The sequence below is a fragment of the Pseudomonas sp. LABIM340 genome, from assembly GCF_040017195.2.
Lineage (GTDB): Bacteria > Pseudomonadota > Gammaproteobacteria > Pseudomonadales > Pseudomonadaceae > Pseudomonas.
Map to the genome: position 1 here is coordinate 2343757 of NZ_CM200227.1, position 922746 is coordinate 3266502.

The following is a 922746-nucleotide window of genomic DNA, read 5'->3' on the forward strand; positions in this document are numbered from 1 at the left end:
AAGGATGAGAAGCGCGAGTCTGATTCCAAGGAGCGAATCAGCACGCATTAGTTGGGGGGCTTTCTTGACACTGTTTTTGAGCCCTTGTTATAAAGCGGCACTTGCTTTGTCAGTTGGCAAACCAGCACCTGCTTTTGCTTACACCTAACACATAGAAACATACTCAACAGAAATAAGGGGACTTAGAGTGAACAAGTCGGAACTGATCGATGCTATCGCCGCATCTGCTGATATCCCGAAAGCTGTTGCCGGTCGCGCTCTGGACGCGGTGATCGAGTCCGTAACTGGCGCCCTGAAGGCTGGTGACTCCGTCGTACTGGTAGGCTTCGGCACCTTCGCTGTCAAAGAGCGCGCTGCTCGCACCGGTCGCAACCCGCAAACCGGCAAGCCGATCAAGATCGCTGCTGCTAAGATCCCGGGCTTCAAGGCCGGTAAAGCCCTCAAGGACGCTGTCAACTAAGCGTCTTTTTGGACTTGACCTGAACCGGTTCAACTTCGGTTGGACCGGTCACGGAGCGATGACCCGGCTGGCGTAGGTCGGTTGGAATCATCAGGGGTCACGGGCTCAAAGCCCGCAAGCTCCACCAGTTACGAGAAGGCGCATCCTCGGATGCGCCTTTCTTATATCCGCCTTTTTTCCACGCCGCGCCGCCATTGACGGTGAGCCGTGGCCGCGTCGGGGGCCGCATGCTGCAAAACATCAGGGACAATTCCCAAGGCTGGATCACCAAGACCATCCTGGGCGTGATCGTTGTCCTCATGGCTTTGACCGGGTTCGATCAGATCATTCGCGCAACCCACCACGAGAACGTCGCTGCTCAGGTCAACGGTGAAGACATCGGTCTGCCGGAACTGCAGCAGGCTGCGGACATGCAGCGTCGCCAGCTGATGCAGCGTCTGGGCAAGGACTTCGATTCGTCCATGCTCGACGACAAGCTGCTCAAGGATTCCGCGCTGAAGTCGCTCATCGAGCGCAAGCTGATCCTGCAGGCCGCCCAGAACGACAAGTTCGCCTTCTCCCAGCAGGCGCTGGATCAACTGATCCTGTCGACCCCTGAATTCCAGGTGGACGGCAAATTCAGCGCCGAGCGCTTCGACCAGGTCATCCGCCAGATGGGATATGACCGCATGCAGTTCCGTCGCATGTTCGGCGAGGAAATGCTCATTGGTCAGCTGCGCGCCGGTATTGCCGGTACCGGCTTCGTCACCGACGATGAGCTGAATGCCTTCGCCCGCCTGGAGAAGCAGACCCGCGACTTTGCCACCCTGACCCTCAAGGCCGATCCGGCCAAGAGCAAGGTCGAGGACAGCGAGATCAAGGCGTACTACGACGCCCACAGCACCGAGTTCATGACGCCCGAACAGGTCACCATCGACTACGTCGAGCTGAAGAAGTCCGCCTTCTTCGACCAGGTCGAAGTGAAGAAGGAAGACCTCGATGCCCTCTATCAGAAGGAAATCGCCGGCCTGGCCGAGCAGCGCGACGCCGCGCACATCCTGATCGAGGTGAACGACAAGCAGAACGACCAGCAGGCCAAGGCCAAGATCGACGAGATCAAGGCGCGCCTGGACAAGGGTGAAGACTTCGCCAAGCTGGCCAAGGAGCTGTCCAACGACACCGGCTCTGCCGCCAACGGTGGCGACCTCGGCTTCGCCGGTCGTGGCGTGTATGACCCGGCCTTCGAAGAGTCGCTGTATGCGCTGAAGAAGGGCGAAGTCTCTGCCCCGGTGAAGACCTCCTACGGCTGGCACCTGATCAAGCTGCTGGGTGTCGAAGCGCCGGAGGTTCCGACCTTCGACAGCCTGAAGGCCAAGCTGGAGCACGAAGCCAAGACCCAACTGGTCGAGCAGCGCTTCGTCGATGCGACCAAGCAGCTGGAAAGCTCCGCCTACGAAGCCTCCGATCTGGGCCAGCCGGCTCAGGACATGGGCCTGAAGGTGCAGACCAGCAAGCCGTTCGGCAAGGAAGGTGGCGAAGGCGTGACTGCCAACCGCCAGGTCATCCAGACCGCTTTCAGCCCCGAAGTGCTGGAAGAGGGCGCCAACAGCGGCGCCATCGAGCTGGACCCGGACACCGTGGTCGTGCTGCGCGTGAAGGAGCACCACAAGCCTGAGCAGGAAACCCTGGAGCAGGTGAGTGCCGATATCCTCAAGCGTCTGCAGGTCGAGCACGCTGCCACCGATGCCAAGGCTCGTGGCGAAGCGCTGCTGGCTGGTCTGCGCGACGGCAAGATTCCGCTGACCCAGGCCCAGGAAGGCCAGGACTGGAAAGTCGTGGAAGCGGCCGCCCGCGGTCAGGAAGGGGTCGATCCGGTCGTGCTGCAGAGTGTGTTCCGCATGGCTCGCCCGGAAGGCGCCGGCAAGCCCAGCCTGGGCGGTGTCGCGCTGCAGAACGGCGACTTCGTGCTGGTCAAGCTCAGCGGTGTGAGCGAGCCGGATGCCAAGCCGACCGAGCAGGAGAAAGCGATGTACCAGCGCTTCCTCGCCTCGCGCAGCGGTCAGGACGATTTCTCCGCGTTCCGTCGCTACCTGCAGGATCAGGCGAAGATCGAGAAATTCGACGAAGCCAAGAAGTGATAGACCGGGGCCGCGCAAGCGGCCCTCGTTTTATCCGGGACAAGAAAAAGGCCGCATCAGCGGCCTTTTTCTTTGCCTGGGGGAAAGGCTCAGTCGTCGCCCAGCGGGCCCATGGCGGTGGTGTTGAAGCCACCGTCGACATACAGAATCTCGCCGCTGATGCCGCTGGCCAGGTCCGAGCAGAGGAAGGCGCCGGCGTTGCCGACTTCCTCGATGGTCACGTTGCGTCGCAGCGGGGTCTGGCGCTCGTTGGCAGCGAGCATCTTGCGGAAGCTCTTGATGCCCGACGCTGCCAGGGTGCGGATCGGGCCGGCGGAGATGGCGTTGACGCGGGTGCCTTCCGGGCCGAGGCTGCCGGCCAGGTAGCGCACGCCGGCTTCCAGGCTGGCCTTGGCCATGCCCATCACGTTGTAGTTGGGCATCGTGCGTTCGGCGCCCAGGTAGGAGAGGGTGAGCAGGCTGCCGTTGCGGCCCTGCATCAGCTCGCGGCCGGCCTTGGCCAGGGCGACGAAGCTGTAGGCGCTGATGTCGTGGGCGATGCGGAAGCCGTCGCGGGTGGTGACTTCGGTGAAGTCGCCGTCGAGCTGGTCGCCCGGCGCGAACCCCACCGAGTGGACGATGCAGTCCAGGCCGTCCCATTGCTTCGCCAGCGCAGCGAACACGGCTTCGATGTCCGCATCGCTGGCCACGTCGCAGGGGAAACACAGTTCGGCACTGGAACCCCAGCCGGCGGCGAACTCCTCGACACGGCCCTTGAGCTTGTCGTTCTGGTAGGTGAAGGCGAGTTCGGCGCCTTCGCGGTGCATCGCTGCGGCGATGCCGGAGGCGATGGACAGCTTGCTGGCGACACCGACGATCAGTACGCGTTTACCGGCGAGAAACCCCATGTCGTTGCTTCCTTGTCTGCTGCTGGCTCAGGCTTGCGTGGGCACCATGAAGGCTGCCTCCAGCAGTTGCTGTGTGTAGGCATGCTGTGGCGCGGCGAAGACGTCCTCCGCCAATCCCTGTTCGACCACCTTGCCGTGGCGGATCACCATCAGTTGGTGGCTGAGGGCTTTCACCACTGCCAGGTCGTGGCTGATGAACAGGTAGGTCAGGTTGTACTTGGCCTGCAGCCCGCGCAGCAGTTCGACGACCTGGCGCTGCACGGTGCGGTCCAGTGCCGAGGTCGGCTCGTCCAGCAGGATCAGCGCCGGCTTCAGCACCAGCGCGCGGGCAATGGCGATGCGCTGCCGCTGGCCCCCGGAGAACTCGTGGGGGTAGCGGTGGCGGGTTTCCGGGTCGAGTCCGACTTCCTTGAGCGCCTCGATGATCGCCAGCTCGCGTTCTTCGGGCGTGCCCATGCCATGGATTTCCAGACCTTCACCAACGATCTGGCCCACCGACATGCGCGGGCTGAGGCTGCCGAACGGGTCCTGGAAGACTACCTGCATCTCGCGACGCAGGGGCCTGACATCTGCCTGGTTCATGCCTTCGATGGCCTGACCTTCGAAGCGGATGCCGCCCCGGCTGCTGATCAGCCGGAGGATGGCCAGGCCCAGGGTCGACTTGCCCGAGCCGCTCTCGCCGACGATGCCCAGGGTCTGGCCACGCGGCAGGCTGAAGTCGATGCCGTCCACCGCCTTGACGTGGTCGACGGTCTTGCGGAACACGCCTTTCTTGATCGGGAACCACACGCGCAGGTCGTCGACCTCCAGCAGCGGCGCACCGGGCTCGTTCTGCGCGGGGGTACCGCTGGGCTCGGCGCCGAGCAATTCGCGCGTGTAGGGGTGCTGTGGGGCCGCGAAGAGGGTGTCGCAATCGGCCTGCTCGACGATGCAGCCGCGTTTCATCACGCAAACGCGATGGGCGATGCGCCGCACCAGGTTGAGGTCGTGGGTGATCAGCAGCATGGCCATGCCCAGGCGCTGCTGCAGGTCGCGCAGCAGGTCGAGGATCTTCAGCTGCACGGTGACGTCCAGCGCCGTGGTCGGTTCGTCGGCGATCAGCAGCTCCGGCTCGCAGGCCAGGGCCATGGCGATCATTACCCGTTGCCGCTGGCCGCCGGAAAGCTCGTGCGGGTAGGCCTTGAGGCGGCTGGCGGGGTTGGGGATGCCGACCAGGTCGAGCAGCTCCAGCGTACGGGCGCGGGCCTGATTGCCGTTCATGCCCTTGTGTAGCGCGAGCACTTCGCCGATCTGCTTCTCGATGGTGTGCAGCGGGTTCAGCGAGGTCATGGGTTCCTGGAACACCATGGCGATGCGGTTGCCGCGGATGCCGCGCAACTTGCGCTCGGGCAGCTTGAGCAGGTCCTTGCCGGCGTACTGGATGCTGCCGGAAGGATGGCTGGCGGTGGGGTAGGGCAGCAGGCGCAGGATGGAATGCGCGGTGACCGACTTGCCGGAGCCGCTTTCGCCCACCAGTGCCAGGGTCTCGCCCTTGCGGATGTCGAAGCTGATGTGTTCCACCGCGCGCACCTGTTCGTCGCCGCAGAGGAAATCGACGGACAGGTCGCGGACTTCGATGAGGTTCTCGTTCTGGCTCATGTCACTTCCTCGGGTCGAAGGCATCGCGGGCGGCTTCGCCGATGAACACCAGCAGGCTCAGCATCACGGCCAGCACCACGAAGGCGGTGATGCCCAGCCAGGGTGCCTGCAGGTTGGACTTGCCCTGGGCGACCAGCTCGCCCAGCGACGGTGCGCCGGCGGGCAGGCCGAAGCCCAGGAAGTCCAGGGAGGTCAGGGTGCCGATCGCGCCGGTGAGGATGAAGGGCATGAAGGTCAGGGTGGAGATCATCGCGTTGGGCAGGATGTGGCGGAACATGATCGCCCCGTTGCGCATGCCCAGGGCACGCGCGGCGCGCACGTATTCCAGGTTGCGGCCGCGGAGGAATTCGGCGCGCACCACGTCCACCAGGCTCATCCAGGAGAACAGCAGCATGATGCCCAGCAGCCACCAGAAGCCCGGCTGCACGAAGCTGGCGAGGATGATCAGCAGGTAGAGCACCGGCAGGCCCGACCAGATCTCCAGGAAACGCTGGCCGAGCAGGTCGATCCAGCCGCCGTAGAAACCCTGCAATGCACCCACGGCGACACCGAGGATGGAGCTGAGCACGGTGAGGATCAGGGCGAACAGCACCGACACGCGGAAGCCGTATATCACCCGCGCCATCACATCGCGCGCCTGGTCGTCGGTGCCCAGCCAGTTCTCCGCGGTGGGCGCCGAGGGTGCCGGCACCCGCAGGTCGTAGTTGATGGTGTCGTAGCTGTAGGCAATCGGCGGCCAGAGAATCCAGCCGTCCTTCTGCGCGATCTGCTCGCGCATGTACGGGCTCTTGTAGTTCGCCTCCATGGGGAATTCACCGCCGAAGGCGGTTTCCGGGTAGCGCTTGACCACCGGGAAGTACCACTGGCCGTCGTAGCGGACCGCCAGTGGCTTGTCGTTGGCGATCAGCTCGGCGCCCAGGCTGAGGATGAACAGCGTGAGGAACAGCCAGAGTGACCACCAGCCGCGCTTGTTGGCCTTGAAGCGCGCCCAGCGGCGCTGATTGATGGGAGACAGGCGCATCGGATTACTCCCGGTTCTCGAAGTCGATGCGCGGATCGACCAGCGTGTAGAGGACGTCGCTGACCAGCTTCATGATCAGGCCGAACAGGGTGAAGATGAATAGCGTGCCGAACACCACCGGGTAATCGCGGTTCAGTGCCGCCTCGAAGCTGAGCAGGCCCAGGCCGTCGAGGGAGAAGATCACCTCGATCAGCAGCGAACCGGTGAAGAAGATGCCCAGCAGGGCCGAGGGCAGGCCGGCGATGATCAGCAGCATGGCGTTGCGGAATACGTGGCCGTAGAGCACGCGGCGCTCGGTCAGGCCCTTGGCGCGGGCGGTGACCACGTACTGCTTGCCGATCTCGTCGAGGAAGCTGTTCTTGGTCAGCAGGGTGATGGTGGCGAAGTTGCCGATCACCAGCGCGGTGATGGGCAGCGCCAGATGCCAGAAGTAGTCGCGGACCTTGCCGCCCCAGGTCAGCTCGTCGAAGTTGTTGGAAGTCAGCCCGCGCAAGGGGAACCAGTCCCAGTAGCTGCCGCCGGCGAACAGCACCACCAGCAGGATGGCGAAGAGGAAGGCGGGGATGGCGTAGCCGACGATGATCGCCGAGCTGGTCCAGACGTCGAAGTGGCTGCCGTGGCGCACTGCCTTGGCGATGCCCAGCGGGATCGACACCAGGTACATGATCAGCGTGCTCCACAACCCGAGGGAGATGGACACGGGCAGCTTCTCGACGATCAGGTCGGTGACCTTGGCATCGCGGAAGAAGCTCTGGCCGAAGTCCAGGTGCACGTAGTTCTTGAGCATGATCCAGAAACGCTCGGGTGCCGGCTTGTCGAAGCCGTACATGCGCTCGATTTCCTTCACCAGTTCCGGGTCCAGGCCCTGGGCGCCGCGGTAGTGCGTGCCGGCGGAGGCGACTTCACCGCCGCCGCCGGAAATGCGCCCGGTGGCGCCGCCGCTGGCGGCATCGAAGCCTTCCAGCTTGGCGATCATCTGCTCCACCGGGCCGCCGGGGGCGGCCTGGATGATGATGAAGTTGATCAGCAGGATGCCGAACAGGGTGGGGATGATCAGCAGCAGGCGCCGCAGGATGTAGGCCAGCATCAGTGGGTCCCTTGGGCGACGGCGCCGTCAGCCGGCGTTTCGCTCGCGGCATTGCTATCCGTCCTGGTCGGTACGGCCTTGTCGCGGGCTTGCCACCAGGTCTGCAGCGCGTAGCTGTAGGGCGGCAGTTTTTCCGGGTGGGCGATGCGGTTCCAGTAAGCGATGCGCCAGTTGCCCAGGTACCAGTTGGGCACCACGTAGTGGCCCCAGAGCAGCGCGCGGTCGAGGGCGCGGGCGTGGCGCACCAGGCTTTCGCGGGAGCCGGCGTTGATCAGGCCTTCCACCAGGGCATCGATGCCCGGATCGCGCAGGCCGATGAAGTTGCGGCTGCCGGGCTTGTCGGCGCTGCTGGAATGCCAGAACTCGCGTTGCTCGTTGCCCGGCGAGCTGGACTGCGGCCAGCTGCTGACGATCATGTCGTAGTCGCGCGAGCGCAGGCGGTTGATGTACTGCGAGACGTCGACGCGGCGCAGTTGCATGTCGATGCCCAGCTCCGCGAGGTTGCGCTTGAAGGGCAGCAACACGCGCTCGAAGTCGGCCTGGGCGAGCATGAACTCGAAGCTCAGCTGCTTGCCGTCAGGGCCGACCATCTTGTCGTTCTCGATCTTGTAGCCGGCTTCCAGCAGCAACTGGTAGGCCTTGCGCTTCTGTTCGCGGATGATGCCGCTGCCATCGCTGGTGGGCGGCACGTAGACCTGGGTGAAAACCTCCGGCGGCAGCTTGTCGCGCAGCGGCTCGAGAATCTTCAGCTCCTCGGCGTCGGGCAGCTCCTTGGCGGCCATCTCGGAGTTCTCGAAGTAGCTGCCGTCGCGCAGGTAGGAGCCGAAGAACAGCTGCTTGTTGGTCCACTCGAAGTCGAACAGGTTGGTGATCGCTTCACGCACGCGCGGGTCCTGGAACACCGGGCGGCGGATGTTGAAGGCATAGGCCTGCATGCCCCACGGGTTGCCGTTCACCGGTTCCTCGCGGACGATCCGGCCATCGCGCACGGCGGGCGAGTCGTAGGCGGTCGCCCAGTTCTTCGCGATGCGCTCGTCGTTGAAGTCGAACTGCCCGGCCTTGAAGGCTTCCAGGGCGACGGTGAGGTCGCGGTAGGACTCCACCACCACGGCGTCGAAGTTGTTGAAGCCGCGGTTCACCGGCAGCTTGTCGCCCCACCAGTCCTTGACCTTCTCGTAGCGGATCGAGCGGCCCGCCTCGACCTTGGCGATGCGGTACGGGCCGCTGCCCAGCGGCGGTTCCATGTTGGTCTTGTTGAAGTCGCGGCTGGCCCACCAGTGCTTGGGCAGGATCGACAGCTGGCCGAGGATCAGCGGCAGTTCGCGGTTGTCGCCGTGCTTGAAGTCGAAGCGCACGCGCAGCTTGTCTTCGGCCACCACCTTGTCGACGTCCGCGTAATAGTTGCGGTACATCGGGTCGCCGTCCTTCATCAGCGTTTCGAAGGTGAACACGACGTCTTCGGCGGTGACCGGCGTGCCGTCCTGGAAGCGCGCCTCGGGGCGCAGGTAGTAGCGGACGAAGCGGTGTTCCGGGTCCTTCTCGATCTTCTCGGCGAGCAGGCCGTATTCGGTGAAGGGCTCGTCGAGGGAGTGGAAGGTCAGGGTGTCGTAGATCAGGTTGATCTGCGGCGCGGAGTTGCCCTTCGCGATGAAGGGGTTGAGGCTGTCGAAACCGCCGAAGTCGGAGAGGCGCAGCGTGCCGCCCTTGGGCGCATCGGCGTTGACGAAGTCGAAGTGCTTGAAGTTCGCCGGGTACTTCGGCGCCTCGTCATACAGGGTGATGGCGTGCTGCGGCGCGGCCTGCGCACTGCCCAGCAGTCCCAGCAACAGTCCGGCGCAGAGCGCGGCGCGGCGGGGGCTTTTCATAGGGTTTTCTCCTGGTCTTTTTGCCACCAGGCGCGCAGGCCCAGCGTGTAGGGCGGCGTGGTGACGAAGGCGAAGCGGTTGCGGTACGCCAGCCGGTGCTTGTTCAGGTACCAGTTGGGAATGCTGTAGTGCTGCCACAGCAGCACCCGGTCCAGGGCTCGCGCCGCGGCTTCCTGCTGGTCGCGGTTGGTGGCGCCGAGGAGTTTCTCGAGCATCGCGTCCACCACGGGGTTGGCGATGCCCGCATAGTTCTTGCTGCCCTTCACCGCCACCTGGCTGGAATGGAAGTACTGCCATTGTTCGAGGCCGGGGCTCAGGGTCTGGGGCAGGGTCATCAGAATCATGTCGTAGTCGAACTGGTCCAGACGCTGTTTGTACTGGGCGCGGTCCACGGTGCGCAAGCTCGCATCGATACCGATGCTGGCGAGGTTCTCGCGATACGGTTGGAGAATGCGTTCCAGGCTGGGGTTGACCAGCAGGATCTCGAAGCGCAACTGCTTGCCGTTGGCGTCCAGCAGGCGATCGCCGGAGAGCTTCCAGCCGGCTTCGCCCAATAGACCCAAAGCGTGGCGCAGGGTTTCCCGCGGGATGCCGGCGCCCTTGGTCACCGGCACGGTGAAGGGGCGTTTGAACAGCGCTTCGGGCAGCTGCGAGCGGTACGGCGAGAGCAGCAGCCACTCCTGGCCCTGGGGTACGCCAGTGGCCGCAAGGGTGCTGTTGGGGTAGTAGCTGCTGGCGCGCACGTACGCATCGTTGAACAGTGCGCGGTTGGTCCATTCGAAGTCGAACATCATCCCCAGCGCCTCGCGCAGGCGGCGATCGGCGAAGGTCGCGCGGCGGGTATTGAGGAACAGCGCCTGGGTCTGGGTGGGAATCTGGTGGGGGATTTCCACCTTCAGCACTTCGCCCCGGCGAACAGCCGGGAAGCGGTAGTTGCTGCGCCAGTTCTTCGCCTGGTGCTCGATGTAGACGTCGAACTCGCCGGCCTTGAAGGCTTCGAAAGCGATGCCGGCGTCGCGGTAGAAGTCCACCTCGACACGGTCGAAGTTGTACTTGCCGCGGTTCACCGGCAGATCCTTGCCCCACCAGTCCTTGACCCGCTCGAACACCAGGCGGCGCCCTGGCACCACCTCGGTGATCCGGTAGGGGCCGCTGCCCAGTGGCGGTTCGAAGGTGGTGGCCTGGAAGTCGCGGCCTTTCCAATAGTGCTGCGGCAGCACCGGCATTTCGCCCAGGCGCAGGATCAGCAGCGGGTTGTCGTAGCGCTTGAAGACGAAGCGGATGCTCTGCGGCGAGAGGACGTCGACGCGCTGCACTTCCTGCAGGTTGGTGCGGTACATCGGGTGCCCGTGGTGCAGCAGCGTGCGATAGGAGAACGCCACGTCGTAGGCGGTGATCGGCTGGCCGTCGTGGAAGCGGGCTTCCGGGCGCAGGTTGAACACCACCCAGCTGCGGTCCTCGGCGTATTCCACGCTACGGGCGATCAGGCCGTAGCTGGAGGCGGGCTCGTCGCCGGACGGGTCATACAGGCCGGTGCCGACCATCAGCGGCTCGTTCAGCTCGCTGACGCCGTATTGCAGGAAGTCCGCGGTGCTGACCGGCGGACTGCCCTTGAAGGTGTAGGGATTGAGCGTGTCGAAGGTGCCCAGGCCCATCAGCCGTAGCAGGCCACCCTTGGGCGCCTTGGGGTTGACCCAGTCGAAGTGGTCGAAGCTGGCCGGGTACTTGAGGTCGCCGAACTGGGCGTACCCGTGGCTCTCGGTGATCTGGGCGGAGGCGGGGAGGCCCAGGAAGAGTCCCAGGAACAGGAGAGACAAGCGACGCATCAGGCGTAGGATCCAATCCCGGCTGGCTGAAGGAGGTTAGCGTCGTACAGTAGCAGCTTGTCCTTGCTGCCAGAAGACATGCGGCCGGGGCTGTGCGCCCCGGCGCAAGGGGAAACTCAGCGGCTGGCGGTATCGAGGTACAGCGTGATGGTCTGGCCCGGCTTCAGGGCCTGTCCGCTGCGCGGGTTCCAGCGCTTGATGTGCTGCATCTCGACGTTGAAGCGCTTGGCGATCAGGTACATCGAATCGCCCTGCTTGACCTTGTAGTAGGTCGCGGTGTCCTGCTTGGCCTTGCTCTTGCTGCTGGAAGCCAGCTGGGTGGCGGCGGCGCTCTGCAGCTTGAGGGTCTGGCCGGGCTTGACGCCATGGCTGTCCAGGCCGTTCCAGCGCTTGAGGTCCGCGACCTCGACGCCGTTCTTCTTCGCGATGTTCCACAGCGTGTCGCCATTCTTCACGGTGTAGCTGCGAGTAGCGACGCGGGCGCTGGCGACGGTCTTCGAGCTTTCCACCTGGGCCAGTTGGCGCGGGCTCTCCGGCTCGATGGTCGGGCGGCCGGGCTGGCCGGGGATGACCAGGGTCTGGCCATTGCGCAGGCGGTTGGCGCTCAGGCGGTTGGCGGCCTTGAGTTCGGCCACGCTCAGACGGTAGCGCTGGGCGATGCTGTGCAGGCTGTCGCCTTTGCGCACGCGGTAATGGCCGTTGTTCGCAGCTACCAGCGGTTTGACCTGCACCGGCTCCAGGTTGGCGACGCCAGCCTTGAGGGAGTCGGCCTTGGCCAGCGGCACCAGCAGGTGATGCGGGCCATCCAGGGTCACGCCGCGTTTGAAGGCGGGGTTGAGCTGTTGCAGTTCGTCCTGGTCCAGGTCTCCAGCCGCAGCGACCTGGGAGAGGTCCAGACCCGGCTTGACGCGGATCGAGGTGAAGTAGGGCTGGTTGGCGATCGGGCTGAGGTTGATGCCGTAGATGGTCGGGGCATTCACCAACTGCGACAGGGCCAGCAGCTTGGGCACGTAGTCCTGGGTTTCCTGCGGCAGCGGCAGGTTCCAGTAGTCGGTGGGCAGGCCGAGGCGCTCGTTGCGCTCGATCGCGCGGCTGACGGTACCTTCGCCGGCGTTGTAGGCGGCCAGCGCGAGCAGCCAGTCGCCGTTGAACATGTCGTGCAGGCGGTTCAGGTAGGTCAGCGCGGCGTTGGTCGACGCGGTGATGTCGCGGCGGCCGTCGTAGAAGTTGGTCTGGCGCAGGTTGAAGTGCGTACCGGTACTCGGGATGAACTGCCACAGGCCCACGGCCTGGGCGCGCGACACGGCCATCGGGTTGTACGAGCTCTCGATCATCGGCAACAGCGCCAGTTCCAGCGGCATGTCGCGCTCTTCCAGGCGCTCGACGACGTAATGCATGTACGGCGCGCCGCGCTCGCTGGCGTTTTCCAGGAACGACTGGTTGCTCATGAACCACAGGCGCTGACGCTCGATACGCGGGTTGGTATTGAGCTGGTCCTGCAGCTGGAAGCCGCCACGCATGCGTTCCCAGATATCGTTCTGGGCCTGGTTCCAGGCCGGGTTGAACTGCACGTCGACGGCGCGGGAGGCGCTGCGGGCCTGGTTGTTGCTGGCGGTCTGCTGGGTCGACTGGCAGCCTGCCAGGCCCGCCGCGAGGAGGACAATGGAGACTCGGATGGCACGTGCCAATGCGTCTAGATCGGAGGTCTTTCTGGTCTTGGGCGGCATTGGCTGATGACTATGTCCGGGGCAAAAATTTCGGCGATTCTAGAAACCGAGCCGGCCCTGGTCAAGATTTCGCCAGCCTTCAGAACTGGTCCTTCCAGCGGCGAATGGTCGCAAAGACCTCTTCCGGCGTGCGGATTTGCTGGCCGCTCCGCTCGTCGGCGACTTTCTTAACGGATGTTTCCGACACGCGAAGGAAAGGATTCGTCGCGCGTTCCAGGGCAATGGAAGAAGGAAGACTGATCTTCCCCTGTTCGCGCCAGCGGCTGACCTCTTCGAAGCGCGCGAGGACCTCAGGATTCTCCGGTTCAACCGCACAGGCGAAGCGCAGGTTGCTCAGGGTGTATTCGTGGGCGCAGTACACGGCGGTGCGGTCGGGCAGGGCGGCCAGCCGGCTCAGCGAGGCATGCATCTGTGCCGGCGTGCCTTCGAACAGGCGGCCGCAGCCGGCAGCGAACAGGGTGTCGCCGCAGAACAGCAGTGGCTGGCTTTCAGTGTCATCACTGTTCGTTGCATGAAAATAGGCGATGTGCCCCAGGGTATGACCGGGCACGTGGATGACGTCGAAGCCCAGGCCGAGCACTTCGACCTGGTCGCCGTCTTCCAGCGCCACGTCGCGTCCCGGAATCTTTTCCCCGGCCGGGCCCAGCACGCGGGCGCCGGTTTCCGCCTTGAGGCGGGCGACGCCGCCGACGTGGTCGGCATGGTGGTGGGTGATGAGGATGTCGGTCAGCTTCCAGCCGGCGTGGGCCTGCAGCCATTGCTCGACCGGCGCGGCGTCACCCGGATCGACCACTGCGCATTCGCGGCGGGTCACATCCTGCAACAGCCAGAGGTAGTTGTCGGAAAAGGCGGGCAGGGCATCTATCTGTATCATGGTTGGAAAGTCGCCAAGTGGTGGGCATTGGCGCATAGTAGTGCGGATACGCACTTTTGTGTCGCGCTGTCCCACAGGGGGTAGTGATGATCGAAGAACCCTTCGCCCAGGCCGATGCCGACTGGCTCGAACTGATCGACCAAGCCCGCCACTGGCTGTCCGGGCCGATCGGCGGAATGATGCTCGCCGAAGAACAGCAACTGCTGATCGACGAGCTGGAGCGCTATTTCGGCGGCTACCTGGTGCATTACGGGCCGCATGCGGAATTGCCGGCGAGCGTCGGCAATATCCAGCGTGGCGTGCGCCTCGGGCCGCCGTTGCCTGGCGTGGAGATCGCCTGCGACGAGGCGGCCTGGCCGCTGGGCGAGCATGCCGCTGACGTGGTGCTGCTGCAGCACGGCCTGGATTTCTGCCTGTCGCCGCACCGCCTGTTGCGCGAAGCCGCGCGCAGCGTGCGTCCGGGCGGGCACCTGCTGGTGGTCGGGGTGAATCCCTGGAGCGCCTGGGGTATCCGCCATTACTTCGCCCGCGACGCCTTGCGCCGCGCCCGCTGCATCGCGCCGAGCCGGGTCTGCGACTGGCTCAACCTGCTGGGCTTCGCGCTGGAGAAACGCCGCTTCGGGTGTTATCGTCCGCCGCTTGCATCGGCGAAATGGCAGGGCCGTCTGGCCCGCATGGAGACCTGGGGGCCCGTCCTGCAGGGCTCCGGCGCCGGCTTCTATCTATTGGTGGCGCGCAAGCTGGTGGTCGGTCTGCGGCCCCTGCGTCAGCCCCGTCGCGAGCCGCGCGGCCAACTGGTGCCGCTGCCAGTGGCCAAGGTCAGCCGCCGCGATTCCGAGTCCTGAAAGCGAGCCAAATGAGCGAAGAGAAAGTCGAGATCTACACCGACGGTGCCTGCAAGGGCAACCCGGGGCCGGGTGGCTGGGGCGCCGTGCTGTTCTACAAGGGCGCCGAGCGCGAACTGTGGGGCGGCGAGGCCGAAACCACCAACAACCGCATGGAACTGATGGCCGCCATCATGGCCCTGGCCGCGCTCAAGCGGCATTGCGATGTGCGTATCGTCACCGACTCGCAATACGTCATGCAGGGCATCACCGAGTGGATGGTCAATTGGAAGAAGCGTGGCTGGAAGACCGCAGCCAAGCAGCCGGTGAAGAATGCCGACCTGTGGCAGGCGCTGGACGAACAGGTGAACCGGCATACTGTCGAATGGCGCTGGGTGCGCGGCCACACCGGCCACCCCGGCAACGAGCGCGCCGACATGCTCGCCAACCGTGGCGTGAGCGAACTGCCGCGTTAAGCGTCCGGCTCTCAGAATCAGGGTCGCCCGAAGCCATTCGGGCGAATCAACCGCAAGAAGGTTTCACACAGAATGCGCAGCGTCGTACTCGATACTGAAACGACCGGTATGCCGGTCACCGACGGCCACCGGATCATCGAGATCGGTTGCGTCGAACTCGACGGTCGCCGCCTCACCGGCCGGCATTTCCACGTCTACCTGCAGCCCGATCGCGAGATTGACGAAGGTGCGATCGCGGTCCACGGCATCACCAATGAATACGTCAAGGACATGCCGCGCTTCCGCGAAGTGGCGGATGACTTCTTCGAGTTCATCAAGGGCGCCCAGCTGATCATCCACAACGCGGCGTTCGACGTTGGCTTCATCAACAACGAGTTCGCCCTGCTGGGGCAGTCCGAGCGCGCGGACGTTGCCGACTATTGCGGCATCCTCGACACCCTGCTGATGGCCCGCGAGCGCCATCCGGGTCAGCGCAACAACCTCGATGCCCTGTGCAAGCGCTACGGCGTCGACAACTCAGGCCGTGACTTGCACGGCGCACTGCTCGATGCCGAGATTCTTGCTGACGTCTACCTGGCGATGACCGGTGGCCAGACCAGCCTGTCGCTGGCTGGCAACGGTGCCGAAGGTGACGGCAGCGGTCGCGCCACGGCGTCGGCGATCCGGCGCCTGGCGGCGGAGCGTGGGTTGACCCGTGTGATCCGCGCCAGCGATGCGGAGATCGAGGCGCATGTGGCGCGCCTGGCGGTGATCGAAAAGTCTGCCGGTGGTCCGTCGCTGTGGGCGCAGATGGAAGCGCCGAAGGAGTGATCCTCCTCGCTACCTGAAAAAAGGCCCCTGAACAGGGGCCTTTTTCGTTTCTGATGGTGTGACACCTGTAGGAGCGGGCCCTGCCCGCGATCCGCCGGCAGGGCCGGCGCCGTCTTTGGCTCGGATGTAGATCCTGCATCGCTGCGTTGGCTTGGGCGTTCCAGCGCCGCTTCAGCGTACGCGCAAACTCTCTGTTTCGCCCCCTCGGGCGACCTTCTTTGGCAAACGACCCCAAAGAAGGCAAAGGTCTTGCCCCGGACATCCGGTTTTCGCTTGGGGCGAAAAATACCCTCGTTGAATCGACGTTTCAGGGGCACGCTGCGACATCCATGTCGCTCAACCCCTGAAACTCCGCTTCAACGAGGCCTCCTGAACGGGGCGGTCTGGAGTGCGCTGGCATTTCTCTGGAAGTCCCCTTTGAGCCAAAGCCAAAGCCAAAGCCAAAGCCGGAATCGAGCGAAGCGCTCAAGGTGAGCGCTCCTGTCACCCACGCGACGTTTTATTACAGCCGTCTGCCGGGCGCATTCCCCTACATTCCGTGAGCCCATACTCTGAAAGGGATCGACGCCAGTCGTACGTCCATTCAGGGGTTCACAATGTACAAAGACTTAAAATTCCCCATCCTCATCGTTCACCGCGACATCAAGGCCGATACCGTGGCCGGCGACCGGGTGAGGGATATCGCGCGAGAGCTGGAGCAGGACGGCTTCAGCATCCTGTCCACCGCCAGTTCCGCCGAGGGGCGCATCGTCGCTTCGACCCACCACGGTCTCGCCTGCATCCTGGTCGCCGCCGAGGGGGCGGGGGAGAACCAGCGTCTTCTGCAGGATGTGGTGGAGCTGATCCGCATGGCGCGGGTGCGTGCGCCGAAGTTGCCGATTTTCGCCCTCGGCGAGCAGATGACCATCGAGAACGCGCCGGCTGAGTCCATGGCAGACCTGCACCAGCTGCGCGGCATCCTCTACCTGTTCGAAGACACCGTGCCCTTCCTCGCCCGCCAGGTCAGCCGCGCCGCACGCAAGTACCTGGAAGGCCTGCTGCCGCCGTTCTTCCGCGCGCTGGTGGAGCACACCGCGCAGTCCAACTATTCCTGGCATACACCCGGCCATGGCGGCGGCGTGGCCTATCGCAAGAGTCCGGTGGGACAGGCGTTCCACCAGTTCTTCGGGGAGAACACCCTGCGTTCGGACCTCTCCGTCTCAGTCCCCGAGCTGGGCTCGCTGCTCGACCACACCGGCCCGCTGGCCGAGGCGGAAGCCCGTGCGGCGCGCAATTTCGGCGCCGACCACACCTTCTTCGTGATCAACGGCACCTCCACGGCGAACAAGATCGTCTGGCACTCCATGGTCTGCCGCGATGACCTGGTGCTGGTGGATCGCAACTGCCACAAGTCGATCCTCCATTCGATCATCATGACCGGCGCCATCCCGCTGTACCTGACGCCGGAGCGCAACGAACTGGGCATCATCGGGCCGATCCCGCTGTCGGAGTTCAGCCGCGAATCCATCGCCGCGAAGATCGAGGCCAGCCCGCTGGCGCGCGGCCGTGAGCCCAAGGTGCGGCTGGCGGTGGTGACCAACTCCACCTATGACGGCCTCTGCTACAACGCGCAGATGATCAAGCAGGCCCTGGGCGACAGCGTCGAGGTGCTGCATTTCGACGAAGCCTGGTACGCCTACGCGGCCTTCCACGAGTTCTACGCCGGACGCTACGGCATGGGCACCAGCCGTGACGACAGCGGCCCGCTGGTGTTCACCACCCACTCCACGCACAAGATGCTCGCCGCCTTCAGCCAGGCCTCGATGATCCACGTGCAGGATGCCGGCGCGCGGCGCTTCGAGCAGGCGCGCTTCAACGAAGCCTTCATGATGCACATCTCCACCTCGCCGCAGTACGGCATCATCGCCTCGCTGGACGTGGCCTCGGCGATGATGGAAGGCCCGGCGGGGCGTTCGCTGATCCAGGAGACCTTCGACGAGGCCCTGAGCTTCCGCCGCGCCCTGGCCAACGTGCAGCAGAATCTTGTCGAGGACGACTGGTGGTTCTGCGTCTGGCAGCCGCCGGGCGTCGAGGGTACCGACGAGGTGAAGACCCGTGACTGGGTGCTGGAGCCCAACGCCGACTGGCACGGCTTTGGCGACGCGGTGGAGGACTACGTGCTGCTCGACCCGATCAAGGTCACCCTGGCCACGCCGGGCCTCACTGCTGGCGGGCGCCTGGATTCGCGCGGGATTCCGGCCGCGGTGGTCAGCCGCTTCCTCTGGGAACGCGGGCTGGTGGTGGAGAAGACCGGGCTGTATTCCTTCCTCGTGCTGTTCTCCATGGGTGTGACCAAGGGCAAGTGGAGCACCCTGGTCACCGAGTTGCTGGAGTTCAAGCGCAGCTACGACGCCAACCAGCCGCTGGCGGACGCACTGCCCAGCGTCGCCCAGGCCGGCGGCGTGCGTTATGCGGGCATGGGCCTGCGCGACCTCTGCGACGAGCTGCACCGCTGCTACCGCGACCACGCCACGGCCAAGGCGATGAAGCGCATGTACACGGTGCTGCCGGAGATTGCCATGCGCCCGGCGGACGCTTACGCGCAGCTGGTGCGCGGCGAAGTCGAGGCGGTGCCTATCGATCGGTTGGAAGGGCGCATCGCTGCGGTGATGCTGGTGCCATATCCGCCAGGCATTCCGCTGATCATGCCGGGCGAGCGGTTCACCGAATCCACCCGCTCCATACTCGATTACCTGGCCTTTGCGCAAAGTTTCGAGCGTAATTTCCCCGGCTTCGATTCCGACGTCCATGGCCTGCAGGTACGCGAGGTAGACGGTGAGAAGCGCTACACCGTGGAGTGCTGCAAGTAACCGTCCGGCTCCTGACAGCAGTGACATACATCACTGTATGAAAAGTGGAACTATCCTTGTGCGCATCGGTAAAGGGAGAAATTGAGGAAAAAGGGAGGTTTCCCCCATGCGCTGTCCCGTGACGTTGCCGAATGAAAGTGAGCGCCTGAGTGCGCTCTCCGATTACGGATTCGACGACGAAAGCCTGCTGCCCAGCCTTGACCCGGTGGTGCAGATCGCTGTCCGCATGTTCGGCATGCCGGTCGCAGCGGTGAACATGATCGGCAGTGACCACGTGTTCTTCGCCGCCGCCACAGGCATCGGCGAAGTCGACATGGGGCGCGACGTATCCTTCTGCGCCCATGCCATCGCCCAGGACGGCGTGATGGTGGTGGGCGACGCCAGCCGCGATGAGCGCTTCCACGACAACCCGCTGGTAACGGCGCCCAATGGCGTGCGCTTCTACGCGGGCGTGCCGCTGCTCTCGGTCGAGGGACGGGCGCTGGGCGCGCTGTGCATCATCGACAGCCAGCCCCACGAAGACTTTTCCGGCGAGGACCGCGAGCGTCTGGTCGAGCTGGCGCGCATGGCATCGGACCGGCTCGAACTGCGCCGCATCGAGGTGGCCTCGTCGCGCACCCGGCCGCTATTCGAGGAGTACGCCGGCACCTCGCCGACTCCCGTGGTCTGGTTCGACTGCTGGGGCGAGATCGGTGCCTGGAATGAAGCCGCGGCCAACCTGTTCGGCTACGAGCTGATCGAAGGCAGCGGCCAGTCCTTCGAGTTGCTGCTGCCTGAACGCAACCGTTCGGGGTTCCGCGCCCTGATCAGCGGGGCCAGTGACGCCACGTCCCTGGATGGCATGGCCGTGCCGGGGGAGATTGTCGGTGTGCGCAAGGATGGCTCCGAGCTGTCCCTTGGCCTGACGCTGTTCAGCTGGACGGAGAAGGGCAAGCTCAAGTTCGAGGCAGTGCTCAAGGACCTCACCGCCCGCCATCGGGAAGAGGAGGCGCTGCGCCAGCTGGCCAGCGTCGACGTGCTCACCGGCCTGTCCAATCGCGGCCAGTTCTACCGGCGCACCGAAGAAGTCCTGGTGCAGTCGCGCCCGGCTGCCGTGCTGATGATTGACCTGGACGGCTTCAAGGACGTCAACGATTCCCTCGGCCACGCCGTCGGCGACGGCATTCTGCGGCAGGTCGCCGAGCGGCTGGCGCGGCTGGCCACCGCAGGCGCCACGGTGGCGCGCATCGGTGGCGACGAATTCGCCATTCTCGAGCCGAACCTGCTCTCACCCGAACACGCCATGCGCTTTGCCCAGGCGGTGATTGCCAGCATTGCGGAGCCCATCGTCATCGACGCTCATGAGGTGCGGGTCGCTGCCAGTTGCGGCGTGGCTCTGGCGCCTCTGCACGCGCAGGAAGCGCTGGAGCTGGTGGGTGACGCCGACCTGGCGCTGTTCAAGGCCAAGAGCAGCGGTCGCAGCCACGCCTTCGTGTTCCTTCCGGCGCTGAAGATGGAAGCGGCGGCGCGGCATCTGTATGGCATGGAGTTGCATCGCGCCGTGGCCAACGGCGAGTTCCTTCTGTTCTACCAGCCCCAGGTGAGCCTGCGCGACGGCTCCCTGCGTGGGGCCGAGGCGCTGATCCGCTGGCAGCATCCGCAGCGCGGCCTGCTGTCGCCGGCGGCTTTCCTGCCGTCACTGGAGGGCGGGCCGCTGGCGGCCATCGTCGGCGCCTGGATACTCGATGAGGCCTGCGCCCAGGCTGCCTACTGGCGGCGCAACGGTGCGCCCGACCTGCGCATGGGGGTGAACCTGTTCGGCGCGCAGTTCCGCATGGGCAACCTGGTCACCCAGGTGCTCGAAGCACTGGAGCGGCACGGCCTGCCGGCGGAGGCGCTGGAGCTTGAGATCACCGAGAACATCGTGCTCAACCACGACGACACCGTGCTCAGCACCTTGCAGAGCCTGCGCTCCTATGGGGTCGGCATCGCCTTCGACGATTTCGGCACCGGCTACGCCTCCCTCAGCCTGCTCAAGACCTACCCGCTGAGCCGCATCAAGATCGACCGCACCTTCGTCATCGGCATGCTGGAAACCCAGCAGGACCTTTCGGTGATCCGCGCGATCCTCGACATGGCCCGCAGCTTCGACCTGGAGACCATCGCCGAGGGCATCGAAACCTCCGCGCAGCGCGATCGCCTGCGCGCCGAACGTTGCACCGAAGGGCAGGGCTACCTGTTCGCCAAGCCTATGCCGTCATCGCAGTTCGAACAGCTCTACGAGATCGGCACGCGCCAGTTCGGCTCCGCCTGAGCGGCGGAATTTCTGCAGCGGCATTGACCGCGCGGGGCGAAATCGCTCGAAACGGGCGGTCACGTCCTGCAAAACGGTTTCCTCCTTTGCCCGGCGCTGTCTACCCTGTAGGACAGATCGCCGCTCTGCGTCCCTACGATGGCCAGGGCGATCACACGAAAATACAGATCGCGGGCTTCTAAGGAGCGCAGATGGCGGAAGCGAAAAAGGGCAGCATGGGGTTCTGGAGCTGCACCGCGCTGGTGGTTGGCAACATGGTGGGGTCGGGGGTGTTCCTGCTGCCGTCGAGCCTGGCGGCGTTCGGCGGGCTCAGCCTGTTCGGCTGGCTGGTGTCGAGTACCGGGGCGGTGATCCTGGCCTTCACCTTCGCCCGGCTGGCGCGGCTCAATCCCAGTGCTGGCGGGCCTTACGCCTACACCCGTGACGGCTTCGGCAGCTTCGCCGGCTACCTCTGTGCCTGGACGTACTGGAAAGCCGCGTGGATCGGCAACGCGGCCATCGCCGTCACGCTGGTGGGCTACCTGCGGGTGTTCATCCCCGCATTGGCCGACCCGCTGCTGATGGTCGCCACGGCCATCGGCGCCATCTGGCTGTGCACCCTGATCAACCTGCGCGGCATCACCGCCTTCGCTGTGGTGCAGAACTGCCTGACCGCGCTCAAGCTGATCCCGCTGCTGCTGGTGGGTATTCTCGGCTGGTTCCACTTCAACCCCGACTACCTGACCATCCCGGCGCCCAGCGAACTGCCGAACATGGGCTATGCCCAGGCGATCGCCACCACGGCGGCGCTGACGCTCTGGTCGTTCATCGGCCTGGAGTCGGCCACTGTGCCGGCGGACGATGTGCGCGACCCGAAGAAGACCATCCCCCGCGCCACGCTGTTCGGCACCCTGGCGGCCGCCGCGGTGTACATCCTGTCGATCACCGCCGTGCAGGGCCTGATGCCGCCGGAAGTGCTGGCCAAGTCCACTTCGCCGTTCGCCGATGCCGCGCGCATCCTGCTGGGCACCTGGGGCTATTACCTGGTGGCTGGCGGCGCGGTGATCGCCTGCCTGGGCGCGCTCAACGGCTGGGTATTGCTGCAGGGCCAGATCCCGGTGGCGCCGGCCCGCGACGGGCTGTTCCCCGAATCCCTGGGCAAGCTCAACAAGAACGGCGCGCCGGCCAACGGCCTGCTGTCCTCCGGGCTGCTGGTCACCGCGCTGGTGATGGTCGACGGCCATGGCGAGCTGGTGGAGGTGTTCAACGTCATCATCCTGCTCGGCACCATGACCGGCGTCGTACCCTACGCCTTCTGCACTGCCGCGCTGATCCAGATGCTGGCGGTGAAGCCGGAGTCCTTCTCCCCGCGTTCGCGCCCGCAGGTGCTGGCGATTGGTTGCCTGGGCTTCCTCTACTCGCTGTGGGCGCTCTACGGCACCGGCCAGCAGGCGATCTTCTGGGGCTTCCTGGTGTTCATGGCGGGCATCCCGATGTACACCTGGCGTCAGTACCGCAACCGTGCGCAAGGGCTGCCGATGGCCGCTCGCGACTGATTGCCGCGGCGGCCACCTTCCTGCCAGATCAAGCAGTTGGTGAGCGAATTGCGAGCGGATTCACGCCCGATGCCGTGGCCTGTGTCACAGACCGCGGCATCGACTTTTGGTCTTGCCTTGTTATAGTGGCGCGATGCCAAAAATCTGTATGCGGCAACCATAAGAACTGTTGGCCCGGGCTCCAGCGGCAGCGCGCCGCACCCAGACGAGAAGCAGGGCATTCCCGAGGACATCTCCCGTGACCGAATACAAAGCCTTCCGCGTTGAACTGGCGGACAAGATCGCCCATGTGCAGATCAACCGTCCGGAAAAGCTCAACGCGATGAACGCCGATTTCTGGAAGGAAATCATCGATATCTTCCAGTGGGCCGATGAAACGGATGAAGTCCGCGTCGTCGTCCTCAGCGGCGCCGGCAAGCACTTCTCCGCCGGCATCGACCTCGCCCTGCTGGCCCAGGCCGCCAGCCACCTGGGCAAGGACGTCGGCCGCAACGCCCGCGCCCTGCGCAAGACCATCCTGCAACTGCAGGGCTCCTTCAACGCCGTGGACAAGGGCAGCAAGCCGGTCCTCGCGGCGATCCAGGGCTACTGCATCGGCGGCGGCATCGACCTGATCTCCGCTTGCGACATGCGCTACTGCAGCGCGGACGCGCAGTTCTCCATCAAGGAAATCGACATGGGCATGGCGGCCGATGTCGGTACCCTGCAACGCCTGCCGCGCCTGATCGGCGACGGCATCATGCGTGAGCTGGCCTACACCGGGCGCAACGTCAACGCCGAGGAAGCGCAGCGCATCGGCCTGGTCAACAGCGTCTATGCCAACCATTCCGCGCTGCAGGACGGCGTGATGGAGCTGGCCCGGCAGATCGCCGCCAAGTCGCCGATCGCCATCCGCGGCACCAAGGAAATGATCGGCTACGCCCGCGACCACCGCGTCGAGGATGGCCTGGAATACATCGCCACCTGGAACGCCGCCATGCTGCAGTCCGCTGACCTGCAGGCCGCCATGATGGCGCACATGAGCAAGAAGACCCCCGAGTTCGCCGATTGATGTCCGTCCACTCTTCTTGCGCGCAGGAGGCGCACTAGGCCGATGGTTACTGGAGCCACGTCCCTCAGTCTGGTCCGCGACGAGCTGTTCGCGACGATGGAGGAGGCCGAGCAGAATCTCGAGCACTTCATCGCCGAGCGTCAGAACGGCAGCCTGCTGCAACATTCCGTCGATTGCCTGAGCCAGATTCGCGGCACGCTGAATCTCATCGAGCTGGCCGGTGCCGAACTGCTGGCGCAGGAAGCGCTGGACCTGGCCACCGACATTCCGACCGGGGTCAGTGAAGACCGCGACGGCCAGCTGGCCGCGCTCGGCAACGCGCTCTACGTGCTGCGCCGCTACCTGGAAAACCTCGAAGCGCACCGTCAGGAAATCCCCGAGCTGCTGCTGCCGGCGATCAACGATGTGCGCCAAGCCGCCGGCCAGCCCGCGCTGCCGGAGAGCTTCTTCTTCAGCGCGCGTCTGGACCTGCCGCGCCCGCTGCGCGCCGTCACCGCGCCGCAGGTGGAGGACCCAGCCCGCGAAGTCCGCCGCCTGCGGCAGATGTACCAGGTCGGCCTGGTCGGGCTGATCCGCGAACAGAATCTCTACCCCAGCCTCAAGCTCATGGGCCGCGCGCTGGGCAAGCTCGACGTGCTGCTGGGCAGTGCCGCGCGCACCCGCCTGTGCTGGGTCGGCGCTGGCGCGCTGGAATCCCTGGTGGACGCGCAGATGCTGCCGCGCAAGACGCGCAAGCAGGTGTTCTCGCGCCTGGACCGCGAGCTCAAGCAACTGATTGCCAACCCGCAGTACGAAGCGCCGCGGCAGCTGCTCAAGGAGTTGCTGTATCTCACCACGCTGGCTGACACCAGCGGCGTGCGCGCGACCGAGCTGCGCCAGGTGTTCGGCCTGGCACCGCTGCCGTTCACCGATCACCTGCTCGAAGACGAGTCGCAGCGCCTGTCCGGCCCGGGCAAGTCGGTGATGCGCTCGCTGTCGGTGGCGATCCGCGAAGAGCTCACGGCGGTGAAGGACCGGCTCGACCTGATCGAGCGTGGCGTGTCCCAGTCCGATGCGCTGGGCATCCTGCACACCCAGCTGGGCAAGCTGGCCAAGACCCTGGGCATGGTCGGCCTGAATTCCGCCGCCACTTCGCTGCAGCATCAGCACGGCGTGGTCGCCGGCTGGGTCGCCAAGGGCTCGGTGGACGAGCCTGCCGCCCTCAACTCCCTGGCCGACGCGCTGCTCTACGTCGAGAGCATGGTCGGCAACCTGGAGCGTGGCGAGCGCATGAGTGCGCGTCCGGCGCCGATGGGTGAGGATGACTCCTTCGCCGTGCACCAGCTCGCCGAAGCGCGCATTGTGGTGATCGACGAGGCCCAGGCGGGCCTGGCGCTGGCCAAGCGCGCGATCACCGCCTACCTGGAATCCAATGGCGACAAGCTGCACCTGGCCAACGTGCCGATCAGCCTGCAGGCGGTGCGCGGCGGCCTGTGGTTCCTCGGCCAGGAGCGCGCGGCATTGCTCGTGGGCGCCTGTGCCGATTACATTCAGGGGCAGATGATCGAGACGACCCAGATGCCGTCCGAGCAGATGCTGGAAACCCTGGCGGATGCGCTGACCGGCCTGGAGTACTACCTGGAGGGTGGAGCCATGATGCGGCCTGAAGGCCAACCCGACGTCCTGGACGTCGCCAGCGAGAGCGTCAAGGCCCTGGGCCTGACGGTGGCAGCCTGATGCGTACCGGGCGCTGGGAATCCTCGATGTTCGAGGTCGCGGCGAACGGTGGCTGGGCGCTCGCCCACTGCCAGCAGCAGTTCCTCGCCGACAGCAACGGCGTGCTGTTCCCCCGTGACTGGCTCAAGCGCCAGGACCTTTCGGTGCTTTCCGAGCACGCCGTCGGCCAGTTCGATGGCGAGCCGGTGTACCTGCTGGAAATCGACCGTACCGACCCGCTGGAAGGCGCCAGCTGGATCGGCCTGCGCCAGTTCATGATGCAGGCCGAGGAAGACATCTTCGCCATGCTTGGCTTCGCCAGCCAGATCGGCATCTGGTGGCGGCAGAACCGCTTCTGCGGCAGCTGTGGCCAACCCAGCCTGCGCATGCCCCGCGACCGCGCCATGCATTGCGAAAGCTGCGGCATCCAGCGCTACCCGCTGCTGTCGCCGAGCATGATCGTGCTGGTGACCCGTGGCGATGAAGTGCTGCTGGCGCGTTCTCCGCGCTTCGTGCCGGGGATGTACAGCACCCTGGCCGGCTTCGTCGAGCCGGGTGAGTCGGTGGAGCACTGCGTTGCGCGCGAGGTGCGCGAAGAGGTGGGCGTCGAGATCGGCAATATCCGCTACATGGGCAGCCAGCCCTGGCCGTTCCCGCATTCGCTGATGTTCGGCTACCACGCCGAGTACGTCAGTGGCGAGATCGTCATGCAGCCCGACGAGATCGAGGATGCCCGCTGGTTCCACGTCGACGAGCTGCCGCGCCTGCCGGCCGAGCGCTCTATCGCCCGCTACCTGATCGAGGTCTATCTGGCGCGCCGCGCCGGTCGTCCCGATCCTGTCCTGCCCGGCGGCGCCTGATTCCAGGCGCCGCTCCGGCCTTCCTCAGGCCGCGGCGGTGAACCAGTGCTGCCAGGTCAGGCGCACGGTCAAGGCAAGTACCACCAGGATGAACACCGGACGGATGAACTTGGCGCCGCCGCCAATCGCCGTGCGCGCGCCGAAGTAGGCGCCGATCATCAGCGAACTGCCCATGCACAGGCCCATCAGCCAGACCACCTGACCCGAGGCGATGAATACCGCCAGCGCGACGATGTTGCTGACGAAGTTCATGCTGCGCGCCACGCCGCTGGCGCGGACCAGGTCGAGCGGGTACATCAGCAGGGTGCTGACGGTCCAGAAGGCGCCGGTGCCGGGGCCGGCCACGCCGTCGTAGAAGCCCAGGCCAAGGCCCTGCGGCCACTGGCGGCGCTGGGCAATGCGCGGGTTGGCGTCCAGCGGCGCTTCGGGCGTCTTGCCGAACAGCAGGTAGAGACCGCAACCGAAGACCACCACCGGCAGCATGCGGTTGAGCCATTCCGCCGGCATCAGGTGCGCGGCCCAGGCGCCGAGCGCGGCGCCGATGGCGGTGGCGATGATGCCCTTGCGCCACTGGCGCGGCTGGAACAGCTTGCGGCGGTAGAAGGTGTAGCTGGCCACGGCGGCGCCGAAGGTCGAGCTCAGCTTGTTGGTGCCCAGCGCCAGGTGCGGAGGGACGCCGGCGGTGAGCAGGGCAGGGATGGTCAGCAGGCCACCGCCGCCGGCGATGGCGTCGATGAAACCGGCGAGGAAGGCGACGCCGGCGAGAATGACGAGGGTGGTCGGGTCTACGACGAGTTCGAAGGGCATGGGGTTGGCCTTGATCGGGGGCCCGTGGCGCCACTCTCTCGTAAAGAATGGTGCGCGGGAAACGTTAACGGGCCCGAAAGCTGCGACGGTCTGGCTGGCCGTGCAGGTACGCGGTGCGCATAATGCCGGCATTTCTACGAGGAAGGAAATCATTCGATGCAGTACGACGGTCTGGCCTGGGTCGTTGCCTTCCTGGCGCTGTTGGCGCTGGTGGTAGCCGCCCGCATTCTGTTCGACCGTCACTGGTTCCTCGGCTGGCTGCGGGGCACGGCGGGCATGCTGTTCGTGGCCGTCGCCGCTCTGGTGGCGCTGGTGGCCTGGGACCTGCGCAGCTATGACCCGCTACCGGCAGAGCGCCCGCTGGCGACCCTGAGCTTCCACAAGGTCGGTGAGCAGCGTTATGAGGTGACTTTGCTGCAGGGCGATGAAGAGCGTCGTGTGGAACTGGCCGGCGACCTCTGGCAGCTGGATGCGCGGGTACTGGAGTGGAAAGGCCTGGCGCGGCTGATAGGGATGGCGCCGGGTTACCGTCTGCAGGACCTCAGCGGCCGATTCCTCGCTGTTGAGCAGCAGAGCCTGGGGCGCAAGGTGGCGCTGGCGGACGACGCGTTGGGTATCGATCTGTGGCGCTGGCTGCGCGACGGCCAGCACGACCTGCTGACTTTCGTGCCCAGGGCGGGCCGGGTGAACTACCTGCCGCTGGCCGACCAGGCCGTTTTCGCGGTGCGCTACGGGGCCGGCGGGCTGACCGCCGAGCCGATGAATGCGGCGGCGAACCAGGCTCTCAAGGATTGGCAGTGAACCAGGAGCAACTGGTTTCCTCTGTGAAGTTTGTGCCACCTCATTCCCTCTCCCAGGGGGAGAGGGCGCAGATCGTCCCGGCTGGCACAGTGGTGTCATCCTGCACCAGACAGTTCCCTCTCCCGCTTGCGGGAGAGGGTTAGGCTGAGGGGCTTTTGATCTTGTCGGAGCGAGCCCAATCCTCACCAAAGAAAAGGGAGCCAACCGGCTCCCTTTTTCGTTTCCGCGATAACGCTTAGGCGAGGAAGCCGCCGTCCACGTTCAGCGTTACACCCGTGGTGTAGCTGGAGGCTTCGCTGGCGAGGTACAGCACGGCGCCGGCCATTTCGCTCGGGTCGGCCACGCGCTTGAGCGGGATGCGCTGCAGGGCGACGTTGCGGATGGCATCGTTGCTCACCAGCGCCGAGGCGAACTTGGTGTCGGTCAGGCCCGGCAGCAGGGCGTTGCAGCGGATATTGAACTGTGCGCATTCCTTGGCGAAGACCTTGGTCATGCTGATCACCGCGGCCTTGGTCACCGAGTAGATGCCCTGGAACTCGCCCGGGGTGACGCCGTTGACCGAGGCAACGTTGATGATGCTGCCGCCGCCGTTGGCCTTCATCAGCTTGCCGCCTTCGATGGACATGAAGTAATAGCCGCGGATGTTCACGTCGACGGTCTTCTGGAAGGCCGACAGGTCGGTGTCCAGCACGTTGCAGAACTGCGGGTTGGTGGCGGCGTTGTTGACCAGGATGTCCAGGCGACCAAACTGCTCGCGGATCTGCGCGAAGACGGCCTGGATCTGCTCCATCTCGCCGATGTGGCAGGCAATCGCGGTGGCCTTGCCGCCGGCGGCGACGATTTCGTCAGCCACGGCCTGACAGCCGTCGATCTTGCGGCTGGAGACGATCACGTGGGCGCCCTGTTGGGCCAGCAGCTTGGCGATGGCCTCGCCGATGCCGCGGCTGGCGCCGGAGACGAAGGCGATCTTGCCTTCGAGGTCGAACAGTTGGGTCTTGGACATGGGGGTTCTCCTTGTTCTGGGGCGCCGTTACAGGCGGGACTTGCCGATGACTTGCAGGCTCACCTGTTCCAGCAGCTTGTTGGCGTGGATGAAGGTGGCGAAGCGCTTGTCCTGGGTCTGGCCGTGGAAGAAGCGGTAGTAGATCTGTTGCATGATGCCGGCCAGGCGGAACAGGCCGTAGGTGTAGTAGTAATCGAGGTTGTCGATCTGGATGCCGGCGCGCTCGGCGTAGTAGTCGGCGAACTGCTGGCGGGTCAGCATGCCCGGCTCGTGGCTGGGCTGACGGCGCAGCATCTGCATCGGCTGCGGGTCGCCCGCTTCGATCCAGTAGGCAAGGGTGTTGCCCAGGTCCATCAGCGGGTCGCCGATGGTGGTCATCTCCCAGTCGAGCACGCCGATGATCTGCATCGGGTTGTTCGGGTCGAGGATGACGTTGTCGAAGCGGTAGTCGTTATGGACGATGCCCGGCTTGTGGTGGTCGGCCGGCATCTTCTCGCGCAGCCACACCTTCACCTGTTCCCAGGCCGGCGCGTCGGGGGTCAGGGACTTCTCGTAGCGATCGATCCAGCCGCCGATCTGGCGCTGCACGTAGCCCTCGGGCTTGCCCAGGTCACCCAGGCCGCAGGCGTTGTAGTCGACGTTGTGCAGGTCGACGAACTTGTCGATGAAGCTCTTGCACAGGGCGGTGGTCTGCTCGGCGTCAAGGTTCAGCTCCTTGGGCAGGTCGCTGCGCAGGATGATGCCGTTGACCCGCTCCATGACGTAGAACTCGGCGCCGATCACCGACTCGTCGGTGCAGTAGGCGTACGCCTTGGGGCAGTAGGGAAAGCCGTCCTTGAGCTGGTTCAGGATGCGGTATTCGCGGCCCATGTCGTGGGCGGACTTGGCCTTCTTGCCGAACGGCGGGCGCCGCAGCACCAGTTCCTGGTTGTCGTACTGAATCAGGTAGGTGAGGTTCGAGGCGCCGCCGGGGAACTGGCTGATGCGCGGCTGACCCTGCAGGCCGGGAATGTGGTCCTTGAGGAAGCCGTCGATCACGGCGGCATCGAGTTCTTCGCCTTCGCGGGAGCGGATGGTCTGGTCGGTCAACGACATGCTGGTCCCTTTCTTGTACGGGCTTTTACGAATCGTCCCCGCGAGGGCCCAGGGCTCCTGACGAGGTGCGCGCAGGCCGGCGTCTGTGTCTTGCCCGATGGGTTGCGGCAGGATCAGGCAAAGCAATGATGGCGCCGGGTGATCATTGGCTAATCTAATGTCAGGCCTTGCCCGTCACAAGCACACAAAGCCCTTATTGGCGTTCGTGTTGCACCCCGATCAAGCTGCCTGATCCGGGCCTTGCAGCGGAGCGCGGGCATAAAAAAACCGGAGCCAAGGACTCCGGTTTTTCGTGCTGCGCGGGCAGGTTTCCTCGGATCAGACCGGGAACAGTTCGCCCAGCTTCATCGCCAGCATCATGTCGCCTTCGGCGCGCAGCTTGCCAGCCATGAAGGCCTGCATGCCGTCGGTTTCGCCGCTGGTGATGCCCTTGAGGGTTTCGCTGTCCATGATCAGGGTGACGTTGGGGGACTCGGCGTCGCCCTGTACGACCTGGCAGGTACCGTCCTTGACGACCAGGTAGTGGTTGTCGCCGTCTTCGATGTTGAACTGGAACACCAGATCCAGGCCGGCGGCCGCGCTGGCGTTGAACTTGCTCTGCATGGTGGAAACGATGTCAGCAACACTCATGGTTCTATTCCTTTTCTAGGTTTTCTCGCGCGACGCTCGCGTCGCAATGGGCCGGTACTCAACGATAGGTGATGAGTTCCGGCGCCCTCAACAGTTCCAGATGCACGTGACTGTTGAAGGAAGCCAGGGCTACTTCGCTGCCGCGGAACTTCAGGCGGTTGAGCGAGGTGTTGACGATCTGCCAGTTGAGTTCGAAGGCGTTCAGCGGCGGAATCCCGGTCACGTGCTGGAGGACCGCGGTGATGGTGCCGCCGGAGGTGAACACGCCGATGTTGTCCTTGCCGCTGGCCGACTCCAGCAGGCGCTGGAGGCCACCGTGCACGGTGTCGAGGAATTCGGCCCAGCTGACCAGGCCGTCCTTGTCGTGGTCGCCGGAAACCCAGCGGGCGATCACGGTGGAGAACAGGCGCTGGAACTCGGCGCGGTGGTCGGCGGCGTTGCGCATGATGTGCAGGGCCTGCGGCTCGATCTCGAGCAGGTCCGGCAGGTGCGCGCGGATCACGGCATCGGCTTCGAATTCGTTGAAGGCGGAGTCGATTTCCAGGGTGGGGGTTTCGATCCCGGCTTCGTTCAGCCGGTCCATCACCGCTTCGGCGGTGTGGCGCTGGCGGCGCAGGTCGCCGGCCACGCAGCGGTCGAAACGCAGGCCCAGGCCAGCCAGGTGCTCGCCGAGGATTTCCGCCTGGCGCACGCCGGTGGCCGAGAGCACATCGTAGTCGTCGGCACCGAATGAAGCCTGGCCATGTCGAATCAGGTAGATGCTTCCCACGCGCAGTATCCCGGCAGGGCTGAAAGTTCCGGCGAGGTTATGAGGATCACCTGGGGCTGTCAACGAAAAAACATACGCTTGTTTGAATGGCATTCGCTGGACTGATGCAGCGGTTTGCCAGCGCTGGTGGCGGGCCTGCGGCGTGGGTATGCTTGCGGGATTCGCTGCGCTCGCCTGGCGGGCTCGACCAGAATTGTAAAAGGGGATGTGAGTGGAGTTTCTAGCGGATTACGCGGGTTTCCTGGCCAAGACCTTCACCGTGGTGGTGGCCATCGTCATCGTCCTGGTGGTGATCGCCGCGCTGCGCGGCCGCGGTCGTCGCGGCGGCAGCGGGCATCTTGAAGTGCACAAGCTCAACGACTTCTACAAGGAGCTGCGCGAGCGTCTGCAACATAGCGTATTGGAAAAGACCAAGCTCAAGGCCCTGCGCAAGTCCGAGGCGAAAAGCCTGAAGGAAGCGAAAAAGAAGAAGGGCGGCGAGAAGAATCGCGTCTATGTGCTCGACTTCGACGGCGACATCAAGGCCTCGGCTACCGAGCAGCTGCGTCATGAAGTGACCGCGCTGCTGACCCTCGCCACCCCGCGCGACGAAGTGGTGCTGCGCCTGGAGAGCGGCGGCGGCATGGTCCATGGCTACGGCCTGGCCGCTTCCCAGCTGGCACGCATCCGCCAGGCCGGCGTACCGCTGACTGTCTGCGTCGACAAGGTCGCAGCCAGCGGCGGCTACATGATGGCCTGCATCGGCGAACGTATCCTTTCCGCACCCTTCGCCATTCTCGGCTCCATTGGCGTGGTGGCGCAGCTGCCAAACATCCATCGCCTGCTGAAGAAGCATGACGTCGATTTCGAGGTGCTCACCGCTGGCGAGTACAAGCGCACCCTGACCGTGTTCGGCGAGAACACCGACAAGGGCCGGGAGAAATTCCAGGAAGACCTGGAAACCACCCACGAGCTGTTCAAGCGCTTCGTCGTGCACTACCGCCCGCAACTGGCCATCGACGAGATTGCCACCGGCGAGGTCTGGCTGGGCCAGGCGGCGCTGGGCAAGAAGCTGGTCGACGAGCTCAAGACCAGTGACGAATACCTGGCCGAACGCGCCCGCGAGGCGGATGTCTACCAGCTCAGTTACGTGCAGAAGAAGTCCATCCAGGAGCGCTTCGGCGTGGGTGTCAGCGGCGTGATCGATCGCGTGCTGGTGACCTGGTGGGACCGCCTGGGTCGCAGCCGCTTCTGGCAATGATCGTCGTCGGGCGCCGGGATTGCGCCCGTTCCATATTCGAAAGAGGAGGGTCGAGATGAGTGCATTCAAGGCGTTGTGGGTCACAGAGAGCGCGCATGGCGTGTATGACCTGCAGGTGGCCGAGCGACAGGTTGCCGATCTGCCGGCGGGTGAGGTGCTGGTGCGGGTGAAGTATTCCTCGCTGAACTACAAGGATGCGCTGTCCGCCAGCGGCAACCGTGGCGTCACCCGCAAGTACCCGCACACTCCCGGCATCGATGCCGCCGGCGTGGTGGAAGCGTCCTCGGTGGGCGAATTCGCCGCCGGCGACGAAGTCATCGTCACCGGCTACGACCTGGGCATGAACACGCCGGGCGGTTTCGGCCAGTACATCCGTGTGCCTGCGGCCTGGCTGATCAAGCGCCCGCAGGGCCTGTCGCTGCGCGAGTCGATGATCCTCGGCACCGCCGGCCTCACCGCCGCGCTGTGCGTCGACAAGCTGGAGCGCGCCGGCGTCACGCCGTCCGCCGGCCCGATCCTGGTCACCGGCGCCACTGGCGGGGTGGGTAGCATCGCAGTGATGCTGCTGGCGCAACTGGGCTATACCGTGGCCGCCGCCACCGGCAAGCTGGAGCAGGCCGAGCTGCTGAACCGCCTCGGCGCACGGCAGATTCTCGATCGCGCCACCGTCTCCGATGGCGTCGACAAGCCGCTGCTGCGCGAGCAGTGGGCCGGCGCGGTGGACACTGTGGGCGGCGACATCCTGTTCAACGTAGTCAAGTCGCTGCAGTACGGCGGCAGCGTCGCCTGCTGCGGCCTGACCGCCGGCGCCGCCTTCAAGGCCACCGTGCTGCCCTTCATCCTGCGCGGCGTGAACCTGCTGGGCGTCGACTCGGTGGAACTGCCGCTGGTGGTCAAGGCGTCCATGTGGGACAAGCTGTCCCTGCAGTGGAAGCTCGACAACCTCGAAGCGGCGGTGCGCGAGGTCAAGCTCGACGACCTGCCGGCCGCCATTCACCAGATCCTTGCCGGCAAGCTGGTCGGCCGGGTGCTGGTGAGCCTCGACTGATACTCCGCGACTGATCTCCGCTCGATGCCCGCGCCGGGCCTGGGTGTCAGCCCAGGTCCGGCAGCAGGTAGTCGGCCCACAGCGAATCGGCAAACTGGCTGCGGAAGAATCCGAAGTGGCCGATGCGTTTCACGCCGATGTCCTCCGGGGCGATTCTCTTCACGGTCTTTGGCGAGCCACGGTAGAAGCCGTGCAGCGACTCGGTGTTGCGCCCGGACATCATCTCGTCATCGGTGAAGGAGATGGAGGTGATGGGCGTGCGCACTGATGAATACGCCTCGCGCACTGCGCCGCCTTCCGCACCAACGGCATACTCCGGGTCCAGGCACCAGCGCCGCCATTGTTCGATCACTCCGCGCGGCAGGTCGCCGACCACGCCCAGGCGTTTGCCCGGAAAATAGCCCAGTAGCGGCGTGATGGTTGGTGCCAGACAGTACCAGAGCAGCCAGGCCTTGTGTCGCAGTCCCTTGGTGTTCTCACGCCAGTATCCGCTGCCGGTGGCGATGGTGAAGGCGCGCAGGATGCGCTCGTTGCCACGCACGAAGGGCAGGATCTGCCCGCCCAGGCTGTGGCCGATCCAGTACACCGGCAACTCGCCGGCGGCCTCGACCACTGCGTCGAGCATCGCGCTGCAATCGTGCTTGCCCCAGGCGACGACGTCGACGTCCAGATCGCGCAGGTGGCCGGCGCGGGACTTGCCCATGCCGACGTAATCGAAAGTCACGGCGAGGTAGCCGCGCTCGGCCAGCCAGTTGGCGAAGGCGGTGTAGAAGCGCTGTTCGACGCCCATGGCGGGGACGATCAGCATCGCTCCGCGAGCTTCGCCGGGCGGGTAGTACCAGTGGCTGGAGAGGTTATGGCCATTGCCGTTGTCCAGCGGGCGGGGGAGCGGGGTGATCATGGCAGCGTCCCTCAGGCCTGGCTGACGTACATGGTGATGTCGGCGCGGAAGACCTTCTTGTCGCCGACATAGGCCAGCACCGGCACGGTGATGTCGCCTTCCTGGTTCCAGTCGATCGTCAGGCCATCGGCCACGGCGCGCACGTCGCCCTCGGCCTTGGCCAGGTATTCCACGGTCATGCCGCGGGGAATCCAGCGGCGGCCCTTGGGGATCGACACGTCGGTCATCGTCCCGGCCACCAACTCTGCGGCGTTGCACAGGGCGATGGCGTGCACGGTGCCGATGTGGTTCAGCACTTCGCGGCGCTTGGGGAAGGTGACTTCCGCATAGCCTGGGCGCAGCTCGACGAACTGCGGAGCGATGGTGGAGAAGTAGGGGGCGACCTGGCCGATCATGGCGCTGAACTGCGCCGGGCCGGCCTGTTGGAACATCTGCAGCATCTGGCTCATGGTGGCTCCGCAAGCTGGGATTCGAGAACTGTGATTGAAGAACTCTCATTGAAGAGAAGTGCGCGCCCAGGCAGTATACGAAGATTAGAAAGTAATTCTAGAAGATTATTCTAGAATTTAATTCTGGAATGATTCCGTAGCAGGACCCCCATGGCCCGACCTTCCCGCAAAGACGACATCCTCCAGGCCGCGCTGGCCTGCTTCAGCGAATCCGGCGTGGACGCCACCACCATCGAGATGATTCGTGACCGCTCCGGCGCCAGTATCGGCAGCCTCTATCACCATTACGGCAACAAGGAGCGCATCATCGGTGCGCTGTACCTGACCGGTATCGGGCAGTACGCGGCGCTGCTGGACGCGGGGCTGGAGGAGGCGAAGAGTGCCGAGGCGGTGGTGAAGCTGTTCGTCACCTCCTACATCGACTGGGTCTCGGCCAATCCGCAGTGGGCGCGCTTCATCCTGCACAGCCGCGGGCGCGTGGAGGCTGGGGAGATGGGCGAGGAGCTGCGCGAGGCCAACCGCCAGCAGGGCCGGCGTATTGCCGAGCTGCTGGCCGAACACCGCAAGGCGGGGGCGTTCAAGTCGCTGTCGGCGGAGCTGTTCAACTCCGTGGTGATCGGCCCGACCCACGACTACGCGCGCAACTGGCTGGCCGGGCGCACGCGGGTGGATCTGATCGAGTGCCGCGAGCAGCTGGCGCAGATCGCGTGGGACAGTGTCCGCGCCTGAGCGTTTGCGTGCCGCGACGCCCTGGATACTCCTACGAAAACGCCCAAATCTGCACGCCAGCGTAGGGCGAATAACCTGGAACAGGTTATCCGCCGTTGTCCCGGCGGCGGATAACGCTGGCGCGTTATGCGCCCTACGAGAAACGCGCCGTGCAGAAATGAAAAAGCCCCGCAGTGCGGGGCCTTTTGCTGTCGCTGAATCAGGTGAGCTGACGGCGACGGAACAGCGGTTGCGGCTGGGTCACCGAGGTCTGGTAGACCTCGGAGAAGTCGTCCAGGCCAGCCAGCGCCGCTTGCGGATCGCGGTCGGCGCGGATGGCGTAGGCGTCGAAGCCGCAGCTCTGCATGAAGAACAGCTGGTCCCGCAGGACATCGCCGATGGCGCGTACTTCGCCCTTATAGCCGAAGCGCTCGCGCAGCAGGCGCGCGGTGCTGAAGCCGCGGCCATCGGTGAAGGCGGGGAAGTTCACGGCGATGACCTTGAGCTTGTCCAAGTCTTCGGCGATGGCTTCGGGCTCATCGTCCGCGTCCAGCCACACGCCCAGGCCGCCGTCACGGCCGCGCAGGGCCGGGCCGTGTTCCAGCCACAGGTTCAGCGGGATGATCACGTCGTCGCAGTTGGGCACGGTCTCGAGGGTCGCGTCCTTGGGCAGCAGGTGCCAGCGATCGTCGACGACCTCGCGGTTCTTAATGATTCGCTGCATATACGCGCTCCTTGAAGAGGTCGATGCCGATGCGACGGTAGGTATCGAGGAAACGTTCCTCTTCGGTGCGCTGTTCCACATAGACCTTGATGATCTTCTCGATCACGTCGGCCATCTGGTCCTGGGCGAACGACGGGCCGAGGATCTGCGCAAGGCTCGCCTCACGGCTGGCGCTGCCGCCGAGGGAGACCTGGTAGAACTCCTCGCCCTTCTTGTCCACGCCGAGGATGCCGATGTGGCCCACGTGGTGGTGACCGCAGGCGTTCATGCAGCCGGAGATGTTCAGGTCGAGGTCGCCGATATCGAACAGGTAGTCCAGATCATCGAAGCGACGCTGGATGGCTTCGGCTACCGGCAGCGACTTGGCGTTGGCCAGGGAGCAGAAGTCGCCGCCCGGGCAGCAGATGAGGTCGGTCAGCAGGCCCACGTTCGGGGTCGCGAAACCGTTCTCGCGCAGTTCGCCCCAGAGGGTGAACAGCTGCGCCTGCTCGACGTCGGCGAGGATGATGTTCTGGTTATGGCTGTTGCGCACTTCGCCGAAGCTGTAGCGGTCGGCGAGGTCGGCGACCACGTCCAGCTGCTTGTCGGTGATGTCGCCAGGCGCTACGCCGGTGGGCTTGAGCGACAGGGTCACGGCGACGTAGCCGGGCTTCTTGTGGGCGAAGGTGTTGCGGGTGCGCCAGCGGGCGAAGCCGGGGTTCTCGGCGTCCAGCTGGGCGAGGGCGGCATCCTGGTCTTCCAGGGCCTGGTAGGCCGGGTCGACGAAGTGCGCGGCCACGCGCTGCAGCTCGGCGTCGGTCAGGGTGCTCGGGCCGTCCTTCAGGTTCGCCCATTCGGCGTCGACCTTCTGGGCGAAGACTTCCGGCGTCAGCGCCTTGACCAGGATCTTGATGCGCGCCTTGTACTTGTTGTCCCGACGGCCATAGCGGTTGTAAACACGCAGGATGGCGTCCAGGTAGGACAGCAGGTGCTGCCAGGGCAGGAATTCATTGATGAAGCTGCCGACGATCGGGGTGCGGCCCAGGCCACCGCCGACGGAGACGCGGAAGCCCAGCTCGCCGGCTTCGTTCTGCACCGCTTCCAGGCCGATGTCGTGCACCTCGATGGCCGCACGGTCGCTCACGGCGCCGTTGACGGCGATCTTGAACTTGCGCGGCAGGTGGGCGAATTCGGGGTGGAAGGTCGACCACTGGCGAATGATCTCGCACCAGGGGCGCGGGTCCACGAGTTCGTCACGGGCGACGCCGGCGAACTGGTCGGTGGTGGTGTTGCGGATGCAGTTGCCGCTGGTCTGGATCGCGTGCATCTGCACGGTGGCCAGTTCGGCGAGGATTTCCGGCACGTCTTCCAGTTCCGGCCAGTTGTACTGGACGTTCTGGCGGGTGCTGATGTGCGCGTAGCCCTTGTCGTAGTCGCGGGCGATCTGCGCTAGCTTGCGAACCTGCCGGGAGGACAGCAGGCCGTAAGGCACAGCCACTCGCAGCATGGGCGCGTAGCGCTGGATGTACAGGCCATTCTGCAGACGCAGCGGGCGGAATTCCTCGCCGGTCAGTTCACCCGCCAGGTAACGGTGGGTCTGATCGCGGAACTGCTTGACGCGATCTTCTACGATCCTCTGATCGTATTCGTCATATACGTACATGAATCATCCTGCTGTCAGGCTATAGCGCTCAGGGCGTATTGCGTATCCCAGCGCGCACGGCAACGCGCTCCACGCGGAGTGGGGCGCACGATACCAGTTCGGGAATATGCGCAAAAGTGATGTTTGAGTATATGGCGAGAACTTTCGGGTATAAGTCGCGCCAGGCCTGAAACACAGGCGGGACGGGGACTTGAAGCAGGGCGTCTGTTGCTCCGTTGCGCCGCTTCGCCTGGCTATGGACGGCAGCGCGACGGGAGTCGATCAGGCATCGCGACCGTGGGCGGCGTCACGCAGTTGCGAGGTGTCGACGCGGACGAAGATCGAGTCGCCGACGCAGGTCAGCACGTCGCCCGCATAGACCTCGCAGATGATCCGGCTCTTGCGTCCGACTTCACCTTCTACATAGGCCTTCAGGGTCAGCGGCACGCCCATGGGCGTCGGCTTGATGTATTTGATGCCCAGATTGCCGGTCACGCAGTCGATGCGCGGCAGGCTGCCCGGCTCGCGGCCTTCGGCGCGGTAGTGGTAGGCCATGGCGGTCCAGTTCGAGTGGCAGTCCACCAGCATGGCGATCAGGCCGCCGTAGACCAGTTCAGGCCAGCCGCAATACTTGGCTTCGGGCAGGTGCTCGGCGACGACGTGGACGCCGTCCTCGTGCCAGCGGCTCTTGATGTGCAGTCCGTGCGGGTTGCTGCCGCCGCAGCCGTAGCAGACGCCTTCCGGCGCGACAGTGTCTTGCAGTGAGTCCACGTGCTTCATCCACTCGCTTGTTCTTATGGAGCCAGCAGCCTAACGGCATTTGCGCGGCGGCGGAAAGGGGCGGCGCCTTGAGCAGCGGGCCGGGCTGGTCTTAACTCTTGCCTGTGGTCCTTCAGCCAATAACGAGAAGATGGGGGAAGCATGAGCGAAGAAACGTCCAACAAGACCAGCGACAGCGTCGTCGATGCCCGCGCCGCATTCATCCTGATCCTGCTGGTGGTAGCGACCGCCGTGTTCTGGGTCAGCCACCAGTGACAGCGGTGCCGGCGGGTCGTCCTGCGGCCCGCCCGGTACCTCATCCCCCAGCCGGCTTTCCTACAGCCCGGCGAAATGCAGCACCAGCTGCACCAGCCCGTAGAGCAGCAGCACGAAGACCAGCGTGAAGAGAATGCCCATGGCGATGAAATGACTGGGCTTGCCGTGGGTGAAGTCGCGCGCGCGGTTGCGTCCGCTCTGTACGCCGAAGGCCGCGGCCAGCACGCTGTGGAGCATCTGCCAGAAGCTTGGCGGCTTGTTCTGTTGCTCGTCCATCGTTGGTCCTCCCTTTGCCTGCAAGCCTAGCTCCTGAGGGCGCGAACGCTAGAGTTCGATCTGCGTCCACTGGCGTTTCTGCCACATCACCGCGAAGATCGCCGAGGCCAGCCCGCGCTGCAGTATCTGCATGCTCCAGATCGCCAGCAGTCCGCCGCCCAGCACCGGGCCGACCAGGTAGGCCAGCGGCAGGAAGAACAGCCACTGGTTGCCCAGGCTGACCGCCATCACCGTGCGCACGGCCCCTGCGCCAAGCAACGCCTGGGTCAGCACCAGCGCGGTGGCGTCGATCACCATGCCCATGCCGGTGAGCATCAGCGGCACCCGGCCCAGTTCGATCAGTGCCGGATCGCTGACGAACAGCCGCAGGATGGCTTCGGGGAAAATCCAGAACGGCGCGCCCAGCAGCGCCAGGCCGCAGGCCGCCACCTTCACCACGTCCCAGCCCCAGCGGTGCGCGCTGTCGAAGTCGCGCTCGCCCATGCTCTGGCTGACCAGCGTCGTCGCTGCCATGCCCAGGCCGACGCCGGGCAGGATCAGGAACAGCGCCAGGTTGATCAGCACGTGGGCCACCGCCAGCTCGCGAGTGCCGACCTGGGCGATGATCCAGAACAACAGGGTGATGCCGGCGGCGAAGAAGAACTGCTGCAATGAGTTGGGCAGCGACAGGCGCAGCAGGGTGCGGATGTCCCGCTCGCTCGGCAGGCGCGGGTGGAAGCCCTGGGCGCGGGCGTCGCGCCAGGTGATCCAGGCGTAGATCAGCGAGCCGAGGTACAGCGCCAGGGTCGTGCCCAGGCCGCTGCCCACCGCGCCCATCCGGGGCAGGCCGAACAGGCCGTGGATCAGGCTGTAGCTGATCGCCGCGTTGGCCAGGTGCATCACCACCAGGGTGCGCATGTACATGCCTGAGCGCCGGGTGCCGTTCCAGTAGCCGCGGAAGGAGAAATTGAGGCCGACGGCGAGCACCGACAAGGCGCGCCATTCGAAGTAGGGAATGCCGACGGCGAGTACGTCCGGGTCGTTGGACAGGGCGCGGACGATGGGCTCGGCGAACAACAGGCAGATCAGCGTGATCGGCAGCGACAGGCCCAGCGCCACCAGCAGCCCGCAGTTCAGCGGCGCGGCCAGCTGATCGCTGCGGCCTTCACCCCGTCGGCGCGCCACCAGCGCTTGCACACCGGCGCCCAGACCCATCACCAGGGAAATGGCGACGAAGTTGGCGTAGCTGCCGATGCCGACCCCGGCCAGCGACTTTTCCCCGAGGTGGCCGACCATGGCCGCATCCACCAGGTTGAGCAGGCTCTGGCTGAGCATTCCGCCGATGATCGGCAAGCCCAGGCTGAGAATATTCTGGAACCGCTGGCGCTCTAGCATGGCGTCTCTGGGCAGTAAGCTCCGGCCTGTTCTGGACATCCGGCGGGCCCGTGCCGGTAGGGCGTTGCTGTAGGAAATCCTAGCCGAAGGGAGCGCGTCCCGCCCCCTTTTTAGAACGGAATATGCCTACGAATATTGCGAAGTTGTTCCGGCGAAATTTCCGATATTTGTGTGAGGTGCGTCACGCTTTTTCGCCTTGGCGAACGAAATCGGCGTACTACGCTGAGACTCAATTGACCAGGGCAAACCTGTGCGAAAGCCAGGGACGCAAAGCCACCGATCTACAGCCCGGAAGGGCCATGACCGCGGGGTTGCCAAGCAGGCCGGACGTTCGTCCGCGCCTTCTGCGAGCTTGCGCTCGGCATCTTCCAACGTCCCGGTGAGCCTCCTGATCAACCCGTGCAGGTTGATGGTGTTTGTTGGCCCAAGGGAGCGCGCCGATGAATCAGCCGTATCAGGTTCAATACACCTACGGGTTCGCCCGGATGGCGTTGCGGGATCAGGTGGTTTTCAAATCCATCGTCGGCCTGCTCAGCGGGCGTACGCTGGCGAACTGGGCGTACGTCGAAGGCCCGGCCGACCTGCTGGTCGAGGGCGAGGAGGGCGAGCCGCGCGTGCAGTTGCGCACCGCCGAGGGCGAGCCTTTCTGGGTGCACTGGCCGCTGCGCGCCAGCGAAGTCTTCGACTGCCTCGAGCGCGCTGCCCGCGCCATCGGTCACCGGCCCGTGGAGATTCCCGGCGAAGCGCTGCGCCTGAAGCACTGGCCAGCGGCCTCCTTGCTCAAGGGCGATCATCGCTACGTACGATTGGCCACGCTGCTCTGCGCACGGGCCATGAGCCTCGATGAGTTGTGCGAGCGCTCGGGCGTGCCGCGCCAGGTGGCGGAAAGCTTCGTCCGCCTGATGGCCGCCCAGCAGATGCTGCAGGACGTTGAGGCCTTGCCGGCTGCATCCGCGCAGCAAACCGCGGCGCCGATCGGCCTGCTGGCGCGCATCCGTCGCCATCTCGGTCTGGGCGGCGCTGCGGAGGCCAGCCGATGAGGGAGTACAAGATCCTCTTCACCGGCACCATGGGCGCCGGCAAGACCACTGCCATCGCCGCAATCAGCGATATCGAGCCGGTCAGCACCGATGTGCAGAACAACGACCCCTGCCTGGACAAGGCGCGCACGACCGTCGGCCTGGACTACGGCGAAGTGGTCCTCGGTCCGGACGAGCGCCTGCGCCTGTACGGCACCCCCGGCCAGGCACGCTTCGCCTTCATGTGGGGAATCCTCGCCCGCGGTGCGCTCGGGCTGGTGATCCTGATCGACAACTCGCGGCCCGACCCGCTGGGCGACCTGCGCGTCTACCTCGATGGTTTCGCCGATTGCATCGGCCGCGCGCCCTGCGTGATCGGAGTCGGCCGCCTGCCCGGCAATCCCCATCCCGGCCTGGATGACTACGCCGCCGCCCTGGCGCAGGCCGGATACAGCTTCCCGGTGATCGAGGTGGACGTACGCGAAGCGGAGGAGGTGCGGCTGCTGCTCGACCTGCTCCTGCTGCAACTGGAATGCACGGCGGCCTGAGGCCTGACGTTCGCCACCGACTGGAGTCGACCATGGAACATGCCCTGATGAGCCTGCCGGAAAGATTGCGCCACGACGCCGAGCTGGCGCTGGACGAACTGGGCGCCAGCCTGGGCCGGCTGAGTGCGGCGGTGATTGCCACCACCGATGGTTTCGAAGTGGCCTCCCGCGCCGGCAAGGGGCTGGAGGTCTCCAAGCTGGCGGCGATGGCCTGCTCGATCTCCGCCCTCGGCGCGATGGTCGGCCAGGAGAGCGAAGTCGGCCCGCACCAGAACGTGATAGTCGAGGCGAGCGAAGGCTACATCGTCATCGTCGACATCCCGCACCCGAGCCACCCGATGATCCTCAACCTGGTCGCCGACCGCGAGGAGATGCTCGGCCAGGTGCTCTACCAGGCAAAACGCACGGCAACACGACTCGCGGATCTGTCGCTGGCCGGCTGAGACAAAAGGCTTCGCGGCGCGCGCGGCTGCGGGGCCCCTACAACAGGACGCGCACTCAAGGAGTAATCGCTATGGCAGCACTGCAACAATCGCTGGACGAACTGCTGAACCTGGATGGTGCCCTGGCGTCCGCCGTGGTGGATGCCAAGAGCGGCATGCTGCTCGGGCAGGCGGGTGGCGGCGTGGACCTGGAACTGGCGGCGGCGGGCAACACCGAAGTGGTCCGCGCCAAGCTCAAGACCATGAAGTCGCTGGCGCTCAACGACGTGATCGAGGACATCCTCATCACCCTGGGCCGCCAGTACCACATCATTCGCCCCATGGCGAAGCACGAAGGCGTGTTCATGTACTACGTGCTGGACAAGGTGAAAGCCAACCTCGCACTGGCCCGGCGCAAACTGCAGGAGGTGGAGGCGCAGGTGGCGATCTGAGGCCTTGCGAACAAGGGCGGGCGGGGAGGCCCGCCCTCATCGTTGGTACTGGGCTGGCCCCTTGCGGGCCAGCTTCGTTTCAGGCCAGCAGCAGTTCGGCCAGGCGTGCGGCGTGCCCACGCAGTTCCGGCACGGCAGTAGCTTCCCAGTGGCTGGCGCGGAGCATGGGGCTGAGCAGGTAGAGATTCGGGTTGGCCTTGCCGCTGGCGTCCAGCAGACGGAATCCTTCATCGGTCGCTAGTCCCAGGCCCTGCCTGTCCTGGCGGATCACGCCGTGATCCAGCAGGCCGCTGAGCAGTGGTTCGTTCACGGTGCGCAGGTTGGTGCAGGGGCCTGTGCAATTGATCAGGTAATCGAAGTGTTCGCGTTGCGACTGTTTCGCGCCGCGATGGCGAATCTCCAGGTCGATGCCGCTCTCCGATGCCCTGGCCGCCAACACCCTGCCGGCCTGTACACGCAACTGGCCGCTGTCGCGCAGGTCGCTGATGCGCTTGGCCACCGGCGGCGCGGCGCGATGCCGATGGACATCCCAGTAGGTTTGCAGATGACGCAGGAAGCGGCTGCGTTCGCGGTCACTCAGTGCCTGCCAGAGTTGCGGTGTGACCGGGCGCAGCGCGGCGATCACGTCTCGCCAGTCGTGACCCTCCTCGGCGGCCTGGTGGATCAGTTGGCGCAAGCGGCGCAGTCGCTCGTTCAGGCCCATGTCCCCGAGAAAGGCCGCCGGCAGTTCCGGCAGGACAGGATGGCTGGCGTTGTCCCGGTGCGCCTGGGGCAGCAAGGCGCGGCGCGACAGGGCCAGCAGCGGTCCTCGATGCCCCTGGTCCTGCAGGGCCAGCGCCATGTCGTACATGGTCAGGCCGCTACCCAGCAGCAGGACGTTGGCGTCGGCCGGAATGCTCTCCAGGGCGCCCGGCGTCCAGGGGTCGCGAAGATACTGCGGGGCGTCTTCAAGCGCCCTGAGCGGGCCTGGTGTGGCGGGGGCGAAATTGCCGGTGGCGATGATCACCTTCCGGGACTCCAGCGGCTGGCCGTCATCGAGCAGCAGACGCAGGTGATCGCCCTGCTCGGTCAGCTCCAGCACCTGCTGGCAGAGGCTGCTGAAGCGCACACCAGGTGCGGCTTCGGCGATAGCGTGGCCGAGGCGGTCCTGCAGGTAGTCACCGTAGAAGCGGCGGGGGAGGAAGTCGCCCGGTTTCGCCTCGGGCATCTGCTTGCGGGCGAACTCGAGAAAGTCTGAGGGCTGGTCAGGGAAAAGACTCATGCGCTCGGCCGGCACATTGAGGATGTGGCTGGCGGAGCGGGTGCCGTAAGCCAGACCACGGGCAAGACGCCCGGAACGATTGATCAGGCTGAGGCGCAACGGTCCTGTGGCATTGCGTAGCAGATGGATGGCCAGCGCCGTGCCGCAGAAGCCGCTACCAATGATGGCGATGTGTTCCATGCAAACCCTTCCTTGTTGCAAACCGGGGCAGGGTCGCAGAGGCGGGGCGTGCTGACAACAAGGGCGAATCGACGCTGTCGATTCCGTCCGGCGCCGGCCGATGGCCTGCGCCGGATAGAGTCGGAGGTTTACTCGAACAGACCGTGCCAGCAGTCGCTCAGGTCGCCCAGCTCGAAGGACTTGGCCCAGGACTGTTTTTCCAGCCACAGGCGGGTGGTTTCACGGTCGGCTTCGGTCAGGCTGCCGACAGCGTTCAGGCACAGGTAGCCGGTGAACTCGCCGTCTTCGGTGGCGCCGCCGACGAAGACCCAGCCCTCGGACTCGACGAAGGCGATCCACTGGTCGAGCACGTCATCCAGGTCGCCGCTGTAGTTCACTTCCAGGCTGAAGCCGAATTCCTGGAACTCGGCCAGGCGCAGTTTCTTCAGCAGGCGGCGCTTGCGCGGTTTGGCCATCTGTTCGGGGGTGAGGTATTTCATTCGCATTGCTCTCGTCAGCGGAAGCCTGGCGGGTGGCCGGCTTCGGTCCGTTGTGGCCCGGGGGTGCCCAGGATGGCGGGATTATCCCGCATCTGCGGCGCAAGTGCAGCGAAGGTTTTGCCCGGGCAGCGGAAAGCCCTGACGAACATGTCGCGCCGGGCGGGCCCGGTCGCGACATGGGCTGCTTAGTTGTCGTACCCCAGGTTCGGCGACAGCCAGCGTTCGCTGGTGGTGATTTCCTGGTCCTTGCGTGCGCTGTAGCGTTCGATCTGGTCCTTGTCGACCTTGCCTACGGCGAAGTACTGCGCCTGCGGGTGGGCGAAGTACCAGCCGCTGACGGCGGCGGCGGGGAACATGGCGTAGTGCTCGGTCAGGGTTACGCCGGACAGTCCTTTCGGGTCGAGCAGCTTGAACAGCGTGCCTTTCTCGGTATGGTCCGGGCAGGCCGGGTAGCCGGGCGCCGGGCGAATGCCGACGTACTGCTCCTTGATCAGTGCCTCGTTGTCCAGGTGCTCTTCGGGCTGGTAGCCCCAGTAGTCCTTGCGCACACACTGGTGCAGCCATTCGGCGCAGGCTTCGGCGAGGCGGTCGGCCAGGGCCTTGACCATGATCGCGTTGTAGTCGTCGCCCTTGGCCTCGTAGACCTTGGCCACTTCCTCGGCGCCGATGCCGGCGGTGGTGATGAAGCCGCCGACGTAGTCCTTCACGCCGCTGTCCTTCGGCGCGACGAAGTCGGCCAGGCTGAAGTTGGGCTTGCCGTCGGGCTTGATGGTCTGCTGGCGCAGGTGGTGCAGGGTAGCCAGCTTGTGGCCGTCGTCACCGTAGACTTCCAGGTCGTCGTGGTGCACCTGGTTGGCCGGCCAGAAGCCGAAGACTGCCTTGGCGCGAATGAGCTTCTCGCCGATCAGCTTCTTCAGCATCGCCTGGGCGTCGTTGAACAGGCTGGTCGCCGCTTCGCCCACGACTTCGTCGGTGAGGATGCGCGGGTACTTGCCGGCCAGGTCCCAGGAGATGAAGAACGGTGTCCAGTCGATGTATTCGGCCAGCACATTGAGGTCGATGTCGTCCAGCACCTTCACGCCGGTGAAGCTCGGCACCGGCGGCTGGTAGCCGGCCCAGTCGAACTTCGGCTTGGCGGCGATGGCCTGCTCGTAGCTCAGGCGTTCGGTACGCGCGCTACGGTTGGCGGTGCGCTCGCGAACCTCCGCGTACTCCTCGCGCAGCTTGCGGGTGTACTCGGGCTTCATTTCCTTGGACAGCAGGGTGGTCGCCACGCCCACCGCGCGGGAGGCGTCGGTGACGTAGACCACGGCGTCGTTGCTGTACTGCGGGTCGATCTTCACCGCAGTGTGCGCCTTGGAGGTGGTGGCGCCGCCGATCAGCAGCGGCAGGCTGAAGTTCTGCCGCTGCATTTCCTTGGCGACGTGGACCATCTCGTCCAGCGACGGGGTGATCAGGCCGGACAGGCCGATGATGTCGCACTTCTGTTCGCGGGCGGTCTGCAGGATCTTCTCGGCCGGGACCATCACGCCCAGGTCGACGATGTCGTAGCCGTTGCAGCCCAGCACCACGCCGACGATATTCTTGCCGATGTCGTGCACGTCGCCCTTCACCGTGGCCATGAGGATCTTGCCCTTGGCCTCGGGCTTGTCGCCTTTCTCGGCTTCGATGAAGGGGATCAGGTGGGCCACCGCCTGCTTCATCACGCGGGCGGACTTCACCACCTGCGGGAGGAACATCTTGCCGGCGCCGAACAGGTCGCCGACCACGTTCATGCCGTTCATCAGCGGGCCTTCGATGACCTCGATGGGGCGCGCGCACTTCTGCCGGCACTCCTCGGTGTCCTCGACGATGAAGGTGGTGATGCCCTTGACCAGTGCGTGCTCCAGGCGCTTCTCGACGCTGTGGCTGCGCCACTCTTCGTCTTCCACTTCCTTGACTGCGCCGCCGCCCTTGTAATTGTCGGCGATGGCCAGCAGCGCCTCGGTGGCGTCCGGGCTGCGGTTGAGCACCACGTCCTCGACCTTGTCGCGCAGTTCCTGCGGGATCTCGTCGTAGATCTCCAGCTGGCCGGCGTTGACGATGCCCATGGTCAGGCCGTTCTGGATGGCGTAGTAGAGGAACACCGAGTGGATCGCCTCGCGCACCGGGTTGTTGCCACGGAACGAGAAGGACACGTTGGACACCCCGCCCGAAGTCAGGGCGTAGGGGAGGTTGTCGCGGATGTAGGCGCAGGCCTCGATGAAGTCGACCGCGTAGTTGTTGTGTTCCTCGATGCCGGTGGCGACCGCGAAGATGTTCGGGTCGAAGATGATGTCTTCCGGCGGGAAGCCCACTTCGTTGACCAGGATGTCGTAGGAACGCTGGCAGATTTCTTCCTTGCGCGCCTGGGTGTCGGCCTGGCCGGCTTCGTCGAAGGCCATCACCACCACCGCAGCGCCATAACGCTTGCACAGGCGGGCGTGGTGCTTGAACTGCTCGACGCCTTCCTTCATGGAGATGGAGTTGACGATGCCCTTGCCCTGGATGCACTTCAGGCCTGCCTCGATCACTTCCCACTTGGAGGAGTCGATCATGATCGGCACGCGGGAGATATCCGGCTCGGAGGCGATCAGGTTGAGGAATCGAACCATGGCGGCCTTCGAGTCCAGCATGCCCTCGTCCATGTTGATGTCGATCACCTGGGCACCGGCTTCCACCTGCTGCTGCGCCACTTCCAGCGCTTCGGCGTAGTTCTCCTCGCGGATCAGCCGGGCGAACTTGGCCGAGCCGGTGATGTTGGTGCGCTCGCCGACGTTCACGAACAGCGAGTTGCGGTCGATGGTGAAGGGCTCAAGGCCGGACAGGCGGCAGGCGCGGGGGATTTCCGGAATCGCGCGCGGGGCGTACTTGGCCACGGCCTTGGCGATGGCTTCGATGTGCCCCGGCGTGGTGCCGCAGCAACCGCCGATGATGTTGAGAAAGCCCGACGCGGCGAACTCTTCCACGACCACGGCCATTTCCGCGGGGGTCTCGTCGTATTCGCCGAAGGCGTTGGGCAGGCCGGCGTTGGGGTGCGCGGAGACGTGGGTCGCGGCCTTGGTCGACAGCTCTTCCAGGTAGGGGCGCAGCTCTTTCGCGCCGAGGGCGCAGTTCAGGCCGACGGAGATCGGGTTGGCGTGGCTCACCGAGTTCCAGAAGGCTTCGGTGGTCTGGCCCGACAGGGTGCGGCCGGAGGCGTCGGTGATGGTGCCGGAGATCATGATCGGCAGCTCGACGCCCAGTTCTTCATAGACGCCCTGCACGGCGAAGATCGCCGCCTTGGCGTTGAGGGTGTCGAAGATGGTCTCGATCAGGATCAGGTCCGCGCCGCCCTCGATCAGGCCGCGGGTCGATTCGCTGTAGTTCTCCACCAGTTCGTCGAAGGTGACGTTGCGGAAACCGGGGTCGTTGACGTCCGGGGAGATCGAGCAGGTGCGGCTGGTCGGGCCGAGGACGCCGGCGACGAAGCGCGGGCGGTCCGGGGTTTCGGCGGTCTTGGCGTCGGCCACTTCACGGGCCAGGCGCGCGCCCTCGACGTTCATCTCGTAGGCCAGCTCCTGCATGTCGTAGTCGGCCTGGGACACGCGGGTGGCGTTGAAGGTGTTGGTCTCGAGGATGTCGGCGCCGGCGTCGAGGTAAGCCTTCTCGATGGCCTGGATGACGTCCGGGCGGCTGAGCAGCAGCAGGTCGTTGTTGCCCTTCACGTCGCTCGGCCAGTCGGCGAAGCGCGCGCCACGGTAGTCCTCTTCCTGCAGCTTGTAGCTCTGGATCATGGTGCCCATGCCGCCATCGAGGATCAGGATGCGCTCCTTGAGGGCTTGCTGGAGGGCTTGCAGGCGTGCGGCACGGTCGATCATTGGAATTCTCGGAAAAAGGCGTGACGAAAGGTCGCTGATGATATCAAAGCTGCAGGAAATTTGACCGGGCGCGGTTTTACATGAAGATTCCTCATGTTCCGCCTTTGGTTGGAGCGCATTGCGCCGGTACTCCCGCTAGAATCCGCTCCATTCTGATGTCCGGAGTCCTTCATGTCCCTGCGAGCCCGATTCACGTTGCTTATCGCATCCCTTGCGTTTTCGGCGCAGGCCCTGGCGGGAGGGCTGTCCTACACCAAGGACATCCAGCCGATCTTCACCGAGAAATGCGTGGCCTGCCACGCCTGCTACGACTCACCGTGCCAGCTCAACCTGACGGCCGCCGAGGGCGCGCAGCGCGGGGCGAACAAACTGCCGGTCTACGACGGTGGGCGCAGCAAGGCGCAGGACCCGACGCGGCTGTTCCTCGACGCCCAGGGCGCAGACGCCTGGCGGCGCAAGGACTTCTGGTCGGTGCTCGACGGCCGCGGCAGCCAGGCGGCGTTGATGGCGCGGATGATCGACCTCGGACACGAGCATCCGCTGGTGCCCAACGCGAAGATTCCCGAAGGGCTGGACCTGTCGATCAACCGCACCAACCAGTGCCCGACACCCGACTCCATCGACGACTTCGTCGCCAGGAATCCCCGCAGCGGCATGCCGTTCGCCGTAACCGGCCTGAGCGACAAACAGCTGTCGACCATCAAGACCTGGCTGGCCCAGGGTGCGCCGGTGGACGAAAAGGCCTGGCAGCCGGGCGCCGGCGAGGCCGCGCAGATCGCCGACTGGGAAGCCTTCCTCAACCAGCCCGGCGCGCGCCAGAGCCTGGTGCAGCGCTGGATCTACGAGCACCTGTTCCTCGCCCACCTGTACTTCACCGAACGCGGCGAGCCGGGGCATTTCTTCCAGCTGGTGCGTTCGCGCACGCCCAGCGGCCAGCCCATCGACCCCATCGCCACGCGCCGGCCCAACGACGATCCGGGCAACACCTTCTACTACCGCCTGTGGCCCATCCAGGGCGTGATCGTACACAAGACGCACATCACCTATCCGCTCAACGAGGCACGCCTCAAGCGCAACCAGGAGCTGTTCTACGGCAGCGACTGGAACACCGACAAGGTGCCAGGCTATGGCCTGCAGCACCGCGCCAATCCCTTCGTGACCTTCGAGGCGATCCCGGCGCGGGCGCGCTACCAGTTCATGCTGGATAACGCCGAGTACTTCGTCCGCACCTTCATCCGCGGACCGGTATGCCGCGGGCAGATCGCCACCGACGTGATCCGCGATAACTTCTGGGCGCTGTTCCAGGACCCGGATCACGATCTCTATGTCACCGACCCGAAATTCCAGCACCAGGCCTCGCCGCTGCTGGCGCTGCCGGGGCAGATCGATGACGTGGGCGCGATGCTGTCCCAGTGGCGCTCCTACCGCGACAAGCGCAACCAGTACGAAGAGCTGCGCCAGGACGTCTACGACGATGCGCCGACGCCGACCTGGGCCGATATCTGGGCCGGCAACGACAACGCGGTGCTGAGCATCTTCCGCCAGTACGACAGCGCTTCGGTGCGCAAGGGCCTGATCGGCGGCGTGCCACAGACCATCTGGTGGCTCGACTACCCGCTGCTGGAGCGCACCTACTACGGGCTGGTGGTGAACTTCGATGTGTTCGGCAACGTCGCCCACCAGGCGCAGACGCGGTTGTACTTCGACCTGATCCGCAACGGCGCCGAGCAGAACTTCCTCCGCCTGATGCCCGTCGGCGCACGCAAGAAGCTGCTCGACGACTGGTACCAGAACAGCGGGAAAATCAAGATGTGGGCCGACTACTACAGCAATGACAGTGACCAGCCGACCGGCCTGTTCCTGCCGGAAAAGGGCGCCAAGCAGGCCTTCGCCAAGCAGTTGCTGAAGAACTACGTGGCGCTCAATGCGCGGCCCGATCCGATCAACCTTTGTGAGAATGGTGCCTGCTACCGCAACACCGTGGCGGCGCCGCTGCAGGACGCCGAGCAGGCCTTCAGCCGACTGGTCAGCCGTCCGGCCGCCGGGTTGCCGGTGATCGACCAGTTCCCCGAGGCGACCATCCTGCGCGTGGAACTGCCGGACGGGCAGCGCGAGATCTACACCGTGCTGCGCAACCGCGCGCACAGCAACGTCGCTTTCATCGCGGGCGAATCCCTGCGCTACCAGCCGGGGCTGGACACCCTGACCATCTACCCCGGCGTGCTGTCGAGCTACCCGAACTTCATGTTCAACCTGAAGGCCGCCGAGGTGAGCGATTTCGTCGCCGCGCTGGAGCAGGTGAAGAGCGCGCCGGACTTCGAGAAGGTCGCCGACCGCTGGGGTATCCGCCGCAGCCACCCGCAGTTCTGGTTCTACTTCCACGACCTGGACGCCTACCTGCGCGAAACCGAGCCGGTGGAGGCGGGCGTGCTGGACATGAACCGCTACGAGAACCTCTGACCGGTACGCTCTTTGTAGGAACGGGCCATGCCCGTTCCTGCAGGGAGTTACCTGCTGTCCACCCAGCTGCGAATTATTCCTACTAAAACGGTAGGGCTTTATCCTTCATCCCCGAATGGCGTAAACTGGCGCCACGTTTGCGAGGAGTTGCCATGAGCGCTATTACCATCACCGAAGCCGCACAGGATTACCTGGCCGAGCTGCTGTCCAAGCAGGACACCCCCGGCATCGGCATTCGCATCTTCATCACCCAGCCGGGCACCCAGTACGCCGAAACCTGCATCGCCTACTGCAAGCCGGGCGAGCAGAAGCCGGAAGACACCCCGGTCGGCCTGAAAGCCTTCACCGCCTACATCGACGCCATCAGCGAGCCGTTCCTGGACGACGCCGTGGTCGATTACGCCACCGACCGCATGGGCGGCCAGCTGACCATCAAGGCGCCCAATGCCAAGGTGCCGATGGTCAACGAAGACAGCCCGATCACCGAGCGCATCAACTACTACCTGCAGACCGAGATCAACCCGGGGCTTGCCAGCCACGGCGGCCAGGTGAGCCTGGTGGACGTGGTCGAGGACAACATCGCCGTGCTGCGTTTCGGCGGTGGTTGCCAGGGCTGCGGCGCGGTCGAGATGACCCTGAAGGATGGCGTCGAGAAGACCCTGATCGAGCGCATCCCGGAGCTGAAAGGCGTGCGTGACGTCACCGACCACAGCAACCGTGAGAACGCCTACTACTGAGTCGGCGTCTGGCAGCGAAAAGGCGACCTTCGGGTCGCCTTTTTCATTGGTGGACTTCCACAGCGTCGTAGGGCGAATAACGCCCCAGGCGTTTTGGTGCCCGGATGTACTGTAGGAGCGGGCCATGCCCGCGAACAGCGCCTGCAAGGCGCCTTCACGGTGTAACTGCCAGCTCCCGACGCCCCGACCAGACCATCACCAGCGCCACCAGCAGCACCGGCCATACCAGCAGGTTCACCGCGCTCCAGCCGACGCTGGTGATCAGCGCACCGGAACTGAAGGACATCAGCGCCGCCAGGCTGCCATTGCCCAGCTCCATCAGGCCCTGCGCATGGCCGCGCTCCTGTGGTGAATGGCCAAAGGCAAGCAGCGTGGTGCCCGCCACCAGCATCAGGTTCCAGCCCATGCCCAGCAGCAGCGAGCTGACCAGAAACTGCGCCACCGACTGCCCGCTCAGGGCCACCGCCGCGCTCACCGCCAGCAACGCCATGCCGACCCAGGCCACCCGGCGCCCGCCCAATCTGTCCACCAGCGGACCGGCGACGAAGGCGGGCAGGAACATCCCCAGCACGTGCCACTGGATCACGCTCACCGAGCGCTCCAGCGGCAGCCCGCAGAAGCTCATCGCCAGCGGCGTGGCGTTCATGATCAGGATCATCAGCCCGTGGCCGGCGGCGGTGCAGGCCATGGCCGCGCGGACTGCCGGGCGCGCCAGCAGCTCGCGCATCACCTTCCAGCCGCCGGTGGACGGCGCGGGCGCCGCACCCTCCGGCAAGCGGCTGAGCACCGCGATGGCGACCAGCGCCAGCGCAGCAATCCCCAAGTAGGAACCCACGAAAGGCGCAGGCAGGGCATTGCGCGACCACAGGGCGAGGCTCGGCGCCAGCAGTGCCGCGAGCACGCCGCCGCCGATCACATAGGCCGTGGCGCGGCCCTTGTGGGTTTCATCTACCGCTTCCAGTGCGGCAAAGCGGTAGTACATCGCCGACGCCTGGTACGCGCCGATGGGCAGCGCGCCGAGACAGAACAGCAGGAAATCCGCCAGCCACACACCCAGCGCGCAGAGCAGGCCGCCGAGCACGCCGCAGGCCGCGCCCAGCAACAGGCCGCGTCGGCGCCCGTGGCGCTGCATGAACAGCGACAGCGGCTGCACCGCCAGCAGATTGCCCAGCACCAGTATCGCCAGCGGCAGCGTGGCCAGGCTGTTGAGCGGAGCGAGCTGGGCCCCCACCAGCGAGGTGAGGGTGATGCCGATCAGCGAGCAGGACCAGTACAGCGCCTGGCTGGTGAACAGCAGGCGGATTGCCGGGGTGCGCAGCAGCATGCTCCGTCCTCAGCTCTGGCAGCCGTTGGGCTTGAGCACCCGCTCGGTCGAGGCCGGATTGGCCGCCAGCTTCGCCAGCGGACGGCGCGGACGCGGTACCAGCTCACCGCCGCAGTTCGGGCATTGGCCTTTCAGCACCTGCTCGGCGCAGTCGGTGCAGAAGGTGCATTCAAAGCTGCAGATACGGGCGTCGGCGCTGTCGCCGGGCAGGTCGCGGTCGCAGCACTCGCAGCCGGGGCGGAGTTCGAGCATGGCAATCTTCCTTTGGGTGGTTGTCGTTGTCAGTGCAGCTGGCCGAAGCGCTCGGCGTATTCCTGCGGGCTGATCGCCAGGTGCTTGTGGAAGGTGCGGCGCAGGTTTTCCGGATGACCGAAACCGCACAGCCGCGACACCGTGCTGATCGACGCCTGGGCGTCCTGCAGCAGCGCGCGCGCCGCTTCCAGGCGCACCCGCTCGACGTAGCGGCCGGGCCCCATACCCAGTTCGTTGATGAACACCCGCGAGAGCGTGCGCGGGCTCATGCAGGCCTGCTCGGCCAGGATTTCCAGCGACAGGTCATTGCCCAGGTGCGCCGGTATCCACTCCAGCAGCGCGGCCAGGCGTGGCGTGCGGGTCGGCTCCGGGGTCAGCCAGTGGCTGAACTGCGCCTGCCCGCCGGGGCGCTTGAGAAACATCACCAGGCGCCGTGCGACCGCCAGGGCCAGCGCGCGGCCGAGGTCGGCTTCCACCAGCGCCAGGGCGAGATCGATGCCGGCGGTGACGCCCGCCGAGGTGAACACGTGGTCGTCGCCGTCGCGGCGCTGCGGGTCGTAGGTGTGCAGACGGTCGCCCTGGACGAGGACTTCGGGGAAGCCGGCGCACAGTTCGTCGACATCCGCCCAGTGGGTGGTGGCCGGGCGGCCATTCAATACGCCGGCCGCCGCGAGGATCAGCGCGCCGGAGCACACCGAACCGAGACGGCGCACCTGGGGTTCGGCGGCAGCCAGCCAGTGCAGCAGCTCGCTGTTCTCGCATTGCGCAGGTACGCCCAGCCCGCCGGGGACCAGCAGGGTATCCAGGCTCGAGGGATCGACTTCCCGCCACGCCTGGTCGGCGCAGATGCGGATTCCGGCCGAGGTCGCCACCGGCCCGGCCTGTTCGCCCAGCACCAGCAGCTCGTAGAGCGGCGCCAGGCCCTGGCGCTGGCGCTCGACGTTGGCGGAGGCGAACACCTGCAGCGGCCCGGTGATATCCAGGCTCATGACCTTGGGGTAGAGCAGGCAGGCGATGCGGCGCGGCGATTCCATGGCAAGGCTCGTTCATTGGATGCAACGAGTGTGGCGGTGACCGACGCTGGCGGCAACGTCAGTCACCCCACGGATCTTGCCAAATCAGCCGGCTGACACCTTCGAACCGCCGAGGCGGTAGGCGCTGGCATACAGCACCGGCAGCACGATCAGCGTCAGCAGCGTGGCGAAGCCCAGGCCGAACATGATCACCACCGACATGCTCTGGAAGAAGGCGTCCAGCAGCGGCGCCAGGCCGAGGATGGTGGTCAGCGCGGTCAGGCAGATCGGCCGCAGCCTCGCGCAGGCAGCGTTCACCAGTGCCTCGCGGGGCGGCTGGCCGCTTTCGGCAAGGTTGTCGACTTCCTCCAGCAATACGATGCCGTTGCGCACCAGCATGCCGGACAGGCTCAGCAGCCCCAGCAGGGCCATGAAGCCGAAGGGGATGCCGGTGAGCAGGAAGCCCAGGGTCACGCCGATCATCGCCAACGGCACGGTCAGCCAGATCAGCAGCGCCTTGCGCGGCGAGGAGAACATCAGCACGGTGATGATGAACATCGCCAGGAAGGCCATGGGCAGGCTGCCGAGCACGCCGTTGCGGGCGTCGCTGGAGCTTTCCACGTCGCCGCCCCAGGCCAGTTCGTAGCCCGGCGGCAGCGGCAGCGCCTCGATCTGCGGGCGCACCCGGCTGAGCAGTTGCGAGGAGGTTTCGCCGCTCTGCGGGGCGACGTCGGCCATCACCGTCAGCGTGCGCTTGCGGTCCTCGCGCAGGATCAGCGGGTCCTCCCAGACGCTGTCGAAACCGCCGACCACCTGCTCGATGGGCAGGTAACGCTGGCTCACCGGACTCCACAGCATCAGGTCGTTGATCTGCCCGGCGTCGACGTCGCGCTCACGCACGACGATCGGCATCTGCTGAGTGCCATCGCGGTAGATGCCCACGGTCAGGCCGCTGAAGCTCATGCGCAGCAGGCTGTCGAGGTCGCGCTTGTCGATGCCCAGCTCGCGGCCGCGGGCCTCGTTGAACTGCGGCCTGACCAGCAGCGCACGGGCCTGCCAGTCGTGGCTGACGCCGGTGGCCACCGGGTCGGCGGCGAGGATGTCGCCCACCTGCGCGCCGAGGCGGCGCAGCTCCTGCGGGTCCGGGCCGGTCACGCGCACTTCGATGGCGCTGCCGTTGGACGGGCCGAACATCAGGCGCTTGAGGCCCGTCTGCACCTGCGGGTAGTTCTCGTCGAGATAGTGCTGCAGGCCTGCGATCAGCCCCGGAATCTGCGCGCGGTTCTCGGTGCGCACCAGCACCTGGGCGTAGTTGGCGTGCTGGCGCTCGGCGCCGTAGGTGAGGATGAAGCGCGGCGCGCCCTGGCCGATGCTGGTGACCGTGCGCTCCACGCCCGGCAGGGCGGTGATGTGCCGGTCGATCTCGGCGGCCAGCTCACGGGTGTGCTCGATGGCGGTGCCCTGGGGCAGCCACAGGTCGACGAAGAACATCGGCGTGTTGGCCGGCGGGAAGAAGTTCTGCCGCACCTGGGAGAAGCCCAGCAGCGAGGCGGCCAGCGCCACGGCGAGCACGCCGAGGGTCAGCGCGCGCTGGCGCAGGCAGGCTTCCAGCAGGCTGCGGTAGGCACGGTACAGCCAGCCGGCGTGCGGTTCGTCGCTGTCAGCTTTCACCGGCATCTTCTCGAAGGCCCAGCGGGCGAACAGCGGCGCCAGGGTCATGGCGGTGATCCAGCTGAGCAGCAGCGACACCAGCAGCACGTCGAACAGCGAGCGGCAGTATTCGCCGGTGGAATCCGAGGACAGGCCGATGGGTGCGAAGGCCAGCACCGCGATCACCGTGGCGCCGAGCAGGGGCAGGGCAGTGAGGCGGACGATGTGGCGGATCGCGGCGTCGATGCCCTGGCCGCGCAGGCGACCGACCAGCACGCCCTCGACCACGACGATGGCGTTGTCCACCAGCATGCACAGGGAAATGATCAGCGCGCCGAGGCTGATGCGCTGCAGTTCGATGCCCAGCAGGTACATCAGCAGCAGGCTGCCCAGCACGTTGAGCGCCAGCACCCCGGCGATCACCAGCCCGCTGCGCAGGCCCATGAACACCAGCAGCGTGCCGACGACAATCGCCAGCGCGATGACGAAGCTGAGCAGGAAGCCGTTGACCGCGCCGTGTACTTCCACGGCCTGGTCATAGAAAGGGGCGAGTTGCATGCCCGCCGGGCGTTCGCTTTCCAGTTGGTCGAGACGCTGGTGCACGGCGTCACCGACTTTCACCACGTTGACCTGCGGAGCGAACGCGATGCCCAGCGCCAGCGCCGGCTTGCCATCGGCGCGCCAGAGGTGACTGGGCGTGTCGGTGAAGCCGCGCTGCACCGTGGCGATGTCGCCCAGGCGGATCAGCTGGGCGCTGCCCGGCGCGCTGACCAGCAGGCGCTCCAGCTCGCCGACGTCGGCGAACTCGCCGGTCGGGTGCAGGCGGATGCTCTCGCTGCCGACCCGCAGGCTGCCCGCGTCGGACACCACGTTCTGCCGGTTCAGCAGGTCCGCCAGACGCTGCAGCGGCACGCCCATGGCGTTCATCTTCTCCCGCGAGACTTCCACCTGCACCTGCTCGGCCTGCAGCCCGGAAACCACCACCTTGCTCACGCCCGGCACCAGCACCAGTTCGCGGCGCAGGTAGTCGGCGTAGTCGCGCAGCTCCTGGTAGCTGTAGCCGTCGCCGGACAGCGACAGGAGGATGCCGTAGACGTCGCCGAAATCATCGTTCACCTGCGGCGGCGAAACGCCCGGCGGCAGGTGCGGGGCGAGGTCGTTGACCTTGCGCCGCAGCTCGTCCCAGATCTGCGGCAGCTCTCCGGCGCGGTACTGCGGCTTCACGTTGACGGTGATCTGCGACAGCCCGGCGCTGGAAATCGAGGTGAGTTTGTCGACGTAGGCCAGTTGCTGGATGGCGTTCTCCAGCGGGTAGGTGACCTCTTCCTCGACCTGTTGCGGCGAGGCGCCGGCATAGCGGGTGGCGACCACGGCGGTCTTCACGGTGAAGGCCGGGTCTTCCAGGCGGCCGATCTCGAGGATCGCGTAGAGGCCGCCGAGGGCCAGCAGGAGGATGACGATCCAGCTGCTGACCTTGTTGCGGATGAAGTAGCCGCTGATGTCCATCACAGCCCCCGTTCGCGTTGCCACGGGCGCACGCGCTGGCCTTCGCGCAGCTCGGCAGTGCCGGCGGCGACTATGTGCTCACCCGGCTCGAGCCCGGAAAGGATCTGGATGCCCTCGGCGCCCGGCTGGCCGAGCTGCACCGCGCGGCGCTCGACATGCAGCGCATCGCCAGCACCTTTCACCACCCACACCTGGCTCTGGCTCGGCGTGCCGTCATCGGCGCTGAACACCGCTTCCACCGGGATGCGCAGGATGGTCTGGGCGTCGCGGCCGAGCTGGGCGAAGTCCACCTCGACAGTGGCGCTCATGCCCGGCAGCAGGGTGACGTCCTTCGGCCGCTGCAGGGTCAGCGTGACGGTGTAGCTCAGGGTCGCCGGGTCGGGGCGGGTACTGTGTTCCTTGTACTGCGCGGGGAAGTCGCGGCCGGGCACGCGGGCCAGGCGCACGATGGGCTGGTAGTCAGTGCGCAGGCTGGCGCCGTCGACGCGCTCCAGCAGGCTTTCCGGCAGCTGGAACTGCACGTCGTAGGTATCGGCGGACTGCAGGATCGCCACCGGCTGCTTGGGTTGCAGCATCTGGTGGTTCTGCACCGGTAGTTGGGCGATGACGCCGTCGAAGGGCGCGGTCAGGCGCGCGTAACCGAGCTCCTGGCGGGCCAGCTTCAGCGCGGCCTCGGCGGAGTCCAGCTGGGCCTTGCGCTGGTCCAGCTCGGCGCGGGCCACCAGTTGCCGTTCGTTGAGCGTGGCGACGCGCTGGTACTGGGCGCGGGCCAGGTTGAAGGTGGCTTCGCGGTCGCGCAGGCGCAGGCGCAGGTCGGCGTCGTCCAGCTCGGCGATCAGCTGGCCGCGCTCCACGCGCTGGCCGGTCTTCACCGCCAGGGTCTTGAGATGGCCGGCGAGGCGGAAGGACAGGTCGACTTCATCCGAGGCCACCAGTTGGCCGGGGAACTGACGCACACCTTCGGCGGCCGCGGCGGGCACGCTGTAGAGCTTCACCGGGCGAACACTGTCGGCCGGCACCGGGGGCGTCGGGCCGCAACCGACCAGCAGGCTGGCGAGCAGAAGGCAGGCGGGGGTTTTCACGGAAAGTTCCTCGTCATCGGGTGGGATGCGACAAGGCTGCGCGCCGACCTGGAAGGCGCGCCTGACATACATCAAGGGCCGCAGGGCGGTCCTGGGAAAGTTCAGCGGCGGTACAGGAATCGTTCAGAAACGGCCTTCAAGGTGTCGCCCGTCAGACCTTCAGCACACCGCGAAAGCCCCGCGCCGCGTAATACGACTGCACGCCGTTGTGGTAGGTGAACACCCGCTCGTAGCGGCGGTCGCCGAACAGCGCGCCGTCCAGCTTGCGCATGGAGCCGGGCGTACGCAGCCAGCTGGAAGTCTTCTGGTCGAAGCTGCCCAGCTCCTGCAGTTGGCGGTACTGCGCCTCGTCCAGCAGCTCGATGCCGATCTGCGCGGCCAGCTCGGTGGCGCAGCCGGCGGGCTTGTCCTTCTTGCGGGCGTCCAGCGCCTCGCGGTCGTAGCAGAGGCTACGGCGGCCGGCCGGGGTCTCGGCGCAGCAGTCGAAGAACAGGATGGCGCCGCTGGCGCTCTCGCGGCCGACCACGTCGGGCTCGCCGCCGGTGGCTTCCATCTGCTCCAGGGCCTTGAGCTTGGCCGGGGCGTCTTTCAGGCGCGCCTGGACGTCTGCCCAGTCGATGCCCTTGTGGCGTTCGGGGTGCTGGTCGAAGCGGGCCTGCAGTGTCGCCAGCAGGGTGTCGTGCTGTTTCGCATTCATCTTGCTTACTCTCGGCAGGGGTTGAAGGTCTGAGAGTAAAGCAGGATTTGCGCGGCCCGCCGTTCAGCCGGCGTCGGCCCAGCGCTCGCGCACGGCGAGGACGTCGGGGAGGCAGTCGAGGAACAGCTCCACCAGCTGCGGGTCGAACTGGCTGCCTTTTTCCCGACGCAGCAGCTCCACCGCCTCGTCGATGCTCCAGGCCGGCTTGTACGGGCGCACGCTGGTCAGCGCGTCGAACACGTCGGCGATGGCGACGATGCGCCCCTCGACGGGAATCTCCTCGCCGCGCAGGCCGTTGGGATAGCCGGTACCGTCCCAGCGCTCGTGGTGGGTGAGGGCGATGCTGCGGGCCAGGCGCAGCAGGTTGGAGTCGTGTTCGCCGATGATCCGCGCGCCGATCTCCGGGTGCTGGCGCATCACCTGCCATTCGTGCTCGTCGAGCCGGCCGGGCTTCTGCAGGATGGCGTCGGGAATGCCGATCTTGCCCACGTCGTGCATGGGCGCGGCGTTGAGCAGGTCGTCGGCGGCCTTCTCCGAGTAGCCGGCGGCGCGCGCCAGAATGTGCGCGTAGTGGCTCATGCGGATGACGTGCAGGCCGGTCTCGTTGTCCTTGTACTCGGAAGCCTTGCCCAGACGCTGGACGATCTGCAGGCGCGTCTCGCGCAGCTCCTCCACGCGCACCAGCGACAGGTGCGTGCGCACTCGCGCCTTGACGATGGGCGGGCTGACCGGCTTGGTGATGTAGTCCACCGCGCCCACCTCGAAGCCCTTGGCCTCGTCCGGCACGTCGGCCAGGGCGGTGACGAAGATCACCGGGATGGCGCAGGTGGCCTGCTCGGCCTTGAGCCGCTGGCAGACCTCGAAGCCGGTCATGCCGGGCATCATCACGTCCAGCAGGACCAGGTCGGGGCGCTCGCGGTTGGCCAGCTCCAGCGCCTTGTCGCCGTCCTTGGCGAACAGCAGGCGGTAGTCGTCCTGCAGGATGTGGCGCAGCACCTGGAGGTTGGTGGCTTCGTCGTCCACCAGCAGCAGGCAGGGCCGATGATCTTGGGCGGTCTGGGTCATGCTTGCTCCAGGCGGGTGCCGAGGGTCCGGACCCATTCCAGGGCCTGGTCGAAGTCGAAATCGTCGATGGCGTAGCGCAGGGCTTCGAAGGCCTCGCGGTGCTCGCCCTGGGCGGTGCCCAGGCGCAGGCGCTCCAGTGCCTGGTCGTCGAGGCCGCCGCGGGAGAGCGCAAGTTGCAGGGCTTGCAGCGCGTCGCGCAGGTCCTGTGAGGCGGTCTCGCCGACGATCTGGCCGACAGCCTCGGCAACCGCTTCCGGCACCAGCGGCACCGATTCGCGGACGGTGGCGAACTCGGCGCGGACCCGTTCCAGCGTCGAGCCCAGCTGGTCAGCCGGGCCATGCTCGGCGGCGCCTTCCAACGCACCGAGGGCACCGGCCAGGCGCGGCAGGGCGAGGTTGGCGGCGGCACCGCGCAGGCGGTGGGCGAGGGCGGTGATGCCGGCGCGGTCACCTGCGCTCACGGCGTTTTCCAGGGCATTCAGGCTGGCTTCCTGCTCGTCGAGGAAGCGCACGATGGCCCGCGCCATGGGCAGCGGCCCGCCCCACAGGCGTGCGCCTGCTTCCCAGTCCAGCGTCGCCAGCGGTGCGGTCCCGGTGGTCTGCGCGCTGCGCACGGAAGGTGCGGCGCCGAGCAGGCGGGCCATTTCCTCCAGCAGGCCGGCGAGGTCCAGCGGCTTGCTGGCGAAGCCGTTCATGCCGGCGTCCAGGGCGTTCTGCCGGTCGCGGTCGAGCACGCTGGCGGTGAGGGCGATGATCGGCACGGCCTCCACGCCGCGTTGCTGTTCGATGCTGCGGATCCGCCGGGTGGCTTCCAGGCCGTCCATACCGGGCATCTGCACATCCATCAGGATCAGGTCGAAGTCCTCTGCGCTGTACGCATCCACGGCGGCCTGGCCGTCGCCGACGCTGTACGGTTGGTGGCCCAGACGGCGCAGGTTCAGCTCCAGCAGCTCGACGTTCTGCGGTACATCGTCGGCCACCAGAATGCGTAGCGGTGGCAGGCTCGGCGCGTGGCTGCGGGCTGTCGGTTGCACGCTGCGCCCGGCCGGCAACGGCAGGTCGACGGTGAACACGCTGCCGCGGCCCACTTCGCTTTCCACGGTGATGCGGCCACCCATCAGTTCCACCAACTGGCGCGAGATGGTGGTGCCAAGCCCGGTGCCGCCGAAGCGCCGGCTCATGGAGGCGTCGGCCTGGGCGAAGGGGTCGAAGATGCGTTCCAGGCGGTCGGCGGCGATGCCGATGCCGGTGTCGCGGATGGCCAGGCGCAGCGCGCCCGGCTCGCCGCTGATGACCAGCCGGACTTCGCCGCGCTCGGTGAACTTCACCGCGTTGCCCAGCAGGTTGGTCAGCACCTGCTGCAGCCGCAACGGGTCGCCCTGGAAGTACTCGCCGGCGCGCTGGCCGTAGTCGATCTGCAGGCTCAGGCCCTTGCGTTCGGCGGACAGTCGCAGCGCCGCGCAGACCTGCTCGCACAGCTCCGGCAGGGAGAAGTCGAGGGCTTCCAGTTCGATGGCGCCCCGGTCGAGCTTGGCGGTGTCGAGGATGTCGTTGAGCAGGCCCAGCAGCGAGCGCGAGGCGTTCTGCACGGTGGTCAGGTAGCGCCGCTGGTTCTCTTCCAACGGCGAATCCAGCAGCAGTTCGGTGAAGCCCATGATGGCGTTCATCGGCGTGCGGATTTCATGGCTCATGTTGGCGAGGAAGCTGCTGCGGGCGGCGGCGGCCTGTTCGGCGCGGTCGCGGGCGCTGCGCAGTTCCTGCTCCATGACGCGGCGCGGGGTGAGGTCGGTGGCCAGTTTCACCACCTTCACCGGCTTGCCGTCGAAGTCTAGGATCGGGTTGTAGGTGGCGTGGATCCACACCTCGCGCCCGTCCTTGGCCAGGCGGCGGTATTCGCCGGCGCTGTACTCGCCGTCGCGCAGGCCCTGCCAGAACGTCTGGTAGCGGGCGCTGGCGGCGACGTCCGGCGGGCAGAACAGGCTGTGGTGCTGGCCCAGCACCTCGGCTTCGGTGTAGCCGAAGAGTTCGAGGATGTTCTCGTTGGCGGCGAGCACGCGGCCGTCGAGGTCGAACTCGATCAGCGCCATGGCGCGGCCGATCGCGGTGACCTTGCCTTCGTACTCGTTGCTCAGCAGCTTGGTTTCGGTCTGGTCGAGCAGCACGCCGTCGATCCACTGCGGCTTACCGGCTTCGTCGTAGCAGGCGCTGCCGCCTTCCCAGATCCAGCGCTCGCGGCCGGTGCGGTCGAACAGGCGGTACTCGACCACGTAGCTGCGGCCCTCGGCGATGGCGCGGCGGACTTCCTCGTTCACCGCCTGCTGGTCGTCGGGATGGTAGAGCTGGTTGAAGGTGACGCGCTGCTCGATGAAGTCCTGCGCCGACCAGCCGGTGACGGCTTCGACCGCGTCGCTGACGAACAGGATGCTCCAGACATCGTCCGGGAGGACGCGGAAGGCGATGCCGGGCATGTTGCGGATCAGCGAGCGGTACTGCTCCTCGCTGCTGCGCAGGGCCTGTTCCATCCCGCGGCGCTCGCTGATGTCGGCGACGAACACGACGAACCAGGGTTTGCCGTCGTGGTCGGTGACGCCGAGGCTGACCCGCGCGGGGAATTCACGGCCGTCGCGGGTCAGGCCTTCCAGCTCCAGTTCAGAGTTGTGGAACTGGCGCTCGCCGCTGCGCTTGTAGTTCTCCAGCGCGATGCGGAACTGGTGCCCGTAGGCCTCGTTCATCAGCACCTGCATCGGCTGGCCTACCAGCTCGTGGGGGTGCCAGCCGAACAGGCGCAGCACGGCGTGGTTGACCGAGCGGATCACGCCGCTGTGGTCGATGGTGAGGATGGCCTCGACGGCGGCGTCGAGCAGCGAATCCAGGTGTTTGCGCCGGCGCTGCAGTTCCTGGAACAGCTGGCGGTAGCGCAGCAGGCCGTTCACCGCGGCAACGCAGATGCTCAGGCTGATGGTGGCCATGGATACCGCCATCGCCAGGTAGAAGCTGCCCTGCACGCCCTGCGGCACGCCGAACTCCTCCCGGCCGACGAAGCGTGCGGCGGCCATCCCGGTGTAGTGCATGCCGGCGATCGCCAGGCCCATCACCACGCCGCTGATCAGGATCGTCAGGTTCGGCCGCATCCAGCCGCGCAGGCCGAAACGCACCCACAGCGCGATCACCGCCAGCACCACGGCGACCAGGATCGACAGGGCGAACATCCATGGGTTGTAGCGCAGCAGCGGGGCCATCTGCATCGCCGCCATGCCGCTGTAGTGCATGGCGCCGATGCCGGCGCCGACCAGCACGCCGCCGCCGATCAGCTGCAGGCGGCTGACGTTGCGCCGCGCCAGCAGGCTCAGGGCGATCCACGAGGCGAACAGGCTCGGCAGGCCGGAGAGCAGGGTGATCAGCGGGTCATAGCGCACCGCCGCGCAGAGCTGGAAGGACAGCATGCCGATGAAGTGCATCGCCCACACGCCGCCGCCCAGCGCCACCGCGCCGGTGCCGATGGCCAGCTGGCGGTAGAACGGGCTGCGCGCCAGCCGCGCAACGCCCGACAGTTGCAGGGCCATGGCCGAGGTGAAGATGGCGATGAGGATGGAGAGCGCCACCAGCGCCGTGTTGTGCTCGCCGAAAACCAGCAGCGAAGGGGTGTCGCCGCTGTAGAAATATCGCTGCAGATCGAGCATTGAACGAAGACCGTACTGCGTGCCGAAGGCCCGGTGAAAGACGAGACTGGGTAGTCAGTGCGAAGCAGAGCACAGGATGGATGCAAATTGCCATCATTGTCGGTCGCTGCACCCGCGAAAGCCGCGTCACGAGGGCGGATTCAGACGAGTGGGAAGCCAGGGTTCGGAATCGAAGCTGAAACGATGCAGCAGGTGAGGCGACCGATAACGCGCTATCGGCGGCGGAGGCGGGAAATTGAGCGCTGGCCGACGGCTGGCAGCGCCCATGAAAAAGCCCGGCTCGGGGCCGGGCTCTTTCGCGGGTACCTGTCTGCGGATCAGGCGGGCATGTGCCATTCCTGCAGGCGGTAGCCTTCGCGGTTCAGCTCGTCGCGGGCCTGGTTCAGCAGGCCTTCGAGCTGCTCCGGGTCGGAGTAGGCGGAGCTGGGAATGCGGGTGAGGCCCAGCAGACGGGCACCGGTACGATCGAGGACGGACAGGTCGAGGCTGCCGTCGCCCCCTTGGTCAACCCAGGTCACACAATTGAAGGGTTGGAAGGCTCGTCCGGTGATCAGCAGAGCCTCGTTGAAACGAAGAGTCGCATGCATGGTTGTGATCTCTCTGCGGTAATCCATTGCGAAGGTGGCGAAAGCGGTTCATCCACTTTCGTGTTCGTTCACGCAATTGATGGTTTCAGAGTCGAAGAAAGTCACAGCCCATGTCGCGTTTGTACACAAAGTAGTCGCAAATTAATCCGAGTGAAACGCTGCAGGCCCCGTCAGCCGTGGCCTGCAGCGCCAGGGTGGGTGCGCTATCGCGCCGCACCTGCCGCTCGTCAGAAGCGACCGGCGGTCAGGCCTGCATCGCCCAGCCGTCCACGTTCATCGCCGCCTGGCGCAGTGCCTCGGAACGGGTCGGGTGCGGGTGACAGGTGCGTGCGATGTCCTCGGCGGCGCCGCGGAATTCCATCGCCACGCAGTACTCCGCGATCATGTCGCCGACGTTCGGGCCGATCATGTGCACGCCAAGGATCTCGTCGCTGCGCTCGTCCGCCAGCACCTTCACGAAGCCCTCGGTCTCGTGGTTGATCTTCGCCCGGCTGTTGGCGGTGAAGGGGAACTTGCCCACCTTGTAGGCGCGGCCTTCGGCCTTGAGCTGTTCCTCGGTCTTGCCCACGGTGGCGACTTCCGGGTGGGTGTAGATCACGCTGGGGATCACCTCGTAGTTCACTTCCCCGGCCTTGCCGGCGATCAGCTCGACGCAGGCGATGGCCTCGTCCTCGGCCTTGTGCGCGAGCATCGGGCCGGAGGTGACGTCGCCGATCACCCAGATGCCCGGCACGCTGCTGCGGTGCTCGTGGTTCTCCAGCATGCCGCGCTTGTCGGTGGTCAGCCCCACGCTCTCCAGCCCGAGGCCCTGGGTATAGGGGCGGCGGCCAATGGCGAGCAGCACGTAATCGGCCTGGATCGCCTCCGCCGCGCCGCCGGCGGCCGGCTCCACGCTCAGGGTCACCTGCTTGCCGCTGACCTTGGCCTGGGTGACTTTCGAGCCGAGCTTGAAGCTCATGCCCTGCTTGGTCAGCGCGCGCTGGAAGGTCTTGGCGGTTTCCAGGTCCATGCCGGGGCAGATGCGGTCGAGGTATTCGATCACCGTGACTTCCGCGCCCAGGCGACGCCACACCGAGCCCAGTTCCAGGCCGATGACGCCGGCGCCGATCACCACCAGGTGCTTGGGCACCTCGGGGATGGACAGCGCGCCGGTGGAATCGAGGATGCGCTTGTTGTCGACCTCTACGCCCGGCAGCGGCGAGGGCTCCGAGCCGGTGGCGATGATGATGTCCTTGGCGGTCAGTGTGCTTTTGCTGCCGTCGGCGCCGGTCACTTCGACCTTGCCCGGTCCGTCGATGCGGCCCCAGCCCTTCACCCAGTCCACCTTGTTCTTGCGGAACAGGAATTCCACGCCCTTGGTCAGCGCGGTCACGCTTTCGGCCTTCTGCTTCATCATCTGCGCCAGGTCCAGCTTGGGCTTGACCTGGATGCCGAGGTTGGCGAACTCGCCGCCGGCCGCCGCCTCATACAGCTCGGACGCATGCAGCAGCGCCTTGGACGGCATGCAGCCGACGTTCAGGCAGGTGCCGCCGAGGGTCTCGCGGCCCTCCACGCAGGCGACTTTCAGGCCCAGCTGGCCCGCGCGAATCGCAGCGTTGTAGCCACCGGGGCCGCCGCCAATGACGATCACATCGTATGCGCTCATGCCGTGTTCTCCATGCTTGGAAAGAGTCAGTGGAAAGGGTCAATCGAGGTTAGCCGGTGGTCGCTGGATCACCAGCGCAGGGCCGCTTCAATCCGTTACCTGATTTATATTACATACATAATATATTTGCATGGGCAAGTCGCCGCTACATGACAGGCGCGGCGGGGAGGGCGAAAATGCAGGGCTTTGGCGCCTCAGGTTCGCGCGCCTACGGAGAATTCATGAAGATCGACTGCGATTTCGACAGCGGCAACATCCAGGTCATCGACGACAGCGACCCGCGCCACGTGCGCCTGGCGCTGCGTCCGGACACGAAAAGCCCGCACTTCCAGTGGTTCCACTTCAAGGCCGAGGGCCTCGAGCCCGGCCAGCAGTACCAGTTCAGCCTGACCAACACCCCCGGCTCCAGCTACACCGGCGGCTGGCCGGGCTACAACGCCGTGGCGTCGTTCGACCAGTGCGAGTGGTTCCGCGTGCCGAGTACCTACGACTCCAATGGCCTGCACTTCAGCCTCGATGCCGAGCAGCCCCAGGCCTGGTTCGCCTACTTCGAGCCCTATAGCCGCGAGCGCCACGCCGAACTGGTGAAGCGCGCCCGGGCCAACGGCGCCGAACTGCTCGCCATCGGGCACAGCCTCGAAGGCCGCGAACTGCCCCTGCTGCGCATCGGCAAGGGCGCGGCGGGCGCGCGCAAGATCTGGCTGATCGCCCAGCAGCACCCCGGCGAGCACATGGCCGAGTGGTTCATGGAAGGCCTGATCGACCGTCTGCAATCCGGCGACGCTGACATCCAGCACCTGCTGGAACGCGCCGACTTCTACCTGGTGCCGAACATGAACCCGGACGGCGCCTTCCACGGCCACCTGCGCACCAACGCCGCCGGCAAGGACCTCAACCGCGCCTGGGCCGCGCCGAGCGCCGAGGAAAGCCCCGAAGTGCTGTTCGTCCAGCAGCAGATGGCGAAGTACGGCGTGGACCTGTTCCTCGACGTGCACGGCGACGAGGAAATCCCCTTCGTGTTCGCCGCCGGCTGCGAAGGCAACCCGGAGTTCACGCCGCGCCTGGATCGCCTGGAAAGCCTGTTCCGCGAGCGCCTGGAAGCCAACGGCGAATTCCAGAGCGTTCACGGCTACCCGAAGGACGCTCCCGGCCAGGCCAACCTGACCCTGGCCTGCAACCACGTCGGCCGCACCTACGACTGCCTGTCGCTGACCCTGGAGATGCCGTTCAAGGACCACAACCTGTCGCCCAATGCGCGCACCGGGTGGAGTGGGGCGCGTTCGAAGGCGCTGGCGGGAGCGGTGCTGGTGACGGTGGCGGGCCTGATCGACGAACTGCGTTGATCGATTGAGCGCCTTTCAGGCGCTGATCGCGGGCATGGCCCGCTCCTACACCGGCATTCCCCTGTAGGAGCGGGCCATGCCCGCGACGCTTTTCTACACAATGCCTACGCCTCGCTCGCCTGACCGTTTGGTCAATCCGTCTCGCCTGGCTGTTGAATCTTCGTACCCGCGTGCTAGTCCAATTAATGAGGCATCAGCACGCAGGAGGTGCGTATGACTCGACATCGCAAGCTGTTGACCCCGCAGGTCATCGAAGACCTGCAGGAACGCATGGACGCCCTGGAAGAACTGGACTTCAGAGAGCGCCGGGAAGTGCGCAAGAACCGCTCGGGCGAACACAGGCCCCGCATTTTTGCTGGCGTGGCCTGAGCAAGCGGGCCCCAGGGCCCGGCCGCACTGGCGCCTGCGCCAGCCAAGGAGACACGGCAAGGTCGATTCGGCAGCGCGCCGGACCGGCCTTGCGTGACACCGAACCCCGCCAACTCATTTCGTCGGACAGTATTCGGTATTCCGTAGCTGTCGCGCCGCGTCCTTCAGCTCATTCCGGCCGTAAACCGGCAATTTAGAGCGGCCCGCTTCTGTAACGTCATGCATACCTGATAGCGGTTGTCTTACAAAATTCCGACTGAAAACTTGAACTGCTTCACATAAAATCAGGGATACCGTTAGCGCATTTCGCTCTACCCGCAGCAGTCAGAAGTAGCCCCATGGAAAACCACAGCACCCCCCTGGGTCCGGTTCCCGCTCATCTGGTCCGTGAAGCCGTGGCCAAGAAGACTGGGCTCGGCTGGGTGGTCGAGTTCAACGTCGCCACCTGGCTCAACCTGGCCGTGCGCGACGACACCGCCATCGCCCTCAAGGTCAGCTATCTGGACGGCGAAAAGCCCCGTGAAGTACTGGTCGACAAGGGCAGCATCTTCGGCGCCCAGCGCATCCTGCTGTGCGGCATCGCCCGCCTGGGGGTGAACCAGAAGCTGGAATCCATGAGCCTGTCGCTGGAAACCCGCGCGCCGATCCAGTCGCTGCTGGTCGAGGAACTCTTCGTCCAGGCCGTCGAACGCCAGAGTGAAAAGAAGAACGGCACCCGCCGCTCGCGCTGACCACCCGGGGCGAGGGGCGCCGATTGTTCGCCCCAGCGCTGCAATCGCCGGGCATTCCTGTCGTGCATGAAGCCACTTCGGGCTTGCGATCCGCCGGCCGGAGCGGGGAACATCGCCTGGCCTCACTCGTGCACCAGGAAGCCCCATGCCCCTCGATATCGACCAGCTCAAGCTCTACACCGCCCACCGTGGCATCGCCATTCCCATGCTCGATTTCCTGCAGTTTCGCCATGCCCCGGCGGAAGACGGCAACGGGCCGGGCCGCCTGGTCATACGCGTCGAGCCGCAGCACGTGAACGGCTGGGCCAACGCCCACGGCGGCCTGATCATGACCCTGCTCGACGTCGCCATGGCCCTGAGTGCCAGCGATGCCGACGAAGCCTATCGCGGCGTGGTGACCGTGGAGATGAAGACCAGCTTCCTGCGCCCCGGCGGCGAAGTCGGCGAAGTGCTCGAAGCCCACGGCAAGGTCCAGCACCACACCCGTTCCATCGCCTTCTGCGAGGGCGAACTGCGCAACAGCCAGGGCGTGGTCGTCGCGACCGCTTCCGGCACCTTCAAGTACGTCAACAAGCCGCGCCCGCTGGCTGACGCCTGACTATTTCCCCTCTCGTTGGCGGCCGTGAACGGATGTTCGCGGCCATTTCTCTCCATTGATATTGCCTCGACATCAACTCCGTTCGGCGGCTTTCCCGCGTCGTTAAGACTTTCTTAATTCATCGGGTGTCCTATCGAAGAACGCTCTAGCACGGGCTTTGTAAGAAATATCTTTCATTGGCTGTAATGAATTCGTCATAAAGCGTGGCTACATTTTTCTGTCATGAAAGTGTCACGCGATGTGACTGAGCCAGTGACGGCACAAGGCAACCCACCATGCTGCTCGATGACAAGAACTTCCCACGACGCGTCCAGCGCGACCTGCTGGATGACCGCGACGAAGAGCTCGAACTCGAACTGTTCGACGAACTCTACGACTTCGAAGGGCTGCGCGAAGGCAGCCTGCAGACCCACGAAGAACGCCTGGCGCGCCAGCGTTACTTCCATACCCTGTTCAGCCTGCAGGCCGAGCTGGTCAAACTGCAGAACTGGGTGGTGAAGACCGGCCACAAGGTGGTCATCCTCTTCGAAGGTCGCGATGCCGCCGGCAAGGGCGGGGTGATCAAGCGCATCACCCAGCGCCTCAACCCGCGCGTGTGCCGCGTCGCCGCGCTGCCCGCGCCGAACGACCGCGAACGCACCCAGTGGTACTTCCAGCGCTACGTCTCGCACCTGCCGGCGGCGGGGGAGATCGTCCTGTTCGACCGCAGCTGGTACAACCGCGCCGGCGTCGAGCGGGTGATGGGCTTCTGCACCGACGCCCAGTACGAGGAATTCTTCCGCAGCGTGCCCGAGTTCGAGCGCATGTTGGTGCGCTCCGGCGTGCAGGTGCTCAAGTACTGGTTCTCCATCTCCGACGAGGAACAGCACTATCGCTTCCTCAGCCGCATCCACGACCCGCTCAAGCAGTGGAAGCTCAGCCCGATGGACCTGGAGTCGCGGCGCCGCTGGGAGTCCTACACCAAGGCCAAGGAAGTGATGCTCGAACGCACCCACATCCCTGAAGCGCCCTGGTGGATCGTCCAGGCCGACGACAAGAAGCGCGCGCGGCTGAACTGCATCAGCCACCTGTTGAGCCAGATTCCCTACCAGGAAGTGCAGCAGCCCGCTGTCGACCTGCCCGAGCGGCAGCGCCACGAAGGCTACCGCCGGCATCCCACGCCGCAGGAGTTGCAGGTGCCGGAAGTTTACTGAGCCGTCATCGCGGGCGGCTTTTGTAGGATGGGTGGAGCGCAGCGATACCCATGCTGTCGACGCGCAAGCATTGATGGGTATCGCTGCGCTCCACACCATCCTACGAACGGCATTTCCCGGTGAGCCCGTAGGGCGTACAACCGCTCGCGGTTGTACGCCGCTATGCGTTGCGCCATTGCTGTGCTCGGTGTGGTCCGGGTTCCGGCCAAATGGCGCATAACGCGTGCCGCGTTATGCGCCCTACGTCCGCAACCGCTTCGCCCAACCGCGCCAGCCGCTGCGCCCGGCTATGGGCGAACGCCCGCCGAGCACGCGCGGCAGATCGCCGAAGCGCACCCACAGATCGTCCTGCCACTCCAGCACCCGCAGGCAGTGCCGTTCGAATTGCAGCTGCACATGGCGCGGGCCGGCGGCGTTGAACTGGCTGCGCACCTGCGGCACCACCGTGCCGCTGATCCAGCGCCGCAGCGCGCCATAGTCCGGCACGTTGAACATCACCAACGCCTGGTACACGGCGGATTCGCTCAGCAGCACGTAGTCGAGTTCAAGGCCGTCCTCGGTCAGCAGTCGCTCCTGGCGAATCTGGTCGTCGGCCATGCGCATGGCCAGGCGGTCTTCGTGCGTGTAACCCGTCACGCGGCAGAAGTCGGAGAGGATGAACCAGACCTGATCGTCGATCAGCAGGGCGCGCAGGGTGCGGCGATTGCGGAGGAAGGGGAGTGGGATTGGCAGGGAAGAATCGTCCATTTCAGTCACATCTCTACTACGAGCAGACCACCTACGGACGATGTTGGATCAGCAGCCACACGAACCAACACGCCGCGTTCCGGTGGACGGCCCAAATGGTTGGGCCGCCGATACAGATCGGCGATTGTCTCTAGGGTTTCGGGCTGCTAATCCCGGCCCCTCTGGTAAGGGGCCGGTGGAATCTATTTGGTCCTGGATTACTCGTCAATCATCCTGGCTGTTGAGGAGTTCTCAGTTTTTCTATCTCATCTTGAAGTGCTGAAATATGTTCTTCGAGTTTTTTGTTCTTGTACTCCAGTTCCTTGTTTTTTGTTCTAAGTTCTGACTTTACATTTGGTATTTTAAGATTTAGCTCAATTGCTAGCTCTTCCTTGTATGGAAGTAACGGTTCATAAAGTTGCTGGTATGCGCGGCCGATGGCACCATTGAATGGTATTAGTTCAGGCTTTCTCGAGCCTGAATGTATTATTTGATCGTTTGCGATTCCCGGATAAGGATCTATGTAGTATATTTTTGATATTCCAAGTTGGTAAGCTTTCTTTGCGCACAGCTCGCAAGGGCTGGCTGTAGTGAAGAGGATTCCACTTTTAATCGATTGTCCGCCATATTTTGATATCTGAAGAAATGCGTTTTCTTCAGCATGTAGTGCTCTGGTGTGGACTTGGTTCTTTTCTCCATCAATCGAGTTTTGGATGTCCTTAAAACAGAAACAAAGCGGCTTTCCACAGGATTTTTCTTGAATTTCTGGCGGATAAATTCTACTAATTAGATTCGAAAATTTTTGATCTTCTTTTTCGTATTTGCTAAATGCTGTTTCGTCTTCATTTTTCAGTAGATCACGGACGTCGCGAAGATTACAGGCAGTTTGTCCGTGTGCCACATTGTTCCATCCAACCGCCTTGATTGAATAATCATCATCCGATATTACTGCGCCAACTTGTCTGGAGATACATCCGGAATTTAGTCGGGCATTATATGCTGTTTGCATACAGCGCTCGCTTCGAGTTGGCGTGATTAAACCTGGGTGTATGATTAGGGAAAGGTACGTGGTCAACTGGCGTTTTAGGTTCTTTAGTGCTCTGCCATCATTGGGGTTGTGGATATGTATGTCGGATAGTTCAACGCACCTTTGTATGTTTTGAGAGTAAAAGAATTCTTCGTTTGATATCTTTGGTGGATGTTCTTTTAAATCTATTTGATCTATTTCGCTGTCGGATAGATCGAACTCCTTCCTAAGCCTTAATTTCCTTTCCTCATCTTTGCATGAAATGGATATTAAGTAGAAGGCAGCGTATCGCTCCTTGAAAAAGGTTGCCTCAAATGGGTTTCGAATGGCGTCTAAACAGACAAGCACTCTCTCTTTTGTCTCTTTGCTTCTTTTTCTTAGGACTTTTATAAGTTTGTTGGTTCTTTGTGAGAGTCGGAATATGTGCTTGGGGTTGAATTGTTCGGAGTATGGGTCGCCCGAGCGTCTGATGTTGTTTGCAGCTGCTTGGTAGAGCCTTGTAAATGAGCCTTGCTGGATTTTGTTTAAAGTTGATTTTGTAAGCTCTGTAAACTTTGGGATTTTTTCAAAATATAAATCATATACCTCGTCTTTGCTCAAGTTTTCCTCTGAGCTTTCTACATCGCTTTTACTTTTAAGTCTTATTTCTCTGATCTCATCAAACGCTCTTTTGTAGTCCTCTGGGATCTTGTTGATGATGCTTTCTGAGCTTTCTCTTAAAATTGAGCTGTAGAGTTCGATTAATTGAGTAAGCTTGTTTTCAAGGATGAAGGAGGTGATGATGTCTCGGAGTTGTATGTGGAAGAATTTTCCCCAGTTATTCTGTAGGTGATTATATACTGTCTTGTATTTTCTCTCTTCGTCGGTGTGTGGTGATGAGTGGGTTGGCTTTGGTGGGGAGAATTCTTGAAAGCTCTTAGCTAAAAGCTTTGCTGTGGTAGTGCAGCCTGATCCAGTCCTTCCGGTTAGCCCGATTATTATGAATTTTTGCCTTTCGTCGAAAATCAGCTCAAGTGCTTCCGTCAGTTCTTCATCTTTCTTGCTGTTCACGATGGGGTCTCTTTTTTTGAGTATTTTAGGTGAGTGTTTGGTTAGAGCCCGCTCTCTCAAAGAAATAGGCCGGTAGTACCACTAGTTATTGCCCTTTTAAAATCTGATGTGGCTATGTCGGGGGCTGCTCTTCGTTCTTGATGATCGAGTCTGCAAAGCATGCTCATTCCCCGCCCACCCCATTCCGCTCATGCCGATAAACACTCACCGCCTCATAAACCGCTTTGCGTAGCCGGTTGATGCCGCCAATCGGGCGGTGTTCGGGGAGGGCGTGCCAGGGGTTGTAGGAGAGGTTGTCGCAGGCGAGGTTCTGTTCGCGGCTGTCGAAGTCCTGGGGCGGGATGCTGACGGTGGCGACGGTCTGGAAGGGCGAGTCCTTCTCGCTCCATTCGACGCTGACGTCTTCGATGGGCATGTACTTGCTCGGGTCCTGTTTCTGAACTTGCAGGGCGAAGCAGGCGGGGATGCGGTCGACCGAGAGTTGCTGGTACATGGCGGTGCGCAGGAAGTTGGGAAGCTTTTCATTGAGCTTGGGCAGTTGGTAGGCCGGGCAGCCTTCGCTCAGCGGGATGACGCGGTATTTGATGTTGTTGGCTTCGCCGAGCTTGTAGGGGGCGATGCCGTTGTAGTCGGCCTGCAGGGGGCTGTCCGGAGCGGGGGCGAGGGTCTGCAGGGCGATGACCAGGTGGCGGATTTCCCAGGTGCTGGGCTTCCAGCTGGGGAAGAAGGCGGCGACCTTCTGGCCGCTGGCTTGGGCGGCGAAGTTCTGCCGGTATTCGGCGACGTCGCGGACGAAGAACACCGGGTGGTTGAACATGACGAAGTCCTGCTCGGTGTCGTGGCCCTTGCCGGGCATCAGCTTGGCGCCGGGCACGTCGAGCAGCTTGATGGCCATGCCGCGGGCGTCGCGGGCGCTGTCGAACTGCGGGTAGGCGTTGCCGTTGGAGAAGCGGACCATGGCTTCCCATTTGTGCCCCGGTTCGGCGAACACGCCCTGGCGCAGGCCGGGAGCGAGGTCGCTGCTGACGGTGACTTCGGCCTTCACGCAGCCATGGGCCTTGGCGTGGGCGTCGCGCAGTACGCGGGTGTTGTCGCGGTGCTGTTCGACGATGCGCACGGCGTCTTCGATGATGGCCTGGGTGAGCTGGGCTTCGCCCGGCGGGATTTCTTCCTGGGCGGAGACCGGGCCGGAGAATTTCCAGGCGTAGTAGAGGCTGCCGATGCCCCAGCCGAGCAGGCCGATGGCGGCGACGGCGAGCAGCAGACGGCCGAGCCATTTGCCGAGGAAGAGCCAGATTCGGGTGAGCAGGGAGCGCATGGCACGGGGTCCTTTGGTGTTCTTTTTATGGAGGGGATTCCGTTCCCTGGCCCTTGCGGGTGTAGCGGGGTGGGCCTGGTGCCGGGCGTTTCCCTCTCCCTAGCCCGCTCCCCGAAGGGGGAGGGGTGGGTTCGGTTTATCGGTGGTGCTTCGGAGCGAGGGCTGGCCCTCACCCCAGCCCTCCCCGGAGGGAGAGGGGGCGGATCGGTGTTTCGGGGTGGACTGGAGTTGGGCGTTTCCCTCTCTCTAACCCTGTCCCAGGAGGAAGAGGGTTAGGGGCGGTGTTTGGCCTTCACTTGAAGGAGCGGCTCACTCGCACTTCGGCCCCGGCGTCCACGGCGGGGTGGGGACATTCGGGTCGAGCTTGCTTTCGTACTCGGGGTTACCCAGCACCTTCAGGTATTCCACCAGCGCCCAGCGTTCTTCCGGCGACAGGGCGCGGCCGATGGCGCCGTCCTTGCGGCAGCCGTCGCGGAATTCGTGGCCGCCGTTGCTGTTGCCGGTGACGCTGGTCTTGTAGAGGAAGCCGCCGGGGAAGCGCTCGGTGCGGTAGCCGGCGTATTTCGGGTCGTACTCGAAGCTGCCGACCCAGAACTGGCTGTCGCGCTCGGCCACCGGGGAGAGCATCTGGAACAGGTTGGGCACCGAGCCGTTGTGCAGGAAGGGCGGGGTGGCCCAGATGCCGTCCAGCGGGCGGGCCTTGTAGGCGCGCAATTCGCGGACGCCGATGGGCAGGCCGTAGCCGTTCATTTCCTGCTGCTGCAGCGGGCTGATGTGCGCGTCGCGGTAGGCGCGCTGCTCGACGAAGGCGGTGACGTAGGCCAGGCCCTTGGCGGCGGAGATCTTCGACAGGTCCAGCGGCACGTCGGATTTGGGCACGAGGACGACGTTCATGTTCTGCAGCTCATCGAGCTTGAGCTTCAGCGGGCGCACGTCGAAGGTGTGGTCGGCGATGTTGTCGGCGGTGGTGGGGTCGGTGCCGATCTCGCTGGTGGGCACCATCTTCATGCGCCACTCGGGCACGCGGGCCGGGGCGATGTAGTCCTTGGCGCCGGGCTCCTTGACGTGCGGGCCGTGGCAATAGACGCAGTTGGCCTGGAACAGGGCGCGGCCCTGGGAGGCCTTCTTCAGGTCGATCTCGCCGAACACGTCCTTCGGCCAGGCCGGCGGCTTGAGCTGCTTGAGGGTTTCCTCGAGGGTGTAGAGGTCGCGCAGGCGCACGCTGGAGGCGTAGCGCTCATCGCCCATCACCGGTTTGCCGTCGCTTTCGAACATGCGCAGGGTGGCGCCGACGCCGAGGGCTTCGCCGATGTTGCGGGCCATGGGCTGCATGGCCGAGCCGTTCCACTGCACCCAGTCGAATTTCCAGATGTCCCACACCTGCGGGTAGTTCACCGGGGCGTTGGCGACGCGGTAGTTGGAGGCGTCGATGCCGTCGCCGAACACGCTGTTGGCGATGCGGCCGAAGGCGTCGGCGCGGCCGGGGCCTTCCAGGGTCGGGTAGAGGCCGCGGTGAGTGTCGTTCCAGGCGGTGGAGACGAGGGTGCCGAGCACGTTGCGCACGTCGCGCTTGAGCGCGGCCTTGCCCTTGGGATAGCGGTCGCCCAGCACGCCCTTGGCGAAGCGGTCGAACTTCCACGGCACGTAGTAGGTGGAGGCGAGGCTGGCGCCCAGCGCCTGGCCGAATGCGCCGCCGCGCAGGGTGGGCACGGTGGAGGCGATGGAGTGCATGGCGGCGCCGCCGTCGATGCGCACGGCGGTGCCTTTGTAGCGCAGCTCACCGGTGTGGCAGGCGGAGCAGGTGATGTCGAGGTACCAGGCGCCGGACTCGCCGTCCTGGTGGCGGGCGAAGCCGACTGGCAGGTTACCGGGGTTCCTGGAGGTGGCCGCCAGGGTGTCGTCGGCGTCGCGGCCGATCTGCTCGGGCTCGATGAGGAAGCCGAAGCGCGCGAGGTTCTCGGGGCTGGCGAACTTGTCTTTGTTGAAGGGTTGCTCGAGGTGGGTGAACCAGTCGTAGCGCAGGCCTTTCACCTGGGTGCCCTGGGGCGTGTAGTAGTAGGTTTCGCGGTCTGCCGGGCTCCACTGGTCGAGGTGGATCATCTTCTCCGGCTTGGAATACTCGGGGAGATTGGGATGCGCGGTGTACCAGGCGATCACTCCCCCGATGAGCAAAAGCAGCAGCAGGACTGCAAGTAGGACGCGGCCGATAATGCGCATCGAAACTTCCTTGTTATGTGTGCGAAAAAGAATCGGACGTTTATGCCAAGTACGCGGCGGCTTGGCAAGGTGATGCCGTACGGAATTCAGGGTTTCTATGGTGGGTTACGGGGCTGGGGCGGGGTGTTTCCGGCTTTGTTCGAAGAGTGACAGCATGGGTATCGCTTCGCTCCACCCATCCTACGGAAAGCCCCGAGGCGGCAGATGGCACTTCGTAGGATGGCGAGGAGCGAAGCGATACCCATCGTCCTTCAGGTGAATGCCTAGGACGCGGGGCGCAGTTCCAGCAGCAGGCTCAGGCAGATCGCCGCGCCGATCAGTACGCCGACCACGCTGGCGATGATCAGCGGCCAGCGCAGGCTGGGGCTGTCGGCCTCGTCATCGAGAATGCGCGCGTGGATGGCGGGCCAGAGTTCGTCCGGCGGCGGCAGTTCCGGCCAGGGTTCGTCGCTGGGTGGTGGGGAAGGGTGGTCGGCGAGTTGGTAGAGCAGGGCGATCATCCAGTCCAGCGCGGCGATGCGCGTGGGGTGGTAGCGGTCGGCGTCGGTCCAGACGTGGAGGAAGGTGTCGACCAGCAGGGCTTCCGCTTCTGTCGGATCGGTCTTCAGCTTCAGCGCCAGTGGGTAGAGGCGCGAGGCCGTGCTGCGGTACAGCGTGGCGAAGGCGCGCGCGTCGCCGTCGCCGCTTTCGGCGAGCAGGTAGCTGAGGAAGTTCGCTTCGTCCGGGTCGATGACGGCCTCCGGCGGTGTCGCGGCGAGCGGTGTGGCTGGAGGGTAAGGATAGTCGTGGGCTGTTTGTAGGAGCGAGCTTGCTCGCGAATGGCGTTACCGGCAGCTCCGGTGTAGGGCGGTTCGCGAGCAAGCTCGCTCCTACAGAATCGTAGGGCGAATAACCTGGAACAGGTTATCCGCCGGCTCTTGAACGGCGGATAACGCTGGTGCGTTATGCGCCCTACGGGGCCACAACGTTTGGGCTGCCGACGGAGTTCCCCTGTAGGAGCGCCCCATGGGCGCGATCGCGGGCATGGCCCGCTTGCCCGAAATATCGCGCAGGGGGCATGCCCTCTCCCCCGCCCTGGCTGCGTGCCCCGCTCCGAAGGGAGAGGGAGCTATCCGTGCCAGCTGACACTGTGGTTTCAGCCGGCACCAAACCAGTCCCCTCTCCCTTCAGGGAGAGGGTTAGGGAGAGGGAAAATCCCAGGCACGGACTTTCAGAAGAAGACAGTAGCTCCTACAGGGGGAATCCGGTGTCAGACCACTTTCTCGAACGGCAAGCCGACGTAGTTTTCCGCGATGGTCGTGCGGCCGGCCTCGGAGCCGAGGAAGTAGTCCAGCTCGGTCTCCAGCATGCGCCGGGTGAAGGCGTCGCTGTCGGGGAACTGGTGCAGCATCGAGGTCATCCACCAGGAGAAGCGTTCGGCCTTCCAGATGCGTCGCAGGGCGATGGGCGAATACTGTTCCAGCAGATCGATGCGGCCCTCGCCGTAGACCTTCACCAGGATGCGGTGCAGCGCGTCGACGTCGCTGGCGGCGAGGTTCAGGCCCTTGGCGCCGGTGGGTGGGACGATGTGCCCGGCGTCGCCGACGAGGAATAGCCGGCCGTATTGCAGCGGCTCCACCACGAAGCTGCGCAGCGGGGCGATGCTCTTTTCCAGCGACGGGCCGGTGACCAGCTGGCGCGCGGCGTCCTCGGGAATGCGGCGCTTGAGCTCTTCCCAGAAGCGCTCGTCGGACCAGTCTTCCACCTTCTCGTTCAGCCCCACCTGCAGGTAGTAGCGGCTGCGGCTGGCGCTGCGCTGGCTGCACAGGCTGAAGCCGCGTTCGCTGCTGGCGTAGATGAGTTCGTGGTTGACCGGCGGGGTGTCGCTGAGCAGGCCCAGCCAGCCGAACGGGTAGACCCGCTCGAAGACGCTCAGGCGCTCGGCGGGAATGCTGCGCCGGGCCACGCCGTGGAAGCCGTCGCAGCCGGCGATGTAGTCGCAGTCTAGGCGTACGTGTTCGCCTTGGTGAGTGAAAGTGACGTAGGGCTTTTCGCTGGTGACGTCATGCAGCGCCACGTCGGCCGCTTCGTACACGCTCATCGCACCGCTGGCTGCGCGGGCCTGCATCAGGTCGCGGGTGACTTCGGTCTGGCCGTAGACCATCACCTGCTTGCCGCCGGTGAGGGCCTTGAGGTCGATGCGCTCGCGGCGGCCATTGAGGACCAGTTCGAAGCCGTCGTGGAGCAGGCCTTCGGCGTCCATCCGGGCGCTGGCGCCGGCTTCGCGCAGCAGGTCGGCGGTGCCTTGTTCCAGTACGCCGGCGCGGATGCGGCCGAGCACGTAGTCAGGCGTCTGGCGTTCGAGGATCACGGTGTCGATGCCAGCCTTGTGCAGCAGCTGGCCGAGCAGGAGGCCGGCAGGGCCGGCGCCGATGATGGCGACTTGAGTCTTCATGGGGTGGCTCCTTGGAGAGCGCTGTTGTTTTTGTCTCCTGCATTTTTTGTGGATGGGATCGGCCTTTGAAGGTAATTTCCAACAGTCTTCTTGGATTTTTCATGGATGTGGGCGGTGATCGAACAACGCGCTGACACGCCGGTCCCGGTGTTCCGCCTTTATGGCGAGACAACGGTGTGGCCGACGCCGGACCTGATCCACTGCGAATCCATCGCCTCGCGCAGCCGCCTGCACGACTGGGAAATCCGCCCGCACCGGCATGGCGACCTGGTGCAGCTGCTCTATGTGCAGTTCGGCGCGGCGGAGCTGGAAGTGGAAGGGCGGGTGACGCCGGTCCGCGAGGCTTCGCTGCAGGTCACGCCAGCGCTGGCGGTGCATGGTTTCCGCTTTGCCGAGGACGTGCAGGGCTGGGTGCTGAGCATGGGCCTGCCGCTGGCCGAGCAGCTCGGCGGCCTGCTGCAGAGCCCGGTGCTGGAGCAACCGGCGTGCTTCACCGTGGGCGAGGGCAAGCACCAGTTGGATGGGCTGTTCGAGTCCATCGACCGTGAGTACGCCCAGCAGGCGCCGGGCCGCGACCTGATGCTGCAGTCGTTGCTCAATATGCTGCTGGTCTGGCTCAGCCGCCGGGCACTGGAGCAGGCACGCGCCCAGGCGAGCCAGCAGGATCGCGGCGTCGAGCATGTGCATGCGTTCTCCCGCCTGCTCGAGCAGGACTTCCGCGAACACCGGCCCATCGAGCATTACGCGGCGGCGCTGGGGATCAGCGCCGCGCACCTCAATGCGCTGTGCCGGCGCCTGGCCGGACAGTCGGCGCTGCAGATGATCCACCAGCGCCTGCTGCTGGAGGCCAAGCGCAACCTGGTGTACACAGCCATGACCATCCAGCAGGTGTCGGACAGCCTGGGCTTCTCCGAACCCGCCTACTTCTCCCGATTCTTCAAGCGCTACGCCGGGGTTTCGCCCCGCGCGTTCCGCGAGCCGCGTTGAGCCGCCATGAATATCGATTCGCGTATCAAGTTCCGCCACCTGGTGTGTTTCCTCGAAGTGGCCCGGCAGGGCAGCCTGGCCCGCGCGGCGGACGCCCTGGCGGTGAGCCAGCCGGCCATCTCGAAGACGCTCAAGGAGCTGGAGGACCTGCTCGAAGCCAGCCTGTTCGAGCGCGGCAAGAGCGGCGCCAGCCTGACCGAGGCCGGCGTCGCCTTCCTGCGCTATGCCGGCCCCTGCGTACAGGCGTTGCGCGACGGGGTGAACAGCCTGCGCGGCGGCGAGTACGCCTCCAGCACGGTGCGCCTCGGCGTGCTCTCCACCGTGGAAAGCCTGCTGATGCCGGAGACGGTGCGGCGCCTGCACGAGCGCCATCCGGCGCTGGTGGTCAGCGTGGTGACCGGGCCTAGCGCGCACCTGCTCTCGCAACTGCGCGTGGGCGAACTGGACCTGGTGGTCGGCCGCATGACCGAAAGTCCGCAGATCCAGGGCCTGGCCTTCGAACACCTGTACAGCGAATCCATGACCCTGGTGGCCCGCGCCGGGCATCCGCTGCTGGGCCGACCGCTGCCGCCCTCGGCGCTGGACGACTGGCCGCTGGTGCTGCCGCTGGCCGGCACCACCATCCGCAAGTCCGCCGACAGCCTGCTGGTGCAGAGCGGCCTCGGCCAGCCGCGTCGACGCTTGGAAACCCTGTCCACGGTGCTCAGCCGCCGTTATGTATTGACCAGCGACGCGCTGTGGATCGCCCCGCTGGATTCGGTGCGCCTGGACCTGCGTTCCGGGGAGATGGTCGAACTGCCGTTGGACGTACAGGAGCCGGGCGGTTCGGTGGGGGTTTGCAGCAATTCGACGTTGCCGCTTTCGCTGGGTGCGCACTGGTGCCTGGAGGTGCTGCGCGAGGTCGGCGAAGCGTACCGTGAGGGTGCTTATCCATAACTGAATGGTTATGGGTGGTGGGCATCTTTTCAGTTTTCGGCGTCGGGTAGGCGGGCGACACTCCGTCGCACTGCCTGATGCAACAGGCTCCTATAAATCCAACAAGAGGAGACCGACATGTCCGACGCGGAAAACAGCCGCTTCGTCATTCGTGACCGAAACTGGCACCCCAAAGCCCTCACCCCCGACTACAAAACCTCCATTGCCCGCTCTCCGCGCCAGGCGCTGGTGAGCATTCCGCAATCGGTCTCCGAAACCAGCGGTCCGGACTTCTCGCACCTGAAGATGGGCGAGCACGACAACGACCTGCTGCTCAACTTCAACAACGGTGGCCTGCCCATCGGCGAGCGCATCATCGTTTCCGGCCGGGTCATGGACCAGTACGGCAAGCCCGTGCCGCACACCCTGGTGGAGATGTGGCAGGCCAACGCCGGCGGCCGCTACCGCCACAAGAACGACCGTTACCTCGCGCCGCTGGACCCGAACTTCGGTGGCGTCGGCCGCGCGCTGACCGACAGCGAAGGGCGCTACGTCTTCCGCACCATCAAGCCCGGCCCGTACCCGTGGCGCAACGGCCCGAACGACTGGCGCCCGGCGCACATCCACTTCTCCATCAGCGGCCCGTCGATCTCCACGCGGCTGATCACCCAGTTGTACTTCGAGGGTGACCCGTTGATCCCGATGTGCCCCATCGTCAAGTCCATCGCCAATCCGGACGCGGTGGAGTCGCTGATCGCGAAGCTCGACATGAGCAACGCCAACCCCATGGACTGCCTGGCCTACCGCTTCGACATCGTGCTGCGCGGCCAACGCAAGACCCATTTCGAGAACAAGTGAGGAGGACCGACCATGTCTATCGAACTGCTGCCGGAAACCCCCTCGCAGACCGCCGGCCCCTACGTACACATCGGCCTGGCGCTGGCCGCTGCCGGCAACCCGGCCCGTGACCAGGAAATCTGGAGCGAGATGGCCAAGCCCGGCGCGCCCGGCGAACACATCCTGCTGATCGGTAACGTGTACGACGGCAACGGCCACCTGATCCGCGACTCCTTCCTGGAGCTGTGGCAGGCGAATCACGAAGGTGTGTATGACGCTGCCTACGATCAGGAAAAGCCCTTCAATGGCTTCGGACGCACAGCAACGACCTTCGATGCCGGCGAATGGCAGGTGCAGACCATCAAGCCCGGCGTGGCGAAGAATGCCGCCGGCGTGCCCATGGCGCCGCACATCAACGTCTCGCTGTTTGCCCGTGGCATCAACATCCACCTGCAGACCCGCCTGTACTTCGAAGACGAAGCGCAGGCGAACGCGGAGGACCCGGTGCTGAACCTCATCGAGCAGCCCGAACGTCGGCAAACCCTCATTGCAAAGCGTTGCGAGGTGGACGGGAGGCTCGCTTACCGGTTTGATATCCGCGTCCAGGGAAATGCGGAAACGGTGTTCTTTGACTTCTGACACACGACTACATGAAACATCCGCCGAGCCGGTCGCCGACCGTGTCCGGCGGCATTTCGCCGCCGCGCTCGATGAGCGCGGCTACCGCGCGGACGATGCGCAGATGGCGGCGGTGGACCACCTCGCCAGCTGGCTCGACGACTTCCTCGCCGGCCGCCATGGCTTCCTGCGCAAGCCGGTGGCGGGCGTCTACCTGTGGGGTGGGGTAGGACGCGGCAAGAGCTTCGTCATGGACCAGTTCTTCGCCGCCGCTCCGACCCAGGCCAAGCGCCGCGTGCACTTCCACGCCTTCCTGCAGGAGCTGCAAGGGCGAATGCTGGCAATCACCGGACAGTCCGACCCGCTGGTCCGCGTGGCCCGCGCCATCGCTGAAGAAACCAGGCTGCTGTGCTTCGACGAATTCCACGTGCACGACATCGGCGACGCCATGCTCCTGGGGCGAATGCTGAAGGTATTGGTGGACGAAGGTGTAGGCCTGGTCTGTACGTCCAACTACGAGCCGGAAAACCTCTGTCCGAATCCGCTGTACCGCGAGCGCTTCCGCCCGGCCATCGAGCTGATCGAAAAGCGCTTCGACGTGATCTCGGTGGATGCGGGACAGGATTACCGCGAGCACAGCACGTCGCTGGAAGAGTGGGGCAGCTTCCTCTGGCCGGCGCGCGCCGATGACCTCGAACTGATCGGTTCCCGGCTGGGGCTGGCGGCGGACGCGAAGTTCGACGAGGTACTCAGCGTCAACCACCATGCGCTGAAGGTGCACGCCCACGACGATCATTGTGCGTGGATGGATTTCAGCGAGATGTTCGAACGCCCGCGCTCGGCCAACGACTACCTGTGGCTGATCGAGCACTACCCGCGCATGGCGGTGAGCGGCCTCGGCCCGCTGGCAGACTATCCGCCGGACGTGAGCATGCGCTTCCTCAACTTCATCGACATCGCCTACGACCGGCAGCTGAAGCTGCAGCTGTTCGCCACGGTGTCGCTGGAGGACCTGGCGGCGGGCGGCGCGGCGCTGGATTTCTCGCGCACGCTGAGTCGGTTGCGGCAGTTGAAGCTGGAACCGCTGTAGGCCTCAGGGGTGCCATTGGAGGGCGGATTCACCTTGTAGGAGCGGGCCGCTTTTTAGAAAGGCGATGTGGGCGCGATCGCGCGCATGGCGCGCTCCTACAGGTTTGGTGTCAGCGGGAAACCATCGGAGACAAAGTTCGCTTCTGCGCGCGCTCTCAAGCTCTGTTCGATAATCGGTCCGTCGTGTTGCGATAATCGCCCGCGCGTGTCGATAATCGCCCGGCATTCGCCTGCCAGGACAACAACAATGACCGACGCTCCCCGTGCCAGCCTGCCGCCCCTCGCGCCGCCGATCATCGCTTCGCCCGCCAAGCGCATCGAGGCGTTTACCGGCGACCCGAACTTCATGACCTCCCTGGCCCGCGGCCTGGCGGTGATCCATGCGTTCCAGGAGCGCAAGCGCCACCTGACCATCGCGCAGATCAGCCACCGCACGGAGATTCCGCGCGCCGCCGTGCGCCGCTGCCTGCACACGCTGATGAAGCTCGGCTACGTCACCTCCGACGGCCGCACCTATTCGCTGCTGCCCAAGGTGCTGACCCTCGGCCATGCCTACCTGTCCTCGACGCCGCTGGCGGTCACTGCCCAGCCGATCCTCGACCGCCTCAGCGAACAACTGCACGAGGCCTGCTCCATGGCCACCCTGGAAGGCGACGAGATTCTCTACATCGCCCGCTCGGCCACGCCGCAGCGCCTGATCTCGGTGGACCTGAGCGTCGGCAGCCGCCTGCCGGCCTACTGCACGTCCATGGGGCGCATCCTGCTCGCCGGGCTGAACGACGACGCGCTGGAGGATTACCTCGCCCACGCCGACCTGCAGGTGAAGACCAGCCGCACCGTGCACACCCCGGAAATGCTCCGCGCGAGCATCGCCGAGATCCGCCAGCAGGGCTGGGTGATCATCGACCAGGAACTGGAGGTCGGCCTGCGCTCCATCGCCGTGCCGCTGAAGGACTCCGCCGGCCAGGTACTGGCCGCGCTGAACGTCGGCACCCACGCCGGTCGCGTCTCTCGCCAGGAGCTGGAAACGCGCTTCCTGCCGGTGCTGCTGGAGGCCAGCCGCGAACTGGGCACGCGGCTGTTCCATTGACTGTGGGGAGGGCCGATGCGCCTTTCGCCGGCCTCTGCTATTCCCTGTTCGCTAACCGCCCACAGGCGCGATTATCGAATTGAACGGCTGAACGTCTCTTCGTACTGTTGAGCGACCCGTCCAGCCGGACGGGCAATAACAACAATGAGCGTCAGCCATGGCCCCTGTGTGCCTGCCCCATCCGCCGGTCCGTGCGTCCACCGGCTCGCGCCTCATTCCTGTCCAGCTTGCGGGAGTGCAGGGCGATCCAGCCGGCCTTCCCGCGACGACGCCTTCGCAGGAAGTCTTCGCATGACCAGCTCCGCCCACGTGCCCGCTGCCGGCACCCTCGACGTCCAGTCCTTCATCAACGCCCAGCCGCTGTCGTTGTACCAGTGCCGCATCGTGCTGCTGTGCTTCCTCATCGTCTTCCTCGACGGCCTGGATACCGCCGCCATGGGCTTCATCGCCCCGGCGCTGACCCAGGACTGGGGCATCGACCGCGCCAGCCTCGGCCCGGTGATGAGCGCCGCGCTGATCGGCATGGTGTTCGGCGCCCTGGGTTCCGGCCCGCTGGCCGACCGCTTCGGGCGCAAGGGCGTGCTGGTGGTGGCGGTGTTCCTCTTCGGCCTGTTCAGCCTGATCTCGGCCTACAGCAGCAATCTCGAAGAGCTGATGGCGCTGCGCCTGCTGACCGGTATCGGCCTGGGCGCGGCGATGCCCAACGCCACCACGCTGCTCTCGGAATACACCCCCGAGCGCCTCAAGTCGCTGCTGGTGACCAGCATGTTCTGCGGCTTCAACCTGGGCATGGCCTCGGGCGGTTTCGTCTCCGCCAAGCTGATCCCGGCTTACGGCTGGCACAGCCTGCTGCTGCTCGGCGGCGTGCTGCCGCTGCTGCTGGCGGTGGTGCTGCTGGTGTGGCTGCCGGAGTCGGCGCGCTTCCTGGTGGTGCGCAATCGCGGCGCGGACAAGGTCAAGCGCGCACTGGCGCCCATCGCGCCGGCCGAGGTGGTCGCCGCCCGTGACTTCAGCGTCCCCGAGCAGAAGACGGTGCAGAGTCGCAACGTGTTCAGGGTGATCTTCTCCGGCACCTACAGCGCCGGAACCCTGCTCCTGTGGTTGACCTACTTCATGGGCCTGGTGATCGTCTACCTGCTCACCAGCTGGTTGCCGACGCTGATGCGCGACGCCGGCGCGAGCATGGAGCAGGCTGCGTTCATCGGTGCGCTGTTCCAGCTTGGCGGAGTGCTCAGTTCGGTGGCGGTGGGCTGGGCGATGGACCGCTTCAACCCGCACAAGGTCATCGGCATCTTCTATTGCCTGGCCGGTGTGTTCGCCTACTTCGTCGGGCAGAGCCTGGCCACCGTCACGCTGTTGGCGACCCTGGTGCTGGCTGCCGGCATGTGCGTGAACGGCGCGCAGTCGGCCATGCCGTCGCTCGCCGCGCGCTTCTACCCGACCCAGGGCCGCGCAACCGGGGTGTCCTGGATGCTCGGCATCGGCCGCTTCGGCGCCATCCTCGGGGCCTGGATCGGCGCGACCCTGCTGGGCCTGGGCTGGAACTTCGAGCAGGTGCTGACCGCGCTGATGGTGCCCGCCGCCATCGCTACCGCGGCGGTGCTGATCAAGGGGCTGGTGAGCCACGCCGACGCCACCTGACAGACGCTTCCGATAGGGCCGCGATGCAAGGTCGCGGCCCCTCCCGCCAGCCAGCGTTCACGCCGATTTCGAACACGACGCCCTGTCGGTATCTCTGGCGTCAAAAGGATGAGCGGTCGCTGAGCGGGAATGAACGGTCAAAAAATCCTCTCGTTTCGCTGAATTAGATTCAACTCCCTGAAGAAATTGCTGTCGGACCATTAGCCAATCTTTGTCCTGGCACCCCGGAAGGGGGGCTCCACACGGGGCCCGGCCACCTGACCATCGTTGGAAAAGTCCATGGTTCTTCATGCAGTTGGATGCTCAATTTCCCGTCTGAAATCGCGGCGGGGCCCCGGACGCCAGGAAGGCTTCTCCCTGGTGGAGCTGATGGTGGTTGTCGCGCTGCTGGCGATCTTCGCTGGCGTGGCCCTGCCAGGCTTCCGCTACCTGATCGAATCCAGCCGGGTGCAGAGCGGCGCTTCGACGCTTTTCCGGCTACTCCAGTCGTCCCGCGCAGACGCGGTGAATACTCGCCAGACCCTCACGCTCTGCCCCAGCAGTGGAAATCTGCAGTGGGTGGTCGTGCGCGCCAGCACCTGTGGTTCGATCACCTCGAACTCGGTGAGTCAGCGCCTGGACTTGCCGAGCAGCCTCAGCGTGAGCAGCACCATCAGCAACCTCTCGTTCAAGCCCGATGGCAGCGCCGCGGCAGCTGACCTGGGCATATCCAGCAGCGGCACCAGCAAGGCGTTCAGCATCAAGGTGGCCGCTTCGGGATACATCAGCCTGCAGGGAGCGACCGGGCAATGAGACGGAACGTGGCGAGACGGAGCATGGCGGGTTTCAGCCTGGTGGAGGTGATGGTGGCCCTGCTGGTCACCTGCTTCGGTGTGCTCGGCATGCTGGCGATGCAGGGGCGAACCATCGCCTATGCCCAGGACACCATCCTGCGCAGCAACGCGGCAGAACTGGCGGACGAGCTGATGGAGATGATGCGAACCGACATCTACTCCACCCAGGACGGTAGTGCGGCCCAGGTGGTGCCACCGTCCAGCTGGGGCTATTACAAGGCCGCCAGCGCGTCATTTCCCGCTGCCCCCAGCAGCTGCGCCTCACTGGCGTCGCTGACTGCCAGCCAGCGCCTGGCCTGCTGGTCGCAGCGGGTGAACCAGGCGCTGCCCGGCGCCTCCGGCCTGGCCGGCGAGTTTTATGTGTGTCGTACCAACGGCACCAGCAAGTGCAGCAACAGCGGGTCAGCCATCGAGATCCAGCTGGCCTGGCGGGTGAAGGCTGGCGAGTGCCTGGATGCCAACGCCACCGGCGACAACACCATCTGCCGTTACGTGCTGCGGGAGGAACCCTAGGATGCGCCGGCCAGGCGTGCGTGCCCAGGCTGGGGTGACGCTCATCGAGCTGATGATCTCCATGGGCCTGAGCCTGTTCCTGATCCTGGGCATCACCCAGATGTTCCTCGACGGGCAGAACCGTTCGCGCTACTTCGATGGCCAGGCGCAGAACCAGGACAGTGCGCGCTACGCCCAGCAGATGCTCGACGGGCGCCTGTCGAAAGCCGGATACCGGCGCCTGCCGTCCTCGCGCATGACCGCCGCGTTTCCCGCGCAGACCAGCAACGGCTGCGTCTTCGCAGCCGGCCAGGCGCTGGTGCGGGTGGATGCCAATACCGTCTGCCTGCGCTACCAGCCGCGCGACACCACCGACGTCGATTGCACCGGCGCTTCGCTGGCCAGCCGCGCGGGGGTCAACAAGCCCTACAGCAACTACAGCCCGAGCAACAACGTGGTCGAGAAACTCACCCTGAGCAACGGCCAGCTGACCTGCAACGGCAGCTCCCTGGTGGAGAACGTGGTGGCGCTGCGCTTCGACTTCGGGGTGGACAGCAGCAGTGACGAATTCGACCGCCAGGTGGCGCAGTACGTCGCTACGCCAGCCACCGGCCAGACGGTGCGCAGCCTGCGCTACGCACTGTTACTGGCCAGCAGCGGCTCGGTGAGCGGCGGGTTGGTTGCCACCACCTGCCAGCGCTGGCAGGACCTCTACGGCAGCAAGGCCTGTACAGACGGCGACGGGCCCGTGCGACGCATCGTCAGCGGTACCAGCATGTTGAGGAACCTGATGCCATGAAACGACTGTCTCCCCGTCGGCAGCGCGGCGCGGTGTTGTTCGTCGCGCTGGTGATGTTGCTACTGATCACCCTGGCCGCCGTCAGCGGCATGCGCGGCATACAGCTGGAAGGGCGGATGACCGGCAATCGTCTGGAGCAGCAGCGGCTGATGAGTGCGGCCGAGTCCGCGCTGCGCGAAGGGGAAGGGCGCCTGCGCAAGAGCACCCGCGCACTGGACAACTGCACGGCGGGCACCTCGCCGTGCTTCACCGCAGCGGCGACCAACTACAGCACCGACTTCAGCAAGTCCAACCTGTACTCCGGGATGGAAGGCGGCACCAGCCTGCTGCGCAGTGCGCGCTGGTACCTGCGCTACATCTCGAACAACTGCAAGGGTGGCGCGGGTGGCAGCGCCAACTCCTACCTGTCGAAGGGGCAGGTGGGGTGCACCTACTACTACGAGGTCAACTCCCAGGCCTACAAGGGCACCGCCACCAGCAAGGCCTGCGGCGCCGACGCGCTGTGCCTGCGCTCGACCTTCGGGCTGGTGATCCAGTGAAACTTTGCGCTCGTACAAGGATGCCGACGCCATGGCTTGCACCATGAGAATGCTGCGTGCGACGTTGTTCCTGCTGCTGTCCTGCCTGGCGGGAGCCCAGGCCTGGGGCGCGTCCCTGGCGCAGACGCCGCTGTTCGTCAGCAACATCGCGCCGCCGATGAACATGCTGGTGGTCGGTCGCGACCAGAAACTGTACTTCCCGGCCTACAACGACGCCTCCGACATCGACGGCGACGGCCAGCTGGACACCTACTACAAGCCCAGCATCGACTACACCGGCTACTTCGATTCCTACAAGTGCTACGTCTACGACGTGCTGAGCGGCACCTTCGCGCCGTCCAGCACCACCAGCACGAAGAAGTGCACCAGCGCCATCGGCCGCTGGAGCGGCGACTACCTGAACTACCTGACCATGTCGCGCCAGGATGTGCTGCGCAAGGTGCTCTACGGCGGCTACCGCTCTACCGACAGCGCCTTCTCCACGGTGCTCGAGCGCGCCTTCATCCCCAACGACGCGCACAGCTGGGGCAAGGAATACCTGAGCGTCGCCCGCGACGGATACAGCCTGACGGACTACACCCCGATCCCGGTCCCCACCAACGGCAAGTACGTACTCTTCGCCAACACCTCGATCGGCTCCAGCACGCTGGGTTCGTACAACAGCAGCGCCGCGCCGAGGCTACGGATCATCACCAGCCTGCAGCAGGCGCTGCTGGGCACCTACCGGATCTGGGGCTGGGTGTCCCGCGAGTCGGCCCAGGGCACCAACACCGTCACCAGCACCACCAACAGCGACACCACGATCATTCCCGCGTACGACCTCAACGTCAGGGTGCAGGTGTGCGTGGCCGGCCTGCTGGAAAGCAACTGCGCCCAGTACGGCAGTCTCTACAAGCCTACCGGCGTGCTCCACGACTACGGCGCCTCGGACAAGATGTACTTCGGCCTGGTCACCGGCACCTACGCCAACAACCTGCGCGGCGGCGTGGTGCGCAAGGCGGCGGCATCCTTCAGCAACGAATACAACAGCTCCACCGGGCGCTTCCTGACCGACTCCACCACCGGCACCGGCTGCCTCAATGGTCGCTGCTACGTGAACAACAGCGGCATAGTCGCCAACCTCGACCGCCTGGTGTTCTCCGCCGGCTGTACCGACTCCAGCGGCTACAACCTCAATCCGCTGACCAATGGCAAGTGCGTCGACTGGGGCAACCCGCTGGGCGAGATGGCCTACGAGACCCTGCGCTACTACGCTGGCAAGGCTCCCACCGCGGCTTACGCCGCTGGCACGGCCGACACCAACCTGGGCCTCTCCAGCCTGACCAGCTGGGCCAACCCCTACAGCACCTATCCGTCCTGCACCCGGCCGTTCATGACGCTGATGAGCGACGTCAACCCGAGCTACGACTCGGATGTGCCGGGCAGCTCCCTGGGCACCGACAGCCAGCCGACCAACGACATCAGCTTCAACTTCGCCAGCATCGGCGCCACCCTGTGGAGCCGCGAGGTGGGTGGCAGCGCCTCGGTGAACGTCGGCCAGTCCGGCGGCACCAATGACTCGGCGCCCACCGCCAAGACCGCCACCAGCTTCGCCACCATCCGCGGGCTTGCCGAAGAGCCCACGCGCCAGGGCAGCTACGCGACTTCGGCCGTGTCCTTCTTCGGCAGCCAGAATGCGCTGACCACCGCCGGCTCGAACCGGGTGCAGAGCTTCTCCATCGCCCAGTCCTCGACCCTGCCCAACATCCGCATCAAGACCAGCAAGGGCACGCTGCGCCTGGTGCCATTCAGCATGAACGTCAGCCAGAGCGTGGTCAGCCAGATCACCGGTTTCTACATCGACACACTGACCAAGGACAGCGCCGGCAACCTCACCTCCATCACCTTCCGCGTGGTCTACGACGACTCCGCCCAGGGCCGTGACTACGACATGGACGCCATCGTGCTCTACACGGTGACGGCCAGGAGCGACGGTACCGTGGACGTGACCAGCCAGACCGAATACTCGGTGGCCGGCGACGAGTCGCACATGGGCTACACCATGGCCGGTACCACCAAGGACGGCGTGTACCTGGAGGTCACCGGCGGCGGCAACGGCTCGGTGCGCAACAGGCTCGACACGCCCGACGGCAAGTTCCCCGGCGACTGCTCGGCGACCGGTGTCACCTGCGCCTTGCTGCCCGGCCTGAGCGGCAGCAGTGGGGCGCTCAGCGGCAACCGCCTGGCCTACCACACGCGCAATTTCACGCCCTCGGCCACCACTGCGGTGACCAACCTGCAGGACCCCCTGTGGTACGCCGCCAAGTACGGCAAGACCGACCTCACCAACTGGGACCGCGATGGCGATGGCGTGCCGGACAACTACTTCCTGGTCAGCAACCCCAGCAAGCTGGCCTCCCAGCTCAAGTCGGCATTCGACGACATCCTCCAGCTCAACACCTCCGTCGCCGCCGTGGCGGTGGACTCGCAGTCGCTGGACAGCGGCAGCTACACCTACGGCACCAGCTTCGTCACCGGTGACTGGACCGGCGACCTGCTGAAGAAGCAGCGAACCATGACCACCAGCAGCTCCGGCGCCGTCACCACGACCACAACCACGCTGTGGCGCGCGTCGGCGCAACTGGGCACACCCAGCACGCGCAACATCCTGTTCGCCAAGAGCGGAGCGCTCACCGCCTTCAACTGGAGCAACCTGACTGCCGCCCAGCAGACCCAGCTCAACCGCACCGTCGCCGGAGTGGTGGATACCCAGGGGCAGGCGCGGGTCGGTTTCCTGCGTGGCGAGAACAACACCTTCCGTACCCGCACGACGCTGCTCGGCGACATGATCAATTCGGCGCCGGTGCTGGTCAGCGGCTCCGACTATCTGTCCTCGCGGGCCGACGCCCTGGAGGGCAGCACCACCTATGCGGCGTTCGCCACCGCGCTGGCGACGAAGCCCTCGGTGGTCTATGTCGGCGCCAACGACGGCATGCTGCACGCCTTCAACGCGACCACCGGCGCCGAGATCTTCGCCTTCATCCCCAGCGCGGTGATCCCCAACCTCAACGCCCTCACCGCGCCGGACTACGGCAAGCAGCAGGGCACCGAGCACCGCTTTTTCGTCGACGGGACGCCCGTGGTGTCCGACGTCTACTACGGCTCGGCCTGGCACAAGGTCCTGCTGGGCAGCCTCGGCGCTGGCGGCCGCGAGGTGTTCGCCCTCGACGTCACCGACCCTGCCGCGCCCAGGTTGCTCTGGGAGTTCACCAGCGACAACGACAGCAGCCTCGGCTACACGGCGGCGCGGCCTTCCATTGCGCGCCTGCACAATGGCAAGTGGGTGGCACTGGTGCCCAATGGCTACGACATCGGCAGCAGCACTGCGTCGCTGCTGATCATCGACATCCAGACCGGCGCCTTGCTGAGGAAAATCACCGCTACCCCGAGCCTGACCGCCGCCGAGACCGCCTCGCTGGACGCCCTCAACAACGGCCTGTCGCGGCTGTTCGTGGCCGACGCCAACAATGACGGCATCGCCGACTATGCCTACGGCGGCGACCTGCTGGGCAACCTCTGGCGTTTCGACCTGATCGACACCAGCGTGGGCGACCCACTCAACAGCACAGCCTCGGAGGCTCGCTACGCGGTGTCCTTCGGCGGCAGCCCACTGTACGTCGCGCGCAATGCCAGTGGCACGCGCCAGCCGATCACTACCGCACCGTCTCTGGTCGACCACCCCAGCGGCACCGGCTACATCGTCGCCTTCGGCACGGGCCGCTATCTGCTCACCGCCGACAAGACCTCCACAGCGCAACAGAGTGTCTACGGCATCTGGGACCGCAAGATCGCCGGCGAGGCCACCACCTCCTCGCTGACGGCGGCGCGCACGCGCAGCAACCTGCAGGCACAGACGCTCAGCACGGGGACCTTCAACAGCACCTCGACCTACACCCTGAGCAACAACGAAGTGGCGTGGTACGACACTTCCGGCAACACCGCCGATGCGAACGTCAACAAATGGGGCTGGTACTTCGACTTCCCGGTGGCCGGCGAGCGGCAGATCTATGACATGACGCTCTACGGCTCCGCCCTCATCTTCAGCAGCTCCACGCCTCAGACCGGCACCTGCGCTGCCGGCCTCTCCGGCACCCGCTACGCGATCGATCCCGAACGCGGCGGGCTGACGCCGTACAACGTCTTCGACCTGAACAACGACGGCACCTTCGATGCGCTCTCGGCGTTCATCACCGGCGGTGGCGATATCACCGTCTCCGGTGGCTACACCTACACCGGCGGCGAGGGCGGCGGCACCAATCTGCTGCCGGACGCCATCCGCACCAACTCCGGCACCGTGAGCGGCCGGCGTACCTGGCAGGTCCAGCCAGCCAACTGACAGGGAGAAAGCATGAATCAACGTCGGCGGGAGAGGGGTTTCACCCTGATCGAACTGATGGTCACGGTGGCGATAGTGGCGATCCTCGCCGCCGTCGCCTTCCCCAGTTACCAGCGATATGTCCTGCGCAGCCACCGGGTCGAGGCCCAGGCCGTGCTCAGCGAAGCGGCGGCCCGGCAGGAGCGCTACTACTCGCAGAACAACGCCTACGCCAGCACTGCCGCCGCGCTGAACATGACCAGCAATGTCAACGCTCTGCAGTACTACAGCCTGGCCATTTCCAACATCACGGCCACCACCTACACACTCACCGCCACCGCCACGGGGTCCCAGGCCAAGGACGCGCCGTGCCTGAGCCTGAGCCTCGACCAGGCCGGCACCCGCAGCAACACCGGCACCGGAACCGGCACCACCTGCTGGCAATGAGCAGGCGCCGAAAGCGTGCGATTGGCGAACACTGCGCCACAGGTCGAATTGCGCCGGCCGGTACCGACCCCTAGGGTGAAGCGGATTCGCGGGCCTGCCTTGCATCCGGATTGCCCGCACGACCGTCCATCCTGGCCGATGCCCGTATTCCGGGTCACGGCATAGACTGGGCGCACGAGCCGCGACGAAGAGCGCGGCCAACCACAAGAGTGAGTGCCTGTATGCAAAGCCTGCTGAGCGAGCGCAGCCGCGTGTTCGAGCGTGCCGACCCCTATGCGGTGTCCGGCTACGTCAACCAGCATGTGGGCACCCACGACCTGCGCCTGCCAGCCCACGGCCATCCCCAGGCCAGCCTCAACCACCGCCGCTTCGCCAGCCTCGACCTGTGCCGCATCAGCTACGGCGGCGCAGTGCGCGTCACCTCACCTGCGCTGGAGAGCATCTTCCATCTGCAGATACTGCTCAGCGGCCACTGCCTGTGGCGTGGCCAGCGCCAGGAACACTACCTGGCGCCGGGCGAGCTGCTGCTGATCAACCCGGACGACCCGGTCGACCTGACCTACTCGGACGACTGCGAGAAATTCATCCTGAAGATTCCGGTGACCCTGCTCGAAGCCATCTGCGCCGAGCAACGCTGGAACCATCCGCGCGCCGGTGTGCGCTTCACCGAGAACCGCTACCAGCTGGGCGAACTGGAAGGCTTCGTCAACCTGCTGTCGATGGTCTGCCAGGAGTCCGAAGCCGGCGAGCGCCTGGCGCGGGTCGACGAGCACTACCAGCAGATAGTCGCCAGCAAGCTGCTGACCCTGCTGAAGACCAACGTCAGTCGCGAACCCATCGCCGGTACCAGCGCTTCCTTCGAACGCATCGAGGCGTACATCGAAGGTCACCTGCGCGAGGACATCGACGTCGAAGCGCTGGCGCGCCAGGCCTCCATGAGCCTGCGTTCGCTCTACGCACTGTTCGAGCGGCATGCCGGCACCACGCCGCGTCAGTACATCCGCCGCCTCAAGCTGGAGCGCATCCGCGCCTGCCTGAGCGATCCGGCCTGCCCGGTGCGCAATGTCACCGAGCTGGCGCTGGACTATGGCTTCCTGCACCTGGGGCGCTTCGCCGAAGGCTACCGCCAGCAGTTCGGCGAGCTGCCGTCGGAGACGCTCAAGCGCCGCAGCTGATCTCCGCTGGCTCTAGCCGACGTCATGCTGGAGCACCAACGTAGGATGGCGTGGAGCGCAGCGATACCCATCAATTCCGCCGCACCGACAGCATGGGTATCGCAAGCTCCACCCATCCTACGAATTCGCCCGTCGGGGAGGGCGCCGCGAGCCAATGTTGCGAAAGCCGATCCGCCGTTGCGGCACCGGCGGATAACCCGTTCCGGGTTATGCGCCCTAGGTGTTGCCGTTCCTCCGATTCCCCGCTTCGCTTGCGCGGATGGGGCTGTACTGGGAAGAGGCGTGCGCAATGCCTGCGCAGTCCCAGCGAGGTCGCGTCCATGAATTCCACCCCGTTCATCCTCTCGCCGGGAGAGCGTAGCCCGGCCCTCAACGTCGTCGGCATCCGCATCAACGTGCTGGTGGCCGACACCGACTCAGCGGCGCAGCGGATCACCTTCCAGGCAGGCGAGGAGGGCGCCGGGCCGCCGCCGCATACCCATGACTGGGACGAGTCCTTCTATGTGCTCCGCGGCGAGGTCGTCTTCATCGTCGCCGAACGCACGGCCGCCTGCCTGGCCGGCACATTGATCCACATTCCCGCCGGCACCCTGCATGGCTTCAACTTCGGCCCCGGCGGTGGCGAGATGCTCGAAATCACCGGCGCCCAGAGCCAGGCCATCGAGATGTTCCGCGCCCTGGATCGCGAGCTTGTGCCTGGCCCCGTGGACGTACCGAAGACCGTTGAAGTGGCCGCTGAATACGGCGTCATCTTCCACCTCTGAATCCCCGGCGGCCTGCTCGCGAGGGCCGTCATTGCGGCTTCACGGCAAACCTGCAGAAAACGGATAGCACTCTGCACAAAGCGGATATTGCCCCGCCGAACCCAGCCCTAACCTGAGCCTGCCTGAACAATAACAACGGAGGCCCCGGCCATGTCCCTGGGTATCGACTACTTGCGTTCGCTGCTTGAGGAAGACCCTGCCAAAGGCGTCTATCGCTGCCGGCGGGAGATGTTTACCGACCCGCGCCTGTTCGACCTGGAGATGAAGCACATCTTCGAAGGCAACTGGGTCTACCTCGCCCATGAAAGCCAGATTCCCGAGAAGAACGACTTCCTGACCACGATGATCGGTCGTCAGTCGGTCTTCATCGCGCGCAACAAGGACGGGGTGCTCAACGCCTTCCTCAATGCCTGCAGCCACAAGGGCGCCATGCTCTGCCGGCACAAGTCCGGCAACCGCGCAAGCTACACCTGCCCGTTCCACGGCTGGACCTTCAACAACTCCGGCAAGCTGCTCAAGGTCAAGGACCCGGCCGAGGCGGGTTACCCGGAAGGCTTCAACTGCGAGGGCTCCCATGATCTGACGAAAGTGGCACGCTTCGAGTCCTACCGCGGCTTCCTCTTCGGTAGCCTGAAGGCCGAGGTCAAACCGCTGGTGGAGCACCTGGGCGAGTCGGCGAAGATCATCGACATGATCGTCGACCAGTCCCCCGAAGGCCTGGAAGTACTGCGCGGTTCCAGCAGCTACATCTACGAAGGCAACTGGAAACTCACCGCCGAGAACGGCGCCGACGGCTACCACGTCAGCTCGGTGCACTGGAACTACGCCGCCACCCAGAACCAGCGTCAACAGCGCGAAGCCGGCGAAGAAGTGAAGACCATGAGCGCCGGTGGCTGGGCCAAGCACGGCGGCGGTTTCTACTCTTTCGACCACGGTCACCTGCTGCTCTGGAGCCGCTGGGCCAACCCCGAGGCGCGCCCGGCCTTCGAGCGCCGCGACGAGCTCGCCCGCGACCATGGTCGCGCCCGCGCCGACTGGATGATCGAGAATTCGCGCAACCTCTGCCTGTACCCCAACGTCTACCTGATGGACCAGTTCAGCTCGCAGATCCGCATCGCCCGGCCCATCGACGTCAACCGCACCGAGATCACCATCTACTGCATCGCGCCCAGGGGCGAGAGCAGCGAGGCGCGCGCCCAGCGCATCCGCCAGTACGAGGACTTCTTCAACGTCAGCGGCATGGCCACGCCGGACGACCTGGAAGAATTCCGTTCCTGCCAGCAGGCCTACCAGGGCAGCGCGGGCGGCTGGAATGACATGTCGCGCGGGGCGAAGCACTGGATCGACGGCGCCGACGACGCAGCGCGTGAGATCGACCTGGCGCCGGCTTTGTCCGGCGTGCGCACCGAGGACGAAGGCCTGTTCGTGCTGCAGCACCAGTACTGGCAGCAGACCATGATCGACGCGCTGGCGGCCGAGCAGGCCAATCGCATCGCTGTGACAGAGGAGGGCGTGTGATGAGCCGCTACGAGACCGTCCGCGACTTCCTCTACCGCGAAGCGCGCTACCTCGACGACAAGGACTGGGATGCGTGGCTGGAGCTGTACGCCGCCGACGCCACCTTCTGGATGCCCTCCTGGGACGACCGCGACCAGCTCACCGAAGACCCGCAGCGGGAAATCTCGCTGATCTGGTACGGCAGCCGTGGCGGCCTGGAAGACCGCGTGTTCCGCATCAAGACCGAGCGCTCCAGCGCGACCCTGCCGGACACCCGCACCTCGCACAACCTGAGCAACATCGAGGTGCTCGGCGAGGCCGACGGGCAGTGCCAGGTGCGCTTCAACTGGCACACCCTGAGCTTCCGCTACAAGACCGTCGACAGCTACTTCGGCACCAGCTTCTACACGCTCGATGTACGCGGCGAGCAGCCGCTGGTAAAGGCGAAGAAGGTCGTGCTGAAGAACGACTACGTCCGCCAGGTCATCGACATCTACCACATCTGATTCCGCCGTCAGGGCTGTGCGTTGCGCGCGTGGATTCGCCGCGTGCGACGCCGCCTGCGCGACGCCGAGGTGCACGCCATGAACCACAAGATCGCCCTCAACTTCGAAGACGGCGTTACCCGCTTCATCGACGCCAGCCCCAGCGAGACCGTGGCCGATGCGGCCTACCGCCAGGGCATCAACATTCCGCTGGATTGCCGCGACGGCGCCTGCGGCACCTGCAAGTGCTTCGCCGAAGCCGGCCGCTACGACCTGGGCCAGGAATACATCGAGGACGCGCTCACCGAGGACGAAGCCGGGCAGGGCTACGTGCTCACCTGCCAGATGCGTGCGCAGAGCGATTGCGTGGTGCGCGTGCCGGCCTCCTCGCAAGTCTGCAAGACCGCCCAGGCCAGCTTCGAGGCGAGCATCAGTGCGGTGCGCCAGCTCTCCGAAAGCACCATTGCGCTGTCGATCAAGGGCGAGTCGCTGAGCAAGCTGGCCTTCCTGCCGGGGCAGTACGTCAACCTGCAGGTGCCGGGCAGCGAGCAGAGCCGCGCCTATTCCTTCAGTTCACTGCAGAAGGACGGCGAGGTCAGCTTCCTGATCCGCAACGTACCGGGCGGCCTGATGAGCAGCTTCCTCACCGGCCTGGCGAAAGCCGGCGACGCACTGTCCCTGGCCGGCCCGCTGGGCAGCTTCTACCTGCGCGAGATCAGGCGGCCGCTGTTGCTGCTGGCCGGCGGCACGGGGCTGGCGCCCTTCACCGCGATGCTCGAACAGATCGCCGAGCGCGGCAGTGAACATCCGCTGCACCTGATCTACGGCGTAACCCACGACTTCGACCTGGTGGAGATGGACCGCCTGGAAGCCTTTGCCGCGCGCATCCCCAACTTCACCTGGAGCGCCTGCGTGGCCAGCGCGCAGAGCAACTACCCGCGCAAGGGCTACGTCACCGAGCACATCGAACCGGCGCACCTGAACGACGGCGAAGTGGACATCTACCTTTGCGGTCCGCCGCCGATGGTCGAGGCGGTCAGCCAGCACATCCGTTTACAGGGCATCACGCCGGCGAATTTCTATTACGAGAAGTTTGCCGCCAGCGCCGCCTGAGCCCGGAATACGCCTGCATACCCAGTGGGTATGCAGGCATGCCGACAAAGTATTTTTCCTCGGTGCCACCGCGCCCTAGCCTCCGGGCTGGGCCCCTGGCAGGGCCTGCATAACAATAATCAGCGAGGCATTGCCCTCGCAGCGGAGACCCAGATGAGCCAGACGTGCAACATACCTGACGTGATAGATCACGCCGCCTTGAGTTCCTTCCAGTGGCGCGTGTTCGTCCTGTGTTTCCTGGTCGCCATCTTCGATGGCTTCGATACCCAGGCCATTGCCTACACGGGCCCGGCAATCATCGAGACCCTGCAGCTTTCCACTGGTGGCCTGGCGCCGATCCTCAGCGCCGGCATCGTCGGAATGGCCCTGGGCGCCATGGCGCTTGGGCTGTTCGGTGACCGCTTCGGCCGCCGCCCGACGGTGATGGGCGCGGTCGCTCTGTTCGCCCTCGCCACCTTGGCCACGGCCTTCGCCAGCAGTGCCGAGCAGATCCTGGTGCTGCGCTTCCTCGCCGGCCTCGGCATGGGCGGCGCCACGCCGGTGCTGCTGGCATTGGCCTCCGAGTACGGTCCGGCGCGCCTGCGTGGCGCCATCGTCACCGGCATCCTGCTGGGCCTTCCGGCGGGCGCCATGCTCGGCGGGCTGCTCGCCGCCCAGCTCATGCCGCTGATCGGCTGGCAGGGCATCTTCCTCGCAGGCGGATTGCTGCCGCTGGTGCTGCTGGTCGGCCTGTACTTCGCGCTGCCGGAGTCGCTGCAGTTCCTGGCTACCCGCTCGGGCGAGACGGCACAGGTGCGCCGCATTCTCGCGCGGATCAGTTCGCGGACGCTCGCCGATGACGTGCGCTTCAGCGTGCCGGAAGCCGCCACCCGCACCAGCGTACGCGCCCTGTTCGGGCCGGGGCTGGCGCGCAATACCCTCGCCGTGTGGTTGACCTACCTGTTCAACTGGGTGGCCTGGTTCATGTTCCTCTCCTGGCTGCCCACGGTGCTGAAGACCGCCGGCCTGCCGGTAGAGCAGGCGCCGCTGGGCACCGTCACGGTCAATGCGGTGTTCATCCTCTGCGCCATCCCGCTGTCGATCCTGCTCCCGCGCCTGAACACCCGCAACGTACTGCTCGGCCTGTTCGCCCTCGGCGTACTGGTCAGCCTTGGCCTGTCCCTGAGCGGCGACAACTGGGTGCTGGTGTTCCTGCTGGTCGGCGCCGCGGGCCTGGGCATTGGCGGGCAGCAGATCGCCCTCAACTACCTGGTGGTTTCGGCCTACCCGACCAGCCTGCGCGCCACCGCCACCGGCTGGGCCATCGGCCTGGGCCGGGTGGGGGCCATCATCGGTTCCGCCCTGGGTGGAACCTTCCTCGAATGGGGCGGCGTCGCCGGTTTCTACCTGGCGCTGGCCATTCCCCTGCTGCTGGCGCTGGTCGCCGTGGCCCTTATCCGCGGCAGCGAGAAGCCTTCGGGCGGGCTCGTGGCCGCGCACTGACAGGAGAACGTCATGTCCCGTTTCGACAACAAGGTTGCCCTCGTCACCGGCGCCGCCCAGGGTATCGGCCGGCGCGTCGCCGAGCGGCTGCTGGAAGAGGGCGCCAAGGTCATTGCCGTGGACCGCTCCGAGATCGTCCACGAACTGCAGGACGCCCTCGGCCAGCACGGCGAAGTGCTCACGCTGACTGCCGACCTGGAGCGCTTTGCCGACTGCCAGAACGTGGTCGATCAGGCGCTGGCGCGCTTCGGCCGCCTCGACATCCTGGTCAACAACGTCGGCGGCACCATCTGGGCGAAGCCCTTCGAGCACTACGCCGAAGACGAGATCGAAGCCGAGGTGCGCCGCTCGCTGTTCCCCACCCTGTGGTGCTGCCGCGCGGCGCTGGTGCCGATGCTGGAGCAGGGCGCGGGCGCCATCGTCAACATCTCGTCCATCGCCACCCGTGGGGTGAACCGCGTGCCCTACGGCGCGGCGAAGGGCGGGGTGAACGCGCTGACCGCGTGCCTGGCCTTCGAGACCGCCGAACGCGGCGTGCGGGTCAACGCCACCGCGCCCGGCGGCACCGAAGCGCCGCCCCGGCGTATCCCGCGCAACGCGGCGCAGCAGAGTGAGCAGGAGAAGGTCTGGTACCAGCAGATCGTCGACCAGACCCTCGACAGCAGCCTGATGAAGCGCTACGGCAGCATCGACGAGCAGGTCGGCGCGATCCTCTTCCTCGCCTCCGACGAAGCCAGCTACATCACCGGCGTGACCCTGCCGGTGGGTGGCGGCGACCTGGGCTGAGGCACCGCCATGATGCGCCTACGGCAGGTTTGCGCCGATCAGTTGCAGGCAGCGTTGCAGCGGCGCGCTGACGTCGCCGCGACGTTGGCTGAGGATGATCGGCGAGACCGCCTCGGCGTCGGTCAGCGTCGCGTAGCCGATGTCGGCGCGGTGCTGCTGTTGCACCGACGCCGGCACCAGCGCCACGCCCAGGCCGGCGGCGACCAGGCCGATGGCGGTCTGCAGCTCGTTGGTCCACTGCGCGACGCGCACGCTCAGGCCATGGTTGGCGAACAGCGCCAGCACGTGGTCGGCGTAGCTGGGGCGCGGGTTGGCGGGGTAGAGCACGAAGTCCTCGCCGGCCAGTTGCTCCAGGCTCAGCGGCGCACCCAGCAGGCGATGCCCGGCCGGCAGCACGGCGACCATCGGCTCCTCGCGCAGTACCTGCTGGGTAATGGCCGGATCGTCGATGCGGATGCGTCCGAAGCCGATGTCGATGCGTCCGCTTTTCAGCGCCTCGACCTGCTGCACCGTGGTCATTTCCTGCAGCCCCAGCTCCAGAGCGGCGTCGCCGCGCAACTCGCGGATCAGCTCGGGCAGACCGTCATACAGCGTCGAGGGCGCGAAGCCGATGCCGAACCACTGGCGCTCGCCATGGCCGATGCGCCGGGTGCTCTCGCAGATGCTTTCCAGCTGCGCCAGCAGGGTGCCGGTCTGCTCGTGGAAGTAGCGCCCGGCGTCGGTCAGGCGCAGCGGCCGGCCACGCTCCAGCAGCGGCACGCCAAGCAGTTCTTCGAGCTGCTGGATCTGCCGGCTCAGCGGCGGCTGGGCAATGTGCAGGCGCTCGGCGGCGCGGGTGAAGTTGAGGGTGCCGGCCACTTCGCGGAAGTAGCGCAGGTGTCGCAGCTCCATGATACCTCCAGGGTATGCAACAAGATGGCAACGATATTGGACTGCCTGCAGGCCCCAGCGCAATCCTTCGTCAGTCGTGAAAAGACCTGTCGGGTATCGCCGCAATGCAGCCCGGCCCATCCAGAAATCCCAGACCGGAACGCCGTCCATGAGTAGCCCCGTCATCGAACGCATCGAGTCGATCATCGTCGACCTGCCGACCATCCGCCCGCACAAGCTGGCCATGCACACCATGCAGCAGCAGACGCTGGTGATCATCCGCCTGCGCTGTTCCGACGGCGTCGAGGGCATCGGCGAAGCCACCACCATTGGCGGCCTGGCCTACGGCAACGAAAGCCCGGAGAGCATCAAGGCCAACATCGACGCGCACTTCGCGCCGCTGCTCAAAGGCCAGGACGCCAGCAACATCAACGCTTGCATGCAGCGCCTGGACAAGTCGATCAAGGGCAACACCTTCGCTCGGTCGGGTATCGAGAGCGCGCTGCTGGACGCCCAGGGCAAGCGCCTCGGCCTGCCGGTCAGCGAACTGCTCGGCGGCCGCGTGCGCGACAGTCTCGAAGTGGCCTGGACCCTGGCTTCCGGCGACACCGCCCGCGACATCGCCGAAGCCGAGCAGATGCTCGACATCCGCCGCCACCGAATCTTCAAGCTGAAGATCGGCGCCAACCCGCTGGAGCAGGACCTCAAGCATGTGGTGGCGATCAAGAAGGCCCTGGGCGAACGCGCCAGCGTGCGCGTGGACGTCAACCAGGGCTGGGACGAATCCCAGGCCATCCGTGGCTGCCAGGTGCTTGGCGAGAATGGCATCGACCTCATCGAACAGCCCATCTCGCGGATCAACCGCAGCGGCCAGGTGCGCCTGAACCAGCGCAGCCCGGCGCCGATCATGGCCGACGAATCCATCGAAAGCGTGGCCGATGCCTTCAGCCTCGCCGCCATTGGGGCCGCCAGCATCTTCGCCCTGAAGATCGCCAAGAACGGCGGCCCGCGTGCCGTGCTGCGCACTGCGCAGATCGCTGAAGCCGCCGGCATCGCGCTGTATGGCGGGACCATGCTCGAAGGCGCGGTCGGCACCCTGGCCTCGGCCCACGCCTTCATCACCCTGGAGAAGCTGACCTGGGCCACCGAGCTGTTCGGCCCGCTGCTGCTCACCGAGGAGATCGTCACCGAGGCGCCGGTTTACCGCGACTTCCAACTGCATGTGCCGCGCACGCCCGGCCTGGGCCTGACGCTCGACGAAGAGCGCCTGGCGCGCTTCCGCCGTACCTGATTCGCAACCCTTTCCGACTGCCCGATAGAGGAGAAGACCCGATGCTGTTCCACGTGAAGATGACCGTGAAATTGCCCGTCGACATGGACCCGGCGAAAGCCGCCCAGCTCAAGGCCGACGAGAAGGAACTGGCCCAGCGCCTGCAGCGCGAGGGCAAGTGGCGCCACCTGTGGCGCATCGCCGGCCACTACGCCAACTACAGCGTGTTCGACCTCGCCAGCGTCGAGGAACTGCACGACACCCTGATGCAGCTGCCGCTGTTCCCCTACATGGACATCGAAGTCGATGGGCTCTGCCGCCATCCGTCCTCGATCCATACCGACGACCGCTGATTTCTGTCCGAACGACTCAACAAGAACAAGACTTGAGGATCGCATCATGACCGTGAAGATTTCCCAGACTGCCGATATCCAGAAGTTCTTCGAAGAAGCCAGCGGCGCCCTGAATGACCAGGGCAACCCGCGCGTGAAGAACCTTGTCCTGCGCATCCTGCAGGACACCGCGAAACTGATCGAAGACATGAACGTCACCCCCGACGAGTTCTGGAAAGCGGTGGACTACCTCAACCGACTCGGCTCCCGCCAGGAAGCCGGCCTGGTCGTCGCCGGCCTCGGCGTCGAGCACTACCTCGACCTGCTGCTGGACGCCCAGGATGAAGCTGCCGGCCTTGGCGGCGGCACCCCGCGCACCATCGAAGGCCCGCTGTATGTGGCCGGCGCGCCGCTGTCCGAAGGCGAGGCGCGGATGGACGACGGCAAGGACGCGGGCACCGTGATGTTCCTTTCCGGCCGTGTATTCGACCCGCAGGGCAAGCCGCTGGCCGGCGCCGTGGTCGACCTCTGGCACGCCAACACCAAGGGCACCTACTCGTACTTCGACAGCACCCAGTCCGAGTTCAACCTGCGCCGGCGCATCGTCACCGACGCTGAAGGGCGCTACAAAGCGCGCAGCATCGTGCCCAGCGGCTACGGCTGCCCGCCGGATGGCCCGACCCAGGAGCTGCTCGATCAACTCGGCCGCCACGGCCAGCGCCCGGCGCACATTCACTTCTTCATCTCCGCGCCGGGGCATCGCCACCTGACCACGCAGATCAACCTCGCCGGTGATCAGTACCTGTGGGATGACTTCGCTTATGCCACCCGCGACGGGCTGATCGGTGAAGTGCGTTTCGTCGAGGATGCAGCTGCCGCCAAGGCTCGCGGTGTGGAAGGGCGCTTCGCCGAGATCGAGTTCGACTTCCAGCTGCAGCAGGCGGTTTCTGCCGACGCCGAGGACCGCAGCAACCGTCCTCGCGCTCTGCAGGAAGCCTGATTCCCGCCAACGCTCCACCCTTCCTACGCAGAGCGCCCGGATGTTCCGCAGCTCGGGCTGTCGCAGGCATGGCCAGCTCCTACAAGGGCAGTCCTGCGCGCTCCTTGTAGGAGCGAGCCATGCTCGCGATCGCGGACAAGGTCCGCGTGCGCATTCGAACGCCGATATGAGCCCGAGCGCAGGAGTGGACTGCGTCCGCGATGTTCCTGCGCTGGGGCTGTCGCAGGCATGGCCAGCTCCTACAGGTCAACGCTGTGCCCCCCTGTAGGAGCGAGCCATGCTCGCGATCGCGGACAAGGTCCGCGCCCGCCCGAACGACCTTCCACGCCGCAAGAACCAGCCGTTAGCCCCCTAAGAGAAGTGTTCGATATTCGCACCAATAGTCGATTATCGCATTGTTCGCCCATCCCCCCGACGGTACTGTTTTCCCATCGGCACCCCCTACACAACGAGACCGACCATGGCTGAACTCCTGACTCTCCGCGAAGCGGTCGAGCGCTTCGTCAACGACGGCGACACCGTCGCGCTCGAAGGCTTCACCCACCTGATCCCGACCGCTGCCTCCCACGAGCTGATCCGCCAGGGCAAGAAAGACCTGCACCTGGTGCGCATGACGCCCGACCTGGTCTACGACCTGCTGATCGGCGCCGGCTGCGTGCGCAAGCTGACCTTCTCCTGGGGCGGCAACCCCGGCGTCGGTTCGCTGCATCGCCTGCGTGACGCGGTGGAGAAGGGCTGGCCGCGCGAGCTGGAGATCGACGAGCACAGCCACGCCGACCTCGCCAACTCCTACGTCGCCGGCGCCTCGGGCCTGCCGTTCGCCGTGCTGCGCGCCTACGCCGGTTCCGACCTGCCGAAGGTCAACCCGAACATCAAGTTCATCAACTGCCCGTTCACCGGTGAGCAACTGGCTGCTGTGCCGTCGGTGCGCCCGGACGTCACCGTGATCCACGCGCAGAAGGCCGACCGCAAGGGCAACGTGCTGCTGTGGGGCATCCTCGGCGTGCAGAAGGAAGCCGCCCTGGCTGCCAAGCGCTGCATCGTCACCGTCGAGGAAATCGTCGACGACCTGAACGCGCCGATGAACTCCTGCGTGCTGCCGACCTGGGCGCTGTCCGCCGTCTGCCTGGTGCCCGGCGGTTCGCACCCGTCCTACGCCCACGGCTACTCCGAGCGCGATAACCGCTTCTACCAGGCCTGGGACCCGATCGCCCGCGACCGCGACACCTTCAACGCCTGGATCGATACCTACATCCGCGGCACGAAAGATTTCAGCGAGTTCCGAGCCAAACTCGCGGAGGGCAAGTAATGAGCGCCTACAGCACCAATGAAATGATGACCGTGGCCGCCGCCCGCCGCCTGAAGAACGGCGCCGTCTGCTTCGTCGGCATCGGCCTGCCGTCCAAGGCCGCCAACCTCGCGCGCCTGACCGCCTCGCCGGACGTGGTCCTGATCTACGAATCGGGCCCCATCGGCGCCAAGCCCAGCGTGCTGCCGCTGTCCATCGGTGACGGCGAACTGGCCGAGACTGCGGACACCGTGGTGCCCACCGGAGAAATCTTCCGCTACTGGCTGCAGGGCGGGCGCATCGACGTCGGCTTCCTCGGCGCGGCCCAGGTCGACCGCTTCGGCAACATCAACACCACCGTCATCGGCGACTACAACAAGCCGAAGGTGCGCCTGCCCGGCGCCGGTGGCGCGCCGGAGATCGCCGGTTCCGCCAAGGAAGTGCTGATCATCCTCAAGCAGTCCCACCGCACCTTCGTCGACAAGCTGGCCTTCATTACCTCGGTCGGCTTCGGCGAAGGCGGCGACCACCGCCAGCAGCTCGGCCTGCCCGGCAAGGGCCCGGTGGCGATTATCACCGACCTGTGCATCATGGAGCCGGAAGCCGGCAGCAACGAATTCATCGTCACCACCCTGCACCCGGGCGTGACCCGCGAGCAGGTGGTCGAGAACACCGGTTGGGCGATCCGCTTCGCCGAACAGGTGACCGAGACCGTCGCGCCGACCGACGTCGAGCTGGAAGCCCTGCGCGCACTCGAAGCCCGCACCGCCGCTGCCCACGGCCAGCTGGGAGGTGAGGAATGAGCCGCGAGGTCTTCATCTGCGACGCCGTGCGCACGCCCATCGGCCGCTTCGGCGGCTCGCTCTCCGGCGTGCGGGCCGACGACCTCGCCGCCGTGCCGGTGAAGGCGCTGGTGGAACGTAACCCGCAAGTCGACTGGGCCGCGCTGGACGAGGTCTATCTCGGCTGCGCCAACCAGGCCGGCGAGGACAACCGCAACGTGGCGCGCATGGCGCTGCTGCTGGCCGGCCTGCCGGAAAGCGTGCCGGGCGTGACCCTCAACCGTCTCTGCGCCTCGGGCCTGGACGCGGTAGGCACCGGCTTCCGCGCCATCGCCAGCGGCGAGGCCGAGCTGGTCATCGCCGGCGGCGTCGAGTCCATGTCCCGCGCGCCCTATGTGATGGGCAAGGCCGACAGCGCCTTCGGTCGTGGTCAGAAGATCGAGGACACCACCATCGGCTGGCGTTTCATCAACCCGCTGATGAAGGCGCAGTACGGCGTGGATGCCATGCCGCAGACCGCCGACAACGTGGCCGATGACTACAATGTCAACCGCGCTGACCAGGACGCCTTCTCCCTGCGCAGCCAGCAGCGTGCCGGCGTCGCCCAGGCCAACGGCTACTTCGCCGAGGAAATCGTCCCGGTGGTGATCAAGGGTCGCAAGGGCGAGACCGTCGTCGACACCGACGAACATCCGCGCCCGGACACCACCCTGGAAGCGCTGGCCAAGCTCAAGCCGGTCAACGGCGAAGGCAAGACCGTCACCGCTGGCAACGCTTCCGGCGTGAACGACGGCGCCGTGGCGCTGATCCTTGCCAGCGCTGAAGCCGTGAAGAAACACGGCCTGACGCCGCGCGCGAAAGTGCTCGGCATGGCCAGCGCCGGCGTCGCCCCGCGTGTGATGGGCATCGGCCCGGTGCCGGCGGTGCGCAAGCTGCTGGAGCGCCTGAACCTGTCGGTCGACCAGTTCGATGTCATCGAGCTGAACGAAGCCTTTGCCGCGCAGGGCCTGGCGGTGACCCGTGATCTCGGCATCGCCGATGACGACGTACGGGTGAACCCCAACGGCGGCGCGATTGCCCTTGGCCACCCGCTGGGTGCCAGCGGCGCGCGTCTGGTGCTGACCGCTGTGCACCAGCTGCAGAAGTCCGGCGGCAAGCTTGGCCTGTGCACCATGTGTGTGGGCGTGGGGCAGGGCGTGGCTCTGGTCGTCGAGCGCGTGTAATCGCTCAGCCGTGTAGACCGTAGGGCGCATAACGCGCCAGCGCTTATCCGCCGACCCGTAGCCGGCGGATAACCTGTTCCAGGTTATGCGCCCTACACCAGCTCTCCGGTCATACTGTCCGACAACGCCTGCCGATCTCCGGAGTCACCTGAGTGAGCACCCACCTTCTGTTCGACGCCTACTTCACCCAGCCCGCCATGCGCGCGATCTTCAGCGACCACGGCCGGGTGCAGGGCATGCTCGACTTCGAGGCCGCACTGGCCCGTGCCGAGGCCCGCGTGGGCGTGATCCCGGCGAGCGCCGTGGCGCCCATCGCCGCCGCCTGCCGCGCCGAACTCTACGATTTCGCTGCACTGGCCCAGGCCATCTGCAGCGCCGGCAATTCCGCGATCCCGCTGGTGAAGGCGCTGGGCAAGCGCATCGCCGCCCAGGACGCCGAAGCCGAGCGCTACGTGCACCTGGGCGCCACCAGCCAGGACGCCATGGACTCCGGGCTGGTCCTGCAACTGCGTGCGGCCATCGAGCTGCTCGAAGGCGACCTCGCCCAACTGGCCGACGCACTCGCCGTACAAGCACAAGCCCACGCCGGCACGCCCATGGTCGGCCGCACCTGGCTGCAGCACGCAACGCCCGTCACCCTCGGCATGAAGATCGCCGGCTGGCTGGGCGCGATCACCCGTCATCGCCAGCGCCTGAACGAACTCAAGCCGCGCCTGCTGTGCCTGCAATTCGGCGGCGCCTCCGGCAGCCTCGCCGCGCTGGGCGAGCAAGGCTTCGCCGTGGCCGAAGCGCTGGCTGAAGAACTCGACCTGCAACTCCCCGAACAACCCTGGCACACCCAGCGCGACCGCCTGGTGGAGTTCGCCAGCCTGCTCGGCCTGATCGCCGGCAGCCTCGGCAAGCTGGGCCGCGACCTCAGCCTGCTGATGCAGACCGAGGCCGGCGAAGTCTTCGAGCCTTCCGCGCCGGGCAAGGGTGGTTCATCCACCATGCCGCACAAGCGCAACCCGGTGGGCGCCGCCGTGCTGATCGGCGCGGCCACCCGCGCGCCGGGCCTGGTCTCGACCCTGTTCGCCGCGATGCCCCAGGAGCACGAGCGCAGCCTCGGCCTGTGGCACGCCGAATGGGAAAGCCTGCCTGAGCTGTGCTGTCTCGTCTCCGGTGCGCTGCAACAGGCGCTGAGCCTGGTGCCGGGCCTGGAAGTCGATACCGGGCGCATGCTCGCCAATCTCGACCTGACCCGCGGCCTGGTACTCGCCGAAGCCGTGAGCATCGCCCTGGCCCAGCGCATTGGCCGCGACGCCGCGCATCACCTGGTGGAGCAGTGCTGCAAGCAGGCGGTGAAGGAGGGTGCACATCTGCGCGCGGTGCTCGGCGCCAACGCCGAAGTCGCCGCCCAACTGAATGCCGGGGAGCTGGATCGCCTGCTCGATCCCGCCCATTACCTGGGCCAGGCGCGCCGCTGGGTCGAGCGCGCGCTGGCCGAACACCAAGCACTTTCCTTGCGCAAAGAATCCCGATAGGAGCCTTGCATGCCTGCCGTACGTCTCGCCGATGGCGACCTGAATTACTTACTTGAAGGGCCGCAACTCTCAGGCCCCGCCGACGCTCCGGTTTTGGTGCTGTCCAACTCCCTGGGCACCGACCTGCACATGTGGGACGCGCAGGTCGCCGCCTTCGCCGAACACTTCCGCGTGCTGCGCTATGACACCCGTGGCCACGGCGCTTCGCTGGTCACTCCCGGCCCCTACAGCATCGAGCAGAACGGCCGCGACGTGCTGGCCCTGCTGGATGCGCTGGACATCCCGCGCGTGCACTTCTGCGGCCTGTCCATGGGCGGCCTGATCGGCCAGTGGCTGGCGATTCATGCGCCGGAGCGCATCGAGCGCCTGGTGGTGTGCAACACCGCCGCCAAGATCGGTACCCCGGAAGTCTGGAACCCGCGCATCGAGACCGTGCTCAGCGGTGGCGCCGAGGCCATGCGCAATCTGCGTGATGCTTCGATCTCGCGCTGGTTCACCGCCGACTTCGCCGAAGCAGAGCCGGGCAAGGTCGAGCCCATCGTCGGCATGCTGGCGCAGACTTCGCCGGAAGGTTACGCAGCCAACTGCGCGGCCGTGCGTGACGCCGACTTCCGTGGCGAGATCGGTGCAATCACCGCGCCGACCCTGGTGGTCTGCGGCGCCGCCGACCCGGTGACCACCACCGAGGACGGCCGCTTCCTGCAGGCGCGCATTCCCGGCGCTGAGCTGGTGGAATTCCGCGCCGCGCACCTGTCGAATGTGCAGGCCGGCGATGCCTTCAGCCAGCGTGTGCTGGACTTCCTGCGCGCGTGATTGCCTTCCTTTGTAGGAGCGCCCCATGGGCGCGATCGCGCCCACATCGCCTTTCTAGAAAGCGGCCCGCTCCTACAGGTTCACTTCGGAGTTAGAGATGGACGAGAAAGAACGCTACGAAGCCGGCATGCAGGTGCGCCGCGCGGTGCTGGGCGATGCCCACGTCGACCGCAGCCTGCAGAAGCGCAACGCCTTCAACGAAGAGTTCCAGGAAATGATCACCCGCCACGCCTGGGGTGACATCTGGACCCGCCCCGGCTTGCCGCGCCACACCCGCAGCCTGATCACCATCGCCATGCTGATCGGCATGAACCGCGAGGGCGAGCTGACGCTGCACCTGCGCGCCGCGCGCAACAACGGCGTGACCCGTGAAGAGATCAAGGAAGTCCTGCTGCAGAGCGCGATCTACTGCGGCATCCCGGCCGCCAATGCCACCTTCCACCTCGCCGAGGCGGTGTGGGACGAGCTGGGCACCGAGTCGCTGGGCGACGCCTGATCAGCAACGCCCGGACCACGCATCCGGGCGGTGCCTGATTGGCTGATGCTCGGCCCGCCCTGCGACCTGATCCTGTAAGAGCGCCCCATGGGCGCTATCGCGGGCATGGCCCGCTCCTACAGGTATATCGCGCTCTTGTAGGATGGGTGGAGCGAAGCGATACCCATGCTGAAAGGCCTCAACTCTCCAGCTCCTTGCGATCCCTGAACAGCTCGAGCGCCTGCGGGTTGGCCAGTGCATCGGTGTTCTTCACCGGCTGGCCGTGCACCGTGTTGCGCACCGCCAGTTCGACGATCTTGCCGCTGATGGTACGCGGGATGTCGCTGACCGCGAGGATCTTCGCCGGCACGTGGCGCGGGGTGGTGTTGCTGCGGATGGTCTGGCGGATGCGCTCCTGCAGCGCGTCGTCCAGTTCCACACCGTCACGCAGGCGCACGAACAGCACCACACGCACGTCGCCTTGCCACTCCTGGCCGATGGCGATGGACTCCAGCACCTGTTCGATCTTCTCTACCTGGCGGTAGATTTCCGCGGTGCCGATGCGTACGCCGCCGGGGTTGAGCACGGCATCGGAACGGCCATGGATCACCAGGCCGCCGTGTGCAGTTTCTTCGGCGTAGTCACCGTGGGCCCAGACGCCGGGGAAGGTGGCGAAGTAGGCGTCGAGGAATCTCTCGTTGTTCTCGTCGTTCCAGAAGCCTGCCGGGATCGACGGGAAGTGCCGCACGCAGACCAGCTCGCCTTTCTCGCCGCGCACCGGTCTGCCGGCCTCGTCCCAGACTTCCACCGCCATGCCCAGCGCCTTGCACTGAATTTCCCCGCGCCACACCGGCAGGGTCGGATTGCCGATGGCGAAGCAGGAAACGATGTCGGTGCCGCCGGAGATCGACGACAGGCAGAGGTCGGGTTTCACGTCGCGGTAGACGTAGTCGAAGCTCTCGTGGCCCAGCGGCGAACCGGTGGAGAGCAGGGTCTTCAGGCGCTCCAGCGAGTGGGTCTGGCGCGGCCGTACGTTGGCCTTTTCCAGCGCGGCGATGTACTTCGCGCTGGTCCCGAATACGCTGATGTTCTCCGCGTCGATCAGGTCCATCAGGCGCTCGGGGCCCGGGTGGAAAGGCGAGCCGTCGTAGAGCACCAGCGTGGCGCCGACCGCAAGGCCCGAGACCAGCCAGTTCCACATCATCCAGCCGCAGGTGGTGTAGTAGAACAGCGTGTCGTCGTTGCCCAGGTCGACGTGCAGGCCGTGCTCCTTCAGGTGCTGCAGCAGCACGCCGCCGGCGCCGTGGACGATGCATTTGGGCACGCCGGTGGTGCCGGAGGAGTAGAGGATGTACAGCGGGTGGTCGAAGGGTACCGGGGTGAATACCGGTTCGCCGCCGCTGTGGAAGAAGTCCTGCCAGAGGCTGACCCGCGCCGGCGTCTGGAAGTCGCTGCGGCGGGCGTGGCCGTTGGCGTAGGGGACGATCACCAGCTGCGCAAGGCTGGGCAGCTGGGCAAGGATTTCGTTGAGCTTGGCGCTGAGGTCCAGCACCTTGCCGGCGTAGCGGTAGCCGGCGCAGGCGATCAGCACCTTGGGCTCGATCTGGCCGAAGCGGTCGATCACACCATGGGTGCCGAAGTCCGGCGAGCAGCTCGACCAGGTGGCGCCGAGGCTGGTGGTGGCGAGCATGCCGACCACGGTCTGCCAGGTGTTGGGCATGAAGGCCGCGACTCGGTCGCCGACGCCTACACCGGCTTCACGCAGGGCGCGCTGCAGGCCGGCGACCTGGGCGGCCAGCTCGGCATGGCTGATCACCTCGCGACGCTCATCCTCGCTGATGGCGATCAGCGCCGGCTTGTTGTCGCGACGGCGCAGCAGGTGTTCGGCGAAGTTCAGGGTGGCGCCGGGGAACCAGCGCGCATCGGGCATTTCCGGGCCTTCCTCGAGCACCGCCGTGGGCGCCTCGTGGAACTGCACGCCGAAGGTGTCGATGATGGCCAGCCAGAAGGCTTCGCGCTCGGCGATGCTCCAGGCGTGCAGCGCGGCGTAGTCGGGCAGGTCGACTCCGTGCTGCTGCGCCACCTTGCGGCGGAAGGCGTCCATCCGGGTGGCGGCGATGCGTTCGGGGGAGGGTGTCCAGAGCAGTGGGTTCATTGACGACGACTCCAGCGAAGGATCGGTGGGCACCGCCGACCAGCGGTCCCCATCATCTTGACACGAAGCGTCGCCGGAAGTGCTTCGCCGCTGCGGGCGAATCACTGCGCGACCCAGCCGCCATCCATGTTCCAGGCGGCGCCGCGGACCTGGGCGGCGGCTTCTGAACACAAGAATAGCGCCAGCTCGCCCAGCTGGTCGGCGGTGACGAAGTCGAGCGACGGCTGCTTCTCCGCCAGCAGGTCGTGGCGTGCCTGTTCGGGGGTGGCGCCGGCCGCTATGCGCGCGTCGATCTGCTGCTGCACCAGCGGTGTCAGCACCCAGCCGGGGCAGATGGCATTGCAGGTGATGGCGCTGGTAGCGGTCTCCAGGGCGGTGGTCTTGGTCAGGCCGATCACCCCGTGCTTGGCGGCCACGTAGGCGCTCTTGCCGGCAGAGGCGACCAGGCCGTGGGTCGAGGCGATGTTGAGGATGCGCCCCCAGCCGCGCTGGCGCATGCCCGGCAGCGCCAGGCGGGTGGTGTGGAACACCGAGGAGAGGTTGATGGCGATGATCGCGTTCCAGCGCTCCACGGGGAACTCCTCCAGCGCCGCGACGTGCTGGATGCCCGCGTTGTTGACCAGGATGTCGAGGCCGCCGAACTCGCGCTCGACGTAGGCGATCATCTCGGCGATCTGCTCGGGATGTGCCATGTCCGCGCCGTGGTGGCCGATGCGTGTGCCGTGTATCGACAGCTCGTGCACCGCCGCATCGATGTCGCCGAAGCCATTGACCACCACGTTGGCACCCGCCTGTGCAAGGCGCGCGGCGATGCCCAGGCCGATGCCGCTGGTGGAGCCGGTGACCAGTGCGGTCTTGCCTTTGAGAGTCATGCAAATCTCCTCTGGAACGGGGCGGTCGCCGCGCGGCGACCGCTTGAAGACAACCGGTTATACGATCCCGGTGGCGTAGAAGGTGCCGATCACCACGAACACCGCGAGGGTCTTGATCAGGGTGATGGCGAAGATGTCCTTGTAGGCCTCGCGGTGGGTCAGGCCGGTGACCGCGAGCAGGGTGATGACCGCGCCGTTGTGCGGCAGGGTATCCATGCCGCCGGAGGCCATGGCCGCGACCCGGTGCAGCACTTCCAGCGGGATGTTGGCGGCGTGGGCGGCGGCGATGAACTGCTCGGACATGGCCGCCAGGGCGATGCTCATGCCGCCCGACGCCGAGCCGGTGATGCCGGCCAGGGTGGTGACGGTGATGGCCTCGTTGATCAGCGGATCGGGAATCTTCTTCAGCGCATCGGCCAGCACCAGGAAGCCCGGCAGGGAGGCAATCACCGCACCGAAGCCGTATTCCGAAGCCGTGTTCATGGCCGCCAGCAGCGCGCCGCCCACAGCAGTCTTGCTGCCTTCGGCGAGCTTGCTGCGGATGACTGCGAAGCTGGTCACCAGCACCAGCAGAATGCCCAGCAGCAGTGCCGCCTGCACCGCCCAGATGCCGGTCAGCTTGGCCACGTCGCTGGCCACCGGGGCGGCCATGCCGGCCAGTTGCAGGCTGTGGGTCTTGCCGTAGACCTGGGGAATCCAGTGGGTGAACAGCAGGTTGGCAACGCCCACCAGCACCAGCGGCGAGAGCGCCAGCAGCGGGTTGGGCAGCCGGATGTCGTCGGCGGTTTCCGGCTCGTTGCGCAGCTCGCTGCCATAGCCCTCGCCGGCGGCGCGCGCCTTGCCGGCCTGGCGACGCAGGAAGAGCATGCCGACGGTGAACACGAACAGGCTGCCGATCAGCCCCAGCCAGGGCGCGGCCCAGCCGGTGGTGTTGAAGAAGGCGGTGGGGATGATGTTCTGGATCTGCGGGGTGCCGGGCAGGGCATCCATGGTGAAGCTGAACGCGCCCAGGGCGATGGTCGCCGGGATCAGCCGCTTGGGAATGTTGCTCTGGCGGAACATCTCGGCGGCGAACGGATAGACCGCGAACACCACCACGAACAGCGAGACGCCGCCGTAGGTGAGCAGGGCGCAGACCAGCACGATCACCAGCATCGCCTGACTGGTGCCGAGCAGGCGGATAGCGGCGGCGACAATGGAACGCGAGAAGCCCGACAGCTCGATCAGCTTGCCGAACACTGCGCCGAGCAGGAACACCGGGAAGTAGAGTTTGACGAAGCCGACCATCTTCTCCATGAACACCCCGGTGAAGGCCGGGGCGACGGCGGCAGGGTCCGTCAGCAGCACCGCGAGCAGCGCCGCGATGGGGGCGAAAAGGATCACGCTGTAGCCGCGGTAGGCGGCGAGCATCAGCAGGGCGAGGGCCGCAAGGGCGATGACCACGCTCATCGAAGTATCTCCAGTTGTCGCGCGGCCAGGAGCCGCGCGTCGTTCTTGTTGTAGTTGGGGTGCGTGACGTTCAGGCGTTTACCAGAGCGGCAGCACGTAGCTGAGGATCAGGCGGTTCTCGTCCAGGTCGTTGCCGAAGTGGCTGGAGCGCACCGTCGCGTTGCGCCACTTTACGCCGACGTTCTTCAGCGGGCCGCTCTGCACCACGTAGCCGATGTCGGTGTCGCGTTCCCACTCCTTGCCTTCGGGCTTGCCCGCGCCCAGTTCGATGCTGTCGCCGGACAGGTAGCGCGTCATGAAGGTCAGGCCGGGAACCCCGAGGGCGCCGAAGTCGTAGTCGTAGCGGGCCTGCCAGGATTTCTCGTCGCGGTTGGCGAAGTCGCCGATCTGCACGAAGTTGACCAGGAAGGCGTCGGTGCCGCCGATGTAGGCGAAGCCGGTGTCGCCGCTCATCTTCTGGTAGCCGGCGCCGAAGCCGTGGCCGCCCAGGGCATAGGTGAGCATCGCGCCGAAGGCGCGGTTGTCGACGTTGCTGTGGCCGTCGTCGTCGGAGCGCGCATAGCGCAGGTCGGTCTTCAGCGACTGGCCGGCGGCGACGGGCAGCACGTGCACCAGGTTGATGATGTGCTGGTCGTAGAGCCCGTCGAGCTTGGCGTAGCTGTAGCCGGTGGTCAGTTGCGGCGTCCACTTGTAGCTCAGGCCGGCGAAGTCGAACTGGTCGCTGGTGTCGGTGGCGACGATGCCGCGTGCGCTGCCGCTGGTGACGGTCATGTCCTCGCGGTTGGACGAGTCGCGCTGGCTCACCTGGCGCAGGCGGCCGCCGTCGAAGGTCAGGCCGGCGAACTCGGCGGAATTCAGGTGCGCGCCTTCGAAGGTCTGCGGCAGCAGGCGCGAATCGTTGGCCAGCACGGTGGGCAGCTTGGGCAGCAGGGTGCCGATCTTCAGTGTGCTTTTGGAGGCGCGCAGCTTGGCGGTCAGGCCCAGTTCGCTGTAGTCGTCCGGCGCGCCGTTGACCTTGTGCTTGTCGCGCGGCAGCAGGCCGGAGCCGGCGCGGTCGGGGCTGGAATCCAGCTTCACGCCGAGCAGGCCGAGGGCATCCACGCCCACGCCGATGGTGCCTTCGGTGTAGCCGGACTCGTAGCGCAGCAGGAAGCCCTGGGCCCATTCGTCCTGCTTGGACTGCGCGGCGTTGTCCTGGCGGAAGTCGCGGTTGAAATAGAAGTTGCGCAGTTCGACGCTGGCCTTGCTGTCGGCAAGAAATTCGGCGAAGGCCTGGGGCGAAAGGGCGAGGGTGGAACCGAGGGCGGTCAGAACGGCGGCATGATTGAGCGTGGAGCGGCTCATCGGGTGATCTCCTGGCGCGGCGCCGTGTGCGAAGCGGGACTAGCCGTGGTGTCCGCTGGGGTCTGTTCGCGTTCGGGCTGCGTTGATTGTTGTTATGTCGGCTGTGCGGTGCGAAGGCCGCGAGAGGCGACATAGCCAGGACCGTGCCAGGATTGTAACTATATGATTTTTAAGTCTTATTTTGAGAATAACGGCTGCCGGGGGATGGCGTTTGTCTCTGAATGGAGACGGGTCTCCACAAGGCTTTGCCAGGGATTCAGTGATTTTGCGGAGAAACTGGCTTGTCTCGTTTTTGAGACTTGTCTCTTTTTCGGGATTGGTGGGTCAGGATTGCAGACCCAGCGCCGCCATCTTCTTGTACAGGGTGGAACGGCCCAGTCCGAGGCGCTGCGCAGCCGCGTCGACATTGCCGGCCTGTTCGGCCAGGGTATTGGCGATCAGCTCGCGCTCGAAGGCATCCCGTGCCGCGTAGAAATCCTGCCCTTCGCCCAGCCTGGCTGACGGCGCTGTGGTGCCGGCCGGCAGCGGTTGCAGTTCGCCCAGCGCGGAACGCAGGGCGGCGGCGTCGATCTGCGGGCGGTCGCCCAGCAGCACAGTGCGTTCCAGCAGGTTGCGCAGTTCGCGCACGTTGCCCGGCCAGGCGTGCCGGGCGAGCAGGGCGAGGCCGCCGGTATCCAGTTCGAAGAGGGTCTGGCGGTCGTCGCGCAGGCCGTCGAGGATGGCTTCGCAAAGCGCCGGCAGGTCTTCCAGGCGCTCGCGCAGTGGCGGAATCTCGATGGGCAGGACGTTGATGCGGTAGAACAGGTCGGCGCGGAAACGCCCCTCGCGCACGGCGGCGTCGAGGTCGATGGAAGTGGCGGCGATCAGGCGGACGTCGCTGCGCAGCATCTCATTGGAGCCCACCGGCTCGAATTCCTTTTCCTGCAGCACGCGCAGCAGCTTGCTCTGCAGGGTCAGCGGCATGTCGCCGATCTCGTCGAGGAACAGCGTGCCGCCCTGGGCGATCTGCAGCTTGCCGGCGCGGCCCTTGCGGTCGGCGCCGGTGAAGGCGCCCGGCGCGGTGCCGAAGAACTCGGCTTCCAGCAGGGTCTCGGGGATGGCGGCGGCGTTAAGGCTGACGAAGGGTTTGTCCGCACGGGGCGAGGAGGCGTGGATGGCATGGGCGAGCAACTCCTTGCCGGTGCCGGTTTCGCCCAGCAGCAGGATCGGCGCCTCGCTGGCGGCCCCCCGGCGGGCGCGCCGCTTCACTTCCAGGCTGGCCGGGCTGGTGCCGATGAAGTGCGCGAAGCTGTACTTGGCCTGGCGCGCCTGCAGCAGCGAGCGGGTCGAGGCCAGCTCGGCCTGCATGCGCTGGTAGCGGGTCAGTAGCGGCGAGAGCGCGCGCAGTTCGTCGAACAGGGCGAAGCCGATGCCGCCGATGACAACGCCTGAATCGTCGCGGATCGGCACGCGCATGACCACCAACGGGTCCTTGGCCATGTCGAGGATGTCCAGCAGCATCGGCCGGCCGCTGCTGACCACTTCGCGCATCAGGCTGCCGGGGATCACCTGTTCCACCGGGCGGCCGACGGCCTGCTCGGCGCTGTCCAGGCCGAAGCGCTGGGCGTAGCGCTGGTTGATCCAGACGATGCGCGCCTCGCGGTCGACTATCACCGTGCCTTCGCTGAACTGCTCGAAGATCTCGAACAGCGAGCGGATCGCCAGTTGGCGAACGCTGGGGTAGTCCTTGAGGCTGTCGTTATCGGTCATCGGTGGGCCGTGCGCGAAGAGGGCAGAGGGCGCACTGTACCGGGATGTGAGAACGGGGTCAGTAGCGGTGAATGGGGGGGAATTTCGTAGGAGCGGCCGGCCGGGTAGGGCGGATAACGCCAAAGGCGTTATCCGCCGATGGTCTGGCGGCGGATAAAGTGTTCCGCTTTATGCGCCCTACGGTCTGCGCCGACTTCAGCGCTTGGACAGCTGCGCCTTGGCTACGCGCGAGCCGTTGGGCTTGTCGAGCACGGTGCAGATGCGCTGGCCGGCGTCGATCAGTTGGTCCAGGTCGATGCCGGTGTGGATGCCCAGGCCGTTGAGCAGGTAGAGGACGTCCTCGGTGGCGACGTTGCCGGTGGCGCCCTTCGCGTAGGGGCAACCGCCGAGGCCGGCAACCGAGCTGTCGAACACCGCGATGCCTTCCAGCAGGCTCGCGTAGACGTTCGCAGTGGCCTGGCCATAGGTGTCGTGGAAGTGCCCCGCCAGTTGCGCGCGCGGCACGCGCTGGCCGACGACTTCGAACATGTGCCGGGTAGCGCCGGCGGTGCCGACGCCGATGGTGTCGCCCAGGGAGACTTCGTAGCAGCCCATGGCGTGCAGTTCCGCGGCGACGGCAGCAACCTGTTCCGCGTCCACCTCACCCTGGTAGGGACAGCCGAGCACGCAGGAGACGTAGCCGCGCACGCGCACGCCGTGCTGGCGCGCCGCTTCCATGATCGGGACGAAGCGCTCCAGGCTCTCCTTGATCGAGCAGTTGATGTTCTTCTGCGAGAAGGCCTCGGAGGCGGCGGCGAATACCGCGACTTCTTTCACCTGGGATTCCAGCGCGGCCTCGAAGCCCTTCAGGTTCGGCGCCAACGCGGCGTAGGTGACGCCGGCCTTCTGCTGGATGCCGGCGAAGACTTCGGCCGAGCCGGCCATCTGCGGCACCCACTTGGGCGAGACGAAGCTGCCGACTTCGATGTAGCTCAGGCCAGCGGCGGTGAGGTCGTCCACCAGGCGCACCTTGTCGGCGACGGCGATGGGCTGTTTCTCGTTCTGCAGGCCGTCGCGCGGGCCGACTTCGACCAGGCGGACGGATGGGGGCAGGGTCATGGAATGTCCTCGTTGGGTTCACGCGAAGGGCGGTGCTTTCTGCAGGAGCGAGCTTGCTCGCTCCTGCAAATGCGGCATCAAGCGGAAGTCGTGTAGGGCGCATAAAGCGGAACGCTTTATCCGCCGTTGTCTGGCGGCGGATAACGCTGGCGCGTTATGCGCCCTACAAAAGCCGGCGTCAGGCCGACGCTTCTTCCAGTTCCACCAGCGCCGTACCTTCCGACACCAGTTCGCCTTCGCTGCAATACAGCGATTTCACCACGCCAGCGTGCGGCGCGCGAATGCTGTGTTCCATCTTCATCGCTTCGAGCACCACCAGTGCGGCGCCGGCTTCGACGCTCTGGCCGGGTTCGACCAGGATGCGCACGATGCTGCCGTTCATGGGCGCGCCCAGGCCACCCTGGTGCGAGTGCGCGGCTTCGGCCTCGGCGATGGGGTCGAAGCGTTGCACACTGACCAGCTCGCCGTTCCATTCCAGATAGAGGCTGTCACCACGGCGGATCACCTGGTGGCGGCGACGAACTTCACCGTCTTTAACCTCCAGCCACTGACCGTCCAGCCTGGCGATACGCTGGTCGTCGGCATGACGCAGGCGCACTACCTGGGATTCGCCCTTGGCCAGCAGGTGGAGGTCGGTTTCCCCCGGCAGGCCACTGCGCCAGCCGCTCTGGGCAGACCACGGCGAATGGGCGTCGTCGCCACGCACGCGGGCGGCTTCGCTCTGCACCCAGGCTTCGGCGGCGAGCTGCCAGAAGCGCTCGGGCAGGGCGGTGGGAGCGGGCAGCAGAGTGTCCTGGTAGCGGCCGATGAAGCCGGTATCCAGCTCGCCCTCGGCGAAGGCCGGGTGGGCCAGTACGCGGCGCAGGAATGCCAGGTTGGTCTTGAAGCCGCCGACGGCGGTTTCGCCGAGCATCGACAGCAGGCGCTGGCGGGCTTCCTCGCGGTTCTCACCCCAGGCGATCAGCTTGGCCAGCATCGGGTCGTAGAACGGCGAGATGTCGTCGCCCTCGCGGATGCCGCTGTCTACCCGGCGGCCGGGGCCGGCAGCGGGTTCGCGATACAGCGCGAGGTGGCCGCTGGCAGGCAGGAAGCCGCCCTCGGGGTCTTCGGCGTAGAGGCGCACTTCGATGGCATGGCCGATCAGCGGCACCTGTTCCTGGGTGATCGGCAGCGGCTCGCCACGGGCAACGCGAATCTGCAGGGCGACCAGGTCGAGGCCGGTGATGGCTTCGGTGACCGGGTGCTCCACCTGCAGGCGGGTGTTCATTTCCATGAAGAAGAACTGGCCGCTGCCTTCGTCGTAGAGGAACTCCACGGTGCCGGCGCCGACGTAGCCGATGGCCTGGGCGGCGCGCACAGCGGCCTCGCCCATGCCCTGGCGCAGTTCCAGGGAGAGGCCCGGAGCCGGCGCTTCTTCGACCACTTTCTGGTGACGGCGCTGGATCGAGCAGTCGCGCTCGTTGAGGTACAGGCAGTTGCCGTGCTGGTCGGCGAATATCTGGATTTCCACGTGGCGCGGCTTGGTCAGGTACTTCTCCACCAGCATGCGCGAGTCGCCGAAACCCGACTGCGCTTCGCGCTGGGCGGATTCCAGCGCCTCGGCCAGTTCGGCCTCGCGCTCGACCACCTTCATGCCCTTGCCACCACCACCGGCAGCGGCCTTGAGCAGCACCGGGTAGCCGATGCGCTCGGCCTCGCGCTGGAAGGTTGCGTAGTCCTGAGCCTCGCCGTGGTAGCCGGGTACCAGTGGCACGCCGGCGGTTTCCATCAGTGCCTTGGCGGCGGACTTGCTGCCCATGGCGTCGATGGCGCTGGCCGGCGGGCCGAGGAACACCAGTCCGGCCTCTTCGCAGGCGCGGGCGAAGCCGGCGTTCTCCGAGAGGAAACCGTAGCCGGGGTGGATGGCCTGGGCGCCGGCGGCTTTTGCGGCGGCCAGTACGGCGTCCGCGCGCAGGTAGCTTTCAGCGGGTTTGGCGCCGCCCAGGTCGATGGCGATGTCCGCCTCTTCGACGTGGCGGGCGTTGCGGTCGGTGGCGCTGTGCACGGCCACGGTGGTCAGGCCCAGGGCCTTGGCGGTGCGCATCACGCGGCAGGCGATCTCGCCGCGGTTGGCCACCAGCAGGGTATCGATCTTCTTCATCAGACTTGCTCCTGCCAGGCCGGTTTGCGTTTTTCCAGGAAGGCGCGCAGGCCTTCCTGCCCCTCGGGGCTGATGCGGATACGGGCGATGGCGGCTTCGGTGTAGCGGCGGCGCTCGGGCGTGAGTTCGCCAGCGCCGATTTCATGGAACAGCGCCTTGCAGGCCACCAGGGCAGCCGGACTGTTGTTCAGCAGGTTGGCGATCCAGGCATCGGCTTCGTCATCCAGGTCGGCGGCCGGGTAGTGCTCGTCCACCAGGCCGAGTTCGCGGGCGCGCAGGCCACTGAAGCGTTCGGCAGTCATGGCGTAGCGGGTGGCGGCACGCTGGCCGATGGCCTTGGTGACGAACGGGCCGATGGTCGCGGGGATCAGGCCGATGCGCACTTCGGACAGGCAGAACTGCGCGTCCTCGGCGGCCAGCGCCATGTCGCAGCAGGCCACCAGCCCGACGCCACCACCGAAGGCCGCGCCCTGCACGATGGCGAGGGTCGGCTTGTTCAGCTGGTGCAGGTTGTAGAGCAGTTCGGCGAGCTGCTGGGCGTCGTTGAGATTGCCCTGGTAGTCCAGCTGCACGGATTCCTGCATCCAGGCCAGGTCGGCGCCGCCGCAGAAGTGCCGGCCGCGGCCGCGCAGCACGACCAGGCGCACGCGCTCGTCGTTGGCCACGGCAGCCAGCGCCTGGATCAGCTCGGCGATGGTCTGGGCGTTGAAGGCGTTGTTCTTCTCCGGGCGGTTCAGCCAGAGAGTGGCAACGCCGCGCGGGTCGATATCGAGCTCGATGTTCTCGAAGGAGAAAGTCTGATAGTCGGTCATGGCAGCGGCCTTACATGCGGAAGACGCCGAAGCGCGTGGCTTCGACAGGCGCGTTGAGCGAGGCGGAGAGGGCCAGGCCGAGCACGTCGCGGGTCTGCGCCGGGTCGATGACACCGTCGTCCCACAGGCGCGCGCTGGAGTAGTAGGGGTGACCCTGGCGCTCGTACTGCTCGAGGATCGGCGCCTTGATCTTCGCCTCGTCCTCGGCCGACAGCGCGTTACCGGCGCGTTCGGCCTGCTCGCGCTTGACCTGGGCGAGCACGCCTGCGGCCTGCTCGCCGCCCATCACGCCGATCCGCGCGTTGGGCCACATCCACAGGAAGCGCGGGTCGTAGGCGCGGCCGCACATGCCGTAGTTACCGGCGCCGAAGCTGCCGCCGATGATCACGGTGAACTTCGGCACCTGGGCGCAGGCCACCGCGGTGACCAGCTTGGCGCCGTGCTTGGCGATGCCGCCGGCTTCATACTTCTGGCCGACCATGAAGCCGGTGATGTTCTGCAGGAACACCAGCGGAATGCCGCGCTGGCAGGCCAGTTCGATGAAGTGCGCGCCTTTCTGCGCGGCCTCGGCGAAGAGGATGCCGTTGTTGGCGAGGATCGCCACCGGGTAGCCGTGCAGGTGGGCGAAGCCGCACACCAGGGTGGTGCCGAACAGCGCCTTGAACTCATCGAATTCGCTGCCATCGACCAGACGGGCGATGATCTCGCGCACGTCGAAGGGCTGCTTGCTGTCCACCGGGATCACCCCGTACAGCTCGTCGCTGGCGTACAGCGGGGCGCGCGGGGCGAGGGTGTTGAGCTTGCCCTGCTTGGTCCAGTTGAGGTTGGCGATGCAGCGGCGGGCGATGGCCAGCGCGTGCTCGTCGTCCTCGGCGTAATAGTCGGCCACGCCGGAGGTCTTGCAGTGCACGTCGGCACCGCCCAGGTCCTCGGCGCTCACCACTTCACCGGTGGCGGCCTTCACCAGCGGCGGGCCGGCAAGGAAGATGGTGGCCTGGTTGCGCACCATGATGGTCTCGTCGCTCATGGCCGGCACGTAGGCGCCGCCAGCGGTGCAGGAGCCCATCACCACGGCGATCTGCGGGATACCCTGGGCGCTCATGTTGGCCTGGTTGAAGAAGATCCGGCCGAAGTGCTCGCGGTCGGGGAAGACCTCGTCCTGGCGCGGCAGGTTGGCGCCGCCCGAGTCCACCAGGTAGATGCACGGCAGGCGGTTCTGCTGGGCGATGGTCTGGGCGCGCAGGTGCTTCTTCACGGTCAGCGGGTAGTAGCTGCCGCCTTTCACCGTGGCGTCGTTGCCGACGATCATGCATTCCACGCCTTCCACGCGGCCGATGCCGGCGACCACGCCAGCGGCGGCGACGTCTTCGCCGTACACGTCATGGGCGGCGAGGGCGGAGACTTCGAGGAAGGGCGAGCCGGCGTCGAGCAGGCGGTTGATGCGTTCGCGCACCAGCAGCTTGCCGCGCGCGGTGTGCTTGGCCTGGGCGGCGGCGCCGCCGCCTTCATGGACGCGGCCGAGGACGGCGCGCAGGTCCTGGACGTTCTCCAGCATGGTCGCGGCGTTGGCGGCGAAGTCGGGAGAGCGCGGGTTGATCTGGGTGTGCAGGATGGCCATGGTTGGCTCCATCAGGTTGAGCTGGGCGCGGGGGCTTTCCCCTCACCCCGACCCTCTCCCGGAGGGAGAGGGGGCGCAATCGGAACGCTGGGATTTCAGCCGGCACCGCCCGGTTCCCTCTCCCTTTGGAGCGGGGCGCGCAGCCAGGGTTAGGGTGAGGGTGCTTTCCGGCTGATCAGCGGGTCTCGTTGAACAGCTCGCGACCGATCAGCATGCGGCGGATTTCACTGGTGCCGGCGCCGATCTCGTAGAGCTTGGCGTCGCGCAGCAGGCGGCCGGTGGGGAACTCGTTGATGTAGCCGTTGCCGCCCAGGATCTGGATGGCGTCCAGGGCCATCTGGGTGGCGCGTTCGGCGGTGTAGAGGATCACCCCGGCGGCGTCCTTGCGGGTGGTCTCGCCACGGTCGCAGGCCTGGGCCACGGCATAGAGGTAGGCGCGGCTGGCGTTGAGCTGGGTGTACATGTCGGCGACCTTGCCCTGGATCAGCTGGAACTCGCCGATGCTCTGGCCGAACTGCTTGCGGTCGTGGATGTAGGGGACGATCACGTCCATGCAGGCCTGCATGATGCCGATCGGGCCGCCGGCGAGGACGACGCGCTCGTAGTCCAGGCCGCTCATCAGCACCTTCACGCCGCCGTTGACCGCGCCCAGGACGTTCTCTTCCGGCACTTCCACGTCATCGAAGAACAGCTCGCAGGTGTTCGAGCCGCGCATGCCCAGCTTGTCGAACTTGCTGCCACGGCTGAAGCCTTTCCAGTCGCGCTCGACGATGAAAGCGGTGATGCCGTGGGCGCCTTTCTCCGGCTCGGTCTTGGCGTAGATGACGTAGGTGTTGGCGTCCGGGCCGTTGGTGATCCAGGTCTTGCTGCCGTTGAGGACGAAGCGGTCGCCGCGCTTCTCGGCGCGCAGCTTCATCGACACCACGTCGGAACCGGCGTTGGGCTCGCTCATGGCCAGGGCGCCGATGTGCTCGCCGCTGATCAGCTTGGGCAGGTACTTGGCCTTCTGCTCGGCGTTGCCGTTGCGCTTGATCTGGTTGACGCACAGGTTGGAGTGCGCGCCGTAGGACAGGCCGACCGACGCCGAACCCCGGCTGATCTCCTCGATGGCGATGACGTGGGCCAGGTAACCCATGTTGGCGCCGCCGTACTCCTCCGCGACGGTGATGCCGAGCAGGCCCATGTCACCGAACTTCTTCCACATGTCCATGGGGAACAGGTTGTCGGCGTCGATCTGCGCGGCGCGCGGGGCAAGTTCGCTGGCGACGAAGCCCTGCACCTGCTCGCGCAGCATGTCGATGGTTTCGCCGAGGCCGAAGTTGAGGGAGGGGTAGCTCATGGGGTCACCTGTTGTACTTGTAATCGGATGAGGGAGAGCGGGCAGGGCGCCGAGGTCAGCTCGGGACGCGCTGCTTGCGGGGTTTGTCGGTCTCGGCCATGGCCGCCAGGCAGCGCTCCTCGGCCGTGTCCAGTTCCAGTTTCATCTGCTCGATGTCGAGCAACTGCTGTTCCAGCTGTGCGCGGCGCGCGGTGATCTTGTCGAGGAAGGTCTGCAGCTGCCTGGTGTTGCCGCTGCTGGGGTCATAGAGGTCGATCAGCTCCTTGCACTCGGCCAGCGAGAAGCCGATGCGCTTGCCGCGCAGGATCAGCTTCAGCGCCACCAGGTCCTTCGCGCTGTAGACGCGCTCCTGCCCACGGCGCTCGGGGCTGAGCATTTCCTGCTCCTCGTAGAAGCGGATGGCGCGGGTGGTGACGTCCAGTTCGCGGGCAAGCTCGGAGATGGTGTAGGTCGTGGCCATGGGAATGCTCTTGCTAGGTCGTTTACCTTTACGTTAACGTAAACCTGCCTTGAGTCACTGTCAACACAACTCGCAGGCGGCCCGGCAAAGGGACTGGAAAGGGAAGTGCGACGGGGAGTGGCGCGGGAATTGCCTGCTGCTCCCTACTAGACTTTCCTACCTGGGGCTTCCCCTTTACTGACGCCGTCTGCGGGTGTACACAGCCCTGACCAGCCTGCGAGTTCCGCGCCCCGACATCCCTGAAAAGGGGCACGGAACCTACCGGAGCGATGCATGACTACAAGAACAATAAGCAGCGACCTGCTGCGCGAAGCCCACCTGGCCCGCGAACGCCTGCAACAGGAAGGCGAAGTCCCCAGCGGCGTGCTCCGCGAGGAAATCGACGCCTCCTGGCGGCGCAGCGTCGGCCATGGCCTGGACTGCGCCAGCGGCACCGAGCACGGCCTCGATACGCGGGTGAAACCCGACGTGCTGCTGGCCGGCAACCGCCTGCTGCTCGACGCCGCCACCCCTGAACTCGACTACCTGCAACAGCGCCAGGGCCATGATGGCGTGATCATTCTGGCCAACGCCGACGCCACCATCCTCTCTGTCGAAGGCGCCCGCGAACGCATGCAGAGCAAAGGCCTGGCCGACATCGTCCAGGGCGCCTGCTGGAGCGAAGCCTCGCGCGGCACCAACGCCCTGGGTACCGCGCTGGTGGAAAAGCGCGCTACACAGATTGACTGCGGCGAGCACTTCCTCGATCGCCTGAGCCGCTTCTCCTGCACCTCGGTGCCCATCGAAGGTCCGCAGGGCACGCTGCTCGGCGTGCTCGACATGACCCGTGAGGGGCCGCTCTCCGGCCCGCGCGAAAGCCTCTCGCTGCTCAGCCTCGCGGTGTTCCAGATCGAGGCGCGGCTGTTCGCCGTCAGCCATCCGGGGCAGGTGGTGATCGCCTTCCATTACCGCCGCCAATACCTCGATTCCGCCTGGCAGGGCCTGCTGGCGCTGGGGCTGGACGGCAAGGTGCTGGCCGTCAGCGGCCAGGCCTGCCAGTTGCTCGGCGCCCACCGCGAAAGCCTGGTGGGCCGGCGCAGCGAAGACTTCCTCGGCCTGCGCGGCGACCAGTTGCTCGGCCGCCTCTACCAGGGCGGCGTCGGCAGCCTGCAGACGCCCAAGGGCGAGCTGTTCTACAAGACGCTGCAGGCGCCGCTGCGCAGCCACGCGGTGCCGGTCAGCGCCCGCGCACCGCGCCCGGCCGCCGGCCCCGAACTCGAAGCCCTCGCCGGCAGCCACCCGCGCTACGCCCGCGCCCTGCGCATGGCGCGCCAGGGTCTGGTCAATGAGTTGCCGGTACTGCTGCTGGGTGAAACCGGCAGCGGCAAGGAAGTGGTCGCCCGCGCCCTGCACCAGGCCAGTGCGCGCAGCGACAAACCTTTCGTTGCGGTGAATTGCGCGGCGATCCCCGAGGGCCTGATCGAATCCGAACTGTTCGGCTACCGCGACGGCGCCTTCACCGGCTCGCGGCGCGGCGGCATGGTCGGCCGGCTGCAGCAGGCCCACGGCGGTACGCTGTTCCTCGACGAGATCGGCGACATGCCATTGGCCCTGCAAGCGCGCCTGCTGCGCGTGCTGCAGGAGCGCAAGGTGGCGCCGCTGGGTGCCGGCGAGGAGCAGGACATCGACGTCGCGCTGATCTGTGCGACCCACCGCGACCTGAAGCGTCTGGTGGAGGAAAAGCAATTCCGCGAGGACCTCTACTACCGCGTCAACGGCATCAGCGTGAAGTTGCCGGCGCTGCGTGAGCGCGACGATCTCGCCGAGCTGGCCACCGGCCTGCTGGCGCGCCTGGGCGCTCCCAAGGTGAAGCTCTCCGCCGAGTTGCTCGGCCTGCTGCGCGAGTACCACTGGCCGGGCAACATCCGCCAGCTGGAGATGGTCCTGCGCACCGCGCTGGCCATGCGCGAGGAGGGCGAGGAGGAACTGAGCCTCGACCACCTGCCCGACAGCACCCTGGACGAACTCGCCGCCGGCGAGCGCCCGCAGAGCGGCAGCATCCGCGAGAACGAACTGGAGCTGATCCGCCAGGCGCTGGAGCGCCATCAGGGCAACGTCTCCGCCGCCGCCGACGCACTGGGCATCAGCCGCGCCACGCTGTACCGCAAGCTCAAGCAACTCAAGGTGGGCTGATGTTCTTCACCCGCCTTATCGACAGCGACGACCCGCAGCAACTCAAGGCCTCGCTGCGCTGGCTGTACGGCTTCGTCAAGCCGCACAAGGCAGCCATCGCCGGGCTGCTCGGGTTGTCGTTCTGTGCCTCGATCCTGGTGCTCGCACAGCCCTGGCTGACCAAGACGCTGATCGACGACGGCCTGCTGGCGAAGGATTTCCCGGTGCTGGTGATGGTGGCCGGCGCGATGATCGTCGTCGGCCTGGTCGGCACGGCGTTGTCCGGCCTCAACCGCTACCTGCACACGCGCCTGTCCGGGCGCATCCTGTTCTCCCTGCGCGACGCGCTGTACCGCCACCTGCAGACGCTCTCGCCGAGCTTCTTCGGCCGCCGCCGCATCGGCGACCTGATGTCCCGGCTCGACGGCGACGTCGCCGAGATCCAGCGCTTCGCCGTGGACTCGCTGTTCTCCGCCGTCTCCAGTGTGATTGGCCTGGTTGGCGCGCTGGTGTTGCTGCTCACCCTGTCATGGAAACTCTCGCTGCTGGTGGCGCTTCTGATCCCGCTGGACGTGCTCTGGCTGCGCTGGATGCGGCGCAAGGTGGAGCGCGAGGCGCGCGGCCTGCGCGAGCGCTCGGCGGACCTGTCGTCGTTCTTCGTCGAGACGCTGCCGGCGATGAAATTCATCCAGTCCGCCGGCCAGCAAACCCGCGAATCCGGGCGTCTGGAAGGGCTGGGGCAGGGCTACCTCGGCCAACTGCTGCGCCTGCAGCTCACCGAGTTCTTCACCCAGGCGGTGCCCGGTACGCTGATGTCGCTGTCCCGCGCCTGCGCCTTCCTGGTCGGCGGTTACTGGGTGGTGCAGGGCACCTGGCAGCTTGGTTCGCTGATCGCCTTTTCCACCTATCTGGGCATGGCCATCGGGCCGGTGCAGAGCCTGCTCGGCCTGTACGTTGCGCTGCAGCGCATGACCGTCAGCCTCGGCCGGGTGATGGAACTGCGCGGCGAGGAAGCGACCATCGTTTCACCCGCCACGCCACGGCCGATGCCGGCGGTGGGCGAGCTGCGCCTGGAGAATCTGCACTACGCCTGGCCGGGGCGCGCGCAAGCGGTCCTGCAGGATGTCCAGGCAGTGATTCCCGCCGGCCTCAAGGTCGCCCTGAGTGGCCCGTCCGGGGTCGGCAAGAGCACCCTGATCGATTTGCTGCAACGCTTCTACGACCCCGACCAGGGGCGCATCCTGCTGGACGGCGTGGACCTGCGCGAACTTGACCTGCAAGCCTTGCGCCGGCGCGTGGCAGTGGTCAGCCAGGACATCGTGCTGTTCCGTGGCAGCCTCGCCGACAACCTGGCCTACAGCGCGCCCGAGTCGAGCCGCGAGGCCATCGACAGGGCCGCCCGCGCGGCGCAGCTGGACAGCCTGATCGCCAGCCTGTCCGAAGGCCTCGACAGCCCGCTGGGCGAGCGCGGCCAGCAGCTTTCCGGCGGGCAGAAGCAACGCATCGCCATCGCCCGCGCACTGCTGCAGGACCCGCTGATCCTGGTGCTCGACGAAGCCACTTCGCAGGTGGACGAGAGCACCGAGCGCGAGGTGATCGCGGCCATCGACCAGTTGTTCGCCGGGCGCACGCGCCTGTTGATCAGCCACCGCACTTCGACCCTGGCCGCCGCCGACCTGCACCTGGAATTGCAGGATGGGCAGATGCGTGTGCGTGAGGCGCAGCCGGTGCAGCACCATGAGGCCTGAACTGCGGGTTGGCGTGGTCGACAGTGGTTTCGCTGACTCCCAGTCCGCGAGCGTCAGCGGTGCGCGGCGGTTCTTCCTGACTGACGACGGTCACGCTGATGACGAGGCTGCGGCGGATGCTTTGGGCCACGGTAGCGTCGTCTGCGAAGCCATTCTTTCCCATGCACCGGAAGCTCGTCTGTGCGTCGCCCAGGTCTTCGATGAGCGTGGCGTGACCAGCCCGCTGCAGATCGCCGCCGCGCTGCACTGGCTGGGCGAGCAGGGAGTGCGGGTGATCAACCTGAGCCTGGGCGTGCGCCAGGATCGGCCGATCCTGCGCGAAGCCGTGACGGAGCTGATCGAGGCCGGCGTGCTGGTCTGCGCGTCCAGTCCGGCGCGGGGCGAGCCGGTGTTTCCGGCGAGCTACGCGGGGGTGATCCGGGTGACTGGTGATGCCCGTTGCGGCGAGGGCGAGTGGTCCTGGCTGGACAGCCCGCAGGCCGACTTCGGCGCGGCGGTGAAGGTGGGCGGGCGCTCCGGTGCGAGCCTGGGCTGCGCGGCCTTCAGCGGCCATCTGGTGGCTTTGCTCGCGCAGTGGCCGGAGTTGTCGAATGTGCAGCTCGTCGAGGTGATGCGTGCGCGGGCGGCTTTTCGTGGGGTCGAACGGAAGGTGGAGTTGTGAGTGGCAAGCCTGTGCTGATCCTCGGCGCCGGCCCTGCCGGAGCGGCGGTCGCCCTCGGCCTGCGCCGCCTGGGCCATCCCGTTATCGTGATCAGTGAATGGCGCCGCTTCGCCGCCGTGGAAGGCGTGTCCCAGCGCGTGCTGGAAGGTCTGCGCAATTCCGGCCTGAAGCGCGCGCTGGAGTGCGCCGCGCCGCCGTCGCAACGGCGCGTGCAGTGGAACAGTGTGGAAAGCGCGCAGAACATCGAATGCGTCCTCGATCGCCCGCGCTTTGATGCCGGGCTGCGCGAGGACCTGAAGCAAGCCGGTGTCGAGCTGATCGAAGCGCAGGTGCTGGCCGTGGCGGAAGATGGTTCCGGCTGGCGGGTGAAGCTCGAAGGCGGGCGGGAAGTGCAGGGTGCCTTCCTGGTCGAGGCCCGGGGCCGGCAGGCGCCGCTGAGCCAGAAGGGCAGCAAGGCCCGGCGCGGCCCGGAAACCCTCAGCCTGCTCAACCGCTGGCAGGGTGAGCCCGGCTCGTTGGCTACGGCGGTGGAAAGCCTGGCCGACGGTTGGGCGTGGATGGCGCGGCTGGAGGACGGCCGCTGCTACTGGCAGCTCACCCTGGATGTCGCGAGCAGCCAGTTGCCGCCCCGCGAGCAGTTGCTGGATTACTGCCGCGAGCGCCGCAATGCGTCGACGCTGGCCCGGCAATTCTTCGGCGATGCCGCCGAACGCGAACTGGACCTGCACGCCCGCAGCAGCACGGCGATCCTCTGCCTGGAAGCCTGCGGCGACAACTGGATTCGCGTGGGCGATGCAGCGATGGCGGTGGACCCGCTGTCGGGCAATGGCATCTTCCAGTCGTTGTCTTCGGCGCTGCAGGCGCCGCTGGTGATCAACACGCTGCTGCGTGCGCCGGAGCGGGCGGCATTGGCCCGGCGCTTCCATCAGCAGCGCGTCGAGCAGCTGTTCCTGCGCTTCGCCCGTGTCGGCCGCGATTTCTACGCCAGCGAAACGCAGTGGAGCGAGCTGCCGTTCTGGCAGGCCCGTCGCGCCTGGCCGGACGAACAGCCGAGCCACGTGCCGGCGGACTTCGCCAGCCTGCGCATCGAGCGCGCCCCGGTGCTGAAGGGCGAGTTCGTCGATGAGGCGGAAGTGGTGGTCAGCGCCGACCAACCGCTGGGCATCTGGCACCTTGACGGGCTGGAGCTGGCGCCCTGGCTGCGGCGGCTGCGCGCTGAGCCGGAGGCCCAGGTACTGGCGGACCTGCCGCCGGAGCGCCGCCGGGCCTTCCAGGGCTGGCTGCTATCCCAGGGCTATCGGCCGCAGCTTTAACCACATCACGGATTTTCGAGGCGGTACTGGGTGATGATGCCCGGCTGCCCGATGGAGAATCCCATGGCCTTCCTGCGATCCGCTTTCGCCCTGTCGCTGATCCTGCTGACGCTCTTCGATACTTCACTCGCGGCTTCGACGTCGGCGACCGATAGCGCCAGCGCGGAGCGCTTCCTGCGCCAGCTGTACGCCAGCTATACGCCAGATGGCCCGGGTGTGCCGAACAAGACGCTGAAGGAAGAGGACGTCTACGACGCCTCGCTGATCGCGCTGATGAAGGCCGACCAGGATGCCGCCGATGGCGAGTTGGGCTACCTCGGTGGCGACCCGTTGTGCGATTGCCAGGACTGGGGCGATATCAAGGTGAAGTCGCTGGCGTTCACCCCGGTGGACGACGAACGCATCAAGGCGCGGGTGGTGCTCAAGGATGCACTGACGGGGGAGGACCGCGATCTTGGCCTGCTGCTGCATCGCACGGCTGGCGGTTGGCTGGTCGAAGACTGCTTCAACGAGCAGGGCAGCTTGGCCGAGAATCTGCGGCATAGCACCCGGGAGCTTCTGCAGCTGAAGAAGGGCGCTGCCAAACCCTGACGTACATTGTAGGAGCGCGCCATGCGCGCCATGCGCGCGATCGCGGGCATGGCCCGCTCCTACAGTTGATGCACCGATGCGGACGTTCTGCCTCGTACGCAATAAAAAAGGCCCCTCGAAGGGGCCTTTTTTGTGGGGCGACTTACTTGCGGTCGATCCACACGGTCTGCGGGTTGGTGAACTCGCGCAGGCCGAAGTGCGACAGCTCGCGACCGAAGCCGCTCTTCTTCACGCCGCCGATCGGTACGCGGGGATCGGAGGCGGAGAAGCCGTTGATGAACACGCCACCGCTGACCAGGCGACGGGCCATGTGCTGGGCCTTGGCCTTGTCGGCAGTCCAGATCGCGCCGGAGAGGCCGAACTCGCTGTCGTTGGCCAGCTCCAGGGCGTGCTCGGCGTCACGGGCGACGATCAGCGAAGCGACGGGGCCGAAGATTTCCTTCTTGAACGCGGTGTTGCCCGGCTTCACGTCGGCCAGCACGGTCGGTGCGTAGTAGTTGCCTTCGCCGTCGAGCTTGTGGCCGCCCAGCAGCAGGGTGGCGCCATCGGCGATGGCCTGCTGTACTTGGCCGTCCAGTTCGTCGCGCAGGTCGAAGCGGGCCATCGGGCCGACGAAGGTGTCGTCCGCCAGCGGGTCGCCGATCTTCAGCGCCTTGACGGCGGCCAGCAGCTTCTCGGTGAAGGCCGGGGCGATGGATTCTTCGAGGATCATGCGCTTGGCGGCGATGCAAACCTGGCCGCAGTTGCCGAAGCGGCTGGCGACGGCGGCTTTCACGGCGGCGTCGAGGTCGGCGTCGGCGAGCACGATGAAGGCGTCGGAACCGCCCAGCTCCAGCACGCACTTCTTCAGCGCGGCACCGGCCTGGGAGGCGATGGCGGCGCCGGCACCGACACTGCCGGTCACGGCGATGGAGGCGATGCGGTCATCGGCGATGGCCTTGGAGACCAGCGGCGGCTCGACGTTCAGTACCTCGAACACGCCTTCCGGCAGGCCGGCCTGCAGCCAGGCGTCGCGCAGCTGATAGGCGCAGCCCATGACGTTCGGCGCGTGCTTGAGGACGTAGGTGTTGCCGCCCAGGATGATGCTCACCGCGCCACGCATGACCTGCCAGGTGGGGAAGTTCCACGGCATCACGGCCAGGACCGGGCCCAGCGGCAGGTAGGAGATGTACGCGCCTTCGATGCTGGTCTTCTCGTCTTCGAGCATGGCCGGGCCGTTGTCGGCGTACCACTCGCAGAGGTTGGCGCACTTGTTGATTTCGCCGCGGGCCTGGGTGACCGGCATGCCCATTTCCTGGGCTTCCATGCGGGCCATCGGCTCGACGTTGGCACGCAGGACTTCGGCCATCTTGCGCAGCACGGCGACACGTTCGGCGATGCTGGTGTCGCGCCATTGGCGGAACGCGGCATCGGTGCGGGCCAGCGAGGTTTCCAGCTGGGCGGCATCTTCGAAGGTGTAGCGGGCCAGTTCCTGGCCGGTGGCGGGGCTGCGGGAGATGGCAGCGGGGATGGCGGCGATCTGGTTCATGGTGAGTCCTGCTTGTTCTATGGGGAGGCGCAAGGCCGGTCGTTCGTCCGGGCGGGGTGGCTCCGGGATGGCGCAGAAATTAAGATGCGCAACCATTCATGTAAAATGAATAATCAAGAAAGGCTCTTTCTCTCGGAGAGAATCATGGACCTCACCCAGCTGGAAATCGTCCGCGCCGTCGCCAACGAGGGCAGCATCACCGCCGCCGCGGCCCGTCTACATCGGGTGCCGTCGAACCTGACCACGCGGATCAAGCAGCTGGAAGCGGAGCTGGGCACTGAGCTGTTCATCCGCGAGAAGCTGCGCCTCCGTCTGTCGCCTACCGGGCGCAGCTTCCTCGAGTACGTCGAACGCATCCTCGATCTGGTGGAAGAGGCCCGTCAGGTGGCGGTGGGCGCCGAGCCCCATGGCGGCTTCTCCCTGGGCTCGATGGAGAGCACGGCGGCGGTGCGCATCCCGGAAATGCTGGCGCGCTATCACCAGCAGTGCCCGAAGGTGCAGCTGGACCTGTCCACCGGCCCCTCGGGCGAGATGATCGACGGCGTGCTCTCCGGCCGTTTCATCGCCGCCTTTGCCGACGGCCCGGCCAACCACCCGCAGCTGGACGGCAAGCCGGTATACCGCGAGGAGCTGGTGCTGATGAGTGCCAGGCACCACGCGCCGGTGCATGACGCGCGGGACGTGGCGGGGGAGACGGTGTTCGCCTTCCGCGATACCTGCTCCTACCGCAAGCGCCTGGAAGGCTGGTTCGCCGAGCACCGCGTGGTGCCGGGCAAGATCATGGAGATGGAGTCCTACCACGGCATGCTCGCCTGCATCGCGGCGGGCGGCGGCGTGGCGATCATCCCGCGGGCGATGTTCGAGAGCCTGGCCGGCGGGCGCAACGTGGCGATCCACCGCCTGGCGCCGCAGCATGCCGACGCGACGACCTGGCTGTTCTGGCGGCGTGGCACCGATACGCCGGCTTTGCGGGCATTTATCGGATTACTGGACGCGCCCCTGCCCGAGGCCGAAGTGGCCTGAGCACGGGCCTTTGCGCGCGCTGTTTCGCCGGCGTTACGTAACGCCCCCGAGACAGCGGTTAAAAATTCACCAGGGCCTCTTGCAGCGGCTTGGCGCTGCGCTAACGTGAATTTCTCTGTTCGTCGTGCGAAGGCGGGAAACACCCTTCGCGGCAGGGCGTTTTTCCCGCTGAACCTTCTGCCCGGAGCGCATGATGGAGACACGCAGCAAGAGACGACGCGCCAATACCCTGCAGATCACCCTGATGGGCGCTGGGCTGATGCTCCTCGCCCTGGCCCTCGCGGTCGCCCTGGTCAGCCTGTGGCCGCAGTCCTACCCGCAATTTCCTCGCGCCGGCGCAGTCGGTGACCCTGGCGTGCAATGCCTGATCGGCTGGTGTCCGGGCCCGGACGCGCGGCTGCTGGTAATGGTCATGGTGGCCGGCGCGCTGGGCAGTTTCGTCCATGTCGCGAAGTCCTTCGGCGACTTCGTCGGCAACGACCGCTTCATGGCCAGCTGGATCTGGTGGTACCTGCTCAAGCCCTGCATCGGCATGGCGCTGGCGCTGATGCTCTACCTGATCGTACGCGCGGTGTTCCTCACGGTGAGCGCCGCCAGCGACCCGGCCAGCGTCAATCTCTACGGGCTGATGGCCATGGCCGCTCTGGTGGGGATGGCGTCCAAGCAGGGTACTGACAAGTTCGCCGTCCTCCTGGATGCGCTGTTTCGCACCCGCCATCCGGCCGGTGACGCGCGGCGCAAGGATCCGCTGGAAAACCCCCTGGCCGTCATCACCGAAGCACAGCCACCGGTCCTCGATGCCCAGTCGCTCTACGTCACCCTGCGTGGCAAGGGTTTCAGCCGTGGAGCGCGGGTGCAGGTGAATGGAAAGGAGCGCGAAACGTCGCTGGCCGACAGCTCGCGCCTGGCCTTCCAGCTGTTGCCCGAGGATGTGGCCGTCGGCGGCAGCCTGGCCGTGGTGGTGGTCAACCCGCCGCCGGGTGGCGGGCCTTCTGCGTCGCTGATGCTGGAAGTGAGCGCACCGCCGCAGGCCGAAGCGGAGTCAGAGCCGCTGCATGCCGATCCGGTGGCGATGGTGGTGGCCTCGGCCGAAGAAGATTCGGCGGTGGCGCTGCACTGAATCGCAAAAATGAAAAAGGCCCCGGAAGGGGCCTTTTTCATGGGCGTCTGACTTCGCGTCAGGCGCTGCTGTTCACCGTCTCGCGCTTCACCGTTCTGGCGGTGGGCGCGTGGTGCTCATCGTGATCGTCACCAACCACCTGGACCTCGTTGCCTTCGGCGTCGTACAGCTTGCCGTTCTGGAAGTAGTCACCCTCGTTCAGCGCGGCGATGTCGCGGTAGCGCAGGGTGCGCTCCTCGGCGGCGACGAACACCGATTGCTGGTTGGAGTTGCCGGTCTTGAGGTGGTTGAACAGCAGGTTGAGACCGATGGCCATGATCGCCGCCGAGCTGATGCCCGAGTGGAAGATGGTGGCGAACCAGCTGGGGAAGTGCTCGTAGAAGCTGGGCGCGGCGATCGGGATCATGCCGAAGCCAATGGAGGTGGCGACGATGATCAGGTTCATGTTGTTGCGGTAGTCCACCTTGGACAGCGTGCGGATACCGCTGGCCGCCACGGTGCCGAAGAGCACCACGCCGGCGCCGCCGAGTACGGAGGAGGGCACCGCAGCGATCACCCGGCCCATCACCGGCAGCAGGCCGAGGGTCACCAGGATCAGGCCGCCGGTGGCGACCACGTAGCGGCTCTTCACGCCGGTCACGGCCACCAGGCCGACGTTCTGGGCGAAGGCGCTCTGGGTGAAGGAGCCGAAGATCGGCGCCAGGATGCTCGACGCCATGTCGGCGCGCAGGCCGTTGCCCAGGCGCTTGGAGTCGACCTTGGTGCCGATGATCTCGCCGACGGCGAGGATGTCCGCCGAAGTTTCCACCAGGGTCACCATGATCACGATCAGCATCGAGATGATGGCGGCGATGTGGAAGGTCGGCAGGCCGAAATGGAAGATCGATGGGAAGGCGACCATCGGGCCTTCGGCCACGCGGGAGAAGTCGGTCATGCCCAGGGCCGCGGCGACGACGGTGCCGATCACCATGGCCAGCAGGATCGACAGGCGCGAAATGGATGCGTTGCCCAGCTTGCTCAGCAGCAGGACGAACACCAGGGTGAGGGCCGCCAGGCCGATGTTGGCCATGCTGCCGAAGTCCGGCGCCTTGGGGTTGCCGCCCATGGCCCAGCGCGCCGCCACCGGCATCAGCGTGAGGCCGATGGTGGTGATGACGATGCCGGTGACCATCGGCGGGAAGAACTTGGTGATGCGCGAGAACACCGGCGTGATCAGGAAGCCGATGAAGGAGGCTGCCATGACTGCGCCCAGAACAGCGGGCATGCCACCGCCTTCGTAGCCGCCGCCGAGGATGGCGATCATGGTGGCGACACCCGCGAAGGATACGCCCTGCACCAGCGGCATCTGCGAGCCGAAGAAGGGAAGACCGAGGGTTTGCAGCAAGGTGGCGAGGCCACCGGCGAACAGCGAGGCGGCGATCAGCAGGCCGATCTCGCTGGGGGAGAGCCCGGCCGCCTGGCCGAGGATCAGGGGCACGGCGACGATACCGCCGTACATGGTCAGAACGTGTTGCAGGCCGTACGCCAGGTTGGCGCCGATTCCGAGGTTCTCGTCTTCCGGGCGTGCTCCGGCGGACGCTACAGCTGAACGATCATTCATGGCTGAGGACTCGCTTGTTTTTGTTGTGGGGCCACTGTAGACAAAGTCCGTGGTGAATATCCACTGTTTTGTATACATGTTTGCGGTCGATGGTCCGGAATCTGACCGGTCGGTTATGTGTATTTTTAGGATTGATGGCTCTGCAATCGGCGTTCTGCATGAAATCCTGACCCGGAGTGCCTTGCACGAAATGTGTGCATGTTTGAATACAAAAGCACCAGTTGGCTGCATGCAAAGCTTCGAAAGGTTCTTGCTGGCCACCGGTACACAGGTCATCGCAAATTGTGGGCCAGCGGTGTGCCGTGCTCGCCGTTCTCCCCGGCGAAGGCTGCTCCTGCTATAACCGTCCGCCTTGGTTTTCGTCGGATTTCGAAAAGACATGGCCCTCCCACCGCTGCACAGTTTCAGGGTGTTCGAAAGCGTGGCCCGCCTGGGCAGCCTGGCTGCGGCTGCCGTCGAGCTGCACGTCACCACGGGCGCGGTCAGCCAGCAGGTCAAGGCGCTGCAGGCCAGCCTGGGCGTGGAGCTGTTCGAGAAGCGCGGCCGCCAGCTGGCGCTGACCGACAGCGGCCGTGAGCTGCAGAAGCGCGTGGCCAGTGCCATGGGCGAGATCACTGAGGCCGTCCAGGCATTGCAGGCGGGAGTCCGGCCGGAAGAGGAAAGGGTGGATATCTGCCTGTCGATCCCGCCGGCCGAAGGCGTGGAGTGGCTGACCCGGCCGCTGCTGCGCTTCATGGAGGAAACGCGCTCGGTGCGGGTGAGCGTGATCACCGCGCCGGGGATGCCGCAGGTGGACTGGCGCCGCGCCGACGTGGCGGTGATCTACGGCACGCCACCGTGGCCGGGTGTCTGGTGGCGCCTGCTGCATGGCATCCGCATGACGCCGGTGTGCAGCCCGCAGTACCTGCGCGGGCCGCTGGCCATCGTCGAGGCCGCCGACCTGGCGCGGCACCGCCTGTTGCACGAGGACGATGGCAGCCAGTGGCAGCAATGGCTGGCCGAGGCTGGATACAGTCGGGGTGGCGCCGAGGACATCCATTTCGAGGATTTCGGCATGGTCCTGCAGGCGGCGCGCGATGGCTTTGGCGTGGCGCTCAGCGATGAGACGGTGTCACAGCGCGACCTCGACGAAGGCCGGCTGGTGCGCCCGTTGCCGATCTCGGTGGCGGCGGTGCACAACTACTACGTGGTCTGCCCCGAGGCGAAGCGCGAACGCCCGGAGGTCCGGGCGTTCGTCGAGTGGTTGCTGTCGATCAGCGAGCCGGATCAGTAGCCGTAACCGCGCCCATCGGTGAACTGGATGTCGGTGAGGATGCTGATGTCCTTCTCCACCTTGTACAGCTCCGAGCTCCTGATCAGCTCCGGGTCGCTGAAGGCTTCGCCCTTGGCGTGGCCGGCCTGGATCTGTTGCATCTTGTCGCGCACCGCGACGACGTCGGCATAGGTCATGGCCGGCACCTTGCTCGGGTCTTCGTCGGCGTGGGCGCCATAGAGGGTGGTCTGCGGGTTGATCACCCTCAGCGTGGAATCCAGCGAAGCCACGTAGTCCTTGAGGTTCCCCGCCAGCAGCCAGGATGGATAGAGGTGGTCGCCGGAGAGCAGGATGTTGTGCGCCTCATCGAACAGCGCCACTTCGTCCGGCGTGTGGCCGGGCATGCTCAGCAGGCGCAGCTTGAGGCCGCCCAGGTCGATCACCTCGTCGGGCTTCACCAGTCGCGAGACCTTGAAGGGCGCCAGGGTCATGTGGTCGATGTTGCCCAGGTAGACCGGCTCGGGCACCTGGTAGAGGCCATCGGCGCGGCGGAATTTCGCGGTGAAGGGCGTATCCACCAGGTAGATGCTCTGGAAGTTGTGCAGCCCGCCCAGGTGATCGAAGTGCAGGTGCGAAGGCAGCACTGACAGCGGCTTGTCGGTGATCTGGCGGGCGACCTGGGTGATGTCTTCCTTCTGGTTGGCGCCGGAGTCGAACATCAGCGCCTGGTTCGCACCTACCAGCAGGTACGAATAGTTCTTCTGGTAGTAGTTCGGCTCGCCGATGGCGTAGAGGAAGTCCGTCAGCTTGTGTACCACGAAGGCCGGCTTTTCAGCCTTGGGGGCTTCGGCCTTGGGTGCTTCGGCGGCGGTCGTGGCGAAGGGCGCGCCGAGGAGTGTGGTGGAAGCCAGGGCCAGGGCTTTGATCAGCGTGCGCATGGGGCGCGAACCTCTTTCTCGTTGTTGTCGGGGCGGCGGGTTGTCCGCCGGTCCATCTCAGCGCTGGCGAGGGCGTACTTCAATGCACGATTTCTGCGGCCCGACAGTTCAGTTCAGCTAAAGCCTGGCGGAATTAGCAAAGATGATTTTCGCTGTTCCGCATAAGCAGAGCTAATCCTTCATTCGGGGATTTCATGGCAGCGATGTCGCCATGCCGGTAGAACTGTGCGGGTCGGGCGCGCCGTTCGTGCCCATTCCCACTGTTTCCGGAGCTATTCCAATGAAGTCCAGATGGACCGCCTTGCTGTGTGTGCTGAATATCCTTTCCGTCGCCTGGGGCGACTACAACAAACGCAATTTCGTCCGCCGCTGAGGCAGGCAACTCGAGAGCCCGAATCACCCCGTATCACCGTACAAGGATTTCGCCATGCAACCCGTTACGCCTTGGATCGATCCCGCCATCGCCGCCATCGCTCCCGGTTTTCGAGCCCTGAGCATCACCGTGGAAGCCGCACCGATTCTCCATCCGGAGGTGGCGGAGCAGGCCCTGCAGCGAGCCTGCGCGGCACTGGCGGCGGGCCAACCGGCCTGGGGCGACGCGCACCTGGCGGCCTGGGCCGAAGTGTTCCGCCGCTTCGGCGCCAAGCCCCAGCGCACGCCCTGTTCGGCGGAAGCGCTGCGCAAGCGTGCGCTGCGTGACGGCAGCCTGCCGAGCATCGATCCGGTAGTGGACCTGTACAACGCCATCAGCGTGCAGTTCGCCATTCCGGTCGGCGGGGAAAACCTCGCCGCCTACGCCGGTACTCCGCGTCTGGTGATCGCCGAAGGCAGCGAAACCTTCGACACCCTGAAGGACGGTGCGCCGGCCCATGAATCACCCGACACCGGCGAAGTCATCTGGCGCGACGACGTCGGCGTCACCTGCCGCCGCTGGAACTGGCGCCAGGGCGTGCGCACCCGCCTGGATGCCAAGGCGCAGCGCATGTGGTTCATCCTCGAAAGCTTGCCGGAGATGCCGCTTGAAGCCCTGCATGAAGCGGGCAACCAGCTGGTTTCCGGGCTGTTGGAGATGATGCCGGACGCACGGGCCGAAACGCTGTTGGTTGGTGCCGCTCAGTAGCTGTACCGCGCCGTGATCGCGAAGTTTCGTGGCTCACCGTAGAACAACCCACCCCAGTTGTTCGAGGTGGGGATGGACTGGTAGTAGACCTTGTCGAAGACGTTGTTGAGGTTGTACTGCAGCTCCAGTTGGCGGGTGACCTGGTAGTTGGTGTGCAGATTGACCAGGGTGTAGCCGCCCTGGTGGATGTCGTAGGCCGCGGCGCTGGTGTAGGTCTCGCTCTGGCTGAAGACATCGCCGCCCACGCGCCATTGCGCCAGCGCACCGGGCAGGCGGTAATCGCTGGAAACCTTCAGCAGCCGGCGTGGCAGGCGGGTGTTGTAGTCGTTGCCCTTGCTGGCGCCGCCTATGTACTCCGGGTCGCTGTAGGTGTAGCCGAGGCTGACATTCCAGTCCGGCAGCGGCATGCCCGAGACCTCCACTTCGAAGCCGCGATTGCGCACCTTTCCACCCTCGCGGTAGCACACGCCGGCGCCGGTCGGGCCGCAGACACGCGGGCCGTCGATGGCTTCGGCCATGTGCAGCAGGTCGGCCTGGAACAGTGCCAGCGAGGTGTTCAGGCGGCCGTCGAAGTACTCGCCCTTGATCCCGGTTTCGTAGTTCTCGCCCTCGATGGGGTCGAGCAGCTTGTTGCCTTCGCCATAGCTGCTCTGGGTTTTGTAGATCTGCGTGTAGCTGGCGTACAGCGAGTGGTGCTTGTCGAGGTCGTAGACCATGCCGGCATAGGGGATCAGCCGGCCTTTCTCGCGGTAGCGGTCGCTGCTGGTGGGGTTGGAGATTTCGTAGTCCGACCAGCTTACGCGGGTGCCGATGATCAGGCTCAGCGGGTCGCTCAGGCTCAGCCGGGTGGCAACGTACAGGCCCTGTTCCTTGCGCGTGTTGTCATAGCGGCCGACGCTGCCGTAGTTGATGTCCGGCGCGACGATCTGCGCGCGGTCGAAGTCGGTGATGTTCACCGTCGGGGTGTTGCTGGCGTTGTGGATGCGGTAGTCGAAATCATCGCGCCGGCTGTTGGCGCCGAGCATCAGCTGGTGCTCGCGACCGAACAGCTGGTAGGGGCCGGTGGCGAACAGGTCGAGGCCCAGCTGCTGGTCGTCGTAATCGGTCTTGGAGATCGGCAGGCGAAAGTTGTCGCCCGCGGTGCGCGCAGGATACGAGGACAGGAAATTGGAATCGGACCACAGGCTGTTCCAGGCCAGGGTCAGCTTCCAGTCGTTGTCGAAATAGTGGGTGAGGTCGCCGAACAGGTTGTAGTTGGTCTTGTCCAGGTAGGCCCACTTGCCGGCCAGCGATGTGGAGCGCGACAGTGGGTAGAAACTGCCGTCGGCGCGGGTGTTCAGGCCGCCCCAGTCGTAGCCGTTGTTGCGGTCCTGCTGGGAGGTGAAGCCCAGGGTCAGCACGGTGTTGTCGGTGAGATCCGCCTCGCCGATCAGGTAGAGCAGCTGATTATCGCGTGAGGCCGCGTCGCGAAAGCTGTTGGCAGTGTTGTAGTAGGCCACCGTGCGGCCGCGCAGATGGCCGTTGTCGCTGAGCGGTCCGGACACGTCGAGCTGGGCGCGGTAGTTGTCCCAGGAACCGGCACCCAACTCGGCGCCCAGGCGGAAGTCGCGGGTCGGGCGCTTGCGCACCATGTTGATCGCCGCCGAGGGATTGCCAGTGCCTTGCAGCAGGCCGTTGGCGCCGCGGACGATTTCCACGCGGTCGTAGATCGCCATGTTGGAAGTGGACATGGCGTCCAGCGAATAGGGCTCGGAGATGCTGCTGGGCAAGCCGTCGAACTGCAGGTCGGTGACTTCGAAGCCGCGCGCGTAATAGGTCGAGCGCTCAGTGCCGGTCTTGGTGTAGGTCAGGCCGGTGGCGGTGCGCGCCACGTCGTCGAGGTTCTGGATATTCTGGTCGTCCATCTTCTGCCGGGTCACCACGGTCACCGACTGTGGCGTCTCGCGCAGGCTCAGGGCCATACGTGTGGCGGTATTGGTCGAGCCGGTGGTGTAGGAGCCGCTGTTCTCGGTGGTTGCGCCCATTGCTTCGCCTTGCACGGTGGTGGCGTCCATTGCCATCACGTCGTTGGCCGGAGCCTTCTCGATGAGGATCGCATCGCTCTCCTGGCGACCCCGCAGACCGCTGCCCTCCAGCAGCCGGCGCAAGCCGTCTTCGATGCTGAAGTCGCCCTGCAGGCCGGCGCTGCTGCGCTGGGCGACCAGGTCGCTGGTGAAGATCAGCCGGCTGCCGGCCTGTTCGGCGAAGTGGGTGAGGGCGGTGCCCAGCGGCCCGGCCGGAACGCTGAAGTGGCGGGTGGCGTGGATGGCGTCGCTATCTTGCGCGCGGGCCAGGTCGAGCACCGTGAGGTTCAGTGCGCTGGCGATGGCGAGGCCCAGTGCGCCCCGGCGGATCAGTTGCTGCATGCGTTCCCCTTGCCGAAATCGGCTGAATGAAAATCAGTCTCGAGGGGGAAAGACGCTGGGGTTGAAAAGTCCGACAGTGACCGCCGAAAAAATTTTCATGGTTCGCGCCGGGCGTCGTCCGATTCCACCAGCGTCAGCCACGGCAGCTGGCGGATGCGGATGGGCAGGGCGCGCTGCAGCAGTGCCAGTTGCGCGGGGATGTCGGCCGTCTCGAAAGTGCCGGTCACGCGCAGTTCGCGCAGGCGCTCATCGCGGGTCCAGAGTACGCCGTGGTGGTAGCGCGCCAGTTCGTCCAGCACCTCGCCCAGGGGGCGCTCATGGAACACCAGGCGATCACGGCGCCAGGCGGTGGCGGCATCGGCGTCGACCGGGCGCACGGCGGAGAGGTGCGCTCCATCGAAGTCCACGGTCTGTCCTTCGCCGACCTGTGCGGTCAGCGGCGCGGGAGAGGCGGGCAGGGTGACGCCGACACGATGCTCGGTGACCACCAGGCGAACCTTGCCGGCCTCGTTGCGGACATCGAAGGCGGTGCCCAGAGCGCGCATGCGGCCGCCGCCCGCCTCGACCTCGAAAGGGTGCCGCGCATCGGGCGCTACCTGGACGAAGAGTTCACCGGCGTACAGGCGCAGGGTCCGCTGCGGACCGTCCAGGTCGATATCCACGCGGGTGCCCGGTGCGAGTTCGAGGCGCGAGCCATCGGCCAGTTGCAGTGTGCGACGTTCGCCAGTGGCGGTGCGCTGGTCAGCCATCCAGCCGGCGCGCTCGGCCTGCCAGCCAGCGCCGCCGAGGACGCCCAGTGCGAGCAGGAAACCCAGCAACGCACGTCGGCGCTGCCAGCCGCGCGGACGCTCCAGTGCGCCGCCGAGGCTTTCCCAAAGGCGTTCGGCGATCAGTGCGGCGCGGCTGTTTTCCGGCGAGCTTTCGCACCACTGGCGGTAGCTTTCCCAGCCCTGCTCGTCGATCTCGCCGGAGTGCAGGTCCACCAACCACTGCAGAGCCTGCTCGGTGGCATCGGGCAGTGGGGCGTCGAAGCGGGCGGAGGCGCTGCTCATGCTTCCTCCACCAAACCGAGGCGGCGCGCGCAGTGGCGCAGCGCGCGCATGATGTACTTGCTGACCATGCTCGAGGACACGCCCAGGCGTTCGGCGATGGCGGCGTGGCCGAGGCCGTCGAGGCGATTGAGCAGCAGGGCCTGGCGGCAGTTCGCCGGCAGCTCGTCCAGCGCCAGTTTCAGCAGCTGCAGTTGCTGGCGCAGGAGCAGGAGGGTCTCCGGGCCGGGGCGCGGATCGAGCAGTTCGTCCTGCACGTCCTCCAGGCTGGCGCTGCAGCCCTGGCGCGAGCGGCTGCGGCGCAGGTCGATGATCAGGTTCTGCAGCACGCGGATCAGGAAGAAGCGCGGGTTGACGATGTTCTGCGTGCGCTGCTCGCGCCCCAGGCCGGCGTAACGGACGAAGGTGTCCTGGGTCAGGTCGGCTGCCAGTTCCGCGTCGCCCAAGCGGCGATAGGCCATCTGCCGCAACTCGCGGTGATAGAGGCGGAACAGGCGATCGAGATCATCAACCAAGGCGCGACTCCGGAAGCGGGGCGACCGGACGTGAGCCGGCGGAGAAGTGCGCGACTATATCTGATAAGAATAATTCTTAATAGCAATTATCCGGTGCAGCCGAGGCTTCGCAGGTACGCGCAGAACATGTCTGCCATGGCCTCGCTGAAGGCCTGGATTTCCTCCGCACTGCGCGGGCTTTCCGAGAACTGCTTGCCCACCGAGCCGAGGGTCGTGGTGATCAGTTCGCGGGCCAGCGTGCGCTGTGCATCGCTGGCGTGCGGCAGGACTTCGGCGATGAACGCCTGGAAGATGCCCTCGCTGGCAGCCTTGGCTTCCCTGGCTTCGGGGGCGTCGCGGTAGAGCGGGGCGGCATCGCTCAGGGCAATGCGCATGCGCGCTTCCTCGCACTCGGAGCGGATGAAGGCGTGCACCAGGTTGCGCAAGCGTTGCAGCGGCGGCTGGCCTTCATCGACCAGCAGACCGCGCAGCATCTCGGTGGTCTGCCGCCACTCATCGCTCTGCAGGCGGAACAGGATCGCCGCCTTGTTCGGGAAGTACTGGTACAGCGAACCGACGCTGACGCCGGCGCGCTCGGCGACCCGCGCGGTGGTGAAGCGCTGGGCACCTTCCTTCTCCAGAACCTGAACAGCGGCGTCGAGAACGGCCGTCACGAGGTCGTTGGAACGGGCCTGTTTCGGCTCCTTGCGCGTGGAAATACGCGGGCTGCGGCGTTCGCTCATGGGGGGCTCCGGCAATGCGAATAGTAAAACCTGACGAAAAGATCGCATTCTAGTCGGGCGCTTTTTCGCACTCAAATTCCATACGGGAAACCCACCATGACGACCCTCACTTCAGCCCCCGTGGCGCCCCTGCTGCAACACCTGTTCGAGGAGGCCGACGCGGCATCTCCGCAGTCCAGCCCGGCCTTCGCCAACCTCGACCAGGTCGCGCTGACCCGCCTGATGCAGAGCAAGACGCAGTACCGCGAACTCTACGGCCAACTGAAGGACCAGCCGCTGCCCGTCTCGCGGGAAACCGGTGCGCTGCTGTACATGCTGGCGCGCGGCATCGGCGCGAAAAACATTGTCGAGTTCGGCACCTCGTTCGGCATCTCCACCCTGCATCTGGCGGCGGCGCTGCGCGACAACGGCGGCGGCCGGTTGATCACCAGCGAGTTCGAGCCGTCGAAAGTAGCGCGGGCGCAAGCCAACCTGGAGGCCGGCGGCTTGGCCGATCTGGTGGAAATCCGCCAGGGCGATGCGCTGCAGACCCTGGCCCGCGACCTGCCCGAGCGCATCGACCTGCTGCTGCTCGACGGCGCCAAGTCGCTCTATCCGGAGATCCTTGCGCTGGTGGAAGGCCGCCTGCGCCCCGGCGCGATGATCATCGCGGACAACGCCGATTACTGCCCCGAGTACCTGGCCGACGTTCGCCTGCCGGGCGGGCGCTACCTGTCGGTTCCCTTCGCGGACGATGTGGAGCTTTCCATGCGCTTGGGCTGAAGCCGCGCTGGCTAGAGCGGCGGCTGGGCCACCGGTGCATGCCGGGCCATCAGCTCGGCGACCCAGTCGATGAACACCCGCAGCTTGGCGCTGACGTGGCGATTGGGCGGGAAGGCCAGGTACAGCGGCATGCTCTCCATGTTCCAGTCGCCGAACAGTTCCACCAGCTCGCCGCGCGCCAGGGCATCCAGCGCCATGTAACGCGGCAACCAGAGCACGCCCATGCCGGCGATCCCGGCGGCCAGGTAGGCGTTGCCATCGTCCACCGTGAGTACCGGGCGACCGTGGACCTGCACGCTCTCACCGTCCTTCTGCAGGGCATAGGAAAGCGGCTTGCCGGTGCGCGCCCAGAGGTAGCCGACGATGCGTTGCTGGCTGTTTTCCAGCTCGCTCGGGTGCCGAGGCACACCGGCGCGTTGCAGGTAGGCGGGAGCTGCGAAGACGCCCAGCGGCAGGTCGCCGACCTTGCGCGCCATCAACGACTGGTCGGTGAGCTCGCCGCCGCGCACCACGCAGTCGACGTTCTCGTCGATCAGGTCGACCATGCGGTCGCTGACGCCCAGGTCGATCTGGATGTCCGGATAGCGCTCGTGGAAGTCGGGCAGCGCAGGGATCAGCAGCAGGCGCGCCAGCGGGCTGGGGACGTCCACCCGCAGACGCCCGCGCGGTAGGGCGGCAGCGCTGGAGAGACTGGTCTCGGCATCGTCCATGTCCGCCAGCAGGCGTACCACGCGCTCGTAGTACGCAGAGCCATCGGCGGTGAGGTTGAGCTTGCGCGTGGTGCGGTTGAGCAGGCGCACACGCAGCCGCGCCTCCAGTTGCTGGATCAGCTGGGTCACGCTGGTGCGGCTCATGTGCAGGGTGTCGGCGGCTTTGGTGAAGCTGCCGGTTTCCACCACGCGGGCGAAGGCTTGCATCGCATCGAAACGGTCCATGGTGGCTCCGGCTGGCTGGTGAAAGGGGCTGTCCCAGGGCTGATTGTTTGGATTCTACAAACAATGCTGACCCGTATTGCCCGATTATCGCCGGTGCGCTGCGCCCTAACCTGACTCCGTCATTGAAACCGGGGCTGTGGCCCCCTCTGATGGAGCAAGTCCATGACTACTCGCGACGTGGTTTTCCCCGCTGGCCGCCAGGCCCTCTATGAACGCAACCGCTATTCCCCGGCGATCCGCAGTAACGGCCTGCTGTTCGTCTCCGGCCAGGTCGGCAGCCGCGAGGACGGCTCGCCCGAACCGGAGCTGGAAGCCCAGGTGCGCCGGGCCTTCGACAACCTCAACGCGATACTCGCCGCCGCCGGCTGCAGCTTCGAGGACGTGATCGACGTGACGGTATTCATGGTCGATCCGCAGGCGAACTTCGAGCGTGCCTGGCAGGTCGCCGCCGACTACTGGGGTTCGGCGCCCTATCCGACGGCGACGGCGGTGGGCGTGACCTGGCTGTATGGCTTCGACTTCGAGATCAAGGTGATCGCCAGGCTGCCGGAAGGCCGCTAGGTGTCGCCCAGCGCCCGCAGCATCTGCTCGCGCAGCCAGCGGTGCGCCGGGCGGCTCGCATGGCGCGGGTGGTAGAGGATGCGCAGGCTGTAGCGCGGCAGCTCGATGGGCGCCGGGTACAACACGAGTGCACCGTCGGCATTGAGCTGTTGCGCCACGCGGCGGGGCACTGTGAGCAGGTAGTCGGAGACGGCGACCAGGCTCGGCGCGGCCAGCAGGCTGGGCAGTTGCACCGCCACGTCGCGCTGGATGCCCTGGCGCGCCAGGGCGGTGTCGATCACGCCGACGGCGTCGCTCCAGGGCAGCACCACCACATGCCGCTCGGCGAGGTATTGCTGCAGTGAAAGCTCGCCGCTGATCCGCGAGTGCCCCTTGCGTGCGACCACCACGTAGTCGTCGCTGAAGCAGTCGATGGCTTCCAGGGCATCGTCTTCGGCTCGCTCGTGGAGAACGCCCAGGGCGAAGTGCACGCGGCCTTCGCGCAGGTCGTCGAGGGAGTCCTGCTGCGTGGCGTAGACCACCTTGATACGCAGGTGCGGAGCGAGCTTTTCGGTCTGCGAGATCAGCCGCGGCAGCAGGGTGAAGCTGGTGTAGTCGGTGGCGGCGAAGACGAAGGTCTGCGTGGTGCTGACCGGGTCGAACGGTGCGGCGCTGGATAGCCGCTCGGCGAGCAGCGCCAGGGCCTCGCCAATACCTTCGGCCATCAGCTCGGCCTGAGCGGTAGGCTGCATGGCACTGCCAGCACGGACGAACAGCTCATCGCCCAGCGTATCGCGCAGGCGGCCCAGGGCATGGCTGCAGGCCGACGGGCTCATGGCCAGCTCGTCGGCGGCGGCCACTACGCTGCGCTGGCGGAACAGGGCGTCGAACACCAGCAACAGATTGAGGTCGAGGCGGCGCAGGTTGGCGTGCACGATGTTCAGTATCCGGTGAAGAAAATGCAGTACGTGCATTCTGCGCTTTCATTATCCTGCTGTCTCCGATCCACCTGATCCACCGGAACATCACCATGAGCCAACCGACTTTCCGCACCGCCACTCTGGCGGACACCGACCGCTGCTTCGAGATCGAAACCTGCGCCTATGAAGGCGACGAGGCCGCCACCCGGGAAAAGATCGCCACGCGCATCGCGCAGTATCCCGAAGGCTTCCTGATCATGGAATTGGGCGGCGAGATCATCGGCTTCATCAACAGCGGCTGCGCGTTCGAGGTGGTGATGTCCGACGAGGAGTTCAAGGAACTCATCGGCCACGATGCGGCGGCGCCCAACGTGGTGATCATGTCGGTGGTGATCGACCCGGCGCAGCAGGGCAAGGGGTACTCGACGCGGCTGATGCGCACCTTCATCGAGCGCATGAGCGGCCTGTGCAAGCGCACCATCCACCTGATGTGCAAGGACCGCCACGTGCCGCTCTACGAGCGCTTCGGCTACCGCTACGTGAAGCCGTCGGCGTCCGACCACGGCGGCATGGCGTGGCACGAGATGGTGATGGAATTGCCCGCAGCCTGAGGCCTCAACGCTCGGGACAGTCGTTCACCCGATCACGGGTGGCGCGCTCGGCCAGCAGGTCGAAGGTTTCCGGCAGCAACGCGGCTTCGCCCTGTTCGTCGAGCAATTGGCGGAACACCAGGTGGTCCGGGAAGCCGCGGCTGATCAGCGTCAGCAACTCGGTGCCGCGTTCAGTCAGCTCGAAATTGTTGCCGGTGCCACCGTGCTCGCGCGGGCGTTCCTGGATGTAGCCATTGGCGAACAGATCGCCTTCCAGGTCGCCGGCGACCTTCTTCAGGTGCTCGACGCTGCCGTCCACCGGCTCGCCCTGCAGCCGGTGCTGCTCGGCCACTTCCTCGCCGCACTCGCGGGCCTTGTAGGGTTGGTCGGCGCATTCCTGGGCGCGCAGCAGCAGGCGTTCGATCAGGTCCCAGTCGTAGCTCATGGCGTGTCCTCCGGGTCATCAAAGCAGGGCCTTCCTGAGTTGCGACCCGGCAGGGCGGGGAGGGTTCGAACTTCCTGCGCAGCGGTGCGCCGACCCGCGCAACCATCGACGGCGTCGAGCTTCACTATCGATGCAATCGAGTGGTGCGCCGGCCGGGCGCAGCTGACTATCTGTCCCAAGAGCTTGTTGAACCGAGCAAGGGACAGAACCGATGAACACTCCGCGCCCCACACCCAATCGCCTGGCTGCCCGCATCGCCCTCGGCCCGCTGCTGCTGGCCGTGGCCAGTCTGGCCGGCTGCGCCGCAACCTCCGAAACCCAGCTGAGTTGGGACAGCCTGCGCGGCACCACCGCCCAGGACAGTAATGTCTACCTGAGCTGTGTCGACGGCCGGCTCACTCCCGGCACCGCCACCTTCGTCAGCGACAGTGGCGCCACCCGCCAGTTGCTCACCGGTAGCGCCGATCCGCTGCAGGCCAGTGGCATCGTCCAGGTGACCCCGATAGCCGGCGGCAACCACTTCAGCGCCTACCAGCGCAGCGCCTGGCAGGACAAGGGCGAGCTGCTGGATGCCGCCTACCAGTGCTCGCAGCACAGTTGAATCCTCTTCGAGCGGGTCGCTCCCCCCAGCGACCCGCACAGCGCCGGCAGGCGGCGAATAGCCTGCGTCAGTGTCTGCCTTCGGGCTGTCGCTGATTCACTCTCCAGGGGCGCTCCCCCCAGCGCCCGACTATCGCCCGGCGAGTTCCCCCACTCGGCGGGCGTTTTTTTTAATTTACGTCTGTTGTGTATTCTGATCGGGCATGCCAGTGTGTGCGCCCTGGCGGCTGTATTCGCCTTTCACAGCCTGTCGATGCGCATTCGGTTTGTCCGCCGGGCGCTGAACCCTGCCGCCGGCCGACGGTACACTCACTCCCGTCGCGTAACAGAAGTACAAGAGAATCGAGATGAACACGCATTTTCCGACTTGCGCCGTCTGGGTCCGTCGCGACGCAGACCTGCCCCTTCCCACCACCCTTCAGCCGACGGTGACAGCATGATCGAGGTAACCGAAGTTTCCATTGCGCAGCTGCGTGAAGCCCTGGAGTCGGGCCGCACCACCGCGGTCGAACTGGTCAAGGCTTACCTTGCGCGCATCGATGCCTACGATGGCCCGACCAGGCTCAATGCCGTGGTCGTGCGCAACACCGAGGCCCTGAAGGAAGCGGAAGCCTCCGACGCCCGTCGCGCCCGTGGCGAGACCCTCGGCCCGCTGGACGGCATCCCCTACACCGCCAAGGACAGCTACCTGGTCAAGGGCCTGACCGCCGCCTCCGGCAGCCCGGCCTTCAAGGACCTGGTCGCCTATCGCGATGCCTTCACCGTCGAGCGCCTGCGCGCCGGCGGCGCCATCTGCCTGGGCAAGACCAACATGCCGCCCATGGCCAACGGTGGCATGCAGCGCGGCGTTTATGGCCGTGCGGAAAGCCCGTACAACTGCAAATTCCTCACCGCGCCCTTCGCCTCCGGCTCCTCCAACGGTGCCGGCACCGCGACCGCCGCGAGTTTCTCGGCCTTCGGCCTGGCGGAAGAAACCTGGTCCAGCGGTCGTGGCCCGGCCTCGAACAACGGCCTGTGCGCCTACACCCCGTCCCGTGGTGTGATCTCGGTGCGCGGCAACTGGCCGTTGACTCCGACCATGGACGTGGTCGTGCCCTATGCGCGCACCATGGCCGACCTGCTGGAAGTGCTCGACGTGGTCGTCGCCGAAGACACCGACAAGCGCGGCGACCTGTGGCGCCTGCAGCCGTGGGTGCCGATCCCCGCTGTTTCCGAAGTACGCCCGTCTTCCTACCTGGACCTCGCCGCCGGCCCTGAAGCCCTCAAGGGCAAGCGCCTGGGCGTGCCGCGCATGTTCATCAACAAGGACGAACTGGCCGGCACCAGCGAGAAGCCCGGCATCGGCGGCCCGACCGGCCAGCGCATCAACACCCGCGCTTCGGTCATCGATCTCTGGGAACAGGCCCGCAAGGCCCTGGAAGCCGCCGGCGCCGAAGTCGTCGAAGTGGACTTCCCGCTGGTTTCCAACTGCGAGGGCGACCGTCCTGGCGCGCCGACCGTGTTCAACCGTGGCTTCGTCACCGAGCAGTTCATGCATGACGAACTGTGGGAGCTGTCCGGCTGGGGCTTTGACGATTTCCTCCGCGCCAACGGCGACCCCAAGCTGAACAAGCTGGCCGACGTCGATGGCCCGCAGATCTTCCCGCACGACCCGGGCACGCTGCCGAACCGTGAGGACGACCTGGTCGCCGGCATGGACGAGTACGTCAACATGGCCAAGCGCGGCCTGAAGACCTGGGACCAGATCGAGTCCCTGCCCGACGGCCTGCGCGGCCTGGAGAAGACCCGCAAGCTCGACCTGGAGGACTGGATGGACGGCCTGAAGCTCGACGCCGTGCTGTTCCCCACCGTGGCCGACGTCGGCCCGGCGGACGCCGACGTCAACCCGGAATCGGCTGACATCGCCTGGAGCAACGGCATCTGGGTCGCCAACGGCAACCTGGCGATCCGTCACCTGGGCGTGCCGACCGTCACCGTGCCGATGGGCGTGATGGCCGACATCGGCATGCCGGTGGGCCTGACCTTCGCCGGTCGCGCCTATGACGACTCCGCGCTGCTGCGCTTCGCTGCCGCCTTCGAGGCCACCGGCTCCAAGCGTCTGGTGCCGCCGAGCACGCCGCCGCTGGCCTGATCGGCTGCCGGATAAAGAACCGCGCCTGGGGCGCGGTTTTTTTATGGCTGAAAAGTGTGTGGGCCTCGTTGTCGATGGTCCGATGCTTTGGGGGCTAGCGAGCCAGCCTGGTATTCACCGGTGGCACTGGCGCTCCCCTGTAGGAGCGGGCCATGCCCGCGATCCGCCGGCAGGGCCGGCGTTTCAGACGCTTCGCTACCTGGCCGGAAATTCCGATGCCACCCTCTAGGAGCACTCATGGGGAGCGATCATGGGCATGGACCATGCGTCCCCGCCCGTCCTACACGGTTCGCTGTGCCTTCACGCAGCCAAAGCGAGCTTCCTTCGAAGGCGAGTAGCCATAGAACGACGTGTAGCACTTGCTGAAATGACTGGGCGAGACGAAGCCGCAGGCCAGGCCGACCTCGTACATCGGCAGGCTGGAATGTTGCAGCAGGCGGCGACTTTCGGTGATGCGCAGCTCCAGGTAATAGCGCACCGGCGTGGTTCCGAGCTGCTCCTGGAACAGTCGCTCGATCTGCCGCTTGGAACGCCCGACGTAGCTCGACAGCTGGTCCTGGTTCAGCGGCTCTTCGATGTTCGCACTCATCAGGTTGATCGCCTCGCGCAGCGGCTCGCTGAGCTTTTCGTGCAATGCCGGGCGGGTGCGGCGGAAGCGTGATTCCTCAAAGGCGAGGATGTCGACGATGGCGTCCACCAGTTCGCGGCCGTGGCGGGCGTTGATCCACTCCAGCACCAGGTTGAAGGCACCCGTGGGGCTGGGGGCGGTGAGGCGGTCGCGGTCGGCCTGATAGCTCTCGCTGGTGACCTCGCTGTGCCGGGCGATTTCCGCCAGCGCCGCGCGGTTCTCCGGGTGGATGGCGCAACGGTAGCCGTCGAGCAGGCCGGCCTGGCCGAGGAACCAGGCACCGTTCCACAGGCCGGCGAGGGCGATGCCCTTGTCGGCGGCCGTCTGAAGTAGGCGCGTCAGTTCGGGGATCGCGCGCAGTGGTGTGCGCAGGCCACCGCAGATGACCAGCAGGTCCAGCTCGGCGAGCTGCGCGGAGGTCAGCGTGGCGCCGGGGCAGATTACCAGGCCGAGGTCGCTGGTGACCGATTCTCCGTCGAGGCTGAAGGTCTGCGTGGCGAAGGTCTGTGTGCGGATCAGGTTGGCGGTGACCAGCGTGTCCAGCGCCTGGGTGAAGGCGGGCAGGGAGAAGTGTTCCAGCAGCAGGAAGCCTACCCGCGCGAGGCGGCCGGGCTCCTTCGGTTCACCGTCGAGGTAGCGCAGGTTTCGGCCCTGCATGGCCCCACTGAACTGGCGGCGTTCGACCAATCGGCACCTCGTCTGCGTGGGTTGGAGACCGGCTCAGCCGCGCACGGCGCGGCGGCCGATGGCGGATTGGCCCGAGGGTGAAGTGCGCCGGCTGGTCTGGCTGAGCAGGATGATGATCACCGTCAGCGCCAGGGTTGAACTCACCTCGATGCGGTGCGTCGGCATGATGAACATCACCGCGAGGATGAAGCTGATGATCCCGATCACCAGCCAGGTCAGCCAGGGAAACAGCCACATGCGGAACACCAGCTCGTGGTTGCGTCGGCGCAGGATGCCGCGCATGCGCAGCTGCGACACGGCGATGGCGAGGTAGACGAGCAGGGCGATGGAGCCGGAGCTGGCCAGCAGGAATTCGAAGAGTCTTCCAGGTGCAAAAAAGTTGAGCAGGGTGGTGAACATGCCGATCAGCGTGCTGGCGATCACCGCCGCGCGCGGCACGCCGGCGGCGGAGGTGCGCTGGATGAAGGCCGGCGCGTCGTTTCGCCGACTCAGGGAATAGATCATCCGCGAGGCGATGTATACCGAGGAGTTCAGGCAACTGGCCACGGCGACCAGCACCACCAGGTCCATCAGCAGTTGCGCGTTGGGGATGTGCAGCAGTTCCAGGGTGCGCTGGTAGGAACCGATCTCCACCAGGCGCGGGTCGTTCCATGGCACCACCGAGATGATCACCAGGATCGACAGCAGGTAGAACACGCTGATGCGCCAGATCACCGAGCGCGTAGCCTTGGCGATGTTGCGGCTGGGGTCGCTGGATTCGGCGGCGGCGATGGTCACCGCCTCGGTGCCGATGAAGCTGAACAGGGTGGTGATCAGCGCGCTGAAGATGGCCGTCCAGCCGTTGGGCATGAAGCCGCCGTGCTCGCCCATCAGCTTGGTCAGGCCGCTTACCTCGCGCCCCGGCAGCAGGCCGAACAGCGCGGCCGCGCCAAGGCCGATGAAGGCGACGATGGCGACCACCTTGAGCATGGCGAACCAGAATTCGAACTCGCCGTACTTGGCGACACTGAACAGGTTGGTGACGGTGAGCAGCAGCGTCATCGACAGCGCGAATACCCAGGTCTCGACCTGTGGGAACCAGTTGTTGAGGATAACCCCGGCGGCGATGGCCTCGATGGGAATGACCAGCACCCAGAACCACCAGTACAGCCAGCCGATGGTGAAGCCGGCCCAGCGGCCGATGGCCTGGTCGGCGTACGCGGAGAAGGAGCCGGTATCGGGGCTGGCCACGGCCATCTCGCCGAGCATGCGCATCACCAGCACCACCAGCAGCCCGGAGAGGGCGTAGGCGACGATGGCGGCGGGACCGGCGGCGGCAATCGCGTGGCCGGAGCCGACGAACAAGCCTGCGCCGATGATGCCCGCGATGGAAAGCATGGTTACGTGGCGGGGCTTGAAGCCCTGCACCAGATCGCCATTGGCGCCTTTTGCACTGGGAGCACTCATCTGTCGGCCTTTTATTGAAATTGTTATGTAGGGCGCGGCGACGCGTGGCCGGGTGCGGCAATGCGCTTCACGCGGGGCTCAAGCTAAGGCACCGGGTGGACGGCGAGTTGCTCGAAATCGCCGTGGGCATGACCAAAAACGACATGGGCGGCGGCTGGTATGGTGGCGATAGGCCGCTCTGGGACGGAGGTTCCATGCGTAGTGGAAGGCTTTGCACGGTGGCCTCATCGGATCGGCGGTCATGCCCGCTTCGCCCGCCGGCATTCGGGTCTAGGCTGAGTACTTTCGTCTGCCTCAGGTGATCCCGCCATGTCCCTCATCCTGTTCGGCCATCCGTTTTCCTCCTACACGCAGAAGGTCCTGATCGCCCTCTACGAGAACGCCACACGCTTCGAGTTCCGCGGCCTCGGCCCGGATCAGCCGGAGAACGGTGCGCACTGGCTGCGCCTGTGGCCGCTGGCGAAGTTCCCGGTGCTGCTGGACGGCGAGCACAGCGTCGCCGAGACCAGCATCGTCATCGAGTACCTGCACCTGAAGCATCCCGGCCCGGTGCGCCTGCTGCCGGACGACCCGCTGAAGGCGCTGGACGTACGCTTCCTCGACCGCTTCTTCGATTGGCACGTGATGACCCCGGTGCAGCATGCCGTCCTCGGCGCCATGAGCGGCGAGGCGGGCAAGCGCGCGGAAGGCCTGGCCCATGCGGTGAGCAAGCTCGAACTGGCCTACGCCTGGCTGGAGGAGGAACTCGCCGGGCGTACCTGGGCGGCGGGGGAGAGCTTCAGTCTCGCCGACTGCGCGGCCGCACCGTCGCTATTCTATGCGGACTGGACCCATCCCATTGGCGACCAGTATCCGACGCTGCGTGCCTACCGTTCCCGTTTGCTGGCGCGCCCATCTTTCGCCCGCGCGGTGGAGGAGGCGCGGCCGCACCGGCCGCTATTCCCGCTGGGGGCGCCGGATCGGGATTGAGCCGGGCAAAAAAATCCCCCGTGCGCTGCCGCGACCGGGGGATGCAAGACCCGCGCAGGGGGACCGCGCGGGCGAGGTAGACAAGCGCAGCGTTACAGGCGGATCAGCACCGACTTCAGCTCGGTGTAGTGCTCGATGGCGGCGGCGCCCATCTCGCGGCCGACGCCCGACATCTTGAAGCCGCCGAAGGGCAGCGCCGGGTCCAGCGCGCTGTGGCAGTTGACCCACACCGAGCCGGACTTGATGCGTGGCACCATGCGGTGCACCGCCGCCAGGTCGTTGGACCAGATGCTCGCGCCCAGGCCGTAGGGGCTGTCGTTGGCCAGGCGCAGGGCGTCCTCGATGTCGTCGAAGGGCATGGCGACCAGCACCGGGCCGAAGATTTCCTCCTGCACCAGCGGATTCTTCTGGTCGACGTCGACGATCACCGTGGGTTTGACGAAGTAGCCGGGGCCGAACTGCTCGCCGCCGCAGGCGATGGTGGCGCCCTTGTCGCGACCCAGCTCGATGTAGTCGAACACGCGCTTCTGCTGCTTGGCGGAGATCAGCGGGCCCATGTCGATGCTCGGGTCCAGGCCGTTGCCCAGCTTCATGCCGTTGGCGATGCCGGAGATGTCGGCGATGACATTGTCGAAGTGCTTGCGCTGTACATACAGGCGCGAGCCGGCGCAGCAGACCTGGCCCTGGTTGAAGAAGATCGCCTGGGCGGCACCGGCGGCGGCGGTGGCGAGGTCGGCGTCGGCCATGACGATGGTCGGCGACTTGCCGCCCAGCTCCAGGGTCACGCGGGTCATGTTGTCCATGGCCGCCTTGCCGATTTCCTTGCCGACTGGGGTCGAGCCGGTGAAGGTCAGCTTGTCCACCAGCGGGTGGTGGGAGAGGGCGGCGCCTGCGGTGATGCCGGCGCCAGTGACGACGTTGAATACGCCCGCCGGGTAGCCCGCTTCCAGGACCAGCTCGGCGAGTTTCAGTGCCGACAGCGGGGTTTCGTCGGCCGGCTTGAGCACCACGCTGCAACCGGTGGCCAGCGCCGGGCCGAGCTTCCAGCAGGCCAGCAGGAGGGGGAAGTTCCAGGCGACGATGGCGCCCACCACGCCGACGGCTTCGCGGCGGATGTAGCCGTGGAATTCGCCGTCGGGCATCAGCGGCATGGACACGTCGACCGTGGTGCCTTCGATCTTGGTGGCGTAGCCGGCCATGTAGCGCAGGAAGTCGATGGCCAGTTGCACGTCCATCACGCGGGCGACAGCGGCGCTCTTGCCGTTGTTCAGGCATTCCAGCTCGGCCAGCAGGTCGGCGTCGCGCTCCATCAGGTCGGCGAGTTTCCACAGCAGGTTCTGCCGTTCGCGCGGGCGGGTGCGGCTCCAGGCCGAGTCATCGAAGGCCTGGCGCGCGGCGCGCACGGCGCGGTCGACGTCGGCGGCGGTGCCGGCCGGCACCTGGCAGAGCACTTCGCCGGTGGCCGGATTGCGCAGGTCCATCAGGGCGCCGTCGCTGGCGGAGGTCCAGTCGGCACCGATCAGCATCTTCGGGGCGCGCTGCAGAAAGGCGCGGGATTCGGGCTTGATGGGCAGGGAAGCGAGCATTGCGGTGGCCTCTTGTTGTCTGTTCGTGCTCCCGGTCTGGGAGTCGCTGAGGCGGAGCATCGCAACGGCTGTGCCAAGGCTGGCATGTTGTTATAACTTATTGAATCAAAAGGATTTAGTAGGGAATTTTGGCGGGCGGGAGAAAAGCCGCTGTCGCATTGTGCGACAGCGGCTGAGACGCAGGGCTCAGGTGTTGGTGATATCCCGGTCCTTGGTTTCCGGCAGGAAGAAGATGCCAAGAATGGCCGTCATCACGGCGATGACGATGGGGTACCAGAGGCCGTAGTAGATGTCCCCGGTGGCGGCCACCATGGCGAAGGCGACGGTGGGCAGGAAGCCGCCGAACCAGCCGTTGCCGATGTGGTAGGGCAGTGACATGGAGGTGTAGCGGATGCGCGTCGGGAACAGCTCCACCAGCCACGCCGCAATCGGCCCGTAGACCATGGTCACGTAGATCACCAGGATGGTCAGCAGCACCAGCATCATCAGGTGGTTGATCTTCGCCGGGTCGGCCTTCTCCGGGTAGCCGGCTTCCTTGAGCGAGGCGGCGAGCTGCGCGGTGAAGACTTCGGACTGCACCTTGAACTCCGCCGCCGGCATGCCGGCCCCTTCGAAGCTGGCGATGACCTTGTCGCCGATGTGCACCTGGGCCATCGCGCCGGTCTCGGCCTTGATGTTCTCGTAGGGGATGGCGCGCTTGGCCAGCAGGCTCTTGGCCATATCGCAGGAGCTGACGAATTTCGCCTTGCCCACCGGGTCGAACTGGAAGGAGCAGGCGTTCGGGTCAGCCACCACGGTGACCGGGTTCTTCTCCTGGGCGGCGAACACGTCCGGGTTACCGAACTGGGTCAGGCCGTGGAAGATCGGGAAGTAGGTCAGCGCGGCGAGGATGCAGCCGGCCATGATGATCTTCTTGCGGCCGATGCGGTCGGACAGGCTGCCGAAGAACACGAAGAACGGCGTGCCCAGCAGCAGGGAGCCGGCGATCAGCAGGTTGGCGGTCTGCGCGTCGATCTTCAGCGTCTGCAGCAGGAAGAACAGCGCGTAGAACTGCCCGGTGTACCAGACCACGGCCTGCCCGGCGGTGCCGCCGAGCAGCGACATGATCACCACCTTGAGGTTCTCCCAGCGGCCGAAGGATTCGGTCAGCGGCGCCTTGGATGCCTTGCCTTCCTCCTTCATCTTCAGGAACACCGGCGACTCGGAGAGCTGCAGGCGGATGTACACCGAGATGATCAGCAGCAGGATCGACAGCAGGAACGGAATCCGCCAGCCCCAGGCCTCGAACGCCTCGTTCCCCAGCACGGTGCGGCAGGCCATGATCACCAGCAGCGAGAGGAACAGGCCCAGCGTCGCGGTGGTCTGGATCCACGAGGTGAAGAAGCCGCGCTTGCCCTTGGGCGCATGCTCGGCGACGTAGGTCGCCGCGCCGCCGTACTCGCCGCCCAGCGCCAGGCCCTGCAGCAACCGCAGGGTGATCAGGATGATCGGCGCGGCCACACCGATGGTGGCGTAGGCGGGCAGCAGGCCGACCACGGCGGTGGAGATACCCATGATGATGATGGTGATGAGGAAGGTGTGCTTGCGCCCGATCATGTCGCCCAGGCGGCCGAACACGATGGCGCCGAAGGGCCGCACCGCGAAGCCGGCGGCGAAGGCCAGCAGGGCGAAGATGAAGGCGGTGGTTTCATTGACCCCGGCGAAGAAGTGCTTGGCGATGATCGCCGCCAGGGAGCCGTAGAGGTAGAAGTCGTACCACTCGAACACCGTACCCAGGGAGGAGGCAAAGATGACCTTGCGCTCCTCCTTGGTAATTCCGCTGTGAGGAGCGTTGCCCGCGGCCGGGCTGTATGTCTGCGCCATGTTCGTCTCCGTCTTGTTGTTGTTTTGGGCCGGAGTCCCTCGATTTTCCGTTACCGCACTCGAGCCCAGGGCTGATGACAGGTCGTACGGATTGCGCGATGCGTGAAGTCAGGTGGCCCTGCGGATGGCGCAAGGTCATCTGAAAGCATAATCGTTCTCACGCGTCTGGCCACCCGCGCCACCCGGCAAAGCCCCGGCTGGCGCGGATCGGCGCCTGTTCCGGACAGGCCGGATGACGCGAGGCGTCTGGCTGGCGCCTCGATGACGGGATTTTTCCTGAGGGAAAGACGCGCAATTAGACCATCGTCTATAACGGTCAGGGCTGTCTCAGACTGCTACAGCTGTCGCGATCTGCCACGCGCAGAGGGGCTTGGAACGCGCGCAGGCTGCTGTTTCGCAAGGACTTTTCCGGCTGGCACGCAACGTGAAGCGCTCCGGGTTTCGCCCAGCGCCACATCGGCGCTGCACAAGGAGGCCTGGCTTGAAGAGGATGCACCTGTCGTTGCCGTGGATTGCGGGGCCGCTGGCTGCCACGCTGACCTGCCTGTTGTTGTGGCTGCTGCCCGGCGTGGGCAATGGGCTGCTCTGGGCCCTGGCGGCGCTGATTGCCCTGGGAGCCATCCGCCAGGAGTGGCGCGGGCTGACGTGGCCGGTTGCCCTCGGTGCGCTGTGCGGCGCCTGCCTGGCGCTGGGGCTGCATCTGGTGGCCGACCACTTCCAGTTGCGCTACGCCTGGCTCTACAGCAGCGCGGCGCTGCCGGCCTACCTGAAGTTCTCCAACCTCTGGGGCGGCGACGAGGGCACGGTGCTGCTGCTGGCGACCTTCTGCATGGCCATCGCCCTGAAAAGTTCGGCGCTGCCCGGCTGGGCGGGGCGCGGTATGGCGCTGATCGCCGCCTGGTACGTCGCCACCGCCGCCTGGCTCGGGCCGTTCAGTGCGACGCCGGCGGACTGGCTGGCGGCGCAGCCAAGCCAGGGCATGAACGCCCACCTGCAGACCTTCTGGATGTCCCTGCATGCGCCGCTGATCCTCTGCGCCTATGCCTGGGTGCTGGCGCCGGCCGGTGCCGCGCTGGAAGCGCTGGGCTGGGGAGGGCACGCCTACGCCTGGGTGATGCCGCGCTACAGCCGCCGCGCCTGGCTGATCCTCAGCGCCGGTATCGGTGTCGGCATGGCCTGGGCCATGGAGGACTTCACCTACGGCCAGTTGTGGCACTGGGACCCGGTCCAGACCTCGGCCTTCATCATCTGGGCGCTGCTCGGCGCGGTGCTGCACGGTGCCCGCCGCTGGCGCGCGGACGGGTCCTACGCACGGTCGTTGCCAGTGCTCAGCCTGCTGGCGGCGGCCATGGCCTGCGGCGCCATGGCGGTGACCCGCAGCACGGTGCTCGCCAGTTCGCACCGCTACATCGGCACCACCTCCTGGCTCAGCCACCTGGCGCTGGCGGCGATCCTGCTGGCCCTCGCGGCTTTCCACCTGCTGGCCGGGTGGCGGTCGCGCAAGCGGGCAGGGCGGCGGCGCGGGGCGTCGGACTGGACCCTGGACGTGGCCATCTACCTGTTCGCCGGCACCGGCCTGCTGGCCCTCGGCGCGCTGCTCCAGGCGCACCTCTACGAGTGGCTGGGGATGGAGCGGCCGAGCGAGTTGAAGCCGTTCTTCGAGACCCTGACCGCCTGGGCTACCACCGCCGAGATGGACAGCCTGCGCCGCGCCTTCGACCAGTGGGACGTCAACGGCTACGGCCTGGCGCACTGGGTCGTGCCGCTGCTGGCGGCGCTCGGCCTGATGGGCGGCTACAGCTTCCTGCGCCGTTGCGGACGGCCACGACTGGCACTGCTGGCGACTGTGCTGATGGCGGCCGTGATGCTCTGGACCGGCTGGCACGGCGGCTGGCTGAACGACAGTTACAACGGCGACGGCATGCTCTCGCAGAACATCGTGCGGGTGCTGCCGTGGCTGGATGCGGCGCTGCTGGGCGGCGCCTTCCTGATGCTCAGCTGCCTGCTCTGGGGCGTACTGGCGATGTGGCGCAGCCGGCGCCTCGGCAACCTGCGCTACAGCGGCGGGCTGGCGCTGGTACATGGCGGCGCGGTGATCGCGCTGGTGGGCGGGCTGGCCGCCACGGCGCTGAACAGCTACCAGCAGATCAGCATCCCGCCGGGCACGTCCTTCGAGCAGTGGCACGCAGTGATCGGCGGCATGCAGATGCGCGTCTCGCCGGATGCCAGCCGCCCGGATTTCTCCGGCTACCACGCGGTGGCCAAGGTCGAACTGCGTGACGGTGATCGGACGCTCGCCGGCCACGCGCTGTTCCAGGACAGCCGGGGCAACCCGCCGGCCTACCAGGGGCCGGTGCGCCAGCTCTGCGAAATCCTCGACTATCACTACGCGCGCTTCGCCTCGGATCGCGGCTACGTGCTGCATCCGTTCATCGTCCGCGGCTGGAGTGGTGATCTGCAGATCTGGGTGCCGGCTTCCGCTCGTCTGCTCAAGCAGCCCGGCGACGATATCGAGAGCGTCGTGGTGGTACGCCGCTTCCCGTTCCTCTCGCTGGTCTGGATCGGCCTGCTGACCATGCTGTTCGGCGCCTTGTTGCTGCCGGCGGGCGGCGCTTTGCGCAAGCCGGACCATACTGCTTCGCAGGGTGTCTCACGGGCCCTGTCTCAGAGTTAGACAGCAATCGCGAAATGTGACGTCGCAATCCCGGTGTCCCCTGCCGGGCGTGCCTGCAAATCCCGCCGAAAGCCTGATTCGGCGGGGTTTGCGCAGTAGTGGCACACAACCTGCAAAACCGCTTTCAAGAGCTCGCTCTTAGCCCATCGGTGGGCGCGAATAACCAACAAGAATACCGAGGAGGCCTGACCTTGAAGATGACACGACTTCGGCACTATCTGGGTGCCGGAACCCTGGCCGCACTGGCCCTTGCGCTCCACCAGACGGCCCAGGCCGCACCCGAAGGCCAGGCGATCATCAACGCCAAGTGCCAGGCGTGCCACACGCCCGAAGGCAACAATTCCCTCAGTCGCATCAGCCACCAGCGCAAGACCCCCGAAGGCTGGCTGATGAGCATCGCCCGCATGCAGGTGATGTACGGCCTGAAGATCACCGATGAGGAACGTCGCTCGGTGGTCAAGTTCCTCGCCGACAAGCAGGGCCTGGCGCCCAGCGAAACCGAAGGTGTGCGCTACGCCCTCGAGCGCCGGCTGAACACCGTCGAGAAATTCGATACGAACTTCGAGCAGATGTGCGCCCGTTGCCACTCGGGTGCGCGCATCGCCCTGCAGCGCCGCCCGGCGGCGGAGTGGGAGAAGCTGGTGAACTTCCACCTCGGCCGCTGGCCGTCGCTGGAATACCAGGCCCTGGCCCGCGACCGCGACTGGTTCGACCTGGCGAAGAAAGAGATGGTCCCCGAGCTCGCCAAGCGCTACCCGTTGGAAAGCAAAGCCTGGTCCGACTGGCAGAAGAACCGGCCCAAGGCCGAATCCCTGGCGGGTAACTGGAGCTTCGCCGGGCACATGCCGGGCAAGGGCGACCTGGCCGGCAGCATGAGTGTGAGCAAGGACGGCGACGACGCCTTCAAGGTCAGCGTGAAGGGCCAGTACGCCGACGGCTCGCCGTTCAGCGGCGAGGGCAGCGCGGTGCTCTACAACGGCTACGAATGGCGCGGCGCGGTCACCGTCGGTGACGTGACCATGCGTCAGGTGTTCGCCGCACTGAATGGCCAGATGCAGGGCCGCATGTTCGACAAGGCCCACGACGAGCGCGGCCTGGACTTCGTTGCGGCGAAGGACGGCACCAGCCACGTGCTGGGTGTGCAGCCGGCCTACATCAAGGCGGGTGCGGAGACCGAAGTCAGCGTGGTCGGCACCGGCCTGAAGGGCAAGCCGTCGTTCGGCAAGGGCGTGGAAGTGGTGTCGGTGGTTTCCGAGACGCCCGAGCGTGTGACCGTCAAGGTCAAGGCCAGCGATGCGGCCGCCGCCGGCGAGCGCGATGTCACCGTGGGCACCGCCAAGGGCGGCAGCCTCGCGGTGTACAAGGACATCGCCGAAGTGAAGGTGGTGCCGGAATTCTCCATCTCCCGCATCGGCGGCAATGGCGGCTCCACGCCCAAGGTCCAGGGAAACTTCGATGCCGAGGCCTGGGGCAAGGGCGCCGACGGCAAGCCGTTCCGCATCGGCGTGTTCCCGGCGCAGTGGTCGGTCGAACCCTTCGATGACCGCGCCAAGGAAGACCAGGATGTGAAGTTCGCCGGCGCGATGGACGCCGCCACCGGCATCTTCACCCCGGGCGATGCCGGCCCGAACCCGGAACGCAAGATGATGACCAACAACGCCGGCAACCTGAAGGTGATCGCCGCGGTGGATGATGCCGGCCAGTCGCACAAGGGCGAAGGGCACATGATCGTCACCGTGCAGCGTTGGAACAACCCGCCGATCCCGTAACCGTCGGTATCGGATGAACTGAACGCATGAGCCCCGCCTGCGGGCGGGCGTACCAAGCAAGTTCCGGGAGGTCGCCATGGGCGCCATCTTGAATCTGGTCGAACGCAACCTGCATGAAGTGCAGGTCGACGCCGACCGCCTGTTGTTCCACATCCCCAGCTCCTCGCTGTTCGCCAGCGACGAGCTGACCGGCGGGATCATCGACGCGCTGCGCGGGCATGCCTGTTCGCCGGACGAGCTGACCCAGCGTCTGAGTGGCCGCTTCGCCGCCGAGGATATCGACGAGACCCTGCGCGAGCTGATCGCGCTGGAACTGGTCAGCGACGGCTCGCCGCTGACCCCTGAAATCGGCATCAAGAAGGTTGACCGCACCGCGCTCAACACCGTGGTGCTGAACGTCAATACCGGCTGCAACCTCAGCTGCACCTACTGCTACAAGGAAGACCTGGACAAGCCCTCCGCCGGCAAGAAGATGGGCGCGGAAACCGCCGAGGCCTCGGTGGAAATGCTGATCCAGGAATCCCCCGACGAGCAGCGCTATACCGTGGTGTTCTTCGGCGGCGAACCGCTGTCCAACCGTCCGCTGATCGAGCACATGGTCGCGTACTGCGAGCGCCGTTTCGGCGAGCTGGGCAAGACCGTGGACTTCGTCATGACCACCAATGCCACGCTGCTCACCGAGGAAATCGTCGACTGGCTCAATGCCCATCGCTTCGGGCTGTCCATCAGCATCGACGGGCCGAAGACGGTGCACGACCGCAACCGCATCACCGTGGGCGGGCAGGGCACCTATGACGTGGTGCGGCGCAAGGCCGACATGCTGCTGTCGCGCTACACCGCGCGGCCGGTGGGCGCACGGGTGACCCTGACCACCGGTGTCACCGACGTCGAGACCATCTGGAATCACCTGTTCAACGAGATGGGTTTTGCCGAAGTCGGTTTCGCCCCGGTCACCTCGGGCGACATCAGCAGCTACAACCTCACCACCGATGAGCTGAAGGCTGTCTTCGCCGGCATGAAGGCCCTCGGCCGCCGCTACCTGGACGAGGCGCTGGAAGGGCGCAACATCGGCTTCTCCAACCTGCACCAGCTGATCACCGACATCCACGAAGGGCAGAAGAAGGCCCTGCCGTGCGGCGCCGGCCTGAAGATGCTGGCGGTGGACCACAAGGGCGAGCTGAACCTGTGCCACCGCTTCACCGGTTCTTCGCTGCCGACCTTCGGCAACGTGCATGAAGGGGTGAAGCAGGCCGAGCTGAACGAGTTCCTCTCGCAGCGCCTGGACCGCACCGACACCGGCTGCGCCAGCTGCCACATCCGCAACCTCTGCTCCGGCGGCTGCTACCACGAGAGCTACGCGCGCTACGGCGACCCGGCGCACCCCACCTACCACTACTGCGAACTGATGAGGGACTGGGTCGATTTCGGCATCGAGGTCTACAGCCGGATCATGGCTTCCAACCCCAGCTTCATCGACCGCCACATCACTCCGCGGAAGGCGCACTGACATGAAACATCTGAAAGCGATCAACACCAAAGCACAGAAGCTCGAACAGGCCGCCGCCGAGGATCGCATCGAGGACGTGGTGGCGATGAACTCCGTCGCCGGTTGCGCGGCGACCACCGACCCGGGCTGGGAAGTCGACGTGTTCGGCGGCGTCTCCTCGCTCTGCCAGCCGATGGAAGCGGACCTCTACGGCTGCTCCGACCCCTGCTGGTGGCCGGCCCAGGTGCCGGACATGATGAGCACCTACCCCGACTGGAACAAGGATGCGCAGGCCTCGGCCGAGAACTGGCGCAACCTCGGCACCGTATTCCCGGACGACAAATGATCGCCCTGAAACATATGGGACAGAAGAACAAGAGGAAAACCTGCATGTCCAGAAAAGCATTCGCCGCCGCGCTCGGCGGCCTCTCGCTGGCCTGCGCGCTGCAAGCTCTCGCCGCCGATGCCGGCGCAGACGTGAGCAAAGCGCTGGAAAGTGGCCACGAGTACCTGATCAGCACCAACTACCCGAACAACCTGCACGTCATCGACATGCAGACCGACAAGCTGTTCAAGACCTGCACCATCCCCGGCGCCTACGGCCCGGGCATGACCCAGCTGTCGCCGGACCGCAAGACCGTCTACATCCTCAGCAACCACTACGCGGACATCTACGGCATCCAGCTCGATGACTGCAAACCGGTGTTCCACGCCACCATCGCGCAGAAGCCGGGCGAGAACGCGCGGGCGATGTTCTCCATGACCGTCAGCCATGACGGCAAGGAGATCTACGCCATCGCCAACCCGACGCTGATCCTCGCCGAGCACTACGAGGTGCAGCAGCCGCGCCTGCAGGTGTATTCCGTCGCCGACGGCATGGACGCCAAGCCGGTGCGTACCTTCCCGGCGCCGCGCCAGCTGACCATCATGCAGAGCGGCGACGACGGCACCCTCTACGTGGCGGGCCCGGACATCTACAAGGTGGACGTGAAGACCGGCAAGTTCGACGTGGTGATCCCCAGCCGCAACTGGAAGCGCCCCAACTACGCGCCGCCAGATGTGCTCTACGTGTGGAACCAGCAGACCTACCCGCGTGACTTCTCGCTGCTCTACACCACGGCGAAGTTCAAGGACGCCAAGCAGGACATGGCCACGGCCGACTTCCTCTATGGCTTCTTCAACATCGATCTGGCCACCGGCAAGACCGAGACCGTCGATTTCGGCCCGGTCACCGAGGTGTACTTCAGCGGCATCCGCTCGGCCAAGGACCGCAACATCGTCTACGGCGTGCTGAACCGCCTGGCCAAGTACGACATCAAGGAGCAGAAGCTGGTCAAGGCGGCGAACCTGGACCACTCCTACTACTGCCTGTCGACCAACAAGGCCGGCAACAAGCTGTACCTGACCGGCACCCTGAACGACGTGGCAATCTTCGACGCCGACAGCCTGGAGCGCATCGGCGATCTGAAGCTGCCCGGCGGCGACATGGCGATCACCACCAGTCAGGCGTTCGTGGCCAACTGAAAGCTGTTTAATTGACGAACTGCCCCGGAGCATTCGCGTGCTCCGGGGCAGTTTCGTTTCCGGCTCAGATTTCCGGTTCGGGACTGAGGTACCGCTGCGCACCGCAGCGCGCACAGCGCTGGCAGAGCATCGGCACGCGGCCGACTTCGGTCAGATTCCCTTCATCCCAAACACATCCCAGGAAAAAGCAGCGCAATCGCATGTGTCCTCCTCCGGATCGCTCCGGTGCATAGACAGGCAGCAGGGTGCAGGTGACGCTCCGGGATTGTTCTTGTGTGGAGACCCAGCGAGCCTCTCGCGAGCGCTCTGGAATGGGCAACCTAAACTGCCGGATGGCGCCCGGCGGCCACCCCGCAAGGCTTATCAGTGACTCCCTGGCCGTTCGTCAGCGCCGCATGACAGCTCTTGACAGATAATATGATGAGCATAATATTCGCAATCAGATGACGGTCATCATTCCAGTGGCCGGACATTCCGGACGGCCACCCGGCCCACTCAATCCTGCAAGCGGGGCAACCGCCTCCCTGGAGCAAGAACCATGAATGCCAAATCCGAACTGGGCCGCGCACTGATCACCGGTGCTTCCTCCGGCATCGGCGCCACCTATGCGCAGCGCCTCGCCGCCCAGGGCTACGACCTGCTGCTGGTGGCTCGCGACCAGCAGCGCCTGGATGCCCTGGCCGCGCGCCTCGGTGAGGAATACGGCGTTTCGGTGGAGGCGCTGAAGGCCGACCTGACCCGCCGCGAAGACCGCGCCCGCATCGAGGCCCGCCTGGCCGAAGACGCCAGCCTCAGCCTGCTGCTGAACAACGCCGGCGTGGCGATCAACGGCACCCTGCTGGAGACCGACCTCGACCGCCTGGAAAGCATGATCGAGCTGAACGTCATCGCCACCGCACGTCTGGCCGGCGCCGCTGCCAAGGCCTTCGCCGGGCGTGGGCGCGGCACCATCATCAACGTGGCCTCGGTGCTGGCCCTGGCGCCGGAACTGTTCAACGGCAGCTACAGCGCCACCAAGGCCTTCGTGCTCAACCTGACCCAATCCATGCAGCAGGAACTGGCGCCGCTGGGCCTGCGCATCCAGGCCGTGCTGCCGGGCGCCACCCGCACCGAAATCTGGGACCGCGCCGGCACCGACATCTCCGCACTGCCGGCGGAAATGCTGATGGACGTGAACCACATGGTCGACGCCGCGCTGGCCGGCCTGGCCCAGGGTGAAGTGGTGACCCTGCCGGCGCTGCCGGATGCGGGTGAATTCGAAGCCTTTACTGCCGCGCGCCTGAAGATGGCGCCGAACCTGTCGCGCAGCGCCCCGGCGCAGCGTTATGGCGTGGCGGTGGCTTGATCGAGTAACTGAGTGGCGAAAAGCTTGCCCCGGCCTTGCGCCGGGGCTTTTTTATGCGCGGCTTTCGTGGGAGCGGGTCATGGCCGCTCGGGATGAGCATCCGCGCTCGGATTGGCCCTCACCCTAACCCTCTCCCAAGGGGAGAGGGGACCGTTCGGTATGAGGTGAATCCATGGCGTCAGCCGGCACGGGCGGCTCCCTCTCCCTCAGGAGCGGGGCGCGCAGCCAGGGCTGGGGTGAGGGGAATACGCAGGAGCGTAGGGCGAATAACCTGGAACAGGTTATCCGCCGGCTCTTGAGCGGCGGATAACGCTGGCGCGTTATGCGCCCTACAAAAGCGTCACATGCGCCTGCTTGGGGAGATTCACTCCGCCGCGCCGATCTCGCGCTTCAGGTGCCGGCGGGTGCTCTCCAGGATGCGGTCGGACATCTCCGGATCGGCCACGCTGCGCGATAGCACCAGCGCGCCGATCAGGGTGGCGAGCATGGCCACGCTCTCGTCCTCGGCATGCTCGCTGGGCAGCGCCTTCTCGATGGCGTCGATACGCGCCTGGACGATGGCGTCGGTGGTGGCGCTGGCATGGCCGCGCGCGCCCAGCTCGGCCGAAATGGTCGGTAGCGGGCAGCCCTTGCCGGGCGCGTTGCGGTGGCCGGGGGAGAGGTACTGATCGATGAAGCCGGGCAGCGGCTCGGCCTTCTCGAACTGCTGGTCGACCACCGGGCGCAGCTGCTCGGCGGCCTGCTGCAGGGCGATTTCCACCAGCTCGTCCTTGGACTTGAAGTGCGCGTAGAAGCCGCCATGGGTAAGGCCTAGCGCCTTCATCAGCGTCTGCAGGCCGGTGGCGTCCACGCCCTCGCTGCGGAAGCGCTGCGCCGCCTCGTTGATGATACGTTCGCGGGTCTGGGCCTTGTGGTCTTCGGAGTAACGCATGACCGGTCTCCTGCGGATCATGGAATGCTGGATGTCATTCTAACGCAGGGAGGGCGAGGGGGGGGGATTCGGGGCATGGACTTAACCTGTAGGAGCGGGCCTTGCCCGAGATCGCGCGCATGGCGCGCTCCTACAGGGGACTCCTCAGTCCCGTAGGGCGAATAACCTGGCACAGGTTATCCGCCGGCCGGCTCGCGGCGCATAACCCTGGCACGTTATGCGCCCTACGGGCGTGACGATCAGCGAACGGCTTCGAGCAAGGTCGCCACGCCCTGCCCACCGCCGATGCACTGGGTGGCGATGGCATAGCGCCCGCCAGTTTCCTTCAGCAGCGCCGCCGCCTTGCCGGTGATGCGCGCGCCGGTAGCGCCCAGCGGATGGCCGATGGCCAGGGCGCCGCCATGCAGGTTGACCCGGTCGCTATCCAGCTCCAGCCCGCGCAGGCAGGCCAGCGCCTGGCTGGAGAAGGCCTCGTTGATCTCCACCAGGTCGATGTCGGCCATGCGCAATCCCGCGCGGTCGAGCAGCTTGCGGGTCGCGTAGAGCGGGCCCATGCCCATGATCTCTGGCGGGCAGCCGACCACGGCGACGGCCTTCACCCGCGCCAGGATGTCCAACCCGTTGGAGCGGGCGAAGCCTTCGCTGCACACCAGCACGGCCGCCGCGCCATCGGTGAGCGGCGAGGCGGTGCCGGCAGTGACGCTGCCGCCGAAGGCCGGCTTGAGCTGCGCCAGTGCCTCCAGGTTGGTGCCGGGGCGGATGCAGCCGTCCTCGCTGACCACCCCGTTGGGCGTGTCGATGGGCACGATCTCCGCCGCCAGCAGGCCCTGCTCGCGGGCGCGGGCGGCCTTGGCGTGGGAGTCCACGGCCATGGCTTCCTGGTCGGCGCGGGAGATGCCGAAGCGCTCGGCGACTATCTCGGCGGTCTGCCCCATGGGCATGTAGGCCTGGGGGAACTCCGCCAGCAGGCGCGGGTTGGGCGAGAGGTTGAAGCCGCCCATGGGCACGCGGGTCATGGACTCCACGCCCGCGCAGATGAAGGCATCCCCCGCGCCGAGCTGGATCTGCCCGGCGGCGAAGTGGATGGAGGTCATGGACGAGCCGCAGAAGCGGTTCACCGTGGCGCCGGCCACGGTTTCCGGGAGTCCGGCGAGGAAGCCGGTGATGCGCGCCAGGTTCATGCCCTGTTCGGCCTCGGGGTAAGCGCAGCCCATGATCAGGTCTTCGATCAATCGGGCATCCAGGCCGCTGCGCGCGACCAGCCCCTTGACCGTCTGCGCGGCGAGGTCGTCCGGGCGTACGTCGATCAGCGCGCCTTTCTTGGCGAAGTGGAACGGGGAGCGGGCATAACCCGCGATGACGACGGAAGTCATGGTCGGTCTCCTGGGAAGATCAGCGCCCGAGGATCAGGCAGGTGGTGGAGCCGGTGGCGTAGAGCCGGCCGTCCACGTCGTAGAGGCGACCCTCGGCCAGGGCGGTGGAGCGGCCGATGTGCACCAGGGTGCCTTCGGCGCGGATCGGGCCGGTGTCGCGGGTCAGTGCGCGGATGTAGCTGATACGCAGGTCGGTGGTGGTGTAGCCCAGCCCCGGTTCGAGCATCGTGTGCACCGCGCAACCCATGGCCGAGTCCAGCAGGGTGGCCGCGTAGCCGCCGTGCACGGTGCCCAGCGGGTTGTAGTGGCGCATGTCCGGGGTGCCCTGGAAGATGAAGCGGCCCTGGCCCCATTCCAGCGGGACGAAGCCGATCAGCGCATTGATCGGCGGGGCAGGCAGTTCGCCGGCGCCGATGCCGTCGAAGAACTCCTGGGGCGTCTTGCCGCGCAACTCCTGCAGCGAAACCACGCCGGGCTCGGCCAGCCGCTGGCGCATCTGCGCCGCCGCCGCTTCCCAGGCGGCAATCTTCTGTTCACGGGTGAGTGTCAGGTCGGTCATCGCAAGGCTCCGGCAATCAAATATTACGGACGTCATACTAGCATTGAATGACGGTTGGCATATAAGTGGCGGAAGCGCCATCCAGCAGGGCTGAAGCGACAGGGCAAGAAGGGGAAAAGAAGGGCAGCAGGAGGGGGCGGCTGGCGGAGCGGACTCCGCCAGCGCGGGGAGGGGCTTACTCGGCAGTGGCCGTGATGTTGGCCGCGCGCGCCTGGCTGCGCTGGGCCTTGTACTGCAGGGCGACGGCGGGCACCGGCGAGGCGACGCCGGTTTCCACCCAGCGGCGGATGCGGCCGGCGTCGGCCACATGGGTGCGCTTGCCGAAGGCATCGAGCAGGGCCAGGGCGACCGGGCGGCCGTTCATCATGGTGACCATCACCAGGCAGTGGCCGGCGTCGTTGGTGAAGCCGGTCTTGGTCAGGCGGATGTCCCACTTGCCGTTGCGCACCAGCGGGTTGGTGTTGAAGAAGCTCAGCGAGTAGCTGGGCTTGCTGAAGCGCGCGTCGCTGGTCGCCGTGGTGCTCAGCTGGCGGATCTGCGGGTAGGTGTAGGCGGCCTTGGCCAGGCGGATCAGATCGTTGGCGTCGGAGACGTTGTGGATCGACAGGCCGGTGGGCTCGACGTAATGGGTGCTGGTCATGCCCAGGGATTTGGCCTTGGCGTTCATCGCCGCGACGAAGGCTTTGGAGCCGCCCGGATAGTTGTGGGCGAGGCTGGCGGCAGCGCGGTTTTCCGAGGACATCAGGGCCAGCAGCAGCATGTTCTGGCGGCTGATCATGCTGCCCAGGTGGACGCGGGAGAACACGCCCTTCATCTCGGCGGTCTCGGAGATGTCCACGGGGATCAGCTCGTTCATCGGCAGCTTGGCGTCCAGGGTGACCATGGCGGTCATCAGCTTGGTCACCGAGGCGATGGGTACTACCAGGTTGGGATTGCTGGAGTAGAGGGTCTTGCCGCTCTCCAGGTCGATCACCAGGGCGCTGCCGGAGGCGAGCACCAGCTCCTTGGGGGAAGCCGCCTTGGCGGGGGAGGCGGCGAAGGTGTTCGATGAACAGACAACAGCGGCACAGGCAAACAGCAGGCTCAGTATCGAACGACGACTAGTCATGGACGGGATTCGCAAGCGTGAGTGGGAATGTATCTACATCCATGTAGGCATTTTCGGCGAATTCTAATGCAAGGTCCGTCATAGCGCACGCGGCGCGGGGCGTCTCAGATTGCGACAGATTGAGACGTGGCGCCGCCCGCTGCGTAGAGACCGTGCGCCGTGCTGGCAGTCGCGGCGCGGCAGCTTGCCCGAGCTGTTGCGAAATGCAACCGGAAGTGCTTCCCGGTGAACGCGTTGAAACCTTCTCAAAGCCCCGCCGCATATGGCGTTCAGGCCGGATGGCACGCTTTGTGAGTGGCTATCCTGAAATGAGCGGAGGCGCCCGGCCCGCTGCTTTGCCGATGGTCGGGGTTGCGTTTACCTTTACGTTAACGTAAACATGTTCCGCAGCCCGCGACCGGTCAGTCAGCCGCGCGGCTGCCGGTAAGCAAGCGCGGTTCCAGACGCTCTGCGTCGCTGCCCGAACCGATCGTTCAGTGTTGATCCCAGAACAAGCACAACAAGGGAAAGCCATGAACCACCTGAGTTACACCCGCGGCCCGCAGGACAAACCCCTGCTGGCCATGACCGTCGGCGCAGCCTTCGACGCCACCGTCGAGCGTTTCGCCCCGCGCGAGGCGCTGGTCGTGCGTCACCAGAACCTGCGCTACACCTGGGCCGAACTGGCCGAGGTGGTCAATGGCATCGCCCGCGCTTTCCTCGCCCTCGGCCTGCGTCCCGGCGACCGCCTGGGGATCTGGGCGCCCAACTGCGCGCAGTGGTGCGTCACCCAGTTCGCCAGCGCCAAGGTCGGCGCCGTGCTGGTCAACATCAACCCGGCCTACCGGGTGAACGAACTCGAATACGCGCTCAAGCAGTCCGGCTGCCGCTGGCTGGTGTGCGCCGACGCCTTCAAGTCCTCCGATTACCACGGCATGCTCGCCGACCTGCTGCCCGAACTGGGGCAGGGCAGGCCGGGCGAGCTGTCCAGCGACCGCCTGCCGGAGCTGCGCGGGGTGATCAGCCTGTCCGACACCGCGCCCACCGGCTTCCTGCGCTGGAGCCAGCTGGAGCCGCTGGGCCGTGGCATCGCTGCCACCGAACTCGCCGAGCGCCAGGCGCTGCTGCAGTTCGACGAGCCGATCAACATCCAGTACACCTCCGGCACCACCGGCTTCCCCAAGGGCGCCACGCTCAGCCACTACAACATCCTCAACAACGGCCTGATGGTCGGCGACAGCCTCGGCCTCACCGAGCACGACCGCCTGGTGATCCCGGTGCCGCTGTACCACTGCTTCGGCATGGTGATGGGCAACCTCGGCTGCCTGACCCACGGCTCCACCATGATCTACCCCGCGCCCAGCTTCGAGCCCGAGGCGACCCTGGCGGCAGTGGCGGAAGAGAAGGCCACCGCGCTGTACGGCGTGCCTACCATGTTCATTGCCGAGCTGGACCACCCGACCCGCCGCGACTTCGACCTGTCGAGCCTGCGCACCGGCATCATGGCCGGCGCCACCTGCCCGATCGAAGTGATGCGCCGGGTCATCGACGAAATGCACATGGCCGAGGTGCAGATCGCCTACGGCATGACCGAGACCAGCCCGGTATCGCTGCAGACCGGCCCGGATGACGACCTGGAAACCCGCGTCACCACCGTCGGCCGCACCCAGCCGCACCTGGAAAGCAAGATCATCGACGCCGACGGCCGCATCGTCCCGCGCGGCACCATCGGCGAGCTGTGCACCCGTGGCTACAGCGTGATGCTCGGCTACTGGACCAACCCGCAGGCGACTTCCGAGGCCATCAGCCCGGCGCGCTGGATGCTCACCGGCGACCTCGCCGAGATGGACGAAGCCGGCAACGTGCGCATCGTCGGGCGCAGCAAGGACATGATCATTCGCGGCGGCGAGAACATCTATCCGCGTGAGATCGAGGAATTCCTCTACACCCACCACGCCGTGGCCGACGCCCAGGTGATCGGCATCCCCGACGAGAAGTACGGCGAGGAACTGGTGGCCTGGGTCAAGTTCCACCCCGGCCACAGCGTCGCCGAAGACGAGCTGCGGACCTTCTGCAAGAACGCCATCGCCCACTTCAAGGTGCCGCGCCACTTCCGCTTCTGCGACGAGTTCCCGATGACGGTGACCGGCAAGATACAGAAGTTCCGCATGCGCGAGATCAGCATCGAAGAGGTGCGCAGCAAGCGTGGCTGATCGCCCGATGCCTGCCTGCGCCCTGGCGCGCGCCCGGATTGCCGGGGCGTCATGGGCGTAGAGAAGGGCACCATTTCCATCCGTCTGGTCAGCGAGGCGCTGGCTGAATTTCGTCGTGCCGGCCGCGACGACGGCCCGCTATTGGCTGCCGCCGGCATCGCCCCGGAGCTGTTCGGCAAACCCTACGCGCGGGTTTCCAGCCAGGCCTATGCGCGGCTCTGGCTGCGCCTGGCCAGAGAGATGGACGACGAGTTCTTCGGCATGAACGCCCGGCGCATGAAGTCCGGCAGCTTCAACTTCATGACCGCCGCCGCCGTCCGCGAGCCGACTCTGGAGACGGCGATGAACGCCGCGCTGCGCTTCATGGGCCTGGTGTTCGACGACTTCACCCCGCGCCTGACTCGCCAGGAAGGCTTGGCCGCCATCGTCCTCGACGAGCCCGAGGGGCCGGCGCCGCGTGCGTTCTGTTACTTCACCCTGTGGCTGATGCTGCACGGCCTGGCCTGCTGGCTGGTGGGGCGACGCATCCCGGTGCTGGCCATCGAACTGCGCTGCCCGCAGCCGGACTTCATCGCCGACTACCGGGTGATGTTCACCGAGAACCTCAATTTCGCCCGGCGCCAGTCGCGCCTGCTGTTCAACGCCGAGGTGCTCGATCTCCCCGTGCGCCGCGACGAGCGCGAGCTACGGCGCTTCCTCGGTGGCGCGCCGGCCAACATCCTGGTGCGCTACCGCGACCCGCAGAGCCTCGCCGCACGCACCAAGGCCTACCTGCGCAGCCTGAAGTTCGAACGCTGGCCGGACCTCGACGCCCTCGCCGGGCACTTCTACATGGCGCCCTCGACGTTGCGCCGCAAGCTCGCCGCCGAAGGGCAGTCCTACCAGGCGCTCAAGGACCAGCTGCGCCGCGACCTCGCCATCGCCCGGCTGGACAGCGGCGACGGCAACTTCGCCGACCTCGCCGAGGAGCTGGGTTTCGCCGACACCAGCGCCTTCTACAAGGCCTTCCGCAAATGGACCGGATCGACGCCCGGGCAATACCGCGCGCTGATCCGCCAGGAGCCCTGAAATTTAAGGGCCCGGCTCAAGTAGCCGCCTTACAAGCCGATAAAACCTCAAAGAATTGCTTGTTGCTCAAGGACGCCAACCATGCCCCTGTCCCGCCTCTCGATCCAGTGGAAGATCACGCTGCTGACCGGCCTCTGCCTGCTCTGCATCGTCTGCCTGCTGGTCGGCCTCTCGCTGTTCCGGATGAACCATGATGCGCAGCTGATCAAGGCGGCCAACGCGGACATGCTCAAGGACGCGGCCAAGTCGCGGATGCAGGCGCGCAGCGAGCAGCAGGCGGAGATCATCCAGCGCTTCTTCACCGACGTTTACCACTTCGGCAACCAGTTCTCCCGCCAGGTCGCCCAGCTGCGCGAGCAGACCACCAAGCACGGCGCGGACGCCGCCGGCGTGCGCAAGGACCTGAACCAGCTGGTGCGCGATGGCCTGAAGAGCAACCCGAACCTGCTCAGCCTCTACGTGGTCTTCGAGCCCGATGCGCTGGACGGCCAGGACGCCGCCTTCCATGAGCAGCCCGACGCCGGCAGCAACGAGAAGGGTCGCTTCGGCGCCTATTGGGCGCAGAAGGCCTCCGGCGAGATGACCGGCCTGGCGGTGACCGAGGACATGATCGCCGATACCTCAGCGATGCTCGACGGCAGCCCGTTCAACACCTGGCAGCTGTGCCCGCTGCAGACCCGCAAGGCCTGCGTGCTCAACCCGTATTTCGACAGCGCCTCGGGCACCAAGGTACTGATGACCACCGTGACCTTCCCGCTGATCGACCAGGGCAAGGTCATCGCCGTGATCGGCATCGACATCAGCCTCAGCCGCCTGCAGCAGCTGACCGTGGATGGCGACCGCCAGCTCTACGATGGCGCCGGCAGTGTCAGCATCGTCAGCCCGGCGGGCCTGCTCGCCGGATACAGCAGCGACGAAGCGCTGCTCGGTCAGCCGCTGGCCAAGGCCATCCCCGGCCAGGCCGCCGAACTGCTGTCCCTGCAGGCCGGCGGTCGTCCGCAGGTGCTGGAGCAGGAAGGCCAGCTGCGCGTACTCGAGCCGCTGCTGCCGATCCCAGATGCCACCAAGCCCTGGGCCGTGGTGCTCGACGTGCCGCAGGAGGTGCTGCTGGCTCCGGCGCTGGAACTGCAGAAGCAACTGGATGAGCGCAACTCCAGCGGCGCGCTGTGGCAGACGCTGTTCGGCCTCGCTGCCGCCATCGTCGGCCTGCTACTGGTGTGGCTCACCGCCCGCGGCGTAACCCGTCCGATCCTCAATGTCGCTGCCATGCTGCGCAACATCGCCAGCGGCGAAGGCGACCTGACCAGGCGCCTGGACTACAGCGGCAAGGACGAACTGGGCGAACTGGCCGGCTGGTTCAACCGCTTCCTCGACAAGCTGCAGCCGATCATCCGCGACGTGAAATCCTCGGTGCAGGACGCCCGCGCCACCGCCGACCAGTCCTCGGAAATCGCCAGCCAGACCAGCGCCGGCATGCAGCAGCAGTTCCGCGAAGTCGACCAGGTGGCCACCGCTTCCCAGGAAATGAGCGCCACCGCCCACGACGTCGCCAACAGCGCCGCCATGGCCGCCGATGCCGCCCGTGGCGCTGACGGTGCGACCCGTGATGGCCTCAGCGTGATCGACAACACCACCCGCCTGATCGACGAACTGGCCAGCGACATGAGCAGCGCCATGAGTCAGGTGGAAGGCCTCGCCGCCAGCAGCGAGCAAATCGGCTCGGTACTGGAAGTGATCCGCGGCATCGCCGAACAAACCAACCTGCTGGCGCTCAACGCCGCCATCGAAGCGGCCCGCGCCGGTGAAGCCGGTCGCGGCTTCGCGGTGGTCGCCGACGAAGTGCGCAACCTCGCCAAGCGCACCCAGGATTCGGTGGAGGAAATCCGCCAGGTCATCGAGGGCTTGCAGAACGGCACCCGCGATGTGGTCGGCGCGATGAGCAACAGCCACCGTCAGGCGCAGGACAGCGTTTCCCAGGTTGAGCAGGCCGTGGCCGCGCTGAAGCGCATCGGCGACGCCGTGGGTGTGATCACCGACATGAACCTGCAGATCGCCAGCGCCGCCGAGGAACAGAGCGCGGTGGCCGAGGAGATCAACCGCAACGTCGCCGGCATCCGCGACGTGACCGAATCGCTGTCCAGCCAGGCGCAGGAATCGGCGCAGGTCAGCCAGTCGCTGAACAAGCTGGCCAATCATCAGCAGGGGCTGATGGATCAGTTCCGCGTTTGAGCCCCGCAGCAGGATCGGTCGCGGGCATGGCCCGCTCCTACAGGTGAACGCCGAGCGATAACGGACCTTGTAGGAGCGGGCCATGCCCGCGATCCGCCGGCAAGGCCGGCGCCTCACCGAAAACAACCCTCGCACCACACCACAGCTGTCCAATCCGCTCATCCAGATTGGCGGCTTTCGACATTGCCCGCGCGCCGGCACGGCGGGAACATCAGGGGACTCCAGACAAGAACAAACCCAGGAGTTCCGCGATGCGTTCCCATACCTCCGCCACGGCCGAGTTCGACTACCGCGCCACCGCCGACGCCGTCCTGGCCGGCAACCTCGATGCCCTCAATGCCTGTGTCGAATGCTGCGACCGCCACGCCATCCCCGGCCGCGTCGCTCTGTTCTGGGAGGGCAGGGACGGCGACAGCGCCTCCTACACCTTCACCCAGCTCAAGGAACTTTCCGGCCGCTTCGCCAGCTTCCTGCACGGCCTCGGCGTACGCCCCGGCGACGTGGTGTCGGGTATGCTGCCGCGCACCCCGGAGCTGCTGATCGCCGTGCTCGGCACCTGGCGCCTGGGCGCGGTCTACCAGCCGCTGTTCACCGCCTTCGGCCCCAAGGCCATCGAGCACCGGGTCAAGCTGGCCGGCAGCAAGGTGGTGGTCACCGACGGCGCCAACCGCGGCAAGCTCGACGAGGTGCCCGACGCGCCCACGCTGGTGACTGTCGGCGGTCCGAAGGGGCAGGGCATCCGTCACGGCGACTACAGCTTCTGGGCCGAGCTGGAACGCCACTCGCCGGACTTCGAGCCGGTGCTGCGCAGCGGCGAAGACACCTTCCTGCTGATGTTCACTTCCGGCACCACCGGGCTGGCCAAGCCGCTGGCCGTGCCGCTCAAAGCCATCGTCGCGTTCGTCGGCTACATGCGCGATGCGGTGGGGCTGCGCGAGGAAGATTCGTTCTGGAACCTCGCCGATCCGGGCTGGGCCTACGGCCTCTACTACGGTGTCACCGGGCCGCTGGCCATGGGGCACCCGATCACCTTCTACGAAGGCGCGTTCACGGTGGAAAGCACCTGCCGCATCGTGCGCAAGTACGGCATCACCAACCTGGCCGGTTCGCCCACCGCGTACCGCCTGCTGATCGCCGCTGGCGAGGCGGTGTCCAAACCGCTCAAGGGCCGACTGCGCGCGGTGAGCAGTGCCGGCGAGCCGCTGACTCCGGAAGTGATCCGCTGGTTCGCCAGCGAGCTGGGCGTGACCATCCACGACCACTACGGCCAGACCGAGCTGGGCATGGTGCTGGCCAACCACCACGAGCTGCAGCACCCGGTGCACCTGGGCGCTGCCGGTTTCTCCATCCCCGGCCACCGCGTGGTGGTGCTGGACGAACAGGGCAACGAACTGCCCGCCGGCCAGCCCGGCGTGCTGGCCATGGACCGCCGCCAGTCGCCGCTGATGTGGTTCGCCGGCTACCAGGGCATGGAGACCAAGTCCTTCGTCGGAGACTACTACCTGAGCGGCGACACCGTGGAGCTGAACGCCGACGGCAGCATCAGCTTCGTCGGCCGCGCCGACGACCTGATCACCACCTCCGGCTACCGTGTCGGCCCGTTCGACGTGGAGAGCGCGCTGATCGAGCACCCGGCGGTGATCGAGGCGGCGGTGATCGGCAAGCCGGACCCGGAGCGCACCGAACTGGTCAAGGCCTTCGTGGTGCTCTGTTCGTCCTACCGGCCGGGCGCGGAGCTGGCCGAGGAACTACAACAGTACGTGCGCAAGCGACTGTCGGCGCACAGCTATCCGCGGGAAGTGGAGTTCGTCGATGAACTGCCCAAGACCCCCAGCGGCAAGATCCAGCGCTTCCTCCTGCGCAACCAGGAGATCGCCAAGCAACGCGAAGCGGCCGAGAAAGCGGCGGCTCACTAAGTACAGCGGAGAGACTTCATGCAGATCCAGAACAAGGTATTCCTCATCACCGGCGGCGGTTCCGGCCTCGGCGCGGCCACTGCGAAGCTGCTGGTGAGCGCTGGCGCCAAGGTGGTGCTGGCCGACATCAACGCCGAAGCCGGCGCGGCCCAGGCCGCTGAGCTGGGCGAGGCGAACGCGCGCTTCATCCGTACCGACGTGTGCAGCGAGGCGGACGGCAAAGCCGCCGTGCAACTCGCGCTGGACGCCTTCGGCGCGCTGCACGGCCTGGCCAACTGCGCAGGCGTGGCCCCGGCGGAAAAGGTCATCGGCCGCAACGGCGTGCACGGGCTGGAAAGCTTCACCCGCACCATCAATATCAACCTGATCGGCACCTTCAACATGCTGCGCCTGGCTGCCGAGGCCATGGCCGGCAACGAGCCGGACGCCGGTGGCGAGCGCGGCATCATCATCAATACCGCCTCGGTGGCCGCCTTCGACGGGCAGATCGGCCAGGCCGCGTACTCCGCGTCCAAGAGCGCGGTGGTCGGCATGACCCTGCCGATCGCCCGCGAACTGGCACGCTCGGGCATCCGTGTGATGACCATCGCCCCCGGCATCTTCGAGACGCCGATGATGGCCGCGATGCCCCAGGAAGTGCGCGACTCCCTCGGCGCCAGCGTGCCGTTCCCGCCGCGCCTCGGTCGCCCGGACGAGTACGCCGCGCTGGCCCGCCACATCATCGAGAACACCATGCTCAACGGCGAGGTCATCCGCCTCGATGGCGCCATCCGCATGGCCGCGAAGTAAGCAGGAGGTCAGAGTCATGAACGATCCCATCGTCATCGTCAGCGCCACCCGTACTCCCATGGGCGGCTTCCTCGGCGACTTCAAGGACGTCACCGCCGCCACCCTCGGCGCGGCGGCGATCCGCGCGGCCGTCGAGCGCGCCCGTCTGGGTGCCGAAGAAGTGGACGAAGCCGTGCTCGGTTGCGTGCTCGCCGCCGGACAAGGCCAGGCGCCTGCGCGCCAGGCAGTGCTGGGCGCGGGCCTGGCGCGCGGCACGCCGTGCTCCACGGTGAACAAGATGTGCGGCTCGGGTATGAAGGCCGCGATGATGGCCCACGACGCCATCCTCGCCGGCAGCGCCCGCGTCGCCCTGGCCGGCGGCATGGAGAGCATGTCCAACGCGCCGTTCCTGCTGGATCGTGCCCGCAGCGGCTACCGCATGGGCCACGACCGGGTGCTCGACCACATGTTCCTCGACGGCCTCGAGGATGCCTACGACAAGGGTCGCCTGATGGGCACCTTCGCCGAGGATTGCGCCGAGAAGTACGGCTTCACCCGCGAGCAGCAGGATGACTACGCCATCACCTCGCTGACCCGCGCGCAGAAGGCCATGAGCGAAGGCCGCTTCAAGGACGAGATCGTCGCGGTCACCGTGAAGGCCGGCAAGGAACTGCGCGCCATCAGCGAAGACGAGCAGCCGCCGAAGGCCAAGCTGGACAAGATCCCGACCCTGAAACCAGCCTTCCGCGACGGCGGCACCGTGACGGCGGCCAATGCCAGCTCGATCTCCGACGGCGCCGCCGCGCTGGTGCTGATGCGCCTGTCCGAAGCCGAGAAGCGTGGCCTGACGCCGCTGGCGGCAATCCGTGGGCATTCCTCCTACGCCGATGCGCCGAACCTGTTCCCGACCGCCCCGGTGGGCGCGGTTGAGCGGCTGATGCAGCGCACCGGCTGGGCGCTGGGCGACGTCGACCTGTTCGAGGTCAACGAAGCCTTCGCCGTGGTCGCCATGGCCGCCATGCGTGACCTGGACATCCCCCACGACAAGCTCAACGTCCACGGCGGCGCCTGCGCCCTCGGCCACCCCATCGGCGCCTCTGGCGCGCGGGTGATCGTGACCCTGCTGTCGGCCCTCAAGCAGTACGACCTCAAGCGTGGCGTGGCCTCGGTGTGCATCGGTGGCGGCGAAGCCACGGCCATCGCGGTCGAACGCCTGGCCTAAGGAGCGAGTGATGATTCCCAGCGAAGAAGATATCCAGATCCGCGACGTTGCCCGCCAGTTCGCCCAGGAGCGGCTGAAACCCTTCGCCGCCGACTGGGACCGCGAGCACCGCTTCCCGGCCGAAGCGCTGAAGGAAATGGCCGACCTCGGCTTCCTCGGCATGCTGGTGGCGGAACAGTGGGGTGGCGCGCAGACCGGCCACCTGGCCTACGCCATGGCGCTGGAGGAAATCGCCGCCGGCGACGGCGCCTGCTCGACCATCATGAGCGTGCATAACTCGGTGGGTTGCATGCCCATCGCCAAGTTCGGCAACGACGAGCAGAAGCGCCAGTTCCTCGTGCCGCTGGCCCGCGGCGAGATGATCGGCGCCTTCGCGCTGACCGAGCCGCAGGCCGGCTCCGACGCCAGCTTCCTGAAGACCCGCGCACGTCGTGACGGCGACCACTACGTGCTGAACGGCAGCAAGCAGTTCATCACTTCCGGCAAGCATGCCGGCCTGGTGATCGTCTTCGCGGTGACCGATGCGGCGGCGGGCAAGAAGGGCATCAGCGCCTTCATCGTGCCCACCGACACGCCCGGCTACCGCGTGGTGCGCGTCGAGGACAAGCTCGGCCAGCACGCCTCCGATACCTGCCAGATCGCCTTCGACGACGTGCGCATCCCGGCCAGCTACCGGCTGGGTGAAGAGGGGCAGGGTTACGCCATTGCCCTGGCGAATCTCGAAGGCGGGCGCATCGGCATCGCCTCGCAGGCAGTGGGCATGGCCCGCGCGGCCTTCGAATACGCCCGCGACTACGCCCACGAACGCGAGACCTTCGGCAAGCCGATCATCCAGCACCAGGCCGTGGCCTTCCGCCTGAGCGACATGGCCACCGAGATCGCCGTCGCCCGGCAGATGGTCCACCACGCCGCCAGCCTGCGCGAAGCCGGCCTGCCGTGCCTGACCGAAGCCTCCATGGCCAAGCTGTTCGCATCGGAAATGGCCGAGCGCGTGTGCTCTGCGGCGGTCCAGACTCTCGGCGGCTATGGCTATCTACAGGACTACCCGGTGGAACGCATCTACCGCGACGTGCGCGTGTGCCAGATTTACGAAGGCACCAGCGATGTGCAGCGCCTGGTGATAGCGCGGAGTCTGTAAAGAGTTCGCCGGCAGACCCCGGCCTGTTCGTTGGACAGGCACTTCGGCAGGGCGGGGTTTGCGGGTGGCTTATCCGGCTGCGCGGATCGCTCCTACGATGGGACTCCGTCGTTTGGGCTTGCCCTCACCCTGACCCTGGCTGCGCGCCCCGCTCAGAGGGAGAGGGGACCGTTCGGTGCAGGATGAGACTACAGCGTCAGCCGGCACAATCTGCTCCCTCTCCCTGTGGGAGAGGGCTGGGGTGAGGGGAAAGCTGGCACGAAGTGAACCGGTACAAAGACAGTTGCTCCTACATTGACTACAGGCGCTTCGTAGGATGGCGTGGAGCGCAGCGATACCCATCAAAGGGCATCGCCCCAGACATCAAGCGCGCTCTGCCGCCTCGCGCGCTTCCCGCGCCGTCACCTGCTGGCACAACTCGATGATCTGCTCGCGCATCCAGCGGTTCGCCGGGTCCTGGTCGGTGCTTTCGTGCCAGTACAGGTGGGTTTCCAGCTTGGGCACGTCGTTCACCGGCAGGTCGACGAAATGCAGGCCGTGGTGGCGGGCGAAGCGTTCGGGCACGGTGACCACCATGTCGGTCTGCTGCACCACGGTGGACGCCATCAGGTAGTGCTGCGAGCGCAGGGCGATCTTGCGCTGCAGGCCCATCTTGCCCAGCGACAGGTCCACATAGCCCAGGCCGCTGCGGCGGCTGGAAATCTGGATGTGCGCCACCGACAGATATTCGTCCAGGCTCAGCTTGTCCTTGGCCAGCGGGTGGCCCTGGCGCATGGCGCAGACGTAGCGGTCTTCCATCAGTTTGACGTGGCGCACCTGCGGGTCGGTGTTCAGCGGCGCGTCCACGGCGAAGTCGAGGCGGCCGGCGGCCAGCTCCTTGGTGGTCTCGCGACGCTTGGAGAGGAAGCTCTCGATGTGCACGTTCGGCGCCAGGCGGCGCAGGCGCTGGAACAGTGGCGGCAGGACGATGGCCTCGGTGAGGTCGGTCATGCTGATGCGGTAGGTCTTGCTCGCCTGGGTCGGCGTGAAGGTGCGGCTTTCCTGCACCGAAACCCGCAGCAGCTGCAGCGCGTTGCGCACCGGCCCGATGATGTTCTGCGCCATCGGCGTGGGCACCATGCCCTGCGCGGTCCGCACGAACAGCGGGTCGTTGAAGGTTTCACGCAGGCGGGCGAGGGCGTTGGAAACGGCCGGCTGGGTAATGCCGACTATCTGTCCGGCGCGGGTCAGGTTGGCTTCCGTGTAGATCGCGTCGAAGACGATGAACAGGTTCAGATCGACCTTGCTGAGGTTCATTCCAGGGCTCCGCTTGTAGTTGTTCTGCGGCCGATCATACCCGAACGAACGCTCAGGTCCATACGGGTTATGAATGTTCATTGATTCGGATAATAGGCTGGGTAAATGCCTTGGGCTGTTCTAGCATCATCACCACACAAACAACCGCCGCCAGAAGGTTAGCCCCCATGGATTTCGCTTATTCCGCCAAGGTTCAGGACCTGCGTGAACGCGTTACCGCGTTCATGGATGCCTATGTCTATCCCGCCGAGAAGGTGTTCGAGGAGCAAGTGGCGCAAGGCGACCGCTGGCAGCCCACGGCCATCATGGAAGAGCTCAAGGCCAAGGCCCGGGCCGAAGGCCTGTGGAACCTGTTCCTGCCCGAGTCCGAGCTGGGTGCCGGCCTGACCAACATGGAATACGCGCCGCTGGCGGAAATCATGGGTCGCTCGCTGATGGGCTCCGAGCCCTTCAACTGCTCCGCGCCGGACACCGGCAACATGGAAGTGCTGGTGCGTTACGGCACTGAAGAACACAAGCGCACCTGGCTGGAGCCGCTGCTGCGCGGCGAGATTCGCTCCGCCTTTGCCATGACCGAGCCGGGCGTGGCTTCTTCCGACGCCACCAACATGGAAGCCAACGCGGTACGCGACGGTGACGAGTGGGTCATCAACGGCCGCAAGTGGTGGACCTCCGGCGCTTGCGATCCGCGCTGCAAGATCATGATCTTCATGGGCCTGACCAACCCGGACGCGCCGCGTCACCAGCAGCACTCGATGATCCTGGTGCCCACCGACACCCCCGGCGTGAAGATCCTCCGTCCGCTGCCGGTGTTCGGCTACGACGACGCTCCGCACGGCCACGCCGAAGTGCTCTTCGAGAACGTGCGCGTACCTTACGAGAACGTCCTGCTCGGCGAAGGCCGCGGCTTCGAGATCGCCCAGGGTCGCCTCGGCCCAGGCCGCATCCACCACTGCATGCGTTCCATCGGCATGGCCGAGCGCGCTCTGGAACTGATGTGCAAGCGCTCCGTCAGCCGTACCGCCTTCGGCAAGCCGCTGGCGCGCCTGGGTGGCAACATCGACGTCATCGCCAACTCGCGCATCGAGATCAACCAGGCCCGCCTGCTGACCCTGCATGCCGCGTACATGATGGACACCGCTGGCAACAAGATCGCCCAGAGCGAGATCGCCCAGATCAAGGTCGTGGCGCCCAACGTCGCCCTGCAGGTGATCGACCGCGCCATCCAGATGCACGGCGGCGCCGGCGTCTCCAACGACACCCCGCTGGCGTACTTCTATGCCATGCAGCGCACCCTGCGCCTGGCCGACGGCCCGGACGAAGTGCACCGCGCCGCCATCGGCAAGTTCGAGATCGGCAAGTACGTGCCGCGTGACGCGCTGCGCAGCAGCCGCTGATCCCAGGCAACCATGAACAAGGCCCGCTGATGCGGGCCTTTTTCTTTTCCTGGGCAATGGTTCGGGCCCGCTCTTACAGGGACGCGTCGGGTTCACAGACTGTCGAAACGACGTAAACACCGCCCAACGAACAAGGCCAGCGGCAAGCTGGCCTTGTTCGTTCATAGTTGAGGAGTGGGCTCCGGGCCGTCGCTCGTCGCCCGCTGCTCGATCAGCCACTCCCGCCGCGTGTGCAACTGGGCGGCGAAGGCGCGCGCGGCGGCCTCATGGGGGAAACGCAGCGCGCGACGACCGAGACGGACCTGCCAATAGGCCCGGCCGCGAAACTCAACGGCTTCGATCCTCACCTCCAGCGCTTGCATGGATCCTCTCCTGGCTGACGATTTCCAGCGGTTCCTCGCTGGTCCGGCGGGTCTTGAGCAAGGATAGCAGTATGCCACCCGCCAAAAGGCCGAAGGTTACGCCAAGGGACAGGGCTGCGGGAACCTTGCCGATGAATCCGTGGAGGAAAATCTTCGTGCCGATGAACACCAGCACCAGCGCCAGGGCGTACTTCAGGTAGACGAAGCGGTGGATCATCGCCGCCAGCGAGAAGTACAGGGCGCGCAGGCCGAGAATGGCGAAGATGTTCGAGGTGTAGACGATGAACGGGTCCTGGGTGATGGCGAAGATCGCCGGCACGCTGTCCACGGCGAACACCAGGTCGGCCAGCTCGATGAGGATCAGCGCCAGGAACAGCGGGGTGGCGTAGCGCACCAGCTTGCCCGAGGCATCCGGCATCTTCACGAAGAAGTGGTGCTCGTGAAGGGTGTCGGTCATGCGGATGCGCTTGCGCAGGAACTTCAGTACCGGGTTGTTGGCCAGGTCCGGTTCGCTGTCATGCTTGCTGAACAGCATCTTCACGCCGCTGAACAGCAGGAAGGCGCCGAATACGTACATGATCCATTCGAATTCCTTCACCAGCGCGGCACCCAGGCCGATCATCAGCGCGCGCATGACGATGGCCCCGAGGATGCCCCAGAACAGCACCTGGTGCTGGTAGCGGCGGGGGATGCCGAAGAAGCCGAAGATCATCGCCATGACGAATACGTTGTCCATGGACAGCGACTGTTCGACGAGAAAACCGGTGTAGTACTCCACCGCGCTGGTGGCGCCGAACTCGTACCAGACCCAGCCACCGAAGGCCAGGCCGCAGGCGAAGTAGCCGGCGGAGAGCATCAGGCTCTCGCGCACGCCGATCTCGTGGTGATCGCGTTGCAGGACGCCCAGGTCGAGTACGAGCAGAAGAATCACGATGGCCAGGAAGGCCAGCCAGAACCAGGTGGCGGTTCCGAGGAATGGTTCGGTCAAAAAGGCGTGCAGAGCTGTCATGTGGCCCCTCCCTTAGTGTCGTTGTCGAAAAGTGACTCCGACATGGCGGTTGGCAACCGTCAGAGGGGCCCGGCGTCACTGGCGGGAAAATAGCAGAGCGGACGCCTCAGGCAAGTGGTGGAACGTAACAAGTTCCTACATCGGTAGGGGAGGAGGCCGCGACTGCTCAGGGAAGTCTAGTTCATGGCCGTTCGGCGCCCTGCGAATGCTGGAAAAATCTAAAGAGAATATTCCTACATTTCTCTCAGGGTTCGATGAGCGTGCAAAGCGCAATGGATATCTAGCATGGCGCACCTAATGGCTGAGTGTTTTACCTCGGCACCCCATGCAATCCACTCCTCCAGGTGCAACCATGAAGCTGAAAATCCTGTCCGTCGCATTGCTCATTTCAGCCGGCCTTGCCGGCTGCGATCTGCCCTCCCTTTCGCCGCAGTCCAAGTCTGCCACTCCCGCCAGCTGGGTCAGCCTACCTGCACTGCCGGTCATTGAGGATGCGGTGATGTCCTTGTCCCCGACTTTCCAGGGAAAGCGCACCCAGCAGTTCATGTCGCAGATCTGCGGCATGGCGCGCGGACAGCTGAACCAGGTTCAGGTCAATGCAGCTCTGGCGAGCATGGGCATCGACAGTTCCCGCCTACCGCGCCAGAGCCAGGATGCTACAGCCCTGCTGGTCAACGGTGATCGCGCCGCTCAGGCCACCGCCTGCGCGGCTTACCAGGCCACCGATGTGCTGATGGCAGCCAACCCGAAGGACTTCCTCAAGGCTGCGCCCGTCACCGCGGAAAAAGCCGCAGACAAGGCCCCGGCGGCACAGCAACTCGACAACGACGGGCTGACCAGGGTTCTGCCGATAAAGATTGCCCAGGCACGGGCAAACGCCGATGTCTTTGCACTTATCGCCCAGGACCTGCAACGCAAGCCCGGTTTGAGCGTGGCTGAGTACAGTGAGCGTGCCCGTGTGCTGTTCGGCCGCCTGGCGCCTATCTACCTCGCCCGCGTTCCGGCCAATCTGCCATCGGTGAATACCAGCTACCAACTGATCGGCCTGGGCGATAACCGCCTGGAGTTCAGCACCAACATTGGTCTTCATTACGATTTCTCGGCGGGCCGCGGCCTGACGCTGACCCAGAACGGAGTGCTCTGGTATGGCAAGGGCCAACTGCTGGGTCAGGACTATCGACTGAAAGCAGCCTACTTCCAGCCCGAAGTAGCACAACTCATGGGTGCGTCCAAGCAATAAAGCAGTACAGGGGGAAGCCAGTATGGCGGCAAGAACGGATTTACCGGCATTGAATAACCTTGCCGACGCGGTACAGCAGGTCTACCAGCTGCGTGAGCAGGGAATCGATTGCCGCAGGCCCTGGCGCCTGCTCGAGCAGATCCTGGATGCATTTGAGGAGTTGCCGGCTGATGAAGCCTTGGCTGTCCTCGGCCAGGTGGTGGGGGATGTCCATCTGCTTTCGGTTGCGACGGTGTTGTCGCGCCGCGCGACCGAACGCTTTCCGCAGAGCGCAGACGGCTGGTTCCACCTCGGGTTCAGCCAACTGATGGAGAACATGAGTGCTCCTGCGGCCTATCAGGCTCTGGAGCGAGCCTGGGAGTTGGCCCCGGGCTCGCGAACCGAGTTCGCTGTCTGTCTGTCGGCTGCTTATCTTGCGGTGCGGCGCTGGAGCGATGCCGAGCGAACCTGCCGGCAGATGCTGGAATGGCAGCCTGACTGCGCCGATGCGTATTCGAACCTGAGTATCGCCTTGCGCCGTCTGCACCAATCGGAAGCTTCCGTCGAGGCTGCGCGTCAGGCCCTAATCTGCGACCCGGGGCATTTCCATGCGCCGAACAACCTGATTCTCGCACTGGTCGATACGGGGCGGTATCAGGAAGCCCTGGCGACTACCCGCGAGTATGTGTCTCGCTTGCCAACCGATATGCGCCTGCGCCTGCTCCTGGCAGAGCTGGAGCTGCGCCTGGGTCAGTGGGACACGGGGTGGGGGAATATGGATGCGCGATTCGCGGTCGTCCAGCAGTTGGGGCAGCAGTTGGACATTCGAGAGAACCAGCTCGGCGTTCCGCGCTGGCACGGCGAGCCCCTGGCCGGCAAGACGCTGGGCATCTGGCTTGAGCAGGGTTATGGCGATGCCATCCTGCTGGTCCGGTTTCTGCCGCGCATTGCGCAGCAGGTGAGGGAGCAGGGCGGCAAGCTGGTATTCGGCATCTTCGGTCCATTGGAAGAGCTGTTCCGGCCACGCGTGCCTTACGACGTCGAGATGAATATCGATCACCTTCGGCCAACCGACTACCACCTGCCGCTGATGAGTGCCTGCGGGGCTTTTGGGGTGACCGAAGCAGATGTCTGCGGCGTGCCTTATCTACAGGCTTCACCGCAGGGCATAAGCCAATGGCGCCGGCGGCTCAAGCGTGATCCACGCCTGCATATCGCACTGGCCTGGAGAGGCAATCCGCAGCAGGTACGCGATGATGTCCGCTCGCTGGATCTGCCAAGCCTGATGACGCTGCTGGAGCAGGATGGCGTGTTGTTCCATTCGGTGAATCCGGATGCTGCGCAGGTGGTGGGCGAACTGGTGGCCAAGGGGCTGCCCATCGTCGACCACAGTGCCGAGCTGAATGACTTCGCCGACACCGCCGAACTGCTGAAGGCGGTCGATGCCGTGGTCAGTACCTGCACCTCCACTGCTCATCTGGCGGGTGCGCTCGGGGTGCCCACTTTGTTGCTGGTGGACAAGGTGGGGTCCTATCTGTGGCGCTGCGACACGCAGCTCAGCCTCTGGTACGACTCGGTGCGGATTCTTCGCCAGGAGACGCTGGGGGACTGGGGGCCAGTGGTGCAGCGACTTCGCCAGCACCTGGTGCGCCAGGCGGAGGCCAAGAGCGAACATCAGGCCTGAACGAAAGGGGCGGTCGATTGCGACCGCCCTTTTTTTCAGCACTTCCCACCGATGTCCCGGGCCTCCGGCGCGGCGGTCCTGCAGCCGCCCGGCGAGGCGGCGAGTACTCATCCCGAGGCAACGTCTGCAATGGAGCTGGCCGTCGCGATCAAGGTTCCGCGTTCCGTCTCCCGCGCAAACGCCACGGGCTGATCCTGTGTGCCTGACTCTCTCTCCATGCTGCCCGGGCACTGATCGACCTCACTCTCTGGACTACCTCGCAGACCAGGTTGCGCCTCCAGGGGATCGCGTGGAAAGCGCCATGCCAGCCGCTCGAACAACCGAAATCCCGGCTGCTTTGCGTCACTGACTAATTGGGGATTAAGGCGACTGGGCTAGGGGGCTGATTTTATCTGCCTGCCACTTCCGGTGTTCTGACAAAACACCCATGGAAGCTTGCGAAGAGCTCGGATTTATCCCGCTGAGTTACTGAATTGTCAGAACTCCCCTACGACAAAAGCTGGGAGTCCTGATTATTGCTCAGGCGGCAGATTCTTATCGTTGGCACATCGAAATGCACACGTGCCAAAGCCGCCATGTCAACGCCGCAACCACTGCCGAACACTCCTCGAACCCTTCTATCGGGACTGCCGGTTGCCTCGCTCGCCATTGGCGGACCCGGCTGTCAGCGCAGCTCGCGCCCGGGCAGCAACCCCCTCTGTTTTGCAGCGCACTGCCAGGCCCCTGTGCCTGTGTCGGCACAGGCCGCGCTGACCCCTGAATCCCGTTAACCAACGGGTTTGAATCGGCTCTCGATGGGCCGGCAATGACTGACGGCTCATCGAGCTGCCAAGGAGTTTTTTCGTGAACAAGATTTATCGTGTGGTATGGAACGCGACGCTCGGCCGGTGGGTCGTTGCGTCGGAGATAGCCAAAGGGAGGAAGAAAAGCAGCACTACTCTCCTTTTGAAGGCAATGACCCTCGGGGCTATTGGTGTCTCGGGCATGGCTAACGCGGGCGCGCTTGACGGTGGCGTCATCACCAAGGGAGCCAACAGTGTTGCTTATGGGCCGAATGCCACGGTTAACATTATCAACACGGCCAGTGGAGCAGACAACGCAACTGCCGTCGGTGCCAACTCTTTAGTTGGGGGGCAGGACGCGACCGCATTGGGTTGGAGTGTGACATCCAGCGCAGTGAACAGCGTATCGGTGGGTAATGAAATCACCAACAATGGCGACAGTACTGTTGCTATTGGCGGTAGCGCCGGTCAGACGGTGATGTCGGATGTCGGCTCGGACCACGGCACTGTAATTGGCAGTAACAGCCGGTTGGTGAATTCATCCTGGGCTTCGGTACTGGGTGGCAGCAGCACAGTCACAGACTCCGCCAGCGCGGTGATTGTGGGTGCCTCAAGTGCTGTTTATGCCTCCAAGAATGCGACTGTACTTGGGTCGTCGGCTTCCGCCAGCAATGCTGATGGCGCAGTTGTCGCGGGGGCTCACGCCAGCGGCACCAATCTGGAGGCGATTGCGTTAGGTTACGCCTCGAAGTCCAGTGGTTTGCAATCAATTGCCGCCGGTTCGTCCGCCAATGCCAGCGGTAACAACTCCACCGCCCTGGGCTACATCTCTCAGGCTACTGCCAAAGACGCCACCGCCTTGGGCAGTTCGGCCAATGCCACCGACCAGTACTCAACCGCTGTCGGTACATACTCCACTGCCAGCGGTCCGCAGGCAGTTGCCTTCGGCGCGGCAGCGCGGGCTATTGGCGGGAACTCTACGGCACTGGGTACGTATTCCAGTGCGACAAGTGGCGAATCCGTCGCGGTAGGGGCCAATGCGAAGTCGACAGCGTCAGCTGCCGTTGCTGTTGGCCCAACTGCAGCTGCCTCAGGCGTAAACAGTGTCTCGATCGGTCTGAGCTCATCCGCCGCGGGCACCAGTAGTGTGTCCCTTGGTGACAAAGCGCAAGCGCTTGGCAATTCGACTGTGAGTATTGGCGGTGGGGCCAGGAGTTTGGGAAATACCTCCACCGCAGTCGGCTGGTATGCAACTGCCGCCAAAGACAATGGGCTCGCCATGGGCAATAGCGCAGTAGCCAACTATGCCGGTGACGTAGCTCTGGGTTCAGGTTCCACCACTGGCACCACCGTGGCTACCCAGAGTGCCACCATTGCAGGCACCAACTACACGTTCGCTGGCACCGCCCCGACCAGTACCGTCAGCATCGGCTCGGCTGGCAATGAGCGCACCCTAACCAACGTGGCGGCGGGCCGCCTGAGCGCAACCAGCACCGATGGCGTGAATGGCTCGCAGTTGTTCGCTACCAACCAGGCGGTCAATGGTCTGGATACCCGTGTGACCAACCTGGGTGACACCGTCAACAACATCTACAACACCGGCACCAAGTACTTCCACGCCAACTCTACCGGCACTGACTCCGTCGCTTCGGGCAAGGATTCGGTTGCAATCGGCATGGGCGCGGTCGCCAGCCACGATGGCAGCATCGCTCTGGGTGCCAACTCCGTCGCCGATGGCAAGACCCTGAGCCATTCGGCTTACCTGGTGGGCGGCACCGCCACTGGCGAAGTCAACATTGGTGATCGCCGTATCACTGGCCTGTCGGCTGGTGCGGATGACACCGATGCGGTCAACGTGGCTCAGCTGAAGGCCGTCGCCGCAGGCTCCGTGGCGGATGCCGTCATGTACGACAACAGCACCCACACTTCGGTGACCCTGAACCCCAATGGCCCTGCTGCCACCATCAGCAACGTGGCTGCTGGCGTGAACGACACCGACGCGGTGAACGTTTCCCAGCTCAACGACCTGGCTGACACCCCGATTACCTTCGCCGGTAACACTGGTTCGGTCGGCAAGAAACTGGGCGACACCTTCACCATCGAAGGCGTGGGCAGCACCGCCGGTACCTACTCGGGTAACAACCTGAAGACTCTGGTGGATGCCAACGGCAACCTGCAACTGCAGATGGCCGATGCGCCGAAGTTTGGCGACGTGACCGTCAACGCCGATGGCTCGGGCAAGATCACTGGCCTGACCGCCGGTACCGACGCCACTGACGCGGTGAACGTTTCGCAGCTGACCTCGGCTACCGAAAACGCCGTGCAGTACGACGACAGCACCCACACCACCGTGACCCTGAACAAGGGCGGCGACTCGACCACCATCACCAACGTGGCCGCCGGCGATCTTTCTGCCGACAGCACCGACGCGGTGAATGGTTCGCAGCTGTACGAAACCAACCAGAACGTCACCAACCTGGGTGACAACGTCAACAACATCTACAACACCGGTACCAAGTACTTCCACGCCAACTCCACCGGCACTGACTCCGTCGCTACCGGCGCGGACTCCGTGGCCATCGGCATGGGCGCTGTGTCGAGCAACAAGAACGACGTAGCCCTGGGCGCAGGTTCCACCACTGATGTGGCCGTCGGCACTGCCGGTGCAACCATTGCCGGTACCGACTACAGCTTCGCCGGCGCCAACCCGACCAGCACTGTTTCGGTCGGCAGCGTAGGCAACGAGCGCACCATCACCAACGTGGCTGCCGGTCGCCTGAGCGAAACCAGCACTGACGCGGTGAACGGTTCGCAGCTGTTCGCTTCCAACCAGGCTATCGACAACATCAGCAACAACGTCGATGTACTGGACAAGGGCGCGGTCAAGTACGACGTCAACCCGGATGGCACCGTCAATTACGACAGCGTCACCCTGGCTGGCGGCGACAACGGCACCAAGATCACCAACGTGGCAGCCGGCGATCTTTCTGCCGACAGCACCGATGCCGTGAATGGTTCGCAGCTGTACGAAACCAACCAGAACGTCACCAACCTGGGTGACAACGTCAACAATATCTACAACACCGGCACCAAGTACTTCCACGCCAATTCCACCGGCACTGACTCCGTCGCTTCGGGCGTGGACTCCGTGGCCATCGGCATGGACGCAGTTGCCAGCCATGACGGCAGCGTCGCTCTGGGCGCTGGCTCCGTGGCTGACGGCTCTACTCTGAGCCACTCGGCTTACCTGGTGGGTGGTAACGCCACTGGTGAAGTGAACATTGGTGATCGCCGTATCACTGGCCTGTCGGCTGGTGCGGATGACACCGATGCGGTCAACGTTGCTCAGCTGAAAGCTGCTGCTGCGGGGTCCGTGGCGGATGCGGTGATGTATGACAACAGCACCCACACTTCGGTGACCCTGAACAAGGGCGGTGATTCGACCACCATTACCAACGTGGCCGCTGGCGAGCTTTCCGATACCAGCACCGATGCGGTGAATGGTTCGCAGCTCAACGAGACCAACACCAACGTCACCAACCTGGGCGACACCCTCAACAACTTCGCTGGCGACCAGACCACCGAGTACACCGAGGTAAACGGCCGTGGCATCCGCTACGTGCGCACCAACGATACCGGGCTGGACTTGTCTGACTCCTCGGCGCAAGGTCAGGGCAGCACTGCGGTGGGCTACAACGCCACCTCCATCGGTGACAGCAGCCTGGCACTGGGTCGTGAAGCCAAGGCCAACAACGTGGGTGACGTGGCCCTGGGCGCAGGTTCCACCACGGACGTAGCGGTGGGCACTGCCGGTGTAACCCTTGATCACACGTACTTCGCTTTTGCCGGTGCTAACCCGACCAGCACCGTTTCGGTCGGCAGCAAAGGCCACGAGCGCACCATCACCAACGTGGCGGCTGGGCGTATCAGTGCTGACAGCACCGATGCGATCAACGGGTCGCAGTTGAACGCTACCAACGTGACGCTCAACAACTTCGCGGGTGACCAAGGGGATGCCTTCACCGTGGCCAACGGCCGTGGCATTCGTTATGCCGCCACCAACGATGCCGGCAATGAACTGGGCGATGCCTTCGCACAGGGCTATGCCAGTACCGCGATGGGCTATAACGCTCTTTCCGTCGGTGAGAGCAGCCTTGCCCTAGGCCACAACAGCGTTGCCAACAACGCTGACGACGTAGCCCTGGGTTCCGGTTCTACCACGGACGTCGCCGTAGGCACTGCCGGTGTAACCATTGCCGGTACCAACTACAGCTTCGCCGGCACCAACCCGACCAGCACCGTGTCGGTCGGCAGTGTGGGTAACGAGCGCACCATTACCAACGTCGCCGCCGGCCGCCTGAGCGAAACCAGCACCGACGCGGTGAACGGTTCGCAGCTGTTCGCTTCCAACCAGGCTATCGACAACATCAATACCAACATCGATGTACTGGACAAGGGCGCGGTCAAGTACGACGTCAACCCGGACGGCACCGTCAATTACGACAGCGTCACCCTGGCTGGCGGCGACAACGGCACCAAGATCACCAACGTGGCCGCTGGCGAGCTTTCCGCTACCAGCACCGATGCGGTGAATGGTTCGCAGCTCAACGAGACCAACACCAACGTCACCAACCTGGGCGATACCCTCAACAACTTCGCTGGCGACCAGACCGCCGAGTACACCGAGGTAAACGGCCGTGGCATCCGCTACGTGCGCACCAACGATACCGGGCTGGACCTGTCTGACTCCTCGGCGCAAGGTCAGGGCAGCACTGCGGTGGGCTACAACGCCACCTCCATCGGTGAAAGCAGCCTGGCACTGGGTCGTGAAGCCAAGGCCAACAACGTGGGTGACGTAGCCCTGGGCGCAGGCTCGGTGACTGACGTATCCGTCGGCACTGCCGGTGCAACCATTGCTGGTACCGACTACAGCTTCGCCGGCGCCAATCCGACCAGCACCGTGTCGGTCGGCAGCGTAGGCAACGAACGCACCATCACCAACGTCGCCGCTGGCCGCCTGAGCGCCACCAGCACCGACGCGGTGAACGGTTCGCAGCTGTTCGCTTCCAACCAGGCCATCGACAACATCAACAACAGCGTCAATGTCCTGGACAAGGGTGCGGTGAAGTACGACGTCAACCCGGACGGCACTGTTAACTACAACAGCGTCACCCTGGGCGGCGATACCTACAACAGCACCACCAAGACTGGCGGCACCAAGATCACCAACGTCGCTCGTGGCGTGGATGACAGCGATGCGGTGAACATGTCTCAGCTCAACGAGACCAACACCAACGTCACCAACCTGGGCGACACCCTCAACAACTTCGCTGGCGACCAGACTACCGAGTACACCGAGGTGAACGGCCGTGGCATCCGCTACGTACGCACCAACGATACTGGGCTGGACCTGGCCGACTCCTCGGCACAAGGTCAGGGCAGCACTGCGGTGGGCTACAACGCCACTTCCGTCGGTGACAGCAGCCTGGCACTGGGCCGCGATTCGAAGGCCAACAATGCCAACGACGTGGCCCTGGGTTCCAATTCCACCTCGGACGCAGCCGTCGGCACTGCCGGTGCCACTATTGCAGGCACCTTCTACGGCTTTGCGGGCACTGATCCGCTGAGCACTGTGTCGGTAGGCAGCAAGGGCAAGGAGCGCACCATCACCAACGTCGCCGCTGGTCGCCTGAGTGCGGACAGCACCGACGCGGTGAACGGTTCGCAGCTGTTCGCCACCAACTCCGCCATCGATACGATCAACAACAACATCAATGTGCTGGACAAGGGCTCGGTGAAGTACGACGTCAACCAGGATGGCACGGTGAACTACAACCACATCACCCTGGCCGGCGGCGACGCGGGCACCACCATCAGCAATGTGGCAGCGGGTGAGAAGGGCACCGATGCGGTGAACGTCGACCAGCTCAACAACACGGTCGCGGCGTCCAAGACCCACTACTACGGTGTCAACGACAACGGTGTGCAGGGTGGCAACTACAACAACGACGGTGCGCAGGGGCTCAACTCCGTGGCTGCCGGCGTGAACGCCAAGGCCTCGGCTGACAGCGGTGTTGCCCTGGGTAGCGACTCGGTCGCCAAGGTCGAAGCCGGCGTGAAGGGGTATACCCCAGCTAGCGCCAGTGCAGAACAGGCCGACGCGATTGCCGCCACCACCAGCACCCGTGGCGGTGTGAGTGTAGGCGACGCTGATGCGGGCATCTATCGCCAGATCAACGGCGTAGCGGCTGGCACGGTGGACAGCGACGCGGTCAACGTGGCTCAGCTCAAGGGCGCCATTGGTTCGGCCACCGCCAACGCGGTGAGCTACGACAACAGCACGCACAACAGCGTGACGCTCAACGGCGACACCTACAACTCGGAAACCAAGCAGGGTGGCACCAAGATCACCAACGTCGCGGCCGGTGTGAACGACAGCGATGCGGTGAACATGGCGCAGCTGAACCAGACCAACACCACGGTCAACAACGTCACTGAAGGCAAGGACGGCATGTTCCAGGTGAACAACACCAAGAACCTGCCCAAGCCCAAGGCCACTGGCAAGGATTCCACCGCAGGTGGTGCCGGCGCCGTGGCATCGGCTGACAACAGCACGGCCATTGGCAGCAATGCCCAGGCTACCCACAGCAATTCGGTGGCGCTGGGCGCCAACGCCAGCACTGACCGCGACAACAGCGTGTCGGTCGGCAGCGCGGGTTCGGAGCGTCAGATCACCCACGTCGCGGCGGGTACCTCCGATACCGATGCGGTGAACCTGGCGCAGCTGAACAAGGCCACCGGTGACATCAACAACAGCATCAACAATGTCTACAGCGACCTCAAGCACGACCTGAACAAGCAGGACGACATCCTCAGCGCCGGTATCGCCGGTGCCCTGGCTGCCGCCACCCTGCCGCAGCCCTACCAGCCGGGTGCCAGCATGGCCTCCGTCGGTGCCGGCAACTACCGCGGCCAGCAAGCCCTGGCCATCGGTGTGTCGCGCATCTCCGACAACGGCAAGTGGGTCACCAAGCTGTCCGTCAACACGGATACGCAGGGTGAGTTCGGCGCATCGGTCGGCGTGGGTTACCAGTGGTAAGCCGTCGCTAGTCATTGACAAAGGGCCCGGCGGCGCCGGGCCCTTTCCAGACAGAATTCAGAGGTTACTCATCATGTTCAAGCAACAACTCCGTACAGGCCTGCGCCTGGCGGTGGTCGCCGCGGCGGTCGCCCTGATCAGTGCCTGTGGCACGGTCAGCCAGGTCGACAGCGCTGGCAAGACTACCCAGCCGGTCTTCCCGGTCATGAAGTCCGCGTCCATGCCCGAGGGCTACTACGTCAACCTGGAAAACCTGGGCAAGGTCGGCCCGGGCATGACTAAGAACCAGGTCATGGAACTGATCGGCCACCCGCAGTTCAGCGAAGGCATGTTCTTCGTGCGCGAGTGGGACTACATCCTTAAGTTCCGCCAGCCCAACGGCCAGCCGGACAAGGTTTGCCAGTACAAGGTGCTGTTCGACAAGGAGATGGTTGCCCAGTCCTTCTACTTCCTGCCCACCGACTGCATGGCCCCGTCGGTGGTCGAGCAGCATGAGGACAAGCAGATCCAGCACATCACCCTGTCGGCCGATGCCACCTTCGGCTTTGGCAGCGAGACACTGCGCCCGCTGGGCATCGCCGCCCTGGACGATGTCGTGGCGAAGATGGAAAAGGCACACGTGACCAGCATCGACGTCGTTGGCTACACCGACCGCATCGGCAGCCCCGCCAGCAATGAGGCCCTGTCGCTGCGCCGCGCCGATGCCGTGCGCAACTACCTGGTCTCCCGCGGCGTGTCGGGTTCGGTCATCACCGTCGATGGCCGCGGCAGCGCCGAGCCTTTGGTGAACTGCCCGGGTCCGAAGACGGCCGCCGTCATCGAATGCCTGGCCCCGAACCGCCGCACCGCCATCACCATCCAGACCCAGCAATAACCCCTGAAAGACCGGCGGCAGCGCAAGGCTGCCGCCGTTCGATCCCACTGCTCACCCCCCATGGAATGAGATACCGAGGGACCGCGTACAACGCTACCGGTGGGCCACTCCTGTACCGAGGTCACTCTCCATGCAAGTCAAACCCCTTATCGCCGCTCTGCTGATCTGCACCGCCGCCCTGGCCGGCTGCCAGCAAGAGCACACCCCTGATGCCGCGCAACAACCCGCCGTCTCGCCGCCCACCAACCCCCCGCCCGCCGCCGGCAATGACGCCGTGCGTCTGAACCTGCCGGCACTGCCGATCATCCGCAACGCGGTGTTCAGCCTGACGCCGACCTTCAACGGCCAGCGTGACCCGCAGATCATGAGCCAGGTCTGTGGCCTGGTCCGTGGCGAGCTGACCCAGGGCCAGGTCAACACCTTCCTGGGCCAGCGCAGTATCGACCCGGCCAAGCTGCCCAAGACCGGCAACCCGCTGTCCCTGCTGGTCAACGGCGACAAGACCAGCCAGACCATTGCCTGCGCCGCCTACCTGGCCACCAGCGTGATGCTCGCGCCGGATGCCAACGAGTACATGAAGAGCGTCGCCGTAACGGAAAAGGCGCCGGCCGGCAAAGCCAAGCCCGGCGCCAAGCCGGAGGCCAAACCCAGCACCGTGCAGCAACTCGATACCAAGGCCTTGTCCCTGGTGCTGCCGGTGAAACTGGCCGTGGCCCGCGCCAACGCCGATATCTTCGCGCTGATCGCCAGCCAGCTGCAGCGCGAGCCCGGCCTGACGCTGGGCGAGTACCGCAACCAGGCCATGCAGCTGTTCACCCGCCTGGCTCCGGTCTACCTGCAGCGGGTCAAGGCGCAGATGCCCAACGGCGTGCGCTTCGATGTCGTGCGCCTGGGCGGAGGCGCGCTGGTCTTCCGCGGCAGCGATGGCAGTTTCTTCGACTTCGACGGCACCAACCTGCGTCTGATGCAGAGCGATGTGCTGTGGTTCGGCGAAGGCAGGCTGATGGGCCAGGAATATCCCCTGTCGGTGGCCTATTTCGATGCTTCGGTGCAGCCACTGCTGGTGCCGGCCAAGCACTAAGCCTGTTCCTTGAAACAATAAAAAGCCCGGCCTATGGCCGGGCTTTTTATTGTTTCAAGGAGCTGCACGACCTGGCGGCCGGCGCCCCGGTCGTCAGTAAACCCAAACTTCCACGCGACGATTTTTTACCCGACCGTCGTTATCGCTGTTGGCCGCCACCGGCAGGGCGTCGCCCATGCCGCTGATCTCGCGGAACATCACACCTTCCTTCGCCAGCTCGCGCCGCACGGCCATGGCGCGCAGCTTGGAGAGCAGCTCGGCGCGGGCCGGGTCCTGCTTGGGATCGCCGAAGCCGACCAGCACTGCCTGCTTGTCCATCTTGCCGCTCTGCTGCAGGTAGGCGATCAGGCGGTCGATGTCGCGCTGGGCCTTGTTGTCCAGGGTCGCGCTGCCTTCGCGGAAGCGGAAGTTCACCGACAGCCGCTCGGCGTCGCGCGCCAGGGCCTGGTAGTTCTCCGGCATGCTGGCGCGCGGCGCCATCTTCACCGCCTGCACGCGCTGGCCGACGAAGCCGCTGGTGCTCACCAATGCCTGGCCCTTGTCGCCCTGGGCGAACTGCAGCAGGGCGCGTGCCCAGCGGTTCGGTTCCTCGGGCTTCATGTAGAGGAACAGGCGGCGCGACAGCGGGTAGTCCTCGGTGGCGATCAGCGTGGTCGACGGCGGCATGGCCTGGGAATCGCCATCAGCGATACGCAGGGCCTTGGACTTCTGGATCGACGACAGGCCAACAAAACCGATGCCCTGCGGGTCCTTGCTCACTTCGGCGGACAGCAGATCGCTGGACTCGAACCGCTGCACGCCGCTGGCCAGCGCCTTGCCGTGGCTGGCGAGCACCAGCTCCTTGAAGGTATCGAAGGTGCCGGAGTTGTCGTCGCGGGAATACAGACGGATGGCACCGCCGCGCCCGCCGATTTCTTCCCAGGTCTTCACCTCGCCGGAGAAGATTTTCGCCAGCGTATCGGTGGTCAGTTCGTCCAGCGGGTTGGCTGCATTGACGATGATCGCCAGGCCGTCGATGCCTATCACCTGTTCGGCCTTGGCGCTGCGCAGGTTGCCCGACGCCGACAGGCCCGCGACCTCGGCGTCCTTGATCGGGCGCGAGGCGGCGGCCAGTTCGGCGCTGTTGTCCTTGAGGGCGACAAAACCGGTGCTGGAGCCGTGGGCGGCGAGGTCGATGATGGCCTCCTTGCCGTCCTTGCTGCGGCCGATGAGGCGCTGTTCGTTCTCTGCCTTGCCCGGCTTGGCGCTGACGTCCGTGTAGCCCTCGCTGACCAGCAGACCCTTCACCAGCTCTGGCAGCAGGTGCGCACCGATGGTGTTGGAACCCTGGATACGCAGCACCGGCTCGCTGCCCTGGGACGAGGGCAGGGCGGCGAATGCCGACCAGGGGAATGCGTAGCAGATGAACGCGATGGTGAGCCAGGCGATGGTGACGGGCCAGGGTTGGGCATCGCTGGGGCTCGACTTGTACTGCATGGGTCAACTTCCATTTGAGGCATCGTTGGCGCGGCAGATTAAGTCGAAATCATTGCATCGATATGACGCTTCACTGCCGTGCAGGGCGGGCGCCGCTGCCTTCAGACATGACTGGCGAGTTGTCGGAGCTTTCCGATTACGGATCCGTTCCACCGAGGCTATACAGGTCGCTCGATTCCGCAATGCCGGAGAGTGAGATGGACGAGATCCTCGATTTTGCGTCGGTCCTGATGAAGCTGGTACTCATCCTGCTGGCGGCGCTGATGGCCGGCTCCCTGGTCATGGCGCCGGACAGGACGCTGGCGACGGCGCCTTCGATGCTCATGCTGGTGGTCCCGTTGTTTGCCCTGGTGACGCTGCTGGACCTGGCGGGAGTCGTGCGGAGCTTTTCCAGGCGCAGGGCAGCCAGGAAAAGCGCGTGTCACTGGAGCCATGACTGAGCCTGCGTCCGTGGGAGTCGGAGTGAGTGGGGTGTCGAGGAAGTGATAGGAAAAATCTCCCGGCTCATCAGGAAAGCCTGATAACACCCGCATTCCGGCCAAGCGAAACTTGCGCCGTTTCAACGTCCCGCCGGAAAAGTGACCATGACCCAATCCCATAGCGCGCCAGCTCCGGCTGGCTCCGAGCATCGCGTCAAGCCCACCGCCCTGGCCCTGCATGTCGCCTCCGCCGCTTCCTGGGGGCGTCCCTGGCGGCGCCGGGCACTGAGCTTGCCTTCCCCTCGGTCATTGACCTTCCAGGGTATCCACCTGCCGCTACAGCCGTTGCGCTCCTGGCTGCATCTGTTGTCCAGGGCCGGAATGCTCGGCGTGCGGCCTGCTGCCGTGAGTGTGCTCAGGCAACCGGAAGACGACGAAGACACGCCGACGAGGATCGAAGATCTGGGTTTCGAACTGGCCACCGAGATGATCCTGGACTTCGCCAATTTCGCCCGGCAGTCGAGGCTCCACAGCGCCGCCGAACAGGCCGAAAAGACCGAGACCGAGACCGCGACTTCCGGGGACGGTGAGCCGCCTGCCATCGCTGCCAGTGGCGTTATTGACCCACTGCATGCGCTTGCCATGGCTGGCAGCGTTGTGTCGGAGTCCGTGGACGAGGACTTCCTGCGCCTTGAATCGCCGGAGCCGCAGGAGAGCCCAAGTCCCGGTCCGGCAATACCTGTGCAGGAAATCGAGCAGCCCTCGGCGCTCGAAGTGCCGCTTCCGGTTGCTGAACCACGGGTCGAACCGACCGTAGATGTGACGGATGCCCCGGTCATGACCGAGCAGCATGAGCCCATCGCCGCTGAGCCAGTGCCGGACGCTCAGGAATATGTGGAGCCACTGCAGTCGTTGTCGCTGGAAACCGTCGCTCCGGTGGCGTCGCCCATGCCGGTGATCGAGGAGGGCACGTTGGAGTCCACCGTAGCACCCGCACGGACGGCATTCGTCGAGGCAGTCGTGGCAGTTGTCGAACCGCTTCAGGAAGCAGTGATCCGTAACGAAATGCCGGAAGCGCCAGAGAGCGAGCCCGAGCATGAAGACTCTGCTGAAACTGCGGCGGTTGCCGAGGAGAAGGTCGTGGATGTACCGGAAACTGTCGTGCGGGAGCCGCTGCCCCAGGAGCCTGTGGAGCCGCCTCAGCTACCAGTGGGGAGCGCTGCACAGGAGCCGGAAGCAGCTGCATCGGTGATGGACGTAGAGGACGAAACCCGCCCCGAGCAAGTGCCCGAACCGGAACACGAGGCTGCGGTGGAAGCGCTGAAAGCGAAGGGCCCGGCCATCGTTGTCAGTGACGTGCGCCTCGCCAGAAAAGCGGTCGTTCGGCCGCGATCATCCGTGGAGTCGGAACCTGCCGCACAGAGTCCTGGCGTGGCGGAGGTCGTTGAAGTGAACGCACCGGTGGCCGAGGTGGCGGCCGAGCAGCCGCAGGCGGAAGTCGTGGAAGTGGCCGTGCAGTCCGAAACGGAAAACCCGGCAACCGTCATGCACTGGGAGCCCATGCAGGCGGAGGTACAAGTGCACGAAGCAATCCAGGGGGGCAGAGCTGCAGACGAGTTCGGATTCGAACCGATGATCGCGAGCCTGGAGGATGCCCTGGCTGCACTGGCGGCGGCCAATGCCATTCACGAGGCCCCCCCGGCCGTGCCAGTGGAGCCGGTTGCCGAACCAGACGTTGCGAAAGCTGCTCCCGCCCCCTCGGCTGCCGAGGCACTGCAGGCAGACGACAGCACCCTTGAAGCGGCGCTTCGGGGAATCTTTATCCAGAAGGAAACTGAAATGACCGAAATGCGCGATGAGTCGAACGATGCCGATGTCCGGGCTGCTACCGCCCCCATCACGTCGGTGGAGCTGCAGGAAGTGGCGGCCACGCTGAGCGTGCCCCAGCTTGAAGCCGACCCGGACGACGTGCTGTCCGATGTGCAAAGCACCCTCAACTCTCTCGCGGGCATGGCCCAGGGGCTGACCCAGCAGAAGCAGGCGGCAGGTCGCCTGCAGGAAGAGCTGGAGGAGTGGAACAACCAGCTGCAGGAGCGCGAGCGCCTGGCGGGTGACAAGGAAGAGCGCCTCCTGCAGCTGGAGAGTCATCTCAAGGAGGCCAAGACCAATCTGGACCGCATGGCTGCAGAGAACAATCGCCTGCTCGCCGAGCGCAGCGAGGCACTCAAGGAGTTGGCGCAGACCGTCGATCTGCGCGACAGGACCACCATCAAGCGTGCCGAGTCGATCCAACTGGAGCAGCAGCGTATCGATGAACAGGCTGGCAACCTGCGTACCCGTGCCAGCGAGCTGGATGAGCGGGAGAGTGCCCTCAAGCGCAAGAGTGAGGAGCTGGGCGTTCGGCTCAAGCAACTGCAGAGCGCGAAGGACAAGTTCAGCGCCATCGTGAAGAGCTTCAACGAGACGGTGCAGTTCAACAGCACCCTGTCGGCCATTTCCAAGACGGTCAACGAGTGACCGGAGCGGCTGGCGCGCCATTGGGCGCAACGGTCGAGTGTATCTGCCGCAGTGGGGGCACTGGCGCAACAGGGGATGCCGAGACACGGAATGGTCCGGCTCCGTCCGTTGCGCCAGCGGCGTGTTCGCTGGGGTAGCCGTTCAATGACACTTCTGTGGGAACGATTGCTGCGGTGGATTCTTTCGATACGCCATGTCGCACGTGGCCCGCGGGGCCTTCGCTGCAAGGAGGAACATGGCCCGCATAGTACTCATCGAACCGTCGCGGCGTGATTTCGTCACGATCCGCCGGTTTCTGCTGGACCACGGCCATCAGTGTGACGTGCACTTCAAGTACGCTCGCCAAGCCTTGAACAGCCTGGACGATAGCGACTGCGATCTGCTGGTGGTGACCCTGGAGTTGCCTGACATTCATGGCATGGAGCTGGTCACGATGCTTCGGCGGGACGGCCGGCTCAAGCCTTCGACTCCTGTGCTGGTCTGCTCCAGCCTGGGGTCACCGCTGAACATTCAACGAGCGATTCGCATCGGGGTTTCGGGCTTTCTCCTGATGGACGACCGCCCAGCCCTGATCGGTCGGGCCGTCGACGCCGTACTCGCGGGTGGCAAGGTCTTCCCCGAGCATGAGCGATTGCCACTGGCTGGAGATCCCCGGCTGGAGTCAGCACTGGTTCTCCCCACCCACCTGGTTGCCGTACTGCATGGGCTGCGCCGTGGGCGTTCGGTAGCCTCGCTGGCGGAGGTCCTGGCTTTATCGGGGCCCAGCATCGGTCAGCATAGAAGGCAGCTGATGCGGAAGCTGTCGGCCTCGAGCCTGGAAGAGCTGTTCAGCATCAGCGAGGAGATTGGTCTGCTCTAGCGGCTGCGGGCCATGCGGTGCTCTCCGCCTCCGGAAGGCTGTAGCCGCTCAGGGGTGGCCGAATCGATCAGGCGGCCTTGCGTAGTTTTCCTTCGCTCATGCAGGAATAAACTGACATTCACTGCGGCGCAGGGTTGTAAGAATTCTTCCTGCAACCTGTCCTGTACTTCCCCCATCGGGAAAGTATGGGGCAGCCCATCGGCTCTTCCCGTCGGCCTGATCGCCCTTGATTACGAAGGGGCATCGCCACCGAGTCTCTGGCCCCTGTTCGACTTGTCGTGCGGCGTGCAGAGAAGGTGTGGCTGACCACCCTCAGGGTAGGACGTTTCATGACTTCAGATGCGAAGCGGTTCGAAGGACATCAGGAGAACGGCTTGTCAATCGTGACCGCTCCTCAGCTGTCCGAGCAGGAACTCGCCATTCTTTCTACGGACATCGACGAGGGGCATTCCGGATTCCGGGCTCCTCTGCCCCTGGCAACCGAGAGCCGCGATCGGCCCAGCATCCTGGTGGGATACATCCCGATCCAGGGCGGTGCCGCCGTGTCGGCTGTACCGCTTGAGGCTGCGCAGTCCCAGGGCGCCTTCGAGAACCTTGAACGGGACCTCGCCGATCTTGCCTCGGCCTGTTCGGGGCTGGTGTCGGCGGAACAAGCCGGCGCCGTTGCCATCTTTCCGCCGGTAAGCAGCGAGCACGCGCTGGAGGTGTCCGACTCCGAAGCCGCGGCGATGCTCCTCGATTCGCTCCAGCTCACTGCGTCGATGCCCGATACCGACTGCAACCTGGCTACCGATGCCTCTGTTGCGCACGCCAGCCAGCCAGATTCCCACTTTTCCCGCGAGGAAGACCTCAACATGAACGCTCAAGCCCAATCCGTCACCACCGAAGCTGCGAACCACCGGGTGCCCGTGGAATCCGCCATGACCGTGCGCCAATCCTCGGCGCTCGAAACCGACGGCGTCCTGCACGATGTACAGTCCACCCTCGACTCGCTGGCCGGCATGGCGCACGGCCTATCGCAGCAGAAGCTGGAGATCGTGAAGATGCGCGAGGCGCTCGAGGAGCGCCGTCTGGCGACACTGGAGCGCGAGCGCCAGCTGGCAGAGCGGGAGGAGCGCCTGAGTCAGCAGGAACAACGCCTGCAGGAAGAGAAACAAGGCATCGAGCGCGTCGCCGAACACAATGCCACCGTTCTCGCCGAACGCAGCACGGCCTTGCAGGCCCTGGCGGAAACCGTCGATAGCCGCGACCGTGCGACCACCAAACGCGCCGAGGTACTGAGTCAGGAGCAGCAGAGCATCGACCGCCAGCAGAACCAGCTGCGTGCGCGGGTTCAGGAGCTGGATGACCGCGAGGCTGGCCTGCAGCGCCAGAGTGGTGAGCTGGCGGATCGTTTCAAGCAACTGCTCGACGCTAAGGAGCGCTTCGGCGCCATCGTCAAGGGTTTCAACGAGACCGTGCGCTTCAACACGACCTACAGCGCCATCAGCAAGACGGTCGGAACCGGTGCGGAGGAAGCCTGATCGCTCACCGACAAATGAAAAAGCCCGGCATTGGCCGGGCTTTTTCGTTCAGGGCGATTACTTCAGCTGCAGCCAGATCGGCGCGTGGTCCGAGGGCTTTTCCATGCCGCGGATGTCGTAGTCCACACCGGTCTCGGCGATGCGGCCGCGCAGGGCCTCGGAGGCGAGAATCACGTCAATGCGCAGGCCGCGCTTGGGCGTGTCCTCGAAACCACGGCTGCGGTAGTCGAACCAGCTGAAGCGGTCGTCCACGCTCGGGTTCTGCAGGCGGAAGCTGTCCACCAGACCCCAGCCCTTCAGGCGCGCCAGCCATTCGCGTTCTTCCGGCAGGAAGCTGCACTTGCCGGTCTTCAGCCAGCGTTTGCGGTTCTCTTCGCCGATGCCGATGTCGCAATCTTCCGGCGAGATGTTGATGTCGCCCATCACCACCAGCGGCTGGTCGGGCTGGAAGCGGGTTTCCAGCAGGTCCTGCAGGTCGGCGTAGAAGCGCTGCTTGGCGGGGAATTTCACCGGGTGGTCGCGGCTCTCGCCTTGGGGGAAGTAGCCGTTCATCACGGTGATCGGCTGGCCGTCGGCGTCCTTGAAGGTGCCCCAGATGAAGCGGCGCTGGGAATCCTCGCCGTCGTTGGGGAAGCCGCGTTGCAGTTCCAGCGGCTCCTGGCGGGAGAGCAGGGCGACGCCGTAGTGGCCCTTTTGCCCGTGGTAATGCACGTGGTAGCCGAGGGCTTCGATCTCCTCGCGGGGGAACTGTTCGTCGGCGACCTTGGTTTCCTGCAGGCCGATCACGTCCGGCTGATGGCGTTCGATGATCGCCTGGAGCTGGTGGGGACGTGCGCGCAAACCGTTGATATTGAAGGAGACGATTTTCATCCTGGGCGCCCTGGCAAAAGTACGATGCTAGCCCAGGTAGGCCGACCCTGGCGACCCCGGCGAGGCGCTGCTAGGGTTTTGTGGCTGGACTCATAACCATAAGAAGAACTCACCCGAAGAGGCGTCCGCATGCCTGATACCCTCGCCGAAGTCCGTCTGCTGGACGGCAACTACAGCCGTGAAGTCCGCTCGCTGCTTTATCACGCCTACCGCCACGAACCCACCTTCGCCTACCTGTTCGAGTCCGACCGCGCCGGTTTCGACCAACGCGTGCGGGCGACCGTCCGCGAGCTGGTCAACCAGCACTTCCTCGAGGAGCTGCCGGCCATCGGCCTGCTGATCGAGGACCGTCTGGTGGGGGTGGCGCTGGTGGTTCCGCCGCAACGTCGCCTGGACGTCACCGAGAGCTGGTTCTGGCGCATGCGCATGCTGCTCACCACCGGCCTGGGTTGCACCCGGCGCTACCTGGACTACCACGCCGCCGTGCTCGGCTGCCTGCCGCCGGGGCCCTATCACATCCTGCCGCTGATCGGCGTGCACCCGGAGTTCCAGGGCAAGCACCTGGGCGAGCAGTTGCTCGATGCGCTGCATGCCTGGTGCGCCGAGGACGGCGGCTCCCAGGGGCTGGTGCTGGATACGGGAAATGCCCGCTACCTGGAATTCTACCGGCGCCACGGTTACGAAGAGCTGGGAGAGGTGGCGCTGGGGCCGATTCGCGAGCATGTGCTGTTCCATCCCACCCATGGCCGCGAGGCGGTGAAAGTGTCGGCGGGATAGCCGATGCTTTGAATCCTCAGACGCCTCCTACGGCCTGAAGGAAGGCAATACGGGGAAAACCCGTGCTAGCATTTCGCGCCATGAGAGTTGTCCAAGGATTGCTTGGGCTGCTGCTGGTACTGGCCTTCTGCTTGCAGAGGGCCCTGGCAGCCGAAGCCCATCTCGACGTTCGTATCACCCCCGCCAATGCTGCGCTCAAGGCCAATATCGAGGCCTATCTGGGCAGCCTTGGCGAGCGTGATCAGGCGGCCCTGCAAAGATTCCGGCGCAATGCCGTTGAGCAGGCGCAGAAGGCCGCCCAGGCTTTGGGCTACTACCAGGCGCGCATCCGTGGCCGGGTGACCGATGACAAGGTGCCGACCCTGCGCATCAACGTCCGGCCCGGCGAGCCCATTCACCTGCGTAACGTCACCGTGCGAGTCGAAGGCCCGGCAGCCCAGCTCAAGAGCTTCCGGGTGCCCGGTGGCGACGCCCTGAAGCCCGGCGCGCAGCTCAACCACGGCGCCTACGAGGACGCCAAGCGGCTGATCCAGAACCAGGCCTCACGCTTTGGCTTCTTCCGTGGCCAGTTTACCCAGCAGCAATTGCGCATCGACCCCGAAGCCGGCGTGGCGGACATCGAGCTGGTATACGCCAGCGGGCCGCGTTATCGCCTGGGCAAGGTCGAATTCGCTGGCGATTTCCCCTTCGACGAGGACCTGCTGCAGCGCATGGTGCCGTTCAAGGAAGGCGCCGACTACGATTCCGAACAGATCGCTGACCTCAACCAGGCCCTGCAGTCCAGCGGCTACTTCGATGGCGTACGGGTGGATGCCGCGCCGACCAACGCCGATGGTGAAGTGGTGCCGGTGAACGTTCACCTGGAGGCGCGCAAACCGCGCACCATGGGCCTCGGTCTGGGCTTTTCGACCGACGTCGGGCCCCGTGCACGGGCCACCTGGACCCGCCACTGGGTCAACCCGCAGGGCCACAGCCTGGGCTTCGAGGCGGAGGTTTCCGCGCCCCGGCAGAACGTCGGCGCCTGGTACGAAGTTCCCCTGGACCCGCCGCTCACCGACAAGCTGCGTTTCACCAGCGGCTACCAGTACGAAGACCTGGTGGACACCGAGAGCAAGCTGCTGACCCTCGGCGGCGAGTGGCACCACAAGCTCGACAGCGGCTGGCAGCGGGTCGTCTCGCTGAACTGGCAGCGCGAGGAATACAAGCTGGGCGACGATTCGGGCCTGAGCAGTTTCCTGATGCCGGGCATCGGCTACTCGATCCTCGAAGCCGACAACAAGATTGACCCCGGAAAAGGTTATCGCCTGCAATTCGAGGTGAAAGGCGCCAAGGAAGGGCTGCTGGCGGACGCTGACGTCGCCCATGTCAACGCCATGGCCAAGGGCGTCACCAGTTTCTGGGGAGGGCAGCGGTTGCTCGGACGCATCCAGGTCGGCGGCATCGCCACCAACGACTACAGCGCGATTCCACCGTCGCTGCGCTTCTTCGCCGGCGGTGACCAGAGCGTGCGTGGCTACGACTACCAGACGCTGTCGCCGAAGAACTCCGACGGCGACCGCATCGGCGGCCGCTACATGGTCGCCGGCAGCGTCGAGTACCAGTATCCCATCGCCGAGCGCTGGCGCGTCGCGGCCTTCGTCGACCAGGGCAACTCGTTCAACTCGCTGGACTTCCCCTCGATCAAGACCGGCGTCGGCATCGGCATCCGCTGGATTTCCCCGGTCGGCCCGCTGCGCCTGGACCTCGCCGATGGCCTGGACGAGGACGGCGGCATCCGCCTGCACTTCTCCATGGGGCCTGAACTGTGACCCGCGCGGGCTGGATGCGCGCGCTGCGCTGGAGCCTGGGCGGCCTGCTCGGGCTGATCCTGCTGCTGGTTATCGCGGTGGGCGCCTTGCTGGGCACGCCTGCGGGTAGCCGCACCGTGCTGAGCTGGGTGCCGGGCCTGAGCGTCGATGAGTTCGACGGCCGCCTGGCCGGCGGCTTCAGCGCCAAACGCCTGGAATGGACCGACGGTGCCACCCACCTGGTACTGGACCAGCCACAGATCGACTGGTCGCCGGACTGCCTGCTGCGCATGACCTTGTGCCTGCAAAAGGTCGTGGCCAACGAAGTGCTGCTGACCCTGCCACCGAGCGAGCCGAGCGAATCGTCCGGCCCCGTCGAGCTGCCCGACCTGAGCCTGCCGCTGTCACTGGAGCTGGGTGACATCCGCATCGGCCGCTTCCTGCTCAATGGCCAGGAACAGCTGCGTGACGCCGAGTTGGTCGCGCACTGGGACCACGACGGCCTGCACATCGACTCGGTGAAGCTTGCCCGTGATGGCCTGAGCCTGTCGCTCAAGGGCCTGCTGAAGCCGACCCAGGGCTGGCCGCTGGAGGCCGAGGGGACGCTTGGCCTACCCGCGCCGGGCGAGAAGCCCTGGACCCTGCAGCTGCAGGCCAAGGGCGAGCTGATGGGCCACCTCAAATTGCAGGCGCAGAGCAGTGGCTACCTGAACGGCAACCTGGAAGGAGACCTGCAGCCACTGGCGGAGAACCTGCCGGCCACTGCACTGGTCACCGCCGACGGCTTCAAGGCCGATGCTTCCTTACCCGACACCCTGACGCTGAACCAGCTGCGCCTGAATGCCAGCGGCAACCTCAAGGATGGCTATCAGCTGGCCGGCGCCGCCGTGCTGCCCGCCGAGGAAACCCCGGTGGTGCTGACCCTGCGCGGTCGGGTCGACGCCGAGGGCGCGGATATCGCCGCGCTTGACTTGAGCACCGCCAAGGACCAGCGCGTGGCGCTGACCGGCCGCCTGGACTGGAAGGACGCTTTTGCCGCCAACGCCCAGCTCGACTGGTTGGACTTCCCCTGGCGTCGACTGTACCCGGAGATCGACGAGCCGCCGGTGAGCGTGCACACCTTCAAGGCCGAAGTGAGCTACAACGACGGCGCCTACCTGGGCAACTTCGACGGCGCCTTCAAGGGACCGGCCGGCGATTTCACCCTGGCCAGCCCGGTGTCGGGCAACCTCGCGGAAGTCTTCCTGCCATCGCTGAAACTGGTGGCGGGGCAGGGCAAGGCGGAAGGGCATCTGAAGGTCGGTTTCGCCGATGCAGTGACCTGGGACGCGGCGCTCGATCTGTCCGACCTCGACCCGGCCTACTGGCTCGCCGAGATGCCCGGCCGCCTCGGCGGGCCGCTGCGCAGCAAGGGCTCGCTCAAGGGCGAGGCGCTGAACCTCGACGCCAACCTCGACCTGCAGGGCCGCCTGCGTGGCCAGCCGGCCACCTTCAGGGCCAATGCCACGGCGGCGGGGCCGGCGTGGAAGGTCGACGGCCTGCTGCTGCAACTGGGCGACAACCGCATCAGCGGACAGGCCGCGCTGGACCAGCGGCTGTCCGGCCGCCTGGACATTGCCTTGAATCGCCTCGGCCAGCTGTGGCCGCAGCTGTTCGGCCGTCTCAACGGCCAGCTCGACCTGGCCGGCACGCTGCAGGCGCCGCAAGGGCAACTGAAACTCGATGGCCAGCGCGTCGCCTACGCCGACCTGGGCCTGCGCACGTTGGACCTGACGGCTGCCCTCGACGCCGGCCAGCGTGGTCGCGTCAACCTGACAGCCCAGGGCCTGCACAGCGGCGAAACGGATTTCGGCGTGCTCAAGCTCGAGGGCAGCGGCGACCTCAAGCGCCAGCAGCTTGCCCTGAACCTGCAGGGCAAGCCTGTAGTGCTCGACCTCGGCCTGGACGGCAACTGGAACGGCAAGGACTGGCGCGGGCGGCTGGCAAAAGGCGACATCCAGAGCGGCGGCCAGGACTGGCGCCTGCAACAGCCGGCACGCCTGGAACGGCTGGCGGACGGGCGGATCAACCTCGGCGCCCATTGCTGGGCTTCCGGCCCCGCCAGCCTGTGCATGGAAGACCAGCGGCTGATGCCCGACCCACGCCTGCGCATGCACCTGCGCGAGTTCCCGCTGGACAGCCTGGCGCGCTGGCTGCCCGAGGACTTCGCCTGGAAGGGCAAGCTCGACGGCGACGTGCAGCTCGACCTGCCCGCCAGCGGCCCCAACGGCTCCATCCTGGTCAATGCCAACAACGGCACCCTGCGGATCAAGGAGCAGGAGGAGTGGGTCGACTTCCCCTACCAGCGCCTGCAGCTGGAGAGCCGCCTGACGCCCAGGCGCATCGACACCAGCCTGCAGTTCCAGGGCGACAAGCTCGGCAGCCTGCAGGCCCAGGTCCAGCTCGACCCACGGCCGCAAGCCAAGCCGGTGAACGGCACCTTCAGCCTCAATGGCCTGGACATCTCCGTGGCGCGGCCCTTCGCGCCCATGGTGGAAACCCTGAAAGGCCACCTCAACGGCAGCGGGCAGATTTCCGGCGGCCTGCTGGCGCCACGGGTGGATGGTGAGCTGCGCCTGAACGATGGTGAAATCTCCGGCGGCGACCTGCCGACCCGTTTCGAGCAGTTGCAGGTCACCGCGCGGATCGCCGGCGAGCAGGTCGACCTGAGCGGTGACTGGAAGGCCGGAGAGCACGGCAACGGCAGCCTGTCCGGACGCATCGCCTGGTTCAGTGGCCTGGATGTCGACGTGAAGCTGCGCGGCAGCCGCCTGCCGGTGACCGTCGAGCCTTACGCCAACCTCGAGGTGGAGCCTGATCTCACCGTGCAGATGGCGGGTGAAAGGCTCGCTGTTTCGGGCTCGGTGCAGGTCCCGCGCGGCGCCATCACCATTCGCCAGCTACCGCCGTCCACGGTCAGGGTGTCCGACGACACTGTGATCGTCGGCGCGAAGCAGGAGCCGAAAAGCGCCCTTGCGCTGAACATGGACATCGACGTCAGGGTCGGCAGCGACAAGCTGACCTTCAGCGGCTTCGGCCTGAACGCGGAGCTGGCGGGCCAGGTGCACATCGGCGACAACATGGACACCCGCGGCGAACTGCGCCTGAACAACGGCCGCTACCGCGCCTACGGCCAGAAGCTGACCATCCGCCGTGCGCGCCTGCTGTTCGCCGGGCCCATCGACCAGCCGTTCCTCGATGTCGAGGCGATCCGCAAGGTCGACGACGTGGTTGCTGGCCTGCGCCTGACCGGCAATGCCGAGCAGCCGCGCAGCGAGGTGTTCTCCGAGCCCGCCATGAGTCAGCAGCAGGCGCTGTCCTACCTGGTGCTGGGCCGGCCGATGTCCAGCGGCGAGGACAGCAACATGCTCGGCGAAGCGGCCCTGGCGCTCGGCCTGGCCGGCAGCGCGCCGCTGACCGGCGAAGTCGCCCAGCGCCTGGGCATCCAGGACTTCCAGCTGGACACCGAAGGCACCGGCAACAGCACCAGCGTGGTCGCCAGCGGGCAGCTTTCCGACCGTCTCAGCCTGCGTTACGGCGTGGGCGTGTTCGAGCCGGCCAACACCATCGCGCTGCGCTACCTGCTGAGCAAGAAGGTCTACCTGGAAGCCGCCAGCGGCCTGGCCAGTTCCCTGGACATCTTCTACAAGCGCGACTTCTGAAGGCAGTCGGCGGTGGTGCCCCGGCACCGCTGCCGACCCATCCGCACCGGCAACCTGCCAGCCTTCATGGCCCCTTAAGGTACTCGGCACAGACTCCCCACCGCCGCCGGACGATGTGCGCACAAGGGGAAGTCATCATGCGCCTGGACCTCATCAGGACCCACCTGCTCGAATTCATCAACAAGGGCTTCCCGGCCCGTCAACTGCGCCGGTTAGCCGCTCGCGACCTGCTGCGCGGTTCGGCGGCAGGGCGGCAGGCGCCCAATGCGCTGACCGCAGCCCTGCTGGAGTGGTCCGCGCTGGAGTCGGCCACGGTGCTGGAGCGCCTGGAGAGTCGGCGCGAAGGCCTGAGCGGTGGGGAGGCGGACGAGCGCCGCCAGCGCGACGGGCTGAACGAAGTGGACCAGGACCGTCCCATCGGCGCCTGGATGCACCTGTGGTACTGCTACTGCAACCCCTTCAACCTGCTGCTCACCGTCCTGGCGACCATCTCCTGGTTAACCGAGGACGTCGAGGCCGCGGTGGTGATCGGCAGCATGGTGGGTGTTTCCACACTGCTGCGCTTTATCCAGGAGAAACGCTCCAACCGCGCCGCCGAGAAGCTCAAGGCGATGGTGAGCAACACCGCCACTGTATTCCGCAGCGCGCAGGGCATCGGGCCGGCGTGTCGTGCCGAGGTGCCGATCCGCGAACTGGTGGTCGGTGATGTGCTGTGGCTGTCGGCGGGCGACATGGTCCCGGCGGACGTGCGTCTGCTCAGCGCCAAGGATCTTTTCGTCGGCCAGGCCGCACTGACCGGTGAATCCCTGCCGGTGGAGAAGTTCGCCCAACTGCGCGACGCCCGCCAGGGCAACCCGCTGGAGCGTGACAGTCTGTGCTTCATGGGCACCACGGTGGTCAGCGGCTCCGCCCTGGCGGTGGTGATCGGCACCGGCACGCGCACCTATTTCGGCTCCCTCGCCGAGAAGGTGATCGCCAGCGACCCGACGCCCACCGCCTTCCAGACCGGGGTCAACCGCGTCAGCTGGCTGCTGATCCGCTTCATGCTGGTGATGGCGCCGGTGGTCCTGCTGATCAATGGCTTCACCAAGGGTGACTGGCTGGAGGCCGCGCTGTTCGCGCTGTCCATTGCCGTCGGCCTGACCCCGGAAATGCTCCCGATGATCGTCACCTCGACCCTGGCCAAGGGCGCGGTGGTGCTCAGCCGGCGCAAGGTGATCGTCAAGCGCCTGGATGCCATCCAGAACTTCGGCGCCATGGACATCCTCTGCACCGACAAGACCGGCACCCTGACCCAGGACCGCATCGTCCTCGAGCGCCACACCGACGCCTTCGGCCAGGTACAGGACCGCGTGCTGCAACTGGCTTTCCTCAACAGCCACTACCAGACCGGGCTGAAGAACCTGCTGGACGTTGCCGTCCTCGAACACGTCGAACTGCGCCATGCGCTGAAGGTGGATAGCCGCTTCCGCAAGCTCGACGAGATTCCCTTCGACTTCGCCCGCCGGCGCATGTCGGTGGTGGTCAGTGAGCGCGAAGACAACCACCTGCTGATCTGCAAGGGCGCGCTGGAAGAGGTGCTGTCGGTTTGCACCACGGTGGAAACCGCCGATGGCGTCGAGCCGCTGACCGGGGCGCGCCTGGAGAGCATCCGTGCGGTGGCCGACGGGCTCAACCAGGAAGGCCTGCGGGTGGTCGCCGTGGCCACCCGCGAGTTGCCGCCCACCCGCGATATCTACGGTGTGGCGGACGAAAGCGAATTGTGCCTGGCCGGCTACATCGCCTTCCTCGACCCGCCCAAGGAAACCACCGCTCCGGCGTTGCGCGCGCTGGCGGAGAACGGCGTGGCGGTAAAGGTGCTGACCGGCGACAACGATCGTGTGAGCCTGAAGGTCTGCCGCGATGTGGGGCTGGTGGTCGAGGGTGTGTTGCTCGGCCCGCAGCTGGACGAACTCGAAGACGCCGAGCTGGGCGAACTGGCCGAGCGCACCACGTTGTTCGCCAAGCTCACGCCCAGCCACAAGGAGCGCCTGGTGCGTGTGCTGCGCGAGCGCGGTCATGTGGTCGGCTTCCTCGGCGACGGCATCAACGATGCTCCGGCGCTGCGCACGGCGGACATCGGCATCTCGGTGGATTCGGCGGTGGACATCGCCAAGGAAGCCGCCGACCTGATCCTCCTGGAAAAGAGCCTGATGGTCCTGGAGGAGGGTGTGATCGAAGGGCGCCGTACCTTCGCCAACATGCTCAAGTACATCCGCATGACCGCCAGTTCCAACTTCGGCAACGTGTTCAGCGTGCTGGTGGCCAGCGCCTTCATTCCGTTCCTGCCGATGCTGCCGCTGCAACTGCTGGTGCAGAACCTGCTCTACGACCTGTCACAGATCGCCATTCCCTTCGACCACGTCGACGACGAACTGCTGCGCAAACCGCAGCAGTGGAACCCGGACGGGCTGGGGCGCTTCATGGTGTTCTTCGGGCCGATCAGCTCGATCTTCGACATCGCCACCTTCCTCGTGCTCTGGCACGTGTTCGGTGCGAACTCTCCGGCGCAGCAGACGCTGTTCCAGTCCGGCTGGTTCGTCGAGGGGCTGATCTCGCAACTGCTGGTGGTGCACATGATCCGCACCCGGCGCATTCCCTTCCTGCAGAGCCGCGCCGCCTGGCCGCTGCTGGGCATGACCCTGGTGATCGTCGCGGTGGCGATCTTCCTGCCCATGGGACCGCTGGCGCATTCCTTCCGCATGGAGGCGCTGCCGCTGGGCTACTGGCCGTGGCTGGTGGCGATACTGCTGGGCTACATGGCGCTGACGCAGACGGTGAAAGGCTGGTTCGCCCGGCGCTACGGCTGGCAGTGAGCGAAACGGAACCAACGTGCGAACCCGATCACCTCTGGCCACGCGGGCATCGGGTTCAATACACTCCGGTCATCCGTCTTCTCCTGCTGTGAGTCGTGATCTTGCCGTCGCAAGCCCATCGTCTGCCGTCGTTCCTGCGTGCGCGCCTGAAGTGCCTCGTCCTGTTGGGCCTGACGCTGGCCAGCGTGCCGCTGGCCGCCTGCGAGAAGACCCTTCGCTGGGATGATGACCCGCCCTTCAGCATGCAATTGCCCGACGGTAGCGTCGGCGGCCTTTACGTCGAGCTGAACCGCACCGTGCTGGAGCGCCTGGGGTGCGAGGTGCGGATGGTCAAGCTACCCTGGGCGCGGGCGCTCAAGGAACTCGAACTCGGTCGCCTCGACGTGCTGCCCGGCGCTTTCCGCAAGCCCGAGCGCGAGGCCTACGCCTGGTTCTCCGGCACCGTGCTGCCGCCCTCGCGCAACATCCTCTTCGTCCGTCGCGGCCTGCCCCAGCTGGGCAGCCTGCAACAGCTGTCCGACCTGCCCGGCAGCGATTTCCGCCTCGGCGCGCAGATCGACGTGTCCTACGGCGAACCCTACCGCCAGCTGATGGCCGACCCGGACTACGCCGCGCGGGTGTTCTTCAATCCCAGCCGCAGCAACCTCTGGCACATGGTCGACAAGGGCCGTATCGACGGCATCATCGCCGACGAGCACAGCGGTCAGTACGAGCTGCAGCAACTGGGCCTGGCCAAGCGCATCGAGCCTACCGGCGTGGTGGTTTCAGCGGAGTCGGCGGAAGTCGCCTTCAGCAAGCGCACCCAGGACGAGGACTTCGTCCGTCGCTACGCGCAGACATTGAAGACGCTGGTGGAAGAGGGTGAAGACCGGCGCATCCTGCAGCACTACGTGAGCAACTGACGGATTACCGCTTCAGGGCTTGCGCCAGAGATTGGTGCGACGGGCCTTGGCCTCGTGTTCCTCGAACTGGTACTGGCCGACTTCCTCGGGCGTCTGCGCGTCGCTCTGCCGCCAGCGCGCGAGGCCGATGCTCAGCTGGGCCCGGCCGATATCCAGGGTGTGACCGCAATTCGGGCATTCCGCCGGAGTGACCCAGACAGCCGCGCGCAGGCTGCCGTCGGGTTGCGACTCGGCGTGCTTGAGCGTGGCGCTCTTGCCCAGGGCAAGCTGCACCAGGGCTGCGCGGGAACGCTGGCCGAAAGGTTGTTCCAGTTCCGGGGCGGTGACGCCGCGCAGGTGGATGGTGGTATCGCCGCCGTCCGCGCGCTGGCAGGTCAACTGGTCGCCGCTGAACACGGCCGTCACCTGGCATTCCTCATCCGCGTGGGCGGCGAGGGGAAGGAAGGAAAGTACGAGCAGTGCGGCAGGAACGAATCGCATGGAGCCTCCGGTGGACCCCGTCAGCATAACCGCTGCGAGCGTCCACCGGAGCCCCGATGCAGAGCTTTTACTGGATCAGCGCCATCACCTGTTCGCTGTAGCGCCCGCCAGCGGCCGCACCGGCCGGGAAGATCGCGTCCAGCTCCAGCAGTTCCGCCCGTGTCAGCGCCAGCTCTACGGCGGCGACGTTCTCTTCCAGGTACTTGCGCTGCTTGGTGCCGGGAATCGGCACCAGGTGCTCGCCCTGGGCCAGCACCCAGGCCAGCGCAAGTTGCGAAGGCTTCACCCCGCGGGCGGCGGCCAGTTCGGCGACCTTGTCCACCAGCAACAGGTTCTTCGCAAAGTTGTCGCCGGTGAAACGCGGGCTGGAACGCCGGTAGTCGTCCTCGGCGAAGTCATCCGGGCTCTTCAGCGCGCCGGTGAGGAAGCCGCGGCCCAGAGGGCTGTAGGGCACGAAACCGACACCCAGGCGCTCGCAGGCGGCCAGCACGCCGTTCTCTTCCGGATCGCGGGTCCACAACGAGTACTCGCTCTGCAGCGCAGTAATCGGGTGGACCTTGTGCGCGCGCTCCAGGGTTTCTGCCGAGGCTTCGCTCAGGCCGAGATAGCGCACCTTGCCGGCCTTCACCAGCTCCGCGAGGGCGCCGACGGTGTCCTCGATGGGCACCTTGGGGTCGACGCGGTGCTGGTAGTAGAGGTCGATGTGGTCGGTGCTCAGGCGCTTCAGGCTGCCTTCCACCGCCTGGCGGATGTATTCCGGGCTGCCATTGGCGCCGCGCACCTGGGGCTGGTCCGGAGTGCGCACGATGCCGAACTTGGTGGCGAGGAACACCTGCTCGCGCTTGCCCTTCAGGGCGCGGCCGAGCAGTTCCTCGTTGGTGTGCGGGCCGTAGATGTCGGCGGTGTCGAGCAGGGTAACGCCCAGCTCCAGTGCGCGGTGCAGGGTGGCGATGGATTCGGCCTCATCGCTACCGGTGGTGTAGAAATCGGACATGCCCATGCAGCCGAGGCCGATGGCGGAGACGATGGGGCCTTGCGAGCCCAGGCGGCGGGTCTTCATGCGGGGATTCTCCGGGGTGGGATAAAGGGGCAGGACCATTCTTGTTGTTTGCCAGGCATGGATAAACCGGCAGATTGCGGTTTAACTATTCGGCCTGGATGAATAATCGGAGTGCGCCATGGACCGCTTGCAGGCCATGCAGGTCTACACCCGTATCGTCGAACTCAAGGCCTTCGGCAAGGCGGCGGACAGCCTGCAGATGCCGCGCGCCAGCGTGACCCAGCTGATCCAGCAACTGGAGACGCACCTGGGCGTGCAACTGCTGCGCCGCACCACGCGGCAGGTCAGCGTCACCGCCGATGGCCAGGCTTATTACGAGCGCTGCGTGCGTCTGCTGGAGGACCTGGAGGAAGCGGAGAACTGCTTCTCCGACTCGCCCGACAATCCGCGCGGCAAGCTGCGTATCGACCTGCCGAGCTCGCTGGGGCGGCTGGTGGTGATCCCGGCGCTGCCGGAGTTCTGCCGGCGCTACCCGCAGATCGAACTCGAACTGAGCCTGAATGACCGCCAGGTGGACCTGGTGCGCGAAGGCGTGGACTGCGTGCTGCGCGCTGGCGAACTGCCGGACTCCAGCCTGGTCGGCCGGCGCATCGCCGAGCTGGAGCAGCTGACCTGCGTGAGCCGCACCTATGTGCAGGAATTCGGCCTGCCCGAACATCCGGAGCGGCTCGAAGGACATCTCGCGGTCAATTACCAGTCGGCCTCCAGCGGGCGCATCTTCGACCTGGAGTTCCGTTTCGACGGTCAGCTGCGCACCCAGCGGCTGCCCAGCCGGATCGCGGTGAACAACGCCGACGCCTACATTGCCGCCTGCCGCGCCGGCTTCGGCATGATCCAGGCGCCGCGCTATCACCTGCGCGAAGGCCTCGCCAGCGGCGAGCTGGTGGAGGTTCTGCGCGCCTGGCAGCCGCCGCCGCTGCCGGTCAGCGTGCTGCACCCGGTGCGCCGGCAGATGTCGCGGCGCCTGCGGGTGTTCTCCGACTGGCTCGGCGGATTGTTCGCGGCCGGCATCGGTTGAGTTGTCGCTCGTCGGAAAGCCATCGGGTGCAGCCGCCGGCGTCACCGTGCTGGCTATGCTCAAGGCCGCCGTAGAGCGGTCCGCAGTCGCTGGAGTTGCGGCGTTTCTTTTCAACCACTCCCTGAAGGAAACGACCTAAATGAGCTTCGTCAAAGCGAAAGATGGCACTGAGATCTTCTACAAGGATTGGGGCAGCGGGCAGCCGGTGGTGTTCTCCCACGGCTGGCCGCTGAATGCCGACGCCTGGGACGCGCAGATGCTGTTCCTGGTGCAGAAGGGCTATCGGGTCATCGCCCACGACCGGCGCGGCCATGGCCGCTCGGGCCAGCCGGCCAACGGCAACGACATGGACACCTATGCCGACGATCTGGCGGCGGTGATCGACGCGCTGGATCTCAAAGACGCCACGCTGGTGGGCCACTCAACCGGTGGGGGCGAGGTGACGCGCTACATTGGCCGGCATGGCACCAAACGTCTTTCCGGTGCGGTGCTGATCGGCGCGGTTCCGCCGTTGATGCTCAAGACGGCCGCCAATCCCGGCGGCTTGCCGATCGACGTGTTCGACGGCATCCGCAAGGGCGTGAAGGAAGACCGCTCGCAGTTCTTCAAGGACCTGGCCGTGCCGTTCTACGGCTACAACCGACCGGGCGCGAAGCAGTCCCAGGGGGTGATCGACAACTTCTGGCTGCAGGGCATGACCGGCGGGCACCTCGGTCAGTACCTGTGCATCCACGAGTTCTCCGAGGTGGACTACACCGAGGACCTGAAGAAGATCGACGTGCCAGCGCTGATCCTCCACGGCGACGATGACCAGATCGTGCCCATCGGCGCCGCCGGCCAGCGTTCGGTGGAGCTGGTGCAGAAGGGCGAGCTGAAAGTCTACAAGGGCGGCCCGCACGGCATGTGCACCACCCTGGCCGACCAGGTGAACGAGGACCTGCTGGGCTTCCTCAATCGCTGAGACGCCGCTGCCGGGGCCGCTGGGCCCCGGCGCTTCACGAGTGAATCAGTGGCCGTCCGAGCGCCCGCCCACGGTGCGGTTGATGGCGCTCAGCGCGGTGTTGAAGCGTACCGTTTCGTTGAAGCTGCGGACGATGGCGCCGAAGCGCTCCTTGGCATCCACCAGTTGCTTGAAGCGTTCGGTCAGCTCGTTGTCCTTCTGCTGCAGCAGCGTCTCGCGGCCGTCCAGCTCGGCATGGCGAATGCGCATCTGCGCCAGCTTGCGCTCCAGCTGATCCTGCTCCGTCTGCAGCACTTCGCAACGCTTGTTGGTGGCGCGGTCGCGGCTGTCGACGGTTTCCGCCAGCGCCTGCAGGGTGGCGCTGCGCTCGGCGAGGGTGGCGGCCTGCTGCTCGCCGAGGCGGGACAGCGCCGCCTTCTCCTGCTGTAACCGCTGCTCCCATTGGCGCAAGGCGTCCTCCCGTTCGTTGAGCAGGCGTTCGCGTTCATCGGCCTGCTCCTGGCGCGCGTCCAGCGTCTCGCGTTCCTTGATGGAGTCCAGGCGTTGCTGCGACAGCCCCTGGGCCATGCCGGCGAGGGAGTCGAGGGTGCTCTGCACGTCCTGCAGCACGTTCTCTGTGTCACTGGCGTCTTGCGAGACAACAGCTTGCAGCAACTGGTCGGCCTGACTGAGCGGGATGTCGGGCGAGATATCCGGCGTGCCGATGGCATTGGCGGTTGGCCGGCCCGCCTCGCGCTGCAGGGTCTCATCCAGTTCGTCGAGCTGGTCGAGAGTGTGCTGCGCGCTCTGCTGCTGTTTCAGGGCGTAGTCCGTGGCGCCGCTGGAATAGGCGGACGCCTGGCTCGCCGCGGCACCCAGCGCCTCCGGTAGCTGGCCGGACGGCAGGTCATAGAGCTGCGCAAGGTGGTCCTGCGGGTGGGCGAAGGGGCGCTGCGGCTTGGGCTGGCCGGCGCCGTCGGCCGGCTCCTTGGAATTGCGAATGCTCATGCGGGTCTCCCGAAGCTGTTCCTGGGTAATGCGGCAAGCACCTGGAGCGGGGCCGGTACCAGGTTCTGGCAAGGCGGGACTCTCGCCAGGGGCTGTCTCGGGCGTCGGGATGCATGGTGCGTTGCGGGCTTCTGCCTGGCGGGCGGGAACCGATTCCATCCGGCGCTGGGCGGCCTCGCTTGGCGGCGCCCAGATGCAGTTTAGGTCGCCCCGGACGATTGAGCGGAGGGCTGCAGAGACGGTGACGAACGGTCAGGGCCTAGCAGTGCTCCAGCACATTCAGCAGCTTCCCCAACGGGTCACGCAGGAAGAAGCGCCGCACGCCCCAGGGCTCGACGGTCAGCGCGTAGGTGATCTCGTGGCCGGCCGCGAGGGCGCGCTCGTGCACCTCGTCGAGATTGTCCACCTCGATGGACAGGTCCGGCACCGGCGCACCGGAGCCGCCTTCGCTGGCCAGGCTCATCTGCGCCAGCGCGCTGTCGCCGCTGGCGAGGGTGATCAGCCAGCCGTGGTCCATCACCACGTCGAGGTCGAACAGCTCGCGGTAGAAACAAGCGACCTCGGCAGGCTTGCCGGTGGCGAGGTTGGTGACGATGCGGCGGACGGTCATGGCGGCGCTCCGTGAAGGGACGCCGCCAGCATAGACGTTCAGTGTGCCGGGCGTGCCGGTGGCATGCGGCGGCGGTGGATGCGGTAGAACTGGTAGAGCACGCCGACGACCAGCACCAGCAGCGCGACCAGCACCGCCGTCTGCACCGGCGGTGAATCCGGGCCCTGGCCGATGGGATTGGACGGCGGCAGGCGCGACAGGGATTCGTTGAGCGTGGGGATCATCATCAGGAAGAAGCTGAAGCTCATCGCGCCGGTTTCCACATATTCGCGCAGCCCGCCGAGCGCGGTGATCCGCTGCGCGTAGCTGCCCACCGCGATGGCAATCAGGCAGAGGATGCCGATGGCGTGGCCGGCGTTGAAGCCGCCGGTGCTGGACAGGCCGAAGGCCGTCAGCACACCGAGGATCATCCCGTAGACGTACCAGCGCCCGACCGGGCTGCGCGGGTCGATGCGCCCGGCCTGGTAGAACGCCCACAGCCCGGCGATCAGCGGCACCAGGCTGATGGCGGTATGCACGATGCCCAGGGTGGAAAGGGGATTGGCCATGACGAACGCCTCCGCAGTGAGCACAGGGACGCCACGCATCCACGAGCTGTGCCGGGGCACGGAGGGGCGAGTGTGTTGTCAGGTTAGACGCAACCCGCGTGGGAGCAGGGCTGCGCCGAGTTCAGCCGACGAACGTCACAGGCGCTTGTTGAGCCAGCGTGCCAGGCGGTCGCCGCCGAACTGGATCAGGGTCACCAGCGCCACCAGCAGGATGATCACGGTGAGCATCACCTGGGTGTCGAAGCGCTGGTAGCCATAGCGGTAGGCGAGGTCGCCGAGGCCGCCGGCACCGATGGCGCCGGCCATGGCCGAGGAGTTGATCATGGTCACCAGGGTGATGGTGAAGCCGGCGACGATGCCCGGCCGCGCCTCGGGCAGCAGTACGTTCCAGATGATGTGGCGGGGCTGGCAGCCCATGGCCTGGGCCGCTTCGATCAGGCCGTGGTCGACCTCGCGCAGGCTGACCTCGGCGATGCGCGCGAAGAACGGCGTGGCGGCGATGGTCAGCGGCACCACCGCCGCCCACACGCCGTAGCTGGTGCCGACGATCAGCCGGGTGAAGGGGATCAGCGCCACCATCAGGATCAGGAACGGGATCGAGCGCAGCACGTTGACCACGCTGCCCAGGCCCTGGTTGACCAGGCGTGCCTGGAAGATCCCGCCGGGGCAGGTGGTGACCAGCACCAGGGCCAGCGGGATGCCCACCAGCAGGACGATGGCCGAGGACGCGCCAATCATCAGCAGGGTGTCGAGCAGGCCTTGCAGCAGGCGATCAGGCATGGGTGAGCACCTCCAGCCTATCGGCGACATCGCGGGCACGTTCGAGCAGTTGCGGGGCACTGGCGGCGGGGGCGGCGACGCTCAGCAGCAGGCGGCCGAGGGCGCGGCCCTGGATGCGCTCGATGCCGCCGTGCAGCAGGCTGATGCGGCTGCCCAGGGCCTGGGCAATGGCCAGCAGGTCCGGCTCCTGTTCGCGCACGCCGGTGTAGTGCAGGTCGAGGATGACTTCGTTGTCCGAGGGATGCTCCAGCCGTGCCAGCAGGTCCGGCGGCAGGTGCTGTTGCAGCGAGCCGAGCAGGGTACGGCTGACCTCGTGCTGCGGGTTGCCGAAGACTTCCCAGACGTCACCCTGCTCGACGATGCGCCCGCGTTCGAGCACCACCACGCGGTCGCAGATTTCGCGGATCACCGCCATCTCGTGGGTGATCAGCACGATGGTCAGGCCCAGGCGGCGGTTGATGTCGCGCAGCAGCGCGAGGATGGCCTGGGTGCTCTCCGGGTCGAGCGCCGAGGTGGCCTCGTCGCAGAGCAGTATTTCCGGCTGGTGCACCAGTGCGCGGGCGATGCCGACGCGCTGCTTCTGCCCGCCGGAGAGCTGCGCCGGGTAGGCGTGGCGCTTGTCTTCCAGCCCCACGAGTTGCAGCAGTTCGTCCACCCGCTCGGCGATGCGCGCCTTGGGCACGCCGGCCACGCGCAGGGGCAGGGCGATGTTCTGCGCGACGGTCTTGGCCGACATCAGGTTGAAGTGCTGGAAGATCATGCCGACGCGGCGGCGCAGGCCGACCAGTTGCTGGGAGTCGAAAGCGCCGATGTCCTCGCCGTCGATCAGCACCTGGCCGACGCTGGCTTGCTCCAGGCGGTTGAGGGTGCGGATCAGCGAGCTCTTGCCGGCGCCGCTGCGGCCGATGATGCCGAACACTTCGCCACGGCGGACGGAGAGTTCGATGTCGCTCAGTGCCTCCACCGGGCCGTGGTGGCCGGCGTAGGTCTTGCCCAGCCCACGCAGGGCAATGTGCTGGGTGGCGAGTTCGAGATTGCGGTTGAAGCTGACCATGGTGGGGGCCTGTTCTTTGAGTCTGGTTGCACCACCTGTAGGAGCGCCCCATGGGCGCGATCGCGGGCATGGCCCGCTCCTACAAGGGGTTTGTGGTTAATTCCAGCCCGGCTGGTAGAGCGAGCCGTGGGCCTTGTCCAGTGCGGCGCGGACCTGCGGCGAGTGCTGGTAGAGATCGACGAACTTCTTCAGCTTGCCGTCCGGGTCCTGGTAGTCATCGCGGGTCACGAACTGGATGACGTACTCGCGGTTCTCGATGCCATCGAACAGCAGCGCGCTGTTCGGATCGATGGTCCCGGCCAGGCGGATGTAGTGCGGGTAGCCCTGGGCGAGGTCGACGTCGTCCAGGGCGCGCACCAGTTGCACGGCTTCCAGTTCGATGATCTGGATGTGCTTCGGGTTGGCCACGATGTCGTCCAGCGTTGCCTTGTAGCCGACGCCGTCCTTGAGCTTGAGCAACCCGGCCTTCTGCAGCAGCTGCAGGCCGCGGCCGCCATTGATCGGGTCGTTGGCGATGGCGACCTTGGCGCCGTCGGGCAGGTCGGCGATGGCCTTGTATCGGGTCGAGTACAGGCCGACGTTGTTGATGATTCCCGGCGCGAACGCCTTCAGATGCAGGCCTCCCTCGCGGTTGGCGTTTTCCAGGAAGGGCGTGTGCTGGAAGTAGTTGGCGTCGATGTCGCCGTGGTCGAGGGTGATGTTCGGTGCGTTCCAGTCGGTGAACTCCACCAGCTCGACCTTCAGGCCCTGCTCGGCGGCTTCTTTCACCGCTACTTCCAGCGGCGGGGCGAAGGCGGCGGTGGTGCCCAGGCGCAGGGTATCGGCGGCCTGGGCGAAACTGGCGGCGAGGAGGCTGAGGGAGAGCCCGAGTGTCAGTTTGAAGCGTGCATGCATGGCAACGAATCCTTTGTGATTTTTAAACCGATCGTCAAAGCGAGAAGGCTGGAGTCGCTCCAGTGGCGGTTGCCTGGCGGAAGCTCGAGCCGACGTGCCGCGCGGGCAGTCGGGCGCGGCCGGCGCCGAAGAGTTTTTCCCGCAGGGTGCCTTCCGCGTAGGCGGTCTTGTAGGCGCCGCGGTTCTGCAGTTCGGGCACCACAAGGTCGATGAAGTCGGCGTAGCTTTCCGGCTCCACGCTGCGGGTGAGGTTGAAGCCGTCGAGGCCGGCCTCGTTGATCCAGCTCAGCAGCTCATCGGCCACCTGCAGCGGGTCACCCACCAGCGTGGTGTAGCGGCCGCCCAGAGCGAGCTGTTCCAGTAGCTGGCGCACGGTGGCGTCGGTGCGGGCGACGGTCAGCGCCCTGGTGGCGGACTCGATGGCGTTGGTCTTCTCGTAGCGGATCGGCTCGTCCAGCGCGTAGCGCGAGAAGTCGATGCCGGTGGTGCTGGCGAAGTGCGCAAGACCCGCCTCTGCGCTGGCGAAGCGGCGGTACTCGGCGAGCTTGTCACGGGCCTCGGCCTCGGTCGGCGCGACGATGACGTTGATGCCCATGAACACCTTGATGTCGTCCGCCCGGCGGCCGGCCTCGACCGCCGCCTGACGGATGCGGTCCACCAGCACGCGGGTGGCCTCGCGAGTCTGCGCCGAGACGAAGACGCACTCGGCGTGGCGCGCGGCGAAGGCCAGCCCGCGATTCGACGCACCGGCCTGGAACAGCAGCGGCGTGCGCTGCGGCGACGGCTGGCTGAGGTGGTAACCCTCGACGTCGAAGAACTCCCCGTGGTGGCGGACCTTGTGCACCTTGCCCGGCTGCGCGTAGATGCGGCGCTGGCGGTCGGCAATCACCGCGTCGTCTTCCCAGCTGCCTTCCCAGAGCTTGTAGAGCACCTCCAGGTATTCGTCGGCGCGGTCGTAGCGGCGGTCGTGGTCGATCTGCCGTTCCTGGCCCATGGCGCGAGCGGTGCTTTCCAGGTAGCCGGTGACGATGTTCCAGCCGACCCGGCCGTCGCTCAGGTGATCCAGCGTGGAGAGCCGCCGGGCAAACGGGTAGGGCGCCTCGTAAGTGAGGTTGGCGGTGACGCCGAAGCCCAGATGCTCGGTCGCGCCGGCCATGGCCGAGACCAGCATCAGCGGGTCGTTCACCGGCAGCTGGATGGCCTCTTTCGCGGTGAGCTCGATGCCGTTCCGGTAGACGTCGTAGACGCCGAGGATGTCGGCCAGGAACAGGCCGTCGAACAGGCCCTTCTCCAGCAGGCGGGCGAGGTCGGTCCAGTGGCGGAGCTTGTTGAAGTCGCTGGAACGGTCGCGGGGGTGGGTCCACAGGCCGTGGTTGATGTGGCCGACGCAATTCATGCTGAAGGCGTTGAGGAGGATCTGCTTCTGGCTCATAGGGTCCCCCGGCGCGGCGGCAGCTGGTCGTTGAGGTAGTAGTTGCCCACCGCGAAGTACTTCCAGCGCGCCGGGTCGTGCAGGGTGTGCACGCGGGCGTTGCGCCAGTGGCGGTCCAGGCCCAGCTCGGCGAGGCTGGCGCGGCTGCCGCCCAGTTCGATCAGCTTGGAGCCGGCCAGCAGCGAGACCTCGGTGGTGATCGCCCGCGCCTCGGCCACGGCGATGGAGGCGGCGGCGACGCTCTCGGCGCTTGGCTCGGCAGTGGCGGCATCGAGCACGCGGCCCGAGCGATCCAGCAGCGCTTCGGCGGCGTGCAGGCGGATCGCCAGGCGGCCGACTTCATTGATCGCCAGTGGGTCGTCGCTGGCCTTGTCCACGCCCGCGTCGATCCACGGCCGCGCCTTTTCGCGCAGGAACACCAGCGCGTCTTCGTAGGCGCCACGGGCGATGCCGACATCGATGGCGGCATGCAGAATCTGCGCGAACGGGCCGACCGTGGTCGGACGCTCGAAGGCGCTCTGGAACGGCACGATGTCGTCCTCGTCCACCGGCGCGCCAGCGAACACCACGCTGCCGCTGCCGGTGGTGCGCTGGCCGAAGCCGGACCAGTCGTCGATCACCTCCACGCCCTGGCTGTCGCGCGCGATGAAGGCGAACTGCTGGACGCCGTCGTCATCGATCACCAGGGTCGGAATGCGCTGCGCGTAGAGCGCACCGGTGCAGTAGAACTTGCGGCCATGGATGCGCAGCTGGCCACCTTCGCGCTTGAGGCGGGTGGTGCGGTCGTGGGCGGTGCGCGTGCCGATTTCCGCCAGCGCGTTGCCGAAGCGCACGCCGGCCAGCACTTCGGCGAACAGGCGGGCTTTCTGCTCTTCGCTGCCGTTCACCCGCAGCAGTTCGACGGCGTAGAAATGGTTCTGCGGAATCTGCCCCAGCGAGCCGTCGGCGGCGGAGATGATGGCGATCACGCGGGCCACCGTGACGCGGGAAACCCCGGCGCCGCCATGCTCGCGTGGCACGGTGATGCCCCACAGGCCGGAGCGGCTGAATCGCTCCAGTTCGTCGATCGGCAGGCGCCGCTCGCGGTCACGGACGATGGCGCCCTCGCGAAAGTCGGCGGCCAGGGTGCGGGCGACGTCCAGAGCTTCGTCGTCGCTGCGGATGATGTGGATGGGTGCGATCTGTGCGGGAGATTGTACGAGGCTGTTCATCGGCGCTCCTCAGATCCAGGAATGACGCGCGGGGCGGGCGCCGTTGAGGTGGTAGGCGCCGACCGCCTGGACCTTCCAGCGCACCGGGTCGTGCAGGGTGTGCACGCGGGCGTTGCGCCAGTGGCGGTCGAGGTTGAATTCGGCAAGGGTGGCGCGGCTGCCGGCCAGCTCGAAGAGCTTCTCGCTGGCGGCCAGACTGATCTCGGTGGTCAGCACCTTGGCCTCGGCCACGGCGATGGAAGCGCGGGCGGCGGACTCGTCGTCGACGGGCCGCGCGCTGACTTCGTCGAGCACATGGCCGGCACGCTCCAGCAGCGCTTCGGCGGCGTGCAATTCGACCTGCAGGCGGCCGATCTCGGCGATGGTGAAGGGCTCTTCGCTGGCCTGCTCGACATTGGCGTCGATGAAGGGGCGGGTGCGCGTGCGGATGAACTCGATGGCGTCTTCCAGGGCGTTCGCCGCGATGCCGGCATCGATGGCGGCCTGGATCAGTTGCGACACGGCGCCCTGGATGTTCGGCACGTCGGCGAGGCGGCCGTTGTGGATCACCAGCGAACCGGCAACGGGGGCATTGTCCAGCAGCACGGTGCCGCTGGCGGTGGTGCGCTGGCCGAAGCCGGACCAGTCGTCGACGATGCGCAGGCCTTCCACGCCGCGCTCGACGAAGCCCATCACCGCGCGGCCTTGCTCGTCGATGGCCTTCACCGCGACCCAGTGGGCGAACAGTGCGCCGGTGGAATAGAACTTCTCGCCGCTGACGCGCAACTGCTCGCCGTCGCGCAGCAGCCGCGCCTTGAGTTCGAGGGTGTTGCGGGTGTTGCGTTCGGGGCCGGCATTGCCGATGCGCCGACCGTTGAGTACGCCGCCGAACAGCACGCGCTTCTGCGCGTCGCTGGCGACGTTGTCGATCACATTGAGCAGGCCGAACTGGTTCTGCGGAATCTGCCCCAGCGCCGGGTCGGCGGCGCAGATCACGCGGAAGACTTCGGCCAGGGTGGCGTAGGAGACCTGCGCGCCGCCGTACTCGCGGGGAATGCTGATGCCGCCCAGGCCCAGGGCGGTGAAGTGCTCCAGCTCGCGCCAGGGCAGCGAGCGTTCGCGGTCGCGGGCGGCAGCGCCGGGTTTCGCCAGGCGGGCCACTTCGTGGGCGGCGTCGATGGCCTGGGCGTCGTTGTCGATGCGGCGCGCCGGGAGTTGCCGGGGCGCCTGGTCACGAAGGTCCTTGGGTGCGGATTCGTTGGTCATGCGATTTCCTGTGGTTGTGGAGCTGGGATTCCCTCTCCCTAACCCGCTCCCTGAAGGGAGAGGGGACTATCCGTGCGCGTTGAAACAGATGTGTCAGCCGGCGGGCTTTTGGCTCCCTCTCCCGCTTGCGGGAGAGGGCGGGGGGGAGAGGGTGATTCGCCCCCGCGCCCGAACCCCCATCAGAAGGCGGGAGCAATCTCGCCCTTGTAGCGGGTCAGGATGAACTGGCGGACTTCCGGCGAATTCAGCACCTTGGCCAGCTTCTGGATGCCCGGGTCCTGGATGTTGTCCGGGCGGGCGACGAGGAACTCGGCGTAGAGGTCCTTGCCTTTCTCGACGATCAGCGCGCTCTTGGTGTCGATGCCCGCCTCCAGCGCGTAGTTGGCGAAGATGAACGCCAGGTCCACCTGCTTCACCGCGCGGGCCAGCAGGGCGCCTTCCAGTTCACGGATCTTCAGGTGCTTGGGGTTGTCGGTGATGTCGCGCTCGGTGGACTGCGGGTTGGTCGGGTCCTTGAGCTTGATCAGGCCGCTCTCGGCCAGCAGCACCAGCGCGCGGCCGGTGTTCACCGGGTCGTTGGGGATGGCCACGCTGGCGCCGTCGGGCAGCTCGGCGAGGGACTTGTACCTGGTCGAGTAGGCGCCGAAGGGCTCGATATGGATGCCCACCACCGGCACCAGGTCGGTGTGGCGGGTCTTGTTGAAGTCATCGAGGAACGGGCGGTACTGGTAGTAGTTGGCGTCGAGGTTCTTCTGCGCGAGCTGCAGGTTGGGCTGGATGAAGTCGGTGAAGACCTTGATGTCCAGGTCGACGCCTTCCTTGGCCAGCTCCGGTTTGACGAACTCGAGGATCTCGGCGTGGGGCACCGGGGTGGCGCCGACCACTAGCTTCTCCCCTGCGTGGGCGGAGAAGGCGACGACGGCCGCCAGAATGGCGATGGCCTTTTTCATGGGTGTTGCTCCTTGGCAATAGTGGGAGGGCCGTCGTGGTGTGGACGTGGGGCCTTGATGGCAGCGGGGCCCGGCTGCCGGCGGGTAGATCGCAAGTGCCGCTCCCTGTGGGGGAGTGGGCGGGGAATTCAGCGCCGGGTGTAGCGCACGACGAGACGGTCGCCGCTCATCTGCAGGGCCTGCACCAGCAGGATCAGCAGGGCGACGGTGATGATCATCACGTCGGTCTGGAAACGCTGGTAACCGAAGCGGATGGCCAGGTCGCCGAGGCCGCCGCCGCCGATCACGCCGGACATCGCGGTGTAGTCCACCAGCACGATGGCGGTGACGGTCACGGCGGCGATCAGCCCGGTGCGCGCCTCCGGCAGCAGGGTGTGCCAGATGATCTGCCAGGTGCTGGCGCCCATCGCCTGGGTGGCTTCCACCAGGCCGCGGTCGACTTCGCGCAGGGCGGTTTCCACCAGCCGCGCGAAGAACGGCGTGCAGCCCACCACCAGCGGCGGGATGGCCCCGGCGACGCCCAGCGAGGTGCCGGTGATCAGCGTAGTGACCGGGATCAGCACGATCAGCAGGATGATGAATGGCAGCGAGCGCAGCATGTTCACCACCACCGAGAGCGCGCGGTACAGGCCGGGCTTCGCATGCAGCTGGCGCTTGCCGGTGAGGTACAGCAGCACGCCCAGCGGCAGGCCCAGCAGGACGGTGAAGGCCAGCGCGCCGCCGAGCATGGCGAGAGTATCCAGGCAGGCCTGGGCGAGATCGTGCCAGTCGAGGTTGCGGAACCAGCCGTCCATCACTGCTCACCTCGTCGGAGCTTTGCTGCGCGGTGCGGCGCGCGCAGGCGGTCGCCCTGGCCGAACAGCTTGTGGCGCAGGGTGCCTTGCTCGTACTCGCGCTTGAACAGCCCGCGCGCCTGCAACTCGGGCACCAGCAGGTCGACGATGTCGACGAAGGTTTCCGGTGCCACCAGGCTGGAGAGGTTGAAACCGTCGACGTCGGTTTCCTCGACCCAGGCCTGCAACTGGTCCGCCACGGTCTGTGGCGAACCCACCAGCAGCGGGCCGTCGCCACCCAGGGCGCAGTAGTCGGCGATCTCGGCGGCGGTCCACTGGCGCTCCGGGTCGGCGGCGCTGAAGGCGTCTACCGCAGACTGGATCGCGTCGCTCTGTACGTGGCGCAACACCTGATCAGGCGCGTACTGGCCGAAGTCGATGCCGGTCCAGCCGGAGACCAGCGCCAGGGCGCCTTCGCGGTCGCTGTAGCGGCGGTAGTCTTCCAGCTTGGCCAACGCTTGCGCGTCGGTCTCCGCGACGATCACGGTGAGTTGGTTCAGCACCAGCACGTCGCTCGGCTCGCGGCCGGCTTCCACGGCGAGGCGGCGCAGGTCAGCGACCTGGTCGCGGAGGATGCGTTTGGTCGGCGCGGCGACGAACACGCACTCGGCATTGCCGGCCGCGAAGGCCTTGCCGCGACTCGACGCGCCGGCCTGGTAGAGCACCGGGGTGCGCTGCGGCGACGGCTGGCTCAGGTGTAAGCCAGGTACTTCGAAGTGCTCGCCCTTGTGCTCGATGGGGTGCACCTTGCGCGGGTCGGCGTAGACGCCGCTTGCGCGGTCGGCCACCACTGCGTCGTCGTCCCAGCTGGCTTCCCATAGCTTGTAGCAGACTTCCAGATACTCCTCGGCCAGGGCATAGCGCTGCTGGTGGTTGAGCTGTTGCTTCAGTCCCAGGTTGCGCGCGCTGCTGTTGAGGTAGGAAGTGACGATGTTCCAGCCGGCGCGGCCACGGGTCAGGTGGTCCAGCGTGGAGATACGCCGGGCGAAGGGGAACGGGTGCTCGAAGGACACCGAGGCGGTGATGCCGAAACCCAGGTGCTCGGTGGCCGCGGCCATGGCCGGGACGATCTGCAACGGATCGTTGGCCGGCACCTGCGCGCCGGCGCTGAGGGCCGCGTCGGCGTTGCCGTGGTAGACGTCATAGACGCCCAGCACATCGGCGAGGAACAGGCCGTCGATCTTGCCGCGTTCGAGGGTTTTCGCCAGTTCGATCCAGTAGTGGATGTCGGTGTAGCGCGCGGCCTGCTGGTCGCGCGGGTGGCGCCAGAGGCCGGGCGAAAGGTGGCCGACGCAGTTCATGGCGAAGGCGTTGAGACGGATCTGCTTGCTCATCGCGCGTCCTCAGTTCCAGTCGTGGCGCGGCGGGCGCTTGTCGTTGAGCAGCCAGTTGCCGACCAGGTGGTACTTCCAGCGCACCGGATCGTGCAGGGTGTGCACGCGGGCGTTGCGCCAGTGGCGGTCGAAGCCGTGGCGGGCGAGGGTGGAGCGGGTGCCGCCGAGTTCGAACAGCTTGTTCGAGGCCTCGATGGCGACCTCGGTGGTCAGCACCTTGGCCTTGGCCACGGCGACCGAGGCCAAGGCCACGCTGTCTTCGTCCGGCGCCGGGCGGGCGGCGTCCATTACCTTGCCGGCGCGCTCCAGCAGGGCGTCGGCGGCTTCGATGCGGATGCCCAGTTCACCGATCTGGATGATGGTCAGCGGGTCTTCGCTGGCCTTTTCCACGCCGGCGTCGATCCACGGGCGCGCCTGCTCGCGGACGAAGGCGAGGGTGTCGCGCAGCGCGGCGCGGGCGATGCCGGCGTCGATGGCGGCGGTGGTGATCTGCGCGAAGGGGCCGGCCAGGGTCGGCACGTCATAGGAGCGGTGCGTGGGGAAGACGTTGAACGCCGGCACGCGCAGGCCTTCCACCAGCACGCTGCCGCTGGACGTGGTGCGCTGGCCGATGCTGGCCCAGTCGTCGACGATCACCAGCCCCGGCGTACCGCGCGGGACGAAGGCGAGCTGGGCGTTGTTCTGCTCGTCCAGGCCGAGCACGCCGATCCAGTGGGCGTAGAGCGAGCCGGTGCAGTAGCCCTTGCGACCATCGATGACCACGCTGTCACCTTCATGGCGCAGGCGGGTCTGGATGTCCTGGACGTTCTTGCCGCCGGTTTCCGACAGCGCGTTGGCGAAGCGGTTGCCCTTGAGCGCGAGGTCGAAGAAGAAACGCTTCTGCTCGTCGCTACCTTGCAGGCGGATGTCTTCCAGCAGGCAGTAGTGGTTCTGCGGAATCTGGCCTAGCGAGGGATCGGCGGCGGAGACGATGGCGATGACTTCGGCGAGGGTCGCGTAGGACACCTCGGCGCCACCGAACTCGCGGGGCACGGTGATGCCCCACAGGCCGCTGTTGGAGTAGACCTCGATAACCTCGGGCGGGACTTCGCGGTTACGGTCGCGCTCGGCAGCGCCTTCAAGCAGGAACGCGGCGACCTTGTGGGCGACTTCGATGGCTTGCGCATCGGAGCCGATCCGCTGCGCGTTAGGCTCGCGGATGTCGTAATGGGCGGATTCGGGGAGTTGGGGCATGGCAGTACAGCGACCTCGGCAGATGAGTCGACCCGGCGTTCGGGTCTGTCTGATTGAGTCATTGCACAAGCTGTGCCGGAAATTAAATGTCTTTTAAATCAATGGTTTGTAAGTTAATGCCAACAGTTGCGGCGCTGGGTGAACAGCAAAGTGTTGGGCGTGTGTTGCTGGAGCAACAGTTCAGGAACAGGGGGCAGGAGCGGGCCATGCCCGCGATCCGCCGTCAGGGCCGGCGAATACATTGGGGCGCGACGATCAGGCCAATTCCTGACAAACATCGATCCAATCCGCCGCCACCAACTGCGCCATGCGCTGCGGTTCGATCCTCACGGCGCTGTGCACCGCGCCGGCCGCCGGCAGCACTTCGTCGAACGCCTGCAGCGACACATCGCAATACACCGGCAACGGCGTCGCCAGGCCGAACGGGCAGACGCCGCCCACCGGATGCCCGGTCAGCGCCACCACATCCTCGGCGCCGAGCATCTTGGCCTTGCCGCCGAAGGCTTCCTTGAGCTTGCGATTGTCCAACCGTGCATCGCCGCGGGCCACCACCAGCACGGTGCGCTCGCCGACGCGCAGGGACAGTGTCTTGGCAATGCGTCCCGGCTCCACGCCATGGGCCTCGGCGGCCAGGGCGACAGTGGCGGTGCTGGTTTCCAGCTCGATGATGGCGATGTCGGGGGCCTTTTCGGCGAAGAAGGCGCGAACCGATTCCAGGCTCATGGGGCGATGCTCCGTGTCGTGCGAAAAGGACTGAATCTAGGGAGCGCGGCCGAGGCTGTCCAGTCAGCCATTCGTCTGTCGGTGCCGGCAGGGCGCCAGGTCCGCGCGAAGCTTGAACTCGCTCCCGGCCTTGATGGACGGCCGTGAATCCACGGCCCGCTCGCAGCGCCATGGCGATCGCCGGCCTATGCTCAGAGCCCCCGTCGCCCCGCTCGAAAAAATATTCGCGTGGCCTGTCGATCTGCCGTCACGCCCTTCGACTACTTGTCAGGAACCGGATGCAACCGGCCGCCACGCTGAAAATGACAACAAGAGGAGAAAGACCATGCGTTTCATGGTGATCGTCAAAGCCACCGCCGACTCCGAAGCCGGTGTGATGCCCAAGGAAGAGCTGCTCGCCGCCATGGGGGCCTACAACGAGGAACTGGTGAAGGCCGGTGTCATGCTGGCCGGCGAAGGCCTGCATCCCAGCGTGAAGGGCGCGCGGGTGCGTTTCGATGGCGCGTCGCGGCAGGTGATCGACGGTCCGTTCGCCGAGACCAAGGAGCTGATCGCCGGCTTCTGGATCATGCAGACCGCGTCGCTGCAGGAGTGCATCGATTGGGTCAAGCGCTCGCCCAATCCCTTCGACGGCGAGTCCGAGATCGAGATCCGGCAGATTTTCGAGGCCGAGGACTTCGGCGCCGAATTCACCCCTGAACTGCGCGAGCAGGAAGAACGCCTGCGCGCCGAAATCGCCAGTAAATCCTGAGCCTGGAGAACACCGCCATGTTGATGAATGCCTACCTGGTCTTCGACGGCAACTGTGAAGAAGCCTTCCGTTACTACGCCGAAGTGTTGCGCGCCGAATTGCCGGCACTGATGCGCTTCTCCGACGCGCCGGGCTGCGAGGACATGCCCGAGGCACTGAAGAACCGTGTGATTCACGTTCGCCTGGAGGTGGACGGCCACGTACTGATGGGCTCGGACGCCTCACCGCAATGCGGCCAGTACGAGGGCGTGAAGGGGGTATCGATCACCCTCAACGTCGACACCAAGGCCGAGGCGCGGCGCCTCTTCGACGCCCTCGGCAAGGCCGGCAAGGTGACCATGCCGCTGGAACAGACCTTCTGGGCGGAGCTGTTCGGCGCCGTGGAAGACCGCTTCGGGGTGCCGTGGATGATCAATTGCGAGAAGGAAGCCTGACGCAGGCAGTTCCCTGTAGGAGCGCCCCATGGGCGCGATCGCGGGCATGGCCCGCTCCTACAGGGAGTCTTTCCCGGCGTCGGCGCGGAACCGCTCCGGTGTCGTCCCGGTGAACCGCTGGAATGCCCGGTGGAAACTGGTGACGTGCTCATAACCGAGCAGGAAGGCGATCTCCTGCAGCGCCATCCGGCTGGCCAGCAGATAACGCTGGGCCAGCGCCATCCGCACCTCCAGCACGATTCCCTTGAAGGTCAGCCCGTGCTCGCGCAGCCGGCGCTGCAATGTATGCGGCGGCAGACGCAGCCAGGCGGCGGTCTGCTCCAGGTCCGGCAGCGGGATACGCGCGTTTTGCAGCAGGTAGTAGCGCACATCGTCCGGCAGCGCGGAGCCGCGCTCGAAGCTGGCCAGAGTCGCCGCACCCTGCGCCTGGCACAGCCTGCTCACCGACGGGTTGGCGGTGGAGAAGGGCTGGTCATGGAAGGCCTTCGGCATCCACAGTTCGGCCTGCCCGGCATTGAACTGGCAGGGGCCGGGGAAGAGTTCGCCGTACAGGGCCGCGTGGGCCGGCGGCGGGTAGGGCAGGTGCAGTTGCATGCCGGCGCAGGCCTCCAGGTCCGGCAGGCGCTGGCACAGCCAGCGCCAGGTGCTGCTCAGCCACTCCTCGCAGAGGGCGATGCGCTCCACCTCGCTGAAGGGCGGTAGCTGCAGCGTCAGGCGGATGTGCTCGCCGACTTCCTCGCGGTGGGTGTGGATCGGGTGTGGCATCAGGCTCGACGGCTGGCCGAGGGAAATGTCCCAGGAGCGCCGCAGGTTGGCCGCGCTGATCAGCGCGTAGCCGATCACCCCCAGGTCATAGAGGTTGTAGCGCTGGCCCAGGCGCAGGAAGAAGTCACTCGGGCCAAGCAGCCCGGCGGCCTGCTGCAGCAGCCGGTAATAGCGGGCGAAGTTCATCTCGGCAGCCGCCGCTTCGCTGTTGCTGGGCAGGCCGAGGCCACCCAGCAGGGGGGCCAGCGCCGGCAGGGAGGGGCGTGCGCGCCACTCGTCGAGGAAGTGGCGGAACAGCTGCCGGGCGGCGTAATCGATGTCGAAGGACGCAGTGGGCATCAGGCAGGCTCAAGCTGTCGTCTTGTGCTAGTTAGTTGTTATCTTATGCTAGTCGGTGGTCGAAAGCCGAGCCCTATACTGCCTCCACGGACAAGAACAACAAGGGCTTCCCATGACCGCTCCGGACCGCTTCCGCTCCTCCAATTCCCCCACCGACCGCTTCGCCGAACTGCTGCTGCACAACGGCCGCGTCTATACGCTCGACCCCGCCCAGCCCTGGGCCGAGGCCATGGCCATCCGAGATGGCCGGCTGCTGGCGGTGGGCCGTCGTGAAGAGATGGAGCACCTGATCGGCCCGGACACCCTGGTGCGCGACCTCGAAGGCGCGTTCTGCATGCCCGGCCTGCACGACATGCACACCCACCCGGACCTGGCACTGAACCCGCGCTACGCCGACGACCTCGACGTCGGCATCGAGGACCCGACCCCGGAGCAGCTTGCAAAAGCCATCCTCGATTACGCCGCCAGCCACCCCGGTGACGGTTGGGTCTACGGCCAGTACTGGGTGCGCTACACCTTCCGCGAAGCCGGGCTGAAGCCGGGCCGCGAGTGGCTCGACAGTATCCTGCCGGATCGCCCCGTGGCGCTGCTCGACCGCATGTGGGGCACCATGATGGTCAATTCCCGCGCGCTGGAACTGGCCGGCATCGACGCCAGCACCGCCGACCCGCGCAACGGCTACCTGGAGCGCGACGAGCTGACCGGCGAGCCCAACGGCCTGATGATCGACGGCGCCTATGCGCTGATCCACGCCGCCATGCCGCCGACCCCGGCCAAGGTACTGCGCCAGTCCTACCGCGAGGGTGTGCACTTCCAGAGCTCCCGCGGCGTCACGGCGGCCAAGTACCTGCACGTCTGCGAGAACCGCCTGGACGCCCTCAAGTACCTCGACGACGCCGGGCAACTGACCCTGCGGGTGGAGGCGGCGATCAGCTGGCAGGACGACATCTTCCCGGTGCGCCGCCGCTGGGAGCTGCTCAGCGGCGAGCGTCACTACTATCGCAGCGCACGGTTGTCGGCGAACGCGGTGAAGTTCCACTTCGACGGTACCGTCGAGCCGCGCTCCTCCTTCCTTATTACACCCTGGCCGGGCGAAGACGCCTGGCGCGGCAAGCTCAACCTGACGCCCGAGCACATCACCGACATGGTGGTGGACATGGACAGCCGCGGCATTCGCGTCATCGCCCACTGCACTGGCGATGCGGCGTCCGACGTGTTCCTCGACGCAGTGGCCGAGGCGCGCCGGCGCAATGGCTTCAGCGGCGTGCGCCACCAGTGTGCGCACAGCACCATCCTGCATCCGGGCAACCTCAAACGCTTCCGCGAGCTGGAAGTGATCGCCGAGTTCTCCCCCGCCGCCTGGTACCCGACGCCCTTTGCCAGCGGAGCGCGTTCGGGCTACGGCACGGATCGCCTGAAGCGCATCTACGACTTCAAGGGTGTGCTGGCCGCCGGCGGCATTGCAGTGTTCGGCACCGACTGGCCGGTGGCGTCCATCGACCCCTGGCTGGCGCTGGAAACCCTGGTCACCCGGCAGAACCCGTGGAACGACGACCCGGCCTGCTTCGGCGAGCCGATCAGCCTGGAGCAGGCGATCCGCGTGGCGACGCTCAATGGCGCCTACGCCATGGGCCTGGAGAAGCTTACCGGCAGCCTGGAGGCCGGCAAGTCGGCGGACTTCATCGTGCTCGACCGCAACCTGTTCGAGCAGCCTGCGCGCAACTTCATCCACCGCACCGAAGTGCAGCTGACCTTCGTCGAAGGCCGCCCGGTGTACGACCGCCTCGGCCAGTTCAGCGATACCGCGCTGGCTGCAGTCTGGCAGGGCGAGCCGCCGCGAATCGAAGGCGTCAACGCATGAACGCCGCGAGCATCCCGGTGACGGTGGTCGCCGGCTTCCTCGGCGCTGGCAAGACCACGCTACTGCGCAACCTGCTGGAGCGCTGCGAGGGCCGGCGCCTGGCGGTGATCGTCAATGACTTCGGCGAGCTGAACATCGACGCCGGCATGATCGCCGAGCAGACCGAGGCCGTGTACAGCCTGGAGAACGGCTGCATCTGCTGCAGCGTGCAGGACGACCTGCTGGCGCAGTTGGAGCGTCTGGCGACCATGCACCCGCCACTGGAACAGGTGGTGATCGAGTGCAGTGGGGTATCCGACCCGCAGCGCATCGTGCAGACGCTGGGCTACCCGAAGCTGCGCAGGCGTCTGCATCTGGATGCGGTGTTGACAGTGGTCGATGCCGCCCGCCGCGAACCGCTGGAAGGCGAGTACGCACGACTGGAGCGCATGCAGGCGGCGGCTGCGGACCTGCTGTTGTTGAACAAGTGCGACCTGCTGGATGCCGACGAGCGCGCCAGCCAGCGCGAGCGCTTCGGCCGTGGTGCGCGGGTGCTGGAAACTATCCAGGCGCAGATTCCTGATGAGCTGCTGCTCGGTGAGCCGTCGCGCAAGCTGCGGCCCCATGGGCAGGAAGGCATCGACCATGGCGACCTGTTCGACAGCTGGAGCTGGCAGGGCGACGCGGCCTTCGATGGTGCGCGACTGAAAAAATGGCTGGAGACATTGCCGCGCGGCCTGCTGCGCCTCAAGGGGCTGATTCGCTTGGCGGGGCAGGGTGAGACGGTCTGGCTGCAATATGTGGGCGGACGCTATCAGCTGCGCCCGGCGACCGCGAGCGAGGCGGCGCAGGGTTCGCGGCTGGTGTTCATTGCGGAGAAGGAGGCGGGGCTGCGGGCGGATCTTGAAGGCGGTCTGCACAACTGCTTTTCGTAGGACCGAGGGGGACGCCTAGTCCTTGCTCGCGAACAGCCCAGAGCCGGACCGGCCGGGAAGTGGTTCGCGAGCAAGCTCGCTCCTACAAGGTCAGCGCCCGAGCAGCAGGCAACAAAAAACCGGCCACCAGGGCCGGTTTTTCATCACGCACCGAACTCAGCGGTATTCGCAGAGGTAGGCGGTGTCCTGGGCGACTTTCAGCTGGAACTTGCTGTTGGCCGGCACGGTGAAGTTGCTGCCGCCTTCGAAGGTTTCCCAGCTGTCGCTGCCCGGCAGCTTGACGGTCAGCGCGCCGGCGACGACGTGCATCACCTCCAGCTGGCTGGTGCCGAATTCGTATTCGCCGGGAGCCATCACGCCAATGGTGGCGGGGCCTGCGGTCATGTCGAAGGCGATGGATTTGACGGTGCCGTCGAAGTACTCGTTGACCTTGAACATGGGCTTCTCCTGCTAGAGGGGTGAAAAAGGGCCCGCCAGTATGCCCAAGGCCGCAGGCCCCGTCACTAGAGCGGGGCAGGCGACCGTGCGGTCAGAGATTGGCAGACCCTTTCAGCCGGCAACGGGCAGGGTCAGCGGCAGCAGGCGGGCGGTATTGCGGGCGTCTTCCAGGGCACGGTGCGGCTGACCCTGGAAATGCAGGCCGGCCAGGTGCAACGCGGCGTTCAGGCCCACCTGGCGCTTGAGTTGGCGGGCCTGGGCGAAGCGCTGCTTGAGGTTGACGTGGGGGACGCGGGACAGGTGGCTGTCTAGGTGCTGACGGCGCCATTCCAGTTCCAGCTGGTGGCGGTCGTAGTCGCCCCAGCTGGTCCAGCCGGCCAGGCGCGGGCTGTGCTGGGCCAGCCAGCGCTCGAACTGCGGCCAGACCTCGCGCAGCGGTGCGGCGGCATCGACGTTGGCCTGGGTGATATGGGTGAGCTCGCGACAGAAGGTCGTCAGCAGCGGGCGTCGCTGCGGGCGGACGAAACGCTGGAAATGGTCCAGCTCGCGGCCGTCGGCCTCGGCTACCAGGCTCGCGCCGATCTCGATGATCTCCATTTCCTCGACCGGCCAGCCGCCTTCCTCGGTGGTGGCTTCCAGGTCGATCACCAGCCAGTGGGGCATAGTCGGTGCTCGTGGTTGGGTTCGAATCGAGTATGGAAGGCGTTTGCGGGACCGGCAAACCGCTGTGCTAGGCTGAGCGACTTGATCGGACAAGGGGACTGCGATGGCGAAAGTGGCTTTCATCGGCCTGGGCGTGATGGGTTACCCCATGGCCGGGCATCTGGCGCGCGAAGGGCACGAGGTGTGCGTCTACAACCGCACCGCGAGCCGCGCCGCCCAGTGGGTCAAGCAGTTCGGCGGCCGCTCGGCGCAGACCCCGCGTGACGCCGCACAGTGGGCCGACTTCGTGATGTGCTGCGTGGGTAACGATGACGACCTGCGCAGCGTGGTGCTGGGCGAGGACGGCGCGCTGGCCGGCATGCAGCCCGGCTCCGTGCTGGTGGACCACACCACCGCCTCGGCCGAAGTGGCCCGCGAGCTGGCGGTAGCGGCGGCCGAGCGCGAGCTGGGCTTCCTCGATGCGCCGGTGTCCGGCGGCCAGGCCGGCGCCGAGAATGGCGCACTGACGGTGATGGTCGGCGGCGACGCGAACCTCTACGCCCGCGCCGAGCCGGTGATCGCCACCTATTCGCGCATGGTGCGACGCATGGGCCCGGTGGGCAGCGGCCAACTGACCAAGATGGTCAACCAGATCTGTGTCGGCGGCCTGCTGCAGGGGCTGTCCGAGGCGCTGCACTTCGCCCAGAGCGCCGGCCTCGACGGCATGGCGGCGATGGAGGTGATCAGCAAGGGCGCCGCGCAGTCCTGGCAGCTGGAGAATCGTCACCAGAGTATGCTGGAAGGGCGTTTCGACTTCGGCTTCGCGGTGGACTGGATGCGCAAGGACCTGGGCATCGTCCTCGAAGAGGCTCGCCGCAACGGCGCGCAGTTGCCAGTCACGGCGCTGGTCGACCAGTTCTACGCCGAGGTGCAGGCCGCCGGCGGCGGACGCTGGGACACCTCCAGCCTGATCACCCGCCTTCAGGACTCGCCCGAGGCCTGATCCTTTTTTCCTCCTCAGGTGGCGCCATCGGTCGCAGAGATCGTCGTGCGCCGCTCCTGATCGCCTCAGGCGCGGAAGATAAAGTACACCGCGCCCAGCAGGCACAAGCCGGCCCATAGATAGTCGAGCTTCAGTGGCTGCTGCATGAAGTACACGCTGAACGGCACGAAGACCGCCAGCGTGATGACCTCCTGCATGATCTTCAGCTGCCCCACCGACATCACCGTGTAACCGATGCGGTTGGCCGGCACCTGCAGCAAATACTCGAACAGTGCGATGCCCCAGCTGACCAGCGCCGCGATGATCCACGGCTTGCTGCTCAGGGTTTTCAGGTGGCCGTACCAGGCGAAGGTCATGAACAGGTTGGAGAGCGACAGAAGAAACGCGGTTTGCAGCCAGACCGGCATGGCAGCGGCTCCAGTAAGGGACTGCGCCAGAGCCTAGTGGATGCACGACGCGACAGCCAAGGGGCGGGACATTGATCAGGTTCGTATTGCGGGGAACGGCGGCGCTGCTGGCGCTGGGGGTATTGGCGTTCGGCGGCTGGAAAGGTTGGCAGTGGTGGCAGCAGCGGCCGGTCTGGGCGCAGCTGACGGTGGCGCCGGCCATGGCGGCCGGGCAGACCTGGCAACTGGGTGACTATCGCCTGGAGTGGGACGGTGCGTCCTTCGCCCTGCGCGCGGGCGAGCATCCCGCGCAGACGCTGTGGCAGACCCGTGGCGGATTCCTGGCTGTAGGCATCGGTCGTGTGGACGCCGAAGAGCATCGCGGCGCGATGTTCGTCCACGAACACCGCGAGCTGCTGTGTCGTCAGCAACAGTTGGCTGCCGTGCGCGCTGAAGCGGACAGGTTGCTGATCTCCGGCACGCTGGGTTGCGCCGATGGCCGGCAAGCGCCGTATACCGTTGCGCTGCACTCCGATGGTGAGCGTGGCGTTGTGCTGGACGTGAGCCTGGGTGATCCGGCGCTGAACCGTCTTTATCTGGCCTGGGCGCGGGAGGCGGACGAACAGTTCCACGGCTTCGGCGAGCAGTTCACCCGCTTCGACCTGAGCGGGCGTCGCCTGCCCATACTGGTGCAGGAGCAGGGCGTCGGGCGCGGTCTGCAACCGATCACCCTGGCCGCGGACCTCAGTGCCCGCGCCGGTGGCGACTGGTGGACCACCTACGCGCCGGTGCCTTTCTATCTCACCTCGCGCCTGCACGGCTTCTTCAGCGAGGCGCCGGAGTACCAGGTCTTCGACCTGCGCGACGACCAGCGGGTGGCGCTGGAGGTGCATGCTGGCAAGCTCCAGGCGCACATCTATAAAGGCAGCAGCCCCAAGACGCTGATCGAGGCGCACACCTCGGTGGTCGGGCGCATGCCGCCGTTGCCGGCCTGGACCCAGCAGGGCGCGATCCTCGGACTGCAGGGCGGCACCGAGCGTGTGCGCGGCATCGTCCGGCAATTCGAGCAGGCGAAGGTGCCGCTGGCCGGCGTCTGGGTTCAGGACTGGGTCGGCCAGCGCGCCACCAGCTTCGGCAAGCAACTGTGGTGGAACTGGGTGCTGGATGGCGAACGCTATCCGGGCTGGTCGGCCTTCAATGCCGAGTTGCGCGCCAAGGGCATTCGCAGCCTGGCCTATGTGAATCCCTTCCTGGTGGATACGGCGGAGAAGGGCGGGGCGACCCGCAACCTCTACCGCGAAGCGCTGGAACACGGCTATCTGACCCTGGATCAACAAGGGCAGCCGCTGCTGTTGCAGAACACCAGTTTCAGCGCCGGTCTGGTTGATCTCACCAATCCGCAGGCGGCCGATTGGCTGCGCGGGGTGATGCGCGACGAAATGCTTGGCGCGGGCTTCTCCGGCTGGATGGCGGACTTCGGCGAAGCACTGCCTTACGAGGCGAAGCTGGCGTCCGGTGAGCCGGCTTCCGTCCTGCACAATCGCTATCCGGAGCTGTGGGCGAAGCTGAACCGGCAACTGGTGGACGAGGAGGGCGCCGGCGACCTGCTGTTCTTCATGCGCTCCGCTTACAGCCACAGCCCCGGCCTGACCACCAGCATGTGGCTGGGCGACCAGCTGGTGACCTGGGATGCCGACGACGGTCTGCACAGCGCGCTGCTGGGGCTGCTGTCGGGCGGTGTATCCGGATTCAGCCTGAACCACAGCGATACCGGCGGCTACACCACCATCAGCAGCCCGATCAGGAACTACCACCGCAGCGAGGAGCTGCTGCTGCGCTGGATGGAGTTCTCCGCCTTCACCAGCCTGCTGCGCACCCACGAGGGCAATCGCCCGGACGACAACGTGCAGGCCTACAGCACGCCGGCCACTGTGGCGCAGTTGCAGCGCTTCGCCACGGTGTTTCGTGAGTTGGCGCCGTACCGTCAGCGCCTGATGGACGAGGCGGCGCAGCATGGCTGGCCGCTGGTGCGCCCGCTCTGGCTGGAGTTCCCCGCTGATCCGGCCAGCTTGGCGGAAACGCCGACGAGCTATATGCTCGGCGACCAATTTCTGGTGGCCCCGGTGCTGGAGCCTGGTGTGCAGCGTCTGAACGTGGCGTTGCCCGAGGGCCGCTGGGTGCACCTGTGGAGCGGCAGCACATTCGAGGTGGCTTCTGGCGGTTCTGTCGAAGTCCCCGCGCCCATTGGCGAGCCGGCGGTGTTCTACCGCGCTGGCTCCGCCGAGGGCGAGCACCTGGTAGCGGCGCTGCGCGAGCAGGGGCTGCTGCGCTCCAATCCTTGAAGTCGAGTAGAGAGTTCATCCATGCAATGCCGTATCGGCTGTGGCGCCTGCTGCATAGCGCCGTCGATTTCCTCGCCCATCCCCGGCATGCCTGACGGCAAGCCGGCGGGCGTGCGCTGCGTGCAATTGGATGAGCGCAATCTGTGCAAACTATTCGGCGACTCCCGGCGTCCAAAGGTCTGTGCGGCCTTCGAGGCGGACGCCGATGCCTGCGGCAACAGCAACGAGCAGGCCCTGCAGATCCTCACGGAGTGGGAACGCATCACCGCTGCCTGATGTGACTTGGAAGTCACGTTTTCGCGGTCCATACTGACGCCCCGACCCGCTCAAGACCGCGGATTGCGACGGGGCGGCGGCATTTGCTGCCCCCACAAGATCAAGAATAAAGAGAGGTAAGACGATGCGTGGTGTATTGCGTATGACCCTGCTGGCTACTGCCGTGATGGGCTTTGCCGGCACTGCCCTGGCGGATGACTGGAAGCTGGAGAAGGAAGAAGACGGCGTGAAGGTCTTCCTCAGCCCTGTGGCCGGCTCCAAGTACAAGGCCTACCGTGGCGTCGTCGACATCAAGGCCGATGTGGCCAAGATCAACGCCCTGCAGGAAGACGTGGCCGGTTCCTGCAAGTGGATCCACGCCTGCGCCGAAATGCGCCTGCTGAAAACCGAAGGCGACAATTCCTGGACCTACTCGAAGATCGACATGCCCTGGCCGGTAACCGGTCGCGACGTGGTGATCCACGTGACCACCGAGAAGACCGCCGACGGCGGCCTGATCCGTCATCTGAAAGCCGAACCGACCTACATTCCCGAAGAGAAGGGCGAAATCCGCGTGCCGAAGCTGATCGGCGAGTGGAAGCTGGTCCCCAAGGGCGCCGGCGTGACCGAAGTGACCTACCAGGTGCAGACCGAGCCGGGTGGCAGCATCCCGTCCTGGCTGGCCAACAGCTTCGTGGTCGATGCGCCGATGAACACCCTGAAGGGTCTGCGCAGCGCTGCCGAGAAGTAACAGGCGCTGACGTTCCCCTTCATGAAAAAGCCGCCTTCGGGCGGCTTTTTTCGTTCCTGTCGTGCGCGTCGGTGAGGCTCTTCGTAGGAGTGAGCTTGCTCGCGAATCGCCTGACGCAGGTGTTGCAGAGGGCTGTTCGCGAGCAAGCTCGCTCCTACAGGAAGGCGAAGCCTTGCCCGCAGCAATAAAAAAGGCCGCCCGGAGGCGGCCTTTTCTCGTACGCCGTAGCGCTTAGCGGGCCTTGAGGTCCACGAAGTTGCGCTCGGTGGCGCCGGTGTACAGCTGACGCGGACGACCGATCTTGTACGGGCCGGAGAGCATTTCCTGCCAGTGCGAGATCCAGCCCACGGTACGTGCCAGGGCGAAGATCACGGTGAACATGCTGGTCGGAATGCCGATGGCCTTCAGGATGATGCCGGAGTAGAAGTCCACGTTCGGATAGAGGTTGCGCTCCACGAAGTAGGGGTCGTGGCGGGCGATTTCTTCCAGCTTCATGGCCAGTTCCAGCTGCGGGTCGTTGATGCCCAGCTCCTGGAGAACCTCGTCGCAGGTCTGTTTCATGACCTTGGCGCGCGGGTCGAAGTTCTTGTACACGCGGTGGCCGAAGCCCATCAGCTTGAACGGATCGTTCTTGTCCTTGGCCTTGGCCACGAACTTCTCGATGTTCGACACGTCACCGATTTCGTCCAGCATGCGCAGAACGGCTTCGTTCGCGCCGCCGTGAGCCGGTCCCCACAGGGCGGCGATGCCCGAGGCGATACAGGCGAACGGGTTGGCACCCGAGGAGCCCGCCAGGCGCACGGTGGAGGTGGAGGCGTTCTGCTCGTGATCGGCGTGCAGGATGAAGATGCGGTCCATGGCCTTGGCCAGCACGGGGCTGATCGGCTTGGTCTCGCAAGGGGTGTTGAACATCATATGCAGGAAGTTTTCTGCATAGTTCAGGTCGTTGCGCGGGTACATCATCGGCTCGCCCTTGGAGTACTTGTACACCATGGCAGCGATGGTCGGCATCTTGGCGATCAGACGATGCGCCGAGACTTCCCGGTGCTTCGGATTATTGATGTCCAGGGAGTCGTGATAGAAGGCGGAGAGGGCACCGATCACGCCGCACATCACGGCCATCGGGTGCGCATCACGGCGGAAACCGTTGAAGAAGGTCTTCAGCTGTTCATGAACCATGGTGTGGTTCTTGATGGTGCCGACGAACTTTTCCTTCTGCTCGGCAGTAGGCAGTTCGCCGTTGAGCAGCAGGTAGCAGGTTTCCAGGTAGTCGGACTTCTCGGCGAGCTGTTCGATCGGGTAGCCGCGATGCAGCAGTACACCTTTATCACCGTCGATGTAGGTGATCTTCGACTCGCAGGAGGCAGTGGACATGAAGCCGGGGTCGAAAGTGAAGTGACCCGTGGAGGTCAGGCCCCGCACGTCGACTACATCGGGACCCAGCGTGCCGGAGAGGACGGGCAGTTCGACGGGGGCAGCGCCCTCGATGATCAACTGCGCTTTTTTGTCAGCCATGATGGCCTCCTATTTATGCTTGAAATCATCTGTACGACCCCCCACGCAGGGCCCGCACCACTATAGAGAGATAAATCCGAATGTCAATTTGCACAATCGGAGAAGTTTGGCTCCTCCAAGCCCCTGTTTTGCCGGAAAAATTTGCCTGTTTACGCCTTTTCGGGGGGTGCGGCAATTAGTCCTTAGGTGGAGGTCTTTCCGTTGTCATTAGGAGCCTAACTGTCTATACTCGGCGACCAGCCGCCAAGGGCCGTCCGGCCTCGCTTGATTGGTGGTTGTCACTCCCGAAGGTGATGGGTACCTGACAAGTGCACCTCCCGACAACTAGCCCTGATTCATAGAAGGGCTCTCAGTGTGAAAAAAGCCGTGAATAGCAAACGACCCGTAAACCTAGACCTAAGGACCATCCAACTCCCTATCACTGCTTACACGTCGATTCTCCACCGTATCTCTGGCGTCATTCTGTTCGTGGGCATCGCAGTGCTGCTGTTCGCACTGGATCGTTCCCTCGCTTCGGAAGAAAGCTTCGAGCAGGTGAAGGCGTGTCTGGCCCATCCGTTGGTCAAGCTTGTGATTTGGGGCCTGCTGTCTGCGCTCCTGTACCACCTGGTAGCCGGTATTCGTCACCTCGTCATGGACGCAGGTATTGGCGAAACGCTGGAAGGCGGTAAGCGTGGTTCGAAAATCGTCATCGCTGTCGCAGTGGTGCTGATCGTTCTGGCGGGGGTATGGGTATGGTAACTAACGTCACTAACTTGTCGCGTTCGGGTCTCTATGACTGGATGGTCCAGCGCGTCTCCGCGGTCGTTCTCGCGGCTTATGTTCTCTTCCTGCTGGGCTTCCTGATCGCTCACCCGGGTATTACCTACACCGAGTGGCATGGTCTGTTCTCCCACAGCCTGATGAAGATTTTCAGCCTGTTGACGCTGGTTTCCCTGAGCGTGCACGCGTGGGTTGGTATGTGGACCATCACTACCGACTACCTGACTCCGATGGCGCTGGGCAAGTCCGCGACTGTCGTGCGTTTCCTCGTCCAGGCGGTATGCGGCATGGCCATGTTCGCATTCTTCGTCTGGGGTGTGCAGATTCTCTGGGGTAACTGATCCATGGCTAGCATTCGTACTCTTTCCTTCGACGCCATCATCGTTGGTGGTGGCGGCGCCGGCATGCGCGCTGCGCTGCAACTGGCCCAGGGCGGTCACAAGACTGCCGTGGTGACCAAGGTCTTCCCGACCCGTTCGCACACTGTATCCGCCCAGGGCGGCATCACCTGCGCCATCGCTTCGGCCGACCCGAACGACGATTGGCGCTGGCACATGTACGACACCGTCAAGGGCTCCGACTACATCGGTGACCAGGACGCTATCGAATACATGTGTTCCGTCGGCCCGGAAGCCGTGTTCGAGCTGGAACACATGGGTCTGCCGTTCTCCCGTACCGAGCAGGGCCGCATCTACCAGCGTCCGTTCGGTGGCCAGTCCAAGGACTTCGGCAAGGGTGGCCAGGCTGCCCGTACCTGCGCCGCGGCTGACCGCACCGGTCACGCCCTGCTGCACACCCTCTATCAGGCCAACCTGAAGAGCGGTACTTCCTTCCTTAATGAGTGGTACGCGGTTGACCTGGTGAAGAACCAGGACGGTCATGTGGTTGGCGTCATCGCCATCGACATCGAAACCGGCGACACCGTTTATATCCGCTCCAAAGCCGTGGTCCTGGCCACTGGCGGTGCCGGCCGTATCTACGCCTCCACCACCAACGCCCTGATCAACACCGGTGACGGCATCGGTATGGCCCTGCGCGCTGGCGTGCCGGTGCAGGACATCGAGATGTGGCAGTTCCACCCGACCGGCATCGCCGGCGCTGGTGTACTGGTCACCGAAGGCTGCCGTGGTGAAGGTGGCTACCTGATCAACGCCCATGGCGAGCGTTTCATGGAGCGTTACGCTCCGAACGCGAAAGACCTGGCCGGCCGCGACGTGGTTGCCCGCTCCATGGTGAAAGAAGTGATCGCCGGCAACGGCGTGGGCCCGAACAAGGACCACGTACTGCTGAAGCTCGACCACCTCGGCGAAGAAGTTCTGCACAGCCGCCTGCCTGGCATCTGCGAACTGTCCAAGACCTTTGCCCACGTTGACCCGGTTGTCGCTCCGATCCCGGTTATCCCGACCTGCCACTACATGATGGGCGGCGTTGCCACCAACATTCATGGCCAGGCCCTGACCATGGATGCCAACGGCAACGAGCAGATCATCGAAGGCCTGTTCGCCGTAGGCGAAGTGGCTTGCGTATCGGTACACGGCGCCAACCGCCTGGGCGGCAACTCGCTGCTCGACCTGGTCGTGTTCGGTCGTGCCACCGGTCTGCACCTGGAGAAGGCGCTCAAGGATGGTATCGAGCACCGCCAGGCTTCCGAGTCCGACCTGGAATCCGCTTTCAAGCGCCTGAACGGCGTGAACGAACGCACCAGCGGCGAAGAAGTCGCTCCGCTCAAGCGCGAGCTGCAATCCTGCATGCAGAACTACTTCGGTGTGTTCCGTACCGGCGAATACATGCAGAAAGGTATCGCTCAGCTGGCTGATCTGCGTGAGCGTATCGCCGCGGTCAAGATCAACGACAAGAGCCAGGCATTCAACACGGCGCGTATCGAAGCGCTGGAACTGCAGAACCTCCTCGAAGTGGCCGAAGCCACTGCGATTGCGGCAGAAGCCCGCAAAGAGTCCCGCGGCGCGCATGCCCGTGAAGACTTCGAGGAGCGCGATGACGAGAACTGGCTGTGCCACACCCTGTACTTCCCGGGTGAGAAGCGTGTAGCCAAGCGTGCCGTCAACTTCGCGCCGAAAACTGTTCCGGCATTCGAACCCAAGGTTCGTACTTACTAAGGGTGCCCGCCATGTTGCAAGTGAGTGTTTACCGCTACAACCCTGAGAAGGACGCTGCACCTTACATGCAGGACTTCCAGGTCGATACCGACGGCAAGGACATCATGGTCCTGGACGTGCTGGCGCTGATCAAGGAACAGGACGAGGGCTTCTCCTACCGTCGTTCCTGCCGTGAAGGCGTGTGCGGTTCCGACGGCATGAACATGAATGGCAAGAACGGCCTGGCTTGCATCACCCCCCTGTCGGCCGTTGGCCTGAAGGGCGGCAAGCTGGTCATTCGCCCGTTGCCCGGCCTGCCGGTCATCCGTGACCTGGTCGTCGACATGCGCATCTTCTACAAGCAGTACGAGAGCGTGAAGCCGTTCCTGCAGAACAAATATGCAGCTCCGGCCATCGAACGTCTGCAGAGCCCGGAAGAGCGCGAGAAGCTGGACGGTCTGTACGAGTGCATCCTGTGCGCCTGCTGCTCGACCTCCTGCCCGTCGTTCTGGTGGAACCCCGACAAATTCCTGGGTCCCGCCGCGCTGCTGCAGGCCTATCGTTTCCTGGCCGACAGCCGTGACACCGAAACTCAGGCGCGCCTGGCGAGCCTGGATGACCCGTTCAGCGTGTTCCGCTGCCGCGGGATCATGAACTGCGTGAACGTCTGCCCGAAGGGTCTGAACCCCACCAAGGCAATCGGTCACATCCGTAACATGCTGCTGCAGAGCGGCACTTGATCTGAGGGCCTCGCGCCCAAAGATCATTGCAAGAGCGACACCTGTACCGCCGGAACATTTTCCGGCGGTACAGTCCCTAGGACCCAAGCCCACAAAGCGGGGGTCCTGTTTTGAAAACGTATATATGACCAGCAGGGGCATCCGGGCTGGTACCCGGACTATCTGCGGGAATCGGTGGCTTGAAGTCGCTGTGTATGACTTCGCGCCAGAGATTCCACAGGTGGAGTCCCCTTACCGAGGGTGACCAAGCATGCACGAAAGCGTAATGCAGCGGATGTGGAACAGTGCCCATCTATCCGGTGGAAACGCTGCCTACGTCGAAGAGCTCTACGAGCTCTACCTGCACGACCCGAACGCTGTGCCAGAAGAGTGGCGCACGTACTTCCAGAAGCTCCCCGCCGACGGCAATCCTGCCCCCGACGTCTCGCATTCCTCTATCCGTGATCATTTCGTACTCCTGGCCAAGAACCAGCGCCGCGCTGCGCCTGTTTCCGCTGGCAGCGTAAGCACCGAGCACGAGAAAAAGCAGGTTGAAGTCCTGCGTCTGATCCTGGCATACCGTCTGCGTGGACATCAGGCAGCATCGCTCGATCCGCTGGGTCTCTGGGTGCGTACCGCTCCCTCCGATCTGTCGCTCGAACACTACGGGCTCACCGCTGCAGACCTCGACACTACTTTCCGTACCGGTGAGCTCTACATCGGCAAGGAAGAAGCGACCCTGCGTGAAATCATCGACGCGCTGAAGCAGACCTACTGCAGCACCATCGGCGCCGAGTTCATGCACATCGTCGATTCCGAGCAACGCCACTGGTTCGCCCAGCGCCTGGAAAGCGTGCGCGGCCGTCCGACGTACTCTGTCGACGCCCGTTCCCACCTGCTCGAGCGCCTCACCGCTGCCGAAGGCCTGGAAAAGTACCTGGGCACCAAGTACCCGGGCACCAAGCGTTTCGGTCTGGAAGGTGGCGAGAGCCTGATCCCGATGGTTGACGAGATCATCCAGCGCTCCGGCTCCTACGGCGTCAAGGAAATCGTCATCGGCATGGCCCACCGCGGCCGTCTGAACGTCCTGGTCAACACCCTGGGCAAGAACCCGCGCGAGCTGTTCGACGAGTTCGAAGGCAAGAAGCTGGTCGAGATGGGCTCGGGTGACGTGAAGTACCACCAGGGCTTCTCCTCCAACGTCATGACCACCGGCGGCGAAGTCCACCTCGCTCTGGCGTTCAACCCCTCGCACCTGGAAATCGTTTCCCCGGTGGTCGAGGGCTCGGTACGCGCTCGTCAAGACCGTCGCAAGGACGGCAGCGGCGACAAGGTCGTGCCGATCTCCATCCACGGCGATGCCGCCTTCGCGGGGCAGGGCGTGGTCATGGAAACCTTCCAGATGTCGCAGACCCGTGCTTACAAGACGGGCGGCACCATCCACATCGTGATCAACAACCAGGTCGGCTTCACCACCAGCCGTCAGGACGATGCTCGTTCCACCGAGTACGCGACCGACGTGGCGAAGATGATCCAGGCGCCGATCTTCCATGTGAATGGCGACGATCCGGAAGCGGTCCTGTTCGTGACCCAGCTGGCCATCGATTACCGCATGCAGTTCAAGCGTGACGTGGTCATCGACCTGGTCTGCTACCGCCGTCGCGGTCACAACGAGGCCGACGAGCCGAGCGGCACCCAGCCGATGATGTACCAGCAGATCGCCAAGCAGCGCACTACCCGTGACCTGTATGCCGACGCGCTGATTGCCGCTGGTGTGCAGACCACCGAACAGGCCCAGGAGAAAGTCGACGAATACCGCGACGCTCTCGACAACGGCCTGCACGTGGTGAAGAGCCTGGTGAAGGAGCCCAACAAGGAGCTCTTCGTCGACTGGCGTCCGTACATCGGTCACGCCTGGACCGCCCGTCACGACACCCGTTGCGACCTGAAAACCCTGCAGGACCTGTCCAACAAGCTGCTGGAAACCCCGGACGGCTTCGTCATGCAGCGTCAGGTACAGAAGATCTACGAAGACCGCGCCAAGATGGCTGCCGGCGGCTTCCCGATCAACTGGGGCTTCGCCGAGAACCTGGCCTACGCCACCCTGCTGTTCGAAGGTCACCCGGTCCGCATGACCGGTCAGGACGTCGGCCGCGGCACCTTCTCGCACCGCCACGCGGCGCTGCACAACCAGAAGGACGACTCGGTCTACATCCCGCTGGCCAATCTGTTCGACGGCCAGCCGCGCGTCAGCCTGTACGACTCCTACCTCTCGGAAGAAGCTGTACTGGCGTTCGAATACGGCTACGCCACCACCACCCCGGATGCACTCGTGGTGTGGGAAGCGCAGTTCGGTGACTTCGCCAACGGTGCACAGGTCGTGATCGACCAGTTCATCACCAGCGGCGAAACCAAGTGGCAACGCCTGTGTGGTCTGACCATGCTGCTGCCGCACGGTTACGAGGGCCAGGGCCCGGAGCACTCCTCCGCGCGTCTGGAGCGTTACCTGCAGCTGTGCGCCGAGCAGAACATCCAGGTCTGCGTGCCGACTACTCCGGCCCAGGTCTACCACATGCTGCGTCGTCAGGTGATCCGTCCGCTGCGCAAGCCGCTGATCGTGATGACTCCGAAGTCGCTGCTGCGTCACAAGCTGGCCATCTCGACCCTGGAAGATCTGGCCGACGGTTCGTTCCAGACTGTGATCAACGAGATCGACAGCCTGGATCCGAAGAAAGTCGACCGCATCGTGCTGTGTAGCGGCAAGGTCTACTACGACCTGCTGGAGAAGCGTCGTGCCGAAGGTCTCGAGAACATCGCGATCGTTCGTCTCGAGCAGCTGTATCCCTTCCCGGAGGACGATCTGGCCGAGGTACTGTCGCAGTACAAGAACCTCAAGCACATCGTCTGGTGCCAGGAAGAGCCGATGAACCAGGGCGCCTGGTTCTGCTCGCAGCACCACATGCGTCGTGTCATCGCCGCGCACAAGAAAGGTCTCAACCTGGAATACGCGGGCCGCGAAGGCTCGGCAGCTCCGGCTTGCGGCTACGCTTCGATGCACGCCGAGCAGCAGGAAAAACTGCTGCAGGACGCCTTCACCGTTTAACGCCAACGCGCAGTTGATACCGAATTTAAGGAAACACACATAATGGCTATCGAAATCAAAGCCCCAACCTTCCCGGAATCGGTTGCCGACGGCACCGTCGCAACCTGGCACAAGAAGGTCGGTGAAGCCGTCAAGCGTGACGAACTGATCGTCGACATCGAGACCGACAAGGTCGTGATCGAAGTACTGGCCGAGGCCGACGGCGTTCTGGCTGAGATCGTCAAGAACGAAGGCGACACCGTTCTCTCCAACGAACTGCTGGGCAAGCTGAGCGAAGGCGGTGCTGCCGCTGCCGCTCCGGCTGCTGCCTCGGCTCCGGCTGCCGCTCCGGCCGCTGCTGCCCCGGCTGCTGCCGCTGGTGACGACAACATCCTCTCGCCGGCCGCCCGCAAGCTGGCCGAAGAGAATGGCATCGACCCGAACAGCCTGGCCGGCACCGGCAAGGGCGGTCGCGTGACCAAGGAAGACGTCGTAGCCGCTGTTGAAGCCAAGAAGAACGCCCCGGCTGCCGCTCCGGTCGCCAAGGCCGCGGCTCCCGCTGCCGCCGCGGCTCCCGTGTTCGCCGCTGGCGACCGCGTCGAGAAGCGCGTTCCGATGACCCGCCTGCGCGCCAAGGTTGCCGAGCGTCTGGTCGAAGCCCAGTCCTCCATGGCCATGCTGACTACCTTCAACGAAGTCAACATGAAGCCGATCATGGACCTGCGCAACAAGTACAAGGACCTGTTCGAGAAGAAGCACAATGGCGTTCGCCTGGGCTTCATGTCCTTCTTCGTCAAGGCCGCCACCGAAGCCCTGAAGCGCTTCCCGGGCGTCAACGCCTCGATCGACGGCAACGACATCGTCTACCACGGCTATCAGGACATCGGTGTAGCAGTTTCCAGCGACCGCGGTCTGGTCGTACCGGTTCTGCGCAACGCCGAGTTCATGAGCCTGGCCGAAGTCGAGAACGGCATCGCCACCTTCGGCAAGAAAGCCAAAGACGGCAAGCTGTCCATCGAAGACATGACCGGTGGTACTTTCACCATTTCCAACGGTGGCGTATTCGGTTCCCTGCTGTCGACTCCGATCGTCAACCCGCCGCAGACCGCCATCCTCGGCATGCACAAGATCCAGGAGCGCCCGATGGCCGTTAACGGCCAGGTCGTGATCCTGCCGATGATGTACCTGGCGCTGTCCTACGATCACCGCATGATCGATGGCAAGGAAGCGGTAAGCTTCCTGGTCACCATGAAGGATCTGCTGGAAGATCCGGCTCGCCTGCTGCTCGACGTCTGATACGTCAGTTCACACGACGGCCCCGTACTACACGACGGCCCCGAAAGGGGCCGTCCGCTTCACCGGAATAAGGATTGAGACATGAGCCAGAAATTCGACGTGGTTGTGATTGGTGCCGGCCCCGGCGGTTACGTAGCCGCCATCCGTGCCGCCCAACTCGGCCTGAAGACCGCTTGCATCGAGAAGTACATCGGTAAAGAGGGCAAGGTCGCTCTCGGCGGTACCTGCCTGAACGTAGGCTGCATTCCGTCCAAGGCGCTGCTGGACAGCTCCTGGAAGTACAAGGAAGCCAAAGAGAGCTTCGACGTTCACGGTATCTCCACTGGCGAAGTGAAGATGGACGTTCCGGCGATGATCGGCCGCAAGGCCAACATCGTGAAGAACCTGACCGGCGGCATCGCCACCCTGTTCAAGGCCAACGGCGTGACCTCGTTCGAAGGCCACGGCAAGGTCCTGGCCAACAAGCAGGTCGAAGTGACCGGCCTGGACGGCAAGACCCAGGTTCTGGAAGCCGACAACATCATCATCGCTTCGGGCTCCAAGCCGGTCGAAATCCCGCCGGCCCCGCTGACCGAAGACATCATCGTCGACTCCACCGGCGCCCTGGAATTCCAGAGCGTACCGAAGAAGCTCGGCGTGATCGGCGCTGGCGTCATCGGCCTGGAACTGGGTTCGGTCTGGGCTCGCCTGGGCGCTGAAGTCACCGTCCTGGAAGCCCTGGACAAGTTCCTCCCGGCTGCCGACGAGCAGATCGCCAAGGAAGCCCTGAAGACCCTGACCAAGCAAGGTCTGAACATCCGCCTGGGCGCTCGCGTCACCGGTTCGGACGTGAAGAAGAAGCAGGTCACCGTGACCTTCACCGACGCCAACGGCGAGCAGAAGGAAGTCTTCGACAAGCTGATCGTGGCCGTGGGCCGTCGCCCGGTGACCACCGATCTGCTGGCTGCCGACAGCGGCGTTACTCTGGACGAGCGTGGCTTCATCTTCGTCGACGACCAGTGCAAGACCAGCGTTCCGGGCGTCTACGCCATCGGTGACGTGGTCCGCGGCGCCATGCTGGCGCACAAGGCCTCGGAAGAGGGCGTGATGGTTGCCGAGCGCATCGCCGGCCACAAGGCCCAGATGAACTACGACCTGATTCCGTCGGTGATCTACACCCACCCGGAAATCGCATGGGTCGGCAAGACCGAGCAGCAGCTCAAGGGTGAAGGCGTCGAAGTCAACGTCGGTACCTTCCCGTTCGCCGCCAGCGGCCGCGCCATGGCTGCCAACGACACCGGCGGTCTGGTCAAGGTCATCGCCGATGCCAAGACCGACCGCGTACTGGGCGTCCACGTGATCGGCCCGAGCGCTGCCGAGCTGGTTCAGCAAGGCGCGATCGGCATGGAATTCGGCACCAGTGCCGAAGACCTGGGCATGATGGTCTTCTCCCACCCGACTCTGTCCGAAGCGCTGCACGAAGCGGCCCTGGCAGTGAATGGCCACGCCATCCACATCGCCAACCGCAAGAAGCGCTAAGGAACGGGACCACGGCGGGCAGGGCGGCAGTCTTTTGCGAGGGGCTGCCGCCCATCCCGCCGGATCGTTTCTCCCCCGAGGGGGACTCGGTCACAGGTGGCGTGGTGCCACGAGCGCCGCGCCGAATGCGCAATACCCAAGACGAAAACGGTAGACAAGCATGAATCTCCACGAATATCAGGGTAAGCAGCTGTTCGCTGAGTACGGCCTGCCCGTATCCAAGGGCTTCGCCGTCGACACACCCGAAGAGGCCGCAGAAGCCTGTGAAAAGATCGGTGGTACCGAGTGGGTCGTTAAAGCCCAGGTACACGCCGGTGGCCGCGGTAAAGCGGGCGGTGTGAAGCTGGTCAAGAGCAAAGAGGACGCCAAGGCGTTCGCCGCCAACTGGCTGGGCAAGCGTCTGGTGACTTACCAGACTGACGCCAACGGCCAGCCGGTCAGCAAGATCCTGGTGGAATCCTGCACCGACATCGACAAGGAGCTGTACCTCGGCGCCGTTGTCGACCGTTCCAGCCGTCGCATCGTCTTCATGGCCTCCACCGAAGGTGGCGTGGACATCGAGAAAGTTGCGCACGAAACCCCTGAGAAGATCCTCAAGGCCACCATCGATCCGCTGGTTGGCGCTCAGCCCTACCAGGGCCGCGAGCTGGCCTTCCAGCTGGGCCTGAAAGGCGACCAGATCAAGCAGTTCACCCACATCTTCGTTGGCCTGGCCAAGCTGTTCCAGGACTACGACCTGGCGCTGCTGGAAGTGAACCCGCTGGTGATCAAGAAAGACGGCAACCTGCACTGCCTGGACGCCAAGATCAACATCGACTCCAACGCCATGTACCGTCAGCCCAAGCTGCGCGCCATGCACGACCCGTCCCAGGACGACGCTCGTGAAGCCCATGCGCAGAAGTGGGAACTGAACTACGTCGCGCTGGAAGGCAACATCGGCTGCATGGTCAACGGCGCTGGCCTGGCCATGGGCACCATGGACATCGTCAACCTGCACGGCGGCAAGCCGGCCAACTTCCTCGACGTTGGCGGCGGTGCGACCAAAGAGCGCGTGACCGAAGCGTTCAAGATCATCCTGTCCGACAGCAACGTCGCTGCCGTTCTGGTGAACATCTTCGGCGGCATCGTTCGCTGCGACATGATTGCCGAAGGCATCATCGGCGCCGTGAAAGAAGTCGGCGTGAAAATCCCGGTTGTCGTTCGTCTGGAAGGCAACAACGCCGACCTCGGCGCCAAGGTCCTGGCCGAAAGCGGTCTGAACATCATCGCGGCGACCAGCCTGACCGACGCTGCCCAGCAAGTCGTCAAGGCCGCGGAGGGTAAGTAATGAGCGTCCTGATCAATAAAGACACCAAAGTCATCTGCCAGGGCTTCACCGGCTCGCAGGGTACCTTCCACTCCGAACAAGCCATCGCCTACGGCACCAAGATGGTTGGCGGCGTGACCCCCGGCAAGGGCGGCACCACCCACCTGGGCCTGCCGGTGTTCAACACCGTCAAGGAAGCCGTGGAAGCTACCGGCGCTGACGCTTCGGTCATCTACGTTCCGGCTCCGTTCTGCAAGGACTCGATCCTGGAAGCTGCCTTCGGCGGCATCAAGCTGATCGTCTGCATCACCGAAGGCATCCCGACCATCGACATGCTGGAAGCCAAGGTCAAGTGCGACGAGCTGGGCGTACGCCTGATCGGCCCGAACTGCCCGGGCGTGATCACTCCCGGCGAGTGCAAGATCGGCATCATGCCGGGTCACATCCACCTGCCGGGCAAGGTAGGCATCGTGTCGCGTTCCGGCACCCTGACCTACGAAGCCGTGAAGCAGACCACCGACGCCGGCTTCGGCCAGTCCACCTGCGTGGGCATTGGTGGTGACCCGATCCCGGGCTCCAACTTCATCGACATCCTGAAGCTGTTCCAGGAAGACCCGAAAACCGAAGCCATCGTCATGATCGGCGAAATCGGTGGTTCGGCCGAAGAAGAAGCGGCTGCCTACATCAAGGCCAACGTGACCAAGCCGGTGGTGTCCTACATCGCTGGTGTAACCGCACCGCCCGGCAAGCGCATGGGCCACGCGGGCGCCATCATCTCCGGTGGCAAGGGCACTGCGGACGAGAAGTTCGCTGCCCTGCAGGACGCTGGTGTGAAAACCGTGCGTTCCCTGGCTGACATCGGCAAGGCACTGGCCGAGCTGACCGGCTGGCCGGTCAAGTAAGCGCCTCGCTTATTTAACCGTCCGTCAACAGAGGCCACCTTCGGGTGGCCTCTGTCGTTATGGCGGCGTCTACAAAGTGTCGTTCAGGCGACACCCGCTTTCATTCCGCGGACGATCTGACGTATGTCAGTGCAGCTCATCGGAATAGATCGTTAGGCTAGCAACTATATGAAGCGTCGCGTTCCCCACAAGGGAAGGCTCGCTCACCGTCAATTCCTACCCGGAAGCGACGGCGATTCCTGACCGGCAAGGATGTCGGGATAACCAGAATGCAGGAGCAACCGGGCCACGAGCCCACGGAAAACCTCTGCTATCGGACTTCCAAGAACAAATCACCGTACCGATGACAGCAGCATCACAGGATGCCCAGGCTCACCCCGAGTGAGTTGGCCAATCCCGTCCGATGCGGCTTTGTCACGTCTGTACGGTGGACGTGCCTTGGGAGACCACGAAACCGTTTCAGCACTGTGGTATTTCCCCTCATGAAAGTCTTGAAAGGCCAGGACGTCCTGGCACTTGGTTTTATGACCTTCGCGCTGTTCGTTGGCGCGGGCAACATCATCTTCCCGCCGATCGTGGGCCTGCAGTCGGGGCCGCACGTGTGGATGGCCGCGCTGGGCTTCCTGATCACCGCGGTCGGCCTGCCGGTGATCACCGTCGTCGCGCTGGCCAAGGTCGGTGGTGCGATGGACACCCTGAGCCATCCCATCGGCAAGGTCGCCGGCGGGTTGCTGGCGGCTGTCTGCTACCTGTCGGTCGGGCCGCTGTTCGCCACCCCGCGTACCGCCACCGTGTCCTTCGAAGTCGGCCTGGCGCCGCTGACCGGGGAGGGCGCGCTGCCGCTGTTCCTCTACAGCCTGGTGTACTTCGCGGTGGTACTGGTGATCTCGCTGTATCCGGGCAAGCTGCTCGATACCGTCGGCCGCTTCCTCGCGCCGCTGAAGATCATCGCCCTGGCCGCACTGGGCATCGCCGCCTTCATGCTGCCGGCCGGCCCCATCGGCGTCGCTGAACCGGCCTACCAGGCCGCGGCGTTCTCCCAAGGCTTCGTCAACGGCTACCTGACCATGGACACCCTCGGCGCGCTGGTCTTCGGCATCGTCATCGTCAACGCGATCCGTTCCCGTGGGGTCGACTCGCCGCGCCTGATCACCCGCTACGCCATCATCGCCGGCCTGATCGCCGGGGTCGGCCTGGCACTGGTGTACATCAGCCTGTTCCGCCTCGGCTCGGGCAGCCACGACATCGCCGCCGGTGCCGCCAATGGCGCTGCCGTACTGCACGCCTACGTGCAGCACACCTTCGGCTCGCTGGGCAGCACTTTCCTCGCCGTGCTCATCGCGCTGGCCTGCCTGGTGACCGCCGTCGGCCTGACCTGCGCCTGCGCCGAGTACTTCTGCCGCATCCTGCCGCTGTCGTACCGCAGCCTGGTGGTCATCCTCGCCGGCTTCTCGCTGCTGGTATCGAACCTGGGCCTGACCAAGCTCATCCAGTTCTCGATCCCGGTGCTGACCGCCATCTACCCGCCGTGCATCGTGCTGGTGGCGCTGAGCTTCTGCGCCAGCCTGTGGCGTTCGCAGACTCGCATCGTCGCTCCGGTGATGGTGATCTCCTTCGTCTTCGGTCTCATCGATGCCCTGAAGGGCGCCAAGCTCGACGCCTGGATGCCGGCCTGGATGGAACACCTGCCGCTGGCCGAACAGGGCCTCGCCTGGCTGATCCCTTCGGTCGCCATGCTGGCCGTGATGGTGGTGATCGACCGCCTGCTGGGCAAACCCCAGGAAGCGATGGCCTGATATCCCGCCATCCCTGAAAAAGGCCGCCCACAAGGCGGCTTTTTTATTGTCTAGAGAAATCTACAGTTGTCTTTTTGTTGTTATAAAAATACTTACAAATCAAATATTTATAAAATTTGTGATCTAAAGAGATCTACGGAAGGTTGACTGGTTCTACGTGAAAGTGGGGGAATATATGGGGGAATTTATCCCCCTCTGATGCAAGGGTAGGGAGTAGGTTGCGTGGGAAAACTAACCGCCAAGCAAGTCGATAACCTTTCGGATCCTGGCACCTATGAGGATGGGGAGGGGCTGCGCCTCTTCATTCAGGCGACAGGGCGTAAGTCTTGGGTGTTCCGCTTCCAGCTCAACGGACGACGCCGTGAGATGGGGCTGGGGGGCTTTCCTCAGGTGAGCCTCAAGGATGCTCGACTTGCGTGCAGCGCATTTCGAATACAGCTCAGTTCAGGAGTGGATCCGCTTGCTGCGAGGGATGCTGAACGGGCCACTCGAAAACTGGCTCAGCAGGAGGCCAAGCAAAACGAGAAGTCATTCGAAGCGGTAGCCCGGGAATACTTCGAGGCACACGGCGGTGCTTGGTCGGAACGCTGGCGCAAGGGCTGGATTCGTAAGCTGGAGCTTTACGCATTTGGCCGGATCGGTACTTCGGCTCCTAAGGATGTGCAGACTGAGGACGTACTGAACATCTTGCGTCCTATCTGGGCGGTGAAGAGTCGCACTGCGGATGAAGTCCGGTCCCAGATTGAGCAGATTCTGGATGCTGCGAAAGCGCGAGGCCTTCGCAGTGGTGAGAACCCAGCGCGCTGGAGGGGGCACTTAGAGAATCTGCTCAGCAGGCAGGAAAAGAAAAAAGCTCGTACCTGCCAGCGCTTCGAGGCCCTGAGTTGGAAGGATGCACCGAAGCTCATGCAGCAGCTTAATGGGCTTCGGGTACGCAATGCTCAGGCGCTGCAGCTGCTTCTACTGACCGGCGCGCGCAGTCATATGGTTCGATTTGCCAGGTGGGATGAGTTTGACCTGGTGGAGCGAGTCTGGAGGCTTGACGAGTCCCGCATGAAAACTCGCCAACCATTCACTATTCCGCTGTCAGATTCGGTTCTGCGGCTTCTTGAGGCTATCCCGGTAGTTAGTGATTCCCAGTACCTCTTTCCTGGGCACGGCAGGTCAGGGGTCATGCATGCGAATGCTATGCGGGACCTACTGAAGGTTGACCTTGGTTATCAGGACGTGACCTGCCACGGTTTTCGCTCGACTTTCCGCGACTGGGCAGGGGAGTGCACCAATTACCCCAGGTTCATCTGTGAGTTGGCGTTGGCGCATGACGAAAGAGGCAGTGTTGAAAGCTCATACTCTCGATCTGACTTCCTCGAGAAGCGTCGCCCGCTGATGGCTGACTGGGCGAGCTTCCTTTCGAGTTTTCAGAGTCCTGATGTGTAACGTCGAAGAGCCCGACTAGGGCGCGATGGTTACTGTTCTATACCTCGCAGAACGCGTATCCGTTCTGCGATATACAACCCTTGTTCCTGCTCCATCTGCAGAAGAATCTCCAGGATATGAGCTCTGGAGAGCTCATATCGCTTGGAGAAGCTATCCAGTCGCTTGATCGCCTTGTCGCTAAGGATGAAGTTGTACTGTTTCTTCCCTTTGGCTTCTTGGCGCCGAAGTTTCTGCCTCCAAAGTCGCCTAACCGTCGAGATGCAGTGTGCCCTCTCAAGAGGGCTCCAAGTGAAGGTGTCTAGGGTTTGTAGCAGGCGCTGATGGCTCCCAGGGCGAGGGTTGGGGAACATCTGGTTGGAAAGGTGTTTGCTCAGCCATTCCCAGACGTGCAAGCAGGCCTCTCGTTCGTTCCGTTCCTTGATCCAGTCCAACTGCTGGTCCAGTTGCTGCTGCTCGCCCCATACGCGCTTCAGGTTGGCTAGGAATGACGTCTTTTCCCTTGGGGGCGAGTCAGCGCAGTCGATCGTGGCTATCAACAGTTCCCTCTCGGATAGCGCCGGCGAATAGATTCGCTCGTCCGCCATTTCACGGGGCAGCCTGCGTTTAATCCAGGACAGTTGTCGTTCGCTATCCGATATCCAGGAGAAGTGCTTCTCGGGGATCAGTAGGTAGTTCTGATTGCCCCCCAAGAGATCCGTGGTCACTCCGAACTTCTCGATGCTCTCGGCCATACGGTCACGCATGGTCGCAGGAATGATGTTCTCGGGGTGATAGACAGCGGTATCGCGCAGCGTCAGGTAGAACCACAGCCAGATATCACGGCGCCGATCGACTGATTTTTCCTTCAGGAGGACGGAGAGGATGTCCTCGACGAAGAGGCCGGGTTTGAGAGGAGAACTGCGGCGGGTCATGACTTCCTTGCCTTGGTGAAAGCTTCTAGCTGCGAAATAGAGCCGGAATAGATGGTTTGTAGATGTGATGTAGAGGGATTCTAGAAGCTGCCTAGATGCCGTTTTAATAAGACATATCTGGAATTCCGCGGCCTGTAGATGTGTTTCATCCATATCTGCATTCCAGCCAGTCCTCTTCATAGAAGTGCTGAAGCTCACGACTGCCACCTGGGCGCTCCCAGGCTCGCTTCGATCATTAAAAACGAGACCTGCCAATCCTCTGAACGAACACGAGGAGACCGTTCATGAGGATCATCCGTTTACGAGAAGTTATGGCTACGACCGGTCTGGCCAGGTCGACCGTCTACAAGTACATCAGCGAGGGGGCATTCCCTAAGCCTGTGTCATTGGGGGAGAGATGCGTGGGATGGGTCGAGGAAGAGGTGCACGATTGGGTGATGGAAAAAATTGAAGAGCGTGACGCTGCCACTAAAGCTGCGTGAGGGGAGATTGATCGAATTGAGGGGCGGGCAAACACCATGACTGGAATAGTCCAGTCATGGTGTTTATGCCGTAGGCTCGGGGTCGGTGATCAAACCGACCTATGGCGGACCTACGAAGGATGATCGTCCAGGCTACGTTCTTCCCACCAGTCCCAAGCCTTGAGCCCCTGGCGGGCTACGCGGCCACCAAGGAAGGCGAGGGTGTCGCTGCCGATGGAATAGGATTTCCGGTTCACAATCCAGAAGTCGGTGAGATCGGTCTTTTCGCCATTGAGGAGGTCGGCGATTGTCCGGCCGCTGAGGTGGCTCAGCGCCACGCCGTGCCCGAAGCAGCCACCTGAATAGATAACGCGCTCGTCGCCGACGAAGCTGATCTCGGGAACCATGTCGGCATTGATCGAAACCGGTCCGCCCCAGCGATAGGCGATGCGCACGTCCTTGAGCTGCGGGTAGATCCACTTCAGGTGCGCTTCGCAGTGCTGCCAGCTCATGGGCGACGCTCGCTCTTCCATGGGGGCCGAGCGGTAGACGATGGCATCGCCGCCGCCCATGACGATCCTTCCATCCACCGTGGGGCGGAAGTAGTGCAGCATCTGGCGGTTGTCGCCAAAAGATTCGCGGTTCTTCCAGCCGATGCTGTCCCATTGCCGGTCGCTGAGGCGCTCGGTGACTATCTGGTAGGTCCAGAGGGGGAACTGACGGGTTTGCAGGGTGCGCGTGTCCGGGACCTGGCGCGTGTAGGCGTTGGTCGCCACGACCAGTTTGTCACAGGTGACGGTGCCCGTCGGCGTGGCCAGGATGATCGAGGAAGCGGTCCTTTCGATGTTGTTCACCGGCGTCGCTTCGTGGATTACCACGCCGGCTGACTCGGCCTGGGCCTTGAGTGCGCGCACCTGCTTGCACGGATTCAGATAGCCGGTAGCGGATTCGTAGATAGCGCAGTTGAAGCGCTCGGAGTGGAAATCCCGGCGGACTTGCGCCTGCTCCTGCCAGCTCATATCGCCGTCGATGCCCAGCTCCTGGAACATCTCGTAGCTTTTCCTCAGGCGATCCGCCTGCTGCCTGGAGTAGCTCATGCGGACCAGGCCATGGTGGCGGTAGTCGGCATCCAGGCCATGGGTCTCGATCAGGTCGCGGGTGTAGGCGACGGCTTTCTCCAGGTAACGATGGGCCTCCACCATCTTCTGCTTGCCCCAGCGCAGCAGCACCACTTCTGGCTCCAGGCCGAACATCTTGGTGCTGAAGCCTGCATTGCGGCCGCTGGCGCCAAAGCCGATGACGTTAGCTTCGAGCACGACCACGTGAGCGTTGGGGTTGTCCTTCTTGAACTGCCACGCGCTGGTGAGGCCAGTGAAGCCGCCACCGATGACCGCCACATCCACCTTGAGGTTTTCCTTCAGTGCAGGGTTGGGCGAGTAGGGGCCGAAGTCGTGCTGCCAGAATGACTGGCTGTCGGTTGCCGGGGTGTTGCTGCTGGTCATGCTCTCAATCTCTTGTTGTCGGTCTGGTGATTGGGAAAGCAGTGCTGTCCGTGCGCGAGCCGGGTCGGTTGATAGCCCGTGCAGACGGCAGGATGACCAGAAGGGTAGGGATGAATTGCGGCCGCAGGATCGGCAGCGCGCGCCAGACTTTGGGCCGCACGCGCCAATCCTGCGGGGGGAGCGGGTCAGGAGCCCGACTGGTTGCTACTGCGGTATTGCTGCGGCGAATGGCCGGTCCAGCGACGGAACGCGCGGGTGAAGGAACCGGATTCGGCGTAGCCGACCAGCAGCGATATCTCGGTCATGGAGTAGTCCGAGTCCTTGATGTACGACAGCGCCAGCTCGCGGCGTACGTCCTCCACCAGCGAGGAGTACTCGATGCCATGGTCCTTGAGGCGACGCTGCAGCGTGCGCCGGCTGAGGTTCAGCTGCTCGCAGATTTCGTCGAGGGAAGGCGCGCCGCTGCTCATCTCGGCGGCGATCATGCGGGTCACCTGGGCCAGCAGTTCGTCGGAGACGGCGCGCTCTTCCCGCTCCCGTTCCAGGTAGGGTTCAAGCGCCTTGTACAGGCGCTCGTTGCCGCGGGCTACCGGCATCTGCAGGGTCTCCAGTGGCAGCAGGATGCGGTTGGTGGGCTGGTTGAAATAGAGCGGGCACTGGAAGACCTGTTTGTGCACCGATAGGTCGGCGGGGCGCTCGTGTTCGAAGTCCAGACGGAGCGGCCTGAGGCTGCTACTGGTGATCAGGTTGAGCACGCGCAGCACGGAGGTGATGGCGAACTCGGCATCCTGGCGGCGCTGGAGGATGGTCGGAATGGTGACCTGATATTCGACGACCAACGCGTTGCCATCGACCCTGTAATCGAATCTGGACTCCTGGGCGAAGACCACAATGAACTGGTGCAGCGTCTTCAGCGCCTTCTCCACGCTGGGCGCGCAGTACAGCGCGTGGCCGAGGGCGCCGAAATCATCGGCTTCGGTCTGGAAGCCGAGTTCGATGCCGATGCTGGGGTTGCGCTGTGCAGCGGCTTCCCACAGCGCGACGTATTGCTCGCCGGGGATCTCGATATCAGCACGCTCCAGCACCCGACGGTCAATACCCAGCGGCCCGAGGTAGGGCTCGAACCAGTCACTGAATCGCTGGAAGAAATTCTCTGACACTACCGTACGTACCAACTTCATTCGCGCTGTTGCCTTCTTGTTCTTGTGGTTCTGCTGTCCGTTCCTGAATCTCCGCTGCCGAATGAGTCGTTCGGCAGCGGTCTGCGGCGCCCGGTACCCATGCTTTGCAGCGAGCGGCAGCGGGTGCCCGCCAGAGGCTTCCTCGCCGCATTACGATAATCGTTTCAAGGTGTGACGGGTATGCCTGGCTGCGGGGAAAAGCACGCCGCGTGCCTCCTGCGCTTTCCTCTTCTGGCATCAGATGCCAACGGCGCTGTCACCTGCTGGCAAGCCGCCGCCCCTCGCTTTGACCAATGCTCCTGTCCAGCTGCCCGCTCAGCCCGCCAGCCTCGCGCCGACAGTCGGTAGTGGGGCGGGCGATGCCCGGCCGCCTGATCCTCGATTCCAGGAGAACAAGAAAAATGCCAATCAGCCTGCGATGGCGGGGCGCTCCCCTTGCGTGCGTCGACCATCAGCCTTCTCCCCATCCGCTTGCGAGCGGGCGTTGTCGCCTGTCGGGCCTGTTCTGTGGCCTCTGGCTTGCAGCGATGGCGCTGCCGGCGGTGGCGCAGTTCGTCCCCGAACAGGCGCATGTCGAATCCCTGGCAGAGCATCGTGGCCAGCACTGGTTCTGGATCTGGGGCAGCAACGCCCCGAACATGGTTGATGGGCGTGCCTACCTGTTCGGCGACGACGGCCGCAACCTCGGCCAGGTGAGCACCGGCATGTGGTCCAACGGCCTGGTGCTGTCGCACAAGCGCGACGAGTTCTACGCCAGCGAGATCTACTTCAGCCGTGGCGTGCGCGGTACCCGTTCGGACGTGGTCACCGTCTACGACGCCCGCACCCTGAGCCCCAAGCGCGAGATCGCCATCCCGCCCAAACGCATGACTGCGCTGATCTCCACCGGCCTGAGCGTGCTCTCGGACGACGAGCGTTTCCTGCTGGTGCTCAACTTTACTCCGGCGCAGTCCATCTCGGTGGTCGACCTGGAGCACGACCGCTTCGTCGGTGAGGTCGCCATCCCTGGCTGCGCCTCCATCTACCCGGCCGGCCCGCGGGACTTCTACTCGATCTGCGGCAACGGTGGTTTCTTCCACCTGCGCCTGGACGACAGCGGCCAGGTGGCCCTGCAGGAGCGCACTGCGCCGGCCTTCGATCCGGTCAGGGATGCGCTGCTGACCACTGCTTCACGGCTGGGCGAAACCTGGTATTTCGTTTCCCAGCACAACGATGTCTACGGCCTGCGTATGACCGCCGAAGGCGTCGAGGCGAAACAGCGATGGTCGCTGCTCAGCGACGCCGAGCGCGCCGACGGCTGGGGTGTGGCCGGCAACCACGGTACGGCGCTGCACGAGCGCAGTGGCCGGCTGTTCGTGCTGATGCACCAGGACAAACCGGAGAACTACCAGAAGCCCGGCACCGAAGTCTGGGTATTCGACACCCACAGCCAGAAGCGCCTCACCCGTATCGAACTGAACGAGCAGAGCACCGCCATCGGCGTCAGCCAGGGCGAGCAGCCGCGTCTCTACAGCCTCGACTGGCTGGTGCCGATGCCTAGTTTGTTTACCGCCTGGATTTACCTGACCGAAGGCGACAAGGGCCTCAACCCGCTGCTGCGCCAGGGCATCAATCTCTACGACGCCGACAGCGGCAAGCACCTGCGCAGCATCGGCGATATTCCGCTGGGCTTCCTCAATGCGGTGGCGCCATGGTGATCGACGAACCTCTGCTGCACCTGGCCAGCGCCGCCGCACTTGCACTGCTGCTGGGCCGCGCCGGGCTGCACAAGCTGCACGATCCGCAGGTTTTCGCCCTGATCTTCGCTGACTACAGCGTGGCACTCGGCGGCCTGCTGCCGATCCGGCTCGCCAACGTGCTGCCGGCGATGGAGCTGTTGGCCGCTGCTGCCGTGTTGATCAGCCCCTGGAAAACCATGGCGGCGTTGCCCGCCGTGTTCTTCCTGGCCCTATACGCCGCCGTGCTCGCCGTCGTCGCGTGGCGCGGCGCATCCATCGCCGACTGCGGCTGCCACTTCGGCGGTGCGCCGCAGCGGCCGGGCGGGGCGTTGGTCCTGCGCAACCTGCTGTTGCTGCTCCTTGCGCTGAACCTGCTGATGCCCATGAACGAGCGAGCGCTGGTGTGGTTCGACGCCATCACCCTTGGCTTCGTCCTTGCTGGCAGCGTGGCGCTCTACCGGCTGGTCCACCTGCTGATTTCCAACCGCACATCCCTGAGGCAACTGTGATGGACATGACCTACGCACTGATCGTCTCCAGCGGCTTCTCCTGGCTGCTGAACCTTGCCCTGATCCTCGCCGTCCTCGCCCTGGCGCGGCAGGTCGGGCTGCTGCACGAACGCATCCGCCCGGTGGGGGCGCTGTCCCTCGGCAAGACCATCAAGACCGGCGAGATAGCGCCGTCGTTCACCCTGCCGAGTCTGACGGGGGGCTCAGTCAGCCTCGGTGGTGGCAACGCCCAGGGCCAGTCGACCCTGCTGTTCTTCCTCTCCGAGACCTGCCCGGTGTGCAAGACGCTGCTGCCGGTGCTCAAGGCCATCCGCCAGCAGGAGCGCTCGCATCTGCGGGTGGTACTGGCCAGTGATGGCGAGGCGGCGGCGCACCAGGCCTTCATAGAGACGCAGCGTCTGCAGGAGTTTCCCTATCTGCTGTCGCGGGAAGTGGGGCTGGCCTATCAGATCAGCAAGCTGCCCTACGGCGTGCTGATCGACGCCAGCGGCAGTGTGGTCACCCACGGCCTGATCAACACCCGCGAGCACCTGGAGAGCCTGTTCGAGGCCCGCGACCTGGGCTTCGCCTCGATCCAGGCCTTCGAGGCGGCGCAGCGCGCGGCCGAGCAACCCCTCTATAAGCAGGTGCATTGAGCATGGCAATCCGTTGGTTCGATGATGCGGCCGAGCTGCTGACCCGCAAGGTCGCCCGTGGTACCTCGCGGCGCGGCTTCCTTGGCGGGCTGGGCACGCTGCTGGCGGGTGCCGGCGCCACCACGCTGCTTCCGGTGTTTCGCAGCAACGCCTTTGCCCAGAGCGCCTCCGACCAAGGCGGTTCATCCGCTTTGGTGGAAAGCGGTGATCCGAGCAGTTGCGACTACTGGCGCTACTGCGCCATCGACGGCTTCCTCTGCAGTTGCTGCGGCGGCACGGTGAACAGCTGTCCGCCGGGCACGGTGCGCTCGGACATCACTTGGATCGGCACCTGCCGCAATCCGTCCGACGGCAAGGACTACGTGATCTCCTACAACGACTGCTGCGGCAAGAGCAATTGCGGGCGCTGTGTGTGCCAGCGTGACGAGGGCGACCGCCCGTTGTACCGGCCGCAGAGCTCCAACGACCTCAACTGGTGCTCCGGCAGCCAAGCCGACATGCCGTATCACTGCTCGCTGTCGGTGGTGATCGGGGTGAAGGAGTAGCCATGGCCGCTCGTGCCTTCCTGCTAGGCGGCCTCGTTGCGCTACTGGGCGCGCAGGACGCAGCGGCGACCGAGCAGCGGCAGCTGGACTACATGCTCAACTGCCAGGGCTGCCACCTGCCCGATGGCAGCGGCAACCAGCAGCGCCAGGTGCCGGCTTTCCCCGGCCAGCTCGGCAGGTTCCTCAACGTACCGGGCGGGCGTGAGTACCTGGTGCAGGTGCCCGGCTCGGCGCTCTCGGGGCTTTCCGATGAGGCGCTGGCCGGCGTCCTCAACTGGATGCTGGGACGCTTCAGCCCCGATCAGCTGCCCGCCGATTTCAAACCCTACAGCGGGGCGGAGCTACACCAATGGCGGCAGCACATCCCGGCCGATGTCGCCCAGGTTCGCCGCGACCTGATCGAACGTATCGCGCAGCAAGCGCAACAGACACGCCAAGGAAACTGACCATGAAGCCCTGCATCTCAGTCGGCCTGCTCTTGCTGGTCGCCACCTTCCACCTGCGCGCCGAAACCCTGATTGAGACCGCGGCCTGCGCTGCCTGCCACGGCGACCGCGGGCAGGGCAACTCAGCCCTTGGTGCGCCACGCCTGGCCGGCCAGCAACCGGATTACCTGCTCCGCCAGCTGCAGGCATTCAAGAATGGCCAGCGCGGCTATGACCCGCAGGACAGCCACGGCGCGCAGATGCGCGCGGTGATAGCAGACCTGGCGGACTCCCAGCTGGAGCCCCTGGCCCATTACTACGCGCAACAGACGGCAGCGAGAACCGAGCCGGCCTCCGGTGTTGCCGCAGGCCGGGGCGAAGCGCTCTACCAGGGCATCTGCGCCGCCTGTCACGGACCAGGAGCCGAGGGTTTCGCCCACCTGAAGACAGCCAACCTGCGCATCCTCGATGCCGGCTATCTCGATCGCCAGCTGACGCACTACACGCAGGGTTTACGGGGTGCGGAGGCTCACGCCGACGAGCTCGGTGTCTGGATGCGCGGCATTGCCTTGCAGGTCCGCAGCGCCGAGGACCGCCAGGCAATCATCGATTATCTGGTCGGTCTCCCTGCAACGGCAGCCAGCGATTCGCCGCGCTGAGTGTCGGTTGGCACCGGATGCCAAGGTGCCTGTCATCTGCTGGCAATCCCGAGTGCCGCCCGCCCTATAGCTTTGCTGGCAGGCAGGGCCTGCGCCGGAAACCGATGTTTCCTGAGCCCGTTGCGGGCTGTCCGAACAAGAAAAAAGTCGATGTGGAAGGGCAGATGGTCAGCAAGCGGGCTCAGGGCAACACGCACTCGTATCGCGCGGAACCGCAGGGCAGCCACTTCCTTTCGCCAGGCTGGGGGTTTCCCCGGGCAGGCACCCTCTGAATCACCTCGAACTGCTTCCCGATAACCACAAAAAGCTCCTCCAGGAGAAGTTCATGAAATACCTCCCTCTATCGCTGTTGGGTGGTGCACTGTTTGCACTCCTTGCCACTGGCCCCGTCCATGCCGCCACTGCGGCTGACCTGGGCAATACATTGACCGCAGTGGGCGCCGAGAAGGCGGGCAACGCCGATGGCAGTATTCCTGCCTGGAGCGGTGGCCTGATCCAGGCGCCGTCCGGCTGGACACCCGGCCACGGCGATCCGTTCGCCAGCGACAAGCCGCTGTACAGCATCGACGCGGGCAACCTGGGTAAGTACCAGTCGCTGCTGCCGGAGGGGCAGGCAGCATTGATCAAGACCTATCCGGGCTACCGTCTGGATGTGTACCCGACCCACCGCAGCTGTGCGATTCCGGCGGAGTTGGCCGAGCGCACCAAGGCCTTCGCCGGGCAGGCCAGCGTCGGCAGCGATGGCTGGACGCTGCAGCAGGCGGCCGGCGCCACGGTGCCGTTCCCCGTGCCCAAGAGCGGCGTGGAGGTGATGTGGAACTACAAGCTGCGCTATATGGCCAAGGGGCGTCGGGCGCAGATTTCCTTCCTGCTCCGCGAGCAGGGCGGTGCGCTCAGCGAGATCAAGCAGTGGGCCTACGAGTGGTATCCGTACAACGACGCGGCGGTACGTGATCCTTCGGATGTCGAGGGTGTGGAAGCCAAGCAGCTCTACGAGGTGCTTTCGCCCTCGTCCCGCGCCGGCGAGATGTACCTGGTGCACTCGTTCCTGAGCAAGGTGCAGAGCTCCTGGATCTACTTCCCCGGCCAGCGCCGCGTGCGACTGGCCCCGTCCTTCGCCTACGACAACCCCATCGCAGGCTCGGACAACCTCTACTTCGTCGATCAGATCAACATGTTCACCGGCGCCCTGGACCGCTACGACTTCAAGCTGGCCGGCAAGAAGGAAATGCTGGTGCCCTACAACTCCTACAAGCTGGTCGACAAGTCCAACAAGTACGAGGACCTGATCGGCAAGGACTACCTGAACCGCGACGTGCAGCGCTACGAGAAGCACCGCGTATGGGTGGTTGAGGCAACCGTCAAGGCGGACAAGCGCCACTCGTTCGCCAAGCGCACCTTCTACTTCGACGAGGACAGCTGGAACCTGCTGCACGTGGACATGTACGACGCCAAGGGCAACCTCTGGCGCGTGCAGGAAGGTAGCCTTTGGGCCGACCCCGAAATCCAGTCCTGCACCAGTTCCGAGTATGTCAGCTACGACCTGATCGCCCGGCGCTACATCGCCGACGGCTTCACCCAGGAAGGCCAGGTGCTCGACTACACCGCCGGCCTGCAGGGACGGGTCAACGACAAGATGTTCAACTCCAACGAACTGCGCCGTCGCGGCGAACGTTGATCGGACGGAGTGCAGAGCATGCAGACCAATCACAAACGCGGCGCCTCGGCGCCGTCCGGCAAATCCTTTTCGCAGCGGAAACTTGCGCTGGCCGTGGCCATCGCCTCCGGGCTGGGTTGGACGCCAGCGAGCTTCGCCTTCATCTTCGGCAACGAGGATGGGCTCTCGGGCAGCTTCGATTCCACGCTGACCTACGGCTTCGCCCAACGCCTGGAGTCACCCGACTGCCATCTGCTGGGCAGCGACAACGGCGGCTGTAACACGGGTAGCAACACCGAGCTGGGCCGTTACTACAACACCACTCGCGGCAACGGCTACGCCAACGCCGATATCAACTACAGCAACGCCGATGACGGTGACTTGAACTACGCCAAGCACGACGTGTTCTCCAGCGTGATCAAGGGCACCCACGAGTTGAGCCTGAAGTTCGGCGATGGCTGGAGCGCGCTGGGCCGTGTGGCCTGGGCCAAGGACTTCAAGATGGACGATACCCGTCGCACGGAGCTGGACGACCAGGCCGAGCGCGACGCCACTGAACGCTTCGACCTGCTCGATCTATGGGTGGCGAAGAGCTTCGACCTGGGTGAGATGCCGGCCAAGGTGAAAGTGGGCAACCAGGTCATCAGCTGGGGCGCGGAGATCTTCGTGCCCGGCGGCATAAACCAGATCAACGCTCTTAGCCTGCCCAAATACCACACGCCGGGTACCCAGCTAAAAGAGGTGTTCATCCCCGCGCCGATGGCATCCTTCAGCGTTGGTCTTACAGAGACCGTCAGCCTGGAGGGGTATTACCAGTTCAAGTGGAATGCCTACGCCCTGGACCCGGTGGGCACCTACTTCTCCACCACCGACGCAGTGGGTGAGGGCAGACGGGCGATCTACTACCCGACGAACTACATCGAGGGCCTGATGCCGGGCACCTGCGCGGCGACACCTACAGGGCATTGTGGCGATCCGTTGAATACCGGCGTAAGCCACAATGATCTGGTCGCCGCAGGGCTTGCCGTCCCCTATGCGGGCGAGCACGAGGCGAAGAACAGCGGCCAGTACGGTCTCGCGGTGCGTTGGAGCGCCGAGAGCATCGGCACCGAGTTCGGCTTCTTCTATCAGCGTTACCACGACAAGGTGCCTTTCGTGGGGTACACGGCGCTGACCGACCCGAACAACCTGGTGGTGGACAACTACTTCATCAACTACGGCGAGGACAAGGACCTGTATGGCTTGTCCATGAGCACGATGGTTGGGCCCGTGGCAGTCGCCGGCGAGTTGTCCTATCGCCCCGAAGACAGTGTCGGCATCGATCCGACCGTGCCCTTCGGCCAGGGGCTGACGGGGGCCTACAACAAGTACAGCGTGTTCGACACCGGCACCAGCAAGGGCTTCGTCAGCGAGCGCAAGTGGCAGGCCGACCTGAACGCCATCTACACCTTCTCGGGCAACGACCCCTTGGGCTTCCTACCGGAGGCACTCGGCGCCTCGGATGCTTTCCTGCTTGCCGAGGCGGTGGTGACCCATTACCCGGGGCTGGATACCTCCGGAAAGGTGCCCTACGCCATGCCGGACTATTCGCTGCCGGACCGAACTTCCTGGGGCTACGTCACTGAGCTGGGGGTCAACTATCCCAACCTGTTCGGAAGTGGCGTGACGGTCACGCCGCAGCTGGACTTCAGCCACGACGTCAACGGAACAACGCCCAATGCCATGCCGTTCGTGGAAGGGCGCAAGTCGCTAAGCACCTCGCTGCTGTTCAACTACCGCGATCGCTGGAAGGGCGGCCTGCAGTGGGTGCAGTTCTGGGGCGGCGGTGACAACAACCTCATGGCTGACCGCGACTTCGTCAGCGGCAATCTCTCCTACTCGTTCTAATCCAGCCCTGGTTCGTTGGCGGTGGGTTCGCTTTCGCGCGACCCGCCTCCCGCGACCCTGCAGTATCGAGGCATTCCATGTTGACTTCTCTGGTGTCGGCGCTCGAGCGCCTGTTCTTCCGCCACCGGCTCGCGACGCTGGGCCTTTTGGCCGTGATCACCCTGGTCATGGCGGCCTTCGCCTCGCGGCTGGAAATGTCGGCCGGCTTCGACAAACAGCTGCCGCAGCAGCACGCGTTCATCAAGACCTTCAACCAGTATCGCGACGTACTGTTCGGTGCCAACCGCATCATTGTCGTCCTGCACGCCCGGCACGGCGACATCTGGAACAAGCAGGCGATGACCCGCCTGTACGACCTGACCCAGACGCTGTTCTTCATGCCCGGCGTTGACCGCCGCAGCGTGACCTCGCTGTGGACGCCCAACACCCGCGCCGTGCAGATCACCGAGGAAGGCATGAAGGCTGAGGATGTAGTCGGCGGCGATGTCACCGTGGGCACGCTGGACGACCAAGCGATTTCCGGCATCCGCGAACGCGCCATCGTTGGCGGCTTCATTGGCAGTCTGGTGGCCAACGATCATTCCGGCGCCATGGTGGTGGCCGAGCTGGCGGACCCTGACCCGGAGACCGGAAAACCGCTCAACTACCTCGAGTTCAGCCAGCGTCTGGAAAAGGAAGTTCGAGCTCAGTACTCCAACGCCGACTACGACGTACAGATCATCGGCTTCGCCAAGCAGATGGGCGACATCGGCGCGGGCGCCAAGAGCGTCGTGGAGTTCTTCGGCCTGGCCTTTGTGCTCACCGTGCTGGCGGTCTACTGGTACACACGCTCCTGGAAGCTGACCTTCCTGCCGCTGTTCTGCTCGCTGGTGTCGGTGGTCTGGCAGTTCGGCACCATCACGCTGCTGGGCTACGGGCTCGATCCGCTGGCGATCCTGGTGCCGTTCCTGGTGTTTGCCATCGGCGTGTCCCACGGTGTGCAGCAGGTCAATTTCATCGCCAAGGAAGTCTGCGCTGGAGCCGATGGCATGACGGCGGCGCGGCGCAGCTTCAGCGGCTTGTTCATCCCCGGCACGCTGGCGCTGATCACCGCTTTCGTCGGCTTCGCCACCCTGGTGCTGGTGCCGATCCCGATGATCCATGAACTGGCCATTACCGCGTCGGTGGGCGTGGCCTACAAGATCGTGACCAACCTGATCATGTTGCCGGTGCTGGCGAGTTTCTTCCGTTATGACACGGCCTACATGGCACGCATCGAGCGGTTGCGTGCCGGGCGGGACAGCCTGATGGTCCGCCTCGGGCGCATCGCTGAGCCACGTAACGCGGCCATCGGCACCCTGATCGGCGTGGCGCTGATGGCGCTGGCGGTGTGGCAGAGTCATGGGCGGCATGTCGGCCATGTGTTGCCGGGTGCGCCGGAACTGCACGCGGACTCGCGCTATAACCAGGATGTGCAGAGCGTGGTCAGCCACTTCGCGCTGGGCCTGGATCTGTTCACCGTGGCGGTGGAGACGCCGGCGGGTGGCTGCTACCGCAACGACGTGATGACCTATGTGGACCGTCTCACCTGGCACCTCGGCAACGTGCCGGGCGTGCTCTCGGCACAGTCCCTGCCGGCGCTGACCAAGCTGTCGGCCTCCGGGGTGAACGAGGGCAATCCGAAATGGGCCGCCTTGCCGCAGGACGAGCTGTCCCTGGGCGAAGCCGTGCGCCAGGTGCCCGAGGCCCTGCGGCTGTACAACGCCGATTGCACGCTGTTGCCGGTCAACCTTTACCTGGCTGACCACAAGGCCAGCACCTTGAAGCGGGTGGTGCAGGCCGTGGAGCAGTACCGCGCCGGGCATGCCATGCCGGGTGTGACCGTGCGCCTCGCCAGCGGCAATGCCGGCGTACAGGCGGCCACCAACGAGGTGGTGGAGTCGTCCGAGCTGCCGATGATGCTCTACGTCTACCTGACCATCCTGCTGCTGGTGTTCCTCGTCTACCGCGATTGGCGGGCGATGATCGCCTGCTGCGCGCCGCTGACCCTGGCCACCTTCCTCGGCTACTGGTTCATGAAGGAACTGGACATCGGCCTGACCGTGGCGACGTTGCCGGTCATGGTGCTCGCGGTGGGCATCGGCGTGGATTACGCCTTCTACATCTATAACCGCCTGCAGATGCACCTGGCGCAGGGCCGCGACATCGTCAGCGCCTTCCAGCTGGCGCTGCGTGAGGTCGGCGTGGCCACGGTGTTCACCGCGCTGACGCTCTCCGTCGGTGTCGCCACCTGGTCCTTCTCCGCGTTGAAATTCCAGGCCGACATGGGGCTGCTGCTCACCTTCATGTTCATGGCCAACATGCTCATGGCCATCACCTTGCTGCCGGCCCTGGCGGTGGTGCTGGAAACCCTGATTCCGCGTCGGGGGCCGGTTCGCGCTCCGCTGATCGCGCATTGAAAGAGGAGGGCATCCGATGATCCCGATTCGATTCGCACACCTGGCCGGCGTCGCCTCGGCCCTGGTGATCTCCTGCAGCCTTCGCGCCGCCGAAACCGAGGTGCCTGCCATCGTGCTGGGCAGTGCCGAGCACGCGCCGCTGGTGGCGGTCGCTCAGATTCGGCAACGGCTGGTGGCGGTGGGCGACCACGGCGTGATCGTGCTGTCCGACGACGGTACGTCCTGGCGCCAGGCCCGAAGCGTTCCGGTGGATGGGCTGCTGACCGCGCTGAGCTTCGTCGACGAGCGACAAGGCTGGGCAGTCGGCCATGGGGGCGTGGTGCTGCACACCAAGGACGGTGGCGAAACCTGGGCCTTGCTGCCGCCGTTGGAGGACCGGCCAGTTCTCCTCTCGGTGTGGTTCGAAAATGCTCGGCACGGCGTGGTGGTTGGGGCATACGGCTATGCCGCGCAGACGCAGGACGGTGGCAAGAGCTGGCAACGCGTGACGGTCTCGGCCGGGGGCGATGACTTCCACCTGAATCACCTCTTCGCCGGCCGCAATGGCGACCTGTTCATCGCGGCGGAGGCGGGGCATGCCTATCGCTCCGCCGACCATGGAGAGACCTGGCAGGCGCTGGAGACCGGCTCGAGCGGCTCGCTGTGGAGCGGCACCGGGCTCCGCGATGGGCGGCTGCTGATGGTCGGCATGAGCGGCCGGGTGTTGCTGGGCGATCGCCTCGGCGAGCGCTGGCAGACACTGGACAGCGGCAGCCACGAGGCGATTACCGCGGTTACCCAACTGGCCGATGGCCGCGTCGCCCTGGTGGGCAACGGCGGGCTGCTGGCGCTTTCCGACAGTCGCCTGGAGCGCTTTACCGCCGCGCAAAGAGAGGATCGCCTGAACCTCTCGGCATTGGCCCCGCGTGCCGATGGCCACCTGGTCCTGTTCGGCCCGTCTGGCGTCATCAAGCAATAAGTCATCAAGCGATGCGTCACCGATTGCGATGACGGGTGCGGTCATCGCAATCCGAGCACCTGTTTCAACCGCGAAAATCTGGAAGAAGTTATGAATGTCTTGATTGTGCACGCCCACAACGAACCGGGTTCATTCACCACCGCCATGAAGAACCTTGCGGTGGTCATCTTGAGCGAGCAGGGGCATGAAGTGAGGGTTTCCGACCTCTATGCCCAACGATTCAATCCTGTGGCCAGCGCCGCGGACTTCGGCAGTCGCGACAACGATGAGTATCTGGTTTATGCGCTGGAACAGCGCCATAACCTGAAGAACGGAACGCTCGCCCAGGACATCAGCACTGAACTGGAAAAGCTTCAGTGGGCCGATCTGATCATTTTCAGCTTCCCAATTTACTGGTTCGGCATGCCAGCAATCCTGAAAGGCTGGATCGACCGTGTGTTCGTCTCCGGCCTTTGCTACGGCGGCCGGAGGATCTATGACCAGGGTGGCCTGAAGGGCAAGCAGGCCATGCTCGCGTTCACCCTCGGCGGGCAGCGCCACATGTTCGGCAAGGGCTCCGTGCATGGCGAGATCGAGACGCTGCTGCGGCCGATCCACCAAGGAATGCTGGCCTACGTCGGTCTCGAAGTACTTCCGCCCTTCATCGCCTACCACGTCCCTTACATCAGCGAGACCGAGCGCTGGGACTACCTGAACAGCTATTGCGAGCACCTGCTGACGCTCGACGAGCGCACGCCTCTGGTATTTCCCAAGCTCGCTGAGTTCGACGGGAACTTGCGTCCGCGCGCCGGCTCCGCATCCCCCGAAAGCCTGCCGTAGTTCATTGCCATCGATGTTGGAGTCGCCATGCCGTCCAAAACGTTTCTCAAGGGTTTCAAACATGAACTGGCCAATCGCGCCTTTGCGTTGATGACTGTCAGGCGCATGGCAGGCCGCCTGGAAGGCGACCCGTGGTTTTCGTTCTGGAAGACCTATTGGGACCTGGAAGTGCTCAATGCCCGACGCTATCAAGCCGCCGCGCTGCTCTGGGGGCTGGACCCCGCTCCGGGCTTCGCCACGAAGCTCAAGGCGTGGCTGGTTTCTTCCGTGCCGCGCAGCCTGATGGTGGTGCTGGTGAAATTCGTCCTCAAGGAAACCGTCGCCTATGCGCAGTGGTTGCGCGACCTCTGCGCGGAGGGGCCGTCCGGCGCCTCGGCATTCCTGGATTACATGGTGGAACAGGAAGATCTGCAGATTGAACTGATGCGGATGGCCCTGGCCGGCCGGCACCGAGAGATCGCCGGGTACGCAGAGGGCTTCTTCCTGAAATACGGCCATACGATCCCCAAGGTGGGATTGGGTACAAACCCTGCCGCCGGGAATTAAGGGCTCGTCCGGAGCTTTCAAGATTCAGTTACACGTGGAGATAAAAATGAACCAAGGTCCGATCCGCATGGCGGATGAGCTGTATCACGATCTGATGTCTTCCGAGGCCATCCGCGAGGTTCGTCGGGAGGTCCGTGCGTTCGCCGACGAGTTCGTCGCTCCCCGGGCCTATGAGATTGCCCATCGGGACGAGAGCGTCGAGAGCTTTCCGCGGGATGTGTTCGACGCCATGGCCCGCCAGGGCATCTTCCGTATTCCCTTCGAACAGCGTGACGGTGGACGTGGCCTTGAGCACCGAGTACTCGCCACCGCCACGACTTGTGAAGAACTGGCCTACCACAGCAACTCGATTGCAGCGGTATTTGACGTGCACTGCATTCTCGCCGGGCGCACCCTGGAGAGGGGCAGTGACTTCATCCGCGAACGTTACCTGAAGGCGGTCATCAGCGGCGAGAAGATCGGCGCCTTCGCCACCACTGAACCCCTGGCGAGTACCGACCTGTCGCCCAGCGCGGTGGCCACAATTGCCCGCCGTAACGGCGAGAGCTACATCATCAATGGGCACAAGCGTTTCATCACCAACTCGCCGGTTGCCAATTTGATTGTGGTGCTATGCCGAAGCGAAGACGACGGAATGGTGGAGCTGGTTGTCGAAACCGACCAGCCCGGCGTCCGTATTGGCAAGCCGGACCGGAAGATGGGCAATCGTGGGCAGCTCACGGCCGACGTGCATTTCGATAATGTCGAGGTGCCCATCGAACGTCGAATCGGCGAGCGCAACCAGGGGCTTCGCGTGGCCTTGTCCACCCTGACCTATGGGCGTATCGGCATTGCTGCCACCGGCGTTGGCATGGCTCAAGCGGCCTTCGACCACTCGGTCGGACACCTGCGTAGCCGGGATGCGTTCGGTAAGAAGCTTGGTGCTTTCCAGCACTGGCAGTTCCGCATGGCGGAGCGCGCGACTCAGATCGAGAACGCACGAAACCTCTACATCAAGGCCGCTTTGCGCATGGACCTCGGCATCGAGTTCCCCGAGCCTGAGGCTGCCATGGCCAAGTTCTACGCAACCGAGGCCGCAGGTGACATGGCGCGTGACGGCGTGCAGATCTTTGGCGGCTACGGCTTCCTGCGCGAACTGTCCGAGGACGGCAGTCATTACAAAGTCGAGGAAATCTACCGGGACAACAAGATCAGCGAGATCTACGAGGGCACTAACGAGATCCAGCGGATGGTCATAGCCCGACAGATCTTCGGTAAACCGTTGGTTGGTTGACACGATTGGTCAGGGCACCAGGTTCTTGGCTTGGTGCTTTTCAGTGGTGCTTACAAGCTTCTTGATCTCCGGACCTAGCCGATTGCTGCCTTCTGAGAAGGGCGGAAGTTATGCCGCTGCGTTGCTATTTTTCCGGAGTAATCAGGATAGAAAGGCCCCAATCGACTTTGGGGCTTTAGCTTCGGTCTACCAGAGCTCATTGAGGGCTGAGTTTTCGGTGCGGGTAATATGCTTTATAGCCATCTATCAATCCCACCATTCAACACCCGTCCTATCCTAACCACCCACCTTCCCCTGGCCGTCATCTAACCTCAAACCATTCATCGCTCCCCCATACGCTACTCGTCTACCTCACGCTACCCACATATCTGCCTCAAACCATCCCAACGCAGCTCGTCCATCCAATCACCAGGTCTTCACTAGCCATTGACCAGTAGAAAGTTACTCCCCGTGCAGAGGATATGAACCTCACACAGGAATAACCTTCATGCCTCGCCATCCCAGCAATACCAACCTCCGCCTACATAGCGTCAGCACCTTCCAGGGCCTACCTGTCATGGCAGAGAAAGGTCCTTTCATCGAGCAGTACCTATCTCGCTTGCACAACACCATTGAGCGTTCCCTGAGGCAGTACGCCAGGGTGTTTGCCCTCCGAGTGGATCTACGTCTGCCACTGGGTGTTGAGCTGCCTGACTACGCCTACACCAACGAGATCATCAGTAGGTTCCTGGAGTCCTTCAAGGCCAAGATCGAGCATGACCGGCGGAGAGCTCGCACTCGGTATCGATACGCTCATGACAGCAGGGTCAGATACGTCTGGGCTAGAGAGGAGAGCAGGGGAGAGCGACCTCATTACCACCTGCTGATTCTCCTCAATGGAGATGCCTACTTCACAGTCGGTAAGAAGACCTCGTCTGAGCAGAACATCTTCCATCGCCTGCAGGAGGCATGGGCAAGTGCGTTAGGGCTTGCCGTGGAGGAGGTGAGTGGTCTGGTGGAGATACCCCGAGCGGCTGGATACCTGGTTAGTCGAGTGGATGAGGGTGAGCTAGCTAACCTGTTCCATCGAGCGAGCTACCTCTGCAAGGCAGCTACGAAAAGCTATGGGGATGGCCAGCATGGTTTCGGATGCAGTCGCGGATAGCTATTCCAGACATGTCTTATAGCGATCTTCATCCATGGTCGGTCCAATGCATCTGCCTCACTCCTGTTTGCTTGGTGGGGCAGTTGGAGCAGGTTGGCTGCCCTGAAAGGGCATCGTTCAGATGCTTCACCTCTTGCGATGGAGCGCGGTGGTTAACCGTATCGATACGGGGCGATGACGCTTCGATTTCGGACTGGCTAGTTCGTAGAAATTAACCCAGTTGGCTCCTGGTATGACTAAAGCCAGCTAGGTGCATTTGCATGACGAGCCACACCGCCATCCTTTCTGATTTCTTGCTCCGGGCAGAAATCAAGCGTCAGATTGAGCGCTACGTTGAAGCCATCGCAGCCAGCAGCGAGCCGGCCTACCACGTCTCTCATGACCGCGCCGGCGATACCCTTTATCAGCCGACACCTCTAGCCATTTCAGTCGTTCAGCTAAAGCAGATGCATGACTTCATCGTGGGGCTCGACGATGAAGTGGAGGGCGAGGCACTACGAGCGTTTCAGGATGCCTGTCGGTGCGTGGGGCTGGAATGCAGTCCCCTGGTAGGCATGGTCTGCCTCAACGAAAGTGAAGATGGCTACCTATCGCCGGAAGAGGCACTGAACTGGTTCGTGAATAGTGTTCGAGCGTACTCCCATGCTCCAAAGGAGTGAGCTCATGGGGCTTGGTTGGAGTCAGCTACCGACCCTTAGCGGACGTTAAGCGGAGCGATCAATGCGCTTCGAGGCTGTCGCCGGCTTGCTAGTCCCGGTGCGGCCGATTTCAGCCCTTCTGCCACGGCATCTTTGCCATTCACCTGGCCATGACTTGAAGCCGCATGCTCATCGGGTCGCAGTAACCTCAAACCCGAAATGCCGTCCGATTTTGCTTTGCCACGCCTTGCTTCGTCGACCAGGTTGACGAAATTCGTACAGATTTACATCCCTTAATTGATTGATTACGTTCACCTTGTACCGCAGTTGATCAATATATTGACATTAAATCAATATTTGTTCGGCGACCTCGCCTGGGCTGCTGTGCTGTGCCGGTCTTTGAGAACCGGATTCTGCTCCCATAAGCACAATAACAAGGTGGAATACGTGGAAAGAACCTACTACCGCCGGCGTCTGCCAGCCGCGCTCGGCAGCCTCGTTCCTGCTCTCCTGGCATCCAGTGCCCACGCAGTGACTTTCGAGCTCGGGGAAATTCAGGGCCAATTCGACTCATCGCTTTCAGTTGGCCAAAGCTGGGCAATGAGTGATCCCAACCCCAACTTCATCAGTAAGGCAAACGGTGGTCGAGGAGACTCTCAGACCACCGATGACGGTCGCCTGAATTTCAAGAAGGGCGACACCTTCTCCAAGATTTTCAAGGGCACCCACGACCTGGAGTTGAAGTACGGAGACTGGGGCGGCTTTCTGCGTGGCAAGTACTGGTACGACTTTGAACTCAAAGACGGGCACCAGCGCCTCTATGACATCCAGGACAACGGACGCGACCAAGCTGCACGATCCTCTGGGGCACAGTTCCTCGATGCCTTCGTCTATCGGAACTATGAGCTGGCCGGTCAACCGGGATCGGTGCGGGTAGGCAAGCAAGTTGTGAGCTGGGGCGGCAGCACCTTCATCCAGGGTGGCATCAACAGCATCAACCCGCTCGACGCCAACGCGCTCCGCCGGCCAGGCTCCGAGCTGAAGGAAGGGCTGATCCCTGTGCAGATGATCTATCTGCAGCAAAGCATCACCGATGCGGTCAGCGTCGAGGGCTTCTACCAACTGAAGTGGCAAGGCACAGTAGCCGATAACTGCGGAACCTTCTTTGCCAGCTCTGACCTGCCGGCAAAGGGTTGCGACGACCGCTACGTGCTCCAGGGCAAGGACATCAAGCCAGGCGCTTCAGACAACAGTGGTCAGAACGGCAACACCATCTTCCTCCCGCGCGGGCCGGACCGCGAACCCCGCGATGGTGGTCAGTACGGCATGGCGGTGCGTTGGTTCGTACCGGAGCTCAACGACACTGAGTTGAGCCTCTATTGGATGAACTACCACAGCCGACTGCCGATCGGCAGTTCGACCATGACCACGGCCAACCCCTTCACCGCGCCGCGCTTCGGGGCCACCTCGGCAACCTACTTCGTGGAGTATCCCGAGGACATTCGCCTCTATGGCATGAGCTTCAGCACCAACATCGCCGGCGCCGCCGTGGAAGGCGAGATCAGCCATCGTCCGAACATGCCGCTCGGGTTCGATGACCTGATCTACGCGACCCTGCGCCTGTCGCCCATCGTTCCGACGCCCATCGAGAACTCTGGTATTCCCGGCGATACCATCCATGGCTACAAACGAGTGCCATTCACTCAGGTTCAAACCACGGTCACCGAGACCTTCGACCAGGTCCTGGGGGCCAGCCGACTCACACTGGTGGGTGAGGTTGGGTACAACCACATCTCCGGTATCGATGACGGCACCTATGGGCACCTTCGTTATGGTCGGGCCAGTCCGTTCGGCCCTGGCGAGTACTACGGCGCCGACGGTAGCAACCTGTGCACCACGCTGCTCAGTGGCCGGCCGGAGTACTGCAACAGCGATGGATTCTACACCCGTAACTCCTGGGGTTATCGCCTGCGCTCTGCGCTGACCTACAACGGCGTCATCGGTGGGCTCGACCTTACCCCGAACATGTCTTGGTCCCATGACGTACAGGGCTATGGGCCGAACTTCACGGAAGGGGGCAAGGCCGTCAGCGTCGGACTGAACGCCGTCTACCTGTCCAAGTACAACGCCAGCATCAGTTACACCGACTTCTTCGGTGGCGACTACACGACCAACACCGATCGAGACTTCCTGAGCGTCAGTTTCGGCGTCAGCTTCTGAGGAATAAGAAATGAGAAATGCCATTCAGGCAGCGAGTCTGCTGTCCCTCTGCCTTTCCGTCATCAGCCCTCTCTCCCTCGCCGCGGTCGATGCGGCGAAGGCAGCGCAACTGGGGTCGTCTTTGACGCCGATCGGCGCCGAGCGAGCGGGTAATGATGCGGGAACCATTCCTGCCTGGACCGGTGGACTTGCACCCGATGCGGGCCAAGTCAGGGAGGGTTCTCACAGCAATCCGTTTGCCGGAGAGAAACCTCTCTTCGTCATTACTCCTGCGAACCTGGATAGCTACAAGGGTCAGCTAACTCCAGGTCAGGTAGCGATGTTTCAACGTTATCCGGATACCTATCGCATTCCGGTGTACGCCAGCCATCGTACAGCTGCTTGGCCGGACAGCGCCTATGCTGCGGCGAAGCTCAACGCAACGCATACGCAGCTTGTCTCCGGCGGCAACGGCTTGAAGGATTACCAAGCGCCCCTGGCATTTCCTATTCCGCAAAGCGGCCTTGAAGTGATCTGGAACCACATCACGCGCTACCGCGGCGGCAGTTTCGATCGCGAGACCAGTAGCTACCTGGTGACGCCCAGCGGTGAGTACTCCTGGAAAACGGAGCGTGATCGCCTCGCCTACAGCAACCAGCTCACCGACTACGATCCGGAGCGTTCAAAGAACATCCTGTACTACTTCACCTCGCTGAACATCGCACCCGCTCGGGATGTCGGCGATGTTCTGCTGGTTCATGAAACCCTCGACCAAGTTGCCGAGCCGCGGATGGCCTGGCAGTACAACGCAGGCCAACGACGGGTTCGCCGGGCTCCTCAGGTTGCCTACGACAGCCCCGGCCCCGGCAATCTGCGCACCAACGATCAGCTCGACATGTTCAACGGCTCGCCGGATCGCTATGACTGGCAATTGGTAGGCAAGCGCGAGTTGTACGTGCCTTACAACAGCTTCCGCCTCGCCGATCCAGCCAATACACCGGACCAGTTGGTGCAAAAGGGCCACATTAACCAGGACCTGACCCGCTACGAACTGCACCGGGTATGGGAGGTGATAGCGACCCTGAAGGCAGGACAACGCCATGTCTACGCCAAGCGCCATCTGTTCATCGATGAAGATACCTGGACCATCCTCGAGGCCGATCACTACGACAACCGCGGGACGCTGTGGCGGGTATCGGAAAACCACACGCTGCCCTTCTACGACCAGAAGGTGGTCATTAGCGCCGGCGAAATGACCTACGACCTGACCTCGGGTCGCTATCTCGCTAACGGCATGTTCAACCAGATCAAAGATGCGTATCGGTTTGGCCTGAAGGCGAAGGCTTCCGACTTTACGCCTGCTGCTCTGCGTACCATCGGCATTCGCTGATAGCTAACGTTGGGGCCCGCCTTGAAGAAGGCGGGCCCCAACGTTTTTCAGTCCGGCAGAGTGCCGGTGTAACGGGCGCGTGGGCGAAGCAACGGATACTGGTGGTACTGCTCGCTGGCGTGGGCAATCCAGCCAATGGCGCGGCCGACACCGGCAAGGGCAATCTCCTGGCCTTGTAGGCCCAATTTCCGTCCGACGAAGGTCAGCAGGAGAATGAAATCCATCGGCTGCCCGGTCAGTTCCTCAGCGACTGAAGCCGCGTCTAACAAGCTGCGAAACTCGGCGTCTTTGCCGAACAGCTTATGCAGGCTCTGTAGCAGGAAAGATGCCCTTGGATCACTGTCACCATGCTGGTTGGAGCCAAACCCCAGGATGGAGCCGTCCTCGCGGAAGCGCTGCACGATGGGGTCTGCAGGATTGCGAGCGGTGCAGATATCGTCGAGCAGGCGCGCAACGGACTCGTTCCGGCCATAGGCCAAGTGCCGCCCTCTGGATGATGCGATGCCCACGATCGCCGCGTAGTACGGCGTAATGCCGGTATTGGCGGCTGCCCGAACGCTATAGGTGGTCGGATCAAGCTCATGATCGATGGAGAGGATCAGCACCTGGCGGATCAAGTCAGCGAGCGCTTCGTCCACTCCCAATGATTCAGCGATGAACTGATGCAGGGGACGATCATCAGGTGCCCCCGCACCCACCAATAAAGCGGCGAACCAACGCACAACATCGACGCCGGTACGCGCATACCCATCAACTGACAGGTCATGGGCCCGAGGGTTTTCGCGCTCCAGCATGGGGAAGAGCGCAACCAGCTTTTCACCGACAGCCAGATCTCCCAGGGCCTTAAGCAGTGCTGCGGTCCCTTTGGGGCGACGCGGTGCGGGCGCTGCGAATGCGCCTTCGGACTGCCACATCAATTCGGCTACTGACTCAACACTGGCGTCGGCAGCCAACTGGGCAACGTCATGTCCACGGTAGTAAAGACCTTTATCGGTCAGCAGCGTGATCGAACTTTGTGCTCCAACGCGAGGAGCATCGCTGGCAGGTCCACTGGCTGGCTTGAGCTTTTGCAGGCGCTCGATATCAGCAGCCCAGTATTTACGACTCCTCGAGCCTTCGACCTTTATCGAACGGATGTTCTTGCGGCTGACATAGGCATAGAGGGTCGGAAGGCTGATGCCGAGTGTGCCGGCAGCCTCCTCGGCGCTGAGATAGAGATCGTCTTCTGGGGTGGACATGCCTGCCTCGGATTGATGGATTTTGTACAGATTTACTATTTATGGGGCTCTATATATCTTGCTGTCAACATCAACAGAATACATATATTGATCAATGTATGTGTTCGCCAGACGGAGACACGCATGGAAATTCGTGTTCTGGCGCCTAACGGCGCCGTGGGGACCGGCTTCAAGGAAAGCTCTCTGGAACGTGGCGTCTCGCTCGCTCCGCATGTAATCGCCTGCGACGCAGGCTCGACCGATTCGGGTCCCGCCTATCTGGGCAGTGGCAAGGCAAGGCTCTCCCGTGAAGCTTGCAAGCGTGACCTGCGCCTGCTCCTTCTGGCACGCGACAAGCTGGACGTACCGCTGATCGTCGGGTCCTGTGGCACGAGTGGTCGCGATGCGGGCGTCAACTGGATGGCCGAGATTGCTCTAGAGATCGCGGATGAGGAAGGTCTCAACTTCCGCCTGGCACTAATCTACTCCGACCAGGACAGCGAGTATCTGAAGCAGCGCCTAGCCGACGGTCGAATTCAGGCATTGCAGCCGGCCCCGCCCATCAACGACCAGGTCATCGAACGCAGCCATGTTGTCGGCATGATGGGCACCGAGGCGTTGTCGGATGCCCTCGACGATGATGCTCAGGTCATTCTTGCAGGCCGAGCCAGCGATTCCGCGCTGTTTGCTGTGGTCCCGGAGCGTCTTGGCGCGGACCGTGGATTGATCTGGCATGCGGCCAAAACCATCGAGTGCGGCGCGGCCTGCTGCGTTACCCCAGCTGCCGATGGGTTGATGGCGTACATTCGTGAGGACCACTTCGAAATCGAGCCGCTTGATCTGCAGGCGCGCGTCACTCCGCTGTCGATCGCGGCACATACGCTCTACGAAAATGCCAACCCGTTCTTGCTGACTGAGCCGGCCGGCATTGTCGACACCGAGCACGCGGTCTATACCGCCACCAGCGAGCGCAGCGTGCGGGTCAGCGGTTCGCGTTTCCTTCCTGCACAGCGTTACAGCATCAAGCTGGAAGGCTCAGAACCCGCGGGCTACCAGTCGGTAATCATTGGCGGTATTCGTGATCCGAAGATCTTCCTCGGTCTGGACCGGCTGATCCCGATGGCGAAGCAGTACTTCCAACAGCGCATTGCGCAACTGTTCGAAGGTCGGCTTGGCCCAGAGGACTACGACATCAGCTTCCGCAGCTATGGCCGTGGCGCCGTGATGGGCGAGTTGGAGGTGGAACGGGATAGCGTGCCGATTGAGGTCGGGGTACTCATCACCATCACCGCCCCCACTCAGGAACTTGCGAGCAAGATCGCAACCTTTGTCAGCCACGTCAGCGCGCACCTGCCGGTGCCCGGTTATGAGGGCATCATCAGCACCATCGCTTATCCGTTCTCTCCGCCGTACCTGGAGCGCGGTCCCATCTACCGCTTCACCCTGAACCATGTGCTGTTCCCTGATTCCCCCGGCGAAATGTTCCGTCGCAAGATGATCGAGGTGTAACCCATGTCCCAACTCTTCGAGCTCTGCAGTCTGATTCGTTCCAAGAACGCCGGGCCGTTCATGCTGACTTTCGACCTGATGTTCGCGTCAGCGGAAAGCTATCAACGCGCCAAGCGTACCCAACCAATCACCAGGGACTTGATCTCGCGGCTTTATCGGCAGCGCGAAGAAGACATCACGCTGGTGTACCACGATGCGGCGCAAGCGATAAAAATCTCCTTCCCGCGGCCCGTGTTCCAGGGTGAGCTGAACGATAGCGATTGCTACGGTGGCCAGCAGTACGTGCCGCTGATGAGCATCACTGTCGCCGAGTGAAGACCTTGGTTTCGTACAACAAAAATAAGGAATGAACATGGCCTGGGTCGGTTTTGCCATGGTGTTGACCTTCATGTATCTGATCATGAGCCAACGGCTGTCCGCAGTCGTGGCCTTGATTCTGGTACCGGTCTGTTTTGCAGTTGCCTGCGGCTTCGGGCCGCAAACCGGCGTCATGGTGCTCGATGGGGTACGTCAGCTCGCTCCCACGGCTCTGATGCTGATGTTCGCGATTCTGTTCTTCTCGATCATGTACGACGCCGGGCTGTTCGAACCGGCCGTGCGGCGGATCGTACGGGCCGTGGGGAATGACCCTCTGCGCGTCAGCGTGGGGACTGCGGCATTGTCGGCTCTCATTTCCCTCGACGGCGACGGCTCGACAACGGTGTTGGTGGTTGTCACCTCCATGCTGCCGGTCTATCGCCGCCTGAGGATGAACCCGCTGATCATCGCGACGCTGGTCTTGCTGACCAATACCTCCATCAACCTCGTACCTTGGGGCGGCCCTACCGCACGGGCGGCGAGTGCCCTGCATGTGGATGCAATGCAAGTATTCCACGGGCTCATTCCGACCATGATTGCCGGCATCGCCTTCGCCTTCCTGGCCGCTGTCTGGTTTGGCCTAACAGAACGCCGTCGTCTTGGATGGACGCCGCAGTCGGGCAGCGGGAACCTCTCCGAGGAGATTCTGGCGGAGGTGCGCGACACTCAACGCCCGAAGCTCTTCTGGGTCAACCTGGCGCTGACAGTCGGCCTAGTGGTGTCGATGGTGCTCGGTCTGGGGCCGCTGCCGGTACTGATGATGGTCGCCTTTGCATTGGCGCTGCTCATTAACTACCCGAGCCTGGACCAGCAGAAAGTACGGATCGCTGCCCATGCCGACAACGTGCTCAACGTGCTCGCGCTGATTTTTGCCGCCGGGGCATTCACAGGCATTCTTGCGGGTACCGGAATGGTGGACGCGATGTCCGGCAAGTTTCTGGCGGTGGTTCCCGAAAGCGCGGGTCCGTACCTGAGCGTCATCACGGCCTTTGCCAGTCTGCCGTTCACCTTCTTCATGTCGAACGACGCTTTCTACTTCGGCATCCTGCCGGTACTGGCGAAAAGCGCGGCGCAGTATGGGATCGATCCGATTCTGGTGGCCCGTGCATCAGTCCTGGGATTGCCGGTCCATGCGCTCAGTCCGTTGGTGGCGGCTGGCTACTTGATGAGCGGGTTGTTGAAGGTAGAGGTCGGAGCGCTTCAGCGGTTCTCCCTCAAATGGGCGATCTGTAGCTCGTTCGTACTGATCGCTGCCGCCTTGGTGAGCGGAGCCATCCTGACCTAGCGATCACAAGATTCTCACTCCAGTGGTACTCCACTTTTAACCCGCTTCGGCGGGTTTTTTCGGGTTGGCGCAATCAGTGAAGGTCTGCTTTCCAACCCATAGCGGACATCCACGCCAGCCCCAAAAGTGTTCACAATCGTGCTTGTTCAAGAGCGACCGAACCTACCGCCGCCACTCTGTTGGACGATCGAGCGATAAATAAAAAAGGGGCGCCTTCGCGCCCCAAATTCCCGCATGAAAATCAGGCGCCCGTCTTGACCTTGCTCCACACGCGCGTGCGGATGCGTTCGGTTGGCAGCGGCAGCGGCTGAAGGGGGTAAAGCGTGTCCAGGACTTCCTTGGACGGGTAGGCGGTCGGGCTTTCCCGCAGCGCCTTATCCAGCAGGGGCGTCGAATCCTTGTTGGCGTTCGGGTAGCCGAGGAAGTTGGAGCTCTGGGTGATCACGTCCGGGCGCATCATGTAGTTGATGAACGCCAGGCCTTGCTCGGGGTGCGGCGCATCGGCCAGCAGCACCAGGTTTTCCATCCAGATGGGGGCGCCTTCCTTGGGAATGCTGTACTCGACGTCGCGCTTGCTGCCGGCATGCTCGATGGCTGCCTTGGCGTCATGTACGCCGCCGCTCCAGCTGATTGCCACACAGATGTCGCCGTTGGCCAGGTCGGTCACGAACTTCGATGAGTCGAAATAGCGCACGTAAGGGCGAATGCTCAGCAGCAGTTCCTGGGCTTTCTTGTAGTCCTCGGGGTTCTTGCTGTTGGGCGGCAGGCCCAGGTAGTGCAAGGCAATGGGGACGATCTCGCTCGACGAGTCGAGCATCGCCACGCCGCACTGGCTGAGCTTGGAGATGTTTTCCTTCTTGAAGATCAGGTCCCAGGAGTTCACCGGGGCGTTGTCGCCCAGGGCCTTCTTCACCAGCTCGACGTTGTAGCCGATGCCGGTGGTCCCGACGAGATAGGGGATGCCATGGCGATTGCCCGGATCGTTCACCTCCATCTTCTTCATCAGCTCCGGGTCCAAATGGCTCCAGTTGCTGAGCTGCGCGCGGTTGAGTTCCTTGAGTGCGCCGGCCTTGATCATGTTGGGCAGCGTGTAGTCGGTGGCGACCACGACGTCATAACCGGTGCGACCGACCATGACCTTGCTCTGCATGATCTCGGAGCTGTCGAAGGAGTCGAGCAGCACGTGGGTGCCGGTTTCCTTCTCGAAGGCTTTCGGGGTTTCCGGGTTGATGAAGTCGTACCAGTTGTACAGGTGCACCGTGGCCTGGGCGGTTTCGGCGGCCCAGGCGGTACTGAGGCTGGCCGACATCAGCAGCGCTGCGCCGAACTTCGAGGAGAATGAAAGCTTCATGGGGATACTCCATAGCCGGTCGGCCTTTCGAAGGCCGGGTACGGCAAGCTGTTGGTAATTGTTGTTGTTCTTGTATTGCCGCACCCGCAATTGGCCGGTTCGGCGCCAGGTCTCCCGGTGGAGACAACACGCGCCCGGAAGCAAGCGTCCGGCGGTGTACAGCACGCTGCGGCGCCGGCTCTCACGCCTTCGCCGTGCGTTGAATCCTCGTCAGTGGTCTGCGTCTATCCGCTGGTACTTCAGTCCTCTGGCCAGCCAGCAACCGAGGGTGAATCCCGTCGTCCGGCCAGCCGCATCCCGATCCACCACCAGCGTCCAGTCTCCGGGCGCCGGGGCGTCCATGCCGCGCGGACACTTCAGCAGCCAGACTTCAGGAGCCAGCTGTTGTAGCTGCACGGCCGGGCCCTTGCCGAGGAAGCCGTCGAAGGCTGCGTAGCAGTGGTTGCCGAGACCAAAGGCGTGGAAGGTCGAGCCGAGTTCGACGCAGTGGAAGTTGCCTTGCAGGGAGGCGGTGGGCGTTGGGGCGTTGCTCGTGTGCAGACGTATTGCGCGGATTTCCCGGTTGTCCTCGATGCGCCTCAGCCACAGGTCGTCGCCACTGATTGCGGCCTCCATTTCGCGGGAGCGGGCTCGGCCCGCTACGACCAGATGCAGCGTCTCCGGGTAGCCCGCGTAAGACAGGCTGATCTCTCCCGTGCCGGCCGGCGCGATGCGAATCGCCAGCTGCGAGACAGGGTCCAGGTAGTCGCCGAACCACGCCGGATCGGCTTCGACCGAGGAGGCGACGGGCTCGCGTAGATCAAGCGCATTGCGCAGCACGAACTCGGCCGCGGCGGCAGGGTCAGCTTCGTGATTGAGCATCACGATCACCGACAGCTTGTCGCTCGGCACATGCAGGCGTTGCAAGCGGAAGCCGCGCAGCGCGCCACTATGGCCGATAGCCTTGAAGCCGGCGATTTCGACATGTGCCAGGCCGTTGCCGTAGTGCGCCAGTGCTCCGTCGGCAAAATGCGGCTGCTCGGCGAGGGTGCGGTAGATGCTGGCCGGATCGTCCCATTGGCGCTGCAGCCAGGACTCGTAGGCGATCATGTCCTGCAGCGACGCCACGACGCCGGCATCTCCTGACCATTCGACCTGGTTCCGCGCAGGAATGTAGCCTTGCTCGGCGCTGCCTTCGTATCCAACGCATGGGCCCACGTGCTGATCGGTTTTCTCGCAGAACTGCGCGGTGGCCATGCCGGCAGGTTCGAATACGCGTTCAGTCAGAAGCTCACTGATGGAGCGACCGCTGACCTGTTCGATGGCGCGCGCGAGGATATGGAAATTCGTGTTGGCATAGGCGTACTGCGAGCCCGGTTCGAAGTGCAGGGACTGAAGATGTTGCAGTGCCTGCGGAGCATCCTCATCCAGGCTGAAGCGGCCTTCCGGATGGCCGCCCCAGAGCAGGGTCATGGCCCAGTAATCGCGAATGCCGGTCTGGTTGTCGCACAGGTGCTGCAAGGTGACTTCGCTGCCAGGGCCGATCTCGGCGGGCAGTAGATCTTTCAAAGCGGCCGAATAGGCTTGCGCCAGGGATGCGCCGTTCGCCATCAGCGCTGTCGGGTGCCGTTCGAGATCCTTGAGAACCGCACAGACCATCTGCTTGGTGATCGAGCAGATTGGCACCAGGGTCTGGTCGGTCATGGCAATGCGTTTTTCCAGGTCGGCGAAACCCCAGACCTGCTGGCCGGCTAGGCGGCCGTCCTTCAGCACGGCAATCGCGCCGCCCGGCCCGCGGTACGAGACGGGCAGCGAATCGAGAATCTGCTGGATGTCCTGCATGAATCGGTATTTCCATGAACGGTGGGGAAGGTTCCGGGTGACCCATTTGGCAGGCCAGGCGCACGACCCGGCCCGCTCGGCTCACAAGCGCTGGAACGCAGGGCTCAACTTGCCGTAGGAGCTGTAGAGAATCACCGAGACGGCGAACATCCCGAGGATGATCAGAATGTCCCGGCTTGACGCGTCGCTCAGCAGCTGCAGGAGCAGACCGGCGGAACCGATGACCGCCAGTAGGGCGGGAATCGGCCAGAGGGGCATGCGGTAAGGATGCTCGCGGTCACGACGCAGCACGCGACTGAACAGGGCGCTGAAGCCGACCACGAGGTAGACCACCACCAGCAGCAGGACGGTGAACGAGGTCAGGTCCTCCAGGCTGGAGCTGAAGGTCAGCGCGGCGGAAGGCACGCCCAGGAACAGAGTGGCCAACCAGGGCGAATCCCAGCGAGGGTGGATGCGGGTGAACGCGCGGTTCAGGCCCGGCGTCCAGAGTGCGTCGCGGCCGCTGCTGAAGATCACCCGGCTGGACTGCACGACGATGGCCACGATGGCGTTGAACACCGAGAGGAAGATGCCGCCAGCGACCAGTCGCGACAGCGTTTCGTTGCCATGGGCGGTGAGCAGGTAGCCAATCGGATCGGGGCTGGAAATCATCGCTTGCAGCGAGGGCGCGCCGATCAGCAAGGCCGCCATCGGCAGCAGCTCGATCCCCAGCACTAGGGCCAGCGACCAGAGAATCGCCCGGTGCACTTCGCGGCCGCCGCATTTCATGTCTTCTGAAAGCAGTACGGCACCACCGAACCCGTTGTAGGCGAATAGCGCAGTACCCATCGCGCCGAGTACCAATCCCCAGGAGGCAGTCACCAGCGAACCGTGCTCCATCACCTGCGGCGTCAGCAGCACGCTGGCCGGTTGCTGCGCGTGGCTGAAGCCCAGCGCGACGATCACCGCCAGCGCGGCAATCTCGGCGACCAGGAACACGCCGGTAATCCAGGCGTTGACGCGGATATTGAGGATGCCCAGAAGGTAGCTGGCGACCACGATACCGAGGGCGACTGTCTGGGTTTCGAAGTGCGTGCCCAGCGCCGAATTGAGATAGGTGGCAGCGCCGGTGGCGAGTACCGGCGGGATGAACAGCAGCATCACCATCACGGTGATGAAAGTGGTGTAGCCGGCCAGGCCGCCGAAGACGCGTTTGGCGTAGACGTATTCACCGCCCGCCGAACTGTGCGCGCGGCCGAGTTCCGCGTAGCACCAGGCGAACATCAGGGCCAGAACGCCCGCCAGCACGAAGGACATGAATGCACCGCTGCCAGCCTTCTGGATGGCGAAAGGCGCAATGACGAACAGCGAGCTGGCCGGGGTGATCGAGGAAACCGTGATGGCCACGACGTCCATCACGCCCAGGCTTTGTTTGAGTGCGTCGTTCGACGCAGGTGCTGCACTCATGGAAGACATCTCTCTAGTTGTTCTTGAACGATCTCTTTGCCACCGAGGTGGCTGCCGGACTTTTTCCCGGGCGAGCCGGTGCCGTCCGCGGATGCGGAGTACCTGGCAAGGAAGGGGGTGGGCGCCGGAGGTGGCTCTGGCTCGGATGGCGGGATCAGGCAGCGAGAGCTGATCCGTCGCAGCGGATGGCGAGCCGGGATAGCGCTAGTATTGGTGAATTTTTTAATACTACAATCGAAAAGAATTGCCCTTATCTGATCGATTTAATTTAACAGATGCATCGCGGGCCGCGGCTTGCGGAGCGTCGTTGCAGAGGCTTCGGGAGCACCGGTGAGCATCCACTATCCCTCTATGACTGCGCTTCGCGCGCTGGACGCCCTGGCGCGGCTGGGTTCGGTTTCCGCCGCCGCCCAGGAACTGAACCTGACCCGTGGCGCGGTCAGCCACAGCCTTGCCCTGCTGGAAGAAAGGCTGGGATTCGAGCTGACGGAGCGCTCCGGGCGTGGCGTCAGGCTGACGGAGCGCGGCGAGCTGTACGCCAGTGATGTCCATCGCATCCTTGCCGATGTGCTCACGGCCGGGCGCCCGCAGATGGACGCCAGGGTCGCCGGCCGTCTCAGCATCAGTTGTACGCCGGGCTTCTCCAACTACTGGCTGTGCCGCCACATCGGTGAGTTCCAGCAACTGCATCCGAAGGTGCAACTGCACATCACCGCGCCACGCAGCATGGACGACACCAGCGCTGCAGAGACTGACCTGTTCATTGCATATGGCACGGGAGATTGGCCAGGGCAGGTCAGTGAGCTGCTGATCGCGCTGCAGGACTTTCCGGTCTGCAGCCCGCGCTTGCTGAATACGCTCGGCAGCCTGAAGCATCCCAAGGAGCTGGCTGGTTTTCCATTGCTGTACATGAAGGATGCGGTGGACTGGCGCCGCTGGCTGGCAGTTGCCGGCGCGCCCGATGTGAATACCGACGTTGGCATCGTGTTCGGCGACGCCACCTCGGCCATCTCTGCGTGCATCGCCGCCCAGGGCGTCACGATCGGCGACCAGTTGCTCTGTGGCGATGCCCTCAACCGAGGACTGCTGGTCAGGCCCTTCGACATCGAGATTCCTGCCAACCGCAGTTATTACCTGGTGGCTGACGAACTGAAGCTGGATCGCCCGGTGGTAGCGGCCTTCATCGACTGGCTCAAGGCAAGAGTGATGGCCACAACCCAGCGCCCGCCAACTACAGGACTACTTGGCTGACGTTGCTTGCAAGCACGTCGAAACAGGCTCTGACGGTGCGCATGGTGAGCGTCCGCTCCTAGCCGGTTGGTGCCTTTGGCGAGAGGCTGCTACCGACCCATAGCCGCCGCTTGTGGGTGACTTGAGCTTGTCTGCAGACGGCATCCATAATCATCCGGGACACGTTACTCGCGACTCCGTAGCCTAGAAGGAATCACCGCTTCTGGCGCACTACTCCTAATCTCATTTCAATATTCCAGCCTGAAGAAATGGAAGTATTGTTCATGGAAAGAAAACGTAATGCTGATGGGAGTTTGGAAGAGTCAAAAGCCTCTCCCGCCTGTACGCATTCAAACGCCAAAGATGGACTCATCCATGAGGCTCGGCTGTTGATCCTCGCTTACCGAATAGGCGCAGCACCTCTAGCAGCGTTGATTGCATGGGCTGATGAGAAAATACTGGAATGGACCGAGCCACCAGGCTTTGTCATTGATCTTGCTTTAGGGATGATCCCTGAAGTTCCTCAGGAGCTGGATGTCAAACGCAACAGAGTTAGCAGTCTGGAGTGTTCGCAGTTGATTCTTGGGATCTCAGATGAGCTGTCAAAGGGGCGGATAGACCTGAACGAGTTCGGGCGCCGATGCTACGAGCTTGCCCTGATTACAAACGGCCGGAACCAGGACTTGCTGCACTGGATTTCGGATGAGCTCTATTTGTGCAACGAAGGGATAAAGTCTTTTCAAGAGTCAGAAGAGTCCATCAGGTCAGCCATCAGTGAAGTCGCTGCAGCCAGTAATTGACAACACTCTCTGTTTTGCTAACGCCCTGCGCCGCCGCCCCACCCCCTATGAGCTGAAGGGTCGCGTCTGGTTGATTGCGACCCCTGACGAGAGGCCGCTACCGACCCCAAGAGGGGCATCGCTCCAGCGCGCAATACGTATTACCCTCCAGCTTAAGCCAGGGTGGCAGGATTGAGTAAGGTACTCAGTGATGCAAGCTTCTACTTTTGAGATGCTACGGATAGAGCATATTCACGACATTGTATTGCCGAGCGTGGAAACTTGCCTGAAGCCGTTGGGCTTCGAGACTCAGGGGCCTTTGCGGTGGATTCGAAGCACCGATGCTCCGATTCGTCAGTGCTTTCGTCTAGAGCAGTGGAAAGGCGGCATTCTTTCTCCCACATGGGGGCTTTCGCTGGATTTTGTTCCCCACCTATCTGGCAATCAAATCAAGTGGCATCGCACTCCCAAATCAGCCCTGCCCGACCTCACCTTCGACCCGCGTGACAGGTCAATGGAGGTTTCTTACATGCGGGGGATTGACGAAGTAGCACAACTCGTCCCGAGTGTGATGCAAGAAGCTGTCATACAGGCGGGGTATTTCTGGGAGAGCGCTCGTTCAATCGATCAATTGCCAGAGGTATTTGCAGGGGTGAAGAGACATTTGTCCTCCGGTGGGCTGGGCTTCTATAACTTCAGGCAACATCCCATCGCGTACGCATTTGTTCTCGCCATGAACGGCCACCCGGACCTTGCTGAAGCAGAGTTCCAGAAATACACCGAAGGACTACCCAGTACTACCCGAGCTAAGCTGCGAGAGATTTTTGTAGCTGCAGGCGGGCGCCCAAACCAATATGCTGCCTCGACTTAGGAATTTTGGATGGCCGCTCCTGGCCGGTTGCTGCCCATCGCGAGTGGCTGCTACCGCCCCATAGCGCCCCTGCCGCGCCGATAAGGTACAACCTTCGAGCCCTTGAACTCAGCTGCTGGCCGAGTTGATTTGCCTGGCTTCCTGCGGACTTCGTCCGCTCCACTCCTTGAACGCGCGGGTGAATGCACTGTGCTCCGAGTAGCCCAGCAGCATGGCGATATCCACGATCTGCAAACGTGGGTCGCGCAGATAGGAGAGGGCGAGCTCATGGCGGACCAGGATCAGCTCTCTGCGAAAGCTGGTGCCAGCCCCCTGCAAACGGCGCTGCAGCGTGCGGGAGGAAAGATGCAGTTCACTGCCAATCCGCTCGACGTTTGGCTCGCCATGGCGCAGGGATCGGCTTATGGCCTTGCGCGTCTGCTCCACGATTTCGTCCTGCCGGGGCAACTGCTCCAACAGGTGTTCAGCATGCTGCTCCAGAATGGAGACCAGCGCCGGATCAGGACTCTTCAACGGCAGTTCGAGCAGTTTCCTGGAAAAGCGCAGGACAGCCTCTGCCTGACCAAAGCGAACCGGGCAGCCGAAGAAGGCCTCGTAGGGACGACTGTCGGCAGGACCGGGATGATTGAAGTCGATTCGAAGCGGTTTAGCGATGCCCCGAACCAGAGCGCGGCAGAACTGCACCATGGCAACGGTGCCCGTCTCGCTCACCAACGGTCCAGGTTGGTATTGGCCGGTATCCCAGACCAGCTCGAACCAGTCCGTACCTTCGCGGCGGCTCATCGGGATAACGTCGAACACCAGGCGCAGATAGCGCTCCAGGCGTTGCAGCGCGGTTTCAAGATTTCCGCAGGCGAGCAGTACCGATCCGAGTACGCCAAGGTGCCGGGCGGTGATGGTCTGGCCCACATGGAGGCCAAGCAATGGATCGCCCAGTAACGCCGATGCCGTCCTGAGCAGATAGTCCCAGCGTTCTACGTCGATTCCACCGGTACTTCCGGAGGCAGGCGCGGGCCAAGGCTCGCCAAGTGCCCGTTCCGGGTCATGCCCGAAGGATTCCAGATATTCGTAGAGCAGTTGCACGTAGGTTTCGGGCACCACACGCCGGTACAGAGGCTGGCTCATCGGACTTGCTCTTATTGTTTGGCGCAAAGTGTCAAGCCGCTAGACGGGTAGCGTCAAGCGGCAGTTCCCAGCGTTTCCGAGAATGGCCGCCACCCGCCATTCCAATGGATACCGCCCATGAGCAAGATCACTGAACTCCTGGCCCCCACGACAAGGAGCTTCCTTTCCGGGGGCGTTCAGTGTGTGGCCGATCTCTACCATCCACCAGGTTCCGGACTTTCGCCCGTGGTGGTCATGGCGCACGGGCTGGGTGGCACCCGCAGGATGCGGCTTCCCGCATTCGCGGAGCGCTTCGCTGCGGCGGGTTATGCCTGCCTGGTGTTCGACTACCGCCACTTCGGCGACAGCGAGGGCGAGCCCCGCCAGTTGCTCGATATCCAGCGTCAGCTCGAGGATTGGAAGGCGGCCATTGCCTATGCCCGCCGCCTCGATGGTGTCGATGCCGAGCGGGTCGTTCTCTGGGGGACTTCCTTCGGTGGCGGGCACGTGCTGGCTGCCGCAGCCGAGGATGGCAAGGTCGCCGGTGTCATTTCCCAGTGCCCCTTCACCGACGGGCTGGCTTCGAGCCTTGCCACGCAACCACTGGTGTCGCTCAAGCTCACCGTGCTGGCTGTGGCAGACCGAGTGGGTTCCTGGCTGGGAGCTCGGCCAATTCTGGTTCCCCTGGCCGGTCGGCCGGGTGATACGGCGTTCATGACCTCGCCTGATTCGTGGGATGGATATCACGCGCTGATTGCGCCGGGAGCGCGGGTCCGCAACGAGGTAACGGCACGCTTCGCTCTGGACATCATCCGCTACTACCCCGGCCGCAAAGCGGCCCAAATCCTGGCTCCCGTGCTGTTCAGCGTCTGCGATCCAGACAGCGTGGCACCCGCGAAGCAGACGCTGCGCCACGCCGAGCGGGCGCCTCGGCATGAGATACAGCGCTATCCGCACGGGCATTTCGCGATCTACGTCGGCAAGGCCTTCGAGCAGGTGGTACGCGACCAGCTCGACTTCCTCCAGCGCAATGTGCCAGTCACTTCAGTCGTGAAGACGCATGTGTGAGCGACAAATTCAACCCTCATGCCAGTTCCGTTATCAGCCAAGAGAAGGTTTATTCATGAAGCGCTACTCATTGAACGGTCGTGTCATCGTCATCACAGGAGCCACTGGTGGCCTCGGGCGAGCTGCTGCGCAAGCCCTTCGCGCCAAGGGAGCGAAGCTGGTGCTGCTGGACCTCGATCTGGACGGCCTGAATGCACTGGCGGCCACCCTGGGTGGTCCGGAGGTTGCCGCCGGCTGGGTGGCCAACGTGCGCTCGATCGAAAGTCTGGAAATTGCCATGAATGAAGCCGCACGGCACTTCGGCGGAATCGACGTGGTGATCGCCGGGGCCGGCATCGGCTCGCCCGAGAGCCTGGAAGCGATCACGCCTACCAGCTTTGAACGCCATATCGATATCAACCTTAACGGTGTCTGGCGCACCTTCCGGGCCGCGCTGCCTTATGTGAAGCCGCGCCAGGGATATCTGCTGGCCATTTCGTCAATGGCGGCGTTCGTGCACTCGCCGCTCAACGCTCACTACACCGCCAGCAAGGCCGGGGTCTGGGCCATGTGCAACAGCGCGCGCCTGGAGTTGCGGTCGCAGGGCGTCGGTGTCGGTTCGCTTCATCCCACGTTCTTCCAGACGCCCATGATGGATGCGGTCGTCGACGGTCCTTGCAGCACACTGGTGTGGAACAACCACCAAGGCATCTGGAAGTTCGTCTCGCTGGAGCAGGTGGTGAACGCCCTGGTCGACTGCATCGAGCGGCGGCGGGACCTGGTAACAGTGCCGGGCAGTAACAGCCTGGTGGCTAAGGCTCCTGGATTGTTCCGCAGGCTCATCGAGCGAATCGGCTTCGACGCTGGAAGAGTCGATGAGGCGGTGCAGTTTTCCCGTGGCGGAAGCGCGTCCTGATGCTCTCTCAGTCGGTCTTTTCAAAGGTGTACCAAATGAGAGATCGACTGGTGATACTTCGATTGGTGCTCAGCCGGGCAATGCCCGCTTCCGCCTGTGAGATCGCGCGCGATGCACCCTGGTCCTTCACCGATGTGGAGGACGAATCATGACCACACCCAAAGCGAAAGCCCGAGAACCTTGGAACAAGGGCAAACTCGTCGGGCAAAAAGCGCCGCTAAGACTCAGGGATATTTGGGCTATAAGGGTGCGATTGGAAATCGCAAACAAGGATCGTGATCTGGCGCTGTTTAACCTAGCCATCGACAGCAAGCTACGAGCCTGCGATTTAACGAAGCTGCGCGTCAGAGACATAGCTCATGGTGATCATGTGTCGACGCGCGCGATCGTGATGCAGCAGAAGACCCAGCGGCCGGTGCAGTTCGAAATCACCGCTCAGACAAGAGCATCGGTTGAAGCTTGGATCCGCGCAGCTCACCGTCGCAACGACGACTTTCTTTTTCCCAGCCGTGCTCGACGCTCAGCTCACCTATCGACAAGGCAGTACGCCCGCATTGTTAAAGCCTGGGTAACCACGATAGGTCTCGACCCCACGCTATACGGAACGCATACGCTTCGTAGAACCAAAGCATCGCTGATCTATCGCAGAACGAAAAACCTGAGAGCAGTGCAGTTGCTGCTCGGTCATACGAAGCTGGAGAGCACTGTTAGGTACTTGGGTATTGAGGTAGATGACGCTCTGGAGATGGCGGAGCAGACTGAGGTTTGACTAAGTTCCCACGTTGGCGCCGGACTTCGAGCCGGCGCCTCCTGCGGCAGCTAGCGACCCATAGCGGACGGAGGGATTAGTCATGGCGCCGCATCACCGAGGTCGGTCGAAAGAACCTCGTAGACCAACTCTGCTTCCCGAAACGTGGCTCGCCACTCGAGAAAGCCTGCACGCGGCTCGCAGAGCAAGCGGACAGTGCGGCCATCTTTGGAATCCCAAGTTTCTTCGACGATAGCAACATCGCCAGACGCTGGCGTCCGTTCGTTCAACCAGTCAGAGAAAACAGCCGAAGATTGGTCAACCTCCATCAGCCTTACGGTATCGCCCTTGGCGAGTGTCATGTCGTCTTCCTTGGAGCCCCTTCTCTAAATGAATTCTACGATGGCTGGAGACCGTCCGCTTCTGGCCGATTGCAGCCTCCAGCGAGAGGCCGCTACCGACCCAAAGCGGAGATATGGGCGACGGAAGTTACGCTCCTAGTCTTGAACGTAGAAACTCAATAAGGAGCCACGACTCACCCGCTATTGCCCAGTCAGCGCAATGTGTAGCCCCCATCCGGCGAGAGCGTGGCGCCGGTCATGTAAGGGTTGTTCAGCAAAAACAGTGCAGCATCGGCAGCGTCTTCGACTGTGCCCACGCGTTTGAGCAGGGTGGACTGGGCATAGTGGGAGAAGGCGTTGTCGCGCAGTTGCGGGTCGCGGCTCTGCCACAGTTCACCGTCCAGCGTTCCGGGAGCGATGACGTTCACCCGGCGCGGGGCGAGGTCCACCGCCAGCGCCCGTGCAAGGCCTTCGATGGCGCTGTTGCAGGCTGCATAGGACGCTGCTCCCGGTACAGGGCGTGCCCCGGCGGCGCCGCCGACCAGCACGATGCCGGCCTCGGGCGCGAGAACGGGAAGGGCGGCCTGCACTGTCCAGTACTGCGGCCAGAACTTGCGCTCGAAGGCGCTGCGCACTTTCTCCTCGTCCTGCTCGGTGAAGCCAGCGACCTGGTAGCTGGCCGCCGGCGTGAACAGGCCATCGACGCGATCGAGACGAGCGAAGAAATCACGCAGCGAGGTGCGGTCGGTGTTGTCCACCGTATAGCCTTCGGCGCTGTCGCCAAGGCTTTCCACCACGCTGGCCAAGCGTGCCTTGTCGCGTCCGCCAAGGATGACGCGCGCGCCCCGTTGCACTGCCAGCCGTGCGGCGCGCAGGCCGATGCCAGAGGTACCGCCGATGATCACCAAGGTCTTGCCTTCGAACATGTGATTTCCCTGTCGATGTTGCTGCCAGCGCCTGGGCGCCGGCATGTCCTGAGGTAGTGCTCGGCTGTCCGAGAAAAGGCAGCCGAGCGTGCTTGGATCAGATCACGAAGAAGCCGTGGGTGCCGTCGCGGCCCAGTTGTTCCACCAGCCCGAATTCCCAGTCCAGGTAGCCCTGCATGGCTTCGCGCGGGTTATCGGTGCCCTCGTAGGGGCGGCGGTAGCGATCGATGCGCGGGGCGGCCAGCCGGCTTTCGCCGTCTTCGGTCGGCTGTCCAGCGGCGACCCAGGCACTGGTGCCGCCATCGAGCAGGAAGACCGGCTTGTTGGTCAGTGCCGCCACGTCCGCCACGGCGAAGCGTGCCAGCAGGCTGGTGCCGCAGGTGAGTACGTAGCGATCGGCGTCACCGAGTCCGGCCAGCGCCTGCTGCAGCTGGCTGCGCAGCGCCCAGGCGGCGCCGGGGATGTGGCGCTTCACGTAGTTGGCGCTGGCGGTGAAGTCGAGCACGGCGGTACCCGGGGCACGCAGCCAGTCGGCCAGGGTCTGCGGGGTGATGGTCTCGGCCTGCGGCGTCGGCGGCAGCGGAGCAACCCAGGCGCCTTTTTCACTGAAATCGGCGGCGACCAGGCCGTCCAGCACGGCCACCTGCCAGCCCATCTGCGCTAGCCAGGAGGCGCTCATGTTGGCGCGCACACCGTCGTCGTCGACCAGCACCAGGCGCGCGCCGCGCACACTGGCGACGTGGTCGGTTTCCTGCACCAGCTGGCCGCCGGGCGTGGAGCGCGACCCCGGAAGGTGGCCGGCTTCGTATTCCTCCGGCGTGCGCACGTCGAACAGATAGGTGGTGCGGGCGCTTTCTGCCTGCCATTGGCGCAGGCCGACGAGGTCGATACGTGCGACCTCCGCACGGTCAGCCACGGCGCGGGCGCGCTGGGCGGCGGATTGGCGGGTGTCTGCACCAACCTCGGTAAAGCGCCGCGCCTGGCCGTGCTCCAGTTGCTGCCCGGCCAGCGTCCAGCCGATGGTGCCGTTGCGCAGCGCCGAGACTGGGTTGGGGATGCCGGCGTTCACCAGCGACTGGGTACCGATGATGCTGCGGGTGCGCCCGGCGCAGTTGACGATGACGCGGGTAGCCGGGTCCGGCGCCAGTTCGGTGACGCGCAGCACCAGCTCGGCGCCGGGGACGCTGATGCCGCTGGGAATGCTCATGGTCTGGTATTCGTCGAAGCGGCGGGCGTCCAGCACCACGACGTCGGCCTCGGCATCCAGCAGGGCCTGCACTTCCTCAGCGGCCAGGGACGGCGTGTGGCGCTCGGCTTCCACCAGTTCGCCGAAGGATTTGCTCGGTACGTTGACGTCCTTGAATAGCTCGCCACCGGCACTGCGCCAGCCGGCCAGGCCGCCTTCGAGCAGCGCGACGTCGCTGTAGCCGAGCTCGAGCAGGCGTTGCGCGGCCACCTCGGCCAGGCCTTCGCCGTCGTCATAGACGGTAACCGGTGTATCGCGCCGCGGTACGCGGGCATAAATCTCCAGCTCAAGCTTGGACAGCGGCACGTTGGCGGCGAACAGCGGGTGCTCCTGTGCGAAGGGGTCTTCCTCGCGCACGTCGAGCAGCGCCAGCTCCTGTCGAGCGAGGAGGGCGGTGCGGATGTCGCGGAAGGAGCGGTGGGTGATCTGGCTCATGCGGGGTTCTCTTTCGACAGGTCCCAGATGTTGGGCAACTGGCTGTTGGAATAGCCGGAGATGAAGGGTTTTTCTTCGCCTTCGGCGCTGAATACGGCACGCCGAACGGCGCCGATGTTGGCGCCGTAGACGTGGATGCTGATGGAGGGCTGGTCGGCGAAGGCGTTGCTGACCTGATGGATGTCGCCGATGCGCGGCGACACCGCCTCCACTTCGCCCGGTTCCAGGCGGTGCGATTCGCCGCTGGCCTGCAGGCTGCCGTCGGCGGCGAAGGCGAAGGGCTGCGAGTACTCGGCTCCGCGCAACATGCCGATCAGGCCCCAGACGCGGTGGTCGTGTACGGGAGTGCGCTGACCCGGGCCCCAGACGAAACTGACGACCGAGAAGCGTTGCTGCGAGTCGGCATGCAGCAGGTACTGCTGGTAGCGCTGTGGATCGGGGCGGGCGTAGTCCTCGGGCAGCCAGTCGTCGTGGCGCACCAGCGCGGCCAGCAGCGGAGCCGCCTGGGCGAGCAGCGTGGCTTCGTCGGGATGGGTGTCGATGAGGGCCGCGAGATCGCCGATGAACTGGCGCAGGCGGTCAAGGCGCAGAGGGACGGACATGCGAAAAGTTTCACTCCAGTCAGGTTTGGCGCTACGGTAGCAAACGTATTTTTATTCCTGAAATGCATTTTGAATCTAAGCTAATATGCAAGAAATGCAATTGGTGCCAAGCCCATGAAGATCGACGACATCGATGCCTTCGTCGCGGTGATCCGCAACGCTTCCCTCAGTCAGGCTGCTGAAAGCCTTGGCCTGACTCAGTCGGCCATCACCCGCCGGGTGCAGAGCCTGGAGGAGTCCCTCGGGGTGGAGTTGCTCGATCGCAACACCAAGCCGCTCAAGCCCACCTCTGCCGGGCGCCGCGTATTCGAACAGTGCCTGCGGGTGCTGCGCGAGGTGGACGGCCTGCGTGAGCTGGTGGCCAGTGATACACCGCCCAGTGGCGTCCTGCGTCTGGGGGTGCCGCAGAGCATTGGCGAAGTGGTCCTGCTTGAGGCCCTGCGACGCCTGGCGGGCGAGTACCCCGAACTGCGCGCTCAGGTGAGCAGCGGCTGGGGAGGCCACCTGCTGGCGCGGCTGGAAAATGCCGAGCTGGATGCGGCTGTCGTGTTGTTCCCGCCGAGCAAGGTATTCCCCGATGACCTCGGTGCGACGCCGTTGGGCCGCGTCGAGCTTTGCGTGGTCGCTGCGAAGGACTGCGACGTGCAGGCCCGGCGCCTGCTCGATTGTTACCAGCACGGCTGGGTGCTCAATCCGGACGGATGCGGCTTTCGCGCCGGCTTGCAGCGCGCTCTGGCCGACCAGGGGCTGGGGCTGCAACTGAACCTGGAAACCTTCGGCAGCGAACTGCAGCTCGGGTTGGTGGCGCAAGGCCGCGGGTTGGGGCTGGTGCCGGCGCCCGCGCTCGCCCGCAGCCGCTACCGCGAGCAACTGCGGGTACTGGCACTGGAGGACTTCCAGCCGCTGATCCAGCTCTGGCTGGTGCGCCCGCAGCTATTGGGCAATCTGGAGACGCCGGCACAGCTGTTTGGCGCATCGGTGGCCCAGGGCTTGGACATTTCAGCGGACTGATCCGGCAGGGCATCGCCTTGGCGCGGCACTTCTCGTGTGGGGACGAGAAAGGGCGCTGCGCAACATGGTCAACTCTGAATATGCGTAATTAGCATATTAGGATATGACAAAAATGAATTTCCATCATGAACAACTTGCCTATAGCTTCTAAGAAAGACGCCAAATAAGGCGTTTTTCTTATAACGGAAGCCGCCGGCCTCAGGCCGCGGCGCAGGCGAGGGCATCACAGTGAGCGTGGAAATTCTCGGCATGATCACCGCCACCCCGAGTTCCGAGGTGGATCAGCCGTTGGGGGATGCGGTGGATGCCGGGTTCGTCCGGCGTTTTGCCCAGGCCCATGAGGACGCCGGCTTTGACCGTGTGCTGGTCGGCTACTTCAGCAATGCCGCCGAGGGCGCGGTGGTCAGCTCGTTCGTCGCGGCCGCCACCCGCCGGCTGGGCATCCTGCTGGCCTACCGGCCGGGCGTGATCGCGCCGCCGCTGGCCGCCCGCCAGCTTGCCACCCTGGACCAGTTCAGCGATGGGCGCCTGGCCCTCAATGTGGTCAGTGGTGGTAACGATGAAGACCTGGCGCGCGACGGCGATTACCTCGACCATGACCGCCGCTACGCCCGCACCGACGAATACCTGCAGGCCCTGCGGCAGATCTGGACCGCCGAGGAGCCGGTGGATTTCACCGGCGAGTTCTACCGCTTCCAGGGGGCTTCGCCGGCGGTGCGCCCGCGGCAGGCGCCGCACATCCCCATCTACTTCAGCGGCTCGTCCGAGGCGGCGATCGAGGTTGCCGCCCGGCACGCTGACACCTACATGCTCTGGGGCGAACCACTGGCAGCCGTTGACGGACACATCCGTCGCGTGCGGGCCGCGGCCCAGGCGCAAGGGCGTGATCCGCGCTTCTCGGTGTCCTTCCGGCCCATCGTCGCAGACACCGAAGAGGCTGCCTGGAAGCGCGCCGCCGATATCCTCGAGCAGGTACGCGAAAACCGCGCACGGCTTGGTCTGCCGCTCAACGACCACAAACCGGAGAACGTCGGATCGCAACGCCTGCTGGCTGCGGCGCAGCAGGGTGACGTCCTCGACGCCCGTCTGTGGACGGGTGTCGCCCGACTGACCGGCGCGCGCTGGAACTCCACCGCGCTGGTCGGCACACCCGAGCAGGTTGCCGCCGCGCTGGGCGAGTACTACCGCCTCGGCGTTTCCACCTTCCTGATCCGTGGCTTCGACCCGCTCGGCGATGCCGTGCGCTACGGCCAGGGCCTGATTCCCGCCATCCATGAACAGATCGCCCACCTGCCGCAACTGCGGCACGCCGGCTGAGGAGCTTTTCGATGACCCTTCCCCAACGTCTGCGCGCCTCCCTGGCCGCGCTGCTGCTGAGTGCTCCGCTGGCGCACGCCGCCGACCTGCCGACCCTGCGGGTGGGCGACCAGAACTACTACAACGTGCGCGCGTCCATGGAAGCCTCCGGAGTGCTCGAAGGCGCGCCGTACACGGTGGACTGGAAGCACTTCCAGTCCGCTGCACCGGTTGCCGAGGGCCTGCAGGCCGGTGCGCTGGACCTGGGCTTCCTCGGTGACTCGGGCTTCATCTTCCTGGCTGCGAAGGGTGCGCCAGTGAAGCTGATCGGCATCTCGCGGCAGAACCCCGACACCATCGCGCTGCTGGTGCCCAAGGATTCGCCGGTGAAGACCATCGCTGATCTCAAGGGCAAGAAGGTCGCCTACTGGCCTGGCGCCTGGAGCCAGCAATTGACCCTGCGCGCCCTGGAAAAGGCCGGCCTGCCCAGTGACTACGTGGAGTTCGTCAAACTGATGCCCATCGATGCTGCCGCCGCACTCCCGCGTGGCAGCATCGACGCCTTCCCGGTGTGGGAACCTTACATCTCGCAGCAGATCGTGTTCTCCGGCGCACGCCCGATCCTCACCGCCCGCGACCTGATGCCGGGGCTGTCGAGCATCGCCGCCAATGCCGACTCCATCGACCCCAAGCGCGCGCAGATCGCCGACTTCCTCGCGCGTCTGCAGAAGGCCCGCACCTGGGTCGAGGCGCACAAGGAGCAATACGCGGATATCTGGGCGAAGAAGGCCAACCTCGATCAGTCCGTCTCGCGCCACTGGATCGGCCAGGCGGCGATGAGCGTCGGTCCGGTGGACAAGCAGGCAGCCGCCGATTACCAGGGCACCGCCGACTTCCTCCTGCAGACTGGCGCGCTGCCCAAGGCTTTCGATACTTCCAGCGTGATCGATACCTCGTTCGCCGGGGCCTTCCACTGACCTGGGGAGCCAAAAGGGAGCGTCCTGCGTGCAGAGGGCATGAGTGCCCATCTGCCGCGGGTTGCACACTGACTGGGCGTACCTTCGCCTGGCATTAACTAAGAACTAAAGATTATTTATTTGCTGTTTTTTATGTCTGTAATCTCATGTTTACCGGACCACCGGACTCATCCATTCGTATCTGATCTGTCCCGTGGTCCGTCCTCGCATTGCGGGCGGCCAACCTGAATCCGAGGAGCCGTATCCATGTCCCGCCACCTGTTCCTGCGCCGTTTCGCCGTTGGCCTGAGCGCCTCGGTCGCCCTGTTCGGTGCCTTGAGCGCGCACGCCGAAGAGACTTTGCGCATCGGCTACCAGAAGTCCTCCACGCTGCTCACCATCGTCAAGGCGCAGGGAAGCCTGGATCGCGAGCTGGCCAAACAGGGCATCAAGGTCACCTGGCACGAATTCCCCAGCGGCCTGCCGCTGCTCGAGTCGCTCAACGTCGGCAACGTCGACCTGTCCGCGGACGTCGCCGACACCGTCCCAGTGTTTGCCCAGGCCGCCGGCGCGCAACTGACTTACTTCGCCCGTGAGACCCCGTCGCCGACTGCGCAATCGATCCTGGTGCCGCAGGACTCGCCGCTCAAGTCGCTGGCCGACCTCAAGGGCAAGCGCGTGGCTGTCACCAAGGCCGCGGGCAGCCATTACCTGCTGATTGCCGCGTTGCAGAAGGCCGGGCTGAAATTCTCCGATATCCAGCCGGCGTACCTGACCCCCGCCGACGGCCGCGCCGCCTTCGAGAACCACAAGATCGATGCCTGGGTAACCTGGGACCCTTACGTCGCCAGCGCCCAGCGCCAACAGAATGCCCGCGTGCTCGCCGACGGCCAGGGTCTGGCCAGCTACCAGCGTTACTACCTGGCGTCCACCACCTACGCCAAGGCTCACCCGGAAGTGCTCAAGCAGGTCTTCGCCGAGTTGCAGAAGACCGGCCGCTGGGTGAAGGAACACCCGACCGACGCCGCGAAGGTACTCGGCCCACTGTGGGGCAACCTCGACGTCGCCACTGTCGAGCAGGCCAACGCCCGCCGCAGCTACGACGTACAGCCGGTGCGCGCCGATGGCCTCGATGAGCAGCAGCGCATCGCCGATGCCTTCTACGCCCAGGGTCTGTTGCCCAAGCCGGTGGACGCGCGCGCATTGCCGGTCTGGCAGCCTGACGTGGCGGGTAACTGATCGAGGATTCTTAACCGCCGCCACTGCCCGTGACCGGCTGATCTGCGTCTGCCCAGCCGCGCTCAGCGATTCCGTACCTGGGACGTGCCCTTAGTTGGCCGCGCGGCGAAAGGCGCCGGGCTGTTGTCCGGTCGCCTTGTGGAAGGCGCGAGTGAAGGCGGCTATGGACTGGTAGCCGATCGCCGCGGCGACTTCCGCCACGCTCTGGTCGGCTCTGAGCAGTCGGCACGCCTGGCCCATGCGCAGGGCCAGCAGTACCTGGCCGGGCGATTGCCCGCAGGTCTCGTTGAAACGCTTGAAGAAGGCAGAGCGCGACAGCCCGGCGCATGCCGCCATGTCTTCCAGGGTCCAGGGCAATTGCGGCTGCTGGATCATCTGCTCCAACAGGCTGGCGAACTGCGGCTGGCGGGCGAGGGCGACGAGCCCGCCGAGGGATGGGTTGGTCACTACCTGCTGGCGCAGCACGTAGAGGAACAGCAGGTGACTCAGGCGTTCGAGTATCTGCTGGGACGGTGCAGGCTGCCTCTGGCACTCCTCCAGGATCAGCTCGAACAGGCTGCGCGCGGCCCGTTGGTTAGGCTCCTCGGCGCGCAGCACGAGGAAGGCGGGCAGGGCGTCGATGATCAGTGCCGACAGGCCGGAGTCGAAGTGGAAGAATCCGCAGACCAGGCCCACTCCGTCCTCGGCCTGCGACTCCAGCGCGGTCATGCTCTGGCGTGGCTGGCACGCCGCGGCCTCGGCGCTGGCCTCGCTGGACAGCCGGTACGGCACGTCGCGCAGGATGAACACCGCATCGCCGCTGTCCAGCCGGCAAGGCGGCTCATTGTCGAGATGCAACCAGCAGTGTCCCTGCACTACCAGGTGGAAGCTCGCCCGTGCCAGACCGTGGGTAGAGGCGTGCCAGCCGCCGCAATAGCGCCCGACATGGAACAGGCTCGCGCTCAGTTCAAGGCTGTCTAATAACCAATCAACCAGGGGGCTGGACGAAATCATCTAATGGAAAGACTCATGAGCAAGTGATAGCGACTTTAGAATATTGAATGGATTTCTTATTACCAACAGACTTTTTCGACACCCCATTTCAACGGAGTCGAACCATGTCCCGCCTGCCCATCCAGACCCTAGACAGCGCCCCGGAAGCCGCCAAGCCGTTCCTCGAGAATGCACTCAAGGGCTCCGGTTTCATCCCCAACCTGCTGGGAGTTCTGGCCAACGCACCGGCCGCCCTGGAAACCTATGTGACCGTTTCCGGGCTCAACGGCAAGTCCGACCTCGGACTGCCGGAACGCGAGGTGGTCCAGTTGATCGCCGCCACCACCCACGGCTGCGATTTCTGCGTCGCCGGGCACACCGCCGTGGCCTACAACAAGGCCAAGCTGCCTGAGGAAGTCATAGCCGCCTTGCGCGAACAGCGCGAACTGCCCGATGCCCGCCTGGAAGCCCTGGCCGCTTTCGCCCGTGAATCCATCGCCACCCGTGGCGCGGTCAGCGACTCGAGCCTGGCGGCCTTCCGCGCCGCCGGCTTCAGCGACGGCAACGCCCTGGAAGTGCTGCTGGGCATCAGCCTGGCGACCCTGTGCAACTTTGCCAACGTTCTGGCGCAGACGCCGCTGAACCCAGAGCTCGGCCGCTATCGCTGGGAAAAGGCTGACTGATTTCGTGTGACCGGGCGGCCCGCGCCGCCCCTGCAAGGAGAGCGACATGCTCGACCCGACCCTGAGCCGCTGGCTCGACGAGCACGCCGAGGGCCTCGACCTCGGCCATACCGATCCGCAGAGCGTGCTGCCGCAACTTGCCGCTGCCGGCCTGTTCGCCATTGGCGTGCCGGTAGAACGCGGCGGCACCGGCGGCAGCGTGCTCGATGCGATCGACGCCATTGCCGACGTCGCCGGGCATTCCCTGACCGCTGCCTTCGTCTTCTGGGGGCAACGCGCTTTCATCGAATACCTGCTGCAGAGCCCCAATCGCGAACTGGGCGATCGCCTGCTCGGCGAATTGCTGGATGGCCGTCTGGCCGGCGCCACCGGGCTGTCCAACGCCATGAAGTTTCTCTCCGGCATCGAGAACCTGCAGGTGGCCGCGACGCCTGCAGGCGATGCCTGGACCCTCGACGGCCGCCTGCACTGGGTGACCAACTTGCGTAAGGGCCGCTTCGTGGTGGCCGCCGCCATCGAGCGGCCGGGCGAGCCGCCGCTGGTGGCGGCCATCGCTTCCGACAGCGCCGGGCTGACCCGTTCTGACGACCTGCAACTGCTCGGCCTGCAGTCGAGTAACACCGCCGCGCTGGATTTCTCCGCCGTCGAACTGCCCCGCGAGTGGTTGCTGCACGACGATGCCCGCCAGTACCTGCCTGCAGTGCGTCCGGCCTTCCTCGGCCTGCAATGCGCGATGACGATCGGCTTGACCCGCAAGGCTCTGGACGCCGTGCGCAGCCATCTGAGCGACCGCCGCTCGGTGCTGCGCGAGGAGGAACAGCGCCTGAGCGGCGAACTCGAGGAGCTTGTTGCCCAACTTCGCGCCGGGCTGCTGGACGGCACCTTCCTCACTGAGCCGGCCGCGCTGTTCCGTATCCGCATCGGTCTGGCCGGAGGCGCGGCTGCGGCGGTGCAACTGGAGCTGCAGGCCAGCGGCGGCAAAGCCTATCTCAGCGAGTACGGTGCGGCGTTCGCCCGTCGCTGGCGCGAGTCGGCCTTCGTACCGATCGTCACGCCCAGCCTGGTGCAGCTGCGTGCTGAACTGCAGAAGCAGGCGCGCGCATGACCGAGGTGATCCTGCAGGCCAGCGACGTCGCCCTGGGCTATCCCGGCGACAGCGGCTGGCGCAGCGTGCTCGAAGGCTTCGCGCTGGAGCTGGCGCCGGGGGAGGTGGTGTCCATCCTTGGCCCCAGCGGCGTCGGCAAGTCCAGTCTGCTGCGCGTGCTCGCCGGTTTGCAGAAGCCAGCCGCCGGCACCGTGCGGTTGCTCGGCCAGCCCATCGACGGCCCGCACCCGCGCGTCGCCGTGGCGTTCCAGGACCCGAGCCTGTTGCCCTGGCTGAGCCTGGCGAAGAACGTCGCCTTCGGCCTGGACTTCGCTCGCCAGCCGAACATCGACAAGGCCACGCTGCAACAGCGCGTGGAGGATGCCATCGCCGCGGTCGGCCTGAGCCATGCCCGGGACTTCATGCCGGCGCAACTGTCCGGCGGCATGGCCCAGCGTACCGCGCTGGCGCGTTGCCTGGCGCGGCAACCGCAAGTGCTGCTGCTCGACGAACCCTTTGGTGCGCTGGACGAAGTCACTCGCGCCGACATGCAACAACTGCTGCTCGGCGTGATCCACCAGCGGCGCACCGCCGCTGTACTGATCACCCACGACATCGACGAAGCCCTGCTGCTTTCCGACCGTATCCTGCTACTGGGCGACACCCCGGCGCGGACGTTGGGCGAGTGGAGCATCGACCTGCCGCAACCCCGTGCGGAGCTGGTCGAGGAACTGGGCGCGCGACGGGTCGAGATCCTCATAACCCTACGGCGGGCAAGCCGCACCCACGCAAATATCCCTTCTGCGCAGGAGCCTGCCCATGTGCCTGGACGACCCCACACACTCCCGACGTGACATCCTCAAACTCGGCGCGCTGCTTTCCGCCGCCGGCGCTTTGCCACTGCTGACCAGTCTGCAGGCGCGGGCCGCCAGCGAGCCGGATGCTCCGGTACGTATCGGCTACCTGCCGATCACCGACGCCACACCCTTGCTGGTGGCCCACGCCAACGGCCTGTTCGACGCCGAAGGCATCAAGGCCGAACGCCCCGTGCTGCTGCGCAGCTGGGCGCAGGTGATCGAGGCGTTCATCTCCGGCCAGGTCAACGTCATTCACCTGCTGTCGCCGATGACGGTCTGGGCGCGCTACGGCAGCAAGGTGCCAGCCAAGGTGGTGGCCTGGAACCACGTCGGTGGCTCGGGCCTGACTGTGGCGCCGGACATTAGTGACGTGAAGCAGTTGGGTGGCAAGACCCTGGCGATCCCGTTCTGGTATTCGATCCACAACGTGGTGCTGCAATCGCTGCTGCGCGACAACGGCCTGCAGGCGGTGAGCAAGCCGGCCAACGCCACACTGACTGCCAACGAGGTCAACCTGGTAGTGCTGCCGCCGTCGGACATGCCGCCTGCCCTGGCGTCCAGGCGTATCGCCGGCTACATCGTCGCCGAACCGTTCAACGCCCTGGCGGAGAACCTCAAGGTCGGGCGCATCCAGCGCTTCACCGGCGATGTCTGGCGCAATCACGCCTGTTGCGTGGTGTTCATGCACGAGCACGACCTGAACAACCGGCCGGAGTGGTCGCAGAAGGTGGTCAACGCCATCGTCAAGGCGCAGCTGTGGACCCGTGACAACCGCGCCGAAGCGGCCCGGCTGCTGTCCAAGGACGGCGAAAACCGTTACACGCCCCATGCGCCGGAAGTGCTCGGCCGCGTGCTGGCCCCGGCGGCCAGCGAGCGCCAGCAATACCTGGCCGACGGCGCCATCCGCCATGCCGATTGGCACGAGGAACGCATCGACTTCCAGCCTTATCCGTTCCCCAGCTACACCGAGGAATTGGTGCGCCGCCTGAAGGACACGCTGATCCAGGGCGACAAGGGCTTCCTCGCTGCGCTGGAGCCGGCGCAGGTGGCGAAGGACCTGGTCGACGACCGCTTCGTGCGCACTGCGCTGGCCAGCGTCGGCGGCCTGGGCGCCTTTGGCTTCCCGGACAGCTTCGAACGGAGTGAGGAGATCAGCACGTGACACCCGTTGTACTTTCTACGCGTCGCCACTGGGCGCTGGGCCTGGCCGGGCTGCTCGCGCTGCTCGTCCTGTGGTGGCTCGGCGTGCAGCTGTTCGGCGGCGACGGCCTGGGGCAACTGTTCTCGCCACAGGCCACCTTCACCAGCCTGGGCGAGCTGCTGGCTCGCTCGGAGCTTTACGAACACGTACTGGTGAGCCTGAAGCGAGTGCTGCTCGGCCTGCTCCTGGCGCTGGCGGTGGGTGTTCCGCTGGGCTTGCTGGTGGGGGCTTCACGCCATCTGGAGGCAGCCACCACGCCGGCCTTCCAGTTCCTGCGGATGATCTCGCCGCTGTCGTGGATGCCCATTGCGGTGATGTTGATGGGGGTGGGCGACTCGCCGATCTACTTCCTGCTGGCCTTCGCCGCCGTCTGGCCGATCCTGCTCAACACTGCCGCCGGGGTGCGCCAGCTCGACCCGCGCTGGTTGCAGTTGTCGAAGAGCCTGAGCGCCACGCCGTTCGAGACGCTGCGCAAGGTTATCCTGCCCGGTGTACTCGGCCACGTGCTGACCGGCGTGCGCCTGGCCATCGGCATCCTCTGGATCGTCCTGGTGCCTTGCGAAATGCTCGGCGTCAGCGCTGGACTTGGTTACTACATCCTCGATACGCGGGACCGCCTGGCCTACTCGGAGCTGATGGCCATGGTGCTGCTGATCGGCCTACTGGGCTTCGCCCTGGATGCGCTGGCGCGCAGTCTGTATCGACGGCATGGCTAACGAGCTGTGCGCCAAGTTTGGCAGTACTCGCAGCGTGGTTTGATCGGTTGGAGTGATCCTGAGTTCAGAAGCGCAGTCGAAAAGACGAAGCGTAGGAACCTCATCATGACCGGCGCCACCACCGACGTTAAGCGCCCGTCAGGACGGTTATCAAGTGCAGGTGGTTCTTGATGCATCCGGCTCCCCGTACGAGTACTCGGAGCAGGCTGCCCGTCTCCGCATGGTGCAGGAGGGTGTTGTGCTCACCGCAACGAACACAATGATCGCGGAGCTCGCACAAGACTGGAGCCGCCCTGAGGCCGGGAATGTTCTGCAGATCATGAAGAATGAAGTACTGCCTCAAGTCTTCTGACAATTGGAAGCTTGAGGCACTGCTCCCCTTGCAGCGCGTTATGCTGCTCCTATTCGCCGGGTCAGGTTGATCCGGCATTTTTTGTCTGTCGGGCGTCTGCTAATGGCCGGAAGCGGGCGCTGGTGACAGGCAGCTACCGGCTGTGGAATTGCGCCAAAGGCATGGACGACGTTCCGAAAGCTGCTTCGCGGGGCCACTGGCGCACTAGAGATGAGCTGCGGAGAAAAACTTGCCGCCGGACATCGCCTCGTTAAAATCGGCGAGCAACGGACTTAGGCTAACTCAAGGACTCGAGTGAAATGATGAAAACCCCAGTAGTGCTTTGCTTCGCTTTAGCCCTGGCTGGCTGTGCTACCAAGAAGACGGATGTCCGCAACGAAGCGGAAATCGCCAAATTCGATCCCGAAACAACGGCGCGTATTCGGCTGATTACTGGAGACGGAGTGAAGGGCGGCTTCGCCAGTGGCCTTACCTGCGAGACTGTACTCTCCGGTAGCTCATCGCGCGATCTCCGCATACATGATGCTTGGCGACAGGCGCACCTAGACGGTCCTGGGATTGCCCCTTGGCGCGACACTGACAGCCAGAACACCAGTGTTGGCGTCCCAGCCTCGTCCGCCTCCAAGGAAATCAACAGCACACGGAAGCAGTACGACGAGTATGTTGTGCCGGCCAATCAGACCTTAATCGTCCAGTTGGCGGCTGTCGGTAGCTACACCTGTGACCCCAGCCCGCTACTGGTCACTCCTGAACCTGGTCGCAACTATGAATTCCAGCTTGAGTATTTTCTGCAAGGAATCAGCGGGAAATGCGCCATCTCGGCTAAAAAGCTTGACGACCTCGCAGGCGTCACCGTCGAAGTGCCGCTTCGGACGAAGCTCTGCTCCAGGGCTCAGGACGGTAAATTCGTGACGGTCGATCCTTTGCAAGTCGGTCTTGAGAAACCAACAAGCGATACGGCCCAGAAGCAATAGATCACACGCCAGGCGCAGTGGGGGTTATGGGCGCGAGGAAATGGAGGAACTGGTCAGGGAGCGCGAAGGAACCGTGCAGAAGAGCGTTAACTCTCGAACGACCCTGCTGATAGTCGGAAGCAAGCCGGGAAAGTCCAAGCTGGACAAGGCTTCCGCCGTCGGTGCGAGCCTTATCACCGAGCAGGAGTTCTTCGAGTCGTACGAATAGTCAGGTCCGCGTGCTGGCTCATCAGAGACGCTTCGGATCAGATCGTCAATTACCAAGGAGGGTTTTCCCGTGGATGCAGTTGCAAGCTCAACCATTTCCGTCGTCAACGAGAAACAAGACGCAGCCCTTGCGGCGCTCAAGGGCCATGTCGCCCTGCAGATCGCAGCCAAGGATGCGCTGGCGCAGAGCAGTCAGTTGTCGCAAGCGCTCGTTGCGTTGGGCATGCTGTTCGAAGAGTCGGGCGATGCGATACACAATATCCGCTACTGCGGACCGCTAGCGAGCGACCCGTCTCTGACGGTATTCATGACCCTGGGTCCGTTTGTAGAACCGGAGGGGCGTTGGACTCGCCGAGCAGGCAACAAGATCTACGAAGGCTTCCTTAGGGGGGATCAATTCCTGTGGACCGAAGAGTTCACCCCGGAAGTGCTGGCGCGGATTGAACAGAGCAAGAGCCCCGTTGAGCGGCTCTTTGACTCGCTAAAGAATGGCTCCGGCGATCTGCCTTCGCTGATCGAGGGGGTGCTTCGAGCCGAAGGGCATCTGAATGCGCGGGGGGACGCTGAGCAGACGCCGCTGATAGTGGCATGCCGTCGGGCTTCTGACAGTGACTGGCACCGCAATGCCGTGGCGACTCTGATCGAGCATGGCGCCGATCTGATGGCTGTCGACGATTATGGTGACTGTGCTCTCACCATCGCCATCTACGATGAAAACGTAGACCTGATTCGCGACCTGCTTTCGCGAATGACGTTGAGTGACGATCTGGCAAGGGTCTCCATAGAAGTTGCTGCTCAGCGTGCGTCGCTCGTTGTTTTGGAGCTTCTTTCCGATTGCGGCCTGCCTGCCATCGATTCGGAAGCCCTGCATTTGGTCTGCGCAAGCCCATCGCCGAGCGAGCGGGAGCGTTTGCCTCTGGTGCGCTTGCTGGTGGAAGAGTGCTGCTGCGACGTCGATCGTCCTATTTCCGATGGCTTGTACATCTTCGGAACGCCTGTACTGGCGCCCGGTGCTACGCCTTTGATGGCAGCAGCGTTCGCCGGTGAGACCGAGGTTATCGAGTATCTACTGAGCAAAGGCGCAAGCGCATCCGCGACTGATGCTCGGGGTTGCTCTGCTCTGCACCTTATCAGTGGGCCGCAGTGGGCCATTCGCGAAGGAAGCCTGGCCTGGCAGGTGAGGCCCGAAGCGGTGGAGATTGCTCGCCAATTGCTGGAAGCAGGTCTTTCGCTCGATACGCCCAACCAAAGAGGCTTCAGCGCCAGAGCCTTGGCTGAACAGTACTCGCTGCCGCTGCTCGAGGGATTGGGGCAACCAGTGACTTGGTAGCACTTGTCCCCCTAACAACGTACCAGTTAATGGATGCGTTTTAAGCAAGGAACGCTTCATGTCGGAAAAGGTATTCACCCTCACCTGTCTCCATCCCGATGCCCAGGTGCTCGCAGAGTTGCACGAGAAGTTGGTCTGCGCTCTTGAAATCCCGGACCCGGGCCAATGGCCCGCGCCCTTGAATGCGGTCTTCGGGGAGTGGGAGCAGCCATGTATCGAAAGGCTCAGCTTACGCGGCAACACGCTTTGCATGAGCTTGCAGGCAACTTCAGAGGATGACTGGGAGCCCAGCTCCGCGAGCTTACCCTTGCCGGAGCGATGCACATCCGCTGCCATGCCTGGTACAGCCAGTTTGGTGAGACCCGCTGCACCTTCTATTCAGCAGGAAAACGCACCTCGGCAAAGTCACTCCCGGATTTTTCCGGCAACTATGATGGGTGCGATCCAATCAGGTTCGCGGCACCGTAGGAAACACATGTTGAGTCAAGAAAGGACACAAGCAATGCGCGCTGGTCTGCTTCTCGTCGTGCCCCTGGCTCTTGCTGGCTGCACATTCAAAAAAACTGACATTCAGAACGAGGCTGAAGCAAGGAAGTATGACTCCGCGACCATGGCGCGCGTTCGATTGATCAGTGGGCAAGGTGCATACGCAGGCTTTGTATCAGGTCAAAGCTGCGAGCAATATTTCAACGTCAGCTATAGAAACGCTGCAGTTGGTAAGGCGCCGGAAGGATGGAATCCAGCGCGTACCGCTCCGAAAGGCGAGAGTCTTGATGCCTTCGGAATGCCGCCCTCTGCTTACCAGAACAATGTCATAGGCATGCCGGCATCAACCGTCACTGCGACGATCGATGACACGCGTAGATACTACGATGAACATGTGGTCCCAGCCGGGCAGCCGCTGATCGCTTTTGTCGCTCTGGTTACCTCGAACTCCAGCTGTTCCTCGGCTCCCGTGAACTTCATACCCCAGGCAGGCAAGGATTATGAGGTTCGGCAGGTGTTTAAGTCTGACTGGCCCCGGGCAACGTGCCGCAATGCTGTCTATGAGCTGGGAACAAAATATGAAACGCCTGTTTCCATAAATTACTGCTTCCGCGACAAATCTGGCGATTTCCGAACCGTCAGCGGAGCCTCTACCGCCCCGATATCCCAATAGATGTAACGCCACACATATGCCAGATTGTGCGGATGTACCCCGCCCAATCTGGCATCTACGTTCGCTGGACTGGATGGCTACATTGGCCGTTCTCTGCCAGTTGTGGCCGACAGAAGTCGACCGCTAGTTGCCTTTCGCTGCACTTAGTACACGCACTCGCGAATGAGCCACTGGCTCCTCAAGCCCTGCGAGCTGCGGCTACTAGCCATTTGAGATGCGCTGTATATAATGCGACTCAATCTCATTTGATTGCAGTGGAAGCAATGACTCGGGTTCCTCCAAGCGCGGAGCTGATTGGCGCGCTGGCTCTGCATTACGACGATCTCGTCGACTTCATCCGCCGGCGTTTTCAGGGCAGCCAATTTGCGCGCGACGTCGTGCATGATGTCTGCGTTCAAGTCCTGGAGAAACCGCCGAAGGAGCGCATCAAGTTACCGCTGGCGTTCCTGCGCCGCGCTTCCTTCAACAAGGCCATCGATCGCAGCCGGGCGGACAATACTCGCAATGCGTATTTCGAGTTGTCCGCCGAGGTGCCCGACTGGCACGTGCACGAGGTGGATGGTGCCTGCGCCCTGGATTTCGAGCAGCAGTTGGAAGCCCTGCTCGCCATTATCGAAGCGTTGCCAACGCGCGCGCGGCAGATATTCCTGTTGCATCGCATTCACGACATGTCGCGCCAGGACATTGCCCGCGAACTGGGTATCACCCTGAACATGGTGGGAAAGCATCTTTCCCGCGCCATGATCGCTATCGCTCGTGATTGGGAACCGGCGCGACAGGCGCTGGCGGGCCGATGATGCACCAAGATCCTGCAGGCAATCGACAAGACAACGATCCACTACAGCCCTACGAGGAGGCCCTCAAGACTCGTGTGCCTTCGCGCAATGAATTGCTCGCCGAAGCCAAGGCCTTCAGCGCGCGTCAGCGCCGGCGCAAGCAGACCCTGGCGGGGGGCCTTTCCGTGCTGGCGCTGGGCGTGGGATTGTGGGTCGCCGATCCTGCATGGCGCAGCGAGGAACAGCGCACGGCAGTCGGGCAAAGCAAGAGCCTGCTGTTGGCGGACGGCAGCCGGGTTGTTCTCAACAGCGCCACCGTTCTGCAGGTAGAGAGTCGCCTGCGCAGTCGGCAGATCGAACTGGTGGAAGGGGAGGCGACCTTTACCGTGGCGCATGGGCCGAAGCCATTCACCGTGCGCAGCCAGGGCGTTTCCGTCCGGGACATCGGCACTGCCTTCAATGTGCGCAGCGACCGGCGCGGGGTCTCGGTGACGGTACTCGAAGGCGCCGTCGCGGTAGGCAATGCGACTTCGCCGGAGCAGCGCCTGGAGGCGGGCCAGCAAATGACCTCAACCCGCTCGAGTCTGGGTCTGGTGCAGGCGGTAGACGCGGATCGCGCCATCGCCTGGCAGCACGGCAAGCTCCGTTTCGACGGCACCCCGCTACAGGATGTGCTGGTGGATATCCAGCGCTACCGCACGGCGCCAATCCGCCTGGCGGACCCGCGCGTGACGGGCTTGCGTGTGTCAGGCGAATTCGACACTCAGGCGGTTGAAGCGCTGATCGATCTGCTGCCGTCGATCCTGCCGGTGCAGGTGAGTCGCCGGCCGGATGGCAGCGTCGAAGTCGGCGCGCGCTGAGAGAAAAATATTTTCAACGCGACGTCACCTTTTCCGCGTCGCCATCCGCCTATCCCTGTGAACGTTATTTGATCGTGTCACTGGGGAGTTGAATGGACACTAAAGTACTCTCGCGCCGCTTCGGTTTCGCGCGCCTTTCGCTACTGGCAGGCGGCCTGTTGCTCGCTTCCACCCTGCAGGCGCAGGAAGCGCGCTATGCGTTTACGCTGCCGCCGCAACCGCTGGATCGGGCGCTCAACGAGTTGGCTCGGCAGACTGGCACTCGCATCCTCTTCGCCACGGACGCAACTGCGGGTCTGCAGGCTCCGGCGCTCAGCGGCGAACTGAGCGTGCAGCAGGCCTTGCGACTACTGCTGCGGGGAACCCGGCTGCGGCTGGAGCAGACCGCCGATGGCAGTTACCTGGTGGCTGCACCGCAGACTGATGCGGTGTTGGAAATGGATGCCACTCAGGTGCTCGGACAGCAGCTGGGGGAAGTCACCGAGCACAGCGGGTCCTACACCACCGGGAGCATGAGCGTGGGTACCAAGCTGGCCTCCTCGCTGCGCGAGACGCCGCAATCGGTCACCGTGGTAAGCCGCCAGCGCATGGACGACCAGAACCTGCAGAAGCTGGAAGACATCGCCACCTACACGCCGGGCCTGACCCTGCGCAAGACCGGTGGGGAACGCCCGGAGTTCTACTCCCGTGGCGCGGCCATCGACAACATCATGATCGACGGCCTGCCGGTGGCCTATGACAGCGACACCCTCGGTACCTCGACGCTGGCCATGTACGACCACGTGGAGGTGGTGCGCGGTGCCTCCGGCCTGATGGTCGGCGCGGGCAATCCTTCAGGCACCCTCAACCTGGTGCGAAAGCGCCCGACCTTGGCGCCACAGCTGACTTTCACCGGCAGTGCCGGACGCTGGGACGATTACCGGGGCGAAGTCGATGTCAGCGGCAAGCTGAGCGACAGCGGCGACCTGCGCGGCCGCTTCGTCGGCGCCTACCAGGATCGCAACAGCTTCGTCGACGCTTACGGCAACCAGCGCCAACTGTTCTACGGTATCGGCGAGTACGATCTCAACGAAGCCACGACCCTCACGCTGGGAGCCTGGTACAACCGCGAAGATAATCCCGGCGCCGACTGGAACGGTCTGCCCACGCGCCCCGATGGCAGCTTCTTCGACTTCTCCCGCGCCGCGCGCACGGCGCCGGACTGGACCTACTGGGACAAGGAAAACCGCAGCGCTTTTGCCGAAGTAGAGCACCGTTTCGATAACGACTGGAAGCTGCGGCTAAACGCGACCTGGCTGCGTGGCGACATGGACATGCTCGGCGGCAGCCTCTACACCGACGAGAACGATGCCTACCACCTGAACATCGGCCGCTATACGTACCAGCACACCCAGAAGAGTATCGATACTTACGCCAGCGGGCCTTTCAGCCTGTTCGGCGCCACCCACGAACTGGTGGTCGGCGCCAGTTGGCGGCGTGACGAAACCAACGATGGCCCCGGCGGCCCCGGCATCGATTCGGACGTGATCGTCGATCCGCAGCACTTCGACCCCAAGGCCTATCCCAAACCGTCCATCGACAACAACTGGTCGCGCGATGGCCATGAGCAGCAGTCGAGCACATACGCCACGGCGCGCTTCAACCTGCGTGAGGATGTGCACCTGATCCTCGGCTCGCGCCTGGACTGGTACGAATATGAGCAGCTCACCCATTCGGGCGAATACAGCTTTGGCGACGACTACAAGGCGACTCGCGAGTACACCCCCTATGCCGGAGTCATCTACGACCTGAACGACACTTATTCGGTCTACGCCAGCTGGACTCGCATCTTCAAACCCCAGGCAGCCCAGAGCGTGAGCGGCAGCCTGCTGGAGCCGGTGACCGGCACCAACTACGAAACCGGGATCAAGGGTGAGTATTTCGGTGGGGCGCTCAATGCCAGTGCGGCGCTTTTCCAACTGGTGCAGGAAAATCTCGCCAAGTCGCTGCCATCCGCACAATGCGCCCCGGGAGTGAGCGCCTGTTACGAGGCCAGTGGCGAAGTGCGTACCCGCGGTGTGGAGCTGGAAGTGGGCGGCGAGCTGGTGCCAGGCTGGCAGATGTCCGCCGGCTACACCTATGCCGGAGCCGAGTACACCAAGTCCAGCGACTCGGCAGAGAAGGGCGAGCGCTTTGACAGCGATACGCCCTACAACCTGTTCAAGGTCTTCACCACCTATCGATTGCCCGGTGAGCTGGATCGCTGGACAGTAGGCGGTGGCTTCCGTACCCAGAGCAGCGCCTACACCAGCTTCGGCGTGAAGCAGGGCGGCTACAGCGTCAGCGACTTCATGCTGGCCTACCAGCCCGCTGCGGAGTGGCAACTGCAGGCCAATCTGAACAACGCCTTTGACAAGCGCTACTACCAGAACATAAGCAACAGCTGGGGCGCCAACAGCTTCGGTGACCCGCGCAATCTGATGTTGACGGTGCGCTACAGCCCTGGCTTCTGAGGGGCACTGGTATCAGTGTCGTGATGACTGGCCGGTACAGGCCGCTGGGTTGGTGCCGGTCATATTTTCGTTGAGCTGCAATGCCTGCCTCCGACCCATAGCGGACTCTCATGCCTCGCGCTGCGGGCAGAGGTGCTCTATCCAGTCAGCTCCTTCTGCAAGGCATCGCCCAAAGCTTCGAAGGCCCGCGCGATACGTTTGATACGGCGCAAATCGGAGTGCATGGCGAGCCACACGTCTACCTCGAAGCCGAAGGTGCCTGGCAGCACCTGGGTCAGGGGATAGCGTGAAGCGACGGTGACTGGGCACAGGCCAAAGCCAAGTCCGGCGCGAATGGCTGCGAGCTGAGCCAGATGATTGTCCGTCGCGATCGCGAAGCGCTGATCCGCTTCGCACAGACCGGTTTCGACCAACCGGCGCAGATCGGCAGAGCGCCGATCAGGCCCTATCAAGGGAGCCTTGCGCAATGCGTCGAGACTCCTGGGCTCTCCATAGCGCTTCAGGCACTCGGCGCTGGCATAAATGCCGACCCGCAATACGCCAGGACGTCGCACCACCATGCCCGCTTCGCTTGGTCGTAGCAGGCGAACTGCAATGTCCGACTCCTGTCTGGCGAGGTCTTGCATCTGGTCGTTGATGCTCAGCTGGAGATCGAGCCCTGGATGGTCATGGTGGAAGTCACGCAATAGCCGTGGAAGGACTTCCACGCCCAGCAGATCACTGCTCGTGATTCTGACCGCACCGTGGGAGTCGTCCGTCTCCGAGCTGGCCATGCGATTGAATGCCTGGGCGGCAATGTCCATCGACTCCACGTGACGGATGAGCTGGCGTGCGGAGTCTGTCGGCGTCAGGCCAGTGGATGTCCGAGTGAACAGACTGAGCCCGAGGGCGCTTTCCAGATTCTCCAGACGCCGGCGCGCGGTGGACTGCGCTATGTCCAGCAGCCTGGCGGCGCCCGACAGACTTCCAGAGCGCAGCACAGCGAGGAATACCCGCTGTCCTTCCCACTCGATTCCGCTCATACATTTGCTACCAACGGTTGCTCCAATTGCTCTCTTCTGTCCGGCGCCTGGACCATGGATCATGCGCTTCTCGAACATCCCAATGCGCCATTGTAAGGAGTGACACCATGGGATTCACCGGACAGTGCCGATGCGGCAAGGTCAGCATTCGTCTGCATGCGGACGTCCTTCCACCGCTTTATGCGTGCCATTGCCTGAACTGCCAGCGCTGGAGCGGCAGTGCTTTCGGTCTACACCTGCTGTGCCAGGCGCAATGCGTAGAAGCTGTCGGCGAGCTGTGCGAGTACGCAGACGAACACCAGGGGCATAGCTCGACTCAATACGCCTGCGCGGCCTGCCTGACCCGCCTGTTCAATGAAACGACCGCAGCACCAGGCGTGCGCATAGTGCGTGCCGGCGTGCTTGAAGGCGCATCGCAGTGGACTCCGCGAGCACACATCTGGGCCAAACGCAAACAGCCCTGGATAGTGCTGCCGGCCGAAGCTCCCCAATGGCCGGAAAGCCCTACGCCGGAAGAATTTGCAGCAGCACTGATTTAATTTACGACCAGTGTCCGCTTCTGGCCGAAAGCCGCCGCTGGCAAATGGCGGCTTTCAACGCCGGACGGCTTCCGCCGCACCGTTCGCCGTTTGCAGCTCGACAGAAGCGCCGGAATTCGCCAGACCAGGCCTGTGCGTCAGGCCCGCCTTCTACGGTATCGGGCTCACATTGACCAAAGACGTCTGCGCAGGATGTCATCCAGCGTGCGGCTTATGGCTGTGCAGTTTCGGACCATCTCCATGCGCTCCCAGGTGGCCTGCTCGCCTTTACGCACCAGCTTGCGCAACTCGGCCAGGGGCAGCGGTGCGAGCAGCTTGAGCGGGTTGTGCCAGCGCTTGCCGAGGAACAGGTTGATGTCGGCGGTGTAGTCCTGCGCCAGGATGCTGTAGCCCAGGTGCTGCCAGCGAGCGAGGGTGGGGTTGCGCAGGCGCAGGTGGTCGCGGCCCAGGCGCAGCATATGGGTCGCCACACCTTTGCCGAGGCGGATCTGCCGGTTCACCGCGCTCTGCAGCAGGTTCGGCCGGGTGTCGGGATTGGGCGTGAAGAGCAGCGCCGCCGGGTTGGCCATGCTGGAAATGAAGTGGTTGACCCCGTACAGGCGGCCGAGGCGCTTGGCCGGCAGGTCGTCGAGGAAGGAACCGTCGATCCACTGCTGTTCCGGCAGGTAGGGAACCTGCAGGCCGGCGGCATTCTTCGCCTGCAGGGTGACCGGTGGGTAGATGCCGGAGATCGCACAGGACGCCATGATTGCAGAACGCACCAGCACCGTCGGGGCCGTGATGGCGTTGAGCAGGCGCGGTGCCTGTCTGGGCTGCAGGCCGGTGACGGTGATGTTCAGGTGGCGGCCACTGACCTTGTACGCTTCGGCGAAGGTCAGGTCCGGAATCAGTCGCTGCAGATAGCTGGCCAGGTCATTGGCTTCAAGTGTCGTTCGTGCCAGCGGACGTCGCTGGCGTTGCACTTGCATCAGCAGGTGCTCGGCCTGCAGGCGCTCCGGCAGCTCGGCATCGCTGTGGGTGCAGGCAATGGCAGCGAGAATCGAGCCGGCGCTGGAACCGGAGATGATCCGCGGCAGCAGTCCCTGCTCGAGCAGGGCCTTGAGCACGCCAGCGTGGAAGTAACCGAGTACCGCGCCGCCACTGAGCATCAGCGCCGAGCGACCGAAGCAGTGGCTGGCGCGCAGGAAGAAGTCCTTGCGTTCGGCCAGCGGTATGACGTTGTCGTCGAGCGCGTCGATGGCGGCCAGCGCGCGGCAGACTTCCTCGATGTACTGGTGGATCAGGTGCTTGGTGCCCAGGTGCGAATGGCCATACAGGGACGCCTTGCCCATGCCGGCAAGGTTTCCGTGGATACCCTCGTTGAGGGCGAACATCAGGCCGCCATAATCGCTGGCGTTGTGCAGGTCACGCAGGCGTTCGAAGCGCTGGCGCACGGTGCGGTAGTCGTAGTCCGCGCAGACTTCGTTGCGCCGCCAGTCATCCATGCCGGTGGCCTGGTCGCGGGCGGTCGCGTGCTGCGCCCACTCCTGGTAGCTGTGCGCATGGTCCATCCTGTCCTGCCATTGGCGGGCCGCCGACTTCTGCCTGAACATCGTTTCCTTCCTGTGCTGTGCGCGCTGACTTTCGGGTTGGGCCGCTCGGTGGACGGCCCGGACTTCAAGGGTTGCCGGGCTCTGCCTGGCCCCGGGTGGCAGGGCGCCTGCGTGGCGCGGCGGGCTTGTCCTCGGTCGGGCCGGTAGGGTTGTCGCGGGCGAGCGCCAGGTACTCGTCGGTGGACTCCTGCAGGCAGGCCATGTACACGTCCATGTCCGGCAGCATCTGCCGGTCGGCCAGAACCCCGAGGATGATCTGCCCGTAGAGGCTGGTGATGCCGTGGCTCAGGCCCATGCCGTCGAGCACCGGGACGATGGGGTAGGTGGCGAGAATCTCGGCACCGGCGAAGTACTTCTTCTCGGCGCCATTGGTCGGCCCCGGCACGTTGGTGATCAGGGTGTTCTGCAGGTGGAAGCGGCCGACGTAGCGGATCTGGTTCTGCAACCAGCCCCCGAACATGCGCACCGGCGCCGGGAGCATGTCGCCCAGGGAGGTTATCAGCTCGTGCATCACCTCCCTGGCCAGCGGCGCGCCGCGCCGGGTCCGTTCGGTGATGGCCTGCAGGCGCTGCTGCGGGTCCGACAGGTCGGTGCCCACGCCGATGAGCATCATCGAGATCAGGTTGCCCATGTCCCGGCGTGCGCCTTCCGGGCGCATGGCCACCGGGCACAGAGCGACCAGCGACTGGTCCACCGGCAGGGCTTCGCGGCGCAGCAGGTAGCGCCGCAGGGCGCCGGCGATGATCGCGATGATCACGTCATTCAGCGTGGCGCCTGGAGCGCAGCGGCGAATCTGCTTGAGCTCGGTGATCGGCCAGCAGGTGGCGCCGTAGGTGCGGTGTGGCGAAACCGGGGCATTGAACAGGGTGGTCGGCACGCGGTGCTGGTCCGGGCTGGCCTCGCCGCGCAACTGGGTGACCAGTTGCAGGCTCTTGTGTGCGACGCTGTAGCCGGCGCGGGCGCTGCGCAGCGATTGGCCGAGCAGGCGCGGCATGGTCTTGGCCCACATCTGCGCGCGGGTCGGCATCCGCTCGTTGAGCGGCTGGCGATAGGGGTTCTCGTCGAATTCGACCTGGTCGTCCATCAGCAGGGTGGTGATCTCCACCCCGGACTTGCCGTCGACGTAGGCATGGTGGAAGCGCAGCAGCAGGGCGAAGCTGCCCGGCGGGACACCTTCGACATTGTTCAGCCCCTCGATGATGGTGATGTCCCAGGGCGCGCGCTCCATGTCCAGGCTGCGCGACATCATCCGTGCGGTGAAGATGCACAGCTGGCGCCAGTCGCCGGGCTGCGGCAGGCCGACATGGCGGATGTGGTACTCCAGGTCGAAGTGCTTGTCCTCCAGCCAGTACGGGTCGTCCAGGCGGAACGGCGCGTGCTGCAGGCGCCGGCGGAACAGCGAGGTGCCGCTCAGGCGGCTGTCGATGAAGCGAATGATGTCCTTGTGCCGGACCAGTCCATTGGGCGCGGATCGCTGGTCGCAGATCCACAGGCCGCCGATGACCATCGGCTGGTGCGGGGCGTCGGAGTAGAAGAACTGCGCATCCATGGGGGTGAGTTGCTTCATGCTGACTGTTCCGGCGCGGGCCGGCCTCGAAGGGGATGTCCCGCACCGGGCAGGCCCGGTGCGGGAGGGCGTCACGGGGTGACGATGTTGAACTGCGGGGCCGGGCTGTCGATCATGCCGAGGAAGGCGCCCAGCGCCTTGGCGTCGCCGTCGAGCTTGATGTCGCCCTGCTTGATGGCGGTGGGGAAGTCCAGCTTGCGCAGGCTGATCTGGTCCAGCGTGCTCTTGGCCAGGGTGACGGTGACTGTCGGGTTGGCGCTCTTCTCGTCGTTGCGATGGGTCAGCACGCCGTTGCGCAGGGTCACTGCGTAGTCCTTGCCGAGGTCGCTGAACACCCAGTTCATCACCATGTCGTGCCCCTGGGCCTTGTCCGAATCCAGGCGGATCGCCAGGAAGTCGAAGAACTGGCCGGGCTCCATGCTCTTCACCACGTCGGCCTTGGTCGCCCCGGCGTCATACACCGGCACGCCGCCGCGCAGCTCCATGGCGCCGGTCAGGTAGATGTTGCGCCAGAGGGCGTTCTCCGCCTGGTAGCCGAGCTGCTCTAGGGCGTCGGCCTGCAGGGCCTTGGCCTGCTGGTTGTCCGGCTGGGCGAAGATCAGGTGGTTGCCCAGGGTCGCCGCCCAGCGGTAATCGCCCTTGTCGATGGCCGCGCGGACCAGCTTGAGCACCGCATCGGCGCCACCCAGGGCCTCGACATAGTGGTTGCCGGCGTCCACCGGGGTGAGCGGGTTGAGGTTCGCCGGGTTGCCGTCGTAGAAGCCCAGGTAGCGCTGGTACACGGCGCGCGAGTTGTGGCTGAGGGAGCCGTAGTAGCCGCGGGTGTACCACTTCTTCTCCAGCTCGCCGGGCAGCTTGTCCATCTTTTCGGCGATTTCGGTGGAGGTCAGCCCCTGATTCATCAGGTGCAGGGTGCGGTCATTGAGGAAGGCGTACATGTCGCGCTGGTCAGCCAGCAGCGTGCGGATGCGCTCGCCGCCCCAGGTCGGCCAATTGTGCGAGACGAACATCACGTCGGTCTTCTCGCCGTAGCGTTCCAGGCTGGCGTCGAGGTACTGCGACCAGGCCTTGGCGTCACGCACCAGTGCGCCCCGCGGGGTGAGGATGTTGTGCATCATCTGCGTGCTGTTCTCGGACATGCACAGCGCGCGCAGCTGCGGGAAGTAGAAGTTCATCTCCGCCGGCGCTTCGGTGCCGGGGGTGAGCTGGAACTCGATCTGGATGCCGGCAACGGTGTGGGTTTCATACTCGTTGCGGATCAGGTCGGTCGGCGCGATCAGCGTGAAGGTGCCGCCCGAGGGCAGCGCCTTGCCCATGCCGACGTCCAGCTGCCCGCGCTCGCCGCGCGGCAGGAAGGTGCCGAACTGGAACTGCGAGCGGCGGCTCATGGCGTTGCCGGCGAAGATGTTCTCGCTGATGGCGTGTTCCATGAAGCCGGACGGGGCGAAGATCTTCACCTTGCCACTCTTCACGTCCTCCTCGTCGACCACCCCGCGCACGCCGCCGAAGTGGTCGCCGTGGCTGTGGCTGTAGCCCACGCCGACGATGGGCTTCTTCGGCCGGTGCTGGTAGTACAGCTCCAGCGCCGCGCGGGCGGTTTCGGCATAGGTCAGCGGATCGATGACGAACAGGCCGTCCTTGCCTTCGATGATGGTCATGTTCGACACGTCCATCCCGCGCAGCTGGTAGATGCCGTCCGCGACCTGGAACAGGCCGGCATGGTTGTTCAGCTGGGCAGCGCGCCAGAGGCTCGGGTTGACCGTGTCGGGAGCCTTGTCCGCGTCGAGGAAGTCATGCGCCTGGCTGTCCCACACGACCCTTCCGGCGGCGTTGCGAATCTGCCCCTTGAAGGGCGCGACCAGCCCGCGGGTGACCGACTCGTAGTCGCTGCGGTCGCTGAAGGGCAGCACCTTGAGCACTTCCGCGTTCTTCGCCGCGGTGAGGCTGCTGGCCGGCTGGCTGGTGGTGGTTTCGGCGGCCAGCAGCGGCAGGTGGAGGCTGGCGGCGATGGCGCCGGCCAGCAGGCTGTGGGGCAGGTAACGACTGATCCGGGACTTCATGCGTGACTCCATGTTCTTGTTCTGGATGCCAAGGCGGCTACTGGAGGTTGCCGGCCACGGCGATGGTCTGCGCGGTGATGTAGTTGGATTCGGGCGAGCAGAACAGGTACACCGCGTCGGCCGCTTCCTGCACGCTGCCGGGGCGACCCAGCGGGTTGCGCTGGGCGAAGGACTTCGCCGCCTCGGGGCTGATGCCGACGCGGATGTCGCGGCCCTCGATGTTCACCGTTGCGCCGGCATGGGCGTCGGCGCGGGTCATGCGGGTCTCGATGAAACCGAAGGCCACGGCGTTGACGTTGACCTTGAAGCGGCCCCATTCGCGGGCCAGTGCGCGGGTCATGCCGGCGACACCGGCCTTGGCGCCGCTGTAGTTGATCTGCCCGGCGTTGCCGTTGAGCGCGGACACCGAGGAAATATTCACCACCTTGCGGAACACCTCGCGCCCGGCCTCGGCGTCGGCCTGGGCCTGCGCCTTGATGACCGGGTAGGCGGCGCGGAAGATGCGGAAGGGCGCGGTCATGTGGCAGTCGAGGATGGCGTACCACTGCTCGTCGCTCATCTTCTGCACCACGTCGTCCCAGGTGTAGCCGGCGTTGTTGACGATGATGTCGATGCCCTTGAAGCTCTCCATCGCGGTACGGATGTAGCGCTCGGCGAAGTCCGGCGCGCTGACGTTGCCGTGGCAGACCGCCGCCGCACCGCCCAGGTCGCGGATCATTGCCGCGGTTTCCTGCGCCGGTGCCAGGTCCAGGTCGTTGAGCACGATGCGTGCGCCTTCGCTGGCCAGCTTGAGTGCGATGGCCTGGCCGATGCCACGGCCGGAACCGGTGACCAGCGCCACCTTGCCGTCGAGTTTTGCCATGTTCTTGCTCCTTACTGCAGGGCGACGATGGCGTCGCCGACGATGCGGGTTTCGCCGTACTGGTTGGTGGTCTGGATTTCCAGCTTCACGCGCTGTTCGCCCTCGGCCTCGAACTTCTCCACCACCTTGCCGCTACAGGTGATCTGGTGGCCGAGGTGGGTGATGCCGGCGAAGCGCACGTCGAAGCCGCGCAACTGGCGCTGGTCGACCCAGCCGGTCAGCAGGCGGCCGAGGTAGGCCATGGACAACATTCCGTGGGCGAACACGTCGACCATGCCGGCCTTGCGCGCGTAGTCGGTGTCGATGTGGATCGGGTTGTGGTCGCCCGAGGCGCCGGCGAACAGCGCCAGGGTGGTGCGGTTGATCGGCGGCAGGGTCAGCGGCGGCAGGCTGTCGCCGACCTGCACGGAGTCGAATCGAACGTTGCTCATGGTGGGCCTCCGGGTCAGCCGTTGCGGTGGACGAGGGTGGTACGCAGGGTCGCCACGTGCTCGCCGCGCTGGTTGCTGACCTTCGACTCGCGGACCACGAAGCTCAGCGCGCCGCCTTTCTTGTCGTAGATGTCGGTGATGCGCACGTCGAAGTGCAGCGTGTCGCCGGCATAGGCCATGCGCTGGTAGGTGAAGGATTCCTCGCCGTGAAGGATGCGCGAGGAGACGATCCCCAGCTCGTCGCGCCAGGCCTGGTTGGGCATCTTGAAGGCCAGCGAGAAGAGGAAGGTCGGCGGCAGCGGCAGGCCGGGATGGCCGGCGTCGCGGGCGGCCTGCTCGTCGAAGTAGACCGGGTCGGTCTCGCCGATGGCCTTGGCGAAGAAGCGCAGCTGGCCGGCTTCGGCGACGGCGCTGAACGAGGGCAGGACCTTGCCGATGTGTTTGCTATCGATCATCTGGAAACTCCCGCCGTCAGTTCTTCTGGTACACAGTGACCACGCCCGCGCCGCCGAGGCCGAGGTTGTGCTGCACAGCGATGCGCGCCGCTTCGACCTGACGATCCCCGGCCGTGCCGCGCAGCTGGTGGGTCAGCTCGTAGCACTGGGCCAGGCCGGTGGCGCCCAGCGGGTGGCCCTTGGAAAGCAGGCCGCCGGACGGGTTGACCACCCAGCGCCCGCCATAGGTGTTGTCACCGTCGTTGACCAGCTTCTCGCCTTCGCCCTCGGTGCACAGGCCGAGGCCTTCGTAGGTGAGCAGCTCGTTCTGGGCAAAGCAGTCGTGCAGTTCGATCACGTTGATGTCGTTGACGCCGATGCCGGCCTGTTCGTAGGCCTGCTGTGCGGCCAGGCGGGTGACCTCGAAGCCGACCACGCGGATCATGTCGCGGGTGTCGAAGGACGCCGGAATATCGGTGGCCATCGACTGGCCGGCGATCAGCACGTCGGTGCGCAGGCCGTGCTTTTTTGCGAAGGCTTCGGAAACCACGATGGCCGCCGCCGCGCCGCAGGTGGGCGGGCAGGCCATCAGGCGGGTCAGCACGCCGGGCCAGAGAACCACATCGTTCATCACCTGTTCGGTGGTCACCACGTTGCGGAACACCGCCAGCGGGTTGCGCGCGGCGTGGCGGCTGGCCTTGGCGCGAATGGCGGCGAAGGTTTCCAGCTTGGTGCCGTACTTCTGCATGTGCGCGCGGCCGGCGCCGGCGAACTGGCGAATGGCATTGCTGGGTACGTCGATGCCGGTCACCAGCTCGCTGACCACCGCGTTGGCGCGCTCCAGCGCTGCCGGGCGATCTGGCCAGGCGGACTTCAGCGCGCCCGGGTTCATCTGTTCGAAGCCCACCGCCAGCGCACAGTCCACCGCGCCGCTGGCCACCGCCTGGCGGGCGAGGAAGAGGGCGGAGGAACCGGTGGCGCAGTTGTTATTGACGTTGAGCACCGGGATACCGGTCATGCCGGCGTGGTACACAGCCTTCTGGCCGCAGCAGGAATCGCCGTAGACGTAGCCGGCGTAGGCCTGCTGCACCAGGCGGTAGTCGATGCCGGCGTCTTCCAGCGCCTGGCGGATCGCCTGGGCCGCCATCACGTCGTAGAAGTCGCTGGTGCCGGGCTTCCTGAACTGGATCATGCCGACGCCGGCGACGAATGCTTTCTGGCTCATGGTTGTTGTCCTTGTGTGATCAGAGCTTGCGCGAGATCAGCTCGCGCATGACTTCGCTGGTGCCGCCGTAGATGCGGTTCACCCGCATGTCGACGAAGGCGCGGGCCACCGGGTACTCGAGCATGTAGCCGTAGCCGCCGTGCAGCTGGACCATTTCGTCCAGCGCCTTGCCCAGGGTTTCGGTGGCGAACAGCTTGGCGATGGCCGCTTCTTCCAGGGTCAGGCGGCGACGCATGTGCTCGGCCAGGTAGTGGTCGATCATCAGGCGCACGGCCGTGGCCTGGGCCTTGATGTCGGCGAGCTTGAAACGGGTGTTCTGGAAGTCCCAGACGGTCTGGCCGAAGGCCTTGCGGTTCTTCACGTAGTCCAGGGTGTGGTCGAGCACCGCCTCCAGTCGCGCGGCGGCGGAAACGGCGATGGAGAAGCGCTCCTGCGGCAGCTCGCCCATCAGGTAGGCGAAGCCCTTGCCTTCCTCGCCCAGTCGGTTGGCCACCGGCACCCGCACGTTGTCGAAGTACAGCTCGGCGGTGTCCTGGGCGTGCTGGCCTACCTTGTCCAGCTTGCGTCCGCGCTGGAAGCCGGTGCGGTCGGTTTCCACGGCAATCAGGCTGATGCCCTTGGCGCCTGCTTCCGGATCGGTCTTGCAGACAACGATCACCAGGTCGGCGGACAGCCCGTTGCTGATGAAGGTCTTGCTGCCGTTGATCACGTACTCGTCGCCGTCGCGGATGGCGGTAGTACGCACCGCTTTGAGGTCGCTGCCGGTGCCCGGTTCGGTCATGGCGATGGCGAGGATCAGCTCACCCGAGCAGGCGTCGGGCAGCCAGCGGCGCTTCTGTTCTTCGCTGCCGCAGCGGGCGATGTAGGGGGCGATGATGTCCGAGTGCATGCCCATCCCGTTGCCGGACAGGCCGGCACGGTTGAACTCCTCGTTGTACACCGCGCTGTGGCCGAAATCGCCGCCACCACCGCCGTATTCGGTGGGCAGGGTGATGCCCAGCAGGCCTTCGCGGCCGGCCTTCAGCCAGGTCTCACGGTCCCACTGTCCGGCCTGGTTCCAGGCTTCCTGGCGCGGCACGCACTCACGTTCGAAGAAGCGCCGCACCGTGGTGCGGAAGATTTCATGGTCGTCGCGGAAGACGCTGCGCTCGATGTGCACGGAGGGCTCCTGTTGCCGACCGGCCGCGCCGGTCGTTGGGGTGATGTCTGGTTGTCGCGGCAAAGGCGCGAAGGCCTGGTGGTTACGGTAGGGGCGCGCGGGGCGGCGCTACTCCACCCGGGCCGGGTGGTTCAGTCGCGGTCCCAGTCGTAGCGGGAAGGTTCGCCACGCAGGAAGGCGGACACCGCTTCATCGTGATAGGGCGCGGTGGAGGCGACGCCCTGGGCGAGGCCTTCCAGTTCTGCCATGGCCTGCCACGGGGTTTCGTAGCTCTGGTTGAGCAGGCGCTTGCTCATGGCGATGGCGTCGCGCGGTGAAGCGAGGAAGCGCCGGGCCAGCCATTGCGCGGCGGCGGCCAGCTCTTCGGGGCGGTGTATCGAGTGCACGATGCCCAGCTCGCGGGCCTCCTCGACGGCCACCCGGCGAGCGCTGAACAGCAGTTCCTTGGCCTTCTGCAGGCCGACTACCCGCGGCAACGTATAGAGCGCGCCGGAGTCGGGCACCAGGCCGAGCCTGGCGAACGGCAGGCAAAAGGAGGCGCGCTCGGAGGCGAGAATGAAATCCGCCAGCAGGGCAATGGCGAACCCGGCGCCATAGGCCGGGCCATCGACGGCGGCGATCACCGGGATCTCCAGCCCCCGCAGGCGCTCCAGCCAGCCGTGCAGGCGGCGGATGCGCAGGCGCATGGCGTTGGCCGAGTTGACTTCAGGGTCGCTGCTGAGCTGGCGTTCCTTGAGCGACCGGATGTCGCCGCCCGCGCAGAAGCTGCCGCCGGAGCCGGTGATGATCAGCGCGCGGAGGCTGCGATCGGCCTCCAGGCGGTCGAGCATGTCCGCGTAGTCCTCACGCAGCTCCAGCGACAACGCATTGCGTGCCGCTGGCTTCAGGTGGGTAAGGGTGGCGATGCCATCGGCGATGGCCAGCTGCGACTCGCGCAGCTCGATCAGTTCGGTGCTCATGGTGGACTCCGCAGGAAGAGTCCATCCATGCTCGGCTGCGCGCGGACCGGCGCCGCCACCCGGGGTGGGTGGCGGCGTTGCTTCAGCGCGGGGTGCTGTTGGCGGTTTCCGCGTCGCGCAGGCGGGCTACCGCTTCGTCCCGGCTGCCGACGCCGAGCTTGCTGTAGATGTGCCGCAGGTGCCACTTCACGGTTTCGTGGGACAGGCCGAGCGCCCGCGCGATCTTCTTGTTCGGCAGGGCCTGGGCCAGCAGGCGCAGCACTTCCAGCTCGCGCTCGCTCAGCGGCTCCATGCCGGCCCCCAGCTGCAGGCCGGTGGTGCGGGGAGCTGCTTGCGCCGTCACCGGTTGCAGCACCGTGCGCCGCGTACCGCGCAGGCGCTCGACGTAGAAGGCCAGCACCGGGTCGAGTTGCTGGTCGCGGGTGAGTGTCTCGATCAGTTGCAGGGCGTCCGGGTGAGCATCGACCACGCTACGCAACTGGCCCAAACGCTGGGCCGTGCGCAGCAGCGCCATGACCTTTTCTCGGGCCTGGTCGATCTGTCCGCGTTGGGCGTCGAACACCGCGCAGAGCATCTTCAGGCGCGTCACGGCGAGCTGCCGGCCGTCCTGCTCGCCGGCTTCGATCATGCGGTTCAGGCGCAGCGTGGCGCTGTGCAGGTCGCCGTGGGCGGCATCCCAGCGCACGTGGGCGTTCTCGACGATGATGAAGATGTCCTTGCGATGGCTGGTGGCGGCGCCAGGGTGGCGTGCGGCAATGGCGTCCAGCCGGGCGAGCTTGGTCTCCGCAGCCACTACCTCTCCCAGCTGCAAGTGCCAGTGCACCTGCCAGACCAGCGCGTGGGCCATCAGCCGGTCGAGCTGGTGCCGGCGCGCGTACTCGTCCAGGTGTTCGAGATAGGCGAACGCCTCGCGACGGTTGCCGGCCACCCAGTGCGCCTTGCCCAGCACCTCCAGCGCGCGCAGTACCGAGTCGGGAATCGAGATGCGCTCCAGCAGGTCGATCTGCGGCTCCAGCAGTTGCAGGGCATCGTCGATCTCATTGGTTTCATAGAGCGTGTCGCCGAGCAGCGCCGTCGCCAGGTGTCGGGCGTCGGCGCAGGAGCGGCCGTGGCGCTGCGCTTCGTAGATGACCTCGCGGTAGATCCGCTCGGCCTGGGCGATCTGCCCCTCCATGGCCAGGCTCAGGCCGATCAGGCAGCGACCCTGCAGGGTGCCGCCGGCAGTACCGAGCAGCGGCGCGCCATCCACCAGCAGGGGCGGGCGCTCCAGTTGCACCTGGCGTGCGCGTTCGTACTCGCCGCGGTTCATGTACAGCCAGGAGAGGATGTTCAGGCTGCCGCCGATCATCACCGAGTTGACGCCGGGCGGCGGATTCAGCAATTGCGGGAGTATCTCCAGCGCCTCGTCGGTGTTGTCCCGTTGCACCGCCAGCACGGCGCGCAGCATGGCGACGCGGAAGCGCGAGTCGTTGTCGTCCGCCGGGACGTCACGGTCAAGTTCGGCGATGCTCTGTTCGCAGGCAGTGAAGTCGCGGGCGAACACCTGCATGCGGGCCAGCAGCAGGCGCAGGCGGATGCTGGTCTGCACCTGTTCCCTGGGCAGCAGGCGGGCCAGCTCCACGAGGATGCGCAGGTCGCCCTGGGCATACAGCGCTTCCAGGCGCTCCTCGACGAGTTGCGCGGCGGCGACAGCCTCGCCACCGGCGACGGCATGGCGCACCGCGTCGATCAGCTGGTCGCGTTCGCGCAGCCAGCTCCAGGCGCGGCTGTGCACGCTGCGCTGGTGTTCGGGGGAACGGCGGGCAAACAGGCCGAGCAGGGTTTCGCGCAGCAGCGGGTGCAGCCGGTACCAGCTTTCCGGGTCGTTGCTGTCCAGGGCGATGAGGAACAGGTTGTCCTGTTCCAGGCGGGCCAGCAGCGCCAACGCTTCGGCCACCGCGTCGGGGCGGTTCACCAGGGCGGCGCAGAGCGCCGGGCAGAAGCGATTGCAGACGGCGGTGTGCACCAGCAGTTCGACTTCATCGGGCTCCAGGCGCGCCAGCACGGCGGATTCAAAGTAGCGCGCAAAGGCCTCGTGGTCGCGCAGGGGCGAAGGGGTTTCACCGACCGCTGGGCCGGCGTCGACCGGTTTTCGCCGGCTGGCGGCGAGCAGTTGCAGGCCGGCGATCCAGCCGTCGGTCAGCTCATGGATCTGCTGCACTTCGGTGGCTGGCAACTCGCCCAGCTGCTGCTGGAGAAACTGCCGGGTCTCGTCGTGGGTGAATCCGAGGTCTCGCAGGTCCAGTTCGAGAATCTGCTCCTGGCTGCGCAGCCGGGCCAGCGAGAGCGGCACGGCGCTGCGAGTGCCGAGCACCAGGTGCAGATTGGCCGGGGCATAGTCCAGCAGCCACTGCAGGGCCTGGTGGATACCGACATCGGTGAGGCTGTGCAGGTCGTCGAGCACCAGCACCACTTCCTGGCGGCTGTTGGCGATGCCCTGCACCAGGGTGATGACGGTGCGCTCCACTGATTCGCTGTCGAAGCCGTGCGCCTCCATCAGGGAGGCTTCCTGGACCATCTGCAGGTCGATCTGCGCCAGGCTGCCGAGCAGGTAGTCGATGAAGCGGCCCAGTTCGTTGTCTTCCTCGCAGAGGCTCAGCCAGGCGACCTCGAAGCCCAGCGACAGCAGTTGCTGGCGGCAGGCCAGCAGCACGGTGGTCTTGCCCCAGCCGGCGGGGCCCTTGATCACGGTGCAGCGCCGCCGCCGGCTTTCCACCAGGCGCTGGACCAGACGTTCACGCGGGATGATCCGGCCGCCGCTGCGCGGGGGGGCCAGGCGCGAGCGGTCCAGGGTGGTGGTCAGGGCGGGTTCGGCCCGCTCGTCGAGCGGGGCTGGGGCAGTTCTTCTTGTGGTGGTGCTGGGCTTTTCCATGGCATTTCCAGGCAGTCTCGAGCGCCCGCGATTGTTGTCGGTCTGTACGGGCGTCCTTCAGAGAATGCCTACAAGCGATAGCCTTCACCAGTGCCTTTTGCCACCTGGCCCCGACAGCTGCCACCCGCCACCCGACGCGGGTGGCGGCCACGCCCATCGGGCGTTGCTCCAATGCGGAAAAGCCGCCAATGGGCGGTATCGCTGCGGCAACAGCCGCGCCAGAAAGGCAAGGAACGACGTCAATGGGTGTGTTGAGCGGTATTCGAGTTCTGGAGTTCGAGGCCATCGGCCCGGCACCTTTCGCCGCCATGTTGCTGGCGGATATGGGCGCGGACGTGATTCGCATCGACCGGCCCGTCGCCCATGGCGACCTGGGGCCGAAGATGGACGGGCCAAAGGTGGAAATCACCGGCCGCGGCCGGCGCTCGGTCACGCTCGACCTGAAGCGCCCGGAGTCTGCGGCGGTCGCCCTGGAATTGATCGAACGCGCCGACGTACTGATCGAAGGCTTCCGTCCGGGCACGCTGGAGCGCCTCGGACTCGGCCCGGAGCAGGCGCTGGCGCGCAATCCCGGGCTGGTCTACGGCCGCATGACCGGCTGGGGCCAGCATGGCCCGCTGGCCCAGCGCGCCGGCCACGACATCAACTACATCGCGCTGTCGGGCGTGCTCTCGGGCATCGGCCCGGTGGCCGGGCGCCCGCTGCCGCCGCTGAACCTGGTCGGCGACTACGGTGGTGGCGGCATGTTGCTGGCCATGGGTGTGCTGGCGGCGCTGGTCAACGTCCAGCGCGGCGGCGCCGGGCAGGTGGTGGACGCTGCCATGGCCGAAGGCGCGGCCCAACTCGGTTCGGTGTTCTGGGGGCTGCTGGCATCGGGCAACTGGCGCGAGGAGCGCGGCAGCAACCTGCTCGACGGTGGCGCGCCCTGGTACGACACCTACCGCACCCTGGACGGCGGCTACATGGCCATCGGCCCGGTGGAGTCGCGCTTCTATGCCGAACTGCTGGACAAGCTCGGCCTGGCCGGCGAGAGCCTGCCGCCGCAGCACGACCGCCACGGCTGGCCGCGCCTGCGCGAGGCGTTCATCCGCGCCTTCCTGCAGCGACCACGCGACGAATGGTGCGAAATCTTCGCCGACAGCGATGCCTGCGTGGCGCCGGTGCTCGGCTTCGCCGAAGCCGCCGGGCATCCCCATGCCCAGGCGCGCGGCAGCTTCATGGAAATCGCCGGGGTGGTGCAGCCGGCTCCGGCGCCGCGCTTCCTCGGCACCCCCGGTGCCACTCCGCAGCCAGCGCCCGCGCGTGGGCAGTTCGGCCAGGCGGCGCTGCGCGACTGGGGGCTGGACGCCGCCCTGATCGAGCGCCTGCGTGCCAGCGGTCTGGGCGCCGATGCCTGACTGAACCCTGATCACAGCACAAGAAGAGACCGCCATGTCCAACGCCTACATCCTTTCCCCCGTGCGCACGCCTATCGGCAAGTTCGGCGGCGCGCTCGCCAGCGTGCCGACGGCGGACCTGGCTGCGCGGGTCCTGCAGGAAGTCCTGCGGCGCAGCGGAGTGCCCGCCGGACAGGTCGACGAAGTGATAGTCGCGCAGTCCTACCAGTCCAGCGAGGCGCCCTGCATGGGCCGCTACGCCGCCTCCCTGGCCGGCCTGCCCGACGAAGTGGCCGGCTACTCGGTGGACCGTCGTTGCGGCTCCGGCCTGCAGGCGGTGATCGATGCGGCCATGCAGGTCCAGACCGGCGCTGCCGACTGCCTGCTGGTGGCCGGCGTCGAAAGCATGAGCAACATCGAGTACTACAGCACCAGCATGCGCTGGGGCGCGCGGCTGGGCGACGTGAAGCTTCATGACCGTCTCGACCGTGGCCGGGTCAACTCGCAGCCGGCGAGCCGCTACGGCGACTGCCCTGGCGGCGCAGTGGAGACCGCCGAGAACCTAGTGCGCGACTACGGCATCAGCCGTGAAGCCTGCGACCGCTGGGCTGTCGGCAGCCACCTGAAGGCCGCGGCGGCCTGGAGCCAGGGGCGTTTCGATGCCGAGGTCATGCCGGTCGAGGTGCCGCAGCGCAAGGGTGAACCGCTGATCGTCAGCCGCGATGAAGGCATCCGTGAAGATGCCAACTATGCCGCCATGGCCAGGCTGGCGCCGGTCATCAAGGGCGGCACCGTCACCGCCGGCAGCGCCAGCCAGCAGAACGACGCGGCGGCCGGCTGCCTGGTGGTCTCCGAGCGCTTCGTGATCCAGCACGATCTGCGTCCGATGGCGCGTTTCGCCGGCTGGGCCTCGGCCGGTTGCCATCCGCTGCGCATGGGCATCGGTCCGGTGCCGGCGGTGGCGAAGCTGCTGCGGCGACTGCAGCTGGAGCTGGCCGACATGGACCTGATCGAGGTGAACGAGGCCTTCGCCGGACAGGTGCTTGCCGTGCTGCGCGAGTGGCAGCTGGAAGACGACCCGCGGGTCAACGTCAATGGCTCGGGCATCTCCCTGGGCCACCCCATCGGTGCCACCGGGCTGCGGATCATGACCTCGCTGCTCCACGAGATGCAGCGCCGCAACGCCCGGTACGGCCTGGAAACCATGTGCATCGGCGGCGGGCAGGGGCTCGCCGCGGTGTTCGAACGCGTCTGAGCCAAGGAGCTCCCATGAGTGCACAAACCGAGGCGGTGCCCGGCATCGCCGAACAACCCTGGCGCGAGCGCGACGGCCACCTGGTCCTGCTGGCCTCGCGCCGCCGGGGCCACGCCGGCCTGCATTTTCCGCCACTGCCGGAAACCTCTCCATTGCGCGAAGGCTGTGAGCTGGTGGAGCTGGACTCCACGCCGCGGCTGTACAGCTTCACCGTCGTGCATTTCAGCCCGAAGGCCAACAAGCCGCCGCAGCCGCTGGGCCTGGCCGATTTCCCCGAGGGACTGCGGGTATTCGCCCGCCTGGACTATCCCGCCGGTCGCCTGCCGCGCATCGGCGATGCCCTGAGCCTGTGCCTGGTCGACTCCGACAGCGGCCCGATCTACGCCTTCCGTCCGCAGGAGGACGCATGAACAAGCCGGTCTATATCTCTGGCGTGGCGATGACGCCTTTCGGCCGTCACACCGCGTCCCTGCAGGATCTCACCCAGCAGTCGGTGTTGCAGGCGCTGACCGACGCCGGGATCGAACTGCATGAGCCGCAGGCCTTCTACGCCTGCAACGTGTTCGGCGGCATGGTCCTGGGCCAGGTGCTGCTGCGCGACCTGGGCCTGTCCGGCCTGCCGATCTACAACGTGGAAAACGCCTGCGCCAGTGGCGCCACCGGCGTGCACCTGGCCTGCCATGCGCTGCAGGCCGGCATCTACGACACCGTGGTGGTGTTCGGCGTGGAGAAGCTCACCAGCCTGGGCGGCGGCACCATCCCGCTGCAGCGCAACGACTACATGACCGAACTCTATGCCCGTGCCGGCATGGCGCTGCCGGCGATCTACGCCATGCGCGCCACCCGCTACCTGCACGAGTTCGGCGTGGGCGCCGAGGTGCTGGCGGAGGTGGCGGTGAAGAACCGTCGTCACGGTGCGCTCAACCCCTACGCGCAGACCCGCACCGAGGTTTCCCTCGACGAGGTGCTGAACTCGCGGACGGTCTTCGACCCGCTGACCCTGCTGCAATGCTGCCCCTCGGCGGTGGATGGCGCCGCCGCGCTGGTGCTGACCACCCGCAAGCCGCAGCAGGCGCGCCCGGTACAGGTACTGGCGTCGGTCATCCAGTCCGGCCGCGCCGAGGATCCGGACGACGACATCCTGTCCGCCGAGATCACCGCCCGCGCCGCCACGCTGGCCTACCGGCAGGCGGGGGTGAAGCCGGCCGACATCGACGTCATCGAGCTGCACGACGCCTTCAGCATCGCCGAACTCATCTACTACAACGCCCTCGGCCTGTGCGGCCGCGGCGAAGCCCACGAACTGCTGAAGAGCGGGGCTACCGGACTGGGCGGCAAGACCGTGGTCAACCCCTCCGGCGGCCTGCTCGCCAAGGGCCATCCGCTGGGCGCCACCGGCGTCGCGCAGATGGTCGAGGCGGTCTGGCAACTGCAACGGCGTGCCGGTGAACGCCAGGCCGAGGGCGCCGAGCTGGCGTTGACCCAATGCACCGGCGGCGGCATCGCCGGCGTCGATCACGCGGCTTCCGCCGTACACATCCTGGGCGTCTGAGGAGACCCACATGAATACGTCCCCCATGAATAAACCGGTCGCCATCGTCACCGGTGGCGCCCAGGGCATCGGCCTGGGCCTGACCCGGGCCCTGCTGGACGCCGGTTACGCCGTCGCCATGTTCGACCTCAACGGCGAAGCGATGGACAGACTGGTCGCCGAAGCCGGCGCGCAAGCGGACAGCCTGATGGGCGTGAAGGTCGACGTGACCGCCGCCGAGCAGGTGAATGCCGCAGTGGCCCAGGTCATCGCGCGCTGGAAGACCCCGGACCTGCTGGTGAACAACGCCGGCCTGACCCGCGACAAACGCCTGGTGAACATGAGCGAGGCGGACTGGGACCTGGTGCTGGACGTCAACCTCAAGTCGCAGTTCCTCTGTGCCAAGGCCGTGGTGCCGGGCATGGTCGAGCAGGGCTTCGGGCGCATCGTCAACATCTCCTCGCGGGCCTGGCTCGGCGGCTTCGGCCAGGCCAACTATTCGGCGGCCAAGGGCGGCGTGATCAGCCTGACGCGCACCCTGGCCATCGAACTGGCCAGGCACGGCATCACCGCCAACGCCATTGCCCCGGGTGCCATCGATACGCCGATCCTCGCGCCGCTCTCCGACGAGCAGCGGGCGAAGATCATGGCGACCATTCCCGTGGGCCGCATCGGCAAGCCCGAGGACATCGCCCATGCCGTGCTGATGTTCGCCGACCCGAAGGCGTCCTACATCACCGGTCAGACGCTCTACGTCTGCGGCGGCCGCTCCCTGTCCAGCCCGAGCGCTTGAGCCATGGCGATCCAGTTCCAGATCATCGGCCACGTGGCGCTCATCACCCTGGATGCGCCGGAGTCCATGAATGCCCTGACCATCGGCGACCTGCGGCATCTGCGCAAAGCCCTGGGCACCGCGCAGGACGAGGACCAGGTACGCGCCATCGTCCTCACCGGTGCCGGTGATCAGGCGTTCTGCACCGGCGCCAACCTCAAGGCGACCTTGCCGCCGTCCACCGGCTTCGCCAGCGGCAACTTCAAGAGCCGCGCGGCGGAAGCCGAGGAGGGTGGCTACACGCGGCTGATCGACCTCGGTGATCTGGAAATCTGGAAGCCGATGATCGCCGCCATCCAGGGCTACTGCCTCGGTGGCGGGCTGGAGCTGGCGCTGCAATGCGACCTGCGCATCGCCAGCGAGCAGGCCTCCTTCGCGCTGCCCGAAGCACGGGTCGCCAGCGTGCCGGCCGTGGGCGGCGTGCAGTACCTGTTGCGCGCCATCCCTGCGGCCCACGCGATGAAGCTTGCCCTGACCGGCGAGCGCATCGACGCCGCCCAGGCCCTGCGCATTGGCCTGATCAGCGACTGCGTGCCGCGCGGGCAGTTGCTGACCCTGGCCATGGAGCTGGCGGAGACCATTGCCGCCAACGGCCCGCTGGCGGTACAGGCGATCAAGCGCCTGGCGGTGGAGACCAGCCACCTGGCGCCACGAGACTTCGTCGCCCAGGCCAACCTGCACTGGGGCCTGCTGCGCGACAGCCGCGACCGCATCGAGGGCCGCAAGGCCTTCGCCGAGAAACGTCAGCCGAAATTCACCGGCCAATGAGCCCCGAGTAACCATCGATGAACTTCGCTCCCAACCCCTCCCAGGAAATGATGATCGATGCGGCCCGGCGCATGGTGCGTGACCGTATCGATCCCGTGCTCGCCCGTCACCCCGTGGACAAGCCGCTGCCGCGCAGCGCCATGCTGGAGATTTACGCGGCCTTGGCCGAGCTGGGCATTACCGCGCCGCGCCTGCCCGTCGAGGTCGGTGGCGGTGGGCTGAAGATGCTCGACTACGGGCTGATCCTCGAACAGCTGCCGGCCATTGTCGCGCTGTCGCTGATTTCCCACGAAGGCACCGTGGCGCGCATCTATTCCGGCTGCCCGCCGGAGATCGCCGCGCAGTACCTGCCGGACCTGATCGCCGGGCGCAAGATCGCCTGCACCGCCAACTCCGAGGTCAACGCCGGCTCCGACTCCAACGCGGTGAAGACCCGCCTGCGGGTCGAAGGCGACAGCGCCTATATCAGTGGTCGCAAGATCTGGATCACCAACGCTTCGGTCTGCGACCTGCTGAATGTCTCCTGCACCCTGGGCAACGCCGAGCGTGGCCGGCCGATTGCCCAGCGCGCCCTGGTGGACCGCAGCCAGTCGACGGTGGAGGTGCGCGAGATTGGCGTCACCGGCCTGCAGCAGGGCCACCTGAGCGAGGTGCTGTTCGAGGAAACCCGCATTCCCCGCAGCCACCTGATCGGCGAGGCCGGCGATGCCGCCCGGACTCTTACCGTCGGCTGGAACGGCAACCGCCCGCTGATCGGCCTGATGTGCGTGCACCTGGCGCAGAAGGCCTTCGACATGTGCGTGGAATATGCCGGCGTGCGCGAGCAGTTCGGCAAGCCGCTGGCGGCGCACCAACTGGTGCAACAGGACCTGGCGGACATGCAGACGCTGATCGTCAGCGCGCGCCTGCTCTGCTACCAGGCGCTGGATGCGATGGACCGTGGCCAGCGCGCCAACGGCAGCTCGGCCATGGCCAAGCGCTACGCCACCCAGGCCTGCGAGCGCGCGCTCGGGCTGGCGATGCAGCTGCATGGCGGCATGGGCATCACCGAGGAACTGGGCATCGAACGCATGTGGCGCGACGCCCGCATGTTCCAGGTGCCCGACGGCATGAACGGCATTCTGGCGCTGATCCAGGGCCGCGAGATCACCGGCGTCAGCGCGTTCCGCTGAGCCGCCCAGAACAAGAATCCGAAGGAGTTACCCATGAGTTCGCAGATGATGGAAGGCAAGGTCGTCATCGTCACCGGCTCCGGCCGTGGCATCGGCCGCGAGATGGCCCTGCAGATGGCCGCGCAGGGTGCGCGGGTGGTGGTCAACGACGTGGGTGTCAGTGTCAGCGGCGAGGCCGATGACGAGGACCCCGGCCGCGAAGTGGTCGAGGCGATCCGCGCCGCCGGTGGCGAAGCGGTACTCAGCCGCGACAGCGTATCGGATTGGGACAGCGCCCAGCGCATCGTCCAGCAGGCCATGGACAGTTTCGGTCGCCTCGATGCGGTGGTGAACAACGCCGGCATCCTGCGCGACCGGATCTTCCACCAGATGAGCCCGGAGGAATTCGACGCGGTGATCCGCGTGCACCTCTACGGCAGCTTCTACATGAGCCGCGCGGCGATCACCGGGTTCCGCGAGCAGAAGTCCGGCGCCTTCGTGCACATGACCTCCACCTCCGGCCTGGTGGGCAACCTCGGCCAGGCCAATTACGCCGCCGCCAAGCTGGGCATCGTCGGGCTGTCCAAGTCCATCGCCCTGGATGGCGCTCGCTATGGCGTGCGCTCCAACTGCATCGCGCCATTCGCCTGGAGCCGCATGGTCGGCTCGATCCCCGCCACTGACCCGGCCCAGGCCGCGCGGGTGGAGAAGGTCAAGTCGATGACCCCGGCGCCGATCGCCGCCATGGCGGTGTTTCTCGCCAGCGACGCGGCCAGCGAGGTCAACGGGCAGGTCTTCACCGTGCGCCGCAACGAGGTGTTCCTGATGAGCCAGCCGCGACCGCTGCGTTCGTTGCACCGCGGCGAGGGCTGGACACCGGAGTTGCTGGCCGAACATATGCTGCCGGCGCTCAAACCGTCGTTCCTGCCATTGGATACCTCGGCCGACGTGTTCGGCTGGGACCCGGTCTGAGGAGAGCAAGCCCATGGATTTCAACGTACCTGACGACTGGGTGGCGGTAGGCGACGCGCTGATCCGCTTCATCGAGCAGGAAGTGGTGCCGCTGGAGAAGCAGCACGCTGACCTGCTGCACAACGAACGCCGCCTGTACAGCGAGGATGGCCGCTACGCGCCTCAGGTGATGGAGCTGCGCGCGCGGGTGCGCCGGCTCTCCGCCGAAGCCGGCTTCTACACCGCGCTGGGCGACCTGTCGCTGGGTGGTGCCGGCCTCGGCGCCCAGGCCGCGGTCTACCTGCAGGAGCGGCTGAATGCCCATGTCGGGCCGTCCCGGCACCTGATCCAGACGGTGATCCTGCCGTCGCCCTTCACCAACGGCCTGACGCCGGTGCTTCGCCACCTGCAGCCGCAGGTGCTGGAGGAGTACCTGCCGGCCATCGCCAGCGGCGAGCGTACCCTCTGCTTCGGCCTCAGCGAGCCGGATGCCGGCTCCGACGTGCTGGCCATGCGCACCCGCGCGGTGCGCGACGGTGACCACTGGGTGCTCAACGGCAGCAAACAGTGGATCACCAACGCTCCCTACGCCGACTACGCGATGATCTTCGCCGTCACCGACGAGGACAAGGTGAAGGCAGGGAAGGGCGGTATCACCGGCTTCTTCCTGGCCACCGACACCCCCGGCTTCTCGGTGCCCAGCGTGATCCCGATCATGGGCCACCTGGGCGCGGACATCGGCATCATCGCGCTGGACAATGTGCGGGTGCCTGACAGCCAGCGCATCGGTCCACTCGATCGCGGCCTGCAGGCGGCGCTGGAAGGCGTCAACGCCGGGCGTCTGAGCATGGCCGCGTCCTGCCTGGGGCTGGCGCGCTGGGCGCTGGACCAGGCGCTGGACTACGCCAAGGTGCGCAAGACCTTCGGCCAGCCGATCGCCGAGCACCAGATGGTCCAGGCGATGCTCGCCGAGTGCGCGATGGACATCTATGCGGTGAAGAGCATGGTGCGCCATTGCGCGTGGCTGGTGGACCAGGGCCAGCCGGCGACCAAGGAAGTCTCCATCGTCAAGGCATCCTCCACCGAAGCGCTGTGCCGGGTGATGGACCGCTGCATGCAGGTGCATGGCGGCATGGGCCTGACCAACGAGCTGCGCCTGGAAGAGGGCTTCCGTTTCGCCCGCAGCATGCGCATCCCCGACGGCACCTCGGAAATCCAGCGGCGCACCATCGCCCGCCGCCTGCTCGACGGCGACACCTGCTTCTGACCCATAATTCCAACAAGCGGGCCACAGCCCGTGAACAGGAGGCTTCATGGCCTACAGTCATCCCCACCCGACGCCGCCCGGCGTGGTCGAACGCCCGAGCAGTCCGCTGGCCGCCGATCCGCGCCACGCCGCCAGCCTGCCGGCGCGCCAGGTGCACATCCCGCAAACCAGCATCTTCAACCACCTGGAGACCGCCGCGCGGCGCTATCCGGGCAAGACTGCGGTGCAGTTCTTCGGCAATGCCTACCGTTATGCCGAGCTGCTGCGCGACGTCGAGCGCATGGCCGGCTACCTTCAGAACGTCTGCGGCGTGGAGCGCGGGGACCGGGTGGTGGTGTTCAGCCAGAACTGCCCGCAGTTCATCGCCGCCTACTTCGCCATCCTGCGTGCCGACGCCGTGCTGGTGCCGGCCAACGCCATGCTGCTGCTCGAGGAGATGGAACACATCGTCCGCGACAGCGGCGCGGTGGCGGCCTTCGTCGCCGAGGAGCTGGTGGAACAGGTCGCCCCGTTGATTGGTCGCACCTCGCTGCGGCACGTGGTCGTGCATGCCTACGGCGATGTGCTGGGTGAGGATGACGCCGGGCTGAACATTCCCGACTGGGTGCGCCAGCGCTCCTCGACGCAGCCACTGTTCGCCGGTGGCGAGCGCTGGGCGGCGGCACTGGCCCAGGAGCACGCGCCGACGCCGCATCGCGCCGGCCCCGACGACCTCTGCATGCTGCCCTACACCTCGGGCACCACCGGCAAGCCCAAGGCCTGCGTACACACCCATCGGACCGTCAGCACCTCCTTCGTCGGCTCCTCGGTATGGCGCCCGACCAACGCCTCCTCGGTGTTCCTCGCGGTGGCGCCGCTGTTCCACCTGCTCGGCTTGCAGACCAACGTCAACGCCGCGATCTTCAACGGCAGCACCATCGTGCTGATGCCGCGCTGGGACCGCGAAACCGCCGCGACCCTGATCGAGCGCCACGGTGTGACCTTCTGGGCGGCATTGCCGACCATGCTGGTGGACTTCTTCTCGCAGCCCGGCATTGACCAGCGCGACCTCTCCAGCCTGCGCATCATTACCGGCGGCGGGGCGGCCACGCCGCAGCACATCAGCGACCTGCTCAAGCAGCGCTACGGCCTCGACTACATCGAAGGCTACGGCCTGACGGAGACCGCGTCCTTCCTCTGCACCAACCCGCTGTACAAGCCCAAGCGCGGTTGCCTGGGTGTCCCGACTTTCGGCGTCGAGCTGCACCTGCTCGATCCGGAGACTCTGGAACCGGTCGCCCAGGGCGAGGTCGGCGAGATCGTCGCCCACGCCGGCCAGGCGATGCTCGGCTACTGGAACAATCCGCAGGCCAACGCCGACAGCTTCATCGTCATCGACGGCAAGCGTTTCCTGCGTACGGGCGATCTGGCGAGCATGGACGAGGACGGCTACCTGTTCATGCGCGACCGCCTCAAGCGAATGATCAACGCCTCGGGATTCAAGGTCTGGCCGGCCGAGGTCGAAGCTTTGCTGCACGGCCATCCGGCTGTCTCCGAGGCTTGCGTGATCGCCGCCCCGGATCGCCACCGCGGCGAAACGGTGAAGGCGGTGGTCACCCTGAAGCCGGGGGCCACCCTGAGCAGCGAGGAGCTGCTCGCCTGGTGCCGCGAGCACATGGCCACCTACAAGGCACCGCGCCTGGCGCAGATCGTCGACAGCCTGCCGAAGAACGCCACGGGAAAGATCGCCTGGCGCGAGCTGCAGGAACAGGAGATGGCCCGGCACGCCTCCTGAGCGCCGGGCCCGACAACAACAATTCCAAGGATTCCCCGCATGTACCTGACCCAAGGCCTGCAGCGTTCGCTGCAGCAGACGCCCGAGCGTATCGTCACCCTTTTCGGCGCGCGCCGCCGTACCTTCCGCGAGTTCGGCGAGCGCGTCGCGCGCCTGGCCGGCGCCTTGCGCAACCTGGGCATGGTCGCCGACGACCGCGTCGGTATGCTCGCGCTCAACTCCGACCGCTACCTGGAATACATGCAGGGCACCTGGTGGGGCGGTGGGGTGCTCAACCCGATCAACATCCGCTGGGCCGTGCCGGAAATCGTCTACTCGCTGGATGACTGCAACACCCGCTTCCTGCTGGTCGACGATTACTTCCTGCCGCTGGTCGAGGGCATCCGTGCCCAGGCGCGCAATGCGCCGGTGTTCATCTACGCCGGGGAGAAGGACGCTCCACCGGGGATGCTCGACTACGAGACGCTGCTGGCCGACGCCACGCCGGCGGAAGACGCCGGTCGTGGCGGCGACGACCTTGCCTGCATCATGTACACCGGCGGCACCACCGGTTTTCCCAAGGGCGTGATGCAGAGCCACTTCAACCTCTGGTCGGCATGCATCCAGCGCATGGCGGAAATCCACCAGGGCGCCGAGCAGCGCGACCTGCACGTCATGCCGCTGTTCCATATCGCCGGGCTGGCGCGGGTGGTCTCCGGCTTCATCGCCGGCGGCTCGCATGTCATCCAGCCGACCTTCGATGCGCCGGCGGTGCTGCGCGCGATTGCAGAGGAGGGCGTGACCGACGCGATCCTGGTGCCGACCATGATCCTCGGCCTGCTGGCTCACCCCGAGTTCGACCAGTACGATCTGTCCTCGCTGCGGCGCCTGACCTATGGCGCCTCGCCGACCGCCGGCGAAATGATCGAGCAGGTGCTGGCGCGCTTGCCGAACCTGCAGCTGTCGCACTCCTACGGGCTGACCGAGGCCTGCCCGATCGTCTCCACCAATCCGCCGCAGAACCATGGCGCAGAGGCCAGGGCCAGCGGCCTGATCCGTTCGGTAGGGCGTGCCGGCCTGGGCGTCAACGTGAAGATCGTTGACGAGCAGGGCGAAGAGGTACCGCGCGGAACGGTCGGCGAGATCATCGTGCGCGGCCCGAACATCATGCTCGGCTACTGGAACAAGCCGGAGGAAACCGCCAGGGCGCTGCGCGACGGCTGGCTGTTCACCGGCGATGGCGCCTACATGGACGAGCAGGGCTACCTGTTCATCGTCGACCGGCTCAAGGACATGATCGTCAGCGGCGGCGAGAACGTGTATTCGGCTGAAGTGGAGAACGTCGTCGCCCGCCATCCGGCAGTGCTGATGTGCGCGGTGATCGGCATTCCCCACGAACAATGGGGCGAGTCGGTGCATGCCATCGTGGTGCGCAAGCCGGGGGCAACGGTGGATGAGGACGACCTGCGGCGCTACTGCCGCGAGTACATCGCCAGCTACAAGTGCCCGAAATCGGTGGAGTTCCGCGATGCGCTGCCGCTCACCGGGGCCGGCAAGATTCTCAAGCGCGACCTGCGCGAACCCTTCTGGGCCGGCAAGAGCCGGGCGGTGAACTGATGACTGCCATCGACCCGTCTCTGCCGGGCGTTCCTGGCGGCTTTTCGCCGCTGCCGACGCCACCCGGGTTCGCCCGCCACTGCGGCGGCTTCTACCTGCACGACGAACTGCCGGTGCTCGCTGTTCGCATCGGCGAACACCTGCTCAACTCGGTGCGCATCGTCCACGGCGGCTTCCTCGCCACCTTGGCCGACAGTGCCTTCGGCGTGGTGTTCCGGCGCGCATACGATCTGGAGTTTCCGCCGATCACCGTCAGCCTCGCACTCGACTACCTGGGCGCAGTGCGTGAGGGTGACTGGCTGGAGGCCCATGTGGAGATTCTCAAGTTCGGCGGCAGTTTCGCCAACGCCGAATGCCGGTTGAAAGTGGGCGAGCGCACGGTGTTGCGGGCCAGCGGCATCTTCACCCTGTGGAAGGGGCGTACGGCCGGCGCACGCTGATTCGCTGAGGCTCCCGTCAATCACCCAAGCCCCATCGAACCCTCGATGGGGCTTCGTCTTTTCTGGCCTGGCAGGATGGTTGCGACAGCGCACCATTCGCTGCTTGTCACCCTTGGTAACGTGGCTCGGCGGCAGTCCTGGCGCGGTCTGCGGGCGGGCACGGTGGCATCCGGAAGAATTACCCGATCGGGTGAATTGGCGCACTCCACCCCTCGCTAGCATCGGCTCTCCAAACACTGATCCGCTTTCGGAGCGCCGCATGACAAGAACAACAAAACGCGGAGTTTTTCAGCCGCAGCTGCTGGCCGCCGCCGTCGCCCTGGGCGTCGGTTCGCAGGCCTACGCCGTCGACTTCAACATCGGGGAGATCGAAGGCAAGTTCGACTCTTCGTTGTCGATCGGTGCCAGCTGGTCCACCCAGTCCCCCGACAAACAGTTCATCTCCAACTTCAACTCGATGGGCGTGAAGGGCGGCAAGTCGTCGTCGCGCACCGTGGATGACGGTCGCCTGAACTTCAAGAGTGGCGAGAACTTCTCGACCATCTTCAAGGGGCTGCACGATCTGGAACTCAAGTACGGCGACAGCGGTGCATTCGTGCGCGGCAAGTACTGGTACGACTCCGAGCTCAAGGATGGCAGCCAGCACTTCTACGATATCGACGACCATGGCCGCGACCAGGCCGCCAAGTCTTCCGGGGCGATGTTCCTCGACAGCTTCGTCTACCACAACTACGAGCTGGGCGACCTGCCGGGCAACGTGCGGCTGGGCAAGCAGGTGGTCAGCTGGGGCGAGAGCACCTTCATCCAGAACGGCATCAACTCGATCAACCCCATCGACGTCGCCGCGCTGCGCCGCCCGGGTTCCGAGGTGAAGGAAGCGCTGGTGCCGGTGAACATGTTCTACCTGTCCCAGGGGCTGATGGAGAACGTCACCGCCGAAGGCTTCTACCAGATCGAATGGGACAAGTCGGTGGCCGACAACTGCGGGACCTTCTTCGGCAACGATGGTATCCCCAAGGGGTGCGATGACCGCCTGGTGGTGTCCGGGCTGGACCTCGCGCCCGGCCAGGCCACCAACAAGGGCAGCGCCCTGGCCATCGCCCGGGGGCTGGACGATGTCTACATCCCGCGGGTCAAGGACAACGATGCGCGCGACGGCGGCCAGTTCGGCCTGGCACTGCGCTGGTTCATCCCCGAGCTGAACGACACCGAAGTCGCGGCCTATGCGATGAACTACCACAGCCGCAACCCGTTCCTCAGCACCGTGCGCACCAAGGGCGCGGGCTCGCCGCCCAACGCGCTGAACGTGCCGCGCAGCGCCGGCTACTTCATCGACTACCCCGAGGACATCCGTCTCTACGGCCTGAGCTTCCAGACCAACATCGGCGGGACCTCGCTGGGTGGCGAGCTGAGCTACCGGCCGAACATGCCGCTGCAGATCAACACCGCCGACCTGCTCAGCGCCACCACCAACGTGCGCGGCACTCCGGGCCTGTCGCCGCTGGTCACCAGTGGCTACATCGCCGACGTGCCCAACGGTGGCGTGATCAACGGTTACAAGCGCATGCCGGTGCTGCAGGCGCAGATGACCGCGACGCAGTTCTTCGACCAGGTGATGGGCGCCGAGCGCCTGACGCTGATCGGTGAGGTGGGCTACAACCGCATCAACGGACTAGGTGATGCTGATGGCACCGACATCCGTTTCGGCCGCAACCCCGCGTTCGGCTCCGGCATCCTGCCCGGCGCCGCCGGTGCGACCAGCTGCGCCGGCACCAACGTCGGTCTGGCCAACGCCAGCAACCCCGCGCAGGAGTGCAACAGCCACGGTTTCTACACCAGCGACTCCTGGGGCTACCGGCTGCGCGGCATGCTCGATTATCCCAACGTCTTCGCCGGGGTGAACCTCAAGCCGAACCTCGCCTGGTCCCATGACGTTGAAGGTCGCGGGCCGAACTTCGAAGAGGGCGCCAAGGCCATCAGCCTGGGCCTGGATGCCGACTACCTGAACACCTACACCGCCAGCCTCAGTTACACCAACTACTTCGACGGCAAGTACAACACCCTGACTGACCGCGACTTCGTCTCGCTCAGTTTCGGCGTGAACTTCTGATCCAGCACAGGCAGATACCCGCATGAAAAAGATCGCACTCCTGCAAACCGGCGTCCTCGCGCTGTCGCTGCTGACCACCAGTGTCATGGCCGCCATTTCCGCGGACGAAGCGGCCCGGCTCGGAACCAGCCTGACACCGCTGGGCGGCGAAATGGCCGCCAACGCCGACGGCAGCATCCCGGCCTGGACCGGCGGGCTGAAGCCCGGCGCGGCGCCGGTGGACGGCAACGGCTTCCTCGGCGATCCCTTCGCCGCCGACAAGCCACTGTTCGTCATCACCCGCGCCAACGTCGAGCAGTACAAGGACAAGCTGACCCCCGGCCAGCAGGCGATGTTCCAGCGCTACCCGGACACCTACCGTATCCCGGTCTACCCGACTCGCCGCAGCGCTTCCTCGCCGGACTCGATCTACGCGGCGGCGAAGAAGAGCGCCCAGTCCACCGAACTGGTCAACGACGGCGACGGCCTGAGCAACTTCGCCGGGCATTACTACCCTTTCCCGATTCCCAAGTCCGGCGTGGAAGTGGTGTGGAACCACGAGACGCGCTACCGCGGCACCAGCTACACGCAGCAGATCGCCCAGGCCACGCCACAGGTCAACGGTGACTTCACCGTGGTCGAGATGCAGCAGGACGTCGCCATTCCCTTCCTGATGCCTGACGTGGATGCGCAGAAGGCCGCCAACTACCTGTTCCTGGTCAAGCAGGCGGTGACCGCGCCGTCGCGCATGGCCGGCAATGTGCTGCTGGTGCACGAGACCATCGACCAGGTGAAGGAGCCGCGCAATGCCTGGTCCTACAACGCCGGCCAGCGCCGCGTACGCCGCGCCCCGCAGGTCGCCTACGATGGCCCCGGCACAGCTGCCGATGGCTTGCGCACCGCGGACAACGCCGACATGTACAACGGCTCGCCGGACCGCTACCAGTGGAAGCTGATCGGCAAGCGCGAGATGTACGTGCCGTACAACAACTACCGGCTCTGGTCGCCCAAGCTCAAGTACACCGACATCCTCAAGCCGGGCCACATCGACCAGGACCTGACGCGCTACGAGCTGCACCGGGTCTGGGAAGTGGAGGGCACCCTCAAGCCCGGCCAGCGGCACATCTACGCCAAGCGCCACATGTTCTTCGACGAGGACACCTGGTCGCTGCTGGAGGTGGACCACTATGACGGTCGCGGCCAGCTCTGGCGCGTCGGCGAGGGTTACCAGGTCAACGATTACCAGCACGGCGTCAGCCTCTATGCGGCGCAGGCGCTGTACGACCTGATCGCTGGTCGCTACCTGGTGTTCGGCATGACCAACGAATCGAAGAAGGCCACCCAGTACGACCAGAAGTTCAGCATGAACGACTTCACCCCCGCGGCCCTGCGCAACGCCGGTATCCGCTGAGGCAGTCTGTCCGAATGCGGCGATGCGTCGGTCATCGCCGTGCCTGCGCCGGGGCGTCCTGCTCCCGCTCCGGCGCTCTTTGTCCGGGCCACCGAGCATCGCCATCCTGCGGCCGCCACCTGACACGGGTGGCGCCTTTTTCCACGGTGTTTTGCAGTCTGATTACAGACTCGGCGGGCTCCTGTGCCTTCGCACCGCCTGCTGCTCCCGCCACACCATGGATCGAGGCCCATCATGCAAGGTCTGGGTGTCAGTTCGAACTGGGCGTGCGCGCCCGTTGCCATTCTTCCACGGCTCCCGGAGCACCATGTGCCGCGCGGCGCGCTTGCCGCCGCTGTGCGCGATGGCCGGCAGCGCCTGACGTTGCTGTGTGCACCGGCGGGATACGGCAAGACGGTGCTGCTCTGCGAGAGTTTCGTCGGCGGCGCCGCTGGCGAGAGACTGCTGTGGCTGAGCTGCCGCGGGCAGGCGCCGGGGCTGGCCGAACTCTGCTCGAAGATTACCTTGGCGCTGGGTTTTCCAGCCGCCACCGGCCCGGTGCAACTGCTGCGTCTGCTCGGTCTGCCGGGCCGGCCGTTGCGCCTGGTGCTGGACGATCTGGCAGGTGACCTGTGCCTTGAACTGAACAACTGGTTCGAGCAGTTGCTGCACCTGCCGGAGTGCCGTGTACGCCTGTGCGTCAGCTGCCGCCAGCGGCCCGCGTGGGACCTGCCATCGCTGTTGTTGCGAGGCGATCTTCTGGAGCTGGGCGTGGCTCAACTGTGCATGTCACACCGCGATTACGAGTCGGTCTGCCGCCGTATCGCGGCTGATGCCGACGAAGCGCAGCGCGAGGATATCTGGCTGAGGTGCGGCGGCTGGTGGGGTGCCGCCTGCCTTCTGCTGGCCGGCAACAGCCAGGGAAGGACACTGCTGCGCGACTACCTGCAACGCGAAGTGCTGGTGCGCCTGACGGACGGGGAGCGCCGGGTGTTCCATGGGCTGTGCCACCTGCCCAGGTTCTCCGCCGAGCTTTGCGCCCAGCTCTGGGAAGCCGGTGCCGGCGCCCAGGCACTGGGCCGTCTGCTGCACCTGCAGGTGTTCATCCAGCCGCTGGACGCGGAGGAGCACTGGTACCGCGTCCAGCCTCTGGTCGCCAGCCTGCTGCACGATGCCATCGCACCGGACGAGCTGGCGCGCCTGCGCTTGCATGCCTGCCGCCTGCTCAGCCTGGCAGGGCAGCTGCACGACGCCATCGACCAGGCCCTGCGGGCGCGGCAACCCGAGGTGGCGGCGACCTACATCGAGCGCCTGAAGCCCAGCTGGCAACTTGCCGACCGTCACTTGCGGCGCGTGCTGGAGTGGCGTCGGCAACTGCCTGGCGAGCTGCTGGAAGGCACCCCTCGGTTGATCTACCTCAGTTCGCTGGCGCTGTTGCTCAGTGGCCGGGTCGGCGAAGCCGAGCGCAGCCTGGCCGGCTTGTCGCGCTTCCTGCCGGCGGCCACTGCGGAGCATAACCGTCTGCTGCTGGCGCACTGGCAAGCCCTTGTCGGTGGCGTCCAGGCGTTCCGCGGTGAACTTGATGGGGCCGAGCGGCACTGCCGCGAGGCGCTGGCCAACCTGGGCGACGAGCCGAGGGACTGGCTGTCGCACCTGCTCTGCCAGTTCACCCTGGGACGGGTTCTGCAGGCCAGCGGTCGCGTGCGGGAGGCGCAGGCGCACTGGCACGCCGCGCTGGAGCAGGCGCGCCGACAGGGCTGCCAGGACAGCGAGGCGTTGCTGCAGGGCGAGTGCCTGCGCGGGCTGATGCTGGCCGGTGAGCTGGAGCTGGCCGGGCTGTTGCTCGAGGATGGGCTGCAGGGGCGCGCGCAGGCCGGGCTGGATTGGGACCCGGTACTGGGGCGCCTGATGCTCACTCGCGCTGATCTTTTGCTGGCGCAGGGCGCCGTGGAGGACGCCGACCTGACGCTGCGGGCCGCCCAGCCGCACCTGCGCGATTGCGACGCGCCCTTCGTGCTGGGCAGTTACCTTGGACTGGCCGAGGTGGCTGGTCGTCGCGGCAACCCGGCCTTGGCGCAGGCCCAGGTCCGGCGCGGCGAGCGGGCCATGCAGTGCGCCGGTATCGACCGGCACTGCTACCAGCCCGCGCTGGCCCTGCAGCAATTGAAGGGCCTGGCGCAACGGCGAGACTGGCGTGGCGTGCTCGATGCCGGCGGCCTGCTCGCCGGGCAGTACCCGGTGGGGGGGGCGCTGTCGACCCTGCTGCCGCCCACCCTGAGCCTGGAGGTGCAATGGCTGGTGGCGCAGGCAGAGCACCACCTGGGGCGGCGCGAGCAGGCAGCGGCGCGATTGCGGGTGATCGTCGAGCACTGCAGCCGGAGCGGGTTTGGCCAGCTGCGCGCGGAGGTGCTGCGCTTCCGGCAACAGCAGGAAATCGAAGAGGAGGGGGCCGACGCCGGCGGCTATCAGGAGGAGCTGACGGCCCGTGAAGCGGCGGTACTCGAGCGGCTCGCCGAGGGCCTGTCGAACCAGGAAATCGCCGATGTCCTGTTCCTCTCGGTGAATACCGTCAAGTACCACGCCAAGAACATCAACGCGAAGCTCGGCACCAGCCGACGCACCCAGGCGATCGCCTTCGCCAAGGCCCGTGGATTGCTCGCCTGAGGCCGTACCACCTGATCCGGGTGGCGCCCTGCGGCGGGCATAGCCCCAACCATTGCAGCGACTCGCCGGCGCTGTCCGCCGGCTCGATTGCCTAGCTGAGGAGCCTCTGCCATGACCGCCACCGCCCACCCGGATGACGCCGCGATCCGTGCGATCCTGCAGCGCCAGCACGCCGCCAGCCGAGCGGGCGAGCCGTGGAGCGCCGAGCAGCGCATCGAGTTGATCGACCGCGCCATCGACCTGCTGGTCCGTCACGAGGCGGCGCTGATCGAAGCGCTCGACGCGGACTTCGGCCAGCGCAGCCCGACCTTTTCGCGCCATAGCGACGTGCTGTCGCCGCTGGCCACCCTGCGCCAGACCCGTGACGAGCTGCACCAGTGGATGCAGCCGGAGCGCCGCCAGGCGCCGCGCGGCGAGGCCTGGGTGCAGTACCAGCCGCTGGGCGTGGTGGGCATCGTCACTGCCTGGAACGTACCGGCCAATATGGTCTTCAAGGGCTTGGCCGGTGCGCTGGCAGCGGGCAACCGGGTCATGATCAAACCTTCGGAGTTCAACCCGCAGACCTCGGCACTGATCGCCCGGATGATCCGTGAGGTCTATGCCGAGGACGAGGTGGCGGTGGTCACCGGCCCGGCGGAAGTCGGCCAGGCTTTCTGCCGCCAGCCCTTCGACCACCTGCTGTTCACCGGCGCCGGCAGCATTGGCCGGCATGTGCTGCGCGCGGCCGCCGAGAACCTGGTGCCGGTGACCCTGGAGCTGGGCGGCAAGTCGCCGGCCATCGTGTCCCGCTCGGCCGACCTGAAGAGCGCGGCCAGCAAGATCATGCTCGGCAAGCTGATGAACGCCGGCCAGCTGTGCGTGGCGCCGGACTACGTATTGGTCCCCGAGGAGTTGCTGGACGCCTTTGTCGAGATCGCCCGCGCTGTCGTCGCCAAGGTCTTCCCGACGCTGGCCGACAACCCCGAGTACACCGCCGTCATCAACGCCCGCCATTACCAGCGCCTGCGCGGCTACCTGGACGAGGCGCAGGCTGCGGGCGTCGAACTGGTCGAACTCAACCCGGCCGGCGAAACGCTCGACCCCGCGCGTCGCAAGCTTGCGCCGACCCTGCTGCGTGACCCCGGCGAAGGCCTGCAGGTCATGCAGGACGAGATCTTCGGGCCGCTCCTGCCGATCAAGCCGTATCGCCACTTCGACGAGGCCATCGCCTACGTCAACGCCCGCCCGCGCCCCCTCGGCCTGTACTGGTTCGGCAGCGATGCCGGCGAGGAGCGTGCAGTGCTCGAACGCACCTGTTCCGGCGGCGTGACGCTCAACGAAGTGATGCACCACGCCGGGCTGGAAAGCCTGCCCTTCGGTGGCGTCGGCCACAGCGGCATGGGCGCCTACCACGGCATCGATGGCTTCCGCACCTTCAGCCACGCCAGGGCCATCTACCGCGCCGGCTGATCCACGCCGGCTCCCGTCACTGTCGAATTCCCCTACCGTCGAGAAGGCACACCATGAAAGCAGCTGTATTCCACCAGGTCGGCGCGCCGCTGAGCATCGAAGACGTCGGCATCAGCAAGCCCGGTCCGCGCGAAGTCCTGATCCGTACCGTCGCCGTGGGCGTCTGCCATTCGGATCTGCACGTGATCGACGGCTCCTATCCCTATCCTGGCCCCATGGTGCTCGGCCACGAGGCCGCCGGCATCGTCGAGCAGGTCGGCTCCGAGGTGCGCACGGTCAAGCCCGGCGATCACGTGGTGACCTGCCTGACGGTGTTCTGCGGCCACTGCGAACACTGTGTGACGGGCCACCTGTCGCGCTGCGTTTCGCCGGAGACCAAGCGTGACAAGGACGAAGAGCCGCGCCTGAGCTATGCGCAGAAGCCCATGCCGCAGTTCGTCAACCTCTCGGCCTTCGCCGAGCAGATGCTGGTGCACGAGAACGCCTGCGTGGCAATCCGCCGCGACATGCCGCTGGACCGCGCCGCATTGCTCGGCTGTGCCGTTACCACCGGTACCGGTGCGGTGTTCAACACGGCCAAGGTCCGTCCTGGCGAAACGGTCGCGGTGATCGGTTGTGGCGGTATCGGCCTGGCGGCGATCAATGGCGCGGCACTGGCCGGGGCCGGGCGGATCATCGCCATCGACATGCTCGACTCCAAGCTGGAGCTGGCCCGCCAGTTCGGTGCCACCGATGTGGTCAACGGCAAGGGCGGCGACGCGGTGAAGCAGGTGCTGGAACTGACCCGTGGCGGCGTGCATCACGCCTTCGAGTGCATCGGCCTCAAGCAGACTGCCGAGCAGGCCTTCGGCATGCTGGCGCGCGGGGGCACCGCCACCATCATCGGCATGATCAAGCCGGGCCTGAAGATCGAGGTCGACCCCTACCAGCTGCTCCACGAACGTCGCCTGCAGGGCTCGTTGATGGGCTCCAACCGCTTCCCGGTGGACATGCCCGCGCTGGTGGATTTCTACATGGCCGGCCGGCTCAAGCTCGACGAGATGATTTCCCAGCGCATCCGCCTGGACCAGATCAACCAGGCCTTCGATGAACTGCGTCGCGGCGAGCTGGCTCGCTCGGTGATCGTCTTCGACCAATGACTTGCCCGGGGCCGCCCGCAGTCGGCGGCCCGGTACCAGGAGTTCACTGATGGATATCCACTTCACCCCCGAGGAACAGGCGTTCCGCGAAGAGGTGCGCGCGTTCCTGCGCGCCGAGCTGCCCCCGGAGCTGGCGCAACGCATCCTCGCCGGCAAGCGCCTGAGCAAGGAAGACCAGGTGCGCTGGATGCGCATCCTCAACCAGCGCGGCTGGCTGGTGCCGGGCTGGCCCGCGGAGTATGGCGGCCCGGGCTGGGGCGCCGTGCAGAAACATATTTTCGAGGAAGAGTGCTTCGCCGCTGGCGCGCCACGGGTGGTCGCCTTCGGCGCGAAGATGGTGGCGCCGGTGCTGATCCGTTTCGGTACGCCGGAGCAGAAGGCGCGCTTCCTGCCGCGCATCCTCGACAGCTCCGACTGGTGGTGCCAGGGCTATTCAGAGCCGGGTGCCGGTTCCGACCTGGCCGCGCTGAAGACCCGCGCCGTGCGCGACGGCGATCACTACGTGGTGAACGGCCAGAAGATCTGGACCACCCTGGCGCATTACGCCGACTGGATGTTCTGCCTGGTCCGTACCGATCCGGACGCGCCCCAGCAGCGCGGCATCAGTTTCCTCCTGATCGACATGAAGACACCGGGCATCACGGTGCGGCCGATCATCACCCTGGACGGCGAACACGAGGTCAACGAAGTGTTCTTCGACAACGTGCGCGTTCCGGTTGAAAACCTGGTGGGCCGCGAGAACGAAGGCTGGACCTGCGCCAAGTACCTGCTGACCCACGAACGCACCAGCATCGGCGGCATCAACCAGACCAAGGTGCTGCTGCGCAAGCTCAAGCAGGTGGCGGCGCAGGAGTTGCGCAACGGCCGGCCGCTGCTCGAAGACCCGCTGTTCCGGGCGCAGGTCGCCGCCGTGGAGATGCAACTGATGGCAGCCGACATGAGCAACCTGCGCGCGCTGGTGGCGGCCCGCGATGGCGGAGTGCCGGGTGCCGAAAGCTCGATTCTCAAGGTCAAGGGCACCGAGGTGCGCCAGCAGATCGTCTACCTGCTGACCAAGGCCGTGGGTAGCTACGCGCTGCCCTTCCTGGAGGACGAACTGGGTCTGGAAGGCAGGCCGGGCGAGGTGCTGCACAGCACCGACAGCGCCACTGCCGCCTACCAGTACCTCGACTCGCGAAAGGCCTCGATCTACGGCGGCTCCAACGAGATCCAGAAGAACATCATCGCCAAGATGATCCTTGAGTTGTAAGGAGCCCGCAGCATGGACTTCAAATTGAGCGCAGAGCAGCAGATGCTGCAGGACACCGCGGCGCGCCTGGTGCGCGACCACTACAGCTTCGAACAGCGCGAGGCCAACCGGCGCGAACCGGACGGCTTCAGCCGGGCCTTCTGGGCGCAACTGGGTGAGCTGGGGCTGTGCGCCGTACCGTTTGCCGAAGGCCATGGCGGATTTGCCGGACAGGGTGTGGAAGTGGGCCTGGTCTGCGCCGAGCTGGGCCGTGGCCTGTGCCTGGAACCCTACCTGCATTCGGTGGTGTACGCCGGCGGACTGCTGGCGCAACTGGCCAACCCGGCACAGGGCGCCGAACTGCTGCCGCGAGTCGCCAGCGGCGAGTTGCAACTGGCGCTGGCCGTCGATGAGCCGCAAAGCCATTACCAGCTGCACGATGTCCACAGCACCGCCAGCCTCACGTCCGGCGGCTGGCTGCTGGACGGGCGCAAGAGCGTGGTCTTCGGCGGACAGAGTGCCGGGCTGATTCTGGTATCGGCACGCACCGAGGGCGAGCCGCTGGACGAGGCGGGGATCAGCCTGTTCCTGGTCGACCCCGACAGCCCCGGCGTGCGTCGTCGGGACTACCCGACGCTGGATGGCCGCATGGCCTGCGACCTGTACCTGGACCAGGTGTTCGTGCCCACCGCCGCCCTGCTGGGCGCGGAAGGCGGCGCGCTGGCCGCGCTGCGCTACCAGCAGGGAAGGGCCATCGCCGCGCAGTGCGCCGAGGCGGTCGGCAGCATGGAAGCGGCCTGTGCGCTGACCCTCGACTACCTGAAAACACGCCAGCAGTTCGGCAACGTCATCGGCAAGTTCCAGGCCCTGCAGCACCGCATGGTCGACCTGCGTATCGAACTGGACCAGGCCAGCTCCATGGCGCTGCTCGCCGCTTGCCTGGCCGATGAGCCGGACAGCGCCGAGCGCAGCCGCGCCCTGGCGGCGGCCAAGTACATCGTCAGCCGCGCGGCCCGCCTGATCGCCGACGAGAGCGTGCAGCTGCATGGCGGCATCGGCCTGACCTGGGAATACCAGCTCTCGCACCATGCCAAGCACCTGCTGATGGTCGCCCGTCATTTGGGCGACGATGACCATCACCTGCAGGTCTTCAGCGACTTGATGACTTCGGCCTGATCCACTCTCAAACCGTTCACCGGGCCGGCGAGGCCCGGTGCTGCGGCCCTCCCGTAGTGCCCGCTCTTGTCTGGATCACAGTGCTTCGCGAGAGGCAACTACTGACCCCTGGAGGTCATTAGCTTCTGCCTGTCTACGAGTTTGTATACCCTCTTGAAATTCGTTTCGCACACTCGTTTCAACGATCGGGATCTTCTATGCAGACTGACCAGACCAGGCTACTCGCCCTCGCATTGCTTGAGATCAGGACGCTGCTCGCTGATTATTTGGGCGGCGAAGCAGATGCTCCAATGTGCGTTCGTGTTGCGGCACATATGGCCTATGCCCTCCACAATTTGGCAGAGGCTGCATACAGCAACGCTGACTATCAACTCGACCACGCGATCCGGAAGATCGCAGCGATCGATGAAGTCCTTAGTGTTTCGGATGGCGCCGCGTTGCTGAGTAGATTTGAAATCGAGGCCTGATTCTCTCCACATGGCTCTCAATCTGGATGACCGTTCCTGGCCGGAACCTGCCTACCGATGAAAGAACGGCATCAGCAGGAGCCCGCAGGCTCCTGCTGATGCCGTCTCAATATCCAAGGGTTGATCGACCCTGAAGCAAGAACCGACGACCTCGCTGTCAACTCCGCTGGAATCAGCAGGATTCAGCGGATGCCCTGGTTCCTCAGCGCCGTCGGTGTGTAGTCGACGCTGCTGGCCTTGAAGCCGAACTCCACCTGGGACTTCTCCTGGTTGGTCAGGCCCGACACCAGGTAGCGGCCATTGATGAGGTCGTAGAGGGCTTCCACGCCCAGCCAGGGAATCTGCTTGTCGTACAGCGGCGTCATGAAGCTCTCACCCACGCGCCAGAGGGTGCCGCGGCCGTCGTAGTGGTCGGCGAGCACGGCCTGCCAGGTGTCCTCGTCGAGGAACAGCACGCGGCGCGCGTAGATGTGTCGCTCGCCGGCGCGCAGGGTGCCTTCGACCTGCCAGACGCGGTGCTTTTCGTAGCGCACCAGGTCCTGGTTGAGGTGGCCGGGTTTGACCAGGTCGTCATAGCGGTGGGCGGTGGAGTCGAGGGCGAAGCTGTTGTACGGGACATAGATTTCCTTCTTGCCGATCAGCTTCCAGTCGTAGCGGTCCGGCGCGCCGTTGAACATGTCCAGGTTGTCCGCCACGCGCAGGCCATCGGAGGCCGGGTAGGGGCCGTCGTAGGCGATTTGCGGGGCGCGCCGCACACGGCGCTGGCCGGCGTTGTAGACCCAGGCCATGCGCGGCTCGCGGACCTGGTCGAGGGTCTCGTGGACCAGCACCACATCGCCCGCCAGGCGCGCCGGCGCGGTGACCAGCTGCTTGTAGTAGAAGAGGACGTTGTTGTCCTTGTCCGGGCTGTAGTCGGTGAGCTGGTCGCGGTAGCTGAACTGCTGCTGGAAGTAGGTGGGCGTGTAGGTGCCGTTGGCGGTGGGCGTCGCTTGCACGTGCAGGCGCTGGGCGCTGCCGCCGCGGTAGCGGGTGATGTGGTTCCACAGCGCTTCGACGCCGCTCTGCGGAATGGGGAACGGGATCGCCGTCTGGAAGTCCTTCAGGCCGTTGCCGCCTTCGACCAGGCTAGCATGGCGCGCATTCGCGGCCACAGCTTGCAGTACCGCTGCCGGGTAGGTTGCCGAGCGGTGTGCGGGATACACGTTGAGGTGATAGTCGGGGTAGCGCTTGAGCATCGCCTGTTGCCCGGGAGTGAGGTTCGCCACGTACTGCGCCATGTTCTGCGCAGTGATGGTGAACAGCGGTTTGTCGGCCGCGAAGGGGTCGCTCAGGCGGCCATCGGCGCCGCGGCTGCCGACGTTGGCCGGCAGGCCACCGTCCCAGGCGGGAATGCTTCCGTCGGCATTGCCGGCACGCTCCGCACCCAGGGGCGTGAGGGCGTTGCCCAGTTTCGCCGCTTCCGTTTCGGGAACGGCGGCCTGGAGGTTGAAGGGCAGGGCCAGGAACAGCAGTGAAGCGCACGCAAGTTTCTTGTTCATCGGGTTTTCTCCGCTTAGAACGACACGCCAAAGCTCAGGGCAAGGAAGTCCCGGTCGGTATTCACGTTGTACTTACCGCCGAAGAAGTTGGTGTAGGAAAGGCTCATGTTGTAGGTGTTGAGGTAGGTGCCATCGACACCGACGCTGATCGCCCGCGCGCCCTGGTTGAAGCCCGGCTCCGGGGCGTAGCCGTGGACGTCGTGGGACCAGGCCAGGTTGGGTCGCACCGTGGCGCCGTCGATGAGGTCGGCGTATTCCCAGATCGCCCGCGTCTGGTAGCCCCAGGCAGTGCTGGTGACGAAGCCGGAGTCGTTGCAGTACTGCGGCGTGACGCTGTTGCCGGTGCACAGGCTGTTGTCGGGGTACAGCGCGCCCTGGCCGAACACCGGGCTGCGGCCGTAGCGCAGTTCGTCGTCGCCGCCCAGGCCGCCGACGTGGGTGACGCCGATCTCGCCGATCAGGGTCAGGCGGTCGGCGCCCATCACCTGGTCGAAGAAGTGCGTGGCGGTGACCTGCGCCTGGGTCACTTCCTTGCGCCGGTAGCCCTTGAGGACCGCGTCGTTGGCCGGTGCCGGAGCATCGCCGTAGACGGGTGTGAGCGCCGGTATGCCCAGGGTCGAGGTGACCAGGTCGACCGGGTTGATCTGCACCGGCATGTTAGGCCGGTAGCTGATCTCGCCGGCCAGGGTGGTGCCGGTGGGCAGGCTGGTGCTGAAGCTCAGGCCGTAGAGCTGGATGTCCTCGGGGTAGTCGGCGAAGTACTGGGAGCTGCCCAGTCGGTAGGCCTGGGTCAGCTGCTGGCCGGCGCTGCTGCCGATCACGCCGCCGCAGAGGGCGGCGGGAATGCCGAGGTTGCCGCACAGCTGCGGGGCGAAGCCCAGGTCGGCGGCGTGCGGGCCGCTGCGCACGCTGAGGTAGGGCTGGCGGCTGTGGTAGTTGATGAAGTAGCCGGCGAACTCGCTGTCCAGCTCCGGAGCGAACCAGCGCAGGGCGGCGCCCCACTGGCCGTCGTCGCGCGCTTCGCGGTCCTTGCCGCGGGGGATGACGATGCCCTCGTCGGTCAGGTTGATCCCGGCCGGCGCCAGGGCCTGCACCGCCAGCGGGTTCTGGTTGATCACCGGGCCGGCGGCCAGGCCGTTGCAGCCGTCGGCCATCACATCGGTGGTGGAGAAGAAGGTGCCGCAGTTGTCGATTACCGTCTTCTGCCATTGCAACTGGTAGAACGCCTCGGCGGACAGGTGCTCGCTGAAGTTCTGCGAGACGTAGAACATGTTCACCGGAATCAGGCCTTCCTTGATCTCCGAGCCGGGCCGGCGGAAGGCGGCGACGTCGATCGGGTTGATGGCGTTGATGCCGCCCTGGATGAAGGTGCTCTCGCCCCAACTCACCACCTGCTTGCCCAGGCGCACGGTGCCGGGCAGGTCGCCGATGCTGTAGTTGTGATAGAGGAAGGCATCGAGGAACTCGGCGCCCGACGCCTTGGCGCCTTCCTCGCGACCGTGGTCGTCAATGTCCTTGAAGTGCAGGTGCTCGTCCTTGAGCTTGAAGTCGTACCAGTACTTGCCACGGACGAACGCGCCGGAGTCGCCGTACTTGAGCTCCAGGTCGTGGATGCCCTTGAACACCTTGGAGAAGGTGTCGCCCTCGCGGAAGTTGCGCTTGCCGTCGTCCGAGCTGTGGCTGTGCAGCAGCGCGGCGTCGGCGTTGCGCATGGCCCAGCTGGCGCCGACCGACAGGCTGGAGTCGAACTGTCCCTCGATTTCGCCGAGGGAGAAGGTGAAGGCTTGCGCGCCGTTGCCGTAGAGGGCCAGGCCGATGGCGGCGGGAAGCGCGAGCAGGTGCAAGGCGGGTGATCTGCGGTTCATCTGAAACGACCTCTTGTTGTTGTTCTGTCGTCTGCCGGCCCTTTTTCGGGCGCAGCGGCTCCCCGCTGGCCCGCGGTGTGCGGGCCAGTTGATGAAGGTGGTGAGGTGGAGGCGCTAGAGGCTCAGGTCGAGGGCGTCCTCCCCGAGCGTGATCTCGCCCGAATACTCATCGGCCATGCCGCTGACGAACAGGCGTCGGGCGAGGAAATCATCCGGGGCGGGAATCAGGTGGGTGAGCAGCAGGTGGCGCACCCCGGCACGCTGGGCCATGCGCGCCAGCTCCAGGGTGTCGGCGTGGTAGTCGAGCACGCGCACGGCCTGCGCGCCGCGATCCGGCTGCCCGGTGCGTTCGAGCGCGGCGGCGCCTTCGCGGACCAGATGAGCGTTGATCGCCTCGTGCACCACCAGGTCGGCATCGCGCATGGCTTCGAGGTAGCGCTCGCTGACGCGGGTGTCGCCGCTGATGAATAGCTTCTTGCCCTGGTAGCGCAGTACGTAGCCGTAGGCCGGCTCCACCGGATGGTGATCGACACGGTAGGCGTCGATGGTCACCCCGCCCTGGTCATAGACGCGCACCGACTCCTGCCCTTCGGCGATCTCCACCCGGCGCGGCTCGGCGAACGCCAGCTGCTTGTCGGTGGGCGGCAAGGCATGGGCGCTGCGGTAGCCGGCGTCCTGGGCGTAGGCCATGGCCAGACCCTTGACGACCTGCTCGACACCGGGCGGGCCGAAGACCAGGAAGGGTGTCTGCCGGCCGTAGATCCAGCTGTGGTTGATCAGCGCGCCGAGGCCGTTGAAATGGTCGGAATGCCAGTGGGTGATGAACACCTGGTTCAGCGCCTGTGCCGGCACGTGGCTGGTCTCCAGGTTGCGCATGGCGTTCTCGCCGGCATCGAAGAGGAACAGCCGCCCACCGGCGGCCACCAGGGTGCAGGCCTGCCCACGGGGCGCGTTGGCCTGCGGCGTGCCGGTGCCGCAGAGGATGACGCGGATGCCGTTGCCGCCCTGGATCAGGGACTGGTCGGTGTGGTCCTTGACCATCGCATCCAGGGCCGCGTGCTGGATGCGTTCGCAGCCGGGCAGGGCGAGGACGAGCAGCAGGGCAAGGGCTCGGGGCAGTCGGGGTCGCATGGCACTTCCTTCGTTCTATTGTTGTTTCGGGTGCGAGCGTGGCGGTGGTGCGGTCGGGCTCAGCCGTGCCAGTCCACCGCGAAGCTGTAGCGGCCCAGCGCGCGGGCCAGTTCATCGCGTCCGGACCCGGCGCGAACCTGCGCCACCAGCCCGCGACGGGCATCCTGCACCACCTCCACGGCGATGCCGGCGAGGCCCTGGTTGTCCGCTTCCTGGTGGATCACCCGGGCGATCTCGCGTTGCTGCAGCGCAGGCTTGAAGATCTTGCCCACCGGCGTGACCGGCAGGGCGTCGAGAATCTCGATGCGCTTGGGCACCGCGGCGCGTTCGCTGATCCGCAGGTTGGCGAAGTCCAGCAGCGCGGCGCTGTCGACACGCTGGCCGGCAGCGAGCTGCACGTAGGCCACGGGAATCTCCCCAGCGTGGGGATCGGGGCTGCCCACCGCAGCCACCAGGGCCACTGCCGGGTGGGCCTGCAGCGCCTCCTCGATCTGCTTCGGATCGATGTTGTGGCCGCCGCGGATGATCAGTTCCTTCTTGCGCCCGGTGAGCCAGAAGTAGCCCTGGGCGTCCTGCCGGCCGAGGTCGCCGGTGTTCAGCCAGCGCTGCCCGCCGATGTCGATCCACAGGCCCTTGTTGTGGCTGTCGTCGAGGTAGCCGAGGAAGACGTTCGGGCCGTGGATGGCGATCACCCCGACTTCGTCGGCTTCGGCATCGCGCAGGTAGTCGCCGTGGTCGTCGAGGATCACCGCGCGCATGCCCTGGTAGGCCAGGCGCAGGCCGATGGAGCCGATCGGGCGCTCGCCGTCGGGCGGGTTGCTCGAGGACACGCAGGCGCCTTCGGTCAGGCCGTAGCCTTCGAGGATGCGCACGCCGACCACCCGCTCGAACTCGCGGAACAGCTCCACCGGCATCGGCGCGGCGCCGCACAGCGCGTACTGCAGGCTGGTCAGATCGTGGTTGGCGACCGGTTGCTGCAGCAGCGCCGAATAGACGGTCGGCACGCCGGAAAAGAAGTTGATGCCGAAGTGCTGGACCATCGCCCAGAAGGCCGGAATCACCCCCTCGCCGCGATAACCCTGGGGGGTGCCGATGATCACCCGGTCGCCATGGGTCCAGGGCATCAGCCCGGTGACCAGCTGGCCGTTGACGTGGAACAGCGGCAGCCCGCAGAAGATCACCTGGCTGCTCTGGCGCGGCTGCATGTTGGCGGCCATGGCCCAGGCGTTGAAGACTTCCGAACCGTGGCTGCGCTTGGCGATCTTCGGCAGGCCGGTGGTGCCGCCGGTGCAGAAATAGGAAGAGGGCTCCTCCGCGCGGATCACGCGGCCGCTGCTGAGTTGCTTGCCGTTCTCGCGGCGCATCAGCCGGCGCAGGTCGTGGATGTGCAGACGCGGGTGGCGAGTGCGTTCGCGCCGGGCCATCCAGCGCAGCGCGAGGGACGTCACGGGGCCGACGTAGGGCGCCATGCTTACCCAGAGCACATCGCGCACGCCGGGCAGACTGTCGAGCTGGCTGGCCAGCTTGGGCCACAGGTCGCTGCCGGGCGTCGGCGCCAGGGTCACCACCAGCCGCGCATTGGCGGCACGCAGCAGGTCGCCGATCTGTGCGGCTTCCAGCAGCGGGTTGATCGCCAGGACGATGCCTGCGGCCTCGCCGCCCCAGATCACGAAGTGGGTTTCCGGCAGGTTCGGCAGCAGGAAGGCGACCACGTCCTTCGGCCCGATGCCGAGCCGGTGGAAGGCGTTGGCGGCGCGGGTGATGTCGGCGAAAAGCTCGGCGTAGGTCCAGTCGTGGGTACGGCGGAAGTCCTTCGCTTCGAGGAAGAAGCTCAGTGCTGTCGCCTGGCTGTTCTGCACGGCGCAGCGACGCAGAGCCTCATAGGTGCTGGCGGGCAGTTCGCGGCGGGCCAGCGGGATGCTTTCCAGTGCCTGGATGTCCGCCTGGGTCTTCACGGCCATCAGGCTTGCTCCACCACGCGGTTGCGCTGCACGCCCAGGTCGATCACACCGTCGGCGCTGCGGATGCTGGCTTCGACCAGGTCACCGGCCTTGAGGTACTGGCTGCGCCCCGCCTGCGTCTTGAGGAAGGCTTTCCACTTGATGTGCTCGGGCAGCAGCGCCGCGATGCGCTGCTTGGCCGGCGACGGGACGGACAGCGCGCAGCCGGCCGGCGTGCCGGTGGCGATCAGGTCGCCGGCGGCGAAGTCCTGCACCCCGGACAGCTCGCTCAGGGTCTCGGCCGGACCGTGCACCAGGTTGGCGGTGCTGTCGCTCTGGCGCACTTCGCCGTTGACCGTCAGGCGCAACTGCAGCTCCTTCAGGTAGCGCATGTCGCTCTTTTGCAGGAGGCACAGGTACGGGCCGACCGGGCCGAAAGTGCGGAAGCTCTTGCCCTTGTAGAACTGCATCTGTGGAATCTGGATATCGCGCGCCGAGTAGTCGTTGACGATCACCACGCCGGCGATGAACTCGTGCAGGTTGGAGTCGGTCACCGCGACCTTGCCGGTGATCTCGCGGCGCAGCACCAGCCCCAGTTCGATCTCGTAGTCGAGGAAACGCACCTGGCGCGGTTTGATCAGGTCGCTGTCGGCAGCGACGATGCAGCTCTGCGCCTTGGTGAAGATCATGTTGAAGTGCTTGGCGTCCGGGTCCATGCCCGACTCGATCATGTGCTGGCGGTAGTTGGCGCCTTGGCAGACGAACTGCTGGTCGCGGGTGATGGGCGAAAGCAGCTTCACCGTGTCCAGCGGCAGTTCGTCACCGCGCAGCTCAGTCAATTCCTCGACCTGCACCTGACGGATCAGCTCGCCGGTGCTGGCGTAGCGGCCGGGCAGGGGGCTGATGCGGCCCTGGCGCAGCACGCCCCAGCGGGTTTCGTTCTGGTGTTCGAAGCGGACAAGGTGCACGGGCATGGGAGCGACTCCTGGTACTGCGGTGGGCCGCGTCGGGGCGGCGATTGTTGTTGTGCTGGTTGTGATGCTGCGGGGCTAGCCGAACATCCGCGCCAGGGTGATCAGCTTGCGCAGCGTCAGGTCCGGGCTGTGCCGCAGGTTGTGCAGCAGGATGCGCAGCTTCTGCAGGTTCATCGCCGGCTTGGTGAAGCTCTTGGGCATGCGCTGGCCCCACTGCGACATGGCCTCGGGGCTGACGCCATGCAGCCCGGTGGGGCGCTCGGCGGTGAACAGGTCGCCGTCGCAGTAGTGCTCGTGCTTGTCGCCCCAGGGGTCCTGCCAGTAATCGAAGATCTGGCTGCCGAGGATGTGCCGGCCCATGCCCCAGGCGTGCTTCCAGCCGCGCTCGCGCAGCACCCGCTGGCCCATGCCGACGGCGTCGGCATCCACCACTTCATAGGCGCTGTGGCTGTAGGCGGCCATGAAGCCCTGGGCCAGTGCCAGGGTGTGGTGGTCGGCGGGCGTGTCGCCCAGGTCCAGGCGCATGAAGGAGACCGCCGGAGAGCCATCGGGCAGCACCTGCACGTCGCTGGGAATGAAGCCGAAATGCTCGGTGTACCAGGCGCAGGTGGCCTGGTAGTCGGCCACTTCGAGCACCACGTGGCCGAGCTTGATGATGTCCGGCGGGGCCACGGGCGGGCGCTGGGTGGCGTTGATCCGCGGTGCCTCGTCGACCTGGTTCAGCGGCAGGGCCGGGCGGTGCGCCAGCTGGCTGGCCGGCTGCTGGCCGTGGATCGCCTCGACGACGAAGCCGGAAGGGTCGCGCAGACTGACGGATTCGCCGCCACCGGGCGTATTGAGTTTCTCGAGCGGCGAGGCGCCCGGCAGGCGCGCCAGCCGTTGCAGGTCCTCGCGTGTTTCCACCGTCAGGCCGAAGCCGACGAAGCGCGCCTGTGCCGCCCGTTCCACCCGATAGCAGTAGGGTGCCGGGCCGGTGCCGCGCAGGCACAGGCAGTCCGCGTCGCGGCGTGCCAGGGTCAGGCCGAAGTCACCGAGAAAGCGTTCGGCCTGCTCCAGGTCCGGGCGCTCGAAGATCAGGTGGGCCAGCGCGCGGGCCTTGACCGTCGGCTGCGGATGGCGCGCCGGTTGCGGCGTTGCCAGGGAAGTAGAGGAGTGCTGACGGCTCATGCTTGTTGTTCTCCGTGGCTTTCGTCAGGCAAGGCTTCGCCATCGCCCCTGAAAAGGAGCGTTGGCAGGTTCGGGTGGGTCAGTCCGCGGGTGGCAGCACCGGCAGTTCACCGGTGGACAGGCTGCGCGCTTCCTCCGGCGCCACGCCGAGCGCGCGCAGGGTCAGTTCCGCCGAATCGCTGCCGGCCTGGCGCCAGGTCCGGTGGCCCTCCAGGACCAGGAAAATGGAGCTGAGTACGGAGCCGGCGATCATCGATATCGCCGACGGCAGCTGCTCCTGGCGGAAGCTGTAGCGGCCACTGGCGAGCCCGCTGAGCAGGTCGGCGGTGGGCGGACCGAACCACATGCCGCGCAGCGATTCCTCGCTCATCGAGAAGCGGCTGATGAAGGCGCCCCAGTGCGGTTCCTCGTGCGCCCGGCGGATGAAGAAGCGGATGCCGTTGGCCAGGCGCAGGGCCGGGTCCGAGGTCTCGCCGAAGCTCTTCACCACGCGCTGGTGCATCTCCGCCGCCAGGTGGCTGGCCACGTGCTGGAAGAGGTCGTCGATGGACTGCAGGTTGTTGTAGATGGTGCCCCGGGCCACACCGGCCTCCTGCGCGAGGTCGCTGATGTTCACCTGGCTGGCGCCCTTCTCGGCGAACAGGCGCAGGGCGGCCTGGTGGATGCGGCGTTGTACGGGGTTGAGGGTTTCCATGAAGAAATGGCTCCAAGGTCAAGCTTGGAGCGATTGAACACGTGCGTTCAAAATAAGTCAACAGGGTCCATTGGTCGTCATTTTTCCTGCTTTCTCCTCGTTTTCTCCCGTCTTCCGGGCCTTTCCAGCACGGTGGTGGTGCTCCGGAAAGGCTCTGGCCGGCGGCTTTGACTGGGCAAGTCGAATCAGAATTGATCTCCAGTTGACTGAATTGAACACTGGTGTTCAAAATGATTCGGCGATGTCTTCCCCTGGAGCAAGCAATGCAAGAGTCCACAACAACAACGACAACCTGCGACGTGATCATCGTCGGCCTCGGCCCCACCGGGGCGGTGCTGGCCAACCTGCTGGGCCGCTACGGCTGGTCGGTGGTCGGCCTGGAGCGTGACGAGGACCTTTACTACGCCCCGCGTGCCGTGCACTTCGACGACGAGATCATGCGCATCTTCCAGTTCGCCGGCCTGGCCGGCGACATCGGCCGCACCAGCGAGTCGTTCACCGACATGGAGATCATCCTGCGCCCCGGGCGCAAGCCGGTGACCCGCTCGCGCATCGGCAGCCAGGACCGGCGCTACGGCCATCCCGGCGCCTGGTGGTTTCACCAGCCGACCCTGGAGCGGCATTTTCACGACGGCCTCAAGCGCTACCCCAATGTCACCCCGGTGTACGGCTGCCGCGTTACTGGCGTCGAGCAGGATGCCGAAGGCGTGCGTGCCACCGCCGTGCAGCGGGACGGCAGCGAGCGCGTGTTCCAGGGGCGCTACCTGATCGGCTGTGACGGCGGCAAGAGCTTCGTCCGTCGCGAGGCCGGGCTGCGCCTGGAGTCGGCGGACTTCGACGAGGCCTGGGTGGTGGTGGATACCAAGACCCGTTCCGGCGAGAAGGATGCACTGCTGCCAGCCAACCACTCGCAGGTGTGCAACCCGGCACAGCCGGTGACCTACGTACCCATGGCCGGCCCGTACTACGAATGGCAGTTCATGGTCACCGGCGGCAAGTCCGAGCGCGAGGCCACCGATCCCTACCTGGTGCGCCAGCAACTGCGCGACTTCGTCGACCTCGACAAGATCGAGATCACCCGCATCGCCTACTACAAGTTCCACGGCCTCTGGGCCAACGACTGGCGCAACGGCCGGATCATCCTGGCCGGTGACTCGGCGCACCAGATGCCGCCGTTCCTCGGCCAGGGCATGTGTTCGGGTGTGCGCGATGCCAGCAGCCTGTGCTGGCGCCTGGACATGGTGCTGCGCGGCGCCGCGCGGGAGAAACTGTTCGACGACTACGAGGCCGAACGCTCGGCCCATGTGCGCGAAATCATCAACGGCGCGATGTTCCTCGGCAACGTCATCCAGACCCGCCACCGCGGCGTGGCCTTCCTGCGCGACTGGCTGCTGTTCCGCATCGCCGGGATGCTGCCTTTCGCCAACAAGGCCTTCGCCGACAAGGCCAACCGCAAGAAACCGCTGGCTACCGGTTTCTGCGGCTGGGGGCACCGGCTGTCCGGGCACCTGGCCCTGCAGCCGAAAGTGCTGCGCGAGGAGCAGGGCGAGCGCGTGCTGCTCGACGAAGCCTTGGGCCACGGCTTTGCCTTGCTCGCCCGGCGCGGTTGCCTCGATAGCCAGCGCGCGCAATTGGAGCGACTGGCGCAACAGGTGGACCTGCGCGTGCTGGAGTTCGCCGAAGATCCGGCCGGCCCGGTGCTGGGCGACCCCACCGGCGCGCTGCAGGACTGGTTCGACGAAGCCGACATGGACTTCGTGCTGATTCGCCCCGACCGCTACGTCTTCGATGCCGGCCGCGCTGACCAGCTGGGCCGCGTCGCCGAGCGCTTCCTCGCCGGCCTGTCGCTGGTAAGCCAGAGCCATCAACCCCAAGGAGTGGCGGCATGATCGACACCCCCGTTCTCATCAGCGGCGCCGGCCCGGTCGGCCTGACCCTGGCGCTGAACCTCAGCCGCCTGGGCATTCGCTCGGTGCTGCTCAACGACCGCCGGCAGACCACCAGTCACCCCAAGCTGGACGTAGTGAACTGCCGCTCGATGGAAATCTTCCGCCAGCTGGGCCTGGCCGAGCGCATCCGCGCCGCCGGTAACCCGGTCGACGCCAACCAGTACTCGGCGATGGCGGCTTCGGCCAGCGGACCGTTCTATAGCGTGATGTCCGACCGGCACCTGATCTACCAGCCGGTCAGTCAGGCCGAGCAGGCCATCCGCGCCTGCCGCGACGGCAGCCTGCCGCTGGAGTCGATGCAGCGCATCGCGCAGATGCACCTGGAGCCGGTGCTGATGGCCGAGGTGGAAGCCGATCCGAACATCGAGCTGCGCATGGGCTGGCGCCTGTATGGCTTCGAGCAGGGATCCACGGGTGTGGTGGTGATGGCCCATGAAGTGGATAGCGGCGACGCGCAGCAGTTCTTCGCCCAGTACCTGGTCGGCTGCGACGGACCCAACAGCCGCGTGCGCAACTTCCTCAACATCGATTACGACGGCACCCGCGACCTGGTCGGCGAGCTGTTCATCATCCACCTGCGCTCCGACGAGATCGCCGGGCTGTTCCCGAACAACCAGCCGTACTGGCACACCTGGCTGACGCGGCCGGGCTTCGCCGGCCTGCTGGTCTCGCCCGACGCCAGCCGCAACGACTACGTACTGCACCGGCCCTTCGCGCCACGCCCCGGTGAGTCGCTGGAAAGCGTGGTGGACGCCGCCCTCGGCACCCGGCTGCGCTACGAGATCGTCCAGTCCGGGCCGTGGCGCCCGCAGTTCCTGGTGGCCCGTTCATTCGGCCGGCAGCGGGTATTCATTGCCGGCGATGCCACCCACCAGTTCATGCCCACCGGCGGGCTGGGGATGAACACCGGGGTGGCCGAGGCGCACAACCTGGCGTGGAAGCTGGCGGCCTGTCTCGCTGGCTGGGGTGGCCCGCGCCTGCTGGAAAGCTACGAGGCGGAGCGCCTGCCAGTGGCCCGGCGCAACCGCGACCACGTGAAGAAATGCGCGGCGGCAACCTTCGAGGCGCAGATGCGTCGCGACGACGCGCTGCTCGCCCAGGGGGCGGCCGGTGAGGCGGCGCGCGAGGCCGCAGGGCGCGAGTTCGAGCGCAAGGTGTCGCGGCTCTACGAATCGCTGGGCGTGGAGATCGGCTACCGCTACCACGGCTCGCCGGCGATCGAAGCGGACACCGCCAGTGAGCCGGTATACGAGGAGATTCGCTACACGCCCACCACCTGGTCCGGCGCGCGCCTGCCCAGCGCGTTCCGCGAGGACGGCACGGCCCTGTTCGATCAACTGGCCGTTGGCAGCTACACCCTGCTGGCGTTCGACGCCGATGCCGAGGCTTGCGCACCACTGCAGGAGGCGGCGCAGGAGTGCGGCGTCCCGCTGAGCGTGCTGCCGATCCACGAGAAATACCTGGCGACCCTGTACGAACGGCGCTTCGTGCTGGTGCGACCTGACCAGCATGTGTGCTGGCGCGGCGACAGCCTGCCGGTCGATTGCTATTCGCTGTTCAACCGTCTGCGCGGAGCCCGCTGACCATGAGCCTGTTCATCGATTCGCTGAAACTGCGCCTGCTCCTGCTGGCGTCCATCCCCCTGCTGCGCCGGGCCGAACGCCGCTCGGCGCGCCTGCGCGAACTGCTCCACGAAGACTCCTTCGTGCTGCAGATTCGCACCGGTGATGGAGTCGGCGGTTATTACCAACTGCGCGGTGGGGTGCTCAGCCTGCACCGTGGCGAGCACCGCCGTCCGGACTTCATCCAGCACTGGCAACGCAGCGCGGACGCGCTGCGGGTGATGCTCAGTCGCGATGAAACCGACATGCTGCGCGCCGTCGAAGGCGGGCAGTGCCAGTTGCAGGGGCGCTTCGCGGTGGCCCTGTGGTTCAACGAAGCCATGAAGATCGCCCGGGCTGCCTAGCCCCTCACGGATCACACAAGGACAACAAGAATGACGATCCAACAAGGTCGAATCGACGTGCACCACCACATCATCCCGCCGGCCTTCGTCGAGGTCATGGCGAAAAAAGGCCTGGACATGGTCGCTGGTGCGCCGCTGCCGAAATGGTCGCCGCAGAAGTCCATCGAGGTGATGGACCTCAACGGCATCCAGACCGCCATCACCTCGCTGTCGGCGCCGGGCGTACATTTCGGCGGGGGAGTGGAGCAGGCCCGCGAGCTGGCGATGCGCTGCAACGACTTTGCGGCGCAGATGCGTGCCGATCATCCGGGGCGCTTCGGCAACTTTGCCGTGCTGCCCACACCTTTCACCGAGGCCGCCTGCCGCGAGGCCATCCGCGCGCTGGACGAGCTGAAGGCCGACGGGGTGGTGCTGCTGGGTAGCACCGATGGCGTGTTCCTCGGCGATGAGCGTTTCGACGAGCTGATGGCCGAGCTGGACCGCCGGGCGGCCATCGTCTTCGTGCATCCGAACATGCATGAAAGCAGCGAGAAGCTCGGCATCGCCGCGCCGGGTTTCCTCGTCGAGTTCCTCTGCGACACCACCCGCGCGGCAGTGAACCTGATCCTCACCGGCACCCTGGAGAAGTACCCGCGCATCCGCTGGATCCTCGCCCACGGCGGCGGCTTCCTGCCGTACGTGGCCTGGCGCGTGTCGCTGGCCAACGCCCTGCCGCAGTTTCAGGACAAGGCGCCGCAGGGGGTGATGACCTACCTCAAGCGCTTCTACTTCGACACCGCGCTGTCGCCGTCGCGCTACTCCATGGCGGCGCTCAAGGAGCTGGTGGAGCCCTCGCAGATTCTCTTCGGCAGCGACTTTCCCTTCGCGCCGGCGCCGGTCACCACCCTGACCTGCCAGACCCTGGAGCAGAACACCCTGTGGTCGGATGCGCAGCGCTACGGGATCAACCGGGGGCACGCGCTGAGCCTGTTCCCTCAGTACCGGGATGCCCGCGAGCAGGTGGTGGCGGCGCCGATCTACAGTGGCGAGTCGTTCGCCAGCCGGATCAAGCGCAGTCTCACCCGCCCGCTGGGCGCCTACGTCGAGCGGGTGCGCAGCCGTTGAGCCAGGCCGATTGATGAACGGAGAAGCGATCCCATGAGCACCCTGTTCGAACCGTTGCACCTGCCCAACGGGCAGGTGATCCGTAACCGCATCGCCAAGGCGGCGATGGAAGAGAACCTCGCCGACGCCGACCACGCCCCTGGCGATACCTTGCTGCGTCTGTATCAGCGCTGGGCGGAGGGCGGTGCCGGATTGATCATCACCGGCAATGTGATGGTCGACCGCCGCGCGCTGACCGGCCCGGCCGGGGTCGTGCTGGAGGACGACCGCCTGCTGCCGCGCTTCAGGCGCTGGGCCGCGGCCTGTCGCAGTCATGGCGCGCAGGCCTGGATGCAGATCAACCATCCTGGCCGCCAGTTGATGGCCGACCTCGGGCAACCGGCCCTGGGGCCTTCGGCCATCGCCGTGGACATTCCCGGCCTGAAGGGCGTTTTCGCCCAGCCGCGTGCGTTGTCCGGCGCGGAAATCGACGGGCTGATCCAGCGTTACCTGAACGCCGCGCTGCTGGCTGAGAGCGCCGGGTTCACTGGCGTGCAGGTACACGCCGCGCATGGCTACCTGTTCAGCCAGTTCCTCTCTCCGCTGAGCAATCAGCGCAAGGACGACTGGGGCGGTAGCCTGGAGAACCGCGCGCGCATCCTGTTGCGCACGGTGGAGGCGATCCGCGAGCGGGTGGCTCCGGAATTCTGCGTGGCGGTGAAGCTCAACTCCGCCGACTTCCAGCGCGGCGGCTTCGAGGCGCGCGACGCCGAGGCCGTGGTGCGTCTGCTCAACGAGCGCGGCGTGGACCTGGTCGAGCTGTCCGGTGGCAGCTACGAAAGCCCGGCGATGCAGGGGCAGACTCGCGACGGCAGCACACTGGCGCGGGAGGCCTACTTCCTCGAGTTCGCCGAGCGTATCGCCGCGACGGCACGCATGCCGCTGATGGTCACCGGTGGCATTCGCCGGCGCGAGGTCGCCGAACGCGCCCTGCAGGGGCCGGTGGCGATGGTCGGCATGGCCACGGCCCTGGCGGTCGATCCGACGCTGCCACGGCGCTGGCAGGCCGGCGAGGGCGCACAGGTCGAACCGATAGTCGTGGCGTGGAAGAACAAGGCCTTCGCCGCCGTGGCGACCCAGTCGGTGGTGAAGAAGCAGCTGACGCTGCTCAGCCAGGGCCGCCCGACCAATCCGCGCACCTCGCCACTGCTGGCGCTGATCGGCAACCAGCTGAAGCTACGCAAGTTGTCGCGCCGCTATCGGCGCTGGGTCGCGCAGGCCTGAGGAGCGTTCAGTCGCCCTTCGGCAAGGGCAGGGCGGCTAACTTCGCCGCCCTGGCGGGTGTGGCGCCGAGGGCGCGCAGGACCATCTCGCCGAGCAGGATGTCCTGGCCCTCCGGCGCCCGGCCCTCGATGCTGGCGCGGATGGCGCCGGTGGCGCAGGCAATCACCAGGTCCAGGGCGACATCTTCGTTCGCGTAGTTGAAGACCCCTTCGGCCAGCCCGCCGCGCAGGTCGTCGCGAACATGCTTGGCCAGCGTCGAATGCATGGCCTGGTCATAGTGGATCACCCGCAGTAGCGCGCTGGCCCATTGCGGGTCGGACTGAGCGTGCAGGACGAACATGCGTACGCCGATGGCCAGTCGCCGGGCGCCGCTGGAAATGCCGGCGCTGAGCTGGGTGATGGTCTCGGAGAAGTCGCTGGCCAGCGAGATGCCCACGGCCTCGGCCAGCTCCTCCCGCGTCTTGAAGTAGTTGTAGATGGTGCCGGTGGAGACCTGCGCCTCGGCGGCCAGGTCCTGGAACACCGTGGCCGCGATGTCCTGCCGGGCGAAAACCCGCAGCGCCGCATCGAGCAGGCCCTGGCGGGTGCGGGCGCGCTTCTTGTGGCCGCGGGTGAGCGGTTCGCTGTCGTCTTCGCGGGGCTGGTGGTCGGTCATGGCGGTCATTCGTCGGCGGGGCTGCGGCGATGATACGGGATGCCCATGGCCGACCGGTACCCGCTCATGCCCGCAGCAGCGCCTGGCAATGGCGCAGCAGGTCGGCGGCCTGCTCGGGCCGGCACTGGTGCATGATGATGCGGTCCGGGCGCACAACGGCCAGCGCCGGATCGGGCCAGGGCGCGAGCAATGAGCCGTCGAGGGTTTCGGCGAGGTCCGCGCGGCTGTCGTCGCGGGCATGGCCGATCTGCAGGAAGCTGCCGCCCAGTTCCAGCCATTGCTGCTGTTGTGCAGCGTCGAGCCAGTGGCGCGGGTCGGTGCCCAGGCCGATCAGTTGCAGGTGATCGCCCAGCAGTTGGTCGCTCAGGCAGATGCGCCCGGCGTTGCGTATCCAGGCCTGGGGGAACAGCCCGCCGCTGACCAGCCGCGCACGCCGCGGGCTGCGCACGAACAGGCCGTGGCGGAAGCGGTGCCTGGGTTTGATGTCCAGTTCCTCGAAGTGCCGCCGCGCCGCCGGTATCAGTCGCAGTGTCTTCATCAGGCCGTGGATCAGGGCGGCGGCCAGGGCATTGCCGGGCATGACCAGGCGACCCATGAGCTTGGCCAGGTCGATCATCTCCCGCGCGTGGGGCTGGCGCTCCTGATCGTAGCTGTCGAGTATCCGCGGCGAGGCGCGTTCCTGGAGTACCCAGGAGAGCTTCCAGGCGAGGTTGGCGACGTCGCGCAAACCGGCCACCAGTCCCTGGCCGACGAAGGGCGGGGTGATGTGCGCGGCGTCGCCGACGAGGAACACCCGGCCCTGCTGGAAGCGCTCGCAGCAGCGGGCGTGGAAGCGATAGACCGCCTGGCGTTCGATCGTCAGGTGCTGCGGCTCGATCCAGGGCGCCAGCAGGCTGCGGATGCGCTCCTGGTCTTCCATTTCGTCGCGGGTTTCGCCGGGGCGGAGCATGAATTCCCAGCGCTCGCGACCGCCGGGGGCGGGCATGTGCGGTGTCGGCCGGCGGTGGTCGCAGAGGAATTCGACGTGGTCGATGGCCTTTCCCTGACGTGAGCCGGCATCGACGATCAACCAGTCCTCGGAATAGCTCTGGCCGTTGAATTCCTGGCCGATCAACCCGCGTACCCGCGAGCTCGCGCCGTCCGCGCCGACCAGATAGCGGCAACGTACGTGGTGCTGCACGCCGGCTTCATCGAGCAGGGTGGCGCTGATACCGCTGCCGTCCTGGGTGAACTCCTGCAGTTCCAGGCCTCCCCGGCAGCGCAGGTTCTCGTAGTGCCGGGCCTGTCGGCGCATCGCCTGTTCGAGGTCCGGTTGGTAGAAGGTCACCAGCTTGTGGTGGCCGTCGATACGGCCGCTGGTGTTGGCCTGGCCAAACTGGCCGACGATGGGGCAGTGCATCTTCACCTGGGGGATGACCACGGTTTCGAACGCGTCTTCCTCCAGCCCGGCGAGCTGGAGAATGCGCAGCGCTTCGTTGTCCAGGGCGATGGCGCGCGGCATGGGCAGGATGTCGTGGGCCTTGTCGATCACCAGGGCGTCCACGCCATAGCGGCCCAGCAGGGCAGCCAGCGTCGCACCGACCGGGCCATTGCCGATCACCAGGACGTCGACCGATTCGGGGAGGAACTCATTGTTGTTATGCATTGGGAGATCCGCAGCCAGAAAGTGGGCCCGGACTCTGCTGATCCGGGTGCAGCGGAATCTAACAAAAATGACGTAATCGTCAATATTGGGTTTTTAGTCAGAAATACTTCTGGCCTGATCGGAGCCCTGGACAGGCAATGTTGCTGGAGGGGCGCAGAGGAGGAGGGCGTTGTCCCGGGCAGCGGAAATCGTGTCTTGAGGGTAGGATCTGGCGTCTATCGGCTGCGTACTGACTTCATTCCGTCCCGAATCGCAAGGAAATCCATGACCGACGTCGTCGACCTGTTCGACATTCAGTATTTCTGGAACCTGCTTGCCATCCTCTGGTTCCTCTTCTGCTGGATCGGCTACACCCGCTACGCCAAGACCAAGGCCCGCGACACCGCGTGCCTGGCCAGCGTGCTGCACCTCTACCGCCAGGACTGGATGCGCCGCGTGCTGCTGCGCGACAACCGCGTGGCGGACGCCAGCGTGATCGGCAATCTGGAACGCAACGCCTCGTTCTTCGCATCCAGCACCCTGATTATCCTGGCCGGCATCCTCACCCTGCTGGGCTCCGCCGAGCGCACGATCTCCGTGCTGGCTGACCTGCCCTTCGTCACGGCACCGACCCGTGGGCTGTCGGAGCTGAAGCTGCTGTGCCTGGCGGTGGTGTTCGTCTACGCCTTCTTCACCTTCAGCTGGTGCATGCGCCAATACAACTTCGCGGCGGTGCTGATCGGCTCCGCGCCCATGGTGGGGGAGCGCAACGTTGGCGAGCTGGAGCGCAAGTCCTTTGCCGAGCGGGCGGCGCGCGTGGTGTCGCTGGCGGCGCACCAGTTCAACCAGGGCCTGCGGACCTATTATTTCGCCCTGGCCATGCTCGCCTGGTTCATCAACCCGTGGATCTTCATGCTGGTGACGGCGGGGGTGGTCGGCGTGCTGTACCAGCGCGAATTCCACTCCAGCGTGCTTCACGTGATGGTCTACACGCCGACGCTGCAGGGCGATGCGACACGGGACAATGACATTCCCCCCAGCGGCTGACCGGCAAACGACAGAAACGACAAGGCCCGCATAGTGCGGGCCTTGTTTTGTGCAGCGGAAGCGCTGTTACTGCTGCTTCTGCTCGCCGGCGGGCTCCTGCGGCGCGGTGGCCGGGGCAGCCGGAGCAGCCGGGGCGGCTTCAGGTGCCGGCGGGGTGGTCGGCGCCGGAGTCGCCGGCTGCTCGGTCGCGGCGGGTGCGGCCGGCGCTTTCGGCTCTTCTTTCTTGTCGCAGGCGGCAAGGCCGAGACCGGCAACGATCAGCAGAGCGAAGGGAAGGGTTTTTTTCATGCGGAGCCTCCATGTGCGGCTTTCCTGGTGTTAGCCCTTTGAACAGAGGTTGTGTGAATTAGTTCAACGAATATTCCCAAGGCCCTGTAATCCATCACTGCAGGAGTGACAACGCACGGGGTATGATGCGGCCCCGTGCAGTCAATCGGTCGACCCCTCCCATGTCCGAAAACCCACTCCTGGAGCGCGCCCAACGCTTCCTGTCGGCGCTGCGCCACTGTCAGTTGCTGGGCATCAGCGCACACGCGGCGGACGCTTCCGGCCTGACCCTGCGGCTTCCCTACAGCGAGGCCATTGTCGGCAATCCGGAGACCGGCGTGATCCACGGCGGCGCCATCACCACGCTGATGGACACCACCTGCGGCATCTCCACCGTCTGCGTGCTGCCGCAATTCGAGATCTGCCCGACCCTGGACCTGCGCATCGACTACATGCACCCGGCGCAGCCGCACAAGGACGTCTACGGGTTCGCCGAGTGCTACCGGGTCACCCCGAACATCATCTTCACCCGCGGCTACGCCTACCAGGACGACCCCTCGGAGCCCATCGCCCACGTGGTCGGCACCTTCATGCGCATGGGCAAGGCGGTTTCCGCCGGCGCCGTGAAGCGTGACGTCGAGGGAGGCCAGGGATGAGCACGGTGAACATCGAGGCGATGGTGCGCGCGGCGCACGAGAGCAAGAACTACGACCCGCTGCTGGACATGATCCCCTATGCCAGGCTGCTGGGCATCCGCTGCCTGCGCCTGGGCGACGACGCGATCTTCCACTTGCCGGCCAACCCGGACAACATCGGCAACCCGACGCTGCCGGCCCTGCATGGCGGCGTGATCGCCGGCTTCATGGAGCAATCGGCGCTGCTGCACCTGCTGATGTTCATGGGCATTCCACACATGCCCAAGATCATCGACTTCTCCATCGATTACCTGCGCGCCGGGCACTTCCGCGATACCTACGCGCAGTGCCAGGTCTGGCGCCAGGGCCGGCGCGTGGCCAACGTCGCCATCACCGCCTGGCAGACCACCCGCACCGAGCCCATCGCTACCGCCCGCGCGCACTTCAAGGTCGACGGCGCCTGAATGGACACGCTGCTGATCCTGCTCGGCCTGCTGCTGATTCTCGCCGGGTACGTCTGGCTCATCGCCCGCGCCTTCGAACGCAGCCTGTTCTGGGGGCTCGCCAGCCTGTTGCCGCCGTTGGCGCTGCTGTTCGTCCTGATTCACTGGCGCCACGCGCGCAGTGCCGTCGCCCTCGGTGCACTGGGCTGCATTCCGCTGGTGGTCGGCCTGACCCTGCTGGCCAGCCAGGACAGCGCGCGTCTGGAGGCCATTCTTCGCTTCGAATGGCTCAAGCCCGAACCTGTCGTTCAGCCTGAACTGGCCATCGATCTGCGTGGCGAACTGAACGGCAAGCCGTTCGTGCCCGAGCAGGCCGAGTTCATCGATGGCGTGCTCAGCCTGCGCGAAGGTCAGGACTTCTACGCCCACCGCGAAGTCCAGGTGCGCCTGGCTGCCCCGGTCAGCGGCCCGCTCCGGCTCGACGTGCTGCCCGACGACAAGGGGCGCCTGCCGGAAATCGAAGTCAGCTGGCTCGCGCCAGGCCAGGACCTGCCCGAGGCGGTGCGCCTGCAGCGTGGTTACAGCCTGCACCTGGACCTCACGCCCAAGGCCCCCAACCGCATGGAGGGCGCCTTCCACCTGGTCCTGCCGGCCCAGATGCAGACCACGCTGTCAGGCAACATCGAGGTCTTCACCGACCGCCTGCGCTACCGCGATGGCGAGGTGGATACCCGCTTCGACTCCCGCGACACCCTGCGCTATGTAGTGCAGGACTACCTGCAGCGCCGCTTCGCCCGGCGTGACGTCGCCATCAGCCGGATGCCGACGCTGGATACCCAGCGGGCTTCCCAGGAGGTCCCGCTGACCGTCGAGATGGACGGGCAGACGCAGGACCTGCAGGTGAAGCTGGAGAAGAATCCGACGCGCGGCTGGGGTGTGCGCGGCGACCACTATCCGCGCTTGAAGGCGGCAAGCGTCTCAGCGGTGCCGGCTCAGGCTCCTGCTCCCGCCACGGTCAGCAGCTCGGCGCCGGCGGGGCTGGAAAGCGGCCGCCTGTCCCTGGAGCGCCTGCTGGCGGCGCCCCAGCGCTACGTCAATCGCAGCATGCGCGTGACCACCGAGCGTGGGCGCACCGCCGAGGGCGTCTTCGTCGGACTGAATGCCGACGGTCGTGTTGTCATCCGTCGGGTCATCGAGGGGCCGGGCGAGGCCAGCTACACGCTGCGCCCCAGCGAGATCACCGATATCGAGTTGCCGGCGCAGTGACCGTCCGCCGGCGCTCTGCCGCCGATGTGCCGACGTTTTTTCGCCAACCCCTTGAATTGGTTCGGGAAGCCCCCATCTCGCTGACATCGGCCGCATGACGCGGCATTTGTCATCCTCGGAGCGAGAAACAATGAGCGCGGAGACTCAAAAAGAAACACTGGGCTTCCAGACCGAAGTGAAGCAGCTGCTTCACCTGATGATCCATTCCCTGTATTCGAACAAGGAAATCTTCCTTCGCGAACTGATTTCCAACGCCTCCGACGCCGCCGACAAGCTGCGGTTCGAAGCCCTGGCCAAGCCCGAGCTGCTCGAAGGCGGCGCCGAGCTGAAAATCCGTGTGAGCTTCGACAAGGACGCCAAGACCGTCACCCTCGAAGACAACGGCATCGGCATGAACCGCGAGGAAGTCATCGCGCACCTGGGCACCATCGCCAAGTCCGGCACCGCCGACTTCCTGAAGAATCTCTCGGGTGACCAGAAGAAGGATTCCCACCTGATCGGCCAGTTCGGTGTGGGCTTCTACAGCGCCTTCATCGTCGCCGACAAGGTGGACGTGTTCACCCGCCGCGCCGGTGCTCCGGCCAGCGAGGGTGTGCACTGGTCGTCCAAAGGCGAGGGCGAGTTCGATGTGGCGAGCATCGACAAGGCCGACCGCGGCACCCGCATCGTCCTGCACCTGAAGGACGGCGAAGACGAATTCGCCGATGGCTGGCGCCTGCGCAACATCGTCAAGAAGTACTCTGACCACATCGCGCTGCCCATCGAGCTGCCGAAAGAGGCCGCTGGTGAAGACGCCCCGGTCGAGGCCGAGTGGGAAGTGGTCAACCGTGCCAGCGCCCTCTGGACCCGTCCGCGCACCGAGGTGAAGGACGAGGAATACCAGGAGTTCTACAAGCACATCGCCCATGACTTCGAGAACCCGCTGACCTGGAGCCACAACAAGGTCGAGGGCAAGCTCGAGTACACCTCGCTGCTCTACGTCCCGGCCCGTGCACCGTTCGACCTGTACCACCGCGAGGCCCCGCGCGGCCTGAAGCTGTACGTGCAGCGCGTGTTCATCATGGACCAGGCCGACCAGTTCCTGCCGCTGTACCTGCGCTTCATCAAGGGCGTGGTGGACTCCAACGACCTGTCGCTGAACGTCTCCCGCGAGATCCTGCAGTCCGGCCCCATCGTCGATTCGATGAAGTCGGCGCTGACCAAGCGCTCCCTGGACATGCTGGAGAAGCTGGCGAGCAACGACGCCGAGGCCTACAAGGGCTTCTGGAAGAACTTCGGCCAGGTGCTGAAGGAAGGCCCCGCCGAAGACTTCGCCAACAAGGACAAGATCGCCGGCCTGCTGCGCTTCTCCTCCACCAACGACGAGAGCGGCGAGCAGAGCGTTTCCCTGGCCGACTACATCGGCCGCCTGAAGGAAGGCCAGGACAAGATCTACTACCTCACCGGCGAAAGCTTCGCCCAGGTGAAGAACAGCCCGCACCTGGAAGTCTTCCGCAAGAAAGGCATCGAGGTGCTGCTGCTCACCGACCGCATCGACGAGTGGCTGATGAGCTACCTGCCGGAGTTCGACGGCAAGCAGCTGGTCGACGTCGCCCGTGGCGACCTGGACCTGGGCAGCCTGGACTCCGACGAGGACAAGAAGGCCCAGGAAGAGATCGCCAAGGCGAAGGAAGGCCTGGCCGAGCGCCTGAAAGCCGCGCTGGGCGATGAAGTCGCCGAGGTGCGCGTGTCCCACCGCCTGACCGACTCGCCGGCAATCCTCGCCATCGGCGAACAGGACCTGGGCCTGCAGATGCGCCAGATCCTCGAGGCCAGCGGGCAGAAGGTGCCGGAAGCCAAGCCGATCTTCGAGTTCAACCCGGCCCACCCGCTGATCGAGAAACTCGATGCGGAATCCGATGAAGACCGCTTCGGCGAGCTGACCCACATCCTCTTCGACCAGGCCGCCCTGGCCGCGGGGGACAGCCTGAAAGACCCGGCCGCCTACGTGCGCCGCCTGAACAAGCTGCTGGTGGAGCTCTCCGCCTAAGCCCTGCCGGGCTTGCACGAACGCCACGATTTCAGTGCTGAAATCGTGGCGTTTTTCATTGTGCCCGGCTACCGCTTGGACCCGGACTACGCGGCCCGGTTGGTTCGTGGCTTGCGGGCGATGGACGAGCCTCCATGACAGATCAGCAATACCGGAGAGTAGGGATGCCCTCAAAGCAGAAGTTCGACTGGAAGGCCCTGGAAAATGCCGCCGTGGACCATGTGGTGAGCGCGGTGCGCAAGATTCGCCAGGGCTATCCGGACGAGACCGTCTACGGCGCGATGTTTCACGAATTCTACGGCGATGGCTCGGTCCTCTATTGGCCGATGGTGACGGTCGGTACGGAAGAGAGCCTGGCCCAGGTGGCGGCAGACTATGGCGATGATGGCGAGGACTTGCGCTGGTCCGGCCCGGACCTGAGCCAGCACGCCGAGGACCATGGCTTCGAGCCGGGCGACGAGCAGGATCAATGGGCGACGCAGTGCGCCGAGTTCGCGCAAGCCACTGCCGAGGGCAGCTTCAGCGCCTGGGAGGCGGTCTATGACCGCTTCCTGCACTGTTTTCCCCGTGCGGCGAAGCGGGCCCGCGCTCAGTTGCTCAAGGAAGGCCTGGTCGACAAGCACTTCATCGCTGTTGCCGCGGACGAGGCCGGCGAGCTGGTGCCGCTCAGCCTGACCCGGGCGCAGTTGCGGCGGCACTTCCCGATGTACGACGACGCTGAACGCGAGCGTGCGCGTATCGCGGCATTGCCGCTGACAGAGCAGGTTGCCGAAGTGGTGCCGCAAGCCGTGCGGGCGGCTGCGCCCGGGCCGTTGTTCGGCGAGTACGACGCGCTCGTTCGCGCTCTGGGCGAAGCCGCCGTTCCCGCGCTGCTCGACGTCATCGCCGGGCGCAGCGCCGGCGAAGCTTGGCAGGCGAGCATGCTGCTGGCCGAGATCAATCACTCGACACCCGACGTCATCAGCACGCTGGAAACCGCCCTGTGCAGCGCGGCTTCCAGCGAAAGCGAGCGTGCCTGGGCCGCGTCAGCGCTGGCACGGCTCGACCGCATGGACCTGATTGCCGCGCATCTGAACGACTTGCCCGCCGAAGTGGCCGCGCGCGGGCTCAGCGCTCCCTATCGCTCCTTCCGCGATCGCGGCAAGCACCATCCCCTGGACTACCGCCCGCTCGAAGCAGTGCTGGAGCAGCATCCGGATATTGCGCCAGCAGTCGCCGAGGCACTGGCGCCTGGCTGTGGCTTCTGCACGCTGGAAGCCGACGAAGTGGTGGCGGCGCAACAGGGTTTGAGCTCGAAGTGGGCCTTTATCCGCGAGCATGCCCGCGATGTGCTGGAGGAGTTCGAGCAGCAGTGATGCTCAGCGGACCACAGCGACAAACCCTACGACCTCAACGCACACGGGAAGAATCATCATGGGAATCCAGGCTGTCTATCTGAGCGTGGACGCTGCCGTGCTCGAGCGTGTCGCCGAAGCACCGGCCGAAGGCCTGCTCGATCTGGTGGAAGAACTCGAAGAAGCCGGCAGCCCCCGGGTCGGGCTGGACAAGCTGTGGGATGGCCTGCACTTCCTGCTCACCGGCGTTTCCGCCAGTGCGCCGATCGAAGGCAACCCGCTCAGTGAGGCGGTGGTCGGCGTGCAGGTGTACGACTGCGAAGATTTCATCGCCTGCACAAGGAACGATGAACTACCGGCCATCATTGCTGCGCTCGATGCTGTGTCGATCGAGGAGCTGCTGGCCGGCGCCGATTTCGCCAGGTTCCGCAAGGCCAAACTCTACCCGAAGATCTGGGCGGACGATCCTGCGCAGCTCAGGGCTGAACTGGAAGAGGCCTTCCGGGAACTGCGCGACTTCTATCATGTCTGCGCCACTCAGCAGCGACATGTGCTCGTCAGCATCTACTGAAGGGACGGACGCAGCCGAGGCCTTGCACTGTGCCTCCTGCTGCCGTTTGCCCTTAAACAATCACCCACCGAACCCGAGAGAGTCGAGTAGGCTTGTTCCAGGTTCGATAGGCATCCCCGGCATTTACCAGAGGACTACCCCGATGAGTCAGATCAGCGTGCAACCCGTCGCCTACAGCGTCGATGGCCAGGCCTTCGAAGGCCAGTTGGTATTCGATGCTTCCAGCACCGTGCCGCGTCCCGGCCTGCTGATGGCGCCGAACTGGATGGGCGTCAGCCAAGGCGCCCTGGACACCGCCCGCAAGGTCGCCGAGCGCGGCTACGTGGTGCTGGTGGCCGACCTCTACGGCAAGGATGTACGTCCCAACGGCCCGGACCAGGCCCTCGCCGCCATGATGCCGCTGAAGAACGACCGCTCGCTGCTGCGCCAACGCATGCAGGGCTCGCTCAAGGCGCTGCTGGAGCAGGCCGGCAAGGCGCCTCTGGACACCGCGAAGCTGGCCACCTTCGGCTTCTGTTTCGGCGGCTGCTGCTCCCTGGAACTGGCCCGCGATGGCGCTCCGGTGGCCGCCGCCGTTTCCTTCCACGGCACCCTGGACACGCCGAACCCGGCGGACGCAAAGAACATCCAGGGCGCGGTACTGGTCCTCGACGGCGCCATCGACCCGCTGGTGCCGCGCGAGCAGCTGGGCGAGTTCGCCAGGGAAATGACCGCCGCCAATGTCGACTGGGCCCTGACCAGCTACGGTGGCGCCGCGCACTCCTTCACCGACCCGCACGCGCAGGTGCCGGGCAAGATGCAGTACGACGCCAAGGTGGCGCGTCGCGCCTTCGCTGCGATGTTCGACCTGCTGGACGAACGCTTCGGCGCCTGACCGGATCGGGGGAGGGCGTCGCGCCGCTCCCCCGTGCCGGATTCACCGCAGCTTGGCCACCTTGAATTCCAGGTCCGGCCAGGCTGGCAGGCCGGCGAAGTCTTCCCGCAGGTAGCGTGCCAGCGCGACTACCTGCTCATCGTTCAGGCTATTGCCGAAGGCCGGCATGTAGCCCAGCTCCGGCCGTGCGGGCTCGCCGATGCCATGCAGGATCACCTGCAGCAGGTTATCCGGGGTGGCCGCATACAGGTTGCTGCTCACCGCCAGCGATGGCCGCACCCCATTGAGCTTCGGGCTTTCGCCGTCATGGTGGCAGGCCATGCAGGCGCCATTGAATATCCGTCCACCGCTGCCACTGACGGGCTGCAGCGTGCCGTAGGTTCGCTGCTCCAGTTCGACGGCCCGCTGCTCCGGCGAGAAGTCACCGGCCTGCTCCGGGAGGAAGGTCGCGAGGTAGCGCGCCATGGCCTGCAGGTCCGCTTCCGGTTGCTGCGTGAGCCCGGAGGCTACGGGCGCCATCGGGCCGGCGGCGGCGCCGTGGTAGCGCGAGAAGCCGTTGCGGAAATAGTCGTACAGCAGCGCCTGGTTCCAGGGGATGGGCGGCTTGCTGTTGGCGTTGAGCGCCGGAACCTGCCAGCCGTCCACCGTCGCGCCGGCGAAGCGATCCTTGCCGGTACGCTCGGCGCCCAGCGCGTTGCGCGGTGAGTGGCAGGCGCTGCAATGTCCCAGTCCTTCCACCAGATAGGCACCGCGATTCCACGCCGCATCGCGCTGTGGCTGCGGCTGGAAAACGCCCTTGTCGAAGAACAGGAAGTTCCAGCCCGCCATGATCCGGCGCTGGTTGTAGGGGAAGGGCAGGCGGTCGTCCGGCGTATCCGCCGCAACAGCCGGGCGGCTCATCAGGTAGGCATACAGGTCGCGCAGGTCTTCGTCGCCGACACGGGTGAACGCGGTGTAGGGGAACGCCGGGTAGAGGTAGTCGCCTTCGCGGGAGATACCCTCGCGCATCGCCCGCTTGAAGGCTTCGAAGGACCAGACGCCGATGCCGGTATCGCGATCCGGGGTGAGGTTGGCGGTGTAGAGCGTGCCGAAGGGCGTAACCATGGCGCGGCCGCCCGTCAGGGGTGCGCCGCCGTCACGGGTGTGGCACACCGCGCAATCACCCAGGGCCGCCAGTTGCTGGCCACGGGCGATAGCCTCGTCGCTGAAGCTTTCGGGATCGGGTGGGTCGATCGGCGCGATGCTCGGTTGCCCGGTGGCGATCAGAGCCACCACGGCGAATGCGGCCAGAGCGCCGATAATGGCGAGTGAAGTCTTGTTCATGACGGTTGCTTCTCCTGCAGCGTCGCGCGAACTCGCTCGGGGGTGAACGGCGGCCGGGTGAAGCGCACGCCGGTGGCGTCGTGCAGGGCATTGGCGATGGCCGCGGCGCTGGGCACCGAGGTGGACTCGCCGGCCCCCAGCGGAGGGGTACCGGGACGGTCGAGCAGCAGCGCGGTGATCTTCGGCACCTGCGGGAACCCGAGGATCGGATAGCCACCCCATTCGAGGCTGGTGACACCACTGCGGTCGAAGCTCGAGTGCTCCATCAGCGCCCGGCTGGTGGCCTGGATCACGTTGCCGTGGACCTGATGGCGAACGCCGTCGGGGTTGACCATCTGCCCGCAGTCCTGCGCCACGTGGACGTCGGTCACACGGACGGCGCCAGTGTGCGGTTCGACCTCGACGTCGACTATCCAGGCGGCCCAGGCCGAACCGAACCCCGGGAAGTCGCCATGGAAATAGCGCGCATAGGCGAAGCCGCGGCCGACCAGCAGGTTGCCCTGGCGCGCCTGCGGATTGGGTGAGACGCGCGGCTGCCAGTGGGCGGAGGCGGCCAGTGCGTTGATCAGCGCAACCGCGCGCTCGTCGTGCAGGTAGCGCAGGCGGAATTCGATGGGGTCGGCACCGGCCATCTGCGCCAGTTCGTCGATGTAGGACTCGTGGGCGAAGACGTTGGGCAATGCCGACACCCCGCGCATCCACGACGCCCGGACGATCGGCACGGCGTCGTTGCAGACCACGCGCATGCGCGGGTAGGCATATTGCGGCACGGCGGTGCGGTCGCCCATCCGCGTCACCTGGGGCTTGGCCGCCACCTTCGAAGTGAGTAGCAGCGCCAGGTTGATGCCGTTGTTGGAGGGGTAGCAGGTGGCGAAGTCGTAGGCCGCCACGTTGCCGTCCTTGTCCAGCCCGCCACGGACTTCGATCAGCTGCGCCGAGCCCTTGGGCTCCCAGCCGTGTTCCTGTTCGCGCATCAGTTGCACACGCACCGGGCGGCCGACGGCCAGGGCGAGCAGGGCGGCATCGGCGGCCACGTCGTCGGCGCAGTTGCGCCCGTAGCAGCCGGACGCTTCCATCCGTATGACTTCGACCTGTTCGGGTCGCATGCCCAGCAAGGTCACGAGGTCGGCGCGCAGGTCGTGGGGATTCTGACTGCCGGACCAGACCTTCATCACGCCGTCCTCGAGATTCGCCAGTGCACAGGACGGGCCGATGGACGCGTGCTGGTGGTAAGGCCAGACGTAGGTGCGCTGCAGCGGGCGATCGATCTCCTTGAGCACGGCATCCATCTGCTGATCGTCCTGCAGCATGCGTGGCTGCTTGGGGTGGGCGCGCAGGGTCGCTTCCAGGTCGTCGAGACCCAGCGGCGGCAGGTCGCTCCAGCTCTTCCAGCGGACCTTCAGCGCCCGGGCGATGCGGATCGCCTGCTCCTCGCGCTCGGCCACCACGCCGATAAAATCACTGATCACTACCAGGCGGACGAAGCCGGGCAGCTTGGCCACGGATGCCTTGTCGATTTCCAGCCGGCTCCGGCCCAGAGGCGCGTTGACGTCGGCCCCGGTATAGGGCGGACGCACCACGCGGCCGTGGAGCATTCCCGGCAGGCGCATGTCGTGTACGTAGGTCAGCCCGCCGGTGACCTTGGCAGGGATGTCCAGACGCGGCACCGAGCGGCCGATCACCCGGTATTCGCTATGCGGCTTGAGCGGCGCGCTGGCATCGATCCTCAGTTCGAAGCGCTTTCCTTGCAGCAACTCGCCGTAGCCGATGCGCCGCGCTGGTTTGCGTTTGACGAAGATGGCGCCGTCAGCGCAATCGAGCTGGCGGATGCTGGTCTTCAGGGCCAGCGCCGCCCGCTGCATCAGGAATTCCCGCGCCTCGGCCGCGGCACGGCGCAACGGGATGGCACTGACCTGGATGCTCGAACTGGCGATGGTCGGCCCCTGGTCGGGCGTGTAGCGGGTATCGCCCAGCAGCAGGGTTACCTGTTTGAGATCGACGTTGAGTTCCTCGGCGACGATCTGGCTCAGGGCCGTGCGGATGCCGGTGCCGAGATCGACATGGCCGCAGGCGGCGGTGATGGTGCCGTTGGCGGCGATGGCGATGAAGCTGTCGACCTGATCGAGCGGCAGCGCGGCGTCGGCGGCCTGGGCGAGCAGCGGCCGTGGCAGCTGGACGCTGACCAGCAGCACCCCGCCGGCCGTGAGGAAGTTGCGACGGCTGAGCGGGTTCATGCCGGGCTCCCGTTTCCGTCGTCGCTGCTGCGGTGGGCGGCCCTTCGCACGGCGTTGAGGATTTCAATATGGGTGCCGCAGCGACACAGGTTGTAGGCCAGTTCCTGACGGATCTCGTCGTCGCTGGGCTTGGGGTTGCGGGCGAGCAGCGCGGCGCTGGTCATGACCATGCCGTTGGTGCAGTAGCCGCACTGCGCGGCCTGCTCGTCGATGAAGGCCTGCTGCACCGGGTGCGGGGCATCCAGTGTGCCGAGGCCTTCCAGGGTGGTGACCTGGCGCCCCAGGGCTGCGGAGACCGGCGTGATGCAGGATCGCGTGGCGATGCCATCGAGATGGACGGTGCAGGCGCCACATTCGCCCAGGCCGCAGCCGAACTTGGGGCCATTGAGCTGCAGGTCGTTGCGCAGGACGTAGAGCAGGGGCGTATCGGCTGCCACGGTGAGCTGCCGGGTCTGGCCGTTGACGACCAGCGTGAGAGGGGCGTCCATGGGGTGGGTTCCTTCCTGAGAGAGTCATGCCCGACGCCCTGGCTCTGGCCGGGTGTAGGGAAAAGGAAGGAAGTCTTCGGGAGGAGCCTGGCGCCAGCTAGGGCGAGCAGGCCGAAAGGGCTGTAGGAATCAGGTGATAGGGGCGCTGGCAGTGCGCCCCGTCAGGGATAGGCGTCAGGCGTTGCCAGCGGGAGCCGTGGAGGGTTGGTCGGCACGATAGCCGCGTGCGCCGAACCAGACGATGTACAGGTAGCACACCAGCGGCACGGCGAAGGAAGGCAGCAGGCCGACGCGGTCGGCGAAGAAGGCCTGCACCAGCGGCATCACGGCGCCGCCGACGATGGCCATGCAGAGCAGGCCGGAGCCCTTGCTGGTGAGGTTGCCCAGGCCTTCCAGGGCGAGGGAGAAGATGGTCGGGAACATGATCGAGTTGAACAGGCCGATCAGGATCAGCGCCCACATCGCCACATGCCCGCCGATGCTCAGCGCGATGCCGATCAGCACCGCGATGGCCACGGCATTGAAGGCCAGCAGGCGGTTCGGCGCGATGGCGCGCATCAGCGCGCTGCCGATGAAGCGGCCGACCATGGCGCCGCCCCAGTAGAACGACAGGTACTTGCCGGCCTGGTCCGCCGGCAGCCCGGCGATGTCCGGCTGGCCCATCAGGCTAACCAGGTAGCTGCCGATGGACACCTCGGCACCGACATAGCAGAAGATCGCGATGACCCCGAAGATCAGGTGGCGGTGGGCAAAGATCGACTGGCGCCCCGCCACGCCGTCGGTGGGTTCGCCGTGGTGGATCTTCGGCAGGCGGAACAGGGCGATCAGCACGGCGATGGCGAACAGCAGGCTGGCCAGCACCAGGTAGGGCGTCTTCACCGAGTCCGCTTCGCTGGCGGCGGAGCTGCCAATCTGTGAAGCGGCGCCGGCGCCGATGGCAAGGATGGTCACCGAGCCTACCAGCGGCCCGACCGTGGTACCCAGGGAGTTGAAGGCCTGCGTCAGGTTCAGCCGGCTGGCGGCGGTGGCCGCCGGCCCGAGTATGTTCACGTAAGGGTTGGCCGCCACCTGCAGCAGGGTAATGCCCGAGGCGAGGATGAACAGTGCGGCGAGGAAGAACGGGTAGGACTGCGAACCGGCCGCCGGGTAGAAAAGCAGGCAGCCGATACCGGCGGTGGCCAGGCCGACGATGATGCCGCTCTTGTAGCCGACCGTCTCCACCAGTCGCCCGGCGGGGAAGGACATGATGAAGTAGGCGCCGAAGAAGCAGAACTGCACCAGAGAGGCCTCCACGTAAGACAGGGTGAAGACTGCCTTCAGGTGCGGCACGAGGATGTCGTTCAGCGACGTGATCAGGCCCCACATGAAGAACAGCAGGGTCAGCACGGTGAGGGCGCTGGTGTGGCGGTTGGCGGTCGACTGGTCCATCACGGACTCCTTGGGCCAGAAGTAGCGGGCTTGCCGTCGGCAAGGGTTCGGGGCGCGCGATGCTGCGGCAAGTCGCTGCGCGAGTCCTCAGGCATTCGCCGGTTTCGACAGCGGGGCGGCGATTTCTGATCGGCTTCTCTGTACGGCTAGCGCGGCAATTCGATGCGTTCCAGTTCGCCCGGCACCGTCGGCCAGTCGCGGGCGGCCCAGCGCGCGCGGGCACTGTCGATCAGTTCAGGATCGCTGGCGACGAAGTTCCAGTTCATCCGCCGCGGCCCGTCCAGCGGGTCGCCACCGATGATCACCGCGTGGCAGTCGCCACAGGCGGAAAGGGTGAAAGTCTCGCCTTCCGGCAGGACGACCAACTGGTGCAGCGGCAGCGGTTCATCGTCCAGCAGCGCTTCGCCTTCGATCAGGTATAGCGCGCGCTCGGGATGTTCGTCCGGGATCGCCAGGGTCGCGCCGGTGCTGAGCTGCAGGTCGGCGTAGAGCGTCTTCGAACGCACCGGCACCGGCGACTCCAGGCAGAAGCCGGCGCCGGCGATCATGCGGATGCGCACCCCCAGGCTGTCGCTCTCCGGCAGGCTGGCGCTGGCGTGGTGGCTGTAGCTGGGGTCGCACCCTTCCAGCTCGCGCGGCAGGGCCAGCCAGACCTGCAGGCCATGCAGGCGCGAGCCGCTGTGCAGCAGGTCGGCCGGGGTCCGCTCGACGTGGGCGACGCCGCGCCCGGCGGTCATCCAGCTGACGTCGCCGGGCAACACGAGCTGGTCCGAGCCGAGGCTGTCCTTGTGCTGTACCTGGCCTTCGAACAGGTAGGTGAGGGTGGACAGGCCGATGTGCGGGTGCTGGCGGATGTCCATGCCGTGCTCCGGCGCGAAGCTGCTTTCGAGCATGTGGTCGAAGAACACGAAGGGCCCGACGCTGCGGCGCTGGGCCGAGGGCAGGGGGCGCAGGATGGGCACGCCCTCGACGTCTTCGGCGCGCGGGCGGATGGCTAGCAGGCTGTCGCTCATGATGGTGTCCAGTGGTGCGATCCACGCATGATAGACGCTTGGCGCCGCACTGACCCGTACGGCGTCAAGCTGTCATCAGGCTGTCACGGCGATGTCATAGCCTCGCGCGGACCCCAACAAGGAGCGCGACATGTCCATTTCCCGCCTGCCAGCAGTCCTGGCTCTCTCCCTGGCTTCTGCCTTCGCTTCCTCGGCCTTTGCCGAAGTGCGCGTCAACGGCCCGGTCGAGTACGGCGTCTTCGTCAGCAACTACAAGGATTACCAGCCCGGTGAGCGTGTGCTGACCAGCAGCAAGGAGCAGCTGGAGTCCACCACTCGCGTTCCGGCCAAGCTGGGCACCAAGTTCGGCATGCGCTACCAGCTCAGCGGCAAGCAGGAAGGCGACACGCCGCTGACCCTGCTGTACTTCACTCCCGGCGTGGTGACCCCCGACGGCCAGCGCCACGACAAGCTCGAGGTCGTGCAGAAGTTGGTCGTGGGCGCGCCCACCGACGTGATGGCCTACCAGTTCACCGAGAACCACGAGGTGGTCCAGGGCCAGTGGCGCTTCATGGTGTTCCAGGGCGACCGCCTGCTGGCGGAGAAGACCTTCACCGTCGAGTGAATCTCGCTGTGTGAACTCTCTGTAAGAGAAAAGCCCGGCCATGTGCCGGGCTTTTCTTTGCCTGTTGAAAGGCACGGATTACATCCTTTCCATTGGCAGGTGGGAAACAGTTTGTTACTTTGCCTGCACGATAGTCCCAACTCCCGGCGTGCAAGCAGAAGAGGAGAGGGAGCCAAAGCGCCCGCAAGCGCTCTGGCAGGAGTGTTACTGCACGGTGGCCCGGTTATTCCGAGGTCGTCGGCAGCCGAGAAACGAATAAGAACAGCGCCGGCCGCAATGACCGGGGCGATAAATCTTGGCCATGGAGGTAATGCTGTCTATGAACAGTCGATTGGGTGCGCGTTCGTCCATTTTCTGGGCGCCGCGGCGGGCGGGGGCGGTGATGGGACTCTTGCCGCTGCTGGTGGCGGGGTCGGCCCAGGCTCTGGAGTTCAAGCTGGCCGAGAACGAGATCACCGGCTCGCTCGACAGCACGTTGTCCTACGGCGCCATGTGGCGCGTGCAGGGGCGTGACAAGAGCAACATCAGCGACATCAACGCCGACGACGGCAACCGCAACTTCGATACCGGCCTGGTTTCCCAGGTCTTCAAGCTCACCTCCGATCTCTCGGCCAAGTACCAGAACTACGGCCTGTTCATGCGTGGCACTGCCTATTACGACACGCAGATCATGGACAAGCGCAACGACTACTACGACACCACCAATGGAGTGGAGCGTCCCAGCCAGTCGTTCCCGCAGGACGATCACTTCACCGACGACACCCGCCACATCGCCGGGCGCAAGGCAGAGTTGCTGGATGCCTACCTGTCCGGCAGCTGGGACGTCGCCGAGCACCCGCTGACCGGCCGCGTCGGCCGCCAGGTGCTGAACTGGGGCGAGGGCGTGTTCTACCGGGGTGGCATCAACACCATCAACCCGGTGGACGCCGCGCGCTTCCACCTGCCGGGCTCGGAACTCAAGGAAGTGCTGGTGCCGACCGAGGCGCTGAGCCTCAACTTCGGCCTGACCGACGACCTCTCCGTGGAAGGCTTCTATCAGTGGAAGTGGAAGGAGACCCGCCTGGACTCGGTGGGCACCTACTTCTCCGACACCGACCTGTTCAGCGACGGCGGCAACACCGCCTACACCACCGAGGACAACCCGCTGATCAAGGAACTGCTGGCCGGCTACCCGACCGTGGCTTCCCTCGGACTGCTGGGCAACGGGCCGCACGGGCCCAACTCCTACCTGAACCCCAACACCGGCACCTTCAAGGTCGCCAACGTCGGCAAGGACATCGAAGCCAGCGACAGCGGCCAATTCGGCGTGGCCTTCCGCTATATCGCCGAAGAGCTGAATTCCACCGAGTTCGGTTTCTACTTCGTCAATTACCACGCCAAGGAGCCGCAGATCGCGGTCGACCTGCGCGGCTACCAGGGTGTCGATGTCGACGAACTCAACTCGCTGCTCGGTCCGCTGGGCCTGGGCGAAGCAGTGCCGGGGCTGGCCACGCTGGACATGGCGAGCAATGCCGAAGCACGCCGTGACTACGTCGAAAACATCCGCATGTACGGCTTCAGCTTCAACACCACGCTGGGTGACGCCTCGGTGTCCGGTGAGATCGCCTACCGGCCGAATATGCCGATCAGCATCTCTGCCACCGACGACCTGCTGGGCGACCTGCTGACCCAGGGCGTGCTTGGCCAGACCAACCTGTTCGATGCCAACACACCGGCCGGCCAGGCCTGCGCCCCGGTCGCCGGCAAGCAGCTGTGCCGTGGTGAGCTGTTCGAGAACTACGAGCGTGCCGAGACCTACAACATCTCGCTGTCGACCATCTACAACTTCGGCCCGCACCTGACCTTCGACTCCATGACCGGCGTGGCGGAGCTGGCTTCCGAGCACATCCGTGGCAGCAGCCTGGAATACACCGCCTGGGACGGCAGCAAGCGCAAGTTCGTCGGTGCCCAGGACAAGGCCTACGTCGGCGGCAATGACGACGACGTGCAGATCAGTCGCGACAGCTACGGCTACACCCTGCTGCTCACCGGCAGCTGGAACGACGTCTACGCTGGGGTGAAGCTCTCGCCCTACGCCGTGTACCAGGAAGACTTCAGCGGCAACTCCGACCGTACCGGCAACTTCATCGAGGGGCGCAAGGCCTACACCCTCGGTATCGACGCCAGCTACCTGAACACCTTCGAGGTCGGCACCCAGTACACCAGCTACTACGGCGCCGGCTCCAGCAACTCCGCGCGTGACCGCGACAACGTCTCGATCACCGCGAAATACTCGTTCTGATCCGGAGAGAGCCATGTACAAGAAGAGTTCCCTGATCGCCCTTGCCGTGTTGTCAGCGCTAGCCATCACCGATGCGCGTGCCGCTGTCTCGGCCGACCAGGCTGCCCAGCTGAAGAGCAGCCTGACGCCCATGGGCGCGGAAAAGGCCGGCAACGCTGCCGGCAGCATTCCCGCCTGGAGCGGCGGCCTGACGTCGGCGCCCGCCGGCTACAAGGGGCCGGGTGCGCACCACGTCGACCCGTTCCCCGGCGAGAAGCCCAAGTTCGTCATCACCAAGGCCAACCTCGACCAGTACAAGGCCAACCTGACGGCAGGGCAGATCGCGCTGTTCAACGCCTACCCGGACAGCTACCAGATGCCGATCTACGAGACCCACCGCACCGGCTCGGCGCCGCAGTGGGTCTACGACAACATCTACAAGAACGCTACCAGCGCCAAGCTGGTGGAAGGCGGCAACGGCTTCTCCGATGCCTACGGCGGCGTGCCGTTCCCGATCCCGCAGAGCGGCGTGGAAGCGGTGTGGAACCACATCGCCCGCTACCGTGGCACCTACATCGTGCGGCGTTCTTCCCAGGCCGGCGTGCAGCGCAACGGCGCCTACGCGCTGGTGACCTCGCAGGACGAGGCGCTGTTCCGCTTCTACGACCCCAAGGGGAGCTTCGAGAAGCTCGGCAACACCATGTTCTACTACATGACCTTCACCACCGCCCCGGCCCGCCTGGCCGGTAACGGCGCGCTGGTGCAGGAGACCCTCGACCAGGTCAAGGAGCCGCGCCAGGCCTGGGGCTACAACCCCGGCCAGCGCCGTGTGCGCCGCGCCCCGACGCTGGCGTACGACACCCCGATCGAAGACTCCGATGGCCTGCGCACCGCCGACGACACCGACATGTACAACGGCGCGCCGGACCGCTACGACTGGACCCTGGTGGGCAAGAAGGAAATCTACATCCCTTACAACAACTACCAGATCACCAGCCCGGAGGTTAAGTACAAGGACCTGCTTACCCCCGGCCACGTCAATCCCAAATACACCCGCTACGAGCTGCACCGCGTGTGGGTGGTGGACGGCAAACTGAAGCCCGGCGCGCGGCACATCTATTCGCGTCGCACCCTGTACCTCGACGAGGACAGCTGGGGCGCCGCCGTGGTGGACCAGTACGACGGTCGCGGTGAGCTGTGGCGTGTGTCGCTGGCGTACCTGAAGAGCTTCTACGAGCAGCCGATGGTATGGACCGCGCTGGACACCTTCCATGACCTCCAGGCGCACCGCTACAGCATCCAGTGGCTGGACAACGAGGAGCCGGGCACCGCTGACTTCAGCCAGCCGGCGCCGGACGACTCCAACTTCAGCCCGTCGGCGCTGCGCCGCAAGGCATCGCGCTAAGTCTGCAAACGACGAAGGCCCCGCAAGGGGCCTTTTTCATTTCCGGCAAGTGCCGCGCCCGCTCTGCGGACGTCGGGCTTCAAGCCATCGGCGGCAAGCGCCGCTTCACCGGGCTCTTCTTGACGATGGCGGTGTTGGTCTCGGCAAATCCGTTGAGGTGATCGAGGATCTCGTCCAGCTGCTCCATGGAGCGCACGCACATCCGCGCGTAGAAGCAATCCTCCCCGGTGACCTTGTCGCACTCGGTGAATTCGGGGATCGCCAGGATCTGCTTCTCCACGTCCTGCAATTTCCCCGGCAGCGGGCGCACCCGGACGATGGCCTGCAGCTGGTAGCCGAAGGCGCGTGGGTCGACGTTCACCGTGTAGCCGGTGATCACCTGGCGTTCTTCGAGCTTGCGCAGGCGCTCGGCCACGCTGGGGGAGCTGAGGCCGCTGACCTGGGCCAGGGCCTTGAGGGAAAGGCGCGAATCTTCCATCAGCGCGGAGATCAGCAACTGGTCGATGTCGTCGGTCATCTTGGCCTCGAAAGGTGAAGTCGGTGAATTACCTTGATAGTAAAGGTAATCGCGGTAGTTTGCCTGCGTCAGGCGATGGAGTGCACGAATCCACCTGTTCATACTGGTCACCAACAAGCGGAGGTGAACCATAAACGAGCCAATCAGACGCGGCACCCTGGAAATGATCAGCGCCATGCTGATCTGCGGCACCATCGGCTGGCTGGTGGTGGTCTCGGGCCAACCGGTGCTGGATGTGGTGTTCTGGCGCTGCGTGTTCGGCGCCGCGACACTCCTGGTGATCTGCGCGGCCATGGGCTTCCTGCGCCCCGGCATTCTTACCCGCGCCACCTTCGGCCTGGCGCTGCTCAGCGGCGCAGCCATCGTCGGCAACTGGGTGCTGCTGTTCGGCTCCTACTCGCGGGCGTCCATCGCCATCGGCACGGCGGTCTACAACGTGCAGCCGTTCCTGCTGGTGCTGCTGGGCGCGCTGTTCCTCGGCGAGAAGGTGACCGCGCAAAAACTCGCCTGGCTCGGCGTTTCCTTCGTCGGCATGCTGGCCATCGTCAGCGCACACGGTGAGGCGGGGCAGGTGGGTAGCGACTATCTGGGTGGCATCGCCCTGGCCCTCGGAGCGGCGGCCCTGTATGCGGTGGCGGCGCTGATCATCAAGCGCCTGACCGGCGTGCCGCCGCACCTGATCGCGCTGATCCAGGCGGTGACCGGCATCCTGCTGCTGGCGCCCTGGGCAAACCTCTCTCCACTGCCGCAAGCGACCACTGCCTGGGCCAGCCTGGCGACCCTGGGTATCGTGCACACCGGCATCATGTATGTGCTGCTCTATGGTGCGATCCAGAAGCTGCCCACGGCGCTGACCGGCGCGCTGTCGTTCATCTACCCGATCGCCGCGATCTTCGTCGACTGGTTCGCCTTCGGCCACCGTCTGACCCCGTTGCAATGGCTGGGCGTGGTCGCCATCCTGCTGGCCGCCGCCGGCATGCAGCGCGGCTGGAGCCTGAACCTGCGGCGCCTGGCCTGGCGCTGAAATCCGTGCTTGCCTGACAATGCCGGGGAACCAGTGCCGCCGGGCACAGGTCCTGTAGGCGGCAGAAATCAAGCAAGGAACGGACTATGACTGCGGCTGCCCTGACGGCAGATTCATTCAGCCTGAAAAGGCCTTCACCACGATTCTTTCATCTACTGGGCGTGGCCGCGCTGCTGGCGCTGGCCGGTTGCGGCACCCGCGCGCCCAGCGTGCCGGAGCCGACTCCGGACGAGGTGCGCGGCAAGCTGGCCAAGTTGATTCCCGCTGGCGCGTCCGACCGCCAGGGCTGGGCGAAGGACATCCAGGTCGCCTTTACCACCCAGCGCATTCCGGCGACCACCGAAAACCTCTGTTCGGTCGTGGCGATCACCGAGCAGGAGTCCAACTTCAAGGCCGACCCGCCCGTGCCGGGACTGGGCAAGATCGCCCGCGCCGAGATCGACCGGCGTGCGGGCAAGGTGCATGTGCCGGGCTTCCTCATCGATACCGCGCTGGCGCTGAAATCGCCGAATGGCCGCACCTACAGCCAACGCCTGGCGAGTGCGAAAACCGAGCGGGAGCTGAGCGCGATCTTCGATGACTTCATCGGCGGGGTACCGCTGGGTCAGCAGCTGTTCGGCCGCTTCAACCCGGTGCATACCGGCGGGCCGATGCAGGTCAGCATCGAATTCGCCCAGGCCCATGCCGATGGCTATCCGTACCCGGTGGACGGCAGCATCCGCCGCGAGGTGTTCAGCCGTCGCGGCGGCATGTACTTCGGCATCGCCCACCTGCTCGGCTACCCGGTGAACTACCCGCGTCAGCTGTACCGCTTCGCCGACTTCAACGCCGGCTGGTACGCCAGCCGCAACGCCGCGTTCCAGCGCGTGGTGGCGGACCTCACCGGCATCACCCTGGCACTGGATGGCGACGTGATCCTCTACGGCAGCTACGACGCCGGCAGCACCGAGAAGGCGGTGCGCACCCTGGGGCCGAAGCTGGGCATGAGCGAGCGGGAAATCCGTCGCGACCTGGAGCTGGGCGACAAGCCGGAGTTCACCCAGTCGGAGCTCTACACCAAGGTCTTCGCGCTGGCCGAACGCTCCGCTGGCAAGTCGATGCCGCGGGCGATGCTGCCGGGTATCACGCTGCACAGCCCGAAGATCACCCGCCAGCTCACCACTGCCTGGTTCGCCCAGCGTGTTGATGAGCGTTACCAGCGCTGCCTGGGGCGAGCGCCGTAGTGCTTGATCAGTCGCCCTCGGCGGGATCGCAGACGCCGCTGTCGCCGTTCGGGCCGGTGTAGGAGACGCTGACGGTGCCGTCGTCGTTGCTGCTGATCTGCACGGTCACGCCCTCACCCTTGGCGACCACGGTGCTGTCGGTGTTCTGCGTGACCTTGGCTTCCTGGCCGTTGATGTAGACCGGCCCGTTCTCGTCGGTGTGGATCTGGATATCGTTCGGGCAGTCGTAGTTGAGCATGGGAATGGCGGCAAAGGCGGGCTGCATGACGCATAACGAGGCGGGGATCATCAATGATACGGCGATCAGTAGCGATTTCATGGCGTCTCCCAGACGAATGCAGGCACGGCGCGAGGCCGTGCGGACATTCTCAGCGTAGTGCAGCCAGCGCCGGGCGCTACAGCGGCAAGGGGCGCAGGCGCGCGGCTGGTTCCGGTTCGGTGCCGCGCAGGACAAGGCGGGTGATGGTCGCCGCTGCTGCGTCGAAGTCATCGGCGGCGGGTTGCGCCTTGCCGGTGATCATCGCGATCTGCCAGTCGAAATCGACATAGGTGCGGGTGGCCGCGGAGATGCTCAGCAGCAGGTGCTGCGGGTCCACCGGGGCGAGCAGGCCGCGGTCGATCCAGGCGGCGATGCACTCGACGTTGCGGCGCGATTCGGCGCGCAGGCGTTGCAGCCACTCCGGTGGCAGGTGCGGCGCGCCGTGGAGCATCTCGCTGGCGAACACCTTGTAGGCGTGCGGCCACTGCCGGGCGATGTGCAGGCGCGCGCGGATATGCGCGGGCAACGCCCAGGCCGGGTCGTCACACTCGCGCAGCAGAGCGGCGGCTTCCAGCACCGCGTCCACCACGTTCTCCAGCAGGCGCAGGTAGAGGTTCTCCTTGCTCTGGAAGTAGTAGTAGACGTTGGACTTGGGCAGCTCGGCGCGGCTGGCGATGTCCTGGGTCTTGGCGGCGGTGAAGCCCTTCTCGGCAAATTCTTCGCCGGCGGCCAGCAGGATGCGCTGGCGGTTGCGGTCACGGATGCTGAGGGCAGGGCGCGTTCGGCGGCGCGTCGGAGTAGGCGCGGTCTGGGGCATGGGAAAACATCGGGGCAGTGAAACAGAGATTCAGAATATAACTTTCTATATAGCGCTTGCCACCCACCGGGCTGACTGGCGGATGGCCATTTATCCGCCATTAGATGGAACCTGCCGTATGACGGATCTGTCAGACCAAATCTGAAACCTGGGAAGGGTCTGAAATGCTGTTCGTAGTCATGCTGGGGGGACGCCATCCGCGCGCGCGGATCGAGGTCCATGACGTGGCCTTCGTCATTGGCGACAACCTGAAATCTACCTACCCGCAATTGCGCGAGGCCTGGTTCGGCAGCCCGGACGGCCTGCACATCGACTCCTGGCTGGAGGTGGATGGCGTCGAGGCGTATCGCGTCGAGTTCAGCGAGGCGATGCCGGCGCCGGGCGAGCAGCGGCTGTTCTTCGTCAACCTGGGTGGCTACGAGCTGGGCAGCTTCGGCGAGGCGCACCAGTACGTGCTGGTGGCCGCGCGCGATGCCGCTGACGCCAAGGTGCGCGCCAAGCGCCGCATGCCGCGCAGCTGGGACAAGGCGCACACCGACGCGGTGATCGACGTCGACGATTGCATCGCCATCGACCAGATCGGCGGACGCTACGTGCACCTGGTGGAAGGGGAGAGCCGTGGCATCGTGCAGCGCAGCGACTACATCGTGTTGTGAGCCTTCACGGCGCTGACACGGCCCTGTCATAAAACCTGACGTATATAGGGCGCATAGCCGCCCCAGTGCCGAGGTAACGATGACCGAGAAACGCCGAGTCCTGTTCGTCTGTGTCGCCAACGACGCCCGCTCGCCAATGGCCGAAGCTCTGCTGCGGCACACCGATGGCGAGCATTTCGAAGCCTTCAGCGCGGGCATCCACCCGACCGCCATCGACCCCCGCGCGCGCAGCGTGCTGGAGCACGCCGGGATCTCCGCCGAAGGCCTGCGCAGCAAGTCCATCGACGAGTTCCGCGGCCAGCACTTCGATTACCTGATCGACCTGTGCGACAAGTCCACCGACGAGGGCGACGAGCTGCCGACCTCCAGCGAAGTGATCGTGTGGAACTTCGTCGATCCGGCCCACAGCGAGCAGCACGACCCGTTCCGCCACACCCTGCAGGAAATCAGCGATCGCCTGAAGCTCTTCGAAATGGTGAAGAACCGCGACTGAAGCTTCCGGCGATGACAAAGCAAAAAGCCCGCACGGATGCGGGCTTTTTGCTTCGTAGGCCACAGGATTTCGCCGTTGCCTGGGGAGGGTTTCCGGCGGACTCCCGTAGAGATGGGGCGCTGGTCCTTCAGCGCAAGGGCATTCTGGCTACCCCGCGTTACAGAGCGGTGACTGTCCCGTGAACAGGTGATGGCAATGCGCTGGCAGCCCTGTATCACTCGGCGGCATGAGCACTATCGATCCCGACAAGTGGTCAGGCGGGGAGTGCCTCGTTAGAGTCACGGTCAAAGTCATGTCCGCGGCGTTGCGTGTAGGCGCCTGCGTGACCCGAATCGGAGTGCCTATGAAGTCCCTGTCAGATATTGCCTTCTCCATGCTCGACCTGGTGCCCGTGCGCGACCAGGGCACCGCTGCCGAGGCGTTGCACAACGCTGTCGAGGTTGCCCGGCACGTCGAGCGCCTGGGCTTTACCCGCTACTGGCTGGCGGAGCACCACAACATGGACGGCATCGCCAGCTCGGCCACCGCCGTGCTGATCGGCCACATCGCCGGCAAGACCGAGAGCATCCGCGTCGGGTCCGGCGGGGTAATGCTGCCCAACCATCCGCCGCTGGTGGTGGCGGAGAACTTTGGCACCCTGGAAACCCTTTACCCCGGCCGCATCGACCTGGGCCTGGGCCGCGCGCCGGGTGCCGACCAGGCGACCATGCGTGCGCTGCGCCGCGATCGCCTGGGCGACGGCGCGGACTTCCCCGAGCAGGTTGCCGAACTGGAAATGCTCCTCGGCCCGCGCCGCTCGCAGCAGTCGCTGCTGGCGATTCCGGGGGAGGACACCAACGTGCCCATCTGGCTGCTCGGCTCCAGTCTGTTCAGCGCCCATCTGGCCGCGCAGAAAGGTCTGCCCTACGCTTTCGCCTCGCACTTCGCGCCGCGCTACCTGCACGACGCGCTGCGCATTTATCGCGAGAATTTCCAGCCCTCGGCGGTGCTTGACAAGCCCTACGCCATGATTGGTGTGCCGTTGGTGGCCGCGCCGACCGACGAGGAAGCCGAATACCTGGCGACCACTGCCTTCCAGCGCGTGCTCGCGCTGATCCGTGGCGACAGCCTGAAGCAGAAGCCGCCGGTGAAGAGCATGGCCGGCCTGTGGCTGCCCCATGAGCAGGATGCGGTGGGTAATTTCTTCGGCCTGGCGGTGATCGGCGGCCCGGAGAAGGTGCGCAGCCGCCTGGAAATCCTGCTGGAGCAGACCGGCGTGGACGAGATCATTTTCACCAGCGACATCTACGACCACGAGCTGCGCCTGCGCTCGCTGAAGATCGTTGCTGGCCTGCGCTGATCGAGGCTCGCTCCTACAGGTTACGGCCAAAGTTCCGGCGTGGGTGGACCGTAGGGCGGATAACCCGGAACGGGTTATCCGCCGATGGCCTTGTGGCGGATAACGCTGGCGCGTTATGCGCCCTACGCTCTGCAGGTGAATTACGGAGCGACGGGCGTGCCGTAGGAGCGGACCCTGTCCGCGAAATCCGCTGCGGAGGACTCCATTACCGCAGGGATAGACCGATACGAAGCGCCCATCTACAGGAGCGCGCCATGCGCGCGATCGCGGGCATGGCCCGCTCCTACAGGTGAGCTATGGAGTGTCGGGGCAGGTGTAGGAGTGGGGAAGCCTCAGGCCTCGCCGTCATCCTTCTTCTTCAGCAGGTCCGCCAATCCGGCCAGGCCCTTGTGGGTGACCTTCGGCCCTTTGGCGCCCGCGTCGTTGCTGTTCTGGTAATGCAGGTCCACCTGCCGCTGGTGCTCGTTGTCGTGGCAGAACAGGCACAGCAGCTCCCAGTTGGAGCCATCCTCGGGATTGTTGTCGTGGTTGTGGTCGCGGTGGTGGACGGTCAGCTCGCGCAGGCGCACCCCGCTGAACTCGCGGGCGCAGCGCCCGCAGATCCAGGGGTACATCTTCAGGGCTTTTTCGCGGTAGCTGGTTTCGCGGCGGCGTTGGGCTTCGGCGAGGACGGCGTCGACTTTGCTGGTGGGCTGGTTCATGGCTCGTAGAAGAGAGTGTGGAATCGGACTTCCAGCATAAGTCCGCTGCCGCGCGCTGGCTACGGCCTGGGCGTATCCGGGCGCGACCAGATCCACAGGTTGCCAACCGCCATGCCGAGAATCACTGCGTACAGCCAGAGGCCGTGGGGCAGGGTGATCAGCATGATCGCCAGGGCGGCGAGCATCGCCAGGCTGGCGCTGATCTTGGCGCGGCGCGCAACGGCGCGGCCGTTGCGCCAGTTGTGCAGGATGGGGCCGAACAGCCGGTGATTCTCCAGCCAGGCGGACAGGCGCGGCGAACTCTTCGACGCGGCCCAGGCGGCGAGCAGGACGAACTCGGTGGTCGGCAACCCCGGCACCACCAACCCCACCATGCCCACGCCGAGGCTGGTGTACGCCAGCAATGCGAATGCCAGCCGGGCCAGCCGCGAGTGCGCGGGGGCGAAGGGGTTGGCGCGCGCCGCATCGGCAGGCGCGCGCTCGAGGGCGTCAGACGGCGGCGGGAGCACTGTCGTAGCTGTGTTGCAGCAGTTCGGAGAAACGCTCGAAAGCGGCCACGGCGCCGGCTTCGGCTTCGCGCTCTTCGGCTTCGCTCAGCTCCAGGCCGTCGAGGGTGCGGGTGAAGCGCTTCCAGCCTTCGGCACGGCCGCCTTCGGGCTCGCCCAGGTGACGGGCGCCGGTATTCTCGTCCAGGCCCAGCGCAGCGACGCGCTTGATCAGGAAGGCCGCGCCGAGCTTGGAGCCTTCGGAGACGAACAGCCAGCCCAGGGCGTGTGCCTGGCTCGGGTTGTTGATGGCGCCGGCAACCGGGGCGGGCACTTCGGTGTCGAGGTCGGCCAGGTCCAGGCGGGCCTGTTCGGCGCGGCAGCGCTGCGGCAGGTCGGGGAAGATCTTGCCCAGCTCGGCGTCCTGATACAGGGCCTGCAGCTCGGACTGGAACAGGTACTGGGCGACCACGAAGCGGGCGAAACGCTCGCGGCTGGAGAAGGGCTCGCGGGCCTTCACGGCGTGGTCGAGACGCTCGTGGGGGGCGTGGGTCAGCGCGTTCAGGCGCTGCGAGCGCAGGGCGGGGAGTTCCAGGGTGGTCATGTCCAATTCCTTGAAATTACAGGTCTTTACAGACGAGACGAACGAGTTCGGGGAAAGCGTAAAGATTGTCGGCGTTCACTGTGCGAGCCAGCTTTTGTAGGGTGCATAACGCGTCAGCGTTATCCGCCGCGCCGGGCGGCGGATAACCTGTTCCAGGTTATGCGCCCTACGACCAGCGAGGGCGCGTGAGCATCAGATATCCCACACCAGGTTGATCGCGAAGTTGCGGCCCGGCTGGGTCAGGCGATCGAGGTTGGCCGGGGCCAGTACCGAGGCTTCGCCGACGCCGTCGTAGCCGCGCACGTCATCCCACAGCCAGTACTTCTTGTCGGTGAGGTTGTAGAGGCCGGCGTTGAGGGTCAGGTCGTCGGTCAGCTTGTAGTAGCCGGTCAGGTCGAGGATGCCGAAGCCCGGGGTCTTGAACTGGCTGCTGGTGCCGTCGGGGGCGTTGAACTGGCTGTCGTCGACGCGGGTCTTGCGCTTGACCAGGGTCCAGTCGAGCAGGGCGCCGTAGCGGCCGGCCTGTTCGTCGTAGCCCAGGCCGAACACGCCGGTTAGCGGGTTGACGCTGTTGATCGGCTCGCCGGTGTCCTTGTTGCGGCCGTAGGCGTAGGCCACCGAGCCCTTGGTGTAGAGACCCTGCGGCGCACCGAAGGCGCCCAGTTCCAGGCGGCCCTTCAGCTCCACGCCCTTGATGATGGCGTTCTTGATGTTGTTGCTGGTGAAGGTCGGCTCGTCGTAGCCGGGGGTGATGGCGTCTTCGTTGATGAAGTCGCGGTACTTGTTATAGAAGACCGCCACGTCGAACGAGCCTTCCTCGAAGTTGCCGCGCAGGCCGGTCTCGTAGCTCTGGCTGCGTTCCGGGTCCAGGTCCGGGTTGGGCTCCACGCGGTAACCGGTGGTGGGGTTGTCGAAGCGGCCGTAGAGCGCCTTGGCGGTCGGGGTGCGGAAGCCCTGGGCGTACTGGCCGTACCACAGGTAGTTGTCGTTGAACGCGTAGGTCACGCCGAGCTTGGGCGAGAGCTGGTGCCAGCTCTTGCTTTCGCTGCTGACGTCGCCTTCGCCGCTCTGGTCGACGGTGCGCAGGAATTCCTCGGTGATGTGCGGGTCCAGGCGGGTGTGGTCGTAGCGCAGGCCGGGAAGGAAGGTCCAGTCATTCCAGCGAATCTCGTCCTGGGCGAACAGGGCGTAGGTATCGATGGTCGGGTCCGGGAAGTCGCTGCTGCGGGCCAGGCGGTCGGAGGCCACCGAGCTCGGGCCGCCGATGGTGGTGCAGGTGCGGCTGACGGCCAGGCAGGTGGCGTCGCCTTCGCGGTAGCCGGTGACCTTCTGGCGCTTGAGGGTGGTGCCGTAGGTCAGCAGGTGGTCGGTGTCGCCCAGGGCGAAGGCCTTGTCCATCTGCAGGTCGAGCACCCACTGGCGCTCCTTGTACTGGGTCTCGCGGGTCCGCAGCACCTGGCGGGTGATGGGGTAGTAGAACTCGTCGGTGCTCTGGTCGGTCTTGGCGATCTGGTAGTTGAAGGTCCACTTCAGGTGATCGGCCACCGCGCTGTCCAGCAGCATCTGGTGCTCCAGGCCGAAGCGTTCGCGGGTGATGGTGTCGTTGCCGGTGCGCCACTGGTACATGCCGCCGGGCAGCACACTGTCAGGGATGGTCGGTGCGCCGTTGAAGTACGGGCCGCCGTAGGCGCTCTTCTGGTCGGTGTCGACGTCGTCCTTGTACTTCTCGTAGACCAGGCCGAAGCGGCTGCCTTCTGCGTAGTTCCAGCCCAGTTTCGCCAGCACGTTGGTGGTGCGCACGTCTTCGGGGTTGGCTTCGGTGCGCGACAGGCCGGTGCCGCCGGTGCTGCCGTAGGACTCGGTCTCGTGGCCGTTGCGCTGGCTCAGGTGCAGCAGGCCGTCGAAGTCGTCGTGGCGGCCGGCGACGGTGGCGGAGGTAAGCCAGCTGTCATCGGCGGAGCTGTAGCCGGTCTTCAGGCGTGCGCCGACGTCCTGGCCGTCCTTGATGATGTCGTCCGGGTCGAGGGTGAAGTAGCTCACCGCGCCGCCGATGGCGTTGCTGCCGTACAGGGCCGAGGCCGGGCCGCGCAGCACTTCCACGCGCTTGATGATTTCCGGGTCGACATAGTTGCGCTCGGTCTGCGCATAGGGGCCGTTGAAGAAGCTGTTGGGGATCTCGACGCCGTCGATCTGCGTCAGCACGCGGTCGCCGTCGATGCCACGGATGTTGTAGCCGGTGATGCCGGCGCGGTTGCCGGTGCCGCCGACGGAGACGCCGGGCATGTCGCGCACCAGCTCCTTGATGGTGTTGACGTTCTTGCGGTCCAGTTCCTCGCGGCCGACGACGTTCACCGTGGACGGAACCGAGGTGACGCTCTGCGCCTGGCGAGTCGCGGTGACGGTGAGCGGCTGCATCTCGGCGACGGAGGAGAGGTTGCGCTCCAGCACCACATTGCGCGGGCCGAGCTGGCGCACGCTCAGGCCGGTGCCGCCGAGCAGGGTCTTCAGCGCGCGCTCCGCCGGCAGGCGACCGCTGACGCCCGGAGAGACCACGCCGTCAGCCAGGTCACCGGCCACGCCAACCTGCCAGCCGGTCACCGCGCTGAATGCGTTGAGTGCCTGGGGCAGCGGTTGGCGGGCGATGTCGAAGCTGTAGCCGGCCTGGGTCTGGCTGGCTTCCGCCGCGAGGGCGGAAGTGGCCGGCAGGCTGGCGAGGCCGATGGACAGGGCGAGCAGCGAGATGCTGGCCGGCGCGGACAGCCGGCGCAGAGGGGCACGCGAAGAAGCAATGGTCATCGAAGGGCTCTCTTAGTCAGTCTTTGTTCGCATTCGTAAATGCGAATCTATTGCATTGGCTTCTGACTAAACGAACGAGCCTTTCGAATCGCGTAAAAAAACTTTCTGTGCGGTGTGGGAAGTCAGTTGAGGATCAGCAGTTTCGGGTATTCGTGCAGCTCGGCGGAGGTGATCTGAGCCAGCGAACGGGCCACGCCCAGCGGGTCGTCCAGGCGCCAGTTGCCGGTGACGCTGACGTTCTCCAGGCGCTCGTTGGTATTCACGATCCAGCCGGGGTAGTAGCGACGCAATTCGGCCAGCACCTGGCTGAGCGGGCAGTTCTCGAACACCATGCGGCCCTTCACCCAGGCCAGCTGGGATTCGGCCTCGGCGCCGTGCTGGCGCTCGCCGAAGCCCTGTGGGCCGACGCGGATGCTGTCGCCGGCGCCGAGGCTGACGCGGGCATCGTCCAGGCGCGTGCGCAGGTCCACTTCACCGCGTTGCACGCTGACTTCCGCCTCGTTGCCGAGGTAGCGCACGGCGAACGCCGTGCCGCGCACCGTGACCTGCACTGGCCCGGCCTCCACCTCGAAGGGGCGGCTGCGGTCATGGGCGACGTCGAAGAAGACTTCGCCACGGTAGAGGCGGGCGACGCGCTGCTGGTCGTCGACCTTGCTGGAGAACGCGGTGTCGGTGTTGAGCAGTACGTTCGAGCCGTCGGCCAGCTGGACTTTCTGGCGTTCGCCGACCGCGGTGAGATGGTCCGCACGCAGGCGCGTCAGCAGGTCGCCCTGCACCGCGACACCAATCGCCAGAACCAGCGCTGCGGCAGTGGCGACGGGTTTCCAGAAGCGCCGACGACGCTGCATGGGCAGGACGCGAGATTGTGTTCGCTGCAGCTCCAGGCGTGCTGCCGCCACCGGCAGCAGCGGTGATTGCCAGGCCTCGCGCACGCGCTGATAGGCCCGCACGTTGCCTTCGCTGGCCGCGAGCCAGGCATCGAAGCGCGCACGGGTAGGGGCGTCCATGTCGTCCTCGAGGATCAGCCAGTCGAGGGCTTCGGCCATCTGCTGGTCGTCGGGCGGCGTGGCGTGGGGCAAGGGGCGATCCTCGGGGCGGGCCTGGGGTGGTGAGCCGCGCATTGTTGTCGAATCGGCCGGCGAACGAAAGTCCGTCATACCGATTCTCCCAGGCGACTGACCAGGCCGACGCAGATCGCCATGATCAGTTTCAGTTCCTTCTGCACCGTGCTGGAAGAGACATCCAGTTGCTCGGCGATCTCCGCGTAACCGCAACCGTGCAGGCGACTGAGGATGAAGATGCGTTGCTGACGCTCGCTGAGCTGGCTGAGGGTGCTGCCGAGGCGTTCCAAGAGCTTCTCCGCGTGCAGTTGGTCTTCCGCGCTGGAGCCGGGGGCCGGCACGGCCTGGACCACGTCGAAGGGGACGTCGTCGAGCATGGTCCGCGACTGCATGCGCAGGTGGCGCAGGTGGTCCAGGGCGAGGTTGCGGCCGGTCTGGAAGAGGAAGGGTTCCAGGTGATCGATACGGCGTTCGAGCAGAGTGCGGGCGACGCGCAGGTAGGTTTCCTGCACCAGGTCTTCGGCGATGCTCGGGTTCTTCACCATCCGGACGAGCGTGCGCAACAAAGGCAGGCGCTGGGCCAGGAAGACCGCGTCGAGGTTGGAAGTGCTCACAAGGGCGTCCAGCAGGAATAATTTTTAAATGATAATCAATGTTATTCAGCTCTGGCTCATGGCACAAGCCCATCCGTGGTTCCGGATGTGTACGGCAAATGAAAAAAGGGCGAGGCGCGCGGGGCGCCTCGCCCATTCCCTCAGCCGGCCGGTGAGGGTAAAGAGTCAGGCCTTGTCGGCCTTGCCCGCCGCGGCAGCGAAACGCGCCAGGCGAACGTCGAGGTGACGTGGGCGGTGGCCGCGATCCTCGGCGCGCTCCTTGCGGCGGATAGCATTGCGCACCATCAGCGAGCCGACATAGCGGATCGGCTCGGGCGGGAAGTGGCCCAGCGGCCCCTGGGTCAGCGGCGAGCGGGTCCAGGGGTTGTCCAGGCCCAGTACCAGCGAGCTGAGGATCTGCCCGCCCATGTGGCAGGGGCCGACGCCGCTGCCGGAGTAGCCGAAGCCGTAGAACACGTTGTCCGCCTCGCCCAGGCGACCGAAGAACGGCAGGCCGGTCACCGAGCGGTCGGACGGCCCGTTCCAGCTGGCGGCGATGGGAACTTCGGCGAAGGCCGGGAAGAATTCCGCCAGGCTGTCCTGCAGCAAGCCGAGATACGGCGAGGGCCGGTCGAATACCGGCAGCATGCGGCCGCCGTAGGCGAAGGTATTGCCGGCCTTGCCGAGCATGATCCGGCCGTCCGGGGTGTTGTGGTAGTAGTGCACGAAGATGCGCGAGTCGAGCACGGTGACGCCGGAGGTCAGGCCGATTTCCTGCAGCAGGTCCGGCCTCGGTTCGGTGATCACCATGTCGCTGGAGACGATCGCCACGCTGCGCTCGAACTGCGGGAAGGCGCGTGCCATCCAGGCGTTCATCGCCAGCACCACGCGGTCGGCGCTGACCGAGCCGGCGGGGCTGTGGACGGTGGCCGGGCGGCCCTGGTCCAGCCCGGTCATCGGCGTGCCTTCGTACAGCCGCACACCCAATTGCAGCGCCACTCGGCGCAGGCCGCGAACAAGCTTGCCCGGCTGCACGCTGGCAGCGGCCGGGGAGAACCAGCCTTCCAGGTGCTTGCGCGAGCCGGCCATGCGCTGCACGTCTTCCAGCGGGCGCTTGCTGAAGGAGTTGATGCCGTGGCGCTCCAGTGCGGCGATGACGCCATCGGTGGCGCCGACCTGGGCGGCATTGGTGGCGGTGTAGAGCGTGCCGTCCAGGCGGTAGTCGGCATCCACGCCGTAGCGTTCGCAGAACTCGCCGATGGCGTGGATGCTGCGTTCCGATTCGGTCACCAGGCGGATCGCCTCGGGCAGGCCGAACAGTCGCTCCAGGGTGAAGAACTTCGCCGACCACGACAACGCGCAGCCGCCGTTGCGGCCGCTGGCGCCGGCGCCGCAGATATCCGCCTCGATGATCACCACATCGAGTTCCGGGTTCTGTTCCTTGAGCATGATGGCGGTCCACAGACCGGTGTAGCCGCCGCCGACGATGCAGACGTCGGCGCGGGTGTTGCCTTCCAGTGGCGCAGCACGCTCGTTGTCCTGCTGCAGGGCCTGTTCGAGCCAGAAAGGACGCATGGCAATCTCCGTATTCAGCGAGGGGGCAGGGCGGCGGTGGCGATTATTTCCACGCGCCAGGCCGGGTCGATCAGTTGCGCCAGGGTGCAGGCGCGGGCCGGGGCATGGCCGAGAGGGAAGAACTCGTCCCAGACCCGGTTGAGCCCGGCGTAGTCGTCCCGGTCGGCGAGCAGGATGCGCACTGTCAGCAGGTGCGTGCGGTCTCCACCGAGGCCGGCCAGCAGGTGCTCGATGCCCTGGAGGATTTCCCGGGTCTGGCCTTCGATATCGGCCTGGGTGTCGCTGGCGACCTGGCCGCCGATGTAAAGCGTCTGCTCGTGCAGGACCATTTCGGAGCGGCGCTGGACCACTCCAAAGCGTTCGATACTCATGGACTGTTGACCTTGTAGGGCAGGTGGCACGTCCCTGTGCCGAGGGATCAGGAACGCGCCATGCGGACCTTCACGGAGCGGTTGGGAACCCGGCTGGCGGCGGGCGTGGCGCCCTCCGGCAGGCTGTTCCAGTGCGGCAGCAGGATGGCGGCGGAAATCAGCGCGGTGATGGTGAACCCGACGAACACCGTGTAGGTGTCGAAGTAGCCCGGCAGCAGGCCGCCGAGAATCGCGCCGACCGAACCGCAGCCATTGACGAAGCCGGCGGCGGTGGCAGCGGCCTTGCCGGTGCCGAAGTCGATGGCGGCCGAGCCGCTGATCATCGAGTCCGGTCCGTACAGGGTCAGGCCCATCATGAACAGCAGGGCGAACACCAGCGCGCTGCTGCCGGTCTGCATGGACGGCACGAACAGCGCCAGGCAGACGGTCAGGCCGATCAGGCTGATCACGCAGGCTGGCATGCGCCGGGCGCCGAAGATTCGGTCCGAGGCCAGGCCGATGAGGATCGGGCCGAGCAGTCCGGCGACCTCGAAGGCGGTCGGCAGCACGGCGGCGCCGACCTTGCCCAGGCCAGGCATGCGTTCATAGACGATCACCGGTCCCCACAGCAGGATCGCGTAGCGCGCCGGTTTGAGCAGGAAGTACGACAGGCCGAGGGTCAGCACCGTGCGGTTGCCGACTACCAGCGCCAGCGTTTCGCGGATGCCGGCGTTCTGGCCTTCGGGCTTGAAGCCGGCGTAGCGCACCGCTTCGGGCTCGGCTTCCACTGGCGGCAGGCCGACGTCCTGCGGGCGGTTGCGCTGCAGGAAGATGAACAGCAGGGCCACGCCACCGACCACGGCGGCGCTGGAATAGAAGGCTGCATGCCAGGTGCCGAACACCGAATAGGCCCACCAGCCGGCGAACGGCGAGGCCACCAGGCCGCCGAAGGCGTAGCAGGTACTCCACAGGCCGAGGATACGGCCGCGTTCGTGGGTGGCGAAGAAGCTGCCGATGTTCTTGCACAGCCCCGACCAGCCGGTGGACTGCGCCAGGCCCTGGATCACCATGCAGGTGGCGAAGATCGGCAGTGTCGCCCAGGTGCCCATGACCATCGCCGCAGCGGCCGAGATCAGCAGGCCGCCGAGCACCACGACGCGCGGGCCGAAGCGATCGGCGAGCACGCCCCAGGTGAACTGGCCGACGGCGTAGGCGGCAAGGTAGGTAGCGTCGAGGTTGGCCATCATGGCCTTGTCGAGGTGGAAGGTGGGGTCTTCGGTGATGCCCAGCTTGGCCACCGAGAACGCCTTGCGGGTGAAGTAGAAGGCCGCGTAGGCCAGCCAGGTGATGGCGAAGATCTGCCAGCGCCAGCGCTGGATCGTCGCCAGGGGCGAGCGGGATGTTGCGTTGCCTTGGGGGGTAAGCATGTTCCGACCTCGTTGTTGTAGTTGTGCTGTGCCGGCAGTCAGTGAGGTAACGCCTTTCTTGTTCTTGTTGTATCGAGCACGTCGCTCCAGTGCGGGTCAGAAGCGCTGGAGTCGTTGGTGGCCGTCGCCGGGAAGCGTCGGTGGAGGGATGGAAACAATTCCGCACAAATAAATGAAATCGATTTATCAAATTATAAAAATAAGTTTTCCTTGTAGGACGATTGCGTAGGAAGTTCGAATGCCCGGTAGCTGACCCATCGGTCATCCGCCTCGGGCGACACCGTTCCCCATCTGCCGAGGACCGCCGCCATCTCCGTTTCCCATGCCCAGCTCAAGGCCTTTCACGCTGTCGCCCTGCACGGCAGCTTCACCCGCGCCGCCGAGCGCCTGTTCCTCACCCAACCGGCGGTTTCCGACCAGGTACGCAAGCTGGAGGAGCGCTACGGCGTGTTGCTGTTCCACCGCAACAAGCGCTCGGTGCGTCTGACCGAACTGGGCGAACGCCTGCTGGCGGTGACCCAGCGGCTGTTCGTGATCGAGGCCGAGGCCCAGGAACTGCTGCAGGAGTCCCGCGCCTTGCAGACCGGCAGCCTGCTATTGGCGGTGGACGCGGCGGTGCACCTGCTGCCGCAAGTGGCGGCGTTCTGTCAGCGCTACCCCGGTATTCGCGTGCGCATCGAAAGCGGCAACACTGATGAATCGCTGCAGGCGCTGTTCGCCTACCGCGCCGACCTGGCCTTGCTGGGGCACGCCGTGAAGGATGAGCGCCTGCTGTCGTTCACCCTGCGCAACGATCCGATTGTCGCCTTCGTCGCCAACAGCCATCCCTGGGCGAAGCGCGATTCGATCCTCCTGGCCGACCTGGACGATGCGCCGCTGGTGTTGCGCGAGCACGGCTCGGTCACCCGTCAGACCCTGGAGGAAGAGATGCGCGCCGCCGGCCTGCGGATTCGCGCGGCCATCGAGGTGGAAGGGCGTGAGGCCGCGCGCGAGGCGGTGGTCGCGGGGATTGGAGTGGGCGTGGTGTCGGCCGCCGAGTTCGGCTCCGACAATCGTGTGCATGCGCTGCCCATCATCGATTGCGAGCGGCACATGAGCGAGACGCTGGTGTGCCTGCGCGAGCAGAGCTCGCGGCGGATCGTGGCGACCTTTCTCGATCTGGTGCGCGAGGATTTGCCGGCGGAGTAGGGCGGTTGTTCGCGAGCAAGCTCGCTCCTACAGCTTGGCCTTACCTCGGAGCTCTTCGTAGGACCGAGGGGGGCGCCCAGCCCTTGCTCGCGAACCGCATCCCGCGGAAATATTGATCAGCCCTCTGCCAACTCCAGAAACGCGCTGACCACCCGCAACCCCCGCCGCCGCTCCAGGCAACCAATGGCGTGGCGGTTCACCAGTCCTTTGCCACTGAGCGGGATGGCCTTCACCCGCGGGTCCGGGCTGACCTCCATCGAAGACACGATGCCGACCCCCAGTTCTGCTGCCACCGCTTCGGTCACCGCCTCGCGGCTGTCCAGTTCCAGCAGCACGCGTGGTTCCACCGAGGCCGCCGAGCAGGCCGCATCGAAGGTGCGCCGGGTGATCGAGTCGGGCTCGCGCAGCACCATGATCTGCTGATCCAGCTCGCCCAACGGCAGCTCGCCAGCGTGCTCGCTCCAGGCATGGCTGGCCGGCACCAGGGCGCAGATGCGCGACTCCACCAGCTCGCGCAGAAACAGCCCGGCACGCGGCTCCACCTCGGTCAGCACGGCGATATCGACGTGTTCGTCCAGCAGCGCAGCGAGGGTTTCCTGCGCATTGCCCAGGCGCAGGTTGACTGTTATGCCGGGGAAGCGCGCACGCAGCCGGGCGAGCATCGGCATCACCAGGTGCGGGCCGTCGGCGGCCACCTCGATGCGCCCGGTCACCAGCTCGCGGCTGGCATCGAGCATGGCCTCGGCTTCCTCCTCCAGGGCGAACAGCGTGCGGCTGATGGCGGACAGGCGCACGCCATCGGCCGTCAGTTCCACGCCACGCGCGGTGCGGCGGAACAGGTTGACCTGGTAGTGCTCCTCCAGCGCCTTCACGTGCCCGGTCACCGCCGGCTGGCTGATGAACAGCCGCTCTGCGGCGCGGGTGAAGCTGCGTTCGCGGGCGACGGCGTCGAAGGCGCGGAGCTGGAAGAGGTTCATGAGGTATATGTCCGGCTTATGCAGTGCATCGTGATAAACAATTTGAACGATATCTGCCCGGCCGGCAAGTTATGCCCAGGCCGCAGCGAACCCGCCACGGCCCAACCGAATTCAGCCCTGACGACGTTCCCACGAAAGAGGAATCGAGCATGAGCACTGCCGAGCGAGCCCCCATCCTGCTGACTCCCGGTCCGCTGACCACGTCCCCCCGCACCCGTCGCGCCATGATGGTCGACTGGGGTTCGTGGGACCGCGACTTCAACGACCTGACCGCCGATGTCTGCAAGCGCCTGCTGGCGATCATCCACGGCGAAGCGACCCACACCTGCGTACCGCTGCAGGGCAGCGGCACCTTCTCCGTCGAAGCCGCCATCGGCACCCTGGTGCCGCGCGACGGCAAGGTGCTGGTGCTGATCAACGGCGCCTACGGCAAGCGCCTGGCGAAGATCTGCCAGGTGATCGGCCGTGAATTCAGCACCTTCGAAACCGAAGAAGACGTGCCGACCACCGCCGCTGACGTCGACCGCCTGCTCAGCGCGGACCCGAGCGTCACCCACGTGGCGCTGATCCACTGCGAAACCAGCACCGGCATCCTCAACCCGCTGGCCGATATCGCCAGGGTCATCGAGTCCCACGGCAAGCGCCTGATCATCGATGCCATGAGCTCCTTCGGCGCGCTGGACATCGACGCCCGCCATATCCCCTTCGACGCGCTGATCGCCGCTTCCGGCAAATGCCTGGAAGGCGTACCGGGCATGGGCTTCGTCTTCGCCCGCAGCACCGCCCTGAACGCCAGCGCCGGCAACTGCCACTCGCTGTCCATGGACCTGCAGGACCAGCACGCCTACATGGCCAAGACCGGCCAGTGGCGCTTCACACCGCCGACCCACGTGGTGGCTGCGCTGCACGAAGCGCTGAGCCAGTACGAGGAAGAGGGCGGTCTCGCGGCTCGTCATCAGCGTTACGCAAACAATTGCCAGACTCTGCTGGCGGAGATGGCCGAACTCGGGTTCCGCAGCTTCCTGCCGGCCGAGATCCAGGCGCCGATCATCGTCACCTTCCATGCCCCCAGTGACGCCCGCTACACCTTCACCGAGTTCTACAACCGGGTGCGCGAGAAGGGTTTCATCCTCTACCCCGGCAAGCTGACCCAGGTGGAAACCTTCCGTGTCGGTTGCATCGGCCAGGTCGACGCCAGCGGCATGCGCGCCGCCGTCGCGGCCATCGCCGAGACGCTGAAGGAAATGGAAGTCTTCGAAATCTGACGCCCGCCCGAATTCACACAGGATTGAACGCCATGAATTACCAGCAACCCAAGCAACTGCAAGCCGCCATCCTCGACTGGGCCGGCACCGTCGTCGACTTCGGTTCCTTCGCGCCGACCCAGATATTCGTCGAGGCCTTCGCCGAGTTCGGCGTGCAGGTCAGCCTGGAAGAAGCCCGCGGCCCGATGGGCATGGGCAAGTGGGACCACATCCGCACCCTGTGCGACATCCCGGCCATCGCCGAACGTTACAAGGCCAAGTTCGGCCGCGTGCCGAGCGACGACGATGTCACCGCCATCTACGAACGCTTCATGCCTCTGCAGATCGAGAAGATCGCCGAGCATTCGGCGCTGATTCCCGGCGCGCTGGAAGCTATCGCCACCCTGCGCAAGGGCGGGCTGAAGATCGGCTCCTGCTCCGGCTACCCGGCGGTGGTGATGGAGAAGGTCGTTGCCCTGGCGAAGATCAACGGCTACGTCGCCGACCACGTGGTAGCGACCGATGAAGTGCCCAACGGCCGTCCGCATCCGGCACAGGCACTGGCCAACGTGATTGCCCTCGGCATCAATGACGTCGCCGCCTGCGTGAAGGTCGACGACACCTGGCCGGGTATCCTCGAAGGTCGCAGCGCCGGCATGTGGACCGTGGCGCTGACCTGCTCGGGCAATGCCCTGGGTCTGACCTATGAGCAGTACAAGGCGCTGCCGGCGGAGAAGCTGGATCAGGAGCGCCGCCGCATCGGCCAGATGTTCGAAGGCTCGCGCCCGCACTACCTGATCGACACCATCGCCGAACTGCCGGCGGTGATTGCCGACATCAACGCGCGCCTGGCGCGGGGTGAGATGCCGCAGAGCAGCTGACACTGAGTGTTCAATAGAAAGGCCCGCTTAGTGCGGGCCTTTCTTGTTGGCGCTGGCCTCTCCGTAGGAGTGAACTCGGCATTCCACTGTAGGAGCGGGCCATGCCCGCGATCAGCACTGACAGGTGTGTCTGTCAGCCGTAATCAGTTCACAACGTTCCGCACAAACCGCACCAGCACATCCCCATGGTTCTGGTAGGAAAACGGCTGGTTGCTCTTGAATACGTGGAAGCCCCCGGCCTCGACCTCCACCGTTTCTTCGGCAAGGACGATGGTCAGCCGGCCTTCGATGACATACGCCATGTCGTACCAGCCTTCGGCATCGGGCTCGGCGTTGTAGCGGTCGCCGGGGGCGAGCGTCCAGTGCCAGAGCTCGGCCTGGCGCGTGGCGGGGGTGCTGGCGAGGAGGGTGCCGCGGCTGTCGGCCTGCTGGCCACCCCAGGCAACGGCGTCGACGCGGGACAGGCCGCCGGTGGACGGCGGGCGAACCAGGTCGGCGAAGGTGACTTTCAGGGCGGCGGCGATGCGGTCGAGGGTGGCGAGGCTGACATTGGTGTCGCCGCTCTCGATGCCGACCAGCATCCGCCGGCTGACGCCCGAGGCCTTGGCCAGTGCGTCCTGGCTGAAGCCGGCATTGCGGCGGTGCGTCTTCACGTTATCGGCGACGTGCACCAGCACGCTGGGACGTTCGGAAGGAGTGGGCAGTATATTGCTCATTCTGGCCTTTTTGCGCATTATGTTGCGCATATCAGTCAACCAAGAAATCCCAACCGTTGCAACGCCTGTTCAGGTCCGCATCATGCCTCGCTCTCGCTTTATGTCTACTGCCTTCCCCATTCTCATCCTGATCGTGTCCATGGCCTCGATCCAGACCGGCGCGTCGGTCGCCAAGAGCCTGTTCCCGGTGCTCGGCGCCGAAGGCGTGACCTCCATGCGCCTGATCTTCGCGGCCATCCTCCTGCTGGCGATCCTCCGCCCGTGGCGCACCTCGCTGCGTGGCAAGCCGCTCAAGCCACTGTTCATCTACGGCGTGACTCTGGGCCTGATGAACCTGACCTTCTACATGGCACTGCAGACCATTCCGCTGGGTGTCGCCGTGGCGCTGGAGTTCACCGGGCCGCTGGCGGTGGCGCTGTTCTACTCGCGCAAGCCCATCGACTTCCTGTGGATCGCCATCGCGGTGGTTGGCCTCGGCCTGCTGTTGCCGATCGCCGACTTCGGCCACGGCATCGACCCCAAGGGCGCCGCGCTGGCGCTGGGGGCAGGCGTCTGCTGGGGGCTCTACATCATCTTCGGCCAGCGTGCCGGTAACGACCTGGGCGCGCAGGGCGCTGCGCTGGGCATCAGCATCGCAGCGATCTGCGTAGCGCCCATCGGCCTCGCGCACAGCGGCATGGCGCTGTTCGACATCAGCTTGTTCCCGGCGTTGCTGGGCGTGGCGATCCTCTCCAGCGCCTTGCCCTACACCCTGGAAATGGTGGCGTTGACCCGCCTGCCGGCGCGCACCTTCGGCACCTTGATGAGCATCGAGCCGGCATTCGGCGCGTTGTCCGGCCTGGTGTTCCTTGGCGAGCAACTGACGTCGCACCAGTGGATCGCCATCGGCGCCATCATCGTCGCCTCGGTGGGCACCACGCTGAGCAGCCGGCCGAAGCCGGCGCTGGTCACTGACTGAGCACCCTCAAAAGTATCCGGCGAGCCTGTTGGTAGGATGGGTGGAGCGCAGCGATACCCATGCTGCCCGTGCACGGGATTGATGAGTATCGCTGCGCTCCACACCATCCTACTCAGTGTTTTTACTGTGGGACCTTCAAATGAAAAAGCCGCCCTTGGGCGGCTTTTTTTGCATTCTGCGGAATTACGCCGCCGTGCGCCTCTCGTTCAGCACGATCTGCCGCTTGGCGCTGCGCGACAGGCGGATGCACAGCATCACCGCCGCGCAGGTCAGGCCGACGATCAGGCCTTCCCAAAGGCCGCGTGGGCCGGTGGGTTCCTGCAGCCAGTGGGCAAGGCCGAGGCTGTAGCCCACCGGCAGGCCGATGCCCCAGTAAGCGAACAGGGTCATGATCATGGTCGCGCGGGTGTCCTGGTAGCCGCGCAGGGCGCCGGCGGCGGTGACCTGCACGGCGTCGGAGAACTGGAACAGCGCCGAGAACACCAGCAGAGTGGCGGCCAGCGCCAGTACGTCCGGGTCCTGCGTGTAGAGCCCGGCGATGTGCTCACGCATCAGCAGCATGCCACTGGCGGAAATGCAGGCGTATGCCAGCGCCGCGCCCATGCCCACGCCAGCGGCGAATCGCGCATCGCGCGGTGCACCGGCACCGAGCGACTGGCCCACGCGGACGGTCACGGCCATGGCCAGCGAGTAGGGAATCATGAACACCAGCGCGCTGAAGTTCAGCGCCACCTGGTGGCCCGCCACCACCTTCTCGCCGAGCTCGCCGATCAGCAGGGCGATCACCGAGAAGATGCTGGATTCGGCGAATACCGCGATGCCGATCGGCAGGCCGACCCCCACGAGGCTGCCGATCACCTGCGGCTTCGGCAGCTCCCAGTGGCTGAACAGCTGGCTCGGCTTGTAGACCTTGGCCCAGTTCACCCAGACCAGCATGCCCAGCAGCATGAACCACATGACCGAGCCAGTGGCCCAACCGCAGCCGGGGCCGCCCAACGCCGGGAAACCGAGGTGGCCGTAGATCAGCACGTAGTTGATCGGGATGTTCAGCATCAGCCCGCAGATGCCCAGCACCATGCTCGGCCGGGTGCGCCCCAGGCCATCGCTGAAGCAGCGCAGCACGTGGTACAGCGCCACCGCCGGCAGGCCGCAGGCGATGCCGCGCAGGTAGAAGCAGCTGGGTTCGATCAGCGCTTCCTCGACCTTCATCGCCCGCAGTACCGGCTCGGAGAGCAGCCACAGCGTCGCCCCCGCCAGTGGGCCGACCAGCAGTGCCAGCCACAACGCCTGGCGCACCAGCGGGCCGGTGCCGGCCTGGTCGCCCGCGCCGTAGCGCTGGGCCACCTTGGCGGTGGTGGCGAGCAGGGTGCCGGTCATCAGCAGGAAGATCGGAATCCAGATCGAGTTGCCCAGCGCCACCGCGGCCAGGTCGCGCGGCCCCACGCTGCCGGCCATCACCGCATCGACGAAGCCCATGGCGGTGGTCGCCAGCTGGGCGATCATGATGGGCGCTGCGAGGGTCAGCAGTTCCTTGAGTTCGGTGGCGGTGCGCCGTCCGCGGGAGACGGGCTGGGCGAGGCTGGTCACGGCTTTCCTTGGCAGAAGAAATGAACGGGAAGCCGGCCAGTTTAAGGGCTGTCCGCCCGGTCAGCAAAGCCTGTCGTGTGTGGCGCGGGACCGCGCGCAACGGCGCTGGTAAAGTAGCCGGTGACGATTTCTGGAGTCAGCCCATGCGTATCCTTGCCGATGAAAATATTCCCCTGGTCGAAGCCTTCTTCGGCGCCCATGGCGACATCCGTCGCCTGCCCGGACGCGGGATCGACCGCGCCGCACTGGGCGATGCCGAAGTATTACTGGTGCGCTCGGTGACGGACGTCAGCCGTGAACTGCTCCAGGGCAGCCAGGTGAAGTTCGTCGGCACCTGCACCATCGGCACCGATCACCTGGACCTGGACTACTTCGCCGAGGCCGGCATCGCCTGGTCCAGCGCGCCGGGTTGCAACGCCCGCGGCGTGGTGGACTGGGTGCTGGGCAGCCTGCTGGCGCTGGCCGAAGTGCATGGCGCCAAGTTATCCGAACGCCGCTATGGCGTGATCGGCGCGGGGCAGGTGGGTGGTCGCCTGGTGGATGTGCTGCGCGGGCTGGGTTGGGACGTGCGCGTCTGTGACCCGCTGCGCGCTGCCGCCGAGGGTGGCGATTTCCGCAGCCTGGAAGAAGTGCTGCGCGAGTGCGATGTCATCAGCCTGCACACGCCGCTGACCCGCGACGGCGAAAACCCCACGCGCCACCTGATCGACGCGCAGCGCCTCAAGGCATTGCGCCCCGGCACCTGGCTGATCAATGCCAGCCGCGGTGGCGTGGTCGACAACACGGCGTTGCGCATCCACCTGGAGTCCGGCGCGGATATCGACGTGGCGCTGGACGTCTGGGAAGGCGAGCCGGAAGTGAACGTGCAACTGGCCCATCGCTGCCGCATCGCCACCCCGCACATTGCCGGCTACAGCCTGGATGGCAAGCTGCGCGGCACGGCGCAGATCTACGAGGCGTTCTGCGCCTGGCAGCGCTGCGAGCCGGCCGTCGATCTCGATGACCTGCTGCCGGCGCAATGGCTGGCCGAATTGAGTTTGAAGGAAGAGTGCGACCCGGACTGGGCGCTGGCGATGCTCTGCCGCGCGGTGTACGACCCGCGCAGCGATGACGCCAATTTCCGCCGCAGTCTGATCGGAGACACCCAGACCCGGCGGGCGGCCTTCGACGCGCTGCGCAAGCACTACCCGCCGCGCCGGGAGATCACCGGCTTGTGGGTAGACATCCAGGGCGATTCGCCGCGCCTGGAAAGCCTGCTGACCGCGCTGGGCGCCAACCGGGTCGGGGAGTAGGGCGGACGCGCCGCCGCGCCTTTATTCCGCTTGGCGGCGTGGCGGCTCGCAGGTCTTGTCCAGTTCCTGGCAGGCGCGCTGGATCATGTCTTCGGTAATCGGCACTTCACGGCCCTGGGCATCGATGATCGAGCCGCCGACCGGCTGTTGCGGCTGGCGCGGAGTGGAACGGGGGGCGGATTCACGGTGGGTTTGCAGGCTCATGGCCAATCTCCTCTACATCAGTGCATTGCAGTCTAGGCAGATCAGATGAAACCCCGGTGACAGAGGCGGCCGAGGGCAGCGCCTGAAAATCGTCACCGAAGACAGACGACCCGATCGCTCGCAGATTGCGTGCCAATCGCGAGGTCCCCGGTCTTTTGCTTGTCGTTATAGTTCAGTGGAGTTGCCGCTTCCCTGGTCCGACCCGGCCTTGCGCCGGTGGTTCGAAGAAGTTTCCCTCGAGGTTGAGTATGGACAGGATTCGCATAGGGCTGATCATCAATCCGCTGGCCGGTATCGGCGGCCCGACCGCGCTCAAGGGCAGCGACGGCGTGGCTGCGCTGGCCCTGGCGCGCGGCGCCGAACCACGGGCGGCGGAGCGCACGCGGGTTGCCCTGGAGCACCTGCTGCCGGTGCGCGAGCGCCTGGAGTTCCTCACCTTTCCCGGCCCGATGGGGGCCGACCTGCTGGCGAGCATGGGCTTTGTCCATCGCCTGGTGGGGGCTCTGGAGCAGGAGCAGAGCAGCGCGGCGGACACCCGTCACGCCGTGCATGCGCTGCAGGAAGCCGGCGTGGCGCTGATTCTCTTTGCCGGTGGCGACGGCACCGCGCGGGATGTGGCCGAAGTAGCCCGGGAAGGCCAGCCGGTGCTGGGCATTCCTGCCGGGGTGAAGATCCACTCCGGGGTCTACACCATCAGCCCGCGCGCCGCCGGGGAACTGGCGCGGCGGCTGGTGGACGGCGGGCTGGTGCGCCTGACCCAGGGGGAAGTGCGCGATCTCGACGAGGCCGCGCTGCGCGAGGGTCGCGTCGCCGCGCGCTGGTACGCCGAACTGACGGTGCCCGAGGAAGGCCACTTCATGCAGCATGTGAAACAGGCTGGCATGGAGACCGAGGAACTGGTGCTGGCCGATCTCGCCGCCTGGCTGGAAGACAGCTGGGAAGACGACGTGCGCTACGTCTTCGGGCCCGGTTCGACGCTGCACGGACTGGCCGCCGACCTGCACCTGGACACCACGCTGCTGGGCGTCGACGTGATCGAAAACGGCGAAGTGATCGCCCGCGACGTCACCGAGGCGCAGCTGTTCGAGCTGGTGGAGGGGCACCCGGCCTTCCTGCTGGTGACTGCCATCGGTGGGCAGGGGCACATCCTCGGGCGCGGCAACCAGCAGATCAGCCCGCGCGTGCTGCGCGCCATTGGCATCGAGCGACTGCGGGTGATTGCCACCAAGCGCAAGCTCGGCACCCTCGAAGGCCGGCCGCTGCTGGTGGACAGCGGTGATGCCGGGCTGGACGCGAGTTTCCCGGCGGCAGTGCGGGTGTGGGCTGGTTACAAGGAGGAACTGCTCTATCCGCTGGGTTGGGGCAGCGAAGAACAACTGTCTGCGTAGGGCGCATAACCCGTTCCGGGTTATGCGCCCTACGGGAAAGCAACGAACGCCGGGTCAGGTGTTTGCCAATTGCCGCACGCGGTCAGACGGGAACCGCGAAAGCTGATGAACCATTCCTCGGCAAGGTGGTGCAGGTAACCGAGCCTGATCTAGACTGCTCCGCTCCGCGAAACCGGAAGAGAGGGCAGGGCATGCATTCGGGCGGTTGTCTGTGCGGCGCGGTGCGCTACGAGATCAGCGGCGAGCTGGCGCCAATCCAGGTCTGCCATTGCGGCCAGTGTCGCAAGGCGCAGGGCGGGCCGTTCGCCACCAATGTCCCGGTGGCGCGTACGGCGTTCCGTCTGCTCAGCGGTGAGTCGGCGCTGGCCGAATACCGCGCAACGCCGGAGAAGAAACGCGTGTTCTGCCGCACTTGCGGCTCGCCGATCTACAGCGCCCGCGATGAGCTGCCGGACACTTTGCGGGTGCGTGCGGGAACCCTGGACGAGCCGGTGCGGACAAAGCTCGAAGCACATTACTACGTCGACTCCCGCGCCAGTTGGTGGCCGCTGGAGGACAATCTGCCCCACCACGGGGGCGCCAAGCCGGGATAAAGGAGCTGGCACCGCCAGCAGCAGTCAGGGAGCAACAGGGTCAGTGTCAATGGAACGAAAATTTCGCGTGCTGGTGCTGGGCGGTTACGGCAACTTCGGTAGTCTGATCGTGCGTCGCCTCAGCGGCATCGAAGGCATCCGCGTGCTGGTAGGTGGGCGCGACCAGCGCCGCGCCAATGAACTGGCCGCGCAGGTGGGCGGCGAAGCGGTGTGCCTGGACATGAATCAGCCGACGCTGGCCGGCCGCCTCAATGAACTGAAGGTCGACCTGGTGATCTCCACCGCCGGACCTTTCCAGGGGCAGGACTACCGCGTCGCCCGCGCCGCCATCGGCGCCCGCGCGCATTACATCGACCTGGCCGACGCCCGCCAGTTTGTCTGCGGCATCCAGGAACTCGACCGCGCCGCGCGCAGCGCCGGGGTGCTGGTGTGCAGCGGCGCCAGTTCGGTGCCCGCGCTGGCCGCCTCGGTGATCGACGAACTGCTGCCGCGCTTCCAGCGCCTGGACAGCATCCACCACGGCATCAGCTCTTCGGCGAAGATTCCCGGCCAGGCCACGGTCTCCGCGGTGCTGGGCTACTGCGGCAAGCCTTTGCGCCAGTGGCACCAGGGGCGCTGGCAGGACGTGCATGGCTGGCAGGGACTGAATCGCCACCGCTTTCCCGCGCCCCTGGGACAGCGCTGGCTGGCCCACTGTGATGTGCCGGACCTCGACCTGTTCCCGCAGCGCTACCCCGGCGTGCAGGACGTGCGTTTCTCCGCCGGCCTCGGCCTGAAGCTCACCCAGTTCGGCACCTGGGGCCTGTCGTGGCTGGTGCGCGCCGGGCTGGTGAAGGACGCCGCGCGCCTGGGCGCCGGCCTGCATCGCCTGGCTGTGGCGATGGAGCCATTGGGGGACGGGCGCAGTGGCATGTTCGTCCACCTGCAGGGCGTCGATGGCGACGGCAAACCCCTTGCGCTGTGCTGGGAAATCCTCGCGCAGCAGGACCACGGCCCGAACATCCCCTGCATGGCGGCGGTAGCGCTGGCACGCAAGCTGGCCGCCGGGCAATTGCGCCAGCGCGGCGCGACGCCGTGTATCGGCCTGCTCACCACGGATGAATACGTGACCGAACTGGAAGGGTTGGACATCTCCCACGGTCTGCGTGAGCTGGCCGCGCACTGATGGCGGGCTGTTGCCCAGGCAACAGTCGATCAGCAGCGCTGTTGCCTGAGTGACACGAAACACCCGGTAGAACCGGCTGAAGTGCCCGAAAATCATACATTTCCTTGTTGTTACGGCCCTTTCGGGGGTTGGTACGGCCCTTGCTCAAGGCTTCTGTACCTAGCGCAACAGTCAACAGGGAAAACCCATGACCAGCCCCATCAAAGTGGTCGCCGTCTCCGGCGGCACCTATCGCCCCTCGCGCACCCTGGTGCTTACCCAGGCCGTGCTCGACGCACTCGGCGAGCAGCTCCCGGTAGAAGCCCGGATCATCGAACTGGCCGACATCGCCCGCCCGCTGGGCGCCGCGCTGTCGCGCCAGGAACTTTCCGCAGAGCTGGAAGCCACCCTGCGCGAGATCGAGACCGCCGACCTGCTGGTGGTGGCCTCGCCGGTCTACCGCGGCTCCTATCCCGGCCTGCTCAAGCACCTGTTCGACCTGGTGGACATGAACGCCCTGATCGACACCCCGGTGCTGCTCGCGGCCACCGGCGGCAGTGAGCGCCACGCGCTGGTCCTCGACCACCAGCTGCGCCCGCTGTTCAGCTTCTTCCAGTCGATCACGCTGCCGATCGGCGTGTACGCCAGCGAGGCGGACTTCGCCAACTACCAGATCACCAGCGACACCCTGCGCGCTCGCATTCAGCTGGCCGCCGAGCGCGCCGCGCCGCTGTTCGCCCGCCCGCAACTGCGCAAGACCGCCTGAGGAGCCTTCGATGAACGTTTTCTGGTTCCTGCCTACCCACGGCGACGGCCACTTCCTCGGCACCAGCGAGGGCGCGCGTCCGGTGTCGCTGCCATATCTCAAGCAGATCGCCCAGGCCGCGGATTCCCTCGGCTACTACGGCGTGCTGATTCCCACCGGGCGCTCCTGCGAGGATTCCTGGGTGGTGGCCTCGGCCCTGGCGCCGCTCACCGAGCGCCTGCGTTACCTGGTGGCGATCCGACCGGGGATCATCTCGCCGACCGTGTCCGCACGCATGGCCGCGACCCTGGATCGTCTGTCCGGCGGGCGCCTGCTGATCAACGTGGTCACCGGCGGCGACCCGGATGAAAACCGTGGCGACGGCATCCACCTCAGCCACGCCGAGCGCTACGAAGTCACCGACGAATTCCTGCGCATCTGGCGCCGCGTGCTGCAGGGCGAATCCGTGGACTTCGCCGGCAAGCACCTGCAGGTAGAGAACGCCAAGGCGCTCTATCCGCCGGTCCAGAAGCCGTATCCGCCGTTGTACTTCGGTGGCTCCTCGGCCGAGGCCCACGACCTCGCCGCCGAGCAGGTGGACGTCTACCTGACCTGGGGCGAGCCGCCGCAGGCCGTCGCGCAGAAGATCGCCGACGTGCGCGAAAAGGCCGCGAAGCAGGGCCGCAGCGTGAAGTTCGGCATCCGCCTGCATGTGATCGTCCGCGAGACCGCCGAGGAAGCCTGGCAGGCCGCCGACAGGCTGATCGCCAACATCTCCGACGAGACCATCGCCAATGCGCAGAAATCCTTCGCCCGCTTCGACTCCGAAGGCCAGCGGCGCATGGCTGCGCTGCACGGTGGGCGGCGTGACCAGCTGGAGATCTACCCCAACCTCTGGGCCGGCGTCGGCCTGGTGCGTGGCGGCGCCGGCACCGCGCTGGTGGGCGACCCGCAGCAGGTCGCTGAGCGCATCAAGGAGTACGCGGACCTGGGGATCGACAGCTTCATCTTCTCCGGCTACCCGCACCTGGAAGAGGCCTATCGCTTCGCCGAGCTGGTCTTCCCGTTGCTGCCCGAGCCCTATGCAAGCCTTGCCGGACGCGGCGTGACCAACCTCACCGGGCCCTTCGGCGAAATGATCGCCAACGATGTGCTGCCCGGACGCAAGGCCGGCTGAGCCGGCTCTCCGCCCCCCGACTTGCCGGGCACAGGCCCGGCTTGCCCTGAACAGACTCAAGAGGAAGAGAGCGTGAATGCCAAGACGCATCTCGACGCACTGACAACCGGGCAGATTGCCCAGCGCCTGGCCGCCGGTTTCGCCGAAACCGCCGCCGAGCGTGACATCCGTGGCGGCACGCCGAAGGCCGAGCGCGATGCGCTGCGCCAGAGCGGCCTGCTGTCGCTGATCATTCCCACGGAGTACGGCGGCCTGGGCGTCGACTGGAGCACCACGCTGGACATCGTCCGCCAGTTCGCCGTGGCCGACAGCTCCATCGCCCACGTGTTCGGCTTCCAGCACCTGATGCTGGCCACCGTGCGCCTGTTTTCCCGCCCTGAGCAGTGGCAGCCGTGGTTCGAACTGACCGCGCGCAATCAATGGTTCTGGGGCAACGCGCTGAACCCGCTGGACACCCGCACCGTGTCGCGCAGCTTCGCCGGCTGGCGCGAGTTTTCCGGGCGCAAGAGCTTCTGCTCCGGCGCGCTGGATTCGGAAATGCTCATTGCCTCGGCGCTGGACGGCGAGGGCGGCAAGCTGCTGATCGCCGCCATCCCCACCGCGCGCAGTGGCATCAGCCTGGCTCACGACTGGGACAACATGGGCCAGCGCCAGACCGACAGCGGCAGCGCCACCTTCGAGCGCGTGCGGGTGGAGGAGAGCGAGCTGCTGCTCGACCCTGGCCCGCTGAGCACGCCCTTCGCCTGCCTGCGCCCGCTGATTGCCCAGCTGATCTTCAGCCACATCTTCCTCGGCATCGCCGAAGGCGCGTTCGAGGAAGCGCGGCAGTACACGCTCAAGGAAGCCCGCCCGTGGTTCCGTGCCAGCGTCCCCACGGTGGGTGAGGACCCATACGTGCTCGCGCACTACGGCGAGTTCTGGGTCGGCCTGGAAAGCACCCGCCTGCTGGTGCGCCGTGCCGCACAACTGCTCGACGAAGCCTGGAACAAGGGCGCCGCGCTGGACGCCGAGGAGCGTGGCCGGCTGGCCGTGGCCATCGCCACCGCCAAGGTGGCGGCGACCCGCAACGGCCTGGAAATCTGCAACCGCCTGTTCGAAGTCACCGGCGCGCGCTCCACCCACGCCGCGCTGCGCATCGACCGCTACTGGCGCAACCTGCGCACCCAGACCCTGCACGACCCGGTGGACTACAAGGTCCGCGAGCTGGGCGACTGGGCGCTGAACCAGCAACTGCCGCAACCGACCTTCTACTCATGAACGCGACCACACCCGAGGGTCTGCTGACCCTGCCCAAATCCCCCGCGCTGGCCACCTCCATCCGCGCCACGGCACAGGTCTTCGAGGACCCGAAGTCCCAGGCGCTGCTCGACCACCTGCAGCAGGTCGCGCCCAGCGAGGCCAGCGTGCTGATCATCGGCGAGACCGGCACTGGCAAGGAACTGGTGGCGCGGCACATCCACAACCTCAGCGCGCGGCGCGGCGGTCCGTTCGTGGCGGTGAACTGCGGGGCCTTCTCCGAATCCCTGGTGGAGGCCGAGCTGTTCGGCCACGAGAAGGGTGCCTTCACCGGCGCGCTGGCGGCCAAGGCCGGCTGGTTCGAGGAAGCCAATGGCGGCACGCTGTTCCTCGACGAGATCGGCGACCTGCCGATGCCGATCCAGGTCAAGCTGCTGCGCGTGCTGCAGGAGCGCGAGGTGGTACGCCTGGGCTCGCGCAAGAGCATCCCGATCAACGTGCGGGTGCTGGCGGCCACCAACGTGCAGCTGGAGAAGGCGATCAACGCGGGGCACTTCCGCGAGGACCTCTACTACCGGCTCAACGTGGTCAGCCTGGAGCTGTCGCCGCTGCGCGAGCGGCCCGGCGACATTCTCCCGCTGACCCGCCACTTCATCGCCGAATACAGCCGCCGCCTGGGCTACGGGCAGAGCCAGCTGAGCGCCGAGGCCGCGCAGAAGCTGCGCAGCTACTCGTGGCCGGGCAATATCCGCGAGCTGGAAAACGTCATCCACCACACGCTGCTGATCTGCCGCGACGGCGTGGTCCGCGCGGAGGACCTGCACCTCTCCAACCTGCGTATCGAACGCAGCGAGGAGCCACGGCTGGAGTCTCTCGGCGCCGAGCAGATTCTCCAGCAGGCGTTCCAACGGCTGTTCGAGGAGCAGGGCGGCAACCTGCACGCGCGGGTGGAAGACGCGCTGCTGCGCGCGGCCTATCGTTTCTGCCACTGCAATCAGGTACACACCGCCAACCTGCTCGGCCTGAGCCGCAACGTCACGCGCACTCGGCTGATCGAGATCGGCGAGCTGGTAGTGAACAAGCGCCGGGGCGCGGCGGTGATCGACCCGCAGCGGGGCGTGCGGCTGTCGATCTAGCTCGCTCTGATCGGGCCCGTCTATTTGGAGGTATTCGCCGCGGGCCACTGATCCACGGCAACGAAACCGGCCAGTGGCCAGCCTAGACTCCGGGACCGCCCATCCCTCGCGAAAGGAGTCTCCCATGCACGTGGACATCGCCATCGTCGGCGCCGGCCCCGCCGGGCTTTGCCTGGCCCGCTCGCTGTCGGGCAACGGCCTGTCGATCCTGCTGATCGACCGCCAGCCGCTGTCTGCCGTGTCCGAGCCCGCCGAGGACGGCCGGGAGATCGCCCTGACCCACGCTTCCCGCGCCGAGCTGCAGCGGCTGGGAATGTGGTCGAGGATCGACCCGGAGGAAGTCTCGCCACTGCGCGATGCCCAGGTGCTCAATGGCCCCTCGCTGTTCACCCTGCGCATCGAGGCCGAGCACGCCGGCGCCCAGCAGCTGGGCTACTTCGTGTCCAACCAGATGATCCGCCGCGCCGCCTTCGACGCGGTGCATGAATGTGCGGATGTCTCGCTGGTCTGTGGTCGTGCTCTGCGCACGCTGCAGGTGCAGCAGGATGGTGTGTCGCTGACCCTGGACGATGACAGCCGCGTCCACGCGCGCCTGCTGGTGGCGGCCGACAGCCGCTTCTCCGAGACCCGCCGCATGCTCGGCATCGGCGCGCACATGGAAGACTTCGGCAAGACCATGATGGTCTGCCGCATGGCCCACGAAAAACCGCACCACAACGTCGCCTGGGAATGGTTCGGCTACGGCCAGACCCTGGCGCTGCTGCCGATCAACGGCGACCGTTCTTCGGTGGTCCTGACCCTCCCGCAGCGCGAGATGACGCCGCTGCTGGAACTGGACGAGCAGGCCTTCGCCCACGAGATGGAGCGCCGCTTTGACCGTCGCCTGGGCGGTATGCAATTGCTCGGCCCGCGCCACAGCTACCCGCTGGTGGGCGTGTACTCGGACCGCTTCGTCGGCCCGCGCAGCGCACTGATCGGCGATGCCGCGGTCGGCATGCACCCGGTCACCGCCCACGGCTTCAACTTTGGCCTGCAGAGCCAGCGTCGGCTGGCCAATGAAATCCTCGCGACCCATCGCCGTGGCGGCGATATCGGCGGCACCTGGCCGCTGCGCCGTTACGCCATGGCTCATCGCCTGGCGACCTGGCCGCTGTACCAGGCCACCCGGCTGATCGTCGGCATGTACACCGATCCGCGCCCGCCGGTACGCCTGCTGCGCAACGCCGGCCTGCGCCTGGCGCAGAGCCTGCCGCCGCTGCGTTCCGCGATTGCCCGACACCTGACGCAGGGCGCCTAAGCAACGCTCCCTGTCGGAGCGGGCCATGCGCGTGATCGCGGGCATGGCCCGCTCCTACAGGGAAACGCCGGAGTCAGGCAGCCTCGGTCTGCCGCGCCTTCTTCTGCTCCAGTTCGCGCACCAGTGGCAGCACCTTCTCGCCGAAGTAGCGCACCTCTTCCTGGAAGTGCAGGAAGCCCGTCAGCACCAGGTCCACGCCCACCGCCTTGAGCGCGACGATGCGCTCGGCGATCTGCTGCGGCGTGCCGATCAGGTTGGTCTTGAATCCATCGTTGTACTGCACCAGGTCCTCGAAGCTGGATTTCGCCCAGTTGCCTTCGCCCTCCGGCGAGGCTGCGCCGGCTTGCTTGGCGGCGTGGCCGAAGGCGTTCACCGCTTCCGGGTCGGCCTTGTCGATGATCTCGGCGAGCACTGCGCGGGCTTCCTCCTCGGTATCGCGGGCGATGACGAAGGCGTTTACCCCGATCTTCACCGAGTGACCGTTGGCGGCGGCCTTTTCGCGGATGTCGTCCACCTGTGCCTTGATCCCTTCCACGCTGTTGCCGTTGGTGAAGTACCAGTCGGAGACTCGTGAAGCCATGTCGCGCGCAGCCCGCGAGCTGCCGCCCTGGAAGATTTCCGGGTGCGGGCGCTGCAGTGGCCGGGGCTTCAGGTTGTAGTCGTGGAAGCGGTAGAAGTCGCCGTGGAAGCTGAAGTTGTCCTGGGTCCAGATGCCCTTCAGGGCGCGAATGAACTCCTCCGAGCGGCGGTAGCGCTCGTCATGCTCCAGCCAGGGTTCGCCGATGGCCTGGAACTCTCCCTTGAACCAGCCGCTGACGATGTTCACTGCGATGCGCCCGCCGGTGAGCTGGTCGATGGTCGCCAGTTGCTTGGCCGCCAGTGCGGGCGTCCACGGGCCGGGGAGGATGGCCGCGATCACCTTGAGCTTTTCCGTGGCGCCCAGCAGCGCGTGGCTGAAGGCTACCGACTCGTGCTGGTACTCGGCGCCGTAGCCGGCGGTGAAGCGGATCTGCGTCAGCGCGTAGTCGAACCCGGCCTCCTCGGCGATGCGCGCGAGCTGGCGGTTGTAGTCGATGTCCCAGTGGGTGCGCTGCTCGATCTTGCTGACCACCAGGCCGCCACTGACGTTGGGGACCCAGTAGGCGAAGCGGATCGGTTGTTGGCTCATGGCTCGGGCTCCTCGGGGCTGCACAGCGGCGAAGGTGCCGCAGGCTGTGCAGAGCGAAAGCCGTGCCACGCGGGGAAATTCCCGGCGGATCAGCAGCTTGGCAATTGGTCGGAACGGCGGCGGGTGTTCCGCACGGCGCACAGCTGCTGGGCAAGTGTTGGTCAGGCAACAGTGCCGGGTGCGACAACCGGCCCCTGAGCAGGCGCCGGCAAGGCTGTCAGAATTCGAGGTTCACCCGTTCATAGAAGCGGGGACCTCCTGCGTGCGAATCCATAACAGAACAAATCCAGGGGGCAGCATGGCCATCACTTCCAGCGATATCTGCAACGCCGCCGACGGGCTGTCCGGCTTCGTCGGCTTCAACCTCAAGACCGGCAAGTACATCGTGCGTTTCAGCGAGGATTCCTTCGGCATGGACGTGGCCGAGGACAGCATCCGCCCCGCCTGCGAGTTCGTCTGGGCGCAGAAGAACGGCGTGGTGATGACCCTGAGCCGCGAGTGCCTGCAGATTCTCGCCGAGCAGAACATCCACGACCGCCTGAATCTCAACGAGGCGCTGCTCACCTACCTGCGCCGCACCGACCTGCCGGAGATCGCCGCCGAGCGTCACTTGAAGTGACCACCACGCCCGCGCGCCGGGCGTTCGCAGGGGCGGGGAGCGCTGGGTGGCGCGAAGCCGGGGAGGGGTTCGCGGGCCCGCTCCTGCGAGGAACGGGATAACAGGATTTGCAGGAGCGGAATCCGTCCGCGATAGGTCCGCATCGTGCCGGAAGCCAATCGCGGACGCAGTCCGCTCCTACGCCAAGGTCATGCTGCTGCGGGGATCAGAGGAACATCCCGCCCGAAGCCTCCACGCGCTGGCCGTTGATCCAGCGGCCGCCGTCGGAGAGCAGGGTGGCGATCACCGCGCCGATGTCGTCCGGCAGGCCGACGCGACCCAGGGCGGTGTTGCTGGCGATCTGCTGGTTCAGCTCGGCGTTGTCGCGCACCTGGCCGCCGCCGAAGTCGGTCTCGATGGCGCCCGGAGCGAGGATGTTCACGGCGATGCCGCGTGCGCCCAGTTCCTTCGCCTGATACTTGGTCAGGGTCTCCATGGCGCCCTTCATGGTTGCGTAGGCGGCGTAGCCGGGCAGCGAGAAGCGCGTCAGGCCGCTGGAGACATTGAGGATGCGGCCGCCGTCGGCGATCAGCGGCAGCAGCTTCTGGGTCAGGAAGAACGGACCCTTGAGCTGGATGTTCATCAGTTGGTCGAACATTTCCTCGCTGGTCTCGGCGAAGCTGGCGTAGAGGCCGATGCCCGCGTTGTTCACCAGGAAATCGAAATGCTGCCGGCCGAAGGTGTCGCCCAGGGTGGCGCGGATCTGTTCGGCGAAGGCCGCGAAGCTGGCGCTGTCGGCCACGTCCAGTTGCAGCATCACCGCGCGACCGCCGTGCTGCTCGATCTCGGTGGCGACGGCGTGGGCCTCGTCAGCCTGGCTACGGTAGGTGCCGATGATGTCGACGCCGGCAGCGGCGAGGTGCAGGGCGGTGTTGCGGCCAAGGCCACGGCTGGCGCCGGTGATGAGAGCGATCTTGCGGGTCATGGCGAAGCTCCTGTGCTGGTTTGGAGAGCAGGTGGGATTGAGGGAAAGCTTATTGTTCGATTGGATGGTGATAAACCGGCGTGAATCGGAAATACTGGTCGACATTGCCGAACAATAAGCCGTGCATTCCACAGTGAGCCGCCCATGATCCGCCCCGACCTGCTGCGCACCTTCGTCCGCGTCACCGAGCTGGCCAGCTTTACCCAGGCCGGCGAGCAGCTCGGCCTGCCGCGCTCCACCGTGTCCGAGCACATCCAGGCGCTGGAGGAATTGCTCGGTACGCGCCTGCTGCAACGCACGACAAGGCGCGTCACCGCAACCCAGGACGGCCTGGTGCTCTACGAGCGCAGCAAGGACATGCTGGCCCAATTGGACGAGTTGCAGGGCCTGTTCCGACAGGACGACGAAGCCCTCGGCGGCCGTCTGCGGGTGGACATGCCGACGGTCATGGCGCGCAAGCTGGTGATGCCGCGCCTCGGCGAATTCCTTGCGCGGCACCCGGCGCTGGAGCTGGAGGTGAGCTGCACTGACCGCCGCGTCGACCTGGTGCGCGAGGGCTTCGATTGCGTGGTGCGGGTCGGCTCGGTGAACGATCCGTCAGTGGTGGCGCGCACGCTCGGGCAGTTCCCGCAGGTGACCTGCGCGAGCCCGTCCTATCTCGCCGAGCACGGCGTGCCGCAGTCGCTGGACGACCTCGCTGGACACCAGCTGATCCACTACGTGACGGTGCTGGGCGCGCGGCCGCCGGGCTTCGAGTACCTGCATCAGGGCGAGGTGCGTTACGTACCGATGGGCGGAGCGCTGTCGGTGAACAACGCCGAGGCCTACGAAAGCGCGGCCATGGGCGGACTGGGGATCATCCAGGTGCCGATCCATGGCGTGCTGGACGATTTGGAAGCGGGGCGGCTGGTGGCGATGCTGGAGCACATCCCGTTGCCGCCCATGGAAATCTCCCTGCTCTACGCCCATCGCCGACTGCCGCAGCGGGTGCGGGTGTTCATGCAATGGCTGACGCAGTTGCTGGGCGAGCCCGGTGTGCTGGGTACGCCCATGATTCCCAGGTCTTGATCGCCAGGCCTCAGCTGGCCCAGTCGGAATTCAGGATTACCTCGCAGAAGTTGCCGCGCACGAAGTCGGCGTCCTTCATCGCCAGCACGTCGGCCTTGACGTTGCCGAAGGTGCTTTCCGGCTTGGCTTTGATGCCGTCGTAGAAGGCCTGCAGGATGTCCTGCTTGAACTGCCCGCCGCGCGGATGGGCGGCGACCACGGCGTCACGCTGGGCGTCGCTGAACTGCGGGTAGGCGATGCCCAGTACGTCCATTTCCACCCCGGCGGTGACCAGGGCGATCTCCGGCTTCATGTGCTGCGGGATGCCGGGTGTGGTGTGCAGGGCGATGGCGGTCCACACCGTATCGATATCGCTCTCGGCGATGCCGTGGCTGCGCAGGAACTGGGCGGCGCAGTCGGCGCCGTCCACTTCGAAGCGTTCGCACTGGCTGCAGTAACGCGGCATCAGGCCCATGTCGTGGAACATCGCGCCGGCGTAGAGCAACTCGGCGTCGAACTTCAGCTCCTTGCGTGCGCCGGTCAGCGCGCCCCAGTAGTAGACGCGCGAGGAATGGTGGAAGAGCAGCGGGGTGGCGTTGTCGCGGACCATCTCGGTGATGGCCTTGGCAAGGCTGCTGTCGGGGACTTTGACGCCGTTCAGATCGAGGCTCATGGCGGGCTCCGGGGCTGGATTCCAAGGCGCGATGCGGGATGCGTCGCGCTCTGGTGCATTGGAAATCCGCAGCCTTCACGCGACAACGAGGGCAAGGGAGCGAATCCGGACAGCCATGCATCCTTTGCTGCCAGCACTCCGTGAACCTTCGAAATCGAACTCCACTGTAGGAGCGGGCCATGCGCGCGATCGCGGGCATGGCCCGCTCCTACAGTGGGCGCCGATGCTGGGCGAAGATCGTAGGGCGTATAACGCGCCAGCGTTATCCGCCGCCAGGCAATCGGCGGATAACCCGTTCCGGATTATGCGCCCTACGGTCCTGCCGTTCGGAAGCCACGGCGCGGGGCGTGGGCTCTAGACGAACTGCGCCGCCGCGTAGCCCGAGGCCCAGGCCCACTGGAAGTTGAAGCCGCCCAGGTGGCCGGTGACGTCCAGCACTTCGCCGACGAAGTACAGGCCGGGGGATTTCAGCGATTCCAGGGTCTTGGACGACACCTCGCGGGTGTCGACGCCGCCCAGGGTGACTTCCGCCGTGCGGTAGCCTTCGGTGCCGGCCGGCACCAGTTGCCAGTCGCCCAGGCGCTCGGCGATCGCCTTCAGCTCGGCCGGGGTGTACTGCTTCATCGGCTTGGAGACGAACCATTGCTCGGCCAGCAGGCCGGCCATCTTCTTGGTGAACAGTTCGCCCAGCAGCGTCTTCAGCTCGCTGTTGGGGCGCTCGCGCTGTTGCTCGACGAGCCAGACGGGCAGGTCGATGCGCGGCAGCAGGTCGATGCTGATGGTGTCGCCGGGCTGCCAGTAGGAGGAAATCTGCAGGATCGCCGGGCCACTGAGGCCGCGGTGGGTGAACAGGATGTTCTCGACGAAGCTCTGGCCGTTGCAGCTGACCCGGCAGTCCTCCACCGAAGTGCCGGACAGCTCGCTGCACAGCGCCTTGAGCTGCGGATCGGTAATGGTGAAGGGCACCAGCCCGGCGCGGGTCGGCAGCACGCTGTGGCCGAACTGGCGGGCGATCTGGTAGCCGAAGCCGGTGGCGCCGAGGGTCGGGATGGACAGGCCGCCGGTGGCGATCACCAGGGACTCGCAGCGCACCAGGCCGAGGCTGGTCTGCAACTGGTAGCCGCCTTCGTCGAGACGGGCAATCTCGCTCACCGAGGTGTCCAGGCGCAGGTCGACGCCCACCTGCTCGCACTCATCCAGCAGCAGGCCGAGGATGTCGCTGGACTTGTTATCGCAGAACAGCTGGCCGAGTTTCTTCTCGTGGTAGGGCACGCCGTGCTTGGCCACCAGGGCGATGAAGTCCCACTGGGTGAAACGTGCCAGCGCGGACTTGCAGAAGTGCGGGTTCTGCGAGAGGAAGTTGACCGGCTCGCAGTACATGTTGGTGAAGTTGCAGCGCCCGCCGCCGGACATGAGGATCTTCTTGCCGGCCTTGTTGGCGTGGTCGATCAGCAGGACCTGACGACCGCGCGCGGCGGCGCTCATGGCACACATCAGTCCCGCGGCGCCGGCGCCGATGATGATGACCTGGGATGTGAGCACGGTGGGTTCCTCGTGGACGAGCGCCTGGGCGACGCAAAAGCCGAGCATCTTACCCCAAGGGCGGCCGCGCCGGCTGCCCGTGCCCGACCGCGCGTCGATTGCGCATCGGTCGCACAGCTACCGCGAAGGCAGGCTTCCCGACCGGCGCCGGGCACGTCGGGATATCCCCGCGACGCTTTTGTCCGGATAATGCCGGCCAGTTCGCTTTCTACTTTTTCGTGGTAATGCCCGCATGGAAATCAAGGTCAATTTTCTCGACAACCTCCGACTCGAAGCCAAGTTCGACGACTTCACGGTGATTGCCGACCAGCCCATTCGCTACAAGGGCGACGGTTCGGCGCCGGGGCCGTTCGACTACTTCCTGGCTTCCTCGGCGCTGTGCGCGGCTTACTTCGTCAAGCTCTACTGCCAGACCCGCGACATCCCCACGGACAATATCCGCCTGTCGCAGAACAACATCGTCGACCCGGAGAACCGCTACAAGCAGATCTTCAAGATCCAGGTCGAGCTGCCGGCGGACATCTCCGAAAAGGACCGCCAGGGCATCCTGCGCTCCATCGACCGCTGCACGGTGAAGAAGGTGGTGCAGACCGGCCCGGACTTCGTCATCGAGGAAGTGGAAAACCTCGACGCCGACGCCCAGGCGCTGCTGATGCCGAGCACCGCCGCCGGCGCCAGCACCTATATCCAGGGCAAGGACCTGCCGCTGGAGCAGACCATCGCCAACATGTCGGAAATCCTCGCCGGCCTGGGCATGAAGATCGAGATCGCCTCGTGGCGCAACATCGTGCCCAATGTCTGGTCGCTGCACATCCGCGACGCGCAGTCGCCGATGTGCTTCACCAACGGCAAGGGCGCCACCAAGGAGAGCGCGCTGGCCTCGGCGCTGGGCGAGTTCATCGAGCGGCTGAACTGCAACTTCTTCTACAACGACCAGTACTGGGGCGAGGAGATCGCCAACGCGCCGTTCGTGCATTACCCCGACGAGCGCTGGTTCAAGCCGGGCGCGAAAGACGAGCTGCCGGAAGAAATCCTCGACGAGCACTGCCTGGAAATCTTCAACCCGGACGGTGAGCTGCGCGGCTCGCACCTCTACGACACCAACTCGGGCAACACCGAGCGCGGCATCTGCTCGCTGCCGTTCGTGCGCCAGTCCGACGGCGAGACGGTGTACTTTCCGTCCAACCTGATTGAGAACCTCTACCTCTCCAACGGCATGAGCGCCGGTAACACCCTGGCCGAAGCCCAGGTGCAGTGCCTGTCGGAAATCTTCGAGCGCGCCGTGAAGCGCGAAATCCTCGAGGACGAACTGGCGCTGCCGGACGTGCCGCAGGACGTACTGGCCAAGTACCCGGGCATCGTCGCCGGCATCAAGGGCCTGGAGGAGCAGGGCTTCCCGGTACTGGTCAAGGATGCGTCGCTGGGCGGCGAGTTCCCGGTGATGTGCGTGACCCTGATGAACCCGCGCACCGGCGGCGTGTTCGCCTCCTTCGGTGCGCACCCCAGCTTCGAAGTAGCGCTGGAGCGCAGCCTCACCGAGCTGCTCCAGGGGCGCAGCTTCGAGGGCCTCAACGACCTGCCGCGGCCGACCTTCGAAAGCCAGGCGCTGACCGAGCCGAACAACTTCGTCGAGCACTTCATCGACTCCAGCGGCGTGGTGTCGTGGCGCTTCTTCAGCGCCAAGGCCGATTACGACTTCGTCGAGTGGGACTTCTCCGGCCACGGTGACGATTCCAACGTGCAGGAAGCGCAGACCCTGTTCGGCATCCTCGAGGAGCAGGGCAAGGAGGTCTACATGGCGGTGTACGAGCACCTGGGCGCCACCGCCTGCCGCATCCTGGTGCCGGGCTATTCGGAAATCTATCCGGTGGAAGATCTCATCTGGGACAACACCAACAAGGCCCTGGCGTTCCGCGCCGACATCCTCAACCTGCACAGTCTCAACATCGTCCGCCTCAAGTCGCTGCTCAAGCGCCTGGAAGCCTGCGAGGTGGACGAGTACACCGACATCACCACGCTGATCGGCATCGAGTTCGACGACAACACGGTCTGGGGCCAGTTGACCATCCTCGAGCTCAAGCTGCTGATCAACCTCGTGGCGAAGCGCTTCGAGACGGCCAAGGAACTGGTGGAGATGTACCTCCAGTACAACGACAACACCGTCGAGCGCGGGCTGTTCTACCAGGCGCTCAGCGCAGCGCTGGAGGTACACCTGGACGAGGAGCTGGAGATGGCTGACTTCGAGGCCAACTTCCGCCGCATGTTCGGCAACGAGCGCATGGACGCGGTACTCGGCTCGCTGGACGGCAGCGTGCGTTTCTACGGCCTGACGCCGACCAGCACCAGGCTGGAGGGCCTCGACAAGCACCTGCGCCTGATCGACAGCTACAAGAAGCTGCACCAGGCACGGGCCAGGGCGGTAGCGGGGCGCTGATCCGACAAAGTCGATTTCGCGTTGTCAGCGAGTCCGTAGGGCGAATAACGCGCAGCGTTATCCGCCGCGGAGCAAACGGCGGATAACCCGTTCCGGGTTATGCGCCCTACGGAACTGCACGGACAGGGCACCTTCGGGTGCCCTTTTTCATGTCTGGCAATTGGGTTGGCAGTCCTGCATGCCGCTCGACCGGTCGTCCGGTGAAGCGTGAAAGTCCGCCTAGACTTGTCGATTCCGTCGTCGCCCACGCGACCAAGCTGCATGCCGGTCAAGCCGACCGCGCGAGAATCAGGAGATTCACCATGTCCAGCCTGCAACGCGTCACCCCCTGCCTGTGGTTCGACGGCAAGGCCGAGGAAGCAGCCGAGTTCTATGTCGCCATCTTCCCCAACTCGCGGATCGTCCAGACCGCCTATTACCCCGAGGCCGAGAAGGACCGCCACGGCGGCGAGCCCGGCTCGGTGCTGACGGTGGAGTTCGTGCTGGACGGCCAGACCTTCATCGCGCTGAACGGTGGGCCGACCTTCAATTTCACCGAGGCGCTGTCGCTGCAGGTGATGTGCGACAGCCAGAAGGAGATCGACCACTTCTGGGACAAGCTCGGCGCCGGCGGCCCGGAGGAAGCGCAGGTCTGCGGGTGGCTGAAGGATCGCTACGGGGTGTCCTGGCAGATCTGCCCGCGCCACGTCGGCGACATGGTCGCCGATCCGAACCCGGCCAAGGCCAGCCGCACGCTGCAGGCGGTGATGGGCATGAAGAAGCTGGACATGGCCGCCATCGAGCGCGCTCACGCCGGCAACTGATTCCCACAGGTAGAGGAGGGCGCGTGGCATGTTCAGCCATATCACCGTTGGCACCAACGACCTGCCGCGCGCCATCGACTTCTACGGCAGGGTACTCGGTGCGCTGGGGATCGTCCTCAAGGCGCATCGCCACGCGCCTGAGCGCGCGATCTTCGCCCACCCGGACAGCGACGTGGTGTTCTGCGTCTATGAGCCCATCGACGGCCAGCCGGCCAGCATCGGCAACGGCAGCCTGGTGGCCTTCGAGGCGCACACGCGGCATCAGGTTGACAGCTTCCATGCCCGCGCCTTGCAACTGGGCGGCGTCGACGAGGGGCCGCCCGGCCTGCGCCTGAACTATTCGCCGACATACTACGGTGCCTACGTACGTGACCTGGACGGCAACAAGCTGTGTTGCGTCTGTCATCTGGAAGAGTGAGTGGCTGCGGCAGAAATTTCGAACCCGCCGGCTCGCCGCTCCGTCCAACTCCCTGAGCGTCGCAGTCACCGGGTACGCACCGATTGCCCGACTGCGGCACCGCCAAGCGGCGAGGGTGCGCTCGCCGGACAGGGAGAATCTGCGATGGTCACTCATTACAAGGTCAAGGGGCACCTGGCCTGCGGGCATGCGGGCAAGCACCTGGAATCCACCACCGAGCTGAACCGGGTGAAATGCCGGAGCTGCCGCAACACCGAGGTCTACAAGGAAGCCCGCCGTGATGCGCGCAACGCCGCGCGCCGCGCCCAGCGCAAGGCTCGCGCCGCCGCCGTGCACAACGACTGGCGCAGCTTCTGGGAGAAACGCCTGGCCGCCATGCCGGGCAGCCAGCGCCTGCCTCGCGGCTTTCACGAGCAGCCTTGCGTGGGAGCCGCCCTGGCCGCTGCTGCCTGAGCCGGGTCTGAGGGAGGTCGGGGCTGTTGACGCTCAAGAGCCGGATGCATGTCCGAGCAATCCGCTCGGGAAAGTCGTGCTAGCATCTGCCCCGGCCCCGAATCCTCCTGCGGCGCTGGCAATCCGCCAGCGCCGCCATCCCTCACAGAAGGACCCAAGCAATGGCTCAAGTTACCCTCAAGGGCAACCCGGTTTCCGTCGACGGCAAGCTGCCGCAGAAAGGCGAGCAGGCTCCGGCCCTGTCGCTGGTCGCCGGCAACCTGTCCGACGTCACCCTGGAAACCTACGCCGGCAAGCGCAAGGTGCTGAACATCTTCCCCAGCGTCGACACCCCGACCTGCGCCACCTCCGTGCGCAAGTTCAACGCTGAAGCCAGCAAGCTGGCCAACACCGTGGTGCTGTGCGTCTCCGCCGACCTGCCGTTCGCCCAGGCGCGCTTCTGCGGCGCCGAAGGCCTGGAGAACGTGGTGAACCTGTCCACCCTGCGTGGCCGCGAGTTCCTCGCCAACTACGGCGTAGCCATCGCCGACGGCCCGCTGGCCGGCCTGGCTGCCCGCGCTGTCGTGGTGCTGGACGAGCAGAACAAGGTGCTGCACAGCGAGCTGGTAGGCGAGATTGCCGACGAGCCGAACTACGCCGCCGCCATCGCCGCCCTGGCCTGATGGAAGGATCGGGCCAGTCCGTCAGGACTGGCCCCAGTGGCGCGGAACCTCCCGCGCCATTTCCGGGTCGCAATGCCCCGGTAATTCGTAACTCCCGGTAAATCAAAGGTAAATAGCGGGTAAAGAGACTTTGCCTGCGGCCATGCTGTGCTTATCGTTCAGCCTCGGTATTCTCACTTCTTTGCGCCAAGCCCCCTTTTCAAAAGACAGAGCCCCATGACTGCAAGCAACGGATCGCCCTCGAAACTTCGCACCCTGCGCCCCTGGCTCATCACTGCGCTGCTGTTCGCCGCCGTAGTCGGGCTGATCATGTGGCTGCACTCGACGTCTTCGGGAGCGCCGGCAGCCCAGGGCGGGCGGGGCGGGCGACCGGGGCCGGGACAGATGGCCGCGGGGCAGGGCGGCACGGCGGTGACCGTCAGCGTCGCGCCGGTGGTCAAGGGCGACCTGCCGGTGCACTACCACGCACTGGGCACGGTGACGGCCTACAACACCGTCAACGTCCGCGCGCGGGTCAGTGGCCAGTTGGTCAGGGTGCCGTTCCAGGAAGGCCAGGAAGTGAAGGCCGGCGATGTCCTCGCGGTGATCGACCCGCGTCCGTTCCAGGCCGCGCTGGACCAGGCCCAGGGCACCCTGCTGCAGAACCAGGCGCAATTGAAGAACGCACAGATCGACCTGGCCCGCTACAAGGGCCTGTACGCCGAGGACTCCATCGCCAAGCAGACCCTGGACACCCAGGAAGCCCAGGTGCGCCAGTTCGAAGGCACCCTGAAGACCAACCAGGGCCAGGTCGCCGACGCCAAGCTCAACCTCGAATTCACCCAGGTGCGCGCGCCCATCTCCGGCCGCGTCGGCCTGCGTCAGGTGGACGTGGGCAACCTGGTCACCTCCGGCGACACCACGCCGCTGGTGGTCATCACCCAGGTCAAGCCGATCTCCGTGGTGTTCAGCCTGCCGCAGCAGCAACTGGGCACCATCGCCCGCGAGCTGTACGGCAACAAGCCGGTGCCGGTCGAGGCGCTGGACCGCAACCAGAACCAGACCCTGGCCACCGGCGTGCTGAAGACCCTGGACAACCAGATCGACACCACCACCGGCACGGTCAAGCTCAAGGCCGGCTTCGAGAACGACGACCACAAACTGTTCCCCAACCAGTTCGTCAACGTGCGCCTGCTCGCCGAGACCCTGCCGGGCGTGCTGACCATTCCGGCCAACGCCGTGCAGCGCGGCAACGATGGCACCTACGTCTACCTGGTGGGCGAAGAGAGCAAGGCCAAGCGTCAGCTGGTTACTCTGGGCACCAGCGAGAGCGAGCGCGTGGTCGTGACCGAGGGCCTGAAGGAGGGTGATCGCGTCGTCGTCGAAGGCACCGACCGCCTGCGCGACGGCACCCGCATGAACATCGCCGCCTCCGACGAGAAGGCCCGCGCGGCCGCCGGCGAGGAGGGCGACAAGTCCACCGCCAAGCCGTTCGGTTCGGACACTCCGGTCCAGGACAGCGGTAAGAGCGAATGAACCCGTCCCGCCTGTTCATCCTGCGGCCGGTCGCCACCACGCTCCTGATGGTGGCGATCCTGCTGTCGGGGATCATCGCGTACCGCTTCCTGCCGATCTCGGCCTTGCCGGAAGTGGACTACCCGACCATCCAGGTGGTGACCCTGTACCCCGGCGCCAGCCCGGACATCATGACCTCCTCGGTGACCGCACCGCTGGAAAACCAGCTGGGGCAGATTCCCGGCCTGAACGAGATGTCCTCCACCAGCTCCGGCGGCGCCTCGGTGATCACCCTGCAGTTCAGCCTGCAGATCAACCTCGATGTCGCTGAACAGGAAGTCCAGGCGGCGATCAACACCGCGCAGAGCCTGTTGCCCAAGGACCTGCCGAACCAGCCGGTGTACAGCAAGGTGAACCCGGCGGACGCACCGATCCTCACCCTGGCGGTGATGTCCCCGGACATGCCGCTGCCGCAGATCCAGGACCTGGTGGACACGCGCCTCGCGCAGAAGATTTCGCAGATTTCCGGCGTCGGCCTGGTCAGCATCAGCGGCGGCCAGCGCCCGGCCGTGCGCATTCGCGCTAACCCCGGCGCCCTCGCGGCCGCCGGCCTGAGCCTGCAGGACCTGCAGACCACCGTCACCAACAACAATCTCAACGGCCCCAAGGGCAGCTTCGACGGCCCGACCCGCTCTTCGACCCTGGACGCCAACGACCAGCTCAAGTCCGCCGACGCCTACCGCGACCTGATCATCGCCTACAAGAACGGCTCGCCGCTGCGCGTGCGCGACGTGGCGAGCGTGGAAGACGACGCCGAGAACGTGCGCCTGGCCGCCTGGGCCAACACCTCGCCGGCGGTGGTGCTGAACATCCAGCGCCAGCCGGGCGCCAACGTCATCGAGGTGGTGGACAGCATCAAGAAGATGCTCCCGCAGCTGCAGGCGACCCTGCCCGGCAGCCTGGAAGTGACGGTGCTCACCGACCGCACCACGACCATCCGCGCCTCGGTGGCGGACGTGCAGTTCGAGCTGTTCCTCGCCGTCTGCCTGGTGGTGATGGTCACCTTCCTGTTCCTGCGCAACATCTCTGCGACGCTGATTCCCAGCTTCGCCGTGCCGCTGTCGCTGATCGGAACCTTCGGCGTGATGTACCTCGCCGGTTTCTCGATCAACAACCTGACGCTGATGGCGCTGACCATCGCCACTGGCTTCGTGGTGGACGATGCCATCGTCATGGTGGAGAACATCGCGCGCTACCTGGAGCAGGGCGACGAGCCGCTGGACGCGGCGCTCAAGGGCTCGAAACAGATCGGATTCACCATCATCTCGCTGACCTTCTCGCTGATCGCCGTGCTGATCCCGCTGCTGTTCATGGGCGATGTGGCCGGGCGATTGTTCCGCGAATTCGCCATCACCCTGGCGGTGGCTATCCTGATCTCCGGCTTCGTTTCCCTGACCCTGACGCCGATGCTCAGCGCCAAGCTGCTGCGTCACGTCGAGCCGGAGAAGGAAGGGCGCTTCGCCCGCGCCGCCGGGCGCTTCATCGACAAGATGATCGAGCGCTATGCCGCCGCCCTGCGCGTGGTGCTGCGCCATCAGCCGCTGACCCTGCTGGTGGCCATCGCCACCGTGGTGCTCACCGCGCTGCTGTACATCTTCATGCCCAAGGGCTTCTTCCCGGTGCAGGACACCGGGGTGATCCAGGGCATCGCCGAAGCGCCGCAGTCGATCTCCTTCCAGTCCATGGCCAGCCGCCAGCAGGATCTGGCGAAGATCGTGCTGAAGGACCCGGCGGTGGACAGCCTGTCCTCCTTCATCGGTGTCGACGGCACCAACGCCACGCTCAACACCGGGCGCCTGCTGATCAACCTCAAGCCCCACGCCGAGCGCGACGTGACCGCCAGCGAGGTGATCCACCGCCTGCAGCCGGAACTGGACCAGATCGCCGGCATCAAGCTGTACATGCAGCCGGTGCAGGACCTGACCATCGAAGACCGCATCGCCCGCACCCAGTACCAGTTCACCCTGCAGGACGCCGACCCGGATGTCCTCGCCGACTGGGTACCGCGCCTGGTGGACCGACTACAGCAACTGCCGGAGCTGGCCGACGTCGCCACCGACTGGCAGGACAAGGGCCTGCAGGCCTACATCAACATCGACCGCGACACTGCCTCGCGCCTGGGCGTGAGCCTGTCGAACATCGACAGCGTGCTGTACAACGCCTTCGGCCAGCGGCTGATCTCCACCATCTTCACCCAGGCCACGCAGTACCGCGTGGTGCTGGAGGTGGCGCCGGAATTCCAGATCGGCCCGCAGTCGCTGGAGAACCTCTACGTGCCGTCCAGCGATGGCACCCAGGTGCGCCTGTCGAGCCTGGCGAAGGTGGAGGAGCGCCACACCCTGCTGGCGGTCAACCACATCGCCCAGTTCCCGGCCGCGACCATCTCCTTCAACCTGGCCAAGGGCGTCGCCCTCGGCGAGGCGGTACAGGCGATCCGCGACGTCGAGGCGCAGATGGAAATGCCCGTCAGCCTGCAGGGCAGCTTCCGTGGTGCGGCGCAGGCCTTCGAGGCCTCGCTGTCCAACACCCTGCTGCTGGTGCTGGCGTCCATCGTCACCATGTACATCGTGCTGGGCATCCTCTACGAGAGCTTCATCCACCCGGTGACCATCCTCTCCACGCTACCCTCGGCGGGCGTGGGCGCGCTGCTGGCGCTGATGCTCTCGGGGCAGGACATCGGTATCGTGGCGATCATCGGCATCATCCTGCTGATCGGCATCGTGAAGAAGAACGCGATCATGATGATCGACTTCGCCCTGGACGCCGAACGCAACGAGGGCAAGCCGCCCCATGAGGCGATCTACCAGGCGTGCCTGCTGCGCTTCCGGCCGATCCTGATGACCACCATGGCGGCACTGCTCGGCGCGCTGCCGCTGATGCTCGCCGGCGGCGCCGGCGCCGAGTTGCGCCAGCCGCTGGGCGTCACCATGGTCGGCGGCCTGCTGGTGAGCCAGCTGCTGACGCTGTTCACCACGCCGGTGATCTATCTGTACTTCGACCGCCTGGCTGCGCGCTGGGCGGCCTGGCGTGGCCGTCACGGCCTCGACGTGAACAGCATCGACCCGGCGGAGCGTGGCTGATGGGCGGCCTGTCTCGCCTGTTCATCCTGCGCCCGGTCGCCACCTGCCTGCTGACCCTGGCGCTGATGCTGGCCGGCGCGCTGTCGTTCAGCCTGCTGCCGGTGGCGCCGCTGCCCAACGTCGACTTCCCGACCATCCTGGTGCAGGCGTCCTTGCCCGGCGCCAGCCCGGAAACCATGGCCTCCACGGTGGCGACGCCGCTGGAGCGCTCGCTGGGGCGCATCGCCGGGGTCACCGACATGACCTCCAGCAGCTCCCTGGGCAACAGCACCATCATCATCCAGTTCGACCTGTCCAAGGACATCGACGGCGCCGCGCGCGAGGTGCAGTCGGCGATCAACGCGGCCATGAGCCTGTTGCCCTCGGGCATGCCGAACAACCCGACGTACCGCAAGGCGAACCCGTCGGACATGCCGATCATGATCCTCACGCTGACCTCGGATACCTACACCCGTGGGCAGATGTACGACCTGGCCTCGACCATCGTCTCGCCCAAGCTGGCGCAGGTGAAGGGCGTAGGGCAGGTGAGCATTGGCGGTTCCTCGCTGCCGGCGGTGCGCGTCGACGTCAATCCGGACCAGCTCAGCCACTACGGCATTTCCCTGGACACGGTGCGCAACGCCATCAACAACACCAACGCCGACGGGCCCAAGGGTTCGCTGGAGTTCGGCGAGCGCCACTGGCAGGTGGACTCCAACGACCAGCTGCGCAAGGCCAGCGAGTACGCCCCGCTGATCGTCCACTACAACGCCGACACCGGTGCGGCGGTGCGCCTGCGCGATGTGGCCAAGGTCACCGACTCGGTGGAAGACGTGCGCAACGCCGGCTTCTCCGACGACCTGCCGGCGGTGCTGCTGATCATCACCCGCCAGCCCGGCGCCAACATCATCGAGGCCACCGACGCCATCCACGAGCAGCTGCCGATCATTCAGGACGTGCTCGGCCCGCAGGTGAAGCTGTCGGTGATGGACGACCGCAGCCCATCGATCCGCTCCTCGCTGGAGGAGGCCGAGCTGACCCTGATCATCTCCGTGGTGCTGGTGATCCTGGTGGTCTACCTGTTCCTGCGCAACGGCCGCGCCACGCTGATCCCCAGTCTCGCGGTGCCGGTGTCGCTGGTGGGCACTTTCGCGGTGATGTACCTGTGCGGCTTCTCGCTGAACAACCTGTCGCTGATGGCGCTGATCATTGCCACTGGCTTCGTGGTGGACGACGCCATCGTCGTGGTGGAGAACATTGCCCGGCGTATCGAGGAGGGCGACCCGCCGATCCAGGCGGCGATCCGTGGCGCGCGGGAAGTGAGTTTCACCGTGCTGTCGATGACCCTGTCGCTGGTGGCGGTGTTCATCCCGCTGCTGCTCATGGGCGGCATCACCGGGCGGCTGTTCCGTGAGTTCTCGGTGACCCTGGCGGCGGCCATCCTGGTATCGCTGGTGGTCTCCCTGACGCTGACGCCGATGCTCTGCGCGCGCCTGCTCAAGCCGGTCGAGCGCGGGCCGAAGAAGGCCTCGGTGGAGCGCCAGAGCAACCGCTATTTCGTTGCCTTCATGCAGCGTTACCGCGCCAGCCTGAGCTGGGCGCTGGAGCACTCGCGGCTGATGGTGATGATCATGCTCGGCTGCATCGCGCTGAACCTGTACCTGTTCGTGGTGGTGCCCAAGGGCTTCCTGCCGCAGCAGGATTCCGGGCGCCTGCGCGGCTTCGCGGTGGCCGACCAGAGCATCTCGTTCCAGGCGCTGGACAAGAAGATGGCGCAGTTCCGCAAGATCCTCTCCGAGGACCCGGGCGTGGAGAACGTGGTGGGCTTCGTCGGCGGCGGCAAGTGGCAGTCGAGCAACACCGGCTCGTTTTTCGTCACCCTGAAGGACATCACCGAGCGCGACTCCGCCGAAACCATCGTCAACCGCCTGCGCAAGAAGCTGGCGCAAGTCCCCGGCGCCAACCTGTTCCTGGTCGCCGGCCAGGACGTGCGCATCGGTGGCCGCCAGGGCAACGCGCAGTACGACTTCACTTTGCGCAGCGATGACCTCAACCTGCTGCGCGAATGGGCGCCCAAGGTCGAGGCGGCGATGAACAAGGTGCCGCAGATCGTCGATGTGAACAGCGACGCCCAGGACAAGGGCGTACAGAGCCGCCTGGTGATCGACCGCGACCGCGCGGCGAGCCTCGGGGTGAACGTCGCCGAGGTGGACGCGGTGCTGAACAACTCCTACGGCCAGCGGCAGGTCTCGACCATCTTCAACCCGCTGAACCAGTACCACGTGGTGATGGAAGTCGCCCAGCCGTACCAGGAAACGCCCGAGGAGCTGCGCCAGGTCTACGTGATCAACAGCGAAGGGCAGCGCATCCCGCTGTCGGCCTTCACCCACATCGAACCGAGTCGCGCGCCGCTGGAGGTCAATCACCAGGGCCAGTTCGCCGCCACCACCTTCTCCTTCAACCTCGCCCAGGGCGCGCAGATCGGCCCGGCCCGCGACGCGATCCTGGCGGCGGTGGAACCGATCCACCTGCCGATGGAAATCCAGGCCACCTTCGAAGGCAACGCCGGCGCCGTGCAGGACACGCAGAACGACATGCCCTGGCTGATCCTGCTGGCGCTGGTGTCGGTCTACATCGTGCTGGGCATCCTCTACGAGAGCTATGTGCATCCGCTGACCATCCTCTCGACGCTGCCCTCGGCGGGCGTCGGTGCGCTGCTCACACTGATGCTGTTCCGCACCGAGCTGTCGCTGATCGCGCTGATCGGGGTGATCCTGCTGATCGGCATCGTGAAGAAGAACGCCATCATGATGATCGACTTCGCCCTGGACGCCGAACGCACCCAGGGCCTGTCACCCCGGGACGCGATTCTGGAGGCGGCGATGAAGCGCTTCCGGCCGATCATGATGACCACCCTGGCCGCCATCCTCGGCGCGCTGCCGCTGATCTTCGGCATCGGCGGCGACGCCGCGCTGCGTCGCCCGCTGGGCATGACCATCGTCGGCGGCCTGATCGGCAGCCAGTTGCTGACCCTGTACACCACCCCCGTCGTCTACCTCTACCTCGACCGCCTGCGCCATTGGGTCAACAAGAAGCGCGGCGTGCGCACCGACGGCGCCCTGGAGACACCCGTATGATCCGTTCCCGTTCGCTTCTTCCCTTGGCGCTGGCCGTGGCCCTGGCCGGATGTGCCATCGGCCCGGACTACCAGCGCCCCGAGCTGACGGTGCCCGCCAGCTTCAAGGAGGGCCAGGGCTGGCAACTGGCGAAGCCGCAGGACGGCTTCAACCACGGTGCCTGGTGGGAGCTGTACGGTGACGCCACGCTGAACGACCTGCAGACCCGCCTGGTGGCTGCCAACCAGACCCTGGCGCAGTCGCTCGCGTCCTATCGTCAGGCCCAGGCGCTGGCCAAGGGCGCACGCTCCTCGTTCTTCCCGACCATTAGTGCCGACGTCGGCAAGACCCGTTCCGGGCAAGGCACCGGCAGCGGCGGCAGCGTGCGTCTGCCGGACGGTTCTACCGTCAGCAGTGGCGGCGGCAGCAGCTCGATCAGCAACAGCTATTCGGCGAGCCTCGGTGTGAGCTGGGAGCTGGACCTGTGGGGCAAGCTGCGCCGCCAGCTGGAAGCCGACAACGCGAGCATGGACGCCAGCGCGGCGGACCTGGCCAACTCGCGGCTTTCGCTGCAATCGCAGCTGACCCAGAACTACCTGCAACTGCGGGTGATGGACCAGCAGATCAAGCTGCTCAACGACACGGTCACGGCCTACCAGCGCTCGCTCAAGCTCACCGAGAACCAGTACAACGCCGGCATCGTCACCAAGGCCGACGTCGCCCAGGCGCGCACCCAGCTGAAAAGCACCGAGGCCCAGGCCATCGACCTGAAGTACCAGCGGGCGCAACTGGAGCACGCCATTGCCGTGCTGGTTGGCCTGCCGCCAGCGCAGTTCTCCCTGGCCGCCGTGGACGGCGTGCCGAACCTGCCGGCAGTGCCGGCGCTGCTGCCGTCGGAGATGCTGCAACGGCGCCCGGACGTTGCCTCCGCCGAGCGCCAGGTGATCTCCGCCAACGCCAAGATCGGCGTGGCCAAGGCCGCCTGGTTCCCCGACCTGACCCTCACCGCCGCCGGTGGCTACCGCAGCGGCAGCTTCCAGAACTGGATCGAGACGCCCAACCGCTACTGGTCCATCGGTCCGCAGTTCGCCATGACGCTGTTCGACGGCGGGCTGATCGCCTCCCAGGTCGAGCAGGCCGAGGCGAGCTACGACCAGACCGTGGCCAGCTACCGGCAGACCGTGCTGGACAGCTTCCGCGAGGTCGAGGACTACATGGTCCAGCTCAAGGTGCTGGAAGAGGAAAGCGGCGTGCAGCAGGAAGCGCTGGATTCCGCCCGCGAGGCGCTGCGCCTGACCACCAACCAGTACAAGGCCGGCACCATCGACTACAGCAACGTGGTCACCACCCAGACCAGCGCGCTGTCCAACGAGCGCACGCTGCTGACCCTGACGGGTAGCCGTCTGACCGCCAGCGTGCAGCTGATCGCCGCGCTGGGCGGTGGTTGGGATGCGGCGAAGATTGCCGAGGAAGGGCAGGCGACGCGGGACTGAGCCCGCGTCAGTCCTCGATCAGGGCGCTGAGGGGAATGCGGAAATGGCTTTCCCCATCCAGTGACTTGATCCCGCGCGGGAACGCCGTGCTGACCAGTGCGGTGCCTTCCAGGCGCTCGAGTACTTCGCAGTCGATCTGGCCTACGGCCGGCAGGCGATCGTCCTGATTGAGGGTGCGCAGGCGTGCGCGCGGCTTGAGAAAGCGCCAGTCGCGCCCGCCAGCGTCGATCAGGCGGCATTCGGCCCAACCGGGGAAGCACTCTTCGGTGTAACGCACTATCTCGACCAGCAGGCTGGGCATTGTGGTGTAAGTCCTGTGGCGGAAGTGGAATCAGCCGTTGAAACGGCGGGCGGTGGTGTAGCTGCGTTCCCAGTAGCTGTTGTCCAGCGAATCCATGCGGATGCGCTCGCCACTGCTGGGTGCATGGATGAACTGGTTGTTGCCGATGTACAGGCCGACGTGGCTGATATCGCCGCGGCCATTGCGGTTGAAGAACACCGCATCGCCGGGCTTGAGCTCACCGCGGCCGACGCGCTGGCTGCCGCTGTCGATCATCTGGCCGGTGGTGCGTGGCAGCTTCATGCCCGCTTCGGTGCGGAACAGGTAGACCAGCAGCCCGCTGCAGTCGAAACCGTTGGCAACCGTGGTGCCGCCGCGGCGGTAGGGCACGCCGATCAGCTGGCGGGCACGGGCTACCACACGGGAGCTGCTGCCCGCCTGAGCCTTGTGCACACCCGGTTGCAGCGGGCGCTTCACCTCGCGGTGCAGGCGGACGTTGTTGCGATTGACCACTTTCGCATGGCTGGAACGCGACAGGCTGGATGTGGCCTTGTGTGACGTCGTGCGCTTTGTCTCGCGGGCTTCGGCGTGAGACGTGGTGATGGCGAGCAGCAGGGTTGTGCTCAGAAGGGTGAGGAAACGCATCTTGGGTACATCGTGGGACTAGGTAGTGGAACGGGGCGCCATCTTAGAAATCCCCTGCTTCGGATTAACGAGGGGAAGCTGCAAGTCGTTGTAGGCATTTTCCGATTGAGAGATGGGGAGTGACCTGCCTTCGTCTGCCCGGCAGGTCAACCGCTGAAGCGACGCGCCGTGGTGTAGCTGCGCTTCCAGTAGCTGTTGTCCAGCGAGTCGATGCGGATGCTCTTGCCGGTGCTCGGGGCGTGGATGAAGCGGTCGTCGCCGATATACAGGCCGACGTGGCTGGTGCTGCCTTCGCCGTTGTGGTTGAAGAACACTGCGTCGCCCGGCTGCAGTGCGTCCCGGCTCACTGCGTTGTGCCGCTGGGCGATCATCGAGTGGGTGGTGCGTGGCAGCTTGCGATTGGCGATGCTGCGGTAGAGGTAGACCAGCAGCCCGCTGCAATCGAAACCGTCTTCCTCGCTCTGGCCGCCCCAGCGGTACGGCGTGCCGATCAGCTCGTGGGCGCGGGCAATGATGCGCGAGGTTTCCGCCCGGCTGTACGCCGGGCCGGGGACGTTGCGCGACGTGGCCACTGCAAAGTGGTAGCGGCGGCCCAGTTGGGTGACCTGCCAGGCGGTGCCGGTGCGCGCGGTGAGGCCAGCGGGCGTGAGCGTCCGGTCGATGGAGGCGTGCTCGTAGCGGCGCCAGTCCGGCGCGTCGAAATCATCGGCCAGGGCGTTCGTTGCGCCCAGGGTGCAGAGCAGGTAGAGCGGGAACCAGCAGAGGGGGCGCACGTCGGATCACCTCGAGGTGAACGGTGGGGACGGGCGCCATCCTAGGAACGGCTAGGGAAGATCGATGTAGGAAATTTCCAGTAGATCTGAAGGCTAATTCCACTGAGGATGATCGGTCAGCGCTCAGTGCGCGAACAGCTGACCGATGTCCTTGAAGGCCTTGAACTCCAGGGCGTTACCGCAGGGGTCGAAGAGGAACAGCGTGGCCTGCTCGCCCACCTGGCCCTGGAAGCGCACATGGGGTTCGATGACGAACTGCGTACCACGTTCGCGCAGCCGCTGCGCCAGGCGCTCCCAATCCTCCCAGGGCAATACCACGCCGAAGTGCGGCACCGGCACGTCATGACCATCGACGGCGTTGGTGTGCGCCGCCTCCTGGCTGGCGGTGCGCGGGTGCTCGTGGATCACCAGCTGGTGGCCGAAGAAATCGAAGTCCACCCACTGGGCGCTGCTGCGGCCCTCGGCGAGGCCGAACACCTCGCCGTAGAAACGCCGGGCCAGGGCGAGGTCGTAGACGGGAATGGCCAGGTGGAAGGGCGATAGCGCCATGGACGTGCTCCCAGTCAGGTTCAGGCCGGTACGGCCAGCAGGCGGCTGATGGTGGCCTTGGCCGCGCTCATCTGGCCCTCGCGGGCGAGGCGGGTGAAGTCCAGCAGGGCGTGTTCGTGCTCGGCGAGGTCGTCGAGGATGTCGCGGTCATCGTCGTCGCCCTCGATGGCCAGGCTGTCGTAGCGCTGGACGTAGGGCTCCACCAGCACTTCGAGTTTTTCCAGGGTCTGTGGCCAGTCGAGCCCGAGCCAATCGGCGGCACGCTGGCGGCCCTGGGCGGCGGCGTGCGCGGTGTCGCCCAGCGGCAGGCCGTGGCGCTGCAGCAGCCGCGCCATGCGCAGGCCGGTCTGGCGTTCCAGTCGCGCCAGCAGGAGCATCGAGGACGCCCCCTCCGGCAGTTGCTCGGCCAGGCCGAGGAAGAAGTTTTCACCGCGGACTTCGCCCAGGTAGGCGGCCTGCAGTTCACTGGCTTGTCGGTGCATGCGTCGGTCCCCTGTGCTCGATGGGGACCAGCCTAGACGATGTGCGCCGGGCATCGAACCCGGCATGTCGTGTCTGGGCCAGAACGGGTCGCTCAGCGTTCGAAACCGTATTCGCGCTCGACCCGGCTGATGCGCACGCGGAAGGCACTGTACCAGTCGCGGCGGCCGGCCTGCTGGGCCATGCGGTGCTCGGTCTGCTGCTTCCACTGGCGGATGGCGGCCTCGTCGCGCCAGTAGGACACGGTCAGCCCCAAGCCATCGGCGCCACGGGCCGATTCGACGCCGAGGAAGCCGTCCTGCTGTGCGGCCAGCTCCAGCATGCGCTCGGCGGTGGCGCCGTAGCCTTCGTCCAGCTCGGTGCGGTAGGAGGTGAAGGTCACGGCGTAGTAGGGCGGTTGCGGTGTGCTGGCGATCATGCGGGGCTCCCGATGCGAGTGGGCTCTTGGCTGGATTGATGGCGGAAAGCAGCGGACAGGAACGCTTCGGCCAGTGGCACGGCGATGCCGGCCAGGGCCTTGCGCTCGGGCTGGAACAGGGTGGCGACGAAGAACGGATGGTCGGTCGCTTCCAGTGCGCGGATGCTGCCGTCCTCGCCATGGGCACAGGCGCGCAGCGAGCCGCCGAACAGCTCGTCCTGGAACTCCGGATTCACCCCATAGCTGCAGCGATAGCCCTCGCGGATGTCCGGTAGGCCATAGATGGCCGCCAGGTGCGAGCCGGCGCTGAGGCGGATGGTTTCGCTGACTTCCACCAGCGAACAGGGCAGGGCATGCACCACCGGGCGCGTCGCTTCCGGATCCATCTCGGCGTGGGCCGCGTCGCTCCAGCCGAGGACGTTGCGGGCGCGCTCCAGCAGGGCGTGCTGGAAGCCGCCGCAGGTGCCGAGGAAGGGCACCCGGTTTTCGCGGGCGAAGGTGATCGCCCGCAGCGCGCCGTCGGTGTTCAGGTAGGGGCTGCCGGGGATGCACCAGAAGCCGGAGTACGCCTCCAGGTCCAGGCCCTGGGCGAGACGCGGGGTGTCCAGCCAGTCCACACGCAGGGTGCCCGAATGCGGCAGCAGCGATTGCTGCAGGGCGAGGGGAATCGCCCAGTGGGCGGTGACGCGGCTGTCGCGGTCGCCGATCAGGCCGATGCGCAGTGCTTTACGACGTTTTCCCATCCTGTGTTCCCCTTGGCGTCGTGGCCCATTGGCGGGCCCATGGGAGGCAATTTATAGTTGCGCAGGTGCAATCGAAAATGGGCGGTTGCGCAACCTTGGAGTGCGTCGATGCAATACCGTCTGGAATACGCCGATCTCGCCCTGGTGCTGGCGCTGGTGCGCGGAGGCAGCCTTGCGCGTGCCTCGGAATTGCTCGAGGTAGACGTCTCCACCGTGTTCCGCGCCGTGCGCCGGCTGGAAAAGGCGCTGGGCACCGCGCTGTTCGAGAAGGGTCGCAACGGCTACCTGGCGACCGCCACCGCGCAGCAACTGGCGACCCAGGCGGAACTCGCCGAACAGGCGCTGGAAGCGGCGCGTCTGGGGCTGGAGCAGGGCCACGACGTGCTCAGCGGCACCGTGCGCCTGACCTGTTCCGACACCGTGCTGCAGGGCCTGCTGCTACCGGCCCTGGCGCGCTTCATGAAGCGCTACCCGGCGCTGAACCTGGAGCTGACCACCTCCAACGCCTTCGCCAACCTCAGCCGCCGCGACGCCGACATCGCCCTGCGCCTGACCAATGCGCCGCCGGAGCATCTTGTCGGCCGCAAGCTGGGCGAGGTGCATTACGTCCTCTGTGCCCACCGCGATTACCTGGCCGAGCAGGGCGAGCGCCCCTGGCAGGACATGAGCTGGATCGCCCCGGACGACTTTCTGCCCGACCACTCCAGCGTCGCCTGGCGCCGCCAGGCTTTCCCGACGGTGCTTCCGGCCTACCGCTGCAACAGCATGCTGTCGGTGCTCGATCTGTGCCGCGCGGGGCTGGGGCTCGCCGCCTTGCCGGCGTTCCTGCTGCGCCCGGACGACGGGCTGCAGGTGCTGGAACCGGAACTGCCCGGCTGCAGCATCCATCTCTGGTTGCTGACCCGGCCGGACTGCCGGGCGCTGCGGGCGGTGGTGACGCTGTTCGAGGAGCTGGCCGGGAGCATTCGTCTGCCGGCCTGAATGAAAAGACCCCGCCAGCAAGCGGGGTCTTTGGTCTGTAGCAGTGCTTACCAGTGACGGTAGTGTCCCGGCGGGCCGTAGTAGCCGGGGCCGTAATAGCGCGGCGGACCATAGTAGCGGGGCGGGCCGTAGTAACGCGGGCCGGGCACCACCACGACCGGGCGGTAGACCGGCTGGTACACCGGTTGATACACGGGCTGGTAGACCGGCGCAGGCTGGTAGTACACCGGTGGCGGCGGGTAATAGGCGACCGGGGGCGGCGGAGCGTAATAGGGCGCCGGCGCAGGTTGCGAGCCGGCGACCACAGCACCCCCGACAACGGCGCCGACCACCGCGCCGATTGCGGCGGCATCGGTGTTGCTGTTGGCCGCGGCCTGGCCGGCGAGGGCAAGGCCGGCGCAGAGCAGGGCGATCTGGGGGAGACGGTGAAGCATGATGCACCTCCTGAGGAACCCGGCGAGAAACCAGGTATCTATGAGACATCGGCCTCGAAAGAATCGTAACGCCGCCGGTGTAAAGGTTGTGTAAATGGCGCCGTACGGCTCTGCGACGCGCATTGCATGTATCAGCCTGCAATACATCCATCGCGCTGCCGCAGCCTTCGGGCTGGTAAGGTGGCGCCTTTCGCGTATTTTCCATGAAGAACCAGGGAGACCTTCCATGCCCTTCAACCGAGTGACTCTCTTGTCGCTTCTCGCTGTCGCCGCGCTCGCCGGTTGCAGCTCCAAGGATTCCTCGTCCGATGCCGCCCAGCCGGCCGCGGACGACTCGCCGGCCATGACCGGCACCTGCAACGCCAAGGCGGTGCAGTCGATCATCGGCAAGGTCGTCAACCCGACCCTGACCGAGGAAGCCCGCCGCGACGCCGGCGCCAGCGTCGCCCGCGTGCTCACCCCGCACCAGCCGGTGACCATGGAGTACAACTCGCAGCGCCTGAACATCGATGTCGATGACAACCAGGTGGTGAAGCAGGTCTCCTGCGGCTGAGTCTCTCGCCAGCCAGCGCCCATGAAAAAGCCCCGCCTAGGCGGGGCTTTTTCATTTCCAGTGCGGATCAGCGGTTAGCGGGCTTCTTGATCACGCGCAGCGCCTGGCTCGACTGGTTGACGCACTCTTCGTAGTTGCCGGCCTTCTTCGCCGCCTCGGCCTTGGCGACGTACTCGTGGACCGCATTGACCTTCACGCCGGTCGCGTTCTTGCTGGCGGTCTTGAGGAAGTCGTTGATCTGCTGCAGGTTGCCGTCGCACAGAGCGCTGTCAGCGAAGGCCGGTACGGAAAACACCATGGCCAGGAGCAGGGCGTACTTTTTCATGCAGGTTCTCCTTGCATCTCGAATGCCGAATCGTAGAAATTCGAAATTACGTTAGCTTGCTAACAATCGACAAGCGTTTACCCCGCGAATTCATTTCATTTCTGACGCTGGTCAGGAAAAGCCCGATCCGCCGTGTCGCTGGTCAGATCGCACTGAACTTGCTCTCCAGGCCCTGGCTGCGGAAGTGCTCGAGGACGCAATCGACGAATACCCGCGTCTTGGCCGGCAGCAGTTTCTGCGCGGCGTAGTAGAGCGCGGTGTTGCCGGCGTCCACGTACCACTCCGGCAACACGCGCACCAGGCGCCCGCTGTCCAGGTAGGGCACGGCGTGCTGCATGCTCACCAGAGTCACGCCCAGGCCCATCAGGGCGGCGACGCAGGCGGCTTCCGGGTCGCTGAAGGTCATGCGCTCCTTCAGCGCGATCGGCGCCTGGGCCTGCTGGCGGTTGGTCAGCGGCCAGGGCCGCACGCGGCCGGTCTGCGGCGAACGGATGCGGATGCCGTCGTGGCTGGGCAGGTCCGACGGATAGCGGATTGCCAGGCGGCCGTCGAGGTAGGCCGGCGAGGCCAGCAGCACCAGGTGCGCCGGGCTCAGCTTGCGCGCCACGACGCCGGGCGGTAGCTCGAAGCCGCCGCCGATGGCCGCGTCGAAGCCTTCGGCGATGAGGTCGACCTGGCGGTTGTCGAAGTGCCAGTCCGGGCGGATCGCCGGGTAGCGCCCGAGGAAGTCCCCCAGCAGCGGCAGGATGTAGTCGCGGCCGAACACCAGCCCCATGCTCACCTTCAACATGCCGCTGGGCTGGCCGTCGGCGCTGGCCAGGTTGGCGATGGCGCTCTGCAGGCTGGCCAGGCCGCCGCCGGCTTCGTCGAGAAATCGTTCGCCGGATTCGGTCAGGGCCAGGCTGCGGGTACTACGCTGGAACAGCCGCACGCCCAGGTTGTTCTCCAGTCGCGCCACGTTCTTGCTCACCGCCGCCGGGGTCAGCCCCAGGCGGCGCGCTGCTGCGGCGAAGCTGCCGGCTTCGGCGCTGCGGACAAAGCATTCGATACTGATCAGGCTTTCCATGGGTGGTATTCCGGACGTTTGGTATCGACTGAATATAGCGATTGCTGGCTACCGAGTAACGAGTCCGCGAGGGAAACTGTCCCCGTCGAACTTACTCCCCCACTGGATTCCTGGAGACACGAAATGACCACCACGCAAACCACCCAATCCCTCAAAGGTAAAGTCGCTTTCGTACAGGGCGGCTCCCGCGGCATCGGCGCCGCCATCGTGCAGCGCCTGGCCCGCGAAGGCGCCGCCGTGGCCTTCACCTACGTCAGCTCGGCGCAGAAGGCCGAAGACCTCGCCGCCAGCATCGAAGCCGCCGGCGGCCGCGCCCTGGCGCTGAAAGCCGACAGCGGCGATGCAGCTTCCGTGCAACAGGCCATCGACACCGCAGCCCAGCGCCTGGGCGGCATCGACATCCTGGTGAACAACGCCGGCGTACTGGCCATCGCCCCGGTGGAAGAATTCAGCCTGGAAGACCTCGACCGCACTCTGGCGGTGAACGTGCGCAGCGTCTTCGTCGCCACCCAGGCCGCCGCGCGGCACATGGGGCAGGGCGGGCGCATCATCACCATCGGCAGCACCAACGCCGATCGCATGCCCTTCGGCGGCGGCGCGGTCTACGCCATGAGCAAGTCGGCCATCGTCGGCCTGACCAAGGGCCTGGCCCGTGACCTCGGCCCGCGCGGCATCACCGTGAACAACGTGCAGCCCGGCCCGGTGGACACCGACATGAACCCGGCCGACAGCGACTTCGCGGCCTCCCTGATGGACCTGATGGCGGTGGGTCGTTATGGCCGCGCGGAAGAAATCGCTGCCTTCGTCGCCTATCTGGCCGGCCCGGAAGCCGGTTACATCACCGGTGCCAGCCTGACCATCGACGGCGGCTTTGGCGCCTGATCGATTCCTGATCGACTCTTGGTAAAAACGGCGCGGCCGGGCTCAGGCCCGGTCGCGGCTCTGGATGTTCCAGTGCGCGGAGGTGGCGGCGAGCTTTTCCGAAAGCATCTCCACCTGTTCATAGAGACGAAGGGTGAGCCAGTAGAAACCCTGCTTCTCGAAGGAGTCGGTCAGGTTGTGCGGCCGTACCGGCAGGTTGTCCAGACCCTGGCAGGCCTGCACCAGCTTGCTGGTGCGGCTGAACTTGAGGGCATGGGCCGATTGCAGCAGCAGGCGGCCGATGATCTGCCGGTGCATGTCGAGACTGGCCGGCACCGGTTCTATCTCCCCGGCCTCGGCGGCGAACTGCCGCGAGGCGATCAGCGATTCCAGAGTGCCCATGATCGCTCTGTGGATGCGCTGGAGAATCTCCAGCTCGCGAAGCGGCATGCCGGTCTCCCGCGACACCGGCCCCAGGTGCGCACGCGACGCCACCAGACGGTGGTCCAGCTCCTCCAGCTGGCGTGCGAAATGCTCGGGGGTGAAGTTGTGGTTGGAAGACAGCTGCCCGTACATCCGTGCGCAGGCTCGCAGGTTGTCCGAGAGCAGGTAGCGCCAGACGTAGACCGCCCGCAGCGGGTAGATCTGCGAGAACAGCAGGGCCACGGCGACGCCGATCAGTACGTTGGCCGAACGCCACAGCCCTTCGGTGAAGCCCGTCTCGCCGGGGCCGGCGACGATGCACATCGTAATCCCCGCCAGCAGCGCGACGTAGCCGGGCCGGCGAATCGCATAGAAGGCCGAGGCCGCGCCCAGCACCGACATGGCCAGGTAGGTGAGGGTGAGCGAACGGGTCTGGTCGTAGATCGCGATCACGCACAGCCCCAGCGCCGCGCCGACCAGGGTGCCCATCACCCGCTCGTAGGACTTGCCGCGAATCGTCCCCTGGTGCACCAGCCCGCCCATCACCACCAGCACCGTCACCGAGGCCCAGAGACCGTGGGGCAGTTTCAGCGCGCTGGTCAGCAGCATCGAGGCGAGCAGCGCGAGGCCGACGCGCACGCAGTGAATCCAGGCGGCGTAGCGGTAGCGGGTGTAGGGGTTGGCCAGGCGGCGGAACGGCAGGGTGAGGATCGAGGGTTGCTTCGCCAAGGGAAGCGGCTCCGGTTGTGGGGGACTCTGCAAGGGTAGTCGGTTGCGCCGGCCAGAGCCTGCGATGGATCATTCTGGCGAGCCGCCGAACGGGCTCAAGGCAGCTGCGGGCACGCCGATAGAAATTCCACCGGAAGCGCTGGTTCCTCTTCACCGGTCTTCGCTAGAATTCCGCACTTTTGCGCCCGCCCCACGGGCACCGAGATTTCCCATGCTTGCCGGTAGTTACGATCCCTCCCTTGTCCTGATTTCGCTGTGCGTCGCCATGCTGGCGTCCTACACGGCACTGGACCTGGCCGGGCGCATCGCGACCACCCGGGGCTGGCCGGTGCTGCTGTGGATCGGCGGCGGCGGGGTGGCCATGGGTATCGGCGTGTGGTCGATGCACTTCATCGGCATGCTCGCCTTCAGCCTGCCCATCCCGCTGGGCTACGACCTCACCCTGACGCTGCTGTCGCTGGCCATTGCCGTGCTCAGCTCGGGCTTTGCCCTGGCGCTGGTCAGCCAGGACCGCCTGCCGCTCTGGCAACTGGTTTGCGGCGCGCTGGCCATGGGCACCGGGATCAGCTGCATGCACTACCTGGGCATGTACGCGATGCTGATGCAGCCGGGTATCGACTACGACCCGACGCTGTTTGGCCTGTCCCTGGTGATCGCCGTGGCGGCTTCCGGCGCAGCACTGTGGATCGCCTTCAAACTGCGGCAGAACACGCCCTACGTGCGCCTGGCCCGTGCTGGCGCGGCGTTGGTGATGGGTGTGGCCATAGTCGGCATGCACTACACCGGCATGGCGGCCGCGCGTTTCCCCGAGGGCAGCTTCTGCGGCGCCTCCCCCAGCGGGTTGAACAGTGACTGGCTGGCCCTGCTGATCATCATCGTCACCCTGGCGGTGATCGGCATCGCGCTGCTCACCTCGGTGCTGGACGCACGCCTGGAGTCGCGCACGGCGCAGCTCACCTCGTCGCTGGCCCTGGCCAACCAGGAACTGACCCAGCTCGCCCTGCACGACAACCTCACGCGCCTGCCCAACCGCATCCTGCTGGAGGACCGCATCGAGCAGATGATCGGCAAGGTGCAGCGCGCTGGCGGGCACTTCGCGCTGATGTTCCTCGATCTCGACGGCTTCAAGCCGGTCAACGATGCCTTCGGCCATCATGTCGGCGACCTGCTGCTCAAGGCTGTCGCCCAGCGCCTGCGCGATAGCCTGCGTAGCGAAGACACCGTGGCGCGCATCGGCGGCGACGAGTTCGTGGTGCTCGCCGAACTGGCTGAAGCCGAGGACGCGGTGACCGTCGCCGGGCAGCAGATCAGTCTGCTGGCCCAGCCGTTCCAGGTCGCTGGCCAGGAGCTGCGCATCGCCGCCAGCATCGGCATCGTGGTCTATCCCGGCGACGGCGCCAGCCAGCATGAACTGCTGCGCAACGCCGATGCCGCGATGTACCACGCCAAGGGCAACGGCAAGAACGGCTACAGCTTCTTCGAGCAGTCGATGAACACCAACGCGCGCAACCACCTGCAGTTGCTGCACGACCTGCGCGCGGCCCTGGAGCGTCGCGAGTTCATCCTGCATTACCAGCCCAAGTTCGCCGCCAGTGGCGAGCCCATCGGCGCCGAGGCGCTGCTGCGCTGGCAGCATCCGCAGCGTGGCCTGCTGATGCCTGACACCTTCATCGCCCTGGCCGAGCGCACCGGGCTGATCATCCCCATCGGCGACTGGGTGCTGGACGAGGCCTGCCGACAGATGCGCGAGTGGTACCTGCAGAGCCATGAAAGCTGGCGCGTGGCGGTGAATCTGTCGGCGCTGCAGTTCTGCCATGCGGCCCTGGTGCAGTCGGTGGCCGACGCGCTGCAGCGCCACCAGCTGCCGGCGCGCTGCCTGACCCTGGAGATCACCGAGACCACCGCCATGCGCGACGCCGATTCCAGCCTGGAAATCCTCGGCAGGCTGTCGGACATGGGCGTCGACCTGTCCATCGACGACTTCGGCACCGGCTACTCCAGCCTGCTGTACCTCAAGCGCCTGCCGGCCAACGAGCTGAAGATCGACCGCGGCTTCGTCCGCGACCTGGAGCAGGACAGCGACGACGCCGCCATCGTCTCGGCCATCGTCGCCCTGGGCCAGGCGCTGGACCTGCGCATCGTCGCCGAGGGCGTGGAAACCTCCGGCCAGCAGAACTTCCTCACCCGCCTGGGCTGCGACTCGCTGCAGGGCTTCCTGCTCGGCAAGCCGATGCCGGCCGAGCAGTTCCTCGAGCGTCTCAACACGCCGGCCTGAGCCCTTCAGCTTTCCGGCGCAATCGCTGCGAGCTGCGTGCACAGTTCGCGCAGTTGCTCGCACAGGCTGCGCCCGGCGCTGCCTAGTTCCGGGCGCGCATAGAGCGCCAGTTCCAGTCCCTCGATGGGCGCGAAACCTTCCCCGGCGGTCAGCACGTGGTGGCCTTCGTGGCGGCCGCGCAGGGGCAGCAGGCTGACGCCCATGCCCGCCGCCACCGCCGCTGAAAGGCTCGCCAGGCTGGCGCTGCTGTAGCTGATGCGCCAGCGCCGGCCGCTGGCTTCCAGGGCGTGGATCATCTCCTGGCGATACAGCGCACCCAGCGGGAAGACCACCAGCGGCAGCGGGTCACGGGCGGCGGCGGGGGTGGCGGCGCTGTCCTGCCAGGCCAGGGGTTCGGGCCAGTGGGCGAGGCAGTCGCTGTCCGCGCCCCATTGCTTGACCAGCGCCAGGTCCAGCTCGCCGCTGCGGTACTGGCGCAGCAGTTCCTGGCTGAGGCCGCTGGAGACTTCCAGGCGCAGCCTCGGGCGTTCCGCGCTGAAGGCTGCCAGCAGCGGCATCATCCGCTCGCCGGCGAAGTCCTCCGGCATGCCCAGGCGCAGCACGCCCTCGCTGTGCTCGCTGCTCAGCGCCTCGCGCGCCTCCGAACCGAGTTCGAGGATGCGCCGTGCGTAGCCCAGCAGCTGCTCGCCCTGTTCGGTGGGCAGCACCTGGCGCTGGCTGCGGTCCAGCAGACGGCAGTCCAGGCTTTGCTCCAGCCGCAGGATCTGCTGGCTGACGGTGGACTGGGTGAGGTGCAGCAGCTCGGCGGCACGGGTGAAGTTGCCGGCGTCCACCACCATCACGAAGCTGCGCAGCAGGTTGGGGTCAAGCATTTCGATTCCCACTGAAAGTCATGTTTCTATTTAATTTCAGCATAGAACATCCCTTCGTCATACTGGCTGCATTGATTAGAGGCACGACAGCCATCACGGGGGAGCGCCCATGGATATGCCGACTGTTCAGACTGAAGACGTGCACAGCCGTGCCGCCGCAGACGCGCTGTTGGGCGCTGCCAGCGACGGTCGCGAAGCCGAGGTGGCGGCCCTGCTCAAACGCGGCGTACCGGTGGAGGTGACCGACGGGCAGGGCAACACGCCGCTGCTGCTGGCCACCGCCCGCAACCGCGCGGAAGTCGCGCGGCTGCTGATTGCCGCTGGCGCCGACGTCAACCGGCAGAACCGCATCCACGATAGTGCCTACCTGCTGGCCGGCGCGGCGGGGCACCTGGACATCCTCCAGCTGACCCTGGCCCACGGCGCCGATCTGCGCAGCACCAACCGCTATGGCGGCACGGCGCTGATCCCGGCCTGCGAGCGCGGCCATGTGGAGGTGGTAGCGACGCTGCTCGAGGCTGGCGTCGACCCCGATCACGTCAACAAGCTGGGCTGGACCGGGCTGCTCGAAGCCATCCTGCTCAGCGACGGCGGCCCGCGTCACCAGGCCATCGTGAAACAACTCATAGAAGCCGGGGCGAACCTGAACCTGGCCGACAACGACGGCGTCACGCCGCTGCAACACGCCCGCCAGCGCAACCAGACCTCCATCGCCAGGATGCTGGAAGTCGCCGGCGCGCATTGATCGAACCGATTCGCTGGAAACTGCCATGTCACACGAAGTCTTCATGCGCGAGGCCCTGCAACTGGCCCGCGACAACATCGAGGCCGGCGGCCGCCCGTTCGGCGCCGTGCTGGTCAAGGACGGTCGGGTGATCGCCCGCGCCGCCAATTCCATCCACCTGGATTTCGACCCCACCGCCCACGCCGAGCTGCTGGCGATCCGTCGTGCCTCGGCGGTGCTGGGCATGTCGCGGCTGGACGGCTGCGTGATCTACGCCAGCGGCCATCCGTGCCCGATGTGCCTGGCGGCCATGCACCTGTGCGGCGTGGAAGGCGCCTACTTCGCCTATTCCAATGACGACGGCGAGCCGTTCGGCTTGTCGACGGCCGCCGTGTACCAGCAGATGACCCAGCCGCCTCAGTGGCAGTCGGTGCCGCTGCGCGCGCTGCGTCCGAGCGGTGAAGAGGGTCTTTACAACCATTGGCAGGAGCAGCGCTCGTGAGCCGCGGCATGACGCTGCCGGCGCAGGGTGAAGCGGCGGGGCAGAGCAGCCACGCCGGCTGGATCGGCCTGCTGGTGATCGTCGCACTGGGCATCAACCTGCGGCCGATCCTCACCTCCATCGGCCCGTTGCTGGCCGATATCCACGATGCCACCGGCCTAGGCTTCCAGGGCCTGTCGATGCTGACGGTGCTGCCGGTGCTGTGCATGGGCCTGTTCGCCCTGGGCCTGCCGTGGGTCGGGCCGCGCCTGGGTGAGAGCCGGGGCATGGTGCTCGGCCTGCTGGCCATCGGCGCGGCTTGCTTTTGGCGGCTGCTGCTGGACAGCGGCTTTGCGCTGATTGCCAGCGCGGTGCTGGCGGGTTGCGGTGTGGCGGTGATCCAGGCGTTCGTGCCGGGCGTGATCAAGCGCTGGTTCCCGCATAAGGTGCCGTCCGCCATGGGCCTCTACTCGGCGTCGCTGATGGCCGGCGGCGGTAGCGCGGCCGTGCTGGCGCCGGTGGTGTCGGAGCACTTCCACCGCTGGCAGGACGGCCTTGGCGCCTGGCTGCTGCTGGCCGTTGTCGGCCTGCTGCTGTGGTCCGTTGCCCGCCCGCGCGAGACGCCGGTGGCCGTGCCGCCCAAGCAGCAGGTGCAGCACTATTTCGGCAGCCGCCGCGCCTGGCTGCTGGCCCTGTACTTCGGCCTGATCAATGGCGGCTACACCAGCATGGTGGCCTGGCTGCCGGTGTATTACCGCCAGCTCGGCTGGACGGCCCAGGCCAGCGGCCAGCTGATCGGCCTGATGACTATTTTCCAGGTGATCGCCGCGCTGACCATCCCGCTGCTGATCCGCCGCTCGCTGGATCGCCGTGGCTGGCTGTGCCTGTGCCTGCTGATCCAGCTCGCCGGCTTTGTCGGGTTGATCTGCGCGCCGCTGCACCTGCCGGGCATCTGGGTGGCGATGATCGGCTACGGCCTGGGTGCCTGCTTTGCCCTGAGCCTGACCCTGACCCTGGACCACCTTGCCGACGCCGGCGCGGCCGGGCGCCTGGCGGCCTTCGTGCAGGGCATCGGCTTCATCGTCACCGGCATCGTTCCCTACGTCACCGGTTGGCTGCGCGACAGCACAGGCAGCTTCCAGGCTTCCTGGGTCCTGCTGGCGGTGTCGGTGGTGCTGATGCTGGGCGTGACCCTGCGCTTCTCGCCCAGGGGGTATGCGCGAGCGATGCAGCGCTGAGACTGGATGAAACGAAAATGGCGCCCGAGGGCGCCATTTTTTTGCCTGCGTCGTTACACGGAGGTGGCGATGTAGATGCGGTAGGCGATGATCGACAGCATGCTCAGCGTGCCGACCCACATCAGGAACACGCCGACCGGGCGCTGGCGGATGGTGAAGCCGATGCCCAGCATGAACATGCCGAAGACGATGATGCCGAGGGTGATGAAGAGGGACGTGGGGTCCAGCGGGATGAAATGGGCAGTGGCGTCCACGGCGTGTCCTTGTCTGAAAGATCCGATATAGAGAGTCTAGGCCAGAGTAGGACCGAACTCCTTTGATCCCTGGCAAGCCGGTCCGGATCATAGCGGCACGGGGCGCTCAGCCCAAGCTCAGGTCTCCAGCAGGAGCCGGCCCTTGCCCGTGAGGGCGAGCTGCAGGCCGCGCAGTTCGGCGAATCCGAGGTGTACCAGCAGTCGCTTCAAACGAGGGTGGATGACCTCGCCGCGCCTGACGCGCAGGAGGAGCCGGCACAGCTCGCTGTCGCCGGAGGGTGATGGACTTCTCTCGACCTCATTGTTGGGCACTGAGCGGTTTCCCTGATTCCTGATGTCAGTGAATTCTGAATTCGAACCAGCTTCAGCTTATTTTCGTTTGCTATCAGAAAATACTGATCGATATCTAGGTTTCTGACAGATTCTCGAACCGGCGTTCTTTCACGCTTGTCTTCGTGCGGCGGAAAGTGACGGGCTGCGCGGGAACCGCCTGGCGGCGGGCATAAAAAAGCCCCGCGGTCCGGAGCGTCAGACCGCAGGGCTGGAAGGTCGGGAGATTCCCGACCGGGGAGGATCGATCAGGCTGCCGGCGTTGGCTGCCAGCCGCCGCCAAGGGCCTTGTAGATCGCCACGATGCCGCGATACACGTCGACTTCCGCCAGGGCCTGGGCGTCCTCGGCGGCCAGCTGTTCGCGCTCGGCGTCCAGCAGGTTGAGGAAGTCCACGGTGCCCTCGCGGTATTGCAGGCCGGCCTGTTGCGCGGCATTGCGGCTGGCTTCGGACTGGCGCACCAGTGACACCAGGCGCTGCTGGCGCTTGCCGTAGTCGCTGAAGGCGTTCGACGACTCTTCCAGCGCCAGCAGGACCTGCTGCTCGTAGGTCGCCAGGGCGCCGTCGGCGTCGGCCTTGGAGGCGCGCAGGCGGGCCCGCACGCTGCCCAGGTCGAAGGCCGCCCAAGTGATGCTCGGGGCCACGCCCCAGGCGCTGGCGGCGGACGAGCCGATCTGCGAACCACGGCCGGCGGTGTAGCCGAGGAAGCCGCCGAGGCTGACTTTCGGGAACAGGTCGGCGGTGGCCACGCCCACGTCTGCAGTGGCGGCGGCCAGGCGGCGTTCGGCGGAAGCGACGTCCGGCCGGCGGCGCAGCAACTCACCCGGGTCGCCGATGGGCAGGGCCTTGGCGATGGCCGGCAGTTTCTTCGGCGACAGGTCCACGCTCAGCGCGTCCGGGCGCTGGCCGAGGAGAGTGGCGATGCGGTTGCGCTGGCGCACTTCCTCGGCCTGCAGTTGCGGCACGCTGGCTTCGGTGGCGGCCAGGCGTGCTTCGGCGCGCTGCACGTCCAGCTCGCTGCCGACGCCGGCGTCGCGCAGCTGGATGGTCAGGTCGCGGGACTCGCGCTGGTTGTCCAGGTTGCTCCTGGCGATGCTCTCGCGCAGTTGCGCACCGCGCAGCTGCCCATAGGCATCGGCCAGCTCGGCGATCAGGCTGACCTGCAACTGCTGCAGGTCGGCGACTATGGCTTCGCTCTGCGCGTCGCTGGATTCCAGCTGGCGACGCACACGGCCGAACAGGTCGACTTCCCAGATCATGTCCAGGCCCAGGTCGTAGCGCTCCTGGTTGACCCGGTCCTCGGTCTGGCCGGGCACCTGGCCCTTGCCGACCTGGCCTTCGGCGCGGCTGGTGACCGTGGGGAAACGGTCATTGGCAACGTCATCGCGGATCGCCCGCGAAGCCAGCACGCGGGCATAGGCCACGCGCAGCTCGCGGTTTTCCTTGAGGGCCTGGTCGACCAGTTGGGTCAGCACCGGGTCGTCGAACTGCTTCCACCAGGCATCTTCGAAGCGGGTGTGGTCGTAGTTCTGCGCCTGGGCGTTGCTGTCCAGTTGCGCCGGCGCGGTGTCCGGCTTCTGGTAGTCGGGGCCGACCATGCACGCGCTGAGGGCCAGCGCGAGCAGGGAAGGGACGAACAGTTTCACGGCATTCCTGCTCATGGCATTGATGGTCATGACGCTCATGCCTGGTGGGCCTCGCTGTTGTTAGTGTGGCTCTGGGCGATGCGCGCTTGCTGCGCCTGTTTCTTCGCCTCACGGGCTTCCATGAAGCGGCGGATCAGCACATAGAAGACCGGGGTCAGCAACAGGCCGAAGAAGGTCACGCCGAGCATCCCGGAGAACACCGCGACACCCATGGCATGGCGCATTTCGGCGCCGGCGCCGGACGACAGCACCAGGGGCACCACGCCCATGATGAAGGCGATGGAGGTCATCAGGATCGGCCGCAGACGCAGGCGGCAGGCTTCCAGTACCGCGCTCAGGCGGTCCATGCCTTCGTCCTGTTTGTCCTTGGCGAACTCGACGATCAGGATCGCGTTCTTGCACGCCAGGCCCACCAGTACGATCAGGCCGATCTGGGTGAAGATGTTGTTGTCGCCACCGGACAGGATCACGCCCGCGATGGCCGACAGCAGGGTCATCGGCACGATCAGGATCACCGCCAGCGGCAGGCCCCAGCTCTCGTACAGCGCGGCCAGCACGAGGAAGGCGAGCAGCACGCAGAGCGGGAACACGTAGATCGCGGAGTTGCCGGCGAGAATCTGCTGGTAGGTCAGCTCGGTCCACTCGTAGGTCATGCCATTGGGCAGCTCCTGCTTGAGCAGGCGCTCGATGGCGGCCTCGGCCTGGCCGGAGCTGTAGCCCGGTGCGGCGGCGCCGTTGATCTCGGCGGTAATGAAGCCGTTGTAGTGCATCACGCGATCAGGGCCGGAGGTGTCGCTGATCTTGATGAAGGTGGCCAGCGGGACCATTTCACCCAGGTTGTTGCGTACCTTCAGCTGGCCGATCTGCTCGGGTTCGAGACGGAACTGCTGCTCGCCCTGGACGTTCACCTGGTAGGTGCGGCCGAAGCGGTTGAAGTCGTTCGCGTACAGCGAGCCGAGGTAGACCTGCAGGGTGTCGAAGATGTCGCTGATCGCCACCCCGTGGGTCTTGGCCTTCTCGCGGTCGATGGCGGCATCCACCTGCGGCACGTTCACCTGGTAGCTGGTGAACACCGACATCGGGTTCAGCTCGGGCAGTGCGCGGGCCTTGTTGAGGATGTTCTGGGTCTGTGCGTAGAGCTCCTCGTAACCGGCGTTGCCACGGTCCTCGATCTGCAGGCGGAAGCCGCCGATGGTGCCCAGCCCCTGTACCGGCGGCGGCGGGAAGATCGCGATGTAGGCGTCCTGGATATCGGCGAACTGCTTGTTCAGCTCGGCGGCGATCTCGTTGGCCGACATGCCCGGGCCCTTACGCTCGCTGAAGTCTTTCAGCGGGGTGAAGACGATGCCGCTGTTGGGGCTGTTGGTGAAGCCGTTGATCGACAGGCCGGGGAAGGACACGGTGTGCTCGATGCCCGGGTGCTTGCCGGCGATTTCCGACATGCGCTTGATCACAGCTTCCGTGCGGTCCAGCGTGGCGGCGTCGGGCAGTTGCGCGAAGGCCACCAAGTACTGCTTGTCCTGTTGCGGCACGAAGCCGGTCGGGGTGCTGGAGAAGCCCAGGTAGGTCAGGCCGATCAGCCCCGCATACAGCAGCAGCGCGATGGAGCTGCCGCGCAGCACGCGGGTGACGGTGCCGACATAGCCGTGGCTGGCGCGGTCGAAGAAGCGGTTGAACGGACGGAACAGCCAGCCGCCCAGCAGCTTGTCCAGCAGCACCGAGAAGCGGTCCTTCGGCTCGTGGTGCCCCTTGAGCAACACGGCGGACAGCGCCGGCGACAGGGTCAGCGAGTTGAATGCGGAGATCACCGTGGAGATCGCGATGGTCAGGGCGAACTGCCGGTAGAACTGCCCGGTGAGGCCGGAGATGAACGCGGTGGGGATGAACACGGCGCACAGCACCAGCGCGGTGGCGATGATCGGCCCGGTCACTTCCTTCATGGCGCGCTTGGTCGCCTCGATGGGTGTGAGGCCCAGCCCGATGTTCCGCTCGACGTTCTCCACCACCACGATGGCGTCGTCCACCACGATGCCGATGGCCAGTACCAGGCCGAACAGCGACAGCGCGTTGAGCGAGAAGCCGAAGGCATGCATCACGGCGAAGGTGCCGATCAGCGACACCGGCACGGCGGCCAGCGGGATGATCGAGGCGCGCCAGGTCTGCAGGAACAGCACGACCACCAGCACCACCAGAATCAGGGCTTCGAACAGGGTGTGCACCACCGCTTCGATGGAGCCGCGAACGAAGATGGTCGGGTCATAGACGATGGAGTAGTCCACGCCCTGGGGGAAGTCCTTCTTCAGCTCGGCCATCTTCTCGCGCACCAGGTTGGAGATGGCGATGGCGTTGGAACCGGGACGCTGGAAGATCGGGATGGCGACCGCCGGCTGGTTGTCCAGCAGCGAGCGCAGGGCGTACTGGCTGGAGCCGAGTTCGACGCGGGCGATGTCCTTCAGGCGGGTGATCTCGCCGTCCGGGCCGCTGCGGATGATGATGTTCTCGAACTCTTCCTCGGTGACCAGTCGACCCTGGGTGTTGATCGACAGCTGGAAGCTGGTGTCGCTCGGCGAGGGCGGGGCGCCCAGCGAGCCGGCGGCGACCTGGCGGTTCTGCTCGCGGATCGCGGCGACCACGTCGGTGGCGGTCAGGTTGCGCGAGGCGACCTTGTTCGGGTCCAGCCAGACGCGCAGGGAGTAGTCGCCCATGCCGAACAGCTGCACGTCGCCCACGCCGTCCAGGCGCGCCAGCTCATCCTTGATGTTGAGGATGGCGTAGTTGGACAGGTAGAGCATGTCGTAGCGGTTATCCGGCGAGGTCAGGTGCACGACCATGGTCAGGTCGGGCGAGGCCTTGTCGACGGTGATGCCGATCCGCGTGACTTCCTCGGGCAGCTTGGGCTGCGTACGGGTCACGCGGTTCTGCACCTGCACCTGCGCGTTGTCCAGGTCGGTGCCCAGGGCGAAGGTGATGGTCAGGGTCATCTTGCCGTCGGCGGTGGACTGCGAGGACATGTAGAGCATGTTCTCGACGCCGGTGATGGCCTGTTCCAGCGGTGCGGCAACGGTCTCGCCGATCACCTTGGGGTTGGCGCCGGGGAAGTTGGCGCGCACCACCACGGTGGGCGGCACCACTTCGGGGTATTCGCTGATCGGTAGCTGGAACAGCGAGATGGCCCCGCCGATCAGGATAATCAGCGAGAGCACGGCGGCGAAGATCGGCCGCTGGATGAAGAATTGCGAAAAGTTCATGGCTGGTTCCTGTCGCGAACGCTGCGGTTCGCCAAACCCGGGACAAAGGTCACCCAAGGCCCTGGTGGGACAGGGCCTGGCACATCAGTTCATGGATTACGGGTTGGGGTCAGCCGCGCGGCGCACCCGGCTTGGCCGATTTCTCGGCGACCTTCGGCGCCTCGAAGCTCTCCAGCGCACGACGCTGGCTTTCGAGGTTGGCGAGGGTTTCCTTGCTGGCCATCTCGACACCCTGGGCATCGACCTGGGCGCCCGGGCGAACCCGTTGCAGGCCGTTGACCACGATGCGGTCGCCCTTCACCAGGCCGCTGCGGACGATGCGCAGGCCTTCGAGTTTTGGGCCCAGTTCGATGCCGCGGTACTGCACCTTGCTGTCCTTGTCGAGCACCAGCACGAACTTCTTGCCAAGGTCCGTGCCGACCGCTTCGTCCTTGATCAGCGCGGCGGGGTAGGTGCCGCTGCCGACCAGCTTGATGCGGGCGTACAGGCCGGGGGTGAACTGGTTGGCGTCGTTGTCGAACACGGCGCGGCCACGGATGGTGCCGGTCTTGGGGTTGACCTGGTTGTCGAGGAAGTCCAGGCGGCCCTGGTGGGGGAAGCCATCCTCGCCGGTCAGGCCCAGGTACACCGGGCTGGTGCCGCGGGCGTCCGGGCCGCCCTTGCGGGCGAGGTCGACGTACTTCAGGTAGACGCGCTCGTCGGCGTCGAAGTAGGCGTAGACCTTGTCGGTGGAGACCAGGGTGGTCAGCACGCTTTCGCCGCTGTTCACCAGGTTGCCGGCGGTGACTTCGGCGCGCGAGACGCGGCCGTCGATGGGCGCGGTGACCTGGGTGAACGACAGGTTCAGGCGAGCGTTGTCCAGTTCCGCCTGGGTCGCGGCGACCACGGCTTTCGCCTCGGTGGCGGCGGCGGTGCGGGCATCGGCGAGCTCCGCGGAAATGGCGTTGGTGGCGCGCAGGCGATCACCGCGGGACGCTTCGTTGACGGTACGGGTCTGGTTGGCGCGAGCCTGTTGCAGCTGGGCTTCCAGGCGGTGCACCTCGGCCTGGAACGGCCGCGGGTCGATCTGGAACAGCAGATCGCCTTTCTTCACCAGCGCGCCTTCACGGAAGGCGACGCGGTCGATGTAGCCGGAGACGCGCGGACGCAGTTCGACGGACTCCGGAGCCTCCAGGCGGCCGGTGAACTCGTCCCATTCGTTGATCGGTTGCTCGATGACGTCCGCCACGCTGACCTTGGGGGCGGCCATGTTCTGTGCCGCCTCCTGGCCCTTGCCGCAGGCGCTGAGAACCAGCACGGCGGCCAACGCCAACGGAATACGCAAGGTGTTCAGATTTCGCTCCATGGAAATACTCCGGCGATCTAATTGGTTTTGGGATTTCTGATGGAGCGGAGTCTGCGCAAGGGGGCGCCCGGGAACTAATCGAACGAGCAGATTTTGATTATCACGCGCAGTGATAAATGCTTTTGCACTATGCGCAGGAATAGATAGAGGGAGTGGGCACGGGGTTTGCGCGGCGGCGGCGTTGCGTAGGGCGAATAACGCCTTGGGCGTTATCCGCCGCGTCGTTGCCGGCGGATAACCTGTTCCAGGTTATGCGCCCTACGGCGAAGGTGGCCTCAGAGACTGTCCGGATCACCCACGAACATGGTGATCCGCGAGCGCAGCCAGCGCTCGGCCGGGTCCTGGTCCTGGGCGCCGCGCCAGACCATGGACAGTTCGGCCAGGCGGGTGGGGAAGGGCGGCTCCTCGGCGCGCAGGCCGCCGGCGGCAGTCAGCGCCAGCGCCACGTACTCGGGCACGGTGGCGATGATGTCGGTGCCGGCCAGCAACTGGGCAAGGCCGACGAACTGCGGCACGGCCAGCACCACCTGGCGCTTGCGGTCCATCTCGGCGAGGGTCTGGTCGACGAAGCCGTCCAGGTCGCCGGCATAGGACACCAGCGCGTGGGGGCGCGCACAGTAGTCATCGAGGGTCAGCGCACCGGGAATCGAGTCGGCACGGAGGATCTTCCAGGTGCTGCGACGCAGGGTCTTGCGCTTGGCGTTGGCCGGCAGTTCGTCGGTGTAGCTCACGCCTACGGAAATTTCCCCAGACGACAGCAGTTGCGGCATCAGCAGGTAGTTGGCGCGGCGCACCACCAGGGTGATGCCCGGCGCCTCGGAGCGCAGGCGGCGCAGCAGCGGCGGCAGCAGGCCGAACTCCACGTCATCGGACAGGCCGATGCGGAACACCGCCTTGCTGGTGGCCGGGTCGAAGTCGGCGGCGCGGCTCAGGGCGGTGGAGATGGAGTCCAGCGCTGGCGAGAGGTGACCGAAGATTTCCTGCGCCCGCGCGGTGGGTTCCATACTGCGTCCGGTGCGGACGAACAGCGGATCGTCGAACAGACCGCGCAGGCGCGCCAGGGCCGCACTGATCGCCGGCTGGCCGAGGAACAGCTTCTCGGCGGCGCGGGTCACGCTGCGTTCGTGCATCAGCGTCTCGAAAACGATCAACAGGTTGAGATCAACCTTGCGTAGGTCGTTGCGGTTCATAGGGACTCCCTGGCGATGGGGGAAAAGTGGGGCCGAGCGTGTCCTGAGTCAAGTCTGTCAGATAAGTCCTTGATCAATTTCCACTTTTTTAATGAGAATCTCGCCCCGGCAGTGTGGTCAGACTCTGTAGGAACAGAGCCGCCCCGGTCCCTCCCGCAGCCCCGTCGCAGAGCCTTGCAGCCGCGCCGGACAAGGCTTTCAACGCGGGCCGAATCATCGGCGTTTATGTCAATTATCAATGGTGAACGGTGGCGTCACCCCTAAAGCCCGGATAGAGTCCGTGGCTATGAGCACTACTAAGGCGAGGTATGTGATGTCCCGCATGATCCGTTTCCACCAGTTCGGTGACGCCTCGGTCCTGAAGATCGAGGAAATGCCGACCCCGCAGCCGGGGCCGGGTGAAGTGCTGGTCCGTACCCAGGCACTGGGCGTCAGTTGGCGCGACGTGCTCTGGCGGCAGAACCTCGCCCCGGATCAGGCCAAGCTGCCGGCGGGCATCGGCTATGAACTCTCCGGCATCGTCGAAGCCGTGGGCGAGGGCGTTGAAGACCTCGAGCCCGGCGTGGCGGTGGCCAGTTTCCCGGCGAACTCGCCGAACCTGTACCCGGCCTGGGGCGACCACGTCATCGTGCCGCGCACCTCGCTGACCCGTTATCCCGAGGTGCTGACCCCGGTCGAAGCCGCCGTGCACTACACCGGCCTGCTGTATTCCTACTTCGCCCTGGTGGAGTTGGCGCAGATCAAGCCCGGCCAGCGCGTGCTGATCACCGAGGCTGGTCATTGCCTCGCCCCGCAGGCGGTGCAGCTGGCCAAGGCGCTCGGCGCCCAGGTGATCGCCACCACCAGCCATGAGGAAACCCGCGAGTTTCTGAAGGGCCTGGGTGCGGACAAGATCATCTACACCGAGGAACAGGACCTGGTGCTGGAAGTCGAGCGCTTCACCAAGGGTGAAGGCGTGGAGATCGTCCTCGACCAGTGCGCCGGCCCGCAGATGAAACTGCTGGGTGACGTCGCCGCGCCGCGCGGCAAGCTGATCCTCTACGGCATCAATGGCGGCAACGACGCAGCCTTCCCGGCCTGCGCGGCGTTCAAGAAGCACCTGCAGTTCTACCGCCACTGCGTGCTGGACTTCACCGGGCAACCGGAGATCGGCCTGACCCGCAACGACGAAGCCGTGCAACGGGCGCTGACCGCGATCAACCAGATGACCGCCGACCAGTTGCTCAAGCCGAGCATCGACCGGGTGTTCGATTTCGCCCAGTACCGCGACGCCAACTACTACATGGAAACCTGCCCGGGTGGCGGCCGTGTGGTGATGAAGATGCCGGAGTGATCCGTCATCGGTAGTCGAGAAAGCCACTCTTCGGAGTGGCTTTTTTATGCGTGGCACTCGCTCCTACGCGCTATTTACCGGGAGCGCAGAAACGTAGGATGGCGTGGAGCGCAGCGATACCCATCAATCCCTGCACGGAGACAGCATGGGTATCGCCTAGGCTCCACCCATCCTACGAGGAACAGCCGCAGAGTTCCGGAATAGAGTCTTCTATACGCCGCTGCATCCCCCGCAGTATCAGGCAAGCCTTGGGAGAACCAGGCAAACCGCTCGGCGCCTTCCTCGCGTATCGTCGCGGCACCTGCCGGCCGCTGCGCCTAGGCTGAATCCATTGCGTGTCGGAGCCGCTGCGCTTGGCTCCCTTTCAATACCCTGCTTTTTATCACCCGGCTTTCATATCCAAGAGAATGAGGTGAAATTCCTGATGATTACCGTGAACCTGAACGGCAAGGACCACGAGCTCGACGCCCCCGGCGAGATGCCGCTGCTCTGGGCCATCCGCGACGTTGCCGGGCTGACCGGCACCAAGTACGGCTGCGGCATGGCGCTGTGCGGCGCTTGCACCGTGCACATCGACGGCCAACCGACGCGCTCCTGCGTCACCCCGCTGGCAGCGGTGGCCGGCAAGAAGATCACCACCATCGAGGCGGTGGCCGAGCAGGCCGCCGGCAGGGCCGTGCAGGAAGCCTGGCGCAAGCTCGACGTGGTGCAGTGCGGCTACTGCCAGTCCGGGCAGATCATGTCGGCCACCGCGCTTCTGGCTTCGAACAAGAAGCCCAGCGACGCCGACATCGACGCCGCCATGAGCGGCAACATCTGCCGTTGCGCCACCTATGCGCGGATCCGCGCGGCCATCCACGACGCCGCCCAGACCCTGGCTTGAGGACCGAAGTCATGCTCGAACCCCGTACCGACGAACAGCCGGCGCAGCCCGGCAGCATCCTCAACGTCAGCCGCCGCAGCTTCCTGCGTGGCGCTGGAGGTCTGGCCCTGGGCATCTATTTCGCGCCGCTGCTGGGCAAGCTGGGTGATGCCCAGGCGGCCAGCGATTTCGAGGCCAACGCATTCGTGCGCATCGCCCCGGACGGCACCGTCACCGTGATCGCCAAGCACGTGGAAATGGGCCAGGGCAGCTACACCGGCCTGGCCACCCTGGTCGCCGAGGAACTGGACGCCGACTGGAGCCACGTGCAGGTCGAAGGCGCACCGGCTGATGCCAAGCGCTACGCCAACCTGGCCTTCGGCAACCTGCAGGGCACCGGCGGCAGCAACGCCATGGCCAACTCCTTCGAGCAGATGCGCAAGGCCGGCGCCAGCGCCCGCGCCATGCTGGTCGGCGCAGCGGCGGAACAGTGGAAGGTACCGGCGGCGCAGATCGAAGTGCACGACGGCGTCGTCACCCATCCGGCTTCCGGACGCAAGGCCGGCTTCGGCGAACTGGCCGATGCGGCGGCGAAGCAGCCGGTGCCGGCGGACGTGAAACTCAAGGACCCGAAGGACTTCAAGCTGATCGGCCAGGTGAAGTTGCCGCGCAAGGACAGCCCCTCGAAGACCGACGGCACCGCGCAGTTCACTCAGGACGTGCACCTGCCCGACATGCTGGTGGCCGTGGTCGCCCACCCGCCGCGCTTCGGCGGCGTGCCGGTGAAAGTCGATGCGAGCAAGGCCAAGGCCGTGCCCGGCGTGGTCGACGTGGTGCAGTTCCCCGGCAGCGAGCGGCGTTTTGCCGGCGTCGCGGTGCTGGCGAAGAACACCTGGGCAGCGCGCCAGGGCCGTGACGCGCTGCAGGTCGAGTGGGACGAGAGCAAGGCCTTCAAGATGGGCAGCAAGGAAATCTTCGCCCAGTACCGCGACATGGCCAGCAAGCCGGGCCTGGTGGCGCGCAACGAAGGTGACATCGGCAAGGCGCTGGAGAAACCGGCGCACCTGATCGAGGCGGAATACCAGTTCCCCTATCTCGCCCACGCGGCCATGGAGCCGCTGAACTGCGTGGTCTTCCTCAAGGAAGACGGCTGCCAGATCTGGAACGGCGAGCAGTGGCAGACCGGCGACCAGATGTCGGTGGCGCAGCTGCTGGGCATGCCGCCCGAGCAGGTGAGCATCACCCAGCTGTACGCCGGCGGCAGCTTCGGCCGCCGCGCCAATCCGCATTCGGACTACGTGCTGGAGGCGGTCGCCATTGCCAAGGCGGCCCGCGAGCAGGGCGTGAAGGTGCCGATCAAGATGGTCTGGACCCGCGAGGACGACACCCGCGCCGGCTACTACCGTCCGGCCTTCCTGCACCGCGCGCGGCTGGCGGTGGATGCCCAGGGCAACCTGGTGGGCTGGGAACAGCGGCTGGTGGGGCAATCCTTCATCGTCGGCACGCCGTTCGAGAAGTTCATGGTCAAGGATGGCGTCGACAAGATCGCCGTCGAGGGCGCCGCCGATCTGCCTTACGCCGTGCCCAACTTGCGCGTCGAACAGGCGCTGGCGGAAAACGTCACGGTGCCGACCCAGTGGTGGCGTTCGGTGGGCCATACCCACACGGCGTTCTCCACCGAGACGCTGGTCGACGAAGCGGCCATTGCCGCCAAGCAGGACCCGTACGAGTTCCGCCGCAAGTTGCTGGAAAAGCACCCGCGTCATCGTGGCGCGCTGGAGCTGGTGGCGCAGAGGGCGAACTGGCTGGCGCCGCTGGAAAAGGGCAAGGACGGCGAACAGCGCGGTCGCGGGATCGCCGTGCACGAGTCGTTCGGCAGCTTCGTCGCCCAGGTGGTGGAAGTGACCTACAAGGCCGACAAGAGCTTCAAGGTGGACCGCGTCGTCTGCGCGGTGGATTGCGGCCTGGCGATCAACCCGGACGTGATCAAGGCGCAGATGGAGGGAGGCATCGGCTTCGCCCTGTCGGCGGCGCTGCACAGCGCCATCACGCTGACCGACGGCAAGGTCGACCAGTCCAACTTCCATGACTTCCAGGTGCTGCGCATCAACGAGATGCCGGTAGTGGAGGTGCACATCGTGCCGTCGGCCGAGCCACCGACCGGTGTCGGCGAACCGGGCGTGCCGCCCCTGGCGCCGGCGCTGGCCAACGCGCTGTTCGCGGCGACCGGCAAGCGTATCCGCACCTTGCCGATCGGCAACCAGCTGCAGGCGTGAGGTTCGCTGCGTGACGCAATGGCCCCGCGAACGCGGGGCTATTGCTTTGCAGGGTCTACGCTGAAAGAACCGCCGGGGCCTGCTCGCAGATCAGTTCGCGCAGCGCCCGGCGTTCGGCTGGCGGCGTGGCGGCGCGCAGCAGGGCGAGGCCACCGTCTTCGTCGGGGACGGCGATTTCGGTCTCGAAGTGCAGTTGCACCTCGTCCAGGGTGATGTAAGTGATGCGGTAGGCCTCGGTGCTGTGCATGGTCGCAGGCTCGATGAGGGGAGGGCGCAGGCCCGATGGACACATCCTCGCGCCAGGCGGGCAAGCTCGGAAGTGAAACGCCGTGATGGTGAACATCACGAAAGGCGATGGTGCCGGCGAGATTTTCCGGCAGTTGTCATGCAGGACGGGTATCCTGCGCGGGCGTGCCCACACCGGGCACTTTGTAAATCGAACTGGAGCAGTGACATGAGCCGCGACAAGCAGCTTTTCCCGGAAGACGAAATCGGCGATGCCCTGTGGGCCCTGCAGGAAGACGGCGAAGACCTCTCCCTCGAGCATGAGGTGGAGTTCGCGGTGATCTTCCCGGACGAGCAGTCCGCCCTGGACTTCGCCATCATGCTGCTGCAGAACGGGCAGAAGGTGGCGTACTCCGAGTACGACGGCAACGACAAGCTGCCCTGGCAGGTCCTGGCCTACCCGGTGATGGAGCTCAGCCACGAGCACATCAGCGGCTACGCGGCGCTGCTGTCCGAGCACTCCGCTGACCTGGGCGGTCAGATGGACGGCTGGTCGGCGCTCTGATCGGCTGATGCTGCACGAGAAACGGCGCCTTAGGGCGCCGTTTTTCTTTTGTGCGTCCGCCCTACGGGGCTGAATTGTAGGAGCGGGCCATGCCCGCGAACCGCCGGCAGGGCCGGCGCCAGCTGAATGCGCGGATGGTATCGGCGTGCACCTGTAAAACGGCTGCTCCAGCGCCAGCGGATGCCGTGGAGCTGAATTGCAGGAGCGCGTCATACGCGCGGTCGCGGGCATGGCCCGCTCCTACAGGGAAACTCCGTGTCTGCAGGAGGCTACTGTGTCCCCATGAAAAGACCCGCGCGAAGCGGGCCATTTCACTGCGGTGGAAGGCTCACTCCGGCAACGGCGCATGGCGCGCCACCTGGCGCAGCGCCTGCTCGTAGTAGTCGGTGCTCTGCGCCCCGGAGATCAGCTGGCGACCATTGAGGATCACCGCCGGCACTGCGCGGATGCCATGGCTGGTGTAGAAGTCCTCCTCGGCCACCACCTCGTCGGCGTAGGCGTCGCTGTCGAGGATTTCCCGCGCGCGCACCGCGTCCAGGCCGACGCTGACGGCCACTTCCAGCAGCACTTCCGGGTCGCTCGGGTCGCGCCCTTCGCCGAAATAGGCGTGCAGCAGTGCCTGCTTCAGGGCGATGTCGCGATGCGATTCCCCCGCCCAGTGCAGCAGGCGATGGGCGTCGAAGGTGTTGTAGATGCGGCTGCGCTTCTTCAGGTCGAAGTGCACGCCGACTTCCTCGCCCATGGAGCGCAGGTGCTCCTGATTGCGGGCGATGTCCTCGGCGCTGCTGCCGTACTTGCGCTGCAGGTGCTCCACCAGGTCTTCCCCTTCGGCGGGCATGTCGGCATTCAGCTCGAAGGGCTTGATGCGCAGTTCCACGGTCAATTCGCCGTCCACCCGGCGGATGGCCGTCAGCAGGCCGTTGAGGCCGATGGCGCACCAGGGGCAGACCACGTCGGAGACGAAATCGATGGTGATGGCGTCGCTCATGGGGCGAACTCCGGCAAATGGGCGAGCTTCCAGCATGGACCCGGAAGGGCGTTTCGATCCAGTGGCGAGACGGCCGGGAATGCTTTTCGCCTGATTGCCGGGGGCCTGCACCGCCGGGCTGAAGCGCCGGCGGCCGGGGGATGGGGTGCGACTTCCTTGTCGCGATGGGGAAATCAGAAGTCGACGGTCATCGACAGCTTCAGGGTGCGCGGGTCGCCCTGGGTCAGGTAGCCGCCGATGGTGGAGGCCCAGTACGACTTGTTGGCGACGTTCTCCAGGTTGGCGCGCAGGGTCACGTCGCGCTCGTCTACCTTGAAGGCGTAGCGGGCGCCGAGGTCGAAGCGGGTCCAGGCCGGGATGCTCAGGTCGTTGGCGGCGTCCAGGTACTGGCCGCCGGTGCGCAGCACGCGGCCGTTGAGGGCGGCGCCCTGAATGCCGGGGACGTCCCAGTCGGCGCCGAGGTTGTACTGGAAGGTCGGTACACCCACGGCACGGTTGCCGTCGGTCTTGCCGCCGGCGGTGTTCTTCAGCTCGGTGTCGATCCAGGTGCCGCCGGCCAGCAGGCGCAGGCCGTCGACCGGCTCGCCGAAGACGTTCAGCTCGATGCCGCGGTTCTCCTGCTCGCCATCGACGCTGAAGATCTTCGAGTCCGGGTCGGTGGTGCTGAACGGTTGCTCGATGCGGTAGAAGGCCAGGTTGCCGCCGTAGCTGCCGAAGTCCAGCTTGGCGCCCACTTCCACCTGCTTGGAGCGGTTCGGCGCGAAGACTTCGCCGAAGTTGGAAGCGCTGCTGGGTGCGGTCGGGCCGGCGGCCAGGCCTTCGATGCGGTTGGCGTAGAGCGACAGGTACTCGGTGGGCTTCACCACCAGGCCGTAGACCGGCGTGGTGATGGATTCGTCGTAGCTGGCGGTGCGCTTGCCGACGTAGTTCCAGCCGTCGGTGCCGATGCTCTGGCGACGCACGCCGACGGTCAGCAGCACGCGGTCATCGAGGAAGCCCAGGGTGTCGGCGGCGGCCACGCTCTTGTTCCGTGTCTTGCCGACGATGCCCGGGTCGCTGTAGTCGCCGCCGGCCAGGGTCGGCGCGGGCTTGGGCGTCTGCACCGGGTTGTAGAGGTCGGTCGGGTAGCGCTTGGTGGTCATGGTGTAGGCGCTGCGCTGCTCGGCCCAGATGCCGGCGACGCTGAAGTTCATCTGGTGGGTGACCGGTCCGGTGGCGAAGTGGCCGTTGAGGCCGGCCATGGCGCTCTTGTTGTCCTCGTCGTGGGTGGCGTCCATCATGCCGCCGCCCGCGTTGCCGCTGTTGTCGTTGAGGGTCAGCGCGGAGTAGGCGCCGTTCTCGCGGGTGTGCTTGGCGCCGCCGGAGAGGTAGGCCGTCCAGCTGTCGTTGAGGTCATACTCGGCGCGGAACATGCCGAAGGTGTCTTCCAGCTGCGAGTAGCTCCACGACTGGCCGTAGTTGTGGTCGGCGTCCGGGGCGTGGGGAATGCTGGTGACGCCGCTGCCGACGTAGACCACCGGGCGGCCCTGGTTGATGCGCTGCTTCTGGTAGCCGAAGTCGGTGTTCAGGCGCAGGCGCTCGCCACGGTAGTCGAGGTTGACGGTGGCCAGCTTGTAGCGCTGGTTCTCGTCGTCGACGCCGGTCTCGCCTTCGCGCTGGGCCAGGTTGACTCGCGCGCCGAAGCGGTTGTCCTCGCCGAAGCGCTGGCCGAGGTCGAGGTGCTCGCCGATCTGGTTGTCGCTGCCGTAGCCCAGGGTCACGCTGCGCGTTGGGGTGTCCTCGGCGCGCTTGGTCTGCAGGTTGACCGCGCCGCCGATGCCGCTGCCGCTGGGCGTCACGCCGTTGATGAAGGCGTTGGGGCCCTTGAACAGCTCGACGCGCTCCAGCGACTCGGTGCCGATGATCTGCCGCGGGGTGACGCCATACAGGCCGTTGAGCGAGACGTCGTCGGTGCTCAGCGGCAGGCCGCGGATGACGAAGATCTGCGAGAAGTTGCCGTAGCCGTTGCCCTGGCGCACCGAGGCGTCGTTGAGCAGTACGTCGCCGACGGTCTGCGCCTGGGTGTCCTGGATGGTCTTGGCGGTGTAGCTGGCGAAGCTGAAGGGCACGTCCTGGATGTCCTGGTTACCCATCATGCCCAACTGCGCGCCACGGGCGACCTGGCCGCCGGCATAGGCGGGCGGCAGGTCACCGGGTTGCCGGGCCGCACCGCTGACGGTGGTGGCGTCCATTTCCAGGGCGCCGCTGTGATCGGGGGCGGCCTCCACGCCGTAGCCGCTGCTCTTGCGCACCAGGCGGTAGCCGCTGCCTTCAAGCAACTGCTCCAGGCCCTGCTCGGGGGCGAAGCTGCCTTTCAGGCCCGCGCTCTGCTGGCGGTTCAGCGCCTGCGCCTCGAACGCCAGCGGTACGCCGGCCTGGGCGGCGAAGCGCGCCAGCACCTCGCCCAGCGGGCCGGGGGCGATGTTGTACTGGCGCTGCTGGCTGGCGGCTTCGGCGGCCAGGCTGGGCAGCACGACGCCGCCGGTCAGGGCCAGGCCGACGGCCAGGGCGAGGGAGTGCGGGCGAAGGCGGGAGCGGAGGAGCATGGAGTGTTCCTGTCGGCAAATGGAGGTTGTCTTCCTCTTCACCGGGTGAAGTCGAAAAAGGTGTCAGGGGTGGGCGAAGAAATTTTCAGGCAGTTTTTTTGGGGGCGCCCATGGGGGCAATCGCGGGCATGGCCCGCTCCTACAGGTAGATGGATAGCCCGGCGCTGGGCCGCCCTCACCCGAACCCTCTCCCGGAGGGAGAGGGGACTGTCTGGGTGCAGGAGGAAACCGTGGCGTCCGCCGGTACGATCTGCTCCCTCTCCCTGAGGGAGAGGGCTGGGGTGAGGGGGAATCACAGGCACAGGAGTCACAGTTCGTAGGGCGGATAACGCGCCAGCGTTATCCGCCATGAGCATGCCGGCGGATAACCTGTCCCAGGTTATGCGCCCTACGGGGGAAACGGCCTTTCACGCTGGCTCCACGGTGACCCAATAGCGCGTCATCCGCCGCAGTTTCACCGGCAGCATGTCCGCCAGCAGCGCCAGGCCGGCGTCGCTGTCGCCCAGCGGGATCGCGCCGGTCACGCGCAGGTTCGCCAGGCGTGGGTCGCAGCGCAGGAAGCCGCTGCGGTAGCGGCCCAGCTCGGCGAGTAAATCGTCCAGGCGCATGCCCTGGGCCAGTAGCATGCCGTTCTCCCAGGCGCTGGCGTTGGCGTCCGCTGTCTGCAGCGGCTGGAAGCCCTGCGCGCCGAACACCAGTTGCTGGCCGGCGCCGACCGTCTGGCTCGCATGGCCCGGCAGTTCGACATTCACCTCTTTGTCGAGCACAGCGACGCGGCACGCATTGCCCAGGTCGCGCAGGCTGAAGCGTGCGGCCTCAGTGCGCAGCAGACCGTGGCGGCTGTCGACGAGGAAGGGGCGCGGGTCGGGCAGGGCGTCGACGAGGATTTCCCCTTCGAGCAGCTTCAGGCGCCGTTCGCGGGCGTTGAAGGCCACGTTCACCGCGCTGTCGGTATTCAGGGTGAGCTGGCTGCCGTCGGGCAGGCGCAGGTGCTTGCGTTCGCCCACGGCGGTGCGCAGGTCGGCGTTCCATTCCGCCCAGGGCAGCTGCCGTGCCGCCAGCCAGGCAGCCGGCGCCACGGCCATCAGCACGCCCAGGCGGTTGAGCATCTGCCGGCGGCTCAGGCCACTGCGTTGCAGGCTGTGCCGGCCGAGGCCCGGCGGCAGTTGGCGCAGGCCCAGCAGGGCTTCGGCGCGGCGCCAGGCTTCGGCGTGCTGGGCGCTGCGCGCGCGCCATTGCTCGATGGCCTGCAGGTCGGCGCTGCTGGCGGGATGTTCGTTGAGGCGCACCAGCCAGTCGGCGGCTTCGCCGAGGATGCCGGGGTCCAGCGGTTGCTCGCGCATCAGGCGACGCTCAGGCAGGCGACGAAGCCGGCGCGCATGTAGCGCTTCACGCTGGCCAGGGAAATGCCCAGGCGTTCGGCGATCACCGGGTAGGTCAGGCCATCCAGCTGCGACAGCAGGAACGCCTCGCGGGTCAGTGCCGGCAGCTCGCTGAGGGCGGCGTCGATGCGCTCCAGCGCTTCCAGGATCAGTTCGCGGGTTTCCGGACCGGGCGCCAGTTCTTCGGGCAGCGCGGCGACGCTTTCCAGGTAGGCGCGCTCGATCTCCTGGCGCCGCCAGCGGTCTACCAGCAGGCCCTTGGCGATGTGGGTGAGGAGTGCGCGCGGGCGTTCGCCGAGGTCTTCCAGCGGCCGCCGCAGCAGGCGCAGGAAGGTGTCATGGGCGAGGTCGGCGGCATCCCAGGCGTTGCCCAGCCTGCCGCGCAGCCACTGCTGGAGCCAGCCGTTGTGCTCGTTGTAGAGGGTGTGCAGATGCTGCGGGGACGGGGTTTCGACGAGGGCCACAGTGCGTGCGTCAGATTTTCATTTGAGAATGCCTATCATTTTATGGTTTTCCCGCCGCATAGCGCAATGGCACGGCGGCGCAGCCGGTCGGACGACACTGCCCGCGACCCTCCGACACTGGAATTGCCACGAAGACGCGCTACCTTGAGCCTGTTGCGCTCAGAAATTTCTGACGCCGCACTTCCTCTCGCCGTCCCGCGCAGGCAACGGACCCGCAGCAGCAGGCCCGGCAGTCACCCAGCAGATACGGAGCACACCATGGCTCGCACCACGCCCATCGAGCTTTACCGCAACATCGGCATCGTCGCCCACGTCGACGCCGGCAAGACCACGACGACCGAGCGCATCCTTTTCTACACCGGTGTGAACCACAAGATGGGCGAGGTGCACGACGGCGCGGCGACCATGGACTGGATGGTGCAGGAGCAGGAGCGCGGCATCACCATCACCTCGGCGGCGACCACGGCGTTCTGGCAGGGCTCCTCCAAGCAGTACCCCAACAAGTACCGATTCAACATCATCGACACCCCCGGCCACGTGGACTTCACCATCGAGGTGGAGCGCTCCCTGCGCGTGCTCGACGGCGCGGTGGTGGTGTTCAGCGGCGCCGATGGCGTCGAGCCGCAGTCCGAGACGGTCTGGCGCCAGGCCAACAAGTACCACGTGCCGCGCCTGGCCTACGTCAACAAGATGGATCGCCAGGGCGCCGACTTCCTCCGCGTGGTGGCGCAGATCAAGCAGCGTCTGGGGCACACCCCGGTGCCGATCCAACTGGCCATCGGCTCGGAGGAAACCTTCGCCGGGCAGATCGACCTGGTGAAGATGAAGGCCATCGTCTGGAACGACGCCGACCAGGGCACCAGCTACACCGAAGAACCGATTCCGGCCGAACTTCAGGCGCTGGCGGACGAGTGGCGCGCGCACATGGTCGAGGCCGCAGCCGAAGCCAACGACGAGCTGATGAACAAGTACCTCGAAGGCCAGGAACTGACCATCGAGGAGATCAAGGCCGGCCTGCGCCAGCGCACCCTGGCCAACCAGATCGTCCCGGCGGTGCTGGGCTCCTCGTTCAAGAACAAGGGCGTGCCGCTGGTGCTCGACGCGGTGATCGACTACCTGCCGGCGCCCACGGAAATCCCCGCGATCAACGGCACCGACCCGGACGACGAAGAGAAGCACCTGGAACGCCACGCCGACGACAGCGAACCGTTCTCCGCGCTCGCCTTCAAGATTGCCACCGACCCCTTCGTCGGCACCCTGACCTTCGCCCGTGTCTATTCCGGCGTACTGAGCAGCGGCGACGCCGTACTCAACTCGGTGAAGATCAAGAAGGAACGTGTCGGCCGGATGGTGCAGATGCACGCCAACCAGCGCGAGGAAATCAAGGAAGTGCGCGCCGGCGACATCGCTGCGCTGATCGGCATGAAGGACGTCACCACCGGCGACACCCTGTGCTCCATCGACAAGCCGATCATCCTCGAGCGCATGGACTTCCCCGATCCGGTGATCTCCGTGGCCGTGGAGCCCAAGACCAAGGCCGACCAGGAGAAGATGGGCATCGCCCTGTCCAAGCTGGCCCAGGAAGACCCGTCGTTCCGCGTGAAGACCGACGAGGAAACCGGGCAGACCATCATTTCCGGCATGGGCGAGTTGCACCTGGACATCATCGTCGACCGCATGCGCCGCGAGTTCAACGTCGAGGCCAACATCGGCAAGCCGCAGGTGGCCTACCGCGAGGCGATCCGCAGGAAGTGCGAGATCGAAGGCAAGTTCGTCCGCCAGTCCGGTGGTCGCGGCCAGTTCGGCCACTGCTGGATCCGCTTCGAGCCGGGCGACGAGGGCAAGGATGGGCTGGAGTTCGTCAACGAGGTGGTCGGCGGGGTGATCCCGCGCGAATTCATCCCGGCGATCCAGAAGGGCATCGAGGAACAGATGCAGAACGGCGTGCTCGCCGGCTACCCGCTGATCGGCCTGAAGGCCTCGGTGTTCGACGGTTCGTACCACGACGTCGACTCCAGCGAGATGGCGTTCAAGATCGCCGCGTCGATGGCCACCAAGCAGCTCTCGCAGAAGGGCGGCGCGGTGCTGCTGGAGCCGGTGATGAAGGTCGAGGTGGTGACGCCGGAGGATTACATGGGCGACGTGATGGGCGACCTGAACCGCCGGCGTGGGCTGATCCAGGGCATGGAAGACACGCCTGCGGGCAAGGTCATCCGCGCCGAGGTGCCGCTGGGCGAGATGTTCGGCTACGCCACGGACGTGCGTTCGATGTCGCAGGGGCGGGCGAGCTACTCGATGGAGTTCACCAAGTACGCCGAGGCGCCGGCGAACATTGCCGAGGCGATCATCAAGAAGTCCCAGGGGTGAGGGTTGCCCGAGCGGACGACGGCGCCTGAGGGCGCCGTTTCTTTTTGCAGTTCTTGCGCAGCGTGCCGGCTGATCCCGGCACTTCCTGTAGGAGCGGGCCATGCCCGCGATCCGTCGGCAGGGCCGGCGCATGCCTTGGCTCAGGTTTTGCCGGCCTGCTGCGTTGGCCTGGGTGTTCCAGCGTCGCTTCGGTGCGCGCGCGGACTTCCTGTTTCGCCCCCTCGGGCGACCTACTTTGGCAAGCGCCCCAAAGTAGGCAAAGGTCTTGCCCCGGACATCCGGTTTCTCGCCTAGGCGAAAAATTCCCTCGTCGAAACGAAGTTTCAGGGGCACGCCACGACGGGCCATCCCTGGCCCATCGTGGCTCTCGCGACATCCATGTCGCTCAACCCCTGAAACTCCGCTTCAACGAGGCCTCCTGAACGGGGCATTCGGAGCGTGCGGATGTTTCTCTGGCCCCCCCCTGTAGGAGCGGGCCATGCCCGCGAACCGTCGGCAGGGCCGGCGTTTCAACTGCGCGCTACGCCGCCGGAGATGTTGGTATCAACTCACAGCAGCGCCCCATGGGCGCGATCGCGGGCATGGCCCGCTCCTACAGGGATACACCGTGGCGGCAATCACTCCGCCAACGGCAGCTCGAAACAGAACATCGCGCCGCACGGCTCGACATTCTCCGCCCAGATGTCCCCGCGATGCCGCGAGACGATGCTCTGGCACAGCGCAAGACCAATGCCGTTGCCGCTCACCTTCGAGGTGAAGAAGCCATCGAACAACCTTTCCTTGGCCCCGGTATCGATGCCTCGGCCCTGGTCGAGGACTGACAACCGCGCAGTGTTTCCGTCACAAGAAGTGCGGATGCGCAGCAGGCGGCGGTCCTCGGGGAGGTTGAGCATCTCCTCGATGGCATTGAAGGCGAGGTTGAGGATCACCTGGCCGACCAGCACCTTCTCGCAGCTCACCCACAGCGGTTCTTCGCAGCGCTCCAGCTCCACGCGCACGTTGCTCGGCTGGGCCTTGAGACTGATGAAGTAGAGGGTCTCGCCGAGCAGTTCGTTGAGGTCGATGCGCTGCTCGGCCTGCTCCAGCTTCACCACGTATTCGCGCACGCTCTTGATGATCAGCGAAGCGTGCTCGATCTGCCGCACCGCGCTGTCCAGGCCCCAGGCGGCGGAGGCTTCGGTCTTCTGTTCGCGGTCCAGGCGGATCAGCGCGCCCTCGATGAAATTGCGTGTGGCTGCCAGCGGCTGGCTGAGCTCGTGGGCGATCGCCAGGGCCATCTCGCCCATGGCGTTGTAGCGCGCCAGGTATTCCAGCTTCTGGTCGCTCTGGCGTTGCGCCTGGGCTGCGCGCACCTGCTCGGTGACGTCGCGGAACAGCAGCAGGTGGCCGACCAGGTCGTCCTCGATTTCGATGTAGCGGCAGGTCGCGTGGTGCCAGCGCCATTCGCCGTCCAGGCGCTGCAGCTGGTAGCTGACCGAGTAGGGCTCGCGGCTCGGCGGCTGCATGGCGAGGTGGTGTTCCAGGCGCGGGCGCGTGGCAGTGTCGCAGCGGCCGAGGAAGTTGTGCGCCATCCAGTCGTCCTGGCTGCCGCCCAGCAGGGGCAGGGCGGATTCGCTGAGAAAGCGCAGCTTGCCGTCGGCATCCAGCACTGCCACGCCTTCGGCGAGGTCTTGCATGAAGGCCTTCAGCCGACTCTCGAAACGCTGCAGGTCGCGCTCGACCTGTTTCTCCTTCGAGATATCGCGGAACTGCACCATCAGCACGTCGCGCTCCTGCAGATGGACGCGGGTGGCGACGGCTTCGGAGAGGATTTCCACGCCCTGCTTGGAGCGGTAGCACCACTCGATGGTGCGCTGGCCGGTGCGCGCGGCGCCTTCCAGCCAGCGCAGGCCGACCGAGCGGCGGTACTGCGGGGCCTTGGCGGTCATGTCCGGGGCTTTCAGCGGTACCAGTTCTTCGAGGGTGAAGCCGAGCACGGCCAGCGCTGCGTTGTTCGCCCAGAGGATTTCCTTGGTCTGCGCGTCATGCAGGATCACGCACAGCGGCATGGCCTGGAGCAGGGCGAGGAAGTCGTCGGGCTTGGGCTGGAACATCGAGCGTGCTCTCGGAGGCAGGTACGGATTGGCAGTGGCGTCTTTATACCGCGCAGCGTAGCGCGAAGGGACTGCGGAGTAACCCGGCGCCGACTAGGGGATTTCTTTAGGCATGGGGCTGCACGCACCAATAGTTGGGCGGGCAGGGCGGTTCATACACTGGCCCCAACGACGACCGGCCCGCATCGAACGGGTTGGCCCTACAAGAACAACCGGAGATGACGCCATGCTGCGTGCCGCTGCTGCCAAACCGCTCGATGCGGACGGCCGTGCCCTCGAATTCCAGCGCGTACTGGATGAAGTCCGCCAGCGCCGCGAGGAGTTCGACACCCGCTCCTTTGTCCCGCGCGACATGATCGAACGCTTCCGCGACGTGGGCATCTACCGTGCCGCCACGCCCAAATGCTTCGGTGGCGACGCGCTGCCGCCGGCCCAGTTCCTCCGTCTGGTCGAACGCATCGCCGAAGCCGATGGCTCCGCCGGCTGGGTTGCCAGCTTCGGCAGCGCCAGCACCTACCTCACCGCGCTGCCGCGCCACACCCTCGCCGAACTCTATGCCGACGGCCCGGACCTGGTGTTCGCCGGCGGCCTGTTCCCGATCCAGCCGGCCACTCAGGTGGAAGGCGGCTGGCGCGTCAGCGGCACCTGGAAGTTCGCCAGCGGCTGCAAGGGCGCCGACGTGCTCGGCGTCGGCATCGGTATCGGCGGGCCGGGCGGCAAGCCGCGCACCGCGCTGCTGCGTGCCAGGGACGTGGAAATCGTCGAGAACTGGAACGTGGTCGGCCTCAAGGGTACCGGCAGCCACGACCTGAAACTGGACAACGCCTTCGTCGCGGACGACTGGACCTTCATCCGTGGCGGCGAATCCAACATCGACGAACCGCTGTATCGCTACCCGACCATTGCCTACGCCGCCCAGGTGCTCGCCGTGGTCAACCTCGGCCTGGCCCGCGCGGCGCTGGACGAGATCACCCGCATGGCGTCGTCCAGCGGCGTGACCGGTGCGCCCAAGCTGGGTGATCGGGCCTACGTGCGCATCGAGATCGGCAAGGCCGAAGCCGAACTGCAGGCCGCGCGCGGCTTCTTCTATGACGCCACCGAGGCCGTCTGGGAATCCATCCTCGCCGGCGACGCGGTCAGCCCGGAGCAGGTCAGCCAGCTGCGCCTGTCCGCCGTTCACGTGTCCCGCGCCGGCGCCGACGTGGTGCGCCGCGCCTACACCCTGGCCGGCACCACGGCGATCTACATGCACCACCCGCTGCAGCGCTACCTGCGCGACGCCATGGTGGTCACCCAGCACGCCTTCTTGAGCGATGGCATGTACGACGGCGCCGGTGCGGTGCTGCTCGATGTGCCGCCGTTCCCCGGATACATCTGACACAAAAATTAAGGACCGAGCCATGACCCGTCCCACTACCGAACCCTTGCGCGTACTGTTCTGCATCGGCATCGCCCAGCCGTTCTTCGACCTGCCCACCGGTGAAGGCATCACCGTGTGGAAGGGCTTCTCGCAGATGATGGGCGACCTCGGTGCGCTGCCGGGCATGAACGTGCTCGGCGTGCTGGATGACGACCGCCTGATGGTCGGCCCGTCCACCACCTCGCCCTGGACCGTCTACATCATGGCCGACGTGGACTGCCACCAGACCGTGATCGACGCCTGCAACCTGTTCCGCACCACCCCGGTGGGCGAGTACAGCCTGTGGAAGTACGCCAAGGTCGAGGCGCGCATCGGCCGCCCGCTGACCATTCCCGAAGCCGCGCGGACCTGAGCCATGAACAGCCTGAGCATGGCCGAGCTGAACCGCCGCCTGGAAACCCTCGAAGGGGAAAGCCAGGTGCGCCGGTTGATGGCCCGCTACATGGACCTCTGCGACGTGCCGCACGCGCCGGTGGCGATGAGCGAGCTGGCCGAGCTGTTCAGCGAGGACGCGGTGTGGGAGGGCATCGGCTCTTCCACGGCGCAGACCTTCGGTCATCACCAGGGCCGCGAGGCGATTGCAGCGTTCGTCTTCGGCTATCTGCCGCCGTCGCCGCACTTCACGCTGAATCTGCACTTCCTCACCAGCGAGTCGATCCGCGTCGACGGCCGCACCGCGCGCGGGCAATGGATCATGCAGCAGCTTTCGACCTACGCCGAGGGCCACACCGAGCTGTTCGGCACGCGCCTGGACATCGATTTCCGCGAGATCGACGGGCGCTGGCAGATCAGCCACTTCCGCACCCAGCGCCTGTCGCAGCGCCTGCTGGGTAACGCAGAGGAGCTCCACGCATGAGCACCTTCGTCAGCGAATTCCTCCTGGGCAGCGGCGATATCCGCGTCGCGGTCAAGGACAGCATCGACATCGCCGGTTACCCGACCCGTTGCGGCACCCGTGCGCTGGCCGATGCCGCGCCGGCCGAGCGCAACGCCTTCGTGGTCGACGCCGTGCTTAACGCCGGCTGGCAGATCGTCGGCAAGACCAACCTTCACGAACTGGCCTTCGGCGTCACCGGCATCAACGACTGGACCGGCACGCCGATCAACCCGATGGCGCCGGATCGCGTGCCGGGTGGCTCGTCCAGCGGCTCCGCGTCCGCTGTGGCGGCCGGGCTGGCGGATATCGCCCTGGGCACCGACACCGGCGGTTCGGTCCGAGTGCCGGCGGCCTGCTGCGGCATCGCCGGGCTGAAGCCGACCTTCGGCCGGGTCAGCCGCGACGGCGTGCATCCGGCGCAGAGCAGCCTGGACTGCGTCGGTCCGTTCGCCGCCAGGATGGCCGACCTGATCGCCGCCATGCAGGTCATCTGCCCCGGCTTCGGCGAGGTACGGATGCCGGGCGAGGGCGCCCGCGTGGCCTTCCTCGAAGTGCCATCGGCCCCGCACATCCAGGCCTGCCTGGGCGCCGCCGCCGACCGCGCCGGCTGGCGCCGCAGCCACCTGTTCCTCGGCGAGTTCGAGGCGGCCTTCCAGGCCGGGCTGGTGGTGATCAACCACGAGAACTGGGCCGCTTATGCGGCGCTGACCGGCAAGGGCCTGATCGGCGCCGACGTCGAGCAGCGCCTGCTGCTGGCCAGCCGCACCACCGACGCCGAGCGCGCCGAAGCGGAGAATGTGCGCGACGGTTTCACCCGCGCCATCGACGCCGCGCTGGAGGACTTCGAAGTCCTGCTGTTGCCGACCATGCCCGACCTGCCACCGCTGCTCAGCGATGCGCGCAACGGCAAGTCCGTGGCCGGCATGACGCCCCTGGTACGGCCTTTCAACCTGAGCGGACACCCGGCGCTGACCGTGCCGGTGGACCTGGATTGCGGCGGGCTGAAAGTCGGCCTGCAGATCGTCGGCCGCAAGGGCGACGACGAACGTGTGTGTGCCTTCGGCGCGCAACTCGAACACAGCCTGGCTGCCACGCGGCCTGCGCAAAAACATAAGAAATCGGCATGAGGAGATGGGCATGAGCGCTCACGAATACCGGCTGATCGCCCGGTCGCGCAGCGTCGAAGAGCTGGTCGGCGACGACCGCGTCGATGTTTCGCTGTACAACGACCCGCAGCTGTTCGAAGCGGAGATGGACAAGATCTTCTACCGCACCTGGGTGTGGGTCGCCCACGAAAGCGAAGTGCGCAACGCCGGCGACTTCAAGACCACCAGCGTCGGTCGCCGCCCGGTGATCGTGGTGCGCGACAAGAAGGGCAATATCAACGTCCTGGAAAACCGCTGCCGCCACCGTGGCGCCACCGTGTGCGAGAAGCACAAGGGCAACGCCACCGGCTTCACCTGCCCGTACCACAGCTGGTCCTACGCGCTGGACGGCAAGCTGCGTGCGCTGCCGTACCCGGACGGCTACGAGGACATCCTCGACAAGTCCGAGCTGCCGCTGACCAGCCTGCGGGTCGAGAGCTACGCCGGCATGGTGTTCGCCACCTACAACGACGAGATCGAGCCGCTGGAAGACTTCCTCGGCGGGGCGAAACACTGGATGGACCTGTTCATGAAGCAGGGCGCCGGCTACCCGATCAAGACCCAGGGCGAACACAAGTTCACCTTCCGCGGCAACTGGAAGATCCAGCTGGAAAACACCACCGACGGCTACCACTTCCCCATCGTGCACAAGTCGTTCATGTCCTCGGTGGATGAAGAGACCGAAGAGATGCTCTCGTTCATGAGCGACGAGCAGGCGGTCACCCACGCCCTGGGCAACGGCCACAGCGTGATGGTGATGGTTCCCGAGCACGTCGACCTCGACCACGACGACGGCACCGAGCAGCTCCAGGAGCGCTTCGCCCACGTCACCGAGGAGCTGTCGAAAACCATGCCGCCGGAACAGGTGCGCCGCATCGTCCGTTCGCTGCACGGCGCCGGCTTCAACCTCAACCTGTTCCCCAACGTGGCCATGTCCATGTCGTTCTTCCGCGTGCTGCGGCCGATCTCCGTCACCGAGACCGAAATTCGCCATGTCGCGCTGGGCATGGACGGCGGCCCGGAAATCGCCAACCGCGAGCGTATGCGCATCCACGAGCACTTCCAGGGCCCGTTCGGCTTCGGCAGCCCGGATGACGCCGAGGCCTGGGACCGCGTGCAGCGTGGCTCCTACGCCGGCGTCGACGCACCGATCCTGGTCAACCGCGGCCTGAACCGCGAAGTGGTCGCCGAGAACGGCGACAAGGTCTCCCACGCCACCGACGAAGGCGGCATGCGCGAGGCGTACCAGATGTGGAAAAGGATGATGAGCCAATGAGCAACGACACCCTGAACGGCTTCTCCGGCCCGCTGGCCAAGGCCATCGAATTCGTCTGGCGCGAAGCCGAATTGCTGGACCGCAAGGACTACGCACAGTGGTCGCAGCTGTGGAGCGAGGACGGCGTCTACGTGGTGCCGATCGACGGCGAAGACGATGACTTCGCCTCGCGCCTGAACTATGTCTTCGATGACGCGCGCATGCGTGCCCTGCGTATCGAACGCCTCACCGGCGGCCATTCGCCGTCGGCGGTGGACGCGGCGAAGACCGTGCGCACCATCTCGCGCTTTTCCCTGGTGGAAGCGGCGGGTGACCTGGTCGAGGTGAACTCGGCGCAGGTGCTCTACGCCTACAAGCGCGGCGTGGCGACTCCGTTCATTGCCGACCTGAACCACCGCATCCGCTTCGTCGACGGCCAGCCGCGACTGGAGCGCAAGGTGATCCGCCTGATCAACGCCGAAGACGCGCTCAACGCGCTCGGCTTCCTGCTCTGAGGGCCGCACCATGCAACGAGTAGCCCTGGTAACCGGCGCCGCACGCGGGCTGGGTGAAGTCATCGCGCGCCGCCTGCACGCCGCCGGCCTGCGCGTGGCGCTGGCCGACCTGAACGAAGAGGCGGTACAGCGCCTGGCCGACGAGCTTGACCCCGAGGGCCGCACGGCTGTCGGGTTGAAGCTGGACGCGAGGGAGAAGGCCGACTTCGAGCGCGCCCGTGACCTGCTCGCCGAGCGCTGGGGCGGCACCGACATCCTGGTGAACAACGCCGGAATGTCGAAGGTGGCCGCGCTCATGGACATCAGCCCGGAGGACTTCGACGCCTCCATGGCGGTGAACCTGCGTGGCACCTTCGTCGCCTGCCAGGTATTCGGCACGCACTTCGCGGCGCGCGGTTTCGGCCGCATCGTCAACATCGCCTCGCTGGCCGGGCAGAACGGCGGCACCGCCACCGGCGGCCACTACGCGGCAGCCAAGGGCGGCGTGGCGACCCTGACCAAGGTGTTCGCCCGCGAACTCTCGGGGCAGGGCGTGACCGTCAACGCCATCTCGCCGGGGCCGCTGGACTTGCCGGTGGTCTACGAGAGCGTCGCGCCCGAGCGCCTGGAACAGATCCTCAAGACCATCCCCGCCGGCCGCCTGGGCGACCCGACCTTCATCGCCGACAGCGTGCTGCTGCTCTGCGCGGAGAACGCCGGATCGGTGACGGGCGCCTGCTGGGATATCAATGGTGGGTTGTTCATGCGTTGAGGCTTTGGCACGGGAGGCGGGTTGCCCAAGAGCCCCTCTCTCTAACCCTCTCCCTGAAGGGAGAGGGGACCGTACGGCGCGGGATGACACCTCAGCATCAGCCGGCACGGACAACTCCCTCTCCCTTCAGGGAGAGGGCTGGGGAGAGGGAAATGCTCTCGCTCCGATATCGAATCGACAACCCGTCCGCTCGTGAAAAAGAGGCCGGAAAGGGGCCACAGAGCCCGCACTCAACGCCTTGCAGGTAACGCCATGATGAAGGTCAGAATCGAAAGGATCGTCGAGGAAGCGCAGGACATCCGTTCCTTGCGCCTCGTACGTTGTGATGGCCAGCCGTTCGACGCCTACGAGCCGGGCGCCCACGTCGACGTCACCGGCCCCACCGGGGTGACGCGCCAGTATTCGCTGTGCAGCCCGCCGGACGACCGCGCGGCCTATCTGGTAGCGATCAAGAAGGAAGGCGCCTCCCGTGGCGGCTCCAGCGCGCTGCACGAAGTGCGCGAAGGCATGGAGCTGGACATCGGCGCGCCGCGCAACCTGTTCCGCCTGGCGCCGGAAGCCCGCGAGCACGTGCTGTTCGCCGCCGGCATCGGCGTCACGCCGCTGCTGAGCATGGCCTACCGCCTGAACGCCAGGGGCGAGTCCTATCGCCTGCATTACTTCGCCCGCTCCGCCGAGCACGCGGCCTTCGTCGAACTGCTGGCCGGCGAGGCCTTCGCCGGCAAGGTGGAGCTGCACTACGGCGTCGAACCCGCCGACCTCGACCGCGTGCTGGGTGAGTGCCTGGAGCGCGCGCCGCAGCAGGCCCATGTCTACACCTGCGGCCCGGCGCCATTCATGAACAAGGTGGTGGAAATCGCCGCGCGCAGCCGTCCGGAGGACGCCATTCACCTGGAACACTTCCAGGCCGACCCGGCTGCCAACGCGGCGCCGACCGGTTCCTTCGAAGTGGAGCTGGCCAGCTCCGGCGTGGTGCTCCACGTACCGGTGGACTCGACGCTGGTGGACGTGCTCCAGGCCCACGGCTGCGACATCGACACCGAGTGCCGCGAAGGTATCTGCGGCACCTGCATCGTCGAAGTGCTGGAAGGCGAGCCGGAGCACCGCGACAACTGCCTGTCGAACAAGGAAAAGGCCGCGAACAAGCAGATCTGTGCTTGTGTATCTCGCGCCAAATCGGCTCGCTTGGTGCTCGACCTGTAGTCCGGCTCGCTCTTGTAGGATGGGTGGAGCGCAGCGATACCCATGCTGCTGGTGAGCGGATTGATGGGTATCGCTTCGCTCCACGCCATCCTACGGCCTTGCGGCGGAGCACCCTGTAGGAGCGCCCCATGGGCGCGATCGCGGGCATGGCCCGCTCCGACAGGCTGTGGCACAGCTGGCAATCCGTCTGGCAGGCAGCGACACTCGCGCGCCGTCGGCGCTTGCTAGCCTTCGGCAATAGACCCGTGTTCGGAGTCCCCCATGCCTGCGCTGATCGCGCGCCTGGCGCTCGGTTGCCTGTTGCCGGTCGCCGTCCTGCTCGGCCTCGGCGCCATGCCGGGGCTCGGCTATGCCTGGGATTTCGCCAACGCCGCCGGGCTGCTCGGCGCCTGCCTGCTGGGGCTGCTGTTCGTCATCGGTGGTCGCCCGCAACCGCGCCCTCGCTATGAGGGCAAGTTCTTCCTGCGCCTGCACCGTGACCTGGGCTTTGCTGCCGTCGCGTTGCTGCTACTGCACATCGTCGTGCTGCTGGTCGATGAGCCTCTGCTGATCGAGGACCTGCTGCCATCTGGCCCCGGCTACATGCTGGCCGGGCTCGCGTCGGCGATCCTGATGCTGGTGCTGGCGGTTTCCAGCCTGAGCCGCGTCCGCCCGCGCTGGAGCAGCAGCGCTGCTTCGTTCCGCGGCTGGCATTACGGCGGCAGTCTGCTCGCCCTGTCGCTGATGGCCGTCCATGTGCTCGGCGCGGGTTATTACAGCGGCGGAGTCTGGAAGGGCGTCATGCTCATGGCGCTGATGCTGGCGGTGGCGGTCTGGCCGCGCCTGCCCAAGCCGGCCAACGGCATCAACGGTCGCAAGCGCAACACGGCGCAACGCGCCACCTGGTTCGCGCTGGCAGCCAGCGGCGCGATCATCGGCTTGTCGGCGCTCTACAGTCTGCTGGCGAATCTGGAGCTGCCGCTGTGAGGCGTGTCTGGATCGGTGTTTCGGTTACCGCAGCCATCATGCTGTCGGCAGGGGCGTGGTACGCCCACGAGCACTGGCAACGCAACCGTCCGCTGATGCCGCTGGCGTTTCCCCATGAACCGCACGCCTCGGTGAACTGCATCACCTGCCACCACGACTACCAGGACCAGTCGCCCTCGGTCTCCGGCAACCGCAGCTGCATCCTCTGCCACAAGCAGAGCCCGGCGCTGGCCGTGCGCATCGAGGCGGATTTCCACCAGCTCTGCCAGAGCTGCCACCTGCAGCGTCTGCAGGCGTTCCACGCCAGTGGGCCGGTGCGCAGCTGCCAGGCTTGCCACCGCGATACAACTGGGCAGTTGTACCCGTAGGGCGCATGACGCCTGAGGCGTTATCCACCATTGCGGCGGATAACCCGTTCCGGGTTATGCGCCCTACTTGGTTGCCTTCGCAGCACGACGGAAAGCACACGCTTGTAGGAGCGGGCCATGCCCGCGAACAGCGGACAAGGTCCGCCTCTGCAAAAGCCCCTCTCCCGGAGGGAGAGGGGCCCGGTCGGCGTGAGTGGGAACCACGGCATCAACCTGCACGGACGGCTCCCTCTCCTGGGGGAGAGGGCTGGGGTGAGGGGATGGTTCTCGCGCCGAAGTTGGCCGCTGGCATGGGCCAGGCGCCCCGGTCCATCCAACACAAGAGCCCTGGCGTAAATGTAAAGGCCCGGCATGATGCCGGGCTTTTTTCAGCTGCGATAAAGCACCGGTCGCCGCAGGTGCACATAGCTGTACCCCTCGCGGGCCAGGGCTATGCGCTGCGGGTCCAGCTCGGCCACCAGCAATTCCTCGCCTTGCTTGGCCTTGGTCAGTACCTGGCCATCCGGGGCGACGATGCTGCTCAGGCCGCAGTACTCGATCTCCCCCTCGCTGCCGACATAGTTGGCGTAGGCAAGGAACACCTGGTTCTCGTAGGCGCGGGTCGGCACCAGCACCTGGGCGACGAATTCGTAGGGGTGCATGTTGGCGGTGGGCACCAGCACGACGTCCGCGCCAGCCAGGGCGAGCGTGCGCACGGCTTCGGGGAACTCCACGTCGAAGCAGATCAGCAGGCCGACTTTCCAGCCGTCCAGCTCGAAGATCGCCGGCGGCTCGTCGGAGGCGCTGAACTGGCTGCGGTCGAGGTCGCCGTAGAGGTGGGTCTTGCGGTAGTTGGCGCGGCGTTCGCCCTGGCAGTCGATCAGCTGCACGCTGTTGAAGACGGTGCCGCCGGCGTCACGCTCGGGGTAGCCGTAGAGGATGCCGAGCTTATGCTCGCGGGCAATCTCGGCGATGCGCAGGGCGGACGGGCCGTCGCAGCTTTCCGCCAGTTCGGCGACGCGCTGGGCGCCGATGTTGTAGCCGGACAGGTACATCTCCGGCAGCACCAGCAGGTCCGCACCGTTCTGCACCGCCTGTTGCGCGGCCTGCTCCAGGCGGCGCAGGTTGCCGGCGACGTCGTCGGGGCCGGGTGGGCACTGGTAGAGGGCGAGGTACATGGTGTTTTCCTTCGAAACGCGCAAGGCCGGGATCAGGCAGTTTGCACCCGATCCCGGCCCCGCGCGAGCCGCTGTTCAGTCAAGGCAGGGAGTGGCGCGGATCAGTCCGGCAGTTCCATCGGACCCAGTTCGGCGAAGCGGTCGCCGGGGCCGGGGTTTTCCGGATGGGTCGCGCCGCCGAAGTGCTTCATGATGCCCCACACGGCGTTCAGCGAGGTCTGCACCGCGCCTTCCACCCAGGCCGGGGTCCAGGACACGTCGTCGCCGGCGATGAAGATGCCGCGCTGCTCGGCGGGCATGTCGTCCTGCATGAAGTGCGCATACATGCGCTGGTTGTAGCGGTAGTGGCCCGGCAGCGCGCCCTTGAAGGCGCCGAGGAAGTGCGGGTCGGCCTCCCAGGACACAGTGATCGGGTTGCCGATGATGTGCCCGGCGATGTCGACCTTCGGGTAGACCTTCTTCAGCGCGTCCAGGGCCAGCTGCACGCGCTTCTCCACCGGGTGCGGGAGCATCTTCATGGCGTCGCTCATCCAGGAGTAGGACAGGCAGATCACCCCCGGTTTGTCGTCGCCGTTGTCGAACAGGTAGGTGCCGCGGGTGAGGCGGTCGGTGAGGGTCATGCTCATCACGTCGCGGCCGGTCTGCGGGTCCTTGTCCTTCCAGAACGGCCGGTCGACCATCACGAAGGTCTTCGAGGACTGCATGTAGCGGGTGCGGTCCAGGGCCATCCACATCTTCTGCGAGAACAGCGCTTCCTCGCACTCGATCTGGGTGGTCAACAGCCAGGTCTGGCAGGTCGCCAGGACGGCCGCGTAGTGGCGGGTGTCACCCCAGTAGTCGGTGACGGCGAAGGTGCCGTCGGCGGCACGGGCGATCCTCTTCACGCCCGGACGCGGCGCGCCGTTGTGCAGGTTGGCCAGGGAAGTACCGGCAGGCCAGTGCGCGCATTGCTCCGGCACATGGCTCCAGATGCCGCGCGGTACCTGCTCGACGCCACCGACGACCAGATGCTGGTGATCGTCGCAGTTGGTCATCACCACGCGGAAGATTTCCAGCATGGAGTTGGGGAAGTCCGAGTCCCAGCCGCCGGTGCCGAAACCGACCTGGCCGAAGATTTCGCGGTGGCGGTAGGACAGGCGCGAGAAGGCCTTGGAGGTGGCGACGAAGTCGTAGAAGGTGCGGTCGTCCCACTTGGGCACCAGCTCGTCCCACAGCGCCTTGAGCTTGACCGTATCGCGCTCGCGCAGTGCGTCCTGCACCTCGGAGAAGCGCGCGCCGTCTTCCAGCGCCTCGGCCCAGGCCTGGGCGACTTCGCGGAAGATTTCCGGCAGGTCGGCCATCTTCTCGGCGTAGTGGCTGGTGCCTTCCAGGTCGACCACGGTGCTGCCCGAGGCCGGGGTCAGCGGGTTGGGGAAGGGCCTGGTTTCCAGGCCGAGCTTGTCGACGTAGTGGTAGAAGGCGGTGCTGGAGACCGGGAAGCGCATGCCGCCCAGCTCGGCGATGATGCCGTCGGCGCCTTCGAAGGTCTCCGAACGCAGCCGGCCGCCCATCTTCGAGGCCTCGTAGACCACCGGTTTGAGGCCCATCTTCATCAGCTCATAGGCCGCCACCAGGCCGGAGATGCCCGCGCCGACGATGGCCACTTCCTGGCCGTGCTTCTCGGCGGGGATGCTGCCCAGGCCGGCGGGGTGCTCGATCCAGTCGTCGAAGGCGAAGGGGAAGTCCGGGCCGAAGATGGTCACCGGTTTCTTGCCGGGGGTGTGGGGGTGGCGGTTCTTGAGCATTGGAGGCTTCCTTTTTATTCGACGTGCCGGCTTGTAGCACCAGCTTGGCAAGGCTTTTCGCGGCCCGCAGGGACCAGTCGATGGATGGCGCGCGGGCAAAGAAATGGCGAGCTCTGAGAGCTTGCCGTGGCGTCCACTATTGCAAAGGCTGTCGTTGAAATGAACCTGACAATCTGCAAGATTGGCGAGAGCTTTCAGACAGATTGACCAATACTATGAGCAATATGACGAAAAACGCCGACGCGGCCTTGCTGAACCTGCTGCGCGCCAATGCCCGCGAGTCGATCTCCGAGCTGGCGCGCAAGCTCGGGGTGTCGCGCTCCACGGTGCAGAGCCGCATCGAAAGGCTGGAGCAGCAGGGCATCATCAGCGGCTATTCGATCAAGGTCTCGGACAGCTACGCGCAGTCGCTGGTGCGCGCCCACGTGCTGGTGACGGCGCTGCCCAAGCTGTCGCACCAGGTGGTGCAGGCGCTGGAGAAGATTGCCGAGGTGAAGACGCTGCATTCGGTGAGCGGCAACTTCGACATGATCGTGATAGTTGAGGCGCTGTCGATCCGCGACCTGGACGCGGTGCTGGACCGCATCGGCGCACTGGACGGGGTGGAGCGGACGATGTCGTCGATCATCCTGTCGACGCGCATCGATCGGTGAGCGGCGGACGCTTCCGGTAGAGGGCGGGCTTTGCCCGCCTTTCGCGTGCATGGCCCGCTCCTACAGGGTGAGCGCTGACTGTAGGAGCGGGCCACGCCCGCGACCCGCCGGCAGGGCCGGTGGTTCGTGACGGCGGGGATCAGCCCAGGTCTTCTTCCAGGGCCAGCAGCTCTTCCACGCGCTGGCGGCGGCGGATCAGCTTCGCTTCGGCGCCTTCGAGCAGCACCTCGGCGATCAGCGGGCGGCTGTTGTAGTTCGACGACATGGACGCGCCATAGGCGCCGGTGTCCTCGATCAGCAGCAGGTCGCCAACCTGGGCGCGCGGCAGGGCGCGGGGGATGACCACGCCGCCGTCGCCCTGGGTGAACACGTCACCGGACTCGCACAGCGGGCCAGCCACCACGGTGTCGATCACCTCGCGGCTGGCGACGTCGCCGGCCAGTACGCGGATGCCGTGGTAGCTGCCGTACATGGACGGGCGCATCAGTTCGTTGAAGCCGGCGTCCACCAGGACGAAGTGGTTGCGGCCGGCGTCCTTGGTGGCGCGCACTTCGCTGAGCAGGCAGCCGGACTGGGCGACCAGGTAGCGGCCCGGTTCGATTTCCAGGTGCAGCTGGTGGCCGACCACGGCTTCGGCGGCCTTGCGCGCCTTGTCCCACAGCTGGAAGTAGTGCGCGGTGTCCACTTCAGGGTCACCGGCGCGGTAGGGGATGGACAGGCCGCCGCCGGCGGAGATGCCGGACAGGTCGTGACCGGCGTCCTTCACCTGCTGCACCAGGCCGAGCATGGCTTCGCCGACCTCGGCCAGGTGGCCGTAGTCGACGCCCGAACCGATGTGCATGTGCAGGCCGACCAGGCGCAGGCCGCGCTCGCGGATGACGTCCAGGGCGGCGCGCAGGTCGCTGTGCCAGATACCGTGCTTGGAGTGTTCGCCGCCAGTGTTGGTCTTGTTGCTGTGGCCGTGGCCGAAACCGGGGTTGATGCGCAGCCACACCGGATGGCCGGGGGCGACTTCGCCCAGCTGGCGGAGCATGTCGATGGAGCCGGCGTTCACCGGGATGCCGTGCTCGACCACGGTTTCCAGGGTGGTGCGGTCCAGCAGGTCGGCGGTGAAGACGATCTCGGATTCATCCTCGCGGCACGAGTAGCCGGCGGCCAGGGCGCGCAGCAGTTCGCCCTGGGATACCGCATCGACCTTCACGCCCTGTTCGCGCATCAGGCGCAGGATGTGCAGGTTGGAGCAGGCCTTCTGGGCGAAGCGGATGATGTCGAAGCTTTTCAGGCGCTCGATCTGGCCGCGGATGGTGGCTGCGTCGTAGATCCACAGCGGGGTGCCGAATTGCAGGGCGAGCTGTTCGGCGCGGGGCAGGGCGAGGAAAGTCATGAATGGGCTCCGAAGGTAGATGGCGCTAGTCTACCGGCCCTTTGCATGGCTGAATAATGCCGCTTGTTATCTGGTCAATTCAATTTTGATATAGGGTGCAGCCCACGCCGGCTTCGCGCAGGCGCTGTACCAGCACGCCAGCCTCTGCCTGAAGTGCTGCCACGAAGCGCTCGCGCAGCGGCGTAGCGGGGCGGTACAGCGGTTTCGCCACGCTGACCTGGAACGGCAGCGAGAAGGCCAGCGGGCGTAGCTGGATGCCCTGGCCCTGGAACATCAGCGCAGTGATCGGGTTGACCACGGCCAGGCCCAGTCCGGCGCGGACCATGCTGCACACCGAGACGGCGCTGTGGGTTTCCACCTGCATCTGCCGCTGCACGCCGGCGTCGAGGAACACGGCGTCGATCAGGTGCCGGTAGCGGTCGCTGGTGGCCAGGCTGACGAAGGGCAGGCCGGCGAAGTCCGCCGCCGCCAGGTGCTCGCGGGCCAGCAGCGGATGGCCGTCCGGAAGGATGCACACCTCGTCCACCGCCAGCAGCGGCTGCAGCTCGGTGCCGCGCGGGGCGTCGTCGTTCTCGATCAGGCCGATGTCGTGGTGCTGGGCGCTGAGCGCCTCTTCCAGATGCGGTGATTCCAGCGCCGCCACCTCCAGGCTGATGGCCGGGTTTTCCCGGCTGAAGCGCTTGCAGGCTTCCGGCAGCAGCGCCTGGGACAGCGCCGGCAGGCAGCCGATGGAGAACTTGCCCTCGGCGAACTGCCCCAGGCTACCGGCGAAGGCGACGATGCGGTCCAGCCCGGTGAAGGAGCGCTCCACCTCCTCGAACAGCATCAACGCCCGCGCCGTCGGCGCCAGCCGCCCACGCTCGCGCAGGAACAGCTCGAAGCCCACCAGCTGCTCCAGCCTCGCCAGCTCGCGGCTGACGGTGGGCTGGCTGGTGTGCAGGAACGCCGCCGCGCGGGTGACGCTGCCGGTGGTCATGACCGCGCGGAAGACTTCGATGTGGCGGAGGGTGATCATGCTGGGTCCGATGCTGGAGTGCGGGTCATTGTGGCGTTGTTCGGGGTGGGGTGCCAGTGGGGCTGGCGTGGCTGCCGGTGCAGACTTTGTCCGCTTATCGCGGGCATGGCCCGCTCCTGCGCGGACTCGACCTGTAGGAGCTGGCCATGCCTGCGACAGGCCCAGCACATAAGCATCAGGATGGAGTCATGTAAGGCATTGTTCGCCGGCACTGGCGGATAACCCGTTCCGGGTTATGCGCCCTACGTTGCTGAGCGCTCTCCTACGAGACTGCATTCCTGTGCTGCTCAATGGAAATCCCGACTCCGCACATCCAGTCCTTCCAGTAGTTCACTCAGGTCCGTCAGCCGCCCGGCGATCACATGGAGCACGCCGTCCTTGGCTTCCAGGGTGCCGTCCACCTGCATCAGGCGGGCGCTGAGGAAGGGGCGGCGCTGCTGTTCGGCGAGGTCGCGCCAGACGATCACGTTGACCATGCCGAACTCGTCTTCCAGGGTGACGAAAGTGACGCCGCTGGCGGTGCCGGGGCGTTGGCGGCCGACCACCAGGCCGGCGACGCGCACCGGGCGGTCGGCTTCCAGGCTGGCCAGTTCCCTTGAGCTGCGGCAGCGGCGGGCCTTGAGGGCACCGCGCAGCAGGGTCATGGGGTGCGGGCCGAGGGTGGTGCCGAGGGTTGCGTAGTCGGTAAGCAGGTCTTCGCCGCGGCTGGGCAGCGGCAGGCTGACCGGCGCTTCCTCGGTGGCCTGGCCGGCGAACAGCGGTAGCTGTGGCTCGACCCCGGCGATCGCCCAGCGCGCCTTGTGCCGGTGGCCGGCGAGGCCGCGCAGGGCGCCCGCGTCGGCCAGCTGTTCGCGGGCGCGGCCGTCGAGATGGGCACGCAGGCAGAGGTCGGCGACATCGGCGAAGGGGCGTTGCTCGCGTGCCTGCGCGATGGCGTTGGCGACTTCCTCGCGCAGCCCGCGCACCATGCGCAGGCCGAGGCGGATTGCCGGCTGGCGCTCGGCGATGGGCTCCAGGGTGCAGTCCCAGTGGCTGTGGCGTACATCCACCGGGCGAATCTCCAGGCCGTGGCGGCGGGCGTCCTGCAGCAGCTGGTCGGGGCTATAGAAACCCATGGGCCAGCTGTTGATCAGCGCGCAGGTGAAGGCCGCCGGCTCGTGGCATTTCAGCCAGCAGCTGGCGTAGGTGAGCAGGGCGAAGCTGGCAGCGTGGGACTCGGGGAAGCCGTAGCTGCCGAAGCCCTTGATCTGCTCGAAGATGCGCGCGATGTATTCCTGCTCGTAGCCCTTGGCGGTCATGCGCTCGAACAGCCGCTGGCGGTGCGGTTCCAGTCCGCCGTGGCGTTTCCAGGCGGCCATGGAGCGGCGCAGGTGGTCGGCCTCGCCGGGCGTGTATTCGGCGGCGATGATCGCCAGTTGCATCACCTGTTCCTGGAACAGCGGCACGCCGAGGGTGCGCTCGAAGACCGGCTTGAGTTCCTCGGAGGGGTAGTCGACCGGCTCTTCCTTGTTCCGCCGCCGCAGGTACGGGTGGACCATGTCGCCCTGGATCGGTCCGGGGCGGACGATGGCGACCTCGATCACCAGGTCGTAGAAGGTCCTGGGCTTGAGTCGCGGCAGCATGGCCATCTGCGCACGGGACTCGATCTGGAACACGCCCACGGTGTCGGCGCGGCTGATCATTTCGTAGGTCTTGGCGCACTCCTGCGGGAGCGTGGCAAGGGTCCACTGCTGGCCGCGATAGTCGGCGATCAGGTTGAAGCAGCGGCGCAGGGCGCTGAGCATGCCGAGGGCGAGCACGTCGACCTTGAGCAGGCCGACGGCGTCGAGATCGTCCTTGTCCCACTGGATCAGGGTGCGCTCGGGCATCGCCGCGTTCTCCACCGGCACCAGGGTTTCCAGCGGCTGCTGGGAGATGACGAAGCCGCCGGGGTGCTGCGACAGGTGCCGGGGGAAGCCGACCAGTTGCCCTGTCAGGGCCAGCACGCGGCGCAGGATCGGGCTTTCCGGGTCGAAGCCGGCCCCCAGCAGGCGCTCGGGCGGCGGTGCCTCGCGGCTCCAGGCCCCGCAGCAGTCGGCCAGCGCGCCGACCTGGTCCGGCGGCAGGCCCAGCGCCTTGGCCACGTCGCGCACCGCGCCGGCGCCCCGGTAGGTACTGGCCACGGCGGTGAGCGCGGCGCGGCTGCGGCCGTAGCGCCGGAACACGTACTGGATGACTTCCTCGCGACGGTCATGCTCGAAGTCGACGTCGATGTCCGGCGGCTCGTTGCGCTCGCGGGAGATGAAGCGTTCGAAGAGCAGATGGACGTGCTCGCGGGTTGGGTCCAGTTCGGTGATGCCCAGGGCGAAGCAGACCACCGAGTTGGCCGCCGAGCCGCGGCCCTGGCAGAGGATGCTCTGGCGGCGGGCGAAGGCGACTATGTCGTGGACCGTGAGGAAGTAGCTGTCGTATTCCAGCTCGGCGATCAGTGCGAGTTCGTCCTCGACGCGCTGGCGGACCTTGGCGTCGGCCCCGTCCTTCCAGCGCCGCAGAATCCCTTCCTCGGTCTTCTCGCGCAGCCAGGTGCTGGGCGTATGCCCTTCGGGCACCAGCTCGCGCGGGTACTGGTACTTCAGATCGCTCATATCGAAGGTGCAGCGCCCGGCGATCTTCAGCGTCTCCGCCAGCAGCTCGGCCGGGTAGATCGACGCCAGCGCCTCCCTCGACCGCAGATGGCGTTCGCCATTGGGATAGAGATGCTGGCCGGCCTCGTGCACCGGGAGGTGCTGGCGGATGGCGGTCATGCAGTCCTGCAGGGCGCGGCGGCCACGGGCGTGCATGTGCACGTCACCGCAGGCCACGGCGGGGATGGCCAGGCGCGCCGCCTGTTCCTGCAGGCGGCGCAGCTTGCCGGTGTCGTCCGGGCCCTTGTGCAGTTCGACGCCCAGCCACAGGCGCTCGGGGAAGTGCTCACGCAGCCAGAGGCCGTCGTCGTCCTGCTCGTCCCGTGGCAGCCAGATCGCCAGCAGGTGATCGAGGTTACCGTCGAAGTCCGCACGTACCAGGCGGTAACTGCCTTTCTCGGCGCGGCGGCGGGCGTGAGTGAGCAGGCGGCAGAGGTTTTCGTAGCCGGCCAGGTTCTCGGCCAGCAGCACCAGCTTCGGGCCTTGCTCGATGCTCAGCTCACTGCCGGTGATCAGCGCGATCTCCTTCTCCTTCGCCGCCTGCCAGGCGCGGACGATACCGGCCAGGCTGCATTCGTCGGTGATCGCCAGCGCCCGGTAGCCGAGCTTCTTGGCCCGCTCGAAGAGCTCGGCGGCGCTGGAGGCGCCGCGCTGGAAACTGAAGTTGGACAGGCAGTGCAGCTCGGCGTAGCCGATGCCTTCGGTCGGCGTGCTCATGCGAACCAGCCGTGCAGCAGCAGCGGGCCGTCGTCGCCCACCGGACGGAACACCCAGGCGCGCTGGCCGCTGCGGGTGCGCACCTGGTAGTAGTCGCGGCGGATGTCCTCGCCGTCCCACCAGCCGGATTCGATGCGCTCGGGGCCGGCCAGCAGGGCTGGGGCGAATTCGCGCAGTGGCTGGGGTTCGGCCAGTAGCCAGCCGGGGCGAGGGGCATCGGTGACGATCTGCAACGGCGTGGAGCTGTCTTGCCAGGCGCGCTCCGGGCGATGGTCGGCGCGGCCCCCGAGACTGTGCACGGCATCGTCGCCCAGCCGTGCGCGCAGGCGCTCGCGCAGCTGCTCCCAGGGCAGCGACTGCTGCGGGCGGTCGTCGAACAGCTCGCGGTGCTGCGGCACGAAGGCCGGCAGGTCCTCAGCCAGCAGCCGCACGCTGTGCACCGGGGCGCGCAGTTGCAGTTGCTCCAGGCGGCCACGGGTCAGCTCGAAGAGCATCGCCGCCTCGCGCTCGGCGCTGAGCAGGCCGACCGGCATCTGCGTGTCGCTGCCTTCGTGGTGCTCCAGATGGAGGACGAAACGCTGCACGCCGCTGTCGCGCCCGGCGAGGAAGGCGGCGAGGTCGGCGGTCAGCCGGCGCAGCGGGAACAGCAGCGCCTGGGTGGATTCCACGTCGAAGTTCAGTTCGATGCGCGATTCGAAGCGGTCCGGCGGCCGGTAAAACTCCAGGGCCAGCGGGCGCTGGCCGAGCAGGGTGTCGACCTGCCGCAGCACCTGCGGCGGGAAGCGCCGGGCCAGGCTCTCGCGCGGCAGGGCGAGCAGTTGCTGCAGGCTGCGCAGGCCCATGCGGCCCAGCGAGGTGGCGGCGTCGCGCTCCAGGCCCAGGCGCTCCAGCGGCATCCTGCCCAGGTACTGGCGCAGTTGCTGGTTGTCTTGGATCGCCAGGCCGTCGTGGCCGTTGGCGAGGATGCGCGCGGCGGCCGGATTGGGCGCGGCGGTGATGCGGTGGCGGAAGCCCAGCCCGTTCAACTCCTCGCGCAGACGTGCCTCGAAGCGCGGCCAGGGGCCGAACAGTTGCAGGCTGGACTCTACTTCCAGCAGCAGAGCGCGCGGGTAATGCTGGCTGACCTGCGAGCTGAAGCCGTAGGCCCAGGCTGCCAGCAGGTTCTGCCAGCGCTGCACTTCGCGCAGGTCGTACTCGGCGGTGGCGAAATCACGGCTCAGTGCCTGGGCAGCAGTGAGCGACTGGCCGGGCTTGAGCCCCAGCGCCCGCGCGGCCGGGTTCACCGCCTGCAGCACGCGGCGCTGGGTCGGCCCGGCGAGCAGCGCCAGGGCGGCGTCCGGCTCGGGACGGCCGCGCAGCACGCCGTCCATTGCCAGCTGTGGCAGGAGAATGCAGGCCCAGAGCATGGTCAGTGCCAGGGCAGCGGGATGGGCCGCGCCGGCGCCAGGCCGCCACGGCACTTGAGCACGCGCAATTGCGCCGGGTTGGCGTCCAGCGCCAGGCGTAACGCAGCGGGCGAGGGGTTGAGCGCCTCGCGCTGCGAGCGGTAGGCGATGGCCAGGGTCTGCCCGGTTTCGGCGGCGACTTGCAGACGGCGCAGGGCACGGTCGTCGGCCTGCTGCGGCCAGCACAGCACGGCGCCGCAGCTGCCCGAGCGCAGGCACTGCTCGGCGGCCCAGAGCGCATCGCGGCCGGTTGCCTGGACGATGGCGAGTTGCTCCAGCGCGACGCCGGCGGCCTGCCAGGCAGCCGGGTAGGGCACGTGGGGCGGGGCGACCAGCACGATGCGCTCGCCTGCCGCGCTGAGCCGCGCCAGGGTCGGCCAGACCAGTTGCAGCTCGCCGGTGCCTTCGGCGGCCAGGAGGATTTCGCTGAGCGCCGCTTCCGGCCAGCCACCGCTGGGCAGGGCGGCGTCCAGCAGCGCATGGCCGGTGGGCTGCTGGCTGGGCGGCAGGCCCTGGGGCTGGCCCTTCCAGACCTGACGCTGGTGAAACAGGGTGTCGAGCGCGACCACGCTGCCCATCACGGCCTCCCGGCCGGCAAGCGGCGACAGTCATGCGCCCGGCGGCAGGGCCGAGTGAGGGGGTTGAGGAGGTGGGACATGGGATGGCTCGGATAGTGCTGTATGGATATACAGTTTATCCGGTGGGATGGTGCCGTCAATGGCGGTTGGTCTGACGGACGTTGGGGCTCACTGTAGGAGCGGGCCATGCCCGCGATCCGCCGGCGGGGGCGGCGTTTTTCCTGATGCCTTTGGTGCAGGTTTCTGCCTTGGCTCAGGTGTTCCAGCGCCGTATCGGCGTGCGCGGATGTATTGGGTTTCGCCCCCTCGGGCGAGTCCCTTTTGGCAAACGTCGGATAGCCGCCCTCCCAAAAGGAACCAAAAGGTCTTGCCCCGGACATCCGGTTTTTCGCTTAGGCGAAAAATACCCTCGTTGAACCGAAGTTTCAGGGGCACGCCGCGAACGGCCATCCCTGGCCCATCGCGGCTCTCGCGACATCCATGTCGCTCAACCCCTGAAACTCCGCTTCAACGAGGCCTCCTGAACGGGGCATTCGGCGTGTGCGGATGTCTCTCTGGAAGTCTCCAGGGGAAAAAGCGGGGTGCGTGCGGCGTGCTTTTGTAGGAGCGGGCCATGCCCGCGATCCGTCGGCAGGGCCGGCGGTTCAGGCAGGTTCGCTGCTCGCCTGGAAATGTTGGAATCAACCTGTAGGAGCGCCCCATGGGCGCGATCGCGGGCATGGCCCGCTCCTACAGGGAAAGCCAGAGCACTCTTGTAGGACCGAGGGGGACGCCTAGTCCTTGCTCGCGAACCGCACGGCACAAGGTCGATCGTGAAAAAGGGATTTCCGCCCGCGAGGGTTACAACAACAGATACCCCTGCGGTGCCTTGAACCGAGGCGGGTCGGCGATGAACTTCAGGCGTTCCGGCTTCCACCACCCCGGCAGCAACTTCCGTACGGCCGGCTGGTTGAAGCGGTCGTCGAGCAGGTAGATCACCCCTGAATCCGTCGGCGTGCGAATCACCCGGCCCGCCGCTTGGACAACCTTCTGCAAGCCGGGGAACAGGTAGGTGTAGTCGTAGCCGTCGCCGAACATCCCCTGCATGCGCTGTTTGATCTCCTCGTTGACCTCGTTCACCTGCGGCAGCCCCAGCGTGGCGATGAAGGCGCCGATCAGGCGCTCGCCAGGCAGGTCGATGCCCTCGCCGAAAGCGCCGCCGAGCACGGCGAAGCCGATGCCGCGCGAGCCGGTGGTGAAGCGGTCGAGGAAGGCCTGGCGCTCCAGTTCGTTCATGCTGCGCGACTGTGCCCAGTGCGGGATGTCCGGGTGCTCGGCGGTAAAGCGGTCCAGCGCCTGCTGCAGGTAGGCGTAGCTGCTGAAGAAGGCCAGGTAGTTGCCGGGGCGCGCGCGGAACTGCCGGGCCATCAGCGTACTGATCGGCGTGAGGCTGGCCTCGCGGTGCTGGTAGCGAGTAGAGAGGTTGCTCAGTGCGTGGACTTCCAGCTGTTCGGCGTGGAAGGGCGACTCCACTTCGCGCCAGCCGGTGTCTTCGGGCAGGCCGAGCAGGTCGGAGTAGTAGTGCGCCGGGGTCAAGGTGGCGGAGAACAGCGTGGTGCTGTGGGCCACCTTGAAGCGCTCGGCGAGGAAGGGCGCCGGTACCACGTTGCGCAGGCACAGGGTCGAGAGTACGCGGCGCGCGCTGACGTCGTGGCGGGTGATGTCGAACAGCGAGTGCGGACCGTAGGCTTCGGCCAGCCGGCAGAACAGCATGGCGTTGAGATAGAAGCTCAACAGCTCGGCCTCGTTGCCGGTGGGCTGGTCGGTGAGGTGGTCGGTGATGGCGCTGACGGCCTTCTGCAACGCGGCGATGAACAGGTCGGGGATGGTCGGGTAGATCTGGTAGTCGACGTCCTGGTCCTGGTGCAGTTGGTTCCAGTGCCGGCCGACGCGCTCCAGTGCGCTTTTCAGCTTGGCCGGGGCGACCTTGCGCAGGGCGTTGAACTCGCTCTGGTCCAGCTCGGCGCTGTACATGCCGCGGCCGCGCTCGATGAGGTTGTGCGCCTCGTCCACCAGCAGCGTGACTTTCCAGTCGTTGAGCACGGTGAGACCGTAGAGCAGGGCGGTCATGTCGAAGTAGTAGTTGTAGTCGCCCACCACCACGTCGGACCAGCGGCACAGCTCCTGGCTCAGGTAGTAGGGGCAGACCTGGTGCTCCAGTGCCACCTTGCGCACCGCCTCCTGGGTCAGCCAGCACTGCTTGAGCGCGGCCTCGCGGGCGGCGGGCAGGCGGTCGTAGAACCCCTTGGCCAGCGGGCAGGATTCGCCGTGGCAGGACTTGTCCGGGTGCTCGCAGGCCTTGTCACGGGCGACGTGCTCAAGCACCCGCAGCGGCTGGGCGGCCTCCTGCTGGCGCAGGGTCGCCAGGGCGTCCAGCGCCAGGCGCCGGCCGGGGGTCTTGGCGGTGAGGAAGAACAGCCGGTCCAGCTGCTGGCCGGGGAAGGCCTTGAGCTGCGGGAACAGCGTGCCGAGGGTCTTGCCGATGCCGGTGGTTGCCTGCGCCATCAGCGTCTGGCCGTCGCGGGCGGCGCGGTACACCGACTCGGCAAGCATGCGCTGGCCCTGGCGGAAATCGGCGTAGGGGAAGCGCAGCGCCTCCAGCCCCTGGTCGCGCTCGACGCGGTGGGCGCTTTCCTGCTCGGCCCACTGCACGAAGCGCTGGCACTGTAGCTCGAAGAAGGCGCGCAGCTCGGCGGCGGCGAAGCGCTCGCGGAACTCGGTCTCCTTCTGGGTGATGACGTTGAAGTAGACGACGGCGAGATCGATGGCGTCGATCTCCAGGGTCTGGCACAGCAGCCAGCCGTACACCTTCACCTGCGCCCAGTGCAGCAGCCGGTGGTTCTGCGGGATGCGCGAGACGTCGCCGCGGTGGGTCTTGATCTCTTCCAGCAGGTTTTCACTCGGGTCGTAGCCGTCGGCACGGCCACTGACCACCAGCCCCGGATACTCGCCCCGCAGCGGCAGCTCGGCGATGTAGCCCAGCCCCCGGCGGGAGACCACCGTGGCGTGTCCGGCCATGCCTTCCTGCGCCGTGGGGGCGGGGGTGAAGCGCAGGTCGAGGTCACCTTCCTTGGCGGTGAATTCGCAGAGCGCGCGCACAGCGATGGCGTAGCTCATTCGCTCTCGTCCGCCTCGCCCTGCCAGCGCACGTAGCAGACTTCCACCGGCATGCCGTGCTCGGCGCAGAAGGCCAGCCAGCGCTTCTGGTTATCCTGCAGGCGGTCGCCGGGGCCTTTCACCTCAATCATCCGGTAGCGCGCCTCGGCGGGCCAGAACTGGATCAGGTCGGGCATGCCGGCGCGGTTGGCCTTCGGGTCGGCCAGCAGGCGCTCGAACCACAGCTTCAGGTGCGCCGCCGGCAGGCAGTGCAGGGTCTGCTCCAGCAGGTTTTCATCCAGCAGCTCCCAGTGCACGAAGGGCGAGAGGATCCCGGACTTGGCAACATAGGTTTCGCGGATGGCTGCGAGATAGGCGTCGCTGTCCAGCAGTGCCAGGCGTGCGGCGAAGGCTTCCGCGCGGCGGCTGACGAAGTCGCTGCGGTTGATATCGCTGGGCCCGACCTGGAAGGGGTGGAAGAAGGCGCCGGGCAGCGGGGCGAAGATCACTTCCCAGCAGAGCAGGCCGAACAGGCTGCAGACCAGCGCGTTCTCCACGTAGTACACCGGCGCTTCGTCCGCGTGAAGCACGGCCTGCACGGCGAATTCGACGTTGACGTCCGGGCGCGGCAGCTCCATATCGATGCGCAGCGGTGGCGCGGTCTTGGCGGCTTTCTCCTTCGGCAGGCCGAGCTGACGGGCCAGCCGGCTCAGTGCGCGTTCCACCAGCTGAAGCTCGCCGTCGCTTTCCGGCACGGCCAGGGCGGCTTGCGCCAGCGTGTGGGCTTCCTCGAAGCGTTGCAGGCGTTCCAGCACGCGAATCTGCCGCTGCCGCGAGCCCCCGGCGGCGGTGCGTTGGTAAAGCGCCAGCGCGGCGTCCAGCTCGCCTTCGCGCTCCAACTGGTAAGCCATGCGATAGAGCAGGCGGCCGTGGCGGGCTTGCAGATAGGTGTTGTCGCTGTGGAATTCGCCCAGTTCGGCCAGTAGCCCGGCGATGGGCTCGCCGGTTTCGAAGCGGACAGCGCCGTTCCACAGGTGGATGTAGGCCTCCAGATCACCGCGGCTGCGGAAGGCTCGGGAGTCAGCGGTAAAAGGGACGCTTTCGTAGCGGAAGATGCCGAGATCGGCGAGGACGAACTCGGACCAGTCCTGCTGCAGATTGCCGAAGAACAGCAGGCGCAGGCGGTCGCAAAGCGGCGTCGCCATCAGCGTGTAGAGGTGGTCGAGGTCCGGGTACCAGCCGGCGAAGGGCTGTACCTGCTCGTGGTAGGCGTGCAGGTGCTCGTACAGCTCGGCCTTCTTCAGCGTGCCGCGCGGCAGGTCATCGCGAAAGCGCGTGAGCAGTTCGTCCTTGAGCAGCAGCGGCAGCAACTCTTCCAGCGCGAGCGGGCAGGCGTCGTCCAGCCAGCCCAGCTCCAGCAGCGGCGCGGCAGCGCCGGGGATGTCGCCGATTTCCGCGTAGCTCAGCTTGCCGGCGCGAAAGTGCGGCCCCTTGCGCATTACCAGTCGCACCAGCAGCGCCCGCGACGGCAGCGGCAGCGCGCGGAAATCGGCGATGAACCGGGCTTCCTCGGCGTCGAGCAGGTCGGCGTAGCGTTCGTCGATCCAGTCGAGGGCGCGGTGGAAGTTGGTCAGGTAGTAGAGGCTGGGGGCGAGCGGCACGGACATCGGCAGGCACTGGTTTTACATACAGTGGCAAGGATGGCGTGATGGTGGCTTGGCCGCAAGGGTTCGTGCGGCCTTTCATCGGGATATGTCCGACATCGGCTGAGGGACGCTTTTGCAGGATGGGTGGAGCTTGCGATACCCATGCGGCTGGGTGCGCAGGATCGATGGGTATCGCTTCGCTCCACGCCATCCTACGGACGCTCTTCACGCCCCACGTTATTTCACCGGATCAATCCAGGCGGAACACCAGCGCCTTGAGCCCACTGTCTTCCTCGATATCGGCAAACTCCGGCGGGTTTTCCAGGCGCTCGATGAAGCGCAGCTGCGGCGCCTCGGCGGCCATGCCCTGGAGCAGGAAGTCCACGCCAATGCCTGGGTCATTCACGCAGGCCAGCACGGTGCCGGCGCCGTCCAGCAATTCCGGCAGGCGGCGCAGGACGCGGGCGTAGTCCTTGTCGAGGACGAAGCTGCCTTTCTGGAAGCTCGGCGGGTCGATGATGATCAGGTCGTACGGGCCGGATTTCTTCACCTTGCCCCAGGACTTGAACAGGTCATGGTCGAGGAAGCTCACCTTGGACAGGTCGTGGCCGTTCAGGCGGTGGTTGTCGCGGCCACGGCTGAGCGCGGCGCGGGCCATGTCGAGGTTGACCACCTTCTGCGCACCACCGGCCATTGCCGCCACGGAGAAGCCGCAGGTATAGGCGAACAGGTTGAGCACGCGCAATCCGGCGGAGTTGGCCTGCACCCACTGGCGGCCGTAGCGCATGTCGAGGAACAGGCCGTTGTTCTGCTTGCGGCCCAGGTCCAGCTGGTAGCGCAGGCCATGCTCGCTGATCTGCCAGCCGTCGAAGGCTTCGCCGTGGAGCACTTCCATGGTGCTTTCCAGGGTGTAGCGGTGCTGCAGCATCAGGCTGCGGGCGCCGGTAGCGCGCCAGACGTCGCCTTGCGCCAGTTCCACCAGCATCGCCCGCAGCGCGCTCAACTCGCCTTCGCCCGGCTCGCGGAACAGCGACACCAGCAGCACGCCTTCCAGCCAGTCGGCGGTGACCTGCTCCAGCCCCGGCCAGCGGCGACCGCGGCCGTGGAACAGGCGGCGGGTTTCCGCAGGGGCGGGGTTCAGGGCGGTGAGCAGTTGCTCGCGCAGGGTGGTGATGGCTTCGGTGTTCATCTATCCAGTCTTTCTGAATTCAGGCGATGGGAGCAAATCGGGGCGGCGATTCTACGCGCTCAGGCGCCATGGCGCTGCACCTGCAGTTTTTCCTCGGGGCGCGGGGCGACGAAGTAGCGGTTGAGCGCATCGTAGCCGGCCGGGTCCAGCGGCGCTGCCAGCGGGGCGATGGCGTGGCGCGCCAGCAGGCGGCTGCGGCAGGTGGCCGGGTCGATGTCGAGAAAGTGCAGGCAGTGCGCTGCACCGGCCTGTTGCGCCAGGTCGATCAGCCAGCGGCGGTCGGCCAGGGTGTTGGCGGGGATGTCCAGCACCACGCTGGTGCCGGCGCGGAGCAGGCCGACCACATGCGGGCCCATGACCTTGCGCACGCGGCGGGCGTAGAGCTGGTAGTCGTCGGGGTTGCTGATGCCCCAGGGGAACAGCTCGGCCAGCCACTGCTCCTCGGCCAGCATCACGGTGCCCGGCGCTTCGGCCAGTTCTCGGGCGAGGCGGGACTTGCCTGACGCCGCCTTGCCGCAGAGTAGATGCAATGTGCCTGTACTCATGTCGTGGCCTCCAGCAGGTCGGTGCCGTAGGAGTTATCGACCGCGCAGCGCCAGGCGCCGTCGGTTTCGCGGCGGAACACGTAGGTGGCGCGGCGACTCAGCTTGCCGTGGCTGGTATCCAGCAGGGTTTGCGCGACAACGAGCGCGGTATCGCCGGTCTCGAGGATTTCCAGGCGGCCCTGGCGCACCCGCAGGTTGTGCCCGAAGTGCTCGGCGATGGCGACGAAGGCCTGGCGGATCTGCGCCTTGCCGCGTGCCAGCAGGCCGGGCTTGACCACCAGCAGGGCGTCGTCGGTGTAGAACGCGAGCAGCGCGTCGAAGTCCTCACGGCCGATGGCTTCGTCGGCGGCCTGGATGAGCGCTTGCAGGGGGTGCAGCTCCGGGGAAGGAGCGGGGGAAAGTGCCTGGTCCATCAGTGTCTCCTCGATCGGGAGCCTCGGACGGCGAGCATTAAAAAACCCGCCGGGAGGCGGGTTTGGTTGTTCGCTGGAATGCGCTAACCCACCATCGGAGCGATGGTGGTAATAATCTGCTGGAAGGTGCGGTTGGCGGCATTCATGGCTCAGAAGCTATCAGAAGTTTCATACGTCGCGCCAGCGCTCTTTTTTTGCTGGCGGCGTGGCATGATCGCGCCGCGCCATGGTCTGAGCACCATGTCTTTCTCCACGCTGTAGCGGAGTTTCTTCATGCCATCCCCCCTCGCAACCCGCTTCCTGCACGCTCTGGCGCTGCTCGCCGGGTTGGCCGCGTCCGTCGATACCCTTGCCGCGACCTGCCCGCCGGGGCAGCGCCAGGTCTGCCTGGACACCTGCACTTGCCTGCCGGACCTGGGCGCCGTGCTCGGCCCGGTGCTGTCGGATACCCGCAGGATGGCCGCCCAGGCGCTGGGTGTGTGGCTGCAGCAGTCCCGCGAGCAGGCGGCGCAGGGCGGCACCGAGCCGATCCCGCTGGAGATCCGCGCCCAGTTGCAGCCGTATTTCTCCGACGACGTGCTGATGGCCGCGCGCTATTCCACGGGTGCGCTGGACGAGCTGAACGCCGCCCAGGCGATCATGCAGAACCCCGATACCGAGGCGGTCACCCTGGTGGATGTGATCGTGTTCCGCAGCGAGGACGACGCGCAGAAGGACGTCGCCCTCTGGGCCCACGAGCTGTGGCACGTGAAGCAGTATCAGGAGTGGGGCGTGCAGGGCTTCGCCACGCGCTACTCCGAGGACTTCGACGCCGTGGAGGCCCCGGCCTACGAGATGCAGCGCCGGGTCGCCAAGGACCTGCGCGACGGCAAGGTCACCGCACAGCAGAACTGACCTCAGCGACTGGCGCTGGCCTCCGGCGCCGGCGTGCCGCCGCCCAAGGCCTTGCACAGGGCGATCAGCGTCAGGCGCAGCTGGGTATCGCTGTCCACCACGTCGCGTCGCGATTGCAGGTAGGCGCGCTGGGCGTCCAGTTCCACCAGGAAGTCGGTCATGCCGCCGGCATAGCGCGCCTTGGCCATGCCGTAGGCGACGTCGCTGCTGTGCAGCTTTTCCTGCAGGCGCTGGTTGCGCTGCCGTTCGGCGCCGTAGTGGGTCAGCGCGTCATCCACTTCCTGCCAGGCCTTGAGCACGGTCTGCTGGTAGGACACCGCCGCTTCCTGCTGCTCCAGCTTGCGCAGGTTGATCTGCGAGCGCCGCCGGCCATTGTCGAAGATCGGCAGCGACAGGCTCGGGCCGACGTTCCAGGTGCGGCTGCCCCAGTCGCTGAACTTGCCGTCGTCCGCCGATTCGTAGCCGAAGCTCGCGCCCAGGCGGATGGACGGGTAGAGGTCGGCCACGGCCACACCGATGTTGGCGGTGGCGGCGTGCAGCTGGGCTTCGGCAGCGCGGATGTCCGGGCGACGTCGGGCCACTTCCGAAGGCAGGCCGAGGCTCAGGTCGGGGGTTTGCGCAGCGCTCTGCGCCACGGGTTTCAGGTCATCGCGCAGGCTGCCGGGCTCGGCGCCGATCAGTACGCCGATCTGGTTGATCGCCGCGCTTTCGCTGGCGTGCAGCTGCGGCAGGCTGGAGCGCAGGTCGGCGAGCTGGCCGCGCTGGCGTTCGACGTCGAAGTCATCCACCAGCCCGCCATCGGCGCGCACCTGGATCAGCTGCAGGGATTGCTCGGTGGCGACTATGTCCTGGTTGGCCACGGCGATCTGCTGCTGCACGCCGCGCAGTTCGAAGTAGGCGCGGGCCAGTTCGGCGGAGACGCCCAGGCGGGTTTCCTCGAACATCGCCTGCTGCGCCGCCACGCTGGCGTCGGCAGCCTCGATGGAGCGGCTTACGCGGCCCCACAGGTCGGGCTCCCACGACGCGTCGAAACCGGCCTGGTAGAGGGTGAAGGGCTGGGCCAGCACCTTGCTGACCTGCTCGCTGTCGCCGGCGGGGGCGATGCGCTGGATCATCAGCGCGTTGGCGCCGTTCTCGCTCAGGCGCTGGCGGGCCACCGAGCCGGAGGCGTTGACGTCCACGCCGCGCTGGGCCGCCACCATCTGCCGCTGCATGCGGCTCTGGGCGAAGCGCAGTACGGCGCTGTTGAGATCGGGGCTGGCCTTGTCGGCGCGGCGTTGCAGGTTGTTCAGCACCGGGTCGTTGAACAGCGTCCACCAGTCTTCGCTGAGGCGGACGTTGCCCTGGGCCGGGTGCAACTGCGCATCGCCGGAATGCGCGGCCTGCCAGCTGGCCGGCGCCTGGGTTTGCGGCGCTTCGTAGTCGGGGCCGACGGCGCAGCCGGCGAGGCCGGTGCCGAGCAGGGCGAGGGAGACGAGGCGAAACGTGCGGTTCATCGATGGCACCTTTTCAGAATTGCACCTTTTCAGATTCGCGGGGCGCTAGTCATCGGACGAGCCCTCGAAACGCCGTGCGACATAGCCCATCACCAGACCGCCGAAAATGCCGACCAAGCCACAGGCCAGGCCCATGGCGCGGTTGGTCACCATGCCGACGTTCTTCACGTGGGTCGGCAGGCCGAGCAGGCCGATGAAGAACAGCATCGCCAGCGACAGGGCGATCAGGTAGATGCCGCCGGCGCGCCAGGAGTTGGTGGGGATGCCCTTCCTGCGGCAGTACAGGTAGCCCAGCCCGAACGGCAGGGCGAGCTGGGTGACGGCGAAGACGATGAACTGGCTGGTTTCGCTCATGGGTGGCTGCTTCTGAAGTGGGGTTCCGGGTCAGGGTATTGCATCGCTTGGCCATCTCCAGTGATCGACTACGCAAGCCGGTGGCGGAACAGCCACGAGGCCAGCGGCAGGGTAACGCCGGCCACCACCAGCATGGGAATCAGGTTGTGCCAGACATCGGCTAGGGTCGCGCCTTCGAGGTAGACCCGCTGGATCAGGTCGATGCCGAAGCGCAGCGGGTTGGCGTAGGTCACCACCTGCAGGAACTCGGGCATGTTGCGCACCGGCGTGGCGAGGCCGGAGAGCAGCGTCAGCGGCATGATCAGCACGAAGGTGTAGAGCATCGCCTGCTGCATGTTCAGCGACACGGCGCTGATCGACATGCCCAGCCCGACACAGGCGATGGTGAATACCGCCAGCCCTGCGTAGAGGTTGAACAGCGAACCGGCCATGGGTATTCGGAACCAGAACAGCGCCATCAGCAGCACCAGCGTGGCCTGCAGCATGCCGATCAGCAGGGGCGGGATGGCCTTGCCGAGCATGATTTCCAGCGGCGTGTAGGGCGTCACCAGCAACTGGTCGAAGGTGCCCTGTTCGCGTTCGCGGGCCACCGAGAGGGCGGTGAGCATCAGCGTCTGCATCATGCTCAGGGTGGCGATCAGCGCCGGGATCAACGGCCAGCGGGTTTCCAGGTTGGGGTTGTACCAGGAGCGGCTGACCACGCTGATGGGTGCCGCAGCCAGCCCCTGTTCCTGGTTGAACTGCTGCACCACCACGGCCAGCCCGGCGGCGGCGGAGCCGGCGGTGTTGGAGTTGCGCCCGTCGAGGATGACCTGGATCGGCGCCGGGTCGCCTTGCGCCAGGCGGGTCTGGAAGTCCGAGGGGATGTGGATCACCAGCAGCGCCTTCTGCTCGTCGATCACCGTCTGGATTTCCTCCACGCGGGTCAGCGTCGCCACCCGGTGGAAGATGCCGCTGCCGTCCAAGCGCGAGGCGAGGCGGGTGGAGGATTCGCTGTGGCTCAGGTCGAGGATGGCGTAGGGCGCGTCGTTGAGGTCGAAGGTCACCGCGTAGCCGAACAGCACGCTCTGCATCAGCACCGGCGCCACCAGCACGATGCGGTTGGCCGGGTCCTTGAGGATCACCAGCAGTTCCTTGCGCCACAGGTTGAGGATGCGCCAGAGAAATTCCATGCGAGTCAGTCCAGCCGCTTGCGCGTCACCATCCGCGCCAGGCCCAGCAGGGCGACGGCGTAGGCGGCGAGGATGGCGCAGTTCTTGAGGATCATCGGCCAGAAGTCGCCGGCCAGGAACAGGGATTTCACCAGCTCCATGAAGTAGGTCGCCGGCAGCAGGTTGCCGATCACGCGGATGGCGGTGGGCACGTTGCGCAGGTCGAAGATGAAGCCCGAGAGCATCATCGCCGGCAGGAAGCTGGCGAGCAGGGCGATCTGGCTGGCGAGGAACTGGTTCTTGGTCACCGCCGAGATCAGCAGGCCGATGCCCAGCGCCACCAGCATGTAGAGCATCGAGGCGATCACCAGCACGACGAAGGAGCCGTAGATCGGCACGTCGAACAGGAAACGCGCGGCGAGCAGGCACAGGGCGAGGCCGATCATGCCGATGCCGAAGCAGGGGATGATCTTCGCCAGGAGGATTTCCACCGGCCGCACCGGCGTGACGAACAGCGCCTCCAGCGTGCCGCGCTCCCATTCGCGGGCCATCACCAGCGCGGTGAGGAAGGCGCCGACCAGGGTCATGATCAGCACGATCAGCCCCGGCACCAGGTACCAGGTGCTGGTGTTGGCGGCGTTGAACCACATGCGCTGGACGATGGTGACGGCACCTCGCTGGTCCGCAGATTGGGCTGTGTTGCCAGCGCTGCGGTCGGCCTGCTTGTCGGCGTAGCCGGCGAGGGCGCTGCTGACGTAGGTGGAGACGCTGGCGGCGCGGGTGGCGTCCGAGCCCTGCACCAGCACCTGGACCTGCGCGTTGCCGTCATTCAGGCGGCGGGTGAAGTCGGATGGGAACTGCACCAGCGCGTCCACCTCGCGGGCGCGCATCAGCCTCTCGGCCTCGGCAAAGGAGCGCACAAGGTGCGGTTCCAGGTATTCGGTACGGCTGATCCCGGCGGCCACGTCGCGGGCTACGGGGGACGGGTCGTCGAGGACGATGGCGACGATGGCGCGCTTCACATCCAGCGACAGGCCGTAGCCGAAGATCAGGATCAGCGCGATGGGCAGGCCGATGCCGATCAGCAGGTTGCTGCGGTCGCGCACCAGCTGCCGCACTTCCTTGCGGGTCAGCGAGGCGAGGCGCCGCCAGAAGCCGCCGGCGCTCATGCCGCGCCTGCCTTGGCGTGTTGGCGATTGCTCTCAAGGCGATTGCTTTCCACGATCTCTATGAACGCCTGCTCCATGTTCAGCGTGCTGCCCTTGCCGCCGGCCTGTTCGCGGACTTCCTGCGGGGTGCCCATGGCCAGCAGCTTGCCGGCATCCTGAATGACGATGCGGTCGCAGTACTCGGCTTCTTCCATGAAGTGGGTGGTGATGATGATGGTGGTACCCGACGCGGCCAGCGCCGTGATGCGCTGCCAGAATCCGCGGCGGGCGAGAGGGTCGGCGCCGCTGGTGGGTTCGTCGAGGAAGAGGATTTCCGGCTCGTGGAGCAGGCCGACCGCCATCGCCAGGCGCTGCTTGAAACCGCCGGGCAGCTGGCCGCTGGGCGAGTCCTCCTGGCCGCTCAGGTCGAACTGCCGGGACACCGCGTCCATCCGCTGGCTCAGGCGCTTGCCGCCCAGGCCATAGGCGCCGCCGAAGAAGCGCAGGTTCTCGGCGACCGAGAGGTTGCCGTAGAGGGAGAACTTCTGCGACACGTAGCCGACTTTGCGCCGAGCCTGGGCCCGCGCGTGGCGCAGGTTGACCCCGGCCACCTGCAGCGTGCCGCTGGTGGCCGGCAGCAGCCCGCAGAGCATGCGGAAGGTGGTGGTCTTACCGGCGCCGTTGGGCCCGAGCAGGCCGAAGATTTCCCCACGGCGCACGCTGAAGCTGGTGCTGGCGACGGCGGTGAAGTCGCCGAACTTGCGCACCAGGTCCTTCACTTCGATCACTGCTTCGTTGCTGTCGTCATGACGCTGAGTGCCGGCCTTGAGAGATTCCATGTCGACGGCTTCGGCATCGCTGCGGGCGCGCAGCAGAAACATGAAGCCGTCTTCCAGGCGCGCATCCACCTGGCGTACCGGCGCACCGTCGAGCAACTGGTCGAGCTTGCCCTGGTCCGCGTCCGGCTGGCGGATGAAGCGCACCTCGCCGGACTGCGGCACCGCGTCGACGACGTTCTGGTGGTCGTCCAGCAGCCGCGCCTGCAGGGTGCGGGCGGGCTCGTCGGCCGGTGGCGTGGCGATGAAGCAGAGGTTGTCGGCGTGCTCGCGGATCGACGCCGGGTCGCCCTTGGCCATCAGCTGGCCCTGGTGCAGCAGGAAGACTTCGGCGCAGCGCTCGGCCTCGTCCATGTAGGAGGTGGAGACCAGCACGCTGAGCTGCTCCTGCTTGATCAACTGCTGGATGATCTCCCACAGTTCGCGGCGCGACAGCGGGTCGACGCCGACGGTGGGTTCGTCGAGCAGCAACAGGTCTGGCGAACGCACCAGCGTGCAGGCCAGGCCCAGCTTCTGCTTCATGCCGCCGGACAGCTTGCCCGCCGGACGATCGGTGAAACGTGCCAGGTCGGTCATCTCCAGCAGGCGCTGGTAGCGCTCCTGGCGCTCCTTGTGCGGCACGCCGTGGAGGTCGGCGTAGAGGTCGAGGTTTTCCTGCACGCTCAGGTCTTCGTAGAGGCCGAAGCGCTGCGGCATGTAGCTGATACGGTCCTGCACCTGCTGCGGGTGGGCGTGGACGTCCACGTCCAGCACCGTGAGCGCGCCGGCGTCGGCCTGCAGCAGCCCGGCGACCAGGCGCAGGAAGGTGGTCTTGCCGGCACCGTCCGGGCCTACCAGCGCGGTTAGTTGGCCGCGCGGGATGTCCAGGCTGATGTCCTTGAGCGCCTGCACGGTCTTGCCCGACTCTTTCACCAGAAAGTGCTTGGCCAGGCCCTCGGCGCGAATTACTGGAGCGTCAGACATCAGCGCGGCTCGTCGGCGAAGCGCACCGTGGCCGGCATGCCCAGGCGCAGGCGGTTGTCCGGGTCGGCCACCAGCACGCGAACTTCGTAAACGAGGCTGGTGCGCAGCTCTTCGGTCTGAACCGACTTGGGCGTGAATTCGGCCACCGAGGAAATGAAGCCGACATGGCCGTCGATGGCCTGGTCCGGGTGGCTGTCGGTGAACACCTGGGCCTTCATGCCCGGCTTGATGCGGCCCAGGTTGGTTTCGCTGACGTAGGCGCGGATCCACTTCGGATCGGTCAGCGCCAGGGAGTACACCGGGCGCTGTGGCGAGGCCATGTCGCCGGGCTCCAGCAGGCGCGAGCGCACGGTGGCGTTCTGCGGCGCCTTGAGGTCGGCTTCGTCGAGGTTGTGCTGCAGCAGCGCCACATCCGCGCGGGCGGCGGCGAGCTGGGCGCCGGCCTGGGCGATGTCTTCCGCTCGCGGGCCGATCTGCGCCAGGCGCAGGGATTTCTGCCGGTCTTCCAGTTCGGCCTGGGCGACCTTCTGCTGCGAGGTGGCGCTGTCGATGTCCTGCTGGCTGACGGCGCGGCCGCCGGGGCTGTTGGCACGGATGCCCTGCAGTCGGCGCAACTGGGTGTTGGCGAGGTCGAGCTGGGCGCGGGCGGCCTTGTCCTGGGCTTTCGCGCGGTCGATATCCTCGGGGCGCGAACCGTTCTTCAGGCGCAGCAGGTTCTGCTCCTGGGCGGCAATCTGTGCCTGGGCCTTGTCGATCTGCAGACGCAGGGCGCGGGTGTCCAGGCTGGCCAGCACGTCGCCGGCCTTGACCACGTCGCCTTCCTCGACATTCATCTTCGCGATGCGCTCGCTGCCGGTAAAGGCCAGCGACACCTGGCGGATGTCCACGTTGCCGTAGAGCACCAGGCGCTTGTCACCACTTTCGCGGGACTGCAGATACCACCACAGTCCGCCCCCCAGCAGCAGCGCAACGAGCGCCACCAGTACCAGCTTCTTAGGCATTGCCCCATCCCTGATTCATGACAGCCCGGTGAAGGATAGACAGTTACGCGCAGAGCACGAGGACCTGCATCAATGCCGGGCCGCTCTGGCATGCCCCCGCGGGCGCTTCGTCAGTTGCTGCGCTGGCCTGCGCCAGGGCTGATAGCGTGGAGGAACACGCCGCCGGGAGACGCCACCATGGAAAACCCTCGGTTCATATCCCCGTCACCCTGGAAACGCCGCGCCGGCCAGCTGCAGTGGTTCGGCCTGGTGCTGCTGTGCCTGGCCGTCGGCCTGGCCGCGCTGACGGACCTGGCCAGCCAGCGCGAAGGGGTCGTGACCATCGCCATCTGCTTTGTGCTGGGGCTGATGGCGCTGGTGCTGGCGCGGGTCATCCTGATGCGACCTGCGGGCTGATGAGCTACAGGGAGGCACCGACGCCGGGTGGTTTGCCTGCGGGCCCGGCTCAGCGCCGCGGAATGGACTGCACCTGCGGCTGCATCTGCTGCTGCGGGATGTTCCGGTAGCCCATCTGGCCTTCGTCCACGGGCGGCGGGCGCGGTGCGTCGTGGTCGTTGTGGCTGCCGCAGGACGAGCCGCCCAACAGCACGGCCAGCGCGCCGATCATCAGTAGAAAGGTGGTTTTTCCCATGGCGGTTGCTCCCCGGTGAGCCGTCCTTCCAGTGAAAACGAAAACCCGCTGGTGAGCCGACTGGTCGGACGAATGGGGGGCGCCGGAACCGGCTTGCCGGTTTCCCTGGCAATCGCTTGAAATCCCGCCATTTTCGCGCTGCTACGATCGTGCAGATTGCCATGGATCAACCATACTCTGGCGACTCGCTCCGGCGTTGTGCTCGGGGGAACAAGGAGGGCGGGATGCTCGACTATTTTGCGCTGGGGGTACTGATCTTTGTCGGATTGGTGCTGTTCTACGGGATCATCTTGCTGCACGACATCCCTTATGAGATTGCGGTACACCGCAACCATCCCCACCAGGACGCGATCCATGCGGCCGGCTGGGTCAGTCTTTTCACACTGCATGCGCTGTGGCCGTTCCTGTGGATCTGGGCCATGTTGTACCGCGAGGACCGGGGCTGGGGCTTCCACCACGGCAAGACGCCGGCGCAGGAGGCCGAATACCTCGAGCAGCAGCTGGCCGAGCTGCGCCAGCGCCTGGATGCGCTGGAAGGCCGCCAGAGCTCGCCTGCCGCACCGGCAACCACTCAACCGGGCGGGGAGGGCTGAGCCATGGACCTGTTGCTGATCCTCACCTACACCGCCTTCTGCGTCGCCATCTTCAAGATCTTCCGCATCCCGCTGAACAAGTGGACGGTACCCACTGCCGCGCTCGGCGGCATCGTGCTGATCGGTACGCTGATCTTCCTGATGAACTACAACCACCCGTATTCCGAGGTGGCGCGTTCGTATTACGTCACTACCCCGGTGATCCCGGTGGTGACCGGGCAGGTGATCGAAGTCCCGGTAAAGGGCAACGAACTGATCGAGAAGGGGACGGTGCTGTTCCGCATCGACCCCAAACCCTTCCAGCTCAAGCTGGATTCGCTCAAGGCGCAACTGATCTCGGCGCGTGCCGACCAGGCCCGCGCCCGTGAGCTGGCTTTGCGCAACGTTGGCAACAAGCGCGACGTCGACCTGACCACCGCCCGCGTCGATGACCTCAATGCGCAAGTGGCCCTGGCTCAGTTCAATCTCGACAGTACCGTCGTGCGCGCGCCAGCGCGGGGCTTCGTCACCCACGTGTCCCTGCGTCCCGGCATGATGGCCAGCCGCTTGCCGCTGCGTCCGTCGATGGTCTTCGTGCCGGATGAAGGACCGTACTTCACCGCTTGGATGCGCCAGAACAGCCAACTGCGCCTGACCACCGGCGACGAGGCCGAAGTGGCCTTCGACGGCATACCCGGCAGGGTCTTCGCCGGTACGGTGGACAAGGTCCTGCCGGTGATCGGCGAAGGTCAGGTACAGCCTTCCGGCACCCTGATCAGCTACACCGGCTCACCGCCACCGGGGCGGGTGCCGGTGGTGATCAAGATCACCGACCCGGATTTCGCCCAGTACGCCAGCATCATGCCCGGTGGCTCCTATGGCCAGGCGGCGCTCTACAGCGAGCATTTCCACCATGTGGCGATCATGCGCAAGATCCTCCTGCGCATGGCGGCGTGGATGAACTACATCTTCCCGTTCCACTGATTCGAGGCATTGCGGCGCCCCAAGCGGGGCGCCTGCGCGCGGGCGTCCGTCCACGCGCGAACAAAACGGGGGAGGGGGTAACGCAGTCTCCTGCCGTACAACCTGGCGACATCGATAGCTCAACCGGAGAACCCTATGAAGTCCTATGTCGCGTTGTTGTCCCTGCTGCTGTTGCCGTTACTGCAAGGCTGCGCGGAAAAGCAGGTGCAGCCGGAGGAATACTCCGGCTTCCTGTATGACTACTCCCGTCTCACCGAACAGGAAAACGCTTCGGGCACCAAGGTCCTGGCCTGGATCGATCCCAAGCTGAACCTGATGAACTACCGCAGCATCGTCATCGAACGCTCGCAGTTCTACCCGGCGCCCAAGGCCACCGATCATCTCTCGCAAGCGACGATGACGCAGATCACCGACTACTACGACAAGGCGTTGCGCCGCGAGCTGGGCCAGGTGCTGCAGGTCGTCGACAAGCCCGGCCCGGGCACCCTGGTGCTGCGTCCGGCGATCACCGCGGTGAGCAGCCACACTCAATCACTCAAGCCCTATGAAGTCATCCCGATCGCCCTGATCGCCGCCGGCGTCAGCACTGCCACCGGTATTCGCGATCAGGACACCCAGATCGCCACCGAAGCGGCGATTCTCGACGGCCCCTCCAGCCGGGTGGTCGCCCAGGTGGTGCGCAAGGGCACCGGGCATGATCTGGAAAACGACAGCCAGGCCATGGCCGCCAGCGACTTCAAGGGCGTGCTCGATGGCTGGGCCCGCGACATGCGCCTGACCTACAGCAAGCTGCGCGAACTCAAATAGTTCGCGTCAATCAAGCAATCCCGCTCGTCCGCCAGGACCTGCAAACGCACCTGCAAACCTGCTCTCCATGCGGCGTCCATCGGGGCGCCGCATCGGCCTGTCATGAAATGAAAAGCCCCTGTCGCACGATGTGAAGCTTCCCGCCCGGCCCCTGCCTATTGTCCGCTCAAAGGGCGCTTGCCTGCTCCAAACGGGGCGCCCAAGACAACAAGACAACTGGAGATTCCGGCCATGGCCAAAGCCGTTCGTTTCTATGAAACAGGGGGACCCGAAGTCCTGCGTTACGAGGACGTGGAGGTCGGCGAGCCCGGCCCGGGGCAAGTGCGCATCCGCCATGTGGCGGTGGGCCTGAACTACGCGGACACCTATTTCCGCAATGGCACCTACGCCGTTCCGCTGCCCAGCGGCATGGGCGTGGAAGCCGCCGGCGTGGTAGTGGCGGTGGGCGAGGGCGTGAGCAACGTCGTGCCCGGTGACCGCGTCACCTACACCGGCTTCGTCAACACCCTCGGCGCTTACAGCACCGAGCGCCTGGTACCGGCGGCGCCGCTGATCCGCCTGCCGGAGAACATCGCCTTCGAAACCGCCGCCGCCATGACCATGCGCGGCCTGACCTCGGCCTACCTGCTGCGTCGCATCCACGACTTCAAGCCCGGCCAGAGCATCCTGCTGCACGCCGCCGCCGGCGGTGTCGGGCTGATCGTTTCGCAGTGGGCCAAGCTGCTCGGCCTGCGCGTGATCGGCACTGTCTCCAGCGATGCCAAGGCCGAGATCGCCTTCGCCCACGGCTGCGAGCACGTCATCAACTACAGCCAGGAAGGCGTCGCCGAGCGCGTGCGTGAGCTGACCGATGGCCGTGGCGTGGACGTGGTCTTCGACAGCGTCGGCAAGGACACCTTCATGACCTCCCTGGAGTCGCTCAAGCGCCGTGGCCTGATGGTCTGCGTCGGCACCGCGTCGGGCCCGATCCCGCCGTTCGATCCGGTGCTGCTGGCGATGAAGGGCTCGATCTTCCTCACTCGCCCGGCCCTGGCCGACTACATCGCCGACCCGGCGGAAAAGGCGGCGCTGCTGGACGAGCTGTTCACCCATGTGGGCAACGGCGACATCCGCATCGAGATCAACCAGCACTACGCGCTGGAAGATGCCGTGCAGGCCCACCGCGACCTCGAGTCGCGCAAGACCACCGGCTCGTCGATCTTCGTCATCTGAGGGCGCCGCCATGCACGTAGAACGTCTGACCTGCAGCATCGGCGCCGAAATCTCCGGGGTGAACCTGGGCGACGCCTCCCGCGATGAAGGCCTGTTCGCCGAGCTGCGCGAGCTGCTGCTCAAGCACAAGGTGCTGTTCCTGCGCGACCAGGACATCACCCGTGCCGAGCACGTGGCTTTCGCCCGCCGCTTCGGCGAGCTGGAAGACCACCCGGTAGCCGGCAGCGACCCCGAGCATCCGGGCCTGGTGCGCATCTACAAGACCCCGGACCTGCCCAACGACCGCTACGAGAACGCCTGGCACACAGACGCCACCTGGCGCGAGGTGCCGCCTCTGGGCTGCGTCCTGCGCTGCGTGGAGTGCCCGCCGGTGGGCGGTGACACCATGTGGGCGAACATGGCACTGGCCTACGACATGCTTCCGGCCGAGATCAAGGAACGCATCGCCAAGCTGCGTGCGCGCCACAGCATCGAAGCCAGCTTCGGCGCGGCCATGCCCATCGAGAAGCGCCTGGCGCTCAAGGAGATGTACCCCGACGCCGAGCATCCGGTGGTGCGCACCCACCCGGAAACCGGCGAGAAGGTGCTGTTCGTCAACGCCTTCACCACCCACTTCAGCAACTACCACACGCCGCAGAACGTACGTTTCGGCCAGGACGCCAACCCCGGCGCGGCTGACCTGCTGCGCTACCTGGTGAGCCAGGTGTACATCCCCGAGTTCCAGGTGCGCTGGCGCTGGAAGAAGAACGATGTGGCGATCTGGGACAACCGCTGTACCCAGCACTACGCGGTGATGGACTACCCGCCCTGCGTGCGCCGCATGGAACGCGCCGGAATCATCGGCGACAAGCCGTTCTGATCCCCTGAAAAAAGATTTCTGACAAGAACAATTACGGAGACCGACATGCAATTCTTCGACGATTCGCTGCACCCCGAGAACCAGGACAAGGTGGTCATCACCACCGCTCCCTACGGCCCCGAATGGATGCCCGAGGACTTCCCCGAAGACATCCCGGTGACCATGGACGAGCAGGTCCAGAAGGCCGTTGACTGCTACGAAGCCGGCGCCACCGTGCTCCACCTGCACGTCCGCGAGCTGGACGGCAAGGGCTCCAAGCGCCTGTCCAAGTTCAACGAGCTGATCGCCGGCGTGCGCGAAGCCGTGCCGGACATGATCATCCAGGTCGGCGGCTCGATTTCCTTCGCCCCGGAAAGCGACGGCGAAGCGGCCAAGTGGCTGTCCGACGACACCCGTCACATGCTCGCCGAGCTGACCCCCAAGCCCGACCAGGTGACGGTGGCGATCAACACCACCCAGATGAACATCATGGAGCTGCTCTATCCGGAGTACCTGAAAGGTACCTCCCTGGAGAACCCGCTCTACCAGGCGGCCTACAGCGAGATGACCGTGCCGGCCGGCCCGGCCTGGGTCGAGGAACACCTCAAGCGCCTGCAGGCCGCCGGCATCCAGCCGCACTTCCAGCTCACCGGCATGCATGCCCTGGAAACCCTCGAGCGCCTGGTGCGCAAGGGCGTCTACAAGGGCCCGCTGAACCTGACCTGGATCGGCATCGGCGGTGGCTTCGACGGCCCCAACCCGTTCAACTTCATGAACTTCGTGCACCGCGCACCGGACGGCGCCACCGTCACCGCCGAGTCGCTGCTCAAGAACGTCCTGCCGTTCAACATGATGGCGATGGCCATGGGGCTGCACCCGCGTTGCGGCATCGAGGACACCATCATCGGCCAGCACGGCCAGCGCATGACTTCGGTCGAGCAGATCCAGCAGTGCGTCCGCGTCGCCCATGAACTGGGCCGCGAGGTCGCCAGCGGCAAGGAAGCGCGCGCCATCTACAAGATCGGCGTGCAGTACGACAGCGTGGAAGAAACCCTGCGCATGAACGGCATGGCGCCCAACCGCCAGCCGGGCCAGAAGTCCGTCCCGCTTCGCGCGTGACAGGCTCCGTGGCGCGGTCTGCCAGTACCGCGCCACGGCTTTTATCCCAGAACAACAAGAATCCATTGACCCACCTGGAGAGCTAGCACCATGGCCATCCACTCCGTCGCCCTGGGCGACATCCCTGCCACCGTGCCCAGCGTGCCGCGCCGCTATGCCTGGGTGGTGTTCGCTCTGACCTTCGGCCTGCTGATCTCCGATTACATGTCGCGTCAGGTGCTCAATGCCGTCTTCCCGCTGCTCAAGGTCGAATGGGCCCTGAGCGATGCGCAGCTCGGCCTGCTCAGCGGCATCGTCGCGGTGATGGTCGGCCTGCTGACCTTCCCGCTGTCACTGCTCGCCGACCGCTGGGGGCGCGTACGCAGCCTGGCGCTGATGGCCATGCTGTGGAGCCTCGCCACCCTGGCCTGCGCCATGGCGCAGACCTTCCCGCAGATGTTCGCCGCGCGCTTCTTCGTCGGTGTCGGTGAGGCCGCTTACGGCAGCGTCGGTATCGCCGTGGTCATCTCGGTGTTCCCGGCAAACCTGCGTGCCACCCTGACCGGCGCCTTCATGGCCGGCGGCATGTTCGGCTCGGTGCTCGGCATGGGCCTGGGCGGCGTGCTCGCCGCACACCTGGGCTGGCGCTGGGCTTTCGCCGGCATGGCGCTGTTCGGCCTGCTGCTGGCGTTGCTCTACCCGCTGGTGGTGAGCGAGAAGCGCATCGCCCCGGTGGCCGCCGCCGAAGCGCCGCGCCAGGCTGGCGGGCGCTCGCTGCGTAGCCTGTTCGGCAGCCGCTCGGTGATCGCCGCCTACCTGGGCAGCGGCCTGCAGCTGTTCGTCGCCGCCGCCGTGATGGTGTGGATTCCCAGCTACCTGAACCGCTATTACCACCTGGATACCGGCAAGGCCGGGATGATCTCCGCGGTGATCGTGCTGGTCGGCGGCAGCGGCATGGTACTCTGCGGCATCCTCTGCGACCGCCTGGGCCGTTCCAACCCGCCGCGCAAGATCATCCTCGCCATCGGCTTCTGCCTGGCCAGCTGCCTGCTGCTGTCGGTGGCCTTCCACCTGCCGCCGGGCACTGCGCAGCTGAGCCTGCTCGCCCTCGGCATGCTGGTCGCCGCTGGCACTTCCGGGCCTTCCGGCGCCATGGTCGCCAATCTCACAGCGCCGGCCGTGCATGGCACCGCCTTCGCCACCCTGACCCTGGCCAACAACCTGCTGGGCCTGGCGCCCGGCCCGCTGCTCACCGGCGTACTGGCCGACCACATCGGCCTGGACCGTGCCTTCCAGCTCATCCCCTTGCTGAGCATTCTCGCCGCGCTGGTCTTCTTCTACGCCCGGCGCCACTACCACAGCGATATCCGCCGCCTGCGCGGCGAAGAGGAGGGCGCGTGATGCCGACTCTGAACCTCGATATGACCTTCGACTTCATCTGCCCCTGGTGCCTGATCGGCAAGCGCAACCTCGACGTCGCGCTGCGCCTGCTGGCGCGCCAGCGGCCGGAACTGGATGTGCGGGTGAACTGGCTGGGCCTGCAGCTGCTGCCGCAGATTTCCATGGAAGGCGAGCCCTTCGCCGAGTTCTACCAGCGCCGCCTGGGCGGCAAGCGCGCCGTGCGTGCGCGGATGGGTGAGGTGCGCCGTGCAGCGGAAGGCGCCAAGGTCGACCTGGACCTCGAACGCATCCTCACCATGCCCAACACCACCTATGCGCACCGGGTGTTCCAGCGCGCGGTGCATGTAGGCAGCGACAACCAGAAGGTACAGCTGCTAGAGATGATCTTCCGCGCGCACTTCCAGCTGGGCGAGGACATCGGCAACCGCGATACCCTCTGCCGCCTGCTGCGCGCCTGCGATTTCAACGTGGCCGACTTCGACGACGCCCTGGCTGACGGCGCGCGCCAGTTCATCGGTCGCCGCGTGGCCCTGGCCGATTCCAGCGTACCGATGTTCCTTCTCGAAGGACGCGCCTTCGCCCTCGGCGGGCAGAGCCCCGAGCAGCTGCTGGCGGCGCTCTACCGCGCGCTGGAAAGGCAGTTCCCCGAGGCGATCCCGGCATGAACGCTGTGCTGCACATTCCCGCCGAACGCCTGCCGGCGCGCGGTGGCCGGAGCCTGTTCCACCATGAGCAGGGGATCATCCTGCTCTTCGATATCGACGGCGAGCTGCATGCCATCGACGACAGCTGCCCCCATGCCGGCGCCTCGCTGTTCAGCGGCCGCCTGGATGGCCGCTGGCTGCAATGCCCGGCCCACGGGCTGCGCTTCGATGTGGCCAGCGGGTGCCCGGCAGGCATCAAGGGCTTCGGCCTGCGCCGCCACGGTATTTCCTGGATCGGCGGCGAGTGCCATGTGGTGATTTCGGATCAGCAGGTGCCGGCATGAGCACATTGACGATCTCTGCCCTCGGCACCCGCAGCCGCACCCTGCTACCGGGGCTGCTGGTCAGCGCCATGGTGGCGGCCGCCGCGACCTTCCTCTCCGAGCACTACGGCGCGCCGGTGATGCTCTTTGCGCTGCTGCTCGGCCTGGCGATGAACTTCCTCTCCGCCGACAGCGTGTGCAAGGCCGGCATCGAATTCACCGCCCGCGAAATCCTCCGCCTGGGCGTGGCGCTGCTGGGCATCCGCATCACCTTCGGGCAGATCGCAGAGCTGGGCTGGCAGCCGGTGATCATGGTGGTGGTGCTGGTGACGGTAACCATCCTGGTCTCCATCGCGGCGGCCCGCGCCATGGGCTTCAACTTCCTCTTCGGCCTGCTCACCGGCGGCGCCACGGCCATCTGCGGCGCCTCGGCGGCGCTGGCCCTGGCGGCGGCGTTGCCGGCGCACACGCAGAAAGAAAAGGCCACGCTTTTCACCGTGCTCGGCGTGTCCGCGCTGTCGACCCTGGCGATGATCCTCTACCCGATGATCGTCAAGTCGCTGGGCCTGCCGCCGTTGCAGGCGGGCATCTTCCTCGGCGGCACTATCCACGATGTGGCCCAGGTGGTCGGCGCCGGCTACAGCATCTCCAAGGAAGTCGGCGACAGCGCCACGGTGGTCAAGCTGATGCGTGTGGCGATGCTGCTGCCGGTGATCCTCTGTGCGGCGATGATCACCCGCGCCCGTGGCGTTGAACCGGGCGACAAGCGTCCGCCGCTGTTGCCGTGGTTCGCCGTGGGCTTCGTGCTGCTGGCGGCGGTGAACAGCACCGGCTGGCTGCCGCCGATGGTGCAGCAGGCAGGCGGGAAGCTGTCGCAGTGGTGCCTGGTGATCGCCATCGCGGCGCTGGGCATGAAGACCCAGCTGCGGGCGCTGGCGACGGTGGGGATCAAGCCGATCCTGCTGATGCTGGGGGAGACGGCGTTCCTGGCGGTGCTGGTGCTGGGGATGTTGAAGTTCGCGGGTTGAGCCGACCGGGTCGTAGGGCGCATAACGCGCCAGCGTTATCCGCCGACGTGGTATCGGCGGATAACCCGTTCCGGGTTATGCGCCCTACGTTCTGTTCCAGTCGCTTCTGCGAAAGAAAGACCCTTCATCGCACCGCACCGCTTTGGCTCTTGAGGTCTTCCAGAGAAATATCCGAGCGCTCCGGAGGCCTCCTGAACGAGGCATTCGGCGCATGCGGATGTCTCTCTGGAAACCTTCAAAATCCAGAGCCAAAGCCGGGGTGAGGGCGCGCTTTTGTAGGAACGGGCCACGCCCGCGATCCGTCGGCAGGGCCGGCGCATCCGGAAACGATCACTCCGTCTCCCGCCCCAGATGCTCCTTGCGCCACGCCGCCGGCGAAACCCCGAACTGCACCGCGAACCAGCGGGTGAAGGAGCTGGGCATCGAATACCCCAGCAGGTCGGCAATCCGCCCTAGCGAATAACGCGGGTTCTCCATGTAACGCAGCACCAGCTCGCGGCGGACCTCGTTGATCAGGTCGGAGAAGGTTACGCCGTTGTCCTCCAGCCGCCGTTGCAGCGTACGCACGTTCAGCCCCAGTGACTGGGCGATCTGTTCGATGGTCGCGCGGCCCATGGGCAGCAGCAGGTAGATGGACTTGCGCACCTCGTTCAGCGTGCTGCCGTCGGTGGCGCCGGGCAGCGAATCGACGAAGCTGCGCGCATGCCGCGCCATGGCAGGGTCGGCCATGGGGTTGGCAGCGTCGAGGTCGGCGGCGGGGATGACGATGCCGTTGAACTCGCTGCCGAATTCGATCTTGCAGCCGAACACCCGGCGATGCACCTGCATGTCCGCCGGGGCGTCGTGGCTGAAGTTCACGCTGACCGGCCGCCAGTGCGGGCCGAGGAGGGCGGCGCAGAGACGGTAGAGGGTGCCCAGGGCCAGTTCCAGGCCCTGGCGCATGGGCATCGGCGGCACGGTCAGGAGCTCTTCGCGCAGGATCGCCAGCTTGCCTTCCTGGTCGATGTACAGGGCCAGGGATTCGTTGAGCAGGTGGCGGTAGCGAATGATGGTGTCGATGGCCTCGCGCAGCGTCGCCTGGTGCGACAGCAGCAGGCTGATCACGCCGAAGTCGGCGAGCTGGCGCGATTCGGCCATGCGCAGGCCGAAGGTCTCGCAGCCGCTGATGCGCGCTGATTCCTCCAGCAGGGTCACCGCCGTGGCAACGGGGATGCGTTGCTCCGGGTGCTCGAGCATGGACTGGGACAGGCCCACCGCGCTCAGCTGCTGATGCGGGTTGAGGCCCAGGTGGCGGGCCACTTCCAGGTAGTTGGTGAGGGCCGCAATGCGAACCATTGGGGTCATGCCGATCGCCTTCTTGTTCTTGTGGTTGCTCCGTGCCGTCGGGGTCCGTGGACGTCCTTTGGCCAGAGTGCACGCTGGCTGGGTCGATGACGTCAGATTCTAGCGACAGCTGTAACCAATCGTGTACGAAAGTTCTCACTTCGGCCAGTGTCTGCGGCGCTCTGGAATGCACCGTACATCCTGGTGCGCCCGCCAGGCGTGGAGTCGGCGGGACAGCAGGCTGGCCGGGGCCTGTCATCAAATGCGAAGTGCCTGACGCTCAATGCAAAGCACCTTCACCGGTGCACCTCTACTGTCTGTCCAACAAGTTCGAAATCACCCAAAGGTGAACCGGTGAGCAACAACAAGACTTCCACCACCGTCCTCATGGTCCCCGGCTTGCGCGACCACGTCGCCGAGCACTGGCAGACCCTGCTTGAGCAGCGCCTGCCCAATGTGCGCAGCGTACCGCCGCTGACCGAGAACAAGCTGGACCTGAATGCCCGCATCGAAGCCATCCAGCGCGAGCTGGAAAGCATCGACGGCGAGGTGATCCTGGTCGCCCACAGTGCCGGTGTACTGATGGTCGCTCACTGGGCAGCACGCTACAGCCGGCCGATCAAGGGCGCGCTGCTGGCTACCCCGCCGGATCTCGACGGCGACTGGCCGGCGCACTACCCCAAGCCGGCGGTCCTGGCCGAGATGGGCTGGTCGCCGCTGCCGCTGGAGCCGCTGCCGTTTCCCACGCTGGTGGCTTGCAGCGACAACGACCCGCTGGCAAGCCCCGAGGCAGTCCAGCGCATGGCTCGCCACTGGCGTGCCAGCCTCGTGGAACTGGGCCGTGTAGGCCACCTCAACCCCGCGTCGGGATTCGGCGACTGGCCAGAGGCCGAGGCGCTGATCCAGATGCTGGATAGCTGATTCACCCAGGCAACTCACTAAACCTAGCAACCCCCAGTTCCGGCGTTCGCGCCGGGGCAGGCCCCCGTGCGCCCTGGCGCACGGCCAAAGGGGCTGCGGGACGGGCCCGGAAAGCGTCCCGACCACAACAAGAAACGGAGCACACGAATGCATCATCAGAGCAACCCGAACCGCCCCCTGCAACGCTGCCTGCTGGCGACCGCAGTCCTCGCCGCGATGGCCGGCCAGCCGCTGCAGGCCTTCGAGCTGGACACCGGCAATCCGGATTTTTCGATCCGCTTCGACAACACCGTCAAGCTCAGCTACGGGCAGCGCGTCGAGTCGCCCAACAGCAAGATCGCCGGCACCGCCAACACCAACGACGGCGACCGCAACTTCTCCTCCGGCACCCCGGTGACCCAGCGTTTCGACCTGCTCAGCGAACTGGACTTCGTCTACCGCGACAGCATGGGCTTCCGCCTGTCCGCCGCCGGCTGGTACGACCACGCCTACGATGATGTCGGCTCCGACAACCCGTTCCCCGGCCAGAAGGGCAACGCCGGCCACCTGGTCAGCCGCAACGGCACGGTGATCGCCCCGCGTGGCGCGCAGCCGGCCACCCACGGCCTGAGCAACTTCGCCGACCGCTACTACAACGGCCCGTCCGGTGAACTGCTTGATGCCTTCGTCTTCGCCAGCCACCAGGTCGGCGACGACATGCAGCTCAGCGGCAAGCTCGGTCGCCACACCATCTACTGGGGCGAGACCCTGTTCAGCGCCGCCAACGGCATCAACTACGGCCAGTCGGCCCTGGACCTGGGCAAGCTGTACAACGTGCCCGGCACCGAGGCGAAAGAGCTGTTCATGCCGCGCAACCAGCTGTCCGCCTCGCTGACGGTCAACCCCGAGCTGACCCTGGCCGCGCAGTACTTCCTCGAGTTCGAGAACTCGCGCTTCCCCGAAGGCGGCACCTACATGGGCCCCTACGACATGCTCAACGACGGCGGCAACGTCTTCTGGCTGCCGCTGCCCGCGCTCAACGCCTTCTACGGCGCCCCGCGCGGCCATGACCGCGAGCCGGACAACACCGGCGACTTCGGCCTGATGGCCAAGTGGAGCCCGGAATGGCTCGACGGCACCCTGGGCTTCTACTACCGCAATACCTCCGACACCCTGCCGGCGGTACTGGTGAATGCGCCGAACCTGCACAAGCCCGGCCTCGCCGGTCTGCAGGGGATGAACTACGTCACCGCCTACGCCGACGACATCGACATCTACGGCATCAGCCTGTCCAAGGAAATCGGCGGCGTCAGCGTCGGCATGGACCTGAACTACCGCGAGAACATGCCGCTGGCGAGCAACTTCACTACGGTCAACTCCACACTCTATGCAGCCTCCAAGCGCGGCGCGGTCAACGGCGCCAACCTGATCGGCGAGATGCCCAGCGACGGCGACACCGGGCTTGCCCGCGGCAAGACTTTCCACGTCGTGCTCAACGGCCTGGTGACCTTCGGCGCCACCCCGCTGTGGGACGCCTCGTCGCTGGCCGTGGAAGGCACCCTGACGCACCTGATCGACGTCACCGAAGGCGAGCAGACCTTCAAGGGCGACTCCAGCTACCGCGGCGTCGACAAGGTCACCACCAACGCCTACGCCATGTCCGCCAACTTCACCCCGACCTGGTACCAGGCCTTCCCGGGCGTCGATCTGTCCATGCCGATGGCCTACAACGTCGGCCTGCACGGCAACTCGGCGGTGCAGCTGGGCGGCAACGAAGACGCCGGCAGCTACTCGGTCGGCGTGGCCGCGGACTTCCACCAGAAATACCGCCTGGACCTGAAATACGTCGACGCCTTCGGCCCCTTCGATACCTGCGAGAGCGGCCGCGACAACAACACCCCCGGCGCCAACGGCCAGTACCAGTGCATCCCCGGCCAGATCACTTCGCAAGGCGGCCTCGCGCCCCTGCTGAAGGACCGCGGCATGGTTACCGCTTCCCTGAAGGCCACCTTCTGATTTCACGTAAGGCCTCGACTTCGAGGCAGGAGAAAACCAGCATGAACTTCAAGCCCACCCTGATCGCCACCGCCCTCGGCCTGACCCTCTGCGGTCTGGCCCAGGCCGCCGTTTCCCCGCAGGACGCCGCCCAGCTGGGCAGCACCCTGACCCTGGTCGGCGCCGAGAAAGCCGCCAGCAGCGATGGCTCGATTCCCGCCTATGCCGGCGGCCTGACCAGCGCCCCGGCCAGCTTCAAGGCCGGCGACAGCATGCGTCCGGACCCGTTTGCCGGCGAGAAGCCGGTGCTGGTGATCGACGGCAAGAACGTTGACCAGTACAAGAACGAGCTGTCGGCTACCACCGTCGAACTGGCCAAGCGTTATCCGACCTTCCGCGTCGACGTCTACCCGACCCACCGCACCGCCGCACTGCCGGAAACCGTGCTGGAGAACAGCCGCAAAAACGCCGTCACCGCGCAGTCCCTGGAAGGCGGCACGGCTATCGACAACGCGCTGCCGGGCGTGCCGTTCCCGATTCCGAAGACCGGCGCCGAAGCGATGTGGAACTTCCTGCTGCGCTACCAGGGCGTGAACATCAAGGCCAAGTACGACTCCTGGAACGTCGATGCCTCCGGCAGCGCCAACCTCGCCACCACCGGCCAGGCCTTCATCAACTACCCGGTGTACGAAGACCTCACCCAGCCGGTGAAGGGCGCCGAGGTCTACTACCAGATGAAGCTGTACTACAGCGGCCCGGCCCGCCGCGCCGGCGAGGCGATGATGCTCAAGGACGCCGCCAACCCGCTGCAGCAGCCGCGCCGTGCCTGGCAGTACCTGCCCGGACAGCGCCGCGTGAAGCTGGCGCCGAACCTGGCCTACGACACCCCGAACCCCGGCATGGCCGGCGCCGGCACCTACGACGACGTGTTCGTCTTCAACGGCGCGCTGGACCGCTATGACTGGAAGCTGGTGGGCAAGCAGGAAATGGTCGTGCCCTACAACACCTACCGCCTGACCTACGTGAATGACATCAAGCCGGTGGTCACGCCCAACCATCTGTCGCCGGACTACGTGCGCTGGGAGAAACACCGCGTATGGGTCGTCGAAGGCACGCTGAAATCCGGCGCGCGGCACATCTACGCCAAGCGTCGCTTCTACCTCGACGAGGACAGCTGGGTGGCCCTGGCTTCCGACCAGTACGACGCCCGCGGCCAGCTCTATCGCGGCTCCTTCGCCTTCCTCAGCCAGAGCTACGACAAGCTCATTCCGGACGCCACCCCGTTCATGATCTACGACCTGACCGCCGGCTCCTACAACATCAACGGCGTGGTTGGCCCGTACGGCGGCATCAGCTACATCGACCCGCTGGCCAAGACCCAGTGGTCCCCCGAGGCGCTGGCCGGTAGCGGCATTCGCTGACCCGGGACGCGGCGGTCCGGCTTGAGGCAAGGCGGGGCCGTCGCGGTTCTTGCAGCGAGATCTGCAAGAAGAGAGATGAAGAGAGTTGTGAGGAAAGCACCATGCAGATCCCCTTCAAGCGCCTGATGTTCCTGGGCGCCTTGCTTCTGGCGGGCGGCGCTCAAGCCGGCGAGACGGTCGCAGAGTTCGTCGATGTACTCGACCAGCCGGCGCCCCACAGTGCCGTTCCCTGCCGCGCGCCGCTGCTGGCCGTCACCCGCGTCGACAAGCGCCTGGTGAGCGTCGGCCAGCGCGGCCACATTCTCTATTCCGACGACGGCGGCACCAGCTGGCTGCAGTCCGAGGTGCCGGTCAGCTCCGACCTCACCGCCGTGCGCTTCCCAACGCCGCAGGACGGCTGGGCGGTGGGCCACGACGGCGTGGTGCTGCACAGCGCCGATGGCGGCAAGCACTGGGAGCGCCAGCTCGATGGCCGGCAGATCGGCCAGCTGATGCTCGACTACTACGCCGCTCACCCGCAGCCGGACAACGCCACCTGGCTGGACCAGGCGCGCCGGTACCAGGAGGAGGGCGCCGACAAGCCGTTCCTCGACCTGTGGTTCCGCGACGCGAAGGAAGGCTTCGTGGTCGGCGCCTTCAACCTGATCCTGCACACCAGTGACGGCGGGCGTACCTGGGAGCCCTGGAACCACCGCATCGACAACCCGCAGGCACTGCACCTGACCGCCATGGCGGCCAGCGGCGATGACCTGTTCGTCGTCGGCGAGCAGGGCCTGCTGTTGCGCCTTTCCCATCAACAGGAGGGCCAACAGCAGCGCTTCGTCGCCCTGCAGTCGCCCTACGCCGGCAGCTTCTTCGGCGTTGTCGCACGCCCCGGCCTGGTGTTCGCCTACGGCCTGCGCGGCCACGCGATCCGCAGCCTCGACGGCGGCGAAAGCTGGAAAGCCGTGGACACCGGCCTGCCGGTCAGCCTGACCGCCGCCAGCTTCGACGCCAACGGCCGGCTGTACCTGTTCAGCCAGGCCGGCCAGGGCCTGGTCAGCGATGACAGCGGCGCCAGCTTCAAGACCCTGGACCTGGCCGAGCGCCTGCCCGTCAGCGGCGCCGTGGCCGGCCCCGGCCGCCTGCTGCTGGTCGGCGCCCGCGGCGTACGCGAGAACGCGATGCCGGTGCGCTGAGCGCACCGGTGTTTCACCCGTTCAAGAACCATAAGAACAAGAGATAGAGAGACAGCCTCATGGTCGACCTGAAGCAAGGCGAGATGCCTGTAGTCCGCGAACTGCGGGACTTTGACACCCACAGCGGCAACCTGCTGGAGCGCCTGGTGTTCAACCACCGCGCGCTGTTCATCGCCCTGATCGCGCTGGTCACTGTGGTGCTGGGCTACATGGCCGTGACGCGTCTGGAGATGCGTCCGGCCTTCGAGAAGATGATCCCGCACAGCGATCCCTATATCCGCAACTACCTGGACAACCGCGCCGCATTGCGCGGCCTGGGCAACTCGGTGCGGGTGGTGGTGGAGAATCCCAACGGCGACATCTTCGACCCGGCCTATATCGACAGCCTGCGGCAGATCAGCGACCAGCTGTTCCTCAGCCACGGCGTCGACCGCGCCTGGATGAAATCGCTGTGGTCGCCGGCAGTGCGCTGGACCGAGGTCACCGAGGAAGGCTTCCAGGGCGGCCCGGTGATGCCCGACGGCTACGACGGCAAGCCCGAGGCCATCGGCCAGCTGCGCCAGAACATCGCCCGCGCCGGCATCGTCGGCAGCCTGGTGGGCAACGACTTCCGCTCCAGCATGCTGGTGGTGCCGCTGCTGGACCGCGACTCGGCCACCGGCAAGGGCATCGACTACCGTGAATTCTCCCGCGCCCTCGACGACCTGCGCCTGAAGTACGAGTACCTGGGCGACGCCCGCGCCTTCGCCGCCGGGGAGGAGGGCAAGGGCCCGGTGCGCCTGCACGTGATCGGCTTCGCCAAGCTGGTGGGCGACCTGATCGACGGCCTGGTGCGGGTGATGCTGTTCTTCGGCCTGGCGGTGGTCACCGCTTTCGTCATCATCTTCTTCTACACCCGCTGCCTGCGCAGCAGCCTGCTGGTGATCGGCTGCTCGCTGCTGGCGGTGGTCTGGCAGCTCGGGCTGGTGGCCTGGCTGGGCTACGCGCTGGACCCTTACTCGATCCTCGTGCCGTTCCTGATCTTCGCCATCGGCGTGTCCCACGCCACCCAGAAGATGAATGGCATCATGCAGGACATCGGCCGTGGCACCCACAAGCAGGTCGCCGCGCGAAACACCTTCCGCCGCCTGTTCCTGGCTGGCGTCACTGCGCTGCTATCGGATGCCGTGGGCTTCGCCGTGCTGATGCTGATCGACATCCCGGTGATCCAGGACCTGGCCATCGCCGCCAGCATCGGCGTGGCGGTGCTGATCTTCACCTCGCTGCTGATGATGCCGGTGGCGCTGTCCTACGTCGGCGTCAGCCCGAAGGCCGCCGCCCGTGCCCTGCGCGAAGATCGCCAGGTGGACCAGCATGCCGGCCTGGGCAAGCTGTGGGACCTGCTGGACCGATTCACCGAGCGCCGCTGGGCCAGCGTCACCCTGATCATCGCCGCGCTGCTGGGTGCCGGCGGGCTGATGGTCAGCCAGCACCTGCAGATCGGCGATCTCGACGCCGGTGCTCCGGAGCTGCGCGCCGACTCGCGCTACAACCGTGACAACGCTTACATCACCAGCCACTACGCACTCTCCAGCGACCTCTTCGCGGTGATGGTGAAGACTGCGCCGGAAGGTTGCCTGAACTACCGCACGCTGATCCTCGCCGACCGCCTGGGCTGGGCCCTGCAACAGCACGAAGGCGTGCAGGCCACCACCTCGCTGGTCAACGCGGTCCGCCAGATCACCGCCGGCACCTACGAGGGCAACCCCAAGTTCGCCAGCCTGCAGCGCAACCAGGACGTGCTCAACTACGCCGCCCAGCAGGCTTCGGTGAACACGCCGGAGCTGTTCAATACCGAATGCTCGCTGATGCCGGTGATCGCCTTCCTCAAGGACCACAAGGCGCAGACTCTCGATGAAGTGGCCGGCATCGCCGAGAACTTCGCCCGCGCCAACAGCACGCCGGACCGCCAGTTCCTGCTGGCCGCCGGCAGCGCCGGGATCGAGGCGGCGACCAACCGCGTGGTGCGCGAGGCCAACCACCGCATGCTGTTCTACGTCTACGCGGCGGTGGGCATCTTCTGCCTGATCACCTTCCGCAGCTGGCGCGCGACCCTGGTGGCGCTGCTGCCGCTGGTGCTCACCTCGATCCTCTGCGAGGCGCTGATGGTGATGATGGGCATCGGCGTTAAGGTCGCCACGCTGCCGGTGATCGCCCTGGGCGTGGGGATCGGGGTGGACTACGCGTTGTATCTGCTCAGCGTGCAACTGCAGATGCAACGGGCCGGGTTGCCGCTGTCGGTGGCCTACCAGCAGGCCGTGGCCTTTACCGGCAAGGTGGTTGCGCTGGTCGGCGTGACCCTGGCGGCGGGCGTCATCACCTGGGCCTGGTCGCCGATCAAGTTCCAGGCCGACATGGGGATTCTGCTGACCTTCATGTTCCTGTGGAACATGCTCGGGGCGCTGATCCTGATTCCGGCGTTGTCACACTTCCTGCTGGGCGGGAAGAAGCTCTGAGCGTGCCCGCTGACGGACCCAACCTGTAGGAGCGGGCCCTGCCCGCGATCCGCCGGCAGGGCCGGCGGCTGCTCTGGCTCCGATATTGTGGGTTTGCTGCCTCGGTTTGGGCATTTCAGCGCCGCTTCGGCACGCGCGCCGGCTCCGTGTTTCGCCCCCTCGGGCGACCTTCTTTGGCAAACGCCCCAAAGAAGGCAAAGGTCTTGCCCCAATCATCCGGTTTTTCGCTTGGGGCGAAAAATACCCTCGTTGAAGCGAAGTTTCAGGGGCACGCGTTGACGGGCCATCCCTGGCCCGACAACGCTCTCGCGACATCCATGTCGCTCAACCCCTGAAACTCCGCTTCAACGAGGCCTCCTGAACGGGGCGTTCGGCGCGCGCGGATGTTTCTCTGGAAGTCTTTAAGAGCCAAAGCCAAAGCCAAAGCCAAAGCCAAAGCCAAAGCCAGGGCAGGAATGGAGTGGTTGTCGAGCCTTTCGTAGGACCGAGGGGGACGCCTAGTCCTTGCTCGCGAACCGCCCAACGCCGACGTTTGACTGTAGGAGCGGGCCATGCCCGCGATCCGCCGGCAGGGCCGGCGTTTCATGCCGTTCGGTACCTGAAGATAAACACCGCATCAACCTGTAGGAGCGCCCCATGGGCGCGATCGCGGGCATGGCCCGCTCCTACAGGGAGGCACCGTGCTCAATCCGTAGGTACAGACCTTGACCGCGAACTCATCCCAACTGAAGAGGCAACAGGCAAACCTCGTTTGTAGGATGGGTGGAGCGCAGCGATACCCATGCTGTTGCCGCGCGGAATCGATGGGTATCGCTGCGCTCCACGCCATCCTACGAGGTGTTCCTCCTGTCGCTTCTGTGAAAGGCAACACCCCATCAATCAAACGCCGGAATCGCCTCCAGCTCATGCAGCAGCCAGTCGGCGAATTCCCGTGCCAGGGCCTGGTTGCCGTGGGGCGGGATGATCAGGAAGTAGGGGTGGGGCGCCGGGAAATCGATGTCGAACAGGCGCACCAACCGTCCCTGATGCAGCTCCTCGCCAGCCAGTATGTGGTCGCTGATGGTCACGCCGCCGCCGGCCAGGGCGGCGCGGATGGTCAGGTAGGCGTCGGGTAGAAACACGTTCTGCCGCGCCTGCAGGCCGGGCACGCCAGCGGCGAGGAAGTAGCGGCTCCAGTCGAAGCCATCATCCTCGTGCAGCAGCACCTGGCGCGCCAGGTCGCGGGGTTTGCGCAGGTGTTCCTGGGTGTTGAGCAGGCGCGGGCTGCACACGGGGAAGTAGCGGATATCGCCCAGTGCGGCGAAGCGCTGGCCTTCGATGTGCGTCTCGCCGAAGGAAATCACCATGTCCACGTCGCCCAGGTCGCTGCTCATCGGCAGCAGGTGCAGGGCGACCTCCTGGTAATTGCGCAGGAATTTCTCCAGCAGCGACGACACCCGCGCCAATAGCGCCGGGGCGCAGGCGATGCGCAACTCGCCGGCGGGCTCTTCGGTGGGCAGGGCGCGGCGGATGTCGCGCAGCTGGTCGAAGGCGCTGCTGATCTGCTGGCTCAGCTGGCGCCCGGCCGGGGTCAGCTTGACGCCCTTGCCCTGGCGCTCCACCAGCGCCATGCCCAGTTCTTCCTCGAGCTTCTTCACCTGGTGGCTGACCGCCCCGTGGGTGACGTGCAGCTCCAGCGCCGCGCGGCTGATGCTGCCCTGGCGAACCAGCGCCTCGAAAGCGCGCAGGGCGATGAGCGAGGGCATGCGAAACGCACTGTTCTGACGCATGAAGGACCTTATTTGGTGAATTTGACTAACGATTCAGGTGGAAATCTATTGAATTGTCGTTAGTTAAATTTGCACAGAAGATGAGCCCAAGCCAACACCGATCAACAAGAAAAAACGGCTGGAGATCCGCCATGCAGCATTTCGTCGACTTGCTCGGCCTGGGCAAGCGCTACGGCAACCTGCAGGTCCTGAGCGACCTCAGCCTGAGCATCCGCCAGGGCGAATTCCTCACGCTGCTGGGGCCGTCTGGCTCCGGTAAAAGCACCACGCTGATGATGCTCGCCGGCTTCGTCGAACCCAGCGAAGGGCGTATCGAACAGGACGGCCGCGACATCACCCACCTGTCGCCGGACCAGCGCGAGTTCGGCGTGGTGTTCCAGGGCTACGCGCTGTTCCCGCACATGAGCGTGGCGCAGAACGTTGCCTACCCGCTGCGCATCCGCAAGGTGCCGGGCGCGGAGATCGAGCGCCGGGTCGCCGAGGTGCTGGAACGCGTCGGCCTGGCCGGCATGGGCGAGCGCGGCATCAGCCAGCTGTCCGGCGGCCAGCAACAGCGCGTGGCGCTGGCCCGCGCGCTGGTGTTCAAGCCGAAATTGCTGCTGCTCGACGAGCCGCTGTCTGCCCTCGATCGCCGCCTGCGCCAGGAGATGCAAGGCGAGCTGGCGCGTATGCACAAGGATTTCGGCACCACCTTCGTCTTCGTCACCCACGACCAGGAAGAAGCCCTGGCGCTGTCCGACCGCATCGCCGTGTTCAACAAGGGCCGCCTGGAACAGGTCGGCACCCCGCGCGAGGTCTACGAACGCCCGGCCAGCCGCTTCGTCGCCAACTTCCTCGGCGACACTAACCTGCTGGAGGTGGGCGTGGTGCGGCGCGAGGCCGAAGCCACGCTCTGCGATTTCCGGGGCCAGCACCTGCGTGTGGCCAATACGCCCAATGCCGGCCAGGGCGGCAAGAGCTGGCTGGCAGTGCGCCCGGAACACATCGACCTGCGCCCGCTGCAGGACGCCGGTCGCGACAACGGCCTCTGCGCCACCGCAGGCCCTGCGACCTACCAGGGCGCCCACGTCAATCTCGAACTGACCCTGGAGCAGGGCGATCGCCTCGACCTGCGCCTGCCGGTATCGCACCCGCTGCTGGGCAGCCTGCGCAGCGGCCAGCGCTACTGGTGCAGCTGGTCGCCGCAGCACTGCCACCTGTTGTCCGCCTGACAGACCCATAACGAAAACAAACGATCGGGGAGCAATCACATGAGCGACTCTATAAAAGCAGGCCAAGGCTTCATCGAAGACGCCATCGAAATCGCCGCCCAGAAGGGCGAGCGCGCCGGCATCAGCCGCCGCGATTTCAACCGCAGCCTGCTGCTGCTCGCCGCCGCCAGTGCGCTGCCGTTCGGCGCCGGGGGCCGGGCCTTCGCCGCGGGCGGTAGCCTGGTGCTGGCCAACTGGGGCGGTGATGCGGTGCCGGCCTTCGAGAAGAGCTTCGGCGGCTTCGACCAGGCTTCCGGGCTGGCCCTGAAAGTCGACGGCAGCGGCCCCACCGAGGGCGCGCTGAAGACCCAGGTAAGCAGCGGCGCGGTGCGCTGGGACGTGTGCGACGGCGAGATGTATTCGTCCTACCGGCTGGGCAAGGACAAGTTCCTCACCCCCATCGACTTCGGCATCGTCGACAAATCGCTGATCGGCTATGGCGACGTGCATGACTTCGGTCTCGCCAACTACACCTACAGCTACGTGATCGGTTACGACCACGAGCAGTTCGGCAAGAATCCGCCCAAGTCCTGGGCCGACTTCTGGGACGTGAAGAAGTACCCGGGCAAGCGCACCCTCTACAAGTGGATGAGCGCCAACCTCGAATGCGCGCTGCTGGCCGATGGCGTGCCGCCGGAACAGCTCTACCCGCTGGACGTGGACCGCGCCCTGCGCAAGATCGAAGAGCTGCTGCCGCACATCGCCACCCACTGGTCCACCGGCGCCGAATCGCAGCAACTGATCCGCGACGGCGAGGTGAGCATGGCGCAGATGTGGCACACCCGCGCTGAGCTGGTGAAGAACGACACCGCCGGCAAGATCGACTGGAGCTTCGACGGCGGCATCGTCTCGCCCTCGGTGTGGATGGTGCCCAAGGGCAATCCGGCCGGCGCCAAGGCGGCCATGGACTTCATCTCCTATGCCCTTCGTCCTGAAGTCCAGGCCAAACTCATGGAGGTCTACAACATGGGCCCGGTGAACCTCAAGGCCAACGACCTGCTCAGCGCCCAACTGCAGGCGATCAACCCCACCGCACCGGACAACCTGAAGAAGCAGGTGTCGCTGAACAACAAGTGGCATGCCGAACACTACGGCGAAACCCTGGAGCGCTACCTCGCGCTGATCGGTGGCTGAGATGGGACGTTTCGCACCGGGCGTGCTGCCGGTCTACGGCCTGCTGATCCTGCCCCTGCCTGCGCTCGTCGTGGTCGGCTACCTGCTGCCTACCCTCGGCGTGCTCGGCTGGAGCTTCAGCCTGCCGGAGTGGGGCACGCAGAACTACGCGGCCATCGCCGACAACGCCAACCTGCAGGCGGTGATCTGGCGCACCTTGCGCATCTGCCTGCTGACCACCGCGATCAGCGTCGCCATCGCCTACCTGATCGCCTACCGCTGGCGCTTCGCGACGCCGCGCGGCCGGCAGCTGATCGAGCTGTTCGTGCTGCTGCCGTTCTGGCTGTCGATGCTGATCCGCGCCTTCGCCTGGCTGGTGCTGCTGCGCAACGGTGGGCTGGTCAGCCAGGGCCTGATGGCCACCGGCTGGTTCGACGCGCCGCCGCCGCTTGTGCGCAACGAGCTGGGCGCGCTGATCGGCATGGTGCACTTCATGGTGCCGTACGCGGTGCTGCCGCTGCTGTCCTCGCTGAAACAGGTGGACGACAGCCTGCTTCGCGCCTCCAGCAGCCTGGGCGCCAGCCACTGGCAGACGCTCAAGGACATCTTCATCCCGCTGACCTTGCCGGGCGTGGTCGCCGCGTCCGCCATCGTCTTCGTGTTCAGCCTCGGCTGCTTCGTCACCCCGGCGCTGCTGGGCGGCGGCAAGGCCGCGATGCTCGCCGAGTACATCTACGTGCAGATGTTCCAGCTGTCCAACTGGGGCCTGGGCGCAGCGCTGAGCATCGTGCTGATGCTGCTGGTGGTGGGCTGCGCACTGCTGTTCGGACAACTCATCGGCTTCCGCCGTCTGCTTGGGAGGACTGAGCTGTGACCCCGCAGGGAACCTATCTCTCCGCCATGCCCAAGGGCGTGAAAAAGCCGCAACTGCCGCGCCCGCCGCTGGGGCGCTGGCTGTCCTGGACCGCGCTGGCGCTGTCCGCGCTGTTCCTGCTGCTGCCGATCCTGGTGATCGTGCCGCTGTCGTTCGGCAACCAGCGCTACCTGGCCTTCCCGGACGGCGGCTGGTCGCTGCGCCACTACGCGACGCTGTTCGACGGCGCGTGGCTGCTGTCGATCCTCCAGAGCCTCGGCCTGGCGCTGGTGGTCGGTGCGCTGTCCACCGCGCTGGCTTTCCTGTTCGCCACCGGCATCTGGCTGCAGCGGCGCTTCCGCACCGTGCTGACGCTGATCGTGCTGCTGCCGATGATCGTCCCGCAGGTGGTCTCGGCCATGTCGATCTACTACCTCGACGCGCGCCTGGGCATTCTCGACAACCTGCTGGGCGTCGGCTTCGGCCACCTGCTGATGGCGCTGCCGTATTCGGTGATCGCCATGCTGGTGGCCTACGCGCGGCTCGACCTGAGCCTGTACAAGGCCTCGCGCTCGCTCGGCGCCGGGCTCTGGCCGACGCTCTGGCACGTGCTGCTGCCCAACGTGCGCGGCGGCATCCTCGGCGGCTTCTTCATGGGCTTCGTGATGAGCTGGGAAGAAGTGGTGGTGACCTTGTTCACCAGCGGCCTGAACGTGGTGACGCTGCCCAAGCGCATCTGGGACGGCCTGCGCTACAACCTCGACCCGGCGATCGCCGCCGTGTCCACGCTGATGATCGTCCTCACCCTGGCGGTGATGCTGCTGCGCATGGTCCTGGAGCGACAGCGACCGACTTCCTGATCCACCCCGACTCACATCCGGTCGCCGCGCTGGCGACCCCAACCACTCTGTAGCAAAGCACCTGTCTGTCCCTTGCACCTTGTCCCTGAGGAGGGAATCCCCATGCTTACCGCTTTCCCCGCGCGCACCTACCGTCAACGCGTCGAAGCCGTCAAACGCCGCATGGCCGATCGTGGCCTGGATGCCCTGGTGGTCAACTACCCGGACAACATCAACTACCTGACCGGCTTCGACAGCCTGGGCTTCCTCTGGTACCAGGCGCTGATCATCTCGCCGAAGCTGGCCGAACCGGTGTTCCTCACCCGTACCAGCGAGGAGCCCTGCACCTGGGAGCTGTCGTGCATCAACGAGGCGATCTTCTATGACATCGCCAAGCAGGACCCGCTGAAGATCGTCGCCGACGTGCTCGCCCAGGCCGGCCTGTCCCAGGCGCGCATCGGCCTGGAAATGACCGCCTCGACCTTCTCCCCGGCGCAGTACAACGCGCTGCTGGGCTATATGCCCGAAGCCCGTTTCGAAGACGCCGGCCCGCTGGTCGCCGAAAATCGTCTGATCAAGACCGCCGAGGAAATCGAGTACCAGCGCAGCGCCGCGCGTATGGCTGACCAGGGCATGCTGGCCGCCTTCGAAGCGCTGCGTCCGGGTATCTCCGAAGTGGAAGTGGCCGGTATCGTCGCCAACGCCCTGGGCCGCGCCGGCAGCGAATACTCGGCGATCAGCCCGATGTGCGCCACTGGCCGCCGCAGCACCATGACCCACGCCATGCCGCACCGCCAGACCATCAGCCACGGCGACGTGGTGATCCTCGAGCATGCCGGCGTGTGCAACCGCTACCACGCGATCCTCATGCGCACCGCGGTGATCGGCAAACCCAGCCCGCGCGTGAAGGAAGTGGCGACCCTGCTCACCGAGGCCTTCAACGCCGCCATCGACATCGCCAAGCCCGGCACCCCGGTGGGCGAGGCCAACCGCGTGTGCAACCAGATCCTCGACCGCATCGACCTGTCGCGCACCCGCGTCCACCGCATCGGCTACAGCCTGGGCCTGGCCTACCCGCCGACCTGGCTGGAAGCGATGATGGTGGACGAGGCCGACGACCACGTGTTCCAGCCGAACATGTCGTTCTCCATCGAGCCCAACCTGTCCTTGTACAACGAAGGCTTCGGCATCAAGCTCGGCGACACCGTGCTGTGCGGCGAGAAGGGCTCGGCGAGCCTGTCCGAACTGCCGCCGGAGCTGACGATCATCGACTGATGGAGGTTCGCCTCCGGTCCATGTACTGCCGGGGGCGAATCCGTGTTGCGTGTCTGCGCCTGCGGGCGCAGTGATGAAGTCCGAGGGTTTCCGATGAGTCACACGATGGATATTTTCTGGCACGACGACGTGCTGCGCCACGACACCGCCGCCGGCGTGTTCGAGGCGCCGCCCAGCGACCTGCTGGCCGAGCAGCTGCTGCACCCGGAGAGCAATCCCCGGCTGCTCAACATGCGCGCCATCCTCCAGCGCGCGCCGGTTGCCGGCTCGTTGAACTGGCATGAAGGCCGCCACGCCAGTGAAGAGGAACTGCTGCGCTTCCACGATGCCGACTACCTGCGCGGCATCTTCGAGGCGGACGCCCAGGGCAAGCGCTTCAGCAGCACCACGCTGATGTCCGCCGGCAGCCTCGCCGGCCTCCTGGCCGCCGCCGGCACCAGCCTGCTGGCGCTGGAAAGCGTGCTGGCGACCGGCAACCCGGCCATGGCCCTGGTGCGCCCGCCGGGCCATCACGCCGCGCCGGCCATGGCCGACGGCTACTGCTTCTTCAACAACGTCGGGGTTGCCGCGCGCGCCGCGCAAGCGGCGGGGCTGGAGCGGGTGGCCATCGTCGACTGGGACGTGCACCACGGCAACGGCACCCAGGAAGGTTTCTACGACGATCCTTCGGTGTTCACCGTGTCGCTGCACATGGACCACGGCGCCTGGGGCCCGAGCCATCCGCAGTCGGGGGCAGCGGACGAGCGCGGCTACGGCGCGGGGCTGGGCAGCAACCTCAACCTGCCGCTGCCCATGGGTTCGGGCGACCAGCTCTACGAGATGGTCTTCAGCCGCTTCGTCGAACCGGCGCTGCGCGCGTTCAAGCCGGACCTGCTGATCATCGCCAACGGTCTGGACGCCTCGCAGTTCGACCCCAACGGCCGCCAGCTGGTGACCATGCAGGGCTTCAATCGCCTGGCCCGCCGCGCCCGCGCGCTGGCCGACGAACTCTGCCAGGGACGGTTGCTGGTGGTGCAGGAGGGCGGCTACAACCCGGCCTACAGCGCCTACTGCCTGCATGCCGCGACGGAAGGCTTCCTTGGCCAGCCGTCAACGCTGCCCGACCCGCTGGCGTACATGCCGGAACCGGCCGCGCGGGTGGAAGCCGACCTCGCTGCGCTGGACACGCGGTTGGCAGCGGCGGGGTGGAAGTTCGCCTGAGCCTCCGGCGCGCCCCGTTCGCGCCGGGCTGCCTGCCTTCGTAGGGCGCATAACGCGCCAGCGTTATCCGCCGCGGAAGGTCCGGCGGATAACCTGTTCCAGGTTATCCGCCCTACATCTGCGCGGGCTCAAGTGTAGGAGCGGGCCATGCGCGCGATCGCGGGCATGGCCCGCTCCTACAGGAAGGCACGTGGTCAGCGATGATTGCGATAACGCTCGGTCAGGGACTGCACGCGGGCGACGTAGGTTTGCGTCTCGCTGTAGGGCGGTATTCCGTTGTACTTGTCGACGGTCATCTCTCCGGCGTTGTAGCTCGCCAGCGCCAGCCGCTGATTACCGTTGAAGCGCTTGAGCAGCCAGGCCAGGTAGCGCACGCCGCCGCGAATGTTCTGCCGCGCATCGAACGGGTTGGTCACGTTGAAGCGCTCGGCGGTATCGGGCATCAACTGCATCAGCCCCTGGGCGCCGGCGACGGAAATGGCGTTGGGCTGGAACGCCGATTCGGCATGGATCACCGCGCGGACCAACGCCTGGTCGACGCCGTAGCGAGTCGAGGCGGATGCGATTTCCTGGCGATAGGAACGGGTGTCCAGGCGCAGCGTGGCGACGTTGAAGTCCCTCGGCGCCATGCACAGGTAGCAACCCTTGATGTAATACACATCGATCACGTCGACCCGCGCGGAGATCCCGACCGGGCGGCGGCTCACATACTGGCGAACGCCCTTGTGGACGAAGGTGTACACCCGCACCCGCCCTGCACCCGGCTCGTCCCCGCGCTCGGATGCCGGCGCGGCCTTCGGCCTGGTGCCGGCAGTCGCGCCCGCCTTGCCGGTCTGGCCAGACTTGTGGTTTTGAAGCGTGCAGCGAGCGCCGGCAACGGCGTGGCTGGTGTGGCTGACGGTTCCGTCGCGGGCCTGGCATTTGAACAGGGCGTTGGCGTAGAGCGGAGCGACCAGCAGTGCCAGTCCGATGCAGCCAGGAAGGCTCCTGCGAGCCCATCGCCAGGTTCTGGAACTCATCAAACCGCTCCGCGCCGCGGGCGCCGATCAGGCTGGGGAAACCTGATCCGGGTAAAGGGAAAGGGCCATCAGGGGCAGTCGCAGCCGGGTTGATCCTGGGCGACCTGCCGTTTCGTTTCGCTAGTTATAGCCCTTTCAAACGGTTGTGGAGCTTGGGGGGACGTACGGCTGGCCGGGGTATCAGGTTACGGTGCAGGTCCGCAGATTCGCGAGCAAGCTCGCTCCTACGCAGAGCGTGTGGCACTCCCTTGTAGGGGCGAGCTTGCTCGCGAACATCTGCAACGCCGAACTCAACCGAGAATGAAGTACACCTTGCGCACCGGCGTGAGGTTTTCCCAGGTTCCCTTGAAGCCCGCCGCAACCACGAAGGAGTCCCCCGGCCCGAAGGTCTTCGCCACGCCATCGGTGTCGGTCAGGCGCACGGTTCCTTCGAGGATGTGGCACAGCTCGTCGTAGTCGCACTCGCAGCGTTCCAGGTGCACGCCGGCTTCCCAGATGCCGGCAATGGCGTTCTTTTCCGGGGCGCTGAAGTGCCGCCAGCTGCGGCTCTGGTACGGCGCGTCGACGATCGCCGGATCGTTGATCTCGCGCTCCTGCGGGGCGAGTTCGGGGTTGGCGAAGTCAATGACGTGGCGGGGCAGGGTGGACATGAGGTTCTCCATCAGGAATCGAAACCGACGCCGAAGGCATCGAAGGTCTTGAGCAGCAGATCGCGGCGGCCGGTGCGGTCTTCCTTGGCCAGTGAACGCTGGGCCAGGCGCACGCCGAGGTAGCGCAGCGGCTCGGGCGGGAAGGGGAAAGGCTTCTGCGAAGTCATGCGCAGCTCGGTGCGTTCGGTGCGCTCGCCGCCCAGTTGGTCGAGCATGTTCAGCGCGGCGAAGCGGCTGGCCGCCACGCCCTGGCCGGTGAAGCCCAGCGCATAGGCGACGCGTCCGCCGAGCACGCAGCCGGTGAACAAGGTGGTACGCGCCGAGGTGTCGATGATGCCGCCCCAGGCATGGCTGAACTCGATCGGGCCGAGCTGCGGGAAGGCCTCGCGGAACTGTCCGGCCAGGCGCTGGAAGCTTTCCGGGCGCTGGGTCAGGGCCTCGTCGCGGCGGCTGCCGAAGTGGTAGATGGCGTCGAAGCCGGCCCAGAGGATGCGGTTGTCGGCGGTCTTGCGCAGGTAGTGGAACTGGTTGCCGGCATCGGCGATGCCGTAGCGGTCGACCCAGCCGATGGCGCGCAGCTGGTCGTCGGTGAGCGGCTGGGTGACCAGCGAGTAGTCGTACACCGGGATCACGCTGGAGTTCAGGTGGCCGAGCAGTGGCGGGGCGATGTTGGTCGCCAGGGCGATCTGCCCGGCCTCCAGCTCGCCACGATCGCAGCGCAGCATCAGGCGGTCGCCGCGCTGGTGCAGCTCGTGCACGGGAGTGTTCTCGAACAGCTCGATACCCTGTTCCAGGCATACCCGGCGCAGCTCGGCGGCCATCTTCGCCGGATTGAGCAGCGCGTAGTTGGGCTCGAAAACGCCAGCCCTGTACAGCGGCGAGTCGAGCTTCTGCGCCAGTTCCGCGCCTTCGAGCCACTCGCAGTCGATGCCGAAGCGCTGGTAGTTGCTCTGCATGCCGCGCAGGCCTTCGACCTGCCAGGGCTGTATGGCGACGCTGAGCTTGCCGCGACGCTCGAACTCCACGTTCATGCTGAAGCGCTTCAGATCCGCCTCGAACTCGTCGAGGTTCTGACGGCCCAGGCGTACCAGGGTTTCGGCTTCTTCCGGCCAGCGGCGCAGGGCATTGCCTACGCCGTGGGAAATACTCGGCGCGCAGAAGCCACCGTTGCGCCCGCTGGCCTCGCCACCGCAACGGCGCGCCTCGACCACCGCGATGCTCGCGCCGGGCCAGCGCAGGCGGGCGTGCAGGGCGGTCCAGAGACCGGTGAAGCCGCCGCCGACCACCACCAGGTCGAAGCGGCGATCCGCTTCCAGCGCCGGTGCAGCGGGAGCGGGATCGAGGGTGTCGAGCCAGAAAGGTCGGGGAGTGGCGTGCGCAAGAAGGGCGGATGTCATCGGAAAACTCCGGCAGAATGTCGGAAGAAAAAGCGGTCTTCGGGCCGCGTCCGAGTTTTGTAATCGCTCCGGGGTGCCCAGGCATACGGCTTGCCGCTCTTTGCGGGCACGCCCGGAGCAGCAAAAGCCGGCCAAGACCGGCAGGGGAAAGCGATGAGTGAAGAACAGGGCTGGAGCGCCACGCTCGAAGACACGACCTACCAGCCCGACCCAGCCAGCGCCGCAACCCACGCCGTGGTGATGCGTTATCACCAGGCCTGGCGCTGCCATGACATCGAGGCGCTGATGGCGCTGTTCGACCCGAAGGTGGAGTACAACGATTTCTTCCAGGGTCGTCGGATCGCGCCGAACGAACTGCGCGACTATCTGCAGACCAGCATGCCGGCGGCTGGGGACGAGTCGCAGGTCTATGCCGACCGCCTGCGGGTTGATGGCGACACCGCCTTCCTGCAGTACCAGGTGACCCTGCGTGGCACCCAGGGGTTGGTGTCCTTCCGCGCCACCGAGGCCTATACCGTGCGCGACGGGCGGATCATCCGCGTCAACGAGCACGCCGCCCTGGTCGGCCAGCCGCAGAAAACCGCCAGCGAGCCGCAGCCGCGCATGGCCGACAGCCGCCTGGGGCTCTCCGCGCGGCAATTGAGCCTGCTCGGCGGCGACATCCAGCAGTACTTCCAGCAGACCCGGCCGTTCCTCAACCCCGACCTGGACATGCCCCAGGTCGCGGCGGCCACCGGCTACACGCGCAACCAGATTTCCTACTTCCTCAACCAGGTGCTTGGGCTGAGCTTCTACCAATACCTGAACCAGCTGCGGCTGCGCCACCTGCTCGGCCAGCTCGACGGCGCCACCAGCGTCACGCGCATCGATGAACTGGCGCGGGCGGCGGGGTTCCGTTCGCTGTCGACCTTCTACCGCTGCTTCCGCGAAGAGACGGGGTTGTCGCCCAAGGCTTACCTGGAACAGAAGGCGGCTTCGTGAGCGGAGTGCTTTTGTAGGATGGCGTGGAGCGAAGCGATACCCATCGATCACGGGTGACCCTCGCGATGGGTATCGCAAGCTCCACCCATCCTACGAGGCTTCCCCACGGCTTCGCAGGCGGGCGGTTTGCGAGCAAGCTCGCTCCTACAGACAGTCCCCTCCGCGCGTGCCCGCATGCACGGCGTCCGCGTTATCAACCCCGTGCCCATTTCCCTATGCTCGGCCCACAAGCATTCCAACAAGCTCAGGAGACCTTCGCATGCGCGACCAGCTCTATATCGATGGCCAATGGCAGGCACCCGCGCAAGGCGGCCGCTTCGAGGTGTACGAACCCTCCAGCGAAGCCGTGCTGACCGAAGTCGCCGCCGCCACCGGCGAGGACGTGGATCGAGCCGTGCAGTCCGCGCGCCGGGCTTTCGATGAGGGCGAGTGGGGCCGCAGCAGTGGGAAGGAACGCGCCGGCTACCTGCGCGCCATCGCCGACAACCTGCGTGGCCGCCGCGAAGACCTGGCCCGCCTGGAGGTGCAGGACAACGGCAAGCCGCTGCCCGAGGCGCAGTGGGATATCGACGACGCCATCGGCTGCTTCGACTACTACGCCGAGCTGGCCGAAGGGCTGAATGACGAGGGCGAAGTGGTCGCGCTGCCCGACGAACGTTTTGCCTGCCGCGTGCTGCGCGAACCGGTCGGCGTGGCCGGGCAGATCATCCCGTGGAACTACCCGTTGCTGATGGCTTCGTGGAAGGTCGCCCCGGCTCTCGCCGCTGGCTGCACCGCCGTGCTCAAGCCTTCGGAACTGACCCCGCTGACCTCCCTCGAGCTGGCCGCTGCCGCCGATGCCGTGGGCCTGCCCAAGGGCGTGCTCAACGTGGTCACCGGCCTGGGCCGCGACGCTGGCTCGCCGCTCTCGGCGCATCCGGGCGTGGACAAGCTGGCCTTCACCGGCAGCGTGCCGACCGGGCGCGCGATCATGCAGGCGGCAGCCCAGGACATCAAGAACGTCAGCCTGGAGCTGGGCGGCAAGTCGGCCTTCATCGTGTTTGACGATGCGGATGTCGAAGCGGCCGTGGAGTGGATCCTGTTCGGCATCTTCTGGAACCAGGGCCAGGTGTGCAGCGCCACCTCGCGCCTGCTGGTGCAGGACGGGCTGCATGACCGGCTGATCGAGCGCCTGGTGGAAGAAACCCGCCGCATCACCATCGGCAACGGCCTGGAGCCGGGTGTACTGCTCGGCCCGCTGGTCAGCGCCGGCCAGCACGCCAAGGTACTGCAGGCCATCGAGGCTGGCGTGCGCGATGGCGCCAGGTTGGTCACTGGCGGCAAGCGTCCGGCGCATCGGGACAAGGGCTGGTTCGTCGAGCCGACGGTGTTCATCGACGCACCGCTGGAAAGCGCCGTATGGCGCGAGGAAATCTTCGGTCCGGTGCTCGCCGTGCGTCGTTTCAAGGACGAAGCCGAGGCGTTGCGCCTGGCCAACGACAGCCAGTTCGGCCTGGCGGCTGCGGTGATGTCTGCCGATCCGTCGCGCTGCCAGCGCGTGAGCCGCGGCCTGCGCGCCGGCATCGTCTGGGTCAACTGCTCGCAGCCGACCTTCACCCAGGCGCCCTGGGGCGGCTACAAGCAGAGCGGCATCGGCCGCGAACTGGGCGTGTGGGGGCTGGACAACTACCTGGAAACCAAGCAGGTCACCGAGTACCTCAGCGACCAGCCGTGGGGTTGGTACATCAAGTGATGTGAGGGGGCGGCGGATAACCCGTTCCGGGTTATTCGCCCTACGGTGCTGCGGACTCCATTGTAGGAGCGGGCCATGCCCGCGATCGCGCGCAGGGCGCGCTCCTACAGGGGAATGCCGTCGCTCCGGCTCAGACCAACCCCTTCCCCTGCAAATGCTCGCGCAGGTAGTCGATGAACACCCGCACCTTGCGCGTGCTGCGGCGGTGCGGCAGGTAGAGCACATGCACCCAGGGACCGAACGCGCTCTGGTCGCGCCAGCAGTCGGGGAGCTGTTCCACCAGTTCGCCGCTTTCCAGGTAGGGCAGCGCGCTCCACTGGGGGAGGAACTGCAGCCCCTGGCCATCGAGCAGGCACGAGAGCAGGAAGTCGTAGTTGTCGCTGGCGATGCGCGGCACCGGCTGGCGGATGCGGATGCGTTCGCCGTCCCTCTGCACCCACCAGAAATTCCGGTTCAGCAGCGGGTGGCGGAAGATCAGCCAGTCGTGCTCCTCGTAGTTCTCCAGCGTCACGTCCAGGCCCTTTTCCGCGAGGTACTTCGGGCTGGTGCAGAGCATCAGGCGGTTCTCCAGCAGCGGCTGGGCGATCACGTCCGGCAGGTCGATGGGGCCGTCGCGCAGGGCGATGTCGTAGCCGCCTTCCACCAGGTCGACGAACTCGTCCAGCAGGTCCACTTCCAGGCGCACCTGCGGGTGTTCTCGGAGGAAACGGCAGCAAACCGCGTTGAAGAAGGCCGGGGCGAAGGATGGCGGTGAGACGATGCGCAGGCTGCCGCGCAGTTCGGTCTGCAATTGCTCGACTTCTTCGCTGGCGCGCTGCAGCTGCATCAGCGCCGAGCGCGCGCCTTCCAGGTAGATATGCCCGGCCTCGGTCAGCGCCATGCGCCTTGTGGTGCGCTCGAACAGGCGCTGGCCCAGGTCGGCCTCCAGCTGCGCCACGCCCTTGGTGATCGCCGACGGCGTCTTGCCCAGCTGTTCGGCGGCGCGGCTGAAGCCGCCGTGGTCGGCGGTGGCGACGAACATGGTGAGGGCGGTCATCTTGTCCATGGATTGCTTCCTGGTATTGCTTCCTGACAGGAACAGAAGTTGTGCGGGAAGTCAGTGTTAAAGCCGCCGTGGCTTTTGCTTAACCTTCGTCACAGATCAACAATAACGAAGGCTCTGCGATGAAACTACTGATTCCGGCGCTGGTGTCGGCGGCTTGCGCTTTTTCCTCGATGGAAACTATGGCCGCCGCCGACCTCATCTTCCACGGCGGCAAGGTCTACACCGCCGAACCCGGCCAGGCGCTGCAACAGGCGGTGGCGGTGGAGAACGGCCGCATCCTCGCCGTCGGCTCCGACGCGCAGATCCTCAAGCTCCAGCAGCCGGTGACGAAAGTCATCGACCTGCACGGCCAGGTGCTGATGCCCGGTTTCATCGACGCCCATACCCACCTGGTCAAGGGCGGGCTGCAGATGCTCCAGGCCAACCTGGACAACCAGAACCTGCCGCTCGCTGAGTTCGAGAGCAAGCTGCGCCAGTGGCGCGATGACGGCCGCGCGCGGCGTGGCCAGTTCCTCTATGTCGGCGGTGTGCCGACGGCGTACTGGGACGAGCTCGGCGAGCTGCAGCAGCGCTTCAACCAGGGGGAATGGGCGAAACAGCCGATCCTCCTGGCCGGCGGCGACTACCACACCGGCTGGGCCAACCAGGCCCTGCTCGACCTCGCCGGCATCGACGCAGCCAAGGTCAGAACGCTGAAGGGCGAAGAGCAGGCCACCATCGGTCACGACGCCGACGGCAAGCCCAACGGCTTCCTGGTGGATGCCGGCCTCTACCCGGTGCAGGCGCTGCTGCCGCTGGCCAGTAACGACGAGTTGCTCAAGGCCCTGAAGGGCGCGCAGAGCTACTACCACGAGCTGGGCATCACCGCCTGGATGGAACCCTTGGCGAACGAGAACCCCGGCGGCGACATCCACAACGATTCCGTCGGCGTGCTGCCGGCCTACAAGATGCTGGCGGAAGAGGGCGGACTGACCGCGCACGTCGCCGCCTTGCTGATGGCCGACTCCAAGGCGACCCCGGCCGACCTCGACGAGCTGGACAAGGTGCGCCAGCAGTTCATCGGCGTGGAGAACCTGACCCTGCCGGGCATCAAGGTCTTCGCCGACGGCGTGGCCGAGGTGCCGGCGCAGAGTGCGGCGATGCTCGAGCCCTACAGCAACTCGAAGAAATACGGCGAGCTGCTGATCGACCCCAGGCACTTTGGTGAGCTGGTCAGTGCCGCCGACGCCCGTGGCTGGCTGGTGCACATCCATGCCATCGGCGACCGCGCGGTACGTGAATCGCTCAACGGCATCGAGCAGGCGCGCAAGGATCGCCACAGCGGCATCCCGCATTCCATCACCCACCTGCAGATGGTCAACCCCAGGGACTTCCCGCGCTTCAAGGCGCTCGACGTGATTGCCGCCATGCAGCTTTACTGGGCCGCGGCCGACGAGAACAGCGTCGACCTGGTCAAGCCCTACGTCAGCGCCATGGCCTTCCTGCACATGTACCCGGCGCGCTCGCTGCTGAAGAACGGCGCGACCCTTTCCGGCGCCAGTGACTGGCCGATCACCACGCCTGATCCGTGGAAGGCCATCTACCAGGCGATCCAGCGCGTCGGCCCGAAGGGCGTGCTCAACGCCGCCGAGGACATCGACCGGCAGACCATGTTCCAGGCCTACACCCTCAATGCCGCGCGCACCATGCGCCTGGAGCAGAGCATCGGTTCGCTCAAGCCGGGCAAGCAGGCCGACCTGGTCCTGCTCGATCGCGACGTGTTCACGGTCAAGCCTGAAGCGCTGCGTGATACGCGAGTGCTCAAGACCTGGTTCGCCGGCCGCGAAGTCTATAGTCGTTCGAGCGAATAACGCTGATCCATCCGGAGTGCCCCGGCGCTCCGGTGTCGTTAAAAAAAGCAATTGCAGGAGCCTTGCCGTGATTCTTCACACCTTCACCACCGACATCCGCGACCCGCTGCAGCGTGGCCGGCAGATCGGCGAAACCTTCGCCGAGCAGATCCGCCAGACCGTGGCGCTGTACCTGGACTTCTTCCCGCGCGTCGGCGTGGAGCTGGACAAGGCGCGCGCCATCGGCGAAGCCAGCCTCGCGGCGCTGGCCGACTGGTGCCCGGCCCTGGCAAAGGAAGTCGAAGGCCTGGCCCTGGGCGTGTCCTTGCCGCTATGGCAACTGGCGGCGCTGAATGCGCGTACCGAAATTCTCGCGGTGATGCCCGAGCAACCGGTGGAAGGCGAGTGCTCCACCTCCGTCTACGCCCCGGCGGGCGCGGTTGCCCCGCGCAGCCTGCAGACCTGGGACTGGCACGACAGCCTGGTGCCCCATGGCCTGCTGCTGGGCTTTACCGGCAGCACCGGCCTGACCGCCAAGCTGTTCACCGAGTTCGGCATGCTCGGCAAGATCGGCGTGAACAGCGCCGGATTGGGCGTGCACTTCAACATCCTGCACCACGCCAGTGACGACGGCAGCGCCGGCGTGCCGGTGCACGCCATCGCCCGCCGCGTGCTGGAGGAAGCCGCCAGCGTCACCGAGGCCATCGACATGGCGCGTTCGGCGCGGGTCAGTGCATCCACCGTGCTGACCGTCTTCACCCGCAACGACGTGCGTGCCCGTGCCGCCAGCATCGAGATGAGCCCGGCGCACACCGCCGTGGTGGTGCCGCGCGAGGATGGCTGGCTGCTGCACACCAACCACTTCCTCGACGGCGAACTGAGCTGGGGCGAGCGTACGGCGGACGTGTCCACCACCTACGCGCGCCTGGAACACCTGAAGGCCGGCACTGCCGGCATGACCGGCAAGGCCCTGCGCGAGCGCGCCGATGCCTTCTGCGGCGCCGACGGCGACCAGGCGGTGGTGTGCTTCCACCCGGACATGTCCGAGCCGGACACCGAACGCTGGGAGACCCTGCTGAGCCTCGGCCTGGATACCGCTGGCTGTGCGCTGGAGTACGTGGCCGGCACGCCGAAGAAGCTGGCGGATGAGGGGTTCCTGCGCTTCTGAAGCTCTCCCTCCCGTCGTAGGGCGCATAACGCGCCAGCGTTATCCGCCGCCGACCTACGGCGGATAACCCGTTCCGGATTGTGCGCCCTACGTATCACCACTTGCCAAACCAACGCCCCGTGACGGCCCGCCGGCCGCCGCGCGGGTTTCGTGTTGCCACAAAAACAAGAGTGAACCGCCATGATCGACCACACGCCCGCAGCTCCCGGCTCGCGCTCGGCCTTTCGCACCTTCTGCGTCTCCGGCATGGGCACCGCGCTGGAGTTCTACGATTTCGTCATCTACGGCTACGCCGCCGCACTGATCTTCCCGCAACTGTTCTTCCCCGGCATGGATCGCCTGACCGCCGTGCTGGTCGCCTTTGCGGCCTTCGGCGCCGGCTTCTTCGCCCGCCCGCTGGGCGGCGTGGTGTTCGGCCACCTGGGGGACCGCTACGGTCGGCAGAAGGCGTTGGTCGCCACTCTCGTGCTGATGGGCCTGAGCACCCTGCTGATCGGCTTCCTGCCGACCCACGCCAGCATCGGCGCGGCCGCGCCCGTTCTGCTGGTGCTGCTGCGCCTGGTGCAGGGTTTCGCCGCCGGCGGCGAGTGGGGCGGGGCAGCGCTGTTCGGCATCGAGGTCGCACCCAAGGGGCGCCGTGGCCTGTGGGGCAGCTTCACGAGCATGGGCATCGGCATCGGCGGCATCTTCGGCTCGGCGGTGTTCGCCATCGTTAGCTTCGCCTTCGACGACGACCTCAGCGGCATAGCCTGGCGCATCCCGTTCTGGCTCGGCGGCCTGCTGGTGCTGGTCGGTCTCTATGCGCGCCTGCAGAACGCCACGCCACAGCCCAAGGCCGCGCCGCAAGCCGAGGCGCGCATGCCGCTGATGGAGGCCTTCCGCCGTCGCCCGCGCGAGCTGCTGCTGTGCATCGGCATCGCCTTCGGTTACGTCACCATCGCCTATATCGGCAGCACCTTCTTCCTCGCCTATGCGACGGACATCGGCTACAGCAGCAGCCATGCCTTGCTGTTCGATTTCTCGCTGTCGGTGGCCATCGTCGCCTCCGCGCCGTTCTTCGGGCACCTGTCGGACCGTTTCGGCCGGCGCGTGGTGATGATCTTCGGGGCGGCAATCATGGCGCTCGGGCTGTTCGCCTTCTTCCCGCTGATCGGCCTGCACAACCTGCCGCTGGCTCTGTTGGCGTACATCGCCGTGGGCTTCTTCATGGGCGCGACCCAGGGGCCGATCCCGGCATTTCTCGCCGAGCAGTTCCCGCGGGAAATGCGCTATTCGGGAATATCGTTCAGCTACCAGATCGGCGCGGCGCTGGGCGGCGGTACGGCGTCGAGCATCGCCACCGCCATCCTCATCGCCACCGGGCGTAACCCGTTTGGCGTGGCGCTCTACGGCGCGGCGGCGCTCTTGTTGGTGGCGGTGTGCTCCTGGCTGCTGCGGGAAACCTCGCGCCTGCCGATGGAAGTGATCGACCGCGACGACGCCGCGCCGGCAGCGGTATCGGTGCAGGCGATCAACTGACCGCGCGTGCCCTGGTGCCCGGCACGAGGCCGAGCACCAGGGCGCAGCCGACCAGGATGATCAGCGCGCCCACGCCCTGCATCAGCGACAGGCTTTCGCCCAGCACCAGCGCGCCCACCAGCACGGCGACCACGGTGACGACGAACTCCACGCTGATGGTTTTCGTGGCGCCGATGCGCGCGACAAGCTGGAAGTACACGACGTAGTTCACCGCGCTGAGCACGCAGCCGCACAGCAGCAGGAAGAGGAAGTCGACCGGCTGTGGCGTGCCGGGCACCGGAACCCAGATCAGCAGCGGCAGCGTCAGCAGCCCGCCGATCAGGAAGGCGCCGCAGGTCACTTCCCAGGGCCCGGCGGTGCGCAACTTCAGGCTTGCATAGTTGCTGCCGAAGGCCGCGCACACCGCACCGAACACAGAGGCCGCGCTGCCGAGGATGAATTCGTGGGTGATCGGCACCGCCGGGAAGCCCACCAGCAGCACCATCCCGCAGAAGCCCAGCACCAACCCGCCCAGACCGCCCCAGGTGATGCGCTCCAGGCCCCAGAGGCGGCCGATGAGCATGGAGAACAGCGGAATGCCGGCGACGAAGATTGCCGCCATGGCGGTGCCGATGCGCGGGGTGGCGTAGGTCATGCCGATCAGCTGGCCGGCCACCGTGGTCGCGCCGACCACGCACAGCGGCTTCCACAACCCTTCGAAATTCAGCCGGCGCCCGGACAACTTGGCGACCGCGAACAGCGTGAAGCTGGCGATCAGCGCGCGGAAGCTGACTGCGCCAACCCAGCCGAACCCGGCGATGGCCTTGAGCAGCACGAGAAAGGACAGCCCCCAGCCGATCGCAAGGAACAGGTAGGCGGCAAGGTCGCGCGGTTGCATACGACTCCGGTGGCGCAAGGCAGAAGAAGGCCACCGAAAGGCGGCGGCGAATGCCGCTATCTTGCCGGGCGCCCATGACCCTTGGGAAGGCGGCGCACCGACGTTTCTCTATCCGCCAGCGGCGCCTTCAGCTGCCTGCATTGCAACCTGGCACGGCAGTGCGCGGGCGAGGCAGTCTCCGCTAGGCGTTCTCCACCCGCCTGTTCGCCAGGGCCTGCGGGTTCGCCATGTTCTTCGGTGTTCCGCCGAAGAACGCCACCACGTTGTCGAAGGCATCGCCGAAGTACAGCTCGTAGCCGTTCTTCTCCACGTACCCCAGGTGCGGGGTGCAGAGCGCGCGGGGATGCTTCAGCAGGTCGTTGTCGGCGGCGAGCAGCGGCTCCTGCTCGAAGACGTCCACGGCCGCGTAGCCAGGTCGGCCGGCGTTCAGGGCCTGCAGTAGCGCGCCAGGAGCGATGAGCTCGGCGCGGCTGATGTTCACCAGCAGGGCGCTGGGCTTCATGCCCGCCAGGTCCGCGAAGGTGACCCCATGACGGGTGCTCTCGGACAGGCGCAGGTTGAGGCTGAGGATATCCGCCTCGGCGAAGAAGGCCGCGCGCGAAGCAGCCGCCTGATGACCGTCGGCGATGGCGGCGGCCCGGCTGTTGTCGCTGCCCCAGACCAGCACCGGCATGTCGAACGCCTGCGCATAGCGCGCCAGACGCTGGCCGATCTTGCCGTAGCCCCAGATGCCCAGAGTCTGCCCGGCCAGCGCGTGGCCCAGGTTGACCTGCCATTGCCCGGCCTTGAACGCTTCGATGGCCGGAACGAGTTGCCGGCGCGCGGTGAGGATGAGCGCCCAGGCCAGTTCGGCGGGCGCCACGGGCGAGCCCCGTCCCTCGGTCACCACGATGCCGCGCTCGGTGCAGGCGTCCAGGTCGAGGTGGCCGGACACCTTGCCGGTCTGGCTGATCAGCTTGAGCCGGGGCAGCCTGTCGAGCAGCGCAGCGTCAATGCGGGTGCGCTCGCGGGTGAGCACCAGCGCGTCGGCATCGGCGAAGCGTGCAGCCAGCTCATCCGCCGAAGCGGGGCCCAGGTCATGCAGCACGCGCACATCGTGCCCGGCCAGTTGGCTGTAGCAGTCCAGTGTCCGGATCACATCCTGGTAGTCATCGGGGATGACGATGTTCATGGGGAGTCCGCCTCTGCGGTCGTTTGGGTTACCGCAGGACGATATCCGATCTTCAGGGGGCTTTCGATCCTGCGCCTTACACCGCCAGCGTTTGGTGCAAGGTATCGCGCAGAGATTTGAAGGCCCGCGCAATCCGCCGGATATCGCATTCAGGATGACGGTCGTGCAAGCCTGAAAAAGCCCGCACAAGGGCGGGCTGAAAACTGTGGCAGGTTCGCGCGGGGCCTCAGCGTGACGCGCGGGCTTCCGCCTCCAGCAGCCTGGCCGCATCGCCCACACGCATCCATACGCCGCCCTGCCATTCCAGCATGGCCAGCGAATGGTCCTGCACCCTGCGCTGGAAATAGCGCGGGCCGTTGCCTTGCTGCAGCCGCGAATCCCGCAGCACCGGCACCACCTCGTTGCTCAGCCACTGCCGCAGGTTGCGGTTTTCCGGGTGGAAGAAATAGAGCAACAGCAGCGTGTACAGGCCGCTTTCGCTGACCAGCAATTCGTCCTCGCGGCCGCCGGCCAGCTGCTCCCAGCGGTACTGGTCCGGGTCGAGCTTGCGCGGCACGCGGGCGCTGAAGTGGGTGTTGGTCAGGCGCGCCAGGTCGCGAGCGACGAACCAGGCCTGGTGGTCGATCATCAGCGCGCGCAGGGTGCGGTCGAAGCGGTGGAATAGCTGGACACTCAGGCCAGGATTGGCCGGGAATTCGATCCTTGGAGTCATGGGCGTTCTCCGTGCACAGGGCAGGAAGTACAGCGAGAAAACCGCCCCCGAAAAGGGAGGCGGACCGTGCAAGGGTGGAAACCGGTTGATTGAGCAATAGACCGGCCGGGCCGAAGCCCGCCTCACACGGTCCGCCATAGACAGCCAGGGCTGACCCAGCCTCGCGAAAGGCTGGGTCGTCCCTGCTACAGCAGTGCTCAATCAAACAGGTTTCCACACCTGGCCACGGCTGTTCCGTGGCGGGAGAAACGCTAAGCAGAGGCTTTGTAGGACCGCAATGCCGATGGCGAGTCAGGAACTTCCCGGAAGCCAGCGCTGCGCCGGAAGGATGCTTCGCGGCGTAGGAGCCAGGTTCAGGAAAGGTGGGAGAGGGTGACAGTCCAGGTGGTTCGCGTATGTAGGCTGGTTCGCTGCGACTGGAAGGAAGGCGGATAACACGGCGGGTCATTCGTCCTACAGCTGGAGTGGGTCACTACAGACGGCCGCTCTGCCCCGGCTGGCGCCGCGCACGCTCTGCCTCGAACGGGTGACGCTGGTTGCAGCCTATCGCGCCAAGGTTGCGTGACAGCAGGGGGAACACCGTAGGGGTATCTGGTCATACGCCCGCTTCCGGCCGATTGGTGCCTGTGATGTGGGGCAGTTGCCGACCCATAGCGGACGTCTCAGGTATAGCGCTCGCTGTAGTTAAGGCTAGATGCCTGCTTTAGACCCATGGCCGGCCATCTCAGAAAGAACGCACCGCCGGGCTGGCCAGGTCCTGCAGGTAAGTGAGATCGCATAGCAGCCATTGCCGGAGCCGGCCCTGGATGCGCCCCGCGTGCTGCCAGTCGGAGAGCAGCCGACTCAGCGATTCAGGACGAATGCCCAGGTGCGTGGCGAGCTGGCGTTGGCTGATCGGCAGATTGAGACACTCGCCCTGGCGACGGTGCAGGCCGAGCAGATAGGCGGCCAGACGCTGGGAGGCGGAACTCGCCGTCAGCCAGTCGACCTCGTTGACCTGGCGGTAGAGGCGCAGGCTGAGATTTTCCAGCATGCGCATGGCCAGCGGCGGATGGCCCTCGCAGGCCTTGCGCAGTGCGTTGCGGCTCAGTCGGAAGAATTCTCCGTTGTCCTGGCTGCGAGCGTTCATCGGGTAGCGGCCGTGAGGCATGAACATCGCCGCTTCGGCGATCAACTGGCCTTCGCGGAACAGGTGGAAGACGCGCTCCTCGCCATCGCAGGTGAAGCGCAGCATTTCCACACAGCCACGCCGTACCAGCAGGAAATGCTCGGCGGGATCTCCTTCGCGAAACAGCAGCCTGCCGGCCTCGGCGCGTAACAGGGTCGCCGATTCACATAATCCGGCCATGAGGGCGTCCGGCAGGTCGGCGAACTGGGGGAGGGCACCGAGCAACCGCTGGCATTCACCGCGATCTGGCGCGAACTTAACATTTGTCATTCGTGATGAGCGTGCAGGCTGCAATGATATGCGAATGAAGATAAGACTTATTCGCATATCAATCAATCGGAGGCTTCCGCGCCTCTTCCTTTCACTTGCACTGGTCGCCTGCACCTGCCTGACTTCGCCCGGCGGCATGGCCCGGGAAAAGGTGTTGCGGTTGGGTGGCCCCGGTGCGGTGGTCAGCTTTCCGCTGCTGCACATGGTGGAAACCAATGCGCTGGCGGAGTACGCCGAGCGCGTCGAATTCCGGCTCTGGCAGAACCCCGATCAGTTGCGCGTGCTGCTGGCCAAGAACGAACTCGACTACAGCGCCGCCCCGGTGAACCTGCCGGCGCTGATGGCGGGGCGCGGGCAGCCTGTGCGGCTGCTCAACGTCTCGGTGTGGGGAATCATCTGGCTGGTAAGCCGCGACCCACAGGTGAAAGGCTTCGCCGACCTGGCCGGCAAGGACGTGGTGCTGCCTTTCCAGCGCGACCTGCCGGCGATCCTGATCAATGAGCTATTGCGCAGCCATGGCCTGGAGCCGGGCAAGGACCTGACGCTGCGCCCGGTCCGCGACGGCCAGGACGCCCAGGCACTGCTGCTGGCAGGTCGCGCCGATCACGCCCTGCTGGTGGAGCCGGCGGTGTCCCTGCTGCTTTGGCGCAACCGTAGCGAGGGTGGGGCGCCGCTCTACCGCGTGCAAAGTCTCGAGAGCGCCTGGAAGCAGGCCTTCCCTCGGCAGCCTGAACTGCCTCAGGCAGGACTGATGAGCAGCCCGCAGCGCGCCGAGGACGGCGAGTTGGCGCGCGCTGTGGAGGCCGCCTACGCCGAGTCCGCCCGCTGGTGCAGTACGCAGCCGCGGGACTGCGCGGAACTGGTGCATCGGCACCTGCCGCACCTGCCGGTGGAGGCGGTAGAGGAGTCTATCCGCGTCACGCGCCTGGACAGTGTTGCCGCCAGCGCCGCGCGCGGGCCACTGGAGGCGCTGTTCGGCCTGATCGCCGAACGCCATCCGCAAGCCATCGGTGGCTCCATGCCGCCTGCCAGCTTCTATGGGCCGTGAGATGAGCCGAATGACTTCCCGACGCTGGGCTGTGCTGGGTGGCGCCCTGTTGCTGGTGGGCTGGCAACTGCTGGCGATACGCCTGGGCTCGCTGCTCATGGCAACTCCCTGGCAGACGCTGCAAGCCATGGCCCGCCTGCCTTTCGAGGCCGACTTCCGTCTCCATGCCGGCACCAGTCTGCTGCGCATTGTCCTGGGCGTTGGCCTGGGTTGCCTGCTGGGCTTCTGTCTGGGCTTGCTGGCCGGGCTGGACGCTCGTGTACGTGGCCTGCTGGAGCCGTTGCGCTGGCTGCTGATGTCGGTGCCGCCAGTGGTGGTCGTGGTGCTGGCGATGCTCTGGGTCGGGCTCGGCTCGGCCATGGTGGTGCTGATCAGCGTTCTCATGCTGGCGCCGGGCATGTACGTGAACACCGTCAAGGGCATGCAGATGGTCGACCGTGGCCTGCTGGAGATGGCGCGGGTCTACCGCTTCAGTCCCTGGCAGAAGTTGCGGCGGCTCTACATCCCTTCACTGACCGCGCCGCTTGGAGCGGCACTGTTGATCGCCACCTGCGGCGGTGTGCGTCTGGTGGTGATGGCTGAAGTGCTTGGCGCGGAAAGTGGAGCCGGTTTCGCGCTGGCTAACGCGCGTAGCACGTTCGACAGCGCCGGGCTGTATGCCTGGACGCTGCTGATCCTGCTGCTGGTCGCTGCACTGGAGTTCCTCCTGCTGCAGCCGCTGCAGCGGCGCATGGGCCGTTGGCAGGAGGCCGCCCGTGCTTGAGTGGTATGGAGTCGATCTGCGGCTGGGCGAACGGCGCGTACTCGCCGACGCTTCCCTGCGCCTGCTACCCGGTGAGCGGGTTGGCATTCTCGGGCCCAGCGGCGCCGGCAAGAGCAGCCTGTTGCGCCTGGCGGCCGGCCTGCTGAGGCCCCATCGGGGGCAGGCAGACAACGGATTCCGCCATCCCGTACTGGCCTTCCAGGAGCCGCGTCTGCTGCCCTGGTGCCGGGTTGCGGAGAACCTGGAAATCCCTCTGCGCGCCATCGGCCACGACCGTGCAACGGCGCGTCGGCTGGCCAGCCATTGGCTGGAGCGCGTCGGCCTCGCCGGGCATGAGGGTGCCTGGCCGAATCAGCTGTCCGGCGGCATGGCCCAGCGTGTTGCCCTGGCGCGCGCTTTCTCGGTCGAGCCGGACCTGCTGCTGCTCGACGAGCCATTCAGCGCGCTGGACCCGGCGCTGCGCGAATCGCTGCTTGATCTCTGCCGCGACTGGTTGGCCAGTTCTGGTGCGGCGCTGCTGTGCGTCAGCCACCACCCCGGCGAGCTGGTCGGCCTCGTCGAGCGCTTCGTGCTGGTCAACGACGGCTCGCTTCGTCCATTCGACCTCAGTGGACACACCGCCGATCAAGCGGCGGCGGTCCTTCATCAGACCCTGCTGGCCCTAGAGATACCCGCGCCATGATCTATCCGATCCTGCTGACCCTGCACCTGTTCGCCGCGCTGATGTTCATCGGCACGGTGTTCTTCGAGGTGCTGATCTTCGAGAGCGTGCGCAAGCACGTGCCGGCTGCGGTAATGCGCCAGGTGGAGCAGGGCATCGGCAAACGTGCGCGGCGGCTGATGCCCTGGGTGTTGCTGGTGCTGTTCAGTGCCGGCCTGGGCATGGTCTGGACGCGCTACCTGCCGCTGCTGGCAGACCCGCTGGCGTCCTCCTTCGGCACCTTGCTGAGCCTGAAGATCCTCCTCGCCCTGAGCGTACTCGGGCACTTCTTCACCGCCATGCTCCTGCTCTACAGCGGGCGCATGAACTCGACGTATTTCCGCCGGATTCACCTGAGTGTCTTCAGCCACATGGTCGGCATCGTGCTGCTGGCCAAGGGCATGTTCTACCTGAGCTGGTAAGCCAGATTTCGTGCAGACGGAGCTTGTCATGAGTCGTTGCTTGTCCCCCAAACGCCACTTCCCTTCGAAACTCTCATTTCCCCTGCTGGCCCTCGGCCTGCTGCCCCTGGCGGCGGTGGCGGAAGATCGCCTCGAGCTGGAGCCGATGCAGATCAGCGAGAAAAGCCCCGCGCCGGTCAGCGTGTCGGCGCAGGCCGAACGCCAGCGCCTGGACCGTGTACCCGGCGGCACCAACCTCGTCGAGCCACAGCGGGAGACGCGGCTGGCGACCCTGCGCGACGCGCTGGACTACCAGCCCGGCCTGGTGATCCAGGACTTCTTCGGCGGCACCGACCAGCCGCGCCTGAACATTCGCGGCTCGGGCATCCAGAGCAATCCGGTCAACCGCGGCGTGCTGTTGCTGCAGGACGGCCTGCCGCTCAACGAGGCCGATGGTTCCTTCATCATCGGCCTGCTGGAACCACGCAACGCTTCGTGGATCAGCGCGCGTCGCGGTGCTAACGCCAGCAGTCCCGGTGCGACCGCGCTGGGCGGCGAGCTGGAATTCAATTCACTGACCGGCGCCGACGAAGCCGGACGCGTCCGACTGGAGGCCGGCAGCTTCGGCCGCCAGGGCCTGCAGGCCGCCGCCGGGCTGGATGGAGGCGGGCACGATGCGCGGGTGAGCGTCAGCCATGACGAGTACGACGGCTATCGTCATCACTCCGCTTCCCATCGCACCGTGGTGCAGAGCAACTTCGGCCTGGACCTGGGCAACGGTGTGCAGAACCGCAGCTACCTGTCCTATAGCGACCTGACCTTCGAGATCCCCAACGTCATCACCAAGGCGCGTCTGAAGGACGATCCACGCAGCGTGCTGGGTGACGGCAACACCGCGCAGGACCGCCTGCTCAACGTCTACAAGCGCGACCCGCACCGCGACACCCAGCAGCTGCGCCTGGCCAACCGTACACAGTGGAGCGGCGCGGGCTGGCAGCAGAGCTTCGGCGTCTACGGGCAGAACACCCAGGACGACTTCACCGACCCGCTCAGCCACACCCTTACCGACAGCGACACGCTCGGCGCGCAATGGCAGCTCGAAGGCGAGCAGCGCCTCTTCGACTATCGCCTGGGCGTCAGCTGGGCCTACAGCGACATGACCCGCGAGCTGTACGCCAACAACCCGCAGAATGGCAGCCGCATGCAGCGCTTCGGCAACTTCGACCTGGAGGCGTCCAACCTTGATCTGCTGCTCGGCCTGGACTGGCACTTGGCGCCGGACTGGACCCTGGTCACCGAGGTGAAGTGGAGCGATGTCCGCCGTGATGCGGACTCGCGTGATGGCGCCGGTCATCTCGACCAGGGCTGGAACTTCGCCACGCCGAAGATCGGCCTGAACTGGACGCCCAGCCCCGACCTGCGCTGGTACGCCAACATCAGCCGCAGCCACGAGGCGCCGACATTCTGGGAAATCGTTTCCGCCGAAGTTTCTCCCGCGGCTCCCGCGGCGGCACAAGCGCAGCTGGTCAACCTCGACGTGCAGCGCGCGACCACGTACGAGATTGGTGGCACCGGTCGAATCGCTCAGACCGACTGGAGCTTGACGCTGTACCAGAGCGACGTGGAAGACGAGCTGATCTCCACCAGCGATGCCTACGGAGTGAAGGTGGGAACCTACAACTACGGCTCGCGTACCCGTCACCGGGGTGTCGAAGCGGGGCTGAACGGCCTGCTGCCGACCTCGGCCAGCATCGGCGGCGACCTGGCCTACCGAGTGGCCTGGACCTTCAGCGACTTCCGTTTCCGTGGCGGCGAGTTCCAGGGCAACCAGATCGCCGGCGTGCCGCGTCAGCTCTGGTCGGCCGAGCTGCTCTACCGGCGCGGGCCGTGGAGCGTCGGGCCGAACCTGCGCTGGCTGCCGCAGGACACGCCGACCGACCACGCCAACACCCGCAACAACTATCAGGACTCCTACGCGCTCTGGGGGCTCAAGGCCAGCTACAAGGCGCGTGAAGGGCTGAGCGTCTACGTGCAGGGCGACAACCTAGCCGACAAGACCTATGCCAGCAGCTACGTGATCCGCAACCGTGCCGACGCCAGCCAGCCGACTTTCCTCAGCGGCAATGGGCGCAGCCTGAGCGTGGGGGCTGAATATGCTTTCTAGGCGTCTGCGATGTAAAAATTGCGGCGCCTCTGGCGATGAGCTGCGGCTACCAGACCTCACCGTACACTGGCTTCGCTAAAGGGAATTTCCGATTCTGGCTGGTTTCAGTCACTGGGCGGTAGACAAGGAGCACGGTTGCGGAATTCATGGCCCAGGTTGGTATATCGATCGCTTGGAGACTGCGTAATTACGGGTTTCAGGGGAACGATGAAACAACAACCGACCAGGGGGAATCCTCGTAGATAGCGGGGAAGCGGGGATCTAATCACCTTCATCGGCCCCTAGTGCCTTAGGGGCCCTCACTCACTTCCGGCGACAGCTATCGACCCGAAGTTGATGCTCGCTAGTGAGCTGCATCGGCCAAAGCGGCAACGACAGCCAGGAAGCAGCTCGCGTTGATTGTGTCCCTCTCTCGGATATGGCCAGCGGACCTTTTTTGCTCGCCGCCGATCGCTTGATGGCTTAGATATCTAAAGAAAGTGTTCGCTCGCTTTTTGATTGGCAATGTCGGTAAGCTGGAAGACAGGGCCATTCAACGAGTAGCCCACGCACGAACTCAAAAAATAAGAATGTGGGGAAGAAGATGACCGCGAAGCGATTGCTTCAATTGGCGCTCTCGGTGGCATTCCTGGCAGGTACCAACGCCGTTGCCGAGAGCGGGCGGGTCAACATCTACAACTGGTCCGACTACATCGGCGAAACCACGCTGAGAGATTTTCGGAGCGTGACTGGTATCCGGCCCTCCTATGACATTTTTGATGCCAACGAGACGCTGGAGGCCAAGCTTCTAGCTGGCCACTCTGGATACGATGTAGTAGTCCCAAGCAGCCATTTTCTGAGCCGGCAGATTCAGGCAGGAGTGTTTTCTCCCCTAGATCGATCTCTGCTTCCCAACTATCGGAATCTCGATTCTGAGATCCTCAGGCAACTTGCCAAGAATGACCCCGGCAATCTCTATGCGGTGCCTTACCTGTGGGGAACAGGAGGGCTTGTCTACAACAAGGACAAGATCCGAAAGGTGCTGGGCGTCGACACCATTGATTCCTGGTCTGCCTTGTTCGATCCGAACACGATGAAGAAGCTGCATCGGTGCGGCGTCGCGGTGATGGACTCGCCAGATGAGCTTTACGGCGCTGCGATCCATTACCTTGGCAGGGATGTCAGCAGTGCGACCCTTCACGATTACGAGGATGCGACGGCGCTGATCAAGAAGATCAGGCCCTATATCAGCTACTTCCACTCGTCAAAGTTCGTAAGTGATCTGGCCAATGGCGAAATCTGCCTGGCGATGGCCAACTCTGGCGATGGCGTACAGGCAATCGAGCGTGCAAACGAAGCCAACAACGGAGTCCATTTGGAGTATGTGGTGCCCAAGGAAGGGGGCAACGTCTGGTTCGATGTCCTGGCCATTCCGGCAGATGCGCCGCACAAGGAAGACGCTCATGCCTTCATTAACTTCCTCCTTGATCCTCAGAACATTGCAAAGGTCACGGCCTACACCGGATACGCCAATCCCACGCCTGCTTCGAGGCAGTTCTTGCCTGCGTCCATTGCGCAGAACGAAGTGGTTTATCCCACGCCGCTGACGATGCAACGTCTCTACGTAGCAGTTCAGCCTGCCCCGCAGTACGTGCGCTATGTCGTGCGCGCCTGGGTTTCGGTCAAGAGTGGAATCTAGAAATATGGCGATGATTAGGCTGGGTGAGATCGTCTGGTCCTATTACCATGCGGCACTACCGGCAGCATCTCTCAGAAATCAGCAGCGGAATTTCAATCGATGAAGACCAACGACGACGTAGTGATCAGCATGCTTGAAATGTGCGGGATCCCGTTGCCGAAACAGCGTCGGAGTCTGGATACCTATCACAGGATTCTGCGTGCTGCGCAGGAGTGCGTGGCCGAGTCCGGATACAGCAAGACCAGCACCCAGGAAGTCGCCAAGCGTGCGGAGATTTCCCACGGCGGACTCTTCAAGCGCTTCCCGACCAAGGTGAGCTTGATGGCATCGATGGTCGGCTACGTGGAAGCTCAGGCCCGGAAAATGGCTGTAGAGCACATGACGGAGGAGCTGATGAACTCCTCAACCCGTGAGCGGGTTCGCTTCTTCATCGAGGGCTATTGGGGGTTCGTACAGACCCCGCAGTTCAAGGCTATTGATGAAGTCTGGGACGAGACCCGGACTGACCCTCAGCTCCTCGACGCACTGCGTCCTATCATCGAGTCTGACGTGGTTGCCGGGGATCTCACGTTCTACTTTCCGGAGCTCGAGAATGGCGTGGCAATCCAGTTCATCAGCCAGATGATCTACTCCAGCCTGGAGTACCTCGCCTTCAACCATGGCATGGGCGCTGACGATCGGGCTTCGGAAAAGCTCGAAATTCTGATCGATCTGGTGTGCAGAGAAATCGAGCTGCTTCGTGGCAAAGCAGGGCAATAGACAGAAGCGTTCTGTTCATCATCCCACTGGTAAGTCGGTTTCGTTTCCCCCGTTATCTTCCTCTCCACATTGAGTGATCAATGCGCCTTCGTTCGCCAGATTGATGCGCGAAATTTTAAAAGCGAGTGATCGCTTTCTTTTTTCTGCGAAGGCGATATAGTAGGGCCACCCGCGCAGAGTGGCCGTTTGAGCTTCGACCATTGGAAGCTCCCCGCTCGAGTAGGGGCATCGGATACGCGGGCGCTGCAGAACGCCCTTCGGTAGTGCCGCGACATAAAAATTACAAATCGACGGAACCCGCATGAAACTTACGATAAAGCGCCAAGCGTCAGGCCGTTTTTGCGCCGGTTTGCTGGCAGTAACCGCTCTCCTCATCTCCTCATGCAGCTACCAGGCGGGCGCTCAAGTGGAAACTCAGGTTGCCCGTTCGAGCTTGCCCGGCATGCCGTCCAACGGGGAAATCTTCGGTTTCATCCAGGACATCACCGACTTCGGTCCACGTCGCACCGGCAGCGAAGCAAACGTCAGAACAGCCGGCTACATCGCCAGCAAATTCAAAGATTTCGGCCTGACTAACATCACCATCGAGAAGGGTGACACCTATCAGTGGGATGCAGAGAAGTGGGGCCTGGATGTTGATGGCAAGGGCATTCCGGCCTTCTACATGCGCCACAGCTTCCACTCGGGCAAGGAGGGCGAGTTCAGTACCGGCTCAGGCGGCCGCCAGGCTGAATTCATCTACGTTGGCGACCGCAAAGACCTGAAGGGGCTGGATGTAAAAGGCAAGATCGTGGTTGCCGATGTTGAACTCGGCGAGATCAGCATGGCCAAGATGCGGCTCGGTGCCGATACGGTCTACGACCCCGCCAAGACCTTGGGACTGTCTGACCGCCTGGATCCGTTCACCCCGAACAACTACCCCTACAACATGGCCTCGGCCATTGAGGGTGGTGCTGTCGGCTTCGTCGGCATCCTCTCCAACTACTTCAACAGCAATCGCTTCTACAACGAAGACCTCGCGTACTTTGTCAGCGACGATCTGTACCTGAGCATCCCGGGGATGTGGGTAAGCCACGAAGACGGTGAAGCTCTCAAGGAGATCCTCAAGGCCAAGCCCAACGCGACAGGTCGCCTGGTTCTGGAAGGCGACGTCAAGAAGGTTCAGTACCGCACGGTGGTGGGTTTCCTTCCTGGCAAAAGTGCCGAAACCCTCATGGTCCAGTCCCACCACGACTCTGGTTTCATGGGAGCCGTAGAAGACGCGAGCGGCGTCTCCGAGGTCCTGGCACTGGCTCAGTACTACGGCAAGCAACCGCCCAAAAGCCGCGATCGCAGCATGATGTTCGTGGTGATGGATAGCCACTTCACCGGCTATGAGGCGCATGAGGACTTCGTGAAGAAGAACATCCTCGGAGCGGGTGTGAACGTACTTGCCAACGTCACTGTCGAGCACATTGCCCGCGAGATGGAGGTGAAGGACGGCAAGGCTGTCATGACTGGTCAGGTCGATCCGCGCATCTTCATCACGTCTCCGTCCCTGATTGATCTCACCAGTGAGAAGGTCGAGCAACACGACTATCGACGTTCGATGGTGATGTCGACCAAGCTGTTTGATGACGATGAAGGTCTACCCACCGATGTGGGGCCCATCCAGCTCAAAACCGGCATGCCAGTGATCAGCCTGATCTCAGCGCCGGTGTATCTCTACGACATTGCCGACACTCTGGACAAGGTGGCCGTCGAGGAGCTTCAGCCTACTGCGGTGCTGGTAGCTGATCTGCTCGACTCGCTCGACAAGATGCCGGCCGACAAGATCGGTCGCGACGAGAAGTAATCGCCTGGCCCTTTCAACCGGAGTGGATCATGAAAAGCCGTAGCTTAAAAAGCCGTCGTGAGTTTCTCAGGATGTCCGGGACCGTCGCACTCGCAGGTGTGGCGGGAGGATTGTTGGCGAGCTGTTCGAGCGAGCCGACTCCTGCGCCGGGGAGAAAGATTTTCCCTGGCCCCGTCGCCGCCAGGGCTGGTGGCAAGAACGTTCGTACCGTTCGCGGCCTGATGGCAGCTGAAACCCTGGGCATCACCGACATGCATGAGCATGTGCTGCGGGACAAAATCCCCGGCGTTGCTGAGTCGTTGATGATGTTCGATGCCGAGACGCTCAAGGAAATGGCGATGCTGGCCGATCCGGGCGAGGTTCCGGAGAGCTTCTTCCCCGAGAAGGGGAACCCCATCACCTTGAAGAGCCGCGGTTACCTGACGCACTACTACGCGAATGGCGAGGACCAGTTCCTGCTCGACAAGGAGATGATGCTCGGCGAGATGCGCGACTTTGCCTCGTTGGGCGGCAAGTCGATCCTGGACTGCAGCCCGACCTACGAGCGCGGCAGCCCGCTGGTGGTTCGTCAGATGTCGGAGGAGACCGGCGTCAACATCATCATGAGTACCGGCATCAACTCGCACGTGTTGCTGCCCGCCAAGTACAAGAAAATGAATGTCGGCGAGTTGGCCGGATTTTTCGAGAAGGAAATCTTCGTCGGCATTGACGATACCGACGTGCACTGTGGCCACATCAAGCTGCTTGCAGAAAGCGAGCAGTTTGGCGTCAAGGCCACAGAGGATCTGCCGCTGCTCCGTGGCCTCGAGGCGGCTGCGAAGGTCTCCCGCAATACGGGGGTTCCGGTCACGGTACATGCTTACCTGCTGGGCACGGAGACTCTGAAGGAGTTTCTGGGCATGGCAACCAAGTTCGGCATGCCGAAGGACCGCATGATCCTGGCGCACTTCTCGACTGCCTTGGCGCCTCTGGACTTCAGCACGTTGATGCACAACCCGAAGGCATTCACACCCAACTTCGACATTGGCTACTGGGCCATGGATCGAGGGTTCATTCTCTCTTTCGATCTGTTCGGCTCGGCGAATTCCTGGGTCGATTCCCGCGAGAATCTCGCCCCTTCCTACGATCCGCTGGCGATGGCTGCCATCTACCAGTACGTGAAGGCGGGATATGGCGATCGCATCGTTATGGGCACTGATTTGTGGATGCGTAACTCCGCGAGGAAATACGGCGGAGCGGGGATCGGGCAGCTGTTGAACTACGTGGTTCCGAAACTCATGGAAAACGGTCTGACCCAGAAGGAGATCGATCAGATCCTGATCCATACACCGGCACGGATGCTCGCATTCTGAGGCAGAGGAGGTCCGCTCCTCTCAAGAGCTGGCCGACTTGCCGGTAGTCAGCAGGGCAATTTAAAGCTTCGACATCAACAAGACCTTCAAACAGGACCGAATTGGTTCTGCGGGTGACTTTGCCCTTTTTTCAGCCGCTGTGTTTAAAACAACAATGAGGAACACTGCATGAAATGTTCGATGGCGGCTTCCAAAGCCAGGCGTGCCGCTTTGATTTTCACTGGGGTTTCCGCGCTGGCCGCAGGCAACTCAGCCCAGGCCTTCCAGGTTAGCGAAGACTTCTCCCTGGACGTCACCCTCACCGCGGTGAGCGACTATCGCGATACCGGCATATCTCAAACCAAGGGTGATCCAGCGATCCAGGGGGAGGCGATTCTGCAGCACTCAACCGGCGCATACGTCGGCGTGTTCTCCAGTAATGTGGACTTCGGCTCGAATGCTCGACGCGAGGACATGTACTACGTCGGCATCACCATTCCGTTCTCGGAGGATGTCTATCTCGACACCTACGTCGGCCGCTACGAGTACCCCAAAGCAGCCTACGATGACTTCAACGAGTTCGGTGCTGAGTTGGGGGCGTACGGTTTCCTGCTGAATTACACGTACGATTTTGATTTCCGGGGCCACCTCCCGAACAACTCCAACTGGTCGCTGGGCTACAACTTCTCGTTGCCGTATGAAACGAACCTCCTCGTGCGCTACGGATACAGCGACGTGCGGATCGATGCGTTCTACTCAAACAGTGGTGAGGCCCGTAGTCAGTACTCTGATTGGGAAGTGAAGCTTTCCAAAGAGCTCTACGGCGTAAATGTCTTCGCCAGCTACATCGACACGGATCTGTCGAAGTCGGAATGCACTTCCGCCACGGGCTACAAAGATTCCTGCTCGGCTACTGTGGTCTTCGGCGTCAGCAAGACCTTCTGAAAGGACGAGCTTCCTCGCTGCCCAGGCGGGGAAGCTCCGCCCGCCGCTCCATGGCGTCAACGACCGCTTCTGGCCGTTTTCTGCCTCTGGAGAGCGTTAGCTACCGACCCATAGCGGACGCTGGCTCCACACCGCGCTTAAGGCATCCGAGCAAGATACCCCACTGAGTGGGGCATCTTTCGGCGCTGAGTGGGTGGTTTCTGCCAACCGCGTCTTTTAGGTGCTCATGTGGTTAAAACTCGTAACGCGTACTCAGCATGAAGTTGCGTGGATCGCCCCAGGAGCCGCTGTAGAAGTTCTCGTCGAGTGAACTGATGTACTTCTTGTCGAACAGGTTGTTGACTGTCGCAGTGGCTGACCATTGGCGGGTGATGTCATAACGGCCCATCAGGTTGACGGTGGCGTAGTCACTCTGTTTGACCTTCGCCGGCCCTGGCAGACGCCAGGAGTCTACGGTCATGTGGATACCGCTCTGCCAGTTGACCCCGCCACCGATGGTCAGTCTTTCCAGTTCACCGGGCAGGCGGTAGGTGGTGAAAACCTTCACCAGATCAGTGGGAATGGTGGTTTTCACTCGCTCGTGGTCGGCGTCCTTGACCACGCTATGGCTATAGCTGGCTGCCAGATTCCAGTCCGGCAGCAGCTCTCCACTGGCTTCCAGGTCGATGCCCTTGGTGGTGGTTTTCGAGGCGCGGTAGGCGGTAATGAGGTCATTGCCTTCTACGGTACCGTCGGCGATGGCGTCGTTGTCCAGTTTGACCTCGAACAGTGCCGCCGAGGTGTTCAAGCGGCCGTCGTAGAACTCGCTTTTCAGGCCGATCTCGTAGTTGTCGCCCTGACGCGGGTCGAGCAGCTTGCCGGAGCGGTCGCGGTAGGGCTGCGGCTTGAAAATGCTGGTGTAGCTGGCATACACCGAGTGGTTGTCGTTGAGGTCGTAAACGATGCCGGCGTAGGGCGTGACTTCGCCGTGGACGCGCACCTGATCGTCGGTGCCGTACGGCACCAGACTGGCAACGTGGTAGACCAACTCTGCATCGTAACGGTAATCGGAAACCCGAGAACCGAGGATCACCGAAAGGTCGTCGGTGGGCTTGAGCCGCGTCGCCAGGTACACGCCGGTCTGCCACTGGTCGATATTGTCATCCTCGCGGTTGAAGTTGTAGCTGGCGGTCGGTGCGTAGTTGTCCCAGGTGTAGATGTTGACCGGCTTGCCACTGACTCCGTTGTTGCTGGTGCCATTGGGCAACAGATTGCCGAAGCCGTTACGGCGGTTCTCGTAGTCCTGGAGGTTGAAGCCGAAGACCAGTTCGTGCTCGCGACCCAGCCATTGGAAGGGGCCGCTGGCCATTACATCCAGTCCTTTCTGCTCCTGGGTGTTGTCGCCCTTGGTCGCGGTGTAGGTCAGGCCGTTGCCGGTCTGGGCGTTCACGAAACCGGTGGTGGTGCCGACAATGATCGAGTCGTAATCGCGGGTGCCGTACAGGTAGTTGGCTGAAACCTTCAGCTTCCAGTCGTAGGCCAACTTGCGCTCCAGCGAGGCGAAGGCATTGACCGACTCCTGCAGGTTGGTGCTGTCGCGACTGGCAGGGTTCGCATGGCGGGATGCCTTGAACTGGTTGCCCTGGCTGTCCACCACGGGCAGGCCGGTGGTGGAGAAACCACGTGGGTCGCTGCGTAGGTAGTCAAGGCCGACGGTCAGCAGCGTGTCTTCGTCCAGATCGGCTTCGAGCACGCCGTAACCGATGGTCTTCTCCTGCTGCAAATAGTCGGTGAAGCTGTTGCCCTGCTGATAAGCCGCCACTGCGCGACCTCGCACTGATGCGCCGGCGTTGAGCGGGCCGGAGACATCGACCTCGCCCCGATACAGATCCCAGGAGCCGATGCCAGCCTCGACATGTCCCTGGAAGTTGCTGGTGGGTTTCTTGCGCACCAGGTTGACCGTGCCGGACGGATCACCACTGCCCGACAACAGGCCGGTCGCCCCGCGCAGTACTTCCACCCTGTCGTAGATGGCCATGTCCGACAGTGCCTGTGGCAACGCCTGGGTAAAGGCGAAGGAAGTCGTCGGCATGCCGTCGTACTGGTAATTGTCCACCGCCAGGCCACGGGAGAACACATAGAGGCGCTCGCTGCCGGGGCTCTGCACATTGATGCCAGGTGTTTGCTGCAGCACCTGGCCGAGGCTGCGCAGGTTCTGGTCGTCCATGCGCTGACGGGTGATTACGCTGACTGTCTGCGGCGTTTCGCGTAGCGAGAGGTTCAGTCCGGTGGCGCTATTGGAGCTGCCGTTGGTGTACGAGCCTGTCCCCTCGGAGGTCGCGCCGAGTCCTTGGCCGACCACGGTAAGATCGCTCAATTCCAGCGCTGCTTCGGTGGCAGGAGCTCGACGGATGCTCCAGTTCCCGCTCGCATTCCTTTCTGCAATCAGACCCGTGCCTTTCAGCAGGTAGTTCAGGCCCTCCTGAACCTCGAACTCTCCACGCAGGGCAGAAGCCCGCTTGCCCTGAGTCAGCGCGGGGTCGAATGGCAGCGTGATGCCGGCAGCCTGGGCGAAGCCGTTCAGCGAGTCTTCCAGGGAGCTGGCAGGCAGATCATAGCGATGGGAGGAGGGTTGCTCGGCTTGCACGTCGAAGCTGGTCAGTGACCCGACCGTGACGCTACCCAGCAGAATGCTGCGAAGGGTGAGGGCGAGGGTGGCACGGCGAAATGCTCGCGGCGGCGAGGAAAGAGATGACATGGACAACGCGCTCCTTGGCAATGACAGTGTGTTTTCCTGTTTGCCGAAGGGCTCGGAAAAACCCGTAATCGTTATCGAGAAGTTTTTGCATTCAGTTCAGCGAGCGACGACACGAGTCCACAGCGGTGTGAAGCGCTGGACGCGCAGTGGCATTGAGTCGCTCAGGGCGTCGAGGACGTTGTCGATGTCGTCGAGCTGGAAGACGCCCGAGACTTCCAGGTCGGCAATGGATGGATCGCAACTGAGCCATCCCTGACGGTAGCGTCCGATTTCCTCGATCAGATCGGCCATTCGCATCCGTTTCGCCACAAGCTGGCCTCGTGTCCAAGCACTGGCGTTCATGGTGCTGTGTTCGACCTGGTGAGTGCTGGAATCGAGGATCAGATATTCCTCACCCGCCATCACCCGGATCGGCGGCGCCTCTGCACGATGGATGGCGACGATCCCGTCCTCGACCCGCAGGCGAGTTGCATCGGCTTCATCGCGCACGGAAAAGGCAGTGCCGATAGCCTGCAATCGGGTATGACGGCTCTCTACCCAGAGGCTGCGGTACCCCGCCGGTGCGTCACTGTCCTTCCCCGAATCGATGAAGATCTCGCCACGCAGCAAGGTGATCGTTCGTCGCTGTGCGGTAAATCGCACGTCCACTGCGCTGGAGGTATTGAGTTGCAGACGAGTGTCGTCGCCCAGAAAGAACTGCTGATGTTCGCCGACGCCGGTGACGTAGTCTGCGCCCCAGGTTGCCAGCGGGCGCTCGCGCATTCCCCAGCCACCCAGGCCGCTGATTGCCACGCCGAAACCCAGCATCTTGAGGGCCTGGCGGCGGCCGTGGCGCTTGCCCTGCAGACGCTGCAGGATATCCAGCGCGACCCCGCCGGGTAGTTCGGCCATGCGCCCGAAGGCCGATTCGCTGGACTGCAAGGCTTGCCAGGCGGTTTCGTGTAGGGGGGCGGCCTGCCGCCAGAGCAGACAGTCGGCGTGCGTTTGTTCGTCCGCATAGCCCGATTGCAGACGCACCAGCCAGCCGATGGCCTGGTCGAGCACCGCATCCGGCAACTCTCTGCTGCTCATCGCTGGGCCAGGAAGCAGTGGCGGATAGCGGTGGCCATGTATTTCTCCACCGAGCTCAGGCTCACGCCCAGACGTTCGGCGATCTCCTTGTAGCCCAGACCCTCCAGCCGCGACAGCAGGAACGCGCTGCGTACCTTCGGAGCCAAGCCATCGAGCAGGGCATCGATGCATGCGAGGGTTTCCAGCAGGATCAGCTGTGTTTCCGGGGAAGGTACCTCCGCCTCGGGCAAGCAGGCGATAGCCTCCAGATAGGCCTGCTCGATGCGTTGGCGGCGCACTCGGTCAATCAGCAGTCCTCTTGCGATGACACTCAGCCAGGCGCGAGGTTGCCGTACCTCCTGCAGTGGTAGCGGCTTGCCGAGGATATGCACAAATGTATCGTGGGCCAGATCGGCAGCGTTATCCGCATGACGCAGCCGCTTGCGCAACCAGCCAAGCAACCAGGCGTGATGATCGAGATACAGGGTCTGGAGCTCGGTGTGCCGGGTGCTGGAGACAGACGGAGAGGGCAACGCGAATCCTTGCGTGATAACGACTTGCATATGAGAAGTTATCGCATCTTAAGTGGGCGTTGATGCATCGGCAAGAAAAACGGATTACGGGGAGTGGTGGGTACACCAGGGCGCGATCGAGACGTCACATGTGTGCTATTGGCCGATCTCAGACGGCGGCGCCGTAGTGCCCGCGACCATGTGGGTCGAGTTCATCCAGCCTCTAAATTTATGTGGAATTGGGGGATTGCTGCTTCTGACCGCTTGCGGCCAACGGTGATGGGCACCTGCCGACCAATCGCAGACATAGACGGCAAAGCTCCCGCGCCTCGTTTGCGGTTCCAGCCGATAATTAATGCGATTGAGAGGTGCTAACTGCTTCAACTCGGCCGAGTAAGCGAGGAAATATGAAGAGTGAGTCTTTCGATCGATTTAGCTGCCCGCCGTGAGAGGGGCCACTCCGCTCGATGGATCAGCCAGAGTTTGTCCACCACCGGGGCGCCACATTCCATTACGGCGATCTCGGCCTGCCGGACGAATGCCTGTCGGGCGTAGCGCGGCAAGACGGTGAAGCCGAGGCCGCGGGCGACCGGCTCGAGGATCAGCCCGATCTGGTTGCTGAAGCCGTGCAGCGGCAGATTACGGAGCCCAGGGTTGCCGGGGAAACGGCGGCTGAGCAGGCGGCCAGCCATGGCCTGGCCGTCGGGGTGGTCGATGAAACCCAAGCGCTCCAGGCTTTGCCAGTCGTGCACCTCGATTCCCGCCGGCACCACCAGTTCCAGCGGTTCCTCGGCAAATAGCCTCGCGCTCAGGCGCGGGTCGTCAGGCTTGAAGCTGAGCAGGCCCAGTTCATAGTGGTTTTCCAGCACAGCGCTCAGCACCTCGCTGTCAGGCGCGAAACGGTGGCGCACGACCAGCCCAGGCGTGGCCTTCTGCATCTCCAGTAGCAGCGGATAGAGGAACAGGCCGATGCTGCCGGGGCTGATCAGAGCGATTTCTCCGTGTTCGGCATCGGCGCCTTCCAGCTCTTGGCGCAGGCGGCGATCCGCCTGGTTCACCTCGGCGCAGTAACGAAGCAGTGCCTGACCGGCAGGCGTCAATTCCAGTAGGCGCGGCCGGCGGATCAACAAAGGGCCGAGTTGTTCTTCCAGATGGCGGATGTGCTGGCTGACGGCGGCCTGGGTGAGGTCTAGGCGGTCGGCGCTGCGCGTGAAGCTGCCGACCTCAGCCAGAGTGGAAAAAGTGCGCAGCCACTGGGGATTAAGCATAACGATCTCTTATTGGTTCAATAACTTCTGCGTTGTTTTCATTATAGCGGTTCGTCCCTAGGCTGGTGATACATCCGTATCATCGAGGCCTGAGCCATGAGCGCCACCTATCCCCGCAGCTTTTCCCACATCGGCCTGGCCGTCACAGACCTGGACGCCGCCGTTGAGTTTTACACCCAAGTCCTGGGTTGGTACTTGATCATGCCGCCCACCACCATCAGCGAAGACGACTCCGCCATCGGCGTGATGTGCACCGATGTGTTCGGCGCTGGCTGGGGCTCGTTCCGCATCGCCCACCTGTCCACTGGTGACCGCGTTGGCGTGGAGATATTTCAGTTTCCCAATGCCGAGCGCCCGCAGAACAACTTCGAGTACTGGAAGACCGGCGTCTTCCATTTCTGCGTGCAGGATCCGGACGTCGAGGGCTTGGCCGCCCGCATCGTCGCCGCCGGCGGCAAGCAGCGAATGCCGGTGCGTGAGTACTTCCCTGGCGAGAAGCCCTTCCGCATGGTTTACATGGAAGACCCCTTCGGCAACATCCTGGAGATATACAGCCACAGCTACGAGCTGACCTATTCGGCTGGTGCCTACCAATGAGTTCATCCCGGGCCTGGACTTGGCAAGGAGGTGCGCAGGCGCAGCAGTTGCAGTTGCAAAGCCGCGCGTTGCTCGATCCCGCGCCGGGTGAAGTGCTGGTGCGCAACGCTGCCATCGGCCTGAACCCCGTGGATTGGAAGGTTCTAGGCGGTGAGCTGGTGGATTGGCAGCCGGGGAAAATCCCCGGCGTTGATGGCGCTGGCACCGTAATAGCGGTCGGTCAGGGTATCGATGAAGACTGGCTGGGGCGGCGCGTGGCCTATCACCAGGATCTGAACAAGCCGGGTAGTTTTGCCGAGCATACGCCCGTTGCCGCGCGAGTGCTGATGTGTCTGCCGGATGCGCTGGATTTCGCCCGTGCCGCCGGCTTTCCTTGCCCGGCACTGACCGCCTGGCAGGCCCTCGACAAGCTGCCGCTGCACGAAGATGACCTTCTGCTAATCAGCGGGGCCGGCGGCGCCGTCGGCCAGTACCTGGTGCAGTTCGCCAGCGAACGCGGTGTGCAGGTCAGCGTCATGTGCCATTCGCGACACTGGCAGCGGCTGCAGCGGTTGGGCGCCGCCCAGGTGCTACCCGGCCCGCTGGCCGATGACGAAGTTTGGGCAGCCGGTGAGCGATTCCATGCCTTGATTGACTGCATCGGCAGCGACCATGCGCAGCGATTGGTGCCGGCTCTGCGCGCCAATGGCCATCTGCTGTGCATCCAGGGGCGCGTCAGCGATTGGCCTAACCCGCCATTCGGTCGCGCGCTATCGATGCATGAAGTGGCCCTGGGAGCACTACACCGGCACGGCGACGACGTCGACTGGGCGCGCCTAGTAGCCGCCGGTGAGCGATTGCTGTTGGCCGCCGCCGAGGGACAACTGCAAACCGAACCGCTGGTCATCGGCGAATTCGAATCGTTGCCCGAGCGCCTTGCAGACCTGCGGCAGCGCAGTTTCTCCGGCAAACCTGTCATTCTTTTCTGAGCGAGAAGTCCATGTCCGCCCTGTTCTCTCCGTTCCGCCTCAAAGACGTCGAACTGCGCAACCGCATCGCCGTACCGCCCATGTGCCAATACATGGCCCGCAACGGTTTCACCAATGACTGGCACCCAGCCCACTACTCCGGTATAGCCCGCGGCGGCGCCGGACTGGTAATTGTCGAGGCGACCGCGGTGTCGCCCGAAGGACGCATCACACCAGCCTGCACCGGCCTGTGGAATGATCAGCAGGCTGAGGGCATGGCGCAGATCGCCGCCTCGATCAAGGCCGCTGGCGCAGTGCCGGGCATCCAGATTGCCCACGCGGGACGAAAAGCCAGCGCACACCGACCTTGGGAAGGCGACGATCACATCGCCGAAGGCGACCCCAGCGGCTGGCAGACTATCGCACCGTCTGCTTTGGCCTTCGGCGCTAATTTGCCGAAAGTGCCGCGCACCATGACCAGGGAAGACATCGAGCGCGTCCAGCGCGATTTCGTTGCCGCTGCACGGCGGGCCCGAGACGCCGGCTTCGAATGGCTGGAGTTGCATTTCGCCCACGGTTACCTGGCGCAAAGCTTCTTCAGCGTCCACGCCAACCAGCGCAATGACGAATACGGCGGGGACTTCGCTGGGCGCAGCCGCTTCCTCTTGGAAACCCTGCGCGCGGTACGCAAGGTCTGGCCCGAATACCTGCCGCTGACCGCACGGTTCGGTGTCATCGAGTTCGACGGCCGTGACGAGCAGACCCTCGCCGAATCCATCGAGCTGACCCGCCTGATGCGCGATGAAGGTCTAGACCTGCTCAATGTCAGCGTCGGCTTCTCCATCCCGCAGACCGACATCCCTTGGGGGCCGGCCTTCCTTGCCCCGATTGCCGAGCGCGTGCGCCGTGAAGCGCGGCTTCCCGTAGCATCGTCCTGGGGCATCGAGCGGCCGGCGGATGCCGAGCGCGTCGTCGCCCAAGAGCAGATGGACTTGGTAATGGTGGGGCGCATGCACCTGGCAGATCCGCATTGGCCGTTGCGTGCGGCGCAGGCGTTGGAGATCGAGCGGCCAACGTGGGTGTTACCGGCGCCATACGCACACTGGCTGGAACGCTACCAGAGCCGCTGAAATACACCCCAGGAGATGCGCTCGATGAAACTGAGTGAACTACTGCTGTCGGCTCTGCTGGTGGTGCTACCTGTCGCCGCCATGGCAGCGGAAACGCCTAAGCAGTTGCTGCTGATTGCCTCCAAGACCGACCACCAGCTCCAGCTCCGTGATCCACTCAACTTCGAGCTGATCGCGCAGGTTGCGCTAGGGCCTGACCCGCACGAAGTGGAAGTCACGACTGATGGGCGTGTGGCCTACGTTTCCAATCCGGGGTATGGGGCCTTTCACGAAATCGATGCGATCGACCTGGCTCATGCCGTCGCCCAGGCGCCGATCAGCACCTTGCCGCTGATCGGCCCGCATGGGCTGGCCTACGTGGGCGGAAAGCTCTGGTTCACCGCTCAGGGCTCAAAGGCCGTGGGGCGCTTCGATCCGGCGCAGGGACGCGTGGACTGGGTCATGGGCACGGGACAAGACACGACGCACATGCTGTACGTGAGTCCGGACGCTAAGCATATGTACGCCACCAACGTCGGTTCCGGTACGGTCAGCCTGCTCGAGCAGCGCATGGTAGCGCCGGCCATGCCGCCAACAGGAGTCCTACCGCCAGCGGCAAAGCCGCGGCTGGACTGGGTGCAGACCTTGGTGTCGGTGGGCAAGGGCGCCGAAGGATTCGACGTCTCTCCCGATGGTCGGGAGCTTTGGACTGTTACGCCCGGCGGCATCTTGTCTATCGTCGATGTGCAGGCGGAAAGGCTAACGTCACAGATTTCTACCGGGCTGGACGGTGCCCATCGATTGAAGTTCACACCCGATGGCAAGCAGGTATTGGTGGTCAGTGTGAAAACCGGCGCGCTGGTGTTCTATGACAGCGCCACTCGCAAGCCGCTCAAGCGTCTGCAAATCGGGCGCGGCGCCGGAATCTTCATCGATGCAGCGACAGGACGCGCGTTCATTTCCTGTACGCCCGACAGCGTGGTTTCGGTGATTGATCTGGCAAGTCAAGAAGAGGTAGGACGCATCCCTGTCGGACGCCCTGACGGTGTCGGGATAGCCCGGCGTTGAAACCCGGCTGATTCGCAGCGGGTATTAGTAATGACTATGCCTGGTGTTAGAAGTGATCATTGGTGCTAATGGCTGGGTGTCGTCATCCTTTTGCCATGAGCTACCCATCCCCGACGGTTCAATCCTCACAGGAGCAAAAGCGTGACCATGAATTCGATCCATTGGCCGGAAGGATTCGTCCCCGGCTTCACCGAAAATTTCGCCTCCAACGAGGTGATAGTCGCCGGCCTCAGCGCTCAGGACATCTGGCCGCTGCTCAGCGTACCGTCGCGCTGGCCTAGCTATTACGCCAACTCCGCCAATGTGCGCTTCTACGACGACAAGGGCCCCGAACTGGCGGATGGTGTGCGCTTCTACTTCGAGACCTTCGGCTTCCCTGTCGAGGCGCAGTGCAACGAGTACGTGCCGCCGGTGAACGGCCGGCCAGGGCGGGTTGCCTGGCACGGCTGGGCGGGCGAAGGCGAGACGCGCCTGGACGTTCATCATGCCTGGCTGGTGGAAGACCTCGAAGGCAGTCGTGTGCGCATCCTCACCCAAGAAACACAGAAGGGTAAGCCGGCTGAGGAACTGCACCGGACTAAGCCCAACCCTATGATTAACGGCCACCAGGATTGGCTGGATGGCCTTGTCATAGCCGCTAGCAACGAACAGAGCAGTTAAGTCGGTTGAAAGGTCAAAGGTGAGATAAGGAACTTGGTCAGACGGGCGGACATCTGGTTCAGTGCCCGCTTCTGGCCGATTTCTGCCTGTGACGTAGGGCCGTTACCGACCCATAGCGGACGCTCAGCGCCCCCATGGACGAAACCTAAGAGCGAAAAAATTGGAGATTTGAAGCTCACTTCTCGCCGAGCAGAGTGTCTAGTTGCTCCGGCCTTGGCGCGCCTTGTACCTGCTCCAGCCGGCCTCTCTGGTTGAGGTAGAAGATCGATGGCGTGGCGTTTACGCCCATTTCCTCGGCCAGCGCCATGTTCTGGTCCAGCTGGTGCTGGATCGACTCGGGAATCTGGCGGGTCGGTTTGAGCGGGCTGGCCTTTCCAGCCAGCTCATGGCTATGCAGGGCCTTGGCCGAGTCGGCGTCAGCCAGCAGCGTTGCCGCTTTGCCCATGCTGTCGGCCTTGATCATGCCGACCATGATGTGCCGCAGCTGGACTTTTCCGCTGTCGACCCAGGGCCGGGCCTGCTGCCAGAACTGCGTGCAGTAGGGGCAGTTGGGGTCCGTGAATACATAGACGGTGCGTGGTGCGTCGTTCTGGCCGTCCGCGATCCAGGCCGACTTTTCCATCTTCGCCCACATTTCCCTGGCCATCGGGGCGAACACCAGACGCTCCAGTGGCTCGCGGCTCAGGTCGTTTCCCTGCGCATCGAACAGGCGACCGCTCAGGACGTGCTTGCCATCTGCGGTGAGGTACAGGGCCATGGCCTGGCCTTCGTATTCGGCGGCATAGCCCCGAAGGCCGTCGGGGGCGTCGAACGCCCCGACGACGCGCGCGCCCTTGGACTCAACCATGCGAATCGCGGCCGGCCAGTCTTCTGCTGCTTGGGCGTTGCCGAGCCCGAGTGCGATGGCCAGGCCGATGGGAAGGTGATATCCGAGTTTCATTGGGGCTCTCTTGTGGGGTGTGGATCGGCAAGATCCCCTGCGCTGTCCTGCTGCTGGGGATGCGGGAAACAAGGGGCGGGCAACTGCGCATCGTCCATCACCTGGACGGTGTGTTCTGCGGGCGAACCGTCGCGGTGCCTACGCCCATGGGGCAGAGGGATGAGGAAGGCCGAAATCTGCAACATCAGCCATTCCCCCTGGCGCGCTGCCACAGGGCCAGGAAGTCCTCCTGGCTGATTTCTCCGGTAATCCGCTGCCCGCGGCGTTCGCTGCCGTCGGGACTGATCCACAGGATGCTGGGCGGGCCGGGGACGCGATATCGCACCAGCAGGGCGCGGCTGCCGGCGTCGTCAGCGGTGACGTCGAGCCGCAGGAGACGGGTGCCCTTCAGCGCCTCCTGCACGGCTGGCTGATTGAACACCTGCTGCTCGATGACCTTGCACGACACGCACCAGTCTGCCGAGTAGTCGAGCACCACCCATTGCTGCCTGGCGTGCGCTTCCTGCAACTGGGTGTCGAGTTCCGCGCTGGTGCGAAGGGTGACGAAGGCGTCCGACGCGGGGAGCGCCGCCGAGCGCGTTGCGCCGTAGACCGTCAGGGGTTGCAGCGGATTCTGCGCACCGCCTGCGGCGCCCAGCAGCATGGCAGCGCCCCAGAGCATCGCGGTCACCCCCACGGCACCCGCCGCGGCACGTCGTCCGGGCAGTCTTCTGCCCGTTTCCAGCGCCGCCCAGCCGAAGGCCAGCAGAAGCACGCCGCCCAGCGCGACCCAGGGGGTCGAGTCGAGGAGGGGGCGAAGTATTACCCAGGCACTGGCCAGCAGCAGGAAGCCGAACAGTGCCTTGACCGCGTCCATCCAGGCACCCGGTCGTGGCAGCCAGCGCCGGCCGAACAGCACCACCAGGATGAGAGGCACGCCCATCCCCAGCCCGAGGGCGAACAGCACCGCGCCGCCCAACAGCAGGTCACCCGACTGGGCGATGTACAGCAACGCGCCGGCCAGCGGCGCCGTCATGCAAGGGCCGACCATCAGTCCGGAGAGTACGCCGAGGATCGCCGCTCCTCCCACGCTGCCGCCCTTGCGCTGATGCCCGGCGGCGTCCAGGCGCTGGCGGAGCGCCGAGGGCAACTGAAGCTCGAAGAGGCCGAACATCGGCAGCGCCAGGATGACGAACAGGGCGGCGAAGCTGCCGATCAGCCAGGGTTGCTGGAGCCAGGCCTGAAGGTTGGTGCCCAGTGCAGCAGCGAGCGTGCCCATGGCGGCGTAGACCAAGGCCATGCTCACGACGAAGCTGCCGGCGAGAACGGCCGATCGCCAGGTGCGCGCGCCGCTACCGACGACGACGGACGCGAGGATCGGCAGCATGGGCAGCGAGCACGGGGTGAACGCCAGGAGCAGGCCGAAGGAGAAGAACAGGACGAGGCTGGAGGTGAACCCGGAACGTTGCAGTTGCGCGGCCAGCCCTTCGTCCTCCGCCACGTCGTCGACGCCTGCGGAGCGTACCGAGGTATCGGCGTTGAGCGCCACGGACCGATGCTGAGGGGGATAGCACAGGCCGGCATCGGCGCATCCCTGCCAACTCACCTGGAGCGATTGGCCGGGCCCGGGCTGGAGGATGACGTCGAGGTCGTCGCGGTAGATAGTCGATGTGCCGAAGTAGGCGTCCTCGTGCGCTTCGCCTCGCGGCAGGTCGGGGGCCTCTTGGGCACCGTCGATGCGCAGGCGGTCGCGGTAGAGGTAATAGCCCGGGCTGATGCGCCAGTGCAGCCGGATCCGCCCATCATCCAGGCGGGACTCATCGAAGGCGAAGGCCTGCTCCACCGGCAGGAAGTCGGCCGTGGTGCCCTTGCCGGGTCCGAACAGCGGGTCAGAAGCCTGCGCCAGGGCAATACCGGGCAGCAGTAGAATCAGGAGTAACAGGAAGCGTCGCATGCAGCTCTCTCGCCAGATCGATCAATGGCGAGGTTCCGCAGCGCCGATTAAGTCAGCATTAGCTGATCGATTGAAGGTCGACGCTCTCGGCCGCTTCGCATAACGTTCACTTAATCCCCGGGTGGCAGCGTGCCGCGACCTCAGAACTGAATTCCGCCATGCACATACTTCTGACCGAAGACGACGATCTCATCGCCGCCGGTATCGTCTCCGGCCTTCGCGCCCAGGGGATGACTGTCGACTGGGCGGGCAATGCCGCCGATACCGATTCCCTGCTGCAGGTCGCCCGGTTCGACGTGCTGGTCCTCGACCTGGGCCTGCCCGACCAGGATGGGCTGCAACTGCTGCGCCGGCTGCGGCGGCGCGGTGACGACCTGCCGGTGCTGATCCTGACTGCGCGTGATGCGGTAAGCGACCGCATCGCCGGCTTGCAGGCCGGCGCCGACGATTACCTGCTCAAGCCATTCGACCTGCTCGAACTGCACGCCCGTCTGCACAGCCTGCAACGGCGTACCGCCGGACGGTGCATCAACGTGATCGAACATGGTTGTCTGAGCTTCGATCCCAGCACGCGTGAAACGCTTCTGGCGGGAGAGTCCGTCGACCTGTCGCGTCGGGAGCAGGCCCTGCTGATGGCATTGCTGGACAATCGGGGGCGCATCCTGACCGCGGACCAGCTCAAGGACAGCATCTACGGTCTGACCGACGACGTGGAAAGCAATGCCCTGAACGTGCACATCCACAACCTGCGCCGAAAGCTCGGCATCGGTATCGTCGAAACCATCCGCGGCCTTGGCTACCGGCTGGGCCCGGCAGGACTCGATGACGGGGCGAGTGCATGAGCCTGCGTGCGCGGCTGAGCCTGATCCTGGGCACGACCTTCCTCCTGCTCTGGTCGCTGGCGGCCGTGTGGATGCTCTGCGACCTGCGTGAGCGTGTGACGCATTCGCTGGATGAACGCCTGGCCGCCTCCGCACGCATGGTGGCCGGACTGTTGCAACAACTGCCGAGGCCGCAGCCCGGCAGGAACGACGCCAACCGGCTGACCGCCGAGCAGCTCGGAATCCCCGATGGCCTGGCGTGCCAGGTGGTTTCCCTGCGCGGCGAGGTGCTCGCGCAGAGTCATGCCACGCCGGACAAGTCCCTCGGCAATGCCGGCAAGGGATTCCACACCCAGGAAATCGACGGGTCGCAGTGGCGCAGTTTCACCCTGCAGGTGGGGGACATGCGCGTCAGCACCGCCGACCGGATAGAGGAGCGCGATGTCCTCAACCGCTCGATCCTGCTTTCGGCGTCGTTGCCCGTGGTGCTCGCCTTGCTGGGCAGCCTCGCGTTGCTCTGGATCGGCGTCACCCAGGGACTGAGCCCGTTGCTGCGGATCCGCGAAGCCATCGCCCGGCGCGGTGCGAACTCGCTGGAGCCGTTGTCGCTGAACAGGCTGCCGGCGGAGATTCGTCCGCTGGTGGAGTCGCAAAACCAGCTGTTCGTGCGGATAGCCAATGCGATCGAACGCGAGCGCCGATTCGCCGGCGATGCGGCCCACGAGCTGCGCAGCCCGCTCACCGCCATCAAGACCCACCTGCAGGTGGCTCGGCTGACAAAGGGAAAGGACTCGGAGCAGGCTCTGGTCTATGCAGAGCAGGGCGCGGATCGCATGCACAGGACGCTAGAGCAACTGCTAGTCCTATCGAAGGTCGAGGGCAGTCTGTCCTTCGACGATGGAGGCGCAAGCGCGATCCTGGAGGTCGTGCGCCATGCAGTGGAGGACGCCATGCATGCTCAGCCTGGTCAGATTGAGGTAGTCAGCGACGGCATTGCAGTTGAGCAGCAGCTCGACGCGCCTGCAGTTCTCGCCATTCTGGCGCTGCGCAATCTATTGGAGAATGCCATGCGCCACACCCGGACTGATACCACCGTGATGCTGGACCTTCACACCACAGAGGACTGCTTGATTGCTCGAGTGATTGACCAGGGGCCAGGCGTCAGCGACGAACTGCTGCCGCGTCTGACCGAGCGATTCTGGCGGATGGACGGTAAGGGAGGCAGCGGTCTCGGGCTCGCCATTGTTCAGGCCATCGTAGAGCGATGCCATGGGCGGCTGAGCTTCGACAGCTCCGGCAAGGGACTCTGTGCCATCCTGGAGCTGCCGCTGCGCCGCTGAGCCTTTAGTTGCCGATGATTCTCTCCATTTCCTGTTGGCCCAACTTCGCGCTCGGGTCGTTGTAATAGAAGTGGGCGTTCTGATCTAGCGCCTGGTAGGCCACAGGATCGGCCTTCGCACGCTCGGCTGCGGACTGCAGTGTTGTGCAAGCCTGTAGCAGGCTTAGAGGCAGAATAAAGAGAGCCAGCTTGAAGTACTTCATCGAGACCTCGAGTCGAAGGTGTGTGCCCGGCCTACGCAGCTGCAGGCTTGAGGTAGTTGTGGCAAGGCATGCCACATCGACTCCCGATGCTGTGACGCTCCGATTAGCTGAGTATTAAGTACCCTCCTTATGCTGGGCTTCTAATTCTCAAGTGCAGCAATGAAGGTCAGCTTCTGGCCGTTTGCTGCCTCTGGATAGCGTCAGCTACCGACCCGTAGCAGAAATCAGTCAGGCGAATAGCGCAGCAATAAACCTTGCCGCGCGTTCAGGAAGATTGCCCCGCTTCCCATGGGATTGATATGATAATTATTCCTATTTGCACCTGGAAGATGATTGGCGATGACGAGCCAGGGCCCGAGCCGGTCGCTGGAGGTCGGCGACCTCTATAAGGAACAGCACCGTTGGCTGCGCAGCTGGTTGCGCAGCCGTGTGGATTGCAGCCAGCTGGCGGCTGACCTGGTGCAGGACGTCTTTGTCCGCCTGCTCGGCAGTACCGACCGGCAGGGGCGCATCGAAGCGGTGCGTGAGCCACGCAGCTTTCTGGCGACGGTCGCGCGCCGGTTGATGATCGATCACTTCCGCCGTCAGCGCCTGGAGCGTGCGTGGCTACAGGCGCTGGCCGAGGTGCCGGAAGCCCTGGACATATCCGCCGAGGATCGCCTGATCCTCATGGAAACCCTGGTCCAGCTCGATGCCATGCTTGCCGCGCTCGGCGACAAGGTGCGCCAGGCCTTTCTATTGTCCCAGCTCGACGGCATGACTTACCGCTGCATTGCCCAGACCCTTGGGGTGTCGCTTGTCACAGTGAACCGTTACATCGCCAAGGCATCGCGTCATTGCATGCTCTACAGCCTGGAGCACGGCTTGTGAGCGGCGCCGGCATCAGCGCCGCGCAACTGGATTCCATCGAGCAGGCGGCGGACTGGTTCAGCCTGTTTGCGAGCGGTGACGCCGTCGCTGCGGATCGCGAAGCCTGGCAGCGCTGGCTGGATGCCTCCCCACACAACGGTTGGGCCTGGCAGCAGGCTGAGAGATTGCAGCGGCGCATGCAGGGGATGCCCGGTGATTTCAGCGGACGTGTCTTCGGCCTTGCGCGGGAGGATCGGCGCAGCAACCGTCGCACCGTACTCAAGGGCATGCTGCTGGCCATCGGAACGGGCGCGCTCGGGCTGGGCGGCTACCGCGAGTTCGAGCAGGGCGTGCTGTTCGCCGATTACCGCAGTGCCATTGGCGAGCGGCTGCCGGTCACCCTCGCCGATGGCAGCCAGTTGCTGCTCAACACTCAGAGCGCGCTGGACGTCGCTTATGCCGACGGGCAATGCCGGGTGACCTTGCGCAGCGGTGAAGTGCTGGTGAACGCCCTGGCCGGCGCGAGCCTCAGCGTGGCAACGGGGCAGGGCGACGTCCGTGCCGTGGGCGGACGTTTTTCGGTGCGCCAGTTCGATGCCGTCTCCCAGGTGGAGGTCTTCAGCGGACAGGTGCAGGTGCAGCCGAAGAGCGCGCGGGGCGTTACCGCGCTGGACCAGGGGCAGGCCTGTCGGTTCGATACCGTCGAGGTGGTCTCCACACGAAGGCTGGATTACGCCGCTGATGCATGGTCACGTGGGCTGCTGATCGCCAACGACCAGCGCCTGGCCGACTTCCTGGCCGACCTGGCTCGCTACCGGCCCGGCCTGCTGCGCTGCGACCCGCAGGTGGCGGACTTGCGCCTGAGTGGCACCTTCGAACTGGACGATCCCGAGCAGACTTTCCGTGCGCTGGCCAGCGCCTTGCCGGTGCGCGTGGAGCGTCGCACACGCTTCTGGATCACGGTCGTGCCGGCCTGATCGGCAAAAATAATTCATGTCGGGTGATATCAATTCGCATCTTCGTTCGACCCATGAAAGACGGCCGATTCGTACGGTCGGTGACCATGAGAGAAGGACGACGATGAATTCCCCGCATAACCCCCCGGCAAATTCCCTGCACCCGCTGCGCGCTCGTGTGCGGCTGGCCATCCTTTGCTCCGCCTTGCTGGCACCCCTGCCGGCGCTGGCCGATGCGGCTGCCAAGCAGCACTACCAGATTGCCGCGGGTGACCTGGGGCAGGTGCTGACGCGCTTTGCCGCCGAATCGGGAATCGTGCTGTCGTTCGATTCTCGTTTGACCCGCGGCCTGAACAGCACGGGTCTGGATGGCAGCTTCCCGCTGGAAGAGGGGCTGCGCACGTTGCTTGCCGGAACGGGCATTCGCGCCGTGCGGGAAAGTGATGGCCGCTATACCCTGGTGGCTGCGTCCACCGACGGCGCGCTGGAGATGGACGCCACTTCGGTGATAGGCCAAGGCCTGGGGGACACCACCGAACACACCGGTTCCTACACCACCGGTAGCACCAGTACGGCCACCAAGTTGCCGTCATCGCTGCGCGAGACACCGCAGTCGGTGACGGTGATGACTCGCCAACGTATCGACGACCAGGCCCTGGCTGACCTCAATGACGTTGTGCAGAACACCCCGGGCATGGTCATCCGGCGCACGGGTCCGGAGCGCTCCACTTACTACGCCCGCGGCTTTGCCCTCGACAACATCATGTACGACGGCCTGCCCACCAGCCTGGACAGTTCGCAGCTGTCCCAGGACCTGCTCTCCGCAGACATGGCCATGTACGACCGGGTGGAAGTGGTGCGCGGTGCCACGGGGCTGATGCAGGGTGCCGGAAACCCGGCCGCGGCCATCAACCTGATTCGCAAGCGTCCTACGCCAACCTTCCAGGCCAGTATCCAGGGCAGCGCCGGCACCTGGGACCGCTACCGTACCGACCTCGACGTGTCCGGCCCGCTGACCGACAACGGTGCCGTGCGCGGCCGGCTGGTCACCGCCTACCAGACACAAGGCAGCTTCCGCGATTCACTGGATAACGAGCGCAACCTGTTCTACGGGATCGTGGAAGCCGACCTGAACGACAACACCACCCTGACAGTCAGCGCTTCGCGCCAACAGGACGACTACAACGGCAACGGCTGGACCGGCCTGCCCGTGGGCTTCGACGGCAGCGACTTGAAGCTGTCGCGCTCCACCTCCCTGAGCAATGACTGGGAGTACTGGAACAAGACCAGCACCTCCGCCTATGCCGCCCTCGAACACGCCCTGGATAACGGCTGGAAACTCAACCTGTCGGCGACCAGGACCTGGGCCGACCTGGACATGCTGGGCACCTACATACTCGGGCGCACCGCTACCCAGACCTATGACCAGTACGTCGGCGCCGGCCATTATCGGGAAAGCCAGAACAGCTTCGATGCCTACGCCAGTGGCCCGTTCCGCCTGATGGACCGCGACCACGAACTGGTGTTCGGCGCCAGCCATCGCCGCGTGGTGTTCAACGGTGATGTTCCGCCAAACGTGCTGCTGCACAGCAATATCGATATCTACAACTGGAACGGCGACACCCCGAAAATCGCCAGCCAGACCAAATACGGTTGGCAGAACACCAACGCCAAGCTCAACAGCGTTTACGCGACCACCCGGCTGAGCCTGGCCGACCCGTTGAAGCTGATTCTGGGCAGTCGCCTTGACTGGTACGAAAACGATACCAGTGCCCCCTACAAAGGCACGGAGACTGAGCTGAAGGTTAACCGTCACGTCACCAAGTACGCCGGCCTGGTCTATGACCTGGACGCGCATCACTCGGTCTACGTCAGCTACACCGACATCTTCAAGCCGCAGAGCTACTTCGATACCTCAGGCTCGGTCATCGAACCGATCACCGGCAAGAACTACGAACTCGGCATCAAGGGCGAGTACTTCGATGGTGCGCTGAACGCCTCCGCCGCCATCTTCCAACTGGACCAGGAAAACCGCGCCAAGGCCATCACCGACCAGAGCATCTGCCCCAGCTACCCCACAACCTCATGCTACGAGGCGGCTGGCGAGGTGCGTAGCAAAGGCATTGAACTGGAACTGCAAGGACAGCTCACGCCCAACTGGCAACTGGGCGCCGGCTACACCTTTACCGAGGCCAAGTACCGCAAGGATGCGAACAAGGCCAACGAAGGGCGCCTGTTCGATACCGACATTCCGCGGCACCTGTTCAAGATGAGCACGACCTACACCTTGCCCGGCGCGCTTGACCAATGGCGCATCGGTAGCTCCCTTTACCGGCAGAACCGCATCTACAACAAGGGCACCACCTACATGGTCGAGCAGGACGCCTTCACGCTGGTGGACTTCATGGTGGGGTTCAAGCCGACTGCCCATATCGATGCGCAACTGAACCTGAACAATGCGTTCGACAAGAAGTACTACAACTCGCTGAGTTCCTCCGTCACGGTGCCAAGCAACGTGTATGGCGAGCCGAGGAACATGATGCTGTCGGTCAAGTACAGTTTCTGAAGCGGCTGGGCGCACGGGTCTGGCTGAGTGGGCGAAACCGGTCGGCCTTTGCGGGGCTGGCTGTGCAGGCGGCGGAGGTGCCTCAGCTGTGCCGCGCCTGGCTCGCCTGCACCACCCGGTGCGCCGGCACGCGCAGTTGCTTCAGCAGGTAGTCGGCGAATTCCTGCGAGAAGGGCTGCAGGGCAATGGCGCGCTCCATGCAGCCCAGCCAGGCGGCGCTGAGGGCTTCGTCGACAGGCCACTGGGCGTGGAAGGACGGGATGGAGATCGAACCGTATTTCTCGCTGAACAGCCTTGGGCCGCCCAGCCAGCCGCTGAGGAAACAGGCTAGTTTGTCGCGCGACTGCTCCAGGCTTTCCGGGTGCAGGCGGCGCAGGTCGGTCGCCTCCGGGAGTTCATCCATCAACCGGTAGAAGTCGTCGACCAGGCGGCGCAGGCCGTCGATGCCGCCAGCGGCCTGGTAGGAGGCATCGCCGGTGCCGAAGGGAAGGGTGCTGCTCACGGTCGGGGCTCACTGAAGTCTGGGGAAGCTGATCATACCCGGCGCGCCAGCGGATGGCCGCAGGCTTGTGCCCGTTCAGACTCAACGCTCCTGCTCGATTCGCCTTCCGGTTCCTTCCTGGCCGGCGCAGCGAACGCCGCCCGCGTCGGATTCGGTGCGGAGCAAGGAGGCCAGCAGGGCTGGCCTCGGGATCTGCCTGCGGGTGAGGGTTCTTACTTCGCTCTGCTGCGCTGGTTCATCAGCCGTTCGATGATGCCCCAGTAGTTCACCGGCACCAGCCGCTCGATGAGCGAGAGGATCAGCGCATCCATGCCGACGATGACCCGTGCGCGGTCTTTCTCGATGCCGTTGAGGATGATGCCGGCTGCCTTGGACGGCGGCATGCGCAGCAGGCGGTTCATTTCCTTGCGCTGGCGCTCGACCTCCACCGGGTCGATGTCCTTCGGCGCCTTGGCATTCTTGGCGATGGAGGTGGCGATGCCGCCCGGATGGACGACCATCATGTCCACGTTACTGCCGCGTAGCTCGTGGCGCAGGGAGTTGCTGAAACCGCGCACGGCGAACTTGCTCGCGCTGTAGGCGGCCTGGCCGGGCGGGGAGACCAGGCCGTAGAGGCTGGACACGTTGACGAACTTGCCGGGCGCGCCGTTGCGCTGAAGCACCGGCAGGAAGCCGCGGGTGATGTCGACGACGGCGTGGAAGTTGATCGCCATGAGCCAGTCGAAGTCTTCCTCGCTCACCCGGTCGAAGCTGCCGCCGACGGCAACGCCGGCGTTGTTGATTACCAGGTGGACGGTCGGGTGTTCCTGCAGCACCTGTTCCGGGAGCTGGCGAACGGCATCCCGTTGCGCCAGGTCGAGCACATGCAGGCTGACGTGGCGGCCGGTGCGGGGGAGGCGCGCGAGGGTCTCGCGCAGGCCGACTTCGTCGCGGTCGACCAGGGCCAGGTGGCAGCCTTTTCCGGCGAGTTGCTCGGCGAGGGCGCGACCGATGCCGCTGGCTGCCCCGGTGAGTACGGCAACCTGATTATCGAGCTTCATGAGGGTTGTCCTGAGTGCGCTGGATGTGGTCGGCGATCAGGCGCGAGAGCTGATGCGCCTGGTGCGAGTCGATCTGGTGGCGCATGCCACGGATCACCTGGTGAGTCGCGCGGGGAATCGCCCTCGCGGTGGCTTCGCCGCCGCTGGGGTGGACCATCCGGTCCAGGTCGCCGTGGAGGACCAGGCTGGGCGCGCTGATGGTTTTCAGGTGGGCCGTGCGGTCGCCGGAGCGGAGGATCGCGCCGATCTGCCGGAACAGCGCCCGGGCGTCGGCGCGTTCGCCGTTGCGCACCCAGGCCAGCGCGGAGTAGTCCTGCCACTGGGCCTGCGCATCCGGCGCGTTGGCGTCGCCGATGTGGCTCATCATGGCGCTGTAGCTGGCGATGGCTTCGTCCCGCGACTGCGGCGCCTTGGCCCGCGACAGGCGCCAGAGCGTCGAGTAGGCGGGCTGGCCGACGCGGCGGTTGCCAGTGGTCGAGAAGATCGACACCAGCGACTTCACCCGGCCCGGATGGCGGTAGGCGAGGGTCTGGGCAATCATCCCGCCCATGGACATGCCGGCCAGGTGGGCGGCGCCGATATTCAGGTGCTCGAGCAACTGGGCGGTGTCGTCGGCCATCTGCTCCAGGCCGTAGCAGGCGTCCGGGGCCTTGCCGCGCAACTGCTGGAACTGGCTTGGATGGGGCGTCGAGCTGCGGCCGGAGCGCCCGGCGTCGCGGTTGTCGAAGCAGATGACTCGCAGCCCGCTCTCGACCAGTCGGTCGATCAGCGCGGCGGGCCAGTAGACCATCTGCAGGCCGAGCCCGGCGATCAGCACCAGCGCAGGCGCTGCCTCGCTACCGTGTTCCGAGTAGCACAGACGCAGGCCGTTGGGCAGTGTGGCGAAGCGTTCTTCGTGCAGGGCCAGGCTCATGCGTGCGCTCCTCCTACCTTGGCGGAGACGAACTCGAGGGCCGGGTCGTCGATGCGGCCCTTGCGGAACACTTTCACGTCGGCGGCGTAGTTCCAGGACATGGACCAGGGATACGTGCTGCCCTGCCGGGGCAGTTTGTCGAGGGAGCGCTGGACGTAGCCGGCGCCGAAGTTCAGCAGCGGTTCGGTCTTCATCGACGGGTCGGCCCTGGGGGTGCAGACCTCGTAGCCGCGCTTGTGCATGTAGCCGAGCAGCCGGGTGAAGTGCTCGCACAGCAGGCCGATCTTCAGCGTCCAGGACGAGGAGGTGTAGCCGATGGCGATGGCGAAGTTGGGGATGCCGCTGAGCAGCATGCCCTTGTAGGTGACGCACTGCGACAGGGGCACCGGCTGGCCGTCGATCTTCGGCTGGATGCCGCCCAGCGGCTGCAGGTTCAGGCCGGTGGCGGTGACGATCAGGTCGGCTTCGAGGTGCTCGCCGGAGCGAAGCTGGATGCCGGTCGGGGTGAAGCGCTCGATGTGGTCGGTGACGATGGATGCCTGGCCCGAGGAAATCACCCGGAACAGGTCGCCGCCGGGCACGGCGCACATGCGCTGTTCCCAGGGGTTGTAGGGCGGGTTGAAGTGAACGTCCACCGGGTAGCCTTCGGGGAGCATTCGCGTGTTCAGCTTGTGGATGATCTCACGCGCCTTGTTCGGGAAGCGCTGGCAGAAGGCGTAGACCCAGCGCTGCTTGGCGATGTTGAAGCGGCGCGTCAGGGCGAACGCCAGGTCGACGCCCAGCCACGGACGCAGCCGGCGCGCGATGGGGTCCTGCGCGGGGACCGGCAGCACGTAGGTCGGCGTGCGCTGCAGCATGGTGATGTGCGCAGCCTCGGCTGCCATCGAGGGAATCAGCGTCACTGCCGTGGCGCCGCTGCCGATGACGACCACGCGCTTGCCGCGGTAGTCGAGGTTCTCCGGCCAGTGCTGGGGGTGCACAATCTGCCCCTGGAACTGCTCCTGGTCCTGGAAGTCGGGAGCGAAGCCCTGGTCGTAGCGGTAGTAGCCGGCGGCGGTGAAGATCCAGCGCGCCTCGATGACCTGTATTTCCTGGGTGTCTTCGCGGCGGACCGTGACCTGCCAGCGCTGCCGTTCGCTCGACCAGTCGGTGTCGGTCACCCGGTGCTGGAAGCGGATGTTCCGGTCGATGCCATTCTCGCGGGCGGTTTCGGCGATGTAGGCCTTGATCGAAGGGCCGTCGGCGATGGCCTTGTTCTCCTTCCACGGCTTGAAGCCGTAGCCGAAGGTGAAGAGGTCGGAGTCGGAGCGGATGCCGGGATAGCGGAACAGGTCCCAGGTGCCGCCCAGGTCTGCGCGCGCCTCGACGATGCTGTAGGAGAGCGTCGGGCAGTCTTTCTGCAGGTGGTAGGCGGCACCGATGCCGGAGATGCCGGCACCGATGATGAGAACGTCGACGGAAGCAGGGCTGTTGTTTTTTGTTGTAGTCATCGAGTCGCACTCTGGTTGTGGCAACGGATGGTGGTGGCAACGAATGGCTGTAACGGTGAATGGTTGTGACAACGTTTGTTGTCAGTTAACTCTGGAGTGTGACAACGCTTGTTGTCAAGGAGTAGGATTGCGCCATGAGTGAATTACCTTCCCCCGCCGATGCGTCGGCGGAGCGCACCTATTCCGGTGTGGCAGTGGCCGAGCGTGCCGCCCAGCGGCGACAGCGCTTCATCGAGGCCGGTATAGAGCTGTTCGGCAGCGTGGGCTACCACGCCACCACCATGCGCACCCTCACGGCGGCGACGGGCCTGACCAACCGCTACTTCTATGAGTCCTTCGCGACCATGGAGGACCTGCTGGTGGCCTGCTACGAGCAGCTCATGGGCGATTACCGCGAGCGCCTGAGCCAGGTACTGGACGCGGCGGAGGGCGGCGTCGAGCCGCGCCTGCGTGCGGGCCTGACCTGCTTCTTCGAAGCCATGACCAACCCCCAGTTCGCCCAGGTGACCCACCGCGAAGTGCTGGGTGTCAGCCCGCGGGTCGACGAGCTGTACAGCCGCCACATGGGCGAGTTCGCCGAGCTGATGATGGAGTACCTCGAGCGCGCGGGCGTGCCGATCGCTTCCCATGATCCGCGCGAGATGGCGCTGGTCGGCGCGGCGCTGGCCGGCTCGGCCATCCATGCCGCCGCGGCCTGGGTACGCAGCCGCTACTCGGCGCCGATCGGCGTGGTGGTGGAAGCGACCCTGAAGATTTTCCTCGGCGCCGTGGGGCAATTGCAGGCGCCGAAGAACTGAGGGCCGGCAGCTACGGGCCTGCCAGGCTTGCTCGGAAAGTGGCGACGAGGCCTTCGCTTTGAGCGCGCTCTTGCGTGGAATGTCCGCTTCTGGCCGCAAGTACCCCAGCTGGTTTTCCTCGCCTGCAATCCACTGAGGGCAAGCACGCGGGCATCACTCACTCGGGCTTCAACCCCTCCAGGACGACCTCATGGCTGCCGCCGCCGTGATAATGGACAGTCGCAGCCGACCGGCTGGGGAGGCGCCCGCCAGGGGCGTAAGCTGAGCAAGTCCGGCTAGGCGCGCCCACTGCGGACTGGGTGATTCTGTCGCCGACCGCATAACCAGGAGCTTCCACCCGGTGCCCGATATTCCGACTGCCTACGCCAAACGCTTCGATGCCGTGCTTGCCTACATCGATGGTCACCTTGAGGGCGACCTTTCGGTGAACACGCTGAGCGAGGTGGCGCATTTCTCGGCGTTCCACTTCCACCGGCAATTCACCGCCTACGTGGGCGTTCCAGTTGCGCGCTATGTGCAGCTGATGCGCCTGCGGCGCGCGGCGCATCGCCTGGCGTCTGGTGCGGAATATTCAGTACTGGATGCCTCGTTCGACGCCGGCTTCGAAAGCCCCGAGGCATTCAGCCGGGCCTTTCGACGGGACTTCGGCATGGCGCCCAGTGCCTTCCGGCAGCAGCCGAACTGGCAGACCTGGCATGCGGTTTTCGCTATTCCCCATTTCTCCAGGAGCATCACCATGCAGGTACGTATCGTCGATTTCGCCGAGGTCCGGGTCGCCGCCCTCGAACACTGCGGCCCTCCCGCACAGCTTGACGAAAGCGTGCGCCAGTTCATCCAGTGGCGCATGGGCAGCGGGCAGTCGCCGGTAGGCGCGAGCCGCACCTTCGGCATTCCCTACGGCAACCCCGACACGACGCCAGCGCAAGCGTTTCGCTTCGACATCTGCGGCGAGATCGCCGAGGCCGTGGCGCCGAACGATTACGGCGTCCGCGAGCTGATCATTCCCGGCGGTCGTTGTGTGGTCGTTCGCCACGTCGGCTCGCCCGATCACATCGGCGAGAGCATCTATCCGATCTATCGCGACTGGCTGCCCGGCAGCAACGAAGAACTCCGCGACCACCCGCTGTTCTTCCACTACCTGAGCGTCTTTCCCGAGATGCCGCTGGAAGAGTGGCAGACGGATATCTACATCCCGCTGCAATAGCGCGCAGATCCAGCACCTTGCCGTCGTCCGAGCGATTCGTGACGGCGGCACTTTGTGCTGCCTGGTTGAGTTGACGGCCAGGGGCTTTGACGCCAATGCGACCATCATTCCATCCTGACGCCCGCGGCTGACGGCAAGCGTCCGCTACTGACCCGAAGGGGACATCCTCTGGGCTACCCAATCGCCAGGCGCTGGCCATCGGCAGGAATGAGCAGCCTGTGGGCAACCCCCGTCTCGATGGCTGCCTGCCTTAGCTCCTGTCGAGTGACAGGGCAATGGTTGATAGCTTCCAGGTGGTTGGCAACGACAGTGCCTTCGCTGAGGGTGGCGAACTCAAGCACATCAGCCAGCCCCATGATGATGTCTCCGCCAACATCGAAACGCGCGCCTCCGGCTGGTATGACGCTGACCTGCGGTTGATGCTGGATGACGAACTCCCGCACGGTTTGCGTCAGTACGGTATCTCCGGCCAGGTAGATGCTGGGCTCGCCCGGATATTCGATCAGGTAGCCAACTCCGTGCTCCATCATGCGCCCGACCAGCCCGCCGCCATGGGTGCATCGCACTGTGCGAATCCGGCCGCCCAGAAACGCGACCGGATCACTGTGGCTCTCTGCCAACGGCTGAACGTTCAGCTTTCGCCTGGCCAGGTAGGCGGCGTCATGGGGAGTGCAGATAACCGGAATATTTCGTGACACCAACCACTTGATGGCTGCCCGGTCAAGATGGTCGAAATGGCCCTTCTGGCAGTGCGTGATCAGGCAGTGTGTGACTGAATCCAGAGCCTGTTCCGCCGAGGCCGGCAACTCGACGGTCGGGTTCCGCTGCCGGGAGGAAAACAGCCTCAGCGACGGCAGGGTACCTTTACCTGCGAGCATCGGATCGACCAGGATTCGCTTGTCGTCCAGTTCCAGAATGATGGTTGCGTTGCGGATCTGCTGAATCTTCATCGTGCACCTCTTCCCAAAGATGGGTTCATGGTGCTCGCCAGATGAAGTGTCCATAATGGCAGCTTCAGCCACAATTCATTCATTTCCTGCCATGCCCAGCACGCTTCGAATAGGCCTTGCCCTGTTTCCCAACTGCATGCCCGCAGGTCTTCTGGCTTTCAATGACCTGCTTCACGCTGCCAACCGGCGCTCGGGGGCGGCGTTGTTCGAGACGCAATACGTCGGCACTCGAAAGGGGGTAGTCGAGTGCGCTCATGGCTTGCAACTCACGGCTAGCCACGCGATTTCCGAGTTGACTCTCGATGCCATCCTGATCCCCGGCCTCTGGGCCGAGTCTGTCAGTCAGGCGGAGGCTGCCCTGGCTGCCAATGCAGAGCTGATTGGCGCCCTCGCTCGGATTGGCAGGCGCTGCAGAGTCTGGAGCTACTGCACGGGCGTCGTGCTTGCCGCCGCGTCAGGGCGCTTGGCTGGCGAAGAGGCAACGGCAACCTGGTGGCTCGCCGACATGCTGATCAAGCGGTACACCGATACGCGCTGGCAGTTTGAAAAGCACTGCGTCTTCAACGAGCGCACCGCGACGGCCAGCGGCGTCAATGGCTATCTGCCAATTGCCCAGGCATTGCTGGAGACGCATGTCAGCCAGACAGCACTGCACGACTTGATTCGGCTGATGGTGCTACCGCGCCCCACGCAGACCCATGATGTATTCCAGTCGGTGAGTCTGATCGAGCAGCCCGGCGAGTTTTTGCGGCGGGTGCATACGCTTGTGCATTCGCTTCCTGCCGAACAGATCACGGTGCAGAAACTTGCGGATGCTCTGTGCATGTCGCAAAGGACGCTCGCGCGGAAGGTGAGGGCAGACACGGGGCTGGCCACTGCAACCTACGTGCGCCGCATCAAACTCAGCCAGGTAGGCGAACGGCTGGCGCTGACGTCCGCGTCGATCAAGTCCATCTGCGAAGAACTGGGATTCAGCAGCGACTCCAATCTCCGGCGCATGTTCCGGGAATTGACCGGGCTTACTCCGACTGAGTATCGACAGCGATTCGCTCGTTTCTGATAGCGATAGCTACCGACCCATTGCGGACGTTCAGCGATTGATCTCCGGGTATCGACGGGGATCGCTGGGCGAGTTGCTCGGCGTACCGAGTTCCAGTCGCCAGTAGCCCACGTCGTGCCACTGGCCCAGCTTGAAGCCGACCTGAGGGAAAGTGCCGATGTGCCGGAATCCGAGCCGTTCATGCAGGCCAACGCTACCGGCGTTGGGTAGCGCGATGCCGGCATAGGCTGCGTTGAATCCCTGCCTGGCCAGGATGGGAAGCAGCTCGGCATAGAGGCTGCGACCCACTCCAGCACGACGCTCACCCTCTGCGATGTAGACGGTCACATCCACTGCCCATCGGTATGCGGCACGCGCCCTGTGCTGGCTGGCATAGGCGTAGCCAACCAGGCGTCCATCGCGTTCTGCAACGAGGTACGGGTAGTTCTGCAGCGTCGTAACGATGCGCTGTCGCATCTCCTCGATGGTCGGCGGTACCTCCTCGAAGGAGATTGCCGTGCCAGCCACTATGGGGGCGTAGATGAGCTGGATTGCCGGCGCATCTTCAGGGCGTGCTTGTCTGATTTCGATGGGCATGGCGACCTCAGATCGAGCGCTGATTCACGCGGGCGGACAGCTGCTCGGCGCTTTCCTTGCGCTCCGAATAACGATCCACGAGGAAGTCCTGGCGATCGCGCAGCAGCAGGGTGAACTTCACCAGTTCCTCCATCACGTCCACCACACGGTCGTAGTACGCCGAAGGCTTCATGCGTCCCGCGTCGTCGAACTCCAGGTAAGCCTTGGGCACCGAGGACTGGTTGGGGATGGTGAACATGCGCATCCAGCGGCCGAGCACGCGCAGCTGGTTCACCACGTTGAACGACTGCGAGCCGCCGCAGACCTGCATCACAGCGAGCGTCTTGCCCTGGGTGGGGCGCACGGCGCCGAGCGCCAGGGGAATCCAGTCGATCTGCGCCTTGAATACCGCAGACAGGGCGCCATGTCGCTCCGGCGAGCACCAAACCTGGCCTTCCGACCATAGCACCAGATCACGTAATTCCTGCACCTTGGGATGCTCCACCGGCACATCGTCAGGTAGCGGCAGGCCCGAAGGATTGAAGATGCGCGTCTCAGCGCCGAAGTGCTCCAGCAGGCGCGCAGCTTCCTCCACCAGCAGGCGGCTGAAGGAGCGTTCGCGGGTCGATCCATAGAGCAGCAGGATGCGTGGCTTGTGCTCACTGGTGTTGGGTGCCGCAGGCGGCAGGTCGAACAGCGAAAGGTCGAGGTTGGGCAGTTGCTCGGACATGTTTCCTCCTGCTCAGAGAGCGCCGATGCGATCCAGCTCGCGCTTGAGTTCGTCGCGGCCGAGGGTGGCGAAAGGAAGGGCGAAGAAGGCCCGGCAGCGCAGCTCGATGCGCGCCAGCGTGGCGCGGAAGGCGGCGTCGATGGCGGGCTCATCACCCACCACATCGGACGGGTCTTCCAGCCCCCAGTGGGACTTCAGCGCCGGGCCGAAGTACACCGGGCAGGCTTCGCCGGCGGCCTTGTCACAGACGGTGATGACGATGTCTGGCGGATTGCCTTCGAACGCGTCATTGCCTTTGCTGCTCAGGCCTTCGATGGAAATACCGGCCTGGTGCAGGGTGGTTAGGCTGCGCGGCAGCACCTGGCCCTTGGGGAAGCTGCCGGAGCTGACCGCCTCGAAACCTTCCGGCGCCAAGTGGTTGAACTGCGCTTCGGAAAGGATGCTGCGGCAGCTGTTGGCCGTGCACATGAACAGGACTCGCATGGAGGACTCCTCCGCTCAACGCGGACATCAGAGGCTCAGGCGCAGCGCCAGGGCCGAAAGGGTGATCAGCAGGACGGGCAGGGTCAGCAGGATGCCGACCTTGAAGTAGTAGCCCCAGGTGATGCGCATGCCTTTACGCTCCAGCACATGCAGCCAGAGCAGCGTGGCAAGGCTGCCGATGGGGGTGATCTTCGGGCCGAGGTCGCAGCCGATCACGTTGGCGTAGATCATCGCCTCGCGCACCAGTCCTTCCGCGCCGCTGGCCTGGATCGACAGGGCGCCGACCAGCACGCTGGGCATGTTGTTCATCACCGACGACAGCAGCGCCGAGAGCAGGCCGGTGCCGATGGCCGCGCTCCACAAACCCTGTTCGGCAAGGCGGTCGAGCAGGTAAGTGAGGAAGTCCGTGAGGCCGGCATTCTTCAGGCCGTACACCACCAGGTACATGCCGAGGGAGAAGATCACCACCTGCCAGGGCGCTTCACGCAGCACGCGGCGGGTGGAGATGCGGTGCCCACGAGCGGCGACGGCAAACAGGATGGCCGCGCAGACTGCGGCCACCGCGCTGACCGGGATGCCCAGCGGCTCCAGGGCGAACAGGCCGACCAGCAGCACCAGCAGCGTCCACCAGCCGACGATGAAGGTGGCGCGGTCGTGGATCGCCGCCTTTGGCTCCTTCAGCGCATCGAGCGCGTATTGCCTCGGAATGTCGCGACGGAAGAACAGGAACAGCACCAGCAGGGTGGCGGCGACACTGGCGAGGTTCACCGGCACCATCACCGAGGCGTACTCGGCGAAGCCCAGGCCGAAGTAATCAGCCGAGACGATATTCACCAGGTTGGAGACCACCAGCGGCAGGCTCGCTGTGTCGGCGATGAAGCCCGCAGCCATGACGAAGGCCAAGGTCGCGGCGGGCGAAAAGCGCAGGGCGAGCAGCATCGACATGACGATAGGTGTGAGGATCAGTGCCGCACCATCGTTGGCGAACAGCGCCGAGACAGCGGCGCCGAGCAGTATGCAGAAGGCAAACAGCCGGTAGCCGCTGCCATTCGCCCAGCGCGCGACGTGCAACGCGGCCCACTCGAAGAACCCGGCCTCATCCAGCAGCAGGCTGATGATGATGACGGCGATGAAAGTGGTGGTGGCGTTCCAGACAATCGCCCAGACGGTCGGGATGTCGTGCAGCGAAACTGCGCCGGCGGCCAGGGCGATGATCGCGCCCAGTGCGGCACTCCAGCCGACGCCGAGGCCCTTGGGTTGCCAGATAACCAGTACGAGGGTGACGACGAAGACAGCAACGGCGACCAGCATGGAGGACTCGCTTGGAAAGGATCAGCAGCAGGCGGCATCACGGACGGGGCGGCCGTCCATGTTCTGCAGGCGGAGGGTGTTGTCGGCCAGCCATTGCGCGTTGGCTCGCAGGGTGACCTGCAGCATCTCGTGTACCCAGTCAGGCAGCTCGGGGTTGAGGCGGTAATACACCCACTGGCCCTGGCGACGATCCAGCAGCAGGCCGCTGCTGCGTAGCTGTGCCAGGTGGCGGCTGATCTTCGGCTGGCTGTCGTCCAGCGCGCACATCAGCTCGCAGACGCAGAGTTCGCCCAGACTGGCGATGAGCAGGGTGGCGCGAACACGGGTCTCGTCGGCCAGGCTCTTGAAGACTTCGGGTGGAGTGATCATGGCTTCACCTTACATATGGAAAACCGAATATACGTATTTCCATATGTAATGGGCAAGCCCTGCTGAAATTGAGCGCCCGCTCCATGGCCAGCTGCTGCCGCTCGTAAGAGGCCGCTACCGGAACGGACATGAATGCATCTGCTCTTCTACGGCCAAGTGGCGGGGGCATTGGGGGACAGAGCTGCAATGTTGATCCCCAGGTAAACACCTCTTGAGAGACAGGCTGCTTTCACATCCCTTGCTGTAGAGCAGGCGAAGAAAATGCCTTCATCGATAGCATTGTTTGCCGCACTGCGGTGATTGCTTCACTGAGAGCAATTCCACTCAGCCCAAGATGGCTGACCTACCCTGAAATCACGGGGCTCCAGCCAGCGTCGGAGGGCATTTCGATGTGCTGGAACAGGGTGAACCGCATGAAGCCGAAAACTGCCTGGCCAATGGATCTACGCTCGTTGATTCTCGGGCTGGTCCTGCTGTCGGTTTTGGCGACATTGGCCAATAGTCTGACCATGGCCTACAGAGTCCAGCGTGACGCGCTGATCGAGCACGCATTAGCCTCCAACAGCGCCTACGCATCCAAGGTCGCCTCCAACATCAGTGAGTTCCTGCGTTCGACACAAAGTCATCTGCGCTACAGCGCTGACGAGCTGAGCAAGCATTGGGGCGACTCCGCGCGCCTGCGTGACGAAGCGATGCGATTGCAGGCCCAAGACATCGACTTCAATTCCATTTCCATCGTCGATGCCTCCGGCAAGGTACTGCAGGCCTATCCGGATGCACTGCAGATCATCGGAACCACGCTGCGTTCGGAGGGCATCCAGCAAGCGCTGCAGACTCATCGCCCACAAGTCAGCCCGGCCTATGTTTCCGTAGCCGGCAACCTTGTGGTGTTCATTTCCCAGCCGATCTTCGATAGCTCCGGCAGCTTCCTTGGCATCATTGGCGGCTCCGTCTACCTGCGTAAGCAGAGCGCACTGCATACCGTGATCAGCAGCCACTTCCACCATGAAGGAACCTTTGCCTTCGTGGCCGATGGAAACCGCCGGCTGTTGTTTCATCCAGAACCAGAGCGAATCGGCGAAAAACTCGACTGGAGCAAGACAGTCGATGCGGCATTGAGGGGCGAAAGCGGAGCCATGGAAGTCCCCAATTACCTGGGTATTCCAATGCTCGCGGGGTACGCCCATGTCGCGAACGCCAACTGGGCAGTAGTGGCGCAGCAGCCCCGTGAAATAGCTTTGGCGCCGCTTGACCGATTGATGCGCGACATGATCCTGGAGATGCTGCCGGCCGCTTTGATCGGGCTGATCCTGGTCTGGTTTGGTGCAGCGCTGATTGCCCGTCCACTCCATCAGCTCGCATCCATTGCCGAGCAATTGTCGGCGCCGCAGACAGCGGAGCAATTAACAGCGGTGAACGCCTGGTACCCCGACGCCTCAGCCATTCGCCAGGCCATGCTGACTGGGGTGCAGTTGCTGCAGCAGAAACTGGGAAGGCTGCACCATGAGGCTCAAAGTGACTCTCTGACCGGACTTGCCAACCGTCGGGCCATGGGGGGGCTGCTTCAGTTGTTGGAACAAACGGGGCAGGAGTATTCAGTTCTTGCCCTGGATATCGACCACTTCAAGCGCGTCAATGACACCTATGGCCACGATGCGGGGGACGTAGCGTTGCAGCAGGTCGCAGCAGTGCTCCAGGAGCACACTCGCGCAGGAGATCTAGCGTGCCGCGCTGGCGGAGAAGAGTTCTCGCTGATCTTCCCGGATACGTCCCTGGCGACGGCACAGGCTATTGCTGAGCGTATTCGAGAAGCCATCGCCGCGCGTGAAATTCCCCAAGTCGGCCGCATCACAGTGTCCATAGGCGTGGCCAGCCGTGACAGCGAGGACGAATCAGCGGATGCAGCGCTCAAGCGGGCGGATCAACACCTGTACCAGGCCAAAAAGGATGGGCGCAATCGGATCGAACCGGCCATAACTGCCTAGCAGGCATCGACCCGGAGCGAGCATTCAGGCAATGGGAATTCCCCGGCTCAGGTGAGCTCCTGAGTGACATACAGGTAGAACGCTCGCGCCATTTCCCGCTCCGTCCGCCGATCAGTCAGGGCGAGGGTTCCGCCATGGTTGACCAGTGCGTAAACCAGGGTGCCGAGCATCATCTGGAATGCGTAGAGGATGCGTTGCTCTACCAGGGGCGACGGCCCTGCCGGGTGGATTCGGGCCAGCCGCGGCACTGCCTGTTCGACGTAGGCCATGTTCAGGCGCTTCACCGGGTCGTCCCCTTCACGAGCGCGCTGGATGATGGACGCGCGCAGCACGCCTTCATGCCGATAGGCCCATAGACGCAGATGGCGGGCAATCTGCTCGATCATCTCGCGCAGCCCCCACTGGCGGGCATCAAACTGCCCCATGCGCAACGCTGTGGTATCGCGTAATTCGGCTTGAACCAGCACCTGCAGGGCATTGAAAAACACTTCCTTGCTTTCGAAGCGCGTGTAGAAGGCTCCGGTCGTCACCTCGGCGCGGGCGCAGAGGTCATTGATCGTCAGTTGCTCCAGCGACATCTGGCGAAGCAGGCGGCGCCCGGCTTCCAGCATGGCATGAGTGGTGCGCAGGCCGGGGGCGTAGCGGGGCGACTGGTAACCGGCCAGGCCGTCCAGTTCGCTCAAGGCGGCTTTCATGGTCGATGCGACTCTCCTGGATCAATGGCGAGGAGCATACCCGCTCGCCTCCAGAGGACATAGCTTGCCGCCCTTGGAGCCGTGGTCACTCGTAGCTGCCTGCGTTGGTATTCCCGGGTGTGATGGCAAGTCTTCCGCACCCGCTCAATGAGTTCGCCCTCCATTTCCGCGACTCCAATCCCTGCGTTGACAGTGGCATTTTCTCGTGCCTATCGTAGAAAACATATTCCAGATTATCAATTGGTCATTTTGCAACCTGATCTGGGCTATGCATCTCGGTACAGGCCTTCGGCTGCCGAGCCACTTGGATGTCATCGAAAACAAAAAAATTGGAGAGAACGATGAATGCACCTGCTCAAGTCGCAGCAACCGCTGTGCGTGATTACACCCAGCCTGCTGCCCATCCCGATCTGGGAAGTGAGGTTTGTGTCCACCTGCACCCCGAGGGCGTTCCGCTCTTCATCGAGCCAGTCTCGGAGCGCCTGAAAACGGACTTCGCCGCGTTCAAGGCTTGGTTCGTCGAACATGAGCAGGCCATCGAAGCGTTGTTGCACAAGTTCGGCGCGCTGCGTCTGCGTGGATTTCCGGTGAACGGCTCCGAGGATTTCGCCCAGATGATGGCCCACTACCCAAGTGCGGACATGGGCTACACAGGCGGCGGTACGCCGCGCGCGGCACTGGCCGGCAAGGTGTTCGAGGCCACGCGATTCCCGAAGAACATCCGCCTGCCGCTTCACCAGGAAATGAGCTACCTGAAGCACTGGCCGCTGAAGGTCGGGTTCTACTGCCACCAGCCCTCGGAAGTGGGCGGTGCGACGGATATCGGACTGATCTCGCGCCTGGAGTCGCTGCTTGAACCGAGCTTCCTGGAACGCATCCGCCGGCACGGCCTGATCTACAAGCGCAACTTCCGCGACAAGTACGTCGAGAGCGATGACCTGCTCCATCCGGATCTGGTGAGCCTGCACCGGCCTTGGCAGGAGGCGTTCTTCACCGAAGACCGGGCCGAAGCTCAGGCGGCCTGCGAGAAGATGGGATTGGAATGGCGCTGGCTCGACGATGGGAGTCTGGAAACCCGCTACCGCAGCAGCGGTTTCGTCAATCATCCGGTACTGGGTACCCAGCACATGTTCAACCAGGCCAACACGATGAACACCATCGACAGCGGCGTGAACAGCATCAACTGGCCGGCCTACACCGAGCGCTACACCCATCGTCCGAAGCCGACCGAGTGCACCTTCGGTGATGACACCTCCATGACCCACGACGAAGTGATGATGTACCGCCAGGCTGGCCATCAAGCCACGGTGATCGTGCCTTGGCAGAAAGGCGAGGTGATGCTGATCGACAACATCCTCGTGCTGCACGGCCGCTCTCCCTATGAGGGCGAGCGCAACATCCAGGTTCAGCTGTTCGGGAGCGGGAGCCATGGCTGAGCTGAAGAGCGTTCCGAAGGGCGCAACCGATCAGGCGGCCCTGGAATGGCAGACGCGCGTAGACCTGGCGGCCGCTTACCGCCTGGTCGAGCTGTCTGGCTGGAGCGACCTGATTGCCACGCATATCTCCGCGCGGGTTCCGGGAACTACCGACGAATTCCTGATCAACCCGTTCGGCATGATGTTCGACGAGATCACCGCGAGCAGCCTGATCAAGATCGATCTGGACGGTAACCAGATCGGCGAGTCGCCGTACAACGCCAACAAGGCCGGCTTCACCATCCACAGCGCCGTGCATCAGGCTCGGCATGACGCGGGGTGCGTGATTCACCTGCATACCACCAGCGGCATGGCGGTATCGGCACTGGAGGAAGGGCTTCTGCCGCTGTTCCAGACCGCGATGTTCCTGACTGGCGATCTGTCGTACCACGACTATGAAGGGCCAGCGCTTCACCTGGAGGAGCGCGAACGTCTGCAGAAGGATCTCGGCAACACGCACCAGATGATCCTGCGCAACCACGGCACCCTGACCCTGGGCGGAACCGTGGCCGAAGCGTTCATCCGCATGCACATGCTTGAGCGGGCGTGTGCCGCCCAGGTGTGCGCACTGGGGATGGGGCGACCGATACACAAGGCCTGCGACGAAGCCCGTATCACGACCGAGCAGATGTGCCACACCGGCATGCTGGGGCGCTTCGGCGCCCTGGCCTGGCCAGCACTGCTCCGCAAGCTTGACCGTGAACTGCCCGGCTACGACCAGTGAACCCAGCAGCCCCTTTCCGGCTGGAGAGGGGCTTTCGACAACAAGAACAAGAGAGCTCTTTTATGCAGCACGAACGCGCCCGTTTCACGCACATGGAAGACGGCACGGCCGATGACTGGGCCATCATCAGCCGCGAGTTTCGCAGCAATTACGGCCCCTATCTGCCTGATCGAATCCTCGCCCATCTGAAATTGCTGGAAGGTGACTGCGGCGGCTTCGCCGTTGATCGCCTGACTCATTCCCTGCAATGCGCCACGTTGGCCTGGGAGGATGGACGCGATGAGGAATACATCGTCTGCGCACTGCTGCATGACATTGGCGACACCCTCGGCTCGTACAACCATCCGGATATCGCCACCGCGATACTTCGCCCTTTCGTCAGTGAGGAAAACCTCTGGATGGTGCAGCACCACGGCATCTTCCAGAGCTATTTCTTCTTCCACCTGATCGGCAAGGATCGCAACCTGCGCGAGCAGTTTCGCGGTGACCCGAACTTCGAACGTACCGTGGAGTTCTGCGCAAAATACGATGCACCGGCCTTCGATCCGCTGCTCCCGACGAAGCCTCTGGCGTTCTTCGAGCCAATGCTTCGTCGGGTGTTCGCGGAACCGAAGCGCTCGATGTATACCCCTGCTAAATCGGCTTGATTCGTGGAGCGGGGCTGAGGCTCCGCTCCACGTTTCCGTTTGCCGCGTCCATGTCCGCTCTTGGCCGGAACCCGTCGCCTGGTGGAAAACCAGTGGGCATCGTTCGACGCCTCTTTGGCCGCTTGGGGCCTAGCAGGAGCTTCCTTCCCCTGAGGGCGATGGCAGTTGCACTGCGCGCCACTCCTTGGGGCTGCAACCATAAAAGTCGCGGAAAACCCGGCTGAAATGCGACATATCATTGAAGCCCCATCGAAAGGCGACTTCAGAGATGCGCAGCGTTGAGCAGAGCGGGCTCCGCAGCTCGGCCCCGCAGCGTTCCAGGCGACGACGCAGGACGTATCGCATCAGGGAACTTCCCTCGCGCTCGAACAGCTTGCCGATGTAACGAGCGGAGAGGCCGGTCGCACAGGCGATCTGCTGCGCGCTCAGTGCAGGATCGCGGAGGTTGTCGTTGATGAAGATCTTCACCCGCGTGAGCGTCAGCATCTGCGAGCGGGAGTGATCGGGGGCGAGGTTCTGCAGGTTGCCCAGCGTCAGGGCGATGAGGTGGGTGGCTGACTCCGACAGTCTGGCCATCTCCTGCGGCGTGAACTCTCCTATCTGCGTGCTCAGTGTTTCCAGGAAGGAGCGAAGTACTCGCCCCGTCGGATTGTCCAGCGAGATGCGTGTAGCCGTCCGGCTCTCCATGTCCACCACCAGCTGGTTCAGGCTGGCCCGCGGGACGCTGACGATGATCTGCCGCCAGTCACTGTCGAAGCTGAGGTGGTGGGGGCGGGTCGCGTCGTAGATCGAAAGCTCGCCAGGGCCGATCTTCGCCCGGCTGTCGCCTTGCTCAAGGCACTCGCTGCCTTCCAGCATCAACACGGCGAAGTACTTGTCCTCCTCGCGACAGCGGGGGTGAAGGTGGCGGCGGTTGACGGCCTGCGCCGAGGCGCCGACGTCACTGACGCGCAGCAGCTCGCACTTCTGCGAGCGCACGCGGCCGAAGAATGCCGGATTGGGAAGGGCGCCGATTTCGACATCGGCGAACAGCCGCAGGATCATTTCCCGCCAGTAGTCGACCCGATCCTGGAACGAGTTGCTGAGCGTTGCCAACTCGATGCGGTCACTGGACCAGAGCGCTGGCGATGACGCCGGCTCTGCCCCTGGTTGGTTGTCCATCGTCGATGCACCCCTGTTGTTCATTACTTTTCAGGATGAATCCGTCGTTGCCTTCGCTCGCAGAGGCCGACTCGAAGGTTTCGTCTGCCGGGCTGTTGCGCCCTTGAGTCCTTCATACAACAGCAATCGGTTGCTCGCCAGCAAACCGGACGCAAGGGCCGTTCGAACCAAGTTGTTGTTCCGCTTCAGCCAAGAAGGGCGCCGCTTTGAGTTTCATGCTTGAGCCGTGACAAGGAAGACCTGGCGAATGAGCCAGACGTCGGACCGCCACCCTCGACAGGGGCGGGTAATCAGGACGGTCACGGACCTCAATGCCCTCCGGGGCTCCGGCTCAAGGCAAAACCATGAAAACAACAAGATCCCTGTTTTGCGAACTGAAACGCTCCGCCCTCGCGGGGCTGATCCTGATCGGCGTGTCGTTCTCCACCCTGGCGGTGGAGGTAGCACCGGGTGACTACGAACAGTACCCGGCAGGTGCAACCATCGGCCTGGTCTATTACCAGCACGCGACGACGAATGCGCTGCGCAGCGACGGCCATTCCGCCAGCTCGGATTTCAATATCACCTCCGACGTCGGGATTCTGCGTCTGCTGCACGTCTACCAGCTCAGCGATACGGTCACCATCGATCCGCAGGTGCTGTTGCCCTTCGGTCATCTGTCGGGCAACGGCGACGCATCGCCGCTGGGGGATACCAGCGGCACGGGTGATCTCATCCTTACCGCACCGATCAAGGTGCTGCTCAACGATGCCCGCGATGTCTTCAGCGTCAACGCCTATCTGTTCGCGCCCACCGGCAGCTATGACAAGAACGATGCGCTGAACCTGGGGGAAAACCGTTGGAAGGTCGATTTCCAGAGTGCCTACATCAAGCACTTCAGCGACAAGTGGGCCGTCGACCTGATCGGCGATGTCATCTGGTACGCCAACAACGACGACTACGGCCCGGCCTCGCTCAAGCTCGAGCAGAAGACCTCCTACAGCGCCCAGCTCATGGGGCGGTACATGCCGGACCGGGCCACCGATCTCAGCCTGGGGATCGGCCAGTTGTGGGGCGGCGAGACCCGTGTGGAGGGTGTCGATCGGGATGACCGCCAGCGCACGACCAACTTCCGCGTTACCGCCAGCCGTTTCGTCACCCCCAAGGACCAGCTGCAGCTGCAACTGGGCCGCGACCTCGCGGTGGAGAACGGGCCGCGCGAAGACTTCCGCCTGAACCTGCGCTACGCGCACATCTTCTGACGCAGCACCTTCTGACACAGCAGCGCCCGACTCGCACCAAGGCCGGCATGCCGGCGAACTACAACAAAAACTGTGAGGCTTCCATGGAATCAGCAATCGATAAGCATCTGCTTTGCCCCCGTTCGCGCGCGCGCCGCGTCGATGATGACTACACCCCTCCGTTCCCGGCCTGGGTCGGCCGCGCGGATGCCGCGATCACCCGTTACGTCATGGCGTATATCGGCGTGCAGAGCAAAGGTGAAAGTCAGCTCGGTGCCGCCTGCTCCGCGCTGCGCATGATCGTGGAGAACCTGAAGCACGCTGACGGTCCGCGCCATCACGACCTCGCCCATTACCGGGATACCGACGGCTACGACAACATGATCGCCATCGCCTACTGGGATGATCCCGCCGCCTTCGAACGCTGGAAAGCGGACGATCGCAACGGCGCGGCGTGGCCCTCGCACCTCAATGCGAGTAGTGGCCTTGGGTTCTTCCGCGAAGTCATCACGCCCGGTGTGGAGCGCTTCGAGACCTTGTATGCCATGCCGGAGGGCATGGAAGGCGTGGGGCTGGCGATGGGCTCCCGCAGCAACGAGATTCAGGAGCACGGCTACTGGGGATCGATGCGCGACCGCATCCCGATTTCGCAAACAGACGCCATGACGCCGTCGGGTGAACTCGCCTTCAGTCACGCATCGGAAATGGTCAGCGTCAGCGGCCACGAAAACCTGGTGGTGATCCGCTCCGGCCAGGACTGGAGCGAGACCGAAGGCCGTGAACGCGAGCTCTATCTGGGCGAGATGGAACCGGTCCTGCGTGCCGGCATGGACTTCCTGCGCGACCAGGGGCAGCCGGTGGGCTGCTACAGCAACCGCTACCTGCGGCACATCGACGCCAACGGGCAGCCCCAGGAAAAGAGCTTCTCCGTCAGCCACTGGCGCTCGATGTCCCATCTGGAGCGGTGGTCCGAGTCCCATCCCACGCACATCGAGATTTTCGGCACCTTCCTGCGGATGGTTCAGTCGCTGCAGGGCGAACTCAAGTGGAAGGGTTACCACGAAGTCAGCGTGCTGCGGGCGGAAGACCAGCGCTACGAATACCTCAACTGTCACCCCGGAACCGGGCTGATGCGTGGCATCTGAGCGGCCAGTCACGAGGAGATAAATATGAACCACAAAGCAAGCATCTCTGCAGGCACTGCTGCCGATCGCGCGTTCGCCCTCAAGCACGCCCTGGAAGAAAAAGGCGTGGTGCCTGAAGGCTATGTCGAAAACTTCACGCAGGTCATGGAAACCGACTTCGATCCCGCCAATGGTGCGCGCGTGGTAGCCCGTGCCTGGGTTGATCCGGCCTATCGAGAGCTGTTGCTGCTCGACGGCACCGCGGCCTGCGACCAGTTCGGCTACACCGGGGTGCAGGGCGAGTACATCGTCGCTCTGGAGAACACGCCGACACTGCAGAACGTCATCGTCTGCACGCTTTGCTCCTGTACCGCCTGGCCCGTCCTGGGTTTGCCGCCGGATTGGTACAAGAGCTTCGAATACCGTGCCCGGGTCGTGCGCGAATCCCGCAGCGTACTGCGCGAGATGGGGCTGGACCTGCCCGAAGCAGTCGCCATCCGCGTCTGGGACACCACCGCTGAGACTCGCTACATGGTGCTGCCGGTGCGCCCTGAAGGGACCGAGGGTTGGAGCGAGGAAGAACTCGCCGCCCTGGTGACCAAGGATGTGCTGATTGGCATTGCTCGCCCGGAAGTGCCCGCCGCGAACGATTCGACAAGGGAGGTGAGCTGAGCATGGACGGCATTCATGATCTTGGCGGCCTGCAAGGTTTCGGGCCGGTCGCCCACCTGGCCAATTCGCTGAGCTACAAGCCGGTCTTCCACGAGGACTGGGAACACCTGGGCTACAGCCTGCTGTTCCTGGGCGCGGGTGAGCTCGGGCTGTTCAACGTCGATGAGCTCCGGCACGCCATCGAGCGGATGGAGCCCAGGCAGTACCTCGCATCCAGCTACTACGATCGCATCGTCATCGGTGTCGCCTCGTTGTTCGTCGAGAAGGGCCTGCTGAGCCAGGAGCGCCTGGCGCAGCTGACCGGCGGGAGCTATCCGCTGGCCTTGCCGATAGGCCCCGGGCGCGAGGCAAATCCGCCGCGCAGGCCCTTCCAGGTAGGCGACCAGGTCCTGGTCCGCGACGAGTGCGTCTCCGGGCACATCCGCATGCCGGGGTATGTTCGCGGCAAGCGTGGCGTGGTGCTGCATCGCACTCGCCATTCATGGCCTTTCCCTGACGCAGTCGGCCACGGGCGGGACAGCCCGCTGGAACCGACCTACCACGTCCAATTCACCACCCAGGAACTGTGGGGCAATGCGGCGGACGCAGGCACGGTGGTGGTCGACCTGTTTGGCGGCTACCTGCTCCTGGCCTGACGAACAGCTTTTGGGGGCGGCGAGGTCTTCCCGGAAGATCAGCCCCTCGTCGCCTCCGTTTTCTTATCTGCAGAGTGAGACATCAGCATGGCCATACGCAGACCAGACTCCGCTGAGCTTGGTGAGATCGCCAAGAGCCTCGGCATGACCTTCAGCCCATCGCAACTCAACGATTATCACGATCTGCTTCAGGCAAACTTCGATGCCTATGACCTGATCGATAGTCTCCCTGACTACCTGCCGGAAGTGCGCTATCCACGCAAGGATCTGCGTGTGCCTTCGCCGGAGGAAAACCGACTGGGCGCCTGGCAATGCAAGGCGCTCATCCTGGGGAGCGCGGAAGGGGCGCTGGCGGGCAAGCGGGTAGTGATCAAGGACAACGTCGCTGTTGCCGGCCTGCCCATGCTCAACGGTACCTTCACCCTCGATGGCTACGTACCGGAGATGGATGCCACGGTGGTCAGCCGGCTCCTGGATGCCGGCGCAACCATCACCGGCAAGGCCGTCTGCGAGGCGCTGTGCTTCTCCGGCGGGTCGCACACCGCAGCCAGCGGCCCGGTACATAACCCTCGGCGCCATGGCTATTCGGCGGGTGGCTCGTCCTCGGGTTCTGCCGCGCTGGTCGCCGCAGGCGAGGTCGACATGGCCATCGGCAGCGACCAGGGTGGGTCAGTGCGCATCCCGGCGGCCTATTGCGGCGTGTATGGCATGAAGCCCACGCATGGGCTGGTGCCTTATACCGGTGCGATGCCGATCGAATCGACGTTGGACCACCTGGGGCCGATTACGGCCAGCGTGCGCGACAACGCCCTCATGCTGGAAGTGCTGGCTGGCCCGGATGGCCTGGACCCCAGGCAGAACGCGCTGGCACCCGCTGGCGGCTACCTGGAGGCGCTGGGTCGCGGTGTGGTCGGCATGCGCATCGGCGTCCTGCGTGAAGGGTTTGCCCACGCCAACTCCGAGCCCGTCGTGGATGAGGCTGTGCGCAAGACGGCGGATGTGTTCCGCGCACTGGGCGCCACGGTCGAGGAGGTTTCATTGCCTGCGCACAGCCAGGGGCCGGCGATCTGGCTGGCGATAGCGGCCGAAGGAGCCTCCGAGCAGATGATGAAAGGCAATAGCCACGGCTTCAATTGGCGCGGCCTTTACCTGACCGGAATGATGGAGCACCACGCGCGCTGGCGTGAGCGCGCCGACGACCTTCCGGACACCGTGAAGACGACCTTCATCCTGGGGGAGTACGTCAATCGAAACTACCGAGGCCGCTTTTACGGGAAGGCGCAGAATCTCGCTCGTCGCTTGCGTGCTGACTATGACGGCCTGCTGAGCAGCTACGACCTGCTGTTGATGCCGACCCTGCCGGTTCGCGCCACGCCGTTGCCTGCCCCGAACGCAGCGCTGGCCGACGTGCTGGCCCGCGCCTTCGAGATGCTGTGTAACACCTGTGGTTTCGACGCTACAGGCCATCCTGCCATGTCGATTCCCTGCGCCACTCATGACGGTCTTCCGATAGGCCTGCAGTTGGTCGGTCGACACTTTGCAGAGGCGGATATCTACCGCGCGGCCCATGCGTTCGAGCAGACCACTGACTGGCGAGCTCGCCAGTAACTCGGAAGAAGTCTGAATCTCCGTTCCACCGCGCCGACCTCGGGTCGGCGCTTTGCTTTGGCAGCTTCCGATCCATAGAGGTCGCTGGGAAGGAGCGTCTCAAAGGTGGCTGAACGTATTTGGTCGGCTCATCCATCTAGATGATGAAATGTTTGCGAAAGCAGGCGATGCTAGTGGCTATTTGATACCGCCGGTAAAGCTTCGCGTCGGGAAAGGGCGAAGGCTTGAGGCGGATCTGCCTCATTCAGAGCAAGAGCCATCATGAAGAGTCGAGTCATTGGAGTTCTCCTCTCCGGGATAGCGTGTGCCCAGGTCGCCGCCGCAGATGAATGCGACTGCAGCGTCGAGCAGGGTCGGTGCACGGCGAGCATCCAGGTTTCACCGACCGGTACGACCAAGGGCCTGTATGGCGCTGATCTCGCCATTTCAACCAGCGTCAGCCAGTGCGCCAAGGTCGAGTATCACGTCGACAGTACTCCTTACTTCACCGTCCTTCCGCGTGGGGCTGGCGAGGATCGTATCCAGGGGACATCAGCAGAGCCCCTTTCATCCCAGCGCGTGCAGGTCGAGCGCTGTGTGGTCTGTGCGACCAAGGGTCAGAAGCCGAACAATCAGCAGAGTTCCGACCGTGGGAGCTCTACGGCAGAGGATATCTTCGGCAACGCCCTGGATTCCGATCAGCAGTTCGATGCGAGCGCAAAGGACAGGCGCTTCGAAGAGATCGAGGCGAACAATCCCATGCCCAGTTCGGCTTCGCTGATGGGCCTTACGAGTTCCGTGCAGCAGATCCAGAGTGCGGTGCAAGTTCAGGAGCAGCAGGCGGCAGCGCTAAGCGCTTTGAAGGACGCGCAGCGGGAGCTCGAGGCGGCCCGGCAAAGAGGGCCAGGCAGCTCGCAGGGGACGGGTAAAAAGCTCCAGGGCGAGGAGTCCATTAACTATGTTCAGGAGAGAAAACCTTGCATTCGCCCAAGCCCCGAAATGAATTGCGGAATTCCGTGATGATGCCGTCAAGCAGATTTTCTTTCGGATGGCTCGCGCCACTGATCCTGGCCATCGGCGGCTGCATCTCCGTGCCTACCCAGAAGCCTGTTACCCAAGGCATCTTCGAGGGCGCGCCGGCTCAATCGCCTGAGAAGAGGGTGGTGGGCGGGGCGGACAAGGTCGCAGTGGTCCTGATCAGCGAAAACACCAAGGCGAACGTCGAATATCTCAAAGAGCGCAAATCCAGCAAGGAAGACAGCGCGGTGCTGCGCGCAGTAGGACAGGGTGCCACCCTGGACGCATTCGCAGAAGCACTCGACCCCAGCTTCGCTCTGAACTGGATGGCCAAGAAGCTCAAGACCGAGTTCGGAACGGTCAAGCTGGTATCCAGCCCTACGCAACTGGGCGCATCACACTACGACTACCTGGTCGTGCTCGACGCGGTCTTTCTGACGACTACCTGGGGCAAGGACAGCGCGACCGCGAGTTTCACCACGCAATTCTATGATGCGCGCCAACAGCACATCGCCGACGTCAGCAGCTATCGGGATACGCCGGTTAGAAGTGGCGTGAGCGGCCCACATGGAGTGGACCTGTTCCGTGCCAATCATCAGGTACGCGTCGCTGCACTGGAGGAGTGGGGGACCAAGCTTGATAGCTTTATTCAGCAACCAGGAATTCAGAGCGCCGCTTCGAGCGATACCGATGCCTGCGTGGAGGCCGCTCTGGCCGTTCAAAACCCTGCTCTGCGCCAGAAGGCGATCACCGCCTGCAATCCATAGGCACGGCGCGCTTCTTCACGAGCACCTGTTGCTGGCCGATAGCTGCCGCCAAGGAAGGGCAGCTATCGAGGCCTGTGCCAATCACGAACGTCTCCGGCCGGCATCACCCAGCGCTTTGCAGCCTGCGCCGCTGTTTCGCCTTGTACATCTCGCGGTCTGCCAGCTTGATCGCTTCCTCGGCGCTCATCTGGCCTGGGATGACGGCCGCGACGCCGACGCTCGCGCCCGCATAGCTGTAGTCACCCAGGTCGCCACCCAGCTCGTAGTTGCCGATGGTCGCCCTGGTAAGGCGTTCCTGGAGCAATTGCGCGGCATGCTCCATTTCCAGCGCCGGCTCAGCAGCGCTGGCCGTCGGGCCGAGGGCGATCACGACGAACTCATCGCCCCCTGTGCGACCGAGAATGTCGCTTGAGCGAAGGCCGTGCTTCAGCTGGCCGGCCACGCCACAGAGAAGCTGATCTCCTGCCAGGTGGCCGAGTGTGTCGTTGATCTGCTTGAACCCGTCCAGGTCGATCACCGCCACGAGGACGCAGGTCTTTTCCCGCTGGGCCAGGGCAAACAGGTGCGCGAAATTTTCCAGGATCGCGCGCCTGTTGGAGAGTCCGGTGAGCGAGTCGGTCAGCGCTAGTCGGGCCAGCTCGGCATTGGCGCAATGGAGTTGCTCGACCAGCTGCTCGCGCTCCAGCGAATAGCTCAACAACCCCGACAGCAGGTTCAGCAGCGGCTCGGTATCGGGCTGTCGGGCCACCTGATCGGAGCTGGCGGCACAGACCGTGCCGAGCACCTTGCCGTCCTGGCCGCGGATGGGCGCGCTCACATAGGTCTTGATGCCTAGTGCGGCGGCAGCTTCGGAGTCGCCCCAGCATTGCGCGACGTCGTCCGTGTACAGCCGGTTCTCTTCCAGCGCGCGCTTGCACAGGGTGTCTGCCCACGGCACCACCAGCCCTTCGGGAATGACCATGTTGCCGACGTTGCGGGCGAATTCGACGCGCTGGATACCTTCCTCGATGTTGATGGTCGTCAGGTAGGTTGATTCCATTCCGGTCACCTTGCTGAGCAGCGACAGCAATGGCCGCGTCAGTTCTTCGAGCGTTCGTGCCTTGGGAACGGTTTCGGAGAGAAGCGACAGTATCTGATCCATTTCGGTACTTCGGCCCTTGGGATTGATCCGGCGATTGTTAGCGAAACGGCCGTGTACGGAAAGGCCCGGAATGCCTGCCAGACATGCGTTTCTCGCTGATATGTGGCCTGGATCGATTGCCGCCCTTTGCCAGCGACCGCGATTCCCCCACGGATGGCGACGTCGCTTCCTCCCGCTGACTCTCTGGAGGTCTTCTGTACGACTGTACAGAAATTCCTTGCGCGGCCCGAACCTTGCTGATAATAATCTGTACAACTGTCCAAAAGCATTCCGCCAGAGAACGCCTTGGCAGCCGCATTGAGGCGATAACAACTATCAGATGACCACAGGTGCAATTTCGCTTCATGCCTGTACGGTCGTACAAAACTCAAGTGTCTTGCGAGGTGTGGGATGAAGGAAAAGCAACCTGGGGAGCCATCCTCCGGCGTAACCCGTCGTGACCTGGTGAAAGGGACGATGGGCCTGTTGTGGGCGGGCGTACTGCTGGGCGGCCTGCCGTTGCCGGCGTTCGCCGAGCCGAAGAAGGGCGGGCGGCTGGTGTTCGGTCTGGCCGGGGCGTCGACCACCGACAGCCTCGATCCGGGCCTGGCCGAAGACGATTTCATGATGCTGCTGAGCCAGGCGCTGCGCGGCAACCTGGTGGAGATCGACAGCAGCGGTAATGCCATCCCCGAGCTGGCCGAGTCCTGGGAGTCCTCGCCGGACGCCAAGGTCTGGACCTTCAAGCTGCGCAGCGGCGTGCAGTTCCATAACGGCAAGCCCTTCGTTGCCGACGATGTGGTGGCCACCCTCGACTACCACCGCAAGGACGGCTCCAAGTCGCTCTCCAAGTCCATCGTGTCGCAGATCGACGAGGTCAAGGCGGTCGACGATTCGACGGTGCGCGTCAGCCTCAAGGGCGGCAACGCCGACTTCCCGGTGCTGATGAGCGACTACCACCTGAGCATCCTCCCGCGCGGTACCGACGGGCAGGTGGACTGGCGCTCCGGCGTGGGAACCGGTGGCTACATGCTCAAGGAATACAACCCCGGTGTGCGCGCCTTCGTGGTACGCAACCCCAACTACTGGAAGCCGGGCCGCGCCCATGTCGAGGAAGCCGAGCTGATTGCCATCGCCGACTCCGTGGCCCGGCAGAACGCGCTGCTCACCGGCAAGGTCAACGTCATCAACCGCGTGGAGATCAAGACCCTGTCGCTGCTGCAGCGCAGCAACAAGGTGCGCATCGCCGAGGTCACCGGCCTCAACCACGCCACCATGCCGATGATCGCCCAGGTCAGCCCGTTCCAGGACAACAACGTGCGCCTGGCGCTCAAGCACGCGGTGGACCGCGACCAGTGGGTGAAGTCGCTGCTGCGCGGCCACGGCAGCGTCGGCAACGACCATCCCATCGGGCGTCAGCAGAAGTACTTCAACAGCGAACTGCCGCAGCGCCAGTACGACCCGGACAAGGCGCGCTTCTACCTCAAGCAGGCCGGCATGGACAGCCTGGACGTGAGCATCAGCGCCGCCGACGCGGCCTTCGCCGGAGCAGTGGATGCCGGTGTGCTGTTCGAGGAAAGCGCGCGCAAGGCCGGCATCAACCTCAAGGTGGTGCGCGAGTCCAACGACGGCTACTGGATCAACGTCTGGTCGAAGAAGCCGATGTGCATGTGCTACTGGACCGGCCGCGCCACCCCGGACTGGATCTTCAGCCAGATCTACGCCAGCGGCGCTTCCTGGGGCGACACCCAGTGGAACAACGAGCGCTTCGACAAGCTGCTGCTGCAGGCTCGCTCCGAACTCGATGAGTCCCGGCGCAAGGCCATCTACTGGGACATGCAGGCCATGCTCCGCGACGAAGGCTCCACCGTGGTGCCGATGTTCATGAACCACATCATGGGCATGGGCAACGACGTGGTCGCGTCGCCGACCATTGCCGGCGACATGGCGCTGGACGGCATGCGTGCCATCGAGCGCTGGTCGCTGGCGTGAGACGGGAGAGCGAGATGAGCAACCTCGACTGGCATCCGGTCAGCGCCGACGACAGCCGCAGCCTGCGCAACGTCTTCGGCACCTTCATGACCGGCGTCACCATCGTCACCACCCGCGAGGCCGACGGCACCCCGCGCGGCTTCACCGCCAACTCCTTCACCTCGGTATCGCTGAGCCCTGCGCTGGTGCTGGTGTGCATTGCGAAAAGCGCGGGCAGCCTGGCGGTGTTCAGCGCGGCCGAGCGCTTCGCCATCAACATCCTCGGCGACTGGCAGCGTGAGCTGTCCAACCGCTTCGCCGGGCGTACGGCAGACAAGTTCGCCGGGGTCGAACTGCTCTCCTGCGAGGCCGCCGTGCCGTGTCTGGCCGACAGCCTCAGTGTGCTCAGCTGCCGCCGCCACAGCCTGGTGGAGGCGGGCGACCACGTGATCCTGATCGGCGAAGTGCAGCGTTACCGCAGCAGCGTCGGCAGCCCGCTGGGCTACTTCCGCGGCAGCTACATCGACTTCGCCGAAGGCGCCAAGGCCATCCAGGTGGAGCGCGGCAGTGCGCTCAAGGTCGGTTGCCTGATCGCCCGCGACAACGGCGTGCTGCTGGTGCGCGAGGCGGGCCAGGAGCACTGGAGCATCCCCGAGGTGTTCTGGCGCGCCGGGGTGAGCCAGAAGGCGGTGATCGACGAGGTGTTCCGCCGCGTTGGCCTGGTGGGCGAGGTGTCGTTCATCTACTCGATGTTCGAGGAGGCGGGGGATGACTTCACCCGCCTGATCTTCCGCGCCGACGCCAGCGGCGAGCTGGCGCCGGCTGCCAGCGCCGGGCGCGAAGTGCGCCTGTTCCGCGCCGAGGACGAGCCCTGGCGGCTGGTCCGCGGCGACTACCTCACCAGCATGCTCCATCGCTTCTTCAGCGAGCGCCAGGCCGACAGCTTCGGCATCTACTGCGACACCGCCGATGGCGGACGAATCGCCGGCATCGCGGGCAAGCCCGTGCCCTGGCTGGACTGGAAACACTAAGACCACCGAGTGGATAACAACATGGAATTCAACCATTTCCTCAGTTCCTACCTGCCCGATCCGGACGCCTCCGGCAAACAGCTCTATGAGCACATGGTCGAGCAGGCTGTGGTGGCGGAAGAGGTCGGCTACGCCGGCATCTCGATCCCCGAGCACCACCTGATCAACATCCTGCTGGTGCCGTCGCCGTTGCAGATGGCGGTGAAGATCGCCTCGGTCACCCGGCACATCGAGCTGGTCACCTCCATCGCCGTACTGCCGATCCGCGACATGCGTGTGTTCGCCGGTGAAGTGGTGCAGGCCGATGCCCTGTGCGATGGCCGGCTGGTGCTGGGTGTCGGGCGTGGCGCGTTCAAGTACGAGATCGAGATGCTCGGCGTGCCGATGCACGAGACCCGCGAGCGCTTCGACGAATCCCTCGCCGTGCTGCAGGCGCTGCTGACGCGCAAGGAAGTGAGCTGGGACGGCAAGTACTACCAGTTCGGCCCACTGACCGTGATGCCGCGCCCCGAGCGGGAGATTCCGCTGGTGGTGGCGAGTATGGCGCCCGAAGGCATCCAGGCCTGCGCACGCCAGGGCTTCTCGGTGCAGACCACGCCGCTGAGCGGTGACCACCAGATGCTGCTGGACCAGGTCAATGCCTTCCGCCGCGGCAAGGCCGAGGCCAAGCCGAAATCCGCCCGCCGCGCCCGGCTCTCGCTGCAGCGCGCCACCTACCTGGCCCGCAACGAAGCCGACGCCCGCGAGAAGCTGCAGCTGGCCTACGAGTATTACCGGCGCTTCGACAACGTCTTCACCGGCCCCGGCATCGTCCATGGCGGCGGCATCGAGGCGCTTCCGCGCCAGCAGTCCATCGAGGAGCTGGGCAAGAACCTGCTGATCTGCACCCGCGAGCAGATGCTCGACCAGCTCTCGGCCTACGCCGAGGCGGGCATCGACGAAGTGATCATGACCGCCAACTTCGGCCAGTCCCAGGAGGACAGCCTGGACATGATGCGGCGCTTCGGCGAGCAGATCATCCCGCACTTCAGCGCCAACACCACTCAACCCGCCATGACCAATATGACAAAGAGGACTGGCTGATGCCCCTGATTACCGTAGAACTCTTCCCCGGACGCACCCCCGAAAAGAAACGCGAGTTGATCCAGGCAATGACCGAGACCTACCTGCAGGTCTGCGGCGGCAAGGCCCAGGCCGTCACCATCCTGCTCAAGGAAGTGGACCCGGCGGACTGGGGGGTGGGTGGTCGCAGCTACGCCGACATCATTGCAGACGCCAAGACCCAGGCCTGAGGAGGCGAACGATGAGCAAGGCAATCGATTGCGCCTATGTGGTGGACGGGCAGGGGCCGGCCCTGGTGATGGTGCACGGCATCGGCGCACGCAAGACCGGCTGGGACAAGGTCACCGAGGCGCTGAAGGACAGCTTCACCTGCATCCGCTACGACCTGCGCGGCCACGGCGACTCGCCGCTGCCGAGCGAGGACTTCGGCCTGGACGAACTGGTTGCGGACCTGGAAGCCCTGCGGGCGCGGCTGGGCATCGAGCAGATGCACATCATCGGCCATTCCCTCGGCGGCATGATCGGCCCGGCCTATGCGCACAAGTATCCGCAGCACGTGCTGAGCGTCGGTCTGCTGTCCACCGCGGCGTTCCGTTCGCCGCAGGACAGCGAGAACGTGCGCAAGGTCGTCCGCGCCATGGAGGAAAAGGGCATCGGCCCGGTGCTCGATACCCTGACCCAGCGCTGGTTCACCGAAAGCTTCTGCGCAGCGCACCCGGAGGTCATCGAGTGGCGCAAGCAGCAGGTGATGGCTACGCCGGCCGAGGTGTTCCTCAACGTCTTCCACATCTATGCGCAGACCGAGATGGCGCCGTGGCTGCATGAGGTCACGCAGCCCTGCCTGGTGCTCACCGGTGAGTTCGACGGCGGTTGCAATCCGGGGCTCAACCGGCAGATCGCCGACGCGCTGCCGCATTCCGAGCTGGTGGTGTTGCCCGATCTCAAGCACGCCATCCTGATCGAAGCGAGCGACCAGGTGGTTCCGCACCTGAAGGCCTTCCTGACCAAGGCTTCGCAGTAACGCCTGCCGATAGGCGGAGGAGGGTGGGCATGGCCTGACCCTCCCCGCAACTGACCAGAAAAACTAGAAAACCGATAACCACAAGAACAACAACGGCCCAACCGATCAGCAGGTCGCTACCATGGCTCTGATTTACCCGATTCTCTTGCGGCGCATTCTTCTCGGAGCCCTGACCCTGTTGGGCGTCTCCGCACTCATCTTCGCGGCAGTCCAGTTGCTGCCCGGCGACATGGCGCAGAAGCTCCTCGGCCAGTCCGCCACGCCCGAGGCGCTGAGCGCCCTGCGCCACGAGCTGGGGCTGGACCAGCCGGCGCTCAGCCGCTACCTGCACTGGCTGCTGGGCAGCCTGCAGGGCGACTTCGGCACCTCGCTGTCCAACGGCCGGGCGGTGTCCGAGCTGATCGGCCAGCGCCTGCTCAACACCCTGTTCCTGGCCGGCTACACGGCGCTGATCGCGGTGCCCCTGGCGCTGCTGCTGGGACTCTTCGCGGCGCTCTACAAGGATTCGATCTACGACCGCGTGGTGAACATCATCTCCCTGGCGGCGGTGTCGCTGCCGGAGTTCTTCATCGGCTACATCCTGATTCTCTGGCTGGCGGTGAAGCACCCGCTGTTCCCCTCCATTGCCGACGTGCCGGCCTCGGCGGGCCTGCTGGAACACCTGCAGGCGGCCTTCCTGCCGGCGCTGACGCTGACGCTGGTGATCACCGCGCACATGATGCGCATGACCCGCATCGCGGTGCTCGACCTGCTGCAGCTGCCCTACATCGAGATGGCCCGGCTCAAGGGTCTGTCGCGGCTGAAGATCGTCCTGCGCCACGCGCTGCCCAACGCCTGGGCGCCCATCGTCAACGTCATCGCGGTGAACCTGGCGTACCTGATCACCGGCGTGGTGGTGGTCGAGGTGGTGTTCGTCTACCCCGGCCTCGGGCAACTGATGGTGGACTCGGTGATCAAGCGCGACGTCATGGTGGTCCAGGCCTGCTGCTGCATCTTCGCGGTGGTCTATATCGGCATCAACCTGCTCGCCGATGTGCTGTCCATCGTCACCAATCCGCGCCTGTTGCACCGCAAGTGAGGGCCAGCCAATGAATGCCTTGATCGCAACCTTCAAGCAGATGACCTGGACCGCCCGCATCGGCCTGCTGATCATCCTCTTCTACACCTTCCTCGCGCTGTTCGGCCCGCTGGTGGCGCCCTTCGGCGAGACTGAGATCGTCGGCAGCGAATACGACCCCTGGAGCGCGCAGCACTGGCTGGGCACCGACGCCCTGGGGCGCGACATGCTCTCGCGGGTGATCTTCGCCGCACGCAACACCATCGGCATCGCGCTGCTGTCCACCGCGCTGGCGTTCTTCATCGGCGGCTCGCTGGGCTTGATCGCGGCCGCGCTGGGCGGCTGGGTGGATGGCGCGCTGTCGCGCCTGGTGGACGTGCTGATGGCGGTGCCGCAGCTGATCTGCGCGCTGCTCCTGCTGACCATTTTCGACACCAGCATCGCCAACCTGGTGTTCGTCATCGCGCTGGTGGACGCCACGCGCATCTTCCGCCTGGCGCGCTCGGTGTCGCTCAACGTGGTGGTGACCGACTACATGGAAGTCGCCCGGCTGCGCGGCGAGGGGCTGTTCTGGTTGGTGGCGATGGAGCTGCTGCCCAACGTGCGCGCGCCGCTGGTGGCGGAGTTCGGCCTGCGCTTCTGCTTCGTGTTCCTGACCATTTCCTCGCTGTCGTTCCTCGGCCTGGGCCTGCAACCGCCGCTGGCGGACTGGGGCAGCATGGTCCGCGAGAACGCTTCGCTGATTTCTTTCGGCGACCTCACTCCGCTGATTCCCGCCGCCGCCATCGGCGTGCTGGCAATCGCTGTCAACTTCGTCGCCGACTGGTTCCTCGCCCAACGGCGATGAACGTCCGCCCCCGTCTCTGAGGACACGCAACATGAGCGAACCCTTGCTGAAGATCACCGGCCTGCGCATCGAGGCCGGCGGCGCGGACGGCTGGAACGAGATCGTCCACGGCATCGACCTGCAACTGCAGCGCGGCAAGATACTCGGCCTGGTCGGCGAGTCCGGTGCCGGCAAATCCACCATCGGCCTCGCCGCCATGGGCTACACCCGCGAGGGCTGCCGCATCAGTGGCGGCGAAATCCTCTTCGACGGCATCGACCTGCGCCAGGTGCCCGAGTCGCAGCACCGCGAACTGCTCGGCGCACGCATCGCCTACGTTGCGCAGTCCGCGGCGGCGAGCTTCAACCCGGCGCACCGGCTGATCGACCAGCATTGCGAAAGTGCGCTGGAGCACGGCCTGGCCGCCCGCGAGCAGGCGCGTCGGGATGCGGTGGAGCTGTACCGGAAGATTTCCCTTCCCGAGCCCGAGACCATCGGCGAGCGCTACCCGCACCAGGTCTCCGGCGGCCAGTTGCAGCGGATCATGACCGCCATGGCGATGTCCTGCCGGCCGGACCTGATCATCTTCGACGAGCCGACCACGGCGCTGGACGTCACCACGCAGATCGACGTGCTGCTGACCATCCGCGAGCTGGTCCGCGAGTTCCAGGTGGCGGCCATCTACATCTCCCACGACCTCGCCGTGGTGGCGCAGATGGCAGACGAGGTGATGGTGCTCAAGGACGGCCATATGGTGGAGCGCGGCGACAAGCGCCGGGTGATCGCCCAGCCGCAGGCGGACTACACCCGCTCGCTGTGGGCGGTGCGCAACCTCGCTTGCGAGGCGCGCCCGCCGGTAGCCGCTGACCAGCAGCCGCTGCTGGAGCTGCGCGGCATCCGCGCCGGCTACGGCAACAAGCAGGTGCTCGACGATGTGTCGCTGAAGGTCTTCCCCGGGCGCACGCTGGCCATCGTTGGCGAGTCCGGCTCGGGCAAGTCGACCCTCGGGCGCTGCATCACCGGGGCCCTGCCCAGCCGCGAGGGCAGCATCCTGTTCCGTGGCGCGCCGCTGGCCGGGCACTACGCCAAGCGCAGCCGCGACGAGCTTCGGGCGATCCAGATGATCTACCAGATGGCCGACACCGCGCTGAACCCGCGTCACCGTATCGGCGACATCGTCGGTCGGCCGCTGCAGTTCTATGGCGGCCTGAGCGCCACACGGCGTGACGAACGAACCCGCGAACTGCTGTCCGCAGTAGGGCTGGAACCGGGCCGCTTTATGACGCGGCGGCCGGGCGAGCTGTCCGGCGGCCAGAAGCAGCGCGTCGGCATCGCCCGCGCGCTGGCCGCGGACCCGGCGGTGATCGTCTGCGACGAGATCACCAGCGCCCTCGATCAGCTTGTCGCCGAGGGAATCCTGCGGCTGATCGACGACCTCAAGCAGAGCCTGGGCGTCACCTACCTGTTCATCACACACGACCTGTCGGTGGTGAAGTCCATCGCCGACGACGTACTGGTGCTCAAGGCCGGCCAGGTCGTCGACTTCGGTGAAAAACAGCGGGTGTTCACGCCGCCCTGCGACAGCTACGTCACGCGCCTGCTCGACAGCATGCCGCAGATGGACCCGGACTGGCTCGACGGCCTGTCACAACGGGGCGTCGCCTGAATCCATTTCCGCTCGAGGAGCAAACCCATGACCGCAACAACACGCCAGGACTGGTTCGCGCGCGCCGCTGCGCTAGCCATCGAGGGCCGCTGCTTCATCGATGGCAGCTACAGCCCCGCGCAGGATCAGCGCAGTTTCGATAAGAGCAGCCCGCTGGACGGCCGCAAGCTGGCGGCCATCGCCCGTGGCGGCGTGGCTGACATCGATCGCGCAGTAGCCGCCGCGCGCCGCGTCTTCGACGCCGGGCACTGGTCGCGCATGGCGCCGGTGCAGCGCAAGCGCATCCTGATCCGCTTCGCCGATCTGCTGGAAAGCCATGCCGAGGAGCTGGCCCTGCTGGAAACCCTCGACATGGGCAAGCCCATAGGCCATGCCCTGGCCACCGACGTGCCCGGTGCGGCGAATGCCATCCGCTGGTCCGCCGAGGCCATCGACAAGGTCTACGGCGAGATCGCCGCCACCGCCGAGGACCAGCTGGGCCTGGTCACCCGCGAGGCCGTGGGCGTGGTCGGGGTGATAGTGCCGTGGAACTTCCCGCTGCTGATGGCCAGCTGGAAGCTCGGCCCGGCGCTGGCCTGCGGCAACTCGGTGGTGCTCAAGCCATCTGAGCGCTCGCCGCTGACGGCCATCCGCATCGCCACGCTGGCGTGCGAGGCAGGGATTCCCGAAGGCGTGCTGAACGTGGTGCCCGGCTTCGGCGCCGAGGCGGGCGATGCGCTGTCCCGGCACATGGACGTGGATGCCATCGCCTTCACCGGTTCGACCGGCGTGGCCAAGCGGCTGATGGTCGCCTCCGGACAGTCGAACCTGAAGCGCGTGTGGACCGAAGCCGGTGGCAAGAGCCCGAACATCGTCTTCGCCGACGCTCCGGACCTGCGCGCCGCCGCCACCAGCGCGGCTTCCGCCATCGCCTACAACCAGGGTCAGGTGTGCACCGCCGGCTCACGGCTGCTGGTGCAGGAGTCGGTGCGCGAGGAGTTCCTTGAGTACCTGCGCGAGGCGCTCGCCGCGTGGACGCCCAACGATGCGCTCGACCCGGCCAGCCGGTACGGCGCGCTGGTCGATGCGCAACATCTGCAGTCGGTGCAGGGCTATATCGCCAGCGGCCTGGAAGAGGGTGCCCGGCTGGTAGCGGGTACCGGCGAAGGCGAGGGCTGCTACCTGGCGCCGGTGGTCTTCGACGGTGTGCGCAACGACATGCGCATTGCCCGCGAGGAAATCTTCGGTGCGGTGCTCTCGGTGATTGCCTTCGAAGATGCCGGGGAGGCGGTTGCCATTGCCAACGACACACCTTACGGTCTGGCAGCGGCCCTGTGGACGTCCAGCCTGTCGCGCGCGCACCAGGTCTCGCGCGCGCTGCGGGCCGGCTCGGTGTGGGTCAACCAGTACTCCGGCGGCGACATGACCGCGCCCTTTGGCGGCTTCAAGCAGTCCGGCAACGGGCGGGACCGCTCGCTGCACGCCTTCGACAAGTACACCGAGCTGAAGGCGACCTGGATCAGGCTCTGAATGAACTAACTTTTGACCATCACGGACGCGGGGCGGAATAATCCGCCCCGAACTGCCAACCTCGGAACCGGCACGCCATGGCTCTACAGAAAGCGGCGCAACAGAAAGCCGCCCAGCAGAAAACGAAGAAAGTCTACGACCCTGAAACGCGCCGCGAGGAAATCATCAAGGCGGCCTTCCTCTGCCTGAGCGAGGAGGGCTACGCCAAGCTTTCCGCGCGCAAGGTGGCGGCACGCGCCGAGATGGCGCTGGGGCACATCAGCTACCACTTCAAGGACATGAACGAGTTGCTGGTGGAGGCCTACAAGTACGCCTCGCACCAGCTCTACGAAGCGACCCGCGCCGGGCTGGTGGCCGAGCCGCGCACGTCCATGGCGCAGCTCGAGGTTTTCCTGCGCAGCGGCTTCACCAGCACCTTCCTCGACCGCAGCTACCTGTCGGTGCGAATCGACCTGTGGTCCGCCTCGCTGTTCCAGGAGGACATCGCCGACACCGAACGCAAGCTCTACGCCATCTACCGCGAACGCCTGGTGGAGATCCTGCGCAGAATTGCCGAGGAGCGTGAAGTGAGCAACGAGCGCATCGAGAAGTCGGCCGATGCCATCATGGCCATGCTCGACGGCCTCTGGCTGGACTGGCAGCGCCGGCGGAACATGAAGGCGATCGAACATGGCATCAGCGCCTGCCTCGATCTGGTCGCCTTCTACATGCCCGAAAACTCCCGGTAAGCGAAGCCTTCTCAATGCCTCGGACGTCTCACAGATGCCACTCCAGGTTCAGGAACGGCGTATTGGCCTCGGTGCCGGGCGTGTTGGCGGAGTTGTTGCCGAACTTGTTCTTCCAGTATTCGTAACCCACCCCGGCGAAGAGCGTGTTCTTCCTGCCGAACGTCAGCTCGCCCACGTCTACCAGCACAGCCGCGTGTACCAGCGTCTCGCTCACGGTGTCGTTGCCAAAGCTGTCCTTGCCCTTGGGCGGGACGAAGTTGGCGAAACCCTTGAATTTGAGTGATACCGAGCCGAGCTGGAACGGGGTGTCCCAGGCGGTTTCCACATAGTACGTATCGTCGAAGCGGATATCGTGCTCGCGGGCTTCACTGACCATTGCAGGCTTGTTGCCACGCTGTTGCATCGACCGGTTGAATCCACGGCCGAAAGCTGCCGGCAGTCAGCGGCAGCTCTGGCCTGAAGCGGGCAGCCGCACCGGACAGTCACCCAGCCGGGTGATGGCCGATGCGAAGCAGTGCGCGGCGCGGATCAGTCCGAAGACTGAGCCTCGGTGGCAGCGGTGGTATCAGTGGTATCGGTGGCGGCCGGAGTGCGGTTTTTCAGCTTCTCGCGATTGCGGCGCTCCTGGCTGCGTTGCCGGGAAGCCTGTTGCTTCGCGTGCAGCGCCTGGGCGGCGGTCACGGTGCCGACGGGCTGGCCGTTCAAGTCCAGGCGCGGCGCGTTCTCCACCATGCTGGCCCAGTACCGGGCGCCCTTGCACCAGGCTGCGACGCCCAGTTTGAGCTGCTCGCTGGTAATCCCCAGTTGCGCCAGGTGCTGCTCGGCATCCTTGAGAATCCCCTCCTTGAGCGGAACCTTGGGCGCCGGATTCACCGGGAAGGCCAGCGGAAAATGCCGCTGCAAGCGCCAGATCGCTTCCAGCGCAGGATCCTGCTCACGAGGTTTCTCCTGCGGTGAGGACTTCGGCTTGCGGCGCTTCTCGTTAGCGGCCTTGGCCTGCTCTTTTTCTGCCCGCAGGCGGTCACGTAGCCCAGCTAGTTGTTCAAAACCCATCGTTCAATTCACAGCTTCGAGGTTGATTGCGTGGTGCAAGGTTATTCCATACAGCTCTCGGGATCACCTGTATCAGCACAAATCGTCGCTGTTTTCGTCGGCAAAGGAAGAATCCACGGTCGACAGAGGCTCTGCGCAAAGCGTTCCGGAAGGATGAGGTAGCTGCTCCTGAAGCCATCGCTGGGGCGCAGTTCGTCGTGAATCCTAAATTTAAATTGAATTTAGATTTAGCCTGCGGCAGGCTGGTTGCCATCGCTCTTGTGCCCAGGAATAGCCATGGCCTCCCGCGAATCCCGTAAAGACGGCGAAGCGACCCGTATCCGCATCCTCGAAGCCGCCGGCGAGCTGCTCGCGACCCTCGGTTTCGCCGAGACCAGCAACAAGGCGGTGGCGGCGAAGGCTGAAGTGGACCTGGCCTCGATCAACTACCACTTCGGCAGCCGCAGCGGTCTTTACCAGGCAGTGCTGGGGGAGGCCCGGCGGCGCTTTCTCGACATTGCCGACCTGCAGCGGATCATCCAGGCCGAGCAACCGGCGCCGGACAAGTTGCTCGCGCTGACCGAGCTGGTCGTGCGCAAGGCGTCGCGCGGACGGGAGAGCTGGCACCTGCGAGTGCTCGCCGCCGAAGCCCTGGCGCCCAGCAGCCACGGCCAGGAAGTGCTGCATCCGCAGAAGGCGCTGAAGCTGACGCTGCTCAAGCAGCTGTTCAGCGAGATCACCGGGATACCGGCAGATGACCCCACGCTGGTGCCCTGCATCCTCAGCGTGACCGCGCCCTGGGCAATGCTGCTGATCGGCCCTCGCGGCGGCCACGGCGCCCTGCGCGACACCCTCGACATGCCCGGTGCAGTGCTAACCGCGCAGCTGTACAGCTTCACCCTGGCGGGCCTGCGGGAGGTGGGCCGGCAGTACCAATTGCGGACCACCGCGGCGGACTCCTGAGTCCGCGCACGGCGGCACTCCCGCTCAACGACGTTCCCTCTCTTCAGGTCAGCCCCATGCAACCGGCTTCCGATCAAACCCTGGCCAGCCACGCGAGTCCCGCCGCCGATGCCGGGGAGGCACGCCCCTCCATTCCCCTTTTGCTGGCAGCGCTGCTGCTGGTGATGTTCCTCGCGGCGCTGGACCAGACCATCGTCTCCACCGCCTTGCCCACCATCGTCGGCGAACTGGGCGGCCTGCACCTGCTGTCCTGGGTGGTGACCGCCTACCTGCTTGCGTCCACCGTCGTGGTGCCGTTGTACGGCAAGTTCGGCGACCTGTACGGGCGCAAGCTGGTGCTGCAGACCGCCATCGTGCTGTTCCTGGCGGGCTCGGCGCTTTGCGGGCTGGCACAGAACATGACCCAGCTGATTCTCCTGCGCGCGCTTCAGGGCCTGGGCGGGGGAGGCCTGATGGTGGTGGCGATGGCGGCCATTGGCGATGTCATCCCTCCGGCCGAACGCGGTCGCTACCAGGGGCTGTTCGGCGGTGTGTTCGGCCTCGCCACCGTGGTCGGCCCGCTGGTGGGCGGCTTCCTCGTCGAACAGCTGTCCTGGCGCTGGATCTTCTACATCAACCTGCCGCTGGGACTGCTCGCCCTGCTGGTGATCGGCAGCGCGTTCCGCCCCCATGTGGCGCGGGTGAAGCACGTCATCGACTACTTCGGTGCCTTCTTCCTGACCCTGGCGCTGGCCTCGCTGGTGCTGATCACCAGCCTGGGCGGCAGCACCCTGAAATGGACCTCGATCGACATCATGGTGCTGGCGCTCTTCGCCGTCGTCGGGGTGGTCGGTTTCGTCCACGAGCAGCGCATCGCCGCCGAACCGATCATGCCGCTGCACCTGTTCCGCCACCGCACCTTCGTGCTGGCGGGGCTGATCGGCTTCACCGTCGGTGTTTCGCTGTTCGGCTCGGTGACCTTCCTGCCGCTGTACATGCAGGTGGTCAAGGACGCCACGCCGACCAGTGCGGGCCTGCAGATGCTGCCGCTGATGGGCGCGATGCTGGTGGTCTCGGCGATCACCGGCCGGCTGATCAGCCGCTGGGGGCGCTACCGGGTCTTCCCGATCCTCGGCACCCTGCTGCAGGTGATCGCCCTGGCGCTGCTCAGCCGTCTCGACCTGCAATCGTCGATGCTGCAGATGAATCTCTACATGGCCCTGCTGGGCGCGGGGCTGGGCATGGTGATGCAGGTGCTGATCCTGGCAGTGCAGAACAGTGTCGAGTTCCGCCACATGGGCGTGGCCACCTCGGGCGCCACATTGTTCCGATCCATCGGCGGCTCCATCGGCGTCTCGCTATTCGGCGCGCTGTTCTCACACGAACTGATGAGCCGGCTCGCCAGCAGCTTCCCGGCTGGCGTCGGCTCCCCGGCCAACCTGTCGCCGGCCGATGTACACGCCTTGCCGGTGGCCCTGCAGCAGGCCTACCTGGAGGCGTTCTCCGGGTCGATGCACTGGGTGTTCCTGGTGGCGTGCCTGGTCAGCGCGGTGGCCTTCGCGCTGTCGTGGTTGCTGCAGGAGGTGCCGCTGCGCACGGCCTGAGTTTGCTCGGAAGAGGCAGCGCTGCTGACTACTGACCCGCATCCGGGCGAAGGGCTGCACTCTGCCGGCGCACGTAGACAATTGCCAGGACGTAGGGGACCACGGCAAGGAAGGCGCAAGCCAGGAAGGGGAGCGAAAGGCGGTTCAACGCCGGGGCGAGGCTCAAAGCCATGCTTTGCATGATGTAGGGGAGCGCACCGAGGATGCCGCATGCGGTGGTCCCGGAGACGGCGCTGATCGCATAAAGCAGAAGAATCAGCCATTGCCCTGGACTGCCTTTCTCGGCGGGTTTCAGCAACAGGAGTGCGTAGGCGAACGAGATCAGCGAAAGGCCCACGAGCAGCACCGTCAAGGGCAGGCTGTTGGGGTAGTGCTTGACCCCGTTCAGCAGATTGAACGCACCCGACAGTGCGCTGATGACGGAAACCGTAAACATGACCAGGAGATTGACGCTACGCATGACGCTTCCTTGTGTGTGGCGATAAGCCTGTGCAACGAACGGGTTGTGCAAGACGTTCGTGCCGGGTATTGCTGCGGTTCCTTGAGCAACCCTTTCCAGTACGGGCCTGTTGACGATCCAAGGGGCACGGCTGGGTTGCGCGAAGCTTACGTTGTCAGTGGCAGCATTGTCATGGGACGGCCAATGCTGGCCCGCCGCGCGCAAGGGGTCCAGCATTGGCCGTCCGCCACCTTGCGAATGTGCATAGCGACTTTGCCCGGGCGCCAATAGCCTTGGTGCCGGCGCTGGCCTATAGTCGCGCCCCCCAGCGAAGCCGCCAGCGCCCATCGGGCCTGCCTCCGGCTACGCAACCACTCAAGGCGCGAGGAGCACGCCAGTCATGAAAACAGAACAGGGCATCCTGCGGCTTTCCATCATCGTCACCGTCCTGCTGGCCGGTTTCGGGATCATCGTCGGCCTGCTTTCGGGATCCTTCTCCATCGTCTTCGACGGTGTCTATTCCCTGGCCGATGCCAGCATGAGCGGCCTGGCGCTGATGGTGGCCACCCTGATCCGCCGCCATACCACCGAGGGCGACGCCAGCCGGCGCCTGGCCGAGCGGTTCAACATGGGCTTCTGGCACCTGGAGCCCATGGTGCTGGCGCTCAACGGCACACTGCTGTCAGGCGTCACGCTGTACGCGCTGATCAACGCCATCGGCCGGCTGCTCACGGGTGGCCATGCCCTGGAGTTCGGCTTCGCCATTCTCTACGCGGCAGTGGCCACGCTGGTCTGTTTCGCCCTGGCGGCAGTGCAGTTCCGCGCCAACAAGCGCATCGGCTCGGACTTCGTCGCCCTGGACGCGAAGTCCTGGGTGATGTCCGGCAGCATTTCCCTGGCCTTGCTGATCGCCTTCCTGGTCGGTGATATAGCCACCGTGAGCGGCTACGCGCATATCGGCCCCTATGTCGACCCGGCGGTGCTGGCGCTGATCTGCCTGGTGATCCTGCCGATTCCCTTCCTGACCATCCGCCAGGCCTTCAAGGACATCCTCCTGGTCACCCCGCCGGAGCTCAAGGAGCACGTCGACGAGGTGGCCGCGGCCACCGTCGCGCAGCACGGCTTCGTGGCGTACCAGGCCTACGTCGCCAAGGTCGGACGGGCGCAGCAGATCGAGCTGTACTTCATCGTCCCGCCGAGCTGGCCGGCGCAGACGCTAGCCGAGTGGGACAGGCTGCGCGACGAGATCGGCGAGGCCATCGGCGGCGAAGGCCCCAACCGCTGGCTGACCATCGCCTTCACCACCGATCCGCTCTGGACCCGCTGAGCGTTTACACCAAGCCGATCATGGCTGCGCTCATGCTTGGCGCCACCGCGCCTCGCGCCAGGCGCCCGGGCTGCTGTCGTACCACCGGCCGAAGGCCCGGGAGAAGCTCTGCAGGTCACCGTAGCCAAGCAGGTCGGTGATCTGCGCGAGCGACAGCGCTGCATCCTCCAGCAGATCGAGCGCCTTGTAGCGGCGCTGCTCGTCGAGCAGCTCGCTGTAGCGCCAGCCGTGGCTGAGCAGCCGCCGCGCGGCGGTGCGCTCGGTCAGGTGGCGCATCCTGCAGAAGGACTGGAAACTCGCGCCCTCTGCCAGGGTGCTGGCGATATGGTCGGCGGCTTCGTCCAGCAGGGTTCTCTGGGTCTGCCCGCGCGCCTGCTCGACGATGCCGACCAGGGTGGCCTCCAGCTCGGGGTTGGCCGGGGACAGCGGGTGGCGGAACAGCGCCGGCTGCAGTTGCAGCACCATCTCCGACGCATCGCTGCACCATTGCAGGGGCGCGCGCAGCGTCTGCTCGTAGAGGTCGGTGTCCGCCGGTGCGTGGCCGGGCAACCGGATGCCGAGCAGCGGGTCCTGGGCAAGGCCGCTGGCCAGCAGCTTGCGCCGCAGCAGGCTGCAGATGCCGACCAGGGTGTACTCTCGGCTCTGCCGGCCGGACAGCAGCGCGCCGCACTCGGAGAGCACCAGGGCGATGCTGTCACCTTCCGCGCGCAATTCGATGCGCAGCGATCCGTTGAAGTAGGGGAAGTACCGGGCGAAGTAGGTGCAGGCCGCCTCCAGGGTCGGCGCCACATCGAACAGGTAGGTCAGGCCGTTGGTCAGGGTCGACACGAAGCGCTTGCCCGCCAGCAGGCCGATGGCGGCATCGCCGCTGGATCGCTCGGCCAGGTCCCAGAAGCGCCGGGAGAGGAACAGCGGCACGCGTACCAGCGGCGTGCGCAGCTCCAGCAGCGTGCGGCGCATGCAGTCCTCCAGCTCCGTGGCGGCAACACCGCGGGCGAGCAACTCTTCCATGGCCGGCAGTAGCGTCGGCGCGTAGAAGGCGTTGGACGGAGGGGCGGAAGCTGGGCTCATGGCGTGCGATGACTCGATGATTCGACGAACCGATGGGGCGGGCGGGACGACCTTACGCATTGCGCCCGGCACCGGCAAGCCCGCGCGGCAGGCGCTCGTCCGCCGCGAAGATCGCCTCGACCATCGCCTGCGCCGCCGGTGACAGACTGAAGCCGGCGCGGCTGACAATGCCGTAGTGCAGGCGCAGTTCGGGACGGTCCTGGGGAATGTCGGTGATCTTCAGCAGGGCCACTTCGCCACGCTGCACCGGGTCGTGCAGTGCCTCGACCGCCGCCAGGCCGACCGCGTCGGAGCGCGCGACTATATGCAGGATCGCCGCGAACTGCGCGCACTCGATGTTCATGTGGAAGTCGCGCTCGCCGATCACTTCGGCCAGCACCTTGCGCAGCGGCGGCGGAATGCGCGTGCCGACGCGCGGGTAGTCGAGCAGATCGGCCAGCTTCAGCTTTGCCTCGGCTGCCAGCGGATGGCCGGAGCGGCAGAAGAAGCGGCCGGGGCGGAACTCCATCCAGCGCACCTGATACGCGGGATCGTCGGCGAACTCGCGGGCGTCGCCGACGAAGAATTCCACCTGTTCTTCCCTGAGCAACTGCGCCATCTGCTCCCAGTCGCCCATCAGGAAGCCGACATCGATCGCCGGGTGGGCGCGGATGAAGTCGGCCATCGCCTCGGGCACCAGCAGTTGCGCCGGATAAGGGCCGCAGCCGAAACGCAGCTCGCCGGCGTCGAGGCCGTTGTACTGCTGCAGTTCGTTGCGTAGCGAACGGGTGCCGGCAAGCAGGCGCCGCGCGTGCTGCAGCACCAGCTCACCCTGGCCGGTCAGGCGGAAGTCACGGCTCTGGCGGTCCACCAGCAGGCAGTCGAGGTCGCGCTCCAGGGACTGGATGCTGCGGCTCAGCGCCGACTGGCTGAGGCCGATGGCGTCGGCGGCGCGCTGGTAGTTCTGGAAGTCGGCGAGGGCGGCCAGGTGGCGGAGCTGTCTGAGTTCCATTATGCGTCCTGCGCATAAAAGCGTTGAGTCGAATGAATTTGATGGATAGCAGACTCAGCTGGTCTAGTAAACCGCCTGCCGAACCGGACCCGCCCCATGTCGCCCTTGCTGTTCGCCTCCAGCGCCTTCGCCAGCACCATCCTCCTGCATGCCGCCCGCCTGGGATTGTGCGCGGCAGAACTGCGCCTGCGCGCCGGGATCGCCGAGGCGCAGCTGGCGGATCATCGCGCGCGCATCCCGGCCGACCAGGTGGAGCGCCTGTGGAGCGAGTGCGAGCGTGCCAGCGGCAATCCGCAGTTCGGCTGCGAGCTGCTCAACGGCATGGCCACCCATTGCCTGCAGGGGCTGAACATCCTGCTGGATTCCGCCCCGGACCTGGGCACCAGTCTGGCCGCCTTCTGCCAGTACCTGCCGACGGTGACCAACTGCGTGCAGGCGCGCCTGGAAGAGGAGGGCGAGGTCACCCGCCTGACCCTTGAGCTGGTGCGCGACGACCTGCACCACTTCGGCCTGGATGCCGCCGTGCTGACCCTGATCCGCAACATTGCCCGGCGTGTCGGGCTGCCGCCGGCGCAGGCGTGCCGGGAGGCTGGCATCGCAGCGCAACAGCGCTGCGCCGCAACGCTCGGCGAGTGGGGCGTGCCCTGCCGGGTGGCGCCTTCGCCATTCCTGCTGCTACCCACGGCGCTGCTGGCCACGCCGCTGGCGGGCGCCAACGAGTTCCTCTATCAGAGCCTGCGCCGCCAATGGGGCGATGCGCGGGAATCCGGAGAGGGCGATGGCCTGAGCCTGGCGCGCATCTGGCTGCGTTCCTCCGACCAGCCCATCGAGCGCATCGCCGAGCGCATCGGCTACCGGCAGAGCGGCAACTTCATCCGTGCCTTCCGCAAGCGCTTCGGTGTCACGCCCAAGCAGTTCCGTCTCGGCCAGTGCCCGGCATGATCGGAATTTGTCGGCCCCGGCTTGTGGTCGCCGCGCCCGCGCCCCTCATGGTTGGCCGGCGGTACCACCCATCCGGAGCCCATAATGACAAGAATCCATCCGGCCCCTGTCCCCCTCGCATTCGTGGGGCAGCGCCAGCACTGCATTGCCAGACCTCTACTGCTTGCCCTGGCGGTCAGTAGCGCCTTTAGCGCACAGGCCACCACCTTCGAGCTGAACGACGACTGGAACCTGTCCACCAAGACCACCCTGAGCCTGGGGGCGAGCTGGTCGGCGCAGGACCCCGATCGCCACCTGATGACCCACGCCAACGCCGTCCAGGCCCAGCACATCACCAATGCCGACGGCACTAGCGTGAGCGCCGACGACAACCGCCTGAACTTCAAGAAGGGCGACCCTATCTCGCAGATGTTCAAGGGCCTGACCGACTTCAGCCTGGAGGGCGACGGGCAGGGCGCCTTCGTCCGCTTCAAGTACTGGTACGACCACGCCTACGAGACCGGTGACGGCCGCTTCAAGGACTTCGACGACAGCGGCTGGCCGACCCTGGCGCGCTACCACGGCTTCGACACCCTCGACGCCTATGTGTGGAAGGACTTCGACGTTGACGAGCACCCGTTGAACCTCAAGCTCGGCAAGCAGGTGCTGTCCTGGGGCGAGTCGATCCTGATCCAGAACGGCATCAACGTGATCAACCCGCTGGACTACAGCGCCTTCAACAAGCCCGGCGTGGACATCAAGGAAGGCCAGCTGCCGGTGGAGATGCTCTCGTTCAACCTCGGCCTGACCGACAAGGTCAACCTGGAAGGCTTCTACCAGTACAACTGGCGGCCCAGCGTGCTCGACGGCTGCGGCACCTTCTTCGCTACCAGCGACGCCATCCAGCCCGGTTGCGGCCCGCTGTACCTGAGCCAGGTGCAGACCGACACGCAGATGCAGGCCAGCGGCCTGTACGCCTCCCACGGCGACGACCAGGACCCGTCCGACCAGGGCCAGTGGGGCGTTGCCCTGCGTACCCTGATCAGCTCGCTGAACGACGCCGAGGCGGCCTTCTACTACGTCAACTACCACGCGCGCCTGCCGTACCTGGAGCTCACTGCGCGGGACGTCAGCAAGCCCGGCAACTTCCCCCTCGGCCGCGTGCAGGGTCCGGTTTACGCCGCCGCCTTCCCGGAAAACATCCACCTCTACGGCCTGAGCATCAACGGCGCGCTGCCCGGCTGGGGCACCTCGCTGGCGGCGGAACTGAGCTACCGGCCGAACATGCCGGTGGCGCTCAACGGCCCGGACATGAACGTGGCGATGATCACCGGCCCCGGCGGCAGCTCGTCGATCACCGACGTGCCGGCCAACGCCTCCACCACCGGCCAGAGCCTCGACGGCTGGGAGCGCAAGCCGGTTTGGCAGATGACTGCCTCGGCCACCCAGATCGTCGACAACGTGCTCGGCGCCACCCGCCTGACCCTGCTCGGCGAGGCCGGCGTGGTGCACGTGGGCGATGTCGGCGACGAGCGGCTGGGGCGCAACTCCGCCTTCGGCCGCAGCGCGCCGCTCAATGGCAGCAAGTGCAACACCACGGCCAGTGGCGTGACCAACCGCTACTGCACCGACGATGGCTTCACCACGCCCTGGTCCTGGGGCTACCGCCTGCGCGCCGGCCTGGAATACAGCGACGTGCTGCCGGGGGTGAACATGCTGCCCAGCCTGAACTTCCGCCACGACGTCGAGGGCTACTCCTACGATCCGGGCGGCCCGTTCCAGGAAGGGCAGATGGCCGCCGGCCTGTCGCTGGCCTTCAACTACCTGAACGATTACAGCCTGGAGTTCGGCTACAACAGCTTCTTCGGCTCCAACAAGTACAGCACGCTCGACGACCGCGACTTCTACAGCGTCAGCGCCAAGGTCGACTTCTGAGGAACCGCCCCATGCACCTTTCGAAAATTTCCGCCCTGGCGCTGGCCATGGGCCTGGCGTTCTGCGCCCATGCCGCCACTCCTGCCACTCCCGCCACTCCCGCCGACCTCGGCAGCAGCCTGACCCCGGTCGGCGCCGAGCAGGCAGCCAACGCCGACGGCAGCATTCCCGCCTGGGATGGCGGCCTGAAACCCGACGCCGGGCAGGTCGACGCCAAGGGCGGCTATGCCAACCCCTACGCCGCCGAGCAACCGCTGTTCACCATCACCCCAGCCAACGCCGGGCAGTACAGCCAGTGGCTCAGCCCCGGCGAGCAGGCGATGCTCAAGCGCTATCCCAATACCTACAAGATCAACGTCTATCCCAGCCACCGCAGTGCGCGGCTGCCCGACGAGATCAATGCCGCGACCCGCGACAACGCCGCCAATGCCAAGCTCGCCGACGGCGGCAACGGCGTGCTGAACTACCAGCGCGGCGTGCCCTTCCCGCTGCCCAAAGAAGGCGTCGAGGCGATCTGGAACCACATCACCCGCTACCGCGGCGGAAGCATCGAGCGCACCTTCAGCTCGGCCAACGTGAAGGAGAACGGCGTCTACAGCCTGGTCCGCTCGCAGACCGACATGAACTACGCCGAGACCGTCGACGACCTGCCGCAGGGCGCCAACCTGCTGTACCTGTTCAAGACCCGCGTGCTCGAGCCGGCCCGACTCTCCGGCGAAGCGGTGCTGACCCACGAGCCGATGGACCAGCTGGCCGAGCCGCGCGCGGCCTGGCAGTACATCCCCGGCCAGCGCCGGGTGCGCCGCGCCCCGCTGATCGCCTATGACAACAGCGCGCGCTACAGCGACGGCATGGTCACCGCCGACAGCCTCGACGGCTTCAACGGCGCGCCGGACCGCTACGACTGGAAGCTGGTGGGCAAGCAGGAACTGTTCGTGCCCTACAACAGCTTCCGCCTGTACGATCGCTCGGTGAAATACGCCGACATCCTCAAGACCGGCCATCTGAACCCCGACCTCGCGCGCTTCGAGAAGCACCGCGTCTGGGTCGTCGAGGCGACCCTCAAACCGGGTGCGCGCCACGTCTACAGCAAGCGCCGCTACTACCTCGACGAGGACAGCTGGAACATCCTCCTCGGCGAGCTGTACGACAGCCGCGGCGAGCTGTGGCGCAACTACCAGTCCCACGCCATGCCTTACTACGACAAGCAGTTCACCTTCGAGGCGCTGGCTGCCGCCTATGACCTGATCAGCGGACGCTACTTCGTCAACGGCCTGATGAACGAAGAGAACAGCGGCCTGAAGACCGGCCAGCACGCGAAGATGAGCGACTACACTCCGTCCGATCTGCGCCGCTGGGCCAAGTAGCGTTGTGCTCCTTTCCCCGGCCGGGCGTGGCCGGGGTTCTTGCGCCATCCCGGCAAGCTGGGGATGGCGTCGTTGTTCCGGCAGCGGTCAAGCGGCAGCCCGCCATGATCGCTTTTTGTCCGCTGGTGCTGGCCGCCGTCCACGCGGGATGCCGCACTCTGGCCCGACACCCGCCGTCGGCGCCGCATGGCCGGGCGGTCCAACAAGAAGAACGAGGAAACCCCCATGCGCCACTGGCTGCCCGCACTCGCCATCCTGCCCCTGTTCGCCGGCCACGCCTGGGCCGCCGCGCCCACCGCGCAGCAGGCCCGCGACCTGGCCGAGCAGGCCTACCTGTTCAGCTTCGCCACCGCCGAGCACGGCAAGACCCTGCAGGCGATCGCCGCCAAGCTGCCGGTCAATTACCTGTACAACCGCACCACGCTGCTCGGCCCGGAAGACCGCACCGTGGTCTCGCCGAACAACGACACGCTGTATTCCTACGCGCTGCTCGACCTGCGCGAGCACCCGGTGATCCTCGAGGTGCCGGCGGTGCCGCAGCGTTACTACAGCTTCCAGCTGATCGACATGCGCACCGACAACCTCGAGTACATCGGCACTCGCGCCACCGGTCGCGCGGCCGGCAGCTTCCTGATCGCCGGCCCCGACTGGGACGGCAAGACGCCGGATGATTTCCACGGCAAGGTGATCCGCTCGCCCAGCCGCATCCTCTTCCTGCTCGGCCGCACCGCCGTCGATGGCGAGGCGGACATCGACGCCGCCAAGGCCGTGCTGGACGGCTACAAGCTGCGCAGCACCAAGCCTACCCTGCTGCCGCACAAGCTGGACGTGCCGCCGTACCAGCCGACCAAGGAGGGCCCGGCGCAGAACGCCTTCGTCGACTTCAACGCGCTGTCCGCCTGGCATGCCTGGAACCCGCAGGAACAGGAGCGCCTGGCGCAGTTCGCGCAGATCGGTGTGGGCACCGGCAAGCCCTTCGACCCCGCGCAACTGCCGGCGGATATCGCCCAGGCCGTGGCCCAGGGCGCGGAGGACGGCCGCAACAAGGTTCTGGCCGCCACCGAAGGCTTCTCCAAACCGAGCAATGGCTGGCAGAAATTCCCCGCCAACATCGGCCATTACGGCAGCGATGACCTGACCCGCGCGGCCGTGGCTTGGAAGTACCTCTACGCCAACGACGCGGTCGAGGCGATGTACCCGGTCACCCACGTCGACGCCGATGGTCAGCCGCTGGATGGCAAGCGCAGTTACCGCCTGCACTTCGCCCCCGGCCAGTTGCCGCCGGTGGACGCCTTCTGGTCGGTCACCCTGTACGACGGCAAGACCCAGATGCTCTCGGCCAACCCACTCAACCGCTACACGCTCAACAGCGAAGGCGGCCTGAAGCAGGATGCCGATGGCGGCCTGACCCTGAGCATCCAGCATGACCAGCCCGCCAACAGCGACAACTGGCTGCCCGCGCCGCAGGGACCGTTCAACCTGATCCTGCGCATGTACCTGCCGCAGGAGAAAGCGCTCAAGGGCGATTACCAGCCGCCGGCCGTGCAGCCCGTCAACAGCCAGGAGTAAGCCATGAACCCGATTCTGACCCGCCGCCGTTTCCTCGGCGCCAGCGGTGCGCTCGGCTTCGGCCTGGGCTGCGTGCCGAACTGGTTGCTGGCCGCCCCCGCCGAGCTGGAAAGCGACCCCGCCGTGTTCCAGGACATCGTCCGTCAGGCATGGATCTACGCCTACCCGATGCTGATGCACTACCAGACGATGCAGAAGCAGGCGCTGAACCCGGCATCGCCCGAGTACGTCGGCGGCTTCGGCGTGTTCCGCCACTACAGCGAACTCTTCACCCCGAAGAACCGCGACGTGGTGACCCCCAACAACGACACGCCGTACTCCTGGGCCTGGCTCGACCTGCGCGCCGAGCCCTGGGTGCTCAGCGTGCCGGCAGTGAGCGATGACCGCTACTACGTGCACCAACTGGTGGACCAATACACCTTCAACTTCGGCTATGTCGGCGTGCTCAGTACTGGTCGCGAGGCGGGCGACTACCTGATCGCCGGGCCGAACTGGAAAGGCGAGACGCCGGCCGGTATCCGCCAGGTACTGCGCAGCGAGACGCAGATCGCCATGATCCTGGGCCGCACCGGCCTGCGCAGCGCCGATGACCTGCCGGCGGTGCGCGATCTGCAGCGCCAGTATCGCCTGCGCTCGCTGCATGAGTTCGCCGGCAAGCCCGCGCCTGCTGCCGCACCGGCGGTGCAGTGGCTGCCCTGGGAACTGCCGCGGGATCTCGGCGCGGGGTTCATCCCGCATCTGAACCAGATACTCGCCTTCTGCCCGGTGGACCCGAGCGAGGTCGAGCTGCGCCAGCGCTTCGCTCGCGCCGGTATCGGTGCGGGGCTGCCGTTCAACCCGGCCGCACTGAGCACGGCCCAGCGCCAGGCACTGGCCGCCGGTATCCAGCAGGGTGTCGAGGAACTGAAGGCCAAGGGCGCCACGCTGCGTTCATCGGCCGGCCTGTTCGGCACCCGCGCGGCGATGCACAACGACTACCTGAGCCGCGCCGCAGCGGCCGCCAGCGGCATCTACGGCAACAGCGTGGAAGAGGCGATCTACCTGGGCAGCCGCAAGGACAGCGCGCAGCAGCCGCTGCAGGGCGGGCAGCGCTACCGGCTGCGTTTCGCTCCGGGGCAGTTGCCGCCGGCCAGGGAGTTCTGGTCGCTGACGCTCTACGATCTGCCCGACCGCCAGTTGGTCGACAACCCGATCCAGCGTTACTGCCTGAGCAGCCGCGATCCCCTGGTGCGCGACGCCGACGGCGGGGTGACGCTGTACATCCAGGCCGACTCGCCCGGCCAGGATCATCAGGCGAACTGGCTGCCGTCGACCCGGCAGGGGCCATTCAACCTGATCCTGCGCATCTACGGGCCGGAGCAGCCGGTAGTGGCCGGGCAGTGGACCCTGCCGGGCGTCGAGCGGGTCTGATCTCGGCTAGCTGCCCGCGGCGCTTGCCCAGCGTTCGCGCGGCAACTCATAGCAGAGCCAGGACGCGGGCGTGCCGGAGAGGTCCAGTTGCGCCTGGTACGCCAGCATCGCGCCCAGCTTGGCCGTGCCTTTCTGCGAGCGGATATTGCTCGGCGCGATGTGGAACCACACGCGCTCGAAATGCTGGAAGGCATGGTCGAGCATCAGCGTCTTCAGTTCGCGGTTGGTCGCGCCGCCCCAGTAGTGGTGGTTGATGAAGGTGAAGCCGATGCCGATGTCGGCCGGCTGGTCCGGCACCGGGTAGTAGCGCGAGCAGCCGATGGCCTCGCCGTCTTGTCGGTCGAGGATCAGCAGGCAGCCGCCGGCCTGTACCAGGAACTGGAAGTAGGGCTCGAACACCTCACGGCGATAACGCTCGGTGGCCGGGTGGCCGGCCCAGGTTTCCGGTGAACTGGCGGCGGCGAACAGCGCGTCGAAATCATCGGTGCGCAGCGGGCGCAATTGCAGGGTAGCGCCGAGCAGGGTCGGCTGGTCATCGAAGGCGGTCATGCCGGGCTCCAGGGTGGCTGGAGCCCAGCTTACGGGTGGAATGGCCTGTTGCCGAGTGCCAATCGCTGGCGCTTCGACGGTGCCAATCGGCCCTCAGTCGGCGCAGATGCCGAGGATCGCCCGCGCCGCCGCCTCGGTGCCGCGCGAGGCCTGCATCTGTTCGCGCACGGCGGTCAGGCGTTGCGCCATGGCCTGGTCCGCGAGCAGTTCGGCGAGGGCGGCGGGCAGCGCCGCCAGCGGATCCTCGAAGCGCGGCAGGTAGCGCGCCACGCCGACTTCCTCGGCGCGCCGGGCATTGTCGTGGCCGTCCCAGCAGTAGGGGATGATCACCGACGGCAGGCCGAAATACAGCGCTTCGCAGAAGCTGTTGTTGCCGCCGTGGTGGATGAACAGCTGGCATTCGCGCAGCACCGCCGGCTGCGGATACCAGCTGTCGAGGTAGACGTTGTCCGGCACCGTGTCGTAGTGCTCGCGGTAGGCGCCGACGTTGATCAGGAAGCGGTAGGGCAGCTGCGCCACGGCGTCGATCAGCCGGCGCATCATCGCCACGTCGGCGGCACCCAGGCTGCCGAAGCTCACGTAGATCAGCGGCGCGTCGTCATGCCGGGGGAACTGCGGCGGGATGTACGGCGCCTCGCTGCGCACGCAGCCGTCGAGGTATAGGTAGCGCTCGGCTGGCAGCGAATTTTCGCGCTCGTAGCGCACCGGCGTGGGCGACAGCAGCAGGTTGAGCCAGGGTGAGTCCTCGAGGAACTGGCCGGCGGGCAGGGCGGGGTGGCCGCACTCGGCGAGGAAGCGGGCGAAGCGTTCGTGTGCCGGTCTGGTCGCCTGCAGGTAGTGCTCGCGGTAGGCCGAACAGGCCTGTGCATCGCTGCTGCTGGCACCGGAAAGGTAGGGCGGCACGGCGGCGTCTGGCAGTTCGGTTTCCGCGCAGGAGACCATGCGCACCCAGGGGCAGCCGGCGGCGGCGATGGCCGGGAAGCTGACCACGTTGTCCAGCACGATGGCGTCGGGCTTGAGCCGGGCGAGCAACTGCTGCAGCGGCTTTTCCGACTCGATGGCGGTGTCGATGATGGCTTCCCAGGCCGGCGCCACGTAGCTGTCGATCTGCGCCAGGGGCGGCTGGTCGAAGTAGGGCACGTTGCGCTCGATGAAGCGCTCCCAGTAGTGCTGATGGTCGGCGGCGGAGAGCGGTGAGTCCAGCTGCAGCGGGTACTCGGCGAAACCGTACTCGGCGAAGATGCCCTGGAAGTGCGCGTGGCAGATGAACACCGGGCGGGCGCCGAGCTCGCGCAGGGCCTGGGCGATGCCGATGCAGTTCAGCGCGGCGCCGAAGCTGGCCTCGGGGAAGAAGGCGATGGTTCTTGTTCTTTGCGTCATGGGCACATCCGGGTGTTGCTCACGGGCACTGCGTGAAACTGATACTGCATTTTTTCGTTAAAAAAAACACCGTGAGGTAAAAATAATCAGCGACGCCCCAGGGCGAACGACTGCGGAATCCCGCGGTTGGCGGTCTGCGGACGTTGCGCGAAGGACAGTCGCAGGTGCAGGCGCATCAGGTCGGCGGCGACCTCCAGCTGGCCGCGCTCGATCTGCTCGATGATCCGCAGGTGCTCGCGCAGGGCTTCCTGCAGGCGGTGCACGCTGACCATCGGCAGCAGGTTGGGCAGCCGGCGCAGGCGCTGGTGCTGCAGCAGGGCGTCGCCGACGAAGCGGTTGCCGCAGCCCTGGGCGATCAGCTCGTGGAAGCCGATGTCCAGCTCGCGGAACTGCGCCACGTCGAAGCGTTCGATGGGTGCGCCGAGCAGGTCTTCCATGGCGCCGCGCAGCAGGGCGAGGCGCGCCAGGTCGGGGTCGAAGCCGGGCGCCAGCAACGCTTCGGGCTCGAGGATCAGCCGGTAGCGCAGGCTGTCTTCCAGCGCCGCGAGGTTGTTCAGCAGCGGGCGGAAAGACCAGCTCTGCCCGGCGCCGCGTTCCAGCACCTGGTCTTCGCTGAGTTGCGCCAGCACCTTCTGCGCGGCGGCGCGGCCGATGTCGTAGCGGCGCATCAGCTCGCTGGCGCTGAGGCTGTTGCCCAGCCGCCCGGCCATGCGGTCGCGCAGCACCGAGGCGGCCAGCGCCTGTTCCTCGGCCTGGGGCAGGGCGGGGCCGAGGACCTGGGCGGAAGGGTCGGCGGCGAGGCGATAACCCTTGCCCGGCTCGTGGGCCACCAGTTGCTGCTCCAGCAGCAGGTCCAGCCCTGCGCGGATCAGCGTGCGCGACACGCCGAAAGTGCGCGCCAGTTGCTGCTCGGACAGGCCGTCGCCGTCTCCCAGTCCGGTGTCCTGGGCGTGCTCGATGATCCGCCGGGCCAGTTCCAGGTGGTTGGTGCGCGGTCTTTTCTCGGTGTCCTTGCTCAAGCGGCTTCTCTCCAGCAGGCCCCGGCAGGCGTGTCGCCGCAGGGCGACCCCTTATGCCACAGCGTGGGTGGTCCAACAAGAATGCAAGAAATGGTTGACTTCGCCAGTGGTTCGGTTTTTATTTTGAAAAAAAGACATGTAGTACGCTTTTCGTTCCGCTGCCGTCGACACAACAACAACCAATCGTCAGGTGCGCAAGATGAAGCTGAAGACCATGCTCTACGCAGGGGCAACCCTCGCGCTCACGCTGTCCGCCACCACGGCCAGTGCCAAGGATCTGGTGATCTCCATCTGGGACGGCTACATGGCCCCGGACAACCTGGAGAAGTTCCAGAAAGCCACTGGCCTCGAAGCCGACAAATCCCTCCACGCCACCAACGAAGAGATCATGGGCAAACTCATGGCCTCCGGCGGCGAAGGCTATGACGTGGTGTTCGTTTCCTCGCCCTTTGCCGAGATCCTGCACAAGCAGGGCCTGCTCGCCGAGATCGATCCGGCCAAGGTGCCGAACCTGAAGAATCTCTACCCCGAAGCGCAGAAGCTCGAGTACGACGTCGGCAACCACTTCTCCGTGCCTTACACCTGGGGCACCACCGGCATCTGCTACCGCTCGGACAAGGTCAGCCCGGCGCCTTCCAGCTGGAGCGACCTGCTCAAACCTTCCGACGCCCTCAAGGGCAAGACCACCATGCTCGCCACCGACCGCTGGCTGCTGGGCGCCGGCTTCCTCGCCAACGGCTGGTCGGTGAACGACGGCAACCCGGAGCAGATCAACGCGGTGCGCGACCAGCTGATCGCCACCAAGAAACGCCTGCTGTCCTTCGACGACACCACCTTCTACTCCAAGCTGGCCTCGGGTGAGGCGCTGATGGCCCACGCCTGGGACGGCTGGTGCAACTACGGCACCCAGGCCAACGAGTCGATCAAGTTCGTCGTACCCAAGGAGGGTTCCGACCTCTGGGTGGACACCATGGTCGTGCTGAAGAGCTCGAAGAACCCCGACGCCGCCTACCGCTTCATCAACTACATGCTGGAGCCGGCGAACCACGCGTGGGTCGCCGAGAACATCCTCTACAAGGTGCCCAACCAGGCGGCGATGGCGACGCTGAAGCCCGACCTGCTGGCCAAGTACCCGAACCTCACCACCACGCCGGCCGAACTGGTCAAGCAGCAGCAGTTGCGTGATGTCGGCGGTTCGACGCAGAAGGCCTACACCCGCGCCGTGACCGAGATCATGGCGGCGCAGTAAGGCCGCTCGCAGTAAGACCTAAAGGGCGTCGCGCTGGCGCCCCGCAACCCTCTCCGGAATAACCCTGAAGCACCCCGCTGGCGTGGGGTTGGGGGAACTACGCATGACCGCTTTGTCCGCCGACCGGAAACTCTCGGCCTGGCTGCTCGCGCCCGGCCTTGGCTGGCTGGCCCTGTTCCTGCTGCTACCGTGCCTGCTGGTGCTGGTCTACAGCTTCCTCGAACGCGGTGCCTATGGCGGCATCGACTACGTGTTCACCTGGGAGAACTACCGCCGCGCGGTGGACCCGCTGTACCTCGACATCCTCCTGCGCTCAGCGAAGATCGCCGGCCTCGCCACGCTGTTCGCGGTGCTCATCGGCTACCCGGCGGCCTACGCCATCACCCGCAGCACGCCACGCCGGCAGGCGGTGTTCCTGTTCCTGGTGATGCTGCCGTTCTGGAGCAACTACCTGATCCGCACCTACGCCTGGATCGTGCTGCTCAACCGCGAAGGCCTGCTGAATCGCCTGTTCAATCTGCTGGGCTACAGCGGCGAACCGATCAGCCTGCTGTACACCGACGCCACCGTGGTGCTCGGGCTGGTCTACAACTACATCCCCTTCGTCATCCTCGCCATCTACAGCTCGCTGTCGCGCATCGACAACGAACTCTGGGAAGCCTCGCGGGACCTCGGCGCTTCCGGCTGGACCACTTTCCGCCGGGTGATCCTGCCGCTGTCGGTGCCGGGTGTGGCCGCCGGTGCGGTGTTCGTCTTCGTGCTCTCCATCGGCAACTTCATCACCGCCGATCTGCTGGGCGGCAAGCAGGTGCAGATGGTCGGCAACCTGATCTACGCGCAGTTCCTCACCGCGCGCGACTGGCCGTTCGGCGCGGCGCTGAGCTTCTTCCTGATCGGCATCATGATGCTGCTGCTGTTCATCCAGGCCATGGTCTCGCGCCGGGCCCAGGGTGCGGAGGGCGAACGCCATGCGTAACTCATCCGGCATCGCCCTCGGCGCGCACCTGTGGCTGGTGTACGCCTTCCTCTATGTACCGATCCTGGTATTGATCCTGCTGTCGTTCAACGCCAGCGGCCTGCCCACCGCCTGGGGCGGCGCCTCGCTGAAGTGGTACGCCAAGCTGCTGGCCAATGCCTCGATCCAGCACGCAGCGCTGAACACCCTGATCGTCGCGCTGACTTCCACCTTCATCGCCTGTGTGCTCGGCACGCTGCTCGCCCTCGGCGTGGAGATGCGTGCCCGCAACAACCCCGGCAAGAAGGGCGCGAACCTTGCCGACACGCTGCTGATGGCGCCGATGATCATCCCCGACATCGTCCTCGCCATCGCGCTGCTGAGCTTCTTCAACCTGCTGAAGATGAGCCTGGGGCTGCACTCGATCATCCTCAGCCACGTGGTGTTCAACATCGCCTTCGTCTGCGCGGTGGTGCGCACGCGGCTCAAGCACTTCGACTACTCGATCCTCGAAGCCTCCATCGACCTGGGCGCCGGCTGGTTCACCACCGCGCGCCGCGTGCTGCTGCCGGCGATCTTCCCCGGCGTGATGGCCGGCGGGTTGCTGGCGTTCACCCTGTCGGTGGACGAATTCATCATCGCCTTCTTCAACTCCGGTTCCGGTAGCGCCTCCACCACGTTGCCGATGCAGATCTACTCGATGATCCGCTTCGGCGTGACCCCGGAAATCAACGCCCTCGCCACCCTGGTGATGCTGGTCAGCTTCACCGCGCTGTTCGCCTCCCAACGTCTGAACAAGGTGCCCAAAGCCCATGACTAAGTCATCCGACCTGCTCGTGCTGGAGCAGGTGAGCAAATCCTATGGCGAGGGCCTGACGGCGGTGGACCAGGTGTCGCTGAGCATCCGCGAGAACGAGTTCTTCGCGCTGCTCGGCCCGTCCGGCTGCGGCAAGACCACCCTGATGCGCATGATCGCCGGCTTCGAGACGCCCAGCTCCGGCGCCATCTACCTCAACGGCCAGGACATCTCGCCGCTGCCGCCGAACAAGCGCCCGCTGAACCTGATGTTCCAGTCCTACGCGTTGTTCCCCAACATGACCGTGCGCGGCAACATCGCCTACGGCCTGGAGATGGAGAAGCTGCCAGCCGCCGAAATCCGTCTGCGCGTCGATGCGGTGCTGGAGACCGCGCAGCTCGGCCCGTTGGCCAATCGCCGGCCGGACCAGCTCTCCGGCGGCCAGCGCCAGCGCGTCGCCCTGGCCCGTGCGCTGGTCAAGCGCCCGCGCGTGCTGCTGCTGGACGAACCCCTCGGCGCGCTGGACAAGAAGCTGCGCGAGAAGATGCAGCTGGAACTCAAGCGCCTGCAGCACGAGAGCGGCATCACTTTCATCATGGTCACCCACGACCAGGAAGAAGCCCTGGTCATGTCCGACCGCATGGCGGTGCTGCGTGACGGCAAGGTCTGCCAGTGCGGCAGCCCCAGCGAGCTGTACGAGAACCCGGGCAGCCGCTTTGTCGCCGACTTCATCGGCGTCAGCAACCTGATCGAAGGTCGCCGCGTGGGCACCAACCGCCTGCAGGCCGGCGACCAGGTGCTGAACATCGAGACCACCGCCGAATCCAGCCCGGAGAGCGTGACCCTGGCCTTGCGTCCCGAGCGCCTGCGAGTGCTCACCGACGCCACGCCCGCCACCGACAACCAGATCCACGGCGAGGTGGCCGAAGTGGCCTACCACGGCCTGGACACCAACCTGCACGTGAACACGGCGCTCTCCAGCAAGCCGCTGATCGTCCGCGTGCCGTCCTCGGACTACGACTTCTTGCGCCTTGCCGCCGGCATGCCGGTGCGCCTGGGCTGGGATGCGCGGCACGGCCGCGTGCTGACTCACTGATCGCCTAAGAACAAGACTAATGGGCCTGCCCCATGAACGGAGAGCACCATGAGTAGTGAACGCAAGGTCATCGCATTCTTCCCCGAGGCCGCCTACGGCCCGGCCCTCAATTCAGTAGGTATCGCCCAGGCCTGCGAGGCGATGGGGCACAAGGCGGTGTTCCTCACCGATCCGGGGATGACCGGGGTTTATTCCGCCTACGGCTTCGAGGAGCACTACGTGAACATGTCCGAGCCGATGCCGGCCGAGGAGATGGCGCGCTACTGGACCGACTTCATCAACGGCCACATCCCCAACTTCCGCAAGGCGCCGATCGACCAGCTCGACAACTACGTGAAGGAGTGCTGGGAGGCCATCGTCTCCACCTCCAAGTGGGCGCAGAAGGAGCTGCCGGCGATCCTCGAGCGGATCAAGCCGGATCTGATCTGCGTCGACAATGTGATCCTCTTCCCGGCCATCAAGCACTACGGCAAGCCCTGGGTGCGGATCATCTCCTGCTCGGAAAACGAAGTGCACGACCCGGACATCCCGCCGTACCTGTCGGGCATGAGCGTCGACGACAAGGACGGCCACGCACGCTTCCAGAAGCGCTTCGAGGAAGTGATCGCGCCGATCCATGCCGACTTCAACGACTTCCTCGCCGAATGCGGCGAGCGGCCGTACCCGCTGGGCACCTTCTTCGAAGAGTCGCCGTACATGAACCTGCTGCTCTACCCGGACCCGGTGAAGTTCGAACGTCGCCACCCGCTGCCGGCGCGGCAGTTCCATTACCTGCAGGGCTGCGTGCGCACCGACAAGCCCTACGAGATTCCGCAGTTCAAGGCGCACAACGACAAGCCGCTGCTGTATGTCAGCTTCGGCAGCCTGGGTTCGGGCGATGTGGAGCTGCTCAAGCGTCTGGTCACCACCATCGGCAAGCTGCCGTACCGCGCGCTGTTCAACGTCGGCGAGCACGTGGAGAAGTACACCGACCTGCCGGACAACGTGATCGTATCCAACTGGTACCCGCAGCCCTCGGTGATCGCCCAGGTCGACGGGGTGATCCACCACGGCGGCAACAACAGCTTCACCGAGTGCCTGTTCTTCGGTAAGCCGGCCATCGTCATGCCCTACGTCTGGGACGGCCACGACAACGCCATGCGCGCCCAGGAAAGCGGCCACGGCCTGCGCATGGACCGCTACGACTGGAGCGAGGAAGACCTGGCGCGCAACATCGCCCAGCTGCTGGGCGACCAGCTGATGCAGGGGCGCCTGGCGCGCACCAGCGACTACATGCGCTCGCGCAAGGGCCCGGAAGATGCCGCGCGCATCCTCGACCAGCTCGTCCAGGGCAAGGCGGTGAACCATGCCTGAGTTCAAGGCTGCTTCCTTCAATGGAGAGAGCACCGCGCCGCACATCCTCGGCACCCGTGACTATGACGACCTGGTGGATTGGGGCGTGCAGTCCGACGCGCTGGAGGGTGTCTCGCACTCCAGCGGCCGGCTGCTGTTCAAGGGCCCGAACAACAGCCCGGAAACCGGCCTGTGGGTCTGCACCCCCGGCCGCTGGCGGCTGTCGATCCCGCGCGACGAGCTGTGCCACTTCGTTGCCGGCCGCGCCACCTACCGCTCCGACGAGGGCGAGGTGATCGAGGTCGAGCCCGACACCCTGGTGCTGTTCCCGGCCGGCTGGACCGGCGAATGCACCGTGCACAGCACCTTGCGCAACCTCTACATGCTGGCCTGAACCCGTAGGACGCATAACGCCACAAGCGTTATCCGCCGTCGATTTCCACCCGAACCCATCGGCGGATAACCGCAAGCGGTTATTCGCCCTACATGCTTCGACTCATCAGGAGTGAACGATGAAGACCCCCGTTATCTACCGCCCCCTGCAGGTCACCGAACTCAAGGACTGGGGCGTGATCCCGACCATGCTCGAAGGCGAGTCCCATGTCAGCGGCGTGGTCCTGCACAAGGGGCCCGAAGGCCAGTCCGAATGCGGCATCTGGCATTGCACGCCGGGCAAGTGGTTCTGCCACGTGACCAGCGACGAGTTCTGCCACTTCCTCGAAGGCCGCTGCACCTACGTGCACGAATCCGGCGAGGTGATCGAGATCGAGCCGGACACCGCAGCCTTCTTCCCCAAGGACTGGAAGGGCGTGTGCACCGTGCACGAGACCATCAAGAAGGTCTACATGATCCGGTGATGCCATGAACCTGCCTTGCGAAACCACCCGTGCCGCCGCCCGCGAGACCTTCCTCGCCGGCAGTGGCCTGGCCGGCGCGGCGATCACCGCGCTACCGGCGGACGCCTCGATGCGGCGCTACTTCCGCCTCGACGGCAAGGGACTGCTGCTGATGGATTCGCCACCCGGCGCCGAGCCGCTGGCCCCTTACCTGCGGGTGGCGCAGCTGCTGCGCGACTGCGGGCTGTCGGCGCCCAGCGTGCTGGCCGCCGACCGCGAGCTGGGCCTGGCGCTGGTGGAGGACTTCGGCCAGGCCACTTACACCCGGTTGCTTGCCGATGGTCATGACGAGGTGGCGCTGTACCGCCTCGCCGTGGACGCCCTGGTGCGCCTGCACCGCGCGGGCCCCCAGGCCGCCGAAGGCGTGGCGGCCTATGACGGACAGAAACTGGGCGACGAAGCGGTACTGTTCATCGACTGGTACGCGCCTTTGCTGGTGGGCGACAAGGCCGCCGCGAAGCTGCGCGAGCGCTATCTGGCGGAATTCGCCGCGCTCTGGCGCGATGTATCCCTGCGCCGCGAAGTGCTGGTGCTGCGCGACTACCACGTCGACAACCTGATGCTGCTGGAGGGCAGGGCGGATGTGGCCGCGTGCGGGCTGCTGGACTTCCAGGACGCGCTGTTCGGCGCGCCGGCCTACGACCTCATGTCCCTGCTCGAAGATGCGCGCCGCGACATTCCCGAAACCCTGCGCGTGACCCTGCTCACCCAGTATCTCAGCCAGCGCCCGGAAGTGGACGGCCGGCGCTTCATGGCCGATTTCCAGGTGCTTGCCGCGCAGCGCCACGCCAAGGTGCTGGGCATCTTCGTGCGCCTGGCCAGGCGCGACGGCAAGCACGGCTACCTCAAGCATCTGCCGCGCGTGCTGCGGCTGTTCCAGCGCGCGCTCGACAGCGAACAGCTGCGCCCGTTGGCAGCGCTGCTCGACGCCCATCTGCCGAACTGGCGCCAGCCGCTGGAGAGCGACGTGCTTGCCCAGCGCCTGGCTTCATCCGAATCCCTGCGGAGCATTCCATGACCGACTTTCACGTTGATTTGCCCCTGCGTTTCATCGGCCCGCATTACCAGGGCGTGGCGACGCAGCGCCTGCGCGACATCATCAACCCCGCCGACCTCACCCCGGTCGGACGCATCGCCCTGTGCGACACGGAAGACGTGGACGCCACCATCGAGGCGGCCAACGCCGCCCAGCGCGAGTGGAAGCGGGTGGACGCGAAGTCCCGCGCGGCGATCCTTCACCAGCTGGCCAATACCATCGAAACCGACCAGGTGACCCAGCGCGAAGTGGCGCGGCTGATGACCCTGGAAATGGGCAAGCCGTTCCCCGAAGCCATGGGCGAGCTGGCCAACTGCGCGCCGATCTTCCGCTATTACGCCGAGATGGCCCGTGACGAGGCCGGCAAGGTCGCCGGTACCACGCAGCTCGGCTCGTTCCAGCATGTGCGCTACGAGCCCTACGGCGTCAGCGTGCACATCATGCCGTTCAACTTCCCCATCCTGCTGATGTGCTGGACCCTGGCCGCCTCGCTGGCGGCGGGCAACGCCTGCATCGTCAAGCCGGCGGAAAGCACCACGCTGTGCACGCTGAAGTTCATGCAGCACTTCAAGGTGCTGCCGGCGGGGATGGTCAGCTGCGTGCCGGGCGACGCCAGCACCGCGCAGCGCCTGGTGCAGTCCGAGCGCACCCACGCCGTGGCCTTCACCGGCAGCGTCGCCGCCGGCAAGGCGGTGGCGGTGGCCTGCGCCGAGCGGATGAAACCGGCGGTGATCGAGGCCGGCGGCAGCGACCCGATGATCATCTCCCGCCACGCGCCGCTGGAAGTCGCGGCGGCCGGCGCGGTGACCGCGGCCTTCCACCTGAGCGGGCAGATCTGCACTTCGGCGGAGCGTTTCTATGTGGTGGATGAAGTCCATGACGAGTTCGTCGCGCGCTTCGCCGAGCGCACCCGCGCGTTGCGCATCGGCCACGGCCTGGAGCGTTCCGAGATCGGCCCGATGGTCAGCGAGGCGGCCCGCGCCAAGGTCATCCGCCTGGTGGACGACGCCATCGCCAAGGGCGCCACGCTGGTCTGCGGCGGGCGCATTCCCGAGCAGTTCCCGGTGGGCTGGTACTACGAGCCGACCATCCTCACCGACGTCACCCCGGCCATGGCGATCTTCCACGAGGAGTGCTTCGGCCCGGTGGCGGCGATCTGCAAGGTAAAGGACTTCGACGAGGCGGTGCGGCTGGCCAACGACTCGCCCTTCGGTCTGGGCGCCTCGCTGTTCTCCACCGACCTGGCCGAAGCCATGGAAGCGGCGGACCGCCTGGAAGCGGGGATGGTCTGGGTGAACAACCCGCTGATCGACAACGATGCGTTGCCGTTCGGCGGCTGGAAGATGTCCGGCATGGGCCGTGAACTGGGCCGCCAGGGGCTGGATGCGTTCCGCCGCTCGAAGATGGTGATCATCGACCACCAGCCGCAGATCCACTCCTGGTGGTACCCGTACAGCGACGAGGTGTTCTACCAGGGCTGAGTGGCTGTCAGGTTGGGGCGCGGCCGAGCCTTTCCAGCAGCCGTGCCTTCACCTCCGGCCACTCGCTGTCGATGATGCTGAAGCGCACCGAGTTGCGCTTGCGGCCGTCGGGCATGATGCGCTCGTGGCGGACGATGCCTTCCTGCACCGCGCCCAGGCGCAGGATGGCGGCGCGGGATTTCTCGTTCAGCTCGTCGGTGGTGAACTGCACGCGCACGCAGTCGAGTACCTCGAAGGCGTAGGTGAGCAGCAGGAGCTTGGCCTCGCTGTTGATCGGCGTGCGCTGGGCCGACAGGGCCAGCCAGGTGTGGCCGATCTCCAGCTTGCGGTTGGCGCGGTCGACCTTCCAGAAGCGGGTGCTGCCGACGATCTTCCCGGTGCGCCGGTCGAGGATGGCGAAGGGCAGCACGCTGCCTTCCTCCAGGCCCTTTTCGGCCTTGGCGATATAGCCCGCGACGGTATCCGGGCCGGGCACCACCGTGACCTTGAGGTTCCACAGTTCGCCATCGGCGGCGGCGTCGAGCAGCGCCTGCGCGTGTTCCGCGCGCAGCGGCAGGAGTTCGACGTGCTGGCCTGTCAGATGGGGGCAGGTGAGGGCGGACATGCGAATGGGCTCTGGATGGGACGCCCTCACAGCCTACCGGATGCCGACGCTTTTCTGTAGGAGCGGGCCATGCCCGCGAACAGCGCCTGTAAGGCGCCGCTTTCCCCGCGCTCACGCGTGCCTGATCTGCAGGTCCTTGATCACGCACACCGAAGCATCGCTCGCCAAGGTCGTGTCGGTGAAGTCGATCTGGTTGTAGACCCCGCCGTGGAAATCGAACACCCGCGCAGCCCAGCTGACATCCAGCGGCATCGACGGCACCGCCGAATTACGCCCGTTGCAGCTGGCCTGCACCGTCAGCATCAGGCTGGACGTGGCGAGGATCAGGATGTCGAACTCCGCCCCCAGCGGCACGTTGTCCAGCACCGTGCTGTTCACCGGCGTGGTCTGGTTGAAGTTCTGGCGGAAGCCCATGGTCAGCTTGCCCTTCTGCCAGAACACCTTGAGCAGCGGGCTGTCGTCGTCCTTCACGTGCATCTGCGCCACCACCACCTTCTGTGCCGAGTTCACCTGGGTGACCTTCATCAGTTGGTGGTTCACGTGCTCGGTGGCGCCGCTCAGGGCCCAGTAGATCGGTTCCTTCCATTCGCAGCGGGTGCGGTGGACGCTCTTGCTCGCCACGCCCCTGGTCGGCGCGGTGAGTTGCAGGCTGCCGTCCGGCAGGCGGGTGACCAGGTTCGGGTACTGCGCCAGCGCCTGCGGGCCTGGAATCTCGATGGAGACGGTATCGGTCGGGGTCTTGCCCACGGGCAGGGCGATATTGAGATTGTCGATGCTGACGGTCATGCCGGGCACTCCTGCGGCGGTGAGGGTGCTGGTTTGACTGGACGGGGTTCCCCACGAGACGAATTTTCGGCCGGGCGGTCATGCTGACGAAGCGCTGTCAGCCGACGAAGCGATAGCCCTTGCCGCGCACCGTGACGATCAGCGGCCGCAGCGGGTCTTCGTCGAGCTTGGCGCGCAGGTGGGCGACGCGCACGTCTACCGAGCGGTCGACGCCGTCCCAGGTGATGCCGCGCAGGGTCAGGAGCAGCTCATCGCGACTGAGGGTCTGGCCGGCGTGGGCGACGAGTTGCCAGAGCAGGTCGAACTCCGCGCCGGTCAGGTCGATGCGCGAGTCGTTGCGCCGCACTTCGCGCTGGCGGGCGTCGAGGATCAGTCCCGAATGTTCCAGCCGCTCCGCCGGCTCGGCGGCGCTTCGCGGGCGGCGCAGCAGGGTGCGTACGCGGGCCAGCAGCAGACTGGGGCGCACCGGCTTGCAGACGTAGTCGTCCGCGCCGTTCTCCAGGCCGTCGATCTGCTCGGTGTCTTCGGAGCGCGCGCTGAGCATGAGGATCGCGCCCTGGTACTGCGGGCGGAGGCGCCGGCAGATGGACAGGCCATCTTCGCCGGGCAGCATGCGGTCGAGGATCACCAGGTCCGGGCGCTCGTCCAGCACCCGCTCGGCGGCGCGTGCGCCATCGGATTCGATGCCGGCGCAGAGGCCATGGTGTTCGAGGAAGTCGCGGGTGAGGGCGGCGAGGCGCAGGTCGTCCTCGACGATGAGAATGCGTGGGCTGGTCATGGGCATCGCAGAAGAAAGAAGGGCGCCGGGCAGCTTGTGGCCGCCCGGCGCTGCGGCATCAGAGTGTGACGCGCGCAATCGAGCCGTCCACCGACAGCCGAGTACCGTAGGGTTCCGACAGCGCGGCGAAGCGCTGCAGGATCGCTTGTGCGTGTTCGCCTTCGGCCAGGCGTGGGCGGCCACGGCGGTGTACCGCCTCGCCCAGGCCCAGGCTCACCGGGTGCAGTTCAATGCCGGTGAGGCGGCGGCCGTCGAACTGGCAGACCGGCACCAGGCTTTCCCAGAAGCGCGTATCGGAGGGGAAGCTGCGGGTGTCGTTCTGGGTGCGCTGCAGGAACACCTTCGAAGGCGTCTGGTTGCGGTCCACGCGGAATTGCTCGTAGCTGTCCGCCGGCAGGCGCTCCACCAGCTCGTTCTGGCCGATGAAGTTGCCCAGGCTGTAGAAGATCGGCTTGCCGTTGTAGATCTCCATGCCGCGCAACAGGTGCGGGCCGTGGCCGACCACGATATCGACGCCAGCGTCGATCATGCGCCGGGCAACCGGCTGGATGAATTCGGCGGCCACTTCCAGGTCCCACTCACCCTTGGCGTCGTGGCCCAGTTCGTGGGCGTGGATGCTCAGCACCACCACGTCGGACAGCGTCCGTGCTTCCTCGACCCAGCGCAGGATGTCGTCCATGTCCTTCTTGCGCGGCAGGGTGCGCAGGCGCGCGCTCTCGCCCTGGCGGAACAGCAGCGGGGTGAAGGGGCCGAACACCGCCAGCGACGGATCGGGAATCGGGTGGGCGAAGCCCAGGTCCACCGCGCCCTGGTACAGGCGGTCCAGGCCGAGGCTGGCGATGATGCCGCGCATCGCTTCCATCTGCGCGCCATCGAGCTGGTGCACGGTGTCGTAGCGCAGCGGGTTGAGACCGGGGCGGCCGGGCATGTCGCGGGTCTGCTCGCTGGCTTCCTGGCCCTTGCCGAAGGTGGAGGTGCAGGCCAGCAGCGAGACGGTGCCGGCAGGCTTGGTGCAGTACACCGGGCGGCGGGCTTCCTCGAGGTTGCGGCCGGTGCCGGCGAACAGCAGCTCGCGCTTGTCCATCTGAGCGTGGGCGGCCTGCAGGCCGGCGATGCCGTAGTCCAGGCTGTGGTTGTTGGCGGTGGAGAACAGGTCGATGCCGCCGTCCACCAGCTCGTCGAGAACCCACGACGGCGCGCCGAAGTGCGAGCCGCCGCTTTCCAGCACGGCGTCGCCCTGGAAGTCGTTGGGCAGTACTTCCAGGTTGGTGAAGCTGACGTCGGCGCCGCGCAGCAGGTCGAACAGTGGGCGCAGGGTTTCGTCTTCGCGGCTGTTCAGGCGGCGCTGCAGGATGCTGTCGCCGGTCAACGCAATCTTCATGGTCCACCTCAGGGTCGGGGAATCGCTGATGGCGGCGGACTTTAGGGCAATGCGCGGCTTGGGTCGGCTGAATCCTGGGTATCGTGATAGCCGTCGGTTATCACCCGCAGAGCCGCACCCGCAGAGCCTCGCGCACTGCGAGATGCCAGCGTTTTCATTCTGGCTATGGGCATCACTTTTTTTCAGAAGTCAGCCATGTGACAGCGCTCTAACCTGCGCTCGCCTCCCGGCCCAAGAGCCGCGGAGCAGGGGTGGCACGGCTTGCCGTGACCAGCACGATCCAGGCGGAGAGCAGCATGAAAAAAACAATAACCGGCGCCGCAGGCTTCAAGCCGCACGCGCTGGCGCTGGCTACCAGCATGGCCCTTGGCGGGGCATCTTCGGCTCAGGCAGTGAGCTTCAACGTGGGGGAAATCGAGGGTCGCTTCGACTCGACCCTGTCCATCGGCGCGAGCTGGGCGATGGACAGCCCGGACAAGAAATTCATCGGCACCCGCAACGGCGGCACGGCATCCAGCCAGACTTCCGATGACGGCCGCCTGAACTTCAAGCGCGGCGAGACCTTCTCCAAGATCTTCAAGGGCCTGCACGACCTGGAGCTGAAGTACGGCGACAGTGGCCTGTTCCTGCGTGGCAAGTACTGGTACGACTTCGAACTGAAGGACGAACACCGTCCGCTCTACGACATCGACGACAGCGGCCGCGATACCGCTGCCCAGTCCTCCGGCGCCGAGCTGCTCGACGCCTTCCTCTACCACAACTACGAACTGCAGGACCGGCCGGGTACCGTGCGCGTGGGCCGCCAGGTGGTGAGCTGGGGCGAGAGCACCTTCATCCAGAACGGCATCAACTCGATCAACCCGGCGGACGTCGCTGCGCTGCGCCGCCCCGGTTCCGAGGTGAAGGAAGCGCTGATCCCGGTGAGCATGCTGTATTTCAACCAGGGGCTCACCGACACCCTGTCCATGGAGGCCTTCTACCAGCTGGAGTGGGAGAAGACCGTGCCGGACAACTGCGGCACCTTCTTCGGCAGCGACGTGGCCGCCAAGGGCTGCGACATCAACATGGCGGTGAACGGCAGCGACTTCGACCGTGACATCGACGGCACTGGTATCAAGGGTGGCTATGGCTACGTACCGCGCGGCAAGGACCACGACGCCCGCGACGGCGGCCAGTTCGGCGTGGCGCTGCGCTGGATGTACAACGACACCGAGTTCTCCGCCTATGCGATGAACTACCACAGCCGCACGCCGACCAGTAACTGGGTGGTGGGCAAGGGCGCGCTGGCCGACCCGGTCGGCGGGCTGATCGGGCAGGGCGGCGTGAGCACCGCGCGCTGGTACCTGGACTACCCCGAGGACATCCGCCTCTACGGCCTGGGCTTCAACACCACCTGGGGCAGCACCGCGGTGCAGGGCGAGATCAGCTACCGGCCGAACATGCCGCTGGGCATCAACTCCAGCGACGTTTCCGGCGCCGCCACCCTCGGCTCGGCGGCGACCAGCCCGCTGGTCAACGGCGGCCTGCCGATCTTCTCCAGCGGCTGGGCCGATTCGGCCTACGGCTCGCTGATCCAGGGTTACGAGCGCAAGCCGTTCACCCAGGCGCAGATGACCTTCACCAACACCTTCGACCAGATCGAACTGATCGGCGCCGAGCGCCTGACGCTGGTGGGCGAGATCGGCTTCAGCCACATCGCCGACCTGGGCTCCACCGACGGCTCCGACCTGCGCTTCGGCCGCAGCAGCGTGTACGGCAATGGCGAGCTGGCAAGCGCCGGCACCTCGGCGCTGCTGGGACTGTCGGGCAACGCGATCTGCCAGAAGGTGGTGAACACCGCCAACCCCGGCCAGTGCGACGACAAGGGCTTCTACACCCAGAACTCCTGGGGTTACCGCGTGCGTGCGGGCCTGGAATACAACGACCTGCTCGGCGGCGTCTCGCTGCGCCCGAACCTGGCGTTCTCCCACGACGTGCAGGGCTACGGCCCGACCTTCAACGAGGGCGACAAGTCGGTGAGCGTCGGCGTCGATGCCGAATACCTGAGCCGCTACACCGCCAGCATCAGTTACACCGGCTATTTCGGCGGTGATTACAACGTCAACACCGACCGCGATTTCCTCGCCGTCAGCATGGGCGTCAGCTTCTGATGCCCGCCAGCCCCCTGAGGTAAAAGCATGAACAACAAACAATGGTTGCAGGCCGGCTGCCTGACGCTGAGCCTGCTCGCCGGGCAGGTCATGGCCGCGGTCGGCGCCGACCAGGCCGCGCGCCTGGGCAATGAACTCACCCCGATTGGCGCCGAGAAGGCGGGCAACGCCGACGGCAGCATTCCGGCCTGGACTGGCGGCCTGGCACTGAACGCCGGCAAAGCCGATGCTGGCGGCTTCCTCGCCGACCCCTATGCCGCGGACAAGCCGCTGTTCACCATCACCGCGCAGAACGCCAGCCAGTACCAGGACAAGCTCACGCCGGGGCAACTGGCGATGTTCCAGCGCTTCCCCGAGACCTACCGCATCCCGGTCTACCCCAGCCACCGCAGCGCCAGCTACCCGCAGGCGGTGATCGACTCGGCGAAGAAGAATGCCACCGCGACCTCGCTGGCCGAAGGCGGCAACGGCCTGACCAACTTCAGCATGACCATCCCGTTCCCGATTCCGCAGAACGGCCTGGAAGTGATCTGGAACCACGTCACCCGCTACCGGGGCAACGCGATGCTGCGCACCACCGCGCAGATGAACCCGCAGACCAACGGCGCCTACACCATCAGCTACATGAAGGAGCAGTTCGCCTTCCCGTTCGGGCTCAAGGACTACGACCCGGCGAAGATGGACAACATCCTCTACTACTTCCGCCAGGAAATTCTCTCGCCGCCGCGCCGCGCGGGCAGCGTGATGCTGGTGCTGGAGACCATCGACCAGGTCAAGGAACCGCGCATGGCGTGGATGTACAACGCCGGCCAGCGCCGCGTGCGCCGCGCTCCGCAGGTGGGCTACGACAGCCCCGGTGCGGAAGGCATGCGTACCTACGACGACTTCGACATGTTCAACGGCGCGCCGGATCGCTACGACTGGAAGCTGGTGGGCAAGAAGGAGCTGTACATCCCTTACAACAGCTTCGCGCTCGACTCGCCTGCGCTGAAGTACGACGACATCGTCAAGCCCGGCCACCTGAACCCGGACCACACCCGCTACGAGCTGCATCGCGTGTGGCACGTGGTGGCGACCCTGAAGCCGGGCCAGCGGCACATCTACAGCAAGCGTGACCTGTACATCGACGAGGACAGCTGGCAGATCGCCGAGGCCGACGCCTACGACGGCCGTGGCAGCCTCTGGCGCGTGTCCGAGGGCCACGCGCGGCCGTTCTACGACCAGCAGTTCACCTGGCTGACGGCGGAGACCCACTATGACGTGCTGTCCGGTCGCTACACGGTGTCCGGCCTGCGCAACGAGGAGAAGAGCAGCTACGACTTTGCGGTGAAGGCCAGCAGCAACGACTTCACCCCCAACGCCTTGCGCGCCACCGGCATCCGCTGACGGCGGGCCTGACTGGCGCTCACCGGCGCTCCGATGTGTTTATCAGCGGCCTTCGGGCCGCTTTTTTTGTCAGGTGATTGGTGTGGGGGCTGCGTCGGAGCGAGCTTGCTCGCGAACCCCATGGCACGGCATTCCCCTGTAGGAGCGGGCCATGCCCGCGATCCGCCGGCAGGGCCGGCGCCTTCCTCCGCTCCGATGTTGGCCCTGTATTGCTGCGTTAGCTTGGGTATTTCTGCGTCGCTTCGGCGTGCGCGCGGGCTTCGTGTTTCGCCCCCTCGGGCGAGTTACTTTTCCAAACGCCGAAAAGTAACCAAAAGGCTTGCCCCGGACATCCGGTTTTTCGCTTAGGCGAAAAATTCCCTCGTTGAGTCGAAGTTTCAGGGGCACGCCGCGAAGGGCCATCCCTGGCCCATCGCGGCTCTCGCGACATCCATGTCGCTCAACCCCTGAAACTCCGCTTCAACGAGGCCTCCTGAACGGGGCATTCGGCGCGTGCGGATGTTTTTCTGGAAGCCTTTCAGAGCCAGAGCCAGAGCCAGAGCCAGAGCCAGAGTCAGAGCCGGGGCGGGGTGGTGGTGCTCTTCGCAGGACCGAGGAGGACGCCTAGTCCTTGCTCGCGAACCCGCCCAACTCGGAGCATCCCCGTAGGAGCGGACCCTGTCCGCGAATCCACCCAACCGCACCGCAGCAACAGGAAAACCTCGTCGTAGGATGGCGTGGAGCGCAGCGATACCCATGCTGGCGATGCACGAAACTCCCAGAGATGCCCACCGCCTGAATCAGCCGGCAAAAACACCCCCGCGACCCACCAGTCCGCCCGCGTTTACCAACCGTTACTCACGCCGGCCTCGATTTTGCTTTATGTTCCGACCTGTTACCGATCCCCGAGCCGACGACCACTCCATGAAGTTGCATCAACTCCGCGCCATCGTCGCCATCTGCGAGAGCGGCAGCATCCAGGAAGCTTCGCGCCTGCTGCACATCTCCCAGCCCGCCCTGTCCAAGAGCATCAAGGAGCTGGAGGCCGAGCTGGGCGTGCCGCTGCTGGTGCGCTCCAACCGTGGCATTACCGCTACCGAATACGGCGAGCGCCTGGTGCGCCGCGCCCGCCTGGTGGTGGAGGAAGTGCGCCGCGCGCGGGATGAGATCGAGACGCTGAAGGGTGCCATGGACGGCCGCGTGGCCATCGGCGTGTCACCGGTGACGCCCAGTCAGCAGTTCGCCGCCAGCCTGCTGCGTTACCGCAAGCGCTACCCCAAGGTGCAACTGCAGATCAACGAACTGCGCCCGGCCAAGCTGCTCGAAGGCCTGCGCGAAGGCCAGCTGGACCTGGTGCTGACCTCGCAGCCGTCGTCACGCAACGTCGACGGCTTCCATTGGCAGGAACTCTATGCCCAGCCCACCACGCTGGCGGTGCGCAAGGGCCATCCGCTGCGCAACGCCCGGTCGCTGCACGAGTTGCTCGACGAGGAGTGGCTGGTTCCCGACTCGCTGGACGTCTCCCTCGCCGGGCAGATGTTCGAGCAGTACCAGGTGCGCCACCCCGAGCGCGTCATCGAGTGCGCCTCGGTGGTGCTCTACGCGGAACTGGCGGCCAACACCGACGCGGTGAGCTTCTGGTCGCGGCGGGTGTTCGACCTGCCGATCATTGCCGGCACCCTGGAGGCGCTGGACATCGCCGAGACCGTGCCGGGCACCGACATCTCGCTGGTCTGCCGCCCGCCGGAACTGATGACCCGCGAGGCGCAGACCCTGGTGGACGAACTGGTCTACGCCTTCAAGGGGCCGCACCTGCGCAAGGCCGACGGCAAGGCCGATTGAAAGCAGGCGTCGATAACCAGCCTTGATAAGCATGCGCGAAGGTCATTATTCAGCGCCTCGCGCGTGGGGCATCCTGCCGGCCACATCAGAACAATGAGCAGGATGCGGCATGAGTCAGCACCCCCTTACCCAGCACGAGACAGTCGAAAGACTATTCGCTTCCCAGGACGCCTTCGCCCGGATTCGCCGGGACCTTCACCAGCATCCCGAGCTGGGCTTCGAGGAGGCGCGCACCGCCTCCATCGTCGCCGGCTACCTGCGCGAATGGGGCTATGAAGTCCATGAAGGCGTGGGCGGCACCGGCGTTGTCGGCGTGCTGCGCCAGGGCAACAGCGTGCGCAGCATCGGCATCCGCGCCGACATGGACGCGCTGCCCATCGACGAAGCCAGCGGCGTACCCTACGCCAGCCAGCACGCCGGCCGCATGCACGCCTGTGGTCACGACGGGCACACCGCCATCCTGCTCTGCGCCGCCCGCGACCTCGCCGAGCAGCGCAACTTCGACGGCACGCTCAACCTGATCTTCCAGCCCGCCGAGGAAACCCTGGGCGGCGCCGTGGCGATGATGGACGACGGCCTGTTCGAGCGCTTCCCCTGCGATGCCGTGTACGCGCTGCACAACGCGCCGGGCCTGCCGGTGGGTTGCTTCCTGACCCGCGAGGGCGCGCTGACGGCATCCTCGGACCGCGTATCGATCCGCCTGACCGGCGTCGGCGGCCATGGTGCCATGCCGCACCTGACCAAAGACCCGATTGTCGCCGCCGCCGAACTGGTGCTGGCGCTGCAAAGCATTGTGGCGCGCAACGTGCCGTCCACCGAAGTGGCCGTGGTGACCGTGGGCATGCTCAAGGCGGGGGAGGCGGCCAACGTCATTCCCGACCATGCCGACCTGCGTCTGAGCGTGCGCGCCACCAAGCCGGAAGTGCGCGAGCTGCTCAAGCGGCGCATAGGCGAGATCACCCGTGGCGTCGCCGCCGTGCACGGGATGGAACTGCAGTACGAATACGAGGAACTGGTGCCGGTGCTGATCAATACGCCGGAAGAAACCCGCCTCGCGCGCCAGGTGCTGACCGAACTGGTCGGCCCGCAGCGCCTGCTGTCCGAGATCCCTTCGGGCTTCCTCGGCAGCGAGGATTTCGCCTGGATGCTGGAGCGCCGCCCCGGCTGCTACATCGCCCTGGGCAACGGCAACAGCGGCCCGAGCGGCTGCATGGTCCACAACCCTGGCTACGACTTCAACGACGGCGCCATTCCCTTCGGCGCAGCGCTGTGGGTGCGGCTGGTGGAGACTTCGCTGTCGAGAGAGGAGCAGGCATGAAGCAGCGCACCGTAGTCCTCATCCTGTTGATGCTGGTGATGGTCATCAGCGTGCTGGACAAGACCATCTTCGCCTTCGCCGGCGCGCAGATCATCGACGAGCTGAAGCTCTCGCCAACCGAGTTCGGCTTCATCGGCAGCGCGTTCTTCTTCCTCTATTCGATCTCCGGCGTGCTGGTGGGCTTCCTCGCCAACCGCTTCCCGACACGCTGGATTCTCGCTGGCATGTCGGTGGTCTGGATGGCCTCGCAACTGCTGGTGGCGCTGTCCAGCGGCTTCGCCGCGCTGGTCGCTGGACGCCTGCTGCTGGGCGCTGGCACCGGGCCGGGCACGGCGGTCACCCAGCACGCCTGCTTCAAGTGGTTCGGCCCGAAGGAGCGCGTGCTGCCCTCGGCGCTGATCCAGGTGTCGATCATGCTCGGCGCGGTGCTCGGCGCGCTGAGCCTGCCGCTGGCGATCCAGCACTTTGGCTGGCGTACCGCGTATTTCCTGCTGGCGCTGCTCGGGTTGGTCTGGCTGGTGGTCTGGCTGATCTTTGGCCGTGAAGGCCAGCAGACCGAGGAAGAGGGGCCGGGGTCGTCGCTGCGCTTGCCGTACAGCCGCCTGCTGCTCAACCGCAGTTTCATCTGGATAACCCTGATGGGCTTCCTCAGCTACCTGCCCACCGCGCTGGTGTACAGCTGGGTGCCGGTTTACCTGCAGAAGGGCCAGGGTATGACGCCCATGCAGTCGGGTTACACGGTGATGGTGGTGACGGTCGGGGTGATCCTCGCCAACCTGCTGCTCTCCACGCTCTCCCAGCGGGCGATGAAGCGTGGCGCCTCGGTGCAGCGCGCCATGGTGCTGCCGCCGATGGCCTTCGCGGCGGTCGCCGGTGTCGCCTTCTGCGCGCTGACCCTGCTGCACGGCGATCGCCTGGCGATCCTGGTGCTCTACGCCCTGGGCGCGATCCTGGTGAACGTCCTGCCGACCTTCTGCAACACCCTGGTCGCCTACATCGCCCCGAGTGCCCAGCGTGGCTCGATGCTGGCCATTCACATTGGCGGCATGACCAGCGCCGGTATGCTCGCGCCCTGGATCGTCGGCCAACTGGTCGAGCTGCGCGGCGGTGACATCGCCCATGGCTTCGAGACGGCGCTTGGCCTGTTCGGAGTGCTCACCGTGGTCGGTGCCATCCTCGGCTGCCGGATCATCGCCCCCGAGCGCACCCGCCAGTCCCTGCAGGGCGAGCACAGCGAAGCGCCGCTGCCCGGTGCGGTCGGCCACGCCTGATGTTCCCCGAAGGGCCCGCCCAGCGGGCCCTGCAACATCCAATCATCCGGAGCGGTGATGAACCCGTCTGCCTGTTTTTCCCAGAGCTACGCCGAAGCGCGTGGCAAGTTTCTCGCCGCGTGCCTGTCCGCCGGCCTGGTCGTCGAATCCCACCGCCACCCGCTGGCCGGCCGCGATGGCGAACCGCTCGCGCTGGACGTGGCGCGCAGTGGTCCGCGCGATGCGCAGAACCTGCTGATCATCAGCAGCGGCTGCCATGGGGTGGAAGGTTTCTGCGGCTCGGCGGTACAAGTTGCCCTGCTCAATGACCCCGACTGGCTGGAGCAATGCGCCAAGGCCGATTGCGCGGTGCTCTACCTGCACGCGGCCAACCCTTACGGTTTTTCCTGGTGGCGGCGCTGGACCCACGAGAACGTCGACCTCAACCGCAACTTCATCGACTTCTCCCAGCCGCGCCAGCGCAACCAGGCCTACGGCGCGCTGGACCCGATCCTGATTCCGCGCCGCTGGCCGTCCTTCGCCAGCCACCTGCGCCTGCTGCGCTACGCCATGCGCCACGGCCGCAAGCAACTGCAGGCGGCCATTTCCAGCGGCCAGGACAGCCATCCCAACGGCCTGTTCTACATCGGCGCCAAGCCGACCTGGAGCAACCAGGCCGTGCGCCAGGTGCTACGCCAGCACGCTGGCGACTGCGCTCGACTGGGCTGGATCGACGTGCACACCGGCTTGGGCCCCAAGGGCCATGGCGAGCGCATCTACGTGGGTGGAAACGATCCGCAGACCCTGGCGCGCACGCGCCGCTGGTGGGGTGATGAGGTGACCTCGGCGCACGAAGGGGGATCGGTGTCGGTGCAACTGCAGGGGCAGATGATCCTCAGCGCCGCAAGCGAGTGCCCGCAGGCCGAGCTCACCGCCATCGCCCTGGAGTACGGCACGCTGCCGGGGCTGAAGGTGCTCAAGGCGCTGCGTGCGGACCAGTGGCTGGCCAACAACCCCGGCGTACCGGCGGAGAAGGCCCTGCGCATCCATCGCCAGCTGCGTGATGCGTTCTACGTGGACGAGGACGGCTGGAAGCGCCAGGTGCTGGAGCAGGCTGGCGAAGCGGCGCGGCAAGCCCTCGCCGGGCTGGGCGACGCTCGGGCGGCGCCGGTACGGGCGTCCAGGTAACAGATCGTCGTGCGCTGTGACCCGTTGGGGCGGCGCTGCGGGTCGGCGAAGGTTTCCAGCTCGTCGAAGCCGGCCTTGCGCATCATCCCGGCGGAGCCGGCGTTCTCCTCGTGGCGCTCGATGTAGATGTCGGGGAGCCCACGGGCGAGCAGATCGGTGATGGCAGCGCGCAGCAGGCGCGTACCCAAGCCGCGCCCGGCTTCGCCGCGATGCACCGTGGCCTCGGCGATGTAGGCGTGGCGCGTGCGCCCTTCGTGCTGGAAGCGACCGAACGCAGCGCTTTCATGGAAGGTCACCAGGCCGCGCAGCTCATCGCCATCCACTGCGACCAACGCCCAGACCGTCCCCTCGGCGATGCCCTGAAAATGCTCGCGAACCGGACCTTCGGGCAGGAAGTTCCAGTCATTGGGACCGTGCTCGAAGATCAGGTCCAGCATGGCCGGAACGTCATCAGCGGTGGCGGGGCGAATCTGCAGGTCGGCCATGGCGCTTTCCTTGAAGTCGGGACGAACGACTCTAGCCACGGTCGATGCCCGGTTGCAGGCACAGTGGCGCAGGAAAACTGTATGGGTGGTGGAGATCAGCGGCCGGGCAGCATCGGCGTCAGGTGCAGGATGTTCAGCAGGTGCGGAACGCGCAGCGGGTAGCAGGCCTGCAGGCGCACGCGCGCCTCGGAGAGGGTCATCTGACGGGAAAACGAGCGCAGCACGGTCTTGCCCAGGCAGTGACCGTCCTGAAAATGCACGAGGAATTCATTCATGGCGAAGCGACAACGAGGAAACACGCACGAGGTGGCGCACAGGGCGCGAATAATAGCGACTTCGACGCGTTCATCGTTGCCATAAATCATCCTTTGCAGGAACTGTCCGACGGAACGCTCGTTCCGCCACCGGCCGAACCGACGACCGGCGGCGTCGGAAAAGGCCTAGAGCCCAGAAGCATGCTCGTAAGAGTAGTCCAGGCGCAGCACGTTGTAGTCCAGCCGCATGCCGAAGGCATGCATGAAGAAGGCTTCCAGCTGCAGCTCCAGCGAACGCGAGGTCAGCGTCGCCAGGCGCGCGCCCTGGCGGCGCGTGCGGCGGTTCACCGCGGTGAACTCCTCGTGGACGATGCCCTGGGCGGCCGGGTCGGCGATCAGTCGGTAGCAACTGTCCGGCAGGTCATCGCGCTGGGTGGCGCTAAGGCTGAGTTCGGGGTGGCCGTCAGCGTTGGTGATCAGTTCCACGCTACAGCGCAGGCCTCGGTCGCGGGCGAAGCGCGAGGCCTCTTCGAAGGCCGGCAGGGCCTTCTGCAGGACCTGGATCTCGAAGGCGAGGAGGAATTGCTCGTCGAATTCGACGTCCTGGGTGTTCCGGGGTGCCTGGTTCAACATCGCCGGCATCTCCTGTGTCGATGAAACGAGAAAACTTTCGTAAGCGAGTCGGGATCGCCAAAGTTTCGTCATCGCGGCATTGCAGGACTACAACGCACACAGTCGGCCAGCAATGCCATTTGCCTGAACGAAAGGCCATCTCACTGAAGCGGCGAGACCCTGTCAACGAGCATTCCTGCATAACGGCGCCCCCCCGCAATAGCCAAGCGTGTACACGCCTGGCGCGCGGCCTGTCGTGGCCACGGGCGGCAGGATCGGCAGCGGGTGTAAAGATTGCGTTACGGATCGGGGCCGCCCGCCGAGACTTCGGACGGGCGGCCATTCCTGCTCAGAAGGCGAAGTCCTCCATCGCCAGGGCAGCGTCGCCACCCTCGACAATGGCCTGCGCCAGGCCCGGCGCGCGGGTGAGGAAATGCCCAGCATAGAACTGCGCGGTACGCAGCTTGGCCCGGTAGAACGCGGCGTCGCCGCTGTTGCCGACCAGGCGCTCGCGGGCCACCTGGGCGGAGCGTGCCAACTGCCAGCCACCGGTGACGATGCCGAACAATTCCAGCAGCGGCACCGAGCCCAGAGCCACCTGGCGCACCTGCTCGTCGTAGTGGTTCACCACGTAGTTCACCGCGTCATCCAGGGCGTTGATCGCCGAGAACAGGCGATGACGAATCGCCGCCAGTTGCGGATCATCGTCCGGCAACGCCAGTTGCGCCTCGCGCAGACGGGCGATCAGGGCGAAGGCGGCCGCGCCCTTGTCGCGGGCAATCTTGCGACCGATCAGGTCGAGCGCCTGGATACCCGTGGTGCCTTCGTAGATCGGGGTGATCCGCGCGTCGCGCAGATGCTGGGCGGCGCCGGTTTCCTCGATGAAACCCATACCGCCATGGACCTGTACGCCGAGGGAGGCGATGTCCACGGCGTTCTCGGTACACCAGCCCTTGATCACCGGGATCATCAGGTCGACGAAGGCTTGCCGCTCGCGGCGTACCGCCTCGCTCGGGTGACCGTGAGCCAGGTCGGTTGCCAGCGCCACTTCGCAGGCCAGCGCGCGCATGGCTTCCACCCGTGAGCGCATGGACATGAGCAGGCGACGCACGTCGGGGTGGCGGATGATCGCGGCCTTTTCGCGGCCCCGTACGCCAATCTCGGTGCCCTGGATTCGCAGCCGGGCGTAGTTCACGGCGCGTTGGTAGGCGCGTTCAGCCAGGCCGATGCCTTCGATGCCGACGGAGAAGCGCGCCGCGTTCATCATGATGAACATGTACTCCAGGCCGCGATTCTCTTCGCCCACCAGCCAGCCGCTGGCGCCGCCCTGGTCGCCAAAGGCCAGCACGGCGGTGGGGCTGCCGTGGATGCCGAGCTTATGTTCGATGGAGACGCAACGTACGTCGTTGCGTTCGCCCAGGCCGCCGTCGGTGTTCAGCAGCACCTTGGGCACCACGAACAGCGAAATGCCTTTCACGCCATCCGGCGCGCCTGGCACGCGGGCCAGCACCAGGTGGATGATGTTGTCGGTGAGGTCGTGCTCGCCGTAGGTGATGAAGATCTTCTGCCCGAATACCCGGTAGCTGCCGTCCGCCTGCGGCTCGGCGCGCGTGCGCACGGCAGCGAGGTCCGAGCCTGCCTGGGGCTCGGTGAGGTTCATGGTGCCGGTCCATTCGCCGCTCACCAGTTTCGGCAGCCAGGTTGCCTTCAATTCGTCCGAGCCACGCAGCTCGATGGCCTCGATGGCGCCACGGGTGAGCATCGGGCACAGGCCGAAGGCGACGTTGGCGGCGTTCCACATTTCCTCCACCAGCGCCGAAACCAGTCGGGGCGCGCCCTGGCCGCCGAAGTCGGTTGGACAGGAGAGGGCGTTCCAGCCGTTGTCGGCGAATCGCCCGTAGGCTTCGCGCCAGCCCTCGGCCGTGCGCACATCGCCGTCCTTCCACCGTGCGCCCTGACGGTCGCCGACTATGTTCAGCGGCGCCAGGACGCCCTGGGCGAAACGCGCGGCCTCGTTGAGGATGGCGTCCACCAGTTCGGCGTTCATCTCTTCCTGATCGGGCAGTTGGTTAAGCCTGTTGAGCAGCTGTAGTTCGCGCAGGACGAACTGCATGTCGCGCAGCGGGGCGATGTATTCACTCATGTCGGAACTCCTGTGTGGCCAGCGGCGCGTCCTGGTTCTGGTTGTACGAAGGCCCATTAGAAAGGGGTATGCGCGGGGTTCCGCCCCTCTGTTCGAGTGGGTGCCGATCGAGCGGGGTCAGACAGTGGACCTGTTTTGGGCGCTGGAAGTTTTGATGGGTGGTCTTCGGGCGAGTGAGGAAGCTGGAGACCGAGACGGAAATTGGGTCCTCTGGAGAGGCGCGCCGCCCTATATCTCTCGACTACGGGGCACTTGATTGCGGTTCAGTTAGCCTGTTCCGCTCGAGCGGGTCAGGTGGTGGGCGCGGAGGTCATTGCCCAAGTAATGAGGCCGGCGTTGGCCGCGGTGAACAGCAGAGCACCAAGAAACACGCTGTCGGCGATACGTGTCATGAGCTGGCCGCGGCGTGTGCGGTGGGCCCGCAGGCTCCAGTAGGCACAGAAGGCGGAGACGACGTAGAGCAGCATGTTTACTGCCACCAGGTCGTCGATGATCAGGTCCTCATGGCGCAGTGTCAGGATCACCCGGATGATGCCGATCACCGTCAGGCAGACGCCAACCATGGTGGCCGAGACGGAGAAGATGTGGACGCAGATATCGTCATCCAGGCTGGGAGGTTCTTGCTCGCTCATCTCGGCGCGCTCGTTGCTGGAAAATGCGGAAAGCGTAGTTGCGATTCGATGAAGGCTTGAGTACGAAGCCCAACGCGCCTACTGTCAGCGGCTGCCCTCAAATTCGATACGAAAAGCCCATGATCGACTTTAACAACGTCACCGCCTACCAGCAGCAGACCCGCGTGCTGGATGGCTTCTCCCTGCACATCAGCGAAGGCGAGAAGGTCGCCATCCTCGGCCCCAACGGCGCCGGCAAGAGCACTCTGCTCAAGTTGATCAGCCGCGAGCTTTACCCGGTGGATCGCCCGGACAGCTCGCTGAACCTGTTCGGCCTGCAGAACGTCACGCTCTGGGACCTGCGCAGCCGCATCGGCTTCGTCTCCCAGGACCTGCAGGAAGACTACACGCCGTTCACCCAGGCGCTGGATGTGGTGATCTCCGGTTTCTTCGGTGCCATCGGCAGCCATGGTCACCTGCAACCCACGCCGGAGCAGGTCCAAAAGTCCCGCGAGATGCTTGCCGCCGTTGAGATGGGGGACTACGCCGAGCGCATGTTCCAGCGCCTGTCCACCGGCCAGAAGCGCCGCTTGCTGCTGGCCCGAGCGCTGATCCACGAGCCTCGCGCACTGATCCTCGACGAGCCGGCCAACGGCCTGGACATGGGCGCCAGCCTGCAGATGCTCACGCTGCTGCGGCGCTTCTGCGGGCCTGAGCACGCGATGATCATCACGACCCACCATCTGGACGAGATCATCCCGGAGATCGAGCGCGTGGTGCTGATCGCCAATGGCAAGGTAGTGGCCGACGGGCCAAAGGCCGAGATTCTCACCAGCGAGCACCTGTCGGCCCTGTATCAGGCACCGCTGAAGGTGACTGAACAGGACGGCTGGTATCGCTGCTGGCATGCCTGACCGAGCGTAGAGGCTTCGCCCGATGGCGAAGCCCCGCTGCATCGTTGCGTGGCTCAGGCTCCGCCACGGAAGCAGGAAAGGCCCCACGCGGTGAGTTTGAACGGCAGGTGATAGTGCTGGTGCGCATCGCCGATGCCGAAGCGGTAAATCAGCTCGTCGAGAAAGGGCGTGTCGGGCAGCGCAGCTCCGGCTTCCCGGTAGAAATCGGCGACCTCCAGGCGCACTTCGTAGACTCCGCAGCCAAACTGGCCGGCGAGAGCCTCCAGTCCCGGCAACAGCCCGCGCTCATCGATGCGGCCATGCAGGATGACGTTGCCATCGTACCGCCCGATGCTCAGTTCCAGCCCCTGCGCGACACGCCCGCTGGCGACGTCGACGACATGGATGGACAGGCCGCCATTCATTCCCAGAACCCCACATGGGCCGTCGTGGCTTCGTCCTCCAGCATTGGACCATGCACGTCGACCACACGCTGGCCGCGGGCAAAGACTTCCCGGCAGGGCAGGGAGAAGGTCGGGTTCTCCGGATGCGCGCCGGTCAAACCGAGCAGCGAGTGCTCGGAGAGCGCATAGACCACCCGACCGATGCCGGTCCAGTAGATCGCCCCGGAGCACATGCAACAAGGTTCGGCGCTGGTGTAGAGCGTGCAGTTGGCCAGTTCCTCCGGGCTCAGCTGACGCGCGGCAAGGGCGGCGGCCACCAGTTCGGCGTGCTGGGTCGGGTCGCCTTCGGGTGGCATCGAGTTGTTGCCGGCGCTGGAGATCACCCGGCCCTGGGCGTCGGCCACCAGTGCGGCGAAGGGATGGCGCCCGCGCTCACGGGATTCCTCGGAAAGTCGGATCGATTGGCGCAGCAGGTCGAGGTCGAGATCCGACAGTCCGGCAGGGGTGAGCTTGCTGAAGTGAGTCATGGAAGTTCCTTGGGCAGTGAAGTGGTGCGTGCGCCCGGAGGCGCACGCCGGATGGATCACTCGGTGGCGCTGGCCTGTCCGGCGGGTTCGGCGGTAGCGCTCTTGTCGTTGTTGAGCAGCAGGTTGAGCAGGATGGCGGTGATCGCGCCGAGGAAGATGCCGCTCTCCAGCACCAGCTTGAGCGGGCCGCTGGCATGTTCGAAGAGGGCGGGGAAGGACATCGGCAGCACGCCCACGCTGACCGAGACCGCGACGATGATGCCGTTACGGGTGCCTTCGAAACGCACGCGGGAGAGTTCCTGGATGCCGGCCACGGTGGTCATGCCGAACATCACGATGGCGCAGCCGCCGAGTACTGGCGTGGGGACTGCTGCGATCAGTGCGCCGAGCTTGGGGAACAGCCCCATCAGCACCATGATTGCGCCGGCGGCGGCGACCACGAAGCGGCTCTTCACGTTGGAAAGGGCGATCAGCCCGGTGTTCTGGGTGAATGCGTTGTAGGGGAAACTGTTGAAAATGCCGCCGAGCAGGTTCGACAGGCCGTCGGCACGGAAGGCATTGCCCAGGGTGCGCTGATCGGTCGGCTTGCCCACCAGCTTGCCGATGGCCAGGCAGTTGCCGGTGGTCTCGGCCATGATCACCAGCATCGCCAGGACCATGATCAGGATCGGTGTGAGGGAGAACTGCGGGACACCGAAGGCCATTGGCGGGCTCAACTCGAACCAGGCTGCTTCGCCCACCTGGCCGAAGTGGGTCATGCCGAAGGCAGCAGCGAGCAGGCTGCCGGCGACCAGCCCGATCAGCACACTCAGATTGCCGATAAACCCTGAGAAACGCGCATAGATCACCAGGGTGATCGCCACCGTGGCCATCCCCAGCAGCAGGTTGGCCGGTTTGCCGAAGTCCTCCGATCCCGGGTTGCCGCCGCCCAGCCAGATAGCGGCGGCGGGCATCAGCGAGATGCCGATGATGGTGATCAGGCTGCCGATGACCACCGGCGGAAAGAACCGCAACATCCGGCTGAACACCGGGGCGATGGCGATGGTGATGGCGCCGGCGGCGATCACCGCACCGAACACTTCCTGCAGGCCGAACTGCTTGCCGATCATGATCATCGGCGCCAGGGCGATGAAGGAGCAGCCCTGGATCAACGGCAGGCGAGCGCCGAAGCGCCAGAAACCGAGGGTCTGGATCAGCGTGGCGATGCCGGAGGTGAGCAGGTTGGCGTTGATCAGCGTGACGATCTGCGCCTGGGTCAGGCCCAGGGCGTTGCCAAGGATGAGCGGCACGGCGACGGCGCCGGCGTACATCACCAGGACGTGCTGCAGGCCGAAGGTGAAGAGCTGCCGCAGGGGCAGGATCTCGTCCACCGGGTGAACGCGGGTAAGGCTCATGTCATGAATCTCCTGAAGGTGCGGCTCTTGTTGTTATTACGGGCGCCCGGAGTGACACGCAGCACAGTGGTCGGGGGCAGCTGCTGCCGATGTCGGGAGGAATATTCCTGCGAAATAAGCGATGGAACAAATGAATAACCATCGCTAGCATCGATGGATAGAAGGGAGATCAGCCATGCGCTTTTCGCTGGAGCAGTTGCAGGTGTTCGTCACGGCGGTTCAGGCCGGGTCCTTTTCCGCCGCGGCGCGGCGTCTGGGGCGGACGCAGTCCACGGTCAGCGCGGCGATCGCCAACCTGGAGACGGACCTGGGCGTGGAACTGTTCGACCGCTCCAGCCGCATCCCGGCCCTCACCGCTGCCGGCCGCAAGCTGTTACTGCAGGCAGAGGCGGTACTGGAGCGCTGCTATGCGCTGGAAGGCAGCGCCGACAGCCTGGCGGAACAGGTCGAGCCCTCGCTCACCCTGGCCATCGAAGTGCCCTACGGTTCACTGATCCCGGTGCTGCGCGAATTCGGCGCCGCATTCCCCTTCGTCGACCTGCTGATCCGCCACCCCGTGCACGGTGATGTCAGCGAGTTGGTGCTCAAGGGGGAGGCTGACCTCGGCGTGGCGTTCTCCCAGCCGGAGTACCCACAGGAGCTGGCCTTCCAGCAACTGGGCAAACTGATCATGGCCCACGTCTGCCATGCGCAGTTCGCGCTGGCACAGCGCGAGCGAGTTGGCTTCGCGGACCTGCACGCGCACCGTCGCCTGGCCTTCGTCGCCCATGCCCACAAGCTGCCCAGCAGCGAATACCTGCGCGCCGCCCAGGTCTGGCAGGCGGAGAGTTACCTGGCACTGGTGGAAATGGTCCGCGCTGGTCTCGGCTGGGCAACCCTGCCTCGGCAACTGATCCAGCGCGAGCTGGCAGCGGGCGAACTGGTGGAATTGCAGCTGGAGGCTTATCCGCACACGGACTGGTTGGTGGGCGTCGACCTGCTCTGGCAACGCCGGCGTCACCCGGGCAAGGCCGAGCGTTGGCTGCGCGAGTGCCTGCAGCGCAGCAAGGTGTTTGAACTGGATCGGCGCGGCGTGTCCACGACCTTGTGAAGGCGTCTGTGGCTAAGGCAGCCGATCGGTTGCGCGTCCTTCAGGCTTTCAGCGGCCCAGCGCCTGGCGCTGGGCGTGCATCGCGCGGATGCGCTCCCCCCACTGGGCACGTTCAACCTCTGGCAGAGCGTTCCACCACTGGCTCACCGCGCTGTTGCTGTAGGGCGTCAGCCAGTCGGCCCAGGGTGCGATCTGCGCCTGCGGGAAGCCGTTGTCGCGCCCGCGCAGGTAGTGGTCGAAGAAGCCCAGAACCAGCGCCGCCGGTGCCTCGATCAGAACGTCGGTGGGTGCGCTGCCAATGAGCTTGTCGCGCAGTGGACGGCGCATGTACAGCGCATTGTCGGTGAGGCCCGCATGCAGGGCGTCGCGCAGTACCAGGCGATGGATGCGCGGGTTCTGCCCGGCGTGTTGCAGGCTCTCGTAGGAGAAGTCGTTGAAGCTGCGCGGCCGGGACGGCGGCGTCAGGCCGAGCATGCGGTAGAACAGCGACAGGTCCGAATGCAGCATCAGCAGCGGCACTGGTAGGTCCTTGTCGAAGGGCAGGAAGTCAAAGTCGCCACCGTCCAGATTCACCGCTGCCGCGCAGCGCTTGTCCACCAGGCAGACGGCGCCGCTGGTGGAGCCGCCGAAGGACATGCCCATCTCGCCGGTATGGGCGAAGTCGCTGGCGGCCACCAGGTCGGCCACATTCGGCGGCACTTCGCCGGCCTGCAGGCGGTCGTGGACGAACAGCCGGTCGGCCAGCCAGACCGGTGCGCTGAGGTGGATGGCGCGGTCGGCCGGCGGCGTGGTCTCGGTAGCGAATCGCAATTGCCCGTCGAGGCGGCGGGCCAGGTCAACCTCGCCATAGCCTTGCAGCAGGAGCGGTGAAAAGCCGTGTTCGAAGGCGTAGCGCAGGTGCTCGTAGAGGGCCGGGTCGGTCGGCGCCACTTCGCCGTTGGGGAACAGTGTGGGGGAGGCGTCGCCGGTGTGTTGCACGGAGTAGACCGCGTAACCGTTGCTGGCCAGTTCCTCCATGATCCGTCCATTCATGCCGGCGAAGGAGCCATAGCCATGGCTGTAGAGCACCACGGGAAGGCTGCCCAGGTTGGCGCGCAACGGTGCGTTTTCAAAGGAGTTGGTCCGCAGGTGACGAAGGTGCGTGAGCAGCGGCGGGAAATGGAACAACTCGCCGAAGCCGCGTGCGGTGCTGCGTGATTCGGCGGCGCTGAAGTAGTTGCGTGGTTCGCTGCCCGCCACCGGCCGGGCTGGATACCAGACCCGCACCAGCAGGCGCCGGGCCTTGCCGGCAGGCGCGCCGAGCACGCCGGTACGGCTGGCGTCGACCAGCTCGAAGTCGCGTACACCGACCTGATAGGGCCCGCCCGGCTTGGGCAGTGGCGAAACCGGGAAGAAGTACAGCGCAGCGAACGCCAGGCCTGTCAGCAGGCTGAAGAGCAGTCCCGACCAGAGCGGGAGCCGCGCCGGGCGCTTGCGCCGCACCAGCAGGGCCAGCACCAGCAGCAGGGCGACCACTGCGCCGGCTCCCGCCTGCCAGCGGTCGTCCCATACGTCATATAGCGCCGTGACCAGAGCGAGCAGGGCGGCGACCATTGCCAGGGCCCGACGCCGCAGCCACCAACCCAGCAATGCAATAGCGAGAAGGGCCTGCAGCACGACGTCCGCAACAGTCATGCAGTGGCGCTCTTGCGCGGCAGCACGGTCCAGGCGACGCCGAACAGCAGCAGCGCGGCGACCAGTACATAGGGTGCGCGGCTATCCAGCTGGTGCAGCAGGGTGCCCAGCAGCGGGCCGCTGATCATGCCCAGGCCATGCACGGCCACCAGACTGCCCGCCGCGGCACCCTGTTCGTCGGCTTCCACGGCGTTGGCGTTGAGCGCCGAGACGGCAGGGAAGACCCAGCCCATGCCGGCGGCAGCGACGAAGCAGGAGGCATAGAGCATCCATGGGGATACGGCGAAGCACACCGAACCGAAGCCCAGTGCGGAGACGGTGCCGCCCACGCTGATCAGGCGCAGCGGCGCCCAGTTCAGCTTGCGCACCAGCATCTGCGCGCAGATCAGCGCCACGCCCACCGAGGTGAGCGCGATGCCGGCGACGCGGGCGGCATCGGCCGGTGGCAGCTGCAGGCGGTCGAGGGCGAAGAAGCCGACGGTCATCTGCGCCACGGTCACGCAGACCATGGCGATGAAGCCCAGGGTGAGCGAGCGGCGCAGGCGCTTGTCGCTGATCGCCAGCGCCGGGCCCTTGCGTTCGCTGACGCGCTGGCTATCGGGCAGCCAGCGCCACAGAACGGCGAATGCCAGCAGCGGCAGCAGGCAGGTGAGCAGCAGCGGCAGGGCCAGGCCGAGCATGGCCAGCAGACCGGCGAAGCTCGGGCCGACCACCATGCCGACGGCGCTGGCGGCACCCAGCCCGGCCATGGCCGAGGCGCGCTTGTCTGCGCTCACATGGTCGGCTACCAGCGCCGCCGAGCAGGCCGGCACGGCGGCATAGAAACCGCCCGCCAGGCCGCGCAGCGCGACTATGCCGATGAAGGCCGGCAGCGGCGACATGGAGGTATTCAGTGCCAGCGCCATGAAGGCGCAGAGCAGCGCGTAGGTGACCGCGAAGCCGGCCAGGCCGCTGAGCAGCACGCGGCGGCGGCCGAGGCGGTCGCTGGCGATGCCCCAGACTCGCGCCATGAGCATCCAGGCGATGCCGCCGACGGTGACCGTCATCCCAGCCTGCCAGGGCGCCAGACCCAGGGTGCGCGCCACCGGTCCGATCAGCGCGACGAAGGACATCACCGCCACCGTGCAGACGAAGGTCTCGAACATCAGCGGGCGCAGGTTGAGGGTGGGCGCCTGGGGCGGCATGGCGGTCATTTCAGCGTGGCTCCTTGGGACGACGGGGCATTCTCATCCATACAAAGACGATCAGCAGCAGCGGAACACCAAGGGAAATCCACGACAGCACGTCGAAAACCCCGTCGCCGAGCAGCGCCGAGAGCAGCCCGAAGGTGCTCAGCACGGCCAGCGCGACGGGCCAGCGGAAGATCATCCAGAGTCCGCGTCTCATGCCTTGACCTCCGTCGCCAGGCCGCCGGAGTTCAGTTCCGCGAGGCGTTTCTCTATGGGCGTACGGCGCCGGCCGAGCCACAGGTACAGGCCGCTGGCGAGGATGGCGATGCTGACGATGTCCAGTAGTGCCCAGACGATCTTCAGCGGCATGCCGCCGTAATCGCCGAAGTGCAGCGGCTGGGACAGCAGGAGGGTCTTCACGTACAGCGGCATTTCGCGCATGTCGGTCAGCTCGCCGGTTTCGGCATCCACCAGCGCGGGCTTGAGCAGGCGTTCGGTCAGCGGGGTGTTGCCGCGCATGAATACGGCGTAGTGGTGCTGGCTGCTGAACTGCGTGCCGGGGAAGCCGACGAAGCTGGGCTTCATGTCCGGCGCCGCCTGGCGGGCGGTTTCGATGGCCTTGTGCAGCGAGCCGAGCTGTTCCAGCGGCGGCAACTCCTTGTAGGGCGCGGTCATCTCGGCCAATTGGCCGCCTTGCCAGAGCATGAGGATCGGCAGCGCCAGGGTGTTGATCACTCCAGTGACGCCCACCACCAGCACCCAGGCAAGAGTGACGATACCCAGCACGTTGTGCAGGTCCAACCACTTCAGCCGCGAGCTGCGCTGCGAGCGCACGGTGGCGAAGTCCAGCTTGCGCATGAAGGGCGTGTAGACCACCACGCCGGACACCAGCGAGGCCACCAGCAGCAGGCCCATGAAGCCGAGGAACAGGTAGCCGGGCAGGCCCATGAACAGGTCGGTGTGCAGCTTGAGCATGATGTACATGAAGCCGCCCGGTGGTGGCAGCGGATCGAAGAACTCCCCGGTGCGCGCGTCGAAGGGCTGGATGTGGCCATTCTCCGGCGGCGGCACCAGGGTCGGAGCGGTGAGGACCGCGCCCAGCGGATCGTCCTGCTCCCAGAACACGAAGCGCACCACTTCGCCGGGCCGCTTGGCCAGGGCGCGGGCCACCACGTCGTCGTAGTCGATCTTCGGCGACTGCTCGGTGAGTGGCTTGAGCTCCGGGTGTGGCTCGAAGTAGTGCTCGATTTCTTCGTGGAAGATCAGCGGCAGGCCCGTGAGGCAGAGCATCAGCAGGAATACCGTGGAGATCAGGCTGGTCCACTTGTGCACCAGGTACCAGGTGCGGAGGGCTTTGGCGGTCATCGTCAGGCTCTTTCTTCTTTAGAAGTCCACGCTCGCGGACAACTGCAGGGTGCGACCCTCACCCAGGTACAGGTACCCGGCAGTGGAGGTACCCCAGTAGTCCTTGTCGAACACGTTATCCAGGTTGGCGCGCAACACTACCGGCTTGCCGAGAGTGTCGAAGCGGTAACGCGCGCCCAGGTCCAGGCGCCACCAGTCGGGGATGCTGAGGCTGTTGGCCTGGTCCACGTACTGCTCGTCGGTGTAGATCGTGCGGGCGGTGACGGTCAGGCCGGGCACCTGGGTGATGTCGTACTCGCCGCCGAGGTTCAGCTGCTTGCGCGGTACGCCGATGCCATCGTTGCCGTCGTACTGGCCGTCCTGGGTCTTGGTCAGCTTGGCCTGGGTATAGGACGCGCCGCCGAGCAGGCGCACGCCTTCGGTTACCTCGCCGAACAGGCTCAGTTCAAGGCCACGGTTGCGCTGTTCTCCGCCTCGGGTGAAGCGACCGTTGTCGTTGACGCTGTTCGGGCGCTTGATCTCGAACGCGGCCAGGGTCGCGCCGAAGCCGTCCCACTCGCCCTTGATGCCGACTTCCTTCTGCTTGGAGACATAGGGCGAGAGCATTTCGCCGGCGTTGATGCTGCCGATGGGGGCGGTTTCGCCCGGGCTCAGGCCCTCGATGTAGTTGGCATAGAGCGAAATGTTTTCCCACGGCTTGACCACGATGCCGCCCATGGGCGTGGTCTCTTCCTCGTCGTAGCCGTCGCCCGCCGGGGTGCCGACGTTCATCTCGAAGTTCTGCGATTCCACGCGCTGCTTGCGCGCTCCGAGGGTCAGTTCAACGCGGCCGTCGAGGATCGACAAGGTGTCAGCCAGCGCATAGCTGGTGAGGGTCTGGGCCGTGTACTTCTGCACATTCTTCGGGTAGTCGTCCGTGCTCGGCGTGCCTTCGTAGACCGGGTTGTAGATATTCGACGCACGCGACGGGAAGGCGGTGTAGAGGAAGAATATGTCCGAGTTCTGCACCACGCGGGTCGCGCCGAAGTTCAGCCGGTGCTCCACCGGTCCGGTGTTGAAGGTGCTGCGCAGGCCCGCCTCGGCAGAGTGCGAGCCAACGTCGTAGACCTGCCAGGCCGGGCTGGAAACGAAGTCACCGTCATTGCCCATGAGCACCGGGTTGCCGGCCAGCGCATCCATCTCGCTGCGACGGTCGCCATAGCCGGCGTAGCCGGTCAGCCAGTCAGTGAGGTCGTATTCGCCGCGCACCACCAGGGTCCGGTCGATCATTTCGGAATCGCCGTAGCCGGGGTAGTTCAGGTCGTTGTCCGGGGCGTGGGGAATCTTCGTCACACCGGGGCCGACGGAGAACTGGCGAACCACGTTGGTGATGTCCTCGCGCTGCCAGATGTAGTCGGCGGAAAGGCGCAGACGTTCGCCAGCGTAGTCCAGGCCAAGGGAGCCCAGGCCGTCTTCCAGTTCCTGTTTGTCAATGGTGGTGTCGCCATTGCGGTACACGCCGTTGAAGCGCACGCCGAACTCCTTGCTCTCACCGAAACGACGGCCGACGTCGACGTGGGTTCCGAACACCGAATCGGACAGGTAGTCCATGGTCACACGCGTCAGCGGCTCGTCGCCGGCGCGCTTGGTCACCAGATTCACCGCGCCACCGACGTTGCCGCTGGGAGGCATGCCGTTGAGCATGGTGCTCGGGCCCTTGACCACCTCCACGCGTTCGGCCATTTCCACCGGGACGCGGAAGAATGGCGCCAGGCCGTACATGCCGTTGAGCGCGACGTCGGCGCTGACCACCGGGAAGCCGCGCAGGGAGAAGTCCTCGTTGAGGTTGGTGCGCGCACTACCGATCTGCGCCGATGGCTCGTTGCTCAGTACATCGGCGACGCTGCGCGCTTGCTGGTCCTGGATAGTCTTCTCGGTGTAGCTGGTGATGCTGAAGGGCGCATCCATCAGGTCAGTGTTGCCCAGCAGACCGAGGCGTCCACCGCGCGCCACCTGACCGCCAGCGTACTCGGCTGGCAGATCTTCAGGGCCGGCGGCCTGGCCGGTGATCAGCGAAGGTTGCATCTGCAGGGCATCGGGGCTGGGCGAACGGACCAGGGTGAAAGTGCCGTCGCCGCGCTGCTCCAGCTCCAGGCCGCTGCCTTGCAGCAGCCGCTCCAGGGCGCTGCGGGTCGAGTAGTCGCCGCTCAGCCCAGGACTCTGCAGGCCATCGGTCAGCGTCGGGTCGAAGGACAGATGCACGCCGGTCTCGGCGGCAAACGATGCCAGGGCGCGACCCAAGGGGCCGGGGGCGATGCTGTAGCTGCGCATTTCGCTGGCAGCCGGCGCTGCCGTCACCGGCGCTGCGACAGCAACCGCGAGGGAGAAAAGGGCGGTGCGTACCGCCAGGGAAAGCGAAGAGTGTTGGGCGTGTCTGCTGCTGGACATGGACGGGGTACCTTCGGGCCTCTGCGGGCTTCGTGTCGGGAGATGTTCCCCTGTTGCCAGTCGAGGTGAGAAAAAGTCTCACTTCTTTTTGAAAATATTTTGCATCAACGCCCGGCACTTGTCTTCAGGCGGCTGAAAGGGTGATCCAGAAGTCCGTCATCCGGCGGATTCGTAAGGGGTAGGTGGACTGCAGCATCGACAGCGCAAGGTTGCTGTCCAGCAGGGGAAAAGCCCCGGATACCGCCAGATTTGCCACGGCGGGGGAGCAACGCAGCAGACCATGGCGGTAGCGACTCAGCTCGTCCAGCAACGTCTGCAGGGGCATGCGGTCGGCCATCAGCATGCCGTGGGTCCAGGCATCCGGGCTGGGGGATGGTGGGGCGGCGTTGATACTTCTCGCCGATAGCAGTACTGACTCCCCGGCGCCCAGCCATTGGCTGAGGCCCTGCAGCGGCGCCACTTCGACGCGACCGTGAAGGACGGAGACGCTGGTGGAGGTGTCGCCCTGACGCACGTTGAAGCGGGCCTCGCGGGTATTCACCCGGCCTTCGCGGGTTGTGACCAGAAATGGCCGGCTGTCCGCACGCGCATCGAGGAATATCTCCCCGCGCAGCAGACGCACCAGGCGCTGTGCCGGGGTGAAGGCGATGTCCACCGCGCTGTCGGTGTTGAGCGTCAGCAGGCTGCCATCGGGTAGCGGCAACTTGCGCAGCTCGCCGATCCCGGTGTGCTGGTCGGCGCTCCAGTCCTGCCAGGGCTGCGTCCGCCAGGCGGCCAGGCCGACCGGAGCGACGGCCAACAGCACGGCCAGTTGCTTGAGGGCGCGTCGGCGATCCAGCGTGCGTTCGCGGCCCAGTGTCGGCATCGCCAGCGCCGGAGGCAGGCTGCCAAGGTGGCCCAGCAGACGTTCGGCACGATCCCAGGCTCGCGCGTGTTGCGGGCTCTGGCGTTGCCAGTCGACGCAGGCGCGGCGGTTTTCCTCGCTGGCATCCTGCTGCAGGCGAACCAGCCAGTCCGCCGCCTCGTCGAGGATACGCGCGGCGATAGGCTCGGCGGTGCTCATTCCATCAGCTCCAGGCAATGGCGAAAGGCTTGCTGCATATAGCGCTTCACCGACCCCAGGGATACGCCAAGGCGCTGGGCGATGGCCTCGTACTTCAGCCCCTCGATCTGCGCCAGCAGGAAGGCCTGGCGCACGGGCTCGGGCAGGCGGGCGAGGAGGGCATCCACCTCGTGCAGGGTTTCCAGCACGAGGTAACGCTGCTCCGGCGAGGGCGCCAGCTCTTCGGGCAGATTGGCGAGCGCTTCGAGGTAGGCACGTTCCAGCGACTGGCGCTGGAACCAATTGATCATCAGCCCCTTGGCCACCGTGGTGAGGTACGCGCGCGGCTCGCGGGCATCCAGTACCCGGCGTGAGCCGAGCAGGCGCGTGAAGGTGTCCTGGGCCAGGTCGGCGGCCTGTTCATGGCAGCCCAGGCGACGACGCAGCCAGCCTTGCAGCCAACCGTGATGGTGCTGATAGAGCTCACTGACGGCGGCGTGGAGGGGAGCGTCGACCGAGGGCATGGCAGAACTTTTATCATTTGAGAATGCTTCTCATGATAAGGGTTGCTGCGCTCTGCTCACAAGCCCTCCTGAAGGAGGGCTCGCAGCAGCTCGTCAGCCCGCCCGGCCGGCGAGGTCGAGGGTGGCGAGTTGGGTGGCGGAAAGGCTCAGCAGGGTAGCCCGCACCAGACTGGTGAGCTGGCGTTCACTGGTGGCGCTGGCGATGGGAGCGGTGATGCCGGGCTGCTGGCGGAGCCAGGCGACGGCGATTTCGGCCGGCGACGACTGGGTTTCTTCGGCGACCTGGTCCAGCGCTGCGAGAATCTTCAACCCGCGGGCATCGAAGTAACCCTTCAGGTCTTCGCCACGAGCACTGCCAGTGAGGTCGCTGGTGCCACGGTACTTGCCGGTGAGGAAACCCGAGGCGAGGCTGAAGTAGGTCACCACGACGTTGCCGTGCTCGGCAGCGATGGCTGCGGTTTCCGTTTCGTGGCCCGCGCGGTCGTAGAGGTTGTACTGGACTTGCAGCGCGGAGTACGCGGGGAGGCCGGTGTTGCGCGAAGTTGCCTTGGCCGCCTCGAGTTGTTGCCGGCTGAAATTGGACGCACCGATGGCGCGTACCTTTCCAGAGGCGATCAAGTCTTCGTAGGTGCGCAGGGTTTCCTCGTGGGGCGTGCAGTCATCGGGGTAATGGCTGAAGTACAGATCGATGTAGTCGGTGTTCAGGCGCCGCAGGGAGTCTTCGACGCCCTGCAGGATCCAGCGGCGCGACAGCCCGCGCCGCTGTACCGAGAGTTCGGCGCCGACCTTGGTGCACAGCGTCACCTCGGTGCGGCGTCCCGGCTGGCTGGCGAGCCAGCGGCCGATGATGGCCTCCGACTCGCCGCCCTCGTGACCCGGCACCCAGACCGAGTACATATCCGCGGTGTCGATACTGCTCAGCCCCGCGTCGAACGCCGCGTCCAGCAGGCGTCGAGAAATGGCTTCGTCCACCGTCCAGCCGAACACGTTGCCGCCCAGTATCAGTGGCGAAAGGTTGAGGTCACGAGCGTGCATGGCTTTCTCCTCAGCACACGGCGATATGCGAATCCGCACGCGGTTCGGTGCCGCCGCAGAGCACGCCAGTCTGCGGATCGCGGACGATGATCTGCCCACGTCCGTAGTCGGTCAGGTCGCAGGCGATCTCGACGTCGTGGCCGCGACGCGCCAGGCCGAAGGCCAGGTCACGGTTGGCGTGCTGCTCGATGCCGACCTTCATGCCGCCCAGCCATTGCCAGCGCGGGGCATCCAGCGCGGCCTGGGGGTTGAGGCCGAAGTCCACCAGGTTCATCACCATCTGCACGTGGCCCTGGGGCTGCATGTAGCCACCCATGACGCCGAACGGGCCGACGGCCACGCCATCCTTGCTGAGGAAGCCGGGGATGATGGTGTGGAAGGTCTTCTTGCCCGGCGCCAGGGCGTTGGAGTGCGCCGGATCGAGGCTGAACTCCGAGCCACGGTTCTGCAGGCCGATGCCACTGTCTGGCAGCACCACGCCGGAGCCGAATCCGTGGTAGGCGCTCTGGATGAACGAGACCATGTTGCCCTCGCCGTCGGCGGTGGCGATGTACACGGTGCCGCTGGAGTGTGGGTCGCCATGTCTGGGCTCGGCAGCCTGTTCGCCGATCTCGGCGCGACGGCGCGCGGCGTAGTCGTCGGACAGCAGCGCGGCGGTGCTGACGCGCATGTGCTCGGCGTCGGTGATGTAGTGCAGGCCGTCGGCATAGGCCTTCTTCATCGCTTCGAGCTGGCGGTGCCAGGTGAGCTGACTGTCGCGCTGGTCGAAGTCGTAGCCCTGGAGGATGTTGAGGGTCATCAGGGCGATCAGGCCCTGGCCGGCCGGCGGGATTTCCCAGACGTCATAGCCGCGGTAGTTGGTCTTGATCGGCTCGACCCACTTGGGCTTGTAGCCGGCCAGGTCAGCGGCGCTCAGCTCGCCACCGGTGGCCGCGGAGTGGGCGGCCAGGCGCTCGGCGATGGCGCCACGGTAGAAGCTTTCGCACTTAGTCTCGGCCAGCTCGGCGAGGGTTTTCGCCTGGGCCGGGTTGCGGAACAACTGGCCGGCGCGCGGCGCTTCGCCGTTGATGGTGAAAGTGTCGAACCATGGTTCCAGTGCCGGAACGGCGGCTCGGCTTTGCTGGTATTCGCGGCGGGCGGTTTCCCACTGGTGGGCGACCACCGGAGATACCGGGAAACCGTCGCGGGCCAGCGCGATGGCGGGCTGCAGCAGGTCGGCGAAAGGCAGCTTGCCGAAGCGCGCGGACAGTTCCGCCCAGGCCGAGGGAATGCCCGGTACGGTGACCGGCAGCCAGCCGTGTACGGGCATCTTGTCGAAGCCTGCGGCCTTGACCTTGTCGATGGAGAGGGAGGCGGGCGCGTGGCCGCTGGCGTCCAGGCCGTGCAGCTGGTCCTTGATCCAGACCAGGGCGAAGGCGTCGCCGCCGATGGCGCAGCCGGTGGGTTCGACCACGGTCAGCGCGGCGGCGGTGGCGATGGCAGCGTCGATGGCGTTGCCGCCGGCACGCAGCATGGCGATGCCGGCCTCGGCAGCCAGGGGCTGCGAGGCGGCGACCATGCCGTTGCGGGCGAACACGCTCTGGCGCTGGGAGGCGTAGGGATACTCGTGAGCGGAAAACTTAAGCATGGCAGGGCTCTTCGAAGGTCATTGGCCAGTCTTGATTCGGGTCCATTCGCGGGTGATCACGCGCTGGATTTTCGGCGGCAGGTCGGCGGAGACGTAGAGCTTCTCGATCACCGCGTCGCTGGGGTAGATGCCGGGGTTGTCACGCACTTTCGGGTCGAGCAGCGCGGTCGCTCCGGTATTGGGGTTGGCGTAGCCGACGTAGTCGCTGACCGGGGCGATCACTTCCGGGCGCAGCAGGTAGTTCACCAGTTCGTGGGCGCCCTTGGGGTTCTTCGAGTCACGCGGGATGGCGAGCATGTCGAACCACAGGTTGGCGCCTTCCTTGGGGATCACGTAGCGCACGTCGATCTTCTTGCCGGCTTCCTGGGCGCGGGTCTGCGCCTGCATCACGTCGCCCGAGTAGCCCACCGCCACGCAGATGTCGCCGTTGGCGAGGTCGGTGGTGTACTTGGAGGAGTTGAAGTAGGTGATCGACGGGGCGAGCTTCTGCAGCAGGGCGGAGGCCTTGGTGTAGTCGTCCGGGTTGGTGCTGTTCGGGTTCAGACCGAGGTAGTGCAGCGCCTGCGGGATGATCTTCACTGGCGCGTCGAGGAAGGCGACGCCGCAGCCGTGCAGCTTGGCCAGGTTCTCCGGCTTGAAGATCAGGTCCCAGGAGTCCAGCGGGGCGCTGTCGCCCAGGGCGGCCTTGACCTTGTCGTAGTTGTAGCCAATGCCGACGGTGCCCCACATGTAGGGCACGGCGTACTGGTTGCCCGGGTCGGCGGCTTCCAGGCGCTTCATCAGACGCGGGTCGAGGTTCTTCCAGTTGGGCAGCTGCGAGCGATCGAGCTTCTGGTAGACGCCGGCGTTGATCTGCTTGGTGAGGAACTGGCTGGACGGCACCACCAGGTCGTAGCCCGAGTGGCCGGAGAGCAGCTTGGCTTCGAGCATCTCGTTGGTGTCGAAGACGTCGTACTGGACCTTGACGCCGGTGTCCTTCTCGAAGTTCTTCAGGGTGTCCGGGCCCATGTAGTCGGACCAGTTGTAGAAGCGCACCAGCTTGTCGTCGGCCTGCGCGGCGGTGGCGCAGGCGAGGAGGGTCAGAGTACTGGCGAAGAGAACGCGTTTACGCATGACTTGTCCTTATCGTTAGAGAACGCGGCTTAAGAATTCCCGCGTGCGCGGGTGGTGCGGATTGCCGAAGACCTGCGCGGGCGGGCCTTCCTCGATGAGTTCACCCTGGTGCAGCACCACCACGCGGTCGGCCACTTCGCGGGCGAAGCCCATCTCGTGGGTGACGACCACCATGGTCATGCCTTCGTCGGCCAGCTCCTTCATCACCTGCAGGACCTCGCCGACGGTTTCCGGGTCGAGGGCGCTGGTGGGTTCGTCGAAGAGCATGGCCTGGGGTTTCATCGCCAGGGCGCGGGCGATGGCCACGCGCTGTTGCTGGCCGCCGGAGAGCTGGCCGGGGTAGTGCTCGGCCTTGTCTGACAGGCGCACCCGCGCCAGAAGCCGGCGGGCCTGGTCCAGCGCTTCGCCTTTGGGTACGCCGAGCACCTGGGTCGGCGCTTCGATGATGTTCTCCAGCACGGTCATGTGCGGGAACAGGTTGAAGCGCTGGAACACCATGCCGATGTCGCGGCGACGGCGGGCGATGTTGCTTTCCGAGTCGCGCACCAGCTTGCCGTCCGGGCGTTCGCGGTAGCCCATCAGCTCGCCGTTGACGCGGATGCTGCCGCCCTGGATGTCTTCCAGGTGGTTCATGCAGCGGATGAAGGTGGTCTTGCCCGAGCCCGAGGCGCCGATCAGCACCACTACTTCGCCACGGCGCACCTCCAGGGACACGCCCTTGAGGATCTCCAGCTCGCCGAAGGCCTTGTGTACGTCGCGGGCCTGGATCACCACGTCTTTCATGTCCGGGATCATCTCAACGCCCCCTCAGCAGTTTCATCGCCTGCCGGCCGAACATTCGGTTCGGTGCGGCGGGCTGGCCGTCGGATTTGCCGAAGCGCACTTCCAGCCAGCGCTGGAAGAACCCCCACAGGGTGGTCAGGGCGAGGAAGTAGATCGCCACGACCAGGTACAGCTCGAACACGCGGAAGGTCGCCGAAGTGACCATCTGGGTGCTCAGCAGCAGTTCCTGCACGCCGATCACGCTGACCAGCGTGGTGTTCTTCAGCATCACGTTGAACTCGTTGCCCAGCGGCGGAACGATCACCCGGAAGGCCTGCGGCAGCACGATGCGGCGCATCAGCTTGGGGAAGGTCATCCCCAGGGATTTGCCGGCCTCGTACTGGCCCTTGTCCACCGCGCCGATGCCGGCGCGGATGATCTCGGCCATGTACGCGCCTTCGTTGAGCCCCAGGGCGATGATCGCTGCCTGGATGTTGCCCGGCAGGATGAACAGCCCCAGGTCCAGGTCCTCGAAGCGGAAGATCCCGCCGGCGGCCAGCGCGGTGTAGAGGAAGACGATCTGCACCAGCAGCGGCGTGCCGCGCATCAGCCACACGTAGAAGCGCACCGGGTATTGCAGCAGCGGGTTGGTCGACAGGCGCATCAGCGCTGCCAGCAGCCCGAGCACGCAGCCCAGGACCATCGCGCTGACGGCGATCACGCAGGTCAGCCAGAGGCCATAGAGGTAGATGTCGCTCGGCCGCAGCAGGTATTGCCAGAACACGTCCCAACTGAAGTTCATGTCTCGTTACCTCAGTCCAGTTTGTCGCCTTCGATGTGCCACTTGGCCAGCAGCGCGGCGTAGCTGCCGTCGGCCTGCATGTCCTTGATGATCTGCGTGACGGCCTCGCTGAGCTGCTTGTCGTCCTTGCGGATGCCCAGGCCGGTGAGGATGCGGGCGAAGGCCGGTACGCCGATTTCGAACAGGTCCGGCGCCATGCTCTGGTAGTAGCCGGCGGTTTCCACGGTGGTGCCGTAGGCGTCGGTCTGGCGGATGCGCAGGGACTGGAAGGCGTCGGTGTCGGTGTTGTAGACCACTACCTTCATCGGCGGCTTGCCGGCCTTGGCCAGCTTCTCGTTGTGGGCGTCGAGCAGGGTGCGGATGGTCGAACCGTTGAGCACCGCGACCTTCTTGCCGGAGAGATCGTCCAGCGTGCGGATGCCCTCGGGGTTGCCCTTGGCGACCACCACGGCCTGGCTGGAGTACATGTAGTTGACCATGTCGATCACTTCGCGCCGTTCGGGCTTGTCGAACAGCTGATCCACCAGCATGTCGCACTGGCCGGCCAGTAGCGCCGGGATCAGCCCGGAGAAGGGCGTGATGCGCCAGTCGATCTTCTTGTCGCCCAGACGCTTGGCAATGGCTTCACCCAGGTCGATGGTGACCCCGGTGAGCTTCTGGTTCGAGTCATAGAAGCCCATGGGCGGGGAGTCCATGCCGCCGCAGAAGGTCACCTTGCTGGCGTTCTGCAAGCGGTCGGGAATCTTCACATCGGCGTGCGCCAGCGGGGCGGCCAGGCAAAGGGCGAGAAGGCACTGCGGGATCCTGCGTTCGAACATGTTGAGCTCCGGGGTGGGGTTGCCAGGGGCAGTTCAGGGACACAGAAGTACGGGTCTAGGCGCCCGTTGCTTCGATTCGCTTCTTCGTGGATTGCATTGGGGTGGATGGCGCGTGGGTGGCACGCGCTTTCAGGTGGCTTGTGCCTCCAGAAACTTCGCCAGCGAGGGAATCGTCCCCTCGATGTGGTCGCAGATGACCCGCTCGGCTTCGCGGGCATCGCCCGAGCGCAGGGCATCGAGGATCACCGTGTGTTCCTCGCGGGCGCTCATGGGTTTGTCGACGTGCTGCAGCCACAGGCGCATGTGCGGCTCGATCACCGAATACAGCGCGGTGATCTGGCGCAGCAGGCGCGGGCGCCCGGCGAGGCTGCAGAGGTATTCGTGGAAGGCGCGGTGGCGGCTGACCCACTCGGCGCTGTCGTCGCGGTAGTCGTCCATCTCGTCGAGCATGCGCTCCAGGCGCGAGAGGTCGCGGTCGGTCAGTTGCGGCACGGCGATGCGGATGGCCAGGCCTTCCAGGGCGCTGCGCATCTCGAAGACTTCGCGCATCTCCTCGATGTTCAGGCCACTGACGATGGCCCCGCGATTGGGCCGCAGGGTCACCAGGCCCTCGGCGTCCAGGCGCTTGAAGGCGCCGCGCACGGGCATCCGGCTCATGCCTATCTCGCTGGCGATGTCTTCGGCCACCAGGCGGTCACCGGTCTTGTAGCGACCGGTGCAGATGGCCTGGAGCAGGTAGTCGTAGGCCTCGTCTTCGGCGCTCATCGGTGGGCGGGCAGCGGGTACCAGGCGCATGGGGTGTTTCCTCGTGGATTTTTGGATCCAATTATCCATGCATGCAATAAAGCAGTTGCCGTGCCAATGATGGCGGAATGATCGGAATGAGGCGGGGTAGAGCGGTGGGATTGGGATTGCGGTGCAGGAAGTGAGGGGCGGGAAGAGGGCGGAACGGTAACGGATGGGCGATTCGTGCGCGTTCTCGGTGCGTTTCGGTAACGCTGTGGTGCATTGGGTGTAGGAGCGGGCCATGCCCGCGACCGATCCCTCACCATGCCGGCAAGCGGGCGCGGGGCAGATGCCCGCTTGCCGGCCGGATCGCGGGCATGGCCCGCTCCTACAATGGTTTGTAACAATCGGAAGGGGCTGACTGGCAGATCAGCCGGCCGATAGTTGACTGCAAAGGTTGGTGATGCAGTTCGCTTTCTATAGAATGCGCAAACGTTTCAGCAGACCATGCATCCCTCCCACAACAAGAGCCAAAGCCGAAGGCTTTGCGTGTCTCTCTGCGCAGGACGTCCCTCATTCCATCAAGCAGGCCCCAGAGCCGGCGGAGGAGGGAACTGAGTCCCGACTCATCCTCGTCATCTGTCGCCTTGCCCATCGTTCGCGCTCCATGCGCGGGGCACGGCCTTCACGCTGTATGACGCCGGTGGGGAAGGCCAAGCCCTAACGACGAGAAACCTTTCGATGATCAAGAAAGTTAGCGGGGCGCTGCTGGGCCTCGCTCTGGCAGTGAATTGCGCGCCCGCGTTCGCGGAAACCAAGAAAGTCGATGTGCTGCTGATCGGCGGCGGCATCATGAGCACCACCCTGGGCGTCTGGCTCAATGAGCTGGAACCGGGCTGGAGCATGGAGATGGTCGAGCGCCTGGACGGCGTCGCCCAGGAAAGCTCCAACGGCTGGAACAACGCCGGCACCGGCCACTCCGCCCTGGCCGAGCTGAACTACACCCCCGAGGATAAGGACGGCAACGTCACCATCGCCAAGGCGGTGGAGATCAACGAGTCGTTCCAGATCTCCCGTCAGTTCTGGGCCTGGCAGGTGCAGAACGGCGTGCTGAAGAACCCGCGCTCGTTCATCAACACCACCCCGCACATGAGCTTCGTCTGGGGCGACGACAACATCGCCTTCCTCAAGAAACGCTACGAGGCGCTGCAGGCCAGCCCGCTGTTCCGCGGCATGCAATACTCCGAGGACCCGGCGCAGATCGCCAAGTGGGTCCCGCTGATGATGCAGGGCCGCGACCCGTCGCAGAAGATCGCCGCCACCTGGACGCCGATCGGCACCGACGTGAACTTCGGCGAGATCACCCGCCAGTTCGCCGGCTACCTGCAGAGCAAGCCGAACTTCAGCCTGAAGCTCTCCAGCGAAGTCGAGGACATCACCCGCAACGCCGATGGCACCTGGCGCGTCGGCTACAAGAACCTCAAGGACGGCAGCGTCACCGAGACCGACGCGAAGTTCGTCTTCATCGGTGCCGGTGGCGGCGCCCTGCGCCTGCTGCAGAAGTCCGGCATCGAGGAAGCCAAGGATTACGCCGGCTTCCCGGTGGGCGGCTCGTTCCTGGTCACCGAGAACCCGACCATCGCCCAGCAGCACCTGGCCAAGGCCTACGGCAAGGCGTCGGTCGGCGCTCCGCCGATGTCGGTGCCGCACCTGGACACCCGCGTGCTGGACGGTAAGCGCGTGATCCTCTTCGGGCCATTCGCCACCTTCTCCACCAAGTTCCTCAAGGAAGGCTCGTACCTCGACCTGCTGGGCAGCACCAACGTCCACAACGTCTGGCCGATGACCCGCGTGGGCATCGACGAGTACCCGCTGGTGGAATACCTCGCCGGCCAGCTGATGCTCTCCGACGACGACCGCCTCGCGGCGCTGCGCGAGTACTTCCCCGAGGCCAAGGCCGAGGACTGGCGCCTCTGGCAGGCCGGCCAGCGCGTGCAGATCATCAAGCGTGACGCGGACAAGGGCGGCGTGCTGAAGCTCGGCACCGAGATCGTCTCCTCCGCCGATGGCAGCATTGCCGGCCTGCTGGGTGCATCGCCGGGCGCTTCCACCGCCGCACCGATCATGCTCAGCGTGCTGGAGAAGGTGTTCAAGGACAAACTCGCCACCCCTGAATGGCAGGCCAAGGTCCACCAGATCGTCCCGAGCTACGGCACCAGACTCAACGACAGCCCGGAGAAGACGTTCGAGGAGTGGAGCTACACCGCCAAAGTCCTGCAACTGGACCCGCCGCCGGCCATCGACCCGGCCCCGGCCCCGGCCCCGGCCCCGGCCGCCCAGCCGAGCGACGCCGCCCCGGCGCCGGAAAAGGCCTCCAGCGATATGGCGCTGTAAGTTGCCGCGCTGAGTAAGCGAGTTCCGAAGGCCGGACTTCCCGTTCGGTCTTCGGACACTCTGCTATATATCCCCGGCGGTCTAACTGCCCCGGCTTTAGTTGGGCGGCCGTCGCGCGATATCTGCTGGCGGATGCCATACGTTATTCCGCCGTTGACCGCTTCTATTGCGGACGCTGATTCCAACTCTGGAATATCAGGACCTATCCGAGCCTTCAATTAAGCGCGGTTCTACAGGTCTCGCCTGAAGTTGATCCAGCGCTATTCAACAGGCGGAACTGGCTGTCGTTTCCCGCTGGGGATAGGCCTTTTACATTCATTTTTGCATGTCTGCGGGTCTATTCTGCCGCTTCGCTCTGCCTCGGGCATCCTGGCCTTGTCGTGTGCTGGTTGCGGCCTGTCCGGGCGGACAGGATCGAGTCGAATCAGGCTATCCGACGAACGGCTTTTCTGTAATCCAGGGATTACAGGGATGTCAGCCATTGGCGACACTCGAACAAGCGACTGAATATTGTCAGATGCCTGCCTTGGCATGCGGTTCAAGTTATCGATGCACCCGGTTCGTGCGAAATAGCAGAGCGCACGGCGCCTGCGGCAAATGTCAAATAATTGTCAAAAAGCGCAGCGGTAGTTGATGGCGATCCTATCTTCCATTGATCAATAAAATCTGAACTTACTGCCCGGTGCATAGGTTACTACCTTTCAATTAAACCCTTCGTCCAAGAGCCTTTCGGAACGCTTCCGGCGCCCTGCACAGAAGCTGCTATCTCTTTCTGGCCATAAACAAAAACATTATTCCGGGCAGAGGAAGTCAGCATGGCGATCCAGGCGAAGGTCGTGGCGTCTCAGGTGCAGGTGGCCACCGCCACGCAGCAGACGGTCGAAGGGAGCATCGTTCTCCAGCAGGCCAGCAACGTGGCCCTGGACGTCACTGCCGACGCAGTCGCCAGCTACCAGCAGGTCGGCGCCGACCTCGTGGTGCAGCTCAAGGATGGCGAGACCATCCGCATCGCCAACTTCTTTGCCGAAGGCCAGCCGCCCAGCCAGCTCTACCTGGTGGACGAGAAGGGCGACCTGGTGGTGACCGAGCTGGATCAGGTCGCCGCTGATGGCACGCTGATGCCTACCTATGCGGCCGAACCCATCGATGCCGGCTTCGAGTCGCTGACCACTGCCGAGGCTGGTGCAGCTGCGGGTGCCGCGGGTGGTATCGCCGGAATCGGCGTCCCCGCGACCATCCTTGCCGGCGCAGCGGTGATCGCTGGCGGCGCCGCCATCGCCAGCAGTGGTGGTGGCGGCGGAGGCGGTGGTGGCAGCAGCAACCCGCCAACGACGCCGGCACCGGCAACCGATGTCACGGTCAGCCCTGACGGCAGCGTGATTACTGGCCGCGCCACACCGGGCACGACCGTCGAGGTGGACGTCAATGGTGACGGCCTGCCCGACTACAGCGCACCGGTGGACGGCAACGGCAACTTCCAGGTGCCGGTCAGCCCACCGCTGAGCAATGGCGAGAATGTCACCGTGGTGGTGCGTGGTCCCAATGGCGGCAGCGCCAGTACCGGCACTACCGTCAGCGCACCGGACACTACGGCGCCGGGTGCCGCGACAGGTGTGACGGTATCCGAGGATGGCAGCAAGGTCAGCGGCAGCGCCGAGCCCGGCTCCACGGTGAAGGTCGACACCAACGGCGACGGCATCCCCGACGCCACCGGGGCTGCCGGCTCCGACGGGCATTTCGAGATCACCTTGCCCACGCCGGTGAACAACGGCCAGGGCGTGTCGGTCACAGTAACCGACCCGGCCGGCAATACCAGCCCGCCGACCGTGGTGAACGGGCCCGACACGACGCCGCCGGAGCCGGCCCATGACCTGTCGATCAGCGCCGACGGCAGGGGCCTTGCCGGGATCGCCGAGCCCGGCAGCTCGTTGTCTATCGATTTGAACAATGACGGCGTCCCCGACCTCACCGTGCAGGCAGGGCCCGACGGCCGCTTCAGTTTCAATCTGGAGTCGCCGCTGCCAGCCGGGCAGATCGTTTCGATCATCGTCCGCGACGCAGCCGGCAACGCCAGCCCGATTGCCACCATCCACGCGCCGGGCGGGAGCGTGCCCGCACCGGTGATCGACCCGAGCAACGGCCACCTCATCCAGGGCACCGCGACGGTCGGCACCCAGGTCTACCTGACCAACGCCCAGGGCACCCTGATCGGTGTGGCGCTGGTGGGCGGCGATGGCCACTGGAGCTTCACCCCGATCACTCCGTTGGCCGATGGCACCGTGGTCAATGCGGTTGCACGTGGGCCGCAGGGGGAAAGTGGGTCCGCCAGCGTCACGGTGGACGGCATAGCGCCCGGTACGCCCGTCATCACCTCGGGCAATGCCGGAGGGCTGGACGGAACGGCGGAGGCCGGTGCAACGGTCGTGCTCACCACCGGTAACGGAACCCCGCTGGCGACCGTCGTTGCTGATGAGACTGGGCACTGGAGCTACCATCCCGGTTCGCCCTTGCCCAACGGCACCCAGGTCACCGTCGTCGCCAAGGACGCCGCCGGGAACCTCAGCGGCCCGGCGCAGACCACCCTGGATACCCAGCCGCCAGCGGCGCCTACGGTCAACCCGAGCAATGGCGGGCTGTTCAGCGGTATCGCCGAAGCCAACAGCACGGTGCTGCTTAGCAATGCCGACGGCCAGGTGATCGGCCAGGTCCAGGCCGACGGCAACGGCCACTGGCAGTTCATCTTCAACCCACCGCTGGCCAATGGCTCGGCAGTATCGGTGGCGGCCACGGACGCCGCCGGCAACACCGGGGCAGCGGCCAGCGTCACGGTGGATTCCAGCACTCCCTCGGCGCCCACCGTCGACCCGAGCAACGGCTCGAGCATCAGCGGTCTGGCGGATGCCGGGGACCGTGTGGATATCCGCGACGCCAACGGCAACCCGATCGCGACCGTGACTGCCGATGGCGACGGTCACTGGAGCTACATCCCCGGCGCGCAGTTCCCCGATGGTACCCAGTTGCAGGTTGTTGCGGTGGACCCGCAGAGCGGCCAGCAGAGCCAGGCGATCAGCCTGGTCGTCGATGGGGTGGCGCCAGATGCGCCCCAGGTCGACGTCAGCAATGGCACGCAACTCAGCGGCATCGCCGAGCCCGGCAGCCTGGTGACCCTCGTCGACAACCAGGGCAACCCCATTGGCCAGGTCCGCGCCGATGGTATAAGCGGCGCATGGTCCTTCACTCCCGGTGCCTCGCTGCCCGACGGAGCGGTGGTAGTGGTCCGGGCCATCGACGCCGCCGGTAACCCCAGCCCGCCCACCAGTGTCGTGGTGGACGCCGTCGCGCCGCCACCGCCGCAGGTCAACGCCAGCAATGGTCTGAGCTTCAGTGGCAGCGCCGAGCAAGGCGCCACCGTGATCATCCTCGATGCCAATGGCAATCCCATCGGCCAGGTCACGGCCGACGCCAGTACCGGGCAGTGGAGCTTCACGCCGCCGTCGGCCTTGCCCAGCGGCACGCAGATTTCCGTGGTTACCCGCGACGCTGCCGGTAACATCGGTCAGCCGACGCCTGTGATCGTGGACCGCCAGGCGCCCGATGCTCCGCAGATCGATGCGAGCAACGGCGACGTGCTGCATGGCATGGCCGAGCCGGGCAGTACGGTGACGCTGACCGATGGCAACGGCAACCCCATCGCCCAGGTGGCGGCCGACCCGGTCACCGGGGACTGGTCGTTCACCCCGGGCACGCCGCTGGGCAACGGCACGCAGGTTCGCGCCACCGCGACGGACGCAGCGGGAAACGTCAGCCAGGTCGGGCAGATCACCGTCGACAATCTGCCGCCCGATGCGCCCTCGGCCGGGCCGAGCAACGGCACGCAGATCAGCGGCACAGCCGAGCCGGGCAGCACCGTGATGATCATGGACGCCTCTGGCCAGCCCCTGGGCGAGGCGGCGGTGGGCCTCAACGGCTTCTGGCTTTTCCGCTTCAGCCAGGCGCTGCCCACTGGTTTCGTACTGCGTCTGGCGGTGCGCGACGCGGCGGGCAACGTTGGCGCGGAAACCACCACGACGGTGGACAGTAACCTGACCACGCCGCCGACACCGGATGCGAGCAACGGCAGTGTCATCAGCGGCACCGCCGAGGCCGGCCAGCAGGTGATAGTGCGCGATGCCAACGGCAACGAGATCGGCCGCACCACCGCCGATGGCGACGGCAACTGGAGCGTCACGCCGGCATCGCCGCTGGCCAACGGCTCCGATTATCAGGTGGTCGCCGTCGACCCGGTCAATGGCCATGAAAGCGTGCCCATTGTCGGTACGGTGGACTCCGTGGCGCCGGCTGCGCCCACCATCAACGGCAGCATGGGCGTAACCCTGACGGGCACGGCGGAGCCGGGCTCCACGGTCACGCTCACCGACGGTAGCGGCAATCCCATCGCTGTGGTCACGGCAGACGGCAACGGCCAGTGGACCTTCACACCCGGTACGGCCTTGCCCGACGGTACGCTGGTCAACGTCACGGCGAGCGACGCGGCCGGCAATGTCAGCCAGCCGGCGAACACCACGGTGGATTCCGTGGCGCCGCCAACCCCGGCGGTCGATCCGAGCAACGGCCAGCTGTTCACCGGCACCGCCGAGGCGAACGCCACGGTGATCATCCGCGACACCGGCGGCAACGTGATCGGCGAGGCCATCGCCGATGGCGGCGGTGTCTGGAGCTTCGCTCCACAGCCGGCGCTGCCCAACGGTACCCAGGTGACGGTGATGGCCCGCGACGCGGCGGGCAACGAAAGCGGCACCGTGGGCGTGACCGTGGACGCACAGCCGCCGGCCGCGCCGGTGGTCACCCCCAGCACCGGCGCCGAACTGAGCGGCACCGCCGAACCCAACGCGCAGGTGGTGGTGATCTCCGCCAATGGCCAGGTGATCGCCGAAGTGCCGGTCGGCTCCGGCGGCACCTGGAGCTACACCCCGGCCTCGCCGCTGCCCGACGGCGCGACCCTGAGCGTCGTCGCCGTGGATTCCTCCGGCAATCGCAGCGAAACCACCACGGTGACCGTCGACAGCACGCCGCCGGCCGACCCGCTGGTAAACCCCGGCAATGGCACACAGATCAGTGGTACTGCCGAGCCGGGCAGCACCGTCACGGTGACCGATGGCAATAACAATCCGGTGGGGCAGACCACCGCCGACGTCCAGGGCAACTGGAGCATCACCCCGGCGTCGCCGCTGCCCGACGGCAGCAGCGTGACCGTGGTCGCTACCGACGCGGCCGGCAATCCCAGCAATGGCACCACGGTGACCATCGACACCAGCGCACCGACGACTCCTGCCGCCGAGCCGAGCAACGGCACCGTGCTCATCGGCACGGGAGAAGAGGGCAGTACCCTGGTGTTCACCGATGGCGCCGGCAATGCGCTGGGGCAGGTCACGGTGGGCGCGGGTGGCAACTGGACCTTCACCCCGGACCAACCCCTGGCCGACGGCACCGTGGTGACCATCGTCGCCCGCGACGCAGCCGGCAACGAGAGCGGCCCGGTGCAGGTGACTGTGGATTCCAGCGCACCCACCACACCGACCCTGGACCCGAGCAATGGCGCGGCACTGGGTGGCACTGGAGAGATTGGCAGCACGGTGATCGTCAGTGTCGCCGGCAGTGAAGTGGCCCGCGTACAGGTCGGCCCGGACGGGCGCTGGAGCTATGTGCCCAGCAGCCCCGTCGACGATGGCACGGCCATCTCGGTGCAGGGTACGGACGCCGTCGGCAACACCACGCCGACCGTCAACGGCACCGTGGACGGCCTCGCCCCCGGCGCGCCCGACATCCTCCCGAGCAACGGCAGCACCTTCACCGGCACGGCCGAGGCGGGCAGCACGGTCATCCTCAGCGGGCCTGACGGCGAGATCGGCCGCGCCCTGGTGGACGCCGAAGGTCGCTGGAGCTTCACGGCCACCACCCCGGTGGGCAATGGCGTGACGGTCAGCGCGGTGGCCCAGGACGCCGCCGGCAACACCAGTGGCGCCGACAGCGTGGTGGTGGATTCCGCCGCGCCTCCTGCGCCGGGCATCAATCCGAGTAATGGCACGCTGATCACCGGGACCTCCGAGATCGCCAGCACCATCACCCTCGTGTACGCCAACAACGTACTGATCGGCCAGGCCACGACCGACCCGGATGGCAACTGGACCTTCACCCCGAATCCGCCGCTGGTCGATGGCACGAAGATCGACGTGATCGCCCAGGACGCCGCCGGCAACGCCAGCTCGGTGGCGAGCATCATCATCGATGCTGTGCCGCCGGCGGCGCCTGTGGTCGCGGCGAGCAACGGCAGTGTGCTCACGGGCACCGCAGAGCCCGGCAGTACCGTGACCATCAGCCGTGGCGGCGTCGAGCTGGGCAGTGCGACCGCCGACCCGGTGACGGGGCAGTGGAGCATCACCCCGACGAGCGCCGTCGGCGACGGGGACGTTCTGCAGGTCGCCGCGCGCGATGCGGCGGGCAACATCAGCCAGCCGACCACAGTCACCATCGACGCTGTGCCCCCGGGCCAGCCCGTCATCAACGCCACCAACGGTGTCATGCTGTCGGGGACCGCAGAGGCCGGCAGCACCGTGCTGCTCAGCGATGGCAGCGGCAATCCGCTGGGAACGGCCGTCGCCGACGCCAACGGCCACTGGAGCCTCACGCCGGCCAGCCCGTTGCCCGACGGCACCACGGTAAACGCCGTGGCCCGTGACGCGGCGGGCAACCAGGGTCAGTCGCAGAGCGTGGTGGTCGACGGCACTCTGCCTGACGCGCCGATCATCAATGCCAGCAACGGCAGTGTGATCTCCGGCACCGCCGTACCCGGCGCGGAGGTCGTGCTGAGCGATGGCAACGGCAACGAGATCACGCGCGTCACTGCGGACCCCATCAGCGGCCAATGGAGCTATGAACCCGGCTTACCCCTGCCCAATGGCACCGAAGTGGTGGCCGTGGCCGTGGTCGAGGGCCGCACCAGCGGCGTCACTGCCATCACCATCGACGCCCTGGAGCCCGATGCACCGACCGTCGTCGCGAGCAACGGCACCGAGCTCAGCGGCACCGCCGAGGCCGGCAGCACGGTGATCCTCACCGACGGCAACGGCAACCCGGTGGGACAGACCGTCGCCGATGGCTCCGGGAACTGGAGCTTCTCTCCCGTTGCGCCGCTGGCCAACGGCACGGTGGTCAATGTCGTCGCGCAGGATGCCGCCGGCAACGTCAGCACGCCCGCCAGCACCACGGTGGATGCGGTGGCACCCATCGCCCCGACCATCAACGCCAGTAATGGCAATGTGGTGACCGGCAGCGCCGAGCCGGGCGCCACGGTGTTCCTCACCGACGGCAACGGCAGCCCCCTCGGCCAGGTCGTCGCCGATGCCACCACCGGGCAGTGGAGTTTCACCCCCAACCCGCCGCTGGTGGGTGGCACCACGGTGAATGCCGTGGCCCAGGACGCCGCCGGCAACACCAGTAGCGTGGTCAACACGGTGGTCGATACCACCGCGCCGACCACGCCGACCATCCTGCCCAGCAATGGCAACGTGCTCAGTGGCACCGGCGAGGCCGGATCGAGCATCGTGCTCACCGATGGCAACGGCAATCCCATTGCCCAGGTCAGCGTCGATGGCAACGGCAAGTGGACCTACACGCCATCGCCGGCACTGCCCAACGGCACTACGGTCAACGCCGTATCGGTGGATGCGGCCGGCAACCAGAGTTCCTCGGTCAGCACCGTGGTGGACACCACCGCACCGGCCGACCCGACCATCAACCTCAGCAACGGCACGCTGCTCACCGGCACCGCCGAAGCCAATGCGCTGGTGCTGCTCACCGACGGCGGCGGCAACGCAATCGGCCAGGTGCGCGCCGACGCCAATGGAGCCTGGAGCCTGGCGGTCAGCCCGGCGCTGGCCAACGGCACCGTGGTAAACGCCCAGGCCAACGACGCCGCCGGCAACACCAGCAACAGCGTCAGCACCACGGTGGACTCGGTTGCACCCGTCGCGCCGACCATCGCGGCGAGCAACGGCACCGAACTGCATGGCACCGCCGAGAACAACGCCACCGTGCTGCTCACCGACGGCAACGGCAACGTAATCGGTCAGACCACCGCCAATGGCAGCGGCAACTGGACCTTCACCCCCGGTACAGCGCTGGCCGATGGCACTGTGGTCAATGCCGTGGCCAGGGATGCCACCGGCAACACCAGCGTCGCGGCCACCACCACGGTGGACAACCTGGCGCCGCCCACCCCGACCATCGACGCCAGCAACGGCGCGCTGCTCACGGGCACTGCCGAGGCCGACGCCACGGTCATCCTCACCGATGGCAACGGCAACCCCATCGCCCAGGTGACGGCCAATGGCTCCGGGGAGTGGTCCTTCGCGCCGGGTGTCGCGCTGCCCGATGGCACCGTGGTCAACGTCGTGGCGCGGGACGCCGCCGGCAACACCAGCGGCTCCGCCAGCACCACGGTGGACGCCGTAGCGCCGGCCGTACCGACCATCGACCCGAGCAATGGCGTGCACATCACCGGCACCGCCACGGCTGGCGTCACCGTGGTGCTCACCGATGACGGCGGCAATCCCATCGGCACCGTCGTCGCCGACGGCGCCGGCAACTGGTCCTTCGACCCGTCCACGCCGTTGGGCAATGGCGTGGAGATCCAGGCGGCCACCCGCGATGCCGTGGGCAACACCAGTGGCTCGGTCAGCACCACGGTCGACAACGTCGCACCGCCGTCGCCGACCATCGAACCCAGCAACGGCACCGAACTGGCCGGTACCGCCGAGGCCAATGCCACCGTTGTCCTGACCGACGGCAACGGCAACCTCATCGGCACCACCCAGGCCAACGGCAGCGGCGACTGGGAGTTCACCCCCAGCCCGGCGCTGGCCAACGGCACTACAGTCACCGCCGTGGCCCAGGACGCCGCCGGCAACACCAGCGGTTCCGCTTCCACCGTGGTCGACAGCCAGGCGCCCGAGCCGCCGGTGATCGACCCCAGCAATGGCACGCTGCTCAGCGGCAGTGCCGAACTGGGCGTCACCGTGGTGCTCAGCGTCGATGGCGTGGAGCTTGCGCGGGTGGCGGTGCAGGGCGATGGCACCTGGTCGTTCCCGGTGCCCTCGGCGCTGGCCAACGGTACGGTCGTGGACGCCGTTACGGTGGATGCCACGGGCAACCTGAGCGCGAGCGTCAGCGTCACCATCGATGCCATCGCGCCGCTGCCGCCGGTGCTGGTGCCCAGCGATGGCGCGGTACTGGCGGGCACCGCCGAGGCCAACGCCACGGTGATCCTGCGTGATGGCGCGGGGAATCTGCTGGCCGAGGTCAAGGCCGACGTCAACGGCAACTGGCAGTACGTCCCGGACACACCCCTGGCCAATGGCCTGGAGGTTTCCGCCAGCGCCCGCGATGCCGCGGGCAACGAAGGCCTGGCGGCAGGCATCGTGATCGACTCCAGCCTGCCGGCGATCCCGGTGATCACACCGAGCAATGGCACGCTCATCAGCGGCACCGCCGAAGCCAACGCGACGATCATCCTGACCACCACCGGCGGCCTGCCCATCGGCCAGGTCAACGCCGATGCCAACGGCAACTGGAGCTTCACTCCTGGCACACCGCTGGCCGACGGCACCGTGATCAACGCGGTGGCCCGCGATGCCAGCAACAACCTCAGTGGCACTGCCGTAGTGGTGGTGGATGCGGTGGCTCCGGGCGTGCCGGTGGTCTCGCCGAGCGGTGGCAGCGTACTCGCCGGCACGGCGGAGGCGGGTGCCACCGTGGTGCTCAGCGTGGCTGGAGCGCCCATCGCACAGGTCGTTGCCGATAGCACTGGTCACTGGACCTACAGCCCCGGTGTGCCCCTGGCCAACGGCGTGCAGGTCAGCGTGGTGGCCAGGGATGCAACGGGCAATACCAGCGTCGCGGCGAGCGTCACCGTGGACAGTGTCGCGCCCAACACGCCGACCATCGCCGCCAGCAATGGCGTGACCTTTACTGGCACCGCCGAAGCCAATTCGACAGTGATCATCAGCGGCGCCAACGGTGCGCTGCTCGGCCAGGTCACGGCCAATGCCAGTGGTATCTGGACCTTCAACCCGACCACGCCGGTGGGCAATGGCGTAGTGGTCAGCGCGGTGGCCAAGGATGCTGCCGGCAACGTCAGCCTGGTCGCCGCAACCACCACGGTGGATGCGCTGCCACCTGCGCTGCCGGTGGTCAATCCGAGCAACGGCGCGCTGCTGGCCGGTACTGCCGAGGCCGGTTCCACGGTGGTGCTCAGCGCGGGCGGCAACGTCATCGGCCAGGTCACCGCCAATGCCCAGGGCCAGTGGAGCTTCGCCCCCGGCGTGGCGCTGGCCAACGGTGTGCAGGTCAGCGTGGTGGCCAAGGATGCAGTGGGCAACACCAGCGTCGCCGCCAACGTCACGGTGGACGCCGTGGCGCCGACCGCGCCGGTGGTCGCACCCAGCAACGGCGCGGTACTCAGCGGTACGGCGGAGATCGGTTCGACGGTGATTCTCAAGGTCGGCGGCGCTGTCATCGCCCAGGTCACCGCCGATGCCACCGGCAACTGGAGCTTCACCCCCGGCAGCCCGCTGGCGAACAACACGCAGGTCAGCGTCACGGCCAAGGACGCCGCCGGCAACACCAGCGTGGCGACCACCATTGGCGTCGATAGCGTGGCGCCGGTCGCACCCAGCGGCCTGAGCGTTTCCGCCAATGGCACGGTGCTCACCGGCATCGCCGAGGCCAACAGCACGGTGAAGGTGATCATCAACGGCGACGCGGCCAATCCGATTACCGTGCAGGCCAACGGTAGCGGCAACTTCACCGTCAACCTCAGCCCGGCGCTGACGGCGGGGCAGTTGCTGACGGTCAACGCGGTGGATGCCGCCGGCAATGCCGGAGCCGCCATCCAGATCCAGGCGCCGGACCTCACGCGGCCGCTGCTGACCATCGCCGAAGCCGCCGACGGCTACATCAACAAGGCCGAGCTGGCCGACGGTATCCAGGTGCGCGTAGGCCTGACGGCCGGCGCCCGCGCCGGTCAAACGCTGACCCTGCGCTACAACGGCCCCGGCGGCTACACCTTCAGCCAGGCCCATGTGCTCACGGCGGCCGAGATCACGGCCGGCGTGGTACTGGTCACCATGCTCCCGGCCGCCGGTGTGGCGGTGATCCCGCAGGGCGCAGCGACCGTCACTGCCGACGTCAACGGCGGGCTGACGGCGACTCCGGCAAGCTTCACCCTCGACACCATCGCGCCGGCCAACCCGGTGCTGTCGCTGGTGGGCAACCTGCTGACCATCGGCGCGGAGCCCAGTAGCACCCTGCTGGTGGATGCCAAGCTGCTCGGGCTGGTGTCGCACACGGAAGTCTCGGCAAGCAACGCCGGGCTCGCTTCGCTGGACCTGCTGAGCGGCCTGGCCACCACCATGAGCTGGGATCAGCTGCTGGACGCCAATGTCACCGTTGGCGCCCGTGATGCGGCGGGCAACGTCGGCAACCTGGTGGGCATCAACCTGGAGAACGTGCTGACCCAGAACACCGTCACCATCGGCAACCTCGGCCTCGCCGTCGGGCTGCTGCCGCCGGTGCTGGGCCTCAGCGGCACGGCCATCGCCGGCGGCAGCCTGGGCGTGGAGATAATCACGCCGCTACTCAACGTCGCGCTGCACCCCATCGTCGACAGTACCGGCCACTTCACCATCAACCTGCTGGCACCGGACCTGCTGGCGCAACTCGGCCTGTCCGTCACCCAACTGCTCAACCTGGGCAGCCAGCTGAGCATCAACCTGATCGCCTATGACGCCGCCGGCCACGCCAGCGCGACATACGGCATTTCCCTGACCGGCGCCGGCCTGAGCCTGGCGCTGGGCGAGATCAGCGTCACCGGTAGCGCCGGCGCGGACGTACTGATGGGCACCAGCGGCACCGAGCACTTCTACGGTAACGCGGGAGCGGACCTGTTCCTCCATGTCGGCACGGGCGACATCGTGCAGGCGGGCGATGGCAACGACACCATCCAGTTGCAGTCGACCACCTTCAAGAGCGTCGACGGCGGCGCCGGCTTCGACACGGTGATCCTCGACAGTGGCATCAACCTCACCTACGGCTCGCTGTTCACCGGGACCCTGACCAACATCGAGCGGATCAGCCTGGGCAAGGGCGACGCCGCGCCCAGCAGCCTGACCCTCACCGCGGCGCAGGTCGATGCGGTGACCGACGCCAACAATGTCCTGCAGATCACCGGCGACACCAACGACACCCTGACCGTGAGGGGCGCAGTGGATACCGGGGCCAACCAGGTCCACAGCGGTGTCAGCTACGACGTCTATTCATTCGGCAACACCACGCTGCTGGTGGAGGAGAACACCGTCCACGTCGTCGTGTCCTGAAGAAGGAAAGACTGCATGACGCAACGCAACGCCTGGTTGTACGGCCTGCTGCTGATCAGCGCGGCAGGCCAGGGGCAGACATTGGAGGAGGCCGTGCGCGCCGGCCTCGCCATCCATCCCGAAGTGCGCGCCGCGGTGGCGGAAGCGGAGCGCGGCAAGACCGATGTGGAGATCAGCAAGGGCGGCTACTACCCGCAGGTGAGCATGTCCGGCGGGCCCAACGAGTTCGACTTCGGCGAGGTGGTCTACGACCTCACCGCGTCCCAGATGCTCTACGACTGGGGCAAGATGAAGAGCAAGGTGGACAGTGCCAAGGCCACCCATCGCCAGCTGGATGAAACCGCGCTGGTGAGCCGCGAGGATGCGGCGCTGGACATCACCGAGACCTACCTCGACGTGCTTGCCGCCCAGGCGCGGATCGAGACGGTGCGCGAGCACATCCAGCGCCTGGGCGACATCCGCGAGATGACCCAGGCGCGTGGCGGCGACGGCTATTCCGACCGCAGCGAACTGGACCGCGCCAACCTCGAACTGTCCCGCGCCCAGGAGCAGTTGGCGCTGGAGAAGGGCGCCCTGCAGGACGCCCGCAACCAGTACGAGGTGCTGGTCGGCAAACCGCCGGCCGACCTCACCGAACCGGAGCCCCTGTCCATGCAACGCTACCTGGTCGGTACCGACGTGAACCGCCTGATCGTCGACAGCCCGCTCTACCGCAAGGCCGCCGAGGACGCCGAAGTGGCAGAGGCCAAGCTGCGCGAGAGCAAGGCCTCGCTGCTGCCGCAGGTGAACCTTGAGGCCTCGTCGCTGCGCCGGGAGATCGGCGGGCACCTGGAGAACGACTCGGTGGTGTCGCTGCGCCTGCGCATGGACACCTTCGAGGGCCTGTCCAACTTCCGCCGGCCCACCGCCGCCCAGCAGCACCTGGAATCCACCCGCTGGACCCGCGACGCCATGCAGCGCGACATCAAGCGCAAGCTGCAGACCCTGTTCGACACCGACGACACCCTGCGCTGGCGGCAGGATTCGCTGGTGCAGCAGGTGCATGAATCGGAGCAGGTCAGTGGTGTCTACCGCGACCAGTTCGAAGTCGGCCGGCGCGACGTGATCGACCTGCTCAACGTGCAGCGCGAGCGCTTCGAGGCCGAGCGTCAACTGGCCAACCTGCGCTTCGAACGCAAGCGCGTGGAGTACCGCGCCGCCGCGCAGATCGGCCTGCTCGGGCCACTGCTGGAAAACCACCTGGCCCCGGGAGCCTCCTGATGAATGCCGAGAATGTTGTACTGCTGGCGGAGCATGAGGCCGAGGCCGATCCGTTGCGCCAAGGGCTCGCGCTGCTCTGTCGGCAGCTGGGCCGGCCGCTGGGCGTCGCCGAACTGGGGGAGGGCATGCCGCTGCACCAGGGCCGACTGCCATTGCGCTTCGTGCCCCGAGCCCTGCGTCGTGCGGACATCGTCGCGCGGGTCGAGCGCCTGGCCCTGGCGAAGATGGACAACTACCTGCTGCCCGCGCTGCTGTTGCTTGAAGACGGCGGCACCCTGGTGCTCTGTGAGCAGGATGAACAGACGGCGAGCGTGCTGGTGCCGCACAGCGATGGCGGTGTCGAGCGGATTGCGCTGGCGGACCTGGAACACCGCTACAGCGGTGTGGCGATCTTTGCCAAGTGCCGCTACCGCGCGGACGGGCGCGTCGGCGACTTCGCCCGGCGCGAGCCGGACCACTGGTTCTTCGGCCCGCTGAAACGGCTCTGGCGTTCCTATTTCGAAGTCGCCATGGCGGCGATGATGGCGAACCTGCTGGCGATTGCTTCGGCGCTCTTCGCCATGCAGGTGTACGACCGAGTGGTGCCCAACGCGGCCATGGATACCTTGTGGATCCTCGCCACCGGCGTGGGTTTGGCCATCGTGCTGGAAGGCGTGATCCGCGGGTTGCGCGGGCACCTGCTGACCACCATGGGCAAGCGCATCGACCTGCAGCTCTCCACGCTGCTGTTCGAACGCGTGCTCAACACCCGGCTGGCGGCCAAGCCCGGTTCGGTGGGCGCCTTCAGTACGCAGGTGCGCGAGTTCGAGGGAGTGCGCGAGTTCTTCACCGCCTCCAGTGCGGCTATGATCAGCGACCTGCCGTTCGTGCTGCTGTTTCTGTTGATCATTGCGCTGATCGGCGGACACCTGGTCTGGGTGCCGGCGGTGGCGGCGTTGCTGATGCTGATACCGGGACTGTTCTGCCAGGGCGTGCTGGCGCGGCTGTCGCGGGAGAACCTGCGCGAAGGCGCGGTGAAGAACGGCATCCTGCTCGAATCCATCGAGAACCTCGAGTCGGTCAAGGCCGCCCGCGCCGAAGGCCGCTGCCTGCACCTCTGGGAAAACCTCACCGCGCAACTGGCCGGCAACGCCATGCGCACCCACACGCTGACCACGGCGCTGTCCTATGGCGCGAGCATCGTCCAGCAGTTGTGCTACGTCGGCGTGGTGGTGTTCGGTGTCTACCGCATCAGCGCGGGTGAGCTGAGCGTCGGCGCGCTGGTGGCCTGTTCCATCCTCGCCGCTCGCGCCGTGGCGCCGCTGTCCCAGGCCGCCGGCATCCTCGGTCGCTGGCAGCACACCAGGGTCGCCATGGAAGGGCTCGACCAGCTGATGAAGGCGCCTATGGAGCGCCCGCAGGACAAGCGTTTCGTGCGCAAGGAACGCCTCGCCGGACACTACCGCCTGGAAGCGTTGAAGCTGACCCACGGCGAGAGCCCGCCGGCGGTGGACATCGCTGCACTGGAGATCCGCCCCGGCGAGCGCATCGCGCTGCTGGGCGGCAACGGTGCCGGCAAGTCGACCCTGCTGCGCCTGCTGGCCGGGCTCTACGACGCGCAGTCCGGGCGCCTGCTGCTGGACGACGTGGCCATCGCGCAGATCGACCCTTCCGACCGTCGCCGCCACATCGGCTACCTGCCGCAGGACGTGGCGCTGTTCTACGGCACCCTGCGCGACAACCTCAACCTGGAGGGCGCGGCGATCAGCGACGACGAGATGTTCGAGGCGCTGGATGGCGTCGGTCTGGGCGATTTCGTCCGCTCGCACCCGCTGGGGCTGGACCTGCCGCTGCTGGGCAACGGCAGCCTTTCCGGCGGTCAGCGCCAGGCCGTGGGGCTGGCCCGTGTGCTGCTGCAGGACCCGCCCGTGGTGTTGCTCGACGAGCCCACCGCGAGCTTCGACCAGAGCACCGAGCTGCATGTCATCGGCTACCTGCAACGCTGGCTGGAAGGCCGCACCCTGGTGATGACCACGCACAAGAAGACCATGCTCGCCGTGGCCACCCGCGCCGTGGTGCTCAGCCAGGGCAAGGTGGTGATGGACGGCGCGCTCGACCAGATCGTCAAGGACCGCACCGTACAGATTCCCGGACAGGAAGGAGCCGTCCATGGCCAGTGAAACCCGCTCCGCCGAACGCCTGCGCCGCGAGCTGCAGGACCCGCTGCTGGCTTCCAGTCACCCGGTGTCGCGGCCGCTGCTCTGGGCGCTGCTGCTGAGCCTGATCGCCGCCGTCGCCTGGGCCGCCTGGGCCGAGCTGGACGAGGTGACCCGAGGCGATGGCCGCGTGGTGCCCTTCAGCCGCATGCAGAAGATCCAGAGCCTGGAAGGCGGCATCCTCGATCGCCTGCTGGTGCAGGAGGGCGAGCTGGTGCAGGTCGGTCAGCCGCTGGTACGCCTGGACCGCACGCACTTCGAGACGTCCTGGCAGGAAGCGGCCAACCAGGCCGAGGTGCTCGGCGCCGCCATCGCCCGGCTGGATGCCGAGGTGATGGGCCAGGACCACATCGTCTTCCCCGCCGGCATGCCCGCCGATGGCCCGGTGGCGCGTTCCGAGCGCGAGCTGTTCAAGTCGCGACGCGACAAGCTGGAGGAGAACACCCGCTCGCTGCAGCAGCAGGTTCGCCTGGCGCAGAGCCAGCTGGCGCTGGTCAAACCGCTGGTGGAGCGCCGTGCAGTGAGCCAGATGGAAGCGCTCAAGCTGAGCCAGGACATCGCCACCCTGAGCGGCAAGCTCACCGAGCTGAAGAATACCTATTTCCAGGATGCCTACACCGAGCGCCAGGAGAAGAAGGCCCAGCTGGCGCAGATCGAGCCCATCGTCCAGCAGCGCAAGGACCAGCTGCGCCGCACGGAAATCCTCTCGCCGGTACGCGGGCGGGTGAACACCGTGCTGATCAGCACCCGCGGCGGCGTGGTGCAGCCGGGCGAGCCGATCATGGAGGTGATTCCGGTGGAGGAACGCCTGCTGGTGGAAGCCAAGGTCAAGCCACGCGACGTGGCCTTTCTGGTGCCGGGCATGCCGGCCAAGGTCAAGATCACCGCCTACGACTACAGCATCTACGGGGATTTGAAGGGTACTTTGGAACAGATCAGCGCCGACACGATCGAAGAAGATACGGTGCACGGCAAGGAGTACTACTACCAGGTGCTGATCAAGACCGACGGCAGCCAGCTGATGCGCAACGGCGAGGTGCTGCCGATCATTCCCGGCATGGTCGCCGAGGTGGACATCCTCAGCGGCAAGCGCAGCGTGCTGAACTACCTGCTGCGGCCGTTGCTCAAGGCGCGGTTGATGTAACCATGGCTGAAAGGTAGCCGTGTAGGGCGGATAACGCCTGGGGCGTTATCCGCCCTGCGTATCTGGCCTGATATTCAATAGGTCAAGGTAACACCCGGCATACGCCTCCTTGGCGCGACAGCCAAGGGCCGGGAACCTGGGGAGGACAAGGCGTGGCATCTGTAGGGGCGAGCCTGCCTGCCATGGTTGTCCGGGCGGGGCTTGCGGGCGGGCTCGTCCCTACGGCGGCCGGCAGTATCCGTTCATCGATCTCAGATCATCGGGTCCCAGCGCTGCGACCAGTCCGGGTCCTGCGCCACCACCTCGCGCAGCAGCGCGAAGGCCTGCTGCAGCGCCTGCGAATCGCGGTCCCGCGAATACACGAGATAAGTCGGGTAGCTGAACTCCGGCGCCTTGGGCACGCGGCGCAGCACCTTGCGGTCGAGGTAGCTCTGCACCACCCGCGTGCGGAAGTAGCCCGAGCCGCCGTTCTCCAGGATGTACTGCAACGCCAGCGGGCCGAGGTTGAACGATACCGGCGCCTTGGACAGCTCCGGCAGGGCGCTGTCGTGCTGCTGGCGGAAGCCTTCGCCCCAGTCGATGTAGACGTAGGGCTCGGGGTTCTGTGCGCGCACCAGGATCAGCTTCTCCTCCAGCAACTGCTCTACCTGCATCCCCGGCCAGTAGGTCGGCTGGTACACGAGCGCGGCGTCCAGCACGCCCAGCTCCAGCTGGCGCAGCAGGCTCTGGCCGTCGCCAATCTCGGCGCGTACCGCGTGGTCGCCGATCGCCTGGCGGATTCGGCTGACCCAGCGCAGCATCAGCGGGTTGCACAGGCTCACCTCGCCGCCGATGTGCAGCACGTTGTGGATGCCTTCGGGCAGCGGCAAGTCGCGCTGGGCGGCTTCCCAGGTCTGCAGGATCTGGTTGGCGTAGGTGACGAAGGCCTCGCCGTCCGGCGTCAGCCGGGCGCCGGCACGGTTGCGCACGAACAGCGTGCAGTTGAGGTGCGCCTCGAGCTTCTGCACCCGCGCAGTGACGGCGGTCTGGGTGACGTGCATGCGTTCGGCGGCGGCCACGAAGCTGCCGTGGCGGACGATTTCCAGGAAGGTGCGGGTGAGGTCGATGTCCATGCGAGAGCTTCTGCGCGAATCAGGCGGCCAGTGTAACGGAAAGGGCGGTTAGCCCAGGTTAACTGAAAGCGCGGTCAGCCCAGGTGACTGAGCAGGTCACGCTCCAGCGCGGCGATCAGGTCGGTCTGGGTGATCACGCCCACCAGCTCGCCGCGTTCCAGCACCGGCAGGCAGTGCAGGCCGTGGTCGGAGAGCAGCGGGATCAGCTCCACCGCATGGGTGTCGGCGTCCACATGCAGCACCGGGCGGGTCATCACCTCGCCCAGCAGGCGGTCGCGGCGCAGGCCGATGCCGCCCAGCAGGCGTTTCCACCAGACGCCCCGGGGTACCAATAGGTCGATCAGGCTGACGATGCCCACCAGCCGGCGCTCCTCGTCGAGTATCGGCAGGGCCTTCAGGTGATGCTTCACCAGCAGGCGCAGGGCGTGGCTGAGCGGGGTTTCCGGCGAGGCGCAGATCAGGTCGCGGGACATCACCTCCCGCGCGCGGGTCTCGCCCATGCTGCGGCGCAGGGCGTGGCGCTCGGTGCTGCGCACCAGGCGCTCGAGGTCGTCGCGAGTGATGTCGACAAAGCCCTCAAGCTCGTCCAGCGCCTGGTCGAGGTCGGCGGCCTGGATGCCGACCCGCGCGCCGGGGGCCGGGTCCTGGGTCTGGTGGTTGTCCGGCGCGAGGCTGCGGCGGCGCGGGTAGGGCATGCGTGTCAGGTTGTTGAACAGCAGCGCAAGCAGCACCAGGCCGAGGCCGCCGCTGATTGCCGGCAGCGATGCCATCCACACCGGCTCGCCAGGTGCGGGTGAGGCGAAAACCATGCAGAAGGCCAGCGCACCGCCCGGCGGATGCAGGCAGCGCAGCGGGTACATCAGCAGCAGGCTCAGCCCGAGGGCGAGGGCCGCGCTGGCGATGCCGGCGGGCAGGAATAGGCCGATCAGCAGCGCCACCAGCGAGGCGCACAGGTAGCTGCCGATCACCGACCAGGGCTGGGCGAGGGCGCCGGAGGATACGGCGAACAGCAGCACGGCCGAAGCGGCCCAGGGGCCGGCGAAGTGCAGCGCCACCGAGGAGCCGAACAGCAGGCCGCAGGTGGCGGCGCTGAGCAGGAAGCCCAGGCTGGCGCCGAGCGAGGCGCGCAGCCATTCGCGCGGGCGGGTGTGGGGAATGTCGGGCAGGTACGCGGCGGCACGGTGCCGCCAGCCGGTGAGGGCAGGCATCGGAAGGTCCGGGGAGCGAAGTCTGAAAAAAACGGGCTCTCGCGGGGAAGAGCCCTGCAAGGTGCCAACATCGGCACTCGGGGAGGCTCCGTCCATGGAGCAGGAAATCGAGAGAGCGGGAAATCAGGCGCGCATTCGGTAAGGCGGAGGCGGCTCCGGCAGCGGCTGGACGACCCTTTCGCAGTGCCGGCCGGTGGCCGCGCTCATGCGCCGCGCGGCATCCGGGTCGTCGGCGAAGGGCAGCAGCGCCGCCTGTTCATCGTCGTGACGGCAGGCACGCCAGCAGGCGGTGGCACAGGCGATCAGGCCGATAAGGCTCAGTGACATCTGCGTATTCCTCAGGCCGCGGCCGCTTCGAGGTTCGATACCGGCTTGCCGGCGCGCACCGTGGCCCAGGTGTTCCAGGCCATCAGCAGCATGCCGCTGGCAAAGGTCGAGCCGCCGATCAGGCGCACGATGTAGCCCGGATGGCTGGCCGCCAGCGCCTCGACGAAGGAGTAGGTCAGCGTGCCGTCCTCGTTCACCGCGCGCCACATCAGGCCCTGGGTGATGCCGTTGACCCACATCGAGGCGATGTACAGCACGGTGCCGATGGTGGCGAGCCAGAAGTGCGCATTGATCAGCCCGACGCTGTGCATCTGCTCGCGGCCATACAGCTTCGGGATCATGTGGTAGAGCGCGCCGATGGAGATCATCGCCACCCAACCCAGGGCACCGGCATGCACGTGGCCGATGGTCCAGTCGGTGTAGTGCGACAGCGAGTTCACCGTTTTGATCGCCATCATCGGCCCCTCGAAGGTGGACATGCCGTAGAACGCCAGCGAGACCACGAGGAAGCGCAGGATCGGGTCGGTGCGCAACTTATGCCAGGCACCGGAGAGGGTCATCATGCCGTTGATCATGCCGCCCCAACTGGGCGCCAGGAGGATCAGCGACATCACCATGCCCAGCGATTGCGCCCAGTCGGGCAGGGCGGTGTAGTGCAGGTGGTGCGGGCCGGCCCAGATGTACAGGGTGATGATCGCCCAGAAGTGCACAATGGACAGGCGATAGGAGTAGATCGGCCGCTCGGCCTGCTTGGGCACGTAGTAGTACATCATGCCGAGGAAGCCCACCGAGAGGATGAAGCCCACCACGCTGTGGCCGTACCACCACTGGATCATCGCGTCGGTGGCGCCCGAGTAGAGCGGGTAGGACTTGAACAGCGTCACCGGGATCGCCAGGTGATTGACCACGTGGACCATCCCGGTGACCACGATGAAGGCGCCGTAGAACCAGTTGCCGACATAGATGTGGCGCACCTTGCGGCGGGCGATGGTGCCGAAGAACAAGTAGGCGTACACCAGCCAGAGGAAGGTCACCCAGACCGCGATGGGCCATTCCATCTCCGCGTATTCCTTGGACGTGGTGATGCCCAGCGGGTAGCTCACCAGCATCGCCACCAGGCTCGCCTGCCAGCCCCAGAACAGCAGGTTGGCCAGGCTGTCCGAGATGACACGAACACGGCAGGTGCGCTGCACCACGTAGAAGGAAGTGGCGAACAGCGCGCTGCCGCCGAAGGCGAAGATCACCAGGTTGGTGTGGATCGGCCGGATGCGCCCGAAGCTGGTCCAGGGCATCTCCAGGCTCAACTGCGGCCACACCAGCTGGGCGGCAATGAACACGCCCATGAGCATCCCGAGGATGCCCCAGCCCAGGGTGGTGAGAGTGAAGCGGCGAACGATGTCGTAGTTGTATTCGGCGTCGCGGGGGGTGTGCTGATCGAGGGGTATCGCGCTGTCCATCTTGATTCCGTCGTACTCCGGTTGACTGACGGCTCCCTGGCCACTCGAGAGTGCTAAGCGTTGCTTAATCGGCGAAGAGGCAAGGTAGGAGGCAATTCGCCGCAGGGAGCCCGATCAGTCTGAACAGCGCAGATGGATGCAACAAACGAATAATAATGCTGCATAAGTGCAGTTATTTTGATTTCAAGGTTGAGTGCTGGCACGCGGCCGCTCTGCGATGCCTTGTCCGGGGTCAAGGCCGACGAGCGGCGCAGCGGAAATGAAGAGGTACGACTCGGGCTGGATGTATTCGGAAAATTGCAGCGTCAGTGCAATTCAATTCATTTAAAACCGATTCGCGAGACGGTCTAGGATGGGCCTTCGCGATGACCTGGGGGCTTCATGTCCGACGATCTGATTGACTGGTTGCAGACCCTGATGCGCGCCGAGCGTGCCGGTGCACGGGTGATGCTCGACAGCCTGCGCCAGGCCGACGAGGTTGTGGCACGTAACCGTCTGGAGCGTTTGCACCAGGGCGAGGCGGAAAGCTGCCGACGCCTGCGCCGCTGCCTGGAACGCCTGGGCGCCACGCCGGATACCGGCGTCGGCGACTTCCACGCCAGCGCCATGGCCATCGAAGACCTGGAACTGCGCTTCGACTTCATCGGTCGCGGCCAGCGCTGGGTTGCCCGACAGATCACCCAGCGCCTGCCGGAGATCCATGAGCCCTGGCTGCGCGAGGAGCTGGAGGCGGTGCTGCGGTTGCATCAGTGAAGCCCTGCTGCAGATTGCGGCGGAATCGGCAACTACCGGGAAACGCCGGCGTCCACCTGTAGGAGCGCGCCATGCGCGCGATCGCGGGCACGGCCCGCTCCGACAGGGAATGCCCGTGCCTGAACCGGTACGAGCTAGCTCGCGAAGCGCACAGAGCGGCATTGGTGAGGGCAGGGCAGAGTCATCGCACAACCGGGCGACCATGGCCGGGCGCCATCCCAATGTTGTACGATGACTGCCTCTTCATCTATTCCAGCGACCGCCATGCCGACCAGCCCGCTTCCCCGCAAACGCCCTCGCAGCCTCGCCCATGAGGTGGTTGCCGAGCTTTCCGCGCGTATCCGCGATGGTCGTATCAAGCCCGGTGACAAGCTGCCCACCGAGTCGGCGATCATGACCGAGCAGGGCGTCAGTCGCACCGTGGTCCGCGAGGCGATCTCCCGGCTGCAGGCCGCAGGGCTGGTGGAAACCCGCCACGGCATCGGCACCTTCGTGCTGGACACGCCCAAGGACGGCCCGTTCCGCATCGACCCGGCGACCATCGTCACCCTGCGCGACGTGCTGGCCGTGCTGGAACTGCGGATCAGCCTGGAGGTGGAGTCCGCCGGGCTCGCCGCCCAGCGCCGCAGCCCCGAGCAACTGCAGGGCCTGCGCGATGCCCTGGATGCCCTGGAGGAGAGCCAGGCCAACGGCCGCGACGCCGTGGCCTCGGACTTCCAGTTCCACCTGCGCATCGCCGAAGCAACCGGCAACCGTTACTTCACCGACATCATGAGCCACCTGGGGGCGAGCATCATCCCGCGCACCCGCCTCAACTCCGCGCGCCTGGCCCATGACGACCAGAGCCACTACCTGGCGCGGGTCAACCGCGAGCACGAAGACATCTTCGACGCCATCGCCCGCAGCGACACCGACGCCGCCCGCGCCGCCATGCGCCTGCACCTCACCAACTCCCGCGAACGCCTGCGCCGCGCCCACGAATCGGCCGAAGAAAAACTCGGCTGACGAGCGGACGGAAGAAAAGGTTGTCTGACGACTTGTCGGCTTTTGTTTGTAGTTGTACGATGACCGACAACATGACGCCATAAGCCGATTGTCGTTGCACCTCTTCCTATAAAAATTCGCTTTGCAGGGTGATCGCCAATGAATCCACAAGAACTGAAGTCCACCCTTTCGTCCGGTCTGCTGTCGTTCCCCGTGACGGACTTCGATACCCAGGGCAACTTCCGCGCGGACACCTACGCCCGCCGCCTGGAGTGGCTGGCCCCTTACGGCGCCAGTGCACTCTTCGCGGCCGGCGGCACCGGCGAGTTCTTCTCGCTGGAGCCCAACGAGTTCTCCTCGATCATCAAGACCGCGGTGGATACCTGCCGTGGCCAGGTACCGATCCTCGCCGGTGCCGGCGGCCCGACCCGCCAGGCCATCGCCTACGCCCAGGAAGCCGAGAAGCAGGGCGCCGCCGGCATCCTGCTGCTGCCGCACTACCTGACCGAAGCCAGCCAGGAAGGCCTGGTGGCCCACGTCGAGCAGGTCTGCCGTTCGGTGGACTTCGGCGTGGTGGTCTACAACCGCAACGTCTGCCGCCTCAATGCCGACAGCCTGGAAAAGCTGGCCGACCGTTGCCCGAACCTGATCGGCTTCAAGGACGGCATCGGCGAGATCGAGCCGATGGTCGCCATCCGCCGCCGCCTGGGCGAGCGCCTGACCTACCTCGGCGGCCTGCCGACCGCCGAAGTCTACGCGGCGGCCTACAAGGCGCTGGGCGTGCCGGTGTATTCCTCCGCTGTCTTCAACTTCATCCCGAAGACCGCCATCGATTTCTACAACGCCATTGCCAGCGACGACCACGCCACGGTCAACCGCCTGATCGACGACTTCTTCCTGCCGTACCTGGCCATCCGCAACCGCTGCGAAGGCTACGGCGTGAGCATCATCAAGGCCGGCGCCAAGCTGGTTGGCCATGACGCGGGCCCGGTGCGCGCACCGCTGACCGACCTCACCGGCGAAGAAGTCGAGATGCTCGACGCGCTGATCAAGAAACTCGGCCCGCAGTAAGCCGGAGGTCCCCGTGGCACATCAGTATTCGCACTACGTCGACGGCCAGTGGCTGGCCGTCAGCGACGCAACCCCGAACCGCAACCCGTCTGACCTCTCCGACGTGGTCGGCGACTACGCGCTGGGCGATGCCGCGCTGGTCAACCAGGCAGTGGAGGCGGCCAGCGCTGCATTCCCGGCCTGGTCCAACAGCAACGTACAGGCCCGCGCCGATGCGCTGGACAAGGTCGGCAGCGAGATCCTCGCCCGCCGCGCCGAGCTGGGCGCGCTGCTGGCGCGGGAGGAGGGCAAGACCCTTCCCGAAGCCATCGGCGAAGTCGGCCGCGCGGGGAACATCTTCAAGTTCTTCGCCGGTGAATGCCTGCGCCTGGCCGGCGACCTGCTGCCCTCGGTACGCCCCGGCGTCAGCGTCGAGGTGACCCGCGAAGCGGTGGGCGTGGTCGGCTTGATCACCCCGTGGAACTTCCCCATCGCCATCCCCGCGTGGAAGATCGCCCCGGCCCTGGCCTACGGCAACTGCGTGGTGCTCAAGCCCGCTGATCTGGTGCCCGGCAGTGCCTGGGCACTGGCGGAAATCATCTCCCGCGCCGGTTTCCCCAATGGCGTGTTCAACCTGGTGATGGGCCGCGGCAGCGTGATCGGCGAAGCCCTGGTCAACCACCCGCAGGTGGACGCTGTGAGCTTCACCGGCTCGGTCGGCGTCGGCCGCCGCATCGCCGCGCAGTGCGTGGCCCGTGGCGCCAAGGTGCAGCTGGAGATGGGCGGCAAGAACCCGCAGATCGTCCTCGACGACGCGGACCTCGCCAGCGCCGTGGAGCTGTCGGTGCAGAGCGCCTACTACTCCACCGGCCAGCGCTGCACCGCGTCGAGCCGGCTGATCGTCACCGAAGGCATCTACCCGCGCTTCGTCGAAGCCATGGTCGAGCGCATGCGCCGGATCAAGGTGGGCAACGCGCTGCAGGACGGCATCGACATCGGCCCGGTGGTTTCCGAAGCGCAGCTGCGCCAGGACCTGGACTACGTCGAGATCGGCCGCAACGAAGGCGCGCGCCTGCTGTTCGGCGGCGAGCGCCTGTCGCTGGCCACCGAGGGCTTTTACATGGCCCCGGCGCTGTTCGACGAGACCACCCCCGACATGCGCATCAACCGCGAGGAAATCTTCGGCCCCGTGGCCAGCATCCTCAAGGTGAAGGACTACGACGAAGCGCTGGCCCAGGCCAACGCCACCGAGTTCGGCCTGTCCGCCGGCATCGCCACCACCTCGCTCAAGCATGCCGCGCACTTCAAGCGGCACGCCCAGGCCGGGATGGTGATGGTCAACCTGCCTACCGCCGGGGTGGATTACCACGTGCCGTTCGGCGGTCGCAAAGGTTCGTCCTACGGGCCGCGCGAGCAGGGCCGCTACGCCCAGGAGTTCTACACCACGGTGAAGACCGCCTACGTCGGCGCCTGACCGATAGCAGTACCCGCGGGTGGCGCCTGCCAGCGCCATCCGCTGCACAAGACATGACCTGAACCCCGACACAAGAACAAAGCAGGGGAAATACCATGACCATCGACTGCCCGCCGTCGACACGTACCCGCGAACCCAGGCGCTGACCGCGCCCAGAGCTGTCCCACTCCGCTCAACTTCGCAGGTAGGTCGTCATGCAGAACCGTCCGATCTCGCACCGCCGCGCCACCGTGCGCCGGCTTTCCCCGCGCCAGTTACCTGGCCGCGCCGTGTCGTCTCGCCTGCTCGCCAGGCGTCCGGCGGGGCCCTTTTCTTCGCTCCACGCTCTCTCGCTGTACGCCATCCGGCTGCCTGCCGGCCGTGGCGCGCTATCTGCTGTGTCGCTCGCCGCTGTGCCCAGCGCGCGAGTCGGAACGGACGTACCGGCCGCGCCCGCCGTACGTCGGCAAGGAGGCGGTAACGGCTCGCTACGACGGGCCGGCTGATAATCTGGCCGGCCTGCGCCGGTCGCTCCCATAACAACAAGACACGAGACGCAATCGATGAGCCAAGCAACCGCCAAACCGACGCATGTGCGTTACCTGATCCTGCTGATGCTGTTTCTGGTAACCACCATCAACTACGCCGACCGCGCCACCATCTCCATCGCCGGCTCCAGCCTGCAGAAGGACCTGGGCATCGACGCGGTCACCCTGGGCTACATCTTCTCCGCCTTCGGCTGGGCCTATGTGGCCGGGCAGATTCCCGGCGGCTGGCTGCTCGACCGCTTCGGCTCGAAGAAGGTCTACGCCGCGGGCATCTTCATCTGGTCGCTGTTCACCTTCCTGCAGGGCTTCGTCGGCTATCTGCCGGTGGCCAGCGCGGTGATCGCACTGTTCCTGCTGCGCTTCATGGTGGGCTTCGCCGAGGCGCCGTCCTTCCCCGGCAACGCGCGCATCGTCGCCGCCTGGTTCCCCACCGCCGAACGCGGCACGGCCTCGGCCATCTTCAACTCTGCGCAGTACTTCGCCACCGCGCTGTTCGCGCCGATCATGGGCTGGATCGTCTTCCACTTCGGCTGGGAGCACGTGTTCGTGGTGATGGGCGTGCTGGGCATGGTCTTCGCCGGTATCTGGATGAAGACCATCTACAACCCCAAGGAGCACCCGCGCACCAACGCCGCTGAAATCGCTGCGATCGAAGCCGGCGGCGGCATGGTCGACATGGACCAGAAGCGCGCCAGCGACGGTCCGAAATGGCACTACGTCAGCCAGCTGCTGCGCAGCCGCATGCTGCTTGGCGTGTACCTGGGGCAATACTGCATCAACGCCATCACCTACTTCTTCCTCACCTGGTTCCCGGTGTACCTGGTGCAGGAGCGCGGCATGTCGATCCTGAAAGCCGGCTTCATCGCCTCGCTGCCCGCGCTGATGGGCTTCCTTGGTGGCGTGCTGGGCGGGATCATCTCCGACTACCTGCTGCGTCGCGGCCATTCGCTGACCTTCGCCCGCAAGCTGCCGATCGTCTGCGGCCTGCTGCTGTCCACCACCATGGTGTTCTGCAATTACGTCGATGCCGAGTGGATGGTGGTCGGCTTCATGACCCTGGCGTTCTTCGGCAAGGGCCTGGGCGCGCTGGGCTGGGCGGTGGTGGCGGACACCTCGCCCAAGCAGATCGCCGGTCTCTCCGGTGGTCTGTTCAACACCTTCGGCAACCTCGCCTCGATCACTACGCCGATCGTCATCGGCTACCTGATCAGCGCCACCGGCTCGTTCAAGTGGGCCCTGGTGTTCGTCGGCGCCAACGCGCTGGTGGCCGTGCTGAGCTACCTGTTCATCGTCGGCCGCATCGAGCGTGTGGAGCTGCGCGAAGAAGACCCAAAGGGTCGCCAGGTGCCTGAAAAACGTCTGGCCCCGGCCAATTCCTGAGCAGTTCCGGGGGTATTTCGGAGATGAGTGTCATGCAGTTGATCCCGCACCAGGACTCGCCGCGCTACGTGAAATTGCACGCGGACGATAACGTCGCCATCGTCGTCAACGACCAGGGCGTCGCCGCTGGCGGTCGCTTCCCGGATGAGCTGGTGGCCGCCGAATCGATCCCGCAGAGCCACAAGGTGGCGCTGGTGGATATCGCCGAAGGCGCGCCGGTGCTGCGCTATGGCACGGTGATCGGCTATGCCCTGGCGCCCATCGCCAGGGGCCGCTGGGTCACCGAGCAACTGCTCAGCCTGCCGGAGCCGCCGGAGCTGGACGCGCTGCCGCTGGCCACCGAGGTGCCGCCCACTGCCGAGCCGCTCACCGGCTACAGCTTCGAGGGTTACCGCAATGCCGACGGCAGCGTCGGCACGCGCAACCTGCTGGGCGTCAGCACCACGGTGCAGTGCGTGACCGGTGTGCTGGACCACTGCGTGGAGCGTGCCCGCCGCGAGCTGCTGCCCAAGTACCCGCACGTCGACGACGTGGTGGCGCTGACCCACAGCTACGGCTGCGGCGTGGCGATCAACGCGCCGGATGCGATCATCCCGATCCGCACGCTGTACAACCTGGCGCGCAACCCCAACCTCGGCGGCCAGGCGCTGGTCATCGGCCTGGGCTGCGAGAAGTTGCAGCCGGTGCAGCTGATGGACGGCGACGCACTCACCGCCGGGCAGGACGAGGCGCAGTGGCTGTACCGCCTGCAGGAGTCCGGCAACGGCTTCCAGGGCATGGTCACGCAGATACTGGAGCTGATCGAGGAGCGTCTGGTAGTCCTCAACCAGCGCCGCCGCGAGACGGTGCCGGCCTCGGAATTGGTGGTGGGCATGCAGTGCGGCGGTAGTGATGCCTTCTCCGGCGTCACCGCCAACCCCGCGCTGGGCGTCGCTGCCGACCTGCTGGTGCGGGCCGGAGCCACGGTGATGTTCTCCGAGAACACCGAGGTGCGCGACGGCATCCACCTGCTCACCGCACGAGCTGCCAACCGCGAAGTGGCCGAGCAACTGGTCGCCGAGATGGACTGGTACGACCGCTACCTCGCCCGTGGCATGGCTGACCGCAGCGCCAACACCACGCCCGGCAACAAGAAGGGCGGGCTGAACAACATCGTCGAGAAGGCCATGGGTTCCATCGCCAAGTCCGGCAGCAGCGCCATCGCTGGTGTCATCCCACCGGGCGCACGGGTGAAGGGCAGGGGGTTGCAGTACTGCGCCACCCCGGCCAGCGACTTCATCTGCGGCACCCTGCAACTGGCCGCCGGCATGAACCTGCACATCTTCACCACCGGGCGCGGCACGCCCTACGGGCTGGCCATGGCGCCGGTGATCAAGGTGGCGACCCGCACCGAACTGGCCGAGCGCTGGCCGGACCTGATCGACGTCGACGCCGGCCGCGTCACGTCCGGGCGCATGACCCTGGACGAGCTGGGCTGGGAAATCTTCCAGCTCTACCTCGACGTGGCCAGCGGCAAAGTCCACACCTGGGCCGAGCGGCATCACCTGAACAACGACCTGGTGCTGTTCAACCCGGCTCCGGTGACCTGATCCGCATCTGAACGCCCGCAGCGCTGCCAGACGCTGCGGGTAGCCCTGAGCTTGCCCGTTCGCGAGCAAGCTCGCTCCTACAAAAACCTCGCGTCTGCCCGCACCACTGGGACGGGCGGCGCTCACCCTGAAATCCACGACCCGGAGACAACAATGAAAAACTCCACCCTGGGCGCTGCCATCGCCTGCGCCGCCCTCGGCCTTCTCGTGCCCGCCGCCCAGGCTGCCGGCTTCATCGAAGACAGCAAGGCCAGCCTGACCCTGCGCAACTTCTACATCAACAGCGACAACCGCAACGGCACAGCCGAACCGAGCCGCCAGGAAGAGTGGGGCCAGGGCTTCATCCTCAACTACGCCTCGGGCTACACCCAGGGTACGGTTGGGCTGGGCGTCGACGCCATCGGCCTGCTCGGCATCCGCCTCGACAGCGGCGGTGGCACCCATTACGAATCCGCCAGCCAGCAGGCCGGTACGGTATTCCCGTCGAAAAGCAACGGCGAGGCGGTGAATGACTTCAGCAGCTTCGGCCCGACCCTGAAGGCGAAGATTTCCAGCACCGAACTGCGCTACGGCACCCTGATGCCCAAGCTGCCGGTGGTGACCTACAACGACGGTCGACTGCTGCCGGGCACCTTCGAGGGCGGGCAGGTGACCAGCACCGACATCGACAACCTCAGCCTGGTGGCCGGCAAGCTGGAGCACACCCGTGGGCGCAACTCCAGCGACTGGCGCGGCATGTCGATCCAGGGCGCCAACAGCGGCGCCACGGCCCGCGACAGCAACGAGTTCTACTACGCCGGCGGTGACTACAAGCTGAGCAAGGACCTGACGCTGCAGTACTACTACGGCCAGCTCAGCGAGTTCTACCAGCAGCACTTTCTCGGCCTGCAGCACAGCCTGAACCTCGGCCCCGGTGTGCTGAAGACCGACCTGCGCGCCTTCGACAGCGATTCCGACGGCAAGAATGGAAGCGCCTCCGGACGCGCCGATGGCTACCTCTCCAGCGGCTACTACGGCAATCGCGTGACCAAGGGCGAAGTGGACAACCGCGCCTACAGCGGGATGTTCACCTACAGCCTGTCCGGGCACAGCCTCGGCGCCGGCTACCAGGTCATGAACGGCGACAGCGACTTCCCCTACCTGAACCGTGGTGATGGTGCCAGCGGCAGCGCCTACCTGATCACCGACGTGCAGATCGGCAAGTTTCTGCACGCAGGCGAACGCACCTGGGTGGCGCGCTACGGCTACGACTTCGCCCAGACCGGCCTGCCGGGTCTGACCTTCGCGGCGATCTACCTCAAGGGCGACGACATCAGGACCGCCAGCGGCGACCAGGGCGAATGGGAGCGCGACCTGACGCTGTCCTACGTGATCCCCGAAGGCAGCTTCAAGGGTCTGGGCTTCTCCTGGCGCAACGCCATGTTGCGCAGCGGCCTGCCCGCCAGCGGCTCCGGCACCCCGACCCAGCGCGACCAGGACGAGAACCGGCTGATCGTCAGCTACACCTTGCCGCTGCTGTAAGTTCAGGAGTGCACAGACCGTAGGGCGCATAACCTGGAACAGGTTATCCGCCGTCGCCTCCACCAGTGGCGGATAACGCTGGCGCGTTATGCGCCCTACGAGACCGAGGGCGAGCTGACGGCGGACCTTGTCCGCCGTTCGCGGGCATGGCCCGCTCCTACAGGGTGCACCGTGCTCTTGTAGGAGCGGGCCATGCCCGCGAGATCCCCGCGACGAGTTTCCAAGGAGCAAGAAAAAAGGCCCCTCGCCGGATTGGCGAGGGGCCTTTTCGCGGACAAGGTCCGCTACGTCAGTTGCTTCATCCGCGCGAAGCCTTCCAGCGACGGATCACCAGCTTCTCCAGCTCCACCGCGAAGAACACCGCGATACCGATACCCAGCGAGATCAGCCAGCCGCTGAAGGGCAGGGCGACGGTGTGGAAGGCGGTCTGCATGAAGGGCACGTAGATCACGAAGCACTGCAACAGGATCAGCGCCAGGGTCACGGTGAGCAGCGCGGCGTTGCGCAGCAGCGCCATGTTCAGCGAGAACTCTTCCTGCAGGCGGCAGTTGAACAGGTAGGCCCACTGCGCCGTGACCAGGGTGTGCAGGATCATGGTGCGGATGTGGTCGGTGTCCTGGCCGTTGCTGACCATCCAGGCTTCCAGCAGGAAGGCCGCGGCGGTCAGCAGGCCGCCCACGTAGAGCACCCGCCAGACCGCGAAGCCGTTGAGGATCGACTCCTTCGCGTTGCGCGGCGGCCGGCGCATCATCCCCGGCTCGCCAGGCTCGAAGGCCAGGGCGAAGGACAGGGTGGTGGAGGTCGCCATGTTCATCCAGAGGATCTGCAGCGGCGCCAGCGGGATCACCGCGCCGGCGAGGATCGCCATGACGATCAGCAGGCCCTGGGCCATGTTGGTCGGCAGGATGAACAGCACGGTCTTCTTCAGGTTGTCGTAGACCCGGCGGCCTTCGCGAACGGCACCGGCGATGGTGGAGAAGTTGTCATCGGTGAGCACCATGTCGGCGGCTTCCTTGGTCACCTCGGTGCCCTTGATGCCCATGGCGATGCCGACGTCGGCCTGTTTCAGCGCCGGGGCGTCGTTGACCCCGTCGCCGGTCATGCCGACCACTTCCTCGTTGGCCTGCAGCGCGCGCACCAGGCGCAGCTTGTGTTCGGGGCTGGTGCGGGCGAACACCGAGTACTGCATGGCGAAGGCTTTCAGCTGCGTGTCATCGGCCTGTTCCAGCTCCTGGCCGGTCATGGCGCGCAGGTCGTTGCCCATGCCGAGCATGCCGGCGATGGCCACGGCGGTATCGGGGTGGTCGCCGGTGATCATCTTCACCTGGATGCCGGCGCGCTTGCACAGCGCGATGGCCTCGATGGCCTCCGGGCGCGGCGGGTCGAGCAGGCCGGCGACGCCGAGGAAGATCATGCCGTCCTGCACGTCCTCGTGGTCGATCACGCCGTCATCGGGCTGCACCGGCTTGTAGGCGGCGGCGAGCATGCGCAGGCCTTGCCCGGCGATGAAGCTCATCTCGCGCTCCCAGTACTCGCGATCCAGCGGCTCCACGCCGTTGGCGCCGAGCTGCTGCTGGCACATGCGGAGCAGCACGTCGGGCGCGCCCTTGAGGTAGACCAGGCTCTGCCCGGCGACGTCGCAACGCCGCGCCATGTACTTGTAGGCGGAGTCGAAGGGAATCTTGCCGAACTTCTGGAACTCGATCTCCGGCAGGTTCGCCTTGCGCGCCAGGACCTTCAGCGCGCCCTCGGTGGGCCCGCCGACCACGCCCCAGCGGCCTTCGTCACCCAGTTGCAGGCTGCTGTCGTTGCAGATGTCCACCGCGCGGATGAAGGACTCCAGCGCGGAGTGCTGCGACCAGTCCAGTTCATCGCTGGTGCTGCCGAAGGTGATGCGGCCCTTGGGCTCGTAGCTCTGGCCTTCCACCGCATAGATGCCGTTGGCGAGCAGCACGCTCTTCGCGGTCATCTCGTTCATGGTCAGGGTGCCGGTCTTGTCCGAGCAGATCACGCTCATGGCACCCAGGGTTTCCACGGTGGGCAGCTTGCGGATGATCGCCTTGTTCTGCGCCATGCGCTGCACGCCCAGCGACAGGATGATCGAGACGATGGCCGGCAGGCCCTCGGGCACCGAGGCCACCGCAAGGCTGATCAGCGACAGCAGCAGCTCGCCGAATGGGTAGTCGTGCCAGAAGAAGCCGATGATGAACAGCACTACCATCATGCCGATGATCAGCTGGAAGATGCGCTTGCCCAGCTCGGCGATCTGCCGCAGCAGCGGCGTCTCGCCCTCGTCGACGTTGGCGATCAGCTTGTTGATGCGCCCCAGTTCGGTGGCCGGGCCGGTTTCTATCACCACGCCGCGCGCGTTGCCGGCGCTGACGTTGGTGCCGGAGAAACCGAGGTTGGTGCGGTCGGCCAGCAGTGCTTCCTGGTCCAGCGCGTCGGCGTGCTTGCCCACGGTGAGGGATTCACCGGTGAGCATGGATTCCTCGACCTGCAGGTGGTGCACGTCGAACAGGCGCACGTCGGCGGGAATCTTGTCGCCGGGGCGCAGGATGACGATATCGCCGGGTACCAGCTGGGCGGCGTCCATCTCGATCTTCCTGCCGTTGCGCACCACGTGAGCGGTGCTGCTGAGCATGCCGCGCAGGGCGGCGAGGGATTTCTCCGCCTTGTTCTCCTGGAAGAAGCCGATGCCCGCGTTGATCACCGCCACCAGCAGGATGACGATGGTGTCGGTCCAGTGGCCCATCAGCGCGGTGGCCACGGCGGCGGCCAGGAGGATGTAGATCAGCACGTCGTTGAAGTGCCGGGCGAAGCGCAGCCAGAGGGGATCGACCTCCTTGGCCGGCAAGGCGTTGGGGCCGACGCGCAGCAGCCGCGCCTCGGCTTCGTCGGGGGAAAGGCCTTCCGCGCTGGTCTGCAGATCGGCCAGGGTCTGGTCGACGCTCTTGCGGTACCAGTCGGTGCTTTGGGGTTCGGTGCTTCGCGGTTTGCCGTCGGTGGTTTGCTGTGTAGTCATGCGCTGACTCCCGGCTCCTGCCTGTTGGGAAAATGGGACTGTCCCCAGACTAGACCGCGGGAATTACACCGGAACTGTCATACCTCAAAGTTCTTCGATTCCTGGCTGAACGCTTCCTGAACGACGTAGGAATCGTGCATAAGCGGGCCAGCACCGGAACACACCTATAGGAGCGGGCCACGCCCGCGACCGCGGACAAGGTCCGCGCATCAACCTGGCGACGAACCCGTCGCCACTTCTTCCGTCCCACCCACCCGGCAAGCCTGCCGCCATCGGTTCGGCGTGCAGCCCACCAGCTTGCGGAAGCTGCGGCAGAAGTGCGACTGGTCGGCGAAGCCGCATTCCTGGCCGACCTGGGAGATCGGCGCGTCGCCGCTGGCCAGCAGCTCGCGGGCGCGGTCGATGCGCAGGCGCAGCGCCCATTCCCGTGGCGCGAGCCCGGTAGCCTGCTTGAAGGCGCGGGAAAAGTGGCTGCGCGACATGCCGCATTGCTCGGCGACGTCGGCGATGTACAGGCGGCTGAGCAGGCTGCCGGCGAGGATGCCCTTGGCCTTGCGTTCCTGCCAGGGGGCAAGGGCCAGGCGTTCGCAGGTGTCAGCTGCATCGTTGCAGGGCTCGGGCACCTGGTAGTGTTCCAGCAGGTGCTGGCAAAGGCGTTGGCTGGCCTGGTGGAGGCCGTCGCCCTGGTTTTCCAGCTCCTCCATGAGCTGCAGGACCAGGCGGTGGGTCTGGGGGGCGAGCATGGTCGCTACCTGGTGGGCAGGTGCGGGCATGGCGTCTCTCTTCTGGTTTTATCGGCGGCCGAAATGCCGCTCCGGAATGTAAAAAATTCAAGGTAAATCAAGGTGATCCGATGCTCAATCGGATTAAGCCAGACGGTGCGTGAATAAGCACACACGTCCAAGAAAAACGCCCCGTTTCATGATCGACTGGCGCGGCCCTCGTCTTGTGCAAAGATGCCCACTCCCACCGCCCCGAGCGACCAGCCATGAACCGAAACGACCTGCGCCGCCTGGACATGAACCTGCTGGTGATCTTCGAATCCCTGATGCTGGAGCGGAACCTCACCCGCGTCGGCGAGAAGCTGTTCATCACCCAGTCCACCGTCAGCGCCGCTCTGGCGCGCCTGCGCGACCTGTTCGACGACCCGCTGCTGGTACGCGCCGGCCGCGCCATGGAACCCACCAGCCGGGCGCTGCACATCTTCGAGGAGCTGCGCCCGGCGATGGACGTGATCTCCGCCGCGGTCAGCCGCGCCAAGACCTTCGAACCCGAGAGCAGCTGCAATATCTTCCGCCTGGGCCTGTCCGACGACGCCGAGTTCGGCCTGTTCCCCGCGCTGCTGGCACGCCTGCAGCAGGAGGCGCCGAACATCACCGTGGTGGTGCGCCGCGCCAACTTCCTGCTGATGCCGGCGCTGCTGTCCTCCGGCGAGATCACCGCCGGGGTCAGCTACACCACCGACCTGCCGGCCAACGCCAAGCGCCGCAAGCTGCGCGATATCGGCGTGAAGGTACTGCGTGGCGATGATCGCCCCGGCCCGCTGACCCTTGACGAATACTGCTCGCGGCCGCACGTGATGGTGTCCTTCTCCGGCGACCTGAACGGCGCCATCGACCTGGACCTGGAGCGCATCGACCGCCGCCGCCGCGTGGTACTCGCCGTGCCCCAGTTCGGCAGCCTGCGCGCGCTGTTGCGCAACACCGAGATGATCGCCACCGTTCCCGACTACGCGGCCTGCGCGCTGGTGGAGGACAGCTGCCTGCGCGCCGAAGACCCGCCGCTGGAGATCAAGCCGGCCGAGCTCTCGCTGGTCTGGAGCGCCGCCCACGACAACGACCCGGCCGAACGCTGGCTGCGCGAGCGGATGGTCGAGTACATGAGCGTACCGGTGCCCTGAACCGGCACAGGGCTTTTGCAGGAGGGGTGGAGCGCAGCGATACCCATCCTGCTGGTGCATGGGATTGATGGGTATCGCTGCCCTCCACGCCATCCTACGGCGTGTTTCTCCTGAGAGCTCACCAGGCCCCTTGTAGGAGCGGGCCATGAACCTCTGCGACCGAGCACTTCGGCACAGACGTCCAAGAATCGCCCGGCCAGATCGGAGCAGCATGGCGCCACCATTTCCCAAGGAGGCGCCGACCATGCCGGCATCCCGCAGCAACCACTGCTTCCCGCTACTGGCCAGCGCATTGCTGGTCTCCACCTTCGCCTGCGCCGAACCGCCGGCTTCGCCGAAGATCCAGGCGCCGGGCTATTTCCGCCTGGCCGTGGGTGATTACGAAGTCACCGCGCTCTACGACGGCTACAACGACCTGTCTCCCGGCCTGCTGCAGGGGCTGAGCCGCGAACGCATCCGTGCGCTGCTGGCGCGCAGTGCCATGAATGGCGAGCGCGTGCAGACCAACTTCAATGCCTTCCTGGTCAACACCGGCAAGCACCTGGTGCTGGTGGACAGCGGCGCCGGCCAATGCATCGGCAGTACCGCCGGGCATCTGCTGGAGAACATGAAGGCTGCTGGCTACGCACCCGAGCAGGTGGACAGCATCCTGCTCACCCACATGCACCTGGACCATGTCTGCGGCCTGGTGGATGCGAAGGGCCAGGCGCTGTTCCCCAACGCCACCGTCTACGCGGCGCAGGCCGAGGCGGACTACTGGCTGGACGAGAAACGCCGTGACCAGGCGCCGGAGAAGGCCCGCGAGTTCTTCGAGGTGGCGCAGCATTCGCTGGCGCCGTACCGCGCCGCCAACCGCTTGCAGACCTTCGTGCCGCCGGCCTCGCCGCTGCCGGAACTGAAGACCGAGGCCACCAGCGGCCACACGCCGGGCAGCACCAGCTACCGCTTCGAATCCGACGGCGCGGCGATCGTCTTCATCGGCGACCTGATCCACAACGTCGCTGTGCAGTTCGCCCATCCGGAGGTGGCGATCCGCTTCGACACCGACCCGAAGCAGGCCGTGAAGGCCCGCGACGCCGAGTTCGGTGCGCTGGCGAAGAACGGCGCGTGGGTCGCCGCCGCGCACTTGCCGTTCCCCGGCATTGGGCATGTCACCCGTGACGGCAAGGCGTTCAACTGGGCTCCAGCAGTTTATGGCCCCTACCAGCGCGCGCAGAAGGTGCCATTCATTCAGTGACGGGCAGTGCGAACGCTCGCGCGATGGCGTCGATCACCGCCCGTACCCGCGCTGTATGGCGCACGTCCTTGTGGGTCACCAGCCAGACGTCGTAGGGCAGGGGCGGGCGCTCCGGCCACAGGCGGACCAACCCGTCTGCCTCGCCCAGCTGAAGTGGCAATTCCCCTACGCCGAGGCTGGCGGCCAGGGCGCGGCGGACCATGAAGCCGGAAGTACAGGTCATGACAATGCGTCCGTGGATGATCGGCTCGGATGCGAGGAACACTTCCTTGCCTGCGTCGATATACGGCTGATAGACCACCAGGTCGTGCCCGGCGAAGGCAGTCCCCGGCTCGGGAGTTCCGCGCTGCTCGACATACTGCGCGGCGGCGAACAGCCCACTGCCCCAGCGCGCCAGACGCCGCACGATCAGGTCAGGGTTTTCCGGCTGGTGGGTGCGTACGGCGATGTCGGCTTCGCGCTTGCTCAGGTTGAGCATCTGCGTGGAGGTCTGCAGCTGCACCTCGATGCCCGGTTCCTCGCGGTGCAGGGCGGCGACCGCGGGGATGATGAAATCGGCGGCGAAGGAGTCGGTGGTGGTGACCCGGACCACGCCGCTCATGCGGTCGTCCATGCCGAGGATCCGCCGTTGCAGCTCGGCGGCGGACGACTCCATGGTCTGTGCCGCCTCCAGGGCGATCTCGCCGGCGGCGGTCAGGCTGTAGCCGGCCGAGGTGCGCAGGAACAGCGTCGCCTCCAGCGAACGTTCCAGCGACGCCAGGCGCCGGCCCACGGTCGCCTGGTCCACCGCGAGCACGCGGGCGGCGCCGCGCAGGGTCTGCTCGCGGCACAGGGCGAGGAACACCCGCGCATCGTCCCAGTTCATCATGGCTAAATCCTCGTGATGCAGAAGTGCAGTGCTGGCATGAAAACTCGCTGCATTATTTCATCTACGCGCGACTTTATGATCCCCCCATCACCACTCAACGGCGCCGCCCTGACGGCGCGATAGGGGTTGTCATGAATACCGATGCTTCCCGCCTCGCCAGCCGAGGCTCCCTCTGGTTGCCGATCTGGGCGGGCCTCTGCGCCAGCCTGGTCGGCATCGGCCTGGCGCGTTTCGCCTACACGCCGCTGATTCCGGCGCTCATCGAGGCGCACTGGTTCTCGGCATCCGCCGTGGTTTACCTGGGCGCTGCCAATCTCGCGGGCTACCTCATCGGGGCGCTGGCCGGGCGCCCGCTGGCGGCGCGCTGGTCGAACACGGCGGTGCTGCGCGGCATGATGCTGCTGGTGACGCTGTCGTTCTTCGCCTGCGCATGGCCGCTGAACCAGGCGTGGTTCTTCTTCTGGCGGCTGGTCTCGGGGATTTCCGGCGGGGTGATCATGGTACTGGCCGCCAGTACCATCCTCCCGCACGTGGTCGCCAATCGGCGCGGGCTGGCAAGCGGGGCGATCTTCCTCGGCATCGGCCTGGGCATCGCCGCCTCCGGCACCCTGGTGCCGCTGTTGCTGGCACTGGGGCTGGTACAGACCTGGCTCGGCCTCGGTTTGTTGGCCCTGGTGCTCAGCCTGAGCAGCTGGTTCGGCTGGCCACAGGAGCAGGCTCATCCCCAGACGCACAGCGTTGAGGGCGCGCGCGCCTCGGCGGGCATCTACGTGCTGTTCGCCCAGTACGCGCTGATGGCTGCGGCACTGGTGGCGCCGATGATGTTCCTGGTGGACTACGTGGCCCGAGGCCTGGGCGCCGGCACCCACGGCGGCGCGCTGATCTGGACGCTGTATGGCGTCGGCGCCATCGTCGGACCGGTGGTCTACGGTTTTCTCGCCGACCATCTCGGCGCGCGAGCGGCGATTCGCCTGGTACTGGTGGCGCAACTGATTGCCCTCGGCCTGCTGCTGGAAACCGGTGACCTGCGCCTGCTGGGCCTGGCGAGCCTGGTGATCGGCTCGTTCCCGCCGGGGATCGTGCCGCTGGCCCTGGCGCGGGTGCACCAGTTGGTGCCCGGTCACGCCGCGCAGAACGCCACCTGGAGCCGAGCGACGGTGTCCTTCGCCAGCTTCCAGGCCATCGCCGGTTACGCCTACTCGGCGCTGTTCAGTGCGAGCCACGGTCATTACGCGCTGCTCTTCGCGGTGGCGGCGGGAGCCATAGTGCTGGCCCTGCTGATGGAAACGGCGCTGCTGTTCAAGGCGGCGCCTGAAGCCGGCGCCCCGGCCAGCGTCTGACTCAGAACACACCCTTGAGCGGGTACTCGACGATCACATAGATGCGGTCGATATCCGCGCCGCCCTGGGCGTCGTTGGCGCGGTGCGAGACCTGCGCGAAGCTCAGTGCAAGGTCCTTGGCCGGGCCGGACTGCACCACGTAGCGCACGTCGAGATCGCGCTCCCAGTGGCGCCCGCCGTCGCCATAGGCGGGCTGGCAGGCGCCGCCCTCCATGGGGTTGTAGGCGCCGCCGCACGGGGCATGGGTGCCGTCGATGCCGCTGCCGCGCACGTAGCGCGTGGAAAAGGTCAGGCCGGCGAGGCCGGCGCTGGCGCCGTCCCACTGGTAGCGCGCCTGCCAGGAGTGTTCGCCGGGGCCGTTGAAGTCGGCGTACTTGATCGAGTTGGCGAGGTAGATGGAGTCTCCGCCGACGAAGTCGAAAGGCGTGTCGCCATTGATCTTCTGGTACGCGAGACTCAGCGCATGGCTGCCGAGGGCGACCTTGCCCAGCAGGCTCCAGGCCAGGGTGTCGATCTCGCCGGCGCGGGCGCTGCCGGTATCGCCGGTCTTGTACAGGCTGGCGTCCACCGACCAGCGACCGAAGTGGCCGTTGAGGTTGGCGTAGGCCTGGCGCCAGACGTCGTCCAGCTGGCTGGCGTAGAGCGCGCCGCCCCAGTTGGCGTCGGGCGCGCTCCAGGTGGCGCCAGCCAGGCTCAGGCCGCCGAAGCGGGTGCTGGCGCCGTAGCCTTCGAACTCGCCGTGGCTGGAGCTGGAGTCCTGGTTCTTGAAGGCAGTGAAGCGCCCGGCCTGCAGGCGCAGGTTGGGCAGGCTGCGGTCGTCGAGGAACCAGCCGGTGGCGTACTCGGGTTGCAGGCGCTTGTCGCCGGTGTCGAACACCGGGGTTTCCACTTCCATCTCGCCCCAGGCGAGGGAAGTCTTTTCATGCACCAGGCGCAGCGCGGCGCCGGCGTCGGAGTACTCGCTTTCGCTGCGTCCGTCGCTGTCCAGTGGCAGCAGACCGGTACCGGCGTGGCCGCGCCCGCCGTCGAGCTTCAGGCCGAGGAAGGCGTGGGCATCGACGCCCAGGCCAATGGTGCCGGGCGTGACATCGCTGCTGAACTTGCCGATGAAGCCCTGCGCCCATTCACGGCGCAGGCTCTGGCCGTTGGGGCCGGGGCTGCGGTAGTCGTTGTCGAGGAAGTAGTTGCGCGACAACAGCGACCAGTCGGCGGCGTGGGCCTGGACGCAGGCGAGCGCCAGTGCGCAGGGAAGCAGGGCGTTTCTCACTGTAAGAACCACGGTAAGGGCCACGATCAGGGCTCCGTGCGCAAAGCGGCGGGGCGGGGCAGGTTGAGGCGATAACCGCCAGGGCCGGCAATTGCCAGGCCGGCGAAGAGGATCAGCATCCACCAGGCGAACTGGCCTTCCTCCAGCGACCATTGCGGGTGCACGAACAGCAGCGCCACCAGCAGCACGGCGATCACCGGCAGGCAGGCGAGGCGGGCGAACACGCCGAGGATCAGCAGGATCGGGCAGAGCACTTCGGCGAACACCGCCAGCGCCAGGGTCGGCGTGGCGCCGAGGCCGAAGGGGTCTTCGATGTGCTGCAGCTCGTTCTGCCAATGCAGCAGCTTGGGCAGCCCGTGCACCTGGAGCAGCAGGACGGCGGCGCTTACGCGCATGAACAGCAGCGCCAGGGCGCCGGAGCGGTCTTGGGTCGGCATGGTGGGTATCCCGGAAATGAAAAGGGGCGGCAATGCCGCCCCTTTCTGCTGCTCAGGCTCAGTGGCCTTCGCTGGCGTTGAACATGGTCTTGGCGTAGATCAGGCCGAGGCCGTAGGCGCCGCCGTGCTCGATGGAGGTTTTCACGGTGGCATCGTAGGTTTCGCCACGGGCCCAGTCGCGTTGCAGTTCCAGCAGGTACTGCAGGGAGGTCATGGGGCGTGCGCCGAGCTGGATCATTCGTTGCAGGGCCATCTCGTGGGCTTCGTCGGAGACGTCGCCACAGGCGTCGGCGATCACGTAGACCTCGAAGCCCTGGTCGATGGCCGACAGGGCCGGACCGACGATGCACACGGAGGTCCAGAGGCCGGCGAGGACGATCTTCTGCTTGCCGAACTTGTTCACTTCCACGGCGATGCGCGGGTCTTCCCAGGTGTTCATGCTGGTGCGGTCGATGACGTTGTGCTCGGGGAAGACCGACTTGATCTCGTCGAAGATCGGGCCGGAGAAGCTCTTCTCGGCAACGGTGGTGAGGATGGTGGATACGCCGAATTCCCTGGCCGCCTTGGCCACCAGCGCCGCGTTGTTGCGCAGGGTCACCGCGTCGATGGATTTGGTCGCGAAGGACATCTGCGACTGGTGGTCGATCATGATCAGGGTGTGGTCGGTGGGGTTGAGCAGGGTCTTGCCGGGAACGGCTTTGGCGATGGCGGTCATGGTCGGATTTCCTGATGGATTGCGTGGGGTGGGAAGAGGGCGTCTGGAGTGTCTTTTCGGCCTGCAGGACTTGGCTGCAAACCGTGGACACATCTTTGCCGAACGCTGCGAGGCGCGGAACAGACAGCCTTGCAGGGTGGTTTTGCAGTTCTGCAAGGCCACCGGCAGCGTTGCGATGGACAGACTATGGTTTCGCCGCCGCGGCATTTATTGGACCTGTGTGCTCGGCCCGCTCGGCGCGAAATGATCCAAACGTGCGATTCGCCAGTGCGGCGAGTCGGTACAGTGACGGTTTCCTATACCGGGGCACGCGAGACCGCCAGGCCCCGTTTGCGTGCGAGTAGAAGAATGAAAACAGTGGCCATGGTGCTGTATGACGATGTGCTGGCGCTGGATGTGACGGGGCCGATGGAGGTGTTCTCCATGGCCAACCGTTACCTGCCGTCGGAGCGGCATTACCGGTTGCTGACGGTGGCGGCGAAGCCTGAGGGCGTGCGCGCCTCCAGTGGCCTGAAGATGAGCGCCGACCTGCCGCTGGAAGCGCTGCTGGCAGGCGTGGACCTGCTGCTGGTGCCCGGTGGACCCGGTGCCTACAACGGCAACAACGAGATGCTCAACGCCTGGCTACCGGCAGCGGCGCGCGCGGCGAAACGCTATGGCGCGGTGTGCACCGGCGCCTTCCTGCTGGGCTCCGCAGGGCTGCTCGACGGCTACCGTTGCACGACTCACTGGAACTACCTGGATCGCCTGGCGCAGCTGTATCCCCGTGCCGAGGTGCAGGCCGAGCGCATCTACGTGATCGACCGCAACCTGATCACCTCCGGCGGCGTCACCGCAGGCATTGACATGGCGCTGGCGGTGGTCGCCGAGGACCACGGCAAGGACATTGCCCTGGAAGTGGCCAAGGTGCTGCTGGTGGTGCTCAAGCGCCAGGGCGGGCAGACGCCGTTCGGCCCGCTGCTGGTATCGGTGGTGCGCGACGGCTCGGTGATCGCCCGCGCCCAGGCCCACGTGGTGGACCACATCGATGAGCCGCTGACGGTAAACCGCCTGGCCGAACTGGTGGCCATGAGCCCGCGCAACTTCGCCCGCGCCTTCCAGCGTGAAACCAGCATGACGCCCATGCAGTACGTACAGAGCGCGCGTATCGACCACGCGCGCAAGCTGCTGGAAAGCAGCGACCTGCCGCTCAAGCAGGTGGCCAGCCGCAGCGGCTTCGGCAGCCCGCGGCACATGCGTACGGTTTTCGGCGAGCGGATCGGCATGACGCCGAGCCAGTACCGCGAGCAATTCGGCTTCGCCTGATGGCAGTGCGCCGCATTTCCGGCCGGTTGACCGTCCGGCGCACCCAAGTTGGCCGAATCCTTCCCCCCGTGGGAATTGCGCTGTCACACGAGGGCGGGAAAATACCCTGACCAATAATCAGGGGCGCGTCACCTCGGTACTGGCCAGATCGCCTGGAGGCCCGTTGTAGAGCGATCCGTCAGATCCGCAGACGTGAGCAGGACATGAGCGCAAGCACGGAAAACCGCACCGAGACCATCCTGCAGTTCGGTCGCTTCCAGTTCCACCCCTACAAGCGCCAGTTGCTGCAGGGGGACCGCCCGGTGCGTATCGGCAGCCGGGCGCTGGACATTCTCCAGGTGCTGATCCGCCAGCCCGGCGAGATCATCGGCAAGGACACCATCATCGCCCAGGTGTGGGGCGACACCGTGGTCGAGGAGATCAACCTGCGCGTGCACATCGCTGCCCTGCGGCGTGCCCTTGGCGAAGGCCGCACGGGTGAGCGCTACATTGCCAACGTGCCGTTGCGCGGCTACGGCTTCGTCGGCGTGGTGGAGAGCGTGGTGGCTCCGGCGCAGGCAGTGGCGCTGCCGTGCGAAGTGCGCGCCAGCAACCTGCCGGTGCTGCTGATGGGCCTGGTCGGCCGCCAGGCGCTGCTCGAGCGGGTGGTGAAGCAGATGCCCTCCACGCGCCTGATGACCCTGGTCGGCCCCGGTGGCATGGGCAAGACCTCCCTGGCGATCCACGCCGCCGAGCTGCTCGGCAAGCACTTTAGCCAGGTGCGCTTCCTCGACCTGTCCGCCGACCCGGACGGTGTCTCCCTCAGCCAGAGCCTCGCCATCCTGCTGCGCGAGCCGGCCTATGAACCGACCCTGCTGTTGCTGGACAACTGCGAGCACCTCGCCGACCGCTGCGCCGAGGCGGTGGAGCACCTGCTACGCCTGCACCCGGCGCTGAGCATCCTTGCCACCAGCCGTGAACCGCTGCGCGCGGAAGGGGAGCGCGTGGTACGCCTGCCGCCGCTGGAGGTACCCGCGCAGGACGATGCGCCGCTGGCGCTGGCCATGTGCAGTTCGGCGGTGCAACTGTTCGTGATGCGCGCGCGGGAGGTCTGCGACCGTTTCGAGCTCAAGTCGAGCCAGGTGCGCGCGATCATCGACATCTGCCGGCGCCTGGACGGTATTCCGCTGGCCATCGAGATGGCTGCGCGGCAGGTCGGCATCCTTGGCCTCGCCGGGCTGCCGGCGCTGCTGGACACGCCCATGCAACTGCTGATGCCCGGCCGCCGCACTGCGCCGGCGCGGCAGCAGAGCCTGCGCGCGACCTACGACTGGAGCTATGGCCTGCTGGATGCGGCCGAGCAACGCTGTCTGGGGCTGCTCGCGCAGATGGCGGATGGCTTCACCCTGGACAACGCAGTCGCCTCGCTGGATAACCAGCATTGGTGCCGGGAGAGCGTATTCGCCGCGGTGCGACAGTTGGCGGACAAGTCGCTGCTCTGGGTGGAGCCGGGCGAGTGCGAAGTGCGCTACCGCGTGCCCCATACCGCGCGTGCCTATATGCGCCAGGTGACCTTGCCCGAGCTCTCCATCACCGCGGCCTGATCGCCGGTAACGTGCATGCCCCCGACGATGCACGAACCCTGTAGGAGCGAGCCATGCCCGCGATCCGCCGGCAGGGCCGGCGGTTTCCTCCTGCTGCGTTAGCTTGGGTATTTCGGCGTCGCTTCGGCGTGCGCGCGGACTTCGTGTTTCGCCCCCTCGGGCGACCCACTTTGGCAAACGACCCAAAGTGGGCAAAGGTCTTGCCCCGGACATCCGGTTTTTCGCTTAGGCGAAAAATTCCCTCGTTGAAGCGAAGTTTCAGGGGCACGCTGCGAAGGGCCATCCCTGGCCCATCGCAGCTCTCGCGACATCCATGTCGCTCAACCCCTGAAACTCCGCTTCAACGAGGCCTCCTGAACGGGGCGTCCGGAGTGCGCGGACGTTTCTCTGGAAGTCTTCAGAGAGCGAAGAGCAAAGAGCAAAGAGCGATTGTAGGAGCGAGCTTGCTCGCGAACCGCCCAACGCCGACGTTTCCCTGTAGGAGCGGGCCATGCCCGCGATCGCGCGCATGGCGCGCGCCTACAGATGGCGCTGGACCTTGGTATTTCCCGGTGACTGTGCAATCCGCCGCGATGGGGCTCGCGGGCATGGCTCAATCCTGCAGGGCGATGTGCCCGATCCAGCACATGCGTCCAATAGGGCAACCGTTGCCGCCGCCATAGTGACCGGACCTCAATCATGAGTCCGGAACACCCATGAGCGCCGAAACCATCGATCTGAACAGCGTGGTGACGCTGGTGGTCCACCACAAGGTGCGCTGCGAAGCCCTGCCCAGTTACGAGGCCTGGCTGCGCCGTACTGTTTCGGCCGCGCGCCGGCAGCCGGGGCATCTGGGCGTCAACGTGATCCGCCCGGACGGCGAGGGCGCGATGTACACCACCGTGGTGCGCTTCGCCGCCGCCGCGCAGCTGCAGGCCTGGATCGACTCCGCCGAGCGCGCCGAGCTGATCGACGAGGTTTCGCCGTTGCTGGAGGAGGGCGACCACCCGCTGATCCACAACGACGCCGAATTCTGGTTCACCCCCGAGCACGGCAACGTGCGCCAGCCGCCGAAATGGAAGCAGGCGCTGCTCACCTACCTGGTGATCAGCCCGCTGACCATGGTCATCCCGCCGCTCTGGGGGCCCGCGTTCGAGCGCTTCCCGGTGCTGGCCGGGGTGGTGCCGAGCAACCTGCTGGTAACCCTGTGCATCGTCCTGCCGGTGGTCTACCTGATCATGCCCTGGGTGACCCGGCGCTGCGCCGGCTGGCTCAACGCCGATTGATCCTTTCCCTTGACGTCCCCTCCCGCGGCGCCCGCGTGGCGCCCGTACCCACATCGTCCTGCATGGCAGGCAGAGGAGTTTCCATGAGCACTTTCGTTACCCGCGACGGCACCGAGATCTATTACAAGGACTGGGGCAGCGGCAAACCCGTGCTGTTCAGCCACGGCTGGCCGCTGGACGGCGACATGTGGGAATACCAGATGCAGTACCTGAGCAGCCGCGGCTACCGCACCATCGCCTTCGACCGTCGCGGTTTCGGTCGTTCCAGCCAGCCGTGGAACGGCTACGACTACGACACCTTCGCCGATGACATCGCCGGCCTGATCGAGCACCTGGACCTGCGCGACGTCACCCTGGTCGGCTTCTCCATGGGCGGCGGCGATGTCAGCCGCTACATCGGCCGTCACGGTACCTCCCGTGTCGCCGGCCTTGTGCTGCTGGGCGCCGTCACGCCGATCTTCGGCAAGGCCGCCGACTTCCCGCAGGGCGTCGATGGCGCCGTGTTCGATGGCATCAAGGCCGGCCTGCTGCAGGACCGCGCGCAGTTCATCGCCGACTTCGCCGCGCCGTTCTACGGCACCAACCACGGCCAGAAAGTCTCCGACGGCGTGCTCACCCAGACCCTCAACATCGCCCTGCTGGCGTCGCTCAAGGGCACCGTGGACTGCGTCAGCGCCTTCTCGGAAACCGACTTCCGCGCCGACCTGGCCAAGGTCGACGTGCCGACCCTGGTGATCCACGGTGACGACGACCAGATCGTGCCGTTCGAGACCACCGGCAAGCTGGCCGCCGAACAGATTCCGGGCGCCGAGCTGAAGGTCTACGCCGGCGCGCCCCACGGCTTCGCCGTCACCCACGCGCAGCAACTCAACGAAGACCTGCTGGCCTTCCTGCAACGCTGAGGGGCACGAGCATGAGCAACGCAGAGCGCAACGCAGACCTGATCCTGTTCAATGGCAAGCTGCACACCGTTGACCCGGAGCGCCCCCACGCCACCGCCGTGGCCATCGCCGACGGCAAGTTCCTGGTCGTCGGCACCGACGCCCAGGCGATGGCCTACCGCGACGCCGCGACCCAGCTGGTCGACCTCAATCGCCGCACCGTCATCCCCGGCCTCAACGACTCGCACCTGCACCTGATCCGTGGTGGCCTGAACTACAACCTCGAACTGCGCTGGGAGGGCGTGCCGTCGCTCTCCGACGCGTTGGAAATGCTGCGCCTGCAGGCCCAGCGCACGCCGTCGCCGCAGTGGGTGCGGGTGGTCGGTGGCTGGAACGAATTCCAGTTCGCCGAGCGCCGCCTGCCGACCATCGAGGAGCTGAACAAGGCGGCGCCGGACACCCCGGTGTTCGTCCTGCACCTGTATGACCGCGCGCTGCTCAACCGCGCCGCGCTGCGCGTCGTTGGCTACACGAAAGACACGCCGAACCCGCCTGGCGGCGAGATCGTCCGCGACAGCAACGGCGAACCCACCGGCATGCTGATCGCCCGCCCGAACGCGATGATTCTCTACGCGACCCTGGCCAAGGGGCCGAAGCTGCCGCTGGAGTACCAGGTCAACTCGACCCGCCAATTCATGCGCGAGCTGAACCGCCTCGGCCTGACCAGCGTGATCGACGCCGGCGGCGGCTTCCAGAACTACCCGGACGACTACCAGGTGATCCAGCAACTGGCCGACGCTGACCAGCTCACCGTGCGCATCGCCTACAACCTGTTCACCCAGAAGCCCAAGGAAGAACTGGCGGACTTCAAGAACTGGACCTCCAGCGTGACCTACGGCCAGGGCACCGACTTCCTGCGGCACAACGGCGCCGGCGAGATGCTGGTGTTCTCCGCCGCCGACTTCGAGGACTTCCTCGAACCGCGTCCGGACCTGCCCGGCACCATGGAAGCGGAACTGGAGCCGGTGGTGCGCCATCTGGTCGAGCAGCGCTGGCCGTTCCGTCTGCACGCCACCTATGACGAGTCCATCTCGCGCATGCTCGACGTGTTCGAGAAGGTCGACCGCGACATCCCGTTCAACGGCCTGCCGTGGTTCTTCGACCACGCCGAGACCATCACGCCGAAGAACATCGAGCGGGTGAGGGCGCTGGGCGGCGGCATCGCCATCCAGGACCGCATGGCGTTCCAGGGCGAGTACTTCGTCGACCGCTACGGCAAGCAGGCCGCCGAGGCCACGCCGCCGATCAAGCGCATGCTGGCCGAAGGCGTGCCGGTGGGCGCCGGTACCGACGCCACCCGTGTGTCCAGCTACAACCCCTGGACCTCACTGTACTGGATGGTCAGCGGCAAGACCGTTGGTGGCCTGAGTCTCTACCCCGAGGGCCTGTCCCGCGAAGTGGCGATCCAGCTGTTCACCCACGGCAGCGCCTGGTTCTCCAGCGAGCAGGGCAAGAAGGGCATGCTCAAGGCCGGCCAGCTGGCGGACCTGGCGGTGCTCTCGGAGGACTTCTTCAGCGTCGAGGAAGAGGCGATCAAGACCATCGAATCGGTGCTTACCGTGGTGGGCGGCAAGATCGTCCACGGCGATCGCGAGTTCGACAAGCTGGCCCCGCCGAGCATCCCGGTGGTGCCGGAGTGGTCCCCGGTGGCCATGGTCCCCGGCCACTGGCGCCCGCAGGCGCCGCTGCAGCAGGCCGTGCACCAGTGCATCGGCTCCTGCGGCGTACATGGCCACAGCCACGAGCGCGCGCGCACCAGGGATGTGCCTGTGAGTGACTTCCAGGGCTTCTGGGGCGCGTTCGGTTGTTCGTGCTTCGCGTTCTGATCCCCACGTCCCCGTAGGATGGTGTGGAGCGTAGCGATACCCATCAAATCCGGCTGTAGCCACAGCATGGGTATCGCTGCGCTCCACCCATCCTGCATTTCTGTCTCCCGTCGATTCCTGGCGTGCGCCTTGGACTATCCCCCGCATCGATAGCCTTTTACCGCTCCAGCCGATCAATAACTGCAATAGCAGCCTTGCCCAGTTGATCTATCTTCTGATGGGTTGTGCGAATACGAGGCGCCGCACAGGCGCCCACAAGGAGCCTGCAATGAGTGAAGAAAAGAAAGGTAGCTGCCCCTTCCACCAGACCGCCGGTGGTGGCACATCGAACCGTGACTGGTGGCCGAACCAGCTGCGGCTGGACCTGCTGCACCAGCATTCTTCCAAGTCCAACCCCATGGGTGAGGACTTCAACTACGCCGAGGCCTTCAAGACCCTCGACCTGGAAGCGGTCAAGGCCGATCTGCGCGCCCTGATGACCGACTCCCAGGACTGGTGGCCCGCCGACTTCGGCCACTACGGCCCGCTGTTCATCCGCATGGCATGGCACGCCGCCGGCACTTACCGCATCGGCGATGGCCGTGGCGGCGCCGGCCGTGGCCAGCAGCGCTTCGCCCCGCTCAACAGCTGGCCGGACAACGTCAGCCTGGACAAGGCCCGCCGGCTGATCTGGCCGATCAAGCAGAAGTACGGCGCCAAGCTGTCCTGGGCCGACCTGATCGTCCTCACCGGCAACGTCGCCCTGGAATCCATGGGCTTCAAGACCTTCGGCTTCGCCGGCGGCCGCGAAGACGTGTGGGAACCGGACATGGACGTGTACTGGGGCGAGGAGACCATCTGGCTGGGCGGCGACAAGCGCTACACCGGCGAGCGTGACCTGGAAAACCCCCTGGCCGCCGTGCAGATGGGCCTGATCTATGTGAACCCCGAAGGCCCCAACGGCAACCCCGACCCGGTGGCTGCCGCCCGCGACATCCGCGAGACCTTCGCACGCATGGCCATGGACGACGAGGAAACCGTCGCCCTGATCGCCGGCGGCCACACCTTCGGCAAGACCCATGGCGCGGGCCCGGCGGATAACGTCGGCGCCGACCCGGAAGCCGGCGGCCTGGAAAGCCAGGGCCTGGGATGGGTCAGTACCTTCGGCAGCGGTTCCGGTGGCGATGCCATCACCAGCGGCCTGGAAGTCACCTGGACGTCCACGCCGACACGCTGGAGCAACAACTTCTTCTGGAACCTGTTCGGCTACGAATGGGAGCTGACCAAGAGCCCGGCCGGCGCCCACCAGTGGCAGCCGAAGAACGGCGCAGGCGCCGGCAGCATTCCCGATGCCCACGACAAGTCCAAGCGCCGCGCGCCGTCGATGCTCACCACCGACATCTCGCTGCGTGTCGACCCGGTCTACGAGAAGATTTCCCGTCGCTTCTACGAAGATCCCGACGCGTTCGCCGACGCTTTTGCCCGCGCCTGGTTCAAGCTGACCCACCGCGACATGGGCCCGCTGGCTCGCTATCTGGGGCCGGAAGTGCCGAAAGAGGAGCTGATCTGGCAAGACCCGATCCCTGCAGTCAACCATCCGCTGGTGGACGAGCAGGACATCGCCGCGCTCAAGGCCAAGGTGCTGGCCTCGGGCCTGACGGTTTCCGAGCTGGTCTCCACCGCCTGGGCCTCGGCCTCGACCTTCCGTGGCTCCGACAAGCGCGGCGGCGCCAACGGCGCGCGCATCCGCCTGGCGCCGCAGAAGGACTGGCCGGTGAACCAGCCGGAACAGCTGGCCAAGGTGCTCGGCGTACTGGGTGAAATCCAGTCCGAGTTCAACGCTTCCGCCGCTGGCGGCAAGAAGATCTCCCTGGCCGACCTGATCGTCCTGGCCGGTGATGCCGGCGTGGAAGAGGCCGCGCGCAAGGGTGGCCACAAGGTCAGCGTGCCATTCGCCCCGGGCCGCATGGACGCCAGCCAGGAGCAGACCGACGTGCATTCGGTGGGCATGCTGGAGCCGGTGGCCGATGCCTTCCGCAACTTCCAGAAGGCGAAGTTCGCCGTGCCGGCCGAAGCCCTGCTGATCGACAAGGCGCAGCTGCTGACCCTGAGCGGGCCGGAAGTCACCGCGCTGATCGGCGGCCTGCGCGTGCTCGGTGCCAACACCGGCGGTTCGCAGAACGGCGTGTTCACCGGGCGCCCCGGTACCCTCAGCAACGACTTCTTCGTCAACCTGCTGGACATGGGCACCGTGTGGAAACCGACCTCGGCGGACAACACCGAGTTCGAAGGCCGCGACCGCAAGACCGGTGAGGCGAAGTGGACCGGTAGCCGCATCGACCTGCTACTGGGTTCAAACTCTCAGCTGCGGGCGCTGTCGGAGGTCTATGGTTGCTCGGACGGCGAACGCAAGTTCGTCCATGACTTCGTCAAGGCCTGGACCAAGGTGATGAACCTCGACCGCTTCGACCTGCCGCGCTGATCGGGTAGACGCAAGCAAAGGGCCCGCGGACGAGCGATCGTCCGCGGGCCTTATCGTTCGTGAGGGGGCTGGCCGTCGCAAGAGCTTCACAGGCCGCCGGCAGACTGGGCCGCTTATCCGTTACCCATAGAAAGGGGTTTCGCACATGCGCCGTCGCATCATCGCTGTACTGGGCACCATCGTACTGGTCGCCGCCAGTTTCACCGCCAGCGCCGAGGACTCACCCGGCCGCGCCCTCAGCGAGGCCGCCGGCGTTCCCTGGCCGACGGTGATCGCCCACCGCGGCGCTTCCCACGACGCCCCCGAGGAAACCGCGCCGGCCTATCTCGCCGCCCGTGACCTGGGCGCGGACTACCTGGAAGCGGACCTGCAGCGCACCAGCGACGGCGTGCTGGTGGCCGTGCATGACGACACCCTGGAGCGCACAACCAACATCGCCAAGGTCTTCCCTGGCCGCGAGAAGGACCCGGTGAGCAAGTTCACCCTGACCGAACTCAAGCGCCTGGACGCCGGCAGCTGGTTCAACGCCACGTATCCCGAGCGCGCCCGCTCCAAGTACGCGGGGCTGCGCATCCTCACCCTCGACGAGTTGATCGACATCGCCGAAGGCGGCGGCGAAACCCCCGGCCTGTACCTGGAAACCAAGGCGCCGGGGCAATTCCCCGGCATCGAGGAAGACCTGCGCAAGGCCCTGGAGAATCGCGGCTGGCTCAACCCGGACGGTGAGCCGCAAGGCAAGATCGTCCTGCAGACCTTCGAGAAGAGCAGCCTCGAACTGCTGCAGAAGAGCATGCCGAAGGTGCCGAAGATCCTGCTGCTGTGGACCGGCGACGGCTACATGGCGGCGAAGAAACCGACCACCTTTGCCCAGTCCGGCGAGAAGATCAAAGCGGACTTCTATGCCCGGCAGGAGGTGAAGTCCAAGGAAGAGTTCTTCGCCTGGCTGGACTGGGCCAAGGCCCATGGTGCGCTGGGCACGGGCCCTTCGGCGACCCTGACCGCCCGCGGCGACCAGAGCTACATGGACCTGGTGCAGCCGTGGATGAACCAGGCCGCCCATGAGCGTGGCCTGTTCGTGCATGCCTACACCGTCGACGACTCGGTGGACTTCGACAAGCTCACCAAGGCAGGCGTGGACGGCTTCTTCACCAACCGCACCGACCAGCTGCTGATGTTCCTCGGCCGGCCGCCGAGCCGCGATGTGGGCGAGGTGCTGAAGTCTGTGGGCTACTGAGCGGCTTTGTAACGAAGCTGGAACTATCGTCTACAGTCTGGTGACGCGCACTCTCAGGGTGCGTGGCGACCAGTAGTCACGACGCAGGGAGGAGTTCGGCGTGTGGTCGGCGGTGCTTTGCACTCAGCCCACCGGTACAAGGAGGTACGCCATGATCCTGCCGCAGCCATTCGTGCGCAGCACGCTGTCCATCGCCGTTGCCGGCGCCATGCTGCTCCTGCCTTCCTTCCAGCGTGCCGAGGCGGCCTGCGGAACCCTCAATTCGGGCACCTATAGTGCGGTGCAGAGCTGCACGCCGGGCGCCGGCGTCGATGCCCTTATCGCCACGCTGGATGGCACCAGCATCACCACCAGCGCCGGCGTTCCGCTGCTCAGCCGGGCCAGCAATGCCAGCGCTACCTTGTCGCTCACCGGCACCAGTATCACCAGCACACCGCCTACGGCGGTCAACGCGGTTCTCGCGCAGGTAACCGGCACTGCCACTCCTGGCAGTGCGTCCCTGGTCGTGAATGGCGGCGTCAGCAGTATCACCCTGAGTGGTTCCGGCCAGGACGCACTGGGCGTCTCCAATGCCGGAGCCGGCAACCTGGCGGTCAACGTCACCTCGGGCACCACCCTGAACATCACCAACCGGGTGACCGGCACCGAGCACGATGGCATCGATGTCAATGGCAGTGGCGGTGGCAACATCAGCTTCACCCACGCCGGTACGGGCAGCATCCTGACCTACGGTGGCAACAACATCTGGCTCAAGGCCGCTGCCGACGGCAACGTGAATGCCACGGTGGGAGCGGGCGCCAGCCTGACGGTCGACAACAACGACCCGCTGTCGGCAGGCGACCCGAACATCGGTGACGAAAGCAACCCTACCGCCGGTACCGGCAATCATGCGGGGGTACATGCCCGCGCGGTGAACGGCATTATCACCGTCAGCAACGCCGCCACCATCCGCGCCATGGGCACCAACGCCTTCGGCATCTTCACCGAAGCGCGTACCGGCGCTACCAGCGTGACCAACAGCGGCGAGATCAGCGCCAACGGCACCAATGGCTTTGGCATCCGCTCGAACTCCACCACCGGCAGCATCGACGTCGTCAACACCGGCAACATCACCACCACTGGCGAAGGCGGCCACGCCATCTACGTCAACGACAACGTCGGTGCCACCGGCAACATCAGCATTCGCAACGATGCCGTGCTGGAGGTCGGCAGTGATGCCAACATCGCAGGCTCCCGCGCGATCAATCTGATGAAACGCGGCACCGGCGACACCACGGTGACCGGCAGCGGCGACATCATCGTCCACAACGGGCTGAACAGTTCGCGAGCCGCCGGCATCATCATCGCGGCGACGGGCAAAGTCCTCGTCGACTACAGCGGCGACATCAGCGCCAGTGGGCCGGGCGCCGGCGCCATCCGCGCGGACTCCACCGGCGGCGACGTGCAGGTCAACTACAGCGGCGAACGCATCGAGACCTTTCATACCAACGCCAACGGCATCTATGCCTCGACGACCCAGGGTACGGTGCGGATCAACGCCTCGGGCAGCATCACCACCCACTCGGCCACGGCCAGCGGGGAGGGCACCGGGATTGGCTCCTTCGGCCTGCAGGCGCTCAGTGGCGGCGACGACGTCAGCGTCACCTTCACCGGCTCGCGCATCGACGTGAACGGCTCCGGCGCGGCGATCCTTGCCGGCAATGCCTTCAACGCCGGGACCGGGACCGGGGCGCTGAATGTCGACAACAGCGGCGAGCTGATCGCCCGCGGCAACAGCCAGCGCGGGATTCGCACCCTATCGGTGACCGGCGAGCAAACCATCGTCAACCATGGCGCCATCACCACCCACGGCGACACGGACAGCCAGGGCATCCTCGCCCTGGCTTCTGGCGCGGCCAGCGTCAGCGTGCAGAACAGCGGCAACATCACTACTCACGGCAGCAGCGCTTCGGGCATCGATGCGTTGACCACCGGTGGCAGCGTCAGCGTCAGCAACAGCGCAGCGATCCTCGGCGGCTGGGGGCAGAGCACCGGCGTGTCGCTGGCCGGCGAGACTCAGGCGCTGAGCAACACCGGCTCCATTGGCGCCCTCAGCGACCGTGCCGTGCTGGGCGACGCCAGCGGCCCGGATGCCACGGTGATCATCGACAACGGCGGGCAGATAGTCGGCTCCATCGCAGCGGCGACCTCCCAGGTCAGCATCGCCAACCCGGGCAACTGGACGCTGCGCAACTTCGCCGACAGCAATGGCGATGGCGTTCGTGATGTCTGGGGTGTGGCGGTCAGCAACCTGGGCAGCGCCAGCGGCAACAGCATCGACAATAGCGGCACACTCACCCTCGCGGCCCAGCCCGCTTCGGGCATCCAGATCTTCGATGCCAGCGGCGCTTATCTGCCCCTGGGGCAGGTCGCGAATACACCGCTCCAGGGCGGGGCGGTACAAGGCCAGTTGCTGGGCGTTGGCAGCTTCACCAACAGCGGCCTGATCGACCTGACCGGCGGCGGCAACGCCGTCGGCAACGTGCTGCTCATCAGCAATGCACAGACGGCGGGGACCAATGGCGGCGGTGTTTTCGTCTCCAGCGGCGGCCGCCTGCTGCTCAACAGCGAGCTCAACGAAGGGGGCGTCAACAGCCGCTCCGACATGCTGGTGGTGGACTCCACCGCCACTGGCAGTGGCGGCGCTACGGGGCTGCTGGTGAACAACGTCGGCGGACGCGGCGCGCTAACCGAAGGCAACGGTATCGCCGTGGTCAACCTGCTGAACACCGCCGTCGCCGCGAGCGATCCCAATGCCTTCAGCCTGGCCCGCCGCGTGGTGGCCGGGCCCTATGAGTACCAGCTTTATCGGGGTGCTCCGGATGGCACCGGCACCCAGACCTGGTACCTGCGCTCGGATATCGAACCCACGCCGCCGACCCCGCCCGATCCGCCAGTCCCCCCGGTGCCGCCGGAGCCACCCGTTCCGCCAGCTCCCCCCGAACCGCGCACGCCCAATTTCCGTCCCGAGGTTTCGCTTTACGGCGCGCTGCCGGCATTGGCGCTGGTTTATGGCCGCACGCTGGTCGATACCCTGCACGAGCGTGTCGGCGAGGAGCGTCCGAACGCCTGGGATGCGCCACCGGCCGAAGACGAGTCGACCTGGGGGCCGTCCCTGGGCTGGGGGCGGGTCATCTACCGCAGCGGCAAGCAGGACGGCGACCGCAAAGACGCAGTGGGGAACACGCCGGAATACAACTACGACCTGACCGCCTTCCAGGTCGGCGCCGACCTTTATCGCAAGGAGCGCGCCGACGGCAGCCACGACCAGGCAGGCTTCTCCCTCGCCGTCGGCAGCATGGACGCCGGTGTCAGCCACTACACCGGCCGCAACGCCGGCGATGACACGCTGCGCGCCTACAGCCTCGGCGGCTACTGGACGCACTTCGGGCCGACAGGCTGGTACCTGGATGGCGTCCTGCAGGTCAGCCGCTACGACATCGAAGCGCGCCCGGATGAGCTCTCCAAGCTGAAGACCAAGGGTTGGGGCTACACCGCGTCGCTGGAAAGCGGCTATCCCTTCGAGGCGGACAAGGACCTGTGGATCGAGCCCCAGGCCCAGGCGATCTACAGCTACGTCGATCTCGACGACAGCGATGACATTGGTGCCGACGTGCGCTTCAGGGATGTCGAGTCGCTGATCGGCCGCCTTGGCGTGCGGGTGGCAAAGGACTGGGAGACAGAAGGCAGCGACAAGAGCCGCAGGCGCACCCAGGGCTGGATTCGCCCCAGTGTCTGGCACGAGTTCAAGGGGCAGCCGAAGACCGAGTTCTCGTCGCAATCGGGTTACATCCCGTTCGAAGCGGATATCGACGGCACCTGGGGAGAAGTGAACCTGGGCATGGACTACCAGGCCAACGAGCGCACCACCTTCACCGTCTCGGCGGGCTACCGCGAGGCTTTCGACGGCGACAGCTACGGCTATGACGCCATGCTGGGCTTCAAGATGAAGTTCTGAACGGTGGCGCCGGTGGGGCGATTTCGGGTGTCTACACTCGCAGAGGCGTCCCGCGTTGCGTCGTCCGCAACCTGGAGAGCCCCATGAACAGGAGAGCACCATGAATGCCCGCAAACTGATCCTCACCATCCTCGCCACCGCCTTGCTGCCCTGGTCGCTGGCCCAGGCCGCGTCCCTCGGCGATGTCGCCGGCCAGCTCGGCGGCCTTGGCAGCCTGCCGTCCGCGTCTTCCAGCAGTAGCAACGTCGCCGGCTTGCTGGAGTACTGCGCGAAGAACAACTACCTCAACGCCGACGCCGCCACCCAGGTGAAGGACAAGCTGCTGGGCAAGCTGCCGGGCAACACCACCACCAGCGACAGCGGCTACAAGGACGGCGCCAAGGGCATCCTCACCGGAAGCGACGGCAAGAGCCTCGACCTGTCCGGCAGCGGCATCAAGGAAAAGGTCACCAAGCAGGTTTGCGACAAGGTCCTCAGCCAGGGCAAGTCGCTGCTCTGACGGCGTTTCCCGTCAGCCACGTGGTTTCCTGTAGGAGCGGGCCATGCCCGCGAACAGCGCCTGTAAGGCGCTGTCGGGAAACAGTGATGACGTTCGCCTGACATTCAGCTGTTTGATTCGACGCCGGCCCTGCCGGCGGATCGCGGGCATGGCCCGCTCCTACAGTGAGAATTCACGGTCAGGGGCGGGACTTCTCGTAGCGCACATCCCGCTCATCCACGCGCCCGACTAATCTCCAGCCGTGGCGACGGTAGAAGGCGTTGGCGCGAATGCCGTCGCCGCCATCGGTCACCAGCCAGATGTTCCCTTGCTCGCGGAACAACTGCTCCTCGGCCGCCGCCAGCAACAGGCGGCCCATGCCCAGCCCCTCGCACTCCGGCCGCACGAACAGGGCGAAAAGTTCTCCCTCCTCGGTATCGACCATGGCAAATCCACCGGCAACGCCGTCGATCTCGGCAACCCACGCGCAAGGCGCGGACTCGATCGCCTCGGCCAGCACCTGCGGGGTGATGCCCAGTTCGGCCATCTGCTCGCGGCTCAGGTGGTTCTCCTGCACGCTGGTGCGGATGTCGAAGAGGGTGTCGATGTCTGCCGGGGTGGCGGGGCGGATCGATGCAGTGCGGATCGATGGTGACATGGCGACAGTTCTCGTCATCAGGTCGCGGAGAAACCGCTGTGGTAGGCGACCTGTCCGGCGGCCTTCGAGCCGTCCAGCGACAGCGCCATGAAGTATTCCGGCGGCACGCCGGCATACTGGATCGCCGGGTCCTGGCGGAAGCCGAAGCGCGGGTAGTAAGCCGGGTCGCCGAGCACCACGCAGCCTTTCGCGCCGAGCGCCTTCAGACGCTCCAGCCCGGCGCGGACCAGTGCCACACCAATGCCCCGGCCGTGCAGGTCGGGCCGCACCGAGACCGGCCCCAGCCCGTACCAGCCGAGGTCCGCGCCGTCTACGGTGACGGGCGAGAACGCCACATGGCCGACCACCGCGCCCTCCACCGTGGCGACCAGGGACACGCTCAGCACGCCGCCCGCGCGCAAGTCGTCGACGATGGCGGCTTCGGTGCCGCTGCTGTGCTCGGCCACGGCGAAGGCGGCGGTGGTCACTTCGCGGATGACCGGCAGGTCTTCCGGGCGCTCGGGGCGAATGCTGTGCTGCATGCTGTTTTCCTCCTGGAAGGCCGGAATGCTGGCCTGGGGTGGTCCTGCTGGAATCGGGTAAAACGGACCTTTGCAGTCCGATTGACCTCGAAATGGCCGGGTCATTCTGACATCTGTTTCCCGCAAAGCCCCGAATCTTACGGGCCCTGCGGCTGGCACGGAGCTTGGAATGCCAAGTATGCATGCGCATTCGCATGTGCCGAGGCGCGCAGCGCCCGCGACCTGTCATCGAAGGAGAAGGACAGATGCCCAGCAGTGAAACCAGAACTCCCCTTGCCGTGATCACCGGGGCCGGCTCCGGCATCGGGCTGGCCGTGGCCCGGCGATTGTTGCGCGAGGGTACCCGCGTACTGGCCATGGCGCGACGCAGCGAGGCGCCGGCAGCGTTACAGGAAGTTGCCGGCGACCGCCTGCATTGGCTGGCCGGCGACGTGACGCGCAGCGAAGACCTCCAGCGCCTGGCCGAACTGGCACACGAGCTGGGCCCGGTCGACTACCTGCTGCCTAACGCCGGCATCGCCCAGCTGGCCGATGGCCTCGACGAGTCCGCCTTTGCGCGGCAGTGGGCGGTGAACGGCGCCGGTGCGCTGAATACCCTCGCCGCGCTGCGCGAGCAACTGGCGCGCCCGGCGTCCGTGGTGTTCATCGGCACCTTCCTGTCCCAGGTGACCTTCCCGGGGCTGGCGGCCTACATCGCGTCGAAATCCGCGCTGCGCGCCCAGGCGCGAACGCTTGCCGTGGAACTGGCGGGCGAGGGCGTGCGCATCAACATGGTCTCGCCAGGGCCGACCGCCACGGCGATCTGGGGCACTCTCGGGCTGGAAGCCAGCGCCCTGGAAAGCGTCGCCGCCAGCGTCAACCAGCGCTTGCTGGGCGGGCAGTTCCTCGAAGCGGAGAGCGTCGCGGATGCCATCGTCTTCCTGCTCTCGGACCAGGCGCGCGGCATCTACGGGCAGGACCTGATCGTCGACAACGGCTATACCCTGCGCTGACGCTGAACCTTGCCAGCCGACAGGGCCCGCCAAGCGGCGGGCCTTGTCAACTCAGCGCTTCCAGAACCCGCGCGGGCCTTTGGGTTTGTCGCCGACGCGGGTGAAGGTCGGCAGGTCTTCCAGCGGCACCCAGACTTCGCCCTGCCAGTCGAGCACGTTCGCGAAACCATCGAGCCAGGTCATGCGCATACGCCGCGGCTGGTGCGGGCACTGCTGGTGTTCGTCGCGCAGCTGCGGGATCACCTCGTGGCTGAACCACTGGCGAAGAGTGCGGTTCTCCGGGTGGCTGTGGCGGTAGAAGGCCATGTACAGCGCCGCTTCGCTGATGACTTCGACTTCTTGCTCGTTGCCGCTGTTGCACAGCAGGCGCACGGTCTTGGCTTCGCCTTCTTCCAGACGACGGGCGAGGACGGTGGGGTGGTGCAGGCCGAGCAGGCGGGCGACGTCGGTGCCGACGAACCAGGGCTGGTTGTCGATCATCACGCCGCGTACGGGGCGGTTGTGGCGCAGGAAGGTTGTGGCAGTTACGGCAATCAGGGCATCCATGGCAGGTACTCCAACTCGGGGAGAAAGCCGCCGTCCCGAAGGGGAGGCGGACCGCGTAGGGTTGGTGAACCGGAACCAGAGCCGGCAGGCCCGAGGGCCTCCCCACACGATCCGCCATATCAGCGCTGTAGTTTCCTACAGTTGCGTGGGGGCCTACGAAAACGATTCGCTGTTTTCGCATGCACTTTCAGCGCAATCGCGCTGGTTATCAGGTCACCAAACCCGGCCACGGGATTGACCGTGGCGGGTTGGAATCTAGCGACGGCCCGTGTAGGCCCACAAGGCGGTTGGCGGGTGGGAAGTTTCGTGGAAAACGCCGGGATATCGCGCGGATTTCAGCAGCGCCTTACAGGCACTGTTCTCGGGCATGGCCCGCTCCTACACGAGCTGCACGACATCAACCTGTAGGAGCGGGCCGCGCCCGCGATCCGTCGGCAGGGCCGACGCCTGGGCCAACCGTAGGACGGATATCGAGTCAGCGTTATCCGCCGCGCCGCGACCAGCGCGGACGTCGTCCGCCCCGAGCCGAGCAAATGTCGCATCACCTGATACGGTAAGCTGCGCAGCTTTCCCAGCGTTCCATGCGGAGAACGATCCATGGAAGACCTCAACACCCTCTATTACTTCACCCAGGTGGTGGAACAGGGTGGTTTCGCCGCTGCCGGCCGCGCGCTGGACATCCCCAAGTCCAAGCTCAGCCGGCGCATCGCCCAGTTGGAGGAACGCCTGGGCGTGCGCCTGCTGCACCGCACCAGCCGGCACTGCTCGCTGACCGAGATCGGCCAGGAGTACTACCAGCGTTGCGTGGCCATGCGCATCGAGGCGGAAGGCGCTTCCGAGGTCATCGAACGCAACCGCGCCGAGCCACGCGGACTGGTGCGGCTGGCCTGCCCGACGACGCTGCTCAACTCCTGGGTCGGGCCGATGCTCACCCGCTACATGCTCAAATACCCGCTGGTGGAACTGTTCATCGAGAGCACCAACCGCCGCGTCGACCTGCTCCACGAGGGCTTCGACATCGCCCTGCGGGTGCGCTTCCCGCCGCTGGAGAACACCGACATGGTGATGAAGGTGCTGGGCAACAGCACCCAGTGCCTGGTGGGGCGCCCGGATTTCCTCGAACGCATGACCGGCGAAAGCTCGCCCCTGGGCTTCGGCCAACTGCCTAGCCTGCACTGGGGCAGCATGCAGCGCGAGTACCAGTGGGAGCTGTTCAACGAGGAGGGCGAGCGCCTGCTCATCTCGCACAAGCCGCGCATGGTCACAGACGACCTGCTGGCCCTGCGCAATGCCGTGATCGCCGGTGTCGGCATCGCCCACGTGCCGCGCGTGGCGGTGCGCGAGGACCTGGCCGCCGGACGGCTGGTCGAGCTGCTGCCGGGCTGGTCGCCCAAGTGCGGCATCGTCCACGCGATCTTCCCCTCGCGCCGTGGCCTGCTGCCCTCGGTGCGCACGCTGATCGATTTCCTCGCCGAGGAGTTCAGCAACAGCGACATGGCCTGAGGCCCGCGCCGGCAGGCAGCGTTGCGTTTCGCGCACCGCTGTATTGCCGGCCCGACCGATTCTGCGCGGGAGGCTGCCGGCATAGGCTGGCGCCACTGTTTTTCCCACAAGGAATGGTCATGAATCCCGCTTCGAATTCCCTCCCGGCCGACCACGCGCAGCCGACCCTGTCCTCGGCGATGGTGGTGCTGCTCGCCTTCTGCTGCGGCGCCGTCGTAGCCAACCTCTACTACGCGCAGCCCATCGTCGAGCTGATCGCTCCGGCGATTGGCCTCTCCACCGAGAACGCCAGCCTGATCGTCTCGCTGACCCAGTTCGGCTACGCCATCGGCCTGCTGTTCCTGGTGCCGCTGGCGGACCTGCTGGAGAACCGCAAGCTGGTGATCGGCTTTACCCTGGCCGTGGCGCTGTGCCTGGCCGGTGCGGGGCTGGCGAATTCGCCTTCGGTGCTGCTGGCCTGCGCGCTGCTGATCGGCCTGACCTCGGTCGCGGTGCAGATCCTCGTGCCGCTGGCCGCGCACCTGGCGCCGGAAGAGGCCCGTGGTCGCGTGGTGGGCAACATCATGGGTGGCCTGTTGCTGGGCATCCTGCTGTCGCGGCCGGTGTCCAGCCTGGTGGCGGAAGTCTTCGGCTGGCGCGGGGTGTTTCTCGCCGCGTCCGTGCTGATGCTGGTGATCGCATTGGTGATGGCGGTGGCACTGCCGCGCCGCGTGCCGGCTCACAGTGCGACCTACCCGCAGCTGATCGGCTCGGTGTTTTCCCTGGCGCGGCGCTACGCCGTGCTGCGCGAGCGCGCGCTTTATCAGGGCCTGCTGTTCGCCGCGTTCAGCGCCTTCTGGACCATCGCCCCCATCGAGCTGATCCGCCACCACGGCTTCAGCCAGACCCAGGTCGCGCTGTTCGCCCTGGTCGGCGCCGTCGGTGCCGTCGCCGCGCCTATCGCCGGACGGCTGGCGGATGCCGGGCATACCTTCAAGGGCACCCTGGTGGCGCTGCTGCTGGCGCCGTTCGCCCTGTTGCTCGGCGCGCTGCCCGGTGCGGGGTTCTTCTGGCTGGTGGTGTGCGCGGTGCTGCTGGATTTCGCCGTGCAGCTGAACATGGTGCTCGGTCAGCGCGAGGTGTACGCCCTTGACCCGCACAGCCGTGCGCGCCTGAACGCGGTGTACATGACCAGCATCTTCGTCGGCGGCGCGCTCGGTTCGCTGGTCGCCAGCCCGCTCTACGAAGCCATCAGCTGGACGCCGTTCGCCATCGGTGCGGCGGTGATCCCGGCCATCGCCACCTTGCTCTTCCTGCTGCGCGGCGACAGCCACGCCTGAGAGCACAGGCGTGCAAGGCGAGCGCAGGGGTGATTGGGTACACTCCGGGGTTTCCCGCTCCCGGAGTCCCGCCATGGACAAACTGCAGGCCCTGTCGATGTTCGTCGAGACCGTCCGTTGCGGCGGCTATTCGGCGGCGGCCCGCAAGCTTGGCGTGGCGACCTCCTCGGTGACCCGCCAGGTGGCGGCGCTGGAAGCGGAACTGGGCGCCACGCTGCTCAATCGCACCACCCGCCACAGCAGCCCGACCCTCGCCGGGCAGGCGTACTACGACAAGGCCGTGGAAATCCTCGAGGCGCTGGTGGAGGCCGACGGCCTGGTCAGCGACCGTGGCCGCGAGGCGAAAGGGCGGTTGCGCGTCAGCGTCCCGGTGGAGTTCGGCCGCCGCGTCATCGCCCCGCACCTGGGCCGCCTGCTGGCGCTGTACCCGGGGCTGGAAGTCAGCCTGTCCCTCAGCGACCAGATCACCGACCTGCCGAAACAGCAGATCGACCTGTCCGTGCGCCTGGGTTCGAGCCTCACCAGCGACGACATCATCAGCCGCCCCATCGGCCAGTTCCAGCGCTGGCTGGTGGCGAGCCCCGGCTACCTGCAACGCGCCGGCACACCGGCACACCCGCTGGACCTGATGGAGCACCAGTGCCTGCGCTTCGACTACGGAGGCGCGCACCTGACCTGGACCTGCAGCGACGGCCAGGACACCTGGCCGCTCAACGTGCAGGGCCGCCTGCAGAGCAACAACGCCGACGTCCTGCGCGAGACTGCTCTGGCCGGCGGCGGCATCGCGCTGCTGTCGGACTGGCTGGTCGCCGAGGACGTCCGCGCCGGAAGGCTGGTGCGTCTGCTGCCCGAGTACGACTCCTATCCCGGCAATACCGTGGGCAGCATCAATGTGCTGTACCCGCCGAGCCTGCGTGAGTCCAGTCGCATCCGCGTGTTCGTCGCCTTCCTGGAAGAACTCATGCCCGGCGAGGCGGGACAGGAGCAATAAGATGGCCCCGGCCAATGTGCGGGAATGTTTTTTGCCAGCTTCCAGAAACGGTATTTCTGCTTGCCCTTGTCGATAGGTTCGTGTTTCGGATATGAAACAAGTTAATGCTCCGGCACGGTTTAATGTTGCTGGTTATGTATCTAATAGCCAGATTGTCTAGTTTGCTTCAGGTTGTTTTGCTGTTTTTCAGAATCGCCGATTGACAGTTTTATGGGCGCTGCTAAACCGTGGGCTGGGTGTTAATATCCATGGTTGAGCAGGGATGAAATCATGAACGATGACGTCAATGTTCCGTCGATTGGGGATGAGGTTGCCGAGAGGGTTGTTCCGGGGCTTGAAGTTCCCGGTAACATCAGGGCTTCGCCAAAATATGTTGATAGAGATGATGGCGGTGGCGGGCCTCCGGATCTCCCATGGCAACGATACAATTGGAAGCTTGCCGTTATCCTGCTGTTCGTGACCATGCTGGCACTGCTTTATATTGTCTGGGGGAACACCACCGGAATACTGAGTGTCGTTTCCCAGTACAAGGGTAAAGATAATTCCTTTGTGCTCGGCGGTCTCAGTCTTGTCACCCTGACATTGATCCGGATGCTGGCCATCCTGATTGGAGCTGCCTTGGCATTTGCCGGCTTGGCCATCTCCTTCTTTTCCCATGACAAGGCGACGCAGCTGGCAGCATCGAGAACGTCTCCGGGAGCAACTACCGCCGCGACGCTGACAGCCTACTCGCCGGGCATTGTCGGGATCGTCTTTGGCGCAGTCGTCATCATGGCCGCTTTGTTGACCAAGACAACCTACAACTATACGCCGCCCCAGACGCTGACCACCCAATACAGCCTGGATACGACTTCCACGCCCGAGGATGAAGCCGCCAGAGCTGCTGCATCATTGGGGCTGGACCCGGTAGACAAGGTGATTTCCACTTCGGCCGCGAAGAGTACGCCCAAGCCAGGAGGGAGCGGTGATGGCCAACCTAACCAATAGGGGCGTGCTGGTATTCCTGACAGCTGCGTACCTCACGGGGTCGGCCATTGCTGCCGAGAAAATCCCTTGTGCGACTGCGGATGAAATGGCTGGCAGGATCTACAGCAGAATAACGGCCAATGCGCTTTTGATGCGGAGCGCTACGTTGAGTTTGGCCGGCGAGGATCTGAAAGTTATCTATGAGTATTCCAGTGAGTGTGAACTAACTAAGAGTCTCATGGATAAGTTGTTTGCTGCTGCTGTTATCGCAAAGAAGAAGGAAGATGAGCGGGGAGTGGTAATTGGATATGGGGCTGGAGTCAGGGCTGTTTCTCCTGTGCAGGGCGGCGTGGGAGTGAGTGGTCACGGTGTGTCGGCGCCGGAGATCAATATAAGGGGGAATATTCCGGCCATACAGCAGCAGATAGAGATCAGCCCCTGATGTCACTCTGTAGCGGCTCTTAAAGTTAAGCAAGTGGTCAAGTAGTTGTATTTTTCAGCGTACTCACAACCTGACTGGCTGCCATGCCGGGAGGTCGATCATGCCTGTCACCATTTCGTTGGAACAGATCAGGAAACTGGCGCCAAGTGTTCGTTCCAGCTATGCCGACGCCTTTGGCCAGGGAGCGGTTGTCTTCGAACGGCACGGTATAACCAGGAGTTCCTTGCGGGTGGCTCATTTCATGGCGCAGGTACTGCATGAAAGTGGAGCGCTGAAGGTGCAGTGGGAGTCGCTCTACTACACGCCCAAACGGTTGCCCAAAGTGTGGCCGAAGCGCTTCCAGCCTGGCGGCCCGTTGGACCCGACGGCCTATGCCTTCAATGAGGAGAAGCTGGGCAATGAGGTGTATGGAAACAGAATGGGGAATGACCAGCCCGGCGACGGCTTCAAGTTCCGGGGGCGTGGGCTGCTGCAACTGACCGGCAAGGACAGTTATCGGCAGGCCACGCAGATCCTGCGGCATTGGGTGGCGGATGCCCCGGACTTCGTGCTCGACCCGGACCAGGTGCTCGGCAGCCAATGGTGCCTCGCGGTCGCGGCGGCCGAATGGGAAGCGCTCGGCTGCAATCAGTTCGCTGACGAAGACAGCGTGAGGAAGGTAACGCGGGCGTTGAACGGCGGCTATGTCGGTCTGGCAGAGCGAGAGGACTGGACCCGCAAGACAAAGACGATCTGGGCATAGGGTCTTTCCCGATTCGATCAGCGGAGATCATCAAGATGAGCCGGGCAAAGCGTGCCACCCTGGAATTCGACCCCCTGTACGGCAAACTGCAGGACGGCCTTTCGGCGGTCCTGCAGATTGGTCGTTCCTTGTGGGTCGCGAACGACGAAACAACTCGCCTGGAGTTGCTCAGCCTCACCTCATCTACAGAGGCCGACCCTCTGCGCTGGGGTGAGCACCAGAGCCTGTCGTTGGAGGATTACTTCGAGTTGCCGTCACCGGCGGATGACGCCGGGGAAACCGAGGAAGCCGATATCGAAGGTCTCGCCTACTCAAGCGAAACGAAGTACCTGTGGCTAGTCGGTTCCCACAGCCTCAAGCGCAAGAAAGCCAGCCCGGATCGACCGTTGGCGCGGAACATGGAGCGGCTTGCCGACATTTCGGCAGACGGCAATCGCTTTCTGCTGGCGCGCATTCCCCTGCGGCAGGAAGACGGACTGCACCTTCCGGCCGGCAACTCGGCGGAGGACGGCCGGGTTGCTGCTCGTCTGCACGGCGATACCACCGGCAGCGATCTGACGGCGGCGCTGGAGGATGATGAGCACCTGGGACCGTTCCTGAGCATCCCTGGTAAGGACAATGGTTTCGATATCGAGGGCCTGGCAGTTGCCGGCAACCGTCTGTTTGTCGGGCTGCGTGGTCCGGTTTTGCGCGGCTGGGCCGTTGTGCTCGAGATTGAGCCGGAAGTAGTGCCCGATGCTGCGGACGAGTTGCGTCTGAGGGAAATCGGCGCTGGCGGTCGCCGCTACCGGAAACACTTCCTTGATCTGGGTGGGTTGGGCATACGGGATCTGTGCGTGCAGGGCGATGACCTGCTGATCCTGGCCGGCCCGACCATGGATCTGGATGGTCCGGTCAGCCTGTACCGATGGCCGCGCGGTGCGATCCCCGAAGGTGAGAGCTTATTGTTTGGTGAGCAGTTGGAGAAACTGTTCGACGTCGATTTCGGTGAGGGTGACGATCATGCGGAGGGCCTCTGCCTGCTCCAGCTGGAGGCGACCGCCGTCCCTCGGCTACTGATCGTCTACGACGCCGCCAGCGCAGCGCGAAAGCCGACTCCGGCCTCCGTCGAGGTCGACGTCTTCCCCTGGCCAACCCCGCACTGATCCAGGCGGCTCAGTGACTGTCTGCGCTGGGCTGCGTGGGCGGAGCGATCTTGCGCATCAGCGGCACCAGCAGCAGCGTCACCGCGAAGCACGCGCCGACCAGCAGGAAGGCGTCGGCGAAGGTCAGTGTCTGAGCCTCGCGCCAGGTCAGGTCCCACAGGTGCTTGAGCGCCTGCTGCGAGGGTTCGCCGTTGAACTCCATGGACGGCGCCAGCCAGTGGTTGAGTGCTTCGTTGCCGCTGTTCAGGTGCTCGGCCAGGCGCAGGAAGTGCAGGTTGGCGCGGTCGTTGAGCACCGTGGCGCAGGCGGCGATGCCGATGGCGCCGCCCAGGTTGCGCATCAGGTTGAACAGCCCGGAGGCGAGCTTCAGGCGCTCCGGCGGTAGCGAGCCCAGTGCCAGGGTCACGGTGGGCGCTACGCAGAACTGCTGCGCCATGCCGCGCAGGGCCTGCGGGAACATCAGCTGGGCCGCGCCCCAGTCGTGGGTCAGCGGGGCGAATTCATACATCGACAGGGTGAACATCACCATCCCCAGCAACAGTATCCAGCGCAGGTCGACGCGCCGGGCGAGGACGGCGTAGAGCGGGATGCTCATGATCTGGAAGATGCCCGTGGAGAAGATCGCCAGGCCGATGTCCAGCGCGCCGTAGCCGCGCACCCGGCCCAGGAAAAGCGGAGTGAGGTAGATGGTGGCGAAGATGCCGATGCCGGTGACGAAGCTGAACAGGCAGCCGAGGGCGAAGTTGCGTTCCTTCAGGGCGCGCAGGTCGACGATGGGGTGCGCGGCGGTCAGGCTGCGGTAGATGAAGGCGATGCCGCACAGGGCGGAAATCCACGCGGTGACGACGATGGTGTCGTCACTGAACCAGTTCCAGCGCGGGCCTTCCTCCAGGGTGTATTCCAGGCAGCCGAGGAACAGCGCCATCAGCAGAATCGCCGGGTAGTCGGCGCCCTTGAGCAGCGACAGGTCGGGCTTGTCGATACGCACCATGACCGGCACCACGATGGCGACGAACAGCCCCGGCACCAGGTTGATGTAGAACAGCCAGGGCCAGGAGGAAATGTCGGTGATCCAGCCGCCGACCACCGGCCCGAGGGTCGGCGCAAGGGATGCGATGGCGCCGATGGTGGCGGCGACTATCACCCGCTGCTTGCCATCGAAGTAGAGGAAGCCGGTGGTGAACACCATGGGGATCATCGAGCCACCGAGGAAGCCCTGCAGCGCGCGGAAGGCGATCATGCTCTGGATGTTCCAGGCCATGGCGCAGAGCAGGCTGGTGAGGGTGAAGCCCAGTGCCGAGGCGGCGAACAGCCAGCGCGTGGAGAGCACCTTGGACAGCCAGCCGGAGAGCGGGATGACGATGATCTCGGCGATCAGGTAGCTGGTCTGCACCCAGGCCAGTTCGTCGGCACCTGCGGACAGTCCGCCGCCGATGTCGCGCAGCGAGGCGGAGACGATCTGGATGTCCAGCAGGGCGATGAACATGCCCAGGCACATGCAGGCGAAGGAGATGACCTTGCGGCCGGTGGAAAGTTTCTCCACCGGCACCACTTCGCTACTCCAGTGTTTTTCGATCCAGAGCTTGCTACCGGAAAGGTTCACGGCTGGCTGCCCTGGGCGACGCGTTGGTCGGCGTCGCCATGCTCGTGGGCGCGTGTGTCCACTTCCACCAGTACGGAAAGACCGGGGCGCAGGTCGCCGAGATGGCCGTCGGCGTCGTCCAGATGCACGCGCACCGGCACGCGCTGGACGATCTTGGTGAAGTTGCCGGTGGCGTTCTCCGGCGGGAGGATGCTGAACTGCGCGCCGGTGGCCGGGGCGAGGCTGTCCAGGTGGCCGTGGAAGACCTTGCCCGGAAGGATATCGGCCTCGATGGTCACCGCCTGGCCGGGTTGCATCCGTGCCAGTTGGTCTTCCTTGAAGTTGGCGTCCACCCACAGGCCCTGCGCGGGCACGACGGCGAGCAACTGGGTGCCGGCGGCGACGTAGCTGCCGACCCGCGCACGACGGTTGCCGATGTAGCCGTCCACCGGGGCACGCAGTTCGGTGTAGCTGAGGTCCAGGCGCGCCAGGTCACGGGCGGCGACAGCCTGCTCCAGCGCGGCCTGGGCCTGCTGGCGCTGGCTGTGGATCACGTCCAGCTGGCGACGCGCGGCAAGCAGGCTGGCGCGGGCCTTGTCGCTGTTGGCGCGGGCGGATTTGAAGCTGGCGTCGGCGCGCTGTGCGGCCTCCACCGACACGGCGTTGGTGCGCACCAGGGTGGCGTAGCGGCGTTGGTCGTCGCGGGTGCGAACCTCTTCCGCAGCAGCCGCGTCGATCTCCGCTTGGCTCTGGCGGATCAGTGCGTCCTGCAGCGAGGCCTGGGCGTCGACATTGCCCAGCGCTGCTTCCTCGGCATGCACCGCGCCCTCGGCTTTTGCCAGCGCGGCGCGGTAGTCACGGTCATCGATGCGCGCGAGCAGGTCGCCGGCATGCACCCGCTGGTTGTCGCTGACCTTCAACTCGGCGATGTAGCCGGCTACGCGCGGGCTGATGACGGTGACGTCGCCGCCGACATAGGCATCGTCGGTCTTCTCCAGAAAGCGCCCGTCGAGCCACCAGTGCCCGGCGTAGGCGGCTGCGCCGAGGATGGCCGCCGTGGCGATGGCCAGCTTGAGCGCCTTGCGGGATTTCGGTTTGGCCGTGTCGACGGCTGGCGTGGCGGGGAGGGTGACGGGCTGGTTCATGGCGGCCTCGCTCAGGCGTGATCGGCGTGGGGAATGTTCTGGGGAATTGCTTGCGGGAAGACGGGGACGAGCCGGCCGCCTTCGCGGCGGTGAATCTGGTGCTGCGGGCCGATGGGCTCGCCGCTGTCGGCATCCACCAGGGCGATACGCACGGGGTGGCCGCTGCGGGTGTCCACCAGCTCGGCGGCGCTGGCCATGCCGGCGTGGCGCTTGCCCCACTGCAGCAGGGTCAGCAGCACCGGGCGCAGGTCGCGGCCGCGCTCGGTGAGCAGGTAGTCGAAGCGCGGCGGGTGATCGTTGTACTGGCGGCGCTGCAGCAGGCCGCTGTCCACCAGGGCGCGCAGGCGGCGAGTGAGCACGTTGCTGGCAATGCCCAATCGTGCAAGGAACTGGTCGAAGCGGGTGGAGCCGTAGAAGGCTTCGCGCAGGATCAGCACGTTCCAGCTGTCGCCGATCAGGTCCAGCGCCTGGGCGACGGGACAGGGCAGGTGGTCGAAGCTGGTTCTGCGCATGGCTGCACCTCTTTACATTAATGTTGTCATCTAATCGGGCCGCCCTGTCACGGGCCTGGCAAGGCGACAGGCAAGGTTCGCCGGAAAGATTATGGTCGTAATCTAAATCGGTCACTTGCTTTGCGCAAGTGACTCGTTGGGGGAAGGACGGCGCAGGGGATGAACGGCGTACCGGGTGAGTTTCCGGCTGGCGCAAGGGTTGCCCGATCCTGCGAAAGTTGCCCGGCAAAGTTCAGGGGAAGTTCGCGGAAAGTACCGTCCGAATAACTCGGAAAGTGGCCGGTCTAATTATCCGGTAAATGGTCTGGAACGGCTGTTCCACAACTTTTCTTCAGGCAAAAAAAAGGCCGCCTGGGGAGGCGGCCAAACCAAAGGATGATGAAGTGGAGCAATCCTCCGGACGCTCTGGAGCGGGCATCCGGGACTCATGTGCTTCATCGGGGCGCAAGCTTAATGGCGATAGCGGCAAATTCTGAATCATTCGTCTCGATATCGACTATCGACAAAGCTGGTTTGAGGCGCAGGCGACGGATTGTTATCTCTTCGCTGGCTCTGCCTAGGGCGGGGAAACATAAGAAAGTTGTTCAGAATTCAATCGATACACCTGCCAAGACAAGTCCAACAAAGGGGTAGCAGATGTCCGCGTTCCGTCTTTCAATGCTCGGTGCCTGTGTCAGTGCATCGCTCGCCGGCATTCCGTTCCAGCTGGCGCACGCCGCCGCCGTTTCCGACCAGTCCGAAGCCACCGGCTTCATCGAAGGCAGCACCGCTTCGCTGCTGATGCGCAACTACTACTACAACAGCGACCGCAAGTCCGGGGCCGGTGACCGCAAGGACTGGACCCAGGGCTTCACGCTGAACTACAGCTCCGGCTTCACCCAGGGCACCGTCGGCTTCGGTGTCGAGGCCTTCGGTAACTGGGGCATCCGCCTGGACGGCGGCGCCGGCACCTCCGGCACCGGCAACCTGCCGGTGCGTGACGATGGCTCGCCGGAAAGCGAGTACGGCCGTGCTGGTGGAGCAGTGAAGCTGCGCGTGTCGAAGACCGAACTGCGCTGGGGCGACCTGCAGCCCACCGCACCGGTGTTCGCCGCCGGCGGCACCCGCCTGTTCCCGCAGACCGCCACCGGCTTCAACGTGCTCAGCAGCGAGATCGAGGGGCTGGACCTGGACGGCGGCCACTTCACCGGCGGCAACGGCCCGGTGACCACCAACGGCGACCACGGCATCTGGGCCTCCTACGCCAACGTCGAGGCCAGCAGCATCGACTACGTGGGCGGCAAGTACGCGGTCAATGATGCGCTGAACTTCTCGCTCTACGCCTCCAAGCTCGAAGACGTGTGGCGCCAGTACTACGGCAACGCCAACTACACGCTGCCGCTGGCGGACGACCAGTCGCTGAACTTCGACTTCAACCTCTACCGCACCAATGACGACGGCAGCGCCAAGGCCGGTGAGATCAGCAACACCACCTGGTCCGCCGCCGCCGCGTATACCTTCCTCACCGCACACACCCTGACGCTGGCCTACCAGAAGGTCCACGGCGATACGCCGTTCGACTACGTGGCTTTCGGCGTCAACGGCCCCGGCGACACCGGCGATTCGATCTTCCTCGCCAACTCCATCCAGTACTCGGACTTCAATGGTCCGGAAGAGAAGTCCTGGCAGCTGCGCTATGACCTGGCGATGGCCACCTACGGCATCCCCGGCCTGAGCTTCATGGCCCGCTACGTCAACGGCCATGGCATCGACGGCACGAAAATGGCCGCCGACAGCCCGTACCGCGGCTATGGCTACGGTGAGGACGGCAAGCACCACGAGACCAACCTGGAAGCCAAGTACGTGGTGCAGTCCGGGCCGGCGAAGGACCTGTCGTTCCGCCTGCGCGAGGCGATCCACCGCGGCAACGCCGATCAGGCTGAAGGTGACGTCAACGAGTTCCGCCTGATCGTCGACTACCCGCTGTCGATCCTGTAATGGCTGGCACCGGCGCCTCGTTTGTGGGGCGCCGGTGCGGCACGTCGCGTGTCTAACAGGCGAGGTGGGAAATTGCCTGCGCCAGGCCATCCGGGTTGTCGTAGGCGATCATGTGCCCACTATGGGCAACGATCTCGACCCGGCAGCCTGCCTGGTGATACAGGCGGATGTCGTTCAAGGGGGTGTTGTCCGAGAGGATCACGGCCTTTTTGGGGGTACGCAGCACTTTCAGGGCCTCGATCCACCGCCCAGTGTCGTAGTCGGCGAGCGCCGCGCCGGCCCACTGGTAGATGGCCTGCGGCGAGCTGACCTGGAAGGGGCCCAGCCAGGCTTCATTGTCGCCGTCCTCCTTGAGTCGTTCGAGCAATCGTGAAAAGCCGATGGCGACGAACTCGCTTTCACTCATGGAGGTGATGGATTCGAGCAGGGCGACGCCATATTCGGTGAGGCCGGGTTGGCAGAGGATCAGCTTGTTGACCTTGGTTGGCAGGGCGGCCGCGAGCTTGAGCGCGATGAAGGCGCCGGCGCTGTGACCGAACAGGCTGCAGCGGGGGATGCCGGTGCTGAGAATCCAGTTTTCCAGTGTCTGGGCCTGGGCCGTTGTGCCATAGAGGGTAGCGTCGGGCTTGTCACTGAAACCGGCGCCGGGCAGGTCGACCAGCCAGGAGCGGCGCCGGCAATAGGCGTCCGACGCGATGACCGCGGGATAGTCACTGGTCGATGCGCAGCCCAGGCCGTGAATGTAGATCAGGGGTGATGCTCCATAGCAGACGTCTTGCCAACGCAGCAGGTCCTTCTGCTCGTCAAAGGGGTAGGTGTTCATGTCTCACACTCCCATTGGAGTTGCGGAGCCCGGAGGCTTGCGGAAGATGCACGAGACGGCATGACAGCTTCTTCGTGCGTACCGCCATGGGCATGGCAGTGAGGTCAGGGTAGGGGGCGGAGCAGGGCCGCAGGGCGGCAGTTCGGGCGAGGTTGAAGCCGGTCAAATTCGGGTCTGCTTTTGTTGTGGGAAGCGTCGGTTTGTTCGTCATTCGTTTGCCACTCCCGATGAAGGGGAGAACGACATTCGATCCGCTGTTGTCCTGGCGGACCCGCAACGGACCTTGCCTGCCATGACGCGGGAAAGCGACGGTCCTACAATGCGGGTTCCCTCCCTCCCCAAGGAAATCCGATGCCCGCCGAAGACGAGCGCAGCACGCAATTGATCGATGGCCCGGTGGGCAAGCTGCAGTTGCTGATCGACCGGCCGGGTGTGCCGGTGAGAGGCATCGCGCTGATCAGCCATCCGCAGCCGCTGCTTGGCGGCAGCCCGAAACACCGCGTGCCGCTGACCCTTTCCCGCAAGCTCTGTAGTGCCGGCTGGATGACCGTGCGGCCGAGCTTCCGTGGCGTGGATGGCAGCGAGGGCGAGTACGCCGAAGGCATCGGCGAGGCGCAGGACATGCTCGCGGTGGTCACGCACCTGCGCCGCGAATATCCCGAGCTACCGCTGGCGCTGGTGGGCTTTTCCTTCGGCGCCTATGTGTTCGCCCGCGTAGCCAGCGAGCTGTCACCGCCAGTGCAGGCCATCGCGCTGATGGGCTTGCCGGTGGGCTCGGTGCCCGGTGGCCGCGACTACGAGGCGCAGGAGCTTCCGGCCGATTGCCTGCTGCTGCACGGCGAGGCGGACGAGATGGCGCCGCTGGCGAACCTGCTCGACTGGGCGCGCCCGGCGCAGCGCGAGGTAGTGCTCTACGCCGGCGCCGACCACTTCTTCAAGGGTTGCCTGGAGCGCGCCGTGGAACGGGTCCTCCAGCACCTGTCTCGCGTGATCAACTGAGCTCCACGCGCCCTAGTTCGCGTAGATACGACCAGGGGTAGATACCCCGGTCATGACCATCGTCGAACACCAGTTGCACGCCATAACCCTGCAGGTTCAGTTCCTGCAGGACGACTCTGGCGCAGACCAGCTCGATGCGCCCCTGCAGGCGTGCCGCCCGGCACTGCGAGCAGGGGCAGGCGCCGCGCAGGCGGGCGAAGGCGATGCGCTGCTCGACGCCGTCGTCCCAGCGGATGTGCAGTTCCCCGTCGGCGCTGGAACGGTGCAGGGCGACTGGGGTGTTCATGCCGATTGCCCCAGTTGAGTGAGGGCGATGCGCACGGCCTTGCGGACTTCCGGGTCGCCGTCGTTTTCGGCGTTGCGCAGTGCGTCGATGGCATCAACGCTGGCCAGCTCGCCCAGGGCCAGTGCCGCCTCCTTGCGCAGGTTGCTGATGCCGTGGCCGAGCACGCCCTTCAGGCCTTCCAGCGCCGGCAGGTAGCGCAGCTTGCCCAGCGAACGTGCGGCGCGCAGGCGCACCTGCCAGAAGTCGTCTTCCAGTGCCTGCACCAGCGCATCACCGGCTTCCGGCTGGGCCAGTTTGCCGAGGGTACCGGCGGCTTCCTCGCGCACCTGCCAGGCCGGGTCGGCCAGGGCAGACTGCAGGGCCGGCAGCACGCTGGCGTCGATGGCCAGGCCGAGGGCGCCGGCAGCCGCGCGGCGGACTTCGGCGTCCGGGTCGTCGCGGGTCAGGCGCGCCAGGTGCGGCAGGGCGTCGGTGCGCTTGAGCCAGCCGAGGATGCCCACGGCTTCGCGGCGCACGCCGGCGTCGCTGTCGCCCAGTGCAACCAGGGCCGGTTCGGCCGCCTCTTCCAGACGCAGTTCGCGCAGGGCACGCAGGGCGCTGCGGCGGACGAAGAGGTCGGCATGGGTCGCCCAGGGCAGCAAGCGCACGCCGGCTTCGGCGGTCTTCAGCTCGCTCAGGCTCTGGGCGGCGGCTGCGCGCACGTCGTCATCACGATCGGCCAGGGCCTGGCAGAGGGCGTCCACCACGTCGGGTTCTTCCCAGGCTTCCAGCAGGCGTGCGGCCTCGGCGCGGACGCTGGCGGCGTCGTCATGGTTCAGCGCGTGGGCCAGCCAGGGCAGGCCGTCGGGTTCTTCGAGGTCGGCCAGCTCGATCAGCGCGATGCGCCGCACGCCGGCGTCGGCGTCCTGCAGGCGTGGCTGGAGGTTGAGGATGTCGGGATTGTCGGTGCTGAGATGGGAGTCGGTCATATGGCGAATCGCGGTATCCGTTGTGGAGTGGGCAGGCCCAGTGGCGTCAGGCGCGGCAGCTGGCGGCCGTCTTCGTGGCGCAGCAGTTCCAGGCAATGGCGCTTGAGCCGGGAGAATTCCGGGCTGGTGAGCAGGTCGGCGTGGCGCGGGCGCGGGAAGTCGAGGCGGATGTCTTCGAGGATGCGCCCGGGGCGCGGGCTCATCACCAGGATGCGGTCGGCGAGGAACAGCGCCTCGTCGATGTCGTGGGTGATGAACAGCACGCTGGTGCGCAGGCGCGTCCAGATATCCAGCAGCAGCTCCTGCATCATCATCCGCGTCTGCGCGTCGAGGGCGCCGAAGGGTTCGTCCATCAGCAGCAGGCGCGGCTGGTTGATCAGCACGCGGGCGATCTCCACGCGCTGCTGCATGCCGCCGGAGAGCTGCGACGGCCAGCGATTGGCGAAGCCGTTCAGGCCCACCAGCTGGAGCATTTCGTCCGCCTGGCGATGGCGCTCGGCGCGCAGTACACCGCGCATCTTCAGGCCGAAGGCGACGTTGTCACGCACGCGCCGCCAGGGCAGCAGGGTGTGGTGCTGGAACACCATGCCGCGCTCGGGCGACGGGCCGGCGACGGTATGGCCGTCCACTTCCAGTTGCCCGGCGCTCGGCGTCAGGTGCCCAGCCAGGGCGCCGAGCAGGGTGGACTTGCCGCAGCCGGAGGGGCCGAGCACGCAGACGAATTCGCCCGGCTCGATGGCGAAGCTCAGGGATTGCACGGCCTCGAAGGCGTCGCGGCCGTGGCCCAGGTGGATCGACAGACCGTCGACGCGCACGCGCCCCGGTGCGCTGGCGGGCAGGGTCATGGCTTGCCTCCGGCCTGGCGCTGCCAGGGCGTGACCAGGGCGCCGAGCTGGCGTACCAGCAGGCTGCTGGCCATGCCGAGCACGCCGATCAGCAGCATGCCGACGACGATGTCGGGGTAGTTCTGCAAGGTGTAGGACTCCCAGGTGTAGTAGCCGATGCCCCATTGTCCGGAGATCATCTCGGCGGTCACCAGGCAGAACCACGAGGTGCCCATGCCGATGGCAAGGCCGGTGACGATGCTCGGCGCGGCGCCCGGCAGCACCACTTCGCGCAGCAGTGCCAGGCGCCCGGCGCCGAGGCTGCGGGCGGAGGCGAGCAGGCGCGGGTCGACCGCTTCGACTCCGTGGATGGTGTTGAGCAGGATGGGAAACAGCGCGCCGGTGAAGGTGATGAAGATCATCGACAGCTCGGAGCTGGGGAACATCAGGATCGCCAGCGGAATCCACGCCACCGCCGGGATCGGCCGCAGCACTTCCAGCGGCGGCAACAGGCTGTCGCGTGCCCAGCGGCCACGGCCGATGACCAGCCCGAGGAGGATGCCGGCGAAAGCCGCCAGCAGGTAACCGGCGAGCACCCGCAGCAGGCTGCTGCCCAGGTGGCGGCCGAGCTTGCTCGATTGCGCGAGGTTCCAGGCGGCGTCGAGCACGTCACGCGGGCCGGGCACGTTGGCGAAGGTGGCCACGCCGAGGTTGACGTGGCGTGCGCTGAGCACCTGCCAGAGCGCGAGGCAGACCAGCAGCGAGGCCAGGCGCAGGCTCCAGCGGGTGAGGGTGGTGGTGTTCATCTGCGGTCTCCGCCAGCCCCGGCGCGCGGGCGCCGGGGCTGGTTGTCGATTCAGCGGCTGGCCACGGCCTGCTGGCTGGCGGCGGCGAAGTCGGCGACCTCACCACCGTGCTGGCGGGCGAAGGCGTCGGCCTGTTCACGCAGCAGGAAGGCATCCAGCGCGCCATCCTTGCCGCGCACGAACCAGGCCTGCCCGGCGAGCAGCTTGATGCCGCTGTCGCTGGCCTGGGCGTATACCGCGCGGATGTCCTTGCCCTGTTGCTTGAGTTCGGCCAGCTGGCCCAGCGCCTCTTTGGCGGTCGCATAGCTGCGCACCTTCGGCTCGCCGCGCACCCAGATCTGCGCGACCTTGCGGGTATCGCTGATCGGCTTGTTGGTCAGTGCGTCATTGCCCAGCAGCGGCTGCTGCGCGTAGTTCTTCAGCGCCTGCTCGTAGTCGGCGCCGGAGGCCTTGAAGGCGGCGCGGAGGTAGCGGTCGTCGACGAACTGCTCGACGTTCAGACCGCGGTCGGCCTTCTTCAGCAGCTTCAGGGTGTCGATGGCGGTGGCCACGGCCTGGCGGTATTCCGGCTTCCAGGTCAGGTCGCGGGTCTGCAGGCCGAGCGGGCCGTGGAACAGGTAGTTCACCTCGGCGGGAATGCCGGCGACCTTCTCGATCAGCTCGCTGTATTTTTCCGGGTCTCTGGCCAGCAGCTGGTTGGCCTCGTAGGTGGCGCGCAGGTAGGCCTCGACGATTTCCGGGTACTTCTGCGCGTAGTCGGCTTCCACCAGCGCGCCATGGAAGGTCGGCGCCTTGGCCTGGGAGCCGTCGTAGATCTTGCGGGCGATGCCTCGGCTTTCGAACAGTTCGGCGAAGGGCACGAAGTCGGCGTGGGCGGCGATCTTGTTGGCCTGCAGCGCGGAGCCGGCGACTTCCGGTGGTTGCGCGATGATGGTGACGTCCTTCTCCGGGTCCCAGCCTTGCGCCGCGATGGCGCGCAGCAGCAGGCCGTGGGCGGTGGAGGCGAAGGGCACGGAGATGGTCTGGCCCTTGAGTTCGGCCAGCGACTGTACCTTGGACGCGGCGGGGACGACGATGCCATTGCCGCTGCCGTCGATGCTGCCCGAGAGCACGCTGATGAACAGGCTGCGCTTGCCGGCGGCTTCGTGGGCGACGCCGTTGAGCGAGCCGGGGAAGTCGGCCATGGCGCCGAAGTCGAGCTTGCCGGCGACCATCTCGTTGGTCAGCGGTGCGCCGCTGGTGAAGTTCTTCCACTGCACGTCGTACTGAGCGTCCTTGTACGCGCCGTCGTGGGGCAGGTACTTGTCGAGCAGGCCGAGTTCGCGGATCAGCAGGCCGCCGGCGGCACAGTTGATGGTGGTGTCCTGGGTGCCGATGGCGACGCGGATGGTTTCGCCGTGGGCAGTGATGCTGGCAATGGCGAGCGCGAGGCCGGCCAGGGTGGTGCGCAAGGTCATGGGTGTTCCCCTCGAATCATGAGTGTTGGAATCGTCTCCGCCGCAGGCCTTGCGGTGGGAAACGAGGGGCGGTGCAGCAGGCGTCCGGCGGTGGGGCCGGATGGCGTTTCTGGTTATCAGTGTCGTCCTGCGCCCCCTGTAGGAGCGGGCCACGCCCGCGATCGCGCGCATGGCGCGCTCCTACAGGGAACCGCGTCGTAGGGCGCTTAATCTGGAACAGGTTATCCGCCGGTACCTCAGTGGCGGATAACGCTGGCGCGTTATGCGCCCTATGGATGCTGATTCAACGCAGCAGGTACGGAATCTCGACCCGCACCGCGCCGGTCGGGCAGTCCTTCTCGCAGGGCATGCAGTACCAGCATTCGTCGAAGGCCATGTAGGCCTTCTGGGTGGCGGGGTTGATCGCCAGCAGGTCCATCGGGCAGACCTCGACGCAGACGGTGCAGCCCTTGTCGGCGATGCACTTGTCCTCGTCCACCGTCACCGGGGCGCTGGAGCGGAAGAAGATTTCCTGGGGTTGGTAGGCCATTGCACGCGGTCCTCATCGTGTTGCTTGCCGGCCGTCGTGGCGGTCGGCTGATTCTGTTCGGTGTTTCCGGGGTGGTAGTGGTGCTCGGGGTTTCCCTCACCCCAGCCCTCTCCCAGGGGGAGAGGGGGTCGTTCGGTGGGGTTGGAAAGCATCGCGTCAGCCGGCGAGCGCCGATCCTTTCGTCGCTCAGGACAGTCCCCTCTCCCTCAGGAGCGGGGCGCGCAGCCAGGGTTAGGGTGAGGGGCTTTTCAGGCCGTCAGTCCAATCTCTCAAGCCGCCTCGCTCTTAACTCGCAGCCGCTCGTAGGCCTGCTGCTCATCCTCATCCAGCGCGATCACATAAGGCTCGATGGGCTTCTTGAAGCTGCTCATCACACCGTCTTCGCCCTTCTTCAGGTGCGCATGGCAGAACCACTCGGCATCGTTGCGCAGCGGGTAGTCCACGCGGTGGTGGTACAGGCCCCAGCGGCTCTCGGTGCGGAACAGCGAGGCGCGCGCGGCCATCTCGGCGCAGTCGCGGATCACGCTGACTTCCATGGCCCGCATCAGCTCGTGGGGGTTGTTGGCCTTGAGCTGGTCGAGGTCGCGGGCGATCTCGGCGAAGCGCTGCAGGCCGATCTCCATCTTCTTGGTCACCTTGGGCGGCTGCAGGTAGTCATTGACCATGCGCCGCAGCTTGTACTCGACCTGCGCCGGCGGCAGGCCATGCTCGCGCTTGAGCGGGGCGAAGACGCGTTCGCGCTCGCGCTCGACCTGGGTGGCATCGACCTCGCTGAACTCGCGCCCGGCCACGTACTGCGCGGCGTTGGCGCCGGCGAACCAGCCGTAGGTGAAGGCCCCGAGCATGTAGTTGTGCGGCACGGCGGCCATGTCGCCGGCTGAGTACAGGCCCCTGACGCTCGTCTCGGCCTTCTCGTTGACCCATACGCCGGAGGCCGAATGGCCGGAGCAGAAGCCGATCTCGGAGATGTGCATCTCCACCATCTGCTGGCGGTAGTCAGTGCCACGGCCCGCGTGGAACTGGCCACGGCTGGGGCGCTCGTTGCTGTGGAGGATTTCCTCGATGGTCTGGATGGTTTCCTCGGCCAGGTGGTCGAGCTTGAGGAACACCGGGCCGTTGCCGCCTTCGAGTTCCTGATGGAACTCCCACATCATCTGGCCGCTCCAGTAGTCGCACTCGATGAAGCGCTCACCCTTGCTGTTGGCGGTGTAGCCGCCCAGCGGGCCGGTGACGTAGGCGCAGGCCGGGCCGTTGTAGTCCTTGATCAGCGGGTTGATCTGGAAGCACTCCAGGTTCGATAGCTCCGCCCCCGCGTGGTAGGCCATGGCATAGCCGTCGCCGGCGTTGGTGGGGTTCTCGTAGGTGCCCATCAGGTAGCCGGACGAGGGCAGGCCCAGGCGGCCGGCGGCGCCGCAGGCGAGGACCACGGCCTTGGCGCGGATCACCTGGAACTGCGCGGTGCGGCAGTCGAAACCGAGCAGGCCGTTGACCGCTCCGTCTGCGTCGGTGAGCAGGCGGGTGACCACCAGGCGATTGGTGATCTCGATGCGTGCGCGCTTGAGCTGGCGGTACAGCACCTTCTTGATGTCGTGGCCCTCGGGCATGGGCAGCACATAGGCGCCCATGTGGTGGACCTTCTTCACCGCGTAGTCGCCGACCTCGTCCTTCTCGAACTTCACGCCCCAGCGGTCCAGCTGCTGCAGGGTCTCGAAGCTGTGGGTGGCATAGGCGTAGACCGCTGCCTGGTTGACGATGCCGTCGTTGGCGACGGTGATTTCCTTGGTGTACTGCTCGGGCGTGGCGTGGCCGGGAATGATCGCGTTGTTCAGGCCGTCCATGCCCATGCTGATGGCGCCGCTGCGTTTGACGTTGGCCTTGTCCACCAGCAGCACGCGCAGCTCGCGGTTGGTTTCCTTGGCCTTGATCGCGGCCATCGGGCCGGCGGTACCGCCGCCGATCACCACGATGTCGTAGGCGAGTTGCTTGTCCTCGGGAACCTGGGAGAGGTCGAACTGGCTCATTGATGCTGTCCCTTGTGACGGTCGATGCGCAGGCGGTACTGGAAGGCATCGCCGCGGTAGTAGAGGTGTTCGTAGTCCAGCGGCGCGCCGTCGGCGGTGTGGGTCAGGCGTTCGATGCGCATCACCGGCGAGCCTTCTTCCACCTCCAGCGCACGGGCCAGTTCGGCGTCGGCGAGGATGGCGTCGATGGCCAGGTCCGCGTGCCCCAGGGGCAGGGCGCAGTCGTTCTCGAGGATCAGGAAGATGTCGCGGCTGACCAGGTCGGCCTTCTCCAGGCGCTTGCCGACGTGCTCGGGCAGCCAGGTGATTTCCAGCGACACCAGCTCGCGGTTGACCAGGCGGGCGCGCTTGATCTGCACCACGTTGTCGCCCTCGGCCACCTGCAGGCGGGCGGCGACCTGGGCGTTGGCTGGCACGGTCTTGAAGCTGCGCAGGCGGTTGATCACCTCATAGCCGCGCTGGGTCATGGATTCACCCAGGCCTTGCAGGGTGCTGACGTTCTGGAATGCTTTGGGCTTGGCGACGAAGGTGCCCTTGCCGTGGATCTTGAAGATCAGCCCTTCCTTCTGCAGGTCGCCCAGCGCCTGGCGCACGGTGATCCGGCTGACCTCGAAGGCCTTGCCCAGCTCGGCCTCGGAGGGCATGCGGCTGAGCGGCGGATAGGTGCCGTCGAGGATGCGCGTGCGCAGGACTTCCTTGAGCTGGCTGTAGAGGGGAACGGGGGAGAGGGGGAGTAGTTCGGCCATAGTTCATAACTTGTTATGACGAGTTGGCGAAACTATAAAAGGAATAATTGATTCAGGACAAGAAACGATTTGGCATAAGCATAGAGAGCGTGGTCACGGGAAGGTTTTCGTAGGAGCGAGCAAAGGCTTCCACGTCGATATTCCCGTTTCGCACGGCGTTTCCCTGTAGGAGCGGGCCATGCCCGCGATCCGCCGGCAAGGCCGGCGCGGGGGGAGGGTCGCGAGCATGGCTCGCTCCTACACGGTCTCGCGGGGGAGCACGGTATTTCCCGGCGGGCTCAGTTCCGTAGGGCGCATGACGCGCCAGCGTTATCCGCCGTGCGTGGGCCGGCGGATGACCTGTTCCAGGTTATGCGCCCTATGGTGCCTCAGAACGGCCGGCTGCCCGACAGGCTGATGCGCTTCAGGCGCCGCTTCTCGCTTGCCGGGAAGGCATTGCGCCCATGCAGCACGGCCTGGTTGTCCCACCAGACGATGTCGCCGACCGACCACTTGTGGCTGTAGATCAGCTCCGGCTGCTGCAGGTGTTCGCACAGTTTCTCCACCAGCGCGGCGCCCTGCTCGGGATCGGCGCCGGGGATTTCCACCTCGGTGTGCACGGAGAGGAACAGCACGCGCTTGCCGTTCTCCGGATGGGTGCGCACCAGCGGGTGTTCGGTACCCTGGATCGGCTCGATGTCCGGGGTGCGGTAGCGCACGAAGGTGCCGTTGTAGCCGCCACTCTTCAGGCGGATGAAGGGGTTGTAGTTGATCAGGCGCAGCGGGTCGATCTCGGCGCGGGTCGCCTCATCGAGCGTCTCGTAGGCGCGGGCGAGGTTGGTGAACTGGGTTTCGCCGCCGGTCCTGGGGACCTCCAGCGCGTAGAGGAAGGAGCCGGAAGACGGCACCGGCGTCCACTGGTGGTCGATATGGGCCGGCAGGGCGAAGTTGCCCAGCTCGCCGTCCTCGGTGTTGGCCACCTTGACGATGTCCGGAGCTTTGCCGTCGGCGCCGGAGGACAGCACCGGGATGTCCGCCGGCGGCTGGAATACCGCGCCGAACAGGGTGGCGAAGCGCAGGTATTGCTGATCGTCGAGCTGCTGGTCCTTGAAGATCAGGATGTGGTGCTCGCGGTGGGCCTGCCTGATCGCCAGGACCTGCTCCGGGGTCAGTGGCTCGCGGGCGTCGAGGCCGCGTACTTCGGCACCCAGCGGGGCGTCGAGGGGGATGATGGCGAAGGTTTCGGGTGAGGGTTGTTTCAGGGCGGAATAGGTCATGCTTCAGTGCTCCGTTCAGGCATGGGCGGCCCTCTCCCTAACCCTCTCCCTGAAGGGAGAGGGGACTGGATCGGTGCCAGGCGAATCCAAGTAGCAGTCCTGCACCCGAGGTAGCAGGGCTGCACGAGAGGTGCGCTTCAATCGGATACTCCCTCTCCCTTCAGGGAGAGGGCTGGGGAGAGGGGCTCTGGCTCTCGGCGCCAGAGCTCAAACCTTCTTGATCGTCCGGCTGCGCTGCCCGTCGATACCCACCGGCACATCGCCGTCGAGGGTCACGCGGCGCACGATGCGCGGCTGGGTGCCGTAGTCGTCCACGGCGTAATGCTGGGTCGCGCGGTTGTCCCAGATGGCCACGTCGCCCGGTTGCCAGCGCCAGCGCACGGTGTTCTCCAGGCGCGTGACGTGGCTTTGCAGCACGGCGAACAGGTGCGCCGAGTCATGCTGCGAGAGGCCTTTCAGGCGCTTGACGAAGTGCCCCAGCAGCAGGGTCTTCTCGCCGCTGACCGGGTGCACGCGCACGACTGGATGCTCGGTCTCGTAGACTGTGGAGGTGAACACCTTGCGGTACTCCTCCAGGCGCGCGGGGTCGAAGTTCGGGCGGATGCCGGCGTAGTCATACTCGTTGCTGTGCACCGCCCAGAGCGAATCGGCCAGGGCCTTGAGCTCAGGCGTCAGGTCGTCGTAGGCGCTGGCGGTGTTGGCCCACACGGTGTCGCCGCCGGACTCGGGGGCCACCACGTTGCGCAGGACGGAGGCCTTGGGGTAGGCGTCGACGAAGGTCACATCGGTGTGCCAGGAGTTGGCGCGGCGGCCCTGGGCGCCGTCCAGTTCCAGCAGGTAGTGGGTGCCTTCCTGCACCGGCACGGTGGGGTGGGCCACCGGGTTGCCGAGCAGCTGGGCGAAGGCCTCCTGGCCCTGGTCGTCCAGGTGCGTCTGGCCGCGGAAGAAGATCACCTTGTGCTTCACCAGCGCCGCCTGGATGGCGTCGGTGGTGGCGGTGTCCAGCTCGCCGGACAGCTTCACGCCGCGAATCTCGGCGCCGATGCGGCCGGCAACCGGGTGGATGTCGAGGCTTACTGCGTGCTGCTGGATAGCTTGTGCTGCGTTGCTCATCTCATCGTCCTCTTGCTGTGGCAATAGAGCCGCGCGCTCGGGCGCGGCGGATGGGGATCAGAAGTCGTAGCGAACCGAGGCGCCGAGGGTGCGCGGCTGCCCCACCGAGGCGGTGTAGGAGCCGTTGATGCTGGCGAAGGCGGCCAGGTAGTAGTCCTTGTCGAAGGCGTTCTTCAGCCACACGGAAGCATCCAGCTGGCCGTCGCCGAGGTCCTTGCGCAGGCCGACGGAGAAGTTCGCCAGGCCGTAGCCGTCGATCTTCGAAAGGTCGGAGTTGTCCAGCGTGCCCTCGGCCTCGGAACGGTAGGAGTAGCTGCCGGTCACGTAGGGGCGGATGCCGTCGTCGAGGTTCCAGGCGTATTCGCCGTTGAGGTTGGCGATCCACTTCGAGGCGCCGACTACGCGGTCGCCGGTGAGGTCGCAAGTGGCCGGGGCATTGGGTTGAGTGGAGATTTCCGCCGGGCACGGGGCGTCCTTGAACGACAGGTAGGTGACGTCGTTGTAGGAGCCGTTGAAGTTCAGCGTCAGGCCACGAACGGGCAGGGCGGTGGCCTCGAACTCCAGGCCGCGCGAGCGCACGCTGCCGGCGTTGGAGAGCACCGAGACCAGCTGGGTCGAGCCCGGCGGCTGGTACAGGGTGGTCGCCTGGTAGCCGTGGATGCCGGTCCAGAAGAGGTTGGTGTTGAGCTGCAGGTGGTTGTCGAACAGGGTGGTCTTGATCCCCAGTTCGGCGTCGTTGGCGCGTTCCGGGCCGACCAGCAAGGAGTCCGCGCCCGCCGTCGGGGCGCTGGCCACGGCCAGGTTCACGCCGCCGGATTTCTCGCCATGGGACAGCGAGGCGTAGCCGAGGAAATCATCGGTGAACTGGTAGCTCAGGCTCAGCAGCGCCGAAGGCGCGAAGCTGTAGAGACTGAGATCGCCCGAGTCGTAGGCGCCCAGCTGGTTGCGTCGTACCACTGCGCCGACGCCGGTTACCGGTGCGCCGCCGACCGGGTCGAAGCGTTCGACCTTGGCGTCCTTCTCCTCGTAGGTGCCGCGCAGACCGGCGGTAAAGTCCAGCTTGTCGGTAAGGTGCCAGGTGCCCTGGGCGAACAGCGCGAAGCTGTCGGTCTCGATCTTGCCGTTGGCTTTCGAGTAGGTGTTGTTCAGCGCATTCAGGTCGGTGCCCAGCAGGTAGCGGTCGGCCAGCGGGCCGTAGCTGGTGAAGGTCTTGTTGCCCAGGTTCTGATTGAACGCATAGGCGCCCAGCACGTAGTCGAAGAAACCACCGGTGGGCGAGGCCAGGCGGATTTCCTGGGAGAACTGGCGGTCGTGGACTTCCACGCCGGTGTTGTTGATTGCCGAGACGTTGAGCTGCTCGTCGTTGGCCGGGGTGAAGTGCCAGTAGCGGTAGGCGCTGATGGAGGTCAGCTTGTAGCCGCCATTGAGGTTCCAGTTGGCCTCCACCGAGCTGCCGCCCTGGTGCACGCTGACGTGCTGGCGGGCGTTGATGTTGACCTTGTGCCGGTCCGGATCGCGCACCGGCGAGGCTCCCACCGAGGCGGCGCGCTGCCAGAAGCGGTCGGCAGCGCCGTACACCACCATGCTGCCGTTGCTCGAATCTTCCTCGTTGTAGTCGTTGATCCAGCGCAGGTCGAAATCCTCGTTGGGCTTGAACAGCAGTTGCCCGCGGATGCCCTGGCGCTCGCCGCCGTTGAGATTGTTGTCGTCGTGGATGTTCTTGATGTAGCCGTCGTCGCGGGTGCGGTAGGCCGAGACGCGCCCGGCCAGTGTGTCGGTCAGTGCGCCGGAGACGGTGCCCTTGCCCTGGAAGTAGCCGTCCTGGCCGCCGGAGACCTCCACGCTGCGCTCGGGGCTGAACGTCGGCGCACGGGTGCTGATGTTCAGTACGCCGGCCGTGGTGTTCTTGCCGAACAGCGTGCCCTGCGGGCCGCGCAGCAGCTCAAGCTGCTCGATGTCCAGCAGGTCGAACACCGCCATGCCGGGGCGGCCGAGGTAGACGTTGTCCAGGTAGACCCCGGCGCTGCCTTCCAGGCCGTCGCTGGCCGGGTTGTTGCCGATGCCGCGCACGGCGATGCTCGATTGCCGCGCGTGGATGAAGGCGACGTTCACGCTGGGCAGGATCTGCTGCAGGTCCTGCACCTTGTAGACGCGCTGGGTTTCCAGGGTCTCGCCGCCGACCACGGTGATCGGCGTGGGCACCTTCTGCGAGTCTTCCTCGCGGCGGCGAGCGGTGACAGTGACCTTGCCCAGGGTGGCATCGGCCTTGGCCGGCGTGGCGCTGACGGGCTTGCTGGTTCCGCTGCCGGTGGTGGCGTCCTCGGCTTCCTCGGCGAGCACCGGCAAGGCGCCGCCCAGGGCCATCAGGACGATGGCGTAGCGCAGCCGGTGGAGCTTGAAGGGGAAGGGTGATTGTCTCGAAGTCATGCTGTGTCCTTGTCTCTGCGCGCTGTTCGCGGGCAAAACGGGGCCGCGCCAGGCAAAAGTGGCGAACGACGTTTTTCGTTGTGGGTGGGTGCGGCTTTGGCTGTCAGCGACAGCGGGACAGGCACATTCGCGAGGAAAGGAGGTGCAAGGCTGGCATCGGGCGGCTCCTGGTCTGAGCTATATTCTTAGTTCATAAAAGAATAGATGTTTGCTTTATTCTTCGTTGACGGAATAAGAGCTTGCATTTAAAACCAGCGCATACCCAGCGGCAAATGCCTTTGCCCACTATTTTCAATGCCGGAAATGCATCATGGATCTGCGCCAACTCCGCTACTTCATCGCCCTCAACGAACACCGCAGCTTCGTTCGCGCCGCCGACGCCATGGGCATCACCCAGCCGGCGTTCAGCCGCAGCATCCAGGGCCTGGAACAGGAGCTGGGTTGCCGCCTGGTGGATCGTGGCAGCAAGGACCTGCGCCCGACCCCCGAAGGCCAGGTGGTGCTGCAGCACGCGCTGAGCCTGGTGCAGGGCGCCAACAACCTGAGCCACGCCATCGCCCGGCTGAACAAGCTGGACTCCGGCGAACTGCGCTTCGGCAGCGGGCCGGCGCCGGCGCAGAAGCTGGTGTCCGATGCGGTGTCACGGTTTGTCCAGCGCTACCCGCGCATCCATATCCAGTTCGGCGTGGACAACTGGGAGCGCCTGGCGCGCAGCCTGAGCCGCGAGGAGATCGAATTCTTCGTCGCCGACATCCGCCATTTCGAAGCCGATCCGAACTTCCAGACCCGCGCGCTGAAGCCGCGCAGTGGGCTGTTCTTCTGCCGCGAGGGGCACCCGCTGCTGGCCAAGGAGAGCCTCTCCACCAACGACATGTTCGCCTATCCGTTGGCGGCCACGCTGATCCCGCCCAGTGCGCGGAAGATGCTCGCCAACCTCAGCGGCAAGATCGACATCACCACCAACGTGCAGTGCGAGGACATGGCTTCGCTGGTGCGTATCGTCAGCCAGACCGACGCCATCGGCATCGCCGTGGAAGAGGCGCTGAGCGAACCGATGGCGCGCGGGGAACTGGTGCGCCTGCACTTCCGCAACCTGCCCACCAACATCGACATCCTCCAGGCACGCTGCGGCATCGTCACCCGCAGCGGCGACCGCCTCTCGGCGGCGGCGCGGGCGATGATCGAGCTGCTGGTGGACCTGGATGCGGGCGTGGAAAGCGAGGTGGCGTGAGGCGGCGGCAGAGTGTCTGACGCCGCCCCTGCCGGCGGATCGCGGGCGTGGCCCGCTGCCGCGACTTGTGCCAAGACCGTGCCGGAAGGATTTACCGAACCTTTACAGAGCCCCCAAGAACTCGCTCGGACAGTGCATGTCAATCTGATGGCAATCCCAAGGGTCCTGTTTACAGGCATACCAATGGAGTGGTCAGGAGCATTGCATCATGCGCTTCCCATTCGTCGTGGTCCTTCTGGCCGCGCTGGGTTTCAACACCGCGCAGGCCGAGATTTACAAGTGCACTGTCGAAGGTCGAACGACTTTTTCCCAACATCCCTGCTCCGCCGATGCAATCCTCGTCAAGCCCGCTATTTCTCCCCAGCCGACCGACGAAGAGCTCACGCAGCAGGAGGCCGCCAACCAGTCTGTTCGTGTCGCAGCAATGGGGCGCTGGAAGTTCCACAAGGTGACGTTCCTGCGCAAGAGACTCAGCAGCCTCGATGGCCGCATCGCCGCATTATTAAGGGAGCGGAGCGCGCGCCTGGATAATCTGCAGCAGGATGCGCTGGCTGAAATTGACGTCGTGAATCTGCAATACAGCGTGGACCTGCAGCGCTTGATGGAGGAGCGAGCGGACGTCAAATCACGCCTGGAAGGTATGCTGAGTGCGCCGAGATGAGATTCGGTCGATTCTGCCAGTTGCCACCGGGATCTGACGGATGCGATGGTCAGGTCGTACTGCTTGTTCCTGCCATGGAAACTGCAATGAGCCTCTCGCTCCGCCCCGCCCGCATCACCGATGTCCCCTACGTCCAGCGAGGCGAAGAGGCTTATATCCGCCAGTGGGAGCCTGCCCATGAGGAGCGCTGGCGAGAAGACTTCGACCGCCACCTGGCGCGCTGGCTGGAGCACTTCGAGCGGCTGACCATCGCCGAGTTCGATGGCGAGAGCGTCGGCTACAGCCTCTGGTTGCCCGAAGCGGGCAGCGCGGAGCTCTGCACCCTGGGCGTCAGCGAGGCTTGGCGGGGAAAGGGCGTCGGTGCAGCGCTGTTGCAACGCTACATCGCCGATGCCCGGCAGGAGGGCTACCTGCGGCTGAAGCTCAGCGTGCGCCCCGACAACCCGGCGCGGCGTCTGTACGAACGCGCCGGATTCGAACCGCAGGGCAGCGACGCCCTGGGTTATCGGCAGTACGAATTGCGCATCGACTGAAGCGTCAGACCCACTCGGTGCTGCGTTTGCGGCGCACGCGCAGCATGGTCGGCAGGATCAGCCCGGCGAGCAGGCCGGCGCCGGCGATGCTGCCGCCATAGGCCATGTAGCGCATCAGCACCTGCTTGTTCTCGTCGCCCAGTTGCGCCTGTGTATCGCGCAGCTGCGAGCGCGCCTGGTTCAGCTCGGCGTCAAGCGCGCTGCGCGCGGCCTGCAGCTCATCGATGAGCTTCTTGCGCGCGTCCAGGGTTTCCTGCATGCCCTGCACGCGGTTCTTCCAGGAGTCGTCGATGGTCTGCAGCTGGGTGGTCAGCTCGGTGACCTTCTGTTCCAGCGAGGGCAGGCGCTCGGCCTGGCCGGGCTTCTCCTGCAGGTCCTTGCTGGCGATCCACACGGTGCTGCCGCTGTCGCTGCGCACCTGGCTGTAGTCGCCGGAGGTGCTGACCAGCTGGACCTTCTGCCCGGAAGTCAGGGTGCCGACGATGCGGTAGCCGTCGGTGGGGCCGCTGCGCACGTAGGTACTCAGGCTGTCGTTCACCCAGCGCGCGTTGCTGGCGGGCTCCTCGGCCTGGGCCGGGGCGCCAGCGGCCAGCAGGCCGGCGAACAGGCAGGCACCGAGGGCGCGGGTCTGGAGGGGAGAAACTCGTGCGGGGAAGCGACGCGATAGGGACATGGGCAATCTTCACATGACTTGGAACGAAACCCGCCTTGCGGGAGCGAAAACGTCGGCCGGACAACTTATTGAGAACTGGCCGGGTGGCTAATGGCCAGAGAACCCACCCGGGGGGCCGACAGCACACAGACAGTTGTCGGACGCCGAGAGTTCACCGCTGGGAAAATGCGCGGATGAGTGGTGGGAAATTGCCTGCACGGCCTGGACAACCCGTGCGCCGGATAACCGAATCGTCATCCTTGCCTCAGCTTCCCGTTAGCGGCGGCCTCTTAAGGTGGAGTCACTTTCAACCACCACGAGGTGACTGCCATGAAACTCTCCCGCATCTTCCTGACCGCCGCCCTGCTGGGCGCTTCCTCCCTGGCCCTGGCCGATGGTGGCGGCGACATCACCTTCGCCCGCATGGAGCAGGCCCGCCAGCAGGTCATGCAGGCGCGCCAGAGCGCACCGTCGCCGACGCAGATCGCCGAGGCGAAGCAGTACACCTACGGGATGAACCTGGACATCGCCGAAGTCGTGGCGGTGACGCCGATGAGCACCGACTGCGGCGTGGTGCCGGTGCAGTTGCGCTACAAGGACTCCTTCGGCGACGAGCAGGCCATCGAATACCGCACCGAACGCGTCGCCTGCCGCGCCACCCGCTGATCTTGAGCTGGGTGGAGGTCAGTCGGGTGACGAAGGAAACGTCAGGAGGAAGCGCGTCGGTCCTTCCTCCGAACTCTGCGCGCTGGCCGAGCCCAGGTGCAGCTCCATGATCGAACGCACGATGGCCAGCCCCAGGCCGGTGCCGCCCAGTGCCCGCGAACGCCCCTTGTCCACCCGGTAGAAGCGCTCGAACAGGTGCTCCAGGTGTTCGGCGGCAATGCCTGCGCCGGGGTTCTGCACCTGCAAGGTCACGGCTTCGCCGTCGTCGCGCACCTGCACGCTGATGCGCTCGCCCCTGGGTGTGTGGCGAATGGCGTTGGACAGCAGGTTGGAAATCGCGCGCTGGATCATCAGGCGGTCGCCCACCACCAGCCCGTGACCCTCGATGACAATGGAGAGCGACTTCTCCTCGGCGCTGAAATCGAACAGCTCGGCGACCTTCGCCGCTTCCTCTTCCAGCCGCACCGGCTCCTGCGGCAGCAGCGCGCGCGGATGGCTGACCTGGGCGAGGAACAGCATGTCGCTGACGATTCGGCCGACCCGCTCCAGTTCCTCGGTACTCGCCGCCAGCACCGTCTCGTACTCTTCCTTTTCCCGTGGCCGCGACAGCGTCACCTGCGCCTTGCCCAACAGGTTGCCGATGGGCGAGCGCAGCTCGTGGGCGATGTCGTCGGAGAACTGCGTGAGCTGCTGCACGCCGCCATCCAGCCGGTGCAGCATCAGGTTCAGCGCCCGCGCGGCCTTGCCCAGCTCCCGTGGCAGGTCCTGCAGCGGGATGCGGTGGCTGAGGTCCTGGGTAGTGACCAGCGAGGCCACCTGGCCGAACTGGCGCAACGGCTGCAGGCCGCGCTTGGCCACCAGGCGCGCGCCGAGGGCGATCAGCAGCAGCAACGGCGGCACCGCCAGCCAGGCCGAACGCAGAAAGGAGCCGAGCAGGGCGTCGTCGTCGCGCCGATCCAGGGTCAGGAACACCCGCAGGCTGTTGCCGTCGCGCAGACGGATCAGGCTGCGTTCGGTGAGCAGACGGCGGCCGTCCGGCGCGGTCCAGCCGAAAGCACGGCCATTGCCGGAGAACCCATCGAGTATCGCCAAGTCGGCATTCGGCCCGCTGCTGAACTGCGCCGGCCGCCCGCGCTGTTCATCGAGCAGCGCGGCGCTGAGGTTGTCGTGGCCCATCAGCTGGTCCTGCAGGGCATGGCCGCGCAGGGGCAGGGCGGCGAGGCCGGGGTCGGCCTCCAGTGCGTGGCGCAGTTGCCCGAGCTTGTCCTCCAGCTCGCGGTGGGCGCGCTGGTCCAGCTGATGGTCGAGGGCGAGGTAGGCGAGTGTGAGCAGCAGGGCCATCAGCACCGACCCCAGCACGCCAACCCACAGGCCGATGCGCAGCGACAGGCTGGCCGGCTTCATGCGCGGGACTCCAGCACGTAGCCGACCCCGCGCAGGGTGTGGATCAGCTTGTCGGCGAAGGGATCGTCGACCTTTGCACGCAGGCGGCGGATGGTGACTTCCACCACGTTGGTGTCGCAGTCGAAGTTCATGTCCCAGACCAGCGAGATGATCTGCGTGCGCGAGAGCACTTCGCCGCTGCGGCTCATCAGCAGGTGCAGCAGGGCGAACTCCTTGCTGGTCAGGTCGATGCGCTGGCTGTCGCGGTAGGCGCGATGGCGGCCGGGGTCCAGCTCCAGCCCGCCGATCTGCAGCACCTGCGGCTGGTCGATGCGCTCGCTGCGGCGCATCAGCGAACGCACGCGGGCCAGCAGTTCGGGAAATTCGAAGGGTTTGAGCAGGTAGTCGTCGGCGCCCAGGTCGAAGCCTTTCACCCGCTCGGTGAGGCGGCCGCGGGCGGTAAGCATCATCACGCGGATGTCGCTGTGCTGGCGCAGGCTGGCGAGCACGTCCCAGCCGTCCATCTGCGGCAGGTTCACATCGAGGATGACCAGGTCGTAGGCGCACTGCCGGGCCAGGTGCAGGCCGTCGACGCCGTTGTCGGCGCGGTCGACGACATAGCCGCTTTCGCTCAGTCCCTGTTGCAGATAGTCGGCCGTCTTGTGGTCGTCCTCGATGAGCAGGATTTTCATGGATAGTTACCCGGTAATTACGTGAAGAGTGGTGCCGCAGGCGCAGGGAAGTTCATGCCGCCAACGAGAAAGGCGCGCAGTCTAGAAGCTGTAGTGACTTCAAGGTCAACCGTGGCGATGTCGCATTTCTGGCTGGCTGAGGAGTACTGAAAGTTCTGTAGGTCGCTGGTCTGTAAGGGATTTCAGAAGGTCTTCGGTTTGTCCGGAGTGCCGCGAATTGTTTCCTGAAGTTACCTGGAAGAGGCGCTATGCCTTTTTAAATACATACAACGGGACGTCGGCAAATGGCCAATTACATGTTTGTAATTATCCAGTCACCTTGTCGCTAGAGAGGCACTTCTAGATTCGCCGGTGGAAATGACGGGATGCCGTCGAAGTTGACTCCACCGTGCGAGGTTCGCCGTGTTTTCAAGACGTACTGGATTTGCCGCGCCGGCAATGCTGCTGGCGTTGCTGCTCTGGCAGTTGCCAAGCGGGGTACAGGCCCGCGAGATCGGCATCGAGGATGCCCTGCAGGCCGCCGCCAGCGGCAACCCCGAGCTGGCCGCCAGCGGCCGGGAAATCGGCATCGCCCAGGGATTGCGCGAACAGGCTGGGCTGCTGCGCAACCCGACGCTGTCCTGGGATCAGGAAGGCACCGATTCGCGCAATCGCACCACCACGATCGGCATCAGCCAGCCGCTGGAACTGGGCGGCAAGCGCGGCGCGCGGGTGGAACTGGCCGAGCGCGGCCAGGATGTTGCCGCACTGAGCCTGCAGGCGCGACGCAACCAGCTGCGTGGCGAAGTGATCGCGGCTTTCTACACGTCCTTGCGCGCCCAGGAACGGGAGCGCCTGGCACAGCAGTCGGTGGAATTGGCGCAGCGTGGCGTGACTGCGGCCGAGGGGCGCGTGCGTGCCGGCAAGGCACCGCCGCTGGAGGCCAACCGCGCGCAGGTGCAACTCGCCGAAGTACGCCTGGAACAGTCCCGCGCCCGCCGCGAGCGAGCCGATGCCAACCAGGCGCTGGCCGCGCTGATGGGCTTGGCACTGCCGGATTTCAGCGGCGTGCGCAGCGACAGCGTCGAGCCCTTGCCCGGACTGCCCAGCAGCAATCAACTGCTCGACCGCCTGGGCGACAGCGCGGAAATGCGGCTGGCGCAGACCCGTATCGACCAGGGCGAGGCGGCTGTGCGGCTGGCGAAGACCCAGCGCATTCCCGACCTCGACGTCAGCGTCGGCACCCAGGAGGCCATCGACGCCGGCAACCGCGACCGCATCGCGGTGATCGGTTTCAGCCTGCCGTTGCCGCTGTTCGACCGCAACCAGGGCAACATCCTCGCCGAATCCCGCCGCGCCGATCAGGCCCGCGACCTGCGCAACGCCACCGAACTGCGCTTGCGCCAGGAAACCCAGCAGGCGCTGCAGCAGTGGAGCACCGCCCAGGGCGAGGTGTATGCCTTCCGCCAGACCATCCTGCCCAGCGCCCAGACCGCCGTGGAGAGCGCCACGCGCGGCTTCGAGATGGGCAAGTTCGGCTTCCTCGAAGTGCTCGACGCCCAGCGCACCCTGATCACCGCGCGCGACCAGTACCTGCGCGCGCTGGCCCAGGTCAGCGATGCCTGGGGACGGATCGAAAAGGTCTACGGCGATGTCGGCGCGGCCCGCTAACCGCCGCGCCTGGCTCGGTCTGCTGCTCGTGAGCCTGACGCCATCCGCCGCCGCGCCCATCGTCAGCCTGCCCGTGCACTGGTGCGTCCATGACCTCTTCAGCACCCTCCATCACCCTGCGGTGCCCGCGCTGCGGCGCGGCGCCGGCGGATATTTCCCGGAGCTTCCATGATCAAGAAAACCCCTCTTGCCGCCGCCGTTCTGCTGGCCTCCGCGCTGGGCGTCAGCGCCTACGCCTGGATGGGCAGCGAACAGGCCGGCGGCAGCCACCTCGACGACGCGACCCATGCGGACGGCGAGCACCACGGCAACGCCGCGCCGACCCGCCATGCCGAAGCAGCCAGCCATGCCGATGGCGAGCACCACGCCGCCAAGGACGCGCCAACCGAAGAGGAGGGCCTGCACCTCAGCCCTGCGCAGATCGAAGCCGCCGGCATCCAGCTCGCCACCGCCGGGCCGAAAGCGCTGGATGAGGCATTCAGCCTGCCCGGCGAGATCGGCTTCGACCAGGACCGTACTGCCCACGTCGTGCCTCGCACGCCAGGTGTGGTGGAGTCGGTGAAGGTGGACCTGGGGCAGAGCGTGAAGAAGGGTGAGCTGCTGGCGGTGATCGCCAGCCAGCAGGTTTCCGAATTGCGCAGCGAGCTGGCCGCTGCCCAGCGCCGGGCGAGCCTGGCGAGCAAGACCTTCGAACGCGAGCGGGAGCTGTGGCAGGAGAAGATTTCCGCCGAGCAGGACTACCTGCAGGCGCGCCAGGACCTGGAAGAAGCGCGCATCGCCCTGGCCAACGCGCAGCAGAAGACCAACGCACTGAGCGGCGTGTCGGCCAGCGGCGGGGGCAATCGTTATGAGCTGCGCGCTCCCTTCGATGGCGTGGTGGTGGAGAAGCACCTGGTGCCCGGCGAGGTGGTCAGCGAGACCACCGCGGCCTTCACGCTGTCTGATCTGTCGCGGGTCTGGGCCAGCTTCAGCGTGGCGCCGCAGGACCTGGCGCGGGTGCAGGTGGGCAAGCCGGCGCGGGTGGAAGCGGCGGACCTCGGCATGCAGGTCGACGGCCGCGTCAGCTATGTCGGCAACCTGCTCGGCGAGCAGACCCGCAGCGCGGTGGCTCGCGTCACCCTGGCCAATCCCGATGGCGCCTGGCGCCCCGGCCTGTTCGTCAACGTACGAGTAAGCACCTCCGCGCGTGAAGTTGCGGTCGCAGTCCCGGAGCAGGCGATCCAGGAGGTGGAAGGCAAGCCCAGCGTCTTCGTGCGCAGCGCCGAAGGCTTCGATCCGCGCCCGGTCGACCTGGGGGTACGCAGTGCCGGTGAGGTCGAGGTGCTGGCGGGCCTCGTCGCCGGTGACCAGGTGGCCACCGAAGGCAGCTTCATTCTCAAGTCGGAGCTGGGCAAGAGCTCGGCGTCCCACGCGCACTGACGGAGCGAAGGCATGTTCGAACGCATTATTCGTTTCGCCATCGAGCAGCGTTATCTCGTACTGCTCGCCGTCCTCGGCATGGCCGGTCTGGGTATCGCCAGCTACCAGAAGCTGCCCATCGACGCGGTCCCCGACATCACCAACGTGCAGGTGCAGATCAACACCTCGGCGCCGGGCTTCACCCCGCTGGAGACCGAGCAGCGCGTCACCTACCCGGTGGAGACCGCCATGGCGGGCCTGCCGGGCCTGCAGCAGACGCGCTCGATCTCGCGCTCGGGGCTGTCGCAGGTGACGGTGATCTTCAAGGACGGCACCGACCTGTTCTTCGCCCGCCAGCTGGTCAACGAACGCCTGCAGCAGGCGCGCGAGCAACTGCCCGAGGGCGTCGAATCGGCCATGGGGCCGATCTCCACCGGCCTCGGCGAAATCTTCCTGTGGACCATCGAGGCCGAGCAGGGCGCACGCAAGGAGGACGGGAGCGAGTACACGCCGACCGACCTGCGGGTGATCCAGGACTGGGTGATCAAGCCGCAGCTGCGCAACGTACCCGGCGTCGCCGAAGTGAACACCATCGGCGGCTTCGCCAAGCAGTTCCAGGTTGCGCCCGATACCCGCCGGCTGGCGGCCTATCGGTTGACCCTGGCGGATGTGATCGCTGCGCTGGAGCGCAACAACGCCAACGTCGGCGCCGGCTACATCGAGCGCAACGGCGAGCAACTACTGGTGCGTGCGCCGGGGCAGGTAGGCAGCCTGGAAGACATCGCCAATATCGTGGTGGCCAATGTCGACGGCACGCCGATCCGCCTGCGCAACGTTGCCGAGGTCGATCTCGGCCGCGAGCTGCGCACCGGCGCCGCCACCGAGGATGGCCGCGAAGTGGTGCTCGGCACGGTGTTCATGCTGATCGGCGAGAACAGCCGCACCGTCGCCAAGGCTGCCGCCGCCAAGCTCGATGAGATCAACCGCACGCTGCCGGCCGGGGTCAAGGCGGTGACCGTCTATGACCGCATGCAACTGGTCGACAAGGCCATCGCCACGGTCAAACGCAACCTTACCGAGGGCGCGATCCTGGTGATCGCGGTGCTCTTCCTGTTCCTCGGCAACATCCGCGCGGCGCTGATCACCGCCATGGTGATCCCGCTGGCCATGTTGTTCACCTTCACCGGCATGTTCAGCAATCGCATCAGCGCCAACCTGATGAGTCTCGGCGCGCTGGACTTCGGCATCATCGTCGATGGCGCCGTGGTGATAGTCGAGAACGCCATCCGCCGCCTGGCCCACGCGCAGCAACATCATGGTCGCATGCTGACCCGCAGTGAGCGCCTGCACGAAGTCTTCGCCGCATCGAAGGAAGCGCGCCGTGCGCTGATCTACGGCCAGCTGATCATCATGGTGGTGTACCTGCCGATCTTCGCCCTCACCGGCGTCGAGGGCAAAATGTTCCACCCCATGGCCTTCACCGTGGTGCTGGCCCTGCTGGGGGCGATGATCCTCTCGGTGACCTTCGTACCGGCGGCCATCGCGCTGTTCATCACCGGCAAGGTCAAGGAAGAGGAAAACCTGCTGATGCGCAGTGCGCGCCGTGCCTACGAGCCGGTACTGGACTGGGTGATGGCACGCCGCGCGCTGGTGTTCGCCGTGGCCGCCGTGCTGGTGGTGCTTTCGGGCGTGATTGCCAGCCGCATGGGCAGCGAGTTCGTGCCCAGCCTGGGCGAGGGCGACTTCGCCCTGCAATCGTTGCGCACGCCAGGCACCAGCCTGTCGCAGTCGGTGGCCATGCAGGAAAAGCTCGAGCGCCAGGTGCTGGACAAGGTGCCCGAGGCTCTGCGCATGTTCAGCCGCACCGGCACCGCGGAGATCGCCTCCGACCCGATGCCGCCGAACATCTCCGACGCCTACGTGATGCTCAAGCCCAAGGAGCAGTGGCCCGACCCGAAGAAGAGCCGCGCGCAGCTGGAGGCGGAAATCCAGGAGGCTGCCAACGGCGTACCGGGCAGCGCCTACGAACTGTCGCAGCCGATTCAGCTGCGTTTCAACGAGCTGATTTCCGGGGTGCGCAGCGACGTGGCGGTGAAGGTTTTCGGCGACGACATGGGCGTGCTGAACCAGACTGCGGAGCAGATCGCCGGCGTGCTGCGCCAGGTGCAGGGCTCGTCCGAGGTGAAGGTCGAGCAGACCAGCGGCCTGCCGGTGCTCACCGTCAACATCGACCGCCAGCGTGCGGCGCGCTACGGGCTGAATGTCGGCGACATCCAGGACAACGTCGCCGTGGCCATCGGCGGCCGCCAGGCGGGTACGCTGTTCGAGGGCGACCGTCGCTTCGACCTGATCGTGCGCCTGCCGGAAAACCTGCGCAGCGATATCGACGCGCTGTCGCGCATGCTCATTCCGGTGCCAGCCCCGGCCAACGCCACGGACTCGCGCATCGGCTTCATCACCCTGGGCGAGGTGGCGCGCCTGGAGCTGGTGCAGGGGCCGAACCAGGTCAGCCGTGAGAACGGCAAGCGTCTCGTCGTGGTCAGCGCCAACGTGCGCGGGCGGGATATCGGCTCGTTCGTCTCCGAGGCCAGCGGCAACATCGAGCAGCAGGTGAAGCTGCAGGCCGGTTACTGGACCACATGGGGCGGCCAGTTCGAGCAGTTGCAGTCGGCGGCGCAACGCTTGCAGATCGTGGTGCCGGTGGCGCTGTTGCTGGTGTTCACCTTGCTGCTGATGATGTTCAACAACGTCCGTGACGGGTTGGTGGTGTTCACCGGGATTCCCTTCGCCCTCACCGGCGGCGTAGTCGCGCTGTGGCTGCGCGACATTCCCTTGTCGATCTCCGCCGGCGTCGGTTTCATCGCGCTGTCGGGGGTGGCGGTGCTCAACGGCCTGGTGATGATCTCCTTCATCCGCAGCCTGCGGGAGGAAGGGCGCGGCCTCGATGCGGCGATCCGCGAGGGCGCGCTGACGCGCCTGCGCCCGGTGCTGATGACGGCGCTGGTGGCGTCCCTGGGCTTCGTGCCGATGGCCCTGGCGACCGGTACCGGCGCGGAAGTGCAGCGGCCGCTGGCGACGGTGGTGATCGGCGGCATCCTGTCCTCGACCACGCTGACGCTACTGGTGCTCCCGGCGTTGTATCGATGGATGCATCGGCGGGATGAGGAGGCGTAGCTTGTGATTCGCCGGATGGAGGCTCCGTGATCTCCAACCGTTGTCTCGCAGTGCATGAAGTTGTGAAATCCGCGGACTCCAATATCCTTCAGTGCAACCCCACAAGGATGTGCTGATGGACAAGACCTGCTTGAAGTGCGGACACGTGCATCCGTTCGCTGCTGCCCAGACGTGTAACGCCTGCCCCAACTGTGGAGCCATCTATGCAAAGGTGGAGCAGGCGTTGGCCGCTGAGGCGCTGAAGCGAGCCGCGGCGGCCAGTACCACGCCGGGGCGCAGACTGTTCGCCCTGACCTGGGTGCTCTTCGCTACCTGCATGGTGCTGGTCATGGTCAGCACAGCGCTGACCTATCTCTATTACCAGGAGCACCGACTGAATCGCGTGCTGATCAGCCAGCGGGAGAGTCCCCCGGCGAGGCCTGTCATCAACCCGGCGGCCCCGGTGACCGCTACCGCACCACGGCTGGACAGCGACGCGCTGAAGCAGGCGGAGGCAAGGCCGCCGGCGAACCTGGCAGATAATGCCGAAGTCGTGGTCATCTCTGGCTATGAGCCCAAGGACAAGGCTGTCAACGGCACAGTGGTCAATGTGTTCATCAATCGGCCCGGAAAGTCCGTTCTAGTGGTACTGACCAGCTACGAAAAGATCGCCTGGAAGGTGAGCGCCGGCGATGGGACGCTCATCAAGGGTATCCTGATCTCCAGCTATGAACCTTCCAGCGTTCGCAGCAACATTCAGGTCCCGGTCTACCGCACCAAGCTGCCCTACAGCTACCAGAAGGACAGTGCGGGATTTGCTTCGCTGCTCAATGGAGTGAACCGGCTTTTCGGTATCCAGAAGGTGGATGTTTTCCGGGGCGAGTATTCGCTGCCCAACGTTATCACCGTCGACCGCCTCGACCCTCCGCAAGCGGCGCTCACCGTACAGGGCGAACAGCCGCAGGCGCCGGTGAAGGGCATGCGTTTCGAACTCGTCGACGGTAATTTCAACCCGGTTCGCTGGTCGCTGACGGGCCCGGTGGACGGTACCGCGCAGGTCATCCTGGCCCCTGAAAAGGCCGTCAGGTCTGATCAGGACAAGCGCATCTACCGTATCGTCAGTCACAGCATTACCGCGCAGGACCCCAGCAGCTCCGCACCAGCGGAACTGCAGATGCCGGACAACTTCCCGAGCCTCTCCTGGCCCACGGCCGTCGCCTACGACAGCAAACGTCACTATGTCACGCTCGTTTCGCTGGGCGGCGAAGGGTTCCTCTATCGCTTCGACACCCAGGCCGGGCGCTGGCTGGACTTCCGCTCGCTGGAGAATATCGACATCAACGCGTTGGCCTATGACGAAGTGGCCGATCGTTACGTCGCCTGGACTACCGACGGCAGCCTGCTGTTCATTGCCGCTGATGGCACACCGCTGCATACCAAGCCACTGCTCGGTCGTTCCACCGACTTTCATCGCCGGTATGCAGATGGCAGCCCGATCTCCAGCAGCCCTCGGCTGGTGCCTCACGGGGACCAGATAGCACTCGTCGAACTACAGGGCGGCATGGTGGAAAGGATCTGGTACTACGACCTTGAACTGGACGTCTTCCAGTTGACCTACCGGCGGCAACGCCCCGCGGGCTGATGAATCTGACAGCCAGCGGTCGTGCAGACGGGCACAGTGGGTCGGCCTGTCCGATGCGCAAAAAAAAGGCGCCCATGTGGGCGCCGAGAGTTCCTCTCCCCCCAAAGGGCACGTGGAGCGCCAGGGAGAGGAGCAGTGCTGCGGGGAAATCATCACCAGAAGCCTTGGGGGGCGGTGATGGCTTCCGTTATACGCAGGCGCGCCTAACGGGAGGCTGAGGCGCAGCTGACAATTCCGTCATCCGCCCGTCAGGCGCAGGCCGTCACAGAATCGCCAGCGGGTATTCGACGATCAGTCGCACTTCGTCCAGGTCCGACTCGAAGGCGGTGGAACGGGTGGTCGCCTGGCGCACGCGCAGGGAAAGGTCCTTGAGCTGGCCTTCCTGGAATACGTACTTGGCCTCGACGTCGCGCTCCCAGCGCTTCTGGTCCGTGAGCGGGTCGCCGTTGTCATCCGTGCGCATGTACACAGCGTTGGCGTTGGAATAGTCGGCGTCGGTGCCGCGGGCGTAGCGGGTCATGAAGCTCAGCCCCGGTACGCCGTAGGTGGCCATGTCGAGGTCGTAGCGGACCATCCACGAGCGCTCCTTCGGCGAGTTGAAGTCGCTGTACTGGATGGAGTTGTCCAGGTAGATCGAGTCGGCCTGGCGCAGGTAGTCGAAGTCGTTGTTGCCGTTGTTGCGCTGGTGGCTGACGGCGATGCGGTGGGCGCCGAAGTGCACGCCGGCGCTGGCGCTCCAGATGTTGGTGTTGAACTCGCCGAGCAGCTCGCGCCCCTCGTCCTGCGACTTGTAGTAGTTGAAGCCGCCGAACAGCTCTACGGCCTCGCTGAGCGGGAAGTTCAGCGCGGTGCCGAAGTAGTACTGGTTCCAGGCATCCTTCAGGCGGCTGCTGTAGAGGCTGACGCTGGCGTTGTCGTTGATGGCGTAGTCGCCGCCGCCGTAGGCGAGCCAGGCCGAATCCACCGGGCCGGCGTAGAAGGTGGCGAAGCCGTCGTCCATCTGCCGCGACTGCGGCTGGCTCATGGCGTGCAGGCGGCCGCCTTGCAGCGTCAGGCCCTTGAGGCTGGTGTTCTGCAGGGTGAAGCCACGGAAGGATTCGGGCAGCAGGCGCGAGTCGCCGTAGTGCACCACGGGAGTCTCCGGGAACACGTCGCCGGCCTTCAGCACGGTGTCCCACAGGCGCACCTTGGCCGCGCCGCCGGCCTTGGCGTAGTCGCTCTCGGTGTGCCCGTCGTTGTCGGTGGGTAGCACGTCCACCGAGCTGCCGGCACCGTTGCGCCCGTCACCGGTGTCGAGCTGGAAGCCGACCATGGCGAAGGCGTCGACGCCCACGCCGACCGTACCCTGGGTAAAGCCGGATTCGAACTTGCCGATGATCCCCTGGGCCCAGACTTCCGAGTAGCCGTTGCCGCGCGGCGGCACCGACTGGCCGTGGCGGGCATCGCGGTTGAAGTAGAGGTTGCGGTTGAGGACTTCCAGGCTGGCACCTTCGAGGAAGCCTTCGGCCTTGTCAGCGGTTTTTGCCTCGGCGAGGACGGTCGGCGAAGCGACCCCCAGTGCCAGCAGCGAAGCCGCCAGCGGGAATTTGCTTTGGTACATGATGTGCTCCCAAGGGCAGGATGGTCGGTGACCACCTGCTGTTGTTGTTTTTGCCCAGGCGTGGCGAGGGCCACGGGCATCGTGTAGGAGCGCGGATAACGGCGAGATGAGCGGCGGATGACAAATCTGTCAGGGGGCGGATCAGAGAAGGGCGGGCAGCGCTGGCAGACATACCGATGTCGAATCCAGGCAACTCGCTCCTGCGATTCGTGGCTAGGGTGGCGGACCTTCACCGCAACGACTGGAGCTGTCATGTCCGATTTCATCACCGTGCTGCGCGACACCTGCCCGACGCCCGTGCTGGACGCCACCAAGTGGAAGCGCATCGGCGGCGACCCGCACACCGTCAACCTCAATGCCTACCTGTCGGCGGACGGCAGCAAGATCATGGGCACCTGGATCTGCACACCCGGCAAGTTCGAGGTGAACTACGAGAAGTGGGAGTACTGCCACTTCCTCGACGGCTACTGCGTCATCACCCCCGAGGGCGAGCAGCCGGTCCACCTGCGTGCCGGCGACGTGTTCGTCATCGAGCCGGGCATGAAGGGCACCTGGGAAGTGGTCGAGACGGTGCGCAAGTACTTCGTTTTCGCCTGACGTCGGGCGAGACGAAAAAAGGGAGCCTTCGGGCTCCCTTTTTCATTGCGCGATGCTTACTGCGGCCCGTCGCTGACCGACCAGCTGGCCGCCGATACGTAGGGCGCCAGGGCCAGTTCGCCGACCAGGGCTTCCAGCAGGCTGTCCTTGTCGCTCGGGGCCAGTACCAGGGCGGCCACTTCCACGTCGCCGGCGGTCTTGCGTGCGTGGCTTTCCAGGCTCTGCAGGGCGAGGCCGTTGGCGCTCAGGCGGCGCAGCAGGGTGGATCGCACCAGTGCTTCCTGGTGGGCCTCGGTGACGGCCTGGACCGTGTAGTAGCGCTCGCTGCTCGGCTCGATAGGGGCGTGACGCTGGATCCAGCGGGTCACCGAGGGCAGGGTGAGGTTGCACAGCACGATCAGCAGGGTGGCGACCAGCGCCGCCGCGAGGAATCCGGCGCCCGCCAGCACGCCCACCGCGCCGGTGCACCAGACCGTGGCGGCGGTGCTCAGGCCGCGCACGCTGAGGCCGTCGCGCATGATCACGCCGGCGCCGAGAAAGCCGATCCCGGTGACCACCTGGGCGGACATGCGCACCACCTGGTCCTCTGCGTTCATGAGGAAGGGCAGGGTGGCGAAGGTAGCTGCGCCGAGGGCGACCAGCCCGTGGGTGGCGACGCCGGTGAAGCGCTGGCGCCACTGGCGCTCCATGCCTATCAGGGCGCCAAAGCAGAGCGCCGCGAAGAGGTCGAGGACGATTTCGAAGGACATGCCTTTGTACTCCGCGCCGGTCTTGCGCCAGCGCCCGTGGGAAGGGGCATCGTGCCCCCGGTGAGGATGAAGGTGTGGCCAGTCTACCGGGCTATCGGGTCGCGCGGGGTGACATAGGGCAGCGCGTTCCGCCCGCGCCGTCGCACTCGCCTTGCCGGTAGGCGCGGGCCATTCCCGCGATCGCGCATGGCGCGCTCCAGCACGAGCGGTTGCAGGGTTGAATCCTTGTATCGATGGGCGGCTTTGCCCGGTACAGTGGCCGTCCCTTTCACCGCAAGAGAGTCGGCAAGATGGTCACCTGTTACCTGCGCTACGTGCTGGACCCGTACAAGCTCAAGGAATTCGAACACTACGGCCGGTTGTGGATCCCGCTGGTGGAGCGCTTCGGTGGCCAGCACCACGGTTACTTCCTGCCCTCCGAGGGGGCCAGCAACGTTGCCCTGGCGATGTTCACTTTCCCCAGCCTGGCCGAGTACGAAAGCTACCGGCAGCGGTCCATGGACGATCCCGAGTGCCAGGCCGCGTTCCGTTACGCGGAAGAAACCCGCTGCATCCTCAGCTACGAGCGCAGCTTCTTCCGGCCGGTGTTCGGCGGCTGATCGCCCTGCTGCGCATAACCCGTTCCGGGTTATGCGCCCTACACGCCGCGCCGACCCGGGCCGGTTGTTCGTAGGGCGAATAACGCCTTTGGCGTTATCCGCTGTTGCAGGGCAGGAGATCAGCGCCGCGCCGTGACGTCACCGCTCCAGCCGCCGCCGAGGGCGCGGAACAGGTCCACCAGGGCGATCTGCCGCTGGGTGCTGGTCTCGATGTAGGCCGACTCGTTGACGAAGTTGCTGCGCTGCGCGTCGAGGTAGCGCAGGTGGCTGTCGACGCCGCCCTCGTAGCGCGCCTTGGCCAGTTTCAGGGTTTCATTGGTGGTGTTGGCCAGAGCCCGGCGCGCGGCTTCCTCGCGGCGCAGGGTGTCGGTCGCCGCGAGCGCGTCGGCCACTTCGCGGAACGCCGTCTGGATGGTGCCTTCGTAGGCGGCCACCGCCGAGTCCTTGCGCACCTTGGCCAGGTCGAGATTGGCGCTGTTGCGGCCGGCATCGAAGATCGGCAGCGACAGGGTCGGCACGAAGCTCCAAGAACGTGAGCCACCGTCGAACAGCCCGGACATTTCCGCGCTGGACGTGCCGAAGCTGCCGGTCAGGCTGATTCGCGGGAAGAACGCCGCGCGGGCCGCGCCGATGTCGGCGTTGCGCGCCTTGAGCACGTGCTCGGCGGCGAGGATGTCCGGGCGCCGCTCGATCAGCTCCGACGGCGTGCCCGGCGCGATGTCCTGGATCAGCATGGGCTTGTCCTGCGGCACCTGCGGGATGCGCTTGGCCGCGTCGGATGTGCCGAGCAGCAGCACCAGGGCATTGAGCGCCTGCTGCTTCTGCCGGGCATTGCTTTCCAGCTCCGCGCGGGACTGTTCGACCAGCCCCAGCGCTTCCTGATAGTCCAGCGCCGTGGCCGCGCCGGCGGTGCGTCGCTGGCTGATCAGGCCCAGCGAATCCTCGCGGCTGGCCAGGGTCTGCTCGGTGAGCAGGTGGCGGCGCTGGGCTCCATCGTAGGTGAGATAGGCCTGACTGACCTCTGCGATCAGCGCGATGCGCGCGCTGCGGGCGGCTTCCTCGGTGGAGAGGTACTGCTCCAGCGCGGCGTCGGTCAGGCTCTTCACCCGACCGAACAGGTCCAGCTCGTACTCGGGCAGCGCCAGGCCGACCTGGTAGCTGCTGCTCACCGCCGAGCTGCCGCTGTTTGACAGGTCCGCCGGCAGCCGCTGGCGATTGCCGTTGGCGGCGCCGCTCAAGCCGGGCACGCGGTCGGCGCGCTGGATGCGGTACTGCGCGCGGGCCTGTTCGATGTCCAGCAGGGTCTGGCGCAGCGAGCGGTTGTTGTCCAGAGCGACGTTCACCAGCTCGCGCAGTTCGCTGTCGACGATGAAGGTCTGCCAGTCGAGGTTGCTGGCCGCGGCGCCGGGCTGGGCGGCGGGGCTGCTCCAGCTCTGCGCCACCGGTGCTTCCGGGCGCTCGTAGGTGGGCGCCATGGAGCAGCCGCCCAGAACAGTCGCCAGCAGCAGGGCGCTGGCGGCAAAGGCAGGTTTGCGCAGGGTGGTCATTGCGCGGCCTCCGTGGGTTGATGCGCAGGTTTGGGTTGGCGACGCAGCAGCGACAGCAGCCAGACGAAGCAGATGGGCACGAAGATCACCCCCAGCAGCGTGGCGCTGAGCATCCCGCCGATCACCCCGGTGCCGATGGCGCGCTGGCTGGCGGCGCCGGCTCCGCTGGCGACCACCAGCGGCACCACGCCGAGGATGAAGGCCATGGAGGTCATGATGATCGGGCGGAAGCGCAGGCGCGCGGCCTGGATCGCGGCGTCGCGCAGGCTGTGGCCCTGTTCCCAGAGTTCCTTGGCGAACTCGACGATGAGGATCGCGTTCTTCGCCGCAAGACCAATGATGGTGATCAGGCCGACCTTGAAGTACACGTCGTTGGGCAGCCCGGTGACCGTCACCGCGAGCACCGCGCCGAGGGCGCCGATGGGCACGATGAGCATCACCGACAACGGGATCGCCCAGCTCTCGTAGAGCGCCACCAGCAGCAGGAACACCACCAGGATCGCCAGGGCGAACAGCTGGGTGGCCTGGCCGCTGGCGACCTTCTCCTGATAGGAGAGGCCGGTCCACTCGTAGCCGATGCCGGCCGGCAGCTCGCTTACCAGACGTTGCATTTCCGCCATGGCTTCGCCGGTACTGACGCCGGGGGCGGCGTCGCCGGAGATGCGGATCGACGGATAGCCGTTGTAGCGCGCCAGCTGCACCGGGCCTTCTTCCCAGCGGGTGCTGACGAAGGCGGACAGCGGCACCAGCTCGCCGGCGCTGTTGGGCACGTAGAGCTTCAGCACGGCTTCCGGGGTCATCCGGTCGCCCTGTTCGGCCTGCACCACCACGCGTTGCTGGCGGCCGGCGTTGGCGAAGTCGTTGATTACCGCGGAACCGAAGGCGGTGGACAGCGCGCTGCTGATGGACTCGAAGCTGACGCCCAGGGTGCGTGCCTTCTCGCGGTCGATCTCCAGGCGCAGCTGAGGTGCCTCGGCGAGGCCTTCCATCATGGCGTAGAGGATCTTCGGGTTGCCATTGGCTTCGCCGAGCAACTGGTCGCGGGCCGCCAGCAGCGCCTCGCGGCCGAGGCCGGCGCGGTCCTGCAGGCGCAGCGAGAAGCCGCCGGAGTTGCCCAGGCCGTCGATCGGTGGCGGGGTCACGGCCATGATCGCGCCGTCGCTGATGCCGGCGAAACGCTCGTTGATCGCCGCGGTTTCCGCTTCGGCGGACTGCGATTTGTCGCGCACGGACCAGTCCTTCAGGGTCGGGAAGGCCAGCGCGGCGTTCTCGCCCATGCCGGAGAAGCTGAAGCCCATCACCAGGAAGGACGAGGCCACGGCCTCGCGGGACTTGAGGAATTGCTCCAGCTCCTGGCCGGTGACGTCGGCGCGCGCGCGGGTGGCGCCCGGCGGCAGCTGGATGTCGACGATCATGTAGCCCTGGTCTTCCACCGGCACGAAGGATTCCGGCAGGCGCAGGTAGCTGTAGCCGAGCAGGGCGACGATGCCGGCGTAGATCAGCATGTACCGCCCGGCACGCTTCACCAGCGCGGTGTTGAGCAGCGTGTAGCGCTCGGTCAGCCGGTTGAAGCCACGGTTGAAGGCGCCGAAGAAGCCGCGCTTCTCGTGGTGACCTTCCGGGATCGGCTTGAGCAGCGTTGCACACAGCGCCGGAGTGAAGGTCAGGGCGAGGAAGCCGGAGAACAGGATCGACACCGCCAGCGACAGGGAGAACTGCTGGTAGATCACGCCTACGGAGCCAGCCATGAATGCCAGCGGCATGAACACTGCCGACAGCACCAGGGTGATGCCGATGATCGCGCCGGACACCTGGCCCATCGCCTTGACCGTGGCGGCGGCCGGGGAGAGGCCTTCCTCCGCCATGATCCGCTCGACGTTCTCCACCACGACGATGGCGTCGTCCACCAGGATGCCGATGGCCAGCACCATGCCGAACATGGTCATCATGTTCACCGAGAAGCCCAGCAGGTACATCATCGTCAGCGTGCCGAGCAGACACACCGGCACCACGATGGCCGGGATCAGGGTGTAGCGCACGTTCTGCAGGAACAGGAACATCACCAGGAACACCAGCACCATGGCTTCGATCAGGGTGTGGATGACCTTCTCGATGGCCACGTCGACGAAGCGCGAGGTGTCGTAGGGCACCGAGTACTCGACGTCGTCGGGGAAGTTCACCGACAGCTCGGCCAGGCGTTCCTTCACCAGGGCGGCGGTCTGCAGGGCGTTGGCGCCGGGGGACAGCTGGATGGCGCCGGCCACGGTGGGCTTGCCGTCCAGGCGCGCGGTGAAGTTGTAGCTCTCGCTGCCCACTTCCAGGCGCGCCACGTCGGCCAGCTTGACGGTGGAGCCGTCCGGGTTGGCGCGCAGGACGATGCGGCCGAACTCCGCCGGGTCGTCCAGGGTGCCTTTCACGGCGAGGGTGGCGGTCAGCTCCTGCTCGGTGCTGCCGGGGGAGGCGCCGAAGCTGCCGGCCGGCACCTGCACGTTCTGCCCGCGAATGGCGTTGCCCACGTCATCGATGGACAGGCCGTAGCCGACCAGCTTCTGCGGGTCGATCCACACCCGCATCGCGGCTTCGGAGGAGAAGAACTGCAGCTTGCCGACGCCTTGTACGCGGCGCAGCTCGTTGTTGATGTTGCGCGCGGCGTAGTCGCCCAGGGCGGTGGTGTCCGTGCGCGCGGAGCCTTCCTTGTAGTTGAGCGCGTAGATCAGCAGGAAGCCGGCGCTGGTCTGCTCGACCTCCAGCCCTTGCGTGAGCACAGCCTGGGGCATGCGTGCCTCGGCCTTCTTCAGGCGATTCTGCACGTCGACCTGGGCCAGCTCCGGGTTGGTGCCGGGCTGGAAGGTGACCACCACTTCGGCCATGCCGTTGGAGTTGCTGGTGGACTCGAAGTAGAGCAGACCCTTGGCGCCGTTGAGCTCCTCCTCGATCACGCTGGTGACCGAGTCCACCAGCACCTGCGCGGAGGCGCCGGGGTAGGTGGCGGTGACGGTGATCTGCGGCGGCGCCACGCTGGGGTACTGGGCCACCGGCAGCAGCGGGATGGCCAGCAGGCCGGCCAGGGAAATGAACAGCGCCACCACCCACGCGAAGTTGGGGCGCTTGATGAAGAACAGTGACATGGGAATTCCTCGCGGCGATCCTCGCCTTACTGGCGCGACGCCTGCTGTTGCTGCTGTTGCTGCTGTTGCTGCTGTTGCTTCTGGGCTTGACGGGCTTCGACCTTGGCGCCCGGCTGCAGGCCGGTGAGGCCGCCGACGATGACCTGGTCGCCGCTGGCCAGGCCCTGGCTGATCTGCCAGCGCGAGCCCTGCATGGCGCCGGTCTGCACCTGGCGGGTCTCGACGCGGCTGTCAGCGCCGATCACCAGCACGTGGGCGGTGCCATCAGTGGCGCGTTGCACGGCGCGTTGCGGCACCAGGATGGCCTTGGCATCGGTGCCTTGCGGGGCGGTGACGCGCACGTACATGCCCGGCAGCAGCAGGCCGTCGGCGTTGTCGAACTTGCCGCGCAGCGAGACCTGGCCGGTGCCACGGTCCACCGAGATATCGGTGAACAGCAGCTCGCCCTGGCGCTCGTATTGCGTGCCTTCGACGCGCAGGCTCAGGGCCTGGCTCTGGCCGGCGGGGAGGTTGCCGCTCTTGATGGCTTCACGCAGACGCAGCGCGTCGGCCACCGGCTGGGTGAAGTCGGCGTAGATCGGGTCGAGCTGCTGGATGCGCGCCATCAGCGTGGCGTCGCCCTGGCCGACCAGCGCACCTTCGGTCACCAGCGCACGACCGATGCGGCCGGAAATCGGCGCCTTGACCGAGGCATAGCCCAGGTTCAGCCGTGCGGTTTCCAGGTCGGCCTGGGCCGAGCGCACCGAGGCCTGGGCGCTGCGCAGGTCGGCGGTGGCGGTGTCGAAGTCCTGCTGGCTGACCGCTTCGATCTTCACCAGTGGCTCGTAGCGCTTCACCCGTGCCTGGGCTTCCTGCTGCGCGGCCTGGGCCCGCGCCAATTCGCCTTCGGCGCGGGACACGGCGGCTTTCAACGGCGCCGGGTCGATCTGGAACAGCAGGTCGCCGGCCTTCACGTCGGCGCCTTCCTCGAAGCGCTTCTGCACCACGATGCCCGCCACCCGTGCGCGCACTTCGGCGACGCGCATCGGCTCGATACGCCCCGGCAACTCCGAGGTCAGGGTGAGAGGCTCGGTCGCGACCGCTACCACGTCCACCGGGCGCGCCATTTCCGCGGCCGCCTGCGGCTCGCCGGATTGTCCGCAACCCGCCAGTGCCAGCGCTGTTACCAGCGCACTGATTGTCCCTACTGCACGCAACCTGCCCATGTTTCACCCGGGGTCTGTCTTTCTAAGAGGTTGCGTATGATCTTTCTGAAGTTAAAATGAGTCAATATTGACTCATGTGAATCAAGTGTGAACAAAGATGTCATTTCCTTTGGTGGGTTGGGACTTTTTCTGCACAATGCACCCCATCCCACCTTTCCCTTGACCCTCTGACCGGTCACCGACCCGAGGCCCGCTGATGTCCCTGACTGCCCACGATGAAAGACTCCTCAAGGCGCTGGCCGCCGCCATCGTCGACCGCCCGCGGGCGACGCTGAAAGAGTTGGCGGAAGCGGCAGGGGTGAGCAAGGCGACGTTGCACCGCTTCTGCGGCACGCGCGACAACCTGGTGGAAATGCTCATGGGCTATGGCGAGCGGGTGCTCAACCAGGTCGTCAGCAACTGCGAACTGGAGAGCGCCGAGCCGCTGACAGCGTTGCGCAAATTGATCCATGAACACCTGACGCACCGTGAGGTGCTGGTCTTCCTGATGTTCCAGTACAGCCCCGACAGCCTTGACCCGTGCCTGGACGGTCGCTGGCAGTCCTACAGTGATGCGCTGGATGCCTTCTTCCTCCGCGGCCAGCAATCCGGCGTGCTGCGCATCGACGTGACGGCTGCGGTGTTCACCGAACTCTTCCTGTCGATGATCTACGGCATGGTCGATGCCGAGCGGCGCGGGCGTGCGGCCAGCTCCAGTTCGGCGACCGTGCTGGAGCAACTGTTCCTGAACGGCGCAGCGGCGCCTGCCAAGGCCTGAGGGGCTCCATGCGGGATTAGCGGGTGGTGGCTGGAAGTGGTTTTCCGTACCATTGCCGGCCCTTCGTGTTCCCCGCTTCCGAGTAGAAAAATGAAACCCGCCCGCCTGCGTGCCGATGTCCTGGCCGGACTCACCACGTCCTTCGCGCTGGTGCCCGAGTGCATCGCCTTCGCCCTGGTCGCCCACCTCAACCCGCTGATGGGGTTGTACGGCGCCTTCATCCTCTGCACCCTCACCGCGCTGTTCGGCGGCCGCCCCGGCATGGTGTCCGGCGCCGCCGGTTCGATGGCGGTGGTGATCGTCGCGCTGGTCGTGCAACACGGCGTGCAGTACCTGCTGGCCACCGTGCTGCTGGGCGGGGTGGTGATGATTCTGTTCGGCCTGCTGCGCCTGGGCAAGCTGGTGCGGATGGTGCCGCACCCGGTGATGCTGGGCTTCGTCAACGGCCTGGCGATCGTCATCGCCATGGCCCAGTTCGAGCACTTCAAGGACGGCGAGCACTGGCTCAGCGGCAACCCGCTGTACGTGATGCTGGGTCTGGTCGCCTTGACCATGGCGGTGGTCTATGGGCTGCCGAAGCTGACCCGCGCGGTGCCGCCGGCGCTGGTGGCGATCCTCGGCGTCGGGCTGGCGGTCTATCTGCTCGGCCTGCCGACCCGCACCCTGGGCGACATGGCGCACATCGCCGGCGGCCTGCCGCAGTTCGCGTGGCCGGATATTCCGTGGAACCTGGAGACGCTGCGGATCATCGCGCCCTATGCCTTCCTCATGGCCATGGTCGGCATCCTGGAAACCCTGCTGACGCTCAACCTCACCGACGAGATCACCGAGTCCCGTGGCTTCCCGGACCGCGAGTGCGTGGCCCTGGGCGCGGCCAACATGGTCTCCGGCGCCTTCGGTGGCATGGGTGGCTGCGCGATGATCGGGCAGACCGTGATCAACCTCAGCTCCGGCGGCCGTGGCCGGCTCTCCGGCGTGGTGGCGGGGGTGATGATCCTGCTTTTCGTGCTGTTCCTCTCGCCGCTGATCGAGCGCATTCCGCTGGCCGCGCTGGTGGGCGTGATGTTCGTGGTGTCCCAGCAGACCTTCGCCTGGGCTTCGCTGCGGGTACTGAACAAGGTGCCGGCGAGCGACGTGCTGGTGATCATCGCGGTGACCGCGATCACCGTGGCGACGGACCTGGCCACCGCAGTGTTCTGCGGCATCATCCTGGCGGCGCTGGATTTCGCCTGGAAGCATGCCCGCGAACTGTACGCGGACATCCATGACGAGGCCGATGGCAGCAAGCTGTACCGCGTCCACGGTACGCTGTTCTTCGCTTCCACTACGCCGTTCCTCAATCAGTTCGACCCGGCCGGCGACCCGCCGCAGGTGACTCTGGACTGCGCGCACCTCAGCTTCGTCGACTATTCCGCCATCGCCGCGCTGATGACCCTGCGCGAGCGCTATAGCAAGGCCGGCAAGCACCTGCGGGTGGTGCACCTGTCCGAGCGCTGCAAGCAGTTGCTCAAACGGGCGGGCGCGCAGCACGCGTAATGCGCGGCGTTTCCCCTGTAGGAGCGGGCCATGCCCGCGATCGCGCGCATGGCCCGCTCCTACAGGGGGCGCTCCTCAGAACTTCACCTTGAAGCCGAGGATGCCTTCGTAGCTGCGGCCTTCGCCGTCCAGGGCTCGCTGGTAGCCCAGCGAGCCGGTGACGCTGGTGCGCTCGTTGAGCTGGTAGTCCACGCCCAGGTTGAGTTCACCCCAGCTGCCGTCCATGTCGGTGCCGAAGGGGATGTAGCCGTCCGCCGAGGAGAACTCGGTCTTGGCCTTGCCCTTGAACTCGTGCCACAGGCTCGGGCGGACCCAGACGCTGGTGCGCTGTTGCTGGCCGTGGTCGTCCTCGCGGAACCAGTCCTTATCGACGCGCACGCCCAGGCGGCCGGTGAGCGAGTCGACATCCTCGAAGCGCACATCGGCGGCGTCGTCATGACTGTCGTCGAGTTTCAGCTTGCTGACGATCAGTTGGGCCTGCGGCTCGACGTGCAGGGTCTTGTCGGAGTCGAGCTTGAACGGGTAGCCAGCCTCCAGTGAGGCGGTAACGCCGTGGCCACGGGTTTTCAGCGAACCGGCGTCGTTGGCGCGGGCCTTGAGGTCGAAGCGGTTGAACTGCACGACGCCGTCCAGATACCAGCCCTCGGGGCCGAAGTGCGTCCAGTAGCCGCCGATACCGTAGGAGCGCAGGGTGTCGTCGCCGGCATCCTGGCCGTTGGTGTGGTCGACGCTGCCCTTGATCCGCCCAGCCTGCAGCGACAGCCCGGCCTGGTCGGTGCTGCCGTCGGTGTCTTCGTTGCGGTAGAGGTCCGCGCCGACCTGGAAGGCCTGGATGCGGTAGTCGTAGTCGGCGCCATTGCCCAGTTTGTCGGAGCCCTTCTGGTGGATCAGACGCCCCCAGCCCAGGGACGGGCCGTAGCTGTCCAGTTCCTCGCTGGGCAGTGGATCGTTGACGTTGCGCCGCTCTTCGCCGACGCGTTCGTGGAGGGTGTCGACCAGCGCGCGGCTGTAGTTCAGCGCCATGGCGGGGAGGGCGCTGTACAGCGAGGTTTCGGCGCGGTAGTTGGGCCGGGAGGTAGGTGTCGTGCGCTCCGGCGTGACCGGCTCGACAGGTGTCACCGGTGTCGAGGGATCAACCGGACCAACAGGATCAACCGGATCAACCGGATCAACCGGATCAACCGGATCGGCTGGGTCAACTGGGTCGACCGGATCGACCGGCAGCGCGTCCTGGTTCGAGCGCAGGTACCAGGCTTCGCCATTGCTGTCGTCCAGGCTGGCCCGGTGCAGCGTGTATTCGTACGGGCCGGCCTTGACCCGGTTGAGCAGTCGGAACGCATCGGATTCGGTGGTGCCGCCGCTCACCGCGTCCACCACCTTGATGCCATTGCCCCGGGTCAGGGCGCCGGGACCGCCGGCATTCCTGATCAGCAGGTTGCTCTCGCCGTCGGCCTTGCCGCCGTCGATCACCAACTGGTCGGAGGGTGAGTCGTCCTTGTACAGGTAGGTGTTCAGGGCGAGGGTGCCGTTGGCGCCGTGGTAGTCGTTGGCAGTGAGTTTCTTGTAGCCGCCGTCGGCGCTGAAATCGATCAGGCTGGCGCTGTTGGTCAGGCTGCTCAGGTTGGAGTCGCCGGTGAGTTGCCAGAGGCTGCTGTCTCGCAGGGTGACTTCGGAATGGCTGTCCGCAGCGGTTTTCGCCGTGCCGGAAACCAGCGAGGTCGAGAGGTTGATGCGCGCATTGCCGGCGGCGGCGTCGGTCTTGCCGACACCTTGCCACTGGCCGGTGCCCATGTCCGGAACGCTGCTGCCATCGCTGGCCATCGCGCTGGCGACGTTCAGCCATTGGTCGCTGCCGCCGGCGAGGGAGTGGCTGAGGGCAATGTCCGCGGCACCAGCGGTGGCGATGGTGGCGCCGTCGCGGTTGGTTAGCGAGCCATGGTCGATGCTGATCCTTCCCGGTTGGGCATCGGTGCCCTGGGCGTAGAGGGCTGCGGACTGATCGCCCGTGGCGTTGACCACGAGGCGCTCGGCATCGACGCTGCCGCCGTTCCGGGCGACTACGCCGTGCCCCAGCGCGCCGCTGGTGCCGACGCTGACGTTGTCCAGCCGGGCGCTGGCGGTGTTGCTGGCCAGCACGCCGAGGGCCTGGTCCCCGTCTGTCGCGACGGTGCTGTTGAGGGCGCTCAGCGCAGCGCCCGATTCGGCACGCAGCCCGTGGGACTGGATGCCATGGGTGGCGACGCTGGAATTGCTCAGGTCCAGTGTCGCGCTCTCGTCCTTGTACTGCCGGCTGACCAGCGCCCCGGTGGCGTGGTCGCCGAGGGTTTCCACGCTGACGTGGTTCGCCGTCAGGCTCACGGTGCCGGGCTTGGCCGAGCCGATGCCGGCGTAGAGGCCGACGGAGTACTCGCCCTCGGTCTTCACGCTGAGGTTGTCGAGGATCATGCTGCCGCCGTCGTCCACCGCGGCACCGTAGGCTTGCGAGCCGGTGGTGCGCACGCTGGTGCCGTCGGCCATCAGCAGCGCGCCGGGATTGCGCGCCGCCAGGCCGTGCGGGAAGGTGAGGTTGCCAGCCGTTGGCGAGCCATTGCCCGTGGTGGTAACCGAGCCGCGGTGAACGCTCACGGTGGCGCCCAGGTCGGCAACGATGCCCATGGCGTTGTCGTTACCATGGGTGGTGACGGTCACGTCGTTGACGGTCAGTGTCGAGCCGGGCGCCGCGGTGGAGGAGCTGCCGGCGGCCAGCGCGGTGGAGTAGTTGCCGGAGGTGGTGACGCTGCCGTGCTCCACGACAGCCTCGGCGCCTTCGCGCACCTGCACGCCATAACTGGTTTTCGGGGTGGTGCGCACGTCGCTGGCGGTCATCTTCAGCGTCGAACCGGCGCCATCCACCAGTACGCCCGGGGACCAGGGCCCGGCTGCACCGACCTGGGCGTCGACCGAGATGCTGCTGTTGTCGACGCTCGCACTGCCGCCGCCGCTGATGTTCAGCCCGATGGCGCGATTACCGTCCACGGCAACGCGGCTGTTGTCCAGCGCGCCGGTGGAGCCGGCCCCTTCGATGGAGACGCCGTGACCGTAGGTCAGGCCATGTACATCGAGCGCCACGTCGGTGAGGCTCACCGCGCCGCCGGCCATGGCCCGTGCGCCGGCAGCCGGGTTGGCGACGCTGCCCGCACCGTGCACCGAGACACTGCCACCATTCAGGCTGACGCTGCTGCCGATGCCCTCGGCGCGAGCGCCGCCGACGTTGGTGCCAGTGCTGAGGATGTCGCTGTCAGCGGCCGCGATGGTGCCGCCCCCCGTGGCATGCAGGGCAGCTGTCGTCGTGGTGCTGGTGGCGGTACCGGTGAGGCTGATTTCACTGCGGGTGATGGCGATGCTTGCGCCGTCCTCCGCGCGGGCGGCACTGGCGCTGCCACCGCCTATGTTCAGCAGTGCGTCATCGGCTTCGATGTGGGTGTTGGCGCCCGTCGCCAAAAGCCCGTGGCTCAGGCTCAGGGGCTTTTCATCGTCCACCGGCGAGGCGACGGATACGGCGGCGCCGCTGGTGCGGATCTCAGTGCCGGCCAGGTCCAACTGGGCGCCATCGCGCGCCCAGATACCGACGGAGCCTTTGCCGGCGGTGACTATCTCGCCACCTCCGAGGGTGACCTGGGTATTGGCGCCCGCCGCGAGCACGCCATGGCCATTGCCGCCGGCGGTGCTTATATGGCTGTCGGTGAGGCTGACCTGGGCACTGTCGTGTGCGCGAACGCCGTAGGCAGAGCCGCCGCTGGTAGTCACGGCGATCCCCTCGGCGGACAGCGAACTGCTGCCACTCACCTGAATGCCGTGGGCGCCGCCGGTGCTGGCGTTGCGCGCGCCGCTGGTGGCGATGGCGACGCCGTCCAGGCTGGCGCTCGCGCCGTTTTCCAGGGACAGGCCGACCGCGCCCCAGGACTTCGTGGCGATCGAGCCAGCGGACATCTCCAGCAGCCCCTGGTCGACCACCACCCCGAGGTTGTTGTTGCCCTTCGCGCCACCGCCGACCAGCACCTGCACGTCGTCCAGGCGCGCTTCGCCATTGCGGCCGACCCTGATGCCGCTCAGGTCATTGGTGGTGATGGTCGCTCCGGCAGCGGTCTGCGGGTCGAGGGTGATGCGGCTGTCGTTCATCAGCAGGGTGCGGCCCTGTTCGACCAGGGCGCCTGTCTGCCCCTTCGCCAGTGCCGCCGTGGTCGCGCTGGTACGGATGGTGCCGTGGGCAAACACCAGCGGCTCGTCGGTGCTGGCCTTCACGCCGGTTGTGAGCGCGCCCGCGAGGTTGAGCGTGGCGCTGTCGTGGCTGCCGGCGCTGATGCCGGTGCCGCTGCTGACGGTTATCGGCGCCGGAGCGCCGAGCAGGCTCCGGCCAGCGAATACTGCCGGTGCCTCTTGGGCAGCCTGCAGGGCCACATCCAGATAGGAAGGCGTCGGCGGGTCGAGTACAGCGCCGGCCTCTGACGGCTGGTTGAGGTCGTCGGTATCGGCTTCGACGACGCTGTCCTCGGCTTCGGCTTCGATCATCCGCAGGCTGAACAGGCTGGCGAGTACCAGGCTGATGGCCTGGGCCAGGCGGGAGCGGCGCAGGCGGGAGAGACTGGGCGTGGCACGTTTCATGGCGGCCTCCGGGAGGCACGGAAAATGTGCCGCCAGTCTCCTCAGCGCGCGCCTGGCTGACTGTCAGAGCCGCTGTCGGTCGTCTGTAGGAGTGATTCCCGTCCTGGGCCCCTGGTCTACGCTGGAAGCGGGACAGGCAGGCTAGGGAACAGGCAATGAGTACGATCCTGCTGGTGGACAGCCAGCCCATCATCCGCGAGGCGTTGCGCGCCCTGGCGGCGCGTGCGGGGCATGAGATAGCCGGTGAGGCCGATAACGGCCAGGACGCGCTGGCGCTGTGCCGCGAGCTGCGCCCGGATGTGGTCATCCTCGAACTGGCGATTCCGCGGCTGGGCGGCCTGGATGTCCTGCGGCGCCTGCGTGCGGCCATGGCCGAGGTGCGTCTGCTGGTGTTCAGTGCGCAGGAAGGCGAGGTGTTCGCCGGTCGCTCGCTGCAGGCGGGCGCCGATGCCTTCGTCAGCAAGAGCGAGCCGGCGGCGGAGCTGGAGAAGGCGCTGGCAGCGGTATTGCGCGGGCGCAGCTACTTTCCGCGCGGAGCCACCCAGCTGCCCAAGCCCGCCGGGGCCGAGCAGGATGGCAAGGCCGAGCTGGAGCGCTTGTCCGGCCGCGAACTGACCGTGCTGGAAATGCTCGGTCGGGGGCTCTCCAACAAGGAAATCTCCGAGCAGCTGAGCCTGAGCTACAAGACCGTCAGTACCTACAAGATGCGCCTGCACCAGAAGCTCAACGTCAGCAGTGATTTCCAGTTGCTGCAGGTTGCGCAGAGCCTGGGGCTGGTGGCCTCGGAGGCGGCACAGGGCGCAGGGGTCGATCCGGCGCTGGTACGCGAGATGGGCTTGCTCCGCGCCGTACTCGACGCCTCGCCCAATCCGATGTTCGTGCGTGATCTCGAAGGCCGCCTGCTGTTGTGCAACCGGCCTTTCCTGGCCCGCGCCGGCATGTCGCTGGATGAGGTGCTGGGCACTCGCTTCGAGGAAGCGCAGTGGTTGTCTCCCTTGATGCGCCAGCGTGCGGCCGCGCGTTACCAGGAGGTCCTGTTGCGCCAGGAACCGATGACCCAGGAGGTGGTGCTGGACACCCTGGATGAGACTCCCAAGGTCTACTACGCCTGGTGCATCCCGCACCGTGCGGCGGACGGGCGGGTGATCGGTACGGTCGGCGGCATGTTTTCCCTGGCCGAGCGCGATGAGCAGTTGGCCCTGATGCGCAGCGAACAGTACGAGGCCCAGTACCGCAACCACCTCAAGACGCGCTTGCTGGCGAGGGTTCGCCACGAGTTCGGTGAACGGCTGTTGGGGTTGCGCACCTACCTGGCGGGGATCAGCCAGGGTATCGGGCCGGTCGGGCCCAGGGAGGAGCTGGCACAGGCCTGGGAAGGGGTGGAGGGGATGCTGACGAGCCTGCGCCAGGTCGATGATCTGCTGGACCTGGAACACCATGTCGCCGAGCGCGTCAGCGAAGCCCATGACCTGAGCCAGCTCACCGCGGACATCCTGCGGCCGCTGGAGCGCGAGCTGGAGTCGCTAGGTATCTCGCTGGACATGGGGCCGGGGCTGTTGACGCTGAAGAAGGCCTGGGTCGATGCCGGCTACTTCCGGCAACTGCTCGAAGCGCTCGTCGAGGGCGTGCCCAGGTCGCCGGAGCTGGCCGAGGTGCGGCTGCACCTGAGCAACTGGCGACACCTGAAGGGATTCCTGCGTCTGCGGCTCGAGGTTTCACCCTGGAGCAGTCTGGCCGGCGGCCAGGAGAGCGACGAAGCGGTTCTCTGGGCGCGGGCCAGGGTGCAGCGGATGGTGTTGATGTTCCATGGGGAGGCGCTGCAACTGGAGAACGACCGGGGCGAAGGTCTGTTGCGCCTGGAATTCGACCTGCCCCGGGTCGTCTGAGCTGGCTCAGTGCGGCCGTTCGTTCATCTGCTGGTAAGCGTCCTCCAGGGCCTCGGCGTCCAGCAGCAGCTGGCGGGCGGCGCAGCGCATGCGGCGATTCAGTTCCTGGTTGGCGATCAGCGGCGCCAGCTCGCGCAGGAGTTCGGCGGCCACTTCGTTGTTGAAGGCGGTGGAGCGTACGCTGCGCAGCGTACGCAGATTCTGCTGTGACATGGAAACCTCCGGGGGTAGGCGGCCGTATAGGCGGCCGCCCGTCGTGGTTCAGAACAGTTTGAGGAAGTTGAGGTAGAAACGCGGCGCCTTGCCGTTGTCGTCGTCCAGTTCCTTGGCCGAGACCGAACGGGTCAGCGGGAAGGCGACTTCCGGCGAGACGTAGGTGTCCTTGAACACCTGCAGGTGCGCGCCGAAGCCGGTGGAGGACAGGCTTTCGCTGCTGATCCAGTTCGGGTCCTCGCTCCACACCTTGCCGAAGTCCCAGAAGGCGTAGTACTGGGTCGGTACGGCGTAGCTCCGGAAGGTATGGATGCGGTTGTACTGCAGCTCGGTTTTCATCGCGAAGCCCTTGTCGCCGGTGATTTCCGACGGGTCGTAGCCACGACCGAACTCGCTGCCGCCGACGCCGAACTGCTCGGGCGAGAGCAGCGCCTGGCCGAACGAGGTCTGTGCGGTACCGGCAATGTACAAGTTCATGCCGTCGATGATCTTCGAAAGGTCCTGAAGACGCTGGGCGTCCACCTGCAGCTTGGCGAAGTCGGTCCTGCCGCCCTCGCGGGACGGGTTGGCGCGGTCTTCCTGGCTGGCGCCCATGATCTTCAGGCCCTTGCTCAGCTCGGCCTTGACCAGGTTCTTGCCGCCGAATCCATCGAAGAAGTCGTAGCTGGCGCCCAGGCGGATGGCGCGGATTCGGTCATCGCTGGACGGCGGGTTGTGCGGATCGTTGAGGTACTCGGACTTGCCGTTGTACCAGGTGAAGGCCGCCGAGGTCTTGAAGGTCTGGTCGCGCTGGCGGACCCACGGGCGGGTGATGCGCACCGCGAAGGTATCGCCGGAGCTGTTGGCGTCGAGGAAGGAGTAGGTGTCGGCATGGCCGTCGTTGTGCTGGGCGAGGAAGCTCAGCACATCACCCTGGCCACCTACCGGCAGGTCGTACTGGCCTTCGAAGAAGGTCATCTTGTCGCCTTCCACCGATTTCCCGGCGCGGATGCCCAGGTGGTCGCCATGGCCGCTGAGGTCGTTGACGCCGACCCCGCCGTAGACCTGCCAGGGCCCGAAGTAGCGGCTGTCGCGGTTGTCGAAGCCGAAGAAGCCTTCGTACTTGCGGATCTGGTTATCGACGATCAGGTCGGTGCCCTGTTCCACCGGCGAGGCGGCGAGGGTGGCACGGCTCTGCTGGCCTGACAGGTCGTTCATCAGCAGCAGGTTGCGCTCGATGGTGGCGCTTTTCGGCGGCACTTCCCGGCGAATGTTGTCGGCGTAGCGTTGCACGGCCTTGTTGCTGTCGCCCTGCAGTTTCACTTCGTTGACCCGGCCCTCGAAGACCTGGATCAGCAGCTCGCCGTTCTCCAGGCGCTGCTCGGGCAGGTAGGCGCGGGCCAGCAGGAAGCCGGCCTGGCGATAGCGCTGGGTGATCTGCCCGACCACCGCGTTGACCTCGCCGAGGGTGACACGGTGGCCTTCGAGCTTCGCGGTCAGTGGCGCGAAGGCCTCGGGGGCGTAGAGCGTGGTGCCGCGGATGATTACCTTGTCGACCTGGAAGCGCGTGGAGTCGTTGGGGTTCACCACCATCTCGGCTGGCGGGCCTTCGGTTTCGGGGACGACCACGGTGTCCGGCAGTTGCAGGGTCGAGGGCATCTGCGTAGAGCTTTCACGGCCGCCGTCGGGGCGGGGGATTTCCACCCGGCCGGGGTCGAGCTGGGTCCGCGGCCCGGCGAATGCCGGGGCCTGGACCAGCAACAGGGCGGAGCACACGGCTGCCGCGAGGATGTGCAGTTTCGAAGGAAAGGCTCTCATGGCTATTTCCCTCCTTTGGTAGTGGGTGCAGCGGGTTTGAGATCGTGGGGAATCACGCTGCGGGTAGCCTCGGGGACGATGAAGTGACCGTCCTTGAACAGGCTGTTGGCGTAAGTGAGGACGTCGGTGAGGTTCGGCGTGGTGCTGGCCTTGCCGTCATACGAGCGCGGCTTGCAGACCAGTTGTACGGCGTAGCTGCGCACCACGGCGGGGGACACCGAGTAGCTGGCCGAGGCCGCCGAGGGCGACTCCAGCGCGGTGCAGCGGGCGTTGCCGGGGGACTGCGCGGTCATCGGCAGCGGCGGCAGGCCGGGTTGCTCCGGCGGTACCGGGGCGAGCGGGCCGGTGATGGTCAGCGCGCCGTCCCGGAAGGTGACCGTGTAGTTGTTGCCGGCGCCGAAGGCCTGGTCCTGGGTGATGCCGTAGGTACCGGCTTCCTCGCCGGGCGCGCGTTGCAGCGAGCCCTGGGCGATGGACGCCTGGTCCTTGCCCTTGAGGCCGCTGACGTTCCAGGTCAGCGTCGGGTCGGCCGCACCCTGCACCTTGCTCTGGTTGTCGGCAGTGACCACCAGCGGTGCGGGAGTGACCTGCAGGTTGCCGTCCCTGAACACCATGCGGTAGTTGCCGCTGGTGAGGGTCACGTTGCCCTGGGTGATGGCGTAGCCCTCGGGCATGACGTTCTCGCCGGAGATGCGCGCCAGGCTGCCGGTGGTGACCGAGGCTTGGGTGTCGCCGTGCTTCAGGCCGCTGATGCTGTAGGTGAGCGTCGGGTCGAGGTCGCCGTAGACCTTGGTCATGTGGTCGGCGGTCACTGTCAGCTCGGCGGGGGTGATCGCCAGCTTGCCTTCGTTGAAGGTCAGGATGTAGTTGCCGTTGGCACCCAGCGAGCCCTGGCCGATGGTGTAGTTGCCGACGTTCTCGCCGGCTGCCCGAGAGGCCTGGCCGCTCATGACCGACTCTTTCGTGTCGCCGTTCTTCAGACCATTCACCCGGTAGGTGAGCGCTGGATCGATCTCGCCGTAGACCTTGGAGTGGTCGTCGAAGTCGATCTGTAGTGACGCCGGGGTGATGGTGAAGGTGCCGTCCTCGTAGTGGAGGATGTAGTTCTGGCTGGTGCTGGCCAGGTCGCCCTGGCCGATGGCATAACCGCCGGCCTTCACATCCTCGCCGGCCTGGCGGACGACGTTTCCGCCAAGCACCGATGCCTGGTCATCGCCACGTTTCAGGCCACTGACCTGGTAGCTGAGCGCCGGGTCGATCTCGCCGTAGACCTTGGTCTTGTCGTCGGCGCGCACCATGAGGGTGGCGGGAGTGATGGTGAAGTTGCCGGCCTCGTAGGTGAGGATGTAGTTCTGAGCAGCCTTGCCGGTGAGGCCCAGGGTGCCCTGGTTGATGGCATAGCCGCCTTCCTTCACATCCTCGCCGGTTTGCCGTGCCAGCTGGCCCGCCAGGATTTCGGTTTCCTTGTCCGGCCCTTTCAGGCCATCAACTTTGAGGGTCAGGGTAGGATCAAGCTCGCCATAGACCTTGCCGTCATTGTTCGCAGTGACATTCAGCCGGGCAGGGGTGACGGTCAGCGTACCGTTCTCGAACTCAAGGACGTAGTTGCTGCCCTGGCCATTGTTCAGGCCCAGGCTGCCCTGGTGGATCGTGTAGCCCCCGGCCCGGACATCCTCGCCGGCTTCACGGCCAAGTGCGCCTTTCAGCACGGAGGCTTCGGTGTCGCCGTTTTTCAGCCCGGAGATGACGTGCGAAAGGCTGGGGTCAACATCGCCGTATACCTTCGACACATCGTCGGCCTTCACGGTCAGCGTGGCCGGTGTGATAGCCAGGTTGCCGTTGACGAAGGAGAGCACGTAGTTGCTGTTCTCACCGACCGCGAGGTCGCCTTTGCCAATGCTGTAGTTGCCGACGTTCTCGCCCGCCGTGCGCGAGAGGGCACCGCTCATGGCCACGTCATCAACGCTGTCGGTGCCCTTGAGGCCCTTGACGGTGTAGCTGAGGGTCGGATCGAGGTTGCCATAGACCTTGGTGTGGCTGTCGGCAGTCACCTCAAGGGTGGCCGGCGTCACCGTGAAGGTGCCGTTGGCGAAGCTCAGTACGTAGTTCTGGCCCCTGCCGCTGGTGAGGTCGACGTCACCCTGGCGAATGGTGTACTGACCGACATTCTCGCCAGCGTCCCGAGCAACCTTGCCTGCAACGACCTGGTCTGAAGTGTCGCCGTTTTTCAGGCCGCTTACGCTGTAGGTCAGTTTGGGGTCGAAATCGCCATAGACCTTGGTGCTGCCATCGGCGGTGACGACCAGGGTGGCCGGGGTGATCGAGAAGGTACCGGCCTCGTAGTGAAGGACGTAGTTCTTGCCGGCGGCGCCATTGAGGTCCACCGAGCCCTGGTTGATGCCGTATTTCCCGACGTCCTCACCCACCTGGCGAGCCAGGGAGCCACTGTTCATCACATCCGCTGCGATGTCGGCGCCTTTGAGACCGTCGACGCGGTAGGACAGGGCAGGGTCCGCATCCCCATAGATCTTCGACGCCCCGTCAGCCGTGACGGTGAGCTGGGCCGGGGTGATGGTGAACACGCCATCCTTGAAGTCCAGGATGTAGTTGGAGCCAATCCCTCCGTTGAGATCCAGGCTGCCCTGACCAATCCCATAGTCGCCCACATTCTCGCCGGCCTGGCGTGCCACGGCGCCGCCGTTGAGTACGGACGCCTCAGTGTCACTGCCCTTCAGCCCGCTGACGACATGGGACAGACTGGGATCGGCGTCGCCATAGACCTTGCCGCCATTCGTGGCCTCGACGGTCAGCGTCGCCGGGGTGATGGCGAGCTGGTTGCCGACGAAGGTGAAGACGTAGTTGCCCGAGGCGGCATCGGTCAGGCCGACATCGCCCTGCTGAATACCGTAGTTGCCGACGTTCTCGCCAGCCTGGCGGGCGAGGGCGCCCTTGAGCACATCGGCTTCCTGGTCGCCATTCTTGAGCCCGGTGACCTTGTAGGAAAGGCTCGGGTCAACGTCCCCGTAAACCTTGGATCTCGAGTCTGCTGCGACTTGCAGGTTGACCGGGGTAATGACGAAATCACCATCGTGGTACTGCAGCAAGTAGTTTGAACCGGCCCCTGCGGTGAGACCGACTGATCCTTGGGTGATCGAGTAGGTGCCGGCGTTCTCACCGACCTGGCGAGTCAGCTCGCCGCTGACGACATCCGCTTCCTGGTCGTCGCGTTTGAGGCCGGAGAGGGTGTAGCTCAGGCGTGGGTCGAGGTCGCCGTAGGCTTTGGTTTTCCCATCGGCCTGCACTTGCAGCGTGGCCGGGGTGATGGTGAAAACTCCATTGCTGAAATGGATGATGTAGTTGTTCGCGTCGGCGCCGACCTGGTCCCTGGAGCCGAGCGAGATCCCGTACTCGCCGACGTTTTCGCCCGCTTCGCGCTTCCAGGTGATCGGGCCCAGCTGGTCACCCGCGACGAGCCCGGTAACGCTGTAGTGGTAGCCGGGATCGGTATCGCCGTAGGTCTTGGAGGCGTTTTCAACCGTGACATCCAGCCTGGCCGGAAGGACGGTCAACATACCGTTGGCAAAAGAGATGATGTAGTTGGAGGTCTTGTCCAGACTCAGGCCGGCATCGCCTACAGCGACTGCGCCAACACCCGTGGAATACGTCCCGGCGTTTCGGCCCTGGCCGTACACCGAGGCACTCAGGATCGAATCACCGTTTTTCAGACCCTCGGCTGTGTAGTCATCCACGACGTGAGTCGTTCCGTCGTAAGTGACCGTTTTTGATCCCGCAGTTACCACGAGATGGGCAGGAACGATCTGCAGCTGACCATCCACGAATTTCAGGGTGTAGTTGCCGCCCAGGCCGTTGTTCATGCCGAGGTCTCCCTGGCTGATTCCGTAGTCGCCGACGTTTTCACCCGCTTGACGCGAGAGTGCTCCTGCGTTGAGCAGGTCCTGCGCGCTCTGTCCGAGCTTGGTGCCGTCCACGGAGTAGCTGAGGCCCGGGTCCTTGTCGCCATAGGTCTTGGACTGGCTGTCCGCACGAACCGTCAGCTCGGCTGGGGTAATCGTCAGTGTGCCGGCACCGATAGCTGCCTGGTGCCGCTGGGCCATGATCCCTTCGGCGTTCAGTGTCCCGTCGACCTTGTACTGGCCGACGTTGGAGTGCTCAGCCGCTGTGGTGGAAGGCGTCACCGAGAACCGATCCTGGCCCAGTTGCTTGTCGACGAACTGGTCGACGGCAAACGCCTCGGAATTACCGGCAGGGCTGATCGCCGCGCTGAACTCGGGGTTCTTTTCACCGTACTCGCGCTGGGTGTCCTGAACCTGGCCCTGGATGGCGCTGGACTGGGTTCCGAGCTGGACGCCGCCGCTGCTGGTGGTGTCCTTGCCGGCGAGAAAACTGATCTTGCCGGCCTGGTAGTTGTTGCCCTGGTTCTTCAACTCACTGAGGTTGGCGTCGACCGCGGAAGTCGAGGTGCCAAGGTCGACCACCAGTTGGTCGCTCACACCAGTGGCGCCGTTCAGGTTGATCGAGTTGGAGGCCTTGGCGTTGTTCTGGTCGCCAGAGCCGCCCGTTACACCGAAACCATTTTGCGAAGCAGTGACGGTGCCCTGGTTGGTGCCGAAGCTGAATCCCGGTGGCAGCTCGGTGGTAGCCGCGCCGTTGAGGGTGACCATGATCTGGCCGTTCGAGTTGTTGGTGCCGATCTTCCAGGTGTCACCGGTACTGGGGTTGGTGAACGTCAGGTCACTGACCCAGTAGTCGTTGCTACGGGTATCACCGGGGATTGGCTGGTACTGCTTGTGGTCGACATAACCGAGGGCTTCGAAGACCAGGTACTGGAACTCGGTGCTGTCATCGATGGTGAGGTGGTGAGTGACGCGGCCGTTACGTTCCCAGATCCATTGTTCGCCGACCTTGGAGAGCGTCTCCGAGGTCACGCCGTCCACGCTCTGGGTGAGGCCATCCTGGGTGATCTGCACCTTGCCGGTGTTCACCGGGCCGTTGGAGGTCTGGTTGTAGATGAATTTGCCGTTGGTGGCCTTGCCGGCCAGGGTGCCGGCGTAGTTCAGGTAGCTGTCCAGCAGCACGCTGGAGCCCTGGACGGCGACGTCCTTGCCGATCAAGGCCGTGCCTTGCTGCTGGATCACCGAAGCGCTGCTGGAGGTCTTGATCCAGATGGTGCCGTTGCTGACATCGATGATTGCCCGGCCCATGTAGCCGGCATCACCGGCCACGCCCTGCGTCGTGTTGTTGAGCATCACATCGCCGGTAGCGAGGATGAACAGATGCCCATCCTTGAGCAGGATCGGGGCGTTGATATACACCGAGCCGCTGTCGTTGCGCTTGGCCGCGTTGAAGGGGCTTTGCGAGTCGTCATAGACACTGATCGGCGCGGCGGTGCCGTTGGCCATCAGCTTGAGTACGTGATAACCGGCGTCCTGGGCGACGATGGCCTCATTCACGTTGATCCGGTTGCTCGCACTGATCTCCACGTCGTTGGTTTTCAGGGCGGAAGCGATGGAGGCGGCAGAGACCGTGTCCGGGTTACCGGTGCTGTCGACGGTCACGGTTTCCGGGTCGAGCAGCCATTTACCCGACTGCTGGCCGCCGGCCGCATTGACCTGGGCATCCTGGGTTACGGTCAGCTGCTTGCCTGAGGTCTCGACCTCACCGCCTTTCTGGCCGCCCTGGGCACTGATGTTCCCGGCGAAATGGGTCTTGCCGTCGCTCCAGACCACCACCTGGCCGCCGTCGGTCTTGCCGTCGGCTTTCAGCTGGGCGCCCTTGGCCACCGTAGTGCTGCTGGCGGCCTGTTCGCTGCCTTTGCCCTGGTAGCTGCCGCCCACCAGCACCTTGCCGCCGGCTCCCTGGGTGCCGCTGGCATCGAGCTTCGCGGAGCCTGCGACATTCACCTCGTCGCCCAGCACCTTGATCTGCCCGCCGTTGACGCCGGTGACGCTGATGCTGCCGGTGACGTTGGTCTTCGCCGAGCTGCCGAGCACCACGGTGCCGCCATCGGTCGAGACGGAGTCGGCCACGACATTGCCGCCGACGTTGATCACCGAGTCGAGGTGCTTGGCTGCGCGAGCAGCGCTCATGGCGACGGTGCCGTTGCCGACGTCGATCTCGCCGCTGTTGTGCACGCCGCCGGTGACGTCCGAGTTGACGCTGTCTTTCTCGCCGGGCTCGCCGCTCACAGCGATGTTCAGCAGGCCGTCACCGTGGAAGTCCAGGGTGGCTTGTGGGCCGGTGGCGAGTTGCACCATGCCCTTGCGCGCCTGGATCACGCCGGCGTTGTTCACCTGGGCGCCGAGCAGGGCGACCATGCCGTTGTCGTGCACGGTGATGCGGCCCTGGTTGGTCACGTTGCCGGTGAGCTGGATGTCCAGCTTGCCGCTCTCGGCGAACTGTTTCGCCTGCTCCTCGGTGAGGAAGCCGGCGCTGGCGACCAGGGCGCTGGAGCTGATGTGCGCCTTCGGGCCGATCCACACGCCGTTGGGGTTCACCAGGATCAGCTGGCCGTTGGAAGTCACTGCGCCATAGATCTTCGACGGGTCGCTGCCGATGACGCGGTTGAGGGTGACGGACTTGCCGTCGGGCTGGTTGAAGGTGATGCGGTTGTCTGCACCGACGCTGAAACGCTGCCAGTTGATGGCGGTGCGCGAGCTGTTGGTGTTCACCGTCATCTCGGCGCCGTTCTGGCTGATGTTGCCGCTGCCGGAGATGATGCTGCCGCCCTGGGGCAGGGCGTCGCTGGCCATGACGGTCAGTGGCAGGCCGGCGCTGGCGAGGGCCACGGCGATGCACAGGACGCGCAGTCGACTGGGGCAGGAGCCGTGGGAATGGGTGTGCAAGGGTAGGGAATTCATGAGGCTGCTCCATAGCGAGAGGGCTATGGGGCAAGCATCGGATCAGGCTGCGGGCGCCCCCATCATGGGCGCCTGAAAGCGCTGTAGTGGGTGCACTAGTGCGGGGAACTACTGCGCACGAGCTTGAGCTGGATCAATCCGGCGCTGGGCGGTTCGCTGGCCTCACCGGGCTGGAAACTGCCGTCGAAATGCTCGCAGAGCAGCCGCACCAGTTGCAGGCTGGGGCGCTTTTCCACGGTTGCCAGGCGCTCGGGCAGGTCTGGCTGCGCTGCCAGCGCGAAATTCAGCCGCCAGAGCAGTTCGCCGTGGGGCAGGTTCTCCACGCTCGCCTGTACCTCACGGACATCGAGCTCGGAGCGTTGGAAGGTGAATCTCAACGCCTTGAGCAGGTTGCGGTAGCGCGCGTGATCGACCCAGGCATAGTGGGGCAAGGCGGTGGACTGCAAGGGCAGGCCGCTGAGCAGGCTGGCGGTGAGTTGATTCAGCTCGCACACCTGCGGAGCCGGCAGCTCGGTGCCGGCCTCGGTACGCAGCAGTTCGCGCAGGATCAGCAGCTTCTCCTCGATCCTGCCAAGTCCGACGGACGCGCCGGCGAGCGCTTGTTCGTCCGGGCGGATCGCCGTCGATGACTGCAGCGATGCCTGCACACTGCGGGTTTCCTCCAGCAGGTCGTCGAAGCTGTACTGCAGGTAGCGGGTGCGGGTGGTGCGCAGGCTGTCCAGATAGGTCTTGGCCTGCTGCAGCTGTTCCACTTCGCGCTCGTGCTCGGTGATGTCGACGAAGGAGCAGACCACGCCGATGGGCTCTCCGCTGTCCTCCTGCAAGGGCACGCCGATCAGCCGGATGATTCGCTGCTCGCCCTGCAGCGTGCCGCGAACCACCTGGGTGAATGGCTCATCGCCTGCCGCCCCGGCAAGAAACTCACGGCTCGCCTGCGGGATGTCTTCCGCCGCCATGAGCCCCATCTGAAAGATGCGCCCGCCCAGAAGCTCAGCTTCCGACTTGCCATAGACCACGGTGAACTGCCGGTTGCAGGCCAGCAGCTCGCCCTCGCGGCTCAACAGGCTGATGGGGTTGGGCAGGATGTCGAAAAGCCGCGCCAGGTCCTGGGACTTGCTCGAAGGGAGGCTGGATGCCTGCACCAGGCTTTCCACCACGCGGTTGTTCAGCAGGCCCTTGACCTTGGCGGCTTCCACCAGGTCAACCAGCGAATCGGTCTGGGTCTTCTCCAGCAGGCGCGCCTTGTAGGTGCTGACGGTGCGGTCGCTGATCGCCAGTTCCTCGGCGATGTCCTTGACCCGATAGCCCTGCGACAGGTAGTGCAGGACGGTCAGCTCGCGCGGGGTGATGTGCTCGTCCGTCCCCGGTGCATCACCGCTCGGGTGCGGCTCCTGCGCGGGGAAGACCTTGCGCCCGCCGAGCACCAGGCGCACGGCGTCGTCCACTTCCTCGGGGCGCTCGCCCTTGTGCGCGAAACCCCGCGCGCCGGCTTCCAGGCAGAGCCCCTGGTAGTGGGCGGCGGGCAGGTGGGTGAAGACCAGGGTCTTCTGCTGCGGCCAGTCGCGGTGCAGCCGCCGCAGCAGTTCGACGCCGCCTACGTGTGGCAGGTCCAGTTCGAGGATCAGCAGGTCGGGGTGCAGGCGCTTGACCACGTCCAGCGCTTCGCGGCCATCGCCGACTTCGCCGACCACCTCGTGCCCGGCCGCCTCCAGACGCTGGCGCAGGGCAGCGAGCATGAAGGGTTGCGGGTCGGCAATGGCGATGCGGCTCATCCTGGGGCTTCCTGCGCTCGGGTGTGCAGCAAGGGTAGTCCAGATAGCGGTGGATCAGCTGGCGCAGGTCATGGGCAGCAGACACAGCGCCGCGAGATAGAGGCCCAGCCCGAAGATCGCATGGGTGATCAGGCTGTGCAGGCGGGCCTTTGCCGGGTTCGCGGTCCTGCTCGCGGCAATGCCCAGGCCCAGCGCCGGCTGCATCAGCAGGAAGGGCATCGCCACGGTGACCACGCCAAAGAGCAGCGCCGGCAGCAGGGTCGGCCGGCACAACCAGTCGCTGCCGGCCAGCGCGACCAGTGCGAGGGCGAAGACGATCCCGGTGAGGTAGTGGATCGCCCAGCCCAGCGGGCGTTCGCCAGCCACTGGCGCGGCCTTGCCGATGGCCTCGTGGCTGAACTGGCCGCGCGGCATGTGGCCGACCCAGCGGCCGACCAGGGCATAGTCCAGCGAAGGCACGCCGAGCAGGCGCCGGCGCAGGAGGGTCCAGCCGTCCATCAGCAAGGTGGCGCCAATACCGATGGCGATGGCGGGGAGGACAGTAGAGAGCGGCATGGCGGGTTCCTTCGAGTGGGTCGATGGAACCAGCATCCCGGTTCAAGTGGACTTGAGGTCAAGCCTCGCGGGCGATGCGCTGGCTCAGCCTGGACCCCAGCACATAGAAGACCCCGCCGCCGACGATGAAGGCGCCGAGCATGACGAACACCCAGTGCGGCGCGAACAGCGCGAGGAAGTAGCCCACCAGGATCGGCCCGAAGGCGCCGCCGAGGTTGGCCAGGTTCTGCGTGCCGTAGTACACGCCGCGCAGGTGGGGCGGCGCGATGCGATCGATGAACATGTACTCGGCGGGGATCACGATGATCTCGCCCAGGGTGAACACCACCATCGCCAGCCCCCAGTGCACGAGGCTGTGGGACAGGCCGAAGCCGACGATGCCCAGCACGAACATGCCCAGGCCGACGATCAGCCAGCGCTGCAGGTGCTCGTTGCCGATGCGCTTGCCCAGCAGGTACTGCAGCGCGATCACCGTCACCGCGTTGACCCCGAGCAGGGTCTGGATCACCTGGTAGGCGTATTCCGCCGTGCCGGTGGCCACCAGGTACTGCGAGAGGTACGCGGAGAACTGGCCGAACACCACGGCGGTGAGCACACCGCCAATGGTGAAGTACATCAACCGGTGGTCCCTGGTCAGCACCCCCATCACCGCGATGAACGAGGGCGGCGCCACGCCTTCGGCCGGGCGCATGCCACGGTCGCCGTAGCGCGCGAAGGCCAGCAGGAACAGCGCGCCGAGGCTCGCCGAGAGCACGAAAGGCAGGTGCTGGCTCCAGTGCGCCAGGGCGGCGCCGATGAAGGGGCCGATGGCGTAGGCGAGGTTGATCAGGGTGTAGCGGATGGAAAACGCACGGCCCTGCTCGGCGGCCGGCAGCAGGCGGCCGAAGATGGTCTTCACCACCACGTCGGTGACCGAATAGGCGAAGTTGAAGCCCAGCAGGAACAGGAAGAACAGCCACAGCTGGGTCGTCAGCAGCATGCCGGCGAAGGCGGCGACGAAGCAGGTGCCGAAGCCCAGGATCAGGCGGAAGCCGGGCAGGCGGTCGATCAGGAAGCCGCCATAGAGGCTGAGCAGCGAGCCGCCGAACAGCGCGCCGCCCATGATCAGGCCGATGCGGCTGACCGGCAGGTCGAACTGGGTCGAAAGGAAGATCACCAGGTAGGGCAGGGTGATGGCGCGGCCCATGGTGAGCAGGAAGGTGCCACTGAGCAGCAGGTTGACCTGTAGCGGATAACGCTTGAGCGCGGCGAGCATTCCTTGCCTCGGCTGACGGTGGGAGCAGATAGGCTCCCGATCCTATCAGCACCAGCTTGGTGCATGGCAAGCGCCGGTGGCCCTGGCGGGGCCCCGGCGTGCCCGCTGCGTCAGCTGCTGCCGTGCTTGCCCTGGGCCTTCAGCTCGGCGACGGTCTTGCCGCCCACACCCCAGGCGTCGGTGGCGATTTCCTGGATCACCACGTAGGTGGTGGACGGCGGCTTGCGCAGCACGCGCTCCAGCAGTTCGGTAACGCCCTCGATGAGTTGGCGGCGCTCGTCGGCGGTGACGCCTTCGTCGGTGACCTGGATGTTTACGTAGGGCATGGCGGTTCTCCGTTGTTGTTGTGAAGTGGCTTACCAGACGCCCGTGGTGGAGCCACCGTCGACGTTGAGGATGGTTCCGCTGACGAAGGTCGAGTCGGTCAGGTAGAGCACTGCGTCGACGATATCCTGCGGGCTGCCGATCTCGCCACTGGGGGCGAGGCCGCGCAGGAAGGCGCGGGTCCCTTCGTCATCGGGGTGCAGCGGGGTTTCGATGATGCCCGGCGCCACCGCATTGACCTGCACGTGGGAGGCCGCCAGTTCCAGGGCCAGGCCGCGCACCGCGCTGTTCAGGCCACCCTTGATCAGCACCGGCAGCAGCGCCGGGACCTTCACGTTGGGTTGCATGGCGATGGAGGCGGTGATGCTGATGATGTGCCCCGAACTTTTGGCGGCCATGTGCTTCGCGGCGGCCTGAGACGGGTAGAAGAAGCCCTTGAGGTTGGTGTCGACTATGGCTTCGAGTTCTTCCTCGGTGTAATCGCCTACCGGCTTGGCGATGAAGATGCCGGCATTGTTGATCAGGATGTCCACCTGGCCGAAGGCCTCGATGGCTTGGGCGAACAGGAGCCGGGCGGTGTCCGGCCGGGCGATGTCGCCGGCCACGGCGAGGAAGTTGTGCGGGTTGCCCAGTTTGGCGGCAGCTTCCTCCAGGCGGGCCTGGGTGCGGGCGTTGCCGACCACGTTGTAGCCGCGTTCCAGGTAGGCGTGGGCGATGGCGAAGCCGAGGCCGCTGGAGGCGCCGGTGACAATGACTGTCTTGCTCATGGTGGTTTCTCCGAGAGTGGGGCGGGGCGGTGTGCCCGCGTCTTGGAGGCCAATCTAGGCTGCAATCACGGCTTGAAAAATGAGGCTTGTGGCATTTGAATTGATACTTCATGTAATCAATCGGGCCGCACCATGACGCGCCATTTCGACGACCTGCAACTGGGCAGCATCGAGCTGTTCTGCCTGGCGGCGGAGACCGGCAGCTTCACCGCCGCCGCCAACGAGGCAGGCATCACGCCGGCCGCGGTAAGCCGCTCGGTGGCGCGGCTGGAAGAACGCCTGGGTGTGCGCCTGTTCGTCCGCACCACGCGGCAGATGCGCCTGACCGATGACGGCCGCAACTACTTCGAGCAATGCCGGCAGGCGCTGACCCAGTTGGTGGATGCCGAGCGCGCGGTCAGCGGCGGCCAGAGCATCGCCTCCGGCCGCCTGCGCATCAGCGTGCCCACGCCCTACGCGCATTACCGCTTGTTCCCGCGTTTGCCGGAGTTCCGCCGGCGCTACCCGCAGGTGCAGGTGGAGGTACATGTCAGCAACCGCAACATCGACTTCGCCAACGAGGGGTACGACCTGGCCATCCGTGGCCGCGACCCGGCGGACTCCAGCCTGGTGGCGCGGCGCCTGGAGGAAGCGGAAAACGTGGTGGTTGCTACGCCCGAGTACCTGGCGCGTGCCGGCACGCCGCAGTCGCCGGACGATCTCGCCGGGCACGAGTGCATCCAGTTCGAACTGCCCAGCACCGGCCGGCGCGTGTCCTGGTCCTTCCGGGTCAACGGCAGGCCGGTGGAGATCGAAACCACTGGCAGCCTAACGGTGCTGGAGGACTACCTGGCCACCGCGACCCTGGCCAAGTGCGGCGGCGGGTTGATGCAGGCGTACCGCTTCACCGTGCAGGAGGAGCTGGAGCGGGGGGAACTGGTGGAAGTGCTGAAGGACTACGGCCAGACCACACGGCCATTCCTCCTCATCTACCCCTACGCGCGCCATGTGCCGTCGCGCGTGCGGGCTTTCATCGAGTTCATGCTGGAGACACGTAACGACGGTGCATCCCTTTAGGAGCGGGCCATGCCCGCGATCGCGCGCATGGCGCGCTCCTACAGGCTGGTTACGTCACTCCGGCAGTCAGAGGTGATTTGTCGCGAAATAAGATACGAAGTATTCGCATTTACAAAGAATTTACATCTGCATACACTTTGGCTCCCCGTCGGCGTCCACCACGCCGGCATTCGCCAACCGAGTCATTGCGCCAACAGAGCGCAAACCTCGCACCGAAGGATCCTCCAGCAGATGAAAGACGTAGCCTCGGGCGCGCTCCTGCTCAGTCTCTCCACCTTTGCTCTCTCCGCAGTCGCCGCCCCCGTGGCCATCGACCTGCCCAAGCAGCCCCTGGCTGCTTCCCTGGAGCAATTGCAGTCCGCAACCGGAATGCGGATTTCCTATGACCGTGCCCAGATCGCCAAGGTTGGCGCGCCGGCACTCAAGGGCAACATGGAGCCGGGCGAAGCACTCGATCGTCTGCTGGCGGACAGCGGCCTGCAGGGCACGGTCGACGGCAACAGCGCACAGGTCAGTGGCAGCGTGCGCAATGGCGCCGCGGGCAACGACAGCGTCGACCTGGGCGCCACCGAAGTCGTCGGCGCAGCGCCTGTGGCGCCGGGCACCACCGAAGGCACCGGCTCCTACACCACCGGCGTGATGCAGACATCCACCAAGCTGAACATGACCGTCCGCGAGACGCCGCAGTCGGTCAGCGTGGTCACCCGCCAGCAGATGGAAGACCAGAACATGCAGGACCTGGACGACGCGATCCGCGGCGTCACCGGCATGACCGTCCAGCAGTACGGCCCGGCGCGCGTGAGCTACGCCGCGCGCGGCTTCGACGTCGACAACATCATGTACGACGGCCTCGCCACCAGCATTTCCACTTACACCCAGGACGTGATTTCCGCCGCGGACCTGGCGATGTTCGACCGCGTCGAAGTGGTGCGCGGCGCCACCGGCCTGATGCAGGGCGCGGGCAACCCGGCCGCCGCCATCAACATGGTGCGCAAGCGCCCGACCCAGGACTTCCACATGAGCCTGGAAGGCAGCGCCGGCACCTGGGACCGCTACCGTAGCCAGGTCGATGTGTCCGGCCCGCTGAACAGCGAAGGCACCCTGCGCGGCCGCGCGGTGGCCGCCTACGAAACACGCGACAGCTTCCAGGACGTGGTCAGCGGCGAGCGCGGCGTGCTCTACGGCATCACTGAGGCCGACCTGAACCCGGATACCACCCTGACCCTGGGCGCGTCCTACCAGAACGACAACAAGAACGACAACTGGGTGGGCCTGCCGGCACCGCTGGGTGGTCGTCACCTGGACCTCAAACGCTCCGACTACTACGGCGCTGACTGGTCCTATTGGGATACCACCACCACCCACCTGTTCGGCGACGTGGTGCACCGCTTTGACAACGGCTGGCAGATGAAGGTCGCCGCCGACAAGCTGTGGGCGCGCATCGACATGCTCGGCCTGTACAACAGCTGCTACTACACCGAAGGCTGTCCGACCATGATCCAGGGGCCGGGCCAGTACGCCTACACCGACGACCACCAGAGCTACGACGCCTTCGCCAACGGCCCGTTCCAGGCCTTCGGCCGCGAGCACGAGCTGGTGTTCGGCGGCAGCTACCGTGAAGAGCGCTTCGACGGCCACGGCGGCTGGGGCGACCTGACCTATAACGACGGCTCGCCGGTGACCCCGTTCGACCCGACGAAGTGGGACCCGAGCTCGGTGCAGAAGCCGAACATCGACATGAGCCTCTGGAACATGAAGCTCGATCAGGAGCAGAAGGGCGCCTACGTCACCACCCGCCTGAACGTCGCCGACCCGCTCAAGGTCATCCTCGGCGGCCGCCTGGACTGGTACGAGGCCGACCCGCACAACGACACCGGCACCCAGAAGGTCACCCGCAACGTCACCCGCTATGCCGGCGTGGTCTACGACCTGAACGAGGTCTACTCGGTGTACGCCAGCTACACCGACATCTTCAAGCCGCAGAGCAACTTCGATTCCAGTGGCAGCCTGCTCGATCCGATCACCGGCAAGAACTACGAGATCGGCCTGAAGGGCGAGCACTTCGGCGGCGCGCTGAACACCCAGCTCGCGCTGTTCCAGATCGACCAGGAGAACCGCGCCACCGACGACACCAGCGGCCCCTCGCCGTGCCCCAGCTCGCCGACCTCGATCTACTGCTCGCGGGCTTCGGGCAAGGTGCGCAGCCAGGGCGTGGACATGGAAGTCAGCGGTGCCATCACCGAGAACTGGCAGGCCATGGCCGGCTACACCTACGTCGACGCCAAGTACAAGCACGACAGCAACGAGGACAACGTCGGCAAGCAGTTTGACCCGAGCAAACCGCGCCACCTGTTCAAGCTCGCCACCAGCTACACCCTGCCGGGCGAGCTGCACAAATGGCGTGTGGGCGGCAACCTGGTGACCCAGAGCCAGACCGAGGACACCACCACCGGCTTCCAGCAGGGCGGCTACACGGTGACCAACGCCATGCTCGGCTACAAGGTCAACGAGAACATCGACACCCGGGTGAACTTCAACAACATCTTCGACAAGTACTATTACAGCGGCATCAGCTTCGGCAACCTGAACTACGGCGAGCCGCGGAACCTGATGTTCACGGTGAAGTACTCCATGTGATCCACCTGGCCTGAACGAAAAAGCCCCGCATCGCGGGGCTTTTTCATGGCTTCGGATTCACGGCCGGGCCGCTGGCCTTCGGTGCCTTCGTAGGATGGTGTGGAGCGAAGCGATACCCATCGATCTGCCGGCAACTCCGTTGATGGGTATCGCAGGTCCGTAGGGCGCATAACGCGCCAGCGTTATCCGCCGCGAAGTGTCGGCGGATAACCTGTTCCAGGCTATCCGCCCTACGCCCCAACAGGTGACGGACCTGTAGGAGCGGGCCATGCCCGCGAACGCGCCGGCAAGGCGCTTTTACCCCCGGCCTTCAGCCTTCTCGAACAGCCCCAGCAGGTCCGTCAGCGTACTTTCCAGGTACTCGCCCGCACGGTACGCAGGCTTGAGCGCATCACCGCCAGCCACCACTTCCAGCGGTCGTTCGATGAAACGGCCCACCGGTTGGAGGTCGCCATCGAGCACCAGCACCACCGGGATCAGGATGCGATCCAGCGCCATGCGCTCACGCAGGTCATCCTCGGCACGGCCCTTGGTGATCACCGCCAGCTCCACGCGCGGTTGCAGGCGCTGCAGATGGTCCATCACGGTGACGTTGATCTGGCAGTCCGGGCACCACATCTCGCCGGCGATCAGCAGGCGGTAGCGGCCCTCGATGGCCTGGATGCGGCGCAGGGTGTCGGCGCTGATCGTGCCGGGCTCGGCCAGCAACTGCTGGACCTTGCGCACGCCGGCGATCTCGCCGGGCAGGCCGTGGGCGACGAAGGCATCAAAGCCCTCGCCGATGGAGAAGAGTTCCTCGTAGGATGCCATGGGGATTTCCTGGACGCGGGTGATGGCTCATCCCAGCAGAAATCCCCGTGGCGGGCAATCAGCTCTTGGCGGTCTGCGCCTTGGCTGCTGCCAGGTAGGGTGCCAGACGGCGGCCCATCTCCTCGCCGAGGGCCTGCAGGCCGCTGAGCGGGCGGACCATCACCTCGAACTCGACGATCTTGCCGTCCTCGTCAAAGCGGACCATATCGATGCCCTTGAGGTCCTTGCCGTTCACCGTGGCGCTGAACTCCAGCACTACGTTCAGGCCGTCGCCGGTGGCCAGCTCGCGGTGGTAGGTGAAGTTCTCGAACACCTGCAGCACGGTGTTGAGGATGGTCGAGACCACCGGCGCGCCGGGGTACGGCGAGTGCGCCATGGGCGAGCGGAACACCGCGTTGGGCGCCAGCAGCTGCGGCAGGTTGGACAGGTTCTTGGCGGCCACCATCTGGTGCCAGCTGGCCAGCGAAGCGGCGGCCTGGGGGTGCAGGTTCAGTGCGGTCACGGGATTACCTCCTGAGAGTTCTTGTTGTTCACTCAGGACGATACGGCCGGGCCTGCGAGTCGCTCAATGATCGGAAATGACAGAAGACTGATCCTGAAGAACAGGGGATCAGTGGGCGACCGGACTGACCAGATAGCTCACCAGTTGCGGGTCGTCCCCCGGCTCGATGCTCTGCACCGGGCGCGGCAGGTCGGCGAACACGGCTTTCCAGAAGGCCGCCGCCACTTCGTCCTGAGAGTAGAAACGCACCAGCCACGGGCCGGGATTGCCCAGCAGCACCTGGTTGGCCAGCGCGCGGCCTATCCCCAGGCGCCGGTACTTCTTCAGCACGAACAGGTCCGACAGCTCCAGCGCGTCGATGCCCGGCAGCTCGCTGCCCTCCACCAGCAGGAAGCCGGCAATGAAGCCGTCGGCGAGGATCAGGTTGGCGCTCCACTCCGGCTCGCTCCAGTAGCGCGCCAGATGCTCCTCGTGGATGTAGAAGCGGCCATCGACCTCCACGTCCTCGTCTTCCCAGTCCGACGACTCGTAGGCGTAGTACTGGTAGAGGTTGCGGATCAGGTCCTGGTGTTCAGGGCCGGTCTGCACCAGCTGGATGGAAAGATCGTTCATGGTCGAGGGCTCGCGGGGAGGCGGAAGAGGGCGCTTGACCGCCATTGTCGCCCATTCCCGCGGCAATGCCAGTGGCAGACGGGTTTGAACCGCGCCGCGGCGGGGTGCGATGATGCAGGCGCCTTCATCTTCGAGACCCCGCCGTGCGAACCGACAGCCGCCTCTCGCGCATGCTCCACGTGCTGCTGCACATGGCCCGCGACGACCAGCCCGTGACCTCCGAGCGCATCGCCCAGATGCTCGGCACCAACCCGGCCGTGGTGCGGCGGACCATGGGCGGCCTGCGCGAGGCCGGCTACGTGCGCTCGGAAAAAGGCCACGGCGGCGGCTGGACGCTGGACTGCGACCTGGCACAGGTGACGCTGCTGGACGTCTACCGCGCGGTGGGCAGCGAGCGCCTGTTCGCCATGGGCTTCGATAACGTGCACCCGGACTGCCTGGTGGAAAAGGTGGTCAACGACGCGCTGCAGGACGCCATGGAGCAGGCCACCGCCATCCTCCTGGAGCGCCTGGGCGCCGTGTCCCTGGCCGATCTCGCCGAACGCTTCACCGCGCTTTACCCGAAAGACCACTGATTATTCCTGGCTGAAATGCCGGTCGATGACCGGCGTTGACCCTGCGTGCTCAATCAAGTTACTTTAAAAGTAACGAAAGATTCGAAGCCCCATTCACCGCCCTCTCAGGAACCCTCCCATGCTCGATTTGTTGAACTCGCCACTGGCCGGTGCGCTGTGGACCTGCCTTGCCCTGGCCATCGCCGCCTCCGCGCTGTCCATGACCGTCACCCAGACCGAACTCTTCGCTCCGCTGCGCGCGCTGGCCTGGAAGGTCCACCCGCAGGTCGGCCACCTGTTCCAGTGCTTCTATTGCTTCAGCCACTGGGTGGTGATCGCCGGCACCCTGGTCTACCGTCCGGTAGTGATCGCCAGTGGCTGGGCGCCGGTCGACTGGCTGGTAGCGACCTTCTTCACCATCGCCCTCACCGCGATGTTCTGCGGGCTGCTGTTCAAGGTGTTCCTCACCGCCATGGCCAAGGCCGTGAGCGAGCGGGAGCTGAAGAAGCTGTTCGCCAGCGAGTGAAACGCAAGGGATTCTGCATGAACCACTCCGAACTGATGGCTCCGTTCCACGACCCCGACGCCGCCGCGCGCTACGCGGAAAACCCGCCGCGCTTCGTCCCCGGCCTGTTCGACCTGCACCGCATGGCGGCCATCCTGCTGGCCGAGCAGGCACCGCACGACGGTCAACTGCTGGTGCTCGGCGCGGGTGGCGGCATGGAACTGCGCGCCTTCGCCGAAGCCCAGCCGGGCTGGCGCTTCACCGGTGTTGATCCGTCTGCAGAGATGCTCGCGGTGGCAGCGCAGATGCTCGGGCCGAACGCCCGGCGCACCGACCTGCTGCAGGGCTACATCGAAGACGCACCGCCGGGCCCGTTCGACGGCGGCGCCTGCCTGCTGACCCTGCACTTCCTGCCCGAGGCGGAACGCCTGCGCGTGTTGCGTGAGATCCACGCCCGGTTGAGGCCCGGCGCGGCCTTCGTCATGGGGCACCTTTGCGTGCCGCAAGGCGCTGGTGAACGCGCGCGCTGGCTATCGCGCTATGCCGAGTTCGCCGTCAGCGCGGGGATGGAACCGGCCAACGCACAGCAGGCACGCAGCGCCGTGGACGCGCACCTGAACATTCTCACGCCCGAACAGGACGAAGCGCTGCTCTGGGAGGCCGGCTTCAGCCGCATCGAGGCCTTCTACGTCGGCTTCGCCTTCCGCGGCTGGGTCGCGCTCGCCTGAACGGCCCTGCAAGGGCGATCTCAAGGGTTCAGTCTGCTAGGCTGGCGTCCCGTTTTGCGCTGGACGCCAGTCGATGCAGATTCCTGCCACCCACGTCATCCACCAGACCGAGCACTGGCTGCTCAACCACCATCTGGCGTCCGCCTTGCCGGGCTACCTGATGCTCGGTTCGAAGCAGCCGGTGGACTCCCTGGCCGACCTGCCGGAAGCCGCGCTGGCGGAAATGGGCGTGCTGATGGCGAAGGTACAACGCGTCCTCGAAGAAACGCTGCACCCCAAATGGCTGTACATCGGCCGCTTCGGCCATTCGCCGGGCTTGCCGATCCACTTCCATTTCATCCCGGTTTACGCGTGGGTCGAGGAAGCGTTCTGGGCCGATGAGCGTTATCGGTCGCTCGGCAAGTTTGCGCATATCGACGACGCCGCCACCCAGACCGACGGCGCCGAACTGACCCTGTTCGTCTGGCGCGAATTCGGCGAAGCGCCGATACCGCCGGTGGTGCAGGGACCATCGTTAGCACAGGTGATCGAGCGGCTGCGTAGTCGTTTTTCCTGAGCCTGCGCTTGTGCCGTAAGGTTGGCAGGAGCGACTAAGCTTCGGAGAGCCAGCGCCGCCGGGTGCTGGATCAGCGAGTGCTGGCCATGCGAATCATCCTCACCCTGTTCTTTGTATTGCTGCTGGGCTGCACTCATTCGCCTGCATCCCGAGGGCTCAAGGTCGACAACCAGAGAGGGCTCCCCGAGCCGAAGTTGCAGTACCTGGGAGTCGGCGGCTGGCTGATCCACTGGGGCGGCGAAGGCGTGCTGATCGCGCCGATGTTCTCCAACCCGGGCCTGCCGGGCTTCCCGCCGATTTTTGTGTCCGCCGACGAGAAGCGCATCGCCGATTACATGCCTCGCGCGGATGACGTCACCATGCTGCTGGTAGGGCACGCTCATTACGACCATCTGCTCGACGTGCCGAGGATAATGGATCGGTATACACCCAAGGCCAGGGTATTCGGTTCGGAAACGATGGCGCACATTCTCCGTGCGCACCGCAGCGAGAACGACCCCCGGCCGCTGGTGGACCCGGCGCGTATCGTCGAGCCGGGCGGAGCCGAAATCGCGCCGGTAGGCCTGCCTGGCGTCAGGGGGACCTGGTTCTATTCGATCCGTGGCCGCATGCGTGACGGCGATACCGCGCAAAACCTCCCCGAAGGGCAGCCGCTGGGACGCATCCGGGCCATGCCGATTGCCAGTGAGCATGCCGGGCACGTGTTTCGTTACAACTTCCTGCCAGGCGCCTATGACGACGATCTGGGGCGGGTGCCTACATACATCCGTGACTGGAAGCTCGGCCACCATACCTTCGCGTGGTTGATCGACCTGCTCGACGAAGCGGGCCGGCCGGTCTACCGCATCCATTTCCAGGACAGCGCGGCGAACCCTCCCTACGGCTTTCCGCCGCTGCTGGCGGACAGCAAAGCAGTGGATGTCGAGATACTCTGTGCGGCCAGTTGGAACCAGGTGGACTACTACCCCAATGGACTGCTGCAGGTGACCCGCCCCAGCCTCGTCCTGCTTGGGCACTGGGAGAACTTCTTCGGTAACGACCCGGGCGAACCGGCACGAACCATTCCGTTGCTGAATTACGCTGGCCTGATCGAGAACATCGAGGACGCGGGATACGCCGGGCGATACAAGGTTCTCGAACCATTGTCCGAGGTTGCCTTCCCGGCTCCAAGGTGAGCCACCGCTTGGCGGGGCGCGGCAAGGTGGCCCCGCCTTTGCGGCCGGTGCTAGAAAGTGATCTTCTTTTTCTCCAGGGCGCTGCCCTTGCGGTCGTAGTAGCGGACGACCAGGTCTGTGGGCGAAACCTCCAGGCGAGCGTAGTTGTCGTCTGAGTGGACCTGGGTCAGGCGCTTGCTGACGTATTGCTGCGGAGCGGTTCCCTGCAGTGCGCTACCGAAAGCGAACTGATGCTCCTGCATATGCGCGGTTGGCCAGTAGAAGGACGAGGACACCACGAAGTGAACGGCAAAACTGCTGTCGTTCTTGAGCTCCAGCCGGCCGGCGAAAGAACAGTGGACGTCTCCGGAGACGAAGACGACCTTGCGAATGCCCTTTGTCCGAATGTGCTCCAGTATGGTTTGCCGCTGCGCCTGGAAGCCGCCCCACTTGTCGTCGTTCTCCGCAGCCATGTCGGGGAAGATGGGCACTGAAGTGACCACCAGTTTCACGCGGGCTGACTGGTCGTCGAGCCAGTCGAGCAAGGCTTTCATCTGCGTCTGGCTGATCATCTGGTGTCGGCTCGGATCATCCGGCGCGATGACCCGCTCGGTGCGCGAATCCATGACGAACCAGTCGGCGCAACCATCGCTGAAGCTGTACCAGTACCGGCGCGGAATCCCGTCGAGGCGGCCATCGGGCGTTACATTCAGCAGCGGGCTGTGGCTGCACTGGTAGATCTGGTAGGCATACATTGCGTTGGTGAACAGCGTGGTCGCCGACTTGCGCTTGGCGCCCTTGGGCCAGTTGTCCTCGATTTCGTGATCATCCAGGATCATGTAGGTCGGCACATTCGCCATCAGTTTGCGGATGTAGGGTTGAGAGAAGACTGACCGGTAGCGTTCCAGGTACTGGAGAATGGTGGTGTCCGGGGCGATGAAATTCAGATCGTCCGCGTAGATCTGGTCGCCGATCATCATCAGGCCGTCGACTGGTTCGTTCTTGCGCTTTTCCAGTATCGAGCGGAACAGCTTGTCGCCGCGGTCGTCGAACAGCGTTTGTTCGAACAGCCGCAACAGGTAGCGACAGGAGCCGACGGCGTAACGTCGTGGCGCGAGATCGTTGGCAGGGCTGGTGGTGAAACTATCGTATAGGCCATCTTCCGGGGTGGGCCACTCGAAGGTTTTTTCATCGATTGCAGGCAGGCTCTCCAGTTCAGTTTCGGCGAAGAACCAGCAAGCCTGATATTCATAGCGGGTGGCTGGAGTGAGCCCTTGTGGCACGAGCACCCCGGTAAAGTCGAAGTTCAAGGTCAGCTTGTTGAACAGTGGCTTGGACCAGTTACCGCCGGCGGGGCGCCAGCGCAGTATCGCGAAGCAACGTCGGAATCCGTCGCCCTCGCGCTCCTGGCTGCCGCGCAGGAAGATGCGCACGAGGTCGGTCGAGGTATGGCCCACGATGGGACCCACGGTCGGTTGATTGAGCTTCATGAAGGGATCTCCGCTTCCTTGAAAGGGACCCGCTCCAGGAAAGCCATGCCTCGACAGGCAACGCCCGCAAAGCTCCGTTATCGTGCACGACCTGGAGGCCGCCGGTGCACGCCGGAGGGCATGCTCCAGATGGCATAGACGGTTTTCCGCGGATTTGCCTGCCAGGCTCAGACGGAGCTGACCGAGGCCAGCAACCAGTCATGGAACAACTGCGCCGCCGGTGACAGCTGGCGGTGGCGCAGGGACACCAGGTACTCGCCGCGTTCGGTGACTAGGGCGAGGTCGGTCACCCGCTGCATCTCGCCGTTGGCCACCGCTTCGTCGGCCATGAAGCCCCAGGCCAGGCCAATGCCCATGCCCTGCTGCACGGCGCGGTAGGCGAGGGTGAGCTGGTTGAATACCGGGTCGCTCTCCGCTGGCTGGTAGTCCTTGCCGAAGTGGCCGAACCAGTCGTGCCAGTCCAGGCAGCTCCAGGCCGAGGTATCCAGTTGCACCAGCGGCGCGGCGGCGAGCTGGTCGAGGGTGGTGATGCGCGAGGCGTCGAAATCCGGGCGGGCGACCGGGTAGACCACCTCCGGCAGCACGAAGCGGCTGTTCAGCGTGGTCCAGTCGCCGGCGCCGTAGAGGATGCCCAGGTCGAAATCCACCAGGCTGGCTTCATCGATCTCGTTGATCGCGTGGACATGCACGGCGATGCCGGGGTGGGCCTTGTTGAACTCGATCAGCTTGGGGAACAGCCAGAACTGCGCCAGCGCATGGGTCGCCAGCACTGACACGGCGTTACTCTGGTGCACGTTGCGGATGCGCCGCACGCTGTGCTGCAGACGATCGAGCAGCATGTCCACGGTGGTCAGCAGCTCCGCGCCGGCGGCGGTGAGGGTCACGCCGCGCGGTTTGCGCTCGAACAGCGGCACCTTGAGGCTGTCTTCCAGCGCGCGCATCTGCTTGCTCACCGCGCTCTGAGTGAGGAACAGCTCGGTGGCGGCCTGGGTGAAACTGCCGTAGCGGCCCACGGCCTCGAAGGTGATGAGGGTTTCCAGGGGTGGCAGGGTGCGCAGGTAACGGCTGATGATGGCTCTCCAATGAAAGGCTAAGACATTCCTGAAAGGAATGTCTCGGTGCGGATTTATCCTTGGTCAGAACCTACCACAACCGCTACCGTGGCGGCTCTTTATGGGCATTCACTGAAGTGTCGAGGTTGTTGGAAATGAAGCGCGGGGTGGTCTACGCAGGCATGGCAGGGGCAATCTGGGGCGGGGTGATCCTCGCGCCGTCGCTGGTGCCGGAATTCAATCCACTGCTGATCAGTTCCGTGCGCTTCGCGCTGTATGGCGCCATTTCGCTGCTGATCGCCTTGCCGGTGGCCCTCGGCCTGCTGCGCCGGGTCAGCCGCGAAGACCTGTCGATGCTGATTCGCCTGTCCCTGGCCGGCAACCTGCTGTACTTCGCGCTGCTGTCGGCGGCGGTGCAGTTTGCCGGGGTGGCAGCGGCCTCCTTGATCAACGGCATCATGCCGCTGGCGATCAGCTACCGCAGTCGTTCGGAACAGGACTCGCTGCCGCTGTCGCGGATGAAGATGCCGCTGGCGCTGGTGGCCCTTGGCATCCTCTGCATCAACCTCGACCCCTCGGCGCTGATGGCCGCCGGCAGCACGCCGGGTGAGCGCATCCTCGGCATCGTCTGCGGCTTCTCGGCGGTGGTCTGCTGGTCCTGGTACGCCACCGCCAACGCGCGCTACCTGAAGGCCAGCCACTTCACCAGCCACGAATGGTCGACGCTGACCGGCGTGGTCACCGGGGTCATGGCCGTGGTGCTGGCGGGCGTCGGTGTGCTGATCGCGCCGCAGGCGGTGCCGACCGGCATTTCCTCGGAGCGCTGGATGGTGTTCCTCTGGGTGTCGCTGTTCCTCGCCATCTTCGGCTCGTGGGTCGCCAATGGCCTGTGGAACGCCGCGACGCGACGCCTGCCGATGAGCCTCGGTGGCCAGCTGATCGTCTTCGAGACGCTGTTCGCCTGCGCCTATGCCTACATCAACGAGCAGCGGCTGCCGGGCCCGGTGGAGGCGCTGGCGATTGTCCTGCTGACCGTCGGTGTGCTCTGGGCCATCGGCCTGCACCGTGCTCCGGCAGAGGTTCCGGCGCGCGCCGTGGAGTCCTGAGTCAGGCTTTCGGACTGCCTTCCAGGCGCGGGCTCCAGTCTTCCACCGCGCCGTTCTCCAGGCGCCGCGACAGGGTGCGGCGCCAGTTCGGCGGCAGCGGCAGTTCCAGGCATTCACGCAGCACGTCGGCGTCCACGCGCTTGTCGAACAGCACGGCGGAGAGCCGTTGCAGCGACCATTCGGCATAGGGCCGTTCGACCAGTTCGAGTGTTGCTCCGGCGGACACCGAGCCTTCCTCCAGCACCCGGTAGTACCAGCCGGTACGTCCCGATTCCTGAACCCGCAGGGCCATCTGCGCCACGTCGAAGCGGTCGTTGAGCTTCCAGCAGGGCATGCGCCCCTGGGACACCTCCAGCAAGGCCGTTCCGGCGCGGATGCGGTCGCCCAGGCAGAGGTTCGCTTCGGTCCAGCCGGTGGTGCTGAAGTTTTCGCCGAATGCGCCGGGCTGGCCCAGCAACGGGTGCGCGCCCAGCTCGGCGGCCCAGTCTGCGTAGTGCTCGCGGGGGTAGTGATGGATGGCCTTTTCGACGCCGCCGTGGACGCGCAGGTCGCCTTGCTCGTCGCTCTCCAGCCCCAGCGTGGTCACCGCCAGGTTGGCCTGGCGCGGCTGCTTGGCGATGGCGCTACGCGAGCCGGGCCGGGTGAAGGGCACGGCGCGGCCGGTGAGGAGGGCGTCGAGGGAAACGGCGGGCAGGCTCATGACGGGATTCTCGGGTCTGGAAGTGGTGTCGACCAAAAACTACCTGGACAAAATCCGCCAGGACGGTAGGCTCTGTCAAGGTTTCGATTCGATACCAAGTAATTCATCCGTTCGATTTCCACGAGAGTCCGCCATGCAGAAGTACCGCCTGATCATCCAGCGCCACGGCCAGTTGCTCGGCCAATTCGATTCTGACCTGCCTTGGGCCCGTGACGCTGTGCGCGCCATCGCCGAGAGTCTGGGCGGGCAGGATTTCGACCTGGAGTTGCAGGTGGCCGACAGCGAGCGCCGACTGCTGGAAAGCTCGCCAGCCGGCATCAAGGTGCTGGCGAGCGAGCCGTTGTTCCGTCGGATGCCCTTGGAGTGCTTGTAGGCGCCGGCCTTGCCTGCGGATCGCGGGCATGGCCCGCTCCTACAGGTTGAATTCGGTGTCAGATCGTAGGATGGCGTGGAGCGCAGCGATACCCATCAACGCATACGCACGGCCAGCATGGGCATCGCTGCGCTCCACCCATCCTGCAAAAGCCGCTGAGGCTGTCAGGCGCGCAGGTGGTTTTCCATCAGGCCGACGGCGTCGCGCCAGCGCAGCCAGAGGTTGCCTTGCCAATCCATCACCGGCAGGGATTCGCCCAGCAGGTGCTGCATGCGCCGACGTGGCAATCGGACGTCGTGGTTGGACAAATCGCGCAGGGTAGGCACCACATCGTTGGTCAGCCATTGACGCAGGCTGCGGTTTTCCGGGTGGTGGCAGTAGATCAGCAGTAGGGCGTAGAGGCCGCTCTCGCTGACCAGCAGTTCCGGCTCGGGACTGCCGGCAAGGCGCTCGCGGCGGGACTGGTCGTGGTCCAGCCGGCCGATGAGATGGGCTTCGACGGGGCGGTTGATGAGTTTGCTCAGGTCACGCACCACGAACCACGCCTGCTGCTCGATCAGCAGGGCGCGCAGTTGCCGGTTGTAGCGGACGAACAGGGTCGGGATCAGGCCGTCATCGGCCGGGGAAATCGAAAGGTTCATGCTGTTGCTCCTTGTACGCTCAAGAAGCCGCCGCCCGAAACTGCCGAAGAGGGAGGCGGACCGTGCAAGGGTGGAAAACCAGCTTGTTCGTAAACGCCGGCCGGGCCAAAGCCCGCCTCACACGGCCCGCCATAGACAGCGAAGCGAATCCGGCACCGAGGTGGTGCCGGACTGCCACTGCATACAGCGATTACGAACAAAGATCAGGTTTCCACACCTGGCCACGATGACGCTGTGGCAGGGCGAAACGCTAAGCAGTGAGTTCGTAGGACCGCAACGCCGGAAAAGTGTAGGGACCTTCCCGTGCCTCCCGCAGCAGGATTACCAGCGCAGGCTGACAGCTTTCAGGAACTGCGAGGCCGTCGGGCAATTCCGCACGAAAGCCCCTGCGCCCACGTTCCCCTGTAGGAGCGAGCCATGCTCGCGATCGCGGGCATGGCCCGCTCCTACAATGTGATTCCGCAGTCCGACCGTAGGGCGCATAACCCGGAACGGGTTATCCGCCGATAACGTCACGGCGGATAACGCTGGCGCGTTATACGCCCTACCAGTACGGCCGAGGCGCTACGCAGGATGGCGTGGAGCGCAGCGATACCCATCAACGCACACGCACGGCCAGCATGGGTATCGCTGCGCTCCACCCATCCTACAAAGGCGGGATCGGCATCAGGCGCGCCGGCGGTTTCCATTACCGTGATCCCGCAGCGCGTGACTCCTGGCACCCTGAGACTTCGAGCTGGCGCCTCAACCCAGCTTCTGCCCCAACTCGCCGATGAACTGGCGCAGCCAGTCGTGGTGCGGTTTGTTGTGGCGGGCGATGTCCCAGAGCATGAAGCAGCGGAAGGACGGCACCGGGAAGGGCACCGGGCTGACGGTCAGGTCGGTCATCGCCGCGTAGCTTTCGGCGGCGAAGGTCGGGATGGTGGCGATCACCTCGCTGCTCATCAGCGTCGTCAGCACGCCACTGAAGTGGGTGAAGGATGCGGTGACCCGGCGCGCGTAGCCGGCGGCCTCGAACATGTCGTCGATGAAGCCACGGCGGCCGTCGTAGGACACCCGCACATGGTTCGCGGCGAAGTACTCCTCCAGGCCGATGGGCTGGTCCGCCGCACGGCCGCGCGGGCGGAACAGGCAGGAGTAGGACGAGGAGAACAGCACCTGGGACGAGTAGCTGGTGCCGAAATCCTTCGGTTCGCTGCAGATCACCAGGTCCATGTCCGGGTCCTGCAGGGACTGTTTCCACAGCGAGCTGTTGCTCTGGTGGAAGGCGAAGCTCACGCCCAGACCTTCCGCTGCCGCGGCGTTGACGATGCGTGGCGCGAGGTACGCCTCGATGTCGTCGGACAGCCCGATGTTGAACACGTAGCTGGACTCGTGGGCGGAGAATTCCGGCTCGCTGCCCAGCACGCCGGAGATCGAGGTCAGCGCCTCGGCGATCTTCGGCGCCAGTTCCATCGCCTTGCGCGTGGGCTGCATGCCCGAAGCGGTGCGGATGAACAGTTCGTCAGCGAAATGCTCGCGCAGCCGGCGCAGCGCCGCGCTCACCGCGCCCTGGGTCACGTGCAATACGGCCGAGGCGCGGGTGGCGCTGCGCTCGGTCATCAGGCAGTGGAAGGTGAGCAGAAGGTTGAGGTCGATCCGCGAGATATTACGTATGTTAATCCGGCTCATATTTCCTAATCGTTTGCCCTGCGCCCGCGGGGATTCCTAGTCTGGCGTCCACACAACCATAACAAGGGATGGAGAATCCTGTGGACGCGATTTCGCAAAGCGTGGGTGCAAGCAGCATCCGTACCAGGGGCGGGCAGTCGGATATCCGCAAGCGGGCCATCGCGGTCGGCATCGGCAACTTCATGGAGTGGTTCGACTTCGCCATCTACGGCTACTTCGCCGCGGTGATCGGCATGCTGTTCTTCCCCTCCAGCGCGCCGGGAGTCTCGCTGCTCTCGTCGCTGGCGGTGTTCGCCGTGGGTTTCCTTTCGCGGCCGTTCGGCGCGTTGATCCTCGGCCCCATCGGCGACCGTTTCGGCCGCCGCGCGGTGCTGATCATCACGGTGTTCGGCATGGGCGTCTGCACCACCATCATCGGCCTGTTGCCCTCCTATGAGGCAATCGGCATCGCTGCGCCGATCCTGCTGATCGCCATGCGCTTCATCCAGGGCATGATGGTCGGCGGCGAGTGGTCCAGCGCCGGCATCTACATCGTCGAGAGCGCGCCGTCGAACCGCCGCGCCACCGCCGCCAGCGTGATCACCGGCACCGCCGGGCTGGCCTTCCTGTTCGGCACCTTCACCGCCGCGAGCATTTCCTCGGCGCTGGACGATGCGCAGTTGGCGGCCTGGGGCTGGCGCCTACCGTTCGTGGCGTCGATCGTGATGACCGGCATCGCCGTGTTCATCCGCCGCAAGCTGGGTGATACGCCGGTCTACGAGGAAATGGTGCGCCAGCGCGATGCGCTCAAGGCGCAGGCGCCGAGCAAGGCCGTGCGCCGCCGGGCTTTCATCACTACCTTCGCCTTCTCCGCGCTGTTCGGCGTGTCGCTGTACTACTTCATCACCTACGCCAACAACCACCTGGTCAGCACCGTCGGCCTGCCGCGCAGCAGCGCGCTCTGGCTGTGCAGCATCGCGCTGGTGGTCTACGTGATCGTCAACCCGCTGATCGGCCGCCTGAGCGACGCCATCGGCCGGCGCAAACTCTTGCTGGGCGCGGCTGCCGCACTGACGGTGCTGGCCTACCCGATCTTCCTGTTGCTCAACACCGGCAACCCGCTGGCGATCCTCGCCGGGCTCACGGTGATGGGCGTGCTGGTGGCGATCACTGCGGTGATGGATGTGGTGCTGCTGGTGGAAGTGTTCCCGGCGTCGATCCGCTCCACCGGCGCGGCCCTGGGGCACAACCTGGCCCTGGCGATCCTCGCCGGCCCCGGTCCCTTCATCGCTGCCGCGCTGATCCGCCAGACCGGCGATGCGAACCTGCCGGCGGCCTATCTGGCGGCGGTCTCCCTGGTGTGCCTGGTGGTGCTGTGGAAGACCCTGCCGGAAACCCGCGACAACGACATCAGCCGCTTCTAGGCCCCGAAAAAATTCTCAGACAGTCAGCTCAGACAGGAGTCCCCATGACCCGTGTAGCAATCATCCAGGCCGCCTCCGTTCCCTACGAGCCCATGGCCAGCGTCGAGAAGGCCGCCGGCATCCTGCGCCGGGTGGCGGAGCAGGGCGCGAAACTGGCGGTATTCCCCGAGGCTTACATCGGCGGCTATCCCAAGGGCGCAGCCTTCGGCAGCGTGGTGGGCAACCGCAGCGCCGCCGGGCGCGAGCTCTACCAGCGCTACGTCGAGGGCGCCGTGGTGCTGGACGGCCCTGAACTGGCCGCGCTGGCCGAAAGCGTCGAGCAGACGGGCGTGACCACGGTGGTCGGCATCATCGAGCGTCACGGCCGCACCCTCTACTGCACCGCCGTGACCCTGGCGCCCGGCCGCGGCATCGCCGGCTATCACCGCAAGCTGATGCCCACCGGGCAGGAGCGTTTGATCTGGGGCTTCGGCGACGGCTCGACCATCGAGCCGGTGCAGACCGAGTTCGGCGTGCTGGGCAGCGTGATTTGCTGGGAGAACTACATGCCGGCGCTGCGCCAGGCCATGTATGCGCAGGGCGTGCAGCTGTACTGCACGCCGACGGCGGATGATCGCCCGACTTGGGCTGCGTCGATGCAGCACATCGCGCTGGAAGGCCGGGTTTTCGTGCTCTCGGCCTGCCAGGCGATCCGCCTCGGCGAATACCCGCAGCAGCACCGCGAGGCATTCGGCCTGACGCACAAGGAAGACGACTACGTGATGCGGGGCGGCAGCATGATCGTCAGCCCGCTGGGCGAGGTGCTGGCCGGACCGGTGTTCGATTGCGAGACCGAGCTTTATGCCGACCTCGACATGGGCCTGCTGGAGCAGGGCAACCTCGACTTCGACGTGGTCGGCCACTATGCGCGGCCGGACGTCTTCGAACTCAAGGTCAACACTGCGCCACTGCGCCCGGTGACCTTCGAGGGTTGATGGCAAGCGCCCGGCACCTGTGGGCGCCGGGCTTTCCCTCAGCGGTCGACGCGTTGCTGCAGGTGCGCCGGGTAGCGCTCACCGACGATCTCGATCTCGCGCAATGCCGCTTCGATGGCCGCCAGGTCGGTGGCGTCCAGCACCAGCGAGGCCGCACCGAGGTTTTCTTCCAGGCGATGCAGCTTGGTGGTGCCGGGGATCGGCACTATCCACGGTTGCTGCGCCAGCAACCAGGCGATGGCGATCTGCGCGCGGGTCGCGCCCTTGCTCTCGGCGAGGCGGCCGAGCACCTCGATCAGCCCGGCGTTGGCCTTGCGGTTCTCCTCGGAGAAGCGCGGCACGACGTTACGGAAATCGCTGGCCGAGAACTGCGTGCTCTCGTCGATGGCGCCGGTGAGGAAACCCTTGCCCAGCGGGCTGAAGGGCACGAAGCCGATGCCCAGTTCGGCCAGCAGCGGGAGGATTTCCTTCTCCGGCTCGCGCCACCACAGCGAGTACTCGCTTTGCAGCGCCGCTACCGGCTGCACCGCATGGGCGCGGCGGATGGATTGCACGCCGGCTTCGGAGAGGCCGAAGTGCTTCACCTTGCCCTCGCGGATCAGCTCGCCGACGGCGCCGGCGACTTCTTCCATGGGCACGTTCGGGTCGACCCGGTGCTGGTAGAAGAGGTCGATGCGGTCAGTCTTCAGACGCTTGAGCGAGGCTTCCGCTACGGCGCGGATGTTCTCCGGGCGGCTGTCCAGGCCGAGGGAAACGTCACCGTCCTTGAAGCCGAACTTGGTGGCGATCACCACCTGGTCGCGCACCGGCGCCAGGGCATCGCCCAGCAGTTCCTCGTTGGCGAAGGGGCCGTAGGCCTCGGCGGTGTCGAAGAAGGTCACGCCGCTGTCGAAGGCGGTGCGTAACAAACGGATGCCATCGTAGCGGTCGACCGCCGGCCCGTAGCCGTAGCTCAGGCCCATGCAGCCCAGGCCCAGTGTCGAAACCTGCAGGCCGTTGTGGCCGAGTGTGCGCTTGTCCATCGAAGTCTCTCCAATCGAAAGTCTGTCCTGAAGCGGGAAGGGCAGGAATGCCCGGCGAAACGTCTGGAATGGACTTTACTCAAGGACTTTCGCCGTGATTAGACGGTTGAAACCGCATTCGCCTATGAGCCTGGCTCATGGGTTATAGCCGGCCATTCATGAGGCTGCCTCATAGGTCCAAACGCGTTTCGGCTCTTAATCGCAGGCGTGGCAGGGCCTAGCATGGTCCCCAGTCAACGGGTCAAGCGGAGAACACCATGAGCGAACCAGCTTCCACCGCCCACAAGGCTTTCGGCGATATCGCCCCGGCGCTGGCCGACTACACCGACCAGGTGCTATTCGGCGATGTCTGGGAGCGCCCCGGCCTCTCGCCGCGTGACCGCAGCCTGGTCACCGTCTCCAGCCTGGTGGCGCGCTACCAGGCCAATGAACTGTATTTCCACCTGGGCAAGGCGCTGGACAACGGCCTGACCCGCGAGGAACTGATCGAGGCCATCACCCACCTGGCCTTTTATTCCGGCTGGCCCACGGCTTCCACCGCGCTGGGCGTCGCCCGCCGCGTGTTCGCCGAGCGCGATGCCGCCTGAGGAGCATTCCATGGAATACCGTTACCTGGGCCGTAGCGCCCTGAAAGTGTCGCCCCTGTGCCTGGGCGCGATGATGTTCGGCGGCGAGACCGACGAACCGACCTCGCGCCGCATCATCGACAAGGCCTTCGAGCAGGGCGTCAATTTTATCGACACCGCCGACGTCTATCACAAGGGCCGCTCCGAAGAGGTGGTGGGCCGTGCGGTGGCTGCGCGGCGCGATGACTGGGTGATCGCCAGCAAGTTCGGCAACGCCCTGGGCGAAGGCCCGAACAACCGCGGCCAGTCGCGCAAATGGATCTACCAGGCGGTGGAAGACAGCCTGCGCCGGCTGGGCACTGATTACCTGGACGTCGTCTACTTCCACCGCACCGACGTCGATGCGCCGCTGGAAGAGGGCCTGCGCGCGGTGGGCGAGCTGATCCGCCAGGGCAAGGTGCGCTATTACGGTCTGTCCAACTTCCGTGGCTGGCGCATCGCCGAGGTGGTGCGCCTGGCCGACCAGTTAGGCATGGACCGGCCGGTCTGCAGCGAGCCGCTGTACAACCTGGTGGACCGCACCGCCGAGGTCGAGCAACTGCCTGTCGCCGGCCACTACGGCATCGGCGTGGTGCCCTACAGCCCGCTGGCCCGTGGCGTGCTCACCGGTAAGTACCGGCCCGGCGCCGAGCCGCCGGCGGATTCCCGCGTCGGCCGTGGCGACAAGCGCATCCAGCAGACCGAATGGCGCCCCGAATCCCTGCAGATCGCCCAGCGCATCGCCGAGCATGCAATCGCCCGTGGCACCACGCCGGCCGCTTTCGCCCTGGCCTGGGTGCTGAACAACCCGCTGGTCAGCTCGCTGATCGCCGGCCCGCGCACCGAGGAGCACTGGGATGGCTACCTGCCGGCGCTGGATGTCCAGCTGACTGCCGAGGACGAAGCCCTCGTGGACAGCCTGGTGCCGCCCGGCCATGCCTCCACCCCCGGCTACAGCGATCCTGCCTACCCCGTCGAAGGCCGCCCGGCCCGCCGCTGAAATCCATCCATTCGAAGCGTCAGGAGCAATACCGATGAAGACCCTTGGATATGCCGCGCAGAACCCGCAGGACCCGCTCGGCCCCTTCACCTTCGAGCGCCGTTCGCTGCGCGACAACGATGTGGCGATGGACGTGCTCTACTGCGGGGTCTGCCACTCCGACCTGCATCAGGCCCGCAATGACTGGGGCTTCAGCCGTTACCCGATGGTGCCGGGCCACGAGATCGTCGGCCGGGTCACCGCCGTCGGGCCGAAGGTGACGCGCTACCAGGTCGGCGACGCCGTGGCGGTGGGCTGCATGGTGGACTCCTGCCAGGAGTGCGATCAGTGCCGCAAGGGCGAGGAGCAGTTGTGCCGGCAAGGCAACACCCAGACCTACAACGACCGCGACCGAGTGACCCGCGAAGCGACCCAGGGCGGCTATTCCAAGCAGCTGGTGGTGCGTGAGGAGTTCGTCCTGCGCGTGCCCGACGGCCTGGACCTGAGCAAGGCGGCGCCGCTGCTCTGCGCCGGTATCACCACCTATTCGCCGCTGCGTACCTGGAACGTGGGGCCGGGCAGCCGCGTGGGCGTGGTCGGTCTCGGCGGGCTGGGCCACATGGCGGTGAAGCTCGCCATCGGCCTGGGCGCCACCGTCACGGTGCTCAGCCGCACGGCGGACAAGCGCAGCGATGCCATGGAGCTGGGCGCCGATGCGCTGCTGGTGTCGTCCGATGCACAAGCGATGAAGGCGGCAGCCAACAGCTTCGACCTGATCATCGACACCGTGCCGGTGAAGCACGACCTCAAGCCCTACATGCCGCTGCTCGATGTGGACGGCACCCTGGTGCTGGTGGGGCAGGTCGGGCCCATCGACGAGATCAGCAGCATCCCGCTGCTGCTCGGTCGTCGGCGCATCGCCGGCTCGCCCATCGGCGGCATCGCCGAGACCCAGGAAATGCTCGATTTCTGCGGCAAGAAGAACATCCTGCCGGAGTGCGAGATGATCCGTATGGACGAGATCAACCAGGCCTACGAGCGCATGGAACGCTCCGACGTGCGCTACCGCTTCGTCATCGATCTGGCCACGCTGTCCTGACCGGCAACGCCCTGCGCCGGGCTTTTTCAGTCCTGATGGCGCAGGGCGTCCACCAGCACCGTGAAGGCGCGGGATTTCTGCCGTCGGCTCGGGTAGTAGAGGTGGTAGCCGGGGAAGGTCGGGCACCAGTCTTCCAGCACTTTCTCCAGGCGTCCGGCGGCGACGTGCTCGGTGACCATGTCTGCGGGCAGGTAGGCGAGACCGAAGCCATCCAGCGCGGCGCGCAGGATGTGCGGGCTGCTGTTGAAGGTCAGTTGGCCTTCCACCCGCGCCTTCACTTCGTGGCCGTCCTTGGCGAACTCCCAGGCCATCAGCCCGCCGTAGGTCGGCAGGCGCAGGTTCAGGCAGTCGTGGCTGGCCAGTGCCGGCACGTCCAGCGGGCGGCCCTTGCGGGCAAGGTAGGCGGGGCTGGCCACTACCGCCATGCGCAGGTCCGGGGCAATGCGCACGGCGATCATGTCCTTGGCCACCTGGTCGCCCAGGCGCACGCCGGCGTCGAAGCGTTCGGCGGCAATGTCGGTGAGGCCGTAGTCGATGCTCACCTCGACCTTGATGTCCGGGTAATCCGGCAGCACTTGCGCCAGCTTCGGCCAGAGCACGGTGCTGGCCGCGTGTTCGGCGGCGGTAATGCGCAGGGTGCCGACCGGCTTGTCGCGGAAATCGCTCAGGGCCGCCAGCTCCGCCTCGATCTCCTCGACGCGTGGGGCGAGGGTCTGCATCAGGCGTTCGCCGGCTTCCGTGGGGGAAACGCTGCGGGTGGTGCGGCTGAGCAGGCGCAGGCCCAGGCGGGTTTCCAGCGCGCGGATGGTGTGGCTCAGCGCCGACTGGGAGACGCCCAGTTGCGCCGCCGCCTTGGTGAAGCTGCCCTCGCGCGCCACGGTGACGAAGGCGATCAGGTCGTTGAAATTTTCCCTTGGCATCTTGGCTCCGCTGCATCCAGCGCGGCGGGGAGCCGCGCTGGCGCAGTGTATCCGAGCGGCACGGGGCATGTTTGACGAGAGCATTTGTGCGAGCGCGCGGGGAGGGTGGGAAGAGTGGCGGCACATTGGCGTCAAAATGCCACTGAAAGCACTTTAATATCACTCGAAATGTGATAGATTCCGCATCCGAAAAGTGAGTCAGATCGCAGTGCCATGCAGGGCGCTCGCTACCCGATCAAGGAGGATACCGGTGCAGATTTCCTACGCCCGCCGTTCGTTGCAGGCGACCGCTTACCCCGCGCCTGTGCGCCACCTGGGCTATTCCTCCTGGCGCTTGGCTGTGCCCGCGCGCTGCAAGCTCCCGATACCCGACACCAAGCGCTATGCCATACGGCAGGCGCGTCCGTTGTCCCTCTCGTAATAGCCGAAGTCATCGCCCGCCGCGCCACGCCGGCGGGAGGCATTCGCGCATCCATTCGCCGACCCAAGACTTAAGGGGAAGTCATGTTCAGCAACGCCATCCTGCGGCCGACCGCGCTCGCCGTAGCCATTTCGCTCGGCCTGAGCGGCTGCGCCAGCATCGACAAGGGCCTGGGCGCCTCCAACGGTGCCACTGCCTGCGCCATTGGCGGCCTCGCCGGCGCAGTGCTGCTGGGTGGCCTGGCCGCCGCAGCGGGCAAGAATGTTGGCGCTGGAGCAGCAGCGGGAGCGGCAGTGGGCTGCGGCCTGACCTACTTGTACCAGCAGCGCGTCAAGCGCCTGCAGGCCATTGCCAAGGAAGAGGGCATGGATATCCAGGTGACCGAGTTGCAGGCAGCGCAACCTGCAGGGGCTGCCCAGCCCAGCGCCGCGCCGGCGGTGGTCGGGATTGAGGCGCAGGTACAGGACAGCTCGATGTTCGACGTTGGCTCGGCGCAGATCACCGTCGATGGCCAGCGCCAGCTGCGCAAGATCGCCCAGGCCCTGGCCGAGGGGCGTAACGATCCGAAGAATGCCGGCAAGAAGATCCTCGTCGTCGGCCACACCGACGCTACCGGTTCGGCCGAGTTCAACCAGCGCCTGTCCGAGCAGCGCGCCCGTGCGGTGGGCGGTATTCTCGCCGAAGTCGGCATTCCGGCCAGCGATATCTACTACCAGGGAGCTGGTGCTTCCCGTCCGTTGGCGGACAACACCAGTGAAACCGGCCGGGCCAAGAACCGCCGCGTCGAGATGACTGAAGTCGAAAACCAGCAACTGCTGGTGGAGCGCGTGCGTTCCGAGCGCAACAACCCCAAATACCTCGCCCACGGCACCGCCAGCTCCACCGCCGCCAAGCCCGCAGTCAAGCCGGCCCGAGCACCTACAAAGCCTGCGCCGGTGCCTGCGGTGCAGCCGGAGGAAACCGTCGAGACCTCGGCAGCGTTGCCGGACGGTATCAGCCTGCCGGGCAAGGGCAGCATCGACTTCGGCGGCAGCCTGGTGCTCAGCACCACCTCGGCCCTGGCCCAGGGCATCAAGCCGAAGGCCTCGACCTTCAGCCTGATCTCCCCGGCCTACGCGGCGGTGCCCGCCAGCTCCTGTATTGGCGACATGCCGCGTAGCGAAGGCGCGGTGAAGAACCTGGCCACCGGCGCGCCACTGGCCGAGCCGGACACCACCGACTATCTGCCGGGCATGAATGGCCGGCCCTGGGGCAAGGTGGTGAACGGCCACGTGGCGCTGGTCGGCCCGGTTTCGATCCTGCGCGAGAACGCGCTGGTGGTGGCGCAGCCGGAGATGCAGTTCATCGCCAACTACAAGGCAGGCGGCAAGAAGCAGTCCGCGAAATTCCCAGGCATCGCCAACGCCTACGAAGGCGAGGACAAGGTGCTCTACCGGGTGTTTGCGGCGGACCCGGCGACGTCGCCGGTCACCTGTATGGACATCGTCTTCGACAAACGTTCGGGTGCCGCCACGGGCGGGGAAATCTACTACCCGAAGCAAGGCCAGGCCTATGTCGCCAACTTCCAACCCATCCGCAAATAACGAGAGCTGACCATGTTCGATACGATTCGAGCGTTCTTCCTCGCCTACTGGTACATCGTGGTGCCGGTGGTGACCCTGTGCTTCCTGGCCATTCCGGTGATCGTGTACTGGAACGAGGTGCGCTACTGGCTGATGAACGTGCGCATGCGTCTGCCGCTGGTAGGGCGCATTCGCAGCTGGGTCCGCCATCCGGGCACTCCGGAGGACTCTGGCTTCCTCAGCTCCGAGCGTGAACTGTGCTCCTTCTATGCCAAGTACTACGACGATCACAAGGTGGACAAGGCCTTCTTCAAGAAGTGCGAGAACTACCTGGCCAAGGCCAACGAGGATGGGCGCCGCGAGAAGAACCTGGGCATCTGGGCGCTGATCATCGTGCTGATGCTGATCGAGGCCACGGCTTTCGGTTATGCCCTGGCGCCGTTCGCACTGACCCTGGCCACGCCCAAGACCGCGATGATCGGTGCGTTCGCTATCGGCCTGGTAATCTCCATCATCTGCCTGCTGCTCTCGGAGTTCGCCGGGCGCGAGTTGTACAAGAACTCGGTGGTCGGCCACATCATGTCCTTCGAGGACCTGCGTGGCACCGGCGACATGGGCGACATGGTGCGCAAGAACCTGATCACCATCGACAACACCACCGATGACGACGCGCGTCCCGAGTTCCAGCAGATGCTCAACCGCGTGCGCGCCCCCAAGGACGGCGCGATGCCGGCCAAGCGCTACCGCGTTGCGTCGGCCTACACGGTGTTCATCGTGGTGCTGGCCTGCGCCGCCTTCTGGGTGCGTACCGAAACCCTGAACGCCCAGGAAGCCGAGCTGATTGCCAACCCGCCGGCGGTGAGCCAGACCGCCGACGACTTCCCCACCGGGAGCGACGACGATTTCCCGCTGACCGACGACATGGCGAACCTGAGCCAGCAATCCACCGGCAAAAGCGCCCAGGACCAGATCGATGCGTTGCACCGCGCCTCGCTGGTGACCTTCGCTGTGCTCAGCGTGCTGTTCGTGTTCATCCAGACCACGTCGACCTTCCTGGCCTACATCTTCGGCTTCGCCGGCACCCATTCGCGCAAGGCCTGGGAAATGACCCACGGTTTCGCCAACGCCGATGAGTTCGAGCGCCATCACCTGAGCAAGGCACGCTCCATCGCCGTGGATGCGCAAAGTTCCCTCGGTACCTTGCAAGGCCTGCAGGCCCGCGTGTTCCGTGTCAGCGGCACGACCAAGACTGATACTGGCAAGAACCTCCAGCAGCGCACCTTCGAGAACTACCTCGTGTACGCCGCCAACGAGGCGACCGGCAAGCAGACCGACGAGATGATGCGCAACTTCATCCAGAAGGGCATCGACCGCGTCCAGTCGCTGATCGACGAAGGTGACCTCAACGCAGCGGCAAAGGCCTTCAACGACATCGGCCCGGCCGTGGCTAGCATCAACACCAGCAATCAGGACCTGCTGCCGCTCAAGCAGAAGTTCGAGTCGCTGCGTCCGATGTTCCAGGCCGTACTCGCCACGAGCCCCGCGCCGGTGGCCGCGCCGAAGCCAGTGATTGCCGCTGTCCAGACGACCACGGCCGAGCCCGTAGCTGCCGTTCCGGTCGCCGCTGTCGCGCCAGCCACGCCAGTCGAGACCGTTGCGCCGGTGGCCGCTGTACTCGAAGCGCCAACCGCCGTAGCACCGGCCTTCGACAAGAACGCCTGGGGCGATCTGACCGACTTCGAGGACGAGGATCTGCCTCACGTCGCTTCCAAGCACGGCGTCGATATCGCCCTGCTGCGCCGCGCGCGCAAGCTGCAGTTGCTGGAGAAAGCCTGATGACATTGCGCGGCCTGCTCCTTGCGCTGGCCCTCGCGCCCGCCGCCCTGATGGCGGCGGAGCGCAACGATGTGCCCAGCTGTTACGCCGCCGCCAAGGTCGAGGAATTCCGCACGCCTGCGTCCGGGCGGATGCTCACCGTGGTGGTGGATCAGACCACTCCGCTGACCCCGGACTTGCAACGCACGGCCTGGGGCCATATCAAGCGCTTCATGCAGCCGGGCGACAAACTGCGCCTGTACAGCTTCAGCGCCTACCTGGACGGGCACTACACCCAGTTGCGATTTGCCGGTGAGCTGGAGCGGCCACTACAGGCTTCGGTGATCGAAGACGTGCCAATGATGTCCACGCGCAAGCTGGAAAATTGCCTCAAAGGGCAGCAACAGGTGATGTTCAAACGCTTCGGCCAGGCTTTCGCAAAGGCCATGGGCACTTCCAGCAGCGATATCCCGCGCAGCGAGATTCTCTTCTCGCTCAAGGAAATCGGCCAGGACATGCAGAAAGCGAGCGGGGTGAGCGACAACGTCGTCTTCATCCTCTCGGACATGCTCGAGTACAGCGATTTCGGCAGCTTCTACGTGGCGAACGGCATCCGCACCATCGATCCGGCGACGGAGCTGGCCAAGGTGCAGAAGCAGAACCTGATGGCTGATTTCGCCGGCGCGCGGGTGTATGTGCATGGCGCCGCTTTTGTCCCGACCACTGCTAAGAACGGCTACCGTAGCGGCAAGATGATCCAGAACCTGCAGGGCTTCTGGTCAGCCTATTTCGAGAGGTCCAACGCGCAGTTGCTGGGTTTCGGCAATCCGGAGCTGACCTCGGCCCTGGAGTGATTAGCGGCATTACCCCGGCGCACGCACGCGCGTCGGAGTAATGCATCGATCAAGGCGTCTCCGGGCGCCTCAGAGGGTGACCACCACCTTGCCGAACTGCTGGTTGGATTCCAGGTAGCGGTAGGCCTCGGCTATCTCGTCGAAGGCGAAGGTGCGGGCGATCACCGGGCGCAGCGAGCCGTCGGCGAGGCCGGCGTAAATGAAGTCTGAGGCTTCGCGCAGGCGCTGTGGATCTTCCAGCACTTCATAGACGCGATAGCCGCGCAGGACCAGTGAGCGGCTCAGTACCTCGAACAGCGGGAAGGGCGTGGGCTCGGGGCTCAGGCCGCCGTACTCGATGAGGATGCCGCCCTCGGCCATGGCGGCGGTCAGCGCTTCGAAGATCGGGCCGCCCACCGGGTCGAACACCACCCGTGCGCCGGCCTTGCCGGTGATTTCGAGCAGGCGTGAGCGCAGGTTTTCCTCTTCGCTGGCGATGACCTCGGCGGCGCCGGCCTGCAGCAGGGCTTCGCGTTTGGCCGAGGTGCGCGTCACCGCGATGGGCACCGCGCCCACGCGGCGGGCAATCTGGATCGCGGCCAGACCGACGCTGCTCGATGCGGCGGTGATGACGACAAAGTCTCCTTCGCGCAGCGCGGCGACCTGAACCAGCGCGCCATAGGCGGTCAGGTACTGCATCCAGGTCGCGGCGGCGTCATTCCAGGCCTGCCCCGGCGGATTCTTCACCAGGCGGGCCTGCGGGACCACCAGACGCTCGGCGTGAGTCGGGTCCTCCCGCATCGAGGTCGGTGGCAGGACGCTCACGGCGTCCCCCGGAGCGAACCCGCGTACCGCGCTGCCTACCGCCTCGACCACTCCCGTGGCCTCCAGCCCCAGTCCGGAAGGGAACTGCGGGCTCTCGATGTAGCGATCCGTGCGCAGCAGCGATTCAGCGCGATTCAGCCCCAGGGCCTTGACCCGGATGCTCACTTCTTCGGCGTCGGGGTGGCGAACTTCCACCGGCTCTATGCGCAGGACTTCCGGGCCGCCGAACTGGTGGAAACGAACGGCGCGGGTCTTGATGCTTTCCATGTGATGCTCCCATACGAAAGTGATTTGACGTAAAGCGACTATCAGTCATGGGGTTTGCCCAATAAATGGCGTATAGAAGCAGTTAGTCGAAATCAGGAGTTTCGAATGGATCGTCTGACCAGCATGGAAGTGTTCGTCCGCGCGGTGGACCTCGGGTCCTTCGCGGCGGCGGCGGATGCCCTGGAAATGTCCGCCCCCATGGTGGGCAAGCACGTGCGCTTTCTCGAAGAGCGCCTGGGCGCCCAGTTGCTGATGCGCAGCACGCGCCGGCAGAGCCTGACCGAGGCGGGGCGGATCTACTACGAGCGCTGTCGCGCGCTGCTGGCCGATGCGGAGGCGGCGGACATCCTCGCGGCCGGGGAGGTCGCTGAGCCTCGCGGCCGGCTGCGGGTGGCGATGCCGGTGCATTTTGGTCGACGCTGTGTGGCGCCGGTTCTGCTGGATCTGGCGCAGCGCTATCCGCAGCTGGAGTTGGACCTGCGCTTCAGCGACCGTCTGACGGACCTGGCGGAAGAGCAGATCGACCTGGCCATTCGCACCGGCGAGCCGCAGCCCAGGGACGGCATCATCGCCCGGCGCATCGGCCGGCAGCGCATGGTGGTCTGCGCTGCGCCAGCGTACCTGGAGGAGCACGGGCGGCCGGAACGCATCGAGGAATTGGCCGCGCACCGGGTGCTGGTCTATCACCGCTCCGGGCGGATCAATCCGTGGTTGTTCCCCCGCGAAGGACAGGAAGCGGCGGAGTTCGCGCCGAGTTCGCGGTTGCGTTTCGACGACCTCGCCGCTATTGCCGACGCAGCGGTACGCGGCATGGGGCTGGCTTGGTTGCCTTACTGGCTGGTGCGCGAAGTCATCGAGGGCGGGGCGCTGGAGGAGTTGTTGCCGGAGCAGCCGGGCTTCCTCTACGACGTCCATGCCACCTGGCTGCAGACCACCCAGTTGCCGCGCAAGGTGCGGCTGGCAATCGACGCGCTGGTCGAGGTGATCCCCGGCCTGGTGATGCCGGCGCAGGAGTAGGGCGGCCTGGGCGGCCGCCCGGAGGCGTTACTTGGCCGGAGTGAGCTGCAGCACGCGGTCGCGGCCGCCTTCGGCGAGCAGGTAGCCGCCCTTGCCGTCGGGCACGATGGACTGCGGCGCCTTGAGGAACGACAGGATGGTGCGCGGTTCGCCCTTGCCGTCCCACAGCAGCAGGCGGGCACGGTGGGTGGAGTCTTCGCTGATCCACAGGCCGCGGGCGTCGCACATCAGGAAGGTGGGCTGGTTCAGGCCGGAGAGCAGGACCGGGTCCTCGCCGTCGTCGCTGAACTGGTGCACCAGGCCTTTCTTCTTTTCGGTGTAGAGCAGCTTGCCGTTGGTGCAGCGGGTGACCGATTCGGTTTCCTGCAGGTGGTCGCGCAGCACGGTCAGCTCGCCATCGCTCCAGCGGTAGCGCAGCAGCCGGCCATTCTCGCCACGGTCTTCGATGGCGTAGAGGTTTTCGCCGTCGTCCCACAGGCCCTGTACGGACTGACCCATGAACAGGTCGGTAACCTTGCCGTCCCTGAGCAGTTGTACTGGCTTGCCGTCGGATTCCTGGCTGAACACCCAGCCGCCCCGGGCGGCGATCATTCCGTCAGGTTTGGACAAACCGTCGACCATGACGCGGCGCTCGCCGTCGGCGGCGATGCGCAGGATGTTGCCCTTTTCCTTCTTCAATTCCTGGCTGACCAGCAGGCCGCCATCGGGCAGCGGTACCAGCGATGCAGCCTTCTGCACGTTCTTGTGCAGCACCTCGACGGACCAGCCATCGGTGGCCTGCACCGGATAGAAACCTTGCCAGGCGAAGAAGCCAAGGGCGGCAACGACGAGGGAGCCAGTGCCGGTCAGGGCAAGGCGAATCAGCGGGCGACGGGGCGAACGCACGGAAGTCTGGGGCATGTATCGGCTGCCAAAACTGAAGGTGGGCAACGCTGGGTCGATCCTTTTGGATTTATGCCTTCCTGGCATCCAGCGCGCGGCCGGGCATGGTAACCAGACAGTTCATCGGCGGGCTAGGGCGAATCGGGGTGATAGACAGCACGACGGGCCAATCGTCGTATAGCCGACACTATTGGGACGAATGTGCCGCGAATTGGCGGACATTCCCCAGGGAATTTGCGGTGTTTTGCCGCGTATGTGCTGATTTGCGGGCCATGCGGGAGAATTGGGAAGACTCGTTGATGGCCATTGGCCTACAATTCCTACGTCCTTTGCTGAGGACAATCCAGACGGCTGTTGCGGACAGGAAGTCCGCAACAGCCGTTTTCTTTTCCGCATTTCACTGCGCCGGGCGTACCGCCTGAACCGCTTCCAGCCTCTGCAGCCGAAGCGGCGCACCACGCAGGAAGGTGCCGATCTGGCTGGCATCCATCGGCTTGCCGAACAGATACCCCTGCGCGCAATCGCATTCCAGCTGCTGTAGCTGGCGAAGCTGAGCGGGGCTTTCCACGCCCTCGGCAATCACCCTGAGACCCAGTTCGCGGCCGAGCGCCAGGGCATTGCGCAGCACGATGAGTCGGCGCGGGTCGCCATTGTTCACGTCGGCCACCAGGTGACGGTCGAGCTTCATCTCGGTGAACGGCAGTTCCATCAGGCGCTGCAGGGTGGAGTGGCCGCAGCCGAAGTCGTCGATGGCCAGGCCGCACCCCAGCAGGCGCAGGCGCAGTACGTTCTCCAGGCTCAGCGGCGGCGCGTGCAGTGGCGAGGTCTCGGTCAGCTCGAAAGTGATGCGCCTGGGCTCGAAGTCCAGCTGGCGCAGATTGCGCTCGACCGCGGCGGCAAAGTCGGTCTGGGCGATCTGTTCGGCTTCCAGGTTGAAGGACAGCTTCAGCTCATTGTTGCCCAGGGTCCGCAGGGCCTCGACGGCCTGGGTCATCAGTTCGAAAAGCATGCCGTCGAGCTTGCCGGCACGCCGCAGCCCCGGCAGGAACTCACCGGGGAGCAGGATGTTTCCGTCGTCCATTTGCCAGCGCGCCAGTACCTCGAAGCCATAAACCTGCGCGGTCGCCACGGATACCTTGGGTTGCAGGTGGGCGCGCAGACGCCCGTGGGAGGGCAGGTTGGCGGCTTCGCCATCCTCGTCTGCGGCGGCCTCATTCAGCGGCAAGCCAAGCTGCGCTTCCCGGGGTTGAAAATCGGCGAGCAGGGCGCGCAGGCGCTCCAGGGTCGCGGCCTCGTTGCCCAGCCAGAACACCTTCAAGCCCTGCAATTGCAGCAGGTGAGAGAGGGCGCTCCAGGTGCCCGGCGCCATCTCCCCGCTGACCACCACGCCATGGGCGAGGCGTTCTCGGGCCACGGTCTGGAGCAGCTCCAGGCGCGACACCGGGTCGATGCGCACATCGCAGATCAGCAGGTGGACTCCGCCCTGGCTGCGCAGCCGGTCCAGTGCGAAAGCATTGCTGGAGACCTCGGACAGGAAGCTGTAGCCCAGGTGATGCAGCGCAGTGACAGCGGTGGAACGGTGCAGGCCGGAAGCCTGGAGCACCAGCGCAGAGAGCGGAAGCATGGGGTTTTCTCATGGAGGATTGGCTTGGCGCATTCTCGAAAATGCCTTCCTCGCTGTGAGGCGGAGGATTCCAGTTCTTCTGTCAGGAAAATCCCATCGGCTTCGGTGCGGAGTACTTGCCCGTCTCTCCCGCCTGCTCTGGCCTGCGCCTTCTCGGGCGGAAAAGACGGTGAAACCCAAGGTCGACCCTCGTGGTCCCACATGTTAGGGTCCTAGGGCTCCCTTTCACGTCCGCACCGGCTACCCACGGCTGCGCGGCACGCCCTGAACATGGAGAAATGGCTCATGTCACGTCCCGTACCAAGGGGACCTGTCGACACCGCCATGGTCCCGCATAGCGAGGCCTCAGCCACTGCGCTGCTGAACCTCTGGCTCAGCCGACCTCAGCAGACCGCACTGTTCCTGGATGTCGACGGAACCCTTCTGGACATCGCCGAATCACCCGGCGCGGTCGTCGTACCGCCCGGGCTGCTCGATGCCCTCACGCACCTGCATCGCCGACTCGACGGTGCCCTGGCCCTGATCAGCGGCCGCCCGGTCGAAGAACTCGACCGGCTCTTTCAACCCTTGCGCCTCGCCGCCAGCGGCGGCCATGGCGCCCACTGGCGCGACAGCGGCGACAGCCCGCTTCGCCGCACCACCAAGGACCTGCCCGCCTGCGTGCGAGTGCAGTTGAACGCCCTGGCGAACCGTCATGTCGGAATCCATGCCGAGGACAAGGGCAGCAGCTACGCGCTGCACTACCGCTCCGCACCCTCGCTGGCGGCCGACTTGCGTGCCGGGTTGCAGGCATTGCTGCGGGCGCCGGAAGGCGCAGGGCTGCGCTTGCTCAACGGCAAACAGGTCTACGAAGTCGTCCCCGAAGGCGTCGACAAGGCCCAGGCGATCCAGCGACTGCTGGGCACGCCGGGCTTTGCCGGGCGCCTGCCGCTGTACATCGGCGACGACGTCACCGACGAACCCGCCATCGCGCTGATGCCGGCCCTGGGCGGTCTCGGCCTCTCGGTCGGGCGTGCCTTGCCCGGCGCCAGCGCGGTGTTCAGCGACGCGGAGCAAGTCCGTGACGCACTCATGCAAGCAGCAGGAGGAAATCACCGATGACGAACCGGCACGAAGGTGCTCTGGAACTGGGCCTGATCGGCAACTGCCGGGTGGCCGCCCTGGTCAACCCGCAGGCACGACTGGTCTGGTGGTGCTACCCGAACTTCGACAGCGATCCGGCTTTCTCCCGGCTACTGGCCGGCGATGACGAAAAAGGCTTTGCCGACGTGGTGCTGGAGAACCAGGCCAGCAGCACCTCCGACTACCAGCGCAACACGGCGATCATCACCACCGTGCTGCGTGACGACAACGGCGGCGCAGTGCGCATCATCGATTTCGCTCCGCGCTTCCTGCAACACGGCCACATCTACCGCCCGGCGCAGCTGTGCCGGTTGATCGAACCCATCGAGGGCGTGCCGAAGATCACCCTGCGCGTGCGCCCGACCCACGGCTACGGCAAGCCCAGCCAAGGCGCCACTGGCTCCAGCCATATCCGCTACCTGGAGGGCGATGAGCCGCTGCGCCTGACCACCGATGCGCCGCTGGCGTACATCCAGCACGAAACGCCGTTCGCCCTGCGTCACCCGGTGAGCCTGGTGATCGGCCTCGATGAGCCGCTCGCCAACGCCCCCGGCGAAGTGGTCCGTGACTATCTGAAACGCACCCAGAACCACTGGCACGATTGGGTGCGTGGGCTGGCCATCTGCTTCGAATGGCAACAGGTGGTGATCCGTTCGGCAATTACCCTGAAGCTGTGCAATTTCGAGGACACCGGGGCGGTCATCGCCGCCGCCACCACCTCCGTGCCGGAGGCACCGGACTCGCAGCGCAACTGGGACTACCGCTACTGCTGGCTGCGCGACGCCTACTTCGTGATCCTCGCCCTCAACCGCCTGGGCGCCACGCGGACCATGGAGGGCTACATCGACTTCATCACCACCGTCGCCAGCGGAGACGCCGAGCTCAAGCCGCTGTACGGGATCATCCCCAACCAGGACCTTACCGAACGCATCGAGCCGGACCTCGCCGGCTTCCTCAACCATGCTCCGGTGCGCGTTGGCAACCAGGCGGTGGAGCAGAACCAGCACGACGTGTTCGGCTCGGTGGCGCTGGCGGTGCTGCAGAGCTTCGTCGACGAGCGCCTGCCCAACCCCAGCAGCGAGGGCATGCTGCAATTGCTGGAGAACCTCGCCGCGAAGGCGGTGCACGCTGCGTTCGAGCCGGATGCCGGCATCTGGGAATACCGCGGTCGCCAGCGCATCCACACTCATTCCGCGCTGCTTTGCTGGGTCGCCTGCGACCGCGTAGGGCGCATCGCCAAACGCCTGGGGCGCAGCGAGGAAGCCGGCGACTGGATGGACAAGGCAGCCAACCTGCGCGAACGCATCCTCGCCGAGGCCTGGAGCGAGAAGAAGCAGTGCTTCACTGGCGCTTTCGGTCACGATGATCTCGATGCCAGCGTGCTGCTGATGAACGAGCTGGGGATCATCGAGGCCGACGATCCGCGTTTCATCGCCACGGTCGAGTGCATCGGCCGCGAACTCAACGTCAACGGGCAGATGTTGCGCTACGCCGCCGCGGATGATTTCGGCGTGCCGGAAACCGCCTTCCTGGTGGTGAAGTTCTGGTACCTCGACGCGCTGGCGGCCATCGGCCGCATCGATGAGGCGCGTCAGCTGTTCGAGCAACTGATCGCCGTGCGCAATCGCTACGGGCTGCTCTCCGAGGACCTGCACCCGGACACCGGCGAACTCTGGGGGAACATCCCGCAGACCTACTCCATGGCCGGGCTGATCAACTCCGCCATGCGTCTTTCCATTGGCTGGGAGGAAGGTCTATGCCGCGCCTCGTGGTGATATCCAACCGGGTCGCGATCCCCGATGAAAACGGTCCCGCGCCGGGCGGGCTGGCCGTGGCGGTAGAAGCCGCCATGCGCAACCGCGAGGGCATCTGGTTCGGCTGGAGCGGCGAGAAGGCCGAGGAGCCGGGCCCGCCGACCATGGTCCAGCGCGACAACCTGCAGTACATCCTCACCGACCTGCACCCGCAGGACTTCGATGAGTACTACAACGGCTTCGCCAACCGCGTGCTCTGGCCGATCCTGCATTACCGGGTCGACCTGGCCGAATTCAACGAGGCCGAGTTCGGCGGCTACCAGCGGGTCAACGAGTTCTTCGCCGAGCGCCTGAGCCCACTGCTGGAGGAGGACGACGTCCTCTGGGTCCACGACTACCACCTGATCCCCCTGGCTGCCGCCCTGAGGCAGCGCGGGCACGGCAACCGCATCGGCTTCTTCCTGCACATCCCGATGCCGCCGGCCGATCTCATCACCGCGCTGCCGCACCACGACGAACTGATCCGCGCGCTCACCGAGTACAACCTGATCGGCTTCCAGACCGAGAACGACGCCAGCAACTTCGCCCGCTACCTGACCCGCGTGGTCGGCGCGGCAACCCCCGATGGCCGGCGTTATCACCTGGAGGACCAGCATTTTCGCGTCGGCGTCTTCCCGGTGGGCGTGGACGCCGGGGGATTCCGCCGGCTGGCCGAGGAGGCTTCGCAGAGCCAGGCGGCCGAGGACCTGCGCGAAAGCCTTGGTGGTCGCGCGTTGATGGTGGGGGTGGACCGTCTCGACTACTCCAAGGGCATCGTCAACCGGCTGGACGGCTACGAGCGCTTCCTCGAACGCAACCCGGACTGGCACAACCGCGTCACCTGCCTGCAGATTTCACCGGGCAGTCGCCAGGATATCCCCGAGTACGCCGACATCGATGCTGCCGTGAGCGCGCGGGTAGGGCACATCAACGGGCGTTTCGGTGCGGTGTCCTGGGTGCCGCTGCGTTATGTGGCACGCAATCACCAGCGCGCGGACATCGCGATGGTCATGCGCCACGCACGGATCGGCCTGGTGACGCCGCTACGGGACGGGATGAACCTGGTCGCCAAGGAATTCGTTGCCGCCCAGGACCCGGACGATCCCGGTGTGCTGATCCTTTCCCAGTTCGCGGGCGCCGCCGCCGAGCTGGGCGGCGCGCTGATCATCAATCCTCACGACCGCGACGCCCTGGCCGACGCCATGCAGCGAGCGCTGCGCATGCCGCTCAAGGAGCGCCAGGCACGCCACCGCGACATGTATGCGGTGCTGGAGGCCAATGACATCCGCTTCTGGGGGCCGAGCTTCATCGACGCGCTGACGCGGCCGGGCAGGGCGCTGAACTGGCTGTCGAACCATTACCTCAGCCACTGAAATGCAAAACCCCGCCATCGCGGGGTTTTCTTCATGCATTCAAACGCTCAGGGCGCCGGTTTCTTTCCATCGGACTTCGCCCACTGGGACTTCCGCTCGACCTTCACTGCCAGTTGGCCAACGGGGATTTCCTGGATTTCGCCACCCTGGGAGAGGAAAGCGGCAATCTTTTCATCGAGCTCCGAACGTTCGCGAATCAGCTGTGAATCAGTCATGAAGTCACCTTTGCGTTGGGCGCCAAACCGGCCCGGCCAGCCTACACGTCTTTGACCTGTCGCGTCGTAATTGCTCGACCATTTGTCAAAATCACCACTGGTCGTGAAAAAAAGCTATGAATTAGCGCCAAACCTTGTATTCTGCATGGGCTGCCTGCCCAGTAACGAGTTCCGCGACTTGATGTTCTTCTACAAGATGCTCCATCTCCTCGGCACCTCTTCACTACGCATTCAGCTCATCGCCGGTCGGCTTTCGGCCGGCCTTTAGCATTCTTTTAGGAGACAACATCATGTCCGATCGTCAAAACGGCATCGTCAAGTGGTTCAACGCTGAGAAGGGCTTCGGCTTCATCACCCCGGAAAGCGGCCCGGACGTATTCGTTCACTTCCGTCAGATCGAAGGCAACGGCTACAAGTCCCTCGACGAAGGCCAGAAGGTCAGCTTCGTTGTGACTGCCGGCCAGAAAGGCCCGCAAGCTGAACAAGTTCGCGCTGTCTAATCGACATCGCTGACGAAAGAGCCCCGCTTCGGCGGGGCTTTTTTTTGCCTGCGATTTACCCTGCTGACTCTTTGGGGTGCACAAACAAAAACGCCCGGTGCACTGCACCGGGCGTTTTTCGTGGCTGGGCGCTGAGCGCTCAGGTCATTCCTGCTGCGGGTCGAACTGCTTGTCGCGGATCAGCAGGGCGGGGATGACGCCGCAGATGAAGTACGCCGCGCCCATCACCAGGAAGCCGACGCCAATGGACATCTGCGTAGCGAGGAAGCCGATCACCGCCGGGGCGATGGCTGCGCCGATGCGGCCGATGTTGTAGGCCCCGCCCACTGCCGTGCCACGGAAGGCGGCGGCGAAGCTCTCGGTCATGTAGGTCGCGTTCACGCCGTACGGGATGCCATAGAGGAAGCCGAACACCACCAGCATCCAGAGAATGTTCTCGGGGCTGTGGAACAGCACGATCACCGGCAGGAACACCGCGGTGCCCAGGGCGCCGAAGGAGAATACGGTGCGACGGCCGAACCAGTCGGCGGCGACGCCGGCCAGGACCTTGCCGAGGATCATCGCGGCATAGGTGCCCACCAGGTACGAGGTCATGGCCTTGAAGTTCATGCCCATCTCGGTTTCCAGGTACGACGGCATCCAGTTGTTCACGCCGTAGTAGCCGAACTGCAGGAAACCGGCGGTCAGTGCCCAGAACAGGAACATGCGGCTGGCCTTCGGATCGCTGAAGATCTGGCGGAAGGCATTCTGCCGGGGTGCAGTGGCTGCGCGGCCGGACGAGCCTTCGGCCTTGCGCTGCTGGCGTTCGGCCTGCGCCTGGACCCAGGCGGCGGGTTCGGGGATCAGCTTGCGCATGGCGATGGCCAGCACCACCGGGATGATGGCGATGTAGAACAGGTAGCGCCAGCCATGGTCCGGCAGGATCCAGCCGGCCAGCAGGGTGGCGACGATGTAACCGACCGACCAGCCGGCCTGCAGGGTGCCGAGCACGGTGGTGCGGTATTTGGTCGGCACGTACTCGGCCATCAGCGTGTTGCAGGCCACGTACAGCGCGCCGAGGCCCAGCGAGGCGACGAAGCGCGCGGCGGCGAACTGCCAGTAATTGTGGGTCAGCCCGAGGATGGCGGTGCCGACGGAGAACAGCACGATGGTCCAGACCACCGTCTTGACCCGGCCGAAGCGGTCGCAGGCCCAGCCGCCATAGATGCCGCCGAAGGCCATGCCGGCCAGGGTGACGCTGCCCAGGCTGCCGGCCTGGAGGTTGCTCAGGCCGAACTCGGCCTTGAGGCTGGTGAGGCTGTAGGAGAGGAGCATCAGGTCTGCGCCATCGATCAGCAGACCGAGGAAGCAGAAGGCGAAGACCAGGACCCAGGTCTTGCTCTGGGTGGCAGCGGTTGCAGCCGTTGCGGAAGCAGTGTTTTCCATGAACGAATTACCTGTTGTAGTTGTTGGCGGGGCGGTTGGCCGACCCTCGGTAAGCGTGCGTGCGAATCCTGCCGGCAGGCGCGTGGTGCGTGGCCACGCGCTGCCGAATCGGGTGCCTCAGAACTGGTGCATCAGGACTGGGCTTCGCGGATCATGTTGCGGGCGATGATCACCTGCTGGATCTGGGTGGTGCCCTCGTAGAGTCGGAACAGGCGGACGTCGCGGTAGAAGCGCTCGATGGCGTACTCGCTGACGTAGCCGGCGCCGCCGTGGATCTGGACGCAGCGGTCGGCCACGCGGCCGCACATCTCGGTGGCGAACATCTTTGCGCAGGAGGCTTCGGTGCTGACGTTGCGGCCCTCATCGCGCTTGCGCGCGGCGTCCAGCACCATGCAGCGGGCGGCGTAGATCTCGGCCTTGCTGTCGGCCAGCATTGCCTGGATCAGCTGGAACTCGGCGATCGGCTGGCCGAACTGCTTGCGCTCCAGGGCGTATTGCAGCGCGTCGGCGAGCATGCGCTCGGCGGCGCCGACACTCAGCGCGGCGATGTGCAGGCGGCCCTTGTCGAGCACCTTCATGGCGGTCTTGAAGCCCACGCCCTCGACGCCGCCGATCAGTTGGCTGGCGGGGATGCGTACGTTGTCGAAGATCACGTCGCTGGTGTGAGCGCCTTTCTGGCCCATCTTGTGGTCCGGCTTGCCCAGGGAAATACCCGGCGTGCCGCGCTCGACGATGAACGCGCTGATGCCAGCGGAACCCTTGATCGCCGGGTTGGTGCGGGCCATCACCGTATAGATGCCGGCATGCGGGGCGTTGGTGATGAAGCGCTTGGTGCCGTTGAGCACATAGAAGTCGCCATCGCGCACGGCGGTGGTTTTCAGCGAAGCGGCATCGGAGCCCGAGTCCGGCTCGGTCAGGCAGAAGGCACTGAGCAGTTCGCCGCTGGCGAGCTTGGGCAGGTAGTGGGCTTTCTGCTCCGGCGTGCCGTCGATCAGGATGCCGATGGAGCCGATGCCGTTGTTGGTGCCGATGTAGGAACGGAAGGCGGGGGAGGTGCGGCCGAGTTCGAAGGTGATGTTCACCTCTTCTTCCATGGTCACGCCCAGGCCGCCGAACTCTTCGGGGATGGTCAGGCCGAACAGGCCCATCTCGCGCATCTGCTGGACGATGTCCTGCGGGATCGCGTCGGTCTCGGCGACCTCGTTCTCCCGCGGGATCAGCACTTCGCCGACGAACTGGTGGATGGAATCCAGAAGTATCTGCAGCGTTTCTGGGTCTCGGATCATGTGCACTCCTCAAAAGGCCCGCGAGCGGGCCTGTCTTCCGAGGCACCGTCACCCGAGATTCAGCGAGCGGCGGCACCTATGTTGTTGACCATGTTGATCAGGCGGGGCCCGATGTCGTCCTCGAGCTTCTCCCGTGTCAGCTGGAAGCTCGGGCCGCCGCAGTTGAAGGCCAGGAGCCCGTACTGCGGATGTACCAAGGGCACGGCGACGGAGTTGACGTCGCGGTGCCATTCGCCGATCGACAGGCAGTAGCCGTAATCGGTGAAGTCCCTGAAGGCGCGGTCCAGACCCTTGCGGATGGCCGGCCAGTTTTCCGGTTCGCGCTGGCGAACGTGGTCGAGCAGGAATTCCCGCTCGTTCTCTGGCATCGCCGCGAGACACGCGCGGCCCACCGAACTCGCCGCCAGCGGCAGGTAACTGCCGATCTGCCGGCGCATCGTCATGTTTCCCTGGCCCTGCACGACGTCCACATAGACCATCTGCAGGCGGTCGCGGGCAGCCATGGCCACCGCCGCCTGGGCGTGGTTGGCCAGTTCCTCCATCAGCGGATGAGCCACCGCGCGGATCGACAGGTTCGACAGCATCGCGTAGCCGAAACCCAGCACGCCGACGTCCAGCTGGTACTTGCCCGAATGCACCTCGCGCTTGAGGCAACCCAGGCGCATCAGGGTGTTGGTCAGGCGCGTCACGGTCGGCTTGGGCAGGTCGGTCTTGCGCGCCAGGTCCTGGTTGCTCAGCACGTTTTCCCGTGGCGTGAAGCAACGCAGGATCTCCAGGCCGCGAGCCAGGGCCGTTACGAACTGGCCGCTGTTTTCCTCTTCGCTCAGTGCCGTGGCGGGGTCATACAGTCCCCGTTCCAGCAGGCCGATCTCGCCTTCGTTTTTCGTCGGCGCAGCCGAATCCATCTCCGTCTTGTTGCGGCGCATGGTAGAACCCCTATTCACGGAAAATCAATAAAATAAAATACAGTTTCGTCAGGCGAAATTGTAATGGGTCTGGACCAGTTAGTACAGGCGTGCCCTTAAAAATATTCAAAGCCGCGTATTCAAAGGCTTTGAGAGGGTGTGTCGATCTTCACCGTTTACAGGCTGGATGGGGTGTCACTATGATGAAATCGAAATACGGAATGTAGTTTCGTCAGACGAAACAGATAAGAGGTCAGAGCTCCAATGAATACCAGCGTGGTTCATCTCGATATCCAGGCCGATGGTGTGGCGGTCGTCCGCATCGACCGACCGGAAGCCAAGAACGCCTTGAATGCGGCCGTGCGTCAGCAGCTGGCCGAGCACTTCCGTGCCCTGAGCGACAACCGTGACGTTCGTGCGGTGGTGCTGACCGGGGGGGAGGAGTGCTTCGTCGCCGGGGCGGACATCCGCGAATTCGCCCAGGCCAGCCCCATCGAGATGTACCGCCGTCACACCGAACTGCTTTGGGAAGCCATCTCGCGCTGCCCGAAACCGGTGATCGCCGCCGTGAATGGCTTCGCCCTGGGCGGCGGCTGCGAGCTGGCGATGCACTGCGACATCATCGTCGCCGGTGAGTCCGCGCGTTTCGGCCAGCCGGAAGTGAAGCTCGGCCTGATGCCCGGCGCGGGTGGCACCCAGCGGCTGATCCGCGCCGTGGGCAAGTTCCAGGCGATGCGCATCGCCCTGACCGGTTGCCTGATCAAGGCGCCGGAAGCCCTGGCTATCGGCATGCTCAGCGAAGTGGTGGAAGACGCGCGCACGCTGCCCCGCGCGCTGGAGCTGGCCGCCGAGATCGCCGCACTGCCGCCGCTGGCTGTGGCACAGATCAAGGAAGTGATGCTCGCCGGCGCCGACCTGCCGCTGGAGAGTGCCCTGACCCTGGAGCGCAAGGCCTTCCAGCTGCTGTTCGATTCGCAGGACCAGAAGGAGGGCGCCGCCGCCTTCCTGGAAAAACGCAAAGCCAGCTTCCTGGGGGAATGAGCATGACCCTTTCTTTCGAGCGCATCGAGCGCATGGCCATTGTCGGCACCGGTGTCATGGGCAGCGGCATCGCCCAGATCGCCGCCCAGGCCGGCATCCAGGTGAAACTCTTCGACGCCCGCGACGGCGCTGCGCAAGCGGCCCGCGATAACCTCGGCCGGACCCTCGCCAAGCTGGCGGAGAAGGGCAAGATCACCGCCGCCGAGGCCGACGCCACCCTGGCGCGCCTGCTGGTCGCCGGCTCCCTGAGCGAACTGGCAGATTCCGACCTGGTGGTCGAAGCGATCATCGAGCGCCTGGATGCCAAGCAGGCGCTGCTGGCCGAGCTGGAAGCCGTGGTCAGCGCCGACTGCATTCTCGCGACCAATACCTCGTCGCTGTCGGTCACCAGCATCGCCCGTGGCTGCCAGCATCCGCAGCGGGTGGCGGGCTTCCACTTCTTCAACCCGGTGCCGCTGATGAAGGTGGTCGAGGTGATCGACGGCCTGGCCAGCGACCCGCAGGTCGGCGACAGCCTGGTGGCTCTGGCTGCGCGCATGGGCCATCGCGGCATCCGCGCCAAGGATACCCCTGGCTTCATCATCAACCACGCCGGCCGCGCCTACAGCACCGAAGCATTGCAGATGCTCAAGGAAGCCATCGCCGAACCGGCCGATATTGACCGCATCCTGCGTGAGGGCCTGGGCTTCCGAATGGGCCCGCTGGAGCTGTTCGACCTCACTGCGCTGGATGTGTCGCACCCAGTGATCGAGTCCATCTACAACCAGTTCTACCAGGAGCCGCGCTATCGCCCGGCGGCGCTGACCCGGCAGATGCTCGAAGCCGGCTTCGTCGGCCGCAAGGTCGGCCGCGGCTTCTATCGCTACGCCGACGGCAAGATGATCGATGCGCCCGCACCGCAACCGGTGCCGAGCGTTGCCGCATTGCCGCCGGTGTGGATCGGTGCGGAGAACGACCAGGACCGCGAACGCCTCGGCGAACTGCTGAAACAGCTCGGCGCGAAGCTGGAGCAGGGCGCCCAGCCGAGCAGCGAGGCGCTGTGCCTGCTGGCTCCCTATGGCGTCGATGCGACCACGGCCTGCCAGAACTTCTCTACCGACCCGGCGCGCAGCCTGTGCATCGACTTGCTGCTGGACCTACAGCGCCACCGCTGCCTGATGCAGAACCCGGCGACCTCCACCGTCATGCGCGATGCCGCCCACGCGCTGCTGGCGGCTGACGGTGTGGGCGTCACGGTGATCAATGACAGCGTCGGCTTCGTCGCCCAGCGCGTACTGGCGCTGATCGTCAACCTGGCCGGCGACATCGTCCAGCAGCGCATCGCCAGTGTCGATGACCTCGATGAAGGCGTGCGCCGTGGCCTGGGTTACCCGCAAGGCCCGCTGGCCTGGGGCGACAGCGTCGGCCCGGCGCGCCTGCTGACCATTCTCGAACGCATGACCGGCCTGACCGGCGACGCCCGTTACCGCCCCGGCCCCTGGCTGCGCCGCCGCGCCGCGCTGGGGTTGTCGCTGCGCCATGCCGAGCCCGCGCTGGGCTGAGGCCCGGCGTCCACCTCTTTCAAGGAGACTTCCATGCTCAATGCCTACATCTACGCCGGCCTGCGCACCCCCTTCGGGCGCCATGGCGGCGCCCTGGCTCCAGTGCGCCCGGACGACCTGATCGCCCAGGTGATCCGCGAGCTGCTGGCGCATACCAGCGTGCCCGGCGAAGCCATCGAGGACGTGATCCTCGGCAACACCAACCAGGCCGGTGAAGACAGCCGCAACATCGCCCGCCATGCTGCGCTGCTCGCCGGCCTGCCGGTAACCGTGCCGGGGCAGACGGTGAACCGCCTGTGCGCCAGCGGCCTGGCGGCCGTCATCGACGCGGCGCGTGCCGTGACCTGTGGCGAAGGCGAACTGTTTGTTGCTGGCGGCGTGGAAAGCATGTCCCGCGCGCCCTTCGTCATGGCCAAGGCCGAGGTCGCCTACAGCCGCGACCTGACGGTGTTCGACAGCACCATCGGCGCGCGCTTCCCCAACCCGAAGATCATCGCCGGGTTCGGCAACGACAGCATGCCGGAGACCGGCGACAACGTGGCCCGCGAATTCGGCATCAGCCGCGAGCAGGCCGACCGTTTCGCCGCGCGCTCCCAGGCCAACTATGAAGCCGCCCGCGAGGCCGGTTTCTTCGCCGGGGAAATCCTCCCGGTCAGCGTGCCCACTGGGCGCAAGACGCCGCCGAACGTAGTCGAGCAGGACGAACATCCGCGTCCGTCTTCCGATGAAGCCGCGCTGGCCCGTCTGAAGCCGCTGTCCGAAGGTGGCGTGGTCACTGCCGGCAACGCTTCCGGTGTCAACGACGGTGCGGCCGCGCTGCTGATCGGTTCGGCTGCGGCGGGTGAGCGCCACGGCCTCAAGCCGCTGGCGCGGATTCTCTCGGCGGCGGCGGTCGGCGTGGAGCCGCGCATCATGGGCGTCGGCCCGGTGGAGGCGATCAACAAGGCGCTTGCCCGCGCCGAACTGACCCTGGCCGACATGGACATCATCGAGATCAACGAGGCCTTCGCCTCCCAGGTGCTCGGCTGCCTGCACGGCCTGGGCGTGGACTTCGACGATGCGCGGGTCAACCCCAACGGCGGCGCCATCGCCGTCGGCCACCCGCTGGGCGCCTCCGGCGCGCGGCTGGCGCTGAGCGTGGCGCGACAACTGCAGCGCAGCGGTCAACGCTATGCGGTGATCAGCCTGTGCATCGGTGTGGGCCAGGGGCTCGCCATGGTTATCGAGCGCGCGTGAGCGCGCCTGCGAGGAATTGAAGATGGGTGCTTTGAGCGGATACCGCGTACTCGACCTCAGCCGCGTGCTGGCCGGCCCCTGGTGCGGCCAGGTGCTGGCCGACCTGGGCGCGGAAGTGATCAAGATCGAACGTCCCGGCGTGGGTGACGACACCCGCGGCTGGGGCCCGCCCTACATGAAGGCTGCCGACGGCTCGGACAGCTCCGAGGCGGCGTACTACCAGTCGACCAACCGCAACAAGCTGTCGGTGGCGCTGAACCTGGCGACGGAAGAAGGGCAGGCGCTGGTGCGTGCGCTGGCCTGCGAGTGCGACGTGCTGATCGAGAACTACAAGGCCGGCTCGCTGGCCAAGTACGGGCTGGATTACGACAGCCTGTCGAAGGTCAATCCGCGGCTGGTCTACTGCTCCATCACCGGCTTCGGCCAGACCGGCCCGCGCGCCGAGGAGCCCGGCTACGACTTCATCATCCAGGGCATGGGCGGGCTGATGAGCATCACCGGCGAGAAGGACGGCGTGCCCGGCGCCAGCCCGCAGAAGGTTGGTGTCGCCGTGTCCGACGTGATGACCGGCCTGTACTCGGTGGTCGCCATCCAGGCCGCGCTGCTGGCGCGGGAGAAGACCGGACGTGGCCAGCACTGCGACATGGCGCTGCTCGACGTGCAGGTCGCCATGCTCGGCAACCAGAGCCAGAACTTCCTCGCCACCGGCCGCTCGCCGGGCCGCCAGGGCAACGCCCACGTCAACATCGTGCCGTACCAGGTGTTCAGCGCGCAGGACATGGACTTCATCATCGCCTGCGGCAACGACAGCCAGTTCGTTTCCCTGTGCGACGCCATCGGCCTGCCCGAGTTGCCGAAGGACCCGCGCTTCACCCGTAACGCCGACCGCGTGCGCAACCGCGACGTGATCGTCGGCAAGCTGGCCGAACACTTCCAGGGCGACACCGCCGACAACTGGGTACGGCGCATCCACGCGATGAAGGTGCCGGTCGGTGTGATCAACGATATCGGCCGAGCGCTGGACGAGCCGCAGGTGGTGGCCCGCGACATGCTGGTTGAGATTCCCCACGCGCAGAACCCCGCGTTCCGCATGGTCGGCAGCCCCTTGAAGCTGTCCGAGACCCCGGTGGAATACCAGCGCCCGGCACCGATGCTCGGCGAACACACCGACGAGGTGCTCAAGCGCCGCCTGGGGCTCGATGACGCGCGCCTGGCCGCGCTCAAGGCCGAGGGTGTGATCGAACAGCTGGGTAAACCCTGACGCTTCAAGGGTCGCAAGAGAGTAGGGCGCATAACGCGCCAGTGTTATCCGCCGCTGGCCGAATGACGGCGGATAACCGCAAGCGGTTATGCGCCCTACGTTCGTTGAGTTCGTTCGCGAGCAAGCTCGCTCCTACAGGTGTTCCCCCATTGCTCTTGGTCGGAGCGAGCTTGCTCGCGAACCCACCCCAAACGCAGCGCCGAACCATGACGGCGCAAGCCAAGGAAACAACCGAATGAAAGTGCTGGTCGCGGTAAAACGCGTGGTCGATTACAACGTCAAGGTTCGCGTCAAGGCGGACCACTCCGGCGTCGATCTCGCCAACGTAAAGATGTCCATGAACCCCTTCTGCGAAATCGCCGTGGAAGAGGCCGTCCGCCTGAAAGAGAAAGGCGTCGTCACCGAGATCGTTGCGGTCTCCGTCGGCCCGACCGCTGGCCAGGAGCAGCTGCGTACCGCATTGGCCCTCGGTGCAGACCGTGCCGTGCTGGTCGAGAGCAATGACGAGCTGAACTCGCTCGCCGTGGCGAAAGTACTGAAAGCCATTGTCGACCAGGAGCAGCCGCAGCTGGTCATCCTCGGCAAGCAGGCCATCGACAGCGACAACAACCAGACCGGCCAGATGCTGGCTGCGCTGACCGGCTACGCCCAGGGCACCTTCGCCTCCAAGGTTGAAGTCGCTGGCGACAAGGTCAACGTCACCCGTGAAATCGACGGCGGCCTGCAGACCGTTGCCCTGAACCTGCCGGCAATCGTCACCACCGACCTGCGCCTGAACGAGCCGCGCTACGCGTCGCTGCCGAACATCATGAAGGCGAAGAAGAAGCCGCTGGAAATCCTCACCCCCGATGCACTGGGCATCTCCACGGCCTCCACCGTGAAGACCCTCAAGGTGGAAGCGCCCGCCGCGCGCAGCGCCGGCATCAAGGTGAAATCGGTGGCCGAACTGGTCGAGAAACTGAAGAACGAAGCGAAGGTGATCTGATGGCTGTTTTGGTTGTTGCAGAACATTCGAATGACGCGCTGGGCGCCGCGACGCTGAATACCGTTGCCGCCGCGCAGAAGATTGGCGGCGAAATCAGCGTGCTGGTCGCTGGCCAGAACGTCGGTGGCGTGGCTGAAGCCGCTGCCAGGATCGCTGGTGTTGCCAAGGTGCTGGTCGCCGACAACGCCGCCTACGCGCACCAGCTGCCGGAGAATGTGGCTCCGCTGATCGCAGCTCTTGTTGGTGAGAATGGGGGCAAGGGCTACAACCACGTGCTGGCCCCGGCCACCACCAATGGCAAGAACTTCCTGCCGCGCGTTGCCGCCCTGCTGGACGTCGACCAGATCTCCGAGATCATCGAAGTCGTCAGCGCCGACACCTTCAAGCGCCCGATCTATGCCGGTAACGCCATCGCTACCGTGCAGTCCTCGGCTGCCATCAAGGTCATCACCGTACGTGGCACCGGCTTCGACGCCGTCGCTGCCGAAGGTGGTTCCGCCGCTGTTGAAGCCGTTTCCGGCCCGGCTGACGCTGGCAAGTCCGCCTTCGTAGGCGAAGAACTGGCCAAGTCCGACCGTCCGGAACTGACCGCTGCCAAGATCGTCGTTTCCGGCGGCCGTGGCATGGGCAATGGCGACAACTTCAGCATCCTTTACTCCCTGGCTGACAAGCTGGGCGCTGCCGTCGGCGCTTCCCGCGCTGCCGTGGACGCCGGCTTCGTGCCGAACGACATGCAGGTCGGCCAGACCGGCAAGATCGTTGCTCCGCAGCTGTACGTGGCCGTCGGTATTTCCGGCGCCATCCAGCACCTGGCGGGCATGAATGATTCGAAAGTGATCGTTGCGATCAACAAGGACGAAGAGGCGCCGATCTTCCAGGTCGCCGACTACGGCCTGGTCGCCGATCTGTTCGAGGCCGTACCGGAGCTGGAACGGACTATCTGATCCGGCTCATTCCCCTGGCCGGGCCAGCCGTCATCGGCCCGGCGTTCTGCCAACACCTCAAGTAGAAAGAAACAAGAACAATGAATACTCGTCGACTCCCCGTGCTGGTCTCCGGACTGGCGCTGCTGCCCCCGTTCGTCCACGCCGATTTCCTCGCCGACAGCAAGGCCAGCATCGAAACTCGCAACTTCTACTTCAACCGCGACTACCGCCAGAGTGGTGCCGCCCAGTCGAAATCCGAGGAGTGGGCGCAGGGCTTCCTGCTGCGCTACGAATCGGGCTACACCGACGGCACCGTTGGCGTCGGCGTCGATGCGCTTGGCCTGCTGGGCCTGAAGCTCGACTCCAGCCCGGATCGCTCCGGCTCCGGCCTGCTGCCGTACTCCGCCAGCGACAAGCGCGCTGCCGATGATTACAGCGACCTCGGCCTGACCGCCAAGCTGCGCATCTCCAAGAGCACCCTGAAGGTCGGCACGCTGCTGCCCAAGCTGCCGGTGGTGCAGTACAACGACACCCGCCTGCTGCCGCAGACCTTCCAGGGCGCGCTGGTGGAGTCGAAGGAACTCGACGACCTCGACCTGCAGCTCGGCCAGCTGCGCGAGGTGAAGCAGCGTGATTCGTCCAACGACGAAGACCTGTCGATGACCCGTGGCAACAAGCGCAACATCGTCACCGGCAGCCACCTGACCAGCGACCGCTTCAACCTCGCTGGCGGCACCTACCGCTGGAGCAACCAGCTCAGCACCAGCTACCACTACGCCAACCTCGAAGACCTCTACCGCCAGCACTACGTGAGCCTGGTGCATACGCTGCCGATCGCCGAGGGCCAGTCGCTGAAGTCCGACATCCGCTGGGCACGCTCCACCGACGATGGCGGCAGCAACGTCGACAACCGCGCGCTCAACGCCATGTTCACCTACAAGCTGGGCAACCAGGCGTTCGGCCTCGGGCTGCAGCGCATGTCCGGCGACACCGGCTTCGCCTACCTGTCCGGCACCGACCCGTACCTGGTCAACTACGTGCAGATCGGCGACTTCGCCAACAAGGACGAACGCTCCTGGCAACTGCGCTACGACTTCAACTTCGCCTCCTACGGGCTGCCCGGCCTGAGCCTGATGACCCGCTACCTGCGCGGCGATAACATCGACCTGCTGAACGGGCAGGGCAACGGCAAGGAGTGGGAGCGCGACACCGACGTCGGTTACCTGGTGCAGAGCGGCCCGCTGAAGAACGTCGGCTTCAAGCTGCGTAACAGCACCTTCCGCAGCAGCTTCGGCAACGACATGGACGAGACCCGCTTCATCGTCAGCTACACCTTGCCGATCTGGTAAGGGCTAGCTGAAGCCTCCCGGTCCATCGCGATTGGGAGGCTTCGCTCCACGAGTCTCCGGGCGCTGCGCAGGCCGGTCCGGAGCACACCTCGGCGACACCTCGGGACGAACGGCGTGAAGGCCCGTGCTTGAGCGAGTGAGGGGATATTTCCTACGTGCTGGTGGTCTCACTGGGCGAGGAAAAGTCTGGTCAGGGCCTGTGCCCTCGGCTTATAAAACCCCTTCGCCGCTGTAGACCCGCAGGGATAGCGGCCCCACGAGATCAAGGAACGATGATGCGACGAGTCACGATGATTCTGCTCGCTGCCGCCCTGTTGCAGGGCTGTGCGCACCAGAAGACCGGCAACCAGTGCGAAGACAACTTCAATACCGAAGGGGGCTTCATCGCTGGCAAAACCTTCACTTCCAACGTCCAGCTGGACATGCCGGTGGCCAAGGTCTTCGACCGGGCGCAGCAGACGCTGGTGAAGGAAGGCTTCACCATCCAGAGCGCCGACGAGAAGAGCGGCACCATCTCCGCCTACCAGGGCGTGATCCTGAGCAGCCGCAACGCACCGTTGAACGTCGTGGTGGAAAAGTCGGGTTCCGGCTCCAAGGTAAGCTATGTCTTCGTCACCCTGGGCGGCATGTACACCACCGAAGGCGCGGTGCGTGACGGCTTCTGCCGGTTCACCGACGGGATTCGGCAGTAAGGCCAAAGCTCCGCGCTTCCCTGGGGGACGGATTCCGTTCCTACCGGCGAATGCAGGTCGTAACAGCGAATTGTAGGAGCGCGCCATGCGCGCGATCGCGGGCATGGCCCGCTCCAGCAGGGAGCTTGGTTTGTAGGATGGGTGGAGCATGCTGTGGCGTGGTACGAGGCGATGGGTATCGCTGCGCTCCACGCCATCCTACGCACGAGGCCCCCTGATAGTTCTGCGCCTACGCGCAGACCAGTTTCTCTACGAGGCGGCGGGTCAGTGGGGCGATGACCAGTACCAGCGGGAAGGCGATGCTCCAGCTGGTGAGCCAAGCGCCCAGCCAGAGCTGGGCGAAGGCCGGGGTCAGGTCGACGGCGCGCCAGGTGGAGAGCCCGGAGACCAGCAGGGTCATCACGCAGGACAGGATCAGCGCGAACAGCAGCGGGCCGTAGCGGCGGGCGATCATGCGTGGGCCTCCTGCGCGTGCTCAAGCTGCGGCTGCTGCAGGCGGCCGAGGGTTTCAGCGAAGTGCTGGCCGAACAGCCGTGCGGTCTTCAGGTCGCCGGGGCAGAAATCCGCGGCGGTCTTGTCCGCCTGGGCCATCAGCCCGGACCAGGAGCCGAGGCGGTTGGCGGCTTCCTCGACGGGCACGCCCAGATGCTGCTCGGGGAGGATCGGATTGCCGGACCAGAGCATCCCGTGCTGCATGCAGAAGGTGAACAGCGAGATCAGCGTGGACTGCTTGTCGCCCGCCGGCAGCGCTGAGACGGTGAAGCCAGCGGCAAGGCGGCCACGCAACTTCTGCTGGCGCCACAAGGGCCCGGTGGCGTCCATCAGCGCTTTCAGCGGCGCCGAGACGCCGCCCAGGTAGGTAGGCGAACCCAGGATCAGGCCGTGGTAGGCAAGCAGCGCTTGCGGCTGCTCGATCAGCTCCTGCGCGTTGAGCAGGTGCACTTCGCAGCCGGGCACCTGGCGAGCGCCGCTGGCGATGGTCTGGGCGATGCGCTCGGTACGGCCGCTGGCGCTGTGGTAGACGATGGCGATGGTTTTCATGGCTTCTCCTCAGGTTGCACGCAAGGGAAGGCCGCGCGTGGATTGACCCCGACGGCCTTTGGCGTGAACCTACAAGTTCAAGCGAACTTGAGGTCAAGAGGTGTTCCATGGATATCGCTGACGTGGCCAGGCGCTCCGGCGTGCCGGCATCGACCCTGCGCTTCTACGAGGAGAAGGGGCTGATCGTTTCGCTCGCCAAACCCGGCGCGCGGCGCCAGTTCGCGCCGCAGATTCTCGACCAGCTGGCGTTGATCACGCTCGGGCAGTCGGCGGGGTTCAGCCTGGAGGAAATCCGCTCGATGTTCGCCGGCGACGGCGGGACGAACATCGACCGGCAGATGCTGGCAGCCAAGGCGGACGAGCTGGATGCCACGATCCGGCGCCTGCGGGCGATGAGCCGGGGGCTGCGTCATGCGGCGGCATGCCCGGCGCCCAGTCATGCGGAGTGCCCGACTTTCCAGAAACTGGTCAAGGCGGCGGGGGAGAGTGCGCTGGAGGGGAAGAAGGAGCGGGGGAAGTTGAAGAAAGGGAAGGATGCTGTCTGACGGATCTGGAGCGAGGCTTGCCCTCACCCTAGCCCTCTCCCAGAGGGAGAGGGGACTGTTTGGAGTGCGCAGGAACAATTGTGATCGCCGGATAACTTCAGAACTGCCGCCAACGCCGAACTGCTCCCTCTCCCTTCGGAGCGGGGTGCGCAGCCAGGGCTGGGGAGAGGGCGGTATCGGCTGAAACGAGGTTTGTAAGCTGCAAGGGGATATCCGGTTCTTGCTCAAGAACATATCCGGACGCCGGCCCTGCCGGCGGATCGCGGGCATGGCCCGCTCCTACAGTCCCGTAGGGCGAATAACCCGGAACGGGTTATCCGCCGGCTTGGCGGATAACGCCATAGGCGTTATGCGCCCTACAGGGAGACACCCAGCGCGGCGGATAGCCACTCGCAGAAACCCACCGCCTGCGCACTGCGCTCGCTCTGCTGATGCACCAGCAGCGACCAGTTCGGCCCCCGCACGGTCTGCTCGCTGAGTGGGGTCAGCAGGCCACTCTCTCGCGCATCACCGGCCAGCAGCTGGCTCACCAGCGCAACGCCCAGCCCCTGGCTGGCGGCATCCAGTAGCAGGCCGGGGTCGGAGAAGTTCAGCCCTTCGCTGCGCTGGCCGACGTCGGCGCCGCCCTGCAGTTGCCAGTGCGCCCAGTCCATTTCCCGTTCGCCGTGCAGGGTGGTGCGCGTCGGCTCCGGCTGCCGCAGCAATGAGGGGTGGCAAGCCGGGTAGAGGCGATCTTCCAGCAGCACGCGGAAGCGGCATTCGGCCTGGGCGGTGAGGTCGTCGCGCACGGCGATGTCGATGGTCTGGGTGGCCATGTCCGGGGTTTCGTCGGTGGTCAGCAGCCAGAGGTCGATCTGCGGGTGGCGCGCGTGGAAGTCGCCCAGGCGCGGCACGAGCCAGTGGCGGGCGAAGGCCGGGGTGGTGTTGACCACCAGCTGGTTGGGCTTGCGGTACTGGTCCAGGCGGCGGATGCCCACGGCCAGTTGCTGCAGCATGGATTGCGTGGTGCTGAGCAGGTCGGCGCCGGCGTCGGTCAGCGTCACCTTGCGCCCGGAGCGGTAGAACAGCGGCTGTTCGACGAAGCTTTCCAGGCTGCGGATCTGCTGGCTGATGGCCGACTGGGTGAGGTGCAGCTCCTCGGCGGCCTTGTGGAAGCTGCCCAGGCGCGCGGCGGCTTCGAAACCGCGCAGGGCATTCAGGGGTGGCCAGTGTTTGAGCATGATCGATAAGTCTGTCTAATCAGATTTGCGCAAAATCTATCGTTTGTTCTGACATTTTTACAGGCCTAGCATGGTCGTCAGGCGCCGCTGAACCTTTTCCTTCCGATAAAAATTACTTACCAAAGGCTTGAGTATGCATCGCAACGACGACATGCAGAACGGCTGGCGCATGCCTGCTGAATGGGTCAACCACGCGGCGACCTGGATGGCATTCCCGCATAACCGTCCGCTCTGGGAGGGCGGCTGGCACGTGACCCTGGAGCAGGTGCAGGAAGACTTTGCCCGCGTTGCCAACGCCATCGCCCGCTTCGAGCCGGTGAAACTGGTGGTGGACCCGTCCGCCATAGCCCGCGCCGCCGAGCTGTGCGGGGCCAACGTCGAACTGGTGCCGCTGCCCATCGACGACAGCTGGTGCCGCGACTCCGGGCCGACCTTCGTCTGCCATCCGCAGCACGGCGTGGCCGGTGTGAGCTGGCGCTTCAACGCCTGGGGCGGCAAGTCCGAACACACCCTGGACGAAGGCCTGGGCCGCCGAATCCTCAACCACCTCGGGCTCGATTGCTTCGGCACGCCGCTGTCCAACGAAGGCGGGGCGATCCACGTGGATGGCGAGGGCACGCTGATCACCACCGAATCAGTGCTGCTCAACCCCAACCGCAACCCCGGCGTCAGCAAGCGTGAGATGGAAGAAATCTTCAGCCGCCTGCTGGGCGTGACCAAGACCATCTGGCTGCCGGGCGACCCGCAGTACGTGACTGGCGACATGACCGACGGCCATGTCGATGGCGTGTGTGCCTTCGCCCGCCCCGGTGTGCTGCTGGTCGATGCGACCCACGAGGCTTCCAGCACCTACGCCGAAGTGGCGCGCGAGAACCGTCGCGCGCTGGAGCTGGCCACCGATGCCAAGGGCCGTTCCTTCGAGCTGATCGAGCTGTTCGAAGCCAGCGCGGCGGTGGACCCTGAGGCGGAGGTCTTCTGCGCGTCCTACACCAACTTCTACCTCGCCAATGGCGCAGTGATCATGCCGGCCTACGGCATCGCCGCCGACGACGAAGCCGCTGCGGTCTTGGCCCGCGCCTTCCCCGGTCGCGAAGTGGTGCCGGTGCGCATCAACAACCTGGCCCACGGCGGTGGCGGCGTGCACTGCATTACCCAGCAGCAGCCGGCCTGGCCGCTGGGAGGCCTGTGATGAGCAAGCTGACTGTCGCGGTCCTGCAGTTCTCCTGCAGCTGGGACCTGCCGCGCAATCTCGCCGAAGCCGAGCGCCACGTGCGCGCGGCGGCGGCGGCCGGGGCGAAGCTGATCCTCCTGCCCGAGCTGTTCGCCACGCCGTACTTCTGCATCGAGCAGGACCATGCGCACCTGGCCCTGGCCCAGCCGTATGACGACAGCCCGCTGCTGCAGCGCTTCGCGCGGCTGGCGGCGGAGCTTAACGTGGTGTTGCCGATCAGCTGGTTTGAGCGCGCCGGCAACGCCTACTTCAACTCGCTGACCGTGGCCGACGCCGACGGCAGCCTGCTCGGCGTGTACCGCAAGACGCACATCCCCAACGCCATTGGCTACCAGGAGAAGGAGTACTTCAGCCCCGGCGACACCGGCTTCCGCGTCTGGGACACCGCTGTCGGCCGCATCGGCGTGGGCATCTGCTGGGACCAGTGGTTCCCCGAGACCGCCCGCTGCCTGGCGCTGCAAGGCGCGGAGATGCTGCTGTTCCCCACCGCCATCGGCTCCGAGCCGGGCGCCGAGCAGCTGGATTCCCGCGATCACTGGCAGACCGCCCAGCGCGGCCACGCCGCCGCCAACCTGCTGCCGGTGCTGGCGGCCAACCGCATCGGCGAGGAAGTGGCGCCCAGCGACGACAGGCTGCGCATGCGCTTCTACGGCTCGTCCTTCATCACCGACCACAAGGGCGCGCTGCTGGCCGAGGCCGGGCGCAACGAGGCCGCCGTGCTGGTGCGCGCGCTGGACCTCGAGCTGGCCCGCGAGGAGCGCCTGACCTGGGGCGTCTACCGCGATCGTCGCCCGGAAATGTACGGCCCGCTGCTCGGCCTCGACGGCCGCCACCTGCACCCGCGCTGGCAAGGAGTCTGACCATGAACAAGCACCTGCTGATCGGCGCGCTGGGGTTGTCCCTGGCGTGCTCCCTGCAACCGGCCTCGGCCGAAGAGAAGGTCCTGCGCCTGTTCAACTGGGCGGACTATTTCGCCCCCGACACGCTGGCCAATTTCACCAAAGAGACCGGCATCCGCGTCATCTACGACGTGATGGACAGCAGCGAGACGCTGGAGGCCAAGATGATGGCCGGGCACAGCGGCTACGACCTGATCTTCCCCGGCGATACCGTCGCCGAGCGCCTGATGCGTGCCGGTGCGCTGCAGAAGCTCGACGACAGCAAGCTGGAGCACCTGGGCGATATCGAGTCGGGCCTGCGCGACCTGCAGACCAAGTACCCGTACTCGCGGCATGCCGTTGTGCCCTACACCTGGGGCAGCATCGGCCTGACCTACAACCAGGCGAAGATCGAGCAGCGCATGCCCGGCGCGCCGGTGAACAGTCTCGACCTCATGTTCAAGCCGGAGCTGGCCAAGCACTTTGCCGACTGTGGCATCTCGATGATCGACTCGCCGGACGAAGTGCTCGCCGTGGTGCTCAACTACCTCGGCCGTGACCCACGCAGCGGCAAGCCGCAGGATTTGGCGGACGCGCTGGCGGTGCTCAACGGCATCCGCCCGTACATCCGCAAGTTCCAGTCGCAGCCGGTGACCCAGCTGGTGAATGGCGACCTGTGCCTGTCGCTGGGTTACAGCGGCGACGTGATCCAGTCGCAGCGCGCCGCCGACGAGGCGAAGAAGCCCGAGCGCTTCGAGTACCGCGTGCCGCGCGAAGGCACTTCGGTGTGGATGGACACCATGGCCATCCCGGCCGATGCGCCGCACCCCGAGTACGCCTACGCACTGATCAACTACCTGATGCGCCCGGACGTAATGGCGGCGATCAGCAACGCCACCGGCTACCCGACGTCCAACGCCAAGGCCAGGCCGATGGTCGAGGCGAGCATGCGCGACAACCCGGACATCTATCTTGATGAGAAGGCCTACGCGCGGCTGTTCCCCGGCAAGGACATTCCGCAGCGCGACATGCGTTCGCGGATGCGCACCTGGACCAGTTTCAAGACCGGCACCGGTGGTTGAGGAGGCGAGGATGATGACACGCAGGAACCTGCTCGGCGCCGGCATGACGCTGGCGACGGGCCTTGGGCTCGGCCTGGGCCGGGTCGCCTTGGCGGCGAAGCCCTGGTACATGCCCGACGAGCACCGCAAGCAGGAGCGGGTGTTCGTCGCCTATGCGGCGAGCCCGGACGTCTGGGAAGACATCGCCCCGGACGTCAATGCCACGGTGGCGCGGCTGGCCCGCGCCATCGCCGAGTTCCAGCCGGTGACGGTGCTCTGCCGGCCGGAGCAGCAGGCAGAAGCCAAGCGCGCGTGCGGCGGCCAGAACGTCGACTTCCTGCCGGTGCCGGTAGATGACATCTGGGTGCGTGATTACGGCGGCTGCTTCCTGGTCAACGATGCGGCGGGCGGCCTGGCGCTGGCGGATTTCAACTTCAACGGCTGGGGTGGCAAGCAGCACGCCGAGCGCGATCGCGAAGTGTCGGCGGCGCTGGCCGAGGACGTGGAGGCGAAAGCCATCGTCAGCGAGCTGTGCGGGGAGGGCGGCGGCATCGAGGTGGACGGCCACGGTACGGCGATCTTCACCGAGAGCTGCTGGCTCAACGACAACCGCAACCCGGGTTGGACGCGCCCGCGTATCGAAGCGGAACTCAAGCGCATGCTGGGGCTGCGCAAGGTGATCTGGGTGCCGGGCATTCGCGGCAAGGACATCACCGATGCCCATGTGGACTTCTATGCGCGCTTCGTCGAGCCGGGCGTGGTGGTGGTCAACCTGGACAACGACAAGCGTTCCTACGACTACGAGGTAACCCGCCGGCACCTGGAGATCCTGAAGAGCGCCACCGACGCCGATGGCCGCGCCTTGAAGGTGCATACGCTGCCGCCGCCGATGAACCCCAAGCCGAACGCCTACAACCGCGACAACCCGGACTTCGCAGCGGGCTACATCAACTACCTGCCGGTGAATGGCGGGGTGATCGCGCCGAAGTTCGGCGATGCGGCGGCCGATGAGCATTGCCATGCGTTGCTCAGCGAGCTGTACCCGGACCGCGAGATCGTGCAGCTGAACATCGACCCGATTGCCGCCGGGGGCGGTGGCATTCACTGCGTGACGTTGCAGATGCCGGCGGTGTGACGCCGGCCCTGCCGGCGGATCGCGGGCGTGGCCCGCTCCTGCAGGTATCGCGCGGAGTTTACCTGTAGGAGCTGGCCATGCCTGCGACAGATCACGTGGAGCACCATCACGGACGCAGTCTGCTGCTCGATGGGTTGTCCTGGTGGTGCTGCGTCAGGGGAACGCCGCGTCGATCAGCGCCGGCAAGGCGACGCCCGCCGCGTTGGCGAGGGCGAAGTCGCGTTCGCCGTGCAGCGGGCCGGGGGTGGGGTTGATGTGCAGGACGTTCGCGCGCAGACGCCAGGCGATCTCGGGGATTTCCGCCGCCGGGTAGACCACGCCGGACGTGCCGACGGAGATCAGCAGGTCGCACTGTTCGGCGGCCTGGAAGGCGTGGGTGATGGCTTCCATCGGCAGGCTTTCGCCGAACCAGACCACGCCGGGGCGCAGCGGGCCGCCGCAATGGGCGCAGGCCGGCGGCTGCACGCGGCGGCCGGCCTCGGGTTCGTCGGGCACCGGCAGCGGCGAATCCGGCTCGTGCTGGCACTGGAAGCAGCGCGGGCGCTCCAGCTGGCCGTGCAGGTGGGTGATGTTCTGGCTGCCGGCGCGCTCGTGGAGATCGTCGACGTTCTGGGTAATCAGCGTGAATTTGGGCACCTTGCCCGCCAGCTCGGCGATGGCCCGGTGCGCCGCATTGGGCTGGGCGCGGTGGACCACGCTGCGGCGCCATTCGTACCAGCCCCAGACCAGCGCTGGGTCTGCGCGGAAGGCTTCGGCGGTGGCCAGGGAGGCCGCGTCGAAACGCTCCCACAGACCGGTGAGGCGGTCGCGGAAGGTGGGAATTCCGCTCTCGGCGGAAACGCCCGCACCGGTGAATACCACAACGTGACGGGCCTGGCGCAGCGCATCAATGAGCGCGGAATCGAGGATCATTGCGGGGTTTCCTGCGGCGTCGGCGCGCTTTCCAGGCGATTGCGCCCGGCGGCCTTGGCGCGGTACAGCGCACGATCGGCGGCTTCGATGAGGGCCTGCGGGCTGCTGTCGCTGCCGCCGGGCAGGTTGGCGATACCGATGCTCGCGGTGATGCGCCCCAGCGGGCTGCCGGCGTGGGTGAGGTTGGCGCCCTGCAGGCGCTGCATGAACTGCTCGGCCACGGCCAGGGCACCGTCGGGGCCGGTGTTGGGCAGGATCACCGCCAGCTCCTCGCCGCCGTAGCGCGCGGCCAGATCGGCGGGACGCCGCACGCTGTCGGCGAGGACGCGGCCGATGCGCCGCAGGCAGTCGTCGCCGGCTGGATGGCCATAGGTGTCGTTGAAGCGCTTGAAGTGGTCCACGTCGATCAGCAGCAGCCCGAGTGGCGAGCGTTCGCGGTGGGCGCGGCGCAGTTCGGCGAGCAGGTGGTCGTCGAAGCTGCGGCGGTTCTCCAGGCCGGTGAGCGGGTCGCGCGAGGCGAGCACTTCCAGCTGCCGGTTGGCCTTGAGCAGGTCCTCGCGGGCGTCGCGTAGCAGGCGTTCGGTGCCGATACGGCGCTGGATGGCGAGGATCAGCAGGCTGCCAATGACCACGATGACCATCAGCAGGCCGAAGGCGATGGCCACCGTGCGCAGGGCGTCGGCGGCCCAGGCGGCGAGGGCCTCGTCCTTGCCCAGGGCGACCGAGGTCACCAGCGGGTAGCGCTCGTTCTTGCGGAAGGCGTAGATGCGCTCGATGCCGTCCAGCGAGGAGGCGAAGGTGGCGCTGCCGACCGTGGCGCTGTCCAGGTACTGGGTGAAGATCGGCGAGCGCGACAACACGCGGCCCATGTCGCTCTCGCGGAAGGGGTAGCGCACCAGCACCTGGCCGTTGCTGGTGGCCACGCCAATGGCGCCGGTCTTGCCGATGTCGATCTTGCCGAACAGGCGGAGGAAGTCCTGCACGCCGAGGGTAGCGACTATCACCCCGGCGAAGTTGCCCTGGGCGTCGTTGTAGCGACGGCTGACGGTGATCACCCAGACGCCGGTGGCGCGGCTGTGGATCGGCTCGCCGATGTAGGCGTCCAGCGAGGGATTGTCGCGGTGATGGATGAAGTAGCCGCGGTCGGCGCTGTTGGCGCCGGGCGGGAAGGGGCCGTTGGAGGTCATCAGCCAGTTGCCCTGGGCATCGTAGATGCCGACCCCGTTTAGTTGCGCTAGCAGGTGCTGCTGGCTCAGCACCAGGTCATTCAACCGTTGCAACTGGGGCGCGCCACGTCCCTCGTGCTCCAGGCGTTCGGCCAGGCCGAGCAGGAGCATGGAGCTCTGGGTGACGATGCCTTCGACGTAGGTGTCCAGCGCCTGGGTGAGGTTGAGGTTGTGCGTGGTGGTTTCCGCCAGCGTGCGCTCGCGCGCCGACCACAGCTCCCAGGCAGTGGCGGCGGCCACGGCGAGGCTGATGATCGACAGCAGGAGGATGGCAAGGCGGATGTCGCGTTTCACTCTGGCCTCGTTGGGTCGGTCCCTGTGGCGGTTGCCGTGCGCTACGGGCATCGCCCGGCGCGAGTGCAGGGAGACGCCGGCCGCGCGCGCCGGGTTACGTGTCGTTCGTCAGACGCCCTGCATGCCGCTGAGTTGCACCCGGTTGCGACCTTTCTGCTTGGCCACGTACAGGTGCTGGTCGCAGCGCGCGAGCAACTCGCGTGGCTCCTGCAGCCCGCTTTCGTTGGCCATCGCCGCGCCGAGGCTGATGGTCAGGTGGCGCAGGCTGTCGGGCCGGTAGAAGTGCTCGATGCCCAGGCTCGCCACCTGCTCGCGCAGTCGCTCGGCGACGCAGCGCAGGTCTTCGGCGCTGGTCGCCTCCAGCAGGATGGCGAACTCTTCGCCGCCATAACGATAGACGTTGGCACGCCCGCCGCGCAGGGTGCCCACCAGGCTCTCGGCCACCTGGCACAGGCAGCGGTCGCCGGCCTGGTGGCCGTAGTGGTCGTTGTAGGGCTTGAAGTAGTCGATGTCGGCCATCAGCAGGGCGAAGGGCCGGCCGTGGGCGCGCATGCCGTGCCAGCTCTCGTTGAGCTGCAGGTCGAGCGAGCGGCGGTTGCCCACGCCGGTGAGGCCGTCGGTGGCGGCCAGCTCCTGCAGGCGCAGGTTGAGCGCGGCCAGCTCGGTGCGCTGGCGTTTTTCTTCGAGGTCGGCGAGGAAAGCCTGGCGCACACCCTTGATGTTGGTCCAGCTGATGAACAGGCTGAACAGCGCGATGGGCAGGTAGACCAGGGTGAAGATCAGCAGCGGCTTGGCGGCGCCATCGTGGATCAGCCAGACGTTGTAGAGAATGATCGCCGTGATGATCGCCGAGACCAGCGCGATGCCCTTGAACGAGTAGCGCACGCCGAGGTTGCCCAGCAGCACGAACACCACCGAGGCATAGAGGAAGAAGGGCACGTCCGGCGAGGCGCTGCGCTTGAGCAGCTCGAACCAGGCGATGGTGGAGATGATGTCGTGCACCGGCATCAGCAGGTCCATCACCAGCACGCTGCGGCTGAAGCGGAACACCAGGAAGATGTTGACCAGGCCGACGAGGCTCAGGGCCGTGCGCAGGAACAGAGATTCCTTTGCCATGTCCGGGATCAGCAGCGCGTCGGCCAGGACGTAGGAGTCGTAGGCGGCCATGGCGATGAAGTTGATCGCCAGCAGGAAGCGCCGGTAATGCTGGACCACGTACGCCTTGTAGGCATCCTGCAGGCGCGGTGGAATTCTCCCCTGGTACTGCTGCCGGGAAGGAGCGGCGGGGAACTCGGGTGCGGTCATCGAAAGTGGGAGCCTGTGTCTGCCATCCAGGGCGAATGCTGGCCAAGGGCTAGAGTAGGGTGCGGCACCATCGCCGTCCAGCGGGCGATGCATAGGTTGTACCAAAACTTCGCTCGCCGCGGATTGGCTCTGTCGCTGGAGTCGTTAATGGATCTTTATAGGGTGCCAATGTGCCGGCATGATGACCGCATTCACCTGCTGTCGAGGCCTTACATGTACGTACCTGCGCATTTCGAGGAAACCCGCCCGGACGAGTTGCACCGGCTGATCCGCGACTATCCCCTGGGCATCCTGGTCACCGGCCATGACGGTCTGCTGGATGCCAACCACCTGCCGTTCGAGTTGGAACTCTCCGGCGAGAAGCCGCTGTTGCGTGCCCACGTCGCCCGCAACAACCCGGTCTGGCAGGAGGCTGACGGCGAGGAGGTGCTGGTGATCTTCCGTGGCGAGCACGCCTACGTCTCGCCCAACTGGTACCCGAGCAAGCAAGAGGCGCACCGCCAGGTGCCGACCTGGAACTACCAGGTGGTGCACGTGCGCGGCCGCCTCAAGGTCATGGACGAGGAGCGCTTCGTGCGCGGTGTGGTCGGCCGCCTGACCCGCACCCATGAAGCCGGCGAGGACAAGCCGTGGAAGATGAGCGACTCCACCCCGGAATTCATCAGCGGCATGCTGGCGAACATCGTCGGCATCGAGGTGGAGATCGGCGAGATCATCGGCAAGTCCAAGCTCAGCCAGAACAAGGAAGAGCGCGATCGCCTGGGTGCCGCCGGGCGGCTGGAACAACTCGGCAGTGGCGAGCTTTCCTCGGCGATGAAGCGCGCGGTGGACTGAGTGCGGGCCGGTGAGGCCTGTTCCAGACATGTCCGCATGTTTCAAAGGGTTGGCGGATTGGTTGCGTGAAATGTAATAATATTACAATTAACTCGCAATCGATCCCGCCCATGACCGCCGCACCGAGCCCCGCAACACCTTCAATCGCCAAGGCCGCCACCCGGCTCCATTCCATCGACGCCCTGCGCGGGCTGGTGATCCTCTTCATGCTGCTGGACCACGTCCGCGAGACGTTCTACCTGCATATGCAGGTGAGCGACCCGATGGATGTGACCCAGACCGACCCGGCGCTGTTCATCAGCCGCACCCTGGCGCACCTGTGCGCGCCGGTATTCGTCTTCCTCACCGGGCTTTCCGCCTTCCTCTATGGCGAGAAGCACGAAGGTCGCACGGCGGTCTCGGCCTTCCTGTTCAAGCGCGGGCTGTTCCTGGTGCTGCTGGAAGTCACCCTGGTGAACTTCGCCTGGACCTTCCAGTTCCCGCCTTCGGTCATCTACCTGCAGGTGATCTGGGCCATCGGCCTGAGCATGCTGGCGCTTTCCGCGCTGGTCTGGCTGCCGCGTGCCGCGCTGGCGGGGCTGGGCGTGGCACTGGTGGCCGGGCACAACCTGCTCGACGGCGTGCACTTCGCCGCCGGCCACTGGGCCCATGTGCCCTGGGCGGTGCTGCATGATCGCGGCTGGATCGAGGTGAGCGATGCGCTGCGCCTGCGCACGTCCTATCCGTTGCTGCCGTGGATCGGTGTGATCGCCCTGGGCTATGCGGCCGGGCCCTGGTTCGGTCGCGCGGCCGATGCCGCCCGGCGCACTCGCAACCTGCTGCTGGCGGCGGCCATCGCGCTCGGCGGTTTCATCGTCCTGCGCCTGAACAACGGCTACGGCGAGAAGCCCTGGGGCGATGGTGATACCGACCTGCAACTGCTGATGAGCTTCTTCAACATCACCAAGTACCCGCCGTCGTTGCTGTTCCTGGCACTGACCCTGGGCATCGGCCTGCTTCTGCTGGTGTTCTTCGAGCGCCGTGGGCAGGGTGCACTGGCGCGCTGGCTGGCGGTGTTCGGTGCAGCGCCGATGTTCTTCTACCTGCTGCACCTCTATGTGCTGAAGCTGCTCTATCTGGCCGCCGTGGCGATCTGGGGGCTGAACCACGGGCAGTACTTCGGCTTCGATTCGGTGTGGGCGGTCTGGGTTGGTGCGCTGCTGCTGATCGTCGCCCTGTACCCGCCGGTGCACTGGTTCGCCGGGCTCAAGGCCCGTCGTCGCGATATCGCCTGGCTGAAGTACCTGTGAGGCTGCGTGGTTCTGCCGTGCTGCTGGTGCTGTCCGCGCCGGCGTTCGGCGCGGCGCAGGAAGAGTCCGGCGGCTTCATCGAGGACAGCCGCTGGAGCCTGCTCAACCGCACCGTGTTCGACCAGCGCGAGTACCGCCATGGTGACCGCAACAGTGGCGCGCGCAATGCCTACAAACCGCGCAGCGAGCGCAACGGCTATGCGGAGGAGTGGGCCTACGGGTTGATGGGCAGCCTTCAGTCCGGCTTCACCCAGGGTAGCGTCGGAATAGGGCTGGATGCGCACCTCTATCAGGGCGTGCTGCTGGACAGCGGCGGTGGGCGTGCCGGCAAGGCCCGGCTGGTCGGCCTGGATAACGAAGGCCACCCCAAGGACAGCTTTGCTCGCGGCGGCGCAGCGTTGAAGGCGCGGATGTCTTCGACCACCCTTTGGTGGGGCGAGCAACGGGTAAAGACGCCGGTGTTCAGCTCGTCTGACAGCCGCCTGCTGCCGGAAACGGCCACCGGCTTCTTCCTCTCCAGCGAGGAGTTCTCCGGGCTGCGGCTGGTGGCCGGGCACTTCACCGAAAGCGCCGATCGCAACGCCTCCAGCCATGATCGCGGCTTCGTGGTGAACTACTCCAACGGCCGCCAGGGCGATGCTTTCGACCTCACGGGCTTCACCTACGCGCCAGCCAAGTCGGCAAGCCTGAGCCTGTTCACCTCGCGCTACGAGGACAGCTGGCGCCAGGACTACCTCGGCGGCACCTTCAGCCAGCCGCTGGGGCAGGGGCAGGACCTGTCGCTGAACCTCAACCTCTACCGCACCCGCGACACCGGGCAGGCGCTATCCGGTCGCATCGACAACACCACCTGGAGCCTGCTCGGTGGTTATGGCTTCGGCGCGCACCGGTTGAGCGTCGGTTACCAGCAGGTCGATGGCGATACGCCGTTCGACTATGTGACGCGCGGGGCGATCTTCCTCACCAATGCGGTGCAGCTGTCGGACTTCAATGCGCCCAATGAGCGCTCCTGGCAGTTGCGCTACGACCTGGACCTGGCGACCTTCGGCGTACCCGGGTTGTCGATGGCTGCGGCCTACGTGCGTGGCACGGACATCGATGGCAGCCATGTCGATCCGCGCGGCGGCTACGCGTACCTGGGCTACGGCGAGGGCGGCAAGCACTGGGAGCGCGACCTGATGCTGCAATATCGCGTGCCGGAAGGCCCGGCCAAGGGCTTGCGGCTGGTGCTGATGCACAACAGCCACCGTGCCAACGCTGCACAGGCGGAGCTCAATACCGATCAGCTGCGAGTCGCCGTGGAGTACCCGCTGGGCGGCGGTTTCTGATCAGAGCCCGCCGAGCAGGTCGTGAGAGTCGAGCAGGCGCCAGGCGATTTCCGGGTTCTTCTCCAGGCCCCGACGGATTGCGGCAGGAATGGCCTGGCGGGTCTTGCGGCAGAGGCCGGGCTGCTCGTCGAAGTCGAACTCGATGCCGCGCATGGTGCGTACTTCGTTGAAGCCGGGGGCAATGTGCAGGCGGATGCCGAGCTGCTCGTAGAGCTTGTGCTGCATGCGCTCCAGGTCCGCCAGGTCCTTGAGGTTCTCCAGGCGCTCCAGCAGGCGCTGCTCCTCGTGCCGGGTGAGCAGCAGGATGCGCAGGTCGGCGTTGGGAGTTTGCAGCAGGCGTTCCCGGTCGCAGTTGCAGGCGCCGGGCGGGCATTGCTGGCGGAGCGGGGGAGTGGCGGTCATGTCCCGATCATAGCGGGGGATCGGGAGTTTGCGCAGCGCTGCTTCGGTGAAAACCTGCCGGCTGAATGCAAGACTTCACATTCTGCCCAACGCCCCTCTCCCTGAAGGGAGAGGGGCCGAGTGGCGCGCCGGGCTTAATGCGCCGGCTTGCGAATGGTCTTGAGCAGGTCTTCCGGGCTGATCTGCCCGACGATGTTGCTCACGCCTTCGCTGCCCGGCTGCGGCAGGCCGAGGATGTGGCCCTTGATCTTGCCGATCACGTGCATCTCGCACGGCTTGCAGTCGAACTTCAGGGTCAGCACTTCGTCGCCGTGGATCAGCTGCATCGGCTGCACCTTGGTGCGCACGCCGGTGACGCCCTTGGCCTGCTTCGGGCACAGGTTGAAGGAGAAGCGCAGGCAGTGCTTGGTGATCATCACCGGCACTTCGCCGGTTTCCTCGTGGGCCTCGTAGGCCGCATCGATCAGCTGTACGCCGTGGCGGTGGTAAAACTCGCGGGCCTTCTCGTTGTAGACGTTGTAGAGGAAGGACAGGTGCGACTCCGGGTACACCGGCGGCGGGCTGGTTTCGGCCTTGCGGCCACCGCGCGGGTGGGCCTGCACGCGGGCTTCGGTCAGCGCTTCGATTGCCTCGCGGCGCAGCGACTTGAGCTGGGAGTTGGGGATGAAGAACGCCTGCGGGGCGTCCAGTTCGATCCGGTCGGCGTGATATTGGGTAGTGCCCAGCTGACCGAGCAGGTCGTGCAGCTGATCCAGCGCCTGTTCCGGCTTGTTGGCGGCGCCGAACGGGCCGTCCAGGGCGACGCTGGTGCTGACGCCTTCCTCGCTGGTGACGGTCAGTTCCAGGCGCTCTTCACGTAGCTTGGCGACCCACGACAGCCCGACGCGACGCTCGGCGGAGGTCTTCTGCAGCGCCTGCTGCCAGTTGTGGTCGAGGTTACGCGACAGCGGGTGGTTCGGGCGCAGACGGTAGAGGCCTTCGGGCATCTCGTTGGGCTCGACGCGGTAGCGGTAGCGCTTCTCGCCGTCTTCTTCGCCGTCTTCGGTAAAGACGCCTTTCAGCTCGGCGATGTTGGCGCGGAAGCCGACCACTTCGCGCTTCACCAGCACGTTGAGGCCGTCGCCGTTGGACAGCGGGTCCTTGGTCACCACCAGCAGGTCGCGATTGCCTACTTTCTCCACGGTGCCCACCGGCAGACCGGTGAAGGTCGGCGAGTCGAAGGCGCCAATGTCGATCTTGCGGTCGCTGACGAAGTAGTCGGTGCTGCCGCGGTGGAAGGTCTTGTCCGGGTCCGGCACGAAGAAGTGGTCGGTGCGGCCGCTGGAGGCGCGGGCCAGGTCCGGGCGCTCGGCGAGGATGCCGTCCAGGCGCTGGCGGTAATAGGCGGTGATGTTCTTCACGTAGCCCATGTCCTTGTAGCGCCCTTCGATCTTGAAGGAGCGCACGCCGGCGTCCACCAGGGCGCTGAGATTGGCGCTCTGGTTGTTGTCCTTCATCGACAGGAGGTGCTTCTCGAAGGCCACCACGCGGCCCTGGTCATCCTTCAGGGTGTAAGGCAGGCGGCAGGCCTGGGAGCAGTCGCCACGGTTGGCGCTGCGGCCGGTCTGGGCGTGGGAGATGTTGCACTGGCCGGAGAAGGCCACGCACAGCGCGCCGTGGATGAAGAACTCGATGGCGGCATCGGTCTCGTCGGCGATGGCGCGGATTTCCTTGAGGTTCAGCTCGCGGGCCAGCACCAGCTGGGAGAAGCCAGCCTGATCGAGGAACTTCGCCCGCTCCAGGGTACGGATGTCGGTCTGGGTGCTGGCGTGCAGCTCGATCGGCGGGATGTCCAGCTCCATGATCCCCAGGTCCTGCACGATCAGCGCATCGACGCCGGCGTCGTAGAGCTGGTGGATCAGCGCGCGCGCCGGCTCCAGCTCGTTGTCGTGGAGGATGGTGTTGATCGTGGTGAACACCCGCGCGTGGTAGCGGCGGGCGAACTCCACCAGCTGGGCGATATCGCTCACCTCGTTGCAGGCATTGTGCCGCGCGCCGAAGCTCGGGCCGCCGATGTAGACGGCGTCGGCGCCATGCAGGATGGCCTCGCGGGCGATATGCACATCGCGGGCAGGGCTGAGCAGTTCCAGATGGTGTTTGGGCAAGGACATGGTTTCTTCTTTATCAGGCGTGCTTATCAGGTGTGCTTTTCAGGTACGGCACGGGCAATCGCGCATTGTACCGGCCAAACGCCGTGCCGGCACCCGTGGCGTGCCGGGCGGCGTAACCCCTGGTCGCTCCGGCTGCCCCTGTAGCAGCGGGCCATGCCCGCGAACCGCGGACAACGTCCGAACCAACCGCCGCTCCGATCCTATCGGCTAACCCTTTGTAGGATGGCGTGGAGCGCAGCGATACCCATCGCCCCGTGCACCGGCAGCATGGGTATCGCTGCGCTCCACCCATCCGACGTGCGTGCCAGCGGACTGCGTCCGCGTTATGGCCAGTTCCTGCGGGTCGCACCGCCACCTCCGGCACTTCTGCAACGCCCCTGAAGATGCCCTTGCAGAACTGCAAAGTGACCCTGCAACCCTGTCTATTCCGCGCTTTGCGGGCATGGATCAAGATTCGTTCGTCCTTTCGGAACACCTCCCCCACTTTCAAGGAACCGAATCATGAACGCCAAGAAATCCCTGCTCGCCGCCTCCCTCGCCCTGGCCATCGGCAACGTCTTCGCCGCCGGCAACCCCACCGTCGAACACAACACCCAGGCCTTCCTCGAAGCCCTGGAAGCCGGCAAGGGCCAGCCGCTGGAAACCCTCTCGCCGAAAGACGCCCGTGCGGTGCTGACTGGCGCCCAGGCTTCGGTGAAGGTCGACCTTTCCGGCACCCAGGTCAGCGAGAAGACCGTGCAGACCGACGTCGGCCCGGTGAAGCTGACCATCGTCCGCCCGGCGGGCGTGAAGGGCACGCTGCCGGTGTTCATGTTCTTCCACGGTGGTGGCTGGGTGCTGGGTGACTACCCGACCCACGCCCGCCTGATCCACGACCTGGTGGTGAACTCCGGCGCGGTCGCTGTCTACGTCGACTACACCCCGTCCCCCGAGGCGCATTACCCGGTAGCGATCAACCAGGCCTACGCTGCCACCCGATGGGTCGCCGAGCACGGCAAGGAGATCAACGTCGACGGCCAGCGCCTGGCCGTGGCCGGCAACAGCGTCGGCGGCAACATGGCAGCGGTGGTCGCGCTGATGGCCAAGGACAAGGGCACGCCCAAGCTGCGCTTCCAGGCGCTGCTGTGGCCGGTGACCGACGCCAGCTTCGAGACCGGCTCGTACAACCAGTTCGCCCAGGGGCACTTCCTTACCAAGTCGATGATGCAGTGGTTCTGGGACAGCTACACCACTGACCCGAAACAGCGTGCCGAGATCTACGCATCGCCCCTGCGCGCCACCACCGACCAGCTCAAGGGCCTGCCGCCGACCCTGATCCAGACCGCCGAATCCGACGTGCTGCGAGACGAGGGCGAAGCCTACGGTCGCAAACTCGACGCCGCCGGTGTGGCTGTCACTTCCGTGCGCTACAACGGAATGATCCACGACTACGGTCTGCTCAACGTGGTCAGCAAGGTGCCGGCGGTACAGGCTGCCATGCGCCAGGCCGGCCAGGAACTGAAGGTCCACCTGCAGTAAGCCGCTTTTCCAACAAGCCGCTTTCCTCCCTCGCCGCAGGGCGGGGGAGGCCACTTCTCTGGAGGCCTTTTTGGAGGGAATCCCAATGAGCCAGCCCACGCCGCAAGAATCCGTCACCCTCATCATCCGCCACCGCGCCCGCCCCGACAGCGTCGCCGCCTACGAAGCCATCCTGCGCGAACTGACCCGCGCCGCCAGCGAGTTCCCCGGCCACCTGGGTGTGGATGTGATGCGCCAGGGCGACCATTTCACCTCCGTCCTGCGCTTCGCCAGCGCCAACGAACTGCAGGCGTGGCTCGACTCGTCGCAGCGCCATGAACTGATCGACCGCGCCAACCCGCACCTGATCGATGTCGAACAGAAGGAACTGCACACCGCCCACGAGTTCTGGTTCACCACCCCGGACAACCCCCAGAAGCAGCCGCCGCGCTGGAAGCAGGCGGCCATCTCCTACCTGGTGATCCTGCCGCTGGTGATGCTGGTGCCGCAGCTCTGGCGCCCGCTGTTCGCGCAGGCCCCGCTGCTGGGCGGCTTCGTCCCGGCCAACATGCTCATCGTCGCGACCATCGTCCTGCTGGTGGTCTACGTTTTCATGCCACGGGCCACGCGCCTGTTCTCCGCCTGGCTCAACGCCCGCTGATCGAAAGAGGAACATCGCCATGTACGCCGACCTGATCCTGACCAACGGCCGCTTCCACACCGTCGACCGCGAGAAACCTGAGGCCACCGCCGTGGCCATCGCCGACGGCAAGTTCATCGCCGTGGGCACGGAAGCCGAGGCCATGGCCTTCCGCGCTGGTGCCACCCGTGTCATCGACCTCAAGGGGCGCACGGCGATCCCCGGCCTCAACGACTCGCACCTGCACCTGATCCGGGGCGGGCTGAACTACAACCTCGAACTGCGCTGGGAAGGCGTGCCGTCCCTGGCCGACGCCCTGCGCCTGCTCAAGGAGCAGGCCCTGCGCACGCCGTCGCCGCAATGGGTGCGCGTGGTGGGCGGCTGGAACGAATTCCAGTTCGCCGAGAAGCGCATGCCGACCATCGAGGAGCTGAACCAGGCCGCGCCGGACACCCCCGTGTTCGTCCTGCACCTCTACGACCGCGCGCTGCTCAACCGTGCCGCACTGCGCGTCGTCGGCTACACGAAAGACACCCCGAACCCGCCCGGCGGCGAGATCGTCCGCGACAGCAAGGGCGAGCCCACCGGCATGCTGGTGGCGCGGCCCAACGCGATGATTCTCTACGCGACGCTGGCCAAGGGGCCGAAGCTGCCGTTCGACTACCAGGTCAACTCTACCCGCCAGTTCATGCGCGAGCTGAACCGCCTGGGTGTCACCAGCGCCATCGACGCCGGCGGCGGCTTCCAGAACTACCCGGACGACTACCAGGTGATCGAACAGCTGGAGAAAGACAACCAGCTCACCGTGCGCATTGCCTACAACCTGTTCACCCAGAAGCCCAAGGAAGAACTGGCCGACTTCAAGAACTGGACCAGCAGCGTCCAGTACGGACAGGGCAGCGACTTCCTGCGGCACAACGGCGCCGGCGAGATGCTGGTGTTCTCGGCCGCCGACTTCGAAGACTTCCTTGAACCGCGCCCCGACCTGCCCGGCAGCATGGAAGCCGAACTGGAGCCGGTGGTGCGCCACCTCGTCGAGCAGCGCTGGCCGTTCCGCCTGCACGCCACCTACGACGAATCCATCTCGCGGATGCTCGACGTGTTCGAGAAGGTCAATCGGGACATCCCGTTCAACGGCCTGCACTGGTTCTTCGACCACTGTGAAACCATCTCGCCGAAGAACATCGAGCGGGTGAGGGCGCTGGGCGGCGGCATCGCCATCCAGGACCGCATGGCCTTCCAGGGCGAATACTTCGTCGACCGCTACGGCAAGCAGGCCGCCGAGGCGACCCCGCCGATCAAGCGCATGCTGGCCGAAGGCGTGCCCGTGGGCGCCGGCACCGACGCCACCCGCGTGTCGAGCTACAACCCCTGGACCTCACTGTACTGGATGGTCAGCGGCAAGACCGTGGGCGGCATGGAGCTGTACCCGGAAGGGCTGTCCCGTAGCACCGCGCTGGAGCTGTACACCCACGGCAGCGCGTGGTTCTCCAACGAGCAGGGCCGGAAGGGGATGCTCAAGGCCGGGCAGATGGCTGACCTGGCGGTGCTCTCGGCAGACTACTTCAACGTGCCGGAGGAGGAGATCAAGGCCATCGAGTCAGTGCTGACCGTGGTGGACGGCCGCGTGGTGTTCGGCAGCGGCGACTTCGAACGCCAGGCGCCGACCGCCATTCCGGTACTGCCGGACTGGTCCCCGGTGGCCAAGGTTCCTGGCCACTGGCGCCCGCAGGCTCCGCTGCAGAACGCGGTGCACCAGTGCATCGGCTCCTGCGGGGTGCATGGCCACAGCCACGAACGCGCTCGCCAGTCGAGTGTGCCAGTGAGTGACTTCCAGGGCTTCTGGGGGGCTTTCGGCTGTTCCTGCTTCGCTTTCTGACCCAACCCATGGCTCGCTCCTTGTAGGAGCGGGCCATGCCCGCGACCTGCGGACAACGTCCGCACGGACAGCCCCGTTGATACCGCCGGCTAACGCGTTTGATCTGGCAGACTCCGTCCACGAAGTTTCTGCGCTCGCTCTGTCGCAGGCATGGCCAGCTCCTACAGGCTGACCATGCGCTTACCCTGATGCCCGCGATCTGCGGACAACGTCCGCGCTCAGAACCCCACCAACTGCCCCACGGCCTGCGCCTGCGGGTCATCGCTGCGGCTCACCAGCGCGTAGTTGTAGCCGCCCTGGCTCCAGTAGCGCGCCAGCAGGTCGCCATCCGTGCGTTGCCCCTGCGGCAACATCTCGTGGCGCGGGCCCGGCGGCCGGATGAAGAAGGTCAGCCGGCGACCCTGACCATCCTCGTAGATCACCAGCGCCGCTGCACCCTGTTCGGTTGCGAGCAACCGAGCGCCAACTGTCTTCAAGCCGACCTGCTCGAGCGCCGGCGGTGGCGGGGCATCTTTCAGGTAGCGAGCCAGCCAGCCGCGCAGGTCGCCGCCGTCACGCAGGTCCAGGCCGTTCTGGTTGGCATCGGCAAACAACCGGTAGGCCTGCACTGCGTCCTGCATCGGCACCATGCCGCGCATCATTGCGTCGCCGCGCATCTGCCAGCCGCCCATGCCACCGACGCCCAGCGCCACCAGCAGAGCCGCCGCCGTGGCCATCCGCGTGCGCCGGCGCTGCTGAATCTGCCGGCGAATCCGCGCCGGATCGAGCTGCTCCGGCAGCGCACCACGGGCCTGCCCGGCAAAGGCCGCACGCAGTTGCTGCGCATCCTGCCGCCAGCCTTCCACGCGGCGGGCGTCGTCGGGGTGGGCAGCGAGCCAGGCTTCCACCCACTGGCGGCGCGCCGGCTCCAGCTGGTCGTCGATGTAGGCGTGCAGATCCTGTTCCTGGGGAGTGCCGTCAGGGATGCGTTCGTTCATTTCAGTACCCGCAAAGAAGGAGTCGCCGCCTGTCCTTCGCTCAGCGCGCGCAGCGCCGTGCGGGCGCGCGACAGGCGGGACATGACGGTGCCCATGGGAATGTCCAGAGTCTCGGCTACCTCGCGGTAGCTCAGGCCTTCGACGCTGACCAGCGTCAGCAGCGCGCGCTGTTCGGCGGGCAGGCGCTCGAAGGCCTCCAGCGTCGAGCGTGCGCTGACGATGTCCTCCGGCGAGGCGCTCACCGCGCTGTCCGCACCGAACAGGCTGAGCAGGCGCGCATAGCGTTTCGCCCGGCGCTGCCCGTCGATGAAGTGCCGGTAGAGGATCGAGAACAGCCAGGCGCGCAGGTCGCCGTCGTCGCGACGGCCGGTCCAGGCCGACAGCGCCTTCTCCAGGGTCGCCTGGACCAGGTCGTCGGCGCTGCTCGCGCTGCGGGTCAGCGACAGCGCGAAGCGCCGCAGCCGGGGCAGCAGTTCGCGCAGTGAATGGTCGTCCAGTGAGTGCATCGGGGCGCCAGGAATGGGTGGGTTCGAGCGAGAAAGACGAACGCAGCGGCGATCTATTCCCTTCGCGAGGAAAAATAATTTATTCGCCCTCGGTGGGAATAACCCGTCGCACGGTGCGTCGTACCGGCTCAACGCATTCAGCCTAAGCCTGAGGAGCTGGAAATGACAGAAACACCGCCCACCGCACCCAACGTGCCCCTGCGCCTGGCCGCCATCGGCGCCGTGGTACTCGGCGTGGCCGCCGTCTTCGCCTACGTCGCCGGCTGGCTCGACCCGCAGCGGCTCACCCCGGCCAGCGTGATCAACACCCTGGAGCACAACGCCGGCGTCTACCCCGGCTACCGGCGCAACCACGCCAAGGGCCTGTGCGTGATCGGCCACTTCGACAGCAATGGCGGCGCGGCCAGTCTGTCCCGAGCCAGCCTGTTCTCCGTCGGTCGCGTGCCGGTGGTAGGGCGCCTCGCCATTCCCGGCGGCAACCCCAAGGCCAGCGACGGTGCCGCACCGATTCGCAGCCTGGCCCTGCGCTTCCAGCCTGCCGACGGCCAGGAATGGCGCACCGGCATGAACGCCATGCCGGTCTTCGTCGTGCGTGACGTCGCCAGCTTCTACGCCCTGCAACAGGCCACCGCGCCACAGCCGGGCACCGGCAAACCCGACCCGGAAAAGGCCGGCGCCTTCTTCAAGTCGCACCCCGAGACGCAGGCCTTCCTCAAATGGGCCAAGTCCTCGACGCCGTCCTCCAGCTACGCCAACAGCGCCTACTACAGCCTCAACGCCTTCTACCTGGTGAACAAGGAAGGCAAGGAACAGCCGGTGCGCTGGTCCGTGCAGCCCGAAGCGCCGGTCGAACCACTGGCCGCCGACAAGCGCGGCGACGCCGACTTCCTCGCCGCCGAACTGGCCCAGCGCATCGCCGCCGGCCCGCTGCGCTGGCGCCTGCAGTTCACCCTCGGCGAACCCGGCGACAGCACCGTCGACCCCACCCAGACCTGGCCCGAAAGCCGCCGCACCGTAGACGCCGGCGAACTGGTGATCGAGCGTCTGCAGCCGGAAATCGGCGGCGACTGCCGCGACGTCAACTACGACCCGCTGATCCTCCCCGACGGCATCCGCGCCTCCGACGACCCGCTGCTCAGCGCCCGCTCGGCGGCCTACTCGGAATCCTTCAACCGTCGTACCCGTGAGCAGGCCCAGGAGACCCACTGATGAAACCGACTTACTTCCCGCTCTCCCTGCGCGTGCTGCACTGGCTCATGGCCGTGCTGGTCCTCGCCATGCTGCTGATCGGCATGGGCATGGTCGCCAGCGTCTCACCGCGCCACGCCGCACTGGTCGCCATCCACAAACCGCTGGGCGCCGCGCTGCTGGTGCTCGTGCTGCTGCGCATCCTGGTGCGCCTGACCCAGCGCATCCCCGCACTGCCCAGCGACATGCCCGGCTGGCAACGCAGCGCCGCGCACCTCTCGCACCTGACGCTCTACGGCTTGCTGCTGGCCCAGCCGCTGGTGGGCTGGACCATGCAATCCGCCGGCGGCTACCCCGTGGTGCTCTGGGGCGGCTTCGAACTGCCCGCGCTGGTCTCGCCGTCGGTGCAACTGCACACCATTCTGCGCAGCGCCCACACCTTCATCGCCTACGCGCTACTGGCAGCCATCCTCCTGCACCTCGCCGCCGCGCTGTTCCACGGGCTCATCCGCCGCGACGAAGTCCTCCCGAGCATGACCGGCGCGCCCATGCCGCGTAGCTCCAGCGGGGAGCGGCCATGAAGCGCTTGCTCGCTGTCGCCTGCCTCTTCACCTCCTGCGCGGCCCTAGCCGCGCAGGAGGTTCCTCCGGTGCAGGACTATCACTACGGCCAGAAGCTCGACATCAAGCGCGTGGTGCAACAGCCGAACCTGGGGTTCTGCGGGATTCGCGAAGTGGAGATGACTTACGAAGACAGCGCCGGGGAGCGGCATACGCTGCGGTATCCGGTGTGGGGGCAAGGGTGTGGGAATGAGAATTGAGGCGATGATTGTGCTTAATGGTGTGTATTGTTTTGCGTATTATGGTGCGTAATACTGGTTGGGTAGCCAATCTGCATCTGACCACCACTGCACACGTCTGACCATCATCAGGGCCTTCATTTTCGGTGTGGCCGTTGAACGCTCCGGATGTGCTAAATCCACGGCGAACATTTGAGGTAGCTGCGAAATGAGTGCACTCCTAAACCGGGCTGAACAGGCAGTGTCCGCTACCGCCATGGTTCGTAATTTCGGGGCGCGACTGAAGGAGGTCAGCAGTGGGGAAGTCACCCACCTGGTCATCTTCAAGGACAACGAGCCGGCTGCGGTGCTGGTGGGCGTAGAGGCCTACCAGGCGCTGCAGGACGAGCTTGAAGACCTGCGTGCCGAGAGGCTGGCCATCGAGCGGCTGTCCACCCTGGATGAAAAAACCACCGTGAGCCTCGAGGACATGGAGGCTCGCTTCAGCTAGGCGTCAAGCCATGAAATGGAGCGTTCGGTTTCACCCTGAGGTCGAGAACGATCTCAGGCTACTGGGAAGTGCCGAAGCACTTCGGGTGCTGAAAGTCATCCGCCAGCGCATTGCCGAAGGTGAGCCGGACAAGATCGGCAAACCGTTGCGCGGGGCTCTGGCGGGCCTGCGCAGGATTCGGACTGGTGATGTGCGTATCGTCTACCGGATCAATGGCACCGAGATCGTGCTTGTCCTTTGCATCGGCGCCCGCCGTGACGACGAGGTTTATGTGGCCGCGACCCGCCGAGTCTGACCCTGACCCCGCTTCGGCGGGGTTTTCATTTAGCCCGTGTTTGGGAACTCGCTGGAACTGCGGCGTGACTCCGCACCTTCCGCACCGTCTCCACAAACGGCGTAACGATCAGGCTCCACAGCGAAGAATACTTCTCGTCATCCTGCTCCCCCGCGCCGAACTGGATCGGCTCCGGCGCGCGCTGGGTGACGTAGAGCGTGCCGAACATCCAGTCCCACAGCGACAGGTTGATGCCGAAGTTCCTGTTGAAGTGGCGGGGCGCGTCGCTGTGGTGGATCTGGTGCTGGGCGGGGCTGTTCAGCACATGCTCGATTACCGGCCCGAACGACAGCCACACATGGCTGTGGCGCAGGTTGGTCGCCAGCACGTTGAACAGCAGAATCATGTAGGTCACGCCGAACAGTGTGTAGGCGCTGATCTCTCCGCCGCAGAGGTACCAGAAGGCGCCAGCATAGGCGCCCAGGGCGAAGGCTCCGGCCAGCTGCGCCGCCAGTTTCTCCACGAAGTGCACGCGGCTCGCGGTGATCGGCGTCAGCACCGCCGCCGAGTGATGCACCTTGTGGAACGCCCACAGCCAGCGCGAATGGAAGGCGCGGTGCACCCAGTAGTTCTTGAAGTCGCTGACCAGGAATACCCCCAGCCCGTAGAGAAGCGACAGGCCAAGATTCGTCCCCATCTGCGGGCGCGCGCCCCAGAGATTGGTGAAGAAGGCGATGTAGTCGCCCGAGCGCAGGATGTAGGGATCGACCAGCCCGACGATGGGCACCAGCAACGCCACATTGAGGATGCCGCGCACCAGGTAGTAGCGATAATCCAGCAGCGCCGAACGATGCAGGTTCACCCGGCTACCGCCAATGAACTGCCAGAAGGACGCCGCCTGCGTCAGCCCGCGCTGTCGGCGGAAGCGGAACAGCGCGTAGGCGATGGCGTAGGAGCACAGCAGGAATACCACGCCGACGCGGCCGCTGAGGTCGAAGAGGCCGGTGACCTGGTTGGTGATGGGGTTGATCACCCACTCGGTGAAGTGGCGGTGGAGGTGCGAGAGGTCAGGCATGGGCGCTGGCGCCGGAAGTCAGGTGAACAGGCTTGTACTTCGAGTGATCGCCCACGGCGCTGAGGCGCTGGCGACTCGTGGGGCGTCACGCGTCCGCTCAGCATGGGACCTGGGGGATCAAACTGTCAAAGTTCAGCAGCGCCGGGGCGGGGCAATTCGACAGAGGGTCTTCAGCAGCCTGATGTGCTCAGGCGCCTGGATTGGCCTGAAGTGGCCTGCTGAGCGTCCATCGATGAGAGGGGGAGGCGACCGCACGGTGCACTAAGCCGGGGCGTGAACTCTAAGTACGGACATCCGCGAAGCTGCAGGTTCCGGGCGATGGACGTGGGGAAGACGTTTGCCAGCAAGCAACGAGCCGCGTGGTTGACGGCTCAGGCTGCTGTAGCCAGTGGCTGCTGCTGTCGATCCAGCGTTTCCTGGAGTTCAGCAACTGAATCCAGGACTCTCTGCGCCCAGCGCTCATCATCCGGGCGCACGACAACGACGCGGAAGCCGTGGTCATGGCCTTCGCTCTTCACGCCTTCGGAATCATCGACATGCAGGTCGATATCGAATGCCGGCGGAAGTTTCGAGGGGGCGTTCGCCAGCCCGCGCTCGGTCAGCGCCTGGTTGTGGCGAACACTGTTGACTACGCCGTCTACGTGGATGCCGTACAGCAACAGCCAGCGCCTGATATAGGACGGTGTGCGGCCGGAGGACGTGTAGACCCAGATGCTGCAGCCCTGGCGGCGTAGTTCCCGGGTCAGGGAGCGGGTGCCGATACGCAGCGGTTCGCCAAGCCAGCGATGAACGAACACCGGGAGCCTGCTGGGTTCGACGTCGCTGTGGTGGGGGAGGCAGGCCAGGGTGTCGTCGATATCGAACGAAATCCGAATGCGCGGGCGTCCGAACCGGTAAGGCGCAACGGAGCCCTTCATGGCGTCCCACAGCTGATCCTTGATGGCCAGGCAGGTGGCGAGCATGGGTTGCGTAGTCATCAGGCACCTCCCTGACAGGCGGAGCTGTGTTCTTCGCCCAGGAAAAATCGCTGCGGGTCCGGTGCCTGATCTTCGAGGAAGGCGGCGTACTTTTTCTTGATCTTGGGCAATTCGAATAGCGCCTTTACGCCATGCTTGGCGGAGTTGCGGATGACCGATGACGGGTTGTAGTAACCCTTGGCGTTGTCCAGGGTCAGCACGAACGGCGGCAGCCCGGCACGTAGCAGCAGATAGCTGACGATCAGCGAGCCGCTGCGATGGTTACCTTCGATGAACAATTGCGGTTTGCTCAGAATCCGCACATAGACGCCGGCGGCGCGCTTCCACACCGATTCGCTGTGATACGCGCTGTACCAGTTGAACAGGTCCTTGATGCCACCTTCGACGTTGTTGAAGAAGTGCGCCTCGGTGGCCGCCAGGTGCGGCGCGAATTCCAGCCGACGGGCAGGGTCCCGGCCGCAAAGCACGGTGGCGTTGATCTCCAGCATCAGGTTGACCTGCTGCAGATCGAACAGGTCGACGCCCCGTGCGACGTAGTCGTCGATCAGGGCGTAACCCTCCAGCACGTTGTGCAGCACCTCATCGGTGAACGGATCACGCGGCTCGGTAAAGCACTGGCTGAGCTCGCCGAAACGGCCTTGCACCTCACGCAGCGCACGTTCAATCGCTCGCAGATCAAGACGGCGCGTGGCGGACATTGGCAACCCTGACAAAGAGGTGTGTGGCTTCATACGATGCAGGTTCGACTCAGCTGAACTTGCCGCTGATGTAGTCCTCGGTCATTTTTTCCCGCGGGCTTTCGAAGATCTGCTTCGTCGCGCCCATTTCGACCAGGTAGCCCGTGCGGGTGCCCTGGGAAATGTCCACCGAGAAGAACGCCGTCGTGTCAGCGACACGGATGGCCTGCTGCATGTTGTGGGTGACCAGCGCGATGGTGTAGTCCTTCTTCAGCTCGACCATCAGCTCCTCGACACGGCGGGTAGCAATCGGGTCGAGTGCCGAGCACGGCTCGTCCAGCAACAGGACTTCCGGTTCGGTGGCGATGGCGCGAGCGATGCACAGGCGTTGCTGCTGGCCACCGGAGAGCGACAGGCCGCTCACCTTCAGCTTGTCCTTCACTTCATCCCACAGCGCGGCGCCCTGCAGGGCATGCTTGACCCGGTCGCCGATGTCGCCCTTGTAGCGATTGAGGCGCAGGCCGAACGCGACGTTGTCGAAGATGCTCATCGAAAACGGGTTCGGCTGCTGGAACACCATGCCGATGTAGCGGCGCACGACGACAGGGTCCACGCCCTTGCCGTAGACGTCCTGCCCGAGGAAATGCACATGGCCCTCGAAGCGGAAGCCGCGCACCAGATCGTTCATCCTGTTCAGGCTGCGCAGCACGGTGCTCTTGCCACAGCCGGAAGGACCGATGAAGCCGGTGATCTTGTTCTTTTCGATCGGCACGTGGCTGTCACGTACCGCCATGAAGTTGCCGTAGAAAATCTTGTCCAGTTTGCAATCCATGACCACCTGGGTCTCGGCGCCAACCGGGGCGACTTTCTGTGCAGTAGCTGTGTTCACGATTCGGATGCTCCGTATCTCAAAACTTGGGCTTGCCAAAAATGCGGCTGATGACGTTCACGATCAGCACGATCATCACCAGCACCAGCGATGCGGCCCACGCGAGCTCGAGCTGGTTGTCGAAGGGCATGCCGGAGAAGTTGTAGATCAGCACGGAAAGCGAGGCCGTGGGGTTCATCACGGCCAGGCTGCCGTCGTGGTAGATCCAGTAGTTGCTGAACAGCGCGGTGAACAGCAGCGGCGCGGTCTCGCCTGCGGCGCGCGCCACGGCCAGCATGACGCCGGTGAGGATCGCCGGCAGGCCGGTGGGCAGTACGATCTTCCAGATCACCTGGGCGCGGGTGCAGCCCATGCCGTAGGCGGCGTCCTTCATGATCTTGGGCACCATCTTCATCGACTCTTCGGCCGTGAGCACGACGATCGGCAGCATCAGCACGGCCAGTGCCACGCCACCCGCCGGCGCCGAGTAGGTACCGGTGGTCATCACCACCAGGGCGTAGGCGAAGACGCCGGCCAGGATGGAGGGCAGGCCGGTGAGTGTCTTGGCGGCAAAGCGCGCGGCGCTCGCCAGTTTGCTGTCCGGCCCCAGTTCAGCCAGGAAGACGGCTGCCATGATGCCAACCGGAACGGCAATGGCGGCGGCGATACCGACCATGACGAAGGTGCCGGCCAGGGCGTTGCCGAAGCCGCCGCCCGTCTCGAAGCCGGTCGGTGGCAGTTCGGTGAAGACCTCCAGGCTCAGGCGCGCACCACCGCGGGTGATCAGCATGTAGAGCACGGAGATCAGCGGCACGCTGGCCAGCAGGGCGCCCAGCCAGACCAGCGTGGTCAGCACCAGGCTGCGCAGGGCACGGCCCTCGAGCTTGCGCTGCAGGCTCGGCAAGGCGGAGACGGTGGGAGTGAGGCTGGTCATTACTTGGTCCCCCGCTGGGCGTAAAGCATGATCATGGAGCCGAGCACGTTGACGATCAGCGTGATGAACATCAGCACCAGTGCGGCATACATCAGCACTTCAACCTCGTTCGGCCCGGCTTCGGGGAAGTTAAGCGCCAGCAAGGCAGCCAGCGTGTTGGCCGGGGCAAACAGCGACAGGGAAATGGTGTTGGCGTTACCGACCAGCATGGCCAGGGCCATGGTTTCACCCAGTGCGCGGCCCAGGCCCAGCACCAGGGAGCCGAAGATGCCGGTGGCCGCGGAGGGCACCATCACCTTGAGAATCGCTTCCCAATGGGTGGTTCCCATGCCGTAGGCGGCCTGCTTGGTCTTCATCGGCACGCTGGCAAGAGCGTCCTGCGAGACCGCGGCAATGGTGGGCAGAATCATGATGGCGAGCACCAGAGAGGCGGGCAGCAAGCCTGGCCCGCTCAACGATGTGCCGAAAAAGGGTATCCAGCTGAATTCGCTGTTCAACCACGTCGTCAGCGGGCGAATGGCCGGGATCACCACGTAGATCCCCCACAGGCCGTAAACGACGCTGGGGATGGCGGCTAGCAGTTCGACGATGGTACGGAATACCGCCGCAAGCTTGGCGGGGAGGAAATCCTGGGTCAGGAAGATCGCCATGCTGACACCGAACAGGCCGGCGATCAGCAGAGCGATCAGCGCGCTGTAGAGCGTGCCCCAGATGGCCGGCAGAATGCCGTACTTGCCCTGGTTGACGTCCCAGACCGAACCCAGGAGAACGTCCAGGCCGTGTTTTTCCATGCCCGGAAAGGCCTTGCGGCCGACTTCGAACACGAGGGCAACGACCAGCACCAGAATCAGGACCACACCCAGGCGTGCAATGGCACGGAAGGTCCGGTCAACCAGGAAATCCTTCGCGGATGGCGGTTGGCAGGCAGAGTCCGGATTTACCGGTACGACAAAAGGTTGGGTCATGGGAGAGTTCCGGAACAGGTGGAAATCTCATCCGGCGTGGCTGGCAGCCCCCGCCGGATGAAGACTCGCAGGCGTTACTGGATGTTGGCGGAAGCTTTGCGAACCTGATCGACGACTGCTTGCGGCAGCGGGATGTAGCCCATCGAATCAGCGATCTTCTGGCCTTCGGTCAGGCCGTACTCGACCATTTCACGCATGGCCTTGGCCTTGGCCGGGCTCTCGTTGTGCTTGCGGAAGATCATCCAGGTGTAGGAGGTGATCGGGTAGGACTGGGCACCGTCCGGATCGGGCAGCCAGGCCACCAGGTTCTCCGGGAACTTCACAGCAGCCAGCGCCGCGGCACCGCTTTCTGCGTTCGGCACGACGTACTGGCCGGCCTTGTTCTGCAGCTCGGCGAAGTCGACCTTGGCCAGCTTGGCGAAGCCGTACTCGATGTAGCCGATGGCGCCCGGGGTCTGGCGAACGGTAGCGGTCACGCCATCGTTCTTCGGCGACTTGATGAATTTGTCGCTGGCCGGCCAGTTGACGGTGTTGCCTTCACCCAGGGCGGTCTTGAACTCCGGGTTGATGGTCGACATGTGCTTGGTGAACACAGCGGTGGTGCCACTGGAGTCCGCACGCACGACAACGGTGATCGGCAGGGCCGGCAGCTTCAGCTCAGGGTTGGCCGCGACGATCTGCGGGTCGTTCCACTGAGTGATCTTGCCCAGGAAGATGTTGGAGTAAACGTCGCGCGGCAGTTTCAGGCCCTTGGGGCTGCCCGGCAGGTTGTACGCCAGGACGATTTCGCCGGCGGTCATCGGCAGCAGTTGCACGCCTTCGGCAACCTTGGCGATGTCCTCGTCTTTCATGGCCGAGTCACTGGCCGCGAAGTCCACAGTCTTGTTGAGGAAATCCTGTACACCCGCACCGCTACCCTTGGACTGGTAGTCCACGGTGACGCCAGCGGATTTCTTGCTGAAGTCCTTGAACCAGGTCAGGTAGATCGGAGCGGGGAAGCTGGCGCCAGAGCCGGTCAGGCGGACGCTCTCGTCGGCAAAGACGACGGAAGAGGCACACATGGACAGCGTTACGGCGATCGCAGCAGATTTCACAAAGCTTTTCATCGAGGGCAATCCTTTTGATATCGGGCTGCCATACTGTGATCGGGTCCTGTGAATGTTTTATGACAGTGCGGTGGCAAGCGCTCTGGCTCGCCGGCTCGACTGGTCTATCTCCGGGCTTCTGCGGCGCGTTTCAGGTGAGTTCGCAGCGGCTGCGCGCCGTGGCTGGCGGCGATTTCGGGGCAGGGGCGCAGGTTCGGGGCGGGGATCGCCCCCTGTTCGATGAGCACGCTGCGCAATAAATAGTTACGGTCACTCGGCAGTGCCACGGGATGCAGATGCGTTCGGTTGCCGCCAATGAATTGTCGGGGCGAGGCCGCTCGCCAGGGGCCGCTATCGGCCAAAAGCGGTCATTGCACCACAATGGTATCGTCCACTTCTTTTCTAAGGCTCCTGAGAAACTATGAATAGAGCTGAGTCCTCAATCTGGGCCGTTGCTCCTGCACCTAGTATCCCTGAATCACCAGCTCTTTTGGTTGAGTCGGGCAACCTTTGGCTCGCTTACTTCGAGCCTGGGAACGAATGCCTCGCGGTTGTGCGATTTACCGGGCTCATTGATCATCGTCTTGTACCTATAGGGGACGAGGGATTAGGACGCCATCCCTATGTTCTCTCGGGCCTTCAGCCCTACTCGTTCAACGAACTTATTGGCTCAGAAGAAACCATTGGCCGCCCATATTCAGGTGCTAGGCATTGGGTTGTTACGTTTAAAGACGAGACTCTTGATGTGATTGCGCGAACTGGTGAGGTCATTGCCTCGGGATTAACCCTGACATCGCCACTTGAGGCCTTGCTTTCGTTTCAACTCCCACGAGTTACAAACGTTTATCTAAACGATTGACGTCCGCTATGGGTCGGAAGCCGCCATCGGCAGCAACGTAGTTTGCATTTGCCAACCGGCCTTGCTTGACCGCTGCAAGCCTTCCTCATAACCTCCCGACGCCCCTGTGAAAGCGACAGGGGAGCGGGTTTGGCGACCCGGAACACATAGGCGCGGTAACGCTTCGTAAGACCGTGACGTATTTGCACGTCCACGGTTCTTCGCTATGGCGGGCCGCGCAGGGAGACCTTCGGGTCTGCCGGATCTATGTGCCGGTTCGCCAACCTTGCGCGGTTCCGCCACCCAATCCGTTTGGCGACGGACGTGGCGGCTTCTCACACATAGGAGCTGTTCCATGGACGACATCTACGTTCCCACCGTTTTCCACCGCTACAACCGTTCCCTGCGCGGCGTGTTGATCGACAACCAGCCCTGGTTGGTCGCCCGCGAGCTGGGTTATCTGATCCGCGAGCGGGTCGATGCTTATGTTCTTCGAATGGATGAGGACCTCTTTCGCGAGGCGCGCCTGGTGACGGGTGGCGGCGAGGAAGACGTGCTGCTGGTCAGCGACTACGGCGCTTTCCATGTGCTGCAGCGATTTCGAGATCCGGAGCATCGGCAATTGCGGATGTGGCTCACCGGCCATGTGCTGCCCACGCTCAGGGATCAGGGCCATATGGCCGCGTGTCTGCCGAAGCGTCTGCACGCCAGAGGGGAAGGGTGGCCGTTGGCGGTGCTGGATTGGCAGGGGGAGTACTGGGTGCCGATGGGGGAGGTGCCGAGGCTGATGCGCGAGGAGAGGCGCGGGAGATGGTGGCGGAGGGAGTAGGGCGCACGGGTGTAGGAGAGCGCTTGTCGGCGCTGGTCGCGGGCATGGCCCGCTCCTGCACAAGAGCAAGAGCCCCTCACCCTAACCCTCTCCCGCAAGCGGGAGAGGGGACCGTCAGGTGTGAGTCATGCGGTGGTGTTAGCCGGATAGGGCTGAATTAGCGTTTGCCAATCACGCAGCCGGCGGGGTGCCTTCGGCGTTGGCGACCACTGCGTCGATCTGGATCAGCGCGCCCTTGGGCAATGCGCCTACGGCTACTGTCCGGCGGGCGGGGATGCCGCCGGGGAAGTAGCTGGCGTACACCTCATCGACGGCGGCGATGTCGTCGATGTTCTTCAGGTAGAGGTTGACCTTCACCACATCGGCCAGGGCGTGGTCGATGCTTTCGACGATGGCCTTGAGGTGCTTGAAGCACTGGCCGGCCTGTTCCTTGATGCCGCCTGCCACCAGTTCACCGGTCTTCACGTCCAGCGGCAGCTGGGCGGAGATGTGGTTGTAGTGGGAGAAGGCGACGGTCTGGGTGGAGAAGGGGCATTTGGGCGCGGCGTCGGTGTTGTGGGCCTTGATGACGATGCCGTGACGGTCTTCGACGGCCTGCGGGGGCGTGCCGTCGCCGTGGGAGACCACGGCCTCGACCTGCACCAGGGCATCCATCGGCAGGGCTTGCGCCTGTACCACGGTGCGCGCCGGGACGTAGCCGACGGCGCGGGCGATGGCCGAGTCGGGGAAGAATGTGGTGTAGACCTTGTTCACCGCCTGCATGTCGGCGAGGTTCTTGACGAAGACGGTGATGCGCACGATGTCATCGAAGGGCACGTCGATGCTTTCGAGGATGGTCTTGATGTTGCGCAGGCACTGCCGGGTCTGTTCCTCGACGCCGCCGGCGACCAGCTTCCCGGTGCGCGGGTCGATGGGCAGCTGGGCGCTGAGGTTGTTGTAGTGGGAGAAGGCAACGGTCTGGGTGGACAGCGGGCTCAGCGGCGCGCTCTCGGTGTTGCGTTCGACCTTGATCAGGTCGCCGGCCTGCGGGGCGTTGGGGATGGTGCCTTCGCCGCAGGTAATGAGCGCCTCGACCTGTACCTCGGCGCCCAGCGGCAGGGCGGCCACGCCGACGGTGGTGAGCGTCGGCAGGTAGTCGGGGAAGAAGGCCGCGTGCACCTTGGCGACGGCTTCGGCGTCAGCGATGTTGGTCAGGAAGATGGAGATGCGGACGGTGTCGTTCAGGTTGTGGCCGATGCTTTCGACGACGGCCTTGAGGTTCCTGTAGCACTGTTCGGCCTGTTCCTTGGCGCCGCCGGCCACCAGCTTGCCGCTGCTCGGGTCGACCGGCAGCTGCGCGGAAAGGTTGTTGTAGTGGGAGAAGGCGACGGTTTGGGCGTAGGGGCCGAGGTTTTGCGGGGCCTTGTCGGTGTTACGTGCCAGAACTGCGTTGTAGCCACTCATGTTGGTGCTCCCTTGTTCGCTGGGAATCCGTGGATTGGGTGGCAAACGCTTCGTCCATTGCGATATCGGTCGTTGCCACTATCGGTTCAGACGACGGATATCAAGCTCGTCGAGAGGCGCGCAGACTATCGAGTCTTGAAGGGTGACCCCTTTGACTTATGGCAAGCGTAGTGGGGTCTTCTTACCGGGTTGTTTCAATTGGCGATGGGAGGGTGTCGGGATATTGCGAAAGGGATTTCTGAAAGGGGGGGTGGTGGTTTTTGTGGAGGTCCGGCGCTAGAGCTTTTCCCTCACCCCAACCCTCTCCCGGAGGGAGAGGGGGCCGTTCGGCGTGGGGCGGGGGGGTGGAGTCAGCCGGTGTGGCCAGCCAGCCGTCCGATCAGAAGATGTAGTCAGTGGTCAGGAAGCTCGAATCGCGGTCGCGGATGATCTGGCTGATCAGCGCCTTGTTGGCGCCGGTGAAGCGCGTGGCCACCAGCGTGCGGATGGAGAAGGTGCGCAGGGCGTCGTGGACCGAGAGGGTGCCCTCGGCGGAGTTCTTGCGGCCGTTGAAGGGGTAGCTGTCCGGGCCGCGCTGGCACTGGGCGTTGATGTTGATGCGGCCGACCTGGTTGACGAAGGCGTCCACCAGCGGGCCGATCTGCTCGGGGTCGTCGCCGAACAGGCTGAGCTGCTGGCCGTAGTCGGACTGCAGGACGTAGTCGATCACCTCGTCCAGCTCGCGGTAGGGCACCACTGGCACCAGCGGGCCGAACTGTTCCTCGTTGTACAGGCGCATGTCGGCGCGCACCGGGCTGAGCAGCGCCGGGTAGAAGAAGCTTTCGCGGCTCTCGCCGCCGCCGGGGTTGATGACCCTGGCGCCCTTGGCCAGGGCGTCCTGCAACAGGCCGTTGAGGTAATCGACCTTTCCCGGCTCGGGCAGCGGGGTGAGCGCCACGCTCGGTTCCCAGGGCATGCCGGGTTTGAGTTCGGCGAGCTTGGCGCTGAACTTGGCGAGGAAGCTGTCCAGCACGTCTTCGTGGACGAAGAGGATCTTCAGCGCGGTGCAACGCTGGCCGTTGAACGAGAGGGCACCGGTAATGGCTTCGCTGACGGCGTTGTCGAGGTCGACGCTGGGCAGCACGATGCCGGGGTTCTTCGCGTCCAGGCCGAGGGCAGCGCGCAGGCGGTGCGGGCGCGGGTGGAGCTTCTTCAGGTCGGCGGCGCCGGAGTGGGTGCCGATGAAGGCGAAGACGTCGACCTTGCCGCTGGCCATCAGCGCGCTGACGGTCTCGCGGCCGCGCCCGTAGATGACGTTGATGACGCCCGGCGGGAAACTGTCGCGGAACGCTTCGAGCAGCGGGCGGATCAGCAGCACGCCGAACTTGGCGGGCTTGAAGACCACGGTGTTGCCCATGATCAGCGCCGGGATCAGGGTGGTGAAGGTCTCGTTCAGCGGGTAGTTGTACGGGCCCATGCACAGCGCGACGCCCAGCGGTACGCGGCGAATCTGCCCCAGCGTGCCCTGTTCCAGCTCGAAGCGGCTGGAGCGGCGGTCCAGTTCCTTGAGCGCCTGGATGGTGTCGACGATGTAGTCGCAGGTGCGGTCGAACTCCTTCTCCGAGTCCTTGAGGTTCTTGCCGATCTCCCACATCAGCAGCTTGACCACGGCGGTGCGCTGCTCGCGCATGCGGGCGAGGAAGCGCTCGACGTGGGCGATGCGTTCGGCCACGCGCAGGTTGGGCCAGGCGCCCTGGCCGTTGTCGTAGGCGGCCACGGCGGCGTCCAGCGCGGCGAGGGCGGCGTCGGCATCCAGCAGCGGCGTGCTGCCGAGGATCACCTGTTCATCGCCCTCATCGGTGGCGAGGAAGATCGGGCTGCGCACCGGGGCCAGCGGGCCGTCCCAGCGGCGCAACTCGCCGTTGACCAGGTACTCGCGCTGCTCGACGGGCGCGTCGGGGCGCCAGGCGTCGGGGATGTCGGTGAGGCGGGGGAACAGATGGTCGAGCTTGTTGTTGTCGGGCATGACTCATCCCTCGGGGGAAGGTGGGCGACTGGTCTGTTTTAGATCGTAGCTGTCTTCAGGTTAATCGATTCAGCAATCGGTGAGATGACTGGTGTAGGAGCGCGCCTTGCGCGCGATCGCGGGCATGGCCCGCTCCTACAAGGGAAATTCGGAACAGGGTCGGGTCAGGGTCGCAGGGGATAACCGCTTGCGGTTATCCGCCGGCTTTACGGTTTGTGGGTGGCTGCGGCGGATAACCCGTTCCGGGTTATGCGCCCTACGGGTGTGAGCGGGTTGGCTGTGGCGGCGGAGCGGGCTGCAGGAGTTCCTGCTGCTCGGCGTAGCGGGCGCGGATGTCGAAGTCGCGGGGCCAGGTGGGCTGGGCGGGGGCTTTCGGAGTTGCGGAGGAAGTCACGGGCGATACCTCGTTGCAGGAATCCGGTGGCGAATGGCGGGCATTCGCCGGGTATGTGGCGCGTAAGCACCCTGTAGGAGCGCCCCATGGGCGCGATCGCGGGCATGGCCCGCTCCTACAGGTTGAATCCGATGCGTGTCGGGGACCTCAGACGAACAGCGACAGCAGCAGGATGAACAGCAGGCCGACCACCGAGAGGATGGTTTCCATCGCCGTCCAGGTCTTGAAGGTCTCCATCACGCTCATGTTGAAGTACTGCTTCACCAGCCAGAAGCCGGCGTCGTTGACGTGGGACAGGATCAGCGAGCCAGCGCCGGTGGCGAGGACCAGCAGCTCGCGGTTGACGCCGGGGATCAGGTCGATGACCGGCACCACGATGCCCGCGCCGGTGATGGTGGCGACGGTGGCGGAACCGGTGGCAATGCGGATCACCGCGGCCACCAGCCAGGCCAGCAGGATGGGCGAAATCTGCGCCTGCACCGCCATGTGGCCGATCACGTCGCCCACACCGCTGGCGACCAGCATCTGTTTGAAGCCGCCGCCGGCGCCGATGATCATCACGATGGCGGCAGTGGGGGCGAGGCTCTGGTCAAGCAGCTTGAGGATCTTCTTCGAATCGAAACCGCGGGCGTGGCCGAAGGTGTACAGCGACAGCAGTAGGGCCAGGAGCAGGGCGGTGATCGGGTGGCCGATCATGTCCAGCCAGGCGCGGATCACGTGTCCGTCGGCGAGCATGACGTCGGCGAAGGTCTTGAGCAGCATCAGGAACACCGGCAGCAGCACGGTGAGCAGGGTGACGCCGAAGCTGGGCAGGTTGCTGGTGTCCGGCTCGTGGGCGATCTGCGCCACCAGCTCTTCATTGGGCTGGCCGGGAATGTATTGGGCGATGAACTTGCCGAAGATCGGCCCGGCGATGGCGGCAGTGGGCAGGGCAACCAGCAGGCCGTAGAAGATGGTCTTGCCGATGTCCGCGCCGAACACGCCGATGGCCAGCAGCGGGCCCGGGTGCGGCGGCACCAGGCCGTGCACGGCAGAGAGGCCGGCGAGCAGCGGGATGCCGATCTTGATCAGCGAGACGCCGCTGCGCCGGGCGACGATGAACACCAGCGGCACCAGCAGGATGAAGCCGATCTCGAAGAACAGCGGGATGCCAACCAGGAAGGCGGCGAGCATCATCGCCCAGTGCACGCGTTCCTTGCCGAAGGCGCGGATCAGGGTGCGGGCGATCTGATCCGCGCCGCCGGACTCGGCCATCATCTTGCCGAGCATGGTGCCCAGGGCGAGGATGATGCCGACGAAGCCGAGCACGCCGCCGAAGCCGTCCTGGAAGGATTTGACGATGGTCGCCACGGGCATGCCGGAGGTGAGGCCGAGGAAGCCGGCGGCAATGATCAGGGCAACGAAGGGGTGAATCTTGAAGCGGGTGATCAGCAGGATCAGGCCGATGATGGTGACCACCGCGTCCAGCAGCAGATAGGTGTCGTGGGACATGCCGAGCATGGGTCTCTCCTGTTGTTGTCTTTGTGCCGGAGCGGCTCTTCTTTCTTGGATTAATCGAGATAGCGCTATCTTTCGAGGGCAGGCGCTATTGCGTCAGTCGTTGGAGTGCTGTCGCCACCAGAGGTGTGCGGCTTCCGCCAGTTCGTCGAGCGGGCGGGTGGCGTCCAGGCGCAGGGTCAGCGGTTCGCTGGTCGGCACTTCGAGGGCGGCGAACTGGCTGTCGATCAGGCTCGCCGGCATGAAGTGGCCGGGGCGGGTGGCGACGCGCTGGGCGGCGGTTTCCGGGGTGAGTTCCAGGAACACCACGCCCAGGCCGGGCACGGCGCGGCGCAGGCGTTCGCGGTAGATGAGCTTGAGCGCGGAGCAGGTGAGCACGGGACGCTGGCCGGCGGCGATGGCCTGCTGCAGCTGGACGGCGAGGGTATCGAGCCAGCCGGCGCGATCCTCGTCGGTCAGCGGGATGCCGGCGCTCATCTTCTGGATGTTGGCTTCGGGGTGGAAGGAATCGCCTTCGATGGCGAACGCGCCGCTGCGCAGGCACAGGGTCTCGCTGACGCTGGACTTGCCGCATCCGGCGACACCCATGATGAGGACGGCATCGATGGCGGGGAGCATGCAGGGCCTCGGTGTTGAGACAGCGCTATCTTTGGTGGGCGTAACGAAAAGCATCGGCTGCCTCCGTATTCTTGTCATTCTAGTCGGTGTGTCCCGGTGCTCTCGGCGGATGCTGTTGTGACAAGCAAACGCCAGCGGGCGAGGGGCGACGGGAGCCGGCCTCAGGCAATTGCCCTGGCTGCGAGACAGCGCTACCTTAGTGCCTCGATTTTTGTTTGGCAAGCCGCCCGATGACCGCTCAGAAGAACGATAAGAAAAACGACAGAAGCTCTCGCACCACCGGCAAACCCACCCTCAACGATGTGGCGCGCAGTGCTGGCGTCAGCCCCATCACCGCCTCACGTGCCCTGCGCGGCGTGAGCACGGTGGCCGAGGAGCTGGCGGAAAAGGTCCGCCAGGCCGCCGCCGGCCTGGGCTACGTGGCCAACCCCGCAGCCCGCGCGCTGGCTTCCAAGCAGAGCCACAACATCGTGGTGCTGGTGCCTTCGCTGGCGAACCAGCTGTTCATCGAAACCCTCGAAGCTATCCACGCCGTGATGCATCCGCGCGGCCTGGAAGTGCTGATCGGCAACTACCACTACTCCCGCGACGAAGAAGAGAACCTGCTGCGCAA

At 65.7% G+C, this 922746-nt stretch carries 789 protein-coding genes, 2 pseudogenes and 1 riboswitch (2 of these 792 cut by a window edge); of the genes and pseudogenes, 445 read left to right on the forward strand and 346 right to left on the reverse strand.

Going from position 1 to position 922746, the window contains the following annotated elements; genetic code table 11:
* The 3 genes from lon to ABKS89_RS11140 all read left to right on the forward strand — a co-directional run.
* Positions 1–51 carry the 3' end of an endopeptidase La gene (gene lon, locus ABKS89_RS11130; protein WP_138216334.1) on the forward strand. Its footprint begins 2346 nt before the window's first position, so only the last 51 of its 2397 coding nucleotides appear in the window; its start codon lies beyond the left edge, outside the window; the stop codon is at positions 49–51.
* Between the two features lie 136 nt (positions 52–187).
* The gene (hupB, locus tag ABKS89_RS11135; RefSeq protein ID WP_003087931.1) at positions 188–460 is read left to right on the forward strand and encodes a nucleoid-associated protein HU-beta; all 273 of its coding nucleotides are present in this window, start codon (positions 188–190) and stop codon (positions 458–460) included.
* 227 nt (positions 461–687) lie between these two features.
* On the forward strand, positions 688–2577 hold the full coding sequence (locus ABKS89_RS11140) for a SurA N-terminal domain-containing protein (RefSeq protein WP_138216333.1): 1890 nt from the start codon (positions 688–690) through the stop codon (positions 2575–2577).
* An 89-nt stretch (positions 2578–2666) separates the two neighbouring features.
* Here the strand turns inward: ABKS89_RS11140 and fabI are convergent, their stop codons facing one another.
* From fabI to gloB, 8 genes are all read right to left on the reverse strand, one after another.
* Positions 2667–3464 (reverse strand): enoyl-ACP reductase FabI, encoded by a 798-nt coding sequence (fabI, locus tag ABKS89_RS11145; RefSeq protein WP_192295430.1) that lies wholly within the window; start codon positions 3462–3464, stop codon positions 2667–2669.
* A 27-nt stretch (positions 3465–3491) separates the two neighbouring features.
* Positions 3492–5102 carry an ABC transporter ATP-binding protein gene (locus ABKS89_RS11150; protein ID WP_348589811.1) on the reverse strand — a complete coding sequence of 537 codons (1611 nt, stop codon included), beginning with the start codon at positions 5100–5102 and terminating at the stop codon, positions 3492–3494.
* A gap of 1 nt (position 5103) precedes the next feature.
* A complete protein-coding gene (locus ABKS89_RS11155) occupies positions 5104–6123 on the reverse strand; it encodes an ABC transporter permease (RefSeq protein ID WP_138216330.1) in 1020 nt (339 codons plus the stop codon).
* A gap of 4 nt (positions 6124–6127) precedes the next feature.
* Complete coding sequence (locus ABKS89_RS11160; RefSeq protein WP_081516482.1) at positions 6128–7210, reverse strand: microcin C ABC transporter permease YejB; 1083 nt, start codon at positions 7208–7210, stop codon at positions 6128–6130.
* Positions 7210–9075, reverse strand: coding sequence for an extracellular solute-binding protein (locus ABKS89_RS11165; RefSeq protein WP_348589813.1), 1866 nt, complete (start codon positions 9073–9075; stop codon positions 7210–7212). Before ABKS89_RS11165 ends, ABKS89_RS11160 begins: the two co-directional genes overlap by 1 nt.
* Positions 9072–10901 (reverse strand): extracellular solute-binding protein, encoded by a 1830-nt coding sequence (locus ABKS89_RS11170; RefSeq protein WP_348589814.1) that lies wholly within the window; start codon positions 10899–10901, stop codon positions 9072–9074. Before ABKS89_RS11170 ends, ABKS89_RS11165 begins: the two co-directional genes overlap by 4 nt.
* Positions 10902–11017: 116 nt before the next feature.
* Positions 11018–12628: a LysM peptidoglycan-binding domain-containing protein gene (locus tag ABKS89_RS11175; protein ID WP_138216327.1), complete on the reverse strand. Its 1611-nt coding sequence runs from the start codon at positions 12626–12628 to the stop codon at positions 11018–11020.
* A 79-nt stretch (positions 12629–12707) separates the two neighbouring features.
* Positions 12708–13502, reverse strand: coding sequence for a hydroxyacylglutathione hydrolase (gene gloB, locus ABKS89_RS11180; RefSeq protein WP_348589815.1), 795 nt, complete (start codon positions 13500–13502; stop codon positions 12708–12710).
* 89 nt (positions 13503–13591) lie between these two features.
* On the opposite strand from gloB, the gene ABKS89_RS11185 reads away from it, so the two are divergent.
* From ABKS89_RS11185 to nudC, 9 genes are all read left to right on the forward strand, one after another.
* Entirely contained in the window at positions 13592–14347 is a 756-nt protein-coding gene (locus ABKS89_RS11185; RefSeq protein WP_138216456.1) for a class I SAM-dependent methyltransferase, read from the forward strand.
* Between the two features lie 11 nt (positions 14348–14358).
* The gene (rnhA, locus tag ABKS89_RS11190) at positions 14359–14802 is read left to right on the forward strand and encodes a ribonuclease HI (protein ID WP_024763291.1); all 444 of its coding nucleotides are present in this window, start codon (positions 14359–14361) and stop codon (positions 14800–14802) included.
* A gap of 72 nt (positions 14803–14874) precedes the next feature.
* Positions 14875–15612, forward strand: a complete 738-nt coding sequence (dnaQ, locus tag ABKS89_RS11195) for a DNA polymerase III subunit epsilon (protein WP_138216325.1) — start codon at positions 14875–14877, stop codon at positions 15610–15612.
* Between the two features lie 596 nt (positions 15613–16208).
* Positions 16209–18461 carry a lysine-specific pyridoxal 5'-phosphate-dependent carboxylase LdcA gene (gene ldcA / locus ABKS89_RS11200; protein ID WP_348589816.1) on the forward strand — a complete coding sequence of 751 codons (2253 nt, stop codon included), beginning with the start codon at positions 16209–16211 and terminating at the stop codon, positions 18459–18461.
* A 106-nt stretch (positions 18462–18567) separates the two neighbouring features.
* On the forward strand, positions 18568–20754 hold the full coding sequence (locus ABKS89_RS11205; RefSeq protein WP_348589818.1) for a putative bifunctional diguanylate cyclase/phosphodiesterase: 2187 nt from the start codon (positions 18568–18570) through the stop codon (positions 20752–20754).
* A 191-nt stretch (positions 20755–20945) separates the two neighbouring features.
* The gene (locus tag ABKS89_RS11210; RefSeq protein ID WP_138216322.1) at positions 20946–22289 is read left to right on the forward strand and encodes an amino acid permease; all 1344 of its coding nucleotides are present in this window, start codon (positions 20946–20948) and stop codon (positions 22287–22289) included.
* 238 nt (positions 22290–22527) lie between these two features.
* Positions 22528–23340 carry a crotonase/enoyl-CoA hydratase family protein gene (locus ABKS89_RS11215; protein ID WP_348589819.1) on the forward strand — a complete coding sequence of 271 codons (813 nt, stop codon included), beginning with the start codon at positions 22528–22530 and terminating at the stop codon, positions 23338–23340.
* Positions 23341–23382: 42 nt separating this feature from the next.
* Positions 23383–25056, forward strand: coding sequence for a FimL-related protein (locus ABKS89_RS11220; RefSeq protein ID WP_348589821.1), 1674 nt, complete (start codon positions 23383–23385; stop codon positions 25054–25056).
* Positions 25056–25895 (forward strand): NAD(+) diphosphatase, encoded by an 840-nt coding sequence (nudC, locus tag ABKS89_RS11225; protein ID WP_138216319.1) that lies wholly within the window; start codon positions 25056–25058, stop codon positions 25893–25895. The genes ABKS89_RS11220 and nudC overlap by 1 nt, the downstream gene beginning before the upstream one ends.
* A gap of 24 nt (positions 25896–25919) precedes the next feature.
* On the opposite strand, the gene ABKS89_RS11230 is transcribed toward nudC, so the two are convergent.
* Positions 25920–26702 carry a TSUP family transporter gene (locus tag ABKS89_RS11230; protein WP_348589823.1) on the reverse strand — a complete coding sequence of 261 codons (783 nt, stop codon included), beginning with the start codon at positions 26700–26702 and terminating at the stop codon, positions 25920–25922.
* 156 nt (positions 26703–26858) lie between these two features.
* Between ABKS89_RS11230 and ABKS89_RS11235 the strand changes: the two genes are divergently transcribed.
* Positions 26859–27503, forward strand: a complete 645-nt coding sequence (locus ABKS89_RS11235) for a hypothetical protein (protein WP_348589825.1) — start codon at positions 26859–26861, stop codon at positions 27501–27503.
* A 235-nt stretch (positions 27504–27738) separates the two neighbouring features.
* Here the strand turns inward: ABKS89_RS11235 and ABKS89_RS11240 are convergent, their stop codons facing one another.
* The 4 genes from ABKS89_RS11240 to ABKS89_RS11255 all read right to left on the reverse strand — a co-directional run bounded on the left by ABKS89_RS11240 (position 27739) and on the right by ABKS89_RS11255 (position 31000).
* On the reverse strand, positions 27739–28506 hold the full coding sequence (locus ABKS89_RS11240; RefSeq protein WP_138216316.1) for an SDR family oxidoreductase: 768 nt from the start codon (positions 28504–28506) through the stop codon (positions 27739–27741).
* A 27-nt stretch (positions 28507–28533) separates the two neighbouring features.
* Entirely contained in the window at positions 28534–29601 is a 1068-nt protein-coding gene (locus ABKS89_RS11245; protein ID WP_138216315.1) for a phosphotransferase family protein, read from the reverse strand.
* A 318-nt stretch (positions 29602–29919) separates the two neighbouring features.
* The gene (locus ABKS89_RS11250) at positions 29920–30231 is read right to left on the reverse strand and encodes an SCP2 sterol-binding domain-containing protein (RefSeq protein ID WP_081516542.1); all 312 of its coding nucleotides are present in this window, start codon (positions 30229–30231) and stop codon (positions 29920–29922) included.
* 58 nt (positions 30232–30289) lie between these two features.
* Entirely contained in the window at positions 30290–31000 is a 711-nt protein-coding gene (locus tag ABKS89_RS11255) for a histidine phosphatase family protein (protein WP_348589826.1), read from the reverse strand.
* A 211-nt stretch (positions 31001–31211) separates the two neighbouring features.
* Between ABKS89_RS11255 and sohB the strand changes: the two genes are divergently transcribed.
* Complete coding sequence (gene sohB / locus ABKS89_RS11260; RefSeq protein ID WP_081516544.1) at positions 31212–32240, forward strand: protease SohB; 1029 nt, start codon at positions 31212–31214, stop codon at positions 32238–32240.
* A 55-nt stretch (positions 32241–32295) separates the two neighbouring features.
* Positions 32296–33288, forward strand: a complete 993-nt coding sequence (locus ABKS89_RS11265; RefSeq protein WP_138216312.1) for a YhdH/YhfP family quinone oxidoreductase — start codon at positions 32296–32298, stop codon at positions 33286–33288.
* A gap of 46 nt (positions 33289–33334) precedes the next feature.
* On the opposite strand, the gene ABKS89_RS11270 is transcribed toward ABKS89_RS11265, so the two are convergent.
* Positions 33335–34189, reverse strand: a complete 855-nt coding sequence (locus tag ABKS89_RS11270; protein ID WP_348589827.1) for an alpha/beta hydrolase family protein — start codon at positions 34187–34189, stop codon at positions 33335–33337.
* Between the two features lie 11 nt (positions 34190–34200).
* A complete protein-coding gene (locus ABKS89_RS11275; RefSeq protein ID WP_138216310.1) occupies positions 34201–34638 on the reverse strand; it encodes a hotdog fold domain-containing protein in 438 nt (145 codons plus the stop codon).
* A 150-nt stretch (positions 34639–34788) separates the two neighbouring features.
* On the opposite strand from ABKS89_RS11275, the gene ABKS89_RS11280 reads away from it, so the two are divergent.
* Positions 34789–35367 carry a TetR/AcrR family transcriptional regulator gene (locus ABKS89_RS11280; protein ID WP_348589829.1) on the forward strand — a complete coding sequence of 193 codons (579 nt, stop codon included), beginning with the start codon at positions 34789–34791 and terminating at the stop codon, positions 35365–35367.
* A gap of 199 nt (positions 35368–35566) precedes the next feature.
* Here ABKS89_RS11280 and ABKS89_RS11285 read toward each other — a convergent pair whose 3' ends face one another.
* From ABKS89_RS11285 to ABKS89_RS11305, 5 genes are all read right to left on the reverse strand, one after another.
* Positions 35567–36070: a DUF934 domain-containing protein gene (locus tag ABKS89_RS11285; RefSeq protein WP_348589831.1), complete on the reverse strand. Its 504-nt coding sequence runs from the start codon at positions 36068–36070 to the stop codon at positions 35567–35569.
* A complete protein-coding gene (locus tag ABKS89_RS11290) occupies positions 36054–37712 on the reverse strand; it encodes a nitrite/sulfite reductase (protein ID WP_138216307.1) in 1659 nt (552 codons plus the stop codon). Before ABKS89_RS11290 ends, ABKS89_RS11285 begins: the two co-directional genes overlap by 17 nt.
* A 261-nt stretch (positions 37713–37973) precedes the next feature.
* Positions 37974–38471 (reverse strand): PaaI family thioesterase, encoded by a 498-nt coding sequence (locus ABKS89_RS11295; protein WP_348589832.1) that lies wholly within the window; start codon positions 38469–38471, stop codon positions 37974–37976.
* A gap of 315 nt (positions 38472–38786) precedes the next feature.
* Positions 38787–39002 carry a DUF2970 domain-containing protein gene (locus tag ABKS89_RS11300; RefSeq protein ID WP_045208331.1) on the reverse strand — a complete coding sequence of 72 codons (216 nt, stop codon included), beginning with the start codon at positions 39000–39002 and terminating at the stop codon, positions 38787–38789.
* A 48-nt stretch (positions 39003–39050) separates the two neighbouring features.
* Positions 39051–40376, reverse strand: coding sequence for an MATE family efflux transporter (locus ABKS89_RS11305; RefSeq protein ID WP_138216305.1), 1326 nt, complete (start codon positions 40374–40376; stop codon positions 39051–39053).
* 231 nt (positions 40377–40607) lie between these two features.
* Positions 40608–40695, forward strand: a riboswitch (cyclic di-GMP riboswitch).
* Positions 40696–40816: 121 nt separating this feature from the next.
* Between ABKS89_RS11305 and ABKS89_RS11310 the strand changes: the two genes are divergently transcribed.
* The 4 genes from ABKS89_RS11310 to ABKS89_RS11325 all read left to right on the forward strand — a co-directional run bounded on the left by ABKS89_RS11310 (position 40817) and on the right by ABKS89_RS11325 (position 42817).
* Entirely contained in the window at positions 40817–41416 is a 600-nt protein-coding gene (locus ABKS89_RS11310; RefSeq protein ID WP_348589834.1) for a hypothetical protein, read from the forward strand.
* The gene (locus ABKS89_RS11315) at positions 41413–41943 is read left to right on the forward strand and encodes a GTP-binding protein (RefSeq protein ID WP_348589835.1); all 531 of its coding nucleotides are present in this window, start codon (positions 41413–41415) and stop codon (positions 41941–41943) included. The genes ABKS89_RS11310 and ABKS89_RS11315 overlap by 4 nt, the downstream gene beginning before the upstream one ends.
* Before the next feature lie 32 nt (positions 41944–41975).
* Entirely contained in the window at positions 41976–42386 is a 411-nt protein-coding gene (locus ABKS89_RS11320) for a roadblock/LC7 domain-containing protein (protein ID WP_138216302.1), read from the forward strand.
* A gap of 71 nt (positions 42387–42457) precedes the next feature.
* The gene (locus tag ABKS89_RS11325; protein WP_017519512.1) at positions 42458–42817 is read left to right on the forward strand and encodes a hypothetical protein; all 360 of its coding nucleotides are present in this window, start codon (positions 42458–42460) and stop codon (positions 42815–42817) included.
* 79 nt (positions 42818–42896) lie between these two features.
* On the opposite strand, the gene ABKS89_RS11330 is transcribed toward ABKS89_RS11325, so the two are convergent.
* The 3 genes from ABKS89_RS11330 to metH form a co-directional block, all read right to left on the reverse strand.
* Entirely contained in the window at positions 42897–44258 is a 1362-nt protein-coding gene (locus tag ABKS89_RS11330) for an FAD/NAD(P)-binding protein (protein WP_138216301.1), read from the reverse strand.
* A 128-nt stretch (positions 44259–44386) separates the two neighbouring features.
* Entirely contained in the window at positions 44387–44737 is a 351-nt protein-coding gene (locus ABKS89_RS11335) for a 50S ribosome-binding protein YggL (RefSeq protein ID WP_138216300.1), read from the reverse strand.
* Positions 44738–44922: 185 nt separating this feature from the next.
* Positions 44923–48615 carry a methionine synthase gene (gene metH, locus ABKS89_RS11340; protein ID WP_348589837.1) on the reverse strand — a complete coding sequence of 1231 codons (3693 nt, stop codon included), beginning with the start codon at positions 48613–48615 and terminating at the stop codon, positions 44923–44925.
* Between the two features lie 171 nt (positions 48616–48786).
* Here metH and ABKS89_RS11345 point away from each other — a divergent pair, with 171 nt between their 5' ends.
* The gene (locus ABKS89_RS11345) at positions 48787–51075 is read left to right on the forward strand and encodes a fatty acid cis/trans isomerase (protein ID WP_138216298.1); all 2289 of its coding nucleotides are present in this window, start codon (positions 48787–48789) and stop codon (positions 51073–51075) included.
* Positions 51076–51227: 152 nt separating this feature from the next.
* Positions 51228–51812: a Fe-S biogenesis protein NfuA gene (gene nfuA, locus ABKS89_RS11350; protein ID WP_045208304.1), complete on the forward strand. Its 585-nt coding sequence runs from the start codon at positions 51228–51230 to the stop codon at positions 51810–51812.
* A gap of 154 nt (positions 51813–51966) precedes the next feature.
* On the opposite strand, the gene ABKS89_RS11355 is transcribed toward nfuA, so the two are convergent.
* From ABKS89_RS11355 to lpdA (ABKS89_RS11400), 10 genes are all read right to left on the reverse strand, one after another.
* Positions 51967–53136 (reverse strand): MFS transporter, encoded by a 1170-nt coding sequence (locus ABKS89_RS11355; protein WP_348589838.1) that lies wholly within the window; start codon positions 53134–53136, stop codon positions 51967–51969.
* A 9-nt stretch (positions 53137–53145) separates the two neighbouring features.
* On the reverse strand, positions 53146–53388 hold the full coding sequence (locus ABKS89_RS11360) for a DUF1272 domain-containing protein (protein ID WP_138216296.1): 243 nt from the start codon (positions 53386–53388) through the stop codon (positions 53146–53148).
* A gap of 29 nt (positions 53389–53417) precedes the next feature.
* Positions 53418–54422 carry a GlxA family transcriptional regulator gene (locus ABKS89_RS11365; protein ID WP_348589840.1) on the reverse strand — a complete coding sequence of 335 codons (1005 nt, stop codon included), beginning with the start codon at positions 54420–54422 and terminating at the stop codon, positions 53418–53420.
* Positions 54423–54506: 84 nt separating this feature from the next.
* Positions 54507–57557, reverse strand: coding sequence for an efflux RND transporter permease subunit (locus tag ABKS89_RS11370; protein WP_348589841.1), 3051 nt, complete (start codon positions 57555–57557; stop codon positions 54507–54509).
* Positions 57557–58639: an efflux RND transporter periplasmic adaptor subunit gene (locus ABKS89_RS11375; protein ID WP_348589843.1), complete on the reverse strand. Its 1083-nt coding sequence runs from the start codon at positions 58637–58639 to the stop codon at positions 57557–57559. The genes ABKS89_RS11370 and ABKS89_RS11375 overlap by 1 nt, the downstream gene beginning before the upstream one ends.
* A 151-nt stretch (positions 58640–58790) precedes the next feature.
* Positions 58791–59336, reverse strand: coding sequence for a DUF4256 domain-containing protein (locus ABKS89_RS11380; protein ID WP_138216292.1), 546 nt, complete (start codon positions 59334–59336; stop codon positions 58791–58793).
* Positions 59337–59399: 63 nt separating this feature from the next.
* Positions 59400–60401, reverse strand: a complete 1002-nt coding sequence (locus ABKS89_RS11385) for an HD domain-containing phosphohydrolase (RefSeq protein WP_348589844.1) — start codon at positions 60399–60401, stop codon at positions 59400–59402.
* A complete protein-coding gene (locus tag ABKS89_RS11390; protein WP_348589845.1) occupies positions 60398–64081 on the reverse strand; it encodes a PAS domain S-box protein in 3684 nt (1227 codons plus the stop codon). The genes ABKS89_RS11385 and ABKS89_RS11390 overlap by 4 nt, the downstream gene beginning before the upstream one ends.
* Positions 64082–64398: 317 nt before the next feature.
* Entirely contained in the window at positions 64399–64668 is a 270-nt protein-coding gene (locus ABKS89_RS11395) for a DUF1652 domain-containing protein (protein WP_081516567.1), read from the reverse strand.
* Between the two features lie 244 nt (positions 64669–64912).
* The gene (lpdA, locus tag ABKS89_RS11400) at positions 64913–66313 is read right to left on the reverse strand and encodes a dihydrolipoyl dehydrogenase (protein ID WP_348589846.1); all 1401 of its coding nucleotides are present in this window, start codon (positions 66311–66313) and stop codon (positions 64913–64915) included.
* Positions 66314–66534: 221 nt separating this feature from the next.
* On the opposite strand from lpdA (ABKS89_RS11400), the gene ABKS89_RS11405 reads away from it, so the two are divergent.
* The 5 genes from ABKS89_RS11405 (at position 66535) to ppk2 (ending at position 70547) form a co-directional block, all read left to right on the forward strand.
* On the forward strand, positions 66535–67656 hold the full coding sequence (locus ABKS89_RS11405; RefSeq protein WP_348589847.1) for a M14 family metallopeptidase: 1122 nt from the start codon (positions 66535–66537) through the stop codon (positions 67654–67656).
* 213 nt (positions 67657–67869) lie between these two features.
* The gene (locus ABKS89_RS11410) at positions 67870–68025 is read left to right on the forward strand and encodes a hypothetical protein (RefSeq protein WP_171039465.1); all 156 of its coding nucleotides are present in this window, start codon (positions 67870–67872) and stop codon (positions 68023–68025) included.
* A gap of 338 nt (positions 68026–68363) precedes the next feature.
* The gene (locus ABKS89_RS11415) at positions 68364–68756 is read left to right on the forward strand and encodes a hypothetical protein (protein ID WP_348589848.1); all 393 of its coding nucleotides are present in this window, start codon (positions 68364–68366) and stop codon (positions 68754–68756) included.
* A gap of 145 nt (positions 68757–68901) precedes the next feature.
* A complete protein-coding gene (locus tag ABKS89_RS11420) occupies positions 68902–69354 on the forward strand; it encodes a PaaI family thioesterase (protein ID WP_138216286.1) in 453 nt (150 codons plus the stop codon).
* Between the two features lie 275 nt (positions 69355–69629).
* Entirely contained in the window at positions 69630–70547 is a 918-nt protein-coding gene (ppk2, locus tag ABKS89_RS11425) for a polyphosphate kinase 2 (protein WP_081516572.1), read from the forward strand.
* Between the two features lie 240 nt (positions 70548–70787).
* Here ppk2 and ABKS89_RS11430 read toward each other — a convergent pair whose 3' ends face one another.
* The 6 genes from ABKS89_RS11430 to pobA form a co-directional block, all read right to left on the reverse strand.
* The gene (locus ABKS89_RS11430) at positions 70788–71294 is read right to left on the reverse strand and encodes a BRO family protein (protein WP_348589850.1); all 507 of its coding nucleotides are present in this window, start codon (positions 71292–71294) and stop codon (positions 70788–70790) included.
* Between the two features lie 208 nt (positions 71295–71502).
* A complete protein-coding gene (locus ABKS89_RS11435; RefSeq protein WP_348589851.1) occupies positions 71503–73350 on the reverse strand; it encodes an anti-phage dCTP deaminase in 1848 nt (615 codons plus the stop codon).
* Positions 73351–73513: 163 nt separating this feature from the next.
* Positions 73514–74668: a catalase family protein gene (locus tag ABKS89_RS11440; protein WP_348589853.1), complete on the reverse strand. Its 1155-nt coding sequence runs from the start codon at positions 74666–74668 to the stop codon at positions 73514–73516.
* Positions 74669–74977: 309 nt separating this feature from the next.
* Complete coding sequence (locus ABKS89_RS11445) at positions 74978–76885, reverse strand: di-heme-cytochrome C peroxidase (RefSeq protein WP_138216281.1); 1908 nt, start codon at positions 76883–76885, stop codon at positions 74978–74980.
* A gap of 263 nt (positions 76886–77148) precedes the next feature.
* The gene (locus ABKS89_RS11450) at positions 77149–77385 is read right to left on the reverse strand and encodes a hypothetical protein (RefSeq protein ID WP_348589854.1); all 237 of its coding nucleotides are present in this window, start codon (positions 77383–77385) and stop codon (positions 77149–77151) included.
* 749 nt (positions 77386–78134) lie between these two features.
* Positions 78135–79319, reverse strand: coding sequence for a 4-hydroxybenzoate 3-monooxygenase (pobA, locus tag ABKS89_RS11455; protein ID WP_348589855.1), 1185 nt, complete (start codon positions 79317–79319; stop codon positions 78135–78137).
* Between the two features lie 117 nt (positions 79320–79436).
* On the opposite strand from pobA, the gene ABKS89_RS11460 reads away from it, so the two are divergent.
* The 20 genes from ABKS89_RS11460 (at position 79437) to ABKS89_RS11555 (ending at position 101262) form a co-directional block, all read left to right on the forward strand.
* Positions 79437–80306: a helix-turn-helix domain-containing protein gene (locus tag ABKS89_RS11460; RefSeq protein WP_348589926.1), complete on the forward strand. Its 870-nt coding sequence runs from the start codon at positions 79437–79439 to the stop codon at positions 80304–80306.
* A 6-nt stretch (positions 80307–80312) separates the two neighbouring features.
* On the forward strand, positions 80313–81242 hold the full coding sequence (pcaQ, locus tag ABKS89_RS11465) for a pca operon transcription factor PcaQ (protein ID WP_081516584.1): 930 nt from the start codon (positions 80313–80315) through the stop codon (positions 81240–81242).
* A 117-nt stretch (positions 81243–81359) separates the two neighbouring features.
* On the forward strand, positions 81360–82079 hold the full coding sequence (gene pcaH / locus ABKS89_RS11470; RefSeq protein ID WP_138216277.1) for a protocatechuate 3,4-dioxygenase subunit beta: 720 nt from the start codon (positions 81360–81362) through the stop codon (positions 82077–82079).
* A 12-nt stretch (positions 82080–82091) separates the two neighbouring features.
* Entirely contained in the window at positions 82092–82697 is a 606-nt protein-coding gene (gene pcaG / locus ABKS89_RS11475) for a protocatechuate 3,4-dioxygenase subunit alpha (protein WP_348589856.1), read from the forward strand.
* Positions 82687–83766: a cell division protein ZapE gene (gene zapE / locus ABKS89_RS11480; RefSeq protein WP_348589858.1), complete on the forward strand. Its 1080-nt coding sequence runs from the start codon at positions 82687–82689 to the stop codon at positions 83764–83766. The genes pcaG and zapE overlap by 11 nt, the downstream gene beginning before the upstream one ends.
* A 246-nt stretch (positions 83767–84012) precedes the next feature.
* Positions 84013–84855 carry an IclR family transcriptional regulator gene (locus tag ABKS89_RS11485; RefSeq protein ID WP_017519476.1) on the forward strand — a complete coding sequence of 281 codons (843 nt, stop codon included), beginning with the start codon at positions 84013–84015 and terminating at the stop codon, positions 84853–84855.
* Between the two features lie 291 nt (positions 84856–85146).
* On the forward strand, positions 85147–86496 hold the full coding sequence (gene pcaK, locus ABKS89_RS11490) for a 4-hydroxybenzoate transporter PcaK (protein ID WP_348589860.1): 1350 nt from the start codon (positions 85147–85149) through the stop codon (positions 86494–86496).
* Between the two features lie 279 nt (positions 86497–86775).
* On the forward strand, positions 86776–87288 hold the full coding sequence (locus ABKS89_RS11495; RefSeq protein ID WP_138216273.1) for a GspH/FimT family pseudopilin: 513 nt from the start codon (positions 86776–86778) through the stop codon (positions 87286–87288).
* 23 nt (positions 87289–87311) lie between these two features.
* On the forward strand, positions 87312–87842 hold the full coding sequence (gene pilV / locus ABKS89_RS11500) for a type IV pilus modification protein PilV (protein ID WP_348589862.1): 531 nt from the start codon (positions 87312–87314) through the stop codon (positions 87840–87842).
* A gap of 1 nt (position 87843) precedes the next feature.
* Positions 87844–88620, forward strand: a complete 777-nt coding sequence (locus ABKS89_RS11505; RefSeq protein WP_138216271.1) for a PilW family protein — start codon at positions 87844–87846, stop codon at positions 88618–88620.
* On the forward strand, positions 88617–89159 hold the full coding sequence (locus ABKS89_RS11510; RefSeq protein ID WP_348589864.1) for a pilus assembly PilX family protein: 543 nt from the start codon (positions 88617–88619) through the stop codon (positions 89157–89159). The genes ABKS89_RS11505 and ABKS89_RS11510 overlap by 4 nt, the downstream gene beginning before the upstream one ends.
* A 43-nt stretch (positions 89160–89202) precedes the next feature.
* Positions 89203–93534 (forward strand): pilus assembly protein, encoded by a 4332-nt coding sequence (locus tag ABKS89_RS11515; protein ID WP_348589866.1) that lies wholly within the window; start codon positions 89203–89205, stop codon positions 93532–93534.
* A 12-nt stretch (positions 93535–93546) separates the two neighbouring features.
* Complete coding sequence (locus ABKS89_RS11520; protein ID WP_138216269.1) at positions 93547–93960, forward strand: type IV pilin protein; 414 nt, start codon at positions 93547–93549, stop codon at positions 93958–93960.
* 221 nt (positions 93961–94181) lie between these two features.
* The gene (locus ABKS89_RS11525; protein ID WP_138216268.1) at positions 94182–95135 is read left to right on the forward strand and encodes an AraC family transcriptional regulator; all 954 of its coding nucleotides are present in this window, start codon (positions 94182–94184) and stop codon (positions 95133–95135) included.
* Positions 95136–95455: 320 nt separating this feature from the next.
* Positions 95456–95899 (forward strand): cupin domain-containing protein, encoded by a 444-nt coding sequence (locus tag ABKS89_RS11530; protein WP_348589868.1) that lies wholly within the window; start codon positions 95456–95458, stop codon positions 95897–95899.
* 150 nt (positions 95900–96049) lie between these two features.
* Positions 96050–97417 carry a benzoate 1,2-dioxygenase large subunit gene (gene benA, locus ABKS89_RS11535; RefSeq protein ID WP_138216266.1) on the forward strand — a complete coding sequence of 456 codons (1368 nt, stop codon included), beginning with the start codon at positions 96050–96052 and terminating at the stop codon, positions 97415–97417.
* A complete protein-coding gene (benB, locus tag ABKS89_RS11540) occupies positions 97417–97902 on the forward strand; it encodes a benzoate 1,2-dioxygenase small subunit (protein ID WP_225601932.1) in 486 nt (161 codons plus the stop codon). The genes benA and benB overlap by 1 nt, the downstream gene beginning before the upstream one ends.
* A gap of 78 nt (positions 97903–97980) precedes the next feature.
* Entirely contained in the window at positions 97981–98994 is a 1014-nt protein-coding gene (benC, locus tag ABKS89_RS11545) for a benzoate 1,2-dioxygenase electron transfer component BenC (protein WP_348589927.1), read from the forward strand.
* A 153-nt stretch (positions 98995–99147) separates the two neighbouring features.
* A complete protein-coding gene (locus tag ABKS89_RS11550) occupies positions 99148–100476 on the forward strand; it encodes an MFS transporter (protein WP_138216264.1) in 1329 nt (442 codons plus the stop codon).
* A 12-nt stretch (positions 100477–100488) separates the two neighbouring features.
* A complete protein-coding gene (locus tag ABKS89_RS11555; protein ID WP_348589870.1) occupies positions 100489–101262 on the forward strand; it encodes a 1,6-dihydroxycyclohexa-2,4-diene-1-carboxylate dehydrogenase in 774 nt (257 codons plus the stop codon).
* 18 nt (positions 101263–101280) lie between these two features.
* Here the strand turns inward: ABKS89_RS11555 and ABKS89_RS11560 are convergent, their stop codons facing one another.
* Complete coding sequence (locus ABKS89_RS11560) at positions 101281–102153, reverse strand: LysR family transcriptional regulator (protein WP_348589872.1); 873 nt, start codon at positions 102151–102153, stop codon at positions 101281–101283.
* 148 nt (positions 102154–102301) lie between these two features.
* Between ABKS89_RS11560 and ABKS89_RS11565 the strand changes: the two genes are divergently transcribed.
* The 9 genes from ABKS89_RS11565 to pcaC all read left to right on the forward strand — a co-directional run bounded on the left by ABKS89_RS11565 (position 102302) and on the right by pcaC (position 110859).
* The gene (locus tag ABKS89_RS11565) at positions 102302–103423 is read left to right on the forward strand and encodes a muconate cycloisomerase family protein (RefSeq protein WP_138216261.1); all 1122 of its coding nucleotides are present in this window, start codon (positions 102302–102304) and stop codon (positions 103421–103423) included.
* Positions 103424–103464: 41 nt separating this feature from the next.
* A complete protein-coding gene (catC, locus tag ABKS89_RS11570) occupies positions 103465–103755 on the forward strand; it encodes a muconolactone Delta-isomerase (RefSeq protein WP_081516603.1) in 291 nt (96 codons plus the stop codon).
* A 46-nt stretch (positions 103756–103801) separates the two neighbouring features.
* Positions 103802–104734 (forward strand): catechol 1,2-dioxygenase, encoded by a 933-nt coding sequence (gene catA / locus ABKS89_RS11575; RefSeq protein ID WP_348589873.1) that lies wholly within the window; start codon positions 103802–103804, stop codon positions 104732–104734.
* Between the two features lie 460 nt (positions 104735–105194).
* Complete coding sequence (locus tag ABKS89_RS11580; RefSeq protein WP_138216259.1) at positions 105195–106043, forward strand: CoA transferase subunit A; 849 nt, start codon at positions 105195–105197, stop codon at positions 106041–106043.
* Positions 106043–106825: a CoA-transferase subunit beta gene (locus tag ABKS89_RS11585; protein WP_138216258.1), complete on the forward strand. Its 783-nt coding sequence runs from the start codon at positions 106043–106045 to the stop codon at positions 106823–106825. The genes ABKS89_RS11580 and ABKS89_RS11585 overlap by 1 nt, the downstream gene beginning before the upstream one ends.
* Entirely contained in the window at positions 106822–108027 is a 1206-nt protein-coding gene (pcaF, locus tag ABKS89_RS11590; RefSeq protein WP_138216257.1) for a 3-oxoadipyl-CoA thiolase, read from the forward strand. Before ABKS89_RS11585 ends, pcaF begins: the two co-directional genes overlap by 4 nt.
* Positions 108028–108224: 197 nt before the next feature.
* Positions 108225–109550: a 3-carboxy-cis,cis-muconate cycloisomerase gene (locus ABKS89_RS11595; protein ID WP_518301042.1), complete on the forward strand. Its 1326-nt coding sequence runs from the start codon at positions 108225–108227 to the stop codon at positions 109548–109550.
* A 9-nt stretch (positions 109551–109559) separates the two neighbouring features.
* On the forward strand, positions 109560–110363 hold the full coding sequence (gene pcaD / locus ABKS89_RS11600; protein WP_348589877.1) for a 3-oxoadipate enol-lactonase: 804 nt from the start codon (positions 109560–109562) through the stop codon (positions 110361–110363).
* Positions 110364–110460: 97 nt separating this feature from the next.
* Entirely contained in the window at positions 110461–110859 is a 399-nt protein-coding gene (gene pcaC / locus ABKS89_RS11605; protein ID WP_045208224.1) for a 4-carboxymuconolactone decarboxylase, read from the forward strand.
* Between the two features lie 178 nt (positions 110860–111037).
* Here pcaC and ABKS89_RS11610 read toward each other — a convergent pair whose 3' ends face one another.
* The 11 genes from ABKS89_RS11610 to ABKS89_RS11660 all read right to left on the reverse strand — a co-directional run bounded on the left by ABKS89_RS11610 (position 111038) and on the right by ABKS89_RS11660 (position 125874).
* Complete coding sequence (locus tag ABKS89_RS11610) at positions 111038–112993, reverse strand: acetoacetate--CoA ligase (RefSeq protein ID WP_348589879.1); 1956 nt, start codon at positions 112991–112993, stop codon at positions 111038–111040.
* A 101-nt stretch (positions 112994–113094) separates the two neighbouring features.
* Positions 113095–113865: a 3-hydroxybutyrate dehydrogenase gene (locus ABKS89_RS11615; protein ID WP_348589880.1), complete on the reverse strand. Its 771-nt coding sequence runs from the start codon at positions 113863–113865 to the stop codon at positions 113095–113097.
* A gap of 57 nt (positions 113866–113922) precedes the next feature.
* Positions 113923–115314, reverse strand: a complete 1392-nt coding sequence (locus ABKS89_RS11620; RefSeq protein ID WP_138216252.1) for a GntP family permease — start codon at positions 115312–115314, stop codon at positions 113923–113925.
* 78 nt (positions 115315–115392) lie between these two features.
* Entirely contained in the window at positions 115393–116658 is a 1266-nt protein-coding gene (locus ABKS89_RS11625; protein ID WP_348589882.1) for an OprD family porin, read from the reverse strand.
* A gap of 324 nt (positions 116659–116982) precedes the next feature.
* Positions 116983–118407 carry a sigma-54 interaction domain-containing protein gene (locus tag ABKS89_RS11630; RefSeq protein ID WP_348589883.1) on the reverse strand — a complete coding sequence of 475 codons (1425 nt, stop codon included), beginning with the start codon at positions 118405–118407 and terminating at the stop codon, positions 116983–116985.
* A 195-nt stretch (positions 118408–118602) separates the two neighbouring features.
* Entirely contained in the window at positions 118603–119505 is a 903-nt protein-coding gene (locus ABKS89_RS11635) for a hydroxymethylglutaryl-CoA lyase (RefSeq protein ID WP_348589884.1), read from the reverse strand.
* Positions 119506–119683: 178 nt separating this feature from the next.
* Entirely contained in the window at positions 119684–121645 is a 1962-nt protein-coding gene (locus ABKS89_RS11640) for an acetyl/propionyl/methylcrotonyl-CoA carboxylase subunit alpha (protein WP_348589885.1), read from the reverse strand.
* On the reverse strand, positions 121645–122457 hold the full coding sequence (locus ABKS89_RS11645; RefSeq protein ID WP_348589886.1) for a gamma-carboxygeranoyl-CoA hydratase: 813 nt from the start codon (positions 122455–122457) through the stop codon (positions 121645–121647). The genes ABKS89_RS11640 and ABKS89_RS11645 overlap by 1 nt, the downstream gene beginning before the upstream one ends.
* Positions 122458–122467: 10 nt before the next feature.
* Positions 122468–124075 (reverse strand): carboxyl transferase domain-containing protein, encoded by a 1608-nt coding sequence (locus ABKS89_RS11650; RefSeq protein WP_348589887.1) that lies wholly within the window; start codon positions 124073–124075, stop codon positions 122468–122470.
* A 175-nt stretch (positions 124076–124250) separates the two neighbouring features.
* On the reverse strand, positions 124251–125414 hold the full coding sequence (locus ABKS89_RS11655; protein WP_024765596.1) for an isovaleryl-CoA dehydrogenase: 1164 nt from the start codon (positions 125412–125414) through the stop codon (positions 124251–124253).
* A gap of 55 nt (positions 125415–125469) precedes the next feature.
* Entirely contained in the window at positions 125470–125874 is a 405-nt protein-coding gene (locus tag ABKS89_RS11660; protein ID WP_138216245.1) for a MerR family transcriptional regulator, read from the reverse strand.
* Positions 125875–126147: 273 nt separating this feature from the next.
* Here ABKS89_RS11660 and ABKS89_RS11665 point away from each other — a divergent pair, with 273 nt between their 5' ends.
* The 5 genes from ABKS89_RS11665 (at position 126148) to ABKS89_RS11685 (ending at position 132338) form a co-directional block, all read left to right on the forward strand.
* Positions 126148–128046: a sigma-54-dependent Fis family transcriptional regulator gene (locus ABKS89_RS11665; protein ID WP_138216244.1), complete on the forward strand. Its 1899-nt coding sequence runs from the start codon at positions 126148–126150 to the stop codon at positions 128044–128046.
* Complete coding sequence (locus ABKS89_RS11670) at positions 128046–129773, forward strand: ABC transporter ATP-binding protein (RefSeq protein ID WP_348589888.1); 1728 nt, start codon at positions 128046–128048, stop codon at positions 129771–129773. The genes ABKS89_RS11665 and ABKS89_RS11670 overlap by 1 nt, the downstream gene beginning before the upstream one ends.
* The gene (gene qhpE, locus ABKS89_RS11675) at positions 129763–130434 is read left to right on the forward strand and encodes a subtilisin-like serine protease QhpE (RefSeq protein ID WP_348589890.1); all 672 of its coding nucleotides are present in this window, start codon (positions 129763–129765) and stop codon (positions 130432–130434) included. Before ABKS89_RS11670 ends, qhpE begins: the two co-directional genes overlap by 11 nt.
* Entirely contained in the window at positions 130431–131747 is a 1317-nt protein-coding gene (gene qhpG, locus ABKS89_RS11680; protein WP_348589892.1) for a flavin-dependent monooxygenase QhpG, read from the forward strand. The genes qhpE and qhpG overlap by 4 nt, the downstream gene beginning before the upstream one ends.
* A gap of 63 nt (positions 131748–131810) precedes the next feature.
* Positions 131811–132338 (forward strand): DUF3828 domain-containing protein, encoded by a 528-nt coding sequence (locus ABKS89_RS11685; RefSeq protein ID WP_348589894.1) that lies wholly within the window; start codon positions 131811–131813, stop codon positions 132336–132338.
* 142 nt (positions 132339–132480) lie between these two features.
* Here the strand turns inward: ABKS89_RS11685 and ABKS89_RS11690 are convergent, their stop codons facing one another.
* Positions 132481–133866, reverse strand: coding sequence for an NAD-dependent succinate-semialdehyde dehydrogenase (locus tag ABKS89_RS11690; protein ID WP_138216239.1), 1386 nt, complete (start codon positions 133864–133866; stop codon positions 132481–132483).
* A 144-nt stretch (positions 133867–134010) separates the two neighbouring features.
* Between ABKS89_RS11690 and ptrR the strand changes: the two genes are divergently transcribed.
* Both ptrR and ABKS89_RS11700 read left to right on the forward strand, forming a co-directional pair.
* Positions 134011–134889: a putrescine utilization regulator PtrR gene (ptrR, locus tag ABKS89_RS11695; RefSeq protein ID WP_138216238.1), complete on the forward strand. Its 879-nt coding sequence runs from the start codon at positions 134011–134013 to the stop codon at positions 134887–134889.
* A 193-nt stretch (positions 134890–135082) separates the two neighbouring features.
* The gene (locus tag ABKS89_RS11700; RefSeq protein ID WP_348589896.1) at positions 135083–136009 is read left to right on the forward strand and encodes a choice-of-anchor Z repeating domain-containing protein; all 927 of its coding nucleotides are present in this window, start codon (positions 135083–135085) and stop codon (positions 136007–136009) included.
* 58 nt (positions 136010–136067) lie between these two features.
* On the opposite strand, the gene ABKS89_RS11705 is transcribed toward ABKS89_RS11700, so the two are convergent.
* Positions 136068–137609: a nucleobase:cation symporter-2 family protein gene (locus ABKS89_RS11705; protein ID WP_138216236.1), complete on the reverse strand. Its 1542-nt coding sequence runs from the start codon at positions 137607–137609 to the stop codon at positions 136068–136070.
* 379 nt (positions 137610–137988) lie between these two features.
* Between ABKS89_RS11705 and ABKS89_RS11710 the strand changes: the two genes are divergently transcribed.
* Positions 137989–138882: a LysR substrate-binding domain-containing protein gene (locus tag ABKS89_RS11710; RefSeq protein WP_138216235.1), complete on the forward strand. Its 894-nt coding sequence runs from the start codon at positions 137989–137991 to the stop codon at positions 138880–138882.
* Here ABKS89_RS11710 and ABKS89_RS11715 read toward each other — a convergent pair.
* Positions 138876–139799, reverse strand: a complete 924-nt coding sequence (locus ABKS89_RS11715; RefSeq protein ID WP_348589897.1) for an MBL fold metallo-hydrolase — start codon at positions 139797–139799, stop codon at positions 138876–138878. The genes ABKS89_RS11710 and ABKS89_RS11715 overlap by 7 nt on opposite strands.
* Positions 139800–140226: 427 nt before the next feature.
* On the opposite strand from ABKS89_RS11715, the gene ABKS89_RS11720 reads away from it, so the two are divergent.
* Entirely contained in the window at positions 140227–140919 is a 693-nt protein-coding gene (locus ABKS89_RS11720; protein ID WP_348589899.1) for a B3/B4 domain-containing protein, read from the forward strand.
* On the opposite strand, the gene ABKS89_RS11725 is transcribed toward ABKS89_RS11720, so the two are convergent.
* The 4 genes from ABKS89_RS11725 to ABKS89_RS11740 all read right to left on the reverse strand — a co-directional run bounded on the left by ABKS89_RS11725 (position 140913) and on the right by ABKS89_RS11740 (position 145610).
* Positions 140913–143324, reverse strand: coding sequence for a TonB-dependent siderophore receptor (locus tag ABKS89_RS11725; RefSeq protein WP_348589900.1), 2412 nt, complete (start codon positions 143322–143324; stop codon positions 140913–140915). The genes ABKS89_RS11720 and ABKS89_RS11725 overlap by 7 nt on opposite strands.
* 95 nt (positions 143325–143419) lie before the next feature.
* The gene (locus ABKS89_RS11730) at positions 143420–144376 is read right to left on the reverse strand and encodes a FecR family protein (RefSeq protein WP_348589901.1); all 957 of its coding nucleotides are present in this window, start codon (positions 144374–144376) and stop codon (positions 143420–143422) included.
* Positions 144373–144888: an RNA polymerase sigma factor gene (locus tag ABKS89_RS11735; RefSeq protein ID WP_348589902.1), complete on the reverse strand. Its 516-nt coding sequence runs from the start codon at positions 144886–144888 to the stop codon at positions 144373–144375. Before ABKS89_RS11735 ends, ABKS89_RS11730 begins: the two co-directional genes overlap by 4 nt.
* 86 nt (positions 144889–144974) lie before the next feature.
* The gene (locus tag ABKS89_RS11740; protein ID WP_348589904.1) at positions 144975–145610 is read right to left on the reverse strand and encodes a TetR/AcrR family transcriptional regulator; all 636 of its coding nucleotides are present in this window, start codon (positions 145608–145610) and stop codon (positions 144975–144977) included.
* A gap of 96 nt (positions 145611–145706) precedes the next feature.
* On the opposite strand from ABKS89_RS11740, the gene ABKS89_RS11745 reads away from it, so the two are divergent.
* Complete coding sequence (locus tag ABKS89_RS11745) at positions 145707–146372, forward strand: O-methyltransferase (protein WP_348589906.1); 666 nt, start codon at positions 145707–145709, stop codon at positions 146370–146372.
* Between the two features lie 11 nt (positions 146373–146383).
* Here ABKS89_RS11745 and ABKS89_RS11750 read toward each other — a convergent pair whose 3' ends face one another.
* On the reverse strand, positions 146384–147307 hold the full coding sequence (locus tag ABKS89_RS11750) for a LysR family transcriptional regulator (RefSeq protein ID WP_348589908.1): 924 nt from the start codon (positions 147305–147307) through the stop codon (positions 146384–146386).
* A gap of 162 nt (positions 147308–147469) precedes the next feature.
* On the opposite strand from ABKS89_RS11750, the gene ABKS89_RS11755 reads away from it, so the two are divergent.
* Positions 147470–147868 carry a RidA family protein gene (locus tag ABKS89_RS11755; protein WP_138216225.1) on the forward strand — a complete coding sequence of 133 codons (399 nt, stop codon included), beginning with the start codon at positions 147470–147472 and terminating at the stop codon, positions 147866–147868.
* On the opposite strand, the gene ABKS89_RS11760 is transcribed toward ABKS89_RS11755, so the two are convergent.
* Positions 147865–148821, reverse strand: coding sequence for a LysR family transcriptional regulator (locus ABKS89_RS11760; RefSeq protein ID WP_348589910.1), 957 nt, complete (start codon positions 148819–148821; stop codon positions 147865–147867). The two genes, ABKS89_RS11755 and ABKS89_RS11760, sit on opposite strands and share 4 nt — an antisense overlap.
* 56 nt (positions 148822–148877) lie before the next feature.
* Between ABKS89_RS11760 and ABKS89_RS11765 the strand changes: the two genes are divergently transcribed.
* Complete coding sequence (locus tag ABKS89_RS11765; protein WP_348589911.1) at positions 148878–149378, forward strand: GNAT family N-acetyltransferase; 501 nt, start codon at positions 148878–148880, stop codon at positions 149376–149378.
* Between the two features lie 4 nt (positions 149379–149382).
* On the opposite strand, the gene ABKS89_RS11770 is transcribed toward ABKS89_RS11765, so the two are convergent.
* Positions 149383–149802, reverse strand: a complete 420-nt coding sequence (locus ABKS89_RS11770; protein WP_138216222.1) for a transcriptional regulator — start codon at positions 149800–149802, stop codon at positions 149383–149385.
* Positions 149803–150013: 211 nt separating this feature from the next.
* On the opposite strand from ABKS89_RS11770, the gene ABKS89_RS11775 reads away from it, so the two are divergent.
* Positions 150014–150403, forward strand: coding sequence for a hypothetical protein (locus ABKS89_RS11775; RefSeq protein WP_348589912.1), 390 nt, complete (start codon positions 150014–150016; stop codon positions 150401–150403).
* A gap of 435 nt (positions 150404–150838) precedes the next feature.
* Positions 150839–152533, forward strand: a complete 1695-nt coding sequence (locus tag ABKS89_RS11780; protein WP_138216220.1) for an amidase — start codon at positions 150839–150841, stop codon at positions 152531–152533.
* A 280-nt stretch (positions 152534–152813) separates the two neighbouring features.
* On the opposite strand, the gene souR is transcribed toward ABKS89_RS11780, so the two are convergent.
* Together souR and gabP are read right to left on the reverse strand one after the other, a co-directional pair.
* Positions 152814–153818, reverse strand: a complete 1005-nt coding sequence (gene souR / locus ABKS89_RS11785; RefSeq protein WP_348589928.1) for a transcriptional regulator SouR — start codon at positions 153816–153818, stop codon at positions 152814–152816.
* Positions 153819–153881: 63 nt separating this feature from the next.
* A complete protein-coding gene (gene gabP, locus ABKS89_RS11790) occupies positions 153882–155294 on the reverse strand; it encodes a GABA permease (RefSeq protein ID WP_348589913.1) in 1413 nt (470 codons plus the stop codon).
* A 309-nt stretch (positions 155295–155603) separates the two neighbouring features.
* Here gabP and ABKS89_RS11795 point away from each other — a divergent pair, with 309 nt between their 5' ends.
* Positions 155604–156263, forward strand: coding sequence for a glutathione S-transferase family protein (locus ABKS89_RS11795; RefSeq protein WP_348589915.1), 660 nt, complete (start codon positions 155604–155606; stop codon positions 156261–156263).
* 92 nt (positions 156264–156355) lie between these two features.
* Here the strand turns inward: ABKS89_RS11795 and ABKS89_RS11800 are convergent, their stop codons facing one another.
* On the reverse strand, positions 156356–157849 hold the full coding sequence (locus ABKS89_RS11800) for an aldehyde dehydrogenase family protein (protein ID WP_138216217.1): 1494 nt from the start codon (positions 157847–157849) through the stop codon (positions 156356–156358).
* Between the two features lie 186 nt (positions 157850–158035).
* Complete coding sequence (locus tag ABKS89_RS11805) at positions 158036–159712, reverse strand: MFS transporter (protein ID WP_138216216.1); 1677 nt, start codon at positions 159710–159712, stop codon at positions 158036–158038.
* Between the two features lie 490 nt (positions 159713–160202).
* Here ABKS89_RS11805 and ccsA point away from each other — a divergent pair, with 490 nt between their 5' ends.
* The 5 genes from ccsA to peaD all read left to right on the forward strand — a co-directional run bounded on the left by ccsA (position 160203) and on the right by peaD (position 167165).
* A complete protein-coding gene (gene ccsA / locus ABKS89_RS11810) occupies positions 160203–162386 on the forward strand; it encodes a cytochrome c biogenesis protein CcsA (protein WP_348589929.1) in 2184 nt (727 codons plus the stop codon).
* Between the two features lie 197 nt (positions 162387–162583).
* Positions 162584–164155 (forward strand): quinohemoprotein amine dehydrogenase subunit alpha, encoded by a 1572-nt coding sequence (gene peaA, locus ABKS89_RS11815; RefSeq protein WP_348589916.1) that lies wholly within the window; start codon positions 162584–162586, stop codon positions 164153–164155.
* Positions 164156–164231: 76 nt separating this feature from the next.
* Positions 164232–165662 carry a quinohemoprotein amine dehydrogenase maturation protein gene (gene peaB / locus ABKS89_RS11820; RefSeq protein ID WP_138216214.1) on the forward strand — a complete coding sequence of 477 codons (1431 nt, stop codon included), beginning with the start codon at positions 164232–164234 and terminating at the stop codon, positions 165660–165662.
* Position 165663: 1 nt separating this feature from the next.
* Positions 165664–165987, forward strand: coding sequence for a quinohemoprotein amine dehydrogenase subunit gamma (gene qhpC, locus ABKS89_RS11825; protein WP_015477047.1), 324 nt, complete (start codon positions 165664–165666; stop codon positions 165985–165987).
* A 44-nt stretch (positions 165988–166031) separates the two neighbouring features.
* Positions 166032–167165: a quinohemoprotein amine dehydrogenase subunit beta gene (gene peaD / locus ABKS89_RS11830; RefSeq protein WP_138216213.1), complete on the forward strand. Its 1134-nt coding sequence runs from the start codon at positions 166032–166034 to the stop codon at positions 167163–167165.
* Positions 167166–167229: 64 nt separating this feature from the next.
* On the opposite strand, the gene ABKS89_RS11835 is transcribed toward peaD, so the two are convergent.
* Entirely contained in the window at positions 167230–167367 is a 138-nt protein-coding gene (locus tag ABKS89_RS11835) for a PSPA7_2676 family Cys-rich small protein (protein WP_277873433.1), read from the reverse strand.
* Positions 167368–167703: 336 nt separating this feature from the next.
* Here ABKS89_RS11835 and ABKS89_RS11840 point away from each other — a divergent pair, with 336 nt between their 5' ends.
* Positions 167704–168510 carry an SDR family NAD(P)-dependent oxidoreductase gene (locus ABKS89_RS11840; RefSeq protein WP_138216212.1) on the forward strand — a complete coding sequence of 269 codons (807 nt, stop codon included), beginning with the start codon at positions 167704–167706 and terminating at the stop codon, positions 168508–168510.
* A 364-nt stretch (positions 168511–168874) separates the two neighbouring features.
* On the opposite strand, the gene ABKS89_RS11845 is transcribed toward ABKS89_RS11840, so the two are convergent.
* From ABKS89_RS11845 to pbpG, 4 genes are all read right to left on the reverse strand, one after another.
* Positions 168875–169441 carry a TetR/AcrR family transcriptional regulator gene (locus ABKS89_RS11845; protein WP_192296306.1) on the reverse strand — a complete coding sequence of 189 codons (567 nt, stop codon included), beginning with the start codon at positions 169439–169441 and terminating at the stop codon, positions 168875–168877.
* Between the two features lie 239 nt (positions 169442–169680).
* A complete protein-coding gene (locus tag ABKS89_RS11850; RefSeq protein WP_348589917.1) occupies positions 169681–170814 on the reverse strand; it encodes a thiolase family protein in 1134 nt (377 codons plus the stop codon).
* Positions 170815–170833: 19 nt separating this feature from the next.
* Entirely contained in the window at positions 170834–171373 is a 540-nt protein-coding gene (locus tag ABKS89_RS11855; RefSeq protein WP_518301009.1) for a hotdog fold thioesterase, read from the reverse strand.
* A 175-nt stretch (positions 171374–171548) separates the two neighbouring features.
* A complete protein-coding gene (gene pbpG / locus ABKS89_RS11860; RefSeq protein ID WP_348589918.1) occupies positions 171549–172481 on the reverse strand; it encodes a D-alanyl-D-alanine endopeptidase in 933 nt (310 codons plus the stop codon).
* Positions 172482–172993: 512 nt separating this feature from the next.
* On the opposite strand from pbpG, the gene ABKS89_RS11865 reads away from it, so the two are divergent.
* The 7 genes from ABKS89_RS11865 to ABKS89_RS11895 all read left to right on the forward strand — a co-directional run bounded on the left by ABKS89_RS11865 (position 172994) and on the right by ABKS89_RS11895 (position 183014).
* The gene (locus tag ABKS89_RS11865) at positions 172994–174673 is read left to right on the forward strand and encodes an AMP-binding protein (RefSeq protein WP_348589919.1); all 1680 of its coding nucleotides are present in this window, start codon (positions 172994–172996) and stop codon (positions 174671–174673) included.
* A 51-nt stretch (positions 174674–174724) separates the two neighbouring features.
* Positions 174725–175741 carry an AraC family transcriptional regulator gene (locus ABKS89_RS11870; RefSeq protein WP_348589921.1) on the forward strand — a complete coding sequence of 339 codons (1017 nt, stop codon included), beginning with the start codon at positions 174725–174727 and terminating at the stop codon, positions 175739–175741.
* An 81-nt stretch (positions 175742–175822) separates the two neighbouring features.
* Positions 175823–177970, forward strand: a complete 2148-nt coding sequence (locus ABKS89_RS11875) for a methyl-accepting chemotaxis protein (protein WP_518301010.1) — start codon at positions 175823–175825, stop codon at positions 177968–177970.
* 251 nt (positions 177971–178221) lie between these two features.
* Positions 178222–179886, forward strand: coding sequence for an acyl-CoA synthetase (locus tag ABKS89_RS11880; protein WP_348589403.1), 1665 nt, complete (start codon positions 178222–178224; stop codon positions 179884–179886).
* An 18-nt stretch (positions 179887–179904) separates the two neighbouring features.
* Complete coding sequence (locus ABKS89_RS11885) at positions 179905–180675, forward strand: 3-hydroxyacyl-CoA dehydrogenase (RefSeq protein ID WP_138216673.1); 771 nt, start codon at positions 179905–179907, stop codon at positions 180673–180675.
* A gap of 16 nt (positions 180676–180691) precedes the next feature.
* A complete protein-coding gene (locus tag ABKS89_RS11890; RefSeq protein ID WP_348589402.1) occupies positions 180692–181876 on the forward strand; it encodes an acetyl-CoA C-acyltransferase in 1185 nt (394 codons plus the stop codon).
* Between the two features lie 10 nt (positions 181877–181886).
* Positions 181887–183014, forward strand: coding sequence for an acyl-CoA dehydrogenase family protein (locus ABKS89_RS11895; protein WP_348589401.1), 1128 nt, complete (start codon positions 181887–181889; stop codon positions 183012–183014).
* A gap of 363 nt (positions 183015–183377) precedes the next feature.
* Here the strand turns inward: ABKS89_RS11895 and ABKS89_RS11900 are convergent, their stop codons facing one another.
* A complete protein-coding gene (locus tag ABKS89_RS11900) occupies positions 183378–184310 on the reverse strand; it encodes a LysR family transcriptional regulator (RefSeq protein WP_081516660.1) in 933 nt (310 codons plus the stop codon).
* A gap of 167 nt (positions 184311–184477) precedes the next feature.
* On the opposite strand from ABKS89_RS11900, the gene ABKS89_RS11905 reads away from it, so the two are divergent.
* Positions 184478–185707 (forward strand): acyl-CoA dehydrogenase, encoded by a 1230-nt coding sequence (locus tag ABKS89_RS11905; protein WP_348589400.1) that lies wholly within the window; start codon positions 184478–184480, stop codon positions 185705–185707.
* Positions 185708–185868: 161 nt separating this feature from the next.
* On the opposite strand, the gene ABKS89_RS11910 is transcribed toward ABKS89_RS11905, so the two are convergent.
* Positions 185869–186069, reverse strand: a complete 201-nt coding sequence (locus ABKS89_RS11910; RefSeq protein ID WP_138216668.1) for a hypothetical protein — start codon at positions 186067–186069, stop codon at positions 185869–185871.
* The gene (locus ABKS89_RS11915; RefSeq protein WP_081516663.1) at positions 186035–187078 is read right to left on the reverse strand and encodes a TerC family protein; all 1044 of its coding nucleotides are present in this window, start codon (positions 187076–187078) and stop codon (positions 186035–186037) included. Before ABKS89_RS11915 ends, ABKS89_RS11910 begins: the two co-directional genes overlap by 35 nt.
* A 352-nt stretch (positions 187079–187430) precedes the next feature.
* On the opposite strand from ABKS89_RS11915, the gene ABKS89_RS11920 reads away from it, so the two are divergent.
* The 6 genes and pseudogenes from ABKS89_RS11920 to ABKS89_RS11945 all read left to right on the forward strand — a co-directional run bounded on the left by ABKS89_RS11920 (position 187431) and on the right by ABKS89_RS11945 (position 199817).
* Positions 187431–188318, forward strand: a complete 888-nt coding sequence (locus tag ABKS89_RS11920) for a hypothetical protein (protein ID WP_138216666.1) — start codon at positions 187431–187433, stop codon at positions 188316–188318.
* Between the two features lie 22 nt (positions 188319–188340).
* Positions 188341–189981, forward strand: coding sequence for a tetratricopeptide repeat-containing glycosyltransferase family protein (locus ABKS89_RS11925; protein WP_348589398.1), 1641 nt, complete (start codon positions 188341–188343; stop codon positions 189979–189981).
* An 861-nt stretch (positions 189982–190842) separates the two neighbouring features.
* Positions 190843–191895: pseudogene (locus tag ABKS89_RS11930) on the forward strand (ESPR-type extended signal peptide-containing protein); the annotation flags it as partial.
* 147 nt (positions 191896–192042) lie between these two features.
* Positions 192043–197862, forward strand: coding sequence for a YadA-like family protein (locus tag ABKS89_RS11935; RefSeq protein ID WP_348589397.1), 5820 nt, complete (start codon positions 192043–192045; stop codon positions 197860–197862).
* 73 nt (positions 197863–197935) lie between these two features.
* A complete protein-coding gene (locus ABKS89_RS11940; protein ID WP_348589395.1) occupies positions 197936–198736 on the forward strand; it encodes an OmpA family protein in 801 nt (266 codons plus the stop codon).
* 130 nt (positions 198737–198866) lie between these two features.
* Entirely contained in the window at positions 198867–199817 is a 951-nt protein-coding gene (locus tag ABKS89_RS11945) for a hypothetical protein (RefSeq protein WP_348589394.1), read from the forward strand.
* 93 nt (positions 199818–199910) lie between these two features.
* On the opposite strand, the gene ABKS89_RS11950 is transcribed toward ABKS89_RS11945, so the two are convergent.
* Positions 199911–201293: a substrate-binding domain-containing protein gene (locus ABKS89_RS11950; RefSeq protein ID WP_138216661.1), complete on the reverse strand. Its 1383-nt coding sequence runs from the start codon at positions 201291–201293 to the stop codon at positions 199911–199913.
* Between the two features lie 197 nt (positions 201294–201490).
* On the opposite strand from ABKS89_RS11950, the gene ABKS89_RS11955 reads away from it, so the two are divergent.
* The 4 genes from ABKS89_RS11955 to ABKS89_RS11970 all read left to right on the forward strand — a co-directional run bounded on the left by ABKS89_RS11955 (position 201491) and on the right by ABKS89_RS11970 (position 206611).
* A complete protein-coding gene (locus ABKS89_RS11955; protein ID WP_348589393.1) occupies positions 201491–201733 on the forward strand; it encodes a hypothetical protein in 243 nt (80 codons plus the stop codon).
* A 144-nt stretch (positions 201734–201877) separates the two neighbouring features.
* Positions 201878–204229, forward strand: a complete 2352-nt coding sequence (locus ABKS89_RS11960; protein ID WP_348589392.1) for a coiled-coil domain-containing protein — start codon at positions 201878–201880, stop codon at positions 204227–204229.
* A gap of 235 nt (positions 204230–204464) precedes the next feature.
* Positions 204465–205088 carry a response regulator transcription factor gene (locus tag ABKS89_RS11965; RefSeq protein WP_138216658.1) on the forward strand — a complete coding sequence of 208 codons (624 nt, stop codon included), beginning with the start codon at positions 204465–204467 and terminating at the stop codon, positions 205086–205088.
* Between the two features lie 374 nt (positions 205089–205462).
* Complete coding sequence (locus ABKS89_RS11970; RefSeq protein WP_348589391.1) at positions 205463–206611, forward strand: hypothetical protein; 1149 nt, start codon at positions 205463–205465, stop codon at positions 206609–206611.
* A 57-nt stretch (positions 206612–206668) separates the two neighbouring features.
* Here the strand turns inward: ABKS89_RS11970 and xthA are convergent, their stop codons facing one another.
* Complete coding sequence (gene xthA / locus ABKS89_RS11975) at positions 206669–207481, reverse strand: exodeoxyribonuclease III (protein WP_045208108.1); 813 nt, start codon at positions 207479–207481, stop codon at positions 206669–206671.
* A 129-nt stretch (positions 207482–207610) separates the two neighbouring features.
* On the opposite strand from xthA, the gene ABKS89_RS11980 reads away from it, so the two are divergent.
* The 5 genes from ABKS89_RS11980 to ABKS89_RS12000 all read left to right on the forward strand — a co-directional run bounded on the left by ABKS89_RS11980 (position 207611) and on the right by ABKS89_RS12000 (position 217503).
* Positions 207611–208258 (forward strand): GNAT family N-acetyltransferase, encoded by a 648-nt coding sequence (locus ABKS89_RS11980; RefSeq protein ID WP_081516669.1) that lies wholly within the window; start codon positions 207611–207613, stop codon positions 208256–208258.
* Between the two features lie 80 nt (positions 208259–208338).
* Positions 208339–210066: an autotransporter assembly complex protein TamA gene (locus ABKS89_RS11985; protein ID WP_242015425.1), complete on the forward strand. Its 1728-nt coding sequence runs from the start codon at positions 208339–208341 to the stop codon at positions 210064–210066.
* A gap of 14 nt (positions 210067–210080) precedes the next feature.
* Positions 210081–213746 (forward strand): translocation/assembly module TamB domain-containing protein, encoded by a 3666-nt coding sequence (locus tag ABKS89_RS11990; protein WP_348589413.1) that lies wholly within the window; start codon positions 210081–210083, stop codon positions 213744–213746.
* Between the two features lie 137 nt (positions 213747–213883).
* Positions 213884–216601: a magnesium-translocating P-type ATPase gene (mgtA, locus tag ABKS89_RS11995; protein ID WP_138216654.1), complete on the forward strand. Its 2718-nt coding sequence runs from the start codon at positions 213884–213886 to the stop codon at positions 216599–216601.
* A 95-nt stretch (positions 216602–216696) separates the two neighbouring features.
* Positions 216697–217503: a substrate-binding periplasmic protein gene (locus ABKS89_RS12000; protein ID WP_138216653.1), complete on the forward strand. Its 807-nt coding sequence runs from the start codon at positions 216697–216699 to the stop codon at positions 217501–217503.
* A 12-nt stretch (positions 217504–217515) separates the two neighbouring features.
* Here ABKS89_RS12000 and ABKS89_RS12005 read toward each other — a convergent pair whose 3' ends face one another.
* Positions 217516–217983, reverse strand: coding sequence for a thermonuclease family protein (locus ABKS89_RS12005; protein WP_138216652.1), 468 nt, complete (start codon positions 217981–217983; stop codon positions 217516–217518).
* A gap of 67 nt (positions 217984–218050) precedes the next feature.
* Entirely contained in the window at positions 218051–219043 is a 993-nt protein-coding gene (locus ABKS89_RS12010; protein ID WP_348589389.1) for an aldo/keto reductase, read from the reverse strand.
* A 118-nt stretch (positions 219044–219161) separates the two neighbouring features.
* On the opposite strand from ABKS89_RS12010, the gene ABKS89_RS12015 reads away from it, so the two are divergent.
* Positions 219162–220061: a LysR family transcriptional regulator gene (locus ABKS89_RS12015; protein ID WP_348589388.1), complete on the forward strand. Its 900-nt coding sequence runs from the start codon at positions 219162–219164 to the stop codon at positions 220059–220061.
* A 139-nt stretch (positions 220062–220200) separates the two neighbouring features.
* The gene (locus tag ABKS89_RS12020; protein ID WP_348589387.1) at positions 220201–221022 is read left to right on the forward strand and encodes an alpha/beta fold hydrolase; all 822 of its coding nucleotides are present in this window, start codon (positions 220201–220203) and stop codon (positions 221020–221022) included.
* Between the two features lie 45 nt (positions 221023–221067).
* Here ABKS89_RS12020 and ABKS89_RS12025 read toward each other — a convergent pair whose 3' ends face one another.
* The 14 genes from ABKS89_RS12025 to ABKS89_RS12090 all read right to left on the reverse strand — a co-directional run bounded on the left by ABKS89_RS12025 (position 221068) and on the right by ABKS89_RS12090 (position 234856).
* On the reverse strand, positions 221068–222009 hold the full coding sequence (locus ABKS89_RS12025) for a hypothetical protein (RefSeq protein ID WP_348589386.1): 942 nt from the start codon (positions 222007–222009) through the stop codon (positions 221068–221070).
* 259 nt (positions 222010–222268) lie between these two features.
* Entirely contained in the window at positions 222269–222619 is a 351-nt protein-coding gene (locus ABKS89_RS12030; RefSeq protein WP_348589385.1) for a VOC family protein, read from the reverse strand.
* A gap of 38 nt (positions 222620–222657) precedes the next feature.
* The gene (locus ABKS89_RS12035) at positions 222658–223167 is read right to left on the reverse strand and encodes a hypothetical protein (protein WP_242015424.1); all 510 of its coding nucleotides are present in this window, start codon (positions 223165–223167) and stop codon (positions 222658–222660) included.
* A 135-nt stretch (positions 223168–223302) separates the two neighbouring features.
* The gene (locus ABKS89_RS12040; RefSeq protein WP_348589384.1) at positions 223303–223977 is read right to left on the reverse strand and encodes a methionine ABC transporter permease; all 675 of its coding nucleotides are present in this window, start codon (positions 223975–223977) and stop codon (positions 223303–223305) included.
* The gene (locus ABKS89_RS12045; RefSeq protein ID WP_348589383.1) at positions 223940–225001 is read right to left on the reverse strand and encodes a methionine ABC transporter ATP-binding protein; all 1062 of its coding nucleotides are present in this window, start codon (positions 224999–225001) and stop codon (positions 223940–223942) included. The genes ABKS89_RS12040 and ABKS89_RS12045 overlap by 38 nt, the downstream gene beginning before the upstream one ends.
* Positions 225002–225097: 96 nt before the next feature.
* Positions 225098–225895, reverse strand: coding sequence for a MetQ/NlpA family ABC transporter substrate-binding protein (locus ABKS89_RS12050; protein WP_348589382.1), 798 nt, complete (start codon positions 225893–225895; stop codon positions 225098–225100).
* A 34-nt stretch (positions 225896–225929) separates the two neighbouring features.
* Positions 225930–227327, reverse strand: coding sequence for an LLM class flavin-dependent oxidoreductase (locus ABKS89_RS12055; protein WP_348589381.1), 1398 nt, complete (start codon positions 227325–227327; stop codon positions 225930–225932).
* Positions 227324–228538 (reverse strand): SfnB family sulfur acquisition oxidoreductase, encoded by a 1215-nt coding sequence (locus ABKS89_RS12060; protein ID WP_348589380.1) that lies wholly within the window; start codon positions 228536–228538, stop codon positions 227324–227326. The genes ABKS89_RS12055 and ABKS89_RS12060 overlap by 4 nt, the downstream gene beginning before the upstream one ends.
* A gap of 9 nt (positions 228539–228547) precedes the next feature.
* Entirely contained in the window at positions 228548–229783 is a 1236-nt protein-coding gene (locus ABKS89_RS12065; protein ID WP_348589378.1) for an SfnB family sulfur acquisition oxidoreductase, read from the reverse strand.
* Between the two features lie 179 nt (positions 229784–229962).
* Positions 229963–230733 (reverse strand): MetQ/NlpA family ABC transporter substrate-binding protein, encoded by a 771-nt coding sequence (locus tag ABKS89_RS12070; protein WP_348589377.1) that lies wholly within the window; start codon positions 230731–230733, stop codon positions 229963–229965.
* Between the two features lie 128 nt (positions 230734–230861).
* Positions 230862–231527: a methionine ABC transporter permease gene (locus tag ABKS89_RS12075; RefSeq protein WP_138216639.1), complete on the reverse strand. Its 666-nt coding sequence runs from the start codon at positions 231525–231527 to the stop codon at positions 230862–230864.
* Positions 231527–232900, reverse strand: coding sequence for an LLM class flavin-dependent oxidoreductase (locus ABKS89_RS12080; RefSeq protein ID WP_348589376.1), 1374 nt, complete (start codon positions 232898–232900; stop codon positions 231527–231529). Before ABKS89_RS12080 ends, ABKS89_RS12075 begins: the two co-directional genes overlap by 1 nt.
* A 9-nt stretch (positions 232901–232909) precedes the next feature.
* Complete coding sequence (locus ABKS89_RS12085) at positions 232910–234133, reverse strand: SfnB family sulfur acquisition oxidoreductase (protein ID WP_138216637.1); 1224 nt, start codon at positions 234131–234133, stop codon at positions 232910–232912.
* 255 nt (positions 234134–234388) lie between these two features.
* Complete coding sequence (locus ABKS89_RS12090) at positions 234389–234856, reverse strand: YbaK/EbsC family protein (RefSeq protein ID WP_045208063.1); 468 nt, start codon at positions 234854–234856, stop codon at positions 234389–234391.
* 325 nt (positions 234857–235181) lie between these two features.
* Between ABKS89_RS12090 and ABKS89_RS12095 the strand changes: the two genes are divergently transcribed.
* Both ABKS89_RS12095 and ABKS89_RS12100 read left to right on the forward strand, forming a co-directional pair.
* Entirely contained in the window at positions 235182–235607 is a 426-nt protein-coding gene (locus ABKS89_RS12095; protein WP_138216636.1) for a YciI family protein, read from the forward strand.
* A gap of 17 nt (positions 235608–235624) precedes the next feature.
* Positions 235625–236041 carry a VOC family protein gene (locus ABKS89_RS12100; RefSeq protein ID WP_348589375.1) on the forward strand — a complete coding sequence of 139 codons (417 nt, stop codon included), beginning with the start codon at positions 235625–235627 and terminating at the stop codon, positions 236039–236041.
* A 57-nt stretch (positions 236042–236098) separates the two neighbouring features.
* On the opposite strand, the gene ABKS89_RS12105 is transcribed toward ABKS89_RS12100, so the two are convergent.
* Positions 236099–237145, reverse strand: a complete 1047-nt coding sequence (locus ABKS89_RS12105) for a helix-turn-helix transcriptional regulator (protein WP_192295127.1) — start codon at positions 237143–237145, stop codon at positions 236099–236101.
* A 112-nt stretch (positions 237146–237257) separates the two neighbouring features.
* Here ABKS89_RS12105 and ABKS89_RS12110 point away from each other — a divergent pair, with 112 nt between their 5' ends.
* Positions 237258–239006 (forward strand): amidohydrolase, encoded by a 1749-nt coding sequence (locus ABKS89_RS12110; RefSeq protein ID WP_348589374.1) that lies wholly within the window; start codon positions 237258–237260, stop codon positions 239004–239006.
* Complete coding sequence (locus ABKS89_RS12115) at positions 239003–239920, forward strand: CobW family GTP-binding protein (protein ID WP_348589373.1); 918 nt, start codon at positions 239003–239005, stop codon at positions 239918–239920. Before ABKS89_RS12110 ends, ABKS89_RS12115 begins: the two co-directional genes overlap by 4 nt.
* A 156-nt stretch (positions 239921–240076) precedes the next feature.
* Here the strand turns inward: ABKS89_RS12115 and ppnP are convergent, their stop codons facing one another.
* Positions 240077–240358, reverse strand: a complete 282-nt coding sequence (ppnP, locus tag ABKS89_RS12120; RefSeq protein WP_024765480.1) for a pyrimidine/purine nucleoside phosphorylase — start codon at positions 240356–240358, stop codon at positions 240077–240079.
* Positions 240359–240469: 111 nt separating this feature from the next.
* On the reverse strand, positions 240470–241021 hold the full coding sequence (locus ABKS89_RS12125) for a 3'-5' exonuclease (RefSeq protein ID WP_045208048.1): 552 nt from the start codon (positions 241019–241021) through the stop codon (positions 240470–240472).
* A 103-nt stretch (positions 241022–241124) separates the two neighbouring features.
* Between ABKS89_RS12125 and ABKS89_RS12130 the strand changes: the two genes are divergently transcribed.
* Entirely contained in the window at positions 241125–242003 is an 879-nt protein-coding gene (locus tag ABKS89_RS12130) for an NAD(P)-dependent oxidoreductase (protein ID WP_138216631.1), read from the forward strand.
* Between the two features lie 65 nt (positions 242004–242068).
* Here the strand turns inward: ABKS89_RS12130 and ABKS89_RS12135 are convergent, their stop codons facing one another.
* Positions 242069–242410, reverse strand: a complete 342-nt coding sequence (locus tag ABKS89_RS12135; RefSeq protein WP_045208042.1) for a DMT family protein — start codon at positions 242408–242410, stop codon at positions 242069–242071.
* A gap of 71 nt (positions 242411–242481) precedes the next feature.
* Between ABKS89_RS12135 and ABKS89_RS12140 the strand changes: the two genes are divergently transcribed.
* From ABKS89_RS12140 to ABKS89_RS12150, 3 genes are all read left to right on the forward strand, one after another.
* The gene (locus tag ABKS89_RS12140; RefSeq protein ID WP_348589372.1) at positions 242482–244731 is read left to right on the forward strand and encodes an alpha-glucosidase; all 2250 of its coding nucleotides are present in this window, start codon (positions 242482–242484) and stop codon (positions 244729–244731) included.
* Positions 244732–244752: 21 nt separating this feature from the next.
* A complete protein-coding gene (locus tag ABKS89_RS12145) occupies positions 244753–245007 on the forward strand; it encodes a YkgJ family cysteine cluster protein (protein WP_348589371.1) in 255 nt (84 codons plus the stop codon).
* 124 nt (positions 245008–245131) lie between these two features.
* Entirely contained in the window at positions 245132–245737 is a 606-nt protein-coding gene (locus ABKS89_RS12150; RefSeq protein ID WP_348589370.1) for an START domain-containing protein, read from the forward strand.
* Positions 245738–245968: 231 nt separating this feature from the next.
* On the opposite strand, the gene gltA is transcribed toward ABKS89_RS12150, so the two are convergent.
* Complete coding sequence (gltA, locus tag ABKS89_RS12155) at positions 245969–247252, reverse strand: citrate synthase (RefSeq protein ID WP_192295132.1); 1284 nt, start codon at positions 247250–247252, stop codon at positions 245969–245971.
* A 354-nt stretch (positions 247253–247606) separates the two neighbouring features.
* Here gltA and sdhC point away from each other — a divergent pair, with 354 nt between their 5' ends.
* The 11 genes from sdhC (at position 247607) to ABKS89_RS12210 (ending at position 262166) form a co-directional block, all read left to right on the forward strand.
* On the forward strand, positions 247607–247993 hold the full coding sequence (sdhC, locus tag ABKS89_RS12160) for a succinate dehydrogenase, cytochrome b556 subunit (protein WP_171039473.1): 387 nt from the start codon (positions 247607–247609) through the stop codon (positions 247991–247993).
* Positions 247987–248355 carry a succinate dehydrogenase, hydrophobic membrane anchor protein gene (gene sdhD / locus ABKS89_RS12165; protein ID WP_081517058.1) on the forward strand — a complete coding sequence of 123 codons (369 nt, stop codon included), beginning with the start codon at positions 247987–247989 and terminating at the stop codon, positions 248353–248355. The genes sdhC and sdhD overlap by 7 nt, the downstream gene beginning before the upstream one ends.
* Positions 248356–248358: 3 nt before the next feature.
* Positions 248359–250131: a succinate dehydrogenase flavoprotein subunit gene (sdhA, locus tag ABKS89_RS12170; RefSeq protein WP_045208031.1), complete on the forward strand. Its 1773-nt coding sequence runs from the start codon at positions 248359–248361 to the stop codon at positions 250129–250131.
* 11 nt (positions 250132–250142) lie between these two features.
* Positions 250143–250850: a succinate dehydrogenase iron-sulfur subunit gene (locus ABKS89_RS12175; protein WP_045208028.1), complete on the forward strand. Its 708-nt coding sequence runs from the start codon at positions 250143–250145 to the stop codon at positions 250848–250850.
* Between the two features lie 250 nt (positions 250851–251100).
* Positions 251101–253932 (forward strand): 2-oxoglutarate dehydrogenase E1 component, encoded by a 2832-nt coding sequence (locus ABKS89_RS12180; RefSeq protein ID WP_138216624.1) that lies wholly within the window; start codon positions 251101–251103, stop codon positions 253930–253932.
* Positions 253933–253974: 42 nt separating this feature from the next.
* On the forward strand, positions 253975–255207 hold the full coding sequence (odhB, locus tag ABKS89_RS12185) for a 2-oxoglutarate dehydrogenase complex dihydrolipoyllysine-residue succinyltransferase (RefSeq protein ID WP_138216623.1): 1233 nt from the start codon (positions 253975–253977) through the stop codon (positions 255205–255207).
* Between the two features lie 81 nt (positions 255208–255288).
* Entirely contained in the window at positions 255289–256725 is a 1437-nt protein-coding gene (lpdA, locus tag ABKS89_RS12190; RefSeq protein ID WP_081516701.1) for a dihydrolipoyl dehydrogenase, read from the forward strand.
* A 160-nt stretch (positions 256726–256885) separates the two neighbouring features.
* Positions 256886–258052, forward strand: a complete 1167-nt coding sequence (gene sucC, locus ABKS89_RS12195) for an ADP-forming succinate--CoA ligase subunit beta (RefSeq protein ID WP_015477516.1) — start codon at positions 256886–256888, stop codon at positions 258050–258052.
* Entirely contained in the window at positions 258052–258933 is an 882-nt protein-coding gene (sucD, locus tag ABKS89_RS12200; protein WP_038803160.1) for a succinate--CoA ligase subunit alpha, read from the forward strand. Before sucC ends, sucD begins: the two co-directional genes overlap by 1 nt.
* Before the next feature lie 482 nt (positions 258934–259415).
* A complete protein-coding gene (gene brnQ / locus ABKS89_RS12205) occupies positions 259416–260729 on the forward strand; it encodes a branched-chain amino acid transport system II carrier protein (RefSeq protein WP_138216622.1) in 1314 nt (437 codons plus the stop codon).
* Positions 260730–260951: 222 nt separating this feature from the next.
* Positions 260952–262166 carry a tyrosine-type recombinase/integrase gene (locus tag ABKS89_RS12210; protein ID WP_348589369.1) on the forward strand — a complete coding sequence of 405 codons (1215 nt, stop codon included), beginning with the start codon at positions 260952–260954 and terminating at the stop codon, positions 262164–262166.
* 29 nt (positions 262167–262195) lie between these two features.
* Here the strand turns inward: ABKS89_RS12210 and ABKS89_RS12215 are convergent, their stop codons facing one another.
* Positions 262196–263275 (reverse strand): hypothetical protein, encoded by a 1080-nt coding sequence (locus ABKS89_RS12215; protein WP_348589368.1) that lies wholly within the window; start codon positions 263273–263275, stop codon positions 262196–262198.
* Between the two features lie 86 nt (positions 263276–263361).
* Here ABKS89_RS12215 and ABKS89_RS12220 point away from each other — a divergent pair, with 86 nt between their 5' ends.
* Positions 263362–263559 (forward strand): helix-turn-helix transcriptional regulator, encoded by a 198-nt coding sequence (locus tag ABKS89_RS12220; RefSeq protein WP_348589367.1) that lies wholly within the window; start codon positions 263362–263364, stop codon positions 263557–263559.
* Positions 263560–263669: 110 nt separating this feature from the next.
* Here ABKS89_RS12220 and ABKS89_RS12225 read toward each other — a convergent pair whose 3' ends face one another.
* Both ABKS89_RS12225 and qhpR read right to left on the reverse strand, forming a co-directional pair.
* Positions 263670–265040, reverse strand: a complete 1371-nt coding sequence (locus tag ABKS89_RS12225; protein ID WP_348589366.1) for an NAD(P)/FAD-dependent oxidoreductase — start codon at positions 265038–265040, stop codon at positions 263670–263672.
* A gap of 185 nt (positions 265041–265225) precedes the next feature.
* The gene (gene qhpR / locus ABKS89_RS12230) at positions 265226–266221 is read right to left on the reverse strand and encodes an AraC-like transcriptional regulator QhpR (protein WP_348589364.1); all 996 of its coding nucleotides are present in this window, start codon (positions 266219–266221) and stop codon (positions 265226–265228) included.
* A 527-nt stretch (positions 266222–266748) separates the two neighbouring features.
* Between qhpR and ABKS89_RS12235 the strand changes: the two genes are divergently transcribed.
* The 17 genes from ABKS89_RS12235 (at position 266749) to ABKS89_RS12315 (ending at position 285661) form a co-directional block, all read left to right on the forward strand.
* The gene (locus tag ABKS89_RS12235) at positions 266749–267918 is read left to right on the forward strand and encodes an amine dehydrogenase large subunit (RefSeq protein WP_348589363.1); all 1170 of its coding nucleotides are present in this window, start codon (positions 266749–266751) and stop codon (positions 267916–267918) included.
* Entirely contained in the window at positions 267915–268448 is a 534-nt protein-coding gene (locus ABKS89_RS12240) for a MauE/DoxX family redox-associated membrane protein (RefSeq protein ID WP_348589361.1), read from the forward strand. The genes ABKS89_RS12235 and ABKS89_RS12240 overlap by 4 nt, the downstream gene beginning before the upstream one ends.
* Positions 268448–269083, forward strand: a complete 636-nt coding sequence (gene mauD / locus ABKS89_RS12245; protein ID WP_348589360.1) for a methylamine dehydrogenase accessory protein MauD — start codon at positions 268448–268450, stop codon at positions 269081–269083. Before ABKS89_RS12240 ends, mauD begins: the two co-directional genes overlap by 1 nt.
* A gap of 8 nt (positions 269084–269091) precedes the next feature.
* On the forward strand, positions 269092–269628 hold the full coding sequence (locus ABKS89_RS12250) for a methylamine dehydrogenase light chain (RefSeq protein WP_518301043.1): 537 nt from the start codon (positions 269092–269094) through the stop codon (positions 269626–269628).
* Positions 269629–269630: 2 nt separating this feature from the next.
* Positions 269631–270074 carry a hypothetical protein gene (locus ABKS89_RS12255; protein WP_348589358.1) on the forward strand — a complete coding sequence of 148 codons (444 nt, stop codon included), beginning with the start codon at positions 269631–269633 and terminating at the stop codon, positions 270072–270074.
* Positions 270075–270076: 2 nt separating this feature from the next.
* Complete coding sequence (locus ABKS89_RS12260; protein ID WP_348589356.1) at positions 270077–270712, forward strand: c-type cytochrome; 636 nt, start codon at positions 270077–270079, stop codon at positions 270710–270712.
* A gap of 325 nt (positions 270713–271037) precedes the next feature.
* A complete protein-coding gene (locus ABKS89_RS12265; protein ID WP_348589354.1) occupies positions 271038–272390 on the forward strand; it encodes a DUF1329 domain-containing protein in 1353 nt (450 codons plus the stop codon).
* Positions 272391–272408: 18 nt separating this feature from the next.
* Positions 272409–274256, forward strand: coding sequence for a DUF1302 domain-containing protein (locus ABKS89_RS12270; protein ID WP_348589353.1), 1848 nt, complete (start codon positions 272409–272411; stop codon positions 274254–274256).
* Between the two features lie 77 nt (positions 274257–274333).
* Positions 274334–276694 (forward strand): efflux RND transporter permease subunit, encoded by a 2361-nt coding sequence (locus ABKS89_RS12275; protein ID WP_348589352.1) that lies wholly within the window; start codon positions 274334–274336, stop codon positions 276692–276694.
* Between the two features lie 16 nt (positions 276695–276710).
* On the forward strand, positions 276711–277652 hold the full coding sequence (locus ABKS89_RS12280; RefSeq protein ID WP_348589350.1) for a WD40/YVTN/BNR-like repeat-containing protein: 942 nt from the start codon (positions 276711–276713) through the stop codon (positions 277650–277652).
* Between the two features lie 90 nt (positions 277653–277742).
* Positions 277743–278471, forward strand: a complete 729-nt coding sequence (locus tag ABKS89_RS12285) for an NAD(P)H-dependent oxidoreductase (protein WP_348589349.1) — start codon at positions 277743–277745, stop codon at positions 278469–278471.
* A 27-nt stretch (positions 278472–278498) separates the two neighbouring features.
* On the forward strand, positions 278499–279017 hold the full coding sequence (locus ABKS89_RS12290; RefSeq protein ID WP_348589348.1) for a hypothetical protein: 519 nt from the start codon (positions 278499–278501) through the stop codon (positions 279015–279017).
* Between the two features lie 46 nt (positions 279018–279063).
* Positions 279064–280290, forward strand: a complete 1227-nt coding sequence (locus ABKS89_RS12295) for an acyl-CoA dehydrogenase family protein (protein WP_348589346.1) — start codon at positions 279064–279066, stop codon at positions 280288–280290.
* A gap of 556 nt (positions 280291–280846) precedes the next feature.
* On the forward strand, positions 280847–281434 hold the full coding sequence (locus ABKS89_RS12300; RefSeq protein ID WP_518301044.1) for a YagK/YfjJ domain-containing protein: 588 nt from the start codon (positions 280847–280849) through the stop codon (positions 281432–281434).
* Between the two features lie 260 nt (positions 281435–281694).
* A complete protein-coding gene (locus tag ABKS89_RS12305) occupies positions 281695–282093 on the forward strand; it encodes a hypothetical protein (RefSeq protein ID WP_348589344.1) in 399 nt (132 codons plus the stop codon).
* A 426-nt stretch (positions 282094–282519) separates the two neighbouring features.
* Entirely contained in the window at positions 282520–284292 is a 1773-nt protein-coding gene (locus ABKS89_RS12310) for a DUF1302 family protein (protein ID WP_518301011.1), read from the forward strand.
* Positions 284293–284302: 10 nt separating this feature from the next.
* Positions 284303–285661 (forward strand): DUF1329 domain-containing protein, encoded by a 1359-nt coding sequence (locus ABKS89_RS12315; protein WP_348589343.1) that lies wholly within the window; start codon positions 284303–284305, stop codon positions 285659–285661.
* A gap of 47 nt (positions 285662–285708) precedes the next feature.
* Here the strand turns inward: ABKS89_RS12315 and ABKS89_RS12320 are convergent, their stop codons facing one another.
* Entirely contained in the window at positions 285709–286899 is a 1191-nt protein-coding gene (locus tag ABKS89_RS12320; RefSeq protein WP_348589341.1) for a citrate/2-methylcitrate synthase, read from the reverse strand.
* A gap of 123 nt (positions 286900–287022) precedes the next feature.
* On the opposite strand from ABKS89_RS12320, the gene ABKS89_RS12325 reads away from it, so the two are divergent.
* Genes ABKS89_RS12325 through ABKS89_RS12335 form a run of 3 tightly spaced genes read left to right on the forward strand, consistent with a single transcriptional unit; the run spans position 287023 to position 290029 of the window.
* Positions 287023–288387 (forward strand): acyclic terpene utilization AtuA family protein, encoded by a 1365-nt coding sequence (locus tag ABKS89_RS12325; protein ID WP_348589340.1) that lies wholly within the window; start codon positions 287023–287025, stop codon positions 288385–288387.
* A gap of 3 nt (positions 288388–288390) precedes the next feature.
* Entirely contained in the window at positions 288391–288702 is a 312-nt protein-coding gene (locus ABKS89_RS12330) for a DUF4387 domain-containing protein (protein WP_348589339.1), read from the forward strand.
* A 37-nt stretch (positions 288703–288739) separates the two neighbouring features.
* Positions 288740–290029: a CitMHS family transporter gene (locus tag ABKS89_RS12335; RefSeq protein ID WP_348589338.1), complete on the forward strand. Its 1290-nt coding sequence runs from the start codon at positions 288740–288742 to the stop codon at positions 290027–290029.
* A 241-nt stretch (positions 290030–290270) separates the two neighbouring features.
* Here ABKS89_RS12335 and ABKS89_RS12340 read toward each other — a convergent pair whose 3' ends face one another.
* The 3 genes from ABKS89_RS12340 to ABKS89_RS12350 all read right to left on the reverse strand — a co-directional run bounded on the left by ABKS89_RS12340 (position 290271) and on the right by ABKS89_RS12350 (position 294647).
* A complete protein-coding gene (locus tag ABKS89_RS12340) occupies positions 290271–291380 on the reverse strand; it encodes an extracellular solute-binding protein (RefSeq protein WP_518301012.1) in 1110 nt (369 codons plus the stop codon).
* Positions 291381–291590: 210 nt separating this feature from the next.
* Complete coding sequence (locus ABKS89_RS12345) at positions 291591–293201, reverse strand: D-aminopeptidase (protein WP_348589337.1); 1611 nt, start codon at positions 293199–293201, stop codon at positions 291591–291593.
* 81 nt (positions 293202–293282) lie between these two features.
* Positions 293283–294647 (reverse strand): APC family permease, encoded by a 1365-nt coding sequence (locus ABKS89_RS12350; RefSeq protein ID WP_348589336.1) that lies wholly within the window; start codon positions 294645–294647, stop codon positions 293283–293285.
* Positions 294648–294983: 336 nt separating this feature from the next.
* Between ABKS89_RS12350 and ABKS89_RS12355 the strand changes: the two genes are divergently transcribed.
* From ABKS89_RS12355 to ABKS89_RS12365, 3 genes are all read left to right on the forward strand, one after another.
* Entirely contained in the window at positions 294984–295898 is a 915-nt protein-coding gene (locus ABKS89_RS12355; RefSeq protein ID WP_348589410.1) for a LysR substrate-binding domain-containing protein, read from the forward strand.
* A gap of 263 nt (positions 295899–296161) precedes the next feature.
* On the forward strand, positions 296162–296677 hold the full coding sequence (locus tag ABKS89_RS12360) for a hypothetical protein (protein WP_138216965.1): 516 nt from the start codon (positions 296162–296164) through the stop codon (positions 296675–296677).
* A gap of 190 nt (positions 296678–296867) precedes the next feature.
* Positions 296868–297527, forward strand: a complete 660-nt coding sequence (locus ABKS89_RS12365; RefSeq protein ID WP_138216964.1) for a hypothetical protein — start codon at positions 296868–296870, stop codon at positions 297525–297527.
* Positions 297528–297635: 108 nt separating this feature from the next.
* Here ABKS89_RS12365 and ABKS89_RS12370 read toward each other — a convergent pair whose 3' ends face one another.
* The gene (locus ABKS89_RS12370) at positions 297636–298652 is read right to left on the reverse strand and encodes an AraC family transcriptional regulator (protein ID WP_348589335.1); all 1017 of its coding nucleotides are present in this window, start codon (positions 298650–298652) and stop codon (positions 297636–297638) included.
* A gap of 117 nt (positions 298653–298769) precedes the next feature.
* Here ABKS89_RS12370 and ABKS89_RS12375 point away from each other — a divergent pair, with 117 nt between their 5' ends.
* From ABKS89_RS12375 to ABKS89_RS12385, 3 genes are all read left to right on the forward strand, one after another.
* Entirely contained in the window at positions 298770–299699 is a 930-nt protein-coding gene (locus ABKS89_RS12375) for an alpha/beta hydrolase (RefSeq protein WP_348589334.1), read from the forward strand.
* A gap of 55 nt (positions 299700–299754) precedes the next feature.
* Positions 299755–300594 (forward strand): SDR family NAD(P)-dependent oxidoreductase, encoded by an 840-nt coding sequence (locus tag ABKS89_RS12380; protein ID WP_348589333.1) that lies wholly within the window; start codon positions 299755–299757, stop codon positions 300592–300594.
* Between the two features lie 148 nt (positions 300595–300742).
* On the forward strand, positions 300743–301363 hold the full coding sequence (locus ABKS89_RS12385) for a tyrosine-type recombinase/integrase (protein ID WP_348589332.1): 621 nt from the start codon (positions 300743–300745) through the stop codon (positions 301361–301363).
* Between the two features lie 80 nt (positions 301364–301443).
* Here the strand turns inward: ABKS89_RS12385 and ABKS89_RS12390 are convergent, their stop codons facing one another.
* The 4 genes from ABKS89_RS12390 to ABKS89_RS12405 form a co-directional block, all read right to left on the reverse strand.
* On the reverse strand, positions 301444–301704 hold the full coding sequence (locus tag ABKS89_RS12390; protein ID WP_348589331.1) for a hypothetical protein: 261 nt from the start codon (positions 301702–301704) through the stop codon (positions 301444–301446).
* A gap of 191 nt (positions 301705–301895) precedes the next feature.
* Positions 301896–302609 (reverse strand): SDR family NAD(P)-dependent oxidoreductase, encoded by a 714-nt coding sequence (locus tag ABKS89_RS12395; protein ID WP_348589330.1) that lies wholly within the window; start codon positions 302607–302609, stop codon positions 301896–301898.
* Positions 302610–302706: 97 nt separating this feature from the next.
* Positions 302707–304290: a rhodanese-related sulfurtransferase gene (locus tag ABKS89_RS12400; RefSeq protein WP_348589329.1), complete on the reverse strand. Its 1584-nt coding sequence runs from the start codon at positions 304288–304290 to the stop codon at positions 302707–302709.
* Complete coding sequence (locus tag ABKS89_RS12405; RefSeq protein WP_348589328.1) at positions 304287–304892, reverse strand: 3-mercaptopropionate dioxygenase; 606 nt, start codon at positions 304890–304892, stop codon at positions 304287–304289. The genes ABKS89_RS12400 and ABKS89_RS12405 overlap by 4 nt, the downstream gene beginning before the upstream one ends.
* 114 nt (positions 304893–305006) lie before the next feature.
* Here ABKS89_RS12405 and ABKS89_RS12410 point away from each other — a divergent pair, with 114 nt between their 5' ends.
* From ABKS89_RS12410 to ABKS89_RS12425, 4 genes are all read left to right on the forward strand, one after another.
* The gene (locus ABKS89_RS12410) at positions 305007–305903 is read left to right on the forward strand and encodes a LysR family transcriptional regulator (RefSeq protein ID WP_348589327.1); all 897 of its coding nucleotides are present in this window, start codon (positions 305007–305009) and stop codon (positions 305901–305903) included.
* 228 nt (positions 305904–306131) lie between these two features.
* A complete protein-coding gene (locus tag ABKS89_RS12415) occupies positions 306132–307220 on the forward strand; it encodes an LLM class flavin-dependent oxidoreductase (RefSeq protein ID WP_518301013.1) in 1089 nt (362 codons plus the stop codon).
* 11 nt (positions 307221–307231) lie between these two features.
* Positions 307232–308176 (forward strand): ABC transporter substrate-binding protein, encoded by a 945-nt coding sequence (locus ABKS89_RS12420; protein ID WP_348589325.1) that lies wholly within the window; start codon positions 307232–307234, stop codon positions 308174–308176.
* A 246-nt stretch (positions 308177–308422) separates the two neighbouring features.
* Positions 308423–309394 (forward strand): aliphatic sulfonate ABC transporter substrate-binding protein, encoded by a 972-nt coding sequence (locus tag ABKS89_RS12425; RefSeq protein ID WP_348589324.1) that lies wholly within the window; start codon positions 308423–308425, stop codon positions 309392–309394.
* Between the two features lie 90 nt (positions 309395–309484).
* Here ABKS89_RS12425 and ABKS89_RS12430 read toward each other — a convergent pair whose 3' ends face one another.
* Entirely contained in the window at positions 309485–310387 is a 903-nt protein-coding gene (locus ABKS89_RS12430) for an AraC family transcriptional regulator (RefSeq protein ID WP_348589323.1), read from the reverse strand.
* A gap of 104 nt (positions 310388–310491) precedes the next feature.
* Here ABKS89_RS12430 and ABKS89_RS12435 point away from each other — a divergent pair, with 104 nt between their 5' ends.
* From ABKS89_RS12435 to ABKS89_RS12490, 12 genes are all read left to right on the forward strand, one after another.
* Positions 310492–311049, forward strand: a complete 558-nt coding sequence (locus tag ABKS89_RS12435) for a carboxymuconolactone decarboxylase family protein (RefSeq protein WP_192295915.1) — start codon at positions 310492–310494, stop codon at positions 311047–311049.
* Positions 311050–311095: 46 nt separating this feature from the next.
* Positions 311096–312154, forward strand: a complete 1059-nt coding sequence (locus ABKS89_RS12440; RefSeq protein WP_348589322.1) for an acyl-CoA dehydrogenase family protein — start codon at positions 311096–311098, stop codon at positions 312152–312154.
* On the forward strand, positions 312151–312987 hold the full coding sequence (locus ABKS89_RS12445; protein WP_348589321.1) for an ABC transporter ATP-binding protein: 837 nt from the start codon (positions 312151–312153) through the stop codon (positions 312985–312987). The genes ABKS89_RS12440 and ABKS89_RS12445 overlap by 4 nt, the downstream gene beginning before the upstream one ends.
* Entirely contained in the window at positions 312953–314152 is a 1200-nt protein-coding gene (locus ABKS89_RS12450) for an ABC transporter substrate-binding protein (protein WP_348589320.1), read from the forward strand. The genes ABKS89_RS12445 and ABKS89_RS12450 overlap by 35 nt, the downstream gene beginning before the upstream one ends.
* Complete coding sequence (locus ABKS89_RS12455) at positions 314149–314907, forward strand: ABC transporter permease (RefSeq protein ID WP_348589319.1); 759 nt, start codon at positions 314149–314151, stop codon at positions 314905–314907. The genes ABKS89_RS12450 and ABKS89_RS12455 overlap by 4 nt, the downstream gene beginning before the upstream one ends.
* Positions 314908–315561: 654 nt before the next feature.
* Positions 315562–316233: a hypothetical protein gene (locus ABKS89_RS12460; RefSeq protein WP_518301014.1), complete on the forward strand. Its 672-nt coding sequence runs from the start codon at positions 315562–315564 to the stop codon at positions 316231–316233.
* Between the two features lie 40 nt (positions 316234–316273).
* A complete protein-coding gene (locus ABKS89_RS12465) occupies positions 316274–316441 on the forward strand; it encodes a BRCT domain-containing protein (protein WP_518301015.1) in 168 nt (55 codons plus the stop codon).
* Between the two features lie 69 nt (positions 316442–316510).
* Entirely contained in the window at positions 316511–317770 is a 1260-nt protein-coding gene (locus tag ABKS89_RS12470; RefSeq protein ID WP_348589317.1) for an ankyrin repeat domain-containing protein, read from the forward strand.
* A gap of 502 nt (positions 317771–318272) precedes the next feature.
* Positions 318273–318929, forward strand: a complete 657-nt coding sequence (locus ABKS89_RS12475) for a hypothetical protein (protein WP_348589316.1) — start codon at positions 318273–318275, stop codon at positions 318927–318929.
* 263 nt (positions 318930–319192) lie between these two features.
* Complete coding sequence (locus ABKS89_RS12480) at positions 319193–319726, forward strand: RNA polymerase sigma factor (protein ID WP_151187369.1); 534 nt, start codon at positions 319193–319195, stop codon at positions 319724–319726.
* Positions 319723–320565: a FecR family protein gene (locus tag ABKS89_RS12485; RefSeq protein WP_348589315.1), complete on the forward strand. Its 843-nt coding sequence runs from the start codon at positions 319723–319725 to the stop codon at positions 320563–320565. The genes ABKS89_RS12480 and ABKS89_RS12485 overlap by 4 nt, the downstream gene beginning before the upstream one ends.
* Before the next feature lie 92 nt (positions 320566–320657).
* Positions 320658–323057 (forward strand): TonB-dependent siderophore receptor, encoded by a 2400-nt coding sequence (locus ABKS89_RS12490; protein ID WP_348589314.1) that lies wholly within the window; start codon positions 320658–320660, stop codon positions 323055–323057.
* Between the two features lie 137 nt (positions 323058–323194).
* On the opposite strand, the gene ABKS89_RS12495 is transcribed toward ABKS89_RS12490, so the two are convergent.
* Positions 323195–324079 (reverse strand): LysR family transcriptional regulator, encoded by an 885-nt coding sequence (locus ABKS89_RS12495; protein WP_348589409.1) that lies wholly within the window; start codon positions 324077–324079, stop codon positions 323195–323197.
* A 107-nt stretch (positions 324080–324186) separates the two neighbouring features.
* Here ABKS89_RS12495 and ABKS89_RS12500 point away from each other — a divergent pair, with 107 nt between their 5' ends.
* The gene (locus ABKS89_RS12500; RefSeq protein WP_151187362.1) at positions 324187–324618 is read left to right on the forward strand and encodes a GFA family protein; all 432 of its coding nucleotides are present in this window, start codon (positions 324187–324189) and stop codon (positions 324616–324618) included.
* Between the two features lie 164 nt (positions 324619–324782).
* Here ABKS89_RS12500 and ABKS89_RS12505 read toward each other — a convergent pair whose 3' ends face one another.
* The 10 genes from ABKS89_RS12505 to ABKS89_RS12550 form a co-directional block, all read right to left on the reverse strand.
* The gene (locus ABKS89_RS12505; RefSeq protein WP_348589313.1) at positions 324783–326210 is read right to left on the reverse strand and encodes a DUF3336 domain-containing protein; all 1428 of its coding nucleotides are present in this window, start codon (positions 326208–326210) and stop codon (positions 324783–324785) included.
* Between the two features lie 64 nt (positions 326211–326274).
* Positions 326275–327777, reverse strand: a complete 1503-nt coding sequence (locus ABKS89_RS12510; protein ID WP_348589312.1) for a wax ester/triacylglycerol synthase family O-acyltransferase — start codon at positions 327775–327777, stop codon at positions 326275–326277.
* Positions 327778–327848: 71 nt separating this feature from the next.
* On the reverse strand, positions 327849–329837 hold the full coding sequence (locus tag ABKS89_RS12515) for an alkyl/aryl-sulfatase (protein ID WP_348589311.1): 1989 nt from the start codon (positions 329835–329837) through the stop codon (positions 327849–327851).
* A 37-nt stretch (positions 329838–329874) separates the two neighbouring features.
* Complete coding sequence (locus ABKS89_RS12520; RefSeq protein WP_192382789.1) at positions 329875–330699, reverse strand: SDR family NAD(P)-dependent oxidoreductase; 825 nt, start codon at positions 330697–330699, stop codon at positions 329875–329877.
* 11 nt (positions 330700–330710) lie between these two features.
* Positions 330711–331130: a MaoC family dehydratase gene (locus ABKS89_RS12525; protein WP_348589310.1), complete on the reverse strand. Its 420-nt coding sequence runs from the start codon at positions 331128–331130 to the stop codon at positions 330711–330713.
* Positions 331131–331144: 14 nt separating this feature from the next.
* Positions 331145–331585, reverse strand: coding sequence for a MaoC family dehydratase N-terminal domain-containing protein (locus tag ABKS89_RS12530; RefSeq protein WP_348589309.1), 441 nt, complete (start codon positions 331583–331585; stop codon positions 331145–331147).
* 16 nt (positions 331586–331601) lie between these two features.
* Positions 331602–332789: a lipid-transfer protein gene (locus tag ABKS89_RS12535; RefSeq protein WP_348589308.1), complete on the reverse strand. Its 1188-nt coding sequence runs from the start codon at positions 332787–332789 to the stop codon at positions 331602–331604.
* A gap of 19 nt (positions 332790–332808) precedes the next feature.
* Positions 332809–333948, reverse strand: a complete 1140-nt coding sequence (locus ABKS89_RS12540) for an acyl-CoA dehydrogenase family protein (RefSeq protein WP_348589307.1) — start codon at positions 333946–333948, stop codon at positions 332809–332811.
* 131 nt (positions 333949–334079) lie between these two features.
* Positions 334080–334907 carry an enoyl-CoA hydratase/isomerase family protein gene (locus ABKS89_RS12545; RefSeq protein ID WP_348589306.1) on the reverse strand — a complete coding sequence of 276 codons (828 nt, stop codon included), beginning with the start codon at positions 334905–334907 and terminating at the stop codon, positions 334080–334082.
* A gap of 82 nt (positions 334908–334989) precedes the next feature.
* A complete protein-coding gene (locus tag ABKS89_RS12550; RefSeq protein ID WP_348589305.1) occupies positions 334990–337818 on the reverse strand; it encodes a winged helix-turn-helix domain-containing protein in 2829 nt (942 codons plus the stop codon).
* Between the two features lie 242 nt (positions 337819–338060).
* Between ABKS89_RS12550 and ABKS89_RS12555 the strand changes: the two genes are divergently transcribed.
* The 20 genes from ABKS89_RS12555 to ABKS89_RS12650 all read left to right on the forward strand — a co-directional run bounded on the left by ABKS89_RS12555 (position 338061) and on the right by ABKS89_RS12650 (position 362361).
* Positions 338061–339215: a CaiB/BaiF CoA transferase family protein gene (locus tag ABKS89_RS12555; protein ID WP_348589304.1), complete on the forward strand. Its 1155-nt coding sequence runs from the start codon at positions 338061–338063 to the stop codon at positions 339213–339215.
* A gap of 34 nt (positions 339216–339249) precedes the next feature.
* Positions 339250–340449, forward strand: a complete 1200-nt coding sequence (locus tag ABKS89_RS12560; protein ID WP_348589303.1) for an acetyl-CoA C-acetyltransferase — start codon at positions 339250–339252, stop codon at positions 340447–340449.
* A 14-nt stretch (positions 340450–340463) separates the two neighbouring features.
* On the forward strand, positions 340464–340859 hold the full coding sequence (locus ABKS89_RS12565; RefSeq protein ID WP_348589302.1) for a Zn-ribbon domain-containing OB-fold protein: 396 nt from the start codon (positions 340464–340466) through the stop codon (positions 340857–340859).
* The gene (locus ABKS89_RS12570; protein WP_348589301.1) at positions 340856–342001 is read left to right on the forward strand and encodes a thiolase family protein; all 1146 of its coding nucleotides are present in this window, start codon (positions 340856–340858) and stop codon (positions 341999–342001) included. The genes ABKS89_RS12565 and ABKS89_RS12570 overlap by 4 nt, the downstream gene beginning before the upstream one ends.
* 10 nt (positions 342002–342011) lie before the next feature.
* Positions 342012–342773 (forward strand): 3-oxoacyl-ACP reductase FabG, encoded by a 762-nt coding sequence (fabG, locus tag ABKS89_RS12575; RefSeq protein ID WP_348589300.1) that lies wholly within the window; start codon positions 342012–342014, stop codon positions 342771–342773.
* A gap of 3 nt (positions 342774–342776) precedes the next feature.
* Positions 342777–343580 (forward strand): enoyl-CoA hydratase/isomerase family protein, encoded by an 804-nt coding sequence (locus ABKS89_RS12580; RefSeq protein WP_348589299.1) that lies wholly within the window; start codon positions 342777–342779, stop codon positions 343578–343580.
* A gap of 17 nt (positions 343581–343597) precedes the next feature.
* On the forward strand, positions 343598–344752 hold the full coding sequence (locus tag ABKS89_RS12585) for an acyl-CoA dehydrogenase family protein (protein WP_348589298.1): 1155 nt from the start codon (positions 343598–343600) through the stop codon (positions 344750–344752).
* A gap of 33 nt (positions 344753–344785) precedes the next feature.
* Positions 344786–345703: an SDR family oxidoreductase gene (locus tag ABKS89_RS12590; protein WP_348589297.1), complete on the forward strand. Its 918-nt coding sequence runs from the start codon at positions 344786–344788 to the stop codon at positions 345701–345703.
* Between the two features lie 13 nt (positions 345704–345716).
* The gene (locus ABKS89_RS12595) at positions 345717–346949 is read left to right on the forward strand and encodes an acyl-CoA dehydrogenase family protein (protein WP_348589296.1); all 1233 of its coding nucleotides are present in this window, start codon (positions 345717–345719) and stop codon (positions 346947–346949) included.
* 46 nt (positions 346950–346995) lie between these two features.
* Positions 346996–348723 carry a long-chain fatty acid--CoA ligase gene (locus ABKS89_RS12600; protein ID WP_348589295.1) on the forward strand — a complete coding sequence of 576 codons (1728 nt, stop codon included), beginning with the start codon at positions 346996–346998 and terminating at the stop codon, positions 348721–348723.
* 39 nt (positions 348724–348762) lie between these two features.
* The gene (locus ABKS89_RS12605; protein ID WP_348589294.1) at positions 348763–350319 is read left to right on the forward strand and encodes a long-chain-fatty-acid--CoA ligase; all 1557 of its coding nucleotides are present in this window, start codon (positions 348763–348765) and stop codon (positions 350317–350319) included.
* Complete coding sequence (locus tag ABKS89_RS12610; RefSeq protein ID WP_348589293.1) at positions 350319–350759, forward strand: PaaI family thioesterase; 441 nt, start codon at positions 350319–350321, stop codon at positions 350757–350759. Before ABKS89_RS12605 ends, ABKS89_RS12610 begins: the two co-directional genes overlap by 1 nt.
* Positions 350760–351018: 259 nt before the next feature.
* Positions 351019–352869 (forward strand): DUF1302 domain-containing protein, encoded by a 1851-nt coding sequence (locus ABKS89_RS12615; protein WP_348589292.1) that lies wholly within the window; start codon positions 351019–351021, stop codon positions 352867–352869.
* 22 nt (positions 352870–352891) lie between these two features.
* The gene (locus ABKS89_RS12620; RefSeq protein WP_348589291.1) at positions 352892–354259 is read left to right on the forward strand and encodes a DUF1329 domain-containing protein; all 1368 of its coding nucleotides are present in this window, start codon (positions 352892–352894) and stop codon (positions 354257–354259) included.
* Positions 354260–354568: 309 nt separating this feature from the next.
* Positions 354569–356902, forward strand: a complete 2334-nt coding sequence (locus tag ABKS89_RS12625; protein WP_348589290.1) for a helix-turn-helix transcriptional regulator — start codon at positions 354569–354571, stop codon at positions 356900–356902.
* A gap of 111 nt (positions 356903–357013) precedes the next feature.
* Complete coding sequence (locus tag ABKS89_RS12630) at positions 357014–358351, forward strand: coniferyl aldehyde dehydrogenase (protein ID WP_348589289.1); 1338 nt, start codon at positions 357014–357016, stop codon at positions 358349–358351.
* Between the two features lie 53 nt (positions 358352–358404).
* Positions 358405–359490: a Zn-dependent alcohol dehydrogenase gene (locus tag ABKS89_RS12635; RefSeq protein ID WP_253452917.1), complete on the forward strand. Its 1086-nt coding sequence runs from the start codon at positions 358405–358407 to the stop codon at positions 359488–359490.
* 49 nt (positions 359491–359539) lie between these two features.
* Entirely contained in the window at positions 359540–360739 is a 1200-nt protein-coding gene (locus tag ABKS89_RS12640) for an acyl-CoA dehydrogenase family protein (RefSeq protein WP_348589288.1), read from the forward strand.
* A gap of 12 nt (positions 360740–360751) precedes the next feature.
* Positions 360752–361894 (forward strand): acyl-CoA dehydrogenase family protein, encoded by a 1143-nt coding sequence (locus ABKS89_RS12645; protein WP_348589287.1) that lies wholly within the window; start codon positions 360752–360754, stop codon positions 361892–361894.
* Positions 361895–362091: 197 nt separating this feature from the next.
* On the forward strand, positions 362092–362361 hold the full coding sequence (locus tag ABKS89_RS12650; protein WP_348589286.1) for a hypothetical protein: 270 nt from the start codon (positions 362092–362094) through the stop codon (positions 362359–362361).
* Between the two features lie 182 nt (positions 362362–362543).
* On the opposite strand, the gene ABKS89_RS12655 is transcribed toward ABKS89_RS12650, so the two are convergent.
* The 7 genes from ABKS89_RS12655 to ABKS89_RS12685 form a co-directional block, all read right to left on the reverse strand.
* Complete coding sequence (locus tag ABKS89_RS12655; protein ID WP_348589285.1) at positions 362544–363899, reverse strand: DUF1329 domain-containing protein; 1356 nt, start codon at positions 363897–363899, stop codon at positions 362544–362546.
* Positions 363900–363913: 14 nt separating this feature from the next.
* Entirely contained in the window at positions 363914–365764 is a 1851-nt protein-coding gene (locus ABKS89_RS12660; protein ID WP_348589284.1) for a DUF1302 domain-containing protein, read from the reverse strand.
* 114 nt (positions 365765–365878) lie between these two features.
* Positions 365879–366895 carry an MBL fold metallo-hydrolase gene (locus ABKS89_RS12665; protein WP_348589283.1) on the reverse strand — a complete coding sequence of 339 codons (1017 nt, stop codon included), beginning with the start codon at positions 366893–366895 and terminating at the stop codon, positions 365879–365881.
* Between the two features lie 59 nt (positions 366896–366954).
* Positions 366955–368856, reverse strand: a complete 1902-nt coding sequence (locus ABKS89_RS12670; protein WP_348589282.1) for an acyl-CoA synthetase — start codon at positions 368854–368856, stop codon at positions 366955–366957.
* Positions 368856–369809, reverse strand: a complete 954-nt coding sequence (locus ABKS89_RS12675) for a fumarylacetoacetate hydrolase family protein (protein WP_348589281.1) — start codon at positions 369807–369809, stop codon at positions 368856–368858. Before ABKS89_RS12675 ends, ABKS89_RS12670 begins: the two co-directional genes overlap by 1 nt.
* 75 nt (positions 369810–369884) lie before the next feature.
* Positions 369885–370976, reverse strand: a complete 1092-nt coding sequence (locus ABKS89_RS12680; RefSeq protein WP_348589280.1) for a VOC family protein — start codon at positions 370974–370976, stop codon at positions 369885–369887.
* A 79-nt stretch (positions 370977–371055) separates the two neighbouring features.
* Positions 371056–371670, reverse strand: a complete 615-nt coding sequence (locus tag ABKS89_RS12685; protein ID WP_348589279.1) for a TetR/AcrR family transcriptional regulator — start codon at positions 371668–371670, stop codon at positions 371056–371058.
* Positions 371671–371933: 263 nt separating this feature from the next.
* Here ABKS89_RS12685 and ABKS89_RS12690 point away from each other — a divergent pair, with 263 nt between their 5' ends.
* The 5 genes from ABKS89_RS12690 to ABKS89_RS12710 are packed head-to-tail and all read left to right on the forward strand — an operon-like array spanning position 371934 to position 377952.
* The gene (locus tag ABKS89_RS12690) at positions 371934–373559 is read left to right on the forward strand and encodes a bifunctional 3-(3-hydroxy-phenyl)propionate/3-hydroxycinnamic acid hydroxylase (protein WP_348589278.1); all 1626 of its coding nucleotides are present in this window, start codon (positions 371934–371936) and stop codon (positions 373557–373559) included.
* On the forward strand, positions 373556–375202 hold the full coding sequence (locus ABKS89_RS12695; RefSeq protein WP_348589277.1) for an FAD-dependent monooxygenase: 1647 nt from the start codon (positions 373556–373558) through the stop codon (positions 375200–375202). Before ABKS89_RS12690 ends, ABKS89_RS12695 begins: the two co-directional genes overlap by 4 nt.
* A 2-nt stretch (positions 375203–375204) precedes the next feature.
* Positions 375205–375585, forward strand: a complete 381-nt coding sequence (locus ABKS89_RS12700) for a hypothetical protein (RefSeq protein ID WP_192295144.1) — start codon at positions 375205–375207, stop codon at positions 375583–375585.
* A gap of 30 nt (positions 375586–375615) precedes the next feature.
* On the forward strand, positions 375616–376689 hold the full coding sequence (locus ABKS89_RS12705; RefSeq protein WP_138216611.1) for an amidohydrolase family protein: 1074 nt from the start codon (positions 375616–375618) through the stop codon (positions 376687–376689).
* A 33-nt stretch (positions 376690–376722) separates the two neighbouring features.
* On the forward strand, positions 376723–377952 hold the full coding sequence (locus ABKS89_RS12710; protein WP_348589276.1) for an NADH:flavin oxidoreductase/NADH oxidase family protein: 1230 nt from the start codon (positions 376723–376725) through the stop codon (positions 377950–377952).
* Between the two features lie 7 nt (positions 377953–377959).
* On the opposite strand, the gene ABKS89_RS12715 is transcribed toward ABKS89_RS12710, so the two are convergent.
* Both ABKS89_RS12715 and ABKS89_RS12720 read right to left on the reverse strand, forming a co-directional pair.
* On the reverse strand, positions 377960–378607 hold the full coding sequence (locus ABKS89_RS12715) for a TetR/AcrR family transcriptional regulator (protein ID WP_348589275.1): 648 nt from the start codon (positions 378605–378607) through the stop codon (positions 377960–377962).
* Between the two features lie 64 nt (positions 378608–378671).
* Positions 378672–380252: a bifunctional 3-(3-hydroxy-phenyl)propionate/3-hydroxycinnamic acid hydroxylase gene (locus tag ABKS89_RS12720; protein WP_348589274.1), complete on the reverse strand. Its 1581-nt coding sequence runs from the start codon at positions 380250–380252 to the stop codon at positions 378672–378674.
* A 264-nt stretch (positions 380253–380516) separates the two neighbouring features.
* Here ABKS89_RS12720 and ABKS89_RS12725 point away from each other — a divergent pair, with 264 nt between their 5' ends.
* Positions 380517–381278, forward strand: coding sequence for a DUF599 domain-containing protein (locus ABKS89_RS12725; RefSeq protein WP_138216607.1), 762 nt, complete (start codon positions 380517–380519; stop codon positions 381276–381278).
* 66 nt (positions 381279–381344) lie between these two features.
* Here ABKS89_RS12725 and ABKS89_RS12730 read toward each other — a convergent pair whose 3' ends face one another.
* On the reverse strand, positions 381345–381566 hold the full coding sequence (locus tag ABKS89_RS12730) for a hypothetical protein (protein ID WP_138216606.1): 222 nt from the start codon (positions 381564–381566) through the stop codon (positions 381345–381347).
* 161 nt (positions 381567–381727) lie between these two features.
* Between ABKS89_RS12730 and ABKS89_RS12735 the strand changes: the two genes are divergently transcribed.
* The 7 genes from ABKS89_RS12735 (at position 381728) to ABKS89_RS12765 (ending at position 388697) form a co-directional block, all read left to right on the forward strand.
* Positions 381728–382201 carry a PaaI family thioesterase gene (locus tag ABKS89_RS12735; protein ID WP_081516717.1) on the forward strand — a complete coding sequence of 158 codons (474 nt, stop codon included), beginning with the start codon at positions 381728–381730 and terminating at the stop codon, positions 382199–382201.
* Complete coding sequence (locus ABKS89_RS12740) at positions 382198–382644, forward strand: PaaI family thioesterase (protein ID WP_138216605.1); 447 nt, start codon at positions 382198–382200, stop codon at positions 382642–382644. Before ABKS89_RS12735 ends, ABKS89_RS12740 begins: the two co-directional genes overlap by 4 nt.
* On the forward strand, positions 382645–383889 hold the full coding sequence (locus tag ABKS89_RS12745) for an MFS transporter (protein WP_138216604.1): 1245 nt from the start codon (positions 382645–382647) through the stop codon (positions 383887–383889).
* Positions 383890–384019: 130 nt separating this feature from the next.
* Positions 384020–385918, forward strand: coding sequence for a molecular chaperone HtpG (gene htpG, locus ABKS89_RS12750; RefSeq protein ID WP_348589273.1), 1899 nt, complete (start codon positions 384020–384022; stop codon positions 385916–385918).
* A 164-nt stretch (positions 385919–386082) separates the two neighbouring features.
* Positions 386083–387273 (forward strand): DUF4303 domain-containing protein, encoded by a 1191-nt coding sequence (locus tag ABKS89_RS12755; RefSeq protein WP_348589272.1) that lies wholly within the window; start codon positions 386083–386085, stop codon positions 387271–387273.
* A 58-nt stretch (positions 387274–387331) separates the two neighbouring features.
* Positions 387332–387823: a YfbM family protein gene (locus tag ABKS89_RS12760; protein WP_171039470.1), complete on the forward strand. Its 492-nt coding sequence runs from the start codon at positions 387332–387334 to the stop codon at positions 387821–387823.
* Between the two features lie 142 nt (positions 387824–387965).
* Complete coding sequence (locus ABKS89_RS12765) at positions 387966–388697, forward strand: dienelactone hydrolase family protein (RefSeq protein WP_138216601.1); 732 nt, start codon at positions 387966–387968, stop codon at positions 388695–388697.
* 42 nt (positions 388698–388739) lie between these two features.
* Here the strand turns inward: ABKS89_RS12765 and ABKS89_RS12770 are convergent, their stop codons facing one another.
* From ABKS89_RS12770 to ABKS89_RS12790, 5 genes are all read right to left on the reverse strand, one after another.
* On the reverse strand, positions 388740–390020 hold the full coding sequence (locus ABKS89_RS12770) for a cytochrome c (RefSeq protein ID WP_348589271.1): 1281 nt from the start codon (positions 390018–390020) through the stop codon (positions 388740–388742).
* Positions 390017–392254, reverse strand: coding sequence for a xanthine dehydrogenase family protein molybdopterin-binding subunit (locus ABKS89_RS12775; RefSeq protein ID WP_348589270.1), 2238 nt, complete (start codon positions 392252–392254; stop codon positions 390017–390019). The genes ABKS89_RS12770 and ABKS89_RS12775 overlap by 4 nt, the downstream gene beginning before the upstream one ends.
* Positions 392251–392742 (reverse strand): (2Fe-2S)-binding protein, encoded by a 492-nt coding sequence (locus ABKS89_RS12780; protein WP_348589269.1) that lies wholly within the window; start codon positions 392740–392742, stop codon positions 392251–392253. The genes ABKS89_RS12775 and ABKS89_RS12780 overlap by 4 nt, the downstream gene beginning before the upstream one ends.
* A gap of 174 nt (positions 392743–392916) precedes the next feature.
* Positions 392917–394170, reverse strand: a complete 1254-nt coding sequence (locus tag ABKS89_RS12785) for a sugar MFS transporter (RefSeq protein WP_348589268.1) — start codon at positions 394168–394170, stop codon at positions 392917–392919.
* A gap of 146 nt (positions 394171–394316) precedes the next feature.
* On the reverse strand, positions 394317–395183 hold the full coding sequence (locus ABKS89_RS12790; RefSeq protein WP_348589267.1) for a pirin family protein: 867 nt from the start codon (positions 395181–395183) through the stop codon (positions 394317–394319).
* 130 nt (positions 395184–395313) lie between these two features.
* Between ABKS89_RS12790 and ABKS89_RS12795 the strand changes: the two genes are divergently transcribed.
* The 3 genes from ABKS89_RS12795 (at position 395314) to ABKS89_RS12805 (ending at position 399452) form a co-directional block, all read left to right on the forward strand.
* Positions 395314–395787, forward strand: coding sequence for a DUF3859 domain-containing protein (locus ABKS89_RS12795; protein WP_138216595.1), 474 nt, complete (start codon positions 395314–395316; stop codon positions 395785–395787).
* Between the two features lie 319 nt (positions 395788–396106).
* Positions 396107–398068: a DUF1302 domain-containing protein gene (locus tag ABKS89_RS12800; RefSeq protein WP_138216594.1), complete on the forward strand. Its 1962-nt coding sequence runs from the start codon at positions 396107–396109 to the stop codon at positions 398066–398068.
* Positions 398069–398081: 13 nt separating this feature from the next.
* A complete protein-coding gene (locus ABKS89_RS12805) occupies positions 398082–399452 on the forward strand; it encodes a DUF1329 domain-containing protein (RefSeq protein ID WP_348589266.1) in 1371 nt (456 codons plus the stop codon).
* Between the two features lie 79 nt (positions 399453–399531).
* Here ABKS89_RS12805 and ABKS89_RS12810 read toward each other — a convergent pair whose 3' ends face one another.
* Positions 399532–399969 carry an Lrp/AsnC family transcriptional regulator gene (locus ABKS89_RS12810; RefSeq protein WP_138216592.1) on the reverse strand — a complete coding sequence of 146 codons (438 nt, stop codon included), beginning with the start codon at positions 399967–399969 and terminating at the stop codon, positions 399532–399534.
* Positions 399970–400099: 130 nt separating this feature from the next.
* On the opposite strand from ABKS89_RS12810, the gene ABKS89_RS12815 reads away from it, so the two are divergent.
* The gene (locus ABKS89_RS12815; protein ID WP_348589408.1) at positions 400100–400993 is read left to right on the forward strand and encodes a DMT family transporter; all 894 of its coding nucleotides are present in this window, start codon (positions 400100–400102) and stop codon (positions 400991–400993) included.
* 86 nt (positions 400994–401079) lie between these two features.
* Positions 401080–402216, forward strand: a complete 1137-nt coding sequence (locus tag ABKS89_RS12820) for a DUF1615 family protein (RefSeq protein ID WP_518301016.1) — start codon at positions 401080–401082, stop codon at positions 402214–402216.
* Positions 402217–402223: 7 nt separating this feature from the next.
* On the opposite strand, the gene ABKS89_RS12825 is transcribed toward ABKS89_RS12820, so the two are convergent.
* Positions 402224–402535 (reverse strand): hypothetical protein, encoded by a 312-nt coding sequence (locus ABKS89_RS12825; RefSeq protein ID WP_138216590.1) that lies wholly within the window; start codon positions 402533–402535, stop codon positions 402224–402226.
* A gap of 76 nt (positions 402536–402611) precedes the next feature.
* Positions 402612–403292, reverse strand: a complete 681-nt coding sequence (locus tag ABKS89_RS12830; protein WP_138216589.1) for a TetR/AcrR family transcriptional regulator — start codon at positions 403290–403292, stop codon at positions 402612–402614.
* Positions 403293–403456: 164 nt separating this feature from the next.
* On the opposite strand from ABKS89_RS12830, the gene ABKS89_RS12835 reads away from it, so the two are divergent.
* The 3 genes from ABKS89_RS12835 (at position 403457) to ABKS89_RS12845 (ending at position 405780) form a co-directional block, all read left to right on the forward strand.
* Positions 403457–403948 (forward strand): DUF1543 domain-containing protein, encoded by a 492-nt coding sequence (locus ABKS89_RS12835; protein ID WP_348589265.1) that lies wholly within the window; start codon positions 403457–403459, stop codon positions 403946–403948.
* A 79-nt stretch (positions 403949–404027) separates the two neighbouring features.
* Complete coding sequence (locus ABKS89_RS12840) at positions 404028–404441, forward strand: arsenate reductase ArsC (RefSeq protein ID WP_138216587.1); 414 nt, start codon at positions 404028–404030, stop codon at positions 404439–404441.
* Between the two features lie 343 nt (positions 404442–404784).
* The gene (locus ABKS89_RS12845) at positions 404785–405780 is read left to right on the forward strand and encodes an LLM class flavin-dependent oxidoreductase (RefSeq protein WP_348589264.1); all 996 of its coding nucleotides are present in this window, start codon (positions 404785–404787) and stop codon (positions 405778–405780) included.
* Between the two features lie 332 nt (positions 405781–406112).
* On the opposite strand, the gene ABKS89_RS12850 is transcribed toward ABKS89_RS12845, so the two are convergent.
* From ABKS89_RS12850 to ABKS89_RS12890, 9 genes are all read right to left on the reverse strand, one after another.
* The gene (locus ABKS89_RS12850) at positions 406113–406481 is read right to left on the reverse strand and encodes a YajD family HNH nuclease (protein WP_081516740.1); all 369 of its coding nucleotides are present in this window, start codon (positions 406479–406481) and stop codon (positions 406113–406115) included.
* Positions 406482–406540: 59 nt separating this feature from the next.
* Positions 406541–406990 carry a DUF454 family protein gene (locus tag ABKS89_RS12855; RefSeq protein WP_518301017.1) on the reverse strand — a complete coding sequence of 150 codons (450 nt, stop codon included), beginning with the start codon at positions 406988–406990 and terminating at the stop codon, positions 406541–406543.
* Positions 406971–407570, reverse strand: a complete 600-nt coding sequence (locus ABKS89_RS12860; protein WP_138216585.1) for a biliverdin-producing heme oxygenase — start codon at positions 407568–407570, stop codon at positions 406971–406973. Before ABKS89_RS12860 ends, ABKS89_RS12855 begins: the two co-directional genes overlap by 20 nt.
* A gap of 192 nt (positions 407571–407762) precedes the next feature.
* Complete coding sequence (locus tag ABKS89_RS12865; protein WP_138216584.1) at positions 407763–410366, reverse strand: TonB-dependent receptor; 2604 nt, start codon at positions 410364–410366, stop codon at positions 407763–407765.
* A 122-nt stretch (positions 410367–410488) separates the two neighbouring features.
* Positions 410489–411412 carry a FecR family protein gene (locus ABKS89_RS12870; protein ID WP_138216681.1) on the reverse strand — a complete coding sequence of 308 codons (924 nt, stop codon included), beginning with the start codon at positions 411410–411412 and terminating at the stop codon, positions 410489–410491.
* 107 nt (positions 411413–411519) lie between these two features.
* The gene (locus tag ABKS89_RS12875; protein WP_138216583.1) at positions 411520–412041 is read right to left on the reverse strand and encodes an RNA polymerase sigma factor; all 522 of its coding nucleotides are present in this window, start codon (positions 412039–412041) and stop codon (positions 411520–411522) included.
* Positions 412042–412206: 165 nt separating this feature from the next.
* On the reverse strand, positions 412207–413601 hold the full coding sequence (locus ABKS89_RS12880) for an FAD-dependent oxidoreductase (RefSeq protein ID WP_348589405.1): 1395 nt from the start codon (positions 413599–413601) through the stop codon (positions 412207–412209).
* Positions 413602–413609: 8 nt separating this feature from the next.
* Positions 413610–413966 carry a RidA family protein gene (locus ABKS89_RS12885; protein ID WP_348589263.1) on the reverse strand — a complete coding sequence of 119 codons (357 nt, stop codon included), beginning with the start codon at positions 413964–413966 and terminating at the stop codon, positions 413610–413612.
* A 47-nt stretch (positions 413967–414013) separates the two neighbouring features.
* Positions 414014–415372, reverse strand: a complete 1359-nt coding sequence (locus ABKS89_RS12890) for an MFS transporter (protein WP_138216580.1) — start codon at positions 415370–415372, stop codon at positions 414014–414016.
* A gap of 309 nt (positions 415373–415681) precedes the next feature.
* Between ABKS89_RS12890 and ABKS89_RS12895 the strand changes: the two genes are divergently transcribed.
* Positions 415682–416560: a LysR substrate-binding domain-containing protein gene (locus ABKS89_RS12895; protein ID WP_348589404.1), complete on the forward strand. Its 879-nt coding sequence runs from the start codon at positions 415682–415684 to the stop codon at positions 416558–416560.
* Positions 416561–416676: 116 nt separating this feature from the next.
* Here ABKS89_RS12895 and ABKS89_RS12900 read toward each other — a convergent pair whose 3' ends face one another.
* Positions 416677–417537, reverse strand: coding sequence for a LysR substrate-binding domain-containing protein (locus ABKS89_RS12900; RefSeq protein ID WP_348589262.1), 861 nt, complete (start codon positions 417535–417537; stop codon positions 416677–416679).
* 149 nt (positions 417538–417686) lie between these two features.
* Between ABKS89_RS12900 and ABKS89_RS12905 the strand changes: the two genes are divergently transcribed.
* Positions 417687–418802 (forward strand): 2-aminoethylphosphonate--pyruvate transaminase, encoded by a 1116-nt coding sequence (locus ABKS89_RS12905; RefSeq protein ID WP_348589261.1) that lies wholly within the window; start codon positions 417687–417689, stop codon positions 418800–418802.
* 32 nt (positions 418803–418834) lie between these two features.
* Positions 418835–419662 (forward strand): phosphonoacetaldehyde hydrolase, encoded by an 828-nt coding sequence (gene phnX / locus ABKS89_RS12910; protein ID WP_348589260.1) that lies wholly within the window; start codon positions 418835–418837, stop codon positions 419660–419662.
* A gap of 143 nt (positions 419663–419805) precedes the next feature.
* Here phnX and ABKS89_RS12915 read toward each other — a convergent pair whose 3' ends face one another.
* On the reverse strand, positions 419806–420408 hold the full coding sequence (locus ABKS89_RS12915; protein ID WP_138216574.1) for a helix-turn-helix domain-containing protein: 603 nt from the start codon (positions 420406–420408) through the stop codon (positions 419806–419808).
* Between the two features lie 70 nt (positions 420409–420478).
* Between ABKS89_RS12915 and rhtA the strand changes: the two genes are divergently transcribed.
* The gene (rhtA, locus tag ABKS89_RS12920) at positions 420479–421336 is read left to right on the forward strand and encodes a threonine/homoserine exporter RhtA (RefSeq protein ID WP_348589259.1); all 858 of its coding nucleotides are present in this window, start codon (positions 420479–420481) and stop codon (positions 421334–421336) included.
* A 183-nt stretch (positions 421337–421519) separates the two neighbouring features.
* Here rhtA and ABKS89_RS12925 read toward each other — a convergent pair whose 3' ends face one another.
* Entirely contained in the window at positions 421520–422923 is a 1404-nt protein-coding gene (locus ABKS89_RS12925) for an MATE family efflux transporter (RefSeq protein WP_138216572.1), read from the reverse strand.
* 143 nt (positions 422924–423066) lie between these two features.
* On the opposite strand from ABKS89_RS12925, the gene pdxB reads away from it, so the two are divergent.
* Positions 423067–424215, forward strand: a complete 1149-nt coding sequence (gene pdxB, locus ABKS89_RS12930) for a 4-phosphoerythronate dehydrogenase PdxB (protein ID WP_348589258.1) — start codon at positions 423067–423069, stop codon at positions 424213–424215.
* 21 nt (positions 424216–424236) lie between these two features.
* Here the strand turns inward: pdxB and ABKS89_RS12935 are convergent, their stop codons facing one another.
* Positions 424237–424419 carry a PA1571 family protein gene (locus tag ABKS89_RS12935; RefSeq protein WP_138216570.1) on the reverse strand — a complete coding sequence of 61 codons (183 nt, stop codon included), beginning with the start codon at positions 424417–424419 and terminating at the stop codon, positions 424237–424239.
* Positions 424420–424667: 248 nt separating this feature from the next.
* Here ABKS89_RS12935 and ABKS89_RS12940 point away from each other — a divergent pair, with 248 nt between their 5' ends.
* The 8 genes from ABKS89_RS12940 to ubiM all read left to right on the forward strand — a co-directional run bounded on the left by ABKS89_RS12940 (position 424668) and on the right by ubiM (position 433135).
* On the forward strand, positions 424668–425807 hold the full coding sequence (locus ABKS89_RS12940; protein ID WP_348589257.1) for an ATP-NAD kinase family protein: 1140 nt from the start codon (positions 424668–424670) through the stop codon (positions 425805–425807).
* A 191-nt stretch (positions 425808–425998) separates the two neighbouring features.
* Entirely contained in the window at positions 425999–426400 is a 402-nt protein-coding gene (locus ABKS89_RS12945; protein ID WP_348589256.1) for a GFA family protein, read from the forward strand.
* A 49-nt stretch (positions 426401–426449) separates the two neighbouring features.
* Positions 426450–427565: a saccharopine dehydrogenase family protein gene (locus ABKS89_RS12950; RefSeq protein ID WP_348589255.1), complete on the forward strand. Its 1116-nt coding sequence runs from the start codon at positions 426450–426452 to the stop codon at positions 427563–427565.
* Positions 427566–427752: 187 nt separating this feature from the next.
* Positions 427753–428310 carry an FMN reductase gene (gene msuE / locus ABKS89_RS12955; protein ID WP_138216567.1) on the forward strand — a complete coding sequence of 186 codons (558 nt, stop codon included), beginning with the start codon at positions 427753–427755 and terminating at the stop codon, positions 428308–428310.
* Positions 428311–428320: 10 nt separating this feature from the next.
* Positions 428321–429466 (forward strand): FMNH2-dependent alkanesulfonate monooxygenase, encoded by a 1146-nt coding sequence (gene ssuD / locus ABKS89_RS12960; protein ID WP_184588294.1) that lies wholly within the window; start codon positions 428321–428323, stop codon positions 429464–429466.
* Between the two features lie 72 nt (positions 429467–429538).
* Positions 429539–430723 (forward strand): acyl-CoA dehydrogenase family protein, encoded by a 1185-nt coding sequence (locus ABKS89_RS12965; RefSeq protein WP_348589254.1) that lies wholly within the window; start codon positions 429539–429541, stop codon positions 430721–430723.
* Positions 430720–431838, forward strand: coding sequence for a sigma-54 interaction domain-containing protein (locus ABKS89_RS12970; protein ID WP_045207883.1), 1119 nt, complete (start codon positions 430720–430722; stop codon positions 431836–431838). Before ABKS89_RS12965 ends, ABKS89_RS12970 begins: the two co-directional genes overlap by 4 nt.
* 124 nt (positions 431839–431962) lie before the next feature.
* Positions 431963–433135: a 5-demethoxyubiquinol-8 5-hydroxylase UbiM gene (ubiM, locus tag ABKS89_RS12975; RefSeq protein ID WP_138216563.1), complete on the forward strand. Its 1173-nt coding sequence runs from the start codon at positions 431963–431965 to the stop codon at positions 433133–433135.
* 73 nt (positions 433136–433208) lie between these two features.
* Here ubiM and sfnG read toward each other — a convergent pair whose 3' ends face one another.
* Positions 433209–434303 (reverse strand): dimethylsulfone monooxygenase SfnG, encoded by a 1095-nt coding sequence (gene sfnG / locus ABKS89_RS12980; protein ID WP_348589253.1) that lies wholly within the window; start codon positions 434301–434303, stop codon positions 433209–433211.
* Positions 434304–434601: 298 nt separating this feature from the next.
* On the opposite strand from sfnG, the gene ABKS89_RS12985 reads away from it, so the two are divergent.
* Positions 434602–434922, forward strand: coding sequence for a DUF2025 family protein (locus ABKS89_RS12985; protein WP_138216561.1), 321 nt, complete (start codon positions 434602–434604; stop codon positions 434920–434922).
* A 205-nt stretch (positions 434923–435127) separates the two neighbouring features.
* Here ABKS89_RS12985 and ABKS89_RS12990 read toward each other — a convergent pair whose 3' ends face one another.
* Positions 435128–435886: an SDR family NAD(P)-dependent oxidoreductase gene (locus ABKS89_RS12990; RefSeq protein WP_348589252.1), complete on the reverse strand. Its 759-nt coding sequence runs from the start codon at positions 435884–435886 to the stop codon at positions 435128–435130.
* 144 nt (positions 435887–436030) lie between these two features.
* Between ABKS89_RS12990 and ABKS89_RS12995 the strand changes: the two genes are divergently transcribed.
* Positions 436031–436954 (forward strand): LysR family transcriptional regulator, encoded by a 924-nt coding sequence (locus ABKS89_RS12995; RefSeq protein ID WP_348589251.1) that lies wholly within the window; start codon positions 436031–436033, stop codon positions 436952–436954.
* A 10-nt stretch (positions 436955–436964) separates the two neighbouring features.
* Here the strand turns inward: ABKS89_RS12995 and ABKS89_RS13000 are convergent, their stop codons facing one another.
* Together ABKS89_RS13000 and ABKS89_RS13005 are read right to left on the reverse strand one after the other, a co-directional pair.
* Positions 436965–437606: an HD domain-containing protein gene (locus ABKS89_RS13000; protein ID WP_348589250.1), complete on the reverse strand. Its 642-nt coding sequence runs from the start codon at positions 437604–437606 to the stop codon at positions 436965–436967.
* Positions 437607–437960: 354 nt separating this feature from the next.
* Positions 437961–439100: an aminoacetone oxidase family FAD-binding enzyme gene (locus ABKS89_RS13005; protein WP_518301045.1), complete on the reverse strand. Its 1140-nt coding sequence runs from the start codon at positions 439098–439100 to the stop codon at positions 437961–437963.
* 280 nt (positions 439101–439380) lie between these two features.
* On the opposite strand from ABKS89_RS13005, the gene ABKS89_RS13010 reads away from it, so the two are divergent.
* From ABKS89_RS13010 to ABKS89_RS13050, 9 genes are all read left to right on the forward strand, one after another.
* Complete coding sequence (locus ABKS89_RS13010; protein ID WP_348589248.1) at positions 439381–441582, forward strand: OsmC domain/YcaO domain-containing protein; 2202 nt, start codon at positions 439381–439383, stop codon at positions 441580–441582.
* A gap of 302 nt (positions 441583–441884) precedes the next feature.
* Entirely contained in the window at positions 441885–442385 is a 501-nt protein-coding gene (locus ABKS89_RS13015) for a VOC family protein (protein WP_138216555.1), read from the forward strand.
* 28 nt (positions 442386–442413) lie between these two features.
* Positions 442414–442803: a VOC family protein gene (locus tag ABKS89_RS13020; RefSeq protein ID WP_348589247.1), complete on the forward strand. Its 390-nt coding sequence runs from the start codon at positions 442414–442416 to the stop codon at positions 442801–442803.
* A 144-nt stretch (positions 442804–442947) separates the two neighbouring features.
* Complete coding sequence (locus tag ABKS89_RS13025) at positions 442948–443256, forward strand: hypothetical protein (protein WP_348589246.1); 309 nt, start codon at positions 442948–442950, stop codon at positions 443254–443256.
* A gap of 161 nt (positions 443257–443417) precedes the next feature.
* A complete protein-coding gene (gene tpx, locus ABKS89_RS13030) occupies positions 443418–443918 on the forward strand; it encodes a thiol peroxidase (RefSeq protein ID WP_081516774.1) in 501 nt (166 codons plus the stop codon).
* 216 nt (positions 443919–444134) lie between these two features.
* Positions 444135–445433, forward strand: coding sequence for an MdtA/MuxA family multidrug efflux RND transporter periplasmic adaptor subunit (locus ABKS89_RS13035; RefSeq protein ID WP_518301018.1), 1299 nt, complete (start codon positions 444135–444137; stop codon positions 445431–445433).
* Entirely contained in the window at positions 445430–448552 is a 3123-nt protein-coding gene (locus ABKS89_RS13040; protein ID WP_348589113.1) for an MdtB/MuxB family multidrug efflux RND transporter permease subunit, read from the forward strand. The genes ABKS89_RS13035 and ABKS89_RS13040 overlap by 4 nt, the downstream gene beginning before the upstream one ends.
* On the forward strand, positions 448552–451668 hold the full coding sequence (locus ABKS89_RS13045) for a multidrug efflux RND transporter permease subunit (RefSeq protein ID WP_138216550.1): 3117 nt from the start codon (positions 448552–448554) through the stop codon (positions 451666–451668). The genes ABKS89_RS13040 and ABKS89_RS13045 overlap by 1 nt, the downstream gene beginning before the upstream one ends.
* Complete coding sequence (locus ABKS89_RS13050; protein WP_348589112.1) at positions 451665–453140, forward strand: efflux transporter outer membrane subunit; 1476 nt, start codon at positions 451665–451667, stop codon at positions 453138–453140. The genes ABKS89_RS13045 and ABKS89_RS13050 overlap by 4 nt, the downstream gene beginning before the upstream one ends.
* Positions 453141–453147: 7 nt before the next feature.
* On the opposite strand, the gene ABKS89_RS13055 is transcribed toward ABKS89_RS13050, so the two are convergent.
* The 7 genes from ABKS89_RS13055 to ABKS89_RS13085 all read right to left on the reverse strand — a co-directional run bounded on the left by ABKS89_RS13055 (position 453148) and on the right by ABKS89_RS13085 (position 457028).
* Positions 453148–453441 carry a hypothetical protein gene (locus ABKS89_RS13055; protein WP_138216548.1) on the reverse strand — a complete coding sequence of 98 codons (294 nt, stop codon included), beginning with the start codon at positions 453439–453441 and terminating at the stop codon, positions 453148–453150.
* A gap of 30 nt (positions 453442–453471) precedes the next feature.
* Positions 453472–454065, reverse strand: coding sequence for a C40 family peptidase (locus ABKS89_RS13060; RefSeq protein ID WP_138216547.1), 594 nt, complete (start codon positions 454063–454065; stop codon positions 453472–453474).
* Positions 454066–454211: 146 nt separating this feature from the next.
* Positions 454212–454838: a C40 family peptidase gene (locus ABKS89_RS13065; protein ID WP_348589111.1), complete on the reverse strand. Its 627-nt coding sequence runs from the start codon at positions 454836–454838 to the stop codon at positions 454212–454214.
* Between the two features lie 123 nt (positions 454839–454961).
* Entirely contained in the window at positions 454962–455387 is a 426-nt protein-coding gene (locus ABKS89_RS13070) for a VOC family protein (RefSeq protein WP_081516781.1), read from the reverse strand.
* Positions 455388–455407: 20 nt separating this feature from the next.
* On the reverse strand, positions 455408–455869 hold the full coding sequence (locus ABKS89_RS13075) for a hypothetical protein (RefSeq protein ID WP_081516782.1): 462 nt from the start codon (positions 455867–455869) through the stop codon (positions 455408–455410).
* 92 nt (positions 455870–455961) lie between these two features.
* Positions 455962–456285, reverse strand: coding sequence for an antibiotic biosynthesis monooxygenase family protein (locus tag ABKS89_RS13080; RefSeq protein ID WP_081516783.1), 324 nt, complete (start codon positions 456283–456285; stop codon positions 455962–455964).
* A complete protein-coding gene (locus ABKS89_RS13085) occupies positions 456282–457028 on the reverse strand; it encodes a CTP synthase C-terminal region-related (seleno)protein (protein ID WP_138216544.1) in 747 nt (248 codons plus the stop codon). The genes ABKS89_RS13080 and ABKS89_RS13085 overlap by 4 nt, the downstream gene beginning before the upstream one ends.
* A gap of 108 nt (positions 457029–457136) precedes the next feature.
* On the opposite strand from ABKS89_RS13085, the gene ABKS89_RS13090 reads away from it, so the two are divergent.
* Entirely contained in the window at positions 457137–458009 is an 873-nt protein-coding gene (locus ABKS89_RS13090; protein ID WP_138216543.1) for a LysR family transcriptional regulator, read from the forward strand.
* A 47-nt stretch (positions 458010–458056) separates the two neighbouring features.
* Here ABKS89_RS13090 and ABKS89_RS13095 read toward each other — a convergent pair whose 3' ends face one another.
* A complete protein-coding gene (locus tag ABKS89_RS13095) occupies positions 458057–458443 on the reverse strand; it encodes a hypothetical protein (protein ID WP_081516786.1) in 387 nt (128 codons plus the stop codon).
* Between the two features lie 226 nt (positions 458444–458669).
* Between ABKS89_RS13095 and ABKS89_RS13100 the strand changes: the two genes are divergently transcribed.
* Entirely contained in the window at positions 458670–458996 is a 327-nt protein-coding gene (locus tag ABKS89_RS13100) for an I78 family peptidase inhibitor (protein WP_081516787.1), read from the forward strand.
* 67 nt (positions 458997–459063) lie between these two features.
* Here ABKS89_RS13100 and ABKS89_RS13105 read toward each other — a convergent pair whose 3' ends face one another.
* Together ABKS89_RS13105 and ABKS89_RS13110 are read right to left on the reverse strand one after the other, a co-directional pair.
* On the reverse strand, positions 459064–459321 hold the full coding sequence (locus ABKS89_RS13105; RefSeq protein ID WP_045207829.1) for a PA2433 domain-containing protein: 258 nt from the start codon (positions 459319–459321) through the stop codon (positions 459064–459066).
* A 142-nt stretch (positions 459322–459463) separates the two neighbouring features.
* Entirely contained in the window at positions 459464–460387 is a 924-nt protein-coding gene (locus ABKS89_RS13110; RefSeq protein ID WP_348589110.1) for a LysR family transcriptional regulator, read from the reverse strand.
* A gap of 123 nt (positions 460388–460510) precedes the next feature.
* On the opposite strand from ABKS89_RS13110, the gene ABKS89_RS13115 reads away from it, so the two are divergent.
* Positions 460511–461269 (forward strand): 3-oxoacyl-ACP reductase family protein, encoded by a 759-nt coding sequence (locus tag ABKS89_RS13115; protein WP_138216541.1) that lies wholly within the window; start codon positions 460511–460513, stop codon positions 461267–461269.
* Positions 461270–461311: 42 nt separating this feature from the next.
* Here the strand turns inward: ABKS89_RS13115 and ABKS89_RS13120 are convergent, their stop codons facing one another.
* A complete protein-coding gene (locus ABKS89_RS13120; protein ID WP_348589109.1) occupies positions 461312–462400 on the reverse strand; it encodes an FUSC family protein in 1089 nt (362 codons plus the stop codon).
* A gap of 211 nt (positions 462401–462611) precedes the next feature.
* Here ABKS89_RS13120 and ABKS89_RS13125 point away from each other — a divergent pair, with 211 nt between their 5' ends.
* A complete protein-coding gene (locus ABKS89_RS13125) occupies positions 462612–464675 on the forward strand; it encodes a putative bifunctional diguanylate cyclase/phosphodiesterase (RefSeq protein WP_348589108.1) in 2064 nt (687 codons plus the stop codon).
* A 5-nt stretch (positions 464676–464680) separates the two neighbouring features.
* On the opposite strand, the gene ABKS89_RS13130 is transcribed toward ABKS89_RS13125, so the two are convergent.
* Positions 464681–465547, reverse strand: coding sequence for a LysR family transcriptional regulator (locus tag ABKS89_RS13130; protein ID WP_348589107.1), 867 nt, complete (start codon positions 465545–465547; stop codon positions 464681–464683).
* A 109-nt stretch (positions 465548–465656) separates the two neighbouring features.
* Here ABKS89_RS13130 and ABKS89_RS13135 point away from each other — a divergent pair, with 109 nt between their 5' ends.
* From ABKS89_RS13135 to ABKS89_RS13145, 3 genes are read left to right on the forward strand one after another with little or no spacing between them, the layout of a single operon-like run.
* A complete protein-coding gene (locus tag ABKS89_RS13135) occupies positions 465657–466292 on the forward strand; it encodes an ankyrin repeat domain-containing protein (RefSeq protein ID WP_348589106.1) in 636 nt (211 codons plus the stop codon).
* 25 nt (positions 466293–466317) lie between these two features.
* Positions 466318–466773, forward strand: coding sequence for a nucleoside deaminase (locus ABKS89_RS13140; RefSeq protein WP_138216536.1), 456 nt, complete (start codon positions 466318–466320; stop codon positions 466771–466773).
* A gap of 8 nt (positions 466774–466781) precedes the next feature.
* On the forward strand, positions 466782–467990 hold the full coding sequence (locus ABKS89_RS13145) for a CynX/NimT family MFS transporter (protein WP_348589123.1): 1209 nt from the start codon (positions 466782–466784) through the stop codon (positions 467988–467990).
* Between the two features lie 53 nt (positions 467991–468043).
* Here the strand turns inward: ABKS89_RS13145 and ABKS89_RS13150 are convergent, their stop codons facing one another.
* From ABKS89_RS13150 to ABKS89_RS13170, 5 genes are all read right to left on the reverse strand, one after another.
* Positions 468044–468244 (reverse strand): hypothetical protein, encoded by a 201-nt coding sequence (locus ABKS89_RS13150; protein WP_045207810.1) that lies wholly within the window; start codon positions 468242–468244, stop codon positions 468044–468046.
* 578 nt (positions 468245–468822) lie between these two features.
* On the reverse strand, positions 468823–470250 hold the full coding sequence (locus ABKS89_RS13155; protein ID WP_348589122.1) for an efflux transporter outer membrane subunit: 1428 nt from the start codon (positions 470248–470250) through the stop codon (positions 468823–468825).
* A gap of 5 nt (positions 470251–470255) precedes the next feature.
* Positions 470256–473468: an efflux RND transporter permease subunit gene (locus tag ABKS89_RS13160; RefSeq protein WP_348589105.1), complete on the reverse strand. Its 3213-nt coding sequence runs from the start codon at positions 473466–473468 to the stop codon at positions 470256–470258.
* Between the two features lie 109 nt (positions 473469–473577).
* Positions 473578–474813, reverse strand: a complete 1236-nt coding sequence (gene mexE / locus ABKS89_RS13165) for a multidrug efflux RND transporter periplasmic adaptor subunit MexE (protein WP_192223124.1) — start codon at positions 474811–474813, stop codon at positions 473578–473580.
* Between the two features lie 275 nt (positions 474814–475088).
* Complete coding sequence (locus ABKS89_RS13170) at positions 475089–476003, reverse strand: LysR family transcriptional regulator (protein WP_017517481.1); 915 nt, start codon at positions 476001–476003, stop codon at positions 475089–475091.
* A gap of 313 nt (positions 476004–476316) precedes the next feature.
* Here ABKS89_RS13170 and ABKS89_RS13175 point away from each other — a divergent pair, with 313 nt between their 5' ends.
* From ABKS89_RS13175 to ABKS89_RS13185, 3 genes are all read left to right on the forward strand, one after another.
* Positions 476317–477336, forward strand: a complete 1020-nt coding sequence (locus ABKS89_RS13175; protein ID WP_081516799.1) for a zinc-dependent alcohol dehydrogenase family protein — start codon at positions 476317–476319, stop codon at positions 477334–477336.
* A gap of 424 nt (positions 477337–477760) precedes the next feature.
* The gene (locus tag ABKS89_RS13180; RefSeq protein WP_138216678.1) at positions 477761–478219 is read left to right on the forward strand and encodes a (2Fe-2S)-binding protein; all 459 of its coding nucleotides are present in this window, start codon (positions 477761–477763) and stop codon (positions 478217–478219) included.
* A gap of 11 nt (positions 478220–478230) precedes the next feature.
* Entirely contained in the window at positions 478231–480474 is a 2244-nt protein-coding gene (locus ABKS89_RS13185) for a xanthine dehydrogenase family protein molybdopterin-binding subunit (protein ID WP_138216532.1), read from the forward strand.
* 55 nt (positions 480475–480529) lie between these two features.
* Here the strand turns inward: ABKS89_RS13185 and ptrC are convergent, their stop codons facing one another.
* On the reverse strand, positions 480530–480721 hold the full coding sequence (gene ptrC, locus ABKS89_RS13190; RefSeq protein WP_138216531.1) for a type III secretion system co-regulatory protein PtrC: 192 nt from the start codon (positions 480719–480721) through the stop codon (positions 480530–480532).
* 207 nt (positions 480722–480928) lie between these two features.
* On the opposite strand from ptrC, the gene ABKS89_RS13195 reads away from it, so the two are divergent.
* Positions 480929–481264: a ribonuclease E inhibitor RraB gene (locus ABKS89_RS13195; RefSeq protein ID WP_024762270.1), complete on the forward strand. Its 336-nt coding sequence runs from the start codon at positions 480929–480931 to the stop codon at positions 481262–481264.
* Positions 481265–481592: 328 nt separating this feature from the next.
* Here the strand turns inward: ABKS89_RS13195 and ABKS89_RS13200 are convergent, their stop codons facing one another.
* The 4 genes from ABKS89_RS13200 to ABKS89_RS13215 form a co-directional block, all read right to left on the reverse strand.
* Complete coding sequence (locus tag ABKS89_RS13200; protein WP_192295222.1) at positions 481593–482252, reverse strand: DsbA family oxidoreductase; 660 nt, start codon at positions 482250–482252, stop codon at positions 481593–481595.
* A gap of 173 nt (positions 482253–482425) precedes the next feature.
* Complete coding sequence (locus tag ABKS89_RS13205; protein WP_348589104.1) at positions 482426–484837, reverse strand: TonB-dependent siderophore receptor; 2412 nt, start codon at positions 484835–484837, stop codon at positions 482426–482428.
* A gap of 407 nt (positions 484838–485244) precedes the next feature.
* The gene (locus tag ABKS89_RS13210; RefSeq protein ID WP_348589103.1) at positions 485245–486180 is read right to left on the reverse strand and encodes a FecR domain-containing protein; all 936 of its coding nucleotides are present in this window, start codon (positions 486178–486180) and stop codon (positions 485245–485247) included.
* On the reverse strand, positions 486180–486683 hold the full coding sequence (locus ABKS89_RS13215) for a sigma-70 family RNA polymerase sigma factor (protein WP_138216527.1): 504 nt from the start codon (positions 486681–486683) through the stop codon (positions 486180–486182). Before ABKS89_RS13215 ends, ABKS89_RS13210 begins: the two co-directional genes overlap by 1 nt.
* Positions 486684–486941: 258 nt before the next feature.
* Between ABKS89_RS13215 and fusA the strand changes: the two genes are divergently transcribed.
* A complete protein-coding gene (fusA, locus tag ABKS89_RS13220) occupies positions 486942–489050 on the forward strand; it encodes an elongation factor G (RefSeq protein ID WP_138216526.1) in 2109 nt (702 codons plus the stop codon).
* A gap of 617 nt (positions 489051–489667) precedes the next feature.
* On the opposite strand, the gene ABKS89_RS13225 is transcribed toward fusA, so the two are convergent.
* Complete coding sequence (locus ABKS89_RS13225) at positions 489668–491143, reverse strand: PAS domain-containing sensor histidine kinase (protein ID WP_348589102.1); 1476 nt, start codon at positions 491141–491143, stop codon at positions 489668–489670.
* A gap of 226 nt (positions 491144–491369) precedes the next feature.
* Between ABKS89_RS13225 and ABKS89_RS13230 the strand changes: the two genes are divergently transcribed.
* The 10 genes from ABKS89_RS13230 (at position 491370) to ABKS89_RS13275 (ending at position 499643) form a co-directional block, all read left to right on the forward strand.
* Positions 491370–492521, forward strand: a complete 1152-nt coding sequence (locus ABKS89_RS13230; protein ID WP_348589101.1) for an acyl-CoA dehydrogenase family protein — start codon at positions 491370–491372, stop codon at positions 492519–492521.
* 22 nt (positions 492522–492543) lie between these two features.
* On the forward strand, positions 492544–492915 hold the full coding sequence (locus tag ABKS89_RS13235) for a hypothetical protein (protein WP_045207771.1): 372 nt from the start codon (positions 492544–492546) through the stop codon (positions 492913–492915).
* A gap of 3 nt (positions 492916–492918) precedes the next feature.
* Entirely contained in the window at positions 492919–493419 is a 501-nt protein-coding gene (locus ABKS89_RS13240; protein ID WP_518301019.1) for a nuclear transport factor 2 family protein, read from the forward strand.
* Complete coding sequence (locus ABKS89_RS13245; RefSeq protein WP_348589100.1) at positions 493416–494567, forward strand: amidase; 1152 nt, start codon at positions 493416–493418, stop codon at positions 494565–494567. Before ABKS89_RS13240 ends, ABKS89_RS13245 begins: the two co-directional genes overlap by 4 nt.
* A gap of 10 nt (positions 494568–494577) precedes the next feature.
* Positions 494578–495861: an aromatic ring-hydroxylating oxygenase subunit alpha gene (locus ABKS89_RS13250; protein ID WP_138216521.1), complete on the forward strand. Its 1284-nt coding sequence runs from the start codon at positions 494578–494580 to the stop codon at positions 495859–495861.
* Positions 495858–496355: an aromatic-ring-hydroxylating dioxygenase subunit beta gene (locus tag ABKS89_RS13255; RefSeq protein WP_081516812.1), complete on the forward strand. Its 498-nt coding sequence runs from the start codon at positions 495858–495860 to the stop codon at positions 496353–496355. Before ABKS89_RS13250 ends, ABKS89_RS13255 begins: the two co-directional genes overlap by 4 nt.
* A gap of 10 nt (positions 496356–496365) precedes the next feature.
* Positions 496366–497106, forward strand: coding sequence for an SDR family NAD(P)-dependent oxidoreductase (locus ABKS89_RS13260; protein WP_348589099.1), 741 nt, complete (start codon positions 496366–496368; stop codon positions 497104–497106).
* 252 nt (positions 497107–497358) lie between these two features.
* On the forward strand, positions 497359–498309 hold the full coding sequence (locus ABKS89_RS13265; RefSeq protein ID WP_138216519.1) for a PDR/VanB family oxidoreductase: 951 nt from the start codon (positions 497359–497361) through the stop codon (positions 498307–498309).
* Positions 498310–498570: 261 nt separating this feature from the next.
* Entirely contained in the window at positions 498571–499275 is a 705-nt protein-coding gene (locus ABKS89_RS13270; protein WP_348589098.1) for a ferric reductase-like transmembrane domain-containing protein, read from the forward strand.
* Positions 499272–499643: a cytochrome c3 family protein gene (locus ABKS89_RS13275; RefSeq protein ID WP_348589097.1), complete on the forward strand. Its 372-nt coding sequence runs from the start codon at positions 499272–499274 to the stop codon at positions 499641–499643. Before ABKS89_RS13270 ends, ABKS89_RS13275 begins: the two co-directional genes overlap by 4 nt.
* Before the next feature lie 368 nt (positions 499644–500011).
* Here ABKS89_RS13275 and ABKS89_RS13280 read toward each other — a convergent pair whose 3' ends face one another.
* Both ABKS89_RS13280 and ABKS89_RS13285 read right to left on the reverse strand, forming a co-directional pair.
* Positions 500012–500800, reverse strand: coding sequence for a carbon-nitrogen hydrolase family protein (locus tag ABKS89_RS13280; protein ID WP_348589096.1), 789 nt, complete (start codon positions 500798–500800; stop codon positions 500012–500014).
* Between the two features lie 101 nt (positions 500801–500901).
* Positions 500902–502584 (reverse strand): flavin monoamine oxidase family protein, encoded by a 1683-nt coding sequence (locus ABKS89_RS13285; protein WP_348589095.1) that lies wholly within the window; start codon positions 502582–502584, stop codon positions 500902–500904.
* 224 nt (positions 502585–502808) lie between these two features.
* On the opposite strand from ABKS89_RS13285, the gene ABKS89_RS13290 reads away from it, so the two are divergent.
* Positions 502809–503237, forward strand: coding sequence for an Lrp/AsnC family transcriptional regulator (locus ABKS89_RS13290; RefSeq protein ID WP_088417584.1), 429 nt, complete (start codon positions 502809–502811; stop codon positions 503235–503237).
* A 139-nt stretch (positions 503238–503376) separates the two neighbouring features.
* Here the strand turns inward: ABKS89_RS13290 and lysA are convergent, their stop codons facing one another.
* The 11 genes from lysA to ABKS89_RS13345 all read right to left on the reverse strand — a co-directional run bounded on the left by lysA (position 503377) and on the right by ABKS89_RS13345 (position 518242).
* Positions 503377–504621: a diaminopimelate decarboxylase gene (gene lysA, locus ABKS89_RS13295; RefSeq protein WP_348589094.1), complete on the reverse strand. Its 1245-nt coding sequence runs from the start codon at positions 504619–504621 to the stop codon at positions 503377–503379.
* A gap of 79 nt (positions 504622–504700) precedes the next feature.
* Positions 504701–505636, reverse strand: a complete 936-nt coding sequence (locus ABKS89_RS13300) for a LysR family transcriptional regulator (RefSeq protein ID WP_348589093.1) — start codon at positions 505634–505636, stop codon at positions 504701–504703.
* 287 nt (positions 505637–505923) lie between these two features.
* Positions 505924–509016 (reverse strand): error-prone DNA polymerase, encoded by a 3093-nt coding sequence (locus ABKS89_RS13305; protein WP_348589092.1) that lies wholly within the window; start codon positions 509014–509016, stop codon positions 505924–505926.
* Positions 509013–510422, reverse strand: coding sequence for a Y-family DNA polymerase (locus ABKS89_RS13310; protein ID WP_348589091.1), 1410 nt, complete (start codon positions 510420–510422; stop codon positions 509013–509015). Before ABKS89_RS13310 ends, ABKS89_RS13305 begins: the two co-directional genes overlap by 4 nt.
* 2 nt (positions 510423–510424) lie before the next feature.
* Complete coding sequence (gene imuA, locus ABKS89_RS13315) at positions 510425–511039, reverse strand: translesion DNA synthesis-associated protein ImuA (protein WP_348589090.1); 615 nt, start codon at positions 511037–511039, stop codon at positions 510425–510427.
* An 840-nt stretch (positions 511040–511879) separates the two neighbouring features.
* Entirely contained in the window at positions 511880–514195 is a 2316-nt protein-coding gene (locus ABKS89_RS13320; protein ID WP_348589089.1) for an ATP-dependent DNA helicase, read from the reverse strand.
* Complete coding sequence (locus ABKS89_RS13325; protein WP_348589088.1) at positions 514192–515841, reverse strand: VRR-NUC domain-containing protein; 1650 nt, start codon at positions 515839–515841, stop codon at positions 514192–514194. The genes ABKS89_RS13320 and ABKS89_RS13325 overlap by 4 nt, the downstream gene beginning before the upstream one ends.
* 229 nt (positions 515842–516070) lie before the next feature.
* Positions 516071–517009 carry a class I SAM-dependent methyltransferase gene (locus tag ABKS89_RS13330; protein WP_348589087.1) on the reverse strand — a complete coding sequence of 313 codons (939 nt, stop codon included), beginning with the start codon at positions 517007–517009 and terminating at the stop codon, positions 516071–516073.
* A 59-nt stretch (positions 517010–517068) separates the two neighbouring features.
* A complete protein-coding gene (locus tag ABKS89_RS13335; protein WP_348589086.1) occupies positions 517069–517554 on the reverse strand; it encodes a P-loop nucleotide/nucleoside kinase family protein in 486 nt (161 codons plus the stop codon).
* A complete protein-coding gene (locus ABKS89_RS13340) occupies positions 517551–517967 on the reverse strand; it encodes a YybH family protein (protein ID WP_348589085.1) in 417 nt (138 codons plus the stop codon). Before ABKS89_RS13340 ends, ABKS89_RS13335 begins: the two co-directional genes overlap by 4 nt.
* A 149-nt stretch (positions 517968–518116) precedes the next feature.
* The gene (locus ABKS89_RS13345) at positions 518117–518242 is read right to left on the reverse strand and encodes a hypothetical protein (RefSeq protein WP_348589084.1); all 126 of its coding nucleotides are present in this window, start codon (positions 518240–518242) and stop codon (positions 518117–518119) included.
* Here ABKS89_RS13345 and ABKS89_RS13350 point away from each other — a divergent pair.
* Entirely contained in the window at positions 518241–518861 is a 621-nt protein-coding gene (locus ABKS89_RS13350; RefSeq protein WP_348589083.1) for an eCIS core domain-containing protein, read from the forward strand. The two genes, ABKS89_RS13345 and ABKS89_RS13350, sit on opposite strands and share 2 nt — an antisense overlap.
* A gap of 2 nt (positions 518862–518863) precedes the next feature.
* On the opposite strand, the gene ABKS89_RS13355 is transcribed toward ABKS89_RS13350, so the two are convergent.
* The 6 genes from ABKS89_RS13355 to ABKS89_RS13380 all read right to left on the reverse strand — a co-directional run bounded on the left by ABKS89_RS13355 (position 518864) and on the right by ABKS89_RS13380 (position 525810).
* On the reverse strand, positions 518864–520357 hold the full coding sequence (locus ABKS89_RS13355) for an efflux transporter outer membrane subunit (RefSeq protein WP_348589082.1): 1494 nt from the start codon (positions 520355–520357) through the stop codon (positions 518864–518866).
* A 45-nt stretch (positions 520358–520402) separates the two neighbouring features.
* Entirely contained in the window at positions 520403–520711 is a 309-nt protein-coding gene (locus ABKS89_RS13360) for a hypothetical protein (protein WP_138216503.1), read from the reverse strand.
* Between the two features lie 68 nt (positions 520712–520779).
* Complete coding sequence (locus ABKS89_RS13365; protein ID WP_138216502.1) at positions 520780–521883, reverse strand: ABC transporter permease; 1104 nt, start codon at positions 521881–521883, stop codon at positions 520780–520782.
* A gap of 5 nt (positions 521884–521888) precedes the next feature.
* Positions 521889–523031: an ABC transporter permease gene (locus ABKS89_RS13370; protein ID WP_348589081.1), complete on the reverse strand. Its 1143-nt coding sequence runs from the start codon at positions 523029–523031 to the stop codon at positions 521889–521891.
* The gene (locus ABKS89_RS13375) at positions 523028–524809 is read right to left on the reverse strand and encodes an ATP-binding cassette domain-containing protein (protein WP_348589080.1); all 1782 of its coding nucleotides are present in this window, start codon (positions 524807–524809) and stop codon (positions 523028–523030) included. The genes ABKS89_RS13370 and ABKS89_RS13375 overlap by 4 nt, the downstream gene beginning before the upstream one ends.
* A complete protein-coding gene (locus ABKS89_RS13380) occupies positions 524809–525810 on the reverse strand; it encodes an HlyD family secretion protein (protein WP_348589079.1) in 1002 nt (333 codons plus the stop codon). Before ABKS89_RS13380 ends, ABKS89_RS13375 begins: the two co-directional genes overlap by 1 nt.
* Positions 525811–525987: 177 nt before the next feature.
* Between ABKS89_RS13380 and ABKS89_RS13385 the strand changes: the two genes are divergently transcribed.
* Positions 525988–526206, forward strand: coding sequence for a hypothetical protein (locus ABKS89_RS13385; RefSeq protein WP_348589078.1), 219 nt, complete (start codon positions 525988–525990; stop codon positions 526204–526206).
* A 49-nt stretch (positions 526207–526255) separates the two neighbouring features.
* Here ABKS89_RS13385 and ABKS89_RS13390 read toward each other — a convergent pair whose 3' ends face one another.
* Entirely contained in the window at positions 526256–526441 is a 186-nt protein-coding gene (locus ABKS89_RS13390) for a hypothetical protein (protein ID WP_348589077.1), read from the reverse strand.
* A 224-nt stretch (positions 526442–526665) separates the two neighbouring features.
* Between ABKS89_RS13390 and ABKS89_RS13395 the strand changes: the two genes are divergently transcribed.
* From ABKS89_RS13395 to ABKS89_RS13440, 10 genes are all read left to right on the forward strand, one after another.
* Positions 526666–527034 (forward strand): DUF3302 domain-containing protein, encoded by a 369-nt coding sequence (locus ABKS89_RS13395; protein WP_348589076.1) that lies wholly within the window; start codon positions 526666–526668, stop codon positions 527032–527034.
* 3 nt (positions 527035–527037) lie between these two features.
* Positions 527038–527997: an HlyD family secretion protein gene (locus ABKS89_RS13400; protein ID WP_138216495.1), complete on the forward strand. Its 960-nt coding sequence runs from the start codon at positions 527038–527040 to the stop codon at positions 527995–527997.
* A 135-nt stretch (positions 527998–528132) separates the two neighbouring features.
* Positions 528133–528804 carry a DUF3313 domain-containing protein gene (locus ABKS89_RS13405; RefSeq protein ID WP_348589075.1) on the forward strand — a complete coding sequence of 224 codons (672 nt, stop codon included), beginning with the start codon at positions 528133–528135 and terminating at the stop codon, positions 528802–528804.
* 231 nt (positions 528805–529035) lie between these two features.
* Positions 529036–530016: a quinone oxidoreductase family protein gene (locus tag ABKS89_RS13410; protein WP_138216493.1), complete on the forward strand. Its 981-nt coding sequence runs from the start codon at positions 529036–529038 to the stop codon at positions 530014–530016.
* 10 nt (positions 530017–530026) lie between these two features.
* Positions 530027–530875 carry a TauD/TfdA dioxygenase family protein gene (locus ABKS89_RS13415; protein ID WP_138216492.1) on the forward strand — a complete coding sequence of 283 codons (849 nt, stop codon included), beginning with the start codon at positions 530027–530029 and terminating at the stop codon, positions 530873–530875.
* A 45-nt stretch (positions 530876–530920) separates the two neighbouring features.
* Entirely contained in the window at positions 530921–531973 is a 1053-nt protein-coding gene (locus ABKS89_RS13420; protein ID WP_081516844.1) for a beta-keto acid cleavage family enzyme, read from the forward strand.
* A 90-nt stretch (positions 531974–532063) separates the two neighbouring features.
* Positions 532064–533353 (forward strand): MFS transporter, encoded by a 1290-nt coding sequence (locus tag ABKS89_RS13425; RefSeq protein WP_348589074.1) that lies wholly within the window; start codon positions 532064–532066, stop codon positions 533351–533353.
* Positions 533353–534018 carry a DsbA family protein gene (locus ABKS89_RS13430; RefSeq protein WP_348589073.1) on the forward strand — a complete coding sequence of 222 codons (666 nt, stop codon included), beginning with the start codon at positions 533353–533355 and terminating at the stop codon, positions 534016–534018. The genes ABKS89_RS13425 and ABKS89_RS13430 overlap by 1 nt, the downstream gene beginning before the upstream one ends.
* Positions 534015–534341 carry a Rieske (2Fe-2S) protein gene (locus ABKS89_RS13435; RefSeq protein ID WP_138216489.1) on the forward strand — a complete coding sequence of 109 codons (327 nt, stop codon included), beginning with the start codon at positions 534015–534017 and terminating at the stop codon, positions 534339–534341. Before ABKS89_RS13430 ends, ABKS89_RS13435 begins: the two co-directional genes overlap by 4 nt.
* Positions 534338–535348 (forward strand): YeiH family protein, encoded by a 1011-nt coding sequence (locus ABKS89_RS13440; protein WP_348589072.1) that lies wholly within the window; start codon positions 534338–534340, stop codon positions 535346–535348. Before ABKS89_RS13435 ends, ABKS89_RS13440 begins: the two co-directional genes overlap by 4 nt.
* Before the next feature lie 330 nt (positions 535349–535678).
* On the opposite strand, the gene ABKS89_RS13445 is transcribed toward ABKS89_RS13440, so the two are convergent.
* Entirely contained in the window at positions 535679–536683 is a 1005-nt protein-coding gene (locus ABKS89_RS13445) for an AraC family transcriptional regulator (RefSeq protein WP_081516849.1), read from the reverse strand.
* Between the two features lie 375 nt (positions 536684–537058).
* Between ABKS89_RS13445 and ABKS89_RS13450 the strand changes: the two genes are divergently transcribed.
* From ABKS89_RS13450 to ABKS89_RS13470, 5 genes are all read left to right on the forward strand, one after another.
* Positions 537059–537592 (forward strand): RBBP9/YdeN family alpha/beta hydrolase, encoded by a 534-nt coding sequence (locus ABKS89_RS13450; RefSeq protein ID WP_225601687.1) that lies wholly within the window; start codon positions 537059–537061, stop codon positions 537590–537592.
* 147 nt (positions 537593–537739) lie between these two features.
* A complete protein-coding gene (locus tag ABKS89_RS13455; protein ID WP_138216486.1) occupies positions 537740–539587 on the forward strand; it encodes a DUF1302 domain-containing protein in 1848 nt (615 codons plus the stop codon).
* 41 nt (positions 539588–539628) lie between these two features.
* A complete protein-coding gene (locus tag ABKS89_RS13460) occupies positions 539629–540987 on the forward strand; it encodes a DUF1329 domain-containing protein (RefSeq protein WP_138216485.1) in 1359 nt (452 codons plus the stop codon).
* Between the two features lie 101 nt (positions 540988–541088).
* Positions 541089–542165 carry a WD40/YVTN/BNR-like repeat-containing protein gene (locus tag ABKS89_RS13465; RefSeq protein WP_138216484.1) on the forward strand — a complete coding sequence of 359 codons (1077 nt, stop codon included), beginning with the start codon at positions 541089–541091 and terminating at the stop codon, positions 542163–542165.
* A 59-nt stretch (positions 542166–542224) separates the two neighbouring features.
* Positions 542225–544660, forward strand: coding sequence for an efflux RND transporter permease subunit (locus ABKS89_RS13470; RefSeq protein WP_138216483.1), 2436 nt, complete (start codon positions 542225–542227; stop codon positions 544658–544660).
* An 875-nt stretch (positions 544661–545535) separates the two neighbouring features.
* Here the strand turns inward: ABKS89_RS13470 and ABKS89_RS13475 are convergent.
* Complete coding sequence (locus ABKS89_RS13475; protein ID WP_348589071.1) at positions 545536–546405, reverse strand: LysR substrate-binding domain-containing protein; 870 nt, start codon at positions 546403–546405, stop codon at positions 545536–545538.
* Positions 546406–546560: 155 nt separating this feature from the next.
* Here ABKS89_RS13475 and ABKS89_RS13480 point away from each other — a divergent pair, with 155 nt between their 5' ends.
* The 6 genes from ABKS89_RS13480 (at position 546561) to ABKS89_RS13505 (ending at position 552959) form a co-directional block, all read left to right on the forward strand.
* Positions 546561–547640: an ABC transporter ATP-binding protein gene (locus ABKS89_RS13480; RefSeq protein WP_192382947.1), complete on the forward strand. Its 1080-nt coding sequence runs from the start codon at positions 546561–546563 to the stop codon at positions 547638–547640.
* A 39-nt stretch (positions 547641–547679) separates the two neighbouring features.
* The gene (locus ABKS89_RS13485; protein WP_348589070.1) at positions 547680–548813 is read left to right on the forward strand and encodes an ABC transporter substrate-binding protein; all 1134 of its coding nucleotides are present in this window, start codon (positions 547680–547682) and stop codon (positions 548811–548813) included.
* A 1-nt stretch (position 548814) separates the two neighbouring features.
* The gene (locus tag ABKS89_RS13490) at positions 548815–549666 is read left to right on the forward strand and encodes an ABC transporter permease (RefSeq protein WP_348589069.1); all 852 of its coding nucleotides are present in this window, start codon (positions 548815–548817) and stop codon (positions 549664–549666) included.
* Entirely contained in the window at positions 549663–550505 is an 843-nt protein-coding gene (locus ABKS89_RS13495; RefSeq protein WP_348589068.1) for an ABC transporter permease, read from the forward strand. Before ABKS89_RS13490 ends, ABKS89_RS13495 begins: the two co-directional genes overlap by 4 nt.
* A gap of 102 nt (positions 550506–550607) precedes the next feature.
* Positions 550608–551759 carry a M24 family metallopeptidase gene (locus ABKS89_RS13500; RefSeq protein WP_081516858.1) on the forward strand — a complete coding sequence of 384 codons (1152 nt, stop codon included), beginning with the start codon at positions 550608–550610 and terminating at the stop codon, positions 551757–551759.
* A gap of 105 nt (positions 551760–551864) precedes the next feature.
* Positions 551865–552959 carry an arginase family protein gene (locus ABKS89_RS13505; protein ID WP_348589067.1) on the forward strand — a complete coding sequence of 365 codons (1095 nt, stop codon included), beginning with the start codon at positions 551865–551867 and terminating at the stop codon, positions 552957–552959.
* Between the two features lie 194 nt (positions 552960–553153).
* Here ABKS89_RS13505 and ABKS89_RS13510 read toward each other — a convergent pair whose 3' ends face one another.
* The 3 genes from ABKS89_RS13510 to ABKS89_RS13520 form a co-directional block, all read right to left on the reverse strand.
* Positions 553154–553978 (reverse strand): lytic transglycosylase domain-containing protein, encoded by an 825-nt coding sequence (locus tag ABKS89_RS13510; protein WP_348589066.1) that lies wholly within the window; start codon positions 553976–553978, stop codon positions 553154–553156.
* A gap of 290 nt (positions 553979–554268) precedes the next feature.
* Positions 554269–554628, reverse strand: coding sequence for a cupin domain-containing protein (locus ABKS89_RS13515; protein WP_138216477.1), 360 nt, complete (start codon positions 554626–554628; stop codon positions 554269–554271).
* A gap of 11 nt (positions 554629–554639) precedes the next feature.
* Positions 554640–556025, reverse strand: a complete 1386-nt coding sequence (locus ABKS89_RS13520; protein ID WP_348589065.1) for an NAD(P)/FAD-dependent oxidoreductase — start codon at positions 556023–556025, stop codon at positions 554640–554642.
* 240 nt (positions 556026–556265) lie between these two features.
* Between ABKS89_RS13520 and ABKS89_RS13525 the strand changes: the two genes are divergently transcribed.
* Together ABKS89_RS13525 and ABKS89_RS13530 are read left to right on the forward strand one after the other, a co-directional pair.
* Entirely contained in the window at positions 556266–557006 is a 741-nt protein-coding gene (locus tag ABKS89_RS13525) for a helix-turn-helix domain-containing protein (RefSeq protein WP_348589121.1), read from the forward strand.
* 259 nt (positions 557007–557265) lie between these two features.
* Complete coding sequence (locus tag ABKS89_RS13530; RefSeq protein ID WP_348589064.1) at positions 557266–558738, forward strand: aldehyde dehydrogenase family protein; 1473 nt, start codon at positions 557266–557268, stop codon at positions 558736–558738.
* 130 nt (positions 558739–558868) lie between these two features.
* On the opposite strand, the gene ABKS89_RS13535 is transcribed toward ABKS89_RS13530, so the two are convergent.
* Positions 558869–559783: a LysR family transcriptional regulator gene (locus ABKS89_RS13535; protein ID WP_348589063.1), complete on the reverse strand. Its 915-nt coding sequence runs from the start codon at positions 559781–559783 to the stop codon at positions 558869–558871.
* A 119-nt stretch (positions 559784–559902) separates the two neighbouring features.
* Here ABKS89_RS13535 and ABKS89_RS13540 point away from each other — a divergent pair, with 119 nt between their 5' ends.
* The 3 genes from ABKS89_RS13540 to ABKS89_RS13550 all read left to right on the forward strand — a co-directional run bounded on the left by ABKS89_RS13540 (position 559903) and on the right by ABKS89_RS13550 (position 564298).
* On the forward strand, positions 559903–561633 hold the full coding sequence (locus ABKS89_RS13540; RefSeq protein WP_348589062.1) for an amidohydrolase: 1731 nt from the start codon (positions 559903–559905) through the stop codon (positions 561631–561633).
* A 67-nt stretch (positions 561634–561700) separates the two neighbouring features.
* Positions 561701–562780 carry a C45 family autoproteolytic acyltransferase/hydrolase gene (locus tag ABKS89_RS13545; protein WP_348589061.1) on the forward strand — a complete coding sequence of 360 codons (1080 nt, stop codon included), beginning with the start codon at positions 561701–561703 and terminating at the stop codon, positions 562778–562780.
* A 180-nt stretch (positions 562781–562960) separates the two neighbouring features.
* A complete protein-coding gene (locus ABKS89_RS13550; RefSeq protein WP_348589060.1) occupies positions 562961–564298 on the forward strand; it encodes an MFS transporter in 1338 nt (445 codons plus the stop codon).
* Here the strand turns inward: ABKS89_RS13550 and ABKS89_RS13555 are convergent.
* From ABKS89_RS13555 to ABKS89_RS13570, 4 genes are all read right to left on the reverse strand, one after another.
* Positions 564291–565175, reverse strand: a complete 885-nt coding sequence (locus ABKS89_RS13555; RefSeq protein ID WP_138216469.1) for a DMT family transporter — start codon at positions 565173–565175, stop codon at positions 564291–564293. The genes ABKS89_RS13550 and ABKS89_RS13555 overlap by 8 nt on opposite strands.
* Positions 565176–565356: 181 nt before the next feature.
* Entirely contained in the window at positions 565357–566346 is a 990-nt protein-coding gene (locus ABKS89_RS13560) for a D-2-hydroxyacid dehydrogenase family protein (protein WP_348589059.1), read from the reverse strand.
* 226 nt (positions 566347–566572) lie between these two features.
* Complete coding sequence (locus tag ABKS89_RS13565; RefSeq protein WP_348589058.1) at positions 566573–567058, reverse strand: BRO-N domain-containing protein; 486 nt, start codon at positions 567056–567058, stop codon at positions 566573–566575.
* Positions 567059–567782: 724 nt separating this feature from the next.
* Positions 567783–568451: a helix-turn-helix domain-containing protein gene (locus tag ABKS89_RS13570; RefSeq protein ID WP_518301020.1), complete on the reverse strand. Its 669-nt coding sequence runs from the start codon at positions 568449–568451 to the stop codon at positions 567783–567785.
* Positions 568452–568647: 196 nt separating this feature from the next.
* Here ABKS89_RS13570 and ABKS89_RS13575 point away from each other — a divergent pair, with 196 nt between their 5' ends.
* From ABKS89_RS13575 to ABKS89_RS13605, 7 genes are all read left to right on the forward strand, one after another.
* On the forward strand, positions 568648–569544 hold the full coding sequence (locus ABKS89_RS13575) for an ABC transporter substrate-binding protein (protein WP_348589056.1): 897 nt from the start codon (positions 568648–568650) through the stop codon (positions 569542–569544).
* Between the two features lie 10 nt (positions 569545–569554).
* Positions 569555–570307, forward strand: a complete 753-nt coding sequence (locus ABKS89_RS13580) for an ABC transporter permease (RefSeq protein ID WP_348589055.1) — start codon at positions 569555–569557, stop codon at positions 570305–570307.
* Complete coding sequence (locus ABKS89_RS13585; protein ID WP_138216971.1) at positions 570300–570989, forward strand: ATP-binding cassette domain-containing protein; 690 nt, start codon at positions 570300–570302, stop codon at positions 570987–570989. Before ABKS89_RS13580 ends, ABKS89_RS13585 begins: the two co-directional genes overlap by 8 nt.
* The gene (locus ABKS89_RS13590) at positions 570986–571429 is read left to right on the forward strand and encodes a CopD family copper resistance protein (protein WP_151187400.1); all 444 of its coding nucleotides are present in this window, start codon (positions 570986–570988) and stop codon (positions 571427–571429) included. Before ABKS89_RS13585 ends, ABKS89_RS13590 begins: the two co-directional genes overlap by 4 nt.
* A 28-nt stretch (positions 571430–571457) precedes the next feature.
* Positions 571458–573572 (forward strand): TonB-dependent receptor family protein, encoded by a 2115-nt coding sequence (locus tag ABKS89_RS13595; RefSeq protein WP_348589054.1) that lies wholly within the window; start codon positions 571458–571460, stop codon positions 573570–573572.
* 583 nt (positions 573573–574155) lie between these two features.
* Positions 574156–575250, forward strand: a complete 1095-nt coding sequence (locus ABKS89_RS13600; RefSeq protein WP_348589053.1) for a polyamine ABC transporter substrate-binding protein — start codon at positions 574156–574158, stop codon at positions 575248–575250.
* Positions 575251–575349: 99 nt separating this feature from the next.
* On the forward strand, positions 575350–576009 hold the full coding sequence (locus ABKS89_RS13605; RefSeq protein WP_348589052.1) for a TetR/AcrR family transcriptional regulator: 660 nt from the start codon (positions 575350–575352) through the stop codon (positions 576007–576009).
* Positions 576010–576027: 18 nt separating this feature from the next.
* On the opposite strand, the gene ABKS89_RS13610 is transcribed toward ABKS89_RS13605, so the two are convergent.
* Entirely contained in the window at positions 576028–576210 is a 183-nt protein-coding gene (locus ABKS89_RS13610) for a hypothetical protein (protein WP_348589051.1), read from the reverse strand.
* Between the two features lie 100 nt (positions 576211–576310).
* On the opposite strand from ABKS89_RS13610, the gene ABKS89_RS13615 reads away from it, so the two are divergent.
* The 3 genes from ABKS89_RS13615 to ABKS89_RS13625 all read left to right on the forward strand — a co-directional run bounded on the left by ABKS89_RS13615 (position 576311) and on the right by ABKS89_RS13625 (position 580119).
* A complete protein-coding gene (locus ABKS89_RS13615; protein ID WP_348589050.1) occupies positions 576311–577843 on the forward strand; it encodes a M28 family peptidase in 1533 nt (510 codons plus the stop codon).
* Positions 577844–577872: 29 nt separating this feature from the next.
* On the forward strand, positions 577873–579195 hold the full coding sequence (locus ABKS89_RS13620) for a phosphotriesterase family protein (RefSeq protein ID WP_348589049.1): 1323 nt from the start codon (positions 577873–577875) through the stop codon (positions 579193–579195).
* Positions 579196–579363: 168 nt separating this feature from the next.
* Positions 579364–580119 (forward strand): TorF family putative porin, encoded by a 756-nt coding sequence (locus ABKS89_RS13625; protein ID WP_348589048.1) that lies wholly within the window; start codon positions 579364–579366, stop codon positions 580117–580119.
* 232 nt (positions 580120–580351) lie between these two features.
* On the opposite strand, the gene ABKS89_RS13630 is transcribed toward ABKS89_RS13625, so the two are convergent.
* From ABKS89_RS13630 to ABKS89_RS13645, 4 genes are all read right to left on the reverse strand, one after another.
* Positions 580352–582856, reverse strand: coding sequence for a TonB-dependent siderophore receptor (locus ABKS89_RS13630; protein WP_348589047.1), 2505 nt, complete (start codon positions 582854–582856; stop codon positions 580352–580354).
* A 96-nt stretch (positions 582857–582952) separates the two neighbouring features.
* The gene (locus ABKS89_RS13635) at positions 582953–583927 is read right to left on the reverse strand and encodes a FecR domain-containing protein (protein ID WP_348589046.1); all 975 of its coding nucleotides are present in this window, start codon (positions 583925–583927) and stop codon (positions 582953–582955) included.
* Positions 583924–584469, reverse strand: a complete 546-nt coding sequence (locus tag ABKS89_RS13640) for a sigma-70 family RNA polymerase sigma factor (RefSeq protein WP_138216961.1) — start codon at positions 584467–584469, stop codon at positions 583924–583926. The genes ABKS89_RS13635 and ABKS89_RS13640 overlap by 4 nt, the downstream gene beginning before the upstream one ends.
* A 329-nt stretch (positions 584470–584798) precedes the next feature.
* A complete protein-coding gene (locus tag ABKS89_RS13645; RefSeq protein WP_138216960.1) occupies positions 584799–585686 on the reverse strand; it encodes a LysR family transcriptional regulator in 888 nt (295 codons plus the stop codon).
* A 96-nt stretch (positions 585687–585782) separates the two neighbouring features.
* Between ABKS89_RS13645 and ABKS89_RS13650 the strand changes: the two genes are divergently transcribed.
* From ABKS89_RS13650 to ABKS89_RS13670, 5 genes are all read left to right on the forward strand, one after another.
* The gene (locus ABKS89_RS13650; RefSeq protein WP_138216959.1) at positions 585783–586283 is read left to right on the forward strand and encodes a lactoylglutathione lyase family protein; all 501 of its coding nucleotides are present in this window, start codon (positions 585783–585785) and stop codon (positions 586281–586283) included.
* Positions 586280–587251, forward strand: a complete 972-nt coding sequence (locus tag ABKS89_RS13655) for a zinc-binding dehydrogenase (RefSeq protein ID WP_138216958.1) — start codon at positions 586280–586282, stop codon at positions 587249–587251. Before ABKS89_RS13650 ends, ABKS89_RS13655 begins: the two co-directional genes overlap by 4 nt.
* An 11-nt stretch (positions 587252–587262) precedes the next feature.
* On the forward strand, positions 587263–588360 hold the full coding sequence (locus ABKS89_RS13660) for an NADH:flavin oxidoreductase/NADH oxidase (RefSeq protein ID WP_138216957.1): 1098 nt from the start codon (positions 587263–587265) through the stop codon (positions 588358–588360).
* Positions 588361–588384: 24 nt separating this feature from the next.
* Positions 588385–589407, forward strand: coding sequence for a YncE family protein (locus ABKS89_RS13665; protein WP_348589045.1), 1023 nt, complete (start codon positions 588385–588387; stop codon positions 589405–589407).
* A 147-nt stretch (positions 589408–589554) separates the two neighbouring features.
* The gene (locus tag ABKS89_RS13670; RefSeq protein WP_138217057.1) at positions 589555–590067 is read left to right on the forward strand and encodes an SRPBCC family protein; all 513 of its coding nucleotides are present in this window, start codon (positions 589555–589557) and stop codon (positions 590065–590067) included.
* 175 nt (positions 590068–590242) lie between these two features.
* Here ABKS89_RS13670 and dsbG read toward each other — a convergent pair whose 3' ends face one another.
* Together dsbG and dsbD are read right to left on the reverse strand one after the other, a co-directional pair.
* Positions 590243–591007, reverse strand: coding sequence for a thiol:disulfide interchange protein DsbG (gene dsbG / locus ABKS89_RS13675; protein ID WP_348589044.1), 765 nt, complete (start codon positions 591005–591007; stop codon positions 590243–590245).
* A 184-nt stretch (positions 591008–591191) separates the two neighbouring features.
* Positions 591192–592940: a protein-disulfide reductase DsbD gene (dsbD, locus tag ABKS89_RS13680; RefSeq protein WP_348589043.1), complete on the reverse strand. Its 1749-nt coding sequence runs from the start codon at positions 592938–592940 to the stop codon at positions 591192–591194.
* Positions 592941–593098: 158 nt separating this feature from the next.
* Here dsbD and ABKS89_RS13685 point away from each other — a divergent pair, with 158 nt between their 5' ends.
* Together ABKS89_RS13685 and ABKS89_RS13690 are read left to right on the forward strand one after the other, a co-directional pair.
* A complete protein-coding gene (locus tag ABKS89_RS13685; protein ID WP_348589042.1) occupies positions 593099–593782 on the forward strand; it encodes a response regulator in 684 nt (227 codons plus the stop codon).
* The gene (locus tag ABKS89_RS13690; RefSeq protein WP_348589041.1) at positions 593779–595101 is read left to right on the forward strand and encodes an ATP-binding protein; all 1323 of its coding nucleotides are present in this window, start codon (positions 593779–593781) and stop codon (positions 595099–595101) included. The genes ABKS89_RS13685 and ABKS89_RS13690 overlap by 4 nt, the downstream gene beginning before the upstream one ends.
* A gap of 4 nt (positions 595102–595105) precedes the next feature.
* On the opposite strand, the gene ABKS89_RS13695 is transcribed toward ABKS89_RS13690, so the two are convergent.
* Positions 595106–595303, reverse strand: a complete 198-nt coding sequence (locus ABKS89_RS13695) for a hypothetical protein (protein WP_151187371.1) — start codon at positions 595301–595303, stop codon at positions 595106–595108.
* 339 nt (positions 595304–595642) lie between these two features.
* Between ABKS89_RS13695 and ABKS89_RS13700 the strand changes: the two genes are divergently transcribed.
* From ABKS89_RS13700 to ABKS89_RS13710, 3 genes are all read left to right on the forward strand, one after another.
* Entirely contained in the window at positions 595643–596173 is a 531-nt protein-coding gene (locus ABKS89_RS13700; RefSeq protein ID WP_348589040.1) for a sigma-70 family RNA polymerase sigma factor, read from the forward strand.
* The gene (locus ABKS89_RS13705; protein WP_348589039.1) at positions 596170–597129 is read left to right on the forward strand and encodes a FecR domain-containing protein; all 960 of its coding nucleotides are present in this window, start codon (positions 596170–596172) and stop codon (positions 597127–597129) included. Before ABKS89_RS13700 ends, ABKS89_RS13705 begins: the two co-directional genes overlap by 4 nt.
* Before the next feature lie 103 nt (positions 597130–597232).
* The gene (locus ABKS89_RS13710; protein WP_348589038.1) at positions 597233–599674 is read left to right on the forward strand and encodes a TonB-dependent siderophore receptor; all 2442 of its coding nucleotides are present in this window, start codon (positions 597233–597235) and stop codon (positions 599672–599674) included.
* A gap of 82 nt (positions 599675–599756) precedes the next feature.
* Here ABKS89_RS13710 and ABKS89_RS13715 read toward each other — a convergent pair whose 3' ends face one another.
* The 4 genes from ABKS89_RS13715 to ABKS89_RS13730 all read right to left on the reverse strand — a co-directional run bounded on the left by ABKS89_RS13715 (position 599757) and on the right by ABKS89_RS13730 (position 603619).
* Positions 599757–600176 carry a group II truncated hemoglobin gene (locus ABKS89_RS13715; protein WP_348589037.1) on the reverse strand — a complete coding sequence of 140 codons (420 nt, stop codon included), beginning with the start codon at positions 600174–600176 and terminating at the stop codon, positions 599757–599759.
* Positions 600177–600388: 212 nt separating this feature from the next.
* The gene (locus ABKS89_RS13720) at positions 600389–601216 is read right to left on the reverse strand and encodes an SDR family NAD(P)-dependent oxidoreductase (protein ID WP_348589036.1); all 828 of its coding nucleotides are present in this window, start codon (positions 601214–601216) and stop codon (positions 600389–600391) included.
* Positions 601203–602129: an alpha/beta fold hydrolase gene (locus ABKS89_RS13725; protein WP_348589035.1), complete on the reverse strand. Its 927-nt coding sequence runs from the start codon at positions 602127–602129 to the stop codon at positions 601203–601205. The genes ABKS89_RS13720 and ABKS89_RS13725 overlap by 14 nt, the downstream gene beginning before the upstream one ends.
* Complete coding sequence (locus ABKS89_RS13730; RefSeq protein ID WP_348589034.1) at positions 602126–603619, reverse strand: flavin-containing monooxygenase; 1494 nt, start codon at positions 603617–603619, stop codon at positions 602126–602128. The genes ABKS89_RS13725 and ABKS89_RS13730 overlap by 4 nt, the downstream gene beginning before the upstream one ends.
* Before the next feature lie 134 nt (positions 603620–603753).
* On the opposite strand from ABKS89_RS13730, the gene ABKS89_RS13735 reads away from it, so the two are divergent.
* Together ABKS89_RS13735 and ABKS89_RS13740 are read left to right on the forward strand one after the other, a co-directional pair.
* The gene (locus ABKS89_RS13735; RefSeq protein ID WP_138217048.1) at positions 603754–604416 is read left to right on the forward strand and encodes a TetR/AcrR family transcriptional regulator; all 663 of its coding nucleotides are present in this window, start codon (positions 603754–603756) and stop codon (positions 604414–604416) included.
* 340 nt (positions 604417–604756) lie between these two features.
* Entirely contained in the window at positions 604757–605620 is an 864-nt protein-coding gene (locus ABKS89_RS13740; RefSeq protein ID WP_348589033.1) for an AraC family transcriptional regulator, read from the forward strand.
* 173 nt (positions 605621–605793) lie between these two features.
* Here ABKS89_RS13740 and ABKS89_RS13745 read toward each other — a convergent pair whose 3' ends face one another.
* Positions 605794–606570, reverse strand: a complete 777-nt coding sequence (locus ABKS89_RS13745) for an MBL fold metallo-hydrolase (RefSeq protein ID WP_348589032.1) — start codon at positions 606568–606570, stop codon at positions 605794–605796.
* A gap of 55 nt (positions 606571–606625) precedes the next feature.
* On the opposite strand from ABKS89_RS13745, the gene ABKS89_RS13750 reads away from it, so the two are divergent.
* Entirely contained in the window at positions 606626–607630 is a 1005-nt protein-coding gene (locus ABKS89_RS13750; protein ID WP_348589031.1) for a GlxA family transcriptional regulator, read from the forward strand.
* 30 nt (positions 607631–607660) lie between these two features.
* Here the strand turns inward: ABKS89_RS13750 and ABKS89_RS13755 are convergent, their stop codons facing one another.
* Genes ABKS89_RS13755 through ABKS89_RS13775 form a run of 5 tightly spaced genes read right to left on the reverse strand, consistent with a single transcriptional unit; the run spans position 607661 to position 611078 of the window.
* Entirely contained in the window at positions 607661–608206 is a 546-nt protein-coding gene (locus ABKS89_RS13755; RefSeq protein WP_138217045.1) for an arsinothricin resistance N-acetyltransferase ArsN1 family B, read from the reverse strand.
* A gap of 7 nt (positions 608207–608213) precedes the next feature.
* The gene (gene arsH / locus ABKS89_RS13760) at positions 608214–608915 is read right to left on the reverse strand and encodes an arsenical resistance protein ArsH (RefSeq protein ID WP_138217044.1); all 702 of its coding nucleotides are present in this window, start codon (positions 608913–608915) and stop codon (positions 608214–608216) included.
* Positions 608916–608927: 12 nt separating this feature from the next.
* On the reverse strand, positions 608928–609398 hold the full coding sequence (locus ABKS89_RS13765) for an arsenate reductase ArsC (protein ID WP_138217043.1): 471 nt from the start codon (positions 609396–609398) through the stop codon (positions 608928–608930).
* 27 nt (positions 609399–609425) lie between these two features.
* Positions 609426–610709 carry an arsenic transporter gene (locus ABKS89_RS13770; RefSeq protein WP_348589030.1) on the reverse strand — a complete coding sequence of 428 codons (1284 nt, stop codon included), beginning with the start codon at positions 610707–610709 and terminating at the stop codon, positions 609426–609428.
* A gap of 21 nt (positions 610710–610730) precedes the next feature.
* Entirely contained in the window at positions 610731–611078 is a 348-nt protein-coding gene (locus ABKS89_RS13775) for a metalloregulator ArsR/SmtB family transcription factor (protein ID WP_043273940.1), read from the reverse strand.
* A 413-nt stretch (positions 611079–611491) separates the two neighbouring features.
* Here ABKS89_RS13775 and ABKS89_RS13780 point away from each other — a divergent pair, with 413 nt between their 5' ends.
* The gene (locus tag ABKS89_RS13780; protein WP_348589029.1) at positions 611492–613063 is read left to right on the forward strand and encodes a sensor domain-containing diguanylate cyclase; all 1572 of its coding nucleotides are present in this window, start codon (positions 611492–611494) and stop codon (positions 613061–613063) included.
* 47 nt (positions 613064–613110) lie between these two features.
* Here ABKS89_RS13780 and ABKS89_RS13785 read toward each other — a convergent pair whose 3' ends face one another.
* Positions 613111–613758 carry a TetR/AcrR family transcriptional regulator gene (locus tag ABKS89_RS13785; RefSeq protein ID WP_348589028.1) on the reverse strand — a complete coding sequence of 216 codons (648 nt, stop codon included), beginning with the start codon at positions 613756–613758 and terminating at the stop codon, positions 613111–613113.
* A gap of 308 nt (positions 613759–614066) precedes the next feature.
* Here ABKS89_RS13785 and ABKS89_RS13790 point away from each other — a divergent pair, with 308 nt between their 5' ends.
* The 3 genes from ABKS89_RS13790 to ABKS89_RS13800 all read left to right on the forward strand — a co-directional run bounded on the left by ABKS89_RS13790 (position 614067) and on the right by ABKS89_RS13800 (position 616604).
* Positions 614067–615194, forward strand: a complete 1128-nt coding sequence (locus ABKS89_RS13790) for a TauD/TfdA family dioxygenase (RefSeq protein WP_138217038.1) — start codon at positions 614067–614069, stop codon at positions 615192–615194.
* Positions 615187–615957 carry a class II aldolase/adducin family protein gene (locus ABKS89_RS13795; protein WP_348589027.1) on the forward strand — a complete coding sequence of 257 codons (771 nt, stop codon included), beginning with the start codon at positions 615187–615189 and terminating at the stop codon, positions 615955–615957. The genes ABKS89_RS13790 and ABKS89_RS13795 overlap by 8 nt, the downstream gene beginning before the upstream one ends.
* 62 nt (positions 615958–616019) lie before the next feature.
* Positions 616020–616604: an HD domain-containing protein gene (locus ABKS89_RS13800; protein ID WP_138217036.1), complete on the forward strand. Its 585-nt coding sequence runs from the start codon at positions 616020–616022 to the stop codon at positions 616602–616604.
* A gap of 129 nt (positions 616605–616733) precedes the next feature.
* Here ABKS89_RS13800 and ABKS89_RS13805 read toward each other — a convergent pair whose 3' ends face one another.
* Positions 616734–617765: an AraC-like ligand-binding domain-containing protein gene (locus ABKS89_RS13805; RefSeq protein ID WP_348589026.1), complete on the reverse strand. Its 1032-nt coding sequence runs from the start codon at positions 617763–617765 to the stop codon at positions 616734–616736.
* A gap of 374 nt (positions 617766–618139) precedes the next feature.
* On the opposite strand from ABKS89_RS13805, the gene ABKS89_RS13810 reads away from it, so the two are divergent.
* From ABKS89_RS13810 to ABKS89_RS13840, 7 genes are all read left to right on the forward strand, one after another.
* A complete protein-coding gene (locus ABKS89_RS13810) occupies positions 618140–619006 on the forward strand; it encodes a transporter (RefSeq protein ID WP_518301046.1) in 867 nt (288 codons plus the stop codon).
* Positions 619007–619089: 83 nt separating this feature from the next.
* Entirely contained in the window at positions 619090–620130 is a 1041-nt protein-coding gene (locus ABKS89_RS13815; protein ID WP_348589120.1) for a phenylacetaldoxime dehydratase family protein, read from the forward strand.
* 24 nt (positions 620131–620154) lie between these two features.
* Complete coding sequence (gene nthA, locus ABKS89_RS13820; RefSeq protein ID WP_348589024.1) at positions 620155–620781, forward strand: nitrile hydratase subunit alpha; 627 nt, start codon at positions 620155–620157, stop codon at positions 620779–620781.
* Between the two features lie 2 nt (positions 620782–620783).
* The gene (nthB, locus tag ABKS89_RS13825; protein WP_348589022.1) at positions 620784–621416 is read left to right on the forward strand and encodes a nitrile hydratase subunit beta; all 633 of its coding nucleotides are present in this window, start codon (positions 620784–620786) and stop codon (positions 621414–621416) included.
* Positions 621417–621503: 87 nt separating this feature from the next.
* Positions 621504–623024: an amidase gene (locus ABKS89_RS13830; protein WP_348589021.1), complete on the forward strand. Its 1521-nt coding sequence runs from the start codon at positions 621504–621506 to the stop codon at positions 623022–623024.
* A 261-nt stretch (positions 623025–623285) separates the two neighbouring features.
* Positions 623286–624023, forward strand: a complete 738-nt coding sequence (locus ABKS89_RS13835) for a hypothetical protein (protein ID WP_348589020.1) — start codon at positions 623286–623288, stop codon at positions 624021–624023.
* Positions 624023–624787: a hypothetical protein gene (locus ABKS89_RS13840; RefSeq protein ID WP_518301021.1), complete on the forward strand. Its 765-nt coding sequence runs from the start codon at positions 624023–624025 to the stop codon at positions 624785–624787. The genes ABKS89_RS13835 and ABKS89_RS13840 overlap by 1 nt, the downstream gene beginning before the upstream one ends.
* Positions 624788–624890: 103 nt before the next feature.
* On the opposite strand, the gene ABKS89_RS13845 is transcribed toward ABKS89_RS13840, so the two are convergent.
* The gene (locus ABKS89_RS13845; RefSeq protein ID WP_138217029.1) at positions 624891–625928 is read right to left on the reverse strand and encodes a GGDEF domain-containing protein; all 1038 of its coding nucleotides are present in this window, start codon (positions 625926–625928) and stop codon (positions 624891–624893) included.
* 456 nt (positions 625929–626384) lie between these two features.
* On the opposite strand from ABKS89_RS13845, the gene ABKS89_RS13850 reads away from it, so the two are divergent.
* The 10 genes from ABKS89_RS13850 to ABKS89_RS13895 all read left to right on the forward strand — a co-directional run bounded on the left by ABKS89_RS13850 (position 626385) and on the right by ABKS89_RS13895 (position 636778).
* The gene (locus ABKS89_RS13850) at positions 626385–627899 is read left to right on the forward strand and encodes an ABC transporter substrate-binding protein (protein ID WP_242015440.1); all 1515 of its coding nucleotides are present in this window, start codon (positions 626385–626387) and stop codon (positions 627897–627899) included.
* A gap of 14 nt (positions 627900–627913) precedes the next feature.
* A complete protein-coding gene (locus tag ABKS89_RS13855) occupies positions 627914–628909 on the forward strand; it encodes a flavin reductase (RefSeq protein WP_348589018.1) in 996 nt (331 codons plus the stop codon).
* A 21-nt stretch (positions 628910–628930) separates the two neighbouring features.
* Positions 628931–629992: an LLM class flavin-dependent oxidoreductase gene (locus tag ABKS89_RS13860; RefSeq protein WP_348589017.1), complete on the forward strand. Its 1062-nt coding sequence runs from the start codon at positions 628931–628933 to the stop codon at positions 629990–629992.
* Positions 629992–630201 (forward strand): tautomerase family protein, encoded by a 210-nt coding sequence (locus tag ABKS89_RS13865; RefSeq protein ID WP_138217025.1) that lies wholly within the window; start codon positions 629992–629994, stop codon positions 630199–630201. The genes ABKS89_RS13860 and ABKS89_RS13865 overlap by 1 nt, the downstream gene beginning before the upstream one ends.
* 11 nt (positions 630202–630212) lie before the next feature.
* Positions 630213–630992 (forward strand): alpha/beta fold hydrolase, encoded by a 780-nt coding sequence (locus ABKS89_RS13870; RefSeq protein WP_348589015.1) that lies wholly within the window; start codon positions 630213–630215, stop codon positions 630990–630992.
* Between the two features lie 121 nt (positions 630993–631113).
* Positions 631114–632070 carry an ABC transporter permease gene (locus tag ABKS89_RS13875; RefSeq protein WP_348589014.1) on the forward strand — a complete coding sequence of 319 codons (957 nt, stop codon included), beginning with the start codon at positions 631114–631116 and terminating at the stop codon, positions 632068–632070.
* Between the two features lie 10 nt (positions 632071–632080).
* Positions 632081–632896, forward strand: coding sequence for an ABC transporter permease (locus ABKS89_RS13880; protein ID WP_348589013.1), 816 nt, complete (start codon positions 632081–632083; stop codon positions 632894–632896).
* A gap of 31 nt (positions 632897–632927) precedes the next feature.
* Positions 632928–634541 (forward strand): ABC transporter ATP-binding protein, encoded by a 1614-nt coding sequence (locus ABKS89_RS13885; protein WP_138217021.1) that lies wholly within the window; start codon positions 632928–632930, stop codon positions 634539–634541.
* A 27-nt stretch (positions 634542–634568) separates the two neighbouring features.
* Entirely contained in the window at positions 634569–636050 is a 1482-nt protein-coding gene (locus ABKS89_RS13890; RefSeq protein WP_348589012.1) for an aldehyde dehydrogenase, read from the forward strand.
* A gap of 77 nt (positions 636051–636127) precedes the next feature.
* Positions 636128–636778: a TetR/AcrR family transcriptional regulator gene (locus tag ABKS89_RS13895; RefSeq protein WP_348589011.1), complete on the forward strand. Its 651-nt coding sequence runs from the start codon at positions 636128–636130 to the stop codon at positions 636776–636778.
* A gap of 28 nt (positions 636779–636806) precedes the next feature.
* On the opposite strand, the gene ABKS89_RS13900 is transcribed toward ABKS89_RS13895, so the two are convergent.
* Together ABKS89_RS13900 and ABKS89_RS13905 are read right to left on the reverse strand one after the other, a co-directional pair.
* Positions 636807–637181: a hypothetical protein gene (locus tag ABKS89_RS13900; protein ID WP_348589010.1), complete on the reverse strand. Its 375-nt coding sequence runs from the start codon at positions 637179–637181 to the stop codon at positions 636807–636809.
* A 125-nt stretch (positions 637182–637306) separates the two neighbouring features.
* Positions 637307–637831: a ProQ/FinO family protein gene (locus tag ABKS89_RS13905; RefSeq protein WP_348589009.1), complete on the reverse strand. Its 525-nt coding sequence runs from the start codon at positions 637829–637831 to the stop codon at positions 637307–637309.
* A gap of 276 nt (positions 637832–638107) precedes the next feature.
* Between ABKS89_RS13905 and ABKS89_RS13910 the strand changes: the two genes are divergently transcribed.
* Complete coding sequence (locus ABKS89_RS13910; RefSeq protein WP_348589008.1) at positions 638108–638773, forward strand: TetR/AcrR family transcriptional regulator; 666 nt, start codon at positions 638108–638110, stop codon at positions 638771–638773.
* 56 nt (positions 638774–638829) lie between these two features.
* Positions 638830–640356: an MDR family MFS transporter gene (locus ABKS89_RS13915; protein WP_348589007.1), complete on the forward strand. Its 1527-nt coding sequence runs from the start codon at positions 638830–638832 to the stop codon at positions 640354–640356.
* A 28-nt stretch (positions 640357–640384) separates the two neighbouring features.
* Here the strand turns inward: ABKS89_RS13915 and ABKS89_RS13920 are convergent, their stop codons facing one another.
* Entirely contained in the window at positions 640385–640816 is a 432-nt protein-coding gene (locus ABKS89_RS13920; RefSeq protein ID WP_348589006.1) for a hypothetical protein, read from the reverse strand.
* Between the two features lie 379 nt (positions 640817–641195).
* Here ABKS89_RS13920 and ABKS89_RS13925 point away from each other — a divergent pair, with 379 nt between their 5' ends.
* Positions 641196–642122 carry a cation diffusion facilitator family transporter gene (locus tag ABKS89_RS13925; protein WP_138217003.1) on the forward strand — a complete coding sequence of 309 codons (927 nt, stop codon included), beginning with the start codon at positions 641196–641198 and terminating at the stop codon, positions 642120–642122.
* Positions 642123–642152: 30 nt separating this feature from the next.
* On the opposite strand, the gene ABKS89_RS13930 is transcribed toward ABKS89_RS13925, so the two are convergent.
* A complete protein-coding gene (locus ABKS89_RS13930; protein WP_348589005.1) occupies positions 642153–643193 on the reverse strand; it encodes an AraC family transcriptional regulator in 1041 nt (346 codons plus the stop codon).
* A gap of 52 nt (positions 643194–643245) precedes the next feature.
* Positions 643246–644184 carry a LysR family transcriptional regulator gene (locus ABKS89_RS13935; protein WP_348589004.1) on the reverse strand — a complete coding sequence of 313 codons (939 nt, stop codon included), beginning with the start codon at positions 644182–644184 and terminating at the stop codon, positions 643246–643248.
* A 96-nt stretch (positions 644185–644280) separates the two neighbouring features.
* On the opposite strand from ABKS89_RS13935, the gene ABKS89_RS13940 reads away from it, so the two are divergent.
* The 5 genes from ABKS89_RS13940 to ABKS89_RS13960 all read left to right on the forward strand — a co-directional run bounded on the left by ABKS89_RS13940 (position 644281) and on the right by ABKS89_RS13960 (position 651386).
* Positions 644281–645126, forward strand: a complete 846-nt coding sequence (locus ABKS89_RS13940; RefSeq protein WP_138217000.1) for an AraC family transcriptional regulator ligand-binding domain-containing protein — start codon at positions 644281–644283, stop codon at positions 645124–645126.
* Positions 645127–645210: 84 nt separating this feature from the next.
* Positions 645211–647040 (forward strand): DUF1302 domain-containing protein, encoded by a 1830-nt coding sequence (locus ABKS89_RS13945; RefSeq protein ID WP_348589003.1) that lies wholly within the window; start codon positions 645211–645213, stop codon positions 647038–647040.
* An 11-nt stretch (positions 647041–647051) separates the two neighbouring features.
* Positions 647052–648407, forward strand: a complete 1356-nt coding sequence (locus ABKS89_RS13950) for a DUF1329 domain-containing protein (protein WP_348589002.1) — start codon at positions 647052–647054, stop codon at positions 648405–648407.
* Between the two features lie 225 nt (positions 648408–648632).
* A complete protein-coding gene (locus tag ABKS89_RS13955; RefSeq protein WP_348589001.1) occupies positions 648633–649976 on the forward strand; it encodes a DUF1254 domain-containing protein in 1344 nt (447 codons plus the stop codon).
* Between the two features lie 3 nt (positions 649977–649979).
* The gene (locus ABKS89_RS13960; RefSeq protein WP_348589000.1) at positions 649980–651386 is read left to right on the forward strand and encodes a DUF1254 domain-containing protein; all 1407 of its coding nucleotides are present in this window, start codon (positions 649980–649982) and stop codon (positions 651384–651386) included.
* Between the two features lie 6 nt (positions 651387–651392).
* Here the strand turns inward: ABKS89_RS13960 and ABKS89_RS13965 are convergent, their stop codons facing one another.
* The 3 genes from ABKS89_RS13965 to ABKS89_RS13975 all read right to left on the reverse strand — a co-directional run bounded on the left by ABKS89_RS13965 (position 651393) and on the right by ABKS89_RS13975 (position 654334).
* Positions 651393–651935 carry a GNAT family N-acetyltransferase gene (locus tag ABKS89_RS13965; protein ID WP_348588998.1) on the reverse strand — a complete coding sequence of 181 codons (543 nt, stop codon included), beginning with the start codon at positions 651933–651935 and terminating at the stop codon, positions 651393–651395.
* A 93-nt stretch (positions 651936–652028) separates the two neighbouring features.
* Positions 652029–653315, reverse strand: a complete 1287-nt coding sequence (locus ABKS89_RS13970) for a glycosyltransferase (protein ID WP_348588997.1) — start codon at positions 653313–653315, stop codon at positions 652029–652031.
* An 86-nt stretch (positions 653316–653401) separates the two neighbouring features.
* On the reverse strand, positions 653402–654334 hold the full coding sequence (locus ABKS89_RS13975; RefSeq protein WP_138216994.1) for a GntR family transcriptional regulator: 933 nt from the start codon (positions 654332–654334) through the stop codon (positions 653402–653404).
* 199 nt (positions 654335–654533) lie between these two features.
* On the opposite strand from ABKS89_RS13975, the gene ABKS89_RS13980 reads away from it, so the two are divergent.
* From ABKS89_RS13980 to ABKS89_RS14020, 9 genes are all read left to right on the forward strand, one after another.
* Entirely contained in the window at positions 654534–655583 is a 1050-nt protein-coding gene (locus tag ABKS89_RS13980; protein WP_138216993.1) for a polyamine ABC transporter substrate-binding protein, read from the forward strand.
* Between the two features lie 103 nt (positions 655584–655686).
* Positions 655687–656559, forward strand: coding sequence for an ABC transporter permease (locus ABKS89_RS13985; RefSeq protein WP_081518266.1), 873 nt, complete (start codon positions 655687–655689; stop codon positions 656557–656559).
* The gene (locus ABKS89_RS13990) at positions 656552–657358 is read left to right on the forward strand and encodes an ABC transporter permease (protein ID WP_192401976.1); all 807 of its coding nucleotides are present in this window, start codon (positions 656552–656554) and stop codon (positions 657356–657358) included. The genes ABKS89_RS13985 and ABKS89_RS13990 overlap by 8 nt, the downstream gene beginning before the upstream one ends.
* A complete protein-coding gene (locus tag ABKS89_RS13995) occupies positions 657351–658430 on the forward strand; it encodes an ABC transporter ATP-binding protein (RefSeq protein WP_348588996.1) in 1080 nt (359 codons plus the stop codon). The genes ABKS89_RS13990 and ABKS89_RS13995 overlap by 8 nt, the downstream gene beginning before the upstream one ends.
* Before the next feature lie 48 nt (positions 658431–658478).
* Positions 658479–659783: a nucleotide disphospho-sugar-binding domain-containing protein gene (locus ABKS89_RS14000; protein WP_138216990.1), complete on the forward strand. Its 1305-nt coding sequence runs from the start codon at positions 658479–658481 to the stop codon at positions 659781–659783.
* Complete coding sequence (locus tag ABKS89_RS14005; RefSeq protein ID WP_348588995.1) at positions 659776–660156, forward strand: cupin domain-containing protein; 381 nt, start codon at positions 659776–659778, stop codon at positions 660154–660156. The genes ABKS89_RS14000 and ABKS89_RS14005 overlap by 8 nt, the downstream gene beginning before the upstream one ends.
* Positions 660157–660274: 118 nt before the next feature.
* Positions 660275–660619: a cupin domain-containing protein gene (locus tag ABKS89_RS14010; RefSeq protein ID WP_081518261.1), complete on the forward strand. Its 345-nt coding sequence runs from the start codon at positions 660275–660277 to the stop codon at positions 660617–660619.
* Between the two features lie 4 nt (positions 660620–660623).
* Positions 660624–661676, forward strand: coding sequence for an aminoglycoside phosphotransferase family protein (locus tag ABKS89_RS14015; protein ID WP_348588994.1), 1053 nt, complete (start codon positions 660624–660626; stop codon positions 661674–661676).
* Positions 661673–663175, forward strand: coding sequence for an aldehyde dehydrogenase family protein (locus ABKS89_RS14020; protein ID WP_138216987.1), 1503 nt, complete (start codon positions 661673–661675; stop codon positions 663173–663175). Before ABKS89_RS14015 ends, ABKS89_RS14020 begins: the two co-directional genes overlap by 4 nt.
* A gap of 7 nt (positions 663176–663182) precedes the next feature.
* Here ABKS89_RS14020 and ABKS89_RS14025 read toward each other — a convergent pair whose 3' ends face one another.
* From ABKS89_RS14025 to ABKS89_RS14040, 4 genes are all read right to left on the reverse strand, one after another.
* Positions 663183–663779: a GNAT family N-acetyltransferase gene (locus ABKS89_RS14025; protein WP_138216986.1), complete on the reverse strand. Its 597-nt coding sequence runs from the start codon at positions 663777–663779 to the stop codon at positions 663183–663185.
* A gap of 111 nt (positions 663780–663890) precedes the next feature.
* The gene (locus ABKS89_RS14030) at positions 663891–664565 is read right to left on the reverse strand and encodes a polysaccharide lyase family 7 protein (RefSeq protein WP_348588993.1); all 675 of its coding nucleotides are present in this window, start codon (positions 664563–664565) and stop codon (positions 663891–663893) included.
* Positions 664566–664662: 97 nt separating this feature from the next.
* Complete coding sequence (locus tag ABKS89_RS14035; protein WP_348588992.1) at positions 664663–665349, reverse strand: response regulator; 687 nt, start codon at positions 665347–665349, stop codon at positions 664663–664665.
* A 52-nt stretch (positions 665350–665401) separates the two neighbouring features.
* Positions 665402–666724 (reverse strand): CapA family protein, encoded by a 1323-nt coding sequence (locus ABKS89_RS14040; RefSeq protein ID WP_348588991.1) that lies wholly within the window; start codon positions 666722–666724, stop codon positions 665402–665404.
* 296 nt (positions 666725–667020) lie between these two features.
* On the opposite strand from ABKS89_RS14040, the gene ABKS89_RS14045 reads away from it, so the two are divergent.
* The 6 genes from ABKS89_RS14045 to ABKS89_RS14070 all read left to right on the forward strand — a co-directional run bounded on the left by ABKS89_RS14045 (position 667021) and on the right by ABKS89_RS14070 (position 675837).
* Positions 667021–668874: a DUF1302 domain-containing protein gene (locus ABKS89_RS14045; protein ID WP_348588990.1), complete on the forward strand. Its 1854-nt coding sequence runs from the start codon at positions 667021–667023 to the stop codon at positions 668872–668874.
* 27 nt (positions 668875–668901) lie between these two features.
* Positions 668902–670260: a DUF1329 domain-containing protein gene (locus tag ABKS89_RS14050; RefSeq protein WP_348588989.1), complete on the forward strand. Its 1359-nt coding sequence runs from the start codon at positions 668902–668904 to the stop codon at positions 670258–670260.
* Between the two features lie 903 nt (positions 670261–671163).
* The gene (locus ABKS89_RS14055) at positions 671164–672081 is read left to right on the forward strand and encodes a LysR family transcriptional regulator (RefSeq protein WP_138216980.1); all 918 of its coding nucleotides are present in this window, start codon (positions 671164–671166) and stop codon (positions 672079–672081) included.
* A 109-nt stretch (positions 672082–672190) separates the two neighbouring features.
* Positions 672191–673399: a M20 aminoacylase family protein gene (locus tag ABKS89_RS14060; protein WP_348588988.1), complete on the forward strand. Its 1209-nt coding sequence runs from the start codon at positions 672191–672193 to the stop codon at positions 673397–673399.
* Complete coding sequence (locus ABKS89_RS14065) at positions 673396–674670, forward strand: MFS transporter (RefSeq protein WP_348588987.1); 1275 nt, start codon at positions 673396–673398, stop codon at positions 674668–674670. Before ABKS89_RS14060 ends, ABKS89_RS14065 begins: the two co-directional genes overlap by 4 nt.
* 57 nt (positions 674671–674727) lie before the next feature.
* Positions 674728–675837 (forward strand): M14 family metallopeptidase, encoded by a 1110-nt coding sequence (locus ABKS89_RS14070; RefSeq protein WP_348588986.1) that lies wholly within the window; start codon positions 674728–674730, stop codon positions 675835–675837.
* On the opposite strand, the gene ABKS89_RS14075 is transcribed toward ABKS89_RS14070, so the two are convergent.
* The 5 genes from ABKS89_RS14075 to ABKS89_RS14095 form a co-directional block, all read right to left on the reverse strand.
* Positions 675720–676361, reverse strand: a complete 642-nt coding sequence (locus tag ABKS89_RS14075; protein WP_518301022.1) for a GNAT family N-acetyltransferase — start codon at positions 676359–676361, stop codon at positions 675720–675722. The two genes, ABKS89_RS14070 and ABKS89_RS14075, sit on opposite strands and share 118 nt — an antisense overlap.
* Positions 676362–676417: 56 nt before the next feature.
* Positions 676418–676597: a hypothetical protein gene (locus ABKS89_RS14080; RefSeq protein ID WP_024762799.1), complete on the reverse strand. Its 180-nt coding sequence runs from the start codon at positions 676595–676597 to the stop codon at positions 676418–676420.
* 165 nt (positions 676598–676762) lie between these two features.
* Positions 676763–677209 (reverse strand): hypothetical protein, encoded by a 447-nt coding sequence (locus ABKS89_RS14085; protein ID WP_192432666.1) that lies wholly within the window; start codon positions 677207–677209, stop codon positions 676763–676765.
* Between the two features lie 328 nt (positions 677210–677537).
* Positions 677538–679331 (reverse strand): acyl-CoA dehydrogenase, encoded by a 1794-nt coding sequence (locus ABKS89_RS14090; protein ID WP_348588984.1) that lies wholly within the window; start codon positions 679329–679331, stop codon positions 677538–677540.
* Positions 679332–679621: 290 nt separating this feature from the next.
* Positions 679622–679963 (reverse strand): hypothetical protein, encoded by a 342-nt coding sequence (locus tag ABKS89_RS14095; protein WP_348588983.1) that lies wholly within the window; start codon positions 679961–679963, stop codon positions 679622–679624.
* A gap of 119 nt (positions 679964–680082) precedes the next feature.
* Between ABKS89_RS14095 and ABKS89_RS14100 the strand changes: the two genes are divergently transcribed.
* Positions 680083–680856 carry an ABC transporter ATP-binding protein gene (locus ABKS89_RS14100; RefSeq protein WP_348588982.1) on the forward strand — a complete coding sequence of 258 codons (774 nt, stop codon included), beginning with the start codon at positions 680083–680085 and terminating at the stop codon, positions 680854–680856.
* A 53-nt stretch (positions 680857–680909) separates the two neighbouring features.
* Here the strand turns inward: ABKS89_RS14100 and ABKS89_RS14105 are convergent, their stop codons facing one another.
* From ABKS89_RS14105 to ABKS89_RS14115, 3 genes are read right to left on the reverse strand one after another with little or no spacing between them, the layout of a single operon-like run.
* Positions 680910–681260 carry a hydroxyisourate hydrolase gene (locus tag ABKS89_RS14105; protein WP_348588981.1) on the reverse strand — a complete coding sequence of 117 codons (351 nt, stop codon included), beginning with the start codon at positions 681258–681260 and terminating at the stop codon, positions 680910–680912.
* The gene (locus ABKS89_RS14110) at positions 681257–681766 is read right to left on the reverse strand and encodes a nucleoside deaminase (protein WP_348588980.1); all 510 of its coding nucleotides are present in this window, start codon (positions 681764–681766) and stop codon (positions 681257–681259) included. Before ABKS89_RS14110 ends, ABKS89_RS14105 begins: the two co-directional genes overlap by 4 nt.
* A 56-nt stretch (positions 681767–681822) precedes the next feature.
* Positions 681823–683160, reverse strand: a complete 1338-nt coding sequence (locus ABKS89_RS14115; protein ID WP_348588979.1) for a nucleobase:cation symporter-2 family protein — start codon at positions 683158–683160, stop codon at positions 681823–681825.
* A 175-nt stretch (positions 683161–683335) separates the two neighbouring features.
* On the opposite strand from ABKS89_RS14115, the gene ABKS89_RS14120 reads away from it, so the two are divergent.
* A complete protein-coding gene (locus tag ABKS89_RS14120; RefSeq protein WP_348588978.1) occupies positions 683336–684250 on the forward strand; it encodes a LysR family transcriptional regulator in 915 nt (304 codons plus the stop codon).
* A 48-nt stretch (positions 684251–684298) separates the two neighbouring features.
* Here ABKS89_RS14120 and ABKS89_RS14125 read toward each other — a convergent pair whose 3' ends face one another.
* From ABKS89_RS14125 to ABKS89_RS14190, 14 genes are all read right to left on the reverse strand, one after another.
* Positions 684299–685924 carry an alpha/beta hydrolase family protein gene (locus ABKS89_RS14125; RefSeq protein WP_348588977.1) on the reverse strand — a complete coding sequence of 542 codons (1626 nt, stop codon included), beginning with the start codon at positions 685922–685924 and terminating at the stop codon, positions 684299–684301.
* Positions 685921–687117, reverse strand: a complete 1197-nt coding sequence (locus ABKS89_RS14130; protein ID WP_348588976.1) for an MFS transporter — start codon at positions 687115–687117, stop codon at positions 685921–685923. The genes ABKS89_RS14125 and ABKS89_RS14130 overlap by 4 nt, the downstream gene beginning before the upstream one ends.
* A gap of 1 nt (position 687118) precedes the next feature.
* Positions 687119–687310, reverse strand: coding sequence for a hypothetical protein (locus ABKS89_RS14135; protein WP_081518216.1), 192 nt, complete (start codon positions 687308–687310; stop codon positions 687119–687121).
* Positions 687307–688458, reverse strand: coding sequence for a PepSY-associated TM helix domain-containing protein (locus ABKS89_RS14140; RefSeq protein ID WP_348588975.1), 1152 nt, complete (start codon positions 688456–688458; stop codon positions 687307–687309). Before ABKS89_RS14140 ends, ABKS89_RS14135 begins: the two co-directional genes overlap by 4 nt.
* An 18-nt stretch (positions 688459–688476) precedes the next feature.
* Positions 688477–690885, reverse strand: coding sequence for a TonB-dependent siderophore receptor (locus tag ABKS89_RS14145; protein ID WP_348588974.1), 2409 nt, complete (start codon positions 690883–690885; stop codon positions 688477–688479).
* Between the two features lie 124 nt (positions 690886–691009).
* A complete protein-coding gene (locus ABKS89_RS14150) occupies positions 691010–691948 on the reverse strand; it encodes a FecR domain-containing protein (protein ID WP_348588973.1) in 939 nt (312 codons plus the stop codon).
* A complete protein-coding gene (locus ABKS89_RS14155) occupies positions 691945–692451 on the reverse strand; it encodes a sigma-70 family RNA polymerase sigma factor (RefSeq protein ID WP_192382624.1) in 507 nt (168 codons plus the stop codon). Before ABKS89_RS14155 ends, ABKS89_RS14150 begins: the two co-directional genes overlap by 4 nt.
* 93 nt (positions 692452–692544) lie before the next feature.
* A complete protein-coding gene (locus ABKS89_RS14160; protein ID WP_348588972.1) occupies positions 692545–693486 on the reverse strand; it encodes an aldo/keto reductase in 942 nt (313 codons plus the stop codon).
* A gap of 10 nt (positions 693487–693496) precedes the next feature.
* Complete coding sequence (locus ABKS89_RS14165) at positions 693497–695113, reverse strand: gamma-glutamyltransferase family protein (RefSeq protein ID WP_348588971.1); 1617 nt, start codon at positions 695111–695113, stop codon at positions 693497–693499.
* Positions 695114–695131: 18 nt separating this feature from the next.
* The gene (locus ABKS89_RS14170; protein WP_192223659.1) at positions 695132–696226 is read right to left on the reverse strand and encodes a polyamine ABC transporter substrate-binding protein; all 1095 of its coding nucleotides are present in this window, start codon (positions 696224–696226) and stop codon (positions 695132–695134) included.
* 15 nt (positions 696227–696241) lie between these two features.
* Positions 696242–697021 carry an amino acid ABC transporter ATP-binding protein gene (locus ABKS89_RS14175; protein WP_138216802.1) on the reverse strand — a complete coding sequence of 260 codons (780 nt, stop codon included), beginning with the start codon at positions 697019–697021 and terminating at the stop codon, positions 696242–696244.
* 1 nt (position 697022) lies between these two features.
* Positions 697023–697790 carry an amino acid ABC transporter permease gene (locus ABKS89_RS14180; protein WP_138216801.1) on the reverse strand — a complete coding sequence of 256 codons (768 nt, stop codon included), beginning with the start codon at positions 697788–697790 and terminating at the stop codon, positions 697023–697025.
* Between the two features lie 11 nt (positions 697791–697801).
* Positions 697802–698608 (reverse strand): ABC transporter substrate-binding protein, encoded by an 807-nt coding sequence (locus tag ABKS89_RS14185; RefSeq protein ID WP_081518193.1) that lies wholly within the window; start codon positions 698606–698608, stop codon positions 697802–697804.
* Positions 698609–698737: 129 nt separating this feature from the next.
* Positions 698738–699403: a GntR family transcriptional regulator gene (locus ABKS89_RS14190; protein WP_081518192.1), complete on the reverse strand. Its 666-nt coding sequence runs from the start codon at positions 699401–699403 to the stop codon at positions 698738–698740.
* A 672-nt stretch (positions 699404–700075) separates the two neighbouring features.
* Here ABKS89_RS14190 and mqo point away from each other — a divergent pair.
* The 5 genes and pseudogenes from mqo to ABKS89_RS14215 all read left to right on the forward strand — a co-directional run bounded on the left by mqo (position 700076) and on the right by ABKS89_RS14215 (position 718758).
* On the forward strand, positions 700076–701728 hold the full coding sequence (gene mqo, locus ABKS89_RS14195; protein ID WP_348588970.1) for a malate dehydrogenase (quinone): 1653 nt from the start codon (positions 700076–700078) through the stop codon (positions 701726–701728).
* Between the two features lie 815 nt (positions 701729–702543).
* Positions 702544–714159 carry an Ig-like domain-containing protein gene (locus ABKS89_RS14200; protein ID WP_348588969.1) on the forward strand — a complete coding sequence of 3872 codons (11616 nt, stop codon included), beginning with the start codon at positions 702544–702546 and terminating at the stop codon, positions 714157–714159.
* Positions 714102–715419, forward strand: a pseudogene (locus ABKS89_RS14205) (TolC family protein). Before ABKS89_RS14200 ends, ABKS89_RS14205 begins: the two are co-directional and overlap by 58 nt.
* Positions 715419–717578, forward strand: coding sequence for a type I secretion system permease/ATPase (locus ABKS89_RS14210; protein ID WP_348588968.1), 2160 nt, complete (start codon positions 715419–715421; stop codon positions 717576–717578). The pseudogene ABKS89_RS14205 and the gene ABKS89_RS14210 overlap by 1 nt, the downstream one beginning before the upstream one ends.
* Positions 717568–718758, forward strand: a complete 1191-nt coding sequence (locus ABKS89_RS14215) for a beta-barrel domain-containing protein (protein WP_348588967.1) — start codon at positions 717568–717570, stop codon at positions 718756–718758. The genes ABKS89_RS14210 and ABKS89_RS14215 overlap by 11 nt, the downstream gene beginning before the upstream one ends.
* A gap of 251 nt (positions 718759–719009) precedes the next feature.
* Here ABKS89_RS14215 and ABKS89_RS14220 read toward each other — a convergent pair whose 3' ends face one another.
* From ABKS89_RS14220 to ccoN, 4 genes are all read right to left on the reverse strand, one after another.
* On the reverse strand, positions 719010–719870 hold the full coding sequence (locus tag ABKS89_RS14220; protein ID WP_138216795.1) for a LysR family transcriptional regulator: 861 nt from the start codon (positions 719868–719870) through the stop codon (positions 719010–719012).
* A gap of 74 nt (positions 719871–719944) precedes the next feature.
* On the reverse strand, positions 719945–721078 hold the full coding sequence (locus tag ABKS89_RS14225) for an HPP family protein (RefSeq protein WP_348588966.1): 1134 nt from the start codon (positions 721076–721078) through the stop codon (positions 719945–719947).
* A gap of 123 nt (positions 721079–721201) precedes the next feature.
* Positions 721202–721405 carry a hypothetical protein gene (locus tag ABKS89_RS14230; protein ID WP_138216793.1) on the reverse strand — a complete coding sequence of 68 codons (204 nt, stop codon included), beginning with the start codon at positions 721403–721405 and terminating at the stop codon, positions 721202–721204.
* Between the two features lie 11 nt (positions 721406–721416).
* Positions 721417–722862 (reverse strand): cytochrome-c oxidase, cbb3-type subunit I, encoded by a 1446-nt coding sequence (gene ccoN, locus ABKS89_RS14235; RefSeq protein ID WP_138216792.1) that lies wholly within the window; start codon positions 722860–722862, stop codon positions 721417–721419.
* 381 nt (positions 722863–723243) lie between these two features.
* Between ccoN and ABKS89_RS14240 the strand changes: the two genes are divergently transcribed.
* The 7 genes from ABKS89_RS14240 (at position 723244) to ABKS89_RS14270 (ending at position 732140) form a co-directional block, all read left to right on the forward strand.
* The gene (locus ABKS89_RS14240) at positions 723244–723615 is read left to right on the forward strand and encodes a DUF6306 domain-containing protein (protein WP_138216791.1); all 372 of its coding nucleotides are present in this window, start codon (positions 723244–723246) and stop codon (positions 723613–723615) included.
* 264 nt (positions 723616–723879) lie between these two features.
* Positions 723880–724620, forward strand: coding sequence for a FadR/GntR family transcriptional regulator (locus tag ABKS89_RS14245; RefSeq protein WP_348588965.1), 741 nt, complete (start codon positions 723880–723882; stop codon positions 724618–724620).
* A gap of 138 nt (positions 724621–724758) precedes the next feature.
* Complete coding sequence (gene kdgD / locus ABKS89_RS14250; protein WP_081519705.1) at positions 724759–725670, forward strand: 5-dehydro-4-deoxyglucarate dehydratase; 912 nt, start codon at positions 724759–724761, stop codon at positions 725668–725670.
* Between the two features lie 13 nt (positions 725671–725683).
* The gene (locus tag ABKS89_RS14255; protein ID WP_348588964.1) at positions 725684–727123 is read left to right on the forward strand and encodes an aldehyde dehydrogenase family protein; all 1440 of its coding nucleotides are present in this window, start codon (positions 725684–725686) and stop codon (positions 727121–727123) included.
* Positions 727124–727665: 542 nt separating this feature from the next.
* Complete coding sequence (locus ABKS89_RS14260) at positions 727666–729030, forward strand: MFS transporter (protein ID WP_081519707.1); 1365 nt, start codon at positions 727666–727668, stop codon at positions 729028–729030.
* A 32-nt stretch (positions 729031–729062) separates the two neighbouring features.
* Positions 729063–730619, forward strand: a complete 1557-nt coding sequence (gene garD / locus ABKS89_RS14265; protein ID WP_348588963.1) for a galactarate dehydratase — start codon at positions 729063–729065, stop codon at positions 730617–730619.
* A 153-nt stretch (positions 730620–730772) separates the two neighbouring features.
* Positions 730773–732140 (forward strand): OprD family porin, encoded by a 1368-nt coding sequence (locus ABKS89_RS14270; RefSeq protein ID WP_348588962.1) that lies wholly within the window; start codon positions 730773–730775, stop codon positions 732138–732140.
* A 298-nt stretch (positions 732141–732438) separates the two neighbouring features.
* On the opposite strand, the gene ABKS89_RS14275 is transcribed toward ABKS89_RS14270, so the two are convergent.
* A complete protein-coding gene (locus tag ABKS89_RS14275; protein WP_348588961.1) occupies positions 732439–735165 on the reverse strand; it encodes a cation-transporting P-type ATPase in 2727 nt (908 codons plus the stop codon).
* Between the two features lie 209 nt (positions 735166–735374).
* Complete coding sequence (locus ABKS89_RS14280) at positions 735375–735938, reverse strand: AraC family transcriptional regulator (protein ID WP_138216784.1); 564 nt, start codon at positions 735936–735938, stop codon at positions 735375–735377.
* A gap of 215 nt (positions 735939–736153) precedes the next feature.
* Here ABKS89_RS14280 and ABKS89_RS14285 point away from each other — a divergent pair, with 215 nt between their 5' ends.
* Both ABKS89_RS14285 and ABKS89_RS14290 read left to right on the forward strand, forming a co-directional pair.
* The gene (locus tag ABKS89_RS14285) at positions 736154–737065 is read left to right on the forward strand and encodes a LysR family transcriptional regulator (protein WP_348588960.1); all 912 of its coding nucleotides are present in this window, start codon (positions 736154–736156) and stop codon (positions 737063–737065) included.
* Between the two features lie 244 nt (positions 737066–737309).
* Positions 737310–738302, forward strand: coding sequence for an MBL fold metallo-hydrolase (locus tag ABKS89_RS14290; RefSeq protein WP_138216782.1), 993 nt, complete (start codon positions 737310–737312; stop codon positions 738300–738302).
* Here ABKS89_RS14290 and ABKS89_RS14295 read toward each other — a convergent pair.
* Entirely contained in the window at positions 738292–739167 is an 876-nt protein-coding gene (locus ABKS89_RS14295) for a LysR family transcriptional regulator (protein WP_348589119.1), read from the reverse strand. The genes ABKS89_RS14290 and ABKS89_RS14295 overlap by 11 nt on opposite strands.
* 134 nt (positions 739168–739301) lie before the next feature.
* Here ABKS89_RS14295 and ABKS89_RS14300 point away from each other — a divergent pair, with 134 nt between their 5' ends.
* A complete protein-coding gene (locus ABKS89_RS14300; protein WP_348588959.1) occupies positions 739302–740510 on the forward strand; it encodes a YbfB/YjiJ family MFS transporter in 1209 nt (402 codons plus the stop codon).
* Position 740511: 1 nt separating this feature from the next.
* On the opposite strand, the gene ABKS89_RS14305 is transcribed toward ABKS89_RS14300, so the two are convergent.
* Genes ABKS89_RS14305 through ABKS89_RS14315 form a run of 3 tightly spaced genes read right to left on the reverse strand, consistent with a single transcriptional unit; the run spans position 740512 to position 742929 of the window.
* The gene (locus ABKS89_RS14305; protein ID WP_518301023.1) at positions 740512–741777 is read right to left on the reverse strand and encodes an OprD family outer membrane porin; all 1266 of its coding nucleotides are present in this window, start codon (positions 741775–741777) and stop codon (positions 740512–740514) included.
* A gap of 26 nt (positions 741778–741803) precedes the next feature.
* A complete protein-coding gene (locus ABKS89_RS14310; protein ID WP_348588958.1) occupies positions 741804–742214 on the reverse strand; it encodes a DoxX family protein in 411 nt (136 codons plus the stop codon).
* Positions 742215–742272: 58 nt separating this feature from the next.
* A complete protein-coding gene (locus ABKS89_RS14315) occupies positions 742273–742929 on the reverse strand; it encodes a hydrolase (protein WP_138216779.1) in 657 nt (218 codons plus the stop codon).
* A gap of 348 nt (positions 742930–743277) precedes the next feature.
* Here ABKS89_RS14315 and ABKS89_RS14320 point away from each other — a divergent pair, with 348 nt between their 5' ends.
* The 9 genes from ABKS89_RS14320 (at position 743278) to ABKS89_RS14360 (ending at position 758040) form a co-directional block, all read left to right on the forward strand.
* Positions 743278–744234, forward strand: coding sequence for a GlxA family transcriptional regulator (locus ABKS89_RS14320; protein WP_348588957.1), 957 nt, complete (start codon positions 743278–743280; stop codon positions 744232–744234).
* Positions 744235–744437: 203 nt separating this feature from the next.
* On the forward strand, positions 744438–745817 hold the full coding sequence (locus ABKS89_RS14325) for an ATP-binding protein (protein WP_348588956.1): 1380 nt from the start codon (positions 744438–744440) through the stop codon (positions 745815–745817).
* Between the two features lie 695 nt (positions 745818–746512).
* Entirely contained in the window at positions 746513–747082 is a 570-nt protein-coding gene (locus tag ABKS89_RS14330) for a putative antibiotic biosynthesis monooxygenase (RefSeq protein WP_138216777.1), read from the forward strand.
* An 83-nt stretch (positions 747083–747165) separates the two neighbouring features.
* On the forward strand, positions 747166–747984 hold the full coding sequence (locus ABKS89_RS14335; protein WP_348588955.1) for an alpha/beta fold hydrolase: 819 nt from the start codon (positions 747166–747168) through the stop codon (positions 747982–747984).
* Positions 747985–747995: 11 nt separating this feature from the next.
* Positions 747996–749849, forward strand: coding sequence for an amidohydrolase (locus tag ABKS89_RS14340; RefSeq protein ID WP_138216775.1), 1854 nt, complete (start codon positions 747996–747998; stop codon positions 749847–749849).
* A 268-nt stretch (positions 749850–750117) separates the two neighbouring features.
* The gene (gene katG, locus ABKS89_RS14345) at positions 750118–752310 is read left to right on the forward strand and encodes a catalase/peroxidase HPI (RefSeq protein ID WP_348588954.1); all 2193 of its coding nucleotides are present in this window, start codon (positions 750118–750120) and stop codon (positions 752308–752310) included.
* A 145-nt stretch (positions 752311–752455) separates the two neighbouring features.
* Positions 752456–753544 (forward strand): glycerophosphodiester phosphodiesterase, encoded by a 1089-nt coding sequence (locus ABKS89_RS14350; RefSeq protein ID WP_348588953.1) that lies wholly within the window; start codon positions 752456–752458, stop codon positions 753542–753544.
* A gap of 151 nt (positions 753545–753695) precedes the next feature.
* Entirely contained in the window at positions 753696–757541 is a 3846-nt protein-coding gene (locus ABKS89_RS14355; RefSeq protein WP_348588952.1) for an autotransporter outer membrane beta-barrel domain-containing protein, read from the forward strand.
* 100 nt (positions 757542–757641) lie between these two features.
* The gene (locus ABKS89_RS14360; protein ID WP_348588951.1) at positions 757642–758040 is read left to right on the forward strand and encodes a DUF2501 domain-containing protein; all 399 of its coding nucleotides are present in this window, start codon (positions 757642–757644) and stop codon (positions 758038–758040) included.
* Between the two features lie 178 nt (positions 758041–758218).
* Here the strand turns inward: ABKS89_RS14360 and ABKS89_RS14365 are convergent, their stop codons facing one another.
* On the reverse strand, positions 758219–758677 hold the full coding sequence (locus ABKS89_RS14365) for a GNAT family N-acetyltransferase (protein WP_348588950.1): 459 nt from the start codon (positions 758675–758677) through the stop codon (positions 758219–758221).
* Positions 758678–758694: 17 nt separating this feature from the next.
* Complete coding sequence (locus ABKS89_RS14370) at positions 758695–759198, reverse strand: GNAT family N-acetyltransferase (RefSeq protein WP_348588949.1); 504 nt, start codon at positions 759196–759198, stop codon at positions 758695–758697.
* Between the two features lie 245 nt (positions 759199–759443).
* Between ABKS89_RS14370 and ABKS89_RS14375 the strand changes: the two genes are divergently transcribed.
* Positions 759444–760190 (forward strand): SDR family NAD(P)-dependent oxidoreductase, encoded by a 747-nt coding sequence (locus ABKS89_RS14375; protein ID WP_348588948.1) that lies wholly within the window; start codon positions 759444–759446, stop codon positions 760188–760190.
* 51 nt (positions 760191–760241) lie between these two features.
* On the opposite strand, the gene ABKS89_RS14380 is transcribed toward ABKS89_RS14375, so the two are convergent.
* On the reverse strand, positions 760242–760736 hold the full coding sequence (locus ABKS89_RS14380; protein ID WP_348588947.1) for a BRO-N domain-containing protein: 495 nt from the start codon (positions 760734–760736) through the stop codon (positions 760242–760244).
* Between the two features lie 597 nt (positions 760737–761333).
* Between ABKS89_RS14380 and ABKS89_RS14385 the strand changes: the two genes are divergently transcribed.
* From ABKS89_RS14385 to ABKS89_RS14415, 7 genes are all read left to right on the forward strand, one after another.
* Positions 761334–762239: a LysR substrate-binding domain-containing protein gene (locus tag ABKS89_RS14385; protein ID WP_138216766.1), complete on the forward strand. Its 906-nt coding sequence runs from the start codon at positions 761334–761336 to the stop codon at positions 762237–762239.
* Between the two features lie 119 nt (positions 762240–762358).
* Positions 762359–763558 carry an MFS transporter gene (locus ABKS89_RS14390; RefSeq protein WP_138216765.1) on the forward strand — a complete coding sequence of 400 codons (1200 nt, stop codon included), beginning with the start codon at positions 762359–762361 and terminating at the stop codon, positions 763556–763558.
* Positions 763559–763631: 73 nt separating this feature from the next.
* Positions 763632–764549 (forward strand): LysR family transcriptional regulator, encoded by a 918-nt coding sequence (locus ABKS89_RS14395; protein ID WP_348588946.1) that lies wholly within the window; start codon positions 763632–763634, stop codon positions 764547–764549.
* A 270-nt stretch (positions 764550–764819) separates the two neighbouring features.
* A complete protein-coding gene (locus ABKS89_RS14400; protein WP_348588945.1) occupies positions 764820–765536 on the forward strand; it encodes a hypothetical protein in 717 nt (238 codons plus the stop codon).
* Positions 765517–765957, forward strand: a complete 441-nt coding sequence (locus ABKS89_RS14405; RefSeq protein ID WP_348588944.1) for a hypothetical protein — start codon at positions 765517–765519, stop codon at positions 765955–765957. Before ABKS89_RS14400 ends, ABKS89_RS14405 begins: the two co-directional genes overlap by 20 nt.
* Before the next feature lie 100 nt (positions 765958–766057).
* Positions 766058–766699, forward strand: a complete 642-nt coding sequence (locus ABKS89_RS14410; protein ID WP_138216761.1) for a glycoside hydrolase family 19 protein — start codon at positions 766058–766060, stop codon at positions 766697–766699.
* A 35-nt stretch (positions 766700–766734) separates the two neighbouring features.
* Positions 766735–767844, forward strand: a complete 1110-nt coding sequence (locus tag ABKS89_RS14415) for a DUF3616 domain-containing protein (RefSeq protein ID WP_138216760.1) — start codon at positions 766735–766737, stop codon at positions 767842–767844.
* 10 nt (positions 767845–767854) lie between these two features.
* On the opposite strand, the gene ABKS89_RS14420 is transcribed toward ABKS89_RS14415, so the two are convergent.
* The 3 genes from ABKS89_RS14420 to ABKS89_RS14430 form a co-directional block, all read right to left on the reverse strand.
* Entirely contained in the window at positions 767855–769342 is a 1488-nt protein-coding gene (locus tag ABKS89_RS14420) for a DHA2 family efflux MFS transporter permease subunit (RefSeq protein ID WP_348589117.1), read from the reverse strand.
* A gap of 101 nt (positions 769343–769443) precedes the next feature.
* On the reverse strand, positions 769444–770571 hold the full coding sequence (locus ABKS89_RS14425) for an HlyD family secretion protein (RefSeq protein WP_348588943.1): 1128 nt from the start codon (positions 770569–770571) through the stop codon (positions 769444–769446).
* An 11-nt stretch (positions 770572–770582) separates the two neighbouring features.
* The gene (locus ABKS89_RS14430; RefSeq protein WP_348588942.1) at positions 770583–771083 is read right to left on the reverse strand and encodes a winged helix-turn-helix transcriptional regulator; all 501 of its coding nucleotides are present in this window, start codon (positions 771081–771083) and stop codon (positions 770583–770585) included.
* A gap of 636 nt (positions 771084–771719) precedes the next feature.
* Here ABKS89_RS14430 and ABKS89_RS14435 point away from each other — a divergent pair.
* Positions 771720–773060 carry an OprD family porin gene (locus ABKS89_RS14435; protein ID WP_431312073.1) on the forward strand — a complete coding sequence of 447 codons (1341 nt, stop codon included), beginning with the start codon at positions 771720–771722 and terminating at the stop codon, positions 773058–773060.
* Positions 773061–773112: 52 nt separating this feature from the next.
* Here ABKS89_RS14435 and ABKS89_RS14440 read toward each other — a convergent pair whose 3' ends face one another.
* The gene (locus ABKS89_RS14440) at positions 773113–773883 is read right to left on the reverse strand and encodes an alpha/beta fold hydrolase (protein WP_348588941.1); all 771 of its coding nucleotides are present in this window, start codon (positions 773881–773883) and stop codon (positions 773113–773115) included.
* Between the two features lie 351 nt (positions 773884–774234).
* Here ABKS89_RS14440 and ABKS89_RS14445 point away from each other — a divergent pair, with 351 nt between their 5' ends.
* Complete coding sequence (locus tag ABKS89_RS14445) at positions 774235–774882, forward strand: alpha/beta hydrolase (RefSeq protein WP_348588940.1); 648 nt, start codon at positions 774235–774237, stop codon at positions 774880–774882.
* On the opposite strand, the gene ABKS89_RS14450 is transcribed toward ABKS89_RS14445, so the two are convergent.
* The 11 genes from ABKS89_RS14450 to ABKS89_RS14500 form a co-directional block, all read right to left on the reverse strand.
* Entirely contained in the window at positions 774875–775168 is a 294-nt protein-coding gene (locus ABKS89_RS14450) for a DUF971 domain-containing protein (RefSeq protein ID WP_348588939.1), read from the reverse strand. The two genes, ABKS89_RS14445 and ABKS89_RS14450, sit on opposite strands and share 8 nt — an antisense overlap.
* Positions 775165–776136: a HEAT repeat domain-containing protein gene (locus ABKS89_RS14455; RefSeq protein ID WP_348588938.1), complete on the reverse strand. Its 972-nt coding sequence runs from the start codon at positions 776134–776136 to the stop codon at positions 775165–775167. The genes ABKS89_RS14450 and ABKS89_RS14455 overlap by 4 nt, the downstream gene beginning before the upstream one ends.
* A complete protein-coding gene (locus ABKS89_RS14460; protein WP_348588937.1) occupies positions 776133–776981 on the reverse strand; it encodes an ABC transporter ATP-binding protein in 849 nt (282 codons plus the stop codon). Before ABKS89_RS14460 ends, ABKS89_RS14455 begins: the two co-directional genes overlap by 4 nt.
* A complete protein-coding gene (locus tag ABKS89_RS14465) occupies positions 776978–777766 on the reverse strand; it encodes an ABC transporter permease (protein ID WP_348588936.1) in 789 nt (262 codons plus the stop codon). The genes ABKS89_RS14460 and ABKS89_RS14465 overlap by 4 nt, the downstream gene beginning before the upstream one ends.
* 50 nt (positions 777767–777816) lie before the next feature.
* A complete protein-coding gene (locus tag ABKS89_RS14470) occupies positions 777817–779223 on the reverse strand; it encodes an ABC transporter substrate-binding protein (RefSeq protein ID WP_348588935.1) in 1407 nt (468 codons plus the stop codon).
* Positions 779224–779506: 283 nt separating this feature from the next.
* A complete protein-coding gene (locus ABKS89_RS14475; RefSeq protein ID WP_024767017.1) occupies positions 779507–779752 on the reverse strand; it encodes a 4Fe-4S dicluster domain-containing protein in 246 nt (81 codons plus the stop codon).
* Between the two features lie 269 nt (positions 779753–780021).
* On the reverse strand, positions 780022–781773 hold the full coding sequence (locus tag ABKS89_RS14480) for a fumarate reductase/succinate dehydrogenase flavoprotein subunit (protein WP_348588934.1): 1752 nt from the start codon (positions 781771–781773) through the stop codon (positions 780022–780024).
* Positions 781770–782519 (reverse strand): GntR family transcriptional regulator, encoded by a 750-nt coding sequence (locus tag ABKS89_RS14485; RefSeq protein WP_138216748.1) that lies wholly within the window; start codon positions 782517–782519, stop codon positions 781770–781772. Before ABKS89_RS14485 ends, ABKS89_RS14480 begins: the two co-directional genes overlap by 4 nt.
* A gap of 368 nt (positions 782520–782887) precedes the next feature.
* The gene (locus ABKS89_RS14490; RefSeq protein WP_348588933.1) at positions 782888–783775 is read right to left on the reverse strand and encodes a TauD/TfdA dioxygenase family protein; all 888 of its coding nucleotides are present in this window, start codon (positions 783773–783775) and stop codon (positions 782888–782890) included.
* A gap of 207 nt (positions 783776–783982) precedes the next feature.
* A complete protein-coding gene (locus ABKS89_RS14495; RefSeq protein WP_348588932.1) occupies positions 783983–784888 on the reverse strand; it encodes a TauD/TfdA dioxygenase family protein in 906 nt (301 codons plus the stop codon).
* Between the two features lie 57 nt (positions 784889–784945).
* Positions 784946–787315, reverse strand: a complete 2370-nt coding sequence (locus ABKS89_RS14500) for a TonB-dependent receptor (RefSeq protein WP_348588931.1) — start codon at positions 787313–787315, stop codon at positions 784946–784948.
* Between the two features lie 310 nt (positions 787316–787625).
* On the opposite strand from ABKS89_RS14500, the gene ABKS89_RS14505 reads away from it, so the two are divergent.
* The 3 genes from ABKS89_RS14505 (at position 787626) to ABKS89_RS14515 (ending at position 789740) form a co-directional block, all read left to right on the forward strand.
* Positions 787626–788546 carry a LysR family transcriptional regulator gene (locus tag ABKS89_RS14505; protein WP_348588930.1) on the forward strand — a complete coding sequence of 307 codons (921 nt, stop codon included), beginning with the start codon at positions 787626–787628 and terminating at the stop codon, positions 788544–788546.
* Between the two features lie 208 nt (positions 788547–788754).
* Complete coding sequence (locus ABKS89_RS14510; RefSeq protein WP_348588929.1) at positions 788755–789207, forward strand: DUF4124 domain-containing protein; 453 nt, start codon at positions 788755–788757, stop codon at positions 789205–789207.
* Positions 789208–789293: 86 nt separating this feature from the next.
* Positions 789294–789740 carry a GNAT family N-acetyltransferase gene (locus tag ABKS89_RS14515; protein ID WP_348588928.1) on the forward strand — a complete coding sequence of 149 codons (447 nt, stop codon included), beginning with the start codon at positions 789294–789296 and terminating at the stop codon, positions 789738–789740.
* Between the two features lie 4 nt (positions 789741–789744).
* Here ABKS89_RS14515 and ABKS89_RS14520 read toward each other — a convergent pair whose 3' ends face one another.
* Positions 789745–790413 (reverse strand): TIGR04211 family SH3 domain-containing protein, encoded by a 669-nt coding sequence (locus ABKS89_RS14520; protein WP_138216741.1) that lies wholly within the window; start codon positions 790411–790413, stop codon positions 789745–789747.
* Positions 790414–790722: 309 nt separating this feature from the next.
* Here ABKS89_RS14520 and ABKS89_RS14525 point away from each other — a divergent pair, with 309 nt between their 5' ends.
* Positions 790723–791058, forward strand: coding sequence for a co-regulatory protein PtrA N-terminal domain-containing protein (locus ABKS89_RS14525; protein ID WP_138216740.1), 336 nt, complete (start codon positions 790723–790725; stop codon positions 791056–791058).
* Between the two features lie 18 nt (positions 791059–791076).
* Here the strand turns inward: ABKS89_RS14525 and ABKS89_RS14530 are convergent, their stop codons facing one another.
* Entirely contained in the window at positions 791077–792462 is a 1386-nt protein-coding gene (locus ABKS89_RS14530; protein ID WP_138216739.1) for a heavy metal sensor histidine kinase, read from the reverse strand.
* Positions 792459–793133, reverse strand: coding sequence for a heavy metal response regulator transcription factor (locus ABKS89_RS14535; RefSeq protein WP_081517035.1), 675 nt, complete (start codon positions 793131–793133; stop codon positions 792459–792461). Before ABKS89_RS14535 ends, ABKS89_RS14530 begins: the two co-directional genes overlap by 4 nt.
* Positions 793134–793571: 438 nt before the next feature.
* Between ABKS89_RS14535 and ABKS89_RS14540 the strand changes: the two genes are divergently transcribed.
* The 4 genes from ABKS89_RS14540 to ABKS89_RS14555 all read left to right on the forward strand — a co-directional run bounded on the left by ABKS89_RS14540 (position 793572) and on the right by ABKS89_RS14555 (position 800976).
* Positions 793572–794783 carry a TolC family protein gene (locus tag ABKS89_RS14540; RefSeq protein ID WP_348588927.1) on the forward strand — a complete coding sequence of 404 codons (1212 nt, stop codon included), beginning with the start codon at positions 793572–793574 and terminating at the stop codon, positions 794781–794783.
* A gap of 168 nt (positions 794784–794951) precedes the next feature.
* Positions 794952–796202, forward strand: a complete 1251-nt coding sequence (locus tag ABKS89_RS14545) for an efflux RND transporter periplasmic adaptor subunit (protein WP_242015432.1) — start codon at positions 794952–794954, stop codon at positions 796200–796202.
* A 12-nt stretch (positions 796203–796214) separates the two neighbouring features.
* Positions 796215–799355, forward strand: coding sequence for a CusA/CzcA family heavy metal efflux RND transporter (locus tag ABKS89_RS14550; RefSeq protein ID WP_348588926.1), 3141 nt, complete (start codon positions 796215–796217; stop codon positions 799353–799355).
* 115 nt (positions 799356–799470) lie between these two features.
* The gene (locus ABKS89_RS14555; protein WP_348588925.1) at positions 799471–800976 is read left to right on the forward strand and encodes a hypothetical protein; all 1506 of its coding nucleotides are present in this window, start codon (positions 799471–799473) and stop codon (positions 800974–800976) included.
* Between the two features lie 262 nt (positions 800977–801238).
* Here ABKS89_RS14555 and ABKS89_RS14560 read toward each other — a convergent pair whose 3' ends face one another.
* Positions 801239–802576 carry an OprD family porin gene (locus ABKS89_RS14560; protein ID WP_348588924.1) on the reverse strand — a complete coding sequence of 446 codons (1338 nt, stop codon included), beginning with the start codon at positions 802574–802576 and terminating at the stop codon, positions 801239–801241.
* A 252-nt stretch (positions 802577–802828) separates the two neighbouring features.
* On the opposite strand from ABKS89_RS14560, the gene ABKS89_RS14565 reads away from it, so the two are divergent.
* Positions 802829–803173 carry a cupin domain-containing protein gene (locus ABKS89_RS14565; protein WP_081517039.1) on the forward strand — a complete coding sequence of 115 codons (345 nt, stop codon included), beginning with the start codon at positions 802829–802831 and terminating at the stop codon, positions 803171–803173.
* Positions 803174–803229: 56 nt separating this feature from the next.
* On the opposite strand, the gene ABKS89_RS14570 is transcribed toward ABKS89_RS14565, so the two are convergent.
* A complete protein-coding gene (locus ABKS89_RS14570; protein WP_138216733.1) occupies positions 803230–803922 on the reverse strand; it encodes an MgtC/SapB family protein in 693 nt (230 codons plus the stop codon).
* A gap of 290 nt (positions 803923–804212) precedes the next feature.
* Between ABKS89_RS14570 and ABKS89_RS14575 the strand changes: the two genes are divergently transcribed.
* On the forward strand, positions 804213–804521 hold the full coding sequence (locus tag ABKS89_RS14575) for an NIPSNAP family protein (RefSeq protein ID WP_138216732.1): 309 nt from the start codon (positions 804213–804215) through the stop codon (positions 804519–804521).
* Positions 804522–804640: 119 nt separating this feature from the next.
* On the opposite strand, the gene ABKS89_RS14580 is transcribed toward ABKS89_RS14575, so the two are convergent.
* The 3 genes from ABKS89_RS14580 to ABKS89_RS14590 are packed head-to-tail and all read right to left on the reverse strand — an operon-like array spanning position 804641 to position 810401.
* Positions 804641–806059 (reverse strand): efflux transporter outer membrane subunit, encoded by a 1419-nt coding sequence (locus ABKS89_RS14580; protein WP_348589116.1) that lies wholly within the window; start codon positions 806057–806059, stop codon positions 804641–804643.
* 5 nt (positions 806060–806064) lie between these two features.
* The gene (locus ABKS89_RS14585) at positions 806065–809196 is read right to left on the reverse strand and encodes a multidrug efflux RND transporter permease subunit (protein ID WP_348588923.1); all 3132 of its coding nucleotides are present in this window, start codon (positions 809194–809196) and stop codon (positions 806065–806067) included.
* Between the two features lie 26 nt (positions 809197–809222).
* Positions 809223–810401, reverse strand: a complete 1179-nt coding sequence (locus ABKS89_RS14590) for a MexC family multidrug efflux RND transporter periplasmic adaptor subunit (protein WP_348588922.1) — start codon at positions 810399–810401, stop codon at positions 809223–809225.
* Positions 810402–810597: 196 nt separating this feature from the next.
* Between ABKS89_RS14590 and ABKS89_RS14595 the strand changes: the two genes are divergently transcribed.
* Complete coding sequence (locus tag ABKS89_RS14595) at positions 810598–811158, forward strand: TetR/AcrR family transcriptional regulator (RefSeq protein WP_138216729.1); 561 nt, start codon at positions 810598–810600, stop codon at positions 811156–811158.
* A gap of 90 nt (positions 811159–811248) precedes the next feature.
* Positions 811249–812694, forward strand: coding sequence for a SulP family inorganic anion transporter (locus ABKS89_RS14600; protein ID WP_348588921.1), 1446 nt, complete (start codon positions 811249–811251; stop codon positions 812692–812694).
* Between the two features lie 75 nt (positions 812695–812769).
* Here ABKS89_RS14600 and ABKS89_RS14605 read toward each other — a convergent pair whose 3' ends face one another.
* Positions 812770–817335 (reverse strand): autotransporter outer membrane beta-barrel domain-containing protein, encoded by a 4566-nt coding sequence (locus ABKS89_RS14605; RefSeq protein WP_348588920.1) that lies wholly within the window; start codon positions 817333–817335, stop codon positions 812770–812772.
* A gap of 155 nt (positions 817336–817490) precedes the next feature.
* On the opposite strand from ABKS89_RS14605, the gene ABKS89_RS14610 reads away from it, so the two are divergent.
* Positions 817491–819221: a response regulator gene (locus ABKS89_RS14610; RefSeq protein ID WP_138216726.1), complete on the forward strand. Its 1731-nt coding sequence runs from the start codon at positions 817491–817493 to the stop codon at positions 819219–819221.
* Between the two features lie 6 nt (positions 819222–819227).
* Here ABKS89_RS14610 and ABKS89_RS14615 read toward each other — a convergent pair whose 3' ends face one another.
* The 8 genes from ABKS89_RS14615 to ABKS89_RS14650 all read right to left on the reverse strand — a co-directional run bounded on the left by ABKS89_RS14615 (position 819228) and on the right by ABKS89_RS14650 (position 832782).
* Complete coding sequence (locus tag ABKS89_RS14615) at positions 819228–819434, reverse strand: hypothetical protein (RefSeq protein WP_138216725.1); 207 nt, start codon at positions 819432–819434, stop codon at positions 819228–819230.
* A 48-nt stretch (positions 819435–819482) separates the two neighbouring features.
* Positions 819483–821231, reverse strand: a complete 1749-nt coding sequence (locus ABKS89_RS14620) for a ShlB/FhaC/HecB family hemolysin secretion/activation protein (protein ID WP_348588919.1) — start codon at positions 821229–821231, stop codon at positions 819483–819485.
* Positions 821232–821233: 2 nt separating this feature from the next.
* On the reverse strand, positions 821234–828109 hold the full coding sequence (locus ABKS89_RS14625) for an MBG domain-containing protein (protein ID WP_348588918.1): 6876 nt from the start codon (positions 828107–828109) through the stop codon (positions 821234–821236).
* Between the two features lie 95 nt (positions 828110–828204).
* On the reverse strand, positions 828205–829881 hold the full coding sequence (locus tag ABKS89_RS14630) for a response regulator (RefSeq protein WP_348588917.1): 1677 nt from the start codon (positions 829879–829881) through the stop codon (positions 828205–828207).
* 54 nt (positions 829882–829935) lie between these two features.
* Positions 829936–830436, reverse strand: a complete 501-nt coding sequence (locus tag ABKS89_RS14635; protein ID WP_348588916.1) for a DUF2938 domain-containing protein — start codon at positions 830434–830436, stop codon at positions 829936–829938.
* Positions 830437–830494: 58 nt separating this feature from the next.
* A complete protein-coding gene (locus tag ABKS89_RS14640) occupies positions 830495–831691 on the reverse strand; it encodes an MFS transporter (protein WP_348588915.1) in 1197 nt (398 codons plus the stop codon).
* Positions 831692–831801: 110 nt separating this feature from the next.
* Positions 831802–832017: a tautomerase family protein gene (locus ABKS89_RS14645; protein WP_138216719.1), complete on the reverse strand. Its 216-nt coding sequence runs from the start codon at positions 832015–832017 to the stop codon at positions 831802–831804.
* Between the two features lie 30 nt (positions 832018–832047).
* Positions 832048–832782, reverse strand: coding sequence for an SDR family NAD(P)-dependent oxidoreductase (locus ABKS89_RS14650; protein ID WP_348588914.1), 735 nt, complete (start codon positions 832780–832782; stop codon positions 832048–832050).
* Positions 832783–832914: 132 nt separating this feature from the next.
* On the opposite strand from ABKS89_RS14650, the gene ABKS89_RS14655 reads away from it, so the two are divergent.
* A complete protein-coding gene (locus ABKS89_RS14655; RefSeq protein ID WP_348588913.1) occupies positions 832915–833838 on the forward strand; it encodes a LysR family transcriptional regulator in 924 nt (307 codons plus the stop codon).
* 231 nt (positions 833839–834069) lie between these two features.
* Positions 834070–836475, forward strand: a complete 2406-nt coding sequence (locus tag ABKS89_RS14660; protein WP_348588912.1) for a TonB-dependent siderophore receptor — start codon at positions 834070–834072, stop codon at positions 836473–836475.
* Positions 836476–836772: 297 nt separating this feature from the next.
* On the opposite strand, the gene ABKS89_RS14665 is transcribed toward ABKS89_RS14660, so the two are convergent.
* From ABKS89_RS14665 to ABKS89_RS14675, 3 genes are all read right to left on the reverse strand, one after another.
* A complete protein-coding gene (locus ABKS89_RS14665) occupies positions 836773–837285 on the reverse strand; it encodes a thioredoxin family protein (protein WP_348588911.1) in 513 nt (170 codons plus the stop codon).
* Positions 837286–837343: 58 nt separating this feature from the next.
* A complete protein-coding gene (locus ABKS89_RS14670) occupies positions 837344–837787 on the reverse strand; it encodes a nuclear transport factor 2 family protein (protein WP_081520850.1) in 444 nt (147 codons plus the stop codon).
* A gap of 108 nt (positions 837788–837895) precedes the next feature.
* On the reverse strand, positions 837896–838399 hold the full coding sequence (locus ABKS89_RS14675; protein WP_138216714.1) for a GNAT family N-acetyltransferase: 504 nt from the start codon (positions 838397–838399) through the stop codon (positions 837896–837898).
* A 143-nt stretch (positions 838400–838542) separates the two neighbouring features.
* Between ABKS89_RS14675 and ABKS89_RS14680 the strand changes: the two genes are divergently transcribed.
* The 5 genes from ABKS89_RS14680 (at position 838543) to ABKS89_RS14700 (ending at position 841917) form a co-directional block, all read left to right on the forward strand.
* Complete coding sequence (locus ABKS89_RS14680) at positions 838543–838974, forward strand: Rrf2 family transcriptional regulator (RefSeq protein ID WP_081520848.1); 432 nt, start codon at positions 838543–838545, stop codon at positions 838972–838974.
* 118 nt (positions 838975–839092) lie between these two features.
* Positions 839093–839479 (forward strand): DUF1360 domain-containing protein, encoded by a 387-nt coding sequence (locus ABKS89_RS14685; protein WP_138216713.1) that lies wholly within the window; start codon positions 839093–839095, stop codon positions 839477–839479.
* A gap of 17 nt (positions 839480–839496) precedes the next feature.
* The gene (locus ABKS89_RS14690; RefSeq protein WP_138216712.1) at positions 839497–840186 is read left to right on the forward strand and encodes a class I SAM-dependent methyltransferase; all 690 of its coding nucleotides are present in this window, start codon (positions 839497–839499) and stop codon (positions 840184–840186) included.
* Between the two features lie 73 nt (positions 840187–840259).
* Positions 840260–840742: an HIT family protein gene (locus ABKS89_RS14695; RefSeq protein ID WP_348588910.1), complete on the forward strand. Its 483-nt coding sequence runs from the start codon at positions 840260–840262 to the stop codon at positions 840740–840742.
* An 86-nt stretch (positions 840743–840828) separates the two neighbouring features.
* Positions 840829–841917 (forward strand): MBL fold metallo-hydrolase, encoded by a 1089-nt coding sequence (locus ABKS89_RS14700; RefSeq protein WP_348588909.1) that lies wholly within the window; start codon positions 840829–840831, stop codon positions 841915–841917.
* Between the two features lie 50 nt (positions 841918–841967).
* Here ABKS89_RS14700 and ABKS89_RS14705 read toward each other — a convergent pair whose 3' ends face one another.
* Together ABKS89_RS14705 and ABKS89_RS14710 are read right to left on the reverse strand one after the other, a co-directional pair.
* Positions 841968–843386 (reverse strand): alkaline phosphatase D family protein, encoded by a 1419-nt coding sequence (locus ABKS89_RS14705; protein ID WP_348588908.1) that lies wholly within the window; start codon positions 843384–843386, stop codon positions 841968–841970.
* Between the two features lie 167 nt (positions 843387–843553).
* Entirely contained in the window at positions 843554–844399 is an 846-nt protein-coding gene (locus ABKS89_RS14710; protein WP_518301024.1) for a LysR substrate-binding domain-containing protein, read from the reverse strand.
* 194 nt (positions 844400–844593) lie between these two features.
* On the opposite strand from ABKS89_RS14710, the gene ABKS89_RS14715 reads away from it, so the two are divergent.
* Complete coding sequence (locus ABKS89_RS14715) at positions 844594–845544, forward strand: DMT family transporter (RefSeq protein ID WP_348588907.1); 951 nt, start codon at positions 844594–844596, stop codon at positions 845542–845544.
* Position 845545: 1 nt separating this feature from the next.
* Here ABKS89_RS14715 and ABKS89_RS14720 read toward each other — a convergent pair whose 3' ends face one another.
* A complete protein-coding gene (locus ABKS89_RS14720; protein WP_348588906.1) occupies positions 845546–846244 on the reverse strand; it encodes an MOSC domain-containing protein in 699 nt (232 codons plus the stop codon).
* 133 nt (positions 846245–846377) lie between these two features.
* Here ABKS89_RS14720 and ABKS89_RS14725 point away from each other — a divergent pair, with 133 nt between their 5' ends.
* A complete protein-coding gene (locus ABKS89_RS14725) occupies positions 846378–846617 on the forward strand; it encodes a cytoplasmic protein (protein ID WP_348588905.1) in 240 nt (79 codons plus the stop codon).
* Positions 846618–846781: 164 nt separating this feature from the next.
* On the opposite strand, the gene ABKS89_RS14730 is transcribed toward ABKS89_RS14725, so the two are convergent.
* Both ABKS89_RS14730 and ABKS89_RS14735 read right to left on the reverse strand, forming a co-directional pair.
* Positions 846782–847258: a BRO-N domain-containing protein gene (locus ABKS89_RS14730; protein WP_348588904.1), complete on the reverse strand. Its 477-nt coding sequence runs from the start codon at positions 847256–847258 to the stop codon at positions 846782–846784.
* Between the two features lie 744 nt (positions 847259–848002).
* Entirely contained in the window at positions 848003–848929 is a 927-nt protein-coding gene (locus tag ABKS89_RS14735; protein WP_348588903.1) for a LysR substrate-binding domain-containing protein, read from the reverse strand.
* Positions 848930–849009: 80 nt separating this feature from the next.
* Here ABKS89_RS14735 and ABKS89_RS14740 point away from each other — a divergent pair, with 80 nt between their 5' ends.
* Together ABKS89_RS14740 and ABKS89_RS14745 are read left to right on the forward strand one after the other, a co-directional pair.
* Positions 849010–850332 (forward strand): MFS transporter, encoded by a 1323-nt coding sequence (locus ABKS89_RS14740; protein ID WP_081520839.1) that lies wholly within the window; start codon positions 849010–849012, stop codon positions 850330–850332.
* A 44-nt stretch (positions 850333–850376) separates the two neighbouring features.
* Positions 850377–851306 (forward strand): carbon-nitrogen hydrolase family protein, encoded by a 930-nt coding sequence (locus ABKS89_RS14745; protein ID WP_138216705.1) that lies wholly within the window; start codon positions 850377–850379, stop codon positions 851304–851306.
* A gap of 38 nt (positions 851307–851344) precedes the next feature.
* Here ABKS89_RS14745 and ABKS89_RS14750 read toward each other — a convergent pair whose 3' ends face one another.
* Positions 851345–852328: an aldo/keto reductase gene (locus tag ABKS89_RS14750; RefSeq protein ID WP_348588902.1), complete on the reverse strand. Its 984-nt coding sequence runs from the start codon at positions 852326–852328 to the stop codon at positions 851345–851347.
* A gap of 257 nt (positions 852329–852585) precedes the next feature.
* On the opposite strand from ABKS89_RS14750, the gene ABKS89_RS14755 reads away from it, so the two are divergent.
* From ABKS89_RS14755 to ABKS89_RS14765, 3 genes are read left to right on the forward strand one after another with little or no spacing between them, the layout of a single operon-like run.
* The gene (locus ABKS89_RS14755) at positions 852586–852915 is read left to right on the forward strand and encodes a carboxymuconolactone decarboxylase family protein (RefSeq protein WP_081520836.1); all 330 of its coding nucleotides are present in this window, start codon (positions 852586–852588) and stop codon (positions 852913–852915) included.
* Positions 852916–852925: 10 nt separating this feature from the next.
* A complete protein-coding gene (locus tag ABKS89_RS14760; RefSeq protein WP_348588901.1) occupies positions 852926–853933 on the forward strand; it encodes an aldo/keto reductase in 1008 nt (335 codons plus the stop codon).
* A gap of 34 nt (positions 853934–853967) precedes the next feature.
* Entirely contained in the window at positions 853968–855011 is a 1044-nt protein-coding gene (locus ABKS89_RS14765; protein WP_348588900.1) for an NAD(P)-dependent alcohol dehydrogenase, read from the forward strand.
* A 26-nt stretch (positions 855012–855037) separates the two neighbouring features.
* On the opposite strand, the gene ABKS89_RS14770 is transcribed toward ABKS89_RS14765, so the two are convergent.
* Complete coding sequence (locus tag ABKS89_RS14770; RefSeq protein WP_348588899.1) at positions 855038–855931, reverse strand: LysR family transcriptional regulator; 894 nt, start codon at positions 855929–855931, stop codon at positions 855038–855040.
* A gap of 504 nt (positions 855932–856435) precedes the next feature.
* Here ABKS89_RS14770 and ABKS89_RS14775 point away from each other — a divergent pair.
* From ABKS89_RS14775 to ABKS89_RS14785, 3 genes are read left to right on the forward strand one after another with little or no spacing between them, the layout of a single operon-like run.
* Complete coding sequence (locus tag ABKS89_RS14775; RefSeq protein ID WP_348588898.1) at positions 856436–857935, forward strand: OmpA family protein; 1500 nt, start codon at positions 856436–856438, stop codon at positions 857933–857935.
* A 12-nt stretch (positions 857936–857947) separates the two neighbouring features.
* Positions 857948–859750: a hypothetical protein gene (locus ABKS89_RS14780; protein ID WP_348588897.1), complete on the forward strand. Its 1803-nt coding sequence runs from the start codon at positions 857948–857950 to the stop codon at positions 859748–859750.
* Positions 859750–860583 carry a hypothetical protein gene (locus ABKS89_RS14785; protein WP_348588896.1) on the forward strand — a complete coding sequence of 278 codons (834 nt, stop codon included), beginning with the start codon at positions 859750–859752 and terminating at the stop codon, positions 860581–860583. Before ABKS89_RS14780 ends, ABKS89_RS14785 begins: the two co-directional genes overlap by 1 nt.
* 69 nt (positions 860584–860652) lie before the next feature.
* On the opposite strand, the gene ABKS89_RS14790 is transcribed toward ABKS89_RS14785, so the two are convergent.
* On the reverse strand, positions 860653–861654 hold the full coding sequence (locus ABKS89_RS14790) for a zinc-dependent alcohol dehydrogenase family protein (protein WP_348588895.1): 1002 nt from the start codon (positions 861652–861654) through the stop codon (positions 860653–860655).
* Between the two features lie 105 nt (positions 861655–861759).
* Between ABKS89_RS14790 and ABKS89_RS14795 the strand changes: the two genes are divergently transcribed.
* Entirely contained in the window at positions 861760–862671 is a 912-nt protein-coding gene (locus ABKS89_RS14795; protein ID WP_348588894.1) for a LysR family transcriptional regulator, read from the forward strand.
* Positions 862672–862698: 27 nt separating this feature from the next.
* Here the strand turns inward: ABKS89_RS14795 and ABKS89_RS14800 are convergent, their stop codons facing one another.
* Both ABKS89_RS14800 and ABKS89_RS14805 read right to left on the reverse strand, forming a co-directional pair.
* Positions 862699–863571, reverse strand: coding sequence for an SMP-30/gluconolactonase/LRE family protein (locus ABKS89_RS14800; RefSeq protein ID WP_348588893.1), 873 nt, complete (start codon positions 863569–863571; stop codon positions 862699–862701).
* 379 nt (positions 863572–863950) lie between these two features.
* Entirely contained in the window at positions 863951–865177 is a 1227-nt protein-coding gene (locus ABKS89_RS14805; protein ID WP_348588892.1) for an EAL domain-containing response regulator, read from the reverse strand.
* Between the two features lie 285 nt (positions 865178–865462).
* Between ABKS89_RS14805 and otsB the strand changes: the two genes are divergently transcribed.
* Genes otsB through otsA form a run of 3 tightly spaced genes read left to right on the forward strand, consistent with a single transcriptional unit; the run spans position 865463 to position 869465 of the window.
* A complete protein-coding gene (gene otsB / locus ABKS89_RS14810; RefSeq protein WP_348588891.1) occupies positions 865463–866278 on the forward strand; it encodes a trehalose-phosphatase in 816 nt (271 codons plus the stop codon).
* Entirely contained in the window at positions 866275–868074 is a 1800-nt protein-coding gene (locus tag ABKS89_RS14815) for a glycoside hydrolase family 15 protein (RefSeq protein WP_348588890.1), read from the forward strand. Before otsB ends, ABKS89_RS14815 begins: the two co-directional genes overlap by 4 nt.
* Positions 868056–869465 carry an alpha,alpha-trehalose-phosphate synthase (UDP-forming) gene (gene otsA / locus ABKS89_RS14820; RefSeq protein ID WP_138216693.1) on the forward strand — a complete coding sequence of 470 codons (1410 nt, stop codon included), beginning with the start codon at positions 868056–868058 and terminating at the stop codon, positions 869463–869465. Before ABKS89_RS14815 ends, otsA begins: the two co-directional genes overlap by 19 nt.
* Positions 869466–869512: 47 nt before the next feature.
* Here the strand turns inward: otsA and ABKS89_RS14825 are convergent, their stop codons facing one another.
* A complete protein-coding gene (locus ABKS89_RS14825) occupies positions 869513–869680 on the reverse strand; it encodes a hypothetical protein (RefSeq protein ID WP_167523180.1) in 168 nt (55 codons plus the stop codon).
* A gap of 290 nt (positions 869681–869970) precedes the next feature.
* Between ABKS89_RS14825 and ABKS89_RS14830 the strand changes: the two genes are divergently transcribed.
* Positions 869971–870180, forward strand: a complete 210-nt coding sequence (locus tag ABKS89_RS14830; RefSeq protein WP_017518411.1) for a cold-shock protein — start codon at positions 869971–869973, stop codon at positions 870178–870180.
* A gap of 144 nt (positions 870181–870324) precedes the next feature.
* Here the strand turns inward: ABKS89_RS14830 and ABKS89_RS14835 are convergent, their stop codons facing one another.
* The 3 genes from ABKS89_RS14835 to ABKS89_RS14845 form a co-directional block, all read right to left on the reverse strand.
* On the reverse strand, positions 870325–871605 hold the full coding sequence (locus ABKS89_RS14835) for an MFS transporter (RefSeq protein WP_348588889.1): 1281 nt from the start codon (positions 871603–871605) through the stop codon (positions 870325–870327).
* Positions 871606–871736: 131 nt separating this feature from the next.
* Positions 871737–872891, reverse strand: coding sequence for an acyl-CoA dehydrogenase family protein (locus tag ABKS89_RS14840; RefSeq protein WP_138216691.1), 1155 nt, complete (start codon positions 872889–872891; stop codon positions 871737–871739).
* A 59-nt stretch (positions 872892–872950) separates the two neighbouring features.
* Entirely contained in the window at positions 872951–873817 is an 867-nt protein-coding gene (locus ABKS89_RS14845; protein ID WP_081520824.1) for an IclR family transcriptional regulator, read from the reverse strand.
* A gap of 243 nt (positions 873818–874060) precedes the next feature.
* Between ABKS89_RS14845 and ABKS89_RS14850 the strand changes: the two genes are divergently transcribed.
* The 8 genes from ABKS89_RS14850 (at position 874061) to ABKS89_RS14885 (ending at position 882827) form a co-directional block, all read left to right on the forward strand.
* A complete protein-coding gene (locus ABKS89_RS14850; RefSeq protein WP_081520823.1) occupies positions 874061–874837 on the forward strand; it encodes an enoyl-CoA hydratase in 777 nt (258 codons plus the stop codon).
* Positions 874834–876378: a 3-hydroxyacyl-CoA dehydrogenase gene (locus ABKS89_RS14855; protein ID WP_348588888.1), complete on the forward strand. Its 1545-nt coding sequence runs from the start codon at positions 874834–874836 to the stop codon at positions 876376–876378. Before ABKS89_RS14850 ends, ABKS89_RS14855 begins: the two co-directional genes overlap by 4 nt.
* A gap of 33 nt (positions 876379–876411) precedes the next feature.
* Positions 876412–877614: a 3-oxoadipyl-CoA thiolase gene (locus ABKS89_RS14860; RefSeq protein WP_348588887.1), complete on the forward strand. Its 1203-nt coding sequence runs from the start codon at positions 876412–876414 to the stop codon at positions 877612–877614.
* 22 nt (positions 877615–877636) lie between these two features.
* Entirely contained in the window at positions 877637–878875 is a 1239-nt protein-coding gene (locus tag ABKS89_RS14865; RefSeq protein WP_348588886.1) for a CaiB/BaiF CoA transferase family protein, read from the forward strand.
* Positions 878876–879110: 235 nt separating this feature from the next.
* Positions 879111–879860 (forward strand): electron transfer flavoprotein subunit beta/FixA family protein, encoded by a 750-nt coding sequence (locus ABKS89_RS14870; protein ID WP_348588885.1) that lies wholly within the window; start codon positions 879111–879113, stop codon positions 879858–879860.
* Positions 879860–880804, forward strand: a complete 945-nt coding sequence (locus ABKS89_RS14875) for an FAD-binding protein (RefSeq protein ID WP_518301025.1) — start codon at positions 879860–879862, stop codon at positions 880802–880804. Before ABKS89_RS14870 ends, ABKS89_RS14875 begins: the two co-directional genes overlap by 1 nt.
* Before the next feature lie 80 nt (positions 880805–880884).
* A complete protein-coding gene (locus ABKS89_RS14880) occupies positions 880885–882135 on the forward strand; it encodes an OprD family porin (protein WP_348590205.1) in 1251 nt (416 codons plus the stop codon).
* Positions 882136–882425: 290 nt separating this feature from the next.
* On the forward strand, positions 882426–882827 hold the full coding sequence (locus ABKS89_RS14885) for a hypothetical protein (RefSeq protein ID WP_518301026.1): 402 nt from the start codon (positions 882426–882428) through the stop codon (positions 882825–882827).
* Between the two features lie 229 nt (positions 882828–883056).
* Here the strand turns inward: ABKS89_RS14885 and ABKS89_RS14890 are convergent, their stop codons facing one another.
* Both ABKS89_RS14890 and ABKS89_RS14895 read right to left on the reverse strand, forming a co-directional pair.
* Entirely contained in the window at positions 883057–883281 is a 225-nt protein-coding gene (locus ABKS89_RS14890) for a DUF2798 domain-containing protein (protein ID WP_348590204.1), read from the reverse strand.
* Entirely contained in the window at positions 883278–883868 is a 591-nt protein-coding gene (locus ABKS89_RS14895; protein WP_348590202.1) for a flavodoxin family protein, read from the reverse strand. Before ABKS89_RS14895 ends, ABKS89_RS14890 begins: the two co-directional genes overlap by 4 nt.
* A 107-nt stretch (positions 883869–883975) precedes the next feature.
* On the opposite strand from ABKS89_RS14895, the gene ABKS89_RS14900 reads away from it, so the two are divergent.
* Positions 883976–884413 (forward strand): helix-turn-helix domain-containing protein, encoded by a 438-nt coding sequence (locus ABKS89_RS14900; RefSeq protein ID WP_138215849.1) that lies wholly within the window; start codon positions 883976–883978, stop codon positions 884411–884413.
* Between the two features lie 356 nt (positions 884414–884769).
* Here ABKS89_RS14900 and ABKS89_RS14905 read toward each other — a convergent pair whose 3' ends face one another.
* A complete protein-coding gene (locus tag ABKS89_RS14905; RefSeq protein ID WP_348590201.1) occupies positions 884770–885633 on the reverse strand; it encodes a LysR substrate-binding domain-containing protein in 864 nt (287 codons plus the stop codon).
* 133 nt (positions 885634–885766) lie between these two features.
* On the opposite strand from ABKS89_RS14905, the gene ABKS89_RS14910 reads away from it, so the two are divergent.
* The 4 genes from ABKS89_RS14910 to ABKS89_RS14925 are packed head-to-tail and all read left to right on the forward strand — an operon-like array spanning position 885767 to position 889938.
* Positions 885767–886822 carry an agmatine deiminase family protein gene (locus ABKS89_RS14910; protein ID WP_348590200.1) on the forward strand — a complete coding sequence of 352 codons (1056 nt, stop codon included), beginning with the start codon at positions 885767–885769 and terminating at the stop codon, positions 886820–886822.
* Positions 886822–887724: an N-carbamoylputrescine amidase gene (gene aguB / locus ABKS89_RS14915; protein WP_138215846.1), complete on the forward strand. Its 903-nt coding sequence runs from the start codon at positions 886822–886824 to the stop codon at positions 887722–887724. The genes ABKS89_RS14910 and aguB overlap by 1 nt, the downstream gene beginning before the upstream one ends.
* 2 nt (positions 887725–887726) lie before the next feature.
* Entirely contained in the window at positions 887727–888824 is a 1098-nt protein-coding gene (locus ABKS89_RS14920; RefSeq protein ID WP_348590199.1) for an extracellular solute-binding protein, read from the forward strand.
* A gap of 10 nt (positions 888825–888834) precedes the next feature.
* Complete coding sequence (locus ABKS89_RS14925; protein ID WP_518301027.1) at positions 888835–889938, forward strand: agmatine deiminase family protein; 1104 nt, start codon at positions 888835–888837, stop codon at positions 889936–889938.
* Between the two features lie 153 nt (positions 889939–890091).
* Here ABKS89_RS14925 and ABKS89_RS14930 read toward each other — a convergent pair whose 3' ends face one another.
* The 3 genes from ABKS89_RS14930 to ABKS89_RS14940 form a co-directional block, all read right to left on the reverse strand.
* Complete coding sequence (locus tag ABKS89_RS14930; protein ID WP_348590207.1) at positions 890092–890847, reverse strand: SIR2 family NAD-dependent protein deacylase; 756 nt, start codon at positions 890845–890847, stop codon at positions 890092–890094.
* Positions 890847–892370, reverse strand: a complete 1524-nt coding sequence (locus ABKS89_RS14935) for a sensor domain-containing diguanylate cyclase (RefSeq protein WP_348590197.1) — start codon at positions 892368–892370, stop codon at positions 890847–890849. Before ABKS89_RS14935 ends, ABKS89_RS14930 begins: the two co-directional genes overlap by 1 nt.
* 108 nt (positions 892371–892478) lie before the next feature.
* Positions 892479–893675 carry a GGDEF domain-containing protein gene (locus tag ABKS89_RS14940; RefSeq protein WP_348590196.1) on the reverse strand — a complete coding sequence of 399 codons (1197 nt, stop codon included), beginning with the start codon at positions 893673–893675 and terminating at the stop codon, positions 892479–892481.
* 213 nt (positions 893676–893888) lie between these two features.
* Between ABKS89_RS14940 and ABKS89_RS14945 the strand changes: the two genes are divergently transcribed.
* The 3 genes from ABKS89_RS14945 (at position 893889) to ABKS89_RS14955 (ending at position 897126) form a co-directional block, all read left to right on the forward strand.
* A complete protein-coding gene (locus ABKS89_RS14945; protein ID WP_348590194.1) occupies positions 893889–894509 on the forward strand; it encodes an FMN-binding negative transcriptional regulator in 621 nt (206 codons plus the stop codon).
* A 110-nt stretch (positions 894510–894619) separates the two neighbouring features.
* The gene (locus ABKS89_RS14950; protein WP_348590193.1) at positions 894620–895798 is read left to right on the forward strand and encodes an acetyltransferase domain-containing protein; all 1179 of its coding nucleotides are present in this window, start codon (positions 894620–894622) and stop codon (positions 895796–895798) included.
* On the forward strand, positions 895795–897126 hold the full coding sequence (locus tag ABKS89_RS14955; protein WP_348590192.1) for an OprD family porin: 1332 nt from the start codon (positions 895795–895797) through the stop codon (positions 897124–897126). The genes ABKS89_RS14950 and ABKS89_RS14955 overlap by 4 nt, the downstream gene beginning before the upstream one ends.
* Here the strand turns inward: ABKS89_RS14955 and ABKS89_RS14960 are convergent, their stop codons facing one another.
* Entirely contained in the window at positions 897127–897528 is a 402-nt protein-coding gene (locus ABKS89_RS14960; RefSeq protein WP_138215840.1) for a hypothetical protein, read from the reverse strand.
* Positions 897529–897662: 134 nt separating this feature from the next.
* Complete coding sequence (locus tag ABKS89_RS14965; protein WP_348590190.1) at positions 897663–899678, reverse strand: peptidase U32 family protein; 2016 nt, start codon at positions 899676–899678, stop codon at positions 897663–897665.
* A 501-nt stretch (positions 899679–900179) separates the two neighbouring features.
* Between ABKS89_RS14965 and ABKS89_RS14970 the strand changes: the two genes are divergently transcribed.
* The 3 genes from ABKS89_RS14970 (at position 900180) to ABKS89_RS14980 (ending at position 903694) form a co-directional block, all read left to right on the forward strand.
* Positions 900180–901196 carry an alpha/beta hydrolase gene (locus tag ABKS89_RS14970; RefSeq protein ID WP_138215838.1) on the forward strand — a complete coding sequence of 339 codons (1017 nt, stop codon included), beginning with the start codon at positions 900180–900182 and terminating at the stop codon, positions 901194–901196.
* An 85-nt stretch (positions 901197–901281) separates the two neighbouring features.
* A complete protein-coding gene (locus tag ABKS89_RS14975) occupies positions 901282–901836 on the forward strand; it encodes an antibiotic biosynthesis monooxygenase (RefSeq protein ID WP_348590189.1) in 555 nt (184 codons plus the stop codon).
* A gap of 19 nt (positions 901837–901855) precedes the next feature.
* On the forward strand, positions 901856–903694 hold the full coding sequence (locus ABKS89_RS14980) for an amidohydrolase (protein ID WP_348590188.1): 1839 nt from the start codon (positions 901856–901858) through the stop codon (positions 903692–903694).
* A 218-nt stretch (positions 903695–903912) separates the two neighbouring features.
* On the opposite strand, the gene ABKS89_RS14985 is transcribed toward ABKS89_RS14980, so the two are convergent.
* A complete protein-coding gene (locus ABKS89_RS14985) occupies positions 903913–904671 on the reverse strand; it encodes an anti-sigma factor family protein (RefSeq protein WP_348590187.1) in 759 nt (252 codons plus the stop codon).
* Positions 904668–905177: a sigma-70 family RNA polymerase sigma factor gene (locus ABKS89_RS14990; RefSeq protein WP_081519714.1), complete on the reverse strand. Its 510-nt coding sequence runs from the start codon at positions 905175–905177 to the stop codon at positions 904668–904670. The genes ABKS89_RS14985 and ABKS89_RS14990 overlap by 4 nt, the downstream gene beginning before the upstream one ends.
* Positions 905178–905339: 162 nt before the next feature.
* Between ABKS89_RS14990 and ABKS89_RS14995 the strand changes: the two genes are divergently transcribed.
* From ABKS89_RS14995 to ABKS89_RS15015, 5 genes are all read left to right on the forward strand, one after another.
* Positions 905340–906386, forward strand: a complete 1047-nt coding sequence (locus ABKS89_RS14995; RefSeq protein WP_348590186.1) for a catalase family peroxidase — start codon at positions 905340–905342, stop codon at positions 906384–906386.
* The gene (locus ABKS89_RS15000; RefSeq protein ID WP_348590185.1) at positions 906386–906946 is read left to right on the forward strand and encodes a cytochrome b; all 561 of its coding nucleotides are present in this window, start codon (positions 906386–906388) and stop codon (positions 906944–906946) included. The genes ABKS89_RS14995 and ABKS89_RS15000 overlap by 1 nt, the downstream gene beginning before the upstream one ends.
* A complete protein-coding gene (locus tag ABKS89_RS15005; RefSeq protein ID WP_348590184.1) occupies positions 906943–907185 on the forward strand; it encodes a DUF2790 domain-containing protein in 243 nt (80 codons plus the stop codon). Before ABKS89_RS15000 ends, ABKS89_RS15005 begins: the two co-directional genes overlap by 4 nt.
* A gap of 235 nt (positions 907186–907420) precedes the next feature.
* Positions 907421–907654 carry a type II toxin-antitoxin system prevent-host-death family antitoxin gene (locus tag ABKS89_RS15010; protein ID WP_221454863.1) on the forward strand — a complete coding sequence of 78 codons (234 nt, stop codon included), beginning with the start codon at positions 907421–907423 and terminating at the stop codon, positions 907652–907654.
* 10 nt (positions 907655–907664) lie between these two features.
* Complete coding sequence (locus ABKS89_RS15015) at positions 907665–907949, forward strand: type II toxin-antitoxin system RelE family toxin (protein ID WP_138215830.1); 285 nt, start codon at positions 907665–907667, stop codon at positions 907947–907949.
* A gap of 25 nt (positions 907950–907974) precedes the next feature.
* Here the strand turns inward: ABKS89_RS15015 and ABKS89_RS15020 are convergent, their stop codons facing one another.
* The 7 genes from ABKS89_RS15020 to pstS all read right to left on the reverse strand — a co-directional run bounded on the left by ABKS89_RS15020 (position 907975) and on the right by pstS (position 914530).
* A complete protein-coding gene (locus tag ABKS89_RS15020; protein WP_348590183.1) occupies positions 907975–909003 on the reverse strand; it encodes a sterol desaturase family protein in 1029 nt (342 codons plus the stop codon).
* Positions 909004–909374: 371 nt separating this feature from the next.
* Positions 909375–909920: a hypothetical protein gene (locus tag ABKS89_RS15025; RefSeq protein WP_138215869.1), complete on the reverse strand. Its 546-nt coding sequence runs from the start codon at positions 909918–909920 to the stop codon at positions 909375–909377.
* 59 nt (positions 909921–909979) lie between these two features.
* Entirely contained in the window at positions 909980–910678 is a 699-nt protein-coding gene (locus ABKS89_RS15030; protein ID WP_348590182.1) for a hypothetical protein, read from the reverse strand.
* A 49-nt stretch (positions 910679–910727) separates the two neighbouring features.
* Entirely contained in the window at positions 910728–911489 is a 762-nt protein-coding gene (gene pstB / locus ABKS89_RS15035) for a phosphate ABC transporter ATP-binding protein PstB (protein WP_054911197.1), read from the reverse strand.
* Between the two features lie 76 nt (positions 911490–911565).
* Positions 911566–912459: a phosphate ABC transporter permease PstA gene (pstA, locus tag ABKS89_RS15040; protein ID WP_081519723.1), complete on the reverse strand. Its 894-nt coding sequence runs from the start codon at positions 912457–912459 to the stop codon at positions 911566–911568.
* A complete protein-coding gene (pstC, locus tag ABKS89_RS15045; RefSeq protein WP_348590181.1) occupies positions 912459–913424 on the reverse strand; it encodes a phosphate ABC transporter permease subunit PstC in 966 nt (321 codons plus the stop codon). The genes pstA and pstC overlap by 1 nt, the downstream gene beginning before the upstream one ends.
* Before the next feature lie 74 nt (positions 913425–913498).
* Positions 913499–914530, reverse strand: coding sequence for a phosphate ABC transporter substrate-binding protein PstS (pstS, locus tag ABKS89_RS15050; protein ID WP_348590180.1), 1032 nt, complete (start codon positions 914528–914530; stop codon positions 913499–913501).
* Positions 914531–915702: 1172 nt separating this feature from the next.
* Between pstS and ABKS89_RS15055 the strand changes: the two genes are divergently transcribed.
* Complete coding sequence (locus ABKS89_RS15055; RefSeq protein ID WP_348590178.1) at positions 915703–916176, forward strand: BRO-N domain-containing protein; 474 nt, start codon at positions 915703–915705, stop codon at positions 916174–916176.
* Positions 916177–916347: 171 nt separating this feature from the next.
* On the opposite strand, the gene ABKS89_RS15060 is transcribed toward ABKS89_RS15055, so the two are convergent.
* From ABKS89_RS15060 to ABKS89_RS15075, 4 genes are all read right to left on the reverse strand, one after another.
* A complete protein-coding gene (locus tag ABKS89_RS15060; RefSeq protein WP_348590177.1) occupies positions 916348–917619 on the reverse strand; it encodes a Rid family hydrolase in 1272 nt (423 codons plus the stop codon).
* Positions 917620–917998: 379 nt separating this feature from the next.
* On the reverse strand, positions 917999–919624 hold the full coding sequence (locus ABKS89_RS15065; protein WP_348589931.1) for an NADP-dependent glyceraldehyde-3-phosphate dehydrogenase: 1626 nt from the start codon (positions 919622–919624) through the stop codon (positions 917999–918001).
* A 541-nt stretch (positions 919625–920165) separates the two neighbouring features.
* The gene (locus tag ABKS89_RS15070; RefSeq protein WP_138215820.1) at positions 920166–921518 is read right to left on the reverse strand and encodes a GntP family permease; all 1353 of its coding nucleotides are present in this window, start codon (positions 921516–921518) and stop codon (positions 920166–920168) included.
* A 93-nt stretch (positions 921519–921611) separates the two neighbouring features.
* On the reverse strand, positions 921612–922133 hold the full coding sequence (locus tag ABKS89_RS15075) for a gluconokinase (protein WP_348589933.1): 522 nt from the start codon (positions 922131–922133) through the stop codon (positions 921612–921614).
* 230 nt (positions 922134–922363) lie between these two features.
* Here ABKS89_RS15075 and gntR point away from each other — a divergent pair, with 230 nt between their 5' ends.
* Positions 922364–922746, forward strand: partial view of an HTH-type transcriptional regulator GntR gene (gene gntR / locus ABKS89_RS15080; RefSeq protein ID WP_348589935.1) — the 5' portion only. It continues 661 nt past the right edge of the window; the window shows 383 of its 1044 coding nt (coding positions 1–383); the start codon lies at positions 922364–922366; the stop codon falls past the right edge of the window.

Coding starts and splice junctions, on each gene's coding strand:
- qhpC (WP_015477047.1), top strand. CDS start 165,664: ATGAAACATCTGAAAGCGATCAACACCAAAGCACAGAAGCTCGAACAG.
- ABKS89_RS12350 (WP_348589336.1), bottom strand. CDS start 294,647: ATGAGTGCAGCACCTGCGTCGAACGACGCACTCAAACAAAGCCTGGGC.
- ABKS89_RS11760 (WP_348589910.1), bottom strand. CDS start 148,821: ATGCACGTACTGCATTTTCTTCACCGGATACTGAACATCGTGCACGCC.
- ABKS89_RS11685 (WP_348589894.1), top strand. CDS start 131,811: ATGGCCTTCCTGCGATCCGCTTTCGCCCTGTCGCTGATCCTGCTGACG.
- sdhA (WP_045208031.1), top strand. CDS start 248,359: ATGGCTAGCATTCGTACTCTTTCCTTCGACGCCATCATCGTTGGTGGT.
- ABKS89_RS11445 (WP_138216281.1), bottom strand. CDS start 76,885: ATGCGCATTATCGGCCGCGTCCTACTTGCAGTCCTGCTGCTGCTTTTG.
- ABKS89_RS13350 (WP_348589083.1), top strand. CDS start 518,241: ATGCCATCCCCCCTCGCAACCCGCTTCCTGCACGCTCTGGCGCTGCTC.
- ABKS89_RS13405 (WP_348589075.1), top strand. CDS start 528,133: ATGAAGTCCTATGTCGCGTTGTTGTCCCTGCTGCTGTTGCCGTTACTG.
- ABKS89_RS14725 (WP_348588905.1), top strand. CDS start 846,378: ATGCAGAAGTACCGCCTGATCATCCAGCGCCACGGCCAGTTGCTCGGC.
- ABKS89_RS13025 (WP_348589246.1), top strand. CDS start 442,948: ATGGTCACTCATTACAAGGTCAAGGGGCACCTGGCCTGCGGGCATGCG.
- imuA (WP_348589090.1), bottom strand. CDS start 511,039: ATGGGCAGCGTGGTCGCGCTCGACACCCTGTTTCACCAGCGTCAGGTC.
- ABKS89_RS12335 (WP_348589338.1), top strand. CDS start 288,740: ATGGCCTGGGTCGGTTTTGCCATGGTGTTGACCTTCATGTATCTGATC.
- benC (WP_348589927.1), top strand. CDS start 97,981: ATGAACCACAAGATCGCCCTCAACTTCGAAGACGGCGTTACCCGCTTC.
- ABKS89_RS14350 (WP_348588953.1), top strand. CDS start 752,456: ATGCGCCGTCGCATCATCGCTGTACTGGGCACCATCGTACTGGTCGCC.
- ABKS89_RS14850 (WP_081520823.1), top strand. CDS start 874,061: ATGAATACCAGCGTGGTTCATCTCGATATCCAGGCCGATGGTGTGGCG.
- ABKS89_RS12890 (WP_138216580.1), bottom strand. CDS start 415,372: ATGCTTACCCCCCAAGGCAACGCAACATCCCGCTCGCCCCTGGCGACG.
- ABKS89_RS11230 (WP_348589823.1), bottom strand. CDS start 26,702: ATGCCCTTCGAACTCGTCGTAGACCCGACCACCCTCGTCATTCTCGCC.
- htpG (WP_348589273.1), top strand. CDS start 384,020: ATGAGCGCGGAGACTCAAAAAGAAACACTGGGCTTCCAGACCGAAGTG.
- ABKS89_RS13720 (WP_348589036.1), bottom strand. CDS start 601,216: ATGAAGCTCGATAATCAGGTTGCCGTACTCACCGGGGCAGCCAGCGGC.
- ABKS89_RS12300 (WP_518301044.1), top strand. CDS start 280,847: ATGGCAGAGAAAGGTCCTTTCATCGAGCAGTACCTATCTCGCTTGCAC.
- ABKS89_RS12590 (WP_348589297.1), top strand. CDS start 344,786: ATGAGTTCGCAGATGATGGAAGGCAAGGTCGTCATCGTCACCGGCTCC.
- ABKS89_RS11525 (WP_138216268.1), top strand. CDS start 94,182: ATGCAAAGCCTGCTGAGCGAGCGCAGCCGCGTGTTCGAGCGTGCCGAC.
- ABKS89_RS12270 (WP_348589353.1), top strand. CDS start 272,409: ATGCAGACCAATCACAAACGCGGCGCCTCGGCGCCGTCCGGCAAATCC.
- ABKS89_RS13865 (WP_138217025.1), top strand. CDS start 629,992: ATGCCCCTGATTACCGTAGAACTCTTCCCCGGACGCACCCCCGAAAAG.
- ABKS89_RS14940 (WP_348590196.1), bottom strand. CDS start 893,675: ATGACCGCACCCGAGTTCCCCGCCGCTCCTTCCCGGCAGCAGTACCAG.
- ABKS89_RS12770 (WP_348589271.1), bottom strand. CDS start 390,020: ATGAACAAGACTTCACTCGCCATTATCGGCGCTCTGGCCGCATTCGCC.
- ptrR (WP_138216238.1), top strand. CDS start 134,011: ATGGACCTCACCCAGCTGGAAATCGTCCGCGCCGTCGCCAACGAGGGC.
- ABKS89_RS13135 (WP_348589106.1), top strand. CDS start 465,657: ATGGATATGCCGACTGTTCAGACTGAAGACGTGCACAGCCGTGCCGCC.
- nudC (WP_138216319.1), top strand. CDS start 25,056: ATGCGTACCGGGCGCTGGGAATCCTCGATGTTCGAGGTCGCGGCGAAC.
- ABKS89_RS13785 (WP_348589028.1), bottom strand. CDS start 613,758: ATGAAAGCCGCCTTGAGCGAACTGGACGGCCTGGCCGGTTACCAGTCG.
- ABKS89_RS13685 (WP_348589042.1), top strand. CDS start 593,099: ATGCACATACTTCTGACCGAAGACGACGATCTCATCGCCGCCGGTATC.
- ABKS89_RS14340 (WP_138216775.1), top strand. CDS start 747,996: ATGAGCAACGCAGAGCGCAACGCAGACCTGATCCTGTTCAATGGCAAG.
- ABKS89_RS13490 (WP_348589069.1), top strand. CDS start 548,815: ATGGGACGTTTCGCACCGGGCGTGCTGCCGGTCTACGGCCTGCTGATC.
- ABKS89_RS14860 (WP_348588887.1), top strand. CDS start 876,412: ATGCTCAATGCCTACATCTACGCCGGCCTGCGCACCCCCTTCGGGCGC.
- ABKS89_RS14045 (WP_348588990.1), top strand. CDS start 667,021: ATGAAAAAAACAATAACCGGCGCCGCAGGCTTCAAGCCGCACGCGCTG.
- peaA (WP_348589916.1), top strand. CDS start 162,584: ATGACACGACTTCGGCACTATCTGGGTGCCGGAACCCTGGCCGCACTG.
- lpdA (WP_081516701.1), top strand. CDS start 255,289: ATGAGCCAGAAATTCGACGTGGTTGTGATTGGTGCCGGCCCCGGCGGT.
- ABKS89_RS12340 (WP_518301012.1), bottom strand. CDS start 291,380: ATGAAGCTTTCATTCTCCTCGAAGTTCGGCGCAGCGCTGCTGATGTCG.
- ABKS89_RS13635 (WP_348589046.1), bottom strand. CDS start 583,927: ATGAGCAGCAGAGAGTTGCCGGATGCGGTGCTCGACCAGGCCATCGGC.
- ABKS89_RS13935 (WP_348589004.1), bottom strand. CDS start 644,184: ATGGAACTCAGACAGCTCCGCCACCTGGCCGCCCTCGCCGACTTCCAG.
- ABKS89_RS14320 (WP_348588957.1), top strand. CDS start 743,278: ATGAAAACAGTGGCCATGGTGCTGTATGACGATGTGCTGGCGCTGGAT.
- ABKS89_RS12430 (WP_348589323.1), bottom strand. CDS start 310,387: ATGATTTCGTCCAGCCCCCTGGTTGATTGGTTATTAGACAGCCTTGAA.
- ABKS89_RS14540 (WP_348588927.1), top strand. CDS start 793,572: ATGCTGCTGGCGTTGCTGCTCTGGCAGTTGCCAAGCGGGGTACAGGCC.
- ABKS89_RS14330 (WP_138216777.1), top strand. CDS start 746,513: ATGAGCGCCGAAACCATCGATCTGAACAGCGTGGTGACGCTGGTGGTC.
- ABKS89_RS12535 (WP_348589308.1), bottom strand. CDS start 332,789: ATGAGCCAGAAAGCATTCGTCGCCGGCGTCGGCATGATCCAGTTCAGG.
- ABKS89_RS14430 (WP_348588942.1), bottom strand. CDS start 771,083: ATGCGCAGAACCAGCTTCGACCACCTGCCCTGTCCCGTCGCCCAGGCG.
- ABKS89_RS13475 (WP_348589071.1), bottom strand. CDS start 546,405: ATGCCCTCGCTCATCGCCCTGCGCGCTTTCGAGGCGCTGGTTCGCCAG.
- ABKS89_RS11240 (WP_138216316.1), bottom strand. CDS start 28,506: ATGTCCAAGACCCAACTGTTCGACCTCGAAGGCAAGATCGCCTTCGTC.
- ABKS89_RS14745 (WP_138216705.1), top strand. CDS start 850,377: ATGACCCGTGTAGCAATCATCCAGGCCGCCTCCGTTCCCTACGAGCCC.
- ABKS89_RS13005 (WP_518301045.1), bottom strand. CDS start 439,100: ATGTGTGCCATGAGCGCCGCCGCGCGCGGTCGTCAGGTCCTGCTGATC.
- ABKS89_RS13550 (WP_348589060.1), top strand. CDS start 562,961: ATGATCGACCACACGCCCGCAGCTCCCGGCTCGCGCTCGGCCTTTCGC.
- ABKS89_RS14445 (WP_348588940.1), top strand. CDS start 774,235: ATGCCCGCCGAAGACGAGCGCAGCACGCAATTGATCGATGGCCCGGTG.
- ABKS89_RS11750 (WP_348589908.1), bottom strand. CDS start 147,307: ATGGACCGTTTCGATGCGATGCAAGCCTTCGCCCGCGTGGTGGAAACC.
- ABKS89_RS12085 (WP_138216637.1), bottom strand. CDS start 234,133: ATGCCCCAACTCCCCGAATCCGCCCATTACGACATCCGCGAGCCTAAC.
- ABKS89_RS12040 (WP_348589384.1), bottom strand. CDS start 223,977: ATGTCGCCGATAGGCTGGAGGTGCTCACCCATGCCTGATCGCCTGCTG.
- ABKS89_RS12645 (WP_348589287.1), top strand. CDS start 360,752: ATGGACTTCAAATTGAGCGCAGAGCAGCAGATGCTGCAGGACACCGCG.
- ABKS89_RS13905 (WP_348589009.1), bottom strand. CDS start 637,831: ATGGGTTTTGAACAACTAGCTGGGCTACGTGACCGCCTGCGGGCAGAA.
- ABKS89_RS11905 (WP_348589400.1), top strand. CDS start 184,478: ATGGATTTCGCTTATTCCGCCAAGGTTCAGGACCTGCGTGAACGCGTT.
- ABKS89_RS13995 (WP_348588996.1), top strand. CDS start 657,351: ATGACTAAGTCATCCGACCTGCTCGTGCTGGAGCAGGTGAGCAAATCC.
- ABKS89_RS13845 (WP_138217029.1), bottom strand. CDS start 625,928: ATGGATCAGATACTGTCGCTTCTCTCCGAAACCGTTCCCAAGGCACGA.
- ABKS89_RS13745 (WP_348589032.1), bottom strand. CDS start 606,570: ATGAAGATTCAGCAGATCCGCAACGCAACCATCATTCTGGAACTGGAC.
- ABKS89_RS13335 (WP_348589086.1), bottom strand. CDS start 517,554: ATGAGTACAGGCACATTGCATCTACTCTGCGGCAAGGCGGCGTCAGGC.
- ABKS89_RS13625 (WP_348589048.1), top strand. CDS start 579,364: ATGAAATGTTCGATGGCGGCTTCCAAAGCCAGGCGTGCCGCTTTGATT.
- ABKS89_RS12885 (WP_348589263.1), bottom strand. CDS start 413,966: ATGAGTATCGAACGCTTTGGAGTGGTCCAGCGCCGCTCCGAAATGGTC.
- ABKS89_RS14950 (WP_348590193.1), top strand. CDS start 894,620: ATGACCGCCGCACCGAGCCCCGCAACACCTTCAATCGCCAAGGCCGCC.
- ABKS89_RS13580 (WP_348589055.1), top strand. CDS start 569,555: ATGACTTCCCGACGCTGGGCTGTGCTGGGTGGCGCCCTGTTGCTGGTG.
- ABKS89_RS13780 (WP_348589029.1), top strand. CDS start 611,492: ATGAAGCCGAAAACTGCCTGGCCAATGGATCTACGCTCGTTGATTCTC.
- ABKS89_RS14650 (WP_348588914.1), bottom strand. CDS start 832,782: ATGAGCAAGACAGTCATTGTCACCGGCGCCTCCAGCGGCCTCGGCTTC.
- ABKS89_RS13260 (WP_348589099.1), top strand. CDS start 496,366: ATGCAACGAGTAGCCCTGGTAACCGGCGCCGCACGCGGGCTGGGTGAA.
- ABKS89_RS12675 (WP_348589281.1), bottom strand. CDS start 369,809: ATGCCCGTGCACCTTGTCCGCTTCGAACACCAGAACGAAACCCGCTGG.
- ABKS89_RS12505 (WP_348589313.1), bottom strand. CDS start 326,210: ATGTTCAGGCAGAAGTCGGCGGCCCGCCAATGGCAGGACAGGATGGAC.
- ABKS89_RS13885 (WP_138217021.1), top strand. CDS start 632,928: ATGAGCGAACCCTTGCTGAAGATCACCGGCCTGCGCATCGAGGCCGGC.
- ABKS89_RS14140 (WP_348588975.1), bottom strand. CDS start 688,458: ATGACCGCCAAAGCCCTCCGCACCTGGTACCTGGTGCACAAGTGGACC.
- ABKS89_RS14615 (WP_138216725.1), bottom strand. CDS start 819,434: ATGTCACAGCAGAATCTGCGTACGCTGCGCAGCGTACGCTCCACCGCC.
- ABKS89_RS11515 (WP_348589866.1), top strand. CDS start 89,203: ATGAGAATGCTGCGTGCGACGTTGTTCCTGCTGCTGTCCTGCCTGGCG.
- ABKS89_RS14895 (WP_348590202.1), bottom strand. CDS start 883,868: ATGAAAACCATCGCCATCGTCTACCACAGCGCCAGCGGCCGTACCGAG.
- pstS (WP_348590180.1), bottom strand. CDS start 914,530: ATGAAAAGCTTTGTGAAATCTGCTGCGATCGCCGTAACGCTGTCCATG.
- ABKS89_RS14050 (WP_348588989.1), top strand. CDS start 668,902: ATGAACAACAAACAATGGTTGCAGGCCGGCTGCCTGACGCTGAGCCTG.
- ABKS89_RS15055 (WP_348590178.1), top strand. CDS start 915,703: ATGGACGACATCTACGTTCCCACCGTTTTCCACCGCTACAACCGTTCC.
- nfuA (WP_045208304.1), top strand. CDS start 51,228: ATGAGCGCTATTACCATCACCGAAGCCGCACAGGATTACCTGGCCGAG.
- ABKS89_RS14835 (WP_348588889.1), bottom strand. CDS start 871,605: ATGGAAAACACTGCTTCCGCAACGGCTGCAACCGCTGCCACCCAGAGC.
- ABKS89_RS14695 (WP_348588910.1), top strand. CDS start 840,260: ATGCAGATTCCTGCCACCCACGTCATCCACCAGACCGAGCACTGGCTG.
- ABKS89_RS13430 (WP_348589073.1), top strand. CDS start 533,353: ATGCCGACTCTGAACCTCGATATGACCTTCGACTTCATCTGCCCCTGG.
- ABKS89_RS14760 (WP_348588901.1), top strand. CDS start 852,926: ATGGAATACCGTTACCTGGGCCGTAGCGCCCTGAAAGTGTCGCCCCTG.
- ABKS89_RS11300 (WP_045208331.1), bottom strand. CDS start 39,002: ATGGACGAGCAACAGAACAAGCCGCCAAGCTTCTGGCAGATGCTCCAC.
- ABKS89_RS14555 (WP_348588925.1), top strand. CDS start 799,471: ATGGACAAGACCTGCTTGAAGTGCGGACACGTGCATCCGTTCGCTGCT.
- ABKS89_RS11165 (WP_348589813.1), bottom strand. CDS start 9,075: ATGAAAAGCCCCCGCCGCGCCGCGCTCTGCGCCGGACTGTTGCTGGGA.
- ABKS89_RS12550 (WP_348589305.1), bottom strand. CDS start 337,818: ATGGAAAAGCCCAGCACCACCACAAGAAGAACTGCCCCAGCCCCGCTC.
- ABKS89_RS11320 (WP_138216302.1), top strand. CDS start 41,976: ATGGAACATGCCCTGATGAGCCTGCCGGAAAGATTGCGCCACGACGCC.
- ABKS89_RS11670 (WP_348589888.1), top strand. CDS start 128,046: ATGTTCTTCACCCGCCTTATCGACAGCGACGACCCGCAGCAACTCAAG.
- ABKS89_RS12485 (WP_348589315.1), top strand. CDS start 319,723: ATGATGCACCAAGATCCTGCAGGCAATCGACAAGACAACGATCCACTA.
- ABKS89_RS14500 (WP_348588931.1), bottom strand. CDS start 787,315: ATGACTTCGAGACAATCACCCTTCCCCTTCAAGCTCCACCGGCTGCGC.
- ABKS89_RS12460 (WP_518301014.1), top strand. CDS start 315,562: ATGAAAACCCCAGTAGTGCTTTGCTTCGCTTTAGCCCTGGCTGGCTGT.
- ABKS89_RS13140 (WP_138216536.1), top strand. CDS start 466,318: ATGTCACACGAAGTCTTCATGCGCGAGGCCCTGCAACTGGCCCGCGAC.
- nthA (WP_348589024.1), top strand. CDS start 620,155: ATGAACCACAAAGCAAGCATCTCTGCAGGCACTGCTGCCGATCGCGCG.
- ABKS89_RS14230 (WP_138216793.1), bottom strand. CDS start 721,405: ATGTCACTGAGCCTTATCGGCCTGATCGCCTGTGCCACCGCCTGCTGG.
- ABKS89_RS11565 (WP_138216261.1), top strand. CDS start 102,302: ATGAGTAGCCCCGTCATCGAACGCATCGAGTCGATCATCGTCGACCTG.
- ABKS89_RS11275 (WP_138216310.1), bottom strand. CDS start 34,638: ATGAGCCAGATGCTGCAGATGTTCCAACAGGCCGGCCCGGCGCAGTTC.
- ABKS89_RS13485 (WP_348589070.1), top strand. CDS start 547,680: ATGAGCGACTCTATAAAAGCAGGCCAAGGCTTCATCGAAGACGCCATC.
- pcaG (WP_348589856.1), top strand. CDS start 82,092: ATGTCTATCGAACTGCTGCCGGAAACCCCCTCGCAGACCGCCGGCCCC.
- ABKS89_RS14735 (WP_348588903.1), bottom strand. CDS start 848,929: ATGAGCCGGATTAACATACGTAATATCTCGCGGATCGACCTCAACCTT.
- ABKS89_RS14295 (WP_348589119.1), bottom strand. CDS start 739,167: ATGAACTGGGACGATGCGCGGGTGTTCCTCGCCCTGTGCCGCGAGCAG.
- ABKS89_RS14630 (WP_348588917.1), bottom strand. CDS start 829,881: ATGAGCCGCATCGCCATTGCCGACCCGCAACCCTTCATGCTCGCTGCC.
- ABKS89_RS11705 (WP_138216236.1), bottom strand. CDS start 137,609: ATGAATGATCGTTCAGCTGTAGCGTCCGCCGGAGCACGCCCGGAAGAC.
- ABKS89_RS13665 (WP_348589045.1), top strand. CDS start 588,385: ATGAAACTGAGTGAACTACTGCTGTCGGCTCTGCTGGTGGTGCTACCT.
- ABKS89_RS12845 (WP_348589264.1), top strand. CDS start 404,785: ATGAAGTCCCTGTCAGATATTGCCTTCTCCATGCTCGACCTGGTGCCC.
- ABKS89_RS12615 (WP_348589292.1), top strand. CDS start 351,019: ATGACAAGAACAACAAAACGCGGAGTTTTTCAGCCGCAGCTGCTGGCC.
- ABKS89_RS14720 (WP_348588906.1), bottom strand. CDS start 846,244: ATGAGCCTGCCCGCCGTTTCCCTCGACGCCCTCCTCACCGGCCGCGCC.
- ABKS89_RS14460 (WP_348588937.1), bottom strand. CDS start 776,981: ATGACCCTGCCCGCCAGCGCACCGGGGCGCGTGCGCGTCGACGGTCTG.
- gloB (WP_348589815.1), bottom strand. CDS start 13,502: ATGATACAGATAGATGCCCTGCCCGCCTTTTCCGACAACTACCTCTGG.
- ABKS89_RS14805 (WP_348588892.1), bottom strand. CDS start 865,177: ATGCTTCCGCTCTCTGCGCTGGTGCTCCAGGCTTCCGGCCTGCACCGT.
- ABKS89_RS12290 (WP_348589348.1), top strand. CDS start 278,499: ATGCCGTCCAAAACGTTTCTCAAGGGTTTCAAACATGAACTGGCCAAT.
- ABKS89_RS13690 (WP_348589041.1), top strand. CDS start 593,779: ATGAGCCTGCGTGCGCGGCTGAGCCTGATCCTGGGCACGACCTTCCTC.
- ABKS89_RS11635 (WP_348589884.1), bottom strand. CDS start 119,505: ATGACCCTGCCCCCATCCGTCCGCCTGGTCGAAGTCGGCCCGCGCGAC.
- ptrC (WP_138216531.1), bottom strand. CDS start 480,721: ATGCACAGCACCGAGGCCTACCGCATCACTTACATCACCCTGGACGAG.
- ABKS89_RS12670 (WP_348589282.1), bottom strand. CDS start 368,856: ATGGCCGTGAAGACCCAGGCGGACATCCAGGCACTGGAAAGCATCCCG.
- ABKS89_RS12725 (WP_138216607.1), top strand. CDS start 380,517: ATGACCGACGTCGTCGACCTGTTCGACATTCAGTATTTCTGGAACCTG.
- ABKS89_RS13325 (WP_348589088.1), bottom strand. CDS start 515,841: ATGTCCGTGCCGCTCGCCCCCAGCCTCTACTACCTGACCAACTTCCAC.
- ABKS89_RS14730 (WP_348588904.1), bottom strand. CDS start 847,258: ATGAACCTTTCGATTTCCCCGGCCGATGACGGCCTGATCCCGACCCTG.
- ABKS89_RS13830 (WP_348589021.1), top strand. CDS start 621,504: ATGGCCATACGCAGACCAGACTCCGCTGAGCTTGGTGAGATCGCCAAG.
- ABKS89_RS13155 (WP_348589122.1), bottom strand. CDS start 470,250: ATGACCATCAATGCCATGAGCAGGAATGCCGTGAAACTGTTCGTCCCT.
- ABKS89_RS13320 (WP_348589089.1), bottom strand. CDS start 514,195: ATGAGCTACGCCATCGCTGTGCGCGCGCTCTGCGAATTCACCGCCAAG.
- ABKS89_RS12600 (WP_348589295.1), top strand. CDS start 346,996: ATGGCCTACAGTCATCCCCACCCGACGCCGCCCGGCGTGGTCGAACGC.
- ABKS89_RS11615 (WP_348589880.1), bottom strand. CDS start 113,865: ATGACTCTCAAAGGCAAGACCGCACTGGTCACCGGCTCCACCAGCGGC.
- ABKS89_RS11345 (WP_138216298.1), top strand. CDS start 48,787: ATGTCCCTGCGAGCCCGATTCACGTTGCTTATCGCATCCCTTGCGTTT.
- ABKS89_RS14885 (WP_518301026.1), top strand. CDS start 882,426: ATGATTCTGCTCGCTGCCGCCCTGTTGCAGGGCTGTGCGCACCAGAAG.
- ABKS89_RS11780 (WP_138216220.1), top strand. CDS start 150,839: ATGATCGAGGTAACCGAAGTTTCCATTGCGCAGCTGCGTGAAGCCCTG.
- ABKS89_RS14945 (WP_348590194.1), top strand. CDS start 893,889: ATGTACGTACCTGCGCATTTCGAGGAAACCCGCCCGGACGAGTTGCAC.
- ABKS89_RS14055 (WP_138216980.1), top strand. CDS start 671,164: ATGAAGTTGCATCAACTCCGCGCCATCGTCGCCATCTGCGAGAGCGGC.
- ABKS89_RS14890 (WP_348590204.1), bottom strand. CDS start 883,281: ATGATCGCCCGCCGCTACGGCCCGCTGCTGTTCGCGCTGATCCTGTCC.
- ABKS89_RS11920 (WP_138216666.1), top strand. CDS start 187,431: ATGAAGCTGAAAATCCTGTCCGTCGCATTGCTCATTTCAGCCGGCCTT.
- pstB (WP_054911197.1), bottom strand. CDS start 911,489: ATGGATTGCAAACTGGACAAGATTTTCTACGGCAACTTCATGGCGGTA.
- ABKS89_RS14060 (WP_348588988.1), top strand. CDS start 672,191: ATGAGTCAGCACCCCCTTACCCAGCACGAGACAGTCGAAAGACTATTC.
- ABKS89_RS14985 (WP_348590187.1), bottom strand. CDS start 904,671: ATGAACGAACGCATCCCTGACGGCACTCCCCAGGAACAGGATCTGCAC.
- ABKS89_RS11550 (WP_138216264.1), top strand. CDS start 99,148: ATGAGCCAGACGTGCAACATACCTGACGTGATAGATCACGCCGCCTTG.
- ABKS89_RS14845 (WP_081520824.1), bottom strand. CDS start 873,817: ATGCGCCGCAACAAGACGGAGATGGATTCGGCTGCGCCGACGAAAAAC.
- ABKS89_RS13110 (WP_348589110.1), bottom strand. CDS start 460,387: ATGGAAAGCCTGATCAGTATCGAATGCTTTGTCCGCAGCGCCGAAGCC.
- ABKS89_RS11725 (WP_348589900.1), bottom strand. CDS start 143,324: ATGCAGCAACTGATCCGCCGGGGCGCACTGGGCCTCGCCATCGCCAGC.
- ABKS89_RS14900 (WP_138215849.1), top strand. CDS start 883,976: ATGGATATCGCTGACGTGGCCAGGCGCTCCGGCGTGCCGGCATCGACC.
- ABKS89_RS11175 (WP_138216327.1), bottom strand. CDS start 12,628: ATGCCGCCCAAGACCAGAAAGACCTCCGATCTAGACGCATTGGCACGT.
- ABKS89_RS12420 (WP_348589325.1), top strand. CDS start 307,232: ATGACCCTTCCCCAACGTCTGCGCGCCTCCCTGGCCGCGCTGCTGCTG.
- ABKS89_RS13145 (WP_348589123.1), top strand. CDS start 466,782: ATGACGCTGCCGGCGCAGGGTGAAGCGGCGGGGCAGAGCAGCCACGCC.
- ABKS89_RS11645 (WP_348589886.1), bottom strand. CDS start 122,457: ATGACCGACTATCAGACTTTCTCCTTCGAGAACATCGAGCTCGATATC.
- ABKS89_RS15030 (WP_348590182.1), bottom strand. CDS start 910,678: ATGTCCGCCACGCGCCGTCTTGATCTGCGAGCGATTGAACGTGCGCTG.
- catA (WP_348589873.1), top strand. CDS start 103,802: ATGACCGTGAAGATTTCCCAGACTGCCGATATCCAGAAGTTCTTCGAA.
- ABKS89_RS13655 (WP_138216958.1), top strand. CDS start 586,280: ATGAGTTCATCCCGGGCCTGGACTTGGCAAGGAGGTGCGCAGGCGCAG.
- ABKS89_RS14590 (WP_348588922.1), bottom strand. CDS start 810,401: ATGGGCAGGTTGCGTGCAGTAGGGACAATCAGTGCGCTGGTAACAGCG.
- ABKS89_RS14325 (WP_348588956.1), top strand. CDS start 744,438: ATGAGCGCAAGCACGGAAAACCGCACCGAGACCATCCTGCAGTTCGGT.
- ABKS89_RS12530 (WP_348589309.1), bottom strand. CDS start 331,585: ATGATCGATAGCAAACACATCGGCAAGGTCCTGCCCTCGTTCAGCGCC.
- ABKS89_RS13375 (WP_348589080.1), bottom strand. CDS start 524,809: ATGTCTGACGCTCCAGTAATTCGCGCCGAGGGCCTGGCCAAGCACTTT.
- ABKS89_RS11665 (WP_138216244.1), top strand. CDS start 126,148: ATGACTACAAGAACAATAAGCAGCGACCTGCTGCGCGAAGCCCACCTG.
- ABKS89_RS11365 (WP_348589840.1), bottom strand. CDS start 54,422: ATGGAATCGCCGCGCCGCATCGCCTGCCTGCTCTACCCCAAGGTCATG.
- ABKS89_RS14440 (WP_348588941.1), bottom strand. CDS start 773,883: ATGAACACCTACCCCTTTGACGAGCAGAAGGACCTGCTGCGTTGGCAA.
- ABKS89_RS13070 (WP_081516781.1), bottom strand. CDS start 455,387: ATGGCGCTATCGCCCTTCCACCTGGCCATTCCCGTCTACGACCTCGCC.
- ABKS89_RS14080 (WP_024762799.1), bottom strand. CDS start 676,597: ATGAATGAATTCCTCGTGCATTTTCAGGACGGTCACTGCCTGGGCAAG.
- ABKS89_RS13280 (WP_348589096.1), bottom strand. CDS start 500,800: ATGTACCTCGCCCTCTACCAGTGCCCACCCGGCCCCGACGACGTCGCC.
- ABKS89_RS13985 (WP_081518266.1), top strand. CDS start 655,687: ATGACCGCTTTGTCCGCCGACCGGAAACTCTCGGCCTGGCTGCTCGCG.
- ABKS89_RS14550 (WP_348588926.1), top strand. CDS start 796,215: ATGTTCGAACGCATTATTCGTTTCGCCATCGAGCAGCGTTATCTCGTA.
- ABKS89_RS13050 (WP_348589112.1), top strand. CDS start 451,665: ATGATCCGTTCCCGTTCGCTTCTTCCCTTGGCGCTGGCCGTGGCCCTG.
- ABKS89_RS11385 (WP_348589844.1), bottom strand. CDS start 60,401: ATGACCCAGACCGCCCAAGATCATCGGCCCTGCCTGCTGCTGGTGGAC.
- ABKS89_RS13345 (WP_348589084.1), bottom strand. CDS start 518,242: ATGAAGAAACTCCGCTACAGCGTGGAGAAAGACATGGTGCTCAGACCA.
- ABKS89_RS14470 (WP_348588935.1), bottom strand. CDS start 779,223: ATGACCTTGCGCACCACCCTGGCCGGCCTCGCGCTCGCCATTGCCAGC.
- ABKS89_RS11730 (WP_348589901.1), bottom strand. CDS start 144,376: ATGAGCAGCGCCTCCGCCCGCTTCGACGCCCCACTGCCCGATGCCACC.
- ABKS89_RS12705 (WP_138216611.1), top strand. CDS start 375,616: ATGACGATCCAACAAGGTCGAATCGACGTGCACCACCACATCATCCCG.
- ABKS89_RS12640 (WP_348589288.1), top strand. CDS start 359,540: ATGGATATCCACTTCACCCCCGAGGAACAGGCGTTCCGCGAAGAGGTG.
- ABKS89_RS14610 (WP_138216726.1), top strand. CDS start 817,491: ATGAGTACGATCCTGCTGGTGGACAGCCAGCCCATCATCCGCGAGGCG.
- ABKS89_RS13055 (WP_138216548.1), bottom strand. CDS start 453,441: ATGCCCAGCCTGCTGGTCGAGATAGTGCGTTACACCGAAGAGTGCTTC.
- ABKS89_RS12425 (WP_348589324.1), top strand. CDS start 308,423: ATGTCCCGCCACCTGTTCCTGCGCCGTTTCGCCGTTGGCCTGAGCGCC.
- ABKS89_RS14170 (WP_192223659.1), bottom strand. CDS start 696,226: ATGCGTAAACGCGTTCTCTTCGCCAGTACTCTGACCCTCCTCGCCTGC.
- ABKS89_RS14290 (WP_138216782.1), top strand. CDS start 737,310: ATGCCGGCATCCCGCAGCAACCACTGCTTCCCGCTACTGGCCAGCGCA.
- dsbD (WP_348589043.1), bottom strand. CDS start 592,940: ATGCGACGCTTCCTGTTACTCCTGATTCTACTGCTGCCCGGTATTGCC.
- ABKS89_RS12800 (WP_138216594.1), top strand. CDS start 396,107: ATGAACAGTCGATTGGGTGCGCGTTCGTCCATTTTCTGGGCGCCGCGG.
- ABKS89_RS13340 (WP_348589085.1), bottom strand. CDS start 517,967: ATGGACCAGGCACTTTCCCCCGCTCCTTCCCCGGAGCTGCACCCCCTG.
- ABKS89_RS13940 (WP_138217000.1), top strand. CDS start 644,281: ATGTCGCCCTTGCTGTTCGCCTCCAGCGCCTTCGCCAGCACCATCCTC.
- ABKS89_RS11800 (WP_138216217.1), bottom strand. CDS start 157,849: ATGCTCGCTTCCCTGCCCATCAAGCCCGAATCCCGCGCCTTTCTGCAG.
- ABKS89_RS12440 (WP_348589322.1), top strand. CDS start 311,096: ATGCTCGACCCGACCCTGAGCCGCTGGCTCGACGAGCACGCCGAGGGC.
- ldcA (WP_348589816.1), top strand. CDS start 16,209: ATGTACAAAGACTTAAAATTCCCCATCCTCATCGTTCACCGCGACATC.
- ABKS89_RS12025 (WP_348589386.1), bottom strand. CDS start 222,009: ATGAGCATTCGCAATTCCAAGGAGCCGGCCGACGGCGCCGGCCAGCCC.
- ABKS89_RS14160 (WP_348588972.1), bottom strand. CDS start 693,486: ATGCACGCTCGTGACCTCAACCTTTCGCCACTGATACTGGGCGGCAAC.
- ABKS89_RS14065 (WP_348588987.1), top strand. CDS start 673,396: ATGAAGCAGCGCACCGTAGTCCTCATCCTGTTGATGCTGGTGATGGTC.
- ABKS89_RS14360 (WP_348588951.1), top strand. CDS start 757,642: ATGAATGCCCGCAAACTGATCCTCACCATCCTCGCCACCGCCTTGCTG.
- garD (WP_348588963.1), top strand. CDS start 729,063: ATGCAGTTGATCCCGCACCAGGACTCGCCGCGCTACGTGAAATTGCAC.
- ccoN (WP_138216792.1), bottom strand. CDS start 722,862: ATGGACAGCGCGATACCCCTCGATCAGCACACCCCCCGCGACGCCGAA.
- ABKS89_RS14520 (WP_138216741.1), bottom strand. CDS start 790,413: ATGTCCCTATCGCGTCGCTTCCCCGCACGAGTTTCTCCCCTCCAGACC.
- ABKS89_RS13640 (WP_138216961.1), bottom strand. CDS start 584,469: ATGCAAGTCGTTATCACGCAAGGATTCGCGTTGCCCTCTCCGTCTGTC.
- ABKS89_RS13855 (WP_348589018.1), top strand. CDS start 627,914: ATGAGCAACCTCGACTGGCATCCGGTCAGCGCCGACGACAGCCGCAGC.
- ABKS89_RS13285 (WP_348589095.1), bottom strand. CDS start 502,584: ATGCTCAAGAACCGCCACCCCCACACCCCCGGCAAGAAACCGGTGACC.
- ABKS89_RS11935 (WP_348589397.1), top strand. CDS start 192,043: ATGGGCAATAGCGCAGTAGCCAACTATGCCGGTGACGTAGCTCTGGGT.
- benA (WP_138216266.1), top strand. CDS start 96,050: ATGTCCCTGGGTATCGACTACTTGCGTTCGCTGCTTGAGGAAGACCCT.
- ABKS89_RS11955 (WP_348589393.1), top strand. CDS start 201,491: ATGGACGAGATCCTCGATTTTGCGTCGGTCCTGATGAAGCTGGTACTC.
- ABKS89_RS11295 (WP_348589832.1), bottom strand. CDS start 38,471: ATGAAGCACGTGGACTCACTGCAAGACACTGTCGCGCCGGAAGGCGTC.
- ubiM (WP_138216563.1), top strand. CDS start 431,963: ATGCACGTGGACATCGCCATCGTCGGCGCCGGCCCCGCCGGGCTTTGC.
- ABKS89_RS13045 (WP_138216550.1), top strand. CDS start 448,552: ATGGGCGGCCTGTCTCGCCTGTTCATCCTGCGCCCGGTCGCCACCTGC.
- ABKS89_RS11440 (WP_348589853.1), bottom strand. CDS start 74,668: ATGCGCTCCCTGCTCACCCGAATCTGGCTCTTCCTCGGCAAATGGCTC.
- ABKS89_RS14990 (WP_081519714.1), bottom strand. CDS start 905,177: ATGCACTCACTGGACGACCATTCACTGCGCGAACTGCTGCCCCGGCTG.
- ABKS89_RS14765 (WP_348588900.1), top strand. CDS start 853,968: ATGAAGACCCTTGGATATGCCGCGCAGAACCCGCAGGACCCGCTCGGC.
- ABKS89_RS14400 (WP_348588945.1), top strand. CDS start 764,820: ATGAACGATGACGTCAATGTTCCGTCGATTGGGGATGAGGTTGCCGAG.
- ABKS89_RS14655 (WP_348588913.1), top strand. CDS start 832,915: ATGACGCGCCATTTCGACGACCTGCAACTGGGCAGCATCGAGCTGTTC.
- ABKS89_RS12820 (WP_518301016.1), top strand. CDS start 401,080: ATGACTGCGGCTGCCCTGACGGCAGATTCATTCAGCCTGAAAAGGCCT.
- ABKS89_RS13420 (WP_081516844.1), top strand. CDS start 530,921: ATGCAATTCTTCGACGATTCGCTGCACCCCGAGAACCAGGACAAGGTG.
- ABKS89_RS11775 (WP_348589912.1), top strand. CDS start 150,014: ATGAACACTCCGCGCCCCACACCCAATCGCCTGGCTGCCCGCATCGCC.
- odhB (WP_138216623.1), top strand. CDS start 253,975: ATGGCTATCGAAATCAAAGCCCCAACCTTCCCGGAATCGGTTGCCGAC.
- ABKS89_RS12010 (WP_348589389.1), bottom strand. CDS start 219,043: ATGAAGACCCGCCGCCTGGGCTCGCAAGGCCCCATCGTCTCCGCCATC.
- ABKS89_RS13245 (WP_348589100.1), top strand. CDS start 493,416: ATGAGCACCTTCGTCAGCGAATTCCTCCTGGGCAGCGGCGATATCCGC.
- ABKS89_RS13255 (WP_081516812.1), top strand. CDS start 495,858: ATGAGCAACGACACCCTGAACGGCTTCTCCGGCCCGCTGGCCAAGGCC.
- ABKS89_RS13520 (WP_348589065.1), bottom strand. CDS start 556,025: ATGACATCCGCCCTTCTTGCGCACGCCACTCCCCGACCTTTCTGGCTC.
- ABKS89_RS12650 (WP_348589286.1), top strand. CDS start 362,092: ATGCAGACTGACCAGACCAGGCTACTCGCCCTCGCATTGCTTGAGATC.
- ABKS89_RS12015 (WP_348589388.1), top strand. CDS start 219,162: ATGGACCGCTTGCAGGCCATGCAGGTCTACACCCGTATCGTCGAACTC.
- ABKS89_RS15020 (WP_348590183.1), bottom strand. CDS start 909,003: ATGCCTGACCTCTCGCACCTCCACCGCCACTTCACCGAGTGGGTGATC.
- ABKS89_RS13645 (WP_138216960.1), bottom strand. CDS start 585,686: ATGCTTAATCCCCAGTGGCTGCGCACTTTTTCCACTCTGGCTGAGGTC.
- ABKS89_RS11805 (WP_138216216.1), bottom strand. CDS start 159,712: ATGGCGCAGACATACAGCCCGGCCGCGGGCAACGCTCCTCACAGCGGA.
- ABKS89_RS11265 (WP_138216312.1), top strand. CDS start 32,296: ATGAGTGCATTCAAGGCGTTGTGGGTCACAGAGAGCGCGCATGGCGTG.
- ABKS89_RS12345 (WP_348589337.1), bottom strand. CDS start 293,201: ATGCAGGACATCCAGCAGATTCTCGATTCGCTGCCCGTCTCGTACCGC.
- ABKS89_RS11245 (WP_138216315.1), bottom strand. CDS start 29,601: ATGTCGTTGACCGACCAGACCATCCGCTCCCGCGAAGGCGAAGAACTC.
- msuE (WP_138216567.1), top strand. CDS start 427,753: ATGACCAGCCCCATCAAAGTGGTCGCCGTCTCCGGCGGCACCTATCGC.
- ABKS89_RS12285 (WP_348589349.1), top strand. CDS start 277,743: ATGAATGTCTTGATTGTGCACGCCCACAACGAACCGGGTTCATTCACC.
- ABKS89_RS13130 (WP_348589107.1), bottom strand. CDS start 465,547: ATGCTTGACCCCAACCTGCTGCGCAGCTTCGTGATGGTGGTGGACGCC.
- ABKS89_RS12700 (WP_192295144.1), top strand. CDS start 375,205: ATGAGCCTGTTCATCGATTCGCTGAAACTGCGCCTGCTCCTGCTGGCG.
- ABKS89_RS12370 (WP_348589335.1), bottom strand. CDS start 298,652: ATGAGCCAGCCTCTGTACCGGCGTGTGGTGCCCGAAACCTACGTGCAA.
- ABKS89_RS14070 (WP_348588986.1), top strand. CDS start 674,728: ATGAACCCGTCTGCCTGTTTTTCCCAGAGCTACGCCGAAGCGCGTGGC.
- pcaK (WP_348589860.1), top strand. CDS start 85,147: ATGACCAGCTCCGCCCACGTGCCCGCTGCCGGCACCCTCGACGTCCAG.
- ABKS89_RS13615 (WP_348589050.1), top strand. CDS start 576,311: ATGAAACTTACGATAAAGCGCCAAGCGTCAGGCCGTTTTTGCGCCGGT.
- ABKS89_RS15070 (WP_138215820.1), bottom strand. CDS start 921,518: ATGCTCGGCATGTCCCACGACACCTATCTGCTGCTGGACGCGGTGGTC.
- ABKS89_RS12580 (WP_348589299.1), top strand. CDS start 342,777: ATGGCGATCCAGTTCCAGATCATCGGCCACGTGGCGCTCATCACCCTG.
- ABKS89_RS11945 (WP_348589394.1), top strand. CDS start 198,867: ATGCAAGTCAAACCCCTTATCGCCGCTCTGCTGATCTGCACCGCCGCC.
- ABKS89_RS11560 (WP_348589872.1), bottom strand. CDS start 102,153: ATGGAGCTGCGACACCTGCGCTACTTCCGCGAAGTGGCCGGCACCCTC.
- ABKS89_RS13695 (WP_151187371.1), bottom strand. CDS start 595,303: ATGAAGTACTTCAAGCTGGCTCTCTTTATTCTGCCTCTAAGCCTGCTA.
- ABKS89_RS12500 (WP_151187362.1), top strand. CDS start 324,187: ATGGGATTCACCGGACAGTGCCGATGCGGCAAGGTCAGCATTCGTCTG.
- ABKS89_RS14135 (WP_081518216.1), bottom strand. CDS start 687,310: ATGAGACGCGGACTCTGGATGATCTTCCGCTGGCCCGTCGCGCTGGCC.
- ABKS89_RS13230 (WP_348589101.1), top strand. CDS start 491,370: ATGCTGCGTGCCGCTGCTGCCAAACCGCTCGATGCGGACGGCCGTGCC.
- ABKS89_RS12730 (WP_138216606.1), bottom strand. CDS start 381,566: ATGAAAAAAACCCTTCCCTTCGCTCTGCTGATCGTTGCCGGTCTCGGC.
- ABKS89_RS14525 (WP_138216740.1), top strand. CDS start 790,723: ATGAAACTCTCCCGCATCTTCCTGACCGCCGCCCTGCTGGGCGCTTCC.
- ABKS89_RS12785 (WP_348589268.1), bottom strand. CDS start 394,170: ATGGACCAGTCGACCGCCAACCGCCACACCAGCGCCCTCACCGTGCTG.
- ABKS89_RS12050 (WP_348589382.1), bottom strand. CDS start 225,895: ATGCATGCACGCTTCAAACTGACACTCGGGCTCTCCCTCAGCCTCCTC.
- ABKS89_RS13960 (WP_348589000.1), top strand. CDS start 649,980: ATGAACCCGATTCTGACCCGCCGCCGTTTCCTCGGCGCCAGCGGTGCG.
- ABKS89_RS12125 (WP_045208048.1), bottom strand. CDS start 241,021: ATGCCCCACTGGCTGGTGATCGACCTGGAAGCCACCACCGAGGAAGGC.
- ABKS89_RS13735 (WP_138217048.1), top strand. CDS start 603,754: ATGAGTGAATTACCTTCCCCCGCCGATGCGTCGGCGGAGCGCACCTAT.
- fusA (WP_138216526.1), top strand. CDS start 486,942: ATGGCTCGCACCACGCCCATCGAGCTTTACCGCAACATCGGCATCGTC.
- rnhA (WP_024763291.1), top strand. CDS start 14,359: ATGAGCGAAGAGAAAGTCGAGATCTACACCGACGGTGCCTGCAAGGGC.
- ABKS89_RS12695 (WP_348589277.1), top strand. CDS start 373,556: ATGATCGACACCCCCGTTCTCATCAGCGGCGCCGGCCCGGTCGGCCTG.
- ABKS89_RS13605 (WP_348589052.1), top strand. CDS start 575,350: ATGAAGACCAACGACGACGTAGTGATCAGCATGCTTGAAATGTGCGGG.
- ABKS89_RS11450 (WP_348589854.1), bottom strand. CDS start 77,385: ATGATCGCCCTGCTCTACCAACTCGCCGACCACCCTTCCCCACCACCC.
- ABKS89_RS13890 (WP_348589012.1), top strand. CDS start 634,569: ATGACCGCAACAACACGCCAGGACTGGTTCGCGCGCGCCGCTGCGCTA.
- ABKS89_RS14685 (WP_138216713.1), top strand. CDS start 839,093: ATGCTCGATTTGTTGAACTCGCCACTGGCCGGTGCGCTGTGGACCTGC.
- sucC (WP_015477516.1), top strand. CDS start 256,886: ATGAATCTCCACGAATATCAGGGTAAGCAGCTGTTCGCTGAGTACGGC.
- ABKS89_RS14010 (WP_081518261.1), top strand. CDS start 660,275: ATGAAGACCCCCGTTATCTACCGCCCCCTGCAGGTCACCGAACTCAAG.
- ABKS89_RS11795 (WP_348589915.1), top strand. CDS start 155,604: ATGTCCCTCATCCTGTTCGGCCATCCGTTTTCCTCCTACACGCAGAAG.
- ABKS89_RS13870 (WP_348589015.1), top strand. CDS start 630,213: ATGAGCAAGGCAATCGATTGCGCCTATGTGGTGGACGGGCAGGGGCCG.
- ABKS89_RS13300 (WP_348589093.1), bottom strand. CDS start 505,636: ATGATCACCCTCCGCCACATCGAAGTCTTCCGCGCGGTCATGACCACC.
- ABKS89_RS13610 (WP_348589051.1), bottom strand. CDS start 576,210: ATGGTCGAAGCTCAAACGGCCACTCTGCGCGGGTGGCCCTACTATATC.
- ABKS89_RS13465 (WP_138216484.1), top strand. CDS start 541,089: ATGCAGATCCCCTTCAAGCGCCTGATGTTCCTGGGCGCCTTGCTTCTG.
- ABKS89_RS12105 (WP_192295127.1), bottom strand. CDS start 237,145: ATGCCCACTGCGTCCTTCGACATCGATTACGCCGCCCGGCAGCTGTTC.
- ABKS89_RS14105 (WP_348588981.1), bottom strand. CDS start 681,260: ATGAATGGCGGCCTGTCCATCCATGTCGTCGACGTCGCCAGCGGGCGT.
- ABKS89_RS13955 (WP_348589001.1), top strand. CDS start 648,633: ATGCGCCACTGGCTGCCCGCACTCGCCATCCTGCCCCTGTTCGCCGGC.
- ABKS89_RS12995 (WP_348589251.1), top strand. CDS start 436,031: ATGATCCGCCCCGACCTGCTGCGCACCTTCGTCCGCGTCACCGAGCTG.
- ABKS89_RS14980 (WP_348590188.1), top strand. CDS start 901,856: ATGTACGCCGACCTGATCCTGACCAACGGCCGCTTCCACACCGTCGAC.
- ABKS89_RS11280 (WP_348589829.1), top strand. CDS start 34,789: ATGGCCCGACCTTCCCGCAAAGACGACATCCTCCAGGCCGCGCTGGCC.
- ABKS89_RS12060 (WP_348589380.1), bottom strand. CDS start 228,538: ATGAACAGCCTCGTACAATCTCCCGCACAGATCGCACCCATCCACATC.
- pcaD (WP_348589877.1), top strand. CDS start 109,560: ATGCCTGCCGTACGTCTCGCCGATGGCGACCTGAATTACTTACTTGAA.
- ABKS89_RS14640 (WP_348588915.1), bottom strand. CDS start 831,691: ATGCTCGCCGCGCTCAAGCGTTATCCGCTACAGGTCAACCTGCTGCTC.
- ABKS89_RS14480 (WP_348588934.1), bottom strand. CDS start 781,773: ATGAGCCAGTTCGACCTCTCCCAGGTTCCCGAGGACAAGCAACTCGCC.
- ABKS89_RS12475 (WP_348589316.1), top strand. CDS start 318,273: ATGCGCGCTGGTCTGCTTCTCGTCGTGCCCCTGGCTCTTGCTGGCTGC.
- ABKS89_RS13525 (WP_348589121.1), top strand. CDS start 556,266: ATGCGTTATCACCAGGCCTGGCGCTGCCATGACATCGAGGCGCTGATG.
- ABKS89_RS14675 (WP_138216714.1), bottom strand. CDS start 838,399: ATGAACGATCTTTCCATCCAGCTGGTGCAGACCGGCCCTGAACACCAG.
- ABKS89_RS11360 (WP_138216296.1), bottom strand. CDS start 53,388: ATGCTCGAACTCCGCCCCGGCTGCGAGTGCTGCGACCGCGACCTGCCC.
- ABKS89_RS13310 (WP_348589091.1), bottom strand. CDS start 510,422: ATGCTCTGGGCCTGCATTCTCCTGCCACAGCTGGCAATGGACGGCGTG.
- ABKS89_RS12385 (WP_348589332.1), top strand. CDS start 300,743: ATGACCACACCCAAAGCGAAAGCCCGAGAACCTTGGAACAAGGGCAAA.
- ABKS89_RS13480 (WP_192382947.1), top strand. CDS start 546,561: ATGCAGCATTTCGTCGACTTGCTCGGCCTGGGCAAGCGCTACGGCAAC.
- ABKS89_RS13105 (WP_045207829.1), bottom strand. CDS start 459,321: ATGAAAAAGTACGCCCTGCTCCTGGCCATGGTGTTTTCCGTACCGGCC.
- pcaQ (WP_081516584.1), top strand. CDS start 80,313: ATGAATATCGATTCGCGTATCAAGTTCCGCCACCTGGTGTGTTTCCTC.
- ABKS89_RS14150 (WP_348588973.1), bottom strand. CDS start 691,948: ATGAGCACCGCCGAGCCTATCGCCGCGCGTATCCTCGACGAGGCGGCG.
- ABKS89_RS14125 (WP_348588977.1), bottom strand. CDS start 685,924: ATGACTGTTGCGGACGTCGTGCTGCAGGCCCTTCTCGCTATTGCATTG.
- ABKS89_RS11690 (WP_138216239.1), bottom strand. CDS start 133,866: ATGAACCAGATCGCCGCCATCCCCGCTGCCATCTCCCGCAGCCCCGCC.
- ABKS89_RS12435 (WP_192295915.1), top strand. CDS start 310,492: ATGTCCCGCCTGCCCATCCAGACCCTAGACAGCGCCCCGGAAGCCGCC.
- ABKS89_RS12790 (WP_348589267.1), bottom strand. CDS start 395,183: ATGAGCGACAGCCTGCTAGCCATCCGCCCGCGCGCCGAAGACGTCGAG.
- ABKS89_RS13970 (WP_348588997.1), bottom strand. CDS start 653,315: ATGACGCAAAGAACAAGAACCATCGCCTTCTTCCCCGAGGCCAGCTTC.
- ABKS89_RS12375 (WP_348589334.1), top strand. CDS start 298,770: ATGAGCAAGATCACTGAACTCCTGGCCCCCACGACAAGGAGCTTCCTT.
- ABKS89_RS14245 (WP_348588965.1), top strand. CDS start 723,880: ATGCCGACCAGCCCGCTTCCCCGCAAACGCCCTCGCAGCCTCGCCCAT.
- ABKS89_RS13035 (WP_518301018.1), top strand. CDS start 444,135: ATGACTGCAAGCAACGGATCGCCCTCGAAACTTCGCACCCTGCGCCCC.
- ABKS89_RS14090 (WP_348588984.1), bottom strand. CDS start 679,331: ATGAGTGAATACATCGCCCCGCTGCGCGACATGCAGTTCGTCCTGCGC.
- ABKS89_RS15015 (WP_138215830.1), top strand. CDS start 907,665: ATGAAATGGAGCGTTCGGTTTCACCCTGAGGTCGAGAACGATCTCAGG.
- peaD (WP_138216213.1), top strand. CDS start 166,032: ATGTCCAGAAAAGCATTCGCCGCCGCGCTCGGCGGCCTCTCGCTGGCC.
- ABKS89_RS12555 (WP_348589304.1), top strand. CDS start 338,061: ATGGGTGTGTTGAGCGGTATTCGAGTTCTGGAGTTCGAGGCCATCGGC.
- ABKS89_RS13100 (WP_081516787.1), top strand. CDS start 458,670: ATGCCCTTCAACCGAGTGACTCTCTTGTCGCTTCTCGCTGTCGCCGCG.
- ABKS89_RS14995 (WP_348590186.1), top strand. CDS start 905,340: ATGACAGAAACACCGCCCACCGCACCCAACGTGCCCCTGCGCCTGGCC.
- ABKS89_RS13445 (WP_081516849.1), bottom strand. CDS start 536,683: ATGGTTCGCATTGCGGCCCTCACCAACTACCTGGAAGTGGCCCGCCAC.
- ABKS89_RS11740 (WP_348589904.1), bottom strand. CDS start 145,610: ATGAGCGAACGCCGCAGCCCGCGTATTTCCACGCGCAAGGAGCCGAAA.
- ABKS89_RS14165 (WP_348588971.1), bottom strand. CDS start 695,113: ATGCTTAAGTTTTCCGCTCACGAGTATCCCTACGCCTCCCAGCGCCAG.
- ABKS89_RS11520 (WP_138216269.1), top strand. CDS start 93,547: ATGAATCAACGTCGGCGGGAGAGGGGTTTCACCCTGATCGAACTGATG.
- ABKS89_RS14645 (WP_138216719.1), bottom strand. CDS start 832,017: ATGCCCTACGTAAACATCCAGGTCACCGACGAAGGCGTCACCGCCGAC.
- ABKS89_RS11765 (WP_348589911.1), top strand. CDS start 148,878: ATGAGCCAACCGACTTTCCGCACCGCCACTCTGGCGGACACCGACCGC.
- ABKS89_RS14505 (WP_348588930.1), top strand. CDS start 787,626: ATGGATCTGCGCCAACTCCGCTACTTCATCGCCCTCAACGAACACCGC.
- ABKS89_RS11395 (WP_081516567.1), bottom strand. CDS start 64,668: ATGCATGCGACTCTTCGTTTCAACGAGGCTCTGCTGATCACCGGACGA.
- ppnP (WP_024765480.1), bottom strand. CDS start 240,358: ATGTTCAAGGTCAACGAGTACTTCGACGGCACCGTCAAATCCATCGCC.
- ABKS89_RS13515 (WP_138216477.1), bottom strand. CDS start 554,628: ATGTCCACCCTGCCCCGCCACGTCATTGACTTCGCCAACCCCGAACTC.
- ABKS89_RS14795 (WP_348588894.1), top strand. CDS start 861,760: ATGGATCGTCTGACCAGCATGGAAGTGTTCGTCCGCGCGGTGGACCTC.
- ABKS89_RS11420 (WP_138216286.1), top strand. CDS start 68,902: ATGCCCCTCGATATCGACCAGCTCAAGCTCTACACCGCCCACCGTGGC.
- ABKS89_RS14780 (WP_348588897.1), top strand. CDS start 857,948: ATGTTCGATACGATTCGAGCGTTCTTCCTCGCCTACTGGTACATCGTG.
- ABKS89_RS12255 (WP_348589358.1), top strand. CDS start 269,631: ATGGCCGCTCGTGCCTTCCTGCTAGGCGGCCTCGTTGCGCTACTGGGC.
- ABKS89_RS13950 (WP_348589002.1), top strand. CDS start 647,052: ATGCACCTTTCGAAAATTTCCGCCCTGGCGCTGGCCATGGGCCTGGCG.
- ABKS89_RS11170 (WP_348589814.1), bottom strand. CDS start 10,901: ATGCGTCGCTTGTCTCTCCTGTTCCTGGGACTCTTCCTGGGCCTCCCC.
- ABKS89_RS13730 (WP_348589034.1), bottom strand. CDS start 603,619: ATGACTACAACAAAAAACAACAGCCCTGCTTCCGTCGACGTTCTCATC.
- ABKS89_RS11865 (WP_348589919.1), top strand. CDS start 172,994: ATGAACCACCTGAGTTACACCCGCGGCCCGCAGGACAAACCCCTGCTG.
- ABKS89_RS14210 (WP_348588968.1), top strand. CDS start 715,419: ATGAATGCCGAGAATGTTGTACTGCTGGCGGAGCATGAGGCCGAGGCC.
- ABKS89_RS13180 (WP_138216678.1), top strand. CDS start 477,761: ATGATTACCGTGAACCTGAACGGCAAGGACCACGAGCTCGACGCCCCC.
- ABKS89_RS14260 (WP_081519707.1), top strand. CDS start 727,666: ATGAGCCAAGCAACCGCCAAACCGACGCATGTGCGTTACCTGATCCTG.
- ABKS89_RS11890 (WP_348589402.1), top strand. CDS start 180,692: ATGAACGATCCCATCGTCATCGTCAGCGCCACCCGTACTCCCATGGGC.
- ABKS89_RS12870 (WP_138216681.1), bottom strand. CDS start 411,412: ATGGCCGAAGCCCTCGACTGGCTGATCCTCGAGGACGACATGGACGCC.
- ABKS89_RS14300 (WP_348588959.1), top strand. CDS start 739,302: ATGAATACCGATGCTTCCCGCCTCGCCAGCCGAGGCTCCCTCTGGTTG.
- ABKS89_RS11610 (WP_348589879.1), bottom strand. CDS start 112,993: ATGAACCCACTGCTCTGGACACCCTCCCCCGAACGCATCGCCGCCACC.
- ABKS89_RS13660 (WP_138216957.1), top strand. CDS start 587,263: ATGTCCGCCCTGTTCTCTCCGTTCCGCCTCAAAGACGTCGAACTGCGC.
- ABKS89_RS11845 (WP_192296306.1), bottom strand. CDS start 169,441: ATGCGTTACTCCGAAGACCACAAGGCCCAGACCCGCGAACGTATCATC.
- ABKS89_RS13900 (WP_348589010.1), bottom strand. CDS start 637,181: ATGCAACAGCGTGGCAACAAGCCTGCAATGGTCAGTGAAGCCCGCGAG.
- ABKS89_RS12745 (WP_138216604.1), top strand. CDS start 382,645: ATGGACACGCTGCTGATCCTGCTCGGCCTGCTGCTGATTCTCGCCGGG.
- ABKS89_RS12595 (WP_348589296.1), top strand. CDS start 345,717: ATGGATTTCAACGTACCTGACGACTGGGTGGCGGTAGGCGACGCGCTG.
- ABKS89_RS12365 (WP_138216964.1), top strand. CDS start 296,868: ATGCAAGCTTCTACTTTTGAGATGCTACGGATAGAGCATATTCACGAC.
- ABKS89_RS11585 (WP_138216258.1), top strand. CDS start 106,043: ATGAGCGCCTACAGCACCAATGAAATGATGACCGTGGCCGCCGCCCGC.
- ABKS89_RS12515 (WP_348589311.1), bottom strand. CDS start 329,837: ATGAAGTCCCGGATCAGTCGTTACCTGCCCCACAGCCTGCTGGCCGGC.
- ABKS89_RS12665 (WP_348589283.1), bottom strand. CDS start 366,895: ATGCGACCCCGACTGCCCCGAGCCCTTGCCCTGCTGCTCGTCCTCGCC.
- ABKS89_RS13015 (WP_138216555.1), top strand. CDS start 441,885: ATGTCCAGCCTGCAACGCGTCACCCCCTGCCTGTGGTTCGACGGCAAG.
- ABKS89_RS14155 (WP_192382624.1), bottom strand. CDS start 692,451: ATGCCCTCGGTCGACGCTCCCCTCCACGCCGCCGTCAGTGAGCTCTAT.
- ABKS89_RS12330 (WP_348589339.1), top strand. CDS start 288,391: ATGTCCCAACTCTTCGAGCTCTGCAGTCTGATTCGTTCCAAGAACGCC.
- ABKS89_RS12035 (WP_242015424.1), bottom strand. CDS start 223,167: ATGGCCAATCCCCTTTCCACCCTGGGCATCGTGCATACCGCCATCAGC.
- ABKS89_RS11235 (WP_348589825.1), top strand. CDS start 26,859: ATGCAGTACGACGGTCTGGCCTGGGTCGTTGCCTTCCTGGCGCTGTTG.
- ABKS89_RS13355 (WP_348589082.1), bottom strand. CDS start 520,357: ATGAACCGCACGTTTCGCCTCGTCTCCCTCGCCCTGCTCGGCACCGGC.
- ABKS89_RS11270 (WP_348589827.1), bottom strand. CDS start 34,189: ATGATCACCCCGCTCCCCCGCCCGCTGGACAACGGCAATGGCCATAAC.
- ABKS89_RS14115 (WP_348588979.1), bottom strand. CDS start 683,160: ATGAGCCTTACCCGCGTTCACCCGGTGGACGAGATCCTGCCCCTGCGG.
- ABKS89_RS12795 (WP_138216595.1), top strand. CDS start 395,314: ATGTCCATTTCCCGCCTGCCAGCAGTCCTGGCTCTCTCCCTGGCTTCT.
- ABKS89_RS11640 (WP_348589885.1), bottom strand. CDS start 121,645: ATGAAGAAGATCGATACCCTGCTGGTGGCCAACCGCGGCGAGATCGCC.
- ABKS89_RS11150 (WP_348589811.1), bottom strand. CDS start 5,102: ATGAGCCAGAACGAGAACCTCATCGAAGTCCGCGACCTGTCCGTCGAT.
- ABKS89_RS13880 (WP_348589013.1), top strand. CDS start 632,081: ATGAATGCCTTGATCGCAACCTTCAAGCAGATGACCTGGACCGCCCGC.
- pstA (WP_081519723.1), bottom strand. CDS start 912,459: ATGACCAGCCTCACTCCCACCGTCTCCGCCTTGCCGAGCCTGCAGCGC.
- ABKS89_RS13415 (WP_138216492.1), top strand. CDS start 530,027: ATGCACGTAGAACGTCTGACCTGCAGCATCGGCGCCGAAATCTCCGGG.
- rhtA (WP_348589259.1), top strand. CDS start 420,479: ATGTCTACTGCCTTCCCCATTCTCATCCTGATCGTGTCCATGGCCTCG.
- ABKS89_RS12850 (WP_081516740.1), bottom strand. CDS start 406,481: ATGAACCAGCCCACCAGCAAAGTCGACGCCGTCCTCGCCGAAGCCCAA.
- ABKS89_RS11755 (WP_138216225.1), top strand. CDS start 147,470: ATGACTACTCGCGACGTGGTTTTCCCCGCTGGCCGCCAGGCCCTCTAT.
- ABKS89_RS13440 (WP_348589072.1), top strand. CDS start 534,338: ATGAGCACATTGACGATCTCTGCCCTCGGCACCCGCAGCCGCACCCTG.
- ABKS89_RS11160 (WP_081516482.1), bottom strand. CDS start 7,210: ATGCTGGCCTACATCCTGCGGCGCCTGCTGCTGATCATCCCCACCCTG.
- otsB (WP_348588891.1), top strand. CDS start 865,463: ATGTCACGTCCCGTACCAAGGGGACCTGTCGACACCGCCATGGTCCCG.
- peaB (WP_138216214.1), top strand. CDS start 164,232: ATGGGCGCCATCTTGAATCTGGTCGAACGCAACCTGCATGAAGTGCAG.
- ABKS89_RS14705 (WP_348588908.1), bottom strand. CDS start 843,386: ATGAAGCTCAATCAACCGACCGTGGGTCCCATCGTGGGCCATACCTCG.
- ABKS89_RS14490 (WP_348588933.1), bottom strand. CDS start 783,775: ATGACCTATTCCGCCCTGAAACAACCCTCACCCGAAACCTTCGCCATC.
- ABKS89_RS12390 (WP_348589331.1), bottom strand. CDS start 301,704: ATGACACTCGCCAAGGGCGATACCGTAAGGCTGATGGAGGTTGACCAA.
- ABKS89_RS11700 (WP_348589896.1), top strand. CDS start 135,083: ATGGAGACACGCAGCAAGAGACGACGCGCCAATACCCTGCAGATCACC.
- ABKS89_RS13500 (WP_081516858.1), top strand. CDS start 550,608: ATGCTTACCGCTTTCCCCGCGCGCACCTACCGTCAACGCGTCGAAGCC.
- ABKS89_RS14595 (WP_138216729.1), top strand. CDS start 810,598: ATGTCCCTGACTGCCCACGATGAAAGACTCCTCAAGGCGCTGGCCGCC.
- ABKS89_RS14380 (WP_348588947.1), bottom strand. CDS start 760,736: ATGGATGCCCTGATTGCCGTAACTGCCACAACCTTCCTGCGCCACAAC.
- ABKS89_RS12380 (WP_348589333.1), top strand. CDS start 299,755: ATGAAGCGCTACTCATTGAACGGTCGTGTCATCGTCATCACAGGAGCC.
- ABKS89_RS13650 (WP_138216959.1), top strand. CDS start 585,783: ATGAGCGCCACCTATCCCCGCAGCTTTTCCCACATCGGCCTGGCCGTC.
- ABKS89_RS14415 (WP_138216760.1), top strand. CDS start 766,735: ATGAGCCGGGCAAAGCGTGCCACCCTGGAATTCGACCCCCTGTACGGC.
- ABKS89_RS13360 (WP_138216503.1), bottom strand. CDS start 520,711: ATGAGCGAAACCAGCCAGTTCATCGTCTTCGCCGTCACCCAGCTCGCC.
- ABKS89_RS14030 (WP_348588993.1), bottom strand. CDS start 664,565: ATGACCGTCAGCATCGACAATCTCAATATCGCCCTGCCCGTGGGCAAG.
- ABKS89_RS13875 (WP_348589014.1), top strand. CDS start 631,114: ATGGCTCTGATTTACCCGATTCTCTTGCGGCGCATTCTTCTCGGAGCC.
- ABKS89_RS14275 (WP_348588961.1), bottom strand. CDS start 735,165: ATGACTACACAGCAAACCACCGACGGCAAACCGCGAAGCACCGAACCC.
- ABKS89_RS12395 (WP_348589330.1), bottom strand. CDS start 302,609: ATGTTCGAAGGCAAGACCTTGGTGATCATCGGCGGTACCTCTGGCATC.
- ABKS89_RS13790 (WP_138217038.1), top strand. CDS start 614,067: ATGTCATCGAAAACAAAAAAATTGGAGAGAACGATGAATGCACCTGCT.
- ABKS89_RS11210 (WP_138216322.1), top strand. CDS start 20,946: ATGGCGGAAGCGAAAAAGGGCAGCATGGGGTTCTGGAGCTGCACCGCG.
- ABKS89_RS13850 (WP_242015440.1), top strand. CDS start 626,385: ATGGGCCTGTTGTGGGCGGGCGTACTGCTGGGCGGCCTGCCGTTGCCG.
- ABKS89_RS13250 (WP_138216521.1), top strand. CDS start 494,578: ATGAGCGCTCACGAATACCGGCTGATCGCCCGGTCGCGCAGCGTCGAA.
- ABKS89_RS15025 (WP_138215869.1), bottom strand. CDS start 909,920: ATGAAGGGCTCCGTTGCGCCTTACCGGTTCGGACGCCCGCGCATTCGG.
- ABKS89_RS12765 (WP_138216601.1), top strand. CDS start 387,966: ATGAGTCAGATCAGCGTGCAACCCGTCGCCTACAGCGTCGATGGCCAG.
- ABKS89_RS11355 (WP_348589838.1), bottom strand. CDS start 53,136: ATGCTGCTGCGCACCCCGGCAATCCGCCTGCTGTTCACCAGCCAGGCG.
- ABKS89_RS13085 (WP_138216544.1), bottom strand. CDS start 457,028: ATGGGAAAACGTCGTAAAGCACTGCGCATCGGCCTGATCGGCGACCGC.
- ABKS89_RS14435 (WP_431312073.1), top strand. CDS start 771,720: ATGTCCGCGTTCCGTCTTTCAATGCTCGGTGCCTGTGTCAGTGCATCG.
- ABKS89_RS13725 (WP_348589035.1), bottom strand. CDS start 602,129: ATGAGCCTGGCCCTGCACGAAGAACGCTTCGCCACACTGCCCAACGGC.
- ABKS89_RS12280 (WP_348589350.1), top strand. CDS start 276,711: ATGATCCCGATTCGATTCGCACACCTGGCCGGCGTCGCCTCGGCCCTG.
- ABKS89_RS13370 (WP_348589081.1), bottom strand. CDS start 523,031: ATGAGCGCCGGCGGCTTCTGGCGGCGCCTCGCCTCGCTGACCCGCAAG.
- ABKS89_RS13555 (WP_138216469.1), bottom strand. CDS start 565,175: ATGCAACCGCGCGACCTTGCCGCCTACCTGTTCCTTGCGATCGGCTGG.
- ABKS89_RS12780 (WP_348589269.1), bottom strand. CDS start 392,742: ATGGACGCCCCTCTCACGCTGGTCGTCAACGGCCAGACCCGGCAGCTC.
- ABKS89_RS14840 (WP_138216691.1), bottom strand. CDS start 872,891: ATGATCCGAGACCCAGAAACGCTGCAGATACTTCTGGATTCCATCCAC.
- ABKS89_RS11910 (WP_138216668.1), bottom strand. CDS start 186,069: ATGCAAGCGCTGGAGGTGAGGATCGAAGCCGTTGAGTTTCGCGGCCGG.
- ABKS89_RS11625 (WP_348589882.1), bottom strand. CDS start 116,658: ATGAGCCGCTCCACGCTCAATCATGCCGCCGTTCTGACCGCCCTCGGT.
- ABKS89_RS11290 (WP_138216307.1), bottom strand. CDS start 37,712: ATGTACGTATATGACGAATACGATCAGAGGATCGTAGAAGATCGCGTC.
- ABKS89_RS11430 (WP_348589850.1), bottom strand. CDS start 71,294: ATGGACGATTCTTCCCTGCCAATCCCACTCCCCTTCCTCCGCAATCGC.
- ABKS89_RS12605 (WP_348589294.1), top strand. CDS start 348,763: ATGTACCTGACCCAAGGCCTGCAGCGTTCGCTGCAGCAGACGCCCGAG.
- ABKS89_RS14970 (WP_138215838.1), top strand. CDS start 900,180: ATGAACGCCAAGAAATCCCTGCTCGCCGCCTCCCTCGCCCTGGCCATC.
- ABKS89_RS14715 (WP_348588907.1), top strand. CDS start 844,594: ATGAAGCGCGGGGTGGTCTACGCAGGCATGGCAGGGGCAATCTGGGGC.
- ABKS89_RS11315 (WP_348589835.1), top strand. CDS start 41,413: ATGAGGGAGTACAAGATCCTCTTCACCGGCACCATGGGCGCCGGCAAG.
- ppk2 (WP_081516572.1), top strand. CDS start 69,630: ATGCTGCTCGATGACAAGAACTTCCCACGACGCGTCCAGCGCGACCTG.
- ABKS89_RS14875 (WP_518301025.1), top strand. CDS start 879,860: ATGGCTGTTTTGGTTGTTGCAGAACATTCGAATGACGCGCTGGGCGCC.
- ABKS89_RS12970 (WP_045207883.1), top strand. CDS start 430,720: ATGAACGCGACCACACCCGAGGGTCTGCTGACCCTGCCCAAATCCCCC.
- ABKS89_RS14200 (WP_348588969.1), top strand. CDS start 702,544: ATGGCGATCCAGGCGAAGGTCGTGGCGTCTCAGGTGCAGGTGGCCACC.
- ABKS89_RS14925 (WP_518301027.1), top strand. CDS start 888,835: ATGATGACACGCAGGAACCTGCTCGGCGCCGGCATGACGCTGGCGACG.
- ABKS89_RS12295 (WP_348589346.1), top strand. CDS start 279,064: ATGAACCAAGGTCCGATCCGCATGGCGGATGAGCTGTATCACGATCTG.
- ABKS89_RS13305 (WP_348589092.1), bottom strand. CDS start 509,016: ATGAGCACGCCGACCGAAGGCATCGGCTACGCCGAGCTGCACTGCCTG.
- pcaF (WP_138216257.1), top strand. CDS start 106,822: ATGAGCCGCGAGGTCTTCATCTGCGACGCCGTGCGCACGCCCATCGGC.
- ABKS89_RS13195 (WP_024762270.1), top strand. CDS start 480,929: ATGAGCCGCGACAAGCAGCTTTTCCCGGAAGACGAAATCGGCGATGCC.
- ABKS89_RS14355 (WP_348588952.1), top strand. CDS start 753,696: ATGATCCTGCCGCAGCCATTCGTGCGCAGCACGCTGTCCATCGCCGTT.
- ABKS89_RS13060 (WP_138216547.1), bottom strand. CDS start 454,065: ATGCGTTTCCTCACCCTTCTGAGCACAACCCTGCTGCTCGCCATCACC.
- ABKS89_RS14620 (WP_348588919.1), bottom strand. CDS start 821,231: ATGAGAGCCTTTCCTTCGAAACTGCACATCCTCGCGGCAGCCGTGTGC.
- ABKS89_RS11495 (WP_138216273.1), top strand. CDS start 86,776: ATGGTTCTTCATGCAGTTGGATGCTCAATTTCCCGTCTGAAATCGCGG.
- ABKS89_RS14510 (WP_348588929.1), top strand. CDS start 788,755: ATGCGCTTCCCATTCGTCGTGGTCCTTCTGGCCGCGCTGGGTTTCAAC.
- ABKS89_RS12070 (WP_348589377.1), bottom strand. CDS start 230,733: ATGAAAAAGGCCATCGCCATTCTGGCGGCCGTCGTCGCCTTCTCCGCC.
- otsA (WP_138216693.1), top strand. CDS start 868,056: ATGCCGCGCCTCGTGGTGATATCCAACCGGGTCGCGATCCCCGATGAA.
- ABKS89_RS12840 (WP_138216587.1), top strand. CDS start 404,028: ATGACCGAGAAACGCCGAGTCCTGTTCGTCTGTGTCGCCAACGACGCC.
- metH (WP_348589837.1), bottom strand. CDS start 48,615: ATGATCGACCGTGCCGCACGCCTGCAAGCCCTCCAGCAAGCCCTCAAG.
- ABKS89_RS14450 (WP_348588939.1), bottom strand. CDS start 775,168: ATGAACACCCCAGTCGCCCTGCACCGTTCCAGCGCCGACGGGGAACTG.
- ABKS89_RS13965 (WP_348588998.1), bottom strand. CDS start 651,935: ATGACCGCCTTCGATGACCAGCCGACCCTGCTCGGCGCTACCCTGCAA.
- ABKS89_RS13410 (WP_138216493.1), top strand. CDS start 529,036: ATGGCCAAAGCCGTTCGTTTCTATGAAACAGGGGGACCCGAAGTCCTG.
- ABKS89_RS13185 (WP_138216532.1), top strand. CDS start 478,231: ATGCTCGAACCCCGTACCGACGAACAGCCGGCGCAGCCCGGCAGCATC.
- ABKS89_RS13390 (WP_348589077.1), bottom strand. CDS start 526,441: ATGGGAAAAACCACCTTTCTACTGATGATCGGCGCGCTGGCCGTGCTG.
- fabI (WP_192295430.1), bottom strand. CDS start 3,464: ATGGGGTTTCTCGCCGGTAAACGCGTACTGATCGTCGGTGTCGCCAGC.
- ABKS89_RS11770 (WP_138216222.1), bottom strand. CDS start 149,802: ATGAGCTACGACTGGGACCTGATCGAACGCCTGCTGCTGCGCGCCCAG.
- mauD (WP_348589360.1), top strand. CDS start 268,448: ATGGACATGACCTACGCACTGATCGTCTCCAGCGGCTTCTCCTGGCTG.
- ABKS89_RS14800 (WP_348588893.1), bottom strand. CDS start 863,571: ATGCCCCAGACTTCCGTGCGTTCGCCCCGTCGCCCGCTGATTCGCCTT.
- ABKS89_RS12030 (WP_348589385.1), bottom strand. CDS start 222,619: ATGACCGTCCGCCGCATCGTCACCAACCTCGCCACCGGCAAGCCTGCC.
- ABKS89_RS12915 (WP_138216574.1), bottom strand. CDS start 420,408: ATGCGCAACATAATGCGCAAAAAGGCCAGAATGAGCAATATACTGCCC.
- ABKS89_RS13915 (WP_348589007.1), top strand. CDS start 638,830: ATGCAACCGGCTTCCGATCAAACCCTGGCCAGCCACGCGAGTCCCGCC.
- ABKS89_RS11530 (WP_348589868.1), top strand. CDS start 95,456: ATGAATTCCACCCCGTTCATCCTCTCGCCGGGAGAGCGTAGCCCGGCC.
- ABKS89_RS14145 (WP_348588974.1), bottom strand. CDS start 690,885: ATGTCCAGCAGCAGACACGCCCAACACTCTTCGCTTTCCCTGGCGGTA.
- ABKS89_RS14040 (WP_348588991.1), bottom strand. CDS start 666,724: ATGAAGATTGCGTTGACCGGCGACAGCATCCTGCAGCGCCGCCTGAAC.
- ABKS89_RS14020 (WP_138216987.1), top strand. CDS start 661,673: ATGACCGACTTTCACGTTGATTTGCCCCTGCGTTTCATCGGCCCGCAT.
- ABKS89_RS11915 (WP_081516663.1), bottom strand. CDS start 187,078: ATGACAGCTCTGCACGCCTTTTTGACCGAACCATTCCTCGGAACCGCC.
- ABKS89_RS11650 (WP_348589887.1), bottom strand. CDS start 124,075: ATGGCCATCCTGCACACCCAGATCAACCCGCGCTCTCCCGACTTCGCC.
- ABKS89_RS12315 (WP_348589343.1), top strand. CDS start 284,303: ATGAGAAATGCCATTCAGGCAGCGAGTCTGCTGTCCCTCTGCCTTTCC.
- ABKS89_RS14465 (WP_348588936.1), bottom strand. CDS start 777,766: ATGAACACCACCACCCTCACCCGCTGGAGCCTGCGCCTGGCCTCGCTG.
- ABKS89_RS12940 (WP_348589257.1), top strand. CDS start 424,668: ATGGACAGGATTCGCATAGGGCTGATCATCAATCCGCTGGCCGGTATC.
- ABKS89_RS11840 (WP_138216212.1), top strand. CDS start 167,704: ATGAATGCCAAATCCGAACTGGGCCGCGCACTGATCACCGGTGCTTCC.
- ABKS89_RS12805 (WP_348589266.1), top strand. CDS start 398,082: ATGTACAAGAAGAGTTCCCTGATCGCCCTTGCCGTGTTGTCAGCGCTA.
- ABKS89_RS12130 (WP_138216631.1), top strand. CDS start 241,125: ATGGCGAAAGTGGCTTTCATCGGCCTGGGCGTGATGGGTTACCCCATG.
- ABKS89_RS11330 (WP_138216301.1), bottom strand. CDS start 44,258: ATGGAACACATCGCCATCATTGGTAGCGGCTTCTGCGGCACGGCGCTG.
- ABKS89_RS13125 (WP_348589108.1), top strand. CDS start 462,612: ATGCTTGCCGGTAGTTACGATCCCTCCCTTGTCCTGATTTCGCTGTGC.
- ABKS89_RS12830 (WP_138216589.1), bottom strand. CDS start 403,292: ATGCCCCAGACCGCGCCTACTCCGACGCGCCGCCGAACGCGCCCTGCC.
- ABKS89_RS12045 (WP_348589383.1), bottom strand. CDS start 225,001: ATGGTCAGCTTCAACCGCAATCTCGAACTCGCCACCCAGCACATTGCC.
- ABKS89_RS12825 (WP_138216590.1), bottom strand. CDS start 402,535: ATGAAATCGCTACTGATCGCCGTATCATTGATGATCCCCGCCTCGTTA.
- mgtA (WP_138216654.1), top strand. CDS start 213,884: ATGCGCCTGGACCTCATCAGGACCCACCTGCTCGAATTCATCAACAAG.
- ABKS89_RS12565 (WP_348589302.1), top strand. CDS start 340,464: ATGAGTGCACAAACCGAGGCGGTGCCCGGCATCGCCGAACAACCCTGG.
- ABKS89_RS11940 (WP_348589395.1), top strand. CDS start 197,936: ATGTTCAAGCAACAACTCCGTACAGGCCTGCGCCTGGCGGTGGTCGCC.
- benB (WP_225601932.1), top strand. CDS start 97,417: ATGAGCCGCTACGAGACCGTCCGCGACTTCCTCTACCGCGAAGCGCGC.
- dsbG (WP_348589044.1), bottom strand. CDS start 591,007: ATGAAACTCGGATATCACCTTCCCATCGGCCTGGCCATCGCACTCGGG.
- ABKS89_RS13700 (WP_348589040.1), top strand. CDS start 595,643: ATGACGAGCCAGGGCCCGAGCCGGTCGCTGGAGGTCGGCGACCTCTAT.
- ABKS89_RS13330 (WP_348589087.1), bottom strand. CDS start 517,009: ATGAACACCGAAGCCATCACCACCCTGCGCGAGCAACTGCTCACCGCC.
- ABKS89_RS14370 (WP_348588949.1), bottom strand. CDS start 759,198: ATGCAGCACAGCATTCGCCCCGAGCGCCCGGAAGACCTGCCGGTCATC.
- dnaQ (WP_138216325.1), top strand. CDS start 14,875: ATGCGCAGCGTCGTACTCGATACTGAAACGACCGGTATGCCGGTCACC.
- ABKS89_RS12275 (WP_348589352.1), top strand. CDS start 274,334: ATGTTGACTTCTCTGGTGTCGGCGCTCGAGCGCCTGTTCTTCCGCCAC.
- ABKS89_RS14865 (WP_348588886.1), top strand. CDS start 877,637: ATGGGTGCTTTGAGCGGATACCGCGTACTCGACCTCAGCCGCGTGCTG.
- ABKS89_RS13290 (WP_088417584.1), top strand. CDS start 502,809: ATGACGAAAAACGCCGACGCGGCCTTGCTGAACCTGCTGCGCGCCAAT.
- ABKS89_RS14910 (WP_348590200.1), top strand. CDS start 885,767: ATGCATCGCAACGACGACATGCAGAACGGCTGGCGCATGCCTGCTGAA.
- ABKS89_RS13910 (WP_348589008.1), top strand. CDS start 638,108: ATGGCCTCCCGCGAATCCCGTAAAGACGGCGAAGCGACCCGTATCCGC.
- ABKS89_RS11390 (WP_348589845.1), bottom strand. CDS start 64,081: ATGCTCGATCTGCAGCGATATTTCTACAGCGGCGACACCCCTTCGCTG.
- katG (WP_348588954.1), top strand. CDS start 750,118: ATGAGTGAAGAAAAGAAAGGTAGCTGCCCCTTCCACCAGACCGCCGGT.
- ABKS89_RS14455 (WP_348588938.1), bottom strand. CDS start 776,136: ATGACCGACTCCCATCTCAGCACCGACAATCCCGACATCCTCAACCTC.
- ABKS89_RS12150 (WP_348589370.1), top strand. CDS start 245,132: ATGCGTGGTGTATTGCGTATGACCCTGCTGGCTACTGCCGTGATGGGC.
- ABKS89_RS11630 (WP_348589883.1), bottom strand. CDS start 118,407: ATGACCGATAACGACAGCCTCAAGGACTACCCCAGCGTTCGCCAACTG.
- ABKS89_RS12655 (WP_348589285.1), bottom strand. CDS start 363,899: ATGAACAAGAAACTTGCGTGCGCTTCACTGCTGTTCCTGGCCCTGCCC.
- ABKS89_RS11850 (WP_348589917.1), bottom strand. CDS start 170,814: ATGACTTCCGTCGTCATCGCGGGTTATGCCCGCTCCCCGTTCCACTTC.
- ABKS89_RS14310 (WP_348588958.1), bottom strand. CDS start 742,214: ATGCCGACCCAAGACCGCTCCGGCGCCCTGGCGCTGCTGTTCATGCGC.
- ABKS89_RS14110 (WP_348588980.1), bottom strand. CDS start 681,766: ATGACTCACTTCAGCAAGCTCACCCCTGCCGGACTGTCGGATCTCGAC.
- ABKS89_RS14690 (WP_138216712.1), top strand. CDS start 839,497: ATGAACCACTCCGAACTGATGGCTCCGTTCCACGACCCCGACGCCGCC.
- ABKS89_RS11875 (WP_518301010.1), top strand. CDS start 175,823: ATGCCCCTGTCCCGCCTCTCGATCCAGTGGAAGATCACGCTGCTGACC.
- ABKS89_RS12360 (WP_138216965.1), top strand. CDS start 296,162: ATGGAAAGAAAACGTAATGCTGATGGGAGTTTGGAAGAGTCAAAAGCC.
- ABKS89_RS13600 (WP_348589053.1), top strand. CDS start 574,156: ATGACCGCGAAGCGATTGCTTCAATTGGCGCTCTCGGTGGCATTCCTG.
- ABKS89_RS12400 (WP_348589329.1), bottom strand. CDS start 304,290: ATGAGCCAGATCACCCACCGCTCCTTCCGCGACATCCGCACCGCCCTC.
- lpdA (WP_348589846.1), bottom strand. CDS start 66,313: ATGAGCGCATACGATGTGATCGTCATTGGCGGCGGCCCCGGTGGCTAC.
- ABKS89_RS12090 (WP_045208063.1), bottom strand. CDS start 234,856: ATGAGCCTGGAATCGGTTCGCGCCTTCTTCGCCGAAAAGGCCCCCGAC.
- ABKS89_RS12445 (WP_348589321.1), top strand. CDS start 312,151: ATGACCGAGGTGATCCTGCAGGCCAGCGACGTCGCCCTGGGCTATCCC.
- ABKS89_RS13075 (WP_081516782.1), bottom strand. CDS start 455,869: ATGCACCGACAAGCCAGTGAACTGCAGGCCGCCTACCTGGGCGAAGTC.
- brnQ (WP_138216622.1), top strand. CDS start 259,416: ATGAAAGTCTTGAAAGGCCAGGACGTCCTGGCACTTGGTTTTATGACC.
- ABKS89_RS11960 (WP_348589392.1), top strand. CDS start 201,878: ATGACCCAATCCCATAGCGCGCCAGCTCCGGCTGGCTCCGAGCATCGC.
- ABKS89_RS11660 (WP_138216245.1), bottom strand. CDS start 125,874: ATGGCCACGACCTACACCATCTCCGAGCTTGCCCGCGAACTGGACGTC.
- ABKS89_RS14190 (WP_081518192.1), bottom strand. CDS start 699,403: ATGCGCCTGGTACCCGCTGCCCGCCCACCGATGAGCGCCGAAGACGAG.
- ABKS89_RS13235 (WP_045207771.1), top strand. CDS start 492,544: ATGACCCGTCCCACTACCGAACCCTTGCGCGTACTGTTCTGCATCGGC.
- ABKS89_RS14005 (WP_348588995.1), top strand. CDS start 659,776: ATGCCTGAGTTCAAGGCTGCTTCCTTCAATGGAGAGAGCACCGCGCCG.
- nthB (WP_348589022.1), top strand. CDS start 620,784: ATGGACGGCATTCATGATCTTGGCGGCCTGCAAGGTTTCGGGCCGGTC.
- ABKS89_RS12325 (WP_348589340.1), top strand. CDS start 287,023: ATGGAAATTCGTGTTCTGGCGCCTAACGGCGCCGTGGGGACCGGCTTC.
- ABKS89_RS12755 (WP_348589272.1), top strand. CDS start 386,083: ATGCCCTCAAAGCAGAAGTTCGACTGGAAGGCCCTGGAAAATGCCGCC.
- ABKS89_RS13710 (WP_348589038.1), top strand. CDS start 597,233: ATGAATTCCCCGCATAACCCCCCGGCAAATTCCCTGCACCCGCTGCGC.
- ABKS89_RS13240 (WP_518301019.1), top strand. CDS start 492,919: ATGAACAGCCTGAGCATGGCCGAGCTGAACCGCCGCCTGGAAACCCTC.
- ccsA (WP_348589929.1), top strand. CDS start 160,203: ATGCACCTGTCGTTGCCGTGGATTGCGGGGCCGCTGGCTGCCACGCTG.
- ABKS89_RS14870 (WP_348588885.1), top strand. CDS start 879,111: ATGAAAGTGCTGGTCGCGGTAAAACGCGTGGTCGATTACAACGTCAAG.
- ABKS89_RS13395 (WP_348589076.1), top strand. CDS start 526,666: ATGCTCGACTATTTTGCGCTGGGGGTACTGATCTTTGTCGGATTGGTG.
- ABKS89_RS12905 (WP_348589261.1), top strand. CDS start 417,687: ATGAGCACTGCCGAGCGAGCCCCCATCCTGCTGACTCCCGGTCCGCTG.
- ABKS89_RS12265 (WP_348589354.1), top strand. CDS start 271,038: ATGAAATACCTCCCTCTATCGCTGTTGGGTGGTGCACTGTTTGCACTC.
- ABKS89_RS12305 (WP_348589344.1), top strand. CDS start 281,695: ATGACGAGCCACACCGCCATCCTTTCTGATTTCTTGCTCCGGGCAGAA.
- ABKS89_RS12495 (WP_348589409.1), bottom strand. CDS start 324,079: ATGAGCGGAATCGAGTGGGAAGGACAGCGGGTATTCCTCGCTGTGCTG.
- ABKS89_RS11885 (WP_138216673.1), top strand. CDS start 179,905: ATGCAGATCCAGAACAAGGTATTCCTCATCACCGGCGGCGGTTCCGGC.
- ABKS89_RS12740 (WP_138216605.1), top strand. CDS start 382,198: ATGAGCACGGTGAACATCGAGGCGATGGTGCGCGCGGCGCACGAGAGC.
- ABKS89_RS12985 (WP_138216561.1), top strand. CDS start 434,602: ATGGCCATCACTTCCAGCGATATCTGCAACGCCGCCGACGGGCTGTCC.
- ABKS89_RS13505 (WP_348589067.1), top strand. CDS start 551,865: ATGGATATTTTCTGGCACGACGACGTGCTGCGCCACGACACCGCCGCC.
- ABKS89_RS14880 (WP_348590205.1), top strand. CDS start 880,885: ATGAATACTCGTCGACTCCCCGTGCTGGTCTCCGGACTGGCGCTGCTG.
- ABKS89_RS14015 (WP_348588994.1), top strand. CDS start 660,624: ATGAACCTGCCTTGCGAAACCACCCGTGCCGCCGCCCGCGAGACCTTC.
- ABKS89_RS14405 (WP_348588944.1), top strand. CDS start 765,517: ATGGCCAACCTAACCAATAGGGGCGTGCTGGTATTCCTGACAGCTGCG.
- ABKS89_RS13270 (WP_348589098.1), top strand. CDS start 498,571: ATGCCTGCGCTGATCGCGCGCCTGGCGCTCGGTTGCCTGTTGCCGGTC.
- ABKS89_RS14280 (WP_138216784.1), bottom strand. CDS start 735,938: ATGCCCGCACCTGCCCACCAGGTAGCGACCATGCTCGCCCCCCAGACC.
- ABKS89_RS13040 (WP_348589113.1), top strand. CDS start 445,430: ATGAACCCGTCCCGCCTGTTCATCCTGCGGCCGGTCGCCACCACGCTC.
- ABKS89_RS13980 (WP_138216993.1), top strand. CDS start 654,534: ATGAAGCTGAAGACCATGCTCTACGCAGGGGCAACCCTCGCGCTCACG.
- ABKS89_RS12260 (WP_348589356.1), top strand. CDS start 270,077: ATGAAGCCCTGCATCTCAGTCGGCCTGCTCTTGCTGGTCGCCACCTTC.
- ABKS89_RS13020 (WP_348589247.1), top strand. CDS start 442,414: ATGTTCAGCCATATCACCGTTGGCACCAACGACCTGCCGCGCGCCATC.
- ABKS89_RS12465 (WP_518301015.1), top strand. CDS start 316,274: ATGGAGGAACTGGTCAGGGAGCGCGAAGGAACCGTGCAGAAGAGCGTT.
- ABKS89_RS13170 (WP_017517481.1), bottom strand. CDS start 476,003: ATGAACCGCAACGACCTACGCAAGGTTGATCTCAACCTGTTGATCGTT.
- ABKS89_RS14815 (WP_348588890.1), top strand. CDS start 866,275: ATGACGAACCGGCACGAAGGTGCTCTGGAACTGGGCCTGATCGGCAAC.
- ABKS89_RS12520 (WP_192382789.1), bottom strand. CDS start 330,699: ATGGCAAAACTCGACGGCAAGGTGGCGCTGGTCACCGGTTCCGGCCGT.
- ABKS89_RS14240 (WP_138216791.1), top strand. CDS start 723,244: ATGTCCGACGATCTGATTGACTGGTTGCAGACCCTGATGCGCGCCGAG.
- ABKS89_RS12680 (WP_348589280.1), bottom strand. CDS start 370,976: ATGAGCCGTCAGCACTCCTCTACTTCCCTGGCAACGCCGCAACCGGCG.
- ABKS89_RS14625 (WP_348588918.1), bottom strand. CDS start 828,109: ATGAATTCCCTACCCTTGCACACCCATTCCCACGGCTCCTGCCCCAGT.
- ABKS89_RS14515 (WP_348588928.1), top strand. CDS start 789,294: ATGAGCCTCTCGCTCCGCCCCGCCCGCATCACCGATGTCCCCTACGTC.
- ABKS89_RS13840 (WP_518301021.1), top strand. CDS start 624,023: ATGATGCCGTCAAGCAGATTTTCTTTCGGATGGCTCGCGCCACTGATC.
- ABKS89_RS13590 (WP_151187400.1), top strand. CDS start 570,986: ATGATCTATCCGATCCTGCTGACCCTGCACCTGTTCGCCGCGCTGATG.
- ABKS89_RS13530 (WP_348589064.1), top strand. CDS start 557,266: ATGCGCGACCAGCTCTATATCGATGGCCAATGGCAGGCACCCGCGCAA.
- ABKS89_RS12020 (WP_348589387.1), top strand. CDS start 220,201: ATGAGCTTCGTCAAAGCGAAAGATGGCACTGAGATCTTCTACAAGGAT.
- ABKS89_RS13630 (WP_348589047.1), bottom strand. CDS start 582,856: ATGTCATCTCTTTCCTCGCCGCCGCGAGCATTTCGCCGTGCCACCCTC.
- ABKS89_RS11855 (WP_518301009.1), bottom strand. CDS start 171,373: ATGACCGACCTGACACTCACCCGTGAACAGAAGATTGCCGCCTGGGAA.
- ABKS89_RS13205 (WP_348589104.1), bottom strand. CDS start 484,837: ATGCTCCTCCGCTCCCGCCTTCGCCCGCACTCCCTCGCCCTGGCCGTC.
- ABKS89_RS13925 (WP_138217003.1), top strand. CDS start 641,196: ATGAAAACAGAACAGGGCATCCTGCGGCTTTCCATCATCGTCACCGTC.
- ABKS89_RS12990 (WP_348589252.1), bottom strand. CDS start 435,886: ATGACCCGCAAGATCGCTCTCATCACCGGCGCCAGCCGTGGCCTTGGC.
- sdhD (WP_081517058.1), top strand. CDS start 247,987: ATGGTAACTAACGTCACTAACTTGTCGCGTTCGGGTCTCTATGACTGG.
- pstC (WP_348590181.1), bottom strand. CDS start 913,424: ATGACCCAACCTTTTGTCGTACCGGTAAATCCGGACTCTGCCTGCCAA.
- ABKS89_RS13765 (WP_138217043.1), bottom strand. CDS start 609,398: ATGCGAGTCCTGTTCATGTGCACGGCCAACAGCTGCCGCAGCATCCTT.
- ABKS89_RS12110 (WP_348589374.1), top strand. CDS start 237,258: ATGACCGCTCCGGACCGCTTCCGCTCCTCCAATTCCCCCACCGACCGC.
- pilV (WP_348589862.1), top strand. CDS start 87,312: ATGGCGGGTTTCAGCCTGGTGGAGGTGATGGTGGCCCTGCTGGTCACC.
- ABKS89_RS14385 (WP_138216766.1), top strand. CDS start 761,334: ATGGAAGACCTCAACACCCTCTATTACTTCACCCAGGTGGTGGAACAG.
- ABKS89_RS13450 (WP_225601687.1), top strand. CDS start 537,059: ATGGTCCCCGGCTTGCGCGACCACGTCGCCGAGCACTGGCAGACCCTG.
- ABKS89_RS14130 (WP_348588976.1), bottom strand. CDS start 687,117: ATGACCGCCATGCCGCCCCAGGCGCCCACCCTCAACCTGCGCCCGCTG.
- ABKS89_RS11310 (WP_348589834.1), top strand. CDS start 40,817: ATGAATCAGCCGTATCAGGTTCAATACACCTACGGGTTCGCCCGGATG.
- sfnG (WP_348589253.1), bottom strand. CDS start 434,303: ATGAGCCAACAACCGATCCGCTTCGCCTACTGGGTCCCCAACGTCAGT.
- ABKS89_RS11980 (WP_081516669.1), top strand. CDS start 207,611: ATGCCTGATACCCTCGCCGAAGTCCGTCTGCTGGACGGCAACTACAGC.
- ABKS89_RS12320 (WP_348589341.1), bottom strand. CDS start 286,899: ATGTCCACCCCAGAAGACGATCTCTATCTCAGCGCCGAGGAGGCTGCC.
- ABKS89_RS14785 (WP_348588896.1), top strand. CDS start 859,750: ATGACATTGCGCGGCCTGCTCCTTGCGCTGGCCCTCGCGCCCGCCGCC.
- ABKS89_RS12095 (WP_138216636.1), top strand. CDS start 235,182: ATGCGTTTCATGGTGATCGTCAAAGCCACCGCCGACTCCGAAGCCGGT.
- ABKS89_RS13225 (WP_348589102.1), bottom strand. CDS start 491,143: ATGTTCCAGCCCAAGCCCGACGACTTCCTCGCCCTGCTCCAGGCCATG.
- ABKS89_RS13795 (WP_348589027.1), top strand. CDS start 615,187: ATGGCTGAGCTGAAGAGCGTTCCGAAGGGCGCAACCGATCAGGCGGCC.
- ABKS89_RS13400 (WP_138216495.1), top strand. CDS start 527,038: ATGGACCTGTTGCTGATCCTCACCTACACCGCCTTCTGCGTCGCCATC.
- ABKS89_RS11950 (WP_138216661.1), bottom strand. CDS start 201,293: ATGCAGTACAAGTCGAGCCCCAGCGATGCCCAACCCTGGCCCGTCACC.
- ABKS89_RS13540 (WP_348589062.1), top strand. CDS start 559,903: ATGAAACTACTGATTCCGGCGCTGGTGTCGGCGGCTTGCGCTTTTTCC.
- ABKS89_RS14530 (WP_138216739.1), bottom strand. CDS start 792,462: ATGAAGCCGGCCAGCCTGTCGCTGCGCATCGGCCTGTGGGTTGGCGTG.
- ABKS89_RS15065 (WP_348589931.1), bottom strand. CDS start 919,624: ATGCCCGACAACAACAAGCTCGACCATCTGTTCCCCCGCCTCACCGAC.
- aguB (WP_138215846.1), top strand. CDS start 886,822: ATGAGCAAGCTGACTGTCGCGGTCCTGCAGTTCTCCTGCAGCTGGGAC.
- ABKS89_RS12715 (WP_348589275.1), bottom strand. CDS start 378,607: ATGACCGACCACCAGCCCCGCGAAGACGACAGCGAACCGCTCACCCGC.
- ABKS89_RS14585 (WP_348588923.1), bottom strand. CDS start 809,196: ATGTCACTGTTCTTCATCAAGCGCCCCAACTTCGCGTGGGTGGTGGCG.
- ABKS89_RS13620 (WP_348589049.1), top strand. CDS start 577,873: ATGAAAAGCCGTAGCTTAAAAAGCCGTCGTGAGTTTCTCAGGATGTCC.
- ABKS89_RS14665 (WP_348588911.1), bottom strand. CDS start 837,285: ATGGCATCCTACGAGGAACTCTTCTCCATCGGCGAGGGCTTTGATGCC.
- ABKS89_RS14185 (WP_081518193.1), bottom strand. CDS start 698,608: ATGTTCGAACGCAGGATCCCGCAGTGCCTTCTCGCCCTTTGCCTGGCC.
- ABKS89_RS14425 (WP_348588943.1), bottom strand. CDS start 770,571: ATGAACCAGCCCGTCACCCTCCCCGCCACGCCAGCCGTCGACACGGCC.
- ABKS89_RS11405 (WP_348589847.1), top strand. CDS start 66,535: ATGAAGATCGACTGCGATTTCGACAGCGGCAACATCCAGGTCATCGAC.
- ABKS89_RS12135 (WP_045208042.1), bottom strand. CDS start 242,410: ATGCCGGTCTGGCTGCAAACCGCGTTTCTTCTGTCGCTCTCCAACCTG.
- ABKS89_RS13860 (WP_348589017.1), top strand. CDS start 628,931: ATGGAATTCAACCATTTCCTCAGTTCCTACCTGCCCGATCCGGACGCC.
- ABKS89_RS14270 (WP_348588962.1), top strand. CDS start 730,773: ATGAAAAACTCCACCCTGGGCGCTGCCATCGCCTGCGCCGCCCTCGGC.
- ABKS89_RS14660 (WP_348588912.1), top strand. CDS start 834,070: ATGAAAGACGTAGCCTCGGGCGCGCTCCTGCTCAGTCTCTCCACCTTT.
- ABKS89_RS12510 (WP_348589312.1), bottom strand. CDS start 327,777: ATGAAGCAACTCACCCCCATGGATGCGCAGTTCTTCTACTCCGACGCC.
- ABKS89_RS12180 (WP_138216624.1), top strand. CDS start 251,101: ATGCACGAAAGCGTAATGCAGCGGATGTGGAACAGTGCCCATCTATCC.
- pdxB (WP_348589258.1), top strand. CDS start 423,067: ATGCGTATCCTTGCCGATGAAAATATTCCCCTGGTCGAAGCCTTCTTC.
- qhpE (WP_348589890.1), top strand. CDS start 129,763: ATGAGGCCTGAACTGCGGGTTGGCGTGGTCGACAGTGGTTTCGCTGAC.
- ABKS89_RS11410 (WP_171039465.1), top strand. CDS start 67,870: ATGACTCGACATCGCAAGCTGTTGACCCCGCAGGTCATCGAAGACCTG.
- ABKS89_RS14365 (WP_348588950.1), bottom strand. CDS start 758,677: ATGTCACCATCGATCCGCACTGCATCGATCCGCCCCGCCACCCCGGCA.
- ABKS89_RS12235 (WP_348589363.1), top strand. CDS start 266,749: ATGGCGCTGCCGGCGGTGGCGCAGTTCGTCCCCGAACAGGCGCATGTC.
- ABKS89_RS11250 (WP_081516542.1), bottom strand. CDS start 30,231: ATGAGTGTTGCTGACATCGTTTCCACCATGCAGAGCAAGTTCAACGCC.
- ABKS89_RS12865 (WP_138216584.1), bottom strand. CDS start 410,366: ATGACCATTGCTTCTTCGCGTGCCCCTCTGCGCCGGCTGTCCGCGCCG.
- ABKS89_RS14420 (WP_348589117.1), bottom strand. CDS start 769,342: ATGTGCCTGGGCATGTTCATCGCCCTGCTGGACATCCAGATCGTCTCC.
- ABKS89_RS14495 (WP_348588932.1), bottom strand. CDS start 784,888: ATGAGCAACGCAGCACAAGCTATCCAGCAGCACGCAGTAAGCCTCGAC.
- qhpR (WP_348589364.1), bottom strand. CDS start 266,221: ATGAAGTTGGTACGTACGGTAGTGTCAGAGAATTTCTTCCAGCGATTC.
- ABKS89_RS13755 (WP_138217045.1), bottom strand. CDS start 608,206: ATGCCCATCGAAATCAGACAAGCACGCCCTGAAGATGCGCCGGCAATC.
- ABKS89_RS14285 (WP_348588960.1), top strand. CDS start 736,154: ATGAACCGAAACGACCTGCGCCGCCTGGACATGAACCTGCTGGTGATC.
- ABKS89_RS13425 (WP_348589074.1), top strand. CDS start 532,064: ATGGCCATCCACTCCGTCGCCCTGGGCGACATCCCTGCCACCGTGCCC.
- ABKS89_RS13435 (WP_138216489.1), top strand. CDS start 534,015: ATGAACGCTGTGCTGCACATTCCCGCCGAACGCCTGCCGGCGCGCGGT.
- ABKS89_RS11880 (WP_348589403.1), top strand. CDS start 178,222: ATGCGTTCCCATACCTCCGCCACGGCCGAGTTCGACTACCGCGCCACC.
- ABKS89_RS13595 (WP_348589054.1), top strand. CDS start 571,458: ATGAGTCGTTGCTTGTCCCCCAAACGCCACTTCCCTTCGAAACTCTCA.
- ABKS89_RS13175 (WP_081516799.1), top strand. CDS start 476,317: ATGTCCCGCATGATCCGTTTCCACCAGTTCGGTGACGCCTCGGTCCTG.
- ABKS89_RS12900 (WP_348589262.1), bottom strand. CDS start 417,537: ATGAACCTCTTCCAGCTCCGCGCCTTCGACGCCGTCGCCCGCGAACGC.
- ABKS89_RS11620 (WP_138216252.1), bottom strand. CDS start 115,314: ATGAGCGTGGTCATCGCCCTTGCGGCCCTCGCCCTGCTGATGCTCGCC.
- ABKS89_RS13160 (WP_348589105.1), bottom strand. CDS start 473,468: ATGAACTTTTCGCAATTCTTCATCCAGCGGCCGATCTTCGCCGCCGTG.
- ABKS89_RS11900 (WP_081516660.1), bottom strand. CDS start 184,310: ATGAACCTCAGCAAGGTCGATCTGAACCTGTTCATCGTCTTCGACGCG.
- ABKS89_RS14085 (WP_192432666.1), bottom strand. CDS start 677,209: ATGTTGAACCAGGCACCCCGGAACACCCAGGACGTCGAATTCGACGAG.
- ABKS89_RS13815 (WP_348589120.1), top strand. CDS start 619,090: ATGGAATCAGCAATCGATAAGCATCTGCTTTGCCCCCGTTCGCGCGCG.
- ABKS89_RS12935 (WP_138216570.1), bottom strand. CDS start 424,419: ATGAGCCTGCAAACCCACCGTGAATCCGCCCCCCGTTCCACTCCGCGC.
- ABKS89_RS12525 (WP_348589310.1), bottom strand. CDS start 331,130: ATGAGCAACGTTCGATTCGACTCCGTGCAGGTCGGCGACAGCCTGCCG.
- ABKS89_RS15005 (WP_348590184.1), top strand. CDS start 906,943: ATGAAGCGCTTGCTCGCTGTCGCCTGCCTCTTCACCTCCTGCGCGGCC.
- ABKS89_RS13095 (WP_081516786.1), bottom strand. CDS start 458,443: ATGCTTCACCGTCTCCCCCAGATCGCCCTGCTCTGCGCCGGCCTTGCC.
- ABKS89_RS11325 (WP_017519512.1), top strand. CDS start 42,458: ATGGCAGCACTGCAACAATCGCTGGACGAACTGCTGAACCTGGATGGT.
- ABKS89_RS14545 (WP_242015432.1), top strand. CDS start 794,952: ATGATCAAGAAAACCCCTCTTGCCGCCGCCGTTCTGCTGGCCTCCGCG.
- xthA (WP_045208108.1), bottom strand. CDS start 207,481: ATGAAAATCGTCTCCTTCAATATCAACGGTTTGCGCGCACGTCCCCAC.
- ABKS89_RS11285 (WP_348589831.1), bottom strand. CDS start 36,070: ATGCAGCGAATCATTAAGAACCGCGAGGTCGTCGACGATCGCTGGCAC.
- ABKS89_RS12635 (WP_253452917.1), top strand. CDS start 358,405: ATGAAAGCAGCTGTATTCCACCAGGTCGGCGCGCCGCTGAGCATCGAA.
- ABKS89_RS12115 (WP_348589373.1), top strand. CDS start 239,003: ATGAACGCCGCGAGCATCCCGGTGACGGTGGTCGCCGGCTTCCTCGGC.
- ABKS89_RS13090 (WP_138216543.1), top strand. CDS start 457,137: ATGCAATACCGTCTGGAATACGCCGATCTCGCCCTGGTGCTGGCGCTG.
- ABKS89_RS11510 (WP_348589864.1), top strand. CDS start 88,617: ATGAAACGACTGTCTCCCCGTCGGCAGCGCGGCGCGGTGTTGTTCGTC.
- ABKS89_RS12100 (WP_348589375.1), top strand. CDS start 235,625: ATGTTGATGAATGCCTACCTGGTCTTCGACGGCAACTGTGAAGAAGCC.
- ABKS89_RS14035 (WP_348588992.1), bottom strand. CDS start 665,349: ATGCCCATGACCAGCCCACGCATTCTCATCGTCGAGGACGACCTGCGC.
- ABKS89_RS12585 (WP_348589298.1), top strand. CDS start 343,598: ATGAACTTCGCTCCCAACCCCTCCCAGGAAATGATGATCGATGCGGCC.
- ABKS89_RS11895 (WP_348589401.1), top strand. CDS start 181,887: ATGATTCCCAGCGAAGAAGATATCCAGATCCGCGACGTTGCCCGCCAG.
- ABKS89_RS14855 (WP_348588888.1), top strand. CDS start 874,834: ATGAGCATGACCCTTTCTTTCGAGCGCATCGAGCGCATGGCCATTGTC.
- phnX (WP_348589260.1), top strand. CDS start 418,835: ATGAATTACCAGCAACCCAAGCAACTGCAAGCCGCCATCCTCGACTGG.
- ABKS89_RS14790 (WP_348588895.1), bottom strand. CDS start 861,654: ATGGAAAGCATCAAGACCCGCGCCGTTCGTTTCCACCAGTTCGGCGGC.
- ABKS89_RS11835 (WP_277873433.1), bottom strand. CDS start 167,367: ATGCGATTGCGCTGCTTTTTCCTGGGATGTGTTTGGGATGAAGGGAAT.
- ABKS89_RS12775 (WP_348589270.1), bottom strand. CDS start 392,254: ATGAACCCGCTCAGCCGTCGCAACTTCCTCACGGCCGGCGGGGTGCTG.
- ABKS89_RS12405 (WP_348589328.1), bottom strand. CDS start 304,892: ATGTCCGTCCCTCTGCGCCTTGACCGCCTGCGCCAGTTCATCGGCGAT.
- ABKS89_RS13990 (WP_192401976.1), top strand. CDS start 656,552: ATGCGTAACTCATCCGGCATCGCCCTCGGCGCGCACCTGTGGCTGGTG.
- ABKS89_RS13800 (WP_138217036.1), top strand. CDS start 616,020: ATGCAGCACGAACGCGCCCGTTTCACGCACATGGAAGACGGCACGGCC.
- ABKS89_RS11505 (WP_138216271.1), top strand. CDS start 87,844: ATGCGCCGGCCAGGCGTGCGTGCCCAGGCTGGGGTGACGCTCATCGAG.
- ABKS89_RS11380 (WP_138216292.1), bottom strand. CDS start 59,336: ATGAATGCGAAACAGCACGACACCCTGCTGGCGACACTGCAGGCCCGC.
- ABKS89_RS13010 (WP_348589248.1), top strand. CDS start 439,381: ATGGAAATCAAGGTCAATTTTCTCGACAACCTCCGACTCGAAGCCAAG.
- ABKS89_RS11140 (WP_138216333.1), top strand. CDS start 688: ATGCTGCAAAACATCAGGGACAATTCCCAAGGCTGGATCACCAAGACC.
- ABKS89_RS12950 (WP_348589255.1), top strand. CDS start 426,450: ATGGAACGAAAATTTCGCGTGCTGGTGCTGGGCGGTTACGGCAACTTC.
- ABKS89_RS14770 (WP_348588899.1), bottom strand. CDS start 855,931: ATGCCAAGGGAAAATTTCAACGACCTGATCGCCTTCGTCACCGTGGCG.
- ABKS89_RS13895 (WP_348589011.1), top strand. CDS start 636,128: ATGGCTCTACAGAAAGCGGCGCAACAGAAAGCCGCCCAGCAGAAAACG.
- ABKS89_RS14215 (WP_348588967.1), top strand. CDS start 717,568: ATGGCCAGTGAAACCCGCTCCGCCGAACGCCTGCGCCGCGAGCTGCAG.
- ABKS89_RS14535 (WP_081517035.1), bottom strand. CDS start 793,133: ATGAAAATCCTGCTCATCGAGGACGACCACAAGACGGCCGACTATCTG.
- ABKS89_RS14755 (WP_081520836.1), top strand. CDS start 852,586: ATGAGCGAACCAGCTTCCACCGCCCACAAGGCTTTCGGCGATATCGCC.
- pbpG (WP_348589918.1), bottom strand. CDS start 172,481: ATGACTAGTCGTCGTTCGATACTGAGCCTGCTGTTTGCCTGTGCCGCT.
- ABKS89_RS14095 (WP_348588983.1), bottom strand. CDS start 679,963: ATGAGCGAGCAAGAACCTCCCAGCCTGGATGACGATATCTGCGTCCAC.
- ABKS89_RS13805 (WP_348589026.1), bottom strand. CDS start 617,765: ATGGACAACCAACCAGGGGCAGAGCCGGCGTCATCGCCAGCGCTCTGG.
- ABKS89_RS13365 (WP_138216502.1), bottom strand. CDS start 521,883: ATGGAATTTCTCTGGCGCATCCTCAACCTGTGGCGCAAGGAACTGCTG.
- ABKS89_RS12480 (WP_151187369.1), top strand. CDS start 319,193: ATGACTCGGGTTCCTCCAAGCGCGGAGCTGATTGGCGCGCTGGCTCTG.
- ABKS89_RS13080 (WP_081516783.1), bottom strand. CDS start 456,285: ATGATCGCCAGCACACCGCAACCGCCCTACTACGCCGTGACCTTCACC.
- ABKS89_RS13000 (WP_348589250.1), bottom strand. CDS start 437,606: ATGAGCCTCGATCTGAACGGCGTCAAAGTCCCCGACAGCAGCCTTGCC.
- ABKS89_RS13115 (WP_138216541.1), top strand. CDS start 460,511: ATGACCACCACGCAAACCACCCAATCCCTCAAAGGTAAAGTCGCTTTC.
- ABKS89_RS13385 (WP_348589078.1), top strand. CDS start 525,988: ATGGAAAACCCTCGGTTCATATCCCCGTCACCCTGGAAACGCCGCGCC.
- arsH (WP_138217044.1), bottom strand. CDS start 608,915: ATGTCCGAGCAACTGCCCAACCTCGACCTTTCGCTGTTCGACCTGCCG.
- ABKS89_RS14225 (WP_348588966.1), bottom strand. CDS start 721,078: ATGCCTGCCCTCACCGGCTGGCGGCACCGTGCCGCCGCGTACCTGCCC.
- ABKS89_RS11220 (WP_348589821.1), top strand. CDS start 23,383: ATGGTTACTGGAGCCACGTCCCTCAGTCTGGTCCGCGACGAGCTGTTC.
- ABKS89_RS15010 (WP_221454863.1), top strand. CDS start 907,421: ATGGTTCGTAATTTCGGGGCGCGACTGAAGGAGGTCAGCAGTGGGGAA.
- ABKS89_RS12620 (WP_348589291.1), top strand. CDS start 352,892: ATGAAAAAGATCGCACTCCTGCAAACCGGCGTCCTCGCGCTGTCGCTG.
- ABKS89_RS13560 (WP_348589059.1), bottom strand. CDS start 566,346: ATGAACATCGTCATCCCCGATGACTACCAGGATGTGATCCGGACACTG.
- ABKS89_RS13455 (WP_138216486.1), top strand. CDS start 537,740: ATGCATCATCAGAGCAACCCGAACCGCCCCCTGCAACGCTGCCTGCTG.
- ABKS89_RS14750 (WP_348588902.1), bottom strand. CDS start 852,328: ATGGACAAGCGCACACTCGGCCACAACGGCCTGCAGGTTTCGACACTG.
- ABKS89_RS14000 (WP_138216990.1), top strand. CDS start 658,479: ATGAGTAGTGAACGCAAGGTCATCGCATTCTTCCCCGAGGCCGCCTAC.
- pcaC (WP_045208224.1), top strand. CDS start 110,461: ATGGACGAGAAAGAACGCTACGAAGCCGGCATGCAGGTGCGCCGCGCG.
- ABKS89_RS11965 (WP_138216658.1), top strand. CDS start 204,465: ATGGCCCGCATAGTACTCATCGAACCGTCGCGGCGTGATTTCGTCACG.
- catC (WP_081516603.1), top strand. CDS start 103,465: ATGCTGTTCCACGTGAAGATGACCGTGAAATTGCCCGTCGACATGGAC.
- ABKS89_RS11555 (WP_348589870.1), top strand. CDS start 100,489: ATGTCCCGTTTCGACAACAAGGTTGCCCTCGTCACCGGCGCCGCCCAG.
- ABKS89_RS11985 (WP_242015425.1), top strand. CDS start 208,339: ATGAGAGTTGTCCAAGGATTGCTTGGGCTGCTGCTGGTACTGGCCTTC.
- ABKS89_RS11710 (WP_138216235.1), top strand. CDS start 137,989: ATGGCCCTCCCACCGCTGCACAGTTTCAGGGTGTTCGAAAGCGTGGCC.
- ABKS89_RS14960 (WP_138215840.1), bottom strand. CDS start 897,528: ATGACCGCCACTCCCCCGCTCCGCCAGCAATGCCCGCCCGGCGCCTGC.
- ABKS89_RS12835 (WP_348589265.1), top strand. CDS start 403,457: ATGCTGTTCGTAGTCATGCTGGGGGGACGCCATCCGCGCGCGCGGATC.
- ABKS89_RS15060 (WP_348590177.1), bottom strand. CDS start 917,619: ATGAGTGGCTACAACGCAGTTCTGGCACGTAACACCGACAAGGCCCCG.
- ABKS89_RS12610 (WP_348589293.1), top strand. CDS start 350,319: ATGACTGCCATCGACCCGTCTCTGCCGGGCGTTCCTGGCGGCTTTTCG.
- ABKS89_RS12660 (WP_348589284.1), bottom strand. CDS start 365,764: ATGAACCGCAGATCACCCGCCTTGCACCTGCTCGCGCTTCCCGCCGCC.
- ABKS89_RS14965 (WP_348590190.1), bottom strand. CDS start 899,678: ATGTCCTTGCCCAAACACCATCTGGAACTGCTCAGCCCTGCCCGCGAT.
- ABKS89_RS14395 (WP_348588946.1), top strand. CDS start 763,632: ATGGACAAACTGCAGGCCCTGTCGATGTTCGTCGAGACCGTCCGTTGC.
- ABKS89_RS14975 (WP_348590189.1), top strand. CDS start 901,282: ATGAGCCAGCCCACGCCGCAAGAATCCGTCACCCTCATCATCCGCCAC.
- ABKS89_RS11715 (WP_348589897.1), bottom strand. CDS start 139,799: ATGCGCACGCTGATCAAAGCCCTGGCCCTGGCTTCCACCACACTCCTC.
- ABKS89_RS11580 (WP_138216259.1), top strand. CDS start 105,195: ATGGCTGAACTCCTGACTCTCCGCGAAGCGGTCGAGCGCTTCGTCAAC.
- ABKS89_RS12075 (WP_138216639.1), bottom strand. CDS start 231,527: ATGGACGGCTGGTTCCGCAACCTCGACTGGCACGATCTCGCCCAGGCC.
- ABKS89_RS11305 (WP_138216305.1), bottom strand. CDS start 40,376: ATGCTAGAGCGCCAGCGGTTCCAGAATATTCTCAGCCTGGGCTTGCCG.
- ABKS89_RS11335 (WP_138216300.1), bottom strand. CDS start 44,737: ATGAAATACCTCACCCCCGAACAGATGGCCAAACCGCGCAAGCGCCGC.
- ABKS89_RS13930 (WP_348589005.1), bottom strand. CDS start 643,193: ATGAGCCCAGCTTCCGCCCCTCCGTCCAACGCCTTCTACGCGCCGACG.
- ABKS89_RS13770 (WP_348589030.1), bottom strand. CDS start 610,709: ATGCTGGTCGCCGTTGCTGTCTTCGTCGTCACCCTCGTACTGGTTATC.
- ABKS89_RS13460 (WP_138216485.1), top strand. CDS start 539,629: ATGAACTTCAAGCCCACCCTGATCGCCACCGCCCTCGGCCTGACCCTC.
- ABKS89_RS11870 (WP_348589921.1), top strand. CDS start 174,725: ATGGGCGTAGAGAAGGGCACCATTTCCATCCGTCTGGTCAGCGAGGCG.
- ABKS89_RS11370 (WP_348589841.1), bottom strand. CDS start 57,557: ATGGACATCAGCGGCTACTTCATCCGCAACAAGGTCAGCAGCTGGATC.
- ABKS89_RS13210 (WP_348589103.1), bottom strand. CDS start 486,180: ATGCGCGAGCAACCGCTGGACCCCGGCATCCTCGGCGAAGCCGCCGAC.
- ABKS89_RS14175 (WP_138216802.1), bottom strand. CDS start 697,021: ATGATCCCGGACATGAAAGACGTGGTGATCCAGGCCCGCGACGTACAC.
- gabP (WP_348589913.1), bottom strand. CDS start 155,294: ATGAGTGCTCCCAGTGCAAAAGGCGCCAATGGCGATCTGGTGCAGGGC.
- ABKS89_RS12570 (WP_348589301.1), top strand. CDS start 340,856: ATGAACAAGCCGGTCTATATCTCTGGCGTGGCGATGACGCCTTTCGGC.
- ABKS89_RS12630 (WP_348589289.1), top strand. CDS start 357,014: ATGACCGCCACCGCCCACCCGGATGACGCCGCGATCCGTGCGATCCTG.
- ABKS89_RS12735 (WP_081516717.1), top strand. CDS start 381,728: ATGTCCGAAAACCCACTCCTGGAGCGCGCCCAACGCTTCCTGTCGGCG.
- ABKS89_RS11990 (WP_348589413.1), top strand. CDS start 210,081: ATGCGCGCGCTGCGCTGGAGCCTGGGCGGCCTGCTCGGGCTGATCCTG.
- ABKS89_RS14600 (WP_348588921.1), top strand. CDS start 811,249: ATGAAACCCGCCCGCCTGCGTGCCGATGTCCTGGCCGGACTCACCACG.
- ABKS89_RS14335 (WP_348588955.1), top strand. CDS start 747,166: ATGAGCACTTTCGTTACCCGCGACGGCACCGAGATCTATTACAAGGAC.
- ABKS89_RS12065 (WP_348589378.1), bottom strand. CDS start 229,783: ATGACCAACGAATCCGCACCCAAGGACCTTCGTGACCAGGCGCCCCGG.
- ABKS89_RS12410 (WP_348589327.1), top strand. CDS start 305,007: ATGAAGATCGACGACATCGATGCCTTCGTCGCGGTGATCCGCAACGCT.
- ABKS89_RS14560 (WP_348588924.1), bottom strand. CDS start 802,576: ATGTACCAAAGCAAATTCCCGCTGGCGGCTTCGCTGCTGGCACTGGGG.
- lysA (WP_348589094.1), bottom strand. CDS start 504,621: ATGACTTTCCTCGCCCTGCCCCGCGCCGAACAGCTCGCCCTGCAATTC.
- ABKS89_RS12685 (WP_348589279.1), bottom strand. CDS start 371,670: ATGGAAACCCTCAACCCCGTACAACGCCGCATCCACCAGGCCGCCCTG.
- ssuD (WP_184588294.1), top strand. CDS start 428,321: ATGAACGTTTTCTGGTTCCTGCCTACCCACGGCGACGGCCACTTCCTC.
- ABKS89_RS13535 (WP_348589063.1), bottom strand. CDS start 559,783: ATGGACAAGATGACCGCCCTCACCATGTTCGTCGCCACCGCCGACCAC.
- ABKS89_RS14220 (WP_138216795.1), bottom strand. CDS start 719,870: ATGGACATCGACCTCACCCGCACCTTCCTGGAAATCGTCCGCCACGGC.
- ABKS89_RS14475 (WP_024767017.1), bottom strand. CDS start 779,752: ATGGCCTACCAACCCCAGGAAATCTTCTTCCGCTCCAGCGCCCCGGTG.
- ABKS89_RS11720 (WP_348589899.1), top strand. CDS start 140,227: ATGCAACCCGTTACGCCTTGGATCGATCCCGCCATCGCCGCCATCGCT.
- sucD (WP_038803160.1), top strand. CDS start 258,052: ATGAGCGTCCTGATCAATAAAGACACCAAAGTCATCTGCCAGGGCTTC.
- ABKS89_RS13565 (WP_348589058.1), bottom strand. CDS start 567,058: ATGACTCCAAGGATCGAATTCCCGGCCAATCCTGGCCTGAGTGTCCAG.
- ABKS89_RS14025 (WP_138216986.1), bottom strand. CDS start 663,779: ATGTCCGCCCTCACCTGCCCCCATCTGACAGGCCAGCACGTCGAACTC.
- ABKS89_RS12560 (WP_348589303.1), top strand. CDS start 339,250: ATGTCCAACGCCTACATCCTTTCCCCCGTGCGCACGCCTATCGGCAAG.
- ABKS89_RS13380 (WP_348589079.1), bottom strand. CDS start 525,810: ATGCCTAAGAAGCTGGTACTGGTGGCGCTCGTTGCGCTGCTGCTGGGG.
- ABKS89_RS14825 (WP_167523180.1), bottom strand. CDS start 869,680: ATGACTGATTCACAGCTGATTCGCGAACGTTCGGAGCTCGATGAAAAG.
- ABKS89_RS12860 (WP_138216585.1), bottom strand. CDS start 407,570: ATGACCACCCTGGAACTCCCCGCCCTGCGCTCGCAGCGCCTGAACGCG.
- ABKS89_RS14775 (WP_348588898.1), top strand. CDS start 856,436: ATGTTCAGCAACGCCATCCTGCGGCCGACCGCGCTCGCCGTAGCCATT.
- ABKS89_RS11155 (WP_138216330.1), bottom strand. CDS start 6,123: ATGCGCCTGTCTCCCATCAATCAGCGCCGCTGGGCGCGCTTCAAGGCC.
- ABKS89_RS14575 (WP_138216732.1), top strand. CDS start 804,213: ATGGTCACCTGTTACCTGCGCTACGTGCTGGACCCGTACAAGCTCAAG.
- ABKS89_RS11205 (WP_348589818.1), top strand. CDS start 18,568: ATGCGCTGTCCCGTGACGTTGCCGAATGAAAGTGAGCGCCTGAGTGCG.
- ABKS89_RS11595 (WP_518301042.1), top strand. CDS start 108,225: ATGCGCGCGATCTTCAGCGACCACGGCCGGGTGCAGGGCATGCTCGAC.
- ABKS89_RS12080 (WP_348589376.1), bottom strand. CDS start 232,900: ATGAGCAAGCAGATCCGTCTCAACGCCTTCGCCATGAACTGCGTCGGC.
- ABKS89_RS12810 (WP_138216592.1), bottom strand. CDS start 399,969: ATGACCGACGACATCGACCAGTTGCTGATCTCCGCGCTGATGGAAGAT.
- ABKS89_RS14375 (WP_348588948.1), top strand. CDS start 759,444: ATGCCCAGCAGTGAAACCAGAACTCCCCTTGCCGTGATCACCGGGGCC.
- ABKS89_RS12720 (WP_348589274.1), bottom strand. CDS start 380,252: ATGCATAACAACAATGAGTTCCTCCCCGAATCGGTCGACGTCCTGGTG.
- ABKS89_RS13265 (WP_138216519.1), top strand. CDS start 497,359: ATGATGAAGGTCAGAATCGAAAGGATCGTCGAGGAAGCGCAGGACATC.
- ABKS89_RS14485 (WP_138216748.1), bottom strand. CDS start 782,519: ATGGCCGAACTACTCCCCCTCTCCCCCGTTCCCCTCTACAGCCAGCTC.
- tpx (WP_081516774.1), top strand. CDS start 443,418: ATGGCTCAAGTTACCCTCAAGGGCAACCCGGTTTCCGTCGACGGCAAG.
- ABKS89_RS12690 (WP_348589278.1), top strand. CDS start 371,934: ATGCAAGAGTCCACAACAACAACGACAACCTGCGACGTGATCATCGTC.
- ABKS89_RS11485 (WP_017519476.1), top strand. CDS start 84,013: ATGACCGACGCTCCCCGTGCCAGCCTGCCGCCCCTCGCGCCGCCGATC.
- ABKS89_RS11415 (WP_348589848.1), top strand. CDS start 68,364: ATGGAAAACCACAGCACCCCCCTGGGTCCGGTTCCCGCTCATCTGGTC.
- ABKS89_RS12225 (WP_348589366.1), bottom strand. CDS start 265,040: ATGACCAGCAGCAACACCCCGGCAACCGACAGCCAGTCATTCTGGCAG.
- ABKS89_RS12055 (WP_348589381.1), bottom strand. CDS start 227,327: ATGAGCCAGAAGCAGATCCTCCTCAACGCCTTCAGCATGAATTGCGTC.
- ABKS89_RS14410 (WP_138216761.1), top strand. CDS start 766,058: ATGCCTGTCACCATTTCGTTGGAACAGATCAGGAAACTGGCGCCAAGT.
- mqo (WP_348588970.1), top strand. CDS start 700,076: ATGATCAAGAAAGTTAGCGGGGCGCTGCTGGGCCTCGCTCTGGCAGTG.
- ABKS89_RS14920 (WP_348590199.1), top strand. CDS start 887,727: ATGAACAAGCACCTGCTGATCGGCGCGCTGGGGTTGTCCCTGGCGTGC.
- ABKS89_RS14565 (WP_081517039.1), top strand. CDS start 802,829: ATGTCCGATTTCATCACCGTGCTGCGCGACACCTGCCCGACGCCCGTG.
- ABKS89_RS14100 (WP_348588982.1), top strand. CDS start 680,083: ATGATCGACTTTAACAACGTCACCGCCTACCAGCAGCAGACCCGCGTG.
- gltA (WP_192295132.1), bottom strand. CDS start 247,252: ATGGCTGACAAAAAAGCGCAGTTGATCATCGAGGGCGCTGCCCCCGTC.
- ABKS89_RS12220 (WP_348589367.1), top strand. CDS start 263,362: ATGAGGATCATCCGTTTACGAGAAGTTATGGCTACGACCGGTCTGGCC.
- ABKS89_RS12450 (WP_348589320.1), top strand. CDS start 312,953: ATGTGCCTGGACGACCCCACACACTCCCGACGTGACATCCTCAAACTC.
- ABKS89_RS13775 (WP_043273940.1), bottom strand. CDS start 611,078: ATGATCACTCCACCCGAAGTCTTCAAGAGCCTGGCCGACGAGACCCGT.
- ABKS89_RS14635 (WP_348588916.1), bottom strand. CDS start 830,436: ATGCCGCTCTCTACTGTCCTCCCCGCCATCGCCATCGGTATTGGCGCC.
- ABKS89_RS13835 (WP_348589020.1), top strand. CDS start 623,286: ATGAAGAGTCGAGTCATTGGAGTTCTCCTCTCCGGGATAGCGTGTGCC.
- ABKS89_RS11745 (WP_348589906.1), top strand. CDS start 145,707: ATGACGACCCTCACTTCAGCCCCCGTGGCGCCCCTGCTGCAACACCTG.
- ABKS89_RS12945 (WP_348589256.1), top strand. CDS start 425,999: ATGCATTCGGGCGGTTGTCTGTGCGGCGCGGTGCGCTACGAGATCAGC.
- ABKS89_RS14905 (WP_348590201.1), bottom strand. CDS start 885,633: ATGCTCAAACACTGGCCACCCCTGAATGCCCTGCGCGGTTTCGAAGCC.
- pcaH (WP_138216277.1), top strand. CDS start 81,360: ATGTCCGACGCGGAAAACAGCCGCTTCGTCATTCGTGACCGAAACTGG.
- ABKS89_RS14605 (WP_348588920.1), bottom strand. CDS start 817,335: ATGAAACGTGCCACGCCCAGTCTCTCCCGCCTGCGCCGCTCCCGCCTG.
- ABKS89_RS12760 (WP_171039470.1), top strand. CDS start 387,332: ATGGGAATCCAGGCTGTCTATCTGAGCGTGGACGCTGCCGTGCTCGAG.
- ABKS89_RS13750 (WP_348589031.1), top strand. CDS start 606,626: ATGGCAGCTTCAGCCACAATTCATTCATTTCCTGCCATGCCCAGCACG.
- ABKS89_RS11925 (WP_348589398.1), top strand. CDS start 188,341: ATGGCGGCAAGAACGGATTTACCGGCATTGAATAACCTTGCCGACGCG.
- ABKS89_RS13510 (WP_348589066.1), bottom strand. CDS start 553,978: ATGAGTTCCAGAACCTGGCGATGGGCTCGCAGGAGCCTTCCTGGCTGC.
- fabG (WP_348589300.1), top strand. CDS start 342,012: ATGAATACGTCCCCCATGAATAAACCGGTCGCCATCGTCACCGGTGGC.
- souR (WP_348589928.1), bottom strand. CDS start 153,818: ATGCAGGGCCGAAACCTGCGCTACCTCGACGGTGAACCGAAGGAGCCC.
- ABKS89_RS14120 (WP_348588978.1), top strand. CDS start 683,336: ATGCGCTTTTCGCTGGAGCAGTTGCAGGTGTTCGTCACGGCGGTTCAG.
- ABKS89_RS12490 (WP_348589314.1), top strand. CDS start 320,658: ATGGACACTAAAGTACTCTCGCGCCGCTTCGGTTTCGCGCGCCTTTCG.
- ABKS89_RS12545 (WP_348589306.1), bottom strand. CDS start 334,907: ATGAGCACCGAACTGATCGAGCTGCGCGAGTCGCAGCTGGCCATCGCC.
- ABKS89_RS12175 (WP_045208028.1), top strand. CDS start 250,143: ATGTTGCAAGTGAGTGTTTACCGCTACAACCCTGAGAAGGACGCTGCA.
- ABKS89_RS15075 (WP_348589933.1), bottom strand. CDS start 922,133: ATGCTCCCCGCCATCGATGCCGTCCTCATCATGGGTGTCGCCGGATGC.
- ABKS89_RS13470 (WP_138216483.1), top strand. CDS start 542,225: ATGGTCGACCTGAAGCAAGGCGAGATGCCTGTAGTCCGCGAACTGCGG.
- ABKS89_RS14830 (WP_017518411.1), top strand. CDS start 869,971: ATGTCCGATCGTCAAAACGGCATCGTCAAGTGGTTCAACGCTGAGAAG.
- kdgD (WP_081519705.1), top strand. CDS start 724,759: ATGAATCCACAAGAACTGAAGTCCACCCTTTCGTCCGGTCTGCTGTCG.
- ABKS89_RS14315 (WP_138216779.1), bottom strand. CDS start 742,929: ATGACCGCCATCGCCAAAGCCGTTCCCGGCAAGACCCTGCTCAACCCC.
- ABKS89_RS12005 (WP_138216652.1), bottom strand. CDS start 217,983: ATGCGATTCGTTCCTGCCGCACTGCTCGTACTTTCCTTCCTTCCCCTC.
- ABKS89_RS13200 (WP_192295222.1), bottom strand. CDS start 482,252: ATGAGCGACGCCATCACCATCGATTTCGTCTCCGACGTGGTCTGCCCC.
- ABKS89_RS14180 (WP_138216801.1), bottom strand. CDS start 697,790: ATGAACTTCAGTTGGGACGTGTTCTGGCAATACCTGCTGCGGCCGAGC.
- ABKS89_RS13670 (WP_138217057.1), top strand. CDS start 589,555: ATGAATTCGATCCATTGGCCGGAAGGATTCGTCCCCGGCTTCACCGAA.
- ABKS89_RS14390 (WP_138216765.1), top strand. CDS start 762,359: ATGAATCCCGCTTCGAATTCCCTCCCGGCCGACCACGCGCAGCCGACC.
- ABKS89_RS14570 (WP_138216733.1), bottom strand. CDS start 803,922: ATGTCCTTCGAAATCGTCCTCGACCTCTTCGCGGCGCTCTGCTTTGGC.
- ABKS89_RS15000 (WP_348590185.1), top strand. CDS start 906,386: ATGAAACCGACTTACTTCCCGCTCTCCCTGCGCGTGCTGCACTGGCTC.
- ABKS89_RS12710 (WP_348589276.1), top strand. CDS start 376,723: ATGAGCACCCTGTTCGAACCGTTGCACCTGCCCAACGGGCAGGTGATC.
- ABKS89_RS11655 (WP_024765596.1), bottom strand. CDS start 125,414: ATGAGCTACCCCTCCCTCAACTTCGGCCTCGGCGAAACCATCGACATG.
- ABKS89_RS13920 (WP_348589006.1), bottom strand. CDS start 640,816: ATGCGTAGCGTCAATCTCCTGGTCATGTTTACGGTTTCCGTCATCAGC.
- ABKS89_RS12145 (WP_348589371.1), top strand. CDS start 244,753: ATGCAATGCCGTATCGGCTGTGGCGCCTGCTGCATAGCGCCGTCGATT.
- pobA (WP_348589855.1), bottom strand. CDS start 79,319: ATGAAGACTCAAGTCGCCATCATCGGCGCCGGCCCTGCCGGCCTCCTG.
- mexE (WP_192223124.1), bottom strand. CDS start 474,813: ATGGAGCGAAATCTGAACACCTTGCGTATTCCGTTGGCGTTGGCCGCC.
- ABKS89_RS14700 (WP_348588909.1), top strand. CDS start 840,829: ATGCGAATCATCCTCACCCTGTTCTTTGTATTGCTGCTGGGCTGCACT.
- ABKS89_RS13945 (WP_348589003.1), top strand. CDS start 645,211: ATGACAAGAATCCATCCGGCCCCTGTCCCCCTCGCATTCGTGGGGCAG.